Origin of the sequence: Williamsia phyllosphaerae (assembly GCF_014635305.1) — a bacterium.
In the GTDB taxonomy this organism is placed as follows: Bacteria; Actinomycetota; Actinomycetes; order Mycobacteriales; family Mycobacteriaceae; genus Williamsia_A; species Williamsia_A phyllosphaerae.
Genome location: NZ_BMCS01000001.1, coordinates 2,333,618 through 2,985,758, shown reverse-complemented (window position 1 = coordinate 2,985,758; position 652,141 = coordinate 2,333,618). Strand labels below are relative to the sequence as shown.

General features: G+C 68.7%; 616 protein-coding genes, 8 tRNA genes, 2 other RNA genes and 1 riboswitch (1 of these 627 only partly in view). Of the genes, 232 read left to right on the top strand and 394 right to left on the bottom strand.

Annotated features, from left to right (window positions below; genetic code table 11):
- Window positions 1-489: 489 nt before the first annotated feature.
- From tyrS to infC, 18 genes are all read right to left on the bottom strand, one after another.
- Window positions 490-1,770 (bottom strand): tyrosine--tRNA ligase, encoded by a 1,281-nt coding sequence (gene tyrS / locus IEV93_RS13920; RefSeq protein ID WP_188490611.1) that lies wholly within the window; start codon window positions 1,768-1,770, stop codon window positions 490-492.
- A complete protein-coding gene (locus IEV93_RS13915; protein ID WP_188490254.1) occupies window positions 1,767-2,468 on the bottom strand; it encodes a DNA-3-methyladenine glycosylase in 702 nt (233 codons plus the stop codon). Before IEV93_RS13915 ends, tyrS begins: the two co-directional genes overlap by 4 nt.
- A 16-nt stretch (window positions 2,469-2,484) precedes the next feature.
- Entirely contained in the window at window positions 2,485-2,715 is a 231-nt protein-coding gene (locus IEV93_RS13910) for a Trm112 family protein (protein ID WP_188490253.1), read from the bottom strand.
- Window positions 2,716-2,781: 66 nt separating this feature from the next.
- Complete coding sequence (locus IEV93_RS13905) at window positions 2,782-5,769, bottom strand: alpha/beta fold hydrolase (protein WP_229705095.1); 2,988 nt, start codon at window positions 5,767-5,769, stop codon at window positions 2,782-2,784.
- A 109-nt stretch (window positions 5,770-5,878) separates the two neighbouring features.
- Window positions 5,879-7,297, bottom strand: coding sequence for an argininosuccinate lyase (gene argH / locus IEV93_RS13900; protein WP_188490252.1), 1,419 nt, complete (start codon window positions 7,295-7,297; stop codon window positions 5,879-5,881).
- The gene (locus IEV93_RS13895; RefSeq protein ID WP_188490251.1) at window positions 7,294-8,493 is read right to left on the bottom strand and encodes an argininosuccinate synthase; all 1,200 of its coding nucleotides are present in this window, start codon (window positions 8,491-8,493) and stop codon (window positions 7,294-7,296) included. The genes argH and IEV93_RS13895 overlap by 4 nt, the downstream gene beginning before the upstream one ends.
- A gap of 81 nt (window positions 8,494-8,574) precedes the next feature.
- A complete protein-coding gene (locus IEV93_RS13890) occupies window positions 8,575-9,048 on the bottom strand; it encodes an arginine repressor (RefSeq protein WP_229705184.1) in 474 nt (157 codons plus the stop codon).
- Window positions 9,049-9,104: 56 nt separating this feature from the next.
- Window positions 9,105-10,031 (bottom strand): ornithine carbamoyltransferase, encoded by a 927-nt coding sequence (gene argF / locus IEV93_RS13885; protein WP_188490249.1) that lies wholly within the window; start codon window positions 10,029-10,031, stop codon window positions 9,105-9,107.
- A complete protein-coding gene (locus IEV93_RS13880; RefSeq protein WP_188490248.1) occupies window positions 10,028-11,218 on the bottom strand; it encodes an acetylornithine transaminase in 1,191 nt (396 codons plus the stop codon). The genes argF and IEV93_RS13880 overlap by 4 nt, the downstream gene beginning before the upstream one ends.
- On the bottom strand, window positions 11,218-12,147 hold the full coding sequence (gene argB, locus IEV93_RS13875; protein ID WP_188490247.1) for an acetylglutamate kinase: 930 nt from the start codon (window positions 12,145-12,147) through the stop codon (window positions 11,218-11,220). Before argB ends, IEV93_RS13880 begins: the two co-directional genes overlap by 1 nt.
- Entirely contained in the window at window positions 12,144-13,373 is a 1,230-nt protein-coding gene (gene argJ, locus IEV93_RS13870) for a bifunctional glutamate N-acetyltransferase/amino-acid acetyltransferase ArgJ (RefSeq protein WP_188490246.1), read from the bottom strand. The genes argB and argJ overlap by 4 nt, the downstream gene beginning before the upstream one ends.
- Entirely contained in the window at window positions 13,370-14,407 is a 1,038-nt protein-coding gene (gene argC, locus IEV93_RS13865) for an N-acetyl-gamma-glutamyl-phosphate reductase (RefSeq protein ID WP_188490245.1), read from the bottom strand. The genes argJ and argC overlap by 4 nt, the downstream gene beginning before the upstream one ends.
- Before the next feature lie 66 nt (window positions 14,408-14,473).
- Window positions 14,474-16,975 carry a phenylalanine--tRNA ligase subunit beta gene (gene pheT, locus IEV93_RS13860; RefSeq protein ID WP_188490244.1) on the bottom strand — a complete coding sequence of 834 codons (2,502 nt, stop codon included), beginning with the start codon at window positions 16,973-16,975 and terminating at the stop codon, window positions 14,474-14,476.
- 49 nt (window positions 16,976-17,024) lie between these two features.
- Window positions 17,025-18,068 carry a phenylalanine--tRNA ligase subunit alpha gene (pheS, locus tag IEV93_RS13855; protein WP_188490243.1) on the bottom strand — a complete coding sequence of 348 codons (1,044 nt, stop codon included), beginning with the start codon at window positions 18,066-18,068 and terminating at the stop codon, window positions 17,025-17,027.
- Window positions 18,069-18,160: 92 nt separating this feature from the next.
- The gene (locus IEV93_RS13850) at window positions 18,161-18,982 is read right to left on the bottom strand and encodes a TrmH family RNA methyltransferase (RefSeq protein ID WP_188490242.1); all 822 of its coding nucleotides are present in this window, start codon (window positions 18,980-18,982) and stop codon (window positions 18,161-18,163) included.
- Between the two features lie 32 nt (window positions 18,983-19,014).
- A complete protein-coding gene (rplT, locus tag IEV93_RS13845; protein WP_188490241.1) occupies window positions 19,015-19,395 on the bottom strand; it encodes a 50S ribosomal protein L20 in 381 nt (126 codons plus the stop codon).
- Between the two features lie 69 nt (window positions 19,396-19,464).
- Window positions 19,465-19,659: a 50S ribosomal protein L35 gene (gene rpmI / locus IEV93_RS13840; protein ID WP_188490240.1), complete on the bottom strand. Its 195-nt coding sequence runs from the start codon at window positions 19,657-19,659 to the stop codon at window positions 19,465-19,467.
- Between the two features lie 105 nt (window positions 19,660-19,764).
- Window positions 19,765-20,355 carry a translation initiation factor IF-3 gene (infC, locus tag IEV93_RS13835; RefSeq protein WP_188490605.1) on the bottom strand — a complete coding sequence of 197 codons (591 nt, stop codon included), beginning with the start codon at window positions 20,353-20,355 and terminating at the stop codon, window positions 19,765-19,767.
- Window positions 20,356-20,724: 369 nt separating this feature from the next.
- Between infC and IEV93_RS13830 the strand changes: the two genes are divergently transcribed.
- On the top strand, window positions 20,725-21,090 hold the full coding sequence (locus IEV93_RS13830; protein ID WP_188490239.1) for a DUF1844 domain-containing protein: 366 nt from the start codon (window positions 20,725-20,727) through the stop codon (window positions 21,088-21,090).
- Window positions 21,091-21,097: 7 nt separating this feature from the next.
- Here the strand turns inward: IEV93_RS13830 and uvrA are convergent, their stop codons facing one another.
- The gene (gene uvrA / locus IEV93_RS13825) at window positions 21,098-24,076 is read right to left on the bottom strand and encodes an excinuclease ABC subunit UvrA (protein WP_188490238.1); all 2,979 of its coding nucleotides are present in this window, start codon (window positions 24,074-24,076) and stop codon (window positions 21,098-21,100) included.
- Between the two features lie 8 nt (window positions 24,077-24,084).
- Window positions 24,085-24,237, bottom strand: coding sequence for a hypothetical protein (locus IEV93_RS13820; protein ID WP_188490237.1), 153 nt, complete (start codon window positions 24,235-24,237; stop codon window positions 24,085-24,087).
- Between the two features lie 72 nt (window positions 24,238-24,309).
- Between IEV93_RS13820 and IEV93_RS13815 the strand changes: the two genes are divergently transcribed.
- From IEV93_RS13815 to IEV93_RS13805, 3 genes are all read left to right on the top strand, one after another.
- Complete coding sequence (locus IEV93_RS13815; protein WP_188490236.1) at window positions 24,310-24,993, top strand: MBL fold metallo-hydrolase; 684 nt, start codon at window positions 24,310-24,312, stop codon at window positions 24,991-24,993.
- A 114-nt stretch (window positions 24,994-25,107) separates the two neighbouring features.
- Window positions 25,108-26,343, top strand: a complete 1,236-nt coding sequence (locus IEV93_RS13810; protein ID WP_188490235.1) for a DoxX family protein — start codon at window positions 25,108-25,110, stop codon at window positions 26,341-26,343.
- A 78-nt stretch (window positions 26,344-26,421) separates the two neighbouring features.
- Window positions 26,422-28,752, top strand: a complete 2,331-nt coding sequence (locus IEV93_RS13805; RefSeq protein WP_188490234.1) for a HelD family protein — start codon at window positions 26,422-26,424, stop codon at window positions 28,750-28,752.
- Between the two features lie 45 nt (window positions 28,753-28,797).
- Here IEV93_RS13805 and IEV93_RS13800 read toward each other — a convergent pair whose 3' ends face one another.
- On the bottom strand, window positions 28,798-29,250 hold the full coding sequence (locus tag IEV93_RS13800) for a universal stress protein (protein WP_188490233.1): 453 nt from the start codon (window positions 29,248-29,250) through the stop codon (window positions 28,798-28,800).
- A gap of 243 nt (window positions 29,251-29,493) precedes the next feature.
- Window positions 29,494-31,647, bottom strand: coding sequence for an excinuclease ABC subunit UvrB (gene uvrB, locus IEV93_RS13795; RefSeq protein ID WP_188490232.1), 2,154 nt, complete (start codon window positions 31,645-31,647; stop codon window positions 29,494-29,496).
- A 66-nt stretch (window positions 31,648-31,713) separates the two neighbouring features.
- Between uvrB and IEV93_RS13790 the strand changes: the two genes are divergently transcribed.
- The gene (locus tag IEV93_RS13790) at window positions 31,714-32,250 is read left to right on the top strand and encodes a ribonuclease FAU-1 family protein (protein WP_188490231.1); all 537 of its coding nucleotides are present in this window, start codon (window positions 31,714-31,716) and stop codon (window positions 32,248-32,250) included.
- A 10-nt stretch (window positions 32,251-32,260) separates the two neighbouring features.
- On the opposite strand, the gene IEV93_RS13785 is transcribed toward IEV93_RS13790, so the two are convergent.
- The 11 genes from IEV93_RS13785 to rpsA all read right to left on the bottom strand — a co-directional run bounded on the left by IEV93_RS13785 (window position 32,261) and on the right by rpsA (window position 44,761).
- Window positions 32,261-33,478: a cytochrome P450 gene (locus tag IEV93_RS13785; protein WP_188490230.1), complete on the bottom strand. Its 1,218-nt coding sequence runs from the start codon at window positions 33,476-33,478 to the stop codon at window positions 32,261-32,263.
- Window positions 33,475-35,175 carry a fatty acyl-AMP ligase gene (locus IEV93_RS13780; protein WP_188490229.1) on the bottom strand — a complete coding sequence of 567 codons (1,701 nt, stop codon included), beginning with the start codon at window positions 35,173-35,175 and terminating at the stop codon, window positions 33,475-33,477. The genes IEV93_RS13785 and IEV93_RS13780 overlap by 4 nt, the downstream gene beginning before the upstream one ends.
- The gene (locus tag IEV93_RS13775) at window positions 35,172-36,431 is read right to left on the bottom strand and encodes a cytochrome P450 (protein WP_188490228.1); all 1,260 of its coding nucleotides are present in this window, start codon (window positions 36,429-36,431) and stop codon (window positions 35,172-35,174) included. Before IEV93_RS13775 ends, IEV93_RS13780 begins: the two co-directional genes overlap by 4 nt.
- On the bottom strand, window positions 36,428-37,330 hold the full coding sequence (locus IEV93_RS13770; RefSeq protein WP_229705094.1) for an SAM-dependent methyltransferase: 903 nt from the start codon (window positions 37,328-37,330) through the stop codon (window positions 36,428-36,430). Before IEV93_RS13770 ends, IEV93_RS13775 begins: the two co-directional genes overlap by 4 nt.
- 11 nt (window positions 37,331-37,341) lie before the next feature.
- Window positions 37,342-37,608, bottom strand: coding sequence for an acyl carrier protein (locus tag IEV93_RS22530; RefSeq protein ID WP_229705093.1), 267 nt, complete (start codon window positions 37,606-37,608; stop codon window positions 37,342-37,344).
- Window positions 37,605-38,576, bottom strand: coding sequence for an acyl-CoA desaturase (locus IEV93_RS13765; RefSeq protein WP_188490226.1), 972 nt, complete (start codon window positions 38,574-38,576; stop codon window positions 37,605-37,607). The genes IEV93_RS22530 and IEV93_RS13765 overlap by 4 nt, the downstream gene beginning before the upstream one ends.
- Window positions 38,577-39,191, bottom strand: a complete 615-nt coding sequence (locus IEV93_RS13760; RefSeq protein ID WP_188490225.1) for a GNAT family N-acetyltransferase — start codon at window positions 39,189-39,191, stop codon at window positions 38,577-38,579.
- The gene (locus tag IEV93_RS13755; protein WP_229705092.1) at window positions 39,188-40,651 is read right to left on the bottom strand and encodes a pyridoxal phosphate-dependent decarboxylase family protein; all 1,464 of its coding nucleotides are present in this window, start codon (window positions 40,649-40,651) and stop codon (window positions 39,188-39,190) included. The genes IEV93_RS13760 and IEV93_RS13755 overlap by 4 nt, the downstream gene beginning before the upstream one ends.
- A gap of 107 nt (window positions 40,652-40,758) precedes the next feature.
- The gene (gene coaE / locus IEV93_RS13750) at window positions 40,759-41,715 is read right to left on the bottom strand and encodes a dephospho-CoA kinase (protein WP_188490224.1); all 957 of its coding nucleotides are present in this window, start codon (window positions 41,713-41,715) and stop codon (window positions 40,759-40,761) included.
- Between the two features lie 30 nt (window positions 41,716-41,745).
- Complete coding sequence (locus tag IEV93_RS13745) at window positions 41,746-42,987, bottom strand: MCE family protein (protein WP_188490603.1); 1,242 nt, start codon at window positions 42,985-42,987, stop codon at window positions 41,746-41,748.
- Between the two features lie 286 nt (window positions 42,988-43,273).
- Window positions 43,274-44,761: a 30S ribosomal protein S1 gene (gene rpsA, locus IEV93_RS13740; protein WP_188490223.1), complete on the bottom strand. Its 1,488-nt coding sequence runs from the start codon at window positions 44,759-44,761 to the stop codon at window positions 43,274-43,276.
- A gap of 203 nt (window positions 44,762-44,964) precedes the next feature.
- Here rpsA and IEV93_RS13735 point away from each other — a divergent pair, with 203 nt between their 5' ends.
- Both IEV93_RS13735 and IEV93_RS13730 read left to right on the top strand, forming a co-directional pair.
- Window positions 44,965-45,759, top strand: a complete 795-nt coding sequence (locus IEV93_RS13735) for a class I SAM-dependent methyltransferase (protein ID WP_229705091.1) — start codon at window positions 44,965-44,967, stop codon at window positions 45,757-45,759.
- A gap of 28 nt (window positions 45,760-45,787) precedes the next feature.
- On the top strand, window positions 45,788-46,330 hold the full coding sequence (locus tag IEV93_RS13730) for a 2'-5' RNA ligase family protein (protein WP_188490221.1): 543 nt from the start codon (window positions 45,788-45,790) through the stop codon (window positions 46,328-46,330).
- Window positions 46,331-46,360: 30 nt separating this feature from the next.
- On the opposite strand, the gene polA is transcribed toward IEV93_RS13730, so the two are convergent.
- Window positions 46,361-49,111, bottom strand: coding sequence for a DNA polymerase I (gene polA / locus IEV93_RS13725; protein ID WP_371873819.1), 2,751 nt, complete (start codon window positions 49,109-49,111; stop codon window positions 46,361-46,363).
- A 175-nt stretch (window positions 49,112-49,286) separates the two neighbouring features.
- On the opposite strand from polA, the gene IEV93_RS13720 reads away from it, so the two are divergent.
- From IEV93_RS13720 to IEV93_RS13705, 4 genes are read left to right on the top strand one after another with little or no spacing between them, the layout of a single operon-like run.
- The gene (locus IEV93_RS13720; RefSeq protein ID WP_188490219.1) at window positions 49,287-50,603 is read left to right on the top strand and encodes a branched-chain amino acid ABC transporter permease; all 1,317 of its coding nucleotides are present in this window, start codon (window positions 49,287-49,289) and stop codon (window positions 50,601-50,603) included.
- Window positions 50,604-50,607: 4 nt separating this feature from the next.
- Window positions 50,608-51,594, top strand: coding sequence for a branched-chain amino acid ABC transporter permease (locus IEV93_RS13715; protein WP_188490218.1), 987 nt, complete (start codon window positions 50,608-50,610; stop codon window positions 51,592-51,594).
- Window positions 51,584-52,660, top strand: a complete 1,077-nt coding sequence (locus IEV93_RS13710; protein ID WP_188490217.1) for an ABC transporter ATP-binding protein — start codon at window positions 51,584-51,586, stop codon at window positions 52,658-52,660. Before IEV93_RS13715 ends, IEV93_RS13710 begins: the two co-directional genes overlap by 11 nt.
- Entirely contained in the window at window positions 52,657-53,484 is an 828-nt protein-coding gene (locus tag IEV93_RS13705) for an ABC transporter ATP-binding protein (RefSeq protein WP_188490216.1), read from the top strand. Before IEV93_RS13710 ends, IEV93_RS13705 begins: the two co-directional genes overlap by 4 nt.
- 85 nt (window positions 53,485-53,569) lie before the next feature.
- On the opposite strand, the gene IEV93_RS13700 is transcribed toward IEV93_RS13705, so the two are convergent.
- Complete coding sequence (locus tag IEV93_RS13700; RefSeq protein WP_188490215.1) at window positions 53,570-54,943, bottom strand: ABC transporter substrate-binding protein; 1,374 nt, start codon at window positions 54,941-54,943, stop codon at window positions 53,570-53,572.
- Window positions 54,944-55,114: 171 nt separating this feature from the next.
- The gene (locus tag IEV93_RS13695) at window positions 55,115-55,732 is read right to left on the bottom strand and encodes an ANTAR domain-containing response regulator (RefSeq protein ID WP_371873818.1); all 618 of its coding nucleotides are present in this window, start codon (window positions 55,730-55,732) and stop codon (window positions 55,115-55,117) included.
- 132 nt (window positions 55,733-55,864) lie between these two features.
- On the opposite strand from IEV93_RS13695, the gene IEV93_RS13690 reads away from it, so the two are divergent.
- Window positions 55,865-55,938: transfer RNA gene (locus IEV93_RS13690), tRNA-Leu, on the top strand.
- Window positions 55,939-56,018: 80 nt separating this feature from the next.
- Here IEV93_RS13690 and zwf read toward each other — a convergent pair.
- Together zwf and IEV93_RS13680 are read right to left on the bottom strand one after the other, a co-directional pair.
- On the bottom strand, window positions 56,019-57,407 hold the full coding sequence (gene zwf / locus IEV93_RS13685) for a glucose-6-phosphate dehydrogenase (RefSeq protein WP_188490601.1): 1,389 nt from the start codon (window positions 57,405-57,407) through the stop codon (window positions 56,019-56,021).
- Between the two features lie 129 nt (window positions 57,408-57,536).
- A complete protein-coding gene (locus IEV93_RS13680; protein WP_188490214.1) occupies window positions 57,537-58,109 on the bottom strand; it encodes a TetR/AcrR family transcriptional regulator in 573 nt (190 codons plus the stop codon).
- 227 nt (window positions 58,110-58,336) lie between these two features.
- Between IEV93_RS13680 and IEV93_RS13675 the strand changes: the two genes are divergently transcribed.
- The 6 genes from IEV93_RS13675 to IEV93_RS13650 all read left to right on the top strand — a co-directional run bounded on the left by IEV93_RS13675 (window position 58,337) and on the right by IEV93_RS13650 (window position 64,296).
- A complete protein-coding gene (locus tag IEV93_RS13675; RefSeq protein WP_188490213.1) occupies window positions 58,337-59,002 on the top strand; it encodes an HAD-IA family hydrolase in 666 nt (221 codons plus the stop codon).
- A 105-nt stretch (window positions 59,003-59,107) separates the two neighbouring features.
- Complete coding sequence (locus IEV93_RS13670) at window positions 59,108-60,334, top strand: sedoheptulose 7-phosphate cyclase (RefSeq protein ID WP_188490212.1); 1,227 nt, start codon at window positions 59,108-59,110, stop codon at window positions 60,332-60,334.
- Window positions 60,327-61,148 (top strand): O-methyltransferase, encoded by an 822-nt coding sequence (locus IEV93_RS13665; protein ID WP_188490211.1) that lies wholly within the window; start codon window positions 60,327-60,329, stop codon window positions 61,146-61,148. Before IEV93_RS13670 ends, IEV93_RS13665 begins: the two co-directional genes overlap by 8 nt.
- Entirely contained in the window at window positions 61,145-62,488 is a 1,344-nt protein-coding gene (locus IEV93_RS13660) for an ATP-grasp domain-containing protein (protein WP_188490210.1), read from the top strand. The genes IEV93_RS13665 and IEV93_RS13660 overlap by 4 nt, the downstream gene beginning before the upstream one ends.
- Window positions 62,489-63,544 (top strand): D-alanine--D-alanine ligase family protein, encoded by a 1,056-nt coding sequence (locus IEV93_RS13655; RefSeq protein WP_188490209.1) that lies wholly within the window; start codon window positions 62,489-62,491, stop codon window positions 63,542-63,544.
- 32 nt (window positions 63,545-63,576) lie between these two features.
- Window positions 63,577-64,296, top strand: a complete 720-nt coding sequence (locus IEV93_RS13650; RefSeq protein WP_229705090.1) for a TauD/TfdA dioxygenase family protein — start codon at window positions 63,577-63,579, stop codon at window positions 64,294-64,296.
- Between the two features lie 10 nt (window positions 64,297-64,306).
- On the opposite strand, the gene IEV93_RS13645 is transcribed toward IEV93_RS13650, so the two are convergent.
- The 23 genes from IEV93_RS13645 to nadA form a co-directional block, all read right to left on the bottom strand.
- Complete coding sequence (locus IEV93_RS13645; RefSeq protein ID WP_188490208.1) at window positions 64,307-65,188, bottom strand: acyl-CoA thioesterase; 882 nt, start codon at window positions 65,186-65,188, stop codon at window positions 64,307-64,309.
- 84 nt (window positions 65,189-65,272) lie between these two features.
- A complete protein-coding gene (pyk, locus tag IEV93_RS13640) occupies window positions 65,273-66,691 on the bottom strand; it encodes a pyruvate kinase (RefSeq protein ID WP_188490207.1) in 1,419 nt (472 codons plus the stop codon).
- 93 nt (window positions 66,692-66,784) lie between these two features.
- Window positions 66,785-68,287, bottom strand: coding sequence for a glutamate synthase subunit beta (locus tag IEV93_RS13635; protein WP_188490206.1), 1,503 nt, complete (start codon window positions 68,285-68,287; stop codon window positions 66,785-66,787).
- Window positions 68,280-72,848, bottom strand: coding sequence for a glutamate synthase large subunit (gene gltB / locus IEV93_RS13630; protein WP_188490205.1), 4,569 nt, complete (start codon window positions 72,846-72,848; stop codon window positions 68,280-68,282). Before gltB ends, IEV93_RS13635 begins: the two co-directional genes overlap by 8 nt.
- 171 nt (window positions 72,849-73,019) lie before the next feature.
- Window positions 73,020-74,249: a prolipoprotein diacylglyceryl transferase gene (gene lgt / locus IEV93_RS13625; RefSeq protein WP_188490204.1), complete on the bottom strand. Its 1,230-nt coding sequence runs from the start codon at window positions 74,247-74,249 to the stop codon at window positions 73,020-73,022.
- On the bottom strand, window positions 74,246-75,058 hold the full coding sequence (trpA, locus tag IEV93_RS13620; RefSeq protein WP_188490203.1) for a tryptophan synthase subunit alpha: 813 nt from the start codon (window positions 75,056-75,058) through the stop codon (window positions 74,246-74,248). Before trpA ends, lgt begins: the two co-directional genes overlap by 4 nt.
- On the bottom strand, window positions 75,058-76,374 hold the full coding sequence (gene trpB, locus IEV93_RS13615) for a tryptophan synthase subunit beta (protein ID WP_188490202.1): 1,317 nt from the start codon (window positions 76,372-76,374) through the stop codon (window positions 75,058-75,060). The genes trpA and trpB overlap by 1 nt, the downstream gene beginning before the upstream one ends.
- A gap of 43 nt (window positions 76,375-76,417) precedes the next feature.
- Complete coding sequence (gene trpC, locus IEV93_RS13610) at window positions 76,418-77,236, bottom strand: indole-3-glycerol phosphate synthase TrpC (RefSeq protein ID WP_188490201.1); 819 nt, start codon at window positions 77,234-77,236, stop codon at window positions 76,418-76,420.
- 153 nt (window positions 77,237-77,389) lie between these two features.
- Window positions 77,390-78,190 carry a TIGR02234 family membrane protein gene (locus tag IEV93_RS13605; RefSeq protein WP_188490200.1) on the bottom strand — a complete coding sequence of 267 codons (801 nt, stop codon included), beginning with the start codon at window positions 78,188-78,190 and terminating at the stop codon, window positions 77,390-77,392.
- On the bottom strand, window positions 78,187-79,767 hold the full coding sequence (locus IEV93_RS13600) for an anthranilate synthase component I (RefSeq protein ID WP_188490199.1): 1,581 nt from the start codon (window positions 79,765-79,767) through the stop codon (window positions 78,187-78,189). Before IEV93_RS13600 ends, IEV93_RS13605 begins: the two co-directional genes overlap by 4 nt.
- Before the next feature lie 4 nt (window positions 79,768-79,771).
- Window positions 79,772-79,954 (bottom strand): tautomerase family protein, encoded by a 183-nt coding sequence (locus tag IEV93_RS13595; RefSeq protein ID WP_188490198.1) that lies wholly within the window; start codon window positions 79,952-79,954, stop codon window positions 79,772-79,774.
- A gap of 10 nt (window positions 79,955-79,964) precedes the next feature.
- On the bottom strand, window positions 79,965-80,324 hold the full coding sequence (hisI, locus tag IEV93_RS13590; protein WP_188490197.1) for a phosphoribosyl-AMP cyclohydrolase: 360 nt from the start codon (window positions 80,322-80,324) through the stop codon (window positions 79,965-79,967).
- The gene (hisF, locus tag IEV93_RS13585) at window positions 80,321-81,094 is read right to left on the bottom strand and encodes an imidazole glycerol phosphate synthase subunit HisF (protein ID WP_188490196.1); all 774 of its coding nucleotides are present in this window, start codon (window positions 81,092-81,094) and stop codon (window positions 80,321-80,323) included. Before hisF ends, hisI begins: the two co-directional genes overlap by 4 nt.
- Window positions 81,091-81,957, bottom strand: a complete 867-nt coding sequence (locus tag IEV93_RS13580; protein WP_188490195.1) for an inositol monophosphatase family protein — start codon at window positions 81,955-81,957, stop codon at window positions 81,091-81,093. Before IEV93_RS13580 ends, hisF begins: the two co-directional genes overlap by 4 nt.
- Window positions 81,954-82,700, bottom strand: coding sequence for a bifunctional 1-(5-phosphoribosyl)-5-((5-phosphoribosylamino)methylideneamino)imidazole-4-carboxamide isomerase/phosphoribosylanthranilate isomerase PriA (priA, locus tag IEV93_RS13575; protein WP_188490194.1), 747 nt, complete (start codon window positions 82,698-82,700; stop codon window positions 81,954-81,956). Before priA ends, IEV93_RS13580 begins: the two co-directional genes overlap by 4 nt.
- A gap of 50 nt (window positions 82,701-82,750) precedes the next feature.
- A complete protein-coding gene (locus tag IEV93_RS13570) occupies window positions 82,751-83,086 on the bottom strand; it encodes a hypothetical protein (RefSeq protein WP_188490193.1) in 336 nt (111 codons plus the stop codon).
- The gene (gene hisH / locus IEV93_RS13565; RefSeq protein ID WP_188490192.1) at window positions 83,083-83,727 is read right to left on the bottom strand and encodes an imidazole glycerol phosphate synthase subunit HisH; all 645 of its coding nucleotides are present in this window, start codon (window positions 83,725-83,727) and stop codon (window positions 83,083-83,085) included. The genes IEV93_RS13570 and hisH overlap by 4 nt, the downstream gene beginning before the upstream one ends.
- Entirely contained in the window at window positions 83,724-84,341 is a 618-nt protein-coding gene (gene hisB / locus IEV93_RS13560) for an imidazoleglycerol-phosphate dehydratase HisB (RefSeq protein WP_188490191.1), read from the bottom strand. Before hisB ends, hisH begins: the two co-directional genes overlap by 4 nt.
- A complete protein-coding gene (locus IEV93_RS13555; RefSeq protein WP_188490190.1) occupies window positions 84,338-85,498 on the bottom strand; it encodes a histidinol-phosphate transaminase in 1,161 nt (386 codons plus the stop codon). The genes hisB and IEV93_RS13555 overlap by 4 nt, the downstream gene beginning before the upstream one ends.
- Complete coding sequence (gene hisD, locus IEV93_RS13550; RefSeq protein WP_188490189.1) at window positions 85,495-86,835, bottom strand: histidinol dehydrogenase; 1,341 nt, start codon at window positions 86,833-86,835, stop codon at window positions 85,495-85,497. The genes IEV93_RS13555 and hisD overlap by 4 nt, the downstream gene beginning before the upstream one ends.
- Window positions 86,836-87,028: 193 nt before the next feature.
- A complete protein-coding gene (locus IEV93_RS13545; protein WP_188490188.1) occupies window positions 87,029-88,081 on the bottom strand; it encodes an NAD(P)-dependent alcohol dehydrogenase in 1,053 nt (350 codons plus the stop codon).
- Window positions 88,082-88,218: 137 nt separating this feature from the next.
- Complete coding sequence (gene nadC / locus IEV93_RS13540; RefSeq protein WP_188490187.1) at window positions 88,219-89,088, bottom strand: carboxylating nicotinate-nucleotide diphosphorylase; 870 nt, start codon at window positions 89,086-89,088, stop codon at window positions 88,219-88,221.
- A complete protein-coding gene (gene nadA / locus IEV93_RS13535) occupies window positions 89,085-90,095 on the bottom strand; it encodes a quinolinate synthase NadA (protein ID WP_188490186.1) in 1,011 nt (336 codons plus the stop codon). Before nadA ends, nadC begins: the two co-directional genes overlap by 4 nt.
- Window positions 90,096-90,430: 335 nt before the next feature.
- Here nadA and IEV93_RS13530 point away from each other — a divergent pair, with 335 nt between their 5' ends.
- Window positions 90,431-91,126, top strand: coding sequence for an NUDIX hydrolase (locus tag IEV93_RS13530; protein ID WP_188490185.1), 696 nt, complete (start codon window positions 90,431-90,433; stop codon window positions 91,124-91,126).
- Here IEV93_RS13530 and IEV93_RS13525 read toward each other — a convergent pair.
- From IEV93_RS13525 to IEV93_RS13500, 6 genes are all read right to left on the bottom strand, one after another.
- Entirely contained in the window at window positions 91,082-91,750 is a 669-nt protein-coding gene (locus tag IEV93_RS13525) for a DUF2567 domain-containing protein (protein ID WP_188490184.1), read from the bottom strand. The two genes, IEV93_RS13530 and IEV93_RS13525, sit on opposite strands and share 45 nt — an antisense overlap.
- A complete protein-coding gene (gene bsaP, locus IEV93_RS13520; protein ID WP_308691132.1) occupies window positions 91,747-92,040 on the bottom strand; it encodes a biotin synthase auxiliary protein BsaP in 294 nt (97 codons plus the stop codon). The genes IEV93_RS13525 and bsaP overlap by 4 nt, the downstream gene beginning before the upstream one ends.
- Window positions 92,041-92,044: 4 nt before the next feature.
- The gene (bioB, locus tag IEV93_RS13515; RefSeq protein WP_188490183.1) at window positions 92,045-93,088 is read right to left on the bottom strand and encodes a biotin synthase BioB; all 1,044 of its coding nucleotides are present in this window, start codon (window positions 93,086-93,088) and stop codon (window positions 92,045-92,047) included.
- 94 nt (window positions 93,089-93,182) lie between these two features.
- Window positions 93,183-93,869 (bottom strand): dethiobiotin synthase, encoded by a 687-nt coding sequence (bioD, locus tag IEV93_RS13510; protein WP_188490182.1) that lies wholly within the window; start codon window positions 93,867-93,869, stop codon window positions 93,183-93,185.
- A complete protein-coding gene (locus IEV93_RS13505) occupies window positions 93,869-95,041 on the bottom strand; it encodes an 8-amino-7-oxononanoate synthase (RefSeq protein WP_188490181.1) in 1,173 nt (390 codons plus the stop codon). Before IEV93_RS13505 ends, bioD begins: the two co-directional genes overlap by 1 nt.
- Window positions 95,042-95,106: 65 nt before the next feature.
- A complete protein-coding gene (locus IEV93_RS13500; protein ID WP_188490598.1) occupies window positions 95,107-96,381 on the bottom strand; it encodes an adenosylmethionine--8-amino-7-oxononanoate transaminase in 1,275 nt (424 codons plus the stop codon).
- A gap of 247 nt (window positions 96,382-96,628) precedes the next feature.
- Here IEV93_RS13500 and IEV93_RS13495 point away from each other — a divergent pair, with 247 nt between their 5' ends.
- From IEV93_RS13495 to IEV93_RS13480, 4 genes are all read left to right on the top strand, one after another.
- Window positions 96,629-98,863: an acyltransferase family protein gene (locus IEV93_RS13495; protein ID WP_229705088.1), complete on the top strand. Its 2,235-nt coding sequence runs from the start codon at window positions 96,629-96,631 to the stop codon at window positions 98,861-98,863.
- A gap of 83 nt (window positions 98,864-98,946) precedes the next feature.
- Window positions 98,947-101,385, top strand: coding sequence for a glycogen debranching protein GlgX (glgX, locus tag IEV93_RS13490; RefSeq protein ID WP_188490180.1), 2,439 nt, complete (start codon window positions 98,947-98,949; stop codon window positions 101,383-101,385).
- Window positions 101,386-101,388: 3 nt separating this feature from the next.
- The gene (treY, locus tag IEV93_RS13485; protein WP_188490179.1) at window positions 101,389-103,734 is read left to right on the top strand and encodes a malto-oligosyltrehalose synthase; all 2,346 of its coding nucleotides are present in this window, start codon (window positions 101,389-101,391) and stop codon (window positions 103,732-103,734) included.
- A 22-nt stretch (window positions 103,735-103,756) separates the two neighbouring features.
- Complete coding sequence (locus IEV93_RS13480; RefSeq protein WP_188490596.1) at window positions 103,757-105,151, top strand: xylulokinase; 1,395 nt, start codon at window positions 103,757-103,759, stop codon at window positions 105,149-105,151.
- Between the two features lie 36 nt (window positions 105,152-105,187).
- Here IEV93_RS13480 and IEV93_RS13475 read toward each other — a convergent pair whose 3' ends face one another.
- Together IEV93_RS13475 and IEV93_RS13470 are read right to left on the bottom strand one after the other, a co-directional pair.
- On the bottom strand, window positions 105,188-106,726 hold the full coding sequence (locus IEV93_RS13475) for a mannitol dehydrogenase family protein (protein ID WP_371873816.1): 1,539 nt from the start codon (window positions 106,724-106,726) through the stop codon (window positions 105,188-105,190).
- Window positions 106,723-107,763 (bottom strand): NAD(P)-dependent alcohol dehydrogenase, encoded by a 1,041-nt coding sequence (locus tag IEV93_RS13470; protein ID WP_188490593.1) that lies wholly within the window; start codon window positions 107,761-107,763, stop codon window positions 106,723-106,725. Before IEV93_RS13470 ends, IEV93_RS13475 begins: the two co-directional genes overlap by 4 nt.
- Before the next feature lie 124 nt (window positions 107,764-107,887).
- Here IEV93_RS13470 and IEV93_RS13465 point away from each other — a divergent pair, with 124 nt between their 5' ends.
- The 7 genes from IEV93_RS13465 to IEV93_RS13435 all read left to right on the top strand — a co-directional run bounded on the left by IEV93_RS13465 (window position 107,888) and on the right by IEV93_RS13435 (window position 116,181).
- Entirely contained in the window at window positions 107,888-108,895 is a 1,008-nt protein-coding gene (locus IEV93_RS13465) for a sugar-binding transcriptional regulator (protein ID WP_188490594.1), read from the top strand.
- Window positions 108,896-108,978: 83 nt separating this feature from the next.
- Window positions 108,979-110,292: an ABC transporter substrate-binding protein gene (locus IEV93_RS13460; RefSeq protein WP_229705180.1), complete on the top strand. Its 1,314-nt coding sequence runs from the start codon at window positions 108,979-108,981 to the stop codon at window positions 110,290-110,292.
- A gap of 3 nt (window positions 110,293-110,295) precedes the next feature.
- A complete protein-coding gene (locus tag IEV93_RS13455; protein ID WP_188490177.1) occupies window positions 110,296-111,252 on the top strand; it encodes a carbohydrate ABC transporter permease in 957 nt (318 codons plus the stop codon).
- Window positions 111,252-112,130, top strand: a complete 879-nt coding sequence (locus IEV93_RS13450; protein WP_188490176.1) for a carbohydrate ABC transporter permease — start codon at window positions 111,252-111,254, stop codon at window positions 112,128-112,130. Before IEV93_RS13455 ends, IEV93_RS13450 begins: the two co-directional genes overlap by 1 nt.
- 58 nt (window positions 112,131-112,188) lie before the next feature.
- Window positions 112,189-113,298: an ABC transporter ATP-binding protein gene (locus tag IEV93_RS13445; RefSeq protein WP_188490175.1), complete on the top strand. Its 1,110-nt coding sequence runs from the start codon at window positions 112,189-112,191 to the stop codon at window positions 113,296-113,298.
- Window positions 113,299-113,373: 75 nt separating this feature from the next.
- Entirely contained in the window at window positions 113,374-115,128 is a 1,755-nt protein-coding gene (treZ, locus tag IEV93_RS13440; RefSeq protein WP_229705087.1) for a malto-oligosyltrehalose trehalohydrolase, read from the top strand.
- 33 nt (window positions 115,129-115,161) lie between these two features.
- Window positions 115,162-116,181, top strand: a complete 1,020-nt coding sequence (locus tag IEV93_RS13435; RefSeq protein ID WP_188490174.1) for an LLM class flavin-dependent oxidoreductase — start codon at window positions 115,162-115,164, stop codon at window positions 116,179-116,181.
- Between the two features lie 58 nt (window positions 116,182-116,239).
- On the opposite strand, the gene ilvA is transcribed toward IEV93_RS13435, so the two are convergent.
- Together ilvA and IEV93_RS13425 are read right to left on the bottom strand one after the other, a co-directional pair.
- Window positions 116,240-117,628, bottom strand: a complete 1,389-nt coding sequence (gene ilvA, locus IEV93_RS13430) for a threonine ammonia-lyase IlvA (RefSeq protein WP_188490173.1) — start codon at window positions 117,626-117,628, stop codon at window positions 116,240-116,242.
- 54 nt (window positions 117,629-117,682) lie between these two features.
- Window positions 117,683-118,126: a nitroreductase family deazaflavin-dependent oxidoreductase gene (locus IEV93_RS13425; protein WP_188490172.1), complete on the bottom strand. Its 444-nt coding sequence runs from the start codon at window positions 118,124-118,126 to the stop codon at window positions 117,683-117,685.
- Window positions 118,127-118,254: 128 nt separating this feature from the next.
- Here IEV93_RS13425 and IEV93_RS13420 point away from each other — a divergent pair, with 128 nt between their 5' ends.
- On the top strand, window positions 118,255-118,500 hold the full coding sequence (locus IEV93_RS13420; protein ID WP_188490171.1) for a hypothetical protein: 246 nt from the start codon (window positions 118,255-118,257) through the stop codon (window positions 118,498-118,500).
- Window positions 118,501-118,513: 13 nt separating this feature from the next.
- Window positions 118,514-118,801, top strand: a complete 288-nt coding sequence (locus tag IEV93_RS13415) for a YciI family protein (protein ID WP_229705086.1) — start codon at window positions 118,514-118,516, stop codon at window positions 118,799-118,801.
- Here IEV93_RS13415 and IEV93_RS13410 read toward each other — a convergent pair.
- The 6 genes from IEV93_RS13410 to IEV93_RS13385 are packed head-to-tail and all read right to left on the bottom strand — an operon-like array spanning window position 118,781 to window position 125,749.
- The gene (locus IEV93_RS13410) at window positions 118,781-119,608 is read right to left on the bottom strand and encodes a GAF domain-containing protein (protein ID WP_188490169.1); all 828 of its coding nucleotides are present in this window, start codon (window positions 119,606-119,608) and stop codon (window positions 118,781-118,783) included. The genes IEV93_RS13415 and IEV93_RS13410 overlap by 21 nt on opposite strands.
- Window positions 119,609-119,668: 60 nt before the next feature.
- Window positions 119,669-121,156, bottom strand: a complete 1,488-nt coding sequence (locus IEV93_RS13405; RefSeq protein ID WP_188490168.1) for an FAD-dependent monooxygenase — start codon at window positions 121,154-121,156, stop codon at window positions 119,669-119,671.
- Window positions 121,157-122,395 carry a cytochrome P450 gene (locus IEV93_RS13400; RefSeq protein ID WP_188490167.1) on the bottom strand — a complete coding sequence of 413 codons (1,239 nt, stop codon included), beginning with the start codon at window positions 122,393-122,395 and terminating at the stop codon, window positions 121,157-121,159.
- Complete coding sequence (locus IEV93_RS13395) at window positions 122,392-123,981, bottom strand: MFS transporter (RefSeq protein WP_188490166.1); 1,590 nt, start codon at window positions 123,979-123,981, stop codon at window positions 122,392-122,394. Before IEV93_RS13395 ends, IEV93_RS13400 begins: the two co-directional genes overlap by 4 nt.
- Window positions 123,978-124,727, bottom strand: coding sequence for an HAD-IA family hydrolase (locus IEV93_RS13390; RefSeq protein ID WP_188490165.1), 750 nt, complete (start codon window positions 124,725-124,727; stop codon window positions 123,978-123,980). Before IEV93_RS13390 ends, IEV93_RS13395 begins: the two co-directional genes overlap by 4 nt.
- The gene (locus IEV93_RS13385) at window positions 124,724-125,749 is read right to left on the bottom strand and encodes an AfsA-related hotdog domain-containing protein (RefSeq protein WP_188490164.1); all 1,026 of its coding nucleotides are present in this window, start codon (window positions 125,747-125,749) and stop codon (window positions 124,724-124,726) included. Before IEV93_RS13385 ends, IEV93_RS13390 begins: the two co-directional genes overlap by 4 nt.
- Window positions 125,750-126,119: 370 nt before the next feature.
- Here IEV93_RS13385 and IEV93_RS13380 point away from each other — a divergent pair, with 370 nt between their 5' ends.
- Window positions 126,120-127,382: an MFS transporter gene (locus IEV93_RS13380; protein ID WP_188490163.1), complete on the top strand. Its 1,263-nt coding sequence runs from the start codon at window positions 126,120-126,122 to the stop codon at window positions 127,380-127,382.
- On the opposite strand, the gene dnaE is transcribed toward IEV93_RS13380, so the two are convergent.
- The 4 genes from dnaE to lspA form a co-directional block, all read right to left on the bottom strand.
- Window positions 127,372-130,914 (bottom strand): DNA polymerase III subunit alpha, encoded by a 3,543-nt coding sequence (gene dnaE / locus IEV93_RS13375; RefSeq protein WP_188490162.1) that lies wholly within the window; start codon window positions 130,912-130,914, stop codon window positions 127,372-127,374. The two genes, IEV93_RS13380 and dnaE, sit on opposite strands and share 11 nt — an antisense overlap.
- 202 nt (window positions 130,915-131,116) lie before the next feature.
- Window positions 131,117-131,839, bottom strand: coding sequence for a hypothetical protein (locus IEV93_RS13370; RefSeq protein ID WP_188490161.1), 723 nt, complete (start codon window positions 131,837-131,839; stop codon window positions 131,117-131,119).
- Window positions 131,829-132,755, bottom strand: a complete 927-nt coding sequence (locus IEV93_RS13365) for an RluA family pseudouridine synthase (RefSeq protein ID WP_188490160.1) — start codon at window positions 132,753-132,755, stop codon at window positions 131,829-131,831. The genes IEV93_RS13370 and IEV93_RS13365 overlap by 11 nt, the downstream gene beginning before the upstream one ends.
- Entirely contained in the window at window positions 132,748-133,272 is a 525-nt protein-coding gene (gene lspA, locus IEV93_RS13360; protein WP_229705178.1) for a signal peptidase II, read from the bottom strand. The genes IEV93_RS13365 and lspA overlap by 8 nt, the downstream gene beginning before the upstream one ends.
- A 106-nt stretch (window positions 133,273-133,378) precedes the next feature.
- Here lspA and IEV93_RS13355 point away from each other — a divergent pair, with 106 nt between their 5' ends.
- A complete protein-coding gene (locus IEV93_RS13355; RefSeq protein ID WP_229705085.1) occupies window positions 133,379-134,389 on the top strand; it encodes a hypothetical protein in 1,011 nt (336 codons plus the stop codon).
- 115 nt (window positions 134,390-134,504) lie between these two features.
- On the opposite strand, the gene IEV93_RS13350 is transcribed toward IEV93_RS13355, so the two are convergent.
- The gene (locus IEV93_RS13350) at window positions 134,505-135,023 is read right to left on the bottom strand and encodes a WKL family lipoprotein (protein ID WP_188490158.1); all 519 of its coding nucleotides are present in this window, start codon (window positions 135,021-135,023) and stop codon (window positions 134,505-134,507) included.
- A gap of 236 nt (window positions 135,024-135,259) precedes the next feature.
- Between IEV93_RS13350 and IEV93_RS13345 the strand changes: the two genes are divergently transcribed.
- Window positions 135,260-136,219, top strand: a complete 960-nt coding sequence (locus IEV93_RS13345; protein WP_188490157.1) for an asparaginase — start codon at window positions 135,260-135,262, stop codon at window positions 136,217-136,219.
- Here the strand turns inward: IEV93_RS13345 and IEV93_RS13340 are convergent.
- Together IEV93_RS13340 and IEV93_RS13335 are read right to left on the bottom strand one after the other, a co-directional pair.
- Window positions 136,212-137,594: a DNA polymerase IV gene (locus tag IEV93_RS13340; protein ID WP_229705177.1), complete on the bottom strand. Its 1,383-nt coding sequence runs from the start codon at window positions 137,592-137,594 to the stop codon at window positions 136,212-136,214. The two genes, IEV93_RS13345 and IEV93_RS13340, sit on opposite strands and share 8 nt — an antisense overlap.
- A 967-nt stretch (window positions 137,595-138,561) precedes the next feature.
- A complete protein-coding gene (locus tag IEV93_RS13335; RefSeq protein WP_188490155.1) occupies window positions 138,562-139,014 on the bottom strand; it encodes a nitroreductase family deazaflavin-dependent oxidoreductase in 453 nt (150 codons plus the stop codon).
- A gap of 109 nt (window positions 139,015-139,123) precedes the next feature.
- Between IEV93_RS13335 and IEV93_RS13330 the strand changes: the two genes are divergently transcribed.
- Window positions 139,124-139,813 carry a TetR/AcrR family transcriptional regulator gene (locus IEV93_RS13330; RefSeq protein WP_188490154.1) on the top strand — a complete coding sequence of 230 codons (690 nt, stop codon included), beginning with the start codon at window positions 139,124-139,126 and terminating at the stop codon, window positions 139,811-139,813.
- Here IEV93_RS13330 and ileS read toward each other — a convergent pair.
- The 22 genes from ileS to IEV93_RS13220 form a co-directional block, all read right to left on the bottom strand.
- A complete protein-coding gene (gene ileS / locus IEV93_RS13325; protein ID WP_188490153.1) occupies window positions 139,802-143,029 on the bottom strand; it encodes an isoleucine--tRNA ligase in 3,228 nt (1,075 codons plus the stop codon). The two genes, IEV93_RS13330 and ileS, sit on opposite strands and share 12 nt — an antisense overlap.
- 276 nt (window positions 143,030-143,305) lie before the next feature.
- Complete coding sequence (locus IEV93_RS13320; RefSeq protein WP_188490152.1) at window positions 143,306-143,845, bottom strand: phage holin family protein; 540 nt, start codon at window positions 143,843-143,845, stop codon at window positions 143,306-143,308.
- A gap of 48 nt (window positions 143,846-143,893) precedes the next feature.
- Window positions 143,894-144,742, bottom strand: a complete 849-nt coding sequence (gene wag31 / locus IEV93_RS13315) for a DivIVA-like cell division protein Wag31 (protein ID WP_188490151.1) — start codon at window positions 144,740-144,742, stop codon at window positions 143,894-143,896.
- Window positions 144,743-145,019: 277 nt separating this feature from the next.
- Complete coding sequence (locus IEV93_RS13310; protein WP_188490150.1) at window positions 145,020-145,301, bottom strand: YggT family protein; 282 nt, start codon at window positions 145,299-145,301, stop codon at window positions 145,020-145,022.
- Between the two features lie 68 nt (window positions 145,302-145,369).
- Window positions 145,370-146,092, bottom strand: coding sequence for a cell division protein SepF (locus IEV93_RS13305; protein ID WP_188490149.1), 723 nt, complete (start codon window positions 146,090-146,092; stop codon window positions 145,370-145,372).
- A 97-nt stretch (window positions 146,093-146,189) separates the two neighbouring features.
- Window positions 146,190-146,927, bottom strand: a complete 738-nt coding sequence (locus tag IEV93_RS13300) for a YggS family pyridoxal phosphate-dependent enzyme (protein ID WP_188490148.1) — start codon at window positions 146,925-146,927, stop codon at window positions 146,190-146,192.
- A complete protein-coding gene (gene pgeF / locus IEV93_RS13295) occupies window positions 146,924-147,640 on the bottom strand; it encodes a peptidoglycan editing factor PgeF (protein WP_188490590.1) in 717 nt (238 codons plus the stop codon). Before pgeF ends, IEV93_RS13300 begins: the two co-directional genes overlap by 4 nt.
- A gap of 37 nt (window positions 147,641-147,677) precedes the next feature.
- A complete protein-coding gene (ftsZ, locus tag IEV93_RS13290) occupies window positions 147,678-148,826 on the bottom strand; it encodes a cell division protein FtsZ (protein ID WP_188490147.1) in 1,149 nt (382 codons plus the stop codon).
- Window positions 148,827-149,049: 223 nt separating this feature from the next.
- A complete protein-coding gene (locus IEV93_RS13285) occupies window positions 149,050-149,904 on the bottom strand; it encodes a cell division protein FtsQ/DivIB (RefSeq protein WP_188490146.1) in 855 nt (284 codons plus the stop codon).
- Between the two features lies 1 nt (window position 149,905).
- Window positions 149,906-151,348, bottom strand: coding sequence for a UDP-N-acetylmuramate--L-alanine ligase (gene murC, locus IEV93_RS13280; RefSeq protein WP_188490589.1), 1,443 nt, complete (start codon window positions 151,346-151,348; stop codon window positions 149,906-149,908).
- Window positions 151,349-151,425: 77 nt separating this feature from the next.
- The gene (gene murG / locus IEV93_RS13275) at window positions 151,426-152,562 is read right to left on the bottom strand and encodes an undecaprenyldiphospho-muramoylpentapeptide beta-N-acetylglucosaminyltransferase (protein ID WP_188490145.1); all 1,137 of its coding nucleotides are present in this window, start codon (window positions 152,560-152,562) and stop codon (window positions 151,426-151,428) included.
- Complete coding sequence (gene ftsW / locus IEV93_RS13270; protein ID WP_188490144.1) at window positions 152,559-154,181, bottom strand: putative lipid II flippase FtsW; 1,623 nt, start codon at window positions 154,179-154,181, stop codon at window positions 152,559-152,561. Before ftsW ends, murG begins: the two co-directional genes overlap by 4 nt.
- A complete protein-coding gene (gene murD / locus IEV93_RS13265) occupies window positions 154,178-155,770 on the bottom strand; it encodes a UDP-N-acetylmuramoyl-L-alanine--D-glutamate ligase (protein WP_188490588.1) in 1,593 nt (530 codons plus the stop codon). The genes ftsW and murD overlap by 4 nt, the downstream gene beginning before the upstream one ends.
- Window position 155,771: 1 nt before the next feature.
- Window positions 155,772-156,869 (bottom strand): phospho-N-acetylmuramoyl-pentapeptide-transferase, encoded by a 1,098-nt coding sequence (mraY, locus tag IEV93_RS13260; protein ID WP_188490143.1) that lies wholly within the window; start codon window positions 156,867-156,869, stop codon window positions 155,772-155,774.
- A 59-nt stretch (window positions 156,870-156,928) separates the two neighbouring features.
- Entirely contained in the window at window positions 156,929-157,417 is a 489-nt protein-coding gene (locus tag IEV93_RS13255) for a UDP-N-acetylmuramoyl-tripeptide--D-alanyl-D-alanine ligase (protein ID WP_188490142.1), read from the bottom strand.
- Complete coding sequence (locus IEV93_RS13250; protein WP_188490141.1) at window positions 157,414-159,009, bottom strand: UDP-N-acetylmuramoyl-L-alanyl-D-glutamate--2,6-diaminopimelate ligase; 1,596 nt, start codon at window positions 159,007-159,009, stop codon at window positions 157,414-157,416. The genes IEV93_RS13255 and IEV93_RS13250 overlap by 4 nt, the downstream gene beginning before the upstream one ends.
- 139 nt (window positions 159,010-159,148) lie before the next feature.
- Window positions 159,149-161,089 (bottom strand): peptidoglycan D,D-transpeptidase FtsI family protein, encoded by a 1,941-nt coding sequence (locus IEV93_RS13245; protein WP_371873814.1) that lies wholly within the window; start codon window positions 161,087-161,089, stop codon window positions 159,149-159,151.
- Window positions 161,090-161,214: 125 nt separating this feature from the next.
- Window positions 161,215-162,051, bottom strand: a complete 837-nt coding sequence (ftsL, locus tag IEV93_RS13240; protein WP_188490140.1) for a cell division protein FtsL — start codon at window positions 162,049-162,051, stop codon at window positions 161,215-161,217.
- The gene (rsmH, locus tag IEV93_RS13235; protein WP_229705173.1) at window positions 162,048-162,998 is read right to left on the bottom strand and encodes a 16S rRNA (cytosine(1402)-N(4))-methyltransferase RsmH; all 951 of its coding nucleotides are present in this window, start codon (window positions 162,996-162,998) and stop codon (window positions 162,048-162,050) included. Before rsmH ends, ftsL begins: the two co-directional genes overlap by 4 nt.
- A gap of 321 nt (window positions 162,999-163,319) precedes the next feature.
- Entirely contained in the window at window positions 163,320-163,751 is a 432-nt protein-coding gene (mraZ, locus tag IEV93_RS13230) for a division/cell wall cluster transcriptional repressor MraZ (RefSeq protein WP_188490138.1), read from the bottom strand.
- A 349-nt stretch (window positions 163,752-164,100) separates the two neighbouring features.
- Complete coding sequence (locus IEV93_RS13225; RefSeq protein ID WP_188490137.1) at window positions 164,101-164,508, bottom strand: SCO2097 family morphological protein; 408 nt, start codon at window positions 164,506-164,508, stop codon at window positions 164,101-164,103.
- A 204-nt stretch (window positions 164,509-164,712) separates the two neighbouring features.
- Window positions 164,713-165,171 (bottom strand): SAV_6107 family HEPN domain-containing protein, encoded by a 459-nt coding sequence (locus tag IEV93_RS13220; protein ID WP_188490136.1) that lies wholly within the window; start codon window positions 165,169-165,171, stop codon window positions 164,713-164,715.
- A 320-nt stretch (window positions 165,172-165,491) separates the two neighbouring features.
- Here IEV93_RS13220 and IEV93_RS13215 point away from each other — a divergent pair, with 320 nt between their 5' ends.
- From IEV93_RS13215 to IEV93_RS13195, 5 genes are all read left to right on the top strand, one after another.
- Window positions 165,492-166,121: a GNAT family N-acetyltransferase gene (locus IEV93_RS13215; protein ID WP_188490135.1), complete on the top strand. Its 630-nt coding sequence runs from the start codon at window positions 165,492-165,494 to the stop codon at window positions 166,119-166,121.
- Between the two features lie 70 nt (window positions 166,122-166,191).
- A complete protein-coding gene (locus tag IEV93_RS13210; RefSeq protein ID WP_188490134.1) occupies window positions 166,192-167,835 on the top strand; it encodes a phytoene desaturase family protein in 1,644 nt (547 codons plus the stop codon).
- Complete coding sequence (locus IEV93_RS13205; RefSeq protein WP_229705083.1) at window positions 167,832-168,671, top strand: carotenoid biosynthesis protein; 840 nt, start codon at window positions 167,832-167,834, stop codon at window positions 168,669-168,671. Before IEV93_RS13210 ends, IEV93_RS13205 begins: the two co-directional genes overlap by 4 nt.
- A gap of 35 nt (window positions 168,672-168,706) precedes the next feature.
- Complete coding sequence (locus IEV93_RS13200; protein ID WP_371873841.1) at window positions 168,707-169,423, top strand: LppM family (lipo)protein; 717 nt, start codon at window positions 168,707-168,709, stop codon at window positions 169,421-169,423.
- Window positions 169,424-169,428: 5 nt separating this feature from the next.
- Entirely contained in the window at window positions 169,429-170,616 is a 1,188-nt protein-coding gene (locus IEV93_RS13195) for a glycosyltransferase family 2 protein (protein ID WP_188490132.1), read from the top strand.
- Here IEV93_RS13195 and metF read toward each other — a convergent pair.
- Entirely contained in the window at window positions 170,581-171,513 is a 933-nt protein-coding gene (gene metF, locus IEV93_RS13190; protein ID WP_188490585.1) for a methylenetetrahydrofolate reductase [NAD(P)H], read from the bottom strand. The two genes, IEV93_RS13195 and metF, sit on opposite strands and share 36 nt — an antisense overlap.
- 156 nt (window positions 171,514-171,669) lie before the next feature.
- Between metF and IEV93_RS13185 the strand changes: the two genes are divergently transcribed.
- The 4 genes from IEV93_RS13185 to IEV93_RS13170 are packed head-to-tail and all read left to right on the top strand — an operon-like array spanning window position 171,670 to window position 176,865.
- Window positions 171,670-172,791 carry a polyprenyl synthetase family protein gene (locus IEV93_RS13185; protein WP_229705082.1) on the top strand — a complete coding sequence of 374 codons (1,122 nt, stop codon included), beginning with the start codon at window positions 171,670-171,672 and terminating at the stop codon, window positions 172,789-172,791.
- Window positions 172,788-174,347 carry a phytoene desaturase family protein gene (gene crtI / locus IEV93_RS13180; RefSeq protein WP_188490130.1) on the top strand — a complete coding sequence of 520 codons (1,560 nt, stop codon included), beginning with the start codon at window positions 172,788-172,790 and terminating at the stop codon, window positions 174,345-174,347. Before IEV93_RS13185 ends, crtI begins: the two co-directional genes overlap by 4 nt.
- A 47-nt stretch (window positions 174,348-174,394) precedes the next feature.
- Entirely contained in the window at window positions 174,395-175,939 is a 1,545-nt protein-coding gene (locus tag IEV93_RS13175; protein ID WP_188490129.1) for an alpha-(1->6)-mannopyranosyltransferase A, read from the top strand.
- Entirely contained in the window at window positions 175,936-176,865 is a 930-nt protein-coding gene (locus IEV93_RS13170) for a phytoene/squalene synthase family protein (protein ID WP_188490128.1), read from the top strand. Before IEV93_RS13175 ends, IEV93_RS13170 begins: the two co-directional genes overlap by 4 nt.
- Window positions 176,866-176,877: 12 nt before the next feature.
- Here the strand turns inward: IEV93_RS13170 and IEV93_RS13165 are convergent, their stop codons facing one another.
- Window positions 176,878-177,243 (bottom strand): Rv2175c family DNA-binding protein, encoded by a 366-nt coding sequence (locus IEV93_RS13165; RefSeq protein WP_188490127.1) that lies wholly within the window; start codon window positions 177,241-177,243, stop codon window positions 176,878-176,880.
- An 89-nt stretch (window positions 177,244-177,332) separates the two neighbouring features.
- Here IEV93_RS13165 and IEV93_RS13160 point away from each other — a divergent pair, with 89 nt between their 5' ends.
- Window positions 177,333-178,592, top strand: coding sequence for a protein kinase domain-containing protein (locus tag IEV93_RS13160; RefSeq protein WP_188490126.1), 1,260 nt, complete (start codon window positions 177,333-177,335; stop codon window positions 178,590-178,592).
- A gap of 127 nt (window positions 178,593-178,719) precedes the next feature.
- Window positions 178,720-179,304 carry a GNAT family N-acetyltransferase gene (locus tag IEV93_RS13155; protein ID WP_229705081.1) on the top strand — a complete coding sequence of 195 codons (585 nt, stop codon included), beginning with the start codon at window positions 178,720-178,722 and terminating at the stop codon, window positions 179,302-179,304.
- Between the two features lie 69 nt (window positions 179,305-179,373).
- On the opposite strand, the gene IEV93_RS13150 is transcribed toward IEV93_RS13155, so the two are convergent.
- Together IEV93_RS13150 and IEV93_RS13145 are read right to left on the bottom strand one after the other, a co-directional pair.
- A complete protein-coding gene (locus IEV93_RS13150) occupies window positions 179,374-180,774 on the bottom strand; it encodes a class II 3-deoxy-7-phosphoheptulonate synthase (RefSeq protein ID WP_188490124.1) in 1,401 nt (466 codons plus the stop codon).
- A gap of 9 nt (window positions 180,775-180,783) precedes the next feature.
- Complete coding sequence (locus IEV93_RS13145; RefSeq protein WP_188490123.1) at window positions 180,784-181,308, bottom strand: polyadenylate-specific 3'-exoribonuclease AS; 525 nt, start codon at window positions 181,306-181,308, stop codon at window positions 180,784-180,786.
- Between the two features lie 29 nt (window positions 181,309-181,337).
- Here IEV93_RS13145 and IEV93_RS13140 point away from each other — a divergent pair, with 29 nt between their 5' ends.
- Window positions 181,338-182,654: a glycosyltransferase 87 family protein gene (locus IEV93_RS13140; RefSeq protein WP_188490122.1), complete on the top strand. Its 1,317-nt coding sequence runs from the start codon at window positions 181,338-181,340 to the stop codon at window positions 182,652-182,654.
- Here IEV93_RS13140 and IEV93_RS13135 read toward each other — a convergent pair.
- The 6 genes from IEV93_RS13135 to IEV93_RS13110 form a co-directional block, all read right to left on the bottom strand.
- Entirely contained in the window at window positions 182,581-183,312 is a 732-nt protein-coding gene (locus tag IEV93_RS13135; protein ID WP_188490121.1) for a lysophospholipid acyltransferase family protein, read from the bottom strand. The genes IEV93_RS13140 and IEV93_RS13135 overlap by 74 nt on opposite strands.
- 51 nt (window positions 183,313-183,363) lie before the next feature.
- Window positions 183,364-184,341, bottom strand: a complete 978-nt coding sequence (locus IEV93_RS13130; RefSeq protein WP_188490120.1) for an ROK family protein — start codon at window positions 184,339-184,341, stop codon at window positions 183,364-183,366.
- On the bottom strand, window positions 184,338-184,700 hold the full coding sequence (locus IEV93_RS13125) for a hypothetical protein (RefSeq protein WP_188490119.1): 363 nt from the start codon (window positions 184,698-184,700) through the stop codon (window positions 184,338-184,340). The genes IEV93_RS13130 and IEV93_RS13125 overlap by 4 nt, the downstream gene beginning before the upstream one ends.
- 78 nt (window positions 184,701-184,778) lie before the next feature.
- Complete coding sequence (locus IEV93_RS13120) at window positions 184,779-185,945, bottom strand: ArsA family ATPase (RefSeq protein WP_188490118.1); 1,167 nt, start codon at window positions 185,943-185,945, stop codon at window positions 184,779-184,781.
- Between the two features lie 23 nt (window positions 185,946-185,968).
- Window positions 185,969-186,406: an SRPBCC family protein gene (locus IEV93_RS13115; RefSeq protein ID WP_188490117.1), complete on the bottom strand. Its 438-nt coding sequence runs from the start codon at window positions 186,404-186,406 to the stop codon at window positions 185,969-185,971.
- A 6-nt stretch (window positions 186,407-186,412) separates the two neighbouring features.
- Window positions 186,413-186,814, bottom strand: coding sequence for a hypothetical protein (locus tag IEV93_RS13110; RefSeq protein WP_188490116.1), 402 nt, complete (start codon window positions 186,812-186,814; stop codon window positions 186,413-186,415).
- Between the two features lie 151 nt (window positions 186,815-186,965).
- Between IEV93_RS13110 and IEV93_RS13105 the strand changes: the two genes are divergently transcribed.
- The gene (locus tag IEV93_RS13105) at window positions 186,966-188,774 is read left to right on the top strand and encodes an AMP-dependent synthetase/ligase (RefSeq protein ID WP_188490115.1); all 1,809 of its coding nucleotides are present in this window, start codon (window positions 186,966-186,968) and stop codon (window positions 188,772-188,774) included.
- A 12-nt stretch (window positions 188,775-188,786) separates the two neighbouring features.
- On the opposite strand, the gene IEV93_RS13100 is transcribed toward IEV93_RS13105, so the two are convergent.
- The 5 genes from IEV93_RS13100 to IEV93_RS13080 form a co-directional block, all read right to left on the bottom strand.
- Complete coding sequence (locus tag IEV93_RS13100; protein WP_188490584.1) at window positions 188,787-189,905, bottom strand: glycosyltransferase family 4 protein; 1,119 nt, start codon at window positions 189,903-189,905, stop codon at window positions 188,787-188,789.
- 8 nt (window positions 189,906-189,913) lie between these two features.
- The gene (locus IEV93_RS13095; RefSeq protein WP_188490114.1) at window positions 189,914-191,233 is read right to left on the bottom strand and encodes a hypothetical protein; all 1,320 of its coding nucleotides are present in this window, start codon (window positions 191,231-191,233) and stop codon (window positions 189,914-189,916) included.
- 50 nt (window positions 191,234-191,283) lie between these two features.
- Window positions 191,284-192,300, bottom strand: a complete 1,017-nt coding sequence (locus IEV93_RS13090) for a C40 family peptidase (protein WP_188490583.1) — start codon at window positions 192,298-192,300, stop codon at window positions 191,284-191,286.
- A gap of 234 nt (window positions 192,301-192,534) precedes the next feature.
- Entirely contained in the window at window positions 192,535-193,122 is a 588-nt protein-coding gene (locus tag IEV93_RS13085) for a C40 family peptidase (protein WP_188490113.1), read from the bottom strand.
- Window positions 193,123-193,138: 16 nt separating this feature from the next.
- Window positions 193,139-193,339, bottom strand: a riboswitch (cyclic di-AMP (ydaO/yuaA leader).
- Between the two features lie 110 nt (window positions 193,340-193,449).
- Complete coding sequence (locus IEV93_RS13080; protein WP_188490112.1) at window positions 193,450-193,674, bottom strand: hypothetical protein; 225 nt, start codon at window positions 193,672-193,674, stop codon at window positions 193,450-193,452.
- A 243-nt stretch (window positions 193,675-193,917) separates the two neighbouring features.
- Between IEV93_RS13080 and IEV93_RS13075 the strand changes: the two genes are divergently transcribed.
- Window positions 193,918-195,756 carry a DEDD exonuclease domain-containing protein gene (locus tag IEV93_RS13075; protein WP_188490111.1) on the top strand — a complete coding sequence of 613 codons (1,839 nt, stop codon included), beginning with the start codon at window positions 193,918-193,920 and terminating at the stop codon, window positions 195,754-195,756.
- Window positions 195,757-195,815: 59 nt separating this feature from the next.
- Window positions 195,816-196,091, top strand: a complete 276-nt coding sequence (locus IEV93_RS13070; RefSeq protein WP_188490110.1) for an Lrp/AsnC family transcriptional regulator — start codon at window positions 195,816-195,818, stop codon at window positions 196,089-196,091.
- Window positions 196,092-196,132: 41 nt separating this feature from the next.
- On the opposite strand, the gene trpD is transcribed toward IEV93_RS13070, so the two are convergent.
- Window positions 196,133-197,194 (bottom strand): anthranilate phosphoribosyltransferase, encoded by a 1,062-nt coding sequence (gene trpD, locus IEV93_RS13065; protein WP_188490109.1) that lies wholly within the window; start codon window positions 197,192-197,194, stop codon window positions 196,133-196,135.
- A 74-nt stretch (window positions 197,195-197,268) separates the two neighbouring features.
- Window positions 197,269-197,766: a hypothetical protein gene (locus IEV93_RS13060; protein WP_229705080.1), complete on the bottom strand. Its 498-nt coding sequence runs from the start codon at window positions 197,764-197,766 to the stop codon at window positions 197,269-197,271.
- Between the two features lie 80 nt (window positions 197,767-197,846).
- Here IEV93_RS13060 and ctaE point away from each other — a divergent pair, with 80 nt between their 5' ends.
- The 4 genes from ctaE to qcrB all read left to right on the top strand — a co-directional run bounded on the left by ctaE (window position 197,847) and on the right by qcrB (window position 202,300).
- Window positions 197,847-198,458 carry an aa3-type cytochrome oxidase subunit III gene (ctaE, locus tag IEV93_RS13055; RefSeq protein WP_188490107.1) on the top strand — a complete coding sequence of 204 codons (612 nt, stop codon included), beginning with the start codon at window positions 197,847-197,849 and terminating at the stop codon, window positions 198,456-198,458.
- Between the two features lie 67 nt (window positions 198,459-198,525).
- Window positions 198,526-199,446, top strand: coding sequence for a cytochrome bc1 complex diheme cytochrome c subunit (gene qcrC, locus IEV93_RS13050; RefSeq protein ID WP_188490106.1), 921 nt, complete (start codon window positions 198,526-198,528; stop codon window positions 199,444-199,446).
- Window positions 199,447-199,487: 41 nt separating this feature from the next.
- Window positions 199,488-200,678, top strand: coding sequence for a cytochrome bc1 complex Rieske iron-sulfur subunit (gene qcrA / locus IEV93_RS13045; RefSeq protein WP_229705172.1), 1,191 nt, complete (start codon window positions 199,488-199,490; stop codon window positions 200,676-200,678).
- Window positions 200,675-202,300, top strand: a complete 1,626-nt coding sequence (qcrB, locus tag IEV93_RS13040) for a cytochrome bc1 complex cytochrome b subunit (RefSeq protein WP_188490104.1) — start codon at window positions 200,675-200,677, stop codon at window positions 202,298-202,300. Before qcrA ends, qcrB begins: the two co-directional genes overlap by 4 nt.
- Before the next feature lie 240 nt (window positions 202,301-202,540).
- On the opposite strand, the gene IEV93_RS13035 is transcribed toward qcrB, so the two are convergent.
- From IEV93_RS13035 to ctaC, 3 genes are read right to left on the bottom strand one after another with little or no spacing between them, the layout of a single operon-like run.
- Entirely contained in the window at window positions 202,541-203,104 is a 564-nt protein-coding gene (locus IEV93_RS13035; RefSeq protein ID WP_188490103.1) for a GNAT family N-acetyltransferase, read from the bottom strand.
- Between the two features lie 25 nt (window positions 203,105-203,129).
- Entirely contained in the window at window positions 203,130-203,546 is a 417-nt protein-coding gene (locus IEV93_RS13030; protein ID WP_188490102.1) for a cytochrome c oxidase subunit 4, read from the bottom strand.
- The gene (ctaC, locus tag IEV93_RS13025; RefSeq protein WP_371873840.1) at window positions 203,543-204,625 is read right to left on the bottom strand and encodes an aa3-type cytochrome oxidase subunit II; all 1,083 of its coding nucleotides are present in this window, start codon (window positions 204,623-204,625) and stop codon (window positions 203,543-203,545) included. The genes IEV93_RS13030 and ctaC overlap by 4 nt, the downstream gene beginning before the upstream one ends.
- A gap of 328 nt (window positions 204,626-204,953) precedes the next feature.
- Here ctaC and asnB point away from each other — a divergent pair, with 328 nt between their 5' ends.
- A complete protein-coding gene (gene asnB / locus IEV93_RS13020) occupies window positions 204,954-206,882 on the top strand; it encodes an asparagine synthase (glutamine-hydrolyzing) (protein WP_188490582.1) in 1,929 nt (642 codons plus the stop codon).
- A 66-nt stretch (window positions 206,883-206,948) separates the two neighbouring features.
- Here asnB and IEV93_RS13015 read toward each other — a convergent pair whose 3' ends face one another.
- The 3 genes from IEV93_RS13015 to IEV93_RS13005 form a co-directional block, all read right to left on the bottom strand.
- On the bottom strand, window positions 206,949-207,923 hold the full coding sequence (locus tag IEV93_RS13015) for a carbohydrate kinase family protein (RefSeq protein ID WP_188490100.1): 975 nt from the start codon (window positions 207,921-207,923) through the stop codon (window positions 206,949-206,951).
- A gap of 172 nt (window positions 207,924-208,095) precedes the next feature.
- Entirely contained in the window at window positions 208,096-208,473 is a 378-nt protein-coding gene (locus tag IEV93_RS13010) for a HesB/IscA family protein (RefSeq protein WP_188490099.1), read from the bottom strand.
- Window positions 208,474-208,569: 96 nt separating this feature from the next.
- Window positions 208,570-209,643: a glycerate kinase family protein gene (locus IEV93_RS13005; protein WP_188490098.1), complete on the bottom strand. Its 1,074-nt coding sequence runs from the start codon at window positions 209,641-209,643 to the stop codon at window positions 208,570-208,572.
- Window positions 209,644-209,747: 104 nt separating this feature from the next.
- On the opposite strand from IEV93_RS13005, the gene IEV93_RS13000 reads away from it, so the two are divergent.
- From IEV93_RS13000 to cobS, 3 genes are read left to right on the top strand one after another with little or no spacing between them, the layout of a single operon-like run.
- Complete coding sequence (locus tag IEV93_RS13000) at window positions 209,748-210,428, top strand: DUF3043 domain-containing protein (protein WP_188490097.1); 681 nt, start codon at window positions 209,748-209,750, stop codon at window positions 210,426-210,428.
- A gap of 5 nt (window positions 210,429-210,433) precedes the next feature.
- Window positions 210,434-212,227 (top strand): nicotinate-nucleotide--dimethylbenzimidazole phosphoribosyltransferase, encoded by a 1,794-nt coding sequence (gene cobT, locus IEV93_RS12995; RefSeq protein ID WP_188490096.1) that lies wholly within the window; start codon window positions 210,434-210,436, stop codon window positions 212,225-212,227.
- A 7-nt stretch (window positions 212,228-212,234) separates the two neighbouring features.
- Window positions 212,235-212,993, top strand: coding sequence for an adenosylcobinamide-GDP ribazoletransferase (gene cobS / locus IEV93_RS12990; protein ID WP_308691115.1), 759 nt, complete (start codon window positions 212,235-212,237; stop codon window positions 212,991-212,993).
- Between the two features lie 6 nt (window positions 212,994-212,999).
- Here the strand turns inward: cobS and IEV93_RS12985 are convergent, their stop codons facing one another.
- Together IEV93_RS12985 and gcvT are read right to left on the bottom strand one after the other, a co-directional pair.
- Window positions 213,000-214,103, bottom strand: coding sequence for a branched-chain amino acid aminotransferase (locus IEV93_RS12985; protein WP_188490094.1), 1,104 nt, complete (start codon window positions 214,101-214,103; stop codon window positions 213,000-213,002).
- Window positions 214,104-214,170: 67 nt separating this feature from the next.
- Window positions 214,171-215,283 carry a glycine cleavage system aminomethyltransferase GcvT gene (gcvT, locus tag IEV93_RS12980; protein ID WP_188490093.1) on the bottom strand — a complete coding sequence of 371 codons (1,113 nt, stop codon included), beginning with the start codon at window positions 215,281-215,283 and terminating at the stop codon, window positions 214,171-214,173.
- A gap of 104 nt (window positions 215,284-215,387) precedes the next feature.
- On the opposite strand from gcvT, the gene IEV93_RS12975 reads away from it, so the two are divergent.
- The 6 genes from IEV93_RS12975 to IEV93_RS12950 all read left to right on the top strand — a co-directional run bounded on the left by IEV93_RS12975 (window position 215,388) and on the right by IEV93_RS12950 (window position 222,476).
- Window positions 215,388-216,920: a leucyl aminopeptidase gene (locus IEV93_RS12975; RefSeq protein WP_188490092.1), complete on the top strand. Its 1,533-nt coding sequence runs from the start codon at window positions 215,388-215,390 to the stop codon at window positions 216,918-216,920.
- A 189-nt stretch (window positions 216,921-217,109) separates the two neighbouring features.
- Window positions 217,110-219,008 (top strand): 2-oxoglutarate dehydrogenase, E2 component, dihydrolipoamide succinyltransferase, encoded by a 1,899-nt coding sequence (gene sucB, locus IEV93_RS12970; RefSeq protein ID WP_188490091.1) that lies wholly within the window; start codon window positions 217,110-217,112, stop codon window positions 219,006-219,008.
- Entirely contained in the window at window positions 219,008-219,886 is an 879-nt protein-coding gene (locus tag IEV93_RS12965; protein ID WP_188490090.1) for a TIGR01777 family oxidoreductase, read from the top strand. Before sucB ends, IEV93_RS12965 begins: the two co-directional genes overlap by 1 nt.
- The gene (gene lipB / locus IEV93_RS12960; RefSeq protein WP_188490089.1) at window positions 219,879-220,613 is read left to right on the top strand and encodes a lipoyl(octanoyl) transferase LipB; all 735 of its coding nucleotides are present in this window, start codon (window positions 219,879-219,881) and stop codon (window positions 220,611-220,613) included. Before IEV93_RS12965 ends, lipB begins: the two co-directional genes overlap by 8 nt.
- Window positions 220,610-221,671: a lipoyl synthase gene (gene lipA / locus IEV93_RS12955; protein WP_371873813.1), complete on the top strand. Its 1,062-nt coding sequence runs from the start codon at window positions 220,610-220,612 to the stop codon at window positions 221,669-221,671. The genes lipB and lipA overlap by 4 nt, the downstream gene beginning before the upstream one ends.
- 70 nt (window positions 221,672-221,741) lie before the next feature.
- Complete coding sequence (locus tag IEV93_RS12950; protein ID WP_188490088.1) at window positions 221,742-222,476, top strand: DUF4191 domain-containing protein; 735 nt, start codon at window positions 221,742-221,744, stop codon at window positions 222,474-222,476.
- A gap of 15 nt (window positions 222,477-222,491) precedes the next feature.
- On the opposite strand, the gene IEV93_RS12945 is transcribed toward IEV93_RS12950, so the two are convergent.
- A complete protein-coding gene (locus IEV93_RS12945; RefSeq protein ID WP_188490087.1) occupies window positions 222,492-222,953 on the bottom strand; it encodes an RDD family protein in 462 nt (153 codons plus the stop codon).
- A gap of 123 nt (window positions 222,954-223,076) precedes the next feature.
- Between IEV93_RS12945 and glnA (IEV93_RS12940) the strand changes: the two genes are divergently transcribed.
- Window positions 223,077-224,510, top strand: a complete 1,434-nt coding sequence (gene glnA / locus IEV93_RS12940; RefSeq protein ID WP_188490086.1) for a type I glutamate--ammonia ligase — start codon at window positions 223,077-223,079, stop codon at window positions 224,508-224,510.
- Window positions 224,511-224,677: 167 nt separating this feature from the next.
- Window positions 224,678-224,845: a hypothetical protein gene (locus tag IEV93_RS12935; protein ID WP_188490085.1), complete on the top strand. Its 168-nt coding sequence runs from the start codon at window positions 224,678-224,680 to the stop codon at window positions 224,843-224,845.
- Between the two features lies 1 nt (window position 224,846).
- On the opposite strand, the gene IEV93_RS12930 is transcribed toward IEV93_RS12935, so the two are convergent.
- The 4 genes from IEV93_RS12930 to IEV93_RS12915 all read right to left on the bottom strand — a co-directional run bounded on the left by IEV93_RS12930 (window position 224,847) and on the right by IEV93_RS12915 (window position 231,964).
- On the bottom strand, window positions 224,847-225,857 hold the full coding sequence (locus IEV93_RS12930) for an endonuclease/exonuclease/phosphatase family protein (protein WP_229705079.1): 1,011 nt from the start codon (window positions 225,855-225,857) through the stop codon (window positions 224,847-224,849).
- On the bottom strand, window positions 225,854-228,859 hold the full coding sequence (locus IEV93_RS12925) for a bifunctional [glutamine synthetase] adenylyltransferase/[glutamine synthetase]-adenylyl-L-tyrosine phosphorylase (RefSeq protein WP_188490083.1): 3,006 nt from the start codon (window positions 228,857-228,859) through the stop codon (window positions 225,854-225,856). Before IEV93_RS12925 ends, IEV93_RS12930 begins: the two co-directional genes overlap by 4 nt.
- Window positions 228,860-228,938: 79 nt before the next feature.
- Window positions 228,939-230,279, bottom strand: coding sequence for a type I glutamate--ammonia ligase (gene glnA, locus IEV93_RS12920; RefSeq protein ID WP_188490082.1), 1,341 nt, complete (start codon window positions 230,277-230,279; stop codon window positions 228,939-228,941).
- 83 nt (window positions 230,280-230,362) lie between these two features.
- Window positions 230,363-231,964: an alpha/beta hydrolase gene (locus IEV93_RS12915; protein WP_188490081.1), complete on the bottom strand. Its 1,602-nt coding sequence runs from the start codon at window positions 231,962-231,964 to the stop codon at window positions 230,363-230,365.
- 170 nt (window positions 231,965-232,134) lie between these two features.
- On the opposite strand from IEV93_RS12915, the gene panB reads away from it, so the two are divergent.
- From panB to IEV93_RS12900, 3 genes are all read left to right on the top strand, one after another.
- Complete coding sequence (panB, locus tag IEV93_RS12910) at window positions 232,135-233,004, top strand: 3-methyl-2-oxobutanoate hydroxymethyltransferase (protein WP_188490080.1); 870 nt, start codon at window positions 232,135-232,137, stop codon at window positions 233,002-233,004.
- A 77-nt stretch (window positions 233,005-233,081) separates the two neighbouring features.
- Window positions 233,082-234,071 carry a prolyl aminopeptidase gene (pip, locus tag IEV93_RS12905; RefSeq protein WP_188490079.1) on the top strand — a complete coding sequence of 330 codons (990 nt, stop codon included), beginning with the start codon at window positions 233,082-233,084 and terminating at the stop codon, window positions 234,069-234,071.
- On the top strand, window positions 234,068-235,576 hold the full coding sequence (locus IEV93_RS12900; RefSeq protein WP_188490078.1) for a CYTH and CHAD domain-containing protein: 1,509 nt from the start codon (window positions 234,068-234,070) through the stop codon (window positions 235,574-235,576). The genes pip and IEV93_RS12900 overlap by 4 nt, the downstream gene beginning before the upstream one ends.
- A gap of 25 nt (window positions 235,577-235,601) precedes the next feature.
- Here IEV93_RS12900 and rnpB read toward each other — a convergent pair.
- An RNA gene (gene rnpB, locus IEV93_RS12895) (RNase P RNA component class A) lies at window positions 235,602-236,021 on the bottom strand.
- 121 nt (window positions 236,022-236,142) lie between these two features.
- On the opposite strand from rnpB, the gene IEV93_RS12890 reads away from it, so the two are divergent.
- The 3 genes from IEV93_RS12890 to IEV93_RS12880 are packed head-to-tail and all read left to right on the top strand — an operon-like array spanning window position 236,143 to window position 238,941.
- Window positions 236,143-237,156 (top strand): alpha/beta hydrolase, encoded by a 1,014-nt coding sequence (locus tag IEV93_RS12890; RefSeq protein ID WP_188490077.1) that lies wholly within the window; start codon window positions 236,143-236,145, stop codon window positions 237,154-237,156.
- Window positions 237,157-237,187: 31 nt separating this feature from the next.
- Complete coding sequence (locus IEV93_RS12885; RefSeq protein WP_188490076.1) at window positions 237,188-237,715, top strand: DUF1697 domain-containing protein; 528 nt, start codon at window positions 237,188-237,190, stop codon at window positions 237,713-237,715.
- 14 nt (window positions 237,716-237,729) lie between these two features.
- Window positions 237,730-238,941 (top strand): SLC13 family permease, encoded by a 1,212-nt coding sequence (locus tag IEV93_RS12880; RefSeq protein WP_188490580.1) that lies wholly within the window; start codon window positions 237,730-237,732, stop codon window positions 238,939-238,941.
- A gap of 5 nt (window positions 238,942-238,946) precedes the next feature.
- On the opposite strand, the gene IEV93_RS12875 is transcribed toward IEV93_RS12880, so the two are convergent.
- The 4 genes from IEV93_RS12875 to cobC form a co-directional block, all read right to left on the bottom strand.
- Entirely contained in the window at window positions 238,947-240,050 is a 1,104-nt protein-coding gene (locus tag IEV93_RS12875) for a bifunctional RNase H/acid phosphatase (protein WP_188490579.1), read from the bottom strand.
- 19 nt (window positions 240,051-240,069) lie between these two features.
- Entirely contained in the window at window positions 240,070-240,807 is a 738-nt protein-coding gene (locus tag IEV93_RS12870; RefSeq protein WP_188490075.1) for a zinc ribbon domain-containing protein, read from the bottom strand.
- A gap of 101 nt (window positions 240,808-240,908) precedes the next feature.
- On the bottom strand, window positions 240,909-242,036 hold the full coding sequence (locus IEV93_RS12865) for a Nif3-like dinuclear metal center hexameric protein (RefSeq protein ID WP_188490074.1): 1,128 nt from the start codon (window positions 242,034-242,036) through the stop codon (window positions 240,909-240,911).
- Between the two features lies 1 nt (window position 242,037).
- Complete coding sequence (gene cobC, locus IEV93_RS12860; RefSeq protein ID WP_229705078.1) at window positions 242,038-243,054, bottom strand: Rv2231c family histidinol phosphate aminotransferase CobC; 1,017 nt, start codon at window positions 243,052-243,054, stop codon at window positions 242,038-242,040.
- 66 nt (window positions 243,055-243,120) lie between these two features.
- Here cobC and IEV93_RS12855 point away from each other — a divergent pair, with 66 nt between their 5' ends.
- From IEV93_RS12855 to IEV93_RS12845, 3 genes are read left to right on the top strand one after another with little or no spacing between them, the layout of a single operon-like run.
- Complete coding sequence (locus tag IEV93_RS12855) at window positions 243,121-243,798, top strand: HAD-IA family hydrolase (protein ID WP_188490072.1); 678 nt, start codon at window positions 243,121-243,123, stop codon at window positions 243,796-243,798.
- The gene (locus tag IEV93_RS12850) at window positions 243,791-244,267 is read left to right on the top strand and encodes a low molecular weight protein-tyrosine-phosphatase (RefSeq protein WP_188490071.1); all 477 of its coding nucleotides are present in this window, start codon (window positions 243,791-243,793) and stop codon (window positions 244,265-244,267) included. The genes IEV93_RS12855 and IEV93_RS12850 overlap by 8 nt, the downstream gene beginning before the upstream one ends.
- 28 nt (window positions 244,268-244,295) lie before the next feature.
- Entirely contained in the window at window positions 244,296-245,267 is a 972-nt protein-coding gene (locus tag IEV93_RS12845; protein ID WP_188490070.1) for an SURF1 family cytochrome oxidase biogenesis protein, read from the top strand.
- Here IEV93_RS12845 and IEV93_RS12840 read toward each other — a convergent pair.
- Complete coding sequence (locus IEV93_RS12840) at window positions 245,255-246,208, bottom strand: cobalamin biosynthesis protein (protein WP_188490069.1); 954 nt, start codon at window positions 246,206-246,208, stop codon at window positions 245,255-245,257. The two genes, IEV93_RS12845 and IEV93_RS12840, sit on opposite strands and share 13 nt — an antisense overlap.
- A gap of 71 nt (window positions 246,209-246,279) precedes the next feature.
- Between IEV93_RS12840 and IEV93_RS12835 the strand changes: the two genes are divergently transcribed.
- Both IEV93_RS12835 and IEV93_RS12830 read left to right on the top strand, forming a co-directional pair.
- Complete coding sequence (locus tag IEV93_RS12835; RefSeq protein ID WP_188490068.1) at window positions 246,280-247,113, top strand: spermidine synthase; 834 nt, start codon at window positions 246,280-246,282, stop codon at window positions 247,111-247,113.
- Complete coding sequence (locus tag IEV93_RS12830; protein ID WP_188490067.1) at window positions 247,110-247,853, top strand: 2-phosphosulfolactate phosphatase; 744 nt, start codon at window positions 247,110-247,112, stop codon at window positions 247,851-247,853. Before IEV93_RS12835 ends, IEV93_RS12830 begins: the two co-directional genes overlap by 4 nt.
- A 12-nt stretch (window positions 247,854-247,865) precedes the next feature.
- On the opposite strand, the gene IEV93_RS12825 is transcribed toward IEV93_RS12830, so the two are convergent.
- The gene (locus IEV93_RS12825; RefSeq protein WP_229705077.1) at window positions 247,866-249,296 is read right to left on the bottom strand and encodes an acyl-CoA synthetase; all 1,431 of its coding nucleotides are present in this window, start codon (window positions 249,294-249,296) and stop codon (window positions 247,866-247,868) included.
- Between the two features lie 134 nt (window positions 249,297-249,430).
- On the opposite strand from IEV93_RS12825, the gene IEV93_RS12820 reads away from it, so the two are divergent.
- Window positions 249,431-250,540 carry a TY-Chap domain-containing protein gene (locus tag IEV93_RS12820; RefSeq protein ID WP_188490065.1) on the top strand — a complete coding sequence of 370 codons (1,110 nt, stop codon included), beginning with the start codon at window positions 249,431-249,433 and terminating at the stop codon, window positions 250,538-250,540.
- 25 nt (window positions 250,541-250,565) lie between these two features.
- Here IEV93_RS12820 and IEV93_RS12815 read toward each other — a convergent pair whose 3' ends face one another.
- Together IEV93_RS12815 and IEV93_RS12810 are read right to left on the bottom strand one after the other, a co-directional pair.
- Window positions 250,566-251,264, bottom strand: coding sequence for a cation efflux transmembrane domain-containing protein (locus tag IEV93_RS12815; RefSeq protein WP_188490064.1), 699 nt, complete (start codon window positions 251,262-251,264; stop codon window positions 250,566-250,568).
- Window positions 251,264-251,590: an ArsR/SmtB family transcription factor gene (locus tag IEV93_RS12810; protein ID WP_188490063.1), complete on the bottom strand. Its 327-nt coding sequence runs from the start codon at window positions 251,588-251,590 to the stop codon at window positions 251,264-251,266. Before IEV93_RS12810 ends, IEV93_RS12815 begins: the two co-directional genes overlap by 1 nt.
- A gap of 68 nt (window positions 251,591-251,658) precedes the next feature.
- On the opposite strand from IEV93_RS12810, the gene IEV93_RS12805 reads away from it, so the two are divergent.
- Window positions 251,659-252,393 (top strand): DUF429 domain-containing protein, encoded by a 735-nt coding sequence (locus IEV93_RS12805; protein WP_188490062.1) that lies wholly within the window; start codon window positions 251,659-251,661, stop codon window positions 252,391-252,393.
- Window positions 252,394-252,412: 19 nt separating this feature from the next.
- Here IEV93_RS12805 and IEV93_RS12800 read toward each other — a convergent pair whose 3' ends face one another.
- Complete coding sequence (locus tag IEV93_RS12800; protein ID WP_188490061.1) at window positions 252,413-253,312, bottom strand: YdcF family protein; 900 nt, start codon at window positions 253,310-253,312, stop codon at window positions 252,413-252,415.
- Between the two features lie 210 nt (window positions 253,313-253,522).
- Between IEV93_RS12800 and IEV93_RS12795 the strand changes: the two genes are divergently transcribed.
- The gene (locus tag IEV93_RS12795; RefSeq protein ID WP_188490578.1) at window positions 253,523-254,497 is read left to right on the top strand and encodes a helix-turn-helix transcriptional regulator; all 975 of its coding nucleotides are present in this window, start codon (window positions 253,523-253,525) and stop codon (window positions 254,495-254,497) included.
- A 21-nt stretch (window positions 254,498-254,518) separates the two neighbouring features.
- Here the strand turns inward: IEV93_RS12795 and IEV93_RS12790 are convergent, their stop codons facing one another.
- Both IEV93_RS12790 and IEV93_RS12785 read right to left on the bottom strand, forming a co-directional pair.
- The gene (locus IEV93_RS12790) at window positions 254,519-254,989 is read right to left on the bottom strand and encodes a DUF5994 family protein (RefSeq protein WP_188490060.1); all 471 of its coding nucleotides are present in this window, start codon (window positions 254,987-254,989) and stop codon (window positions 254,519-254,521) included.
- A 5-nt stretch (window positions 254,990-254,994) separates the two neighbouring features.
- On the bottom strand, window positions 254,995-255,132 hold the full coding sequence (locus tag IEV93_RS12785) for a hypothetical protein (protein WP_188490059.1): 138 nt from the start codon (window positions 255,130-255,132) through the stop codon (window positions 254,995-254,997).
- Between the two features lie 273 nt (window positions 255,133-255,405).
- Between IEV93_RS12785 and IEV93_RS12780 the strand changes: the two genes are divergently transcribed.
- A complete protein-coding gene (locus IEV93_RS12780) occupies window positions 255,406-256,170 on the top strand; it encodes a potassium channel family protein (protein WP_229705168.1) in 765 nt (254 codons plus the stop codon).
- Here the strand turns inward: IEV93_RS12780 and IEV93_RS12775 are convergent.
- The 4 genes from IEV93_RS12775 to IEV93_RS12760 all read right to left on the bottom strand — a co-directional run bounded on the left by IEV93_RS12775 (window position 256,127) and on the right by IEV93_RS12760 (window position 258,039).
- Window positions 256,127-256,202 (bottom strand) — tRNA-Val (locus IEV93_RS12775). The two genes, IEV93_RS12780 and IEV93_RS12775, sit on opposite strands and share 44 nt — an antisense overlap.
- A 79-nt stretch (window positions 256,203-256,281) precedes the next feature.
- A complete protein-coding gene (locus tag IEV93_RS12770) occupies window positions 256,282-256,773 on the bottom strand; it encodes a peroxiredoxin (protein ID WP_188490058.1) in 492 nt (163 codons plus the stop codon).
- A gap of 53 nt (window positions 256,774-256,826) precedes the next feature.
- Entirely contained in the window at window positions 256,827-257,249 is a 423-nt protein-coding gene (locus IEV93_RS12765) for a DUF3052 domain-containing protein (protein ID WP_188490576.1), read from the bottom strand.
- 184 nt (window positions 257,250-257,433) lie between these two features.
- A complete protein-coding gene (locus IEV93_RS12760; RefSeq protein WP_188490057.1) occupies window positions 257,434-258,039 on the bottom strand; it encodes an Rv2240c family protein in 606 nt (201 codons plus the stop codon).
- A 350-nt stretch (window positions 258,040-258,389) separates the two neighbouring features.
- Between IEV93_RS12760 and aceE the strand changes: the two genes are divergently transcribed.
- From aceE to IEV93_RS12730, 6 genes are all read left to right on the top strand, one after another.
- Entirely contained in the window at window positions 258,390-261,110 is a 2,721-nt protein-coding gene (gene aceE / locus IEV93_RS12755) for a pyruvate dehydrogenase (acetyl-transferring), homodimeric type (RefSeq protein WP_371873839.1), read from the top strand.
- A gap of 181 nt (window positions 261,111-261,291) precedes the next feature.
- Window positions 261,292-262,470, top strand: a complete 1,179-nt coding sequence (locus IEV93_RS12750; protein WP_188490574.1) for a PucR family transcriptional regulator — start codon at window positions 261,292-261,294, stop codon at window positions 262,468-262,470.
- Between the two features lie 203 nt (window positions 262,471-262,673).
- The gene (locus IEV93_RS12745) at window positions 262,674-263,582 is read left to right on the top strand and encodes an ACP S-malonyltransferase (RefSeq protein ID WP_188490573.1); all 909 of its coding nucleotides are present in this window, start codon (window positions 262,674-262,676) and stop codon (window positions 263,580-263,582) included.
- Window positions 263,583-263,710: 128 nt separating this feature from the next.
- Window positions 263,711-264,016, top strand: a complete 306-nt coding sequence (acpM, locus tag IEV93_RS12740; protein ID WP_188490056.1) for a meromycolate extension acyl carrier protein AcpM — start codon at window positions 263,711-263,713, stop codon at window positions 264,014-264,016.
- A gap of 5 nt (window positions 264,017-264,021) precedes the next feature.
- Window positions 264,022-265,287, top strand: coding sequence for a KasA/KasB family beta-ketoacyl-ACP synthase (locus IEV93_RS12735; protein WP_188490055.1), 1,266 nt, complete (start codon window positions 264,022-264,024; stop codon window positions 265,285-265,287).
- Window positions 265,288-265,342: 55 nt separating this feature from the next.
- Window positions 265,343-266,794, top strand: coding sequence for an acyl-CoA carboxylase subunit beta (locus tag IEV93_RS12730; RefSeq protein WP_188490054.1), 1,452 nt, complete (start codon window positions 265,343-265,345; stop codon window positions 266,792-266,794).
- Window positions 266,795-266,869: 75 nt separating this feature from the next.
- Here the strand turns inward: IEV93_RS12730 and IEV93_RS12725 are convergent, their stop codons facing one another.
- The 3 genes from IEV93_RS12725 to IEV93_RS12715 all read right to left on the bottom strand — a co-directional run bounded on the left by IEV93_RS12725 (window position 266,870) and on the right by IEV93_RS12715 (window position 269,535).
- Window positions 266,870-267,388 carry a DUF3145 domain-containing protein gene (locus IEV93_RS12725; protein ID WP_188490053.1) on the bottom strand — a complete coding sequence of 173 codons (519 nt, stop codon included), beginning with the start codon at window positions 267,386-267,388 and terminating at the stop codon, window positions 266,870-266,872.
- A gap of 131 nt (window positions 267,389-267,519) precedes the next feature.
- On the bottom strand, window positions 267,520-268,344 hold the full coding sequence (locus IEV93_RS12720) for a serine hydrolase domain-containing protein (RefSeq protein WP_188490052.1): 825 nt from the start codon (window positions 268,342-268,344) through the stop codon (window positions 267,520-267,522).
- A gap of 60 nt (window positions 268,345-268,404) precedes the next feature.
- Window positions 268,405-269,535: an NDMA-dependent alcohol dehydrogenase gene (locus IEV93_RS12715; protein ID WP_188490051.1), complete on the bottom strand. Its 1,131-nt coding sequence runs from the start codon at window positions 269,533-269,535 to the stop codon at window positions 268,405-268,407.
- 536 nt (window positions 269,536-270,071) lie between these two features.
- Between IEV93_RS12715 and IEV93_RS12710 the strand changes: the two genes are divergently transcribed.
- A complete protein-coding gene (locus IEV93_RS12710; RefSeq protein WP_188490050.1) occupies window positions 270,072-271,337 on the top strand; it encodes a GGDEF domain-containing protein in 1,266 nt (421 codons plus the stop codon).
- An 11-nt stretch (window positions 271,338-271,348) separates the two neighbouring features.
- Here IEV93_RS12710 and IEV93_RS12705 read toward each other — a convergent pair whose 3' ends face one another.
- Window positions 271,349-272,038, bottom strand: coding sequence for a hypothetical protein (locus IEV93_RS12705; protein WP_229705076.1), 690 nt, complete (start codon window positions 272,036-272,038; stop codon window positions 271,349-271,351).
- Between the two features lie 293 nt (window positions 272,039-272,331).
- On the opposite strand from IEV93_RS12705, the gene IEV93_RS12700 reads away from it, so the two are divergent.
- The gene (locus tag IEV93_RS12700; RefSeq protein ID WP_229705075.1) at window positions 272,332-274,443 is read left to right on the top strand and encodes an Rv1355c family protein; all 2,112 of its coding nucleotides are present in this window, start codon (window positions 272,332-272,334) and stop codon (window positions 274,441-274,443) included.
- Window positions 274,444-274,450: 7 nt separating this feature from the next.
- On the opposite strand, the gene IEV93_RS12695 is transcribed toward IEV93_RS12700, so the two are convergent.
- The 5 genes from IEV93_RS12695 to IEV93_RS12675 all read right to left on the bottom strand — a co-directional run bounded on the left by IEV93_RS12695 (window position 274,451) and on the right by IEV93_RS12675 (window position 280,956).
- Complete coding sequence (locus tag IEV93_RS12695) at window positions 274,451-275,956, bottom strand: sugar transferase (RefSeq protein WP_229705074.1); 1,506 nt, start codon at window positions 275,954-275,956, stop codon at window positions 274,451-274,453.
- 319 nt (window positions 275,957-276,275) lie between these two features.
- Entirely contained in the window at window positions 276,276-276,887 is a 612-nt protein-coding gene (locus IEV93_RS12690) for a TetR/AcrR family transcriptional regulator (RefSeq protein ID WP_188490048.1), read from the bottom strand.
- A gap of 11 nt (window positions 276,888-276,898) precedes the next feature.
- Window positions 276,899-278,086: a lipase family protein gene (locus tag IEV93_RS12685; RefSeq protein ID WP_188490047.1), complete on the bottom strand. Its 1,188-nt coding sequence runs from the start codon at window positions 278,084-278,086 to the stop codon at window positions 276,899-276,901.
- Entirely contained in the window at window positions 278,083-279,576 is a 1,494-nt protein-coding gene (locus tag IEV93_RS12680) for a cellulase family glycosylhydrolase (protein ID WP_229705166.1), read from the bottom strand. The genes IEV93_RS12685 and IEV93_RS12680 overlap by 4 nt, the downstream gene beginning before the upstream one ends.
- A 120-nt stretch (window positions 279,577-279,696) precedes the next feature.
- Window positions 279,697-280,956: an acyltransferase family protein gene (locus IEV93_RS12675; protein ID WP_188490045.1), complete on the bottom strand. Its 1,260-nt coding sequence runs from the start codon at window positions 280,954-280,956 to the stop codon at window positions 279,697-279,699.
- A 400-nt stretch (window positions 280,957-281,356) separates the two neighbouring features.
- Here IEV93_RS12675 and IEV93_RS12670 point away from each other — a divergent pair, with 400 nt between their 5' ends.
- Window positions 281,357-282,907: a cellulase family glycosylhydrolase gene (locus IEV93_RS12670; RefSeq protein ID WP_188490044.1), complete on the top strand. Its 1,551-nt coding sequence runs from the start codon at window positions 281,357-281,359 to the stop codon at window positions 282,905-282,907.
- A gap of 12 nt (window positions 282,908-282,919) precedes the next feature.
- Here IEV93_RS12670 and IEV93_RS12665 read toward each other — a convergent pair whose 3' ends face one another.
- From IEV93_RS12665 to IEV93_RS12640, 6 genes are all read right to left on the bottom strand, one after another.
- The gene (locus tag IEV93_RS12665; RefSeq protein WP_188490043.1) at window positions 282,920-283,711 is read right to left on the bottom strand and encodes a class I SAM-dependent methyltransferase; all 792 of its coding nucleotides are present in this window, start codon (window positions 283,709-283,711) and stop codon (window positions 282,920-282,922) included.
- An 84-nt stretch (window positions 283,712-283,795) separates the two neighbouring features.
- The gene (locus tag IEV93_RS12660; RefSeq protein ID WP_188490042.1) at window positions 283,796-285,007 is read right to left on the bottom strand and encodes a lipase family protein; all 1,212 of its coding nucleotides are present in this window, start codon (window positions 285,005-285,007) and stop codon (window positions 283,796-283,798) included.
- A gap of 13 nt (window positions 285,008-285,020) precedes the next feature.
- Window positions 285,021-286,292, bottom strand: a complete 1,272-nt coding sequence (locus IEV93_RS12655; RefSeq protein WP_188490041.1) for a lipase family protein — start codon at window positions 286,290-286,292, stop codon at window positions 285,021-285,023.
- Window positions 286,289-286,954: a YveK family protein gene (locus IEV93_RS12650; RefSeq protein WP_188490040.1), complete on the bottom strand. Its 666-nt coding sequence runs from the start codon at window positions 286,952-286,954 to the stop codon at window positions 286,289-286,291. The genes IEV93_RS12655 and IEV93_RS12650 overlap by 4 nt, the downstream gene beginning before the upstream one ends.
- 23 nt (window positions 286,955-286,977) lie before the next feature.
- Complete coding sequence (locus IEV93_RS12645) at window positions 286,978-288,219, bottom strand: alpha/beta fold hydrolase (RefSeq protein ID WP_188490039.1); 1,242 nt, start codon at window positions 288,217-288,219, stop codon at window positions 286,978-286,980.
- Between the two features lie 4 nt (window positions 288,220-288,223).
- Window positions 288,224-289,756 (bottom strand): tyrosine-protein kinase domain-containing protein, encoded by a 1,533-nt coding sequence (locus tag IEV93_RS12640; protein ID WP_188490038.1) that lies wholly within the window; start codon window positions 289,754-289,756, stop codon window positions 288,224-288,226.
- Window positions 289,757-289,880: 124 nt separating this feature from the next.
- Between IEV93_RS12640 and IEV93_RS12635 the strand changes: the two genes are divergently transcribed.
- Window positions 289,881-291,329 carry an O-antigen ligase family protein gene (locus tag IEV93_RS12635; RefSeq protein ID WP_188490037.1) on the top strand — a complete coding sequence of 483 codons (1,449 nt, stop codon included), beginning with the start codon at window positions 289,881-289,883 and terminating at the stop codon, window positions 291,327-291,329.
- 24 nt (window positions 291,330-291,353) lie between these two features.
- Here the strand turns inward: IEV93_RS12635 and IEV93_RS12630 are convergent, their stop codons facing one another.
- The 6 genes from IEV93_RS12630 to IEV93_RS12605 all read right to left on the bottom strand — a co-directional run bounded on the left by IEV93_RS12630 (window position 291,354) and on the right by IEV93_RS12605 (window position 297,736).
- Window positions 291,354-292,496 carry a glycosyltransferase gene (locus tag IEV93_RS12630; protein WP_188490036.1) on the bottom strand — a complete coding sequence of 381 codons (1,143 nt, stop codon included), beginning with the start codon at window positions 292,494-292,496 and terminating at the stop codon, window positions 291,354-291,356.
- Window positions 292,497-292,503: 7 nt separating this feature from the next.
- On the bottom strand, window positions 292,504-293,685 hold the full coding sequence (locus IEV93_RS12625) for a lipopolysaccharide biosynthesis protein (protein WP_188490035.1): 1,182 nt from the start codon (window positions 293,683-293,685) through the stop codon (window positions 292,504-292,506).
- Window positions 293,682-294,809: a glycosyltransferase gene (locus IEV93_RS12620; RefSeq protein ID WP_188490034.1), complete on the bottom strand. Its 1,128-nt coding sequence runs from the start codon at window positions 294,807-294,809 to the stop codon at window positions 293,682-293,684. Before IEV93_RS12620 ends, IEV93_RS12625 begins: the two co-directional genes overlap by 4 nt.
- The gene (locus IEV93_RS12615; RefSeq protein ID WP_229705072.1) at window positions 294,809-295,459 is read right to left on the bottom strand and encodes an acyltransferase; all 651 of its coding nucleotides are present in this window, start codon (window positions 295,457-295,459) and stop codon (window positions 294,809-294,811) included. Before IEV93_RS12615 ends, IEV93_RS12620 begins: the two co-directional genes overlap by 1 nt.
- Complete coding sequence (locus IEV93_RS12610; RefSeq protein WP_188490033.1) at window positions 295,456-296,442, bottom strand: GDP-mannose 4,6-dehydratase; 987 nt, start codon at window positions 296,440-296,442, stop codon at window positions 295,456-295,458. The genes IEV93_RS12615 and IEV93_RS12610 overlap by 4 nt, the downstream gene beginning before the upstream one ends.
- A 79-nt stretch (window positions 296,443-296,521) precedes the next feature.
- Window positions 296,522-297,736, bottom strand: coding sequence for a glycosyltransferase (locus tag IEV93_RS12605; protein WP_308691105.1), 1,215 nt, complete (start codon window positions 297,734-297,736; stop codon window positions 296,522-296,524).
- Window positions 297,737-298,247: 511 nt separating this feature from the next.
- Between IEV93_RS12605 and IEV93_RS12600 the strand changes: the two genes are divergently transcribed.
- On the top strand, window positions 298,248-298,955 hold the full coding sequence (locus tag IEV93_RS12600; protein ID WP_188490032.1) for a GAF and ANTAR domain-containing protein: 708 nt from the start codon (window positions 298,248-298,250) through the stop codon (window positions 298,953-298,955).
- A gap of 35 nt (window positions 298,956-298,990) precedes the next feature.
- Here IEV93_RS12600 and IEV93_RS12595 read toward each other — a convergent pair.
- Window positions 298,991-299,064: transfer RNA gene (locus tag IEV93_RS12595), tRNA-Ile, on the bottom strand.
- Window positions 299,065-299,080: 16 nt separating this feature from the next.
- Window positions 299,081-299,156, bottom strand: a tRNA-Asn gene (locus IEV93_RS12590).
- A 212-nt stretch (window positions 299,157-299,368) separates the two neighbouring features.
- Between IEV93_RS12590 and IEV93_RS12585 the strand changes: the two genes are divergently transcribed.
- A complete protein-coding gene (locus IEV93_RS12585; RefSeq protein ID WP_188490031.1) occupies window positions 299,369-299,611 on the top strand; it encodes a hypothetical protein in 243 nt (80 codons plus the stop codon).
- 16 nt (window positions 299,612-299,627) lie between these two features.
- Here IEV93_RS12585 and dnaG read toward each other — a convergent pair whose 3' ends face one another.
- Window positions 299,628-301,550 carry a DNA primase gene (dnaG, locus tag IEV93_RS12580; RefSeq protein WP_188490030.1) on the bottom strand — a complete coding sequence of 641 codons (1,923 nt, stop codon included), beginning with the start codon at window positions 301,548-301,550 and terminating at the stop codon, window positions 299,628-299,630.
- 2 nt (window positions 301,551-301,552) lie between these two features.
- On the bottom strand, window positions 301,553-302,863 hold the full coding sequence (locus IEV93_RS12575; RefSeq protein ID WP_188490029.1) for an MFS transporter: 1,311 nt from the start codon (window positions 302,861-302,863) through the stop codon (window positions 301,553-301,555).
- Between the two features lie 147 nt (window positions 302,864-303,010).
- On the opposite strand from IEV93_RS12575, the gene IEV93_RS12570 reads away from it, so the two are divergent.
- Window positions 303,011-303,616, top strand: a complete 606-nt coding sequence (locus tag IEV93_RS12570) for a helix-turn-helix domain-containing protein (protein WP_188490028.1) — start codon at window positions 303,011-303,013, stop codon at window positions 303,614-303,616.
- Here the strand turns inward: IEV93_RS12570 and IEV93_RS12565 are convergent.
- From IEV93_RS12565 to IEV93_RS12550, 4 genes are all read right to left on the bottom strand, one after another.
- Window positions 303,590-304,855, bottom strand: coding sequence for a deoxyguanosinetriphosphate triphosphohydrolase (locus IEV93_RS12565; RefSeq protein WP_371873838.1), 1,266 nt, complete (start codon window positions 304,853-304,855; stop codon window positions 303,590-303,592). The two genes, IEV93_RS12570 and IEV93_RS12565, sit on opposite strands and share 27 nt — an antisense overlap.
- A 49-nt stretch (window positions 304,856-304,904) precedes the next feature.
- The gene (locus IEV93_RS12560) at window positions 304,905-305,408 is read right to left on the bottom strand and encodes a cold-shock protein (protein ID WP_188490026.1); all 504 of its coding nucleotides are present in this window, start codon (window positions 305,406-305,408) and stop codon (window positions 304,905-304,907) included.
- 117 nt (window positions 305,409-305,525) lie between these two features.
- Window positions 305,526-306,920, bottom strand: coding sequence for a glycine--tRNA ligase (locus IEV93_RS12555; protein ID WP_188490025.1), 1,395 nt, complete (start codon window positions 306,918-306,920; stop codon window positions 305,526-305,528).
- A gap of 106 nt (window positions 306,921-307,026) precedes the next feature.
- Entirely contained in the window at window positions 307,027-307,323 is a 297-nt protein-coding gene (locus tag IEV93_RS12550; RefSeq protein WP_188490024.1) for a hypothetical protein, read from the bottom strand.
- Between the two features lie 57 nt (window positions 307,324-307,380).
- On the opposite strand from IEV93_RS12550, the gene IEV93_RS12545 reads away from it, so the two are divergent.
- From IEV93_RS12545 to IEV93_RS12535, 3 genes are all read left to right on the top strand, one after another.
- Window positions 307,381-307,818, top strand: a complete 438-nt coding sequence (locus tag IEV93_RS12545) for a MarR family winged helix-turn-helix transcriptional regulator (protein WP_188490023.1) — start codon at window positions 307,381-307,383, stop codon at window positions 307,816-307,818.
- Between the two features lie 115 nt (window positions 307,819-307,933).
- The gene (locus IEV93_RS12540) at window positions 307,934-308,278 is read left to right on the top strand and encodes an ArsR/SmtB family transcription factor (protein WP_188490022.1); all 345 of its coding nucleotides are present in this window, start codon (window positions 307,934-307,936) and stop codon (window positions 308,276-308,278) included.
- Window positions 308,275-308,697 (top strand): Fur family transcriptional regulator, encoded by a 423-nt coding sequence (locus IEV93_RS12535; RefSeq protein ID WP_308691101.1) that lies wholly within the window; start codon window positions 308,275-308,277, stop codon window positions 308,695-308,697. Before IEV93_RS12540 ends, IEV93_RS12535 begins: the two co-directional genes overlap by 4 nt.
- A 10-nt stretch (window positions 308,698-308,707) precedes the next feature.
- Here IEV93_RS12535 and IEV93_RS12530 read toward each other — a convergent pair whose 3' ends face one another.
- On the bottom strand, window positions 308,708-309,193 hold the full coding sequence (locus IEV93_RS12530; RefSeq protein WP_188490021.1) for an SRPBCC domain-containing protein: 486 nt from the start codon (window positions 309,191-309,193) through the stop codon (window positions 308,708-308,710).
- Window positions 309,190-309,945 (bottom strand): DUF899 domain-containing protein, encoded by a 756-nt coding sequence (locus tag IEV93_RS12525; RefSeq protein ID WP_188490020.1) that lies wholly within the window; start codon window positions 309,943-309,945, stop codon window positions 309,190-309,192. The genes IEV93_RS12530 and IEV93_RS12525 overlap by 4 nt, the downstream gene beginning before the upstream one ends.
- Window positions 309,946-310,050: 105 nt before the next feature.
- Here IEV93_RS12525 and IEV93_RS12520 point away from each other — a divergent pair, with 105 nt between their 5' ends.
- Together IEV93_RS12520 and IEV93_RS12515 are read left to right on the top strand one after the other, a co-directional pair.
- A complete protein-coding gene (locus IEV93_RS12520; RefSeq protein WP_188490019.1) occupies window positions 310,051-310,689 on the top strand; it encodes a TetR/AcrR family transcriptional regulator in 639 nt (212 codons plus the stop codon).
- Complete coding sequence (locus tag IEV93_RS12515) at window positions 310,682-311,227, top strand: dihydrofolate reductase family protein (RefSeq protein WP_188490018.1); 546 nt, start codon at window positions 310,682-310,684, stop codon at window positions 311,225-311,227. The genes IEV93_RS12520 and IEV93_RS12515 overlap by 8 nt, the downstream gene beginning before the upstream one ends.
- A 6-nt stretch (window positions 311,228-311,233) precedes the next feature.
- Here IEV93_RS12515 and IEV93_RS12510 read toward each other — a convergent pair whose 3' ends face one another.
- From IEV93_RS12510 to hrcA, 12 genes are all read right to left on the bottom strand, one after another.
- A complete protein-coding gene (locus IEV93_RS12510) occupies window positions 311,234-311,638 on the bottom strand; it encodes a hypothetical protein (RefSeq protein ID WP_188490017.1) in 405 nt (134 codons plus the stop codon).
- Window positions 311,635-312,462 carry an isoprenyl transferase gene (locus IEV93_RS12505; protein WP_188490016.1) on the bottom strand — a complete coding sequence of 276 codons (828 nt, stop codon included), beginning with the start codon at window positions 312,460-312,462 and terminating at the stop codon, window positions 311,635-311,637. Before IEV93_RS12505 ends, IEV93_RS12510 begins: the two co-directional genes overlap by 4 nt.
- The gene (recO, locus tag IEV93_RS12500; protein WP_188490015.1) at window positions 312,428-313,222 is read right to left on the bottom strand and encodes a DNA repair protein RecO; all 795 of its coding nucleotides are present in this window, start codon (window positions 313,220-313,222) and stop codon (window positions 312,428-312,430) included. The genes IEV93_RS12505 and recO overlap by 35 nt, the downstream gene beginning before the upstream one ends.
- A gap of 59 nt (window positions 313,223-313,281) precedes the next feature.
- A complete protein-coding gene (locus IEV93_RS12495; protein WP_188490014.1) occupies window positions 313,282-314,601 on the bottom strand; it encodes a YhgE/Pip domain-containing protein in 1,320 nt (439 codons plus the stop codon).
- A gap of 76 nt (window positions 314,602-314,677) precedes the next feature.
- A complete protein-coding gene (era, locus tag IEV93_RS12490; protein WP_188490013.1) occupies window positions 314,678-315,625 on the bottom strand; it encodes a GTPase Era in 948 nt (315 codons plus the stop codon).
- Complete coding sequence (locus IEV93_RS12485; protein ID WP_188490012.1) at window positions 315,622-317,010, bottom strand: hemolysin family protein; 1,389 nt, start codon at window positions 317,008-317,010, stop codon at window positions 315,622-315,624. The genes era and IEV93_RS12485 overlap by 4 nt, the downstream gene beginning before the upstream one ends.
- Window positions 317,011-317,016: 6 nt before the next feature.
- Window positions 317,017-317,562: an rRNA maturation RNase YbeY gene (gene ybeY / locus IEV93_RS12480; protein ID WP_188490011.1), complete on the bottom strand. Its 546-nt coding sequence runs from the start codon at window positions 317,560-317,562 to the stop codon at window positions 317,017-317,019.
- Window positions 317,559-318,551, bottom strand: coding sequence for a PhoH family protein (locus IEV93_RS12475; RefSeq protein WP_229705071.1), 993 nt, complete (start codon window positions 318,549-318,551; stop codon window positions 317,559-317,561). Before IEV93_RS12475 ends, ybeY begins: the two co-directional genes overlap by 4 nt.
- Window positions 318,552-318,740: 189 nt before the next feature.
- Entirely contained in the window at window positions 318,741-319,523 is a 783-nt protein-coding gene (locus IEV93_RS12470) for an alpha/beta hydrolase family protein (protein WP_188490009.1), read from the bottom strand.
- Between the two features lie 29 nt (window positions 319,524-319,552).
- Window positions 319,553-320,308 (bottom strand): 16S rRNA (uracil(1498)-N(3))-methyltransferase, encoded by a 756-nt coding sequence (locus tag IEV93_RS12465; RefSeq protein ID WP_188490008.1) that lies wholly within the window; start codon window positions 320,306-320,308, stop codon window positions 319,553-319,555.
- 28 nt (window positions 320,309-320,336) lie between these two features.
- Complete coding sequence (gene dnaJ, locus IEV93_RS12460; protein WP_188490007.1) at window positions 320,337-321,488, bottom strand: molecular chaperone DnaJ; 1,152 nt, start codon at window positions 321,486-321,488, stop codon at window positions 320,337-320,339.
- 100 nt (window positions 321,489-321,588) lie between these two features.
- Window positions 321,589-322,623: a heat-inducible transcriptional repressor HrcA gene (hrcA, locus tag IEV93_RS12455; RefSeq protein WP_188490006.1), complete on the bottom strand. Its 1,035-nt coding sequence runs from the start codon at window positions 322,621-322,623 to the stop codon at window positions 321,589-321,591.
- A 218-nt stretch (window positions 322,624-322,841) separates the two neighbouring features.
- Between hrcA and IEV93_RS12450 the strand changes: the two genes are divergently transcribed.
- Window positions 322,842-323,285: a type II toxin-antitoxin system VapB family antitoxin gene (locus IEV93_RS12450; protein ID WP_188490005.1), complete on the top strand. Its 444-nt coding sequence runs from the start codon at window positions 322,842-322,844 to the stop codon at window positions 323,283-323,285.
- Here the strand turns inward: IEV93_RS12450 and hemW are convergent.
- Entirely contained in the window at window positions 323,197-324,384 is a 1,188-nt protein-coding gene (gene hemW / locus IEV93_RS12445; protein WP_229705070.1) for a radical SAM family heme chaperone HemW, read from the bottom strand. The two genes, IEV93_RS12450 and hemW, sit on opposite strands and share 89 nt — an antisense overlap.
- Window positions 324,385-324,806: 422 nt before the next feature.
- Between hemW and IEV93_RS12440 the strand changes: the two genes are divergently transcribed.
- Genes IEV93_RS12440 through IEV93_RS12420 form a run of 5 tightly spaced genes read left to right on the top strand, consistent with a single transcriptional unit; the run spans window position 324,807 to window position 330,312 of the window.
- Complete coding sequence (locus IEV93_RS12440; RefSeq protein WP_188490003.1) at window positions 324,807-326,543, top strand: nitrite/sulfite reductase; 1,737 nt, start codon at window positions 324,807-324,809, stop codon at window positions 326,541-326,543.
- On the top strand, window positions 326,540-327,271 hold the full coding sequence (locus tag IEV93_RS12435) for a phosphoadenylyl-sulfate reductase (RefSeq protein ID WP_188490002.1): 732 nt from the start codon (window positions 326,540-326,542) through the stop codon (window positions 327,269-327,271). Before IEV93_RS12440 ends, IEV93_RS12435 begins: the two co-directional genes overlap by 4 nt.
- On the top strand, window positions 327,268-328,221 hold the full coding sequence (gene cysD / locus IEV93_RS12430) for a sulfate adenylyltransferase subunit CysD (RefSeq protein ID WP_188490001.1): 954 nt from the start codon (window positions 327,268-327,270) through the stop codon (window positions 328,219-328,221). The genes IEV93_RS12435 and cysD overlap by 4 nt, the downstream gene beginning before the upstream one ends.
- A gap of 52 nt (window positions 328,222-328,273) precedes the next feature.
- Window positions 328,274-329,569, top strand: a complete 1,296-nt coding sequence (locus tag IEV93_RS12425; protein WP_188490000.1) for a sulfate adenylyltransferase subunit 1 — start codon at window positions 328,274-328,276, stop codon at window positions 329,567-329,569.
- Window positions 329,566-330,312, top strand: coding sequence for a sirohydrochlorin chelatase (locus IEV93_RS12420; RefSeq protein ID WP_188489999.1), 747 nt, complete (start codon window positions 329,566-329,568; stop codon window positions 330,310-330,312). The genes IEV93_RS12425 and IEV93_RS12420 overlap by 4 nt, the downstream gene beginning before the upstream one ends.
- On the opposite strand, the gene IEV93_RS12415 is transcribed toward IEV93_RS12420, so the two are convergent.
- From IEV93_RS12415 to IEV93_RS12395, 5 genes are all read right to left on the bottom strand, one after another.
- The gene (locus tag IEV93_RS12415; RefSeq protein ID WP_188489998.1) at window positions 330,264-331,268 is read right to left on the bottom strand and encodes a sulfate/molybdate ABC transporter ATP-binding protein; all 1,005 of its coding nucleotides are present in this window, start codon (window positions 331,266-331,268) and stop codon (window positions 330,264-330,266) included. The two genes, IEV93_RS12420 and IEV93_RS12415, sit on opposite strands and share 49 nt — an antisense overlap.
- Window positions 331,265-332,173 carry a sulfate ABC transporter permease subunit CysW gene (gene cysW, locus IEV93_RS12410; protein ID WP_188489997.1) on the bottom strand — a complete coding sequence of 303 codons (909 nt, stop codon included), beginning with the start codon at window positions 332,171-332,173 and terminating at the stop codon, window positions 331,265-331,267. Before cysW ends, IEV93_RS12415 begins: the two co-directional genes overlap by 4 nt.
- Entirely contained in the window at window positions 332,170-333,045 is an 876-nt protein-coding gene (gene cysT / locus IEV93_RS12405; protein WP_188489996.1) for a sulfate ABC transporter permease subunit CysT, read from the bottom strand. Before cysT ends, cysW begins: the two co-directional genes overlap by 4 nt.
- Window positions 333,042-334,109, bottom strand: a complete 1,068-nt coding sequence (locus IEV93_RS12400; protein ID WP_188490567.1) for a sulfate ABC transporter substrate-binding protein — start codon at window positions 334,107-334,109, stop codon at window positions 333,042-333,044. The genes cysT and IEV93_RS12400 overlap by 4 nt, the downstream gene beginning before the upstream one ends.
- Before the next feature lie 417 nt (window positions 334,110-334,526).
- On the bottom strand, window positions 334,527-334,727 hold the full coding sequence (locus IEV93_RS12395; protein ID WP_188489995.1) for a hypothetical protein: 201 nt from the start codon (window positions 334,725-334,727) through the stop codon (window positions 334,527-334,529).
- A 150-nt stretch (window positions 334,728-334,877) separates the two neighbouring features.
- Between IEV93_RS12395 and IEV93_RS12390 the strand changes: the two genes are divergently transcribed.
- Window positions 334,878-336,878, top strand: coding sequence for a glycoside hydrolase family 15 protein (locus IEV93_RS12390; protein WP_188489994.1), 2,001 nt, complete (start codon window positions 334,878-334,880; stop codon window positions 336,876-336,878).
- A gap of 33 nt (window positions 336,879-336,911) precedes the next feature.
- Here IEV93_RS12390 and IEV93_RS12385 read toward each other — a convergent pair whose 3' ends face one another.
- Genes IEV93_RS12385 through lepA form a run of 3 tightly spaced genes read right to left on the bottom strand, consistent with a single transcriptional unit; the run spans window position 336,912 to window position 341,801 of the window.
- Entirely contained in the window at window positions 336,912-337,826 is a 915-nt protein-coding gene (locus IEV93_RS12385) for a cation diffusion facilitator family transporter (RefSeq protein WP_188490566.1), read from the bottom strand.
- Window positions 337,827-337,874: 48 nt separating this feature from the next.
- A complete protein-coding gene (locus tag IEV93_RS12380) occupies window positions 337,875-339,911 on the bottom strand; it encodes a M3 family metallopeptidase (protein ID WP_188489993.1) in 2,037 nt (678 codons plus the stop codon).
- Window positions 339,912-339,935: 24 nt separating this feature from the next.
- Entirely contained in the window at window positions 339,936-341,801 is a 1,866-nt protein-coding gene (gene lepA / locus IEV93_RS12375; protein WP_188489992.1) for a translation elongation factor 4, read from the bottom strand.
- A gap of 79 nt (window positions 341,802-341,880) precedes the next feature.
- Between lepA and IEV93_RS12370 the strand changes: the two genes are divergently transcribed.
- The 4 genes from IEV93_RS12370 (at window position 341,881) to IEV93_RS12355 (ending at window position 344,667) form a co-directional block, all read left to right on the top strand.
- On the top strand, window positions 341,881-342,561 hold the full coding sequence (locus tag IEV93_RS12370) for an alpha/beta hydrolase family protein (protein ID WP_188489991.1): 681 nt from the start codon (window positions 341,881-341,883) through the stop codon (window positions 342,559-342,561).
- A 10-nt stretch (window positions 342,562-342,571) separates the two neighbouring features.
- Window positions 342,572-343,156: a type II toxin-antitoxin system PemK/MazF family toxin gene (locus tag IEV93_RS12365; RefSeq protein WP_188489990.1), complete on the top strand. Its 585-nt coding sequence runs from the start codon at window positions 342,572-342,574 to the stop codon at window positions 343,154-343,156.
- A gap of 61 nt (window positions 343,157-343,217) precedes the next feature.
- Complete coding sequence (locus tag IEV93_RS12360) at window positions 343,218-343,673, top strand: MerR family transcriptional regulator (RefSeq protein ID WP_229705069.1); 456 nt, start codon at window positions 343,218-343,220, stop codon at window positions 343,671-343,673.
- Window position 343,674: 1 nt separating this feature from the next.
- Window positions 343,675-344,667, top strand: coding sequence for an aldo/keto reductase (locus IEV93_RS12355; protein WP_188489989.1), 993 nt, complete (start codon window positions 343,675-343,677; stop codon window positions 344,665-344,667).
- Between the two features lie 25 nt (window positions 344,668-344,692).
- On the opposite strand, the gene IEV93_RS12350 is transcribed toward IEV93_RS12355, so the two are convergent.
- The 4 genes from IEV93_RS12350 to IEV93_RS12335 all read right to left on the bottom strand — a co-directional run bounded on the left by IEV93_RS12350 (window position 344,693) and on the right by IEV93_RS12335 (window position 349,633).
- A complete protein-coding gene (locus tag IEV93_RS12350) occupies window positions 344,693-345,541 on the bottom strand; it encodes a transglutaminase family protein (protein WP_188489988.1) in 849 nt (282 codons plus the stop codon).
- A complete protein-coding gene (locus IEV93_RS12345) occupies window positions 345,538-346,524 on the bottom strand; it encodes an alpha-E domain-containing protein (protein ID WP_188489987.1) in 987 nt (328 codons plus the stop codon). Before IEV93_RS12345 ends, IEV93_RS12350 begins: the two co-directional genes overlap by 4 nt.
- Entirely contained in the window at window positions 346,521-348,410 is a 1,890-nt protein-coding gene (locus tag IEV93_RS12340; RefSeq protein WP_229705068.1) for a circularly permuted type 2 ATP-grasp protein, read from the bottom strand. Before IEV93_RS12340 ends, IEV93_RS12345 begins: the two co-directional genes overlap by 4 nt.
- 86 nt (window positions 348,411-348,496) lie before the next feature.
- Entirely contained in the window at window positions 348,497-349,633 is a 1,137-nt protein-coding gene (locus IEV93_RS12335; protein WP_188489986.1) for a sulfotransferase family protein, read from the bottom strand.
- Window positions 349,634-349,960: 327 nt separating this feature from the next.
- Between IEV93_RS12335 and rpsT the strand changes: the two genes are divergently transcribed.
- Window positions 349,961-350,221: a 30S ribosomal protein S20 gene (gene rpsT, locus IEV93_RS12330; RefSeq protein ID WP_188489985.1), complete on the top strand. Its 261-nt coding sequence runs from the start codon at window positions 349,961-349,963 to the stop codon at window positions 350,219-350,221.
- Between the two features lie 94 nt (window positions 350,222-350,315).
- Here rpsT and holA read toward each other — a convergent pair whose 3' ends face one another.
- The 14 genes from holA to IEV93_RS12265 all read right to left on the bottom strand — a co-directional run bounded on the left by holA (window position 350,316) and on the right by IEV93_RS12265 (window position 365,999).
- A complete protein-coding gene (holA, locus tag IEV93_RS12325) occupies window positions 350,316-351,236 on the bottom strand; it encodes a DNA polymerase III subunit delta (protein ID WP_229705163.1) in 921 nt (306 codons plus the stop codon).
- Window positions 351,148-352,818: a ComEC/Rec2 family competence protein gene (locus IEV93_RS22525; protein ID WP_229705067.1), complete on the bottom strand. Its 1,671-nt coding sequence runs from the start codon at window positions 352,816-352,818 to the stop codon at window positions 351,148-351,150. Before IEV93_RS22525 ends, holA begins: the two co-directional genes overlap by 89 nt.
- Window positions 352,799-353,839 carry a ComEA family DNA-binding protein gene (locus IEV93_RS12320; RefSeq protein WP_188489983.1) on the bottom strand — a complete coding sequence of 347 codons (1,041 nt, stop codon included), beginning with the start codon at window positions 353,837-353,839 and terminating at the stop codon, window positions 352,799-352,801. Before IEV93_RS12320 ends, IEV93_RS22525 begins: the two co-directional genes overlap by 20 nt.
- Window positions 353,840-353,942: 103 nt before the next feature.
- Window positions 353,943-354,809, bottom strand: coding sequence for a DegV family protein (locus IEV93_RS12315; RefSeq protein WP_188489982.1), 867 nt, complete (start codon window positions 354,807-354,809; stop codon window positions 353,943-353,945).
- Window positions 354,810-354,814: 5 nt separating this feature from the next.
- Window positions 354,815-355,624, bottom strand: a complete 810-nt coding sequence (gene octT, locus IEV93_RS12310; RefSeq protein WP_188489981.1) for a diglucosylglycerate octanoyltransferase — start codon at window positions 355,622-355,624, stop codon at window positions 354,815-354,817.
- Entirely contained in the window at window positions 355,621-356,325 is a 705-nt protein-coding gene (locus IEV93_RS12305) for a histidine phosphatase family protein (RefSeq protein ID WP_308691176.1), read from the bottom strand. The genes octT and IEV93_RS12305 overlap by 4 nt, the downstream gene beginning before the upstream one ends.
- A complete protein-coding gene (gene rsfS / locus IEV93_RS12300; protein WP_188489979.1) occupies window positions 356,322-356,681 on the bottom strand; it encodes a ribosome silencing factor in 360 nt (119 codons plus the stop codon). The genes IEV93_RS12305 and rsfS overlap by 4 nt, the downstream gene beginning before the upstream one ends.
- The gene (gene nadD / locus IEV93_RS12295; RefSeq protein ID WP_188489978.1) at window positions 356,678-357,436 is read right to left on the bottom strand and encodes a nicotinate-nucleotide adenylyltransferase; all 759 of its coding nucleotides are present in this window, start codon (window positions 357,434-357,436) and stop codon (window positions 356,678-356,680) included. The genes rsfS and nadD overlap by 4 nt, the downstream gene beginning before the upstream one ends.
- Before the next feature lie 56 nt (window positions 357,437-357,492).
- A complete protein-coding gene (locus tag IEV93_RS12290; RefSeq protein ID WP_188489977.1) occupies window positions 357,493-358,917 on the bottom strand; it encodes a vWA domain-containing protein in 1,425 nt (474 codons plus the stop codon).
- Entirely contained in the window at window positions 358,914-359,843 is a 930-nt protein-coding gene (locus IEV93_RS12285) for an AAA family ATPase (protein ID WP_188489976.1), read from the bottom strand. The genes IEV93_RS12290 and IEV93_RS12285 overlap by 4 nt, the downstream gene beginning before the upstream one ends.
- Window positions 359,840-361,144, bottom strand: coding sequence for a glutamate-5-semialdehyde dehydrogenase (locus IEV93_RS12280; protein WP_188489975.1), 1,305 nt, complete (start codon window positions 361,142-361,144; stop codon window positions 359,840-359,842). Before IEV93_RS12280 ends, IEV93_RS12285 begins: the two co-directional genes overlap by 4 nt.
- A 73-nt stretch (window positions 361,145-361,217) precedes the next feature.
- Window positions 361,218-361,913: an HNH endonuclease family protein gene (locus IEV93_RS12275; protein ID WP_188489974.1), complete on the bottom strand. Its 696-nt coding sequence runs from the start codon at window positions 361,911-361,913 to the stop codon at window positions 361,218-361,220.
- Window positions 361,914-362,017: 104 nt separating this feature from the next.
- Entirely contained in the window at window positions 362,018-364,291 is a 2,274-nt protein-coding gene (gene recG, locus IEV93_RS12270) for an ATP-dependent DNA helicase RecG (RefSeq protein WP_188489973.1), read from the bottom strand.
- A gap of 13 nt (window positions 364,292-364,304) precedes the next feature.
- Window positions 364,305-365,999, bottom strand: a complete 1,695-nt coding sequence (locus tag IEV93_RS12265; protein WP_229705065.1) for a DAK2 domain-containing protein — start codon at window positions 365,997-365,999, stop codon at window positions 364,305-364,307.
- A 99-nt stretch (window positions 366,000-366,098) separates the two neighbouring features.
- On the opposite strand from IEV93_RS12265, the gene rpmB reads away from it, so the two are divergent.
- Both rpmB and IEV93_RS12255 read left to right on the top strand, forming a co-directional pair.
- Window positions 366,099-366,290 (top strand): 50S ribosomal protein L28, encoded by a 192-nt coding sequence (gene rpmB / locus IEV93_RS12260; RefSeq protein ID WP_188489972.1) that lies wholly within the window; start codon window positions 366,099-366,101, stop codon window positions 366,288-366,290.
- A gap of 27 nt (window positions 366,291-366,317) precedes the next feature.
- Window positions 366,318-367,124 (top strand): enoyl-CoA hydratase/isomerase family protein, encoded by an 807-nt coding sequence (locus IEV93_RS12255; protein WP_188489971.1) that lies wholly within the window; start codon window positions 366,318-366,320, stop codon window positions 367,122-367,124.
- 16 nt (window positions 367,125-367,140) lie between these two features.
- Here IEV93_RS12255 and IEV93_RS12250 read toward each other — a convergent pair whose 3' ends face one another.
- Genes IEV93_RS12250 through IEV93_RS12240 form a run of 3 tightly spaced genes read right to left on the bottom strand, consistent with a single transcriptional unit; the run spans window position 367,141 to window position 369,391 of the window.
- Window positions 367,141-367,827: a uracil-DNA glycosylase gene (locus IEV93_RS12250; protein WP_188489970.1), complete on the bottom strand. Its 687-nt coding sequence runs from the start codon at window positions 367,825-367,827 to the stop codon at window positions 367,141-367,143.
- Window positions 367,827-368,348, bottom strand: coding sequence for a gamma carbonic anhydrase family protein (locus tag IEV93_RS12245; protein ID WP_188489969.1), 522 nt, complete (start codon window positions 368,346-368,348; stop codon window positions 367,827-367,829). Before IEV93_RS12245 ends, IEV93_RS12250 begins: the two co-directional genes overlap by 1 nt.
- 23 nt (window positions 368,349-368,371) lie before the next feature.
- On the bottom strand, window positions 368,372-369,391 hold the full coding sequence (locus tag IEV93_RS12240; RefSeq protein ID WP_229705064.1) for a thiamine-phosphate kinase: 1,020 nt from the start codon (window positions 369,389-369,391) through the stop codon (window positions 368,372-368,374).
- A 113-nt stretch (window positions 369,392-369,504) separates the two neighbouring features.
- Between IEV93_RS12240 and IEV93_RS12235 the strand changes: the two genes are divergently transcribed.
- Window positions 369,505-369,750, top strand: coding sequence for an Lrp/AsnC ligand binding domain-containing protein (locus tag IEV93_RS12235; protein ID WP_188489968.1), 246 nt, complete (start codon window positions 369,505-369,507; stop codon window positions 369,748-369,750).
- A gap of 3 nt (window positions 369,751-369,753) precedes the next feature.
- Window positions 369,754-370,404: a DUF3515 domain-containing protein gene (locus tag IEV93_RS12230; RefSeq protein WP_229705063.1), complete on the top strand. Its 651-nt coding sequence runs from the start codon at window positions 369,754-369,756 to the stop codon at window positions 370,402-370,404.
- Between the two features lie 18 nt (window positions 370,405-370,422).
- Here the strand turns inward: IEV93_RS12230 and IEV93_RS12225 are convergent, their stop codons facing one another.
- Window positions 370,423-371,412: an NAD(P)H-dependent glycerol-3-phosphate dehydrogenase gene (locus IEV93_RS12225; protein WP_188489967.1), complete on the bottom strand. Its 990-nt coding sequence runs from the start codon at window positions 371,410-371,412 to the stop codon at window positions 370,423-370,425.
- A gap of 141 nt (window positions 371,413-371,553) precedes the next feature.
- Between IEV93_RS12225 and cofC the strand changes: the two genes are divergently transcribed.
- Genes cofC through IEV93_RS12210 form a run of 3 tightly spaced genes read left to right on the top strand, consistent with a single transcriptional unit; the run spans window position 371,554 to window position 375,460 of the window.
- On the top strand, window positions 371,554-372,288 hold the full coding sequence (cofC, locus tag IEV93_RS12220) for a 2-phospho-L-lactate guanylyltransferase (protein ID WP_188489966.1): 735 nt from the start codon (window positions 371,554-371,556) through the stop codon (window positions 372,286-372,288).
- Window positions 372,278-374,527 (top strand): RNA degradosome polyphosphate kinase, encoded by a 2,250-nt coding sequence (locus IEV93_RS12215; protein WP_188489965.1) that lies wholly within the window; start codon window positions 372,278-372,280, stop codon window positions 374,525-374,527. Before cofC ends, IEV93_RS12215 begins: the two co-directional genes overlap by 11 nt.
- Before the next feature lie 15 nt (window positions 374,528-374,542).
- Window positions 374,543-375,460, top strand: coding sequence for an NUDIX hydrolase (locus IEV93_RS12210; protein WP_188489964.1), 918 nt, complete (start codon window positions 374,543-374,545; stop codon window positions 375,458-375,460).
- A 98-nt stretch (window positions 375,461-375,558) separates the two neighbouring features.
- On the opposite strand, the gene IEV93_RS12205 is transcribed toward IEV93_RS12210, so the two are convergent.
- The 3 genes from IEV93_RS12205 to leuC all read right to left on the bottom strand — a co-directional run bounded on the left by IEV93_RS12205 (window position 375,559) and on the right by leuC (window position 378,431).
- The gene (locus IEV93_RS12205; protein ID WP_188489963.1) at window positions 375,559-376,218 is read right to left on the bottom strand and encodes an HU family DNA-binding protein; all 660 of its coding nucleotides are present in this window, start codon (window positions 376,216-376,218) and stop codon (window positions 375,559-375,561) included.
- A 168-nt stretch (window positions 376,219-376,386) separates the two neighbouring features.
- The gene (gene leuD / locus IEV93_RS12200; protein ID WP_188489962.1) at window positions 376,387-376,974 is read right to left on the bottom strand and encodes a 3-isopropylmalate dehydratase small subunit; all 588 of its coding nucleotides are present in this window, start codon (window positions 376,972-376,974) and stop codon (window positions 376,387-376,389) included.
- A gap of 29 nt (window positions 376,975-377,003) precedes the next feature.
- Window positions 377,004-378,431 carry a 3-isopropylmalate dehydratase large subunit gene (leuC, locus tag IEV93_RS12195; protein ID WP_188489961.1) on the bottom strand — a complete coding sequence of 476 codons (1,428 nt, stop codon included), beginning with the start codon at window positions 378,429-378,431 and terminating at the stop codon, window positions 377,004-377,006.
- Window positions 378,432-378,534: 103 nt separating this feature from the next.
- Between leuC and IEV93_RS12190 the strand changes: the two genes are divergently transcribed.
- From IEV93_RS12190 to IEV93_RS12180, 3 genes are all read left to right on the top strand, one after another.
- A complete protein-coding gene (locus tag IEV93_RS12190; RefSeq protein ID WP_188490560.1) occupies window positions 378,535-379,242 on the top strand; it encodes an IclR family transcriptional regulator in 708 nt (235 codons plus the stop codon).
- 65 nt (window positions 379,243-379,307) lie between these two features.
- The gene (locus IEV93_RS12185; protein ID WP_188489960.1) at window positions 379,308-379,805 is read left to right on the top strand and encodes a pyridoxamine 5'-phosphate oxidase family protein; all 498 of its coding nucleotides are present in this window, start codon (window positions 379,308-379,310) and stop codon (window positions 379,803-379,805) included.
- Window positions 379,806-380,130: 325 nt separating this feature from the next.
- Window positions 380,131-380,628, top strand: a complete 498-nt coding sequence (locus tag IEV93_RS12180) for an NADAR family protein (RefSeq protein WP_188489959.1) — start codon at window positions 380,131-380,133, stop codon at window positions 380,626-380,628.
- Between the two features lie 43 nt (window positions 380,629-380,671).
- Here IEV93_RS12180 and IEV93_RS12175 read toward each other — a convergent pair.
- The 5 genes from IEV93_RS12175 to IEV93_RS12155 form a co-directional block, all read right to left on the bottom strand.
- Window positions 380,672-380,747, bottom strand: a tRNA-Glu gene (locus IEV93_RS12175).
- 115 nt (window positions 380,748-380,862) lie between these two features.
- Window positions 380,863-380,934: transfer RNA gene (locus tag IEV93_RS12170), tRNA-Gln, on the bottom strand.
- A gap of 89 nt (window positions 380,935-381,023) precedes the next feature.
- Window positions 381,024-382,511: a glutamate--tRNA ligase gene (gene gltX, locus IEV93_RS12165; RefSeq protein WP_188489958.1), complete on the bottom strand. Its 1,488-nt coding sequence runs from the start codon at window positions 382,509-382,511 to the stop codon at window positions 381,024-381,026.
- A gap of 5 nt (window positions 382,512-382,516) precedes the next feature.
- On the bottom strand, window positions 382,517-383,344 hold the full coding sequence (locus IEV93_RS12160; RefSeq protein WP_188489957.1) for an alpha/beta fold hydrolase: 828 nt from the start codon (window positions 383,342-383,344) through the stop codon (window positions 382,517-382,519).
- A 4-nt stretch (window positions 383,345-383,348) separates the two neighbouring features.
- Window positions 383,349-384,122: a fumarylacetoacetate hydrolase family protein gene (locus tag IEV93_RS12155; RefSeq protein ID WP_188489956.1), complete on the bottom strand. Its 774-nt coding sequence runs from the start codon at window positions 384,120-384,122 to the stop codon at window positions 383,349-383,351.
- 132 nt (window positions 384,123-384,254) lie between these two features.
- Here IEV93_RS12155 and IEV93_RS12150 point away from each other — a divergent pair, with 132 nt between their 5' ends.
- On the top strand, window positions 384,255-385,541 hold the full coding sequence (locus tag IEV93_RS12150; protein ID WP_188489955.1) for an MFS transporter: 1,287 nt from the start codon (window positions 384,255-384,257) through the stop codon (window positions 385,539-385,541).
- On the opposite strand, the gene IEV93_RS12145 is transcribed toward IEV93_RS12150, so the two are convergent.
- Window positions 385,512-386,675, bottom strand: a complete 1,164-nt coding sequence (locus tag IEV93_RS12145) for a beta-ketoacyl synthase N-terminal-like domain-containing protein (RefSeq protein WP_188489954.1) — start codon at window positions 386,673-386,675, stop codon at window positions 385,512-385,514. The genes IEV93_RS12150 and IEV93_RS12145 overlap by 30 nt on opposite strands.
- 210 nt (window positions 386,676-386,885) lie before the next feature.
- On the opposite strand from IEV93_RS12145, the gene IEV93_RS12140 reads away from it, so the two are divergent.
- Window positions 386,886-388,283, top strand: coding sequence for a diguanylate cyclase domain-containing protein (locus IEV93_RS12140; protein ID WP_188489953.1), 1,398 nt, complete (start codon window positions 386,886-386,888; stop codon window positions 388,281-388,283).
- Here IEV93_RS12140 and IEV93_RS12135 read toward each other — a convergent pair.
- On the bottom strand, window positions 388,248-389,258 hold the full coding sequence (locus IEV93_RS12135; protein ID WP_188489952.1) for a 3-isopropylmalate dehydrogenase: 1,011 nt from the start codon (window positions 389,256-389,258) through the stop codon (window positions 388,248-388,250). The two genes, IEV93_RS12140 and IEV93_RS12135, sit on opposite strands and share 36 nt — an antisense overlap.
- Window positions 389,255-390,850: a phosphoglycerate dehydrogenase gene (gene serA / locus IEV93_RS12130; protein ID WP_188489951.1), complete on the bottom strand. Its 1,596-nt coding sequence runs from the start codon at window positions 390,848-390,850 to the stop codon at window positions 389,255-389,257. The genes IEV93_RS12135 and serA overlap by 4 nt, the downstream gene beginning before the upstream one ends.
- A gap of 201 nt (window positions 390,851-391,051) precedes the next feature.
- On the opposite strand from serA, the gene IEV93_RS12125 reads away from it, so the two are divergent.
- Entirely contained in the window at window positions 391,052-391,711 is a 660-nt protein-coding gene (locus tag IEV93_RS12125) for a chymotrypsin family serine protease (protein WP_188489950.1), read from the top strand.
- 70 nt (window positions 391,712-391,781) lie between these two features.
- Here the strand turns inward: IEV93_RS12125 and ilvC are convergent, their stop codons facing one another.
- From ilvC to IEV93_RS12110, 3 genes are all read right to left on the bottom strand, one after another.
- Window positions 391,782-392,783, bottom strand: coding sequence for a ketol-acid reductoisomerase (ilvC, locus tag IEV93_RS12120; RefSeq protein ID WP_188490559.1), 1,002 nt, complete (start codon window positions 392,781-392,783; stop codon window positions 391,782-391,784).
- A gap of 71 nt (window positions 392,784-392,854) precedes the next feature.
- A complete protein-coding gene (gene ilvN / locus IEV93_RS12115) occupies window positions 392,855-393,358 on the bottom strand; it encodes an acetolactate synthase small subunit (RefSeq protein ID WP_188489949.1) in 504 nt (167 codons plus the stop codon).
- Window positions 393,355-395,232, bottom strand: coding sequence for an acetolactate synthase large subunit (locus tag IEV93_RS12110; RefSeq protein WP_229705161.1), 1,878 nt, complete (start codon window positions 395,230-395,232; stop codon window positions 393,355-393,357). The genes ilvN and IEV93_RS12110 overlap by 4 nt, the downstream gene beginning before the upstream one ends.
- 313 nt (window positions 395,233-395,545) lie before the next feature.
- On the opposite strand from IEV93_RS12110, the gene IEV93_RS12105 reads away from it, so the two are divergent.
- Both IEV93_RS12105 and ilvD read left to right on the top strand, forming a co-directional pair.
- Window positions 395,546-395,968 (top strand): PH domain-containing protein, encoded by a 423-nt coding sequence (locus IEV93_RS12105; RefSeq protein WP_188489947.1) that lies wholly within the window; start codon window positions 395,546-395,548, stop codon window positions 395,966-395,968.
- Window positions 395,969-396,064: 96 nt separating this feature from the next.
- The gene (ilvD, locus tag IEV93_RS12100; protein ID WP_188489946.1) at window positions 396,065-397,912 is read left to right on the top strand and encodes a dihydroxy-acid dehydratase; all 1,848 of its coding nucleotides are present in this window, start codon (window positions 396,065-396,067) and stop codon (window positions 397,910-397,912) included.
- An 88-nt stretch (window positions 397,913-398,000) separates the two neighbouring features.
- Here ilvD and IEV93_RS12095 read toward each other — a convergent pair whose 3' ends face one another.
- Both IEV93_RS12095 and IEV93_RS12090 read right to left on the bottom strand, forming a co-directional pair.
- A complete protein-coding gene (locus tag IEV93_RS12095; RefSeq protein ID WP_188489945.1) occupies window positions 398,001-399,362 on the bottom strand; it encodes an LLM class flavin-dependent oxidoreductase in 1,362 nt (453 codons plus the stop codon).
- A gap of 77 nt (window positions 399,363-399,439) precedes the next feature.
- Window positions 399,440-399,808 carry a winged helix-turn-helix transcriptional regulator gene (locus IEV93_RS12090; RefSeq protein ID WP_229705062.1) on the bottom strand — a complete coding sequence of 123 codons (369 nt, stop codon included), beginning with the start codon at window positions 399,806-399,808 and terminating at the stop codon, window positions 399,440-399,442.
- Window positions 399,809-399,910: 102 nt separating this feature from the next.
- Between IEV93_RS12090 and IEV93_RS12085 the strand changes: the two genes are divergently transcribed.
- Together IEV93_RS12085 and IEV93_RS12080 are read left to right on the top strand one after the other, a co-directional pair.
- A complete protein-coding gene (locus tag IEV93_RS12085; protein ID WP_188489944.1) occupies window positions 399,911-400,921 on the top strand; it encodes a zinc-binding alcohol dehydrogenase family protein in 1,011 nt (336 codons plus the stop codon).
- 38 nt (window positions 400,922-400,959) lie between these two features.
- Window positions 400,960-401,781 (top strand): crotonase/enoyl-CoA hydratase family protein, encoded by an 822-nt coding sequence (locus IEV93_RS12080; RefSeq protein WP_188489943.1) that lies wholly within the window; start codon window positions 400,960-400,962, stop codon window positions 401,779-401,781.
- Between the two features lie 13 nt (window positions 401,782-401,794).
- Here IEV93_RS12080 and IEV93_RS12075 read toward each other — a convergent pair whose 3' ends face one another.
- The gene (locus IEV93_RS12075; RefSeq protein ID WP_188489942.1) at window positions 401,795-402,487 is read right to left on the bottom strand and encodes a hypothetical protein; all 693 of its coding nucleotides are present in this window, start codon (window positions 402,485-402,487) and stop codon (window positions 401,795-401,797) included.
- 20 nt (window positions 402,488-402,507) lie between these two features.
- On the bottom strand, window positions 402,508-403,734 hold the full coding sequence (locus IEV93_RS12070; protein WP_229705061.1) for a DoxX family protein: 1,227 nt from the start codon (window positions 403,732-403,734) through the stop codon (window positions 402,508-402,510).
- 91 nt (window positions 403,735-403,825) lie between these two features.
- Between IEV93_RS12070 and IEV93_RS12065 the strand changes: the two genes are divergently transcribed.
- On the top strand, window positions 403,826-404,968 hold the full coding sequence (locus IEV93_RS12065) for a PQQ-dependent sugar dehydrogenase (RefSeq protein ID WP_188489940.1): 1,143 nt from the start codon (window positions 403,826-403,828) through the stop codon (window positions 404,966-404,968).
- Window positions 404,969-404,989: 21 nt separating this feature from the next.
- On the opposite strand, the gene gatB is transcribed toward IEV93_RS12065, so the two are convergent.
- Window positions 404,990-406,492: an Asp-tRNA(Asn)/Glu-tRNA(Gln) amidotransferase subunit GatB gene (gene gatB / locus IEV93_RS12060; RefSeq protein WP_188489939.1), complete on the bottom strand. Its 1,503-nt coding sequence runs from the start codon at window positions 406,490-406,492 to the stop codon at window positions 404,990-404,992.
- Between the two features lie 147 nt (window positions 406,493-406,639).
- On the opposite strand from gatB, the gene IEV93_RS12055 reads away from it, so the two are divergent.
- On the top strand, window positions 406,640-406,852 hold the full coding sequence (locus tag IEV93_RS12055; RefSeq protein ID WP_188489938.1) for a PspC domain-containing protein: 213 nt from the start codon (window positions 406,640-406,642) through the stop codon (window positions 406,850-406,852).
- 12 nt (window positions 406,853-406,864) lie between these two features.
- Here IEV93_RS12055 and IEV93_RS12050 read toward each other — a convergent pair whose 3' ends face one another.
- The gene (locus IEV93_RS12050) at window positions 406,865-407,896 is read right to left on the bottom strand and encodes a 6-phosphofructokinase (RefSeq protein ID WP_188489937.1); all 1,032 of its coding nucleotides are present in this window, start codon (window positions 407,894-407,896) and stop codon (window positions 406,865-406,867) included.
- Window positions 407,897-408,045: 149 nt separating this feature from the next.
- Here IEV93_RS12050 and IEV93_RS12045 point away from each other — a divergent pair, with 149 nt between their 5' ends.
- The 3 genes from IEV93_RS12045 (at window position 408,046) to IEV93_RS12035 (ending at window position 410,875) form a co-directional block, all read left to right on the top strand.
- Window positions 408,046-408,891, top strand: coding sequence for a hypothetical protein (locus IEV93_RS12045; protein WP_188489936.1), 846 nt, complete (start codon window positions 408,046-408,048; stop codon window positions 408,889-408,891).
- A gap of 140 nt (window positions 408,892-409,031) precedes the next feature.
- Complete coding sequence (locus IEV93_RS12040) at window positions 409,032-410,123, top strand: NAD(P)H-dependent amine dehydrogenase family protein (RefSeq protein WP_188489935.1); 1,092 nt, start codon at window positions 409,032-409,034, stop codon at window positions 410,121-410,123.
- A 14-nt stretch (window positions 410,124-410,137) separates the two neighbouring features.
- Window positions 410,138-410,875, top strand: a complete 738-nt coding sequence (locus tag IEV93_RS12035; protein WP_188489934.1) for an SDR family oxidoreductase — start codon at window positions 410,138-410,140, stop codon at window positions 410,873-410,875.
- A 28-nt stretch (window positions 410,876-410,903) separates the two neighbouring features.
- Here the strand turns inward: IEV93_RS12035 and IEV93_RS12030 are convergent, their stop codons facing one another.
- Complete coding sequence (locus tag IEV93_RS12030; protein WP_188489932.1) at window positions 410,904-411,554, bottom strand: response regulator; 651 nt, start codon at window positions 411,552-411,554, stop codon at window positions 410,904-410,906.
- A gap of 5 nt (window positions 411,555-411,559) precedes the next feature.
- Window positions 411,560-412,789 (bottom strand): sensor histidine kinase, encoded by a 1,230-nt coding sequence (locus tag IEV93_RS12025; protein ID WP_188489930.1) that lies wholly within the window; start codon window positions 412,787-412,789, stop codon window positions 411,560-411,562.
- Window positions 412,790-412,955: 166 nt separating this feature from the next.
- On the opposite strand from IEV93_RS12025, the gene IEV93_RS12020 reads away from it, so the two are divergent.
- A complete protein-coding gene (locus IEV93_RS12020; RefSeq protein WP_188489928.1) occupies window positions 412,956-413,549 on the top strand; it encodes a hypothetical protein in 594 nt (197 codons plus the stop codon).
- Window positions 413,546-414,844, top strand: coding sequence for an alpha/beta-hydrolase family protein (locus IEV93_RS12015; RefSeq protein ID WP_188489926.1), 1,299 nt, complete (start codon window positions 413,546-413,548; stop codon window positions 414,842-414,844). The genes IEV93_RS12020 and IEV93_RS12015 overlap by 4 nt, the downstream gene beginning before the upstream one ends.
- Here the strand turns inward: IEV93_RS12015 and gatA are convergent.
- The 3 genes from gatA to IEV93_RS12000 all read right to left on the bottom strand — a co-directional run bounded on the left by gatA (window position 414,796) and on the right by IEV93_RS12000 (window position 417,267).
- On the bottom strand, window positions 414,796-416,286 hold the full coding sequence (gatA, locus tag IEV93_RS12010) for an Asp-tRNA(Asn)/Glu-tRNA(Gln) amidotransferase subunit GatA (protein ID WP_188489924.1): 1,491 nt from the start codon (window positions 416,284-416,286) through the stop codon (window positions 414,796-414,798). The two genes, IEV93_RS12015 and gatA, sit on opposite strands and share 49 nt — an antisense overlap.
- Complete coding sequence (gene gatC, locus IEV93_RS12005; protein ID WP_188489922.1) at window positions 416,283-416,582, bottom strand: Asp-tRNA(Asn)/Glu-tRNA(Gln) amidotransferase subunit GatC; 300 nt, start codon at window positions 416,580-416,582, stop codon at window positions 416,283-416,285. Before gatC ends, gatA begins: the two co-directional genes overlap by 4 nt.
- Before the next feature lie 97 nt (window positions 416,583-416,679).
- Window positions 416,680-417,267, bottom strand: a complete 588-nt coding sequence (locus tag IEV93_RS12000; protein ID WP_188489920.1) for an antibiotic biosynthesis monooxygenase — start codon at window positions 417,265-417,267, stop codon at window positions 416,680-416,682.
- Between the two features lie 85 nt (window positions 417,268-417,352).
- On the opposite strand from IEV93_RS12000, the gene IEV93_RS11995 reads away from it, so the two are divergent.
- The gene (locus tag IEV93_RS11995; RefSeq protein WP_188489918.1) at window positions 417,353-417,706 is read left to right on the top strand and encodes a YbjQ family protein; all 354 of its coding nucleotides are present in this window, start codon (window positions 417,353-417,355) and stop codon (window positions 417,704-417,706) included.
- A 49-nt stretch (window positions 417,707-417,755) separates the two neighbouring features.
- Window positions 417,756-418,433: an ACT domain-containing protein gene (locus IEV93_RS11990; RefSeq protein ID WP_188489916.1), complete on the top strand. Its 678-nt coding sequence runs from the start codon at window positions 417,756-417,758 to the stop codon at window positions 418,431-418,433.
- Here IEV93_RS11990 and ligA read toward each other — a convergent pair.
- The gene (gene ligA / locus IEV93_RS11985; RefSeq protein ID WP_188489914.1) at window positions 418,414-420,489 is read right to left on the bottom strand and encodes an NAD-dependent DNA ligase LigA; all 2,076 of its coding nucleotides are present in this window, start codon (window positions 420,487-420,489) and stop codon (window positions 418,414-418,416) included. The two genes, IEV93_RS11990 and ligA, sit on opposite strands and share 20 nt — an antisense overlap.
- A 48-nt stretch (window positions 420,490-420,537) precedes the next feature.
- On the opposite strand from ligA, the gene IEV93_RS11980 reads away from it, so the two are divergent.
- Window positions 420,538-420,921 (top strand): MmcQ/YjbR family DNA-binding protein, encoded by a 384-nt coding sequence (locus tag IEV93_RS11980; RefSeq protein ID WP_188489912.1) that lies wholly within the window; start codon window positions 420,538-420,540, stop codon window positions 420,919-420,921.
- Window positions 420,922-420,983: 62 nt separating this feature from the next.
- Window positions 420,984-421,589: a L,D-transpeptidase gene (locus IEV93_RS22520; protein ID WP_229705060.1), complete on the top strand. Its 606-nt coding sequence runs from the start codon at window positions 420,984-420,986 to the stop codon at window positions 421,587-421,589.
- Window positions 421,590-421,641: 52 nt separating this feature from the next.
- Here IEV93_RS22520 and IEV93_RS11970 read toward each other — a convergent pair whose 3' ends face one another.
- From IEV93_RS11970 to IEV93_RS11940, 7 genes are all read right to left on the bottom strand, one after another.
- Window positions 421,642-422,655, bottom strand: a complete 1,014-nt coding sequence (locus IEV93_RS11970; RefSeq protein ID WP_229705059.1) for a uroporphyrinogen decarboxylase/cobalamine-independent methonine synthase family protein — start codon at window positions 422,653-422,655, stop codon at window positions 421,642-421,644.
- Window positions 422,652-423,734 (bottom strand): tRNA 2-thiouridine(34) synthase MnmA, encoded by a 1,083-nt coding sequence (mnmA, locus tag IEV93_RS11965; RefSeq protein WP_188489910.1) that lies wholly within the window; start codon window positions 423,732-423,734, stop codon window positions 422,652-422,654. Before mnmA ends, IEV93_RS11970 begins: the two co-directional genes overlap by 4 nt.
- The gene (locus tag IEV93_RS11960; RefSeq protein ID WP_188489908.1) at window positions 423,734-424,939 is read right to left on the bottom strand and encodes a cysteine desulfurase family protein; all 1,206 of its coding nucleotides are present in this window, start codon (window positions 424,937-424,939) and stop codon (window positions 423,734-423,736) included. Before IEV93_RS11960 ends, mnmA begins: the two co-directional genes overlap by 1 nt.
- 50 nt (window positions 424,940-424,989) lie before the next feature.
- Window positions 424,990-425,868, bottom strand: coding sequence for a lysophospholipid acyltransferase family protein (locus tag IEV93_RS11955; RefSeq protein ID WP_188489906.1), 879 nt, complete (start codon window positions 425,866-425,868; stop codon window positions 424,990-424,992).
- The gene (locus IEV93_RS11950; RefSeq protein WP_188489904.1) at window positions 425,869-426,702 is read right to left on the bottom strand and encodes a GNAT family N-acetyltransferase; all 834 of its coding nucleotides are present in this window, start codon (window positions 426,700-426,702) and stop codon (window positions 425,869-425,871) included.
- Window positions 426,703-426,863: 161 nt separating this feature from the next.
- The gene (locus IEV93_RS11945; protein WP_188489902.1) at window positions 426,864-427,820 is read right to left on the bottom strand and encodes an electron transfer flavoprotein subunit alpha/FixB family protein; all 957 of its coding nucleotides are present in this window, start codon (window positions 427,818-427,820) and stop codon (window positions 426,864-426,866) included.
- A 14-nt stretch (window positions 427,821-427,834) separates the two neighbouring features.
- Complete coding sequence (locus IEV93_RS11940) at window positions 427,835-428,620, bottom strand: electron transfer flavoprotein subunit beta/FixA family protein (RefSeq protein ID WP_188489900.1); 786 nt, start codon at window positions 428,618-428,620, stop codon at window positions 427,835-427,837.
- Between the two features lie 166 nt (window positions 428,621-428,786).
- On the opposite strand from IEV93_RS11940, the gene IEV93_RS11935 reads away from it, so the two are divergent.
- The 4 genes from IEV93_RS11935 to IEV93_RS11920 are packed head-to-tail and all read left to right on the top strand — an operon-like array spanning window position 428,787 to window position 433,451.
- Window positions 428,787-429,575 (top strand): class I SAM-dependent methyltransferase, encoded by a 789-nt coding sequence (locus IEV93_RS11935; protein ID WP_188489898.1) that lies wholly within the window; start codon window positions 428,787-428,789, stop codon window positions 429,573-429,575.
- On the top strand, window positions 429,572-431,104 hold the full coding sequence (locus tag IEV93_RS11930; protein ID WP_188489896.1) for a 1,4-alpha-glucan branching protein domain-containing protein: 1,533 nt from the start codon (window positions 429,572-429,574) through the stop codon (window positions 431,102-431,104). Before IEV93_RS11935 ends, IEV93_RS11930 begins: the two co-directional genes overlap by 4 nt.
- Window positions 431,101-432,363, top strand: a complete 1,263-nt coding sequence (locus IEV93_RS11925) for a glycosyltransferase family 4 protein (RefSeq protein WP_188489894.1) — start codon at window positions 431,101-431,103, stop codon at window positions 432,361-432,363. Before IEV93_RS11930 ends, IEV93_RS11925 begins: the two co-directional genes overlap by 4 nt.
- 26 nt (window positions 432,364-432,389) lie before the next feature.
- On the top strand, window positions 432,390-433,451 hold the full coding sequence (locus tag IEV93_RS11920; RefSeq protein WP_188489892.1) for an NAD-dependent epimerase/dehydratase family protein: 1,062 nt from the start codon (window positions 432,390-432,392) through the stop codon (window positions 433,449-433,451).
- A 35-nt stretch (window positions 433,452-433,486) separates the two neighbouring features.
- Here IEV93_RS11920 and IEV93_RS11915 read toward each other — a convergent pair whose 3' ends face one another.
- Window positions 433,487-434,245, bottom strand: a complete 759-nt coding sequence (locus IEV93_RS11915; protein ID WP_188489890.1) for an acyltransferase — start codon at window positions 434,243-434,245, stop codon at window positions 433,487-433,489.
- 92 nt (window positions 434,246-434,337) lie between these two features.
- Here IEV93_RS11915 and IEV93_RS11910 point away from each other — a divergent pair, with 92 nt between their 5' ends.
- Window positions 434,338-435,663, top strand: a complete 1,326-nt coding sequence (locus tag IEV93_RS11910) for an outer membrane protein assembly factor BamB family protein (RefSeq protein ID WP_188489888.1) — start codon at window positions 434,338-434,340, stop codon at window positions 435,661-435,663.
- Window positions 435,664-435,682: 19 nt separating this feature from the next.
- A complete protein-coding gene (locus IEV93_RS11905; protein WP_188489886.1) occupies window positions 435,683-436,201 on the top strand; it encodes a putative immunity protein in 519 nt (172 codons plus the stop codon).
- Between the two features lie 7 nt (window positions 436,202-436,208).
- Here the strand turns inward: IEV93_RS11905 and IEV93_RS11900 are convergent, their stop codons facing one another.
- The 5 genes from IEV93_RS11900 to IEV93_RS11880 form a co-directional block, all read right to left on the bottom strand.
- The gene (locus tag IEV93_RS11900) at window positions 436,209-437,867 is read right to left on the bottom strand and encodes an HNH endonuclease signature motif containing protein (RefSeq protein ID WP_229705058.1); all 1,659 of its coding nucleotides are present in this window, start codon (window positions 437,865-437,867) and stop codon (window positions 436,209-436,211) included.
- Window positions 437,868-438,232: 365 nt separating this feature from the next.
- Window positions 438,233-439,102, bottom strand: coding sequence for a class I SAM-dependent methyltransferase (locus tag IEV93_RS11895; protein WP_188489884.1), 870 nt, complete (start codon window positions 439,100-439,102; stop codon window positions 438,233-438,235).
- A gap of 11 nt (window positions 439,103-439,113) precedes the next feature.
- On the bottom strand, window positions 439,114-440,325 hold the full coding sequence (locus tag IEV93_RS11890) for a THUMP-like domain-containing protein (RefSeq protein ID WP_188489882.1): 1,212 nt from the start codon (window positions 440,323-440,325) through the stop codon (window positions 439,114-439,116).
- A 33-nt stretch (window positions 440,326-440,358) separates the two neighbouring features.
- Window positions 440,359-441,321 carry a class I SAM-dependent methyltransferase gene (locus IEV93_RS11885; RefSeq protein ID WP_188489880.1) on the bottom strand — a complete coding sequence of 321 codons (963 nt, stop codon included), beginning with the start codon at window positions 441,319-441,321 and terminating at the stop codon, window positions 440,359-440,361.
- 8 nt (window positions 441,322-441,329) lie between these two features.
- A complete protein-coding gene (locus tag IEV93_RS11880; protein WP_188489878.1) occupies window positions 441,330-442,118 on the bottom strand; it encodes an enoyl-CoA hydratase/isomerase family protein in 789 nt (262 codons plus the stop codon).
- 120 nt (window positions 442,119-442,238) lie between these two features.
- Between IEV93_RS11880 and IEV93_RS11875 the strand changes: the two genes are divergently transcribed.
- The 3 genes from IEV93_RS11875 to IEV93_RS11865 are packed head-to-tail and all read left to right on the top strand — an operon-like array spanning window position 442,239 to window position 446,200.
- Window positions 442,239-443,144 (top strand): alpha/beta hydrolase, encoded by a 906-nt coding sequence (locus IEV93_RS11875; RefSeq protein WP_229705057.1) that lies wholly within the window; start codon window positions 442,239-442,241, stop codon window positions 443,142-443,144.
- Between the two features lie 9 nt (window positions 443,145-443,153).
- Entirely contained in the window at window positions 443,154-444,134 is a 981-nt protein-coding gene (ligD, locus tag IEV93_RS11870) for a non-homologous end-joining DNA ligase (protein ID WP_188489874.1), read from the top strand.
- Window positions 444,131-446,200, top strand: a complete 2,070-nt coding sequence (locus IEV93_RS11865; protein ID WP_229705056.1) for a M13 family metallopeptidase — start codon at window positions 444,131-444,133, stop codon at window positions 446,198-446,200. Before ligD ends, IEV93_RS11865 begins: the two co-directional genes overlap by 4 nt.
- A gap of 16 nt (window positions 446,201-446,216) precedes the next feature.
- On the opposite strand, the gene IEV93_RS11860 is transcribed toward IEV93_RS11865, so the two are convergent.
- The 6 genes from IEV93_RS11860 to ctaD all read right to left on the bottom strand — a co-directional run bounded on the left by IEV93_RS11860 (window position 446,217) and on the right by ctaD (window position 452,240).
- On the bottom strand, window positions 446,217-447,041 hold the full coding sequence (locus tag IEV93_RS11860) for an NUDIX hydrolase (RefSeq protein ID WP_188489872.1): 825 nt from the start codon (window positions 447,039-447,041) through the stop codon (window positions 446,217-446,219).
- A complete protein-coding gene (locus tag IEV93_RS11855) occupies window positions 447,038-447,901 on the bottom strand; it encodes an ABC transporter ATP-binding protein (RefSeq protein WP_188489870.1) in 864 nt (287 codons plus the stop codon). The genes IEV93_RS11860 and IEV93_RS11855 overlap by 4 nt, the downstream gene beginning before the upstream one ends.
- Before the next feature lie 65 nt (window positions 447,902-447,966).
- Window positions 447,967-448,410 (bottom strand): cupin domain-containing protein, encoded by a 444-nt coding sequence (locus tag IEV93_RS11850; RefSeq protein WP_188489868.1) that lies wholly within the window; start codon window positions 448,408-448,410, stop codon window positions 447,967-447,969.
- On the bottom strand, window positions 448,407-449,213 hold the full coding sequence (locus IEV93_RS11845; protein ID WP_229705055.1) for an aminoacyl-tRNA hydrolase: 807 nt from the start codon (window positions 449,211-449,213) through the stop codon (window positions 448,407-448,409). The genes IEV93_RS11850 and IEV93_RS11845 overlap by 4 nt, the downstream gene beginning before the upstream one ends.
- A gap of 2 nt (window positions 449,214-449,215) precedes the next feature.
- On the bottom strand, window positions 449,216-450,472 hold the full coding sequence (gene serB / locus IEV93_RS11840) for a phosphoserine phosphatase SerB (RefSeq protein WP_229705054.1): 1,257 nt from the start codon (window positions 450,470-450,472) through the stop codon (window positions 449,216-449,218).
- Window position 450,473: 1 nt separating this feature from the next.
- On the bottom strand, window positions 450,474-452,240 hold the full coding sequence (ctaD, locus tag IEV93_RS11835) for an aa3-type cytochrome oxidase subunit I (protein ID WP_188489866.1): 1,767 nt from the start codon (window positions 452,238-452,240) through the stop codon (window positions 450,474-450,476).
- A gap of 244 nt (window positions 452,241-452,484) precedes the next feature.
- On the opposite strand from ctaD, the gene IEV93_RS11830 reads away from it, so the two are divergent.
- Both IEV93_RS11830 and IEV93_RS11825 read left to right on the top strand, forming a co-directional pair.
- On the top strand, window positions 452,485-453,477 hold the full coding sequence (locus tag IEV93_RS11830; protein WP_188489864.1) for an ABC transporter substrate-binding protein: 993 nt from the start codon (window positions 452,485-452,487) through the stop codon (window positions 453,475-453,477).
- A gap of 89 nt (window positions 453,478-453,566) precedes the next feature.
- Complete coding sequence (locus tag IEV93_RS11825) at window positions 453,567-454,058, top strand: beta-class carbonic anhydrase (RefSeq protein WP_188489862.1); 492 nt, start codon at window positions 453,567-453,569, stop codon at window positions 454,056-454,058.
- Window positions 454,059-454,152: 94 nt separating this feature from the next.
- Here IEV93_RS11825 and IEV93_RS11820 read toward each other — a convergent pair whose 3' ends face one another.
- Together IEV93_RS11820 and IEV93_RS11815 are read right to left on the bottom strand one after the other, a co-directional pair.
- The gene (locus IEV93_RS11820; protein WP_229705052.1) at window positions 454,153-454,452 is read right to left on the bottom strand and encodes a cytoplasmic protein; all 300 of its coding nucleotides are present in this window, start codon (window positions 454,450-454,452) and stop codon (window positions 454,153-454,155) included.
- Between the two features lie 211 nt (window positions 454,453-454,663).
- Window positions 454,664-455,104 carry a MarR family winged helix-turn-helix transcriptional regulator gene (locus IEV93_RS11815; protein ID WP_188489858.1) on the bottom strand — a complete coding sequence of 147 codons (441 nt, stop codon included), beginning with the start codon at window positions 455,102-455,104 and terminating at the stop codon, window positions 454,664-454,666.
- A gap of 60 nt (window positions 455,105-455,164) precedes the next feature.
- On the opposite strand from IEV93_RS11815, the gene IEV93_RS11810 reads away from it, so the two are divergent.
- Window positions 455,165-455,905 carry an SDR family oxidoreductase gene (locus tag IEV93_RS11810; protein WP_188489856.1) on the top strand — a complete coding sequence of 247 codons (741 nt, stop codon included), beginning with the start codon at window positions 455,165-455,167 and terminating at the stop codon, window positions 455,903-455,905.
- Window positions 455,906-455,991: 86 nt separating this feature from the next.
- Here IEV93_RS11810 and nrdF read toward each other — a convergent pair whose 3' ends face one another.
- From nrdF to IEV93_RS11785, 5 genes are all read right to left on the bottom strand, one after another.
- Entirely contained in the window at window positions 455,992-456,996 is a 1,005-nt protein-coding gene (gene nrdF / locus IEV93_RS11805) for a class 1b ribonucleoside-diphosphate reductase subunit beta (RefSeq protein WP_188489853.1), read from the bottom strand.
- Window positions 456,997-457,048: 52 nt separating this feature from the next.
- Complete coding sequence (nrdE, locus tag IEV93_RS11800; protein WP_188489851.1) at window positions 457,049-459,250, bottom strand: class 1b ribonucleoside-diphosphate reductase subunit alpha; 2,202 nt, start codon at window positions 459,248-459,250, stop codon at window positions 457,049-457,051.
- A gap of 115 nt (window positions 459,251-459,365) precedes the next feature.
- The gene (nrdI, locus tag IEV93_RS11795) at window positions 459,366-459,887 is read right to left on the bottom strand and encodes a class Ib ribonucleoside-diphosphate reductase assembly flavoprotein NrdI (protein WP_188489850.1); all 522 of its coding nucleotides are present in this window, start codon (window positions 459,885-459,887) and stop codon (window positions 459,366-459,368) included.
- Window positions 459,888-459,921: 34 nt separating this feature from the next.
- A complete protein-coding gene (nrdH, locus tag IEV93_RS11790) occupies window positions 459,922-460,155 on the bottom strand; it encodes a glutaredoxin-like protein NrdH (protein ID WP_188489847.1) in 234 nt (77 codons plus the stop codon).
- A gap of 265 nt (window positions 460,156-460,420) precedes the next feature.
- Window positions 460,421-460,975 (bottom strand): NAD(P)H-dependent oxidoreductase, encoded by a 555-nt coding sequence (locus IEV93_RS11785; RefSeq protein WP_188489845.1) that lies wholly within the window; start codon window positions 460,973-460,975, stop codon window positions 460,421-460,423.
- Between the two features lie 186 nt (window positions 460,976-461,161).
- On the opposite strand from IEV93_RS11785, the gene IEV93_RS11780 reads away from it, so the two are divergent.
- A complete protein-coding gene (locus IEV93_RS11780; RefSeq protein ID WP_188490551.1) occupies window positions 461,162-461,743 on the top strand; it encodes a TetR/AcrR family transcriptional regulator in 582 nt (193 codons plus the stop codon).
- On the opposite strand, the gene manA is transcribed toward IEV93_RS11780, so the two are convergent.
- From manA to IEV93_RS11765, 3 genes are read right to left on the bottom strand one after another with little or no spacing between them, the layout of a single operon-like run.
- Window positions 461,704-463,008, bottom strand: a complete 1,305-nt coding sequence (gene manA, locus IEV93_RS11775; RefSeq protein ID WP_188489843.1) for a mannose-6-phosphate isomerase, class I — start codon at window positions 463,006-463,008, stop codon at window positions 461,704-461,706. The genes IEV93_RS11780 and manA overlap by 40 nt on opposite strands.
- Entirely contained in the window at window positions 463,008-464,105 is a 1,098-nt protein-coding gene (locus tag IEV93_RS11770; protein ID WP_188489841.1) for a hypothetical protein, read from the bottom strand. The genes manA and IEV93_RS11770 overlap by 1 nt, the downstream gene beginning before the upstream one ends.
- 19 nt (window positions 464,106-464,124) lie before the next feature.
- Window positions 464,125-465,528, bottom strand: coding sequence for a phosphomannomutase/phosphoglucomutase (locus IEV93_RS11765; RefSeq protein ID WP_229705051.1), 1,404 nt, complete (start codon window positions 465,526-465,528; stop codon window positions 464,125-464,127).
- Window positions 465,529-465,599: 71 nt separating this feature from the next.
- On the opposite strand from IEV93_RS11765, the gene IEV93_RS11760 reads away from it, so the two are divergent.
- Window positions 465,600-466,685 (top strand): phosphatase PAP2 family protein, encoded by a 1,086-nt coding sequence (locus tag IEV93_RS11760; protein WP_188489839.1) that lies wholly within the window; start codon window positions 465,600-465,602, stop codon window positions 466,683-466,685.
- On the opposite strand, the gene IEV93_RS11755 is transcribed toward IEV93_RS11760, so the two are convergent.
- On the bottom strand, window positions 466,656-467,072 hold the full coding sequence (locus IEV93_RS11755; RefSeq protein WP_188489837.1) for a DUF3499 domain-containing protein: 417 nt from the start codon (window positions 467,070-467,072) through the stop codon (window positions 466,656-466,658). The two genes, IEV93_RS11760 and IEV93_RS11755, sit on opposite strands and share 30 nt — an antisense overlap.
- Before the next feature lie 117 nt (window positions 467,073-467,189).
- Between IEV93_RS11755 and IEV93_RS11750 the strand changes: the two genes are divergently transcribed.
- Complete coding sequence (locus tag IEV93_RS11750; RefSeq protein ID WP_188489835.1) at window positions 467,190-467,699, top strand: metallopeptidase family protein; 510 nt, start codon at window positions 467,190-467,192, stop codon at window positions 467,697-467,699.
- 35 nt (window positions 467,700-467,734) lie between these two features.
- Here the strand turns inward: IEV93_RS11750 and IEV93_RS11745 are convergent, their stop codons facing one another.
- The gene (locus tag IEV93_RS11745) at window positions 467,735-468,064 is read right to left on the bottom strand and encodes a WhiB family transcriptional regulator (protein WP_229705050.1); all 330 of its coding nucleotides are present in this window, start codon (window positions 468,062-468,064) and stop codon (window positions 467,735-467,737) included.
- A 318-nt stretch (window positions 468,065-468,382) separates the two neighbouring features.
- Here IEV93_RS11745 and cofD point away from each other — a divergent pair, with 318 nt between their 5' ends.
- Genes cofD through IEV93_RS11730 form a run of 3 tightly spaced genes read left to right on the top strand, consistent with a single transcriptional unit; the run spans window position 468,383 to window position 471,383 of the window.
- Window positions 468,383-469,420 (top strand): 2-phospho-L-lactate transferase, encoded by a 1,038-nt coding sequence (cofD, locus tag IEV93_RS11740; protein ID WP_188489833.1) that lies wholly within the window; start codon window positions 468,383-468,385, stop codon window positions 469,418-469,420.
- Window positions 469,417-470,802, top strand: coding sequence for a coenzyme F420-0:L-glutamate ligase (locus IEV93_RS11735; RefSeq protein ID WP_188489831.1), 1,386 nt, complete (start codon window positions 469,417-469,419; stop codon window positions 470,800-470,802). The genes cofD and IEV93_RS11735 overlap by 4 nt, the downstream gene beginning before the upstream one ends.
- Window positions 470,799-471,383, top strand: coding sequence for an NUDIX hydrolase (locus tag IEV93_RS11730; RefSeq protein ID WP_188489829.1), 585 nt, complete (start codon window positions 470,799-470,801; stop codon window positions 471,381-471,383). Before IEV93_RS11735 ends, IEV93_RS11730 begins: the two co-directional genes overlap by 4 nt.
- On the opposite strand, the gene glgC is transcribed toward IEV93_RS11730, so the two are convergent.
- Complete coding sequence (gene glgC, locus IEV93_RS11725) at window positions 471,370-472,587, bottom strand: glucose-1-phosphate adenylyltransferase (protein ID WP_188489827.1); 1,218 nt, start codon at window positions 472,585-472,587, stop codon at window positions 471,370-471,372. The two genes, IEV93_RS11730 and glgC, sit on opposite strands and share 14 nt — an antisense overlap.
- Window positions 472,588-472,710: 123 nt before the next feature.
- Between glgC and glgA the strand changes: the two genes are divergently transcribed.
- Window positions 472,711-473,883, top strand: a complete 1,173-nt coding sequence (gene glgA, locus IEV93_RS11720) for a glycogen synthase (RefSeq protein WP_194446394.1) — start codon at window positions 472,711-472,713, stop codon at window positions 473,881-473,883.
- Here the strand turns inward: glgA and IEV93_RS11715 are convergent.
- The 11 genes from IEV93_RS11715 to dapE form a co-directional block, all read right to left on the bottom strand.
- Entirely contained in the window at window positions 473,880-474,719 is an 840-nt protein-coding gene (locus IEV93_RS11715; protein WP_188489825.1) for a putative RNA methyltransferase, read from the bottom strand. The two genes, glgA and IEV93_RS11715, sit on opposite strands and share 4 nt — an antisense overlap.
- A gap of 34 nt (window positions 474,720-474,753) precedes the next feature.
- Window positions 474,754-474,924, bottom strand: coding sequence for a DUF3117 domain-containing protein (locus IEV93_RS11710; protein WP_188489822.1), 171 nt, complete (start codon window positions 474,922-474,924; stop codon window positions 474,754-474,756).
- Window positions 474,925-475,047: 123 nt separating this feature from the next.
- Window positions 475,048-475,389, bottom strand: a complete 342-nt coding sequence (locus IEV93_RS11705) for a DivIVA domain-containing protein (protein WP_188489820.1) — start codon at window positions 475,387-475,389, stop codon at window positions 475,048-475,050.
- A gap of 37 nt (window positions 475,390-475,426) precedes the next feature.
- Complete coding sequence (locus IEV93_RS11700) at window positions 475,427-476,152, bottom strand: acetoacetate decarboxylase family protein (protein WP_188490547.1); 726 nt, start codon at window positions 476,150-476,152, stop codon at window positions 475,427-475,429.
- 38 nt (window positions 476,153-476,190) lie between these two features.
- Complete coding sequence (locus IEV93_RS11695; protein WP_229705049.1) at window positions 476,191-477,018, bottom strand: SDR family oxidoreductase; 828 nt, start codon at window positions 477,016-477,018, stop codon at window positions 476,191-476,193.
- Between the two features lie 88 nt (window positions 477,019-477,106).
- Window positions 477,107-478,123: a glucosyl-3-phosphoglycerate synthase gene (locus IEV93_RS11690; protein WP_188489816.1), complete on the bottom strand. Its 1,017-nt coding sequence runs from the start codon at window positions 478,121-478,123 to the stop codon at window positions 477,107-477,109.
- On the bottom strand, window positions 478,120-478,932 hold the full coding sequence (gene folP, locus IEV93_RS11685) for a dihydropteroate synthase (protein WP_188490546.1): 813 nt from the start codon (window positions 478,930-478,932) through the stop codon (window positions 478,120-478,122). Before folP ends, IEV93_RS11690 begins: the two co-directional genes overlap by 4 nt.
- Before the next feature lie 97 nt (window positions 478,933-479,029).
- Window positions 479,030-480,808: a long-chain-acyl-CoA synthetase gene (locus IEV93_RS11680; protein ID WP_188489814.1), complete on the bottom strand. Its 1,779-nt coding sequence runs from the start codon at window positions 480,806-480,808 to the stop codon at window positions 479,030-479,032.
- 41 nt (window positions 480,809-480,849) lie between these two features.
- Window positions 480,850-481,386 carry an LOG family protein gene (locus tag IEV93_RS11675; RefSeq protein WP_188489812.1) on the bottom strand — a complete coding sequence of 179 codons (537 nt, stop codon included), beginning with the start codon at window positions 481,384-481,386 and terminating at the stop codon, window positions 480,850-480,852.
- Complete coding sequence (locus IEV93_RS11670) at window positions 481,383-482,186, bottom strand: LOG family protein (protein ID WP_188489810.1); 804 nt, start codon at window positions 482,184-482,186, stop codon at window positions 481,383-481,385. The genes IEV93_RS11675 and IEV93_RS11670 overlap by 4 nt, the downstream gene beginning before the upstream one ends.
- Window positions 482,187-482,202: 16 nt before the next feature.
- Window positions 482,203-483,315: a succinyl-diaminopimelate desuccinylase gene (dapE, locus tag IEV93_RS11665; protein ID WP_188489808.1), complete on the bottom strand. Its 1,113-nt coding sequence runs from the start codon at window positions 483,313-483,315 to the stop codon at window positions 482,203-482,205.
- Between the two features lie 90 nt (window positions 483,316-483,405).
- Here dapE and IEV93_RS11660 point away from each other — a divergent pair, with 90 nt between their 5' ends.
- The gene (locus IEV93_RS11660; protein ID WP_188489806.1) at window positions 483,406-484,071 is read left to right on the top strand and encodes an SDR family NAD(P)-dependent oxidoreductase; all 666 of its coding nucleotides are present in this window, start codon (window positions 483,406-483,408) and stop codon (window positions 484,069-484,071) included.
- Window positions 484,072-484,094: 23 nt separating this feature from the next.
- Window positions 484,095-485,054 (top strand): 2,3,4,5-tetrahydropyridine-2,6-dicarboxylate N-succinyltransferase, encoded by a 960-nt coding sequence (gene dapD / locus IEV93_RS11655; RefSeq protein ID WP_188489804.1) that lies wholly within the window; start codon window positions 484,095-484,097, stop codon window positions 485,052-485,054.
- Window positions 485,055-485,237: 183 nt separating this feature from the next.
- Here the strand turns inward: dapD and dapC are convergent, their stop codons facing one another.
- Window positions 485,238-486,368, bottom strand: coding sequence for a succinyldiaminopimelate transaminase (gene dapC / locus IEV93_RS11650; RefSeq protein WP_188489802.1), 1,131 nt, complete (start codon window positions 486,366-486,368; stop codon window positions 485,238-485,240).
- Window positions 486,369-486,384: 16 nt separating this feature from the next.
- Entirely contained in the window at window positions 486,385-486,714 is a 330-nt protein-coding gene (fdxA, locus tag IEV93_RS11645; protein WP_188489800.1) for a ferredoxin, read from the bottom strand.
- Window positions 486,715-487,059: 345 nt separating this feature from the next.
- Here fdxA and IEV93_RS11640 point away from each other — a divergent pair, with 345 nt between their 5' ends.
- From IEV93_RS11640 to IEV93_RS11620, 5 genes are all read left to right on the top strand, one after another.
- Window positions 487,060-487,605 (top strand): cysteine dioxygenase, encoded by a 546-nt coding sequence (locus IEV93_RS11640; protein WP_188489798.1) that lies wholly within the window; start codon window positions 487,060-487,062, stop codon window positions 487,603-487,605.
- Window positions 487,606-487,612: 7 nt separating this feature from the next.
- Entirely contained in the window at window positions 487,613-487,981 is a 369-nt protein-coding gene (locus IEV93_RS11635; RefSeq protein ID WP_188489796.1) for a rhodanese-like domain-containing protein, read from the top strand.
- Window positions 487,982-488,321: 340 nt separating this feature from the next.
- Window positions 488,322-489,308: a DUF6745 domain-containing protein gene (locus tag IEV93_RS11630; RefSeq protein WP_229705047.1), complete on the top strand. Its 987-nt coding sequence runs from the start codon at window positions 488,322-488,324 to the stop codon at window positions 489,306-489,308.
- Between the two features lie 62 nt (window positions 489,309-489,370).
- Window positions 489,371-489,826, top strand: a complete 456-nt coding sequence (locus IEV93_RS11625) for a DUF8820 family protein (protein WP_188489792.1) — start codon at window positions 489,371-489,373, stop codon at window positions 489,824-489,826.
- Between the two features lie 136 nt (window positions 489,827-489,962).
- Window positions 489,963-491,510: a WD40 repeat domain-containing protein gene (locus IEV93_RS11620; protein WP_188489790.1), complete on the top strand. Its 1,548-nt coding sequence runs from the start codon at window positions 489,963-489,965 to the stop codon at window positions 491,508-491,510.
- Between the two features lie 11 nt (window positions 491,511-491,521).
- Here IEV93_RS11620 and IEV93_RS11615 read toward each other — a convergent pair whose 3' ends face one another.
- Genes IEV93_RS11615 through typA form a run of 6 tightly spaced genes read right to left on the bottom strand, consistent with a single transcriptional unit; the run spans window position 491,522 to window position 500,095 of the window.
- Window positions 491,522-492,304, bottom strand: a complete 783-nt coding sequence (locus tag IEV93_RS11615; RefSeq protein ID WP_188489788.1) for a hypothetical protein — start codon at window positions 492,302-492,304, stop codon at window positions 491,522-491,524.
- Window positions 492,304-494,934 carry a bifunctional FO biosynthesis protein CofGH gene (locus tag IEV93_RS11610; RefSeq protein ID WP_188489786.1) on the bottom strand — a complete coding sequence of 877 codons (2,631 nt, stop codon included), beginning with the start codon at window positions 494,932-494,934 and terminating at the stop codon, window positions 492,304-492,306. The genes IEV93_RS11615 and IEV93_RS11610 overlap by 1 nt, the downstream gene beginning before the upstream one ends.
- Window positions 494,935-494,972: 38 nt before the next feature.
- Complete coding sequence (locus tag IEV93_RS11605; RefSeq protein WP_188490545.1) at window positions 494,973-495,338, bottom strand: facilitated glucose transporter; 366 nt, start codon at window positions 495,336-495,338, stop codon at window positions 494,973-494,975.
- Between the two features lie 2 nt (window positions 495,339-495,340).
- Window positions 495,341-496,243 carry an N-acetyl-1-D-myo-inositol-2-amino-2-deoxy-alpha-D-glucopyranoside deacetylase gene (mshB, locus tag IEV93_RS11600; protein WP_229705046.1) on the bottom strand — a complete coding sequence of 301 codons (903 nt, stop codon included), beginning with the start codon at window positions 496,241-496,243 and terminating at the stop codon, window positions 495,341-495,343.
- The gene (locus tag IEV93_RS11595) at window positions 496,240-498,150 is read right to left on the bottom strand and encodes an ABC transporter family substrate-binding protein (RefSeq protein WP_229705045.1); all 1,911 of its coding nucleotides are present in this window, start codon (window positions 498,148-498,150) and stop codon (window positions 496,240-496,242) included. The genes mshB and IEV93_RS11595 overlap by 4 nt, the downstream gene beginning before the upstream one ends.
- Window positions 498,151-498,187: 37 nt before the next feature.
- Window positions 498,188-500,095: a translational GTPase TypA gene (typA, locus tag IEV93_RS11590; RefSeq protein ID WP_188489784.1), complete on the bottom strand. Its 1,908-nt coding sequence runs from the start codon at window positions 500,093-500,095 to the stop codon at window positions 498,188-498,190.
- 209 nt (window positions 500,096-500,304) lie between these two features.
- Here typA and IEV93_RS11585 point away from each other — a divergent pair, with 209 nt between their 5' ends.
- The 3 genes from IEV93_RS11585 (at window position 500,305) to IEV93_RS11575 (ending at window position 503,284) form a co-directional block, all read left to right on the top strand.
- Complete coding sequence (locus tag IEV93_RS11585) at window positions 500,305-500,481, top strand: hypothetical protein (RefSeq protein ID WP_188489782.1); 177 nt, start codon at window positions 500,305-500,307, stop codon at window positions 500,479-500,481.
- Window positions 500,482-500,559: 78 nt separating this feature from the next.
- Complete coding sequence (locus IEV93_RS11580; RefSeq protein ID WP_188489780.1) at window positions 500,560-501,816, top strand: glycoside hydrolase family 183 protein; 1,257 nt, start codon at window positions 500,560-500,562, stop codon at window positions 501,814-501,816.
- A gap of 178 nt (window positions 501,817-501,994) precedes the next feature.
- Window positions 501,995-503,284: a glycoside hydrolase family 183 protein gene (locus tag IEV93_RS11575; protein ID WP_188489778.1), complete on the top strand. Its 1,290-nt coding sequence runs from the start codon at window positions 501,995-501,997 to the stop codon at window positions 503,282-503,284.
- 8 nt (window positions 503,285-503,292) lie between these two features.
- On the opposite strand, the gene IEV93_RS11570 is transcribed toward IEV93_RS11575, so the two are convergent.
- From IEV93_RS11570 to IEV93_RS11550, 5 genes are read right to left on the bottom strand one after another with little or no spacing between them, the layout of a single operon-like run.
- Window positions 503,293-503,817, bottom strand: a complete 525-nt coding sequence (locus IEV93_RS11570; RefSeq protein ID WP_229705044.1) for a PASTA domain-containing protein — start codon at window positions 503,815-503,817, stop codon at window positions 503,293-503,295.
- 5 nt (window positions 503,818-503,822) lie between these two features.
- Entirely contained in the window at window positions 503,823-504,224 is a 402-nt protein-coding gene (locus tag IEV93_RS11565) for a (deoxy)nucleoside triphosphate pyrophosphohydrolase (protein ID WP_188489776.1), read from the bottom strand.
- Window positions 504,221-505,243: an ABC transporter ATP-binding protein gene (locus IEV93_RS11560; RefSeq protein ID WP_188489774.1), complete on the bottom strand. Its 1,023-nt coding sequence runs from the start codon at window positions 505,241-505,243 to the stop codon at window positions 504,221-504,223. Before IEV93_RS11560 ends, IEV93_RS11565 begins: the two co-directional genes overlap by 4 nt.
- Window positions 505,244-506,848 (bottom strand): ABC transporter permease, encoded by a 1,605-nt coding sequence (locus IEV93_RS11555; protein ID WP_188489772.1) that lies wholly within the window; start codon window positions 506,846-506,848, stop codon window positions 505,244-505,246.
- Between the two features lie 55 nt (window positions 506,849-506,903).
- Complete coding sequence (locus IEV93_RS11550) at window positions 506,904-507,959, bottom strand: thiamine ABC transporter substrate-binding protein (protein ID WP_188489770.1); 1,056 nt, start codon at window positions 507,957-507,959, stop codon at window positions 506,904-506,906.
- 98 nt (window positions 507,960-508,057) lie between these two features.
- Here IEV93_RS11550 and IEV93_RS11545 point away from each other — a divergent pair, with 98 nt between their 5' ends.
- The 3 genes from IEV93_RS11545 to IEV93_RS11535 all read left to right on the top strand — a co-directional run bounded on the left by IEV93_RS11545 (window position 508,058) and on the right by IEV93_RS11535 (window position 510,417).
- On the top strand, window positions 508,058-508,390 hold the full coding sequence (locus IEV93_RS11545; RefSeq protein ID WP_188489768.1) for a 4a-hydroxytetrahydrobiopterin dehydratase: 333 nt from the start codon (window positions 508,058-508,060) through the stop codon (window positions 508,388-508,390).
- Window positions 508,391-508,618: 228 nt separating this feature from the next.
- Entirely contained in the window at window positions 508,619-509,422 is an 804-nt protein-coding gene (locus tag IEV93_RS11540) for an Rv1157c family protein (protein ID WP_229705043.1), read from the top strand.
- Window positions 509,423-509,658: 236 nt separating this feature from the next.
- Window positions 509,659-510,417 (top strand): hypothetical protein, encoded by a 759-nt coding sequence (locus tag IEV93_RS11535; RefSeq protein WP_188489766.1) that lies wholly within the window; start codon window positions 509,659-509,661, stop codon window positions 510,415-510,417.
- A gap of 32 nt (window positions 510,418-510,449) precedes the next feature.
- On the opposite strand, the gene IEV93_RS11530 is transcribed toward IEV93_RS11535, so the two are convergent.
- Window positions 510,450-511,898, bottom strand: a complete 1,449-nt coding sequence (locus IEV93_RS11530) for a sugar porter family MFS transporter (protein WP_188489764.1) — start codon at window positions 511,896-511,898, stop codon at window positions 510,450-510,452.
- A 169-nt stretch (window positions 511,899-512,067) separates the two neighbouring features.
- On the opposite strand from IEV93_RS11530, the gene IEV93_RS11525 reads away from it, so the two are divergent.
- From IEV93_RS11525 to IEV93_RS11505, 5 genes are all read left to right on the top strand, one after another.
- Complete coding sequence (locus IEV93_RS11525) at window positions 512,068-512,637, top strand: HhH-GPD-type base excision DNA repair protein (RefSeq protein WP_188489762.1); 570 nt, start codon at window positions 512,068-512,070, stop codon at window positions 512,635-512,637.
- 45 nt (window positions 512,638-512,682) lie between these two features.
- Window positions 512,683-513,165 carry a copper chaperone PCu(A)C domain-containing protein gene (locus tag IEV93_RS11520; RefSeq protein ID WP_503827354.1) on the top strand — a complete coding sequence of 161 codons (483 nt, stop codon included), beginning with the start codon at window positions 512,683-512,685 and terminating at the stop codon, window positions 513,163-513,165.
- Window positions 513,166-513,230: 65 nt separating this feature from the next.
- The gene (locus IEV93_RS11515; RefSeq protein ID WP_229705042.1) at window positions 513,231-514,094 is read left to right on the top strand and encodes a hypothetical protein; all 864 of its coding nucleotides are present in this window, start codon (window positions 513,231-513,233) and stop codon (window positions 514,092-514,094) included.
- A gap of 52 nt (window positions 514,095-514,146) precedes the next feature.
- Window positions 514,147-514,842: a thiamine pyrophosphate-binding protein gene (locus IEV93_RS11510; protein ID WP_188489758.1), complete on the top strand. Its 696-nt coding sequence runs from the start codon at window positions 514,147-514,149 to the stop codon at window positions 514,840-514,842.
- Window positions 514,839-515,747 carry a transketolase family protein gene (locus IEV93_RS11505; RefSeq protein ID WP_188489756.1) on the top strand — a complete coding sequence of 303 codons (909 nt, stop codon included), beginning with the start codon at window positions 514,839-514,841 and terminating at the stop codon, window positions 515,745-515,747. The genes IEV93_RS11510 and IEV93_RS11505 overlap by 4 nt, the downstream gene beginning before the upstream one ends.
- Window positions 515,748-515,977: 230 nt before the next feature.
- Here IEV93_RS11505 and IEV93_RS11500 read toward each other — a convergent pair whose 3' ends face one another.
- Window positions 515,978-517,285: a WS/DGAT domain-containing protein gene (locus tag IEV93_RS11500; protein WP_229705158.1), complete on the bottom strand. Its 1,308-nt coding sequence runs from the start codon at window positions 517,283-517,285 to the stop codon at window positions 515,978-515,980.
- Window positions 517,286-517,324: 39 nt separating this feature from the next.
- A complete protein-coding gene (locus IEV93_RS11495; RefSeq protein WP_188489751.1) occupies window positions 517,325-518,584 on the bottom strand; it encodes an acyl-CoA dehydrogenase family protein in 1,260 nt (419 codons plus the stop codon).
- Window positions 518,585-518,646: 62 nt separating this feature from the next.
- On the opposite strand from IEV93_RS11495, the gene IEV93_RS11490 reads away from it, so the two are divergent.
- The gene (locus IEV93_RS11490) at window positions 518,647-519,534 is read left to right on the top strand and encodes an LLM class flavin-dependent oxidoreductase (protein ID WP_188489749.1); all 888 of its coding nucleotides are present in this window, start codon (window positions 518,647-518,649) and stop codon (window positions 519,532-519,534) included.
- Window positions 519,535-519,734: 200 nt separating this feature from the next.
- Entirely contained in the window at window positions 519,735-519,938 is a 204-nt protein-coding gene (locus tag IEV93_RS11485) for a cold-shock protein (protein WP_188489746.1), read from the top strand.
- Between the two features lie 92 nt (window positions 519,939-520,030).
- On the opposite strand, the gene IEV93_RS11480 is transcribed toward IEV93_RS11485, so the two are convergent.
- On the bottom strand, window positions 520,031-520,969 hold the full coding sequence (locus IEV93_RS11480; RefSeq protein WP_188489744.1) for an ROK family protein: 939 nt from the start codon (window positions 520,967-520,969) through the stop codon (window positions 520,031-520,033).
- Between the two features lie 77 nt (window positions 520,970-521,046).
- Here IEV93_RS11480 and IEV93_RS11475 point away from each other — a divergent pair, with 77 nt between their 5' ends.
- Window positions 521,047-523,152: a RecQ family ATP-dependent DNA helicase gene (locus IEV93_RS11475; protein WP_188489742.1), complete on the top strand. Its 2,106-nt coding sequence runs from the start codon at window positions 521,047-521,049 to the stop codon at window positions 523,150-523,152.
- A gap of 43 nt (window positions 523,153-523,195) precedes the next feature.
- Window positions 523,196-523,996 (top strand): crotonase/enoyl-CoA hydratase family protein, encoded by an 801-nt coding sequence (locus IEV93_RS11470; RefSeq protein WP_188489740.1) that lies wholly within the window; start codon window positions 523,196-523,198, stop codon window positions 523,994-523,996.
- 15 nt (window positions 523,997-524,011) lie between these two features.
- On the opposite strand, the gene IEV93_RS11465 is transcribed toward IEV93_RS11470, so the two are convergent.
- The 3 genes from IEV93_RS11465 to IEV93_RS11455 all read right to left on the bottom strand — a co-directional run bounded on the left by IEV93_RS11465 (window position 524,012) and on the right by IEV93_RS11455 (window position 526,702).
- Window positions 524,012-525,094 (bottom strand): NADH:flavin oxidoreductase/NADH oxidase, encoded by a 1,083-nt coding sequence (locus IEV93_RS11465; protein ID WP_188489738.1) that lies wholly within the window; start codon window positions 525,092-525,094, stop codon window positions 524,012-524,014.
- Between the two features lie 68 nt (window positions 525,095-525,162).
- Window positions 525,163-525,543 carry an AraC family ligand binding domain-containing protein gene (locus IEV93_RS11460; protein WP_188489736.1) on the bottom strand — a complete coding sequence of 127 codons (381 nt, stop codon included), beginning with the start codon at window positions 525,541-525,543 and terminating at the stop codon, window positions 525,163-525,165.
- A gap of 34 nt (window positions 525,544-525,577) precedes the next feature.
- A complete protein-coding gene (locus tag IEV93_RS11455; protein ID WP_188489734.1) occupies window positions 525,578-526,702 on the bottom strand; it encodes an FAD-dependent oxidoreductase in 1,125 nt (374 codons plus the stop codon).
- 60 nt (window positions 526,703-526,762) lie between these two features.
- Between IEV93_RS11455 and IEV93_RS11450 the strand changes: the two genes are divergently transcribed.
- Window positions 526,763-527,335, top strand: coding sequence for a TetR/AcrR family transcriptional regulator (locus IEV93_RS11450; protein ID WP_188489732.1), 573 nt, complete (start codon window positions 526,763-526,765; stop codon window positions 527,333-527,335).
- Here the strand turns inward: IEV93_RS11450 and abmR are convergent, their stop codons facing one another.
- On the bottom strand, window positions 527,336-527,887 hold the full coding sequence (abmR, locus tag IEV93_RS11445; RefSeq protein ID WP_229705041.1) for an ATP-binding transcription factor AbmR: 552 nt from the start codon (window positions 527,885-527,887) through the stop codon (window positions 527,336-527,338).
- 150 nt (window positions 527,888-528,037) lie between these two features.
- Between abmR and IEV93_RS11440 the strand changes: the two genes are divergently transcribed.
- Window positions 528,038-528,505, top strand: coding sequence for an NUDIX hydrolase (locus IEV93_RS11440; RefSeq protein WP_188489730.1), 468 nt, complete (start codon window positions 528,038-528,040; stop codon window positions 528,503-528,505).
- Window positions 528,506-528,509: 4 nt separating this feature from the next.
- On the opposite strand, the gene IEV93_RS11435 is transcribed toward IEV93_RS11440, so the two are convergent.
- From IEV93_RS11435 to IEV93_RS11410, 6 genes are all read right to left on the bottom strand, one after another.
- Complete coding sequence (locus IEV93_RS11435) at window positions 528,510-529,967, bottom strand: alpha/beta hydrolase (RefSeq protein WP_188489728.1); 1,458 nt, start codon at window positions 529,965-529,967, stop codon at window positions 528,510-528,512.
- 63 nt (window positions 529,968-530,030) lie between these two features.
- A complete protein-coding gene (locus tag IEV93_RS11430; protein WP_188489726.1) occupies window positions 530,031-530,699 on the bottom strand; it encodes an isochorismatase family protein in 669 nt (222 codons plus the stop codon).
- Complete coding sequence (locus tag IEV93_RS11425; RefSeq protein WP_188489724.1) at window positions 530,696-532,585, bottom strand: hydantoinase B/oxoprolinase family protein; 1,890 nt, start codon at window positions 532,583-532,585, stop codon at window positions 530,696-530,698. Before IEV93_RS11425 ends, IEV93_RS11430 begins: the two co-directional genes overlap by 4 nt.
- 44 nt (window positions 532,586-532,629) lie before the next feature.
- Complete coding sequence (locus IEV93_RS11420) at window positions 532,630-534,687, bottom strand: hydantoinase/oxoprolinase family protein (RefSeq protein WP_188489722.1); 2,058 nt, start codon at window positions 534,685-534,687, stop codon at window positions 532,630-532,632.
- Between the two features lie 42 nt (window positions 534,688-534,729).
- Window positions 534,730-535,956: a CaiB/BaiF CoA transferase family protein gene (locus IEV93_RS11415; RefSeq protein WP_188489720.1), complete on the bottom strand. Its 1,227-nt coding sequence runs from the start codon at window positions 535,954-535,956 to the stop codon at window positions 534,730-534,732.
- Window positions 535,957-535,958: 2 nt separating this feature from the next.
- Window positions 535,959-536,699 (bottom strand): GntR family transcriptional regulator, encoded by a 741-nt coding sequence (locus IEV93_RS11410; protein WP_229705039.1) that lies wholly within the window; start codon window positions 536,697-536,699, stop codon window positions 535,959-535,961.
- A 150-nt stretch (window positions 536,700-536,849) separates the two neighbouring features.
- Here IEV93_RS11410 and IEV93_RS11405 point away from each other — a divergent pair, with 150 nt between their 5' ends.
- Complete coding sequence (locus IEV93_RS11405) at window positions 536,850-537,758, top strand: hydroxymethylglutaryl-CoA lyase (protein ID WP_188489715.1); 909 nt, start codon at window positions 536,850-536,852, stop codon at window positions 537,756-537,758.
- 249 nt (window positions 537,759-538,007) lie between these two features.
- On the opposite strand, the gene IEV93_RS11400 is transcribed toward IEV93_RS11405, so the two are convergent.
- On the bottom strand, window positions 538,008-538,730 hold the full coding sequence (locus tag IEV93_RS11400) for a hypothetical protein (protein ID WP_188489713.1): 723 nt from the start codon (window positions 538,728-538,730) through the stop codon (window positions 538,008-538,010).
- 304 nt (window positions 538,731-539,034) lie between these two features.
- Here IEV93_RS11400 and IEV93_RS11395 point away from each other — a divergent pair, with 304 nt between their 5' ends.
- The 3 genes from IEV93_RS11395 to IEV93_RS11385 are packed head-to-tail and all read left to right on the top strand — an operon-like array spanning window position 539,035 to window position 540,909.
- Window positions 539,035-539,544 (top strand): metallophosphoesterase family protein, encoded by a 510-nt coding sequence (locus IEV93_RS11395; protein WP_371873811.1) that lies wholly within the window; start codon window positions 539,035-539,037, stop codon window positions 539,542-539,544.
- Between the two features lie 46 nt (window positions 539,545-539,590).
- Window positions 539,591-540,544, top strand: coding sequence for an SDR family NAD(P)-dependent oxidoreductase (locus IEV93_RS11390; protein WP_188489711.1), 954 nt, complete (start codon window positions 539,591-539,593; stop codon window positions 540,542-540,544).
- Window positions 540,545-540,546: 2 nt separating this feature from the next.
- Window positions 540,547-540,909, top strand: a complete 363-nt coding sequence (locus IEV93_RS11385) for a hypothetical protein (protein ID WP_188489709.1) — start codon at window positions 540,547-540,549, stop codon at window positions 540,907-540,909.
- Between the two features lie 49 nt (window positions 540,910-540,958).
- Here the strand turns inward: IEV93_RS11385 and IEV93_RS11380 are convergent, their stop codons facing one another.
- The 11 genes from IEV93_RS11380 to IEV93_RS11330 form a co-directional block, all read right to left on the bottom strand.
- Window positions 540,959-541,372 (bottom strand): DUF6992 family protein, encoded by a 414-nt coding sequence (locus IEV93_RS11380; RefSeq protein WP_188489707.1) that lies wholly within the window; start codon window positions 541,370-541,372, stop codon window positions 540,959-540,961.
- On the bottom strand, window positions 541,369-542,646 hold the full coding sequence (locus IEV93_RS11375; RefSeq protein WP_188489705.1) for an MFS transporter: 1,278 nt from the start codon (window positions 542,644-542,646) through the stop codon (window positions 541,369-541,371). The genes IEV93_RS11380 and IEV93_RS11375 overlap by 4 nt, the downstream gene beginning before the upstream one ends.
- Window positions 542,643-542,963: an MGMT family protein gene (locus IEV93_RS11370; protein WP_188489703.1), complete on the bottom strand. Its 321-nt coding sequence runs from the start codon at window positions 542,961-542,963 to the stop codon at window positions 542,643-542,645. Before IEV93_RS11370 ends, IEV93_RS11375 begins: the two co-directional genes overlap by 4 nt.
- A 57-nt stretch (window positions 542,964-543,020) precedes the next feature.
- The gene (locus tag IEV93_RS11365; RefSeq protein ID WP_188489701.1) at window positions 543,021-543,494 is read right to left on the bottom strand and encodes a P-loop nucleotide/nucleoside kinase family protein; all 474 of its coding nucleotides are present in this window, start codon (window positions 543,492-543,494) and stop codon (window positions 543,021-543,023) included.
- Entirely contained in the window at window positions 543,491-543,934 is a 444-nt protein-coding gene (locus IEV93_RS11360; RefSeq protein ID WP_188489699.1) for a VOC family protein, read from the bottom strand. Before IEV93_RS11360 ends, IEV93_RS11365 begins: the two co-directional genes overlap by 4 nt.
- 76 nt (window positions 543,935-544,010) lie before the next feature.
- The gene (locus tag IEV93_RS11355) at window positions 544,011-544,181 is read right to left on the bottom strand and encodes a KOW domain-containing RNA-binding protein (RefSeq protein ID WP_188489697.1); all 171 of its coding nucleotides are present in this window, start codon (window positions 544,179-544,181) and stop codon (window positions 544,011-544,013) included.
- Window positions 544,182-544,195: 14 nt separating this feature from the next.
- Window positions 544,196-545,275 (bottom strand): redox-regulated ATPase YchF, encoded by a 1,080-nt coding sequence (gene ychF / locus IEV93_RS11350; protein WP_188489694.1) that lies wholly within the window; start codon window positions 545,273-545,275, stop codon window positions 544,196-544,198.
- Window positions 545,276-545,323: 48 nt separating this feature from the next.
- The gene (locus IEV93_RS11345; RefSeq protein WP_188489692.1) at window positions 545,324-546,523 is read right to left on the bottom strand and encodes an AI-2E family transporter; all 1,200 of its coding nucleotides are present in this window, start codon (window positions 546,521-546,523) and stop codon (window positions 545,324-545,326) included.
- Window positions 546,524-546,544: 21 nt separating this feature from the next.
- Complete coding sequence (locus IEV93_RS11340) at window positions 546,545-547,507, bottom strand: TIGR03557 family F420-dependent LLM class oxidoreductase (protein ID WP_188490537.1); 963 nt, start codon at window positions 547,505-547,507, stop codon at window positions 546,545-546,547.
- A 9-nt stretch (window positions 547,508-547,516) separates the two neighbouring features.
- Window positions 547,517-548,074 carry a type 1 glutamine amidotransferase domain-containing protein gene (locus IEV93_RS11335; RefSeq protein ID WP_188489690.1) on the bottom strand — a complete coding sequence of 186 codons (558 nt, stop codon included), beginning with the start codon at window positions 548,072-548,074 and terminating at the stop codon, window positions 547,517-547,519.
- Between the two features lie 41 nt (window positions 548,075-548,115).
- Window positions 548,116-548,394: a DUF7218 family protein gene (locus tag IEV93_RS11330; protein WP_188489688.1), complete on the bottom strand. Its 279-nt coding sequence runs from the start codon at window positions 548,392-548,394 to the stop codon at window positions 548,116-548,118.
- Between the two features lie 219 nt (window positions 548,395-548,613).
- Here IEV93_RS11330 and IEV93_RS11325 point away from each other — a divergent pair, with 219 nt between their 5' ends.
- On the top strand, window positions 548,614-549,804 hold the full coding sequence (locus IEV93_RS11325; RefSeq protein WP_188489686.1) for a PQQ-dependent sugar dehydrogenase: 1,191 nt from the start codon (window positions 548,614-548,616) through the stop codon (window positions 549,802-549,804).
- Window positions 549,805-549,813: 9 nt separating this feature from the next.
- On the opposite strand, the gene IEV93_RS11320 is transcribed toward IEV93_RS11325, so the two are convergent.
- Window positions 549,814-550,071, bottom strand: coding sequence for a hypothetical protein (locus IEV93_RS11320; protein WP_188489684.1), 258 nt, complete (start codon window positions 550,069-550,071; stop codon window positions 549,814-549,816).
- Window positions 550,072-550,214: 143 nt separating this feature from the next.
- Here IEV93_RS11320 and IEV93_RS11315 point away from each other — a divergent pair, with 143 nt between their 5' ends.
- The 4 genes from IEV93_RS11315 (at window position 550,215) to IEV93_RS11300 (ending at window position 554,862) form a co-directional block, all read left to right on the top strand.
- Complete coding sequence (locus tag IEV93_RS11315) at window positions 550,215-552,497, top strand: carbon starvation CstA family protein (RefSeq protein WP_188489682.1); 2,283 nt, start codon at window positions 550,215-550,217, stop codon at window positions 552,495-552,497.
- Between the two features lie 13 nt (window positions 552,498-552,510).
- Window positions 552,511-552,726 (top strand): YbdD/YjiX family protein, encoded by a 216-nt coding sequence (locus tag IEV93_RS11310; protein ID WP_188489680.1) that lies wholly within the window; start codon window positions 552,511-552,513, stop codon window positions 552,724-552,726.
- Between the two features lie 67 nt (window positions 552,727-552,793).
- Window positions 552,794-554,347 (top strand): AlkA N-terminal domain-containing protein, encoded by a 1,554-nt coding sequence (locus IEV93_RS11305; RefSeq protein WP_188489678.1) that lies wholly within the window; start codon window positions 552,794-552,796, stop codon window positions 554,345-554,347.
- Window positions 554,344-554,862, top strand: coding sequence for a methylated-DNA--[protein]-cysteine S-methyltransferase (locus IEV93_RS11300; RefSeq protein ID WP_188489676.1), 519 nt, complete (start codon window positions 554,344-554,346; stop codon window positions 554,860-554,862). The genes IEV93_RS11305 and IEV93_RS11300 overlap by 4 nt, the downstream gene beginning before the upstream one ends.
- Window positions 554,863-554,883: 21 nt before the next feature.
- Here the strand turns inward: IEV93_RS11300 and IEV93_RS11295 are convergent, their stop codons facing one another.
- Window positions 554,884-555,894: a glycoside hydrolase family protein gene (locus IEV93_RS11295; protein WP_371873809.1), complete on the bottom strand. Its 1,011-nt coding sequence runs from the start codon at window positions 555,892-555,894 to the stop codon at window positions 554,884-554,886.
- A gap of 74 nt (window positions 555,895-555,968) precedes the next feature.
- Here IEV93_RS11295 and IEV93_RS11290 point away from each other — a divergent pair, with 74 nt between their 5' ends.
- Window positions 555,969-557,084, top strand: coding sequence for a DNA recombination protein RmuC (locus tag IEV93_RS11290; RefSeq protein WP_188489673.1), 1,116 nt, complete (start codon window positions 555,969-555,971; stop codon window positions 557,082-557,084).
- A 59-nt stretch (window positions 557,085-557,143) separates the two neighbouring features.
- Window positions 557,144-558,100 (top strand): Yip1 family protein, encoded by a 957-nt coding sequence (locus IEV93_RS11285; protein WP_188489672.1) that lies wholly within the window; start codon window positions 557,144-557,146, stop codon window positions 558,098-558,100.
- 33 nt (window positions 558,101-558,133) lie between these two features.
- Here the strand turns inward: IEV93_RS11285 and IEV93_RS11280 are convergent, their stop codons facing one another.
- Complete coding sequence (locus IEV93_RS11280) at window positions 558,134-558,910, bottom strand: fructosamine kinase family protein (protein WP_188489671.1); 777 nt, start codon at window positions 558,908-558,910, stop codon at window positions 558,134-558,136.
- Window positions 558,911-558,952: 42 nt separating this feature from the next.
- On the opposite strand from IEV93_RS11280, the gene nadE reads away from it, so the two are divergent.
- Complete coding sequence (gene nadE / locus IEV93_RS11275) at window positions 558,953-559,786, top strand: NAD(+) synthase (protein WP_188489669.1); 834 nt, start codon at window positions 558,953-558,955, stop codon at window positions 559,784-559,786.
- On the opposite strand, the gene IEV93_RS11270 is transcribed toward nadE, so the two are convergent.
- From IEV93_RS11270 to IEV93_RS11255, 4 genes are all read right to left on the bottom strand, one after another.
- Complete coding sequence (locus IEV93_RS11270; RefSeq protein WP_188489667.1) at window positions 559,746-560,657, bottom strand: SDR family oxidoreductase; 912 nt, start codon at window positions 560,655-560,657, stop codon at window positions 559,746-559,748. The genes nadE and IEV93_RS11270 overlap by 41 nt on opposite strands.
- A 67-nt stretch (window positions 560,658-560,724) precedes the next feature.
- A complete protein-coding gene (locus IEV93_RS11265) occupies window positions 560,725-561,867 on the bottom strand; it encodes an N-acetylmuramoyl-L-alanine amidase (protein ID WP_229705038.1) in 1,143 nt (380 codons plus the stop codon).
- Window positions 561,868-562,138: 271 nt separating this feature from the next.
- On the bottom strand, window positions 562,139-562,420 hold the full coding sequence (locus tag IEV93_RS11260; protein WP_188489665.1) for a DUF3253 domain-containing protein: 282 nt from the start codon (window positions 562,418-562,420) through the stop codon (window positions 562,139-562,141).
- On the bottom strand, window positions 562,417-563,478 hold the full coding sequence (locus IEV93_RS11255; RefSeq protein WP_188489662.1) for a CobW family GTP-binding protein: 1,062 nt from the start codon (window positions 563,476-563,478) through the stop codon (window positions 562,417-562,419). Before IEV93_RS11255 ends, IEV93_RS11260 begins: the two co-directional genes overlap by 4 nt.
- A 163-nt stretch (window positions 563,479-563,641) precedes the next feature.
- On the opposite strand from IEV93_RS11255, the gene IEV93_RS11250 reads away from it, so the two are divergent.
- On the top strand, window positions 563,642-564,187 hold the full coding sequence (locus IEV93_RS11250; protein WP_188489661.1) for a DUF4190 domain-containing protein: 546 nt from the start codon (window positions 563,642-563,644) through the stop codon (window positions 564,185-564,187).
- Between the two features lie 72 nt (window positions 564,188-564,259).
- Here IEV93_RS11250 and IEV93_RS11245 read toward each other — a convergent pair whose 3' ends face one another.
- Entirely contained in the window at window positions 564,260-565,786 is a 1,527-nt protein-coding gene (locus tag IEV93_RS11245; RefSeq protein ID WP_188489659.1) for a DEAD/DEAH box helicase, read from the bottom strand.
- 424 nt (window positions 565,787-566,210) lie between these two features.
- Here IEV93_RS11245 and IEV93_RS11240 point away from each other — a divergent pair, with 424 nt between their 5' ends.
- On the top strand, window positions 566,211-566,549 hold the full coding sequence (locus IEV93_RS11240) for a histone-like nucleoid-structuring protein Lsr2 (RefSeq protein ID WP_188489657.1): 339 nt from the start codon (window positions 566,211-566,213) through the stop codon (window positions 566,547-566,549).
- Between the two features lie 319 nt (window positions 566,550-566,868).
- On the opposite strand, the gene IEV93_RS11235 is transcribed toward IEV93_RS11240, so the two are convergent.
- The 3 genes from IEV93_RS11235 to pgm form a co-directional block, all read right to left on the bottom strand.
- Window positions 566,869-566,941, bottom strand: a tRNA-Ala gene (locus IEV93_RS11235).
- Window positions 566,942-567,037: 96 nt separating this feature from the next.
- The gene (locus tag IEV93_RS11230) at window positions 567,038-567,784 is read right to left on the bottom strand and encodes a DsbA family protein (protein WP_188489655.1); all 747 of its coding nucleotides are present in this window, start codon (window positions 567,782-567,784) and stop codon (window positions 567,038-567,040) included.
- A gap of 102 nt (window positions 567,785-567,886) precedes the next feature.
- Window positions 567,887-569,524, bottom strand: a complete 1,638-nt coding sequence (gene pgm / locus IEV93_RS11225) for a phosphoglucomutase (alpha-D-glucose-1,6-bisphosphate-dependent) (RefSeq protein WP_188489653.1) — start codon at window positions 569,522-569,524, stop codon at window positions 567,887-567,889.
- A gap of 129 nt (window positions 569,525-569,653) precedes the next feature.
- Here pgm and IEV93_RS11220 point away from each other — a divergent pair, with 129 nt between their 5' ends.
- A complete protein-coding gene (locus IEV93_RS11220) occupies window positions 569,654-570,247 on the top strand; it encodes an alpha/beta fold hydrolase (protein ID WP_188489651.1) in 594 nt (197 codons plus the stop codon).
- An 85-nt stretch (window positions 570,248-570,332) separates the two neighbouring features.
- Window positions 570,333-571,682 carry an alpha/beta hydrolase gene (locus IEV93_RS11215; RefSeq protein WP_229705037.1) on the top strand — a complete coding sequence of 450 codons (1,350 nt, stop codon included), beginning with the start codon at window positions 570,333-570,335 and terminating at the stop codon, window positions 571,680-571,682.
- 86 nt (window positions 571,683-571,768) lie between these two features.
- On the opposite strand, the gene IEV93_RS11210 is transcribed toward IEV93_RS11215, so the two are convergent.
- From IEV93_RS11210 to smpB, 6 genes are all read right to left on the bottom strand, one after another.
- Window positions 571,769-572,617 (bottom strand): aldo/keto reductase, encoded by an 849-nt coding sequence (locus tag IEV93_RS11210; RefSeq protein ID WP_188489649.1) that lies wholly within the window; start codon window positions 572,615-572,617, stop codon window positions 571,769-571,771.
- Between the two features lie 89 nt (window positions 572,618-572,706).
- On the bottom strand, window positions 572,707-573,264 hold the full coding sequence (locus tag IEV93_RS11205; protein WP_188489647.1) for a hypothetical protein: 558 nt from the start codon (window positions 573,262-573,264) through the stop codon (window positions 572,707-572,709).
- 142 nt (window positions 573,265-573,406) lie between these two features.
- Window positions 573,407-573,862 carry a putative endonuclease domain-containing protein gene (locus IEV93_RS22680; RefSeq protein WP_308691062.1) on the bottom strand — a complete coding sequence of 152 codons (456 nt, stop codon included), beginning with the start codon at window positions 573,860-573,862 and terminating at the stop codon, window positions 573,407-573,409.
- A complete protein-coding gene (locus IEV93_RS22675) occupies window positions 573,859-574,173 on the bottom strand; it encodes a hypothetical protein (protein WP_308691061.1) in 315 nt (104 codons plus the stop codon). The genes IEV93_RS22680 and IEV93_RS22675 overlap by 4 nt, the downstream gene beginning before the upstream one ends.
- 209 nt (window positions 574,174-574,382) lie before the next feature.
- Window positions 574,383-574,750: a transfer-messenger RNA gene (gene ssrA / locus IEV93_RS11195) on the bottom strand.
- A gap of 84 nt (window positions 574,751-574,834) precedes the next feature.
- Window positions 574,835-575,314 (bottom strand): SsrA-binding protein SmpB, encoded by a 480-nt coding sequence (gene smpB / locus IEV93_RS11190; protein WP_188489645.1) that lies wholly within the window; start codon window positions 575,312-575,314, stop codon window positions 574,835-574,837.
- Window positions 575,315-575,454: 140 nt separating this feature from the next.
- On the opposite strand from smpB, the gene IEV93_RS11185 reads away from it, so the two are divergent.
- Complete coding sequence (locus tag IEV93_RS11185) at window positions 575,455-575,994, top strand: GNAT family N-acetyltransferase (protein ID WP_229705036.1); 540 nt, start codon at window positions 575,455-575,457, stop codon at window positions 575,992-575,994.
- Here IEV93_RS11185 and ftsX read toward each other — a convergent pair.
- Both ftsX and ftsE read right to left on the bottom strand, forming a co-directional pair.
- On the bottom strand, window positions 575,979-576,884 hold the full coding sequence (gene ftsX, locus IEV93_RS11180; RefSeq protein WP_188489643.1) for a permease-like cell division protein FtsX: 906 nt from the start codon (window positions 576,882-576,884) through the stop codon (window positions 575,979-575,981). The genes IEV93_RS11185 and ftsX overlap by 16 nt on opposite strands.
- Window positions 576,884-577,570: a cell division ATP-binding protein FtsE gene (gene ftsE, locus IEV93_RS11175; RefSeq protein ID WP_188489641.1), complete on the bottom strand. Its 687-nt coding sequence runs from the start codon at window positions 577,568-577,570 to the stop codon at window positions 576,884-576,886. The genes ftsX and ftsE overlap by 1 nt, the downstream gene beginning before the upstream one ends.
- A gap of 256 nt (window positions 577,571-577,826) precedes the next feature.
- Between ftsE and IEV93_RS11170 the strand changes: the two genes are divergently transcribed.
- Entirely contained in the window at window positions 577,827-579,506 is a 1,680-nt protein-coding gene (locus IEV93_RS11170; protein ID WP_371873808.1) for a MinD/ParA family ATP-binding protein, read from the top strand.
- A gap of 5 nt (window positions 579,507-579,511) precedes the next feature.
- Here the strand turns inward: IEV93_RS11170 and IEV93_RS11165 are convergent, their stop codons facing one another.
- From IEV93_RS11165 to IEV93_RS11150, 4 genes are read right to left on the bottom strand one after another with little or no spacing between them, the layout of a single operon-like run.
- On the bottom strand, window positions 579,512-579,970 hold the full coding sequence (locus IEV93_RS11165; RefSeq protein WP_188489637.1) for an Rv3103c transmembrane domain-containing protein: 459 nt from the start codon (window positions 579,968-579,970) through the stop codon (window positions 579,512-579,514).
- The gene (locus tag IEV93_RS11160; protein ID WP_188489635.1) at window positions 579,967-580,896 is read right to left on the bottom strand and encodes a mechanosensitive ion channel family protein; all 930 of its coding nucleotides are present in this window, start codon (window positions 580,894-580,896) and stop codon (window positions 579,967-579,969) included. The genes IEV93_RS11165 and IEV93_RS11160 overlap by 4 nt, the downstream gene beginning before the upstream one ends.
- Window positions 580,897-580,903: 7 nt before the next feature.
- Window positions 580,904-582,019, bottom strand: a complete 1,116-nt coding sequence (prfB, locus tag IEV93_RS11155; RefSeq protein ID WP_188489633.1) for a peptide chain release factor 2 — start codon at window positions 582,017-582,019, stop codon at window positions 580,904-580,906.
- Window positions 582,020-582,059: 40 nt separating this feature from the next.
- Complete coding sequence (locus IEV93_RS11150) at window positions 582,060-582,434, bottom strand: hypothetical protein (RefSeq protein ID WP_188489631.1); 375 nt, start codon at window positions 582,432-582,434, stop codon at window positions 582,060-582,062.
- 59 nt (window positions 582,435-582,493) lie between these two features.
- On the opposite strand from IEV93_RS11150, the gene hisN reads away from it, so the two are divergent.
- Complete coding sequence (gene hisN / locus IEV93_RS11145; RefSeq protein WP_188490533.1) at window positions 582,494-583,276, top strand: histidinol-phosphatase; 783 nt, start codon at window positions 582,494-582,496, stop codon at window positions 583,274-583,276.
- Window positions 583,277-583,325: 49 nt separating this feature from the next.
- The gene (locus IEV93_RS11140) at window positions 583,326-583,988 is read left to right on the top strand and encodes an MBL fold metallo-hydrolase (RefSeq protein ID WP_188489628.1); all 663 of its coding nucleotides are present in this window, start codon (window positions 583,326-583,328) and stop codon (window positions 583,986-583,988) included.
- Here the strand turns inward: IEV93_RS11140 and IEV93_RS11135 are convergent.
- Both IEV93_RS11135 and IEV93_RS11130 read right to left on the bottom strand, forming a co-directional pair.
- Window positions 583,981-584,418 carry a DUF2752 domain-containing protein gene (locus IEV93_RS11135; RefSeq protein ID WP_229705035.1) on the bottom strand — a complete coding sequence of 146 codons (438 nt, stop codon included), beginning with the start codon at window positions 584,416-584,418 and terminating at the stop codon, window positions 583,981-583,983. The two genes, IEV93_RS11140 and IEV93_RS11135, sit on opposite strands and share 8 nt — an antisense overlap.
- Window positions 584,415-584,828 (bottom strand): NINE protein, encoded by a 414-nt coding sequence (locus tag IEV93_RS11130; RefSeq protein ID WP_229705034.1) that lies wholly within the window; start codon window positions 584,826-584,828, stop codon window positions 584,415-584,417. Before IEV93_RS11130 ends, IEV93_RS11135 begins: the two co-directional genes overlap by 4 nt.
- A 194-nt stretch (window positions 584,829-585,022) precedes the next feature.
- Here IEV93_RS11130 and IEV93_RS11125 point away from each other — a divergent pair, with 194 nt between their 5' ends.
- The gene (locus IEV93_RS11125) at window positions 585,023-586,390 is read left to right on the top strand and encodes an acyl-CoA dehydrogenase family protein (protein ID WP_188489626.1); all 1,368 of its coding nucleotides are present in this window, start codon (window positions 585,023-585,025) and stop codon (window positions 586,388-586,390) included.
- 45 nt (window positions 586,391-586,435) lie between these two features.
- The gene (locus IEV93_RS11120) at window positions 586,436-587,653 is read left to right on the top strand and encodes an acyl-CoA dehydrogenase family protein (RefSeq protein ID WP_188489624.1); all 1,218 of its coding nucleotides are present in this window, start codon (window positions 586,436-586,438) and stop codon (window positions 587,651-587,653) included.
- Window positions 587,654-587,765: 112 nt separating this feature from the next.
- Here IEV93_RS11120 and IEV93_RS11115 read toward each other — a convergent pair whose 3' ends face one another.
- Window positions 587,766-589,262 (bottom strand): MFS transporter, encoded by a 1,497-nt coding sequence (locus IEV93_RS11115; protein WP_188489622.1) that lies wholly within the window; start codon window positions 589,260-589,262, stop codon window positions 587,766-587,768.
- Between the two features lie 127 nt (window positions 589,263-589,389).
- On the opposite strand from IEV93_RS11115, the gene IEV93_RS11110 reads away from it, so the two are divergent.
- From IEV93_RS11110 to IEV93_RS11090, 6 genes are all read left to right on the top strand, one after another.
- Window positions 589,390-589,962, top strand: coding sequence for a TetR/AcrR family transcriptional regulator (locus IEV93_RS11110; protein ID WP_188489620.1), 573 nt, complete (start codon window positions 589,390-589,392; stop codon window positions 589,960-589,962).
- A 324-nt stretch (window positions 589,963-590,286) separates the two neighbouring features.
- A complete protein-coding gene (locus tag IEV93_RS11105; protein WP_188489618.1) occupies window positions 590,287-590,616 on the top strand; it encodes a transglycosylase family protein in 330 nt (109 codons plus the stop codon).
- 221 nt (window positions 590,617-590,837) lie between these two features.
- Window positions 590,838-591,434, top strand: coding sequence for a TetR/AcrR family transcriptional regulator (locus IEV93_RS11100; protein WP_188489616.1), 597 nt, complete (start codon window positions 590,838-590,840; stop codon window positions 591,432-591,434).
- A 118-nt stretch (window positions 591,435-591,552) separates the two neighbouring features.
- Entirely contained in the window at window positions 591,553-593,115 is a 1,563-nt protein-coding gene (locus IEV93_RS22670) for an ATP-binding protein (protein ID WP_308691058.1), read from the top strand.
- A 21-nt stretch (window positions 593,116-593,136) separates the two neighbouring features.
- Window positions 593,137-595,005 (top strand): ATP-binding protein, encoded by a 1,869-nt coding sequence (locus IEV93_RS22665; protein WP_308691057.1) that lies wholly within the window; start codon window positions 593,137-593,139, stop codon window positions 595,003-595,005.
- 128 nt (window positions 595,006-595,133) lie between these two features.
- Complete coding sequence (locus IEV93_RS11090) at window positions 595,134-596,525, top strand: FAD-binding oxidoreductase (protein ID WP_188489614.1); 1,392 nt, start codon at window positions 595,134-595,136, stop codon at window positions 596,523-596,525.
- Here IEV93_RS11090 and IEV93_RS11085 read toward each other — a convergent pair.
- The 3 genes from IEV93_RS11085 to IEV93_RS11075 all read right to left on the bottom strand — a co-directional run bounded on the left by IEV93_RS11085 (window position 596,506) and on the right by IEV93_RS11075 (window position 598,660).
- Window positions 596,506-596,964 carry a MaoC family dehydratase gene (locus tag IEV93_RS11085; protein WP_188489612.1) on the bottom strand — a complete coding sequence of 153 codons (459 nt, stop codon included), beginning with the start codon at window positions 596,962-596,964 and terminating at the stop codon, window positions 596,506-596,508. The two genes, IEV93_RS11090 and IEV93_RS11085, sit on opposite strands and share 20 nt — an antisense overlap.
- Before the next feature lie 18 nt (window positions 596,965-596,982).
- Window positions 596,983-597,705, bottom strand: coding sequence for a glycoside hydrolase family 25 protein (locus tag IEV93_RS11080; RefSeq protein ID WP_188489610.1), 723 nt, complete (start codon window positions 597,703-597,705; stop codon window positions 596,983-596,985).
- Between the two features lie 91 nt (window positions 597,706-597,796).
- On the bottom strand, window positions 597,797-598,660 hold the full coding sequence (locus IEV93_RS11075; RefSeq protein WP_188489608.1) for an SDR family NAD(P)-dependent oxidoreductase: 864 nt from the start codon (window positions 598,658-598,660) through the stop codon (window positions 597,797-597,799).
- A gap of 99 nt (window positions 598,661-598,759) precedes the next feature.
- Here IEV93_RS11075 and IEV93_RS11070 point away from each other — a divergent pair, with 99 nt between their 5' ends.
- From IEV93_RS11070 to IEV93_RS11060, 3 genes are all read left to right on the top strand, one after another.
- Window positions 598,760-599,386: a Type 1 glutamine amidotransferase-like domain-containing protein gene (locus IEV93_RS11070; RefSeq protein WP_188489606.1), complete on the top strand. Its 627-nt coding sequence runs from the start codon at window positions 598,760-598,762 to the stop codon at window positions 599,384-599,386.
- 166 nt (window positions 599,387-599,552) lie between these two features.
- Window positions 599,553-600,470 carry an AurF N-oxygenase family protein gene (locus tag IEV93_RS11065; RefSeq protein WP_188489604.1) on the top strand — a complete coding sequence of 306 codons (918 nt, stop codon included), beginning with the start codon at window positions 599,553-599,555 and terminating at the stop codon, window positions 600,468-600,470.
- 66 nt (window positions 600,471-600,536) lie between these two features.
- Window positions 600,537-602,126, top strand: a complete 1,590-nt coding sequence (locus tag IEV93_RS11060) for a 4Fe-4S binding protein (RefSeq protein WP_188489602.1) — start codon at window positions 600,537-600,539, stop codon at window positions 602,124-602,126.
- Between the two features lie 7 nt (window positions 602,127-602,133).
- On the opposite strand, the gene IEV93_RS11055 is transcribed toward IEV93_RS11060, so the two are convergent.
- Together IEV93_RS11055 and IEV93_RS11050 are read right to left on the bottom strand one after the other, a co-directional pair.
- Window positions 602,134-602,841: a GntR family transcriptional regulator gene (locus IEV93_RS11055; RefSeq protein WP_188489600.1), complete on the bottom strand. Its 708-nt coding sequence runs from the start codon at window positions 602,839-602,841 to the stop codon at window positions 602,134-602,136.
- Window positions 602,838-603,353 carry an HD family phosphohydrolase gene (locus IEV93_RS11050; RefSeq protein WP_188489598.1) on the bottom strand — a complete coding sequence of 172 codons (516 nt, stop codon included), beginning with the start codon at window positions 603,351-603,353 and terminating at the stop codon, window positions 602,838-602,840. Before IEV93_RS11050 ends, IEV93_RS11055 begins: the two co-directional genes overlap by 4 nt.
- A gap of 95 nt (window positions 603,354-603,448) precedes the next feature.
- Here IEV93_RS11050 and IEV93_RS11045 point away from each other — a divergent pair, with 95 nt between their 5' ends.
- The 6 genes from IEV93_RS11045 (at window position 603,449) to IEV93_RS11020 (ending at window position 609,291) form a co-directional block, all read left to right on the top strand.
- Window positions 603,449-604,576 carry a TIGR03364 family FAD-dependent oxidoreductase gene (locus IEV93_RS11045; RefSeq protein ID WP_188489597.1) on the top strand — a complete coding sequence of 376 codons (1,128 nt, stop codon included), beginning with the start codon at window positions 603,449-603,451 and terminating at the stop codon, window positions 604,574-604,576.
- A gap of 86 nt (window positions 604,577-604,662) precedes the next feature.
- Window positions 604,663-605,310: a phosphonatase-like hydrolase gene (locus tag IEV93_RS11040; protein ID WP_229705155.1), complete on the top strand. Its 648-nt coding sequence runs from the start codon at window positions 604,663-604,665 to the stop codon at window positions 605,308-605,310.
- A gap of 43 nt (window positions 605,311-605,353) precedes the next feature.
- Complete coding sequence (locus IEV93_RS11035; RefSeq protein WP_188489593.1) at window positions 605,354-606,409, top strand: 2-aminoethylphosphonate ABC transporter substrate-binding protein; 1,056 nt, start codon at window positions 605,354-605,356, stop codon at window positions 606,407-606,409.
- 2 nt (window positions 606,410-606,411) lie between these two features.
- A complete protein-coding gene (locus IEV93_RS11030; RefSeq protein WP_188489591.1) occupies window positions 606,412-607,599 on the top strand; it encodes an ABC transporter ATP-binding protein in 1,188 nt (395 codons plus the stop codon).
- Window positions 607,596-608,516: a 2-aminoethylphosphonate ABC transporter permease subunit gene (locus IEV93_RS11025; RefSeq protein WP_188489589.1), complete on the top strand. Its 921-nt coding sequence runs from the start codon at window positions 607,596-607,598 to the stop codon at window positions 608,514-608,516. The genes IEV93_RS11030 and IEV93_RS11025 overlap by 4 nt, the downstream gene beginning before the upstream one ends.
- On the top strand, window positions 608,494-609,291 hold the full coding sequence (locus tag IEV93_RS11020; RefSeq protein WP_188489587.1) for an ABC transporter permease: 798 nt from the start codon (window positions 608,494-608,496) through the stop codon (window positions 609,289-609,291). The genes IEV93_RS11025 and IEV93_RS11020 overlap by 23 nt, the downstream gene beginning before the upstream one ends.
- 12 nt (window positions 609,292-609,303) lie before the next feature.
- On the opposite strand, the gene IEV93_RS11015 is transcribed toward IEV93_RS11020, so the two are convergent.
- The 5 genes from IEV93_RS11015 to IEV93_RS10995 all read right to left on the bottom strand — a co-directional run bounded on the left by IEV93_RS11015 (window position 609,304) and on the right by IEV93_RS10995 (window position 613,375).
- A complete protein-coding gene (locus tag IEV93_RS11015; RefSeq protein WP_188489585.1) occupies window positions 609,304-610,605 on the bottom strand; it encodes a carboxylesterase family protein in 1,302 nt (433 codons plus the stop codon).
- Entirely contained in the window at window positions 610,602-611,399 is a 798-nt protein-coding gene (locus IEV93_RS11010; RefSeq protein ID WP_188489584.1) for an alpha/beta fold hydrolase, read from the bottom strand. The genes IEV93_RS11015 and IEV93_RS11010 overlap by 4 nt, the downstream gene beginning before the upstream one ends.
- A 48-nt stretch (window positions 611,400-611,447) precedes the next feature.
- On the bottom strand, window positions 611,448-612,155 hold the full coding sequence (locus tag IEV93_RS11005) for a YoaK family protein (RefSeq protein ID WP_188489582.1): 708 nt from the start codon (window positions 612,153-612,155) through the stop codon (window positions 611,448-611,450).
- Between the two features lie 62 nt (window positions 612,156-612,217).
- A complete protein-coding gene (locus IEV93_RS11000) occupies window positions 612,218-612,643 on the bottom strand; it encodes a tautomerase family protein (protein WP_188489580.1) in 426 nt (141 codons plus the stop codon).
- A 30-nt stretch (window positions 612,644-612,673) separates the two neighbouring features.
- Window positions 612,674-613,375 carry an SDR family oxidoreductase gene (locus IEV93_RS10995; RefSeq protein WP_188489578.1) on the bottom strand — a complete coding sequence of 234 codons (702 nt, stop codon included), beginning with the start codon at window positions 613,373-613,375 and terminating at the stop codon, window positions 612,674-612,676.
- A gap of 93 nt (window positions 613,376-613,468) precedes the next feature.
- Here IEV93_RS10995 and IEV93_RS10990 point away from each other — a divergent pair, with 93 nt between their 5' ends.
- Window positions 613,469-613,963: a winged helix-turn-helix transcriptional regulator gene (locus IEV93_RS10990; protein WP_188490530.1), complete on the top strand. Its 495-nt coding sequence runs from the start codon at window positions 613,469-613,471 to the stop codon at window positions 613,961-613,963.
- Between the two features lie 48 nt (window positions 613,964-614,011).
- Here IEV93_RS10990 and IEV93_RS10985 read toward each other — a convergent pair whose 3' ends face one another.
- The 3 genes from IEV93_RS10985 to IEV93_RS10975 form a co-directional block, all read right to left on the bottom strand.
- The gene (locus tag IEV93_RS10985) at window positions 614,012-615,070 is read right to left on the bottom strand and encodes a 2,3-butanediol dehydrogenase (protein WP_188489576.1); all 1,059 of its coding nucleotides are present in this window, start codon (window positions 615,068-615,070) and stop codon (window positions 614,012-614,014) included.
- A 116-nt stretch (window positions 615,071-615,186) separates the two neighbouring features.
- Window positions 615,187-615,897 carry an ANTAR domain-containing protein gene (locus IEV93_RS10980; protein ID WP_188489574.1) on the bottom strand — a complete coding sequence of 237 codons (711 nt, stop codon included), beginning with the start codon at window positions 615,895-615,897 and terminating at the stop codon, window positions 615,187-615,189.
- A gap of 37 nt (window positions 615,898-615,934) precedes the next feature.
- Entirely contained in the window at window positions 615,935-616,948 is a 1,014-nt protein-coding gene (locus IEV93_RS10975) for a zinc-binding metallopeptidase family protein (RefSeq protein ID WP_188490529.1), read from the bottom strand.
- Between the two features lie 226 nt (window positions 616,949-617,174).
- On the opposite strand from IEV93_RS10975, the gene IEV93_RS10970 reads away from it, so the two are divergent.
- Complete coding sequence (locus IEV93_RS10970; protein WP_188490528.1) at window positions 617,175-617,477, top strand: GlsB/YeaQ/YmgE family stress response membrane protein; 303 nt, start codon at window positions 617,175-617,177, stop codon at window positions 617,475-617,477.
- Window positions 617,478-617,529: 52 nt separating this feature from the next.
- On the top strand, window positions 617,530-617,820 hold the full coding sequence (locus tag IEV93_RS10965; protein WP_188489572.1) for a hypothetical protein: 291 nt from the start codon (window positions 617,530-617,532) through the stop codon (window positions 617,818-617,820).
- On the opposite strand, the gene IEV93_RS10960 is transcribed toward IEV93_RS10965, so the two are convergent.
- The 7 genes from IEV93_RS10960 to IEV93_RS10930 all read right to left on the bottom strand — a co-directional run bounded on the left by IEV93_RS10960 (window position 617,811) and on the right by IEV93_RS10930 (window position 622,090).
- Complete coding sequence (locus IEV93_RS10960) at window positions 617,811-618,605, bottom strand: hypothetical protein (RefSeq protein ID WP_188489570.1); 795 nt, start codon at window positions 618,603-618,605, stop codon at window positions 617,811-617,813. The two genes, IEV93_RS10965 and IEV93_RS10960, sit on opposite strands and share 10 nt — an antisense overlap.
- 44 nt (window positions 618,606-618,649) lie before the next feature.
- Window positions 618,650-618,898 (bottom strand): LapA family protein, encoded by a 249-nt coding sequence (locus IEV93_RS10955; protein ID WP_188489568.1) that lies wholly within the window; start codon window positions 618,896-618,898, stop codon window positions 618,650-618,652.
- A 31-nt stretch (window positions 618,899-618,929) separates the two neighbouring features.
- On the bottom strand, window positions 618,930-619,631 hold the full coding sequence (locus IEV93_RS10950; RefSeq protein ID WP_188489565.1) for an aquaporin: 702 nt from the start codon (window positions 619,629-619,631) through the stop codon (window positions 618,930-618,932).
- A gap of 291 nt (window positions 619,632-619,922) precedes the next feature.
- Window positions 619,923-620,093 carry a CsbD family protein gene (locus tag IEV93_RS10945; RefSeq protein WP_188489563.1) on the bottom strand — a complete coding sequence of 57 codons (171 nt, stop codon included), beginning with the start codon at window positions 620,091-620,093 and terminating at the stop codon, window positions 619,923-619,925.
- A 107-nt stretch (window positions 620,094-620,200) separates the two neighbouring features.
- Complete coding sequence (locus tag IEV93_RS10940; RefSeq protein ID WP_188489561.1) at window positions 620,201-621,037, bottom strand: GAF and ANTAR domain-containing protein; 837 nt, start codon at window positions 621,035-621,037, stop codon at window positions 620,201-620,203.
- Window positions 621,034-621,507, bottom strand: a complete 474-nt coding sequence (locus IEV93_RS10935; protein WP_188489559.1) for a hypothetical protein — start codon at window positions 621,505-621,507, stop codon at window positions 621,034-621,036. The genes IEV93_RS10940 and IEV93_RS10935 overlap by 4 nt, the downstream gene beginning before the upstream one ends.
- Before the next feature lie 16 nt (window positions 621,508-621,523).
- Window positions 621,524-622,090 (bottom strand): RNA polymerase sigma factor, encoded by a 567-nt coding sequence (locus IEV93_RS10930; RefSeq protein WP_188489557.1) that lies wholly within the window; start codon window positions 622,088-622,090, stop codon window positions 621,524-621,526.
- A gap of 229 nt (window positions 622,091-622,319) precedes the next feature.
- On the opposite strand from IEV93_RS10930, the gene IEV93_RS10925 reads away from it, so the two are divergent.
- On the top strand, window positions 622,320-622,577 hold the full coding sequence (locus tag IEV93_RS10925) for a hypothetical protein (protein WP_188489555.1): 258 nt from the start codon (window positions 622,320-622,322) through the stop codon (window positions 622,575-622,577).
- Between the two features lie 57 nt (window positions 622,578-622,634).
- Here the strand turns inward: IEV93_RS10925 and IEV93_RS10920 are convergent.
- Together IEV93_RS10920 and IEV93_RS10915 are read right to left on the bottom strand one after the other, a co-directional pair.
- A tRNA-Met gene (locus IEV93_RS10920) sits at window positions 622,635-622,708 on the bottom strand.
- 125 nt (window positions 622,709-622,833) lie between these two features.
- Entirely contained in the window at window positions 622,834-625,881 is a 3,048-nt protein-coding gene (locus IEV93_RS10915) for a UPF0182 family protein (RefSeq protein WP_188489553.1), read from the bottom strand.
- Window positions 625,882-625,984: 103 nt separating this feature from the next.
- Between IEV93_RS10915 and IEV93_RS10910 the strand changes: the two genes are divergently transcribed.
- The gene (locus tag IEV93_RS10910; protein ID WP_188489551.1) at window positions 625,985-626,599 is read left to right on the top strand and encodes a PPA1309 family protein; all 615 of its coding nucleotides are present in this window, start codon (window positions 625,985-625,987) and stop codon (window positions 626,597-626,599) included.
- Between the two features lie 23 nt (window positions 626,600-626,622).
- Here the strand turns inward: IEV93_RS10910 and IEV93_RS10905 are convergent, their stop codons facing one another.
- Complete coding sequence (locus tag IEV93_RS10905) at window positions 626,623-627,633, bottom strand: YlbL family protein (RefSeq protein WP_188490527.1); 1,011 nt, start codon at window positions 627,631-627,633, stop codon at window positions 626,623-626,625.
- Between the two features lie 141 nt (window positions 627,634-627,774).
- Between IEV93_RS10905 and IEV93_RS10900 the strand changes: the two genes are divergently transcribed.
- The 3 genes from IEV93_RS10900 to IEV93_RS10890 all read left to right on the top strand — a co-directional run bounded on the left by IEV93_RS10900 (window position 627,775) and on the right by IEV93_RS10890 (window position 631,601).
- On the top strand, window positions 627,775-629,256 hold the full coding sequence (locus tag IEV93_RS10900) for a zinc-dependent metalloprotease (protein WP_188489549.1): 1,482 nt from the start codon (window positions 627,775-627,777) through the stop codon (window positions 629,254-629,256).
- Window positions 629,257-629,369: 113 nt separating this feature from the next.
- Entirely contained in the window at window positions 629,370-630,251 is an 882-nt protein-coding gene (locus IEV93_RS10895) for a hypothetical protein (protein WP_188489546.1), read from the top strand.
- A gap of 33 nt (window positions 630,252-630,284) precedes the next feature.
- On the top strand, window positions 630,285-631,601 hold the full coding sequence (locus IEV93_RS10890) for an ABC1 kinase family protein (protein WP_188489545.1): 1,317 nt from the start codon (window positions 630,285-630,287) through the stop codon (window positions 631,599-631,601).
- A gap of 104 nt (window positions 631,602-631,705) precedes the next feature.
- On the opposite strand, the gene IEV93_RS10885 is transcribed toward IEV93_RS10890, so the two are convergent.
- A complete protein-coding gene (locus IEV93_RS10885) occupies window positions 631,706-632,038 on the bottom strand; it encodes a WhiB family transcriptional regulator (RefSeq protein ID WP_188489543.1) in 333 nt (110 codons plus the stop codon).
- 506 nt (window positions 632,039-632,544) lie between these two features.
- Entirely contained in the window at window positions 632,545-634,623 is a 2,079-nt protein-coding gene (locus IEV93_RS10880; RefSeq protein ID WP_188489541.1) for an ATP-dependent DNA helicase UvrD2, read from the bottom strand.
- A gap of 76 nt (window positions 634,624-634,699) precedes the next feature.
- Here IEV93_RS10880 and IEV93_RS10875 point away from each other — a divergent pair, with 76 nt between their 5' ends.
- Complete coding sequence (locus tag IEV93_RS10875) at window positions 634,700-634,948, top strand: mycoredoxin (RefSeq protein WP_188489539.1); 249 nt, start codon at window positions 634,700-634,702, stop codon at window positions 634,946-634,948.
- Between the two features lie 162 nt (window positions 634,949-635,110).
- Here IEV93_RS10875 and nudC read toward each other — a convergent pair whose 3' ends face one another.
- Together nudC and IEV93_RS10865 are read right to left on the bottom strand one after the other, a co-directional pair.
- On the bottom strand, window positions 635,111-636,049 hold the full coding sequence (gene nudC, locus IEV93_RS10870; protein WP_188489537.1) for an NAD(+) diphosphatase: 939 nt from the start codon (window positions 636,047-636,049) through the stop codon (window positions 635,111-635,113).
- A 127-nt stretch (window positions 636,050-636,176) separates the two neighbouring features.
- Entirely contained in the window at window positions 636,177-637,241 is a 1,065-nt protein-coding gene (locus IEV93_RS10865; protein ID WP_188489535.1) for a potassium channel family protein, read from the bottom strand.
- 186 nt (window positions 637,242-637,427) lie between these two features.
- Between IEV93_RS10865 and IEV93_RS10860 the strand changes: the two genes are divergently transcribed.
- On the top strand, window positions 637,428-637,766 hold the full coding sequence (locus IEV93_RS10860) for a DoxX family protein (protein WP_188490526.1): 339 nt from the start codon (window positions 637,428-637,430) through the stop codon (window positions 637,764-637,766).
- 10 nt (window positions 637,767-637,776) lie between these two features.
- Here IEV93_RS10860 and IEV93_RS10855 read toward each other — a convergent pair whose 3' ends face one another.
- Entirely contained in the window at window positions 637,777-641,184 is a 3,408-nt protein-coding gene (locus IEV93_RS10855) for an ATP-dependent helicase (RefSeq protein ID WP_188489533.1), read from the bottom strand.
- The gene (locus tag IEV93_RS10850; RefSeq protein ID WP_188489531.1) at window positions 641,177-644,551 is read right to left on the bottom strand and encodes an ATP-dependent helicase; all 3,375 of its coding nucleotides are present in this window, start codon (window positions 644,549-644,551) and stop codon (window positions 641,177-641,179) included. Before IEV93_RS10850 ends, IEV93_RS10855 begins: the two co-directional genes overlap by 8 nt.
- 121 nt (window positions 644,552-644,672) lie before the next feature.
- Here IEV93_RS10850 and IEV93_RS10845 point away from each other — a divergent pair, with 121 nt between their 5' ends.
- On the top strand, window positions 644,673-645,467 hold the full coding sequence (locus IEV93_RS10845; RefSeq protein WP_188489529.1) for an alpha/beta fold hydrolase: 795 nt from the start codon (window positions 644,673-644,675) through the stop codon (window positions 645,465-645,467).
- A gap of 3 nt (window positions 645,468-645,470) precedes the next feature.
- The gene (locus IEV93_RS10840; protein WP_188489527.1) at window positions 645,471-645,779 is read left to right on the top strand and encodes an MGMT family protein; all 309 of its coding nucleotides are present in this window, start codon (window positions 645,471-645,473) and stop codon (window positions 645,777-645,779) included.
- 165 nt (window positions 645,780-645,944) lie between these two features.
- Here the strand turns inward: IEV93_RS10840 and IEV93_RS10835 are convergent, their stop codons facing one another.
- The 5 genes from IEV93_RS10835 to IEV93_RS10815 form a co-directional block, all read right to left on the bottom strand.
- On the bottom strand, window positions 645,945-646,658 hold the full coding sequence (locus tag IEV93_RS10835; RefSeq protein ID WP_188489525.1) for a sirohydrochlorin chelatase: 714 nt from the start codon (window positions 646,656-646,658) through the stop codon (window positions 645,945-645,947).
- The gene (locus IEV93_RS10830; protein ID WP_229705032.1) at window positions 646,651-647,820 is read right to left on the bottom strand and encodes a uroporphyrinogen-III synthase; all 1,170 of its coding nucleotides are present in this window, start codon (window positions 647,818-647,820) and stop codon (window positions 646,651-646,653) included. Before IEV93_RS10830 ends, IEV93_RS10835 begins: the two co-directional genes overlap by 8 nt.
- Complete coding sequence (gene nirD, locus IEV93_RS10825) at window positions 647,817-648,182, bottom strand: nitrite reductase small subunit NirD (RefSeq protein ID WP_188489523.1); 366 nt, start codon at window positions 648,180-648,182, stop codon at window positions 647,817-647,819. The genes IEV93_RS10830 and nirD overlap by 4 nt, the downstream gene beginning before the upstream one ends.
- Window positions 648,183-648,303: 121 nt before the next feature.
- Window positions 648,304-650,817 carry a nitrite reductase large subunit NirB gene (gene nirB / locus IEV93_RS10820; protein WP_188489521.1) on the bottom strand — a complete coding sequence of 838 codons (2,514 nt, stop codon included), beginning with the start codon at window positions 650,815-650,817 and terminating at the stop codon, window positions 648,304-648,306.
- A 24-nt stretch (window positions 650,818-650,841) separates the two neighbouring features.
- Window positions 650,842-652,141, bottom strand: partial view of a nitrate/nitrite transporter gene (locus IEV93_RS10815; protein WP_188489519.1) — the 3' portion only. It continues 128 nt past the right edge of the window; the window shows 1,300 of its 1,428 coding nt (coding positions 129-1,428); the start codon falls outside the window, past its right edge; its stop codon occupies window positions 650,842-650,844.

Below are 652,141 nucleotides of genomic sequence, written 5' to 3'. Positions count from 1 at the left end.
CGCCAGCGTTCGTCCTGAGCCAGGATCAAACTCTCCATGAAAAACCATAGAAAAACAGCCACCAAACCCGAAGGCCGGCAACCAGAATTTCGAAACAATCTTCCCAGCAGAGACAAAATCCCAACCAAAAAAACAAACAACCGACAACCACCCAGGAGCTTAACCCCAGACGGCATCAATCATCACAAAAACCACACCCCCACAAACCACTGTCCGCGAGGATGCAGCACCAAAAAAATTGGCATTAACAATCCATCAACACACTATCGAGTTCTCAAAGAACACACACCCGCAGACTGATCTTGTTCGGATCAGGACCCGCAAGCCCCAGCGGAGCGCAGTGTAACCACTACGATCCTTGAGCCAGGATTTGCACCTCAAGCGCACGCTCTGTCACCGGAAACTCTCTCCGGCGCCTCGCTCCGCGCTGCGGTGCAAGACATAAGTTACATAGGTGGAAACAGCGCGTCAAATCGCCTGGTCAGCGGCCTACGCCGAATGGACGAAGTGCGCGCCGGCGACACTCTTCTTGCCTCTACGCAGCACCAACCAGCCGCCGGCCAGCTGTGCGGACGCCGAAGCGGTCCAGTCGGGGTCGGTCACCTTCTCGTTGTTCACGTACGCGCCACCTTCACCGATCGCACGGCGAGCAGCTTTGTTGCTCTCGCTGAGGCCGGCAGCGACCAGCAGTTCGACGATGGTCGGAGTTGCGTCGGGCGCGTACTCGACCACCTCGGTCTCCGACAACGCCCCGGTGAGGGTCTGTTCGTCCAGCTCCGTCAGCTCCGCGCGCCCGAACAGCGCCTGACTCGCGGTCTGGACCGAGGCGGTGTTGGCCTCCCCGTGCACGAGCGTCGTCATCTCCGCGGCCAGCCGTTTCTGTGCCGCGCGCTGATGCGGGGCCTCGACGGTCTTCTTCTCGAGCTCGTCGATCTCGTCACGGTCGAGGAAGGTGAACCACCGCAGATAGCGCACGACATCGGCGTCGGCGGTGTTCACGAAGTACTGGTACCAGGCGTACGGGCTGGTCATCTCCGGGTCGAGCCACAGGCTCCCTCCCCCGGTGGACTTACCGAACTTCGTCCCGTCGGCCGCGGTCACCAGTGGAACCGTGATCGCGTGCAGGGAAGCGCTCTCGACACGTCGGCCCAGGTCGACGCCGGCGATGATGTTTCCCCACTGGTCGGACCCGCCGATCTGGAGCGTGCACCCGAACCGTCGGAACAACTCGACGAAGTCGTTGGCCTGCAGCAGCAGGTAGCTGAACTCGGTGTAGCTGATGCCGTCGCCGTCGAGACGCCGCTTGATGGTGTCGCGGGCCAGCATCACGTTCACCGGGAAGTGTTTGCCGATGTCCCGCAGGAAGTCGACCACCGACAACTCCCCGGTCCAGTCGAGGTTGTTGGCCACGACCGCTCCGGTCTCACCGTCGTCGATCGAGACAAAACGCTGCAGTTGGGCGTCGATCCGGCTCGCCCAGTCACGAACGGTGTCCGCGGTCTGCATGGTCCGCTCCCCCACGTCACGAGGGTCACCGATCATCCCCGTCGCCCCGCCGGCGAGCACGATCGGTCGATGACCGGCGGCCTGGAACCGCTTGAGCGTCAGCAGTGGGACGAGATGTCCCGCGTGCAGGCTCGGGCCGGTGGGGTCGAAACCCGCATAGAGCGTGAGCACCCCGACCGCCGCCGCGGCGCGCACCTCGTCGAGGTCGGTGGACTGCGCGATCAATCCGCGCCACTGCAGTTCGTCGATGATGTCGGTGCTCACCAGTCCGATCCTTGCGCATCGGCGTCCGAGACGGCCAATCGATCCGCGGCCGCGGCGGCACGTCGGCGCCGGACCGCGGCCGACCCGGGACGGAACGACGACACCGCAGGTGAGTCGGGGATCCACAACCGCCATGGGCGGCCGGTGGCGACGGTCAACCCGACTCGCGGGCCGACGCTGATCGGCGCAGGACGCCGGTGGGTGGCGCGTTCGAGCCGGATCGGTGAATCAGCGGTCAGCACGTCGACCCCGTTGTCGTCGAGCGCTATCCCCACGGCGGAGCCGAGGTTGCCCGGCCCCATCGCCCATCGGCGCTGGTCGGCGACCGGTTGGCGTCGGCGTCGGACCACCTCGGCGCCGGTGAGCACCTCCCCCGCGCGCAGCAGGACCGCGGATGCGGTCCCGGCCGCGCCACAGGAGATGTTCACGCAGAGATGGATCCCGTAGGACCGATACACGTACAACCGGCCGGGCGGTCCGAACATGACCGTGTTCCGCGGCGTGACGCCCGGCCAGCTGTGTGCGGCCGGGTCCGGGTGCGGTCCGTCGGGTGGTCCCCCGTAGGCCTCCACCTCGACGATGCGCAGTCGGACCTCGCCGTCGTCGCCGGTCACGACCATCTCCGATCCGAGGATCCGCGTCGCGGCACCGACCGGATCGGTGCGGAGTTCACGCGCCGACAACAGGGGCGAAGGCATCGGTGGCGGGTGCGCGCTATCGGTCGGCGGTACCCGCGCGGGCCAGCAGAGCCGCGTGTTCGGCGTCGTCCACCGACCGCGCCTCGCTGATGAGCAGCACCGGGATGCCGTCCTCGACGCGGTACACCGTGCGCAGCCGCTCGTTGTAGAGCAGTTCGTCGGCACCCGAGTCCGAGCCGAGGTAGATCAGGGCGCCGTGGTCCTGCGGGCAGACGAGTCTCTCGCGGAGGAAGGCGTCGAGCGGCATGGGAGGTCCTTCGGGTCGGTCACGGGTTCGGGTGGGTGCTGATCCCACTCTACGAACCCGTGGGCATCAGAACGATCGCACCTGTTGCGGTGACTCGGCCGAGGACACGATCCATTCCTTCTCCGCCAGAACCGTCCTGGTCAGGCGGCGATAGCGTCCGTTGTCGTCGCGGTACCAGACGCGGGCACTGGGTTTGGGCAGTCCCTGCACCCGGAAGCTGTCGGCCAGCGGTCGGTAGGAGTGACTGAGCGGGATCTCGTCGACGGCCCAGATGATGTGGGGGCGTTCTGCGGCCGAGAGGCCGGCCAACGCCACCCGCAGCGACGACACGGTCAGCGCGTTCGTGCGGACCCGCGGCGACACCACCGCGGCCGCGAGCTGCGAGCCGGCCGTGCCCACCGGGTAGACGACGACCTGGTCGACGTCGGGGTGCAGGCTCAGTGCTGCGTTGATCGGTGCCGGGAAGATCGGCCCGTCGGCGGACTTGATGACGCCGTGCACGCTGCCCATCAGCCAGTGGTCGCCGTCGACATCACGGCGCACCAACTGTCCGGAGGTCTCCCATCGGTCGTGCTGGCCGAAGACGTCGCGCAACACCGTCGCCCCGGACTCGTAGCGCTGGCGGGTCTGCGCCAGCAGCAGGCCGACCTCGTCGGACCCCGCCTCGCGGACGAACCCCCGTGCGTCGAGCCGGAACCGCTCCTCGATGACGTCCCAGGCCGCGACCCGGACCCGATTGGTCTCCGGCAGCGCGCGTCCGACCGATCCGATCTTGGTGCCGGCGATGTTGGCCAGGATCGCCGCGCCGTCCGGGGTGGCGAAGAACTCGATGACACCGGCGTTGGGGAACCGTGCATTGACGTCAGCCCACAGACCGGCCGGCATGCCCGATCCGATGAACTGCCGGATCGGGTTGTGCTCGGTGATCGCCAGGTCGGGGTCACGGACGATGTCGCCCATCATCGTCCAGGTGTACGAGACGACGGTGATGCCGTAGCGGTAGACCTCGCGGGCGAAGCTCTCCGGCCCGATTCCCGACGACAGCGCGATCCGGGATCCGCCGACGACGGTCGCGCCGAGTGTGGTCAGCAGGCCGGACGCGTGGTGTAGCGGGGTGAGGCAGTAGACAGTGTCGTTGTCGGTCATCGCCGTGGCCGAGGCGGCACCGAAGGCCGACATCGCCCACCGGTGGTTGGTGATGGGCCACTGCTGGACGGAGCCACCCGCGCTGGTGAACAGGATGGCGGCGAGGTCACCGCCGAGTCCGGGATCGCGCCGGTACCAGGACGGGACCTTCACCTGATCGGGGTCGATCTGCTCCATGTCGATGATGCGGTCACCGTCGGCCCCGGGGATCGACCGGACGTCACCGCCACCGAGTACCAGCACCCGCTCGGCGTGCTCGACGCACTGTTCGAGGCTCACCGGATCGGCGATCACCACGGCCACGTCGGCGAGACGCAGCATCCGGGCGAGGTCGGCATCCGGCGGCAACGGCACGACGACCGCACCCAGACGGGACAGGGCCGCGATGGCCACGAGCGCGCTGGGACGCGTCTCCATCATCACGCCGACGTGCTCACCGGGGCGGACCCCACACTGGATGAGACCGCGCACGACGTTGTCGATGCGGCGGTTGACCTCGAAGTGGCTCAACACGCGATCCTCGAAGAGGAACAGCTCGCGGTGACCGGCACGTTCGGCGTTCTCCGACATCAACTTGCCGATGGAGATACGGGTCCCGGCCTGGATCTGTCCGAGGCGCATCAGACGCGGCAGAGTTCGCACCGACTCACGCACCACCGCGGTGGACGTCCGCCGGAAGGACCCGGCGGCATGGACCATCTCGCGGCCGACCCCGGCACCCGCGTCGGCCACCGCTCCGAGTCCGTGCGTCACCCGCGAAGAGAAGCTCACGCCGGAACCGGCCGACTTCTCGGGGTTGTCGGGCATCGGGGCGATCTCGTCCGGGATCGGACCCGTGCCCTCCTGCCACAGGATCCACTGCGACGTGGTCGGCCAGCTGTGCGCGCCCGAGGTGGACCCGACGACGAGTCCGAAATGTCCGACCGGCAGCACACTCTCGTAGGCCTGCGCCCTGGGCGCCGCCCTCTTGATCCCGCGGACGGCCACGGGCTGGCCGATATCGTCGGCGTCACCGACGAACGCGAGTACCGGACAGGTGATCTCGGCCAGCGTCACCAGCGAGTCGCGGATGACGAACCCGCCCGACACCATCCGGTTGTGCACGACGAACTGGCGCAGCAACTCCGCGATAGCGGGTCCCGACCACGCGACCCACCCGTCCGCCTCGAGGAACCGTCGCTGGTCCTCACGCGGGAGCAGGGCATCACGGTCGTGCAGCTGCAGCAGGAAGTCGATACGGCTGCGCGCGGCCTTGACCGGGTCGAGGAGTTGGAATCCGGTGCGCGCCAACCACCCCGGGATCGCGATGCGGTTGAAGACGTTGTCGGCGAAGAGCTCGGCCAGGGGTGCCATGACGTTGGCGGGCAACCCGAGCGGCAGCGCGGCGAGCACGTCGACGGGGCTGCCGAAGGTGGTGAGGCTCGCGATCTGCTGCGAGCGCCGGAAGGCGGCCGCCTGGTAGGCGAACATTCCGCCCTGGGAGTAACCGATGAGGTGGACCGGACGTCCGGTCTCCTCGTGCATCAAATCGATGATCTCGCTGATGGCGACGATGTGGTCGGCGAGCGTGCGCTCCATGCCGCCGGCCTCCTGGTCCGGGGACCCGAAGTCGACCACCCAGGGGTCGATGCCGTTGGCGTGCAGGATCGACACCGCACCGTTGTGCGGGGTGACGTCATAGACGTTGGCCGACACCATCATCGGCGGGATCAGGAGTGCGGGTGGGCCGCCGTTGGGGTCGTCGGGGAAGTACCGGCGCAGCCGATACATCGGCGACGTCTCCTCGACGCGGAACGGGGTCGGCTGGGTCCCGGTGTCGAGACCGCCCATCCGGATGACCTCGAGCCCGTTCTGGGCCGTCGCGACGACCCGATCCAACGCCCGCCCGATGTTCGGAATGCCGACCACCTGAGTTACCTCCTCGCCGCACAGTCCGTGATCGCTGTCACTCTACTCATGGTCGTGGCAGGGCCGGATTCGACCGGCCTCGCCACATCGGCCGACCGATCGGCGCCGGTCAACGCCAGTCGCGTAGCACCGCCGCGCGGGCGACGACGCGTTCGCGCTGCTCTGCGACCTGGTCACCCGACGTCCCACCACGCGCCGAGCGGGACGCGATCGACCCCTCGACGGTGAGCACGTCTCGGACGTCAGGGGTCAATGCGGGGTCGATCGCCGTCAGTTCGTCGTCGGTCAGCTCGGCGAGGCCGACGCCCCGCGCCTCGGCCACCCGTACGCACGCCCCGGCGGCCTCGTGTGCGACCCGGAACGGGATCCCCTGCCGGACGAGCCACTCGGCGATGTCGGTCGCCAGCGTGTAGCCGGCGGGCGCGAGTTCCGCCATGCGGTCGGTGTGGAACTCGAGTGTGGCGACGAGCCCGGTGATCGCGGGCAGGAGGAGTTCGAGCTGGGCCACCGAGTCGAAGACCGGTTCCTTGTCCTCCTGCAGGTCGCGGTTGTACGCCAGGGGTTGGGCCTTGAGCGTCGCCAACAGACCGGTCAGGTTGCCGATGAGTCGCCCGGTCTTGCCCCGGGTGAGTTCGGCCACGTCCGGGTTCTTCTTCTGCGGCATGATCGAACTACCGGTCGACCATGCGTCCGCCAGCGTCACGTAGCCGTATTCCGGTGTGCTCCAGGAGATGATCTCCTCGGCGAGCCGCGAGAGATCGACCGCGGTCATGGCGAGGACGAAGGACGCCTCGGCCGCGAAGTCGCGGGACGACGTCGCGTCGATCGAGTTCTCCGCCGACGAGTCGAAGCCGAGTTCGGCGGCGATCTTCTCCGGGCTCAGTCCCAGCGACGACCCGGCGAGCGCACCCGACCCGTATGGCGACACCGCGGCGCGGACGTCGAAGTCGTGGAATCTCTCGACGTCGCGGAGCAGCGGATGGGTGTGCGCGAGAAGGTGATGCGCGAGCAGTACCGGCTGGGCGGCCTGGGAATGGGTCTTGCCGGGCATCGGCGCGGCCGGGTGCGCGGCGGCCTGCGCCGTCAGGGCATCGACGACGTCGAGCACCCCTGACGAGACGCGACGCACCGCGTCGCGCAACCACATCCGGAACAGCGTGGCCACCTGATCGTTGCGCGAGCGACCCGCACGGAGTCGGCCACCGACCTCCGGCCCCACGCGGTCGATCAGACCGCGCTCGAGGGCGCCGTGGACGTCCTCGTCGGTCTCGGCGGCGACGAACACGCCCGATTCGACATCGGAGGCGAGACGAGTGAGTCCGTCGAGCATCGTCTCCAGATCGGTCGCCGACAGCAGTCCCGCGCCGTTGAGGACGCGTGCATGGGCCATCGAGGCCCGGATGTCGTACGGCGCCAACACCCAGTCGAAGTGGGTGGACTTACTCAGCGCAGCCATGGCCGCCGCGGGGCCGTCGGCGAACCGACCGCCCCACAGCGACCCGGCGTTGGTGGTGCCGGACGAACTCACAGGCCCAGGTCGCGCTTCGCCGCGATCTTCGACGACAGGCCGTGCAGCTGCACGAAGCCCTTGGCCGACGACTGGTCGAACGTGTCGCCCGCGTCGTAGGTCGCGAGGTTGAAGTCGTAGAGCGACTCACCACTGCGGCGGCCGTTGATGACGATCGTGCCCGCGTGCAGGACCAACCGGATCTCGCCGGAGACGTGCTCCTGGGTGTGCGCGACGAAGGTGTCCAGCGCGGACTTGAGCGGCGAGTACCAGAGACCGTCGTAGACCAGCTCGGCCCACTTCTGGTCGGTGTGGCGCTTGTACCGACCGAGCTCGCGTTCGAGGGTCACGTGCTCGAGTTCCTCGTGGGCCCGGATGAGCACCATCGCGCCCGGCGCCTCGTAGACCTCGCGGCTCTTGATGCCCACCAGTCGGTCCTCGACGACGTCGAGCCGACCCACACCCTGCTTGCCCGCGCGGGTGTTCAGTTCCTGGATGGCCTCGAGCACCGACACCGGGCGTCCGTCGATGGCGATCGGGCGGCCCTTGTCGAACGTGATGATCAGTTCGTCGGGGGCGTTGAAGTTGACCGTCGGATCCTCGGTGTAGTCGTAGACGTCCTTGGTCGGGGCGTTCCACAGGTCCTCGAGGAAACCGGTCTCCACCGCGCGGCCCCAGACGTTCTGGTCGATCGAGAACGGCGACTTCTTCGAGACGTTGATCGGGATGTCGTTCTGCTCGGCGAACGCGATGGCCTTCTCGCGGGTCCACGCGTAGTCGCGAACCGGGGCGAGGACGTCGAGTTCGGGGGCCAGCGTGTTGAACCCGACCTCGAACCGGACCTGGTCGTTGCCCTTGCCGGTGCAGCCGTGCGCCACGACGGTGCCGCCGTGCGACCGCGCGTTCTCGACGAGGTGCTTGACGATGAGCGGCCGACTGATCGCCGACACCAGCGGGTAGCGATCCATGTACAGGGCGTTGGCCTGCACGGTCGGGAGGCAGTACTCGTCGGCGAACTCGTCGCGGGCATCGACGACCACGGCCTCCACTGCGCCGCAGTCCAGCGCGCGCTGTCGGATGACCTCCATGTCCTCGCCGCCCTGGCCGAGGTCGATCGCGACGGCGACGACCTCCTTGCCGGTCTCGGCACCGATCCAGCTGATGGCCACCGAGGTGTCCAGTCCGCCGGAGTACGCGAGTATCACGCGTTCAGCCATGAGTTACGAGCTCCCTGCTTGTCGTTGACAGTGAAATTTCTCGGCCGGTCGTGTGTCGACCGGGTGTATCTGTTCCGTCGGTCACGCGAGGTCCTCGATCATCCGGGCCAGATCGGCCCCGGACATCGTCTCCCGCGCGATCACGAAGATCGTGTCGTCGCCCGCGATCGTGCCGACCACCTGAGGCAGGCTCGCACGATCGAGTGCGCTGGCCAAATAGTGCGCCGCACCCGGCGGGGTGCGCAGCACGGCCATGTTCCCGCTGTGGTCGGTCGAGACCAACAGTTCGGTCAGCATCCGGGACAGCCGGTCGGTGCCCCCGGACACCCCGCGCACCGGCGAGCCGTCCTCGGGGACCATGTAGACCCCGGCACCACCATCGGCCGCCCGGAGCTTGACCGCACCGAGTTCGTCGAGGTCGCGCGACAGCGTCGCCTGGGTGGCGTCGATGCCCACCTGCGCGAGCAGTGACTGCAACTCCCCCTGGCTGCGCACCTGGTGTTCGGCGAGCAGGTGGACGATCTGCGCGTGTCGCCCCGCGCGGGTCGGCGACAGTCGACTGACCGTTGCGTGGGCGTCGGGTTCGGAGCCCCGATCCGGTCGCGGGACGTTCACGCCCGCTCCAGAAGCCAGATGAGCAACGCCTTCTGGGCGTGCAGTCGGTTCTCCGCCTCGTCGAACACCACACTGCGCGGGCCGTCGATGACCGCATCGGTGATCTCCTCCCCGCGGTGGGCGGGCAGACAGTGCAGCACGATCGCCTCAGGGTCGGCGACGGCGAGCAATTCGTCGTTGACCTGATAGGGGCGGAACGGTGCCACCCGGTCACGACCGTCGTTCTCGTCGCCCATCGACGTCCACGAGTCGGTGACGACGACGTCGGCACCGGTGACCGCGGCGATGGGGTCGGACTCGACCGTCACGCGGGCCCCGGTCTGCGCGGCGCGGGCCCGTGCCGCGTCGAGGGCCCAGTCGGCGGGGGTGAAGCCCTCCGGCGCGCTGACGGTGACGTTCATCCCGGCCGTGACGCCGCCGATCATCAGCGAGTGGGCCATGTTGTTGGCCCCGTCACCGAGGTAGGTCATCGACAGCCCCTGGGTGCGCCCCTTGTGTTCGACGATGGTCTGCAGGTCGGCGAGCACCTGGCACGGGTGGAACTCGGTGGACAGGGCGTTGACCACCGGCACGGTGGCGGTCGAGGCGATGGCCTCGAGCCGGTCCTGTCCATAGGTGCGCCACACGATCGCCTTGACGAACCGTGACAGCACCCGTCCGGTGTCCTCGAGGGTCTCGTCGCGACCCATCTGGGTGTTCTGGCCGTCGACGATGACCGCGTGCCCGCCGAGTTGGGCGATGCCCACCTCGAAGGAGAACCGTGTGCGCGTGGAGTTCTTGTCGAAGATGACCCCGACCCCGTGCGGTCCCTCGAGCGGACGGTGCGAGAACGGCGAGCGCTTGACCTCCGCGGCCAGCGCGAGAACCTGCGCCTGCTCCTCGGGGGTCAGATCGTCGTCGCGCAGGAAGTGACGAAGGGTCATGACGCCTCCTTCGTCGCGTCGCGGGCGGTGTCGAGGATCGACGGGAGGTCGGCGACGAATGCGTTCGCCTGGTCCTCGGTGAGGACCAGCGGCGGCGCCAGCCGGAGCACGTCGGCGGCCGGGGCGTTGATCAGGTAGCCGGCCGAACGTGCAGCGGTCTCGACCGCTGCCGAGATCGGTGCGCTCAGAACGACTCCCAGCAGCAGCCCCGATCCCCGGACGTGCGACACCAGCGGGTGTCCGAGTGCCTCGACGCCGGTGGCGATCGACTTGCCCACCGAGGCGACGTGGTCGAGGAGGCCCGCGGAGTCGATCTCGGCCAGCACGGCGAGCGCGGCGGCAGCGCAGATGGGGTTGCCGCCGAACGTGGTCCCGTGCTGTCCCGGGGAGAGCAGGTCCGCGGCGGGTCCGGTGGCGACGCAGGCGCCGATCGGCAGCCCGCCACCGAGCCCCTTGGCCAGGGTCATCACGTCCGGCACGATGCCGACGGCCTGGTGGGCGTAGAACGTCCCGGTGCGGCCGATACCCGTCTGCACCTCGTCCAGGATCAGCAGAGCGCCCCGTTCGCTGGTGAGTCGCCGTGCGGCGGCCAGATAACCGGCAGGCGGCACGATCACGCCGCCCTCGCCCTGGATGGGTTCGAGGATGACCGCAGCCGTCTGATCGGTGATGGCGGCGTCGAGGGCGTCGATGTCGCCGTAGGGCACGAACGACACCCCGGCGGGCATCGGCTCGAACGGGGCTCGCTTGCCGGGCTGCCCGGTCATGGCCAACGCGCCCATGGTGCGACCGTGGAAACCGTTCTCGGCGGCCACGATCTGCGGCCGACCGGTCCGCCGCGCGATCTTGAACGCGGCCTCGTTGGCCTCGGCGCCGGAGTTGCAGAAGAACGCCCGACCCGGTGTGCCGAGCCGTTGGAGCAGTCCCTCGGCCAGCGCCACGGCGGGCTCGTTGATGTAGAGGTTCGACGTGTGACCCAACGTCTGCATCTGACGGGTGACCGCCTCGATGACCGCGGGATGGGCGTGGCCGAGCGAGTTGACGGCGATCCCGCCGAGGAGATCGAGGTAGTCGACGCCGTTCTCGTCGGTCACCACCGCGCCGCGCCCGCTGCGCAGCGCGATCTTCGGGGTGCCGTAGTTGTCCATCAGCGCCGAGGACCACCGGTCCTGCATCGGTGCGGTCATCAGATCGCCTTCGTCTCGGGGGCGGGGTCGGGGGCGGCGGTCGGGACGACCATGGTTCCGACACCGTCCTCGGTGAACAGTTCCAGGAGCATCGAGTGCGGGACGCGGCCGTCGATCACGTGCGCGCGGGGGACGCCGCCGCGCACCGCCCGCAGGCATGCCTCCATCTTCGGCACCATGCCCGAGTCCAGCTGCGGCAGCAGGGTGTCGAGGGTGTCGGTGTCGATGCGGGAGGTGAGCGAGCCGCGGTCGGGCCAATCGGTGTAGAGGCCCTCGACGTCGGTGAGCATCACCAGCTTCTCGGCGCCGAGCGACTCCGCGAGAGCCGCGGCCGCGGTGTCGGCGTTGATGTTGTGCACCACGCCGTCGGCGTCGGGGGCGATCGAGGACACCACCGGGATGCGACCGGCGGCGATGAGGTCGGTGACCGCGCCGGGGTTGACGGTGGTGACGTCGCCGACGAGACCGATGTCGGTCTGGACACCGTCGACGGCCACGGTGCGCCGCGTCGCGGTGAACAGGTGGGCGTCCTCGCCGGAGATCCCGACCGCGTGCGGGCCGTGGGCGTTGATCAGCCCGACGAGCTCACGGCCGACCTGGCCGAACAGGACCATGCGGACGATGTCCATGACCTCCGGTGTCGTGACCCGGTAGCCGCCGCGGAACTCGCCGACGAGACCCAGGCGCGTGAGCATGGCCGAGATCTGTGGGCCGCCACCGTGGACGACCACGGGATGGATACCGCAGGTGCGGAGGAAGACCATGTCGGTGGCGAAGGCCGCCTTGAGTTCGTCGTCGATCATGGCGTTGCCGCCGTACTTGACGACGATCACCTTGCCCGCGAACCGCTGCAGCCAGGGCAAGGCCTCGGTGAGCACGTGCGCCTTGTCCAGCGCGGTGAGATCAGAGGTGATGGTGCCGGGCGTCATGAGGAGTACGCCGAGTTCTCTTCGACGTAGGCGTGCGACAGGTCGGTGGTGCGGATGCCGGCCTGCGCGTCACCCACGCCCAGATCGATCGTCACCTCGATGTCGGTGCCGGCCAGGTCGACCTCGCGGGCCCCCTCGACGCCACACCCGTTGCGGCACACGGCACTACCGTTGAACTCCACGGAGATGGCGTCCGGGTCGAGCTCGACCGGGGCCATGCCGACCGCGGCGAGCACACGTCCCCAGTTGGGATCGGAACCGAACAGCGCGGTCTTGACGAGGCTGTCGCGGGCGACCACCCGTGCGGCGACGACCGCATCGTCCTCGGTTCGTGCGCCGGTGACCGTCACCAGGATGCGCTTGGTGACACCCTCGGCGTCGGCCTGCAGCTGTGCCGAGAGGTCGTCGCACGCGGCGAGCACCGCGGCGGCGAACTCGTCGGGATCGGGTGTGACGTCGCTGGCTCCGGAGCTCAGCAGCAGGACGGTGTCGTTGGTGGAGCACGACCCGTCGACGTCGAGCCGGTCGAAGGTGCGCGCGGTGGCCGCCCGTAGGGCCGAGTCCAGTTCCGGCGCTTCGACCTTCGCGTCGGTGGTGATCACCACGAGCATCGTCGCCAGCGACGGGGCGAGCATGCCCGCCCCCTTGGCCATCCCGCCGACGTTCCATCCGCCCCGGTGGTGCACGGCCACCTGCTTGGGGACGGTGTCGGTGGTCATGATCGCGTGGGCGGCGTCGGTGCCGCCGGACAGACCGCCTGCCATGTCCTGCACGATCGCGGTGACGCCGGCCAGCACGCGGTCCATGGGCAACCGGTCGCCGATCAGCCCGGTGGAGCACACGGCGACCTCGACGGCGCCGGTGGAGGTGCCCCAGTTGCTCAGGGCGGCGGCGACGGCCTCCGCGGTCGCATGGGTGTCCTGAAAGCCGGCCGGTCCCGTGCAGGCGTTGGCGCCGCCGGAGTTGAGGATGACCGCGCGCAGGCTGCCGGTGGTCAGTACCTGTTGAGACCAGAGGACCGGGGCGGCCTTGACCTTGTTCCGGGTGAAGACGCCCGCGGCTGCATATTCCGGTCCCTCGTTGAACACCAGCGCGAGGTCGGGCCGACCGGAGACCTTGATCCCGGCGGCCATCCCGGCCGCGCGGAAGCCGAGCGGCGCCGTCACCCCCTGCCCGCGGGTGACCACCGACGACTCGGTCTGGGTCTCGTCCTGTTCGGTGCTCATGGTGCGACTCCCACCGTCGTGAGGCCCTCGGACTCGCCGAATCCCATGGCCAGGTTCATCGATTGCACGGCGCCGCCGCCGGTTCCCTTGGTGAGGTTGTCGATGGCGCCGATGGCGACGAGCGTGCTCGACCGCTCGTCGACCGTCACCGACAACGCCATCGAGTTCGACCCGATCACGGATCCGGTGGTCGGTAGTTGGCCCTCGGGCAGCAGGTGGACGAACGGCTCGTCGCCGTAGGCCTTCTCGTAGACCGCCCGCATCTCCGCCTGGCTCAGCGACGTGCGCGCGGTGCAGGTGGCCAGGATCCCCCGGGCCATGGGCGCGAGGACGGGCGTGAACGACACGCTCACCGGCTGGTCGGCCGCCGCGGACAGGGCCTGGACGATCTCGGGGTTGTGGCGGTGGGCCCCGCCGACGCCGTAGGCCCGGGCGGAGCCGATGACCTCGGAGGCGAGCAGATCCACTCGTGTCGACCGGCCTGCGCCCGAGGTGCCGCTCACGGCCACGACGGTGATCGCCGACTCGACCGCCTGCGCCGCGACCGCGGGGAGCAGCGACAGGATCGACACCGTCGGGTAGCACCCGGGCACGGCGATCCGGCTCGCCCCGGACAAGACCTCACGGTTGCCCGGGATCTCCGGCAGGCCGTAGGGCCAGTGACCGGCATGCGGGGTGCCGTAGAACCGGGTCCACTCCTGCGCGTCGGAGAGTCGGAAGTCCGCGCCGCAGTCGATGACGAGGGTGGCAGGCGGCAGGGCGTCGGCGATCGGTCCCGACGTCCCGTGCGGCAGCGCCAGGAACACCACGTCGTGCCCTGCGAGCACGTCGGCGGAGGTCTCCTCGAGCACCCGGTCGGCCAGCGGGAACAGATGCGGCTGGTGCTCGCCCAGCGCCGTGCCGGCATTGCCGCCTGCGGTCAACGACCCGATGCGCACCTCACCGGAGACCACCCGAGGGTGGCCCAGGAGCAGACGCAGGATCTCGCCACCCGCGTACCCGCTCGCCCCGGCCACCGCAATCGACATACTCATGTGATTCATTATGCAGACCACCGCAAAACAATTCACAACCGGGTGGTGACCCCGGTCGGCCGACGGTCAGCGCAGGCGTGCGCCGAGCTCGGAGGCGGCGCGGTCGACCGCCGCGAGCCGGGCCTGCGACGCGTCGTCCTCGGTGAGCGTGCGATCGGTGGCCCGGAACCGCAGCGCGAACGTCAGGGACTTCACCTCGTCACCGAGTTGGGGGCCGGTGAACACGTCGTAGAGCCGGATGTCCTCTAGCAACGCACCCGCACCGTCGGTCAGCGCCCGCTGCACGTCCGCGGCGGGCACCGCCCGGTCGACGACGACAGCGACGTCCTGCAGCACCGCCGGGAACAGCGACAGCTGGGGCGCGGGCAGCGCCGACGAGATCGGCAGCAGGTCGAGGTCGAGTTCCACCGCGCAGGTGCGCGGCGGCAGTCCGGCCTTGTCGATGAGCGCGGGGTGCAGTTCGCCCGCCCACCCGACGTCGATCGTCCCACCCGCACCGTCGTCGGCGACGACCCGCGCACAACGACCGGGATGCCACGGAACCTGTTCGGCGGCAACCATGCTCAGCTCGACCCCCGAGGCACGGCCGATCACGCGGGCGGCGTCGAATGCGTCCGACGCGTCGACCGGACGGCCCGGTCCCCAGGGACCGGCGGGCTCACGGGCACCGGCGAGCACGACCGCGGCCCGCAACGGCTGGCGCGGCAGTGACCCCATGAGATCGGCGATCTCGTCCGGGGACGGCCGGCGGGTGACGTCGACGGTGGCGACCGGGTGCACGGTGTCGTCGGCGATCACGACCTGCCCGATCGTGTAGAGCGCCACGTCGCGCTGTCCGCGCGTGATGTTGCGGACCGTCATCTCGACGAGTCCGGGGAGCAACGTCGTGTTGAGCTCACCACGCGTGGACTCCAGCGGGTTGAGCACCCGCACCGTCGCGCGACGCGGGTCGTCGGCCGGGATGTCCCACAGGTCGAGCACGTCGGCGGGCATGAACGGGAACGGCAACACCTCGACGAACCCCGACATCGCCAGGGCGCGCCCGACACTGCGACGGCGGATCTGCTCTCGCGTGAGCCCGGTGCCCGCGGGGGCGTTCGGCGGGATCGCGGGGATGTTCTCCAGGCCCTCGAGTCGCAACACCTCCTCGACCAGGTCGGCCGACTGCCGCAGATCCGACCGCCACGACGGCGGGACGACCGACAGGACACCGTCGGCGCCCTCGCTCACCGTGGCGCCGACCTGCTCGAGACGGCGCACGGTGGTCCCGGGCGCATAGGTGACGCCCGCGACTCGATCCGGGAGGTCGGGAGCAATCGTCACCGTCACCGGCGCAACCGGCAGCGCGGTGTCGGTGAAGCCGGGATCGGCCGCTCCCCCGGCGATCTCGGTGATCAGGTCGGCGGCCCGCGCCAGCGCGAGCGCGGTGATCTCCGGGTCGACCGTCCGCTCGAAGCGTTTGCCCGCCTCGCTCGACAACCGGTGGCGTCGACCGGTCCGGAACGCCGACACAGGGTCGAAGTTCGCCGCCTCCAGGATGATGTCGACCGTCGCCGAGGAGATCTCGCTCTCCGCACCGCCCATCACACCGGCCAAGGCGATCGGACCGCCGTCGTCGGCGACGACGACGTCGTCCGGGTCGAGGGCACGCTCCACCCCGTCGAGGGTCGTCAACTTCTCCCCCGCGTTCGCGCGGCGGACCACGATCGTGCCGGTCACCCGGGCGCGATCGAACGCATGCAACGGCTGCCCGAGTTCGAGCATCACGTAGTTGGTCACGTCGACGGCCGCGGAGATCGGCCGTACGCCTGCGACCAGCAGACGCTTCTGGATCCACCACGGCGACACCGCCGTCGGGTCCACCCCGCGGACGACCTGCGCGCAGTACCGCGTGGCGCCGGACGCGGGATCGACACGTACCGGCCACGCGTCGTCCGACGCCGCGCGGGTGGTGGCCGCCCGGGCCTCCGGTCCCGCGGGATCGACGTAGGGCAGTTCGAAGCTTGCCGCGAGCTCACGGGCCAGTCCGCGCACGGAGAAGGCGTACCCGCGGTCGGGTGTCACGTTCACGTCGATGGCGCTGTCAGACAGTCCGAGGGCGTCGAGTGCGTCGGTACCGGGCGCCGCGGTGCCCGGAGCCAACACCAGGATCCCGGAGTGGTCGGTGCCGATGCCCAGTTCGGAGACCGAGCAGATCATCCCGTCGGAGGTGTGTCCGTAGGTCTTCCGGGACGCGATCGCGAAGTCGCCCGGCAGGACGCTGCCGGGAAGAGCAGCGACGATCAGATCGCCCTCTGCGAAGTTGCGTGCGCCGCAGACGATCCCGCGCGGTGCATCCTCACCGACATCGACCTGACAGAACCGGATGGGCTTCTTGAACTCGGTGAGCTCGGTGATCTCGGCGACCCGACCGACGACCAGCGGACCGGTGATGGTCGGGAAATCCTCGACGTCCTCGATCTCGAACCCGACCCGCACGAAGCCGGCATCGATCTCGGCGGTCGTGGCGGCGAAGTCCGCCGCCCCGCGCTTCAGGGATTCGGTCAACCAGGACTGGGGAACGCGCACTGTGGCTCAACTACTTTCGAGATCGAAGGACCGGAGACGGGGAACGACGTCAGATCGCCGGGCCGAACGGCAGGGTGAACCGGACATCACCCTCGACCATGTCGCGCATGTCGGGCAGGTCGTTGCGGAACTGCAGGGTCCGTTCGAGACCCATCCCGAACGCGTACCCCGAGTACACCTCAGGGTCGATCCCGGCTGCCCGCAACACATTCGGGTTGACCATGCCGCAGCCGCCCCATTCCACCCATCCGGCGCCGCCCTTCTTGGCCGGGAACCACACGTCCACCTCGGCGGACGGCTCGGTGAACGGGAAGAAGTTCGGGCGCATGCGAGTGGTGGTGTCGGGCCCGAAGATCGCCTTGGCGAGGATCTCCAGGGTGCCGCGCAGGTTCGCCATCGTCAGACCCTTGTCCACCGCGAGCCCCTCCACCTGGTGGAACACCGGGGTGTGGGTGGAGTCCAGCTCATCGGTGCGGAACGTCCGACCCGGGCAGGCGACGTAGATCGGCAGATCGCGCGTCAACATCGACCGGACCTGCACGGGCGAGGTGTGCGTGCGCAGCACCTGGCGGGAACCCTCGGGGGCGATGTAGAACGTGTCCTGCATCGACCGCGCGGGGTGGTCGGGCAGGAAGTTGAGCGCATCGAAGTTGAACTGTTCGGTCTCGACCTCGGGCCCCTCGGCGATCTCCCACCCCATGGCGATGAACACGTCGGCGACCTGCTCGCCGATGACCGTGATCGGGTGGCGCGCACCCACCGGACGGCGGGCGCTCGGCAACGTCACGTCGATCGCCTCCTCGGCGAGGACGGCGGCGTCGCGTTCGGCGGTGAGCACGACGACGCGGTCGTCGTAGGCCTGCTGGGCGCGGGTGCGCACCACGTTGACCCGCTTACCCGCCTCGGCGCGTTCGTTCTTCGGCAGTTCGCCGAGCGCGCGGCGCGCGAGGGCGATCGCGGATCGGTCGCCGAGATGGTCGGTCTTCGCCTGGGCGAGCTGCGCCAGATCACCCGCGGCGGCGAACGCAGCGACGGCCGCATCGGCCGCGGTGTCCAGTGCGTGCTCGGTGGCCTCTGACGTATCGCTGCTCACGACGAACCCAGCTCCTCTTCTCTCGGACGGTGATCGGTTCTGACCTCGTGATGAGGGTACGTGGTCACGCGAACCCTTTATTGTCCGCTCGACTATCGAGCGCGTGGGCCCGAGTGCTGGGCACGGGCGCTCGAGTACAGACACATCGCGGCCGCGGCCGCGATGTTCAGGCTCTCGGCTCGTCCGCGGATCGGAATCGACACCCGGTGATCGGCGGTGGCCAGTACCTCGTCGGACAACCCGTGCGCCTCGTTGCCGAAGAGCCACGTCGCCCGCCCCGACAGAACGGTGTCGGCGTCGTCGAGCGACAGCTCACCGTCGGCTGCGGTCGCGAGCACGGCGAAACCGGCCGACCGGAGCACGCCGATGACCTCGACCGCGTCGGCTCGGCGGGCGACGGGGATGTGGAAGACGCTGCCCGCGCTGGCGCGCACGGCTTTCCCGTTGTGCGGATCGACTGCGGCCGCACCCACGAGGACCACACCGGCGCATCCCATGGCGTCCGCCGTACGGATGAGTGTGCCCGCGTTGCCGGGGTCGGCGATGTCGACGCCGACCGCGATGGTCGCCCTGGCGTCGGCGGCATCGATGATCTGCTCGAGCGATGCGTCGAGCAGATCGCAGACGGCGAAGATGCCGGGGCTGGTGGACGTGTCGGCCATCTTGTCCGCCGCGCGCGCCGTCACGGTCAGGATCTCGACCCCCGATGCCCGTGCGTCGTCCAGGATCATGGTGTGTCTGCTTTGTTCGTCCTCGCGGACCAGCAGGGTGCGGGCGACGTTCGAGTCGAGGGCCGCTCGCACCGAGTTGGCCCCCTCGACGAGGAACTCGCGCCGGTCCCGACGTTCACCGGCGCGGTGCAGTTTGGCAAACGAAACGACCCGCGTGGATCGCTCGGTGAGAGCGGCGTCCACAGCGGGTCGTCTGTGTGCAGATCGAGCGTCGATCAGGCTGCGGGCGCGTTGACGTCGTCGGGCAACGACTTCTTCGCGATCGCGACCAGGCCGGCGAAGGCCTCGGGATCGCTGACGGCGATCTCGGCGAGGATCTTGCGATCGACCTCGAGCTCGGCGATCTTCAGACCCTGGATGAAGCGGTTGTATGTGATGTCGTTCGCCCGGGCCGCGGCGTTGATACGCGAGATCCAGAGCTTGCGGAACTCACCCTTGCGGGCGCGGCGATCGCGGTACGCGTAGTTCAGCGAGTGGAGCTGCTGCTCCTTGGCCTTGCGGTAGAGCCGCGAGCGCTGCCCGCGGTAGCCCTTGGATGCCTCCAGGACCGAACGACGCTTCTTTTGGGCGTTCACTGCCCGTTTCACGCGTGCCACGTGGATTACCTCTAACTATGTCGAGACCGCGCTCAGGCGATCAGGTGGAACGATTGGGTGAGCGCTGGCTCAGATGTTCAGGAGCCGCTTGATGCGCGGGGCATCGACGTCGGCGACCACGGCGGTTCCGTCGAGACGACGGGTGCGCTTGGTGGGCTTGTGCTCCATCAGGTGGCGACGGTTCGCCTTCTGACGGACGATCTTGCCGCTGCCGGTCACCTTGAATCGCTTCGCGGTTCCCTTGTGCGTCTTTGCCTTCGGCATGTCTGTACTTCCTCTGTGCTCGATGCTGCCGCGCGCATGCCCTTCGACGTGCGCACGCATGTGCTGGTGGCGACCGGGAATCCCCGGGTCACCGACGAGCGATGACTACTCGGCCGGTGCGGAGTCCGCGGCGGGTGCCGACGTCCCCGGCTGCCGTGCCTCGGCCACCTTCGCCCGGGTCTTGGCGCCCTTGTGCGGGGCCAGGACCATCGTCATGTTGCGGCCGTCCTGCTTGGCCGATGTCTCGACGAAACCGAATTCACCCACGTCTGCGCCGAGGCGCTGCAGCAGGCGGTAACCGAGTTCGGGTCGCGACTGCTCGCGTCCGCGGAACATGATGGTCACCTTGACCTTGGATCCGGCTTCCAGGAAGCGGATCACATGGCCCTTCTTGGTCTCGTAGTCGTGGTCGTCGATCTTCGGCCGGAGCTTCTGCTCCTTGATGACCGTCATCTGCTGGTTACGACGAGACTCACGCAGCTTCTGGGCCGCCTCGTACTTGAACTTGCCGTAATCCATGATCTTGCACACCGGCGGACGGGCGTTGGGCGCCACTTCCACCAGGTCAAGATCGGCCTCGATGGCCAATCGCAAAGCGTCTTCAACACGCACGATGCCCACCTGCTCCGAATTCGGACCGACGAGTCGGACCTCGGGGACGCGGATGCGCTCGTTGATGCGGGTCTCTGTGCTGATGGGGCCTCCTCGTTAATGCCAATGGGTGCCGCGGCTCGCGCCACGGGTTCGCGCCTCGCACGGTCCCGTGAGGAACCGACGATGACCGATGCACGCGGAGGAAACACCCTGGTCAGCAGAAAGGGCCCTCGCGATGAGAACATCGACGGGGCCCGCTACTGACCGGTCGACACGCGACAGGCGCAACGCCTGCGTGCATGCCACCTCCAACGGGAGGCACCCGACCGGTATTCCTCGGCAGAGGGATCTCGATCGAGCGACCGGACCACACAACTTCCCGGCGAGGCCGGGTGTCGAGCGGTGGGAGCGGAACTCCACTTGCAAACCCCAGCTCTCACCGGGGCGGTCTGACATGGAAGTCTAACAGTCATGACGGAAAATCCACATTCCGCAGATCCGGACGTCGACGCGGAAAACGCCGACCTGCCGATTCGCGATCTCGCCGATGTCCCCGCCGTCGAGGTCATCACCAAGTCCATCGTGATGCTCATGAGCTCGGCCGCCGAGAAGTTGGGCCTGGCCGAGGACGGCGCCGACGTCGACCTCGACGAGGCGCGCAGTCTGATCACCGCGCTCGCCGGGTTGGTGACGGCGGCACTGCCCGATCTGGGCCTGCACGCCGCGCCGATACGCGACGGCCTCAAGAGCCTGCAACTCGCGTTCCGCGAGGCCAGCAGCATCCCGGACGCACCCGGCGCCGGTCCGGGCGAGAAACTCACCGGGCCGGTGCACTGACCCGGGTCTAGCCGACCGAGGCCTTCGACTTCGCGGCGCCGTTGCGCGATGACGCCGTCACCTTCTTGGGGGCGGCCTTCTTCGCCGGCGTCTTCTTGGCCGCGGTCTTCTTCGCCGCGCGTGCCGTCGTCGGGCTGACGATCTCCTTCAGGAAGCCACCGGTGTGGCTCTCCGGCACCGCCGCGATGTCCTCGGGTGTCCCCTCGGCCACGACCCGGCCACCACCGGAGCCGCCCTCGGGGCCCATGTCGATGACCCAGTCGGCGGTCTTGATGACGTCGAGGTTGTGCTCGATCACGATGACCGAGTTGCCTTTGTCGACCAGGCCGTTGATGACGAGCAGCAGCTTGCGGATGTCCTCGAAGTGCAGACCCGTGGTCGGCTCGTCGAGAACGTAGACGGTGCGTCCGGTCGACCGCTTCTGCAGCTCGGCGGACAGCTTCACGCGCTGCGCCTCACCACCGGAGAGTGTCGGCGCCGGCTGACCGAGACGCACGTAGCCGAGTCCGACCTCCACCAGTGTCTTGAGGTAGCGGTGGATCGAGGTGACCGGCTCGAAGAAGTCGGCCGCCTCGTCGATCGGCATGTCGAGCACCTCGGAGATGGTCTTGCCCTTGTAGTGCACCTCGAGGGTCTCGCGGTTGTACCGGGCGCCGTGGCAGACCTCGCACGGGACGTAGACGTCGGGCAGGAAGTTCATCTCGATCTTGATCGTGCCCTCACCGGTGCACGCCTCGCACCGACCGCCCTTGACGTTGAAGCTGAACCGGCCGGGCTGGTAACCGCGGACCTTGGCCTCGGTGGTGGCCGCGAACAGCGTGCGGATCTTGTCGAAGACGCCGGTGTAGGTGGCCGGGTTCGACCGCGGGGTGCGACCGATCGGCGACTGGTCGACCTGGACGAGCTTGTCGAGGTGGTCGAGGCCGGTGATGCGGGTGTGTCGCCCGGGCACCTGCCGGGCACCGTTGAGCTTGTTGGCCATCGTGGTCGCGAGGATGTCGTTGACCAGGGTCGACTTCCCCGATCCGGACACCCCGGTGACCGCAGTGAGCACTCCGAGCGGGAACGACACGTCGATTCCCTGCAGGTTGTGCTCCCGGGCCCCGACGACGGTGAGCTGGCGTTTGCGGTCGATCGGCCGCCGGATCTCCGGGATCGGCAGGCTCTCCCGACCGGACAGGTACGCCCCGGTCAGCGACTCCTCGTTGGCCAGCAGACCCTCGTAGCTGCCGCTGTGGACGACCCGGCCGCCGTGCTCGCCCGCGCGTGGTCCGATGTCGACGATCCAGTCGGCGGAGCGGATGGTGTCCTCGTCGTGCTCGACGACGATCAGGGTGTTGCCCAGGTTCCGTAGCCGGGTCAGTGTGTCGATCAGACGGCGGTTGTCGCGCTGGTGCAGGCCGATGGACGGCTCGTCGAGGACGTAGAGGACCCCCGCGAGTCCCGACCCGATCTGGGTGGCCAGGCGGATGCGTTGCGCCTCGCCACCGGACAGCGAACCGGCCGCGCGGGACAACGACAGGTACTCCAGACCGACGTCGAGCAGGAAGGTGATCCGCGCCTGGACCTCCTTGAGCACGCGGCCGGCGATCGCCGCCTCCCGGGCGCCCAGGGTCAGGTCGGAGAGGTAGTCGGCGCATTCGGCCACCGACAGCGCGCAGACCTCGGCGATCGACTTCTCGCCGAACCGCGGGTGGTCCAGGGTGACCGCGAGGATCTCCGGACGCAGCCGGGCACCCGAGCAGACCGGGCACGGGATGTCGCGCATGTAGCCCTCGTAGCGGTCCTTCATCTGCTCGGAGTCGGTCTGCTCCATCCGCCGGTGCAGGAACGACATCACGCCCTCGAACTCGGTGTAGTACGAGCGGGTGCGGCCGTAGCGGTTGCGGAACTTCACGTGGACCTGGTGGTCGCTGCCGTTGAGGATGGCGCGACGGATCTTGACCGGCAGACGGTTCCACGGGGTGTCGACGGAGAACCCCATCTGGTCGGCCAGACCGGACAGCAGGCGCAGGAAGTAGTCGGCGTTGTGCCCGGTCGACCACGGGGCGATCGCGCCGTCGGCCAACGACAGCTCGGGGTCGGGCACCACGAGGTCCTCGTCGACCTCCTTGCGGATGCCGAGTCCGTCGCAGTCGGGGCAGGCGCCGTACGGCGAGTTGAACGAGAACGAGCGCGGCTCGAGGTCGTCGATGGCGATGGGGTGCCCGTTCGGGCAGGCCATCCGCTCGGAGAAGCGGCGCTCCCGCTCGGGGTCGTTCTCCTCGAGGTCGACGAAGTCGAGGACGATCACGCCGTCGGCCAGGCGCAGTGCGGTCTCGACCGAGTCGGTGAGGCGTTGCTTGGCCGTGTGCTTGACCGCGAGACGGTCGACGACGACCTCGATGTCGTGCTTCTCCTGCTTCTTCAGGGTGGGCGGCGTGGCCAACGAGTGGACCACCCCGTCGACCCGCGCACGCGAGAAGCCCTGCGTCTGCAGGGACGCGAAGAGGTCGACGAACTCACCCTTGCGCGTGCGGACGACCGGCGCGAGGACCTGGAACCGGATGCCCTCCTCCATCGTCAACACCTGGTCGACGATCTGCTGCGGGGTCTGCTTGGCGATGGCCGATCCACACTCGGGGCAGTGCGCCTTGCCCGCGCGGGCGTAGAGCAGACGGAGGTAGTCGTAGACCTCGGTGATCGTCCCCACGGTCGAGCGCGGATTGCGGTTGGTCGACTTCTGGTCGATCGACACCGCCGGCGAGAGGCCCTCGATGAAGTCGACGTCGGGCTTGTCCATCTGACCGAGGAACTGGCGCGCGTAGGCCGACAGCGACTCGACATAGCGACGCTGCCCCTCGGCGAAGATCGTGTCGAACGCGAGGCTCGACTTGCCAGAGCCGGACAGGCCGGTGAAGACGATCAGGCTCTCCCGTGGCAGGTCGACGTCGATTCCACGCAGGTTGTGTTCCCGAGCTCCACGCACGATCAGGCGGTCTGCCACAGTTGTCCTCACTCCGCGTCGGCGACGACGCGATGGTTGACGGTTGGTGTCGGTGTACTCGCCGGCGACGGCGCTCGCGACGGGTGGGTGGTGTCGGGCCCGGTCACTGCGACGGACTCGGCAGCGGACGGACTCGACAGCGCACCGCGGGCTGCCTCCATCGTAAGTCCGCCCACCGACACTCTGATTCCGAGCCGGTCGACGGGCACCGGCCGGCCGGTAGCGTTGGCCCCATGAGCGCACCCGAGATCACCGTGACCGACACCTACACCGGCGACCTGTCCGAAACCGACGGTGCGCAGCGCCGATCGGTGTCGGGAGCGACGATCACCAAGATGTCGGTGGGGCCGATGGACAACAACGTCTACGTGGTGACCTGCACCGAGACGGGTGACCAACTCCTCATCGACGCCGCCAACGACGCCGACGACATCCTGGGTCTCGTCGAGGCCCTCCCCGGGACGCCGAGACTGATCTTCACGACCCATCAGCACTTCGACCACTGGCAGGCCCTGGCCGCGGTGCGCGAGGCGACGGGCGTGCCGACCGCCGCGGGCCGGATCGACGCACCGGAGATCCCGGTGGGCACCGACCGCCTGATCGACGACGGCGACACCATCGAGATCGGTGCGTTGCGGTTCTCCGCGATCCATCTCGTCGGCCACACCCCCGGGTCGATCGCGCTGGCGATGTCCGACGGCGAGCGGACCCACCTGTTCACCGGCGACAGCCTCTTCCCCGGCGGCGTCGGCAAGACCTGGCAGCCGGGTGACTTCGAGATCCTGCTCGACGACGTCAGCACCAAGCTGTTCGACCGCTTCGACGACGACACGATCGTCTATCCCGGTCACGGTCTGGACACGACCATCGGTACCGAACGTCCCCAGCTGGGGCAATGGCGCGAACGCGGTTGGTGAACGCCGCCGCGCCGTCCACACCCGCCGGGGTCAGCCGGTAACCTCGGAGCGGCCCTGTGACACACCGTCGTCGTCCCCGACGACGGCAGGGTCAATGACCCGAGGAGGCCATCAGTGTTGATCCGCCGAATTGCCCGCCCGATGCTCGCGAGCGTGTTCGTCGCATCGGGCATCAATGCTTTGCGAAACCCCGAGCAGCTTGCCGAAACCGCGCAGCCGTTCGTCAAGAAGGCACAAGAGGTCCTTCCCGACGAGGTGGTCGAACCCATCCCGTCCGACACCGTCACATTGGTCCGTATCAACGGGGCGATCCAGCTCGGTGGCGGCGTCCTGCTCGCCACCGGGAAGTTCCCGCGCTTCGCCGCTCTGGGTCTCGCCGGCTCGATTGTCCCGACAACGCTTGCCGGGCATGACTTCTGGACCAAGACCGATCCGCAGGAGCGGCAGTACCACCAGACCCAGTTCCTCAAGAACCTGAGCCTGCTCGGCGGCCTGCTCATCACCGCGGTCGACACCGAGGGCAAGCCCTCGGTGGCGTGGCGGTCGCGCAAGGCGGTCGAGCACGCCTCGGACGCCGTCAGCGCGGCACTGCCGTTCGGCGGCGACAGCAGCAGCGACACCTTCGAGCACCTGCGTTCGGCCGCGGCCGACCGTGCGAGCCAGGTCGCCGAGATCGCCAAGGACCGCGGACCGGTCGTCCTCGAGGCAGCCAAGGAACGGGCCACCCCGCTGGCCGAGGCCGCCGTCGAGCGCGGTTCGAAGCTGGCCGAGGTCGCCAAGGACAAGGCGACCCCGTACGCCGAGGCCGCCGCCGAACGCGGGTCCGAGCTGGGCGAGAAGGCCGCCAAGGTCGCTCGCAAGCGCGCCGAGAAGGCACGCAAGGTCGCCCGCAAGGAAGGCAACAAGGCAGCCAAGAAGGCCCGCAAGCGTGGGTCGGAGATCGCCGACCTCGCAGCCAAGCGGGGCTCGGAGCTCGCCGACACCGCACGCGAGCGTGGCCTCGAGCTCGCCGAGACGGCCCGCGACCGCGGCGCCGACTACGCCGACACCGCGGCCGATCGCGGATCCAAGCTGGCCGGCAAGGCCTCCAAGCGCGGGTCCGTCTTCGCCGACGAGGCGCAGAAGCGTGGTGCGGAGTTCCTCGAGCAAGCCCGTGAGCGGAGCCTCGAGTTCGCCGACACCGCCAAGGACCGCGCGCCCGAGCTCGCCGACACCGCCCGCAGCCGTGCAGCGGACTGGGCGTCGACTGCCGAGGCCCGGGGCCAGAAGCTCTCCAAGCGTGCGCAGAAGCGCGCCCAGAAGGCTGCGGTCAAGCAGGCCGTGCAGGCTGCGATCAGCAACGTCAAGTAGTCCCACGAGGTCCGTGGCGGGCGTCGAGCACGCCCGCCACGGACGTCGTATCCCCCATGGAAGGCTCCTGATCCACCCATGACCCGGACGCGGGAGACCGCCCCCCTGCCCGACCGGGACGACACCGGTCGCAACGATGAGTCCGATTCCCCCATCTCGGCCGAGCAATCCCATCTCGACGTCATCTACGCACGTCTCGATCGCATGCGGCGATCGACCGGAAACCGCCTGCAGACCGCGCTCCGCGAGTCCGGCGGAACCCCCCAGGCCCGCTCCGAACGTGAGTCGTACGAGCGCATGTACCACGACGATCTCACCAAATACGATGCGGCCGAACACAACCTCTACTTCGGGCGACTCGATCTCGACGACGGTGAGACGCGCACCATCGGTCGCATCGGCATCCTCGACGACGACAAGAACGACTCGACGCTGCTGCTCGACTGGCGTGCACCGCTGTCGCGGCCGTTCTACCTCGCCACCCCCGCCGCTCCGGACTCCGTCGCGGTGCGTCGTCACATCCGGACGCGCAACCGTCGGGTGACGGCGGTCAACGACGAGCGCCTCGACGCCGGTGACATCGACGCCGCCTCGCGCGGCGACGTCGTCAACGAGGCCGCGCTGATCGGTGCGCTCAACGCCGCACGCACCGGCGAGATGGTCGACATCGTCGAGACCATCCAGCGCGAGCAGGACCTGATCATCCGGTCCACCCACCGTGGCGTGACCGTCGTGCAGGGCGGCCCGGGGACCGGCAAGACCGCCGTGGCCCTGCACCGCGCCGCCTATCTGCTCTACACACACCGCGACACCCTCTCTCGCAGCGGCGTCCTGATCATCGGACCCAATGACGACTTCCTGCGCTACATCGGGCAGGTGCTCCCCTCGCTCGGTGAGACCGGTGTCCTGTTGTCGACGGTCGGGGCGCTCTATCCCGGCGTCGTGGCCACGCGGGTCGACGATCGAACCGGTGCCGCGGTCAAGGGCGATCTGCGGATGATCGAGGTCCTCAAGAACGCTGTCCGCGAGACGCAGTCGCTCCCCTCGGAGACGGTGACCGTCCGATTCGACGGCTATCCCCTCGAGATCGACCGGGACCTGGTCCGGCGGGCCCGGGGCCGCGCGCGGTCCAGTCGTCGCGCACACAACCAGGCCCGTCCGCTGTTCCTGCGCGCCGCGCTCGACGAACTGGCACAGCAGCACGCGCGGCGGATCGGGTCGAGCACGATCGACGGTTCGCAGCTGCTCAGCGCGGGCGACGTCGCCGACATCCGTGACGAGATGGAGTCCGACACCGACATCCTCACGGCGCTGGCCCGTTTCTGGCCGCACCTCACCCCTGACCGGTTGCTGCACGACTTCCTCTCCGACACCGCCCGCATCCGGACGGTGACACGCGGCTGGAGCGCCACCGATCGCGACGCGCTGCACCGCAGCACCGGCGCCCGGGGCGGCTTCACCGAGAGTGACGTCCCGCTGCTCGACGAGCTGGCCGAGATCATCGGCTACGACACCGCCGACGACGAACGCTCCGAACAGGCGCGGTGGCGTAAGCAGTTGGCCGACGCCCAGGACGCACTCGACATCCTGACCGGTTCGGCCCCGCAGGATCTCGAGGACGAGCTCGACCCCGAGATCCTGATGGCCTACGACCTCATCGACGCCGAACAGCTGGCCGCGCGACAGACCCAACGACACAGCCAGACCACCGCCGAGCGTGCGCACGGTGACCGCACCTGGGCGTTCGGGCACGTGATCGTCGACGAGGCGCAGGAGATCTCGGCGATGGGATGGCGGATGATCATGCGCCGCATCCCCAATCGGTGGATGACGATCATCGGCGACACCGCCCAGACCGGGGACCCCGCGGGCACGACATCGTGGGGATCGGTCCTCGAGCCCTACGTCGCCCGACGCTGGCAACAGCACGACCTGACGGTCAACTACCGGACGCCGGCCGAGATCATGTCGGTCGCCGCGGATGTCCTGGCCCAGATCGATCCCGGCCGATCCGCGCCCACCTCGATCCGGCATTCCGAGGTGCCCCCTCGCGCGGTGCGGGTGACCCCGAACCGGTTGGCCGACGCGGCGGTCTCCGCGGCGACCGGGGACGGACAGGGGGCGGTCGACGACGGTGTCACCGCCATCATCGCCCCGGATGCCGAGGTCGCCGCGGTGACCGCCCGCGCGGAGGAGATCGGTGGAGCCGCCGGCGGCGTGCGGGTGCTCACCGTGACGCAGTGCAAGGGGCTCGAGTTCGACCGGACCGTGGTGGTCGAGCCGGCGTCGATCGTCGACCAGTCACCGCGGGGGCTCAACGACCTCTACGTGGCCCTGACGCGGGCGACACAGCGGCTCACCGTGGTTCATTCGGCGGACCTGCCGAACGCACTCGCCGCGCTCGGCTGAGAGCCGAACGCGGCGAGGGTGTCGTGCGGGGGTGCCCGCGAGGGTCTAGACCGTGTGGACGATCAGGACGTCGCAGGCAGACTTGCGGGCGACATCGGCGGGGACGGATCCCAGCAGACGTCCGGCGATCGAGTTGAGTCCCTTGTTGCCGACGACCAGCAGGTCGGCCTTCATGTCGCCGACGAGCTGCAGCAGCGCGTCGACGGGGGCACCCTTGATGGGACGGGTGTTCACGTTGGCGGTGTTGGCGCCGGCGCGAGTGGCGCGCTCGCGCGCGGTGCGCAGGATCTCGTCGGTGGGCGCCGTCCCGTGCACCTGGTAGGCCTCGTCCTTGAGGACGTCGGACACCGAGTTCACGTCGCGACCCTCATGCGGGAAGAACGCGCAGGCGATGACCAGTTTGGCGGTGTCCCCAGCGATGGCGCCGGCACGTTCGACCGCCTTGAGTGACGACTCCGAACCGTCCGTTCCGACGACAACTGTCTGGTACGCGCTCATCCATTCCTCCGTTTGTGTCGACGACTTCGTCGTCATGTTTAGGTGACCTCGTGCCACCGTGGGATCCCACGACGGCGTCGTCACCCGAGTTTCTCAGACAACGCTGTGGCGACGATCAACTGCGATGGAGGACACCGTGTGTCAAGGGGTCACACCGCAGCTTCGATTGCCGCCACTGAACTGGGACAATAGTTGCACAAATGCGTTCTTGTCCGTCGATCGTGGGTATCGCCACACCGGGTGTCACCGGATGCCTGCGGCGTCCATTCCGCGCAGTTCCTTCTTCAGGTCCGAGATCTCGTCGCGCAGACGCCCCGCCAGCTCGAACTGGAGGTCGCGCGCCGCGTTCATCATCTGCGCACTCAGCGCGGCGATGAGATCGGCCAGTTCGGCCCGCGGCATCGCCGACACGTCGCGCTTCTCGATGACACCGGCGCTGAACGACTTGCCACCCTCGCCGGGCGCCCGGCGACCACGGCTCGCGTTGCGACCGGACCCACCGATCTCCACCTGCTCCTCGGCCTCCTTGTAGACCTGGTCGAGGATGTCGGCGATCTTCTTGCGTAGCGGCTTCGGGTCGACACCGGCGGCCTTGTTGTAGGCGACCTGCTTCTCCCGTCGACGGTCGGTCTCGTCGATCGCGTTGCGCATCGAGTCGGTGATCTTGTCGGCGTACATGTGCACCTCGCCGGAGACGTTGCGGGCCGCGCGCCCGATCGTCTGGATGAGGCTGGTGGTGCTCCGCAGGAACCCCTCCTTGTCCGCGTCGAGGATCGCGACGAGCGACACCTCCGGCAGGTCGAGACCCTCACGGAGGAGGTTGATGCCGACCAGGACGTCGTAGTCACCGGTGCGCAACTGCCGCAGCAGTTCGACGCGACGCAGGGTGTCGACCTCGGAGTGCAGGTAGCGGACGCGGATGCCGAGTTCGAGCAGGTAATCGGTGAGGTCCTCGGACATCTTCTTCGTCAGCGTGGTGACCAGGACACGTTCGTCCCGCTCGCTGCGCAGCTTGATCTCGTGGACGAGGTCGTCGATCTGTCCCTTGGTGGGCTTGACGACCACCTGCGGGTCGACCAGGCCGGTCGGACGGATGACCTGCTCCACGAACTCGCCGTTGGACTGGCCGAGTTCGTAGGGGCCCGGTGTCGCCGACAGGTAGACGGTCTGACCGACGCGGTCGACGAACTCGTCCCACGTCAGCGGTCGGTTGTCGACCGCGGACGGCAGCCGGAAACCGAAATCGACCAGGTTGCGCTTACGCGACATGTCGCCCTCGTACATGCCGCCGATCTGCGGCACGGTCACGTGGGACTCGTCGATGACCATCAGGAAGTCGTCCGGGAAGTAGTCGATGAGAGTCGCCGGGGCGGTCCCCGGTCCGCGACCGTCGATGTGGCGGGAGTAGTTCTCGATGCCCGAGCAGAACCCGACCTGTCGCATCATCTCCAGGTCGTAGGAGGTCCGCATCCGCAGGCGCTGGGCCTCGAGGAGCTTGCCCTTGCCCTCGAGTTCGGCCAGACGGGCCTCGAGTTCCTCCTCGATGCTGGTCATGGCGCGTTCCATGCGCTCGGGCCCGGCGACGTAGTGCGTGGCCGGGAAGATCCGCAGCGTGTCGACCTGACGGATGATGTCGCCGGTGAGCGGGTGCAGGTAGTACAGCGCCTCGACCTCGTCGCCGAAGAACTCGATACGGACCGCCAGCTCCTCGTAGGACGGGATGATCTCGACCGTGTCGCCCCGGACGCGGAAACTGCCGCGGACGAAGCTCATGTCGTTGCGGGTGTACTGCACGTCGACCAGCAACCGCAGCAGCGCATCGCGATCGACCTCCTGGCCGACGTCGAGGTGCACCGAGCGGTCGAGGTAGGACTGCGGGGTGCCGAGACCGTAGATGCACGACACCGACGCCACCACCACCACGTCGCGACGTGACAGCAGGCTCGACGTCGCCGAGTGCCGGAGCCGCTCCACGTCGTCGTTGATCGAGGAGTCCTTCTCGATGTAGGTGTCGGTCTGCGCGATGTACGCCTCGGGCTGGTAGTAGTCGTAGTAGGAGACGAAGTACTCGACCGCGTTGTTGGGCAACATGTCCCGCAGCTCGTTGGCGAGCTGGGCGGCCAGCGTCTTGTTCGGCGCCATGACCAGGGTGGGCCGCTGGACCTTCTCGATCAGCCACGCGGTGGTCGCCGATTTACCCGTACCGGTGGCGCCGAGCAGGACGATGTCACGCTCGCCCGCCTGCAGCCGACGTTCGAGGTCGGCGATCGCCGTCGGCTGGTCGCCCGCCGGGGTGTGTTCGCTGACCACCTCGAACTTCGACTCCGAGCGTTCGATCTCGCCCACGGGCCGGTGTTCGGAGTGGGCGACGATGGGGTGTTCTGCCGCAAAAGCCATGTACCCAGAGTAGGCGCGGGGTACGACAGGGGCCGGGCGACGCCCGACCGCACTAGTGTCCTCGCCATGGCGGCGTCGGAACCACCCCCACCCCACCCGCCCAAACGTGAGGTCTTCGACGTGCGGGCGATGACCAACACCGACAACAAGGGGTTCGTCCGACCGGTCGAGACCTACACCGAGACCGACTTCGGCCTGTACATGTCGCGGACAGCCGATCATCCCCGGTTCCATCACCTCGAGTCGTGGTTGTTGCCCGGGCACGGGCTGCGGGTCAGCATCTTCCACTTCGTGGCGGGCCACGACACCGGGCAGCGGCTCTACCTCGATGTGGGCCGGTTCTCCGGTCCCGACGAACGCGGGCGCTGGCACGCCGAGGACTGGTACCTGGACCTGATCGACGTCCCCGGACGACCCCTCGAGCTCGTCGACGTCGACGAACTCCTCGAGGCGCACCACGCCGGGCTCCTCACCGGCGACGCGTCGGTGCGGGCGGTGGCGATCGCCACCCGCACCCTGGTGGGTGCGGCCGAGCACGGCCATGACGTGACCGCCTGGCTCGAGTCCACGGGGGCGCCGCTGTCCTGGGAGTCCGGCCGCTGATCGGGGCCGGTCAGCGCACGGTGACCAGCAGCGACGCCGGCCCCCGGACGTTGATGCGACCGTTCCACCGCGTCTCGTCGACGACCGCATCGGGAAACCGGGCCGCGAACCGGGTGAAGACCACCCGCGCCTCGAGACGCGCGAGGGCAGCGCCTATGCAGTGGTGGATCCCGGCTCCGAACGACAGGTGTCGTCGCGCGTCGGCCCGATCGATCCGGGGGACGTCGGCATCGGGCCCGAACACCCGCGGGTCCCGGTTGGCCGCGGCGATGGCTGCGGTCACGAACACCCCGGCCGGGATCACGCCGTCGGGGAACATCATCGGGGTCGTGGTGATGCGCCGCATGAGGTGCACCGGGCTGTCGTACCGCAGCATCTCGTCGACCGCGTTGTCGGCGAGCCCGGGCGTCGTCCGCAGCAGGGCGAGCTGGGCGGGATGGCGGATCAGCGTGGACAACCCGCCGGCGATCAGGTTGACCGTGGTCTCGTGTCCGGCGATGTAGAGCAGCATCACCTGAGCGACGAGCTCGTCCGGGGTCAGGACGTCGCCGTGATCGTCGCCGCGCAGGAGCGCGGTGATCAGATCGTCGGCCGGTCGGGTCCGCCGGTGGGCGATCATGTCGCTCACCATCGAGGTCAGTTCGGCGTTCGCCGTGCGGATCTCGGCCGCGAGCGACGGATCCGGCAACGGTTCCAGACCGCGGACGAGCGTACCGGTGAGCTCCCGCAGCCGTGCGCCGTCGATCATCGGCAATCCGAGCAACTCCGAGATGACGATGAACGGCAGCGGGAACGCGAGGTCGGCAACCACATCGACCCGACCGGCGTCGGCGAGGCGGTCGCAGGCCTCGTCGACCAGGTCGACGATCCGCGGTTCGAGGGCGTGTACCGATCGTCGGATGAACGCGGCCGCGACCAGACGCCGTAGGCGGGTGTGGTCCGGTGGATCACGATCGATCATCGACAACCCGGCCATCATCCGGTTCGCCTTGCCCATCTCGGCCGAGTCGCGTTTGTACTCCGGCACATCGGCGAGCGACTGTTCGTCGACCGACTGCGCCGAACGCTGCAGGTGCGCGACATCGGCGTGCCGGGACACGATCCAGAAGCCCAGCGGATGTCGGCAGACCGGCGCCCGATCGCGCAGCCGGGCGTAGTGCGGGTGGGGGTCGTCGGTGAAGCCGTCCGCGAACGGATCGAAGACGAACCCGACCGGCTCGGCGGTCACCGCGTCACCGCCGGGAACCCGTGGCCGAGGTACCGCGCCCGCGCGGCCGATCGTCGGATCTTGCCGCTGGTCGTCTTCTCCAGGGTCCCCGCGATCGTGATGACGACGTGTCGTGCGGACACCTGATGTCGGGTGGTGACCGCGCCTCGGATCGCCTCGGCCACCGCGTCGGGGTCGGGCTCCGGGATCTCCGCGGCGATCTCGGCCACCACGACCAACGTCTCCCCCGTGGCACCGGCGACGGAGAACGCGGCGCATCCGCCCGGTCTGATCGAGCGATGCGCACGCTGCGCGGTGTCCTCGATGTCGTGCGGGTGGTGGTTCTTGCCGCGGATGATCACCATGTCCGTGACCCGTCCGACGACGTACAGTTCGTCACCCACCAGGGCACCGAGGTCACCGGTGCGCAGGTACCGCACGTCCGAACCGTCGTCGAGTGTGTTCCCGAAATCGTGTGCGGTGGCCGCCTGGTTGCGCCAATAGCCTTGGGCCACCTGCGGTCCCGACACCCAGATCTCGCCCACGTCGCCGTCGCGACAGCGCCGTCCGCTGTCCGGGTCGACGATCACCACCCCGGTCCCGTCGGTGAGCGTGCCCGACCCGACGAGTCCGACCGCATCGGAGGCCGTGGACCCGACCACGTTGCGGTCGCGTAGTCGGTCGGGGTCGACAGTGATCGCTTTCGGTCCTCGACCCGCGCGACTCGCGCTCACCAACAGCGTCGCCTCGGCCAACCCGTAGCACGGGAAATGCGCGGTCCCGCGGAACCCGTACGGAGCGAACGTCTCCGCGAACCGATCGAGGGTGTCGGGGCGGATCGGTTCGGCACCGTTGAACGCGACGGTCCACGAGCTGAGGTCCAGCCCGGTGAGGTCGGCCGTCGCGGCGCGCGCGACGCAGGCGTCGTAGGCGAAGTTGGGGCCGCCGCTGGTGTGCGCCCGGTATCGGTCGATCGTCCTGAGCCACAGCAGCGGTCGCCGGATGAACGCGCCCGGTGACATCATCACCGCGGTGGCGCCGACGTAGAGCGGCTGCATGAGGTTGCCGATCAGACCCTGGTCGTGGAAGAACGGCGCCCACCCGACCACGGTCGAGTGCTGATCGTGGCCGAAGGCGTGGCGGATCATCTCCTGGTTGGCCATGAGGTTGCCGTGGGTGACCATGACGCCCTTCGGATCCGACGTCGAACCCGATGTGTACTGCAGGAAGGCGACGTCGTTCGAGACGACGTCCAGGGGTGCACCCGGATCGGGAACGGCTGCGGGCGTGAGCTCGTCCACCACGATCCGGGGTAGCGACCCCGTCGTGCGCTCGACCGAGCCGGCGATGCCGCCGATACCGGATTCGGTGAGGACGACCGTCGGTGCGCAGTCGGTCACGATGGCGTCGAGTACGTCCGACGGCCCGCCGCGTCGCGCAGGTGCGACCGGGACGGCCAGTACCCCGCTGTACAGGCAGGCGAGGTAGCCGGACACGAAGTGCGGACTCTGGCCGAACACCAAGAGTGCCCGGTCGCCGGGGCGGCAGTGGCGCCGCAGCTCGGCGGCGACCCGTACCGAACGCTGCTGCAGCGCGGCGTAGGTCACGGTCGCCGATTCCTCGCCGTGGTCGTCGAGGAAGACATAGGCCCGACCGTCGGGGTCGGTACGCGCTCGGTGTTCGACGATCCCGGGGATCGTCGACACGGATGTGCTCACGACGCGGCGCCCAGCTCGATCGGCAGTTGCTTCAGCGCGCGGAGGATGAGACTCGATTCCTGCCACTCGAGATCGGCCGGGTCGCAGGTCATGCGCGGTTGGCCATCGCGGCCCACGAGCTCCGCGACCACCACCTCGGCCTGTAGTCGTGCGAGTGCGCCGCCCAGGCAGCCGTGCATGCCGTGGCCCAAGGCGAGATGGTCCTCCGCACGGGAAGCCGTCCGGCGCGACGGATCGAAGTCGTCCGGTCGCGAGAAGACAGCGGGATCGCGATTGGCGGATCCGAGGCACAGCAGTACCTGCTCGCCGGCGGCGATGGCGTGATCGGCGACGAGCGAATCGCGGCCGGCCACGCGTGTGGTCATCTGCAGCGGACTGTCGTACCGGAGCGTCTCGCGGATCGTACCGGGCACGAGATCGGCACGGCAGGAAAGGCTGTCGGCGAGATCGGGACGGGTCAGGATGGCCAGCAGGGCGTTGCCGATCAGCGACGTCGTCGTCTCGACGCCGGCCACGAAACACATGATCAGAAGGTGGGCCGTCTCCTCGTCGGTGAGGGTGTCGCCCCCTCCCGTGCGCGAGGCGAGCAGGTGCGAGACCAGGTCGTCACCCGGGCGTCGTCGGCGATCGGCGATCATCTCCGCCAGCGCGGCGGTGAAGGTGTCGATCACGTCACCGATCCGTTCGTGTTCCCCTCGGCGCAGCAGGCCGGGTTCGAGCAGCAGCCGGATGTCCCTGGTCCATGCCGTGACATGGTCGGCGACCGCCGACGGCAGGGCCATCCAGGCGCACAGGACGCGGACCGGCAGGGGCGCGGCGACACGGCTGATGATGTCGGTGACGCCGGCCCTGGCGACACGGTCGACGAGCTCGACGGCGATGTGGGAGACCACCGGGCGCAGTGCCTCCACGGTGGTTCGGGTGAAGACCGTGTTCACCAGACCGCGCAGTCGCGCGTGGGCGGGGTCGTCGGTGAAGACCAGGGAGGTGGCGCCCAGTCTCTCGATACCGGTCGTCAGGTGGTCCGCTTCGGCGGCGGCCCTGGTCACCATCTGCGGTATCACGTCCGAGCTGAACGAGCGGTCGCCCAGAACAGCGCGGACGTCAGCGTGCCGCGTGAGGACCCACATCCCCATTGTGCGTGCGATGGGGCGGTGCTCACGCAGCCGGGCGTACGCCGGGTACGGGTTCCTGCGGAACTCGGCCGTGAAGGGGTTGAACCGGACCGATTCGTCCGGCGTGGCCGTCGTGGTCACGGTCGGCTGGTCCGACGGGATCCGAAGTGGGTGTCGGGGTAGGGCCTCAGCGCGATGCGGTAGAGCCCGATCTTGCCCATCCGGAACCCGAGTGCGGACTGGGTGAGGTAGCGCTGGTAGCGGGCCACGGTGTCCGCACCCACCAGTTCGGTTGCCCTGGTTCGGTTCTCGCGGAGTCGTGCCGCCCACGTCCCGCAGGTCCAGGCATAGTCCTCGCGGCCGTTGTCGACCGCGGTGATCTCGAACAGTCCCTCGGCAGCGGCGGCGATCTCGGCGAAGGTGGGGAGTTCGGCGTTCGGGAAGATCTCCTGCTGCATGAACGTGCTCGCGGCGTCCGGGGACATCGTGGCGTAGACGATGGTCTGCAGCGAGAGCGTCCCGCCCGGGTTCAGCCACCGACGACAATGATCGAAGAAGTCGCGGTAGACCGCGATCTTCGCCTCGGGCGGGTCGGTCGGGTCGGCAAAATGCTCGAACGCGCCGATGGAGATGATCGCGTCGTACGGTTCCGTGGGGGCGTGCTGGGTCCAGCTCTCGGTGCGCACCTCGATGGCCGGGTCGCCCCGATCGGTGATGTGAGCGGCCTGCTCGGCACTCAGGGTGAGACCGACCGCACGGCCGACGCCATGGCCCTCCACCGCGCGCCGCAGCACCGCTCCCCACCCGCACCCGATGTCGAGCAGGCGGTGGGCACGATCGGCGTCGACCGCGTGGAGATGGTGGTCGAGCTTGCGGATCTGTGCGTCGGCCAACGTGTCCGAGCCGCCCGCGCGCAGCGCACAGGAGTACGAGAGCGTCTCGTCCAACCACAGACCGAAGAACTCGTTGCCGACGTCGTAGTGGTGCCGGACCGCGTCGGTGGCGACCCGGGCCCGGTCGCTCCCCGTCTGGGTCTGCACCGTCTGGGTCGTCACCGCGCGGCGAGGTGATCGAGCACGAACGCTGTGACCGCGTCGAGGGTGGGGTCGTCGAAGAGGGCCTCCGGCGGGATGTCGACCCCGTAGCGTTCCTCGATCTCGATCAGCAACGCGACGGCGTGCGCCGAGTCGACGCCGAGACGGTCGAAACTCGTCGACGGGTCGATCGACTCGACCGGTACGTCGAGCAGGTCCGCGATGCACTCCCGGCTCCACCGGGTGACCGATTCGGCGGTCGGGACGGTGTTCTCGATGGTCATGCGCTCTCTCCCTGTCGATTCGACATGCGTTTGGCGGACATTCGTTCGGGCGTCGGGCGTCGGACATCGGTCACCAGGCCACACGCGGCGAGCGCTGCGATCACCCAGTACCCGGGATCGAGGCGATACCAGTCCAGTCCGAACGACGCAGATTCCGGGAACGCGTGGTGGTTGTTGTGCCACGACTCCCCCAGCGTCAGGACCGCGAAGATTCCGCCGTTGCGGCTGTTCTCGCGCGACCGATAGGGCTTGGTGCCGAACATGTGCAGGAAGGAGTTGATCGCCCACACGACGTGTTCGAGCACGAACATGCGGACCAGCCCGCCCCACAGCAGTCCGGCGATCGCTCCAGTCCAGCTCTGGTACATCAGACCGGCGACGACGGCCGGGCCGAGGAGACCGAGGGCAACCCACCAGTAGTAGAGGCGGGCCACGCGGGTGAGGCGACGGTTCTTCAGCAGGTCGGGTGCGTAGTGGACGATGTTGGGGTAGTCGTGCCGCCGCATCCACAGGAAGTGCGAGTGCGCCAACCCGGTCAGTGCGCCGCGGATCCCGTCCCCGGACAGGTTGGGCGAGTGCGGGTCACCGTCGGAGTCGCTGCACTCGTGGTGGCGCCGGTGCAGTGCCACCCAGGAGATGACCGGTCCCTGCCCGGCCATCGATCCGAGCACGGCCAGGACCGTGGTCACCGACGGGTGGGCGGTGAAGGTGCGGTGGGTGAACAACCGGTGATAGCCGACGGTGATGCCCAGGCCGGTGAGCAGGTACATCGTGACGAACAGGACGACATCGACGATCCCGATCGGCTGCACGAACAGGAACCCCACGGCGGCAACCGTTCCGATGATCGGGGCGATGTCGAAGAGCAGGAAGTGTCTGCGCTGCAATCGATGGAGGTATGGGTTGCTGATGGTCGTGCGCCGGGGGGCGCGGGGCGCCGGGGCGTCGGGGACTCCGGTGGCCGACATCTACGCCGACCGGAAGATGGGGTACAGCGACGGTCCGGCGGGCAGCACGATGGGCTCGCCGAGTTGTTCGGATCCGAGCCGCTTCCACAGCTTGAGGCTCCGCTCCGACGAGGCCTCGGCGTACACACCGAGTCCGCGGGCGATCCGTAGTTCTCGGAACGCGCCGATCACCATCTCCCTCGCGCCACTCCCCCGCGCCTCGGCGCGCACGGCGGCGTAGAGGCAATGCACGTGAGGGGGCAGATCGGTCGGGTGGTGTGCGTCCAGGATCTCCATGAGGAGTCGCACCTGCGGGCCGCAGGGACCGCACCGGTCCTCGAGGTCGGCGAGCATCCGGGAGTTCTCGGCGTCGGTGGCCGGCTCGGTTCCCGACCACACGACGACCCCGTCGTAGGTCGGTGTGGCCGCGACGTGGCCACCGCCGTCGAGGAGCGCCCGGGTGGTGATCTCGAAGAACGCGTCGAGGTACCGACGTCGATCAGGTGTCGACGACGGGATGGCCCATTCGATGATGGGATCGGCGGCGAACGACGACGTCAACGTGTCGACGACGGCGGCGAGATCCGGTGTGGCGGTGACCACCGGGGTGACGGATGGGGTCGATGTGGTGCTCATGACTGTTCTCCTCGGTGGATGGGGTGGTCGGTGGTCGCGCGGTGGGCGGCGATGATCGCGGACGCGCAGGCGTCGATGTCGCCGGCCGTGGTCTGCCAGTTGCACACCGACAGCCGCAACGTCGGCAGGCCGCGCCAGGTCGTGGGACTCGCCCACCCCGTGCCCCCGTGCTGCAGTCGGGCGACGATCGCGTCCAGATGCGCTCGCGTGGGGCCGGTTCCGGGTGCGTCGAACGTGACGAGCACCTGGTTGAGGACGACGTCGTTCACGATCCGCACGCCGGGAACCGTCGACAACCGCGACGCCAACGTGGCGGCGTGTGCGCACGACCGGTCGATCAGATCGGCCACGCCGTCGGTTCCGAGGTGGCGCAGGGTCGCCCAGAGCACAAGTGCCCGTGCGCGTCGCGACAGATCCGGGGTGTAGTCGGCGGGATCGCGTGCGCCGTCGGCCGCCGCGGTCAGGTAGTCGGCGGTGGTCCGCAGCGCCGCACGGTGCGCCTCGGGGTGGGCACAGAACACCAGACCGCAGTCGTAGGGGACATTGAGCCACTTGTGGGCGTCGGTGGCCCACGAGTCGGCGAACTCGAGGCCGGTCACCTGGTGGCGCACGGTGTGTCCGGCAGCGGCCCACATGCCGAACGCCGCGTCGACGTGCACCCACCCGCCCGCGTCGTGCGCGGCGGCGCAGATCTCCGGCATCGGGTCGACCGATCCGGTGTCGACGTTGCCGACCTGCCCGCACACGATCAGCGGACCGTCGGTCGTGCGCAGCGACTCCTGCAGCGCGGGCAGCGACATCCGGCCCTGGTCGTCGGTGTCGACGAGATGGATCTGCCCGGCCATGCCGAGCAGTCGCAGCGCCCGGAAGACGGTGGTGTGGCAGCCTCTGCTCACCAGCACCCGCGGGACAGGCGCACCGAACAAACCGTCGCGTTCGACGTCCCAGCCGGCCGCGTCGAGAACCGCGTGGCGGGCGGCGGCGAGTCCACTCAGGTTCGACATCGCGCAGCCCGAGGTGATCCCCACCGAGGTCTGTTGCGGCAACCCGAACATGCTCACGAGCCACCGGGCGACGGTGTCCTCCACGACCGACGCGGTGGGGCTGGTCGCGTACAGCGCTCCGCACTGATCCCAGATCGACGTGAGCCATTCGGTGGCGACGGAGATCGGGTGCGCACCGCCCATGACGAAGCCGAGGAAGGTCGGCGCACCCGAATGCAGCAGGCCCGGTTCGCCGTTGACGATCAGCTCGTCGAGAACCGCGACCGCGTCGATCGACCCACCCTGCAAGGGGCCCGCGAAAGCGGCTGCCAGTGCGGATCGTTCGGCGGTCGGTCCCGGGTGGTCGGTGGCCAGATAGTTCGTGCTGTACCGGCTCACAGCGCGTAGCAGTTCGTCGAGCGCGTGCCCGTCGTCACCGACGGATGGTGACAGTCGTGCGAGTTCGGTGATGCTCACGGGATCGAGTGTTGCGGCTCAACCCAACTCGCGGGTCACTCGCGCAGCGGTCCGCATGGTCCGATCGGTCGACCCTATCGCCGCCGATCGGTACGACTGTACGACTCCTACGCCGGGTCGCGGACTGTCGAGCTCTCGACCTCGACCCGGACGATCGCTGGGCGCCCCGGGTCGGCCGACGCGTAGGCCGCCTCCTCGTCGGCGAGGCGGGGGAACCCGCCTGCGGCCACGGCGGCGGCGAGCGCATCCGCGGCGGCGAGGTCCCGTGCGGTGATCTGTAGGTCGATGACATCCGGCGCGTCACGATCGGGGACCGCGGTGGGGCCGACGTGCTCGACCGCGACCGCGTGCTCTGCGCCCAGCACCCGGAGTCGATCGGCCAGCCGCCGACCCTGACGGGCCCAGGCGGGGTCGGCGGGCACGACGTTCCGGTCGTCGCGCGTGGCGGGGGTGCCTGCTCGTACGTTGGCCTCGTAGGGAACCAGCCGTTCGTCCCACACGTGTGCGGCGAGGGCTGCGAGATCGTCGGCGGTGCCGCTGTTGTCGAGCCAGACGTCGGCGACCTCGCGACGCTGCTCCACGGTGGCCTGCGACCGGATGCGGGCGCGCGCGTCGTCGGCGTCCATGCCCCGCTGCCCGGTGAGGCGCTCGATACGCAGGTCCTCGTCGGCGTGCACGATGATCACGAGGTTGAAGAACGGCGCCATCCCGCCTTCGACGAGCAGGGGCACATCCTGGACGACGATCGCGTCGTCGGGTGCGGCGCCGAGCAGTTCCCAGGTGCGGGCGCCCACGCGCGGGTGGGTGATGGCGTTGAGCCGCTGACGCTGTTCCTCGTCGACGAACGCCTTGGCGGCCAGTGCTGCGCGGTCGAGGCTGCCGTCGGCGGCGAGGATGTCGTCGCCGAACGCCTCGACCAACTCCGCGAGTCCGTCGCTGCCGGGCGCAACGACCTCACGCGCGATCTTGTCCGCGTCGATGAGGTAGGCGCCACGCTCGGTGAACGTCCGCGCGACGGTCGATTTACCGGCGCCGATTCCGCCGGACAGGCCAACTCTGATCACGCCGACCAGTGTGGCAGACGCCCGGGCGACCTACTTCGGGAAGACACCCAGCAGATAGGACAGCTGCGTCACCAACGGGTTGAGGTCGAGCTTGTCGGGGTCCTTCTTGGGCTTGGTGTCCCACGGCTGGGTGGTCGTGGGGTCGGCGTACTTCGCGTTCTGCGCGCCGCGGACCACCGTCGGGTTGCCCTGCGCCACGGCACACTTGGCCTTCGTGTTGAACGGGAAGTCGTCGTAGTTGAGGTCGAAGTCGGGGTTCTTCTTCTTGATCGCAGCGATCTCGGCCCGGGTGCTCTCGTACCCGACGGTGCACGAGGGCGAGTTGTTCGTCTCCAGCACCACCCCGAAGTGGATCGTGCCGTCACCGGGCGCGGTGGAGTAGCTACCCGCCGACAGCACCGACAGGTTGGCCAGCGACGGCGAGATCAGCGGGAAGGTGCCCTTGATGTTGCGTACGTCGGTGGCGAGGTTGCGCACCACGGTCGTCGCGTCACCACCGCTGCGCGTGAGCAGTGCCGAGATCTGCGTCGCCGACGCGGTGCCGGTGGTCAGCAACCGGCGGATCGACGGGTCGCTGCTCGCGAGCTGGGTGGTGATCAGACCGAGGTTCTTCGACCAGTCGAGGATGGCGTCGGATTGATCGGCCTGGGTGCCCAGGACGGTGTCGGAGTTGCGGATCAACGAGATCGTCGCCGGCAGGTTGTCGTTGCCCGTCTTGGCCAGGTTCGACAGCGAATCGACGAGCCCCTCGAGGTTCTCGCCGTTGCCGTTGAACGCCTTACCCAGTTCGGTGACCACGGTGTTCAGATCGTCGATCGGCACCGAGTCCGACAACCCGATCGCACTCGACAACACATCCTCGACCGGGGTCGGGATCGAGGTGTCGGAGATGACGGAGTCGTTGCGCAGGTACGGACCGCCGACACTGGATGGGCGTAGGTCGACGAACTGCTCGCCGATCGCCGATCGGTTGGCCACGACCGCCTGCGCGGTCGCCGGCACCTTCGGACCGCCGGAGTCCAGGTCCAGATCCACACGGACACCGTCGGGGCGGAGCGACAACGCCGCCACCCGACCCACCGCGACACCCTGGTACGTCACCTCGGCGTTGGTGAAGATGCCACCCGAGTCCGCGAAATCGGCGTGCACGGTGTACGAACCGACACCGATCAGCGTATCGAGACGGGCGTACCGGACGCCGACCACCGACAGCGCGACCAGCGCCACCACGACCAACGCCACGAGCTGCCAGATCTGCAGCCGACTCACCATGTTCACCGCGAACGCTCCCTCTCGGGTGGCCGACGTCCCGAGCGCCACCCGCGGACGCGAACGCGCCGCTCAGAACATTGCCACACGCCCGAAAACACTTGCAATGCAAAATGGTTCATTCCGTGGCGTCATGTCAGTCGCCTTCGCCACGACGCCGGCCGACTATGACGTGGGTCACGACAGCTGGTTCGGTTCGATCAACCACAGCAAAAAACCGCGGGCCCCTCCCGAGTGGGAGGGGCCCGCGGCCTGTGCTGCGTTCTTCGCGGAACTCAGCGATCAGCGATCAGGCGTTGCCGGACAGCTTCTCGCGCAGTGCAGCGAGCTGCTCGTCGCTGGCCAGCGATCCACCGCGCGGTGCGGAGGCCGCACCGTCAGCGGCAGGCGCCGAACCGGACTCGCTCGACGCCGACGACGACTCCGAGGAGTAGTCGGTCGGTGCGTTGGCGGCCTCGACCGCGGCAGCAGCGAACTTCTCGATCTGAGCGGTGTGCATCTTGTGGCGACGCTCGGCCTCGGCGTACCGCGACTCCCACGCCTCCCGCTGCTTCTCGAAACCTTCGAGCCATTCGTTGGTCTCGGAGTCGAAGCCCTCGGGGAAGATGTAGTTGCCCGCCTCGTCGTAGCTGTCGGCCATGCCGTACTTCGACGGATCGAACTCCTCGGTGTAGTCCTCGTTGGCCTGCTTGAGGCTCAGCGAGATACGACGACGCTCGAGGTCGATGTCGATGACCTTGACCATCGCGTCGTCGTTGACCGCGACGACCTGATCCGGCACCTCGACGTGGCGCTCGGCCAGCTCCGAGATGTGCACGAGGCCCTCGATCCCCTCTTCGACGCGAACGAACGCACCGAAGGGGACCAGCTTGGTGACCTTGCCCGGGACGATCTGGCCGATCGCGTGGGTACGGGCGAACTGACGCCACGGATCTTCCTGGGTCGCCTTGAGCGACAGCGAGACCCGCTCGCGATCGAGATCGACGTCGAGAACCTCGACGGTGACCTCGTCACCGACGGCGACGACCTCGGACGGATGGTCGATGTGCTTCCAGGACAGCTCGGAGACGTGCACCAGACCGTCGACGCCGCCGAGATCGACGAACGCACCGAAGTTGACGATCGAGGACACGACGCCCTTGCGGACCTGGCCCTTCTGCAGCTGGTGCAGGAACTCGCTGCGGACCTCGGACTGGGTCTGCTCGAGCCACGCACGGCGCGACAGGACCACGTTGTTGCGGTTCTTGTCGAGCTCGATGATCTTGGCCTCGATCTCCTTGCCGATGTACGGCTGCAGATCGCGGACGCGACGCATCTCCACCAGCGATGCCGGGAGGAAGCCACGCAGGCCGATGTCGAGGATGAGGCCGCCCTTGACGACCTCGATGACGGTGCCCTTGACGGCCTCGTCTTTCTCCTTGAGCTCCTCGATCGTTCCCCAGGCACGCTCGTACTGCGCGCGCTTCTTGGAGAGGATCAGCCGACCTTCTTTGTCCTCCTTGGTGAGGACCAGTGCTTCCACCACGTCTCCGACGTTGACGACCTCGTTGGGGTCGACGTCGTGCTTGATGGACAGCTCACGCGAGGGGATGACACCCTCGGTCTTGTAACCGATATCGAGCAGGACCTCGTCGCGGTCGACCTTGACGATGGTGCCTTCGACGATGTCGCCATCGTTGAAGTACTTGATCGTTGCGTCGATTGCGGCGAGGAAGTCCTCGGCAGTGCCGATGTCGTTGACGGCGACTTGCGGCGAGGTGATGGTCGTGGACGGCATATGTTGGGTTGCTCCGGACAGTGTTCTAGTAGGTTCGATTCGAGCGGGTTGGTGTCCTATGCGGACATGACTTCCCTACGCGAGCATGGGCACGCGCGTGTGTCAGGTTACGCCAGCCCCGGTGTCCTGGGCAAATGTGTCGAGGTCGGCTCGCGCACACCGCCCGTTCGACCCTCCAGGAGACCCCGTTGCAGCGTCCGACCATGCGGTTACGCCCGGATTCGGCGGTCAGTGAGGCCGCCAACCGCAGCTGGTGGGATTTCGACGCCGGCGATTATCACGACGAGCACGCCGCGTTCCTCGGAGTCGACACGGCCTCCGGCGAGTTCGTCTGGTGTCCGGAGGGCCTGCACGAGGGCGACGTCGGCCTGCTGGGCGACATCGCCGACCGCGACATCCTCGAGATCGGCTGCGGGTCGGCGCCGTGCGCGCGCTGGTTGCGCAGCCAGGGCGCGCGGTCGGTGGGACTCGACGTCTCGGCCGGGATGCTCGCCCGCGGTCGCATCGCCGGCCGGGACGACACCTCCCCCGTCCCACTGGTCCAGGCGGGCGCCGAACACCTGCCCTTCGCCGACGCCTCGTTCGACATCGCGTGTTCGGCGTTCGGCGCGGTCCCGTTCGTCGCCGATTCGGCGAGGGTGATGGCCGAGGTGGCGCGGGTGTTGCGTCCGGGCGGTCGCTGGGTGTTCGCCGTGAACCACCCGATGCGGTGGATCTTCCCCGACGATCCCGGTCCGGCGGGCCTGACCGTCGCGATCCCCTACTTCGACCGCTCCCCCTACGTGGAGGTCGACGACGACGGCACGGTCACCTACGTCGAGCACCACCGGACCATCGGCGACCGGGTGCGCGAGATCCGCGCCGCCGGCCTGGTTCTCGACGATGTCATCGAACCCGAGTGGCCCGAGCACCTCGACCGGGAGTGGGGACAGTGGAGCCCGCTACGCGGTCAGTACTTCCCCGGTACCGCGATCTTCTGCTGCCGCACACCCGACTGAGGCGTCGGCCCACGGGGACAATGGGCGCATGGCGCATTCGATCGAACTGCTGATGGACCCCGACACCGACGCCGCGGTGCGCCGGATGTGGACGGCACTGATGGACAACGGGCTGCCCAGCCAGGGCAACCACCGATCGAGTTCCAACCGCCCCCACATCACCCTCGCCGCCGCCGAGGGGATCGACGCGGCGGTCGACGACGTCGCCCGGACCCTCGGGCCCCGTCTGCCCCTGCGCGTCGACATCGGCGCGACCGTGGTGTTCCGGGGCGGGCGGTCGACGGTGGCCCGGCTCGTGGTCGCGAGTCGGGACCTGCTCGCGCTACACCGCGAGGTGTACGAGATCGCCGGCCCGTTCGTCCGTGGCGAGGTGTTTCCGCACTGCGAGCCGGACCGGTGGACACCGCATTTGACGGTGGCCCGACGGGTGACCGACGACCAGCTCGGGCGCGCCGTCGCGGTCGCCGACGACTCGGCGCACGGGGTGTCGTTGACCGCCACCATCATCGGGATGCGCCGGTGGGACAGCGACGCACGTGCCGAGGTGGATCTCATCTCCGTGTCGGAGTGACCGATGCGCCCGCGGGTGGCGCGCACACGATCAGTGCGCGGCCTCGTCCCAGGACAACCCGAAGCCGACCGAGACGTCCAGCGGCACCGACAGCTCGATGGCCCCGCCCATCTCGGCGCGCACCAGCGCGTCGAGCTGTTCGCGCTCACCGTCGGCGACCTCGAACACCAGCTCGTCGTGCACCTGCAGCAGCATCCGCGACCGCAACCCCGCCGCGGTCAACGCCCGCTGCACGTTGATCATCGCGACCTTGATGATGTCTGCCGCGGTGCCCTGGATCGGCGCGTTGAGCGCGGCCCGCTCGGCGACCTCGCGTCGCTGCCGGTTGTCGCTGTTCAGATCGGGCAGGTAGCGACGACGCCCGAACAGTGTCGAGGTGTACTCGTTACGGCGGGCCTCCTCGACCGTCTCCTGGAGATAGTCGCGGACACCACCGAAGCGCGAGAAGTACGCCTCCATCTGTTCCTTGGCCTCGCCGGTGCTGATCTTGAGCTGCGCCGAGAGCCCGAAAGCGCTGAGCCCGTAGGCGAGTCCGTACGACATCGCCTTGACACGCCGGCGCATGTCGGCGGTGACCTCGTCGATCGGCACGCCGAACGCACGCGAGCCGACGAAGCTGTGCAGGTCCTCACCGGTGTTGAACGCCTCGATAAGCCCGGCGTCCTCCGACAGGTGCGCCATGATCCGCATCTCGATCTGGCTGTAATCGGCGGTCATGAGCGACTCGTACCGGGTCGCGTCCGGACCCTGCCCGACGACGAACCCCTTGCGGATGTCGCGGCCGGCGTCGGTGCGCACCGGGATGTTCTGCAGGTTCGGCTCGGTCGAGGACAGCCGACCGGTCGCCGCGATGGTCTGCGTGAAGGTGGTGTGGATGCGTCCGTCGTCGGCAACCGATTTGAGCAGTCCGTCCACGGTGACCTTGAGGCGCGTGGCGTCGCGGTGGTCGAGGAGGTGGGCCAGGAACGGGTGCTCGGTCTTGTCGAACAGGCTCTGCAGCGCATCGGCGTCGGTGGTGTAGCCGGTCTTGGTGCGCTTGGTCTTCGGCATCTCCAGCTTGTCGAAGAGCACCGTCTGCAATTGCTTCGGCGATCCGAGGTTGATCTGCTCGCCGATGGCCTCGAAGGCGAGGTCGGCGGCGTTGCGTATACGCGCGGCGAACTGCGACTCCAGCTCACCGAAATGCTCGGTGTCGACACCGATCCCGGACGCCTCGATGTCGGCGAGGACGATCTGCAGGGGCAGTTCCATCTCGGTGAGCAGGCCCAGTGAGTCGATGGTGGTCAGCTCGGTGTCGAGCGTCGCCGCCAACTCGTGGACTGCCTGCGCGTTGATCATCTGCGCCTCGGCGACCCGCTCACCGTCACCGCCCTCGTCGAGCAATGACATCTGTCCGTCGTCCGGGGTGTCGTCGGCGACGAGCTCGCGACGCAGGTACCGCAGGGCGAGGTCGTCGAGGTTGAACGACCGCTGTCCCGGACGCACGAGATAGGCGGCGAGCGCGGTGTCGCTGGTGATCCCGGCGATCGGCCACCCCCGACCCCGCAGGGCGTGGATGGCCCACTTCGCCTCGTGCACCGCCTTGGGGAACTGCGCATCGGCGAGCCATTCCGACAGCGCCGTCTCGTCGGCGGCGTCCATGATCGCGGTGTCGAGATAGGCGGCCTCACCGTCCTCGGCGGCGAAGGCGATGCCCTCGGTGTCGGAACCGAAGACGAGACGCGGCCCGACCACCGACACCGCGCACCGACCGGTGCGGGCGTGAGCGTCGAGCCAGTCGCCGACCGCGCCGGCGGCCAGGACCTGTCCGCGCACGTCGAACCCGGACTCGGCCTCCGGCTCGACCGAGCTCAGCGTGGTGAACAGGCGGTCGCGCAGCACACGGAACTCGAGGTCGTCGAACAGCTGGTGGATGCGGTCGCGATCCCACGGCGCGAGCTTGAGGTCGTCCGGGCCGAACGGGAGCTCCATGTCGCGCACCAGCTCGGTGAGCTGGCGGTTCAGCTGAACCGACGCGAGGTGAGCTCGCAGACCGTCACCGACCTTGCCCGTCACCTTGTCGGCGTTGTGCACCAGATCGGCCAGGGTGCCGTACTCGCGGATCCACTTGGCCGCGGTCTTCTCCCCCACACCCGGGATGCCCGGCAGGTTGTCGCTCGGATCTCCGCGCAGCGCAGCGTAATCCGGGTACTGCGACGGGGTCAGACCGTACTTCTTGTCGACCTCCTCGGGGGTGAAGCGGGTCAGCTCCGACACCCCTTTCTTCGGGTACAGCACCGTGGTGCCGTCGTCGACGAGTTGCAGCGAGTCCCGGTCGCCGGTCACCACGAGCACGCGGTATCCCTGCTCACGGGCCTGGGTGGTCAGCGTGGCGATGATGTCGTCGGCCTCGTAGCCCTCGATGGCCATCACGGGGATCCCCATCGCACCCAGGACGTCCTTCGTGAGGTCGACCTGACCGTTGAACTCGTCCGGGGACTTGCTCCGCTGCGCCTTGTACTCCGGGTACATCTCGGCACGGAACGTCTGACGGGAGACGTCGAACGCCGCGGCGATGTGGGAGGGCTGCTCGTCGCGCAACAGGTTGATGAGCATCGACGTGAAGCCGTAGACGGCGTTGGTGGTCTGCCCCGACGCGGTCTTGAAGTTCTCCGCGGGCAACGCGAAGAACGCCCGATAGGCCAGGGAGTGGCCGTCGAGCAGCATCAACGTGCCGCTGCCCTTCCCGCCTTTCTTCTCGGAGGAGGCGGGGGCGGTGGTCGACGTTCCGGCAGGGCTCACCGGACCGAGTCTAGAGAGCCGTCCCGACAGCCGACACAGCCCTCGGAACATTGAACTGCGGGTAAACGGTTTCGCCCGGCCAAGTGGCCGATCGGGCACTAGAGTCCCAAAACAGGGTCACGGCAGTCGCTGATCGGCCACATCCCGCGATCGATCTCCTGGAGGTACCTCGCCGATGTCACGGCTTGTCCCGCGTTCGCCGACATCGCCCGTCCGATGGTTGGCCGCGGCGCTCCTGGGGGTGATTGGGGCTCTTCTCCTCGGCGCCTCCCTGGGGCCCGCCACCGCCTCGGCCGCCCCCGGCGACGAGGTTCGCATCTTCGGCAATCTGCGCAACGGGACCGAGCGCGTCGCCGACGTGAAGGTCGTCGCCACCGACAACGCCGGCGCCGAGGTCGGCACGTCCACCTCGAGCTCCACCGGCGCTTGGTCGATCACCCTCGCCCCCGGCAACTACACCGTGGCGATCGACGAGTCGACCCTGCCCAAGGGCATCGAGGTGCAGGAGAAGACGCGTTCGATCCCGGTCGTGTTGACCGCGGGCACCGACCGCCCGGTCATCTTCTCCTTCGGGGCGCAGCGGACGTCGACAGAGGTCTCGGCGGTGTCGAAACTGACACGTCTGGCCATCGACGGACTCCGGTTCGGCCTGATCATCGCCATCACCGGTGTGGGACTGAGTCTGATCTTCGGCACGACCGGGCTGACGAACTTCGCCCACGGCGAGCTGGTCACCCTCGGCGCGGTGATCGCCTGGGCCATCAACGTCAAACTCGGCCTCAACCTCGTCCTCGCGACCGTGATCGCCGTGGTCGTCGGCGCGGGCATCGGTGTCGCGAACGAGCTCGGGATCTGGAGAGTGCTCAGACGGAGGAGATCCGGGCTGGTGGCGCAGCTGGTGGTGTCCATCGGGTTGTCGCTCGTCGCGCGCTACCTGATCCTGATCTTCTTCTCCGACCGGTCCGAGCCGTTCAAGGACTATCAGGTGCAGACGCAGATCGGATCGGGTCCGTTCGCCATCACCCCGGTCAATCTCTTCTGCATCATCATCAGCCTCGTGGTCCTGATCGCCGTGGCGACGATGTTGCAGCGCACGCGGATCGGCAAGGCGATGCGAGCGGTCGCCGACAACCGCGACCTCGCCGCCTCGTCCGGCATCGACGTCGACCGGGTGATCCTCTTCGTCTGGGCCCTGGCCGGCGCGTTGGCCGCTCTCGGCGGTGTCTTGTTCGCCCTCTCCGAACTGTCGGGGCGGGTCCAGTGGGAGATGGGATTCAAGCTGTTGCTGTTGATGTTCGCGGGCATCACCCTCGGCGGCCTGGGAACCGCGTACGGAGCGCTCCTGGGCTGTGTGATCGTCGGATTGCTCGTCCAGCTCTCCACCTACTGGGTCAACCCGGACCTCAAATACGTCGGCGGGCTCGTGGTGCTGATCGTCATCCTGGCGATCCGCCCCCAGGGCATTCTCGGATCACGCGCAAGGATCGGGTGAGAACGTGGATCTCATTTCTGCACTGCAGACCTCGCTCGCCCAACTGGTGGGCCCATCGGCGATCTTCTACGCGCTGCTCGCCATCGGCCTCAACCTGCACTTCGGGTACACCGGCCTGCTGAACTTCGGGCAGATCGGTTTCGCACTGCTCGGCGGCTACGGCGTCGGCATCATGACAGTCAAGTACGACCTGCCGCTGTGGGCGGGCGCCATCATCGGCATCCTCGCCGCGGGATTGCTGGCGGTGGTACTCGGTCTGCCCACCCTGAGGCTGCGCGCGGACTACCTCGCCATCGTGACGATCGCGGCCTCGGAGATACTGCGGTTGATCTTTCGATCCACCTCGACCGACAGCGTGACCGGATCCACCAACGGTCTGTTCGGTTACGCGGACGGGTTCTTCTCGCTCAGTCCCTTCGACAACAGGAAGCAGTACTCCTTTCTCGGCGTGAAGTTCCAAGGAACGGACCTGTGGTCGATGGTGATCGGGTGGAGCCTGGTCGCCCTGCTGTGCCTCATGGTGTTCCTCCTCGTGCGCAGCCCGTGGGGCCGTGTTCTCAAGGCCGTTCGTGAGGACGAGGACGCCGCCCGCTCCGTCGGCAAGAACGCCTACTTCTACAAGATGCAGGCGCTCGTCATCGGCGGCTGTATCGGTGGCCTCGCGGGCGTGTTCAACGCAGTGCAGACCCAGTCGATCAACCCGGACTTCTTCTCCACGGCGCAGACGTTCTTCGCCTATGGCGCGCTGATCCTCGGTGGCGCCGCCACCGTCTTCGGACCGGTGTTGGGCGCCATGCTGTTCTGGTTCCTGTTGTCCATCCCCGACGTCCTGCTCCGACAGGCGAGTGAAGCCGGGTACATCGACCTCACCCAGCAGCAGATCGGCGCGGTCCGCTATGTGCTCCTCGGGCTGGCCATCGCCCTGATGATGGTGTTCCGACCCCAGGGAATCCTCGGAAACAAGCGGGAGGTCCAACTCGATGCCAAGTGACTCCGACACCGCCCAGCACATCCCGTCGGCCGCGAAGCTCAAGACGTTCAGCGCGGACGAACGCGCCCGCATCTTCGCGGGCATCGACGCCACACCCGGATCGGCGAAACCCGATCCGATCATCACCGTCGACGGCATCACCCGCAGCTTCGGCGGCCTGACCGCCGTCGACGTCGCGCACCTCGAGATCCAGCGGGGCGCCATCACCGGTCTGATCGGACCCAACGGTGCGGGCAAGACCACGTTCTTCAACCTCATCACCGGTTTCGACAAGCCGAACTCCGGCACCTGGTCGCTCAACGGTGACGCACTGGGAAAGCTCGTCCCCCACCAGGTCTCGCGGCGCGGCATGGTGCGCACCTTCCAGCTCACCCGCGCGCTGGCGAAGCTGTCGGTGCTCGACAACGTCCGCCTAGGCGGCCGGCATCAACGCGGCGAACACTTCCTGGCCGCGCTGGCTCCCTGGACGTGGCGCAAGCAGGAGGAGGAGATCACCGAGCAGGCCCACGCGCTGCTCCGCCGGTTCCGGTTGGAGGAGAAGGCGAACGACTACGCGGGGTCGCTGTCCGGTGGACAGCGCAAGCTGCTGGAGATGGCCCGTGCGCTGATGTGCGAGCCCGAGGTCGTCATGCTCGACGAGCCGATGGCCGGGGTGAACCCCGCTCTGACGCAGAGCCTGCTCGAACACATCAAGTCGTTGCGCGAGGACGGGATGACCGTCGTGTTCGTCGAACACGACATGGACGTGATCCGCGACATCAGCGACTGGGTCGTGGTGATGGCGCAGGGGTCGGTGATCGCCGAGTCGCTCCCCGATCGCCTCGGCGAGAACGAGGCCGTCGTCGACGCGTATCTCGGCGGACACCACGACCAGGCCCTGGAATTCGATTCCGACGGCAACCCGGTGGGCGAGACCGCCGTTCTGGCCCACGAGGTCGACGAGGCCATCGAGGAGACGCTGCACGCCGGCGGCGACCTGTCCGACCCACCACCCACCGGAGCCGCGCCCGGCGCGGTCCCCGGGCGCCACGCAGCCGACACCGCTGCCGGAGAGGACCCCCGGTGACCGAATCACCCGAGAACTCACCCACCACGCCGTCCGACGAGCTCACACCTGCACAGCTGGCCGCCACCCCGGCCGAGCACCAGAAGCGCGCGGGTGACGCACTGATCCGCGCCGACGACATCACCGCCGGCTATCTCCCGGGCATCAACATCCTCGAGGACTGCAACTTCTACCTGAACGACGGCGAGATCGTCGGGATCATCGGACCCAACGGCGCCGGTAAGTCGACGCTGCTCAAGGCACTCTTCGGCCTGATCCCGATCCGCAAGGGATCGGTCACCCTGCGCGACGAGGCGATCACCTCGGCCAAGGCGCACCGACTGGTCCAACTCGGTGTCGGCTACGTCCCGCAGACCCAGAACGTCTTCCCGTCGCTGACCATCGAGGAGAACCTCGAGATGGGGATGTACCTGCGGCCCAAGAAGTTCAACGAACGGTTCGCCGTCGTCGCCGATCTGTTCCCACTGCTCGCCGAGCGTCGGAAGATGAAGGCGGGGTCGCTCTCGGGCGGCGAGCGCCAGATGGTCGCGATGGGCCGGGCGCTGATGATGGAGCCGTCGGTCCTCCTGCTCGACGAGCCGTCGGCCGGGTTGTCGCCGATGTTCCAGGACCAGGTGTTCATCCGCTGCAAGGCGATCAACGCCACCGGGGTCTCGATCGTCCTCGTGGAGCAGAACGCGCGCCGCTGTCTGCAGATCTGCGACCGCGGTTATGTGCTCGACCAGGGCCGCAACGCCTACACCGACACCGGCGAGACGCTGCGCAACGACCCGAAGATCATCGAGCTCTATCTCGGAACCCTGGCGGGCAGCTCCGAGAAGTAGGCGACGGCAGCCCGTTCGGGCCGCAGACGACGAAACCCCTCACCTCCCATGGGAAGTGCGGGGTTTCGTTCGTTGCAGCTGGTGCTTACTTACCGGCCACCGAGACGTACTTGCGGGTCGGCTCGAGCAGCTTGTTGGATCCGTCGAACTCCAGGATCCCGTACGAACCGATGGACGGCTCGCCGGCCTCGTTGAAGTCGAGGGTTCCGGTCACACCGTCGTAGTCGATGTCCTTGCCCTGGTTGACCAGGTCGAGGCACTGCTTGTACGCGGTGCACTTCTCGCCACCGGAGGTGACCGAGTTGATCTGCGATGCGATCGAGCGCCCGTTGGTCGACTTCGCCTGCGCCGCGGCCAGAGCGGTGATCACCGTGGCGTCGTAGCTCTCACCGGCGTAGTTGTAGTCGATCAACTTGGGGTCGGCTTCCTTCAGTCGGCCCTGGAACTCCGCACCGGTGTTGGTCAACGGCGTGGTGCCCTTCATGCCCTTGAGCAGTCCGCCACCGACGGCCTCACCGAGGGCGTTGCCCATGTTGCCGTCGACACCGTAGACCGACTTGCCGTCCGTCGGCCCGATGCCCACCTCGTGCATGCGGGTGATGATCTTCGCGCTCTCGTCGAAGCCGATGACCGCGACGCCGTCCGGGTTGAAGTTCTTCACCTGGTCGACCTCGGCGTTGAACGACTGGGCGTTGGGGTCGTAGATGATCTTCTGGATCTGGTCGGCCGGGACACCGGCGGCCTCGAGGTTCTTCTGTGCCTGCTCGGCCAGGCCGGTGCCGTACGGATCGTTGAGCGCCAGCAGCGAGACTCGCTGGACGCCGTCCTCGGCCATCGTCTGGGCGAGGGCCTGACCCTGCAGGATGTCCGCGGGCGCGGTGCGGAAGTACTGGCCCTTGTCCTTGTAGCAGGTGAACTCGTCGGAGGTGTTCGCAGGCGAGAACATCACGGCGCCGGCCGTGGCGATCTTGTCGAGCACCTTCAGCGACACCGACGACGACGCCGCACCGACGATGACCTGCGCACCCGCACCGAGCTCGCGGTCGACCGTGGCGCTCGCGGTGTCGGTGGTGGTGTCGCCAGAGTCTCCGGTGATCTCCTGGACCGGCTGGCCGAGCACACCGCCGTTGGCGTTGATGTCGGTCACCGCCAGCTTGACGCCTGCGAATTCCGGCGGCCCGAGGTAGGCGAGGCTGCCGGTGGCGGGCAACAGCGTGCCGACCTTCAACGGCGCGGTGCTGACCGCGCCCGGGGTGGCCTTCTCGACCCCTCCGGGGCAGTTGAGCTTCTGGGAGAGCCCGAGACCCGAGGGGGCCGGGGTGGACTCGACGCTGACGCTCTCCGACGGCGATCCGGAACTGCCCCCGGAATCCCCACTGTCGCTGCTACTACACCCGGCCAGTGCCACCACGGACACCGCCACGACTACTGCACCACTCATGAGATGGCGACTCGACATCAATGTTCTCCTCGCAGATGACATTCGAGGGCGGCGCGAACGGAAGACGCGAATTGGGAGACCGCACCTCGACCCGGTAAAGCTAGCGTGGTTGTGTTGCCCGCGAGTTACGTTCACGAAACCCGGCGGCCACCCGTCGGAAAGATCGACGGTCGGGTCGTTTGCGGGGACTCACTTCTCGTCGAGGGTCTCGATCACGACGTTGGCGACGGTCTTCATCGTGGTCCGACGATCCATCGCCGCCCGCTGGATCCACTTGAAAGCCTCTGGCTCGCTCAATGATTGACTCGTCATTAGCAATCCTTTGGCGCGCTCCACGAGCTTGCGCGTCTCCAGACGTTCGGTCAGGTCGACGACCTCGCCCTCGAGCGTGGTCAGTTCGGTGTACCGACTGACGGCGACCTCGATGGCGGGCACCAGGTCGGCCTTGCTGAACGGCTTCACGAGGTAGGCCAACGCTCCCGCGTCACGTGCCTTCTCGACGAACTCGCGCTGCGAGAACGCGGTGAGCATGACGACCGGCGCCAACCGCTTCTCGGCGATCTCCGCGGCTGCGTCGATCCCGTCGCGGACCGGCATCTTGATGTCCATGATCACCAGATCGGGCTTCAGCGACTCGGTGAGATCAACCGCCACCTGCCCGTTCGCGGCCTCACCGACGACGTCATAACCCTCTTCGCGGAGCATCTCGATGAGGTCCATGCGGATGAGGGAGTCGTCCTCGGCGACCAGCACACGGTGGGTTGTGCGGGCATCGCCCACGGGCTCTGTCGACGACACTGATGTCACAGGGTGAACCTCCACGGTGAGTAGTCCGGTGCACCCGTCGCGACGACGCTGTTCACGGTGGGCAACCGATGGAGAGCACAGTACCGGTTACCGAACGGGCGGGCCGATCATCTAATGTTGTGCTTCGCGCACGCCCCCGTAGCCCAATTGGCAGAGGCAACGGATTCAAAACCCGTCCAGTGTCAGTTCGAGTCTGACCGGGGGCACCCACTTCCCGCATCGCACCCGCCCACTCGGCGTCCGCACCCGCCCACTCGGCGTCCGCACCCGCCCAGTCGACGTCTCGTCACTTCTTGTTGCGCCAGCTCCGTTCGAACGGTAGCCGCCAGGCGTGCGGCGCGATGAGCTGGTGGATCGCGTTCGGTCCCCACGACCACGGGCTGTAACTGCGCACCGGCGGCGGATCCGCCAGCAGCGGCGCGGACACCTCCCACAGTCGCTCGATGCCCTCGGCGGTCGTGTACAACGTCCGGTCACCCTTCATGGCGTCGAGGATCAGCCGCTCGTAGGCCTCCAGGACCAGGCCGGCGTGTTCGTGCTCCCCCATCCCGAACTGCAGGCTGAGCTTGTCGAGCTTCATGCCCGGCCCGGGCCGTTTGCCGTAGAACGACAGCGACACCTTGAAGACGTCGGCGAGGTCGAACGTCAGGTGGTCCGGACCGTGTTGTCCCACACCGGATCCCTGCGGGAACATGCTCTTGGGGGGTTCGCGGAACCCGATCGAGATGATGCGCTGGCCCTCGGCCAGACATTTCCCGGTGCGCAGGTAGAACGGGACACCGGCCCAGCGCCAGTTGTCGATGCCGCATTCGAGCGCGATGAACGTCTCGGTCTCCGACTCGGGCGCGACGCCCGGTTCCTCGCGGTAGCCGATGTACTGCCCGCGCACCACGTCGTGCGGGTCCAACGGTTTCATCGACCGGAAGACCTTGTTCTTCTCCTCGCTGATCGGGCCGGGGGCCAAGGCGGTCGGCGGCTCCATCGCCACGAACGCGAGGATCTGGAACAGATGGGTGACGACCATGTCGCGGAAGGCGCCGGTCGACTCGTAGAACCCCGCGCGACCCTCGAGTGACAACTTCTCCGGGACGTCGATCTGGATGTAGTTGATGAAGTTCCGGTTCCAGATCGGCTCGAACAAACCGTTCGCGAACCGGAACGCCAGGATGTTCTGGGCCGACTCCTTGCCCAGGAAATGATCGATACGGAAGATCTGCTCCTCGTCGAACCAGCGGTGGATCGAGGCGTTGAGCTTCTTCGCGCTGGCCAGATCGGTCCCGAACGGCTTCTCCATGATGACGCGCGAGCGCTCGACGAGACCGGCCTCGCTGAGCATCTCGAGCACGGCCATCGCCGCCTTCGGCGGGACGCTGAGGTAGTGCAGCACCCGCGCCGAGCCGCCGATGGTGTCCGACGCGGCCGTCACCGCATCCGCGAGCGCGCCGGGTCCGTCACCCTGCGACACATAGGTCAACGAATCGAGGAACTCGTCGACCGCCTCCGACGTGAGACTGCGGCTGGAGAACTCCAGGCAGGCCTTCTTGGCCGCGGCCCGGAAGTCGTCGGTGCTGATCTCGTCCAACGAGGTGCCGACCACACGGATGGCCGGCGTCAGCTTCGACATAGACAGGTGGAACAGACCGGGCAGCAGCTTGCGTTTGGCGAGGTCGCCCATCGCCCCGAACAACACGACGACATGCGGGTCGACGTCGTCGGCGTCGCGGTCGGTACGGAGATCCTGGGTGTCGGTCACGCGATGATCGTCCCACCCGGACGAGAAGGCGGCACGGCGAACGCGAACCGTCTACGACGCGCGCAGACCCGCGAGCAGGATGTCGATCGCGTGCTCGACGGTGGCGTCGTCGGGTGGTGAGCCGTACATCAGGGTCGGACAGACCACGACGCCCGACAGCATCGACACCGCCGCCTCGAGGCGGATGCCCTCGGCCAGCTGTGACAGCAGACGTCTCGCGATGTGTTCGCCGTCGGTGACGAGATCCGTTCGGATCCGGCCGATCTCGTCGACGGTCGCACCCCACTGGGCCAACACCATCAGCACACGGTCGAGACCGAGGTCGTTGATCGCAACCCGGAAGGCGTGCAGCTCGGCGATGAGATCGGCCCGCAGGTCACCGGTCGGGCTGTGATGGGGCAACTCGCCCAGCGCGCTCAGGGCCATGGTCAGCAGATCCACGCGCGACGGCCAATGTGTGTAGAGCGTCGTCTTCGAGTAACCCGCGATGCGGGCCACCCTGGCGTGGGTCAGTTCGTCGAATCCGTCGTTGGTCAGCACGTCGAGCGAAGCACGGGCGACATCGGTACGGGTTCGGGCAACGCGGGCGTCTTCCGCCGTTGCGCCGGCTCGTCCGGAGCTCATCGGGGCGAGTCCTCCTCGGGGTCGGTGGCCGCCCTCACGGGTGATCGGAGGACGGAAAAATTACCTCTTGAACTGTTCGACCAGTACTGTACTGTCAAAACAGCACGAAGGTGATGGCGTTGGAGACCAGCGGCGTCAACGCCCGGACGAATTCTTGTGGGGCCGGTCTACTGCGACCCGGAGGTCGAGGTGTGGACCCGCCGATTCCACGTCACGAAGGGATCTTCATGTCTGCCATTCTTTTCGGATCCATCAGCACCATCGCCGACACCTCCGAGCTGCAGCGACGCGCTTTCAACGAGGCCTTCGCCGCACACGACCTCGACTGGGACTGGACGCGCGCCGACTACATCTCGATGCTGACCTCGAACGGCGGCGCCAACCGGGTCGCCGACTACGCGAAGTCCAAGGGCGTCGACGTCGACGCGGCCGCCATCCACGCCACGAAGTCCGAGATCTTCCAGAAGCTGGTGGGCGAGGCCGGTCTGACCCCCCGCCCCGGTGTCGTCGAGACCCTGGCCGCGGCCAAGAAGAGTGATGTCAAGGTCGGGTTCGTGACCACCACCTCGGCCGACAACATCACTGCGCTCCTCGACTCGCTGGGACCGGACGTCACCAGGGAGAGCTTCGACATCATCGTCGACTCGTCCAGCGTGTCCGAACCCAAGCCGGACGCCGCGTCCTACACGTTCGCCCTCGACGAGTTGAGCGAGAACGCCGCCGACTGCGTCGCGATCGAGGACAACGAGGGAGGCGTCGCCGCGGCATCCGCGGCCGGCGTCACATGCATCGCCTTCCCGAACGAGAACACCGCCGAGGGCGACTTCAGCGCCGCCGTCGAGTCGGTCGGCGCACTCGACTCCGGTCGCGTCACCGCCCTCGCCGGCGTCTGACCCGACCGTCGACGTCGACCGTCCCCGGTCATCGCTGATCCACACCGAACCCCTGTCATCACATTCGCGCTGCCGCATCGACGCGGCGGTCAGAGGAGTATCACGTTGAGCAACCTTCAAGCACAGGTAACCGCCACCGACAAGGCATTTCACGTCGAGGGCTACGAGAAGATCGAGTACGACCTGATCTATGTCGACGGCGTGTTCGACATCGCCAACACCGAACTCGCCGACAGCTACCGTCCCTACGGTCGGGCGTTGATGGTCGTCGACGAGTCGGTCCACGAGATCTACGGGGAGAAGATCCGCGCGTACTTCGCCCATCACGACCTCACCCTGCACGTCGTGCCGGTCCAGATCCGCGAGACCGCCAAGTCACTGGAGACGTTCGAGCGGATCGTCGGTGAGTTCGACTCCTTCGGACTCGTCCGTACCGAGCCCGTGCTCGTCGTCGGCGGCGGCCTCACCACCGACGTCGCGGGATACGCGTGCGCGAGCTACCGCCGCAACACCCCCTACATCCGCATCCCGACCACGCTCATCGGTCTGATCGACGCCAGCGTCTCGATCAAGGTCGCGGTCAACTACGGCAAGCACAAGAACCGCCTCGGCGCCTACCACGCATCACAGAAGGTGCTGCTCGACTTCTCCTTCCTCGCAACACTTCCCGAGGATCAGGTGCGCAACGGCATGGCCGAGCTCATCAAGATCTCGGTGGTCGGCAACTCCGAGATCTTCGACATGCTCGACGAGCACGGCCCCGATCTGCTGCGCACCCGCTTCGGACATCTCGACGGGACCCCGGAGCTGCGTGAGATCGGCGACCGCCTCACCTACCAGGCGATCGCCACCATGCTCGAACTCGAGGCACCCAACCTGCACGAGATCGACCTCGACCGCGTCATCGCGTTCGGCCACACCTGGAGTCCGACACTGGAACTCACTCCCCCGGCCCCGTTCTTCCACGGTCATGCGATCAACATCGACATGGCGCTGTCGACGACCCTGGCCGCGCAGCGCGGCCACCTGTCGGCGAGCGACCGCGACCGCGTGCTCGGTGTGATGAGCGACCTGGGACTGTCCCTCGACAGTGAGTACCTGACCGCCGAACTGCTCACCGAGGCGACCAATTCGATCCTCAAGACCCGCGACGGCATGTTGCGCGCCGCGATCCCCGATCCGATCGGTTCGTGCCGCTTCCTCAACGACGTCACCACCGACGAACTGGCTGACGCCCTGGAGATCCACAAGAAGATCTGCATCGCCTACGACCGCGAGGGCGCCGGGATCGACATGTTCACCGCCCCCGTGTCGGCGGGCGCGCATGCCTGATGGGGTCGTGGCGCCGCCCCGCCCGGTGACGCCGTCCACCATCCTCGCCGACGAGCTCACGGAGATCTGTCGGCAACTCGAGCTCGCGCCCGGTGCCGATCCGGCCCTGGTGGACCGCGTCCGGCGATCCCGCGACCTCGCGGCGGGGATGGACCCCTACCTCGACGCGTGCACGACCCGGGAATCCCCGGCGCTGGCCGAGCTGGCCCGGCGCACACGCTCGGCCGACTGGTCGACGTCCACCGCCGGTACGGGTCTGGAGCAGGAGATGCTGTCGGGACATGTCGAGGGACAGGTCCTGAAGTTCCTCGTCCACCTCTCCCGGGCCGAGCGGATTCTCGAGATCGGCATGTTCACCGGGTACTCGGCTCTGGCCATGGCCGAGGCGATGGGAGACAACGGCGAGGTGTTGGCCTGCGAGATGGATCCCGAGGTCGCGCGGTTCGCCCAGGAGTGCTTCGAGCAGTCCGATGTGGGGCAGCGGATCGCGGTGGCGGTCGGACCCGCGTCGGAGACGCTCGAGCGCCTGGCCGCTGCAGACCGGCAGTTCGACCTCGTGTTCATCGACGCGGACAAGCCGGGGTACACCGGGTACCTGCAGCAACTGCTCGACGGTGAGCTGCTGGCGCCGGGCGCGGTGATCGCGGTCGACAACACCCTCATGCAGGGGCAGCCGTGGCTCGACGACGCGAACACGGCCAACGGCGCGGCGATCGCCGCGTTCAACGCGGCACTGACCTACGACGACCGCATCGAACAGGTGCTGATCCCGCTCCGAGACGGTCTGACCCTGATCCGTCGAGTGGATCGATGACCACGACCGCAGACCCCACCACCACGACCGTCGCGCGCGGTCCGCGGACCGCCGGAGTCGGTCGGACCGTGGCCGCGCTCGCGGGCCTGACGGCCACCCTGCCTCTCGACCTCGCACTGGTCTCGCTCGCGCTGCTCCGCCCGCGGTCGAGGTCGGCCGCCGCTCCGGATCGTCGGACCGTTCTCATCACCGGCGGCAAGATGACCAAGTCGCTGTCGCTCGCCCGGGCGTTCCACGACGCAGGTCACCGGGTCGTGTTGGTCGAGGCACCGAAGTACCGGTTCACCGGACACCGGTTCTCGCGTGCGGTCGACGTGTTCCACACCGTCCCCGAACCGACAGCCCCCGGCTTCGCCGAGGCGCTGCGCGACGTCGTGGTCGCCGAGGGGGTCGACGTCGTGATCCCGGTGTCCTCACCTGCGTCGAGCATCCACGAGGCGCGGGCGCGGGCGCTGCTCGACGAGCACTGCGAGGTCATCCACGCCGACCTCGAGACCGTCACCATGCTCGACGACAAGGACGCGTTCTCCACGACCGCCGAGTCGTTCGGACTCCGGGTGCCCGACCACGCCCGGATCACCGACCCGCAACAGATCGAGGACTTCGACTTCCCCGCAGGACGTGAGTACATCCTCAAGCGGATCGCCTACAACCCGGTCGGTCGGATGGATCTCACCCGTCTGACCCGCGAGACCCCGGCGCGCAACGCCGAGTTCGCACGCAGCCTGTCCATCTCGGAGTCGGATCCGTGGATCCTGCAGGAGTTCATCGCCGGACGCGAGTACTGCACCCACGGCACGGTGCGCAACGGTGCGCTCACGGTCTACGGCTGCTGCGAGTCGTCGGCCTTCCAGGTGAACTACGCCATGGTGGACAAGCCCGAGATCCGCTCCTGGGTGGAGCATTTCGTCACCTCGCTCGGCGCGACCGGCCAGATGTCGTTCGACTTCATCGAGGCACCCGACGGTCACGCCTACGCCATCGAGTGCAATCCGCGGACCCATTCGGCGATCACGATGTACTACGACCACCCCGATGTCGCGGCGGCGTACCTCGAGGACGACCACCCGGTCATCACCCCGAGATCGACTGCGCGCCCGACGTACTGGATCTACCACGAGCTCTGGCGACTGATCACCGAGTCCGGGCGCCGTCGGCACCGGCTGCGGACCATCGCCGATGGGACCGACGCCATCTTCTCGTGGACCGATCCCCTGCCCTACCTGCTGGTGCACCACCTGCAGATCCCGTCGTTGCTGTGGAACAACATGCGGCGTGGGAGTGGTTGGACGCGCATCGATTTCAACATCGGCAAGCTCGTCGAGACGGGCGGCGACTAGATGAGCGGGCAACGCACCGTGCTGCAGCTCGTCGGCTCCGCCGTCGACGAGTTCCATGCCGATCTGTCACGTCTGTACGCAGGCGGTTGCGTCGAGGCCGTCGACGATCCGGCGCGCTACGACACCCATCTCGCCTACGTCGGCCCCGACGGCTCGTGGCGCTTCCCGACCGACCTCTCCGAGGCGGCTCTGGACCGGGCGCCGACGATGGGGCTGCCCGCGGCGCTCGCCCACATCGAGTCGTTGCGGGTCGACGTGATGGTGCCGCAGATGTTCTGCCTGCCCGGCATGACCGCCTACCGCGCACTGTTCGACGCCCTGCGGATCCCGTATGTCGGCAACACCCCCGACCTGATGGCGATCGCGGCGGACAAGGCGAAGACCCGGGCGATCGTCGCGGCCGCCGGTGTCGCCGTTCCCGCCGGGGTCGTGGTGCGTGCCGGCGAGCACCCCGACGTCACCCTGCCCGTCGTGGTCAAGCCGGTCGACGCCGACAACTCGGCCGGGGTCACCCTGGTACGCGACCCGGCCGATCTCGGTCCCGCGATCACCGACGCGCTCGAGCACTCCGAGTCCGCCCTGGTCGAGTCCTACATCGAGCTGGGCCGAGAGGTGCGGTGCGGCATCCTCGTTCGCGATGGCGAGTTGGTCTGCCTGCCGCTCGAGGAATACGCCGTCGACGCGCGGTCCAAGCCGATCCGCCGGGCCGACGACAAGCTCGCCCGTTCCGACAGCGGCGAGCTGTACCTCGTGGCCAAGGACGACGCCCACGCCTGGATCGTCGACGTCGACGACCCGATCACCGAGCGGGTGTGGGAGGCGGCGCGCCGATGCCACGTCGCCCTCGGCGCACGTCACTACAGTCTCTTCGATTTCCGCATCGACCCGGACGGCGATCCCTGGTTCCTCGAGGCCGGGCTGTACTGCTCGTTCTCCCGGGGCAGCGTGGTCGCGGTCATGGCGGCCGCCGCCGGGATCGACGTCACCGAACTGTTCGCGACCGCGTTGCGCGAACTCACCTCCGAGAGGACATCGTCATCGACCACACAGCACTGAACCCGGTCGGCGCCCGCGTCACCGGCATCCGGGTGGACGCGCTCACCGCCGCCCAGACCGACCTGCTGCGCAACCTGTTGGCGCACCACGGCGTGGTCATCCTGCCCGACCAGCACATCGACGACGATCAGTTCCGGCTGTTCCTGCGGAGCTTCGGCAAGACCGTGTTCACCGAGGGCGAGACCCCGGTGCCGGGGCATCCCGATCTCAACGTGATCAGCAATGTCGGTCGGACGACACCGCCGCGGTCGCAGTTCCACGTCGACACGAGCTACGTGCGTCACCCACCCGCCTACACCGCCCTGCGTGCGGTGGACGTCCCGGAGCAGGGTGGACAGACGTTGTTCAGCAACCAGTTCCGCGCGTTCGAGACCCTACCCGCCGACGTCCGGGAGAACCTCCTGGACCGCACCGTCACACACGTGATGACCGGGTTGGAACTCGACGACGACGCCGAGACCTCCGCCGAACACCCGCTGTGTCGGGTACACCCGGTGTCCAAGCGCACCGCGCTGTACCTGTCGACGCCACAGCGTTGCGCCGCGGTGAGTGGTCTCAGCCCGGAGGAGGCCGAGTACACCGTCGCGTCGCTGCTCGAGCACAGCACCCGCGAGGACAACGTCCTGCGACACAACTGGTCCCCGGGCGACGTGGTCATGTGGGACAACCGCGCCGTGATGCACCGCGCGGACCACTCCGGTGTGGTCGGCGACCGGGTCATGCACCGCGGCATGGTCGCAGAGGCCGTCTGAGGGTCGGGACTCAGTCCTTCGGCGGGAAGTACTTGATCAACGCCTCCTGGGCGACCGTGGTCGCGAGGACGCCCTCGCGCGTGAAGAACCGGCCCGAGGCCAGCCCGCGTGACCCGGCGGCGACCGGCGACTCCGTCGCGTAGAGCATCCACTCGTCGAAGCGGAAGTCGCGGTGGAACCACATCGAGTGGTTCACCGTGGCGGCGAACAACCGGTCGATTCCCCACGAGAGTCCGTGGGTGGTGATGATCGAGTCCAGCACGGTGGTGTCGGAGGCGTAACACATCGCCGCCACGTGCAACAGAGGATTGTCCGGCAGCCGACCGTCTGCCTTCATCCACACCCGGTTGTCGCGCAGGCGTTCACCGGACTCCCGCGCCTTCCAGGTGGGGTCGTTGGCGAATCGGATGTCGATCGGGTGGATGGCGTCGACGAACGCCGCGATCCGGTCCTCGTACCCCTTGAAGTGCTCACCCAGTGGGGGCAGATCCTCCGGGTACGGGACCTCGGGCGTGGAGACGGTGTGCTCGAGACCGGCGGTGCTGTCCTGGAACGCGACGAGCATCGTGAAGATCTCGGCGTCACCCTGCATGGCGGTCACCTGGCGGTTGGCGAAGCTGCGCGCGTCACGCGAGCGGTGCACGTGATACTCCAACGGCTGGGACACGTCGCCACCGCGGATGAAGTGGGCGTGCAGCGCATGCACCGGCGGATCGCCCTTGACGATGGTCCGGCCGGCCGCGATCACGCCCTGCGCGAGCAGTTGTCCACCGAAGGTCCGTGCGGTCACCTGCTCGGGATGGCGGCCGATGAAGACGTCGTCGCCCGCATCGGTCAGCTCGAACAGGTCGAGGAGTTTGTCGAGATCACTCTGCACAATCAGGTCCGTCATCGTCTGCCCCCTGCGTCGATTCACCCAGATCGCAGCCGACTCGACGTCGGTCGCGACTCCCCCCGGGTGGAGTCCGAGATGAACTCAGTGGTCCTCTTCGCCGATCCGGTGCACGTGGATCAGGTTGGTCGACCCCACCGTGCCGGGAGGGGCACCCGCGACGATGACGACCTGGTCGCCCACGTTGAGCCGACCGATCTTGAGCAGCGAGTTGTCCACCTGACGGATCATGGCGTCGGTGCTGTCGACGTTGTCGACCAGGAACGTCTCGGTCCCCCAGCTCATCGCCAGCTGACTGCGCACCTCGGGCAACGGCGTGAACGCCAGCAGCGGCAGTCGCGTGTGCAGTCGGGCGAGTCGGCGGACCGTGTCGCCGGACTGGGTGAAGGCCACCAGGGCCTTGGCGTCGAGCCGCTCACCGATGTCGCGGGCGGCGTAGGAGATGATCCCGCGCTTGGTGCGGGGGACGTGGCTCAGCGGCGGCACGTCGCGTGTGCCGTTCTCCACGGCGTTGACGATCCGCGCCATGGTGCGCACGGTCTCCATCACGTACTTGCCCACCGAGGTCTCGCCGGACAGCATGACCGCGTCGGCACCGTCGAGCACGGCGTTGGCGACGTCGGAGGCCTCGGCCCGGGTGGGTCGCGAGTTCTCGATCATCGACTCGAGCATCTGCGTGGCCACGATGACCGGCTTGGCGTTCTCGCGGGCGATCTGGATGGCCCGCTTCTGCACGAGCGGTACCTCTTCGAGCGGGAGCTCCACGCCCAGGTCACCGCGGGCGACCATGACGGCGTCGAAGGCGAGGACCACGGCCTCGAGGTTGTCGATGGCCTCCGGCTTCTCCAGCTTCGCGATCACCGGCACGCGGCGACCGACGCGATCCATCACCTCGTGGACGAGTTCGATGTCGGCGGGTGACCGGACGAACGACAGTGCGATCAGGTCGACACCCAGCGACAACGCGAACTCGAGGTCGGCGGTGTCCTTGTCGGACATCGCGGGCACCGAGACGTTCATCCCGGGCAGCGAGACGCCCTTGTTGTTGCTGACCGGACCACCCTCGGTGACGCGGCAGACCACGTCGTTGCCGTCGACGTCGATGACGGTCAGACCGACCTTGCCGTCGTCGACGAGCAGGCGGTCGCCCGGCTGTGCGTCGAGAGCGAGTTCCTTGTAGGTGGTCGAGACGCGATCGTGGGTGCCCTCGATGTCGTCGACGGTGATGCGGACCTGCTCACCGGTGGCCCACTCGGTACGCCCCTGGGCGAAACGTCCCAGCCGGATCTTGGGACCCTGCAGGTCGGCGAGGATGCCGACCGCACGGCCGGTGACGTCGGAGGCCGCGCGCACGCGCTCGTACATCGCCTGATGATCGGCGTGGGTGCCGTGGCTGAAGTTGAGCCGCGCGACGTCCATCCCGCTCTCGACGAGTTCGCGGACTCCTTCGGCCGAATCGGTCGCAGGGCCGAGGGTGCAGACAATCTTTGTACGGCGATTCACCGTTGCGAGCCTAGTCGTCCGTCGCGGGCTTCTCCATCACTCCACCGAGTTGTCACCGCGTGTGCACGTCCGCGAACCCCCGGATGCCCGATGTCATCGCGCCGACAGCGGCACCGCGTCGGGGTGCACCGGCGCGGGCAGATCGGACGCGCCCATGAGGAAGAGGTCGACACCCCGCGCGGCGGCCCGCCCCTCGGCGATGGCCCACACCACCAGGGATGCACCGCGATGGGCGTCGCCGCAGACGAACACGCCGTCGGCCGCGGTCCCCCAGTCATCGCCACACGGCACGGTCTTCCTGCGATCGAGTTCGACACCGAGGTCGGTGAGCAGCGCCGAGTGCTCGACGCCGGAGAAGCCGATCGCGAACAGCGCCATGTCGCAGGGGATCTCGAACTCCTCGCCCACCGGGACGATCGAGCGTGCGCCGGTGTCGTCGCGACGCACCTCGACCTCGGCCAGCACCAGGTGGGTGACGTGACCGGAGTCATCACCCCGGAACCGTTGCACGGCAACCTGATAGCGACGCTCGCCCCCTTCCACGTGCGACGACGAGGTCCGCATCACCAGTGGCCACGTCGGCCACGGGGACATCCCCTCGTCACGGTCGGCGGGAAGCTCGGGGTTGTAGTCGAGCTGCGTGACCGACCGTGCGCCCTGACGGTGCGCGGTGCCCAGGCAGTCGGCACCGGTGTCGCCGCCGCCGATGATGACGACGTCCCTGTCGCGCGCCGAGATGCCCGAGGGGCCGTCACCCTCGCACTCCCGGTTGGCGGAGACGAGATGTTCCATCGCGAGGTGCACCCCGGCCAGCTCCCGGCCGGGCACAGGGTTGTCGCGGGCGTCGAGCGCCCCCACCGCGAGCACGACGGCGTCGTGGCGATCCCGTAGCTCGGCGACACCCAGATCGACACCCACCTCGCACCCGGTCTGGAATTCCGTTCCCTCGGCCCGCATCTGTGCCAACCGGCGGTCGATGTCGGACTTCTGGAGCTTGTACTCGGGGATGCCGTACCGCAGCAGTCCGCCCAGCCGGTCGTCGCGTTCGTAGACGGTGACGTCGTGGCCGGCACGGGTCAGCTGTTGCGCGGCGGCGAGGCCGGCGGGTCCCGATCCGACGACGCCGACCGAACGACCCGATCGGATCGCGGGGATCTTGGGTTCGACTCCGCCGTCGCGCCAGGCGGTCTCGGCGATCGTCTTCTCGATCCGCTTGATCGTGACGCTGCCGCCGGTGGTCTTCTCGGCGATCGACAGGACGCACGCCGATTCGCAGGGCGCCGGACAGATCTTGCCGGTGAACTCCGGGAAGTTGTTCGTCGCGTGCAGCCGCTCGCTCGCGGCGTCCCACCGACCGCGACGCACGAGATCGTTCCATTCCGGGATGAGGTTGCCCAGCGGACAGCCGGCGCTCCCCGAGTGGCAGAACGGGATCCCGCAGTCCATGCACCGGCGCGCCTGCCCGGCGACCTCGATCCGCAGTTGCAGCGGATCGTGATCGATGTAGACGTCATCCCAGTCCCGGACACGGTCGGCCGCCGGGCGCGCCCGGTCCTCGACCTTGTCGACGTTCAAGAATCCGCGTGGGTCAGCCACGAGCCGCCTCCATGATCGCCGAATCGACGTCGCGCCCCTCGGCCCGGGCCATCCGGGCGGCGTCGAGAACTCGTCGGTAGTCGGTCGGCATCACCTTGGTGAAGGCCAGGCACCGGCGCGGCCAGTCGGCCAGTACCGATGCCCCGACCGCCGAACCGGTCAGTTCGGTGTGTTCGGTGATGCGCTCGCGCAACCACGTCAGGTCGTCGGGGTCGGGTCGTTGCAGGTCGACCATCGCATGGTTGACCTTCGACGGATCGAGGTCGTGGACGTAGGCGACACCCCCCGACATGCCCGCGGCGAGGTTGCGGCCGGTGGGCCCGAGGATCACCACCCGTCCCCCGGTCATGTACTCGCAGGCATGGTCGCCGACACCCTCGACCACCGCCACCGCCCCGGAGTTCCGGACCGAGAACCGCTCCCCGACGCGCCCCCGCAGGAACAGCTCCCCGGAGGTGGCGCCGTAGAGCAGGGTGTTGCCCGCGATCACCTGGTCCTCGGCGACGTAGGTCGCGCCCGGACCGGGTCGGACGATCACCCGCCCGCCGCAGATGCCCTTGCCGACGTAGTCGTTGGCGTCGCCCTGCAGATCGATGGTGACACCGGGCGGCAGGAACGCGCCGAGGGACTGTCCGGCCGACCCGGTCAGCCGGACCGTGATCGTGTCCGGGGCGAGCCCGGCCGCGCCGTAGCGGCGGGTGACCTCGGCGCCGAGCAAGGTGCCCACGGTGCGGTTGACGTTGCGCACGGGCAGCTCGAGGGTGACCGGGTGCGCATCTTCGAGGGCCCCCTCGGCGAGCTGCATCAGCGTCTGGTCGAGGGCCTTGTCCAGGCCGTGCTCCTGCCCGGTGATCCGACGTCGCGAACCGGGCACCTCGGGCATCGCGAAGATCGGGGTGAGATCGATACCCCTGCTCTTCCAGTGCGCCACCCCGTCGGCGGTGTGCAGCGCGTCGGCGCGACCGATCGCCTCGTCGAGGGTGCGGAACCCCAGCATCGCCAGATGCTCCCGCACGTCCTGGGCGATGAAGCGGAAGAAGTTGACGATGTGTTCGGCCTGGCCGGTGAACCGTGCCCGCAGCATCGGGTTCTGGGTCGCGACGCCGACCGGGCAGGTGTCGAGGTGGCAGACCCGCATCATGATGCATCCCGCCACGATCAGTGGCGCGGTGGAGAAGCCGTACTCCTCGGCCCCGAGCAGCGCGGCGATCATCACGTCGCGACCGGTGCGTAGCGCGCCGTCGCACTGCACGGTGATCCGATCGCGTAACCCGTTGAGCATCAACGTCTGCTGCGCGTCGGCCAGGCCGATCTCCCACGGTGTGCCCGCGTGTTTGAGCGACGTCAACGGTGATGCGCCGGTGCCGCCGTCGTGCCCGGAGATGAGCACCACATCGGCGTGCGCCTTGGAGACCCCCGCGGCGACGGTGCCCACACCCACGGCACTGACCAGCTTGACGTGGATGCGCGCGTCGGAGTTGGCGTTCTTGAGGTCGTGGATGAGCTGGGCGAGGTCCTCGATCGAGTAGATGTCGTGGTGCGGCGGCGGCGAGATGAGCGCGACGCCGGGCGTCGAGTGCCGGGTCTTGGCGATCCACGGGTACACCTTGTACGCCGGGAGCTGGCCACCCTCACCGGGTTTCGCGCCCTGCGCCATCTTGATCTGGATGTCGGTGGCGTTGGTGAGGTAGTCGCTGGTGACGCCGAACCGGCCCGACGCGACCTGCTTGACCGCGCTGCGCCGTCGTGGGTCGTAGAGGCGATCGGTGTCCTCGCCACCCTCACCGGAGTTCGAGCGGCCACCGATGCTGTTCATCGCGATCGCGATCGTCTCGTGCGCCTCGGCGGAGATCGAGCCGTAGCTCATCGCCCCGGTGTTGAATCGGGTCATGATCGACTCGACCGACTCGACCTCGTGCAGTGGCACCGGCTCCCGCTCCCCGGTCGTGAAGCCGAAGAGTCCGCGCAGTGTCCCGCCCTCGGCGGAGAGCCGATTGACCTCGTCGCTGTAGCGGCGGTAGACCTCCTCCTTGCCGCTGATGGTGGCGTGCTGCAGCAGGAAGACCGTCTCGGGGGTGAACAGGTGCAGCTCACCCTCGCGTCGGTACTGGTATTCGCCGCCGACCTCGAGCCGTCGGTGGACCTGCTCGGTGGGGTTGTCCGGGAACGCGCGGCGGTGCCGGATCGCGACCTCCTCGGCGAGTTCGTCGAGTCCGACGCCCTCGATCCGCGACACGGTCCGGGTGAAGTACTCGTCGACCAGGGACCGCGACAGGCCCACCGCCTCGAAACACTGTGCGCCGGTGTAGGAGCTGACCGTCGAGATCCCCATCTTGCTCATCACCTTGAGCACGCCCTTGCCGAGCGCCTGGAGATAGTTGCGCACGGCCGCGGTGGCGGGCACGCCGGTGAGCTCGCCCTCCCGGATGAGGTCCTCGATGGACTCGAACGCCAGATAGGGGTTGACCGCGGCCGCCCCGAAACCGATGAGCAGCGCGAGGTGGTGGACCTCCCTGGCGTCGCCGGTCTCGACCACCAGCGCCACCTGAGTGCGCTGCCTGGTGCGCACCAGGTGGTGGTGGACGGCCGACACCGCCAGCAGCGACGGTATCGGGGCGTGGTCGGGATCGGACTCGCGGTCGCTGATCACCAGGGTGGCGTGGCCGTCGGCGATCGCCGCGCTCGCACGGACACGCAGGTCCTCGAGGGCGTGCGCCAGCGCCTCCCCGCCGCCGGTGACGTCGAAGTGCGCGCGCAGGACCTTGGCCGCCAACCCGCGGTGGTTGCCGTCGTCGTTGATGTGGACGATCTTGGCGAGTTCGTCGTTGTCGAGCACGGGCCACGGCAGCACGATCTGGCGACACGACGCCGCGCCGGGCTCGAGAAGGTTGTGCTCGGGACCCATGACGCGGGCCATCGACGTCACGATCTCCTCACGGATCGCGTCCAGCGGCGGGTTCGTGACCTGCGCGAACAGTTCGACGAAGTAGTCGTAGAGCAGCCGCGAGCGTCGGGACAGCACCGCGACCGGGGTGTCGGTGCCCATCGACCCGAGCGGCTCGGTCCCGCCCGCGGCCATCGGCGTCAGCAGGATCCGGAGATCTTCCTCGGTGTACCCGAACGACACCTGCCTGCGCACCACCGACTCGTGGGTCGGGACGAACCGTGGGCGGTCGGGCAGCGTAGCGATCTCGAGCAGCCCGGCGTGCAACCACTCGGCGTACGGCTGCGCGCCGATGAGGTCGGCCTTGACCTCATCGTCGCCCACGATGCGTCCGGCCGCGGTGTCGACGAGGAACATCTTCCCCGGCTCCAGGCGTCCCTTGGACACCACCTGTTCGGTGGGGATCTCCAACACACCGGCCTCCGACGCGAGGATCACCCGGCCACCGGTGGTGCGCCACCAGCGGCCCGGACGCAGACCGTTGCGGTCGAGCACCGCCCCGACCACGGTGCCGTCGGTGAAGGTGACGCAGGCGGGGCCGTCCCAGGCCTCCATCAGCGAGCCGTGGAACTGACAGAACGCACGACGGTCCGGGTCCATGTCCGCGACGTTCTCCCACGCCTCGGGGACCATCATCATCACGCTGTGCGGGACGCTGCGGCCCCCGAGGTGCAGCAACTCGAGGACCTCGTCGAGCGACGCCGAGTCCGACGCCTCCGGGGTGCAGATCGGGAACAGCCTGCGCAGATCACCCGGGATGAGGTCACTGGCGAGCATTGCCTCGCGGGCCCGCATGCGGTTGCGGTTGCCGCGCACGGTGTTGATCTCGCCGTTGTGGGCGATGAACCGGAACGGATGCGCGAGCGGCCACGAGGGGAAGGTGTTGGTGGAGAAGCGGGAGTGCACGATGGCGATCGCGCTCTGGCACCGTCCGTCGCGCAGGTCGGGGTAGAACGCGGGCAGCTGCGAGGTGGTCAGCATGCCCTTGTAGGTGATGGTGCGTGCGGACAGCGAAGCGATGTAGATGCCGCTGCCGTCCCCGGCGATCTCCTCGGTCAGCTGCTCGGCCCGTTTGCGCAGCGGGTAGACCGCGCGGTCGAGACCGATGCCGGACACCGGCCGGCCGTCGGTGTCGGTGGCCGTCACGAAGAGCTGCCAAATGACCGGCATGCATCCGCGGGCGGTGGCCCCCACGTCGGCGAGGTCGGGATCGACCGGCAGTACCCGCCACCCGAGGACGGTGACCCCCTCCTCGTCGGCGATGGCGGCGATCCGGGCGCAGGCCGCCTTGCGGGCGGTCTCGTCGACCGGGAGGAAGCAGATGCCAGCGGCGTAGGTGTGGGCGCCGTCGTCGGCCGGTTCCGGCAGGTCGAAGTCGGTGACCGCGCGCAGCAACTCGTCCGGGAGTTGGATCAGGATGCCCGCACCGTCACCACTGGTGACCTCGGCGCCCGCCGCACCACGATGATCGAGGTTCTCCAGGGCGAGCAGTCCGTCGGCGACCACGCCGTGGGATCGCCGACCGTGGATGTCGCAGACCATGGCGACGCCACACGAATCGGATTCGGCGTCGGGGTCGTACAACCCCTGGGCGTCGGGCAGCGCTGAGAACAACACGGGAAACCTCCACGATCTCCGGCCCGCGACGGGGCCGAACCAGGCAGGGTCCTCAGGACAGCACTGGCCCGTGGGGTAAGACGTGGCAACGCCGACTCACGCTGCGCGAAGCCCGATGTTAACACCGCCCATACGGGGTGGGCGGGGTGTGCGAACCGTCGCCTACGGGCGCTACGGCGTGGGGCGCGGTTCCTCGTCGGTGCTCGCCGCGGTCGGCTCTTTGGGCGCGGTCGGCGCGTCGGTGCTCGTCGTCGTCTGCACGTCGGGGCTCGCGGTGTCGGTCGGGGTGTCCTTCGTGATGGACACCGCGGTGTCGGTGGGCGCCGCGTCCTCGTCGGCCGACGATGCGTCTTCGGGGTCGTCGTCGGTGCCGGTGTCGGGCTCGCTCACGACCGCCGGCGGATCGCCCTCTGCGACGGTGTCGTCGTCGTCTGCGTTGTCGGCCGTGTCGGCGGGACCGGCCTGGGCGACGGTGTCGTCGTTGTCGTCCCTGTCGATGAGATCGGCCTCGTCGGCCACCGGGGCCCGGCCGTCACGGTAGATCTCGGTCTCCGACTCGCGCCCCTTGCGCGCCAGCACGATGTAGGCGACGGCGCACAGGAACACGATGGCCGCGGTGAAGACGTTGATGCGGACCCCGAAGATGTGGGTGGCCGCATCCTCGCGCAGCAACTCGATCCAGAACCGGCCGAGGCAGTAGCCCGCGACGTATCCGGCGAACAGCCGTCCGTGGCCGATCCGGAAGCGACGGTCGATGACCACGAGCACGATGACGACGAGGACGTTCCAGAGCAGTTCGTACAGGAACGTCGGCTGCACGACGTCGACGACGGTGCCGGTGGACTTGCCGTCGATCAGGCCCGGCCCGACGTTGCCGTTGTCGTCCACTCGCTCGAAGATCTGCAGACCCCAGGGCAGGTCGGTGTGCGCTCCGTAGAGCTCCTGGTTGAAGTAGTTGCCGAGCCGACCGATGGCCTGCGCCAACAGGATCGGCGGTCCGATGGCGTCGCCCCACGCCGGGAGTCTGATCCCCGCGCGGCGGGCGCCGATCCAGGCTCCGACCGCGCCGAACGCGACGGCACCCCAGATCCCGAGGCCACCGTCCCAGATCTTGAGCGCGTCGATCGGCGCCTTGGGACCGTCGCCGAAGTAGGTTCGCCAGTCGGTGGCGAGGTGATAGAGCCGGCCGCCGACCAGGCCGAACGGGACCGCCCAGATCGCGATGTCGAGGACCTCGCCGTCGCGACCGCCACGGGCCTGCCAGCGGCGATTGCCCCACACGACCGCGACGATGATGCCCGCGATGATGCACAGCGCGTAGGCGCGGAGCGGGAAGGAACCGAGGTACCAGACGCCTTGTGAGGGACTCGGGATGTAGGCCAGGACGGTCGGGTCGGTCACCGTGCCACAGTAGCCGAACGGACACCCTCGGCCAGCTCGGCCACCAGCGTCGTCAGGGCGTTGCCGCCCTCGTTGACCGCGGTGACCAGAGCCGATCCGACGATGACACCGTCGGCGTACGCAGCGATCTCCGCGGCCTGTTCCCGGCTGCGTACACCCAGGCCGACGCCGATGGGGATGTCGGAGTGCGTGCGCACACGGGAGCACAGTTCGGGCGCGGCATTCGAGACGGCGTCACGGGCACCGGTGACGCCCATCGTCGATGCGGCGTAGACGAACCCGCGGCTCGCCTGCGCGGTCATCGCCAGACGCTCCTCGGACGAGGACGGGGCGACGAGGAAGATCCGGTCGAGGTCGTGTGATTCGGCGGCGCCGATCCACTCGTCGGCCTCCTCCGGGATCAGGTTCGGGGTGATCAGACCGAGGCCACCCGAGGCGGCGAGGTCCCGGGAGAACGCGTCGACGCCGTAGCGCAGCACCGGGTTCCAGTAGGTCATCACCACCGGTGCGGCACCGGCGTCGGCAACGGTCTGGCACGCGGTGAACACGTCGGAGACGCGGACGCCGGAACGCAGCGCCACGTCGGCGGCGTTCTGGATCGTCGGGCCGTCCATGACCGGATCGGAGTAGGCGATACCGAGTTCGACGATGTCGCAGCCTGCGCTGACCAGGTCACGCAGCAGCGAGAGCGAGGTGTCCAGGTCGGGGAAGCCGACCGGCAGGTAACCGATGAGCGTGCTGCGGTTCTCCGCACGGGCGTCGGCGAAGACCGGGGCCAGACGCGAGGCGGAGGTGGGTGCGGGGTTCATCAGCGCAGCTCTCCCGTGTCGGCGGAATCGGAGACCTCGGCACCGGCGTCGTCGAGCAGACCGAACCAGCGTGCGGCCGTGTCGACGTCCTTGTCCCCGCGGCCGGACAGGTTCACCAGGATGATGGCGCCGTCACCGAGTTCGGCGCCCAGCGTCAGCGCACCGGCGATCGCGTGTGCGGATTCGATGGCGGGGATGATCCCCTCGGTCTTCGACAGCAGCGACAGGGCGTCCATGGCCTGCGAGTCGGTGACGGGCCGGTACTCGGCGCGCCCGGTCTCGAGCAGGTGTGCGTGCTCGGGTCCGACGCCGGGATAGTCCAGACCCGCCGAGATCGAGTGGGACTCAGTGGTCTGTCCGTCCTCGTCCTGCAGCAGGTAGGAGTAGGCCCCCTGGAACGCACCGGGGGTGCCACCGCTGAATGTCGCCGCGTGCCTACCGGTCTCGACGCCGTCACCGGCGGCCTCGTATCCGACGAGGCGGACGTCGGCGTCACCGATGAACGGGTGGAAGATGCCGATGGCGTTGGAGCCACCGCCGACGCAGGCGACGACGGCGTCCGGGAGGCGCCCGGTCTGGTCCTGGATCTGCGCGCGTGCCTCCATGCCCACGATCCGCTGCAGGTCGCGGACCATCAGCGGGAACGGATGCGGCCCGGCAGCGGTCCCGAAGCAGTAATAGGTGTTGTGCGCGTTCGTCACCCAGTCGCGCATGGCCTCGTTGATCGCGTCCTTGAGGGTGGCCGAGCCGTTGTCGACGGCGACGACCGACGCACCGAGCAGCCGCATCCGCGCGACGTTGAGCGCCTGCCGTTCGGTGTCGACGCGGCCCATGTAGACGATGCACTCGAGACCGAGCAGCGCGCACGCGGTCGCGGTGGCCACACCGTGCTGGCCGGCGCCGGTCTCGGCGATGACGCGGGTCTTGCCCATGCGCTGTGCGAGCAGGGCCTGACCCAGCACGTTGTTGATCTTGTGGGAACCGGTGTGGTTGAGATCCTCCCGCTTGAGGAAGATGCGGGCACCACCTGCGTGTGCGCGCAGACGCGTGGCCTCGAACAACGGCGACGGACGGCCGCTGTAGTCCTTCTGCAGACGGTCCAGCTCGGCGAGGAAGTCGTCGTCGGTACGGATCTTCTCGAAGGTCGTGGTGACCTCGTCGATGACGCCCATCAGTGCCTCGGGGACGTGCCTGCCGCCGAACGAGCCGAAGTACCCCCGGGCGTCGGGGTCGGAGTCGGTCCGGGTGGACAGTCCTGCGCTCGCCGTGGGCAGCTCGGGGACGTCGATGCCGGGATGGGCGTGATCGGTCGTCATGCTCCCATGGTGCCCTGCTCGGGCCCCGATATCGAAACCGCCGTCAGCGAACCGGCTTGGGGCACGACGGGTGCGTACCCGCGGTGACCAGTTCACGCACCGCGGCGCGCGGGTCACCGCTGGTGACCAAGCCCTCACCGACGAGCACCGCATCCGCCCCGGCACCCGCGTACGCGAGCAGGTCGGCGGTGCCGCGGACACCGGATTCGGCGATCCGGATGGTCTCGGTCGGCAGTCCCGGGGCGATCCGGGCGAACGTGTCGGTGTCGACCTCGAGGGTCTTGAGGTTGCGCGCGTTGACGCCGACGACACGGGCGCCCGCCTGCAGCGCGCGGTCCGCCTCCTCCTCGGTGTGGACCTCGACGAGCGCGGTCATGCCGAGTGACTCCGTGCGGTCGAGCAGGGACGCCAGCACGTTCTGTTCCAGGGCCGCGACGATCAGCAGGATCACGTCGGCGCCGTGCGCACGGGCCTCGTGGATCTGGTACGGACCGACGATGAAATCCTTACGGAGAACAGGGATGTCGACAGCCGCGCGTACCGCGTCCAGGTCGTCGAGCGAACCTCCGAAGCGGCGCTGCTCGGTCAGCACGCTGATCATGCGCGCACCGCCGCTCTCGTAGGCCTTGGCCAGCGCGGCGGGGTCGGCGATGCTGGCCAGGGCTCCACGGGACGGGCTCGCGCGCTTGACCTCCGCGATGACGCCGATACCGGTCTCGCGCAGGGCGGCGTTGGCGTCGATGGGCGCGGCGGCGGCGGCGGCGGCGGCCTTGACGGCGGCGAAGTCGAGAACCGCCTCACGGGCGGCCACATCGGCTTTCACACCATCGATGATCGAGTCGAGGACTGTCGGGGTGTTCATGTCTGCGCGGTCCCCTTCCGGCGGTGTCCGGGTCGAACCGCCGTCGTCGCATCGACCCGATTCGATCGCCGGCATGCCGACTGATTTGGTATGCGACGAAGAGTAGCCCGCTCAGGCGTACGAGCCTCGATCGGGGTCGGTGCCACCGCGCACTCAGCGAGGGCCGTCATCGGCTCCGCCCGCCGCATCGGGACGGTGCCGCGGATCCGTCTCGTCCGACGTCGACGCGGTCGGATCGGCGCCGTTGTCGAGCGCATCCCACAGCATCCGTTCGTTCAGTCCCCCACCGTCGCCCTCGGTCGACTCCGGCGCGTCGGCGCCGCGTTCCGGTCCGGGATCCGACTTGGTGTCGGTGGAGCCGGTGGTCGAGCACCGGTCGGCGAAGATCTGTTCCTCGAGGTCGGCGCGACGTGCCGCGGGCGACTTGTACTTCGACGACAGGCCGACCGCGCCGCGGGCGGCGCGCATGATGACCACCGCCGCCGCGACCGCGAACAGTCCGGAGACGAAGACGAGGACAGCGGCCAGGGGGTGGGTCTCGATCGAGGTCACCTGATAGCGACCGGGCAGGTCGATGGACTTCGCGGCGTAGGTGCCGCCGCTGTCGCCGGTGAGCAGCGAGATGGCCGGAGCGACGCTCGCGACCCCGATCAGCGCGACGATCACCGCCAGGATGCGCAGGCCCCATCCCCGCAACGACACCGCCGCGGCGATGGCCGCGAGGAGGACGATGGCCAGCGGGGTCAGGTAACTGCTCCAGTCGGAACCGCGGACGGTGAAGTCCCGGGGGACGCCGATCCCGTCGGCGGCGACCAGGCTCGCCCAGGACAGTCGCGAGCTCCCCCACAGCGCCGCGGCGGCCACCGCCAGCAGTACCGACGCGATGGTGAGCGATCGGCGGCGGTGGGCGACGTCGGCGGCGGTGGGCGCGGGGGCGCCGGCGGGTGTGCTCATGGGGTGCGGTCGTGGTCCTTCGGATCGGGTGCCGGCGCACCGGCGGGGGTCACACGGGTCATGGTCTCCGCGGCGGCCACCGCGGCGAGCACGGTGCCCGCCTTGTTGCGGGCCTCGTTGTACTCGTAGTCGGGAACGCTGTCGGCGACGACTCCGCCGCCGGCCTGCACGTAGGCGCGTCCGCCGGCCATCACCGCGGTGCGGATGGCGATCGCGGTGTCGGCGTCGCCCGCGAAGTCGAGGTATCCGACGATGCCGCCGTACAGACCGCGGCGGGTCAGTTCGTGTTCGTCGATGAGCTCCATCGCCCGGACCTTTGGGGCCCCGGTCAGCGTCCCGGCGGGAAAGCAGGCGGAGACGGCGTCGAGCGCGGTCGCGTCGTCGCGAAGGTGTCCGGTCACCGTGGACACCAGGTGCATCACGTGGCTGTAGCGCTCGATGTGGCGGTAGTCGTGCACCGACACGGTGCCCGGCTCGCACACCCGACCGAGGTCGTTGCGCCCGAGATCGACGAGCATCAGGTGCTCGGCGTTCTCCTTCTCGTCGGCGAGCAGGTCCTTGGCGAGGAGTTGGTCCTCCTCGTCGGTGGCGCCGCGCCACCGCGTTCCCGCGATGGGGTGGGTGGTGGCCACGCCGTCGGCGACGGTCACAAGCGCCTCGGGGCTGGAACCGACGATGGTGAACGGGTCGCGGCCCCCGTTCTCGTCGCCGAGACCGGGAACGCGCAGGAGGTACATGTACGGGCTGGGGTTCGACGCCCGCAGCACCCGGTAGACGTCGATGGGGTCGGCGTCGGTGGCCATCTCGAACCGCATCGAGGGCACCACCTGGAACGCCTCGCCGGCCTCGATCTCGCCGACCAGGGAGGTGACGATGGTCCCGTACTCCTCGCGGGTCCGCTGCGCGGTGTACTGCGCCTCGGGGCGGGTGTACATCGACACCGTCGAGGGTGTGGGTGCGGCCAGGGCCTGGGTCATCCGGTCGAGTCGGGCGACCGCGTCGTCGTATGCCTCGTCGGCGCGGTCGTCGGTGCCGTCCCAGTTGATGGCGTTGGCGATGAGGGTTATCGACCCCTCGTGATGGTCGACCGCGGCGAGGTCGGCCGCGAGCAGCATCATCATCTCGGGCAACGCCAGGTCGTCGACGGTGGTGTCGGGCAGGCGTTCGAGTCGGCGGACCGCGTCGTAGGCGAGATAGCCGACGAAGCCGCCGGTCAGTGGCGGCATGTCGGGCAGTCGGTCGGTGGCCAGCAACGTCAGCGACTCGGCCAGCGCGGCGAGCGGATCTCCGTCACGGGGTGCCCCGTCGGGAACGGTGCCCCACCAGTGCGCCTCGCCGTCGACGACGGTCAGCGCGGCGGGTGAGCCGGCGCCGATGAAGGACCACCGGGACCACGAGCGACCGTTCTCGGCGGACTCCAGCAGGAAGGTGCCGTCCCGGTCGCCGGCCAACTTGCGATACGCCGACAGCGGTGTCTCGGAGTCCGCCAACACCTTCCGGGTCACCGGTACCACCCGGTGGTCTCTCGCCAACTCGAGGAAGACCTCGCGCGACGTGGTCGCGGGATGTGTACTCACATCGTCATTGTCCCAGCGGCTCCCCGCCGACGCCCCAGTGGGACCGGGGGACCTCGGTGATGGTCACCCACACCGAGTCGGGATTCTTGCCGGTGGCCTTGGCGTAGGCCTCGGTCACCGCGGCGATTGTCTCGCGTTTGGCCCGGTCGGAGAGGCCCGGTGTCTGCGAGATCTGGATCAGTGGCATGGCCCCGACCCTACGACGACGGCGCCGACGTCACCGGTAGCGCGCGCGAGGAGTCGAAGCAGCTGTGCGTGCCGGTGTGGCAGGCGGGACCGGTCTGGTCGACGATCAGCAGCAGCGCGTCGCCGTCGCAGTCCAGACGTACGTCGTGCACGACCTGGATGTGGCCGCTGGTCTCCCCCTTGACCCAGTACTCCTGGCGCGATCGCGACCAGTAGGTGGCGCGTCCGGTCGTGAGGGTGCGGTGCAGGGCCTCGTCGTCCATCCACGCCAGCATGAGCACCTCGGAAGTCTCGCGTTCCTGCACCACGACCGCGACCAGACCGTTCTCGGTGCGGGTGAGCTTGTCGGCGATGCTCGGGTCGAGGGTCATCGGACGATCAACCCGTCGGCCCGCATCGCGGTCTTGACCTGCTCGATCCGCAGCTCGCCGAAGTGGAAGACCGACGCGGCGAGCACCGCGTCGGCGCCGGCGCGCACCGCGGGGGTGAAGTGCTCGACGCGACCGGCGCCACCGCTGGCGATGACCGGTACCGACACCGCGGCACGCACCGCGGTGATCATGGCCAGGTCGAAACCGTTCTTCGTGCCGTCGGCGTCCATCGAGTTCAGGAGGATCTCTCCGACGCCGAGATCCTGTCCGCGGCGCGCCCACTCGACGGCGTCGATGCCGGTGCCACGGCGACCGCCGTGGGTGGTGACCTCCCACCCGGACGGCGTCGGGGGCTCGCCGGCGGGCACGGTTCGGGCGTCGACCGAGAGCACGATGCACTGCGATCCGTAGTGCCTGCTCATCTCGCCGAGGACCTCGGGGCGGGCGATGGCCGCGGTGTTGACCCCGACCTTGTCGGCTCCCGCACGCAGCAGGATGTCGACGTCGGCGACCGTGCGGACCCCGCCGCCGACCGTGAGCGGGATGAAGACCTGCTCGGCGGTGCGTCGGACGACGTCGAGCATCGTGGAACGACCTGTGCTCGACGCGGTCACGTCGAGGAAGGTCAACTCGTCGGCGCCGGCGGCGTCGTAGGCCGCGGCCAGCTCGACCGGGTCGCCCGCGTCGCGCAGGTCGACGAAGTTGACGCCCTTGACCACGCGGCCGGCGTCGACGTCCAGACACGGGATGACCCGCACCGCGACGGTCACGACGCACCTCCGCGGGTTCGGGGCGTGCGGTCGGGCAGGTAGTCGGCGGGGTCACCCACCCGTTCGATGATGGTGACCAGCTCGTCGTGCACCCCGGGGCTGCCGGCGAGCATCGACGACGAGGTGACGTGCCACGGGTCGCCTGCCAGGTCGGTGACGACTCCCCCGCCCGCGAGGACGAGGGCGGCGCCGGCCGCGTTGTCCCAGGCGTGGTGTCCGAAACAGATGGCGCCGCCGAGCTTTCCGGCCGCGGTCAGCGCCATGTCCAGGCCGGTGCTGCCGAGCAGTCGCAGTCGCGACACCTCCCGCGAGACCTCACCGAGGATCTCCACGCGGTAGTTGCCGGGGAACCGGCCGCCGCTGTTGAGGTTGAACGCGCCGAACGCGATCACCGAGTCCTGCAGGCGGGTGGGGCGCAGCGCCGGGACGGCTTCGCCGTTGCAGATGACCGGTCCGTCGACGAACGCCTGGTAGCGCAGATCGAACAGCGGCAACCACGTGAGCCCGAGGACGGGGTGGCCGTCGTGCAGCAGGGCGAGCAGGATGCCGGCCAGCGGCAGGCCCGCGGAGTAGTTGAACGTCCCGTCGATGGGATCGACCACCCACACCGTGCCGCTCGTGACGTCCGGGCCGCCGAACTCCTCTCCGTGGACGCCGATCCCGGTGGCCTCGGTCAGCCGGGCGGACAGCGTCCGCTCGAGCTCGAGGTCGAGTTCGGTGGCGAAGTCGTTGCCGCCTTTGTCGACCGCGCTCGGGGCCCCGAGCCCCTCGATGAACCGCGGGGTGATGTCGTCGAGCAGTCCCGCGGCGATCGAGAGGAGTCGTGGCGGGTCGATGTCCGACGGGATCACGGTGCCCGTCATGCGCGACCGGCCACCGCGGACAGCGCCTCGGGCAGGGTGAATCGACCGGCGTAGAGAGCCTTTCCGACGATAGACCCCTCGACCCCCCGATCGACGAGGGTGGCGATCGCCAACAGGTCGTCGACCGACGACACGCCACCGGAGGCCACGACCGGCGCGGACGCGGCGTCGGCGACCTCGCCGAGGAGTTCGAGGTTGGGGCCGGTGAGGGTGCCGTCCTTGCTGACGTCGGTGACGACGTAGCGGCTGCAGCCGTCGCGCTCGAGGCGTTCGAGAACCTCCCACAGGTCGCCGCCGTCGGACACCCATCCGCGGCCACGCAGGCGGTACTGCCCGTCGATCCGGACAGCGTCGAGACCGACCGCGATGCGGTCGCCGTACTCACCGATCACCTTGGCGCACCACTGCGGGTCCTCCAGAGCGGCGGTGCCCAGGTTGACCCGTGTGCAGCCGGTGGCCAGCGCCGCCCGCAGCGAGTCGTCGTCCCGGATGCCGCCGGAGAGTTCGACCTTGACGTCGAGTTCGCCGACGACCGAGGCCAACAGTTCCCGGTTGTCGCCACGGCCGAACGCCGCGTCGAGGTCCACCAGGTGGATCCACTCCGCCCCGTCGCGCTGCCAGGCGAGGGCCGCCTCGCGCGGCGAGCCGTAGGAGGTCTCCGACCCGGCGGCGCCCTGTACCAATCGCACGGCCTGACCGTCCGCGACATCGACTGCGGGCAGTAGTTCCAGCGTGGTCCCCATCGAGTGCACCCTCTCTGCTGTGCTCGTGTCCGCGGATGCGGATCGAGAAGTCATCGTTCGTCTCCCGTGGCCGGCTTCGGTCGGGAGGTGTCGTCGCCTCCGGCGGTCGTCTCGGTGTCGGCACCCCGGGCCTCGGCGCTCTCCGCGTCGACGGCCCGGTCGACCACCCGGTTGGCCACGATCCCCATCACCGCGATCGCGAGTGCGACCGCGAGCAGGGCCACCACCAGCGCCGCGGGTGCCGAGACACGCGAGACGCCGTAGATCACCGGCACCGACACCCCCAGCACGAGGGCACCCGCGCCCATCGCGAGGATCGCCAGCCGAGCGATGGAGAACTTCGGCGACCCCGTCACCCCGTCCCCCTCGCCGTGTCCGACGGTCACAGGGCGTGCACCCAGTTGCGCAGCAGGTGCGCGCCGGCGTCGCCGGATTTCTCCGGGTGGAACTGGGTGGCCGACAACGGTCCGTTCTCGACCGCGGCAAGGAACTCCCCGCCGTGCTCGGCCCACGTGGTGACGGCGGGCGGGAGCGCCGAATCGGAGCCCGACCACTCCCACGTCTGCGCGGCGTAAGAGTGCACGAAGTAGAAGCGGGTGTCGGCGTCGAGGCCGTCGAACAGCACCGAGCCCTCCCCTGCGGTCACGGTGTTCCACCCCATGTGCGGCAGCACCGGCGCCGGGAGTTGGCTGACCGTTCCCGGCCACTCGCCGCATCCGGTGGTCTGCACACCGAACTCGACGCCCTCCTCGAAGAGGATCTGCATGCCGACGCAGATCCCCAGGACGGGCCGCCCGCCGGCGAGTCGTTGACCGATGATCCGTTCACCGACAACCGATCTCAGTCCGGCCATGCACGCGGCGAACGCGCCGACCCCGGGTACCACGAGACCGTCGCACTCCATCGCCGCGTCGCGGTCGGAGGTGACGGTGACCTGCGCGCCGGTGCGCTCCAGGGCGCGTTGCGCCGAGCGGAGATTGCCCGATCCGTAGTCGAGGATCGTGACCGACTTCGACGCCGCGCTCACAGCGCCCCCTTGGTCGAGGGCACACCGGTGGCCCGGGGATCGGACTCGGTGGCCGCGCGCAGGGCGCGTGCGACCGCCTTGTACTGGGCCTCGGTGATGTGGTGCTGGTCGCGGCCGTACAGCACCCGGACGTGCAGGGCGATCCGCGCGTTGATGGCCAACGTCTCGAAGACGTGCTTGTTGATGACGGTGTTGTAGGCGACGCCCGGGTTGCCGCCGATGACTGCGGTCAGCAGGTGCTCGGGCTCACCGGTGTGCACGAAGTACGGGCGTCCGGAGACGTCGACGGCGGCGTGGGCCAGTGTCTCGTCCATCGGGATCCACGCGTCGCCGAACCGGCGGATGCCGCGCTTGTCGCCCAGGGCCTGATCGATCGCCTGACCGAGCACGATGGCGGTGTCCTCGACGGTGTGGTGCGACTCGATCTCGACGTCACCGGTCGCGCGGACGGTGAGGTCGAAGCTGCCGTGCGCGCCGAACGCGGTCAGCATGTGGTCGAAGAACGGCACACCGGTGGAGATCTCGGTGGTCCCGGTCCCGTCGAGGTCGATCTCGACGACGACCGACGACTCCCGGGTGGTCCGCTCGACGCGGGCGGTTCTGTTCTCGGTCATCGGAGTGCTCCAGTGGTGTCGGCCCCGGTGCCCTCGGCTGGGGTGATGCGGTCGGTCGTGGCGAGCTGCGCCGCCACACGCAGGAAAGCGTCGTTCTCTTCGGCGGTCCCGATCGTGACACGCAGGAACCCCTCGATCCCGACATCGCGGATCAACACGCCGCCGTCGAGGAAGCGCTGCCAGCTCGCCGGGGCGTCGGCGAACCGGCCGAACAGGACGAAGTTGGCGTCGGAGTCGACCACGTCATATCCGAGGCCGGCGAGTGCGTCGACCACCCGGATGCGCTCGGTCACGATCGCCGCCACACCGGCGAGGGTGTCGTCGGCGTGGCGCAGCGCGGCCCGTGCGGCCGCCTGCGTCACCACCGACAGGTGATAGGGCAGGCGGACCAGCAGCAACGACGCGACGAGTGCGGGCGCGGCGACCAGATAGCCGAGTCGTCCGCCGGCGAAGGCGAACGCCTTGCTCATCGTGCGTGATACCACGAGCCGGTCGCCGAACTCGTCGATCAGGGCGATGGCGCTGGGTCGGTCGGAGAACTCCGCGTACGCCTCGTCGACGATCACGATCCCCGGCGCGGCGGAGACGATCGCGCGGACGTCGTCCGACGAGACCGACTGTCCGGTCGGGTTGTTCGGCGATGTGAGGAACACGACATCGGGTCGGCGGGCGGTGATCTCGGCGACCGCGGCGTCGACGTCGAGGGAGAAGTCGGGGGCGCGCATCACGTTCACCCAGGCGGTGTCGGTGCCGCCGGAGATGATCGGGTGCATCGAATACGACGGCACGAAACCGATCGCGGTGCGCCCGGGACCGCCGTAGGCCTGCAGGAGTTGCTGCAGGATCTCGTTGGACCCGTTGGCCGCCCACAGGTTGTCGACCGTCAGCGCGACGCCGACACGCTCGCTGAGGTAGCGGGCGAGGTCGGTGCGCAGGGCGACCGCGTCGCGATCGGGGTACCGGTGCAGGACCGCGGCGGCCTCGCGCACCGACTCGGCGACGTCGGCGATGAGCGCAGCCGACGGCGGGTGCGGGTTCTCGTTGGTGTTCAACGCGACCGGGACGTCGAGTTGCGGTGCACCGTAGGCGGTCTGACCACGCAGCGCTTCCCGTAGCGGGAGATCGGCGACGGTGAACCGCGCGCCGGGCGCGGTCACACCACACTCCCCGACGCCGCGGCGTCGGCGAAACGCACCTTCACCGCGTCACCGTGCGCAGGCAGGTCCTCGGCGTCGGCGAGCGCGACGACGTGACCCGACACCGTCTCGAGGGCGGCGCGGTTGTAATCGACGATGTGGATGCCCTTGAGGAACGTCTGTACCGAGAGACCGGAGCTGTGACGTGCCGAACCCGAGGTGGGCAGAACGTGATTGGAGCCTGCGCAGTAGTCGCCGAGGCTGACCGGTGAGTACCGACCGACGAAGATCGCGCCCGCGTTGCTGATCCGCGCGGCGACCCCGGCCGCGTCGCGGGTCTGGATCTCGAGGTGCTCGGCCGCGTAGGCGTCGACCACGGCGACACCATGGTCGATGTCGTCGACGAGCACGATTCCCGACTGCGGTCCGCCCAGCGCCGCGATGACCCGGTCACGGTGCTTGGTCGTCTCGACCTGGCGGGTGACCTCGGTGTCCACGCGCTCGGCGAGGTCGGCGCTGTCGGTGACCAGGACCGAGGCGGCGAGGACGTCGTGTTCGGCCTGACTGATCAGGTCGGCGGCGACCGCGACGGCGTCGGCCTCGTCGTCGGCGAGGATCGCGATCTCGGTGGGTCCCGCCTCGGAGTCGATCCCGACGATGCTGCGGCACAAGCGCTTCGCAGCTGTCACGTAGATGTTGCCCGGCCCGGTGATGAGGTCGACGGGTGCCAGTTCGGCGTCGTCGGTGTCGGTGCCGCCGTAGGTGAGCAGCGCGACCGCCTGCGCGCCGCCGACGGCCCAGACCTCGGTCACGCCGAGCAGGGCGCACGCCGCGAGGATCGTCGGGTGCGGCCAGCCGCCGTGGTCGGCCTGGGGCGGGGACGCGACGACGAGCGATCCGACGCCTGCCTCCTGGGCCGGGACGACGTTCATCACGACGCTGGACGGGTAGACGGCGTTGCCGCCGGGGACATAGAGGCCCACGCGGGCGATCGGGATCCACTTCTCGGTGACCGATCCGCCGGGGACGACATCGGTGCGGACCGTGCCCCGCCGCTGATCGGAGTGCACGATCCGGGCCCGGCGAATCGACTCCTCGAGTGCCGACCGCACCGTCGGGTCCACGGCGTCCAGGGCGGCAACGAGCCGCTCGGCGGGGACGCGCACGGTGTCCGGGGTGACCCGGTCGAACCGCTGCCCGTACTCGAGGGCGGCGGCCGCTCCGCGCTCACGGATCGCCGCGACCACCGGCGACACCGTCGCGAGCACCGAGTCCACGTCGGTCCCGCCGCGCGGGAGCGCGCGACGCAGGTCGGCGGCAGAGAGTGCGCCGCCACGTAGATCGGTACGGGAAAGCATGGTGGGCTGATCTCCTCCGGGGAACGGATCGGCGGGCGTGAACATCCAGGATATGCGGTCCGGCCAGCCGTTTTCGACGGTGGGTACGTCGCCGAGGACAAAACCATCGGCCGCCGACCGCCCCGGAAGTGGGACGGGCGACGGCCGATGGTGGTCGTGCTCAGGTCAACGTGTGACCCGGTTCACGCAGCGATCAGGCGTTCGCCAGCGTCGCGGTGTCGATCACGAAGCGGTAGCGCACGTCCGACGAGACCGCGCGGTCGTAGGCCTCGTTGACCTGGTCGGCGGAGATCGTCTCGATCTCGGCCGCGATCTCGTGCTCGGCGCAGAAGTCGAGCATCTCCTGGGTCAGGGCGATGCCACCGACCATGGAGCCCGACAGCGAGCGACGGTTGGTCAGCAGCGCGAACGCTGCGACCTGCAACGGGTTCTCCGGCACACCGAGCTCGACGAGGGCTCCGTCGATGGCGAGCAGACCGATGTAGTCGTCGAGCGGCAGGTTCACCGACACGGTGTTCAGGATCAGGTCGAACTGGCCGGCCAGGTCCGTGAAGAGCTGCTTGTTGTCCTTGGTCGCGTAGTAGTGGTCGGCACCGAAGCGCTTGCCGTCCTCTTCCTTGCTCGTGGTCTGGCTGAGCACGGTGACCTCGGCTCCGAGCGCGTGGGCGATCTTGACGCCCACGTGTCCGAGACCGCCCATGCCGATGATGGCGACCTTGCGACCCGGGCCCGCGCCCCACTTCTTCAGCGGTGCGTACAGGGTGATGCCCGCGCAGAGCAGCGGCGCGGCGACGTCGAGCTCGATGCCCTCGGGGATCTTCAGGACGAACTTCTCGGTGACGACGACCTGCTGCGAGTAACCGCCGTGGGTGAACTCACCCTCGTAGGTCTTCGAGTTGTAGGTCTGGACGACACCCTTCTCGCAGTACTGCTCGTCGCCGTTCTTGCACGGGGCACACTCACCGCAGGAGTCGACGAAGCAGCCGACACCGACGCGGTCGCCCACGTTGTGCAGGGTGACCTCGGAGCCGACCTCGGCAACGACGCCCGCGATCTCGTGACCCGGGACGACCGGGTACTTGGTGCCCTTCCACTCGTTGCGCGCGGTGTGGATGTCGGAGTGGCAGATGCCTGCGAACTTGATGTCGATACGGACATCCTTGGGTCCCAGTTCACGGCGTTCGATGGTCGAGATGGTGAGCGGGTCTGTCGCACTCGTGGCGATAACGGCGTTCACAGTTGGCACAGAAATCGTGTCCTTTCGGGCCTTGCGGAGCGCGCGGTTCAGCGCGCCGGGACACAGGTGCAAACGAGGACTTCCACGGTTTTATGCCCAGATGCGCATAAAAGCACTCGCGCATGGCCGCTATGCCGGGTTCGGCCTCAGAGGTCCAGGCCCAGGTCCAGCACGGTCACCGAATGAGTGAGACCGCCCACAGCGAGGAAGTCGACACCCGTGCGTGCGTAGTCGTGTGCGACGTCGAGGGACAGTCCGCCGGAGCTCTCGAGTCGGGTTCTCGGCGCCCGCTGGTTACGCCGCTGCACCGCCATCTGCGTCTCCCAGAGGGCGAAGTTGTCCAGCAGCACCAGTTCGGCGTCGAGCGCGAGAGCCTCGTCGAGTTGGGTCAGCGAGTCCACCTCGACCTCGATGGCGAGGTCGGGAGCCGCCGCGCGGACGGCCTTCAGCGCCGCCGTGAGCGATCCCGCCGCCGCGATGTGGTTGTCCTTGATCAGCGCGGCGTCGCCGAGGCCCATGCGGTGGTTCTGCCCTCCGCCCGCCCGGACCGCGTACTTCTGCAGCGCGCGCAGACCCGGCAGCGTCTTGCGGCTGTCGCGCACGACCGTGTCGGTGTCGGCGATCTCGTCGACCCACCGCGCGGTGGCCGTGGCGATCCCGGACAGGTGACACAGCAGGTTCAGCGCGGTCCGCTCCGCGGTCAGCAGGCCGGCCGTCGGGGCGTCGAGGCGCAGCACGACGTCACCGGCCTGCACCCGGGTCCCGTCCTCCGAGCGATCCACGACGTCGTAGTCGTCGCCGATCACCTCGTCGAACACCGCCAGAGCCGCGTCGAGCCCCGCGATGACACCGGGCTGCCGACTCGCGATGACCGCGACGGTGCGGGCACCCTCGGGAACCGTCGCGGCGGTGGTGACATCCGGTCCGTATCGCAGGTCCTCGTCGAGGGCGGTTCGGATCAGCGCCCGGATCTCGTCCGATGACACTCCGTCGATCGCCTGGGCACGAGGGGTCATTCGCCACCGCCCCCGGGGCTGCCGATGGCGATCATCCGCTCGACGCTCGCGCGAGCGGCGTCGGCCACGGAGCGTTCCAGGTGCACCTCGTCGGTGCCGTCGCGCAGGCACCGAAGCAACGCCTCGGGAGTGATCATCTTCATGTACTTGCAGGACGCCTTGGGGTTGACGGCCTGGAAGTCGATCTGCGGCGCCGCCTTGCGCAGTTGGTGCAGCATGCCGATCTCGGTGGCGACGAGGACCTCGCGGGCGCCGGAGGCGCGTGCGGTGTCGAGCATCCCGCCGGTGGACAGGATGTGCACCCGATCGGCGGGCACCGCACCCTCACCTGCGAGGTACAGGGCCGAGGTGGCGCAACCACATTCGGGGTGCACGTACAGGTCGGCGTCGGGGTGCGCGTTCGCCTGATCGGTCAGTTCGTCACCGTTGATGCCGGCGTGGACGTGGCATTCACCGGCCCAGATGTGCATGTTCGTCCGACCGGTCTCGCGCTTGACGTGCGCACCGAGGAACTGGTCGGGAAGGAACAGCACGGTGCGGTCGGGGTCGATGGACTCGACGACCTCGACGGCGTTCGACGACGTGCAGCAGATGTCGGTGAGCGCCTTCACCTCGGCGGTGGTGTTCACGTACGAGACCACCACGGCGTCGGGGTGGTCGGCCTTCCACTCGCGCAGTTCGTCGGCGGTGATCGAGTCGGCCAGCGAGCACCCGGCGCGTGCATCGGGGATCAGGACGGTCTTGTCCGGCGCGAGGATCTTCGCGGTCTCGGCCATGAAGTGCACACCGCAGAACACGATGGTGTCCTCCGGGGCCGACGCGGCGATGCGCGAGAGCGCCAGGGAGTCACCGACATGATCGGCCACGTCCTGGATGGCGGGGAGCTGGTAGTTGTGCGCCAGGAGGGTCGCTCCGCGCAATGTCGCGAGGCGACGAACCTCGGCGGCCCATTCGGGTCCGGGGTCGTTCGCGTCGGGCACCTGGTCAATGACGGCCGCTGTGGTCATGGCCGCTCTCCTTCGAAAGGCGGGTCGATGTGGCTGACACCGACGGTTTTCGACTGACGGTCGAAAACGTGTCCCCAATGTAGCACCGGCCACACTTCGCCCCCGAAACCCACCGCCTCACCCTCCGCGTGTGCACAAAAAGTCAGCCCCGTCAGTTGGGCACGTACACCCGTCAGTTGGGCACTTACACGCGTCAGCTGGGCACGTAATGCCCAACTGGTTGAGTTACGTGCCCAACTGGCGGAGTTACGTGCCCGACGCCGGGGACCGCGGTGCTCCCTGGGGTGCGGCGTGACGGTCGGTGAGCACCTGCTCATCGACATAGACTGGGCGACATGGGCGCGGACGGCATCATCCACGAGGTGCTCGACGCCGTGTTCCAGGTTCGCTCCCCCACGTCCGACGCCCCTCCGGAGTTGTCGGTCCTGTTGTGGCAGCGGGCTCTCGACCCCCAGCGCGGCACCTGGTCGCTGCCCGGCGGCATCCTGCGCGCCGATGAGGACCTCACGACCTCGGCGCGTCGCCTGTTGGCCGACAAGGTCGACGTCCGCGAGGTGGCGCACCTCGAGCAACTGTCGGTGTTCTCCGCACCGCACCGCCTGCCCGGCCCGCGCGTGATCGCCTCGACCTACCTCGGTCTGGTGCGCTCGGACTCGACCGCGAACCTTCCCCCCGACACCCGCTGGCACCCCGTCGGCACGCTGCCGGAGATGAGCTTCGACCACCGCGAGGTCGTCACGTTGGCCCGCACGCGCCTCGCGGCGAAGTTGTCGTACACGAACATCGCGTTCGCATTGGCGCCACCGGAGTTCGCGATGTCGACCCTCAGCGACATCTACTGCGCCGCACTCGGATATCCGGTCGACTCGACCAACCTGCTCCGCATCCTGTCCCGACGCGGCGTGGTCAGCGCAACCGGGACGGTCGGACGCACCGGCCGCTCGGGTGGTCGCCCGCCCGCGCTGTATCGATTCGCCGAGAACGGCTTACGCGTCACCGACGAGTTCGCCACCCTGCGTCCCCCGGCCTGACGGCGCGACGCCGAGGTCGGCGCGGCGCACCACGAGCAGCAACACCAGATAGGCCAGCAGAGCACCGATCGGTGCGATGACCACGATGGCCCAGGAGAAGTCGAACCCGCCCACGGAATCGACTGTGGAGCCGTCCAACCGAAGGCTCGGCGCGCTCGAGAAGAACTGGCCGACCGCGGTGTCGCCGACACCGGGGTGTCGGGCGCCGGCGATGAGACCGCCGATCCAGGCGGCCAACGCGGCACCGACTACGGCGCCGATCGCCACAGACACCGCGCCGACCGAACCGCGCAGCGACCGTATCCACCACACACCGACACCGCCGAGTGCGCCGGCCACGAAACTGATGCACGCGAAGATCGCGACCGCATCGAACCGGTGGCCGGTGTCGGCGCCGAGCGCTCCCGCACGCCCCGGTGCGACCACGACACCGGTCACCCCGGGAACCACCAGGCCCCACAGGATCCCACCGATCAGGCCGACGACGGCGACACCGAGGACGGCGAGCACGGCCGACCGCAGGAGCGATCGGATGTCGATCCGGTCGACGATCGGTGCGACGTCGGCGGGTGTGCCTTCGGGCCCCGGTCCGGGCGCGAGGAAGTCGGGGCCGCCTGCGGTCATCGTCGGCCGAGGAACGTCGAGTCGACGCGGCCGTGTCGGGAGCACCGCGCGGTCCAGCCGTCGGGGACGACCTGGACGATCATGCGTCGACCGCACTGTCCACAGAACCGCGGCGGCTCGAGGCCCAACTTCGCGGCGGCCGGGATCTCCTGCTGGGCAGGGGAATCGACCTGCACGCCGGTGTAGACACCGAACCGGAGCGGCTCGGTCAACGGCGTGATCGCATCGGGCGCGTCGAGACCGCCCTCGCGATCCGCGGCGGATTCTGCGATCACGACGTCACCGGCCATCGACTCAGATGCTGTCGTTGAGAGCCTTGATCGGCATCTGCAGGTCGACGAGCAGATCGAGATCGGCTTCGGCGGGACGGCCCAGGGTGGTGAGGTAGTTGCCCACGATCACCGCGTTGATGCCGCCGAGGATGCCCTGCTTGGCGCCGAGGTCACCGAGGGTGATCTCGCGTCCGCCCGCGAAGCGCAGGATGGTGCGCGGCAACGCCAGTCGGAACGCCGCGACCGCGCGCAGCGCGTCGGCGGCGGGCAGCACGTCGAGGTCACCGAAGGGGGTGCCCGGACGCGGGTTGAGGAAGTTGAGCGGGACCTCGTCGGGGTTCAGCGCCGCGAGATCGGCCGCGAACTCGGCGCGCTGCTCCAACGACTCACCCATGCCGAGGATGCCGCCGCAGCAGACCTCCATGCCGGCCTCGCGCACCATGCGCAGGGTGCCCTCGCGCTCCTCCCACGTGTGCGTGGTGACCACGTTCGGGAAGTGCGACCGGGCGGTCTCGAGGTTGTGGTTGTAGCGGTGTACGCCCATGGCCGCGAGCTCGTCGACCTGCTCCTGGGTCAACATGCCCAGGCTGCAGGCGATCTGGATGTCGACCTCGTTGCGGATGGCCTCGATGCCGGCGGCGACCTGACTCATCAGACGCTTGTCGGGTCCGCGGACGGCGGCGACGATGCAGAACTCCGTCGCGCCGGTCTTCGCGGTCTGCTTGGCCGCCTCGACGAGCGACGGGATGTCGATCCACGCGCTGCGCACGGGCGAGGTGAACAGCCCCGACTGCGAGCAGAAGTGGCAGTCCTCGGGGCAGCCGCCGGTCTTGAGCGAGATGATGCCCTCGACCTCGACCTCCGGGCCGCACCACTTCATGCGTACGTCGTGGGCGAGCTGCAGCAGATCGGTCAGGCGGTCGTCGCCGAGCTGCAGCACCGACAGGGTCTCGGCCTGGGTCAGCGGTTCACCGCGCTCGAGCACCTTCTCGCGGGCCAGGTCGAGGATGTCGGCCTCGTCTGCATGGGTTCCCGGCTGATCCGGGCGGACAGGAGCCTGGGTCACGGGCCCTCCTCGATGACGTCGTGCGATCACTGCGGGGCCGTCGGAAACATGCGCCCGGTGGGGCGTGGGAGTGACGGCCGCGACCCAGTGTGCCCTATCCCGCCTTCAGGCCCCGCACCCAGTGTGGGTCGAACCACCCGGGCGCTCGCTCGGTGAAGTCTGCGCGTGTCAGACGCCCCGCGCCGGCGGGAACGACGCCAATGATCGGCGTGTCGGTCAGTCGCGGCAGGTCCACGCGATTACAGCGGGTGGCCAGATCGGGTTCGTCGGGCCAGGAACCGATGATGATGCCGCTGACCTCGATGCCGCGCGCACGGATGGCGTCGACGGTGAGTTCGGTGTGGTTCAGGGTGCCCAGTCCGGCCGCGGCCACCACGACCACCGGCGCCGACAGCGCGGTCGCCACGTCGAGCACGGTCAGGTCGACACCCAGTCGGACGAGCACTCCCCCGGCCCCCTCGACGAGGACGACGTCACAGTCCCCGACCCGGGCCACGGCGTCGGTGATCGACGTCAGGGTCAGCGGAGGCATCCCGGCGCGAGCGGCCGCGGTCTCGGGTGCCAGCGGCTCGGGGTATCGGGCCCCCTCGACGGTCGAGGTCACCCCGGTCAGCCGCACGACCTCGTCGATGTCGCCGGGCTCGCCCGGCGCGACGCCGGTCTGCCCGGGTTTGCAGACCCCGACCGAGGCGCCGGCCTCTGCCACCGCGGCAGCGATGGCGGCGGTCGCGATGGTCTTGCCGACATCGGTGGACGTCCCGGTGACGATCAGGACCGACATCAGCGGATGACCGCGTCCGCCGCGACGACGGCCGCGCGCGCACGGTTGACGACCTGGGCGACCCGATCGAGCTGGTCGGCGTCCAGATCGGCGCGGACGGTGAGTCGGATGCGCGACGTGCCCGGCGGGACCGACGGCGGCCGGAAGCACCCGACGACGACGCCGTCGGCCCGGCAGCGACGGGCCACCTCGAGCGCGTCGGCGGGCTCACCGATGATCAACGACACCACGGCGGCGGACGGGGCCTCGGCGTCGCAGGCGGCCGCCAGTCGTCGGGCGTTGTCACGGACGCGGTCGCACAGGTCGGGTTCGGCGCGCAGGACACCGAGTGCGGCTCGCGCGGCACCGACGGCCGACGGCGCCAAGCCGGTGTCGAAGATGAACGACCGTGCGCGGTCGACGAGATGGTCCCGCAGGGTCGCCGGCCCGGCGACCAGGCCGCCCTGCGATCCGAACGACTTCGACAGCACCGCGGTGACCACGAGGTCGACAGCGCCGGTCAGTCCGAGTTCGTCGACGACCCCGCGACCGCCGCGACCACGCACACCGAGCGCATGCGCCTCGTCGACCACGAGCAGCGCGCCGTGCTCGCGGGCCGCGGCGTAGAGCTCGGCGACCGGGGCGACGGCACCGTCGATGCTGTACACGGAGTCCGTCACCACCATCGCGCGGTCCTCGGTGCGCTCGCGCAGCGCGGTCCGGACGGCCTCGTGGTCGCCGCGGTCGACGACCACGACCCGCGCCCGGGAGAGGCGGCATCCGTCGATCAAGGACGCGTGCGCACCACCGTCGCTGACGATGAGGTCCCCGCGCCCCATGAGCGCGGTGATCACCCCGACGTTCGCCAGGTAACCGGAGGAGAAGACGAGCGCGCTCGCGGTCCCGAGGAATTCGGCGAGTTCGTGTTCGAGATCGTCGTGCAGGGCGGTGGTCCCGGTGACGAGTCGCGACGCGGTCGCACCCGCACCCCAGGTTTGAACGGCCTCGGTCGCGCCGGTGATCACCCGCGGATCGGTGGACAGACCCAGGTAGTCGTTGGACGCGAGGTTGAGGACATCGTCGCCGGCGTGGCGCGGGATCAGGGTGCGGTGCAGCCCTTCGGCGTCGCGCACGCGCGCCGCCTCGACCAGCCAGTCGAGTGCCGAGGGACGGGGGGAATCAGGCGCATTCATCGTCGCTCAGCGTCTCACACGGCCGTTACCGCCCACTCGACGTCCGCAGCCGCCCACTCGACGTCTCAGCGGGTGTGCGCGTGCACCACGGCGGTGATGGCCGCGACGACGGTGTCGATGTCGTCGACCGAGGAGATGAACGGCGGCATGGCGTAGACCAGCGCACCGAACGGCCGCAGCCACGCACCCGCGTCGACCGCCGCGCCGGTCGCGACGGCCATGTCGACGGCCGAGTCGAGCTGGACCACCCCGATCGCACCCAGCACGCGCACGTCGACGACCGAGTCGTGCTGGCGTAGCGGTTCGAGGCCCTCGCGCAGCCGGGTCCCGATCGCGGCCACCCGGCCTCTCCAGTCACCGTCGAGCAGCAGTTCGATCGACGCGACCGAGACCGCGCACGCCAGGGGGTTGGCCATGAAGGTGGGGCCGTGGGCGAGCACACCCATCTCGCCCTCACTGATCGTGGTGGCGATCCGCTCGGTGCACAGGGTCGCTGCCATCGTCAGGTAGCCGCCGGTCAGCGCTTTGCCGACGCACATGATGTCCGGGGCGACCCCCGCGTGCTCGGCGGCGAACAGGGCGCCGGTGCGACCGAAGCCGGTGGCGATCTCGTCGAAGATCAGCAGGACGTCGTTGTCGTCGCAGATACGCCGCAGATCAGCGAGGTAGCGCGGGTCGTGGAACCGCATCCCGCCGGCTCCCTGGACCACGGGTTCGACGATCACCGCGGCCAGCTCGGATCGGTGTGCGGCGACCGCATCGGCGAGCTCGGCGACGTATTCGGGGCGGTACTCCGACGGGGGCGGTCCGACGAACACCTGGTCGCGCAGGACGCCCGTCCACTGCGAGTGCATGCCTCCGTCGGGGTCGCAGACGCTCATGGGCGTGAAGGTGTCACCGTGATATCCGCCGCGCCAGGTCAGCAGGCGCGGGCGGTCGATGCCCTGTCCGCGCCAGTACTGCAACGCCATCTTGACCGCGACCTCCACCGACACCGACCCCGAGTCGCAGAAGAACACCCGCTGCAGCGGTTCGGGCGTGATGTCGACGAGCAGCCGCGCGAGCCGGGCGGCCGGCTCGTGGGTGAGGCCGCCGAACATCACGTGGGCCATCGAGTCGAGTTGGGACCGGGCGGCTGCGTCGAGAACCGGGTGGGCGTATCCGTGGATCGCCGCCCACCACGAGCTCATGCCGTCGACGACCTCACGTCCGTCGGCCAGCCGGATCCTGGTGCCCGCGGCGGATTCGACCACCAGCGGTGCGGGTCCGCCGGCCGTCATGGAGCCGTACGGATGCCAGATCAACTCGTCGTCGATCGCCGTGATCTCGGCGCTGGTCAGCGGTTTCCGTGCCATCCCGCGAGCGTATCCACCCTGCGGTGCGGCCCCGCAGGGCCGGTGACGCTACCGCGCGAGCGGCGGTCCGCGCATCCGTTTCGCCAGGTCGACCGGCGCGGCAAGGCGTCGCGGAAGTGGAATTCACGGTAACGACGGGTACATTACGTACCGACGACCGCGACTCCTCGCCGACGCTCACACCGCCGAGTGTCGGACGTTTCCCCCGACAGCTAGCGAGACCAACCACGTGGTGACCGCCCCCAGCCGCTCCTCGGAGCGGCAGCGCACGGTGCCTGCCGACCCCGCCTCGGCGTATCGGACCGACCTCGACGGACTCCGCGGCATCGCCATCACCCTGGTCGCCTGTTTCCACATCTGGTTCGGCCGCGTGTCCGGTGGCGTCGACGTCTTCCTGACGCTGTCGGGCTACTTCTTCGTCGGGTCGCTCCTCAAACACGTCATCGTCACGCAGAGTCCGTCGGTCACGCTGCGCGACGCCATCAACCCGGTCACCCGACTGACCCGCCTGGCCCGCCGGCTGTTGCCGGCGCTGATCACGGTGCTGCTCGTCGTCACGGTCCTGACCATCGTCGTCTTCCCGCAGACACGCTGGGTGGCGACCGGACGCGAGGTCGTCGCCAGCGCGCTGTACTACCAGAACTGGTTCCTGGCGTTCAATTCCCAGGACTACGCCGCCGCGAGCTCGGCCAACAGTCCTCTGCAGCATCTGTGGTCGATGTCGGTGCAGGGACAGTTCTTCGTCATCACGATCCTCACCGCCCTGGCTTTCGGCGGCGTGCTCAAGCTGGCGGCCCGCGTCGTGCCGCAGCTACGGCGTCCGGCCGTCATCCGCGCGATCGTCGCGACAGCGATCATCGGCGTGGCCGCCGTGTCGTTCTACTGGGCACACATGCGGATGCCGATCAACCAGCAGTTCAACTACTACGACACGATCGCGCGCACCTGGGAACCGCTGGCCGGCGGACTGCTCGCGGTGTGGATGCCGCGGTGGCGTGTCCCGACGATCCTGCGCAACCTGGTGGCCGTCGCCGCACTCGCGCTCATCGTCACCTGCGGCTGGTGGATCGTCGGCGTCGAGTCCTACCCCGGCCCGCTCGCCCTGGTTCCCGTGCTCGCGACCCTGGCCATCATCTGGTCGGGCGCGACGGCGAACCAGCGCGGCGCACGCGTCGATATGCCGGTGATCAACCGCGGTCTGGCGAGTCGGTTCCCGGTCTGGCTGGGATCGATCTCCTACGCGCTGTACCTCTGGCACTGGCCGCTGCTGATCTTCTACCTGGCGTGGCGGGACAAAAACGACGCGAACTTCGCCGAGGGTGTCGTCCTGATCGCGCTGTCGATCGCACTGGCGTGGCTGACCAAGCGCTACGTCGAGGATCCTCTGCGCGCGAAGCGCTCGACGACGAAGGTCGGTCACCACCGCGCCGACGGAGCGGCGACCTCTGATTCGCTGCGGGATCCGGTACTGCCCACCACATCGTCTCGTGGCCGACGAGCACGTACTGCGGTGCTGAGCTACACCGGAGCCCTGACGACGCTGCTCGTGGTCGGTGTGCTGGTCACCGGCGTCGGCATCAAGGCATGGGAACGTCACGTCGACAACATCGTCGTCGACACGACCAACCTCGACCCGCGCATCTATCCGGGTGCCCGCGCGCTCATCGATGATGTCCCGGTCCCCAAGGTCGACCCGGTGCCCAAGGCGCTCGAGGTCCTCAAGGACCTGCCCGAGACGTCGTATCAGGGCAACATCAGCGACTTCAAGGACCCCGACATCCACGTCGCGGTCTACGGCGATCCGACGGCCACGAAGACCATCGCCCTCGCCGGCGGCTCGCACGCCGAGTACTGGATATCGGCGCTCGACATGCTGGGCAAGCAGAACCACTTCCGCGTGACGACCTACCTCAAGTTCGGGTGTCCGCTGTCGGTCGACCCCAACGTCTCGGTGGACGGCGTGCCGTACCCGGCCTGCTACACCTGGGTCGGGAAGGTGATGGACCGTCTCATCGCCGACAAGCCGGACGCGGTGTTCACCAACTCCACGCGTCCTCGCAAGGGTGTGCTCGGCGAATGGGTGCCGCCGGACTACCTGCCGATCTTCGACCGTTTCAAGCAGGCGGGCATCCCGGTTCTCGGTGTGCGGGACAGCGTCTGGCCGCACAACGGCAAGGGAGCCATCGACAGTCCGACGTGTCTGGCCGACGGCGGCGACGCGAAGTCGTGCGGCACCCCTCGGGACCCCGAGTACTCGACCACGAACCCGACCGACGCGATCGTCGCGGACTACCCGAACGTGCACCCGATCGACCTCAGCAAGGGCTGGTGCACCGACACCCTGTGCCCCGCGATCATCGGCAACATCTCCGTCTATCACGACTGGCACCACCTCAGCGCGACCTTCGTGCGGAGCCTCGCTCCCGAGCTCGATCGGCAGTTGAAGCTCGTCTTCCCCTGGGCCTGAGCACCCGGCGTGATCTGCACCGCCCGAGATGAGCGGACCGGCCCGGCCGGATAAGCTCCCAGGATGACGTCGCAAGGGTGGGAATGACAGAAACGCCGGACACCACGATCGGCGATCCGACCGAGAGTCTGGTGGACGCGACGCTCGCCACCACTCCGAGCCAGCTCATGGTGTGGCCGGGAACCGCGTATCCACTGGGCGCCACCTACGACGGCGCGGGCACCAACTTCTCGTTGTTCTCCGAGGTCGCCGACGTGGTCGAGTTGTGCCTGATCGGCAAGGACGGCACCGAGACCCGCGTCCGGCTCGACGAGGTCGACGGCTACGTCTGGCACTGCTATCTCCCGTCGGTGGCCCCCGGCCAGCGGTACGGCTACCGGGTTCACGGCCCCTACGATCCGGCGCGGGGGCTGCGCTGCGATTCGTCGAAACTGCTTGTCGACCCGTACGGCAAGTCGTTCTTCGGCGAGTTCGACGGGGACCGTTCGCTGTACTCCTACCCGATCGAACTGCCCGGCGACGAGGACATCGACACCGAGGATCCCGTCGCACCGGTTGCCGGCACCGGTGACGCCGACGAGTCGGGGACATCCGGACTCCTCGAACAGCCCGAGCAGCAGCAGAAACAGGCCGCGACCGACGCCGAGGTGCCGCCCGCGTCGCCGCCACCGTCGACCGCCGCGTCCTCCGAACCGGTGTCCGACGAGTCCGACACGGTCCACGACGGCTCGCCCATCGACGCCGACATCACCGATCCCGACGTCCCCGGGATGCCCGGCCTCGACTCTCTGGGTCACACGATGACCTCGGTGGTCATCAACCCGTTCTTCGACTGGCAGCACGACCGCGCACCGAACCGTCCGTACCACGAGACGGTGATCTACGAGGCGCACGTCAAGGGGATGACCGCCACCCACCCCGAGGTGCCCGAGCAGCTGCGCGGCACCTACGCCGGACTGGCGCACCCGGCGATCATCGACCACCTCACCGACCTCGGCGTGACCGCGATCGAGCTGATGCCGGTCCATCAGTTCCTGCAGGACCAGACTCTGCTCGACCAGGGGTTGCGGAACTACTGGGGCTACAACAGCTTCGGCTTCCTCGCGCCGCACGGTGGGTACGCGGCCAACAAGCGTGCCGGTGGCGAGGTGACCGAGTTCAAGGCCATGGTCCGCTCCTTCCACGAGGCGGGTATCGAGGTCATCCTCGACGTGGTCTACAACCACACCGCCGAGGGCAACCACATGGGCCCGACGATCTGTATGCGTGGCATCGACAACGCCGCCTACTACCGTCTGGTCGACGGGCAGCCCGAGATGTACATGGACTACACCGGTACCGGCAACAGCCTCAACGTGCGGCACCCGCACACGTTGCAGCTGATCATGGACTCGCTGCGCTACTGGGTGCTCGAGATGCACGTCGACGGGTTCCGCTTCGACCTCGCCTCGACCCTGGCACGCGAACTCCACGACGTCGACAAGCTGTCGGCCTTCTTCGATCTGGTGCAACAGGATCCGGTGGTCAGTCAGGTCAAGCTCATCGCCGAACCGTGGGACGTCGGCGAGGGCGGCTACCAGGTGGGCAACTTCCCCGGCCTGTGGACGGAGTGGAACGGCAAGTACCGCGACACCGTCCGCGACTACTGGCGCGGTGAGCCGTCGACGTTGGGCGAGTTCGCCTCTCGTCTGACCGGCTCGTCGGATCTGTACGAGGACACCGGACGACGTCCGGGTGCCAGCATCAACTTCGTCATCGCCCACGACGGCTTCACGTTGCGAGATCTCGTGTCCTACAACGAGAAGCACAACGAGGCCAACGGCGAGGACAACCGCGACGGCGAGAGCCACAACCGGTCGTGGAACTGCGGCGTCGAGGGTCCGACCGACGATCCTGCCATCGAGGGACTACGCGCTCGCCAGCAGCGCAACATCCTCGCGACGCTGGCGCTGAGCCAGGGCACGCCGATGATCGCCCACGGCGACGAGATGGGTCGTACCCAGCAGGGCAACAACAACGTCTACTGCCAGGATTCCCCGCTCGCGTGGATGGACTGGTCGTTGGCGGAGTCCAACGCCGACCTGGTCACCTTCACCAGCCGGGCCATCGCGCTGCGCACCGAGCACCCGGTGTTCCGCCGTCGGCGGTTCTTCGCCGGTCGGCCCATCCGCTCGGGTGACCAGTCGCGGGACATCGCGTGGCTCACACCGGCCGGCCAGGAGATGAACGAGGCCGACTGGGACAGCGGGTTCGGCAAGAGCCTCGCGGTGTACCTCAACGGGGAGGGTATCGGCGAGAAGGACGTCCGCGGACGGCTCGTGGTCGACGACACCTTCATCCTGTGCTTCAACGCCCACCACGAACCGCTCGATTTCCAGTTGCCGTCGGACTACTACGGGTCGGAGTGGGAGGGCGTGCTCGACACCGCCGACGCGACCGGTTCGAGCACGGTGCGGGCCTCGACCGGGTCGTCGGTGATGGTGCGCGACCGTTCGCTGCTCGTCCTGCGCAAGGTGCGCTGAGCCATGAGCACGACCGACACCGCAGGCGTACGACCGGCGTTCGTCGCCACCTACCGCCTGCAGTTGACCGCCGAGTTCACCTTCGCCGATGCGGCCCGGCAGATCCCGCACATCAGCGCGTTGGGCGTCAGCCATCTGTACCTGTCACCGATCGGGACGGCGATGGCCGGATCGACCCATGGTTACGACTGGGTGCCACCACCGGAGGTCGCCGAAATCCTCGGCGGCATGGACGGTCTGCGGACTCTGCGTCGGGCGGCGTCGGACGCCGGGCTCGGGATCATCGTCGACATCGTGCCCAATCACACCGGCGTCGAGGGCCCCCGCCAGAACCCGTGGTGGTGGGACGTCCTCACCCACGGCAGCGCCTCGGAATTCGCGCACCATTTCGACATCGACTGGGCCCCGGACAACGGCGCGGACGGCCGCATCGCGCTGCCGGTCCTCGGGCAGCCCGACGACGTCGAGGCCCTGACCCTGGAGACGAACGACTCCGGCGCAACGGAACTGGGCTTCTACGAACACCGCTTCCCGCTCGCACCCCACACCGACACCACCTCACCGCAGACGGCGCACGACGGCCAGGCGTACCGGCTGGTGGCCTGGGACTCCGGGCTCATCGGCTACCGGCGGTTCTTCGCGGTCAACGGACTGGCCGGGATGCGCCAGGAGGACCCGGCGGTGTACGCCGCGACCCACACGCTGGTGCACCGTCTCGTCGCCGAGGATCTCGTCGACGGATTGCGCGTCGATCATCCCGACGGCCTCACCGACCCGATGGGTTACCTCGAGCAGTTGCGCGCCGACATCGGCGACGATCGGCTGCTGCTCATCGAGAAGGTGCTGTCGGTGGACGAGGATCTCGACCCGGCGCTCCCGGTCGACGGCACCACCGGGTACGAGGCACTGCGGGTGCTCGACGGCGTCTTCGTCGACGCGACCACGGTCGAGACGTTCACCGAACTGCACCGCAGCGTCACCGGCAACCCGGGCGACCGCGACTGGATCGACACCGCCGAGCACGCGATCAAACTCGGCACCCTGGACGAGATGTTCCCCGCCGAACGGGCGCGCCTCGCCCGTGCGATCCGGATGGCCGCGCGCGACGCCGGCGACACCGATGCCACCGCGGTGCCCGCCGCCGAGCTCGACGCGGCCATCGGTGAGGTCGTCGCGTCCCTGGGCGTGTACCGCGCCGACTACCCCACCCTGCGGTCGCGTCTGGACGCCACGTTCGACGAGGTGCGCGACCGCCTCCCCGAACTGGGCTCCGCGATCAGGATGATCGCCGACGCGGTCGCCTCGGACGGGGAACCGTCCGCACGCCTGGCCCAGGTCTGCGGAGCGACCACCGCGAAGAGCGTCGAGGACTGTCTGTTCTATCGCACGGCCCGACTCGTCGGCCTGCAGGAGGTCGGCGGCGACCCCGGTCGGTTCGGTACGACCGTCGACGAGTTCCATGCGTTCAACGTCGCCAGGGCACGGGACTGGCCGTCGGCGATGACGACGTTGTCGACCCACGACACCAAGCGTGGTGAGGACGTCCGTGCCCGCATCGGGTTGCTGACCCGGTACCCCGATCAGTTCTCCGAGCTCGTCGCGTCGATGGTGTCGGCGACACCCCCGCCAGACGCGGTGACCGGACTGTTCCTGGTGCAGAACATCATCGGGGTGTGGCCGCTGGACGGTGTCCCCGACGCGAGTGTCCGGGAACGACTCCACGACTTCACCACCAAGGCGATCCGCGAGGCCGCGCTCGTCACGTCGTGGACCGACTCCGATGACGAGATGGAATCGGCGATCCACTCCTGGGTCGACGACGTCCTCGACGGACCGGTGGGCGTGGGGATCTCGGGACTGATCGAGACCATGCGCGCCGACATCGTCGACGTCTGCGTGGCCCACAAGGCCCTCGGTCTGCTGGTTCCCGGATTCGGTGACATCTATCAGGGCACGGAATGGTTCGAGGACACCCTCGTCGATCCGGACAACCGTCGCCCGGTCGATTTCGGTCAGTCGCTCAACCATCCGAAGACCGCGGTCGTGACGGCCGCGCTCGCACTTCGTCGCGACCACCCTGCGTCGTTCGGCGCCGACGGCGCATATGCCCCGGTGTACGCCACCGGGCCGGCCGCCGACGAGGTCGTCGCGTTCGCTCGCGGCACCGATGTGCTGGTGCTCGCCGCGCGTGTGCGGATCACCGATCCCGACGCGGCCGCCGCGACGGTCGTCGAGCTGCCGGCGGGCCGCTGGCGATCGCGCACCACCACCGACGAGTTCTCCGGGACCGTGTCGGTCGCCGATGCGTTCGCGCAGGGTCCCGTGGCGCTTCTTGAGTTGCTCGACTGACGGTCCGGGTAGCGTGACCACGGTGACTCTCGTGGCCGGAATCGACTCGTCGACACAGTCCTGCAAGGTCGTCGTCCGCGACGCCGACGACGGGGCCCTCGTCCGATCCGGGCGGGCCGCGCACCCACCGGGTACCGAGGTGGACCCTCGTGAGTGGTTGCGTGCCATGCACTCCGCGATCGCCGACGCCGGTGGCCTCGATGATGTCGCCGCGGTGTCGGTCGGCGCACAGCAACACGGGATGATCTGCCTCGACGCCGACGGGAACCCGGTACGGGATGCGTTGCTGTGGAACGACACCCGCTCGGCGGACGCAGCGCAGGATCTGATCGACGAACTCGGCGGGCCTGCCGAGTGGGCGGCACGCATCGGGGTGGTGCCGGTGGCATCGATCACCGCGACCAAGCTGCGCTGGCTCGCCGACCACGAACCGTCGCACGCCGACGCGACCGCCGCGGTCTGTCTGCCGCACGACTGGCTGACCTGGCAGCTGCGGGGCGGTGGAGACCTCGCCGACCTGGCCACCGACCGCAGCGACGCCAGCGGCACCGGTTACTTCTCCGCCGAGACCGGCGCCTACGACCACGACCTGCTGACGATGGCGATGCGCGGCCGAACCCCTTCTGTGCCTCGGGTTCTCGGGCCGCACGATTCTGCGGGCGAGAGCACCTGGGGTGCCCGCCTCGGCGCCGGGGCAGGCGACAACGCCTCGGCCGCACTGGCGCTCGACGCGCGACCCGGAGACGTCATCGTCTCGCTCGGCACGTCCGGGGTGGTCTCGGCGGTGACCGACGTCGGCTCGCACGACGCCGCCGGATACGTGGCCGGATTCGCCGACGCCACCGGACGCCAACTGCCCCTGGTGTGCACGCTCAACGGCGCACCGGTCCTGGCCTCGATCGCCCGCATGCTCGGGGTCGACCTCGACGTCCTGTCCGACCTCGCGCTGTCGTCGGCTCCCGGCTCGGGCGGGGTGTCGCTGATCCCGTACTTTGAGGGCGAACGCTCCCCCAATCTCCCCGACGCCCGCGCCACCCTGGCCGGGTTGTCGGTCGCGAACACCACCCCGGCGACGATCGCACGCGCCGCGGTCGAAGGCCTGCTCTGCTCCCTCGCCGACGGTCTCGGGTTCATCGCCGACCAGGGCGTCGACACGCAGCGGATCATCCTCGTCGGCGGCGGGGTGCGGTCGCGCGCGATCCGTGAGTTGGCACCCGCGATCTTCGGACTGCCGGTGTCGGTGCCCGAGCCAGGCGAATACGTCGCCGACGGCGCCGCGCGTCAGGCGGCGTGGGCGCTGACCGAGGCCGCCACGCCGCCGCGCTGGTCGCAGTCGGGAACCGAACGGTTCGAGGCCGACCCCGACCCGTCGATCCTCGAGCAGTACCGCGCCGCGCAGGCCCGGACCTACCGCTGAGGCCCGACGCCGGGAACGACCGCCTGCGCGCGTCGATCAGGAGGCGTCGCCCACCAACTCAACGAGCGTCTCCCGGGCTCCACGCTCGCGCAGCGACGTCAGCGCCCATGTGTAGGACTCCATGAACGTCGCGTCGTCGGCAAGGTCGCCGAACAGGTCGGTGACCCCGACGAAGGCCCGCGGGTCCTGCTGACTGTCACGCGCCAACGGCGACAACATCTCAGCGCGCTGATCGACCACCTCGATGGGCTCCCCCTGCTCGTCGAGCCCCTCGGCGTATCGCGTCCAGGACGCCACCACCGCCGCCGCGACGGTGACCGATCCGCCGTCGCGTAGGCGCTCGACGATGACCGGTACCAGCCACTGCGGGATGCGATCGGACGACTCTGCGCACAACCGGGCGATGGTGTCGCCGATCGCCGGGTTGGAGAACCGCTCGAGCAGGGTGTCGATGTACTCGTCGACGTCGACCCCGGGGACGGCGGGCAGGGTCAGACGACCCTCCTTCTGCATGTATGCGCGCAACAGGCTCTCCAGCAACGGATCCCGTGCAGCCTCGTCGACCAGCCGGTATCCCATCAGGTAACCGAAGTAGCACAACGTCTGGTGGCCGGCGTTGAGGAGTCGCAGCTTCATCAGCTCATACGGGGCGACGTCGGCGACCATCTGCACCCCGACGTCCTCGAACGGCGGTCGTCCGTCGGCGAAGTCGTCCTCGAGCACCCATTGGGTGAAGGGTTCGGCGACGACCGGCCATCGGTCGATGAGTCCGGTCCGCGCCGCCACCTCGTGTGCGAGCTCGGCCGGTGTGGCCGGCGTGATGCGGTCGACCATCGAGTTCGGGAAGCTGGTGTGCAGCTCCATCCACTCCGCGAGGTCGCGATCCTTGGCGTGCGCGAACGCGGTGAACACACGCCGCGCCATGTGGCCGTTGCCCGGGATGTTGTCGCAGCTCATCACGGTGAACGATGCGATCCCACGCTCGCGGCGGCGATGCAGCGCCTCGGTGATCAGTCCGAACGTGGTGCGCGGGATCGCGTTCGGCGCGAGATCGGCCTCGACGTCGGGCGCACGCAGATCGAACTCCCCGGTCGAACTGGAGATGTTGTAGCCACCCTCGGTGACGGTCAGCGACACGATGCGGGTGGTCGGAGCGGCAAGGGTCTCGATGACCTTCTCCGGGTCGTCGGGCGCGAAGAGGTAGTCGACGATCGACCCGATGACCGTGGTCTCGACCTGACCGTCGGGGTGTTTGAGGGTCAGGGTGTACAGACCGTCCTGGGGTGCGAGCGCGTCGCGCATGCGCTTGTCACCCGGCAGCACGCCGACGCCGCAGATGGTCCACGGCATGTCCGAACCCCGTCCGTGGTCGCCGACACCGCCGAGCAACCGGTCGACGTACATGGCCTGATGCGCGCGATGGAACCCGCCGACGCCGAAATGCACGATTCCGCAGGGCTGCTCGTGACGGGCGTACCGCGGGACCTCGGTCGATTCGATCTCGGCGACATGCTCGTCGTCGAGTGGGGTGACGGGGCCGATCCCCGCCGTGGCGCCGTGGACTGTCTGCGTCACGATGACCGCCTTTCTGCTGCCGGGTGTCCGTCGGACACCAGTTGGGGGAGGACGACTGCCTTGATACTGCCCTCGACGCGATCCGCGTCGAGGGCGTCGGCCACCTCGTCGAGGGCGTAACGACCGGTGACCAGTGCATCGAGGTCGACGAGACCCGCGGTGACCAACGCCGTCGCCGTGGGCCAGGTGTTCGCGTAGCGGAACACCCCGGTCAGGATCAGCTCGCGGTTCTGCACGATCGAGACGGGGATCGTCAGTTCCGCCGCACCCATGCCGACCAGGACCACCCGGCCCGCCGGACGGACCGCGCCGATCCCCGCGGCGATCGCCGACGGCGCCCCGGACGCGTCGACGAAGGCGTCGAACGGCTCGAGGCCCGCGACATCGTCGGGCCCCACGGTGGCCGTCGCACCGAACCGCAGGGCGGTCTCCAGACGGGCGGAGTTGATGTCCGACAGCACGATCCGCGTCGCACCGTGGGCCCGTGCGACCTGCGCGCACACCAGACCGATCGGACCCGCACCGGCGATGAGCACCGACCCACCCGCCACGACGCCGGCCTTGCGGATCGACGCTATGCCCACCGACAGCGGCTCGAACAGCGCGGCGGCGATGTCGCTGACCTCGTCGGGCACCGGGTGGGCAAAGGCGGAACCGATGGTCGCGTACTGCGCGAGCGCACCGTCGATCGGCGGCGTCGCATAGAACTCCATGTGCGGACACAGGTTGTAATCCCCGCGACGCGATTCGACCGAATCCGGATCGGGACGCTGGGGTTCGATCGACACCCGCTCGCCGATCCGCGACCCCGACACCCCCGCCCCCACCGCGACGATGCGCCCGGACGCCTCGTGGCCCAGGACGATCGGCGCGGTCACGACGTACTCGCCGATCCGTCCGTGCCGGTAGTAGTGCGCGTCCGATCCGCAGACGCCGACAGCCGCGATCTCGACGAGTACATCCCCCGGGCCCGGGGTGGGAACCAGTCGCTCCTGTACCTCGACACGTCCGGTCTCGATGAGGACCGACGCCCGCATGGTGTCGGTGATGACCGGTATTCCGGCCGAAAGTGTTGTGTGCGTCACATTCAGGATGCTAGCGTATTGAACATATGAACCGCTAGTGAGCATCTGCTCACGCCTCGACGACGAGGAGATGACGATGACCGCGCCGCAGTCACCCCGTCAGTCCGGTGTCACGGCCGACTCCGGCCAGGACATCCGACTGCTGCTGCGTGCCGCGACCATGTACCACCTCGAAGGGGCCACGCAGGCCGAGATCGCCGCCCGCCTCGGGGTGTCGAGGCCGACCGCGGGACGTCTCGTGCAGCGGGCACGCGCCCAGGGCCTGGTCACCGTCAGCGTCGCCGCCCCCGATCACCTCGGCAGCTCGATCCACCCGGACGCCGAGCGGGAGATGGAGCAGGCCTTCGGTCTCGACGAGGTCCTGATCATGGACTCCCCCGCCGATGGCACCCCGTCGGGCGACGCCGCCCTCGGACGGGCCGGCGCGTCGGTCCTGGCCCGTCGGATCCAACCCACCGACACCTTCGGGTTCACCTGGGGTCCCGAGCAGGTCGCCGTCGCCGATGCGCTGACCGCACGCAACGCCTCGTGCCGTCGCGTGGTGCAGATGGACGGGTCGATGTCGTCGATCGACTACCACACCGGCGTCGATCACGCGCTGTCCCGGTTCTCCGAACAGCTTCGCGCACAACCGATGCGCCTGATCGCACCGCTGTACGCAGACGCCGACACCGTCACCGCGATGCGCCGCGACTCGATCCTCTCGCAACCGTTGCTCGCCGCCGAGAACGCCGAGGTGATGCTCTTCGGCGTCGGCTCGGTCTCGACGTCGACCACCCTGTTCGAGGGCTCGTTCATCGACAGCGCCGTGCTCGTCGAGCTCGAGCACCTCGGCGCGGTCGGCGAGATCGGCGGGCGTTTCTACGACATCGACGGGGTCCCGGTCGACTCATCCCTCGTCGGCCGCACCGTCTCGGTGCCGCTGTCGCACGTGCACGAGTGCACGACCACCATCCTCGTCTCCGGCGGAGCTCATCGCCAGGAGTCGATTCTCGGGGCACTGCGCGGGGGGTTCGCGACCATCCTGGTCACCGACCTCGCGACCACGCAGTGGCTGCTGTCAGAACAGAAAGGTCAACGGTGACTGTACAACTCACGACTGCGGGGGCAGGCCTCCGCCGAATGATAGGGCGGTCCTGGCGCCGCAGAACGGCAGGTGTCGCCGTGATGGCGACCGTCGGGCTGGCCGCGTCCGCCTGCGCGGGGGCGGGTTCGTTCACCGACGGCGGCGGCGAGTCGGTCACCATCGCGCTGGTGTCCAACTCGCAGATGACCGACGCGATCTCGCTGTCCGGACAGTTCGAGAAGGACAACCCGGGCGTCAAGCTCAAGTTCGTCACCCTCTCGGAGAACCAGGCACGCGCGAAGATCACCGCATCGGTGGCCACCGGCGGTGGCGAGTTCGACGTGGTGATGATCAGCAATTACGAGACCCAGCAGTGGGCGGAGAACGGGTGGTTGGTGAACCTGACCCCGTACATGAACTCGGTGCCCGACTACGACGCGAACGACTTCATCCCGACCCTGAAGGACGCCCTGTCCTACCAGGGCGGGATGTACTCCGCACCGTTCTACGGGGAGTCGTCATTCCTGATGTACAACAAGAAGATGTTCGCCCAGGCCGGCGTGAGCCTGCCCGCGAAACCCACCTGGCCGGAGGTGGCCGAGGTCGCCGCGAAGCTCAACCGCGGCAACGTCTCCGGGATCTGCCTGCGCGGCAAGCCCGGCTGGGGTGAGGTGCTCGCCCCGCTCGACACCGTGATCAACGCCTTCGGCGGCCGGTGGTACGACGAGAACTGGAACGCTCAGCTGACCAGTCCACAGGTGACCGCGGCGGTGAAGTTCTACGTCGACACCGTCCGCAAGTACGGCGAGCCCGGCGCGGCGTCGTCCGGCTTCCAGGAATGCGGAAACCTGTTGTCGCAGGGGCAGACCGCCATGTGGTACGACGCGACGTCGGCGGTGTCGGTGCTGGAGAGCCCGGACACCTCGACCATCGCCGGTGACGTCGGCTACGCGCAGGCGCCGAGCATGGCCAAGGGCGACAACGGGTGGCTCTACACCTGGTCGCTGGGCATCCCGTCGTCGAGCAAGAAGAAGGACGACGCCTGGAAGTTCATCAACTGGATGACCAACAAGAAGTACATCGCCTACGTCGCCGAGAAGCTCGGGGCCAGCCACGTCCCGCCGGGCAGCCGACTCTCCACCTACGAGCTGCCCGCCTACAAGGAGGTCTCACAGGCCTTCGCCGAGCCCACACTGTCGGCGATGAAGGCGGCCGACCAGCTCAAGCCGTCGCTCGAGCCCGTGCCCTACACCGGCGTCCAGTTCCTCGCCATCCCGGAGTTCCAGGACCTCGGAACCCGCGTCAGCCAACAGATCTCCGCCGCGATCGCGGGGCAGATCAGCGTGGAGGACGCGCTCAAGCAGTCGCAGACCTACGCCGAGACCGTCGGCAACACCTACAAGAACGAGAGGTGACCCGTGGCCACCGCACTTGCCGAACCGGACGCTGACGCGTCCCGCGAACGGACGCCCATCACCTCCGGGCGTGACCACATCACCCGTGCCGAGGGCTGGCGACGACGTGGGCCACTGCTCCCGGCGCTGATCTTCATGGTCATCGTCACGCAGATCCCGTTCATCGTGACGCTGTACTACTCGACGCAGTCGTGGAACCTGGTCCGCCCGGGTTCACGGGAGTTCAACTGGCTCAACAACTACGTCCAGGTCTTCAAGGACACCCAGTTCTGGACCGTCACCCTGAACACGGTGCTCCTCATCGTCGGGACGGTGATCATCTCGGTCGTGTTCGGCCTGATCTTCGCCCTGCTGCTGGATCGCAAGTTCGTCGGCCGCAGCATCGTCCGCACCCTGCTGATCACCCCGTTCCTGGTGACCCCGGTCGCGTCGGCGCTGCTGTTCAAGACCAGCCTGCTCTCCCCCACCAGTGGACTGCTGAACTACGCGCTGAGTCCGTTCGGCGTCGAGACCGACTGGCTCAGCGAGTATCCGCTCGCCAGCGTCATGGGTGAACTCGTCTGGCAGTGGACGCCGTTCATGATGCTGCTCATCCTCGCCGGCCTGCAGTCGATGCCCAAGGACATCTCCGAGGCCGCGAAGGTCGACGGCGCCACCAGCTTCCGGCTCTTCCGGGAGCTGACGCTGCCCCACCTGCGGCGGTTCATCGAACTCGGCACCGTCCTCGGCGCGATCTACCTGGTGAACACGTTCGACGCGGTCTACATGATGACCTCCGGCGGACCCGGTGTGGCCAGCTCGAACCTACCGTTCTACATCTACCAGCGGGCCTTCCTCGGCTTCGACATCGGCCAGGCCGCGGCCATGGGCGTGGTCACCGTCATCGGCACCATGGTGGTGGCGACGCTGGCCCTCCGACTCATCTTCAAGTCCTTCAGCGGAACCCAGGAGGCGGTCTGATGGCCACCACAACCCCCACCCGTCCCGTCACGACCGACACGACACCCACCCCGGTGATCCGTCGCAAGCGGCGGCCGCAGGCCGGTCTGCTGACCGCCTTCACCTGGATCCTGTCCATCGGGTTCTTCTTCCCGGTGCTCTGGATGGTGCTCACCGCGTTCAAGAAGGAGAGCGACGCCAACACCAATCCGCCGACCTTCTTCTTCACCCCGACGCTCGACCAGTTCCGCAACGTCTTCGACGCGGGAATCGGTACACCGCTGCTCAACTCGGTGTTCGCGACCGTCGCGTCGACGATCCTCGTGCTGCTGCTCGGCGTGCCCGCCGCGTTCGCGTTGTCGCTGCGGCCGGTCCGCAAGACCTCCGACGCCCTGTTCTTCTTCCTGAGCACGAAGATGCTGCCGATCGTCGCGGCGATCATCCCGCTGTACGTGATCGTCGGCAAGATCGGGATGCTCGACAACATCTGGACGCTGGTCGTCCTCTACACGGCGATGAACCTGCCCATCGCGGTCTGGATGATGCGGTCGTTCTTCATGGAGGTCCCCAAGGAACTCCTGGAGGCCGCGAGCATCGACGGCGCGAGCCTGTGGACCTCGGTCCGCGAGGTCATCCTGCCGCTGATCTCCCCCGGCATCGCCGCCACCGCCCTGATCTGCGTCATCTTCTCGTGGAACGAGTTCTTCTTCGCGGTCAACATGACCGCGGTGAACGCGCAGACCATGCCGGTCTTCCTGACCGGCTTCATGTCCGGACAGGGACTGTTCTGGGCGCAGCTCTCCGCGGCGTCGGTCCTGGCCGCGCTCCCGGTCGTCATCTGCGGCTGGATCGCCCAGAACAAGCTGGTCCGCGGCCTGTCCTTCGGCGCCATCAAGTGACCGCGCCCACCACCTGATCCGTCCCCGTCACACCTCCCTCCCAACCCAGGAGATCACCATGGCTTCCATCACCTACGACAACGCCTGCTGCGTCTACCCCGGCGCCGACAAACTGGCCGTCGACTCACTCAACCTCGACATCGCCGACGGCGAGTTCGTCGTCCTCGTCGGACCGTCCGGTTCCGGCAAGTCCACCGCGCTGCGGATGCTCGCCGGCCTCGAGGAGATCGACAGCGGCGCGATCAACATCGGCGGCACCAACATGGTCGGCGTAGCCCCCAAGGACCGCGACATCGCGATGGTGTTCCAGAACTACGCGCTCTACCCCAACAAGACCGTCGGCGAGAACATGGGCTTCGCGCTGAAGATGCGCGGCATCGGCGTCGAGGAGCGCAAGCAGAAGGTGGCCGACGCCGCCAAGCTGCTCGACCTCACCGACTTCCTCGATCGCAAGCCGGGCAAGCTCTCCGGTGGCCAGCGTCAGCGGGTCGCCATGGGCCGCGCCATCGTCCGCGACCCGCAGGTGTTCTGCATGGACGAGCCGCTGTCGAACCTCGACGCCAAACTGCGTGTGCAGACCCGCACCCAGATCGCCGCCCTACAGCGACGCCTCGGCACCACCACCGTGTACGTCACCCACGACCAGGTGGAGGCCATGACGATGGGCGACCGCGTCGCGGTGCTGCGCGACGGCAAGCTGCAGCAGTTCAGCACCCCGACCGAGCTGTACGACCGGCCGGTCAACGCCTTCGTGGCCGGGTTCATCGGCTCCCCCGCGATGAATCTGTTCACCGCGCCGCTCACCGACGACGGGGTCACCATCGGCGGATCCACCGTGGCGGTCCCGCGCACCGCGCTCGCCGGCATCGGCAAGCTCGGACTGGACTCCGCCATCGTCGGCGTCCGCCCGGAGGCGTTCTCGCTCAGCGACACCGGCGACGGCGTACCGGCCACGGTGAGCCTGCTCGAGGAGCTCGGCAGCGAGACCTACGTCTACGCGACGGTCGACGACCCGGCCGTGCGCACCATCGACGGCGGCGAGGTCACCCTGGTCTCGCGGACCTCGGTGCGTGGCCCGGCGAAGATCGGTGAGCAGATCCGTCTGCAGCAGTCCGATCCCACCGTGCACCTGTTCCACCCGACCACCGGGGAGCGTCTGGGCGACTGACGTCCCTGCCACACCACGCGAGAGCCGACCCACCGTCCACTGCGGACGGTGGGTCGGTGCCGCTACGGTCATCAGGTGGCGGATCAGCAGGAGTACGCAGTGTGGGCACCGGACGCGACGACGGTGTCGGTGGTGGTCGACGGGTCGTCGTCACCGATGACCCGGGACGGACAGTGGTGGCGGTATCCCTCCGCCGCAACCGATCCCGGACGGTATGGCTTCACCATCGACGCCGACTCCGGCGACGGCGCCCCCGCCGTCCTGCCCGATCCGCGGTCACCCCGTCAGCCCGACGGCGTGCACTCGACCTCGGCACCCTTCGTGGTCGACGAGACGCTGTGGACCGATCGGGGCTGGGCCGGTCGGCCGATCGCCGGCGCGGTCGTCTACGAGCTGCACATCGGTACGTTCACCCCCGACGGCACCTTCGACTCGGCGATCGAGCGCCTCGATCATCTCGTCGACCTCGGGGTGGGGTTCGTCGAGGTCATGCCGATCAACGGGTTCAACGGCACCCACAACTGGGGCTACGACGGTGTCGCCTGGTACGCGGTGCACGAGATCTACGGCGGCCCCGCAGGGTTCGCACGATTCGTCGACGCCTGCCACGGCCGCGGACTCGGGGTCGTCCTCGACGTCGTCTACAACCATCTCGGCCCGTCGGGCAACTACCTGCCGCAGTTCGGCCCCTACCTCACCTCCGGGGCGAACACGTGGGGTCAGTCGCTCAACCTCGACCAGGCCGACTCCGACCCCGTGCGTGCCCACATCCTGGACAACGCGTTGCGCTGGTTGCGCGAGTTCCACGTCGACGCACTGCGATTGGACGCCGTGCACGCGCTGGTCGATCACACCGCCATCCACCTGCTCGAGGAGCTCGCGGTGCGCACCGACGCGTTGTCGGCCGAGCTCGGCCGCCCACTGTCGCTGATCGCGGAGAGCGATCTCAACGATCCGCGCCTGATCACCGACCGCGGGCTCGGCGGATACGGTCTCGCCGCCCAGTGGGACGACGACGTCCACCACGCCATCCACACCGCGGTGTCGGGCGAGCGGCAGGGGTACTACGGCGATTTCGGCAGCTACGACTGCCTGGCGACCGTACTGACCAAGGGGTTCTTCCACGCGGCGACGTACTCGTCGTTCCGCAGGCGACGCCACGGGCGCCCGATCGACCCGGCCGTCGTGCCGTCGACCTCTCTGGTCGTCTACACCTGCAACCACGACCAGATCGGCAACCGGGCCACCGGTGACCGCCCCAGCGCCTACCTCACGCCGGGACAGCTCGCGATCAAGGCCGCGCTGGTGCTCACGTCGGCGTTCACGCCGATGCTGTTCATGGGCGAGGAGTGGGCGGCGTCGACCCCGTTCCAGTTCTTCACCTCCCACCCCGAGCCCGAACTCGGCGAGGCCACCGCGACAGGGCGCATCAGTGAGTTCGCCGACCACGGGTGGGACGCCGCCGAGATCCCCGATCCGCAGGATCCGGAGACCTTCGCCCGATCGAAGCTCGACTGGTCCGAACTCGAGCAGCCCGACCACCTACGGATCCTCGAGTTCTACCGGTCACTCATCGAGCTCCGCGCATCGACACCGGAGATCACCGATCGACATCTCGACAGGGTCGAGGTCGACTTCGACGAGCAGGCGGGGTGGTTCGCGATCCATCGCGGCGCGGTGACCGCGGTGTGCGTGCTCACCGACCAGGCCATCACCGTGCCGATCACCCTCACCCCGCTGCTCACCTTCGACCCGGTCACCGTCGACCACGGCGCGATCGAGTCGTCCGGTCACAACGTCATCATCGGCCGCCGACCGGGCGGCGCCTGAAATACCCGGGTCGGCGTCGGTGTTGGCACTGAGGTGACTGTTCCGTACTCGCTCCTGGACCTCGCCCCTGTCGTCGACGGCACGTCGATCGGTCAGGCGCTCAACCAATCGGTGGCACTCGGTGTCGCAGCCGAGCAGTGGGGATACCGCCGCTTCTGGCTGGCCGAACACCACAACATGCCCGGGATCGCGAGCTCCAGCCCGGCGATCGTCATCGGCCAGGTCGCCCGCGCCACGTCGACCATCCGCGTCGGATCGGGCGGCATCATGCTCCCCAACCACGCCCCGCTGGTCGTCGCCGAGCAGTTCGGGACGCTCGACGCGATGTTCCCGGACCGCATCGACCTGGGCATCGGGCGTGCACCCGGCACCGACCAGGTGACCGCGCACGCGCTGCGCCGCAACCCCGGGGCACTCTCGGCCGAGGACTTCCCCCAGGAACTCGCCCAGCTGCGCGCGTTCCTCGCGGGCGCTTTCCCGGCCGACCATCCGTACTCGGCCATCACCGCCGTCCCCGGCGAGGGATCGAACCTGCAGATGTGGCTGCTCGGGTCATCCACCTTCAGCGCCCAGCTCGCCGGCATGCTCGGCCTGCCGTTCGCCTTCGCCCGGCACTTCGCTCCGCGGGAGACCTTTGCCGCGCTCGCCGCGTATCGCGAGCGGTTCCGACCCAGTGGCGTGCTCGACGAGCCGTACGCGATGGTCACCGCCACGGTGGTCGCCGCCGAGGACGACGAGACCGCCCGCTACCACTCCGGCCCCCAGCGGTTGGCGATGGCGCGACTTCGCAGCGGCACCCCGGGCCGCTACCCCACCGCGGAGGACGCCGCCGCCAACCCCTTGTCCCCCATGCAGGAATCAGCCGTCGCGGAGACGAGTTCGGCCTGGATCGTCGGCGGACGCGACCACGTGGCGTCCGAGTTGCGCAGCCTGGTCGAGTCGACCGGGGCGAACGAGATCATGATCAGCTCGACGCTGGCCGACTTCGACGCCCGCCTCGAGTCGCATCGCATCACCGCCGAGGTCCTCGACGCGTTGGTGCCGGCAGCCTGATCGGCGACCTTCGGTGGCCGGAGTCCCCGCTCGGCGGGACCTCCGGCTGCTTTTGTGTCTAGGTGAGGTAGCGGTATGCGGGCGAACCCGGTTCGAGACGTTCGCTTCTCAGGCGTGACGCGCTCATGCGCTCGAGCAGCGGACCGAGGTCGTTCGACGACCCGAGTTCGACGCCCACCAGAGCCGCGCCGGTCTCCCGGTTGTTGCGCTTGACGTACTCGAACAACGTGACGTCGTCGTCGGGGCCGAGCACCTCGTCGAGGAACCCGCGCAGCGCGCCCGGCTCCTGCGGGAAGTCCACCAGGAAGTAGTGCTTCAAACCTCGATGCACCAGGGACCGTTCGATGATCTCGCCGTAGCGGGAGACGTCGTTGTTGCCCCCGGAGAGCAGACAGACGACGGTCGATCCGGGTTCGAACCGCAGGTCGCTCAGCGCCGCGACCGCGAGTGCCCCGGCGGGTTCGGCGATGATCCCGTCGTCCTGGTAGAGCTCGAGCATCGACGAGCACAGCGCGCCCTCGTCGATGTGCATGACGTGCGCCGACCCTGCCTCGAGCGGAGATGTCCGGGGTCCGACGGTGGCACCCGACGGCAGGTCGGGATGCGCGGCGACGTCGGGTCGCAGATGCGACACGACGTCGTAGCCCAGGCCACCGATCCGACGTACTGCCGCGCCGTCGACGAAGGGGTCGAGTTCGTCGAGAGTGACCGGGCCGCCGGCGACGAGGGCCGCGGAGAGCGACGCCGCCCCCGTCGGCTCGACACCGACGATCGCGACGTCGGGGCTCTGCGCCCGCAGATAGGTGGCCATCCCGGCGAGACATCCGCCGCCACCGACCGGTGCGATGACGACGTCGGGCACCCGTCCGAGCTGGTCGACGATCTCGAGCGCGATGGTGCCCTGGCCCGCCGCGGTGCGGGGATCGTCGAAGGCGTGGATCCAGGTCGCCCCGGTCCGCAGCACATCGGCCTGCGCAGCCGCGGCGGCCGCGTCGTAGGTGTCGCCGACCGCGATCAGTTCGATGGCCTCGCCGCCGTGCCAACGGATCCGGTCGCATTTCTGCTTCGGAGTGGTGGTGGGGACATAGATCCGGCCCTGCACACCCATCGCGGCGCAGGCGTACGCCACGCCCTGCGCGTGGTTGCCTGCACTCGCCGCGACCACGCCCGCGGCGCGTTCGTCGGCGCTGAGCATGGCCATGACGTTGTAGGCGCCGCGGATCTTGTAGGACCGGACCGACTGCAGGTCCTCCCGTTTGACGTAAACCCGGGCGCCGGTACGCGCGGACAACCGCGCGTTGTGCTGCAGCGGCGTGATCTGGACCGCCTCGCGGATCCGCGCCGCCGCGGCACGAATCGCCGTCGCGTCCAGAACGGGGCGCGACGTGGCGTCGTGCGAGGACAGCGGCGGATCTGCGACGGGCTGCGGGCTACTCACGTCCACCATCGTCTCACCACGTGAGCGACGGTGCGGGCAGTGCCCGCAGCCCCGCGCACGGTGTCAGCTCGTGGGAGCCGGTTCGAGCACGAAGACCGGGATCTCCCGGTCGGTCTTCTCCTGGTAATCGGCGTACGGCGGGTAGGCCTCGACCGCCCGATCCCACCACGTCTGCTTCTCCCCGCCGAAGACCTCACGGGCTACGTAGTCGTTCACGTCGGTGCCGTCGCGCAGCTCCACCCGCGGATTCGCGGCGATGTTGAAGTACCAGACCGGGTGCTTCGGAGCGCCGCCCAGGGAGGCGACGACCGCGTAGTGGCCATCGTGCTCGACCCGCATCAGCGGGGTCTTGCGCAGCTTGCCGGACTTGTTGCCGATGGTCGTCAGCACCACGACGGGCATCCCCTGCATGTCGGTGCCCTCCGTGCCGCCCGACTGTTCGATCTTCTCCGCCTGTTCCCGGGCCCAGTCGCTGGTGCTCGGTGCGTATTCGCCCTCGAGTGGCATGGTGTGGATCCTTTCCGATCGTGAGTTCGGGTCTCCGAACTTATGGCTGCGGAGTGCCCTATACTGGAGTTCACCGACCAGGATCTCATCCGATCCCACCCGACGTAGAAGTACGAATCGAGTCTGACATGACGACGCTCACCGCGACCACGGTCTCGCCACGCGAGGCCCGGACGCCCGCCCCGACCGTCGAGATCGCCGGCGTCGACTGGCCGCTGTACAAGGTGCAGGCCATCGTCATCGGCATCCTCGTCGCCACACTCGTCGGAGCCGTGACGCAGTCGGGCGAGCTCACCGCATGGACGCTCACCATCGTCACCGCGGTCGCCTGGTGTGTCCGCCGCGCCGCCTGCGCCCGACCCACACGGGCCTGACGACGTGCACATCGTGACGCTGACCTACACGGCGCCGCTCACCGATATCGACGCCGCGCTCGACGATCACGTCGCGTGGCTGGATGCGAATTATGCCGACGGGACATTTCTCGCCTCCGGACGTCGCGAACCCCGCATCGGCGGGGTGATCCTGGTGGCCGACATCAACCGCGACGAACTCGATCACAGGCTGTCCGAAGACCCCTTCGGACGGCGCGGCCTGGCCGACTACGCGGTGATGACGTTCCATCCGTCGCGTACGGCCGACGGCCTCCACGAGCTACTCGGTGCGCAGCGCTGACCGCTCGAACACCCCGACCACCAGTACCCCGGCCTCGTCGAGGGCAGTCACAGCTGCCGGCTCCGGTGCAGCGATGCGCCCGGACATGACCGCATCCACGACGTCCGGCCTCGTGTCTGTCAACCATGCGAGGACCCGCCCACTCAGCGCGTGCAGCACCGCAGAGGATGTCCCCGTGTGTGCAGCCACCGCCCGCAATGCGACGCGCGGAAGCAACTCGTCGTCCGCCTCGGGCAGTGTCTCGGGTAGTCGAACCGAGACGCCGAGGACACACGGCCCGTCGAAGGTGGCGACGACCCGCATCGCGTAGCGCTCGACCGTGCCGTCCGTACGGATCCAGTCGCCGCCGAACCGATCGCCGATCGCGGCGCCGTGAACGTCGGTCACGGTGCGGCGGATGTCGGACAGGCGAGCGCATCCCGAGAGCCAGTCGGTCATGGTGCGATCCTGCGGGTCGTCGACGAACTCCGGAGAGATCGGGTCGGCGAGTTCCCATGCGAACGCCCACACGGGCGGTTCGGGCGGCGGCGTCTCAGTGGCATCGCCGATCCACATGAGGATGGCGTGGACCTGACGCGACGGCCCCAGGACCGGATGTGCCAGGGCCAACCGCGGTCCCCCGACGTCGAGGAGTACCTGCGACTGCTTCAGGTTGTTGAGGACGGTGTCGAGCAACTGCAGGACGGTCGTGTACACCGAACCGCGGAACATGTTGGAAACCGGACGCCACTGCTTCGAGCGGGGTCCGACCATCACCACCGAGGGCGTCGACCCCGAGGTCTCGACCAGGAACCAGCCTTCGCCCACGCCGCCCACGTCGCCTCCGTCATCCCCGTCACGGACACTGCCGTCGGGCGCCACACGTTATCAGCGACTCAACAGGCAGCGCAGTCCCCAATGTCCGTCGAGGACCTTCACCATCTGAGCCACATCGGATCCCGCACCCGACCACGCGACGTAGCCATCCGGCCGCAGGACGACGATCTCCGGGTACGACTCCGGCAGCCCCTCGGCGACGACCACGTCGGCGAACGGAACCTCTGTCGTCGCCGCGATGCGATCACGCCCCGGCGCGTCGGCCAGCACCACGATGCGCCCACGGGCCAGCAACGCCGACACCGTCGTGCGGGTGCCGTCGGCGACGAACTCGTGGTCCGGGAGGAACTCGCCGTCGAGTTCGCCGACCGACGAACCGGCCGACTCGTACCGCAACGAGTGTCCGTTGATCTTGTCACCGAGCCAGTCGTGAGTGTCTCTGTTGCACAGCATCTGCGAGACCATCCGGCGCATCGGGTCCTGCGAGGCATCGGGATTCATGATCGACGACTGGAGGCGGGTGTTGTCGATGACCCACTGCCCTACGGGTTGACGTTCCGCGGAATACGTGTCGAGTAGTGAGTCGTCGGCGGCACCGGTCACCACCGCAGCCAACTTCCATCCCAGGTTCACCGCGTCGGAGATGCCGGTGTTGAGTCCCTGTCCGCCGAGTGGGTAGTGGATGTGCGCGGCGTCGCCGGCCAGGAACAGTCGCCTGTCGCGATAGTCGTGCACGATCCGGCTGAAGTCGCTGAACCTGTTGAGGTAGTGCGGCGACTCGAGTTCGACGTGCGACCCGACCACGCGGTCGATCGCGGAGCCGAACTCCTCCGGCGTGACCGGCGCATGTCGGTCGGCGACGGGACCGTCGAACTCGAACACGATGATCCGGCTGTCGCCGTACCGGTTCAGGTTGAGCAACGTCCATCCCGCGTCGGTGTGGTTCCAGCCGACACGCAGATGTTCGGGGTGCGGCAACTGCGCGAGGCCGAGGATCGCGCGCATCGTCGGGGCGTACTCGGTCGTGGCGAACCGCCCCGACCGCAGCACCGCGCTGCGGCCGCCGTCGGCACCGACGACGTAGCGCGCAGAGTACCGTTGCTCAGTACCGGCGGCGTCATGGCCGATCACCGTGGCGTGGTCGGCTGACTGCTCCACCGAGGCGACCGTGATCCCCCAGATCACCCGTGCCCCATGCGATGTGGCCTTGACTGCGATCGCGCGCTCGAGGTCGGCCTGGGCGATGCCCATCATGACCGGCCCGTCGATGGTGCGCGATCGCAGGGTGAGCCACGGATAGCCCGCGAACTGGAACAGTTCCGAGGAGATCGCCGTGTGATCGTTCGTGCGGCGGGGTACGGCGACGACCTGTCGGCGGGCCAGCGTCGCGATGGCCCGCGCGTGATAGGTACCCGCCTTCGGGTACTCGCTCACAGCGTCCCGGCTCTCCAACACCACCGCCGAGATGTCTTGCAAGGCCAGCTCGTTGGCAATCAACATCCCCACCGGTCCACCGCCGACCACGATCACGTCGTACATCTACACGATCCTCCTCGCACCGAGATCCACCGGCAGTGCGGCCGGTCGCCGCAATCCCGTCCCCAGATCCCATTCGACATCCGACGGAGCCACACGCAGCGCGAGATCGGGATAGCGCGTCACGACCCGGGTCAGGATCGCGATCAGCTCGGTCTGCGCGAGCGCCGACCCCATGCAGCGGTGCATTCCGTAGCCGTACTGCAGGTGCCGCCCGCGCGGGCGATCCAGCCGGATCTCCAGCGGTGAATCGAACACGGCCGGATCGCGGTTGGCTGCGTTGATGTGGGGGTAGACGATCGCGCCCGCGGGCAGCGTCCCCGCCGACGTGTCGAGGGGACGGGTCAGTTCCCGGGGGAATGACCCCGGCGTGCCGAGCGGCATCAGCCGCATGATCTCCTCCACCAGGTCCGGCACGAGTGCCGGATCGTCGACCACCTGTGCATAGAGATCACGATGTGCCAGTGCGGCATACAGCGTCTTGACCAACATCGTCGCGACGTTGTTGTCGCCTCCCAGGACGATACCCATCACGGTCCCGCTGATCAGGGTGTCGTCGACGGCGGCGAACTCCGGCTGCCGCGCCCGGCGCTTGTAGGTCGCGAGCAGCCCGGTGTCGTCGTGGTCGGATTCGTCGGCGACGAGGTGCTGCACCCAGCCGTAGAGCTCGATCCACGAGTCGACGATGAGCGGGATCTCGTCGCGACGGGCGAGCTGGATCCGCCGACCGAGCTCGTTCATCCATGGCGCGTGATCGCGTGAGATACCGAGCAGCGTGCACACGACCTGCGCCGGCACCAGCCGGAAGACCTCGGTCATGATGTCGGGTTCGGCGGCGGCGTCGAGTGCGTCGAACGCGGCGTCGGCCAGCGTGCGGATGGTCGGTTCGAGTCCGGCCATCGCCCGCGCGGAGAACTCGTGCGACACGAATTCCCGCACCACGCCGTGCACCGGCGCATCGAGGTTGATGAGCACCTCCGGCGCCCAGTTCGTGGGCATGAACGACGGCCCCCCGTCGACATTGCACAGGGCTCGACTGGCCGTGCGGTCGAGCATCAGCGTCTTGACGTCGACATGAGAGGTCAGGCAGATCGCCGTGTGCCCACTGGGCAGTTCGATGTGCTGGTGTCCGTCGTCGCTCGGCAGCTCGCGAACGTAGGGATGCGGGGTGTCGAGTCTCGGGATGTCGACGACCAGCGGGGGCGAGGAAACCGCGTCGGGGCGGTGGATGGTCTGGGTCATTGCCGGATCTCCTCGTGATCGAAGGCGAGAGCAGCGTCGACGCCGGGGGCGTCGTCGGGAAGGGCTGCGGGAGCGGCGACGGGCCGACGCAGCAGGAGCGAGACCACCACGGCCAGGACCACTCCGAGGGCTGCGAGCACCCACAGCAACGGCGTGAACCCGTCGGCGAAGGCGGCACGCAGCAGGCCGGTGTCGACGGTGCGGTCGACACCGCCGATCTCGCCGGTGACCACCTTGTCGACGATGCCCTCGCGGGCACCGGCCCCCAGGGAGTCGGGCAGTCGGTCCCGGACCTCGCCACCGACGCCTGCGGTCAGCGCGCTGGCGAACACCGCGACCACGAGTGCCTCGCTGCCGAGGCGAACCGTCGACACCAGTCCGGACACCATGCCCGAGCGCTCCGGGGCGACCGAGCCGATCGCCTGGCCGTCGACCAACCCGACACCGAGCCCGAAGCCCAGCCCGAGCAGCAGGAACGGCGCCACGATGATGCCGATGTTGTCCTCGGTCCCGACCAGGGTGAGGCCGGCCGCTCCGGCCACGAAGAGCAGGACGCTGCCGCCGAGGATCACCCACACCGGCACGCCCCGGGTGTGCAACGCTCCGGCGATCAGCGGGCCGACGATGACCGGGACGGTCATCATGAGCATCAGCAGACCGACGACACCGGTCCCCAACTCCCACACCGTCGACAGGAACGTCGGATAGTAGGTGAGCAGGGTGACGAAACCGACCGCGCCGGCGACAGGAACGGCGAGCAGACCGACCAGTCGCGCGGAGCGCAGCAGGCTCAGGTCGAGCAGCGGGTGATCGGTGGTCAGTTCGATGCGGATGAACACGCCGAACACCGCCACGCCCGCGACGAGCATCCCGAGCGTGGCCGGTGAATCCCACCCCCACGAATCCGATTGCACGACAGCGGCTATGACCAGCGTCAGGGATGCGGCAAAGGCCACTGCGCCGGGGCAATCCAGACGCCCGCCGGTCTGTGCGGGGGTGTCGTGCACGTTGGAGGCGATGACCAGTGCCGCCGACACCGCGATGACGACTGCGTTGAACCAGAAGATGCCCGACCACCCGACGAGGGCGATGGCCGTCGACGAGATGGTGGGGCCGAGGCCGAGTCCCACCCCGGCCGCGGTACCGAACAACGCGAAGGCCCGCGCCGCGGCGGCACCGGAGAAGGTGATGGCCAACAAGGCGCCCGAGCACGCGAATATGATCGCGGCGCCGACTCCGGCGAGCGCACGACCGATGTCGAGCAGGATCAGCGAGGGTGCGAGCGCGCTGAGAACCGCCGCCCCGGCGAACAGCGCGCCGCCGAGGACGAGACCGCGACGCCGACCGAGATGATCGGCAATCGATCCGGCCACCAGGCTGAACACCGCGAAGGTGAGGTTGAACCCGTTGACCACCCACTGCAGCAACGACGGTGTCGATCCGAGATCGGCGGCGATGTGTGGCAGTGCCACACCGGTTCCCGACACACCGGTCGGCACTACGACCACACCGAGGAGTATCGCAGCCAGCAGGAGGTTTGGTTTGGCGGGCGATGTGGCCCGTACGGATGGTGCGGGTGCGGTCATGCGATGGTCTCCCTGTCTGTGGTGATCGCTTCTGCGATGGCGACTTCCGCGGCGGCCCCGTCCTGAGCACGCAGGAGCGCGGCCAGATCGGCGAGGGTCTGGTCGTTGTCGACGAAACGCACCGCTCCCCAGCCGGCTCTGCGTGCGGCGACACAGTTGGATTCGAGATCGTCGATGAGGATCGCGGTACCCGGTGCGGCACCGATCCGGTTCTCGGAGATCGCGAAGATCTCCGGTTCGGGTTTGCGGCAACCGACGTCGTAGGAGTCGACGATCGCGTCGACGTCCTCGTCGAGGCCCACCATCGGGCGCCAGTGGGCTTCCCACTCACGCACGTTGTTGGTGAGGATGCCCACCCGGTAGCCCTGTGCCTTCAGCTCGAAGACCAGTCGGCGCATGGTCGCGTTGACCTGATGGCCCGCGAACCACTGACGGCCGAAATCGAGGGCCGATCGCGACACGTCGACACCTCGGCAGATGAGCCACCGGTGCATGCGACGGACCCACTCGACCTCGGTCAGGAGGCCGAGCTCGACGGGGGCGAGCACATCGACGCCCAGACCATCTGCGACGCCGGCCATCGCGGCTTTGAGATCGGCCGGGGCGATGCCGGTCACGCGCTCGTACTCGAGGAACAGGTCCTCGATCGGTGGTGACAACACGCCGCCGAAGTCGAGGAACACCGTCGTGTACCGCGTCGCCTCGGTCACCGGAGGGACGGAGTCGATGCGCACCGAGGCCGTCATCGCTGGACCGTCGCGAGTGCTCGGGCGTGCGATCGGGTGAAGACCACTCCGGACGACGCGATGGTCACGCCCTCCTGCGTGATGTCGACGTCGAAGCCGACCACCTGATCGCAGGTGTCGGTCTGCGGCCGGACCAGCGCGCTGGTCGGCAGATCGAGTTCACCGAAACGCGTGAATGTCGCCGACAGCGAACGGATCCGGAGACGCCGTGCGCTGAGACCGAAATACTCGTCGGCACCGACGATCCCGGCCTGACGAACCGCCTCGAAGATCACCGCGCCCGGGATGTGGTCGAGCGGGTGATCGAAGAGACTCGGGTGATGCTGGTCGACGAGGACGTCGATGTCGAACCCGGCGGGGACGTGCCGTGCCGCGCCGACCACCACGTTGCGGCTCAGACCACGGCCCAGAGCCTCGGGCTGGTGAGCACCGACACTGCGGTGCGGATGCCTGCCGGGCAACGGTTCGATGCCCGGCCGATATTCCGCCAGTCCGAGTTTCGCGCGCCCGGACGCCCGGACGCGCGCCCAGACCGGCTTCGGCATCCACTGGATCGACATGGTCATGGTCACCGCCGCCACACCGGCGAGTGTCACCGTCATGTCGAGCGTGATCCCGATGATCGTCTCGTCGCGCACCTTCTCACCGACGATCATCGCACTGAGCTCACCGGTACCCGGTGCCGAGGTCACCGTCATCGCATCGTCCGAGACCACGCTGATCGCACCGGCGTTGAAGATGAAGGACTGATCGAACTCGACCCCGACGTGCCGGTGCGCGATGAGAATCGACGCCTGCCGGAAGCACTCGAGGACGAGCAGCGGGTCGTACCGCCCCGCGGCCGGCCCCACATGATCGCTGTAGTAGCTGTGCGACTTCGGGAAGTGGACGCCCACACGGAAGTTGGGGTAGCGATCGCAGATGATGTCGGTGAGGTAGACCTCCGACAGCGCGTCGCGGTGGACGTGCTCACGCGGCACGAGGGTCGAATGGGAGAGACGAGGTTGCAGAGTGGATGTCACCGGTTGGCCCCTTGCTGAGAATTCGGACGGCAGCACGGTCATGTGATGTCGCTGCGCGACTCCGGGCAGCGTTCACGTGTGCAGGTCGTGTCGAGCGGTCCGCCGGGTCTCGGGCTTGTCAGCAAGGGGCTCTCAAGCGACTCTGAGCGGATTGTGGACAGGTTAGCGCGTGCAAGGAGTTTTGTCGCGCCCAAGAATCACCCGTGCACGAAAGTCGCCGCAAGCGAGCCGGTGGGCGATTGCGCTGTGTGCCAGCGTGTTCAGAATCGACCGAAGACACACCGCGATGACCGGGGTCACGTTCGGTACGCCAGGTGATCTGCCTTTCATCACGTCAGCGGTCCGCGGGCCTGCCCCTCATAGTGATCCGATGAAACAGGACCGGCGACGGATCGCCGTCATCGCGGCGGGGATGGCGGTGGAGGGATACGACTGGGTCACCTTTCTCGCTCTGCTCCCCTACATGACCCGAGCGCTGGTGAACGACGACGAATCCGGACTCACCGTGGGCTTCGCGATCTTCGCGGCCGGGTTCGTGTCCCGGCCGTTCGGGGCCCTCGCGCTCGGACGACTGGCCGATCGACGGGGCCGCACTCCGGCGTTCGTCACCTCGTTGTGGATCGGGGCCGGTGCGACGACCGGCATGGCCATCACCCCCGACATCGACGGGGCCGCGTGGGCAGCGCCGTCGCTACTCTTGATCTTCCGGGTGGTCCTGGGCGCGGCACACGGTGGCCAGGCGGCCGTGGTCAATGCGCAGATGTACGAGATGCACACGCCTGGTTCACGACTCGACCCGTCAGCGCTGATCTACGCGATGGCCGCCTGCGGGAAGGTGGCGTCGCTGACGGTCACACTGGCATTGATCGCCGGCCTCGGTCGCGCGGAGATGACCGGGTGGGGATGGCGGATCCCCTACGTCGTCGGGGCGGTGGCGGGTGTGGCGCTTGCGCTCGCCGCGGCGCGCGGTGTCGACCGCGATCGATCGTCCCGTGTCGATGCCGCCCCGCCCCTGCGACGATCGGCGGTGCTGACGCGGATGGCGGCGGTCGTCGCGCTCACCCTCGGCACCACCCTGACCTACAACATCTGGATTGCGGGCACCGTGCCGTACGCGGTCGCTCACCTCGGGGTCAGCGAATCGACCATGGTCTCGACATCTCTCGTGCAGACGCTCTGCTTTGCGGCACTGGTGGTCTGCGTCGGGCGGTCGATGCGGCACCGATCCCGCACCCGCCTCCACATCGTCTTCGCTCTCGCCAACGTCGCCGTCTGCCCGGCAGTGCTGTTCCTGACGCGACCGACGACCACCCTGGTGAGCTACCTGGTGGGGACGACACTCGCGACGGTTGTGCTGGCCGGCCTCTGCGCGACGTTGCCCGCGGTGATCAGCGCCCTGTTCCCCCGCGCGATCCGCGGTGCGGGCAACGGTCTGCCCTACGCGGTGGCCGTCGCCCTCGTCGGAGGGACGGCGCCGGGACTCCGCGAGGCGCTGTCGGCCGATTACGCGGTGTTCGCGCTCTACGCCGCGACGGCGTGTCTGATCACCGCAGCGACCGCAATCATGATCGGCCGTCGGTCGGCCCGGGCCCACGACCCGGCGACCCACCCCGTCGTGGCGTCTACCCGCTGAGACAGGTGGGTCCGAGCAACGCCTTCAGATCACCCATCAGCGCGGAACTCGGTGTGACCCTGAGGTTGTCGTCGAGACGCATCACCGTCGACGACTCACCGCTGATGAGCCGCACGTGCACGTCCGAGGTCCCTGGGTGCCGGATGAGGACCTGCTTGAGCGCGGAGACCCGGTCCTGGGTGCACAGGCGCGTCGACAGCGTCAGCGCTATCGGCTTGGCCTCCCCCACGTGTGAGAGGTCCGGGACGGCGAGGTCGTTGGCGCTGATCATCATCGAGTCGTCGCGCAGGTTCACGCGCGCCTTGATGAGCACCACCGCGTCGGCGACGATGTCCATCCCGTAGGTCTGGAACGCGCGCGGGAAGAAGTAGACCTCGACGCCACCGACCATGTCCTCGAGGGTGACCACCGCGTACGGCTCGCCCTTCTTGTTCACGCGTCGGGTCACCGCGGAGATGATGCCGCCGATGATGATCTGCGCGCCGTCGCTGACGTTGCCCTCGAGCAGGGTGGTGATCGAGGTGTCGGTCTGCGCCGAGATGACGTGCTCGATACCGCCGAGCGGATGCCCGGACACATAGAGGCCCAACATCTCCCGCTCGAGCGCGAGCTTGTGCTTGGAGTCCCACTCCTCGTCGGGGACCCGCACGGCGAACACGTCTTCGACCGGTCCGTCGCCACCGCCGGTGTCGCCGAACAGGTCGAACTGCCCGACCGCCTCGGCCTTCTTCGTCCCGAGCACGGCGTCGACCGCGTCGACATGGACGAGGAACAGACCCTTGCGCGGGTGGTTCAACGAGTCGAAGGCTCCGGCCTTGATCAGGGACTCGGTGACCTTCTTGCTGCACGCGGTCACATCGATCTTGCCGAGGTAGTCGGAGAAACTCCCGAAGTTCCCCTTCGCCTCGCGGGCGGCGAGGATCGCGCTCACCACGTTGCTGCCGACGTTGCGGACCGCGACCAGACCGAAGCGGATGTCCTCACCGACGGCGGCGAAGTTTCGCTGCGATTCGTTGACGTCGGGCGGGAGCACTGTGATGCCCAGCTTGCGACAGTCCGCGAGATAGATTGCGGCCTTGTCCTTGTCGTCACCGACCGACGTCAACAGACCGGCCATGTACTCGGCCGGGTAGTTGGCCTTGAGGTAGGCGGTCCAGTACGAGATGAGTCCGTACGCCGCGGCGTGCGACTTGTTGAACGCGTAGCCGGCGAACGGGAGGATCGTCTCCCACAGCGCCTTGATGGCCGCCTTGGAGAACCCGTTGGCGACCATGCCCGCCTCGAAACCCTCGAACTCCTCGGCGAGGACCGACGCCTTCTTCTTGCCCATCGCGCGGCGCAGGATGTCGGCTCGTCCCAGCGAGTAACCGGCCACCTTCTGCGCGATCTGCATGATCTGCTCTTGGTAGACGATCAGGCCGTACGTGTCACCGAGGATCTCCTTGAGCGGGACCTCGAGCTCCGGATGGATCGGCGTCACGATCTGGCGATCGTTCTTGCGGTCGGCGTAGTCGTTGTGGGCGTTCATGCCCATCGGGCCGGGCCGGTACAGCGCGCCGACGGCGACGATGTCCTCGAATGCGGTGGGCTGCATGCGCTTGAGGAGTTCACGCATCGGGCCACCGTCGAGCTGGAACACACCGAGGGTCTGTCCCCGTGCCATCAGGTCGTAGGTCGCGCTGTCGTCGAGCGGCAGGGCGTCCATGTCGATCTCGATGCCGCGGTTGTTCTTGATGTTCTCCAGCGCGTCGTTGATGACCGTGAGGTTGCGCAACCCCAGGAAGTCCATCTTGAGCAGACCGATGTCCTCACACGACGGGTAGTCCCAGCCGGTGATGATGGCGCCGTCCTGCGCGCGCTTCCACACCGGGATCGCGTCGGTCAACGGCTCCGAGGACATGATCACCGCGCAGGCATGCACGCCCGCGTTGCGGATCAGACCCTCCAGACCGCGTGCGGTCTCGTAGATCTTCTTCACGTCGGGATCGGTCTCGATGAGCGCGCGGACCTCCGACGCCTCGCCGTACCGCTCATGGTCGGGGTCGGTGATGCCGGCGACCGAGATGTCCTTGGCCATGATGGGCGGCGGCAGGGCCTTGGTGATGCGGTCGGCGATCGAGTACCCCGGCTGCCCGAACTGGACGCGGGCGGAGTCCTTGATGGCCGCCTTGGTCTTGATGGTGCCGAAGGTGATGACCTGGGCGACCTTGTCGACGCCCCACCGTTCGGTCGCGTAGCGGATCATGTCGCCGCGGCGGCGATCATCGAAGTCGATGTCGATGTCGGGCATCGACACACGCTCGGGGTTGAGGAACCGCTCGAAGAGCAGACCGTGCGGGATGGGGTCGATGTTGGTGATACCCAGCGCCCACGCGACGAGCGATCCCGCGGCGCTACCGCGACCCGGGCCCACCCGGATGCCGACCTCATGGGCGTGCCGGATCAGGTCGCCGACGACGAGGAAGTAGGCGGGGAACCCCATCTGGATGATGACGTCGAGCTCGTAGTGCGCCCGATCGGTGTAGTCCTGCGGGACCGGGTTGTCGGCGAAACGCTTGACGAGGCCGGCGGCGACCTCCTTGCGCAGGAACGTCTCCTGGGTGTCGCCCTCGGGCACCGGGAACACCGGCATCCGGTCGCGCGGGGCGAAGACCTCGGCGTAGCTCTGGACCCGCTCGCCGATCTCGACGGTGTTGTCGCAGGCGCCGGGGATGATCGAATCCCACTGCTCGCGCATCTCCGCTGCCGACTTCAGGTAGTAGCCGTCGCCGTCGAACTTGAAGCGGGTGGGATCGGACAGCGTCTTGCCGGTCTGGATGCACAGCAGCGCTTCGTGGGTGACCGCGTGCTCTTTGGTGACGTAGTGGCAGTCGTTGGTCACGATGGGCTTGATGCCGAGCGCCTTGCCGATCTCGAGCAGGCCGTCACGGACCCGACGCTCGATCTCGAGGCCGTGCTCCATCAGCTCGAGGTAGAAGTTCTCCCTACCGAAGATGTCCTGCCACTTGGCTGCGGCCTCGAGCGCCTCGCGCTGGTGGCCGAGGCGCAGGCGGGTCTGCACCTCACCCGACGGGCAGCCGGTGGTGGCGATGATGCCCTCGGAGTACTGCGCGATGATCTCGGCGTCCATCCGGGCCCACTTGCCGAGCTGGCCCTCGATCGACGCCAGCGACGACAGCTTGAACAGGTTGTGCAGGCCCGTGGCGTTCTCGGCCACCATCGTCATGTGCGTGTAGGCGCCACTACCGGAGACGTCGTCGCTCTTCTGGTCGCGATCGCCCCAGAGGACGCGCTTGGTGTCGAACCGGGAGGCCGGGGCGATGTAGGCCTCGATACCGATGATCGGCTTGATGTCGTGTTTCTTCGCGACGTTGTAGAACTCGCTGGCGCCGTACATGTTCCCGTGGTCGGTCATGCCGATCGCGGTCATCCCGAGGCGCTTGGCCTCGGCGAACATGGGCGCGACCTTGGCCGCACCGTCGAGCATCGAGTACTCGGTGTGATTGTGCAGATGGACGAACGAATCCGACACTCGTGGACCTCTTCCGAGACAGTTGCGGGACCGCCCGCCGAACCCGCCGCCGAGAGGATGCCCCCGGCGACGACGTAGGGACCAGTTTAGGGGTGGGCACCCACAGACGGTCGGCGCCACACTCCAGCGAACGCCGGGCAATGCCGACACACCGCCGACACGCCGGTCCCGGCGCGATGACGTGGCCGTCCGGGGAGGGTGCTCAGCGTGTGGGGACGGGCGCGGTGTCGGCGACGGGCAGGAACCGGTCAGTCTGTTCGGGCAGCAGCGCGACCACCGCGAACCGCCCGCCCGCGGCGTCGGCGGGCAGCACCTGCACGCCGCGGACCAGCGGCGATGTCGCGACCTCGCGTAATCGTGGGCCGGTGCCGCGCACGACCATCGCGACGATGCACGCACACCCGGATCGCAGACGGTCGACGGTGACCGAACTCACCTGCTGGTCTCGGGTCTCGACGGCGCCGTCGGCCCCGAGGGCGGCGTCTCCGGCGACCTCGGCGATCGCGTTGACCCGGGCGGTCGACAACGATCCGCGATCGCCGGTGACCGCGGCGAAGGTCGACGGGGTGGCGACCCCGGTGATCGGTACGTGGAACGCGACCTGTGACGCCGCGGTGCCGTCCATCAGCGACCACGCCCGGTCGTCGTTCACCGGCGTCCGCAACGAGATCAGCGCCCAGCGCGGTCCGGCGCCGACTCGATCGAGACCGGCGGCGGCGGCGTCGAGATAGGCGGGCACACTCGCACCGTTCTCCGGCCCCAGACGGTCGGAGGTGATCGCCGAGCGTTTCGGCGGGTGGGTCGCGCCGAGCGCGTAGAGCCCGGCCGTCACCGCGACGACGAGCACCAACGCGACCACGATCGACCGGGTCAGCCCGGCGTGACCGGTCTCGGGGTCCGACGGCGGCGGCGGTTCACCCGGCACGCAGGATGTCCAGGGCGCCGCGGAGATCGTCCGGGTAGGGACTGGTGAACTCGACCCGCCGTCCGTCGGCGGGATGGGCGAACGACAGCGCCCGTGCGTGCAACCACTGGCGTTCGAGGCCGAGTCGGGCGGCCAACACCGGGTCGGCGCCGTAGGTGATGTCACCGCAGCAGGGATGGTTCAGGGCGGACAGGTGCACCCGGATCTGGTGCGTCCGACCGGTTTCGAGGTGCACGTCGAGCAGGCTCGCCGCCGCGAACATCTCGAGGGTGTCGTAATGGGTGACGCTGGCCTTGCCCGCCGAGGTGACGGCGAACTTCCACTCGCTGCCGGGGTGGCGGCCGATCGCCGCGTCGACGGTGCCGCTCGAGGGGTCGAGATGGCCCTGCGCCAGCGCGTGGTATCGCTTGTCCACCGTGCGTTCCTTGAAGGCCCGCTTGAGCAGGGTGTATGCGCGCTCGGAGGTCGCGACCACCATCACCCCGGAGGTGCCGACGTCGAGGCGGTGCACGATGCCCTGGCGCTCGTGGGAACCGGAGGTGGAGATCCGGAAACCGGCCGCGGCCAGACCACCGATGACGGTCGGTCCGGTCCAGCCGACCGACGCATGTGCCGCGACGCCGACCGGCTTGTCGACCACGACGATGTCGTCGTCGGCGTAGATGACGTCCATGTTCTCGATCGGCTGGGCGGGGTTCTCCAGCGGTCGGGCGGGTTCGGGCAGCGTGACCTCGAGCCAGGCGCCGCCGACGAGGCGATGCGACTTCCCCACCGCCGCACCGTCGATGCTGACGTCGCCGCCGTCGGCCAGTGCGGCGACCGCGGTGCGGGACAGACCCAGGATGCGCGACACCCCGGCGTCCAGACGCATGCCGTCCAGACCGTCGGGTACGGGCATGGACCGGCTCTCACGCATTCGGCGACTCTCGGGTGGGTGTGGTGGACGGGGCGGGTTTCTTGCCGGAGATCCGGGTGCCGTCGAGTTCGACCCCGAACAGCGTCAGAGCGACGAGCAGGACCGCACCGCAGACGACGGCCGAGTCGGCCACGTTGAACACCGGCCACCAGCCCACCGAGACGAAGTCGACGACGTGGCCGCGCAGAGGCCCCGGCGCCCGGAAGAGCCGGTCGACGAGGTTGCCGAGCGCACCGCCGAGGATCAGGCCGATGCCCAACGCCCACAGTGGGGACCGCAGGCGGCTGCTGTAGCGGATGATCCCGATCACCACGGCCAACGCGACCACGGTCAGGACCCAGGTGTAGCCGGTCGCCATCGAGAACGCGGCACCGCTGTTGCGCACGAGTCGCAGCGTGACGGTGTCGCCGATGATCGAGATCGGACGCAGCGGGTCGATGACCGCCACGACGACGATCTTGGTGATCAGATCGAGCAGAAGGATCACCGCGGCCACCGCGGGCAGCAGCGCGATCATCCTCGCCGAACGTGCGGGGGCCTGCGGATCGGGGCCCGCGCCCACTCCGTCCTGGTCATTGCTCACGCCACCATCATCCACGACGGCCGCCGCTAGCCTGATCGGTGTGTCCCCCGCCGCCACCCTCCGTGTCCGTGTCCGTCGTGTCCGTGTCCGTGCCGTCCGTCGCCACCCGGCCCGTCTCGTCGCCCTGTGCACAGCACTCACCGTGGTGGCCGGCTGCGGTTCCGGCGCCGCCGGCGACGACGCCGGGACGTCCTCGTCGGCCGCGCCGCTCGCCGGCTGCAGCACCGAGTCCACGGTCAACGCGATGGGGGCGTCCCTGCTCCCGATCCCGCCCGCCGCGGTCACGCTGATCGACGCCGGCGCCCAGCCGACCGCGGTGGCGACCGGGTCACCGGACCTGGCGCGCGCGCAGAACGTCCGCCTGGTGACGACGTCGGCGTCGAGCAGCACGAGTCAGGGGCAGCCCCGCAGCGACACCGCCCAGACGGTGGATCTCCCGCTGACCGCGCGGACCCTGTGCACCGACCCCACCGACGTCGAACTCGAACTCGGCGCGGCGTCCTCGCCGGATCCGGACCTGTCCAGATCGCTCGCGGCCGTGCGCGACTCCAAGGCCGGTCTCGCGGTCGCCGGCGGTTCGGTACCGATCTCCCTGCGCATCGTGCCCGCGCAGGCCGCCGACGACGCGGCCCGATCGGCGGTCGAGCAGTCGCTGGTCCAGGCGTTGCAGCGCAGCGTCACCCTGCCCCGCGAACCGATCGGCGTCGGGGCGCGTTGGCGTGCGGTGCGGACCATCGTCGGCGCCGCCACCGTCACCCAGACGATCACCGCGACGCTGCGCGAGCGAGTCGGCGACACACTCACCGTCGACGTGCAGGTCGAGGAGGAGCCGGTGGACTCGGTGTTCCGCATCCCCGGCTCGACCCAGACGCTGACGATCGCGTCGTTCTCGATGAGCGGAACCGGATCGATGACGATCGACCTGTCCCGCGGCCTGCCGAGCGCGGGCGAGTTGACCGTGCGCGGGGGTCGTTCGCTGGTCGGCGCCGACCCCGCCCGCCCGCTGGTGCAGCAGACCAGCACCGCCATCCGCTGGGAGACCATCCGGTAGGGACGAGGGTGGGCACGCGCCCGATGCCCGATGACGGACGACCCCGACACGACTCTGCCCCCGACACCATGGGCGTCGGGGGCAGAGCGTTGTCCGGTGGAGCGGTGCGTCTAGATCACGCGGCGCACATGGCGCTCTGGACGTTGTTCGCCGTCAGCAGCGGGCAGACGGTGGTCTTGGCCAGCTTCCACTTGCCCTGGTCGTAGACGATCGCGGCGTCGACGGTCTGCTCGGGGACGTTGGGCAGCTTGACCTTCACCTTGACCGTGGCCTGGCCGCTACCGGTCGCGACGACCGGCGGCACGAGCTGGTAGGTGATGTCGGGGTTGTCGGCCTTCGCCTTGACCAGCTTGTCGAACAGCTGCGGGTCGGCCGACGAGCCCTGCACGAGCTCGGTCTTCTCGGTGTTGGGCACGTTCGGGTCGAGTGCCGTCTCGAGCAGTCCGTTGAGGGTGGAGGCCGTCGGCGGCTTCGAGGGGTCACTGACCCCGCCGCCGGAGCTGGTGGCCGAGGAGCTGGCGACCGCGGACGTGCTGGGGGTCGGGGTGTCGCTCCCACTGTCGTCACCGCAGGCGGCGATGGACAGGAATGCGGCGACCGCTAGTCCGGCGGTGGCGATCTTCTGCAGCTTCAAGGATTGTCCTCTTCTCGTGTTCTCCCAGGTGACTGGGCCCGACGTCGGTGTCGGGGGTGGTTCGACAAACGGTGGTCACACCGCAGAGGGAACGCGTCGTCAACGCGCCTCACCCCCGTGGTTCGCAGCCCACTATGCCAAACCGACCTGGCCGATTGCGACCGAGCGCTCTGCGAAGACCGTGAGGAAATCATGAGGATTTGACCCCCACGCGACCGGACAGCAGTCTTCCTCCCATGCCCGGACCACCGCGGATCGTCGTGTTGAGCACCGGCGGGACCATCGCCGCGCAGCGCAGGCCGGGCGGGGCGGTACCCGTCCTGCACGCCGCGGATCTGCTCACCCCCGACCTCGTCCCGCCGCACCTCACCGACGTCACGATCTCGACCCGCACGGTCTGCGCGGTCGACAGTGCGGCGATGACCGACGCCGAGCACCGTCTGCTGCTGCGCGCGATCGACGAGGAACTCACCGATCCGAACGTCGTCGGTGTCGTGGTCACGCACGGCACCGACACCCTCGAGGAGACGGCACTCGTCGTCGATCTGGTGCACGCCGATCCACGCCCCGTGGTCTTCGCGGGAGCTCAGTATTCGGCGGACTCGCCGCGTGCAGACGGACCGACGAACCTCGCCGCGGCCCTGGCGTGCGCGGCCGACGGGTCGAACCGGGATCGCGGGGTCCTCATCGCGTTCGGCGGCCGGGTGCTCCCGGCCCGCGGAGTCGCCAAGACGAGCACCACCGCGACCGACGCCTTCGACTCCGTCGTCGACACTCCCGAACGACCCGTGCTCGCACGCGTCGACGCAGCGCGGCCGACCGCACGGGTCGACATCGTGACGCTGCACCCGGACTTCGACGCCACCGTCGTCGGTGCCCTCCTCGACGCCGGTGCACGCGGGGTGGTGCTCGCCGCCCTGGGTTCGGGCAACGCCCATCCGACGCTCACCGATGCGGTCGAGGCCGCGACCGCGCGCGGGGCGGTGGTCGTCCTGAGCACCCGCGTGCCGTTCGGCGTGGTGGTCCCGACCTACGGCGGCGGGGGTGGCGCGGTCGACCTCATCGCCGCGGGCGCGATCCTCTCGCCGTGGCTTCGTGCCCCGCAGGCCCGGATCGTGCTCTGCGCGTTGCTGACCCGAGACTTCGACCGTGCCCGCATCGCCGACTTCCTGGCCGGAGGCAGTTCGGTCAGCTGACCGGCGACTCCGTCGACCAGTCCAGGCTGTCGAGGGGGTCCGCGGGTTCGAGGTCGGGGGTGTCGGAGCGGAAGGTCCGCGCCGGACCCGGCCCGGTGGCGCGGGTCTCGAACCGCACACTGACCACGCCGTGCCCGCTCCCCTGCACCCACCCGTGACCGAACTCGGGGTGCCGGACGTCGGTGCCGGTGGCCCAGGTGATCTGACCGTTTTCGTCCCGGGTCCGACCCGACGCGGTCTGCACACCCTGGGCCGACGAGGTCTCGGCGTCGGGCTCCGGCGCGGCCTCGTCCGCCGGACCGGACTCCGAGGTGTCGGTGGTCGCGACCTCGGTGGAGTCCTCGCCGGGGGTGAAGAGCAGGAACTGCTCGTCGCTGGTGAGTCCCGAGTAGCCCACCCCGACAAGGCGGATCGCGCCGACGTCGACCGGGTCCAGCGCGAGTCGGCGTGCCGCCGCGGTCAGCGCGGCGACGTCGGTGGTCGCCGTCGTCGTCGTGGTGGATCGGGTGAGTATCGACATGTCGGACCGCTTGAGTTTGAGCACGACGGTACGGGCGCCACGTCCGTCGTCGAGCAGTCGGCGGTGTGCCGACGCCGCGGCCCGGTCGATCGCGAGCAGCAACTGGTCCATCGAGGTCACGTCGTCGGCGAAGGTCGACTCGGCACTGATCTGTTTGGCCGACGAGCGCTCGGCCACCAGTCGGTCGTCGATGCCGTTGGCGAGCCGGTGCAGAGCGGGCCCGATGGTCGACCCCAGCACCGACGACACCTCCATCGTCGACAGGTCCGCCAGTTCGCCGATGGTCTCGATCCCGAGGCGGTGCAGCCGATCTCCGGCCACCGGCCCGATCCCCCACAGCTTGCGCACCGACAGCGGTCGCAGGAAGTCGCGTTCGCCGCCCGGCGCGATCGCGGTGACACCGTCGGGTTTCGCCATGCCCGACGCGATCTTGGCGATCTGCTTGCCGCTGCCCGCCCCGATCGACGCCGAGAGACCCAGGGTCGCGATGCGGGCGCGGATCTCCTCGGCGAACTCGACCACCTCGGTGCGGGTCGCGCCGGCGAGGTGGACCGGTTCGCCGAACGCCTCGTCGAACGACAACATCTCGATCACGGGGATCGCCTCCCGGATCATGGAGAAGACGCGGACGCTGACCACGCGGTAGATCGATCCGCGCGGCGGGACCACCACCGCTCCCGATCCGACCATCCGACGGGCCTGGTGCATCGGCATCGCCGAGTGGGCCCCGAACTCACGTGCCTCGTAGCTGGCCCCGGCCACGACGCCTCGGCCGCCGACGCCGCCGACCAGGACCGGCCGGCCCCGCAAGGTGGGTCGCGTGAGCTGTTCAACCGACGCGAAGAAGGCGTCCATGTCGACGTGCAGGACCCACCGGGTGCCCCGTTCGTCATCGGTACCGCTCACAGGCTCGAGCCTATCGACCACGCAGACTTGTCCCACTTCGGCCGACTGTATGGAAACGGCCATCGGCTTCCACACAGTCAGCACGATGGGCGCATTTGGAGAGAGTCAGCACCACGGGGCCGACTGTGTGGAAACGGCCATCGAGTGTGCTCACCACCTCACGTGACAGACCCCGACAACGACGCACACTCGATGGACCGGCTTCCGCACCGTCGGCGGCTCTGGACGTTCGCGGCGCGGCCCTCAAGCCGCTGACGGTGCGGAAGCCACGCGTCGAGTGTGCGTCGTTCGCAACCCATCTCACAAACCGCTGCAAGCACACTCGAGCGCGCGTTTCCACACAGTCAGCACGATGGGCGCATTTGGAGAGAGTCAGCACCACGGGCCGACTGTGTGGAAACGGCCATCGAGTGTGCTCACCACCTCACGTGACAGACCCCGACAACGACGCACACTCGATGGACCGGCTTCCGCACCGTCGGCGGCTCTGGACGTTCGCGGCGCGGCCCTCAAGCCGCTGAAGGTGCGGAAGCCACGCGTCGAGTGTGCGTCGTTCGCAACCCATCTCACGGACCGCTGCAAGCACACTCGAGCGCGCGTTTCCACACAGTCAGCACGATGGGCTCATTTCGAGAGAGTCAGCACCACGGGCCGACTGTGCGGAAACGGCCATCGAGTGTGCTCACCACCTCACGTGACAGACCCCGACAACGACGCACACTCGATGGACCGGCTTCCGCACCGTCGGCGGCTCTGGACGTTCGCGGCGCGGCCCTCAAGCCGCTGACGGTGCGGAAGCCACGCGTCGAGTGTGCGTCGTTCGCAACCCATCTCACCAACCGCTGCAAGCACACTCGAGCGCGCGTTTCCACACAGTCAGCACCGTGGCTCTGGACGTGAACGCGATTCGAGACAATCAGTTGCGGTGCAGTTCGAACACAGGCACCGCGGGCGCCACGGCGGCCAACTCGGCATCGGACGACGTGTGGGTGACCTTGGCCGGGAGGTAGCTCGCGACCTCCCAGCCCCAACGCTTCAGATACGGGCGCAGCAGCGCGATCTTCGCCTCGTCGGCGACCTCGACGGCGCTGTAGGAGTCGACGCGGCGACCCCGACCGATGTCGCAGACACCCGCCGCGCGCAGGTTCCGCGACCACTGCGTGTTGCCACGCGGCGAGATCAGATAGGTCCGGCCCTCGATGACGAGCGGATTGACCGGCGTGGTCTTGGGCTCACCGGACTTCCGCCCGACGACGGTCAGCGTCCGCGCGCCGGCGAGGCCGATGCCGTGGTCGGACAGCCAACTGACCATGTCGTTGAAGGCGAACTGGATGCGCCCGGTCGGCTCGGCGTAATGGGTGGTGGTCATGGCGGACTCCTCTGGTCGGATAAACGAGAGCACTGCTCTCGCAAACGAGCATGGCACGCCGCCGGCCGAAAAACAAGAGCAGTGCTCTCATTTCTGTCATGATGGGCACATGAGGGCCGAAACAGCGTCGACACCGCGTGCTCGCGCACGCGCCCAACTCGAACTCGACATCATCCGGGTGGGTCGTGAGCATCTCGCCGCGCACGGCGCCGCGGCACTGTCGCTCCGCGCGATCGCCCGCGACCTCGGGATGGTGTCCTCGGCGGTCTACCGCTACGTGCGTAGCCGCGACGAGTTGCTGACGCTGTTGGTCGTCGACGCCTACGACGAATCGGCCGACCGTGTCGACGCCGCCCTCGCCGCGACACCCGCCGACGCCGGCGTGCATGCGCGCATCCGGGCCGCGGCACATGCGCTGCGGGCGTGGGCGGTCTCCGAGCCATCGCGATATGCGCTCATCTACGGCAGCCCGGTCCCCGGCTACACGGCCCCGGGCGAACAGACGACCGGCCCGGGTACACGTTTCGTGGCGTCGCTGCTGAGGGAGCTACGCGACGTCGTCGTCGACGAATTGCCACCGACACCCGGTGGACTCGCCACCGAATTCGACGCCGTCAACGGCGAATTCGGCCTCGAGCTCGATCACGCCACGCTGACGATCGGCACCTGCCTGTGGTCGGTGATCCTGGGATCGATCAGCCTGGAGGTGTTCGGTCAGTACGGTGCGGACACGTTCGCGCAGCCGGAGGTCCTCTTCGACCTCCAGCTCACGACCGTGCTGTCGCGGCTACTGCCCTGACCGCGTGATCGACGCGACAACGCCGTCGCCGAGTTCGGTCACTAGCGAATCGACGGCGTCGGGGCCGACGACCTCGAGCGTCGTCGCCAGCACCTCCCCTGCGATGAGATCGCGATGACGCTGCGCCCATTCCGCTCGTTGCGCGGGCACACCGAGCCGCACGACGATCCGGTCGGAGACGTCGAGTCCCAGAGCACGCCGGGCCTCCTGGATCTCGCGCACCCGGTCCTTGGCCCATCCCTCGGCCTCGAGGTCTTCGGTGACGGCGGTGTCGAGCACCACCAGTCCTCCACCCGAGGGCAGCTCGGCGGTCGAACTCGGTTCGACGGCGACCAGTTTGCGGGTGAACTCACCGTCGGTGAGTTCGATCCCGTCGGCCACGACCTTCTCCGAGACAATGCCGTCGGCGTCGCTGACCGTGGCCAGCGACCAGTTCCCCGACTTGATCGCCTTGATCACCCGCTGCACGTCCTTGCCCAGTCGCGGACCCGCCACGCGGGCGTTGACCACGACCTCGACACGACCGAACGCGTCGGCGTCGTCGGCCAGATGGACCGTCTTGACGTTCATCTCGTCGGCGATCAGCGCGGTGTAGTCGGCCAGGCGCGCGGCCGACGGCCCGGCGACGGTCAACGCGGGCAACGGGAGTCGCACCCGCAGGTTGTTGGCCTTGCGCAGGCTCGAGGCCGTCGAGCAGACACCCTGCACCTCGTCCATCGCGGCGACGAGCTCGGTGTCGGCGGGCAGTTCGTCGGGCGTGGGCCAGTCGGCCAGATGCACCGACCGACCACCCGTGAGGCCACGCCACATCGCCTCGGTCATCAGCGGCAGCAGCGGCGCCGCCAGGCGGCACGCCACCTCCAACACCGTGTACAGCGTGTCGAAGGCCTCGCTGTCGGAGTCCTGTCCGGCCCAGAACCGCTGACGCGAGCGTCGGACGTACCAGTTCGTCAACGCCTCGCAGAACTCCCGGAAGTCGTCGCACGCGCCGGCGACGTCGTAGGTCTCCAACGCAGTGGTCATCGAGTCACGCGTTGCGGCGAGCTTGGCGAGGATGTACCGGTCGAGCACGTTCTCCGAGTCGGTCCGCCATTCCGCGGGGCGATCGGCGTACAGCGCCAGGAAGCTGTAGGCGTTCCACAGCGGCAGCATCGCCTGGCGGACACCCTCGCGGATGCCACGCTCGGTGACGATGAGGTTGCCGCCCCGCAGGATCGGTGACGCCATGAGGAACCAGCGCATCGCGTCCGAGCCGTCGCGGTCGAAGACCTCGTTCACGTCGGGGTAGTTGCGCTTGGACTTCGACATCTTCTGGCCGTCGTCGCCGAGCACGATGCCGTGTGCGGCCACCGTGCGGAACGCGGGCCGGTCGAACAGCGCGGTCGCGAGAACGTGCAGGTTGTAGAACCAGCCCTTGGTCTGACCGTTGTACTCGACGATGAAGTCGCCGGGATTGTGCGGCTCGAGGCCCTTGTCCGCGTTGCCGTCGAACCAGTCGCGGTTCTCGAACGGGTAGTGCACCTGGGCGTACGGCATCGACCCCGACTCGAACCAGCAGTCGAGCACCTCGGGTACCCGACGCATGGTGGAGCGGCCCGTCGGGTCGTCGGGGTTCGGACGGGTGAGTTCGTCGATGTAGGGCCGATGCAGGTTCGTCGGCCGCACGCCGAAGTCGCGCTCGAGGTCGTCGAGCGAGCCGTACACGTCCATACGGGGGTGGGCCTCGTCGTCGGACACCCACACCGGGATCGGCGCGCCCCAGTAGCGGTTACGGCTGATGTTCCAGTCCTTGGCGCCCTCGAGCCACTTGCCGAACTGTCCGTCGCGCAGGTGTGCGGGCGACCAGGTGATCTCCTGGTTCAACTCCAGCATCCGCGGCTTGAAATCGTTGACCGCGACGAACCACGACGGAACCGCCATGTAGATCAATGGTTTTCCCGACCGCCACGAGTGCGGGTAGGAGTGTTCGATGGTCTCGTGGCGCAGGATCAGTCCGGTCGCCTTGAGGTCCTTGATGATCACGGGGTTGGCGTCGAAGACCATCAGGCCCTCGTACGGCGGCACCAGCGAGGTGAAGCGGCCACCCGGATCGAGGGGTTGCACCACCTCGATCCCGTTGGCGGTGGCGAGCTCCATGTCCTCCTCACCGAAAGCCGGTGCGAGATGGACGATCCCGGTGCCGCTGTCGGTGGTGACGTAATCACCGAGCAACGTCCGGTGCGCGTTCGGGTGACCGGCGAAGAAGTCGAACGGCGGCGTGTAGGCGGCGTCGGCGAGGTCACGGCCGGTGTAGGTGCCGAGCACCTCCGGGTTCTCGCCGAGCTCGCGGGCATAGACGCCCACCCGCGCGGCGGCCAGCAGGTACTGCTCCCCGTCGGAACCACGGACGTGGGAGTACTCGACGTCGGGATTGACCGCGATCGCCAGGTTCGACGGCAGGCTCCACGGCGTCGTCGTCCAGATCAGCGCGTTGACGCCGACGAGGTCGTCGGGGACGCCGCCGGTCAGCGGCATCGACACCGTCACCGCCGGGTCCTGACGCATCTTGTAGGCGTCGTCGAGCTTGCTCTCCTGGTTGCTCAGCGGCGTCTGCTCGTACCAGCTGTACGGCAGCACGCGGTAGCCCTGGTAGACCAGCCCCTTCTCGTGCAGCGTCTTGAACGCCCACATCACCGACTCCATGAAGTCGATGTCGAGGGTCTTGTAGTCGTTGTCGAAATCGACCCAGCGCGCCTGCCGCGTCACGTAGTCGCGCCATTCACCGGTGTAGCGCAGCACCGACTCGCGGCAGTAGTCGTTGAACTTCTCGACACCCATGGTCTCGATCTCGGACTTGTCGGTGATGCCCAGCTGACGCTCGGCCTCGAGTTCGGCGGGCAGCCCGTGGGTGTCCCACCCGAAGCGGCGGTCGACCTTCTTGCCGCGCATGGTCTGGAACCGCGGGACGAGGTCCTTGACGTAGCCGGTGAGCAGGTGTCCGTAGTGCGGGAGACCGTTGGCGAAGGGCGGGCCGTCGTAGAAGACAAACTCCTCGGCGTCCGACCGGGCCTGCACCGAGGCGACGAACGTGTCGTCGGCGGCCCAGTAGTCCAGGACGCGGGTCTCGAGATCGGGGAACGACGGGACACTCGCGCCGGTGCCGGTGACGTCCACGATCGGGTAGACGCGCTCACGCGCCGTGCTCGGATTCGTATCGGGTTCGTTCGTCACTGCCATCTCCTCGTGCCGGTTCGGTCGCGGCTGCGACCCGTGGGCACGGGGACGACGATCGGATCGCCGCGGTACCACCCCGCTTGCGCCGGTCACGCGACCGACGCCTCTCGATGTGCGGCTGTGTCGGGCCGCGACCGTCCGGGTCTAGTACGGCCCGACCGCGAGATGCGGTAGGCGCCGGTTCTTCCGGATGCTCCCCGGTGATGGCCGGATCGTCGCAGATATCAGTGTAGGGCAGGCACGCAACGGACTTTCACCACGGACTGTGCCGGGCTGACCTCAGCTGCCGCCGTGCCTCGGTGTCCGGGGCCGCGCGTCGTCGTCATCGGGCGACTCGTGCCGACCGTGCCGTAGCGACGGGCTCGGAGTCCGGGCGGAGGCCGGGTCGTCGCCGGCATTTTCGGGCGCGGAGTGACGGTGCCCGGTCGAGGCCTCGTATGCGGGCGAGTCGGCGATGTCGGCATGCCACGCCGAGCCCGGGTCGTCGAGGGTCACCGTCGGCTCCGCGGGGAGGGTGCGCGGGAACTCGGTGGTGATCTCGTTGTCCGAGGGATCGTCGGGGCGGGTCGACTCGCCTGCCTCCGACCGGTCGGCGTCTCCGACTGCGGGGTCCACAACCGACGAATCCGTCGCCCCCGCGTGGCGGGAGCGACGGATGGTCAGAACGTGTCCGACACCCAGCAGGTCGGCCAGCAGGAAGACGCCGCCGACGATGCAGACCGCGATGCAGGCCACCGCGAGCCACAGGGTGCCGGTGATGAGGGCAACCACGAGCAGACCGAACCCGACGAGGGTGGCCGCGAGGGCCATCACGAGCACGACATGGACCCCTGGACGTCTACGAGGCGGCGACCGGCCGGAGCCGAGTCAGTTCGAGGGCTTGGCGAATCCACCCGAGTTGGTGAAGCCACCGTTGCCGGGATCGGACGAGAACGCGTCCCCACCGGAGCGGGCGTTGTCGACCGGTGCCGCGCTACCCCGCTGCTGCAACTCCTCGAGCTGCGACTCCAGGTAGGTCTTGAGACGGGTCCGGTATTCGCGCTCGAACGTCTTGAGCTGCTCGATACGGCCCTCGAGGACCGACCGCTGCTGGTTGATCGTCCCCATGATCTCGGTGTGCTTGCGCTCGGCGTCGGCCTGGAGGGCGTCGGCCTTCTCCTGGGCGCCACGCGTGGTGGCCTCGGCGCGAGTCTGTGAATCGGCGAGGATCGCCTCGGAACGCTGCCGGGCGTCGGCCAGCATGGCCTCGGACTTGCCGCGGGCGTCGCCGATCATGGCGTCGGCACGGCTCCGGGCGTCGGCGAGCACACCCTCGGACTCAGTGCGCGCATTGCCGGTGAGGCGGTCGGCGGTGTCCTGGGCCAGGCTCAACACCTTGGCGGCCCGGACGTGGTGATCGTCGTTCGTCGACGCAGCCGGGGCGGCGGCGGGCGGGGCCTCCGAGTAGGCCGGCGCCGGGGTGCTGAAAGCCTGTGTGGCCGAAGCGTTGTCCTCAGACCGCGCGGGCGATGCGGGAGCACTGGACTTGGCCGTGGCCAGGTCACCTTCGAGCTCCTCGACACGCTGCTTCAGGTCGGTGTTCTCTTCGAGAAGACGTGCGAGTTCGGCCTCGACGAAGTCGAGGAACTGATCGACCTCGTCCTCGTTGTAGCCGCGCTTACCGATCGGCGGTTTGCTGAACGCGACGTTGTGCACATCAGCTGGTGTGAGCCGCATTGTCGGTCCCCTTAAAGATAGTCAAACTTGTTGTATGTCTACGTCACGGTGCGAGTCGCCCGGAATCACCTGGAACGACACGATCCGAGTCGCCCACGGGATTCACAGTGTAACTGGCGTCCCATCCTGTCACATTAGAACCGTTCGTTGCACTTCGTCGAGGCATTGAGCGAAATCCGCCCGGGTCTTCACGTCGACGAGTGGCGTCACGCACGAGAGCCATCGTCACAATATCCGGACGGCCCCGCTGTGGCGTCATCACGGGTGGTCTGCGGGCTCAGGGTGCGACGAGCGACATCGCGATCAGGACCACGACCATCGTGATCATCAGCGACAAGTCCAGCCGTACCGGGCCGAGCGGGATCGGCGGCAACAGTCGCCGCAGCGCCTTGATCGGTGGATCAGTGGTGGTGAACACCGCTTCGATGACCACCACCGAGAAGCCGGTGGGGCGCCATTCCCTCGCAAATGTCCGCACCAGTTCGATCACCAGGCGACCCAACAGCAGCAGCCAGTAGATGAACAGGAGGTAGTAGATGACCTCTCGCGCTATCGTCACGCGTCAACTCTGCCTGATTCGGTCACGGTATGAGAAAACTGCTGGTCCAGACGTTGCGACCGGCGAGTTCAGTTGTGATTGTAGAAGCCGGTCTCGGCGATCTTGCGACGATCCTCGGCGGAGACGTCGATGTCCGCGGGCGAGAGCAGGAACACCTTGGTGGCCACCTTGTCGAATGCACCACGTAGCGCGAACGCGAGACCGGCGGCGAAGTCGACGAGACGCTTGGCGTCCTCGTTGCTCATCTCGACCAGGTCCATGATGACCGGGCTGCCGTCGCGGAAGCGCTCGCCGATGGTGCGCGCCTCGCTGTAGTCGCGCGGTCGCAGCGTGGTGATCTTGGCCAACGGGTTGCCCTCTTCGAACACACGATCCAGCGACTCGTGGCTGTCCATGGCGAGCGCTCCGCGGGTGGTGGGCCGACCGGCGCCACGCGGGACACCGCCGGCGCGAGCCGACATGCCGCCGCCGCCGAGGGGCTCGAGCCGGCTGGGGCGGCCCAGACGCTCCATGGGGGCCGAGCGCTCGGCCATCACACGGTCGGCGACCGACGTACGGGTCGGACCGGCGTAGGCGTACTCGGGGACACGATCGAACTCGACCTCGTCGTCGTAGCCGTCGGCCTCGAATCCGCGGTCGGTCCGGTAGGAGGACCGGCCGTAGTACTCGTCGCGGTAGTCGCGCTCGTAGCTGTCGCGGCGGGGGTGACCCGGCTCGTCGAGGTAGTCGTCTTCATAGTCACCGGGCGGGACCATGCCGAAATATGCCTTGAACTTCTGCATAGAGCTCATCGTTGGAGTTCCTCACCCTCGGCGCGCCCTGGGGACGGGTTGTGACTGGTGTTCTTGGGAGTGCTGGTGTTGCTGGTTCGTATGTGACTCATGTGATCTAGGGCGACACTATCGGCCGAGAACCCATGATCGCGGTACCGACACGCACGCATGTCGATCCGTGTGTCACGGCTTCTTCGAGGTCACCCGACATGCCCGCGGAGAAGTCGACGGCGTCGGGATGACCGACGAGAAACGACGCCCGGATCTCCGCCGCCCTAGCCATCCACTGCTCGGCCGTGCCCTCCTGCGGCGCGATCACCATCAGACCGCGCAGGCGCAGTGCCGACAGGTCGTCCACGTGCGCCGCCATCGCCTCGAGGTCGTCGACGCCGACGCCACCGCGGTCGGGCGCACCGTCGAGATTGATCTGCACCAGCACATCCAAGGGTGTCGATCGCTCTCCGGAGTCGAGAGCCTTCGTCGCGGCGTCGTCGAGTGCGTCGGCGAGGCGGACGGTGTCCATCGAGTGCACGCGATCCGCCCACCGGCCGACGGTCTTGGCCTTCTTGGTCTGGATCTGACCGATCATGTGGAAGGCCAGGGGGTCGGTCACCTCGGAGCGGACCTCGCTGGCCTTCCGACCGGCCTCGGGTTCGCGCGATTCACCGAACGAGCGGCACCCGAGATCGACCAGCGCCAGCACATCCGAGGCCGGGAAGAACTTGGTGACCACGAGCAGATCGACGTCGTCGGCCGGTCGGTCGGCCGCGACGCACGCGGCCCGCAGCCGCTCCTGGGCGGACCGCAGTCCGGACGCGAGCTCCTCGACGCGTGTGGGCTCCGGGCGTGTCATGCGCGACCGCTGGTGTCCATCCAGATCACCGACGCGAGACGACCGGTGGGGGCGCCGCGGCGATGACTGAACAGGGTGGGGTCGGTGATGGTGCACCGTGGGTCCTGGGCGACCGCGGGGACCCCTGCGGCCAGCAGTTGACGCCGGATTCCCGCGCGCAGGTCGAGACCGGGCGTTCCGCGATCGGTGCGACTGGCGCTTCCCGGCAGGTGTGCCTCGACGTCTGCCTGCATGTCGGCGGGCACCTCGTACTTCTCCCCGCTCGCGGCCGGTCCGAGGAACCCGCCGATGCGTTCGGGGCGGGCGCCGCAGGAGATCATGGCCTCGAGCAGCCGCGGGATGATCCCGATCCGGGCCCCGATGCGGCCGGCGTGGGCCGCACCGATGACGCCGGCGGTGTCGTCGCTGAGCAGTACCGGGACGCAGTCGGCGGTCACGACCACGAGCGCGAGATCCCCGACCGTGGTGACCAACGCGTCGGTGGCGGGCACGGGTTCGTCCCGGGGACCGTCGACGATGACGACGTTGCGGCTGTGGATCTGTTCCATCCACACCATGCGGTCCGGACCGACACCGATCTTCTCGGCGAGGCGGGTCCGGTTCGCGCGGACCGCATCCGGGTCGTCACCGACGTGATCGCCGAGGTTGAACTCGTCGTACGGGGACTGCGAGGCACCACCCTTGCGGGTGGTGGTGACGCGGCGGACCCGCATCGCGGGACCGTCACCGTCACCGGGTCGAACCGACACCTCAGCGCTTCATGAACGGCGGGACGTCGACATCGTCGTCGTCCAGCGTGACCGCGTTGCGACGCGGCGCGGGTGCATCGGCGAAGGGGTCGCCGGGCGCGGTACCGCGCTCGCCGAACACCGAGGAGCCCGAGTTGACGGTGCCGGCCGAGGCCGACTCGACCGCACTGTTGCCGGTGGCGACGGTGGGCCGTGGCTTCTGCGATCCGGCGTCGAATCCGGCCGCGATGACCGTGACCCGCACCTCGTCGCCGAGGTTGTCGTCGATGACGGTGCCGAAGATGATGTTGGCGTCCTCGTGCGCGGCCTCCTGGACCAGCGTCGCGGCGTTGTGGATCTCGAACAGACCGAGATCGCTACCACCGGCGATCGACATCAGCACGCCCCGCGCGCCGTCCATCGACGCCTCGAGCAGCGGAGAGTTGATGGCCGCCTCGGCGGCCTTCTTCGCGCGGTCGTCGCCGCGTGCGGAACCGATACCCATCAGGGCGCTGCCCGCGTCCTTCATGACGCCCTTGACGTCGGCGAAGTCGACGTTGATCAGACCGGGCGTGGTGATGAGGTCGGTGATGCCCTGCACGCCGTTGAGGAGCACCTCGTCGGCACTGCGGAACGCGTCCATGAGCGACACCGCGGCATCACCGAGCTGCAACAGACGGTCGTTGGGGATGACGATGAGGGTGTCGCAGGACTCACGCAGCGATGCGATGCCCGCGTCGGCCTGCCCGCCGCGACGCTTGCCCTCGAAGGAGAAGGGACGGGTGACGACACCGACGGTGAGCGCACCCATCTTGCGGGCGATGCTGGCCACGACCGGAGCGCCGCCGGTACCCGTACCGCCACCCTCCCCCGCGGTCACGAACACCATGTCGGCGCCCTTGAGGAGTTCTTCGATCTCGTCCTTGGCGTCATCGGCGGCACGTCGGCCCACCTCGGGGTCGGCGCCGGCGCCCAGTCCGCGCGTCGAGTCGCGACCGACGTCGAGCTTGACGTCGGCGTCGCTCATCAACAGCGCCTGAGCGTCGGTGTTGATGGCGATGAACTCGACGCCCTTGAGTCCTTGCTCGATCATGCGGTTGACGGCGTTCACGCCACCGCCGCCGATTCCGACGACCTTGATGACGGCCAGGTAGTTGTGCGGTGGCGTCATGTGAGACTCGCCTTCTTGTCGATCGGATGCCTCGGGGCTCGGATGGGAGTGCACAGCCGCCGGACAAAACCCTCAACCTAAACCATAGGCTTAGAGTTATGTCAAGTAGATGACTGTTGGGGGAAACGCTAGGCAGGAAACCCGTCGACATCGCGCAGGCTGACGGCGTGTCGCGCAGATCGACCCCGTCGAGCCGGTCGCGGCGCGGTTCTCGCCCGCGAGATCAGCGGAAGGTCGGGTACTCCGGCGCGCTGACGTTGACCTCGCTGTCGGCGCGCGGCAGCACGAAGCGCAGGGTGCGCGCCTTGTCCGCTCCCCTGTCGGCGTCTCCCCACACGACGGTCTTGCGGTCGCGCAGCGTGAGTCGGACGTCGGAGGGCGAAGATGCGGCGACCGAGACGACCTGCCGGGACAGGAAGTCCGGGAGGCCGGCGACGACCTCGAGGGCCGAGCGTCGGGCGGCGTCGGACGACCCGGCGCCCGAGGTGAGACGCGGCAGCGCGGGGGCCTTGGCCTGCTGGGCGAAATCGACCCCGTCGACGTCGTAGAGGTGCGCGGTCCCCGACCGGTCCTCGAACGCCACGGCGGTGCGTTCGACGACGGTGATCTCGATGGTCGAGGGATAACCGCGGGCCACGCGCACGGTCTTGATCCGCGGGATGGCGGCGATGCGCTGGGCGGCGGGGCGGGTGTCGACCTGCAACAGGGGTGTCCCCGTCGCGATCCGAGCGGCCGCGACGATGTCGTCACGGCTGACCACCGACGTCCCCGACACCTCGACCGAACGCACCGACATCAGCGGGGTGAAGTAGGCGATGAGTCCGGCCGCGATCAGCAGGATCACCGCCAGGACGGTGCCGATGAGCATCCGGGTGCCGCGTACGGGACGTCGTCCGGCGCGACGCGATCGACCGGCCGGGTCCGGACCGTCGTGATGCTGGTCGAGATCACGGTCGTCCTGGTCGTCGTCGGGGTACCGGTCGTCGAACTCGGCGTCGTGGTCGCGCCGGAGGTCACGGTCGTCGCGATCGCGATCGGATCGTCCGCGCATTCGGGGCATCGTCTGATTGTCGGGCATGTCAGTCTCCTCGGCGGGCCAGCGCGTCGACGATCTCCGGTCCCTGCATCGTGATGTCGCCGGCGCCGAGCGTGAGGACGACGTCGCCGGGTCGGGCCAGTCCGGCCACCGTCTCGGCCACCTGCGACAGATCGGGTGTGAAGACGACCGGGACGCTCACCTGCTCGGCGATGGTCCGTCCGCTGACGCCGTCCAACGGCTCCTCACGCGCCCCGTAGACGTCGAGGACGACCACCTCGTCGGCGAGGTCGAGGGCGTGCGCGAACTCGGTCGCGAAGGCGGCCGTACGTGAGTAGAGGTGGGGCTGGAACACCGCGATGACCCGTCCCCCGGTCGTGTTCGCCACCAGTTCGCGGGCCGCGGTCAGCACGACGGTCACCTCGGTCGGGTGATGCGCGTAATCGTCGTAGACGGCGATGTCGTCGACACGGCCGCGCAGCTCGAACCGACGATGTACCCCGGTGAACGACTCGACGCCGTGGACCACGTCGTCGACCGGACCACCCGCGGCCACCCCGGCCGCGATCGCACCGAGCGCGTTGAGAGCCATGTGCACTCCCGGGACGGCCAGTGCGACATCGCGTTCGACTACGGGCGAATCGGCGGCCGGTGGCCCGAGCGGGGCCCGCAGGGCGATCCGGGCGCGGCCGCCGACACCGTGGACCTGCCAGTCGAGCAACACCGCGCAGTGCTCGACCATCGGGACGCGGTCGGCGAGGCGACCGAACCCGTAGCCGAGCACCGCGACCCCGCGCTCGATCAGCCGCGGCGCCGATCGCTGCGCCAGCGCCACCGCACCCTCGTCGTCGAGGCAGATGACCAGCGTGCCGCCGGCGTCGAGGCGGTCGAGGAACTCGTCGAACACCGCGACGTAGGCCTCCACCGTGCCGAAGTGGTCGAGGTGGTCGGACTCGACGTTGGTCACGACCACGACGTCGGGACGGTATTGCAACAGGGAGCCGTCGCTCTCGTCGGCCTCGGCGACGAAGATCCCGCCGCTGCCGTGATGGGCGTTGGTCCCGGACTCGTTGAGTTCGCCGCCGACGGCGAAGGACGGGTCGAGCCCGCAGTGCTGCAGGGCCACCACGACCATCGACGTCGTCGAGGTCTTGCCGTGGGTGCCCGCGATCAGGACCGTGCGGTAGTCATCCATCAGGGTGGCGAGAACAGCGGGCCGCAGGATCACCGGGATCCCGCGTCGGTTCGCCTCCACCAGTTCGGGATTGGTCTTCGGGATCGCGGCGTGGGTGGTGACGACGACGGTCGGCCCCCCGGGCAGCAGGTCCAACGCGGCCGGCGAGTGCCCGATCTGGACCTGGGCACCGCGAGTCCGCAGCGCGAGCACGCCGCGACTCTCCTTGGCGTCCGACCCGGAGACCTGGGCGCCCCGGCTGAGCAGGATGCGGGCCAGCCCCGACATGCCGGCCCCGCCGATTCCCACCATGTGCACCCGCGTGAGTTCCTCGGGCAGTGGTGGGGTCGCGGATGCGGTCGGGTCGTCGTGCGGCTGGGACACCGGCGTCACCGTTCGTCTCGGAACGCGCGCGCGAGCTCGAGGCCCGCGGACGCGACCGCTGCGGCGGCGTCCGCGTGTCCGACCTGCCGTGCCCCGCGCGACATCTCGGCCAGGCGGGCGGTGTCGGCGAGCAGGTCGGGCACCGTTGCGGCGACCCAGTCCGAGGTGAGGTCGGCGTCGTCGAGAAGGATCCCGCCGCCCGCGGTGACCACCGGGAGGGCGTTGAGGCGCTGTTCGCCGTTGCCGTGCGGCAGCGGGACGTACACCGCGGGCAGACCGGTCGCGGAGATCTCCGCGACTGTCATCGCCCCGGACCGGCAGACCACGAGATCGGCTGCGGCGTAGGCGAGGTCCATGCGTTTGAGATACCCGACCGAGACGTACGGGGGTGCTCCCGGCGGCGACACCGGGGCGATCGCGTTCTTGGGTCCGTGGGCGTGGAGCACACCGACCCCGGCCGCCCCGAGCGCACCCGCCGCGTTCGCGACGGCCTCGTTGATCGTCCGCGCACCCTGGGACCCACCGAACACCAGGAGCGTCGGGGCATCGGGGTCGAGTCCGAAGTAGTGCCGCGCCTGCGCGCGGGTGGCGGCGCGATCGAGTCCGGTCAGCGACCCGCGGACCGGGATCCCGACCACCTCCGCATCGAGACCGGAGCCGTCGACCGCGGCCAGTATCCGCTGGGCGAACCGTGCACCGACCTTGTTGGCGATGCCTGCGCTGGCGTTGGCCTCGTGGATGACGACCGGCACCCGCGACCCGCCCTTCATCCGTCCGCGTGCGGCGAGGTAGGCGGGCAACGCCACGTACCCACCGAAACCGATGACCACGTCGGCCCGGACGGCGGCGAGGATCCCCCGCGTCGCACGCACCGACCGGCGCAACCGCAGGGGTACCGAGAAGAGATCCCGGTTGACCTTGCGCGGCAACGGGACCGGCGGGATGAGTTCGAGGGTGTAGCCGCGCTCGGGCACCAGGGTGCGCTCGAGACCGCGTTCGGTGCCCAGCGCCGTGATGCGCGCGGTCGGGTCGAGGATGCGCACGGCGTCGGCGACCGCGAGCGCCGGCTCGATGTGCCCCGCGGTGCCCCCACCGGCGACGACCACCGACACCGGGTCGTCAGCGCTGCGTCGGCGGGTCATCGGCGCGACCTCGACGGCGCACCGCGACGCGGCTCGGCACGGTGCGTCTCGCGACGGGCGTCGCTACGCCAGTCATGTCGAGGGTCGTATTCGCCGGTGGCGAAATCCGGTGGTGTGGTGCGGTACCGGGCCCGCGGATGCGGTGGGCCCGTGCGCTCGCGGACCCGCCCCGATCGCTGCTGCGGTTGCCGTACCGGCTCGGGGTGACCGCCGAAGCCGAAGTACGAGGCCGGGTTGCCCCGCGGTGCCCGCGACGAGTCGGCGACCGGCCGCTTGCGCGGTGCGGACCGTCCGTCCCCGACGTCGCGGCGAGCACGCCAGGCCTGAACCCGGGTGGGCGCGTAGGTCTCCGGCTGCGGCAGGCGCAGGAAGCGGCCGAGCCGTCCGTCGTCGCCGGCGGCCAACGCGGCGACCGCCTCGGGTTCGTGTCGGGCCGCGTTCGCCAGCAGTCCCAACATCACCAGGACGGTGAACGTCGACGTACCGCCGGCCGAGAGCAGCGGCAGCTGGATACCGGTGACCGGCAGGAGCCCGATCACGTATCCGATGTTGATCAGGGCCTGGGCGCTGATGAGGATCGTGATGGTCGCGGTCATGAGGCGCAGGAACGGGTCGACGGCGCGCAGCGCGATGCGCAGGCCGACGAAGGCCAACAGGACGAACAGTGCGACGACCAACAGTCCGCCGATGAGTCCGAGTTCCTCGCCGATGATCGCGAAGATGAAGTCGTTGTGCGCGTTGGGGAGGTAGTTCCATTTGGCCCGGCTCTGGCCGAGGCCGACGCCCCACGTGCCGCCGTTGGCGAGTGCGAACTGTGCCTGTCGCGCCTGGTATCCCGCGCCCTGGGGGTCGTTGATGTTGCCCAGGAAGCTCTGCACCCGCTCGGAGCGGTATCCCTCGACCATCGCGAGCAGTACGGCCAGGCTGATACCGGAGATCACGAAGACCCCGAACACCTTGAGGCTCAGGCCTGCGAACCAGAGCAGGGTGCCGACGATGATGGCGATGGTGATCGTCGTGCTCAGGTTGGGTTCGAGCATGATCAACGCGCACACCAGGATCGCGACCGGGATGAGCGGGACCAACAGCTCGCGCAGCGAGGCCCGGTCACGGATGCGTGAGGACAACAGGTGCGCCCCCCACACGCACAGCGCGAGCTTCACGAGCTCGGACGGCTGCACCGACAACCCGGCGACGACGAACCAGCGGCGCGCGCCGCCGCTGAGCGTGCCGACGCCGGGGATGAGGACCGCGACCAGCATCAGGGTGGTGATGATGATCGCCGGTGCGGCCAGTTTGCGCATGTAGCGCACCGGCATCCGCAGTGCGACGTAGAACAGGATCGTGCCCAGCACGGCGAAGACCACCTGGGTGGTGAACAGCCCGTAGGCCGACCCGTTCTTGGAGTAGCCCTCCACCGACGAGGCGGAGAGCACCATGATCAGCCCGAAGACCGTCAGCAACACCGTGAGCGTGATGATCAGGTGGAACGACGCGAGGGGTCGGCGCAGCACGGCGTCGATGATCCCGCGTGGTCCGTCCCACCAGGATCCGGCGCGACGGGGGGTGGGCTTCGTGGTCCCGGCGGTGGCCTCGGGAGCGTCCGCGGTCAGGCTCACGGCGCCGTCGTCGGGTCGTCGAGGGTCGCGATCGCACCGAGGGCCAGCGCGCCGTGGGCGAACGCGTCACCGCGCACGCCGTACCCGCTGAACATGTCGAGCGATGCGGCGGCGGGGGCGAGCAGGATCGCGTCGGGCCGGTCGGAGTCGGCGGTGGCCAGATGCCACGCGATCGCCACGGCCGCGTTCATCACGCCGTCCGCGGTCCCCAGCGCGGGATCGGCCGCGGACGCGGTGATCGCACGCAGCGTATCGGTGCTGGTGGACGGGCTGTGCGCACTGTCGGCGACGGCTTCGGGCAGAACCGGCGTGGCTATCACCCGGTCATCGTCTCCTGTTAACAGTGTGACTGTTGGGATTGAAGGGGCGTGTCGCGCAATCGCGGCGGCGAGCAGGTCCCGGTCGGTTCCGAGCAACACGACCGCGGCCAGCCGGTCAGCACTCTCGACGACGAGATCGTCGACCGCCGCCCCCTTGAGCAGTCCACCCGCGATGAGCACCACCCGGCGGTGCGCCCGGATCGATGCGGCGGCGGCGTGCGGGTTGGTCGCCTTGGAGTCGTCGACGAACTCGATGCCCTCGAGCGCGGCCACCACCTCACCGCGATGGCGTCCGGGCCGGAATCCGGCGAGCCCGCGGTCGACGTCGGCGGCCGCGATGCCCACCGCGCGGCACAGCGCCGCCGCGGCGAGGGCGTCGGTCAGCCCCGACGGTCCCGCGGGTCGGATCGACCCGGTCGTGCCCACCGGGATCCCTGCGCCCTCCGGGTCGGGACCGAAGGCTCGGTCGACCAAGTCGCCGGAGACCACACCCACCTCGCCGACGGCCGGTGCACCGAGTCGCACGCCGACCGTCCGCGCACCGGGGGTGGTCGCCGACAACACACCGGCCACCGGGTCGTCGGCCCCGATGATCGCGATCGGTCCACGCAACGCCCCGGACTTCGCCGTGACGTAGGCGGCCATCGAGCCATGCCAGTCGAGATGGTCCTCGGCGATGTTGAGGACGACGCCCGCGTCGGGGATCACCGACGGCGCCCAGTGCAGTTGGAACGAGGACAGTTCGACGGCGAGCACCTCGACACGCGGATCGAGGGTGAGCGCGTCGAGCACCGGCAGGCCGATGTTGCCGCACGCGGCGACCGATCGCGGCGACGCGGAGACGATGGCCTCGACCATCGACGTCGTCGTGGTCTTCCCGTTGGTCCCGGTGATCACCAACCAGGTTCGCGGCGCACCGAGCAGGCCGCTGTGGTCGACGCGCCACGCGAGTTCGACCTCACCCCACACCGGCAACCCGGCCGCGCGGGCCGCGGTGACGACGGCGGAGTCGGGTCGGAAGCCGGGCGAGACGACGACGAGGTCGAAGGCCGCGACCGAATCCCGGGTCACGGAATCGGTTGAGACGACGTCGACGCCCGCGTCGGTGAGGACCGGACGGTGGTGGGTGCGCCCGTCGCAGACGGTGACGTGCGCCCCGTGGGCGGCGAGGAACAGTGCCGCAGATACCCCCGCGGTGCCCGCCCCGGCGACGAGGACGCGCAGGCCGGGCAGGGATGGGAGCTGGTCGGACGCCGGGTCGGCGGCCACGTCAGCCACCGTTGGAGGCCAGGAACTCGCTGTAGAACAGGGACAGACCCAGCGCACACGCGATGGCGGTCAGCAACCAGAACCTGATGATGACCGTGGTCTCGGCCCAGCCCCCGAGTTCGAAGTGGTGATGGAACGGCGCCATCCGGAACACGCGACGGCCGGTGGTCCGGAAGAACGCGATCTGCAGCACGACCGAGACGATCTCGGCGACGAACAGGGCGCCGACGACCACCATGAGCAGTTCGGTGCGGGTGGTGATGGACAGGCCGGCCAGCATGCCGCCGAGCGCGAGCGATCCGGTGTCGCCCATGAAGATCTTCGCGGGCGCGGCGTTCCACCACAGGAAACCCAGGCAGGCGCCACCCCCGGCGACGGCGATGAGCGCGAGGTCGAGCGGGTCACGGACGTGATAGCAGCCGGGGCTCACGTCGCCGCCGACCTTGGGGCCGCCCGCGCACGCGTTGCGGTACTGCCAGAACGTCACCAGCACGTACGACCCGAGCACCATGGCCATCGACCCGGCCGCCAGCCCGTCGAGTCCGTCGGTGAAGTTGACCGCGTTGGACCATGCCGCGACGACCAGCCAGCAGAAGATGACGAACGCCACCGACCCGAGCGTCACCGCGGGGATGTCGCGGACGTAGGACAGGTTGGGGCTCGCCGGGGCGTCACCGTTGCCGTTGCGGAAGTTGAGGGCGAGGACGCCGAAGAGCAGCGCCGCGATGAGCTGGCCGACGGACTTGGCGGTCTTGTTGAGCCCGAGGTTGCGGCCCTTGCGGATCTTGATGAAGTCGTCGAGGAAGCCGACGCCACCGAGGACGGTGGCCAGCGACAGGACCAGCACGCCCGAGGCGCTGGGCCCCTGGCCGCCGTTGAAGGCACCGACGATGTGCGAGGCCCAGTAGCCGGCCCAGAGCGCGACGATGATCGCCACGCCGCCCATCGACGGGGTCCCGCGCTTGGTCTGGTGGCTCTGCGGCCCCTCGACCCGGATCTCCTGACCGAAGCCCTGCCGGGAGAAGAACTTGATCAGAACCGGTGTGAGGAGGATCGACACCGCCAACGCGACGGCGCCCGCTATCAAGATCTGCGTCACCTGCTCAGTCCCATCCGTCGCCTCGCCTCATGCGTGTCCCCCGCCGCCGATCGGTGATCTCACCGCTCCGGCGCCGCCGTCAGGGTCGCGGTCCATCGGTCGTTATCCAACAGTGCATTCGTCACTGCCGACAAATCGCCGGCCCGACCGCCCGCGATCAGCACCACGTCACCGTCTCCGATCTGGGCGTCGAGGATCTCGAGGGCCTCGGCGGCGTCGGCGACCAGCAGTGCCTCCTCGCCCCACGAACCCTCCATCACCGCCCCCTGGTGCAGGGCGCGGACCGATCGCGACTCCCCCACGCTGATGACGGTGTCGACCGCGAGGCGCACGGCGAGGCGACCGACGCGATCGTGGGCGAGTGCCCGGTCGTTCTCGTCGGTCAGCTCGGGTGCATCGAGTTCGGCGAGCACCGCCCAGCTGCGTCCGACACCCCGGTCACGGGTCATCCCGACGAGGTCGCGGATCAGACCGCGGACGGTGTCGTGATCGATGTCGCTCCCGGCGCGACCGCCGGTGTCGAGAACCCAGATCCCGGTGTCACTCATCGTGCCTCGTTCCCGTGCGTCGCCAGTGCCTCGGCGAGTACCGCACGATCGTCGAACGGCGTCTTGACCCCGTGGATCTCCTGCCCGGTCTCGTGTCCCTTGCCCGCCACCAGCACCACGTCCCCGGTACGCGCCCAGGCGACGGCGTGGGCGATGGCCTCGGCGCGGTCGCCGATCTCGACGATCGGTTCCGATCCGGCGGGCCGATCGGCCTCGGCGACGTCGGTCGCGCCCGCGACCACCGCGGCCCGGATCGCCGCCGGGTCCTCGTCTCGGGGGTTGTCGTCGGTGATGACGACCAACTCGGCGCCTCGCGCGGCCGCCGCGCCCATGACCGGCCGCTTACCGGTGTCGCGATTACCGCCTGCGCCGACGACCACCGCGACACGGCCGGAGGTCTGGGCTCGCAGCGTGGCGATGACGGCGTCGAGAGCGGCCGGCTTGTGGGCGTAGTCGACGACCGCGAGGAAATCCTGTCCGGCGTCGACGAGTTCGACTCGGCCGGGGACGCGGACGTCGCCGATACCGGCGACCGCATCGGGGATCGACACACCCGCGGTGTGGGCGACCGCGACCGCGATCAGGGCGTTGGCGACGTTGTACCGACCGGGCAGTGGGACGACCATGGTGTGGGTCTCACCGACCGGGTCACGGACGGACACGACCTGCGATCCGTCGTCACGGGACTCCGACGGTCCGGCGAACCACTGGGCCGCACTCGTGCGGGTCGAGACGGTGACGACCCCGGAACCCACGATCTCGGCCATCCGCACTCCCCACTCGTCGTCGACGCAGACGACCGACCGGTTCGCGTGTTCGGACGAGGTCGACCGGAACAGCAGCGACTTGGCGTCGAAGTAGTCGGCCATCGTCGGGTGGAAATCGAGGTGGTCCTGCGAGAGGTTGGTGAACGCGCCGATGGCGAAGTGACTCCCCCGCACCCGACCCAGCGCCAGGGCGTGGCTCGACACCTCCATCACCACGGTGTCGACACCCTTCTCGAGCATCGCCGCGAACAGGCCCTGCAGCGCGGGCGCCTCGGGCGTGGTGAGTGAACTCTTCTGTCGCACACCGGCGATCCGGGTCTCGACGGTGCCGATCAACCCGACCGTGTGGCCCGCGGCCATCAGCGCCGCCTCCGTGAGATACGCCGAGGTCGTCTTGCCGGAGGTGCCGGTGATACCGATCAGGCGCAGTCGCAGAGACGGGTTGGCGTAGACCCGGGCGCTGACCGCCCCCAGGACACTGCGGGGATCGGGGTGCACCAGCAACGCCAGGTCCGCCCCGGCGGGGACGGCGGACTCGATGATCGTGGCGCCGGCCGGATCGGTGAGGACCGCGACCGCGCCTGCACCGATCGCGTCCACCGCGAAGTGTGCGCCGTGCACGCGTGCGCCGGGCAGGGCCGCGAACAGATCGCCGGCGATGACGTCCTGGGCGCGCAGGGTGACGCCGGTGACCGCGAGGTCCCCGGTGGCGGCACCGACGAGGTCGAGTCGGGCGTGACAGGAGGTCGCGAGAACCTGCACAGGGTGCGGCTCGACCGTCACGGGGCGGGTCGGGTCGGGGCTGTGTCGTCTGGCGGTGGCCATGGTCGGTGCACACCTCCTGATCAACTGTGAATCATCCGTCTCGACGACCCGGCGGACGCCGCCGAGCCCAACGGTCAACATACTGCGCGTGCCGACACCGTCGCCCACCGCCGCGGGCCGTGACCACCGGGCAGGGCGCTCAGGTGCCCTGCAGGACCAGCTTGGGGGTCGGGGCCGACGAGAGCGGGATGCGCTCGCGCTGCAACATCCAGGACGCGATCGTCTCGAAGAGCGGTGCCGCCGACTGCCCGCCGGTGCCGTCGCTGCTGCGCGACGGGTTGTCGAGCATGATCCCGACGACGAACTTCGGGTGATCGGCAGGGGTGATACCGGCGAAGGTGATGTTGTAGCTGGAGTTCGAGTAGCAGCCGCAGTTCGGGTTGACCTGCTGCGCGGTGCCGGTCTTCGCACTCACCTGGTATCCGGGGATCGCGCCCTTCGAGCCGGTGCCCTGCTGCTCGCCGGTGGGATCGGACTGCACGATGGCGCGGAACATGTCGCGCACCGTCGTCGCGGTCTGTGGGCTCACGACCCGCACGCCTGCGGGCGAGTCGGGCGCGTCACTCCCGGAAACCGACTTCAGGATCCGGGGCGGCACGCGGAGACCGTCGTTGGCGATCGCCTGGTACATGCTCGTCATCTGCAGCAGCGTCATCGAGAGGCCCTGTCCGATGGGCAGGTTGGCGAAGGTGCCGCCGGACCACTGGCTGCGGGCCGGTACATCGCCCGCACTCTCGGCGGGCAGGCCCACGCCGGTGCGTTGACCGAGTCCGAATCGCTGCAGCATGTTCGCGTACCGGTCCTCCCCGATCTGCTTGGCCAGCATCAGGGTTCCGACGTTCGACGACTTGCCGAAGATGCCGGTGGTGGTGAACGGCGCCACCCCGTGCGCCCAGGCGTCGTTGACCGTGACCCCGGCCAGCGAGATGTTGCCGGGGACCTGGTGGACCTGGTTCGGGGTGGTGATCCCGTACTCGATGGCCGCGGACGCGGCGACCAGCTTGTTGACCGACCCCGGCTCGAACGGAGAGGTGACCGGCAGATCGCCCAGCTGCGCATCGGTCTGTTCGGCAATGGGTTTGGCGGGGTTGAAGGTGTTGTCGTTGGCCAGGGCCAGGACCTCACCGGTCTTCGCGTCCAGCACCACCGCGGAGGCGTTCTTCGCCCCGGACCGGTCCTTGGCCATCTGGACCTGCTGCTGCACGAACCACTGGATGTCGGAGTCGATGGTCAGCGCGACGGTCTTGCCGTTCTGCGCGGGGTGCACGTTGCGAGTGCTGCCCGGGATGACCGCGCCGTCCGAACCCCGGTCGTAGGTCTGCGAACCGTCCGCGCCCGCCAGGCTCGAGTCCATCGACGACTCGAGGCCGATGAGTCCGTTGCCGTCGAAGTCGACATCGCCGACGATGTTCGCCGCCAGCGGGCCACCCGGGTAGAGCCGGATGTCCTGACGTTCCGCGCCGACCTCGGGGAACTCGTCGGTGATCTTGCCCGCGGCCTCGGGGCTGACCGACCGCGCGAGATAGACGAAAGTCTCGTTGCTGGTGAGCTGTTGGAGCACCGAGTCCGCCGAGACGGCTCCTCCGAGGGCATCCTGCACGCCCTGGGCGATCTGCTTGAGTCGGGTCGAGGCATCGGGCGACGACGCGTTCTTCGCGTGCGCCTCGTCCATCGCCTTGCGTTCCTTGATCGGCTGGAACGTCAGCGCCTTGGCCTCGTCGGTGTAGGCGATGGGATTGCCGTTGCGGTCCTCGATCGCGCCGCGCTTGGCGGGCAGCACCTCGGTGACGGTCCGCTGATCGGCCGCCTCGGCCGACAGTCCGGAGGACTCGACCGTCTGCACCATGAGCAGCTTGCCCGCGACCAACGCGACCGCGACGCCGAGGACCACGACTCCGAGTCGCGTACGTGTGATGAACTGCGCCGCACCGTCGCCGCGGGCGGTGACGGTCGCGTCCGACCGGATCGGTCCGGAATGGGCGCGGCGCGGATGTCCCGTCGAGTCGGAGCGGTTACGGGCACCGGATCGCGTCGAGTTGCGCGCGCTCGACGGCGGGCGGCGACGGTTCCCCGCGCTCACCGCGCGCGTCCCGAGGACAGTCCGGCGGTCGGCCGGTTGGTGTCGGTGCTCGTCGTCATGATCTCAATTGTCCACTCTGTAAACGGTTTCGACGCACACCCGACTCGGCGTGGCGCCGCGGCAGATCATCGCGCCTGCTGTGACGGCGCGGTTTGGGTACCGCCCTGTTGCGGTGCGACAGCGGTGGATCCGGGCGTCACGGCCGGAGCCGATGCCTGCGGCAACACATTCGCCGCGATCGGTCCGGACGGCTGGGTGCCGTCACCGCTGAGGTCGGCGCCGGGTGCGGTCTGCGTCGAGGCGTCCGACCTCGGGCCGTCACCGGTTGTCGAACCCGGTTGCGGGACGATGGTGTTGCCGGTCGAACCCCCGCTCAGCGGCGGCGCCGGCGAACCGGTCGCCGCGGTGATCTCCCCGACCACGCGGCTCCGGCCGTTCGGTGCGACGACCAGGCGGGCGACGTCCTTGGCCGGGATCATCCCCTGTTTCGTTGCCTTCTCGGCGATCTCGGGTGCGGAGTTCCCTGCCTCGAACTCTTTCTTGAGCGCGTCTCGACGGTCGGAGAGGTCCTGGTTGTTCTGCTTGGCGACGGACAGCTCGTAGGAGTCCTGGGCCGCGGTCGTCGACAACCACAGGGTCAACCCCAGTCCGACCGAGAGGATCCCGAGCACCAGCACGACGAACGGCACCCGCCGCACCAGGTCTCCTGGTGAACGGGTGACGCGACTGAGGAAGTTCTCGTCCTGTCGACGGCGTCCCGCGATGGTCGCGGTCGACCGCTGCGTCGCGCGCTTGCGCCTGCGATCGATGGCACGCTGCGCGGCCGGCGAACGATTCTCCCGCGGCCGGTCGGCGACACCGGTTCGGTCGGCGCGTCGACGTCGGTTCGTCGCCGCGGCCTCGTCGAGGTCGTCCACCGGTCCCTCGTCACCGATCGTGACACTCCCGTCGGTGACGGTCATCGCTTCTCCCTGCTGATCTCGATACGTTCAACGGCGCGCAGACGGACCGGCGCCGACCGCGGATTGGACTCGATCTCCTCGGCGTCGGCCTGCTCGGCACCCCGCGTGAGTGCTGCGAACTCCGGCGCGGTCCCCGGCAGGTCGAACGGGAGTCCGGGGGGCGAACTCGACGAGATACGTTCGGTGAACTCACGTTTGACGATGCGGTCCTCGAGCGACTGATAGCTCATCACCACGAGTCGTCCGCCGAGCGCGAGTGCGTCGAGCGCCGCGGGCACCGCGCGCCGCAACGACTCCATCTCGCCGTTGACCTCGATGCGCAGCGCCTGGAAGGTGCGCTTGGCGGGGTGTCCCCCGGTCCTTCGGGTCGCCGCGGGGATGGCGCGGTACAGCAGTTCGACCAGGCGCGCACTCGTGTCGAACGGCCGGTCCTCGCGTTCCCGCAACACCGCCGACGCGATCTTGCCCGCGAATCGTTCCTCGCCGTACTCCGAGAGCACCCTGGCCAGTTCGCCGTGTCCGTAGGTGTTGAGTACGTCGGCGGCGGTGAGTGGGTCATCGGCGTTCATGCGCATGTCGAGCGGTGCGTCGACCGAGTAGGCGAACCCACGCTCGGCCTGGTCGAGCTGCATCGACGACACCCCCAGGTCGAGGAGCCCGGCCTGATATGTGTCGTGGCCGGTCTGCGCCAACACCTCCCCGATCTCGTCGTAGCGGTTACGCGCGAACGTGATCCGGTCGGAGAACGTCGACAGCCGCTGCGTGGCAGAGGCGATGGCGTTGTGATCGCGGTCGATGGCGACGACGTGGACACCGGGGAACGTGGAGAGAACCAGTTCACTGTGTCCACCCGCTCCGAGGGTGCCGTCGACGAACACCGCTCCCGCGCCGTCGGGGGATTCCGCGGTGAGCGCCGGGGTGATCAGGTCGAGCATGCGTGCGGCCATCACGGGCACGTGACCGTGCTCGCCCGATCGTCTGACCACGGAACGCCTCTCCGCCTGCGACGGGATGTCCCGTCGATGGTGCTGTGGTGCCGCGCCCGGTCGCCGGCAGCACGGGGCAGACCCGTGCTGTCGGCGGGGCCGGTGGGTTCGTGCGGTGAGTCCGGGTCCCTGCCCGGCGACGCACCTGGCGCGGGGGAAGTGCGCCAGGGTCGTCATGATGCACCTGGCACTGGGGAAGTGCGCCAGGGTCATCTCGGGCAGAGGCCTCGACTCGCCGTTCGACATCGTGCTAACCAGCGACGGTTCGGGGTACTGCGTCCGTCACAGGATTGCTCCCAGTGCGGGGTTGTCGGCACGAGAGAAGCTCTCCTCGTGCTGGTTGTCGTACTGCTCCCAGGCGTCGGCGTCCCAGATCTCCACGTGATCGATGTTGCCGATCACGACACAGTTCTTGGTGAGGCCGGCGTACTCCCGGTGCTTGCCCGACAGCGTGATCCGACCCTGTCCGTCCGGGGTCATCTCCTCGGTGCTCGACGCGAGACCGCGCTGGAACATGCGGGCCTTCTCGTCGACCTTGGACGCAGCGGCGGCCCGTTGCGCGAGCCCCGTGAAGTCGACGGGGAGGTAGATCGCGAGGCAGCGGTCCTGACCACGAGTCACCATCATCCCTTCCGCCAACTGATCTCGGATCTTCGCGGGAAGCGTGAGCCGTCCCTTGTCATCCAACTTGTGCGTGTAGGTGCCGAGAAACATGTCGACACCTCCTGCCGGGCGGAGGAGTGAGTCCGGCACTCCCTTCCTCCGGGCACCACAGTACCCCACTTCCCCCCACTTTCCACCCCTATATCCGCCCAGCCCAACTTGGTTCCTGTATCAGCGCAGCTCAGAGGCAATAAAAGGCGTGGGGGGATTTCGTCCGCAACACGCTCAGGCGTTCGTCGTCACCTGGGGTTTTCCAGCACGAAGCGACCCTGGACGGCACGGAAGGGCGCGGCGGGGCGCGTGGTGGTGAGAAGTGGGGAATCAGGGCATGTGCACACACGACAACAGCCGCACATCGGTGTCGATGCGCGGCTGTTGCGGTTGCGTGTGCGGAGTGGTGCTACTCCTGCTCGAAGCGGCGGTTGAAGCGTTCTTCCATCCGCTCGCTGAACTTGCGTGAGGGACCCCCGCGAGCGCGGCGACCACCCGAGGGCTGCGATGTCGGCCCTGCAGACTCCGGCGTTGACGACGATCCGACACCCCAGAGGGCGAACAGACCGGCCGCGAACATCACCAGGAAGCCCACGAGGCTGAGGATCGGGAACCCGCCGACGGTGAAGTCGACGACGAGACCTCCGATGAGGAGGACCAGACCGACGACGAAGACGACTGCAGCCTGCAGACGGCGACGAGCCGTCGATCCACCCATGCGACGACGTCGTACGTTCGACGCGAACTTGGGATCTTCGGCGTACAGCGCGTTCTCGATCTGTTCGAGCATTCGCTGCTCGTGCTCCGAGAGTGGCACCGCCCCTCCTTCAGCACTAGGTCCGTGGCCGGACGACTCAAATGGTTGCCCGGAACCGTGTGTCCGGGCAGCCCTGGCCCGCGTTACGGGCCGTTGACTCGATGATACGAGGTGATCGACAAACCGACCACTATTACCCGCCCCGAGTTCCGATCGACCTCGATGACGACACCGGTCGAGACCCCTCCACGGGCTTCTCGACACTCATGCCGACCGTGCCGGGTTGTGCGCGGGCGGGGTCGGACCGGGACGGCCCTGCTCGTACGCGAGCACCTCCGCCTCGACGTCGTCGAGGAAGTCCTGCAGGCGCGACCGGGTCTCACGAACCCGCAGCGCATCGACGTCGCGGACGATGCCGACCTCGATGTCGGCGCGTAGCCGCGACAGGCCGGCGAAGTAGGTGGCCCACGTGGTCATGGACGGGATCGCGCGTGGCAACCGCGCCCAGGCGTTCGACGTCCCGCGACGGGGACCGAGCGAGGACTCACCGATGGCGAGCGCGGCACCGGCCGCCCGAAGCGCTGAGACATACAACTCACGGAGCTGGTCGGCATGGCCCGGCGCATCGGCGGCCAGGGCTGCGAGGGAGTCGGCCTTCTCGAGGAGGTCACGTGCGCGGGTCACCACACGTGGGTCCGGTGTCGTCCGCTGCGGTGCGGCCATGTCGATCACCCCTTCGATGTGCATTCACTCTGTTCCAACACGTGCCGGTCCGGTGCGCATCCGATCCGCGGCGTCAGATCGGTCACGTCCGTGTCGGACCGATGTCTGCAGGTCTACCCGGCACCACCGACACAACCGGCGTACGACGGTGTGGACGTCGGACCGACCCGGCGGCAAACGCTTCCCTCGTTCACCGCCGAGCCGACCGTCGGTCGTCGGGTAACGATTGACTCGTCGCGGAGGTTGAGTATTCGAACACCCGTTCGACATATTCAATATAGCCATCCCCCGCACAGGTCTCAAGAGGAGGCGATGAACTCGTGTCCGTCCGCTTGGTGGACCTCACGGCCGACGATGTCCACCGTTGGCTGGGGCCGGCCCTCGACGTGTACGTCGCGGCGATGAACTACCCCCGCGGCACCCAGACGCACCGCACCCCGCTGTGGCGCGACCACATGAACCGTCCGGGGTGGCAGGCCGTGGGCGCCGTGCAGTCCACGGTGTCCACGCCGGTGAGCCCACCGGCCACCGGCGGCGGCGATCCCCCGACGCTCGCGGGGTCCACCACCGAGACCCTGATCGGCATCGCCTACGGCTACCGCGGCGCCGAGGACCAGTGGTGGAACCAACAGCTGCGTGCGGGACTCCGTCTGGGCGGGTACACACGAACACAGATCGACGACATCACGCGCAACTATTTCGAGCTCACGGAATTGCACGTGCATCCGTCGATGCAGGGCACCGGGACCGGCCAGAGGATGCTGACCCGACTACTGGCCGACCGCCCGGAGGACAGCGTGTTGCTGTCCACCCCGGAGGTGCCCGGCGACGACAACCGCGCCTGGCGTCTGTACCGACGACTCGGCTTCGGGGACATGCTGCGCCATTTCGGTTTCACCGGCGACCCGCGCCCGTTCGCGGTGCTCGGCCGTCGCCTGCCCATGAACTGACGGCCCCACACCTCGAGGGCCACCGACGTCGCCGCCGTCCACGACGGCCGCGGACAGGAGCAATGGACCGATGCGCGACACCATCGTCATCGGCGCGGGACACAACGGTCTCGTAGCCGCCGGGTACCTCGTCCGGGCCGGACGCGACGTCCTGGTGCTGGAGCGGGACTCGATACCGGGTGGGGCGGTGTCGACCGTCGAGCGTTTTCCCGGCTACCGCGTCGACCGGGGGTCCTCGGCCCACATCATGATCCGGCACACGCCGATCATCGAGGATCTCGAACTGCATGCCCACGGACTGCGTTACATCGACTGCGATCCGTGGGCGTTCGCGCCCGCGGCCGACGGCCGTGAGGCGATCGTCTTCCACAGCAGCCTCGACGCCACCTGCGCGTCGATCGAGGCGTCCTGCGGCGCCGCGGACGCCGACGCCTACCGCCGGTTCGTCGGCGTGTGGGGCCCGCGCTCGGCGTCGGTGATGAAGATGTTCGGTTCGCACCCGACGGCCGGTTCGTTCGCCCGCGCCTTCTGGGGCATGCCGACGCGCGACGGGGTGTCGGGACGGCAGGCCGGGATGAGCCTGTCCCAGGAGTTCCTCCGGTCCGGGGACGCGTTGCTCGACAGCTGGTTCGACTCCGAGCGACTCAAGGCGGCGCTCGCCTGGTTCGGCGCCCAGTCCGGACCGCCGATGAGCGAGCCGGGCACGGCACCGATGGTGGGCATCGCCGCGCTCATGCACACCCTGGGTCCGGGCCGCGCGATCGGCGGGAGCGGCGCGCTCACCGACGCCCTGGTCCGCCGACTACACAGCGGTGGTGGCGAACTCGCCCTCGAGCAGCCGGTCACGGCGATGACGTGGTCGGGCGACCACTGGCAGGTCACCACCGGCGACGGCACCGTGCACCGTGCTCGTTCGGTCGTCGCCGCGTGCCACATCGTCACCACGCTGGACGCGCTCGCCGCGGGCGGTTACGACGCCGACACCGTCGGGCGCTGGCGATCCCGCATCGAGATCGGCCCGGGGATCGGCAGCGCGATCCGGGTGGCGACGACGGCGCTGCCCGCCTACACCGGCCTGCCGCAGGGGCTGCCCGCACACGGCGTGCACTCCGGCCTCGGACTGCTGGTGTCCGATCGCGCCCATCTCGCGGCCGCCTACGGCGACGCGCGGGCCGGCGAGGCACCGCGGCGGCCGGCACTGGTCGCGATGAGCTATTCCGCGATCGACCCCACCCTGGCCCCGGCCGATCGTCATCTCGTCACGCTGTGGGCCCAGTGGTACCCACGACATCTCGCCGGCGGCCGCAACTGGGCGGAGATCGCCGATCGGGCCACCGACGACATCGTCGCCGAGATGGATCGCCACGCACCGGGTTTCGCGCAGCAGATCGAGCACGTCCACACCCAGACCCCTGATCGCATCGAGGACGAGCTGGGGCTCATCGGCGGCAACGTGATGCACGTCGAGATGTCGTTGGACCAGATGTTCATGTTCCGACCGCACCCGGATCTGGGCGGTCATCGCGTCCCCGGTGTCCCCCACCTGTTCCTCGCGGGGGCGTCGACTCACCCCGGCGGTGGGGTGAGCGGCATCAGCGGGGCGCTGGCGGCCGACCTGGCGATCCGCGACGCCGACGGTGTCGGCGGCGGGGTACGTCGGACCGTGGCGGCGGTGACCGCACCCCTTCGTCGCCGGATTCCGGGTCCGCGGTGACGCGAGGCACCGCCACCGCCCCGGACCGGACCACGCGGTCCGCGTCGACACACACCGTCGCCGTCGCCGGACTCGCGGTGACGATCGGCGCGCAGATCGTCTACCCCCTGGTGCACGGTTCGAACCGCGACATCACGACGATGGTCGTGCTGTGCGCCGGCGTCGTCGCCATGGCCGCCGATGCGATCGGCCGACGGGGTGCTCTGCGCGGGGCCGTGGTCATCGTCGCGATCGCCGTGCTCGCATTCGCCTTCGAGGTGGTCGGGACCCGGACCGGCATCCCGTTCGGTGACTACACCTATGCGCAGGACCGGATCGGCCCGTCCATCGCGACGGTGCCGATCCTGATCTCGGCCGCCTGGTTCGTCGGCGCGTACAGCGTGTGGCGGGTGGCGGTGTTCGTCCTGCCGCGGCGGCCCGTGCTGCGGGTGCTCGCCGCGATCGTCGCGCTCGTGGGGTGGGATCTGTACCTCGACCCGCAGATGGTCGCCGCGGGCCTGTGGCGGTGGGGCGTCGACGACGCCGGCTTGCCGGGCATCGAGCAGATCCCGCTCACGAACTACGCCGGATGGGCGTTGCTGGGGCTCGTGGTGTTCGCCGTGTTGACGGCGCTCGATGCCCCCGCCCGCACCGGTGTCCCCCACGCGGATGACACGACGGCACGTGTGCCCGTGATCCCGCTGACGTGGTTCGTCTGGACGTGGCTGGGGTCCGCGGTCGCCCAGGTCTTCTTCCTCGAGGACGGCGCCCTGCGGTCCGGGATCGCCTACGGCCTCGTCGCGATGGCCGTGCTCGGCGTGCCCGCACTCGCCGCGGCCACCGGATGTCGGCGTTGATGCCACCGGCCTGGCACGATGTGCCTGTGCTGGGAATGAGATCGGCGTCGCAGAAGCGCTCACCATCGACGAACCGTGGACTGCGGGTCGTGCTCGCGACGCTGATCGCGGCCCTGTGCACGCTGGCGCTGAGCTCCTGCATGGACCGCTCCCCCTACGTCGGTGACCGTCTCTGGGGCGACCTCGTCGTCGCCGAGAAGTCGACCGGACAGGGACAGTCGGGCAAGGGACCCCAGATCGAGGTCCCGCAGTCGATGGCCGGGAGCGTCGTCGCCGAGGAGTACGACGAGAACGGCATGGTCGGCACCCGCGTCACCTACACCGCCCTGCCGGTCGGTCAGTTCAACCAGCTCGGCGACCTGCTCCTCGAGGCCTATCCGAACTCTGCGGTGAGCCTGCAGCTGACGACCAAGCGCAGCGGCGACGTGGTCCGGTTCCGTGGCAACGCCGACCTCGCGAGCCTCACCCCGGGACAGGATCTGCTGGAGCTCACGGTGCAGTTCGCCGGCGGCATCAGCGCGACCAACGGAACCCAGTCCGCTGACGACACCGTGACCTGGAAGCCGGAGGCGGGCAAGGTCAGCGACCTGACCGCCGAGGCGACCTACGCCGATCCGGGGACCGCCGCGTTCGGTGACTGGACCTGGGTGCTGGCCGGGTTGACGCTCGCGGTCGTCCTGATCGTCGGCGGCATCGCCTATCTCGCCCGGGACACCTCACCCCGCCCCGGGGCACCGGCCGAGCGACGCTGACGCCGATGTCGGTGGGGACCGTCCTCACCCGGTTCTCGCTCGGGCTGAGCGCACTGAACGCGGCCATGGCCCTGCTCAACACCCGTCGTTTCCGAGGGCTACCCATCGCGCCCGCTCCGACTCCCGGGCCGATCCTGGTGTGCGTCCCCGCGCGTGACGAGGGACCCCGGATCGGGAATCTCATCGCCGATCTGCGCGCCCAGCGCGACGTGCCCGATCTCCGGGTGGTCGTCTACGACGACTGTTCGGGCGACGACACCGCCGAACGTGCACGCGCGGCCATCGCCGACGACGACCGGATCACGCTGGTGTCCGGCACGACGACACCGCCGCCGGGCTGGACGGGCAAGGCGTGGGCGCTGCACCGGCTCACCGAGGCGCTCCCGCCCACCGAGACCCATCTGTGCTTCGTCGACGCCGACGTCCGACTCGGCCCCGATGCCCTCGCCCGGGCCGTGCACGAGTTCGCCGCGCTGGACGACGCCGGTGGCCGACGGTCACCGGGCCTGCTGTCGGTGTGGCCGCAACAGCTCTCCGGATCGACGGCGGAGACCCTCGTCCAACCGCTCCTGTCGTGGTCGTGGTTCGCGCTGCTGCCGTTGGCGATCACCGAGCGGCACCTGCGTCCGTCGACCGCGATCGCGAACGGACAGTTCCTGCTGACGACACGCTCTCGGCACGCCCGGATCGGCGGCCACCGCGCCGTGGCGGGCAGTCTCACCGACGACCTCGATCTCGCGCGCGCGTACCGGCAGGCCGGGTTCACCACGCACGTCCGCGGCGGCCATGAGGACGTCCGGTGTCGGATGTACGGCGGCGCAGACGAATTGCGATCCGGGTACCGACGATGGCTGGCCACCGAGGTCGGCGGGACCGGCGGCGCACTCGTGGTCGCCACACTCGCGCTGGTGGGGTACGTGTGGCCGGTCGCGGCGCTGGCCACCGCGTCGCGGCGGTCGGGCGCAGCGGCACTGGTGCTGGCCGCGGGATCGCGTATGGCCGCGCGAGGCCACGAGGCCGGGCGGATCACCCCGACCGATGTGGCGTCCGCGGTGGGGCACCCGGCGGCCATGACCATCACCGCCGCACTGCTCATCGACTCCGCCCGGCTGACGCGCTCGGGTGCCCTGCGGTGGAAGGGACGCCCGGTGGGTCGATCAGGGGACGAGGACGTCCATCCCGAGGCGCTGTAGCACCTCGGTGGTCGCCTTGGCGAAGTTCAGGCTGCAGAAGTGCAGTGCCGGAACGCCCTCGGCGATGAGGCGTTCGGACATCTCGGTGGCCAGATCGATGCCCACCGAACGGACGGCCTCGCGATTGCGGTCCTCGTCGTCACCCGCGGCCCGCGACAGCCGCTCGTCGACGTCGGCGGGCAGGGTCGAGTTGGACAGTTCGAGCATCCGTCGCACCGACGCGAGCGAGGTGATCGGCATGATGCCCGGGATGATCGGCTTGGCGCCCTGCTCGGGGTCGGCGGCGACCACCCGGTCGCGCAGACGCAGGTAGTCGTCGACATCGAAGAACATCTGGGTGATCGAGTACTCGGCCCCCGCACGCAGCTTCGCGACGAGGTACTTGGTGTCGTCCTCGAGCGTGGGCGCACGATGGTGGCCTTCGGGGAAGGAGGCGACACCGACCTGGAAGTCACCGAGTTCGTCGACGAAACGCACGAGGTCCTCGGCGTAGGCCACGCCGTCGGGGTGCTTGACCCACTCTCCCAGTGGGTTTCCCGGTGGATCACCACGCAGGGCCAGGATGTTGGTGATGCCCTGGTCGGCGTAGGCACCGATCAGGGCACGCAATTCGGTGAGACTGTGGTTGACCGCGGTGAGATGGGCCACGGTCAGCAGTGTGGTGTCGCGGGCCAACTGCCCGGCGATCCGGACCGTGCGGTCCCGCGTGCCACCGCCGGCGCCGTAGGTCATCGACACGAACGCCGGACGCAACTGTTCGAAGATGCGCACCGCACGCCACAGTCGCTCCTCACCGGCCTCGTCCTTGGGCGGGAAGAACTCCACCGAGAACGGAACGGGACCGCTGTGCGGTTGCGACAACTGCGAGACGACAGAGGGTGGTCCAGACGGTGTGATCACCGCTCCAGCATACGGACACACCCCGACGGGATGCGCGGCGTCTCACGCGTCGCCGCCCGACCCCCGCGGCCGCCCCTGCCGACGCCGGACCAGCGCCGACGATCGGTAGGGTTGGAGAATGCTCCCCTCCCATCCGCAGCATGTGGAGATCGTGTGACCCCGACCTCGGAGATCACCTCGTCGACAGCGGTTCCCGTGCCCGACAGCGTGCAGGCGGTGCCCGCCGCCGCCGAGACCGTCCTGCGCGAGATGTTCGACGTGCACCGGGCCACGACCGCGCAGATCTCGCCGGTTGTCGCGACGCTGGTAGACCAGCTCGCCGCGTTCACGCTCAACGGCGGCAAACGCGTCCGACCGACCTTCGCGTGGTCGGGATACCGCTGCGCGGGCGGCCGCACCGACGAGGCGATCGCACGCCAGGCACTGACCGTGTGCACCGCACTCGAGCTGATCCAGGCCTGCGCACTGATCCACGACGACATCATCGATCGTTCCGACACGCGCCGCGGCCGACCCACGGTGCATCGTGCGCTGGAGGCCCAACACGTCGACCGGACCTGGTCCGGCGACGCCGGCCACTACGGCGTCTCGACCGCCATCCTGCTCGGCGATCTGGCCCTGAGCTGGGCCGACGACGTGGTCGCGAGCCGGGACCTGCCCGCCGAGATCCGGGACCGGGTGCAGCCGATCTGGGCCGCGATGCGTACCGAGGTCCTCGCCGGGCAGTTGCTCGACGTGATCGGTGAGGCATCCGGCGACGAGTCGGTCGACGCCGCGTTCCGGGTCATGCGCTATAAGACCGCCGGGTACACCGTCGCCCGTCCGCTGCAGTTGGGGTCGGCGCTGGCCGGCGCCGACGAGACGCTGTCGGAGGCGCTCGGCGCGGTCGGCGACGGTCTGGGCATCGCCTTCCAGTTGCGTGACGACCTCCTCGGCGTCTTCGGGGATCCGGCCCAGACCGGCAAACCGTCCGGCGACGACCTCGTCGCGGGGAAGCGAACCGCCCTCCTCGCGCTCGGACTGCAGGCCGCCGACGCCGACGATCCCGCCGCCGCCGCTGAGCTCCGCTCGATGATCGGACGACCCTTGACCGACGACGAACTCGACCGCGCGCGAGCAATCCTGCGCGACGCCGGAGCCGAGCGTGCCGTGGAAGATCACATCGACCGTCTCGTCGCCGAGTCGTTCGAGGCCCTCGACGCGGCCGCCGTCGATCCGTCCGCGCGCACCGAGCTCGTCACGGTCGCCACCGCCATCGCCGGGCGTCAGCGATGAGCCGCCGCGACGCGACCCGTTCCGGCGTTCGACAGGTCACCGGGCCCACCGACCACGTCGTGGTCATCGGGGCGGGGTTGTCGGGACTCGCCGCCGCGTTGTACCTGCGGGGCGAGGGCCACCAGGTCACCGTCATCGAGGCCCAGCGGACACCGGGCGGTCGGGTACGCACCGAGTCGATGCGCGGCCATCTGTTCGACACCGGCGCATCGGTGCTGACCATGCCGGGGCTGATCGAGGCGCCGATGGCCGCGGTCGGTATCTCCGCCGCCAGCACCCGCGCGATGCTCGATCTGACCCCGTTGGACCCGACTTATCACCTGCGCTACGCCGACGGCACCGACTTCGCCGTCGACCGGGACACCGATGCGCTCGCGTCGTCCATCGGATCGGTGTTCGGCTCGGCCCAGGAGCAGGGCTACCGCCGCCTGCGGACCTGGCTCGAGCACCTCTACGACGTGGAGTTCGACGACTTCATCGACCGGAACTTCGACCGCCTCACCGACTTCGTCGACAACTCCGAGATGCGCACCCGCGTCGGTCAACTCGTCCGGATGGGCGCCGTCCGCCACCTCACGCCGGCGATCGGTCGCTTCATCAGCGACACCCGACTGCAGCGCGCGTTCACCTTCCAGGCGCTCTACGCGGGCGTGCCCCCGAGTCGCGCGTTGGCGATCTACGCCGTCATCTCGCAGATGGACATCGGTATGGGCGTCTGGTACCCGCGGGGCGGCATGGGTCGCATCGGTGCCGTCATGGCCCAGGCCTTCACCGCCGCCGGGGGCACCATCCTCTACGGCCACCCCGCGCGGAGGATCGAGTTCGATCGGTCGTCGCACGGCCTGCCGCGTGCCGTGGCCGTCCAGACCGACGGCTGCGAGATCAACTGCGACGCAGTCATCGTCACCACCGACACCCCGGTGACCACCGAACTCCTCAGGGACATGCCCGCCACCCGGTCGCGTCGGAGGACCCGTCACTCACCCAGCGCCGTGGTGACCCACCTGACCGTGCCCGCCGAGATCGGTGCCGCCTGGCCGGGTGGACACCACACCATCGACTTCGGCGAGGCATGGGAGGAGACGTTCCGGGAACTGACCGCTCGATCGGGACGGTTGATGAGCGATCCGTCGTTGCTGCTGAACCGGCCCGGTCTGACCGACCCTGATCACTTCATCGTCGACGGCCGCGAATCGGTGACCGTCCTCGCGCCGTGCCCCAACCTCGACAGCGCCGATCTGCCCTGGGATGCACTCGCCCGGCCCTACGTCGCCGAGGTCCTGTCCGTGCTCGAGAGCCGCGGCTACCGCGGCATCGCCGAGACCGCCAGGATCGAGCGGATCGACCATCCCGGGGTGTGGGCGGCGGCGGGCATGTCGGCCGGTACGCCGTTCGCGGCAGCGCACACCCTGGCGCAGACCGGCCCGCTGCGAGCCACGAACCTGTGGCCCGGCGCGGCCAACGTGGTGTTCGCGGGCAGTTCGACCGTTCCCGGGGTCGGCATACCGCCGGTGTTGGTCTCCGGCCGCCTGGCCGCCGAACGCATCACCGGGTGAGTGCCGCATGAGGTGTCCGGGTGACGTCGGGCACTAGGATCGCCCCTATGGAGGTCGGTGTCGAGCGCGAGGTCCCGCGCACCCGTGGCGCGACCGTCGCGGCGTTCCTCGCGACCCCCGTCGGACGGGCGGCGCGCCTGGGCTTCATCGGGTCGCTTCTCGTCACCCTCGGCAGCTTCGGCGTCGGCGACATCCCCCGCGCGAATACCTGGCTGCAGGACACATCGATGGCCTGGGTCACCTACGGCCACGGTAAGTCGTTGTCGGCGTTGCTGTTCTGGGCCGGTGTCGCACTGATGGTCGTCGCGTGGGTCCGTCTCGGTCGCGTCGTGCTGGCCGAACGCCTCGCCACCACCGACGCCGGTGACGCGTCGATGTCGGGCGTCGGCGAACTGCGCTGGGCCGCAGCGGCGTGGGCGGCTCCCCTGATGCTCGCGGTCCCCGTGTACAGCCGCGACGTCTACGCCTATCTGGCGCAGGGCGCACTGCTGCGCGACGGCCTCAACCCCTACGTCGACGGGCCCGCGTCACAACCCGGCCCGTTGCTCGACAGCATGGCCCAGGTGTGGGCGACCACCACCGCGCCGTACGGACCGTTCTTCGTCGCCATCACCCGCGGCGTCACCGAGATCACCGGTGACCACACGATTCCCGGCGTCCTGCTCATGCGTCTGGTGATGCTGCCCGGATGGGCACTGGCGATCTGGGCGGTCCCCCGACTCGCGGCACACGTCGGTCGGGACCCGCGCGTGGCGGCGTGGCTGGTCGTGTTCAACCCGATGCTCGTCATCCATCTCGTCGCCGGTCCGCACGTCGAGATGCTGATGGCGGGTGTGTTGGTCGCCGGAGTGGTGTTGGCATTGCGGGGACACCACGTGAGCGGTTTGCTGGTGCTGGGCGTCGCCGTGTCGATCAAGGTCACCGCGGGCATCGCGATCCCGTTCGTGCTCTGGATCTGGTTGTCACACATCCGTTCTCGTCGCGAGGTCCGTGCCGTCGACGTCGCGCGCGCCTTCGCGGTGATCGTGGCGACGACCGTCGCGGTGTTCGGTGTGTTCACCCTGCTCATCGGCCACGGGTTCGGATGGCTCAACGGTCTCGGGTACGCCGACCGAATCATCAACTGGTTGACCCTGCCCACCGCGATCGCGCACATCATCACCTACCTCGTGGCACCCTTCACCGCCATCCCGCTGGGACCGGTGTTGTCGGTGAGCCGGACTGTCGGCTCGGTGGTGTTGGCCGTGGCGTTGGTGTGCATCTGGTGGCGTTTCCGACGCGACGAGCGCAGCGCGGTGGTCGGCATGGCCGTCGCCATGTTCGCGGTGTTGCTCCTCGAACCGTCCACGCTGCCCTGGTATTACAGCTGGGCACTGGTGTTCACCGGGGCGGCGGCGATCACCCGCAGGTGGCTCGCGGTCATCGTCGGCGCCTGCGTGTTCATGTTGATCGTCTTCCAGCCCGACGACTCGATCCTGCTCTACGAGCCCACCGATCTCGTGTTCGCCGCGCTCCTCGCCGGGCTGGCCGGCTGGTCGTTGTGCCGCGTGGACCCGCTGCGGCTGCGTCGGGCGATGGAGCGCGTCCGATGACGCCCGAGGTGGGCTCCGCCCTCGAGCGCGGGTACCGGGCGGCGCGTGAATCCACCGCCCTACACGGCCGCACCTACTACCTCGGGACGCGGCTGTTGCCACCGGAGCGTCGTCGCGCGGTGCACGCGCTCTACGGTTTCGCGCGCATGGTCGACGACGTGGTCGACATCCCGGGAGATCCCGATCCGGTCGGCACCGTCGACGACATGGACCGGCAGTTGCTCGACGCTCTCGAGGTGGCAGGCGGACCGCGCGGGTCGATCCCGTTCGAGGGGATCGCGGGCATCGACGACCAGATCCTCGCGGTCGCGGACACCATCGTCGGATTCGACATCCCACGCGACTACTTCACCGCGTTCATGGCGTCGATGCGGATGGACCTGCCCGGGAGTCCGTTGTTCCGCAGCCGGTATCGCACCTTTGACGAACTCGACGAGTACATGTACGGTTCGGCCGCGGTCATCGGTCTGCAGATGCTGCCCATCCTGGGGACCACCGATCCGGACGAGGCCATCGCACCGGCGCGCGCGCTCGGTGAAGCGTTCCAGCTGACCAACTTCATCCGCGATGTCGGCGAGGACCTCGACCGCGACCGCATCTATCTGCCCACCGAGGAACTCGCGTCGTTCGGGGTCGGCGAGGACATGCTTCGCGAGGCCCGTCGCACCGGGGTCAGCCCACCGGAACTCGTTCGCGCGCTGGCGCATTGCATCGCCGTCACCCGGTCCCGCTATCGCGATGCCGAGCCCGGTGTCGCACTGATAGCGCCGCGCAGCCGGCCCGCCATCCGCGCCGCGTTCGACCTCTACCGCGACATCCTCGACGAGGTCGAGGCCGCCGACCACCAGATCATGGGTCGTCGCGTGTCGGTCGGTGGCCGCCGCCGCGCGCGCCGTGCGATCTCCGCGGTCATCAGAAGGCGCTGACGCCGGGTCGACTCAGAAGGCCAGTGCCTGCGCGCGACGGATCATCTCGCGCGCGGAGTGGCCGTGCAGTGCGTGCGCCGGGCACTCGCCGATGTCGTCCTGTTCGGTGAAGAGCCACCGCATGGCGGCGTTGCGGCTGAAGCCACCGTCGATCAAGACCGCGATGAGCCCGACGAGGTGCTTGGTGACCTCGGAACCGTCGAGGAAGGTCGCAGGCACCATCGGCACTCCCGACCGGTTGACCGCGAGGAGTTGGTGCTCGGCGATCATCGTGCGGATCCGCCCGGCGGACAGGTGGAGACGCTTGGACACCTCCGACACATCGAGAACGGGTTCGTCGGCGGGCAGGAAGTCATCGGACATCGGCAGGGAAACCACAGCGATGACACTACCGAGCACCGTGGGCGACGCAACGGGTCGGATCCGGTTGTCGGAGGTGGCAGGCCCCACTCGCTACCCTGACAACCATGAATGCCGTCCGCGATGTGTTGCTCGGTGCGCGCCTGGAGCGGCGCTACCGCATCGACGCGCTCATCGCCCGGGGCGGCATGTCGAGTGTGTACCTCGGGATGGACCTCCGGCTCGACCGTCCCGTCGCGGTCAAGGTGATGGATCCGCGCTACAGCGCCGATCAGGAATTCCTGTCCCGCTTCGAGTTCGAGGCGAGGTCGGTGGCGCGCCTGAAGGATCCCGGTCTCGTCCCCGTCTACGACCAGGGCGTCGACGGCGATTACGCCTTCCTCGTGATGGAGCTCGTCGAGGGTGGGACGCTGCGCGAGCTGCTGCGTGAGCGCGGCCCCATGCCGCCGCATGCGGCCGCCGCCGTGGCCATCCCGGTTCTCGGTGGGCTCGGTGCCGCCCACGCCCATGGGCTCGTCCACCGGGACGTGAAGCCGGAGAACGTGTTGATCTCGGAGAACGGTGAGGTCAAGGTCGTCGACTTCGGTCTGGTCCGCGCGATCGCGGCCGCGGGGATCACCTCCAACAGCGTCATCCTGGGGACGGCCGCGTACCTGTCGCCCGAGCAGGTCGAATCCGCCGACGCCGACGCCCGCAGCGACATCTACTCCATGGGCATCCTGATCTTCGAGATGCTGACCGGGACAACCCCATTCACCGGTGACACGGCCCTCGGCCTGGCCTACGCCCGACTCCAGCGCGACGTGCCACCGCCGAGCCGTCTCATCCCGGGTGTCCCCCGCGAGTTCGACGAGTTGGTCCTCACCGCGACCGCCCGACGTCCCGAGGCGCGCTACGCCGACGGTGACGACATGCTCGACGCACTCGTCGACATCGTCGCCGACCTCGGCCTGCCCCCGTTCACCGTTCCAGCGCCGACGCGATCAGCCGAACGCGAGACGGTCATCGCCTACCGCAACGGTCGCGCGCCGGTCGCACCTCCACCCGCTCCCCTGCCCCCGACCCCGCGCAACGCCACCCGCATGATGGACGCCGATCCCGACCCGGTGGCCCCACCCCGCGCCGCGACGCGTTTCGAACCCCGCGGCCACGATTTCCGTGAGGACGATCTCGCGGATGTCGAATTCCCGGATGACGACTTCTCGGACGACGCGCGGCCGCGTCCGGCGCTGCTGGCGATGTCGCGCGACTACGACGAGATCCGCAGCCGCTCCCGACGTCGAGCCCAGGTGTTCACCCTGCTCGTGTTCATCCTCGGGATCGCGCTGGCCGCCGGCGGCTGGTGGCTGGGCTCCTCCATCGCCTGATCCGGTTGTGCCCGGCGGCACGTCCACAAGGAACACCGCTCGGCCCTCATCCGGGCAATGCGCCCGGATGGATCGCCAGGGGTGACGGTTGTGGACGCCGTTGCCTCCGATGGACGACGATGGCCCGGTGCCGAAACTCGTTCAGCAGGTCGTGGCGTCCGACTTCTTCCCGACGACAGCGCAACCCGTCATCGACGGGCCCGGCGGCTCGATTCTGCGACCGTGGGAGTCCGACGACGCCGCCGCGGTCGCGGCAGCCTATGACGACCCGGCGATCCAGCAGTGGCACAGTCGCCGGATCGACACCCTCGAGGAATCCCGCGCGGTGATCGAACGCTGGCGATCGGAGTGGCCAAACGGATCCGGCGCGCAATGGGCCCTCGCGGATGGAGACGCCGGGACGCTTCTCGGGCGCGTGGCCCTGCGGCGGATCGACCTCCAGGACGGAAACGCCGAGGTGGCCTACTGGATGGTGCCCGCCGCCCGCGGTCGCGGACTGTGTGCGTCCGCGGTCGACGCCATGTCGCGCTGGGCATTCGACCACGCCGGACTACACCGGCTCCATCTCGAGCACTCTGTCGCCAACCACGCGTCCTGCCGAACCGCCGAGAAGGCCGGATTCGTGGCCGAGGGAACCCATCGATTGTCGGTCCCACACGCCGACGGGTGGCATGACATGCATTTCCACGGCCGCGTGAGCACTGATCGGTAGCGCAGAACCGACCTCAGACCGCGCACGGGGGGACGATGCCCCCGCACGTTCCCGAGACTTGAACGGGGCTCAGCCCCGGAGCATCTCCGCGACCAGGAACGCCAGTTCCAGCGACTGCTGGGTGTTCAGACGGGGGTCGCATGCCGTCTCGTACCGACCCGGGAGGTCGAGGTCCGAGATGTCCTGCGCGCCACCGAGACATTCGGTGACGTCCTCGCCGGTGAGCTCGATGTGCACGCCACCGGGATGTGAACCGAGTGCGCGGTGGACCTCGAAGAAGCCCTGGACCTCGTCGACGATGCGGTCGAAGTGCCGGGTCTTGAAGCCGGTGGACGCCTCGTGGGTGTTGCCGTGCATCGGGTCGCACTGCCAGATCACCTTGTGCCCGGTCGCCTCGACCGCGGACACGATGGGCGGCAGGACGTCACGAACCTTGCCGTTACCCATCCGGGCGACGAGCGTGAGACGACCGTCGACCTTGTGCGGGTCCAGCTTGTGCACGTACTCCACGGCCTGTTCGGGCGTGGTCGTCGGCCCGATCTTGACCCCGATCGGGTTGTTGATCAGCTCCGCGAGGGCGATGTGCGCGCCGTCGAGCTGGCGGGTCCGCTCACCGATCCACAGGAAGTGGGCCGAGAGGTCGTAGAGCACCTTCTCGCCGTCGGGATCGGTCGGGTTGTCGGCGAGTCGCAGCAGGCCGCGTTCGTAGTCCAGCACCAGCGCCTCGTGTGAGGCGTAGATGGTGGCCGACGACAGGTTCGAGTCGTTGACACCGCATGCGTCCATGAAGCGCAGCGCGCGGTCGATCTCACCGGCGAGCGCCTCGTAGCGTGCTCCTGCCGGTGAGGTGCGCACGAACTCACGGTTCCAATCGTGCACCTTGTGCAGGTCGGCCAGCCCGGCGCCGGTCAGCGCGCGCACCAGGTTCATCGCCGCGCTCGCGTTGGCGTAGGCACGGACCAGTCGCGACGGGTCGTGTGCGCGGACGGCCTCGTCCGGCGGGAAGCCGTTGACCATGTCGCCGCGGTAGGACTGCAGACCGAGGGCGTCGGTGTTCGACGACCGCGGCTTGGCGTACTGCCCCGCGATACGCGCGACCTTGACGACGGGCATGCTCGCGCCGTAGGTCAGCACCACCGCCATCTGCAGCAGCGTGCGGATGTTGCCCTTGATGTGCGGTTCGGTGTTCGCGACGAACGTCTCGGCGCAATCACCGCCCTGGAGCAGGAACGCCTCACCCCGGGCCACCTGCGCGAGCTGCTCGGAGAGGTGTTCGACCTCGGCGGGCATGCAGATCGGCGGGACACTCTCGAGCACGGTCCGCATCGCCCGCGCCTTGTCCTCGGGCCACGACGGCTGCTGCAGCGCGGGCCGCGACAGGGCGTCGGAGAAGCGTTCGGCCAGGTCGCCGGGCAACGGCGGCAACTCGGGGAGTTCGTCAATCGGTACGTCTACGGTCCAGTTCACCACCGCAACAGCCTAGTGCCTGCGGTGATCCGGGTCCGATTCGCGTACAGCACCTGCGTCCGCCGCGGCCGTCATCGACTGCCAGCGGACCAGATTGTGTCGGGCGTCGACCAGCGCGTCATGGGCGTCGGCGGGCGGGGCGGGCAGCTCGGGACGACCGAGCGCCTCCCAGTGCTGCTTGAGTTCGCGGGTGAACCGCGGGATGGGGCGCGGCAGCGCCGTCATCGATCCCCACAGCTGACACAGCACCACGTGGTCGTACGCGCCGATCCACGCCCACAACTCGATCTCGCCATCGCCGGCGGTGAGAAAGTTCAGCAGATCGTCACGTATCTGTCGCCTGGACCGCCAGGCTTTCGACGACGGCGACGGCAATTGTGGCAGGACATGAGATCTCACCCAGCCCCCAGCACGTGCGGGGTCGAACTCCGACGACACCGCGTAGAACTCCCGACCGTCCTCGGCGACCACACCGATCGACACCAGTTCGATGGTCTGACCGTCCTCGATGAACTCGGAATCGTAGAAGTAGCGCACACTCAGACCCTATGCGCTCAGGTGTATCGATGACCGCCCTCACCGACCGCGTCGAGAGGGCCGACGCGGGGTTGGCCGCGTGGCGTCCCTCGCGACGGCTGATCGGCCTCATTCTCGTCGCGTTCACGCTGACGGCGATCGGTCACACGATCGGTCTCCCGTTCACCCGGACGTTCCCGGCGTTCGACCGGATCGACATCGACGTCTACCGCATGGGCGCGCAGGTGTGGCGCAACGGCGGTTCGCTCTACGCGTCGGGATCGATGCCGTTCACCACCGACGGCATCTGGCTGCCGTTCACCTATCCGCCGTTTGCGGCGCTGATGTTCCTCCCGTTCAGCACGGTCCCCCTCGCCGTCGCCGGCGTGGCCATCACGTTGTCGACGGTGGTGCTGACCGTCGTCATCGCGCGGATCGTCCTGTTCCGCCTGTCCATCGGCACCCCCGAGAACCGCCTCTGGATCGCGCTCGTCGTCGCCACCGGCGCGCTGTGGCTCAACCCGTTCTGGATGACCCTCGGGTACGGACAGGTCAACGTGGTCTTGATGGCGCTGGTCGCCGTCGACCTGCTGCTCGTGCCCCGCGACTCCCCGTGGCGCGGCGTGCTCATCGGTGTCGCCGCGGCGATCAAGCTGACCCCGATGGCGTTCGTCCTGATCCTGCTGGTCCGCGCGGAGTGGCGTGCGGCCCTGCGAGCGGTCGGCGCGTTCGTCGGATTGGCCGCGGTCGCAGCGGTGTGGGCCCCGGCCGATTCGGTCCGGTACTGGACGCACACCGTCTTCCACACCGACCGGATCGGCGACCTGTCCGGCGGTAACAACCAGAGCGTCAACGGCTTCCTGGTTCGGTTGTTCGGCGGCTCGGGACACACCGAGCACGTGCTGTGGGCCATGGCCGTCGTCGCGCTCACAGCGCTGGCGGTCGTCGCGATCCGACGCTGCGCACCGCTGGGCGGCGATGTGCTCCCGGTGGCCGTGACCGCCGTGTGGGCGCTGCTGGTCTCGCCCACCTCGTGGGCGCACCACTGGGTGTGGTCGCTCCCCGCCGTATTGGCGCTCGCGGTGGTGGCCGTGCGCTCACCGGACCGGACGATCCGCCGGTGCTACGGAACCCTCGCGGTGACCGGGGTGCTCGCGTTCGCGGCCGGGCCGTTCCAGTTCCTGCCCCGACGTCCCGCGGTCTGGGATGCGCTCGATGCGGTCGCGGGCAACGCCTACTGCCTCTGGGGTCTTGCGGTCCTCGTCACCATCACGGTGGTGGGCCGCGACACCGTCAGGCGGCGGGCTCGGCCCGGGTCGAACCGGGTTCGACGACCGGCTCCGCGGTCCCCTCTGCAGCCTTCTTGAGGCTGGCCGCGTAGAGGTCGACGTACTTCTGCCCGCTCAGTCGCATCAGCTCGTACATGATCTCGTCGGTCACCGCGCGCTCGATGAAACGGTTGCCGTTCATGCCCTCGTAGCGCGAGAAGTCCAGCGGCTTGCCGATCCGGACGGTGATCCGGGTGGGTCGCGGGAACGTGGTCCCCGGCGGGTTGAGCTTGTCGGTGTTGATCATCGCCACCGGGATGACCGGTACCCCGGTCTCCATCGCGATCCGGGCCAGGCCGGTCTTGCCCTTGAACAACCGACCGTCGGGCGAACGTGTGCCCTCCGGGTACATCCCCATCAACTGGCCGTCCTCGAGCTTGCGACGAGCCGAGATCAGTGCGTTCTCGGCCGCATCCGCGCCGGACCGGTCGATCGGGATCTGTCCCACGGCGGTGAAGAACCACCTCTGGAACCGTCCCTTGAGACCGGTTCCGGTGAAGTACTCGCTCTTGGCGAGGAAGTAGATACGACGCGGACTCGCCATCGGCAGGTAGAAGCTGTCGACGACGGCGAGGTGGTTGCTGGCCAGGATGGCCGGACCGTTCTCGGGGAGGTTCTCCACGCCCTCGACGCGGGGCCGGCCGGCCAGGTTCAGGATCGGGCCCAACAGAACATACTTGAACAGCCAGTACCACATAGCCCAGCAACTCCGATCGACCCGATGTGCCAACGCATTTCTCGTGTGACTCTACCCACCGGCGGTCGGCGCGGGCACCCTGCGCAGATCACTGCGGGCGATGTCGGCCGCACCGATCATCCCGGCCGCCTCGCCCAGCTGCGTTCCGCGGATCCGCGCCAGCCGTCGGTGCCCGGATCCGGTGAGCATCGCGCCGTAGTGTTCGCGTGCCTCGTCGAGGAACAGACCACTCGACGCGCCGACGCCGCCGGCCAGCACGATGAGGTCGGGATCGAAGATGTCGCCGATCATGGCCAGCCCCTGACCGAGCCACCGTGCGAACTCGGCGACCGCGGCCACGCCGACCGGGTCTCCGTCGGCCGCCGCCGCGGACACGCGCCGCCCGGTCAACGAACCGGGGTCCTCTGCGGTCTCCCGTGCCAACAGGCTGGACCGATAGGCGCCGTCGGCGACCAGTTCCACCACGCTGTCCACGAGTGCGGTGCCGCTGCAATACCGTTCCCAGCAGCCGAACTTGCCGCACGAGCACACCCGACCGCCAGGCACGACGCACAGGTGCCCGAGCTCGGGCGCGACGCCGTGGCTGCCGCGGTAGAGGCGCCCCTCGAGCAGCAGTCCGGCACCGATGCCGGTTCCGATGGCCAGCACCAGGGTGTTGTGGCCGCCGCCGGCGGCGCCGAAGCGGCGTTCGGCGACCGCGGCCGCGTTCGCGTCGTGCTCGAGGGAGACCGGCAGCCCGATCCGTGCACTCATCTCCGCGCCAACTGCGACCTCACGCCACGGCAGGTGTGGGGAGAACCGGATCATCGACCGGTCCGGGGTCAGGAAACCCGCCACCGCCAGGCCGACCGCCTCGACCGGCCACCGAGAGCGGAGTTCTGCGACGAGGCGGTCGAGACACTTCTCCAGGGCCGGTGCGGTGGGCGGTGTCTGCGCCCGCACCTTGTCGAGGATCTCGCCGCGTGCGTCGACCACGGCGGCGCGGATACTCGTGCCACCGATGTCTATGCCGATCGTGTGCGTGGTCACCACTGCGGTTCGCCCATCTCCACCTCGACCGCGATGGGTTGGAATCCGGTGGCCGGCCGGGTCGGATGTCCCGGAGCGCTGCGACCGCGGGCACCCATCGCCTCGTCGAGGGCGGCCGAGATGGCCTCGAGCACCGCGATGATCGCCGCGATGATGTTGGTGGCGAACTCCCCGATCTCGGTGATCACCGTGTCGACGGTCGCGCGGATCGCCGGTCCGAGATCGGCGGAACCGCCCTCGCGGGGGTCACGGTCGCTGATCACGGTGGCGGCGAACTGCTCCACCCGCTCGAGGAGTCCGAGGACGAGAGTGCGCACCGGATCCGCGTCGGGGGTGTCGCCCCCGGCACTGTCGGACATCATCACTCCCCTCCGATCGCTGTCGTCATCATGTCGTGCCTACTCGCAGGCACCTCGACTCCGGCGCTAGCGGGCGCCCTACTCCCCGTCGACCTCGGGGTCGTGGCGAGGCCAGACCCGCGGATCGGGCTGGAATCGGATGTTCAGCATCCCATCCTCCCATCGTGCGTCGCGCACCGAACACCGGCGCAGCACCGAGGGCAGCGGGACACGGTGCCGGAAGCCGCTGACCGTCACCAGCAGGTCGTCCCCGGAGCGCCCCAGCGCGAGGGTGCGCGGATCCGGGAGCGGCTGGCGCCACCGGAGACGGTAGACCGCGGACAGTCCAGAACCCGAGAGCCGGTCGACCTCAGCGGCACGCGACCCGGCCTGCGGTCCGGGCGCGTCGGAGAAGTCGACCCCGATCTTGCGCAGTGCGGCAACCGTGCGCGGCGGCGACGAGAGCAGCTGCGCGACAACCGTTGTCAGGTCGGGATGGTCGCGTGCGAGTTCGGCGTCGAGCGCATCGTCGTCCCCGGGGCGTCCGGCGCCGGGGTTACCGATCAGCGACGACGTGGAGATCCCCATGAGCGCGAGCACCGCGAGGTGTCGCTGCGCCATCTCACGCCCGTGGACGCCCGGGGGCACCACCAGGTGCGCGTGGACACATGTCGGGTCGACGAGCAGACCGATGATGTCCTCGCAGTCGGCGACGAGGGCGTCGACCACGGCCGCGGCCCCGGTCAACTTCGGGTTCTCCGATGCGCCCGCCAGTCGACGGTGTCGGGGCCAGATCTTCTCCAGGTACCCGGCGACGAGCTCGGCGACCCCGAGGAACGCCACCGCGTCCACACTGCCCGAGCAGTCCACGACGACCCGTTCCCAGGCACCGGAGACGGCCTCGTCGCGGATACGGCGCCAGGCCAGCAGTTGTTCGATCCCAGGTAGACCGGTCAGCTCGTCGGGGTCGATCTCGCTGACCCCCGCCGCCGCGCCGCCGCCGGCCAGCGCCATCGGTCCGCGCAGGAGGGCCCACACGTCACCGAGCAGGGCCAGGGTGTCGATCTCGAGCAGACTCGCGCGCTGCGACACCGGGATCGGCTGTCCCGGCGTCGAATACACACCGAACACGCGGGACGCCTGACGGAACCGGTCCAGGGTGACGAGCAGTGTGCGACCGTCGGACCCGCCGTCACCCGAGCGCGGCGGGGCGACGGCCGCCGCGGCGGCGACCGTCGAGACGCCGGCCCCCCCTGGGCCGATCACGAGGTGGATGGGCGCGAGATCGATCAGCCTTCGACCCTCTTCTTGAGTTCTTTGAGCGCGGCGTCGGTGATGGCCTTCTCGGCCCGGCGCTTCAGGGCACCGATGATCGGGATCGCGAGGTCCACCATCAGTTCGTAGGTGACCTTGGTGGATCCGGACGCCTGCTGCACCAGCGAGTACCGGCCGTGCTGGGCGGTCTGCAGGTCACTGCTGACGAGATCCCATTCGACGGCGTTGCCGTCCGGGGTCCAGGTGTAGGACAGCTCGTAGGTGTCGCGCAGCACGCCGGCGTCGAGGGTGAACCGCACCTGCCTCGCCCGCCTGCCGTCGCCGGGATCGATGATCTCCACCTTGTTCGCCGCCGACACCCACTCCGGGTAGCGGTCGAAGTCGGCGATAACCGACATGATCGCGTCCGCGTCGGCGTTGATGACGATGGACTGCTCGGTTCTGTCTGCCATCGGACCTCAGTTCCTCCCCGCAGCCGGGTCGCCGATCGAACGGCCGGCCTCGAGACGATTCTTGACCTCGGTCGACATGACCCGCCCGGCCACCCTGCGATCGTGATTCAGGTGTGCCAACCGGTCGCCGAGTGCGCGACCGCCGCTGGGCAGTATCTCATCGGGTTCGGCGTGCAGGAAGTAGTGCAGGACGAACCCGTCGAGAACGGCCTGGCACCACACCTCCATCGTGCCGACCACACCCCCGGCGACCGTCCACCGGAAGCCCTGCTCGGCGCGGTCCTCGACCACCGACAGCGTCAGATCGGGCCACCAGCGCCGCCAGTGCGCCCGATCGCCGAGGACCTCACGCACCGCGTGGGGTGACGCGGCGACGAAGGTCTCGTCCGCGACCTGGATGCTGCTCACCGCACTAGCTTCACACACCGACCGTCCGCGTCGTACACGCTCCCGCGGCGACCGGCGTCGTCCACCTCGCCCCGGTGGCACCCCGGCGAGGCTTAGGCTTGCGGTCAGGGCCGATCGCGGCCTGTCTGCCATCGCAACCATGGAGGTCGGCATGCGCGAACACAGCGTGCCCGCGACATTCGAGATCAGCCCGGATGACCACTGCGGAAACATCATCGTCGACATCGCCGGGAAAGATCCCGACCAGGTGGTGTTTCGGGTCGCCGACGGGTCCGACTGGAAGCCGCTGACGGCGAAGGATCTGACCGCGCAGATCGATGCCGTGGCCAAAGGCCTTGTCGCACAGGGCGTGGCAGCCGGCGATCGGGTCGCGCTGCTGTCGTCGACGCGGCCGGAGTGGTCCATCATCGACTTCGCCATCTGGTCGGCGGGCGCGGTGACGGTGCCCATCTACGACTCGTCCTCGGGCGGACAGATCGACTGGATCCTGCAGGACTCCGAGGCGACCGCCCTGATCATCGAGAACGACGAGCACCGTTCCATCGTGGAGGATCTCGAGCACGGCCTGTCCTCGGTGCGTCGGATCTATCAGATCGACGGGCCCGCCGGTTCCGACGGTGCGGTCGCCGAGCTCACCGAGCAGGGCGCCGATGTCGACGCCGACGAGATCACCGCGCGCCGATCCGGTGTCACCTCGTCGGATCCGGCCACCCTGATCTACACCTCGGGGACGACCGGTCGACCCAAGGGCTGCATGCTGACCCACTCGAACCTGCTCAGCGAGACCGCGGCGGTCCTGCAGTCCGATCTGCGCGAACTGCTCCAACCCGGCTCGCGGACCCTGATGTTCCTGCCGATGGCCCATGTGTTGGCGCGCGCCATCACGATCGTCGCGATCCAGAGCGGCACCGAAGTGGGCTTCACCAGCGACATCCCGAAGTTGGTGGCGCACTTCGGCGAATTCCGTCCCGACTTCATCCTGTCGGTGCCCCGCGTGTTCGAGAAGGTCTACAACACCGCGCGCCAGAACTCCGGGGGCGGGCCACGCGAGAAGCTCTTCGACGCCGCGGCCGACACCGCCGTCGAGTACAGCCGCGCCCTCGACAACGGGGGCCCGGGACTCCTCCTGCGGGGCCGGCACGCCGCGTTCGACCGGCTCGTCTACTCCAAGCTCCGCGACGCCCTCGGCGGACGGTGTCGCCTGGCCATCTCCGGCGGTGCGCCGCTCGGGGAACGTCTGGGGCACTTCTACCGCGGTATGGGTGTGCCGATCTGCGAAGGCTACGGACTGACCGAGACGACCGCGGCGTTCTCGGTCAACACACCCGACGCGCAGCGCATCGGTACCGTTGGGAAGCCGTTGGGCGGCAACACCGTACGCATCGCCGAGGATGGCGAGGTCATGCTGTCCGGCGGCGTCGTCTTCGACGGCTACTGGCGAAACCAGGAGGCCACCGACGAGGCGCTGACCGACGGATGGTTCCACACCGGCGACCTCGGCAGCGTCGACGACGACGGCTACATCACCATCAGCGGCCGCAAGAAGGAACTCATCGTCACCGCGGGCGGCAAGAACGTCTCCCCCGCCGGCATCGAGGACGCGATGCGCTCGGAACCACTGGTGTCACAGGCGATGCTGGTGGGCGACGGTCGCCCGTTCATCGGAGCGCTCGTCACGATCGACCCGGACGAGTTCTCGAAGTGGAAGTCCGGTGCGGGCAAGTCGGACTCGGCGCAGGTCGCCGACCTCGTCGACGATCCCGATCTGCGCGAGGTCATCTCGGCGGCGGTCGAGAAGGCCAACCGCACCGTGTCCCACGCCGAGGGTGTCAAGAAGTTCCGGATCCTGCCCGAGGACTTCACCGAGTCCTCCGGCGAGATGACCCCCACGATGAAGATGAAGCGATCGGTCATCACCGACAAGTTCTCCGACGAGATAGAGGCGCTGTACGGCCGCTGAGTCTCCCCTGCGCTACAGCAGGGTCGCGAGCCGTCGGGCCATCGACCGCCACTGCCAGTTCTCGACGACCCACTCGCGCCCGGCCGCACCCATGGCTGCGGCGCGAGCGGGGTCGGCGAGGATGTCGGCGACGGTGCCTGCGACCGCGGCGACGTCGCGTCCGTCGACGACCTCACCGGTCACCCCGCGGCGCACGGTCTCCGGCGCACCGCCGGATGTTCCGGCGACCACCGGTATCCCACTGGCCGAGGCCTCGAGGTAGACGATGCCGAACCCCTCGACGTCGAGCCCGCGTCCGCGGGTGCGCGCGGGCATGGCGAAGACGTCGGCGGCCGCGTGGTACGCCGGTACGTCGTCCGAGTCGACCGAGCCGGTCAGGATGACGTGATCGGCGACGCCTGCGTGCAGCGCGCGTCGTTGCAACTCCTCGCGATACGGCCCACCTCCGACGATGAGCAACCGGGCGCCCGGGACCCGCTCCCGAATCGCGGGAAGGGCGTCGATCAACACGTCCTGCCCCTTGCGGGGCACCAGTCGCGACAGACACAGGATCACCGGGGCGTCGCCGAGATCATGCCGCTCCCGGATCCGGTTGCGTGAGTCCGGGTTCGGGGCGAAGCGCACGGTGTCCACACCCGGTGGCACATGCTCGAGTGCGGCATCGGCCCCGAAGGCGGCGGCGAACCGTCCACGGGTGTAGGTGCTGACGAACGTGACCACGTCGGCATGGGTGCCGATGTGTCGCAGGGTCTGGCGGGCCGCGGGCAGCATGGACCATCCCACCTCGTGACCGTGGGTACTGGCCACCACGCGACGCGCCCCCGCCGCCCGCACCGCGGGGGCGAGCACCGCGAGCGGTGCGGCCGCGCCGAACCAGACGGTGTCGATGGCGTGGGAACGCACGAGCGCAGCGGCACGGCGTGCGACGAACGGGGTGGGGAGCATCAGTCCCGTGCGGTGGCGGACGACCTCATAGGGTTGCGCGCTGTCGAAGGCGGCGTCCCCACGCCAACGGGGTGCATAGACGGTGATCTGCCCGGCGGGGAGTCGGTCGACCAGATTCTGCAGATACGACTGGATTCCGCCGGGGCGCGGCGGAAAATCGTTGGTGATCAACAACGTCCGGTGCATCACCGGAGTCACGATAGGCGAACCTGCTCGGTCAACCACGTCCGCCATCCCGCCAGCACCGTGGAACCGGGCGCACCGAGTTGAGACTGCATCGCGGCGGCCTGCGCGGCCGCGGTGCTGGGGCCGGTGGCGAGGGCCAGGTAGAGCGAACGGAGCTTCGCGTCGCCGTATTCACCCGCGACGTAGGCGGCGAACGACCAGGCGCTCTGATACGCGATCGGCGCCTGTGGACCGGAGACCGTGAAGGCCGCGTCGGTCGGCAGCGCGGCAGGGGCGCCCCCGGCGGCGACCTGTGCCGCGAAGTCGGGAGCGGCGTCGGACAGACGCCGGTAGGTGCCCTTGCGCCCCACGTATTCCGCCACCCCTTCGGTGACCCATTTGGCCGAGGTGGGCGCGGTCTTGGTGCGGGCCGCGACGTGGGTCATCTCATGGCGCAGCACCACGTCGAGAGCGGGACCGGCCAGTCCGGTCACCGATCCCGGGGTGAACACGATCCGCTGCCCCTCGGTGAACCCGTCGACCGCATCGGCGGACGCGGAGACCGTCGCGGCGGCGGCCGCGCTCGAGTCGGCTCCCACACTGCCCGACAGGGCCGCGAACGCAGAGTTCGAGTCGGTCGCGATCAGCACCGCGCGCTGGGGCCACTGCGTGCCCCAGAAAGCGCTCACCGCCGCCACGGCACCGGGCAACGACGCCGTCAGTCGGGTGGCCAACGCAGCGCTGTCCGGGTATCCGAGGACGACCGACTCGCCGCCCGCGGTGGCCGCGCGCGTCGCCCGGACACCCGGGAAGTCCCAGAACTGGGGGGTGGGCGCCGGTTCACCCTGGATGGGCCCGGCGTCGCCGACGACCTTCCAGCTGTCGTCGTAGCGGGCCAGGACCAGAGGTCGGACGACATCGACGGGTGGTTCGTCGACACCGGCGAGCGCGTACTGCAACCCGACCGGTGCGATCCATGAATCGGAGCTGCCCTCGTCATCCAGACGCGTCTGGAGGTCGGTGGGCACGAGGACCTCGCCGAGGGCCGTCGTCCGATCGATCCGGTACCGGAACGTCGCCATGCCGGCGGCCTGGACGTTGATGGTCTGCTGCTCGAGCGACGCCCGGAACTCCGGTGTGGCCGCGGGATCGACGAGTGCGTCGACCGCGGCGGTGTCACCCGCGCGCTGAGCGGTGGTGAGCTTGTCGAGGGTGGCGAGGACCGAGGACTCGCGCTGGTCCTCGTAGACGTTGGCCTGCGAGGTGGGCCCCGCGTCCGGTTCCGCCGACGACCCGCAGCCCGCGAGGGTCACCGTGGCGGCGACCATGCCGACGGCGACGAGACGCATGCGCAACCGCCGGGCCGATCGCGTCGACCGAGGGAACCCGGACCGCACGGTCAGTATCGCCGGGCGGACTTGTAGGGCCCCGCCTCGTCGAGCGGGGCGACCTTGACCGGGACACCGAACGTGGATGCGTGCACCACGTAACCGTCGCCGATGTACATCCCGACGTGACTGGCGTCCGCGTAGTAGATCACCAGGTCACCTGGCTTCAGGTCGTCACGCGCCACGGGTGTTCCGCCGGCGAGCTGCGCCTCACTGGATCGGGGGAGGACCTTGCCCGCCTGCTTGTACGCCCACACCATCAGGCCGGAGCAGTCGAACTGTCCCGGCCCGGTGGCACCCCAGACGTACGGATCGCCGATGCGGGTGAGCGCCGCCGAGACGGCCACTGCCTCGGCCGCGGTTCCCTTGGCCACCAACGACGCATCGAAATCGATCACAGGGCCCCGCAGAGCGGCGAGCTGCTTCCCGGTGAGGGACTCGTACACCGCCTTGACCTGGACTATCTGCAGCTGCAGATCACTCTGCTTGGACTGGAGGTCCGCGCGGCGCTTGTCGACGGCGGCGACGGCGTCAGCTGCTCTGCGACCCGCGGCCGTGGCCGCGTCACGCGCCTTCGTCGCGGCCGAGCTGGCCGTCCGATAGGCCTTGAGGTCCCGCACGGTCTGACGGGACACCATCTCGAGTCCGGACATCTGATCGAGCAACGACTGCGGGGAGTCGGAGACGAGAACGGCGTAGAGCCGGTTGACCCGGGCGCCGCGGTAGCTGGCGCGGACGAGGCCGTCGACACGCCCCTGCAGTTCGTCGAGCCGGGTCGAGAGACCGTCGAGAGTCTTGGTCGCGGCTGCCACCCCGGCCTTGGACTCCGACACCGCGCGCCGCCCGGCGGCGAGCTGGATCTCCGCGTTGTGCATGGCCTCGGCGGATTTCTCGGCTTCGCGGCCGAGCGAGTTGTAGCGGGTCAGCAGCTGGTCGGGGCTGCGGGGCGAGGGGTCGGCGCCTGCGGACGATCCGAACCCCAGCGCGATGACGAGCGTGGTCAGCACCACCGACGTGAGCAGTCGCATGACCACTGCCGCTCGATTCACACGCACTTGGTCGATCCCCACTTCCACTGCACCCGATCCCACATCATCGACAAACCATCACTGCCGGGAACCGCCGACATCTCCAGCCATCCGACCATCGACGATCGTGGCGCGTGAACTCCCCCTCCGCCCACGGAAGGATATGCCGGGACGGGGAGCGATCTCGGCGTTTCCGACGATCTCGGATCGGACGTCGCGCATCGACGCCGACGGTCAGTAGCGACGTGCGCCGTAGAAGGACATGGAATCCAGGCTGGCCTTCTGGACCGGGACACCCTCGGTGGAGGAATGCACGATCTTGTTGTTGCCGATGTAGATACCGGCGTGCGATCCGCCGAGGAAGATGACCACGTCGCCGGGGCGCAGGTCCTTCTTGGCGACCGGCGTGCCGCCACCGAGCTGGCCGTAGCTGTCACGCGGGATGGTCTTGCCGGCCTGCTTGTAGGCCCAGTAGACGAGTCCGGAGCAGTCGAAGGCGGTCGGGCCCGCGGCGCCGTAGACATACGGCGAGCCGATACGGGTCAGCGCAGCCGATGCGGCGCGCTTGCCGGTCGCGCCCACGTTGCCGAACAGGTTCGGTGACGTCTGCGGTCCCTTCGGCTTGGACTTGAACTGCGGCGGCACCTGCTTCTCGGTGATGCCGGGGACCTCGAAGGTGCCGATGCCGGGGATGTTGACCGGTGCCGCGAGTGCCGGGCCGGCTCCCATGGCCACGGTGCCCAGGGCGATCGAGCCGGTGACCACGGCGTTGCGTGCTGTCTTCAGACCGGAGTTCGGCTGTTCCAAACGGTGTTTCGCCACGAAGCGAGTTCTCCTCTAGTTCTTCCTCAGCCGCCTACCGAGTTAGCTGTCGGATTCGGGCCGGAAGAGTGGCCCTACCCGCTTGCGCCTGCTGCCTCGCCCCGGATGACCGGGTCTTCGGCGGTGCGTGGCACAAGGGGGATTCACCCCGATCGGACGTGGTCCGAAGTGATGGTTCCCCGGTTCGTCCCGCAGGACGATTGAGCGGCGACCAGACGATCCGCTCCGTTGTGAAGCGGGTTACTCCGTAAGGTCTCGGAAAGGTTACGAAACGTCGCCCGCATCTGTCCACCGGGACACATCTTCGGTGCGTCGTGGTTCGAATCCTCAACTCGCGCGGAGTCTGCGCACGTTCTCGTGACCGTCGACTCCCTGACCACCGTGTTCCCGGACGATGGGCAGGTCGTGCGCGGACGCACCCACCATCCCGGCCGCGACGAAGGCGTCGATGGCGAGATGGAGACGATCGGCCTCTCGGGCTGCGGATGCGTCGGCGCCGATCGGGCCATCGGCACCGTTTATGGTGGTGGGGGCCGCGAAGAACACCGTCATCATGCATCCGTCGCAGGCACGGGGACGGCCTGGGCAGGTCCCGCAGTCGAGCTGCATTGTGATCTCCATCTCATTTACGAAGTTGCTGGAATCAACCGGCCCGAGGACCCGGTGCGAGCCCTCGAGGCTCTCGTCGGCGACGTTAACGACACCCTCCGACAACGCCCACCGGCGTCGAACCGCACGTCCCGACGCAGGTCTCGGGAATCAGGCGTGTCAGTCGGTCGAACTAGTGTTCGCCTCATGGGTCTCCCTGATCACCTTGACCTCGATGTTCACACCAGCACCACTGGCCTCGTGGGCACCACCGAGCCGAGCGTCGACGACGCCAGCGATCCGGCCGTACTCGGCACCCAGCTGTCGTTCGACACGATCGGCGACGCCGGCTTCGATCCCCCACTGTTCGAGACGACGTTCGTGATCGTCGACCTCGAGACCACGGGCGGCAGCGCCGCGACGGACCGCATCACCGAGATCGGGGCGGTCAAGGTGCGCGGCGGGGAGATCCTGGGCGAACTGGCGACGCTGGTCGACCCGGGACGGGCCATCCCCCAACACATCGTTGCGCTCACCGGTATCACCGAGGCGATGGTGTACCGGGCGCCCCGGATCGACGAGGTGCTGCCCGCCTTCCTCGAGTTCGCGCAGGGCTGCGTGCTCGTCGCGCACAACGCCGGCTTCGACATGTCCTTCCTGAGGGCGGCGGCGGCGGAGCTCGGGCACCCCTGGACGTTCCGGCGGGTGCTGTGCACGGTGAAGCTCGCCCGCAGGGTGCTCCCCCGCGACGAGGCACCGACGGTGAAGCTCTCCGCGCTGGCCCGACACTTCGCCGTCGCCACCACTCCCACGCACCGCGCCCTCGACGACGCACGGGCCACCGTGGAGGTCATGCACGCACTGTTCGAGCGGGTGGGCAACCTCGGAGTGCACAGCTACCGGGAGCTGATCGACTTCCTGCCGGGGCTGAGCACCGCGCAGCGCGCCAAACGGCAGATGACCGACCATCTGCCCGCCCGTCCGGGCGTCTACCTGTTCCGCGGCCCGTCCGGCGAGGTCCTCTACGTCGGGACCGCCGTCGACCTGCGACGCCGCACCCGGCAGTACTTCACCGGATCGGAGACCCGCGCCCGGATGCGCGAGATGGTGACGCTGGCGGTCTCGATCGATCACGTCGAGTGTGCTCATCGCCTCGAGGCGGGTGTCCGGGAGCTACGACTGCTGGCCGCGCACGCCCCGGCCTACAACCGTCGGTCGAAATCCCCGCACCGGGGGTGGTGGGTCTGCCTCACCGAGGAGCCGTTCCCCCGCCTCAAGGTCAGCCAGAACCCGACGACGGTCGCCGTCGGGCCGATCCGTGTCCGCGGAGACGCCGCCGCGGTGGCCGACCTCATCGCCACCGTCACCCGCCTGCGGTCGTGCACCCGTCGACTCTCCTCGAGCGCGGCCCACACCTGCACGGTCACCGCCGACGGTCGCCGCCCGGTCGGTGGCTGTCACGCGGCGTCGGACACCCCGGTCGACGCCGGCGGCTACACCCCGGCCGTCGAGCGGGCCACAGCCCTGATGACCGGAGACGACGACGCGCCGCTGCGGACCGTGCTCGACCGGCTGCACACGCTGGCGTCGGCGGAGATGTTCGAGACCGCTGCGCGGCTGCGTGATCGCCTCGCGGTCACCCTCGCCGGGTTGGAGCGGTGCCAACGCCTCACCGCCCTGTGTCGGATAGCGGAGCTCGTCGCCGCGAGACCGGACGGCAGCGGCGGATGGGAACTCGCGGTGATCCGCCACGGCCGACTCGCCAGCGCGGGTGTGGCCACGCGCGGGGTCGCACCGATGCAGGTGGCGCAGTCGTTGGCGCTCGCCGCGGAGACCGTGGTCCCCGGGCCGGGACCGTTGCGGGGCGCCGCCGCCGAGGAGGCCGCCCTCGTCTACGCCTGGCTGGTCACACCGGGATCCCGGATCGTCTGCAGCACAGCGCCGTTCATGCTGCCGGTGGCCGCCGCGGCGCGGTGGGGCGACTGGCGCCGGACCGTGGCGACCGCGCACGCCCGCTCGCGCGAGCTGGTGGCTCTCGCCGGCTGACGGACCGGTGCATCGCGGTTGGGACATCGCCCCGGGACGTCGGTGCATACAGTGGCCCGATGATCACGGCCATCGTCCTCATCACCGCCGACGTGCACACCATCCCCGAGACGGCCCAGGCGATCGCCGACGTCGACGGGGTCCGCGAGGTCTACTCCTGCGCCGGGGACGTCGATCTGATCGCGACGATCGCCGTCCGCGACCACGAACAGATCGCCGACGTGGTCACCGGCACCATCAACCGGATCGACGGCGTGCGTCACACGGCCACGCACATCGCGTTCAAGACCTACTCGAGCTCCGACATCGAGGACGGCTTCTCCATCGGCGAGTGATCTGCCTTTGACCACCCGCCGTCGACCATCCGACGTGGTGCTCAGCCCGTGATGCGCACCCAGCGGTCCAGGACCTCGGTCGCGGCACCGGAGTCGATCGCCTCGGACACGCGGGCGATCGCCGCGGTGAACCGCGCGTAGAGGTCGTCGTCGAACGCACCCGGGTCGAGTTCGACGGGCGTATCGCCGGCGAGGTCGTAGGCGACGATCGCGCCGGCCGCGTTGAGCAGCACCGCGTCTCGCACCGGACCGGTGGCGCCCGCGAAGGTCTCCCGGGCCACGCGTGCGTTGAAGACCGCGTCACCGCCGGTCAGAGCGCCCGGCGCGCACAGCGACAACCCGACGCGGGTGGGGTCGAACGACATCGCTCGCACGGTGCCCCCGTGGGCGAGCCAGATCGACGACGTCGTGGTCATGGTCAGCTCGTCGAGACCGTCGTCACCGCGGACGACGAGAACCGAGTTGCCTCGCTCGGCGAACGCATCGGCGATCACCGGCGCGAGGTCGGCGAACGCACAGCCGACGAGCCCACTGCGCGGCTGCGCCGGGTTCGTCAGCGGACCGAGGACGTTGAACACCGTCGGGATACCGATCTCCTTGCGCGGCGCACCGGCGAAGCGCAGTGCCGGGTGATAGACCGGCGCGAAGCAGAAACCGATGCCCGCCTGCGCCACCGACCGCGCCACGTCCTGCGCGCCCAGCCCGATGGCGACGCCCAGTTCTTCGAGCACGTCGGCGCCACCGCTGCGTGACGACGCGGACCGGTTGCCGTGTTTGATGACCGGCACGCCGGTCGCGGCGACGACGACCGAACTCATCGTGGAGATGTTGACGGTGTTGGACCGGTCCCCGCCGGTACCGACGATGTCCACGGCGTGTTGATCGAGGTGCACGCGCACCGCGTGCCCCAACATCGACGCGGCGAGACCGTTGAGTTCAGCGGCGACCGGGCCCTTCATCTTCATCGCGACCCCGAAGGCGGCGATCTGCGCGGCGGTCGCGTTGTCGGACATGATCTCGTTCATCACCCACCGGGCGTCGTCGGCCGAGAGATCCCGCCCGTCGACGAGGGTGCCCAGGATGTTCGGCCAGGTCGCGTCCATGGGAGTGCAGCGTATTCGTAGGCCGACGGGATCGGACATCCGAGTGCGGCGAGCCGACCCGGTCTGCGGCGAGCTCAGTGCGGCGGTCGCTGCAACACCTGCCAGCCGAGCACCGTCCCGTCGTGGCGCGCGCCGAGTCCGGCCATCCGAGAGCGTTCCTGCGAGCAGTGCAGAGCGTCGACGAGCTGTGGTCTGGCCAACCCCAACAGTGTGTGTTCGGCCACCCCGGTGGCCCCCGTTCCCGACACGCCCGCCCCCTGGGCGACCCCGCTGAGCCCGGAGACGTCGACCCGTTCGTAGCCGTCCTGGGCCGCGGTGGCGACGGCCTCGTCGACACGGCCCTCGGGAACGGTGAGGATGTGGCGCACCACGGCCTGCTCGGCGCTGCGCCATTGCGAGTCCTCCAGTACCGCTGAGCTGGCCGCGGAGTCGTCGAAGCTCTCCGCGACGACGATCAGATCGGGGTCGGCGGCGGTCAGTTCTGCGTCCGCCGAGCCCCCGCCGCCGAGACGTCCGAGCAGGCGCCGCACACGGCTGGTGGGAACCTCGTGTCCGTTGAGGTCTCGCGTCATGACCGTGCCTCTCATTTCCGTCGGAACTTTTTCCCGACCCGAGTAGTCATCAGATACTACGAACCGTCATACTTGATTTCGTGACTAGCGCTGCAGGTACCTCGGGCACAGCCATCACCTCGAGGGTGCACTCTCTGAACCGTCCCAACATGGTCAGTGTCGGCACCATCGTCTGGCTGTCCAGTGAGCTCATGTTCTTTGCGGGATTGTTCGCGATGTACTTCGTGGCACGAGCGAACTCCGGGGGTAACTGGCCCCCGGAGCCGACGGAGTTGAATCTCTTCCTCGCCATCCCGGTGACGGCGGTCCTGATCCTCTCGTCGGTGACCTGCCAGCTCGGCGTCTTCGCCGCCGAGCGCGGCGACGTCTTCGGCCTGCGCCGCTGGTACATCCTCACCTTCGTCATGGGGGCGTTCTTCGTCGCCGGACAGGGCTACGAGTACTACCACCTGGTGCACGAGGGCACGACGCTCTCCTCGAGCGCGTACGGCTCGGTGTTCTACATGGCGACCGGCTTCCACGGCCTGCACGTCATCGGCGGTCTCGTCGCGTTCATCTTCCTGCTGGTGCGAACCAAGCTCAGCAAGTTCACCCCCGCCCAGGCCACCGCGGCGATCGTGGTGTCGTACTACTGGCACTTCGTCGACATCGTGTGGGTCGGCCTGTTCGCCACCATCTACTTCATCCGGTGACCCACTCCGCCGCAGCCCGGTGGATCACGTCACCCGCTCCAATCAGCAACCATCAGAGAGAGCAGAGATGAGTTCTTCTCCCCCGCCCGTGCAGGCGGACGACTCGGCCGACCGGCCCGCTGTCGACACCGCGCGGACCGATCCCAAGCGGGCGAAATCCCGTCGCAAGCTCCGCAGGCGCGCCACCGGTGCCCTGCTCCTGCTCGCGGGCCTGCTCGTCGCGGGAGGACTCGCGACCGTCATCACGCCGTCGCCGCAGGTGGCCACGGCCGATGCGCAGACCAACGCCGCCCTGATCCAGGACGGCAAGAAGCTCTACGAGACGTCCTGCATCACCTGCCACGGTCGCAACCTCGACGGTGTCCAGGACCGCGGTCCCTCGCTGGTCGGTGTCGGTGACGCGTCGGTGTACTTCCAGGTCTCATCGGGCCGCATGCCCGCCGTCCGCGGCGAGGCCCAGGCCGCCCGCAAGCCACCGAAGTTCACCGAGGCACAGACCGATCAGCTCGGCGCCTACGTGCAGTCCGTCGGTGGCGGCCCCTCGGTGGTCTACGAACACAACACCGACGGCACCGTGAAGATGGAGGACGGCTACCCCGTCAAGGCACAGGGTGAGCTGCGCGGATCCGACATCGGACGCGGCAGCGAACTGTTCCGTCTGAACTGCGCCTCCTGCCACAACTTCACCGGTCGCGGCGGAGCGCTGTCCTCGGGCAAGTACGCGCCCACCCTGGACCCGGCCAACGAGCAGCAGATCTACACGGCCATGCTCACCGGCCCGCAGAACATGCCCAAGTTCTCCGATCGGCAGCTGACCGAGAACGAGAAGAAGGACATCATCGGCTACGTCAAGTACGCCAGTGAGACCAAGCCGCAGGGCGGCTACGCACTCGGCGGCTTCGGACCGGTGTCCGAGGGCATGGCCATGTGGGTTGTCGGAGTCATCGCGGTTGTCGCCGCAGCGATGTGGATTGGATCGCGATCATGAGTGACGCGCAGAAGCCGTCGGGTTCCGACGACGACGAGAAGATGACCCCCGACAAGGCCGAGGGCACGAAGAACCCGCCGTCGTTCACCCGTGACGAGCTCGACAAGATGTCCAACGACGACCTGGTCAAGCTCGGTACGAACCTCGACGGTGTCGAGATCATCTACCGCCGCGACCGGTTCGCCGAGCCCGGCACCAAGGCCGAGAAGCGCGCCGAGCGTTCGGTCGCCTTCTGGTTCGCCCTCGCCGGCATCCTGGCCGTCGCGTGCTTCGTGATCTTCCTGTTCAACCACTGGGAGTTCGTCCTGCCGGACGGCAAGAACTACTTCCTCTACACGCTGAACACACCGCTGTTGGGCATCACCTTCGGTGGATCGATCCTCGCCGTCGGCATCGGCCTGGTGCAGTTCACGAAGAAGTTCATCCCCGAGGAGATCTCGGTCCAGGACCGCCACGACGGCGGCTCCAACGACCTCGACAAGGCCACCACCGTGGCCCTGCTGAACAACGCCGGCGCCACCTCGACCATCGCGCGTCGCAAGCTGATCATCGGTTCGGCCGCCTTCGGTGTCGGGGCGTTTGCCCTCACCGGTGTGGTCGCTCTGCTCGGCGGCATCATCAAGAACCCGTGGGCCCAGGGCAAGGACTCCGTCCTGTGGCACACCGGCTGGTCGCCGATCTACAACGACCCGAAGTCGCCCAACGAGACGGTCTTCATCCGTCGCGACACCGGCGACCCGAGCCAGGTCGTCCTGGTCCGGCCCGAGGATCTCGACGCCGGCGCGATGGAGACGGTGTTCCCGTGGCGCGTGTCCGACGGCTTCGGCGAGACCGAGGAGTCGCGCGAGAAGCTCCACGCCGGTCTGCGGCTGGTCCGTAACCCGGTCATGTTGATCCGTCTGCGTCCGACCGACACCGCCAAGGTGATCAAGCGCAAGGGCCAGGAGAGTTTCAACTACGGCGACTACTTCGCCTACACGAAGGTCTGCTCGCACCTCGGGTGCCCGACCTCGCTCTACGAGCAGCAGACGAACCGCATTCTCTGCCCGTGCCACCAGAGTCAGTTCAACGCTCTGGAGTACGGCAAGCCGATCTTCGGACCGGCGGCACGCGCACTGGCGCAGTTGCCGATTACGGTGAACAATCAGGGATACATGGTTGCAGCAGGTGACTACATCGAGCCCGTCGGCCCCGCCTTCTGGGAGCGCGGCCAAGGTAAGGACAAGCCATGAGTGCTATCGCGGATCGCGCAGCGGTCCAAGCAGAGGGAGTCGACTCCCGCTACCACCTGGCCGCAGGCATGCGACGCCAGATCAACAAGGTCTTCCCGACGCACTGGTCGTTCCTGCTCGGTGAGATCGCTCTCTACAGCTTCGTGATCCTGCTCATCTCGGGTGTGTATCTGACGCTGTTCTTCGATCCGTCGATGGCAGAGGTCACCTACCACGGCTCGTACCAGCCGCTCAACGGCGTGGAGATGAGCAAGGCCTACGCAACGGCGCTCGACATCTCGTTCGACGTCCGCGGCGGTCTGTTCGTCCGTCAGATCCACCACTGGGCCGCGCTGCTGTTCGCCGCGTCGATCATCGTGCACATGGCGCGCATCTTCTTCACCGGTGCGTTCCGTCGTCCGCGTGAGGCCAACTGGGTCATCGGCTGCCTGCTCCTGCTGCTGGCGATGTTCGAGGGCTTCTTCGGATACTCGCTCCCCGACGACCTGCTCTCCGGTACCGGCGTCCGCGCCGCGATGTCGGGCATCGTCATGGGCATCCCGGTCGTCGGCACCTGGGTCCACTGGGCCCTGTTCGGTGGCGACTTCCCCGGCGAGATCATCATCCCGCGGCTCTACATCCTGCACGTGCTGCTGTTCCCCGGGATCATCCTCGCGCTGATCGGCGCCCACCTGGCGCTGGTCTGGTACCAGAAGCACACGCAGTTCCCCGGCCCCGGCCGCACCGAGAAGAACGTCGTGGGTGTCCGCATCCTCCCGGTCTTCGCCGTGAAGTCCGGCGCGTTCTTCGCCGTGACCTTCGGCATCCTCGCGATCATGTCCGGCGTGTTCCAGATCAACCCGATCTGGGTGCTCGGTCCGTACAACCCCGCGCACGTCTCGGCCGGATCCCAGCCCGACATCTACATGATGTGGACCGACGGCCTGGCCCGACTGATGCCGGCGTGGGAGATCTACTTCGGCAACTCGTACACGATCCCCGCGATCTTCTGGGTCGTCGCCATCATCGGTGTGATCATCACCGCGATGATCGCCTACCCGTGGATCGAGAAGCGGCTCACCGGTGACGACGCGCATCACAACCTGCTGCAGCGTCCGCGCGACGTCCCGGTCCGTACGGCGATCGGCTCGATGGCCCTGGCCTTCTACGCGGTCCTGACGCTGTCGTGCATGAACGACATCATCGCGCTGAAGTTCCACATCTCGCTCAACGCGACGACGTGGATGGGACGCATCGGACTGATCATCCTGCCGCCGCTGGCGTACTACATCGCCTACCGCTGGGCACTCGCACTGCAGCGCAGTGACCGTGCGGTCCTCGAGCACGGCATCGAGACCGGCATCATGAAGCGTCTCCCGCAGGGCGAGTACGTCGAGGTCCACCAGCCGCTCGGCCCGGTGGACGATCACGGACACCCGATCCCGCTCCCGTACCAGGGTGCGGCGCTCCCCAAGCGCATGAACAAGCTGGGGTCGGCCGGTTCGCCCGGCACCGGGTCGCTCATGGTCGCCGATTCACCCGAAGAGCAGAAGCGCAACGTGGAGCTCGAACGCGAAGCCCACGCCCAGGAGCACGAGGCCATCTCGAACCTCCAGGCAAAGGGCGGCAAGATGCTCGAGTAGCACTCGCCACTCGGCTCGAACCACAAACGGCCGGCGAACCCACACGGGTTCGCCGGCCGTTTCGTGTCGACCACTCCCCTCCCCCACCGTCACTTCGACCAGACGCCTGCGGACGTCGAGTGGGCGCCTACGGACAGCGACTGGGCGGCTGCGGACGTCGAGTGGGCGCCTACGGACAGCGACTGGGCGGCTGCGGACGTCGAGTGGGCGCCTACGGACAGCGACTGGGCGCCTACGGACTCACCAGGGATCCCCGCGGCGCGTATCAGCCGTCAGAGACGCCCTGAGATCGACGCTGCCGGACTCGATGGCCTCACCGAAGACCATCACCGCCCCGGCGTCGTCGGGTGTCATGGCGGACCCGTCCGGTCCTGCCACCAGCAGCGACCCGGCCCATGTCTGCCAGCCACGTCCGCGGTAGAGCGCCAGTCCCGCCGAGCTGGCCGCCAGGGCGCCGAAATCGTAGGCCGCGACGACGATCTCCTCGACGGAGGCCATCAGCAGACCGCCGATCCCCTGGCGCTGTGCGTCCGCGGACACCGCGACGGCCTCGACGTACCCGATGCGGTGTACGCGAGCGCCCACATGGACCTGTCGCTGCACAACGGCCGCGTGACCGACGACGGTGTCACCGATGCGGCAGATGACGTGCAGGCCGCCGAGGGCGTGATCCCAGTCGTCGTCGGAGAAGTCCTGTTCGAACGCGGCCACGAGCATGGCCCGGATCTCGTTGCGCTGCGCGGACGAGAGGTCCGCGGTGTGGACACGAGAAAGGGCAGGTGCTCGCGCACCTGCCCTTGTCATCGTGTCTGTGGAGAGAGGAGCTGTGTCAGTGCTTCTCGGCGCCGACGTGGTACTCGAACACGAGGCCGGCCACGGCGGAGACGATCGCCACCGCGCCCACGGCCACCAGCCAGAACTGGCTCATCGCCATGGCGACGGCGAGCAGTGCCGCGCCACCGGCGATCAGGATGGGCCACCAGCTACCCGGGCTGAAGAAGCCCAGTTCGCCTGCGCCGTCCTCGATCTCCGCCTCTTCGTAGTCCTCGGGGCGGATGTCGACGCGACGTGCGACGAAGCGGAAGTACGTACCGATGATCAGCGTCAGTCCGCCGGTCATCACGATGCCGGTCAGACCGACCCACTCCACGTTCTTGCTCGACAGTCCGGTGCAGACCCCGTACAGGATCGCGGCACCGAAGAAGAAGATCGTCAGGATCTCGAAGAGCCGGGCTTCGATCTTCACTGGAGGGCTCCTACCGTGCAGCCGGGCAACGAGGTGTTGCTGGTGTCGCCGTTGGTCTTCGGGGCTGAACTGGCGTCGTTGTCGCGACGCGTGTCGAACGGATGCGTCGTGACCGAGACCGGGGTCTCACAGATGCTCTGCAGCGCCTGAGCGTTCGTCGCGTTGGGGTTCGACGCGCGGTAGGTGATGTAGGAGTCGAACTTCTCCTTGGTCACCGCGCGCACCTCGAAGTTCATCATCGAGTGGTACGTGCCACACATCTCCGCACACCGTCCGACGAAGGCGCCGGTCTTGTCGATCGAGCTGACCTGCCACCGGTTGTCGGTGTGGTTCTGCTTCGGGAACGGCATCACGTCGCGCTTGAACAGGAACTCCGGCACCCAGAACGAGTGGATGACGTCGGCGGAGGCCTGTTCGAACTCGATGCGCTCTCCCACCGGCAGGACCAGGACCGGGATCTCGTCGGACGTGCCGACGGTCTCGATGCGGTCGAACTTCAGGTAGTTGCGGATGTCGTCGTCGCGACCGTTCGCCGGCAAGGGCTTCTCTTCGCCCTCTTCGTTGAGCTCCGCACGCTGGATCTCATACGGGCTGCCGTTGCGCTCGAAACCGTTGTACTTCGACCCGTCGCCCATGTCGACGGTGCGGTAACCGAACTTCCAGTTCCACTGGAAAGCGGTGACATCCACCACGACGGCCGGATCGGCTTTCTTCGTCTCGACGCTGTTCTGCACGATGATCGTGAAGTAGAACAGCACCGCGATGATCACGAACGGGATCGCCGTGTAGGTCAGTTCCAGCGGCACGTTGTAGGCCGTCTGCCGGGGGAACTCGTCCTCCTGGCTGAGCTTGCCGGTGCCCTTGCGGCGGTGGAACGAGATGGTCCAGAACGTCAGGGCCCAGACGATCACGCCCATCAGGAGCGCCGCGATCACCGACCACGTCCACAGATGCCGCATCTCCTCGGCCTCGGGCGTGACGCCCTCGGGCCAGCCGAAACGCATTGCCTCCGAGGCGCTACACCCCGACATCAGGAGCGCACCGAGCCCGAGACCGAGCAGTGCCGAGGCCCGTGTCAGTCGTCTCCGGCTGCTGCCGGACGTCGCTGCTCGGGGCCGTCCACCGTGTGTCACTGTCACGCCTTCCCGCCTGTCCATTCACGCAGTTCCCAGTGCTGCCGCCGAGTCGGGAAAAGCCCCGACTCCAAGCGCACAGCCCAGTACTACGCAGCGTAGACCAAGTCGGTCGGAGTTTCGTGATCGGGGTTTGCCCACGCGCGAGGTCACCCGCGCCGACACCGGGGCGGGCCTGTGGTGCGGCATACTCGACGACGTCCGAGCCGTCCGACGGCCACGTCCGGTGCCGTCGGATCACCCCTGGCTCGGTGGTCGAATCGAGGCAAAACGCGTGTGTGGTCTGCTGGGCCTGCTGACAAGTGATTCATCGGCTGCGTCGGCCCGTGATCTGGTCGCCGCCGCGTCGCATTGCATGCGTCACCGGGGTCCGGACGAGCCGGGCGGCACCTGGAGCGACGCCGATGTCGCGTTCGGGTTCAACCGGTTGGCGTTCATCGACATCGAGCACTCGCACCAGCCGTTGCGCTGGGGGCCGCCGGAGTCGCCCGACCGCTACGCCATGGTCTTCAACGGCGAGATCTACAACTACCTCGAGCTGCGAGCCCAGCTCAGCGCCGACGAGGGCGCGGTCTTCCGCACCGAGGGTGACGGCGAGGCCATCGTGGCGGCGTTCCACCACTGGGGCGCCGACTCGGTCTCACGTCTTCGCGGCATGTTCGCCTTCGCCATCTGGGACACCGAGAAGCGCAGCCTGTTCCTCGCCCGCGACCCCTTCGGCATCAAGCCGATGTTCATCGCGACCGGTCCGGGCGGCACCGTGTTCGGCAGCGAGAAGAAGAGCCTGCTGGAGCTGCTCGGCCGCGTCGGACTCGGCGAGCGTCTCGACGACCGCGCCATCGAGCACTACACGGTCCTGCAGTACGTCCCCGAGCCCGAGACGCTGCACACCGACATCACGCGTCTAGAGTCCGGCACGCACGCGACCCTGACGCCCGGGTCACCCCCGCGGACCCACCGCTACTTCACCCCGCAGTTCGAGAGCAGGCCCTTCCGGGTCGGTGGCGAGCAGGCCCGCTACGACGAGATCGCCGAGGCACTCTCGGATTCGGTCGCCAAGCACATGCGCGCCGACGTCACCGTCGGATCGTTCCTGTCCGGCGGCATCGACTCGACGGCCATCGCGGCCCTGGCCATCCGCCACAACCCCGACCTGATCACCTTCACCACCGGGTTCGAGCGAGAGGGTTACTCCGAGGTCGACGTCGCGGCCGAGTCGGCCGCGGCCATCGGCGCGCGCCACGTCGTGAAGGTCGTCGGGCCGGCCGAGTTCGCCGCGTCCATCCCCGAGATCGTCTGGTACCTCGACGATCCGGTCGCCGATCCGGCCCTGGTGCCGCTGTACTTCGTGGCCAAGGAGGCCCGCAAGCACGTCAAGGTGGTGCTGTCCGGCGAGGGCGCCGACGAGTTGTTCGGCGGTTACACGATCTACAAGGAACCGTTGTCGCTCAAGCCCTTCGATCGGCTGCCCGCCGGTCTGCGGTCCGCCGCGGGCAGGCTGTCCGACCGGATCCCGGAGGGCACCCGCGGCAAGAGCCTCCTGCATCGCGGGTCCATGCCGCTCGAGGAGCGGTACTACGGCAACGCACGCAGCTTCGACGACGCGCGGCTGCGGTCGGTACTGCGCAGCTATCGGCCGGAATGGACGCACACCGACGTCACCGCCGACATCTACGCGACCACCCGCGGCTGGGATCCCGTCGCGCGGATGCAGCACATCGATCTGTTCACCTGGCTGCGTGGCGACATCCTCGTGAAGGCCGACAAGATCACGATGGCCAACTCACTGGAACTGCGTGTGCCGTTCCTCGACCCCGAGGTGTTCGAGGTCGCACGCCTCCTGCCGACCGATCAGAAGATCTCGCACGGAACCACCAAGTACGCGCTGCGCAGGGCGCTCGAACAGATCGTCCCCGCGCACGTGCTGCACCGCAAGAAGCTCGGTTTCCCGGTGCCACTGCGACATTGGCTCGCCGGCACCGAGTTGTACGACTGGGCACGCGAGACCGTGACGGCCTCGCAGACCGATCACATCTTCAACCGCGCGGCGGTCTTCGGCATGCTCGACGAACACCGTGCGGGCACCGTCGACAACAGTCGGCGGCTCTGGACGATCCTGGTGTTCATGGTGTGGCACGCGATCTTCGTCGAGAAGACCCTCACGCCCGACATCTCCGATCACACCTACCCGGTCAAGCTCTAGGCACCGAGACGACTCAGCCGGCCGATGTGGGACATCGGCCGGCTGCGTCGTGGTCTGGCGACGAGGTCAGGCGACGACGGCACCGATCTCGGCTGCGGCGTCGGCACCGTAGGCGTCGGAGATGCGCGCGAGCGCGGACTCACGGTCCCAGGTCCAGTCCTGCGGGGCGACGGTCTCGAGGACGAGGACGGCGACCAGCGAGCCGAGCTGTGCGCTGCGCTCGTGGCTCAGTCCGGCGGCGTTGCCGACCAGGAACCCGGCCCGGAAGCCGTCACCGACACCGGTCGGGTCGACCTTCTTGGTCTCCGGCACCACCGGGACGTGCACGCGGTTGCCGTCTCGGTCGATGATCTCGGCACCGTTGGCGCCCAGGGTGGTCACCCGCAGTTCGACCTTCGAGGCGACCTCTTCGGCGCTCAGTCCGGTCTTCTGCTGCAGCAGGCCCCACTCGTACTCGTTGGTGAACAGGTACTTCGCGCCCTCGATGAGGGTGCGGATCTGCTCACCGTCGAGCAGTGCGAGCTGCTGAGACGGGTCGGCGGCGAAGGGGATGCCGAGATTGCGGCACGCCTGGCTGTGGCGGACCATCGCCTCGGGGTCGTCCGCGCCGATCAGCACGAGCTCGGGCTGGCCCACCTCGTCGGACAGGTCCGAGAGGGAGATCTGCCGGGCCTCGGCCATCGCGCCGACGTAGAAGCTGGCGAGCTGCGCCATGTCGTCGTCGGTGGTGCACATGAAGCGGGCCGAGTGCGCGGTCCGCGACACGCGGACACCGCTGCAGTCGACACCGTTGCTCTCGAGCCACGTGCGGTACTCGTCGAAGTCGGTGCCCACGGCGCCGACGAGCAGCGGCGATGCGCCCAGGACGCCCATCCCGTAGGAGATGTTCGCCGCGACGCCGCCGCGCCGGATGACGAGCTCCTCCACGAGGAAGCTCAAGGAGATGTGATTGAGGTGTTCGGCGAGCAACTGCTCGGAGAACTTGCCCTTGAACCGCATCAGGTGGTCGGTCGCGATCGATCCGCAAATGGCGATTGCCACGGCAGTCAAACCCTTTCGTCTGGGTACATTCCTCGCGCGGCCACGGGCGTCGAGCCCCCTGGTCACGCCAATCCGCGCACAACGCTACTTCACGACTGTGGCCCACCTCGCTGTCGAGGTGGGCCACAGTCGGTGGTGCAGGGTCGGCCGCGGTCGGCCGACTACCGGTATGTCAGTTGAACGAGTCGCCGCAGGCGCAGCTGCCGGTCGCGTTCGGGTTGTCGATGGTGAAGCCCTGCTTCTCGATCGTGTCGACGAAGTCGATCTGCGCGCCCTGGACGTACGGGGAGCTCATGCGGTCGACGGCGAGCTTGACGCCACCGAAGTCGGACACGACGTCGCCGTCGAGGCTGCGGTCGTCGAAGAAGAGCTGGTAGCGCAGACCGGCACAGCCACCGGGCTGCACGGCGATGCGCAGGGACAGGTCGTCGCGACCCTCCTGGTCGAGCAGGGCCTTGGCCTTCGATGCGGCAGCGTCGGTCAGAACGATGCCGCCGGTCGCGGGCTCGGTGGCGGTGTGAGCGTGCTCAACCTGGTTCTCAACGGTCATTGCGGGATCTCCTCGGTCTGCAGACAGTGGATGACGGAGTGTCTCGACATCCGTACGTCGTCGTGCTTCTCATCGACAACGGTACCCCCACGAGTCCTATTCCCGCTTCCAGGCGAGTCCGACCTGCTCGGCGAGCCGGGCCAGCAGCGGCCCCGCATCGTCCATCGCGTGCGCCACCGAGTCGGCGATGTCGACGATCGCGTGGGCCTGCGCGATCCCCGCCCCGACCAGCTCGGCCTCGGTCAGGATCACCTGCCCCGCGAACACCACGGTCGGCAGGTCGCCGCGGGCGGCGGTCGCCACCGCGGAGACGACCTTGCCCTGCAACGTCTGGTGGTCGAACTTGCCCTCACCGGTGATCAGCAGGTCGGCGTGGACGACGAGATCACCGAGGCCGATCGCGGTGGCGATCACCGCGGCCCCCGACACCCGCCGCGCACCGAGCGCGATGAGGGCCGCACCCAGACCGCCGGCCGCGCCCGCCCCGGCCTCGCCGGCGATGTCGCCACCGGCCAGCGCGGTCAAGGTGTCGTTCCACACCGTCATGCGGTCCTCGAGCACGGCGACCATGTCCGGGTCGGCCCCCTTCTGTGGCCCGAACACCGCGGCCGCACCGGCCGGACCCAGCAGCGGGTTGTCGACGTCGGAGGCGGCCACGAGCTCGACCCCGGCGAGCCGGTCGACCGCGGTCCGCGGATCGGACACCCCGGGCCCGGCGAGTGCGTCGACGAGTCCGGCACCGCCGTCGGTGCTCGCCGACCCACCGAGACCGACGATGATCCTCGACGCGCCTGCGGCGACGGCCGCGCAGATCAGATCGCCGACCCCCCGGGTCGAGGCGGCGAACGCGGTACGGGGTGAGCGCGGGCCGACGAGATGGAGTCCACAGGCCTGGGCGCACTCGATGTAGGCGGTGACGGCGTCGCCGGTGTCGTCGATCAGCCACCGTGCGTCCACCGGGTCACCGAGCGGGCCGGGGACGGTCGTGGTGATCAGTCGGCCGAGACGGGTCGCCAACACGTCGACGAACCCGGGGCCGCCGTCGGAGAGCGGCGCGCACACCAGTTCGTCGTCGGGTCGGGCACGTGCCCACCCCGTCGCGATGGCCTCGGCGGCCTGCACCGCGGTGAGGGTGTCACCGAAGGAATCCGGAGCGATCAGAGCCCGCATGGCGTGAGCATAGGACGCCCGCGGCCGCTCGGCGCGGTCACGCGATGCGGCCCCGATCTGCCGCCGATGCCGACGCCCGTGGCGCGATCAAATATCCTGGTCTGGTGAAGCTGCCCTGGAAGAAGGACGAGACGTCGGCGAGCGCTGCCGGCGACACCGCGAGCGCGGACGACGGGGCAGGTCAGAGCGCGGCCGCCACCGTCACCACGCGTAAGCAGACCGAGGGCAAGGGGCGACCGACCCCCCGACGGCGTGATGCCGAGGGCCGGCGTCGCGGACCTGTCGCACCCGCTCCGCAGACCCGTGCCGAGGCACGTGCCCGCAAGAAGGAACTCGGCGGAGCCAAGCTGAGCAAGGGCGAACGCAAGCAGCAGTCCGACAGTCGCCGGACCGCGCGCGCCGAGCAGCGCCAGAAGATGATGGACGGCGACGAGAAGTACCTGATGCCCCGCGACAAGGGCCCGGTGCGCAAGTTCGCCCGCGAGATCGTCGACTCCCGCCGCAACTTCGCAGGCCTGTTCATGCCGTTCGCCGTGCTGCTGATCGTGATCATGTTCCTGCCCGCCATCGCCGTCTACGCGACGCTGTTGATGCTGATCTTCGCGCTGTTCCTGATCATCGACGGCGTGATCCTCGGCCGGATCGTCAACAACCGTGTCCGCGAACGCTTCCCGGACACCCCGGACGGCGGGTTCAAGCTGGGGTGGTACTCCTTCAGCCGCTCGATGCAGATGCGCTTCATGCGTGCCCCCCGTCCCCAGGTCAAACCCGGCGACGCGGTCTGAGCAACATGCGGACGTTGATACTGGGTGGGGTCCACTCAGGGAAGTCGGCGTATGCGGAGGAGTTGATCGCGGCCGCCACGGGCGCCGGGTCGGCCCGCTATCTCGCGACCGCCGTCACCCCCGCGACCGGCGATCCCGAGTGGACTGCTCGGATCGACGGGCATCGCCGCCGCCGACCCGACAACTGGACCACCGTGGAGACCGGGGACCTCGCCGAAGCCCTGCGCACCGACTCCACCACGCCGTCGCTGATCGACGACCTGGGCAACTGGGTGTCGTCCCACCTCGACAGCGTCGGCGGCTGGGATGACCCGACCGTCGACCTGAGTGACCGGACCACCGATTTCTGCGCCGCGATCTCCGCGTTCGAGGGTGATCTGGTGCTGGTGAGCCCCGAGGTGGGGTTGTCGTTGGTGGCCCCGACACCGTCGGGTCGCCGGTTCCAGCAGGAACTCGGCAGCGTCAACGCCGCGGTCGCCGCGGTCTGCGACCGCGTGGTGCTCGTGGTCGCGGGACGCCCCATCGACCTCGCCGACAGCGACACCGTCGTCACGGTCACGGCGACACCGTCGGCCGCGACGGCGACATCTCCTGCCGCACCCGTCGCAGCCGCGTCGGTCGCAGCCGCGTCCGTCGCCGCGGCGTCCGTTGTCGCCGCACCCGGGGCGCCGACCGAGCCCGACACCGCCGAACCCGTCCCGTCCTCGCCGGCCACCATCGGCGACCACCACAGTGCCGCCGACGAATTCGACGTGATCGAGTCGCCGTCGCGACGCGTCGAAGCCCAGGCGCGGGCCCGTCAGCTGCAGCTGACCAAACCGGCCGGATCGCTCGGTCGTCTCGAGGAGATCGCGAACTGGGTCGCGTCCTGTCAGGGTGCGTGTCCGCCGGCCCCGTTCCGGGCGCCGACCGTCGTCGTCTTCGCCGGCGATCACGGCGTCGCCCACGCAGGGGTCTCGGCCTACCCACCCGAGGTCACCGCGCAGATGGTGGCCAACATCAGCGCGGGCGGCGCGGCCATCAACGTGCTGGCCGAGCGCGCGGGCGCCACGGTGCGGGTCGAGGACATCTCCGTCGACGCCGACCTCGACCCGTCGCTGAGCCGGTTCAAGGTCCGCCGCGGATCACAGGACATGCGCACCACCGACGCACTCACCGCAGCCGAGGCCAACGCCGCGGTCGCCAACGGACGCGCCATCGCCGACGAACTCGTCGACTCGGGCGTCGACCTGCTGATCGCCGGTGACCTCGGGATCGGCAACACCACCCCGGCGGCGGCGCTGATCGGGGTGCTCACCGACACCGAGCCGGTCGTCGTCGTCGGACGCGGTACCGGCATCGACGACGACGGGTGGATCCGCAAGACGGCCGCGATCCGCGACGGGATGCGTCGCGGTCGCGCCGTGTCGCGCTCCCCCATCGCCCTGCTCGCGGCGGTGGCCGGGGCCGACATCGCCGCGATGGCGGGCTTCCTCGCCCAGGCGGCGCTGCGTCGCACCCCGGTGATCCTCGACGGGGTCGTGGTGACCGCCGCCGCGCTGGTCGCCGAGGATCTCGCGCCCGGAGCCTCGCAGTGGTGGCTGGCCGGACACCGTTCCGACGAACCCGCGCACTCGATCGCGTTGCGGCAGTTGGCACTCGAGCCGGTTCTGGAGTTCTCGATGCGACTCGGCGAGGGCAGCGGCGCAGTGACGGCCCTGCCGATCGTGCAGGCGGCGGTCGCGACCCTCGCCTCGATGGCGACGTTCGCCGACGCCGGCGTCTCCGATGCCGACGCCACCGCGCCCGCACCCGTCTGACGCGCCCGTGCCGCTGACGCGATCGGTCCAGGGCACCCATCTGGCCGTGTCGTGGCTGACCGTCCTACCGGTGCCGCAACCACGCGGGGAGATCGACCGGCCCGCCGCCGCGCGGGCGATCGCCGCCACCCCGGTGGTCGGCGTCCTTCTCGGCGCGGTCGCGGCCGGACTCGCCGCGGCCCTGTCCCTGTCGCAGCTGCCGTCGATCGTCGTCGGCGCACTGGTGGTTGCGACGCTGGGTCTGTTGACGCGCGGGATGCACGTCGACGGTCTGGCCGACACCGTCGACGGGTTGGGCTGCTACGGCCCACCCGAACGGGCTCGGGAGGTCATGCACAGCGGCGGGGTCGGACCGTTCGGGGCGGCCGCACTGGTGGTCGTGCTGCTGGTGCAGGCCGCCGGGCTCGGCGCGTTGGCCGGGTCACACGAGTGGTCGGCGCTCGTGGGCGCGGTGGCCCTGGGCCGTCTCGCCGTACTGGTCGCGTGCCGACGCGGACTCGTCGCGGCGACAGGCGGTTTCGGCGCGCTCGTGGCCGACAGTCAGCGTGTGTCGATCGTTGTCTGGACGGTCCTCGCGCTCGTCGGCGCGGCGTTCGTCGACATCGACGTGTGGTGGCGCGGGGTGACCACGGTCGGTGTGGTCCTGGCGGTCGCATGGGTGGTGTCCGCGCACTGCGCCCGCAGGTTCGGCGGCGTCAACGGAGATGTTCTCGGTGCGGTGCTCGAACTCGGGACGACCGTCGCCGTCGTCGGTTTCCTGATCTAGTCGAGATCAGGGGCGGTGCAGCTCGGTCATCCAGCCGTGGGTGTCGGCGAAGGTGCCGCGCTGGATGCCGGTGAGGGTGTCGCGCAGCGCGGTGGTCACCTCGCCGGGCTTGCCGTCGCCGATCTGATAGTCGTCGGAGTCACCCTTCACGCGCCCGACCGGCGTGATCACCGCGGCGGTGCCGCAGGCGAAGACCTCGGTGATGTCGCCGGAGGCCACGCCCTTGCGCAGCTCCTCGCTGCTCACCTTGCGCTCCTCCACGGCGATCCCGGCGTCGACCGACAGCGCCAACAGCGAGTCGCGGGTGACGCCGGGCAGCAATGACCCGGACAACTCCGGGGTCACCAGCCGTGCGTCGGCCCCGGAACCGAGGACGAAGAACAGGTTCATCCCGCCCATCTCCTCGATGAAGCGGCGCTCGACGGCGTCGAGCCAGACCACCTGTTCGCAACCGTGCTCGGCGGCCTGCGCCTGGGCGAGCAGCGACGCGGCGTAGTTTCCACCGGTCTTCGCGTCTCCGATCCCGCCGGGGGCGGCGCGGACGTACTCCGAGGACAACCAGACGCTGACCGGCTTGACCCCGCCCGGGAAATAGGCGCCGGCCGGCGAGGCGATGACGAGGTAGCGGTAGCTGTTGGACGGGCGCACGCCGAGCGCGGCCTCGGTGGCGAACATGAACGGCCGGACGTAGAGCGAGTCCTCGCCGCCCGCGGCCGGAACCCAGTCGTGGTCTGCGGCGAGCAGCGCGCGCAACGAACCGAGGAAGACGTCCTCGGGCAGTTCGGGCATCGCTAGTCGGCGCGCGGAGTTGTTCAGCCGACGGGCGTTGGCGTCGGGACGGAACGACGCGATGGTGCCGTCGGACTGCCGGTACGCCTTGAGTCCTTCGAAGATCTCCTGCGCGTAGTGCAGGACCATCGCCGACGGATCCAGCGAGATCGGGCCATAGGGCACGACCGCGGCGTCATGCCAGCCACGGTCGGTATCCCAGTCGATGCTCACCATGTGGTCGGTGAAGTAGTTGCCGAAACCCGGTGCGGACAGGATCTCGGAACGTCGCGATCCCGACGCCGGGTTCGGGTGCTCGGTCCGGGTGAACTCCACGGTCATCTGGCAATCGTAGCCGGTGGGCACCGTTCCGCGATCGCCTCGGTGGCGGTGGTCGGGCCGCCGTCGCTCAGCTGGTGGACGTCTGCACGAACGGCGGTGCCACCAGCTCACATTCGAGACCGCGGCCCCGCACGTCGACGATCACGTGATCACCGTCGGCGAGCCCCGGGGCGATGTCGACGAGCGCCAACGCGATGCCCTCCTTGAGGGTCGGCGAGAACGTCCCCGAGGTGCACAGGCCCACCACCGTGCCGTCCGCGGTACGGACCTCGCAGTCCGCACGGGGGACGCCGCGTCCGATCGCACGGAGGCCACGCAGGCGGCGCGTCGGACCGGCCTCCTTCTCGGCCACGAGGGCCGAGCGACCGAAGAACTCGGGCTTCTTCCACCCGACGGCCCAGCCGCACCGCGCCTGCAGCGGGCTGATCTCGGTGGACAACTCGTGTCCGTGCAGCGGGTAACCCATCTCGGTGCGCAGGGTGTCGCGGGCGCCCAGGCCGGCGGGCAGCCCCCCGGCCTCGGTCACCGCGGCCAACACGACCTCGAACACGTCGGCGGTGTCGTCCCAGAGCGGCAGCAGTTCGAATCCACGTTCGCCGGTGTATCCGGTGCGGCACACCCGGATCGGCCGGGCACGCCCGCCGATGGTCAAGTCCGCGTCGACGAAGGACATGTACCCCATCTCGGTCGGCAGACCCACCGCGGTCAGCACGTCCGACGCCTGCGGCCCCTGCACGGCGAGCACTCCGTAGTCGCGGTGCCGGTCGACGACGCTGATCTCCGGCGGGGCCGCCTCGGCGAGTGCGGCCACGACCGCGGCGGTGTTGGCCGCGTTGGGCACCAGGAACACCTCGTCGTCGGACACCCAGTAGGCGATGAGGTCGTCCACGACACCGCCGGTCTCGGTGGCGCACAGCGTGTACTGCGCGCGGCCCGGCTCGATCTTCGCGAGATCGTTGGTGAGGCAGCGGTTCACGAAATCCGCGGCACCCGGACCGGTCACCGACGCCTTCCCCAGGTGACTGACGTCGAAGATGCCGACGCGCTCACGGACGGCGGTGTGTTCTGCGACGGTTCCCGAATACGACACCGGCATCGACCATCCGCCGAAATCGGCGAAGCTCGCACCGATCCGCTCGTGGGTGTCGTTGATCGGTCCCAGCAGGGTTTCGGCGCTCATGGCAGACAACCTATCTGCCGACCGGTCGCGGCGTCGCACGCAGATCTCCCCCGGTGCGGGCCACTAGGCTCGTGTCGTTCCCGACGATCGGAGAGATCACACCCATGAGCACCGCCCCGGATCGACAGCTCGGCCCCGACCTGACCATCGCGACCTCGATCTCCGAGGCCGCCGCCGACGTCCTCGTGATCGGCCTCGTCGCCGGCTCCGACGATGCCGCGACCGACGCGTCGCCGGTACCCGTCGTCGGCGACGGGCTGATCGACGATGCGGTCGTCGCCGAGATCTCCGCGTCGTTGGCGGCGGTCGGGGCGTCCTCCGGTGCGGGCGACGTCGCGCGGGTGGTCGCACCGGCCGGGCTCGGCGTGGCCAGCGTCCTGGCGGTCGGTCTGGGAAGCGCATCCGCCCTGCAGACGCCGGACTCCGTACGACGTGCCGCGGGTGTGGCCGCTCGGGCACTGACCGGCGTGGGCACCGTCGTGACGACACTGTCGACGGTCGATCTGGGTGCCGCCGCGGAGGGCTTCTACCTCGGCGCCTACCGGTTCGAGGAGTTCCGCTCGGACAAGACCCGGTCGATCACGGCCCCGCTGGGCGCGGTTGCCCTGCTGACCGGGCCCTCGGTGCGCGAGGGTGAGGCCGAGCTGGACCGCTCGCGCGCGATCGCCTCCGCGGTCGCCGTCGCCCGCGACTTCGTCAACACCCCGCCGAGCCACCTCTACCCCGAGGAGTTCGCCGCCCGCGCCGAGGCGCTCGGCAAGACGAACGGACTGAAGGTCGAGATCCTCGACGACAAGGCCCTGATCAAGCAGGGCTACGGCGGCATCGTCGGGGTCGGCAAGGGCAGCTCCCGGCTGCCGCGCCTCGTCCGGCTGAGCTACTCGAGCGGGACGAAGGGCGCGAAGAAGGTCGCCCTCGTCGGCAAGGGCGTCACCTTCGACACCGGCGGCATCTCGATCAAGCCCGCCGCGGGCATGGAGAACATGACCTCCGACATGGGCGGCGCGGCCGCCGTCATCGCCACCGTCGTGCTCGCCGCCCAGCTCGGGGTCGGGGTGGACGTCACCGCGACCGTCCCGATGGCGGAGAACATGCCGTCCTCGACCGCACAGCGGCCCGGCGACGTGCTCACCCAGTACGGCGGCATCACCGTCGAGGTGATCAACACCGACGCCGAGGGACGGTTGATCCTGGCCGACGCCATCGTCCGCGCGTGCGCCGATTCACCGGACTACCTCATCGACACCGCGACGCTGACCGGCGCGCAGATGGTGGCCCTGGGTACCCGCACCCCCGGCGTCATGGGTACCGACGACTTCCGCGATCGCGTGGCCGCCGTCTCGCGTCGCATCGGCGAGAACGGCTGGGCGATGCCCTTCCCCGAGGAACTCGGAGCCGACCTCAAGTCCCGGGTCGCCGACCTCGCCAACGTCACCAACCATCGATGGGGCGGCATGCTCTCGGCCGGGATCTTCCTGCGCGAGTTCGTCACCGACGGGGTCCAGTGGGCGCACATCGACGTCGCCGGGCCGGCCTTCAACACCGGTGGCCCCTGGGGGTACACGCCCAAGGGCGGTACGGGGGTGCCGGTTCGCACGATGATCGGTGTCATCGAGGACATCGCCGCTCTCGGCTGAGCGGTACCCGCCACCGGAACAGATACGGCGAAACTCCCCTGCGACACCGCCGACGCGCACGGGGTCGCTACGGGTAGGGTTTCTCATCGGTGGCCGTACCTCGTCACCACAGCTGCCCGGTCGCCCCTACCCGCGGCGACCAGACACGCGACCGCATCAATCGGATCTCGAGTCGAGGAGTCGACGAACATGGCGTTCTCCGTCCAAATGCCCGCTCTGGGTGAAAGTGTCACCGAGGGAACCGTTACCCGGTGGCTCAAGCAGGAGGGAGACACGGTCGAGGAGGACGAGCCCTTGCTCGAAGTGTCGACCGACAAGGTCGACACCGAGATCCCCGCACCGAAGTCGGGTGTCCTCACCAAGATCATCGCCCAGGAAGACGATGTCGTGGAGGTCGGAGGCGACCTCGGCGAGATCGGCGACGAGGGCGAATCCCCCGACTCCTCGGACTCCGAGTCCTCCGACGACGACTCGTCGGACTCCGACGACAGCGGGTCCGATGACGACGAGGCCGGCGGCACCGAGCCGAGCGATCTCGATGACGCCGACGACTCCGACGACGACGGCCCCGAGCCGTCCGCGGATGCCGACGAGCCCGCGAAGAAGCCCACCGCAGGAGCCGACGACAGCGGTTCCGCCGAGGGCACCGACGTGACGATGCCCGAGCTGGGCGAGTCCGTCACCGAGGGCACCGTGACCAACTGGCTCAAGGCCGTCGGCGACGAGGTCGCCGAGGACGAGCCGCTGCTCGAGGTCTCCACCGACAAGGTCGACACCGAGATCCCGTCCCCCGTCGCGGGCACGTTGCTCGAGATCGTGGCCGAGGAGGACGACGTCGTCGAGGTCGGTGGCCGCCTCGCGGTCATCGGATCCGCCGACGCGAAGCCGAAGGCCGAGAAGAAGCCCGAGCCCGAGCCGGAACCCGAATCGGAGCCCGAGCCGCAGGCCGAGGCCGAGAAGGTCGCCGAGCCGGAGCCCGAGCCCGAGCCGGAACCCGAGAAGCGCGAGCGCATCTCCGAGCCCGAGGAGCAGGAGAAGTCCGAGCCCGCACCGGAGCCCAAGGAGCAGGAGACCCGTAAGCCTGCCGCCGAGAAGTCGTCGGACTCCGATTCGGATTCCTCGACCTCCTCCACGCCTTACGTGACCCCGCTGGTGCGCAAGCTCGCCGGCGAGAACGACGTCGATCTCGACTCGGTCAAGGGCACCGGTGTCGGTGGACGCATCCGCAAGCAGGACGTGTTGGCCGCAGCGGAGGCCGCCAAGGCCCCGGCGCAGGAGAAGAGCGAGCCCGCCCAGGCACCCGCGGCGTCGGCCCCGGCCGAGACCAAGTCGGCCCCCAAGGGCGTCCGGCCGGAGCTCGCCGAGCTGCGCGGTACGACCCAGAAGGTCAACCGCATCCGCCTGATCACGGCCAAGAAGACCCGCGAGTCCCTGCAGACCAGCGCCCAGCTGACGCAGGTGTTCGAGGTCGACCTCACCCGTGTGGTCGCGCTCCGCGCATCGGCCAAGGCGTCGTTCAAGTCGTCGGAGGGTGTCAACCTCACCTACCTGCCGATCATCGCCAAGGCGACCGTCGAGGCGCTCAAGGCGCACCCGAACGTCAACGCCAGCATCGACGAGGACGCCAAGGAGATCACGTACCACGGGTCGGTGAACCTCGGGATCGCCGTCGACACCGAGCAGGGTCTGCTCTCGCCGGTGATCCACAACGCCGACGACCTGTCGATCGCCGGGCTGGCACGCGCCATCGCCGACATCGCCAAGCGGGCGCGGGAGAACAAGCTCAAGCCCGACGAGCTCGCGGGCGGCACGTTCACGATCACCAACATCGGGAGCCAGGGTGCGCTGTTCGACACCCCGATCCTCGTCCCGCCGCAGGCGGCGATGTTGGGTACCGGCGCCATCGTCAAGCGCCCGACCGTGATCACCGCCGAGGACGGTTCGGAGTCGATCGCCGTACGATCGATGTCGTTCCTGCCGCTGACCTACGATCACCGTCTCATCGACGGCGCGGACGCCGGACGGTTCCTGACGACGGTCAAGCATCGTCTCGAGGAAGCGGCCTTCGCGGCAGATCTGGGCCTCTAGTGCGCGTCGCCGTCGCCGGATCGTCGGGGCTGATCGGGTCCGCCCTGGTCGAGTCCCTTCGATCCGACGGCCACCAGGTGCTGCGACTGGTCCGACGGGAGCCGCGATCGGCGGACGAGATCGGTTGGTCACCGGAGACGTTCGGGGTCACCCCCGATGCGCTCGACGGAGTCGACGCCGTGGTGAACCTCTGCGGGGTGGGTATCGGCAACCGCCCGTGGTCGGGCGAGTTCAAGCAGAAATTGCGCGACAGCCGCATGGTTCCCACACAGGTGCTGGCCGAGGCCATCACCGCGGCCGGTGTACCGGTGTTCGTCAGCTCCAGCGCGACGGGGATCTACGGTTTCACCTCTCATCAGGTGATGACCGAGAAGAGCCCCGAGGGCAGCGGGTTCCTCGCCGAACTGGCGCGGGACTGGGAACGGACCGCGGCACTGGCCACCACGGCACGTGTGGCACTCATCCGCACCGCGCCGGTGCTGTCGCCGTCAGGCGGGCTGCTCGGCAAACTCCGCCCGCTGTTCAAGCTGGGTTTGGGCGCCAAGCTCGGCGACGGCGAGCAGTACATGTCGTGGATCACTCTGGTCGATCACGTCCGCGCGGTGCGCTTCGTGCTCGACAACGAGATCAGCGGTCCGGTCAACCTGACCGCGCCCCAACCGGTGACCAACACCGAGTTCACCGCGGCGTTCGGGCGGGCGGTGCACCGCCCGGCCAAGCTCTTCGTTCCCCGCGCGCTGCTGCGGGTGGCGGCCGGCGAGCTGGCACTCGAGATGCTGCTGGGCGGTCAGCGAGCGGTCCCGGATGTACTGACCGACAACGGTTTCCAGTTCGAACACCCCACCATCGACGCCGGGCTGGGCTACGCCAATGCCTGACCGGTCGTCGAGCGCTCGGCGCTCGGGGGCCGAGGTCGAGATCCGCGATCTGGGTCTGGTCGACTATGCGACAGCGTTCGACGAACAGCACCGCCTGGCCGCCGATCGTGCGTCCGGCGTGCTCGACCACGACGTCATGCTGCTGCTCGAACACCCGGCGGTCTACACCGCGGGCAAACGCACCGCGCCCGAGGACCGGCCGTCCGATGGCACCCCGGTCGTCGACGTCGACCGCGGGGGCAAGATCACCTGGCACGGCCCCGGCCAACTCGTCGGATACCCGATCATCGCACTCGCCGAACCGCTCGACGTGGTCGATTACGTGCGTCGCATCGAGGAGGCCATGATCGGCGTCTGCGCCGACCTCGGTGTCCACACCGCGCGCATCGACGGCCGTTCCGGCGCATGGGTTCCCGAGGACCCCACGACACGCCAACCGGCCCGCAAGGTGGGCGCGATAGGTATCCGCGTCGCCAGAGGTGTTGCGCTGCACGGGTTCGCGCTCAACTGCAACCCGGACCTGTCCGCCTTCGGCACGATCATCCCGTGCGGCATCCCCGATGCGGGGGTGACGTCGCTCACCGAGCAGCTCGGCCGCGTCGTCGACGTGGACTCGGTGCGGGCCGATGTGGCCCGCACGGTGGTCGACGCACTCGACGGGCGTCTGCAGGTGGGCTCCACCGAGCCCCGCCCGCCGGCACCACGCGGCGTAGCATCGACACAGTGACTGTGCATCAGGAGAGCCCCGCATCCGTCGGCATCGAGTCGGCGTCCGCGCCCACCGCGCCGAGTGGCCGCAAGCTGCTCCGGCTCGAGGTCCGCAACGCCGAGACCCCGATCGAACGCAAACCCGAGTGGATCCGCACCCGCGCGAAGATGGGACCGGAGTTCACCGAACTCAAGGCCCTGGTCAAGCGCGAGGGATTGCACACGGTGTGCGAGGAAGCCGGCTGCCCCAACATCTACGAGTGCTGGGAAGACCGCGAGGCGACGTTCCTGATCGGCGGCGAACAGTGCACCCGTCGCTGCGACTTCTGCCAGATCGACACGGGCAAGCCCGACGATCTCGACCGCGACGAGCCCCGTCGTGTCGCCGAGAGCGTGCAGGCCATGGGTCTGCGGTACTCGACCATCACCGGCGTCGCCCGCGACGACCTGCCCGACGGCGGCGCGTGGCTCTACGCCGAGACCGTCCGTGAGATCAAGCGGCTCAACCCGACCACCGGTGTCGAGCTGCTGATCCCCGACTTCAACAACGACCCCGACCAGCTCGCCGAGGTCTTCTCCTCGCGGCCGGAGGTGTTGGCGCACAACGTCGAGACGGTCCCGCGCATCTTCAAGCGCATCCGGCCCGCGTTCCGATACCAGCGCAGCCTCGACGTGATCACCGCCGCACGGGACGCGGGGCTGGTCACCAAGTCCAACCTGATCCTCGGCATGGGCGAGACCCCGGAGGAGATCAGCGAGGCCTTGGCCGATCTGCACAACGCGGGCTGCGACATCATCACGATCACCCAGTACCTGCGGCCCTCGCCGCGGCACCACCCCGTCGACCGCTGGGTCAAGCCGGAGGAGTTCGTCGAGCACTCGCGCTACGCCGAGGAACTCGGGTTCGCCGGCGTGATGGCTGGTCCGCTGGTGCGGTCGTCGTACCGCGCAGGCCGCCTCTACGCCCAGGCACTGCGCGTCCACGGACGCGAGCTCCCCGAGTCGATGGCGCACCTGGCGAACGAGTCCGGGGCCAGCCAGGAGGCGACCTCGGTTCTCGCGCGTCTCGCGCGCTGACCCCTCGCCGCACCCACCACGAGTGGACGGCACGTGATCATCGAGTTCGTCGGTCAGTATCCTGAACCGTATGGCGAAGGCACAGGCGACGAAAGAGGCGAAGGCGGCTGCGAAGGCCGCCCGGAAGAAGGCGTCGCGCGAACGCCGGACGCAGCTGTGGCAGGCGTTCAAGATGCAGCGCAAGGACGACAAGCTGCTGCTGCCGCTGATGATCGGTTCGCTCGTCGGCATCATCGCTGTCGCGGTGATCGTCGGTCTCCTCACCGGCGCGCTGGTCTTCCTGCTCCCCCTGGGCATCCTGCTCGGCCTGCTGGTCGCGTTCGTGATCTTCGGTCGCCGCGTGCAGAAGAGCGTGTTCGCGAAGGCGGAAGGTCAGGCCGGTGCCGCGGGATGGGCGCTGGACAATCTGCGCGGTTCGTGGCGCGTGAAGCAGGCCGTGACCGGTAACGCCCACCTCGACGCCGTGCACCGCGTGATCGGCAAGCCGGGCGTGATCCTCGTCGGCGAGGGTTCCGCGTCGCGTCTGCGCACCCTGCTCGCGCAGGAGAAGAAGAAGATCGCCCGCGTCGTCGGCGACACCCCGATCTACGACGTCATCGTCGGCAACGACGAGGGCCAGGTGCCGCTGAAGAAGCTCGAGCGCCACCTCAACAAGCTGCCGAAGAACATCAACGGCAAGCGGATGGATGCGCTCGAGTCACGGCTCGCCGCGCTGGGCGGCCGTTCCGGACCGGGGATGCCGAAGGGCCCGATGCCCGCGGGAGCGAAGATGAAGAACGTCCAGCGGAGCATGCGCCGACGCTGACGCGCCCGATCCGGGTCAGCGCGTGCGGACGAGTGCCGTCCCGGTCGCGCGGTCGTGCATGCCGCGCCCCTCGGCGTCGTTGAGCAGCGGCGGGACGATGAAGACGATCAGCACCGCGCGCGCCAGCGCACGGATGATGCCGACCGATCCGCCGCCGTCGATGCGGGCGACCCGCATACCGACGATGAACTGCCCGGGCGTGAACGAGAACAGCGTCACCGTCACCACGCCGACCACGAACCACACGGCGAGCACGGTGGTGGACAGCGTCGGCGACAGGAAGTCGACGAACAGCAGCGACACGCCGTAGCAGAGCACCCAGTCGACGAACAGACCCAGGACGCGCTGCCAGGACGACGCCAACGAGTTGGGGCCGGACTCGGCCAGGCCCAGGCGCTCACCGCGATAGGCGCCGATGTCGACCGGATCGAGACCGGCCTGCGGACCTGACAACCACGAACCAGTAGTACGACCCATGAATCCACTATAGGTGCGTATCCGGCCAGACCGCGGCGGCTAGTGTATTGGGTGCGCAACACCACCGTTCACGATCGTGTCTCGCTGCGCAGCGATCTCTCATCACAAAGGAGTCACCGACAGGTGTACAGCACACAAGAAGAACTTCTCGAAGGCATCAAGAACGAGGGAGTCGAATACGTCGACATCCGCTTCTGCGACCTGCCCGGGGTGATGCAGCACTTCTCCATCCCGGCGTCTGCCTTCGACGAGAGCGTGTTCGAGGACGGCCTGGCGTTCGACGGTTCGTCGGTGCGCGGCTTCCAGTCGATCGACGAGTCCGACATGATGCTCCTGCCGGACCCGGCGACCGCGCGGATCGACCCGTTCCGCAAGGCCAAGACCATGAACGTCAGCTTCTTCGTGCACGACCCGTTCACCCGTGAGGCCTACAGCCGCGACCCCCGCAACGTCGCACGCAAGGCGCAGGACTACCTCGCGAGCACCGGTGTGGCCGACACGTGCTTCTTCGGCGCCGAGGCCGAGTTCTACATCTTCGACTCCGTGTCGTTCAGTTCCGAGATCAACTCGACCCACTACGAGGTCGAGTCGTCGTCGGGCTGGTGGAACTCCGGATCGCCCGTCGACCCCGACGGCACCCCGAACCTCGGCTACAAGGTCCGCCCCAAGGGTGGGTACTTCCCCGTCGCCCCGTACGACCACTACGTGGACCTGCGCGACGAGATCTCGACGAACCTGACCAACTCGGGCTTCGAGCTCGAGCGCGGCCACCACGAGGTCGGCACCGGCGGTCAGACCGAGATCAACTACAAGTTCAACACGCTGTTGCACGCTGCCGATGACGTGATGCTCTTCAAGTACATCTGCAAGAACACCGCGTGGCAGAACGGCAAGTCGGTCACCTTCATGCCCAAGCCGCTCTTCGGCGACAACGGGTCGGGCATGCACGCCCACCAGTCGCTGTGGAAGGACGGCAAGCCGCTGTTCCACGACGAGGCCGGTTACGCGGGCCTGTCGGACCTGGCGCGCCACTACATCGGCGGCATCCTGCACCACGCACCGTCGCTGCTGGCGTTCACCAACCCCACGGTGAACTCCTACAAGCGGCTCGTGCCGGGCTACGAGGCCCCGATCAACCTGGTCTACAGCCAGCGCAACCGCAGCGCCTGCGTGCGTATCCCGATCACCGGCAACAACCCCAAGGCCAAGCGCCTGGAGTTCCGTTGCCCGGACAGCTCGGGCAACCCGTACCTGGCGTTCGCCGCGATGATGATGGCCGGACTCGACGGCATCAAGAACAAGATCGAGCCGCACGAGCCCGTCGACAAGGACCTCTACGAACTCCCGCCGGAGGAGGCCAAGGGCATCCCGCAGGCCCCCACCTCACTGTCGGCGGTCATCGACCGGCTCGAGGAGGACCACGACTACCTCACCGCAGGTGGTGTCTTCACCGAGGACCTGATCGAGACCTGGATCTCGCTCAAGCGTGAGAACGAGATCATGCCGGTGCAGATCCGTCCGCACCCGTACGAGTTCTCCCTGTACTACGACTGCTGAGCGACACCGCAGTCCGATCCACGACACCCGTCCGGCCATCGCGGCCGGGCGGGTGTTCTCGGTTGATCGCCCCCTCGGCGGGCGGGGCGGATACAGTCCGAAGTGACCACGGGGACAACGACCACACGGTCGGCCCGCACTCCACGACGAAGGCAAGGTGGCAGACGATGAGCTTTGAGCAGGCAGCCGAGCGAGCAGACGAAGCAGCCGGTATCGCGGCGATCGCCAAGGCCCACCTCGACGAGGATCGCGGGCACAAACTGCTCGCCGAGTGGGTGGAGATCCTCGCGCACGCCGTCGCCGCCCTGGCCCGCGCGCAGGCCCCGACGACCTGACTCACCTCGCGGTGAGGGACACCTCCAGTGCCCGGTGATCGGATGCGGGCACGTCGAAGGTGTTCAGCGACACCGCCGTCAGCCCGCGGGCGAGCACGTGGTCGATCCCGATCAGCGGGCCGTACCAGTCATCGCTGGGGTAGGTGAACTGCCACCGGCCACCGACCTGCTCGGTGGCGTCGCGAAATCCGTTGCGCAGCAGGGCGCGGAACTGGGCGTGATCCCAGGTGGCGTTGAAGTCGCCGCTGACGATCACGTTCTCTGCTGTCGTCTCGTGCAGGGTGTCGCGCAGGAGCTTCATCTCGCGCACCCACCGCGCTGGGTCGTAGGGGTACGGCGGGATCGGGTGCACCGCGAACACCGTCGTGCCCGGCGCCCCGGGCAGGTCGACGTCGGCCCGCAGGTTGTTCAACCCGAAGTCGGTGAGCTGTGCGGTGTCGCGTAGCGGGTACCGGCTGAAGATGCCCGTCCCCACGCCACCGGTCCCGGGGACCGCGAACTCGTGCGGGAGCAACGACCGCAGGTCGGTCTGACGCAGCCGGTCGAGCGCAGCCGGCGTCATCTCCTCGATGGTCAACAGGTCCGCCCGACTCGCGCGCACCCGCGCGACGACCGTCTCGACATCGCCGGCGCCGAGTTTGATGTTGGCCTGCACCACCGTGATCCGGTCCCCACCGGGGTCGGCGACCCCGCGCAGCAGCGGCGCCTGCGTCCAGATGCCCACGCCGAGAGCGATGACCGTGACGACGACGGTGATCCATCGCCGGGTCAGCGCCAGGATCAGCAGGGCGGGCACCCCGGCGAGGATCAGCAACGGTACGGCGCTCGCGGCGGCGGTCGAGACCCGGCCCCTCCCGGGGAACCAGTGCAGCCAGATCGCCCCGATGGCCGCGGCGAGCAGGGCCCATCCGAGCACGACCGCGAGGAAATAGACGATCTTGAACAGCGCCGAACGATGCGCCAGGCGCTCCCCGGTCCGCATGCTCCCCCGGCCCGATCGTCGCGGTCTCACCCGCCGAAGACCTTCAGCACGACCGACTTCGCCCGACGGGTCACGCGCAGGTAGTTCTCCAGGAACTCGTTGGCCTGGTCCTCGGGCCATCCGGCGGCGAACGCCACGGCACGCAACTGCTGACCGGGCCCGGGGAGTTGATCGATGGCCTTGCCGCGCACCAGGACCAGCGCGTTGCGGGCCTTCGTCGCGGTCAGCCACGCCTCCTTGAGCAGGGACACGTCGGTCTCGCTGAGCAGTTCGGCCGAACCGATCGCGTCCAGCGTCTGCAGCGTGGAGGTGTTGTGGAACGTCTGCAGCCGGTGCGCGTACCGCAGTTGCATCAGCTGCACCGTCCACTCGATGTCGGCGAGCCCGCCGCGCCCGAGCTTGGTGTGCATCGCCGGATCGGCACCGCGGGGCAGCCGCTCGGCGTCGACACGGGCCTTGATGCGACGGATCTCGCGCACCGCATCCGGCGACACTCCCCCGGCGGGATAACGGATCTCGTCGGCCATGTGCAGGAACGCGATCCCCAACTGGTCGTCACCCGCACACTCACGCGCCCGCAACAACGCCTGGATCTCCCACGCCTGCGCCCACTGGCGGTAGTACGCCGCGTAGGCGGCCAACGTGCGCACGACCGGACCGTTGCGCCCCTCGGGCCGCAACCCCGTGTCCACCTCGAGCGGCGGATCGGCGCTCGGGGTCCCCAGCAGTTTGCGCACGCGGTCGGCGATGGTGTTGGCCCAGCGCACCGCGACCGCCTCGTCGGCATCGGGCAACGGATCGCAGACGAACAGGACGTCGGCGTCGGAACCGTATCCGAGCTCACCGCCACCGAGGCGCCCCATCCCGATGACCGCGATCCGCGCGGGAGCGGGCTCGCCGCGTTCGGCGACCGAGGCGTCGATCACCACCCGCAGAGCGGCATTGAGCACCGAGGCCCAGACACTCGACAGAGCGCGACACACCTGTGCGACGTCGAGCATGCCGAGGACGTCGGCGGATGCGATTCGCGCCAGCTCGGCTCGGCGGTGCGACCGGGCGACGGCGATGGCGCGCTTGGGGTCCTGGGCGCGGATCGCCGACGCCACGAGGCCGCGGGCCACGTCGTCGGGATCGACCTCGATGAGCCGTGGCCCGTTGGCCGAGTCGGCGTAGAGGCGGATGACGTCGGGCGAGCGCATCAACAGGTCGGCGATGTACGCCGATGCGCCGAGCACCTTCATCAGCCGCTCGGCGACGACACCCTCGTCGCGCAACAACCGCAGGAACCAGTCGTGTTCGCTCACCTCGTCGCACAGCCGCCGGTAGTTCAGCAGACCGGCATCGGGATCGGGTGTGCGACTGATCCATTCGAGCAACGTCGGCAGCAGCAGCTCCTGGATCTGCCCGCGACGTCCCTTGGAGGTCAGCAGCGCCCGGAGATGACTGAGCGCGTGTTCGGGTTTGGCGTACCCGAGCGCCGAGAGCCGTCGGACCGCGGCGTCGTCGGAGAGACGCAGCTCGTCCTTGTCGAATCGGGCCACCGCCTCGAGCAGCGGTCGGTAGAACAACTTCTCGTGCAGCCGGCGGACGCGGTGGGCCTGCCGGCGGATCTCCTCGCGCAGGGTCGCGGCGGCGTCGAGATCCCCGTCGGGTCGAATGTGTGCGGCGCGGGCCAGCCACCGCATCGACTCGAGGTCGTCGAACTCGGGCAGCAGGTGGGTGCGTTTGAGCTTCTGCAGCTGCAGGCGGTGTTCGAGCAGGCGCAGGAACTCGTACGACGCGGTGAGGTTGGCGCCGTCGTCGCGACCGACGTAGCCGCCCGCGGTGAGCGCGGTCAGTGCCTCGACGGTGGACAGGACCCGCAGCGACTCGTCGACGCGGCCGTGGACGAGCTGCAGCAGCTGCACCGCGAACTCCACATCGCGCAGACTGCCGCTGCCGAGTTTGAGTTCGCGTTCCCGCAGACCCGCCGGGACGGTGCTCTCGACCCGTCGTCGCATGGCCTGCACCTCGTGCACGAAGTCCTCGCGCTCGCTGGCCTCCCACACCATCGGCGAGACGGCGGCGAGGTAGTCGCGGCCGAGCGCCATGTCCCCGGTCATCGGCCGGGCCTTGAGCAGCGCCTGGAACTCCCAGGTCTTGGCCCACCGCTGGTAGTACGCCACGTGCGACGCCAGGGTGCGGGTGAGCGCCCCGGCCTTGCCCTCGGGACGCAGGGCCGCGTCCACCTCGAAGAAGGCCAGCGAACCGATCCGCATCATCTCCCCGGCGATGCGCGCCGAGGTGGCGTCGGCGGGTTCGGCGACGAAGATGACGTCGACGTCGCTGACGTAGTTGAGTTCTCGGGCTCCGCCCTTGCCCATCGCGATGACCGCCAGGCGGCCCTCGAACGGCTTGTCGCCGAGGACCTCGGTCACCGCGACCGACAGCGCCGCGGTGAGGGCGCAATCGGCGAGGTCGGCGAGGAACTGACCCACCTGCGGGAACCACAGCACCGGCTCGTCCTCGACCGCGGGCGCGAGATCCCGGGCCGCGAGCTGCAGCAGGATGTTGCGGTAGGCCAACCGCAGCGCGACGACCGCGGGCGGCCCGGTCCTCGACGCCCGGTGGACGGGGTCCCCGTGCGCTCCGGGTTCGGCCACCGCGCCGACGGCGTCGAGGAGCTCACGGGACATCTCGTCGGTGGCGGGCAGGTCGTCGCAGTCGAGCAGGCGCCAGGTCACCGGTTCGGCCACGAGGTGGTCGCCGAGGGCCTCGGAGGAGCCGAGCACGGCGAACAGGCGGCCGCGGAAACACGGACGGGTACGGATGAGGACGTCGATCTCGGCCCAGTCCTCGCCCACCGAGGCGCGCAGTCGCATCAGCGTCCGCAGCGCGAGGTCCGGATCGGGCGCACGCGACAGCGACCACAGCAGCGGAATCGATTCCGGCGTGTTCCAACCGAGGGTGGCGAGATCGGAGCCGGCCGTGTCGTCGATCAGCCCGAGACGCCCCGGCGCGGGCACCGTGGTGCGCGTGGCAAGAGGTCTCACGCCCACGACGGTAGCCGTCGCGGTCCGGCGTCGGTGCGCAGACTCCTCGAACACGCCGGGTCTGCGCGGCGGGGGTGTCCTAGAGCGCCAGGTACCGGTTGAGCTCGAACGGCGTCACCAGAGAGCGGTAGTCGTTCCACTCGGACCACTTGTTGCGCAGGAAGTAGTCGAAGACGTGCTCGCCCAGCGTCTCGGCGAGCAGCTCGGAGGACTCCATGGCCTTGAGCGCGTCGGCGAGGCTGCCCGGCAGTTCCTTGTAGCCCATGGTCCGACGCTCGGCCGACGTCAGCGACCAGACGTCGTCCTCGGCCTCGTCGGGCAGTTCGTAGCCCTCGGCGACACCCTTGAGTCCGGCGGCCAACAGCACCGCGAACGTCAGGTACGGGTTGCAGGCCGAGTCCGGGCTGCGGACCTCGATGCGTCGCGAGGACGCCTTGTTCGGGGTGTAGAGCGGCAGGCGGATCAACGCCGACCGGTTCGCACCGCCCCAGCTGGCGGCCGTCGGCGCCTCGCCGCCGTGGATCAGCCGCTTGTAGCTGTTGACCCACTGGTTGGTGACGGCGCTGATCTCGGATGCGTGGTGCAGGATGCCGGCGATGAACTTCTTGCCGGTCTCGGAGAGCTGCATCGGGTCGTCGGGGTTGTGGAACGCGTTGGTGTCGCCCTCGAACAGGCTCATGTGGGTGTGCATGGCCGAACCGGGGTGCTCGCTGAACGGCTTGGGCATGAACGTCGCCCACACACCCTCGGCCATGGCCACCTCTTTGACGAGGTAGCGGAAGGTCATGACGTTGTCGGCCATGGACAGGGCGTCGGCGTAGCGCAGATCGATCTCCTGCTGCCCGGGCGCTCCCTCGTGGTGGGAGAACTCGACCGAGATGCCCATGGACTCGAGTGCGTCGATGGCGTGGCGACGGAAGTTCGGCGCGCTGCCGTGGACCACCTGGTCGAAGTACCCACCGGTGTCCGACGGGGTCGGCGGGGTGCCGTCGGTGGGCGCGTCCTTGAGTAGGAAGAACTCGATCTCGGGGTGGACGTAGCAGGTGAACCCCTGGTCGGCGGCCTTGTTCAGCTGCCTGCGGAGCACATGCCGCGAGTCCGCCCACGAGGGTGTCCCGTCGGGCATGGCGATGTCGCAGAACATGCGGGCCGAATGGTGCTTGCCGTTGCTCGTCGTCCACGGCAGCACCTGGAAGGTCGACGGATCGGGCTTGGCGATGGTGTCGGCCTCCGACACCCGCGAGAACCCCTCGATCGACGAACCGTCGAAGCCGATCCCCTCGACGAAGGCGCCCTCGAGTTCGGCGGGCGCGATCGCCACCGACTTGAGGTAACCCAGCACGTCGGTGAACCAGAGTCGCACGAATCGAATGTCTCGTTCTTCGAGCGTCCGAAGCACGAATTCCTTTTGACGATCCATGCTCGAAGGCTAGAAGTGCGCTGTTAAATCCGTGTTACGGACGCACTTCGGGTGAAATTTCCAGCGGGTTTGCCGGGCCTGTCTCAACATGTGGTACCCACCGCGGGCAGGGTGAGATCGACGAGGTAGCGGGTCAGCGGGGCGTCGAGGCACTCGACGCCCTCGAACGACGCGGTGTGCTGGGTGCCGCGGAAGGTCACCAGTCGCGCCCGTAACTGATCGGCCAGCGACACCCCCGCCTCGTACGGGGTGGCGGGGTCGTCGGTCGTCGACACCACCACCGTCGTCGGCAGTCCCTCGGCGTCGACGCGATGCGGGGTGGAGGTCGGCGGGACCGGCCAGTAGGCGCACTCGTCCGCCGCGCCCCGGCCCGATCCCCGACCGTCGTCGCGGAACGGGGCCGACGCACGCAACGTCCCGTCGAGCTTGTCCAGGGCGGCGCGGTCGGTGATGGCAGGCCCGTCGACACAGCGGATGGCGGTGAACGCGTCGGCGCTGTTGTCGTATCGACCGGACCGGTCGCGGCCCTCGTAGAGATCGGCCAGGCGCAACAGGGTGTCACCGCGTCCGGCCGACAGCTGGGCGAGACCGTCGCGCAGATACCGCCACAGCGTCCGGGTGTAGAGGGCCTGCCCGGTGCCGGTGATGGCGTCGGCATAGGTGAGACCGCGGGGGTCGGTCGTCGTCGCCGGTCTGCCGATGAGCGACCGCGTCAGCTCTTGGTAGCGCGCGGTGACCTTTCTGGGATCGGTACCGAGAGCGCACTGCGGCATCGAGGCACAGTCGACGGCGAACCGTTCGAAGGCCCGCTGGAACCCGGCGTTCTGTGCCACGACGTCGGCCACCGGATCGGCGGCCGGGTCGACGGCGCCGTCGTTGATCATCGAACGGACCCGCGTGGGGAACTGCTCGGCGTACGCGGCACCGATCCGCGTGCCGTAGGAGTACCCGAGGTAGTTGAGCTGCTCGACGCGCAGCGCACCGCGCATCACGTCCATGTCCCGGATGACATCGGCGGTGCCCACGTGCGCGAGGAAGTCCCGGCCCAGCTTCTGCGCGCACTCCGCGCCCACCGAGGCGTTGCGCTTCTGGACCGCGTCGATCCCTGCCGGTGAGGTGTCGACCCAGTCCGTCGCACGCACCCGGTCCCGCTCGGCGTCCGAGCGACACCGGATCGCCGGCGTCGATCGCCCGACCCCGCGGGGGTCGAAGCCGATGATGTCGAAACGCTTGCCGATCTCGAGGTCCGCGAATTGCCCTGCGGCACCGCCCATGAAGTCGACGCCGGACCCGCCCGGCCCGCCCGGGTCGGTGAGCAGGACGCCCGTGCGGTCACCACTCGCGCTCAGTCGGAACATCGCGATCGACGCGGTGGCGCCGTCGGGTTTCGCGTAGTCGACGGGGACGGTCAGCCGACCGCACTGGCTGCGCTGCTGCGGGTACTGCCCGTCGGGCAGGAACTCACCGCACGAGCCCCAGGCGATCTGCTGTCCGTAGAAACGGCCCAGGGTCCCGTCCGCGGGGTCGATCGACGATCCCGGGGTCACCGACGAGCCGGACGCCGACGGCGACCGATCGCCGACCGACCCCAGACCCGAGGTCCCGCTGGTGCAGGCGGAGGCTCCCAGCACGAGGACCAGGGCGGCTACCACCAGCCGGAGAAGCCGCGGCGTCGGTCGGATCATCGGCGCGTCAGGCGGCAGCGGAGCATCGGCCCATGGTGCCACGAGTCGCAGATGTGACCCATTGCACAGCGGGTCGCAGGTGGGTGAGCGCGTCGACGGGTGCAGACTGGTCGGGTCACCATCCACCCGGGTACTCGCCGAGCGAGACTCGAGGCACGAAAGAGACAATGATGTCCGAGAATTCTGTGTACGGCGCCGTGTCCACACCGGCCGACCCTTCGAGCACCGACTCCCCCGCGAAACCCCGTCGCATCACCCGCGTGCATCACCTGGCGCAGATGAAGGCCGAGGGCGAGAAGTGGTCGATGCTCACCGCGTACGACTACTCCAGCGCCCGCATCTTCGACGCCGCCGAGATCCCCGTCCTGCTGGTCGGCGACTCCGCGGCCAACGTCGTCTACGGCTACGACACCACCATCCCGGTCAGCGTCGACGAACTCATCCCGCTGGTCCGCGGCGTCGTCCGCGGCGCACCGCACGCGCTCGTCGTCGCCGACCTTCCCTTCGGCAGCTACGAGGCCGGAGCCCAGCAGGCCCTCGAGTCGTCCATCCGGTTCTTCAAGGAGGGCGGTGCGCACGCGGTGAAGCTCGAGGGCGGTGAGCGGGTCGCCGACCAGATCGCCGCGCTGACCGCGGCGGGCATCCCCGTCATGGCCCACATCGGCTTCACCCCGCAGAGCGTCAACGGGCTCGGCGGGTTCCGCATCCAGGGCCGCGGCGACGCGGGCGACCAGCTGATCGCCGACGCGATCGCGGTCGCCGAGGCCGGTGCCTTCGCCGTGGTGATGGAGATGGTGCCCGCCGATCTGGCCGGCCAGATCAGCCGCAAGCTGACCATCCCCACCGTCGGTATCGGCGCGGGCAACGAGACCGACGCCCAGGTCCTCGTGTGGCAGGACATGGCCGGGTTCACCCACGGCAAGACGGCGAAGTTCGTGAAGCGATACGCCGATGTCGGTGGCGATCTCCGTCGCGCAGCCGAGCAGTACGCCGACGAGGTCCGCCGCGGGGTCTTCCCCGGCCCCGAGCACAGCTACTGACTCACCGCGAGACGGACACGCGTCCGCCCGACGCGATGTGACGGCGGCGGCCGGGTGCGATTGGGCATAGTGGACCCATGCGCGATTTGTACCCGGAGATAGAGCCGTTCTCCCACGGCATGCTCGACGTCGGTGACGGACAACGGATCTACCACGAGTCCAGTGGTCGACCCGACGGCAAACCCGTGGTGTTCGTCCACGGTGGTCCCGGTGGCGGCACGTCACCCGAGCAGCGACGGTTCTTCGATCCGTCGGTCTATCGCATCGTCCTGTTCGATCAGCGCGGGTGCGGGAAGTCGACACCGCACATCGCCGACGGTGCCGTGCTGGCCACCAACACCACCGACCACCTCATCGCCGACATGGAGTTGCTGCGAACGACTCTGGGCATCGAGCGGTGGCAGGTCTTCGGCGGGTCGTGGGGTTCGACGCTGGGCCTGGCCTACGCGCAGACCCACCCCGACCGCGTCACCGAACTGGTGCTCCGCGGCATCTTCCTGCTCCGGCGCAGCGAGATCGACTGGTACTACAACGGCGGTGCCGCGCACATCTTCCCCGACAAGTGGGAGAACTACCTGGCACCGATCCCCGCCGACGAACGCTCCGGTGATCTGGTGGCGGCCTATCGGCGGTTGCTGACCTCGTCGGACCGTTCTGTCGCACAGGCCGCGGCGACGGCGTGGACGGACTGGGAGCAGTCGACGAGCTACCTCCTGCCGCGCCCCGAGTCCGACAGCGACGTCGAGGTCGACGCCCGCTTCGACCTCGCGTTCGCCTCGATCGAGAACCATTACTTCACCCATCACGGTTTCCTGGACGACGGCCAGTTGCTCCGCGACGCCGAGCGCATCGCCGACATCCCCGGCGTGATCGTCCAGGGCCGCTACGACGTGGTGTGCCCGATGCGCAGCGCGTGGGATCTGCATCGAGCCTGGCCCGCAGCCGATCTGCACATCGTCGACGACGCCGGGCACGCGTCGTTCGAGAGCGGGATCAAGCACCATCTCATCGAGGCGACCGACCGCTTCGGTGCAGCAGACCCGGAAGGAGCGAGCGCACAGCGATGACCGTCCACGAACAGGTCGAGATCGAGCTCAAGTTCGACGTCGATGCGGGACAACCGATCCCGGATCTCACGACACTCCCCGGGGTCGCCACGACCACCGGGCCGATCGTGGAGCAGCTCGACGCGACCTACTTCGACACCGAGAACCTCGACCTCGCCGACCACGCGGTGACGCTGCGACGGCGCACCGGCGGCCACGACGAGGGGTGGCACCTCAAGCGCCCGGGCACCGAACGGGGACGCACCGAGCGGCAGGTCCCGCTCGACGCCGCCGGCGACGACGCACACGCGGTCCCCGCCGAGCTCATCGAACCCGTCCGTGTCCACCTGCGCAGTCGCTCCGTCTCGCCGGTCGCCGCGATCGGCACCCGACGCCAGATCACCGAGGCCCGCGACTCCGAGGGCACGCTGCTCGCGGTCCTGTGCGCCGATCTGGTCACCGCGCGTTCGCTGCTGCCCGGCGGCACCGGACAGGTGTGGTCGGAATGGGAGTTCGAGCTCGTGGCCGACTTCGACGACGACGCCGCCGTCGAACTGCTGGAGAGCGCCGAGGCCCTGCTCCGCGCAGCAGGGGCCAGGACCGCCTCGAGTGGGTCGAAGCTGGCGCGGGCCATCGGGTCCACGCCCGGCCACCGGGAAAACCGTCGGCTCCCGGCGAAGCCGACCGCGCTGGAACTCGTGGTCACCGAACTGGCACGTCATCGCGATCAGCTCGTCGCCTGGGATCCGGCGGTCCGCGCCGACGCCGACGACGCCGTCCACCAGATGCGGGTGGCGACCCGACGGCTGCGCAGCGTGCTCAAGGCGTTCCCCGGCGTGCTCGACGGGCCCGAGCCGGAACGACTCGGCGAGGAGTTCAAGGAACTCGCCGCGATCCTCGGCGTCGCGCGTGACGCCGAGGTCCAGGCGGAGCGGTATCGCGACCTGTTGGAGGACGAGAACCCCTCGGCTGCACTGGAGTCCGCGCTCGTCGAGGCGCAGAACCAGCGTTACCACCGGGGACGGAAGGCGGCGGTGGCGGCGATGACCTCAGACCGCTACTTCAGGTTGCTCGACGCGATCGACGCCCTCCTGGTCGATCCGACGCCGGGCGAGAACGCGCAGGTGCCCGCGCGGGCGGCCCTGCGCGACGCGGTGCGGTCCTCCCGGAAGTCGGTGCTCAAGGCGCAGAAGAAGCTCAGCCGGTACGACGAGGGGACCCCGGAGTGGACCGAGCAGCTGCATGTGGTCCGCAAGAAGGCCAAGCGTCTGCGCTACGTCGCCGAGGCCGGCGCGACCCTGCGTGGGTCCCTGCACTCCGACGAGGCGCGCACGGCCAAGCGCATCCAGGCGGCACTCGGGGACGCCAACGACGCGTCGATCAGTCGTGAGGTGCTCGCCGTGGCGGCGGGATCGATCGGCGTCGATCCGACGGACGCGTTCGTGCTGGGTCGGCTCGACGCGCGCGAGCAGGCCGAACACGACCGCGCTCTGAAGCGGTACTCGGACGTGGCCGGCGACCTCTGACCCGGGCGTCGGCGGAGGACGGGTGCGAACGAGTCGACCTGTAAGCCGGATCCTGTCCCGATCACGGGGATCGGGGGCGATCATCCATCTGGGCACACCGTCGCCGGGTGCCTCGAGCGGTCCACCCGCAGGCTCGGGCGAGCAGCCCTCGACCACCTGCGCAGTCGCACCGTGAGGTGCGACCTTCGACCTTGCTCCGGGTGGGGTTTACCGAGCCGCCGCGGTCACCCGCGGCGCTGGTGCGCTCTTACCGCACCGTTTCACCCTCACCGACCGCGCCCGAGGGCGCGTGTCGGCGGTCTGTTCTCTGTGGCACTGTCCCGCGGGTCACCCCGGGTTGTCGTTAGCAACCACCCTGCTCTGTGGAGTCCGGACTTTCCTCGATCCTCAGCGTGTCGCCGCGCGCGGCAACCGTTCTGATGACCGCGATCGCCCGGTCGGCTCGTTCGCAGGCTTATGATAACTGCCGGGGGTCACCGTGACGTACGCGAGTACAGCGGTGCAAAGCTGCGCAGGAGATCTTTGGCCTTGTGCCATGGAGGGGGAAGTCTGTCATGCGACGAAAGATGATCGCCGCTGCAATCACGTCATTGGTACTGGTAGGCGGGGCGGTGGGGGTCACCGCGACGTCGTCGGCCGCACCGGAGAAGCCATCGGTCGCCGCGCCGTCGGCCCCGGCGAAGATCATCCGGACGGCCATGGTGTCCGCACAGCACGCGCGCCTGACGGTCTACTCGCCGGCGATGCGCAAGAACGTGGTCGTCGACGTGCTCGTCCCCCGTGACCGCACGACGCCGCGGCCGAGCCTCTACATGCTCGACGGCATCGACGCGGGCTTCCAGTCCGGCTATCGCGACAGCGCCTGGACCACCCAGACCGACATCGTCGATTTCATGGCCGACAAGAACGTCAACGTCGTCCTCCCCATCGGTGGCACCGCGAGTTATTACACCGACTGGCAGCGCACCGATCCCGTTCTGGGCGTCAACAAGTGGGACACCTTCCTCGCCCGCGAGCTGCCCCCGCTGATCGACAAGACCTTCGAGGGCAACGGCGTCAACGCCGTCGAGGGCGTGTCGATGGGCGCGAGCGGCGCGATGTCGCTGGCCGTGCGGCACCCGGGCCTGTACCGCGGGGTCGTGGCCCTGAGCGGATGCCTCGACCAGCTCGATCCGGCGGCCGCCCAGGCGACGCAGGCCAGCATCCTCACCCGCTTCGGCAACCCCGACAACATGTGGGGCCCGGCCGGGAGTGCGGCGTGGCGTCGACACGATCCCGCCTCCAACATCAGTGCGCTCAAGGACACCGAGATCTACGTCGCGGTCGGAAACGGCAAGGCCGATCCCCGTCTGGGTCGGGTCGGGCAGGCCTCGGCGATCGGTGGGGTGCTCGAGACCGGAGCCCTGATGTGCACCAAGGGTTTCGCGGCCGCGGCCCGCAAGGCCGGCGTCGACGTCACCTACGACTACCGCAGCGGTCTGCACGCCTGGGGGTACTGGGCGCAGGATCTGCACCGCTCCTGGCCCACCGTGGTCACGGCCCTGGGGCTGCCCCCGGTCGATCCCGCCGACTACCGCTGACCCGACCGGCGGTCACCGCTACTCTGTGCCGGTGACCGAGTACGTCGCGTTGCTGCGCGGCATCAACGTGGGCGCGATACGTATCGCGATGGCCGACCTGCGCACGGAGTTCGAGGCGCTCGGTCTGGGTGAGGTGTCGACGGTGCTCGCGACCGGCAACGTCCGGTTCAGCTCCGATCGCACCGATGTCACCGCCCTGCGCGGTGAGATCGAAGCGGCCCTGAGTGCCCGATTCGACTATCGGGCATACGTGTTCCTACATTCACGGGATGCGATCCGGTCCGCCCTCGACGGGTATCCGTTCCCGACCGACCAGGCCGACCGACACTCCTACATCCTGTTCGTCGCCGACGACGACGTTCGCGCGGAGTTGCTCGGCGCGGCCGCCGACCTCGATCCCGCAGTCGAGCGGGTCGCCGACGGCGACGGCGTCCTCTACTGGGACGTGGTCAAGAAGATGACGTTGACCAGCCCCTTCGGCAAGGCGCTCGGCCGAGCGCGATACAAGGCGACGACCACGAATCGCAACCTCCGCACGGTACGCAGCATCATCGCGTGAGCGCCGTCCTCCTGATGGCGGCCGCACTGGCTTTCGCGGTGTGGCGTCCTCGCGGCCTTCCCGAGGCCACCGTCGCGGTCCCGGCCGCGGTCCTCGCCGTCGTCATCGGGGCGGTCACCCTCGACCGCGCGTTCGCCGAGATGCGGGCACTCGCGTCGACGGTGATCATCCTCGCCGCGTTGCTCGTGCTCTCGCACGCATGCGGTGTCCTGGGCGTCTTCCGCTGGCTGTCGCAGGTGATCGGTGCGGCGGGTAGCGCGAACGGTGGCGGACCCACCCGACTGTTCGCCCTCGCCTTCGGTGGGGCCGCGCTCACCACGGCCCTGCTCAACCTCGACGCCACGGTCGTGCTGCTCACGCCCGTCCTGATCACGATGGCGCGCAGTCTGCAGGTGTCACCACGACCGATGGGGTACGCCACCATCGGCCTGGCGAACTCGGCGTCGACGCTGATGCCGGTCTCCAACCTGACCAATCTGCTCGCGTTCGCGGCCACCGGACTCGGTTTCATCCAGTTCACCGCGATGATGGCGCTGCCGTGGGTGGTGACCGTCCTCATCGAGTTCCTGATCTACCGCGTGTTCTTCCGCGCCGATCTCCGCGTCGCGCCGCAGCGCAGCGCCGCCGAGCCGGTGCACGCGCCGATCCCGGCCCTGGTCGTCCTGGGGGCGACCCTGGTCGGGTTCGCTCTGTCGTCGACGGTCGGTGTCGAACCGGTCTGGTTCGCCGTCGCCGGAGCCATCGTGTTGTCCGCTACCGCCCTACGCGCGCACCGTACGTCGCTGCGGGCGGTGGCCTCGGCGACCACCCCGCTGTTCCTGCTGTTCGTGCTCGCGCTCGGGGTTTTGGTGGCGGCCATCGCCGACGGTGGCATCGGTCGGTGGGTCGGCGAGATCGTGCCGACGGGTTCCGGACTCCTGTCCCTGCTCACCATCGCAGCCATCGGCGCGGTCGCGGCGAACCTGATCAACAACATCCCCGCCACGCTGTTGTTGCTCGCGGCGCTGGGCACACAGGCCGATCCCCCGCTGATCCTGGCGATGCTGCTGGGCGTCAACATCGGGTCCAACCTCACCTATGTGGGGTCTCTGGCGAACCTGCTCTGGCGCAACGTGAGTCGTTCCCATGACGCGGAGGCCTCGGTGGCGCGGTTCTCGGCGTTGGGCCTGCTGTCGGTCCCGCCCGCGATCCTCGCCTCGGTCACCGCGCTGTGGCTGGTGACCTGAACGCCTCAGGCGAGGTGGTTGGTGTCGTTGACCAGCTTCACCGACGCGCCACCGTCGGGATAGATCTCGGCGATCGACAGCGACGCGAGATCGAGATGGAGACGGAACAGCAGCGACGGTCCGGCGTCGAGCGCGAGCCGCAGGATGGTCTTGATCGGGGTCACGTGCGTGACCACGAGAACGGTGCCGGGGCCGTACTGCGACACCACGTCCTCGGTCGCCGCCCGCACCCGGGTGGTCACGTCGGCGAAGCTCTCCCCGCCCGGTGGAGCGACGCCGATGTCGCCCATCCAACGCCTGTGGAGGTCCGCGTCGCGCTCGATGGCCTCGCGGAACGTGAGCCCCTCCCACTCGCCGAAATCGGTCTCGGTCAGTCCCTCGTGAGTGTGCACCGGTAGGCCGAGCCGATCGGCCACCGCGTTTGCCGTCTCCTGCGCCCGCCCGAGCGGGGAGGCGACGATCGTGTCGATCCCGCCCTGCGCGGCGAGCCGATCCGCGGCGCGACTCGCCTGCTCGCGACCGAGTTCGGTCAGTTCGGGGTTACCGCGACCGCTGTAGCGACGGTCGACCGACAACGCGGTCTGCCCGTGCCGCAACAGGATCAGCTTCGTCGGGGCTCCGGCGGTCGCGGTCCATCCGGGACCGGCGGTCACCGCGGCCGCGGGGGCCGACGACGGCTCGGCGGCCGGGGTCGGCGTGTCGGTCTCGCCGAGGGCGTCCATGGCCTCGTTCGCGAGTCGGTCGGCATGAGAGTTCTGCGCCCGCGGAATCCAGATGAACTCGACGTCGGAGAACCGGCCCACGAGTTCGCGCGCCTGGCGGGCCAACGGGATCATGTCGGGGTGTTTGACCTTCCACCGGCCCGACATCTGTTCGACGACGAGCTTCGAGTCCATCCGCACCGTCACCTGCGTGGCACCGAGTTCGGCGGCCGCACCGAGTCCGGCGATCAGACCGCGGTACTCGGCCACGTTGTTGGTGGCGGTACCGATGTACTCCTTGCGTTCGGCGAGAACGAGATCTCCGGTGTGGTCGTAGACCACCGCGCCGTATCCGGCGACACCCGGGTTGCCCCGGGAACCGCCGTCGGCCTCGACGATCACCGCCATCGTGTCGACGGGCACCGGGCTACAGGCCGGACTCGTGGGTGCGGATGAGCACCGCACCGCATTCGTCGCACCGCACGACCTCGTCGGGCGCCTCTTTGCCGATCTTGCTGAGGGTGCCCCGGTCGATCTCCATCCGGCACGCACCGCAACGGGCCTGGCGCAGCAACCCGGCCCCGGTCTTTCCCAGCGCGACCTGCTTGTCGTAGACGGCGAGCAGCGCGGGATCGACCTCGGCGCGGATCTTGTCGCGCGCGGCCTCGGCGACCCGGGCCGAGGAGTCGACCTCGGCGCGCACCGCATCGACCTTCGTGGTGGCCTCGGCGATCTGGGTCTCGGTGTGCGACACCAAGGCCTGCGAACGCAGCTCCTGCGACGCGGTGGCCTCCTGGCGTTCCATCACCTCGAGCAGCTCGTCCTCGAGCACTCCACGTCGCCGACCGATGCCGGCGATCTCGTGTTCGAGTTCGACGAGCGCCTTGCCCGCCATCGTGCCGCCGTTGAGCAGCTGGGAGTCCTTGGTCTCGCGTGTGTTGAGGACCGAGATCTCGTTCTCGAGCCGCCGCACCTCGCGGTCGAGGTCCTCGGCGGCGATCTGGGCACTGACCGTCTCGTCGCGATACCCACGCATCGCCTCCTCGAGATCGGCCAGGGTGGCCACCTCGGGGGCATGGCCGCGGCGATGGGTCAGCCGCAACACCTCACCGTCGCGCTCCGCCAGCTCCAGCAGCAACCTCTGATCGGCCGGATCTGCCTTCATAACGCAGCGGTGTCCCTTCGTCGTCCGTGATGTTCGGTCTGGGGTGTTCGGTGTGGGGTGTTCAGTCTCGCGAGCCTACCGCTGTACAACCGATCCCCAGCTCACGCCTGGGGGCCTGCGTGCATCGTGAAGCGATCGGTGGTGTCACCGAACTCGTGCACGACCAACGACGGGTCGTGTGCGACGAGCACCGATGACACCTGCGCGCACCAGGGGAACTCCGTCGCCCAGTGCCCGGCGTCGATCACCGCGAGATCGTGGCCGCGAAGGTGCTCGTCGACAGGGTGGTGGCGCAGGTCGGCGGTGACGAAGACGTCGGCCCCGGATCCGGCGGCGGTGTCGATGAGCGAGTCGCCGGCCCCACCGCAGACCGCGACGGTGGTGACGACGGCGTCGGGGTCACCGGCGGCGCGCACCCCCCACGGCGCGACGGTCAGCGACCGCGCCACGTGATCGGTGAAGTCGCGCAGCGACATCGGCTCGGACAACCGTCCGATCCGGCCGAGACCGGTGTCGGCGGCGACCGGGACCGTCTCGAGCAGGTCGAAGGCGGGTTCCTCGTAGGGATGGGCGTCGCGTAACGCGGCCAGGACCGCCTCCCGGCTCCCGCGGGCCGCGACCATCTCGACCCGGTCCTCCACGACGGACTCGACGCGCCCGACCGTGCCGATGACCGGATGTGCCCCGTCGCCGGGACGGAAACGCCCGGTCCCGGTGACCGACCACCGGCACTCGCTGTAGTCGCCGATCGCACCGGCACCGGCGGCGAACATCGCCTCGGCGACGCGATCGGTGTCGGACTGCGGCACGAACACCGCCCACTTGTCCATCGGTGGCGTCGTGGTCGGTTGCAGCGGACGCATGTCGACGAGCCCGAGCGCGTCGCCGAGGGCGTCGGAGACCCCGGGCAGGGCGACGTCGGCGTTGGTGTGCGCGGTGTAGAGCGCGCAACCGGACCGGATGAGTCGGTGCACCAGGCGGCCCTTGGGGGTGTGCGTACCGACCGTGTCCACCCCACGCAACAGCAGGGGGTGGTGTGCGACGACGAGTTCGAATCCGCCCCCGACCGCGGCGTCGACGACGGCGTCGGTCACGTCGACACAGGTGAGCACCGCGGTCACCGCGTCGGCGGGGTCACCGCACACCAGCCCCACGCTGTCCCACGACTCGGCCAGATGCTGTGGGTAACGCGTCTCCAACAGTTCGATCAGGTCGGCCAACACGGCCATGTCAGATCACGTCCTTCCAGGCGTCGAGCAGGCGGGCCACCGTGGCGGGGTCGCGCACGGCCAGACGCAGATGATCGGGCGTCATGCCGACGAAGTTGGCACAGGAACGGACCGCGAAACCACCCTGCGCCAAATGGTTCTTGACCGACGTGCCGTCGGCGACCCGGACGACGACGAACGATGCCGCCGGGGTCCCGCACACCTCGACGCCCGCCTCGGTCAGCGCGGCGACCATCGCCTCGCGGTCGGTGGTGACCGTCTGGGCCTCGTGCCGGGCATGCGCGTGGCCGCGCTCGCCGAGGCACATCTCGATGGCCGCCAGCTGCAGCGTTCCCATCGGCCAGTGCGGCCGGGTCGAGGCGAGGCGCGCGACGACCGGCGCGGCGGCGAGGAGGTAGCCCGCCCGCAATCCGGCGAGTGCGAAGGTCTTGGTGACGCTGCGGATCACGATGACGTCGTCGAACCCCGACGACGCCAGGCTCTCCGGCTCCCCCACCGTCACGTCCGCGAACGCCTCGTCGACCACGATGGTCCGGCCGGGCCGGCGCAGTGCCTCGACGGCCGAACGCGGATGCAGTACCGAGGTCGGGTTGGTGGGGTTGCCCAGCACGATCATGTCGACGTCATCGTCGATGTCGGCGGTGTCGAGGTGCCACGGCTCGGGCAGAACCACCTGATCGACGGCGATGCCCGCCGCCCGCAGAACACGTTCGGGCTCGGTGAACGACGGTTGGACGAGGGCCACGCGGCGGGGGCGCAGGTTCGGCAGGAGCGCGAACCCCTCGGCCGCGCCCGCGAGCAGCAGGATCTCCGACGGCGGTCGGCCGTGGGTGTCGCCGACCGCTCGCACCGCCGCGAGTTCGTCGGCCCGGGAGGGATAGCGGGCCACATCGTCGATTCGGTGGCGTAGCTCGTCACGCAACCAGACGGGGGTCGCGCCCCGGACGTTGACCGCGAAGTCGACCATGCCCGCGGTCGCGTCGATGTCGCCGTGCCGGTCGAGCGCGGTCAGATCCATGTCCGCCTCGCTCCGACGCACCACACCGAATGTCACAGCGGTCCAGCCTACGGGGAGAATGAGGCGGTGCCGCTCACCATCGATCCCGCCCATCCGTCGACACTCCTGCTGTTCGACCTCGACGGGACCATCACCGATTCGTTCGACGGCATCGCCAACAGCTTCCGCCATGCCCTGACCGTGGTCGGGCACCCCGAACCGGATCCGGCCCTCATCGCGGGCATCGCCGGTCCGCCCATGATGGACACACTGAACTCCCTCGGCCTCGACGGCGCGACGGCCGACGCCGCGATGTCGGCGTACCGCACCCGCTACAACGACATCGGCTGGCTGGAGAACTCGGTCTTCCCGGAGATGGCCGCGGTGCTGGCCGATCTGCAGGCCGCGGGACGACGGATGGCGATCACCACGTCGAAGAACCAGAGCACCGCACGCCGGATACTCACCCACTTCGGACTGGCCGACCACTTCGAGTACATCGCCGGTGCCAGCGACGACGGGTCGCGCCGGACGAAGAGCGACGTCGTCGCCCACGCCCTGAACGAACTGGGGGTGGCGACCTCGGACGACCGTACGACGGCCGTGGTGATCATCGGCGATCGCGAGCACGACATCCATGGTGCGGGCCAATTCGGTATCCCTGCAGTGCTTGTCGGGTGGGGTTACGCTCTCGAAGGCGAATCCGACGACGCCCGGTGGGTGGTCGAATCGGTCGAGGGACTACGAGAGGTGCTGGGTGTCTGAGCGTTGTCACGTCACATTCGTGTGCTCGGGGAACATCTGCAGGTCACCCATGGCACAGAACATCTTTCGTGACGCGGTCCGCGACGCCGGTCTCGCCGACCTGGTGTCGGTAGACAGCTGCGGCACCGGTGCCTGGCATGTCGGCGAACCCGCCGACGACCGGGCCCGTACCGAACTGCGTCGCAGTGGTCACGACGACGAGCACGTCGCGGCGGTGATCGGACCCGAACACACCTCCGCCGACCTGCTGGTGGCGATGGATTCTGGACATCTGCGGGCGCTGACGAAGAAGAAGCTCGCCGACCGCAGTCGCCTGCTGCGCAGTTTCGACCCCGACGCCGGCGACGACCTCGACGTCGCCGACCCCTACTACGGCGGCCCCGAGGATTTCGCGACCGTCCGAGCCCAGGTGGAGGCGGCCACACCGGGCCTGCTCGCGTGGGTGCGGGAGCAGCTCACGCAGCGGTGACACGCCAGGGGTGACGTACCGTTGGAGCATGCGAATCCTGCGTGCGTTCGTCCGCCCCGGATGGGTGGCGCTCGCGATCGTGGTGGTCGGGTTCGCCCTCGCGTGCTTCTGGGTCCTCGCGCCCTGGCAGCTGGGCAAGAACACCCGCACCGAGCACCAGAACGACCTGATCAAGAGCGCGGTGACGAAAAGCGCCGTCGACATCGGGACCGTCTACCCGGGGACCGGACAGATCCCGACCGACACCGAGTGGCGTGAGGTCACGGTGTCCGGGCAGTACCTGCCCGACAAGCAGGCCGTCGTGCGTCTGCGCTCGGTCGACGACAGCCCCGCGTTCGAGGTCCTCACCCCGTTCCGGGCCGACGACGGCCGGGTCTTCGTCGTCAACCGCGGATACGTCCGACCACAGCAGGGCACCGCACTGCCGCCGGTGAGTGCGGCCCCGTCCACCCCGACCTCGATCGAGGCCCGGATCCGGGCCCCCGAGGGCACCAGTCCGGGGCGCGGTCCGCGCATCGAGGCGGGCGTGTTGCAGGTGTACACGATCGATCCGGCCGTGTTGGGGAGACAGGTTGGTCTGCCCACCATGCCCGCCTACCTGCAGCTGTCCTCCGGTCAACCGGGGTCGCTCGCCGAGATCCCCATCCCCCAGCTCGACGCCGGGCCGTACCTGTCCTACGGACTGCAGTGGCTCGCGTTCGGCGTCATGGCGCCCCTGGGACTGTTCTACTTCGTGTGGTCGGAGATCAAACACCGTCGCACCGCCGCCGCTCAGCGCGCCGAGGTCGAGGCCCGACTCGGCGCCGATGCCGCCGACGCGATGCCCGAGGCGTCCGATGCACCGGTCAAGCGTTCGCGGGAGCGCCGACAGACCCTGACGAAGGCCTCGTCGGTCGGCATGGGCCAGACCCGGGTCAAGGGCACGATCGGCGCCGGACCGGACCAGCAGGAGGCCCCGGACCGGATCCGGGAGAAGTTGGCCAGCCGCTACGGCGACTGACGCCGGCGCACCACCAGAGTGCTGACCGCCGCGAGCACCGCGGACGCCACCTGCACCCGCCGCGACAACGCGACCGCCCGGTGCAGATCGGTCAGTGTCGGTGCCGGCCCGTCACCCAGACGGGGACGTTCCTCGGTGCGGTGTCGATACACGGTGGTGCCTCCCAGACCGACTCCCAGCGCACCCGCGAACGTCGACTCGACCACTCCGGCATTGGGGCTCGGGTGGCGGTGCGCGTCGCGGCGCCACGCTCGCAGTGCGTCACCGCGGCGGGGGCCGATGCCGACGATCACCGCCCCGGTGAGGCGGGCGGGCAGGTGATTGGCGACATCGTCGAGGCGTGCCGACGCCCACCCGAACCGCAGGTACCGCGGTGACCGGTATCCGACCATCGCGTCGAGGGTGTTGATCATCCGGTATCCGAGCAAACCCGGCGCCCCGGCGATCGCACCCCAGACCAGCGGCGCGACGGTGGCGTCGGAGGTGTTCTCGGCCACCGACTCCAGGGCGGCACGGACCATGCCTGGCCCGTCGAGGCTCATCGGGTCGCGGCCGCACAGACTCGGGATCAGCGCCCGCGCGGCGTCGATGTCGTCGCGCTCGAGTGCGTCGGCGACCTCGCCGCCCACCCGGGCCAGGCTCGTGCCCCCGAGCACCGCCCATGTCGACGCCGCGGTCGTCACACACCGCACGATGCCCCCTCGACGATCGCCGGGTACCCCCAGCGCGACGGCGGATCCGACGCAGATCGCGGTGAACACCACGCCGGCGGAACGGGTGTCGGCGTAGAGGGCGCGTTCTGCCCGACCGGCGACGGTGCCCATGCCCGCGACCGGGTGAAAACGGGCCGGGTCACCGAGAACGCGGTCGGCCACGACTCCGATCACCAGTCCGAGGGCACGCGCGGTCGCCGGTGTGAGGGTGGTGGGGTCGGTACGCATCGTCAACAACCTTCCCACCCCGGCTCGCCGCGCCCACGCCGTACCCGTGGTGCACCGATAGGGTCGGTCGGATGGCGAGCCGTCGGAGCACCGAGACGAGTGCAGGCGTCTACCCCATCGACACCGGGACATGCGCCATCACCCGCGACGACTACGGCGCCGGGTGGCTCGTGGAGATCAACGGTGTGCAGAGTTCGCACATCGATCCCGACGATCCGAGTCGTCTCGACTTCGAGTACATGCGATGGATGGTGGCGGTCATCGAGGCGCGACACCATCGCGACGAGGCGCTGCGCGTATTGCATCTCGGCGCGGGCGCGTGCTCGCTCCCCCGCTACCTCATCGACCGCTACCCGCGTTCGCGTCACGTCGCGGTGGACGTCGACGCCGCACTGGCGGATCTGATCCGTGAACAGTTCGACCTCCCGCGTGCACCCGTCCTGCGCGTGCGGGTGGGAGACGCACGGACGGTGACGGCGTCGCTGACCGACGACAGTCGCGACGTGGTGATCCGGGACGTCTTCGCCGGGGCCGTGACGCCACCGCGTCTGACCACCGTGGAGTTCACCGCCGAGGTCCACCGGGTGCTGCGACCCAACGGCCTCTACCTCGTCAACTGCGCCGACACCCGCGATCTCGCGCACGCCCGCGCCGAGACCGCCACCGTCGCCGACCGTTTCGCCAACGTCGCGATCATCGCCGACCCCGCGATGCTCAAGGGGCGGCGCTACGGAAACGTCATCATCGCGGGCAGCGACGGTCCGATCGACCGGACACCCGCACTGGTCAAGCAACTGCTCGCCGGTGCGGTGCCGGCCGGGATCCGAGCCGCCGGACAGGCGGCCGGGTTCGCCCGGGCCGCAACACCACTGACCGACGAGATGGTCGGGGTCGGCGAACGATGAGCGGCCGCACGCTGCTCGACTGGGGTGCCGCCGGTGCCCGTCACCTCCCACGCGAGGTCGGTGTCGCGGTGGTGGTGGACGTCCTGTCGTTCACGACCACGGTCGGCGTCGCGTGCGAACGGGGCATGACGGTGCTGCCGTACCAGTACGCCTACGATTCCGCGCAGGACTTCGCCGACGACCACGACGCGGTGCTCGCCACGCGGCGCGACCGGCGCGACCGGCACGATCGCACGTCGATCTCGTTGTCGCCGGAGAGTATTCGACGATGCGTCGACCCGCCGAGGCGACTCGTACTGCCCTCGCCCAACGGCTCGACGATCTCCCGTCTGCTCCGCGCCGACGGCCACGCGGTGATCGCGGCATCCCTGCGCAACGCCGACGCCGTGGCGGCGCACGTGCAGCGGGATCACCCCGACACCGTCGTGGCGGTCATCGCCGCCGGCGAGCAGTGGGAGGACGGCTCGCTGCGTCCCGCGGTGGAGGACCTGTGGGGCGCGGGGGCGGTTCTCGACGCCCTTGCGCAGCGCGGTCGAACAGATCTGTCGCCGGAGGCGTGGGCGACCGTGCACGCGTGGCGAGGGGTCGCCGTCGGCGCGTCGGAAGCGCTGCACGACACGGTCAGTGGCCGCGAGCTCGAGGCGCTCGGCTTCGTCGACGACGTCCGGGTCGCCGGCGAGATCGGGGCATCCGAGGTGGTGCCGGTGATGGATGGCGAGAACTACCTCGCCGCGCGGTGAGCGACCCCCTCGTCAGCCGTCGGTCAGCAACTTCTTCTTGACCACCTTGCCCATGGCATTGCGGGGCAGGTCGTCGACGAACCGGATCTCCCGGGGACGTTTGTGTGCCGAGAGGGACCGGGCCACATGGTCGATGAGCGTGCGGGCCAACGTGTCGGGATCGGTCGGATCGTCGGCCGCGCGGACGACGAACGCCACGATCCGCTGACCGAGGTCGTCGTCGGCGACACCGACCACGGCGACCTCGGCGACAGATCCGTGACCGAGCAACGACCCCTCGATCTCACCTGCACCGATGCGGTTGCCGCCGGACTTGATGAGGTCGGTCGACATCCGACCCACGATCCGGTGCATCCCGTCGGCGTCGATGAGGGCGGCGTCACCGGTGGCGAACCACCCGTCGGGCAGCCATGACTCGGCCGTCGCCTCGGGGCGGTCGAGATAACCCGACGCCACCATCGGTCCGCGGACGAGCAGCTCGCCGACGGCCTCCCCGTCGTGCGGCAGATCCTCCCCTGCGTCGTCGCGCAGACGCGTCTGCACACCCTCGACGGGCAGGCCCACCCAGCCGGGCCGACGCTCACCGTCGGCGCGTGTGCTGATCGTGATGAGGGTCTCGGTCATCCCGTACCGCTCCACCGGCTCGTGGCCGGTCAGTTCGCGCAGGGCCTCGAACACGGTGGGCGGCAACGGCGCACTCCCCGAGACGAGGAGGCGGGCCGATCGCAACGCACGCGCGTGCTCGGGCGCGGCGGCCATGCGCGACCACACCGTCGGCACCCCGAAGTAGATGCTGCCGGGATGGGCCGCGTAGTTCTCCGGGGTCGGTTTCACGGTGTGCACCAGACGTCCACCGATCCGCAGGGGTCCGAGAAGTCCGAGGATCAGCCCGTGCACGTGGAACAGCGGCAGCCCGTGCACGAGGGTGTCCTGCGGCGTCCACTGCCACGCCTGCGCCAGCGCGTCGATCCCCGCGGCGATGGCCCCGTGCGTCATCACCACGCCCTTGGGCGGTCCTGTGGTCCCCGAGGTGTACATCACCATCGCCGGGGCGCCCGCCCGCGGCTGCGGATGCCGGTGCCAGGACCGGGCGTAGAGGCGGACCGGGATGTGCGGCCGACCGCATGCGTCGGTCGGTGTCGCGCCGAGCCATGCCTGCGCGCCGGAGTCGTCGAGGATGTGGCGGAGTTCGGCCGTGCCGCTGTCGGGCGCCACCGGCACCACCACCACACCGGCCATGAGTGCGCCGACGACCGCGATGACCGTCTGCATGGACGGGACCGCCTCGATCGCGACGCGGCTCACCGCCCCCAACCGTTCGGCGGTCGATGTCGCGGCGCCGACGAGGTCACTGCGGGAGAACACCTCGTCGCCGACGGTGACCGCATCGGACACTTCGGAACGGCCTGCGACGACGTCGGGGGTCAGGAGTGGGAGGAGCACCGGATCACTGTGGCACACGGGCCCCACGGACTCCGCGGCGATGGTGGACCGACCTCCTCGGGGCAACTCGAGCGCCTCTGTCGGTGGCCGATCGTAGGGTCGCGACATCGTTCCACCGCCACCTGGGAGTCGCCATGTCATTGCCCCTCACCGACCTCGAGTTCGACGACGAGATCGATCGCGCGTGGTCGCGCTTTCACGGGTCGCTGGTGGCGCGCCTGTCCGGGATCGCCGACGACGAGGTGGTGTCGTTCCGGCGGGAGCGCGCCGACGCGGACTCCGCTCCCGATCTGACCGTGCGGCGCCTGCACGCCGGGGTCCTCTGTGCGGTGCTCGCGGTGGACGCAGACGCCGACCAGACCGCTGTCGCGGGATGGTCGCGAACCGGGGAGCACCACCTGACCGGTCTCGCGTCCTCGACGACTCCCGGCGACCTCGTCGACGACGTGATCGTGGTGGCCCGGACCGTCTGGGGCATCACACACCCGAGCTTCCTGCGTGCGGTCCGGTCGGTGCCGCCGATCGCCCCGGGCTCACGGGCCGCGGCCATGGCCGATCACCCCGCAGGCGGGATCGGTCGGACCGTGCGTCGGGTCGTGCACGAGCGCCTCGCCGGGTCGGTCGAGGTGGACCACTACCAGGCCCTGGAACTGCGCTACCCGAAAGCGCTGGTGCAGCTGCAACTGTGGGAGGTCGAGCGCAGTGCCCTGCTCTGGACCACCATCCGCGGTGTGGTCGATCCGATCCGCCTGGAGGCGGCGCAGGCCGTCGTCGAGCGGTGGCCGGGTCTCGAGTTGGTCTCCGAGGGCACGATCGTGGACGTGGAACTCGCCGTCGACCTCGGCGACCGTCCGACCCGGTCGATGATCACGGCACTCGACCGCTGGCACGACTTCATGCGCGACGGGTACCGGATGGTGGTCGAGGCACTCGTACGCCCCGGTGACGACACGCCCACCGACGTCCGACCCGCACTGTGCGCGGTGATCCGACGCCACCGCGACGACCGTCGCGTCGGCTCCGACGAGTTGGACGGCCTCGTCGGACTCGGGCGGGCGGAACTCCTGGACTCTCTCGACCTGTGCCGACGTCAGTCGATCTCCTGGATGAGCTGGGCCGACCGACGGCGGGCCGCCGACGACGCCGACGGCAGTGCCACCGCGTGCCGGGAGGCGCAGGTGTGGGACGCGACCTACGCGACGGTCGCGGCCGCGTTGCGGATGTCGGTGTCGCCGAACGACTGAGGTGACAACCGGTCTCGCGGCGGGGTCAGTCGCAGCAGGCGCAACTCGCGTCCGCAGGCGCACGGGCCGATCGCGGCGCCGGCAGCGCACAGCAGGCGTCGCCCCGCCAGGCGGCCCGACCCTCACGCATGGCGACCGCAGCGATGACCACAGCGGCGATCGGGTCGGCCCAGAACCACCCGAGCGCACTGTTGAGCACCAGACCCACCAGCAGGACCGCGGACAGACAGGTGCACAGCATGGTCTGCTTGGAGTCGGCCACCGCCGAGCGTGATCCGATCTCCCGGCCCGCCCTGCGCTGCAGCCAGGACAGGCCCGGCATGACGGCCAGGCTGACCGCGGCGAGCCCGATCCCGATCGACGAGTGCTCGGCAACCGAGCCACGGAGGAGGGAACCCACCGAGTCCACCGAGACGTAGGCGGCCAGTGCGAAGAAGGAGATCGCGATGATCCTCAGCGCGGTGCGCTCACGGCGCCCAGGGTCCGACGCGGAGAACTGCCAGGCGACCGCCGCGGCCGAGGACACCTCGATCACCGAGTCGAGCCCGAAGCCGACGAGCGCCGTCGACGACACCCGCGCGCCCTCGGTCAGGGCCACGGCCGCCTCGATCACGTTGTAGGTGATGGTCACCGCGACCAGGATCCGGATCCGCCGGGACAGCAGGCGCCGTCGCGTGTCCGTCGGCGCCGCGGGCACAGACGACGTCGCGGCGTCCGAGGGCATCAGCAGCACCCGCTCGCGGAATCGGCACAGCACGCCGGATCCACGGCGAGCACGACGGTCAACAGATCGGCGATGGCCCGTCCGATGGTCGGGTCTGCGAGTTCGTAGCGGGTGCGTCGGCCCTCGGGGACAGCGACGACGAGGCCGCACCCGCGTAGGCACGCCAGATGATTCGACAACTTCTGCCGACTGACCTCCAGGTCGTCGGCGAGATCGGCGGGGTATCGCGAGCCGTCGGCGAGGCCGAGCAGGATCCGGGTTCGGGTCTCGTCGGACAGTGCGTGCCCGAATCTCGCCAGCACGGACACGTTCGTCGCAACATCCATGGATCGCGACGGTACAGGTAAGTCTGTATTCAGAGAACCCTGTACCGAGCTCCCACTAGCGTGAGGCCATGCGAACAGTGGGCGTCGATCTCGCCGCGGAGCCGGCGAAGACCGCCGTGGCGACCATCGATTGGCACGACGGTCGCGCCACGCTCGTCGATGTGCGGCTCGGCGCCACCGACGCCGACCTGGTTGCCGCGTCGCGAGGCGCGGTACGGGTGGGCATCGATTCGCCCTTCGGATGGCCGGACGAGTTCGTGACCTTCATCTCCGCCCACCACCGGCACGCCGCCCCCACACATGGGCCGCTGAACACTCGCGCGGCGCGCGGACCACTGGTGCGTCGCACGACCGACGACGTGGTCCGCGAGCGGACCGGCCTCATCCCCCTGAGTGTCTCCGCCGACCTGATCGCCCACGTCGCGTTGCGATGCGTGGGCGTGTTGGCCGCGCTGGACGTCACCGACCGGGTCGACGGACGCGCGGTGGAGGCCTATCCGGCGGCGGCCCTGTCCACGTGGGGTTTCACCTCGCGGGGATACAAGGGCCGCGCGAACGACGCCGTTCGACGCACGCTCGTCGGCCAGTTCGTCGACGCCACTCCGTGGTTCAACCTCGGCACGCACCACGACCTGTGCATGCGTAGCGACGATGCGTTCGACGCGGTGTTGGCCGCGTTCCTGGCCCGTGCTGCGGCGATCGGGCGAACTCACCTCCCGACCGCCCCCCAACGAACGGTGGCGAGGCGCGAGGGCTGGATTCATCTGCCCGACATCGCGCTGTCCGACCTGGCGTCGGCCTGAAGTCGACGGCAGATCTGGTTCAGCGACCCGCGGGCAGCCCGAAGGTTCGCGTCACGTCGAGGTAGATCCCGCGTTGCGCGTCACGCGTGGGCGGCAGGATCTGCGAGGGCCACCCGTTGAACTGGGTGGTGGTGCCCACCACCGGTACGCCGGCCACGATGAAGTCGGCGACCGCTCGCCGCAGGTGGTTGGGACTGCTCACGATGATCGCGTTGCCCCAGCCGCGTGACCTCATGATCGCAGCGCTGTTCAGCGCGTTCGCGACGGTGGAACCGGCGCGGGTCTCGGCGACGATCCGGGAGGCGGGGATGCCGCGTCCGACCAGCCAGCCCTTCATGGCGGCGGCCTCGGTGACCCCGTTCTGCGGTGCGCCACCGGTGACGATGATCGGGGAGGCCGGGGCGATCAGGGCCTGCACCCACGTCTTGGTCAGCCGCTCGACGAGCTCCGGTCGCATCGTGCCGTTGGGCAGCAACCCGTACCCGAGCGCCACGATGGCCGTACGCGGGCCGATGATCCCCGGCAAGGGGTTGGGAATCGTCGCGATGCCGGCACCGATCGCACCGAACACCCCGCCGATCCCGCGGGCCGTTGCGGGCGAGACCGCGTTCAATCGCGCCAGCGCGCTCGCCTTGGTCGGGAAGTCGTAGGCGTAGTCGGCCCAGATGGCCTGCAGCGCCAGCGCCTGGCGGTCGTTGGGGGCGACACGCACCAGTGCGGCCAGATCAGCGAGTCCGCCGGCGACGTTCCCGTTGGAGAACTTGCCCTGAGCCGAGTTGTAGAGCGTCACCGACGGGGCCGGCTTCGCCGACGCGGCCGCGGGTGCCACGAGAACCTGGGTCGCGCCGACGCCGGTGGTGATCACCGCCAGGGCACCGATCATCACGCCGAACCTGCGGACACGAGACCACGATTGCATGGCGATGAGAGTAGTGGGGCTCCTGGGACCAAAGAGCTCAAAGTGGTTTCATATGCGTAACAAATCGATCCTCGCGTCCGCCACCGGAGCCCTCAGGCCGGCGTCGGCCTGCTGAGATGGAGGATTGAATTGATCGAGGACATCGATTGTCCTCAATAGGACGAACACTGGGGTCGAACGCACCCACCGCTACGAACGGGGCACGACATGGTGATGGAGACGTCCGCGCGGCTGCTGCGGCTGTTGTCACTTCTCCAGATGCGGCGCGACTGGTCCGGCGGCGATCTCGCCGCGCGGCTCAACGTGACGACGCGGACAGTGCGACGGGATATCGACCGGTTACGCGAACTCGGCTACCCCGTCGACGCGACTGTAGGCGTCGGCGGCGGATATCAACTCGGTGCGGGTGCGGAGATGCCACCGCTTCTCCTCGACGACCAGGAGGTGTTGGCGGTCGCTCTCGGATTGCAATCGGCGGCAACGGGTTCGGTGACCGGCCTCGACGACGCGGCCATCCGCGCACTGCAGAAACTACGGCAGGTGATGCCGTCGCGGCTGCGGCATCGACTCGACTCCCTGCAGGTGGACACCGTCACGTCGCCGACGTCGAAGTCGTCGGTCGACGCGGGCACTCTCTCCGACATCGCGGCGTGCTGCCATCGGACCGAGCGTCTGCGCTTCGACTACCTCGACCGTTCCGAGCAGGCCAGCCGACGTGAGGTCGAGCCGTATCGACTGGTGCGCAGCGGATCTCGGTGGTACTTGGTGGCATGGGACATCAGCCGATCCGACTGGCGATCATTCCGGGTCGATCGGATGACGCCCAAGATCCCCACCGGTCCCCGCTTCACGCCACGACCGCTCCCCGAGGGCGGAGCCGCGGCCCACGTGGCGGCCAGCATCGGCGCGCTGTGGCGGACGTCGAGCGCCCGCGTCCGGATCCACGCACCGATCGAGGACGTCGCACCGATGGTCGACGGCGATTGGGGCGTCGTCGAGACCGGCGACGAGACGAGTTGTGAAATAACGCTTTTCGGCACGTCGATGACCTCGATCGCCCGATGGCTACACGCGTTCGGTACGGACTTCACCGTGGTGGATCCGCCGGAACTCGCCGACGAATGCGTCGAGGTGGCGCGCTATCACGAGCGGATGAGCCTTCGGTACCGGTCCGCGGTGTCGTGATGCGAACCGGTCCGGCGTATTTCAGCTGGTCTTCGCGCGTCCGTCTGCCGCCTGGGTCTGGGCACTCTGGACGATCCGACGCGCGGCCAGATGCGCCCGGGTGTCGAGGAGATCCATCGGTATCGGTAACGCCACCGCTTCACGGAGCACCAGGGTCGCCAGGCGCACTGAGGTCCGAAAAGGTATGAGCAGCAACGTGATCGTTCGAATACTCCCGGTGATGACCATCAGATGGAGATCAATCGATGCCGGGGTGCCGGGATGTGCGGGGAACTCGGCAGCATTGAAGTTCGGGAAAGCGGACGTGTTCGTCCAGTTGACGCCGATCCCCTCCACGGCGCCCACCCGCGAGGCGAGCGCGAGCATGAGGTGGGGCAGTTCGCCGGCGACCCGATTGGTCTGCGGCCACCACGCTCCGTCGACGTCGCGTCCCGCGACCTCCGACAGGGCAAGTCGAACCGGCTGTGCGCTGCGCCGATCGACCTCACCCACGGTGATCAGTGGTCAGAGGCGGAATGCGGATGCTTGTCCGCATTCTCGGCGTCGGAGAAGGTGGGGTTGCGTACCGACGCGTCGCTCGACTCGGCGGGCGCCTCGGCCACTGCCGTGTGCGAGAAGAGTTGCGTGTAATCCATGGTCATCCTCACAGGGCGCGAAGAGATGCGCCGCTTGTTCTGAAGAGGCGACGATCGAAGGATGCCGACCGTCGCGGGGTTGAGACGTCTGCCGGAGAGCGACAGATGGTTGAACCTGTGTCTCACGCTACACCGGTGACCGCGCGTGCGGACGATGTGCGACACACCCGGGTGTCACGCCGGGTCACGCGACGGCGATCGGGTAGCAATGCAACAACCCCCGTGACGAGCAGGCCACCGTCTCGATTGGGCGGCGATCAGGATTGGGGACCCGTGCTCGACAGAACAGACTTTCTCGCGAAGTGGGACAAGCGGCTGGAATGGCCGCTGGCCTGCGTGGCCGGCATTTTTCTGGCCGCATACTCAGTCCAGGTCCTGGCCCAGCCCTCCGGGATCGCGAGAGCCGTCCTATCCGCGGTGGTGGCGGCTGCGTGGCTGGTGTTTGCCGTCGACTACATCGTCCGCCTCGCCGTTGCACCGGAGAAGGGAAGATGGTTCGTCCGGCACCTCCTTGATCTCGCCGTGGTCGCGTTGCCGCTGCTCCGGCCGCTGCGACTGCTGCGGCTCGTCATCTTGTTCGGCGCGTTACAGAAGGCAGTAGGCGGCGCGATCCGAGGAAGGGTGGTCATTTACACGGCCGCAAGCGCGGTCCTGTTGATCTATGTTGCGTCGTTGGCGATCTTGGAGGCCGAGCGCTCACGAGGCGACGCCGTCATCACGACGTTCGGTGACGCCGTGTGGTGGTCGATCACGACGGTCACCACCGTCGGGTACGGCGATTACGCACCCGTGACCACCACCGGTCGGATCATCGCGGCACTCCTGATGATCGGCGGCATCAGCCTGATCGGAATTGTGACCGCGACCCTGGCATCCTGGATCGTCCAACGTGTGGCACAGGAGGATGCGGCGAATCAGGTAGCGACAGGGCAGCAGATCCAGCAACTACACGATGAACTCGTCGAGTTGCGTATTGCGATCAACCGTTCACAGATGGTGCGCGCAGAGGGATTTGAACCCCCGACCGCTGGTGTGTAAGACCAGAGCTCTAACCACTGAGCTATACGCGCCGACGGCGCGCCACAGCGCCGATGCAGACACGAATCTATCGCGCCGCGGAGGCTTCGGAAAATCGTGTGAGTCGGCCCGCTAGGACTGCAGAGCAGCGAGTGCACGCTCCCAGAGCGTGTCGTCGCGCGCCTCGCCCGGCCCGACGACGTCGGAGAAGGTGATGATGCCGTCCTGACCGACGACGAACGTCCCACGGTTGGCGTAGCCGGCGCGGGCGTTGAAGACCCCGTAGTTCATCGCGGTGACCCCGTGCGGCCAGAAGTCCGAGAGGATCGGGAACAGGAATCCCTGTGCCGACGACCAGATCTTGTGCGTGGGGGGCGGACCGACCGAGATGGCCAGAAGGGTGGTCCGGTCGGTCTCGAAGTCGGGGAGCCGGTCCCGCAGGATGGCGAGTTCGCCCTCGCAGGTGCCGGTGAAGGCGAGGGGGAAGAAGACCACGAGGACCTTCTTGGTGGCACGCGACGCCTGCAGGCTCACGCGCTGGTTGTTCTGGTCGCGGAGTTCGAAATCCGGGGCGATCGAGCCGGGCGGCAGCGGCCGCGAGGGCGTGGCGGACGGGGAGTCCATCGCTATCCGTGCCATCTGGTCGAGCGGTCCTGCACCGGTGGGCGAAGAGTCGATCACGCGCGCTTGGCCGAGCGCGACTTGGGTTGCACCAAGCGCGATCCGGACCAATCCCCCAGGCTGATGACCGAGGTCTGGGTGAGTCCCGCTGTGGGCGCCGACTCGGCGATCTCGGCGGGGTCGACGTAGCCGGAGGTGCCTGTCTTGGGCGAGAAGACCCAGACGTATCCGTCGTCGGCGAGCGGTCCGATGGCGTCCATCAGGGCGTCCACGAGATCGCCGTCGTCATCGCGCCACCAGAGAACGACGACGTCGATGACCTCGTCGGAGTCCTCGTCGAGCATCTCGGCACCGACGCGGTCCTCGATGTCGACGCGGAGGTCGTCATCGGCGTCCTCGTCCCACCCGAGCTCCTGCACCACCATGCCCGGAGTGAACCCGAGCTTCTCGGCGCGATTACCATCCGCAGCGGCAACCAACGCGTGCGACCTCCTCATCAGGTTTCCCGACCGAACATGTGTGCGCCGAGATCCCGATGGGAAATCAGCCGATTGGTACTAGAGAACAGCGTGTGCGGCGAAGTTGCAAGCCGAGTATGCGATCCGGCGCGGGTGTCGGACGACGTCGTGGCCGGTGAGCCCGATATCGGACCCACCGAAGGCGTCATCCGCCCGGCGAGCCGGATGGTGATGCCGGAACCGCGGGCGCGGTCGAGGAACTCGAGGCCGCATAGGGACCGCAGGAATCGAGTACGGCGTCGCGGGCGCGGATCCACGCCGTCGACGCGACGTTGAGCGGTACCCGCTGTCGTGTGCCGACAGCCCGCGACAACGCGCCCGTCCGGTCGATCAGCGCCTGGGCCTGCGACCGGACCCCGTCGGACACCTCATCGGTCAACGCATCCGAGATCGCCCCGGATCCGCGGGTGAACTCGTCGACGGCCCGACGGTCGGCGCCGCCGAGGTCGGCGTACACCTGCTTCGAGTTGAGTGCGTCGACGAACGCGTTGTAGGTCCGCAGCATCGACACCGCCGAGGTGGTGACCGCCGCGCAGAGGCTGTACTCGGCGTTCGCCGCCGCCGCCTGCCGACTGCTGGCCGCACTCGAGGACTGATCGGCGCGGTACTGGCCGGCCGCGATGGCGTCCACCTGTCCGGAGCCGTCGACACCGGAGGTGCACCCCGCCGCCAGCACCAGCAGCGCGCACGCCGACGCAGCGACGATCGCCTGGAGCGGACGCGCCGCTGCGCCCGCGCTCTGAGCCTTCACAGGTGCGATAGTGCCTCAGCCGACACACCCGGACCAACACATCGGCCGAGTCCGACACGCCGTCCGAGCACCAGCGCACCGAGCCCGTACGGCCCGAGTTGGCCGCTGCGGTGCCATCCGGAGATCACATACGGCACGATTGGTGACGTACCTCGCTCCGGCGCCACCATGCCGGGTCCGGGGTCGCACCGCTGCGGACGCACATTCCGCTCTCGGTGAGCCGATCAGGTTCCGGCCACAACAAGCCGGTCGACACGAGGAGTTATGCACCAGTGACAGAGCAGAGCACGCAGGACGCACGCGGCGCGAGCGGCAAGGACCGCTCGTCGGGCACCGACCGGGTCCGCGTCATCCGTGAGGGCGTGGCGTCCTACCTACCCGACATCGATCCGCAGGAGACCGACGAGTGGTTGGAGTCCTTCGACGGCCTGTTGGAGAACGCCGGTCCGGGACGTGCGCGCTACCTGATGCTGCGACTGCTCGAACGCGCCAGCGAGAAGCGCGTGTCTATCCCGTCGCTGACCTCGACCGACTACGTGAACACGATCCCGACCGAGAGCGAGCCGTGGTTCCCCGGCGACGAGGACGTCGAGCGCCGGTTCCGCGCGTTCATCCGCTGGAACGCGGCGATCATGGTGCACCGCGCGCAGCGACCGGGCGTCGGTGTGGGCGGCCACATCTCCACCTACGCCTCCTCGGCCGCGCTCTACGAGGTCGGCTTCAACCACTTCTTCCGCGGCCAGGACCACTCCGGCGGTGGCGACCAGATCTTCATCCAGGGCCACGCCTCCCCCGGCATCTACGCGCGCGCCTACCTCGAGGGCCGCATCGACGAACACCGGATGGACGGGTTCCGTCAGGAGCACAGCCACGCCGGTGAGGGCGGCGGCCTGCCGTCGTACCCGCACCCGCGGCTCATGCCCGAGTTCTGGCAGTTCCCCACCGTGTCGATGGGACTCGGACCGATGAACGCCATCTACCAGGCGCGGTTCAACCACTACCTCGACGACCGCGGCATCAAGGACACCTCCGAGCAGCACGTGTGGGCGTTCCTCGGCGACGGTGAGATGGACGAACCCGAATCGCGCGGCCTCGCCCACGTGGCGGCGACCGAGGGTCTCGACAACCTGACCTTCGTCATCAACTGCAACCTGCAGCGTCTCGACGGCCCTGTCCGCGGAAACGGCAAGATCATCCAGGAGCTGGAGTCGTTCTTCCGCGGCGCGGGCTGGAACGTCATCAAGGTCGTGTGGGGCCGCGAGTGGGATGCGCTGCTGCACGCCGACCGTGACGGCGCCCTGGTGAACCTGATGAACACCACGCCCGACGGCGACTTCCAGGGATACAAGGCCAACGACGGCGCGTTCGTCCGCGAGCACTTCTTCGGACGCGACCCGCGCACCAAGGAGCTCGTCAAGAACATCAGCGACGACGACATCTGGAAGCTCAAGCGTGGTGGCCACGACTACCGCAAGGTGCACGCCGCGTACGCCTCGGCCATGGCCCACAAGGGTCAGCCGACGGTGATCCTGGCGCACACGATCAAGGGCTACACCCTCGGTAAGCACTTCGAGGGCCGCAACGCGACGCACCAGATGAAGAAGCTGACACTCGACGACCTCAAGGACTTCCGGGACAGCTGCCGCATCCCGATCACCGACGAGCAGCTCGAGAAGGACCCGTACCTTCCGCCGTACTACCACCCCGGGGCGGATGCACCGGAGATCCAGTACATGCTCGACCGGCGCAAGACCCTCGGCGGTTTCCTGCCCACCCGTCGCACCAAGAGCAAGACGCTCAAGCCGGCGACCGACGGTGTCATCAAGGCCATGGCCAAGGGCTCGGGCAAGCAGCAGGTCGCCTCGACGATGGCGCTGGTGCGCATCTTCAAGGAACTGATGCGCGACAAGGAGGTCGGCAAGCGCGTCGTGCCGATCATCCCGGACGAGGCCCGCACGTTCGGTATGGACTCGTGGTTCCCGTCGCTGAAGATCTACAACCGCAACGGTCAGCTCTACACCTCGGTCGACGCCGAGCTGATGCTCGCCTACAAGGAGAGCGAGATCGGTCAGATCCTGCACGAGGGCATCAACGAGGCCGGCTCGACCGCGTCGTTCACCGCGGTCGGCACCTCGTACGCGACCCACGACGAGCCGATGATCCCGCTGTACATCTTCTACTCGATGTTCGGCTTCCAGCGGACCGGCGACGGCCTGTGGGCCGCCGCTGATCAGATGGCACGCGGTTTCGTGATCGGTGCGACGGCGGGACGGACGACCCTGACCGGAGAGGGCCTGCAGCACGCCGACGGGCACTCGTTGGTGCTGGCGTCGACGAACCCCGCGGTGGTGGCCTACGACCCGGCCTACGCCTACGAGATGGCCCACATCATCGTCGACGGCCTGGGCCGGATGTTCGGCGACGACCCGGAGAACATCTACTACTACATCACCGTCTACAACGAGCCGATCTCGCAGCCGGCGCAGCCCGAGGACCTCGACGTCACCGGCGTCCTCCGGGGCATCTACAAATGCCACACCGCACCCGAGAAGAAGCAGTACCCGGCGAACATCCTGGTCTCGGGGGTCACGATGACCGACGCGGTCCGGGCGCAGGAGCTGCTCGCGCAGGACTGGGACGTGGCGGCCGACATCTGGTCGGTGACCTCGTGGGGTGAGCTCACCCGCGACGGCGTTGCCTACGAGAAGGCGTCGCTCCGCGATCCGGACGGCGAGCACGAGCAGCCGTTCGTCACCTCCGCGCTGTCCTCGGCGCAGGGGCCGTTCGTCGCGGTCAGCGATTTCATGCGCGGGCTGCCCGAACTGATCCGCGCGTGGGTGCCCGGTACTTACATGACGCTGGGCACCGACGGGTTCGGCTTCTCCGACACCCGCCCTGCCGCACGCCGGTTCTTCAACGTCGACGCCGAGTCGATCGTCGTCGGCGTGCTGGCCGCCCTCGCGCGGGAAGGACACATCGAGTTCTCCGTCGCCGCGAAGGCCGCCGACCGATACGACATCACCGATGTCCTCGCGGCGCCGGAGCAGACGTCGGATCCGGGCGTGTCCTGATCGATCACCGTGCCCCCGCACCGTGCCGCGCCTCGTGCGGTGGCGCGGTGCGGGGCGAACGGCGGATCCCCCCACGTCGAGCACCTACAGTGGTCAGGTGACCGACTCTCCCCACGTGCCCGAACAGACTCCCGGTGACCTGTTCAGCGCGCGGGGCGCCCGTGTTCCCGCGCCGGCCAACATGCACGACGCCCTTCCCGACACACTTCTGCGGCGGGTGAAGCAGTACAGCGGTCGGCTCGCCACCGAGGCCGTGCACTCGATGCAGGACCAACTGCCCTACTTCGCCGATCTCGAGGCCGGGCAGCGCGCCAGTGTCCAGTTGGTCGTGCAGACCGCGGTGGTCAACTTCGTCGAGTGGTTGCAGGATCCCGAGGGCAACGTGAAGTTCACCGTCACCGCGTTCCAGGTCGTGCCGCAGGATCTGGCCCGCCGGATCAGCCTGCTGCAGTCGGTCGAGATGGTCCGCGTGGCCATGGAGTTCTTCGAGAAGTGGCTCCCGCTGCTCGCACGCAACGACGCACAACTGCGGGCCCTGACCGAGTCGGTGTTGCGCTACGGCCGCGAGATCGGGTTCGCCGCCGCGGCCATCTACGCCTCGGCGGCCGAGTCCCGTGGCGCGTGGGACTCGCGGCTCGAGGCCCTCGTCGTCGACGCGGTCGTCCGCGGCGACAGCGGCCCGACCCTGCTCTCGCGCGCCGCCGCGTTGAACTGGGACGCCGACGCATCCGCGACGGTCGTGGTCGGGTACCCGCCACCCGAGCTCAACGTGTCGGTACCCCTGGCCATCCACACCACGGCCCGCCAACACGAACGATCGGCGTTGTCGGTGGTGCAGGGAACCCACCTCGTGGCGATCGTCAGCGGACAGATGGACGCGAGCGATCCCTTCGTGGCGAAACTGCTGACTCACTTCGCGGACGCGCCGGTCGTCATCGGACACACCACCGCCAATCTCGGAGCGGCCCACTCGAGCGCGGTGGAGGCGTTGGCGGGGATGGACGCGGTGGCCGGCTGGCCGGGTGCCCCGCGTCCGGTGCACAGCTGGGAGCTGCTCCCCGAGCGCGCGCTGCTCGGCGATTCCGCTGCCGTCACGACGCTGAACGACTTCCTCGTGATCCCGTTGGCCAAGGGCGGGGCCACCCTGACGAACACGCTCGACGCCTACCTCGATTCCGGCGGATCGGTCGAATCGTGCGCGCGAGAACTGTTCGTTCACCCAAATACTGTGAGATATCGACTAAAGCGGATAGCCGAAGTGACCGGCCGTGACCCCATGAATCCGCGCGACGCCTACGTCCTGCGGGTGGCCTCGACGGTCGGGCGACTGGCACAGGTTCGACACGAAACGCGCACATGAGTCCCATGCGTCACAGTGGTTTCGGTATTTCTGGGTAACCTCCTATCGAACCTGCGTTCGCGCTGTTCTCTATCACGAGTCTCGATCTGGTGACAAACGGGATACGTGCAGACAGCCGTTTGTAGGAACCAAACAAAACCTCGGCACAAGGTTCGGCCCCACCAACACCCACACGACGAGCCCTCAGGGTGTTCTCTGATCAAGTGCTCTCGTTGCTAGCGCCCGGACAGGGCTCACAGACCCCCGGGATGCTCGAGCCGTGGCTCGAGCTACCCGGCGTACAAGACCAGATCGCGACGTGGTCCAAGCTCACCGGCCTCCAGCTGGAACGGCTCGGCACGACCGCGACCGCGGAGGAGATCACCGACACCGCGGTGACGCAGCCGCTCGTCGTCGTGTCCGCCCTGATCGCGTACGACGAGATCGTCAAGCGTGGATCGCTGCCGTCGGAGCTCGTCGTGGCCGGCCACTCGATTGGCGAACTCGCCGCCGCCGCGATCACCGGGGTGATCAGTCGCGACGAGGCCGTCTCCCTGGCCGCCGTCCGCGGCGCCGAGATGGCCAAGGCCTGTGCGCTCGAGCCCACCACGATGGCCGCCGTCCTCGGCGGTGACGAGCAGCAGGTCCTCGACCGCCTCGCCGAGCTCGACCTCATCCCGGCCAACCGCAACGCCGTCGGTCAGATCGTGGCCGCCGGCCGCGTCGAGGCCATCGACGAACTCATCGCCAACCCGCCGGAGAAGGCGCGAACCCGTAAGCTCTCCGTCGCAGGCGCCTTCCACACCCGGTACATGGCGCCCGCCCAGGACGCGGTGGCCGCCGCCGCCGCGTCGATCACGCCGCAGGACCCCACCTGCGTGCTGCTGTCGAACTTCGACGGCAAGCCGGTCACGACGGGCACCGACGCCCTCGCGAAACTGGTCGCCCAGGTGACCAACCCGGTTCGATGGGACCTCTGCTCGGCAACGATGCGCGAGCTCGGGGTCAGCGGACTGGTCGAGCTGCCCCCCGCCGGGGCGCTCACCGGTATCGCCAAGCGCGAGCTGAAGGGCACACCGACCCGTGCCCTGAAGACCCCCTCCGACCTCGAGGCGATCACAGAACTTGGATAGCGGCGCCGCACACCGCAGGCGCCCCCGGAGGACGAACACTCTCGTGATCGTCGGTCCAAACGGTGGCCAGACCACCGCTTCCGGAACCATGTGAAGTAGCAGAACGAACAACAGAAGGGAGTCACCCAGTGGCGACTCAGGACGAACTCATTGCCGGCATCGCGGAGATCATCGAAGAGGTCACCGGTATTGAGCCCTCCGAGGTCACCGTCGACAAGTCCTTCGTCGACGACCTGGACATCGACTCGCTGTCGATGGTCGAGATCGCGGTCCAGACCGAGGACAAGTACGGAGTGAAGATCCCCGACGAGGATCTGGCCGGCCTGCGCACCGTTGGTGACGCCGTGAACTACATCCAGAAGCTCGAGGCCGAGAACCCGGAAGCCGCCGCAGCCATCAAGGCGCAGGTGGACTCCAACAAGAAGGCTGAGTGAACTAATTGACATCATCTCTTCGCGAATTCTCAACAGCGGCGGGGAACTTTCCCAGCGTCGTGGTGACCTCCATGGTCGCCACGACGTCCGTGGGTGAGGATCTCGACTCCACCTGGAAGGGTCTGCTGGCCGGCGAGTCCGGTATCCGGACGCTGACGGACGACTTCGTCACCGAGTACAACCTGCCGGTGACCTTCGGCGGCAAGCTGGTGAAGGACCCGACCGAGGAGGTGTCGCGCGTCGAGGCACGACGCATGAGCTATGTCGAGCGCATGGCCCATGTGATGAGCAAGCGGTTGTGGGAGCAGGCGGGCGAGCCCGAGGTCGACCACGATCGTCTCGCGGTCGTCCTCGGCACCGGCCTCGGTGGCGGCGACGCACTCATCGCGGCCCACGACGCCATGACCCTCACCGGCAACTACCGCAAGGTGTCGCCGCTCGCGGTGCCGATGACCATGCCGAACGGACCCGCAGCGGTCATCGGTCTGAACATCGGCGCCCGGGCCGGGGTCATCACCCCGGTGTCGGCCTGCTCGTCGGGCTCCGAGGCCATCGCCCACGCGTGGCGACACATCGTGCTCGGCGACGCCGACATGGTCGTCACCGGTGGTGTCGAGGGCTTCATCGACGCGGTCCCGATCGCCAGTTTCGCCATGATGCGTGCGATGAGCACGCGGAACGACGATCCGGCGGCGGCGTCGCGCCCGTTCGACAAGGACCGCGACGGCTTCGTGTTCGGCGAGGCCGCGGCGCTGATGGTGATCGAACGTGAGGACCACGCCCGGGCTCGTGGCGCGCACATCCATGCGCGTCTGCTCGGCACCGGCATCACGTCCGACGGCTACCACCTGGTGGCACCGCATCCCGAGGGAACCGGTGCCGCTCGTGCGATGCGTCGCGCGCTGGAGACCGCCGGACTGCAGAGCAGCGACATCACCCATGTCAACGCACACGCGACATCGACATCGATCGGCGACACCGCCGAGGCGCTGGCGATCAACTCGGCAATCGGCGAGCACGCTGCGGTGTACGCACCGAAGTCTGCGCTCGGGCACTCCATCGGGGCTGTGGGTGCATTGGAATCGGTACTGACCATCAAGGCGATCGAAGACGGGGTCATCCCGCCGACGCTCAACTTGGAGAACCAGGACACCGAGTGCAATCTCGACGTCGTCGCCGGTGAGCCGCGGTACGGGCAAATCGACTACGCCATCAACAACTCGTTCGGATTCGGTGGGCACAATGTGGCGCTCGCCTTTGGGCGCTACTGACACACGTGATGCGTTCGCGCACACAGTGACTCTGTCGAAATCGTTAGGAGAATCGATGACCACCATGGCTCCGATCACTTCCCAGGAGGAATCCGTCGATCCACGCGACCCCTTGCTGCGATTGACCAATTTCTTCGATGAGGGCTCGATGTCGCTGCTGCACACCCGCGACAAGTCGGGCGTGCAGGCCGCAGTCGGCCGGGTGAAGGGCGTACGCACCATCTCCTACTGCACCGATGGGACCGTCATGGGCGGTGCCATGGGCGTGGTGGGGTGTGCGCACATCGTCAACGCCATCGACACCGCCATCGCCGAGCAGGCACCGATCGTGGGCATCTGGCACTCCGGTGGGGCTCGCCTCGCCGAGGGTGTCGAGGCGCTGCACGCGGTCGGCAAGGTGTTCGAGGCCATGGTGCGTGCCTCCGGGTACGTGCCGCAGATCTCGGTGGTCGTCGGCTTCGCCGCCGGCGGGGCGGCCTACGGGCCCGCCCTGACCGACATCGTCATCATGGCGCCGGCCGGTCGGGTGTTCGTCACCGGACCGGACGTCGTCCGCAGCGTCACCGGCGAGCAGGTCGACATGGAGTCGCTCGGCGGACCGTTGACGCACGGCAAGAAGTCGGGCGTCTCGCACATCACCGCCGATTCGGAGCCGGACGCGCTGTGGCGTGCCCGTCGCCTGATCGGGATGTTCAGCCAGCAGGGACACTTCAGCCGTCAGCGCGCCGAGGCCGGGGACACCGACCTGCGGGCACTGCTGCCCGAGTCGAACCGTCGGGCCTACGACGTGCACCCGGTGGTGCACGGCCTGCTCGACACCGACCTCGCCGCCGACGGTGAGACCGAGATCTCCAGCTTCGAGGAGATCCAGCCGAAGTACGCGCCCAACATCGTCGTCGGTTTCGGGCGGTTGTCCGGCCGGAGTGTCGGTGTGGTCGCCAACAACCCGCTGCGCATGGGTGGTTGCCTCAACTCGCTCAGCGCGGAGAAGGCGGCGCGGTTCGTCCGCCTGTGCGACGCGTTCGGCATCCCGCTGATCGTGCTGACCGACGTCCCGGGCTACCTGCCCGGTGTCGGCCAGGAGTGGGACGGCGTCGTCCGTCGTGGCGCCAAGTTGCTCCACGCATTCGCCGAGTGCTCGGTCCCCCGCGTCACGCTGGTGACCCGCAAGATCTACGGCGGCGCCTACATCGCGATGAACTCGCGGGCGCTGGGTGCCACGGCCGTGTTCGCATGGCCCGGTTCCGAGGTCGCCGTCATGGGGGCCAAGGCCGCCGTGGGCATCCTGCACAAGAAGGCGCTGGCCGCAGCAGCCGACGACGAGCGTGAGGCTCTGCACGAACGTCTCGCCGTCGAGCACGAGGCCATCGCCGGCGGTGTCGGACGTGCGCAGTCCATCGGTGTCGTCGACGAGATCATCGATCCGGCGAAGACCCGCAGCATCGTCGCCGAGGCGTTGGCCTCGGCGCCGGCACGACGCGGACGGCACAAGAACATCCCCTTGTGACCGTCAGCTGATCCCCGAACGAGAAAGGCCCTGGACTCCGCGGAGTCCAGGGCCTTTCTCGTGGTTCCGGTCGGGTCAGCCGACGCGCTGGTGCAGCCAGGTGACCTCGGCGCCCGCGCCGCCCATGCGGAACGCCTCGAGGGCCTCGTCCCAGGCGGTTCCCAGGGCGGCGTCGAGTCGTCCGGCCAGTCCGGCGCTGTCGGGCTGTGAGTCCATCAGGGCGCGCAACTGCAGCTCCCCGATCATGACGTCGCCGTTCGCGCTCATCGAGCCGCGCCACAGTCCGAGACCGGGCACATGGCAGAACCGCTCGCCGTCGACGCCGTCACTGGCGTTCTCGGTGATCTCGAACCGCAACGCCGACCACTCGCGCAGCGCATTGGCCAGGCGGGATCCGGTTCCGACCGGACCGGTCCAGTCGACGGTGGCACGCTGCAGACCGGGCGCGGCGTCCTGCGCCGACCACTTCAGGTTCGCGCGGGCATCCAGGGTCGACGACAACGCCCACTCGACATGCGGGCACAACGCTGTCGGCGACGAGTGGATGTACACCACGCCCGTCGTCAGGTCAGCGAACTGCGAAAGAGTGCGCATTGTTCTACCTCCGGGTCTCGACGAGGAACGTCTTCCCCAACGACCTTGCGACACCGCGGATAGCACAACTTCGATCACAAGTGTGCCTCATGTGACCCGTGTTGCGCCAGTGTCAGTTGAGAACTGTGCGATCAGGCCCGGTGTTCGGCACGGATCGCGGCGACGACCGCGTCGTTGAAGTCCGACCACAAGGGCTTCGCCCAGGCGCCGAAGGGGCGGTCGGTCAGCACGACGCAGGCCGCACGCAGGTCCGGATCGACCCACAGGAAGGTCCCCGACTGCCCGAAGTGACCGACGGTCGCGGACGAGTTCGTCGACCCGGTCCAGTGCGGCGACTTCTCCGCCCGGATCTCGAACCCGAGACCCCAGTCGTTCGGACGGTGCCTGCCGTACCCGGGAACGAAACCGTCGAGACCGGCGAAGTGGACCGACGTGGCGTCGGCCAGCGTCTCGGCGGCCAGCACCCGCGGGTCCAGCAGCTCGGCGGCGAAACGCGCGAGGTCGGTGACCGTCGAACGCACGCCGTGGCCGGCGGGCCCGTCGAGATCGGTGTCGGACAGACCCAGCGGCTCGCACACGGCCTGCGCGAAGTAGTCGGCGAAGGCGATGTCGGTCGCCGCCGCGACGGTGTCGGCGAGGACCGCGAATCCGGCGTTGGAGTAGATGCGTTGCTCCCCCACGCCCGCCTGGGTCTCGCCGGAGTCGAACGCCAGACCCGAGGCGTGCGCGAGGAGGTGCTCGACGGTCGCGCCGGGAGGTCCAGCCTCCGTGGTCAGCTCGACGGCCTCCTCCTCGACGGCGACGAGCACGGCGTAGGCGGTGAGCAGCTTGCTCACCGAGGCGAGGGAGAACCGTCGACTCAGGTCCCCGTGGCGTGCGACGGTCGAGCCGTCGAGCACGATCGCCGCGGCGACGTTGTCCACCGGCCAGTCGTCGAGTCGATCGAGTACGGACATGCCGTCCATCTGATCACGACCGGCCGGCGGACGAGACGTCGCACGCCGGACGACGAGGGCTCAGCGATCCTCGTCGGTGAAACGGATGACGCCGCGGATGTTCTTGCCGTCGAGCATGTCCTGGTAGCCCTCGTTGATCTGCTCCAGCTTGTACTGACGGGTCACCATGTCGTCGAGGTTCAGCTTCCCGGACTTGTACAGCGACAGCAGGAGCGGGATGTCGAGCTTGGGGCTCGAACCGCCGAAGATGGTGCCCTGCAGGTTCTTCTGCAGCAGGGTCAGCATGGCGAGGTTAAGCGTCACATCGGTCTCCATCATGGAGCCCATGCCGGTCAGCACGCAGGTACCGGCCTTGGAGGTGATGCCCATCCACAGGTCGACATCCTTGCCGTGCACCTCGCCGACGGTGACGATGACCTTCTTGGCCATCGCGCCCTCGGTGACCTCGGCGATCGACATCGCGGCCTCCTCCACGCTGGAGAAGGCGTGCGTGGCCCCGAACTTCATGGCCTGCTCACGCTTCCACTCCACCGGGTCGATGGCGAAGACGTAGCGGGCACCGGAGATGACCGCACCCTGCAGCGCCGAGATGCCCACGCCGCCACAACCGACGATTGCGACGTCCTCGCCGACCTGCACGTTGGCGCTGTGGGTGGCCGAGCCGAAACCGGTGGGCACGCCACAGCCGACGAGGCACGCGACCTCGAACGGGATGGACGGATCGATCTTCACCACCGAGGTCTCGTGGACGACCATGTACGGCGAGAAGGTGCCGAGCAGCGTCATCGGGTAGACGTCCTCGCCGCTCGCGGTGTGCACCCGGAAGGTGTGGTCGGAGACGGCCTCACCCTGCAGCAGCATGGCGCCGAAATCGCACAGGTTGCTCAGGCCGGACCGACACGACGGACACTTGCCGCACGACGGGATGAACGAGAGGACGACGTGGTCGCCGACGGCGAAGTCGGTGACACCCTCGCCGACCGCCTCGACGACGCCCGCACCCTCGTGACCGCCGAGCACCGGGAACCCGGCCATCGGGATGCCGCCGGTGACCAGGTGGTGATCGGAGTGGCACATCCCGGCCGCTTCCATCCGGATCTTGACCTCGCTGGCACGCGGGTCCCCGATCTCGATCTCCTCGATCGCCCACGGCTCGTTGAAGTTCCTGAGCAATGCACCTTTGGTCTTCATCTGACTCCTACTCCTCGCCTGCGACGGCCCGCGGCCGAACAACACCTTGTCCGTGACACTAGTCACTGCCGACCGAAAATGAAACGTGTTCTAGTGGCGTCCCGGCGTGTCTGGCCTCTCTGCCACTGCGGGTCCACCGCTCGTCGTCGCGGCCGACTCGTCGACTACCGTTGTGGTACTCGTCGCGGGCCGAGTTCGAGGTGGATCCATGGCCCCGTTGGTCGAGCGTTTCCCGTACCGATGTCCGCGTGGGCACCGACTCGGCATCCGTCGGATGTTGGTCGGTTGGGACAATCAGTGCGACCCTCCGCAGCGCATCTGGGTCTGTCTTTCGTGCAATACGGTCATGCACCGCCACGACTATTCATGGCCGGAATGAGTGCGTGGACACACGTCGCGGAGCATTCGTCGACAACCGGCAATCGGATGCTGATCGACAATAGCCGACATCGACATCTCGAATTCACGATTCATCAGGCACTGTAGGGGTTCCACTCGACTGCCGAACAAGCATCGGACAGGGCATAGTTGAACGCGTGTACACCGACCCCGACGCACCGCGAGGCGACATCGATGCGCCCGGTGCCGTCCCCTCGGTGTCCGCAGAGGTCCCCTCGGTGTCCGCAGAGGTCCCCCGGACCAGATGGACCGACACGGCGCAGAGTGGCGACGCGGTGATGCCCGAAGGACCGGTCACCGAGAACATCCGTCTCGGCCGCCGGACGCGCACACTCGTCGGGCACTTCGACGCCCGGTCCGCCGCGGTCCTCCTCAGCACGAGTGGCGCGCTCCCGTTGCCACTGCTCGCCTTCGTCTCGCCGGACATCATCCGCGAGGGCTGCTGGCCGTACCTGGGCGCGATCTGGGTGTTCACGCTGATCGTCTTCTCGACGACGGCGATCGTGGGCAGGCTCAGCGACCGACTGTTCGCGGTGTTCGGGATGATCGGGATGTTCGGCATCGCGGGGTCGGCATACATCGTCACCGAACCCGCCGCCGCGGGCGTGATCATCACCCTGCTCGCGGCCATCCCGGCAATATCCGCCATGTCGTCCACCCGGCGGGTGGTCCTGACCTTCTCTGTCGTGGCGATCGTGCTCGCGCTCGGACTCGCCTTCGTCGACCCGTCATCGGTCGCCGGGGTGCTGGTCAAATGTGGTGCCGGGGTGGCGAACGTGATGGTCCCGGTGTTCATCGTGGCGGCCCTGCGCAGCTCACTGGAGATCACCATGGCGCGCTACGCCGTCCTCGGCGACACCGACCCGCTGACCGGCCTGCTCAATCGCCGGGGTTTCCTCACCCGCAGCAGCGAACTGCTCGCCGAGGTGGCGGCATCCGGCGATCAGATCGGGTTCCTGCTGATCGACGTCGACCACTTCAAGGCGGTCAACGATCGTCTCGGTCACGCGGTCGGCGACTCCGTGCTCGTCGACACCGTCGTCGCGATCAACCGGGCGGCCCCGACGCGTTCGCTGATCGGACGGTTCGGCGGGGAGGAGTTCGTCCTCCTGTGCCCCACGACGGGGCAGTCCGCACTGGCCGCGACCGCCGAACGGATCCGGCTGGCCGTGTCGTCGATGTCCACGGTCACGGTCAGCGTCGGCGCGGTGACGGCGCCGCTGTCCAGCCGAGGTACGGGGGCGCCCAACATCTCCCAGGTGATCGACCATCTGACCCACCTCGCCGACCGGTGGGTCTACGTCGCCAAGAGCGCCGGGCGCGACCGTGTCGTGTGCCTGTCGTCGTCACCGATCCACTTCGTCGCCGGCGACCAGTCGTCACCGGGCCCCACCGGACGGTGAGCGACGCGGAATCAGGCGACCGACCGCCCCATCTCACCGCCGAACCCCTCCCAGACGCAGGCCTCCTCGCGGATCTGTCGCCAGACGGCCGGCTCGGCAAGTCGTCCCATCGTCTCGCGGTCCCACCACATCAGGCTCGTGCGGTACCGCTCGTCGGGGTAGGAGGCGGCCGGAACCCGCTTGTCGACCCGCCCACCCGAACTCGACCAGCGCCGCAGGACGTGTTCGGCGGCGGTGGCCATGATGAACCGCGCGCCGGTCGTCCGCATCGTGGGCACCGCGACCCGGGCGAGCAGCGCCGAGACCGCGGAGGGGTCGTCGGCCGTCGGATCGACCCACGCCGTCTTCATCTCGACCACCCCATGGGCCAGCCGCGATCTCACCGCGGCGATGAGCTCGTCGCGACCGTCGTTGCCGCTCCACTCGACGAGCGCGTGGCTGTCCCGCACGTCGAGGTACGGCCCCTGTGCGCGATGGCCACCGCGGACCACCCCCGCCCGGTCCACCGCCGCGTAGAACAGCGTCGTGCTGTCCCCGTCGACGACCGCGTCGTGGTCCAGCGCGGCGCTCACGCCGTGCGCCGCGTACAGATCCCGCGCACCGTCGAGGTACCGCGTCCACAGTTCGGGGACACTGCGCGGCGTACCGAGAACGAGGTGGCATCCGCTTGCGGCGTCGAATACCGACATCGGCTCGGACATGGGCGGAAGGGACGATCCCAATTGATTGATCGCGAATTCCACATTTGTTATAGACATTGTTCAATTCCTCTATGTGTGCGGGTCGATTGATGGCCGATCAGAACAATGGGCCCACCCGAGAAGCCGGCCGAGTCAATTGTGCCGGTTCTGACCAGGAATGAAAGAAAGGTGCGCATGTCAGCCGACGGACAACGACGTATCGCACCATGAATGAGATCACGCGCATTGTTGATGATCATCGACCACAAAGGGGCAGAATGATGGCGGATGCAGGGATTGCGACGACCGACCACGTGGGAACCGGTGACGCCGCCGTCGAGATCCTGGACGAGAACGACCCCGCCGATCGCGCCCGACTCGAGGCGATCGGCGCCGATCGGTCCGTCCGCCGCCTCGACACCCTCGCCGAACAGCAGACCTCACTGGCCGAGGTGATCCCGCCGCCCGACGAGGCGCTGCTGACGGAGTCGCCACGCTGGGTGCACTACCCGTGGCGCTCGAGCCTGGTCCGCGTGCTCGGCCCGAACGGGTTCCGACGACTGCGTCTGGACCGGAACCGGAACAAGATCACCGCGGCCGAACAGGATCGTCTGACCGGCGTCACCGTCGGTGTGCTGGGGCTCAGCGTCGGACACGCCGTTGCCCACACCCTTGCCGTCGAGGGACTCGCGGGCGCGATCCGACTGATGGACTTCGACACCATCGACCTGTCCAACCTGAACCGGGTGCCGGGGTCGGTGTTCGATCTCGGGGTCAACAAAGCGGTGGTGGCCGCTCGCAGGATCGCCGAACTCGACCCCTATCTCCGTGTCGAGATCGCACCCGGCGGACTCGACGAGGACACGGTGGCCGATTTCCTCGACGGCCTCGACATCGTGCTCGAGGAATGCGACTCCTTCGACGCGAAGGTCATCGTGCGCGATCACGCACGCGCGCGCGGGATCCCGGTGATCATGGAGACGAGCGACGGCGGCGTACTCGATGTCGAACGTTTCGACCTCGACCGCGAACGCCCGCTGTTCCACGGCCTGCTCGGCGAGATCGACGCCGCCGCCCTGTCCGGATTGACCACGGCACAGAAGGTCCCGTTGGGGATCACCCTGCTCGACGCCGCACGCGTGACCGCACGCATGGCCGCATCGGCGGTCGAACTGGGACGGACCATCTCTACCTGGCCACAACTCGGTGGCGACGTCGCGCTCGGCGGCGCGACGTGCGCGGCGGCGGTCCGACGCCTGGGGTTGGGCCATCCGTTGCCCTCGGGGCGCATACGCATCGACCTCGACGCCGAGCTCGAAGCTCTCGCCGACCCGCTGACGGCCACGGCCGTGCCACCCCGGTCGGCACCGGCGCCCGACGATGTGGCGGCCACCTTCGGATCGCTCCCCGACCGCGAGGCGGTCGTCTACGCGGGGAAGCGGGCTCCCTCGGCGGGCAACTCCCAGCCGTGGACGGTCTCACCCGACGACACCGGCGTGACGGTGACACTGCGGGAACGCGGCCGGCTCGGCGACATCGACCGTCGTGCGAGTGCGGTCGCGCTGGGCGCCATGGCGTTCAACATCGACGTCGCGGCCACCGCCCGGTCGGTCGCCGGGGAACTCGCGACGACCGGATCGGGTGACGACCTCGCCCTGCGCTACGCGTTCGGAGACGGCGCCGACCCCGAGCGCGCGGGTCTCCTCGACGCGATGCTGCGACGGGCCACCGACCGACGCCCCGGTGACGGGACCCCACTGTCCGACGACGAGATCCACGCACTGCGCGCGGCGGCGGATTCGTCGGGCGGGATCGCGCGGATCGTCACCGACCGGTCCGAGATCGTCCGGTGCGGCGGGATCCTCGCCGCCCATGACCGGATCCGCCACCTGACACCCGATCTGCACGCCGAGATGGTGGCCGAGATCCGGTGGCCCGACTCCGATGCCGACCCGTCGACCGGGCTGGGTCCGGACACCCTGGGCGTCGGGCGGAGCGGTCTCGGCATGCTCGAGGTCACCCGGCGAACCGACGTGATGGCGTTGCTCGCGGAGTGGGATGCCGGCTCCGCGCTGGGCGCGCCGACGCAGGGTCTCGTGGGCTCGTCCTCGGCGGTCGTGGCGATCTGCCAGGACGGCGCCGGCTCGGCCGATCACGTTCGTGGCGGTACCGCCGCGCAGGCCCTCTGGGTTCGCGCCACCGGACTCGGACTGTCGATCTGCCCGGTCACACCGATCTCGCTCCACGCACGCGACGACGGCGACCGAGAAGGCCTGGCCCCGGGGCGAGTTGACGAGCTCGCCCGTCTCGACGGCGACCTGCGCGCGCTGTTCGGGGTGGACGACGGCGAGTCCGTCGCCATGGTGCTGCGCGTCTTCCGGGCCGGCGGTACCCCGCCGGTCAGCCTGCGGCGAGCGCAGGGCTGAGCAGGGGTCAGTACGCGCCGTCGCTCTTGCGCACCGCACGCGCGGTGCGCCACAGGATGAGCACGTCCTGCATGATCGACCAGTTCTCGACGTAGGACAGGTCGAGACGGACCGATTCCTCCCAGGACAGATCCGAGCGGCCCGAGACCTGCCACAGTCCGGTGATGCCGGGACGCACCAACATCCGGCGGGTGACGACATGGTCGTAGGTCTCGACCTCTTCGCGCAGCGGTGGGCGAGGGCCCACCAGGCTCATCGATCCACCCATCACGTTGAACAGCTGCGGCAGCTCGTCGAGGCTGTAGCGACGCAGGAACTTGCCGACGCGGGTCACGCGCGGGTCGTCCTGGATCTTGAACAGGACGCCGTTGCCCTGATTCTGCGCGGCCAGCAACTCGCGCTGCTGGTCTGCGTCGACGACCATCGATCGGAACTTCCACATCGGGAACGCCTCGTTGCCGACGCCGATGCGCTCGCCCTTGTAGAAGACCGGCCCGGGCGAGGTCACCTTCACCGCGATCGCGCACGCCAGCAGCACCGGCGAGAGCATCAGCAGCAGCAGTGAGGTGGCGATGCGGTCGAACGCGGACTTGAGGAACTGGTTGGCACCCTGGTAGCTGGGCTTGTCGATGTGCAGCAGCGGCAGGCCCGCGACGGGTCGGACCATCATGCGGGGTCCCGCGACGTCGGTGACGCCGGGCGAGACGAGCATCTCCACGTCCATGTCGTCGAGGTCCCAGGACAGCTCGCGCATCGCCGAGTGCCCGAGGACCTCGGCGGAGGTGACGGCGACGGTCGTGGCGCCGGACAGTGCCACCGCGCTGCGCGCGTCGGAGAAGTCACCGAAGACGGGGATCTCGTACCCGAACGACTCGATGATCTCGGGGTCGGACGGCTTGCCGATCGGCACGCAGAGACCCACGACCTCGTAGCCGAGCTCGGGGTTCTGCTGCAGACGGTCGATCATCGGCTTGGCCGATCGGACGCCGCCCATGATCAGCACCCGTTCGAGATACTTGCGCGACTTGCGCATCCCCACCAGGTGGCGGCGCATCCCCCATCGGGCGAGCAGCAGCATGACGGTGCCGAGCGGGAAGGCCACGGCGAGGAACCCGCGGGCGATGCTCAGGTTGAGGAGTTGGCAGACGATCGCGAACACGCCGAACGTCATCACCGACGAGGTGACCACGCGGCTGTACTCGGTGGGTCCACCTCCGAGCACACGGCGGTCGGAGCTCTGGGTGACACGCAGCATGGCGAACCAGGACACGGCGATCAACAGTGCGGCGACGATGGCCGGCCAGCTGAAAGAGCCGAAAGTATGGGTCAGGTCGTATCCGAACCGGACGATCAGCGCGACGAGCACCGCGGTGAGGACGACGACCAGATCGACGAAGCGGGCCCGGGCGGCGTATCGGTACAGCCAGCTCTGTGAACGTGGCTGCACGAATCGCGCGTCGGTGGTCGATGCGGCGGAGCGACGCGTCGTGGAGACGCGGAACGGTATGGACACTGCGACTTCCTCACGGTGACGAACTGGCCAGACGAACCCGCGCACCACTCTGTGCGATCTCCGACAAACGATGCGACGTGGACCACGGGGTCGTGTGTGCCACCGCCCTGCTCGCGCTATCTTTCGATAGCCTAAGGGAATCAGGCGGTGCCCGCAGGCCACTTTTCGCGTTCTTGACGGCTAATTCGTTCATCAGCACACATTCGTTACCGAAAATCCTCGTTTGAGGTCACCACAGTTTCAACGAACTCCGGTTGTCACATCGCCGTCACGAGATGTTCTCCGACAGACCGCGCCACGAGACGCCCCGACCAGCGGGTCAATCCGATCGGGGGTCCACGGTCACCGCACCGAGGGCCATGGCGGCCAGGAGTTCCCGCGCCCGTTCGGTCGGCAGGCCCGGCAGACGCGGTGCGGAGTTGATGAGACCGAACATCGCCTGGGCGCGTGTGGACGCGTCCGCACGTGGCACGCCCATGAGTGCCTCCAACACGTCGACCCACAGGTCGACGTACTGGCGCTGCAGGCGGCGCACGTCGTGGCGTGCGCCGGTGTCGAGTGACGACAGATCCCGGTACTGCACCTCGATCAGATCCGGCTCGGTCAGCGCGAAATCGACGTGGAACGCGATCAGCCTCCGGATCGCGGTCGCGGGTGCATCGCGACGCTCGATGACGGCGGCGCCACCTGTGAGCAGGCGGCGGGACACGTCGACGAGCATCTGGGCCAGCAGGTCGTGCTTGTTGGAGAAGTGTCGGTACATCGCCGGACCGCTGATGCCGACCGCCGCGCCGATGTCCTCCAGACGCACGCTGGCGTACCCCCGCTCGGCCATCAGTCGGGCCGCCGCGGCCAACAGTTCGTCTCGACGCGCCGCCTTGGCCGCGCTGCGCCGCGTCGGCGCGTGTTCGGGGTGCTCGGTGTCCGGCATGTCCTGACCCATCAGCAGTTCGAGGGAGCGGGCTTGCCGTCGAACCGGTCCTTCAACCATCCGAGGGCACTGGAGATGTCGACGTCGCCATGGCCCTTCCCGGGCTGATCACTCGATTCGACGACGCTGCCGAGGGCGCACGATCGTCGGACCGCGTCCCGGGTCCATTCGGGGTCGATGAAGGTGTCCGCGTCGCCGTAGAGGACGAGCATCGGTGCACTCGCCTTCATCCGGGGCAGGGCGTAGGACCGGAGCAGTTCGGTCAATCGTGCCGCAGCGGCATCACTGCGCGGTCCGACGTCGCCGGGCCCCAGTGCCGCGATCGCTGCGTCTCTGCGGGACACCAGCGGGCCCGAACAGGCGGAGAGCACGTCCCATTCGGCCGCGGCCGTGGCCGTCCGATAGTCGTCGCGCACGAACGCGGGGTCGATCCGGGCAGCCGCTTCGATGATCAACTGCATTGCGGCGCGCTGATCGGAGGTGAGGGTGCCCGCCCGCGCCTTTGCCACCAGACCCACGACGTCGGCGGCCGGGGCGGCATCGACGGTCCCCACCGGTGACAGTTCGGGGGCGTAGCGCGCACTCTCCTCGTTGGCGGCCCAGATGGCGCCGCCCCCCTGCGAACCCCCATAGCCGGCCCACCGGTTCGACACGTTGCCGAACACCGTTCGCACCGCCCGGATGGAGTCGATGACGTTGCGGCCTGCGGTCGGTGAGTCGAGATAGGGGTGCTCCCCCGGCGAACCCAGTCCCTGATAGTCGGGCACCGCGACCGCATACCCGGCGCCGACCAACGCCTGCGCGATGCCGATCAGTCCGCCGAGTTCGGCCGAACGCGATGGGGCACAGGCGTCGTCGATACCCACCGTGCCGTGGGCGAGCGCGACCACCGGCCAGCCACCCTCGGGCGCATCCCCGCCGGGCTCGAATCCGACGCCGGACACCTGCACCGGCCGACCGGTCGGGTCGGTCGACATGTACTCGACGACGGTGCCCTTGGCGCGGGAGATCTGCATCAGGATGGGCAGGTCGGTCTTCGCGGTCGCCTCGACGACCGCGCCGGGCGCCGACCCGCCGGGTACCGCGAGATCGGGGGTACTCGGCGAGATCACCGGCCAGAGCACGAACGAACCGATCGCGAGGATCGCGACGATCAGCACCGCGATCACCGCGAGGGCCGCCTTGAGCCGCCCGGTCATGACCGTTCGATCACGACCGGCTCGCCGAACGCCTTACGCATGGTCACGTGCTCGCAACGGACGACACGGCTGTTGCCGTCGATGTACTCATCGGTCATCGGGAATCCGTACTCGGGGCGCCATCGGTCCAGCATCTCACCGCTGAGCGAATGGGCGCCCGACCGCGGGGAGTAGAACACGGTGATCAGCCGCACACCGCGCGCGATCTGCCGTCCGTCGACGAACGGCCCGACCGGGGTGGCGCCGGCTCGATCGAGATACCTGCCCACCGGTGTCGGCGACGCGAAGCAGTCGTCACGAGTGCAGATCACCAGACCGTTGGCGAACTCCTGACGCAACTGCGCTATCCCCCGTCGCGATGCAGATCGGTACCAGGGGGTCACCGGGCCGCCGAGATCCAGGCCGCTGGCCTCGGCGGACCCGAGCAGTCGACGATAGGTCGGGTCGTCGACGACATGCATTCTGACCAGAGTTCGCAGACTCTTGTACAGCGGTTTCGGTGAGAAGTCGGTGGCGAGTACGCCGAACGAGTCCTCGCGGTCACCGGTGCCGGCGGCGCGGTCGCGGAGCTCGTGGATGATCGCCGGACCGGCATAGGACAGCTGGGACCACTCCTGCACCGACCGCGTCACCACATCGGATTGGATCTTGGTGTCCGACGGCAGGTCTCCCCTTGTCGGATAACCCATCTCGGTCGCCCACATCTTCTTGCCGCCGTCGCCGTGCGCTCGCATCTGCGCGTACATGTCGGAGACCATCCGCATCGCCGAGACGGGATCGAGAGGGTCGGCCGAGAACGACTCCGGATAGGAGTAGGGGTGCACGGCCAGCGCATCGAAATATCCTGCTGCCCCCGCGGCGTACATGCGCTTGAGGAAACGCAGCCCGTTCATCGTGAGACTCGAATCCACCGCGGTGGCAAGCGATCCGCCGATCACCAGGTTGTCCCGATCGACCGCTTTGATGGCGCGGTAGGCGGATCGCAGCATGGCCGTGTAGTACTCGGGATCGGGCCCCGGACGAAAGAAGTAACCCCCGTTCGGCTCGTTCCAGATCTCGTATCCCGCCAGTCGACCGTCGAAGTGATCGGCGACATCGCCTGCGAAGCGTCCGAACTCCGACACCGAACTCGGACGCTGCGCGATCGGGTTGCCGATGCCCGACTCCCACTGCGGCGTGTAGTCCACGATGCCGATCACGCGGATCCCCCGCTTGCGTGCGGCGTCGACGACCCGGTCGACCGGCGCCCAGTTCAACGTTCCCTGCACGGGTTCGACGACGGGCCAGGCGATGTCGAGTCGCAGCATGGTGGCGCCGAGGTCGACCATGGCGTTCAGCGACTTCGCGAGGACCTCGTCGTCGGAGACGATCATCAGGCTGCCGCCGTTGACCCCGAGCTCGACCAACGGGGTGGGCGACGCCAACGACGACGGCTGGGTACTGCTCCTCGGTACGCCCGTCGGGCTCGCACCGGTGCACCCGGCGACCATCAGCGCCACCATCGTCACGATCAGCGCGACACAGGCGACGCCGGGACGAGGGCGGTGACGCCCGGAGGGGGCCGTTGCAGTTGCTTGATCCTCAATAAACTGCAGTATAGCGATGTACAGCTATCGAGATTTGAACTTTCGGGCGTAATTGACGGCAGGTCTTTCCACATATTGATAGGTGACGGCGCCGCACAGAATCGATGCCGCCGAGAGCAGCAGAAAATTGCGGAACAGTCCGCCCCAATTGTCGCCGGCCATCAGTCCCCACCGCCCGAGCACCATCAACAGCGGGAAATGCCACAGATAAATGCTCAGCGAGATCCGACCCAGGTATTCGAACGGCTTCCAGTCGAGCCAGTCCGCCAACTTCGAGTCCTTGCCCTCGGCGAGCGGCAACACGATGATCAGGATGATCAGGCCCGAGGCGAGGGACGTGGCGGTGACCTGGAAATTGGACTGCACGATCAGCAGTACCAACATCACCAGCAGCGAGGGGAACAGCGCGATGATCGACCACAGCCGGATCCGTCGCGCGGCGGCCGGACCGATGTTGCCGGTGCCGACCGCGACGAACAGCACGACCGCGATCATGCCGAACGCGAAGGCGTCGCTGCCACCGAGGAAGCTGCGCAGCACGACCGCGGCCCAGTTCGGCCCGAAGTTCTGTTCGATCACATCGGTGATGCCGTCCCGGTTGCTCAACCAGGACGCGAACACCTTGCCCACACTGCCGAGCACGATCAGCGCGACCGGGGCGACCATCGCACTCGCGAACGGACTCCAGCCGCGACGGCGGTGCAGGGCGAACATCAGCGCGCCGAAGAACGGCAGCGACACGTAGAACGCGATCTCCAACGACAACGACCACGCCGGGTTGATGCCGGTCTGGATCAGCGACGGGAAATAGGTCTGGACCAGCGTGAGGTTCGCGAGCAGCGACCAGACGTCGGTGATCATGCCGGTGCCGGAGTCCGATCCCACGGTCAGGGTCTTCTGTGCGTTGTCCACGAACGACGCCTGCAGGACGTAGTTGGTGATCAGGAAGATCAGCAGATACGCGGGGAAGATGCGCAGGGCGCGATGGATGGCGTAGGCGCGGATGTCGGGTTGCGAGGTCTTGGCCAGGAACAGGTCGCGCACGATCGGCAGGAACAGCAGGAACCCCGACAGGGCGAAGAAGAAGATCAGCGCCTGACCGAGCAGCTGCAGTTTCCCGGATGCTGCGGTGTCCGGGGAGTAATGGCCCACGACGTGCACGGCGAGAATCGCCATGCAGGCGATGCCACGCGGCCCGTCGAGTCCCCGGATGCGTCCGCGGAACTTCCGTTCCGGAGGCTGCGGGACGACGCTCTCGCGGATCTCCGGTGGATGTTCGCTCATCGGTGTCTGTCCCCTCGGGTCGCCGCGTGCGGGCGGATGTACAGGCAGTGCCCACCGGAGCGTCGTCGAGCCGGTGTGTCACGGACGCGACGCCGCCGAGGCGTCGAACACCGTCGGCGTCACATGAAGAAACTATAGGTTGTCCGCCCCCGAGAGGGCGGGTGCCGACCCAGTCATTTTGCGTGGCGAAGCAGTTTTTTACCCGCCCGTATTCCGACCCGATACCGCGCCCCCATTCGGTGGGCGACTTTCTATCGGTTTCGGCCCGGATTTCGTTTCGTCGACCACCGGATCGGGCACCGGCAACGCAAATGGAGGCAGTCCGTCGCCCGAGCCGAGGTGTGTGTGGTTCACTCAGCCTCATCGTCTCCTCCCGCGGGGGTATCGCGAAAGGCTGTGCATGCGACGTTCGCACCTCCCGGTCGGCGGCGTCGGCCGCGGCCTGCTGGGTGTGGCGGTCGTGTGCATCGTGGCGGCAATCGTCGCCGTGACCCTGACCCACTCGTCGGAGCGCCCACGGGCCGCGCCGGTCGGACCGGCCGCCGGATCCCCCACGTCGTCGACGAGCCTCGGTGTGGCGTTCCCCGCCGACCTCTATTGGAACAGCCCCGCCGATACGATCGCCGACTTCGACCTGGCCGCGGGCACCTCGTTGCGCTCGGTGCGGTTGCCGGTGTTCTGGGGGCTGGTGCAGCCGACCGACTCGCGCACCTACGACTGGCGGGTCGTGGATCGTCTGATCGCCGACGCCTCGCGTCGGAACCTGTCCATCCTGGTCAGCATCGGCAGCACCCCGGCGTGGGCCGCGGCACCGGGATCGACCGGCCCGTACGCCGAGCCGGCCGACCCGGCGGCCTACGGCAGGTTCGTGTCGGCGGTCGCCACCCGGTACCGGGGGACGATCGCGGCGTACGAGATGTGGAACGAGCCGAACGGCACCATCTTCTTCGACCCCCGACCGGATCCGGTCGCCTACACCGCCTTGTTGAAGGCCGGCTACCGCGCGGTCAAGGCGGCCGACCCGAACGCAACGGTGGTCGGCGGCGCCCTCGGCGCGGTCATCGACTCCGCGGTCACCGCGAATCCGGTCGACTTCCTGCAGCAGATGTACGACGCGGGGGCGGGCGGCAGCTTCGACGCCCTCTCCTTCCACCCCTACAAATACGACCTCAGCCTCGGATCCGCGTGGACGATGCCCAACTCGCCCGGACAACAACTCAGCGCGATGCGAGAACTGATGCTCGCGCGCGGGGACGGCGCGAAGAAGATCTGGGCCACCGAGTTCGGAGCGCCCACCACCACGCTCGACGAGGGGCAACAGTCCGCGGTGATCGCCGACTTCCTGGACAAGTGGGCCGAACTCCCCTACGCCGGACCGGTGTTCCTGTTCACGACGCGGGACCGGGCGACCGGGAACGGGATGACGGAGGACAACTTCGGCCTGCTGCGCACCGACCGGTCGACCAAGGACGCGATGTGGAAGGTCGCCGAGTTGGCGCACTTCGGGGTCCCGACCACCCCCGAGTACCGGGAGTTCCAGGACTCCGCCGAGCCCGATCCGGCCTGGGGCGAGGCCCTGAGTCCTGTTGTCCCCGTGACTCGTTCGGGGATCCTCGGCCGCTACTACCAGCGGACGGCGGTGTACCGGACCCCGAAGGGTTTCCTCACCTCACCCGCACCCGTGGCCGCACTGATCGCGAGGGCGGACACCTACCCGACCACCGAGTTCGACGACGGCCATCAGGACGTCGCATCGGGCGGGCGGGTCTACTGGTCCGACGCCACCGGCACCCACCTCGTCGGCGGTGGCGTCGTCGAGGCGTGGACACGCGCCTTCGGTCTCGCGATCACCGACGAGGTACCGCAACCCAACGGCGGGGTGAAGGTGACCTTCGAGCGTGGCGTGATCACCTGGAGCCCGTCCGCCGGGGCGATCGGCATGCGTTCCTGAGCGGAACGGCGCCTACGATCCGGTCAGGCGACCGTGGATCGAACGGGCAACACTGCTGCGGGCCAGCAGTTCACGAGGCGTCTTAGCGACATCGGCGATCAGCACGACCGGGTGACCGGCGAACGACGAAGCGCGGCAGTGGAACAGCGCACGATCCTGATACTGCGCGGTGATCGCGGCGCGGTAGTCGTCACTGTGGTCGGCGTCGGCGAAGAAGACCTTGTTGTACCCGATCGCGAACGGCGCCAGTGCCGTCGGGCGTTCGAGGTACCGGAGGGTGCCCACGACCACTTCGGGCCACGCGGCGTTGAACACGTCGTCGGCCACGACGACACCACCGGCGGACAGGGTTTCCTCGGCCAGCGTCATGTCCGAGAGCACGACCTCCTCGGTGTGGCCGCCGTCGACGCTGAACAGTCGGATCCGGTCGCCGGCGAGCGCGGTCAACTCCTCGGGGGTCACGACGGTCGAGTCACCCTGATGGATCTCGACCCCGTCGGCGCCTGCGAACCTCTCGACGTTGCGCACGAACCGTGCGCGGTCGCCCTTGCCGGATGCGTCGATGTTCAGGTCCTGGTCGCCGAAGATGTCGATGGCCACCGACTTCTCACCGTCGCGCAGCAGCAGATCCATCCCGATGAACAACTGCCCGTGGTGCACACCGATCTCGGCGACCCCGCCGGTGATCCCGCGGTCGCGCTGCTGCGTATCGATCAGCCGCAGGAGCGCGAAGACCTCCCGCTGGGCCCAACCCTGAACAAGTCGATGCCCTACGCGGGCGTATCCGTCGAACGTGCGCTGCATGGTGAGAGGGTAACAGTCACACCGCAGTTGAGCCGTTCAACGAAACAGCGGTCCGGCCTCCCCGGCGCGTGTACGCCGAGGAGATCATGCGCGAGCGCAGTCGTCGACAGGCGCGGCACCGTCGAACCGCTGGTCGAGCCAGGTCAGCGAGTCCGTCACGTCGATGTCGCCGTGCCCTTTGCCCGGATCCGCCCGGAACGTGATCGATCCTCCCAGGGCGCACGACCGTCGGATCGCGGCGGCGGTCCACGACGGGTCGATGTAGGTGTCCTCGGTGCCGTACTCGACGTAGAGCGGGGCCGACAGAGCGCGCTGCGGCAGTGCCCACGCCGTGAGATAGGCCTTGAGCTTCGCAGCCGCCGCCGGGGTCGCCGGGGCGAAATCCATCCGTCCCAGGGATGCGACCGCCGCACCGCGGTCGTGTACGTCGTTGCCTGCGCAGGCCGACAGCACGTCCCATGACCGTGCCGCGGCGCCCCGGCGGTAGTCGTCGAGCCGGAGGTCGGGATGCAACCGCCCCAGGGACTCGATCACGGCCTGGAGGACCGGCCCCTGATCGGTGGTCAAGGTTCCGGCCGCCGCCTTGTCGACGAGTCCGGCGACGTCGGCCGCCGGCGCGATCCCCACGGCTCCGACCAACGTCAGATCGGGGGCCCGCGTGGCGGCCTGCTCGTCGGCCGCCCAGGCCGCTCCCCCGCCCTGGGATCCCCCGTACGCGGCCCATCGGTTCGACACGTCGTCGAACGTGTTCCGCAGTGCGCGTACGACATCGATCATGTTCAGCCCGGCGGTGCGGGCGTCGCTGTACGGGTGCACCCCCGGGGCGCCGAGCCCCTGGTAGTCGGCCATGGCCACCGCGTACCCGCGCTTGACGAAGCTCGCGACCACCGGCGTCTGGCCGAGCAGGGTCGGTGAGGTCGACGGCCCGCACTCAGTGTTGATGCCCAGGGTGCCGTGTCCGAACGACACGACCGGCCACCCGCCCTGCGGCGCCGCACCGAGCGGGGTGAACACCGCCCCGGACACGACCGTCGCGGCGCCGGTGTCCCCGGACGTGGAGCGGTAGAGAACCCGCGCCGACTTCATCTGCGCGCCTTCGAGTCTGCGCGAGAACGCCGTCATGGGTTCCGCCTCGACGAGCGATCCGGGCGCGTCACCGCCGATACGGGCACCCGGCACCGCGGCACGGTCGTCGGACGCCTGATCCCCGCCGGTGGCCACCACGATCGTGGCGATCACGGCGGCGATCACGATCACGATGACGACCCCGACGACGGTCCACCGCCTGCGGGTCATCGCCACAGGTGCCTCACCCCTGGTCGCCGAATGCGGTGCCCGGCGCAGACGTCTCGAGGGTGGCGGGCGGACGGTTGCACCCGTTCACCACCGGGGCATCGGCCAGCCGGTTCTTGATCCAGGTCACGGCGTAGGTCGCGTCGATGTCGTCGTGTCCACGGTCGGCGAGAAGATAGGACTCGACACGGGCGCCCAGTCGGCACACACCGGTCACCGCGCCGCGGGTCCACGCCGGGTTCACCAACTGGTCCTTACCTCCGTAGATCACCAGCATCGGCGCTCCGGCAGCGGTTTTCGGCAGGCTCATCTCGCGGAGATAACCGCGCAGGGTGTCGGTGGCGGCGCGCGACGACGGGCGTACGTCGTCGGCGGTGATCAGTTTCGTGACGTCGGCGCGCTGGCCCGCGGCGGGGCCCTGGCACGCGGTGAGCACGTCCCACCGCTCCTCGACCACGCCACGTCGGTAGTCGTCGAGGTTCATCTCGGGGTGTTCGTTCTTCAGCGCGTAGAGGATCCACGGGTAGAGGGCCATCTGATCGGTCGTCAGCGTCCCTGCCTGCGCCGCGTCGGCGAAGCCGATGATGTCCGCCGCGGGGGCGAGGCTCACCGACCCGGCGAGGTCGAGCCCGGAGCCGTAGGCCTCGGAGCGTTCGTTGGCCGCCCAGGACGCCTGGCCGCCCTGCGAAGACCCCAGGGCCACCCACCGGTTCGAGGTGTCGGGCACCAGCTTCCGGGCGGCCCGCACCCCGTCGATCATGTTGTTGCCCTCGGTCGTCGAGTCGAGGTAGGGGTGATAGGTGTCGTCGAGACCGAGTCCCTGGTAGTCCGGCATGACGACTACGTACCCGGTGTTGACCAGGACACCGATCGCGTCGACCGACCCGAGCAGCGACGGCGACAGCGACGGCGCGCACTCGTGCTGCACCCCGGTGGAGGTGTGGCCGAAGGCGACGATGGGCCATCCGCCGGCGGGCGCGGGTCCGACCGGGGAGAACACGGTGCCCGACACCAGCTTCTCGCTGCCGTCGGTCCCTGAGGTCGACGTGTAGGTGATCCGGGCGGCGATGGTGGTGAGACGCGTGACGCGTCGGTCCACGGTGGGCAGCGTCGTCGCGGACCTCAGGGTGCCGGGGCCGGCACCGGAGAAATCGCCGGGGATCGTCACTCCGGTCGCGCCGGGCGTCTGTGCGGTGTCGGAACCGTCGTCGGAGCACCCGGCGAGAACCGCCGCCGCGACGACGAGGGCGCACAGCGCGGCGAGCAGCCGACGGGAACGCACGATCATGTGACGGTCTTCCTCACCACGGACGTGGAGATCGACTGCTCCACGAAGTTGTTCAACTGTGAGCGGTGCACGGCACGGTCCCGGATCAACGCGCGCGCGAGCACCAGCACCGCACTGAGCGCGAACCCGATACCGCCACCGAGCGTCAGGGCATCGACGATCGAGGACTCGACGCGCTGGGCACCGGTCGCACCGCCCACCGGTACCAGTTCGGCGACGGGCCCGTCGTCGGTCGACTCGACCTCCTGCGAGAGTCGCGCGAGGTTGCCGCCGAGGGCGTTGACGGTGTCGATCGCACGGGAGGCCTCCGACGCGGAGACCGTGAGGTCGAGGACCACCGACTTGGGCGCGATGACCGCGAGGACTTCGGTGGCCAGCTCCCCGGTGGTGGTGTCGAGCTTCAGCTGATCGATGGTGCGCTGCAGCACGATCGACGACGTCGCCATCTGCTGATAGGTCGTCATACGGGCGGTCGCACCCAGGTCCCCCTGCTGCGCCGCTCGCACACCCGAGTCACCGGCCACGGTCGCGAACAGCTTCACCGACGCCGTGTACTGCGGCTGCTCGATCAAGGTGGAGACGTACCCGGCCCCGGCCGAGAGCACGGTGGCGATCGCGATGACCATCCAGTTCGCGGCCAGGATCCGCAGGTAGTCCCGCACACGCGGGACGGGGCGCGGAGGCCTCACGTTCTGCCGGGGCAGGTGTTGTCAGCGGTGTGGCCGTCGATCCGATCCTTGATCCACGGCAGACCGCGGGCACTCTCCAAATCGCTGTGGCCCTGTCCCATGCGCTTGTCGATGTCGATGACGTCACCCTGTGCACAAGCGCGCTTCACGGCCGCGTCGGTCCACCGGTAGTCGACCAGGGTGTCCTTCGTCCCGTACATCAGCAGCATGGGGCCGGTGATCTTGTTCTTCGGCACCGCCAGCGCCTCGAGGAGGTCACGCAGACGCGTGGTGTCGGCGGGGGTGTCCGGCTTCAGGTCGGCGTTGGTGACCGCCTCGCGCGCCTTGAGCACCTCGTTGAGGTTGGCGGTGCAGTCGAGCAGCAGATCCCACTTCTGGGCCAGGGACGGGGTGCGGTACCGGTCGAGGTCGAAACCGGGATTGCTCCAGCTCAGCGTCTGCAACGCGAAGATCAGGGCGACGCGCTGGTCGGCGGTCAGTGTTCCGTTCTGCGCGGCGTCGGCGAGACCGGACATGTCTGCGGGCGGGGCCATGGCCAACGTGCCCGTCAGATCAAGACCCTGCCCGTAGGCGCCCGCCCGGTCAGCGGCACCCCAGGCCGCGAGTCCGCCCAGCGAGTGCCCGAAGGCGGCCCACCTGGTGCCGATCGCCGGATCGAGGTTGTGCGCCGCGCGCACCGCGTCGATCATGTTGTTGCCGAAGGTCGCACCGTCGAGGAACGGGTGGCGGTAGCCCGGCACGCCGAGCCCCTGGTAGTCCGGCATCGCCACCGCGAATCCGGACTGGATCATGCTCGCGATCATCGAACCGTTCCCGACGAGGGTGTCGAACTGGCTCGGTGCGCACTTGTCGAGAACCCCGGTGGTGCCGTGTCCGAACGCGATGACGGGCCATCCCCCCTCGGGTGCGACACCTGGCGGTATCGCGACCAGTCCGGACACCTCGGTGGGCTTTCCGCCGGTGCCCTCGGTGGAACGGAACACCATCCGGATCGCCTTGGCGTCGACGTCCTGGAGCTCGGTGTTGTCCTCGAGGATGCTGGTGCTCACCACGGCACCCGGGCCGGTCCCGCCGGTCGAGGCCGACGTCGTCGGGATCTGGGCCGAACCGTCGAACGGTGGCGCGATCGACCGCACCACCGGCGAGTCGCCGGCCGGTCTCGGGGGCTCGGACGTCGAGCAACCCGCGACCAGCGCGAGAGACATCACGATCAGGGGCACGGCCCGCCGCAGCTTCATCGGTTCACCTGTTCTCGTCGTCGTTTTCCCTGGCGACGCGATGGACACCGTGCGCCGACCGATCCGGCGCCGACGGCGGCTTCGAGTCGGGATCGGAGGTCTGCCACGGGTCGCGCTGTGTCGACGCCGGCGGAGCCGCAGGTGCCGCTGAGGGTGGCGACGCCGGTGCGGGTGGCGACGCCGGCGTATCCGATTTGGACGACGCCGCGGTCGCGTCCCGGCGACCGACCTGCTCGCCGGTGACCACGGTCCCGATGAGCGGGGCGTGGGCGAGGCTGAGGGACTCCAGCGAACGCCGCAGGTCGGCCATCTTCGTGTGCCCGAGTCGGGCGATGACGAGGGCACCGTCGCCGAGCGCGGCGATCAGCGCACCGTCGGCGCAGTCCGACAGGGGCGGGGTGTCGATGATCACGTAGTCGAACCGGCTGCGGAGCGCGTCGATGGTCTCGGCGGCGCGGTCGTCGGACCACAGCCGACCGCGAACCGACGGGACGGGTCCGGCCGGCAACAACGCCCACCGGCGTCCTCCGACGTCGGTGATGACCGCGGAACTCACCGGGTGCTGTCCGTCGAGGACGGTGGCCAGTCCGCTGCTGGTGCTCCCGACACCCAGCCGTTCGGCGAGGCTCGGCGAGACCAGGTCGCCGTCGACCAGGACCACCGAACGGCCTACCTCGGCCAGTACCGACGCCAGATCCACCGCGGTGCTCGACCGACCATCGGCGTGCCCTGGACTCGTGACCGAGATGACCTTCGGGCGGTCGCCGTTCGTGCGAGCGAACTGCAGGTTCGTGCGCAGCTCGCGCAGACGCTCGACCGCGAGTCCGCCGGCGGAGAGGTCGAGGGCTTTCTCGAAGTCCCGGTCCTTGTCGTCGACCAGCACGCCCAGCGTGAGCGAACCCGCCACCTCCTCGACGCGTTCACGTCGACGGAAGCGTGTGTCCAGCAGGGCGGCGAGGATCGCGACGATGACGCCGAGGACCAGTCCTCCGACGAGGCCGAGGCCGATCCGGGTGACCAGGCCGAGGCCGCTCGCGCCCGACGGGTAGTCGGCGTCGTCGACGAGAACGGCGCCGGCGGCCGGCGTGCCGCCGCGTCGCGAGGTCTCCAGCTCACTGACGAGCTGGACCAGCTGATCGGAGACCGCGTTCGCGTACGTCTGCGCGGCCACGGGGTCGGAGTCGGTCGCGGTGATGTTCAACAGCACCGTGCTCGTGACCGGGGTGGCGGTGATCTTCGACCGGAGATCGTCCGGGGAGATCGTCGACTTGAGCTGGTCGATGGCGCGTGCCGCGACCTGCTGGCTGGTCGCGAGTGCCGCGTAGGAGACGACACGTTCCTGGGAGAACAGGTTGTTCTGATAGGCGTCGCCCACCGACGTCCCACTCTGGGTGGTGACGAACAGTTGGGCGGTCGAAGCGTATTTCGGCGTCGCGATCAACGAACTCAAATATCCCGCGCCTGCTCCTACAATTGCGACCACGACCACGATCCACCAGAATCGTCGCAGAGCACGCAGGTAATCCCCGATTTCCAAGGGGAACTCCGATCGCTTGTTGTTTGCCGATACTTCGAGAGCGTAGACGCGTTCACGTGCACGAGCATCTTGGCTCGCGCAACCTCGAGTTGCAGCGAGTGAACCGAATGTAAGGATATATGGCGTGACAACGGGAACACGATCGCGCGGGGAGATACTTTTCATACTCGCGACGGTCATCGTCTGTCCCGTCGTCGCGCTCGCCGCGGTGACGGGCGGAACGCTGCCGACCATCGGTGTCATCGGACTGATCGGACTGGCCGTCGCCGCCTATGTCGGCCTGCGACATCCGCTGTGGCTGTACTGGTCATTGGCGGTGGCCATCGGCCTGCTGCCCTTCGGCACGCTGCCGGGCGTCCCCGTGCCGCTGTACCTCCTCTTCTCCGCCGCCGTGGTCCTCGCCGCGGTGCTGCATCCCAGTCACCGCCGGCGGCTGCACCTGCTCGAGTCCCTGATCCTGTTGCTGGTACTCGTGTCCGGGTTGTCGATGGTGTTCACCGCACTGTCGCTCGGTGACTACATCGAATACATCAAGTGGTCGATCGTCACCCTGCTCGTCATCGCCCTGCTGCGGTTGTCGACGGCGAACCTGCGACGGTTCGGACAGGTCTTCGTGTGCGCGACGGCCTTCAACGGCGCGTTCGGTCTGGCCATCCTCGCCGCCGGCGGCACACCGATCATCAAGGTCTTCAGCCTGTTCGGCTACGGCGCGGTCGCGACCACGACGAGCTACGTCTACAACGCCGAGGGCCAGACCCAGTCGGTCCGCTTCGGCGGCATGTGGGTCGAGCCCAACGCGGCGGGCATCGGCCTCCTGGTCGCCATGTTCGTCGGGATCGTGGTGTTCGACGGCTGGCGGCGTCTCGCGCTGAGCGCCCTGTTCATGGGATGCATCGTGCTCACCCTGAGCCGCTCGGCGCTCTTCAGCGTCGTGGTCGGCCTGTTGCTCGCGATGCTCTTCCACAGGATGAGCTCGCGCACCCGCCCCATCTTCATCGGCGGTTTTCTACTCGCGATCGTCGGCGCGGCCGCGGTCCCCCAGGTGCGCAACCGGATCCTGCAGGCGTTCGTGAGCGACGACGTCAGCTCGTCGTCGCGGACCGACGCGCTCAAGGAGTTCCCCCACCAGTTGTCGGGTCACTGGCTCTTCGGACTGGGCTGGGACCGCCCCGAGTTCAAGACCGGGTCGACGGCGTTCACGTTGAACCACGTCGCCAACGCACCGCTGCTCACGGTGTATCGCGGCGGACTGTTCACAGGAGCGGTGTTCCTCGCCATCCTGCTGCTCGGCTGCGTCATCGGGTGGCGTGCACTCGGCTCGAAGTCGTTGCCGCGCGCCCTGTTCGGCGGTACGTTCATCGGTTTCTTCCTGATCGCGCTGCAGCTCGATCACCCCGTCGTCGCGGTGTTGCCCGTCACCACGGCCTTCTCGATCTTCCTGACGTTCGTCGTCTACATCGACCGCGAACGGATGGCGACGGACCGACCCGAACCACCACTGGGTCCTCCGACGGGCGCTGTCGGCAAGGTCGCACGCGTCGGCCCGGACCCGGCGCCGGCCGCGGCCGACTGACCCGTCGCCGGTAACCGCCGGGGTTCAGCGGGTCGGGGCCTGCGTGCCGTCCAGCAGTGCGGCGACGGCTGCGTGCGGCGCCCGCCGGACCCAGCGATCCCGGTTGATCTCGTAGAGGTCCGCCCCGGCCCTCGCCGCGGACGAGGCGTCGGTGAGGAATCCGCGACACGCCGCGACGAAGGCCTCGTCGGAGTCGTGGGTCGACAGCCCGAAGGTCTCCCCCAACGACCCGACCGCCGCTGAGGTGCCCACCACGGGCAGGCCGATACGCGCGGCGTCGAGGATCTTGACGCGGACCCCACCGCCGGTGACGATCGGCGCCACCATCGCCCGACAGGTGCCGAGGAACCCGTGCAGATCGTCGACGAAACCGAGATCCCGGACACCCGCGGGGTACACCGGGTCGCGCACGCCCGTCTTCTTCGCGCCGATCACACACAGTTCGGCATCCTCGATCCCCGCGCTGATCGCGGGCCACAGCGCGAGGGCATACTCGAACGCCTCCTGATTCGGGGGCCAGTCGCGGGTACCCATGAAGACCAGCCGGGGCGGCGTGTCCGCGACCGCGACCTGCTCCGCGGGCGGCAGCGTCAGATCGAGCCAGCGGGCGCCGTGGACGCCGCGCGCGCGGTAGAACTCGGCCTCGTCGGCGTCGAAAGTCCCGACCGCGTCGGCGGCTCGCGCCACGCGCAGCTCGTCACGCAACAACCGGGGCTCCTCGATGCGCCCGAGGATCCCGCGGGTGGCGCGCCACACCAGCGATTCCGACACGTGGGTGTTGACCACCAGGCGCGCGGATCCGCGGCGCGCACTGTTCAGGAAGGACTCGGCCATGTAACTGTGCTCGGCGACCACCACGTCCGAGCGGGTCGAGTCGATCGCCGCCCGCAGGTCCGGGGTGTCGAAACGCGCGTGTACGAGGCTGCGTCGGGAACGAAGGACCTGCACCGCGAGTCGGTGCGGTGCGACGGCCGGTTTACGGACCCGGGTGAGTTCGAGGCCCGTGGACGCCAGATCCATTGTTACGACGCCACTCTCGGGTGAGAGGCAGATGGCCGACACGTCGAAGTCGTCGGCGGCGAGGGTGATGAGCAACCGACTCAGCTCGACGTCACCGCCACGTTCGGCCACGGGGTCCTTCGACATCACGAGGGTCACCGACGTCATGCGTACCTCATCTCAGGGGGCGTCGATAGATCGCCACCACGTAGATCACCAACAGGATCGCGTCGGCCCCGACCGACGACAGGGCCGCACCGACCGCGCCCAACGGACCCGCGAGCAGGACGACGGCACCGAGTTTGACCGGGACGAGGCCGAGGTTGGCCGCCAGTCGGGTGAGGTCGCGACGCTGTGCGTACAGGACGACCTGGAACACCGAGATCATGGTTCGCATCCCCGTGAACAGGGACATGATCAGCATCGCGAGAGCCAATTCGGTCGGCGCCGGGGACAGCAGCAACACCACGCCGAGCAGGGCGACGAGAGCGCACGACACGAACCCGACGGTCAGCGTCAGGCGCAGCGGTGGCCCCGACGAGATGCGTCCGCCGCTGAGTCGCAGCGGCTCGTGGTAGGTCATTCCGAACGACTGACCCACCGCGGCCAACGCCGCGGCCACGGTCCAGCACAGGGTGTAGTAGCCCGCCGTCGTGCTGTCGGTGAGGAACCCCAAGAGCAGGACGTCGCCCTGCAGATAGAGTGCCGTGCCGCCCATCTCGCCGATGAGTGCGAGGGTCAGTCGCGGTGGTCCGGGTAGGGCCGGACGGTGACCTCGCGCCGCGATCGCCGCCAGCACGAGGATCACGAAGTAGGGCGCGACGTAGAACATGCTGGCCACGAGCAGGGACGGGTCCTTGACGGCGAACAGGTACACGACCGCCATCGCGACACTGGCGATCTGCCTGATGCTGTCCAGGCGCCACACCCGGTCGGCGTGCCCGTCTCGGGCGAAACGGCTCGAGTAGGACTTGAACGCGATCTCGCCCCCGGCCACGGTCAGGCCGAACCACGCGATGTAGTTCACCGGGAACAGCACGGTGCCGAGCGCGACGAGGCTGAGACCCACCAGGAAACGGCTGGCCCGCTCGGTGACGAACTTCTCCTCGGACTCCCGCATCGACCGGACGACGTAGGGGTTGTCCAGGGGTGGCCCGATGACGGCGGCGAGCGCGAACGCGATCCCGTACATGCCGTAGTCGCCCACGCCGAGCCGCGAGATGAGCGCCAGTGTCCACAGCATCCCGACGCCGCGGCCACCGTAGATCCACAAGACCGCGATGAGGGTCTTCGTGATGTTGCGGCGTTCCTGCCCCGTGTCGGCGGGTCCGGTCGGCGTCTTCGGGGCCTCGGTCATCCAGGATGTCCGAGCATGTCCGTCCATGCGGCGGCGAACGCCTTCGCCACCTCGGCACCCGAACTCGCGGCACGCTCTGTTCGTACGTTCTCGCCGGCCGTCGCAATCGCCCCGGTGTCGGGCAACAGGTTTCGTATCGCGCCCGCGAAAGCGTCGGCGACGGCGTCGGCATCGTCCTCCGGCAAGCCCCGGAGCACGGTGATCCCCTGCGCACCGGTCATGTCGCCGAGGGCCCCGTGGTCGCTGCAGATCACGGGGGTGCCATAGGCGATGGCCCGTGACATCACACCGGACGCGGGGTACCCCATGCCGTACGGGGACCGCTTGCCGTACGGCATCGCGATGGCACGTACCGAGTCGAAGAACGCGTCCTCGGCCTCGTCCTCCACTCCCCCGACGATCTCGATGCCGTCGGTCTGCGGCAGGGTCTCGGTGCCGCGCCCGGCGACACGGATGCCGATCTCGGCGGGGAGCCGCTCCCTGAGCAAGCTGACCTGGTCGAATCCCTTGCCGCGGTACACGAGACCGAAGAACCCGACATTGAGTGGACGCTCCTCGGGGGGTTTCCCGAGACGACGCTCGCTCACCAGGTGTGGGATCTGAACCACCCGCGCGTCGGGATAGTCGGGCGGGACCGATCGGGCACCGCTCTCGGTCAGGACGAACAACGTTGTGGCACGCAGCCACTTCCGCTGCACGCGATGCGAGACCCCGCGGAACGGGAAATGGACGGCGTGGTTGATCAACCAGTGGTCCGCCATGAACCGGGTACGAGCGGGCCACCAGATCGGATGCGGCGGATCGTGGACGGTCGCGCTCACCGGCACGTCATCGGGCAGGCCCGCGATGCCCCAGAACGGGACCAGAGCGCCACCGCTGAGTTCGGCGTGCACGATTGTCGGCCCCTGAGACCGCGCCCGTGCCACCAACTCTCGAATCTCTCGTCGATGAGCGCGTAGATCGGCGACGCTGCTGCGACCCGGACCCTCGTGCCGGTACTCGAGGACATCTGCGAAGTAGGGGCGGACGGCGTCGACCACGTCGTCGGCGTAGTCACCGACCCCACCGACCCCGAGCCGAGGCGCGATGTAGACGAGCCGCGTCTCGGACAGTTGCGCACCCATCAGTAGAAGAGCGGCCGATAGTGCCCGGTGTACTTCAGCGCGTCGGGGTTCCGCTTCGTGAACGGCTTGGCGGGGTTGCCTCCGACGACCTCGAGCTCGCCGACGTCCTTGTTCACCATCGCCTGCGCGGCGACGACGCCGCCTCGATGGATGGTGCACGGCAGGATCAGCGCCCGGGTGCCGATCCAGGCGTAGTCCTCGATGATCATCGGCTTGGGGATCGGCAGGAAGTTCGGGTCGTTCATGTCATGGCCACCGCCGAGCAGGTGGGTGTCGCTGGCGATCACGACGTTGTCACCGATCAGGATGCCTGCGCGCGCGTCGAGGACACACCGGAAGCTGACGTTGCAGTTCTCGCCGATGGTGAGATAGGCGATGTCGAAGACGGTGGTGCCACGCAGGATCGCCGACCCCTTGCCGATCTTGGCGCCGAAGAGTCGGAGCCATCCCAACCGGATGGTGTGCGACGGGATGAACGTGACGAGCATGTTGTAGCCCAGCAGTCCGACGCGGTTGTAGATCTTCTGCGCGAGGCTGATGTTCTGCATCTTGTACTTCTTCGTCTTGCCGTCCACCGTCGTCTCCTCCATCCGCGGTGGCGGCGGGGTCCGAAGTGCCCGTAGGTATTTGCTGTCGCTGTCCGTGGTCACGAGTTCTGCTCCTGTCGTCGATCTGCGTTGACCATGCTGGTCACGATCTGCTCGAAGGTCTTGGTGGGTTGCCATCCGAGCACGTCCCGAGCACGTGTCGCGTCGCCCACCATGTCGGCACTGTCGGCCGGACGATTGAGTTCGTCGTCGATCTCGACGTGCGCACGCCAGTCGGTGATGCCGACCGCCGCGAACGCGGTCTCCACGAACTCCGCGACCGAATGCGATTCCCCGGTGGCCACGACGAAGTCGTCCCCCTTGCCGTGCAGAGCCATCCGGTACATCGCGTCGACATAGTCCGGTGCCCATCCCCAGTCACGACGCAGGCTCAGATTGCCCAGTGTCAGACGGTCCTGTTCGCCGGCCGCGATGGCCGCGGCGGCGGCGGTGATCTTCCTGGTGACGAACGTCGCGGGCCGACGCGGGGATTCGTGGTTGTAGAGGATGGCGTTGGTCGCCTGCAGGCCACGGCGTCGGTACACCTGGCACATCATGTGGCCCAGGGCTTTCGAGACGCCGTACGGCGAGGTCGGCGCGATGGCGGTCGATTCGTCCTGCGGCGACTCCGACGACCCGGCGAACACCTCGGCGCTGGAGGCGTTGACCACGGAGATCGGGTCGCCGGTCTCGTCCTGGAACTGCAGACACGCGTCGAGGACGGCGGTGACGGACACCGCGTTGACGTCGACGGTCGCGACGGGGTCGGTCCAGGATCGGCCCACCGAGGACAACCCGGCGAGATGGAAGACGTGCTGCGGCGCGACGTCGGCCACGAGAGCACGCACCTGCGCGGCGTCGGTCAGGTCGAGCTCGTGACCGACGAATCCCGGCGCGGAGACCGACTCGACCGACCGAGATGGTCCGACGACCCCGTGCACGGTAATACCGGCCTCGATCAACCGGGCGGCGAGATAGTGGCCGTCCTGTCCGGTGACACCGCTGATGAGGGCACGCGGCGACGCCAGGGCCCGACTGTCTGTCATCGGCGAGATCAAGCCTCTACCACGGGGGTCTGCTCACCGGGCGCGACCCGCGTCCCGGCCGGGGACGCCCGCCGAGCCGTCACGCGGCACCCTCCTCGGTGTCGGTGGATGCGAGGGAGTCGACGATGTCGTAGAGCTGCGCGGCGAACTGTTCGTCACTGAACCGGGTCGCGTGCTCGACGATCTTCTCGGTGTCCCACGCCGATTGCTCGAACCGGTCGATCGCCGCACGGATCAACGACGGTTCGGGTTCGTCGAAGTACACGGCGGTGAGTCCCTCGACCGCGGTGTCGAGGAAACCTCCCCAGCGCAACAGAACCGACGGTTTCCCGTGGGCCGCACCCTCGATGGGGGTCAGGCCGTAGTCCTCGTGACTGGCCGCGACGACCGCCGAACTGTGGGCGTAGAGCCACGCGATCTGGCTGTCGGTCAGATCCGACACCATGATCACGTTGTCGGGTTTGGTCGCTCGCAGTCGCTCCGCCTCCGGTCCGCGACCGCAGACCACGAGCCGACGGCCGGTGCCGCGGAACGAGTCGATGACCGCGTCGACGTTCTTGTAGGCCAGCAACCGGGAGATGCAGAGATAGAAGCCCTGCTCGGCCCAGTGCGCAACCTCCGGCACGACCTCGGGGTCGGAATCGATCTCGATCGTCGCCGGGGCGGGGAGCACGCGCGCGGGTCGGCCGTAGGCGGTCTTGATGCGGTCGCGGACCACGCGGGAGTTGGCGAAATAGATGTCGCACGACCGCGCCGCACGCCGGTCCCAGATCTTCAGGAGCGGGGCGAGGAAGGCGAGTGCGGCCCGCTTCTTCCATCCGGCGGACTCGCCGAGGTAGTCCTGCTCCTGATAAAGCCATCGCGCGGGTGAATGGCAGTAGACGGCTTTGCGACCCGTTGTCCGGAATGCGTGCGCCCATCCGCTCGAACTCACCAGGACCACGTCGGCATCGATTGACATCGACGACGAGGCGAAAGGGAGGAGCGGAAGTGCCGCGCGGTGATTTCGTCGGAGGAATCCGATTCTGTTCATCGCGGAAACACGGACATCCATGTCCTCGAACTGCGGATACGTGTTCTGCGGGTCGTACAGCGTCGTGTGGATGACGGCCTCGGGGAACGCCTTCGCCATCGACAGGACGACCTTCTCGGCGCCTCCCCGCTGGGTGAGGTAGTCGTGGGCGATGGCCACGCGCAGACGACCCGGCTGCGCGGGCACGTCGCCGCGAGATTTACTGCCCCGCTTCTGATCAGCGGTCGCACGGACACCGTGCGGGCCGAAGCTGACACTCACCTGGGATCTCCCTGTTCGACTGTGGACCACTCCGAGCACCGCAGGGGGATCCACGACCACAGCGCTCTGTCGTTGAGGTGTCGTCAATTCAGTTCAGGTCACAACAGCCGCCCGCACGTTTTCCGAAACCGGTGCGATGTGCACATCTGTACGCGGGTTCTCGACAGTTGGACAGATCTGACCCTACCTTGATCACCCCCGGCGGGCCTGTTTGATTGCACAGATATTTTGCATCACTCAATTCATTGCGCGCGGCCGGACCCCTCAGGCCTGCGCGAATCCAAAGATTCGTACATTCTTACGTCGGACATGACCTGCGTCACGACCCGGATTCCGACCTTCAATGGTGGTTCGGCAGGACATCGGAACGAATGCCCGACTTTGATCACGAAACGGTAACGCCCGAAAGGGAAGATATCAATTGCCTGGTCAAAGGCTTGTCGACCGTCGATTCGAGCGTTGTCGCGTGAGACGCTGGCGAAGTTCAACAGGCATGGATGGAGGAACGGACATGGCCAACCAGAACAGAGCGGTGTACCGGGCATTCGCATCGCAGGTGCGGCAACTACAGGGCGTCGACGTATCGGACGCCGCGATCGACAGCTTCCTCACGGCGCTGACCGTCGGGGCGACTGCGGCGGTGCCGAAGGCCACGTACGCAAGCATCACCATCGTCGAGCGCGGAGTGCTGTCATCGCTCGCCCCGACCGACGAGATCGCCGGCCGTCTCGACGAGCTGCAGGCCAAGCACGACACGGGCCCGTGCCTCGAGTCGGCGTGGCGGCAGCGGGTTGTCCGCGTGGACGACTACGACACCGACGACCGGTGGCCCGACTACATCAGCGATGCACGTATGCAGACCCCGGTTCGGGCGAGCGTCTCGTTTCCGCTGTTCCGTGAGTCCGAGGTGATGGGTGCGTTGACCCTGCACTCGGTCGAGGCGGACGCGTTCGACCCCGATGCAGTGGAGATCGGCCGGACGTTCGCGGCACAGGCGGCGCTGGCGATGCAGAGCGACACGCGTCAGCACCAGTTCAGCGAGGCGCTGGCGTCCCGCGACACGATCGGCCAGGCGAAGGGCATCCTCATGGAGCGCTATGACCTCGACGCCGATCAGGCGTTCGCGATGTTGCGTCAGGTCTCGCAGGACACCAACGACAAGATCGTCGATCTCGCGGGTCGACTGGTGGCGCTCGATCATCCGCCCCGCATCAGCTGAACAGGCAGAAGGTCCGCAATCGCGGTTGGGGGCAGTGGGGCGGGCGGGGCTCGAACCCGCGACCAAGGGATTATGAGTCCCCGGCTCTGACCAACTGAGCTACCGCCCCGGGTCGAAAGGTGTTCTGGCTCCCCCAACTGGACTCGAACCAGTAACCGTCCGATTAACAGTCGGAAGCTCTGCCAATTGAGCTATGGGGGAATGCTGACGACCGGTGCACGAGGGTCTTCACCCTCCGTGCGTCGGACCGCGTGATGACTTTATCCCATGGGGTCCCGGACACGCCAAATCGGTGTGCACATCGCACTCGGGGCCCTGCCCGATGCGATCCCACCGAGCGCGATCGGGCAGGATGTCAGACGATGATCATGACCCTGTGAAATCCGGAGTCACAGGCGGGAGGGTGCACAGCGATGGTTCGACTTCTCGCGTTTCTCGGCGTCGGGTACGTGCTCGGCGCCAAGGCCGGCCGCCGCCGGTACGACCAGATCAGCGGCGCCTACCACGCCGTGACCGAATCCCCGGCGACCAAGAAGGCCGTCGACCTCGGTCGGCAGAAGTTGTCGGAGAAGCTCTCCCCGCAGGCGCCGCTGACGCGTGTCCACCAGGTCGACGACACGACATCGGTCTACGCACCCCGCGATCCGCGGGACTGAACTCCCGCAGACGGCATCAGCCGGCGAGCCCGTTCGGGTCGACCGCCTGCTCGAGCAGGCTGCGCCGGTAGGCCTCCAGTGCGACCAGGTCGCCGAACACCGCGTTGTAGGCCTCCGGGTCGTCGCCCGGGGACATGCGCCGCAGTCGGGACTTGATGTCGGCGATCTGTTCGCCGACCCACCCCTCCTGCAGGCGCGCGAGAACACTGCCGATGTAGCGCGGGATGGCCTGCTCGGAAACGGGCATCGGCTCGACGGCCAGCTCGGTGAGCATCGAGGTGAGCACGGGGTTGTCCAACTCGCGTCCGATCACGTCGAGCCACTGCGCGCCCCCGAGTCCGGCGCTCGTACCACCGGCGGTCTGCATGGCCGTGCGGATCAGCGCGTACGCCGGCTCCGGGAAACACTCGACCGGCAACGAGTCGAACACCGTGCCCGCGATGGCGGGGTATTGCAGGGCCGCCTTGAGCGCCTCGCGTTGCGGCCACAGTCGCGGATCGGTCGGTGACGGACGTGCGGCGCCGGCCACACCCGCGGTGGGACTGCTCGCGGCGGCGTTCTTGCGCGTCCGCGCCTGCGCGCGTGCACCCGCACCGGTGGTCGCCGTCCCCGACGCCGACTGCTCCCGGACGCGGGAGAGGACCTGGCGTTCGTCCTCCCAACCGACCCACCCGGCCAGCTGCCGTGCGTACTCGTCGCGCAAGGCGAAGTCCTTGATGCGCGCAACGACCGGGACGGTGTCGCGGAGCGCGTGCACCCGCCCCTCGGCCGTCTCCAGATCGTGTCCGGCCAGCACCGCGCGAATGGCGAACTGGAACATCGGGATCCGCCGGGCGATGAGGTCACGGACTGCGGTGTCTCCCCCGGACTGACGCAGCTCACACGGGTCCATGCCCTCCGGGGCGATCGCGACGAACGTCTGTCCGGCGATGCTCTGCTCACCCTCGAACGCCTTGAGCGCCGCCGCCTTGCCCGCGTCGTCTCCGTCGAAGGTGTAGATCACCTCTCCCCGGAAGTAGGAGTCGTCCATCAACAACCGGCGCAGCAGGGCCAGGTGGTCCTCGCCGAACGCGGTGCCGCACGAGGCGACGGCGGTGGTCACGCCGGCGAGGTGCATGGCCATCACGTCGGTGTAGCCCTCGACGATGACCACCTGGTGCCCCTTCGCGATGTTCTTCTTCGCGTGGTCGAGACCGAACAGCACCTGGGACTTCTTGTAGAGCATCGTGTCCGGGGTGTTCATGTACTTGCCCATGGTGTCGTCGTCGAAGATCTTGCGCGCGCCGAAACCGATGATGTCGTTGGCGAGATTGCGGATGGGCCAGAGCAATCGACGACGGAAGCGATCGCGCGGTCCGCGCTGCCCCTGTTGGGAGAGACCGGCCGCCTCGAGCTCGGCGAACTCGAAACCCTGCGCCAGCAATGTCTTCGTCATCGCGTCCCACGCCATCGGCGCGAACCCGCAGCCGAACTGCGTCGCGGCGGCCTGGTCGAAATCGCGTTCCTTGAGGTAGTCGCGCGCTTTCTGGGCGTCCGGGGTCAGGAGTTGCTCGGCGTAGAACTTCTGCGCGGCGGCGTTGGCCGCGACCAGACGCGCTCGCGTCCCGCGGTCCCTCGCGACACTGGCCCCGCCGCCCTCGTAGTTGATCTGGTAGCCGATGCGGTCGGCGAGCTGCTCCACGGCCTCGACGAACGGGATGTGCTCCAGCTTCTGCAGGAAGGTGTAGACGTCTCCGCCCTCACCGCACCCGAAGCAGTGGAAGTGTCCGTGGTTGGGACGGACGTGGAACGACGGTGACTTCTCGTCGTGGAACGGACACAGGCCCTTGAGGCTGTCCGCACCGGCGCGACGCAGCGCCACGTAGTCGCCGACGATCTCCTCGATGTGTGTGCGCTCGCGGATGGCCGTGATGTCGCGATCAGGGATTCGGCCGGGCACGGCTATGAGTGTATCGGTGGGTGCGACCGCGGGGAGCCGCCGTGGCGGTCGGCGGCCGGGATGTCGATCGTCCCGGGGTGACCGGCGACGACACCGCAGATCGCCAGGGGCACCATCGTCGCCGTGAGAGCGATCAGCGGGACCGACCACCCGTCGGTCGCGGAGTGCAGTACACCCATCGCCAGCGGTCCGGTGGCCGCGAGCAGGTAGCCCACCGTCTGCGCCGCCGCCGAGAGGGCGGTCGCCTCGGCCGCGGTCGCCGACCTCAGGTTCATCAGGACCAGGGCCAGGGACAGCGCACCACCCTGGCCGAACCCGATGATGATCGCCGACGGCCATGCGCCCCACGTCCCGGTGCACAGGACCCCGAGCAGACCCACCGTCGCCGTCGCCACGACCGCGATGGCCAGCAGGCGCTGCGACCGCATCCGGGTCGCGAGCACCGGAACGCCGAGGGCGGTGACGATGCTCGCCACACTCAGCGCGGCGAAGATCAGTCCGGCCTCGTCCGCCGAGAGGCCGCGGTCGCGATAGATGGTCGGCAGCCAGGCCACGGTGGCGTAGGCCAGCAGCGACTGGATCCCCATGAAACCCGTGATCGCCCAGCGCATCCGCGCCGCACCCGGTCGGATCTGCGCCGGTGCCACCGGCACCGGTACGGCCGGCGCGATCTCCCGGGCACGACGCAGGCCCCGTCCGTGCGAGCCGGCGAGCAGGGCCACCGCGACGAAGGCGATGGCCGCGGGGATCGCCCAGAGACCGAGTGCGATCCGCCAGCTGTCACCGACCGCCCGGGTGACCGGCGGGGTGATCCCGGACGCGATGCCGGCACTCACGCAGATGAGCGCGGTCAGCAGACCGGTCATCGCGCCGATGCGGTGCGGGAAGAGCAGACGGATCAGGACCGGACCCAGTACGTTGGCCACCGCGATGCCGAGACCACCGATGACGGTGCCCACCAGCAGGATCGGCCAACCGGGTATGGCGCGCAGCGCCGAGCCCAGCGCCAGCACCGCCATACAGCCGGCCGCCACCGGCAGCGCCGAGAATCGTCGGGCCAGCCGCGGGGCGACACTCGCCCCGAGGCCCAGACACACCACCGGTCCGGTCGTGAGCAGCGCGACCTCGACCGACCCGAGCCTGTAGCTGTCCCGGATCTCGGAGATCACCGACGACGCGCTGCCGAACAACAGGCGCAGGCTGACGCCGAGTGCGATCACGGCCGCGACGGCGAGAACGCCCGCACGCCACGGCGACACGACCGGGTCGGTCGACGTGGTGTCGCCCGTCGCGGCCGGGGTCGATCGGGACATACGCGGCCTCCTGCCCTGGTGTGCCTTCTGCGATGGTTCGCCTCGTCGCGCAGTGTGCGCCGGATGACGAACCAACGTCAAACCCAGGAGGCAACACATCGACCCATGTGGTCACATCCGGTCCACGGAAGCGTTAACCTCGCGGGCATGACCGAACGGATCGACGAGCGGTGGATCGGACGTCGGGTCCGCACCCTTCGCCAGGCGCGGGGCGCGACCCTGCGCGCGCTGGCCGACGAGTCCGGGCTGTCGGCCACCCAGTTGTCGCGAATCGAGTCCGGTAGCCGCCAGGCGTCGGTCGGGACACTCATCGAACTGTCCCGGATCTTCGGGATCACGTTGAGCGAGTTGGTCGCCGACACCACACCGGCCGCGGTACACGTCGTCTCCCGCGACCGACGCACCGTGCATCACACGGCCAGCGGCGACGTGGCGGTGCTCAGTGGCGACCTCCCGGACCTGCACTCGATGCATCTCACGATCAGCCCGCACTGCTCGTCTCCCACCGCACATCACGACGGCGAGGAGTGGATGTACGTGCTGTCGGGCACCGTCGAGTTGATCATCGGCACCGGCGGCGCGGAGGAGTCGGAGACGCTCGAGCCGGGGGACGCCGCGCACTTCCAGGCCCGCACCACGCACCGGGTGCGCAACGACGGCGAGGTGAGCACCGAGATCCTGCTGGTCGGCACCCGCGATCGCGCGAGCGAGGTCGCACGGCCCGATTCAGCCGAGGTGGGCCTGCGCCCCTGAGTTCTGTCGGTCGGTGCGTTCGAGCCTGCCCTCGGTCATCGAGGCGATCTGGTCGACGACCACACGCATGCGCGCCGCATCGTCGGCCGCGTTCTCCCACGCCGGGACGAACAACGGGTCCAGTCCACCCGGGGCCGCGCGGAGCAGCCAGCCGGCGACGCGGTGGATGCGATCACGCTGGCGCTCCTGATGGGACTTGTGGCGGGCGTCGGAGAAGATGAACCGCAACGCGACCGTCTTGAGGACCGCCACCTCCGCGGCGACCAGTGCAGGCACCGACAGATTCGCGCCGTAGCGGCACAGCGGTCCCGGTCCCGCCGAATCCCGGGTGCCCGCGATGGCCGCGGACGCAAACCGTCCGACGAGCTCACTGGTGAGCGCCTTGAGCGCGACCGACTGCGCGAGGGTCCCGTCGTAACCGTCGGCGGCACGGACGATCTCGAGTCCGGCCAGTCGCTGCGCGGCCTCGATGAGCTCGTCGGAGTCGAGCCCGACGAACTCGCGCACACCGATCTCGGCGAGCGCCCGCTGATCGTCGGGATCACCCAGACTGCGCAGATCGATGCGTCCACCCATGATGCCGTCCTCGACGTCGTGCACGGAGTACGCGACGTCGTCCGACCAGTCCATGACCTGGGCCTCCAGGCACTGCCGCTGGCCGGTCACCCCGTCTCGGATCCACTCCAGTGCCGGCAGATCGTCGACGTAGGCGCCGAACTTGCTCCCCGGCTCGTCCCGCACCCACGGATACTTCAGGGTCGCGTCGAGCGAGGCGCGGGTGAGGTTGAGGCCCACGCTGGCACCGTCGGCGTCGAGGAGCTTGGGTTCGAGACGCGTGAGGATGCGCAGGTTCTGGGCATTGCCCTCGAACCCGCCGAACCCCTCGGCGACCTCGTCGAGGGCCCGTTCGCCGTTGTGGCCGTACGGCGGATGGCCGATGTCGTGCGCCAGACCGGCCAGTTCGACCAGGTCGGGATCGCACCCCAGCCCGATGGCGATGCCCCGACCGATCTGGCCGACCTCCAGCGAATGGGTCAGACGGGTGCGCGGGGTGTCGCCCTCACGGGGGCCCACGACCTGCGTCTTGTCGGCGAGTCGTCGCAGCGCCGCCGAGTGCAGCACGCGCGCGCGATCGCGCGCGAACTCACTGCGCTGTTCGCTGTGGGTTCCCGGCAGGATCGACGACTTGGGTCGCTCGCTGACCGACCTCTGCGTCGAGTGCTCGTCGTAGAGGGCGATCGGCGTCTGCGGGGACGTCACCGGTACTCGGACGTGGCCGCCGACGCGGTCAGTCAACCACCCAGCCCCGCGCGATGGCGAAATCGGTGATGCGGCTGCGGATCGCGATGATCTGCTCCGCGGTCAGCGACCCCGACGAGTCGAGCAGCAACTCGGTGAGCTCCTCGGTGAAGACCGCGGAGTCGAGCACCGCGGAGTCCGATCCGCGCGATGTGCGACGCGGCGCGGCAGCACGGTCACGACCCTGGTCACGCGAACCGTGATCACGCGAGCCGTGGTCGGAGCGCGCACCGTGGTCGGAGTCGTCGCGGCGACCTCCACGAGGCGGTGCGGCCGGAGCCGAACCGATGACCGAGACGTTGGTCGCCTTCGAGCCGCGTTCGGTCTCCTCGACCTCGAACTCGACCTGGGCGCCCGGCTTGAGTTCCGACTCGTCGATGTCGATGTCGTTGATGTGCAGGAAGACGTCAGCGCCCCCCGACTCCGGCGCGAGGAAGCCGAACCCGCGATTCGCGTCGTAATGAACGACCTTGCCTGTCACTGCTTGCGCCACGACAACTCACTCTCCTCGTGCCGCCATCCACTCCGGACCCCTTGCCCGGCACGACGGCACCTGCGGTCGACTATGGCAGAGATCGACCCGAAGATCGATCCCGGCGACCGATCCGGTTCAGCAGCCGAGCAGTTCGCCGGCGAGATAACCGGCCACCTTGTCGATGGCCACCCGCTGCTGGCTCATGGTGTCGCGCTCGCGGATGGTCACCGCGTCGTCGTCGAGGGAGTCGAAATCGACGGTCACGCAGAACGGTGTGCCGATCTCGTCCTGACGGCGGTAGCGCTTGCCGATGCCCTGGGCGTCGTCGAACTCGACGTTCCAGTGTTGACGCAGCTCGGCGGCGAGCGCCTTGGCCTTGGGTGAGAGTTGCTCGTTGCGTGAGAGCGGCAGCACCGCGACCTTCACCGGCGCGAGACGGCGATCGAGCTTGAGCACCGTGCGGGTGTCGGTGCCGCCCTTGGCGTTCGGCACCTCCTCGTCGACGAGCGCGTCGCAGAGGAAAGCCATGAACGAGCGGGTCAGACCGGCTGCGGGCTCGATGACGTACGGCGTGAACCGCTCACCGCTCGTCTGGTCAAAGAACGACAGGTCCTCCCCCGAGTGCTTCGAATGCGTGCTCAGGTCGAAGTCGGTCCGGTTGGCGACACCCTCGAGCTCACCCCACGGGCTGCCCGAGAAGCCGAACTTGTACTCGACGTCGACCGTCCTCTTGGCGTAGTGCGACAGCTTTTCCGCAGGGTGCTCGAACAGGCGCAGGTTCTCCGGGTCGATCCCGAGGTCCACGTACCACTGGCGGCGGGTGTCGATCCAGTACTGGTGCCACTGCTCGTCCTCGCCGGGCTTGACGAAGAACTCCATCTCCATCTGCTCGAACTCACGGGTGCGGAAGATGAAGTTGCCGGGCGTGATCTCGTTGCGGAAGCTCTTGCCGATCTGGCCGATACCGAACGGCGGCTTCTTGCGCGCGGTGGTCATCACGTTCTTGAAGTTGACGAAGATGCCCTGCGCGGTCTCCGGGCGGAGATAGTGCAGACCCTCCTCCGACTCCACCGGTCCGAGGTAGGTCTTGAGCATCATGTTGAAGTCACGGGGTTCGGTCCACCGACCGCGGGTGCCGCAGTCGGGACACACGACATCAGTCATCACGACCGCGTCGGGATCGTCCAGCCCCTTCTTCTCCGCGTACGCCTCCTGCAGGTGGTCCTGCCGGTGGCGCTTGTGGCAGTTCAGGCACTCGACCAGCGGATCGTTGAACACGCTGACGTGGCCGGAGGCCTCCCACACCTGGCGCGGGAGGATCACCGACGAGTCGAGTCCGACGGTGTCCTCGCGTGAGGTGACCATCGACCGCCACCACTGCTTCTTGATGTTGTCCTTGAGCTCGACACCGAGCGGGCCGTAGTCCCAGGCGGACCTGGTGCCGCCGTAGATCTCACCGCACTGGTACACCAACCCCCGCCGCTTGCACAGGTTGACGACGGCGTCGACTCGACTCGATGGTCCGGCCACGATGAACGCACACTCCACAGGGATCTCGGGATAAGGGCTGTGAACTCGGCGGCCGTGCGCGAGCGCATCGGTCGTGGAGTTCCGATACAGCCTAGCCGCCGCGAGGTCACCGATCGCGCGCCCGCTCTGCGCCCCCCATCACCGCGGCGAGCCGCGGCGTCCGAGGCGTGAACACATCGAGCACGCCGATCGACCGCAGGTCGGGCACCGCCCGGAGCAGTTCCTCCTCCAGTCGACGACTCTCCTGCGTACCCGCGACCGACCGCTCCAGGGCGCGAGCGTTGGCGACGAAGGCTGCGACGGTCCCCTTGCGCACCTCGCGTCCGTCGAACACGGCGGTCTCCACGCCGTCGGCGAGGACGTCCTGGGCGCCGATGGGGCGCTCCTGTCGTTCATCACGCATGATCACTCCTAGAATCGATGTAAATTGTACGTTCAAATTACACGTAGATTGGCGATCATGGAACCCTCGCTCGGCGATCGCGCGGCCGACGCCCTCGGCACGCTCCTCAACCGACAGACCCGGATCGGGTTGTACCGCAGCATCACCGATGGTTTGTCGGACCTGGGCGTGACCCCGGCGACCTACACCGTGATCAGCGGTGTGGCGCGATACGGGCCGATCAGCGCGGCCGGGCTGGCACCGCTCGCCGGGGTCGAGCGCAGCGTGGCCAGTCGATACGCCGCGCGACTCGTCGAGGGCGGACTGGTGGCGCGCGCATCAGATCCCGCCGACGGCCGCTCGACCCTGTTGTCGCTGACCGACGACGGCGCTCGGGTCACCGCCCTCATGCGACACCGACTCGGCGAGGAGTTGACCCGGCGGATGGCGGACTGGCCCGACGGACTCGCGGACGCCTTCGTCGCGGGATTCGAACGCTTCGTCGGCGACTGCTGATCCGCCTGCGGGACGACCCGGCCGCCTTGACATGGCCCACCATGCATATGAAAATGATTGCAATTAACGAGGTGGGTTCTCCCCCGCCCGATGTTCGTCGACGACGGGACCACCGATGACCGACATCTCCGACGAGCCGATCGGCGATCAGCTCGAACCGACCGTCGCGGTCGACCGCGCCGCGCTCGACGGCGCTAGCGAGTTGCTGCGTGCCCTGTCTGCGCCGGTCCGTATCGCCATCGTGCTGCAGCTCCTCGAGCAGGAACGCTGCGTGCACGAGTTGGTCGGCGCTCTCGGCGTCACCCAACCGCTGATCAGCCAGCATCTGCGGGTGCTCAAGGCGGCGGGCGTCGTCTCCGGACAGCGCAACGGCCGCGAGATCCTTTATCACCTCGTCGACGACCACCTCGCCCACATCGTCACCGATGCGGTCGCCCACGCCACCGAGCGGACCGAATGAGCGGGCGCGCCACCGCGACCGACACGATCCCGGCGACCGGGGTCCGCGCCACCCGGCAACGGCACGCCATCGCGTCGTTGCTGAACACGGTCGACGAGTTCCGGTCGGCGCAGGAACTGCACGACACCCTCAAGTCCGAGGGCGAGTCGATCGGCCTCACCACCGTCTACCGCAACCTGCAGGCGCTGGCCGACGCCGGCGAGATCGATGTCCTGCGTACCGATTCGGGCGAGTCCCGATACCGGCGCTGCTCCGCCGGACACCACCACCATCTGGTCTGCCGCGACTGCGGGACCACCGTCGAGGTGCAGGCCGATCCGGTCGAGGACTGGGCCGCCACGGTTGCCTCGGAACACGGTTACACCGACGTCGGCCACACGGTCGAGATCTTCGGGCGCTGCCCCGACTGCCACGTCTGATCGAACGACCTCAGGGATCGGTGGTCACGGCGCGCTCCAGCGCCGCCAGCGATTCGTCGAGGAACTCCGCCGGGAACGGTGGGAGACCGCCGATCTCGTCGCGGATCGCCCGCGGTGTGCCCGACCAGTCATAGGTCAACGTCACCTCGGTTCCCGAGTCCTGCGGGGCCAGCTCGTACCGCCAGACCCATCCGCCCGGGTCGTGCTTGCCGTCATCGGTGAGCTGCCCCGGCATCCACGCGATCTTGCGTCCGGGGTCGAACTCGGTGACGAGATTGTGCATGACGTAGGACCCACCGACGGCCTCGAGATACATGTTGACCGCGAACACGTGCCCGGTCCCGCTGATCGGGCTCGGGTCCACCGCGTCGCGTACCCAGTCCCGCGGCTCGGTGTCCTGATGCCGATCGGGGTCGGCGAGCGCGGCGAAGATGTGGTCCGCGGTCGCCGGGAGGGTGCGGCGCGCCACGAAACGCTCGTCGGTCGGCGTCGTCATCGCCGCACCGCCTCCGAGCCGGCGGCGTCGGTCCCGTAACGCTCGGCGACGTCGGGTGAGTCGAGCCAGCCGGCGTACGCCGGTCCCTGCGGCCAGCCGTCGGGTGAGTCCTGCCACTGCTCCTGCCGACCGAACGGCAGCAGGTCGACGAGCGGGAAGGTGTGCGCGGCCTGCTCGACTCCGCGCGATGTCGTCGAGTAGGTGCGGAACACGCGATCCCCGTCGCGCAGGAAGACGTTGAGCGCGAACCCGCCGCCCTCGGGGGCGTCGACCTCGGCGCCGAACGTGGTGCCCGCCGCCGAGAACCACGGCATGCGGTTGCCGACCCGGTCGCGGTAGGCCGACGCCTCCCCGATCTCGGCGTTGGTCACCACGACGAACCTGGCGTCATAGTTGGCGAGAAAGTCCAGCCGGGTGAACTGCGCGGTGAACGACGTGCAGCCGCCGCACTGCCACTGTTCCCCGGGCGACCACATGTGGTGATAGACGATCAGTTGCGCGGCGCCGTCGAAGATGTCGGCGAGGCGGACCGGTCCGTCCGCACCGACGAGGGTGTGGTCGCCGACCTCGACCATGGGCAGGCGGCGGCGTTGGGCGGCGATGGCGTCGAGTTCGCGGGTGGCGGCCTTCTCGCGTCTGCGCAACTCGTCGAGTTCGGTGCGCCAGGCCGCCGGCTCGACGACCGGCGGTAGAGCCGTCTCGGACTGCGCCGACGGGGCGATCGACGACGGCGGGTGGACCAACCGGGGCATGTCGGCCTCCAATGTGTACGTTGTCTACATCTCGGTGTGGACACCGTATACATTGAGCTCGGTATCCGTCACCGATTCGGGCGAATCCGGCGAGAGGAGCAGGTGATGACCGTCGCGCACTCACCCGATCGACCGCGCTACCACCACGGCAACCTGCGCGAGGAGCTGATCGCGGGCGCGCTGACGGCAACGCGTTCCGGTGGACCGGACGCGCTGTCGATCCGGGACTCAACCCGTCGAGCCGGGGTGACCCCGAACGCTGCGTACCGGCATTTTCGTGGCCGTGACGATCTTTTGGTCGCAACCATCGACCGCATTCAGGCGTCGATGGCGGCCGAGATGGACACCGAGCCCGCCGACGCCGACCCGGTCGAGGTGTTGCGTGCGGTGGGTCTCGGCTACATCCGCTTCGCTCTCGCCGAGCCGGGCTGGTTCGGGGTCGCGTTCACCTCGGTCGGGTCGGGAGACGCCACCCCTCTGCCGGCCCCCCTCGCCCGCCTGGTGGCAGCGCTCGACGGGCTCGTGACCGCCGGCGTGCTCCCGGAAGATCACCGCGCCGGTGCCGAGTGGCCGTGCTGGTCCGCGGTGCACGGCTTCACCTTCCTCGCGCTGCACGGACCACTCCGACACCGCACCACCGAGGAGGTGCTCGCCGCGGCTCGACGCACGGTCGACACCGCCATCGACGGACTGCTCGTCGCCCATCGCACCACCGACACGACAGGAGATCCACCGCATGCGTGATCTCGTCATCACCCAGAACATCACCGTCGACGGAGTCGTCGAGGCGACCGACGACTGGTTCGGCCGGGCAGGCGGCGATCCGGAGGTCGACGCGGCCCTGGCCGCGCAACGCGATGCCTCCGACGGCTTCCTCGTCGGGCGCGAGACCTTCGTCGGCATGCGCGACTACTGGGGACCCAGGACCGACGACACGACCGGGGTGACCGCGCACCTGAACAGCGTGGCCAAATACGTTGTCTCGCAGACATTGGACGATCCGCGATGGCACAACTCCGAGGTGCTCTCCGGCCCACTGGCCGACGACGTCACCCGGATCAAGAGCTTGCCCGGCGGCGACATCGTCTGCACCGGCAGCATCGGGCTGTGCCACGCGCTGATCACCGCGGGACTCGTCGACGAGTTCCGGTTGTTCGTCCACCCGTTCGCACGCGGATCCGGGCGCCGGCTCTTCGACGACACCGCACCGGTACGTCTGACGCTCGTCGAGTCGACGCGGTTCCCGTCCGGCGTGACGCTCGCGCGCTATCGCACGGCCTGACGCGGGTCAGTCGGTGAGTTGTCGGGACAACTCGACACCCGACGACAGCACCAGGTGCACCATCGTCAGCAGAGCCGCGTCGCCGAGCGTCCCCGCCGGGAAGGTGTAGTGCTGCAGGACATCTGTGGTCACCTCGGCCGACGCGCGTTTGATCGAACCGAAGCTCAGGTTCGTCGACAGCCGCTCGATGTCGGTGCGCAGGGCGTCGGTGTTGGGCAGGTCCCAGGCGAGCACCTGGGTCAGCGACAGCACGTCGAGGCCCTCGCTCAGCGTCATCGCCTGCACCGCGGCCCGGGTGCCCTCGAACGCCAGGGTCAACGAGGTCCCGTCGTCACCGCGGGTGACGTCGGCGACCCCGTCGAGGAGCCGCGCGGCCCGGTCGATGAGGTCGGTCGCGGGTGTGGCGGTCATCGGGTCGTCCCGGGTTCGCCGACGCCACCGAAGCGGCGGTCGCGCGAGGCGTACTCGACACAGGCGGCCCACAGATCGCGTCGGTCGAAATCGGGGAACAGCTTGTCCTGGTAGACCATCTCGGCGTACGCGGACTGCCAGAGCAGGAAGTTCGAGATGCGTCGCTCCCCCGACGGGCGCAGGAACAGGTCGACGTCGGGCATGTCGGGCTCGTCGAGGTAGCGGGCGAAGGACGCCTCGGTGACCCGCTCGGGATCGAGCTGACCGGCGGCGGCGCGGCGTGCGATCTCGCGTGCGGCGTCGGCGATCTCCGCCCGCCCGCCGTAGTTGACGCACATCGTCAGGTTCATCACCGTGTTGTCCCTCGTCAGTTCCTCGGCGATCTCGAGCTCCTTGATCACGCTGCGCCACAGGCGGGGTCGGCGTCCGGCCCACCGCACGCGGACACCCATCTCGTGCATCTCGTCGCGGCGTCGCCGGATCACGTCCCGGTTGAACCCCATCAGGAACTTCACCTCGTCCGGACTGCGCGACCAGTTCTCGGTGGAGAACGCGTACGCCGACAGCCACGTGACGCCGAGCTCGATGCAGCCCTCCACCGAGTCCATCAGCACGGCCTCGCCGCGCTTGTGGCCCTCGGTGCGGGGCAGACCGCGGTCGGTGGCCCATCGGCCGTTGCCGTCCATCACCAGCGCGACGTGGCGCGGGATCAGCTCGGTCTGCAGCAGCGGGGGTCGCGCGCCGGACGGGTGCGGGTCCGGCGGTCGGATCACCCTGTCGGCGGCGGTCTCAGCGAGCCGCTTCGCGGGGCGGCGTAGAGCCATCACGCATGTCCTCTCCGGTGCGGTGCGGCGCCTCGCGTTCGATCAGGGGCAGCGTCCGCAACTGCCGTTCGAGGTGCCATTGCAGGTGCGCGGCGGTGAGCCCACTGCACTGGCGGCGCAGCGAGTCGCTCGCGTCGGCCGTGTGCTCCCACTGGCCCCGGTAGAGGGCGTCCATCAGGTCGAGCACCCCCGGCGACGGTGTCGCCGATCCGGGCGGACGGCAGTGCACGCACACCGACCCGCCCGCCGCGACGTGGAACGCCCGGTGCGGACCGGCCGCCCCGCACCGCGCGCACGAGGTGAGCGCGGGCATCCAGCCGGCGAAGTCCATGGCGCGCAACAGGAACGCGTCGAGCACCAACTCCCGGGGTCGGGCGGCGTCGGCGATGGCGCGCAGTCCCCCGACGGTCAGCTTGTGCAGCCGGTCGGCGGGCGCGCGCTCCTCACCGGCGAGGCGCTCGGCCGTCTCCAGGATCGCGCAGGCGCTGGTGTAGCGGCCGTAGTCGGCGACGATGGGTGAGGCGAACGCGTCGAGGCTCTCGACCTGGGTGACGACGTCGAGGTTGCGTCCGGGATAGAGGAGTACGTCGACATGGGCGAACGGTTCGAGTCGGGCACCGAACTTGGATCGGGTCCGGCGCACCCCCTTGGCGACCGCGCGGACCAGCCCGTGTTGGTAGGTCAGGAGCGTGACGATGCGATCGGCCTCGCCCAGCTTGTGCTGGCGAACCACCACTGCCTGGTCCCGATACAACCTCACCTGGTCATTCTTCCACCCGCGAGGTCATCCGGGCGGCACCGACCCGCGAACGCAGGTGCTCAACCGACCGGCTCGACGGCCGCGGCCGTCGGCGGCTGCGGGGCCCGCTGCCAGCCCTTCGCGTCGTAGAACCGCACCGCGATCGATCCCAGCACCAGGCCCACCAGCAGACCGACCGACGTCATGAGCAGCGAATGACCCAGACCGGCCGAGAAGTCCCCGCCGAAGTACAGGATCGACCGGACGCCCAGATAGATCTGGCGCATCGGTTCCACCTCGGCCAACCACGTGAACACCCGCGGGCTGGCCTCCAGCGGGACCGCCCCGCCCGACGACGGCAGACCGAGGATGACGAAGAAGATCAGGTTCACGATCATGCCGGCGGTGCCGAACAACGCCATGATCGACGACGCCGTCACCCCGACCGCGGTGATCGCCAACGTCGAGTACATCCACAGGGTGAACGGCGCGGGATTGTCCATACCCACCGCCGCGCACACCCCGATGTAGAGGGCGGACTGCACCATCGCGATGACGAACATGATCCACCACTTGGCCACGAGCGTCCCGCGGCGGGAGATGGGCAGCCGTGTGCGCCACCGGTACAGCGGGCCGATCTCGATGGGGATGAACCCGAGCATCCCGTCGACCAGGGAGTGGACGATGAGCGCACCGGTGAACCCGGCGAGGACCAGCAGGATCGTGAAGTAGAACGCCGACAGCCCGTTCGCCGCACCGCCCGGCAGCGGTTCGGCGTCGGACACCGCGAACACGACGGGCGCGGCGAAGGCGTAGGACGCCAGGCCGACGAACGGCACGTTGTTCTGTGCCAACCGGTCTCGGACGGTCTTCGTCAGCTGGGTACCGAACTGTTCGTTGACCGAGGTCTTGATGCGGTCGACGGCGGTGGTCAGCACCGACGACGCGAACGTCCCGGAGCGTCGGTTGGTCAGCACCTCGACCGTCGGCGGCGACGGGGTGGCGTTGCCGACGACGGAACCTGCGAGATCGATGGCCGACTGCGAGAAGTCCGCCGGGATGATGATCACGCCGAATGTCTGCGCCGACGCGAGGCGATCGAGCGCCGTACCGCGGTCGCTGACGCGCATGGTCAGGCCGGTGCCCTTCGTGCCGGCGAGGATCCCCTCGCCGACCTGCTTGCCGAATTCCGCACGTGGCGCGTTCGCACCCTGGGAAGCGCCCGTGTCCTCCACGACGAGGTCGACCGAGAAGTCGTGCAGGTGTTTCTCCGTGTCGACGATCGCGCCCATGTACATCGCGGCGAGCAGACACATGATCCCGACCACGGCCGCGATCGGTGCGACCCAGAAACGTGGGGTCGACAGCAGCGCCCGGACCGCATGGCTCGACGTGCCCATCGGTTCCGGCGCGGGTCCGGTCGCCGGCGTCGCTGTTTCCGGACCTTCGGGCTTCTCGTGCGCGCCCGACACCGCCCTAGAACCCCATCTTCCGGAGCTGTTTGGGGTCGCGTTGCCAGTCCTTGGCCACCTTCACGTGCAGCTCCAGGTAGACCCGCATGCCGAGCAACCGCTCGATCTGCCCGCGGGCGGCGATGCCGACCTCCTTGAGCCGGGCGCCCTTCTTGCCGATGATGATGCCCTTCTGGCTGTCACGCTCGACGTAGAGGATCGCGTGGACGTCGACCATCGGCGCCTGGTTCTCGGGACGTCCCTCGCGCGGGATGACCTCCTCGATGACCACGGCCAACGAGTGCGGGAGTTCGTCGCGGACACCTTCGAGCGCGGCCTCCCGGATGAACTCGGCCATCAGGACCTGCTCGGGTTCGTCGGTCAGCTCACCGTCGGGGTAGAACGCCGGGCCGGTCTCCATCAGCCCGACCAGGACATCGGTCAGGACCTCGAGTTGCTGTCCGGACGTCGCCGACACCGGGACCACCTCACGCTCACCACCGAGCAACGCCGACAACGCCAGTAGCTGCTTGGCCACCCGGTCGGGGGTCACGCGATCGATCTTGGTGACGATGCCGAACAACGTCGTCTTGGGCGCCATCCGGGTCACCTGGTCGACGATCCACCGGTCACCGGGGCCGATCGCCTCGTCGGCGGGGATACAGATGCCGATGGCGTCGACCTCGGAGTAGGTGTCGCGGACCAGGTCGTTGAGCCGCTGTCCCAGCAACGTCCGGGGCCGGTGCAGTCCGGGGGTGTCGACCAGGATGAGCTGCGCGTCGGGACGATTGACGATGCCGCGGATGGTGTGGCGGGTCGTCTGCGGACGGTTCGACGTGATCGCGATCTTCTCGCCGACCAACGCGTTGGTCAGCGTCGACTTGCCGGTGTTGGGACGGCCGACGAAGCACACGAAACCCGAACGGAACGTGTCGGACCCGGTGTTGTTGTAGGTGGTGGCGTCGCCGCTCACGAGATTCCTTCCGTCGCACGCCGCGATGCCGACCGGGTGTCGGTGTCGGTGTCGTCGGGTTCGACGACCTCGGGTGCGGCCTGATCCTCCTCCGGGTCGTCGACGTCCTCGCGCTCGACCACCACCGAGGTGATGCGCAGGCGCCCCTGACGGTTCGGTCCCCCCTCGGCGACGAGTTGCAATCCGTGGGAGACGACGTGCGATCCGGGCAGCGGGACGCGACCGAGTCCGAGCCCGACCAGTCCACCGACGGTGTCGACGTCGTCCTCGTCGATCTCGACGTCGAACAGCTCACCGAGGTCCTCGATCGGCAGCCGGGACGACACCCGGTAGCGGCCGTCACCGAGATCCTCGATCGGTGACCCCTCGTCGGTGTCGTACTCGTCGTTGATCTCGCCGACGATCTCCTCGAGCACGTCCTCGATGGTCACCAGTCCGGCGATGCCGCCGTATTCGTCGACCAGCAACGCCATGTGGTTGCGCATCCGCTGCATGTCGGCCAGCACCCGGTCGAGGGGTTTGGAATCGGGGATGAACTCGGCTGGTCGCATCAACTCGACGACCCCGACGCGACGGGCCGCCGATTCCGAGTCCGGTGCCGAGGTCGGCAGGGTGCGTTGCACCAGGTCCTTCAGATAGACGACGCCGACGATGTCGTCGGGGTTCTCGCCGATCACCGGGATCCGTGAATGCCCGGACCGCACGGCCAGACTCGTCGCCTGGGCGACGGTCTTGTCCGACTCGATCCAGATCATCTCCGGACGCGGCACCATCACCTCGCGGGCCGAGGTGTCGCCGAGGTCGAACACGGACTGGATCATCCGGCGCTCGCCTGCGTCCACCACGCCGCGCGCCTCGGCCATGTCGACGAGCTCGCGCAGCTCCACCTCCGTCGCGAAGGGGCCGTTGCGGTAGCCCTTACCGGGCGTGATCGCGTTGCCGAGCAGGATGAGCAGCCGGGTGATCGGGCGGATCAGGAACCCCAGCGCCTGCAGCAACGCCGCCGAGGTCAGGGCGATCGAGTACGCGTTCTGACGACCCAGCGTCCGGGGACCGACACCGACCATCACGTAGCTGACGAACGCCATCACGACGACCACGAGGACGACCGCCCAGAACGTGCTCAGCACGTCGAGGGTCACCGCGGCGACCAACGCGGTCGCGGTGATCTCGCAGATGATGCGCATCAGGACGGTCAGTCCGACGTAGGTCGCCCGGTCGACGAGGACGGCGCGCAGCCGCACCGCGCCGCCTCGCTCCTCGCGGATCATGTCGTCCACGCGGGCTGCGGACACGGTCAGCAGGGCGGTGTCGATCGCGGCGAACAGTCCTCCGAGCGGGATCAGCGCGATCGCGAGGAGGAGGAGCCACACCTGGTACGGCACCGGTGCTCAGCGCTCCCGGGGTTCGGGGGTGAAACCGATCCGGTCCAGCAGGGTCGCGTCCCGCGCGTCCTGGCGCTGTCGGCGTTCCTGCTCACGGCGCCGGGCGTACCAGGAGTCGATGATCTGGCCCTGCAGCCCGAACATCTCCTTCTCCTCGTCCGGCTCGGCGTGGTCGTACCCGAGCAGATGCAGGACGCCGTGCACGGTGAGCACCGCGAGCTCGTGTTCGACCGAATGACGTGCGGTCGCGGCCTGGGCCGCGGCGAACTCGGGGCACAGCACGATGTCACCGAGCATCGCCGGCCCCGGATCGGGGGTGTCCGGGCGTCCGCCCGGGGTGAGCTCGTCCATCGGGAAGCTCATCACGTCGGTCGGACCGGGCAGATCCATCCAGCGCAGGTGCAACTCGGCCATCGTCTCGTTGTCCACGAGGACCATCGACAGCTCTGCGCCGGGATGGACGTCCATCTCACCGAGGGCGAAGTCGGCCACGTCGACCAACATGTCCTCGGGGACGTCGACACCCGATTCGTTGGAGACCTCGATGCTCACGAGCGCCGTCCACCGCCGGCCGAGCGACGCGTCGATCCGGCGACACGATCGATCGCCTGCGACTCCTCGAACTTGCCGTACGCGTCGACGATGTCGGCGACCAGACGGTGTCGGACGACATCGGCACTGGTCAGGGTCGCGAAGTGGATGTCGTCGATCCCGGTGAGGATACGACTCGCCGCGCGCAGACCGCTCTCCGAACCGCCGGGAAGGTCGACCTGGGTGACGTCGCCGGTGACGACGACCTGCGACCCGAACCCGAGCCGGGTCAGGAACATCTTCATCTGCTCGCCGGTGGTGTTCTGCGCCTCGTCGAGGATGATGAACGCGTCGTTGAGGGTCCGGCCACGCATGTACGCGAGCGGGGCCACCTCGATGACGCCCGCGGCCATCAACTTCGGGATCGAATCGGGATCCATCATGTCGTGCAGCGCGTCGTGCAGCGGCCGCAGATACGGATCGATCTTCTCGTGCAGCGTGCCCGGCAGGAAGCCCAACCGCTCACCCGCCTCGACCGCGGGCCGCGTCAGGATGATCCGACTCACGGCCTTGGCCTGCAACGCCTGGACCGCCTTGGCCATGGCCAGGTAGGTCTTGCCAGTGCCCGCAGGCCCCATGCCGAAGACGATGGTGTTGGCGTCGATCGCGTCGACGTACCGCTTCTGGTTCAGCGTCTTGGGACGGATCGTCTTGCCGCGACGGGAGATGATGTCGAGGCTGAGCACCTCCGCCGGCGACTCCTCCGAGCCGTTGGTCAGCATCGACACGCTCTGCCGGACGAGATCCGGGGTCAGCGGTGTGCCGGCCCGGACGACCGAGACCAGTTCGGCGAGAACACGTTCGGCGGTCGCGACATCGGGCGGGGTGCCGGTGAGCGTGACCATGTTGCCGCGGACGTGGATGTCGGCGGTGAGCAACGACTCCAGGGTGCGCAGGTTCGCGTCCCGGGCGCCGAGCAGACCGAAGATGACGTCCGGGGAGACCTCCATGCCCGATTCCACCCGACCGGGGCCCCTGGCGGTACTGGCACCGGGGTCGCCGGCTCTGCTCGCGTCGGTCACCAAGCGTTTGTCTCCCACATCGTCGATGGCAGCCGCGTCAGCTCCTGAGCACGGCGTAGACCACCAGTCTACGACCATGGGCCATCAGAACTCGATGTGATATCGGCGCCGGCGACCTCAGATGCCCAGGCGACGCAGCGTCTCGCGGTGGCAGCGGCTGGTCGGGTCGACGAACGCCTCGTGCCCCTCGCCCGTCACCGTCACGAGTTCGACGGACTGTCCGTTGGCGCGCACCCGGTCGACGTAGGACCTGCTCATCTCCAACGGGACCGACACATCGAGGTCACCCTGGACCACGACGACGTGGGCGGGGATGACCGGCAGGTACACCGGCGAGGCGTCCCGGTAGCGATGCGGGGTCTCGGCGTAGCTCGCGCCGATGAACGCCGCGAGGGCGACGTGGCCGTTCTGCCCCACCTCGACGAGATCGGTCGCGGGCGCCTGGACCACGATCGTGGTGATGGTCGCCTTCGCCGTGGTCGCACCCAGGCGACCGACCGCCCACAGCGCGAGCTGACCGCCCGCGGAGTGCCCGATCACCGACACGTTCGAGAAGTCCGCACGTCGCGCGATCTCGGGCGGCAGGGCGGCCCGGACGGGGCCGTCGAGAGCGAGGATGCCGTTGGCCACGTCGTAGCCGGTGCGCGGCCATCCGCCGCCCTCCTCGCCGACCCGCCGGTACTCGACGTTCCAGACGATGGCGCCGCGCTCGGCGAGGTTGCGGGCGACGGGTGTCTCGACGATGAGCTCGAAGTCGGTGGACCAGTAGCCGCCGTGGACGATGACGACGACCGGGATGGGATGCAGGTCGTCGTCGGGTCGTGCGGGCGGCAGCACCGGCAGGTAGAGGTGCCCGAACTGCGAGGCGGCCTCGCCGTAGGCGACCTTGAGTCGTTTCATCGCGGCTCTCGTGGAGACACTGTTCGCGGTCACCGCACCGCCCACCGGGAGGTCAGCGCACCGATCGCCCCCAGCGCGACCGCGGCCGCGGTGGAGGTGCGCAACACCTCGGGGCCGAGGACCACCGGACGCGCACCCAGCGCACCGAAGTCGTCGATCTCACCCGGGTCGACGCCGCCCTCGGGGCCGACGACGAGCAGCACCTCCGTCGCGTCGCGCAGGGGCAGGTCAGCGAGTGATTCCCGACCGTCCTCGTGCAACACAGCCACCACACCTCCACGCTCGATCACATCAGTGATCAGCAATCGCACAGACGCTGTGCTCGCCAATCCTTCGACGAGTGGAACATACGCCCGGCGGCTCTGCTTCGCAGCGGTCGCGGCGGCCGAGCGCCATTTGCGCAGGCCCTTCTCCTCGCGGGGACCCACCCACCGGGTCACGCACCGCGCGCTCTGCCAGGCGACGATGCGATCGGCGCCCGCCTCGGTGGCCAGTTCGACGGCGAGTTCGGACCGATCGGACTTCGGGACCGCCTGGACCACCGTCACCGTCGGCCGCGGGCGGTCGTGGGTGCGGCGCTCGACGACGGTGGCGCGGAGTCGGTCCTTGGACAGCGTCGCGGTGACCTCGCAGGTCGCCACGGTGCCCGCACCGTCACCGAGCATGATGCGGTCGCCCGCGGCGATGCGCGTCACGGTCACCGCGTGGTGCCCCTCGGTGCCGGCCAGCTCCGCGAGTCCGCCCACCGGCGGTACCTCGTCGATCCAGAACAGCGGCGGGGTCATCGGCGACGAGGCGACATGGGCGTGGGGCTCAGCGTCCGGCGAAGGCGTTCCGCAGCCGGGAGAACAGTCCCCCGCTGGCCGCGGACGCGGTGTCGACCAACTCGAGATGCTCCGACGTCGCGACCTGTCGGTACTCCTTGAGCTTCTGGGCCTGCTTGCCGTCGAGCTTCGTGGGGACGACGACGTCGAGGTGGACGTGGACGGTCCCGCGGACCCCGGTGTGCAGATGCGGCATGCCCTGACCCCGGATCTTGGTGACCTGACCGGGCTGCGTGCCCGGCTCGACGGTCACCATGGCGTGCCCGCCGAGGACGGTGTCTATCTCCAACGACGCGCCGAGTGCCGCGTCGACCATCGGCACCCGCACGGTGCAGTGCAGATCGTCACCGTCACGCACGAACACGTCGTGCGGCTTCTGGACGACCTCGACGTACAGGTCGCCGGCGGGTCCGCCGCCGGGGCCGACCTCACCCTGACCCTGCAGTCGGACGCGCATGCCCTCGCCGACACCGGCGGGGATCTTCACCGTCATCGTGCGACGCGACCGGACACGTCCGTCGCCCGCGCACTTGCGGCAGGGGTCGGGGATGGTCTGGCCGGTGCCGCCGCAGGTGGGGCACGGGCGCGAGGTCATGACCTGGCCGAGGAACGAACGCTGCACCGACTGGATCTCGCCTGCGCCCTTGCAGGTGTCGCAGTTGACCGGCTTGCTGCCGTCGTGCCCGCCGGAGCCCTTGCACACGTCGCACAGGACCGCGGTGTCGACGGTGACCTCGTTGGAGACCCCCGCCGCGCATTCGTCGAGGTCGAGCTGCATGCGCAGCAGGGCGTCGGATCCGGGCTGGACGCGACCACGCGGGCCACGTCCGCCGCCGGCGCCACCGCCGAAGAAGGCCTCGAACACGTCGCCGAGGCCGCCGCTGCCGCCGAACCCGCCACCGCCGAAGCCGCCGGATCCCGCCGTCGCCAGCGGGTCTCCCCCGGCGTCGACGATGCGTCGCTTCTCCGGATCAGAGAGCACCTCGTACGCCGTCGACACCTCGGAGAACCGCTGTTGGGCGGCCTCGTCGGGGTTGACGTCCGGGTGCAGCTCGCGGGCCAGCTTGCGGTAGGCGCGCTTGATCTCCGAGTCACTGGAACCGGGGGCGACGCCCAGGATTCCGTAATAGTCACGTGCCACTGCGCAGCAATGTCCTTCACTAGATCGAAACTGTGGTGGGTGCACCGGGTCGTCGGCGACCGGCGGTGCCGGATCGGGGCGAGGGCGCCGCGAACGCAGATCAGCGTTCGGCGAGCACCTCGCCGACGTATCTGGCAACGGCTGCGACCGACGCGATGGTTCCCGGATAGTCCATCCGTGTGGGCCCCAACACGCCCAGACCACCGAAAACAGTGCCCGGGGCACCGTACCCCGTGGACACGACGGCCGCGCCACGCAGGTTCTCGGTGCGGGTCTCCTCGCCGATCTGGACCGTCACGGTGCCCGGCAGCTGGGTGGCGGCGAGGAGTTTGAGCACGACCACCTGCTCCTCGAGGGCCTCGAGCACCGAGTCCATCGACCCCGAGATGGGCGCGAAGTCGGCGGCCGCGCGGGCGAGGTTCGACGTGCCGCCGAGGACGAGCCGGTCGTCGGTGCGTTCGACGAGTGTCTCGACGAGCACGGTCGCGATACGGATGACCGCCTGCCGCAGGTCGTCGGGAGCCGCGTTGGCGATCTCGGCGACCGCGTGCGAGGCGATCTCCATGCGTTGTCCGTGCAGCGCCGCGGAGAACATGTCGCGCAACCGCATGATGTCGTTGTCGTCGAGTTCCTGGCTGGCGTCGACCATCCGCTGCTCGACCCGGCCGGTGTCGGTGATCACGACGAGCAGCAATCGTGCCGGGGCCAGTGCGACGATCTCGAGGTGTCGCACGGTGGCCGACGACAGCACCGGGTACTGGATGACGGCGACCTGGCGGGTGAGTTGGGCCAGCAGCCGCACCGACCGTCGCAGCACGTCATCGAGGTCGACACCGGAGTCGAGGAAGCTCAGGATGGCGCGGCGCTCGACCGACGACAGCGGCTTGACCTCGGAGATCCGGTCGACGAACAGTCGATAGCCCTTGTCGGTGGGCACGCGCCCGGAGCTGGTGTGCGGTTGGGCGATGTACCCCTCCGCCTCGAGCACGGCCATGTCGTTGCGGATGGTCGCGCTGGACACGCCGAGATGGTGACGGTCGACGAGTGCCTTCGACCCGATCGGTTCCTGGGTCGCGACGTAATCGGTGACGATCGCCCGCAGGACCTCGAACCGCCTCTCGTCGGTACTCGACACGTAGCGTTCACCTCCTGCTGGGCTGGGCACCGGCGCCGGGACGGACACCGATCCGTGGTCTGTCCATCGAGTTTACGTAGCCGACACCGCGGGCGCCGCCGACGTGGCCGTGCCGCGACCGGCGAGGCCACCGCGCCCGGCACGGCGGGCGCTACGGTGGACCGATCCCGGCCGCGGAGGATGTTCGCCGGCGCCGTCTGCAGAAAACAGGGGGGCAAGTGATCTTCAAAGGTGTGCGCAACGGCAAGCCGTATCCCGACCATGGCCTGTCGATGCGTGACTGGGCGCAGATCCCGCCCCGTCAGTTCAGGCTGGACCAACTCACGACGGTGACCACGGCGCTGGCGCTGGACAAGCTCCTGTCGGAGGACTCGACCTTCTACGGCGACCTGTTCGCGCACGCCGTGCGCTGGCAGGGCGAGATGTACCTCGAGGACGGTCTGCACCGCGCGGTCCGCTCGGCGCTGCGCAACCGGCACGTCATCCACGCGCGTCTGCTCGACCTCGACGCGATGTCGGGGGCGATCACCGAGACCGCTCCGTCGGACTCGGTGACGACCGCCCCGATCCCGACTAGTGCACCAGCAGTTGACGAATCACCCCGTCGGCGAGCAGACGCCCACGGTTGGACAGAACCACCCGATCGTCGCGCAGCACGGTGAGTCCCGCGTCGGTGGTCGCCACCGCCGCGACGCGTTCCTCGGAATCCAGTTCGCTCAGCGGCAGTCCGACACTGCGCCGCAGGGCGAGCATCACGCGTTCGGTGTGCTGATCGACCGGCGTCAGCTCCTCCACCATCGCGACCGGCAACTCGCCGTCGCGGAGGGAGACCGCGTAGCGGCCCGGGTGTTTCGCGTTGGACCAGCGCACACCGGCGACATGGGAGTGGGCACCGGGACCCGCACCCCACCAGTCCGAGCTGTCCCAGTAGGCGAGGTTGTGTCGGCACTGCGCGGTCGGGTCCCCGGCACGCGCCCAGTTCGACACCTCGTACCAGTCGAGTCCTGCGGCGCACAGCCGTTCGTCGATCATCTCGTAGCGGTCGGCGAGGACGTCGTCGTCGGGCGCGGGGAGCTCGCCGCGGCGGACCCGACGCGCCAGCGCGGTGCCGTCCTCGACGATCAGGGCATACGCCGAGACGTGGTCGACGCCGGCGGCGATCACCGCGTCGAGCGTGCCGCGCAGATCGTCGTCGGTCTCCCCCGGTGTGCCGTAGATGAGGTCGAGGTTGACGTGGGCGAACCCCGCGGCGGTCGCCTCCCGCGCGGCGGCCACGGCGCGGCCGGGCGTGTGCGTGCGGTCGAGCGTCGCGAGCACGTGCGGGGCGGCCGACTGCATTCCCAGCGACACCCGGGTGAACCCGGCCGCCAGCAGTCCGTCGAAGAACTCCGGTGACGTGGACTCCGGATTGGACTCGGTGGTGATCTCCGCGTCGGCGGTCAGGTCGAAATGTCTGCGGACGGCATCGAGGAGCGCGGTGAGCCCGTCGGCGCCGAGCAGCGACGGGGTGCCGCCGCCGACGAACACCGTCGAGACCGGCCGGACCGGGCTCAGGCGGTTCGCCGCGATCGCGAGTTCCGCCTCCAGTGCGACGTGCCACTGCTCCGGCGAGGAGTCCGCGCCGAGTTCACCGGCGGTGTAGGTGTTGAAATCGCAGTATCCGCAGCGGGTCGCGCAGAACGGTACGTGGAGGTAGAGCCCCAACGGGGTCATCGGGTCGCAGCTCGGGAGCACGAGTGGCTGCTGCTGCGTGACGGTCATCCCCCGATCATCCATCGTCGGCCGCCGGGAGCCGATGTCGCCGGGGAATGATCGCCGCCGCGACGCGGTTGGTCAGGGGTACGACGCCGGACGCGGGATCGCTCAGGCGTGATTGCGCTCACGATGATCCGAAGTTATCCCAAGTAGACGCAGTGAGGGAGGCCGTGGCACTATGGGCGACGTGATTTTCCCCGGGGTGTGGCTTGCCGAACGGCGCCACATAGACCTCAAGCGCGTCTGCAGCGCTTTCTGTCTCTTCTGACCGCGCTCCGCAGCAGAAGAGTCTCTTTTTCCACCTCCTCCGGCGCTGCCTGCGCGGTCGTCTCGTGCCCGCATATCGATCGCACCGTGAGCCGCCAGCCCCGGCTCGCCCGACCGGAACGCACCAAGCGAACCGGCATCAGTCCGTAGGAGCACCACCCATGACCTCGACGCCCGACACCGAGGCACTCGACACGGGGGCACCCGACGCGGAGGCGACGCCCCGTCCCGCGCGCCGCCCTCGACCCGCCAAGCGCCGTGCGGAGGGTCAGTGGAAGCTCGGGTATCGCGAGCCGCTGAACCCCAACGAGCAGGTGAAGAAGGACGACAACCCGCTCAACGTCCGCGCGCGCATCGAGAACATCTACTCCAAGCGCGGTTTCGACTCGATCGACAAGCAGGATCTGCGTGGCCGGATGCGCTGGTGGGGGCTCTACACCCAGCGCGCACAGGGTTACGACGGCACCTGGACCGGTGACGAGAACCTCGACCTGCTCGAGGACAGCCACTTCATGATGCGGGTCCGCTGCGACAAGGGCGCTCTGACCGCGCAGCAGTTGCGCACCATCGGCGAGATCTCCACCGAATTCGCCCGCGACACCGCCGATCTGTCCGACCGCGAGAACGTCCAATACCACTGGATCCGCATCGAGGACGTCCCCACGATCTGGGAGCGACTCGAAGGCGTCGGACTCAAGACCACCGAGGCGTGCGGCGACTGCCCCCGCGTCGTACTGGGCTCGCCGCTGGCCGGCGAGGCGATCGACGAGGTCCTCGACCCGACACCCGCGATCGACGAGATCGTGCGCCGATACGTCGGCGACCCGTCGCTGTCGAACCTGCCCCGCAAGTTCAAGACGGCGATCTCCGGACTCCAGGATGTCGCGCACGAGGTCAACGACATCGCCTTCATCGGAGTGGAGCACCCCGAACACGGACCGGGTCTCGACCTCTGGGTCGGCGGCGGTCTGTCGACGAACCCGATGCTCGCGCAGCGCGTCGGTGCGTGGATCCCCCTCGACGAGGTCCCCGACGTCTGGGAGGCCGTGTGCACGCTCTTCCGCGACTACGGCTACCGGCGTCTGCGCGCCAAGGCGCGGCTGAAGTTCCTGCTCAAGGACTGGGGCATGGAGAAGTTCCGTCAGGTCCTCGAGGACGAGTACCTCGGCCGCAAGTTCATCGACGGCCCCGCGCCCACCCCGCTCACCGAGCCGCGTGATCACGTCGGCGGGCAGCGGCTGAAGAACGGGCTCAACTCGGTCGGCTTCGCCGCGATCGCCGGCCGCGTGTCCGGCACCGCCCTGACCGCCGTCGCCGCGGCAGCGGAGCGCGCCGGGTCCGACCGCATCCGGTTCACCCCGTACCAGAAGCTCGTCATCCTCGACGTCGCCGATGACAAGATCGACAGCCTGATCGACGAGCTGGCGGCCCACGGTCTCGACGGTCGCCCCTCGCGGTGGCGTCGCAATCTGATCGCCTGCTCGGGCATCGAGTTCTGCAAGCTCTCGTTCACCGAGACCCGCAAGCGCTCGCAGCGACTGGTCCCCGAGCTCGAAGAACGTCTGGCCGACATCAACTCCCAGCTCGACGTGCCGATCACCATCAACATCAACGGGTGCCCGAACTCGTGCGCCCGCGCGCAGATCGCCGACATCGGCTTCAAGGGACAGCTGATCGAGGACGCCGACGGCAATCACGTCGAGGGCTTCCAGGTCCACCTGGGCGGCACGCTGGGCCAGGACGCCGCGTTCGGCCGCAAGCTCCGTCAGCACAAGGTCGGGACCGAGGAACTCGGCGACTACATCGACCGCGTCGTCCGCAACTTCATCAAGCACCGCGACAGTGGTGAACGCTTCGCGCAGTGGACACTTCGCGCGCAGGAGGAGGAACTCCGATGAGTACGGCAGTGCGCATGGAAGCGCATCTACGGGAATTGGTCGACGCGGGCAACCGCGATCTGGGACCGGACGCGACACCGCAGCAGCTGCTCGTGTGGACCGCGGAGAACTTCGGCACCGACTTCGTCGTCGCGTCGAACATGCAGGACGCGGCGCTGGTGGACCTCGCCGTCGACGCGATCGACCCGGCCCTGATCGACGACGAGAAGCTCAAGGTGCTGTTCCTCGACACCGGGTACCACTTCGCCGAGACGCTCGGGACCCGCGACGCCGTCGAGCAGGTCTACGGCGTCGAGATCGTGAACGTGACGCCGGAGCAGACCGTCGCCGAACAGGATCAGCTGTTGGGCCGCAACCTGTTCGCGTCGAACCCCGCCGAGTGCTGCCGTCTGCGCAAGGTGGTCCCGCTGCAGCGTGAACTGAGCCGTTTCTCGGCCTGGGTCACCGGCATCCGTCGGGTCGAGTCGCCCACCCGCGCCGACGCACCGTTGATCTCGTTCGACGAGGGCTTCGGTCTGGTGAAGATCAACCCGATCGCCGCGTGGACCGACGAGCAGATGCAGGACTACATCGACAGTCGTGGCGTCCTCGTCAATCCCCTAGTCGACGAGGGATATCCGTCCATCGGGTGCGAGCCCTGCACCGTCAAGCCGGCACCGGGTGCCGATCCGCGCAGCGGCCGTTGGGCCGGGCGCTCCAAGACAGAATGCGGGTTGCACGCCTCATGACCATCGAACAGTCGAACGCCGTCGGATCCACGCCGCCCGCGGGGGTGACCGACGAGTCGGAGTACAGCACCCTCGACGCCCTGGAGTCCGAGGCCATCCACATCTTCCGTGAGGTGGCAGGCGAATTCGAGCGCCCGGTCATCCTGTTCTCCGGCGGCAAGGACTCCACGGTCCTGCTGCACGTGGCGATCAAGGCGTTCTGGCCCGCACCGATCCCGTTCTCGCTCCTGCACGTCGACACCGGGCACAACCTGCCCGAGGTGTTGGCCTTCCGCGACGAGGTGGTCGCACGGCACAATCTGCGTCTGCACGTCGCGAGCGTCGAGGACTATCTCGCCGACGGTCGTCTGACCGAGCGGCCCGACGGCGTCCGCAACCCGCTGCAGACCGTCCCCCTCCTCGACGCCATCACCGGCAACCGCTTCGACGCGGTCTTCGGCGGCGGACGTCGCGACGAGGAGCGCTCACGCGCCAAGGAGCGGATCTTCTCGCTACGCAACGCGTTCGGCCAGTGGGATCCCAAGCGGCAGCGTCCCGAACTGTGGAATCTCTACAACGGCAAGCATGCCCCCGGCGAGCACGTCCGCGTGTTCCCGCTGTCGAACTGGACCGAACTCGACGTGTGGCGTTACATCGCGCGCGAGCAGGTCCTGCTGCCCGCGATCTACTACGCGCACCAGCGTGACGTCTACGAGCGCGACGGCATGTGGATGACCCCGGGGCCGTGGGGCGGACCCCGCGACGGCGAGGAGGTCCGACGACTCTCGGTGCGGTACCGCACCGTCGGCGACGGCTCCACCACCGGCGCGGTCCTGTCCGACGCCGCCGACAACGACGCGGTCCTCGCCGAGGTCGCCGCATCACGTCTCACCGAGCGCGGTGCCACCCGCGGTGACGACCGGGTGTCGGAGGCGGCGATGGAGGACCGCAAGCGCGAGGGGTACTTCTGATGAGCGCCCGCACCCCGCACCACGCCACCGGCGAGACGAACGGACGCAACCGATGACCGCAGGACCCGACCTTCTCCGCATCGCCACCGCGGGCAGCGTCGACGACGGCAAGTCGACCCTGGTCGGCCGGCTGCTGTTCGACACGAAATCCGTTCTCGCCGATCAGATCGACGCGGTCACCCGCGCCTCGGTGGACAAGGGCCTCGACACCCCCGACCTGTCGCTGCTCGTCGACGGACTGCGCGCCGAGCGCGAGCAGGGCATCACCATCGACGTGGCCTATCGGTACTTCGCGACGCCACGGCGCTCGTTCGTCCTGGCCGACACCCCCGGTCACGTCCAGTACACCCGCAACACGGTCTCCGGTGCCTCCACGGCGTCGCTGGTCATCCTGCTCGTCGACGCCCGTAGCGGGGTGGTCGCCCAGACCCGCAGGCACGCCGCGGTGATGGCCCTGCTCGGTGTCCCGCAGCTGGTGTTGGCGGTCAACAAGATCGACCTGGTCGACGACGCGGAGTCGGTGTTCGCCGACATCAGCGCCACCTTCGCCGATCTGACCCGCACGCTGGGCTGGTCCGACGAGCAGGTGCAGGCGATCCCGGTCTCGGCCCTGCGGGGTGACAATGTCGCCACGCGTTCGGAACTCACCGGCTTCTACGACGGCCCCACCCTCATCGAGCACCTCGAGACGGTGCCCAACGTCGCCGACCGCGCACCCGTCGGGTTCCGCTTCCCGGTGCAGTACGTGATCCGTCCGCGGACCGCCGAGTACCCCGACTACCGCGGCTACGCGGGTCAGGTCGCCGCCGGTCGCGTCGAGGTCGGTGACGACGTCGTCGTGCTCCCGTCCGGGATCCGCACCACGGTCGCCGGCATCGACACCGCCGACGGGTCACTGGAATCAGCACACACCGGTCGCAGCGTCACCGTCCTGCTCGCCGACGACATCGACATCTCCCGTGGCGACGTCATCGCCGCGGCGCACGATGCGCCCGAACCGATCTCGAACTTCACCGCGACCGTGTGCTGGCTGGGCGACAAGCCGCTGCTCCCCGGCGCCCGCCTGCTGCTCAAGCACGGGGCGTTCACCACCCCCGCCATCGTCGGCGGCGTGGACACGCTGTTCGACGAGCAGGAACTGTCGCTGCGCGACGCCCCGGATCGGTTGGAGCTCAACCAGATCGGCCGGATCTCGGTGCAGACCGCGCAGCCGATCAGCGCCGACGACTACCTCGTCAACCGCGAGTCCGGCAGCTTCCTGCTGATCGATCCGCAGGGTGGCAACACCCTGGGCGCCGGCCTCGTCGGTGACGCACTCGCGCCGCTGCACCTGTCCGAACTGGTGTGACCCCGACGCTGGTCCTCGCGGCGCACGGCAGCCGTGATCCCCGCTTCGCGGTCACCGCGGAGCGGGTCCGTCACGCCGTGGACGTCGCGTTGCCCGGCGTCGCGGTCGAGCTGGCCTACCTGGACCTGAACGAGCCCACGGTCGGCGACGCGTTGAGCGCCACGACCGGTTCGCACGTCGTGGTCGTGCCGCTGTTGTTCTCCACCGCGTTCCACGCCACGGTGGACCTCCCGGCGATCATCGACGCCCACCGCGCCGACGACCCCGACACGGTCATCACCCAGACGGCGACGCTCGGCGGCGATGATCGACTGATCGACGCGCTCGCGGATCGTCTCGCCGACATCGGGACCCGCCCCGACGACGGCGTGATCGTCTGCGCGGTCGGCAGTCGCGATCCGGCGTCCGACGGTGAACTGGACGCCGTCGCACGACGACTCTCCGACCGGCTCGGCGGCGCGCACGTGCAGCCGCTGTTCGCGACCCGCCTCGGCGCAGGCGGCGTCAACCTGCGATCGGCGATCGACGGGCTCAGGGCCGCGGGGGCACGGCGCATCGCGCTCAGCCCGTACTTCCTGTCCGCGGGCACCCTCACCGACCGCGTGGAGAACGCGCTGGACGCCATGGCGCCCGACTCCGCGGTGGCCGCGCCGATCGGACCGCACCCCGGGATCGTCGCGATCATCTGCGAGCGCTACAGGTCGGCACTCGCGATGGCGGGTACGCGCGTGGCGCGCACGTAGACCTCGTCCCCTTCGGACAGCGCCAACGCTTCGGCGTCACCCCGGGTGATCTGCGCATGGAACTCGTCGCCGGTCGCCGCGTTCGACAACTCGACCCGGACCTCGAACCCGAGGTGCACCACCCGGTGCACCCTGGCCTTGAGGACACCGGTCTCGGCGCTGGCCTGATCGGCGCTGGACAACGCCAGGTCCGGCGTGCGCCCGACACGGATGTCGTGGGGACGGACCAACGATCCGTTGAGCTTGGCCACCGATCCCAGGAACGACATCACGAACTCGTTCTGCGGGCGGTCGTACAGGTCGTCGGGACTGCCGACCTGCTCGATGCGCCCCTTGTTGAGCACCGCGATCCGGTCGGCGACGTCGAGCGCCTCCTGCTGGTCGTGGGTGACGAGCACCGTGGTCACGTGGACCTCGTCGTGCAGGCGCCGCAGCCACTTGCGCAGATCCTCGCGCACCTTGGCGTCGAGGGCACCGAACGGCTCGTCGAGCAGCAGCACCTTCGGGTCGACGGCGAGCGCGCGGGCCAACGCCATGCGCTGACGCTGTCCGCCCGACAGCTGTGCGGGGTAGCGCGTCTGGAACCCGGCCAGTCCGACGACCTCGAGCAGCTCGTCGACCTTCTTCGCGACCTCGGCCTTGGGGCGCTTGCGGATCTTGAGGCCGAACGCGACGTTCTCGCGCACGGTCATGTGCTTGAACGCGGCGTAGTGCTGGAAGACGAACCCGATGTCGCGGTTCTGCGGCGACACCCGCGTGACGTCGTCCCCGTTGATGTAGACGGTGCCGGAGTCGAGCCGGTCGAGCCCGGCGATCGAACGCAGCAACGTCGACTTGCCCGAACCCGACGGGCCGAGCAGCGCCGTCAGCGACCCGGACGGGATCTCCAGCGACACGTCGTCGAGGGCCGCGAAGTCGCCGTAGCGCTTGTTGGCACCGGAAACAGAAATCGTCATCGTGCGTACTCCTTGTCACCGGCTGTGGTGTCGATCGGAAGGGTCTCGGCGGTCGGGTCGGGGGTGTCGTCGCTCGTGCGACGGACGCTGCGGGTGACCCGACCCACCGCACCGCGTCGTTCGATCAGCGTCATCGCGAGCAGCACGAGCAGGGCGATGAACATCAGCAGGGTCGCCGCCGCGTAGGCGCCGAACTCGTTGTAGTCGTCGGTGTAGCGCGACGACACCAACAGCGTCAGGGTCTGCGAGATGCCGGGGAACCCGGACGAGACGATGATGACCGCGCCGTACTCGCCGAGACTGCGCGCCACCGTGAGCACCACGCCGTAGGTCAGGCCCCAGCGGATCGCCGGCAGGGTGATGCGTCGGAAGGTCTGCCAACCGCCCGCACCCAGGGTGGCCGCGGCCTCTTCCTGCTCGGTCCCGATCTCCCGGAGCACCGGCTCCACCTCGCGGACGACGAACGGCAGGGTGACGAAGATGGTCGCGAGGACCATGCCCGGCAGCCCGAAGATCACCCGGAAACCGAGGCTCTCGATGCCACCGAACCACCCGCCGTAGCCCCACAGCAGGATCAGTGACACACCGACCACGACCGGCGAGACGGCGAACGGCAGGTCGATGATCGCCTGCACGATGCCGCGGCCACGGAACCGGCCGCGCACCAACGCGATCGCCGTCGCGACACCGAAGACGACATTGAGCGGCACCACGATGACGACGATGAGGAGGCTCAGCTGCAGCGCCGAGATCGCCGCCGGCGTCGTGATCCAGTCCCAGAACTGCCCGACACCGTGTTCGAAGGAGCGCCAGAAGATCAGCGCCACCGGGACGACGAGCAGGACGAACAGGTAGAGCAGCGCAACGGTGCGCAGACCGTACTTCGACGCCGGGGACAGCTTCACGAGTCCGCCCCCTCACGCTTGGCCGAGCGGCGTCCGACGACGCGCAGCACCAACAGGACGACGAAAGCGATGAGCAGCAACACGACCGACACCGCGGAGGCGTCGATGGGCTTGTCGACCTCGAGTTGCTGCTGGATGTACTGCGATGCGACCTGGGTGTCGCCGGGGATGTTGCCGCCGATGAGCACGACCGAGCCGAACTCGCCGATGGCGCGGGTGAAGGCCAACCCGGCGCCGGTGAGGATCGCCGGCGCGAGCGACGGCACGATGATCCGCCACCAGATGGTGAGGTTGGACGCGCCGAGCGATGCCGCCGCCTCCTCGACCTCACGGTCGACCTCGATCAGGACCGGCTGCACCTGACGCACCACGAACGGCAGCGTCACGAAGGCCAGTGCGATCACCAGCGCGGGTTTCGTCGCGTTGAGCTCGATGTCGATCGGGCTGTTCGGCCCGTAGAGCGAGAGCAGCACGAGGCTCGCCACGATCGTCGGCAACGCGAACGGCAGGTCGATGAGCGCGTTGACGATCCGCTTGCCCGGGAACTCGTCCCGGACGAGGACCCACGCCACGAGTGTGCCCATGACCACGTTCACCAGCGCCACGACCACCGACACCGACACCGTGGTCCGGATGGCCCCGACCGCGTTGTCGGCGGTGATCGCATCGACAAAACCGCTCCAGCCGCCCTCGAACGACTTCGCCGTGATGGCGGCCAACGGCAGCAGCACGATGACGGTGAGCCAGAGGCCGGCCACCCCGATGCCCAACGGTCCGCCGCCGACGATCCGGCGCCCTCCTGCAAACCGCTTGTGATCGGGCTCGAGCGGTGGTGGTGCGGCGGAGCCCGGTTCGACCTGCACCGACGTCATGACTTGCCTCCTGCGTCGTAGATCTTGCTGATCGCGCCCTTGGTCCCGAAGAGCGCGGAGTCAACGGCCTTCCAGCCGGTGAGGTCCTTACCCTTGTTCTTGGCCGCGGTCCCCTTCCCCAGCACCTCGCCGAGGTCGGAGATCGTCCACAGTTTGTCGATGGTCCCGGGGAACAGGTTCTTCGTCGCCGCGATGACGTCGGGCTTGACCGGCCGGAAGCCCTGCTCGGCCCAGATCCGCTGTCCCTCATCGGTGAAGAGATAGTCGACGAACGCGTTCGCGGCGTCCTTGTTGTCGCTGGTGTTGACCACGGCGACCGGGTTCTCGATCTTGAACGTCGTCGGAGGGATCACGTAGTCGACCCGCTGCGACTGCGGTGCGGTGTTGTTCTTGCGCGACAACATGATCGCCTCGTTCTCATAGCTGATCAGAACGTCACCCTGGCCCTGTTCGAAGGTCGTGGTCGCCTCGCGGCCCGACTTCGGGTTCACCCGGATGTGATCGCGCAGCAGCGTGGTCACGTACGACAGGCCCGCCTTCGGGTTCTCGCCGCCATTGCTCTCGGCGGCGTAGGGGGCGAGCAGGTTCCACTTCGCCGAACCCGAGCTGCCGGGGTTGGGGGTGATGACCTCGACACCGGGCTTGAGCAGGTCATCCCAGTTGCGGATGTTCTTCGGGTTGCCCTGCCGGACCACCAGCGCCACAACCGATCCGAACGGCGTGCTGTTGTAGGGGGCGTGCTGGGTCTTCCAGTCCTTGTCGACGACACCGGCGGTGACGAGCCGGGTGATGTCGGGCTCGACGGAGAAGTTGACCACGTCGGCGGGCACGCGGCGCGCGACCTTGCGGGACTGGTCACCGGAGGCCCCGTAGGACTGGGAGAAGCCGATGTCCTTGCCCGCCTCGGTCTCCCGGAACGCCGGGATGACCTTGTCGAAGCCGGGCTTGGGCGTGGCGTAGGCGATGAGGTTCACGTGGTGCGAACCGCTGGAGATGTTCTCTCCCCCCGGGGTGTCGGTGGACCCGCCCGCGCAGGCGGCGACGGTGGCCGTCACGACGAGCATCGCCACCACCGCTCTCGTCAGTCGGGCGGTCGACGACGGGAGTCGTCGAGCGGCCGGGACCCGGCGTGACGCCGGGACTCGATGGACGAACATGGGGCAACCCCTTGGTCTGATGCGTGCAGGAGGACGTTCGAGAGTTTCGTCAGATCGGGCGAGGGGGCGCGCAGGGATGCGCCCCGGGTACGTCAGCGACAGAAAATGTCTGCGACGCAGCGGTATTCCACCGCGATCAGGGACAACCGGTATCGCACCTGGTAGCCGTTGGATTCGAACACAGGCCGAAGATTATCACCGGGAGCACCCGACCTCCGGTGACCCGATCGGTCTGCTGAGCAGGGCTAACGGGTGGCGAGCCAGGCGACGAGCACGAGGATGAGCAGCGCGATCAGAGCGATGGTGACGCGGGAGCGCGGCATGTCAGAGGTCCTTGCTCGCGGGATCGGTCGGCCGCATCCGGTCGAGAAGGTTCGACACACCGTTGACCAGTGCGTTCAGGACGATTGCGGCCACGATCGCCAGCGGGATGACCACGGCCAGCGACACCAGCAACTGCGGCAGGAACGACAAACCGGTGAGCCACGCCTCCACACCGTCCCACCAGGTCCGCAATCCGTTCACGCGCACAGCCTAGCCTGCGCGATTTTATTCACGGTGAATCTAACGTCGGCCCCCACCGGCGGGCGTCCGGTGCCCCCGGCTGCGGACGGCGACGGCACGCGCGGCTCGTACGTGTGGCGCGTCAGGGCACCGCTCACCCATGATGGACCGATGACAACCCCCTCAGCGGACGGCGTCGCCACGGCGTTCGCCGCCGGCGGAGCCCACGCCGGCTCGTTCGATCCCGACGTCAGCGCGTTCACACCGGCCACGGCCACCCGGAACGCGTTTCCCCCGATCGACGACTACGCCTTCCTCTCCGACTGCGAGACCAACTGTCTGATCGCCCGCAACGGCGCGGTCGAGTGGATGTGTGTCCCGCGTCCGGACTCCCCGAGCATCTTCGGGGCGATCCTCGATCGATCCGCCGGGCATTTCAAGCTCGCGCCCTACGGCGTCAACGTGCCGGTCGACCGCCGCTACCTGCCGGGCAGTCTGATGGTGGAGACCACCTGGCAGACCGACACCGGATGGATCGTCGTCCGCGACGCGCTGGTCATGGGGCCGTGGCACGACATCGAGACCCGCTCGCGCACCCACCGGCGCACCCCGACCGACTGGGACGCCGAGCACATCCTGCTGCGCACCGTGAAGTGCGTCAGCGGCACCGTCGAGGTCGCGATGAGCTGCGAACCGGCTTTCGACTACCACCGCGGTTCCACCACCTGGGAGTACTCCGGCCCCGCGTACTCCGAGGCGATCGCGACCGCGACCGACACGACGCATCCGGTGCCCACGCTCAAGCTGACGACGAACTTCAAGCTGGGGCTCGAGGGACGTGAGGCGCGCGCCCGGTCACGGCTGACCGAGGGCGACGACCGTTTCATCGCGTTGAGCTGGTCATCGCAGCCGGCTCCGCAGAACTGGGAGGAGGCGGCGCAGAAGATGTGGTCGACGTCGGAATCCTGGCGTCAGTGGATCAACGTCGGGTCGTTCCCCGACCACCCGTGGCGCGGGCACCTGCAGCGCAGCGCGCTCACCCTCAAGGGCCTGACCTACTCCCCCACCGGCGCACTGCTGGCCGCGGCGACCACCTCGCTGCCCGAGACGCCGGGCGGAGAACGCAACTGGGACTACCGCTATGCCTGGGTGCGTGACTCGACCTTCGCGCTGTGGGGTCTCTACACCCTCGGCCTCGACCGGGAGGCCGACGATTTCTTCTCGTTCATCGCCGACGTGTCGGGTGTGACCAACGGCGAGCACCATCCGCTGCAGGTCATGTACGGCGTCGGTGGCGAACGCACCCTCGACGAGGAGGAGCTGCACCACCTCTCGGGCTACGACGGCGCGCGCCCGGTCCGCATCGGCAACGGCGCGTACAACCAGGCGCAGCACGACATCTGGGGCACCATGCTCGACTCGGTGTACCTGAACATGAAGTCCAACGACACGATCCCCGAGACCCTCTGGCCGGTGCTCAAGGCTCAGGTCGAGGAGGCGATCAAGCACTGGAAGAAACCCGACCGCGGTATCTGGGAGGTGCGCGGTGAACCGCAGCACTTCACCTCGTCGAAGGTCATGTGCTGGATCGCCCTGGACCGAGGTTCGAAGCTCGCCACCATGCACGGAGAGAAGTCGTACGCCAAGACGTGGGCGGGTATCGCCGACGAGATCAAGGCCGACGTCCTCGAGCACGGTGTGAACGAGAAAGGCGTGTTCACCCAGCGATACGGCAGCGATGCGCTCGACGCGTCACTCCTGCTGGTCCCACTGCTGCGCTTCCTGCCGTCCGACGACGAGCGGGTGCGCAACACGGTCCTCGCGATCGCCGACGACCTGACGGAGAACGGCCTGGTCCTGCGTTACCGGGTCGAGGAGACCGACGACGGCCTGTCCGGCGAGGAGGGCACGTTCACGATCTGCTCGTTCTGGTTGGTGTCCGCGCTCGTCGAGATCGGTGAGCTGGCTCGCGCGAAGCAGCTGTGCGAGCGACTGCTCAACTACTCCAGCCCGCTCAAGCTCTACGCCGAGGAGATCGACGCCAAGACCGGTCGCCACCTCGGAAACTTCCCGCAGGCGTTCACGCACCTTGCGTTGATCAACGCCGTCATGCACGTGATCCGTGCCGAGGAGGCCGGCGCGCACAGCACTTTCGTGCCCGCCAACCACTGATCCCGCGCCGCGGCGGGGGGTGCTGCGGTCGGTTCAGTCCAGGCGCCAGGACTCGTAGGCGGCCGGGTCACCGATGGGTTCGAGGTGGATGGTCACGTGCAGATGGTCCAGCGACCCGACGAGGTCGGTCTCGACCTGCTCGACGAGATCGTGGCCACGTTGGACACTCCACTCGCCGGGTACGAGCATGTGCAGTTGCAGGAACCGCTCGTGACCCGACTCGCGCGTGCGCACGTCGTGGAAGTCGATGTCGGAGCTGCGGTATCGCTCGAGTACCGCGTCGACCCGGCCACGGTCCTCGTCGGGCAGTGCCGTGTCCATCAGGCCCGCGCCGGACTCCCACACCAGCCGTCCGCCGACGACGAGGATGTTGACCGCGACGGCGATCGCGATCAGCGGGTCCAGCAGCAGCCAGCCGGTGAGCGCGACCAGCAGCACACCGACCACGACGCCCGCCGTGGTCCAGACGTCGGTGAGCAGGTGCTTGCCGTCGGCCTCGAGAGACAGTGACCGGTGCCGACGGCCGATCCGCAACAGCAGTACCCCGACGCCGCCGTTGATGGCGGTGGCGACCAGCGAGATCACCAATCCCAGACCGACGGAATCGAGTTCGGACGGATTGAGCAGCCGTTCGGTTGCGGCCACGATGATGATGCCCGCCGCGATCACGATCATCACACCCTCGAACACCGCCGAGAAGTACTCGGCCTTGGTGTGACCGAAGTTGTGGTCGTCGTCGGCCGGGCGTGCGGCGACCCGAAGCGCGATGAAGGCGCCCACGGCCGCGACGACGTTGACCATCGACTCGGCCGCGTCGGAGAGCAGGCCCACCGACCCCGACACCCGCCAGGCGATGATCTTCAGCGTGATGACGACGACGGACGCGACGATGCTGATGAGCGCGTAGCGGGACAGGTCGGCGCGGGCGGGGGTGGTCACCCCGAACATCCTGCCCAACCGCACGCGACCGGCGTACACCGACCGTGTCGGAGCGGCTCAGCCGACCGCGGCGACCAGCCCCTTGCGCGCCAGCAGCGGCTCGATCTCCGCGCTCCGCCCGATGAGTTCGGCGTGCGCGGCAATGGGATCCACGCTGTCGCCGCGGGAGAGGGTGGTGTCGGCGAACCGTTGCCCGTTGGCGCGGGTGAGACCACCGTTGGCGAGGAACCACTGCTCGGTCTCCGCGTCGAGCACCTCCGACCAGATGTAGGAGTAGTAGCCGGCCGAGTACCCGCCGCCGAAGATGTGGTTGAAGTAGGCGCTGCGATAGCGCGGTGGGATGAGGTCGCTGGCGACACCTGCCGACGCGAGCGCCCGCGCCTCGAAGGCCTCCACATCGGTGATCTCGTCGTCGGCGGTGATCCGGTGCCACTCTAGGTCGAGGACCGCCGCGGCCAGGTATTCGATGGTGCTGTGCGCGGATTCGACCGAGGTGGCCTCGCGGGCGGCCTCGGCGAGTTCGGACGGTATGGGCGCACCGGTCTCGTGGTGCCGGGCGTACCCGGACAGAACGGTCGGGTGCAGCGCCCACATCTCGTTGACCTGCGAGGGGAACTCGACGAAGTCACGCGGGACGTTGGTGCCCGACTGCGACGGGTAGCGGACCGCCGAGAGCAGTCCGTGCAGCGCGTGACCGAACTCGTGGAACAGCGTGGTGAGCTGGTCGAACGAGAGCAGGCACGGCGAACCGGGTTGCGGCTTGGTCAGATTGAGCACGTTGACGACGATCGGATGGGCGACCAGGAGCTGCGACTGGTCGACGATGTTGTTCATCCACGCTCCGCCCCGCTTGCTGGGCCGCGCGAAGAAGTCGCCGAGGAACAGGCCCACCGACACCCCGTCGGCGTCGAACACCTCCCACGTACGCACATCAGGGTGGTAGGTCGGCAGCTCCGGACGTTCGACCATCCGCAGCCCGTAGAGTTGCCGCGCCGCGGCGAACACCCCGTCGGTCAGGACGCGGTCGAGTTCGCAGTAGTCACCGAAGTCGTCGAGCGAGACCGCCGAGTTCTCCCGCTGTTCGACCGCGAGCCGGTGGGTGATGTCCGACGGCGCGATCGGGTCGGAGCCCGATCCGTGCAGCCGGGTCAGTTCACGTCCCCCGGCGCGCATCGCGGCGGCGACGAGTTCGGACAGGAACGACTGCACCGCGTCGGCGTCCGGGGCGGTCTGCTCGGCGATGACGAACTCGGCGTGGTTGCGGTATCCGAGCAGACGGGCGCTGCGTGCGCGCAGTGCGGTGATCTCCAGGACCATGGCGCGGGTGTCGAATTCGTTGCCGCGCGAGCACCGGTTCACCGACGCCTCGAACACCCGCCTGCGGGTCTCCGGATCGGTCAACGAGGCCAGGGCCGACTGGCTCGTGGGCAGGTCGAGGGGCAGCAGATACTTCCCGTCGTGGCCCGCCTCGGTCGCCGCGTCGGCCGCCGCCGAGATGGCCGACGCCGACAGTCCGTCGAGGGCGGCCGCGTCGTCGACGAGCACCGCGCTCGCGTTGCTGTCGTCGAGCACGTACTGCGAGAAGGTCGTCGTCAACGTCGACAGCCGCGCGGAGATCTCCCGCATCTGTCGCTGCCCGTCGTCGTCGAGGGCGGCGCCGGCACGTACGGCATCGCGAAAACGCCGCTCCAGCAGGCGCAGTGACGGCTCGTCGAGGCCGAGGGAGTCACGTGTGCGGTACAGCGTGTCGATGCGAGCGAACAGGGCCCCGTGCAACGCGATGGTGTTCCCGTGTTCGGTCAGCCGCGGGGCGAGCTCCTGCGCGATGGCGTTGCGGACCGGATTGGTGTCCGGGCCCACGAGATTGAAGAACACCCCCGCCGCCTGCGCGAGGCCCCGACCGGTCTGCTCCAACGCCTCGATGGTGTTGGCGAACGTCGGCGGCCGGGTGTCGGCCGCGATGGCCTCCACCTCGCGCAGGTGGTCGGCCATCGCGATGTCGAACGCGGGCACGAAGTCGTCGTCGGAGATGGACGGGAAATCGGGCAGTCCGTGGATGTGGGGGCTCGGCGCGAGCACCGGGTTGGTCGGCATGCCCACGATGGTAGTGCCGCGGTGCTATTTGCCCTTGGGCTTGTCGTTGCCCGCATCCGACGACAGCGCCGCGACGAAGGCCTCCTGCGGGACCTCGACCCGTCCGATGGTCTTCATCCGCTTCTTGCCCTCCTTCTGCTTCTCGAGCAGCTTGCGCTTACGGCTGATGTCGCCGCCGTAGCACTTGGCGAGAACGTCCTTGCGGATCGCCCGGATGTTCTCGCGCGCGATGATCTTCGACCCCACGGCGGCCTGGATCGGCACCTCGAACTGCTGGCGCGGGATGAGCTCCTTGAGCTTGAGCGTCATCTTGTTGCCGTAGGCGAACGCGCCGTCCTTGTGCACGATCGCACTGAACGCGTCGACGGCCTCACCCTGCAACAGGATGTCGACCTTCACCAGGGCCGATTCCTGTTCGCCCGCCTCTTCGTAGTCGAGGCTGGCGTACCCGCGGGTGCGGGACTTCAGCGCGTCGAAGAAGTCGAAGATGATCTCGGCCATCGGCATCGTGTAGCGCAACTCGACGCGGGTCTCCGAGAGGTAGTCCATGCCACCGAGTTCGCCGCGGCGGGACTGGCACAGCTCCATGATCGTGCCGACGAACTCGCTCGGCGCGATCACCGTCGTCTTCACGATCGGTTCGAAGATGGCCTGGGCCTTGCCGTCCGGCCAGTCCGACGGGTTGGTCACCGTCATGTCCGCACCGTCCTCCCCGACGAGTCGGTACACGACGTTCGGCGCAGTCGAGATCAGGTCCAGGTCGAACTCCCGCTCGAGCCGCTCACGTGTGATCTCCATGTGCAGCAAACCCAGGAAGCCGCAACGGAATCCGAACCCGAGCGCCACCGAGGTCTCGGGCTCCCAGGTCAGCGCCGCATCGTTGAGCTGCAACTTCTCCAACGCGTCGCGCAGATCGGGGTAGTCCGACCCGTCGACCGGGTACAGCCCGGAGTAGACCATCGGGCGGGGCTCGCGGTATCCGGTCAGCGCGTCGGTCGCGCCGTTGCGTGCAGTCGTGATCGTGTCGCCGACCTTCGACTGCCGGACGTCCTTGACGCCGGTGATGAGGTAGCCGACCTCGCCGACCCCGAGGCCCTTCGACGCCTTCGGCTCGGGCGAGACGATCCCCACCTCGAGGCATTCGTGCGTGCTCCCGGTCGACATCATCTCGACCTTCACCCGCGGCTCGAGACGCCCGTCGACCACGCGGACGTAGGTGACCACGCCGCGGTAGGTGTCGTAGACCGAGTCGAAGATCATCGCCCGTGTCGGACCGTCGGCGTCGCCGACCGGGGCGGGGATCAGCTTCACGATCTCGTCGAGCAGTTCGGTGACGCCCGCGCCGGTCTTGCCCGAGACGCGCAGGATGTCGTCGGGGTCGCAGCCGATGATGTGCGCGATCTCCGCGGCGTACCGGTCGGGATCGGCGGCGGGCAGGTCGATCTTGTTGAGGACCGGGATGATCGTGAGGTCCTTGTCCATGGCCAGGTACAGGTTGGCCAGGGTCTGGGCCTCGATGCCCTGGGCCGCATCGACCAGCAGCACCGCTCCCTCGCAGGCCTCCAGGGCGCGCGAGACCTCGTAGGTGAAGTCGACGTGTCCGGGGGTGTCGATGAGGTGCATGACGTAGTCGGTGCTCACGCCGTCGGTTGTGACCTGCCACGGCAGTCGCACGTTCTGCGCCTTGATGGTGATGCCGCGCTCACGCTCGATGTCCATCCGGTCGAGGTACTGCGCCCGCATCTGCCGCGCCTCGACGACACCGGTGAGCTGCAGCATGCGATCGGCCAGCGTCGACTTGCCGTGGTCGATGTGGGCGATGATGCAGAAGTTCCGGATCCGTTCGGGATCGGTGAAGGTGGTGTCGGCAAAGCTGGGAATCGAACTCACTCCTCTGGAGGTATGACGCGTAACCGCCAGTTTCGCACGTCACGCGCTCCGGGCGGTTGTCGCAGCTACCGTGGGCGCTGTGGCCACGCAGGACAGTCCGACGAATCCCGGGGCGACCGAACCGCTCGCCGGCGACGGAATCGTCGGTGTGCTGCATCGTCCCGCCCGCACACCGATCGCGACCGCGGTGCTCACCCACGGTGCGGGTGGCAACCACGACGGGCTGCTGCTCCGCCAACTCGGGGACACGCTGAGCGCCCGCGGGGTCCTGGTCGCGCGGATCGATCTCCCGTACCGACAGAAACGCCCCAAGGGGCCGCCCAGCCCGTCCGGATCGGCGCGTGACCGGGACGGCATCGCGCGGGCCTGCGTCCTGCTGCGGGCGATGGGAACCGGTCCGCTGATCGTCGGGGGCCACTCCTACGGCGGCAGACAGGCGTCGATGGTCGTCGCCGACGACGCCTCGGTGGCCGACGGGTTGCTGCTGACGTCGTATCCGCTGCACCCGCCGGGCAAGCCCGACCGTCTGCGCGTCGAGCACCTCCCCCGCATCACCCGGCCGGTCGTGGTCGTGCACGGTCCGTCGGATCCGTTCGCGACCACGGACGAACTCGCCGCCGCCGTCGCCCTGATCCCGGCACCGACGACTGTGGTGGAGATCACCGGGACCGGGCATGATCTGCGTCCCGATCGCAAGCCCACCGCCGAACTGACCGCCGAGGCCGTGCTGTCGCATCTCGTGGGTCGTCGGACCGATTAGATTCGTCTCCATGGCGAACTGGACCTCCGTGGCACTCCGACTGGCACGTCAGCACGGGCCGCGCATCTACCGCGAACTACAGCGCTCGGGCGCTCTCGACAAGGGCAAGGCCGCGATCACCGCCCGGATGAACGGCGGGGCCGCGACACCCACCGCCGCCCCGGGGCCGCAGGGACGCCCGGTCGCCGACACCGATCGTCCGACGGCCGACCGCGCGCGCCGCATCGAGTACAGCCCCGCACTCGACGGGGCCGCCGACCCCGGCGAGATCGTCTGGACGTGGGTGGCCTTCGAGGAGGACGCCTCGCAGGGCAAGGACCGTCCGGTGCTGGTCGTCGGGCGCGACGGGTCCACGCTGCTCGGCCTGATGCTGTCGAGCCAGGGGCATCGCGCCGACGACCCGAACTGGCTCGAGATCGGCACCGGCAACTGGGACGGCGGCGGCTCCGGATCGGCCCACAAGGTCAGCTACATCCGACTCGACCGTGTCCTCGACGTCCCCGAACAGGGCATCCGACGCGAGGGCGCGATCCTCGACCGTTCCCGCTTCGACGCGGTCGCGGACCGTCTGCGCCGCGAGTACGGCTGGAGCTGACAACACTCGCTGTCTCGGCGACCCTTGCGTTGGAGTGCACTCCAGCTCCTACGCTGGGTCGGTGACCACAACCACCGATCCGCTGCTCGTCGGCGGCTCCGACGACGAGCGCACCTACGGCATCGCCGAGGTCTCGACCATCACCGGTCTGACGCCCGACACGTTGCGCTGGTACGAGCGCGAGGGCATGGTGCCGCCGATCCCTCGCGGCGGCGATCGGCGTCGGCGCTACACCGACCGCTACATCGGTGCGATAACCCTGCTCGTGCGGCTGCGCGAGACCGGGCTGCCCGTGGCCGACATGCGCCGATTCGCCCAGCTGATCGAGGGCGGGCCCGACACCCACCCGGAACGTCTGGCGATCCTGCTCGCGCACCGGGCGCGAATCGCCGAGCGGCGCAGACTGATCGACGAGACCAGCGACGCACTCGAGAACAAGATCAGGCATTACACCGGCCTGATCGAATCCGGCGGCGAATGCACCGCCGCCGACCGTTCCGCACAGAGAGGCTCATGAGATGACGCGACAGACACCCCTGGGTGACGGACTCACCGTCAGCCCACTGGGATTCGGCGCCATGGCGGTCGCACAGGTCTACGGATCGGTGTCGCACGACCAGGGTCTCGCGGCCCTGCACAGCGCCATCGATCAGGGCATGACGTTCATCGACACCGCCAACGTCTACGCCGACGGCGAGAACGAGCGACTTGTCGGCGAGGTCCTCCGTGATCGACGCGACGAGGTCACGCTCGCAACCAAATTCGGCATCGTCGGGCTCTCGATCTCGGGAGAATCGCGTCCGACCGCCCGTGGCGGGCACGACTACGTGCTCGCGTGCTGCGACGAGAGCCTGGCGCGACTCGGTGTCGACACGATCGATCTGTACTACATGCACCGTCGCGATGTGTCGGTGCCGATCGAGGAGACCGTCGGCGCGATGGCCGAACTCGTCGCCGCGGGCAAGGTTCGCCATCTGGGCCTGTCCGAGGTGACCGCGGACGAGATCGCCGCCGCGAGTGCCGTGCACCCGATCGCCGCGGTGCAGAGCGAGTGGTCCCTGTGGTCGCGCGACGTGGAGAGCAGCGTGGTCCCCGCGGCCGTCGCACACGGCGTCGGCTTCGTGCCCTACTCCCCGCTGGGTCGCGGCTTCCTCACCGGGACGGTGGCAACCCTGTCCGACAACGACTTCCGCAACAAGATCCCGCGCTTCGCGGGCGCGAACCTCGACGCCAACGCCGCCGTGGTCGATGTGGTGCGTGGCGTGGCCGCCGAGCTCGACGCCACCCCGGCGCAGGTCAGCCTGGCCTGGTTGCTGGCCAGGGCGACCACCATGGGTATCCCTTCCGTCCCGATCCCGGGCACGCGCAACCCCGCCCGCATCACCGAGAACCTCGGCGCGCTGTCGTTGTCGTTGACCGACGCACAGATCACGCGACTCGACGCTGCCGCCGACCTCGTGTCCGGTGCGCGGTCGGGTGACCCGAACTGGGTATCGCAGGGCCGGGAGTGATCCCGACCCTGCGCGAGACGGACGCCTAGGCCAGGCGGGTGATCTCCACGACCACGTCGAGATCGGTTGCCCCGCCGCCGGTGTAGATGCCCTTCAGCGGAGGGACGTCGGAATAGTCGCGACCGATGCCGACCGACACGTGCTGCTCGTTGATCGGCACGTCGTTGGTGGGGTCGTATCCCCACCACGTGCCGGTCCAGGCCTCGATCCAGGCATGGCTCTGACCCTCGACGACCTGGTCGATGGCGGCGTCGCGGCTCGGGTGCAGATACCCCGAGACGTACCGGGCCGGGATCCCGAGGCTGCGCAGCATCAGCAACGTGAGATGCGCGTAGTCCTGGCACACGCCCTTGCGTTCGCTCCACGCGTCGACGGCACTGGTGTGCACGCCGGTGGTGCCGGGCACGTACTGCATCTCCGAGTGCACCCAGCTGCAGATCGCCACGACCGCGGCGCTCGGGTCCAGGCCCTTGGACAGCTTGCGGGCCGTCGCCGCGAGTTGCCGGTTACGGGGCACGTAGTCGGTCTTGCCGAGGACCTCGTCGAACCGGTCGATCACGTACTCGGTCTTGAGGTCGTCCCAGTCGGTCTGCTCGGACTCGGTCGGCCGATTACCCGCCTCGGTCTCGACCACCGACGAACCCGACACCTCCAGCTCCTCATGGGGCGCATGGAGATCGAAGGCGGTGACCGCGGTGCCCCAGTAGTCGGTGTAGCGGTACGAACGCGTCGCGGGCACCGTCTCGACGCGGTTGACGATCACGTTCTGCCGGTTGTCGCTGCGCGGCGTCAGACGCGCCTCGTTGTACGACGAGGTGACCGGTGCGTTGTAGGCGAATCCGGTGGAATGCACGACCCGCAGGCGCCAGCTCACAGTTCACTCTCCTCGATGAAGTGGTCCTCGGCGGAGCTCGCCCGGACGTCCGCCCATGCCACATACGGAGTGACGTGGAAATACTGCAGTGTCACAGCCTCGTTCAGATCCCGGCAGGTCTCCTGCAGGGCCAACAACCGGTCCTGCAGATCGTCGAGCAGCAGACCGGGCTGCATGAACTCCAGCGAGCTGCGCGCGCGACCCAGGAGGCGCTGCGCCTCGGCGCGTGCGCCGACGCGGCTGTTGGGGCGGTTGTCGAGCTCCATCAGCGATTCCTCGGCGAGGGTGATCGCGTGAAACACCGACCGCGGGAACAGCCGGTCGAGCAGCATGAACTCGACCACGCGGCTGGCGTCCAGCGCGCCGCGGTAGGTGCGTAGATAGGTGTCGTGCGCTCCGGCCGATCGCAGGACGGTGACCCAGGCGGGTGATCCCGACCGGTCCCCGGCACGCGACAACAGCATCCGGATGGTCATGTCCACGCGCTCGATGGATCGGCCGAGCAGCAGGAACCGGTAACCGTCGTCGCGACTGAGGGTGGCGTCGGCGAGTCCGGCGAACATCGCCGCCCGGTTCTTCACGTAGGAGAGGAACTCGTAGGGACCCAGTTTGCGAGCGGCCCGCTCGGCCTCGGTGAGTCCGTTGTAGGTGGTGTTGAGGCATTCCCACATCTCGCTGGACGTGACCTCCCGTGCGCCACGGGCGTTCTCACGGCCGGCGCCGATGCAGTCGACGATCGATCCGTGGCCCTTCTTGTCGTAGGCCACGCGTTCGGTCAGCGACCAGACGTCGAGCTTGTCGACGTCGGCGGGCGGCTCCATGCCCAACACCTGCAGGACCAGCCGACAGGTGCGGTCGGGGTCGACGGTGGCGTCCTCGAGCAGCTGGTGCACCGCGACGTCGAGGATCCGGGCGGTGTCGTCGGCCCGCTCGACGTACCTGCCGATCCAGTACAGCGACTCGGCGTTACGCGCCAACATCATTCGGTGCCCTCCTGAGACTGGAACTGCATGTCGGATCGAGCCTGCTGCTGCTGTTGCTGCTGCTCTTTCTGCTGGTGGGCGGTGGCCTCGGGCCCCTGCTCGGTCTGCTGGGACGGCGGCAGGTCCTTGCCGCTCACCAACTCCTCACCGCCGAGCTCGCGTTCGGACTCCGACGAGCGCGACGCCAGCACCCAGGTGTCCTTGGAACCGCCACCCTGGCTGGAGTTGACCACCAGCGACCCCTCCGGCAGCGCGACCCGGGTGAGACCACCGGGCAGCACCCACACCGACTCGCCGTCGTTGACGGCGAACGGCCGTAGGTCGACGTGGCGCGGCTGGAGCTTGTCGCCGATCTTGGTCGGCACCGTGGACAGCTGGACCACCGGCTGCGCGATCCATCCGCGGGGGTCGTTGCGCACCTTGCGGGCGAGGGTGTCGAGCTCCTCGGAGGTGGCGTCGGGTCCGAACACGATGCCGTAACCACCGGATCCCTCAACGGGTTTGACGACCAGCTCGTCGATGCGGTCGAGGACCTCCTCGCGCTCGTCGTCGAGCCAGCACCGCAGGGTGTCGACGTTGCCCAGGCTCGGCTTCTCGCCGAGGTAGTACTGGATGATCTCCGGCACGTAGGTGTAGACGAGCTTGTCGTCGCCGACGCCGTTGCCCACGGCGCTGGAGATGACGACGTTGCCCGCACGTGCGGCGTTGAGCAGGCCGGCCACCCCCAGCATCGAGTCGGGACGGAACTGCATCGGGTCGAGGAAGTCGTCATCGATGCGTCGGTAGATCACGTCGACGCGCTGCTCACCCTCGGTGGTGCGCATGTAGACGACGTTGTCGCGGCAGAACAGGTCGCGGCCCTCGACGAGCTCGACACCCATCTGCCGCGCGAGCAGCGAGTGCTCGAAGTATGCGGAGTTGGCGACACCTGGTGTCAGCACAACGACATTCGGGTCGGCCTCGTTGAACGCGGCGGAGGCACGGAGCGCCTTGAGCAACTGACTGGAGTAGTCGGCGACCGCACGGACCCGGTGGCTGGAGAACAGGTCGGGGAACACACGCGCCATCGTGCGACGGTTCTCCATCACGTACGAGACACCCGACGGCGACCGCAGGTTGTCCTCGAGGACGCGGAAATCGCCGTGCTCGTCGCGGATCAGGTCGATGCCCGCGACGTGGATACGAACCCCGTTGGGCGGCTTGATCCCGATCGCCTGCCGGTGGAAGTGCTCGCACGAGGTGATCAATCGTTTGGGGACGACCCCGTCGCGAAGGATCTCCTGCTCGCCGTAGATGTCGTCGAGGAACATCTCCAGCGCCTTCACGCGTTGGGTGATACCTCGCTCGAGTTTGGCCCACTCACTCGCCGAGATGACCCGGGGCACAACGTCCAACGGGAAGGGACGCTCCTGCCCGGAGTGCGAGAAGGTGATGCCCTGGTCGATGAACGCGCGGCCCAGCGCATCCACGCGGGTGTTCAGATCAGCCCGGTCCGACGGCGCCAACGCCTTGTGGATCCCGCGGTACGGCGCGCGCACCTCGCTGTTGCCGTCGAACATCTCGTCGAAGGCCTCGGCGTAGGGGCCCTTGGCGTAGCCCGAGAAGATCCCGGTGGCGCCGTTCGTCCCCTTGGTCGAGGCCGCCTTTTTCGCCGGGGCGGCTTTCGTGGGGGCGTCGGAGGATCTGGCCGTCGACCGTGCGCTCTTGGCCCCCACGGTCCGGCGGGCGGCGGGTGCGGCACTCGGCTTGCGATCGGGGGCCGCGACCTTCCCGGCCTTCGCGGCCGGGGTGGCCTTCTTGGCGCCGCCAGACGACGACTTGGCAGGACGCGTTCGATTGTCCGAGGACCGGGTGTCGGTGTTCTCGGAGGAGGTTCCGGGGCTCATAACCAACCATGTTGCCCCACATGGGCCGACTCGGCATGTGGTTGTCGACGATCGCGTCGGTCAGACGCAGGTGAGCGCGGTGATCGTCAGGGCCGACGGCGGGCGCGGCGAGCGGCCCGAACGCCGAGGAGCGGGCGGGCGGCACCGCGCAGCACCGCTTTGGCGCGGGTGGTGACGCGTGGACGGTCGGTGGGCAGCGGCATCGTCGCGAGCACCTCGGCGAGCGCGGACACCGCGACGTCGAGGGTCTCGTCGGTGCTCGGTTCGCCGGTTCCGGCGGCCGCCACCCGCGCCACCCGCAGGTCCTCGATGTCGCCGACGACGTCCCATCCGGACGCCTCGATGTCGGCGATCATCGAATCCGACTGCGCCGCGGCCCACTCCGACTGCTCCGGTGACAACGACCGTCCCGCCCGAACCGGCGCGCCGAACAACACCGAGCCGATGAGGATCCTCTTGACCGCCGTCTCGTAGCGGGCCCATTCGATGCGATCGGGCTGCAGGTGCTCGTTGAGCCGTCGCAGCAACTCGACCTGGGCCGGCGACAGCGCGGCGTTGCTCGGCGGCACCGGGCGGTCGAGCGCGTCGCCGTCCGCGTCGAGGAGACCGACGAAGCGGTCCCACAGCGACGTCGGGTCCGATCCCCCACCGGCCCGCGGCACGGTCACGAGATGGACGTTTCCCGGGGGTAGATGGGCGCCCCACGTCCGCAGGATCCGACCGTGATCCTGGAACTCCCAGAACGGTTCCTGCTCGGCGGGCGGACGGGTGCGCAGCGAGTCGACGAACCCGTCGAGGGTGGAGCGGTGCTGGTTCTTGATGTTCTCCTGCCACACCGACGGGATCTGGCGGGCCAGGTCGCGCACCGTCACCACGACGTGCACGTCGGCGAACTCGAGGTCGGCCATCACCGACGCGGCCTGCTCGTCGGTCGCGGTGGAGAACAGCTCGTGCGAGACGACCGAGGTGCCCGGCCAGGAGCGCATCTGCTCCACGAGAGCGGGCCACACGCCGCTGTGCGCGGGATCGACCCAGTCGAGGTAGCGGTCGGGCTGCAGATGCACCGCGGCGTGGAAGTGGTCCTGCATGGTCGTGCCCGGATAGAGCAGACCGCTGGTCCGCATCGCGATGTCGCGGTTACGCCACAGGCGGTCCTGCAGATAGGTGGTCCCCGTCTTCGGCAACCCGACGTGGACGAAGATCCGGGGCCTGGCTGTCGCCATCAGCGGCGATCGAGCGCTGGGGCGCTCGCGCAGTGGGCGGTCGAGGTGACGACGTTCATATGCGACAGACTGTATCGGAGCATGTCCGCATCCGCGTCCGCGCTGATCGCAACCCGGGACCACCTGGACGGGACCGCGACGATTTGGGCCGGTTCACGCCGTGGGGTAATATCCATCGCTGGTGCTCGTGACGGTTTTTCGGTGATAGTCGATCAACTCGCGAGCAGGTGCGAACTCGACCATCGAGCGAGCGCCGGCAACACTTTTCCCACAGATCAATGCGGGGCCCTCGGGGTCGTGCACAACCGAGCAAAGAGGTACCCAGGCGTGGCAAACATCAAGTCGCAGATGAAGCGGAACAAGACCAACGAGATCGCGCGTCAGCGCAACCAGTCGGTCAAGTCCTCGCTCCGCACGGCCATCCGCAACTTCCGCGAGGCCGTCGCCGCAGGCGAGAAGGACAAGGCGTCGGAACTGCTCGTCACGACCGGGCGCAAGCTCGACAAGGCCGCCAGCAAGGGTGTCATCCACTCGAACCAGGCCGCCAACAAGAAGTCCGCGATGGCGATCGCGGTCAACAAGCTCTGAGCTGATCGCTCGGCCCACGGGCCGCGTGCAGATCTCACCCCGGTGACGTACCTCGTCACCGGGGTGATCTGTCTGTGCGCCCGGGGCGTCCGGGTCAGCGATGGCGGGTGGGTTTGAGGTCCGCGACCAGGCCCACCGCGCGCTGCAGGCTGTAGTCGGCGTCGGCCGCCTGGCCCTTGACGTCGCCGTTGAGCGTCGAGACCACCATCAGTGCGCTCGCGATCGACTCCGCGTTCCACGCGCGCGCCTGCGATTGCACCCGCTTGAGACGCCCCGGGGACATCCCCACCTCCGACGCCGCCGAGTACTGGTCCATCGTTCCCAGTCCCTTGACGCGGGCGATGGCGTGGACGGCCTCGCCCAGGGCGTCGGCGATGACCACGTGTGGGACGCCGTGGTGTTCAGCCCACGACAGGGTCTCCAGCGCTCCCGCCTTGTCACCGGTGATCGCACGGTCGGCGACGTCGAATCCCTTGGTCTCCGGCCGACCGGAGTAATAGGTCGCGATCGCGGCGGCGTCGACCTTGCCGCCGGTGTCGGAGACCAGCTGACTGCAGGCGGCCGCGAGCTCCCGTAGATCGGCGCCCACCGATTCGACGACCTGCGCGACGACCTCGGCCGACACGCGCACCTTGAGTCGGGCGAACTCGGCCTTGACGAAGCGGACCCGCTCCTCCGGCCATTTCAACGCGGCACACTCGTGGACCTGTGCGCCCGCACTCTTCAACGCCCCGACCATCGACTTGGTCCGTCCGCCACCCGTGTGCGCCACCAGCAGTGTGATGCCCTCGGGCAGCGACCCGGCGGCGGAGGTGATCAACGCGGCCGGCTCCTTGCCCGCGTCGGCCGCGGACTCCACGATCACCATCCGTTCGTCGGCGAACAGTGACGGACTCAGCATCTCGGCCAGCTCGTATTCGCTGACGTCACCGGCCCGGACCCGGGTGATCGGCACGTCGGTGCCGGTCTCGGAGTTCACCTCGGCGCGGATCGACGAGGTGGCGCGCTCGACCAGGAACTCGTCGTCGCCGAGCAGGAGGTGGAGTCGGTCGGTCACGTCGGCCATCGTGCCAGACCCCGCCGACTGGGCCGGTCCGGCCGTGACCCGTCCTGCGCCACAGCCACACCCCTGCGGCCGGCGCGGCCAGGCCCAGCGCGACCCAGCACGCCCCGCCGAGGCCGTCGGGTACCGACATCGACGCGCCCGGGACACCGGCGAGCACGTCGGCGGTGCGCACCATCCACCACAGTTCGGGCTCGCAGAACCGGATCAGCAGCTCACCCATTCGCGGTGACGGACCCGCGATCGCGGCCGCGAACGTGCCGAGGACGGTGATCGGCGCGACCGCGAGGGCGACGGCGATGTTGGCCACCACCCCCACCGGGTTGACCGTGCCCGCGATCATGGCGACCAGGGGTGCGGTGACGATCTGCGCGGCGAGGGCGATCGCCAGCAGGTCGGCCACGCCGCGCGGGACACCGACCGCCGACAGTCGATCCCGCAGGCCGGGCGCCAGCAGGATCAGGGCCGCGGTGGCGCAGACCGACAGGGCGAACCCCGGATCGACGGCGAGTGCGGGCCAGACCCCGAGCGCCACGATCACCGCGGCACACAGTGCCGGGATCGCCGCGGATCGCCGGCCGGCGACCAGGGCGAGCAGCCCGACCGCCCCCATCACCGCCGCCCGCACCACACTCGGTGACGGACGCACGAGCACCACGAAGCAGGCCAGCACGATCGCCGCGAGAACGGCCGAGGTCCGGCGTCCGACACCGGCCGCCTGCAGGACGAGAAGTACGGCACCACAGACGATCGCGAAGTTCGCACCGGACACCGCGGTGAGGTGCGTCAACCCACAGCGACGGAAGTCGTCGACGACGTCGTCACCGAGACCGGACACGTCGCCGAGCACCAACCCCGGTAGCAGTCCGGACTCGGCGGCGGGCAGCGCGCGCCGGGACAGCTCGGCGAACCGGAGCCGCACCGCCGACGCCCATCGCTGATACCCCGGTGGCCGCGAGACCGCGCGCGGCGGTCCCGTTGCCCGCAGTGACGCGACGGTCAGATCGGCGCGGTACGGCCGGTCGACGGTCACCACGGCGGTGACGCGTTGTCCCGGGACCAGATCCGACCATCCGTCGGCCGGCGCGGTCAGTGAGGCCGACGCACGGTCCGACGGTCTCGACGCGACGGCCGCGGTGACGGGTACCCGGATGCGGGGCGGTCCCGGTCCGCGCAGCACGCGCGGGTCGTCACCGATGATCAGTTCCGCCGTCGTCTTGTGTCCGAGGAGACCGGCTGCGGCCATGGGGTGGTGCTGCAGGTCGACGACGCGGGCGGTGACGGCGGCCCCGAAGCCCGCGGACACGCCCGCCGTGGCGATGATCAGTAGCATCGCCGGCCGCAGGGCACGTGCGTGGACGCTGTGACGCAGGGCGAGCAGCGCCGCGGTGAGGACCACCGCGCACAGGAGGGTCGCGAGACCGCCCGCCCACACCCCTCCGACCGCACCGGCGATCGTGACCGCCCAGCAGCCGGCGGCGGGTGCGAGCAGACGTAGATCGGCTCCGACGGCGTCAGACGGTGACGCGATCACGCAGCTTCGCCAGTCGTCCCGGGCCGATCCCGTCGACCTCGGCGAGCTGGTCGACCGACGTGAAACCGCCGTTGCGCGAACGCCAGTCGATGATCGACTTGGCGGTCACCGGCCCGACCCCGGGCAGGGTGTCCAGCGCCGCCTCGTCGGCGGTGTTGAGGTTGACGGGTGCGCCGTCCGCGGCGGACGCCGAGCCGGGGGCACCGGTGGTCGCGGAGGTCCCAGACCCGGGCGCCGCGGGCCCGGACGCCCCAGTCCCGGATGACGACGCGGAGACGATCGCGCTGCGCATCCCCGCTCCCCCGGCCGGGTCGGCGAAACCGACCAGGATCTGGTCGCCGTCGCGAACCGGTTGCGCCATGTTGAGGCTCAGCAGGTCGGCGCCCGGCCGACCGCCACCCGCGCGGGCGATCGCGTCGGCGACCCGGGCGGCGCCGGTCAGCCGCACCAGCCCCGGCGTCCGGACCAACCCGACGACGCTGACGACCAGCTCGTCGACCGATGGGGGTCGGGCGCCTGAGGACGACGACTCCGGGGACCGGCCGCCGGCCGCCGGGCGACCGGACTCCGCGGGTCGCGCAGACGAGGGTGCCGCCGCTCCTGCCGAGGCCGGGAACGCCACCCGTGCTGCCGCCGGGGAATCGTCGGACGGTCCGCGCAGCACGCTGTAGGCGGTGACGACGCAGGCGAGCACACCGACCGCGATCAGCGCGATCGCGGCGGGCGGGGCGACGAACGGCATCCGGCGGGGCGATGTTCGGCGGAGCGGGGTCGACCGGTCCGACTGTGCGGCAACGGCATCGCCGTCTCCGTCGTCGAGCCATCGCGGTGGGGGCGTCGCACCCCACGATGGCTCGACGTCCCGGGGTGCGGTCTCGACCATGCGCTCGGGTGGCGGGGTGCGGTCGTCGTCGGCCTGGACACCGACACCGACACCGACCTCCGGCTCCCAGGGCGCGGGCTGCGATCGCAGGCGCGACAGGGCGTCGGGTCGGCGGTCACGCCCTGAGCTGCTTGCCATGTCGTCACGGTAGGCAGCACCCCGGACGCGACCACACGATCGGCGGGAGGTTCACCCCCGAACTGTGCAGAGCCGCGCACCTGTGGAGAAGGTGCGCTGGTGATCAGGCGGCGTCGGGTTCGAACCCCTCGATCGGCCCGACCTCCGAGCACACCGCGATGCCGACCGCCCCCGAGCCGACGTGGCAACTCAGGACCGGCCCCATGTCGGAGGTGATCAACGAGGTGATCGACCGCAACCGTCCGCGTAGGCGGCTGGTGATGTCGGCGGCCGCCTCGGGTGCCTCGCAGTGCAGGACACCGACGGTCACCGGACGACCCTCGGTGGCCTCGACCGCGGCGTCGACCATCTTGCCGACGGCCTTGGAGAAGGTCCGCTGTTTCTCGGTCAGGACCAACATGCCGTCGACCATCCGCAGGACCGGCTTGATCGACAACGCCGACCCGAACAGGCGGGTCGCCGCCCCGATGCGTCCGCTGTTGCGCAGGTTGTCGAGCTGGGCGACACACAGCAACGACTCGGTGGTCGACCCGGCGCGGATGGCGGCCTCGTACACCCGGTCACGGTCGGCGCCGGTCTGCGCGGCCTGCGCGGCGGCGATCGCGCCGAACCCGACGGCGATTCCCACCGACCGGGAGTCGACCACCCGGATCCGACCGGGGTGACGATCGGCGGCGAGTCGGGCCGAACTCCAGGTGCTGCTCAGTCGCCGACTCATGAGCACGGCGACCACGCCGTCGCCGTCGCTGTCCTCCACGGCGCGACCGAACGCCTCCTCGAGGTCGGCGGGGACAGCTCCCGAGGTGGTGGTGCCGGGATCGTTGAACAGTTCGGGACCGATCTCGTCGACGTCCTCGGCCAGGTCCTGATCGCCGTTGAGGACGTGCAGCGGGACCTGCCGGATGTCGTACATGTCTCTGATCGACGCGGGCAACCGCGCCGACGAATCGGTCACTACGACGACGGCCACGCCGATCAGCGTAGGGGGTCCGCGCCGCGAACGGCACCGATGGTCGGGACGTCGGCGCCGATCCCGAGGACCGAACGCAGACCGGCGATCGTCACCTCGGCGACGTCGCGGTGGCATCCGAAGCCCCAGTGGATGCCGTCGGGGTTGTGATCAGCGGCGATGGAACTCAGTGCGGGGGCACTGCTGTCGAAATCGGCGAAGTGGGCCGCGGTCGGGGGATAGAAGTCCACGGTCGGGACGTCGTGCTCGTCGGCCCAGCGGCGAGCGGCCGCGGTCGCGGGCGCACGGCCGGTGTGCACGTGTCCGTAGTACGGGCTGCGGTGCGTCGGCGACAGACACAGGATCACCGGCAGGTCGGGCCGCACCATGGCCAGCGCGCCGCGGATCTTCTCCAGGTAGTCGACCGTCACCGCGGGCGGCAACGCGACCGGCCACCCGAGTGGCGACAGCCGTGGCTGCAGCCACTGGTAGGCGGTGCGCACGCCCTGGCGCAGCGGGGCAGGCCGCAGGTAGCGGATCTGCTCTCGCAGCGCCGTGGGCAACGGGGACGGCAGGGTGTCCATCCCGCCGATGGCCAACACGACCACCCGCGCGTGCGGGACCGCCGCCCAGATCCGCGGATCCTGGGTCAACGCCCACCAGACGTCGCGCGTCGTCCACCCGATGCGCCCGAACAGTTCGGCCCGCTCGCCCACCGCCGACGCGGCGAGGTTGGGCCAGATGCGGTCGTCGTCGGCGGGCAGTCCGCCCTCGGGCCCGTAGTAGGCGAGCGAGTCCGACAGCACCAGGATCGAACCGGGCCCCGAGTCGGTCACTGCACCCCCGCGTCGGCGACCTCGGCCGAGGCGTTCCACACGTCGAGGCGCCACACCGGGGTGTCGCCGTGGCCGCTCAGCTGGACCCAGCTGGTGTTGGCCAGGCCCCCGAAGACGGGCCAGTTGCGGACCGGCAGATCCAACAGTCCCGCGGTGAGCGCGGCGATCGCGCCGCCGTGGGCGACGAGGACGACCGGGGTGTCGGCGTCGGGTCCCCGGCCCCAGTCCGGCAACTGCTCGACGAGTTCGGCGACCAGCGGCACACTGCGGGCGGCGACGTCGACGCGACTCTCGCCGTTGGGCGGTCGCCAGTGGGCGTCGTCGCGCCACTGTCCCCGCGCGCCCGGCATCGCCTCGTCGACCTCGAGGTGGGTCATGCCCTGCCAGTCGCCGAGGTGGGTTTCCCGCAGGCGAATGTCGGTCGTGACCGTCAGCCCGCACCGGTCGGCCAGCGCGACGGCGGTGTCGCGGGCACGGGTCAGGTCCGAGGAGATGATCAGCCGCGGCGCACGCCGGGCGAGAACCGCGCCGGCCGTGGCGGCCTGAGCGACCCCGAGCTCGGACAACTCGGTGTCGAGTTGCCCCTGCATCCGACTCGCCGCGTTGTACTCGGTCTGTCCGTGGCGCAGGAGGATCAGACGCCGGACGACCGGGGTCATCCGCTCGACACTGCTGTCATGGGTGTCGGGACCACCCATCAGGTCAGCTCGACATCGACGACCGGGCAGTCCTTCCAGAGTCGTTCCAGGGCATAGAAGTCCCGCTCGTCGCTGTGCTGGATGTGCACGACGATGTCGGAGTAGTCCAGCAGCGTCCACCGGCCCTCACGAGTTCCCTCGCGGCGCAACGGCTTGCGTCCCACCTCGCGGAGCTTCTCCTCGACGGCGTCGACGATGGCGCCGACCTGACGTTCGTTGCCCGCGGAGGCGATGACGAACAGATCGGTGATGACCAGTTGTTCGGAGACGTCGATGACGACGACATCGTCGGCCAGCTTGTCGGAGGCCGCCTGCGCGGCCACCTTGGCCATGGCGAGTGCCTCGGATGTGGCTGTCACTGTGGTCCTTTCGATGAGAGATGGTCCTGCGCCCCGGAGAGGGGCTCGGGACGGGCGGACGGCCCCGAGACCCCGGGTGATTCCGGTTGGGGTGTCCGATAGAGCCTGCGCTTGTTGATGTACTGCACCACGCCGTCGGGGACGAGGTACCAGACCGGCCGCCCCTCTCCCGCGCGCGTGCGGCAGTCGGTCGACGAGATCGCCAGTGCGGGAACCTCGATGAGGTGTAGGGCGTCGGACGGCAGGGTCGCCAGGTGTGCGCCCAGATGTCCGGCGTCGAGGTCGTACCCGGGACGGCTCACGCCCACGAAGCGGGCGAGGCCGAACAGCTCCTCCCAGTTCTGCCAGGTCAGTATCGAACTCAATGCGTCGGCGCCGGTGATGAAGTACTGATCTGCGTCGGGGTGCAGGCGATGCAGGTCGCGCAGGGTGTCGACGGTGTAGGTGTCACCCTGGCGTTCGATGTCGACACGGCTCACCGAGAACCGGGGGTTGGCCGCGGTCGCGATGACCGTCATCAGGTAGCGGTCCTCGGCCGGGCTCACCACGGGGGTGCGGGCGCCGTCGTCGACGAGTTTCTGCCAGGGACGCCCCGTGGGCACGAACACGACCTCGTCGAGGTCGAACCGGTCGGCGACCTCGTTGGCCGCCACGAGGTGGCCATTGTGGATGGGGTCGAAGGTGCCGCCCATCACGCCTATCCGCCTGCGCCGGGCGGGACGGCCGCTCACGTCGGGCGATCCGGTGTCGGGCATGTCTGAGGAGTCTACGGGGCCACCTGCGCGTTTCGACATCTGCTGCGGACCGGCCACTAGACCGGCAGCAGATCGGCGACGACCCGCGCCAACTGCGCCGCGCTGCGGCACTCGTGCATCTCGATGATCGTCGCGTAGTCCGACGCCACGGAATCCCCCGAGTTCCAGATGCTCTGCCTCTCCGGGTTGAGCCAGTAGGCGTGACGGGCGCGGGCCACCAGTTCGCGCAGCGCACCGAAGCTGGGGTCGTGATAGTTGTTGCGGCCGTCGCCGAGGACCAGCAGCGCTCCGCGGTGGGTCAGTGAGTCGATGTACTCCTCGACGAACCCCGTCAGGGCGTTGCCGTAGTCGGAGTGGCCGTCGCGGGTGATCAGACGCGCCGAGCTCAGGATCTGCGCCACCGACGACCCGATGTCGATGTCGTCGGGACGTCGACTGAAGTATTCGGTGACCTCGTCGACGGTGTCGACGAAGGCGAACACCCGCACCGCCGAGAAGTGTTGTCGCAGTGCGTAGACCAGTTGCAACGTGAACTGCGAGAACCCGGACACCGACCCGGAGACGTCACACAGGATCACCAGTTCGGGCCGGCCGGGGCGAGGCCGGGCGTAGGTCAGCTCGATGGGCACGCCGCCGGTCGACATCGACGCCCGCAGGGTCTTGCGGATGTCGACGACGCCGCGGCGGGCCCGTCGGCGCCGGACTTCGAGCTTGGCCGCGAGCAGTCGCGCCAACGGGTCGATGGTGCGGCGCATCTCGATCATCTCGGCGCGTCCGGCGGAGAGGAAGTTGATGTTCTCCGGAAGGGTCGGGACCGCGTACTCCCCCACGCGGTCGCGTCCGGCGCGGTCGACCATGCGCCTGCGGGTCTCCTCGGAGATCATCGACCCGAACCTCGTGACGCGATCGGCGGCCGAGCGGCGATAGCGCGGCTCGGCGCCGTCCTGGTCGGTCGAACCCGCCGCCGCCATGGCCGCGGCGATCCTCGCGATCAGGGTCTGCGGACGGATGGTGGACATCGCCTGGTAGGTCGAGAACGCGTCGCCGCGGGTGGACCGGTACCCACCGATCTGGTCCACGATCAGCGAGATCAGCTCGGCGAGCCGTCCGTCGTTCTCCGCGTCCGGGTCGGCCAGCATCTCGGCGACCATCTCACGGACGGCGTCGATGTCGACGGCGCCGTCGGCGTCGGTGGGCAACTCCTGGGTGGTGGTGCGCATGCCGGAACCGACCGGGAACCACAGATCGAACACGGCGTCGAACACCGCCCGGTGGCCGTGGTCGGTGACCAGCGTGCAGGCCAGACCCTCGCGAAAGCTGTTGCGGTCGAGCAGGTTCAGCACCTCGGTGGCCGATGCGGCGTCGATCAGAGACGCCGGGCCGACGACGATGCCCCGATCCCGCAGGTCGTCGACGAAACCCGTGAGGTGGTCCACGAGGTGGTCGGGCGCGACCGTTGACGAGCGCAGCGGGGAGGTCATCGGTCCAGCTTCAGCTCCGCGGCCGCCGTCGCCAGATCGGGTCGGTGTTTGAGGACGACGCCGAGGGTTCGCTTGATCAGTGCGTCGTCGAGGCCGCGTCCGGGCTTGTCGCCGATTCCCAACGCCAGCAGGGTGTTGCCCCAGTCGATGGTCTCGGCGACCGACGGCTTCTTGCGCAGGTCCAGGCTCCGCAACACACCGATGATGCGCACCATCTCGCGGGCGAGTGAATCGGAGAGCCCGGGCACCCGCGACGAGAGGATGTCGTGTTCGCGGGCCGCGTCGGGGAAGTCGATGTAGAGGTACAGGCAGCGACGTTTGAGCGCCTCGGAGAGCTCGCGGGTCGCGTTCGACGTCAGGAGCACGATCGGCCGGCGCACCGCGGTGACGGTGCCCATCTCGGGGATGGTGACGGCGAAGTCGCTGAGCACCTCGAGCAGCAGCCCCTCGACGTCGACGTCGGCCTTGTCGACCTCGTCGATGAGCAGCACGGTGGGCTCGGTGCGCGAGATGGCCCGCAGCAGCGGACGTGGCAGCAGGAACTCCTCGGAGAAGATGTCGGCCTTGGTCTCGTCCCAGCCGCGCTGACCGGTCGACTGGATGTGCAGGATCTGTTTGGCGTGGTTCCACTCGTAGAGCGCCCGCGCCTCGTCGATGCCCTCGTAGCACTGCAGCCGCACGAGTTCGGCGCCCGCGGTCTGCGAGATCGCCCGCGCCAGTTCGGTCTTGCCGACGCCCGCGGGCCCCTCGACGAGGAGGGGTTTGCCGAGTCGGTCGGCGAGGAACACCGCGGTGGCGGTGGCCACGTCGGCGAGGTATCCGGTCTCGGCCAGTCGGTCCACCACGTTCGTGGTGTCGGTGAACACCGGTTCCACGCTCGGGCCGCCGAGGGTGATCCCGGTGTTGTCGGTGGGTGTCGTGGTCATGGGCGCGTCTGCCCCCGGCCCCACACGATCCACTTCGTGGAGGTGAGCTCGGGTAGACCCATCGGGCCCCGGGCGTGCAGTTTCTGGGTGGAGATGCCGATCTCGGCACCGAAACCGAACTGCTCGCCGTCGGTGAACGCGGTGGAGGCGTTGACCATCACCGCGGCGGCGTCGACCCGGTCGGTGAACTCCGTCGCGAGCGCGAGGTCGTCGGTGATCACGGCCTCGGTGTGCCCGGTACCCCAGGTGTCGATGTGGTCGATGGCGGCGTCCACCCCGTCGACGATCTTGATCGCGATGTCGAGGCTGAGATACTCATCAGCCCAGTCGGATTCGGTCGCCGGCTCCATCCCCGGCTCGTCGCCGTGGATGACCACGCCGTGCGCCTGCAGCGCCGAGACGAGACGCGGCAGGGCGACGTCGGCGACGGCGGCGTCGATCAGGACGGTCTCGACGGTGTTGCAGACGCTCGGTCGGCGGGTCTTGGAGTTGACGACGACATCGGTGGCGATGTCCAGATCAGCCGAGGCGGAGACGTAGATGTGGCAGTTGCCGGTCCCGGTCTCGATCGTCGGCACGGTCGCGTCGCGGACCACCGACGCGATGAGTCCAGCGCCGCCACGGGGGATCACGACGTCGACGAGGCCGCGCGCGCGGATCAGTGCGGTGACGCTCGATCGGTCGGCGCTGGGCAGCAGCGTGACGATGTCGGCGGGAAGGCCGTGGTCGGTGAGGACGTCGCGGAGCACCGCGACGAGCGCGGCGTTGGACTCCGCAGCCGAGGAGGACCCGCGCAGCAGTACCGCGTTCCCGGACTTGCACGCGATGCCGAACGCGTCGACGGTCACGTTGGGTCGGGCCTCGTAGACCATGCCGACGACGCCGAGCGGGACGCGGACCTGGCGCAGGTGCAGCCCGTTGGGCAGGGTCTTGCCGGACACGATGTCGCCGATGGGGTCGGGCAGGGTGGCGACCTGTCGTAGTCCGTCGGCGATCTGTCCGACGCGGTCGGCCGTCAGACGCAGGCGGTCGAGCAGGCTCTCACCGGTGCCCGCGGCCCGGGCGCGGTCGATGTCGCGGTCGTTGGCCGCGAGGATCGGCGCGGTCTGGGCGACCAGTGCGTCGGCGGCCGCGAGCAGGACTGCGTTCTTGGTCGCCGTGGTCTGCCGGGCCAGGGTTCGCGATGCGCGGCGCGCGGCGTGCGCGGCGTCGGTGACCTGCACCTCGATCGACGTGCCGGGATCCGACGCGTCGGCGTCCACCCGATCCGCGACCGCTGTGTCTGCGGTGGTTGCGCTCATCGGACCAGACTAACGCCGCACCCGTCCGGGCCCGCATCGCGCCGCGGCCGGGGCGCCCACGCGGACCGGCGGTTCAACACCGCCGCAGCGACCGTCGCAGAACCGGCACCGACGGTGCGTCGACCGCGAGGCGGTAGGTCGACACGACGCGGATGAACTGCACCGCGTACTGACAGGCGAACGCGGTCCGACGCGGCATCCAGACCGATGGCGGTGAATCGCTCTTGTCCTGGTTCGACGGACCGTCCACGGCGACGAGGTTTCCGGGGTCGTTCGCGAACCGCAGCCGCAGGGCCGGGTCCCACCGCGACGCACCCATGTCCCAGGCGTAGGCCAGCGGCACGATGTGGTCGATCTGGATGGCGGCTCCGCCGGTGCGGCCGCGACGGAAGTCGATCCATTCGCCGCTGTAGGGGCTGCGCAGTTCCCCGGTCTGCACCGCGCGGGGACATGATGCGACGGCCACGTAGGTCTTGTCGTGCAGGTCGCGGTCGAGGACGTCGTTGCGGGTGTCGCACCCGTTGCCGGCGTCCTGCGCGTCGGACGAGTCGGCCCACGCGGAGCCGAACGCGGCGCGGTCGTAGCCGCCGGGACGCGCGCGCTCCGGCAGGACCGGCACCTGCGTCAGCGCCGCCACCGCGCCGGCCACGTCCACGTCGATCGGTGCGCGCGTGGTCGGTCTCGTCGCGATGACCGCGACCAGAACGCAGACGACGGTGAACGCGACGAGGATCGCCCACGTGCGAACATCGAGTCGCCGACCGCCCATCAGCCACCTCCCCCGACCATCCCCGGTCAGACGGCGGGAGCGACCGATTCGTTCCACCCCGTACCGACCCCGACCAGATCAGGGGCAGCACCGGGGGCGTGGACCTAGGACTTCTCCAGGTACTGGATCCGGCCCGGTCCGAGGACGGCGTCGACCAGGTCGGCCATCGGCCGGTGGTCGAGCAGGGTGAGATCGCCGGACACGACCTCGGCGGCCAGCTCCCGGGCGTCGGCGATGACGTCGGCGTCGTCGAGCAGGGACAGGAACCGCAACGAGGAGTTGACGCCGGACTGCACCGCACCGAGGACGTCTCCCTCCCGTCGTTGGATCAGGTCGATCCGTGCGAGTTCGAATCCGTCGTTGGACGCCTCGACCGCCCGCAACCGTTCCATCGCCGACGAGGTCGGTGACACCGCGGTGCGCAGGAAGCAGCGCCCCGGCAAGCCACCACGACCGACACGACCGCGCAACTGGTGCAGTTGGCTCACGCCGAAGCGTTCGGCGTCGACGATGACCATCGCGTTCGCGTTCGCGACGTCGACGCCCACCTCGATGACCGTGGTGGAGACCAGGATGTCGATCTCGCCGCGGGTGAAGGCGTCCATGGTGGCGGTCTTGTCGTCACCGGACATACGGCCGTGCAACAGCTCCACCCGGTGTCGGCCGAGGGGACCGCTGACGATCTGGTCGAACATCTCGACCACCGAGGTGGTCTGCGGGCCCTGCTGCTCTGCGGCACGCTCCTCGGACTTCGCGCCGGCCGCGGTGCCGTCGTCACCGATACGGGAGCACACGACGTAGACCTGCCGCCCGAGCCCGACCTCCTCGTCGACGACCTGCCACAGCCGGTTCTCCCATTTCTCGAGCTGGGTGGGCACGACGTTGGTGGTGATCGGTTGCCTACCGGCGGGCAGCTCGCGCAGCGTGGAGGTCTCCAGGTCGCCGTAGACCGTCATCGCGATGGTCCGCGGGATGGGCGTGGCGGTCATCACCAACATGTGCGGGATGAGGTCATCGCGGCCGCGGGAGCGCAGGGTGTCGCGTTGCTCGACACCGAATCGGTGTTGCTCGTCGACGACGATCAGCCCCAGGTTGAAGAAGTCGACGTGGTCCTCGAGCAGCGCGTGCGTGCCGATCACGATGCCTGCGGTGCCGGTGACCGCCTCGAGCAGCGCGGCGCGTTTGCCCGCCGTCTTCATCGATCCGGTGAGCAGGGCGATGCGCGTCGCGGACTCCTCGGCACCGAGTTCGCCCGCCTGGGCCAGGCCGCCCAACATTTTCGTGAGGCTGCGATGGTGCTGGGCCGCGAGCACCTCGGTGGGCGCCAGCAGGACGCACTGGAAGTCGTTGTCGATCATCCGCAGCATGGCGATGAGCGCCACCAGCGTCTTGCCCGAGCCGACCTCACCCTGCAGCAACCGGCTCATCGGCTCGCCCGACCCGAGCTGGGTGCAGATCTCGTCGATGACGGTGTCCTGGCCACCGGTCAGCTCGAACGGCAGACGCCCGAGCAGCGCGTCCTCGAGTCCCCCGTCCACGTGGACCGCGGCCGGACCGCGGTGTCCCAGGTCGGCGAACCGGCGCTGGGCCAGACTGAGCTGCAGCGCCAGTGCCTCGTCGAACTTCAGACGGGCACCCGCCGCCTCGATGTCCTCGGCCGTCTCGGGCAGGTGGATGGCCCGGAGCGACTCGTCGGATCCGATCAGTCCGCGTGCGTCCCGATCGGCGTCGGTCAGGGGGTCCTCGATGGGATCGACGACGTCGAGGGCCTTGCGGACCGCGCGCCAGATGTCCCACGTCTGCAGGGCTTTCGTGGCCGGATAGACCGGCAGGAACGGTCGGTGGAAGTCGGCGAGGTCAGCCGAGCTCGCACCGCCGGCGTCCCCGTCCGGACCGTCCCCGGCCGCGGTGTCCCCACCAGCGATCGACAGCATCATCGACGAGCCGACGGTCTCGATGTCGGCGCCCTCGTCGGGCAGCACCATCCAGTTCGGGTGGGTCAGCTGCATCTGCTCCCGGTAGTACGACACCGTCCCGGCGACCATGAACCGCACCCCGGGTCGGAGGGCGCGTTGGATCGCGTACGGGTTGAAGAACGTGACACCGAACGAGATGGTGCCGTCGGTTGCCTTGATGGACAACAACTTCCCGCGCTTGTTCCGCATCGGCCGGAGGTCGGCCTTCTCCACCCGCGCGACCAGCGTGACCCACTCACCGTTCTCCGGGCGCCGGGTCGACGACAGCTGTCCCTGCCGCACGTAGCGCATCGGGAAATAGCGGAGCAGCTCACCGATCGTGTGCACCCCGATCTCCTCGCCCAGGATCGCCGCGGTCTTCTCCCCGACCACCCCGGCGAGCGAATCCGCCTGTGCTGCCATCAGTCGACCACCGTCACTCGACACCCACCTGCAACACCTCGTCGGCCTGTCCCGACTGATAGGCGACGAACTCCACACCCGGATGGGCCGCCGAGACGTGCCGTTCGAGTCGTTCGAGGACCCCGTCGGCGATATCCGCGCCTGCCAGCACGGTGACGAGTTCGCCACCGGTGCTGAGCATCAGGTCCACCAGCGCGGTCGCCGCCTCCGACTGCCCGGGACCGATGACCAACACGTCCACGCCGATCAATCCCAACAGGTCGCCGGTGTCGCACGCGCCGGCCAGGGTCAGCGCGGGCTCGGTCGCCGTCATGACCGATCCGCGACGGGTGGACGCGGCCGCCTCGGCCATCGCGTAGGCGTCGGCGTCGGGGGCGGCGGCGATGTCGTGCACCGCCAGCGCCGAGAGACACTGCACCATCGACAGAGTCGGCAGGAAGACCACCGTCCGATGCCTCGACCGGGCATCGGCTGCGACGGTGACCAGGTCCTGGGCGGGCAACGCGCCGTTGGCCATCACCACCACGTGCGCGGCGTCCACCGCCAGGATCGCCTGGGCGAGAGCGGTCGCGTCCAGGCCATCGTCGGAGCGGACGACGCTCGCGCCCTCCTGTTCGAACAACTCCGCCGCGCCGTCCCCGTCGACCACGGCGACGACGCCGCGGGCCCGGGCGGCGGGCCGGTCGTCGGGGTCGTGCGACGCGCGGTGGGCGTCGAGGACGAAGCAGGTGATCCGGATAGCGCTGACGCGACCGACCTCGATCCCCGCCTCGACGGCGTCGCCGGGTTCGCAGGTGTGTACGTGGACCGAGAAGCGCTCGCCGGCGGTGTTCGAGCTGTCCCCGACGATGACCACGGCGTCACCGAGACCGTCGAGACGGGCCCGGAGCACCGGGATCTGTTCGGCGACAGCACCTTCGATGGTGTACATGACCTCGAAGTCCATCTCCGAGGAGTTCGCGTCGCAGGCCTCGCCCGCCGAGGGGTGTCCGATCGGGTCGCCGCCGCCTGCCAACGCACCCTGGTACCGACGTCGACGCGCCGACACACCGGTGAGCACCTTGACCATCGAGTCGACGAGCACGAGGAGCCCGCGCCCACCCGCGTCGACGACACCCGCTCGGGCGAGTTCGGGGAGCTGCTCGGTGGTCCGTTCCAGGTCGTCGGCGCATCCGTCGGCGACCGCTCGGGCCAGATCCCCGGGCGACGCGTCGATCAGCTCGGTCGCGGTGGCCGCCGCCTGCCTCAGCAGGGTCAGCACCGTGCCGTCGCGGGGCTCGCTGACCGCACGGGTCGCGGCCAGGGCGGCGAGTCCGAGCCCCGAGGCCCACAGCCGGTTGAACGGCACGGCGCCGTCGACGGCGTTGATGTCGGCCGCGTCGGCCAGACCGACGAGGACCTGCGAGAGGATGATCCCCGAATTGCCGCGGGCCTGCCCGGTCGCGCCGTCGGCCGCCGCGCGGATGACCTGGGTGAGGGTGGCGTCCGGGGCGGTGTCGGCGCAGGCGGTCGCCGCCGCGGTCATCGTGTGCAGCATGTTGCTGCCGGTGTCGGAGTCCGGGATCGGGAAGACGTTCAGATCGTTGATCTCGCCGCGTACCGCGGTCAGACCCCGCACACATTCCTGGCTCCAGTCGCGCAGCAGCCCGGGATCCATCGGCGCCTGCCGGGTGGCGGGTCCGGGCGTATTTGGCCCGTCAGCGTTCATGCCGCTATCCTTGCAGGGTTGTCGTGAGCGGTGTCCGAGAGTGTCGGCGGCCGCAGCAGAGACAACCACCAAACTGTTTCCAACATGAGGAGTTCGACGATGGCTGCCGTCTGTGACGTTTGCGCCAAGGGACCCGGCTTCGGTAAGTCGGTCTCGCACTCGCACCGACGCACCAACCGCCGGTGGAATCCCAACATCCAGACCGTTCGCGCCCAGGTTGCCCCCGGCAACCGCAAGCGCATCAACGTCTGCACGTCCTGCCTGAAGGCGGGCAAGGTCGTCCGCGGCTGAGTGGTTCGCGTCACATAGTCTGCAGTGATGACCTCACTGGCAGACCTGAACACCGTCGACATCGTCGGCGGTGTTCTTTCTATCCGCATCTCCACCGAACGTGGTGGCAACTCGCTCGCTCCCGACGCGCTGGTCGAGGGCACCGAGGTGCTGCGTGCGGTGGCGGCGGGTGAGCTCTCGGTGGGCGCGGTCCTGCTGCTCGGACCGGGCGCGAACTTCTGCGCCGGTGGCGATGTCCGTGCGTTCGCCTCCGCACCCGATCGGCCTGCGTTCGTCGCGGACCTCGCCGCCCGGTTCCACGCCTTCATCGGTGCTCTCGCCGACGCCGATGTACCCGTCGTCGCGGCGGTACGCGGGTGGGCCGCGGGAGCGGGGATGAGCATCGTCTGCCACGCCGACGTCGCCATCGGCGGTCCGGGCACGTCGCTGCGGGCCGCGTACTCGGCCATCGGGTTCTCCCCCGACGGCGGGATGACGTGGGCACTACCCCGACTCGTCGGCGCGGCCAGGGCCCGCCACATCATCCTCACCAACAAGGTCGTCACGGCAGCCGAGGCGCTCGAGATCGGACTGCTGGCGCAGCTCGTCGAGTCCGACGACGACGTCGTCGGAGCGGCCACCGCCGCGGCCACGGCGATCGCGGCCGGTCCACGACAGTCACTGCGTGCCACCCGACGACTGCTGATGGCGAGCGACGGGGCGACGCTGACCGACCAGATGGCGGCCGAGGCGGCGTCGATCTCACGACTGGCCGGACTTCCCGTCGGCATCGAGGGTGTCGACGCGTTCGTCGCCAAACGGCCTGCCGATTTCACCGCGAGCAACGAGACCTGATCTGCCGCGGGACCGCTCAGGGCAGGGTCCAGTCGATCGGGTCGGCCCCGAGTTCCCCCAGCGCGGCGTTCGCGCGGCTGAACGGCTTCGACCCGAAGAAGCCCCGGCTCGCCGACATCGGCGACGGGTGGGCCGATGTGATGGTCGGCACCCCGGGCATCCACTGCTGCAGCGACCCGGCGTCCTTGCCCCACAGGATCGCGACCAATGGGGCGTCCCGGGCCACCAGCGCCTTGATCGCGCACTCGGTGACCTGCTCCCAACCCTTCCCGCGATGCGACGCGGGCGCGCCCGGCGCCACGGTGAGGACGCGATTGAGCAGCAACACACCGCCCTCGCTCCACGGGGACAGGTCACCGCTGGTCGGGCGGGGCAGCCCGAGGTCCTCGACGTACTCGGTGAAGATGTTGCCCAGCGAACGCGGGACCGGCCGCACGTCGGGCGCGACGGAGAAGCTCAACCCGACGGCGTGACCCGGCGTCGGGTAGGGGTCCTGTCCGACGATGAGGACCCGCACCCGATCCATCGGGGTGGTGAAGGCGCGCAGCACGTTCTCCCCGGCGGGGAGGTAACGCCGACCGGCGGCGATCTCCTCCCGGAGGAAAGCGCCCATGGAGGCGATCGTGTCGGCCACCGGCTCGAGCGCCTGCGCCCAGCCGGGGTCGATGAGGTCGGTCAGGGGACGTGGTCCGTCGGCGGCCATCAGTCGATCCGCCTCAGGTGGTCGCGGTAGTACTGGGCGTTCTGGAAGTACATCTCGACGTTGAGGTCGACGTGGCCCTCGGCCACCTCGTGGCCGGGACGGATCTTGGCGGGCACGCCCAGAGCCATCGCGCGGGCGGGAACGGCGAAATCGAACGGCACCACCGCACCCGCGCCGACGACCGCGCCGTCGCCGATCGTGGACCCGTTGAGCACCACAGACCCCGACGCGATCAGGCAGTTGTCGCCGATCGTCGACCCCTCGACGTGCGCGTTGTGGCCGACCACGCAGTTCGCGCCGATCGTCGTGGGGTGGATCGGGGTGCAGTGGATGACGGTGCCGTCCTGGATGTTCGTCATCGCACCGATGGTGATGGTCCCGTAGTCGCCGCGGAGCACCGCGCCCGGCCACACCGAGACGCCCGCGGCGAGGGTCACCGCCCCGATCACCGTGGCGTCGGGGTGCACGTAGGCCCCCTCACCGAGTTCGGGAACGCGATCGTCCAACGCATACACAGCCATCCCGACAATCTAGTGGGGCGTTCTCAGAAGCTCCGCCACCCGGGGACGGCCGGCGCGGAACCGTCGATGCGTACGGGACGCCGCTCGTCGCGGGCACCCACCGAGCCGATCACCGTCCACCCGGCGGGCGGGGCACCGTCGAAAGCGGCGAGCAACTGGTGATCTTCGCCTCCCCCGATCGCCCACCCGGACGGGTCGACGCCCAGGTCCGCACCGGCCTCGACCAGGCCGTGAGCCATCGGGATCGACGCCGCGACCACGTCCATCGACACCCCCGACGCGCGGGCCATCGTCTCCAGTTCGGCGCCGAGCCCGTCGGACACATCGGTCATCGCATGCGCGCCGTGTTCGGCGGCGACCACCCCGGCGGCGAGATCGACGATCGGGACCCGATGCGCAGCAACGAGATCCGGATAGGACTGCGCTCGACCGGCCATCAACAGGGCGAGCCCGGCGGCCGACGAACCCAGCGGACCGCTCACGGCGAGGCGATCACCGACCCGCGCCCCGGAGACCGGTACCGCCGCGCGACCGTCCGTCGAACCGAACACCGTGACGGTCAACACGATCTGATCCGCCGACACCACGTCGCCGCCCACCACGCGGGCACCGACCGCGACGGCCGCCTCGTTGAGGCCGCGGTTGACGGCGAGAACCCAGTCGACGGCCGTGGTCGGCGGGCAGGCGATCGAGACGACCAACGCCGACACCCGCCCGCCCATCGCGGCGATGTCGGCCGCGCTCTGGATCGCCGCACGGCGACCGATCGCCTCCGGCGTCGACCACTGCAGCCGAAAGTGTCTGTCCTGCACCAGACTGTCGGTGCTGACGATCAGGTCCGACGCCATCGCGATGACGGCCGCATCGTCGCCGGGACCGATCAGCAGGCGATCGGAATCCGCGGGCAGATCGGCCGCGGCGCGTGTCGACATGGCGGTGAGCCGATTGATGAGCGCCTGCTCACCGACGTCGGCGACGGTGGGCCCGGAGGCCGACACAACGGGTGGTCGCGACGTGTCACCGCCGGAATCGTTGGCGCCCACCACCGCGTTCCTCCGGTCTCGTTGATTCGCGCACCGGACGTGGTGTCGGTGACAATGTGTGCCAGTCTATTCACCGGCGTGTCGGGTGGGACCTACTGAGGAAGGGGAAGACCGTGGTTCAGGCATACATTCTGATCCAGACCGAGGTGGGTCGTGCAGCCCAGGCCGCCGCCGCCATCGCGGAGATCCCCGGTGTCGCATCGTCGGAGGAGGTCTCCGGCCCCTACGACGTCATCGTGCGCGTCAGTGTGGACGACGCCCATCACCTGACGGCGACCGTGGTCCCCCGTATCCAGGAGGTCGTCGGCATCACCCGTACGCTCACGTGTCCCGTGGTCACCGACGTCCGCGCCGTCTGAGCAGTGGGTACCGACGAGCCCGTCTCGGGCGACGACACCACCCCCGAGGCCGACGTTCCCGAGGCCGACGTTCCCGACACCGACCAACCGGAGTCCGACACCCACGACACCCCGGAGTCCACCGACTCCCCTGTCGCGGCGTCACGCCGCAGTCCGGCCCTGATCGCGACCATCGTCGCGATCCCGGTGATGGTCGTCGTGTTGTTCATCGTCTTCGCCGCGGCCAAGAACACCAGCTCACCCGGACCGCTGCCGCTGCAGTCGGCGGCCGCGCCGCAGTCGGGCGAGCAGGGCTGCGCGCGTCTGATCGCCGCCCTGCCCCAGACGTTCGAGAACTTCGGTGAGCGCACCGAGTCCGACGGACTCGTCTCGTGGGCCAAGGGCGGCGATTCGCCCGGCCCGATCCAACTGCGCTGCGGGGTGCCCCGGCCCGACGACCTCGCGCCGACCTCGGCCCTGCAGACCGTCGATCCGGTGCAGTGGTTCCAGCGTGCGCCGAAGAAGGGCGAGAAGGGTGCGCTCTGGTTCGCCGTCGATCACCGCCCGTACGTGGCCCTGTGGCTGCCGAACAACTCCGGCAACGGCGCCATCTCCGACGTCTCGAAGATCATCGAGCAGATCCTGCCGCTCGCACCGATCGACCTCGGTTCCTGAGGCGACGGCCCCACCGCCTCACTCCGGCTTGGTGCTGCGGCTCAGCAACGCGATGATCGCGTCGCGGACCCCGAGTCCCTCGTGGCAGACGCGGTGCACGGCATCGGTCAACGGCATCTCCACACCGTGACCCGCCGCCAACGCACGCACAGACGAGCACGACTTCACGCCCTCGGCCACCTGACCGTTCGTCGCCTCCTGGGCCTCGACGAGGCTGCGCCCCTCACCCAGGCGTGACCCGAACGACCGGTTGCGCGAGAGCGGTGAGGAACACGTGGCGACCAGGTCGCCGACACCGGCGAGACCCGCGAACGTCTCCGGTTTGGCACCGAGCGCCTCGCCGAGGCGGATGGTCTCGGCCAGCCCGCGGGTGATGATCGAGGCCAGCGTGTTCTCGCCGAGTCCGGCGCCCGAGGCCATCCCGCAGGCCAGTGCGATCACGTTCTTGACCGCCCCGCCGATCTCGCACCCCACCACGTCGGTGTTGGTGTACGGGCGGAAATAGGATGTGCTGCAGGCATTCTGGATGTCAGTCGCACGGGCCTCGTCGGGACACGCCACCACGGTGGCCGCGGGTTGACGCTGCGCGATCTCCCGCGCGAGATTGGGTCCGGACAGCACCGCGATGCGGTCGGGGTCGGCGCCGGTCACCTGCGCGATCACCTCGCTCATCCGCATCAGCGAGTCGCTCTCCACACCCTTGGCCAGCGACATCAGCGTCGCGTCCGGCGAGATGAACCACCCGGCGAGGTTGGCGCGCAACGACTGCGACGGGACGGCGCACACGACCAGGTCGGCACCGTCGAGCGCCTCGTCGACCGAACTCACCGCGTGCAGGGAATCGGGGAGCGTGATGCCCGGCAGATAGTCGGGGTTGACGTGGTCCTCGGCGATGGAGCGCGCCAGCTCCGGGCGACGTGCCCACAGGACGGTGTCGGTGCCCGCGTCCACCAGCACCGCGGCCATCGCCGTTCCCCACGATCCCGAACCCATCACGGCAGCACGCACGACGACCTCCTCGACCAGGGCCGTGGACTCCGGCCCGCCACCACCCTAATGCCCCGCCCGGGCTGCGCGGCCGTCTCGAGATCGGGCGTCAGAACACACCTCGGATGACCCTCCGGCCCCGGGCTGTCGCATAGTGGGGTGATGGAGCACGGGACACGCGAGGAGACCTCGGCCGCGCCGGGTGCTCGGCCGATCGCGGCGGTCCTGGCGGTCAAGGGGCTCGCCGACGCCAAGACCCGCCTGTCCCCGGTGGTCCCGGCCGACGCCCGTCGCGCGCTGGTGCTGGCGATGATGAGCGACACGATCACCGCCGCCCGGGCCGCCGGCGTCGGTGACATCGTCGTGGTCACCCCGGATCCCGAGGTCTCGGCGACCGCGCGCCGACTCGGCGCCCGGGTCGTCGCCGACACACCCGCCGACGCCGCCGACCCGGTGACGAGTTCCCTGAACCGTGCCCTCGCCCGGGGCATCGATGCCGCGATCGGCACCGACGGCGCACGGGTCGTCGTGCTGCAGGCCGATCTACCGGCACTGCGGGCACCGCACCTGGGCGCCGCGCTCGTGCGGGCCGACGGTCATCGCCAGGCCATCGTCCCCGACCGATCCGGTTCGGGCACCGCGATGCTCATCGTCGGTGACACCTCCGACATCACGCCCCGTTTCGGCGTCGGGTCCGCGCGGGCGCACCGGGATGCGGGTGCGGTCGACCTCGTCGCCGACTCCGGCGACCTGTGGCCGGATCTGCGCACCGACGTCGACACCGTGGACGATCTCGCCGCGGCCATGACCCTGGGCGTCGGCCGGGCCACAGCACAGGTGCTCGCCGACGTCGGACTCGGCTCCCTTGCCTCCACACCGACGCCGCATGCGTCATGATGGTGGCGTGGCTTCCCAGGACAGTTCACCCGTAGATCCATCCGCCGACGGCGACGTCGCGACGCGACCGCCGGAGGTCGTGACCCCGGCCCTGCCGGTGGCGCCGCCGGCCGCGACTCTCGTTCCCGATGCGGGCGCCGATCTCCCCGAGGACCGCTACCTCAACCGCGAACTGAGTTGGCTCGACTTCAACTCCCGCGTCCTGGCCCTCGCCGAGGACACCTCGCTCCCGCTGCTCGACCGGGCCAAGTTCCTCGCCATCTTCTCGTCGAACCTCGACGAGTTCTTCATGGTGCGGGTGGCCGGGCTCAAGCGGCGCGACGAGACCGGGTTGTCGGTGCGATCGGCCGACGGGCTCTCGCCCCGCGAACAGCTGTCGATGATCGCCAAGCGCACACAGCAGATCGCCGAGCGACACGCCCGCGTGTTCATGGATTCCGTCCGGCCCGCGCTGGCGGACAACGACATCCACGTCGTGTCGTGGGATCAGCTCGCCGACGACGAGCAGGCCCGGATGTCGGAGTACTTCCACGAGGAGGTGTTCCCGGTCCTGACCCCGCTCGCGGTCGACCCGGCGCACCCCTTCCCCTACATCAGCGGTCTGAGCATCAACCTCGCCGTCACCGTGTCCGACGTCGCCGAGGGCGGCGAGCACTTCGCCCGGGTGAAGGTGCCCGACAACGTGAGTCGCTTCGTCGAGGTCGACAAGTTGATGTCGCGGTCGGGTCGCTCGCAGAGCGACGACGGCCCGGCACCGACGATCCTGTTGCCGATGGAGACCCTCATCGCGGCCAACCTCGGCCACCTCTTCCCGGGGATGGAGATCGTCGAACACCACGTCTTCCGGATCACCCGCAACGCCGACTTCGAGGTCGAGGAGGACCGCGACGAGGACCTGCTGCAGGCCCTCGAGCGCGAACTCGCCCGGCGCCGCTTCGGATCCCCGGTGCGACTCGAGGTCGCCGACGACATGAGCGAGCACATGCTCGAACTGTTGCTGCGCGAACTCGACGTCAACCCCGCCGACGTCATCGAGGTCCCCGGGATCCTCGACCTGTCGTGTTTGTTCCAGGTGTTCGCGCTCGATCGCCCGTCGCTCAAGGACCGGCCGTTCGTCCCCGCGACGCACCCGGCCTTCGGCGAGCGCGAGACCCCCAAGAGCGTCTTCGCGACGCTGCGCGAGGGCGACGTGCTGGTGCACCACCCCTACGACTCGTTCTCCACGAGCGTGCAACGGTTCATCGAGCAGGCCGCGTCGGACCCGCAGGTCCTCGCCATCAAGCAGACGCTCTACCGCACCTCCGGTGACTCGCCGATCGTCAACGCGCTCATCGACGCCGCCGAGGCGGGCAAGCAGGTGGTCGCCCTGGTCGAGATCAAGGCCCGCTTCGACGAGCAGGCCAACATCAAGTGGGCGCGTCAGCTCGAGCAGGCCGGTGTGCACGTGGTCTACGGACTCGTCGGGCTCAAGACCCACTGCAAGACATGCCTCGTCGTGCGCCGTGAGGGGTCGACCATCCGCCGCTACTGCCACATCGGTACCGGTAACTACAATCCCAAGACCGCGCGGCTCTACGAAGACGTGGGCCTGCTGACCGCGGCTCCCGACATCGGCGCCGACCTGACCGACCTGTTCAACACGTTGACCGGTTACTCGCGCAAACACGAGTACCGCAACCTGCTGGTGGCACCGCACGGTGTCCGGGCGGGCATCATCGCGCGCATCAACGCCGAGATCGAGCACCACCGGGCCGGCGACGAACGCGCGCGAATCCAGTTGAAGGCCAACGCACTCGTCGACGAGCAGGTGATCGACGCCCTCTACCGCGCGTCACAGGCGGGCGTCCCGGTCGAGATCGTGGTGCGCGGCATCTGCGCGCTGCGGCCGAACGTCCCCGGGATCAGTGACAACATCACCGTCCGTTCGATCCTGGGTCAGTTCCTCGAACACTCTCGGATCCTGCACTTCGGGGCTCTCGACGAGTACTGGATCGGCAGCGCCGACATGATGCACCGCAACCTGGATCGACGTATCGAGGTGATGGCGCAGGTCCGCGATCAACGTCTGACCCGTGAGATGGGCGAGATCTTCGCCTCGGCACTCGATCCCACGACGCGCTGCTGGATCCTCGAGGCCGACGGCGGGTGGACGGCGTCCCCCGCGGCCGGCGAGAAGGTCCGCGATCATCAACGGGAGATGATGCGCCGACACCGCAGCAGGGCCGACAACTCCGCGTAGCGACGGCCGAACGTGATGACATCACAGAGGAAATCGGTGTACGCGGCCGGCGGCGTGGTCTGGCGACCGATCGAGGGCGACGAACCCGCGGTCGAGGTCGCGGTGATCCACCGACCCCGCTACGACGACTGGACCCTGCCCAAGGGCAAATGCGAGAACGACGAGACCTTCGTCGCGACGGCCGTCCGTGAGATCGCCGAGGAGACCGGCTATTCGGTCCGCCTCGGTCGCCATCTCCGCCGGGTCGACTACGACCTCGGTTCATCGAGCCGCAAATACGTGCACTACTGGTCGGCGCAGGTCACCGGCGGCGAGTTCGCGGTGAACGAGGAGGTCGACGAGATCGAGTGGTGCACGGTCTCGGATGCACGTGACCGGTTGAGTCACCGAGCCGACCGCAAGGTGCTGGCCGAGTTCGCCCGTCTGCCCGCCGATCTGCACACCGTGCTCGTGGTCCGCCACGCCAAGGCCGGTCGGTCGGCACGATATCGGGGCGACGACCGCCTCCGGCCGCTCGAGCCCTTCGGGTGGACGCAGGCCGAGCGGCTCGTCGAACAGTTCGTCGCCTTCGGCGGAGAACATCTGCACGCCGCCGATCGCACCCGATGCCTGCAGACCCTCGAACCGCTGGCCGTGACACTGACGGCGCCGATCGAGGTGGAGCCGGCACTCTCGGAAGAGAGCTACAAGGAGGACCCGGATTCCGCGCTGAGGCGCGTCCGGGAGATCGCCCGCGCTGACGGGACACACGTGATCTGTAGCCAGGGCAAGGTGATTCCCGGCCTGTTGTCGTCATGGGTCGGGTCCGGACCGGCGTCGATACCCCGAACCCGCAATCGCAAGGCGAGCATGTGGGTACTCACCCTCGACGGTGACCAGGTCGTGGCCGTCGACCACATCGACAGCCCGCTGCGTCGCGCAGACTCGGACTGAGTCGAGCCCGAAGACCCCCGGACAGCAGGCAACCCCCGACGGCGGGAAGTCCGTCGGGGGTTGTCAGCTGGTCGATACTGCCGATCGTCTGACGACGATCAGCGAGCGCGTGCCTTGCGAGCCGGAGCCTTCTTGGCCGCGGTCTTCTTGGCGGGAGCCGCCTTCTTCGCTGCGGCCGTTGCCTTCTTGGCCGGAGCGGCCTTCTTCACCGCGGTGGTCGCCTTCTTGGCGGCGGTGGTGGCCTTCTTGGCCGGAGCCGCCTTCTTCACCGCGGTGGTCGCCTTCTTGGCGGCGGTGGTGGCCTTCTTGGCCGGAGCCGCCTTCTTCACCGCGGTGGTCGCCTTCTTCGCTGGAGCCGCCTTCTTGGCCGGGGCCGCCTTCTTGGCTGCGGTCTTCGCCGGGGCCTTCTTGGCCGCGGTCTTGGTCGGCGCGGCAGTTCCACTGCCACGCTTGACCGCCGGTCCGGACGCGCTCAGCTTCTGCTTGCCCGCGACCACGGCCTTGAACTGCGCGCCGGGACGGAAGGCGGGAACCGACGTCGGGCGGACCTTCACGGTCTCGCCGGTGCGCGGGTTGCGCGCGACCCGGGCGGCGCGCTTGCGCTTCTCGAATACGCCGAAGCCGGTGATGGTGACGCTCTCACCTTTGTTCACCGCGCGAACGATCGTGTCGACGACGTGCTCGACAGCGTCTGTCGCCGTGCGACGGTCGGTGTCCAACTTCTTCGTAAGCTCTTCGATGAGCTCTGCTTTATTCATGGGTTCAACCTCCGCAAGCTGGTGGCCCACGTTGAGCCAGCTACAGCACACGGTAAACGTGATAAACGAAAAGTTCCACGTCCTGCGCGGATGAAGTTTCGGTGTCGCGATGTACGTAGTCCTCCAAGGACATACGACATCGGCCCTCAGGAGATCCTCAGGCGGGCTTCACAGGGTCGCCGGTTTCCATACGGGCCTTGCCTTTTCGAACTCAGAAATGGCCTCTACCTGGCGTAATGTCAATCCGATGTCGTCGAGACCCTCGATGAGACGCCACCTCGTGTAGTCGTCAATCCCAAAGCGCACCACCAGGTCATCGACCGCGACGGTTCGATCCTCAAGGCTGACGGTGATTTCCGTCCCGGGCGTTTCTTCGAGCCTTTTCCAGATCAGATCGACGTCGGACTGCTCCACCTGGGCCGCCACGAGACCCGCTTTTCCGGCGTTCCCGCGGAAGATGTCGGCGAAACGAGACGAGATGACCACCCGGAAACCGAAGTCCGAGAGGGCCCAGACGGCGTGCTCGCGCGACGATCCGGTGCCGAAATCCGGCCCGGCCACGAGCACCGAACCCCGCGACCACGGCTCGTTGTTGAGGATGAAGTCCGGGTCGTTGCGCCAGGCGGCGAACAGCCCGTCCTCAAATCCGGTGCGGGTGACCCGCTTCAGGTACACCGCCGGGATGATCTGGTCGGTGTCGACGTTGCTGCGGCGCAGGGGTACGCCGATTCCGGTGTGGGTGGTGAACGGTTTCATGATTCCTCGCGGGTCGTGTCGTGAACTGGTCAGGCGTTCAGATCGGCGGGGGCCGAGAGCCGCCCGCGAATGGCGGTGGCGGCAGCCACCTCCGGCGAGACCAGATGGGTCCGGCCGCCCTTGCCCTGACGGCCCTCGAAATTGCGGTTGGAGGTCGACGCGCAGCGCTCCCCCGGGGCCAGCTGATCGGGGTTCATGCCCAGGCACATCGAGCAGCCCGCCTGTCGCCACTCCGCACCTGCGGCGGTGAAGATCTCGCCCAACCCCTCGGTCTCGGCCTGCGCACGGACCCGCATCGATCCCGGCACGATGAGCATCCGCATGCCCTCGGCGACGGTCCGACCGCGCAGGATGTCGGCCACCGAGCGCAGGTCCTCGATCCGCCCGTTGGTGCACGATCCGACGAAGACGGTGTCGATGGAGATGTCACGCAGCGGGGTACCGGGGGTCAGATCCATGTACGCGAGGGCCTTTTCGGCCGACGTGGCCGCCGAGGCGTCGCCGAACTCGGCGGGATCGGGAACGGTCGCGCTCAGCGGGGCGCCCTGCCCGGGGTTGGTCCCCCAGGTCACGAAGGGGGACAACGTGGTGGCGTCGATGCGCACCTCCTCGTCGTAGACCGCCCCGGGATCGGTGCGCAGGCTCTCCCAGTGCTCGACGGCGCGATCCCAGTCGTCACCGGTCGGCGCGTTGGGGCGGCCCTGCAGGTAGTCGTAGGTCGTCTGGTCCGGCGCGATCATGCCCGCGCGGGCACCCGCCTCGATCGACATGTTGCAGATGGTCATTCGTGCCTCCATCGACAACTTCTCGATGGCCGAGCCGCGGTACTCCAGGACGTATCCCTGACCGCCGCCGGTGCCGATCTCGGCGATGATCGCCAGGATGAGATCCTTGCTCGTGACGCCCGCGGGCAGTTCGCCGTCGACCGTGATGGCCATGGTCTTGAACGGGCGCAACGACAACGTCTGCGTCGCGAGGACGTGCTCGACCTCCGAGGTACCGATTCCCATTGCCAGCGCACCGAATGCGCCGTGCGTCGAGGTGTGGCTGTCACCGCAGACGATCGTCATACCCGGCTGGGTGAGTCCGAGCTGGGGGCCGATGATGTGGACGATGCCCTGCTCGGCGTCTCCCATGGGGTGCAGGCGGATCCCGAACTCGGCGCAGTTGCTGCGCAACGTGTCCACCTGGGTCCGCGAGACGACGTCGGCGATGGGCTTGTCGATGTCGATGGTGGGGACGTTGTGGTCCTCGGTGGCGATGGTGAGATCGGGCCGACGGACCGGCCGGCCGGCGAGCCGCAGCCCCTCGAAGGCCTGCGGCGACGTCACCTCGTGGACGAGGTGGAGGTCGATGTAGATGAGGTCCGGGTTGTGCTGCCCACTGGCATCGGCCTCGCCGTACTGGACGACATGTTCGGCCCAGACCTTCTCGGCCAGAGTCTTCGCTGTACTCATTGCGTCATCACCACATTCGCGTGCATATCAATATTCGGGAGTCTAGTATCGACCTGTGAGACATATTAGCGCACCGTCGGCGTCCGGTGGGACGGGTTCGCCCATGGTCGTGAGCGGGGTCGGTGTCCTGGACAAGTCGGTCGCGGTGCTGCGGTCGATCGCCGAGAGCCCCTGCAACCTCAACGAACTGTGCGTCAAGACCGGCCTCCCCCGCGCGACGGCCCACCGGCTCGCGATGGGCCTCGAGACCCACCGGCTCCTGGTCCGCAACACCGCCGGGCAGTGGTGTCCGGGACCCGCCCTGGCCGAGCTCGCCGCCGAGGCGACCGACACGGTGCGCGAGGCCGCGATGATGGTGCTGCCACGTCTGCGCGAGATCACCGGGGAATCGGTGCAGCTGTACCGCCGTGAGGGCACCCAGCGCATCTGCGTCGCGGCGATGGAACCACCCACCGGTCTGCGGGACACCGTGCCCGTGGGTGCCTACCTGCCGATGACCGCGGGGTCCGGGGCGAAGGTCCTGTTGGCCTGGGCCGATCCGGCCACGCAACGGACACTGCTGACCGACAGCGCCTTCGGTGAGCGGACCCTGTTGGAGATCCGCAGGCGCGGCTGGGCGCAGAGCGCCGGCGAGCGCGAGGCCGGCGTCGCCAGTGTCTCCGCTCCCGTCCGCGACGCCGCCGGCGACGTCGTCGCCGCGATCTCGGTGTCCGGCCCCATCGACCGGATGGGCCGCCGACCCGGATCCCGGTGGGCCGCCGACCTGCTCGCCGCGGCCGATGCGATCCACAAGCGTCTGCTGCACGCCTGAACTTCCCCGCATCACACCCCCCGCACCAGCACCCCTCATCATCACCACTGACAGGAGTCCCACGGATGGGAAACAACCAACGGTCGCAGATCGTGATGACCGACGAGGAGATCGAGTCGTTCCTCGCCCGCAGCCGCACAGCGACATTGGCGACGCGCTCAGCGACGGGCTCGGTGCACCTCGTGGCCATGTGGTACGCCCTGCTCGACGGCGAGATCTGGTTCGAGACCAAGGCGAAGTCCCAGAAGGCGGTCAACATCCGTCGCGACCCGACGGTGTCGGTGATGGTCGAGGCAGGCGACACCTACGACACCCTGCGCGGTGTCGCGATCGAGGGACGGGCCGAGATCGTCGACGACCCGGACACCCTCCTGCGCGTGGGGATCAGTGTGTGGGAGCGCTACAACGGCGAGTACTCCGAAGAGGTCAAGCCGTTCGTCGACCAGATGATGAACAAGCGGGTCGCGGTGCGGGTGGTCGGGGAACGCACCCGCAGCTGGGATCATCGCAAGCTCGGTCTCCCCGAGATCCCGTTGGCCGGCAACACCGCGCAGTACCTCTGACTCTCCTGTCCGCCGGGCGACCTGATCAGTCGGCCGAGCCTGGGGCCGACGGGCGACGCTCGGTCGAACGCTGAGCGACGGCCTCGCCCACCCCGTCGATCGCAGCGCGTATGAACCGTCCGTAGTCGTCATCGGGTAATGCCGACACCCGTTCGCGTGCGGCGGTGAGATGCCGCGGTGATCCTGGTCATGATCGGGTCGGCGGTGTTCGTTTCGGGACTGCTCATGCGCGGATCGTAAAGAGTTGCACCGACATCGTCGATCGGTGCGACGATGGAACCGCACGCACTCGCGTCGCCCGGCCTGTGAGGACCCATCCCCTGTCATGACCGATCCCCGGCCGCACATCATCGGCTCCTTCGACGGCGAGTACTCCTACCTCGCCAGTTCTGCACCGGTGCCGACCCCGTTCCGGGGCAACGTCTTCTCGTCGGCTGAGCACGCGTTCGCGGCCGCGGGGGCGGCGGAACCCGACGACGTGGTGCACGTGCTGTCCATCGCGACCGCCGAGGACGCCACCGCGTTCGGCGAGACCATCGAGGCCGTCGAGGACTGGGACGTCGACCGCTATCAGGCGATGGAGGTCATCGTCGCCGCCAAGTTCGCCCACAACGCCGACCTGGGCGTGCAGTTGGCCGCCACCATGGGCAGCATCCTGGTCAACGGGAACACCGTCCACGATCAGGTCTGGGGAACGTGCGAGTGCCCGGAGCACATCGATGTCGACGGAGACAACGCCCTGGGCGTGATCCTGATGTCGGTGCGGATGCGCCTGGCCGCCGAACTCGCCGCCCCCGACCCCCTGGAAACAGAAAATCCGTAGCACTTCGGCTCGCTGAGCGAGACGAACTGCTACGGATTCCTTCTGGTAGCCCCGACGGGATTCGAACCCGCGCTACCGCCTTGAGAGGGCGGCGTCCTAGGCCGCTAGACGACGGGGCCAGGAACTTCATCTGTGTCGAACTCAGTTGCTCGTTCTCGGGAGAATTTGCAACCTCGCCAGATTACTCGGCAGACGATCGGAACCAAAATCGACTCCATTGATGTCCGCTCGACGCTGGGGTACCAGGACTCGAACCTAGAACGACGGTACCAGAAACCGCTGTGTTGCCAATTACACCATACCCCAAGGTAGGGCTCCCGCTGCCGATCTACGCCAGCGAAAAGCGCCGAGAAGTAGACTAGCAAAAAGCGCGTCGGGAACCGCAAACCAGCAGCTCAGGCGTCAGTTTTGCAGTACTTCTCCCGTGCCGCGCGCAAGCGGGCGACGGTGCTGTCGCGGCCGAGCAGCTCGATGGACTCGAACAGCGGCGGGCTGATGTGCGATCCGGTGACGGCCACCCGGACCGGACCGAACGCCTTGCGCGGCTTGAGTTCGAGGCCGTCGACGAGCGCCTCTTTCAACGCCGTCTCGATCGCCTGGGTGCTCCACTCCCCCACGCCGGAGATCGCGGTGATGGCGGCGTCGACGACCGGGCCCGCGTCGGCACCGAGGTTCTTGGCCGCGGCACCGGCGTCGATCGTGAGGTCGGCGTCGGATGTATAGAGGAACGACATGAGGCCCCAGGCGTCTCCGAGCACCTGGATGCGTGTCTGCACCAGATCGGCGATCACCGGGAACGACGACGTGTCGGCGGTGGCCGCCAGCAGACCCCGATCGACGAGATAGGCGCTCAGGCGGGCCGCGAAGTCCTCCGGGGCCAGCCGGCGGATGTGCTCGGCGTTGATGGCCTCGGCCTTCTTCAGATCGAACCGCGCCGGGTTCGAATTGACCGCTCCCACATCGAAGGCCGCGATCATCTCGTCGAGCGAGAACAGGTCGTGGTCGTCGGCGATACCCCATCCGAGCAGCGCCAGGTAGTTGAGCAGACCCTCGGGGATGAACCCGCGGTCGCGGTGGTGGAACAGACTCGACTGCGGGTCGCGCTTGGACAGCTTCTTGTTGCCCTCCCCCATCACGAACGGGAGATGACCGAACTGCGGCACGAACTCGGCGATCCCGATCCGGATCATGGCTTCGTACAACGCGATCTGGCGTGGTGTGGACGAGAGAAGATCCTCGCCACGCAGCACATGGGTGATCTTCATCGTCGCGTCGTCGACCGGGTTGACCAGGGTGTAGAGCGGGTCGCCGTTGCCGCGGGTCAACGCGAAGTCGGGCACGGTGCCGGCCTTGCTGGTGGTGGGTCCGCGGACGAGGTCGTCGAAGGTGATGTCGTGATCGGGCATCCGCAGGCGGATCACCGCCGGACGACCCTGCGCGCGGTACTCGGCGCGCTGCTCATCGGTCAGGTCCCGATCGAAGTTGTCGTAGCCGCGCTTGGGGTCGCGGCCCGCGGCCCGATGCCGCGCCTCGACCTCCTCAGCGGTGGAGAACGCCTCGTAGGCCTCGCCCGCGGTGAGCAGTTGGGTGACGACACCGCGGTGGAGCTCCGAACGCTGCGACTGACGGTAGGGCGCATACGGACCGCCCACCTCCGGCCCCTCGTCCCAGTTCAACCCGAGCCAGCGCAACGCGTCGAGCAGCGCCGCGTAGGACTCCTCGGAGTCCCGGGCGGCGTCGGTGTCCTCGATGCGGAAGACGAAGTCACCGCCGTTGTGCTTGGCGTAGGCGTAGTTGAAGAGCGCGGTGCGGACCAGTCCGACGTGCGGGGTCCCCGTCGGCGACGGACAGAAACGGACACGGACGGCACCAGGTTGGGTCATGGTGGTCAGGTTATCGTCCGCTTTAGGAACTCGATGACGAGCCGGTTCACCTCGTCGGGCTGCTCGAGGTAGCCGTAGTGGCCCGCCTTGGCCACCTCGCCGTACTGCGCACCGGGGATGGCGTCGGCCACCTCCTTGGCCAGGTGCGGCGGCAGAGTGCGGTCGTCGGCGAAACCGACGACCAACGACGGCCGCGTGATGGCGCGATAGGCCGACAGGCGGTCGGCCTCACCTGCGTGCAACTGCAACTGTGCCCGCACGCCGGGCGAACGGTCCTGACCGGAGAACTCGATGATGTCGAGCCAGTCGCGGGCGTTGGTGTCGTCGGCCAGCGTGTGCGGCGACAGGTTGAGGTGCGCAGTGATGGCCGCGTGGTAGCTGTCGGGGAGCGTGATCCCCTGATCGATCAGGGCCCGCTCACCCGTCGAGATCGCCTCCTGCATCGGTCCGTTGCGACCGTAGGTGGCCAACAACACGGCACACCGGACGAGGTCCGGTCGCGTCAGCGTCAACTCCTGGGTGATGCGGGCACCGAGCGAGGTGCCGACGACGGCGGCCGGTCCGGCGCCGAGGTACTCGATCAGGGCAGCGGTGTCGGCGACCATGTCGGCGAGCGAGAAGCCCTCCGCGCACTCACTCGACGGAGCGATGCCACGGTTGTCGAAGGTGACGACCCGGTACCCGGCTTTCACCAGCGCCGGCTGCTGATGCGCCTTCCACACCCGGCCGGGACTCCCGGTCCCCATCACCATCACGACGAGCGGACCCGACCCGGCGTCCTCGTAGGACAGCCCTATCCCGTTGACACGCGCGGTCTTCGGCGCGACGACCATTGCCTCAGCTCCTGTCCACGACGGGGTTGAGCAGGGTTCCGATCCCCTCGACGGTGACCGAGACCTCCTGGCCCGCGGTCATGGGGCCGATGCCCTCCGGTGTGCCGGTCAGGATGACGTCGCCCGGCAGCAGCGTCATGATCGCCGAGATCCACTCGACGATCGCACCCACGTCGTGGAGCATCAGCGACGTGCGACTGCGCTGCTGTACGACGCCGTCGAGCTCGGTGCGGATCTCGAGGTCCGACGGATCGATCTCGGTCTCGATCCACGGCCCGAGCGGGCAGAAGGTGTCGTAACCCTTGCCACGTGTCCACTGCCCGTCCGCCTTCTGCTGATCACGGGCGGTGACGTCGTTCGCGACGGTGTAGCCCAGGATCACGCTCGCGGCCGCCGACGCGGCGACGTCCTTGCAGGGGCGCCCGATGACGATGGCCAGCTCACCCTCGAAGTCGACACGGTCGGAGCTCGGGGGCCGGACGATCGGGACGCGGGGTCCGATGATCGAGGTGTTCGGCTTGATGAAGATCACCGGGTCCTCGGGGGCGACGCCACCCATCTCGGCCGCGTGCGCGGCGTAGTTCTTGCCGATGCAGACGACCTTGCTGGCCAGGATCGGCGCCAACAGACGGACGTCGGACACCGGCCAGGATCGGCCGGTGAATGTCGGGGTGCCGAACGGGTGCTCGGCGATCTCTCGGGCCTGTGCGGAGTCCCCGTCGCCGTCGATGGCGACGAAGGCCACTCCGTCGGGGCTGGCAATTCGTCCTAGACGCATGGTTGGAGACTATCTCACCAGCCGAGACGGACAGTTTCCCGGGACCGGCCGCCGGTACTACCATCTGGACGAAGCGTCCCACGATGTGAACAGACAGACCGGAACGCGCACGCGCGCAACGAGAGGTACGACATGGACGAGGACACGACGGCGCCGTCGGTGACCCGCCGATGGGCCATGTTGGTCGCGTCGATCCTCGGTGCGATGTCGACGACCTGCGCGGTCAGCGGGGCCGGGTTCCTGATCCCCGTGTTGCACACCGACGGCGGCCTCTCACTGGCCGCGGCATCCACGCTGGCGACCTTCCCGACCATCGGGCTGATGCTCACCATCATTCCCTGGGGTGCCGCCCTCGACCGGTTCGGCGAACGCTCGATCCTGCTGATCTCACTGTCGGCGACGGTCGTCGCCACCGCGGGCGCCGCGGCGGCATCGGCCGCCGGACTCGGATACGGCGTCATCGCCGCCACCCTGCTGCTCGGCGGCATGGTCTCTGCGGCGACGAACGGGGCCAGCGGTCGGATCGTGGTGGGGTGGTTCCCCCCGCGCGGACGGGGCACCGCCATGGGGGTCCGCCAGACCGCCCAGCCCCTCGGGATCGGACTGTGCGCGTTGACCATTCCCGTACTCAGCGCCGATCACGGTGTGACGGTCGGCCTGTACGTCCCGGTGGTGATGTCGGTCGTGGGCCTGATCGCGGTCGCGGTCACCGTCATCGACCCGCCACGCTCGGCCGCGGCCGAGCACGGTGTCGAGCCGGGCGTGAACCCCTACCGCGCATCGTCGTTCCTGCCCCGCGTGCACGCCGTCAGTGTGCTGCTGGTGATCCCGCAGTCGATGCTGTGGACATTCGTACCGGCATGGCTGATCGTGGCGCACCACTGGTCGCCCGGACCTGCCGGTGTACTGGTCACCGTCAGTCAGATCCTCGGTGCGGCAGGACGGATCGCGGCGGGCCGGTGGTCGGACGTGTGGGGCAGCAGGATGAAACCGATCCGGGTCATCGCCCTCGGTGCGGGGATCGCGTCGGCGGCACTGGCCGTGACCGACTGGCTCTCCAGCCCGGCCGCCGCGGTGATCATGGTGTTCGCGACCGTGATCACCGTCGCCGACAACGGACTCGCCTTCACCGGCATCGCCGAATACGCCGGTCCGCGGTGGAGCGGACGCGCACTGGCCATCCAGAACACCGGGCAGTACCTCGCCACCTCGGCCGCGACACCGACGTTCGGCGCCCTCATCGGGGCCACCGGGTTCCCGGCGGCCTTCCTGGTCATGGCCCTCGCGCCGCTGGTCGCGCTGCCGCTGGTGCCGTCGGATCCGCAGCCGGGCGAGAAGGTGCTCGACCCCGTCGTCGGGCACCCCACCACCTCGTCACCCGCCACCTCGTCACCCGGCCGGGGCGAAGACCACCACTGAGTTGTGCCCGCCCATGCCCAGCGACGGCTTCACCGTGATGCCGTCGACCATCGGGGTGGCGCCGTCGAGCAGCAGTTCATGACCCGGCGCGACCCGAGGAGCGGCCGGAACCACCCCCGCCTCGGTGCCCAGGGCCGCCGCGGCGATCTCCACCGCCGCCGCCGCCCCCTGGCAGTGCCCGGTCAACGGTTTGACCGAGTACACACCCGGGCGTGCAACCCCGAAGATCTCCGACAGGATCGCGGTCTCGGCGACGTCGCACTGCTTCGTCCCGGGCCCGTGCGCGTTGAGATACGCGACGTCGTCGGCGCGTACACCGGCGTCGGCGAGCGCATCGCTGACACACCGCATGATCTGCCCGTGATCGGGATCCACCGAGACCACATGGAACGCGTCGTGACTCATCGCGCCGCCGAGTATGTCGATGTATCCCGTCGCTGGCGAGGTGGTGACGACGAACCCCACCGAGGCCTCCCCCATCGCGAACCCGCGGCTGCCCTCCTGGAACGGACGGCAGGCATCGAGCGGCTCGGTGTCGACGACCCCGGCGCCGAGACGTACGAAGTGTCGGACGTTCTCCGGCGTCAACGAGAGGTCGGTCGCAACGCAGACCACGTCGTCGACGATCCCCGCGTCGAGCCACATCTTGGCGGTGATCAGCCCGACGTTCCCCGAACTACATGTTGCCGAGACGTTCATCGCCGGACCGTGGAAGCCGAATTCCTGCATGAGGGTCGAGATCGGTGTCGACGGGAGCAGCCGGAGGTAGTCGCGGACCCGACGCTCACCGTTGTCGACGTGGTAGAAATCGCGCCAGTCCTCGACGTCACCGAGGACCACCGCGTGCACCAACCCCACGCGCCGTCCCGGTTTCCAACCGCGTGCGTACGCGTCGGAGATCGCCTCGCGCACGGCGCCCTTCATCGCGCGGGCGAACCGGCTCGGGCTGTCGCCGGCCTCGCCGCCGGCGGGAACCCTTGCCAACCAGACGTCTTCAACGACGTCCTCGCCGTAACCGCTGTGCAACACCGCCGCGGGTTTCCCACTCGCGACGCCGTCCCAGAGTGCGCCGGCACCCCATCCGTAACCGGTGTTCGCACCGATTCCCACGATGCTCGGAATGATTTTCGACATGATTCATCGCCTTTCCCATTGTGAGACGTCCCATGATGGAAATCCCCTCAGGTCGATTAACCGCCATCATCACCGGGAGCACAAAATGAATTCGCTATCTGGATTTCGGATTAACCAGACAACATAAAAAATGCGTTGGCCTGCACTGTTACTGGTGCACAACAAAGGTGATTCAATGGTGTCTTCCGGTGCGACGTGCGAGGAGGTCCGGTGTCACCGACGAACGAACGACAGGTCTGCGCCGACCACGTCCACCTCGACGCCGACATGGCCGCGGTGGGCCGTGAGTACCGCATCCTGATCGAGCACAGCCCCGACACGATCGTCGTACACGAGGGCCGCGAGATCGTCTTCGTCAACCCGGCCGGCCTCCGCCTGATCGGCGCGAGCGACGTGGCTCAGGTGGTCGGTCACTCCCTGGCCGAGTTCGTCGGTCAGCAGTCGATCCCGCCGATGGTGGCGCGCATTCGCGATCTCGACCACATCGGCGCGGTGTCCGAGCCGACCGAGATGGTCCTGCGCCGGATCGGCGGGCGTCATGTCGAGGTCGAGGCGGTTTCGGTGTTGACCCGCTGGGAGGGGCGGCCCGCCTACCAGGTGGTCCTGCGAGACCTCTCGGCCCAGCGGGCGGCGGAGGCAGCGGCCGCGCGCGCGGAACTGCTCTACACCAACGTCGTCTCGAGTCTCGTCGAAGGCGTGATCGTCATGGATGCGACCGGCGTGATCGAGTCGATCAACCCGGCCGCCGCCGAGATCTTCGGGGTGGACCCGGCACTCGCGGTGGGCCAGAGGATGTCGACCCTGTGGACGGGCGCGGAGGTCATCGACTGCGACGGCGCCATCCTCCCGCCGGATCAGCACCCCCACGTACGAACACAGTCGACCGGGGCGCCGGTGAGTTTCGTCGTGGGCCTCCGGTGGCCGGACCGGCCGGTCCTCTGGAACTCCGGCACCTGCTCGTTGCTCGACTCCGGCGCCGGCTCGCCGATGGTGGTGTCGTTCAACGACATCAGCGACGCCCGCAACGCGACCGCGCGACTCGAGTACCAGGCCACGCACGATTCGTTGACCGGCCTGCCGAACCGTCTGCACGTGGTCACCGACGTGCGCTCCAGACTGGAGGATCCGCACCGGCGTACCGAGATGGCCGTGCTGTTCCTCGATCTCGACAACCTGAAGTCGGTCAACGACTCGCTCGGTCACAGCGTCGGTGACGAGGTGCTGCGTGAGGTCGCCGAACGCCTGCGGCGCACCGTCGATGCCGACAGCCTCGTCGGCCGTGTGGGCGGCGACGAGTTCGTCGTGGTCCTCGCGGGCGACTCGGTGCGCGTCGATGAGGCGACCGACCGCATCCATCGGGTTCTGACCATGCCGATAGCCCGACCGGGATGGACCGTCACCGTGAGCGCGAGCATCGGCGCGGTCGCCGTCGCAGTCGGTGACACACGGACGATCAACGACCTGCTGCGCGACTCCGACGTCGCCATGTACGCGGCAAAGGCCGCGGGCGGCAACAGGACTCAGCGGTTCACCGAGGTGGTCGGTGAACCGCGGCCCATCGGGACGGACGGACTACAGACGCCCGCGGATACGAGCGGCCGTCTCTGAGGTGGTCGACGCCGAGTCGCCGCGGTCGGCGAGATCGGCTGCGACGGCCTGCTCGACCCGAACGGCCGAGGCCTCCTCGCCGAGGTGACGCAGCAGCAGTGCCACCGACAGGATCGCGGCGGTCGGATCGGCCTTGCCCTGCCCGGCGATGTCGGGCGCGCTGCCGTGGACCGGCTCGAACATCGACGGGTTGGTCCCGGTCGCGTCGATGTTGCCCGACGCGGCGAGCCCGATACCACCACTGATGGCGGCGGCGATGTCGGTGATGATGTCTCCGAAGAGATTGTCGGTGACGATGACGTCGAAGCGTCCCGGATCGGTGACCATGTAGATGGTGGCCGCGTCCACGTGGCAGTAATCGGTTGCGACATCGGGGTATTCGGCACCGACCTCATCGACGGTGCGCTGCCACATCGACCCGGCGAACGACAGGACGTTGGTCTTGTGCACGAGGGTCAGCTTGTTGCCGCGGGTGCGCGCCAGGTCGAAGGCGTAGCGGACCACGCGCTCGACACCGAAGCGGGTGTTGACGCTGACCTCGGTGGCCACTTCGTGCGGTGTGCCGACCCGGATGGAACCGCCGTTGCCCGTGTAGGGGCCCTCGGTTCCCTCGCGCACGACGACGAAGTCGATGTCGGGGTTGCCGGCCAGCGGCGAGGTGACACCGTCGAAACGGTGGCTGGGCCGCAGGTTGACGTGGTGGTCGAGGGCGAAACGCATGGTCAGCAGGAGGCCGCGCTCGAGGATTCCCGGCGGGACCGAGGGATCGCCGATGGCGCCCAACAGGATCGCGTCGTGCGCACGGATCGAGTCGAGGTCGGCGTCGGTCAGCAGTTCACCGGTGCGGTGGTACCGACGCGCGCCGAGGTCGTAGTCGGTGCGCGTGACGCCCGGGTGCACCGCGTCGAGGATGTCGAGCGCCTCGGAGACGACCTCCGGTCCGATCCCGTCGCCCGCGATGACGGCGAGCTTCACGACAGATCCACCTGCTGGATCAGCGTCGCCGAGACCGATTCCCCGATGGCGGTGACCACGTCGGCCGGGATCTCCCCGTCGACGCGGAGCATCACCGTCGCGCCCTTGCCGTCGGCGTCCTGGGACAGGCCCGCCGCCGCGATGTCGATGCCCGCGTTGCCCAGCAGCGTGCCGATCTTGCCCAGCGAGCCGGGCTGGTCGCCGTAGCTGACGACCAGGTTGCGCCCCTCGGCGCGCAGGTCGAAGTTGCGGCCGTTGATGTTCACGATCTTCTCGACCTCGCTGGGTCCGCTGAGCGTTCCCGCGACGTTGACCGTGGATCCGTCACCGAACACGGCCTTGAGGTCGACCAGGCTGCGGTGGTTGGGGCTCTCGGTGGCGGTGGTGACCTCACTGGTCACACCGCGATCGGCGGCGACGCCGGGCGCGTTGACGAAGGTGATCGGGTCCTCGAGCACCGCGGAGAACAATCCGCGCAGCGCGGACAGGCCGAGGACGTCGACCGAGCTGGCGGCGAGTTCGCCGCGCACGTCGACGGTGATGGCGGTGGGCACCTGGCCGGAGATCGCGCCCACGAGCACACCGAGCTTGCGGGACAGCTCGAGCCACGGCGCGACGACCTCGTCGACGGCTCCGCCGGTGATGTTGACCGCATCCGGGACGAAGTGGCCGGCCAGCGCCAGACGGACGCTCTTGGCGACGTCGGTGCCCGCGCGGTCCTGCGCCTCGGAGGTGGAGGCACCCAGGTGCGGGGTGACGACGACCTCGGGGAGTTCGAACAGCGGGCTGTCGGTGCACGGCTCGGTCGCGAAGACGTCGAGTCCGGCGCCGCGCACGTGGCCCGACTTGATCGCCTCGGCCAGTGCGGCCTCGTCGATCAGGCCGCCGCGGGCGGCGTTGACGACGATGACGCCGGGCTTGGTGCGGGCCAGTTCGGCGGTGCCGATCATGCCCAGGGTCTCCGGCGTCTTCGGCAGGTGGACGGTGAACAGGTCCGCTCGGGACAGCAGTTCGTCCAGCGATACCAATTCGATACCCAACTGTGCCGCGCGTGCGGGCGAGACGTAGGGGTCGTAGGCGATTATCTCGGTCTCGAAAGCCGCCAGACGGGCCGCGACGAGCTGCCCGATCCGGCCCAGACCCACAACACCGATCGTCTTGCCGAAGATCTCCACACCGTTGAACTTGGAGCGCTTCCAGGTGTGCTCGCGCAGCGTCGCGTCGGCGGCGGGTATCTGTCGGGCGACGGCGAACATCAGCGAGATCGCGTGCTCGGCGGCGGTGTGGATGTTCGACGTCGGCGCGTTGACGACCATGACGCCGCGGGCCGTTGCCGCAGGTACATCCACGTTGTCGAGGCCGACACCGGCTCGCGCGATGATCTTCACCCCGGGGGCCGCGGCGAGGACCTCGGCGTCGATGGTGGTGGCCGAACGGACGAGGATCGCATCCGCGTCCACGACCGCCTCGAGGAGCTTCGGGCGGTCGGGACCGTCGACCCAACGCACCTCGACGTCGTCGCCGAGTGCCTCGACGGTCGACGGTGCCAGTTTGTCGGCGATCACGACGATCGGTCGGCCAGCTGTGCTCACGCGGATATCTCCTGTTGCTTGTCGGGAACGACTCAGCGCTCAGCTTAGAGGGCACCGGGAATCACAATTCGCCCGACCACGGGCGGTGCACGGTGGCTCGGAGTGGCGGTGTGACGCCGGTTACGGATACATTGCGTCTGGCTCGAGATCTCGGCCGGTTTTTTCGTGGGGTCATGTGAAGTGAGAAGAAGTGGAGCACCGATGGTGAAGAAGCTGGTGGCCCTGTTCGCCGCGTGCGCGGCGATGGCGATGTTGGTCTGGGGTGCGGGCACTGCATCGGCCAAGCCCGACATCTTCCTCGGCGGTGGTTCGGGGATCGTCGTCCTGAAGGGCGGTAACTCCGCCTCGGCGTGCACGCTGACCACGATCGGTCGCGATTCCGCGGGACGCCTCGTCGGCCTCACCGCCGGTCACTGCGGTTCGGTCGGTCAGACCGTTCTGTCCGAGACGTTCAGCAACAAGGGCGCCGCCGGGCGGATCATCGTCTCCAACGATGCCCTCGACTTCGACGTGATCCAGTTCGACCCCAACCGTGTCGTCCCGCTGCGCACGGTGCGTGGTGTCACCATCCGGTCCATCCAGACCGCTGCCCCGCAGTTCCCGTCGGTGCTGTGCAAGACCGGTCGCACGACCGGCCAGACCTGCGGCATCACGTTCTTCTCCGACAACCAGTCGCACTTCTCGGCCGTCTGTGTCGCCGAGGGCGACTCGGGCAGCCCCGTCGTCATCGGGGACCGCCTCATCGGCATGGTCAACGCGTACTACTTCACCGCGTGCATCGGGCCGGAGACCGGCTCGAACATCGCACCGATCCTGCGCGCGATGTCGAACGCGGGCGTGAAGGGTTTCCGCGTCATCTGACGTCAGACCACAGGCAAAGCGAAGGCCCCCACCGGATGCCGGTGGGGGCCTTCGTATGTCGTGCGGTGGATCAGGCGGTCTCGGTGATCGGCCGATCGACCCAGCTCATCAGATCACGCAGCTTCTTGCCGGTGACCTCGATGGGGTGCTCGGCGTTGCGCTTGCGCAGGTTCTCCAGCTCGGTGTTGCCGCCCTCGACGTTGGCGACGAGACGCTTGACGAAGGTGCCGTCCTGGATGTCCTTGAGGATGCCGCGCATCCGATCCTTGGTGCCGTCGTCGATGACGCGCGGCCCCGACAGGTAGCCACCGAACTCCGCGGTGTCCGACACCGAGTAGTTCATGCGGGCGATACCGCCCTCGTACATGAGGTCGACGATGAGCTTCAACTCGTGGAGCACCTCGAAGTAGGCCATCTCGGGGGCGTAGCCGGCCTCGACCATGACCTCGAAGCCGATCTTCACGAGCTCCTCGGTGCCGCCGCAGAGCACGGCCTGCTCACCGAAGAGGTCGGTCTCGGTCTCCTCCTTGAAGGTGGTCTTGATGACGCCCGCGCGCGCGCCACCGATGGCCTTGGCGTAGCTCAGCGCCAGCGCCTCGCCCTCACCCTTGGGGTCCTGGTCGACGGCGATGAGACAGGGCACGCCCTTGCCGTCGACGAACTGACGGCGCACGAGGTGACCGGGGCCCTTGGGTGCGACCATCGCCACGGTGATCGACGCGTCCGGCTGGATCAGGTCGAAGTGGATGTTGAGTCCGTGGCCGAAGAACAGCGCGTCGCCGTCCTTGAGGTGCGGCGCGATGTCCTCGGTGAAGATCTGGGCCTGCGAGGTGTCCGGCGCCAGCAGCATGATGACGTCGGCCCACTCGGCGGCCTCGGCCGCACTGAGGACCTTGAGCCCCTGCTCGGCGGCCTTGTCACGCGACTTGCTGCCCTCGCGGAGACCGATCGCGACCTCGACTCCCGAGTCACGCAGGCTCAGCGAATGCGCATGCCCCTGGCTGCCGTATCCGATGACCGCTACCTTGCGGCCCTGGATGATCGACAGATCGGCATCGTCGTCGTAGAACATCTCGACTGCCACTTATGACTCTCCTTCGGTTTCGATCTTCATTGATCTCACTTGTACTGGGTTTCGTTGTCTCAGCGGGTCGCCGAGATGGATTTCGGTCCGCGTCCGAGCGCCACCGCGCCGGACTGCGCGATCTCGCGGATGCCGTAGGGATCGAGCATCCGCAGGAGCGCCTCGAGCTTGTCCGACGTACCGGTCGCCTCGATGGTGACCGATTCGGTGGACACGTCGATCACCTTGGCACGGAACAGATCGACGACGCCGATGACGTCGGCGCGTGTCGAGGCATCGGCGCGCACCTTGATCATCATCAGCTCGCGCGACACCGAGGCGTCGGGATCCTGCTCGACGATCTTGATGACGTTGATCAGTTTGTTGAGCTGCTTGGTGACCTGCTCGAGGGGGAAGTCCTGCACCGAGACCAGGATGGTCATGCGCGAGACGCCCTTGAGTTCGGTGGGGCCGACCGCGAGCGACTCGATGTTGAACCCGCGACGCGAGAACAACGACGAGACGCGCGCGAGGACGCCGGGGCGGTCCTCGACGAGGACCGACAGGGTGTGCGTGGTCCTCATTCCGCTGTACCTCCGGTGGTCGGCGTGGCCGGGTCCATGACGGCGTGGATGTCGATCGGCTCGGCGGCCGACTCGTCGTCGTCGAACAGCGGACGAATCCCCTTGGCCGCCATGATCTCGTCGTTGCCGGTACCCGCGGCGACCATCGGCCACACCTGCGCGTCGGCACCGACGATGAAGTCGACCACGACCGGACGATCGTTGATCGCACGGGCCTGCGCGATGATGTCGTCGACGTCCTCCTCACGCTCACAACGGAACGCGGCACAGCCGAGGGCCTCGGCGAGCTTGACGAAGTCCGGGATGCGGTGCGAGTGGGTCGCGAGATCGGTACTGGAGTAACGCTTGTCGTAGAAGAGCGTCTGCCACTGACGGACCATGCCCAGGTTGCCGTTGTTGATCAGGGCGACCTTGATCGGGATGCCCTCGATCGCACAGGTGGCCAACTCCTGGTTGGTCATCTGGAAGCAACCGTCGCCGTCGATGGCCCACACCTCGGTGTCCGGGGCGGCGATCTTGGCGCCCATCGCCGCGGGAACCGCGTACCCCATCGTGCCGAGCCCACCGGAGTTCAACCACGTACGCGGCTTCTCGTAGGAGATGAACTGCGCGGCCCACATCTGGTGCTGGCCGACGCCTGCGCAGTAGACCGCGTCGGGTCCGGCGGCCTTGCCGACCGAGGAGATGACGAACTCCGGCGACATCGCGCCGTCGGAGGGACGGTCATAGCTGAGCGGGTACGTACGACGGATGCCGTCGAGGTAGGTCCACCACTGCGAGATGTCGACCGAGCCGTCGCTGGTCGCACGCTCGTCGCGCAGGGCCTCGATCAGCTCGACGATGACCGCGCGGCAGTCACCGACGATCGGCACGTCGGCGAACCGGTTCTTGCCGATCTCGGCCGGATCGATGTCGGCGTGGATGACCTTGGCGTCCGGGGCGAACGAGTCGAGCTGACCGGTCACCCGGTCGTCGAAACGCGCGCCGAGGGTGATGAGCAGATCGCTGCGCTGCAACGCCGCGACCGCCGCGACCGTGCCGTGCATACCCGGCATGCCGAGGTGCAGGTTGTGGCTGTCGGGGAACGCGCCGCGAGCCATCAGGGTCGTGACGACCGGGATCCCGGTCAGCTCGGCCAGCTCCAGCAGCTCCGCCGAGGCCTCGGCCTTGATGACGCCGCCACCGACGTAGAGCACCGGATTGTGCGCGGCGTTGATCAGGCGGGCGGCCTCGCGGACCTGCTTGCCGTGCGGCTTGGTGACCGGGCGGTATCCGGGCAGGTCGATCTGCGGCGGCCACGAGAAGGTGGTCTGCGCCTGCAGGACGTCCTTGGGGATGTCGACCAGGACCGCTCCGGGACGACCGCTCTCGGCGAGGTAGAACGCCTCGGCCATCGTCTGCGCGATGTCGGCACCGTTGGTGACCAGGAAGTTGTGCTTGGTCACCGGCATGGTGATGCCGGTGATGTCGGCCTCCTGGAAGGCGTCGGTACCGATGAGCGCGCGACCGACCTGACCGGTGATCGCGACGACCGGGACCGAGTCCATCTGCGCGTCGGCGAGCGGGGTGATGAGGTTGGTCGCACCCGGACCGGACGTCGCCATGCAGACGCCGGCACGGCCGGTGATCTGGGCGTATCCGGTGGCGGCGTGACCGGCACCCTGCTCGTGACGGACGAGGATGTGTCGGACCTTCTTGGAGTCGAGCAGCGGGTCGTACACGGGCAGGATGCACCCGCCCGGGAGACCGAAGACGACCTCCACACCGAGTTCCTCGAGCGATCGGACGACGGCCTGGGCGCCACTCACGCGCTCAGGGGCCACCGTTGCCGCACCGACGGTGCGGGGGCGGGCCGATAAAGGTGTCGGAGCCACGCGACCCGACGGCGTGGAGCCGTCCTGGGAGCGTGCTGCTGGTGCGCTCACTGCAGTTTCCTCTGCTGGTCATTGGTTAGAAGGACAACAAAAAACCCCCGTCAGCTTCTCAGCTGTACGAGGGTGGCGCGTCGATGCTTGGTGAGGTTCTCGTGGCAAAAACCCGGTCAGGCGTTGACGCGCCGGCCGAGTACGAGAATTTCACTGTGCTTCACATCTGCAAAGGTAGGTCTGAGCAGCATGTCCAGTCAACTCACCTCCGAAGAGCATCCCACGATGTGGGACTTCGCTGTCCGGATGCCACAATGACGAGATGCCCGAGAGCGACCAGCCGACGCCCGCCCCCGTCGAGTTGCCCATCCAGTTCCGCATCCAGCCGATGGCGTACTTTGGCGTCTTCATGATGATGGTGACCGCGGTGATCCTCGCCGGTGCCTCACTGACCTACCTCGGCTGGACGCTGGTGTTGCCCGTGCTCGGCGGTTACTGGATGTACCGCATCCGCACCGTGGTCACCGTCAACGGCCTGCGTGCGGTGGGCACCGTGCGCACCAGGGAGATCCCCTGGGATCAGCTCAGCGGTCTGTCCTTCCCCCGCTGGGGCGCGGTCCGCGCGGTCACCACCGACTCGTCGCGGGTACGCCTGCCGGCAATCGCGTTTCGCGACCTACCCCTGCTCTCCGCCGCGAGCGCGGGACGGATCCCCGACCCGTACGCCGCGCGCAGCACCGACTGATCGGCCTCGTCGAGCGGGAGTACGCTGGCCGGCGCAGATGCGTAGTCGGGACGCTGCCCGCCCGCTGCGCGACCCACCAGTCGATCGAGGTACACCATGCCGCCGTTGAGGTCTCGGACCACCACTCACGGACGCAACGCATCCGGAGCACGATCCCTGTGGCGCGCCACCGGGATGACCGACGAGGACTTCGGCAAACCCATTGTGGCCATTGCCAACTCGTACACTCAGTTCGTGCCGGGTCACGTGCACCTCAAGAACGTCGGCGAGATCGTGGCCGAGGCGGTCCGCGCCGCGGGCGGCGTCCCGCGTGAGTTCCACACCATCGCCGTCGACGACGGCATCGCGATGGGACACGACGGGATGCTGTACTCACTGCCCAGCCGCGAGATCATCTCGGACTCGGTGGAGTACATGGTCAACGCCCACACCGCCGACGCGCTGGTGTGTATCTCCAACTGCGACAAGATCACTCCCGGGATGCTCAACGCCGCGATGCGCCTGAACGTCCCCACGGTCTTCGTCTCGGGCGGACCGATGGAGGCGGGCAAGTCCGTCGTCGTCGGCGACGTGGTGCACCCGTCGTCCGATCTCATCACCACGATCTCGGCGTCGGCCAACGACGCGGTCGACGACGAGGCCCTCAAGGCCGTCGAGGAAGCCGCCTGCCCGACCTGCGGTTCGTGCTCGGGCATGTTCACCGCCAACTCGATGAACTGCCTCACCGAGGCACTCGGACTCGCCCTGCCCGGCAACGGCTCCACCCTCGCCACCCACGAGGCCCGTCGCGCGCTGTTCAGTCGGGCCGGCACGGTCATCGTCGACGCCGCCACCCGGTTCTACCGTGACGACGACGAGTCGGTCCTGCCGCGCAGCATCGCCACCTCGGCGGCGTTCCGCAACGCGATGGCGCTCGACGTCGCCATGGGCGGCTCGACCAACACGGTCCTGCACGTCCTCGCCGCGGCGCAGGAAGGTGAGGTCGCCGACTTCGACCTCGACGTCATCGACGAGATCAGCCGATCGGTCGCGTGCCTGTCGAAGGTCGCCCCGAACTCGGATTACCACATGGAGGACGTGCACCGGGCAGGCGGAATCCCGGCCATCCTCGGTGAACTGCGTCGCGCGAACCTGCTCGACGACACCACCAGCACGGTGCACTCACCGACCATGGCCCAGTTCCTCGACGACTGGGACATCCGAAGTGGCCGCGCCCTCGACGAGGCGTTCGAGCTGTTCCACGCCGCCCCCGGCGGGGTCCGCACCACCACCCCGTTCTCCACCGCGAACCGCTGGAAATCGCTCGACACCGATGCCGCCGAGGGCTGCATCCGGGATCTCGCGCACGCCTACACGGCCGAGGGCGGGCTCTGCGTGCTCCGCGGCAACATCGCCGAAGACGGCGCGGTCCTCAAGACGGCGGGTATCGACGAGGAACTGTGGCATTTCGAGGGTCCCGCGCGCGTCGTCGAGAGCCAGGACGAGGCCGTGCAGGTGATCCTCAGCAAGACCATCCAGGCCGGTGAGGTCCTGGTGGTCCGCTACGAGGGACCCGCAGGCGGGCCGGGGATGCAGGAGATGCTGCACCCGACCGCGTTCATGAAGGGCACCGGCATGGGCAAGAAATGCGCGCTGGTGACCGACGGGCGCTTCTCCGGCGGCTCGTCGGGGCTGTCGGTCGGGCACGTCTCCCCGGAGGCCGCCGCGGGCGGGGTCATCGGTCTCGTCGAGGACGGCGACCCCATCCTCATCGACGTGAAGACACGGCAGCTGAAGGTCCTCGTCGACGACGAGGTGCTGCTCGAACGTCGCGCCAAGATGGAGGCCTCCGAGCGGCCGTGGCAGCCGCGGGCCGAGCGCGAGCGCAAGGTCACCACCGCGCTGCGCGCCTACGCCAAGCTCGCCACCTCCGCCGACAAGGGCGCCGTCCGCCGGGTCGACTGAGATCTCATCAGGTCCTACCGACTGAGATCGTCCGTCTGTGGGGTCGCCGTGGACGTATAGCCCACGGCGGTCCTGTATTCGGACGATCTCAGCGTCCGACGGCGACCAACCGGGCACCCGGGTCGTCAAAGGTCACCGGCGACAGGTCGAGGTGCTCGCGCAGGGTGTCGGTGGTGTACTCGGTGCGGAACAGGCCGCGCCGCTGCAGTTCCGGCACCACGTAGTCGACGAAGTCGTCGAACGTACCCGGCGACTGCGCGGCCGAGAGGATGTACCCGTCGGCCTCTCCCCCGGTGAACCCCGCCTCGATCTCGTCGGCCACATCGCTTGCCGTGCCGACGAACTGAGGTAGCAGGACACCCTGCGCGTACAGCTTGCCGATGTCGCGCAGCGTGAGACTGTCCCGCTCACTCAACCGGCGGGCCACGTCGAACAGACCCTGCGTGCCACTGACCTCGATGTCCTCGACCGGCGCGTCGAGATCGTAGGTCGAGAAGTCGTGGTTGGTGTGCACCGAGAGCGTGATGAGTCCCGAGATGGGGTCGGCCAGTTCGTTGTGGAACGCCTGCTTCTCGCGGGCGATCGACTCGGTCTCACCGATGAACGGGATGAAGGACGGCAGGATCTTGACGTCCTCGGGTCGGCGACCGTAGTTCACCGCACGCGACTTCACGTCGTCGTAGTAGGCGCGGCGACCCTCCGGGGTGGGGTCGATCTCGAAGATCGCCTCGGCCCATTGGGCGGCGAAATCCTTGCCCCTGTCCGACGATCCGGCCTGGATCAGGACCGGTCGGCCCTGCGGCGAGCGGGGCACGTTCAGCGGCCCCTGCACCCGGAAGTACTCACCGTCGTGGTCGATGGCGTGAACCTTGTCGGGATCGGCGAACACGCCGCCCACCTTGTCCTGGACCAGGGCGTCGGAATCCCAGCTGGACCACAGTGCCAGCGCCGTCTCCACGAACTCCTGGGCGCGTACGTACCGCTCGTCGTGCGCGAGGTGCTCGGCGGCTCCGAAGTTGACGGCCTCGGCCGACGACAGCGAGGTGACGATGTTCCAGGCGACCCGACCGCGCGAGAGGTGATCGAGGCTCGCGAAGATGCGGGCGACCTCGTAGGGGTGGAAGTACGTGGTCGACTTGGTTATCGCGACACCGAGCTTGGTGGTCACGGCGGCGATGCTCGCGGCGACCAGGGACGGATCCAGCGTCGCGCTCGCCTGCGTACCCCGACTCAGCGACACGTCGATGCCGGTGCCGTAGTTCGTGGGGGTGGCCAGCAGGTCGGCGAAGAAGATGAAGTCGAACTTCCCGCGCTCGAGCGTGCGGGCGACGCGGTGGTAGTACTCCGCGGACAAGAAGTTCGGGTCCGAGGCGGGGTGGCGCCAGGCGGCGTGTGAATGCGTTACGTGCGAGGCGATCTGGAAGCCGCCCAGGTGGAGTTGACGAGGCATGACAGCAGTTCTACGGATCCGCACCCGGCTCGACAACGCTTGCGATCACCGCGGTCGCAACGGTGGGCGAAGCGACATCAGGCCCCCAGCGGTGCGGGCGCGACGAACCGCGGGAGATTCGTCTCCACCCAGGTCCGCAATGCCGCCAACGGAACACAGGCATCCTGGCCGAGCTCGGTGAGCTCGTACTCGACGTGTAACGGGACGGCCGGGATCACGGTCCGCGTCAGCAACTCGTGCCGTTCCAGGCGGCGCAACGCCGCGGTGAGCACCTTGGGACTGATCCCGTCCAGCCGAGTCCGGATCTCACCGAACCGCATCGGACCGTCCTCGAGCGCGCCGAGTATCAACGCGCTCCACTTGTCGGCCAGCAGGTCGAGCATCGGACGACATGGGCAACTCGCCGAGTAGGCGTCGCCGAAGTGTGGTTCCACGGTCGTGGGCATCAGGTCCTCTGTTCTCGTCGAAAGGCCTCTGAACTGTATCGGTTCCCCTCGGATACCAATAACCCTTGCGGGTAACCACGGCCGTAGATTTACCGTGGGGGCATGAACGCACCCACGACCACCCACGCCATCGCCTCCCTGCGCCCGGGACCTGCCGACGCCGCCGATTCCTTCGTCGAGGTCGAGGTCCCGATCGGTGATATCCGGCCGCACGACCTGCTCGTCGAGGTTCGCGCGGTGTCGGTGAACCCGGTCGACCACAAGGTCCGCTCGTCGTTCGACGCCGACGACTCTCCCAAGATCCTCGGGTTCGACGCGGCGGGAACGGTTGTCGCCGTCGGCGATTCGGTGAGCCGGTTCGCCGTCGGCGACGAGGTCTTCTACGCCGGGGTTATCAACCGGTCCGGGAGCAACGCCGCGTATCAGCTCGTCGACGAGCACATCGTGGCCGCCAAGCCCACCTCGCTGTCGTTCGGTGACGCCGCCGCCCTGCCACTCACCGGCATCACCGCGTGGGAGACCCTCTTCGATCGACTGCGTCTGACGTCGGCGAGCGACGGCGTACTGCTCGTCGTCGGCGGCGCGGGCGGGGTCGGCTCGATGATCATCCAGTTGGCCCGTGCACTCACATCGGTCACCGTGATCGCGACCGCGAGCCGACCCGAATCATCGCAGTGGGCAACCGATCTCGGTGCCCACCACATCGTCGACCCGAAGGAGTTGGGGACCGCGGTACCGGCCATCGCCCCCGACGGTGTCGACCACATCTTCTCGCCCTACTCGGCAGGCAACGTCGAGACCTACGCCGCGATCATGGGCGTGGGCGGTGCGGTCGTGGCCATCGACGAGCCCGAGGGGCTCGACCTGCTTCCGCTGAAGTCCAAGAGCCAGACCTGGCACTGGGAGTTGATGTTCAGCCGCCCGCTGTACACACCGACCGACGACAGCCAGCACCGTCTGCTGACCGAGATCGCCCGACTCGTCGACGCGGGCACCATCCGGTCCACCGCGACGACCACCCTGTCCCCCATCGGTGTCGACACGCTGCGCGAGGCCCACACGCGGTCGGAGTCCGGGACGGTCGTGGGCAAGATCGTGATCGTCGCGGAGTAGGGCGCCGGACCCACCGAGGGGATCGATAGGCTGCCGGGATGACCGAGTGGAACGCATTCACCATCGACATCACCGACCACGTCGCCCAGGTGACGTTGATCGGGCCCGGCAAGGGCAACGCCATGGGTCGCGACTTCTGGCGTGAGCTGCCGTTGATCTTCGCCGAGCTCGACGGCGATCCGCAGGTGCGCGCGGTCGTGCTCGCCGCGGCGGGCAAGCACTTCTCGTTCGGTCTGGACCTCGCCGAGATGGGTGGAGACTTCCTGCCGTTGATGGCTGACCGCGCCCTGGCCGGCCCGCGCTCCCGGTTCCACACCACGGTGAAATCAATGCAGGCTGCGGTCACCGCCGTCGCCGACAGTCGCGTCCCGGTCGTGGCGGCCGTGCAGGGCTGGTGCATCGGCGGTGGCGTCGACCTCATCGCCGCCGCCGACATCCGCTACGCCGCCGCAGACGCCAAGTTCAGCGTCCGCGAGGCGAAGATCGGGATCGTGGCCGACATCGGTTCGCTGCAACGACTCCCGACCATCATCGGCGACGGTCACCTCCGCGAGCTGGCCTACACCGGCAAGGACATCGACGCCGCACGCGCCGCGAAGATCAATCTGGTCAACGAGGTGTTCGACGACGCCGAGGCCGCGGTGGCCGCGGCACATCGCACCGCGCGGGAGATCGCCGCGAATCCCCCGCTGGTGGTGCAGGGCGTCAAGGACGTGCTCGACCGTGAGCGCGTGGGCATCGTCGCCGACGGTCTGCGTTATGTCGCCGCGTGGAACGCGGCGTTCCTGCCGTCCGAGGATCTCACCGAGGGCATCAGCGCGGTCTTCGAGAAGCGGCCGCCGAACTTCACCGGGGAGTGACCCCGGCCGTCGCTCAGGCCTCGAGTTCGCCGGCCACGCCGCGCTCGATCTGCGCGTAGGCCACCACCGGGAGCGACACCAGCCCGTCGAGCTCTTCGCGGGCCCTGCGGTAGGCGCTCTGCCGTTCCTGCGGCGTCGACGCGGAGTCCATCGCCATCCGCAGCAGGCTCTGCGCCCGGGTCAGCCGATGCTGTTCGGCGTCGCTGAAATCACCCTGACGACGACGTTTCGCCTCGGACTCGGCGACATCGAACGCGACGCCGTAGTCGTGCACGGCGCCGCGGTAGGTGTTTTGGGCGATGCGATTGCCGACGAGATCGCTTGCGGTGTCGGGCCGCAGCGAGTCCGCGCCGCGCTTGGCCCGGTGGAACGCGGTCGTCAGCGGATCGCGCATGTCGGTCATCATCGGGAACTCGAGCAGGTTGAGCACGTCGGTCTCGTAGGCGAACCACCGCCGATCGACCTCGTCGTGCTCGGCGAGCACCTTCGACATCGCCCGCGTCTCGGCCTCACGATCCACACGTTGCTCGCCCCGCGCCTCGGCCGCGGCGATCTTCGCCTGCTGCTTGAGGCGAAAGCGCTCCTGGCGACGGTCGACACGCCGCGCGTTGGCTGCGCCGACCGCACGGAACCCACCGAATATCGCTCCGCTGAACGGGAACACCAACCACCAGTAGTTCCCGATGACGTCCCCGATGGCGTTCATGACCGCACCATCACCTCACGCTACTGAACGGGAGGGTTACCGGGTGACTGGAAGGGGTTGGTCCCGTTGAACACGATCCAGATGGCCACGGGTGCCGCGATACCCACCACCAGCCACGCCACCGACCCGATGTAGGGCCGCGTCGACCAACCGCGTCCGAAGTCGAGGGCGATCCGGCCCGGTCCGACCAGGATGATGACCGCTGCGGCGATACCGAGGAAGACCTCGTACTCGATACCCGGACCGTTCTGGCCTGCGGCGAAGAACCACACGCCGCCCGCCAGGGTCGCCTTGTAGGTCGCCGCGATGATCATCACGCCCAGGACCGCCGACCCGGCGATCGGCGTCAGCAGACCCAGCACGAGCATCAGACCGCCCAGCGACTCCGACAGCGCACCGACGATGGCCAGCGGTTTGGCGGCGTCGCCACCGAACCCGATGTCGGGGTTGGGCGAGTTGAGCAGGAAGTCCTCGAATCCGCTGAGTCGCGGTCCGTTCCACCATCCGAAGAGCTTCTGCGCACCGTGGGCCATCGCGATCAGACCGACCGCCACACGCAGCACGAGCAGGCCGAGGTCGGTGGTGCCGCGACGCCCCGCCTTGGTCGCCTCGGCGAGTTCGTCGGCGACGAGGGTCGGATCGGCTCGCTTGCGTCGACGGGAGAACCGCCCACCCGACTCTGACTCGAGTCCACGTGTCTCGTCGTCGAAGTCGTCGTCACGGAAGTCGTCGCGCGTCTGGCCGGCCCGCGGGGCGAACACCTGGGTGTCGGTGTCGTCGTCGTAGGTGTCGGTGTCCATGTAGGCGCGCCGGTTGTGCTCGCGGTGGAAGTCGTCGCGGTCGACCGCCGGGATGGCCGCCGTCTTCGGGGCGGGATCGGACTTCCCGGTGTCGGACTTCGCGGTGTCGGACGTCGCCCTGTCGGACTTGGCGGTGTCGGAGCCGCCCTGCGCAGGCAGCGCGGTGGTCTCCGCCGGTGCGTCGTCGTCTCCCCAGTAGGGACGCTCGCCCGAGGCCCGTTCACCGGCCGACGCCGTGAGGTGACCGGGCTCGCCGTCGGCGATCGACCCGCGGACCGTCTCCGCCGACGAGTCGTCGCGATCGCCGCGGCGGTACGGCTGATAGCCGTAGACACCGGTGTCGGCGTCGGCCGGACCCGGCGGATCCTGCGGGACGCGGAACGTCTCGGTCGGCTCGTCGTAGGGACTCGACCCCTGGGGCCGCTGGTCACGATCTCGTTCACTCACGCGCATCACCCTATGCGGAGAATCCCGCCTCGTAGCGCTGCGCGAGGCCAGCGCGCCGGGTGTGTTCGGGAGTCATCAGTAGGCTGGGCGCATGTTCGACGCCGCGCGCCGTTTCCGCGTCACCGCCGTGGCGCTGGCCGCGACCTCCCTCATGCTCGTCGGGGCAGGGTGCGCCGACTTCGGCGACGAGGATCGAGCGCGGTCAGCGGGTGATTTCTCCCCGAACAGCCTGACACCGGTCATCCCCACCCCCGCCCCGCCGTCGAGCCCGTCGAACAACCCCGACCAGCCGCCACCGACCGGTCCCTGCGTCGATCCCGACCCCGCCGTCATCGCGACCTGCCTCGGCGCGACCAGCGCGGTCACCGCCGGCGACGCCCAGGGCGAGTCGACGGTCGTCGCCGAACGCACCACCGGCCAGATCATCTCCACCCGACGCAACGGCCCCCGACGCATCGTCGGCACCGTCCCTGTCGACGCCGACTCCGACGGCGGCCTGATGGACTTCGCCCCCTCGCCGACCTTCGAGCAGGACCAGCTGATCTACGCCTACATCTCCACCGCGTCGGACAACCGCGTCGTGCGCATCGCCCCCGGCGACACCCCGAAGCCGATCCTCACCGGGATACCGAAGGGTGCGACCGGCAACGTCGGGTCCATCCATTTCAAGTCACCGACCGAACTCATCGTCGCCACCGGCGACGCCGGCGATCCGGCCGCGGCGGCGAATCCGTCGTCACTCGCGGGCAAGCTGCTCTCGGTGACCGCGTTGAACAGCGGCAGCACCGCCCCGCCACGAGTGTTGGCCTCCGGGCTGGGTGCCAACGCGGTCATCTGTTCCGACGCGGCCGACGGCAGCCTCTACCTCACCGACCGTGCGCCCACCGAGGACCGCCTGCAGATCATCGACACCACCGGCACCCTGCGGCCGCTGTGGACGTGGCCCGACCGCCCCGGCATCTCGGGGTGTGCCGCGGCGAACGGCAGTGTCGTGATCTCGACCGCCCGCACGCAGCGCGTCGAGATGTTGAGCGCGCCGACCCGCGAGCGACCGACCGTCGAGCCGCCGGTCGTCGTCCTGGAGAAGCGCTACGGAGCCTTCGGCCGGATGGCCGCCTCGGCGTCGGGTGTCTTCCAGGTCGGCACGATCAACAAGCAGGTGGGCCGGCCGGGACCGACCGATGACCGCGTCGTGCGGTTCATGCCACCCAACGCCTCACAGAGTCGGCTCTAGGGTGGTCGGGCTCTAGGGTCCTCAGCTGCAGGACGCGAGGACCAGTTCCTTCACCCGCGCCGGATCGGCCTGCCCGCGAGTCGCCTTCATGACGTCGCCGACGATCTTGCCGGCCGCGGCGACCTTGCCCGAACGGATCTTCTCGGCGATGTCGGGGTTCGCGGCCAGGGCCTCGTCGACCGCCTTCTGCAGTGCCGAGTCGTCACGGACGACCTCGAGCCCACGGTCGGCGACGATCGCCTCCGGCTCACCCTCGCCGTCGAGCACGGCGACGATGACCTGCTGGGCCAGTTTGTTGGTGAGCTTGCCCGCCTCGACCAGGGCGATGACCGACGCCACCTGAGCAGGCGTGATCGGCAGGTCGGCCAACTCCACCTCCCGCGTGTTGGCCTGCTGCGCAAGGAAACTGACCCACCAGCTGCGCGACGCCTCGGCCGGGGCGCCGGCGTCGACGGTCGCGATGATCAGGTCGACGGCACCGACGTTCATCAGGTCACGCATCACCTCGTCGGAGACGCCCCACTCCTGTTGGATCCGCGCGCGACGCAGCCACGGCATCTCCGGCATCGTGGTCGCCAACTGCTCGATCCACGCCGGATCCGGTTGCACCGGGGCCAGATCGGGCTCGGGGAAGTAGCGGTAGTCCTCGGCGGTCTCCTTGCGACGACCCGCCAGCGTCGTGCCGTCGGACTCCTGGAAGTGCCGGGTCTCCTGGATGATCTCGCCGCCGGCCCGCAGGATGGCGGCCTGCCTGCGCATCTCGTGGCGGACCGCGACCTCCACACTGCGCAGCGAGTTCACGTTCTTCGTCTCGGTGCGCGTTCCGAACTCGGTCGCGTCCTTGGCCATCAGCGACACGTTGGCGTCACAGCGCAGCGAACCCTGGTCCATGCGCACGTCGGACACGTCGAGCGCCTTGAGCAGGTCGCGGAGCGCGGTGACGTAGGCCCGGGCGACCTCGGGGGCACGTGCCCCGGTCCCCTCGATCGGCCGGGTCACGATCTCGACGAGGGGGACGCCCGCGCGGTTGTAGTCGAGCAGCGAATGGCTCGCGCCGTGGATACGGCCGGCACCGCCGATGTGCAGCGACTTGCCGGTGTCCTCCTCCATGTGGGCACGCTCGATCTCGATCCGCCACGGCGTGCCGTCGGCGAGGACGACGTCGAGGTGACCGTCGTAGACGATCGGTTCGTCGTACTGGGAGATCTGGTAGTTCTTCGGCTGATCGGGATAGAAGTAGTTCTTGCGCGCGAACTGGCTGGACGGACGGACCGTGCAGTTCAACGCGAGCCCGATGCGGATGGCCGACTCGACGGCGGCGGCGTTGACGACCGGCAGCGACCCGGGTAGTCCGATGCACACCGGGCAGACCTGGGTGTTGGGCTCGGCCCCGAACTCGGTCGGGCAGCCGCAGAACATCTTGGTCGCGGTACCCAACTCGACGTGCACCTCGAGGCCCAGGACCGGGTTGAACTCGGCGATGACGTCGTCGTAGTCGATCAGGTCGGCGGTCGGAGCAGTCATGCACACCAGTTTATGCCGGGGGTGATCGTGGAGCGGCCCGGCACTCCCCGGCCCGATTCCAGGGTCGAGATCAGGGCGATCACCGATGCCGCCCGACGGGCGGATCTCTACCGTCGGTGGTCCACCCCCCCGACCCCAGGAGCCCTCATGTCCTACAACTCACCCGTCCCGTCCGGCCGATCTCCCCGACTGCGCCGGTCGCGCACCCAATCGTGGTTCGGTGGCGTGTGCGGCGGTATCGCCGAGCGCTTCGGCCTGAGCGCCGGACTGGTCCGGTTGCTGTTCGTCCTGTCGATCGTGCTGCCGGGACCGCAGTTCCTCGTCTACCTCGCGTTGTGGATCGTCATCCCGCGCGACTGATCACGCCGACGCTCATCCGAAGATGACGCGGATCTCCTGATACTGGTCCTGCGGGACGGTCTTGTGGTTCGCCAGGGCCTCGCCGAAGTCGACCCGGACGATGGCCGTCCCACGCAGCGCCACCATGTGGCCCCAGTGCTTGTCGGCGACGAGGTCCGTCACCGCCATCCCGAGTCGGGTCGCGAGGACGCGGTCGAAACCGGTCGGGGATCCACCCCGCTGAATGTGCCCGAGCACCGTCGACCGGGTCTCGATGCCCGTGCGTTCCTCGATCAACGGGGCCAGCACCTCCGCGATCCCGCCCAGGCGCGGCCGGTTGAACCCGTCGACGCCCTTGGTGGAATGCGCCTGGTCCATCTCCGGGAGGGTGAAGCCCTCGGCGACGACCACCATGGGCGAACGTCCGCGGTTCTTGACGCTGGTGACCCACGCGCAGATCTGGTTGAGGCTCTCGGGTTGTTCGGGGATGAGGATCGCGTGGGCACCGCCGGCGATGCCCGAGTACAGCGCGATCCACCCCGCGTGGCGACCCATCACCTCCAGCACCATGCAGCGCTTGTGCGAGTTGCCGGTGGTGCGGAGACGGTCGATGGCCTCGGTGGCGATCTCGACGGCGGTGTCGAATCCGAACGTGTAGTCGGTGGCGTCGAGGTCGTTGTCGATGGTCTTCGGAACACCCACGATGTTGATGCCGTCCTCGAACAACCGCTTGGACGCCGACGCCGTGCCCTCACCACCGATCGCGATCACGCCGTCGATGCCCAGCTCGTCGAGGACCTTCTTGATGTTCTCGGCGCCGCCACGGGGCTCGCTGTACGGTCCGATCCGGCTGGTGCCGAGGATGGTTCCGCCCTCACGGGCGAGGCCGCGCACCGAACTGCGGTCGAGCGGCATCACGTCACCCTCGATGAGGCCACGCCACCCGTCGAGGAACCCGACGAACTCCTGTCCGTACACCGTCTCGCCCTTGAGGACGGCACCGCGGATGACGGCGTTCAGGCCGGGGCAGTCGCCGCCGGAGGTGAGAATGCCGAACTTGCCCACGTGATCGGGTCCCTTCGCAACGTCTGATCTCTGCTGTGCTCGCGGTCCGTGCGCCTATCAATGTAGGTAAAGCGACGCCCACCCGCCCGCCGACCTCACACAGATGCCACGGCGAGACGGGTATCGATACCACCGGTAACGTTGTTGGGATGGGGATGAAGAGATCGGACGCGGCACGAGCGGCGATCGGTCGACTCCTGGTCACGGTCATCATCGTGGCCGCCGGGCTCATCGTCACCTCCGTGCTGACCACCTCCTCGGCGGCGACGATGTCGGTCCGCTCGGCGTCGGGAGCGTCCGGGAGCAGCACCCCCACCCAGATCGACGCGGCCGTCCGACTCGGTGACGACACACCGGCCGGCGCGGCCATCGCCGCACTCACCGGGCCCGACCCGGAGCGCGCCCTGGCCCTGATCCCGTCCGGCTTCGCCACGACGATGGGATACCGACCCGTCGTCGACCTGGGTGTGCCCGCGAACCCCGGCGGCGGATGCTCGTCCCCGATCGCACTGCCCGCGGCCTTCGACGGGCCCTGCAAGACCCACGACCTCGGTTACGACCTGCTGCGCTACAGCGCGGACACCGATCAACCGCTGGGGCAGTGGGCACGGCGGGCGCTCGACTCGCAGCTGGTGCGCCGCATGCACGGGAGCTGCCCCGCCGACAGCTGTTGGGCCGCAGCCGACATCGCCGCCGCCGGCGTCAAGGCCAACTCGGAGCGACAGGCCGACGGTGTGCCGCGCAGCGAGACACGCACGCAGGTGTTCACCTCGGTGATCCGGTGGCTCTGGCAGCCGGTGGTGCACGCCGCGGAGTTCCTGGGCTCGGCGTCGGGTCGTGCGGGCGTGGCCACCCTGATCGCGGTGATCGCGGTGCACCTGCGCCGTCGGTCCCGACCGGTGTTCACCGACGGCTGGCCCACCGTCTGGGCCGTGCTGCGCCGGACCTCGATACGTTTCCCCACGCCGTGGGCGCGTCCCGAACCCGGGCGCTGACCGCTACGCCGCGCGGTCACTCCCCCTCTCTCCCACCACGTTCTCCCACGCCCTCTTCTGCCGTTCCCTCTTGACCGATCAGCTGTCTGGACTAGTGTCTGGTCCAGAGTACAGCCGTCCGGTCGTCGCGAGGAGAAGCCATGCCCATCCGGGTCGCCCACGTCGGTACCGGCAATGTCGGCCGGTTGGCCCTGCGGCAACTCATCGACGACCCGCGTTTCGAGGTCGTCGCCGTCGGCGTGCACACCCCGGAGAAGGTCGGTCGGGACGCCGGTGAACTCGCCGGACTCGAGGTGACCACCGGGATCCGCGCGGTCAGCGGGATCGATGCGGTGCTGGCGAGTGAACCCGAGTGCGTCGTCTACTGCGCCATGGGTGACACCCGCATGGGCGAGGCCACGAAGGACTGTCTCGCCGTTCTCGAGGCCGGCGTCGACCTGGTCGGGTCGGCCCCGGTCACCATGCAGTATCCGTGGGAGATCATGCCCGACAAGCTGATCGAGCGCATCGAGAACGCCGGGCGGGCAGGCGGCGCCAGCATGTACATCACCGGTGTCGATCCGGGCTTCGCCACCGACCTCATCCCCCTCGCCCTGGCGAGCACCTGCCAGAACGTCACCCAGATCACGTGCATGGAGATCGCCGACTACGCCACCTACGACGGCGCCGAGGTCATCTTCGACGTGATGGGCTTCGGCAGTCCGGTCGACGATCCCCCGCTGTTCCTGCAACCGGGTGTGCTCAGCCTGGCGTGGGGATCGGCGATCCGGATGCTCGCCGACGGACTCGGCATCACCGTCGACGACATCGTCGACGAGAACGAGAGGGAGCCCGCGCCCGAGGATTTCGACGTCTCGGCCGGACACATCGCCGCGGGCACCACCGCCGCGGTGCGTTTCCGCATCAGCGGGATGGTCGGAGGCCACGCCGCGATCGTGGTCGAGCACGTGACCCGACTCCGTGACGATCTGCGGCCGGACTGGGCACAGTCGGCACAGCCGGGCGGTTCCTATCGGGTGGAGATCACCGGCGAACCGTCCTACGTCGTCGACATATGCCCCACGAGCGTGCACGGCGACCACAACCACGCGGCGATCGTCGCGGCCGCCGGCCGCATCGTCAACGCGATACCCGCGGTGATCGCGGCCGCACCCGGTCTACGGACCACACTCGACCTGCCCCTGGTCACCAGCCGCGGTGTCTACCGCGCGCCGGCCGACGTGAACAAGTGAGGAACGAAGAAGTCATGGGACGTGTAGACGGCAAAGTGATCCTGATCAGCGGAGGTGCCCGCGGCATGGGCGCTGCGCACGCCCGCGCGCTGGTCGCCGAGGGCGCCTCGGTGGTGCTCGGCGACATCCTCGACGACGAGGGGGCCGCCCTGGCGTCCGACATCGGCGACGCCGCCCGCTACGTCCATCTCGACGTGACGCAGCCCGAGCAGTGGAGCGCGGCGGTGTCGGCGGCGACGGAGACCTTCGGGTCGCTGACCGGATTGATCAACAACGCCGGGATCGTCAACGGCTCGACGCTGCAGAAGTTCCGGCTCGACAAGTGGCAGCAGATCCTCGACGTCAACCTCACCGGGACCTTCCTCGGGATGCAGGCGGCCGCCGACCCGATCATCGCCGCGGGCGGTGGATCGATCATCAACGTGTCGTCGGTGGAAGGACTCCAGGGCAGCCCGTGGGCCCATGGCTACGTCGCCTCGAAATGGGCGGTACGCGGCATCACCAAGTCCGCGGCACTGGAACTCGCGCCGCACAAGGTGCGGGTCAACTCGGTGCACCCCGGCCTCATCCGCACGCCGATGACCGAGACCATCCCCGACGGGATGGTGAAGATCCCGCTGCGGCGATCGGCGGAGGCGGCGGAGGTCGCCGCCATGATCGTGTTCCTGATCAGCGACGAGTCGTCCTACTCCACGGGGTCGGAGTTCATCGTCGACGGCGGCATGACGGCCGGGGTCGACCCCACCATCTGAGGCAGGCCGGCCGGTCGCCGGATCGGCGTCAGCGCACACCGTTCTCGTAGGCGAAGACGACCGCCTGCGCACGGTCGCGCAGGCCCAGCTTGGCGAGCACATTGCTGACGTGTGTCTTGACCGTCTGCTCGGTGACGAACAGCGCCGTGGCGATCTCGGCGTTCGACTTGGCCTCGGCGACCTGTTCGAGGACCTCACGCTCCCGGGCGGTCAACTGCGCGAGTACGGCCGAGCCTCCGGCCCGCGGCCGACGGCGACCGGTCACCTCCGCGATCAGCCGACGCGTCACCGACGGCGCCAGCAGAGCATCCCCGGCCGCGACGACCCGGACCGCACGGACCAGTTCATCGGCGGGGGCGTCCTTGAGCATGAATCCCGACGCCCCGATGCGCAGGGCCTCGTAGACGTAGTCGTCGATGTCGAAGGTGGTGAGCATCAACACCTTCGGGGCGGTGGTGGTGTCGGCGAGAACCGCCCGGGCGGCGGTGAGGCCGTCCATGTGCGGCATGCGGACGTCCATGAGCACCACGTCGGGACGCAGCCGGCGGATGCCCGCGACGGCAGCCTCGCCGTCGGCCGCGTCGCCGATGACCGAGATGTCGGACTGCGCGGCCAGCAACGCCCCGAAACCCTGACGGACCATCGCCTGGTCGTCGGCGATGAACACCGTGGTCGACATCCGGCTCAGCCCATCGCCGCGTCGGCGACCGGCAACCGCATGGGCAGCATCGCCGACACCCGGAACGCCCCCACACCGTCCGGACCGGCGACCAGGACCCCGCCGACGGCCTCGGCACGTTCGCTCATGCCGGGGATACCGTGCCCGCCCGACGACTCCTTCTCATCGACGTCGGCCAGGAGGTTCACCACCGTCACCCGGACCGACGACTCGTCGATCGCGATCTCGACGTCGATCCGCGCGCCGGGGGCGTGCCGCGTCGCGTTCGCCAGGCACTCCTGCGCGATGCGATACGCGGTGAGGCCGACGACCTCGTTCACCGTCTCCGGCGCGGCCCCGATCCATCGGAGGTCGACGGTTATGCCCGCGCCGCGCGTCGCGGCGACGATGTCGGCGATCTCGGCCACCCCGGGGTTGGGTGCCTGGGTGCTCACCTCCCCGTCCACGCGGAGGACACCGAGCATCTGCCGTACCTCGTCGAGCGCCTCGCGCGCCATCACCGCGATCGACTGGAACTCGGCGTCGGCGGCCGGGGTGACGCCGTCGACGCGGAATCTCGCGGTCTGCGCGGCCACGACGACCACCGACATCCGATGCGCGACAACGTCGTGCAGGTCTCGGGCGATTCGGGCGCGTTCAGCCAGCACGGCGGTCCGCGACGCCGCGACGTCCTTGAGTTCGGTCTCGTGTGCGAGCTCGCGCCGCGAACGCAGCAGCACCCGCAGCAGCCAGCAGGTCACGAAGAGCATCGTGAGACCGACCACCCAGCCGAGCGCCGTGTCCGACGGCGCGGCCACCACGAACACCGCGCAGGTGCACAACCAGTACAGCGGGATCCAGCGGATCGGCCCCCGCAGCGTCACCATCGCCGCCAGGACCAGCATCTCGATGATGTGAACGACCTGAACCGTCCACATCCACTCGTGGACCCGATCGAACAGCGCCCCGATGAGCAGTGCCGAGATGAGTGAGATCCCCCATCCCAGCATGGGATTGGCCCACGCCAGCATGACCGGGAACGCTGCGAGGGCGGCGACGACCGGCAGCAGGATCCCGATGACCGAGTGCGTCAGCGGCAGGGTCGGCCAGGCGATGGAGAACATGATGAGCGCGACCACGGTGAACGCGATGTTCACGCGGCGCCCGATGAACGCGAGCACGGTCGGGTCGGCCGCCAGTGGCAGCGCCCGCACCTGCGTACCGATCGTGTCCCGTGTCCTGCGCCAGATCCTCACACCGACAAACGTAGAGCCACGCACCCACCGTTGTCCTCATACCTGAGAGGGAGACCCGGTAGCCCTCCGGTGGCGGTGCCAGGCATGCGACGTGCCTCTTCGGAACCGGCGCGGACACCACTTCTCGCCGATGCGGGCGGGTACCGCGCGTTCCTAGCGTCATCGCATGATCACCCTGTCTCGACGAATCGCTTTGACCCTGTTCACCTTCGGCCTTCTTCTCGCGCTGGGACTGGTGGCCGTACAGGCCCGGGGTCTGCCCGGTACGGGTGCGCAACCCCTCCCGGCCGACCTCGCCACCCCGGCCGGTGCCGCGGTCATGGCGTTGACCGGCCCCGAGCCGATACACGCCCTCGCCGAACTGGGGGCGCCGCCGCGCATCGTCCTGGGCTACGACCCGGTGATCATCGACGGGGCGCCGGCGAACCCGCGGGGCGGGTGCTCGACACCGGTCCCGCTCCCCGACCGATTCGAGCCGCTCTGCAAGATCCACGACCTGGGATACGACCTGTTGCGCATGGCCGCACGATCGGGTCGGCCACTCGGCCCGTGGGCGCGACAGCGTCTGGATCACGCTCTCGTCGAGGCCATGCACGGCAGTTGCACCGATCCCGTCTGCGAGATCGGTGCCGACCTGGCCGACGTCGGATTGTGGGTCAACACGTGGCGTCAGCGCGCGTCGGTGCCCGTCACGCACGAGGACATGGGTTCCATCGCACTGTCGGTTGTCGTCCGCGCCGCGGAATCAACGGCACGATGACCGGCACGGAGTCGTCTCGACTTCCCCACCCCGCCGGGGTGATCGGCGCACTCACCGGCTCCGCGATCGCGCTGGCGCCGGGGTCGCTGCCCCGGGAGACGTGGGTGCACGCCGTCCTGCTGAGCGGATGCCTGCTGCTGGGTGCGGCGATCGGGGGCGGAGTCGGATGGTTGATGCCCGACCGTGCGGGCGATCTCGGCGTCGACCGCCGCCGTGCCCGGGTCCTCGGCCCGGCCGTCGTGGTGTTCACCGGACTGGTCCTCGCCGCCGTGTGGTGGCAGAACACGCTGCGCGCCGCGCTGGACGAACCAGGGGTCGGACCCGGTTGGGTCGCGATCTCGTTCGCGCCGGTCGCGCTGTATGCCGCGGTGGTCCGAGCACCGAGGCTCACGGCCATCGCGCTGGTCACGGGGGCTGCGACGGTCGCGAGTCTGGCTCCCGCGATGGCCGGGCCACCGGGTGCGGCCGTCACCGGGACGGGCATGAGCAGGGCCACCGCGTTCACGACGACCGATGCCACCGCGACGTCGCTTCGTCTGTACTCGCCCCTCGACGGGCGGACCGTCGACCGCCGCGCGGCCGAGCTGGTCGATCGCTGGTCGGCGGTCGGCGGTGCCCGGCGCGCGGCGGTGGTGGTCGCCGTCCCCACCGGATCGGGGTGGGTCGACCCCGACGCGGTGCGCGGATTCGAGGATCGACTCCGCGGCGACGTGTCGGTGATCGCGTTGCAGTACAGCGACATCCCGAGCTGGCGCGCGTTCGTGTCCGGCACCGCCACCGCCCGTGGGGGCGCGGTCGCCGTGACCTCGGCATTGACCCGCGCCGTCGGGCGACTACCCGCGGGTGCGCGTCCGCAGATCTATCTGTACGGACAGAGCCTCGGTGCGATCGGCGCCGACGCGGCCCGTGAGTGGGCGCTCACCGAGGTCACCGACGTGTCCGTCTGCGCCACCGTCCTGGCCGGACCGCCCGCGGGAACGGTTGCCGAACATGCGTCGCGGCGCGTGGTGCTCGCCAACGGCAGCGACCCGGTCGTCCGATGGTCACCGCGGTTGCTCTGGCGACCACCCGCTCGATCGGCCGAACCGGTCGACCTGCCGCGCCCTGTGTGGTTTCCGGTCGCCGGCTTCGTACAGGCCAGTGCAGATCTTGTGGGCGCTCTGTCGTTCCCGGCCGGGCACGGCCATCAGTACGGCTCCGAGCAGGGCACGTCGGCCCCGCTGTGTCCGAACCGGACCGGCGTCGCTCAGGCCAGCGGTCCGCGGGCCGCCTCGTACGCCGCGCCGACGCGGTAGAGACGGTCGTCGGCCTGGGCGGGCGCCATGATCTGCAGTCCGACCGGCAGGCCGTCGTCGACCGAGAGTCCCGACGGCACCGACATCGCGCAGTTGCCCGCGAGGTTCACCGGGAGCGTGCACAGGTCGAACAGGTACATCGCCAGCGGGTCGTCGGCCTTCTCGCCGATCTCGAAGGCGGTGGTCGGGGTGGTCGGCGACACCAGCACGTCCACCGACTCGAAGGCGGTGGTGAAGTCCTGCGCGATCAGCGTCCGGACCTTCAGGGCCTGGCCGTAGTACTTCTCGTAGTAGCCCGACGAGAGCGCGTAGGTGCCGATCATGATGCGGCGCTTGACCTCCGGACCGAAGCCCTGTGCACGCGTCATGGCCATGACCTCGTCGGCCGAATGACTGCCGTCGTCGCCGACCCGCAGCCCGTAGCGCATGGCGTCGAATCGCGCGAGGTTCGACGACACCTCCGACGGCAGGATGAGGTAGTAGGCACCGAGTGCGTACTCGAAGTGCGGGCACGAGACCTCGACGATCTCGGCGCCACGCTCGCGCAGCACCTCGACGGCGGCGGTGAACGACGCGAGCACGCCGGGCTGGTAGCCGTCGCCCTGCAGTTCGGTGACGATGCCGACGCGTACGCCGGCCAGGTCCTGATCGACCCCGCGGCGGGCGGCCGCGACGACGTCGGGCACCGGGGCGTTCAAGGAGGTGGAGTCACGCGGGTCGTGGCCGGCGATGACCTCGTGCAGCAGGGCCGCGTCGAGCACGGTGCGGGCACACGGGCCGCCCTGGTCCAGCGACGAGGCGCAGGCGACCAGTCCGTACCGCGACACCGCACCGTAGGTGGGCTTCACGCCGACGGTCGCGGTGACCGCAGCCGGCTGCCGGACCGAGCCACCGGTGTCGGTACCGATGGCCAGCGGGGCCTGGAACGACGCGAGCGCCGCGGCGCTGCCGCCGCCGGATCCGCCGGGGATCCGGTCGGTGTCCCACGGGTTGCGGGTGAGCTGGTAGGCGGAGTTCTCGGTGGAGCTGCCCATCGCGAACTCGTCCATGTTGGTCTTGCCGAGGATGGGGATGCCGGCCTCGCGGAGTCGGCGCGTGACGGTCGCGTCGTACGGCGGCACCCAGCCCTCGAGCATCTTCGACCCGCAGGTGGTCGGCGCGTCGGTGGTGGTGAAGACGTCCTTGAGGGCCAGCGGGACGCCGGCGAGCGAGGACGCGGGCTTCTCCCCCGCGGCGATGGCGGCGTCGACGGCCTGCGCCGCCGCGATCGCCTGGGTGGACGTGACGTGCAGGAAGGCGCCGAGATCGCCGTCGGTGCGCTCGATCTGATCGAGATGGGCGCGGGTCACCTCGACCGACGACAGGTCACCGGAGTGGATCTTGGCGGCGAGATCGGACGCCGACAGGCCCGTGATGGGCCCGGCGTCGCGGATCGCGGTCACTGCTCCTCACCCAGGATCTGCGGGACGGCGAAGCGGGACTGCTCCACCGACGGTGCGCCGGAGAGCGCCTCGGTCGGGGTCAGCCCGGGGACGATGACGTCGGGGCGCAGGACATTGGCGAGACCAGCCGGATGGGCGGTGGCGTCGACGCTGTCGGTCGACACCTCCGAGATCTGCGCGACGTGGGTCAGGATCGAATCGAGTTGGCTCGCATACTGATCGAGTTCGTCATCGGAGAGCGCCAGGCGCGACAGACGCGCCAGGTGGGCTACTTCATCCCGGGAGATGGCAGACAACGATGCGTCCCTTCTGCAGAGCAATCGAGTGGAGACCGGGCACGGCGACCACGCAACGAGCCTAGTGGTCGCGCCCTCGGCGGCGATTACGGCCCGTTCAGCGCAGCCAACGACTCAGTCGCGCGGTGATCCACGGCAGCACGAGGTAGACCATCAGCGGTGTGTTGATCAGGGTCGCGATGAGCGTCTTGAGCACCAGTGGGACGCCGTCGAGGTGGGCCACCACCGCGAAGTTGATCAGCAGGCTCAGGGGGAAGAACCCGAGCCAGATCGTGATGGCCTGCTTCCAGCGCGCCGGGGGCGCCCCGACCACCCGGACGGCGTTGGTGAGCGTCGACTGCGGCTCGAACCAGCCCTCGATGCCGGACAACCGGTGCACCGCGGACTCGACGGCCACCCCTTCGCCACGCGAGAGCCACGCGCGGCGGACCGGTGAGCGCACCCAGTCGTCCATCTGCGCCTCGTTGTCGAACCGGTAGACCACGTAGTAGTCCGACGAGTCCTGCGCGGAGCGCAACCAGCCGCCGCCGAGAAACCCGGGAAAGGTCCGGGCCAGGGCCATGCCGGCATCGGTCCAGGCGAGGAAGTCGTGTTCGCGACCGGCCTCGATCCGCCGGGCGACCGACGTCGTGACGTGTTCGGCGGTGTGCTCGGGGTCGGCGGACTGCTCGATGTGCTCGGCCATGGGTCCATGGTGGCACCGTGCGCCGCATCTGCCCGACCGAGCGAACGAGCACGGACGCACGATCGGCTCACTACGATGCGAGACCATGATCATCGTCACATCCAACGACGTCCCGGGGTACCGCATCGGCTACACCTTCGGCGAGGTGTTCGGCCTGACCGTCCGTTCGCGCAACATCGGTTCCAACATCGGTGCCGGTTTCAAGGCGATGGCGGGTGGGGAGCTCAAGGGTGTCACCCAGCTCCTGCACGACTGCCGGCAGGAAGCGTTGCACCGCTTGGCCACCGAGGCACAGCAGAAGGGCGCGAACGCCGTGGTCGCGTTCCGGTTCGAGACCACGGAGTTCGGTGGGACGGGGATCGAGGTGTGCGCGTACGGCACCGCCGTCGGCGTCGAACCCCTCGATCCGGCCAACCCCGGCGCCGTGCCGACGACCTGACGGCGTCGCGACGCCGTCGGCGCGGCGGCGGAGCACACCCGGTGGGACAATGACCAGCGTGTCGTACCTGCTGCGGGTCTACCTGCAAGATCGTCCGGGAAGCCTCGGCCTGCTCGCGGTGTCACTGGGATCGGTGGGTGCGGACATCCTCTCCCTCGACGTCGTCGAACGCGGCGACTCCTACGCGGTCGACGACATCGTCGTCGAGGTGCCGCGCGGGTCGTTGCCGGACACCCTGATCACCGCCGCGGAGAACGTCGACGGCGTCCGGGTGGACTCGATCCGGCCGTACACCGGCGTCCTCGAGACCCACCGCGAGCTCGAACTCGTCGACCAGATCGCATCCGCTCCGGCGGCCGCGCGACTGCAGGTCCTGGTCGACACCGCTCCGCGCGTCATGCGGGTGTCGTGGAGCACGGTGGTCACCCTCGGCGGTGGTGGGGTGCTGCAGTTGTTCGGCAGTTCCAGTGCCCCCGAGACCCGCCTCACCGAGGTGGACTGGCTCCCGATCTCCGAGGCGGGACAACTCGATCCCGACGCGACGTGGGTGCCGCAGTCCTGGAAGGACTCCGACACCCGTCTGGCGGCAGCCCCGGTCGGCTCGTCGTCGAAGGCGTTGCTGCTGGGCCGATCCGGCGGCCCGGACTTCCGCCCCTCCGAGATCGCCCGGCTGGGCTACCTGTCCCGGATCGTGACCACGATCCTCGCTATTCCGAAGGCTCGCTGACACTCTCCGGCGGTCCGTCGGCGAGCAGCGCCTTGAAACCGTCCTCGTCGAGGATGGGGACGCCGAGTTGCTCGGCCTTCTCCGCCTTCGTCCCCGGGGAGTCGCCGACCACGACGAAGGCCGTCTTCTTCGACACCGACCCCGACGCCTTTCCACCGCGCACCAGGATGGCCTCCTTGGCGCCGTCGCGGGAGAAGTCCTGCAGCGACCCGGTCACGACGATGCTCAGACCCACCAGCGTGCGCGGGATCGACTCATCGCGTTCGTCGGCCATCCGGACGCCGGCGTCGCGCCACTTGTGCACGATCTCGCGATGCCAGTCGACGGCGAACCAGTCGACCACGCTCTGCGCGAGGGTGTTCGCGAGCCCGCCGGTCTGCGAGAGCTGCTCGACGTCGGCTGCTTCAATCGCGTCGAGGCTCCCGAACTCGGTCGCGAGCGCCCGCGCCGCAGACGGTCCGATGTGGCGGATGGACAGCGCGACGAGGACCCGCCACAGCGGTGTCTGCTTGGCCTTCGCGATGTTGGCGAGCAGAGCGTTCCCGTTGGCCGAGAGGGTGCCGTCCTGGGTGACGAACAGGTCGGCCTTCGCGATGTCATCCACGGTGAGCGAGAAGAGATCCCCCTCGTTCTCCATGATCTGCGAGGCGTACAAGGCCGTGGCCGCCTTGTAGCCCAGCGCCTCGATGTCGAACGCGCCACGGCCGGCCAGATGGAACAGACGCTCACGCAGCTGGGCCGGGCACGAGAGGCTGTTGGGACACCGGATGTCGGCATCGCCCTCCTTCTCGTGACGCAGCTCGGTGCCGCATTCGGGGCAGAGCGTCGGCATCTCGAACTCGGTCTCGCTGCCGTCGCGGAGGTCGACCACCGGCCCGAGCACCTCGGGGATGACGTCGCCGGCCTTGCGGATCGTGACGGTGTCGCCGATGAGCACGCCCTTGCGCTTGACCTCGGAGGCGTTGTGCAACGTGGCCATCCCGACGGTGGAACCGGCGACGAGCACCGGCTTCATGTACGCGAACGGCGTCACGCGCCCCGTCCGTCCGACGTTGACGCGGATGTCGAGCAGCGTCGTCGTCGCCTCCTGGGGCGGGTACTTGTAGGCGATCGCCCACCGGGGAGCGCGCGAGGTCGAACCGAGTCGTCGCTGCAGCGCGGTGGTGTCGACCTTGACGACGATGCCGTCGATCTCGTGCTCGACGTCGTGCCGGTGCTCGCCCCAGTAGGCGATCGTCGAGAGGATCTCGTCGGCGCCGGACAGCTTCCGGGTGTGTGTCGACACCGGCAGTCCCCAGGCACCGAGGGCCAGGTAGGCGTCGTGCAGCGATTCCGGCGACCACCCGTCCAGCTTGCCGATGCCGTGGCAGATCATCCCGAGCCGACGGCGCGCGGTCACCTGCGGGTTCTTCTGCCGTAGCGACCCGGCCGCGGAGTTGCGCGGGTTGGCGAACGGCGCCTTGCCCGCCTCGACCAGCGACGCGTTGAGCGCCTCGAAGTCCTCGATCCGGAAGAACACCTCGCCGCGGACCTCGAGCAGCGCCGGGATCGGGTAGTCGTCGGACGGGGTCAGCCGGTGCGGGATGTCGTCGATGGTCTTCGCGTTGAGCGTCACGTCCTCACCGGTGCGACCGTCCCCCCGCGTGGTGCCGCGGACCAGCGTGCCGTTCTCGTAGACCAGTGCGAGTGCGACGCCGTCGATCTTGAGCTCGCAGAGGTAGTCGAGACCGGTGCCCGCGTCGGCCTGGACCCGATCGACCCAGGTGCGCATCTCGTCGGCGTCGAACACATTGTCCAGCGACAACATCCGTTCGAGGTGGTCGACAGCGGCGAACTCGGTCGCGAATCCGCCACCGACCATGACCGTCGGCGAGTCCGGCGCGGCCAGTTCGGGGTGATCGGCCTCGAGTTGCTGGAGGCGCTTGAGAAGTGTGTCGAACTCGCCGTCGGTGATGACCGGCGAATCCTTCACGTAGTAGCGGAACTGGTGCTCACGCACCTCCTCGGCCAGGGCGGACCACTGCTCACGCAACTCGGCGTCGGGGCTCTCATCCACGGAACCAGGCTAGTCCAGGCCTCCGACATCGTTAGGCTCTCTCCCACCATGCCGCACCCGATCATGTTCTCCGACGACGACCCGACGCTGGCCCGCGTGCGGGAGACCGCACTCGCGTTGCCGGAGGCGACCGAGGTCGTCGCACACGGACGGCCGACGTTCCGGTGCGGCAAGATCTTCGCCTACTACGGCGGGTCGGTGAAGGGCGGCGAGATGATGAACACCTCGGTGCTGTTCAGACCGGATCCCGCCGAGGCGCAGGCCTTGTCCGGTGATGCGCGTTTCTTCGTACCCGCCTACGTGGGCGCCCACGGATGGCTCGGGGTGGACCTGTCACGGGCGCCCGACTGGGACGAGGTCGCCGAGCTGCTCGACGCGAGTTTCCGGCTCGTCGCCCCGGCGAAGCTCATACATCGACTCGACGGACTGTGAGCTGACCCGACGCCCCGCATGGCGACAACGGCCCCGGTCGGGGTTGTGCCATCCTGGAGGACGTGCCCACATCCCTTCGCGACTACTGGTGGGCGATCGTCATCGTCCCGGTCGCCGTGGTCGTCACCGCGATCCTGGTGGCGGGGCTGTTCACCGGCGCAGACCCGTCCTCGGGTCCCGCCGTGGCCGCGGCGGTAACCTCCGATGCCCCCGCGCCCGCCCCCACGACCGAGGCCCCGAGCAGCAGCGCCGTGACCGCGGCGGCCGATGCGAGGGCGTGTGCGGGCAACGGCGGCGCCCGACTGGTCACGGTCAGCATCTCCGAACAGCGCATGTGGATGTGTCAGGGCACCAGGACGATCAGCGCATCGCCGATCACCACCGGCATCGACAATCCCACCGACCGCACCCCCACAGGCACCTGGAACGTCGTCGCGCGGGAGACCGACCGGTTCCTGGTCGGTCCCGGCTACCGGGTCCACGTCAACTACTTCCTCCCGTTCTTCGACGACTACGGGTTCCACGACTCGCCGTGGCAGACGTTCCCCTACGGCTCGCAGGGCTACCGGACGGGTGGATCCCGCGGCTGTGTACACGTGCCCGGCCCCGAGATGGCGGCTCTGTATCGGTGGGCGGCGGTCGGGACGACCGTGACCGTCCGGGCCTGACCCCACTGCTGAGCCCGACCTACTGCTGAGCCGACCTACTGCTGGGCCCGACCTACTGCTGCGGCAGGGCCGTCGCCACGGCGGTGGCGAGCGCAAGTGCCTGCTTCGCCCAGGCGGCATCCGCACCGGCCAGCCCGCACGCCGGGGTGATGATCATCTGATCGGCGAACACGTCGTGGGACAGACCGATGGTGTCGACGATCTCGGTGACGGAGGCGACGACGTGCTCGGCGGGGAGTTCACGGCCCGGATCGGTGGACGGGACCGCACCGAGAGCAACCACCGATCCGCCGTCGAGGAACTCTCCCAGACCGTCCAGGTTCGCCGAGCGCACATGGGCCATGTCCAACGACACGCCCCACAGCTTCGTCTGCGCGACGGTGTGCCAGGGGAACCGCTCGCCGCAGTGGTGCAGCAGCACCGGACCGCCCACGATGTCGATGAGTGCATCGATGTGCTCGGCGACGACCTGCGAGGGCACCGGGTTGATCACGTCGAGCCGACTCAGCGGTCGGATACTCCCCTCGATCACGCGGTCGAGCAGCGGCTCGTCGAACTGGACGAGCACCTGCGCGCCGAGCCGCCGACGGATCTCGGCGGCGTGCGTCGCGGCCCCCTCGGCGATCGAGTCGACCAGATCAGACCACGCCCCGCGGTCGTGCAGCGCCTTGTGCCCGCCGCCGACCTCGACCGACGCGGCGAGGGTGAAGGGTCCACACAGCTGCACCTTCACCCAGCGATCCGGACCACCGAGTCCGCGGGTCTCCCAGATCTCCTCGAGGGCGTCGATGTCGACGCGCAGCATGTCCCGGGCCTGACGGCCCATGGTCGACCCGCCCGTACGCAGGCGGTAGCCCGACGGTGTGACGTCCATCGGCATGTCGACGAGCAGGGCGGCGCTGCGACCGATCATGTCGGCCCCGAGACCGCGTGCGGGCAGTTCGGGCAGGTGGACGAGGCCCACCTCGCCGGCGATGATCTCGACCGCGGTCCGCGGGTCGGTCCCGGGCATCGAGCCGACGCCGGTGGCCACCCCGGTGGGCGGCCGATCGGGGGGATTCGTCACGCGGCGGCGATTCGGCCGCAGCCGAGAACGACGTCGCCGTCGGAGGGGTCGAGCCGGTAGAGCACCGCGGCCTGTCCGCGGGCCACGCCGGTCAGAGGCTCGGAGAGATCGATCTGGATCCGTGCGCCGTCGTCGATCGGCCGGGCGCGCGCGGGGGCCAGTCCGCCGTGTGCCCGCACCTGCACGGTGCAGTCGAAGTCGGTCGGCGGGACCGAACCCGACGTCCAGACCGCGCGGTCGGCGGTGATCGACCACACGTCGAGGTCGGCGGCGGTCCCGACCGTGACGGTCGAGGTCGCGGGGTCGATGCCGGTGACGTATCGCGGTCGGCCGTCGGCCGCGGGGGCTTCGATGCCGAGGCCCTTGCGCTGGCCGATCGTGAAGCCGTGCACGCCGTCGTGTTCGGCGAGCGCGACGCCGCTGGAGGCGTCGACGACCATGCCGGGTCGGACGCCGATGCGGGCGCCGAGGAACGCGCGGGTGTCGCCGGTGGGGATGAAGCAGATGTCGTGCGAGTCGGGCTTCTCGGCGACCGACAGGCCACGACGTGCCGCCTCGGCCCGGATCTCGGACTTGGGCGTGTCGCCGATGGGGAACATCGCGCGCGAGAGCTGCTGTGCGGTCAACACCGCGAGGACATAGGACTGGTCCTTGTCCTGGTCCACCGCGCGCCGCAGCTCACCGTCGACGAGCCGCGCGTAGTGGCCAGTGGCCACCGCGTCGAACCCGAGGGCGATGGCCCGCTCGGCGAGAGCGGAGAACTTGATCTTCTCGTTGCACGACAGGCACGGGTTGGGTGTCTCGCCCGCGGCGTACGCGCTGACGAACTCGTCGATGACGTCTTCTTTGAACCGGTCGGCGAAATCCCAGACGTAGAACGGGATCCCGAGGATGTCGGCGACACGACGGGCGTCGCCTGCGTCCTCCTTGGAGCAGCAGCCGCGGCTGCCGGTGCGCAGCGCGCCCGGGGCGGTCGACAGGGCCAGGTGCACGCCGACGACGTCGTGTCCCGCGTCGACGGCACGTGCTGCGGCCACCGCGGAGTCGACGCCACCGCTCATCGCGGCCAGGATGCGCATCAGCGGTCCCCCGCCGAGACGCTGGCCATGCCCGCGGTGCGAGCGCGATCGACCACCTCGCCGATGACCGCGGCGACGCGGTCCACGTCGGCCTCGGTGGTCGACGGCGCGAGGCTGAACCGCAGGCTGCTGCGGGCGTCCGGGGTGGACATGCCCATCGCGATGAGGACGTGGCTCGCCTGCGCGACACCCGCGGTGCAGGCCGAGCCGGTGGAGCACTCGATCCCGTTGGCGTCGAGCAACATCAGCAGCGAGTCCCCCTCGCACCCGATGAACGACACATGCGCGTTGCCGGGCAGCCGACGAGAACCCAACGGACCGTTGACGATGCAGCCCTCGGTGTCCATCAGGGCGCCGAGCAGACGATCGCGCAGTGCAGCGACATCGCGCATCGAGTCGGCCAGCTCGTCCACCGACTGCGTCAGGGCCGCGGCCATGCCGACTGCCGCGGCGGCATCCGGTGTGCCGGAGCGGACATCGCGTTCGTGGCCGCCGCCGTGCAGCAGCGGTGCGCAGTCGACGTCGCGGCGCAGCAGCAACGCACCCGCACCGTGGGGGCCGCCGAACTTGTGCCCGGCCAGGCTCAGCGCGGACAGCCCACTGGAGGCGAAGTCGACCGGGATGTGTCCGACGGCCTGGATGGCGTCGGTGTGCATCGGTACCGCGAACTCGGCGGCGATCGCGGCCAGTTCGGTGATCGGCTGGATCGACCCGACCTCGTTGTTGGCCCACATCACCGACACCAGGGCGGTCTCGGACGCGTGGGCGGAGAGCTCGGCCCGCAGGTCGGCGGGGTCGACGAACCCTTCGGAGTCGACCGGCAGCAGCACGAGGTCGGCCTCACCGCGATCGGCCAGCCACTGCGCGGGATCGATGACCGCGTGGTGCTCGACCGACGAGATGACGATCCGCCTCCGACGGGGATCGCCCGCGCGCCGCGCCCAGAAGATGCCCTTGACGGCCAGGTTGTCGCTCTCGGTGCCGCCGGCGGTGAAGATGACCTCGGACGGACGCGCGCCCACCGCGGCGGCGATCGACTCGCGCGCCTCCTCGAGGTGCCGGCGGGCCCGGCGGCCGGAACCGTGCAGGGATGCGGCGTTGCCCGGATCGCCCAGGATGCGCGTCATCGCCTCGACGGCGCGCGGCAGCATGGCTGTCGACGCGGCGTGATCGAGGTAAACAGACGTTCGACCGGAGGTGGGCATGGTGTAGCAAGGATAACGTCCGAGACACCATCGACAATTCCGCGGCGGGCTCAGCCCGCCAGAGACAGCCCGTGCACGCCCTCGGCCGTGGTGGGCAGCGGCGGGAGCACCATCGGCCCGAAGACCAGGCGTTCGCACCGCCGGGCGAGTTCCCGACGATCCGAACCCGGCAGCTGCAGCTCGTGTACCCGGACCCGGACGCTCAGACCGGTGGCCGAGATCACCCGCCGCATCGTGTCGAGGAGGTCGTCGTCGCCGATGAAGCTCGCGACCGTGGACACCCCGCCGGGACCCCGGAATCCGACGTGCATGGGGATCACCGGGACCGATGCGTCGACGGCCGCCTGGAACATGGCCGGCCGGAACGTCCCGCCGGTGCGTCCGCACCACGTGGTGCCCTCGGGGAACACCCCGACGGCGTCGTCGGCGTGCAGCCCGGCGACCGCGGCGTCCACGGTGCCCGGCAGCGACCGCAACGACCCACGGTCGAGGCCGATGACACCGAGACGCCGTGCCAGCGTCCCGACGACCGGCCAGGCCAGGAGCTCGGACTTGGCGACGAAGCGGGCGGGCACCACCGCCGCGATGGCCAGGATGTCGAGGAACGAGGTGTGATTGGCCACGATCAGGCCGGCCCCCTTCCCGACGAACGGACGGCGGTCGTCGACCTCGACCGCGATGCCTGACGCCGCGAGCAGTGCACGCGCCGCAGTGCGGACGAACCGCCGTCGCACGGGGCGCGGCAGGGCCGTCACGATCGTCCCGGCGGGGACGAGCCAGCAGATGGTCGTCGCGAGCCGGAGTAGCCGCATGACGGCCCGTACGCGGCCATGTGTGCGCGCGTCGGCGGGAACACAGCTCGCGTCGCAGGGGCTGACGGGGAACCAGGCGTGAACGCGTCGGGTGGGCACGGTGTCGGCGAGGGTCATCTAGGCCTCCGCGGCGTCGGCGGCCGCCCGCAGCCGGTCGAGGTAGCGGATGTTGGCGTTCTGTTTGTCGATGATCGTGACGAAGTCCGCGACACCGAAGACGACGTCGTGTGCGGGCTCGCCGCAGATCTGCGCCCCGATCCGTACGTAACCGCGCAGCAGCGGCGGCAGCGTCAACCGGGAGGGCGGCGCGATGTCGTCGAGTCCACGGCCGTCGATCTCGACGGGGGTGCGCGGGTGGACCTCCCAGGGCGCGCGGTGGCGGTCCCGGACGAGGTCGCGGACGCCCCGGATGTGCGCGCCGGGCGCGGTGCCGTCACCGTTGTCGATCGGCACCGAGGTGCACCCGACGGCGTAGCGGTGGCCGGTGTCGTCGAGGTAGCGCAGGATCCCCGACCACATGAGGGCCATCACCGAACCCGAGCGGTGCTCGACCGCGACACAGGCCCGGCCCATCTCGACGGTCTGCGGCGCGATCGGGTCGAGTTCGGCGAGATCGAACTCGGTGGCGGTGTAGAGACCGCCTGCGGCGATCGCGCCCGTCGGCGGGAGCATCCGGTAGCAGCCGACCACCTCGTCGGTGTCGTTGTGGCGGACGATGAGGTGGTCGCAGAAGTCGTCGAAACGGTCTGCGTCCCGACCGTCGGTGACGTCGGCCATCGCCGACGCGAAGCCCGGCTCCCGGGAGAACACCGCGAACCGCAGTCGCTGCGCGGCGGAGATGTCGCGCGGGTCAGCGGTGAGATGGAGGCTGTAGGTCGGTCCGGTGATGAGTGGACGCGCTGCCCCCGATGGGGTCCGGAGAGGTCGATCGGCCAGCAGTGAGTTGGTCATGGCCACAGGTGTAGTGACCGATTCGGACAGCACTGCAGCGGCGCGGTGTCGTGTCGATGGAGGCGTGATGAACTCCCCCGGCCAGGGTGAACCCGGCCCGACATGCACATGACCCCCGGGAGATCCCGGGGGTCATGTGGTCGTTCAGGTCGTACTTCGGCTCACTTGCGCTTGTTGACGGCCTCGGTGAGCTGGGGTGCGACGTCGAAGAGGTCGCCGACGATGCCGTAGTCGGCGATCTCGAAGATGGGTGCCTCTTCGTCCTTGTTCACCGCGACGATGGTCTTCGAGGTCTGCATGCCCGCACGGTGCTGGATGGCGCCGGAGATGCCCAGGGCCACGTACAGCTGAGGCGACACGGTCTTGCCGGTCTGACCCACCTGGAACTGGCCGGGGTAGTAACCGGAGTCGACCGCGGCGCGCGAGGCGCCCACGGCTGCACCGAGCGAGTCGGCGAGATCCTCGACGACGGAGAACTTGTCGGCACTGCCCACACCGCGTCCACCGGAGACGACGATCGACGCCTCGGTGAGCTCGGGGCGGTCGCCACCGACGATCGGCTCGATCTTGGTGATCTTGACGGCGTTCTCGGCCGCGGCCGGGACCTCGACGTCGACACGCTCTCCCGCGCCGGCCTTCGGCTCGGCCTCGACTGCGCCCGGACGGACGGAGTAGATGGGCACGTCACCCTTGGCGGTGGCCTGCACGGTGAACGCCCCACCGAAGATGGAGTGCACCGCACTGGCGTCCTCGTTGATCCCGACGATGTCGTAGAGGATCCCGGAACCGAGACGTACGGCCAGGCGACCGGCGATCTCGTTGCCGTCGGCGTTGGCCGCGACGACGATGCCGGCAGGCGACGCCTGCTCGGCGACCGCCGCGAGGACGTCCACCTTCGGGCTGATCAGGAAGTTCTCGACATCACCGGACTCGGCGACGTAGATCTTCTCGGCACCGGCCTCGGTGAGGCCCTCGATCAGACCGTCTGCGTTGCCGGACTTGCCGACGACGACGACGGACGGGGTGCCGATCGCACGTGCTGCCGTGATCAGTTCGCCGGTGACCCGCTTGAGTCCACCCTCTGCGTCCTGCTCGGCAAGAATCAAAACTTCAGCCATGATTTCTACGCTCCTCAGATGATCTTCTGGCCGACAAGGTACTCAGCGACCTTCGTGCCGCCGTCGCCTTCGTCGGTCACGCGCTCGCCGGCGGTCTTGGGCGGCTTCGGGGTGGACGACGTCACCGTCGAACCGGCGTTCTCGAGGCCGACATCCGACGGCTCGACGCCGATCTCGGCGAGGGAGAGGACCTGTACTTCCTTCTTCTTTGCCGCCATGATCCCCTTGAACGAGGGGAATCGGGGCTCGTTGATCTTCTCGGTCACGCTGACGATGGCCGGCAGCGAGGCCTCGACGTGGGTGATGCCCTCGTCGGTCTCGCGCTCGCCGGTGAGGGTCTCGCCCTCGACGGTGAGCTTGCGCAGGTGCGTCAGGTGCGGCAGCTCGAGGTACTCGGCGATCATGGCCGGCACCGCGCCGCCACGTCCGTCGGTGGCCTCGTTGCCCGCGATCACGAGTTCCACGCCCTCGACGGTGCCCAGTGCGCGTGCGAGCACGTACGCGGTCTGGACGGAGTCGGAGCCGTGCATCAGGTCGTCCTTGATGTGGATGGCCTTGTCGGCACCCATGGACAGAGCCTTGCGGATCGCGTCGGCGGCGCGCTCGGGTCCTGCGGACAGGATCGTCACCTCGCCACCGCTCGACTCCTTGATCAGGAGCGCCTCTTCGACAGCGCGCTCGTTGATCTCGTCGAGCACCGCGTCGGCTGCTTCACGGTCCAGCGTGTAGTCACCATCGGAGAGCTTGCGCTCGGACCAGGTGTCTGGAACCTGCTTGATCAATACGACAGTGTTCGTCATGGTCCTCATCGACCTCCTGCTTGGGGTTCGTCAACTTACCGCCCGGTAAGGATAAGCGTTCCATTCCACTTTAACCCCAACCAGGGGCGCAATTGACACCCGTTCCATCCCAGGTCCGGAGGTGGCCATGACGCTGATCACAACGTCGGCCACTAGGCTCCCGGGGATGATCAACCCAACCGAGCGCCCGGAGTCGGCACAGGGGCCCACCCTCGTGCTCACCGGCGAACGCACCGCGCCGGGGATCGCCGAGGAGAACTACTGGTTCCGGCGACATGAAGTGGCCTACGAACACATTCTCGCGATCTGCACCGACCGTGACGTGCTCGAAGCCGGATCCGGCGAGGGGTACGGGGCGGACATGCTCGCCGACGTCGCGCGCAGCGTCGTGTGCGTCGACTACGACGCGACCGCCGTCGCCCACACCCGGGCCCGGTACCCGCGTCTGAGCATCGAACAGGGCAACCTGATCGACCTCCCGTTGGCCGACGCGAGCGTCGACGTGGTCGTCAATTTCCAGGTGATCGAGCACCTGTGGGATCAGCCACAATTCGTCCGGGAATGCGCGCGGGTGCTGCGCCCGGGTGGCCTGTTGCTGATGAGCACACCGAACCGGATCACCTTCTCCCCCGGCCGTGACACCCCTCTCAACCCGTTCCACACCCGGGAGCTGTCGGCCGGCGAGCTCACGGAGCTGCTCACCGACAACGGGTTCGCGGTGTCGGAGTTGGCCGGCGTACACCACGGCCCCGCGCTGCGGGCACTCGACAAGCGCTGGGGCGGGTCGTTCATCGACGCCCAGATCCAGCGCGCGCTCGACGGCGAGGCCTGGCCCACGGCGCTGACGGCCGACGTCGCGAGCATCCGGTCGACCGATTTCGAGATCCACCCCGACGACATCGAGGCGAGCCTCGACCTGCTGGCCGTCGCACTGAAGCCCTCCGAGCAGACATGACCACCGACCGGGAGGTCCCCGGACAGTTCTCGATCGTCCTGCACTCCCATCTACCGTGGCTCGCGAACCACGGACGGTGGCCGGTCGGCGAGGAATGGCTCTATCAGTCCTGGGCCGGCTCGTATCAACCTCTGTTCGCCGCGTTCCGACGGCTCGCCGCCGACGGTCTGACCGGTCAGGTGAGTCTCGGGGTGACCCCGGTGCTCGCCGCGCAGCTCGACGATCCGCACTGCCTGGTGTCGATGTACGAGTGGCTCGCCTCGTGGCAGCTACGCGCACAGGAGGCCGCACTCGCACCCGGCGGGGGCTCCTCCGCACTGGGTCACCGTGAGTACCGCGCCGCCGACGCCGCGCTCGACGACTTCGAGATGCACTGGCGCCACGGCGGTTCCGGCGGGCTGCGGACGCTCGTCGACGCCGGGACGGTGGAACTGCTCGGCGGTCCGCTCGCGCACTCGTTCGGCCCGCTGCTCGATCCGCGGCTCCGACGCTTCGCCCTCGACGAGGGGCTGCACGACGCAGGCGTCCGCGTCGGCTCACGACCGCAGGGCATCTGGGCGCCGGAATGCGCCTTCGTCCCCGGGATGGAGACGGAGTACCGCGACGCCGGGGTCAGGCATTTCATGGTCGACGGGCCCGCGTTGCGCGGCGACACCGCGCTGGGTCGACCGGTCGGCGACAGCGGTGTCGTCGCCTTCGGTCGTGACCTCGACATCAGTTACCGCGTGTGGTCCCCGCGATCGGGGTATCCCGGTCACGGCGCGTACCGAGATTTCCACACCTACGACCATCATTCGGGTCTCAAGCCCGCCCGGGTCACCGGTCGGTCGGTGCCCGGCGAACAGAAGGCACCCTACGAACCGGAGCGGGCGCACCGGGCGCTGGCGGTCCACGTCGAGGACTTCGTCACGCGGGTGCGCGAGCGACTGATCGGTGAGTCCGATCGGATCGGCCGACCGGCACTGGTGGTCGCGGCCTTCGACACCGAGTTGTTCGGACACTGGTGGTTCGAGGGCCCGCAGTGGCTCGAGGCCGTGCTGCGACGCCTGCCCGAGGTGGGCGTCTCCGTCGGCACCCTGGCCGACGCCCACGACGCCGGATACGTCGGCACCCCTGTCGATCTCGAGCGTTCGTCATGGGGGTCGGGCAAGGACTGGCGGGTGTGGGACGGGCCCGCGGTGTCGGATCTGGTGTCCCTGAACTCCGACGTGGTCCGTTCCGCGCTGGACACCGTGGCCAAGCGCCTCGACACCCGCGGCGTCGGCCGCGACCGGGTGTCCGACCAGATACTGCGTGAGGCACTGCTGACCGTGTCGTCGGACTGGGCGTTCATGGTGTCGAAGGACTCCGCGGCCGGCTACGCACGCGAGCGGGCGTTCAAGCATGCGCACGCCACACGCGAGATCTGTTGGGCCGCAGACGCCGGTCGGGACGCATCGGCCACCCGCCTCGCCGACGGATGGCATCGCGCCGACTCCCTCTTCCCCGGGCTCGACGCCCGCCGCATCCGACGGCACGACATCTCATGAAGGTCCTGGTCGTGTCCTGGGAGTACCCGCCGGTCGTCGTCGGTGGTCTCGGTCGGCACGTGCACCATCTCGCCGTCGAGCTCGCCGCCCTGGGCCACGAGGTCGTCGTGCTCACCCGAACTCCGACCGGATCGGACGCCGCGACGCACCCGTCGTCCGACGATGTCGTGGAGGGCGTGCGGGTGATCGCCGCGGCGGAGGATCCGCCGGCGTTCGACTTCGCGCAGGACATGATGGCGTGGGTCCTGGCCATGGGGCACAGCATGATCCGGTCGGGCCTACGTATCCGGTCCGCCACCGGCGAGCCGTGGGTGCCCGACGTCGTCCACGCCCACGACTGGTTGGTGGCCCACCCCGCCGTCGCGCTGGCCGAGTTCCACGATGTGCCCCTGGTGGCGACGATCCACGCCACCGAGGCGGGCCGACACAGCGGTTGGGTCAGCGGTCGCGTGAACCGGCAGGTGCACTCGGTGGAGTGGTGGCTCGCCGCCGAGGCCGACGCGCTCATCACCTGCTCGGCGTCGATGCACGATGAGGTGACCCGTCTGTTCGGGCCAGACCTGGCCGAGATCCACACCATCCACAACGGGATCGACATCACCACCTGGCCCTTCCGACCGCGCCGGGTCAACACCGGCCCGGCCACGCTGCTCTACGCCGGGCGCCTGGAGTACGAGAAGGGCATCCAGGACGCGATCGCGGCGCTGCCCCGCATCCGACGGACCCATCCGGGGACGACGTTGGTCATCGCCGGCGACGGGACCCAGGAGACCTGGCTGCGCGAACTCGTCCGCACGCACCGTGTGACCAGGGCGGTCACCTTTGCCGGTCCCGTCGGACACGACGGACTGGTGACGCTCATGCAGGCGTGTGACGCCATCGTGCTGCCCAGCCGCTACGAGCCGTTCGGCATCGTGGCGTTGGAGGCCGCGGCCACCGGCGCCCCACTGGTGACCTCGACCGCGGGCGGGCTCGGCGAGGCGGTCACCGACGGGGTGACCGGGTTGTCGTTCGCCGCGGGCGACGTGGCCGGACTGGCCGCTGCGGTCCGCGGTGTCCTCGCCGATCCCGTTGCGGCACAACGAAGGGCGGTCAACGCACGAGACCGTCTCACCGCCGAGTTCTCCTGGGGGCTCGTGGCCGAACGCACCGCGGGCGTCTACCTCTCCGCCAAGCGGCGGGTTCGCCGGCCGTTGGGCCGACCCGTCATCGTCGAGCGCCCCCTCCCCGATCGCGACCTCTCCGGCGGACCGGGCTGACGACACGGGGCACTAGATTGGCTCCCATGAGCCCCGACATCGACACCTCCACGCCCGTACTGGTCACCGGCGCCACCGGCTACGTCGCCGGATGGCTGATCAAGGATCTGCTCGAAGCCGGGGTGACCGTCCACGGCACCGTCCGCGATCCCGACAACACCGCGAAGGTCGCACACCTGACCGCGCTGGCCGACTCCTCGCCGGGCACGCTGCGGCTGTTCCGTGCGCAGCTGCTCGAGGACGGCTCGTTCGATGAGGCGATGGCGGGCTGCGGCATCGTGTTCCACACCGCGTCGCCGTTCACGTCGGACTTCGACGACGCCCAGCGCGACCTGGTCGATCCGGCCGTCGAGGGCACCCGCACCGTGCTCGAGTCGGCCGACCGCACCGAGTCGGTCACCCGGGTGGTGCTGACCAGCTCGGTCGCCGCCGTCTACACCGACACCGTGGACTGCGCCGACGCCGGCGGCACGCTGACCGAGCAGAACTGGAACACCTCGGCGTCGCTCGACTACGAGCCCTACAACCTGTCGAAGACGTTGGCCGAGAAAAAGGCCTGGGAGATCGCCGACGCACAGTCGCGCTGGCGGCTCGTGGTCATCAACCCGTCGCTGGTCATCGGGCCGGCCCTGGGGCCGGCCCCCACCTCGGAGAGCTTCGCGATCGTCAGCCAGTTGGGCAACGGGATGATGGCGCTCGGCGCCCCGCGCATCAAGATCGGCGTGGTCGATGTGCGGGAGGTCGCTGCGGCACACGTCAACGCCGCCTACCTGCCCGACGCCGAGGGACGGCACATCCTGTCCGCCGCGAACACCGATCTGCTCGAGATGGGGCGCGCGCTGCTCCCCCGGTTCAAGTGGCGCCGTCCGCTGCCGCGATTCCCCCTGCCCATCCCGCTCCTGGTCGCCGTCGCACCTCTCGTGGGCCGCGACCGGCGATTCGTGAAGCGGTGTTCGGGACAACCGTTGCGCCTGGACAACTCCAAGAGCCGCAGTGCCCTCGGGATCTCGTACCGACCGATGCAGGAGTCACTGGAGCAGATGTTCGCGACGATGCTGGACGGCGGTCAGGTGAAGCTGCTGCGCTAGGTGTCCGACAGCCGGGCGCGCTCAGGTGGGGGCGATCAGGCGGGGGCGTCGCGACCGGGCAGCGCGGCCTTCTTGCGTTCGATGTCGGCGAGCGCGCGCTCGAGTTCGGCGCGTTCGGCGGCGTTCGACGCCCAGGCGTCCATCCGGTTCTTGACCACGCGCGCCGGTGCCCCGACGGCGATCGAGTAGTCACCGATCTCGCCCTTGACCACCGCGTGCGAGCCGAGGACGCATCCGCGGCCGACGATCGTGTTGCGCAGGACCGACACCTTGGTCGCGACCCAGGTGTCGGCGCCGATCCGGACCGGCCCCTTCACGATGCCCTGGTCCTTGATGGGCAGGGTGATGTCGTCCATCTTGTGGTCGAAATCGCAGACGTAGCACCAGTCGGCCATGAGCGTCGAGGCGCCGATCTCGATGTCGAGATAGGCGTTGATGACGTTGTTCTCGCCGAGGACCACCTTGTCGCCGATGCGCAGCGACCCCTCGTGGCAGCGGATCGAGTTCCCGTCGCCGATGTGCACCCACCGGCCGATCTCGAGCCGCGACAGTTCCGGCGTGGCGTGGATCTCGACGTTCTTGCCGAGGAAGACCATGCCGCGCAGGACGACGTGCGGGTTCGCGGTGCGGAATCGCCAGAGACGCACGTACCGGACCAGGTACCAGGGGGAATAGGCGCGGTGGCTGATCACCCAGCGGATCGAGTCACGGGTGAGGAAACGCGCCTGAGCAGGATCGCGGCGTCGGCCGGCGCGAAGGCGCGAACGCAGTGATGCGTTCCACATGCTCGTCATGGGCTCACACGATAACCGACCCACCTCCGGTGCCGGATTCACCAGTGCGCTCGCGATAGGCTCACCGGTGTTCATCGACGTTCAGGAGCACCATGCGGCGCACGATTACGCGACGACCCGGCCGGGTCGGAGTGGTGGCACGCGCAGCTCTGCTCGCCGTCGTCGCGGCGGTCGCGGTCAGTTCGTGCTCGGACGGCACCGATGACGTGCGGTCGGTGGCCAGTGCCGGGTGGTCGAGTTACGGGGGTAACGCCGCCAACTCGAACTTCGCCTACCCGACGTCGCCCGACGAGCTGGCGTTGTCATGGACCCGCCCCACCGGGGGCCCGATCTCCGCACCGATCACGATCTCCAGTCGCTACAACGTCGGCGTCACCTCGCGCACCGCTGCCGGGTGCAACACCTTCGTGCTCGATTCCCGCGCCGGACGGAAGAACTTCTGTCGCCGGCTCGGTGTCGGGGCCGAACTCAACTCGATGCTCGTCGACCAGTTCGAGAACATCTACATCGGCGAGGCCGGACAGTTCTACGCGCTCAACGGTGGCGGCGCGGTCCGCTGGAAGTTCGCGACCGTCGGCGTGCCCGTCTCGGCGAAGTTCGCGGCCAAGGGGGTGGTCCTCATGGTCACCAACCAGGGACAGATCCTGCTGCTCAACGCGCAGACCGGTGAGCCCGTCGCGCCGGGGATCGCGTTGCGGCCGAACGCCGATCCGGCCCAGCCTGCCTTCGGTCTCGGGGACTGCGTCACCGCCGGTCCGAACTGCCCCGTTCCGGCGAGCCCCGCGGTGGACGACGAACGAGAGCAGTTCTACCTGAACTACTTCCCGGAAAACGCCATCGCCTCCGAGGTCCGGGCCATGCGGTACGACGAGGTCAAGGGCGCCCGCTCGATCCGCCAGAGCTGGGCCACCCAGATCCCGAGCGGAGTCATCGGTACGCCCACGCTGTCCGCAGACCGCAAGACCCTCTACGTGTTCGACCGCCTCGGCAGCATCTACGCGCTCGACGCCGAGACCGGGAAGCGCAAGTGGGACTACTTCATCGGCGGGTACGGGTTCGGGACGATGTCGGTGTCGCCGGACGGCACGATCATCCCGACCGGAGTCATCGGCTCACCGTTGATCACCATCAGGGACCGCGGCGATCGCGCCGAGGCCGGCTGGCGTCGCAACGATCTGCAGACGGTCAGCCTGGCCACCAGCACGGAGGCAAAGACCGCCTGGGTGGTGGTCCGCGACCCGAACACCAAGGCGCTCAAGCTGCTCGAGGTGTCGGCAACCGACGGTTCCACCAAGCGCTCCCTGGATCTGCCGCAGGCCGTCGGGTTCACGACCGGTGTCGCGGTGTCTCCCGGTGGCGACGTGGCCACCGCCACCAACCTCGGCGAGGTCTATTACTTCGCCCCGCCCAAGACGTAGACGTCCTGCGGACTCAGCGGTGATCCTGCCCTCGGTCCGAGACCCTCGCCTGGTGACGATCCGCCGCGGCGGCTTGCTGACCGACGACGATCACCGCGCTCTCGCGCTGTGGTCGGCCGACTGTGCCGAGCACGTGCTGTCCCTGTTCGAACGCGAGCGGGCGGCCGACACGCGGCCCCGTGTCGCCATCGCCGCGGTGCGCTCGTGGGCAACGGGGTCGATGTCGATGATGGATTCCCGAGCGTGCGGCGGACACGCCATGGGCGCGGCGCGAGACCTCATGGGTGCCGCGCGTTTCGCCGCGTACTCAGCCGGTCAGGCCGCCTGCGTTGCTCACGTTCCCGAACACGACCTCGGTGCGGCGGCGTACGCCATCAAGGCAGTGATGTCGGCGGCAGGTCCGACCGTCGACCCGGCCGAGGTGCGGTTGGCCGAGCGGGATCGGCAGCTCGCGCAGCTACCGACCCACCTGCGCGAGCTGGTGACCGAGGACCAGGCCCGGCGGAACAGCATCTGCTGGAACGTGTTCGATTCATGACTCCGAATCATTCACGCCGACCCAGGGGCGCATAGACCGCCGGACGTCGTGGCCAGTTGATGTCGGGGGTGCCGGCGGGTCGCGGTATTCGTTTCACGAGCTGATACGCAATGTGATGTTCGATGCCCGCCGGCGGTGGTCGTTGCGGCGCGACCGGTTTCGACCAGGGGTCCTGGCCAGGTGTCGTGACGGGCGGGGTGTCAGGTTCACCCCAGGGGGCGTCGGGTGCGATGTCGGCCGTGGCCGGTTCCGTGTTCAAAGTGGCCTCACCGGTGTCGGCCCATGGGTCATCGTCACCGTGTCGGTCGAGGAGTTCGCGGATGTGGTGTCGGTGGTTGGCGTGGATTTCCTCGGGTGGGTCGGTGTTGCGGCGCCAGCCGTAGCGTCCGCGGTCGGGGCCGGTGGTGATTTTATCGGTGGTCCATTGGTCGGGGTTGGGTCCGACGGCCCGGTTGTGCGGTCCGCATGCGGGGGCGAGGTGGTTGACGTCGGTGGTGCCGCCGTCGGCCCAGTCCTTGTCTGCGTGGTGGATTTCGCAGTGCGCGAACGGGGTGGGGCAGTCCGCTGCCCCACAGCCGCCGTACTTCGCGAACAGGACGAATCGTTGGGCTTGGGAGGCGAGGCGGTGGGCGCGGCCGAGGAACAGTGGTTCGGCGGTGTGGTCGTCGAACACCGCCAAATGCATCTGCGCGCGGGCCGCCAGCGTCAGCACGTCGGTGATGGGGAGGTCGGTGCCGGTCGCAGTGTTCGCGACCCCGGCGCGGTCGCGGAGCTCACTCTCGGTAATCGAGATGATGATGTGCGGGGGTAGTCCGCGATGCGACGCACCGAGCAGGCCGCCGTCGGCTGCGCACTGCAGCAACGCCTTCAGCGCGTCATGGTTACGTTGCGCCACCGACCGCGAATCGCGGCCGGCAGCCTCGCGTAGCAGGTCGGGGTCGATGTCGGCGGTATCGCCGCGCGGAGACTGATCGTCGTCGGGGTTGTTCATCCCGGGCGCGGCCCACGCCGCGAGCACCACCTCGAACAGCGCCCGCGTCGTCGGATCCAACGTCCCGGAGAGCTTCGACATCAGCTGCGCGTCCTGGGCGCTGAGGGACAGTCTCCGGTTGCGGGCGCGGTCACGGTCGTCGGTCAGGGTGCCATCGGGGTCGAGGTAGGCCAGGATCCGGACCCCGAGCTGGGTGATCTCCCGCGGCGTCAACCGGCGGCCTTCGGTGGCCAACGCGGATTCGGCTTTCGCTGTCTCGTCGGGGTCGACCGCGGCCGGGACTTTCGCCAATACGTCGAGGATGGCATCGACATGCTCGGCACCCAGGTGCCCGTCGGCGAGGCCGGCTGCGGTGTTCGGGGCCCGGGGTGGGAGCAGTTCCCCGGTCATCGCATGCATGGCTTCGAGGTGTTGCACGGCACGTAACCGTCTGCGGGGGCGGGTGATCCGTAACCGGGTCGAGCAGAAATCGATCAGGCTCTTCGACCCCGACACCCGGAAAGCCTCCCGATCAGACACGTCGAGGATCCGTCGGTTGCCGATCGATTCCATCCGCCGCACCACCCGCTCATGACGCTCGGCCAACTCCGCGACCACCGCATCGCTACATGCATCCGACGAGCCGGCCGCGATTTCGTCCAGGAGCTGTTCGAGCGCAGCGTAATTCGCCTCCAACACAGACACGGTATCGGTGTCAGACGTCTCGGCGATGGTCACGAAGCACTCCTCCCCAGGCGCGGCTACACCTCGAGACTACCACAACTACTCGAACACGTGTTCGAAGAATCGAAGTCTTCCCGCGTTCTGGGGATGGTGAAAAGCCGCTGACGGTGCGGAAAGCACTCATCGAGTGTGCGTCGTATTGCAGCATGTCTCGCCTATCGCTGCCAGCACACTCGATGGTGCTTTCCACACAGTCAGCACGTGCAGCGCGCTTTCCACACAGTCAGCACGTGGGGCGCTTTCCACACAGTCAGCACGTGGGCGCTTTCCACACAGTCAGCACTGGGGCGCTTTCCACACAGTCAGCGCGTGGGCGCTCAGCGCGTCCGGACTGCACTGACGATTCGGCTCGCGCGCAGTGCTTGCGGGTCGTCGATCCGCATATCCGTTGTGCCATCGGTGTATTCGTCGACCACCTCGGCGGCCGACCGGTCGTCGATCTCCCCGAAGCCGAGGCCGGCCAGCTTCACCCTGAGATCGGTCGGTGTGAAATAGCTGAGCCAGGGCTCCCCGGCCGCGGCGAGACGATCCGCGCGCTCTCGAAGCCGCGACACGTCCTCGTCACCGGTCGGCGGTTGGAGATAGTCGAACACGACCTCGGCCGGCCGGGCCTGACCGGCGATGTAGTCGAGCGTCGCATCGACTGCGTCCGAGGTCAGGTAGTACACCACGCCGAGCCACACGAAGACCGTCGGATCGGACCTGCTCATCCCCGCCGACTCCAATTCGTCTGCCAGGAGGTCTGTCTCGAAGTCGACCGGCACGAAGGTCACCGGCTCGGGGACGTCGACGCCGGCCTCGGTGAGACGGCGACGCTTCCACGCCTGGGTCGCGGGATGATCCACTTCGAACACCCGCAGGCCCGCGCGCGGATTCCGGAGCGAGAACGTGTCCATACCCGCACCGAGCACGACGACCTGGCGCACACCCCGCTCCCAGGCCGCCGCGACGCGGTCCTCGGCGAAACGCGCGCGGGCGGCGAAGAACAGTCGCCGTGGCCACTGCATGGCCCCGACCACAGACTTCTCGACGGCTGACTCGCTCATCGTGGACAGTTCCTCGGGACCGACTCCGAGGATGCGCGCCGCGTACGGGTCGGTCAGTATTCGCGGGCGATCGACCATCTGGTGGTACGCACGGGCGTACGCGGTAGCGAGCGCCGTCCGACTGGGTCCCGAGTCGTCCATGCCTCGCGAATCTACGCCCTGATGCCGGCGGACCCGGCGCGAACCCCTGCCTCACAGATGAACGCGACACCGCGTCTGCCGATGCGGGTGATGACGACCGCCAACGACTGCGAGCCACGCAATTTCAGACGGCTGCGCAGCTTGTCGGGATCCACCTCGACACCGCGGACCATGATCTCGAGGACGCCACAGTCCAGTTCGGTCAGACGACGTCTGAGATGTTTCTCGGCGAAGCCGGACCATTCGAGAACCCGCCACCCCCGGTCCCCCGCGGGCACGTGATGACCGGTCAGGTAGGCGATCTGGCCGTCGAGTTGCCACAGATCGTGACGCTTCGCGTAGTGCCGGACGAGCCCGGCGCGCACCACCGCGCCGTCCGGATCGACGATCCAGGTCCCGGGATCCCCGGGCGCAATGTCGTCACCGTCGGCATCGGTGATCTCGAATCCGGTTCCGTCGGTGCGTATCACCGTCGCCCGCCGCCGCTCCTCGAACTCCCGGCCGGTCCACAGGCACGCCTCTCGGACACCGCCGTCGAACGAGGTGATCTGGACCTCGCCGTTGTAACCGTACCGATCACGCAGCAGCTGATAGTCCAGTCCCGGAGCACTCTTCACCAGCAGCGGCCGTCCGGCGTAGGTGGTCAACAGGTCGAACAGTGACGGCTGCAACTGGTCGAGCCGGAAGGTCCGCGACCCGCCGGCGGTACGACGCGCCGGATCGGCGATCACGACATCGGCGGTGCTGGTGGGCGTCAACGCATCCGCGGCGAGCAGGGTCGCGGAGGGGACGTTGTGCGCAGCCATGGCCAGTCGCACCCGATCGATGTCGCTGCCCAGGATCGGGCCGATCCCCGGTTGGGCGGCGAGCTCGGCGAGTTCGGCACCGACAGAACACGTCACGTCATGGACCACCGCACCGGGGAACCTCGCTGCGAGGTCGGCGGCGCGGTGAGCGGCGACCGTCCGGGTGGTCGCCTGTTGGACGGCGGTGTCGGTGAGCAGGAGCCGATCGGCGTCGCGCAGTTTGCCCGCCGCCTTGCGGCGCGAGCGCACCGTGTCCACCAGCGCGGCCTCGTGCCCCGGATACCGGGACCGCAGCACGGCGAGGTCGGAGATCAACGTATCCGGACGCAGCTCCAGCGATTCCGCCGTCAGCAGCGCCTCCTGGCCGAATCGGGTCCGGAGATGGGCGACGTCGTCGAGGGTGAATTCGTAGCCCATCTCAATCGGCCCGAATCACGGAGTGGATCCGCGTCAGGGCTTGAGCCCGGTGATGACCACGTTGTAGAAGAACTTCGGCGGGACGATCTTGCGGAGCACGTTCTCGTCGAGCCAGGTGAGTCGCTTCCATCCGCCGAACGCGAAACGCGCCCAGCCCCATCCGAGCTTCTCCGGCGGGACCGCGGCCTCGAAGGTGCGGACCGGCCAGCCGAGCATCGCCGCCGCGAATTCCTCGGTGGTCGTGGAGACCCCGACACTGCCGGCGCGGGTCGCGATCGCCTCGAGTTCTGCGGGATCGAAGGTGTGGATGTCGACGACGGCCTCGAGTGCCGCGGCGCGTGAGGACTCGTCGAGTTCGGCCTGCGGACGCCGCCACGACGACAGGGCGCCGAGCTTGGTCACATTGGTGGTCAGCGCCCAGGTGGCCCGGCTCAGCCAGCGCGCGTAGAAGTCACCGATGGTCGACGGTTCGCCGGCGAAGATGAAGCGTCCGCCGGGCTTGAGCACGCGGAGAACCTCCGACAACGCCTGCTCGACGTCGGGGATGTGGTGCAGGACCGCGTGTCCGACCACCAGATCGAAGGTGTCGTCCTCGTACGGGATGGTCTCCGCGTCGGCGACGCGGCCGTCGACGTCGAGCCCGAGGTTCTTGCCGTTGCGCAATGCGACCTTGACCATGCCCGGCGACAAATCGGTCACCGAGCCACGCTCGGCGACCCCCGACTGCATCAGGTTCAGCAGGAAGAAGCCGGTGCCACAACCGAGTTCGAGTGCGCGCCCGTAGGGCAGCGACTCCGTCGCACCCGCGGCGTCGAATCGCCCGCGGGCATAGTCGATGCACCGCTCGTCGTACGAGATCGACCATTTGTCGTCGTAGGTCTCGGCTTCCCAGTCGTGGTAGAGCACCTGGGCGAGTTTGGTGTCCTGCAGCGCGGCCTGGACCTCGGCCTCGGTGGCGTGCGGGTTGGGAGCGGGATCGATCGGAGATGCGGTCATGGGTCAGCTCACTTCCCGGTGAATTCGGCCTTGCCGGGCCCGTTTTCGACGAACGAGCGCATGCCGATCGCGCGGTCGTCGGTGGCGAACAGCGATGCGAACACGTGCGCCTCGATCTTCAGTCCGGTGTCGAGATCGGTGTCGAGACCCTCGTCGATGGCGGCCTTCGCCGCGGCCAGGGCGACACTCGCGCCCTTCGCGAACTGCGACGCCCACGTCATCGCCGCGTTGTAGACCTCGTCGGGCGCGACGACCTCGTCGACCAACCCGATCTGCAGCGCCTCGGCGGCGCCGACGAACCGTCCGGTGAACACCATGTCCTTGGCCCGCGACGGACCGATCAGGCGCGCGAGCCGCTGCGTGCCGCCGCCACCGGGGATCACACCGAGCAGGATCTCCGGCACACCGAGCTTGGCGTTGTCACCGGCGATACGACGATCGGCGCCGAGCGCGACCTCGAGGCCACCACCGAGCGCGTACCCGGTGATCGCCGCGACGGTCGGCTTGGGGATGGCCGCGATAGCGCCGAGCCCGGACTGCAGCCGCCCGGCGACCTTGCTCATCTCGGCGAACGTCATGTCGTTCATCTCTTTGATGTCGGCACCCGCGGCCAACACCTTGGGTCCGCCGTAGACGACGACGGCCTTGATGGAGTCGTCCTCGGTGGCCGCGAGAGCAGCTTCGGCCAGCTCGGTCTGCACCTGGCGGTTCAGCGCGTTCATCGGCGGCCGGTTCAGCAGGATGGTCCCCACCCCGGGGAACTCGTCGCTGGTCTCCAAGGTCACGAATTCAGGCATGTGGGCAGGCTACCGGGTGTGCGAGCCATCCCACACCGTCGGGGCGCACCGCTGGTGGGAGCCCCGGACGATGCCACGAACCGTCCTCGGACCCGACTGCCGTCGGAATAGTCTCTGATGGTGCCGACCACCGACGTTCACCCGGACCTGCGTCGTATCCACCGCGTGCTGCCCACCAACCCGATCAGTGCGCGGACGGTGCCGCTCTTCCGTGCGGCGACGACGCTGCTCGCCCTGCGCGCGGCCAAGGGCGTCGAGACCGTCGCGGTGTCGGCGGACGCCTCGGTCCGCGTCCACCGCCCGCCGACAGCGGGGGCACCGGCGCGCAACTCCCCCGGCGCCGCGCTGCTGTGGATCCACGGGGGCGGGTACGTCCTCGGCCGCGCCGTGCAGGACGACCTCATCTGCGCACGGTTCGCCCGGGAGCTCGGCATCACCGTCGCCGCGGTCGACTACCGCCTCGCCCCGGAGCACCCCTTCCCCGCGCCCCTCGACGACTGCCTGGCCGCCCTGTCCTGGTTGGCCGCGCAACCGTCGGTCGACGCGAGCGCCATCGCCGTCGGCGGGGCCAGCGCCGGGGGCGGTCTCGCCGCCGCGCTGGTCCAGCGGGTTCACGACCTCGGCCAGATCCGGCCGGCGTTCCAGCTGCTCGTCTACCCGATGCTCGACGACCGGACGACCTCGCCCGACGAGTCGGCCGTCCGCAACCACCGGGTGTGGAGCGGTCGAAGCAACGTCTACGGCTGGTCGTCCTACCTCGCCGACGCCGACCGGGCCGCCGCCGTGCCCGCCCGCCGGACCGATCTCACCGGTCTGCCCCCGGCGTGGATCGGCGTCGGCGGCAACGACCTCTTCCACGACGAGGACCTCGCCTACGCTCAGCGACTCCGTGACGCCGGCGTCGACTGCGAGACGACCGTCATCCCGGGTGCCTTCCACGGGTTCGACGCGCTCGTCCCCCGGGCCGCGGTGTCCCGGGAGTTCTTCGCCGCCCAGTGCGCCGCGCTCCGGGCCGCATTCCCTTAGGGTCGATAAATGGCATCGGAATCCGCCGGCTCACCGGTCGAGCTGTCGGTCGGCGATCGCACGGTCCGGGTGTCCAGTCCAGACCGCGTGTACTTCCCGACCCGCGGCGAGACCAAGCTCGACCTCGTCAACTACTACCTCTCCGTGGGTGACGGCATCGTCCGAGCCCTCCGCGACCGCCCCTGCATGCTGCACCGATACCCCAAGGGCATGGCAGGTCCGAAGGTCCATCAGAAACGCATCCCCAGCGGCGCACCGGACTGGCTGGAGACCGTCGAGATCTACTTCCCGCGCTACGGCCGGACCGCCGACGAGGTCTGCGTGACCGAGCTGGGCAGCGTCATCTGGGCGGTGCAGATGTCGACCGTGGAGTTCCATCCGTGGAACTCCCGGCGGTTCGACACCGAGAAGCCCGACGAGTGGCGCATCGACCTCGATCCGATGCCGGACTGTCCGTTCGACAAGGTCCGGCGCACCGCGCACATCGCGCACGAGGTGCTCGACGAACTCGGCATCCGCGGCTACCCGAAGACCTCCGGCGGGTCGGGTCTGCACATCTACGTCCGCATCGAACCGGAGTGGTCGTTCACCGATGTCCGACGGGCCGCGCTGGCGTTCGCACGCGAGGTCGAACGCCGCAACCCCGACGAGATCACGACCACCTGGTGGCGCAAGGACCGCGACCCCACGGCCGTGTTCGTCGACTACAACCAGAACACCCGCGACCACACGATCGCGAGCGCGTACTCGGTCCGTGGCAACGCCGACGCCACCGTCTCGACCCCGATCGAGTGGTCCGAGATCGACGACGTGGACCCGCGGGAGTTCACCATCGCGACCGTCCCGGATCGCTTCGCTCGCCTCGGCGATCTGCACGCCGACATCGACGACACGGCTTTCCGTCTCGACACCCTCCTCGAGTGGGCCGATCGCGACGGGCTCGACACCGACACATCCACCGACGACACGACCGGAGACGACACCCAGTGACCCCTCAGCGCAGCGCCCGACCCGACGAACAGACCGGTCTGATCGGTCGCCGTACGTTCCTCGCCTCCCTCGGGGCGCTGGCCACCATCGGTGTCGCGGCCGCGTGCGGCGACAGTTCGACCCCTGCGAAGAAGGTGACGCCGGACCTGTCCGGGCTCGACGCGGCCGTCACGCCGCAGAACGATCTGTTCCGCCACGTCAACGGGAGTTGGCTGCGCAGCTATCAGATCCCCGCCGACAAGGCGAGCTTCTCGACGTTCGACGAACTCAACGACGAGGCCCAGAAACACCTCAAGGCCATCATCGAGGGCATCGATTCCTCCGAGACGGGCGAGGACGCCAAGATCCGCGATCTCTACGCGAGCTACCTCGACGCCGCCACGATCGAGAAGGCCGGACTGGCGCCGGTGACGCCGATCCTCACCGCGATCACCCAGGCTCCCACCAAGGACGAGCTGACCCGCGGACTGGCCGAGTTGTCGACTGCGGGCAGCACCGGCATCGTCGACTTCTACGTCGCGCCGGACCAGCAGAACGCCACCCGCTACGTGGCCAACGTCGTTCAATCCGGGATCGGCCTGCCCGACGAGTCGTACTACCGCGAGGACAGCTACGCCGAGATCCGCACCAAGTACGTCGCGTTCCTCGCCACCCTCGCCCGCCTCGGTGGTCTCGCCGACCCCGAGGGTGTCGCGAACCGGGTGATGGCCATCGAGACCGCCGTCGCGAAGGGGCACCTCACCACCGTCGAGAGCCGCGACGCGAAGGCCACCTACAACCCGCGCTCCTGGGCCCAGTTCGCCGCCGAGTCCCCGGGGATGAACTGGGAGGCATGGCGATCGGGTATCGGGGCCTCGACCGAGCAGCTCGCCCGGGTGGTGGTGACCGGGCCGAAGGCCAACGCCGCCGCGGCGAAGGTCTGGGCCGACACCCCCATCGACGATCTCCGCGATTACATGCGCATCTCGGTGCTGCGCTCCTATTCGCAGTACCTACCGAAGGCGTTCGCCGACGCACGCTTCGACTTCTTCTCCAAGACCCTCAACGGTGTCGAGGCGCAACCCGAGCGCTGGAAGCGCGGCGTCGCGCTCGTCGACACCCTGCTCGGTGAGGCCCTGGGCAAGAAGTATGTCGCCGAACACTTCTCGGGTGAGGCGAAGACCCAGGCGCGGACGCTGGTCGGCAACCTGCTCGAGGCCTACCGCCGTAGCTTCACCACCATCGACTTCTTCAGCGACGCCACCCGCAAGGAGGCGTTCGACAAACTCGGCAAGATCAACGTCAAGATCGGCTACCCCGACAAGTGGCGGGACTACTCGGGCGTCGACATCGTGCGCGACGACGTGATCGCGAACTACCGCTCGGGATACCAATTCGAGTCCAAGCGCCAGGTCGCGAAGCTCGGGACGGCGGTGAACAAGGACGACTGGCAGATGACGCCTCAGACCGTCAACGCCTACTACGACCCGACGTTCAACGAGATCGTCTTCCCGGCAGCGATCCTGCAGTCACCGTTCTTCGATCCGAACGCCGAGATCCAGGTGAACTACGGCGGGATCGGCGCGGTCATCGGACACGAGATCGGCCACGGTTTCGACGACCAGGGCTCGCAGTACGACGGCAACGGCAACCTCCGCGACTGGTGGACCCCGGCCGACCGGGCCGCGTTCACCAAGAAGTCCGATGCGCTCATCGCCCAGTACAACTCGCTGGTACCCGAGGGGCTCAAGCCTGATCAGCACGTCGACGGGGCGCTCACGGTCGGCGAGAACCTCGCCGACCTCGGTGGGTTGTCGATCGCGTTGTCGGCGGCGAAGATCGCGGCCGAGAAGGACGGCACCGAGAACCTCGACCTGACCGACCTGTTCCTGTCGTGGGCCCGGATCTGGCGGAGCAAGGACCGACCGGCGGCCCTGGCCGAGCAGTTGGCCACCGACCCCCACTCGCCCGGCGAGTTCCGCTGCAATCAGGTGGTGCGCAACCTGCCCGACTTCTACTCGACCTTCCGGGTGGCCACCACCGACAAGTTGTATCTGCCGGAGTCGCAACGGGTTCGGATCTGGTAGCCGACACCCGCGAGCATCACTCGCGGTTGTAGCGGTCCACCCCGTCGAACTCGATGCGCACGCTCGTGCCGTCGGAGACGATGGTGGGGCAGATCATCGTGATCTCGCGGGGTGCGGCCAATGCCTCGGCGACGGTGTCGAACCGCCGGAGTTCCTGCAGCTGCGCCCATGTCGGCGGCAGCAGGAACACCCGTCCCGCCTCCCACTCGGCAAGGATGTCGTCCACCCGGTGCCAGGTCGCCGACGCGGCCTCGGTGGTGCGATCGTCGGCCTCCTGCCCGCCCGGTAGCGCGGCGAGGAAGAAACGTGTGTCGTACCGGCGGCGCTCGCCCAGCGGCGTGATCCAGTGCGCCAGAGGCACGATGAGGTCGGAGCGCAGCACCAGGTCGTTCTCGCGCAGGAAGCCGGCCAACGAGATCGTCTTGTCCACGAGCTGCGCACGCGCCGGGTGATACGGCGTCGCGTCGTCCAGCACGGTGTCGGGCGTCCGGCCCGCGAGCAGAACCCCGCATTCCTCGAACGTCTCCCGGACCGCAGCGCACACCAGCGCCTGGGCGGTGGCCTCGTCGGCGCCGAAGCGGTCGGCCCACCAGTCGGGGTGCGGACCGGTCCACGCGACGTCGGCCTCGGCGTCGCGTGCGTCGACCCCGCCGCCGGGGAACACCGTCATGCCGCCGGCGAAGGCCATCTCCTGCACCCGCTGGATGAGGAACACCTCGATCCCGCCCGCCGCCGAGTCGGTGTCGGCGACATCGCGGATCACCACGACCGTCGCGGCGTCACGCACCGGCACGGACTCGGGATCATCGACCGGGACGAAGCCGGGTTTCGGGCCGGTCATGCCCGTGCTCGTCGGTGGCCGCCCGCGCGACGGGCCCGGCGGGCGAAATACCGGCCGTCGAGGCGGTCCAGCGAGATGTTCTGGCTGAACGCGGCGGTCAGGTTCTCCGCGGTCAACACGTCCTCGAGCAGACCCTGCGCGACCACGCCACCCTCCTTGAGCAGCAACGCGTGGGTGAATCCCTCGGGGATCTCCTCGACGTGATGGGTGATCAGCACCGTCGCCGGCGCATCGGGGTCGGCGGCGAGCACTCCGAGTCGGGCCACGAGTTCCTCGCGTCCGCCGAGGTCGAGTCCGGCGGCCGGTTCGTCGAGCAGCAGCAGTTCGGGATCGGTCATGAGGGCCCGGGAGATCAGCACGCGTTTGCGCTCGCCCTCCGACAGCGTGCCGAACCGACGATCGGCGAGGTGCTCGGCGCCCATGGACTCGAGGGTCTCCACCGCCTGCGCGCGGTCGACCTCCTCGTAGTCCTCACGCCAGCGACCCAGCACCGAGTAGCTCGCGGAGATCACGAGATCGGTGACGAGCTCGTGGTCGGGGATCCGCTCGGCCAACATCGACGACGTCACGCCGATCCGGGTGGACAGGTCCCGGATGTCGGTGTGGCCGAGGCGCTCACCGAGCAGGACCGCGGTGCCCGAACTCGGGTGGGTCTCGGCGGCCGCCATCCGCATCAGCGAGGTCTTGCCCGCACCGTTGGGGCCGATGACGACCCAGCGCTCGTCGAGCTCCACCTGCCACGTGATCGGTCCGACGAGGGTCGAACCGTCACGGACCAGGGTCACGTCGGCGAAGTCGATCAGCAGATCGGGGTCCGGGGTGGGTACGTCCGTCGTTGAGTTGCTGTCACTGTCGGGCACTCCCCCATCGTGCCGCACGACGGGGTCGCGGCGGTGGTCCGACTCTCCCCGCGCGCCCGGGCGTCTCAGACGAGGCGGAAGTCGGCGAAGTCGAAGCCGGGTACGACGATGCAGCTGACCAACGACGGCGCGTTGTCGAGTGAACGCGCCCGCTGCCACTCGTGGCCGGGTACGACGTGCTGCGGCCGTTGCGCGCCGGTGATGTCGGGGCCGAGTACGACGGCCGTCTCCGCACCGGGCGCATCGTCGGTGCCGCCGAGGATCAGCTCGACCGGCGCGCCCCGGTGGTGCAACCAGATCTCCGCACCGCGCACGGTGTGCCACGCCGATTCCGCCCCCGCGGGCAGCAGGAACAGGATCGCGGTCCCGGCCGCGCGTTCGCCCGGGTAGTCCTCGGGGAGCGCGCTCGTCGGGAGGGTGATGTCGCTGCGCCAGGTCTCGGTGAACCATCCGCCCTCGGGATGCGGTTGCAGATTCAGGCCCTGCGCCCAGTCGGGCAGTTCACTCATGCGTCCGAGCCTAGGGTGCGCTCGGCGATCACCGTGACCGAGCCCGGCGCCACCTCGGTGAAGCCGGCGTCGCGCACCGCTGCCACGGAATCGGGTTCGCGGCGCAGCAGATCCGACCATCGCGCCACGGTCGCCACGGCGACTCGCAGTGGGCACCCGTCGCGCCACCACCGCTGCGCGTCGGCGGTGTCGAACAGTCCGGCCGCGAGCATCGACGCGTGACCGACCTGCGCGGCCAGCTTGCCGACGGTCATGTCCAGGGTCGGGTTGATCCACAGGATCAGCTCGTCGGTCGACATCGGAACGGCTCCGAGATCACCGTCGACGTCGGTACCGCCGATCTGCAGCCGTGCGATGCGCTTGTCGAGGTCGCCGACCGGTCCGGGCACGATCGCCCGCGCCTGGGCATCCCCGGTGTCGACGGTGAGTCCCGGGACCTCCTGGGCAGCGGACCAGTGTGCACCGCGGGCGCGGCGGCTGATCTTGCGGATCCGGGCGTCGCACCAGGTCGCGACACCGTCGTGCCAGGGGCCGGGGGTGGATTGGTCCGCGTCGGGGCCCGCGATGTCGCGGTCTGCGGTGCCGGGGTCGGTCTCGTCAGGGACGGCGGCGTCGGCGCGCTCGTCGAGGCAGAGCAGCACGGCGGCGCGGGCGGCGGCCTCGAGCAGGGCCCGGCGCGGCGGTGGATCGTTCTTCTCGATGTGCAGGACCACGGGCATCGCCAACACCTGTGAGGGATCGGCGGGGTCCGCACCGCCGCCGACGTAGTCGGTCAGCAGCCGGTGGCGGTCGGCGAAGGTCACCGTTACGGCAGCGGGACGCGACGCGAGGTGCCGTCGACCGCGTCGGCCGCCTCGATCTCGTCTCGGGTGACACCGAGGATGAACAGCACGGCGTCGAGGAACGGGTGCGACAGTGCTGCGTCGGCGACCTCCTGCAGCGCGGGCTTGGCGTTGAACGCGATGCCCAGTCCGGCCGCGGTGAGCATGTCGATGTCGTTCGCTCCGTCACCGACTGCGACGGTCTGCTCCATCGGCACCCCGACCTGGTCGGCGAAGGCGCGCAGGGCGACCGCCTTGCCCGGCCGGTCGATGATCTCGCCGATCACGCGACCGGTGAGCTTGTTGTCGTCGTCGATCTCGAGGGTGTTGGCCCGCACGAAGTCGAGTTCGAGTTCGTGAGCGAGACCGTCGATGACCTGCCGGAAGCCACCGGAGACCAGGCCGCAGTGGTAGCCGAGACGATGCAGCGTGCGGATCGTGGTGCGTGCCCCGGGCGTCAGTTCCAGGGAACCGGCCACCTCGTCGAGGATGGAGGCGTCGAGTCCGGCGAGCGCCTTCACGCGCTCGTGCAGGGACTCCGCGAAGTCCAACTCTCCGCGCATCGCCGCCTCGGTCACCGCGGCGACCTCGGCTTCCTTGCCCGCCCTGGCCGCGAGCATCTCGATGACCTCGCCCTGGATCAGGGTCGAGTCGACATCGAACACGACCAGTCGTTTGGCCCGGCGCGCCAGACCTCCGCGTTCGACGGCGACGTCGATGCCGTGGCGCTTGGCGACCTTGGCCAGACCCTTGCGGAGCGCGACATCGGCGCGGAGGTTGTCCTTGTCGACGCTGACCATCAACTCGAGCCCGGTCACCGGGTAGTCGGCGATCCCGCGGATCGAGTTGATGTTGCCGCGCTGGCCGGCGAGCTCGGTGGCCAGCGCGCTGAACGCCCTGGCGGTCACCGGGTTGCCGAGGATGACCACGACGTGGGTCGAGACCGTCCGCACGCCGGGGTCGGCACCGACCTCGACGCTGACGACCATGTCGATCGAGCTCATCGCCTGCTCGACCGTCTCCTGCAACGACTCCGGGTCGGATGCGCAGTTGACCAGGACGCCGAGCGTCAGACGGCCGCGGATGACCACCTGTTCGACGTCGAGCAGGATGACGCCGTGACGGGAGAGGGCACCGAGCAGTACCGACGTCACGCCCGGGCGGTCGGGCCCCGTGACGGTGATCAGCACCGCGATCGATGACCCTGCGTCGGCGGCTCCCGGCGCGGGCTCAGGGCTCACGTCAGTTGGGATCGGCTTCTGTCGACGACTCGTGCGTGCCGACGGTCACCGGATCTCGCTTGGCCTCTTCCATGTGCTTGCTCGCCTGGCCGACGTGCGCCTCGGCGTGCATCCGCTCGATCATGTGCGGATAGTGCAGCTCGAACGCGGGCCGCTCGGAACGGATCCGGGGCAGCTCGGTGAAGTTGTGGCGCGGCGGCGGGCAGCTGGTGGCCCACTCGAGCGAGTTGCCGAAGCCCCACGGGTCGTCCACGGTCACGACCTCGCCGTAGCGGTAGCTACGGAAGACGTTCCACAGGAACGGCAGCGTCGACAGACCCAGGATGAACGCACCGACCGTCGAGAAGATGTTCAACGTGGTGAACCCGTCCGACGGCAGGTAGTCGGCGTAGCGGCGCGGCATGCCCTCGTTGCCCAGCCAGTGCTGGACGAGGAAGGTCGCGTGGAAACCGATGAAGGTCAGCCAGAAGTGGATCTTGCCCAGCTTCTCGTCCATCATGCGGCCGGTCATCTTCGGGAACCAGAAGTAGATGCCCGCGTAGGTGGCGAACACGATGGTGCCGAAGAGGACGTAGTGGAAGTGCGCCACGACGAAGTAGCTGTCGGACAGGTGGAAGTCCAGGGGCGGGCTGGCGAGCAGCACACCGGTCAGACCACCGAAGAGGAAGGTCACGAGGAAGCCGACCGAGAAGAGCATCGGTGTCTCGAAGGTCAGATGCCCCTTCCACATCGTGCCTATCCAGTTGAAGAATTTCACTCCGGTGGGCACCGCGATGATGAACGTCATGAAGGCGAAGAACGGTAGGAGCACCGCGCCGGTGGCGTACATGTGGTGCGCCCAGACGGCCACCGACAGCGCCGCGATGGCCAGCGTCGCGTAGATCAGCGTCGAGTAACCGAAGATCGGCTTGCGGGAGAACACCGGGAAGATCTCCGAGACGATGCCGAAGAACGGCAGCGCGATGATGTAGACCTCCGGGTGACCGAAGAACCAGAACAGATGCTGCCAGAGGATCACACCACCGTTGGCCGGGTCGTAGAGATGGGCGCCGAATTGTCGGTCGACCTCGAGACCCATCAGCGCGGCGGTCAGCAGCGGGAACGCGAGCAGGATCAGAACGCTGGTCACCAGGATGTTCCAGGTGAAGATCGGCATGCGGAACATCGTCATACCGGGCGCACGGAGGCAGACCACGGTGGTGACCATGTTGACCGCACCGAGGATGGTGCCGAGACCACCCACGGCCAGGCCCATGATCCACAGGTCGGCGCCGGCGCCGGGCGAATGGATCGCGTCGGTCAGCGGGGTGTACGCGGTCCAACCGAAGTCGGCGGCACCACCGGGGGTGACGAAGCCGCTGATGACGATCAGTCCGCCGAAGAGGAACAGCCAGTAGCTGAAGGCGTTGAGACGCGGGAACGCGACGTCGGGTGCGCCGATCTGCAGCGGGAGCACCACGTTCGCGAAGCCGATGACGATCGGGGTCGCGTACAGCAGCAGCATCACGGTGCCGTGCATCGTGAACAGCTGGTTGTACTGCTCCGTCGACAGGAACTGCATGCCCGGAACGGCCAACTCACCACGCATCAGCAGCGCCATGAGGCCACCGATCAGGAAGAAGCCGAAACACGTGACCAAGTACATGATGCCGAGCACCTTGTGGTCGGTCGTCGTGATCATCTTGTAGATGAACGAGCCCTTTGGCCCGGTACGGGCCGGGTAGGCCCGAGCCGGAACCACCTGGGTGGGCTGGTCGAGGGCGGTCACAGATCCTCCTGCCTGCGTGGCCATACGGCCACCACAACGAACATCGCTACTGCTGATCGTAAACCCTTGCACCCCTGTGAGCCGAGTGGGTCCTACGTTCTGTCGTACTCGCCGCTCGACCGGCGGCACGACGGCTCGTCGATCGCCACTCACGCCACGACACGCGTCGCAGATCAGCGGTGTCGTCGGTGCTAGCGTGATCCACGATATCCGCGTGCACAGCGCCCTGATCACGATCGGAAGAATGCAGGTGAACGGTATTTTCCAGCGTCGACGAACCGTCGTGTCCGTTGTCGCGGTGATCACGGCGACCGCCCTGGCCGTGGCGGGATGCGGCGGGTCGTCGATCCCCGGTGGCGAGGGCACGATAGTGACCACCACGACACGGATCGCGGGCGCCGATCTGGTGACACCGGAACGTGCCTTCGACGCCTCGTGTGGGACCGAGTCCACAGTGGATCCGGGCAAGCCGGACATCGCCCGGATCGCCGTGACCGACCCCGCCCTTCTCGACGCCGTCTGCGCACTCGGACTGCAGGCCCGGGTCGTCGCGATCGCCACGGAGAAGTCCGCGATCCCCCGCTACCTGGGACCTGCCGTCACCTCGCGTCCCACCATCGGGTCCAGCCCCTCGGCCGACGCCGCCCGGGCCGCACGGGCGGACGTCGTGATCGGTTACGACGCGTCGTCGGCCGCACCGTTCGGCGGACGCGCGCTGACCATCGACCGCACCGAGTCGTGGCAGGACCAGTTCGCGGCCGTCGCCGACGGACTCGGACGCAGCGAGGAGGGCAAGACGCGGCTCGACGCCTTCGCTGCACAGGCCAAACGCGCGGGTGCCCGTCTCGACGCCTCCCACACACAGGTCGGGCTGGTCCGCTTCGGCGCCGACAGCGAGACCATCGAGGGCACGAACTCGTACGCGGGCACCATCCTCTCGGCGATGGGCGCGCAGCGGCCGGCCAGTCAGCGGCAGGCCGGTGCGGTCGCGGTGACCGACGACAACTTCACCGACGCCGACGCCGACCTCATCTACGTCAGCTTCACCGACACCGCCGCCGCGGAGAAGCACGGCACGTCGGTGATGAAGAGCGATCAGTGGCTCGACATGGGTGCCCCGGGGTGGGGTCGCGTGCTCGTCGTCACCGACGACATCTGGTACGGCGGCAAGGGCCTGGCCGCCGCGCCCATCGTGATGGATGACGTGATCCGGTCGTTGAACCGCAGCTCGCAGTAGACACTGCACTTCATCGCCGATTGCGGAAGGTAAAACCCGTGGTGAACCGAACGGTTCCCAGGTAGACATGCGCAGATCAGCATGTACGCATGACTGTGACCGACGACCTGTTGACCAACAATGCCGAGTACGCCGCCTCGTTCTCCGGCCCGCTCCCCCTGCCCCCGAGCAAGCACGTCGCCGTCGTCGCATGCATGGACGCCCGCCTCAACGTGTACGGAATCCTCGGCCTGAACGACGGTGAGGCGCACGTCATCCGCAACGCGGGCGGCGTCATCACCGACGACGAGATCCGTTCGCTCGCGATCAGCCAACGCCTGCTCGGCACCACCGAGATCATCCTGATCCATCACACCGACTGCGGGATGCTCACCTTCACCGACGACGACTTCAAGCGCGGCATCCAGGACGAGATCGGCCAGAAGCCGAACTGGTCGGCCGAGTCCTTCCCCGACCTCGACGAGGACGTCAAGCAGTCCCTCGCCCGCATCGAGAACAGCCCGTTCGTCACCAAGACCACGTCGCTGCGCGGCTTCGTCTTCGACGTCGCCACCGGCAAGCTCAACGAGGTCACCGCGTAGTTCGAGGTCATTCGCGGCAGCTGTTCCCAGACGCGGCAGCTACACGTGCCGCGTCTGCGAGCAACTGCCGCGCGTGCGCGGGTACAGACTGCGTCTATGTGACGCTCGGTCCGAGGCGGGTCTCCTGAGCCGCCTGCGGCGCAGCTTCTTTGAGCTCGACGAAGATCGTGTGCGTGTCGGTGTCCCCGGTGTTCTCGCCCCAGTGGCGCTGTTCGTCGAGCCATCGAACCTCGCCCGCTCCCAGCGTGACGTCGACACTGCGGTCGACGACCGAGATCCGCCGGTCGAAGCTGCTGAGCGTGATCATCACACTGTCCGGGTGATGGTGCTCGACCGATATGTCGCCCGGGCCGTCCCGGTACTCGAGCACCCTGACGCGGTCGTTCTCGAACACGGTTCGATAGTGCGTCGGATTACACACCACCGGGTCATCGGAATCCATGTCGGCCCCGCCGTCTGGGATCATCGCAGGCCGGTTGCCTCGATCGGACAACCGTACGCCCAGCGACCTGCACAATCGTCGGCCTGCGCGACATACGCGGCAGCTGTTTACAGACGCGGCAGCTACAGGTGCCGCATCTGCGGACAGCTGCCGCGGATCTGCCTCAGTCCTCCAGCAATACTGCGAACGCTGACGCCAGGGCCGATCGCTGACCTTCCGTCAGCTTTTCGGTGAGATTGGCTCGGATCGACTCGGCGTGCGCGGGCCGGGCCGGCCGCAGCGCACGCTCGCCGGCGTCGGTGATCCGCACCGTGACCACGGACGAGTCCTCGGCGGCGCGGGTCACGAGGCCCCGCTTCTCCATCCGGGTGATCTGGTGCGACAACCGACTCTTGTTCCATCGCATCGACGTGGCCAGCTCCCCCTGGCGTAGGGCGCCGTCGCCGAGATCGACAAGACGCGTGAGCACACCGAACTCCGCTCCGGTCAGCTCCGACGCCGCGAGGATGTCGCGCTCGACCGCCGCGTTCACCTTCTCCCCGACGAGCTTGAACTGATGCCACAGTGCGAGTTCCGTCGGCGTGAGGCGAGCGCTGGATGTCATGGGACAACCGTATCGACCTCAGTGTTGTCATGACAACCAATCGGGCCTAAGGTGGTTGTCATGACAACCCACACACCTGCCGCAGCCATTGTCACCGGAGGATCACGCTCGATCGGCCGCGCCATCGCGCAACGACTCGCCCGCGCCGGGCACCCCGTCCTGGTGAACTACGCCCACGGGGCATCCGACGCCGAGGAGACGGTGCGATCGATCGTCGACGCAGGTGGTAGGGCGATCGCCGTACAGGGCGACGTCGCGTCAGCGACCGACGTCGAGGGGCTGTTCGCAACCGCGCGTGCGGAATTCGGCGAGGTCGGGATCCTGGTCAACAACGCCGGCGTCAGCGTCCTGGGCGAGCTGTCCGAACTCGACGATGACGCCTATGACCGCGTCTTCGACGTGAGCGCGCGCGGAACCTACAACGGGTTGCGGGCGGCAGCCCGGCATCTCGCCGACGGCGGGCGGATCGTCAACCTCTCGAGCACCGCGATCGCGGTCACCACACCGCGGATGGGCGTCTACCTGGCGGCGAAGGCGGCGGTCGAGACGTTCACGCGGGTGGCGGCGAAGGAGCTGGCACCGCGCGGGATCACCGTCAACGCGGTCGCACCAGGCCTGATCCGGTCGGAGATGTTCGCCGACGGCAAGACCCCCGAGCAGCTCGCCGCGATCGAGAAGGCCTCCCCCGTAGGCCGACTCGGCGAGATGAGCGAGATCGCCGACGCCGTCGCCCTGCTCACGTCATCGGGCGCGAGTTGGATCAGCGGGCAGATCGTCCGCGTCAACGGCGGCGTGGCCTGATCGAGCCGCATCCGCTCCGGTTACGACGAAACGCTCCGGTTGCAACCGGAGCGTTTCGTCGAAAGTGGAGCGTTTGTCGCTGAGACCTAGAAATCCCAGTCGTCGTCTTCGGTGTTGACGGCCTTGCCGATGACGTACGAGCTGCCCGACCCGGAGAAGAAGTCGTGGTTCTCGTCGGCGTTCGGCGACAGCGCCGAGAGGATCGCCGGGTTCACGTCGGTCTCGTCGCGCGGGAACATCGCCTCGTAGCCCAGATTCATCAGGGCCTTGTTCGCGTTGTAGCGCAGGAACTTCTTGACGTCCTCGGTGAGACCGACCTCGTCGTAGAGGGTCTCGGTGTAGTCGGTCTCGTTGTCGTACAGCTCGAAGAGCAGCTCGAAGGTGTAGTCCTTGAGCTCCTGGCGGCGCTCGGGGGTGCACACCTCCAGCGCGCGCTGGTACTTGTATCCGATGTAGTACCCGTGCACGGCCTCGTCACGGATGATCAGACGGATGAGATCGGCTGTGTTGGTGAGCTTTGCGCGGCTCGACCAGTACATCGGCAGGTAGAAGCCCGAGTAGAACAGGAACGACTCCAGCAGCGTCGAGGCGACCTTGCGCTTGAGCGGGTCGTCGCCACGGTAGTAGTCCATCACGATGTTGGCCTTGCGCTGGACGTTGACGTTCTCCTCCGACCAGCGGAACGCCTCGTCGATGTCCTTGGTGGAGCACAGCGTCGAGAAGATCGAGCTGTAGGACTTGGCGTGCACCGACTCCATGAACGCGATGTTGGTGAGCACCGCCTCCTCGTGCGGGGTCGCCGCGTCCGGGATCAGCGAGACCGCGCCGACCGTGCCCTGGATGGTGTCGAGCAGCGTCAGGCCGGTGAAGACCCGCATGGTGAGCTGCTTCTCGAGATCGGTGAGCGTGCCCCACGACGGGATGTCGTTGGACACCGGCACCTTCTCGGGCAGCCAGAAGTTACCGGTCAGGCGATCCCAGACCTCGGCGTCCTTCTCGTCGGGAACACGGTTCCAGTTGATGGCCGAGACCCGGCTGACCAACTTGATCGGTGCGCCATCGGCAGGCGAATGGCTCTGGGTGGACGTCATCGTGCGCTCCTGCAGGTCGATTCGAAGATGGAAGTGCTGGCGGGGCAAGCGGTCACAACATGCACGAGACGCAACCCTCGACCTCGGTGCCTTCCAGCGCGAGCTGGCGCAGGCGGATGTAGTACAGCGTCTTGATTCCCTTGCGCCATGCGTAGATCTGCGCCTTGTTGACGTCGCGCGTGCTGGCGGTGTCCTTGAAGAACAGGGTCAGGCTCAGACCCTGGTCGACGTGCTGCGTCGCCGCGGCGTAGGTGTCGATGATCTTCTCGTAGCCGATCTCGTACGCGTCCTGGTAGTAGTCCAGGTTGTCGTTGGTCATGTACGGCGCCGGGTAGTACACGCGGCCGATCTTGCCTTCCTTGCGGATCTCGACCTTCGCGGCCACCGGATGGATCGAGCTGGTGGAGTGGTTGATGTAGCTGATCGATCCGGTCGGCGGCACCGCCTGCAGGTTCTGGTTGTAGATGCCGTGCTCGCGCACCGATGCGCGGAGCTGACGCCAGTCGTCCTGGGTCGGGATGTGCACACCGGCCTCGGAGAACAGTTCGGCGACACGCGCGGTGGCCGGCTCCCAGGCGTGGTCGGTGTACTTGTCGAAGAACTCACCGCTGGCGTACTTCGACTTCTCGAACCCACCGAACGACTGACCGCGCTCCTTGGCGATGAGGTTCGACGCACGCAGAGCGTGGAACAGCACGGTGTAGAAGTAGATGTTCGTGAAGTCGATCCCCTCCTCGCTGCCGTAGTAGACGCGCTCACGGGCGAGGTAGCCGTGCAGGTTCATCTGGCCGAGGCCGATCGCGTGAGAGCTGTTGTTGCCCTCCTGGATCGACGGCACCGAGGTGATCGCGGTCTGATCGCTCACGGCGGTGAGGCCACGGATCGAGGTCTCGATGGTCTGCCCGAAGTCCGGTGAGTCCATCGTCTTGGCGATGTTCAGCGACCCCAGGTTGCACGAGATGTCCTTGCCCACGGTGGAGTAGGACAGGTCGTCGTTGAACGTCGACGCGGTCGACACCTGCAGGATCTCCGAGCACAGGTTCGAGTGGGTGATCTTGCCGTCGATCGGGTTGGCGCGGTTCACCGTGTCCTCGAACATGATGTACGGGTAGCCCGACTCGAACTGCAGCTCGGCGAGGGTCTGGAAGAACTCGCGCGCCTTGATCTTGGTCTTGCGGATCCGACGGTCCTCGACCATCTCGTGGTACTTGTCGCTGACGTTGATGTCGGCGAACGGCACCCCGTAGACGCGCTCGACGTCGTACGGGCTGAACAGGTACATGTCGTCGTTGCGCTTGGCCAGCTCGAAGGTGATGTCCGGGATCACGACGCCCAGCGACAGGGTCTTGATGCGGATCTTCTCGTCGGCGTTCTCGCGCTTGGTGTCGAGGAAGCGGTAGATGTCGGGGTGATGCGCGTGCAGGTACACCGCGCCGGCCCCCTGGCGGGCACCGAGCTGATTGGCGTAGCTGAACGAGTCCTCGAGCAGCTTCATGATCGGGATGACACCCGAGGACTGGTTCTCGATCTTCTTGATCGGCGCGCCGTGCTCACGGATGTTGCTGAGCAACAACGCGACTCCACCACCGCGCTTGGACAGCTGCAGTGCCGAGTTGATCGAGCGACCGATGGACTCCATGTTGTCCTCGATGCGCAGCAGGAAGCACGAGACCGGCTCGCCTCGCTGCTTCTTGCCCGAGTTGAGGAACGTGGGGGTGGCCGGCTGGAACCGACCGGAGATGATCTCGTCGACGAGGTTGCGCGCGAGTTCGGGGTCGCCGTCGGCGAGCGTCATCGCGACCATGCAGACACGGTCCTCGAAGCGCTCGAGGTAGCGCTTCCCGTCGAACGTCTTGAGCGTGTAGGAGGTGTAGTACTTGAACGCCCCAAGGAAGGTGGGGAACCGGAACTTCTTCTTGTACGCGTAGCCGAACAGGTCCTTGACGAACTCACGGTCGTAACGCTCGAGGACCTCGGGCTCGTAGTAGTTCTCCTCCACGAGGTAGTCGAGCTTCTCGTCGAGATCGTGGAAGAAGACGGTGTTCTGGTTGACGTGCTGCAGGAAGTACTGGTTCGCCGCCTCCCGATCCTTCTCGAACTGGATCTTCCCGTCGGCGTCGTACAGGTTCAGCATCGCGTTGAGCGAGTGGTAGTCCATCTCCGCGGGCTCGTGCCCGGCCGGACCGGCGTGCACCCCCGACGTGCTCGCCGAGGCGTCGGTCGCGTCTTTGACGGGGGTAACGGTTGGCGACACTGGAGCTCCTGTGGGTGGTGGGTCGGATACGGGGATGACTGGGACAACTGCGTTGACCATGAGGCTGGGTGGCGGGACGGACTCACCGACCACGCCGAGGTGGGGAGACCGCGGTTCAGGCGGGGACGGTCCGGGCGATCGCGGTGTCGGTGTCGAACTCGCGGAGACCGTCGCGGACGCGGTCCACGTCCTCTGCGGTGCCCATCAGTTCGAATCGGTAGAGGTACGGGACCCGGCACTTGGCCGAGATGATGTCTCCGACGTGGCAGAACTCCTCGCCGAAGTTCGTGTTCCCCGCTGCGATGACTGCGCGGATCCGCGAACGGTTGTGCTCGTTGTTCAAGAACTTGACCACCTGCTTGGGGACGAATCCCCCGGTGGCCCGTACCGGTCCGTCACCGGCCTCCGACGGCTTGCCGCCGCCGTAGGTCGGACAGATCAGGACGTAGGGCTCGTCGACGGTGAACGAGCTGACCCGCTCCGCCCGGTCGAGGACCGGGATCCGGACGGACCGGAGGCCGAGCTTCTCGACGAAGCGGTGGGTGTTCTCCGAGACGCTGGAGAAGTAGACGATCAGCGGCGCGTCGGCGGAACCGGCGGCCGGGTGATCGGGGATGGAGCGATCCGGGGTCGACATGGTGGACCTCCAGACGGGAAAACGGACGAGCGGGTCAGGCAGCTGCGACGGCGAGCGCCTTGATGCGGTCCGGACGGAAACCGGACCAGTGGTCCTCACCGACGACCACGACGGGCGCCTGCAGGTAACCGAGCGCCATCACGTAGTCGCGCGCCTCGTCGTCCTGGCTGATGTCGACGATGTCGTAGTCGAGACCCTGCTTGTCGAGGGCCTTGTAGGTGGCGTTGCACTGCACGCAGGCCGGCTTGGTGTAGACGGTGATGCTCATGGGAACTCCTCGATACTCACGATGTGCGGGGTGCTGACGGACTCGCACATCGCGCGGCCTGTCGGTCTGCCAAACACTACACCTAGTGTCTGACATCCGTAAGCAACACAAGGGGTTGCGAATAACATTCATGGAAGTCGCAGGTCGCAGGGGTGCGCCCGGGCGTGGCGGATTTCCCTTGGCGTGTCGCACGTCACACGGACGCCGATGGCGGCACCACATGTCGTGATGCCGCCATCGGGTCGTTCCATGAGTACACCCGGGGTCAGACAGTGACCCCCACGGCGCCGACCAGATCAGCCACCGCGGACCGGACCTGCTCGACCAGTTCGGGTACCTCCGAGACCGCGCGGCCGTCGAGTTCCGACGTGGCGATGCCGAGCTCCACGCTGTCCACCACCTTGCCGCCGGCGATGCCGACCGACTTGCGCGCGTCCTCCTGCGACCACTTGCCGGCGTACCGGCCCAGCGACGCTCCGATGACGGCGACCGGCTTGTCCTTCAGAGCACCGTTGCCGTACGGACGCGAACCCCAGTCGATCGCGTTCTTCACGACGGCCGGGATGGTGCCGTTGTATTCCGGCGTCACGATCAACACGGCGTCGGCGTCGGCCAGCGCGGTGCGCAGGGCGTCGACGGCCGGATCGAGCGGCTCGACATCGAGGTCCTCGTCGTAGAACGGGACGGTCGCGAGACCCTCGTAGATCTCGATCGACACCGACTCCGGCGCGCCGGCCGCGGCCAGCTCGGCCACCTTGCGGTTGATCGACTCGGCACGCAGGCTGCCCACCAGGGCCACGATCTTCACGGACTCGGACATTCCACCTCACTCCTCTGATCGCCGCGGCCGCGCTCGGCGGTCACGACTGAAACGGTTCGCACCCGATCAACCGGACCAGGGTCCGTATCTATTCCACGCCCGTCAACGATTACGCTCACCGGTGTGGCAACCAGTGGCGGGTCGAGATCCTCGGGTACCCCGACGCCGTCCGCACTGACGCTGACCATGGCGGGCCCGGGCGAATCCGAGCGCTCCGACGCGATCCGCAACCGCGCCCTGCTGCTGTCGGCCGCCAAACGACTCATCGACGATCACGGCGCCGCCGCGGTGACCATGGATGCGGTCGCGCGCGAGGCCGGCGTCGGCAAGGGCACCGTGTTCCGACGGTTCGGCGGGCGGGCAGGGCTGATGATGTCGCTCCTCGACCACTCCGAGACCGAGATGCAGCGCTCGTTCCTGTCCGGGCCACCGCCGCTGGGCCCGGGAGCCCCGGCCGTCGAACGCCTCGTGGCCTACGGGCGCGCCCGCCTGACGATGGTCTGCGCACACCTCGACATCCTCATCGAGGCCGACGACGCCTCCGGCCCGGGACGCCTGGCGCATCCGGCTCACCGCGTCGCGGTCATCCACGTGCAGACGTTGTTGGCCGACATGGGTTTCGGCGACGCGGTGCCCACCGTCTCACTCGCACTGCTGGCCCCGCTCGAGGCCGCCTCGGTGCATCACCTGATGGTGCACGAGGGCCTGACCGTCGAGGTCATCGGCGATCAGTGGGAGCGGCTCGTCGATTCGCTCGCGCCCGCCTGACCCGACTCCTCGGTCCGCGGACCGACGCCCGGCACCAGTGCGCGGAAGAACACCGACCGGCTCGACGCGGCGCGGACCACCACGTCGGGGTCGGAGTCGCCGAGCCACGCCGACGACCCCGCGGGTACCGACAGCACCCGGCCGTCGGGGGTCCGGATCTCGATCGTGCCGGCGATCACCGTCAGGATCTGCGGTCCGGCGACGTCGAACGAGATCGACGACGTCCGCTGCAGCCCGGTGCCGTCGAGCTCGACCCGGGAGAGCCGGAACTCCGACGCGGGCGTGGAGTAGATCCGTTCGGCCCCGAGCGTGTGGATCCCGGGCAACAGCTCCGACGGCGCGGTCGGCGTGAAATCGAGTACCGCGAGCAGTTCGGGGACGTCCATGTGTTTCGGCGTCAGTCCGCCGCGGAGCACGTTGTCGGAGTTGGCCATCACCTCGACGGCGGTTCCCCGCAGATAGGCGTGCAGGTTGCCCGCCCCGAGGTACAGGCCCTCCCCCGGCATCAGCCGGATCCGGTTGAGCAGCAACACGGTCAGCACACCCGGGTCCATGGGGTAGGCCTCGCCGAGTTCGAGCACCGTCTGCAGCTCGCGGGTGAAACGGCGATCGCTCCGGCCGAGGTAGGCGATCGCCCCCTCGAGAACGGGCGGGATGAGGGCCTGCATGATCACGTCGGGCAGCGTGAGCCACGTGGTGAACAGCGCGCGCAGTCCGTCCGAGTCCGGCTGTCCGGCAAGCAGACCCAGGTAGGGATCGAGCTCGGCGACCTGCAGGTCCCGGAGCAGCTCGATGGTCGTGGCCGGATCGCGGAACCCGGCGAGGGCGTCGAACTCGGTGAGGGCCACCACGAGTTCGGGCTTGTGGTTGTCGTCGCGGTAGTTGCGATTCGTCGCACCGACGGGGATCCCGGCCGCGTTCTCGCGGGCGAAACCGGCCCGCGCCTGCGCGAGCGTCGGGTGGGCCTGCAGCGACAGCGGCTCGTCGGCCGCGAGGATCTTGACCAGGAACGGCAGGCGGTCGGCGAAGGTCTGCGCGCACTCGCCACCGAGCTCGCCGCGCGGATCGGTGTCGATCACCGACAGCAGATCGGCCGGCGCGTCGGTCGCCTCGTCGTCGACCACGACCGACGGCGCCCCGGGGTGCGCACCGAACCAGAGTTCGGCCTCCGGGTGCGGCGACGGCGTCGGGCGACCCCGCATCGCGGCCAACGCCGTTCGTGACCCCCACGCGTACGGCCGGACGATGCCCTCGAGCAGCCGCATCAGTGCGCCCCCGTCAACCGGAGATAGATCGCCGCCATCTCGATGCGCAGCGACAGCACCAGGAGATGGATCAGATCGTCCGGGGTGTCGCCTACCTCGTCGGGGCGTCCGGGTTCGGGCAGTCGCGGGTCCAGTCCGGACACGGCCACCACGTCGGCATCCGGGAGGATCGACATCCGTTGGTGCACCGACCATTCCGACGACGGCGTGGTGATCACCTGAACCCGGACGGGTCGCTCGACGGGTCCGTCGAACTCCGGATCGTGGAAGATCGAGTCGACCGGCGCCGATTGGTCCACCGGCCGGCCCGCGGCTCCGGCCACCGCCTGCGCCAGGTCACAGCCCACGCTGCTCACCCCGGCGATCGAGTACATCGTGCGGGCGGCGTGCTCGGCGACGACGGTCGCCGCGGAGGTGTCACCGGCCCAGGCGATCGACCGGTCGGCGACGCGCGCGGCCAGGCCCTTGGCCGCGTTGTGGAACACCTCGTTGCCGGGGTGTGCCGCGGCGGCCTCGTCGTCGAGTGCCTCTGCCAGCGCCCCCAGGTCCACCCGGGGACCGGTCGAGCGCACGGAGGTCAGCGCCCCCAGCACCGCGAGCAGCGCCACCACGTGCCCGACGAACCGGAACTCCGGCGGTGCGGGGATGCGCGGCGAGAGGTTCAGGGCCGATCCGCCCGCGGCCTCGGCCAGGGGCCCCTCCAGGGGGACGTCGACGACGAGCTCGGCGCGGCGCCGGGTGGCCCGGGCGGCGGCATCTGCGAAGGTCAGGTCGCCGGCGTCGTCGCCCACCAGCACCACCAGGTCGAGCGGACCGATCCAGCCGGGCAGCCGACCCGCCACGACGATCGGGACGTCGATGCGTGCGGCCGTCGTGGTGACGACGAGGTCGGCGGCGGCCGACGCGGTCCCGCCGCCCACCACCAGGACGACGGCACGGGGCCGGATGTCGGCGAGCGGCGCGAGCACCCCTTCGCGGACCGCCTCGTCGACTGCTCTGACCTGTGCGCCGGCCATGGCGGCCAGCCGCAGGCGGCCGTCGACGTCGGCCGCCTGGAGGCGGTCCACGTCGTCGAGGTCGGGGGCACCGGTGAGCATGGGTTCTACGGTATCGGCGTCAGGCCCGGACGATGGCCAGGATGCGCTCGACCAGGGCGTCGATCCGTGCCGGGTCCGGCGCCTCGGCATTGAGACGCAACAGTGGTTCGGTGTTCGACGCCCGCAGGTTGAACCACGAGCCGTCGCTGAGACTGACCGTGACCCCGTCGAGTTCGTCGATGTCGGTGGCGTCGTCGGCGAACGCCGCGACCACCTCGGCCGTCCGCGCGGGGGCGTCGGCCACCGTCGAGTTGATCTCGCCCGACGCGCTGTAGCGCTCGTAGTCGGCGAACAGTTCCGACGCGGGCTTGTCTGTCCCACCCAGCGCCGCCAGGACGTGCATGGCCGCCAACATCCCGGAGTCGGCGTTGAAGAAGTCGCGGAAGTAGTAGTGCGCCGAGTGCTCGCCGCCGAAGACGGCCCCGGTCTGCGCCATCTGCGCCTTGATGAACGAGTGTCCGACGCGCGTGCGGACCGGCGTCCCACCCAGTTCGGTGACCAACTCCGGCACGGCACGCGAGGTGATCAGGTTGTGGATGATCGTCGCGCCGGGGTTCTTGGCCAGCTCGCGGTCGGCGACGAGACCGGTGACCGCGGACGGCGACACCGGCTCGCCGCGCTCGTCGACGACGAAGCAGCGGTCGGCGTCCCCGTCGAACGCCAGTCCGATGTCGGCGCCCGTCTCGCGCACGAACGCCTGCAGATCGACCAGGTTCTTCGGGTCGAGCGGGTTGGCCTCATGGTTGGGGAAGGATCCGTCGAGCTCGAAGTAGAGTGAACGCACAGTGAACACCGGGGAATCCCCCAGCACCGCCGGAACAGTGTGACCACCCATGCCGTTCCCGGCGTCCACGGCGACCGTCAGCGGTCTGACACCAGAGAGATCGACGAGTTCGTGCAGATACGCCGCGTAGTCAGCCAGCACGTCGCGCTCGGTGATCGTCCCCGACGGTCCGTCGTACCCGGGCACCCCGTCGACCAGTTGTCCGGCGATCGTCGCGAGCCCAGAGTCCTGTCCGACCGGCCGGGCACCGGAGCGGCACAGCTTGATCCCGTTGTAGGCGGCCGGATTGTGGCTCGCGGTGAACATGGCGCCGGGTCGGTCGAGCACGCCCGAGGCGAAGTAGAGCTGGTCGGTCGAGGCGAGTCCGATCAGGACGACGTCGAGGCCCTGGGCGCACACGCCGTCGGCGAAGGCCCGGGCCAGCGTCGGGGACGACTCACGCATGTCGTATCCCACGACCACGGAGGTCGAGCCCTCCGAGCGCATCAGTCCACCGAAGGAGCGTCCGACGTCGCCGACGAACTCCTCGTCGATCTGCTCTCCGACCAATCCGCGCACGTCGTAGGCCTTCACCACCGCGGCGACGGACTCGGTGGTCCGGCTCGTCCTGGCGTCGGACACCCTGGTCGGGTCTGGCACGTCGGTGCTCCTCGGTTCGATTCGATCTCGTCTTGTCGATGTGCGCACAGCTTAGTGGTTGGACGACGTCGATGACCGATGTGCAATCACCTCCGACGCAGCCGAAGTCGTCCGCGACGACCACGGCGTCGTCGGCCGGCATGGTCCGTCTGCGTTATGCCGCGATCACAGTGTGGGCCGTGACCCTGGCCGTGCTGACGGTGACCCGGGTGATGTCGTTCGATTTCCTGTGGATCCTGATCGCGATCGGCGCCGGCCTGGTGGCCACGAGCATCGGCCGACGCAACCCGCTGCTGGTGGTCCGGGACTGGCTCCCGTTCGGGCTGGTGCTGTTCGCCTACGACTCCACCCGCGGCGTCGCGGCGTTCCTCGGCATGCCCACCCGCTGGAATCTGGCCGTCGACGCCGACCGGTGGATGTTCGGCGTCGTCCCGACGGTGTGGTTGCAGGAGCACCTCAAGCACGCTGACCCGCAGTGGTGGGAGGTCATCACCAGCGTGGTCTACATGTCCTACTTCATCGTCCCGTACGCGTTGGCCGCCTGGCTGTGGCTGCGCGATCGCACGTCGTGGCGTCGTTTCGTCACCCGGTTCGTCGTGCTGTTCCTACTCGGACTGGTCGGCTACATCCTCGTGCCCGCCGCTCCCCCGTGGGCCGCCGCGCAGTGCACCCAGTCGCAGATCGCCGACGGCCCCGCGTTCCCCGCGTGTCTCAAGACGAGTCCCGACGGCGTCCCCGACGGTGGACTGCTGGGAACCGTGGCACCGCGCGAGGACGGCGCCCCGTTCGTCGAACGCATCTCGAGCCGGGGCTGGGACGTCCTGCACATCGGACCGGTGCGCGACGTCGTCGAGGTGGGCCAGGAGCGGTCCAATCAGGTGGCGGCGATCCCGTCGCTGCACGCCGGACTCACCGGACTGTTGGCGATGTTCATGTGGCGACGCACCCGGAAACTGGGCCGGACGCTGTGGGTCGGCTACGCCGCGGCGATGGCCTTCACGTTGGTCTACTCCGCCGAGCACTACGTGTTCGACCTCGTCCTCGGTTGGGGACTCGCGGCGCTGGTCATGCTGGGTTGCGGTGCGGCCGAACGGTGGTGGAGCGCCCGCTCCGCCGAGAAACCGGTGTCAGTCGACCGGGTCGGGCAACACGCGTAGGTGACCGCGACGGCCCGGCCGGGGCCGGTTGGCCGCCGACACGGGTGCGGGCGGGGTGTGCCACGCGGAGTGCTGGGCCGACCGGGCGGCCACGTCGGTTCCCGAGGCACTGCGCAGTCCGCCGGCCTCGCGGACGGCCTCGGCGAGCGCGGTCAGGTCGTCCTCGTCGCCGAACGGGGCGGCGAACCCACCCTCGCTGCGCATCATCTCCCAGCCGCGCGGAACGGTGATCCGGCTGGCGTGCAGGTCGCACAGATCCCACGAGTGCGGCTCGTCGGAGGTGGCGAGCGGTCCCACCACCGCGGTCGACTCGGCGTAGACGAACGTCAACGTGGCGACCGCCGGTTGGGCACAACCGGGCCTGCAGCACTGACGGGGGAGCCTCACCATGCGAGATTAGCCCGACGGGCCGCACGGACACCGCAGACACACCCGGCGTGGCGCCACCGACACGCCATCGTGACACTCGCGTGGCCGGGGAGTGGTCGTGTCTACACTCTCGCCATGGCCAGGACTCTGCACCCACTCGACGCGCGCGACGGAGGATCGCTGCGCCGCGATCGCCGTGGTCATCGTCGCGACCGTCGTGGTCGGGGTCTGCGGTCCACGTTGTTGCCGCCGGGCGTGCCCGCGGCGAACACCCGCTCGGAGTCGTTCGACCTGGTGGTGCTGGAGGCGTTCGCCGAGATCGACGCGCAATGGCACGACCAGCTGGGCGATCTCGATCTCGCGGTGGACGAGATCCCGCGCATGCTCCCCCGCGATCCGGAGACGGTGCAGTGGCCCGACGAGGTCACCGCGGACGGTCCGATCCCCCTGGCCCGACTGCTGCCCGCCGGCATCGACACGGCCGGGCGGCCGTCCAAGGCCCGCATCGTGCTGTTCCGTCGCCCGCTCGAGTCGCGGGCCGACAAGGGTGCCGATCTGCTCGACCTGGTGCACGAGGTGCTGGTGCAGCAGGTGGCGACGCACCTCGGTGTCGACGAGGACACCATCGACCCGAACCCGCAGTAGCGCGCTCGAGCCGAGAAGCGTTGCCGCTCAGTCGGTCAGATGATGCCGCGCTTGAGGCGGCGACGTTCGCGCTCGGAGAGACCGCCCCAGATCCCGAAGCGCTCGTCCTTGTGCAGGGCGTACTCCAGGCATTCGGGCTTGACCTCGCATCCCTGGCAGATGCGCTTGGCCTCGCGGGTCGATCCGCCCTTCTCGGGGAAGAACGCCTCGGGGTCGGTCTGGGCGCACAGGGCGCGGTCCTGCCACTGGTCCTCGATGTTGTCGAACAGCGCATCGAAGTCGTCGGGGACAATGCTCAGGTGGGGCGCCTGTGGTGCGGGCGCGTGCGAATGAAGGCCGTTGCTCATCAGGTTCTCAGAAGTCATCGCCGGGCCTCCTCATCTCGGATAGAAAGTGGTGTGGGTGTTCGCCTGTGCCGTAATCTGCCCGGATTCGAACATGTGATCGAATTCGAAGCGGCTCAACGATTCTCGATCACGAAACGATAATGACACTGATGTGATTAGACACGGCGGGCACTGGTGCGGTCAAGCGGAACAGCCAAATTCCCAATACCACCCGGCGCCGACGATTCGGTGTCTCGACACGACAGGTGTGTCGCGGAGCACACCGGCCGGCCCCTCCGGCCCGCTCGCCGCCCGCGTGCGGTCACCCCCGCCGGCTCCGCACTAGAGTAGGTCGTCGTGAAGACAACGGTTCTCGTCGGCGGCGTCGGGGGCGCGCGATTCCTCGACGGCGTGCGCCACCTCCTCGGACCGACCCCGTTCCCGGCCGGTGCGGGCGACGGCGATTCGGCGAACTCGGTGACCGCGGTGGTCAACATCGGTGACGACGCCTGGATGCACGGCGTCCGGATCTGCCCCGACCTCGACACCTGCATGTACACCCTCGGCGGCGGCATCGACACCGAGCGCGGGTGGGGCCGCGAGGACGAGACGTGGAACGCCAAGGAAGAACTCGCGGCCTACGGTGCCGACCCGGACTGGTTCGGACTCGGTGATCGGGACCTCGCAACGCATCTCATCCGCACGCAGATGCTCGACGCGGGATACCGTCTCTCCGACATCACCGAGGCGCTGTGCAAGCGGTGGCAGCCCGGTGTGCGCCTCATCCCGGCCACCGACGATCGCCACGAGACCCACGTCGTGGTCAACCGCAGCGGCGATGTGCTCGGCGCGGGCGCCGGCTCCCCGTCACCGGACGACAAGGTCGCGATCCACTTCCAGGAGTGGTGGGTGCGCTACCGCGCCAAGATCCCCACGCACGGGTTCGCGCAGGTGGGCTCGGACGACGCGAAGCCGGCACCCGGCGTGCTCGACGCCATCGCCGACGCCGACATCGTCCTGCTCGCCCCGAGCAACCCGGTCGTCAGCATCGGCGCGATCATCAGCGTCCCCGGCGTGCGTGCTGCGTTGCGGACGACGTCGGCGCCCGTCGTCGGCATCTCCCCCGTGATCGGCGGCGCCCCCCTGCGCGGCATGGCCGACGAGTGTCTGTCGGTGATCGGGGTCGAGACCACCGCCGAGGCCATCGGGGCCCACTACGGCGCCCGTTCGGGCACCGGCATCCTCGACGGTTGGCTCGTCGCCCCCGGCGACACCGCCGACATCCCCGGGGTCGCCACCCGCGCGGTGCCGCTGCTGATGACCGAGCCGAGTGCGACGGCCCAGATGGTCCGCGACGCCTGTGATCTCGTGGGCGTCCCCGTGACCCCGGCATGAGCGACACAGGCACAAGCGACCTCGGCCCGGTCGCGCACGTCCCCGCCGATCACGCGGCCACCGGCGAGATCACGCTGATCGCGGTACCGGGGCTCCCCCGCTTCACCGTCGGTGACGACATCGCCGGCGAGATCGCCCGGGCGGCCCCCGATCTGCGGGACGACGACATCCTCGTGGTCACCAGCAAGATCTTCTCCAAGGTCGAGGGACGCATGGTCACCGCGCCGAGCGACCCCCACGAGCGGGACGTGTTGCGCCGCACTCTCGTCGAGAACGAGTCCGTTCGTGTCCTGGCCCGCAAGAACCGCACACTGATCACCGAGAACGCGCTCGGGATCGTGCAGGCTGCCGCCGGGGTCGACGGCTCGAACGTCGACACCGATCAACTCGCGCTGCTGCCGGTCGATCCCGACGCCAGCGCGCGGGGTCTGCGCGCGGCGCTCGCGGAGCGGCTCGGCGTTCAGGTCGCGGTGGTCGTCACCGACACCATGGGTCGCGCCTGGCGCAACGGGCAGATCGACGCGGCCATCGGCGCCGCGGGCATCGCCGTCACCCACCCCTACGACGGGACCGTCGACCGGCACGGCAACGAGCTGATCGTCACCGACATCGCCGTCGTCGACGAGATCGCGGCCGCCGCTGACCTGGTCAAGGGGAAGCTCGGCGAGACCCCCGTCGCCATCGTGCGGGGACTACACCCCCGCGACAACGGTTCGAGTGCGCGCGATCTCGTCCGCCCCGGGGAGGACGACCTGTTCTGGCTGGGGACGAACGAAGCCATCGAACTCGGCCGCGGACAGGCCCTGCTCACGCGCCGGTCGGTGCGCGCCTTCGCGGACACCCCGGTCGCCGAGGACGACATGCACGCCGCCTTCGCCGAGGCGCTCACCGCCCCGGCGCCACACCACACCCACCCGGTGCGGTTCGTGTGGGTCCGTGACCCCGACCGCCGCCGACGTCTGCTCGACGCCATGGCCGACCGCTGGCGGACCGATCTCGAAGCCGACGGCAAGACAACGGAATCGGTCGAGCGTCGGATCGCCCGCGGTCAGTTGCTCTACGACGCCCCCGAACTCGTCGTCCCGATGCTGACGATGGACGGCGCACACGACTATCCCGACTCCGCACGGGCGACGGCCGAGCACACCATGTTCACCGTCGCCGTCGGCGCCGCCGTCCAGGGATTGCTGGTCGCGCTGTCGGTACGCGGTGTCGGGAGTTGCTGGGTGGGCTCGACGATCTTCGCGCGCGATGTGGTCACGACCGAGCTCGAGGTCCCGGCCGAATGGGAACCGTTGGGCGCCATCGCCATCGGCCATTCGCTGGACGCGCCCACGCTGCGCACGCCGGCCACGACCGACGGTCTGGTGGAGATCCGATGAGTACCGCGAGTCTGCACACGTCGGCGACGGAGATGCTCACCGGCTGGGAGATCACCGACCGTTCGCAGGATTCGATGCGACACACCGTGCTCGCGTTCCTCGCCGCGCGAGACGACGCGTGTCTGCGCAGCTGCGCGCCGGGCCACCTGACGGCGTCGACGTTGATCCTGGACCACACCGGCACACACACGCTGCTGACGCTCCACCCACGGGTCGGCGCGTGGATCCAGGTGGGCGGGCACTGCGAGGAGTCCGACGACACCCTGCGCGACGCCGCGGCCCGCGAGGCGCGCGAGGAATCGGGTATACCGGATCTGTCGCTGTCGGTGAACCCGATTGCGCTGCACACACATCCGATCACCTGCTCGCTGGGAGTCCCGACCCGTCACCTCGACGTCCGGTTCCTCGGGATCGCACCCGAGGTCGACGGCGGCGGACTACCCGACATCGTGCGCAGCGACGAATCGGTCGATCTGCGATGGTGGCCGGTCGACGACCTGCCCGACGACACCCATCGACCCGAGATGGGCGACCTGGTGGCCGCGGCACTCGCCGCGGCCAGGGGCGTCAGCCCAGCCTGACGCCCTTGCCGACGGCGACCACACCGCCCGCACTGACCGCGTACTTCTCGCGGTCGCGTTCGAGTTCGACACCGAGGATCTCGCCGGGTCCGACGACCACGTTCTTGTCCAGGATCGCCTTGCGCACCACCGCGCCCCGACCGATGCGGACACCGGGCATGAGCACACTGCCCTCCACCGTGGCGCCGTCCTCGATGATCACGTTGGAGCTGAGCACCGAGTTGCGCACCGTGGCCGCGGAGATGATCGATCCCGCGCCGACCACCGATTCCTGCGCCAACCCACCGTGGACGAACTTTGCGGGCGCCAGGTTCTCGGCGGCACCGCGGATCGGCCACCGACGGTTGTAGAGGTTGAACACCGGGTGCACCGACACGAGATCCATGTGCGCGTCGTAGAACGCGTCGAGCGTCCCCACGTCGCGCCAGTAACCCTTGTCGCGCTCGGTGGCCCCGGGGACCTCGTTGTCCTTGAAGTCGTAGACGTGGGCCTCGCCCCGGTTCACGAAACCCGGGATGATGTCGCCGCCCATGTCGTGGTCGGAGTCGCTGTCCTCGGCGTCGGCGCGGATCGCCTCCACCAGCGCGGAGGTGGTGAACACGTAGTTGCCCATCGAGGCGAACGTCGCCTCGGGATCGTCCGGTGTGCCGGGCGGGTCCGTCGGCTTCTCGAGGAACTGCGTGATCCGACCGGACTCGTCGGCGTCGATGCATCCGAACGCGAACGCCTCACTGCGCGGGACGCGGATGCCCGCGACGGTCGCCGCCGCCCCGGACTCGATGTGCGCCTGCACCATCTGCTCGGGATCCATCCGGTACACGTGGTCGGCACCGAAGACCACGATGTAGTCCGGCTCCTCGTCGTAGACCAGGTTGAGTGACTGGAAGATCGCGTCGGCGCTGCCGGTGTACCACCGGGGCCCGAGGCGCTGCTGCGCCGGGACGGGCGTGATGTATTCGCCGTTGAACCCCGACAACCGCCACGTCTGGGAGATGTGCCGGTCGAGCGAGTGCGATTTGTACTGCGTCAGCACGCACAGACGTTGATACCCGGCGTTGACCAGGTTGCTGAGGACGAAGTCGATGAGGCGATACGCGCCACCGAACGGGACGGCGGGTTTCGCGCGGTCCATGGTCAAGGGATACAAACGCTTTCCCTCGCCGCCGGCGAGCACGATCCCGAGCACGTGCGGCTGTGATCTCACACTGTCCAACTTATCCGCCATTGGGGTTCCCGGCTACGTTCTGCGACGATCCGCCCGTCTTCGCCGGCGCCACCCCGGGTCGGTGTGATGGCGAGATCCGGCGCACCGGGATAGCGTTCGGGTATGCGAGTGGCGATGATGACGCGCGAGTATCCGCCCGAGGTCTATGGAGGCGCGGGTGTCCACGTCACCGAGCTCGTCCGCCACCTGCGGTCGTTGGCCGAGGTGGATGTGCACGCCATGGGCGCCCCTCGGGACACCGCGCAGGTCTACACCGCGGACCCCGGACTGACCGGCGCCAACGCCGCTCTGACGACACTGTCGGCCGATCTGCGCATGGTCGCGGGCGCGGCCGACGCCGAGGTGGTGCACTCGCACACCTGGTACACCGGCCTCGCCGGCCATCTGGCCGCACAGCTCTACGACGTGCCTCACATCCTCACCGCGCACTCGCTCGAACCACGGCGACCGTGGAAGGCCGAGCAGCTCGGCGGCGGCTACCGGGTGTCGAGTTGGGCCGAGCGCAACGCCATCGAGTACGCCGACGCGGTGATCGCCGTCAGCGCCGGGATGCGGGTGGACGTCTGCGACGCCTACCCCCGACTCGACCCGGAGCGGGTCCATGTGGTGCGCAACGGCATCGACACCGACATCTGGTTCCCCGAACCCGACCCGTTCGCGGGCGAGTCGACATTGGCGTCACTCGGGGTCGACCCGGACCGACCCATCGCGGTGTTCGTCGGTCGGATCACCCGGCAGAAGGGGGTCCGACACCTCGTCGCGGCCGCCCACTCCTTCGACCCCGATCTGCAGCTCGTGCTGTGCGCGGGCGCCCCGGACACCCCCGAGATCGGGGCGGAGATCGCCGCCGCGGTCGACGAGCTGTCGGCCACCCGCGACGGCGTGTACTGGGTCCAGGAGATGCTGCCCACCGACCGGATCCGCGAGATCCTCTCGGCTGCGGTTGTTTTCGTCTGCCCCTCGATCTACGAGCCGTTGGGGATCGTGAACCTCGAGGCCATGGCCTGCGGCACCGCGGTGGTCGCCTCCGACGTCGGCGGGATCCCGGAGGTCGTGCGCGATCAGGTCACCGGGCTACTCGTGCACTACGACGTGGCCGACGAGTCCGCGTTCGAGGGCGCACTCGCCTCGGCGGTGAACTCCCTCGTCGCCGACCCCGCGCGCGCATCGGAGATGGGCGTGGCGGGCCGGGAACGGGCGATCGCCGAGTTCTCCTGGGGCTCGATCGCCGAGCAGACCATGACCGTCTACAACACGGCGCTCTCGGCGCGCTAGCGCGTCCGGTCGGTCTGCGCCTCGTAGCGCGACACCGTCACCGAGCACACGACGTCGACGCGCTCGGCGAGTGCGGCGGCGCGATCGGTGATCTCGTCGGCGGACAGGTGATACGCCGACGGGCCCATCGTGACGATGTCGGCAACCAGGCCACGGTCAAGAGTCATCGTGTGTTCCACCGAGATCCGCTCGGTGCGGGTGAACGCGGCGCCGAGGGTGTTGCCGATCCGTTCGGGCTTGGCCGGGTCGACGCCGATCATGCCCATGGACTCGACGATCTCGGCGAGATGTCGGGGGGTCGGGGTCACCACCACCAGCGCACCGCCCGGGGACAGAACACGGGCGAACTCCGCGACATTGCGCGGCGCGAACACCGACAGCACCGTGTCGACGCTGTCGTCACGTACCGGAAGTCGTTGCCACGCATCGGCGATGACCGACCCGATCCGCGGGTGGGCACGGGCGATGGCCCGCGCGCCCGCCTTGGACAGGTCCAGTCCGACCCCACGCGCATCGGGGCCCTGCCCATCGAGGCACCTGCTGAGGTATTGGCCGGTCCCCGCACCCACATCGAGGGTCACCGCACCCTCGGTGAGCTCAACGACGGCATCGCCGATGGGTTCGTAGAGACCGGAGCCGAGCACACGCTCACGCGCCGAGACCATCGCGACGGAATCGGAGTGCAGCTTCCCGGCGGAACCGGACAGCAAGGACACGTACCCCTGGCGCGCGATGTCGAAGGTGTGCCCGCGGTCGCAGATGACCGAGGACTCATCGATGTCCAGGTCACCCTGGCACACCGGACAATCGAGAAGATCGATGATCGCCGACAACATGTCGGCGGCTCAGCGACGAGCCGAGACGGGCCGGTCAGCCCGCGACGACGCCACGCAGTTCTTCGCCGAGCGCAGCGGCCTCGTCCGGAGTGAGTTCGACAACGAGCCTGCCACCACCCTCGATGGGTATCCGTACGACGATTCCTCGCCCTTCCTTGGCTGCTTCAAGGGGACCGTCGCCGGTCCGTGGCTTCATCGCCGCCATGTCACATGCTCCCTTGTCGATCCTCGCCGATCACGGCACGGAATCTGATTCTATGCGGTTGAACTGGTCTGTCAGACCCGACGAATCGCACTCACCGCGGGTCAACCCTGTCAATGATACGGCTCACGTCTCGTCGACCTGCGCCGCATCCGGTTCGCGCCGCGAGAAGTCGTTGGCGTCGCGGCCCTGGAGGTCGACGATGACGGTGCGCAGCTCATCGACCTCCCTGGCCAATTTCTCGAGGGCCCAGTCGACTTCGGACTGTTTGTAACCCCGCAGAACCAGCGCGAAACGCAGCCTGCGGACGTCGTCGCCCGAGATGCCCGCTCGCGGCAGGCGTGTCAGCGTCGCGTCACGCTCGATCGGCGGGAGATCCTCACCGCGACCGAAGGCGAACCAGACGACGGCGAAGACCACGGCGACCACCACCGCCATGACGAGGAGATAGAGCAACAGGGTCTGCACGCCCCTGATCATCCCAGATCGGGGTGTCCCGGCGTTCTCAGACGGTCTCGGCGTCGCCGAACGTCATGGTGAATGCACCCACCGAGGAGCTCATCAGCGTGCGCCCGATGTCGAGTGTGCGCAGTTCGTCGGCGAAGGGGTGCGTTCCCAGGGTGAGTGATGCCCCGCCCGGGCGGGTCCGGGTCTGCGCGGCGCGCATCGACCAGGGCGTAACACGGGTGACCCCGTCGAGATGGGAGTAGGCGGTCAGCGTCGTCGCCGACGGTGAATCGGGCACCGACACCCCTTTCGACACCTCCAGCGACGCGATCAACGCGTCGTCGGCCCGCAACGAACCGCGCTTGACCGGCGACTCGTGGTCGACGTCGAACTCCGCCAGCGTCTTCGGGAACCCCCAGATGCCCCGGCCGGCGGCGAGGGTGAAGTCACCGTCGACGGGCAGACGATGAATGTAGGCGCACCCCTGTCCGCGGACCAGCGACCTGAGATCGGAGAGGACACCGCCGCCGCGGCGCCCGTGCTCGCGCACCAGGAAGCACACGCCGAACTCGTTGTACGGCCCCAGATCGCCGTCGATGTAGTCGACGAACACGAGTACGCAGACCGCGCGGCCGGGTCGCCAGCGAAGCACCTGCAGCCCGGTGTGGTCGATGAGTCGTTGGGCGGCGCCCGCCGACACCGACACCATCGACGTGAAGGCGGTCGCGGCCCGGATCTGCACCGGCATCGCGACCTCGCGGCCGAGGACCTCGTGCGTGCTCACGGTCATGCCCGCCCGTCCCCGCTCATTCGACGCTCCGCTCACTCGACAACGCCCCGCAGGCCGTCGGCACCGAACACGCCCTCGAGCATCGAGCTGTAATCGGGTCCGCGGCGCAGCATCTGCCCACCGTCGACGTTGATGATCTGTCCGGTGATCCAGCTCGAGGAGTCCCCGAGCAGGAACACGGCCAGCGCGGCGATGTCGGCGACCTCGCCGACCCGCGGCAGCGGTGTGGCCTCGCGGTAGTCCCCGCTCAGCTCCGGTGAGTCCAGCACGATCTGCACCAGCTCGGTCCGGGTCAGGCCGGGACGGATCCCGTTGACGCGCACGTTGCTGGCACCGAGTTCGTCCGCGCCGAGCCGGACCAGATGGTCCACGCCGGACTTGGTCACGCCGTAGGCGCCGAACCATCGGTGGGTGTTGGACGCGGCGATCGACGAGATGGCGACGAACGATCCCCCGCCACCGCGGACGAGTTCGCGCGCAGCGTGTTTGAGGGTGTACATCGTCCCGTTGATGTTCAGGTCGACGGTGTTGCGCCATGCGGCGCTGTCGATCTGGGTCACCGGACCGATGGTCTCGCTACCGCCCGCGCACGCCACGACGCCGTCGAGGCGGCCGGTGTGTGCGGTGGCGACCGCGACCGCGGCGGCCACCTGGTCCTCGTCGGTGATGTCGGTGGACACCGTGTGCACCGTCCCGGCGCCGGACAGACCGGCGGCCGCGGTGTCGAGACGTTCCTGGTTGCGGCCGGCGATCGTCACCGTCGCCCCCTCTGCGACGAGGGCGGCGGCGATGCCGAGGCCTATACCGCTGCCACCGCCGGTGACGAGGATCGATTTCCCGGACACGGACTCACTCGCCACGAGGGCTCCCATCATCAGAATCTAGAACACGTTCTAGTGATGAGACCACGTCCGGGACGTGATGACCAGCCTTGCGGCCGGGTCGGACCTAGGAGGCGCGGACCCCTAGGGGTACGCGCGGGCGGAGGGTGTCCATGGCCGGACGGTCGGCCAGGTAGACGTCGGTGGTGTGCGGCGTGAAGGTCCCGTCGGCCTCGGCGGTGAACTGGGTCAGACCGACCCCGGAGTCGGCGATGCCGCAGCGGCCCATCAGGGTGCCCACGATCTGCCTGCTCATCACGCCGAGCTCGATGAGCGGACGGTTGCGGTGCGTGCGGACGCCGAGGTTGACCTGCCCGATACCCGCCATGCCGTAGCGGTCGTAGGTGTCGACGAGGAGGCCGATCTCCACGCCGTAGCCGGGCGCGAACGGAACCGCCGACAGCAGCTCACGGGTGCCCGCGTACTCGCCGCCGAGCGGCTGCAGGACCGAGGTGAGGTCGGGCTTGAGGGATGCCAGCAGGGGTCGGGCTACGAGTTCGGTGACCCGGCCGCCACCGTTGGGGTCCTGCGCCCCACCGGTGCGCAGCGGGCGACGGTAATACCCCTTGACCAGTTGGATGTCGGAGTCGAGCAGGAGCGGACCCAGCAGCTTGGGTACGAACATCGGGTCGGGATCGATGAGATCGGAGTCGACGAAGGCGATGATGTCGCCGGTGGAGGCCGCGATGGACCGCCACAGCACCTCACCCTTGCCCTTGACCGGGGCGAGTTCGGGGACGGCCTGTTCACGGCTGATGACCTGTGCGCCGGCCGCCCTCGCACGCTCGGCGGTGGCGTCGGTCGATCCGGAGTCGAGGACGATGAGCTCGTCGACCAGGGTGCCGAGCAGCGGGCGGATGGAGGCGATGACCGTGGCGACGGTCTCCTCCTCGTTGAGCGCGGGCAGGACCACCGAGACGGTCCGGCCGGCCTTCGCCGCGACCAGCTCGTCGATCGACCAGTCGGGCTGTTCGAAGGTGTGGCTGTCGGACCAGGCCATCGTGTCCGCATCGGTGTCTGCGGGCGCGGGCCAGATCTGGGTGGCGCGTCGGACGGTGCCCGAAGGCTTGTTCATTGCGGTCATGCCAGTCCCCTGACTGTTCGTTCGGGTGGACGGGTACCCGCTATCGCGGCCACCATGTCGACCACTCGGCGGGTGGCGGCAACCTCGTGGACCCGAAAGACCCGCGCTCCCTGTGAAGCAGCGAGTGCAGTCGCGGCCAAGGTTCCCTCCAACCGTTCTTCCAGGCGTACACCCAGAGTCTCCCCTATGAAGTCCTTGTTGCTGAGGGCCATCAGCACTGGCCAACCGCTATTAACGAGATTGTTCACGTGACGTAACAAGGCGAGCCCGTGGTGGGTGTTCTTGCCGAAATCATGCGTCGGATCGATGAGAATCGAGTCCGGTGCGACCCCCGCGGTGGCCGCGCGCGACGCCGCGGCGGTCAGATCCCGTGCCACCTCGCCGACCACGTCGACGTAACGCACCCGGTGCGGACGCGTCCGCGGGACAGCTCCCCCGGTGTGCGAGCAGACGATGCCCGCGCGGGACTCGGCGGCGGCGTGCACCAGTTCCGGATCCGTGCCCGCCCACGTGTCGTTGACCAGATCGGCCCCGGCCGCGCACGCGACGCGAGCCACCTCGGCACGCCAGGTGTCGACGCTGATGATCAGATCCGGGTACTCCCCGCGCACCCATTCGATGAACGGGACGACCCGGGCGATCTCCGCGGTGGCGTCGACATGCTCACCCGGCCCGGCCTTGACCCCGCCGACGTCGACGAGGTCGGCCCCTTCGGCGACCACCTGGTGGACCCGCGACATCGCCGCGGCGTCGGTGAAGCTGGACCCACGGTCGTAGAACGAGTCCGGCGTCCGGTTCACGATCGCCATCACCAGTGCGCGACCGGTGTCCACCGGCCGACCGCACAGCGTCGGTGACCATGACTCCCACGCCCCCACCGACGCGTCTCCCCCGAGCGCGTTCACATCAGTTGCGCGGTGCCTTGGCGCCCGCCACGTCGTCGACGTATCCGTCGTAGTACTCGACGTATCCGTCGGACTTGCCCGCCAGCACGTACAGCGGATCGTCACCGACGTCGGAGTAGCCCTGCTTGCGCAGTTCGACCTTCATCGTCTTGAACGTGGAGGTCTGCTCGAGCGAGTCGACGACCCGGACGAACAGGGGCAGCGCGTAACCGGGCAGCGAGCCGTAGAGGTGTTCGGCGAGCTTGCCGGGCTCGAGTTTGTCGCCGGACTTCAGCGTCACCGCGGCCATGCCGGCCTTGCCGTCGGTCTCGGGGATCTCGACCCCGAACACCACCGACTGGCCGATCTGCGAGTCGGCGTCGAGCGCCCCCTCGACCTCGGTCGTCGCGACGTTCTCACCCTTCCAGCGGAAGGTGTCGCCGAGGCGGTCGACGAAAGCGACGTGCGAGAACCCCTGGTCACGGACGAGGTCGCCGGTGTTGAACCACTTGTCGCCGTCGGCGAACGCGTCGGCCACGATCTTCTTTTCGGTGGCCTTGGGATCGGTGTACCCGTCGAACGGGATGCGGTCCGTGATCTCCGAGATCAGCAGACCCGGCTCCCCCTTCTTCGCCTCCATCACGCGGCCCTCGTCGTTGCGCAGCGGGTCACCGTTCTCGCCGTCGTACTGCACGATCTTGTACGGCAGCGGGCAGAAGCCCACGGTGCGCTTGACGTTGAAGATGTTGATGAACGCCAGGTTCGACTCGCTGGCGGCGTAGAACTCGACGATGCGGTCGATACCGAACCGCTCGGAGAAGGTGTCCCAGATCTCCGCGCGCATTCCGTTGCCGACCGCGACCCGCACCGAGTGCTTGCGGTCGGTGTCCTTCTCCGGCTGCGCCAGCAGGTAGCGGCACAGTTCACCGATGTAGCAGAAGGCGGTCGCCCGGTTGAGGATGATGTCGTCCCAGAACTTCGACGCCGAGAACGAGCGGCCGATCGCCAGGCAGGCTCCCGAACCGAGCACCGACGAGAGCGAGACCGTCAACGCGTTGTTGTGGTAGAGCGGCAGGCATGCGTACAGGGTGTCGTTGTGCCGCAGGCGAACTCCCATGCCGCCGATGCCCGACAGGCCGGTCAGCCATCGGAAGTGCGACATGACGCTGGCCTTGGGCATCCCGGTGGTGCCGGAGGTGAAGATGTAGAACGCCTTGGTCGACGCGGGCAGGGTGTCGGTCACGTCGGGGTTGCGCTCCGACAGCGATGCGGACTGCTCGTCGACGTCGCCGAACAGCAGCACCGACTCGGGCACGGCCGAGGCGGGCACCGAGTCCAGCGCCTCGGCGGCGTCGGGGTCGACGATGATCACGCGGGCGTCGAGCACGCCGAGGCTGTGCTCGAGGACGTTGCCGCGCTGGTTGTAGTTCAGCATCCCGGCGATGGCGCCGAGCTTGACGATGGCCAGCATCGACAGCAGCGTCTGCGGGTCGTTCTTCGCCAGCACGCCGACGACGTCGCCGGTCTGCACACCCTTCTCGGTGAGCAGCGCGGCGTAGCGGTTCACGCGTCGGTTGCACTCGCCGTAGGTGAGCGACTTGCCCTCGAACCGCAGGAACGGCCGATCCGGGTGGGCGCCGGCACGCTTCTGGAACATGCTGCCGATGGTCGCGGTGCTCGTCGGCTTGCGGAGGGCGAGGCCGGGCGCATTGCGCAACATGATCGTCGCGTCGGAGGCCAACCCCACAACCCCCTTGGCCATGTCGGTCAATCCAACGCGGGAACGAGTCTCAGTCGTCACTCACAGCTCCTGGTGCCTGGCGGTCGGTATCGGAGACGAGGTTACCGGCTGGTAGCCAGCTCTATGGCGCGGGTCACTGAATCGGTGACCCGGAGTGCCTCCATCGACCTCTCCGAGACGAATCCGGTGGCCGTCAGATCGCGTAACCACGTCAACAACGGTGCGTAGAAACCGAACGGGTCGAGCAGGACCACCGGCTTGTCGTGCATGCCCAGATAACCGCCGGTCCAGGTCTCGAACAGCTCCTCAAGGGTGCCGATGCCGCCGGGCAGGGTGATGAAGCCGTCAGCGCGGTCGTCCATCAGCTGCTTGCGCTGGCGCATCGTGTCGGTGACCACCAGCTCGTCGGCGTCGACGTCGGCGACCTCGCGATCGACCAACGCGCGCGGGATGACGCCGACGGTCGAACCGCCGTGCTCACGCGTCGCGCGCGCCACGGCGCCCATCATCGACACGTTCCCCCCGCCGGAGACGAGGGTGTGCCCACCCCGTCCCAGGGCCTCGCCCACGTCGGCGGCGAGCTGCAGGTAGCGGTCCTCGACCGGCCCCGAGGCGCAGTACACGCACACGGCACTCATCGCGCCGACTCCTCACGCCGGGCGCGCTCGGCGGCCGCAGACGCGATGAGATCGACGGTCTCGGCGACGCTGTCGGTGACGTGCAGCAGCGACACGTCGGCCTCGGAGACCTTGCCGTCGGCCACCAGGGTCGTGGTGATCCAGTCGACGAGGCCGCCCCAGAACGCCGTGCCCAGGAGCACGATCGGGAAGCGTGTGACCTTTTTGGTCTGCACCAGGGTGAGCGCCTCGAACAGTTCGTCCATGGTCCCGAATCCGCCGGGCAGGCAGACGAACGCCTGGGCGTACTTCACGAACATGGTCTTGCGCGCGAAGAAGTAGCGGAAGTTCACGCCGAGGTCGACCCAGTCGTTGAGGCTCTGCTCGAACGGCAGCTCGATGCCCAGCCCGATCGACTGACCACCCGCCTCGCACGCACCCTTGTTGGCGGCCTCCATCGCGCCGGGGCCGCCCCCGGTGATCACCGCGAAACCGGCCTCGGCCAAGGCGGCCCCGAGCTCGACGCCCAGGGCGTACTCGGGCGACTCCCGCGGGGTCCGTGCCGATCCGAAGACCGTGACCGCGCCGCCGACCCGGGACAGGGCGTCGAAGCCGGCGACGAACTCCGACTGGATGCGCAGCACGCGCCAGGGGTCCTTCTCGGTGCGGTCGCGGTGCCACGAGGTGGTGTCGGGCTCCTCGTCGAGCAGCCGACGGTCGGTGGTGGTCTCGATCGTCGCGGCGTCGACCCGGAAACGTGTTGCGCCGGAATAGGAGACCTGGGTGTCGCGATCACCCGGGACTCGATCACTCTGTGCCATCAGCAGACGCTAGCAATCAGGCCGGGGTGGACAGGTATCGGCGCAGCGTGTCGGTCACCGCGGTGATCTGCGCGGTCGGTACCCGCTCGTCACGACGGTGCGCGAGGTTGGGGTCGCCGGGACCCAGGTTCACCGCAGGGATGCCCATCGCGGCGAAGCGGGAGACGTCGGTCCAGCCGTACTTCGCCCGGACCTGACCGTGCGCCGCGGCGACCAACGCCTGCGCCGCCGGGTGCGACAGACCGGGCAGCGCACCGGGGGCCGAATCGGTGAGCTCGATCTCGACTGTCCCGGAATCGATCTGACGGGCGAAGACCTCTCGCACGTGCGCGTACGCGGCGTCGGCGGAGCGGTCGGGGGCGAAGCGGAAGTTGACGTCCACCGCGGCGGCGTCGGGGATGACGTTGCCCGCGACGCCACCGGTGATCGCGACGGCGGACAGCCCCTCGCGGTACTCACACCCGTCGATGTCGACTCGACGGGGTCGGTAGTCGGCCAACACCTGCAACACCTGACCCAGTTTGTGGATCGCGTTGTCGCCCATCCACGATCGGGCCGAGTGCGACCGGGTGCCGCGCGCGGTCAGACGCACCCGCAGCGTCCCCTGACACCCCGCCTCGATCAGCCCGGCCGTGGGCTCGCCCAGGATGGCGACGTCGCCGACGAGCCAGTCCGGCAGTTCGCGCTCGATGAACCCGAGGCCGTTGTGGACCGCCGCGATCTCCTCGCAGTCGTAGAAGATCAGCGTCAGGTCGTGCGCGCAGTCGGCCATGGTCGCGGCCAGGTGCAGGAACGCCGCGTCACCGGACTTCATGTCGACCGTGCCGCACCCGTGCAGGACGTCACCCTCCGGGCCGTCGGACTCGCGTCGGCTGGGCACGTTGTCGGCGATGGGCACGGTGTCGAGATGACCGGCGAGGATCACGCGCGACGCCAGGCCACGATTCGTGCGGGCCAGCACCCGGTTGCCGTGCCGCAGCACCTCGAACCCCGACGTCTGTTCCCGGATCGCGTGCTCGACGGCGTCGGCGATGGCCGCCTCGTGGTGGGACTCGCTGGCGATGTCGACCAACGCGGCGGTCAGGTCGATGGGATCGGCGGACAGATCCAGCGGGATGGCGGCGGTCATGGTCTCCGAGGCTAATCGACCGCCGCGGCGGCACCACCCATGCACAGACGCCCGGGAATAGTCGTCGGCGACCAGCGGGTTGCACCGGTCATGACATCACTGGCGATCATCGGAGCAGGAGCAGGACTCGGAGCGGCTGTGGCACGGAAGTTCGGTGCCGAGGGCTTTTCGGTCGGTCTGATCTCGAGGAACCAGGGCCGCGTGGACGCGCTCGCCGACAGCCTCGCGAAAGACGGTGTGTCGGCTCGGGGTTTCGCGGCCGACGTCCGCGATCCGGTGTCCATCGCGACGGCCCTGGAGCAGGTCACCGAGACCCTCGGACCGATCGAGGTGCTGCAGTACAGCCCGCTGCCGCAGAAGGACTTCATGCGACCGGTGCTCGAGACGACTCCTGCCGACATGGTCGGGCCGGTCGAGTTCTCGATCTACGGCCCGATCGCGGCCGTGCACCAGGTGTTGCCCGGTATGCGCTTCCTCGGCGAGAACAAGGGCACCATCCTGTTCGTGAACGGCGGTTCGGCGGTCAAGCCCGGGCGCGCGGTCACCGGTACGTCGATCGCTTTCGCCGGACAGGCCGCCTACGCGCAGCTGCTCAACGAGGAGCTCGCCGAGGAGGGCATCCAGGTCTCGCAGCTGATCATCGGTGGCGCCATCAGCGCCGACGACCCGGACAAGAGCCCCGAGGCGCTCGCCGGGCACCTCTGGGACCTGCACACCAAGCGCGATCGTTTCCGGCTGCAGGTCAGCGAGGACTGAGCTCACCGGTAAGGTTGCGACCCGTGAGTGAAGCATCGTCTGCGACCGGGCACGGAATTGCCACCATCACCGACAACGGTCAGGTGCTCGACACCTGGTTTCCCGCGCCCCAACTGGGCGCGGTGACGGGCGCGGCCGGGACCACAGCCCTCACGGGCGACGACGTTCCCCCGGAACTGCAGGCCCTCGTCGGCACCGATCAGGCACGTGGCGTGCGCACCGTGGCGGTCCGCACCACCATCACCGACCTGTCGGCGGCGCCCGTCGACGCCCATGACGTCTACCTCCGCCTGCACCTGCTGTCGCACCGGCTGGTCACTCCGCACGGGTTGAATCTCGATGGCACGTTCGGCTTGCTGAGCAACGTGGTGTGGACCAACCACGGCCCCTGCGCCGTCGAGGGTTTCGAGCTCACCCGGGCCCGGCTGCGCGCACGTGGCCCCGTCGCGGTCAACAGCATCGACAAGTTCCCGCGGATGGTCGACTACGTGGTGCCCAGCGGCGTCCGCATCGGTGACGCCGACCGCGTCCGCCTGGGAGCACACCTCGCGAGCGGCACCACGGTGATGCACGAGGGTTTCGTGAACTTCAACGCGGGCACGCTCGGCAACTCGATGGTCGAGGGGCGCATCTCGGCCGGTGTCGTCGTCGGCGACGGCTCCGACGTGGGCGGCGGCGCATCGATCATGGGCACGCTGTCCGGCGGTGGCACGCAGGTCATATCGCTCGGTGAGCGCTGCCTACTCGGCGCGAACTCCGGCTGCGGGATCTCGCTCGGCGACGACTGCGTGATCGAGGCGGGCCTCTACGTCACCGCGGGGACGAAGGTCACCGGACCGGACGGCACCGCGGTCAAGGCGCGCGATCTGTCCGGGACCAACAACCTGCTGTTCCGTCGCAACAGCGTCAGCGGCGCTGTCGAGGTCGTGCCCTGGAAGGGCGACGGCATCGCCCTCAACGCGGCTCTGCACGCCAACGACTGACCCCGTCGAACGTGCCGTAATAACCCGCCCACCGTGCCGTAATAACCCGCCCACCGTGCCGTAACTTCGTGCCGACCGTGCCGTGGTTTCGCGCCGTCGGCACGCTCGACAGGTCGTTTCGGCACGCTCGACGGGTCGCTTCGGCCCGCTCGACGGGTGGTTTGGGCCCCGGTCGGCGGCGGGTCAGGCGGGGGCGAGACGCGCGGCTGCAGCGGCTATGCGCTCGTCGGTCGCGGTGAGCGCGAGTCGCACGTGCTTCGTGCCGGCCGGACCGTAGAACTCCCCCGGCGCGGCCAGGATCCCCTTGTGCGCCAACCAGTCGACGGTGTCGCGGCACGGCTCGTCGCGCGTCGCCCACAGGTACAGACCGGCCTCGGAATGGTCGATCCGGAACCCGGCGTGGCGCACCGCGGTGGACAGGACCACCCGCCGGTTGAGGTAGCGCTCGCGCTGCGCATCGACGTGGTCGTCGTCGGTCAGCGCCGCGACCATCGCGGTCTGGACCGGGTAGGGCACGATCATGCCCGCGTGTTTGCGGACCGCGAGCAACTCGCGGACCAGGTCGGGATCGCCGGCGAAGAAACCGGCCCGATACCCGGCCAGATTCGAGATCTTCGACAGCGAGTGCACCGCGAGCAGCCCCGTGACGTCGCCGTCGCACACCCGGGGATCCAGGATCGAGATGGCCTTGGCGTCCCAGGCCAGGCCCAGGTAACACTCGTCGGAGATGACGACGGTCCCGCGCTCGCGCGCCCAGGTGACCACCTTGCGCAGATGCTCGACCCCGAGCACCTTGCCGGTCGGGTTCGACGGCGAGTTGATGAAGATCGCACCCGGCCGCGTCGGGCCGAGGGCGAGCAGGGAGTCGGCGCGGACCGGACGCGCACCGGCCAGCAGCACTCCCACCTCATAGGTGGGGTAGGCGATCTCGGGGATGACGATGTCGTCGCCGGGACCGAAACCCAGCATCGAGATGACCGAGGCGATGGCCTCCTTGGTCCCGATGACCGGCAGCACCGCGGACTCCTCGACCGACCCGATGCCGTACCGCCGCTTCAGGGCCGCGACCGCCGCCACCCGCAGATCGGCGGTCCCGGCGGTCGTCGGATACCCGGGGAACGACGCACCGGCGTCGAGTCCGCGTCGGATGACCTGGGCGATGGCGTCGACCGGGGTGCCGACCGACAGGTCGACGATGCCCTCCGGATGCGAGGCCGCGAGCGCCTTCGCGTCGGTCAGCGAATCCCAGGGGAAATCGGGAAGACCCGCACTGACCGCCCGCCGACCGGTCCGGGGCGTCTGCTGCTCGGTCACTCGCCGGGCGTTTCCGTCAGTCTTCTTCGGTGTTCATCGGGGGCAGGCCCTTGATGAACGCGGGGTCGTGCGACGTCTTGCCGACCTTGCTCGCACCACCGGGCGAACCCAGGTCGTCGAAGAAGTCGACGTTGGCGTTGACGTAGGGCTCCCACTCATCGGGGACGTCGTCCTCGTAGAAGATGGCCTCGACCGGGCAGACCGGTTCGCAAGCGCCACAGTCGACGCATTCGTCGGGCTGGATGTACAGCATCCGGTCGCCCTCGTAGATGCAATCCACCGGGCACTCCTCGACGCAGGCCCTGTCCAGCAGGTCCACACACGGCTCGGCGATGATGTACGTCAACTCGGTTCTCTCCTCACGTATCGCGCGTAGGGCAGTACGCGCCCGCAACGGAACCCTGGTGTAGGGCCACGTGTCCACCCACCAGTATCCGTCCGCCCCGGTCGTGGTCACAAACCGGGGGCACCCGCGCAGCCGTCCCCGCGCACGTCAGCCACGCGCGATGAGACGAACAGCACCCGCCGAGCGCACCCCCTGGCGGTCACCTTCGAATCAGGGTGGACCTAACCCTCGTCCCGCGCGGTGTTCACAGGCACTCTGACCTGGTGATCCACCACCCGACGTCGCGACGCTGTCGCAGCTGAGCAACCCCGACCTGTCCACCTGCGACTCACGGAGTTCTCGACGATGACCACGACCCTCGGACCGACCCCCACGCACGACCGCCGCACCTCCACCCTGCCGACGCGACTGCGTCCCGCCGATCTGCTGCGCCTGACCGACCAGACGGCCGCCGACGTGCTCGACGGACACTACGACCACGTGCTGCCGGCCCGCTGGGACGAGGTGTCGCGGTGGTCGACCCGCCTGCACGCCGACGACGACCTCGACCTGTGGCTGATCAGCTGGACTCCCAACGTCTCCACCGAGCTCCACGATCACGCCGGCTCGTTCGGGGCGCTGACCGTGCTGTCGGGCTCGCTCACCGAGTACCGATGGACGGGGCGCGATCTGCGGGCACGCACGCTCGATGCCGGGGATCAGGCATCGTTCCCGCTCGGATGGGTGCACGATGTGATGCGTAATCCGGCCACGCCGAGCAGTGCTGAGCCGACGTTGAGTGTGCACGCGTACTCACCGCCGCTCACCGCGATGTCCTACTACGAGGTCACCGAGGCGCAGTCGATCCGGCGTGTGCGCACCGAGTTGACCGACGTGCCCGAAAAAGACTGAAGGACTGATGACCACGATCGACGACCTGCTCCTGACCGCACGCGAGTCCCTCGTCCGGTTGCCCGCCGAGAACGTCCGCGACGAACTCGCCGCCGGCGGCATCCTCGTCGACATCCGCCCGGCCGCGCAGCGCGCCGCCGAGGGCGAGGCGCCCGCCGCCCTGGTCATCGAACGCAACGTCCTGGAGTGGCGGTGCGACCCCGCCAGCGACGCCAAGATTCCCGAGGCCGTCGATCACGATGTCCGTTGGATCGTGCTGTGTCAGCAGGGCTATACCTCCAGCCTGGCCGCGGCGGCGTTGCAGCAGTTGGGATTACATCGCGCAACCGACGTCATCGGTGGCTATGAGGCACTGGTCGAGGCGGGCGCGGTCTGAGACATCGGTGCACGCGGGTCTTGCGTTCGGCGACCGTACGTGTCACCTTTGATGGCATGACCACCGGAAAGGCGGATTCCGCCACCATCGCGTGAGCGCCGCACCGATTCGCACAGTCACTCGACCACCGCGAATCCCGTTCCCCACCCGCACCGATCCCGAATCCGGGCCGATACCTGATCTGTCCACGTATCGTGATGCGTGGCTCTCCTGTGGGACCCTCGCTCATCCCTCCGACCGCGCCGCGGCGGAATCTGCTGTCGCAGAACTGTATCGGCGGGCAGGATGTCGCGAGCCCGAGTTCGTCTGGACGACCTCACCACCGGCCGCCCAGGAGCTGATGTCCACGATGGGCCGGGCCGACGTGGTGTCCATCAGCATCGACAGCCTCGACGGCGCTCCGACCCGCATCGCCCACATGCTCTCCGCGTCCCGTACCCGCATGAACGCGCGGATAGCGGGGGCCCATCGCACCCCCTGGGGTGAGCGCCAGATGACGGCGATCCCGGGAGTGCCCTCGTGGCGGGTCTCGGAGGACACCGCGATGAGCGCCTACCAGTTCCTCCGTGCGTCGATCTGGGATTCGTTGCACACCAGCCTGTTCGATGGCGTGGCCGCCGCGATACGCACCCTCATGCCGCCGTTCGTCGGCGCGGTGACCTGGTACGGGCAGCAGGAAGCCCACCGCGTCGCGTACTACGACTACTACCGACGCTCGCGGCTCGCGATGTTCCGACCCGAGGACCTCGACCTTCTCGCGGTGCTCGCCACTCTCACCCGTGCGACCGGATGGTGGTGGGCCTTCGACGACGTGTGCGTGATGGCGGAGCGACCGACTGCCCTGCACACCGAGACCGCGCCGAACGGGCAGTTCAACCAGCAGCGTCTACATCGCGACGACGAGCCGGCGATCGAATTCACGGACGGTCAACAGGTTTTCGCCCATCACGGGACGATCATCCCGGCATGGGTCGTGCGCGAACCGACCGTCGAGCGGATCGCCCGCGAACGCAATGTCGAGGTCCGCCGGTGCGCCATCGAACGCATCGGATGGGACACCTACGTCGACACCGCCGGGCTGGACGAGATCGATCAGGCCGATGATCCCGGTAACACCGGGAACCGGCTGCGGCTCTACACGACGCCGGACGGCTGGGGGCGTCGCGAACGAATTCTGCTCGTGGTCAACGGTTCCACCGAACGGGACGGGCAGCGCAGGCGTTACGGACTGCGCGTGCCCCCGTGGATCGGCTCGGCGCTCGACGCCGCGGGCTGGACCTACGGCATCCGCGGTTCTGACTACGCCCGGCTCGCCCGCAGAACATGACCACATCTCGAGCCCCGTTCCACCCATCGACACAAGCCCATTCATCGACCCAAGGTGCCCCCATGAACGTGATGACCCTGTCCACTCTCACCGACCTCACCGGACTCGACGTCCTCGACCATCTCGACCGCTCGGTGTCCATCCCCGTGATCGACGGGCTGCAGGCCCAGGGCGATCTCATCGTGGTCCCCCATCGACTCCTGGCGGACGCGGTCACCACCGTCGCCTGGTCGCGGTCGGCCGACGTGCCACTGTCGGGGATCGAATTGCTGCGCAGTGCGGCCGGAGGCAACCCGCACAGCCTCGTCGCCGACACGGGGATCTGCACGTGGTCGACCCCCGTGCACGACACCCGCGGCCTCGCCCTGGGAATCCTCGACACCGAGGTCGTCGCGTACCTGATCCACCCCGAGCACGGGGCTACCGGTATCGCGCCGGGCCGGTACGTCATCGGCCGTCAACGCGAGGGTGGCACCGAGGCCCACTTCGGGTCGCGAGTGCAGCTGGTCGCCGACTGACCGACGCCGGGTGAGCCGTTCGCGCGTTGGGCCTTCGTTCCCGCGCGTTGGGCCCACGTTCTGCTGCGTGCTGCGACAACAGCCCAAAAGCGGCGAACGAGAGCCCAACAGCGGGAATCGCGGGAAGATCACTCGCATGGCCGGACAGACGGACACCGTCGCACGGTTGGCCGGCGCCGCGGTAACCGTCGCGGCGTGCCTCGTCGGGTGCACGACGTCGGACACCGCCGGCCCGTCGGACCTCTCGATGTCGACGGGCCCGCTCGAGTCACCGGCGTTCACCGACGACGCGTCGGCGTCGACCACCGGAGCGACGCGTCTTCTCGGCAGTCTCGCCGGCCGTGAGGTGTACCCGGTCGCCCTCTCTCCCGACGGCACCCGTGTCGCCGCCGTCGTGGAGTCACTCGCCGGACGGGAAGTCACCCCCGGGGTCGGGTACGGCGCCGGTTCGGCCGTGTCGCGCCACGGCCCCACCGAGCTGTGGGTCTGGGACGCACGGTCCGGCGCCCGGGTGCTGACGGCCCCGATCCCGCGGCCCACGGCCATGGCGTTCACCCCCGACGGATCCAGGGTCGTCACCGATGATCCGCATCACCGTGGCGCGCTCCTGCGCGCCTGGGACATCACGACGGGCCGCCTCATCGCGACCTACGCCCGACCAGGGGAGGGCAATCCTGACGGCACCGACGGCGGCGGTCCTCTGGGCAACACCCCGGCCACCCGATCGATGTTCGCGGTCGGTCCTGACGGCACGCAGATCACCACCTACGCGGGCAACGACTTCGCCGGGCCGCCGGGCGAGCCGTACGACGGCGTCCGACGGATCGTCCGCCTGTGGAACGCGGGCACAGCCACCATCGACCACACCCTCGAATCCATCACCGCGGCCCGCATGGCTTTCCCACCGGCGCTGGCCTACACACCCGACGGCGACACGATCGTCGCAGGGTTCACATCCCCTCGATCCGGCGCGCAGACGACCTCGACGACCTTTGCCGGTGTCGCGACGTGGTCGGCGTCGACCGGCGAGCTCCTCGCGCGTACCGACATCGACAAGGGCAGCGGCACCGGGCAATCCACGATCCGGAACGTGGCGGTGCGAGAGGGGAGCCCGGTGGCGGTCGGGCAGACGATCTCGCCACCGGCGGGGCCAGGCCAACCGGCGGCCGGCACCACCGTGTGGATGTACGACACCTCACGCGGCCGGATGACGACCCTGGCCCGTTCCGACGGCGCGGGCGAGGACCGTTTCGACACCGCCCTGGGTTCAGACGGCACGTCGATTGCGGTGCTCACCACCCGAACCGTCTCCACCACAGGGGATCAGGCCCCCTACCAACGCCAGACGCTGACCACCTTCGATGCCACGGCACCTCGCCGATCCCACGACATCGCGTTACCCGACCCGCGACAATGCACCACCGAGTTCTCGACGCCGGGAACCACCGTCGAGTACAGCCCGGACGGGACGACGTTCATGATCGCGGGGTGCGGGCTCGCGCTGTACGACAGCGCAGATCCGACCACCGGGAGAACGCTGCAGGCGGCCACCGATGCGCAGCGGTGCAACCTCGGGACCACGGCGCAGTTCTCCGGCGACGGGACCCGCATCGTCGGATCGGGGCCGTGCGGAATCCGGCTGTACGACACCGCGACCGGGCGGGTCATCGCCGCCACCGGTTGATCGGCGCGCGGTCAGACGCGGACCGGGGCCCGCAGACTGGCCACGGCGGCCTCGGATGCGCGTCGCAGGGCCGAGCGCTCCCCCACGTAGTCGGCCACCGCACCGACCACCGGAAGCGCACTGAGCAACCGCCACGGCTGCTTCGGTGACGGGCGGTGCGAGAGCACGTCGGAGATCGACCGCAGGAGGGCGACCGTCGCCCACACCGCCTTCACGATGCCGGCCGGGCTCAGCGACCGTGTGCGATCCTGCGCGGCGTCCACCGCCTTCTCGATGTCGGCGGAGGGTGACGACGAGTCCTGCGCCGGCTGCGACAGCAGCGTTCGGGAGTCGACGATCCGATCACACAGGACGGCGACGAGCTGATCCGTCTGTTCATACCGGTCGCGCACCCCGTGCACCCGCTGGACCGCGCAGATGACGAACGCCTGCTGTGCGAACCCGAGCAGATCCTGCAGCGGCAGACGGTTCGAGATCGCCCCGAACACACCGGGATAGGCCACCAGGACCGTGCTGAGCCGACCGACGCGGCCGACCCACCACTCGGTGCGCTGCTCGACGTTCCACTTCGCCCACGTCGCGGTGCCGGGTAGACCGGTGTGGTCGGTGACCCAGCGCAGCGAGTCGGTGGCCTTGGCCAGCAGCGAGTCGTCGTCGGCCGAGTCGGTGAACGTCAGGTGTTTCACACCCAGGACATCGCAGCCCTCCACGATGTCGAGAACCGGGTTGATCACCCCGGTCGCGGTGTGGAGCACCCGTGCGACGTCGCGGTCGCTGATCGTGCGCTGCGCCATCAGGCGGCCGTCTCGCGTCGGGCGTGGACGGTCGTCCGCTCCCGCGCGGGGCGGCCGATCTGTTCGGCGATCGACCGCAACTCGGCGACGGTCTTCTCCGAGCCGTGCTGCGACCCGGCCATGCGGGAGATGGTCTCCTCCATCAACGTGCCGCCGAGGTCGTTGGCGCCGCCCTGCAGCATCACCTGGGTGCCGGCCGTGCCGAGCTTGACCCAGCTGGTCTGGATGTTGTCGATGCGCCCGTGCAGCATGACGCGCGCGAGGGCGTGCACCGCGCGGTTGTCGCGGTGGGTCGGACCCGGTCGCGATGCTCCCGCCAGGTAGAGCGGCGAGCTCTGGTGCACGAACGGCAGCGGCACGAACTCGGTGAAACCGCCGGTGCGGTCCTGGATGCCGCGCAGGATGTTGAGGTGGCCGACCCAGTGCTTCGGCGCGTCGACGTGGCCGTACATCATCGTCGAGCTCGACCGCAGGCCCACCTCGTGGGCCGTGGTGACCACATCGATCCAGGACGCGGTGGGCAGCTTGCCCTTGGTGAGCACCCAGCGGACCTCGTCGTCGAGGATCTCCGCCGCGGTGCCGGGGATCGTGTCGAGTCCGGCCTCGCGCAGCTGAGTGAGCCATTCCCGCACGCTCTGTCCACCCCGTGACGCCCCGTTCACGATCTCCATCGGTGAGAACGCGTGCACGTGCATCGAGGGCACCTTCGCCTTCACCGCCCGCACCAGATCGGCGTAGCCGGTGACGGGCAACTCCGGATCGATGCCGCCCTGCATGCAGACCTCGGTGGCGCCGGCGACGTGTGCCTCCCACGCCCGGTCGGCGACCTCGTCGGCCGAGAGCGTGTAGGCGTCGGCATCGCCCTTTCGCTGCGCGAACGCGCAGAACCGGCATCCGGTGTAGCAGATGTTGGTGAAGTTGATGTTGCGGTTCACCACGTAGGTCACGTCGTCGCCGTTGACCTCCTTGCGAAGCGAGTCGGCCAGCGCGACAAGCGCTTCGAGTCCGTCGCCGTCGGCGGTGGCGAGCGCGAGGTAGTCGGCGTCGCTGCACGCGGCCGGATCCCTCTCCGCGTTGCGCAGCGCGGTGAGCACGTCGGCGTCGAGGCGGGCGGGTGCCGCCGCGGCGTCGGCCGACAGGGCCAGCACCTGCTCGCGCACGGTGTCCCAGTCGCCGAACGCACTGCCGAGGTCGCTGCGGGTCTCGGTGTTGCGGCCCTCGGAGTCGATGGCGGTGTGCAGGTCGACGCGCCCGGTGGACTGCCAGTCCTCGTCGGGTTCCTGCCAGGGCAGGCCGACGGGGATGACGTCGGCGGCCAGACCGGTCACGGGATCGGACAGGGCGCGCACGTGTCCGGTGATCCGCGGATCGATCCACGGTTGTCCGGCCAAGACATACTGTGGTTGCGCCGCAACACGTTCGGTCAGCGTGTAGCCACTGTCGGCGGTGATCTGGGCGAGCGCGTCGAGGTTGGGCCACGGCCGCTCGGGGTTCACGTGATCTGGGGTCAACGGCGAGACGCCGCCCCAGTCGTCGACGCCGGCCGCGATCAGCGCGGCGCACTCCTGCGCGGACACCAGGTTCGGCGGCGCCTGGATCCGCATCGACGGTCCGAGCAGAACCCGCGCGACGGCGACCGCGGCGATGAACTCGTCGATGTCGGCGTCGGGCACCGAGCGCATCGCCGTGTCCGACTTGGCCCGGAAGTTCTGGATGATCACCTCTTGGATGTGACCGAAAGCCTTGTGCGTCGACCGGATCTCGAGGAGGGACTCCGCGCGCTCGTACCGCGTCTCACCGATTCCCACGAGGATCCCGGTGGTGAACGGCACCGACAACCGGCCCGCGTCGACCAGGACGCGCTTGCGCACCTCGGGGTCCTTGTCGGGACTGCCGTAGTGGCACTCCCCCTTGTCGGTGAACAGCCTGCGCGCGGTGGTCTCGAGCATCATGCCCATCGACGGGGCGACCGGCTTGAGACGGGAGATCTCCTCCCACGTCATCACCCCGGGGTTGAGGTGCGGCAGCAGACCGGTCTCCTCGAGGACCCGGATCGACGCCGCACGCACGTAGTCCAGGGTCGAGTCGTAGCCACGCTCGTCGAGCCACTGGGCGGCCTCGGGCCACCGGTCCTCGGGGCGGTCGCCGAGGGTGAACAGCGCCTCCTTGCACCCCAGCTCGGCGCCGCGGCGGGCGATGTCGAGGACCTCGTCCATCTCCAGGAAGGCGCCGTGTCCCTCGCGGGCGAGCTTGCCCGGGACGGTGACGAACGTGCAGTAGTGACACTTGTCGCGACACAGACGGGTCAGCGGGATGAACACCTTGCGGGAGTAGGTGACCTGGTGATCGCGTCCCTGCGCGGTCAGGCCCGCGTCGCGGACCCGTCCCGCCGACGCCGACAGATCGGCGAGGTCGGCACCGCGGGCGGCGAGCAGGACGCTCGCCTCGTCGACGTTGATCGTCGCGCCGTCGCGAACGCGGCGCAACGCGCGCCGCATCGCCGACGGTGTGGGCGCGACTTCGGCGGACGCGGTGTCTTCGCGCTGCGATGTCGGACCGCCCACGAAGGTGGGGGTCGGTAGATCAGCTGACTCACGGGGTTCGGATGTCACCCATCGATCATGCGCCATCGCAGCCCCGGGTGGTCATCTGCGCCCCCTGATCCGCCCTAGGAGGTGCCGCGCGGCTCCGGCAGACGCCCCGACCAGGACACCACCACCGGGATCCCGGCACCGAACACGACCAGCAGCAACGTGCGCCAGTCGGTGAACAGCAACGCATCCCCGCCCGGGCCTGCGAAGAGCCCGAAACCCATGGCGATCACCCATCCCCCCAACGGCAGCATGCGCGCCGGGGTGTCGGTGTGTCCGGCCGCCAACCACAGCAGCACACCGTTGGCGAGGCCACCGATCAGGGCGGTCGCCGGCACCGGGACCGAACCGACGTAGACGTTGAGGAACGCCACGCTGAGCAGGCCCACGATGAAACCGTCGAGCGTGAGGACCGCGAGCAGCACGCGATCGACCGGGCGCATCGTCACGAGTCCACGGTGGACGGCCCGAACAGATCGGTCTCACGCTCGCCGGGAGCGGGCGGCTCGAGCGCGCCCTCGACGAGGATGAAGTGCTCCTCGGGGTGGATGGGCTGCACGATGTTGTTCGACAGCGCGTACTCGGTGCGACTCGGCGCCACCGTCACCTGGGTTGCGTGTGCGGCGAGGGCATCGACCTTGCGCTCGAAGACGTCGCGGACGTCGACACCGGTGGTGATGTCGGCGTCGGGGTAGCGCGGCAGTTCGTCGGCCAGCGGCATCCGCCAGCCCTCGGGCACCCGCGTGTCGACGCCGTCGAGGCCTCGCTCGAGCGCGGTCGCCTCGGTGACCGACCAGTAGTGCTTGGCCACCGACCATCCGCGGGTGCGGGCCTCGTCGATCGCCGCACCGCAGATGCGGTGGACCTCGACGTGATCGGGATGACCGTAGGTACCCGCGGGGTCGTAGCCGACGAGCACCTGCGGGCGCAGCGCGAGGATCAGGTCGGCCAGGGCGGTGACGGGCTCGTCCGGTGCGGCGTTGGTGAACGCGCGCGGATGCTCAGCGGCGGGCGACCCGGCCATCCCGGAGTCCCGCCAGCGACCGGCGCCACCGAGGAACGTCGGGACGAGAGACGTGCCCGGGGCCGCGAGGGCGTCGAGTGCGCGCGTCAGTTCCAGTACGCGGTATCCGCCGAGTTGGTCGGCACCACCGTCGGCGGCCAGTCCGGCCCACCGGTCACCGATGACCTCACCCTCCTCGCCCAGGGTGCAGGTCACGACGGTGACCTCGGCGCCCTCGGCGAGATATCGGGCGATGATGCCCCCGGTCATGATCGACTCGTCGTCGGGATGGGCGTGCACGACCATCAGGCGGCGCGACCGCGAGCCGTGTGTCACAGACGTCATCCCCGGTCGATCCCCCACGTGCCGCTGTTGCCGAAGATGCCGGTGGCCACGGGACCGTCGAGGCGGACGTTCGTCGTGCCCGGCCCGACCGCGGTCAGCACCGAGTCCTGGAAGACCGGTAGGTAGACGTGTTGTGCGGCGACGGCGGTCTCTGCCTCACGCAGCGTCGTCGTCGGGTCGGCGGCGCTCAGCGCCCGGTTCGCCAGATCGGCCAGGGTCCGGTCGCAGAGTCCGGAGACATTGCTCGCGTAGCGCTCGTCGCCCGTCGCCGACGAGCGGTCCGGGGTGGTCGTCGGCGATGCGCTGGGCGCGACGGTGGTGGGTACGACGCCGCTCGGCGTCGGGGTGGCCGAGGTGCCGGGGGCACCGGATCGCGGTGTGTCGCACTCGGTGCTCGACGCGAGTCGGGTGGCCGGCGAGACCCCCGCCGACTGCCATCCCACGACGATGTCGACGGACGGATCGGTGAGGGCGGTGCCGTAGAGCTCGGGCGCGGACAGCGCCCGTACCTCGGCGAGGACGCCCGCTCCGCGCAGCTGGTCGCTCAGACTGTCGGCGGCGGCGCGGGTGCGGGTGTCGCCGGCGACGACGCCGATGCGTACCTCGAGCGTCTTGCCGCCGCGCTGCAGCGGCACGACGCCCTGCGGCAGGGTCGTGGCCGTCGACGATCCACCGTCGGTGGCGGACTGGGTGGTGGTCGGGGTCGCCGACGCGTCGGTCGCCGGCGAACTCGCGCCGCTCGACGACGGCGGGCTCGTCGACGCCGCCGCCGGCACCGGGAAGTACCCGCCCGTCGCGAAGTATTCGGCGACCGCGGCCGCGTCGGGCACCGAGCGGTCGGCGAGGAAGTACCCCGGGTCCGACGGTTGGTAGACGGTGTTGGCGAACGGGGTGACCGTGGCCGCGCCCGCACCGGCGTCGATGAGCACCTGCGTGTCGACCAGGCCGAGGATCCCCTGCCGCACGGCGACGTCGGACATGATCGGACTCCGGGTGTTCAGCGTGATGCCGAGCGATCGACCGACCGCGGTTCGTCCGGTGACGACACCGGGGATGGCCCCGAGGCTCCCGGCGAGGGCGGGTCCGCCGGCCACGGCGACGACCCGGGTGTCGCTCGACCGCACCGATTCGGCGAGTTGGGTGGACGTACCCACCCGGTGCAGCACGATCTGGTCGACGACCGCGGGGGTGCGCCAGTACCGGTCGTTGCGCTGCAGGCGGATCTCGTCGCGGCTGGGGTCGATGCCGCTGATCGCGAACCGGCCCGCCGAGACGGGCAGACCGGAGTCCATGCCCGTCTGGAAACCGTCGGGGACCCCGCGCAGGGCATGCGAGGGCAGTAGCGAGGTGAACAGCTCACGCCAGGCCGGGTAGGGGGCCTTGAAGCGGACCACCGCCTCCTTGCCGCCCGCGCGGGACGCGACGTCGTCGATGAGGCGGTAACCGGCGGGGGCCACGGTGCCGGGCTGGCGCGACATCTGCTCCCACAGGTACGAGAAGTCCTCGCCGGTGACCGGCAACCCGTCGGACCACTGGGCGTCCTGGGCTATCCGATAGGTCACCGTGAACGGCGACTGCGAGGTCACCTCGGCGCCGATCAGGACCGCCGGGTCGAGGAACCACGCCACCCCCGTCGGCGTGGCGACGGGAGTGAACGCGCTCGGCAGGGTCATCGCGGCGACCGCTGCGGTGACCGGACTCTGATCTGCCGACAGATGCGGGTTGAACCCCACCCCGATCGTGTCGGTGGCCACCGAGATCGTCTGCCCCTGCGGGACGTCGGTCGGCGGCGGCGGGGCCTCCGACTGCTGCACCGGGGGCGGTGGGTCGGCGGTACACGCCGCGGTCGCGACCGCGACGACGCACCAGAGCGCGAACATCACCCGTGCGGCGCCCCGGCACCTCATCGTCGCGAACACCTCAGCATCATCGCCGACGCGTCGATCAGACGTTCGCGTTGCGGGCCTTGGCACGCGACCGCTCGCGGCCACGGGTGGTGGCGTCGAGGTCGACCTTGCGCACGCGGACGACCTCGGGGGTCACCTCGACGCATTCGTCATCGGTACAGAACTCCATCGCGGCCTCGAGCTCGAGCTTGATCGGCTTGGCGAGGGTCTCCATCACGTCGGCGGAGGACTGACGCATGTTGGTCAGCTTCTTCTCCTTGGTGACGTTGATGTCGAGGTCCTCCATGCGCGGGTTGATACCCACGACCATGCCCTCGTAGGTGTCGGCACCCGGCTCGACGAAGAACGTTCCGCGATCGGCGAGCTGGATCATCGCGAACGGGGTGACCGAACCCGCGCGGTCGGAGACCAGCGAACCGGTGTGGCGGGCGCGGATCTCGCCGGCCCACGGCGCGTAACCGTCGAACACGGCGTTGGCGATGCCGGTACCGCGGGTCTCGGTGAGGAAGTCGGTGCGGAAACCGATGAGTCCACGCGACGGGACGATGAACTCCATGCGGACCCAGCCACTGCCGTGGTTGGTCATGTCGCCCATGCGGCCCTTGCGTGCGGCCAGCAGCTGCGTGACGGCGCCCAGGTACTCCTCGGGGACGTCGATGGTCAGGTGCTCGAAGGGCTCGTGCAGCTTGCCGTCGACCTGCTTGGTGACCACCTGGGGCTTGCCCACGGTGAGCTCGAAGCCCTCGCGACGCATCTGCTCGACGAGGATCGCGAGCGCGAGTTCGCCACGGCCCTGGACCTCCCAGGCGTCCGGGCGCCCGATGTCGAGGACGCGCAGCGAGACGTTGCCGACCAGTTCGCTGTCGAGACGGTCCTTGACCATGCGCGAGGTGAGCTTGTGGCCCTTGACCCGGCCGACCAGCGGCGAGGTGTTGGTGCCGATGGTCACCGAGATCGCGGGCTCGTCGACGGTGATGCGCGGCAGGGCGATCGGGTTGTCCACGTCGGCGAGGGTGTCGCCGATCATGATCTCCGGCATACCGGCGACGGCGACGATGTCGCCGGCCACGGCGGTCTCACCCGGGGTGCGGGCGACGCCGACGGTGACGAGGAGTTCGGTGATCTTCGCGCGCTCGGTGACGGGCTCGCCGTCGACCTCACGCATCCAGGCCACGGTCTGCCCCTTCTTCAGGGTGCCCGCGTACAGACGGACCAGAGCGAGGCGGCCGAGGAACGGCGACGCGTCGAGGTTGGTCACGTGGGCCTGCAGCGGCGCGTCGAGATCACCCTTGGGCGCGGGCACGTAGGACAGCAGCATGTCGAAGAGCGGATCGAGGTTCTCGCCCTCGGGTACGTTGCCGTTCTCCGGCGCGACGGTGCTGGCGATGCCTGCGCGGCCCGAGGCGTAGAGGACGGGCAGGTCGAGGGCCAGTTCGGCGGCCTCGGCGGCCTCCTCGTCGACGTCGGAGGCCAGATCGAGGATGAGGTCGTGGCTCTCGGAGACGACCTCGGCGATACGGGCGTCGGGGCGGTCGGTCTTGTTCACCAGCAGGATCACCGGCAGCGAGGCGGCGAGGGCCTTGCGCAGCACGAAGCGGGTCTGCGGCAGCGGGCCCTCGGAGGCGTCGACGAGGAGCACGACACCGTCGACCATGGAGAGTCCGCGCTCGACCTCGCCACCGAAATCGGCGTGGCCGGGGGTGTCGATGACGTTGATGACGACCTCGGTTCCGTCGGGCTGACGACGGTGCACGGCGGTGTTCTTCGCGAGAATGGTGATGCCCTTCTCGCGCTCGAGGTCACCGGAGTCCATCACCCGGTCGACGACCTCTTCCCGCTCGGTGAAGACACCGGACTGTCGAAGCATCGCGTCGACCAGAGTGGTCTTGCCGTGGTCGACGTGCGCCACGATTGCGACGTTACGGAAGTTCGGAGCAGCATTCACTGGGCGTGTCTTTCGGGTATTGGACATACGAAAACGACCGGGCACGGCGCCTGACCGCCCACCAGGGTATCGGTAGGGCCGTTGAGATGACCGTCACAGAGGCTCAGAACGTCGATGAACGCTCTGCTAATGTCTGCCGACATAGGGTGTGCTTACCTAAGTTCGTCCCCGGCAGTGCAGCGATACGACAGTGAGGTCTTCTCCGTTCCATGGCAAAGGTGACCGCCGCGACCTTCACGAAGGTGAAGCCGAAGAAGAAGTGCTGCCGCAAGTCGACCCGGTGTGCCGCATGCCCCGTCGTGCTGCACCGCCTCGGCAAGATGGACGCCCACGAGTTCTCGAACAAGCAGTTCACCAAGGCCCTGAAGAAGGCCCGCGCCGCCTGAACCGGACGTACCTGGCGAAAAGGGTCGACACCGCCCCGCTCATCAGTACGCTTCCCCGAGAACGGGGAGGGGTCCTTGATGAGATTTCGTTCGATTCTGGCTGTCGTCACCACCGCGAGCGTGGCGTTGTCGGTCGCCGCGACCATCGGCGTCACCGCGCCGGCCTCGGCCGCGCCGTGTGGCAATCGGGGGATCTTCGGGTCCAGCCTGGCGTTCGGCAGCAGCCTCGGCGGCCTGCTCGGCCGACGCAGCGACCAGAAGCCGCTGCCGCGGGTGCTGACCGGCAACACGCGGACCGTCGGATGGGTCACCGGTGCACTGTCGCCGAACCGCACCGACACCCGGTTCGGTATCTCCGGCACCGATCTCGGCATCTCCTGGGACAACGGGTCGGGGCAGACCCTGATGGCGTTCGGCGACACCTACGGCGACTGCAATGCGCCGGGGCAGCAGTGGCGGCACAACACGATCCTGCGAACCTCTGACACCACCCCGGGCGACGGCGTGACCATCCCGTCCGGCATCCCCGGCAACGTCCGTTCGGGTGCCTCGGTCTCCGCGGGCGCCCCACGCAGGGCGTCGGAAAGCGTTCCGTCGCCGGGCATCCCGGGGGTCGCGATCACGACGATCCCGACCGCAGGGATCGCGATCAACGGCATCCAGTTCATGAACTACATGTCGGTCCGCTCCTGGGGTGACGCCGGACGATGGGTGACCAACTACTCGGCCGTGGCGGTTTCCCGCGACAACGGTCAGACCTGGACGACCGCGCAGTCGACCGTGCGGCCCAACCTGATCTCCGCGTCGGCGGGGGCCAAGGCCGTCGACGACAGCAACGGCAAGTTCCAACAGGGCGCGTACGTCCGGGGCCGCGACGGCTTCATCTACCAGTACGGCACCCCGAACGGCCGCTTCGGCGCCGCGTTCGTCGCCCGGTTCCGCCCCGCCGACATCCTCGATCTGAGGAAGTACGAGTACTTCACCGGCGACAAGGCCAGGCCGTGGTCGCCCGATCAGACGAAGTCGAAGGCCGTCGTGCGTGAGCCGGTGGGCGAGATGTCGGTCGCATGGAACTCCTACCTGGGGCGCTACATCATGCTGGCGGGCAACAACGGGAACGGTTCGCTGGCGCTGCGCACCGCGACCGATCCACAGGGACCGTGGAGCGCACCGACATCCCTGCTGAACTCGGGTCAGCTCAGCGGCGTCTACGCGCCGTACATCTACGCCGGGTCCCCCGCGGGCGGGCAGTACCTGTACTTCACCGCGTCGCGCTGGCAGGACTACAACGTGATGATGCTGCGCACCGATCTCACGCGGATCCCCGTCCGCTGACCTGCGGTACGCCGTAACGATCCGGTATCTGTTCGGCCGCAATCGATCTCTCGATGCGAGCGCGGGCCAGGACGACGGGGATCATCATCGGGTAAATCCCACTAGCCCCATCCGTCACACGAGTCACAGAGATGTGACGGGGAGTCGACGATCGCGGGCTCAGTACGTCAGGAGTGTCATGTCCGCCCTACGTCGCAGCGTCGTCCTGATGACCACCGTCTGCACCGCCGCGGCCACCCTCGCCGGCGTCGGTCTGGCCGGCCCGGCGTCGGCCGCGCCCTGCGGCAACGAGGGGTTGCTCGGATCATCGCCGCTGGGCCAGGCGATCGGCAACGCGTTCGGCAGCAGCGGCGCCGGCCCCCTGCTGGGGAAGAGCAGTGCCCAGGGGCCGCTCCCGGTGGTGAACTCCGGCAACACCCGTCCGGTCGCATGGGTGACCGGCGGCAAGTCGCCGAACCGCACCGACACCCGCTTCGGCATCTCCGGTACCGACCTCGGTATCTCCTGGGACAACGGCTCCGGACAGACCCTCATGGCGTTCGGCGACACCTTCGGCGACTGCAACGCACCGCGGCAGCAGTGGCGACACAACCTCATCCTGCGCACCACCGACATCGATCCCGCCGACGGTGTCACGATCGGCGACGGGGTGCCCGGTGACGTCCGGTCCGGCGCCGTCGTCGCCTCGGCCACACCGCGTTACGCGAGCGAGTCCATCCCGGCACTGGAGGTCTCGGGCGTCGAGGTGACCACCATCCCGACCGCGGCGATCGCCATCGACGGCGTGCAGTACATGAACTTCATGTCGGTCCGTCAGTGGGGCGGACCGGGCCGGTGGGTGACCAACAGCTCGGCCATCGCGGTCTCACGGGACAACGGTCAGACGTGGGCCACCGACCCGAAGACGGTGCGGCTCAACCTGCCCGTGTCGATCCCCGGTGTCGAGCAGGTCGACGACAGCAACGGCAAATACCAGCAGAACGCCTACCTGCGCGGCCGTGGCGAGGACCAGTACATCTACCAGTACGGCACCCCCAACGGACGCTACGGCGCCGCCTTCCTCTGCCGCTTCCTGCCCGGCAACATCCTCGACCTGAGCAAGTATGAGTACTACACCGGCGACGCGGGCGATCCCTGGTCATCGGAGACCACGAAGTCGAAAGCGGTTGTCACCGAACCGGTCAGCGAGATGTCGGTGTCCTGGAACAACCGGCTGCAGAAGTACCTGATGCTCTACGGCAACGAGGCGAACGGCACCATAGCAATGCGCACCGCGACCAAGCCCGAGGGACCGTTCGGCGCACCCATCACGCTGCTCACCCGCCAGCAGCTCGGCGGCGTCTACGCGCCGTACGTGTACCCGGCCACCGGCGGCGACGACCGCTACCTGTACTTCACCGCGTCACGCTGGTCGGACTACAACGTGATGATGCTGCGCACCGACCTGACACAGATCACCGCCGGCTGAGCTCGCCCTCAGCAGTCGTTGGGCTCGTCGGTCTTGACCACCGACAGCACTGCGTCGCCCTCACCGATGCGCGAACCGGGCGCGGGTGACTGCGAGACCACGATCCAATTGCGATCGAACAACTGGGCTCGCCCCTTGCCGGTGGCGTCCTCGCTGCGGGAGTAGAACACGCCGGTCTTCTGGATGCGGTCCTGCGCCGCCTGCAGATTCATGCACACGACGTCGGGCATGACGCCGGCACCGTCGGCCGCCGACGCGGTGGGTCGGGGTGCGACCGAACTGCTCGACGGGGTGGTCGTGGTCGGGGCCACCGTCCGTTCGACGGTGACGGTGCTCGCGGCCGCGGGGGCAGCCGGGGTGTCGTCACCTCCCCCGCTCGCGATGACCACGCCGATCACGACGACGAGGAGCACCACGGCGGATCCGAGGATGATCCAGGCCGGAGCGTTGCGACGCGGCGCGGGTTGGTCCTGCTTGTCGAACGGGTCGGTCTCGTCCCCGTGATCGAAGCGGCTGGTCGGCGGCAATGACATGAGTCCTACTCTCCTCGTAGCAACGCGTCGAGATCGGGCAACCAGGCCGTGTCGGCGGGAACCACGGCTCCCTGGGCGCAGAGCGCGGCGAGTTCGTCGGCGTCGACCCACCGGATCGCGAGATGCTCTCGCGGCTGCGGTGTCCCGGCGACCAGTTCGGCACGCAGCGCGACGAGGGCGACCCCGTCGGCGACGTCGACCGGCGCCCCGACGGATTCGCCCACCGTCACCTCGATGTCCAGTTCCTCGTCCAGTTCCCGGCGTAGCGCGTCCGCGGTGGTCTCCCCCACCTCGACCTTGCCGCCGGGCAGTTCCCACAGGCCGGCCAGATGTTCCGGGCGTGCGCGTTGCGCCATCAGCAGCCGACCGGAATCGACGATCGCACCCGCGACGACGAGCCGACTCATCCGATCACCGCGATGCGATCCGGGTCGAGGGCCACCGCGACCTCGTCGCCCACCGACACCGCCCGGTCGGACACCGCCGCGTACTGCGCACCGGACGGCAGCCGGATCTGCAGCAGGTACTCCTCGGGCAGGGCCGCAACCGATTCCACCCGCGCGAGCACGGCGGACGTCGACGTCACCACCAGCGATCGCGGTCGTAGCCCCAACTGCCGCTGCGTCGCGGTCTCGGCGGCATCGCGGTCCGGCAGCGTGACACGCCCGACCGCGGTGACCGCGACGTCGCCGTCCATCCGCGCGGTGACGATGCTGGTGCAGCCGACGAATCGCGCGACCCACTCATCGGTCGGGGTGCGCCAGAGCGCGTCCGGGGTTCCCGACTGCACGATGGACCCCTGCGACATGATCGCGATCCGATCGGCCAGGACCGCCGCCTCCTGATGGTCGTGCGTCACCAGGATCGTGGGGGTACCTGCTGCTCGGAGGATCTCGGCGATGTCGACGGCCAGACGTTCACGCAGGCGACGGTCCAGCGAGGACAGCGGTTCGTCGAGCAGGAGGAGTCGGGGATTGGGCGCGAGTGCGCGGGCGAGGGCGACCCGCTGCGCCTGACCGCCGGAGAGCTCGGACACCGGCCGGTCCTCGAGACCGGGCAGGCCGACCAGGTCGAGCAGCTCGTCGACGCGCTGGGCGGTCGCCGACCGGGACCATCGGCGCGCACGCAGGCCGTAGCCGATGTTCGCCGACACCGTTCTCCCCGGCAGGAGTTGGCCGTCCTGGAACACCACACCGAAGTCACGGCGATGGGTGGGCACGTCGGCGAGATCGACCCCGTCGAAACTGATCACGCCGGCACTCGGGCGTTCGATGCCGGTGATGGCCCGGATCAGGGTCGACTTGCCGCACCCGGACGGACCGAGCAGTGCGGTGACCACCGACCCGTCGGTCCCGATGCTGAGGTCGAGGTCGTCGAGGACGATCTGGTCGCGGTAGGCGACCCGTAGTGATCGGATGTCGAGCATCTAGAACTCACTGCCTTCCACGCCGCGCAGGGACTCCATGATGACCACGACCACCGCCGTCGCCGCGATCAACAGCATCGAACACGCCATGGCGGTCGCGAGGCTGTCGGCACCGGGCCGGTTCAACGCGGACCCGATCAGCACCGGCAGCGTGGTGGTGCCCGGCCGGGCCACGAAGCCGGTCGCCCCGAACTCGCCGAGCGCGATGATGAACGCGAACGCCGTGGCCACGCCCAGAGATCGCCAGATCAGTGGCAGGTCGACCGTGCGCCAGACACGCCAGGGTGAGGCGCCGAGACTCGCCGCGGCGTGTCGCAGCGACGTCGGCACGGCCGCTAGGGCGGGGGCGATGATGCGGATGACGATCGGCGCGGCGATGAGCGCCTGTACCGCGGGGACCACCCCGGGCCACGCGGCGACCTCGGCGGGCAGTGACGCGAGCACGACGAGATAGCCGAACCCGACGGTCACCGCGCTCACCCCGAGCGGCAGCAGCGCCAGCCCGGCTCCGACGGTCGCGACCGCGCCTCGCGACCTCGCCAGCGCGAGGGCTCCGAGCAGTCCGACGGTCATCGCCAGCACGGTCGCCCACAGTGCGCTGATCGCGCTGTACTGCAGGGTCTGCAGGGGCGTCTCGCCGTTGACCGATTCGGTGAGCGATCGGTACCCGGACAACGTCCACGAGTCGAGATCGGTCACCGAGCCCCCGGAGGTGGGGCGGACCGAGCGCAGCGCGACCACCGCGAGGGGGCCGACGAGCAGGACGACCGCCCACACCGTCGCCCCCGCGGCACCCACCGCACGCAGACCGGCCAACGGCGTCGGGACCGCGGACCTGGCCGCGACCGCCTCGGTGCGGGGGGTGAGCACGCGGGCGGCACCGACGACGATGACGACCAGGACGATCTGCACCATCGAGAGCGCCACCGCCGCGGGTATGTCGAAGTAGCCGATGGCCTGGGTGTAGATCGCCGTCTCCAGCGTCTGCCACCGGCCGTTGCCCAGGATGAGGACCACGCCGAAGCTGCTGGCGCAGAACAGGAACACCAGCGCGGACGAGGCGAGGACCGGGGCGGCGAGGCGCGGGAGCACGACGGTGCGAAAGGCCCGCCACGGCGTGGCGCCGAGGGTGCGTGCGGCCTGTTCGGCCCGCGGGTCCATCGTGCGCCACACCGACCCCACGACCCGGACGATCACCGCGACGTTGAGGAAGGCGTGCGCGGCGAGGATCGACCACACCGAGCCATCCCACCCCAGCCCGGCCAGCGGCCCGCCACGGCCCAGCAGCGCGCGAAAGGCCATCCCGACCACCACGGTCGGCAGCACGAACGGCACCGTCACGAGGACCATCAGCGCCGTCGACCACCGAGGCGCCGCGACCGCGACCAACCAGACGATCGGGGCCGCGACGAGGAGGGCGACCACGGTCGAACCGGCGGCCTGCGCGAGGGTGAAGCCGAGCAGTCCCCACGCATCGGTTCGCGCGAGCAGTGCCCCGAGACCGGCACCGTCGGAGACGTCGAACGCGCGCCGGATCAGCGCACCGACCGGCCAGACGAAGAACACACCGAGGAACAGCAGGGGGACGACGACGATCGCGCCCACCCCGACCGAACGGAGCCGTCCGGATGCGCCCGACGTCAGTTGGCCAGCGAGAATGTCAGCGCCCCATGATGGTTCGCCACTGCTGCTGCCAGCTCTCGCGGTTCTTGGCGATCGACGCCGCCGACAACTCGACCGTCGATTCCGGTAGCGGCGCGTTCTTGGCCCACGACTCGGGCAGCGGGGTGTTGTCCCGCACCGGGTAGACGTACATGGAGTCGGGCAGGGCTTGCTGCACCTGTTCGCCGAGCATGAAGTCGACGAGCTTCTTCGCCCCCTCGGTGTTGGCCGCGCCGCGCAGCACGCCGACGTACTCGACCTGTCGGAAGCAGCTGTCGAGCAGAGCCTTCGTCGCCGGGTTCGCGGCCGGCGACGACGCGTAGGAGACGACGATGGGCTTGGGGCCCTTGCCCTCCCCGCCGGAGAACTGCTGGTTGTACCCGGTGTCCCAGCCCGCCTCGACCGAGACGTCGTTGGTGCGCATCGCGCGCCAGTAGTTCTGCCAGTCCGCGGGGAACTGCGCGATGGTCGCGAGCAGGAATCCCATGCCCGGCGACGAGGTCGCCGGGTCCATCACGACGGTCTCGCCCTTGTACCGCGGGTCGGTCAGATCGTTCACCGACGTCGGCGCGGGGATGTTGCGCTGCGCGAACCACGCCGTGTCGACGTTGATGCACACGTCGCCGCGGTCGACCGGGGTGAGCTGGTCCTTCGCGGCTCCGGTCAGCGAGTACTCCTGGGCCCCGCCGGTCAACGCGGGCGATCGGTACGCCTCGAGCGCGTTCGCCGACACCGGGCGCGAGGCGAAGGTGTTGTCGATCCCGTAGACCGCGTCGGCCTTGGGCCGGCCGGGGGTGAGGGAGATCGTCGAGGCGAGTTGCCCGGCGTCACCGGACTTGGCGATCTTGAGGGTGAGCCCGGACTGCTTCTCGAAGTCGGCGATGACGCTGTCGGGCAGCGCGAACGAGTCGTGGGTCAGCAGCGTGACCTCGCCGGAGGTGTCCGAACTGCCGCAGGCCGACGCCAGCGACGCCACCAGTACCGCCCCGAGGGCGATCGTGACCGCATCCCGACCCCACCGCTGTCCCCGCTGTTGTCGACCCCACCGCTGCACCCGATTGACCTCCTGCTCGACCCTGCGCTACTCGTCGATCTAACCAGCCGGATGCGAACGCGGCGTGTCGGCGGTGTCGCGGTGCCACCATGGGTTTCATGACTGCCTCACAGGACCAGACCGGCGATGAACTCCTGGGCGCCGACCGCATCGCAGAGGTGGCGTCCGCGCTGCCGGAGTGGGATTTCGGCGACTCCGTCATCCGACGGGATTTCTCGGCTCCCACCTTCCTCGACGGCATCGCCTTCGTCGGTCGGATCGCCACCGAAGCCGAGAACCGCGACCACCACCCCGACATCGACATCCGCTGGCGAACCGTGACGATCGCGCTGAGCACGCACTCCGCAGGGGGCCTGACCGAGCTCGACATCGCACTGGCCGGCGCGATCGATGATCTGTTCCACGAGATGTTCGACAGCCGGAACGGCTGATCGACGCGGGTGTCGATCGGGTGTGGACCCCGTAACGATCGGATCACCAGCCCCATCTGTCACTCCAGTACCAGGCTAGGGTCCCTGGACGGCCGCGGACACGCGGTCACCACCTACACTGACGCCCGACGCGATGCGTCGGGGGAAGTGACAACGACAAACGGTCTGCGCCCGCGGTGCGACCACGATTCGCCGTCAGCGCGGATCGACACACGATGGGATGTAATTGTGCGTTTTGGTGACGTGCGTCCGGGGTCCTGGACCCGCCGGGCCGTCTGCGTAACCGCCCTGGCCGCCGCGACCGCATTGTCGGCACCCGCAGTGGCCTCGGGCGCTCCGGCACCCGCCGTGCCCAAGGTGGACCAGCAGACGCTGAGCTCGCTCGGCGCCTTCGTTCCCGCGATCGTCGGCTCGGTCGCCACCGCAGGACCCGACGGCAAGGTCAACGCCGACATCGCCTCGCAGGCGAAGGCACTCGCCTCGGTCCCGGGCATGCCACCGGCCGTCGGCGAGATCTGGAACACCGTGGTCGGGTTCCTCGACAACACGGCGAAGCCGTCCCAGGTCGCGAAGGTCGCCGCCAAGAACGACCCGATCATCCCGACCGGTCCGAACGCCCCGCGCATCCAGCAGTTCCTGTACCCGACCATCGGTATCGGCTGCCTCCCCGACGGCAACTCCGTCGGCACCGCACTGGTGACCGCGGGCCCACAGAAGGCCCCGGCCCCCGGCCCCGGCCGCGGCCAGGCCGGCCTGGTCTACACGAGCCTCGGGACCGGTCCCGCGGTCGACAACAACCGCGCCCCGCTGATCGCGATCTGGATCAACATCGACACCGGTCGGACCGGCCAGATCAACCTCAAGCGCAACGAGAAGATCAACGCCGTCAACGGTCCCGGTACGTTCACCGCGATCGCGAACACCGGCAAAGGCCGCGTGCTGTCGGCGATCTACGGCAACGTCACCACCAAGATCAAGGGCAAGAACGTCGGCTGCACGATCGTGCCGACGGTGGGTCTCGCCTACATCTGATCTCGCAGAACCGATCTCCACGACGCCGGGCGTCTCCGCAACCGCGGGGGCGCCCGGTTCTCGTCGGTGTCCCCGGTGACGCTGCTCCCGGTTCGATCGCGGTTGCGTCTCATAACGGAAACGTGCCTTGTCCCCGGTCGGACGCCGTGCGACGGTGCTCTCAAACACCATCCGTCACATCAGTAACAGGGCTGTGTCGCCATGTGCGCGCGACGGGCAGCCCGAAGAGGAGCACCATGTCCGCATCCCGTTCGTCGTCCGTCCGCCGCGCGCTCGCGGCCGCCGCCATCTGCGCCGCGGGCCTGTCGGTGACCACCGGTGTCGGCCCCGCCTCGGCCGAGCCCGCGGTGAGCACCACCGACGCGGCCACCATCGCACAGGCCCTGTCGGGGGCGACGCCGTCGGCGGCGTCGGGTGCCGACGTCCTCACCCTGCTCTCGGAGGCCAACGCCGCCCTGCGCAAGCTCGGGATCCAGCCGTTCCTCAACCCGTCGGTGGCGTTCAACTGTGTCGCCCCCACCGCGTCCAACCCGCTCGGGCTCGCACCGGCCGCCGGCGGGGCCATCGCCGGCCCCTGGGCGGCACCGGGGATCGCACTGCCGAAGATCCCGTTCGTGAACATCGACCCCAACGTGGTCAAGGACGGGCAGACGCTCTACGGCTTCGTCCCCGCCGGAGTCACCAGCGACCCGACCGCGACCGGCATGCAGGTCGCCTGGTTCAACGCCAACACGGGCAAGTACGGCATCGCCGGTATGGGCAAGGCCGGTCAGACCCTGACCGATCAGTGGCTCGCGAACATCCCCGCCGGCCCGGTGAAGACCGGTGCCGCCATGGTCCTGGGCAACCTCGTCAACGCGCTGGCCCCCGCGGGCAGCCGCCTCGCCCCGGTCGACACCGGCAAGGGCACGGTCCTCTCGGCGGTCTTCGGCACCGTGAACAACGGTGGCCGCAGCTGCTTCTTCCTCCCGATGGTGGGAATCACCAACGCCTGAACGCGGCCCCGCCGAGTTCTCCGGGAACCTACTCAGGAGACCTCGGTGGGGACCGTCTTGCCGCTGCGCAGGTCGCCCATGTCCTCGAGTTCCATACCGTTGGTCTCGGGCACCTTGAACTGCACGTAGAAATACGAGATCAGGGCACACAGGGCGAAGAACCCGTACACGTAGGCGAGACCGAGTGACTCGCTCAGCTGCGGGAACAGCAGCGAGATCGCGAAGTTGGCGATCCAGTTCATCGCCGTACAGACGCCGAGCGCTACGCCACGGATGCGGTTGGGGAACATCTCCCCGAGCATCACCCACATGACCGGTCCCCAGGTGGCGGCGAACGCCACCACGAACAGGTTGGCGCCGATGAGGGCGAGGGTGCCGTAGGTGTCCGGGAGCGTGACGCTGTCGCCGGAACCCTGCTGCTGGGTGAACGCGATCGCCGCGAGCACCAGGCCGATGAACATGCCGACCGAACCGATCTTCAGCAACCGGCGGCGCCCGATGCGGTCGACGAACAGGATGGCGCCGAAGGTCATGACCACGTTGATGATCGCGGTGATGACCGAGGTCTTGAACGACTCGCTCTCGGAGAAACCGACGGACTGCCACAGGGTGGTCGAGTAGTAGAAGATCGCGTTGATGCCGACGAACTGCTGCAGCACGGCGATCCAGATGCCGACCCAGACCAGCGGGTGCAGTCCGAAGGACGGACCGCGGATGTCCTTGAGCGAGACGTTGGACTCGCGCTTGAGCGTCAGCCGGATCTCCTTGACGCGGTTGAGCGGGTCCTTCTCGCCGGTCACCTCACGCAGGATGCGCGCGGCCTCCTCGTCGAGGTTGTTGCCGACGAGGTAGCGGGGCGACTCCGGGATCATCAGCGCGAGCACGCCGTAGACCACCGCGGGGATGACGCCGACGAAGAACATCCAGCGCCAGGCCTCGATACCGAACCAGAGGTCGTTGGCCGCGCCGCCCGCACTGTCCTGGAGCAGCGAGTCCGACAGCAGCGCGATGAAGATGCCGATGGTGATGGCCAACTGCTGCATCGAGCCGAGTGCGCCACGGAACTTCGCGGGCGCGATCTCGGCGATGTAGGCGGGGGCGATGACCGACGCGATGCCGATGCCGAGACCGCCCAGGATGCGCCACACGATGAGATCGGGGACGCTCCAGGCGAAGCCGGTACCGATCGAGGAGATGACGAACAGGAACGACCCCACCAGCATGACCGGTTTGCGGCCCCACTTGTCGGCGAGGCGGCCGGCGAACCAGGCGCCGAGCGCACAGCCCAACAGCGCGACGGCCACGGCGAAGCCCTTGAAGAACTCGCTCAGCTCGAAGTGCGAACCGATCGAGTCGACGGCGCCGTTGACGACGGAGCTGTCGAAGCCGAACAGGAAGCCGCCCACGGCGGCGGCGACCGTGACGCCGATGACCTTCGCGACGTGTTGGTCCTTGGTGGTGGCCGGGCTCGTGGTGCTCATCTGGCTGCCCCGATCTGCGCAGTAGGTATGTGTCGGGCACTGACGACCGCGATCTGCGGGGGTCGGCATACGTGCCGCGCAAAACGCTACTCCGCACGCAAACTCGATGGGCCCGCAATCGCCCCACGACTCGCGGTCGGGTTCGAATCGGCGGTTTAGGATCTCCTGCATGGTCACGCTGCAGATCGCCCAGGACCCCGCCGCCGACGAACTCCTGTCGAACGATCCGTTCGCCCTGCTGGCGGGCATGTTGCTCGATCAGCAGTTCCCGATGGAACGCGCCTTCGCCGGGCCCGCCAAGGTTCTCGACCGTTTCGGCACGCTGGACCCCGAGAAGATCGCGATGGCCGACCCCGAGGAGTTCGCCGACCTCTGCGCCACTCCCCCGGCGATCCACCGCTACGGGCGGTCGATGGCGAAGCGTCTGCAGGATCTGGCGAACGTGATCGTCGCGGAGTACGACGGCGACACCACACGCATCTGGACCGAGGCCACCAGCGGGGCCGACCTGGTCGAGCGCATCAACGCACTACCGGGCTTCGGCGAGCAGAAGGCCAAGATCTTCACCGCGTTGTTGGCCAAACAACTCGACGTCAAGCCCCGGGGGTGGACGACCGCGGTCGGCGACTACGGCAAGAAGGGCTTCCGATCGGTGGCCGACGTGGTCGACGAGGAGTCGTTGAACAAGGTGCGGGCGTTCAAGAAGGCGGCCAAGGCGAAGGCCAAAGCCGGCGCCTGACCGACCTCCGACCGGTCCGATTCGCTACCATCACACCTCGTGAGGATGCGAACACTCAGTGTGGCAACGACGCTCGCCGCGCTCGCGGCCCTGTCCGCCTGCGGTGGCGACGACGACGGTGGTTCGAGCAACCGCGGGTCGGGAACCGAGACCGACCCCATCTCGGTGGAGAACGTGTTCGTCGTCCCGGCGGCCGTTCCCGGGAACTGCACCGTCCAGGTCGGCGGGACAGCCGCCCTGAGGTACGTCGTGTCGAACTCCTCGTCGACGACGCCCGACCGCCTGGTCTCGATCTCGAGCGCGCAGGCCGAGCGCGTCGAGACCGCGCCCGCACTACCGGTCGAGATCCCGGTGAACACCACGACCGGCTCCGGGCAGCCCGCGCAGGGGGCCGACGCGTTGACCACCCGGCTGGTCGGGTTACGCGACGCGGCCGCACCCGGCGTGTCCTTCGACGTCAGGTTCATGTTCGCCGCCGCGGGCGAGATCACGGTCCGTGTGCCGGTCGAGGCATGCCCCGTCCGGTGACGATGCGGGCGGTCGAACCCGAGGATGTTGGCTGGGTCACACCGCTATGGCATAACCTGTCATCCATGGATGTGAGAGTCGGTTACGCCCTGCCGTTCAAGGTCGGCTTCGCCGTCACCGGCGTGGCACTCGCAGCTGTCGAGTCGAGCGTGACCATCGCCCGCCTGACCTTCGAGAACGTCGCCCACGAGGTCAACAACGTCTTCGGCGTCGAGGACACCGGGAACTTCTCGGCGCGCACGCCGCTCGCCCTCATCGGGCAGATCGCCGAGATGCTCGGGCCGGACCGGCCCATCGGCAAGATGCTCGCCCAGGACGGCGCGCTCGACCGCCTGCTGTCGCCCGGCGGGGTCGTCGATCGGCTCACCGAGGCCGACGGTTCGCTCGAACGCCTCACCGCCCGCGACGGTCTGCTCGACCAGATGGCCGAGGAGAACGGGATCCTCATCCGCCTGGCCTCCAAGGGCGGCCCGCTCGATCGCCTGTCGCGCAAGGGCGGCGTCATCGACCAGTTCACCGAGAACGAGGGGATCCTCGAACGCCTCACCGGTGAGGGCGGGGTGATCGACAAGTTGACCGCCGAGAACGGTCTGCTCAACAAGATGACCGAGACCGGCGGGATCATCGACCGTCTCGTCGACGACGGCGGACTCCTCGACCAGCTCGTCGGCGAGGGCGGCGCCGTCGAGCGCGCGATCGCCCCGGGCGGCACCATCGACCGCATCACCGAGCTCACCGAGGTGATCAGTCAACTCGCCCCCAGCATCGTCGCGATCCAGGAGACGGTGCACGAGCTGCGCGACGCGGTCGACGTGCTCAACAACGCGGTCACCCCGTTGTCCGATCTCGCCGGCCGCCTGCCCAAACGCCTGGTCCGTGGCGGCAACAAGCAGCACGAACTCAACGGACACGACCACCACCACAACTGATCGCCGCAATCAGGGTTGACCTCAACCCCACTTGAAGTCGGATCGTGGTCGCATGACGACGACCACGAATCGCCCGACCTACGGTTACCGGGACCTGCCCCATCTTCTCTCGCGTATGACCGGCGACGAGAAGCACGATCCCGCATCGCAATCCACGCTCGACGTCGTGTGGGTGCTCTACCACGACGTGCTCGCGCTGACGCCTGATCGAGTCGACGATCCCGACCGCGACCGGTTCTACCTGTCCAAGGGTCACGGCCCGATGGCGTACTACGCGACGCTGGCGGCGCACGGGTTCTTCCCTGCGGAGTGGCTCGACGACGCGATGGCCTTCGACTCCCCGCTCGGCGCCCACCCGGACCGGACGCTGATCCCGGGGTGCGAGATCTCAGCCGGGTCGCTGGGACACGGTCTGCCCCTGGCGGTCGGGACGGCACTCGGTCTGCGGGCCCGCGGCAGCGACGCGCACGTCTACGTCCTGGTCGGCGACGCCGAGCTCGACGAGGGTTCGAACGACGAGGCGATCGCGTTCGCCGGCGCCGTCGGACTCGACAACCTCACGGTCGTCGCCGTCGACAACTCGTCGTCGACCCACAACCGACCGCATCGCCTCGCGCGGCGTTTCGACGTCGAGGACTTCTCGACCATCGAGATCGACGGGCACGACCACGACGCCATCCGATCCGCACTGACACACCGAGACCACCGTCCCGCATTCATCGCCGCACTGGTCGAGAGGAAGCCGTGAACGACCCCCGCGAACAATTCGCCGCCACCGCAGTCGATCTCGTCGACACGCACGCCGACACCGCCATCGTCTACGCCGAGATCGCCGGCCAGTACCTCGGCGCCGCGCAGCAGCGTCATCCCGACCGCGTCATCAACGTCGGTATCCGTGAGCAGCTCATGGTCAACGTGGGTGCGGGGCTGTCGCTGGCCGGCGTCTTCCCGATCGTCCACACGTTCGCGCCCTTCCTCGTCGAGCGCGCCTACGAACAGATCAAGCTGGGCTTCGCCCATCAGGACACCGACGGGATGCTGGTGTCCACCGGCGGTTCGGTGGACATGGCGGCCGTCGGGCGCACGCATCAGACCAGCGCCGACGTCGCACTGATGGGCGCGGTGCCGGGTTTCACCGTCCGGGTTCCCGGCACCGCCGCGGAGGTGGACCAGATCATCCGCAGCGGCCATGCCGCGCGCGGACGGAGCTACGTGCGCGTGACCGCACAACAGAACTCGACCTCGTTCGATGTCGCCGACGGCCGGCTACACCGGGTGCGTGACGGATCGAGCGCCCTCGTGGTGATCGCGGTGGGCCCGACACTCGATGCGGTCCTCGCCGCGACCGAGGGACTCGACGCCACCGTCTGCTACACGGCGACGGTGCGTCCGTTCGACGGCGACGGCGTACGCGCCGCACTCGGCGACGCGGTGCCCGATGTGGTGCTCGTCGAGCCCTACCTGGCCGGGACCTCGGCACATCAGGTGAGTTCCGCACTCGCCCATCGTCCGCATCGCCTGCTGTCGCTGGGCTTCGATGTCCCCGAGCTCCGCCATTACGGGACTGCCGCACAACACCTTTCCGCCGCCGGCCTGGATGCGGCCGGGCTGGCCTCGTCGATCCGCTCGTGGCGGATGCCGGTTGCCGTGTGATCGGGGCGGGCCTACGGTTGGGCAACACCGGAATGAATGGGAGAAGCGTCATGGGACAACCGATACCCGCGCCACCGCCACCCGAGCCGGAACCGGCACCCGAGCCGTTCTCACCCCCGGTACCCGAACCGTCCCCGGTGCCCGCCCCGGCACCGGAACCGACCGTTCCCTCGCCGGAACCGGGACCCGGACCCACGCCACCCGACCCGCAACGGCCCGTGACGATCTGATCAGCCCAGCGCCTCGACCACCCGGTCGCGATATCCGTCGAGGTCGGTGACGACGTCGGGGGAAGCGGTGATCGAGATGGCCACGGTGTCCCCGATCCCGTGAACACCGTGGGTGAGGGACTGCACCGGTGACAGCGCAGGGAAACCTGCGGTCAGGCAGACCTGCCCGCCGCCGAGGGTCAGATCGGCCGCGCCACGATGGACGCTGGAGACCACGGTGTGCCCGGTGACCAGTTCGGGTACGACGGCGGTGTCGAAGGACCGCACGCCCCATGCCAGCAGCGCCGCCGGGACCGAACGCATCGCCGCGGACTCCGCCTCGGTGAGGTGGTGATCCGTGCGGCGGCGAGCGGCGTCGAGGTCGTCGCGGATCGCGGTGGCCCGACGGGTCGGATCGGTCTCGTCGACGTGCAGGTCGACCCCGGCGTTGCGAAAGTGGTTGCGCGCACGAGCCGGTCCGGGCTTGGCGATGGTCACCTCCGCCCGCAGGTCGGTGTCGGGCCGGGGCGACAGGTGAGAAGCCAGCGCCTGACCGATGACCACGAGTGCGCCGACGGTCACGCTCCCACCGAGATCATGGAGACGCCGGGCCGAGGTGAGAACCACCCGCAGCTCGCGTCGTTCCCCCGGGGCGGCATTGATCGGCGCCCGCGGACCGCCGGGCCGCGGCTCGGCGAGCTCGCCCGTGGCGATGTCGCGTTCGAGGTCGCGATGGGCGAGATGAGCGCGTCGGCCGCGACGCACCAGCGAGACGAGCTGTAGTGGTAGCCGCGCGAGCCCGAGGCCGGCCATGGCCGTCGACCCGATGTCGAACGACCGGACCGGCGAGGCGTTCTCGGGCGTGGTGATCGGGCGGGAGTCGAACAACTCCCTGGCGATCCGGGTGGCCCGGGAACCGTCGCCCAGCGCGTGCGCGATCTGCAGCACGGCCACGGTCGTTGCCCCGTCCGCACCGGGCACCGCCTGTACGGCGTCGTACAGATGGACCCGCCAGGCCCGGGACGTGGTGTCGAGTTGATCGGCCATCCGTCCGGCGAGGTCGGCCAGGCAGCCATCCCAGTCCGACACCCCGCGGTGGATCCGGACCTGATCCGCACCGACCGGCGCCGACACCCAGTACGGATGGTCGAGCGCGACAGGCACCTCGCGAACACGGAGTCGGAGATCGGCGATGGCCGACGCCCGCCGCTCGAGATCGGCGGCGACCCGTTCGAGGGGCGCGCGTACGCCGACGAAGCCGAACAGCAGGAACTGGTCGTTGGGGATCTTCGCCGACATCCAGTGGGTCTGGGCGTCGGTGGCCGTCATTCGCTCCACCGACGCACGCTAACACCCTGATCAGGGCGGTTACGAGGAGCGGCTACCCGCACTCCACGCGTACGGCAGCTCGGCGTCGTTGAGCACGTGCGCGCCGATCGACTGGAGCTTGTAGATGAGCGGGTTGTGCACCGAGATGGTGCGGGCGTTGCGCCAGTGCCGATCGAGGCGGAGCCGCTCGGAGACGATCGATGCGCCTCCCACCTCGAAGAGCTGGCTGGTCGCCGCGAGAACCTGTTCGATGACCGTGGCCTGGGCCCGCGCCGACGCCAGTTCGGCTGCGTCGAGGTGTGCGTCGTCGAACGCTCCGGTCTGCGCCGCGTGGTCGAGGGCCACGTCGAGGGTGTCGGCGACGGCGAGAACCGTGACCCGCGCCGAGTAGGCGGCAGCCGACAGCCGACCGATGACCTGCTGGACGAGCGGATCGTGGCGGGGCAGGTCCGCGGTCGCGTGGGTGTAGCTGCGGGTGCGGTCGCGTACCCACGCCGCAGCGTCGTCGGTGGCGCGCTGCGCGATGCCGGCGAGCACGGCGAGCTGGACCAGCTGCAGATACGAGGTGCCGTAGGTGCGGCCCGCGGCCCCGTAGCCGGCGCCGAGCAGTCGATCCTCGGGCACGCGGACGCCGACGAACTCGGTTGTGCCGCTGGCGGTGAGGCGCTGACCGAACCCGTCCCAGTCGTCGTGCAGGGTGACACCGTCGGCGTCACCGTCGACCAGCACCGAGACCCGCTCGCCGTCGAGATCGGCGGCCACGAGGATGTGGTCGGCGTAGAGGCTGCCCGTGCTGTAGTACTTGGTGCCGTTGAGCACCAGTCCGTCGGCGTCGCGCGTCACCGCGGTCCGGTAGCGGTCGACCGCCCCGACCCCGGGCTCGGTGATCGCGTTGCCCACCAACCGGCCGTCGGCGACGGCACGCAGCCAGCGCTCACGGGCCTCGGCGTCGGTCGACAGTCGCTGGTCCTCGACGAAGCTCCAGTGCACCCGAAGCGCCTGCGGCAGGTTGGATTCCGCCGACGCTAGGTCGATGAGCAGGTCGAACACCTGACGCACGGTGGCGCCGAATCCCCCGAACTCGACGGGTACGCGCAGAGCGCCGAAACCGGCCTCGCGCAGCCATCCGGCCTCGTCGAAGGCGAGCCGGCGATCGATCTCGCGATCGACCGCCCCCTCGGCGATGCGGGCGAAGATCGGGTCGAACCTGGCGTGCAGGTCGGCGTCGGACGTGGTGGCGGCGATGGAGATGGTCACGATCGCAAAGTATCGCCGTCGGCGGCGGGACGGGACAGCCATGCGATCACGGTGAGCGAAACACCGCACCGTCCGTCTTCGGACGGCGCCGTACTCTCGGCGACATGCGCCACGGAATCGCGATCCTCCCCGAGTACCGCTGGAACGACGCCCGCCCCCTGTGGGAGCGGGCCGAGGAACTCGGCTTCGACCACGCGTGGACCTACGACCACGTGGTGTGGGGCGGGCTGCCGGAGTCGGAGTGGTTCGGCGCGATCCCGACGCTGACCGCGGCCGCCACGGTCACCTCACGGATCGCGCTCGGGATCTTCGTCGCCTCACCGAATTTCCGCCATCCCGCCCCCTTCGCGCGTGAACTTCAGACCGTGGCCGACGTGTCCGGCGACCGCCTGCTGGTCGGCCTCGGAGCGGGCGGGGATCCCGACTCCACCATCCAGGGCGGAGAGGCGCTGTCGGCGAGACACCGCGTCGACCGCCTCCAGGAGTTCACCGAACTGCTCGACCGGGTGCTGAGCACCGACCACGTGACGTCGGAGGGTCGGTGGTTCTCCACCACCGACATGCGCCTGCGGGGCACACCCATCCGGCCGCGGAATCCGTTGCTGCTGGCGGGCAACGGCCCCCGATCGGTCGGCTACGCGGCGCGTACCGGGGACGGGTGGATCACCACCGGTCCCCGCGCCGACGACCTCGACACGTGGTTCGAGGCGGTCGCGGTCAGCTCTGCGAAAATCGACGAGTCGTTGGACCAGGCAGGCCGCGCCCGAGCCGACTTCCCGACCTACCTCAGCCTCGACTCCTCACCGGTGGCGTCACTGTCGAGTGTCTCGCTCTACGACGACATGACCGGGCGGGCTGCCGAACTCGGGTTCAGCGACGTCATCTGCCACTGGCCACGAGAGACCGAGCCCTACCGCGCGACGATCGAGGTGCTCGAGGACGTCGCCGATCGGTTCCTGCTCCCACGGGCCGTCGATTCGTCCGACACGTAGCGGCCGGTGGGTTGACAGTTCTCACCCGGCCCTGTTGACTGTTCCTCGGTTCAAGTTTTTGTGTTCGATTGTCGCTCGCAAGAATTTACACAAGAGCGCGTCGGGACATTCTAAAAAATTCCTTTCGCACCCGTTGTGGTAGTACCCGATGATTCACACGAGGTGGATCGTCGATCTTACGGAAACAAAGGAAACATCCCATGACTCAGGGAACTGTCAAGTGGTTCAACGCCGACAAGGGCTTCGGCTTCATCACCCCGGATGACGGCGGCAAGGACGTCTTCGTCCATTACTCCGAGATCCAGGGTGGCGGATTCCGCAGCCTGAACGAGAACGATCGCGTGAGCTTCGAGACCGAGCAGGGCAACAAGGGCCCGCAGGCCGTCGGCGTCACCGCCGTCTGACCCTCGCTTTCTCCGATCAGCCCCGTTCGCAGCCGATTACGGCAGCGGACGGGGCTGATTGCTGTTCGGAGGTCGGTTGCCGCGCTCTGCGGCTACCGCGCCGGCGGCATCAGATCCGCACGGTGGATGAACGCCGCCGCACCGACCAGCGGCGCGGTGTCGCCGAGGCCGGCCGCCACGACCCGGACCCGCGCCACGTAGTCGAGCGGGTGCTGCGCGACCCGCGCACCGATGAGGTCGACGAGGTCCGGTGCAACGCGCGCGAAACCACCACCGACCACCACCAGGTCGATGTCGAGGAGTGCCGCGGCACTCGAGATGCCCTGCCCCACAGCGTCCGCCAGCCGCACGACCGCTCGGTCCGCCAGCTCGTCGCCTGCGGCCCGGTCGCGGGCCAGATCTTCACCCGTCGACCCGGTCCACCCCTGCGTGCGGGCCCACTCGACGAGGTGCGGCCCCGAGGCCACCGACTCCAGCGTCGTGCGGCGTCCGAGGCTGAGCTCGCCGGTGAACTCCGACACCTCGATCTGGCCGATGTGTCCGGCGTTGCCGCCGATGACCCGGCCACCGAGGATCATGCCCCCGCCGATACCGGTGGAGATCACCATGCCCAGCATGTTCGCCACCCCACGGCCCGCGCCCACCCAGTGCTCGGCGAGTGCGATCGCCACGCCGTCCCGGGCGAACGCGACCGGAACATCCGGTGAACGACGAGCAACGCAGTCCGACACCACATCTCGCAGAGGGTGGCGGCGCCAGGCCGTGAGGTTGATCGGACTGACCGTGCCTGCGCGTTCGTCGACCGGTCCGGCGCAGGAGACCCCGACGCCGACGAGCCGTTGCCCACCCCGGTGATCGAGAACTCGTTCGATCACCCCGGTCACCGCGGCGTCGAGCTCGTCGGCGCTGCGTGTCGGACCGGTCGGAGCACGGAAGCGGGACCCGTCGTGCACAGATCCGGTCGAGTCCACAAGCGCAGCCTCGACTTTGGTTCCGCCGACATCGACGGCGAGGACAACGGGGCCGGTCACAGGGGCAGTCTAGGCGAGCGGCCCGCGTGGGCCGATGGCGATCTCGGGTGTCGGCGAAGAGCGGTAACGTGCGAACGATGACATCGGCAACGCACGACCCCGCACTGTGGACGCAGAAGCGGGCAGAGACCGCGGCCACCGTCATCGCCGCGCTCGCCGGTCCCGACGCCGCACTGCGCGAGGACCAGCTCACAGCGGTCGCCGCGCTCACCGAACCCGGCGCCCGCGTACTGGTCGTGCAGGCCACCGGCTGGGGCAAGTCCGCCGTCTACTGGGCGGCGACGGCGATCCTGCGGTCCGAGGGTGCGGGTCCGACGCTGATCGTGTCGCCGTTGCTGTCGCTGATGCGTGATCAGGTCGCCGCCGCACAACGCGCCGGACTCACGGCCGCGACGGTCAACTCCTCGAACGTCGGGGACTGGAACGCCATCGAGGAGGACCTGCGTGCGGGCAGCCTCGACGTGCTGCTCGTCTCGCCCGAACGTCTGGCCAACCCGGGCTTCGGCCGACGCGTGCTCGACGCGGTGTCGGACACCCTGGGCCTGTTGGTGATCGACGAGGCGCACGCCATCTCTGACTGGGGGCACGACTTCCGGCCCGACTACCGCCGCGTCGCCGACGTGCTGGCGAGCGTCAACACGACGATGCCGGTCCTGGCCACCACCGCGACCGCCAACGAGCGCGTCACCGCCGACGTCGCACGACAGCTCGGCCCCGCGACGCTCGTGCTGCGCGGACCTCTGGCCCGGACGTCGCTGCAGCTCAACGTCATCGATTCGATGAGCCCGATCGAGCGGTACGGCTGGGTGGTCGACCACATCGCCCGCCTGCCGGGTTCGGGGATCGTCTACGTCCTCACCGTCGCCGACGCCCAGCGGTTGGTCGACGCGGTGCACGCGGTGCACGGCGACGAGATCCCCATCGCCGCCTACACCGGCCAGCTCGACGCCGAGACCCGCCACCGACTCGAGGACGGTCTGCGCGCCAACGAACTGAAGGCGCTGGTCGCGACCTCCGCCCTCGGGATGGGCTACGACAAACCCGATCTCGGGTTCGTGGTGCACGTCGGCTCGCCGCCGTCGCCGGTGTCGTACTACCAGCAGGTCGGCCGTGCCGGGCGCGCCATCGACCACGCGGTGGTCGCGTTGCTGCCGTCACCGTCGGACACCGGCATCTGGGACCACTTCGCCACCGCGACCATCCCCGACCCCGAACAGATGACGAAGGTGCTCGCGGAACTCGACGGCTCCGACGAGCCGCCGTCGGCGATAGCCATCGAGGCGTCCACCGGTATCCGGCGCACCAAGGTCGAGTTGATGCTCAAGCAGCTCGCGGTCGACGGCGCGGTCGACCGCGTCGAGGGAGGGTGGCGATCGACCGGCACGTCCTGGACGTACGACGCCGAACACTACAACGGCATCATCGCCACCCGCCGCCGCGAGGCCGACATCATGCGGGCCTACACCCGTGGCGAGCGGTGTCTGATGGCGCTGCTCGTGGAGTCACTCGACGATCCCGAGGTGCAGGCCTGCGGACGGTGCTCGGTCTGCCGGGGTGCACTGTCGGAGGGCCTGCAGGGCAGGCCCGCGGACGAGACCGTCCGCGCCGTGTCGTCGACCCTGCGGACCGGTGCGCACGAGATGGAGCCCCGCAAGATGTGGCCCGGCGGCGCGTTCGGCGCCAAGGGGCGCATCCCGGCGCACCTGGGCGCGGAGACGGGACGAGTGCTCGTCCACGCCGACGCCCCGGAATGGACCGACACCCTCGACGGTGCGCGTCGCGGGGACGCCGATGCCGTCGCCGACGTGGCCGCCGCCGCGGTCTCGGCCCTGTCGGCATGGCGATCGAGTTGGGTGTCACGGCCGGACACGGCGATCTCGCTGACCCTGACCTCGTCGTCGCTCTGTGCCACGATCGCCGATCATCTGGCGCAGGTGGGAAAGCTCGACCGCGATGTGCTCCCGATCGAGTCGTCCGACACCCCCGGCCGGGATTCCTCGGGAGCCGACGAGGCCGCGTTCTGGCGCACCGCACTCGGGGCGCCGCCCGATGTCGTCGGCAAATCGGTTCTGCTGGTGGTGGATTCGACTCGGACCGGATGGCCGGTCACCGTCGCCGCCGCGAAGCTCCGTGAGGCAGGCGCCACCGCGGTCCTGCCGCTCGTCATCCACCGACCGGCGTGAACACCGGCCCGCACCGACCGACCCGGAGGAAAGGACCCCCACGATGACCGACGCACTGCTGACCGAACGCACCGATCAGGTGGTCACCTGGACGCTGAACCTGCCCGAGAGTCGTAACCCCATCTCCGACAACGAGATCATCGATGCGCTGGTCGACGCCGTCGAGACCGCCAACGCCGACGACGAGATCCGCGTCGCCATCCTCACCGGCGCCGGCAGCGCGTTCTCGTCCGGCGGCAACGTCAAGCACATGCGCGACGGTGTCGGGATGTTCGGCGGCACCCCCGCCGACCTCCGCCAGGGGTACCGGCGGGGGATCCAGCGGATCCCGAAGGCGCTGTATCACTGCGAGATCCCGACGATCGCCGCGGTGAACGGCCCCGCCATCGGCGCCGGCTGCGACCTGGCGCTGATGTGCGACATGCGACTCGCGTCGACGACGGCGGTGTTCGCGGAGAGTTTCGCCAAGGTCGGCATCATCCCCGGGGACGGCGGCGCGTGGCTGCTTCCGCGCGCGATCGGACTCGCCCGCGCCAGCGAGATGGCGTTCACCGGGGACTCCATCGACGCGACGACCGCGCTCGACTGGGGACTGGTGTCGAGGGTGTGCGAGCCCGACGAGCTCCTCGACCACGCCCACGCCCTCGCGGCCCGGGTGGCGTCGAATCCACCGCATGTCCTGCGAATGACGAAGCGCCTGCTGCGGGAGGGACAGCAGCAGAGCCTGGAGAGCCTGCTGGAACTGTCGGCCGCCATGCAGGCGATCGCCCATCACACCGACGACCACCACGAGGCGGTCGACGCCATGCTCGAACGTCGTCCGCCCCGCTTCACCGGCCGCTGAGCTCCGGCGGGGAGATCAGTCGCGCCACGCACCCCGGGCGTACTGCGGACGGTACGGCGCCTCGTGGTGCGTGAGCCCCAGGTCGTGGGCTGCTCGTAGCGGCCACGCGGGGTCGCGCAGAGCCGCGCGGGCGAGAAAGACCGCGTCCGCCTGCCCGGTGGCGACGATGGTCTCGGCCTGCTCCGGATCGGTGATCATGCCGACCGCCGCGGTGGCGATGTCGGCCTTGTCGCGGACCTGCGCGGCGAAGGACACCTGGTAGCCCGGACCCACGGGGATGTCGGCGAGCACGTTGCCGCCGGTGGATGCGTCGACGAGATCGACGCCACGGTCACGCAGGATCTGCGCGAGCGCGACGGAGTCGTCGCCGGACCATCCGCCCTCGGTCCAGTCGGTGGCCGAGATCCGCACGAAGAGCGGCTTGCTCCAGACCGCACGGACCGCGTCCACGACCTCGAGCAGCGCCTTGCTGCGCCCCTCGAAGTCGCCACCGTAGGCATCGTCGCGCGTGTTCGACAGCGGCGAGAGGAACTCGTGCAGCAGGTATCCGTGGGCGGCGTGGATCTCGACGACGTCGAATCCGGCGTTGTCGGCACGGCGTGCGGCGTCGACGAACGCAGTTGTGATGTCGCCGATCTCGTCGATGCTCAGGGCGCGCGGCACGTCGTATCCCTCGAAGGCGATCGCCGACGGCGCCACCGCCTGCCATCCGCCGTCGGAGACCGGGACCGATCCCTCGGTGTCGGCGAACGGGGAGTAGGTCGACGCCTTGCGGCCCGCGTGGGCGAGCTGCGTGCCGATCAACGAGCCCTGCTCGTGGACGAAGTCGACGACGCGCTTCCACGCGGCACCCTGCTCGTCGTTCCAGATGCCCGCGTCCTCCGGGCTGATCCGGCCGTCCGCGGTCACGGCGGCCGCCTCGGTCACGATCAGACCGAATCCACCGATGGCGTGCGAGCCGAGATGGACGAGATGCCAGTCGGTGGGCACGCCGTCGCGGTCGAAGCAGCTGTACTGGCACATCGGTGAGAGCCAGACACGGTTGGAGATCGTGAGGTCGCGGAGGGTGATCGGGGTGAACAAAGTAGGTGTGGTCACGCACGAGTCCAACGGGATCGACCCACCGTGTCATTCCCGGCTGTTGCGTCGCTCACCCGCCGACGGCGTCAGTCGCGGCGGAACGGCACGTCGACGCCGTCGGCCAGGACGACATACACCCGTCGCCACGGCGCCGAGTCGTCCAACGTCCAGGTGTGTCCCGAGCCGGTGGTGTCCTCGGCGAGCAACACGTCGCCGGGCTGCAGAGTGAAGTTCTCGCCGTCGCGGGTCGCGAAATGCAGGACGCCGCTCAGCGTGATGACGAACTGCCGTGTCGGTGCGGGATGCCAACTGAACTCATGACCGGCGGGGGTCTCCTGGAACTTGACCGATGTCGCCGGGATCGCCCCGGTCATCAGCGCGTCGACGTCGTCCCCGAGGTCGACGACACCGTGCTCGACGTGCGAGTCGCCGTCGTCTCCGGTCCACAGTCTCCAGCACTCGATCACGTGTCGTCCTCTCGCGTAGGTCGTCGGGGCGAGGTCAACGGTAGGCGAGTTCGGAGATCTCCATCGAGATGCGGTGTCGGACCGGCGGCAGGGCGAGCCCGGCGCGGATGAGCGTGTTACGGACGAATCGCGCTCCCCCGAGATCGACGGTGGCCGCACGTGTCATCCGGTCGGTGAGCCGCAGGACGCGCCGGGCAACCGGGCGACGCAGTCGCTCGTACGAGTCGGGGTCGCCACCGTCGGCGAGGATTCCCGCGAGCGCGAGCGCGTCCTGGATTCCGGTGTTCATACCCTGACCTCCGGCCGGGGAGTGCACGTGCGCGGCGTCGCCGACCAGGAACACCGCACCGCGCCGGTAGGTCTCGGCGAGTCGGTGGTGGATCCGGAAGCGCCCGCTCCAGGCGACGTCGCTGACGTGTGCGCTGCCCGCACGGCGCCTCAGCAGCGACCCGATGTAGTCGGAGTCGGGCTCGGTGGGTGGGTCGTCGGCGGTGGCGACCACCCGGAACCGGTCGTCGGGCAACGGGGCGACCACCGCAAGTCCCTCGGGTGCGAACGTCAGCGAGACGGTGTCACGGGGCACCGGCCACTCCATCGCGACGTCGGCGAGTACGAACGACTGCTCGTATCCGGTCCCGGGAAAAGCGATGCCGACCGCGTCGCGCACCGCGCTGTGCATGCCGTCGGCACCGACGACCACATCGGATCGGACCGAGCTGCTCCGGCCGGTGGCGGTCACCACCTGCGCGCGGCCGTCGGCGTCGAGGCCCTCGAGTCGGGTGTTCCACTCCACCTCGACGCCCAGCTCGGCGAGACGGTCGCGCAGGATCGTCTCGGTGTCGGCCTGCGAGATCATGGCCGTGAACGGGTAGTCGGTCTTCAACGACGAGAAGTCTAGTCGGGCAATCGATCTCGAACCGTCCCGGATGTCGAACCTGGGAACACGCACGGCGCGATCCAGTATCCGACGCGTCACGTCGATGTCCTCGAGCACCTCGAGGGTCCGCGGGTGCACCACCGCCGCACGCGACGTGTTGGCGCCCTGCGCGGCGGCGTCGATCACACGGACACCGATGCCACGCCCGGCGAGGGCCACCGCGGCACTCAGACCCGTCGGTCCCCCACCGACCACCAGAACCGAACTCGCCGAAGTCAACATGCGTTGACTTTAACTCCGACCCGACGTGAGGTCAACGCTTGTTGACATATGCTGACCGTCATGACCGATCGGCCACCCGTCCCCGACACCGCGCGCAACGCGGTACGAACGCGCGCGGCCCTGGTGTCCGCTGCGCGGCAACGCTTCGCCGACGACGGTTTCGCGGCGACGACGGTCCGGGCTGTCGCCGCCGATGCAGGCGTGGACGCCGCCCTGGTGATGCGTTACTTCGGCAGCAAACGCGGACTGTACGAGGCGGCGACCGCGGTCGACCTCCACCTCCCCGACTTCACCTCGGTCCCGCGACGTCGACTGGGCGCGATGATCGTCGAGACGTTCCTGAGCCGATGGGACGGACCCGAGGGGGAACCACTGCGCATCCTGCTCGCCTCTGCGGCCACCGAACCCACTGCCGCAGAACAGATGCGGACCATCTTCGCCGGTCAGGTCCGGCCCGCGGTGACCGCCGCGGGCGCCGATCCGGACGTCCACGTCGAGGTGATCGCGTCCACCCTCATCGGGATGGCGATGATGCGGTACGTCCTGCGTGTCCCCGACGTCGTCGCACTGTCCCCGGCCGACATCGTCGAGCGGTTCGGACCGGCCCTGCAGCGACAGCTCGTCCGGCGCTGACTACAGCTCGGGCCCCTCGGCACGCAACGAGTCGACCTCGTTCATGGCCTCGCGCAGTTTGCCCAGCCACTCGTCGGTATGGGTCCCCACCAACTTCACCGACCACACCAGCGCATCGGCACGCGACCGCGCGACCCCGGCGTCGACGAGGGTGTCGAGGACCTGCCGCTCGGGCTGACGTAGACGCGTCATCACCGGTACGGCAATGTGCGTGAACAGGATTCGCTCGTCACCCACCTGCACACCCCACGACACCTTGCGGGCGTACCGGGCCTGCGCCTCGTCGGCGATGGTCATGCGCTGATCGCGGGTGTCCTCGCGGAACCGCGACGCGCGACCCTGCGCAGCCGCGCTGCCGCCGTCTCCACCCGGCGCGGTCAGCGTCCCGACGACGGTGATCTCGTCACGGTCGACGATCACCTCGGGGTCGCCGTCGAACCATTCGTCGGGCAGCCGACCGACGAACCACGCCGGGGCGTCGCTCGCGTCGGGCAGTTCGGCCTGTTGCCAGCCGCCGCGGCGACCTCCACCGCGATTGTGTTCCTTCATCATGTTCACTCCTCTGTCAGTGATTACATGATTACACGCTTACAAGAAGCGAACGTTGGACTTCGCTGACAGCAGACGTCGAGTGGGCGGATGCGGACAACGACTGGGCGGATGCGGACGGCGAGTGGGCAGCAGCCGAATACAGTCGGCGCCATGCCCACACCTGACTTCATCCTGGAACTGCGCGAGCACATCGGACACGCCCCGCTGTGGTTGTCCGGGGTCACCGCGGTGGTCGTCCGGGACGACGAGGTCCTGCTCGTGCGGCGTTCCGACAACGGCGCGTGGACGCCGGTGACCGGCATCATCGATCCCGGCGAGGAGCCCGCCGTGGCGGCGACCCGGGAGGTCGCCGAGGAGGCCGGATGCGTGGTGACGCCGCAGCGTCTGGTGTCGGTGCACGTCACACCGCCGGTCACCTACCCCAACGGCGACGTGTCGCAGTACCTCGACCTGACCTTCCGGATGACCTGGGTGTCAGGCGAACCGACGATAGGCGACGACGAGAACAGCGAGTGCGGATGGTTCCCACTCGACGACCTACCTGCGATGTCCGACGAGATGAACTATCGGATCGGCACGGCCGTCGAGAACGCGCCGGAGGCCCGTTTCCGGACCTGACCGATCAGGGAACCGGGACGCAGGTCGCGACGGCGGTCGATCCCTGCGCAGGGGCGGTCGTGGTCGCGCACGGCACCGCCGAGCTGCCGGCGGCGGTGTCGGGCACCGCAGCCGCACTCGGGGCGACCGACGACGACGGCGCCGACGGCGCAGTGGTCGAGGCGGACACATCGGTGCTCGCGCCCGGCGTCGACGACGCCGATGTCGACGAACTCGGGGCCGACGAACTCGAGCTCGACGGGGTCGAACTCGGCGCTGCTGAACTCGATGCAGCCGAGCTCGAGGGTGCACCGGACTCGGTCGACGAGGCGGGCGTCGGCGATGCGCTCGACGACGACTCGGTCGTGCCGATCCTGTTCGCCGCGAGAACCACGGTCTTCTGCGTGACGGGCGGGGTCGCCTTCAACCCGTCGAGCAGGTTCTGCTTGCCTGCGGCGAGTCCACGTCCCCAGTTCTCCCAGGTGTGGCCGCCGTAGTTCGGGATGGTGACGACCGAGACGCCGGCCTGCGCCGCCTGCAGCTGCAGCAGCACGGTGGACACCGCGGACAGGGCCTCGAGGAGGATCGCGCTGACCTGGTCGGCCGGCTTGAGCTTGGCCATCTCCTGCGGGGAGAGGAACGCATTACCCGAGGAGATGATCAGGACCTGACCGTTCTCCTTGAGCTTCGCGAGGTTCTGCGACGAGTCGTTCTGCTGCCACTGCGCGCTGCCGGGAGGACCCCACATGTTGACGATGCCGTTGGTGTAGTTCGACACCAGCGACTGCGTCGCGAAGACGCCGAGCGCGCCGAGCGGGTTGTTGGTCTGGTAGTAGCCCGACATGGCCTGCACGACCTTGAACTGCTCAGGGTGCTTCTCGGCCAGGGTCACCGCGGGGCCCGCGGACATCGACAGTCCCACGATGGCGTTGTTCGACTTCGAGACGCCGAAGTTCTGCGCAAGGTAGTCAGGGAGCTCCGAGGTGAGGAACGTTTCCTGCTTGAAGTTGGTGTTCGTACCGGCCGGGCCGTTCCAGTCGGTGTAGAACGACGATGCGCCGCCGACCGGCATCACCAGAGTGGTGTCGGACTTGCCGTCGTAGACCCTGGCGGCCTGCACATCGGTGGTCCACGCCGAGCGGTCCTCGCGTGCACGCATGCCGTCGAGCAGGTAGACGCCCTGGTCGCTGCCACTGGAGGCGCGGATCTGGACGATGATCGTCTTGCCCGACGCTTTCGAGTAGACCTTGCAGTTCTGCACGAAGTTCTTCGACGAGTCCCAGCTGCAGCCCGGACGAAGGACCTCGGGATGTCCGGTCAGCGCCTGCGCCTTGTTGTCGTTCGACAACAGCGCGGTCAGCGCGAAGATGACGACACTCACCGCGATGATGATCGCCGCGGGTCGCACCACCGCGGGACGGAGCACCGCAGCGCTCCATCCGGTCGCCGGTGATCGGTTCTCGTCAACAACGGTCCAGCCCATACAACATGCCCCTCGTGATCCCGACGTGCCTACACACCGGAGTCGTCACGAGGTGGCAAAACGTTACCGACCCGGTTCCGCGGCCGATCCCGTCATCAGGCGGATGGCCTCGTCGGTGTCGACGACGTCGGCGTACTTGGCCGCGAGGTCGGTCAGATTCGCCGCCTGGATCGCCGACGTCCGGTCACCGCAGGCGTCGGCGACGACGATCGGGCGGAACCCGAGCTGCAGCGCGTCGGTGGCGGTGGCCCGGACGCAGCCGCTGGTCGACAGTCCGCAGACGACCACGGTGTCGATGCCCCAGGAGGTCAGCGTCGCCGCGAGCGACGTTCCGCTGAACGCACTCGCGTACTGCTTGATGACGACCACCTCGCCATCGCGGGGCCGTGGGTCGTCAACGAACTCGGCCAGCGGCGATCCTTCGGCAAACACCCGCAGCGACGGGATCTTCGCGACGAACAACCCGCCGTCGACGATCGCGCCGGTCTCCGGATTCACCCGATAGACCACCCGCGTGAACACCACCGGCACCGACAACCCGCGCGCCGCGGAGACCAGCCGGGCCGATGACGCGACGGCCGACTCCACCGGTGCCCGCAACGGCGAGGAGTCGTCGACGTACGCGCGGGCGAGGTCGATGGCCAGCACGGCCGGCCGCTGCCCGAAGCCGACCGATCCCGCGAACCCGGACCGGCGGTAGTCGTCGAGGGGATCGGGCACCTCGTCGCTCATCGAGCCGCGGACCGGGCCACGCTCACCGGCGGCTTCGGGGCCGGCAACCCGGTCTCGGCCTCACAGCGTTCCAGGATCTCCGGGATCGACGGACCCATGTCGAAGGTCTGCAGTTCACCGCGTCCGGAGCGGATCTCGTCGCGACGGGACCCGGTGGCCGCGGTGTCGACGACACCGTTCTCATCGCACACCACCCCGTACCCGCCGGCCGCACCGTCGACGGTGACCAGTCCCCGCCGCACCTCCAGCGCGACGAGTTCGGGGTCGCGGGTCAGGGGGTCACCCCATCCCCCGCCGCCCCACGTGACGAAGTGTAGGACGTCGCCCGGGTACACCGGGGCGTCGTGGATCTTGCTGGGCAGGATGTCGATCTCGCCGTTCTCGCGCACGATCCACTTGCGGCCGCGGGCGCCGGGCTTGCCACCGTTGACACCCCAGGGGTAGGTCAACCAGCGGTCGTCGTGGATCGCGATCGTGCCCGGCTGCTCGAAGTAGTACGCGACATCGACACCGTTGCCGCCACGGTGCACACCGGCACCGCCGGTGTCGGGCAACGTCTCCCATCGTTCGACCCGCAACGGGTAGTACGACTCCAGGTACTCGCACGGGATGTTGACGAACGACGGCCACAACGAGTGACCGTCCGGGCCGTCGCCGATCGGACGCCCGGGGATGCCGCCGAATCCGATCGAGTACAGCTGGAACCACTCGCCGTCGCGCGGGCCGCCGTCGTAGTGCCCGGAGTACATGAAGTGCGGCGACGACGAGAACCCGGCGGCGTTGAGGATCTCCGGGTTGTTCTGTCCCAGAAGCCCACCGAACAGGTCGAACACGCGGCCGATGCCGTGGTTGCGACCGTTGAGCGCAGCCGGATAGGCCGGTTTCCAGAACGAGTTGTCCGGGATGGTGACGTCGATGAGCGGGTAGAAGCCGTCGTTCCAGAGGATCTGCGGGTCGGCGATGGTGATCACGTAGATGCCGAAGAACATCCGGACGAGGTTCTCGTTGATGAAGTAGTTGATGGGCCCCACGGCCTGCGGTGCGTGCTCGGAGAAGTCGAGGTGGATCTTCTCGCCGTGCCGGGTCAGCTTGATGGTGAGTTCATACGGCCCGTAACCACATCCGTCGTCGCAGATGTAGTCACTGAACTCGATGGTCTCGCCGTCGACGAACAGCGTGGCCAGCAGCACCTTCATGGCCTGATAGTTGCGGTCGAGCAGCGCGTCGAGCGCCGACAGGTACACCTCGACGCCGAAGCGGTCACACAGTTCGACGATGCGCCGCGATGCGGTGGTGCACGCCGCGACCAGACCGTTGAGGTCGGCGCGGTTCCAGTCGGGCATGCGCACCTGGTTGAGGATGATGTCGAGCGCGGTCTCGTTGAGAGTGCCCTGCTCGTAGAGCTTGAACGGCGGGATCACCACACCCTCTTCGAAGATGGTGCGCGCGTCGGCGGGCATCGAGGACGGCGTCTTGCCGCCGACGTCGGACATGTGGCCGAACATCGACGACCACCCGACGACCCGCCCGCTGTGGAAGATCGGCAACACGATGAGCCAATCGTTGGCGTGGCTGATCGCGGCGCCGCAGGCGTAGGGGTCGGAGGTGAGCAGGATGTCGCCGTCACCGACGGTGCCGTCGAAGTTGTCGAGGAAGTCGGGGACGGACAATCCGAACTGACCGACGACCATCTTGCCGCTCGGGTCGGCGATCAGCGGGAACTCGTCGTGCTGTTCACGGATGCCGGGTGACAGCGCGGTGCGGAACAGCACCTCGTCCATCTCGTAGCGGGCGTTGCGCAGAGCGTTCTCGATGATGTCGAGGGTGACCGGGTCGACGGAGGTCTTCGCGACCGGGTCGGTGGCGGTTTCGATGATGGTGGCCATCGTGGTTCTCCTGTGCTGGGAGGGAAGGTGTCGGGGCGGTCGGGTCAGACCGGTCGGATGATCAGGCTGCCGCTGGGGTCGACGGTGGCGGCGTGCCCGGAGAGCACGAGGGTCGTGGAGTCCATCTCGGTGACGATGGCCGGGCCGCTGACGACGTTGCCCGCCAACAGCTTCTCCCGGTCGTAGATCCCGGCGGTCGTGTACGCGCCGTCCATCCACACCTGCGACTCCTTCATCAACGCCGGCGACGGATCCTCCGAGCCCTGCGCCAGTTCGGTCCAGGCGACCTCGGGACGGGGCCCGCTCACGGTGACACGCAGGTTGATGACCTCACGCTCGTTCTTGAGCAGGAACGAGAACAGACGCTTGTGCTCGGTGTCGAAGGCGTTGCCCAACTCGGCCAACAGGTCTCCGGTGCCGGTGAGCACGTCGGGGTCGAGATCGACGGGGATCTCGAAGCCCTGGCCGTGATAGCGCAGGTCCACCTGATAGGTCGCGGTCTGCTCCGCCCGCGGCACCCCCTCGGTCTCCAGGCGCTCGGTGGCCACCTCGGCGAGATCGGCGATGACCGAACGCAACTCGTCACTGGTGAGGTCGACGAACGCGCGGATCAGGGTACGTGCGCTCTCGGCACGCAGACAGGTCGTGGCGTCGCCGTACGCGCAGAGCACCCCGGGCGACGGCGGGATGATCACCGGCCAGGCGCCGGTGAGTCGACCGAGTGCGTTCGCGTGCAGTGGACCGGCACCGCCGAAGGACACCAGCGCGAAATCACGTGGGTCGTAACCCTGCTGAACACTCACGAGCCGCAGCGCACCGAACATGTTCTCGTTGACGATGTCGACCACCCCGGACGCCGCGGCCTCGGGGGAATCGAGGCCCATGGCGTCGGAGATCGTGGCGACAGCCGTGCGGGCCGCGTCGACATCGAGTTTCACCTCACCGCCGGCGAGGTCGCTGGGCAGGTAACCCAGGACGACGTTGGCGTCGGTGACCGTGGGTTCGGTGCCACCGTTCCCGTACGCGGCCGGGCCGGGATCGGCACCGGCCGACTGCGGTCCGACGCGCAGTGCCCTGGTCAGTTCGGGGACGTGGGCGATGGAACCACCACCCGCACCGACGGTTCGGACGTCGACACTGGTCGCGCGGACCGCGAGGTCGCCGACCTTGGTCTCACGGCCGATGCGGGGTTGACCGTCGAGGACGAGCGCGACGTCGGTGGAGGTGCCGCCCATGTCGAAGGTGAGGAAGTCGGAGTACCCGGCCTGCTGGGCGAACCACACCGCGCCGGTGACGCCGCCCGCCGGCCCCGACAACAGCAGCGACACCGGGTCCTCGGCGGCCTTGCTCGCCTGAACCAGGCCGCCGTCGCTGCGCAGGATCGACAGCGGCGCGGTGATCCCCTTCTCCTTCAGCGACGAGTCGAGGTTCTTGACGTAGCGCGAGACCTCGGGCTGCACATAGCTGTTGGCCACCGTGGTCAGGGTGCGCTCGTACTCGCGCATCTCCGGCAGGACGTGCGACGACAGCGAGATCGGGATGTCGGGCAGCTCCTCGGCAACCCATCGTCCGACCTGCTCCTCGTGCACGCTGTTCGCGTAGGAGTTGATGAGCGACACCGTGATCGCCTCGACGTCCGCGCCGGCGAGCTTGCGCAGTTCGCCGCGCGTCTGTTCCTCGTCGAGCGGGGTGATCTCACCCCCGTCGGCCCCGATCCGACCGACCACCTGCACGGTGTGTTCGAGCTTGGCCAGTGGTTCGGGCTTCGGCCAGATGATCCAGCCGGCGAGACCGCCCGGGACGAACGATCGCGCGATCTGCAGGACCTGACGGAATCCGTCGGTGGTCACCAGACCCACACGCGCGCCACGTCCCTGCAGGATCGCGTTGGTCGCCACGGTGGTCCCGTGCAGCACCTGCTCGATCTGTCCGGGGTCGATGCCGGCGTCGTTGCACACCTTGGTGACGCCGTTGAGCACACCGATGGACTGATCCGAGGGCGTCGACGGGGTCTTGGCGCGGTAGGTGCTGCCCGAGGTCTCCTCGAGGAGCAGCACGTCGGTGAACGTCCCGCCGACGTCCACTCCGAGTCGATATCGCATTGCAGATCTCCTAGTTGTTTCGACGCCGGTGGGCGATGGGGGTCAGATGATGCTGCGGCGCGCGAGGTCGGCGCGACGGTCGTCGGACAGGTCGAGCAGATGTCGGTAGATCTCGTCGTTGTGCTCGCCGAGTTCGGGTCCGAGGTGCCGCACCGCACCCGGGGTGTCGGAGAGCTTGGGGAAGACGTTGTGCGTGGGGAACTCGCCGAAGTCACGGTGGGCCAACCGGACGATGGCGTCGCGGGCGGCGAAGTGCGGGTCGTCGAACATGTCGCGCGCGGTGAAGATCCGACCGGCGGGGACTCCCCCGGCGTGCAGGGTCTCCAGCAGCTCGTCGGTGTCGAGGTCGGCTGTCCAGGCGGCGATGATGCCGTCGAGTTCGTCCATGTTCTCCCCGCGTGCGGCGTGGCCGGCGAACCGCGGTGCGGTGATGAGGTCCTCACGACCCATGACCGTCGCGAGCCGCCCGAACACCGTGTCCTGGTTGGCGGCGATGAGGATCATCTCCCCACCCCGGGTCGGGTAGACGTTGCTCGGTGAGACGTTCGGCAGCACCGAGCCCGTGCGCTCGCGCTGGTATCCGGCCACCGCCCATTCCGGCAGCATCGACTCCATCATCGCCAGGACCGATTCGTAGATCGCCGCGTCGACGAGCTGTCCGCGGCCGGTGACCGACCGACTGTGCAGGGCGGTGAGAACGCCGATGGTGGCGAACACCGCGGCCAGCGAGTCGCCGAGCGAGATGCCCGCGCGCGACGGGGCGTTGTCGGGATCGCCTGTGACGTAACGGATCCCGCCCATCGCCTCACCGATCGACCCGTAGCCCGCGCGCGTGGAGTACGGACCGGTCTGTCCGTAGCCGCTGACGCGCGCCATGATGAGCCCGGGATTGTCGGCCCGTAGTTCGTCGAAACCGAGGTTCCATCGCTCGAGGGTGCCGGGGCGGAAGTTCTCGACGACGATGTCGGAACGGCCGATGATGTCGCGGGCGAGTTCCTGCCCCTCGGGGGTGCGCATGTCGCAGGTGACCGACTTCTTGTTGCGGGCCACCACCGGCCACCACAGCGACTTGCCGTAGGGCTTCTCACGTCCCCACTGCCGCATGGGATCTCCGACGCCCGGCGCCTCGAGTTTGATGACCTCGGCACCGAAGTCGGCCAGGAGTTGACCACAGAACGGGCCAGCCAGCAATTGGCCCATCTCGACCACCCGGAGGTCGGCCAGCGGGCCGGTCGCGGTGGGAGGTGTCGTGTCGTGTGCCGTGGTCATGATCAGACTCCGCTCTGAGCCGGTTGGGCCGTCGTGTGCGCGTGGTGGGCCGTCGTACGCCCGGGTTGGGCCGTTGTTTCTGCCGGTTGGGCCGTTGTTTCTGCCGGTTGGGCCATGGTCAGCTCTTCGTCGGCTCGAACCGACGCGAGCAGCACCGCTTTGGCCGCGCGGACGTGCGATCGCATCACCGCATCCGCCCACACCTCGTCCCGGGCGCGCAGCGCGGCGATGAGTTCGCGATGGTGTCCGGCACTGCGGTGCAGGTCCTCGGGCGCATACCGGTGGAAGGTGCGCATCATCAGCGGAAGCTGGATGACCGCGCTGAGCATCGAGGTGAGACGGGTACTCGCCGACGCGGTCCGGACGATGGCGTGGAACTCCATGTTGGCGGTGGCCACGAGCTCGAGGTCGTCGTCGAGCGCAGCGGCCTCCATTCGGTCGCACAGGCCGGCCATCTGATCGAGCTGCGCGCCGGTGATCCGCGACGCCGCGCGACCCGCGGCCAGCGCCTCCAGCGTCATGCGGAGGTCGTAGATCTCCTCGAGGTCGTCGGAGGTGAACTGGTAGACGCGGGCGCCGCGATGCGGCAACACCTCGACGAGGCCCTCGACCTCCAATTGGCGCAACGCTTCTCGAACCGGGGTGCGGGAGGCCTGCGTGACCTCGGCCAGCTCAGCCTCACCCAACCTCGACCCCGGCGCGAACCGGCCGTCGAGAATGGCGGCCCGGATGTGTGAGTACACCCGGTCGACTGCACGTTCCACTACGGCCCCGTTTCGCTTGTTTGTATGCAAGGTAGGCGTGGAGGGCGCGATCTGTCTCGATAAACAGAAGATTTAACCGCGAATCAACACAACCTTGTATGCAATAGCGGGTGGGGTGATGATGGGTGGATGACGAACACGACTCACGCCGGGACCCACGTGGTGGAAGTCGGCCCGCGCGACGGCCTGCAGAACGAACGAACCGCCCTGTCGGTGGACACCAAGGTCGACTTCATCACCCGCGCCGTCGACGCGGGCATGCGACGGATCGAGGCCGTCAGCTTCGTCAATCCCAAGCGCGTGCCCCAGATGGCCGGCGCCGAAGAGGTGATGGCTGCGCTCCCGCGGCGGGACGACGTCGACTACATCGGATTGGTGCTCAACGAGCGGGGTCTGGAACGCGCCCTGGCCGCAGGCGTCGACGAGGTGAACGTGGTCGTCGTCTGTTCCGACGAATTCAGTCAGCGCAATCAGGGCTGCGACGTCGAGGAGGGACTGGCGCGGTGGAAGCGCATCGCCGCCGAGTCCCGTGCGGCGGGCATGTTCACCACGGTCACCTTCGCGGTCTCGTTCGGATGCCCGTTCAGCGGGGAGATGCCTGCCGACCGCGTGATCGATCTGATGGCCCGCGTGGCGGAGTCGGGACCCGACGAGATCGCCATCGCCGACACGATCGGGGTCGGCGTACCCGCACAGGTCCGTGCCCTGCACGCCGGTGCGCGGCGGGTCGCACCCGACGTCGCACTGCGGTGGCATTTCCACAACACCCGCAACACCGGATACGCCAACGCGCTGACCGCATTCGACCTCGGCGACTGCGCCCTGGACGCCAGCATCGGCGGGTTCGGAGGATGCCCGTTCGCACCCAACGCGACCGGCAACATCGCCACCGAGGATCTGAACTACGCGTTGCAGCGATCCGGCGTCGACACCGGTATCGACGGTGGCGCCATCGCCGACGCGGCGTCGTGGATCGGTGCGCAATTGGACTCGCCGGTTCCCGCCCTGTTCGGACGAGCAGGTCCGTTCCCGGGCTGAGCACCCGCCCACCGTGCCGTAACCGCCCGCCCACCGTGCCTCAGTCCGTCGTGCGCCCCTTCTCCGCCCGCCCACACGGTCGGTTCGGCACGTTCGACGGGTTGTTTCGGCACGTTCGACGGGTTGTTTCGGCACGTTCGACGGGTTGTTTCGGTACTACACAAACGTCAACGGCGGGCGGGTCCATGGGACCCACCCGCCGCCGAGGTGTTTCAGACGCTGAGGTGTTTCAGACGCTGAGGTCAGCGATCAGCGGACGAACTTCGCGCGCGCCGCCGCCTGGTCACCGACGATGAACTCCGGGTTCGTCACATGGACGTCCAGCGAGTTGTTCGGGCCCGCGATGATGGCGTTAAGCACGCCGGCGAACGGTCCGCAGTTCTGGAACGGCGGGATCGTGTAGGTGCCCTTGATGTGGGCGTCCGCCTCGGGCACGTCCTGGCCCAGCAGCTTGAAGGCGTCGAGCGAGCCCTTGAGCCGTGCGGTGGTGGGCGCGGTGATGCAGCTTCCGTTGTTCGGCACCAGGTTCAGGCTCGCCGATCCGGTGCTGATGTTGAAGGGCTGCACCGAGTCCAGTCGGATCTGGAACGTCTGCGAGACGTCCAGGTCGATTGTCGTGGCGTCTGCGGTGCCACCCTGCGTGAGCGTTCCGGTCACCTGCGACGCGTTGATGATCGAGATCTTGAAGTTGGCCAGCGTGGCCGGGCCGAGCTTCAGCTTGGCCGCCGCCTGGGGAAGGTTCAGGGTCCCCTCGAGGGTGCTCAGGTCCGTGCGAGTCACCAACCTGGTCTGCGGGAACACCACCGGCTGGCCGGTCTTGGCGATCACGGTGGTCGTGTCCGCGTCGAAGTTGATGCCGAGGCTGTTGGACGGGTCCAACGCGGCCTGTGCCTGGGTGGCCGACACCGTTCCCAGCGCCGCGGCGGCCATCACGGCCACGGACAGGGCAACCAGCCGATTACGAATCTTCATTCACTTGCTCCCGCTATTCCTGGGGCACCTCGTTGGTGCCGACGAAACGGACACTAGTGATCACAGTCAAGTCTCAGTTCACTATCAGGGAAGGTTGGTTTAACTCACTACTGAGCGGTCTCGCGGTCGTATGAATGTCCAGTCGGTGCGAACGCACACATCTCGCCGGCGCGCGCACGAAGTCAGACCCGTTCCTGCGTAGAGAGATTGACGAACAAGCCGTCGCTCGGACCGAGCGATCGATCGCTTCCGCTGCAGGGCGTCGGCTGCCATCCGCCCCTTCCCCGCGGCTAGCGTGGAGGACATGACCTCATCCACGGCCCTGCGCGTGGTGCTCACCTCCGACACCCACCTCCCGAAGCGCGCAAAGGTGCTTCCCGATGAGTTGTTGGCCGCGGTCGACGACGCGGACGTCGTCATCCACGCCGGAGACTGGGTGGACCTCGCGACGTTCGAGCTGCTCGACGCACGGGCGGCACGACTGATCGCCTGTTGGGGTAACAACGACGGGCCGGAACTACGGGCGCGGATGCCCGAGCGCGCCGACGTGACCATCGACGGTCTGCGCGTCACGGTCGTTCACGAGACCGGAGCGTCGACGGGTCGCGACAAGCGGATGTCGGCGACCTACCCCGACACCGACGTCCTCGTGTTCGGCCACAGCCACATCCCGTGGGACACCACCACCGACACCGGTCTACGTCTGTTGAACCCGGGCTCCCCCACCGACCGTCGCCGTCAACCGCACTGCACCTACATGACCACCACCATCGTCGACGGTGTGCTCGGCGACGTGCGCCTGCACGAGCTCTGACCCGACACGACGCGGTCGATACGCTGGGCTGCGGAGGCCCACACACATGAACCCACTCACCACCGCCGTCGATGTCCTGCTCGATCGGACCGTCATCCCCGGTTACTCGCGCATCGGATCGTCCGTGCGCAGTCGTTTCTGGTCGCCCGACCCGGAACCGTTCGACACCGGCGTCGACATCGTCGTCACGGGCGGCAGCTCCGGTCTGGGTGCCGCGGCGGCCACCGAACTGGCCCGACTCGGCGCGCGCGTGCATCTCGTCGGTCGCACCGCCGAGCGGCTGGAGTCGTCGGCGCAGAAGGTCCGGGGTCAGGTTCCCGACGCCGACGTGACGATCCACGAGTACGACATCAGCGACCTCGACGCGGTGTCGCGGTTGGTCACCGCGCTGACCACAGACCTGACCCGTGTGCACGCCGTGATCCACAGCGCCGGGGTGATGCCGCCCGAGCGGACGCTCTCGGCCCAGGGACACGAGTCTGCGTTCGCGACCCACGTGCTCGGCCCGGTCGCGTTGACCGTGGGGCTGCGTCCGTTGTTCGACGCGCAGTCGCGGGTCGTGTTCGTCTCCAGCGGTGGGATGTACCCCGTTCCGTTGCAGACGACGGACGTCGAGTTCACCGAGGGCACCTACTCCGGACTCACCGCCTACGCACGGACCAAACGCATGCAGGTGGTGGTCACCGAACAACTGGCGCAGCGGTTCTCGGAACCGGACGACGCCGTCGTGCACAGCATGCACCCGGGTTGGGCGGCGACTCCCGGTGTCACCGACTCGATCCCGGCGTTCGGCACCGTTATGAAGCCGATACTGCGCACCGCGAAAGCGGGTGCCGACACCATCGTGTGGCTGGCGGCCTCGCCGGAGGCGGTGCGGAGCACCGGCAAGTTCTGGCACGACCGCGCCGTCCGCCCGACCCACTACCCGTCCTGGCGTAAGGACTCGCCCAGCGCCCGAGAGGCGTTGTGGCAGTCGGTTGTCGACGCGACCGAGATCTGAGCATGGATCGTGTTCTCGCCGCGCGGGACGTGGTTGACGGTTTGCGTGCGGCATTGGTCGGGCGGGAACACGACGGAATCCGTGTCGACTCGCTTTTCCACTACGGCGCGGTGGACATCTCACCGTCGAATCTCGTCGTGTGGATTCTGCTGGCAGGTCGGCCGGACGATCAACTCCCGGAATGGGCGGTGGTCTCCGACACGATGCCACCGGAAACACCTGCGCGCGGCTGGTTGTCGAGCCTGCACAGGGAGATCGTGGCGAGTTTCACCGGCGCGCGGTGGCCTGACGCCGAGCAGGTACTCGTTCTCGCCGACAGCGCGCATCGCGTCGAAAAGCAGGGCGGCTGGAGCTACTTCAAGTAGTCACCGAGCGCAGCCGTAGCCCTTGCCTCCCGCTGAGCGGGAAGTTCGGCTACCGATGCAGTCGGCGCGCGTGGGTGAGGTCGAGGACGAACAGCGCAGCCCCCTGCACGACAACCGCCGCGCCGTGCCCGCGGGCCTGTTCGGCGGTGATGCGGCCACCGAAGCTGGGGGTGTGTGCGATCAGATGGGCTCCGCCCGCGACGTACCCGACGTCGAGGCCGGTGTTGATCAGCAGCAGTCGGCGCAGCTTCGGTGTGGTGGGCGGGGTCGACTGGAGGGTGGACACGGCCGCGATCGCGACGTCGATGGCACCCCACATCGCGTTCTGGAGACCGAACGCGCGGCTGCGCTCCGAGCCGCCCAGCAAGGCCAACGCCCCGCCACCGAGGACGGATGCACCGCCCCACAGCGTGAGACGACGAGTCAGGCGGTGTGAGACATCGGGCGCGGCATCGGCGGTCATGACCTCATGATGCCCGGCGGCGATACGACTGCGCGCAATCCCTTCGGCCCCACACCTCGTGACAGTGCGGTCAGCATCACCGCGCACCCGACGCCGGAGAGCACCAGACCGCTGCCGAACATCGCCGTGTACCCGAACAGGTCACCGACCACGCCCGCCGCAAAGCCCGCGATCCCCTGCGAGAACACGACCGCGCACGCGATCAGCGTGTAGTCGGTTCCCGCGTACTCGCGATCCGACGCATCCATCATCAAGGCGAACACCACGACGGTGGCCGCGCCACCGAAGACGTGCTCGGCGATGCTCGCGGTGACGATGAGACCCAACCCGCCGACGTCGAGAGAGGCCGCGACGTACAACGCCAGCGCAGCGGTCTGCGTAATGCCCGCGACGAGCAGTGCGTGTCGGCGACCGAACCGGTAGGCGTACCAACCGCCGAGCCCTGCGCCGACCAACGCAGACACCGAGGACAACCCGCCTTCGATCAGCGCGATCTGGGACAGACTGAGCCCGACGTCGGACAGGAACGGCCCCACCAACGCCGACCCCATCGAGTTGCCGAACTTGTAGCCGGCGACCAAAAGGATGAACGCGATCATCCCCGGTCGGCGCAGCCGCGCGAACCAGCCGGTGGCCAGCCGCGCCGCCGACGGCCGGTCGGTCGTGGACGCGACCTGATCGGCGGCATCGGTCTGCGCCCGCAGGAACCACACCGGGATGGTCGACGCGATCAGCAGAACCGCCATCGCGACGAACAGCAGACGCCACCCGGCGAGCGAGAACAGCCACAGCAGCAGTCCCCCACCGACGATCATCCCGACGCGATAGGCACCCACCTGGATCGCGTTGCCGACCCCGCGTTCTCGCGGTCCCAGCAGACGGACGGCGAGCCCGTCGGTGACGACATCCTGGGTCGCGGAGATGAGGTTGACCACCGCTATCCCGACGAACAGCCAGGTCAGCGTCATCGACAGGTCCAGGCAGGCGAGAATCAAAGCGACTGCCGCAGAGGCGCTCTGGAGCGTCAACAACCACCGGCGACGCGATCCGTAACGGTCGACGTACGGCGCCCAGAGGAACTTCAATGCCCAGGGCGCGAACAGGATCCCGGTGGCGCTGATCGTCACCAGCGAGTACCCGGAGCGGCGCAGCACCACCGGCAGCGCCTGTGTGAAGAACCCGAACGGCAGGCCCTGCGCGAAGTACAGCGTCGTGAGGAGGACGAACGCCCCGGCGGTCAGCGACGAGGACCGACTCATCGACGGCGCTGTCATGCGTCTTTCCCGTCGGACTCCTCGGGCCACCAGCGCGCGCGTTCGACGTCGACGATCCCGCGACGCAGGGGCGTGCCCTCGCTGTGCCACTGCGTCTGCGCCTCGATCATCAGATGTGCGGGCAGGGTGCCGGTGGCGCGTACGACCCGCCACCATGTGACCGCCTCACCATCGCGAGCCATCACACCACCGACACCCCGCGGTCCGCCACGCTGCAGGTACTCGGCGATGTCGCCGTAGGTCATCACCCGTCCGCTCGGGATGCGGTCGACGACGTCGAGCACCGCGATGCCGAAGTCGTCCCGGGCATCGCTCATCGGACTCGTCCTCCTCGCTCGGACGTACGTGCGCCAGCGGTGTCGAACGCCCTGCCATCACCAGCGAGATCGGATCGCGGTCACGTCGGCCTCGTCGGGAGTGGGGGCCTCGAAGGCCGAGCGATATGCCTCCAACGTGCCCTCGTCGACGACAACATCATCTGGGTGCGATCCCCGACGCCGGGTCAGCCGGTCGCGAACCAGTGCCTCATCGGTGTCGAAAAAGACGACCTCGACCTGCGCCCGATGCGTCCGCCCCAGATCTCGATACTCGTCGCGCATCGCACGTGACGGAAACGCGTAGTCGACGACGACATCAACACCTGCATCGAGGGCGTTCGAGATCGCCTCGCGCTGACTCGCTCGAATATCGGCGGCGACCTCAGGCGGCACTGTCGACGACCCCGTGAAACCCATGGCCCACGCCTCGGCATCGATCGAGAACCGAACCCAACCACGATCCTGCAGTGTTCGCGCATAGGTGGATTTACCAGCGCCCGCCAGGCCGCACATCAGTGTCAGACGACTCATCCTCGGCTCTTCCTCAACTCCTCGGCGAGCATGACGATGATGCCGCTCGGCCCGCGTACATAGGTGAGCTTGTAGATGTCCTCGTAGGTGGCGACACCACGCAGCGGATGGCATCCGTGTCGTGCGGCAATGGCAAGGGCCTCGTCGATGTCGTCGACGGAGAAGGCGACGCGGTGCATCCCGACCTCGTTGGGCAGGGTCGGGGTGGTCGGGATCGCGTCTGGGTGGATGTACTCGAACAGCTCGAGACGACCGTTGCCGTCCGGCGTCTGCAGCATCGCGATCCTCGCGTGGTTGCCGTCGAGGCCTACGGCGGTATCGGTCCATTCCCCGCTGACGGTGTCGCGGCCCAGGACATCGAGACCGAGGTCGGTGAAGAACGCGATGGTCGCTTCCAGGTCGTCCACGGCAATACCGACGTTCTCGAGTTTTATGGGCATGGACCATCCGTAGCAGTTCGTGTCGCCTGGCGATACCAATTGCTACGGATGGAGAACTCAGGCCGGCCGATACCGCTCACGACGAGAACAACTCGAGGTCGTCCTCGGAGAAGTAGTTCTGCGTGACAGCACCGACGCGGACCAGGTAGCGGCCCCGCCCCTCGTCGAAGTGGACAACGGTACCGACGTTGCCGGTCATCACGCTGCCCGTGATCTGTACCGTGTCGCCGATCGCGAATGCTGCCACGTGGGGCTCCTTTGTCAGACGTTGAAGCGGAACTCGACCACGTCGCCGTCGGACATGACGTAGTCCTTGCCCTCCATGCGTACCTTGCCTGCCGCCTTGGCCGCGGCCATCGAGCCGTTGGCGTCGAGGTCGTCGAACGACACGATCTCGGCCTTGATGAAGCCCTTCTCGAAGTCGGTGTGGATGACGCCGGCCGCCTTGGGGGCGGTGTCGCCCTTGTGGATCGTCCACGCACGCGACTCCTTCGGCCCCGCGGTGAGGTACGTCTGCAGGCCGAGGGTGTGGAAACCGGCGCGGGCCAGCGAGTGCAGGCCGGGTTCGGTCTGACCGATCGAGTCGAGCAGTTCCTGGGCGTCGTCGGCGTCGAGTTCGAGCAGTTCGCTCTCCACCTTGGCGTCGAGGAACACCGCGTCGGCGGGGGCGACGGCTGCGCGCAACTCGTCCTTGCGGGCGTCGTCGGTGAGCACCGACTCGTCGGCGTTGAACACGTAGAGGAACGGCTTGGTCGTCATCAGGTGCAGATCACGCAACGACGCGAGATCGATCGAATCCTGCTGCGAGAACAGCGTCTTGCCGCTGTTGAGCAGCTCCTGCGCCTTCTGCGCGGCGGCCAGCGAATCGGCCAGGCTCTTGTCCTTGCGGGCATCCTTCTCCAGACGCGGGATCGCCTTGTCCAGCGTCTGCATGTCGGCGAGGATCAGCTCGGTCTCGATCACCTCGATGTCGGCGAGCGGATCGACCCGGCCGTCGACGTGCACCACGTCGTCGTCGGCGAAGACCCGGACGACCTGACAGATGGCCTCGGCCTCGCGGATGTTGGCCAGGAACTGGTTGCCCATCCCCTCGCCCTCCGACGCGCCCTTCACGATCCCGGCGATGTCGACGAAGGACACCGTCGCGGGGAGGATCTTCTCGCTCGAGTGGATCTCCGCGAGACGCCCCAGGCGGGAATCGGGCAGTTCGACCATTCCCACGTTCGGCTCGATGGTGGCGAACGGGTAGTTCGCGGCCAGCACATCGTTGCGGGTCAGGGCATTGAACAGGGTTGACTTGCCGACGTTGGGCAGTCCGACGATTCCAAGGGTGAGGCTCACGAGGAACCAGTCTAGTTTTCGCGACCGGCCCGGCTCGCACCCGTGGTCTCAGGTGGCCGGCGCGGGGTCTCCGTCGGAAGTGTCGGTGGTCGTTTCGGCACGCTCGACGGGTTCTTTCGGCACGCTCGGCGGATTGGCGTCGTCGGCCTCATCGGTCTCGTTCTCGACCGCGACGTCCTCACCCGTTCGCTTCGACACCTGCTCGCCGTAGTAGCGCAGGACGACGGCCAGCGACGCCGCGACCGGCACGGCCAGGAACGCACCGATCACGCCGAACACGGTGGCACCCAACGTGACCGCCAACAGGACGATGACCGCATGTAGGTTCATCGACTTCGACTGCAACCACGGCTGCAGGATGTTCCCCTCGAGTTGCTGCACCGCCAGGATGATCGCCAACACGATGAGCGCGGTGACCACACCGTTGGACACCAGCGCGATCAGCACCGCCAGACCGCCGGCGACGAAGGCACCGACGATCGGCACGAACCCACCGATGAAGGTGATGATGGCCAGCGCATACGCCAGCGGCACACCCAGGATGACCAGCCCGATGCCGATCAGCACCGCGTCGACGAGGCTGACCAGGGCCTGGGTCCGGATGAAACCGCCCAGCGTCGTCCACACCCGGGTGAGCACCTCAGCGAGGTGCGGGGCGGCGGGCTTGCCTGCGGTGCGGCGCAGCCACGGGACGAACCGCGGGCCGTCCTTGAGGAAGAAGAAGGTTGCGACAACCACGGTGAACAGCGTGACGAGCGCCGACGTGGCGGCACTGACCCCGGTGAACAGGCCGGACGCGATCTGCGCGCTGCTCGACTGCAGGCGGTCGGTGATCGCGGCGACCGCCGAGTCGAGTTGATCATCGCTGACGTTGAGGGGCGGTCCGTGCAGCCAGTCCTGCACCTGGATCACACCCTGCGACGCACGGTCGGCCAGTTCGGTGGACTGGTCGACGATCCCCGGCGCCACCGCCGCGATCACCCCGGCAACCACACCCACCGCGATGAGCAGGACGATCAGCACCGCGAGGGCCGGCGGCAGTCCCTTGCGACGCAACCACTTCACCGGCGGCCACAGCACTGTGCAGACGATGATCGACAGCACGACGGGCAGGATGATCACCCATCCCTGGCCGATGAGCCATCCGACGATCCACAGGGCCGCGGCCACGGCGACGAATTGCACGGCGATCAGCGAACTCGATCGGAGATGCGTCGCGAAGATCGATCCCCGAGTCGGAGGTGTCATGGGTCAATCGTCACACATCGGTCAGTTCGCGAGCGACCGTACTTTCTCGATCAGGTCGGACTCGCAGACCGCGAGGAACCCGTCGACGTCGGGACCGGCGTTCAGCAGGCTGAGATGATCGAAACCCGCGTCGACGAAGCCGCGCGCTCCCTCGACGTGCGCGTCGAGGTCCGGGCCACACGACATCGCGTCGGCGACGTCGGAGTGCCGGATTGACGCTGTCGCGGCCTCGAAGTTGATCGGGTTCGGCAGCTCGGCCTGGACCTTCCACCCGGTGAGTCCGAAACGGAATTTCTCGTGTGCTGACGCCACGGCCGAATCGACGTCTGTGGCCCAGGCCATCGGCACCTCGGTGTAGCGCGGACCGGAACCGCCGGCCTTGCCGTAGGCGGCGACGAGGTCGGACTTCGGCTCGGTGGTGAACAGGCCGTCGGCGATCTCGCCCGCCAGCGCCGCGGACTCCTTGCCGCCTGCTGCCACCACGATCGGCGGCAGCGTGTCCGGGATGTCGAAGACCCGCGCGTCGTCGAGGGTGATGTGCTGCCCGCGATAAGAGTGGTAGCCGTCGGTCCACAGCATCCGCATGACCTCGATCGACTCGCGCAGCATCTCCTGCCGGATCTGCGCGTTCGGCCACGGCGCGCCGGTCACGTGTTCGTTCAGACGCTCGCCGGTCCCGAGGCCCAACGTGAAGCGGCCCTCCGCGAGGATCTGCGTCGTGGCGGCGGCCTGCGCGATGATCGCCGGGTGGTACCGGATGAACGGGCAGGTGACACCCGTGGCCAGTTCGAGCCGCTCGGTCTGCACCGCGATCGCCGAGAGCATCGACCAGGCGAACCCGGAGTGCCGGTGGCTGTAGAGCCACGGGTGGAAGTGGTCACTGATCTCGACGAAGTCGAAACCCGCGCGCTCGGCCGCGACCGCCTGACGGACGATCTCCTTCGGATCGAAGGTCTCGGCCATCAGCTTGAACCCGATCTTCAACGGCATGGGTCAGCTCGCCGCGAAAACCGAGGTCAGCTTCGCGCAGAACGCGGGCAGGTCGTCCGGGTTCCGGCTGGTGATCAACGAGTTCGGCCCTGCTGTGCACTCGACGACCTCCTCGTCGACCCACGTGCCGCCCGCGTTGCGGATGTCGGTCTGCAGGCTCGGCCACGAGGTGATCGTGCGTCCGGCGAGAACGCCGCCCTCGATCAACGTCCAGGGGGCGTGACAGATCGCCGCGACGGGCTTGCCCTCGTCGAAGAAGCTGCGGGCGAACGCGACCGCGCCTTCATGGGTGCGCAGGTAGTCCGGGTTCGCGACGCCGCCGGGCAGCACGAGTCCGTCGAAATCGCCGACCGAGACCGAGTCGACGGTGTCGTCGACTCCGAAGGTGTCGGCCGCGTCGAGGTGGTTGAAGGCCTGCACGGTGCCCGACACGGTGGATACCAACCGGGGGGTGCCACCGGCCTGCTTCACGGCCTCCCAGGGCTCGGTGAGTTCCACCTGCTCGATGCCCTCGGGGGCAACGAGGAATGCGATGGTCTTGCCGTTCAGATCGTCGGTCATGGACTTCCTTACTTCTCGACCGCACCACGGTGCGGTGGGTGTCAGTGGTCGCGGAGCAGATCCACGAGGTCGGACTTGTTCAGGTCCGAGTACCCATGTAGGTCAAGCTCTTTGGCGCGGGATTTGAGTTCGTCGACGGTCCACTCCTCGTACGACGGTGACTTCCCGCCGGAGTGGCCGACATCGGACCGTCCGCGATTCGCCGCGGCGTTGGAGATGCGGGCCGACTTCTCTTTCGAGTTGCCCTCATCGCGCAGCTTCTCGTACAGGTCCGGGTCCTTGAGCTGAGGTTGTGACTCAGCCGATTCCTTCTCGGGCATCTGCCGTCCTCCTACGAGTCCGAACACCGACCCAGAGGCCAACAGGGCGTCGGGTCGTGTGTGATCGGGAGTGAGTTCGCGTGCAGCGGCGACGGTCATGGGCGACAGCAGCTTCCGCGAATCAGGTGTGCAGCGACGTTCTCGGCTGACCTGTCGACGCTACACGACCCGGCGAGAACAGTCAGTCGTCCCGCGCGCGCGTGTACTTTCGATGAGGTGATGCGATTCCCGACAATCCCGGCAGGCGGCGGCCGAGTGGCCGTCGCGGCGGCCACCACCGCGGTATTCCTGTTCGTCGCGGGCTGCGGTGAGGATCTGACCGACACCTCCCTGCCCGCGCCCTCCACCGGGTCGACGGGCTCCGCGAACAGCGCGCAACCCGCATCCGGTGAGGCCCGCGTCACCGACGTGATGACCGGTCTGGATCACCCGTGGGACGTCGCGGTCGACGGCGACGGGAACATCGTGACCGGTGAACGATCCGGGCGGATCGTGATGCGGCACAGCGACGGACGTGTCGCCGAGGTCCGGGCCGACACCTCCACGGTCGACGCGAAGGGCGAAGCCGGGTTCATGGGGTTGGCCCTCGCCTCCGACTTCGCGCAGAGCCGGTCGGTCTACACGTGTTTCGCGAGCACCGCCGGCGACGTCCGCGTGGTCCGGTGGACGGCGGCGCCGGACTGGTCGTCGATGCGACAGGTCTCCGACGTCGTCACCGGGATCCCGCTCGGGTCGTCCGGACGGCACAGCGGGTGTCGGATCCTGCCTGCCCCCGACGGCACCCTGTTCGTGGCAACCGGCGACACCGCGAACCCCACCGCGCCCCAGGATCTGAAGAACCTGGGAGGCAAGGTCCTTCACGTCAACACCGACGGCACACCGGCCGCGGGCACGTTCGCGGGCAGCGCCGTCTACGACTACGGCCACCGCAACCCGCAGGGCCTCGCCTTCGTCCCCGGAACCGACCGCCTCTACGTGAGCGAGCACGGTCCCGACATCGACGACGAGCTCAACCAGGTTCTACCGCAGGCGAACTACGGATGGGATCCGAACACCGGGTCCGGTTCCTACGACGAGTCGGTGCCGATGACCGACACCGACCGTCACCCCGGTTCGATACCGGCCGTCTGGTCCTCGGGCGATCCGACCCTGGCGATCTCCGACGTCGACTTCCTCGGACCCGCGTGGGGTCGCTACAACGGGATGGTCGTCATGGGCGCACTGAAGGCGAAGAAACTCGTGCTGCTCCGGCTGAGTGCCGACGGCAAGTCGACCACCGAGCAGGTCGATCTCCTCGACGACGCCGAGGGCCGTCTGCGGTCCATCACGCCGATGCCCGACGGTTCGCTGCTGGTCACCACCGACAACGGCGGTGGGCAGGACAAGGTCCTGCGGGTCAGCCCCGCCTGATCGGGCGGGTCAACGGCGCCGGCGCATCCGGCGCACTCGGGCGAACACCGACGACACGGCGTCGAACTCCGCCGCCTCCGAACTCGCCGGATCGACATCGACATGCGGCGCCTGCGTCGGCGGGCGGTGGCGTTCCGGCGTCGCCGATTCCGACGACAACGCGGTCTTGACCTGCTCCTCGCCGTAGAGGCCCATCATGATCTCGAGCCCCCATCCGGGGAACTCGGCGAGCGGGCGATCCTGCTCCTTTTTCCGTGTTACGCGCATGTTACGAGAATGGCACGTCCACCCAGATCTGTCGCGTATTTCGCTGGTGACGATCAAAATCGACGGCCCTCGAAGCGTCTCGACGCGCACCGGTATAGTGACGCGCGCCACACAATGGCAGCCCACACCGCCGAGGGGATCCCGTGACACTCGCTCCAGAACGTCCGCACAACCCGGACATCGACCTCATCAAGACCGACCCCGATCGCCCACCCGTGGCGATCGTCGACCGGTCCCCGATGACCGTCCGCAAACGCCTCCTCTTCGCCGTCATCGGCCTCGTCGGTGCGGTCTCGTGGGCCGTCATCGCGATCGTGCGGGGCGAGAACGTCAACGCCGTGTGGTTCGTCCTCGCCGCACTGTGCACGTACATCGTCGCCTACCGGTTCTACGCACGTCTGATCGAGACGAAGGTCATCAAGCCGCGTGACGATCACGCGACACCGGCGGAGATCCTCGACAACGCCAAGGACTACATGCCGACCGATCGGCGGGTGTTGTTCGGTCACCACTTCGCCGCGATCGCCGGCGCCGGCCCGCTCGTCGGACCCGTGCTCGCCGCACAGATGGGCTATCTGCCCGGGACCATCTGGATCATCGTGGGTGTCGTGTTCGCCGGCGCGGTCCAGGACTACCTGGTGTTGTCGATCTCCACCCGCCGTCGCGGACGCAGCCTGGGCCAGATGGCCCGCGACGAACTGGGCAACGTCGGCGGGTTCGCCGCCATCATCGCCGTCTTCGTCATCATGATCATCCTGATCGCCGTCCTCGGACTCGTCGTGGTCAACGCGCTCGCCGAGAGCCCCTGGGGCGTCTTCTCCCTCGCGATGACGCTGCCGATCGCCGTGTTCATGGGCGTCTATCTGCGCTACCTGCGTCCCGGCAAGATCTCCGAGGTCTCCCTCATCGGCTTCGTCCTGCTGATGCTGGCCATCGTCTCCGGTGGTTGGGTCGCCGAGACCAGTTGGGGCGAGGACTGGTTCACGCTCTCACCGGTGTTCCTGAGCTGGGCGATCATCATCTACGGCTTCGCCGCCGCCGTCCTGCCGGTGTGGCTCGTGTTGGCGCCGCGCGACTACCTGTCGACGTTCATGAAGGTCGGCACCATCGCACTGCTCGCGGTGGGCATCGTCATCGCGCAGCCGGTGATGAACGCGCCCGCGGTCAGCGAATTCGCCTCCAACGGCAAGGGACCCGCGTTCGCCGGGTCGCTGTTCCCGTTCCTGTTCATCACCATCGCGTGTGGTGCGCTCTCCGGCTTCCACGCCCTGATCGCCTCCGGCACCACCCCGAAGCTGATGGAGAAGGAGAGTCAGGCCCGCATCATCGGCTACGGCGGCATGCTCGTCGAGTCGTTCGTGGCCATCATGGCGCTGATCACCGCCTGCATCCTCGACCAGCACCTGTACTTCGCGATGAACGCACCCAAGGGCGTCACCGGCGGAACCGCCGAGAGTGCCGCCGAATACACCAACAACACGCTCAACCTGTCCGGCCCGCAGACGTCGGGGGCGGAGCTACAGGCCTTCGCCGACGGCGTGGACGAACCGTCACTGATCTCCCGCACCGGCGGCGCACCCACTCTGGCCATGGGCATGTCGGAGACGCTGCAGAGCGCGTTCGGCGGAGCGTCGTTGAAGGCCTTCTGGTACCACTTCGCGATCATGTTCGAGGCGCTGTTCATCCTCACCACGGTCGACGCCGGTACCCGCGTCGCGCGGTTCATGCTCTCCGACGGCCTGTCGAACGTCAAGGGCGGCAAGCGATTCGCTGATCCCTCGTGGCGCGTGGGCGCGTGGGTCTGCACCTTCATCGTCGTCGCAGGGTGGGGCGCGATCCTGCTGATGGGCGTCACCGATCCCCTCGGCGGCATCAACACCCTGTTCCCGCTCTTCGGCATCGCCAACCAGCTGCTGGCCGCGGTCGCACTGACGGTCGTCCTGGTCGTCGTGGTGAAGAAGGGCCTGTTCAAGTGGGCCTGGATCCCGGGACTGCCTCTGGTCTGGGACCTCGCGGTCACCATGACCGCGTCGTACCAGAAGATCTTCTCGTCCAACGAGGCGATCGGGTACTGGGCCAACCACAGCGCCTTCCAGAACGCCAAGGACGCCGGCGAGACGATGTTCAAGACGGCGAAGACGCCGGCGGAGATCGATGCCGTCATCCGCAACACCTTCATCCAGGGAACGCTGTCGATCGTGTTCGCGGTGCTGGTCATCATCGTCGCCCTCGCCGGTGCGTGGGTGTGCGTCAAGGCGGTCCGCGCGGGCAGCCTGCCGACCACCGAGGACGAGCCGGTGGCGTCGAAGCTGTTCGCGCCCAGCGGCATGATCGCCACGCGCACCGAGAAGGCCGTCGAGAAGGAGTGGGTCGAGTACCGGGCGTCGTCCACCGACGGCGACCATCCCACGGAGTCACTGAGATGACGGTGTCGGCGACATGACCACACAGGGCGGGAACGGGCAGGAGACCCTGATCCGGTGGTTGACCCGAGCCTGGTCGTACGTGGGCGCGGTGATGGGCGATCACGACTACCAGCGGTACGTCGCCCATCAGACCGCGCGGCATCCCGGCGGGCCGGTGCTCTCCGAGCGCGACTACTGGCGGCTGCGGCACGACGAGCAGGAGGCGAATCCGCAGGGTCGGTGCTGCTAGCGGGCACGCGCATCGTCGCGTCTGATTCCCGCTAGTACATCGGCGGTGTCGCTGACACAGTGGAGACATGCCACCGTCAGTGACCACGTCGGCCGACCTCGACTTCGAGCGCTGCTACCGCGCGTTGTCGTCGCGGGACACCCGTTTCGACGGTCAGTTCTTCGTCGCCGTCCGCACCACCGGGATCTACTGCCGCCCATCGTGTCCTGCGGTCACACCGCATCCGGAGAACGTCGACTTCGTGATCACCGCGGCCGCCGCCCAGCAGGGCGGCTTCCGTGCGTGCCGTCGCTGCCTGCCCGACGCGGTCCCCGGCTCACCCCGGTGGAACCTGAACTCCGACCTGGCGTCCCGTGCGATGCGGTTGATCGGCGACGGTCTGGTGGATCGATCCGGGGTGGACGGTCTGGCCACCGCGCTGGGCTACTCGTCGCGTCAGCTCAACCGTGTGCTGACCGAGGAACTCGGTGCCGGCCCGCTCGCGCTGGCGCGGGCGAACCGCGCGACGAACGCCCGCATCCTCATCGAGTGCACCCCGATGACGATGGCCGACATCGCCTTCGCCGCCGGCTTCGCCAGCGTGCGGCAGTTCAACGACACCATCCGTGAGGTGTTCGCGTCGAGTCCCACCGAACTGCGGCGACGACGGGGGCGGCACCCCGTCCGCCAGGCGTCCGAGGACCACACCCCGGTCCGGGTGAGCCTCAAACTGAGCGTGCGACAACCGTTCTCGTCGGCCTGGCTCAGCTGGTTCCTGGCCGGCCACGTCATCGAAGGACTCGAGGACTTCCGGGACGGGACCTATCACCGGGCCATCGCGCTACCGCACGGACCGGCCGCGGTCTCGGTCACGCTGCACGACGACCACGTCGTCGCCGACATCGCCCAGGTCGACATGCACGATCTCGGTACCGCGGTGCACCGTCTGCGCCGGATGCTCGACCTCGACGCCGACATCGCGGCGGTCGACGACGCGCTCGACGCCGATCCGCAGTTGGCACCGCTGGTCGCGAACTGTCCGGGGATCCGTGTGCCGGGTGCCGTCGATCCGGTGGAGATGCTGATCCGCACGATGCTGGGCCAGCAGATAAGTCTGGCCGCGGCTCGCACCCACGGACGACGCCTGGTCGCGGCCCTCGGCGAGCCCCTGTCGACCCCGCACGGACAGGTGACGCACCTGTTCCCCACCGCCGCGGCGATCGCCGAGCGCGGTGCGGAGGTGCTGACCGGCCCCCGCCGCCGGGTCGCAGCGATCATCGACGTGGCACGCGCCGTCGCCGACGGCGAGGTCGTCCTGCACGCGGCGATGCCCGCCGACGAGCTGAAGGCCTCGCTGATGGCCCTGCCGGGTATCGGTCGGTGGACGGCCGACTACGTCGTCATGCGGGTGCTCGGCGACCCCGACGTCCTGCTCGACACCGACCTCATCCTCAAACGCCGGGCCGAGGCGATCGGCCTCGACCTGAGCGATTCACACCGGTGGTCGCCGTGGCGGTCGTACGTGTCGATGCATCTCTGGCACGACGCCCTGCGCGAAACGGAACCACTTCTGCGTTCCGCGCGTCCATTCAGCACGACACCGTCGCCCTCAGAACCATCCCCCACCGAGGAGAACCCATGAGCACCGCACACTGGACGACCATCTCGCTGTCGACCGGACCGTTCACCGTCGTCGCGGCCGAGGGCATCGTCCTGGCCTCGGGGTGGACGGAGGACCCGCAGTATCTGACCGCGCTGATCCATCCGACGCTGCGTCCCGAGACGCTCACCCACATCGACGATCTCGGCTCCATCAGCACCGCGGCGGTCCGGTACGACGAGGGCGACGTCACCGCCATCGACGACGTCCCGGTCCGGCAACTGTCCGGCGTCTTCGTCACCCACGCCTGGGACGTGCTCCGCCGGGTCACCCCCGGCAATCAGGTCACCTACAGCGAACTGGCCGAACGCGCGGGCAACCCTGCGGCACACCGCGCCGCGGCGACCACCTGCGCCCGCAACGCCGCCGCCCTGTTCGTGCCGTGTCACCGCGTCCAGCGCCGGGACGGCACGCTCGGCGGATTCCGCTACGGGCTCGACGTCAAACGCGCACTGATCGCCCACGAGGCCGAACACGCCGCGAAGTCGGCCGCCTGACCGGTTCGCGGGCCGGAACGCTCAGCCCACTTGCTCGGAGAGCACGCCGATGTGATGGACCCGGCCGGAGATCCCGGGGACCTCTTTCGGGGGCGAGAAGGTCCGCAGACCGTCGCTACTGTCGGAGTAGAAGTACTTGTTCTCGCGGTAGGCGTCGTAGTAGATCCGGTAGTTCCCGTTCGGGAGCTGGGTCACTGCGGGACCTTCGCGCAGCGTTCCCCAGTTCCCGGCGGGCACATAGCGATACGGCCCGTTGAGGGTGGGTGCGACCGCGTGGTCGATGATCTTCTTGGTCTCGTTCTTGGTGAACGCGTGGTAGGTCGCCCCGACCTTGACCACGGTGGTGTCGATGTGGTCGGCGTTGATGCCGAACATCAACGCAGGCGCGCTGAAGCGCGTCAACGAGGAGTTCAGCGCCGTCATCACGTACGGCACGAACCCGCCGCCGGTCGACAGCGACAGGATCACGCTCACCCGATCGCCCTCGACGAACCAGTCCGGAGCCCACGCCTTGGTCACGAACGGCGACAGTGACGGACCGCCCTTGGCTCCGGCGGAACCGGTGAAGGGGAACGGCAGACTCGGACCCTTCCCGTCGCCGGTGCCCGGGAGGAACGCGCAGCACAGCGGGACCGGGTAGTCCCCTGTCGAGGTCCAGTTGATCCGGTCGGTGCTGGTCGCGAAACCGATCTTGGCGCCACCCGTGGTGTAGGTGAGGTGGTACACACCGTCCCGGCTGCGGAAGATGCTCGGGTCCCGCACGACGCCGGTGGCCGGTTGATACGCGCCGTTGCGGGCGAGCGTGAACGTCGTGGCGTCGGACGACTCGTAGACATCCATCGAGCGGGGGTTGCCGGTCTCGAAGCCCACCACCGTGTACCGCAGGCCCGACGGCGCCGCACCACTGATGGCCGGGGGCGCGATCACCAGACCGGCGACGACGAGCACCACCGTCGACACGGCGGTGACACAGGCAGCTCTTAGTCGAATCACGGATGAAGTATCACGCACGACACGCCACTCGCGCCACATTCGTACGAAATTGCAACATCCGTCATCGGCGGTGCACCCGAGGACTGTCACACCTCACGTGCACCCTGTGCACCATGGATGTCTCCACGGTCGTCGCCCTGGCCATCGGACTGGCCGTCGGATTCGGCGCCGGCTGGTGGGTCTACGCGATGCGCACCACCGCGATCCGAGAGAGTCACACGTTGCTGTCCCAGGCGTTGGCCTCGGCGAGTGAGGACGCGGCCCGGCGCCAGTCCGGCGCCATCGGGTCGCAGGTCGCACACATCGTCGGTCCCCTGCACGAGACGCTCGACCGACTCTCCGACGAACTCCGGCGGGTCGAACGCGGACGCATCAGCTCGTTCGCCGGCTTGAGTGAGCAGGTCACCGGGATGCGCGCCGCCTCGGCCCAACTCGGGGCGCACACGCAGCGGTTGGCCAACGCCCTGCACACCCCGCAGCTGCGGGGCCGGTGGGGCGAGATGCACCTGCAGAAGGTGGTCGAGGCGGCCGGGCTCAGCAAGTACTGCGACTTCACCGAGCAACAGACCACCGCATCGGGAGCCCGACCCGATCTGGTGGTGCACCTGCCTGCCGAACGGGACATCGTCATCGACGCGAAGGTGCCGCTACAGGCCTACCTCGAGGCGGTTGCCACCGACGACACCGTCGCCGAGCGGCGGTTCCTGGCCGATCATGCGCGGGCGGTGCGCGCCCACGTCACCGCGCTCTCGGGCAAGGAGTACTGGCGGGAGATGGCACGGTCACCGGAGCTGGTGGTGCTGTTCATCCCCAGCGACCAGATGCTCGAGGCCGCCTGTCGTGTCGACCTCGACCTGGTCGAGTACGCCTTCGGGCGCAATGTCGTACTGGCCACCCCGAGCAGTCTCGTGGCCCTGCTGCGCACCGTGGCCCTGTCGTGGCGGCAGGACGCCATGGCCCGCGACGCCGAGCAGATCCACGCCCTGGGCCGTGAGCTGTACCACCGACTCGCCACGATGACATCGCATCTCGATCGTCTGGGCGGTTCGATCGGCCGTGCGGTCGAGTCGTTCAACGCGACCGTGGGCGCCATGGAGTCCCGGGTGATGGTCACCGCCCGCAAGCTCGGTGACCTCGACGCGTTCTACGGATCCGGCGACGACGCACCGTCCACCGTCGCCCCGATCGATTCCGACGTGCGCGCCGTCCGTGGGGCCGACATGCACTGACCCCGCCGATCGAGCGTGGTCATACGGGGATTCTCAGCGTGTACCGGTACCGTCTAGACGTGCTCTCTGCCCAGAAGACGCGTTCCGGGATCCCCACGGAACAGCAATCGGTGCTCCCGACGGTGCGCGGTGTGCCCTGGTGGGGCGCCGTTCTCGTCGCGCTGGTGCCCACCGTGATCGGTGCCGTCATCGACGGGTCCGGACAGAGCGAACTGGCGACCACGTTCCGTGTCCTCTACTTCATCGGCTGTGTGGCCGCGGTGTTGCTGGTCCGCCGTCGGTCGTTGTTCACCGCCGTGACCCAACCGCCGCTGGTGGCGTTCGGTGTCGCCGTGATCACGTTCTATCTGGTCAAGCCCGGAGGCGAAGGCGGGCTCAAAGACCTCATCATCAACGTCCTGCTGCCGATCGCGAAGCTGTTCCCGCTGATGGCGTGGACCTTCGCCGCGGTGCTGCTGCTGGGTCTGGGTCGCTGGTTCCTCACCCGATCGCTCGCCGAGAAGGCACCGAAGCGGTCGGCGAGTCGTCGGGCGGATCGGCCCACCGCGACCAGGGCTCGCACCTCCCGCCCCGAGACAGCAGGAGCGGGTGCCCGGTCAGGCTCTCGCGCCGCCGGCGCACGACGCGACGACGACGCCGAACCCCCGCGGTCCCGACGCCGCGAGGCCCCCGCCACCCGCGCGCCGGAGGGCGCCGGTCGTACGTCCCGTCGGTCGGCCGACGAAGCCACGCGTGTCCAGCCGCCGGCCCGACGTCGGGTCGACAGCCCGGCCGGTTCCCGCGAGCCACTGCGATCGGCGATGCCGCGGGACCGCGATCGCGATCGCGACGACGTGCCGCGCGAGCCGCGTCCCCGTCCGAGCGGGCACCGACGCTCCGCCGACGGTCCGGCTGCCGAGCCGCTGCGTGATCAGCCCGGTGGACGGTTGCCGCCACGTCGCCCGCGTCCCGACCCTTTCGACGATCTGCGGCCGCCGTCGGCACCGCGTGCGCGCTACCGCGGCGTCAACCCCTGACGCAGTCAGCTCACAACACCTGACTCTCCCCAGTCAGAGCGCGAGCGTGGCCCGCGCCGCCGACCCCAATCGACTCCCGTACCCGGGTCCGTGTCCGGCGGCGTGCACGGCGAGCGGATGGAGTTGGTGCAGCCCGATCCGGTTCTCCCACCCCGGGGCCAGCGGTCTCCTGCTCTGATATCCGTCGATGATCTGATCGAGCAGCGGGCATCCGAACAGCGCCAGCATGGCCAGATCGGTCTCCCGGTGTCCGCCGTGCGCGGCCGGGTCGATCATGACCACCCCGTCGGGCGTCCACAGGACGTTGCCCGTCCACAGGTCACCGTGGAGGCGGGCGGGACGTTCATCGGGTCCGCCGGGCGCGGGGTCGAGATCGCCGGAGGCGATGCGTTCGCAGGCCTCACGTACCGCGGCCTCGTCCGAGGCGGTCAGATTGCCCGCCGCCACGGCCGGGTCCACGAAGGCCAGCACCCGTGTCCGGGCGTAGAACTCACCCCACGAATCGGTGGGGATCGAGTCCTGCTCCCGGCTGCCGACGAAGGTCCGGCCGTGGAATCCATCGGGTGGGCTGCCGAAGTGGTCGGCGCCGGCGTCGTGCATGGCGGACAGGGCCGCACCGAACCGCATCGCCGCCGCCCGCGTCGGCGAGGTCTCGCGGAGGCGGCGCAGGTCGATCCGGTCGGCGGCCACACTCACCACCTCCACCACGGGCGCACCCGCGGCGGCCAGCCACCGCAGACCGGCGGCCTCGGCGGCGAAGAAGTCGGGGTGGACGTCGGATCGGCGTTTGGTGTGGACATCGCTGCTCATCGACTCCAGCGTGCCACGCACACCTTGATTACCATGGGGAAGATGAGGCGTCTGCAGAAGTCCATCATCACCGAGCTCGAGGTCTCGGCCGAGATCGATCCGGCCGGCGAGATCCGACGCCGGGTCGATTTCCTCAAGGCCTACCTCGCGGCCAGCGGCGCCAAGGGTTACGTCCTGGGCATCAGTGGCGGGCAGGACAGCACCTTGGCCGGAGCTCTGTGCCAGACCGCAGCCGCGGAATTGCGTTCGGAGGGAACCGAGGCCACGTTCGTCGCGGTGCGCCTGCCCTACGGCACGCAGGCCGACGAGGACGACGCCCAGATCGCGCTGAGCTTCATCGCACCGGACCGCTCGGTCGTGGCGAACGTCAAGCCCGGGGCCGACGCGACCGCCACCGTCGCCGGTGACGCGGTGGGTGCGCCCCTGCGTGACTTCGTGCGCGGCAACATCAAGGCGCGGCAGCGGATGATCCTGCAATACGCGATCGCCGGCCAGGAGTCGCTGTTGGTGGTCGGCACCGACCACGCCGCCGAGGCGGTCAGCGGCTTCTTCACCAAATTCGGCGACGGTGGCGTCGACCTCACCCCACTCACCGGCCTGAGCAAACGGCAGGGCGCACAGATCCTGCGACACCTCGGCGCCCCGGACTCGGTCACCTCGAAGGTGCCCACGGCCGATCTCGAGGACGACCGGCCCGCGCTACCGGACGAAGAAGCACTCGGCGTGACCTATGCGCAGATCGACGACTACCTCGAGGGCCACGACGTGGACGACCACGTCGCCGAGCGGATCGAGACGCTGTTCACCAACACCCGGCACAAGCGCACCGTCCCGGTCACCCCGTTCGACGACTGGTGGACGACTCCACCGCGCTGAGCCGCGCCAGTCGGTCGAACCGATCGTTGGCCACGCGCATCGCGATCTCGTACGGCAGGGCGAATTTGCGCGACATCCAGTAGCCGAAACGGATGTCGGCGGAGGTGTACACGAGGAACCGGTTCTTCGCGACGCCGTCGAGCAGTGCCTGCGCCGCCTTCTCCGGACTCACCGCGCGCTTCTCGAAGTGGCGGATGGCCGCCTTGATGCGCGGGTTCTCCTTGTCGACGCCGGCGATGTCGACGGTGCCGACCAACGGCGTGGCGACCGCTCCGGGACAGACCAGCGACACCCCGATGCGGTGTCGGCGCAGATCGAAGCGCAGCACCTCCGAGACGCCGCGGATCCCGAACTTGCTCGCGCTGTAGGCGGAATGCCACGGCAACGCCAGCAGGCCGGCGGCGGATGAGACGTTGACCAGGTGTCCGCCGCGGCCGCGTCGGACCATCCCCGGGACGAAGCACTCGATGAAGTGGATCGGTCCCATCAGGTTGATGTCGACCATCTTCTTCCACGTCTCGTGCGCGAGGTTCTCCACGGTGCCCCAGGCCGAGACACCGGCGACGTTGCACAGCACGTCGACGACCCCGTGCGCGGACTCGACGCGTTCGGCGAAGGCGCGGACCCAGTCGATGTCGGTGACGTCGCCGGCCTCGGAGTGGGCGACGGTGCCACCGGCGGAACGGATCTCGTCGGCCGTGGACGCGAGCAGCTCGGCGTTGATGTCGGTGATGATCACCCGTGCACCACGCCGCGCCGCCTCGACGGCGGTCGCTCGGCCGATCCCACCTGCAGCTCCGGTCACCACGACGAACTTGTCGTTCAGCGACGGCACCGGTGTGGTCATGACGAGGAGATCACGCAGGCTCATGCCTGCAGCGTAGATGCTCGTGGGGGTCGAGCACGTGACCCTGATCAGCCGACGGCGTCAGGCGGGCTCAGATCGGGAGCTTGCCCCCGAAGGCCGAGTAGACCACCGACAGCAGCGACTTGAGCACCTGCGAGGACGCGTCCTGGCCCTGGGTCTGCAACAGGCTCAGGATGGCCGACGGATCCTTCGTCGAGACCAGTTGACCGATCAGCGGGATGAGCGCCTGCAGTCCGCTCAGGTCGAGACCGTTCGACGGTGACGTCGTCGTCGGCGGCGTCTCACCGGTGGGTGCGGTGTTCTCACTGCCCTGCGGAAGGCTCGGGCTCAGCAGCGAGCTCTTCGGCGCGGCCAGCAGGGTCTTGGCGATGCCGTCGATGATCGCCACCGCGTACTTCACCTGTCCGGTCTTGCCTGCGAGCGCATCGGCCTCGGCGGGGTTGGCCAGGTTGCCCATCTCGATGAAGACGTCGGGGACCTTGGTGAGGTTCACCGCGGCGATGTCCGAGCGGGCCTGCAGACCGTCGTTCACACCCGCATAGTTGGCGGGCGGGAAGCCGGCCGCCTTGAACGAGTCGCGCATGGTCTCGGCGGCCTTGCGGCCGGTGGTCGACTGCACCAGGCTCACCGTCGGGTCCGGAACCGGCAGCTTCGGCACGATGATGTGGAAGCCCTTCTTGGCGGGATCGGCTCCGGTCGAGGTCGAGTCCGCGTGGACGTTCACGGCGAGGTCGGCCTTGGACGCGTTCGCGGCGTTGGCACGCTCGTCGACGCAGCCGCCCCAGCCCTTGTCGTCGGCGCGCGAGAGGACGACCTTGGCGCCCTGGCTCTCGAGGCCTGCCTTGACCAGCTGCACCACGTCCCAGTTGACGGTGTGCTCGGCGGCCTTGTTGACGCCGACCGCGCCTGTGGTCTGGCAGTCCTTCTTGCCGCCACGACCGTCGGGGACCTGCTTGCGCAGATCGTTGCCCGCGGCCGACCCCTGATGTCCGGGGTCGAGGAAGACGGTCTTGCCCGCCAGGGCGTTCTTCTGTTCGGGTGCCGGCGCGGCCGGCGCCGGGGCAGTGGTGGACGGCGCGGTGGTGGACGGCGCTGCCGGGGCCGACGACGACGGAGCACCGGGGGCGGGCGCGGGAGCAGGGGCTGCGGAGGCGATCGACGGCATCGACACCACACCGGCGGCGAGTACGACCGCGGCGGTACCGGCGATCATCGCCGTTCCAGCGGCACGGACTCGATGGGAACCAAACGGTGTACGGGTCATGGCAGATGCGCGCCGACCACGGGCCGACGCGACGCTCCTCTCGTTGTCGATCACACGAACTCCAAACATCAGGAGTCACATAGGTCACTGGTGTAACAGTGAACCAGTACTTGAGAGTCGGGGGCCAACACGATCTGCGAGATCGGCCATTCGTTGTCTCGCCGTGACCGAGCCGATGCGCAATCGTTGGCTCGGCCGTCGGAATCCCTGCGTAGGACCGTCAGGTCTGACCGTCCGGGCGAGGCCGGCGGATCCGGATGGGCCCCTTCACCGTCGCCGGGTCGACCACCGTTCCCCTCTGGGTGATCTCGACCTCGCCGGCCGCCATCAGCCGTTTCGCCGCCTGACGGACCGGCTCCATGAGCGGCCGCCAGTTCGTCGGCGCGACCGCCCGGGCGGCGTCCGACGGGCAGATCGACGAGGTCGGCGCGCGGGCGTCGAGCAACTTTGAGATGGCCCGTTCGAGATCGGCCTCGGTGACCGAAGTCGGATCGTCGGTCACGATGCCCGCCTCCCCTGATGTTCGTATCGGGTGATGGCGAGCATCGACTGCCGGTCGGTCGTTCGGTCGCCGGCGACGGTGGCCTCGAGGACCGTCCGTACCTCGTCGACGTCGACACCCGCCCCGATCACCACGAGCCGCGTCGTCGGCGTCTCGTCGGCGGCCCACCGTGTCGCGGTGACACTGATGTGGCCACCGACCCCGTGGACGACGTATCGACCGCGGTGCCCGGGTGCGTCGAAGAAGACGACTCCCTTGATCCGGTACACCCCGACCGGGGGGCGCTCGAGCACCGCGGCGAGGGCACGCGGGTGCAGCGGGGTGGCGGTGGAGAAGTCGACGGACTGATATCCGTCGTGCAGGTGCGCGTGGTCGTGATCGTGCGCGTCGTGGTCGTCGGCGAGAAGATCGGCCAGCTCGAGTTGGCGGGGGCCGTCGTCGGCGACGGTGTCGGGGAGGTCGATGAGCATCGCCGGGTCCAGCACGCCGTGCGTGGTCGACAGCACCGCGGCCGACGCGTTGGCGCCCCGGATGGCCTCGTGCACTGCCGCGGCCCCGTCGGTCGACACCCGATCGGTCTTGTTGAGCACCACCAGATCGGCCAGCGCGACGTGGTCGTCGATCTGGGGATGACGCGTGCGGGTCTCGGTGAACTGCTCGGCGTCGACCAGGTAGATCAGCCCGCCGTAGAGGATCCGATCGCTGCGGGCGGCGGTGACCATCCGGACCAGAGCCGTCGGCTCGGCGAGTCCGCTGGCCTCGATGACGACGACGTCGAGACCGGCCGAGGGCTTCGCCAACTCACCCATCACCGACTCCAACGAGTCCGCGTCGGTGGTGCAGCAGATGCATCCGTTGCCGAGGGTGACGGCGCCGTCGACGGCCCCCGACACCAGGAGCGCATCGATGGACACGGCGCCGAAGTCGTTGACCACGACGCCGATCCGCAAGCCCGACCCGCTGCGCAACAGGTGGTTCAACACAGTGGTCTTCCCGGCCCCGAGGAAGCCGGCGAGCAGCACCACCGGAACGGGTCCGCGCGACCGGACGGTGCTCATCGGACCGACACCGGCGCGACGCATGACGCGCAGACCACGGCGAGGAGAACGATCTTCGAGAGCGACACCCGGCAAGAATACGGAGCGGGGCGAACGGATACGTGACAGCTAGACTCTGCGGACGCAGACGACCCCTCGACGCCCCCGCACGAAGGACGACGACATGACCTATCCGCCTCCCCCGGGCGCCCCCGACGACGACTCCCGACCGTCACTGCGCAAGGACGATCAACCGGAACCGGCGCCGGGTGGCGACCAGTACCCGCCGCCCTACCCGGGCGGCGCGTATCCCGGCGAGCAGAACCCCTATCCGGGGCCGCAGTACGGCGACCAGCAGTACGGGTCGCTGCCGCCGGGGCAGCCGCAGTACGGGAATCAGCCCTACGGCCAGGGCCAGTACGGCACCCCGTCCTACGGCGCGTACGGCCAGCAGCCGTACGGGATGCCGGTCGTGGCACAGACCAACGGCAAGGCGATCGGTGCACTGGTCTGCGGCATCGCGGGTCTGATCCTGTGCGTGATCGCCGGGATCCCGGCGATCATCCTCGGCAACATGGCGGTCGCCGAGATCGACGCGTCCGGCGGACACCAGGACGGCCGCGGCATGGCCGTGGCCGGTCGGGTGCTCGGCTGGGTGGGCGTCGGCCTGATGATCATCGCGCTGGTGGTCATCCTCATCGTGGTCATCGCCGGGGCCGCCAGCACCTGAGGACTCTGACCCACAGACGCCGATCGGCGGCCCGCAGTGCGGGCCGCCGATCGGTGTCTGTGGGGCTGTTGTCTAGCGGGTCGCCCGACTGCGGCCTGCGCCGGCGCCGGTGCCGCGACGCCCACTGGCGCCGTGGCTCGAATCGGGACGTGCACCACCGCCACCGCCGCCGGAGCGACGGGCCGGCGACGACGAATCACCGGAGCTGGTGCTGTACGAGCGACCGGCCGAACCGGCACTCGACGAACCGGAACGCTCGCCGCGACCCGAGGCCCCACCGCGACCGGAACCGGTGCGCGGTGCGCGGGCGCGACCGTTCTGCGCTCCCCCGCCCTGGCCGCCGCGACGACGTCCGCCGCCGGGCTGCTGCTGGGTGGCCGGCGGAGCCGCGCTCGGAGTCACGTGCGGTGCGATCTCGCCGACCAGGTCGGTGACATCGGGCGACTGCGCGGTGACCCGGCTCGGGGCGACGTCGATGGCCGCCCTCTTGAGCAGACGACGCAGGTCGGCCCGCTGTTCGGGGAGAGCGATGGTGACGACGTCACCGGCGTTGCCCGCGCGGGCGGTACGGCCCGAACGGTGCAGGTAGGCCTTGTGCTCGGCCGGCGGGTCGACGTGGATGACGAGTTCGACGTCGTCGACGTGCACGCCACGGGCGGCGACGTCGGTGGCGACGAGCACGCGGACCGACCCCTCACCGAACGCGGCCAGGTTGCGGTCACGCTGCGGCTGCGAGAGGTTGCCGTGCAGATCGACCGCGGGGATACCCGACGCGGTCAGCTTCTTCGCGAGCTTCTTGGCCTGGTGCTTGGTCCGCATGAACAGGATGCGACGACCGGTGCCCGAGGCGAGGACGTCGATGAGGTCGTTCTTCGACGAGGTGTCGGACACCTCGAACACGTGATGGGTCATCGCGGCGACGGGCGAGTTGGCCTCGTCGACCGAATGCATGACCGGGTTGTGCATGAAGCGGCGGACGAGCTTGTCCACCCCGTTGTCCAGGGTCGCCGAGAACAGCAGACGCTGTCCGTTCTCGGGCGTCTTGGTGAGGATGCGGGTCACCGCGGGCAGGAATCCGAGGTCGGCCATGTGGTCGGCCTCGTCGATGACGGTCACCTCGATCTCGTCGAGGGTCAGGTGGCGCTGGTCGAGGAGGTCCTCGAGACGGCCCGGGCAGGCGACGACGATGTCGACGCCACCCTGCAACGCGTCGACCTGACGACGTTGGTTGATGCCGCCGAAGATCGTCGTGGTGCGCATGCCGTAGACCGCGGCGAGCGGCGCGAGGACGGCGTCGATCTGGGTGGCCAACTCACGGGTGGGTGCGAGGACCAGCGCGCGGGGCTTACCGCGCCTGCGGGTCCCGCCGGCGCCGTCGGCGGCAATGCGCGCGACGAGTGGGATGGAGAAGGCGAGGGTCTTGCCGGATCCGGTCTTCCCGCGTCCCAGGACGTCACGACCCGCGAGGGTGTCGGGGAGGGTGTCGATCTGGATGGGGAAGGCCTCGGTCTTTCCCTCGGCGGCGAGAGAGGTGACGAGGGGTGCGGGCACGCCGAGCGCGCCGAATTCAGTGTGGGTCACAAAATGCCTTTCGGGCATCGGACTCCGCGGAACATCCCGGGATCACCGGGTGACGAGAAGTCATGGCGAACACGCAGGCGTGCGCATTCGTTCGCCGTTCGAAGGAATCGACTCGCCGAGACATCGGCGAGGAAGAAGCGTTCTACGACGCGAGCGGCCCACGGACAACCCAGTGGGCCTTTCGTTGACCAGACTAGCCGACGAATCCGACCGGCGACCGCACGAGCGGAGTCGCGTACGACACATTCACCCCCACCCGGAGTCCACGGATGTAAATCCGGGCATTAGTCCGGTTCTTTTATTGGTCTCACTCCAGAACACGATTAAAGGGTCATTCCGAGAAGTCGCCGCGACGTCGGAATAGGAGTTGTTTGCCCAATTAGTACATGTCGCCTAATGTTTCCATCGACAGACGGCAGTGATTGGAAGGACCCCGGAGAATATGGCCAAGAAGCAGATAGTTCAGTTCATCGACGACATCGACGGCAAGGTGCTGGAGGAATTCGAAACTGTCCGCTGGTCGCTCGATGGGCGTCAGTACGAATTCGACACCTCGCCCAAGCACGCACAGCAGTTCCGCGATTCTCTCGTCAAGTACATCGAGGCGTCCCGGTCCGTCGCCGGCCGCCGCGGCAAGCGTGCGCTCGTGCCCGCCGGTGCCACGCGCTCCAAGGAGCAGACGCAGGCGATTCGGGACTGGGCCAACAGCAACGGTTACGAGGTCAGCAACCGCGGCCGGATCCCCATCGAGGTCGTCGACGCCTTCGAGGCCGCCCACTGATCGTTCGGTCCGCAGCCACACCGGACCCCACCGTCACAACGGTCATCCACTCTCGCGAGTGGATGGCCGTTTTTCGTTTGTCGTCACGCCACAGAAACGACATTTCCATACCAATTGGTATTGAAAGTCTCCGGCATTGTCTTCTCGACGACTCGGCCACAGCCGATCTGCGATGCATTGCCGATCCGGTCGGCGAATTCCGATGCGTCTGCGATGCGCCGACCTCGATGAGTCGGAACGCGACCAGCCCGAAACGCAAAAACGTCTCGCCGCGATGCGGCGAGACGTCAGCGATCAGATCCGAACTGCGATCTCACGGTGGAGCTAAGGGGACTCGAACCCCTGACCCCCACACTGCCAGTGTGGTGCGCTACCAGCTGCGCCATAGCCCCGTGTTCAGTTGTCCGCACCCCGGTGTTCACCGGCACACGGTCCGAGGCGAAATTACCCCATCGGCGGGGTCGGGTCCAAATCCCCTGTCCGTACGATCAGTTCTCGTCCGCGCTGCCCGACAGCAGCGTCTGCAGCCACTGCGGACCGCTCAGCAGGTCTGCGACCGGCTGACCACCGCTAAGGACGCTGGGGGTCCCGACCTGTCCGTTGAGTGACTTCGACAGCTGTGTAGTGGACTGGTCGGCGGCTTCGTTGGCCGCCTGGATCTTCGTACCTGCGGTGATGCACTGCTGGGCGGCCGGTGTCGCACCCACCGCGGCGGCCTTCTGGGCGAGCGCCGCGTTGTCCGGGTCGTCCCCGCCCTCGGGCGGTTGCTCGACGTAGAGCTTGCTGTGGAACTTCAGGAACGTGTCCTGGTTGCCGCCCTCGGCGACACACAGCGCTGCACCGGCCGCGCGCGACGAGTAGTCACCCGAGCCCGAGTTGCGGTTGAGGAACGTCAGGAAGTGGTAGCGGACGCGCAACGTGCCCGCGGCGGCGGCGTCGATCATGGCCTGACCCGACTGCGCCTCGAACTCCTTGCACACCGGGCACTGGAAGTCCTCGAACACGTCGATCGTGTGGGGCGCATCGGCGCGACCGATGATCAGGCTGGCGTTCTGCGCCAACACGTTCGGGTCGGCCTCACCCTTGTTGCGTTGGTTGTTCCAGATCACCCCACCCACCACGACGGCAGCGATCACCACGACAGCGACCGCGGCGAGCAGATAGGTGGTGGTGCTCGACGTCTTCTGCGGCTGATATTTCGCCCGCTGTCGAGTCGAGGACTTCTTCTCCGCCATCACCGCTGTCCTTCGCCGTCATCTGATGAGCACACGCACGTCACGCCGTCACATTAGCCAACCGCGACTGAGAGAAATCTGAGCGTCTCCGCTCGATCTCCCTCAGCTCAGGACGCCGTCGACGAGCGCCTGAGCCTCTTCCTGGACCTGCGTGAGATGGTCTGGGCCGTTGAAGGATTCGGCGTAGATCTTGTACAGGTCCTCGGTTCCCGACGGGCGGGCGGCGAACCAGGCGTTCTCGGTGACGACCTTGAGTCCACCGATCGCGGCACCGTTGCCCGGCGCCTCGGTCAGGATCGCCGTGATCGGCTCCCCCGCCAGCGACGTCGCCGACACCTGCGACGCAGACAGCCTGCCGAGCAGCGCCTTCTGCGCCCGACTCGCCGGGGCGTCGATCCGCGCATAGGCGGGGTCACCGAACTGCTCGGTGAGTTCGGCGTAGCGCTGCGACGGGGACTTGCCCGTCACGGCCAGGATCTCCGACGCCAGCAGTGCCATGATGATCCCGTCCTTGTCGGTGGACCAGACGCCTCCGTCGGTCTGCAGGAACGACGCGCCGGCACTCTCCTCGCCACCGAAGGCGATGTCGCCGCTGAGCAGACCGGGGACAAACCACTTGAAGCCGACCGGCACCTCGACCATCCGACGGCCGATGTTCGCCACCACGCGGTCGATCATCGACGAGCTCACCAGGGTCTTGCCGACCGCGGCGGAGGCGTTCCAGCCGGGCCGGTGGGTGAACAGGTAGTCGATCGCGACGGCCAGGAAGTGGTTCGGGTTCATCAGCCCGCCGTCGGGGGTGACGATCCCGTGCCGGTCGGCGTCGGCGTCGTTGCCGGTGGCGATGTCGTAACTGTCGCGGACGGCGATCAGCGACGCCATCGCGTTGGGCGACGAGCAGTCCATCCGGATCTTGCCGTCGGTGTCGAGGGTCATGAACCCGAACTGCGGGTCGACGGTCGGGTTCACGACCGTCAGGTTCGCGAGGTTGTACATGAAGCCGATCTCGGCCCAGTACCCCACCGAGGCCCCGCCGAGCGGGTCGGCGCCGATGCGGATGCCCGCCTCGCGGATGGCGGTCATGTCGACGACGGTGGAGAGACTGTCGACATAGGTTGTGCTGAAAGGATATTTGACGACGAGATCGGAATGGATCGCGCGTTCGAACGGTACCCGCGGGATCGAGGTCAGCCCCCCGCGCAGCAGTTCGTTTGCGCGATCGGCGATTCCGGTGGTGATCGACGAGTCGGCGGGCCCACCGTTGGGCGGGTTGTACTTGAAGCCACCGTCGCGGGGTGGGTTGTGTGAGGGTGTGACGACGATGCCGTCGGCCTCCGGTCCCCCCGCACGGTTGTGCACCAGGATCGCGTGACTGACCGCGGGAGTCGGTGTGTGCCTGCTCAACTCGTCGATGCAGACCTCGATGCCCGCACCGACGAGCACCTCGATCGCGGTCCGCCACGCCGGTCGCGACAATGCGTGGGTGTCGAAGCCGATGAACAGCGGGCCGCCGATGCCTGCGCCCCGTCGGTACTCGATGATCGCGGCGGTCGTCGCCACGATGTGCGATTCGGTGAACGCGGCGTCGAGGCTCGAACCACGATGACCCGAGGTGCCGAACACGACCTGCTGCAACGGATCTTCCGGGTCCGGGACCGTCGTGTAGTAGGCGTCTTCGAGCGCCCCGATGTCGACGAGGTCCTCTGGAAGTGCCGGAGTGCCGGCCCGCTCGTGCGCCATGTCTGGATATCGCCCTTCGCCGTGCCCGCGTCAGAATTGTCCTGCTCCGCAGGATTCTGCCAAACATTGCGCCCGGGTATGGTCTGCACGCGGATAGTCACCGCCGAGACGTCGAGGAGTGTGTCTGTGATGGTTGCCCGCCGCACGGTGTCCGCCGTGGTGTTGGTGCTCCCCGGCGGTACCGATTCGAGTTACGAGAAGAGTTCGTGGCGCTCGCCGTCGGCGCTGCGGATGTACCCGTTCACGTGGTCGATCGCCGCCGCGTTCGGTGGTCGCGTCGCCGTCCGCCAGGTGCGCTACCGCGTCTACGGATGGAACGGGGGCCAGGCCAGTCCGATGCCGTACGCGTGGGCCGCACTCGAGGAATCCGCGGCTCGGCATCCGGGTGTGCCGATCCATGTGATCGGTCATTCCATGGGTGGTCGGGTCGCGGCGCATCTCGCGGCCGATCCCCGTGTGCACGGGGTGTTGGCGCTGGCGCCGTGGTGGCAGTACGCCGACTGGCGACGCATCCATCCCGGTGTGCGGGTCGTGGCGATGCACGGCACCGCCGACACCCGCACGTACCCGCATCGCACCGCGAAGGGGATCGATGAGCTCGCGGCCGCGGGCTTCGACGCGACGTTCGTACCCGTCCCGGACGGCGGGCACGCGATGCTCGACCACATCGGTTGGTGGCAGCGCGCGGCCATCGACTTCGTGCGTACCGCGATCGCCCAGTGAGTCCCGTGAGCGCGATCACACCGCGCTCAGACGAATTCGCGCGGATTCACAGCAATCCAACAGGTGACGGTTGCATCATCATCAGGTGCGTGGTGTCGACGTCGTGGTGAGCGCGGAGCAGTGGCAGTACAGCCCTGCCCGCCACACGGCGATGGCGCTGGACGTCCACCTGCTGACCGGTTGGTTCCCGACCGTCGTCGAGGTGATCGCGGCAGCGCTGGTCATCACGGCCGTCGGTTGGCGCACCCGCCGGTGGCGAACGGTGTGGGTACCCGTCGCCATCGGCGTCGGTGCGGTGACCGCGGTCGGCCTATACCTCTATCTCGACCACCGCGGACTGGCCCCGGACTCGGCGCCGGTGCTGTTCTGGATCTTCGCGGCGATCGCCGCGGCGATGGTCGTCGTCATCGCCGCGGGGGCGCGGCACGCCCGGTGGTGGCAGCACGCGGCAGCCGCGGTCGCGCTCCCTCTGACGCTGGTGAGCGTGGCCCTGATCGCGAACCAGTGGTCGGGCTACTACCCCACACTGACCCGCGCGTGGGACGGCATCACCGCAGGACCCCTGCCCAACCAGACGACCGTCGCGAAGCTGGCCTCCTACCGCGACAAGCCCACCGAGACCGGCCGGATCGTCCCCTTCGACGCCCCGAATTCGCTCAGCCACTTCCGTCACCGCACCGAGTACGTCTACCTGCCACCGGCGTGGTTCGCGGGGCCGACGCCACCGCGTCTGCCCGCCGTGGTGATGATCGGTGGGGTCATCAACACCCCCGAGGACTGGGTGCGCAGCGGCAACGCCCTCGAGGTCGTCGACGCCTACGCCCGCGACCACGGCGGTCGGGCCCCGATCCTCGTGCTCGTCGACCCCTCCGGCGGATTCAGCAACGACACCGAGTGCGTCGACGGCCCGCGCGGCAACGTCGACACCCACATCGTCGACGAGGTCCGTCCATACGTCATCTCGCACTTCGCGGCGGCGTCCGCGGCCCGCAACTGGGCCGTGGTCGGCTGGTCGATGGGCGGCACCTGCGCCATCGACCTCGCCGTGCGGCACCCCGACGACTTCGCCACCTTCGTCGACATCTCCGGCGACATCGGCCCCAACGTGGGCGACAAACAGAACACGATCAAGACGCTCTACGGCGGCGACAGCGACGCGTGGGACCGTTTCGACCCGGCCACGGTGATGCGCGCGCACGGTCGGTACACCGACCTCGCGGGCTGGTTCCAGTCCGAGGGCAAGCGGTCCGGCGGTCAGCTGGGGTCGAGTCAGATCACCGCGGCGAAACAGCTGTCGTCGCTGGCCGATTCGCTCGGCGTGACGACCACCGAGGTCTATCGCGCCGGACCGCACACCTGGTCGTTCGGTGCGATCGCACTTGCCGATGCCCTGCCGTGGCTGCACGAGCGGATCGACACCGGAGCCGGCACCTGAGAGGTCCCGACATGAAAAGACCCGGCAGAAGGATCACCCCTGCCGGGTCTTCTCGTTCTCCCGGTTCACGTGGTCCGGGAAGTCATTCAGTCGGGGATGTAGTCGAACGTGTCCGGGTTGGGGCCGGTGCGTCCGTCTTCGCCCTTGTCGAGGCCGTCGAGTGCGGCGACGTCGTCTGCGGAGAGCTCGAAGTCGAAGATGTCGAAGTTGTCCTTGACGCGCTGCTCGGTCACCGACTTCGGGAAGATGATGTTCCCGTGCTGGATGTGCCACCGCAGCGTCACCTGGGCGGTCGACTTGCCGACCCGCTCGGCGATCTTCCCGATGACGTCGTCGTCGAGCACCTTGCCCTGCGCGATCGGCGACCATGCCTCGGTCGCGATGCCGTGCTCGGTGCCGTAGGCGATCGCCTCGGTGTTGGTGAAGTACGGGTGGACCTCGATCTGGTTGACCGACGGCACGACCGAGGTCTCCGCGGCCAGCTTGTCGAGGTGCGTCGGCTGGAAGTTCGAGACGCCGATGGACTTGGCGCGACCCTCCTCCTGGAACTCGATGAGCGTGTTCCAGGTGGTCACGAAGTCGCCGTCGTACCGGGTGGGCAACGGCCAGTGGATGAGGAACAGGTCGACATGGTCGAGTCCGAGCTTCTCGAGGCTCTCGTCGAACGAGCGCTTCGCGTCGTCGGGACGGTGGAAACCGTTGTTGAGCTTGGTGGTCACCCAGATGTCGTCACGGGCGATTCCCGAGTCGCGGATGCCCTCGCCGACCTGCTTCTCGTTGCCGTACATCTGCGCGGTGTCGATGTGCCGGTAGCCGGTCTCGAGCGCGAGGCGGGTGGCCTTGGCGGTCTCGTCGGCGTCGATCTGGAACACACCGAACCCGAGTTGCGGGATGCTGCGTCCGTCGTTGAGTGCAATGGTCGGAACCGAGGTCATCGGGCGTCCTCCAGGAGTTGATGGCAGGCCCGAATCTCAGGCCCACGATCGTTTCCAACGCTCATCGTCGGGGAGGCATTCCTTCCTGATCAGACGACGCATCCCTCGAGTGCCGGGGCCTGCGCCGCGGTCACGCCGTACTGCGCGCACTGGATCGCCGACCCGACATCCAGGACGGTCCAGCTCTGTCCGGTGCGCTGGAACAGCACTCCCGACGATTGCGGGGTCCCGGAGGTCGAGGCGAGGGCGAAGGGCGTCGAACACTGGATCCGGCGGAAGCCCGTCGGGCTTGCCGTCCGGTTGAAGGCCGGGCTCGACCGCAGCGCTGCCATCAGCGAATCCTCGGTTGCGAAAGTGCATGCGTCACTGCCCAACGGCGACTTCGGCGCCTGGGTCTGCGTTGCCGCGGGCGGCGGTCCGTCCACGATCTCGTCGCTCACCGTGGGCGCGGGTGCTGCCTCGTCGGCCTCAGCCTCCGGCGCCGACGACGAGGTTGACGCCGCGGTGGTGGACGGCGCTGCCGCGGACACCGAGGCAGAGGCGGGCGTCGACGAGACAGTGGCCGACGAATCGGTGTCGGAGCCGCAGGCGGTGAGCAAAACCGCTGCAGCAGCAAGGGCGACGGGAAGGACGAGGAGTCGGCGCACGAGGGGTCCTTTGTTCGGGTACGAATCAGTCACACAGGACATCGCCGGGGTGGTACGCCGCGTTACCAGCAGCCGTTCTCCCGGGAGCAGCGGACTTCGTCCGACAGGGGTGGCATGAAGGGCAATATGCCCTTGATGAGGTCTATGCCGGACGATTTCTGCCACGGATTCGGTGACGGTCGGCACGGGTGATGGTCTGGACATCGTCGAGCACGCCATCCCAGCCGTACAGGACGTCGTCATAGGTCACCCGCATCGTCATCCATCCCGTGACGAGCGCAGACCGGTAGCGGCGCCGATCATTCTGGTAGTTCTCCAGACTCGTGTGATGGGTCTTGCTGTCGCACTCGATGAGCAACTTGCCCACCCGCAGGTCCACCTTTCCGACGCCGGCGATCTTCGGCTGGACGACCACACCGAATCGCAGCGCACGCAGGCGAACTCGACAGATGGACTCCATACCCGATTGAGAGTGCTCGTCGCATTTCGACAACAGAGATCTGCCTCGGGCGTTGAGGACGGCGTCCAGGTCGGCGCGGTCGACGAGTCCGGACTCCAGTGCCGAATCGCAGGCAGCGATCCAGTGCTCGTCGCTCATGCACAGCACCGCGCATCGGAGCGCGACATCGACAGGGTCGACAGCAGCCGACGTCGGAAGTGGCGGTCCCGGTGCGCGGCAACGCCTCGGCACCGATCCGCGAAGACTCTTGCTCGCCCTGGTGTGCACCGTGTCGTACCCCGGTGCGATCCACACGCCGTGCCGCCGCGGAGCCGAGACACAGCCGAGAACTCCGCCTGCGCGCACCCCGGCCACCACTGTCGGGTCCGCGTCGGGACGGACGTATCAGCCGACCTCAGCCGGATCAGGTCACCGGACCGGACGGCTCGACGTACCTGCGGCTCCGTCATCCCGAGGCGAGCGAGCTCGGCTCGACTGAAGACTCCGTGTTCCACCAATGTTGGACGGTGGCCGCGCCCGCCGGGATCCGTCGAGATCGTCCGACATAGAGCTGATCAAGGGCAATATGCCCTCGAACCGCCGTATATCGGACGAACTCAGTCGGGCACATCGCGAAACGCAGAACGGACCAGGACTGATGTCCTGGTCCGTTCTGTGACGGTGGAGCTGCCGGGAATCGAACCCGGGTCCTTCGTCATGTCAGTAGGGCTTCTCCGTGTGCAGTTCGCTACGCCTCTACTCGGATCTCTCGGTCACGCGAACAAGCCGAGATGACGATCCCAGTCGCTGTTGGATGTCCCGTCCCCCTCCGCGACCGAGGAGGACGGTGAGCTCCCTGAATGATGCCGGTACCCGGGGCGGGAGCACACCCGGGCCGACAGACTAGCGCTCGCTCAGGCGGCGAGGGCGTAGTCGCGCTGATTCTTATCGGCGCTTAATTGGTTGCGATGACGCTCACGGTGGTCTCTCGCCTGCACCGACACGCTTCCCCTACATCGATGCACGCAGTCGAAACCGTTCAGCCCCGTGTAGGTGTCCGCCGCTGACACAGCGAACGATTGATACTAACAAGCCGTACCGACGAATTCATTCCGATTTCGCCTCGGCGACTCAGCCGGGCATGCCCTTGACGCGGCGTCCGAGCTCGCGGGTGACCTCGCGGACCGCGGTCCGCTCGGCGAGCGCGCGGCGCTTGTCGTGGGCCTGCTTGCCCTGGGCCAGGGCCAACTCGACCTTGACCTTGCCCTCGTTGAAGTACATCGACAGCGGGACCAGCGTCAGGTTGCCCGTCTGGATCTTGCCCGTCAGACCGTCGATCTCGCGACGATGCAGCAGCAGCTTGCGGTTGCGACGAGGCGCGTGGTTCGTCCACGACCCGTTGCCGTACTCCGCGATGTGCAGCCCGCGCAGCCAGACCTCGCCGTTGTCGATGGTCGCGAACGCGTCGACGAGCGATGCCTTCCCGTCGCGCAGGCTCTTGACCTCGGTCCCGAGCAACGCGACGCCCGCCTCGTAGGTGTCGAGGATGAGGTAGTTGTGCCGCGCCTTGCGGTTCGTCGCGATGGCCTTGCGGCCCTTTTCCTTCACCATCTCTTCACCTGCTCTCGTCGTCTCGATGGTCGTCCACGCGCGCCCGAGCGGCGCGCAGAAGCGAAATGCCAGCCTACTGACCCCGACGGGGACGCGGAAATCGTTTTCACTTCGCGGCGGACGGCAGGGACACTAACCACATGGCTTCGCGTTCCATTCCGTCCGACCCCGCTCCCCTGCCCCCGATGCAGCCCGCCGTGCCCGCCGATGCGCCGGTGATCGCCGCGCTGCGTGACGAGCTCGCCCGCTGGATCACCTCGAACGGCATCCGACAGTGGGACGAGGGCGATCTACCCGCCGACGAGGTCGCCGCCGGCATCGAACTGGGCGAGTGGCACGTCGCGCGACTCGACGGTCGCATCGTTGCGTGTGTTCGCCTGGCGTGGTCGGACCCGCTGTTCTGGGGCGACGACGACGCGCCGGCCGGTTACGTCCACGGATTGATGGTCGACCGCGCGCACGCGGGATCGGGGTGGGGACGCCAGATGATCGACTGGTGCGTCGAGCGGACCCGAGCCGCCGGCCACGACGTCCTCCGACTCGACACCGCGGCCCACAACGACACCCTGGTCGCCTACTACGGATCGCTCGGCTTCACGCAGGTCCGCGAGACCGCCCTGCCCGCACGCTACGGACGCGACATGAGCGTGGTGTTGTTCGAGCGTCAGATCCGGACGTAGAACCGCAGCGTCGCGTATCCGGTGACCGTCGCCAGCCCCACACCGGCGATCAGCAACCACGGCGAGACGAACACGACGTCGGAGATGGTGATCCGCGCCAGGATGTTGACGCCGTAGAGGTCAGACAACGCCCTGTCGAAGAACAACACCTTCGCCCCGAAGAGGCCCGCGATGGCCAGGACGGACCCGACCAGCGCCGAGACCACCGCTTCGAGGAGGAACGGCAGCTGGGTGTACCAGCGGGTGGCACCCACCAGTCGCATGATCCCGACCTCGGTTCGCCGCGTGTAGGCCGCGACCTGAACGGTGTTGGCTATCAGCAGGATCGCGGCGAGGGCGAGCACCAGAGCGACCGTGAACGCGGCGTTGCGGGTGCCGTCGAGCACGCTGAAGATGCGTTTGACCAGCTCCCGCTGGTCGAGGACCCCGTCCACACCGTCGGCGTCGCGGTATTTGTCGAGCACGGCGCCGAATCGGTTCGCGTCCGACATCCGCACCTTGAACGACGCCGGCAGGGTGTCCTCCCGGATCATCGACGCGATGTCGGGCTGGTTGGCGAACGTCTTCGTCTTGGCGTCGGAGAACGCGGCCGCCCGGTCGATGTACTGCACGGAGTCGACGCCGGGCTCGTTCTCGATCTGCGTGCGCAGCGTCGAACACGGCGCCGCGCGGCACTCCGGGTCGGCGTCGGCGACGGGATCGGAGATGAAGATCTGCATCTCGACGCGGTCGAGGAAGATCTGTTGGGACTTGTCTGCCATCTGCACCACCAACAGCCCGCCGCCGAACATGGCGAGGGTGATGGCCGTCGTGAGCACCATGGCCAACGTCATGGTGATGTTGCGCCGGAGGCCGTTGAGAACCTCGCTGACGATGAAACTCGCGCGCATCAGCCGACCCCGTAGACGCCGCGCTCGTCATCGCGGACCAGGCGTCCGAGATTGAACTCGAGCACCCGTCTGCGCATGGCGTCGACGATGTGTTGGTCGTGCGTGGCCATCACCACCGTGGTCCCCCGTCGGTTGACACGGTCGAGGACATCGACGATCTCCTCGCTGGTCTCCGGGTCGAGGTTGCCGGTGGGCTCGTCTGCGAGCAGCAACAACGGCCGGTTGGCGATGGCGCGAGCGATGGCCACACGCTGCATCTCACCGCCGGACAACTCGTAGGGCATGCGGTCGGACTTGCCGCCGAGGCCGACGTACTCGAGTACCTCGGGCACGACCCGGGCGATGGTCGACTTGGGCTTGCCGATCACCTCGAGGGCGAACGCCACATTGTCGGCGACCGACTTCTGCTGCAGCAGCCGGAAATCCTGGAACACGCACCCGATCGACTGTCGCAGCAGCGGCACGCGTCGGCTGGGCAGTTTGTTGACGTCGAACTGACCGACGCGGATCTGCCCGCTCGTCGGCTTGTCCTCCTTGAGCAGCAGCCGGAAGAACGTCGACTTCCCCGAACCCGAGGGCCCGATGAGGAAGGCGAATTCTCCTTTGTCGACGCCGAGGCTCAACCCCTGCAGAGCGGGTCGGCCGGAGGCCTTGTATTTCATCGTGACGTTGTCCAGCGTGATCACGGCGGCCAGTGTAGCCACACCTGTAACAGGTCCCGGTCAGGCTGACGCGGCAGTTCTCGCCGCGTCTGGACGCCCCGGTGACGTCCCACGCGCCCCAGGATGGGTGCCGCCCTCGCGCGGCGGGTGCGCGCGGCTGCATCATGGAGCCGTACAACCGGGGGGATCCGGGCTCTGCCGCGGCGCCAAGCGCGGCCGGACACGACATCGTCACGTCGTTCGCAGGCCGTAGAGTTCGTACATCCGCCCGACGAGACCCATGGCCGATCAGGCCACACGAGAAGAGTCGAGGACGCACGTGAGTTTCGACAGGAACCAGGCCCCGGCGCCGCCCCCGTGGTTGACCGGCGCGGCCGCACCCACCACCCCGGACGCCGATCACGAGGCCCCGCCACAGTCGGATCCGGCTCCGGACGATCGCGACACCGAGACCGGTCCCCTCGATGCACCCGCATCCCGACACCAGCAGACCGACGACAATGTCGACGAGGACCGATCGGCGCAGGGCGCGCCCCAGCAGTGGTCCGAGGGGCCGCCCCAGCAGTGGGACGCACCGCCACCCCAGTGGGATGCACCACCCCCGCCCCACCAGGACGCACCGCCACCCCAGTGGGACGCACCCCAGCCCCAGTGGGATGCCCCGCCACCCCAGTGGCGCGGCGATGCCCCGCCCAACGCGTGGCCGAACGACGCCCCGCCGCCGCAGCGGCCGTACGACGGCCCCCCGCCCGCGTGGCAGAACGAAGGCCCCCCGCCCTGGCAACAGCACGACGGTCCGCCACCGTGGCAGGGTCCGCCTCCCGGCGGACCGCCGCCCGGCTGGCAGGGTCCGCCCCCGAACACCTACCCCGGTCCCCCGCCGCCGCAACGCGAGCAGTTCGGTCAGGGACGGCCGCAGCAGGGGTATCCGTCCGGCCCACCTCCGGGTCAGCAGACGCCCTACCCGGGTCAGGGTGGCGGATTCCCGCCGCCGGGGTTCGCGCCGCAGCAGGGATTCGGGGGACCGCAGACCCAGGCCCAGCTCGACGCGGAGGCGTTACTCCGCAAGGCACGTCGCGCCCCGCAGGCCGGGTGGCGACGCACGGTCCATCGGATCTCCGGCGGGCATCTCAACCCCGGCGACTCCCGCGACACCGTCTACTACGACCAACTGGTGCACCGACTGAACGCGCCGGTGCGCGGCGACTTCCGTGTCGCGGTGCTGTCGTTGAAGGGTGGCGTGGGCAAGACCACCACCACCGTCGGGCTCGGGTCGACGTTCGCCCACCTGCGTGGTGATCGGGTCATCGCGGTCGACGCCAACCCCGACCTCGGCACGCTGGCGCAGCGCGTCCCGCAGCAGACACGGTCCACCGTGCGTGACGTGTTGATGGACGACTCGATCTTCCGCTACTCCGACATCCGCGCGCACACGTCGCAGGCTCCCAGCAGACTCGAGGTGCTCGCCTCCGAGCGGGATCCGGCCGTCGCCGAGACGTTCGGTGAACAGGACTACCGCAGCGTCATGCGGGTACTGCAGCGCTTCTACAACATCATCCTCACCGACTGCGGGACCGGTCTGAGTCACTCGGCGATGAACGGTGTCCTCGACATGGCGCAGGCCCTGATCCTCGTCTCGACCCCGGCCATGGACGGCGCCCGCAGCGCGAGCGCGACCCTGGACTGGCTACAGGCGCACGGGTACGGCCATCTGGTGTCGCGCGCGATCGTCGTGCTCAGCGGGCCGCGCCGGGGAACCACCACCATCGACATCGGCCAACTCGCCCAGCACTTCCTGGCCCGCACCCGTGCGGTCCAGATCGTCCCCTACGACGAGCACCTGGCCGAGGGGGCCGAGATCGATCTCGAGCTGCTCAACCGCGACACCCGACGGGCGTTCGTGGAGCTCGCCGCCACCGTGGCCGAGGACTTCGCGGCCACGATGCACGACGGGATGTGAGCCGACTACCGCGCCGGGGTGGTGGTCGGCGTCTGACCGGGTAGGACGATGCCGGGGATCGTCGGGAGCTGTATCCCCGGCGGTGTCGTGGTCGTCGGCGTCTGAGCGCCCTCGGGGTCGTTCGTCCCGTCGGAGGTGGACGTGGTCGATGTCGATGGAACGGACGTCGACGACGAGGTCGGTGTCGAGGTCCGGGTCGGCTCGGTGTAGTCCGGCGTCTCCTCGGTGGTGCGCGGCGCCGCGGTCCGGGTCGCCGACGCGGCGGCGTTTTGCTCGTCGACGGTCTTGTAGTGATCCGCCCGCTGACCGTAGAGCATCAGCAGGCCGACGAAGAGGATCACCAACGCAGCCGTGGTGGTCCGTACACGGCCGCCGAAGAGCCTGCGGGGAATCCGATCGGAGAACTTCTTCGGTGGTGTCTCGTCGGAGTGGGACCCGGCGGCCGGCTGATCAGGGGTGCTCATCGGTTCGACTCCGCTTGTGCCGGGGCACCCATGGCCCCGGTCTGGATGGTTTCTCCGGGGGCCAGCGAGATGCCCGCACGCCCGAACGCCCGCACGATCCGCGAGCGCAGGTCACGGCTCACCTCGAACTGTTTGCCTGGCAGGGTGCGCGCAACGATGCGGACGGTGACCTCGTCGATCTCCATGTCGGTGACCCCCATCGGGGTGGGTGCGTCGAGAAGCAGCGGACGCATCCGGGGATCGGCGAAGGTCTGTTCACCGATCCTGCTCAGGATCTCGTTGACCCGGCTGATGTCGGCTCCCGCCGGCAGCGGGATGTCCACCACCGATCGGGCCCAGTCCTTGGACAGATTGATCGCCTTCACGATCTGCCCGTTGGGCACCGTGATCACCTCGCCGTCGGAGGAACGGATCTTGGTGACCCGCAACGTGACATCCTCGACGGTGCCCTCGGCGGGCGGGATCCCGCCCGCGACCGCCAGTTCGACCACGTCACCGAAGCCGTACTGCTTCTCGGTGATGATGAAGAACCCGGACAGCAGATCCTGCACGATGCGTTGTGCACCGAAACCCAGGGCGGCACCGAGAACCGTGGCCGGCGCCACGAAGCCGGTGATCGGGACGTTGAGCAATCGGATGATGTTGAAGGCCACGACGAGGTAGACGATGACGATGGCCACCCAGGAGATCACCTGCGCGACCGAGTGGCGATGCTTCTCCGACTCCGACCGGACGAGTTCGTCGCTGTTCTTGAAGCCCTGATCGATACGGCCGGTGATGCGTGCGGTGGCCCACTGGATCACCCGTGTCGCGATCAGCGCAGCGAGGACCAACAGGATGATCGGCAGGCCGCGCAACGACAGCGTCCGGATGAGATCGCCGGTGCCCGCCGGTGTCCAGGCCGTGTAGTAGACGGTGTGGTGCACAGGGCTCCTAGGTGTTCTGGGCGGCCATCCGCCAGCGGATCCCGGACTCGATGAAACCGTCGAGATCGCCGTCGAGGACAGCGGTCGGGTTGTTGACCTCGTACTCGGTCCGCAGATCCTTCACCATCTGGTAGGGGTGCAGGACGTAGGAGCGCATCTGGTTGCCCCAACTCGAGCCGCCGTCGCCCTTGAGGGCGTCCATCTCGGCCCGCTCCTCCTTGCGCTTGACCTCGAGCAGCTTGGCCTGGAGCACCTTCATCGCGGCGACCTTGTTCTGCAGCTGGCTCTTCTCGTTCTGGCAGGTGACCACGATGCCCGTGGGCACATGGGTCAACCGAACCGCGGAGTCGGTGGTGTTGACCGACTGTCCACCGGGCCCCGACGACCGGTAGACGTCGACGCGCAGGTCGTTCTCGTCGATGTCGATGTGGTCGGTGGTCTCGACCACCGGCAGCACCTCCACCTCGGCGAATGAGGTCTGGCGACGGCCCTGGTTGTCGAACGGGCTGATCCGGACCAGGCGGTGGGTGCCCATCTCGATCGACAGGGTGCCGTACATGTAGGGCGCCTTGACCGCGAACGTCGCGCTCTTGAGGCCGGCCTCCTCGGCGTAGGACGTGTCGTAGACCTCGACGCCGTAGCCGTGCTTCTCGGCCCACCGGATGTACATGCGCATCAGCATCTCGGCCCAGTCGGCGGCGTCGATACCACCCGCGCCCGAGCGGATGTTGACCAGCGCGTCGCGGGCGTCGTACTCGCCGCCCAGCATCGTCTTGACCTCCATCGCCTCGATGTCGGTGCGTAACGACGCGCGCTCGGCGTCGGCGTCGGCCAGAGCGGAGACCTGGTCGTCTCCCTCCTCGGCGTCGGCGAGCTCGTAGTGGACCGGCAGGTCGTCGAGACGCTGACGCAGTTCGCTGACCCGCCGGAACTCGGTCTGCGTGTGGGAGAGCTCGCTGGTGACCTGCTGGGCGTGCTCCTGGTCGTTCCAGAGCTCGGGGTCGGCGGCCTGGTGCTCGAGCTCGCTGATCCGCCGGGACAGCTCCTCGAGGTCGAGCACCTTCTCCACGGTCGTGAGAGTGGTGTCGAGCGATTCGAGGTCTGCGGCTATGTCGGGATGCACGGTGTATCAGGCTACCGGGCACAGCCCGGTCGATCTCCCGCTACTGCGCGGGCGGCACCTGGAGGTCGCCGAAGCGCCAGCTCGTCTCGGCCTTGCCCGGCTTGTAGACCACCGGCATGTCCGAACCGATCTGCGGCCAGGGCGTTTTGCCGGTCAGCACCAGGTCGCCGTAGACGTCGGTCGGTGCGGTGTCGGGACCGACGATGGTTCCCGAGACGGTGCAGAACATCTGGTCGTTCTTGTCGCCGGCGTCGGGGCGGTCGCTGACACCGGTCACCGTGAACGTGCCCTGCACGAACGATCCGGCACCCGCGCCGCCGAACAGACCACCGCCACCGGGTCCTCGGCCGCGCTGCTTCACGAAGACCGCGAGCAGGACGACCAACATCAGCGCGAACGCGATGGTTATCAGCATGGGAAGCGCCGACCACCTCTCAACTCCGGGAATGGGTGCCACGTAGCCTACCGGGCATGATGTCCGCCTCGGTTTCCGATCTGCAGCTCGCATTGACGATGGCTGATCGCGCCGACGCGATCACCCGCGCCCGGTTCGGCGCGATCGATCTCGAGGTGTCGTCGAAACCCGATCTCACCCCGGTTTCCGACGCCGACCTCGCCACCGAGACCGAGCTGCGCGCGGTCCTGTCGGAGCACCGACCCGACGACGCCGTGCTCGGCGAGGAGTTCGGCGGGTCGCCTCTGCTGACGGGCCGGCAGTGGGTCATCGATCCGATCGACGGGACCAAGAACTTCGTACGCGGCGTCCCCGTGTGGGCGACGCTCATCAGCCTGCTCGTCGACGGCACCCCGGTTCTCGGCGTGGTGTCGGCGCCGGCGCTGTCCCGTCGGTGGTGGGCCGAGTCGGGCTCCGGCGCCTGGGCGCAGGTGAACGGGGCGAACGCGCGCCGAGTGCGTGTCTCGGGGGTCGACTCCATCGACGCTGCGAGCCTGGCGTTCTCGAGCCTGAGCGGCTGGGGGGATCTCGGTGTCCGCGGTCAGTTCATCGCGCTCACCGACGAGGTGTGGCGGGTGCGCGGATACGGCGACTTCTACAACTACTGCCTCGTCGCCGAGGGGGCGGTGGACATCGCCGCCGAACCCGAGGTGTCGCTGTGGGATCTGGCCGCTGTCGACATCCTCGTGCGCGAGGCCGGCGGGGTGTTCACCGACCTCGGCGGAACGGGCGGCCCGCACGGCGGCAGTGCCATCGCCAGCAACGGTCTGTTGCACGACGCGGTGGTCGCCGCCCTGGCCTGAGTCGGCCGTCTCCGACCCACACATGCGGATCGACGCATAGTGTGGGGGCATGCGCATCACCCACTTCGGACATTCCTGTCTTCTGGTCGAAATCGACGGCACGACAATCCTGTTCGACCCCGGGACGCTGTCCCACGGGCTCGCCGGGATCACCGGACTCGACGCGATCCTGGTGACCCACCAGCACGCCGACCACATGGACGTCGACGCACTCCCCGACCTGGTGGCCGCCAACCCGAATGCCGCCCTCTACGCCGACCCGCAGACCACGCAGCAACTCAACGACGACGACGTGGCCGGGAGATGGACCGCGGCCAACGCCGGGGACGAGTTCACCGTGGGTTCGGTGACCGCTCGGGTGACCGGTGGCGAGCACGCGATCATCCACCCCGACATCCCCGGCATCGACAACGTCGCCTACCTGCTCGGCGACGCCGGCCAGTCGGCGAAGTTCATGCACCCCGGCGACTCACTGTTTGTGCCGCAGGAGAAGGTCGACGTCCTCGCGACCCCCGCGGCCGCTCCCTGGATGAAGGCCGGCGAGGGTGTGGACTACCTGCGTGCCGTGGCCCCGCGTGTCGCCTTCCCGATCCACGAGGCGATCCTGTCCGACGCCGGGGTGGGCTTCTTCAACGGCCTGCTCGAGAACATGAAGTCCGACGGGACCGACTTCCTCGTGCTGCCGCGCGAGGACGCCCTCGACATCAGCTGACCGGCGGGAACCACCCGGTGTTCGCGACGGCGTCGATCCCCCGGGCGATGCCGTAGGCCACCCAGAGCCCGGCGACCGTCCACACCACCGGATGTCGCAGGATCGATTCGATGTGGGACAACCGGCGCGGCGCGGTGATCGCGACCACGGCGACGAGCACCACCATCGACGCGACGAAAGCCATGCTGAGCGGCCCGAACGCGTTGTAGGTGAACGCGTTCGACAGATCCCCGTGACCGATCGCGACCCAACTGCGGGTCAGACCGCAGCCCGGGCACGGCAGTCCGGTCACCAGCCGGAACGGACACAGGATGGGGCCGTTCGTGCTCATCGACTCCGGGACGACGACGGCGGCGGTCAGTGCCGTGGCACCGACCACCGCCGCCGCGATCACCGTTCCGCCCGCGTACGTCGGGCGGGTCGAACTCACTTGAGGGGCAGACCCTTCGAGTCGGGCACCTTGCGCAGGATGATCAGGATGAAATCGATCAACGACCAGATCCCGAGTCCGCCACATGTCACCAGCTTAAGGACACCCAGGCCGGTGTAGCCCAGCCAGAACCGGTCGACGCCGAGACTGCCGACGAAGAACGAGATCAGGACCGTCGTCAGCCAGTCCTTGTCGGAGAACAGTCCCGGCACCTGGGCGACCGGGAACCAGCTGCTCGTCGCGGTCCGGACCTGGGTCTCGGGTTTGACCTGACCCGAGCGGGTCAGGTTCTGCAGATCGCCGTAGGACAGGGGGCCCTGTTCCTGGCCGAGAAACGATGCGTAGAACGTGTCGGTGTAGGGACCCTGCGGAGGTTGCACAGGCTTTCCCATGTTGGATGGTTGCGTCATGCGCAACAGAATAAGCGACATACCGCCCGGCGATCCGCTAAGTCGGCAACTTTCGCCGTAAGGCGTCACAGCGGTGAGGTGTATCACGTTCGTGACTTCCACCTGACCGTTCGGTAAGGTCTATCTTACTGCTGAGTAAGTTCAGTATTGTCCGTGGTAATCAGAGAAATCGACTACGAAACTGCAGGTGCGAAATGTCCACACACACCGAGCCTCGCGACACCTCCGCGGTCGGCAAGAACCCCCAGAAGACGAACGCGATCGGCGCCGCGATGCGGGTCCTCTCGGTTCTGGCCGGGTCTGACATCGCCGAACGCTTCGGTCTCCGCGAGCCGATCAACCGTGTCGCCTTCCAGGGCACCAAGAGTGGATTCCAGACCCTCGGCGCCGCAACCCGCGCGTTCAAGGCGGTCCAGGGTGGCGGTTCACCCAAGCGACTGAGCACGCCGGGCAAGGACTACTTCAACATCGCGCCCGACGATGAGCAGAAGATGATCGCCGACACCGCGCGCGAGTTCTCCGAGGAGATCCTCCGCCCGGCCGCGCACGACGCCGATGAGGCCGCGGTGGCTCCCGTGGAGCTGCTGACCCGCTTCGCCGAGCTCGGCATCACCACCATCAACGTCCCCGAGGAGTTCGACGGCGCGGCCACCGAGCGCGGCGTGGTCACCAACGGTCTCGTGGCCGAGGCCATGGCCTTCGGCGACATGGGGTTGGCCCTCCCGCTGCTCGCACCCAGCGGTGTCGCGACCACGCTCACCCAGTACGGCAGCGACGCACAGCAGAAGACCTACCTCCCGGATTACGCCGGCGAGCAGGTCCCGCAGTCGGCTGTCGTCATCGCCGAGCCGCGCGCGCTGTTCGACGCTTTCGACATCAAGACCCGAGCGACCCGTTCCCCGAGCGGCTACAAGCTCGACGGCGTGAAGTCGTTCGTCCCGGCCGCCGGGTCGTCGGAACTGTTCATCGTCGGCGCGCAGCTCGACGGACGTCCCGCACTGTTCATCGTGGAGTCCGACTCCGACGGACTGGTCGTCGAGGCCGACCCCGGCATGGGCGTCCGCGCCGCCGGTATGGGTCGTCTGCTCCTCAACGGGGTGTCGGTTCCCAAGTCGGCGTTGCTCGGCGAGGAGGAGGGCGAAGCCGCCTTCGCCGCCTACCGCGACGTCGTCCGACTGTCCCGACTCGGCTGGTCTTCGCTGGCCGTGGGTACCTCACAGGCCGTGCTCGACTACGTCGTCCCCTACGTCAACGACCGCGTCGCCTTCGGTGAGCCGGTCTCCAACCGTCAGGGCGTGGCGTTCCCGGTCGCCGTGATGGCCACCGAGCTCGACGCCCTGCGCCTGGTCACCCAGCGCGGTACGTCGCGCGCCGAGCAGGGTCTCTCCTTCGCCCGCGAGGCCGCACTGGCCCGGAAACTGGTCTCCGACAAGGGCATGCAGATCGGTTCCGACGGAGTGCAGCTCCTCGGCGGACACGGCTTCACCAAGGAGCACCCCGTCGAGCGGTGGTACCGCGACCTGCGCGCGGCCTCCATCGGCGAGGGCATCGTCGTCCTGTAAGACACCTGATCCACCTCCCAGCTCTCACCTCGAAAAGAGAAGACAATGGCAATCAATCTGGAACTGCCCAAGAAGCTCCTGGTGACCGTCGATCAGGCGCACCAGGCGGCGGCGAACATCTTCCGGCCCGTCTCACGCAAGTACGACCAGCGTGAGCACGACTACCCCATCGAACTCGACACCCTCGCCAGCCTCTACGACGGTCTGACCGAGACCGGTCAGGCGGGCGCCGGCGCCGACGGCGGTCGCGCACAGCCCGAAAAGACACTTCCCAAGGGCGCTGTCGCCAACGGCGGCAACATGCAGGCCTGCCTCAACGTCCTCGAGACGTCTTGGGGCGACGTGGGTCTCGTGCTCAGCATGCCGTTCCAGGGACTGGGCAACGCGGCGATCTCCGCGGTCGCGACCGATGAGCAGCTCAAGAGCTTCGGCAAGGTGTGGGCCGCGATGGCCATCACCGAGCCCGGCTTCGGTTCCGACTCGGCGGCGGTCTCGACCACCGCTGTGCTCGACGGCGACGACTACATCATCAACGGCGAGAAGATCTACGTGACGGCCGGTTCGCGAGCCACCCACATCGTGGTGTGGGCGACCGTGGACAAGAGCGCGGGCCGCGCCGCGATCAAGAGCTTCGTGGTCCCCCGTGAGCACCCCGGCGTGACCATCGAGCGTCTCGAGCACAAGCTGGGCATCAAGGTCTCCGACACCGCGCAGATCCGCTTCGAGAACTGCCGCATCCCGAAGGAGAATCTCCTCGGTTCGCCCGAGGTGGACACCAAGAAGGGGTTCGGCGGCGTCATGCAGACGTTCGACAACACCCGCCCGATGGTGGCCGCCATGGCCGTGGGTGTCACCCGTGCGGCACTCGAGGAGATCCGTCGTCTGCTCGAGGAGGCCGGGGTCGAGATCGACTACGACAAGCCTGCGCACACGCAGCACGCCGCGGCCGCGGAGTTCATCCGCCTGGAGTCCGACTACGAGGGCGCGTACCTGCTGATGCTGCGTGCCGCCTGGATGGCCGACAACAAGCAGCCGAACTCCAAGGAGGCGTCGATGTCGAAGGCCAAGGCCGGACGCACCGTCGTCGACGTCTCCACCCGCGCGGTGGAGCTCGCAGGCACGTTGGGCTACTCCGAGCACCTGCTCCTCGAGAAGTGGGCGCGTGACTCGAAGATCCTCGACATCTTCGAGGGCACCCAGCAGATCCAGAACCTGGTGATCGCCCGTCGCGTTCTGAACAAGAGCAGCGCCGAGCTGAAGTAGGCTGCGGACACGAGTTGCCGAGAGGCCCGGGTACACCGAGGGGTGTGCCCGGGCCTCTTTTGGTTCTCGACCCCGCAGTGAGCCGCAGTGAGCCGCGGGGAACCGTCGATCCTCAGACCACCTCGGAGCCCACCGCGGCCATCTCCGGGTCATCCACGGGCGCGGCCTGCGGTTGCCTGCGCTCGCCCTGGGTGATCGCCATCAGCACCATCCCCACCGCCAGCAGGATCGTCGAGGCCCAGAAGGTCTCCTGCACGCCGACGGTGAACGCATGCAGCTCGGTGCCCCCGGCCGCCCTGCTGGCCGATCCGAAGATCGTCACCAGGATCGCCAGCCCCAGCGTCCCACCGAGCTGCTGCATCGTGTTGACCATCCCCGACGCCGCACCGGCGTCCTCGGGTGCGACACCCCGCAGCGCGGCGGTGGTCAACGACAGGAAGGACATCCCGCCGCCGAGTCCGATCAGCACCATCGGTCCCACGAGCTCGGCATAGCTCGACCCCTGGTGGATCTGGGTCAGCCACGCCATCCCCGCCATCGCGGCGCCGAACCCGACGAGCAGCAGCGTCCGCGCGGTGAAGTGGACCGAGGCGTAGCGCGCGGAGAACTGCGTCGCGAGGAACGTCGACGCGGTCATCGGCAGGTAGGCCAGACCGGTCTGCAACGGTCCGTACCCGAGGACGTCCTGCAGGAACTGCGTCAGGAAGAACATCATGCCCATGAACCCGGCCACCATCACCAGACGCCCGGCGTAGGCCGACGCACGGGGAACGCTGGCGAACAACCGCAACGGCGTGATCGGTTGTGCCGCACGACTCTCGGCGAGCACGAAGGCCACGAGCAGCACCACCCCGACACCCAGCGACGCCAACGTCGTCGGCGAGGACCAGCCGCGCTCGGCCGCACTGACCAGTCCGTAGACGAGCGCACCGATCCCGACCGTCGAGTACAGCGCACCCTGGAGGTCGAACTGTTTGCGGCTGCGGGCGGTCGTCGGCAGCGACACCGCGCCGGCGATCAGGACCAGGATGCCGATGGGGACGTTGACGAACAGGACCCAGCGCCAGTCCAGCCACTGGGTGAGCGCCCCGCCGAGCACCAGGCCGATCGAGAAGCCGCCGATGGACACCGCCGTGAACAGACCCAGGGCTCGATTGCGCTCGCGCCCTTCGGGAAAGCGGGTCATGAGCAACGCCAGTGCCGCCGGTGCGGCGACCGCGGCGCCCACGCCCTGCAGGGCTCGTGCGGCCAGGAGTTCGACGCCACTGGTGGCGAACCCGCCCGCCGCGGATGCCACCACGAACAGCGCCAGCCCGGCCAGGAACGTCCGACGACGTCCGAGGATGTCGCCCATGCGGGCACCCAGCAGCAGCAAACCGCCGAATGTGAGGGTGTAGGCGTTGAGCACCCACGACAGCGATGTCGACGAGAAGCCAAGCGCCCGTTGAATGTCCGGCAGGGCAACGTTGACGATGGTGGCGTCGACGACCACCATCAGCTGGCAACCGAGCACGCTGATGAGCACCAGGGTGCCGAGATGGTCTCGAAGTCGGTTCGACCAACGGCGTGGTGACGCCGCCGTCTCGCGGACGGAATGGATGAAAGACATGTGTGGTCTCCCTCAGGGGTTGGAGTACACTCGAGCGCGAAACGGAAGCTTCCTCCGGTTACGATACGGAGGAACCCTCCGCTTTGCAACCGTCTGACGATTCTGCCGTTCTCACCGAGGAGGACTGGTGACCAAGGCCACCGAGCGAGCACCGCGCGCCGATGCCCTCCGCAACCGCGACAAGCTGGTCACAGCCGCGCGGGCGGTTTTCGCCGAGTCGGGCGTCGATGCTCCGCTCGATCGGATCGCCGCAGACGCCGGCGTCGGAATCGGCACGCTCTATCGCAACTTCCCCAGCCGCGAGGCACTCATCGAGGCCGTCTACCGCAGCCAGTCCGAGGAGATCGTGGCCAACGGACGACGGTTCGGTGAGACCCTGCCGCCCGATGACGCGCTGGTCGCGGTGTTCGGCGAGTACCTGCGGACCGCCGCGTCCAAGCGGGGCATGAAAGAGGTCATCCTGGCCGAACTCGGCGCCGAGGCGCCGGTGTTCGTCGACTCACGCGCGGCGTCGCAGGAGATGATCGGCACGATCCTCACCGCCGGCCAGGAGCAGGGGACGTTCCGGTCGGACGTCACCGCGGCCGACGTCTTCCGTCTCATCGGCGGACTGTCGATGACGTGCCACCCGAACATGGCCCCGGCCGACAGCGCGCCGATCGTCCGCGTCGTCATCGACGGGCTACGCCGCGTCGGCTGAGTTCTCCGACCCCGGCCGGGTGTCCCGGACCACAAAAACCTGGTGTTCCGCGTCACCCCGACACCGTGCTGAGCACCTGTCCATCCCGACCGCGACACGCCGAGATGCGCTGCACTTCTGCTGAATTCGGGTGCCGTTATCGAAGCGTTATCACCCCGGGGACTTCACGATCGTGAATGTGACCTACCGGCAGCTCACCTCGTAGCGTCGCCGACGGTCCGAGAGCGGGTGCGTCCCGATCTCGGCGACCGTGCGCGTTCTCTGCGTGCGGGACAGCTAGGAAACCGTCGGACGATCCAGGTCGCCGGCGGGATTGGAGACACCATGAACACGAAGTTTCGGACCCTTGCCGCCCGGACCGCCATCACCGGCGTCCTCGCCGCCGCCCCGCTGACGCTCCTCGCCGGAACCGCGTCCGCCGAGGGTGGACACAACTGGGACGCCGTCGCTGCGTGCGAGAGCGGTGGCAACTGGGCCATCGACACCGGCAACGGCTTCTCCGGCGGCCTGCAGTTCACCCCGAGCACCTGGGCCGCCAACGGCGGATCGGGCAGCCCGGCGAACGCGAGCCGCGAAGAGCAGATCCGCGTCGCGGAGAACGTCCTCGCCTCGCAGGGACCCGGCGCATGGCCCGTCTGCGGCGCCAACCTCTGATCATCTAGATCAGGTCGCGTAGCCCTCGCGACCCACAGGTTCACGTGGAACCCGCAGCCGTCGGCTGCGGGTTTCGCGCTGTGTGGCGGATGCCAGATTGGACAGATTGCGTGCGTTTGAACACTATTAGAGAAGATTCGCTGGATCGCTTGATGTCATTCGCTATTGTCAACGTGGACTGCAGTCCATCTCGGGCCGCGTGAGGGTGAGGAACGTTTCAGATGAACACACGTCGCGCGACAGTCACGCGCGGAACCGGGCGCGACGTATTGCTCGACGCAACCCTGCAGCTGATCGGTGAGCGGGGGCTGCACGCGATCACCTTGCGCGAGGTCGCCGATGCGGCCGGGCTGTCGTTGGGATCGACCACGTACCACTTCGCCGACCGCGAGGCGCTGATGCTCGCCGCGCTGGGGCGCTATGCGGACTCGGTGGTCACCCGCTGCGAGGCGGCCCTGGTCAAGGCCGAGCTCGAGACCGCTTCGCCGCGCGCCCTGATGCGATCGGTCTTCGAGGACTTCAGCGCCTCGTACTGCGAGCCGAACCGCATGCTGGCCCAGCTGGAGATGTACACCGAGGCAGCCCGCAACCCGGCCGTCGCGGAGATCAGCGCCCGCTGCCTCGCCGCTTACCGCGGCTTGCTGCTGGGCGCGTTCGGGATCGCCGGTCTCGACGAGGACGAAGCACGCGCACGGGTCAACCGCGTGCTCGTCTACGCCGACGGACTCGCTCTGCAGAGTGCCGCCGACGGCACACCATGCGAACTGCAGCCGGACGCCTCGACCGTCCTGTGGGCCCTGGCCACCACGCCGCTGTAGTCCGTACGTAGTACTCCTGACGAGGTCGCGCACGCGTCTGCGCGACTGGGCTGCGCCACCCGCCGTCGTCCGCTAGAACTGTCCTGACAGGTTCTGCCGACGTCGCGACGGGGTGTCGATGCGATTCTCGCTTCTCGGTCCGCTGGGGGTCACGCGCGAGGGAGCGGCGGTCGATCTCGGATCCCCCAAACAACGCGCGGTGCTCGCACTGATGCTGCTGGACCGTGGGCACGTGGTGTCCACGGAGCGCATCTGCGCGGCGGTCTGGGGCGAGCGGCTGCCCGCCAACACGACCGCCAGCCTGCACGCCTACATCTCCAACCTGCGTCGGCTGCTGCGTGACGACGTCACCGGGACCTCGCCGATCGTCCGACAGCCGCCCGGCTACCTCCTCGACATCCCCGCCAAGCAGACCGACCTGGGTGAGTTCCGCGCGCTCGCCACCGCCGCCCGGACCGCCGCCGACGCCGAGGACTGGCCGGTCGTGCTGAGCACCTCGGAACGCGCGTTGGCGCTGTGGCGCGGGCCCCTCCTGGCGGACCTCGCCGACCGCGACTGGGTGTCGGTGGCCGCGACCGGACTCGACGAGATTGTGGTGGAGTGCCGGGAACACCACCTCTCGGCCCTGCTGGCGTCCGCGCAGATCGCCCCGGCCCTGGTCGAGGTGGCCGCCCTACGTCGGGCCCATCCGCTCCGTGATCGCTCCTGTTGGCTGCACATGCTGACGCTCTACCGCGCCGGTCGATCCCCGGAAGCACTCGAGGTGTACCGCCGACACGCGGCCCACCTCGACGAGGAGCTGGGTCTCGAGCCGGGCCCCGAGCTGCGCGACCTGCAGGGGTCGATCCTGCGCCACGATCCGGAACTGACCGCCTGGCCGCGGCGACCCGGATGGACCGGCGCCCGGCCGACCGAGGCGCCGGCCCCGGCGACCCCGCCGACGCCCCGTCCGACCGCTGATCCCCCACCCACGTCGACGCTGGTCGGTCGTCGTCGCGAGATCGAGGCAGTCGAGCACCTCGCCGCCGACGTGGTCGCCGGCGCCACCCGCTGGCTCACGCTCGTCGGGCCCGCCGGGATCGGCAAGACACGACTGGCCCAGTTCGCGAGCAACCGTGTGATCGAGCTGGGCGGGTCGGCCGTGTGGGCACGCAACCCGGAGGAGACGACGCCGATCTGGTGGTCGATGCGTCAGCTCGTCCGTGGTCTCGGCGACGACGCCGACACCGTGCTCGCGGTCCCCGCGGGCGTCGACCCCGACACCGCGCGCTTCGCGATCTATGAGCGGGTGCAGGAACTGATCGAGAACCACGCCCGGTCGGGGCCGCTGGCCCTGGTCGTCGACGACGTCCAGTGGACCGATCCCGCGTCGCTGGGCTGCCTCGCTTATCTGTCGACCGCCCTGACCGACCGGTCGGTGGCGGTGGTGCTGACCCTTCGCGACCAGGCCACCGACCCCGCCCTCACCCGATTGCTCGCCGGCGCCGCGCGCGGACAGGCCAACCGCCAGATGGCCATCCCGGCGATGACGCCCACCGAGGTCGCCATCCTGGCCGACCAGATCGCCGAGGAGTCGCTGACCGACGCCGAACGAGCCACGCTGGCCGAGCGGACCGGCGGCAACCCGCTGTTCGTGTCGGAGTACGCGCGGTTGTCGAGGGCCGAACGTGCCGAGGGCTAGATCCCGGTCGCGGTCCGTTCCGTGCTCGATCGACGTCTGGCCGCCCTCGACCCCGCGGTCCACGACGTGTTGCGTGCCGCCGCCGTCGTCGACGACGTCCTCGACATCCGACTCCTCTCGCGCGCGTGCGGACTCGACCTCGACACCGTCGCCGACCTCCTCGACATCGCCGCCGATCGCCGCATCATCACCACCGGGTCGGACTCCGGCGGTTACGTGTTCGCCCACGGACTGCTGCGCGAGGAGGTCGTGGCGACGATGCCCGCGTTCGCGCGTCGACGCCTGCACGCGACCGTCGCGGAGAACCTGGGGGCGATCAGCGGTGGCGGGGACACGCTGAGCCGCCGCGCGCACCACCTCATGGCCGCCGGTCCGCTCGTCGACCCGATCGAGGTCGTCGAGGCCTGCGCGGCCGCGGCCGACGATGCCGCCGCGCGGTGGAGTTCGGAGACGGCGGCCGTGTGGTGGCGGCACGCGCTGGACAGCTACGACCGGCTCCCGGTCGACGAGCAGGATCCGTCGACCCGCGATCGTCTGACCATGGCATTGCTGCAGGCCGAGGGGCGGGCGGGCCGGGGGCAGACCGTGCTCGACACGGTGCGTGTTCAGCTGCTCGGGGCCATCGACGCGGGGCGGGTGGTCACCACCGGGCGGTTGGCGGGTGCACTGCTCCGATCGAGCGGCTGCTGGCCGTGGCAGGCGCCGTCCACCGATCCGGGACCGCTGATCGAGGTGTTGGAGCGCGCCGAGCGGTTCACCACGGGCGACCCGGAGGCGCACATCACGGTCCTGGCCGCCCTCGCGGTGGGCCACTGCTACAACCCCGACGCCGCCGTACCAGCCGGATATCTGCGGCGGGCCGCCGATCTCGCCGCCCGCACCGACGACCCCGACCTGACCGCCGACGCCCTGCTCGCGTGGCTGATCACCTATTCCGGGGTGGCCACCCACAGCCACGAGACCCTCGTCGCGGTGGACCGGCTGCTCGCACTCGACCATGCGCAGTCGCGTGTGGACACCGTGATCGGCCACTCGGTGGCCACCATGGCGACGATGAGCCTCGGCGACGTCGCCGCGACCGAGAACCACCTGCGGCGCGGTATCGAGGGCAGCGAGGAACTGCGATTGCCGGTGTTGCGAGCGCAGTTGCGGTGGATGGAATCGACGCTCGCCCTGTGGCACGGCGACCTCCCCGAGGCGCATCGACAGCACGCCATCGCCCGTGACGTGCACGAGCAGACCGAGCTGTACGTCGCGGGCAGCGGGATGATCGCGGTCATGGGCCTGGGCTGGGAGCAGGGGACGCTCTCGGACCTCGCCCTCACCGACGACCCGATGCGGTGGATGCAGACGGTGATCGAGGAGCGCGGCGACAACGGGATGGTCGGTGTGGTGGTGGCGGGCACCGCGGCGATCGCCGGCGCCCGGGGCGATCGGTCGCTGGCCGAGACCATGATCGACCGGTGGTGGGAACAGCGTGGTGTCCATGTGTGGACCACCCTCGGCAATGCCGTGCTGCTGGCCCATCTCGTCGCCGATCTGGGGCTGGTCGACCATGTCGAGAGGTTCGTCGCCGACCTCGCACCGTTCGCCGACCGGATCGCCGTCATCGGTCAGGTCGGGTCGGCGGGCCCGGTGTCGTTGGCCCTGGCCCGACTGCACCGATGTGTCGGACGCGTCGACGTCGCGTGCGCATACGCGTCGGGAGCGCTGGCGCTCGGCGAGCGCACCGGCGGCATCCCGACGGTGCTGCGCGCCCGGTTGCTGCTGGCCGATGTCGCCGATGCGTCGCCCGCCCGCACCGCCGAGATCTCCGACATCGCCGAGCGGGCGCAGCGGATGGGGATGCGCGGTGTCGCCGACGCGGCTGCGGCCGTCCTCGCCGACTGATCCACCCGAGCTCCTCGTCCGTGAGCGGTCGACAGACTCGAAAGAGCGCACGCCGACTTCTCCAAGCGGATTGCAAGGCCGGTTCTGCACAGTGTTGCCACACCGGACACACGACGTGAAGGAACACCATGACGACCCTGCCCTCACTGCAGACGACCGACCCGATCTCCGCACTGCGCGCCATCGTGACCGGCGTCGTCGCCGCCCCTGGCGAACCCGGCTACGAGCGGGCCGTCCCGTGGAACGTGTCGGTGCCGGTCACCCCGTGCGCGGTGGTGCTCGCCGCCGATGCCGACGACATCAGCGCCACCGTGCGTGTGGCGGCCGCTCACGGGCTGACCGTCGCGGTCGCCGCCACCGGCCACGGCGCCCTGCCGGTCGACGAGTCGTCGATACTGGTGCACACCTCGGCGTTGTCGGAGTGCACCGTCGACGCCGCGACGGCCACAGCGCGGGTCGGAGCCGGGGTCCGCTGGCAGCAGGTGATCGACGAGGCCACACCGCACGGACTGGCACCGCTGGTGGGTTCGGCGCCCGGCATCGGGGTCGTCGGCTTTCTCACCGGGTGCGGTATCGGACCGCTGGTCCGGTCGGTGGGACTGTCCTCCGACCACGTGCGTTCCTTCGACGTCGTGACCGGCACCGGCGCGCAGCTGCACGTCACCCCCGATCAGCACGCCGAACTCTTCTGGGGGCTACGCGGCGGCAAGGCCACCCTCGGCATCGTCACCGCCGCGGGGATCGACCTGCTACCGATCGCCGAATTCTACGGCGGAGCACTGTATTTCGACGGCGCCGACGCGGGTGCGGTGCTGCGTGCCTGGCGCGAGTGGACCGTCGATCTCCCCGCCGACGCCAACACCTCCATCGCATTCCTGCAACTGCCGCCGCTGCCCGACGTGCCGCCGCCGCTGGCCGGGAAGTTCACCGTCGCCGTCCGGTACGCCTCGCTCGCCGACCCGCAGACCGCGGCCGCGACGCTCGCACCGATGCGCGCGGTCGCCACACCGATCATCGACATGGTCGCGATGATGCCGTACGCCGCGATCGGTGCGGTGCACGCTGATCCGGTCGACCCGATGCCCACCCACGAGCAGCACACCCTGCTCGCGGAACTCACGCCCGAGGGCGTCGAGGCGCTGCTGTCGGCGGCCGGCCCCGACGCCGGCTCGCCGCAGGTGATCGTCGAACTACGCCTGTTGGGCGGGGCGATGTCGCAGCCCGCGCCGGTGCACAGCGCGTTCTGTCATCGGGATGCGGCGTTCTCGCTCATGGTGATCGGCGTGCTCGCCCCACCGATCGCCGACGTGGTGCCCGCGCACGCCGCCGGTGTGGTGGGGGCGATGACGCCGTGGTCGACCGGCGGCGAACTGCCCAACTTCTCCCCCGCCTCGGATCCGGCGCGGATCGCGCGCTGCTACGACGAGGACACGACGGCGTGGCTGGCCGCGTTGGCCGACGACCACGATCCCGACGGGGTGCTGCGGGTCGGCCAGGTGGTCAGAACGCCACGCGCGTGATGGTCTCCGCGACCAGCGAGGGCTTGGCGGCGTCGCGGACGGTCAGCGACTGGGTCACGATCATCTCGACGGAGCCGTCGGGCTTGGTCGTCGCCTCCGACAACGTCGCGGTCAGCTGCACGTCGGACCCGACCGGGACCGGCGACGGGAAGCGAACCTTGTTCGACCCGTAGTTGATCCCCAGTTTCGCGTTCTCGATGGAGTAGATCTGCCATGCGAGCATCGGCACGAGGGACAGCGTCAGGTAGCCGTGGGCGATGGGACCGCCGAACGGGCTCTCCGCGTTCGCCCGCTCCACGTCGACGTGGATCCACTGGTGATCGCCGGTCGCCTCGGCGAACTGGTTCACCCGCTCCTGGGTGACGGTGAGCCACTCGCTCGTGCCGAGGGTCTCGCCCACGGCGGCCAGGATGTCGTCTGCAGATGTGAACGTTCGCATGACGTCGAAGCTACCGGCCTAGCTACGCGAGTAGGCGCGAAGTGGTCCCTGCGCGCCGCTGTAGCTGTTCTTGTCGACGGGTCCGGAGATCCCCGGGATGCGCGCTTTGTCGGTGTACTGCCAGAAGGTCCACCGACTCCATCCGCCCGGGAGCGGTCCGGGCTGCGCCCTGCCGTTGTAGTCGGCGATCCACAGCGGGTAGCCCCTGAACTGGGTGGTGTCGGCCATCCTGGTCCGCCAGAAGTTCGGATAGGTGTAGATGATCGGCGTACGCCCGGTCAGGGCGCGGACGGTGTCGAGGTACTGATGGGTCCACCCGATCAACGCCGCGGGCGACAGGCCGCCCGACTGCTCGAGGTCGAGCACGGGCGGCATGTCGCCATAGCCGTTGATCCCGAGGGTGATCGTCGCGAACAACGCCGCCTGCGGTGCGGCGGGCAGGCTGGGGTCGGCGTAGTGGTACGAGCCGCGGGCCACCCCCGCCAGGCGCATCCCGATCGAGTCGGGGACGAAGTACGGGTTCACGTACGACAACCCCTCGGTGGCCTTCACCATCGCGAAGTTCTGACCGGACGCCTTGACGGCGAACCAGTTGATCAGCTGACCTCCGTCGTGTTGATGCGACGACACGTCCGGACCGGATTCCGCGTTTGCGACGGCTCCTGAGCCCATCACCAGCGCCGATGCCGCCATGACGGCGGCCGTGACGCGCCGCCATCGTTGACAAGAAGTCGAAGTCATGGTGTGACGGTAGGTGCTCGAGTGGGTCCAGGTACAGCTGTGGCGCGATATTCGCAGGAGGTTGGTGTGAATGTCACCCGCGGGAAGGGCGTCAGCCCAGCGGGTTACCGCCCGGCGCCGAGTCGCCCATGTCGGTGATGCGGTCCCACTGCGCCCGCAGTTCGTCGACCGACGGGGGCGCGTCGAACTTCGCACCCGTGCTGCGGAACAGCTGCGCTCGCTGCACCTGGCCACCCCCGACCTCGAAGATCGAGCCGGTGTCGGTGCACTCCTCGCTCATCAGCGCGACGATGACCGGGGCGACGAACGCGGGCGAGATCTTCTCGAGCATCTCCGCGGGCGCGATGTCCTCGGTCATGCGGGTCGCCGCCAGCGGCGCGACGGCGTTGGCCGTGATCGAGTACTTCGCGCCCTCGACGGCGAGGGTGTTGATCAGACCGACCAGTCCCATCTTCGCGGCGCCGTAGTTGGCCTGCCCGAAGTTGCCGTAGAGACCGCTGGTCGATGTCGCCACCACGACGCGGCCGAAGTGCTGCTCGCGGAAGTGCGGCCACGCCGCACGGGTCACGTTGTAGCCGCCGTACAGATGCACCTTGAGCACGGCGTCGAACGCCTCGGCGGTCATCTTGTGGAACGAGCTGTCCCGCAGGATGCCGGCGTTGTTGACCACGCCGTGGATCGCGCCGTAGGTGTCGAGCGCGGTGCGGATGAGCGATTCCGCCCCCTCGGCGGTGGCGACGGAGTCGTAGTTGGGCACGGCCCGACCGCCGGCGGCGATGATCTCCTCGACCACCGCGTCGGCCATGGTCGACCCCGACCCGGAACCGTCCCGCGCGCCACCGAGATCGTTGACGACCACCAGCGCGCCCTCCGCGGCGAGCAGCTTCGCGTACTCCCGACCCAGCCCGCCGCCGGCACCGGTCACCACGACCACCCGATCCTCGACACCGCTCATCTGCACTCTCCCCGTCGTCGGTCGCGAGATCCGCCACTCGCGGCACTGCACTGTGTTCTACCCCACGGCATCGACCCGGCCCGGCCTAGGCTCGCGTGCATGCGGCTCTACCTCTCCTCCATGGGCGTGGGCGATCACCCCGACCGACTCGTCGAGGTGCTCGGCTCCGGCGCGTCGGTGGGCGTCGTGCTCAACGCGGTCGACGACCGGCCCGACGACGAGACGCAGATGGCCTGGGAGGTCGAACGCGACGAACTCGAGCACCTGGGCCTGCTCCCGGAGCGACTCGACCTGCGTTCCGACACCGACGTCGAGCGACTGCGCACGGTCGACGCCCTGTGGGTGCGGGGCGGCAACACCTTCGTCCTGCGCGCGGCGATGGCCAGGTCAGGGGCCGATGACGTCATCATCCGTCGCATCCTCGACTCGTCGCTCGCCTACGCCGGATACAGCGCGGGGGCCGCGATCCTGTGCGCGGATCTGACCCTGATCTCCGAGATCGACGACCCCCGGGCGGCCGGAACGGATCCGCTGATGACCGGGCTGGGGATCCTGGATCGGCCGCTGATCCCGCACGTGGGGACGACCGCGTTCGAGGAGGGCAGGCTGTGCACCGCGCTGCACGAGCGGCTCACCGCCGCCGGCATCGCCCATCACGCTCTGCGCGACGGCGACGCGCTCGCGACCGTGGCGGGTCGACTGCTTCCCACTCCGCGACGCCACTGAGGACGCCCCACGGCCGGTCTCGGGCGATACACGCGTGTACCGCAGGTCAGAGCGTCCACGGACGGCGACCCGGAACCCGATTGACGGTTTACAACCGTGCACCCGACCCGTACCGTGACAATGAACGTTGACTACAACGAGTGTTGTCAGATTACGGAGGTGTGCGATGACGGTGACCGCAGACAGTGTGCAGGCGACCCGACTCGATCAGGGGCCCGGCGAGGTGTCGGATCGACTGATCGCATCGGCAGCGCGGCTCTCGCGCAACGCGATGACCGAGATCGACTGGTCCGAACCGATGGACCCCTCCAAGTACGGCTGTAGCCCCGAGTGGTGCTCGCTGTACGGCACCGAGATGTGGGACGAACTGACCGAGGAACAGCAGATCGCGCTCACCCGGTACGAGTTCGCGTCGGTCATGACCAACGGGATCTGGTTCGAGATGATCCTGCAGGAGATGGTCATCCGTGACCAGTACCTCGGCGAGTACCACTCGCCCGAGTTCCAGTGGTCACTGATCGAGATCGCCGACGAGTGCCGTCACTCGCTGATGTTCGCCAAGGCGTCGGAGAAGATGGTCGGCGCGTCCTACCGCCCGTCGCGTTTCGTCGGCTGGTTGGGCAAGGCGTTCATGGCGCTGGCCCGCAACGAGGTCGCCTACGCCGCGATCCTCGTCGCCGAGGAGGTCCTCGACGTCTTCCAGCGTGGCTGCATGAACGACGACCGCGTGTTGCCGTTCGTGCGGACCGTCAACGAGATCCACGTGCTCGAGGAATCGCGCCACATGAAGTTCGCGCGCGAAGAGGTCCGCGAGTCGATGGTCGGCGTCGGCTGGTTCCGTCGCCAGTTCAGCGCACTGATCATCGCGATCGCCTCGTTCGCCATCGTGACCAGCCTGCACGACCCGAAGGCGTACTCCGACGCCGGACTCGACCGGGACCGCGCCGTCGCGACGCGGAAGCGCAACAGCCACTTCCACTCGATGATGCGCACCAGCTGCGTGCACCTGATGGAGTTCCTCGACAGTGTCGGCCTGCTGACCCGGCCCGCATCGTTCTGGTACCGCAGGGCACGCATCCTGTAGACGTCGAACGCCCCTCCGCGGGCGTCCGAGATCGAATCGTCCCGACAAAGAAGTGGGGTAACCGCAATGGCGTTCGCCATCACACAATCGTGTTGCAGCGACGCGGGGTGCGTCTCGGTCTGCCCGGTCAACTGCATCCACCCCGCACCCGGCGAACCCGGGTTCGGTTCAGCGGACATCCTGCACATCGATCCCGACACCTGCATCGACTGCGGCGCCTGTTCGGACGCCTGCCCGGTCGACGCGATCTTCCCCGTCGACCGGCTCGGACCGCGTGACGCGCACTTCGCGGAGGTCAACGCCGCCTACTACCGCGACCGCGAGACCTCGCAGGCGTTCTCCCCGACCGAGTACATCGCCCTGCAGCGCCTCCCCGACGACCTGCAGGTCGCGGTCATCGGCACCGGCCCGTCGGCCGGCTACGCGATCCGCACCCTGCTGATGCGCACCGACGCCCAGATCACCGTCATCGACAAGCTCCCCACGCCCGGCGGGCTCGTGCGGTCCGGTGTGGCCCCGGACCACCCGGCGACCAAGAACATCACCCACGGTTTCGACCTGCACCTGCGCGATCCACGGGTCACGCTGCTGGGGAATCTCGAAGTGGGCAAGGACTTCTCGCCCACCGAGCTCGCGCAGCACTTCCACGGCGTCATCTACGCCATCGGCGCGTCGGAGCCCAAGCGTCTGGGCATCCCCGGCGAGGATCTCCCGGGCAGCACCTCCGCCACCGAGGTCGTCGCCTGGTACAACGGCCTGCCCGACGTCTCGAACCCGTTGCAGTCCGCCCGTGTCGGGCGCACGGTGTTGGTGGGCACCGGCAACGTGGCCCTCGACATCGTCCGACTGCTGCACACCGACGTCGACGATCTCGGCCGCACCGACATCGCCGACCGGTCGCTGCCGTTCCTGCGCGACAACCGCGTCGGCGAGGTCGTCCTTCTGGGGCGGCGCGGGCCTGATTCGGCCGCGTACACGCCGGCGGAGTACGCCGCGCTCGCCAACACCCCGGGTATCGAGATCGTAGCCCTCGACGGTTCCGATCCGGCGTCGATCGACTTCTCCACCCCGGTGGACCCGAGTCGTAAGCGGATCGTGTTCCTGTACAACACCTCTCCGCTCGAGGTCGTCGGCAACGGCCAGGTCGCCGGGGTCCGGGTGCGCACGGGTGAGACCGAGCACCTCATCCCGGCCGACAACGTCGTCTCCTCCATCGGCTACCGGACCCGACCCGTCGCCGGGCTGCCGTTCGACGCCGACGCGGGTCGGATCCCCAACGCCGACGGACGGATCGTCGACGGGACCGCACCGGTCCCCGGCGCCTACGTCGTCGGATGGGCTCGACGGGGTCCCTCGGGTGGTATCGGCGCCAACCGCGCCTGCGCCGAGGAGACCGTCCAGGCGTTCATCGACGACGCCGCGTCCGGCGCGCTCGACGTCAGCACGCGTCCGGAAGGCGGGTTCGCCAAGCTCCTCCGGCGCAAGAACCTGAAGCCGGTGCGCCACCGCGGGATCCGCGCCATCGACCGGATCGAGCGTGAGCGTGGCGAGAGCTCGGGTCGACCGCGGGTGAAGCTCACCGAGCGCGCGGAGATGTTGGCCGGCGCCAAGGCGCGCCGATCGTTGCCGATCTTCCCCCGCAAGCGCGACCGCTGACGCAGGGCTAGTCCCGCAGGACGGCCTCGAAGGCCACCCGGTCGCCGCGGTAGAGCGACCTGACCTTCTCGATCGGACGTCCGTCGACGTCGAGGCTGCGTCGGTGCATCAGCAGCATCGGCATCGCGGTGGTGGTCTCGAGCAACGTCGCCTCGCGGGGTGACGCCAGAACGGTCTCGATGCGCTCGTTCGCGCTGCCGAAGTGCACACCGACCTCGCGGATGGCTGCGTACAGCGAGGTGGTGGGATCGAAGGTGTCGGTGAAAGAACCGAAGCGATTCCAGGGCAGGTAGGTGCTCTCCAACCCCAGGCGTGCGCCGTCGGCCAGCAGGACCCGCTCGAGATGCATCACGGTCGACCCGGACTCGATGTGCAGCTCCTCGCACAGCTCGTCGTCACCGGTGATGTCCTCCCACGTCACCAGCAGACGCCCTGGCACCCGACCGTGGCTGATGGCGCCCTCGGTGTACGACAGCAGCGACAGCGGTTGGACGAGCTTGGGCGCCGAGACCACGGTGCCGCGTCCCCGTCGCTCGATACGACCCTCGACCAGCAACTCGTGAAACGCCTGACGGACCGTCTCGCGCGACACCCCGAAGCGCTCCGCCAGGTCGCGCTCGGCGGGTACCGAGTCCCCCACGTGCAGCGTCTCGACGATCCGTTCCAGTTCGGTGCGCACGGCGTAGTACTTGGGGACCCTGGGTGCCGCGGTCACCGAGACGCCACCCGCCGCGCGAACTCCAGCACCTGGTCGATCGACAGCGCCTGCGCCCCGGGCACTTTGGCGGCGTCGTCGTAGCGGCGCAGCCGCAGTGCATCCGGCCACCAGGCGTGATCGACGCGGGATGACCCGGCGATCGCGCCGCCCTGATACGCCAACGACCGGATCGAGGTCGGCGACAACGTCGCGGCATAGTCGGGGTCGGTGGCGGCGAGGTACTGCTTGGCCTCGACGTGCGATCCGGCCAGCCACCCGACGCGGGCACCGAAGTGCGTGGTGAGCCACTGCTGCGCCGCCGCCTCGTGACCCACCGACGCATCGACGGCCACCAGCGGGCTGTGCCCGACGTCGTGCAGCACACTCGCGAGCACGAGTTCGTCGTCGGCGCCGTCGGCGACCGCCCGGGCACCCGCCTGCAGCGCGTGGTCGAGTTCGTCCACCTCGACCTCGTCCCACACCCCACGCAGCGAGGCCAGCACCTCCGCCGTCTCGTCGATGACGTCCATTCCCTGAGCCTAGCGTATTGGTCTATACCAATTGTTAACCCAGCGTTGTCCCGCTCGTCATTGATTGGTCTAGACCAATCGTGCACGCTGGCCTCATGAGAATCATCGTCATCGGCGGAGGCATCCTCGGCACCTCCCACGCACGCTCGGCCGTCCTCCGCGGCCACCACGTCGTCCACCTGGAGCGTGAGGCGGAAGCGCGCGGCGCCACCGTGCGCAACTTCGGCCTCGTCTGGGTGTCCGGCCGCAGCGCGGGGGAACTGGCGACCGCCAACCGATCCCGCGATCTGTGGGAAGAGATCGGCCGTTCGGTTCCCGGCGTGGGCTTCCGCCCCGCGGGCTCGATCACGTTGCTGCGCAGCGCAGAAGAGGTGGCCGTGGCCGAGGACGTGGCCGCGCGCACCGACGCAGCCGACCGCGGTTTCCGTCTCCTCGATCCGGACGAGGTGCTCGCCGTCAACCCCGCGTTGCGCGGTAAGTACCTCGCCGGCCTGCACTGCACCCGCGACGGCGCCGTCGAGTCACGGGTGGCGCTACCCGCCATCCGGCAGGCGCTCGGCAACACCGGTCGCTACGAGTTCCGTTCGGGATGCGAGGCGCGCGAGGTGACCTCGTCGTCGGCCGGGGTCACCGTGCGCGACGACTCGGGTCGAATCCACCACGGCGACAACGTCGTCCTGTGCGCCGGAGCTGCCCACGGCGGTCTCGTGCGCGAACTCGCCGGTGAGCTACCCGTGCGTCGGGTGCGCCTGCAGATGATGCAGACCGCGCCGCTCGACGAGCCAATGACCACCGCGATCGCCGACGGCGACAGCTTCCGCTACTACCCGGCGTTCGCCGGCGAGACCCTCGACGACCTCGCCACACGGCAGCCACAGGCCGAGGTCGCCGCCGAGCACAGGATGCAGCTGCTGTGCGTCCAGCGCAGCCACGGCGGCCTCACCATCGGCGACACCCACCACTACGACGAACCGTTCGACTTCGACGTGGCCGAGGCCCCGTACGACCACCTCCGCGGCGTCGTCGAGGAGCTGCTCGGCCGGGATCTGCCCCCGATCGTCCGACGCTGGGCCGGCGTGTACTCGCAGTGCACCGATCCGGACGAGATCGTCTGCCGCCGTGAGGTGTCACCCGGCGTCTGGGTCGTCACCGGCCCCGGCGGACGCGGCATGACGCTCGGTCCGGCCATCGGCGAGGACACCGCCGACGCGATGCACCTCTGACACCTCCGACCCCCGCACACCACCTCGCGAAAGGGACACACTTGTCCACCACCACGCCCGCTCCCATCGCGCTCGCAGTCCTCGACATGGCCGGTACCACCGTCTCCGACGGTGGGCTCGTCCTGCAGGCCTTCGACGTCGCCGCCACCGCCGCCGGGATCCCCGACGACGGACCCGAACGAGAGCACGCCCGGCAGTACGTGATCGACACCATGGGCCAGTCCAAGATCACCGTCTTCCGCGCGCTGACCGGCGACGACGAGGACCGTGCACAGGCCGGCAACCGGGCCTTCGAGGCCGCTTACGACGACCTGATCGGCACCGGTGACATCCGTCCCATCGCCGGCGCAGCGGAGACCATCGCACAGTTGCGCGGCTCCGGGATCAAGGTCGCCCTCACAACGGGTTTCAGCCGCGCCACCCAGCACCGACTCCTCGACGTCCTCGGATGGTCCGACGTCGCCGACCTCACGCTGTCACCCGAGGAGGCAGGCCGCGGACGCCCGTACCCCGACCTCGTCCTGCGCGCGGTCCTCGACCTCGGGATCGACGACGTCCGCACCGTCGCCGTGCTCGGTGACACCTCCAGCGACGTCCTCAGCGGCCTGCGCGCCGGGGCGCGCATCGTCGCGGGCACCCTCACCGGCGCCCACGACAGAACACAGCTCGAGGGTGCCGGCGCGACGCACGTCGTCGACTCCATCTCCGATTTCGGCCAGCTCGTCCTCTCCTGACACCACCCGCCACTCCACTCCACTCCACTCCCAAAGGATCCCCATGTCTGTCCGATCTCGTCGAAACCGACTTCGCCACATCGCCATCGCACTGACCTCGACCGCCGCCGTGCTGGTCACCGCCACCGCCTGCGGTGGAACCGGCACCTCCACGTCGGGCTCCGACACCGTCACGGTCTACAGCGCCGACGGCCTCGGTGACTGGTACAAGGCCGAATTCGCGAAATTCACCGAGCAGACCAAGATCTCGGTGAACTATGTGGAGGCCGGCTCCGGCGAGGTCGTATCCCGTGTCCAGAAGGAGCAGTCCAACCCGCAGGCCGACCTCATGGTGACGCTGCCGCCGTTCATCCAGAAGGCCGACGACGCCGGGCTGCTCGCGGAATCGGGGGTGGACACCTCGGCCGTCGCCGCCGACAACAAGGACTCCGCGGGCAAGTACGTCTCCATCGTCGACAACTACCTGTCGTTCATCCGCAGCCCCCGGGCGACACCGGCGCCCACCACCTTCGACGATCTACTCGACCCCCGCTTCGCCGACAAGATCCAGTACTCGACCCCCGGACAGGCCGGTGACGGGACCGCGGTTCTGCTCCTGCTGCAGCATCTGCGCGGCGAACAGGGTGGCCTGGACTACCTCAAGCGCCTGCAGGCCAACAACGTCGGCCCGTCGAGCTCCACGGGCAAGCTGCAGCCGAAGGTGAGCAACGGCGAGATCATGGTGGCCAACGGCGACGTGCAGATGAACCTCACGTCCATCCGCGACGACAAGTCCGCATTCGAACTGTTCTTCCCGGCCGAGTCGAACGGCACCAGAACCACGGTGTCATTGCCGTACGTCGCCGGTGTCACCTCGGGTGCGCCGCACTCGGAGAACGCGAAGAAGCTGCTCGAGTTCCTGCTGTCCTCCGACGTGCAGAAGACCGTCGGGCCCGACGCCCTCGGGGTGTCGGTGCGCACCGACATCCCCGCCGACACCGCGGCGAACTCACCGGCCCAGGCCATCTCCGGCGTCACGGTGTGGCGGCCGGACTGGAACTCGGTGCTCTCCGGCCTCGACGGAGGCGTCGCCGCGTACCAGAAGGCCACGGGGAGTTGATCATGTCGGACCTCAACACTTCGTCCACGCGGCGCCGTCTGCGTGGCGGGACACGGTCGACACCGACGCCGACGGCTCCGGCCGGCCCGGCCATCACCTTCGACCGGGTCACCGTCACCTACGGCCGTGGCCGCGGCGCGCAGGACGCGCTGTCGGACTTCAGCCTTCGGGTGGCGCCCGGTGAGACCGTGGCCCTGCTCGGACCGAGCGGCTCGGGCAAGTCGACCGCCCTGAAGGCACTCGCCGGCTTCGTCCGCCCGTCGTCGGGACGCGTGCGTCTCGGCGACCGGGACGTCACCGACCTCCCGCCCGCCAAGCGCGGGATCGGCGTGGTCGTCCAGTCCTACGCCCTGTTCCCGCATCTGCGCGTCCGGGACAACGTGGCGTTCGGCCTGCGGGCGAATCGGGTTGCCCGCAGCGAGATCTCCGACCGTGTGCGTGAAGCACTCGAGATGGTCAGCATGTCGGGGTTCGCCGACCGGCTGCCGCGGGAGCTCTCCGGCGGACAGCAGCAGCGCGTCGCCATCGCCCGCGCGCTCGCCATCCGACCCGGCGTGCTGCTGCTCGACGAGCCCCTGGCCGCACTCGACGCCGCCCTGCGACAGTCGATGCTGACCGAACTGCAGGAGCTGCGGGCCGCCCTCCCCGACACCGCGATGCTCTACGTCACCCACGATCAGACCGAGGCGCTCGCCCTGGCCGACCGGGTCGCGGTGATGCGCGATGCGCGCCTGGTCGACGTCGACACCGCCGACACGCTCTGGACCCGACCGCCGTCGGCGTTCACCGCCGCCTTCCTCGGCGGTGCGAATCTCCTCCCGTGCACGGTCGGGCGGGTGTCGGGGACGACCGCGCTGGTCGCGGTCGGTGATCGGATGCTCGATGTCACCGCGCCGGCCACGCGTGTCGGGGCGCCGGGCTGGTCCCCGGGCACTCCTGCGATGGTCTGCATCCGACCCCACGAGATATCCGTCGCCACGACCTCGGGTCGCGGCGCGATCTGCGCGCGGGTCACGGCGACGGTGTGGCAGGGATCGACGACGCGGGTCACCCTGGCCGTCGACGGTCTCCCGGACGTGTTGCTCGACGCCGATCTTCCGGGCCGGACCGACCACGGGGTCGACTCGATCGTCTGGGTGACGTTCCCGCCCGGCGCCGGAGTGCTCGTGTCGACGAACGACGTGTCATGACCGCCGGTCTCGTCGAACGCCTATCCGAGGCGCCGACCCCGGAGCCCAACCCACCCGTTCGGCGTACTGCGGCCGTGTGGTGGACGATCGGACCGCTGGTGATCGTGGCCGTGGTCGCGGTGTATCCACTGGTGCGGGTACTGCTGAACTCCACCTCGGGCCGTGGGACGAGTTCGTGGTCGGGGGTCTTGTCGTCCGAGCTGTTCCGGACGTCGCTGGTCACCACCGCGCGGATCGCGGCGTGTGCGACCCTCGGATGCCTGGTGCTCGGCACGTTCATCGCGGTGGTCCTGGCCTTCGTCCCGTTCCCGGGATCGACCGTCGTGGGGCGACTGATCGACACCGTCCTCGCCCTCCCGTCGTTCCTCATCACGCTGGCCTTCACGTTCATCTACGGCAGCGCAGGCATCGTCAACGCTGCGCTGTTCGAGATCATCGGTTCCCGTCCGGTGAACTTCCTGACCACCGAGCTCGGTGTCATCGTCGCCGAGATCACCTTCTTCACCCCGTTCGTCGTACGCCCCCTGCTCGCAGCGTTCGCGATGGTCCCGCGTGAACAGCTCGACGTCGCAGCGAGTCTCGGTGCCTCACCGTGGCGGGTGTTGCGCACGGTCGTGATGCCCGAGGCGTGGCCGGCACTGATCGCCGGCGGCGGACTCGTGTTGCTGCTGACGCTCAACGAGTTCGGGATCGTGCTGTTCACCGGCGCCAAGGACGTCACCACGCTCCCGGTCCTGATCTACACCCGCGGGATCGTCACCTTCGACCTCCCGGGGGCCGCGGTGATCGCGACCGTTCAGGTCGGACTGTCGATCGGCCTGTATCTGCTCTATCGAAAGGCGTTCGCGCAAATGACCTCCGGCCGCGGGGCGTCGACACGGAAGGACAACGGCAATGCTGTTCTGGACCAGGCGTAGTCGCGCCGCGGTATGGGCGCTGTTCGGGGTCGTGGTGACGGTCGTCTTCGTCGCGCCCATCGCCACCGTCGTCCTCGCGGCCTTCGCCGGGTCGTGGAACGGTCCGCTGCCGACCGATCTCGGGGTGGCCCGCTTCGGTGACGCGTTGTCCGGCGACGACCTCGCCAGCCTGTCGGTGAGTCTGCAGACCGCGGTCATCGCCGGCGCGCTGGCACTGGTCGTCGGGACCTGGGCTGCGCTGGCCGCCCGATCGGCGCCGCCGTGGCTGCGGCGCGTGACCGACGCCGCGTTTCACATCCCGATCGCCGTCCCGTCGGTGGCGATCGGCCTGGGACTGCTGATCTCGTTCAACTCGCGTCCGCTGCTGCTGGGTGGGACCAAGTGGATCGTCATCGTCGCGCACATGGTCCTGGTGCTGGCGTTCGCCTTCAGCTCGGTCTCGGCGGCGGCCGAGCGTCTCGATCCCGCGCTACGACAGGCGGCCCAATCCCTGGGCGCGAGCCCGGCCCGGGTCCTGTTCCGCGTCGAACTCCCGCTGTTGCTGCCCGCTCTCGGCGCCGCCGCCGGGCTCGCGATCGCACTCTCGATGGGCGAGCTGGGGGCCACCATCATGGTGTACCCGCCGACGTGGAAGACGCTGCCGGTCAGCATCTTCGGATTGTCCGATCGTGGTCAGGCGTTGTCCGCGGCCGCTCTGACGACAATCCTGCTGGCGGTGACCCTGCTGGTTCTCGCGGCCGTGAGCAGATTGCGAACCCGCGCGGCCATCCGCTGACCCCAGCGGCGGTCAGAAGGTCAGCGACCGAGTTCCCAGCCCGGCGACACCGTCGCGGACGAACGTCGCCCAGGTGCGACGCATACGCGCCGCGAGCCGGGGATCGGGGTCCTGCCCGCCGAGCATCAACGCGTCCGACCAGGAACCGCTGAACAGGAACGGCAGCTCGATGGAATGGCACGCGCCGAGCAGTCCGGTTCGCGGCGCCCAACCGAAGACGTACTGCGCCGCGGCACCGCCCGCGTCGGTCCACCGGGCGGCGAGACCGTGCGCCGACCGGCCGAACACCGCGTGGGTGACCCGTCGGACGACGAGGCGGTACACCGCCCGCCCGGGGAAGCCGGCCCGCGTCAGACGCATCGCGCGCGGGTCACCCAGGACGTAGGGCGACGCGTCTGAGGCGGTGTGGCCGACGAGCAACTCGCATCGCCGCGCGACCTCCGCGAGGCGGGCATCGGCCGATTCCTCCGACGGCAGCGGCGCGATCCCCATCCGCGTCCCGAACGGCAGCGCACCGACGGACTTGTACGACGTCGCGAGGACGGCGAGTTCGCGCTGCGCGGCGAGGATCTCGTCGGTGGACGCGGTCATCGGGTCATCGAGCAACTGGCCCAGGCGGGCGCGCAACGCCTCGACCATCTCGCTCCGACCGATCCGCATCCCCAGCGGCGCACTCTGCACGATGGCGCGCTGGTACAGACCGTCCGCGTCGGCCGACAACATCATCGACACGACGGCGTCGCCGCCCGCGGAGTGGCCGGCGATCGTGACCCGGTCGGGATCGCCGCCGAACGCCGCGACGGACACCCGCACCCACCGCAACGCGGCGATCTGGTCGTGCAACCCGAGGTTGTCGTGGTCGGTGCCGGGCGGCGTGAGGTACCCGAGGACCCCCAACCGGTAGGTGACGCTGACGACGACGATCCCCTCACGCGCCAGATCGTCGGCGTCGTACTGCGGCGCCTCACCGGCACCGGAGACGTACGCGCCGCCGTGAAACCACACCAGGACCGGTAGATCGCGCGCGTCGGCCGGGGCGGTCACCGACACCACCTGACAGTCCTCCGACGTGCTGAGGTCCGCCCCGACGGCCCCGGCCACGGTGTCCAGGCGCGACGGGTCCTGCGGCGCGGCCGGGCCACGGTCCACCGCGGGACGCGGCCCGGTCCACGGCGACACCGGTTGCGGGAGGCCGAAACGATCGGCGGAGGCGTACGGGATCCCCCGCGCACGGACGAGGTCGTCGGCGACCGCCACGGTGATCGGCCCGGCCGCGGTGAGTACGGTCCTCCGCCCGCTCGTCCCGTCGCTCATTTGGCTGCGGGAAGCTCGCTGCCGGACAACAGGATCGACGCGATCAACTCCGGGTTGTCCCCCATCGGGACGTGACCGACGCCGGGCACCGAGATCAGCCGCGCGTGGGGGAAGTGCTCGAGCACGTTGTGGCGGTTGCGGTACGGGAGGATGAGGTCGCGGGTACCCCAGGCCACGGTCACCGGCACCACCGGCGACGTCAGTGCCGGCAGCGGGAACGGTTCGTCGACACCACCGGCCAGAGTGGTGTTGGTCAGCAGCGAGTTCAGGTCGACGACCGCGGACTCGTACGACACCCGACTGGGGTGGGCGAAGAACGGCGCCAGCGACGGATAGCGGATGAACCGGCTCCGGAACGCGGCCGGCGCCCGCTTCCCGAGTCCGGAGGCGGCGGTCCGCAGGATGGCGAACTTGGTCAGGCTGCGCGCCTGCGCGGCGGGGCCGTTCCAGAACCCCGCCGGCGACAGTGCCGTCGCCGACGCCACCTCGCCCCGCGCGGCCAGACACATCGAGAGGTAGCCGCCGAGCGAGTTCCCCGCGACGTGCACCGGTCCGTCGGATGCCTCGAGTCCTCCGATGAACTCGGCGAGCCGGTCGGTGAACTGCAGCAGGCGCTGCGCACCGAAGACGTCGAGGTCGTCGGACTCACCATGACCGGGAAGGTCGACGGTGACCACCCGGCGGTACGGGGTGAGCAGGTCGAGAACCGGATCCCAGGCCTGGCGTCGATGCACGACCCCGTGGACCAACACCAGCGTCGGACCCGCACCCGCCACGTCGTATCGCAATCCCATGATCGGAACTGTAGCGACGGCCCGACGAGCTCCCGCGTCGGGCGATGGTCAGCCGAGAATCGTCTTGCGGTCGGTGTGGAAGAAGGTGATCGCGGTGGCCGCGGCGCACAGTGCGCCGGCGCCGAACAGGACGTAACCGTCGTCGATGATGGTGCCGACGATGCCGCCGAACGCGGCGCCGGCGATGAAACCCGCGTAGAGCAACGTGTAACCGAGCCAGTCGTACATCGTGCCGCCACCGCGCGCGTGACGTTCGATGCCCTGCCCCAGTTTGACGAGAGTGCCGGTGACGTAGCTCAACGGGATGGACACCTCGCCGTTCTTCACGAAGGCGGCGTTGAGTGCCCCGACCGAGAACGCGACGATCACGATGGGGACGTAGGTGACGTCGTTGCCGTCGAACCCGTTGAGGATGAAGTCGACCAGGCCCGCGGTGAACAAGCCGATGGTGGTGAGCACCGTCGCCCCGTGGGGATGGTTCTTCCAGAACCGACGTCGCATGTACATCGCGATGGCCACCCCCGAGATGAACGCCACGATCAGGATGGCGGCGTTGAGCGCGGACGGGCCGATCACGCCCCGGGATCGGGTTGTGTCGAATCCCTGCAACACCGCACGTTCGGTGTTACCGGTCATGAAGGTGACGAAGTAACCCTCCGAATCGAGGAACGCTGCAGCGCCGATCATTCCGGCAACGGCGGCGAGAATCCAGGACAGTCGGGCTTCAGCGCCGATCGCATCTTCTTTTGTGATCATTATTGTCGGATTTTATGCGACCAGACGCCGGTCGGCTCGGCAGAGACGAGTTGATCTGCGTCTCACCAGGGCGCGGGCGTGTTGGTGCGCGCCCAGTTCTTCTCCGCGTCCGAGCGGGCCGGTGGCGGGACAATCCCGTTGATCATCCAGAGCTCCTCGCTGGTCTCGTCGATGTGGAACTCCCAATGCAGGCCGTCATGACGTTCGAGGTAGGGGGCCAGGACGTCCCCGACCCAGCGGGCCGTCCGACGCCGACTCGCCGCGTCGGGCAGATGGCGCGCGATGTGGGCGATCTCGACACGTGCGCTCAGCGGCGCCGAGACGCCACCGACGTAGAAGTTGTCGGCGGTCACCTCGCGGAAGATCACGACCACGTAGAACCTCGGCAGACCGACCTTCTCGTACCGGTCGGTGATCTCCTCGGCGAGCGAGGCCTTGTCGTCGTCGGAGAAGACGCCCGGGGAGTGATGGATCGTCCAGAGTGGCATCGAGCGTCCTTACGGTGGTCGGATCGGCGATCAGTGTGACGAGGCGAAGGTGAGGTTCTCGACGGGCCCGGCGAGCATGGCCTTGACCGCCACCGTGGTGTCGTCGGCCAACACCTCGAGTGCGCCCGCCTCGAGCCCGTCGAGGATCCGAGCCGCGATGACGGCGGGTGACGTCTTGGGCATCCCGATGTCGGAGACCATCTCGGTGTCGATGAAGCCGGCGTGCACGCCGAGGACGTGGGTGTTCTGCCCGGCGAGTTCGGTCCGCAGGGAATTGGTGATCGACCACATAGCCGCCTTCGACGCGCCGTAGGCGCCGCTGCCGCCGAGCCACGAGAGCACCGAGTGCACGTTCACGACGGCCCCGCCTCCGTTGGCCGCCAGGATCGGGGCGAACGATCGGACGACCCGCAACGGCCCGAAGGCGTTGACGTCGAACGTGTTCACGACATCGGCCATCTCGCCGGTCAGCAGGGGCGCGGGAAGCAACACGCCCGCGTTGTTGATGACGATGTCCACGTCACCGGCGATCCCGGCCAGGGCATCGATCGAGTCCTGCGAACCCACCTCGACCACCGCGGTCGTGACGGCCGGCCGCGGGTCGTCGAACGCCGAGCGCGCGGTGGAGTAGACCGCGCGCGCACCGCGTGCGAGAACCTCGTCGACCAGCGCCGCACCCAGACCGCGCCGACCCCCGGTCACCAGAACCACTGCGCCCTCGATCGATGTCATGACCAGCTCCCTCTGACTAATGTTGTCGTTAGTCAGGAGTGTAGGCATCGCCACCTGACTAACGCAAGCGTTAGTTATAGTGGGGCCATGCCCATGGAGTTCGAGACGCGTCTGGCCGACCGCGATCGGTGGCGTGCCGATGCATGTTCGGCCGCCAAGGCGCTCGATCTGCTCAGCACCAAGACCGTGTTCCTCGTCGTACGGGAATGCTTTTACGGCACCTCGCGTTTCGAGGACTTCGTCGACCGCATCGGCGTCTCGGCGCCCGCGGTCTCCCGCGCCCTGCGACAGCTGGAGTCGGCGAATGTGGTCGCCCGCACGCCCTACCGGGAAGTGGGTGCGCGCACACGCGACGAGTACCGCCTCACCGCGGCCGGCGAGGACCTCCTGCCGGTGGTGCTCTCCCTCGTGCAGTGGGGAGACGCACATCTGCAGGACGACGGACCGCCGTTGCGGTTCGTCCATCGCACTAGCGGCGACGAGATCCGCGTGTGCGTGACAGCCGATCCTACGCGCGACCTCGACTCCGACGAGATCTCTGTCCGGGCCACACGCCGACCTGGCGAGACACCGGACCGCCGTCCATGAGCACCGCCCGCCCGGTCACGGGGACCATCGCGACTCATCCGTGGATGCTCATCGCGTCGCAGCCAGAGCCGGATCGATGAGGACCTTCATCTTCGTGCCCGCGTGCAGCGCCTCGAACCCCTCGTCGAGGACGTCGTCGAGAGCAATCGTGCTGACCCACCCGGTGGTGTCGTAACGCCCCTGTGCCATCAGATCGATGACCGCCTCGTAATCGGCGGAGGTGTAGCAGAGCGACCCCTGGATCCGGGACTCGTTCATCACCAGGTTCAGAAGCGGTGTGGTCAGCGGCTTCTCGTAGATCGCGACACTGACGAGGGGCTTACGCGCACCCACACACCCCAGTGCGGTCTGCACCGATGCCTCCACACCCGCGGCGTCGTACGCCGCGTCGGCACCCCGGCCCGCGGTCGCCTCGGCCACGAACCCGGGCACGTCGATCGCGGTCGGATCCAGGGTCTTCGCGCCCAACGCCTCGACGGCCGCGCGACGGGTCGCCGACGGCTCGACGACGTGGACGTCGTCGAGGCCCATGCCCGTGAGCGCGAACCACAACCCGATGCCGATGGGCCCGGCTCCGAAGACCAGAGCGGTGTCACCGGGGTGGACGTCCCCGAGGGCCGCGGCGTGATACGCCACCGACATCGGCTCCACCAGAGCCCCGAGTTCGAGTGAGACGTTGTCCGGGAGTCGGTGCAGCATGCGTTGCGGCACAACGGTGTACTTGGCCATGGCGCCGTCGGACATCAGGCCGTGGAAACCGATGTCGGCGCAGATGTTGTAGTTGCCCGCGCGACACGAAGGACACTTGTCGCAGCGGTAGAGCGGTTCGACGGCCACCCGGTCGCCGGGCGCCCAGCCACTCACGCCGGAACCCACCTCGGTGATGGTGCCCGAGAATTCGTGACCCATGACCAACGGGAGTTGCTGACCGGTCAGCGCGTGCGGTTCGGTGGGGATGAAGATCGGGCCCGCGTAGTACTCGTGGAGGTCGGTGCCGCAGATGCCGTTGAACCCGACCTCGATCTTCACCTCCCCGGGGCCGACCTGCGGCTCGTCGACATCGGTGATCTCGAGTTCGTTCGGACCGTAGTAGACGGCAGCACGCATCGTTCGCTCCTTGTCGTCGTGGGCGTCGTCGCCACGATGAACGGAACGTATGCGAGGGCGGACATCCGCCGACAGAGTTGCAGAGCGTTGCACCGGGCGTCAGCGCCCGGTCGGGGTCACTCCGACGCGGACGGGTGGTCGGTCTCGACGAGCTGGGTGGCCAACTCGACCAGCTTGACGTTGCTGTCCTGCGACAACCGGCGCAGCAGCTCGAAGGCCTGCACGGCGTCGATGCTGAAGCGCTCCATGATCATGCCCTTGGCCTGTCCGATGATGTCGCGGCTGGCCAACGCGCTGTTGAACTGGATGTTGCGCTCGCTGGCAATCCACGCGTTCGCGGCGTGGGCGGCGAAGATCGCGCCGATCTCCTCGATGTCCTCGGTGAAGTTGTCAGGACTTCGCGAGTACAGCGTCAACGATCCCAGCGTCTCGGCCGCGGTGTAGAGCCGGAAGGACAGGATCGACCGGAACGGGATCGACGCAAGCGCATCGGGGGTGTACGCGGGCCACCGGGTCTCGGCGCCGAGGTCGTCGACACGCACGATCGGCTCATCCCATGCGGCGGCAAGACACGGGCCCTCGCCGTGGGTGACCTGGATCTGGTTGTGACGAACCGCCATGTCGTCGGTGGCGACCTCGGTCTTCAACTCGGCGCGACCGGTGGTGACCGAGATGCTCGCCGACTCGGCACCGGGGACGTTGGCCACCGCACCGTCGACCACGTCTCGTAGGACGTCGTCGAGCGTACGGTCCTTCGCCGAGTGCAGACGCCGGGCGAGCTCGGCTATCCCGCGATGAATGTTCCTGTCCAGAGACCCGTCGCTCATCGGAGCACCTTCCGTCGACACCTCTACACCTCCACGATCACACAGTCGTCGGTTCCACCAACGAGTGGACAAACGCCATCTTCTCCAACACCCGGGCGGGCAGCACAAACGGGTACAGATCCTGGTGGCCCATCGACCGGTTGATCTGGTTGAGCGACCACGACAGCGGCAACCACAGTTCGATGATGCGCTCGAATCCCACCTCACCGGGCAGCGCGCTGTCCAGCGTCGCGCCGGCCGGGGCCATCGCGAACGCGGCCGCGGTGTCGAGGGTGTCGCGGATGTGGAGGTAGTGGGCGAACGTCTCGGCCCAGTCCTCCGCGGGGTGCATCGTCGCGTACGACGACACGTAGTCCGATCGCCAGTTGTCGGGCGGCCCGTCGTTGTAGTGGCGGTCCAGCGCGGCCTGGTAGTCGTCGTCCGGGTTGCCGAACAGCTCCTCGAACCGGGGGCGACGATCGCCCGACCCGACCAGCGCCATCTGGAAGTAGTGGCCGATCTCGTGACGGAAGTGCCCGATCAGGGTGCGGTACGGCTCGTCCATCGACACCCGCAGCTGCTCGCGGTGCACGTCGTCGCCCTCGGCGAGGTCGAGCGTGATCAACCCGTTCGCGTGCCCGGTGATGACCTTGCGGTTCTCCGACGAGAGCAGGTCGAAACCCAGACCGTTCTGTTCGTCGTCGCCGCGTCCCACGATCGGGAGCTCGAGCTCGGTCAGCTCGAGGATCACCCGTCGTTTGGCCAGTTCCGCCTCGGCGAACTTCTCCAACGCATCGGTGTCACCGTCGGAGGGCCGCGTGCGGGTGAGTCGGCACGATTCGCACAGGGCCTCCTTGCCGACGCCCTTCTCGACCATCCAGTTACAGGAGGCCACCGTGCTGTTCGCGCACCGCGTCAGCGTGGTGCCCTCGATATCGGGCTCCTCGGACGCATCGAAGGAGTAGATCGTGCGCGTCGGCAGGTGGAAACCGAGATGGCTCGAACACTTCAGACACAGGGTGTTCTCGAAGGAAAGCTGTTGGCCGCAGGTGCGACAGACGAAATCACGCATGGTGAGGAACTCCTTGACGGTGACGGTGGTGCACCGCCGGTCGATCCGAGCTGCGCCGACCCCGTGTGAACGCGGGTCTGGCACAGAGGCAACCCGGCACCTACTCGACCCGACTCCCGACACGATCCTTGCCGGGTCGGGTCCGGAGAGCAAATCCCCGGTCACCAGCGGTGTCAGCGCGTAGGTTTGACCTTGTCTTTACTGAACCGAACCCGAGGAGATCATCATCAATACCGCTACCGCAGTGGAGATCCTGGCCGCGCGTTCCACCACGACAACGTCGGTGGGAATCATCGGCTACATCATCATCGGCGGCATCGCCGGCTGGTTGGCCAGCAAGTTCATGGGCACCGACAAGCAGATGGGAATCGTGCTCAACGTCGTCGTCGGCGTGATCGGCGCGTTCCTGGGCGGTTTCCTGCTCAGCTTCGCGTTCGACACGGCCAGCGGCGGATGGTTCTTCACCTTCCTCACCGCCCTCCTGGGATCGGTGATCCTGCTGTTCATCGTCAAGAAGGTCCGGAGCTGACGCTCGACGAACACGTGACGATGCGGGTCCCGCGACGCCGCATCCACTGCCCGTGACGGGGTCACCCGAGCGCACCGACGACGGCCGCCACATCATCGTGGGCGGCCGTCGTTGGCGTGCGACCGACCCGCTCATCCCCGACGACCGCGACGCCGAACTCCGGTCGATCCTGATGGCCTGGCGACGCGAGGTGAAGCGCACCTCGGGCGCACCCGAGTCTCGCGCCGGGGTGCAGGCCGCGAAGGTCGCGCTCGGTGAGCGCGGGACGCCGTGGTGGGAGCAGTCCGACGACGAGCGTCGAGCACGCTGGGAGACCGAGGTCCCCCGCCCGCCTCAGACCTGAACGGGTCCCTTCGCGAGCCAGGCCGTGGCCGCCTTGGCGGCACGCTTGAGCGCCGAACGCTCACCCACGTAATCGGCGGCGGCCCCCACGACCGGAACCGCACTGAGCAACTTCGACAGCCGTCCCGGCGCCGGGCGCCGTTTCGCCTCACCGACCACGGCACGCAGCAGTTTCGCGGTGGTCCACACCCGCGCCACCACATCCCGCGCCGACCACGAGCGTGCTGACGGGGCCGGCGGGTCCGCCGACTCCGAGACTGCCTTCTCCGAAGCCTTCGTGCGAATCGCGGCGGCGTCCACGGTTCGCCCACACAGGACCGACGCGAGCAGGTCGGTCTGCCGCGCGCGGTCCGTCACTCCGTGCACCCGCGCGATCGCGCACAGCACGAACGCCTGTTGCGTGAAGCCCAGGACGTCCTGGATCGGCAGACGATCCGACGCGGCACCGAACACTCCCGGGTAGGCGACGAGCACCGACGTCAGGGCGCCGACACGCGAGACCCACCAGTCCGACCGTTCGTCGACCGAGAGTCCCTGCCACTTTGCCGATCCGGGCGCCGACGCCTTGTTGGTCACCCACGACAACGAGTCGGCGGCCGCCGAGATCGCTTTGTCGGAGAACGAGGGATCGGCATCGGTCCCGACGGAGTCATCACCGTCCGAATGCAGACGCTCGTTGCCGGTGAACGGATCGTCGTGTTCCAGGGCGTCCAGCACCGGTCCGATGAGACCTGTTGCCCGGTAGAGGATGTCGACGAGCTCCGCGTCACCGAGTGGCTTCGCCATGAGTCAGCTCTCCGAGGTGGGAGCGGTCGGCGAGGTCGGGGTGATCATTTCACGGCTCGTCGGACGCGGATGGCTGCGCTGACGATCAGGGCGATGACGGCGCCGACCACAGCGGCCCCGAGCAGGGCGACGCCGACGCCGAGGTCGAAGTTGAAGCTGATGAACTCGATCCGGGTGTGGTCGGTGTTCTGCAGGACGAAGACGACCAGCGCGACGATGAGCAGCAGGCCGATCACCAGGGTGATCTTCGAGAGGACGGAGCCGGAACGGCGGGTGGGGGTGGAGGAGTTCATGATTGTTCCTGTCGGTGATAGGTGATGTCGCTCAACGTGATTCGTTGAACACAACTCGATGGAGACCCGCCGCGATGACCGCGCCGAGGAGTGGGAAGACGATGAAGACCCAGAGTTGGGACAGTGCGAGATTGCCGGCGAACAGGGCCGGGCCGATCGACCGCGCCGGGTTGACCGACGTGGAGTCGATGCCGATGGCGATCAGGTGGAGCACGGTCAGGGTGAGGCCGATGGGCACCCCGACCGCGGTGGACTGGGGCGCCGAACGTGCGGTCACCGAGAGGACGACGAAGACCAGGATGGCGGTCGCCACGATCTCGACGATGGCAACCGGCACGAGTCCGTAGCCGCCCTTCGACGCCGACCCGAACCCGTTGGTGCCCAACCCGTCGGTGTCGATGGCGTAGCCCGGTCGGCCCGAGGCGATGACCAGGACCAGCGCGGCACCGACGATCGCGCCGAGGATCTGCGCGACCACGTAGGTCGCGGCTCTGCGCGCGTCGATCCGGCGCGACACCAGCACACCGAGCGTGACCGCCGGGTTGACGTGGCAGCCCGAGATCGGCCCGATGGTGAAGACGAGAGCGAGAAGCGTGAGTCCGAAGGCCAGTGCGATTCCGACGGTGCCGACGGTGTCACCGGCGAGCACAGCGGTGCCCACGCCACCGATGACGAGGACAGCTGTGCCGACGCCCTCGGCGATGCCGGCCCGGGCCAGTGAGGTCTCGGTCATCGGGACCGCTCCTTACCGTGCCGGCGCTCGTCGAGCTTGCGCTTGAGGACGCCCCAGGTGACGCGACCCAGACCTGCGTAGAGCCTGCTGGCGAGACTGCGCTGTCCACTCATGTTGTTCACTCCATGTTCGGGGCACGACTGATCCGCCGGGCGCGAATGCGTCGGCTGTGGTCGTGCGATGTGACGGTGTCGCGAACGAACGGCGACTGTGAATGCGAACGGGACGACTCACCGTCGCGGGAAACGGAGCGGTTGGGCGCGATGTGCGCCCAACCGGCTCACGCAGGTCTTACTTGAAGGTGTCCTTGATGTTCTCGCCGACCTTCTTGACGCCGGCCTTGCCCTGGTCGCCCTTGCCCTCGGCCTCGAGGTCCTTGTTGTCGGTCACGTCACCGACGACCTCTTTGGCCTTGCCGATGGCGTCTTCTGCAGCGTTCTTGGCCTTGTCGACGAAGCTCATGTGTATCTCCTTGTGTGCGGTGGTGTGTTCGTAGGGGTAGTCGGGCGGACCGCCCGGATGTGCACGCCGGGACATACGTGAGCTGTGTCACATGCGTAGATCGCCGTTCAGTTCGTCGGCGCGCCGGTCTCGACGATCAGATCGGCAGCGATGTCGCGCACCCGCCGGTTGGTGTTCTGCGACTGCGCGCGCAGGATCTTGAACGCCTGCTCGGCGTCGACCCCGTGGCGGCCCATGATGATCCCCTTGGCCTGCTCGATCGGCGCGCGGTTGTTCAGAGCAGCCCGCAGGGCGTCGGCTACCTCGAGAGCGGATTTGAACCGGGCGAAGTCACTGATGGCCCGCGACACCGTCGTCGTCAGGAGCTCCATGATGTCGGCGTCGAGGGAGTCGAACGCGGCCGGCTCCCGGCCGTACAGGTTGAGCGCGCCCAGCCGCTGATCCGGGGCCGCCAGAGCGGCGGCGAGGAACGAGTGGATGTTCTCCTCGGCGGCGGCACGCGCGAAATCGGGCCACAGCTGTTCACCGGCGTCGACGTCGACCAGCACGGTCTCGCCCGTCCGCGCCGCGTGCAGGCACGGACCGTCGTCGGCGTCGTACTGCCCCTGGTCGACGCGCAGGGTCCGGGTGTCGGTGTGTACGGCGGTGTAGGTGCGACCACCGAGGGCGATCGTGATGCTCGCGCACTCGGCTCCGTCGATCGCCTCGTGCGCGACGTCGACCACCCGTTGGAGCAGTACGACGAGATCGTCCTCGTCGGTGATGCTCCCCCCGAGGGCGATCAGCATGGACGCCAGCGCAGCCGGGCTGGCGTCGGACTCGGCGACCGCTCCGGCCACCTCGACCGCACGATCGGTGGCCCCGTCCGGGGTTGCGGCGAGCAACGACTCGCTCGTCCGCGGATCAGACGCGGGATCGTTCTCGTGCACCGGAGTACTGGTCATCTCGCTCCTCGCTGGGGTTGCGTCGTCACGATACGGCTCAGGTCGACGTCGACTGTGTGGGTCAGCAGGTCCACCTGCGCCTCCCCCAGCACGTCCCGGACGACTCCGAGGACCACATGGCGGACACGGTGAGCGACCACGCGCAGTTCGGCGTCGATGGTCCCGCGCAGGTCGATCTGGACGCCGGTCAGCTCGCGGCGGTCGATGTCGAGACCGACCCGGGACGTCTCGTACTCGGCGTCAGCGCGCAGAGCACGCGTCAGCAGCGCCCGCATCGCCTGTTCGCGAACGGTGAGATCGCCCGGCACGTGCGACGACGACCCGGTGATGCGCAGCAACCGGCCCGGCCGGGATGCGGCGCGCACCTGCTCGCGGACGGTCTCACTCACCGCGTCCCAGCTCGATTCCGACCGCGACTGCAGCGCGGCGATGATCTCGCTCTTCGGGGGCACCGCGGGCCGTTCGGTCACAGCCAACTCCTCTCGATCACAGCCAACTCCTCATGGATTCGCGTAGCGCTCCACGAGCGCGCGTGTAGTGACCGCGGGCCGCGCCGGGGCCGAGCGTGAGCACGTCACCGATCTCCTGATAGGCCATACCCTCCACCTCTCGCAGCAGCCACGCCGCCCGCTGCCGCGGCGGCAGTGTGGCCAGGCTGGCCTCGAGGGCGTCGACGAAGGCCTCGCCGGCAGCCGACGGATACGGCAGGCCCAGGGTCGACACCGCCGTGTGGTCGTCGATGTCGTCGCCTATCGGCACCGGCGAGCGTTTCCGATAGGCGTCGGTGATCTTGCGGGAACAGATCGCGAACAACCACGTCTGCACCGAGCTGTCCCGACGGAAGGTGCGCAGGCCGCGCCACGCCGCGACGAACGAATCCTGGACCACTTCCTGCACCGCGCACTCGTCGGACAACATCCGGCGCGCGTAGCCGTGCAGGCGCGGACCGAACCGGGCGACGAGAACATCGAACGCCTCGAGGTCGCCCTCCGACGCGAGATCTATCAGGTGCAGGTCGTCGAGATCGACGAGAGCCTGACTCTCTGTACGCATCTGTTGACCTCACCCATTCGACGGCTCCGCTGAAGAAGCCATCATGTGGAAGAGGCACTCTCACAATAAGACCTTCGCAACGTCCGTTGTCACGGATGGGGTGGGGGCCTCTGTGGTTTTCATCACAAGGTGTTGACGTGCGTTGCGCAGGTCTCGCACCGACAACAGACATGTCGGGCGATGCGGACGCATCCGCGAGAACCCTCCCGACGCGAGCGAAGGACTCACGATGACCGACCCCATCGACCGGATCGCGGACGCGGTGCTCGCCGTGCCCGGTGTGACCGCGCTGGGCGATGACCCGGAGTCCCCGTCGGATCCCATCGATCCGCGTGTCTCGGGCGTGGCCACGGACGGGATCACCACCTCGGTGCACGTTCGCGTCGCCGCGACTGCCTCGACGCGTGAGGTCGCCGAACAGGTGCAGCAGGTCGCTCACGACATCGCCGGTGGCCGCGTCGATGTCACCGTCGAAGAGGTGCGATAGCTTCGCGCACAAAAAATCCCGATCCGCACCGGAGTGCGAATCGGGATCTTTTACTTGTAGCGGGGACAGGATTTGAACCTGCGACCTCTGGGTTATGAGCCCAGCGAGCTACCGAGCTGCTCCACCCCGCGTCGGGTGAACACAACGTTACACAGAGGGCCTCGATGTAGGCAAATCGATCCCTGACCAGCACCGGAGACGAGAACGCCCGGCCGGGATGTGTTCCCGGCCGGGCGATCTCGCGTTCACTGTGGTCCTACTTCGGCAACGCCTCGTACTTGTCAGTCGCCGCCTTCAGTCGGTCCAGAGCCTGTCCGTAGGCACTGAAGTTGCCCGAACTCTGCGCCTGCTGCAGCGCGTCGATCGCCGAGTTCAGTTCCGTGACAGCGGCATCTCGATCGGCACTGCTCGCCGGGCTACCCGGGGCCGGGGTCGTCGACGGGGTGCTCGGTGCCGTGGTCGTGGGCACCTGTCCCGTCTGCGTCTGACCGTCCGTCGGCTGCTGCTCCTGGCCACCGTTGCCCGTCGTGGGCGCCTGGCCACTCGGAACACTGTCGGGTTCCGCCGCGGCAGCCGGGCTGATGCCCGCCTGCTGCAGGGCCTCGGCGATGGTCGGCGCGTATCCGATGCTCGGCGGGTCCGCGTCCGAACTGCGGTACCGCACCACGACTCGGAACAGACGCGGGAAAGTCGCGTCGGAGTTCTTCGCCTGGGCGTAGAGCGGGACCACGTTCAGCAGACCGTTCTGCCCCACCGGGAGGGTGAGCAGGTTGCCGAACCGGGTGGACGCCGTGTTCTCGAGGTTCTTCAGGTCCGCGTTGACCTGACCGAAGGTCGACATCGCCGAGAACGCCAGTCGCGGGCCCTCACGTGTCGGGTTGCTCGGGACCTCGCGAATCGTCATCTGTCCGTACGTGGACGGATCCGACGACACCGTGAGGTACGACGCCAGGAAGTCCCGGTTCAGGGTGTTCATGACGCTGGTGAGCTGGAAGCTCGCCTGGTTCTGCCGGCGCGGGTCGGACGCGACGAAGTAGTACGGGGGCTGATCGAGACCCCGGTCCAATGCGTTCGAGTCCGTCGGGTCGGCCGGGATCGACCAGAACGAGTTGCCCTGGAAGAACGTGCTCGGGTTCTCGACGTGGTACTTCGCCAGCAGCGAGCGCTGGATCTTGAACAGGTCCTCGGGGTAGCGGACGTGCTCCTTGAGGCTCTGGTTGCGGTCGAACTCCGCCCGCGACTTCACCGTTCCGGGGAACACCTTCATCCAGGTCTTGAGGACCGGGTCCTTGTCGTCGAACTGGTAGAGGGTGACCTTGCCGGTGTACGCGTCGACGGTCGCCTTGACCGAGTTGCGCACGTACGCGATCTGCTTGTTGATCTGCGTCCGGCCCGTCTGACCCTGGTTGAGCTCCTGCGCGTCGGTGGTCGCGTCCTGCAGCGACGTCTTCTGCGCGTATGGGTAGTCGTCGAGCGTGGTGTAGCCGTCGACGATCCACTGAATCGACCCGTCGGCCATGACGGCCGGGTAGGTCTTGGAGTCGACGGTCAGCCACGGCGCGGCCTTCTTCACACGATCTCGGGGATCACGGTTGTAGATGATCTTCGAGTTCTTGTTGATCGCACCCGAGAGCAGGATGTTGCGCTCGGTGTACTTGATCGAATAGGCGAGCCGGTTGAACACGTTGCCCAGCGAGACGCCGGCACCACCGGTGTAGGTGTACTGACTGGTGGCCGTGTCGTACTCGTTGCGCTGGCCGTTGTCCGAGCCGACGATCGCGTAGTCGGGGTTGACCTTCGAGATCAGCTCACCGAAGTAGATCCGCGGCTGCTTGACCTTGATCGGCGCGTTCGCCTGGTAGTTCGGGTCGGCGATGCTGTTGATGTCGCTGACGTCGAAGTCGGGCTGTCCGCCGCTGTTCACATCGGTGCCCGACGAGGCCGGCTCGTTGACACGGTTGGCGGGCGCGGCGACGAATCCGTTGCCGTGCGTGTAGACCGTGTGCTTGTTGATCCAGTTCTGCTGGTTGGCCGCGAATCGGCTCGGGTCGAGCTCACGGACCGAGACGATGTAGTCGCGCAGCTGGTTGTCCACGCGGTACCGGTCGATCGCCAGCTGCGTCGGGAACCCGTAGAAGTTCTGCTGCTGCTGCAGCTGGGTGAACGCGGGCGAGACGATGTTGGGGTCGAGCAGACGGATGTTGGAGATGGTCGCCGAGTCGTTGTCGACGTTCTGCTGGTTGACCTGGCCGCCGGTCCAGTTGTCCTGGTAGGTGACCTTGTCGTCGCCGATCTGATAGGCCGCCCGCGTCGCATCGATGTTCCGCTGGATGAACGGGGCCTCCTTGCTCGCCGCGTTCGGCTTGACCGAGAACTGCTCCATGACCAGCGGCCAACCGACGCCGATGACCAACGCCGACAGCAACATCAGCGCGGTGGCCAGGGCCGGGACGCGCAGGTCGCGCAGCACGATGCCCGCGAAGAACGCCGCGGCACAGATCACCGCGATGGCCAGCAGGATCAGCTTGGACGGCAACACCGCGTTGATGTCGGTGTAGCCGGCACCGGTGAAGATCTCCTGCTTGCGGGTGCTCGAGAGAAGCGTGTACCGGTCGAACCAGTAGGCGACGCCCTTGAGCAACAGGAACAGTCCGGCGATGACGGCCAGCTGGATCCGCGCGGCCTTGGTCAGCGTGCCGTTGCGACCGGCCAGCTGGATCCCGCCGAAGATGTAGTGCGTCAACAGGCTGACGATGAACGTGATCACCAGCAGGACGAACAGGAAATTCAGGACGAAGCGGAAGAACGGCAGATCGAATGCGAAGAAGCTGATGTCGTATCCGAACTGCGGGTCACGCTGGCCGAAGCTCTCGCTGTGCAGGAAGGTCTGGACGGTGGCCCACGACCCCTGTGCGACGAGGCCCGAGAGCAGACCGATGATCAGCGCAGGCACGATGGCGAACCAGCGGATCCGGCTCATCACGACGGTCCGGTAGCGCGCGATGGGGTCGCCCGGCCCGGTCGTCGGGACGAACACCGGCCGCGAGCGGTACGCCAGGGCCAGCCCTGCGAAGACGATGCCTGCCGCGATCAGCCCCACGACGAAGAACAGGATCACCCGCGTCCAGATGATCGTCGAGAACACCGTGCTGTAGTCGATGTCGTCGAAGAAGAGCAGGTCGGTGTAGAGCCCCACGAATCGGGGACCCACCAACAGGATGATCAGGACCGCGACCGCGACACCGATCAGGACCTTGCTTCGTCGCGACAGTGTCGGCATTCCTGCCGGACCCCGTACTCCCACTTCTCACGCTCCCATTAGTCGACCGACGCGAGACCACGCGGTCTTTTAACAACACTTTACTGACGAGAATCCCGGCGGCGTCCGCCCGCACCCGAATGCAAGGATGGAGGCCGTGACCGACCCGGACTTCCCACCCCTGTCATCCGATGCCCTCGGCATCGCCGTCCGCGAGGTCGTCGAGTTCGTCGACGCGAACGGTTGGGGTCAGCCTGCCACCCTTTTCGCGCTCGTACCGACCGCCGTGGTGGCCCAGACCCAACCCGATCTCGCCGACGCCCTCGAGGGCACCGAGCTGACCCTGATCGAACAGGATCCGCTCCCGGTGTCCGTCGACAGCGGGCTCACCGAGCTCGAGTACGTCCTGGGCACCACCAGCTGGCCGTCCTCGGTGGCCGGGTGCGCCCTGGTGCAGGAGATCATCGTGCTGCCGCCCGAGGCCGAGACCGACCTCGACGAGGCGCTCGTCCCGCTGCTGGCCGATCCCGATGCCGCCGACTCCGCCGCCCGGCAGGCCGCCGAGGAGCATCCCGAGTCGACCACCGGCCGACTGGTGGCCGCGGTGCTGCGCGACGGTCAGTCGCTGAGCCTCCTGCAGTTGCAGCCGCCGGCCGGATCCGACGACGACGGACCGATCGAACTGCTCGCCCATCCCGAACTGGCACCCAACCTGCTGGCCGCGCTGGCCACGACCCTGGTCAACGACCCCGACGACTTCTGAGCCGTCGAACGGCGCGGTAGGGCTCAGCATCTCGGTGCGTCCCGGCCGGATCGGACCGCCGACAACGCCGACACGGCGTCGTTCAGGGTGCCGACCTTGAGCAGCGTCAGGCCGTCGGGGACATCCGAACGCGCCTCGGCGCAGTTGCCCTCGGGGACCAGGAACTCGGTGGCGCCGGCCTCGCGGGCCGCACGCGTCTTGTGGGTGATCCCGCCGATCTCGCCGACCTCGCCGTCGTCGGTGATGGTGCCGGTGCCCGCGATGAACCGACCGCCGGTCAGGTTCTGATCGCCGAGCTTGTCGATGATCCCGAGCGTCAGCATCAGACCGGCCGACGGTCCGCCGATGTCGCCGACGTTGAAGCCGATCTTCAGCGACGGGTCGGCGTTGACCTCGGCGGGCGTGACACCCAGATAGCCCTTGTCCTTCGCGTCGGGCCGGGCCCCGAGGGTGACCGTGCGTGTCGCGACCGCCGCGCCCTGCGGAACGCCGAGGACGACCCGGGTCCCCGGGCGTAGGCCGGAGACCGCGGAACGCAGCTGATCGGCCGTGGACACCGCGGCGCCGTTGACGGTGACGACGCGGTCGCCGTCGCGCAGCACGCCCGCGGCCGGGCCCTTCGGGTCCACCGTGACCTCGAGGGCGACCGGGCGTTTGAGATACTTCAACGCCGCGACGGTGGCGGAGTCCTCGGAGCCGGAGAACTGCGCGACGTCGTCCTTGCGGACCTCGTCGGTGCTCTTGTCCGGCGGGTAGACCTGTTCACGCGGCTGCAGGGCATCGCGACCCGACAGCCACATCCCCATCGCCTGGAACAGGGTCAGTCCGTCCGTCACCGACACCGTCGTCAGGTTCAGGTGGCCGTCGGTCGGGCGCACCGGCGCACCGCTGATCATGACGACCTGTTTGTCCTCGATCGTCCCGAGGGTGTTCACCGTCGGCCCCGGCCCGAGGCTCACGTACGGCACACGCACGAAGGCGCCGACCATCACCAACACGATGAGCAACGCCAGGGTGACCCCCAGGGTCACCATCCGCCGATTCGCGGGAACAACTCTCACGCGCACCACAGTAGAGGTCCGCGTCGCCCCGGTTCCCTCCGCTGACAGCGAAACCTCCTTCCCGCTCGCGTCGCAGGCCGCACCGGACGCATCCGCGCCGGTACCGTGGACGCCATGAATGACCTGCCCTTCGGTTTCAGTTCGGCCAGCGGTGACGACGACTCCTCACGGAAGCCCGATCGCGGTTCCGGCGACGGCTCCTCGGGCTCCGGTGCCGGCGGGTCCGACCCGTTCGGTCTGGGTGGTCAGAACCCGTTCGGCGGTGGCGGTGGGTTCGACCCCAACGCCCTCGGTCAGATGCTGTCGCAGCTGGGCTCGATGATCAGCGGGATGGGATCCGGCGCCGGCTCGGGTGGCGGTGGCGGTCCGGTCAACTACGACGTGGCCACCAACCTCGCCCGGCAGCAGATCGGCAACTTCGCGGTCCTCGACCCCAAGCAGATCGCGGCGGTCACCGACGCGGTGCATCTCGCCGAGCTGTGGCTCGACGGTGTGACGACGCTGCCCGCCGGGGTGTCGCGCTCGACCGCGTGGACTCCGGTGCAGTGGCTCGAGGAGACGCTGCCAACGTGGAAGCGGCTGTGCGACCCGGTCGCGGCGCAGATCGCGGGAACCTGGGCGACAGGGCTACCCGAGGAGGCGCAACAGTTCGCCGGTCCGATGATGGGCATGCTCTCGCAGATGGGCGGGATGGCGTTCGGCACGCAGCTCGGTCAGGGTCTCGGCCAGCTCGGCAAGGAGGTCCTCAGCTCGACCGACATCGGGCTGCCGTTGGCACCCGAGGGCACCGCGGTCCTGCTGCCCGAGGCGATCGCGGCGTTCGCCGACGGTCTGGAGCAGCCGGCCCAGGAGATCATCGTCTTCCTCGCCGCGCGCGAGGCGGCCCACGTCCGCCTCTTCACCCACGTGCCGTGGCTGCGTCAGCGGCTGCTCGCGACGGTCGAGGAGTACGCGCGCGGCATCACCATGGACTTCTCCGGGATCCAGGAGGCGGCCGCCAACCTCGACCCCACCGAGCTGCTGTCGAACCCGTCGAAGATCGAGGAGCTCATGGCCTCGGGCACGTCGTTCGAGCCGACCACCACCCCCGAGCAGAAGGCCGCCCTCGCGCGTCTGGAGACGATGCTCGCCCTCATCGAGGGGTGGGTCGAACACGTTGTCGCCAAGGCACTCTCGGACCGGATCCCCAGTGCGGGTGCGTTGGCCGAGACAATGCGGCGCAGGCGCGCCACCGGCGGCCCGGCCGAGCAGACCTTCGCGACCCTGGTGGGGCTCGAACTGCGGCCGCGCAAGCTCCGGGAGGCCGCGGACCTGTGGGAGAAGCTCCTCGCGAGCAGCGACGTCAGCACCCGCGACGGCGTCTGGGCCCACCCGGACCTGATGCCCGATTCCGACGACGTCGACAACCCGTCCGCCTTCATCGACCGGGTGATCGGCGGCGACGTCAGCTCGTTCGACGACCCCATCGCGGAGCTGGAGAAGACGATGGCCGCCGAGGCCGCCGAGAAGAAGGCGTCGCTGGAGAAGGACCCGCCCGCCGACGACACCGACGGCGACGGTCCGGCCGATCCCGACGAGGACGCCGACAAGGCCTGAGTCGGACTTTCTTCCTTGCGTCGGCAACGGCGCAGGTCAGGACGGTCCCCAGGCTGTGCACAACGGCCTCCGCGTCCCCTGACGCCGGGCGCCGTGGTGCGATCGTGTCCGGCATGGCCAGAACCGATCTCGCACCCATGCTCCGATCCGGGCTCGCGATCGCCCACCGCGGCAACGGCCGCATCCAGATCGGGTGCGACCCCGACCGCGGCATGGTCGTCGATCTACCGCCGACGATCCGATCCGAGGATTTCGTCGCCTTCCTGCGCTTTCTCGCCTCGCCCCGTCGCGACTCCGAGATCGCCGCCGAGGCCGCGCGGATCGGGTTGTCCGACAACGACGTGTCGGTGCTGGTGCACCGACTCCGGCAGGCCGACGCCCTGTGTCTCCGGGAACCCGATCGCGGCCTGCGGGTCCGTGTACACGGCCGTGGCCCCCTCGCGGCCCGGATGACGACGCTGCTGCGCGACGCCGGGATGGCCGTGGCCGAGTCCACCCAGCGCCCCCGTGTCGCGCAGGTCGAGGGCGGCGCTCCGCTGCCCGGGTGGACGTCGGATCTGGTGGTGCTCACCGACTTCCTCGCCCACGATCCGGCGATCCTGGCCGGGCTGATGATGCGCCGGATCCCGCACCTGCCGGTGCGCCTGCGGGACGGGACCGGACTGGTCGGGCCGCTGGTCCTACCGGGTCTGAGCAGTTGTCTGCGCTGCGTCGACCACCACCGCGCCGACCGCGATCCGGGGTGGCCGCTGGTGGCCGGACAGATCATCGGGCAGACCGGGCACGCGAGCACCGCGACCATGACCGCCACGTCGGCACTGGCGATGGAACAGGTCGAGCAGATCGCGTCGGGTCTACGCGCGCTCACCGACGGCACCGCCCGCACGTCTCCCCAGACCGTCGATCACACGCTCGAATACCTCCCCCAGCCTGCCCGGCTGCGAGTTCGGCGGTGGACGCCACACCCGCTCTGCAGTTGTCTCTTTCGTCGGTGAACTATCGTGGAGTCGACCGGAAGGGATTGGCCTATGGCGGATATCACGGAGGGACGCGGGCGACGCAACGCGAAGCTCGCGGCGCTCCCCTTGGGCATGGCGGGTCGGGCGGCAGCCGGGTTCGGAAAGCGTCTCGCGGGTGGGGACAAGGACGAGATCAACCAGGAATTCATGGAGAAGGCCGCCGAACAGTTGTTCGCGGTTCTCGGTGAGCTCAAGGGCGGCGCCATGAAGGTGGGCCAGGCCCTGTCGGTGATGGAGGCCGCGGTCCCCGACGAGTTCGGCGAGCCGTTCCGCGAGGCCCTGACCAAGTTGCAGGCCGAGGCGCCACCGATGCCCGCCAAACGGGTCCACCAGGTCCTCGACTCCCAGCTCGGCACCAAGTGGCGCGAACGGTTCCGGGAGTTCTCCGAGACCCCCGCCGCGTCGGCGAGCATCGGGCAGGTGCACCGCGGAGTCTGGTCGGACGGCCGCGAGGTCGCCATCAAGGTCCAGTATCCGGGCGCCGACCACGCATTGCGCGCCGACCTGAAGACGCTCTCGCGCATGTCGAGTCTGATGCAGCGCATGTCGCCGGGTACCGACGTCCGTGCCCTGATGGACGAGCTCATCGCCCGTACCGAGGACGAGCTGAACTACCTCGGCGAGGCCGACAACCAGCGCGCCTTCGCCGCCGAGTTCGACGGCGACCCCGAGTTCCTGGTCCCGAAGATCGTGGCGAGCGCACCCAAGGTGGTCGTCAGCGAGTGGATCACCGGGACGCCGCTGTCGCAGATCATCGCCTCGGGGACCCAGGCCCAGCGCAACGACGCCGCCACCAAGCTGGCGACGTTCGAGGTGTCCTCGCCGTCGCGCGTGGGTCTCCTGCACGGCGATCCCCACCCCGGCAACTTCCAGATACTCGACGACGGCCGGCTCGCGATCTTCGACTTCGGCGCGGTCGGGCACTATCCGGACGGGCTCCCGCCCGCCACCGGCCCGATCCTGCGCCTGGCGCGCAACCACGACTACCCCGCGCTGATCGAGAAGATGATCGAGGCCAAGTTCATCCTGGAGCGCAATCGCGAACGGGTCAGCGCCGAAGACATCGAGTCGTACCTGCGCACCTACGTCGATCCGCTGACCGCGGACTCGTTCCACTTCACCCGCAAATGGCTTCAGCGCGCGGTCGGCAAGGCGACCGACCTCAAGGGCGACGTCTACCGGACCTCACGCCACCTCAACGTCCCGCCGGAGTACGTCATGGTGTTCCGGGTGCTCGGCGGATGCGTCGGCATCGCCGCGCAGCTCGACGCCGAGGCCCCGTACAGCAAGATCATGGAGCGCTGGGTTCCCGGCCTGGCCGACTGACCGCACAGACAGCCCGAAACGACGAAACCGCCGCCTGAGCGACTGGCTCAGACGGCGGTTTCTCGCCTGTCGGGCACTCCGGTCGGAGTGCCGTCTCATCGGGTTCATGCTGCGACCGGGTGCTTACGCGGCCGCCCCCTCGGGCGCTTGCGGGCGATGACGGTCCCCTGATCGAGGATCTCGCCACCCCACACGCCCCATGGCTCGGCGCGCTCGAGCGCGGCGGCCAGGCACTCGCGCCGCAGCGGGCACTGTGTGCACAACGCCTTGGCCTGCTCGAGTTCGGTCGGGTTCTCGGCGAACCAGAGGTCGGGGTCGGCCACCCGGCAGGGCAGCGTGCTCACCTGGTCCGCCGAGGTACAGGAGTCCTCGGCGGAGAGGGCGGACAGGTCGTCGGTGGTGATCGATACGGTCAACGGTGTGGCCGGCGCGGTCATGTCGGTTCCTCCACATTGGGTGCGAAATGGTCGGGTGGTCTGTACAAACCCGGACATCGCTTGTGTGGATCGCATGAATACACAAGAGAGGCCACGGGTTTCGCGTGTGCGATTCACCGTGGCCTCGAAAGCTCGTGCGCTGGAACTCAGCTCAGCTGTCGATGTCGTACGGGAACCGCATTGCGGTTGGCTCGTGCCGGGGCGGACGCGGGAGTGGCGGCTGCGAAGTACAGCTGGGCTGTCGCTTCGAACGTGGGTGCCACGGGCTCAGCAAAGCCGAATCCCCAGGAATGGACCCCGCGTGTACGCGCAGCAGCTGCCGAGGGCATGCCTGCCGAGATGACGATTGCGTTGTTCACTGGTCCACTCCTCTCTGTTCCGATATGACACGAGTCGTCCTCGCGCAAGCGAGGTGTTCCCGTACTGACATCAAGGAGCTTACGAGATCGTTCGCAGATCGCACAACCTATTTATGACCTGCGGTTTCGATCTTTCCCCGACAACTCTCAACCCCCGGTGGAGGCGACCAACCCGAGCAACATCTCGCCGTACTGGTCGAGCTTCTTCGCGCCGATGCCCGGGATCGCCACGAGTGCGGCGACGTCGTCGGGCCGCTGTTCGGCGATCGCGATGAGGGTGTTGTCGGAGAACACCACGAACGCAGGCACTTTCTGCTCCTTGGCCTGCTCGCTGCGCCACTCCTTGAGGGCGACGAAAAGATCCTCGTCGAGGTTGCTGGGGCAGCTCTCACACCGTCCGAGCAGCGACGCCGTCTTTCCCAGCAACTGCTTTCCGCACACGCGGCACTGTGGTCGCTTGCGGATCTTCTTCGGCTCGGCGATCCGGGATGCCGGCGAGTCGTCGGGTACCAGATCGATCAGGAACCGGGACCGGCGCCGACCGCGTCGGCCACCCTCGGCCCGCGCCAACGCCCAGGACAGGTGCAGGTGTTCGCGCGCGCGGGTGATGCCGACGTAGAAGAGCCGTCGCTCTTCCTCGACGTCCTCGTCGGACCCGTTGATGGCCTGGTTGATCGGCAGCGATCCGTCGACGACACCGACGAGGAACACCGCATCCCACTCGAGGCCCTTGGCCGCGTGCAGCGAGGAGAGCGTCACGCCCTGCACCGTGGGTGGGTGTCGGGCCTGCGAGCGGGCCGCGAGCTCAGCCGACAGCTCCCCCAGGCCGATATCCGGGCTGTCGAGAAGCAGGTCCTCCGAGAGCGCGACCAGCGCACGCAGCGACTCCCAGCGTTGGCGGGCCTGCGTACCGGCCGGCTCCTCGTCGGTCAGACCGATCGGTCCCAGGATCGCCGTGAGCAGCGTCGGCAGGTCGGCATCCTCCGGGAGGTCGGTGCGGGCTGCGGCCTGCGCGATCGAGCGCATGGCCTGTCGGATCTCGGCGCGCTGGAAGAACGCCTCACCGCCACGCACCTGATACGGGATGCCCGCCGCGGTCAGGGCGTCCTCGTGGGCCTGGGCCTGCGCGTTCACCCGGTAGAGGATCGCGATCTCCGCCGGCGGGACGCCCTGTGCGATCAGCCGTTTGATGCGAGCGGTGACCGCGGTGGCCTCGGCGGGCTCGTCGTCGTACTCGGCGAAGACCGGTTCGGGACCGGGTGGCCGCTGGCCGATGAGCTTGAGCCGGGTACCGGCCACCCGACCGCGGGCGGCGCCGATCGCACGGTTTGCGAGGCCGACGACCTCCGGGGTGGAGCGGTAATCGCGCTCGAGGCGCACCATCGCCGCATCGGGGAAGCGCCGGGAGAAATCGAGCAGGTAGCGCGGGCTCGCGCCGGTGAAGGTGTAGATCGTCTGGTTCGCGTCGCCGACCACGGTCAGGTCGTCGCGGTTGCCCAGCCAGGCGTCGAGCAGGCTCTGCTGAGCCGGTGTGACGTCCTGGTACTCGTCGACGACGAAGCAGCGATAGCGGTCGCGGAACTCCTCGGCGAGCTGCGGGTGACCGGCGAGGATCCCGGTCGTCATCAACAGGAGGTCGTCGAAGTCGAGGAGCTGGTCGCCGTCGGCGGAGATCTTGGCCGCCTCGTAGGCGCCGTAGACCGCCGCGACCTTCTCGGCCGGGAACGGGGTCTCGCGGCGCCGTCTGGTGACCTCCTCGACGTAGTCGTCGACGCCGATCAGCGAGGCCTTGGCCCACTCGATCTCCGACGACAGGTCGCGAAGGGTCTCGGTGGAGGTGTCGAGGCCGGAACGACGCGCCGCGCGGGAGACCACCGGGAACTTGTTGTCGAGCAGTTCCCACCGACTGGAGCCGATCGCCTGCGGCCAGAAGTAGCGGAGTTGGCGCATGGCCGAGGCGTGGAAGGTCATCGCCTGCACGGTGTTGCCCGACCCGGCCAGCCCCAGCGACCGGAGGCGGCCACGCATCTCACCTGCGGCGCGTGCGGTGAACGTGACCGCGAGGACCTGGCTGCCGCGGACGTGTTCCTCGTTGACCAGGTGCGCGATGCGGCGCGTGATGGTGCGGGTCTTGCCGGTACCCGCCCCCGCCAGGACACAGACCGGTCCGCGGGGTGCGAGGACCGCGGCCTGTTGATCGGGGTCCAGGCCCTCCAGGAGGTGCATCCCTCCAGTATCCCGAAGAGGTGCGACAGTCATGGTTCGGGGAACAATTCGGGATCGCGGGGACGTTGGCCCCACCATGAGCACCGACACCGCCCTCACCATGTACACCACCTCCTGGTGCGGCTTCTGCGCACGTCTGAAGACCGGCCTGCGCAGCGAGGGGATCGAATGGACCGAGATCGACATCGAGCGTGAGCCGTCGGCGGCCGAGTTCGTCGGCAGCGTCAACAACGGCAACCATGTGGTCCCCACCGTCGTCTACGCCGACGGCAGCACCGCCACCAACCCGTCGGTGCGCGACGTCAAGGCCAAGCTCGGCGTCTGACCCGCCAGTTGGGCAGATAAGCCCGTCAGTTGGGCACGTGAGTACGCCAGTTGGGCACGTAAGCCCGTTAGTTGGGCACGTACACCCGCCAGTTGGGCAGATGGTGCCCAATGAACGATCGTAGGTGCCCAACTGGCGTAGTTGCGTGCCCAACTGACGGAGCTAGTCCTTGTCGTGCGCCCAGGCCGTGACGAGCTGTCGTGCGATCGAGATCGAGCCCGGCAGGCGTAGGCGCGGGGCATCGGGACCGTCGTCGGTCTGCGGCGACCCGTCGCCCCGCAACCATTCGTCGCCGCTGCTCAGTGCGGCCAGCACCTCGTCGCGCGGGAACCAGATCGCCTCGGTGATCTCACCGTCGATGAAGTCCAGCGGCTGGTCACGGTCGGCGCGGGCCTCGAAGCCCAACATCAGCGAACGCGGGAACGGCCACGGCTGGCTGCCGAGGTAGCGGGGTTCGAACACGTCGAGCCCGGTCTCCTCGTGCAGTTCGCGGATCACGCACTGCTCCAACGACTCCCCCGGCTCCACGAATCCGGCGAAGGTGGAGAACCAGCGGTCCGGCCATCCGGACTGCCGGCCGAGCAGGACGTGGTCCGCCCCGTCGTGCACCACGGTGATGATGGCCGCGTCCGTGCGCGGGAACTCCTCGACGCCGGTCTGGGTGTTGCGACGAACCCAGCCCGCTCGGGCCGGCTCGGTCGGATGTCCGTCGACCGGTGAGTAGCCCGCCGCCGCATGCCAGTTGAGGACGCCGAGCGCCGTGCTCACCAATCCCGCCTCGTCGCCGGTGAGCCGGCCCGCGCTGCTCCGGGCATCCGCACTGCGCCCGGCGATCGCTCCCACGCGGACCGCCCACAGGTGGACGCCGTCGGAGATCCCCAGGAACACCGCGTGCGACGGGATCGTCTCGGCGACATCGGTTGCCGCGATCCAGTTGAGGCCGTTCTCGCCGATGCCGTAACGGCCCCCGCCGTCGATCTCGAGCACACGCGCCTGCGGCCAGTGGGACGCGAGCAGGGCGCCGTCGTGGCGGATCTCGTCGGCCCGATCGATGGTCGACCGGGACAGCAGAGGAGGTTCGATGAACTCAAAAGTGGCCACCTGGCGAGCTTAGTGATCGTTGGCGGGTGCTCGGGCGGCGGACCAACTGGGATCGTCCGCTGACGGCGTCTGTGTGGTCATATCGCCCACGGAGAGGCTCTACTCGGACGATCTCAGTGCCCTCGGCTCAGGCCAGGCCCTTGCGCACGTAGAGCAGGCGGTCGCCGTCCTCGATCGCGTCGACCGCGCTGGCGTCCACACGGTGCAGCGTGCCCCCGCGGACCACGCCCAACACGATGTCGGTGAGGTGCTGTGGCGACGCACCGAGCTCGTCGCGTTCGACATCGCGCTCGGCGATGGCAAATCCCTCGTCCGGTGTGAGCAGGTCCTCGATGATCTCGACGACCGCCGGGGTGGAGGTGGCCAGACCCAGGAGGCGTCCGGCGGTCTCCGACGACACGATGACGGAGTCCGCGCCGGACTGCCGGATGAGGTGGGTGTTCTCCGCCTCGCGGATGGACGCGACGATCTTCGCGTTCGGCGCGAGTTCGCGTGCGGTCAGCGTCGCGAGGACCGCGGTGTCGTCGCGGTTGGTCGCGACGACGATCGCCGACGCGTGCTGAGTCCCCGCGAGCCGGAGGACGTCGGAGCGGGTGGCGTCGCCGCGCACCGTCACCAAGCCCTTGGCGGCGGCGTTCTCCAGGACGGTCGGATTCGAGTCGACCACCACGATCTCCGACGGCTTGGTCCCGTCCTCGACCATCGCAGCCACCGCGGTCTTGCCCTTGGTGCCGTATCCGACGACGACGGTGTGGTTGCGCACCTTGCTCCTCCAACGCTGGATCTTGAGTGCCTGCCGGGACCGTTCGGTGAGCACCTCGAGGGTGGTACCGACCAACACGATCAGGAACATGACGCGCAGCGGCGTGATGACCAGGACGTTGATCAGCCTCGCCTCCGGCGCAAACGGGGTGATGTCGCCGTAGCCGGTCGTCGACAGCGACACCGTCGCGTAGTACAGACAGTCCAGGAACGACAGCTCGTTGTCCTGGACATCGCGGTAACCGTCACGATCGAGATAGACGATGAACACCGCGGCGAACAGCGCACCGAGTGCGATGAGCACCCGCTTGCTGATCGCACGCCCCGGGCTCGACTGCATCTCGGGGATGCGGACGACACCGACCAGCGCGTGGTCGGGCATGGAGGTGAGTTCGTCAGGACGGAGTCGTCGACGCAATGGTCCGGGCATCGAGGGGACTGTATCCCGCTGCGAGCGTGGGCGACGAACATCGGCCAGGAGACGAGTTCACCCGCACGCCGGTACAGCCGCGCTCGGTGGTTCATAGTGATCACCATGGCGACAATCCTGGAGAAGAATCCCCTCACCCGGCGGGTGCGGGCCGCCCGTGACGACGCGTCCCGCGAGGCGACCGTGATGGGCGCCGGCCTGATCACCATGGGCGTGCTGCACTTCGTGGTCCCCGGTCCGTTCGACGCGCAGATCCCCCGCGAGATCCCGGGCGAGCCCCGCACCCTCACCTACGCCTCCGGCGTCGCCGAGGCGGCCATCGGCGCCGGCCTGCTGATCCCACGCACACGCAAGCCCGCCGCGGCCGCGGCCATCGCGCTGTTCGTCGCGGTGTACCCCGCCAACCTCAACATGGTCCGGATCTACTGGGACAAGCCGTTGATCCGCGCCGGGGCGATCGCACGTCTGCCCTTTCAGGTCCCGATGATCACCACCGCGGTGAAGATCTGGCGCGCAACCCCCTGAGAGGCCCACCTCACTCCTGGGCCGACGCCGCGGCGCCGAGCAGTCGGGCGAGTTCGTCGCGGCTGGGCAGGTCGTCGGGTTCGACGGTGACGCCGGATCGGACGTAGTGGAACGCCGCCCGCACCGACTCCACCGGCACACCGCTCAGCTCGGCCCAGGCGATGCGGTAGGCGGCCAACTGGATCTGCACCGAATGACGTTGCGCCGCATCGGGCTGCGCACCGGTCTTCCAGTCCACGACCACCGCGCCGCCGCCCGGCTCGGCGAACACCGCATCGATGCGACCCCGGACGACGGTGTCGCCGATGACGGTCTCGAACGGCACCTCGACCTCGACCGGGCTCCGCGCCGCCCAGGACGACCGCAGGAATGCGTCGCGGAGTTCGGCGAGGTCGGTGTCGGAGCCGGCGGTCGCGTCGGCGGCGCCGGGCAACTCGTCCATGTCGAGCAGGCGGGTCGCGCCGTACCGACGCTCCACCCAGGCGTGGAACGCGGTCCCACGACGGGCGAGACGGTTGGGTTTGAAGGGCATCGGTCGCCGCAGCCGACGGGCGAACGCCGCCTCGTCACGGTCCAGCTCGACGAGGTCTGAGACCGAGAGATGCTGCGGCAGCGCGACCTCGAGATCGATCGAGTTCATACCCGCCCGCTCGCTCAGCAACGCGTCGACCTCGCGGCGCCACTCGTCGACCTCCGGATCCATCGGCTCGGTCGCGACCTCGGCGCCGGTTCCCAGGACGTCGGTGTCGAACAGGGCCGGTTGGCCACGACGTCGCAGCGCCGCGAGCACCCGGTCGGCACCGGCACGGACCTGTGATCGACGCTCGCCCAGTGGATCACGCGGCCAGGATGCGGCCACCGCGTGCGCGGCCAACGGGTTCTCCGCCGACTCCTCCGGCGTCGGGTCCCACCGGTCGATCCGCAGACCGGCCATGGGTTCGCCCGCGTCGAGGAGGTCGGCGACGATGTCGTGGATCTCCTGCAGGAAGATCGACGGCCCCTTGGGGTTGGGGCTGCTCGGCGTCCAGTGATGACCCGAGATCAGAAGTCGTCGTTTCGTTCTGGTGAGTGCGACGTAGAGCAGTCGGCGGTCCTCTTCGAGTCGCCGGTCGCGCAGCGCCTGCTTGTGCTCGTCGATGACGGTCTCGAGTTCCTTGCGGTCGGTCACGCCCTCGGTGTCGAACCGGGGGAAACCCACGCCGGTGGCGTCGGCGAGGTCGCCGCGCAGATGCGCGGGCAACTCGCGCGCGCTGCCCAGCCAGGTGCCGTCCGAGCGGCCACCCGGGAAGATGTTGGTGCACAGGTGCGGCAGCACGATGACGTCCCACTCGAGTCCCTTCGCGGCGTGCACGGTGAGGATCTGCACGCGCTCCTCGGCGATCTCGACCGCACCGGGCGCGAGGCCCTTCTCGATCAGCGTCGCCGACTCCAGGAACGCCAGCAGACCGGGCAGCGTCGCCGCCGACCGCTCGGCGTAACCGGACACGTGCTCGGCGAACGCGTCGAGATGCTCACGGCCGGTGATGTTCCCGCGCATCCGTCGAGCACGGATCTGGGTCTCGATGCCGACCCCGAGGGTGGCCTCGACATCGGCGACGAGCTCCGGCAACGGCTGCCCCATCCGACGGCGCAGGCCGTCGAGCATCGCGCCGAACGCGCTCACCCTTCGGAAGCCCTCCGGGCTGTAGTGGGACTTGTCGCCGGGGTCGGCGATGGCGTCGCCCAGACCGGCCTGGTCCACGGCGTCGGTGGGCAGCGCCGCGTCGAGAGCGTCGTCGAGGGCCTGCGCCGAGGTCACCGAGCCGGTCACCGCGGCGAACTCGACGGCCGCGAGTTCACGCGCACGGCGCCACAGTGCCGCGAGGTCGGCGGCGCCGAGCCGCCATCGGGCCCCGGTGAGCAGTCGCATGGCCGCACTACCCGCCATCGGGTCGGCCATCAGTCGCAGCATCGCCACGACGTCCTGGATCTCCGGGACGTGCAGCAGGCCACCGATGCCGACCACCTCGACCGGGATGCCGCGGCTCTCGAGCTCGGCGGCCAGCGGCGCCGAGTCCTCGTTGCGGCGGACGAGGACCGCGGTCGTCGGGGCCGGTTCCCCGGCGCGCTCGGCGGCGGCGTACTCGGCCGACACCCGGTCGGCCACCCAGCTGCGTTCGTCGAGGACGGTGTCGAACAGCGCGACCTCCACGTCGCCGTCCGGAGCGCCGTCGCGGGCTCGCAGGATGGACACCGGGATGCCCGACGCGCGCAGCTGTTCGGAGATCTGGTTGGCCAACACCAGTGCCGTGCCGGGGTTGCGCCAACTCGTCAGCAGCTCCATCCGCCGCGCGGGGGTGCCGTCGGTGGACGGGAAGTCGTGGGCGAAGCGGGGCAGGTTGGCCGCCGAGGCGCCACGCCACCCGTAGATCGACTGGATGGGGTCACCGACCGCGGTCACCGCGATCGAGGTGTTCTTCGCGGTCGGGTCGAGACCGGCACCGAACAGCGTCGACAGCAGGATGCGTTGGGAGAACCCGGTGTCCTGGTACTCGTCGAGCAGCACCGCCCGGATGCTCTGCCGTTCGGCGGCGGCCACCTCGGGGTGATCGCGCACCAGCCTCGCGGCCAACGACATCTGGCTGCCGAAGTCGAGGACGTTCTGCTCACGCATGATCTGCGCGAGCCGAGCGACCAACGGCACCAACCGGTGTCGTTCGGTGATCACGTCCTGCACCGACCGCATCGTCTGCGACGGCTCGGCGCGCTGACGCTTGCCCGGCGGCAGGGTGTCGACGAGCCGGTGCAGGTCGAGTCCGGCCTCGGCGATGTCGGTGAGGTCGACGAGGTGCTCGGCCGCGTCGGAGTAGAGCGTGAGGACCGCCTCGGTCACGCCCGCAGGGGTCTTGGTGGTCTGCAGGTCGTCGGTCCACCCGGTGACGACACCGAAGGCCAACTGCCACAGCTCTGTCTCCGACAGCAGCGTCGACGCGGGTTCGACCGGCAGCAGCAGGCCGTAGTCGGCTATGAGACGTCCGGCGTAGGCGTGATAGGTGCTCACCTCGGGGTCGGCGCTGCGTAGCAGGGTCCGCATCGAGCCGTCCGGATCCCACAGCATCATCGCCGCCGACCCGGCCAGCATCGCCAGTCGGCGTCGGATGCGCGCGGCCAGCTCGGAGGCGGCCTTGCGCGTGAACGTGAGTCCGATGATCTCGTCCGGCGACACCATCCCGTTGGCCACCAGCCAGACGACGCGCGCAGCCATCGTCTCGGTCTTGCCCGCGCCCGCCCCGGCGACGACCAGCACCGGCTCCATCGGGGCCTCGATCACCGCGACCTGTTCGTCGGTGGGTGGTGGCAGCCCGAGCGCGGCCGACAGCGACCGCGCCGAGATGGACCGGGCACCCGCCGGGCGATCGGTCGTGACCTGGTCAGTCATCGGTCACCGCCTTGCCGCGCAGGGTCGCCGGGCACGACGCCGCGAGTCCGCAGTGTCCGCAGCCGGGGTTGATGGTGGCCACGAACCGCGGTCCGATGCTCGCCCGCGCGGCCGAACGAACCACCTCGATCCACTCCTGCACCTGATCGGGCGTCAGCGGCGACTGCGTACGCACGGCGGCCCCGGTCTTCTTCGACGCGGTGTTGACGTAGACCAGTTGCCCACCACCGGGTTCGGCCGACCCGACCTCCGGCACTCCACCGAGGTGCAGTGCGAGCTGGTAGGTGGCCAGCTGCGGGTGCACCTCGGCGTCGGCCGCGGTGGCCGCGGTCTTGGTGGTCTTGACGTCGACGACGACCGGCCGACCGGCGTGGTCGCGTTCGAGCCGGTCGATGCGTCCGCGCAGCCGGATCGGTACACCGGCGACGGGGTCGTCGGCCGGATCGGTGTCGGGGTCCACCGCCGCAGGTGGGAGCACCGCGTCGACGTCGACCTCGACCCCGATCTCGTCGAGATCGGCACGCGAGTGGGTCAGCCAGTCCGCGAAGTGGGTGAGCATGGCCTCGGTGCGGTCGAGTTCGTGCGCGGAGAACCAGTCGGCACCGACATCGACCTGGTCCCACACGCGACGCAGGGCGCCGGTCACGTCGGCCGGGTCGATCTCGCCGGCCACGGCCTGCACGAGGGTGTGCACCAGCGTCCCGGCGACCGCAGGCACCTTGTCACCGTCGCGGCCGCCGTTGCGTTCTAGCATCCATCGCAGCGAACACCGCTGCAGCGCCTCGATGTTCGACGGCGACAACGTCACCGGCCCGCGCTCCGGGGTCCACAGGGACACCTCGCTGCTGGTCTCGGGCAGCCCGTACCAGTCGTGCGGGTGCGCACCCGGGACACCCGCGTCGGCGAGACGGGCCAGCAGTTCGGCGGCGGCGGGATGCGGGTCGGGACCACACACCTGCGCGCGCAGGGTCGCCACCAGCGACGGCAGCGACAGGATCCGTTGCACCGCAGGGGCCACCGGCAACAACTCGTCGGCCGACACCGGCGGCGCATCGGTGGCGTCGGGATCGGCGCCGAGGGCCGCGGCCAGTTCGACGACGAACCGCGACGGCGCGGAATCCCCGCTGCCGTCGTCGACCGCGGACACCAGGAGTTGTCGGCGCGCGCGGGAGCAGGCGACCAGGAACAGCCGTCGTTCCTCGGCGAGGGCGACCGCCGAGCGGGAGACTGTGTCGATGCCCTCGGCGGCCACCCCGTCGAGCAGGTCGACCAGTTGTTGTGTGGCGAGGATGCTCCCGCGGCTGCGCAGGCTCGGCCACAGCCCGTCGAGCACACCGGCGACGGCCACGACCTCCCATTCACGTCCGGCCGAGGCGTGCGCCGAGACAATGGTGACCGCGTCGGAGATCGCGCTGCGCCGCGGCGCCTCCCCCGGGATCTGCAGTTTGCCGACGTGCTCGACGAACGCGCCGAGGGTCGCGGCGGGCAGGTTGTCGGTGAAGCTGGCCGCGACGTCGAACAGCGCGACCACCGCGTCGAGGTCGCGGTCGGACTGATCGGCTCCGGGGCCACCCCGCAACGCAGTCGCCGACCACCGACGCGACAGCCCTGTGGCCTGCCACGCCGACCACAACACGTCCTCCACCCCGCCACCCCGCAGGGCGGCGGTGCGCGCGGCGTCGAGCACGTCGAGCACGCGCTCCAGCGATCCGCGTTCGGTCGCGGTCAGTGCATCCAGATGCGGCTGCGCCGATGCGCGGTCGGACGCCGCCAGGTCGACGACGATGTCGAGCGAATCCCGCTGTGGGGCATCGGCGTCACGCATCTCGGTGTCGACACGACGGACACCGCGGCGCAGCCGGCGCAGCGCGGTGGGATCGGCGCCGCCCACCGGGCCGGTGAGCAGTTCGACGATCTCCTCGGCGTCGAGTGGGTGGTCGACGGCACGCAGGACGGTCATCAGGGCGGCGACGGCGCGTTGTCGGTGCAGCGGCATCTCGGTCGCCGGGGTGACCACCGGGACACCGGCCGAGCGCAGGGCACGTCGTAGCGGTGCGATGGCTCGCGGGACCGACCGCACGACGACGGCCATGTCCGACCACGCGACACCGTCGAACAGGTGCGCGCGCCGCAACGCGTCGGCGACCGCTGTCGCCTCCTTGGCCGCCGACGAATACGACGTGACGGTCACCGCGGACCGACCGCCGGTCTCGGTGTCGGAACGCACGCCCCGTGTCGGCGGGTGGACGCGTGCGCCGGGAAGTCGCGCGGCGATACCGGCACCCACCGCGGCCACCCCATGAGCGCTGCGGTGGTTGAGTTCGAGGACGACGTCATGGTCGCCGCCCGCCGGCACGAGGGTGTCGAGGAAACGTGAACTCGCGCCTCGGAATCCGTAGATCGACTGATCCCCGTCGCCGGCGATCACGGTGACTTCCGTGCCGGTACCGACGAGGCGGACCAGTGCCGCGGCGTGCGGGTCGAGGTGGTGGGCGTCGTCGACGAGGAGGTGCCGGATCCGGGCGCGCTCCCGGTCGAGCAGCACCGCGTCGCCGGAGAGTGCCGTGAGTGCGGAGCCGATGAGTTCGGCGGCGTCGACGGCAGGCGCCGACGCCTGCGGCGCCTCGACCCCGACGGCACCGCGCAGCAGCATGCTCTGTTCGTACTGGCGGTAGGCGATCCCCGCGGCCACCCATTCCTCGCGGCGGTGTTCGCGCCCGAGGGCGATGAGCCCTTCAGGCCCGATGCCGCGCTCGGCGGCGCGCATCATCAGATCGCGCAGCGCCTGGGCGAAGCCGTCGGTGCTCAGCGCCGGTCGCAGCCGCTCGGGCCAGTGCCGTGCCCCGTCGTCGATGTCGCCGGCGAGCAGCTCGCGCAGCACGGCGTCCTGCTCGGACCCGGTGATCAGGCGGGGCGGCGGGTTCCCGTGCGCGGCCGCCTGGAGTCGGAGCACCGCGAACGCATAGGAGTGAACGGTGCGGACCAACGGCTCCCGCGTCGACCGCCTCAGGTCACTGCGATCCGAGGAGGCGTCGAGGACGCGGGCGCTGATCTGCTCCCGTAGCCGGGACGCGGCGCGACGGTTCGCGGCCAGCACGAGCACCGACTCCGGGTCGGTGTCGGGATCGGTGAGGCGCGCGACTGCGATGTCGGTGAGCAGGGCGGTCTTGCCTGTCCCGGGACCGCCGGTGACCCGGAACGGGTGCCAGCCCGACCGTTCGTCTGCCTCGATCGGTGCGGTCCCCGCGATCAGCGCGGCCGCGTCCGGGTTCCACTCGTGGGCGGTCGAGGTGGGTCGTGGGGGTGCCACCAGAGTGGCCCGGACCTCGACACGCCGCGGCGACGATCCCCGTGACGGCTGCGTCATGTGGTCCCTCCCGCGTGCTCGATGTGTGCCTCCCCGGTCGATCCTGCTCGCCCGTGCACACCGATCAGATCACGACGGTGCGACAGCCCCGGGGCGTCGTGGATCCGGCATGATCTCCACCATGACAGCTCTGACGGTGCCGGTGTTCGGACCGGCCGACGGGACCACGGTACTGGCCCTGCACGGCATCACCGGGCACGGCAGGCGGTGGACGACCCTGGCGAACGATCACCTGCCGGAACTGCGGATCGTCGCCCCCGATCTGCTCGGCCACGGCCATTCGTCGTGGGATGCGCCGTGGACGATCGAGGCGCAGGTGGCGGCGATCATCGAGGTCCTCGACACCCACGTCGACGGCCCCGTGGTGGTCGTCGGCCATTCCTTCGGCGGCGCGCTGGCGATCCATCTGTCCCGCGTCGAGCCGTCCCGGGTGGCCGGCCTGGTCCTGCTGGATCCGGCCATCGGACTCGACGGCGCGGTCATGTCGGAGGTGGCCGCGGCCACCCTCGACAGCTGGTATCTGCGCGACGAGCAGGACGCGCGGGAACGCAAACGTGCCGAGGCGTGGTGGGAGGTGCCCGAGGAGCTCCTCGACGCCGAGGTCGCCGAGCATCTGCTCGTGGCCGCCGACGGTCGGATGTCGTGGCGGGTGCATCTCGCCGCGGTCACGACGACCTGGAGTGAACTCGCGCGTCCGTACGTGTTGCCGGCGCCCGACATCGACGTCCGCCTGGTGGTGGCCGACAAGGTCCAACCGCCCTATGCGCCAGCGTCGTTCATCGCCGATCTGACCGCGCAGCAGGGCGAGCGGTTCATCCTGCACCACGAGGACTGCGACCACATGGTGCCGTTGTCGCGGCCCGAACTGACCGCACGGTTCATCCGGGACGCCGTCGCGTCGGTCGCCGCGGGGTGATCGGTGGCGCCGATCACCGATGAACAGGTCGAACGGGTGCGCGCCCTCGTGGCACAGATCCCGTACGGACGGGTGTCGACCTACGGCGACCTCGCCGAGGCCGCGGACCTGTCCAGTCCGCGCATCGTCGGCTGGATCATGCGCACCGATTCGATCGACCTGCCATGGCACCGGGTGATCGGCGTATCGGGCCGTCCTGCACCGCATCTGCGCGCCACCCAGCTGGAGGCCCTGCGCGCCGAAGGGGTCGTCATCACCGATGGACGGGTACAGATGTCGACGGCGCGTCATCGCCCGCCGAGCCCGCCCTGACGCGGTCGGGCCATCGTTCCCGCGGGTTGGGCCGTCGTTCCCGCGGGTTGGGCCGTCGTTGCCAGGTGGCGGCCGACAGTGGCCCAACAGCGAACAACGAGGGCCCAACAGCGAACAACGAGGGCCCAACAGCGAACAACGAGGGCCCAACAGCGGGGCGCGGGGTCAGCGCGAATTCGACACCGACGCCGCGGCGGCGACGAAGCGGCTCACCAGCAGATCGGCGATGGCCGGGTCGGCGCCGAGCGGATCGGTGACCCCGTCCGCGCCGCAGTCGGACAACCGCGTGTGGAACAGACCGGGCGCCAACAGGTATGCGGCGATGACCACCCGCCCGCTGCCGTGGGCACGGGCGGTGGCGACCGCCTCGGGCACCGTCGGCGACGCGGTGGTGACGAACCCGACCTCGACCGGAACCCCGACGAGATCGGCGAGCTGTCCCGCGGCGCGGCCGACGTCGGCACACGCGGAGGCGTCCGACGACCCTGCCGCGGCGAGGACGACCGCGTCACCGGGTTGCCACCCGGCCTGGATCAGACGCCGGTGCAACACATGCGCGAGCGCCGGATCCGGACCGAGGCTCGGGGTGACGGTGACGTCGGGATGTCCACTGCGAGCGACGTGTTCGGGTAGGTCTTTGCGGACGTGGTACCCGGCGGCGAGGAAGGCGGGGACCACCACCGCCGGTCCGTCGAGTTCGGCCAGGACGTCGGACGGATTGGGGCCCAGTACGTCGACGAACGCGACCCGCGTACGGCCGATGCGCTCGGAGACCAGGTCGGCGATCGCCGCGACCACCGACACCCCAGCGGCCGAACGTGTTCCGTGCGCGACCAGCACGGGCGTCATGTGCGGTGGGAAAGCGGCCGGATCAGTCATCGTCACCCTCGTCGTCGTACTCGAGATCGACCGACAGTCGATATCCCCGTTTCACGACGGTCTGCACCATCTTCGGATCACCGAGCGCCGTGCGCAGCCGTGCCATCGCCGTCTCCACGGCGTGGGTGTCGTCACCGCCACCGGGCAGCTCGGCGAGGAGCGCCTGACGCGACACGACACGACCCGGGATCCGCGAGAGCCCTTTGAGCAGCGCGAGTCCGGCGCTGGTCAGCGATCGCACCTCGCCGTCGACGACGACGTTGCGCGACAGGATCGAGACGTCGTGTCCGGCCACCCGCAGCACCTGTGCGCGGCGCGGGAGTTCGTCGGCGATCAGCCGGGCCAATGCCCCGAGACGAAAGCGTGTGGGCTGCAGTGTGGGGACCTCGAGTTCGTGCAGCGGTCCCGCGGTGACCGCGCCCACGCACATGGCGTGCACCGATGTCCGCAGGGCGTGTAGCAGCGAGTCGAGGACACCGGTGTCGCGTGCTCGTCCCAGCATCGACGCCACTGCGGGCGCGCTGGTGAAGGTGATCGCGTCGATGTCGGAATCGATGGCCGCGGTGATCATCTGGTCCATCGGACCGTGATCGTCGGGCGGTGTCCACCGATAGACCGGGATCGGCACGACGATCGCGCCTGCCTCGCGGAGGACCTGACACAGATCCGGCAGCGGTTCCCACTCGGTGGTCGCACCGTGCAGCTGCACGCCGATGCGGACGCCGTCGACACCCTGATCGAGTAGATGGTCGAGCACCTCGCTGGACGACTCGTTCGGCGGCGACCACTCCTCGCGCAGCCCGGCGGCGCGGATGGACCCCTTCGCCTTCGGACCCCGCGCGAGCACGGTCGACTTCCCGAGCGCGTCGACGAGCTTCTCGGCCATGCCCCACCCGTCGGCGGCCTCCATCCAGCCGCGGAAGCCGATACCGGTCGTCGCGACGACCACGTCGGGTGGCGAGGCGATGATGTCGGCGGTCACGCGCTCGAGTTCGGCGTCGTCGGCCAGCGGGATGATCCGGATCGCCGGAGCGTGCATCACCTCGGCGCCGCGGCGGCACAGCAGTGCCTCGAACTCGTCGGCTCGTCGAGCGGCGGTGATCCCGATGGTGAACCCGGCCAGCGGCCGGTCGGTCGGGCAGGGGACGGGCGTGGGGGTCACCGGGGACAGACTTCGACGGTTCCGTCGACGACACGGGTCTCGTAGATGCCCAGCTCGACCGTGTCGTCGTCGAGACACCGACCCGTACGCAACGAGAACACCTGCTTGAGCAGTGGTGACGCCACGGTCGGCTCGCCGGCGCGGTCTCCGACGAGACCCCTGGACATCACGGCGGCCCGCCCGAACGGATCGACGTTCCCGACCGCGTACAGCCGGTCGTCGGACATCCGGAACAACGCCACCTGGATGGCGTCGGGCAGCAGTACCGCGACACCGCGGCCGGGGACGAGATCGTCGAACGCACATGCTGACGTCCACACCCGCGTCGCGGTGTCGGTGTCGTGCTGGTCGATGACGGTCATGGTGAGAACTCCTCCGGCGGTGGTGTGATCGCCGCCCTCCAGTGTGGTCAGCAGATGTGAATGGGGTGTTTCGCCCGTGTCGGTCGGCGGTAAACCGCCAGGTGGGATCACCCCGGCAGGCTCAGGACCTCGCCGGGACGGTCGGCGAACCGAGCAGCACCGGCACCTTGCGCCCCGACGAGTCGTCGAAGCCGATGGTCGGATCGGACTCGTCGGGCGCGTTGACGAACGAGACGAACCGCTTGAGTTTCTCGTCGTCGGCGAGCACCGCCGACCACTCGTCGCGGTAGCCCGCCACGTGCGCGTCCATCGCCTCCTCGAGCTGTGCACAGATACCCAGGCTGTCGTCGCAGACGACGTCGCGGAGGTGCTCGAGCCCGCCGTCGAGGGAGTCCAACCATGGCGCGGTGCGCTGCAGTCGGTCCGCGGTGCGGATGTAGAACATCAGGTAGCGGTCGATGTAGGCGATGAGGGTCTCGTCGTCGAGTCCGGAGGCCAGCTGCTGGGCGTGCACCGGACTCTGACCGCCGTTGCCGGCCACGTAGAGGTTCCAGCCGGACTCGGTCGCGATCACGCCGACGTCCTTGCCCCGGGCCTCGGCGCACTCGCGGGCGCAGCCCGACACCCCGAACTTGATCTTGTGCGGCGACCGCAGTCCCCGGTAGCGCTGCTCGAGTCGCACGGCCATCGCCACCGAATCCTGCACGCCGTAGCGGCACCAACTCGTGCCGACGCAGCTCTTCACCGTCCGCAGGCTCTTGCCGTAGGCCTGTCCGGACTCCATCCCGGCGTCGACGAGACGGCGCCAGATCTGGGGCAGCTGCTCGACGCGGGCACCGAACATGTCGATGCGCTGTCCACCGGTGATCTTGGTGTAGAGCCCGAAGTCCTTGGCCACCTGCCCGATCACGATCAGTTGGTCGGCGGTGACCTCGCCACCGGGCATCCGCGGCACCACCGAGTAGGAGCCGTTCTTCTGCAGGTTCGCCAGAAAATGGTCGTTGGTGTCCTGCAGCGCGGCCTGCTCGCCGTCGAGGATGTGATCGCTGGAGGTCGACGCGAGGATGGACGCGACGGTGGGTTTGCAGATGTCGCAACCGGTCCCGGTGCCGTACCGCTCGATGAGTCCGGAGAACGTGCGGACACCGGTGGCGGAGACGATCTCGAAGAGCTCCGAGCGGGACTGCGTGAAGTGCTCGCACAGCGATTTGCTCAGCGCCACACCCGATTCGGCGAGCAGCTTCTTGATGCTGGGGAGGCAGCCACCGCAGGTGGTGCCTGCGCAGGTCGCCGACTTGACCGCTCCGACGTCGCACGCGCCGTCGGCGATGGACGAGCAGATCGCGCCCTTCGACACCGCGTTGCACGAACAGATCTCGGCCGCGTCGGGCAGTGCGGACAGACCCGACGCCGTTCCCGAGGACGACGGTGCGATCAGATCGCCGGGGTCGCCGGGGATCTCGCTGCCGACCATGGGCTTGAGCAGTGCGTACGCGTCCGCGTCGCCGACCAGGATGCCGCCGAGGAGGGTCCGCGCATCGTCGGAGACGACGACCTTGGCGTAGGTGCCCGCGACCGGGTCGCTGTAGACGATCTCGAGTGCGCCCTCGGTGACGCCCATCGCGTCGCCGAAGCTCGCCACGTCGACCCCGAGGAGCTTGAGTTTGGTCGACATGTCCGCGCCGGCGAACGTGGTCGATCCCCCGAGCAACTGATCGACGACGACATCGGCGGTGCTGTACCCGGGCGCGACCAGGCCGTAGCACCGACCCTCGACCGCGGCGACCTCACCGATCGCGAAGATGTCGGGATCGTCGGTGCGACAAACACTGTCGGTGAGCACGCCGCCACGCTCCCCCACGCCGACACCAGCGGCCCTGGCCAGTTCGTCACGCGGTCGCACGCCCGCGGAGAACACGAGCAGTCCGGCGTCGATGGTCGAGTCGTCGCTCAGGGTGACTGTCAGCCCGCCCGACGGTGACGCCTGCACCGAGGTCGTGGACACACCCGTGTGCACCGTCAGCCCCAGCTCGGTGACGAGGTTCTCGAGCAGCGCGCCGCCACCCGCGTCGACCTGCAGCGGCATCAGTCGCGGCGCGAACTCGACCACGTGCGGCGAGAGGCCCATCAGCTTCAGGGCGTTGGCCGCCTCGAGCCCGAGCAGACCACCACCGACGACCACGCCGGTCGCACCGGGTCCCGCCGCGTCGGCTGCCGCGCGGATGGCGTCGAGGTCGTCGAGGGTGCGGTAGACGAAACACCCGTCGAGGTCCTTGCCGGGGATGGGTGGCACGAACGGGTACGACCCGGTGGCCAACACCAGAGCGTCGTAACGGATCTCGACACCGGCCGAGGTCGTCACCGACTTGCTCGCCCGATCGACCGCGGTCACCGACTCCCCGAGTCGGACTTCCACGAGATCATCGCCGGGGTAGTCGTTGCCCACCAACGCCAGCGCCGTGCGATCCCACGCACTGACGTATGAGGACAGTCCCACGCGGTCGTACGCCGCGTCGGGTTCCTCGCAGACCACGACCACCCGCCACTGGTCGGTCGCATCCCGCTCACGCAGGTTCTGCACGAATCGGTGTCCGACCATCCCGTGACCGACGACCACGACGGTGTTGTTGCTCATCTGTCCCTTTGGTTGACGGGTCGCTCAGGCCAGCGCGGAGTCAGTCGACCCGACCGGGTCGGTTTCCCTCTGTGCTGCGACCGCGTTGTCCGTCTTCTCGCCGCGGGCGTAGAACCACCAGGTGACAACACCGGCGACAACGTAGAAGAGCAGGAACACCCAGAACGCGGCCGTCGCGGACTTGTTCGACAGGTAGCTCTGTCGCAACACCAGGTTGATGCCGACGCCGCCGAGTCCACCGAAGGCACCCGCGATACCGATCAACGCACCCGACATCGACCGCGACCAGATGGCCTTGCCCTTGGCGTTGAGTCCGGCGTTTGCCTTCGCCTTGGCCTCGAACACAGCGGGGATGATCTTGTACACCGAGCCGTTGGCGACGCCGGAGATGAGGAACAGCAGGATGAAGCCGGCGATGAACGCGACCAGTTCGCCGGTGCCGATCTTCTTGCCGTTGGCGTCGGACATCGTGCCGGCGACGACGAGGATCGCCGAGGACGCCACCATCGCGGCGAAGCAGTACATGGTGACTCGGCCGCCGCCGATCTTGTCGGCGAGCTTGCCGCCGTAGGGACGACTGACCGAACCGAGCAGCGGACCGAGCCAGGCGATCTGGGCCGCGGCGAGGGCAGGCTTCGAGGCGCCCGACGCGGTGAAGCTGATGTTGAGCACCTGGGCGAATGCGAAACCGAAACCGATGAACGACCCGAATGTGCCGATGTAGAGCAGCGAGATCAGCCAGGTGTCGCGATGCTTGAGGCAATCGACCATCGCCTTGGCGCTGGACGTCTGGTGGTCGAGGTTGTCCATGTAGAACGCGGCGCCCACTCCGGCCAGCGCCAGCGCGACCAGATAGATGGCGCAGACGATCTCGGGGCGCCCGGTCGACACCGAGATCACCGCGAGACCCACCAGCTGCACCACCGGCACGCCGATGTTGCCGCCACCCGCATTGAGGCCCAGGGCCCAGCCCTTGAGGCGTTGAGGATAGAAGGCATTGATGTTGGTCATCGACGACGCGAAATTGCCGCCACCGAAGCCGGTCAGAGCTGCGACGAACAGGAACCACCCGAACCCGAAGTCACCCGGGTTGAGCATCAGCATCATCGTCAGGCCGGTGGGGATCAACAACACGATGGCGCTGAAGATCGCCCAGTTACGACCACCGAACTTCGCCGTCGCCTGCGTGTACGGAATACGCAGGAGGGCACCGACGAAGGTCGCGGTGGCCGCGATGGTGAACTTCTGCGCGGGCGTGATGCCATATTCGGGGCCCATGAACAGCGCCAGGACGGAGAACAGCGACCACACCGAGAACCCGACG

What these genes read in the sequence shown, in the direction of transcription:
- IEV93_RS13915 (WP_188490254.1), bottom strand. Translation starts at nt 2,468, where the DNA reads ATGCCTTCGCCCCTGTTGTCGGCGCGTGAACTCCGCACCGATCCGGTC.
- IEV93_RS13910 (WP_188490253.1), bottom strand. Translation starts at nt 2,715, where the DNA reads ATGCCGCTCGACGCCTTCCTCCGCGAGAGACTCGTCTGCCCGCAGGAC.
- IEV93_RS13895 (WP_188490251.1), bottom strand. Translation starts at nt 8,493, where the DNA reads ATGGCTGAACGCGTGATACTCGCGTACTCCGGCGGACTGGACACCTCG.
- argF (WP_188490249.1), bottom strand. Translation starts at nt 10,031, where the DNA reads ATGACCCTTCGTCACTTCCTGCGCGACGACGATCTGACCCCCGAGGAG.
- IEV93_RS13880 (WP_188490248.1), bottom strand. Translation starts at nt 11,218, where the DNA reads ATGACCGCACCGATGCAGGACCGGTGGTCCTCGGCGCTGATGGACAAC.
- argB (WP_188490247.1), bottom strand. Translation starts at nt 12,147, where the DNA reads ATGACGCCCGGCACCATCACCTCTGATCTCACCGCGCTGGACAAGGCG.
- argJ (WP_188490246.1), bottom strand. Translation starts at nt 13,373, where the DNA reads ATGAGCACCGAACAGGACGAGACCCAGACCGAGTCGTCGGTGGTCACC.
- argC (WP_188490245.1), bottom strand. Translation starts at nt 14,407, where the DNA reads ATGAGTATGTCGATTGCGGTGGCCGGGGCGAGCGGGTACGCGGGTGGC.
- rpmI (WP_188490240.1), bottom strand. Translation starts at nt 19,659, where the DNA reads ATGCCGAAGGCAAAGACGCACAAGGGAACCGCGAAGCGATTCAAGGTG.
- IEV93_RS13830 (WP_188490239.1), top strand. Translation starts at nt 20,725, where the DNA reads ATGACGGAAAATCCACATTCCGCAGATCCGGACGTCGACGCGGAAAAC.
- IEV93_RS13820 (WP_188490237.1), bottom strand. Translation starts at nt 24,237, where the DNA reads ATGGAGGCAGCCCGCGGTGCGCTGTCGAGTCCGTCCGCTGCCGAGTCC.
- IEV93_RS13815 (WP_188490236.1), top strand. Translation starts at nt 24,310, where the DNA reads ATGAGCGCACCCGAGATCACCGTGACCGACACCTACACCGGCGACCTG.
- IEV93_RS13805 (WP_188490234.1), top strand. Translation starts at nt 26,422, where the DNA reads ATGACCCGGACGCGGGAGACCGCCCCCCTGCCCGACCGGGACGACACC.
- IEV93_RS13800 (WP_188490233.1), bottom strand. Translation starts at nt 29,250, where the DNA reads ATGAGCGCGTACCAGACAGTTGTCGTCGGAACGGACGGTTCGGAGTCG.
- uvrB (WP_188490232.1), bottom strand. Translation starts at nt 31,647, where the DNA reads ATGGCTTTTGCGGCAGAACACCCCATCGTCGCCCACTCCGAACACCGG.
- IEV93_RS13790 (WP_188490231.1), top strand. Translation starts at nt 31,714, where the DNA reads ATGGCGGCGTCGGAACCACCCCCACCCCACCCGCCCAAACGTGAGGTC.
- IEV93_RS22530 (WP_229705093.1), bottom strand. Translation starts at nt 37,608, where the DNA reads ATGACCATCGAGAACACCGTCCCGACCGCCGAATCGGTCACCCGGTGG.
- IEV93_RS13765 (WP_188490226.1), bottom strand. Translation starts at nt 38,576, where the DNA reads ATGTCGGCCACCGGAGTCCCCGACGCCCCGGCGCCCCGCGCCCCCCGG.
- IEV93_RS13760 (WP_188490225.1), bottom strand. Translation starts at nt 39,191, where the DNA reads ATGAGCACCACATCGACCCCATCCGTCACCCCGGTGGTCACCGCCACA.
- IEV93_RS13745 (WP_188490603.1), bottom strand. Translation starts at nt 42,987, where the DNA reads ATGGTGAGTCGGCTGCAGATCTGGCAGCTCGTGGCGTTGGTCGTGGTG.
- rpsA (WP_188490223.1), bottom strand. Translation starts at nt 44,761, where the DNA reads ATGCCGTCCACGACCATCACCTCGCCGCAAGTCGCCGTCAACGACATC.
- IEV93_RS13735 (WP_229705091.1), top strand. Translation starts at nt 44,965, where the DNA reads ATGCGGTTACGCCCGGATTCGGCGGTCAGTGAGGCCGCCAACCGCAGC.
- IEV93_RS13730 (WP_188490221.1), top strand. Translation starts at nt 45,788, where the DNA reads ATGGCGCATTCGATCGAACTGCTGATGGACCCCGACACCGACGCCGCG.
- IEV93_RS13720 (WP_188490219.1), top strand. Translation starts at nt 49,287, where the DNA reads ATGTCACGGCTTGTCCCGCGTTCGCCGACATCGCCCGTCCGATGGTTG.
- IEV93_RS13710 (WP_188490217.1), top strand. Translation starts at nt 51,584, where the DNA reads ATGCCAAGTGACTCCGACACCGCCCAGCACATCCCGTCGGCCGCGAAG.
- IEV93_RS13700 (WP_188490215.1), bottom strand. Translation starts at nt 54,943, where the DNA reads ATGTCGAGTCGCCATCTCATGAGTGGTGCAGTAGTCGTGGCGGTGTCC.
- zwf (WP_188490601.1), bottom strand. Translation starts at nt 57,407, where the DNA reads ATGGGCGACCTCGCCAAACGCAAGCTGCTGCCCGGTCTGTTCCACCTG.
- IEV93_RS13680 (WP_188490214.1), bottom strand. Translation starts at nt 58,109, where the DNA reads ATGAGCTCCGGACGAGCCGGCGCAACGGCGGAAGACGCCCGCGTTGCC.
- IEV93_RS13675 (WP_188490213.1), top strand. Translation starts at nt 58,337, where the DNA reads ATGTCTGCCATTCTTTTCGGATCCATCAGCACCATCGCCGACACCTCC.
- IEV93_RS13665 (WP_188490211.1), top strand. Translation starts at nt 60,327, where the DNA reads ATGCCTGATGGGGTCGTGGCGCCGCCCCGCCCGGTGACGCCGTCCACC.
- IEV93_RS13660 (WP_188490210.1), top strand. Translation starts at nt 61,145, where the DNA reads ATGACCACGACCGCAGACCCCACCACCACGACCGTCGCGCGCGGTCCG.
- IEV93_RS13655 (WP_188490209.1), top strand. Translation starts at nt 62,489, where the DNA reads ATGAGCGGGCAACGCACCGTGCTGCAGCTCGTCGGCTCCGCCGTCGAC.
- IEV93_RS13645 (WP_188490208.1), bottom strand. Translation starts at nt 65,188, where the DNA reads ATGACGGACCTGATTGTGCAGAGTGATCTCGACAAACTCCTCGACCTG.
- trpA (WP_188490203.1), bottom strand. Translation starts at nt 75,058, where the DNA reads ATGAACCCCGCACCCACCTCCGCCTCGCGTCTGGCCCCGGTCTTCGCC.
- trpB (WP_188490202.1), bottom strand. Translation starts at nt 76,374, where the DNA reads ATGACGACCGATCACGCCCATCCCGGCATCGACGTCCCCGAGCTGCCC.
- trpC (WP_188490201.1), bottom strand. Translation starts at nt 77,236, where the DNA reads ATGAACACCCCGACAGTCCTCGACTCGATCATCGATGGTGTGAAAGCC.
- IEV93_RS13605 (WP_188490200.1), bottom strand. Translation starts at nt 78,190, where the DNA reads ATGAGCACACCCGCCGGCGCCCCCGCGCCCACCGCCGCCGACGTCGCC.
- IEV93_RS13595 (WP_188490198.1), bottom strand. Translation starts at nt 79,954, where the DNA reads ATGCCACTGATCCAGATCTCGCAGACACCGGGCCTCTCCGACCGGGCC.
- hisI (WP_188490197.1), bottom strand. Translation starts at nt 80,324, where the DNA reads ATGACCCTCGACCCGAGCATCGCCGACAAGCTCACCCGCACCGAGAAC.
- IEV93_RS13580 (WP_188490195.1), bottom strand. Translation starts at nt 81,957, where the DNA reads ATGACGGGCACCGTGATCCCGTCGGACATCGACCCGCCACGACTCCTC.
- priA (WP_188490194.1), bottom strand. Translation starts at nt 82,700, where the DNA reads ATGGGGACCACGCTGGAACTACTGCCCGCAGTCGATGTCGCGGACGGT.
- hisB (WP_188490191.1), bottom strand. Translation starts at nt 84,341, where the DNA reads ATGACCGAGAACAGAACCGCCCGCGTCGAGCGGACCACCCGGGAGTCG.
- hisD (WP_188490189.1), bottom strand. Translation starts at nt 86,835, where the DNA reads ATGCTTTCCCGTACCGATCTACGTGGCGGCGCACTCTCTGCCGCCGAC.
- nadC (WP_188490187.1), bottom strand. Translation starts at nt 89,088, where the DNA reads ATGACCCCTCGTGCCCAGGCGATCGACGGAGTGTCATCGGACGAGATC.
- nadA (WP_188490186.1), bottom strand. Translation starts at nt 90,095, where the DNA reads ATGACCACAGCGGCCGTCATTGACCAGGTGCCCGACGCGAACGACCCC.
- IEV93_RS13530 (WP_188490185.1), top strand. Translation starts at nt 90,431, where the DNA reads ATGGGCGCGGACGGCATCATCCACGAGGTGCTCGACGCCGTGTTCCAG.
- IEV93_RS13525 (WP_188490184.1), bottom strand. Translation starts at nt 91,750, where the DNA reads ATGACCGCAGGCGGCCCCGACTTCCTCGCGCCCGGACCGGGGCCCGAA.
- bsaP (WP_308691132.1), bottom strand. Translation starts at nt 92,040, where the DNA reads ATGGCCGGTGACGTCGTGATCGCAGAATCCGCCGCGGATCGCGAGGGC.
- bioD (WP_188490182.1), bottom strand. Translation starts at nt 93,869, where the DNA reads ATGTCGGTCCTGATCGTCACCGGGACGTCCACCGATGTCGGCAAGACC.
- IEV93_RS13505 (WP_188490181.1), bottom strand. Translation starts at nt 95,041, where the DNA reads ATGAATGCGCCTGATTCCCCCCGTCCCTCGGCACTCGACTGGCTGGTC.
- glgX (WP_188490180.1), top strand. Translation starts at nt 98,947, where the DNA reads ATGACAGAAACGCCGGACACCACGATCGGCGATCCGACCGAGAGTCTG.
- treY (WP_188490179.1), top strand. Translation starts at nt 101,389, where the DNA reads ATGAGCACGACCGACACCGCAGGCGTACGACCGGCGTTCGTCGCCACC.
- IEV93_RS13470 (WP_188490593.1), bottom strand. Translation starts at nt 107,763, where the DNA reads ATGCGGGCGTCGGTCCTCATCGAGACCGGACGTGTCGAGGTACAGGAG.
- IEV93_RS13465 (WP_188490594.1), top strand. Translation starts at nt 107,888, where the DNA reads ATGACCGCGCCGCAGTCACCCCGTCAGTCCGGTGTCACGGCCGACTCC.
- IEV93_RS13460 (WP_229705180.1), top strand. Translation starts at nt 108,979, where the DNA reads ATGGCGACCGTCGGGCTGGCCGCGTCCGCCTGCGCGGGGGCGGGTTCG.
- IEV93_RS13450 (WP_188490176.1), top strand. Translation starts at nt 111,252, where the DNA reads ATGGCCACCACAACCCCCACCCGTCCCGTCACGACCGACACGACACCC.
- IEV93_RS13445 (WP_188490175.1), top strand. Translation starts at nt 112,189, where the DNA reads ATGGCTTCCATCACCTACGACAACGCCTGCTGCGTCTACCCCGGCGCC.
- ilvA (WP_188490173.1), bottom strand. Translation starts at nt 117,628, where the DNA reads ATGGTGGACGTGAGTAGCCCGCAGCCCGTCGCAGATCCGCCGCTGTCC.
- IEV93_RS13425 (WP_188490172.1), bottom strand. Translation starts at nt 118,126, where the DNA reads ATGCCACTCGAGGGCGAATACGCACCGAGCACCAGCGACTGGGCCCGG.
- IEV93_RS13420 (WP_188490171.1), top strand. Translation starts at nt 118,255, where the DNA reads ATGACGACGCTCACCGCGACCACGGTCTCGCCACGCGAGGCCCGGACG.
- IEV93_RS13405 (WP_188490168.1), bottom strand. Translation starts at nt 121,156, where the DNA reads ATGTACGACGTGATCGTGGTCGGCGGTGGACCGGTGGGGATGTTGATT.
- IEV93_RS13400 (WP_188490167.1), bottom strand. Translation starts at nt 122,395, where the DNA reads ATGACCCAGACCATCCACCGCCCCGACGCGGTTTCCTCGCCCCCGCTG.
- IEV93_RS13395 (WP_188490166.1), bottom strand. Translation starts at nt 123,981, where the DNA reads ATGACCGCACCCGCACCATCCGTACGGGCCACATCGCCCGCCAAACCA.
- IEV93_RS13390 (WP_188490165.1), bottom strand. Translation starts at nt 124,727, where the DNA reads ATGACGGCCTCGGTGCGCATCGACTCCGTCCCTCCGGTGACCGAGGCG.
- IEV93_RS13380 (WP_188490163.1), top strand. Translation starts at nt 126,120, where the DNA reads ATGAAACAGGACCGGCGACGGATCGCCGTCATCGCGGCGGGGATGGCG.
- IEV93_RS13365 (WP_188490160.1), bottom strand. Translation starts at nt 132,755, where the DNA reads ATGCGTGAGAGCCGGTCCATGCCCGTACCCGACGGTCTGGACGGCATG.
- lspA (WP_229705178.1), bottom strand. Translation starts at nt 133,272, where the DNA reads ATGATCGCGCTGCTGCCCGCGGTGGCCGCGGTGATCCTTCTGCTCGAT.
- IEV93_RS13345 (WP_188490157.1), top strand. Translation starts at nt 135,260, where the DNA reads ATGCCCGGACCACCGCGGATCGTCGTGTTGAGCACCGGCGGGACCATC.
- IEV93_RS13340 (WP_229705177.1), bottom strand. Translation starts at nt 137,594, where the DNA reads ATGGACGCCTTCTTCGCGTCGGTTGAACAGCTCACGCGACCCACCTTG.
- IEV93_RS13335 (WP_188490155.1), bottom strand. Translation starts at nt 139,014, where the DNA reads ATGACCACCACCCATTACGCCGAGCCGACCGGGCGCATCCAGTTCGCC.
- IEV93_RS13330 (WP_188490154.1), top strand. Translation starts at nt 139,124, where the DNA reads ATGAGGGCCGAAACAGCGTCGACACCGCGTGCTCGCGCACGCGCCCAA.
- ileS (WP_188490153.1), bottom strand. Translation starts at nt 143,029, where the DNA reads ATGGCAGTGACGAACGAACCCGATACGAATCCGAGCACGGCGCGTGAG.
- wag31 (WP_188490151.1), bottom strand. Translation starts at nt 144,742, where the DNA reads ATGCGGCTCACACCAGCTGATGTGCACAACGTCGCGTTCAGCAAACCG.
- IEV93_RS13305 (WP_188490149.1), bottom strand. Translation starts at nt 146,092, where the DNA reads ATGAGCTCTATGCAGAAGTTCAAGGCATATTTCGGCATGGTCCCGCCC.
- IEV93_RS13300 (WP_188490148.1), bottom strand. Translation starts at nt 146,927, where the DNA reads ATGACACGCCCGGAGCCCACACGCGTCGAGGAGCTCGCGTCCGGACTG.
- pgeF (WP_188490590.1), bottom strand. Translation starts at nt 147,640, where the DNA reads ATGCGGGTCCGCCGCGTCACCACCACCCGCAAGGGTGGTGCCTCGCAG.
- ftsZ (WP_188490147.1), bottom strand. Translation starts at nt 148,826, where the DNA reads ATGACGCCACCGCACAACTACCTGGCCGTCATCAAGGTCGTCGGAATC.
- IEV93_RS13285 (WP_188490146.1), bottom strand. Translation starts at nt 149,904, where the DNA reads ATGCCCGACAATCAGACGATGCCCCGAATGCGCGGACGATCCGATCGC.
- murC (WP_188490589.1), bottom strand. Translation starts at nt 151,348, where the DNA reads ATGGTGGGAATCGGCGGGGCCGGCATGTCGGGGCTGGCCCGCATCCTG.
- murG (WP_188490145.1), bottom strand. Translation starts at nt 152,562, where the DNA reads ATGACCCGCCGACGCAGCGCTGACGACCCGGTGTCGGTGGTCGTCGCC.
- IEV93_RS13255 (WP_188490142.1), bottom strand. Translation starts at nt 157,417, where the DNA reads ATGAGTGACACCGGGATCTGGGTTCTCGACACCGGCGGTCGCGCCGGG.
- IEV93_RS13250 (WP_188490141.1), bottom strand. Translation starts at nt 159,009, where the DNA reads ATGGCCACCGCCAGACGACACAGCCCCGACCCGACCCGCCCCGTGACG.
- ftsL (WP_188490140.1), bottom strand. Translation starts at nt 162,051, where the DNA reads ATGACCGTCACCGACGGGAGTGTCACGATCGGTGACGAGGGACCGGTG.
- rsmH (WP_229705173.1), bottom strand. Translation starts at nt 162,998, where the DNA reads ATGGCCGCACGCATGCTCGACCTGATCACCCCGGCGCTCACCGCGGAA.
- mraZ (WP_188490138.1), bottom strand. Translation starts at nt 163,751, where the DNA reads ATGTTTCTCGGCACCTACACGCACAAGTTGGATGACAAGGGACGGCTC.
- IEV93_RS13220 (WP_188490136.1), bottom strand. Translation starts at nt 165,171, where the DNA reads ATGGCCGCACCGCAGCGGACGACACCGGACCCACGTGTGGTGACCCGC.
- IEV93_RS13210 (WP_188490134.1), top strand. Translation starts at nt 166,192, where the DNA reads ATGCGCGACACCATCGTCATCGGCGCGGGACACAACGGTCTCGTAGCC.
- IEV93_RS13200 (WP_371873841.1), top strand. Translation starts at nt 168,707, where the DNA reads ATGAGATCGGCGTCGCAGAAGCGCTCACCATCGACGAACCGTGGACTG.
- IEV93_RS13195 (WP_188490132.1), top strand. Translation starts at nt 169,429, where the DNA reads ATGTCGGTGGGGACCGTCCTCACCCGGTTCTCGCTCGGGCTGAGCGCA.
- crtI (WP_188490130.1), top strand. Translation starts at nt 172,788, where the DNA reads ATGAGCCGCCGCGACGCGACCCGTTCCGGCGTTCGACAGGTCACCGGG.
- IEV93_RS13175 (WP_188490129.1), top strand. Translation starts at nt 174,395, where the DNA reads ATGGAGGTCGGTGTCGAGCGCGAGGTCCCGCGCACCCGTGGCGCGACC.
- IEV93_RS13170 (WP_188490128.1), top strand. Translation starts at nt 175,936, where the DNA reads ATGACGCCCGAGGTGGGCTCCGCCCTCGAGCGCGGGTACCGGGCGGCG.
- IEV93_RS13160 (WP_188490126.1), top strand. Translation starts at nt 177,333, where the DNA reads ATGAATGCCGTCCGCGATGTGTTGCTCGGTGCGCGCCTGGAGCGGCGC.
- IEV93_RS13140 (WP_188490122.1), top strand. Translation starts at nt 181,338, where the DNA reads ATGACCGCCCTCACCGACCGCGTCGAGAGGGCCGACGCGGGGTTGGCC.
- IEV93_RS13135 (WP_188490121.1), bottom strand. Translation starts at nt 183,312, where the DNA reads ATGTGGTACTGGCTGTTCAAGTATGTTCTGTTGGGCCCGATCCTGAAC.
- IEV93_RS13125 (WP_188490119.1), bottom strand. Translation starts at nt 184,700, where the DNA reads ATGTCCGACAGTGCCGGGGGCGACACCCCCGACGCGGATCCGGTGCGC.
- IEV93_RS13115 (WP_188490117.1), bottom strand. Translation starts at nt 186,406, where the DNA reads ATGGCAGACAGAACCGAGCAGTCCATCGTCATCAACGCCGACGCGGAC.
- IEV93_RS13105 (WP_188490115.1), top strand. Translation starts at nt 186,966, where the DNA reads ATGCGCGAACACAGCGTGCCCGCGACATTCGAGATCAGCCCGGATGAC.
- IEV93_RS13100 (WP_188490584.1), bottom strand. Translation starts at nt 189,905, where the DNA reads ATGCACCGGACGTTGTTGATCACCAACGATTTTCCGCCGCGCCCCGGC.
- IEV93_RS13095 (WP_188490114.1), bottom strand. Translation starts at nt 191,233, where the DNA reads ATGCGTCTCGTCGCCGTCGGCATGGTCGCCGCCACGGTGACCCTCGCG.
- IEV93_RS13090 (WP_188490583.1), bottom strand. Translation starts at nt 192,300, where the DNA reads ATGCGACTGCTCACGTCGGTGGTGCTGACCACGCTCGTCATCGCGCTG.
- IEV93_RS13080 (WP_188490112.1), bottom strand. Translation starts at nt 193,674, where the DNA reads ATGACGGTGTTCTTCGCGGCCCCCACCACCATAAACGGTGCCGATGGC.
- IEV93_RS13075 (WP_188490111.1), top strand. Translation starts at nt 193,918, where the DNA reads ATGGGTCTCCCTGATCACCTTGACCTCGATGTTCACACCAGCACCACT.
- IEV93_RS13070 (WP_188490110.1), top strand. Translation starts at nt 195,816, where the DNA reads ATGATCACGGCCATCGTCCTCATCACCGCCGACGTGCACACCATCCCC.
- trpD (WP_188490109.1), bottom strand. Translation starts at nt 197,194, where the DNA reads ATGGACGCGACCTGGCCGAACATCCTGGGCACCCTCGTCGACGGGCGG.
- IEV93_RS13060 (WP_229705080.1), bottom strand. Translation starts at nt 197,766, where the DNA reads ATGACGCGAGACCTCAACGGACACGAGGTTCCCACCAGCCGTGTGCGG.
- qcrC (WP_188490106.1), top strand. Translation starts at nt 198,526, where the DNA reads ATGAGTTCTTCTCCCCCGCCCGTGCAGGCGGACGACTCGGCCGACCGG.
- qcrA (WP_229705172.1), top strand. Translation starts at nt 199,488, where the DNA reads ATGACCCCCGACAAGGCCGAGGGCACGAAGAACCCGCCGTCGTTCACC.
- qcrB (WP_188490104.1), top strand. Translation starts at nt 200,675, where the DNA reads ATGAGTGCTATCGCGGATCGCGCAGCGGTCCAAGCAGAGGGAGTCGAC.
- IEV93_RS13035 (WP_188490103.1), bottom strand. Translation starts at nt 203,104, where the DNA reads ATGACAAGGGCAGGTGCGCGAGCACCTGCCCTTTCTCGTGTCCACACC.
- IEV93_RS13010 (WP_188490099.1), bottom strand. Translation starts at nt 208,473, where the DNA reads ATGACCGTTGAGAACCAGGTTGAGCACGCTCACACCGCCACCGAGCCC.
- IEV93_RS13005 (WP_188490098.1), bottom strand. Translation starts at nt 209,643, where the DNA reads ATGCGGGCTCTGATCGCTCCGGATTCCTTCGGTGACACCCTCACCGCG.
- cobT (WP_188490096.1), top strand. Translation starts at nt 210,434, where the DNA reads ATGCGGACGTTGATACTGGGTGGGGTCCACTCAGGGAAGTCGGCGTAT.
- IEV93_RS12985 (WP_188490094.1), bottom strand. Translation starts at nt 214,103, where the DNA reads ATGACCGTGGAGTTCACCCGGACCGAGCACCCGAACCCGGCGTCGGGA.
- gcvT (WP_188490093.1), bottom strand. Translation starts at nt 215,283, where the DNA reads ATGAGCGCCGAAACCCTGCTGGGACCGATCAACGACACCCACGAGCGG.
- IEV93_RS12975 (WP_188490092.1), top strand. Translation starts at nt 215,388, where the DNA reads ATGAGCACCGCCCCGGATCGACAGCTCGGCCCCGACCTGACCATCGCG.
- sucB (WP_188490091.1), top strand. Translation starts at nt 217,110, where the DNA reads ATGGCGTTCTCCGTCCAAATGCCCGCTCTGGGTGAAAGTGTCACCGAG.
- lipB (WP_188490089.1), top strand. Translation starts at nt 219,879, where the DNA reads ATGCCTGACCGGTCGTCGAGCGCTCGGCGCTCGGGGGCCGAGGTCGAG.
- IEV93_RS12950 (WP_188490088.1), top strand. Translation starts at nt 221,742, where the DNA reads ATGGCGAAGGCACAGGCGACGAAAGAGGCGAAGGCGGCTGCGAAGGCC.
- IEV93_RS12945 (WP_188490087.1), bottom strand. Translation starts at nt 222,953, where the DNA reads ATGGGTCGTACTACTGGTTCGTGGTTGTCAGGTCCGCAGGCCGGTCTC.
- IEV93_RS12935 (WP_188490085.1), top strand. Translation starts at nt 224,678, where the DNA reads ATGAGCTTTGAGCAGGCAGCCGAGCGAGCAGACGAAGCAGCCGGTATC.
- glnA (WP_188490082.1), bottom strand. Translation starts at nt 230,279, where the DNA reads ATGGATCGTCAAAAGGAATTCGTGCTTCGGACGCTCGAAGAACGAGAC.
- IEV93_RS12915 (WP_188490081.1), bottom strand. Translation starts at nt 231,964, where the DNA reads ATGATCCGACCGACGCCGCGGCTTCTCCGGCTGGTGGTAGCCGCCCTG.
- panB (WP_188490080.1), top strand. Translation starts at nt 232,135, where the DNA reads ATGTCCGAGAATTCTGTGTACGGCGCCGTGTCCACACCGGCCGACCCT.
- pip (WP_188490079.1), top strand. Translation starts at nt 233,082, where the DNA reads ATGCGCGATTTGTACCCGGAGATAGAGCCGTTCTCCCACGGCATGCTC.
- IEV93_RS12900 (WP_188490078.1), top strand. Translation starts at nt 234,068, where the DNA reads ATGACCGTCCACGAACAGGTCGAGATCGAGCTCAAGTTCGACGTCGAT.
- IEV93_RS12890 (WP_188490077.1), top strand. Translation starts at nt 236,143, where the DNA reads ATGATCGCCGCTGCAATCACGTCATTGGTACTGGTAGGCGGGGCGGTG.
- IEV93_RS12880 (WP_188490580.1), top strand. Translation starts at nt 237,730, where the DNA reads ATGGCGGCCGCACTGGCTTTCGCGGTGTGGCGTCCTCGCGGCCTTCCC.
- IEV93_RS12875 (WP_188490579.1), bottom strand. Translation starts at nt 240,050, where the DNA reads ATGGCGGTGATCGTCGAGGCCGACGGCGGTTCCCGGGGCAACCCGGGT.
- IEV93_RS12870 (WP_188490075.1), bottom strand. Translation starts at nt 240,807, where the DNA reads ATGAAGGCAGATCCGGCCGATCAGAGGTTGCTGCTGGAGCTGGCGGAG.
- IEV93_RS12865 (WP_188490074.1), bottom strand. Translation starts at nt 242,036, where the DNA reads ATGGCCGTGTTGGCCGACCTGATCGAACTGTTGGAGACGCGTTACCCA.
- cobC (WP_229705078.1), bottom strand. Translation starts at nt 243,054, where the DNA reads ATGGATCTGACCGCGCTCGACCGGCACGGCGACATCGACGCGACCGCG.
- IEV93_RS12845 (WP_188490070.1), top strand. Translation starts at nt 244,296, where the DNA reads ATGCGAATCCTGCGTGCGTTCGTCCGCCCCGGATGGGTGGCGCTCGCG.
- IEV93_RS12840 (WP_188490069.1), bottom strand. Translation starts at nt 246,208, where the DNA reads ATGCGTACCGACCCCACCACCCTCACACCGGCGACCGCGCGTGCCCTC.
- IEV93_RS12835 (WP_188490068.1), top strand. Translation starts at nt 246,280, where the DNA reads ATGGCGAGCCGTCGGAGCACCGAGACGAGTGCAGGCGTCTACCCCATC.
- IEV93_RS12830 (WP_188490067.1), top strand. Translation starts at nt 247,110, where the DNA reads ATGAGCGGCCGCACGCTGCTCGACTGGGGTGCCGCCGGTGCCCGTCAC.
- IEV93_RS12820 (WP_188490065.1), top strand. Translation starts at nt 249,431, where the DNA reads ATGTCATTGCCCCTCACCGACCTCGAGTTCGACGACGAGATCGATCGC.
- IEV93_RS12815 (WP_188490064.1), bottom strand. Translation starts at nt 251,264, where the DNA reads ATGCCCTCGGACGCCGCGACGTCGTCTGTGCCCGCGGCGCCGACGGAC.
- IEV93_RS12810 (WP_188490063.1), bottom strand. Translation starts at nt 251,590, where the DNA reads ATGGATGTTGCGACGAACGTGTCCGTGCTGGCGAGATTCGGGCACGCA.
- IEV93_RS12805 (WP_188490062.1), top strand. Translation starts at nt 251,659, where the DNA reads ATGCGAACAGTGGGCGTCGATCTCGCCGCGGAGCCGGCGAAGACCGCC.
- IEV93_RS12800 (WP_188490061.1), bottom strand. Translation starts at nt 253,312, where the DNA reads ATGCAATCGTGGTCTCGTGTCCGCAGGTTCGGCGTGATGATCGGTGCC.
- IEV93_RS12785 (WP_188490059.1), bottom strand. Translation starts at nt 255,132, where the DNA reads ATGGATTACACGCAACTCTTCTCGCACACGGCAGTGGCCGAGGCGCCC.
- IEV93_RS12770 (WP_188490058.1), bottom strand. Translation starts at nt 256,773, where the DNA reads ATGGACTCCCCGTCCGCCACGCCCTCGCGGCCGCTGCCGCCCGGCTCG.
- IEV93_RS12750 (WP_188490574.1), top strand. Translation starts at nt 261,292, where the DNA reads ATGCACGACGCCCTTCCCGACACACTTCTGCGGCGGGTGAAGCAGTAC.
- IEV93_RS12730 (WP_188490054.1), top strand. Translation starts at nt 265,343, where the DNA reads ATGACCACCATGGCTCCGATCACTTCCCAGGAGGAATCCGTCGATCCA.
- IEV93_RS12725 (WP_188490053.1), bottom strand. Translation starts at nt 267,388, where the DNA reads ATGCGCACTCTTTCGCAGTTCGCTGACCTGACGACGGGCGTGGTGTAC.
- IEV93_RS12720 (WP_188490052.1), bottom strand. Translation starts at nt 268,344, where the DNA reads ATGTCCGTACTCGATCGACTCGACGACTGGCCGGTGGACAACGTCGCC.
- IEV93_RS12715 (WP_188490051.1), bottom strand. Translation starts at nt 269,535, where the DNA reads ATGAAGACCAAAGGTGCATTGCTCAGGAACTTCAACGAGCCGTGGGCG.
- IEV93_RS12705 (WP_229705076.1), bottom strand. Translation starts at nt 272,038, where the DNA reads ATGTCCGAGCCGATGTCGGTATTCGACGCCGCAAGCGGATGCCACCTC.
- IEV93_RS12690 (WP_188490048.1), bottom strand. Translation starts at nt 276,887, where the DNA reads ATGCCGGACACCGAGCACCCCGAACACGCGCCGACGCGGCGCAGCGCG.
- IEV93_RS12685 (WP_188490047.1), bottom strand. Translation starts at nt 278,086, where the DNA reads ATGACCGGGCGGCTCAAGGCGGCCCTCGCGGTGATCGCGGTGCTGATC.
- IEV93_RS12680 (WP_229705166.1), bottom strand. Translation starts at nt 279,576, where the DNA reads ATGGTCGCCGGGTGCACCGGTGCGAGCCCGACGGGCGTACCGAGGAGC.
- IEV93_RS12675 (WP_188490045.1), bottom strand. Translation starts at nt 280,956, where the DNA reads ATGAGCGAACATCCACCGGAGATCCGCGAGAGCGTCGTCCCGCAGCCT.
- IEV93_RS12670 (WP_188490044.1), top strand. Translation starts at nt 281,357, where the DNA reads ATGCGACGTTCGCACCTCCCGGTCGGCGGCGTCGGCCGCGGCCTGCTG.
- IEV93_RS12665 (WP_188490043.1), bottom strand. Translation starts at nt 283,711, where the DNA reads ATGCAGCGCACGTTCGACGGATACGCCCGCGTAGGGCATCGACTTGTT.
- IEV93_RS12660 (WP_188490042.1), bottom strand. Translation starts at nt 285,007, where the DNA reads ATGACCCGCAGGCGGTGGACCGTCGTCGGGGTCGTCATCGTGATCGTG.
- IEV93_RS12655 (WP_188490041.1), bottom strand. Translation starts at nt 286,292, where the DNA reads ATGATCGTGCGTTCCCGTCGGCTGCTCGCCGCGCTGTGCGCCCTCGTC.
- IEV93_RS12645 (WP_188490039.1), bottom strand. Translation starts at nt 288,219, where the DNA reads ATGAAGCTGCGGCGGGCCGTGCCCCTGATCGTGATGTCTCTCGCGCTG.
- IEV93_RS12630 (WP_188490036.1), bottom strand. Translation starts at nt 292,496, where the DNA reads ATGACGTCGGTGACCCTCGTGATGTCGAAGGACCCCGTGGCCGAACGT.
- IEV93_RS12625 (WP_188490035.1), bottom strand. Translation starts at nt 293,685, where the DNA reads ATGACCGAGGCCCCGAAGACGCCGACCGGACCCGCCGACACGGGGCAG.
- IEV93_RS12620 (WP_188490034.1), bottom strand. Translation starts at nt 294,809, where the DNA reads ATGGGTGCGCAACTGTCCGAGACGCGGCTCGTCTACATCGCGCCTCGG.
- IEV93_RS12610 (WP_188490033.1), bottom strand. Translation starts at nt 296,442, where the DNA reads ATGACAGACAGTCGGGCCCTGGCGTCGCCGCGTGCCCTCATCAGCGGT.
- IEV93_RS12600 (WP_188490032.1), top strand. Translation starts at nt 298,248, where the DNA reads ATGGCCAACCAGAACAGAGCGGTGTACCGGGCATTCGCATCGCAGGTG.
- IEV93_RS12585 (WP_188490031.1), top strand. Translation starts at nt 299,369, where the DNA reads ATGGTTCGACTTCTCGCGTTTCTCGGCGTCGGGTACGTGCTCGGCGCC.
- IEV93_RS12575 (WP_188490029.1), bottom strand. Translation starts at nt 302,863, where the DNA reads ATGTCCCGATCGACCCCGGCCGCGACGGGCGACACCACGTCGACCGAC.
- IEV93_RS12570 (WP_188490028.1), top strand. Translation starts at nt 303,011, where the DNA reads ATGACCGAACGGATCGACGAGCGGTGGATCGGACGTCGGGTCCGCACC.
- IEV93_RS12550 (WP_188490024.1), bottom strand. Translation starts at nt 307,323, where the DNA reads ATGCGTGATGAACGACAGGAGCGCCCCATCGGCGCCCAGGACGTCCTC.
- IEV93_RS12545 (WP_188490023.1), top strand. Translation starts at nt 307,381, where the DNA reads ATGGAACCCTCGCTCGGCGATCGCGCGGCCGACGCCCTCGGCACGCTC.
- IEV93_RS12540 (WP_188490022.1), top strand. Translation starts at nt 307,934, where the DNA reads ATGACCGACATCTCCGACGAGCCGATCGGCGATCAGCTCGAACCGACC.
- IEV93_RS12535 (WP_308691101.1), top strand. Translation starts at nt 308,275, where the DNA reads ATGAGCGGGCGCGCCACCGCGACCGACACGATCCCGGCGACCGGGGTC.
- IEV93_RS12530 (WP_188490021.1), bottom strand. Translation starts at nt 309,193, where the DNA reads ATGACGACGCCGACCGACGAGCGTTTCGTGGCGCGCCGCACCCTCCCG.
- IEV93_RS12525 (WP_188490020.1), bottom strand. Translation starts at nt 309,945, where the DNA reads ATGCCCCGGTTGGTCCACCCGCCGTCGTCGATCGCCCCGTCGGCGCAG.
- IEV93_RS12520 (WP_188490019.1), top strand. Translation starts at nt 310,051, where the DNA reads ATGACCGTCGCGCACTCACCCGATCGACCGCGCTACCACCACGGCAAC.
- IEV93_RS12515 (WP_188490018.1), top strand. Translation starts at nt 310,682, where the DNA reads ATGCGTGATCTCGTCATCACCCAGAACATCACCGTCGACGGAGTCGTC.
- IEV93_RS12510 (WP_188490017.1), bottom strand. Translation starts at nt 311,638, where the DNA reads ATGACCGCCACACCCGCGACCGACCTCATCGACCGGGCCGCGCGGCTC.
- IEV93_RS12505 (WP_188490016.1), bottom strand. Translation starts at nt 312,462, where the DNA reads ATGGCTCTACGCCGCCCCGCGAAGCGGCTCGCTGAGACCGCCGCCGAC.
- IEV93_RS12495 (WP_188490014.1), bottom strand. Translation starts at nt 314,601, where the DNA reads ATGGGCACGTCGAGCCATGCGGTCCGGGCGCTGCTGTCGACCCCACGT.
- IEV93_RS12475 (WP_229705071.1), bottom strand. Translation starts at nt 318,551, where the DNA reads ATGGAGGTCTCCCCGGACGTCATCTTCGGTCTGCTCGGCGCCCGGGAC.
- IEV93_RS12470 (WP_188490009.1), bottom strand. Translation starts at nt 319,523, where the DNA reads ATGAAACGACTCAAGGTCGCCTACGGCGAGGCCGCCTCGCAGTTCGGG.
- IEV93_RS12465 (WP_188490008.1), bottom strand. Translation starts at nt 320,308, where the DNA reads ATGACCCCGCCGCTGTTCTGGATCGACGAGGTACCGCCGGTGGGCGGA.
- hemW (WP_229705070.1), bottom strand. Translation starts at nt 324,384, where the DNA reads ATGACCGTCACGCAGCAGCAGCCACTCGTGCTCCCGAGCTGCGACCCG.
- IEV93_RS12440 (WP_188490003.1), top strand. Translation starts at nt 324,807, where the DNA reads ATGACCTCGACGCCCGACACCGAGGCACTCGACACGGGGGCACCCGAC.
- IEV93_RS12435 (WP_188490002.1), top strand. Translation starts at nt 326,540, where the DNA reads ATGAGTACGGCAGTGCGCATGGAAGCGCATCTACGGGAATTGGTCGAC.
- cysD (WP_188490001.1), top strand. Translation starts at nt 327,268, where the DNA reads ATGACCATCGAACAGTCGAACGCCGTCGGATCCACGCCGCCCGCGGGG.
- IEV93_RS12425 (WP_188490000.1), top strand. Translation starts at nt 328,274, where the DNA reads ATGACCGCAGGACCCGACCTTCTCCGCATCGCCACCGCGGGCAGCGTC.
- IEV93_RS12415 (WP_188489998.1), bottom strand. Translation starts at nt 331,268, where the DNA reads ATGACGATTTCTGTTTCCGGTGCCAACAAGCGCTACGGCGACTTCGCG.
- cysT (WP_188489996.1), bottom strand. Translation starts at nt 333,045, where the DNA reads ATGACGTCGGTGCAGGTCGAACCGGGCTCCGCCGCACCACCACCGCTC.
- IEV93_RS12400 (WP_188490567.1), bottom strand. Translation starts at nt 334,109, where the DNA reads ATGCTCGTCGTGACGGCCACCGTCGCCGCCTGCGCGGGCGGGTCCACC.
- IEV93_RS12390 (WP_188489994.1), top strand. Translation starts at nt 334,878, where the DNA reads ATGACAACCCCCTCAGCGGACGGCGTCGCCACGGCGTTCGCCGCCGGC.
- IEV93_RS12385 (WP_188490566.1), bottom strand. Translation starts at nt 337,826, where the DNA reads ATGTTCGGGGTGACCACCCCCGCCCGCGCCGACCTGTCCCGCTACGCG.
- IEV93_RS12380 (WP_188489993.1), bottom strand. Translation starts at nt 339,911, where the DNA reads ATGCCGACCAACCCGGTGCTCGCGCCGAGCCCCCACATCCACGGACTG.
- IEV93_RS12365 (WP_188489990.1), top strand. Translation starts at nt 342,572, where the DNA reads ATGGCGAACTGGACCTCCGTGGCACTCCGACTGGCACGTCAGCACGGG.
- IEV93_RS12355 (WP_188489989.1), top strand. Translation starts at nt 343,675, where the DNA reads ATGACGCGACAGACACCCCTGGGTGACGGACTCACCGTCAGCCCACTG.
- IEV93_RS12345 (WP_188489987.1), bottom strand. Translation starts at nt 346,524, where the DNA reads ATGATGTTGGCGCGTAACGCCGAGTCGCTGTACTGGATCGGCAGGTAC.
- IEV93_RS12340 (WP_229705068.1), bottom strand. Translation starts at nt 348,410, where the DNA reads ATGAGCCCCGGAACCTCCTCCGAGAACACCGACACCCGGTCCTCGGAC.
- IEV93_RS12335 (WP_188489986.1), bottom strand. Translation starts at nt 349,633, where the DNA reads ATGGCGACAGCCAGGCCCCGGATCTTCGTCCACGTCGGGTTGCCGAAG.
- IEV93_RS12320 (WP_188489983.1), bottom strand. Translation starts at nt 353,839, where the DNA reads ATGGCAAGCAGCTCAGGGCGTGACCGCCGACCCGACGCCCTGTCGCGC.
- nadD (WP_188489978.1), bottom strand. Translation starts at nt 357,436, where the DNA reads ATGCCCGACACCGGATCGCCCGACGTGAGCGGCCGTCCCGCCCGGCGC.
- IEV93_RS12290 (WP_188489977.1), bottom strand. Translation starts at nt 358,917, where the DNA reads ATGACCTCCCCGCTGCGCTCGTCAACGGTCGCGCCCGACCACCTCGTG.
- IEV93_RS12285 (WP_188489976.1), bottom strand. Translation starts at nt 359,843, where the DNA reads ATGACCACGACACCCACCGACAACACCGGGATCACCCTCGGCGGCCCG.
- IEV93_RS12280 (WP_188489975.1), bottom strand. Translation starts at nt 361,144, where the DNA reads ATGAGCGCAACCACCGCAGACACAGCGGTCGCGGATCGGGTGGACGCC.
- IEV93_RS12275 (WP_188489974.1), bottom strand. Translation starts at nt 361,913, where the DNA reads ATGGGCGGTCGGCGACTCGATGTTCGCACGTGGGCGATCCTCGTCGCG.
- recG (WP_188489973.1), bottom strand. Translation starts at nt 364,291, where the DNA reads ATGGCAGCACAGGCGGATTCGCTCGCCGGGGTGGTCGGGGAGAAGACC.
- IEV93_RS12265 (WP_229705065.1), bottom strand. Translation starts at nt 365,999, where the DNA reads ATGAACGCTGACGGGCCAAATACGCCCGGACCCGCCACCCGGCAGGCG.
- rpmB (WP_188489972.1), top strand. Translation starts at nt 366,099, where the DNA reads ATGGCTGCCGTCTGTGACGTTTGCGCCAAGGGACCCGGCTTCGGTAAG.
- IEV93_RS12255 (WP_188489971.1), top strand. Translation starts at nt 366,318, where the DNA reads ATGACCTCACTGGCAGACCTGAACACCGTCGACATCGTCGGCGGTGTT.
- IEV93_RS12250 (WP_188489970.1), bottom strand. Translation starts at nt 367,827, where the DNA reads ATGGCCGCCGACGGACCACGTCCCCTGACCGACCTCATCGACCCCGGC.
- IEV93_RS12245 (WP_188489969.1), bottom strand. Translation starts at nt 368,348, where the DNA reads ATGGCTGTGTATGCGTTGGACGATCGCGTTCCCGAACTCGGTGAGGGG.
- cofC (WP_188489966.1), top strand. Translation starts at nt 371,554, where the DNA reads ATGGAGCACGGGACACGCGAGGAGACCTCGGCCGCGCCGGGTGCTCGG.
- IEV93_RS12215 (WP_188489965.1), top strand. Translation starts at nt 372,278, where the DNA reads ATGCGTCATGATGGTGGCGTGGCTTCCCAGGACAGTTCACCCGTAGAT.
- IEV93_RS12210 (WP_188489964.1), top strand. Translation starts at nt 374,543, where the DNA reads ATGACATCACAGAGGAAATCGGTGTACGCGGCCGGCGGCGTGGTCTGG.
- IEV93_RS12205 (WP_188489963.1), bottom strand. Translation starts at nt 376,218, where the DNA reads ATGAATAAAGCAGAGCTCATCGAAGAGCTTACGAAGAAGTTGGACACC.
- leuD (WP_188489962.1), bottom strand. Translation starts at nt 376,974, where the DNA reads ATGAAACCGTTCACCACCCACACCGGAATCGGCGTACCCCTGCGCCGC.
- leuC (WP_188489961.1), bottom strand. Translation starts at nt 378,431, where the DNA reads ATGAGTACAGCGAAGACTCTGGCCGAGAAGGTCTGGGCCGAACATGTC.
- IEV93_RS12190 (WP_188490560.1), top strand. Translation starts at nt 378,535, where the DNA reads ATGGTCGTGAGCGGGGTCGGTGTCCTGGACAAGTCGGTCGCGGTGCTG.
- IEV93_RS12185 (WP_188489960.1), top strand. Translation starts at nt 379,308, where the DNA reads ATGGGAAACAACCAACGGTCGCAGATCGTGATGACCGACGAGGAGATC.
- IEV93_RS12180 (WP_188489959.1), top strand. Translation starts at nt 380,131, where the DNA reads ATGACCGATCCCCGGCCGCACATCATCGGCTCCTTCGACGGCGAGTAC.
- gltX (WP_188489958.1), bottom strand. Translation starts at nt 382,511, where the DNA reads ATGACCCAACCTGGTGCCGTCCGTGTCCGTTTCTGTCCGTCGCCGACG.
- IEV93_RS12160 (WP_188489957.1), bottom strand. Translation starts at nt 383,344, where the DNA reads ATGGTCGTCGCGCCGAAGACCGCGCGTGTCAACGGGATAGGGCTGTCC.
- IEV93_RS12155 (WP_188489956.1), bottom strand. Translation starts at nt 384,122, where the DNA reads ATGCGTCTAGGACGAATTGCCAGCCCCGACGGAGTGGCCTTCGTCGCC.
- IEV93_RS12150 (WP_188489955.1), top strand. Translation starts at nt 384,255, where the DNA reads ATGGACGAGGACACGACGGCGCCGTCGGTGACCCGCCGATGGGCCATG.
- IEV93_RS12145 (WP_188489954.1), bottom strand. Translation starts at nt 386,675, where the DNA reads ATGTCGAAAATCATTCCGAGCATCGTGGGAATCGGTGCGAACACCGGT.
- IEV93_RS12125 (WP_188489950.1), top strand. Translation starts at nt 391,052, where the DNA reads ATGGTGAAGAAGCTGGTGGCCCTGTTCGCCGCGTGCGCGGCGATGGCG.
- ilvC (WP_188490559.1), bottom strand. Translation starts at nt 392,783, where the DNA reads ATGTTCTACGACGACGATGCCGATCTGTCGATCATCCAGGGCCGCAAG.
- ilvN (WP_188489949.1), bottom strand. Translation starts at nt 393,358, where the DNA reads ATGAGGACCACGCACACCCTGTCGGTCCTCGTCGAGGACCGCCCCGGC.
- IEV93_RS12105 (WP_188489947.1), top strand. Translation starts at nt 395,546, where the DNA reads ATGCCCGAGAGCGACCAGCCGACGCCCGCCCCCGTCGAGTTGCCCATC.
- ilvD (WP_188489946.1), top strand. Translation starts at nt 396,065, where the DNA reads ATGCCGCCGTTGAGGTCTCGGACCACCACTCACGGACGCAACGCATCC.
- IEV93_RS12095 (WP_188489945.1), bottom strand. Translation starts at nt 399,362, where the DNA reads ATGCCTCGTCAACTCCACCTGGGCGGCTTCCAGATCGCCTCGCACGTA.
- IEV93_RS12090 (WP_229705062.1), bottom strand. Translation starts at nt 399,808, where the DNA reads ATGCCCACGACCGTGGAACCACACTTCGGCGACGCCTACTCGGCGAGT.
- IEV93_RS12085 (WP_188489944.1), top strand. Translation starts at nt 399,911, where the DNA reads ATGAACGCACCCACGACCACCCACGCCATCGCCTCCCTGCGCCCGGGA.
- IEV93_RS12080 (WP_188489943.1), top strand. Translation starts at nt 400,960, where the DNA reads ATGACCGAGTGGAACGCATTCACCATCGACATCACCGACCACGTCGCC.
- IEV93_RS12075 (WP_188489942.1), bottom strand. Translation starts at nt 402,487, where the DNA reads ATGAACGCCATCGGGGACGTCATCGGGAACTACTGGTGGTTGGTGTTC.
- IEV93_RS12065 (WP_188489940.1), top strand. Translation starts at nt 403,826, where the DNA reads ATGTTCGACGCCGCGCGCCGTTTCCGCGTCACCGCCGTGGCGCTGGCC.
- gatB (WP_188489939.1), bottom strand. Translation starts at nt 406,492, where the DNA reads ATGACTGCTCCGACCGCCGACCTGATCGACTACGACGACGTCATCGCC.
- IEV93_RS12055 (WP_188489938.1), top strand. Translation starts at nt 406,640, where the DNA reads ATGTCCTACAACTCACCCGTCCCGTCCGGCCGATCTCCCCGACTGCGC.
- IEV93_RS12045 (WP_188489936.1), top strand. Translation starts at nt 408,046, where the DNA reads ATGGGGATGAAGAGATCGGACGCGGCACGAGCGGCGATCGGTCGACTC.
- IEV93_RS12040 (WP_188489935.1), top strand. Translation starts at nt 409,032, where the DNA reads ATGCCCATCCGGGTCGCCCACGTCGGTACCGGCAATGTCGGCCGGTTG.
- IEV93_RS12035 (WP_188489934.1), top strand. Translation starts at nt 410,138, where the DNA reads ATGGGACGTGTAGACGGCAAAGTGATCCTGATCAGCGGAGGTGCCCGC.
- IEV93_RS12030 (WP_188489932.1), bottom strand. Translation starts at nt 411,554, where the DNA reads ATGTCGACCACGGTGTTCATCGCCGACGACCAGGCGATGGTCCGTCAG.
- IEV93_RS12020 (WP_188489928.1), top strand. Translation starts at nt 412,956, where the DNA reads ATGATCACCCTGTCTCGACGAATCGCTTTGACCCTGTTCACCTTCGGC.
- IEV93_RS12015 (WP_188489926.1), top strand. Translation starts at nt 413,546, where the DNA reads ATGACCGGCACGGAGTCGTCTCGACTTCCCCACCCCGCCGGGGTGATC.
- IEV93_RS12000 (WP_188489920.1), bottom strand. Translation starts at nt 417,267, where the DNA reads ATGGCCGAGCACATCGAGCAGTCCGCCGACCCCGAGCACACCGCCGAA.
- IEV93_RS11995 (WP_188489918.1), top strand. Translation starts at nt 417,353, where the DNA reads ATGATCATCGTCACATCCAACGACGTCCCGGGGTACCGCATCGGCTAC.
- IEV93_RS11990 (WP_188489916.1), top strand. Translation starts at nt 417,756, where the DNA reads ATGACCAGCGTGTCGTACCTGCTGCGGGTCTACCTGCAAGATCGTCCG.
- IEV93_RS11980 (WP_188489912.1), top strand. Translation starts at nt 420,538, where the DNA reads ATGCCGCACCCGATCATGTTCTCCGACGACGACCCGACGCTGGCCCGC.
- mnmA (WP_188489910.1), bottom strand. Translation starts at nt 423,734, where the DNA reads ATGCGCATCCTGGCCGCGATGAGCGGTGGCGTCGACTCCGCGGTGGCC.
- IEV93_RS11960 (WP_188489908.1), bottom strand. Translation starts at nt 424,939, where the DNA reads ATGCCCACCTCCGGTCGAACGTCTGTTTACCTCGATCACGCCGCGTCG.
- IEV93_RS11955 (WP_188489906.1), bottom strand. Translation starts at nt 425,868, where the DNA reads ATGACCCTCGCCGACACCGTGCCCACCCGACGCGTTCACGCCTGGTTC.
- IEV93_RS11950 (WP_188489904.1), bottom strand. Translation starts at nt 426,702, where the DNA reads ATGACCAACTCACTGCTGGCCGATCGACCTCTCCGGACCCCATCGGGG.
- IEV93_RS11945 (WP_188489902.1), bottom strand. Translation starts at nt 427,820, where the DNA reads ATGGCTGAAGTTTTGATTCTTGCCGAGCAGGACGCAGAGGGTGGACTC.
- IEV93_RS11940 (WP_188489900.1), bottom strand. Translation starts at nt 428,620, where the DNA reads ATGACGAACACTGTCGTATTGATCAAGCAGGTTCCAGACACCTGGTCC.
- IEV93_RS11935 (WP_188489898.1), top strand. Translation starts at nt 428,787, where the DNA reads ATGATCAACCCAACCGAGCGCCCGGAGTCGGCACAGGGGCCCACCCTC.
- IEV93_RS11930 (WP_188489896.1), top strand. Translation starts at nt 429,572, where the DNA reads ATGACCACCGACCGGGAGGTCCCCGGACAGTTCTCGATCGTCCTGCAC.
- IEV93_RS11925 (WP_188489894.1), top strand. Translation starts at nt 431,101, where the DNA reads ATGAAGGTCCTGGTCGTGTCCTGGGAGTACCCGCCGGTCGTCGTCGGT.
- IEV93_RS11920 (WP_188489892.1), top strand. Translation starts at nt 432,390, where the DNA reads ATGAGCCCCGACATCGACACCTCCACGCCCGTACTGGTCACCGGCGCC.
- IEV93_RS11915 (WP_188489890.1), bottom strand. Translation starts at nt 434,245, where the DNA reads ATGACGAGCATGTGGAACGCATCACTGCGTTCGCGCCTTCGCGCCGGC.
- IEV93_RS11910 (WP_188489888.1), top strand. Translation starts at nt 434,338, where the DNA reads ATGCGGCGCACGATTACGCGACGACCCGGCCGGGTCGGAGTGGTGGCA.
- IEV93_RS11895 (WP_188489884.1), bottom strand. Translation starts at nt 439,102, where the DNA reads ATGGACGACTCGGGACCCAGTCGGACGGCGCTCGCTACCGCGTACGCC.
- IEV93_RS11890 (WP_188489882.1), bottom strand. Translation starts at nt 440,325, where the DNA reads ATGGGCTACGAATTCACCCTCGACGACGTCGCCCATCTCCGGACCCGA.
- IEV93_RS11885 (WP_188489880.1), bottom strand. Translation starts at nt 441,321, where the DNA reads ATGACCGCATCTCCGATCGATCCCGCTCCCAACCCGCACGCCACCGAG.
- IEV93_RS11880 (WP_188489878.1), bottom strand. Translation starts at nt 442,118, where the DNA reads ATGCCTGAATTCGTGACCTTGGAGACCAGCGACGAGTTCCCCGGGGTG.
- ligD (WP_188489874.1), top strand. Translation starts at nt 443,154, where the DNA reads ATGGCATCGGAATCCGCCGGCTCACCGGTCGAGCTGTCGGTCGGCGAT.
- IEV93_RS11860 (WP_188489872.1), bottom strand. Translation starts at nt 447,041, where the DNA reads ATGACCGGCCCGAAACCCGGCTTCGTCCCGGTCGATGATCCCGAGTCC.
- IEV93_RS11850 (WP_188489868.1), bottom strand. Translation starts at nt 448,410, where the DNA reads ATGAGTGAACTGCCCGACTGGGCGCAGGGCCTGAATCTGCAACCGCAT.
- IEV93_RS11830 (WP_188489864.1), top strand. Translation starts at nt 452,485, where the DNA reads ATGCAGGTGAACGGTATTTTCCAGCGTCGACGAACCGTCGTGTCCGTT.
- IEV93_RS11825 (WP_188489862.1), top strand. Translation starts at nt 453,567, where the DNA reads ATGACTGTGACCGACGACCTGTTGACCAACAATGCCGAGTACGCCGCC.
- IEV93_RS11815 (WP_188489858.1), bottom strand. Translation starts at nt 455,104, where the DNA reads ATGACATCCAGCGCTCGCCTCACGCCGACGGAACTCGCACTGTGGCAT.
- IEV93_RS11810 (WP_188489856.1), top strand. Translation starts at nt 455,165, where the DNA reads ATGACAACCCACACACCTGCCGCAGCCATTGTCACCGGAGGATCACGC.
- nrdF (WP_188489853.1), bottom strand. Translation starts at nt 456,996, where the DNA reads ATGACGTCCACCCAGAGCCATTCGCCTGCCGATGGCGCACCGATCAAG.
- nrdI (WP_188489850.1), bottom strand. Translation starts at nt 459,887, where the DNA reads ATGTCGACCCCGGATCGCTCCATCCCCGATCACCCGGCCGCCGGTTCC.
- nrdH (WP_188489847.1), bottom strand. Translation starts at nt 460,155, where the DNA reads ATGAGCATCACCGTCTACACCAAGCCGGCCTGCGTGCAGTGCAACGCC.
- IEV93_RS11785 (WP_188489845.1), bottom strand. Translation starts at nt 460,975, where the DNA reads ATGTCCGAGTCCGTGAAGATCGTGGCCCTGGTGGGCAGCCTGCGTGCC.
- IEV93_RS11780 (WP_188490551.1), top strand. Translation starts at nt 461,162, where the DNA reads ATGGCGGGCCCGGGCGAATCCGAGCGCTCCGACGCGATCCGCAACCGC.
- manA (WP_188489843.1), bottom strand. Translation starts at nt 463,008, where the DNA reads ATGCGGCTGCTCGAGGGCATCGTCCGGCCGTACGCGTGGGGGTCACGA.
- IEV93_RS11770 (WP_188489841.1), bottom strand. Translation starts at nt 464,105, where the DNA reads ATGCTCACCGGTGCCCCCGACCTCGACGACGTGGACCGCCTCCAGGCG.
- IEV93_RS11760 (WP_188489839.1), top strand. Translation starts at nt 465,600, where the DNA reads ATGACCGATGTGCAATCACCTCCGACGCAGCCGAAGTCGTCCGCGACG.
- IEV93_RS11750 (WP_188489835.1), top strand. Translation starts at nt 467,190, where the DNA reads ATGGCCAGGACTCTGCACCCACTCGACGCGCGCGACGGAGGATCGCTG.
- IEV93_RS11745 (WP_229705050.1), bottom strand. Translation starts at nt 468,064, where the DNA reads ATGACTTCTGAGAACCTGATGAGCAACGGCCTTCATTCGCACGCGCCC.
- IEV93_RS11735 (WP_188489831.1), top strand. Translation starts at nt 469,417, where the DNA reads ATGAGCGACACAGGCACAAGCGACCTCGGCCCGGTCGCGCACGTCCCC.
- IEV93_RS11730 (WP_188489829.1), top strand. Translation starts at nt 470,799, where the DNA reads ATGAGTACCGCGAGTCTGCACACGTCGGCGACGGAGATGCTCACCGGC.
- glgA (WP_194446394.1), top strand. Translation starts at nt 472,711, where the DNA reads ATGCGAGTGGCGATGATGACGCGCGAGTATCCGCCCGAGGTCTATGGA.
- IEV93_RS11715 (WP_188489825.1), bottom strand. Translation starts at nt 474,719, where the DNA reads ATGTTGTCGGCGATCATCGATCTTCTCGATTGTCCGGTGTGCCAGGGT.
- IEV93_RS11710 (WP_188489822.1), bottom strand. Translation starts at nt 474,924, where the DNA reads ATGGCGGCGATGAAGCCACGGACCGGCGACGGTCCCCTTGAAGCAGCC.
- IEV93_RS11690 (WP_188489816.1), bottom strand. Translation starts at nt 478,123, where the DNA reads ATGACCGCAATGAACAAGCCTTCGGGCACCGTCCGACGCGCCACCCAG.
- folP (WP_188490546.1), bottom strand. Translation starts at nt 478,932, where the DNA reads ATGGCGATCGTGAACCGGACGCCGGACTCGTTCTACGACCGTGGGTCC.
- IEV93_RS11675 (WP_188489812.1), bottom strand. Translation starts at nt 481,386, where the DNA reads ATGAGTGCCGTGTGCGTGTACTGCGCCTCGGGGCCGGTCGAGGACCGC.
- IEV93_RS11670 (WP_188489810.1), bottom strand. Translation starts at nt 482,186, where the DNA reads ATGGCACAGAGTGATCGAGTCCCGGGTGATCGCGACACCCAGGTCTCC.
- dapE (WP_188489808.1), bottom strand. Translation starts at nt 483,315, where the DNA reads ATGACCGCCGCCATCCCGCTGGATCTGTCCGCCGATCCCATCGACCTG.
- IEV93_RS11660 (WP_188489806.1), top strand. Translation starts at nt 483,406, where the DNA reads ATGACATCACTGGCGATCATCGGAGCAGGAGCAGGACTCGGAGCGGCT.
- IEV93_RS11640 (WP_188489798.1), top strand. Translation starts at nt 487,060, where the DNA reads ATGACCACGACCCTCGGACCGACCCCCACGCACGACCGCCGCACCTCC.
- IEV93_RS11635 (WP_188489796.1), top strand. Translation starts at nt 487,613, where the DNA reads ATGACCACGATCGACGACCTGCTCCTGACCGCACGCGAGTCCCTCGTC.
- IEV93_RS11630 (WP_229705047.1), top strand. Translation starts at nt 488,322, where the DNA reads ATGTCCACGATGGGCCGGGCCGACGTGGTGTCCATCAGCATCGACAGC.
- IEV93_RS11625 (WP_188489792.1), top strand. Translation starts at nt 489,371, where the DNA reads ATGAACGTGATGACCCTGTCCACTCTCACCGACCTCACCGGACTCGAC.
- IEV93_RS11620 (WP_188489790.1), top strand. Translation starts at nt 489,963, where the DNA reads ATGGCCGGACAGACGGACACCGTCGCACGGTTGGCCGGCGCCGCGGTA.
- IEV93_RS11615 (WP_188489788.1), bottom strand. Translation starts at nt 492,304, where the DNA reads ATGGCGCAGCGCACGATCAGCGACCGCGACGTCGCACGGGTGCTCCAC.
- IEV93_RS11610 (WP_188489786.1), bottom strand. Translation starts at nt 494,934, where the DNA reads ATGGCGCATGATCGATGGGTGACATCCGAACCCCGTGAGTCAGCTGAT.
- IEV93_RS11605 (WP_188490545.1), bottom strand. Translation starts at nt 495,338, where the DNA reads ATGCGCCCGGTCGATCGCGTGCTGCTCGCGGTCCTCACGCTCGACGGT.
- mshB (WP_229705046.1), bottom strand. Translation starts at nt 496,243, where the DNA reads ATGACGTCTGTGACACACGGCTCGCGGTCGCGCCGCCTGATGGTCGTG.
- IEV93_RS11595 (WP_229705045.1), bottom strand. Translation starts at nt 498,150, where the DNA reads ATGAGGTGCCGGGGCGCCGCACGGGTGATGTTCGCGCTCTGGTGCGTC.
- IEV93_RS11585 (WP_188489782.1), top strand. Translation starts at nt 500,305, where the DNA reads ATGGCAAAGGTGACCGCCGCGACCTTCACGAAGGTGAAGCCGAAGAAG.
- IEV93_RS11580 (WP_188489780.1), top strand. Translation starts at nt 500,560, where the DNA reads ATGAGATTTCGTTCGATTCTGGCTGTCGTCACCACCGCGAGCGTGGCG.
- IEV93_RS11575 (WP_188489778.1), top strand. Translation starts at nt 501,995, where the DNA reads ATGTCCGCCCTACGTCGCAGCGTCGTCCTGATGACCACCGTCTGCACC.
- IEV93_RS11570 (WP_229705044.1), bottom strand. Translation starts at nt 503,817, where the DNA reads ATGTCATTGCCGCCGACCAGCCGCTTCGATCACGGGGACGAGACCGAC.
- IEV93_RS11565 (WP_188489776.1), bottom strand. Translation starts at nt 504,224, where the DNA reads ATGAGTCGGCTCGTCGTCGCGGGTGCGATCGTCGATTCCGGTCGGCTG.
- IEV93_RS11560 (WP_188489774.1), bottom strand. Translation starts at nt 505,243, where the DNA reads ATGCTCGACATCCGATCACTACGGGTCGCCTACCGCGACCAGATCGTC.
- IEV93_RS11545 (WP_188489768.1), top strand. Translation starts at nt 508,058, where the DNA reads ATGACTGCCTCACAGGACCAGACCGGCGATGAACTCCTGGGCGCCGAC.
- IEV93_RS11535 (WP_188489766.1), top strand. Translation starts at nt 509,659, where the DNA reads ATGTCCGCATCCCGTTCGTCGTCCGTCCGCCGCGCGCTCGCGGCCGCC.
- IEV93_RS11530 (WP_188489764.1), bottom strand. Translation starts at nt 511,898, where the DNA reads ATGAGCACCACGAGCCCGGCCACCACCAAGGACCAACACGTCGCGAAG.
- IEV93_RS11525 (WP_188489762.1), top strand. Translation starts at nt 512,068, where the DNA reads ATGGTCACGCTGCAGATCGCCCAGGACCCCGCCGCCGACGAACTCCTG.
- IEV93_RS11520 (WP_503827354.1), top strand. Translation starts at nt 512,683, where the DNA reads ATGCGAACACTCAGTGTGGCAACGACGCTCGCCGCGCTCGCGGCCCTG.
- IEV93_RS11515 (WP_229705042.1), top strand. Translation starts at nt 513,231, where the DNA reads ATGGATGTGAGAGTCGGTTACGCCCTGCCGTTCAAGGTCGGCTTCGCC.
- IEV93_RS11510 (WP_188489758.1), top strand. Translation starts at nt 514,147, where the DNA reads ATGACGACGACCACGAATCGCCCGACCTACGGTTACCGGGACCTGCCC.
- IEV93_RS11500 (WP_229705158.1), bottom strand. Translation starts at nt 517,285, where the DNA reads ATGACGGCCACCGACGCCCAGACCCACTGGATGTCGGCGAAGATCCCC.
- IEV93_RS11495 (WP_188489751.1), bottom strand. Translation starts at nt 518,584, where the DNA reads ATGGCTGTCCCGTCCCGCCGCCGACGGCGATACTTTGCGATCGTGACC.
- IEV93_RS11490 (WP_188489749.1), top strand. Translation starts at nt 518,647, where the DNA reads ATGCGCCACGGAATCGCGATCCTCCCCGAGTACCGCTGGAACGACGCC.
- IEV93_RS11485 (WP_188489746.1), top strand. Translation starts at nt 519,735, where the DNA reads ATGACTCAGGGAACTGTCAAGTGGTTCAACGCCGACAAGGGCTTCGGC.
- IEV93_RS11475 (WP_188489742.1), top strand. Translation starts at nt 521,047, where the DNA reads ATGACATCGGCAACGCACGACCCCGCACTGTGGACGCAGAAGCGGGCA.
- IEV93_RS11470 (WP_188489740.1), top strand. Translation starts at nt 523,196, where the DNA reads ATGACCGACGCACTGCTGACCGAACGCACCGATCAGGTGGTCACCTGG.
- IEV93_RS11455 (WP_188489734.1), bottom strand. Translation starts at nt 526,702, where the DNA reads ATGTTGACTTCGGCGAGTTCGGTTCTGGTGGTCGGTGGGGGACCGACG.
- IEV93_RS11450 (WP_188489732.1), top strand. Translation starts at nt 526,763, where the DNA reads ATGACCGATCGGCCACCCGTCCCCGACACCGCGCGCAACGCGGTACGA.
- abmR (WP_229705041.1), bottom strand. Translation starts at nt 527,887, where the DNA reads ATGATGAAGGAACACAATCGCGGTGGAGGTCGCCGCGGCGGCTGGCAA.
- IEV93_RS11440 (WP_188489730.1), top strand. Translation starts at nt 528,038, where the DNA reads ATGCCCACACCTGACTTCATCCTGGAACTGCGCGAGCACATCGGACAC.
- IEV93_RS11435 (WP_188489728.1), bottom strand. Translation starts at nt 529,967, where the DNA reads ATGGGCTGGACCGTTGTTGACGAGAACCGATCACCGGCGACCGGATGG.
- IEV93_RS11430 (WP_188489726.1), bottom strand. Translation starts at nt 530,699, where the DNA reads ATGAGCGACGAGGTGCCCGATCCCCTCGACGACTACCGCCGGTCCGGG.
- IEV93_RS11425 (WP_188489724.1), bottom strand. Translation starts at nt 532,585, where the DNA reads ATGGCCACCATCATCGAAACCGCCACCGACCCGGTCGCGAAGACCTCC.
- IEV93_RS11420 (WP_188489722.1), bottom strand. Translation starts at nt 534,687, where the DNA reads ATGCGATATCGACTCGGAGTGGACGTCGGCGGGACGTTCACCGACGTG.
- IEV93_RS11415 (WP_188489720.1), bottom strand. Translation starts at nt 535,956, where the DNA reads ATGACCACGGCACACGACACGACACCTCCCACCGCGACCGGCCCGCTG.
- IEV93_RS11405 (WP_188489715.1), top strand. Translation starts at nt 536,850, where the DNA reads ATGACGAACACGACTCACGCCGGGACCCACGTGGTGGAAGTCGGCCCG.
- IEV93_RS11400 (WP_188489713.1), bottom strand. Translation starts at nt 538,730, where the DNA reads ATGAAGATTCGTAATCGGCTGGTTGCCCTGTCCGTGGCCGTGATGGCC.
- IEV93_RS11395 (WP_371873811.1), top strand. Translation starts at nt 539,035, where the DNA reads ATGACCTCATCCACGGCCCTGCGCGTGGTGCTCACCTCCGACACCCAC.
- IEV93_RS11390 (WP_188489711.1), top strand. Translation starts at nt 539,591, where the DNA reads ATGAACCCACTCACCACCGCCGTCGATGTCCTGCTCGATCGGACCGTC.
- IEV93_RS11385 (WP_188489709.1), top strand. Translation starts at nt 540,547, where the DNA reads ATGGATCGTGTTCTCGCCGCGCGGGACGTGGTTGACGGTTTGCGTGCG.
- IEV93_RS11380 (WP_188489707.1), bottom strand. Translation starts at nt 541,372, where the DNA reads ATGACCGCCGATGCCGCGCCCGATGTCTCACACCGCCTGACTCGTCGT.
- IEV93_RS11375 (WP_188489705.1), bottom strand. Translation starts at nt 542,646, where the DNA reads ATGACAGCGCCGTCGATGAGTCGGTCCTCGTCGCTGACCGCCGGGGCG.
- IEV93_RS11370 (WP_188489703.1), bottom strand. Translation starts at nt 542,963, where the DNA reads ATGAGCGATGCCCGGGACGACTTCGGCATCGCGGTGCTCGACGTCGTC.
- IEV93_RS11365 (WP_188489701.1), bottom strand. Translation starts at nt 543,494, where the DNA reads ATGAGTCGTCTGACACTGATGTGCGGCCTGGCGGGCGCTGGTAAATCC.
- IEV93_RS11360 (WP_188489699.1), bottom strand. Translation starts at nt 543,934, where the DNA reads ATGCCCATAAAACTCGAGAACGTCGGTATTGCCGTGGACGACCTGGAA.
- IEV93_RS11345 (WP_188489692.1), bottom strand. Translation starts at nt 546,523, where the DNA reads ATGACACCTCCGACTCGGGGATCGATCTTCGCGACGCATCTCCGATCG.
- IEV93_RS11335 (WP_188489690.1), bottom strand. Translation starts at nt 548,074, where the DNA reads ATGACCGACGATCTGAACGGCAAGACCATCGCATTCCTCGTTGCCCCC.
- IEV93_RS11330 (WP_188489688.1), bottom strand. Translation starts at nt 548,394, where the DNA reads ATGCCCGAGAAGGAATCGGCTGAGTCACAACCTCAGCTCAAGGACCCG.
- IEV93_RS11325 (WP_188489686.1), top strand. Translation starts at nt 548,614, where the DNA reads ATGCGATTCCCGACAATCCCGGCAGGCGGCGGCCGAGTGGCCGTCGCG.
- IEV93_RS11320 (WP_188489684.1), bottom strand. Translation starts at nt 550,071, where the DNA reads ATGCGCGTAACACGGAAAAAGGAGCAGGATCGCCCGCTCGCCGAGTTC.
- IEV93_RS11310 (WP_188489680.1), top strand. Translation starts at nt 552,511, where the DNA reads ATGACCACACAGGGCGGGAACGGGCAGGAGACCCTGATCCGGTGGTTG.
- IEV93_RS11305 (WP_188489678.1), top strand. Translation starts at nt 552,794, where the DNA reads ATGCCACCGTCAGTGACCACGTCGGCCGACCTCGACTTCGAGCGCTGC.
- IEV93_RS11300 (WP_188489676.1), top strand. Translation starts at nt 554,344, where the DNA reads ATGAGCACCGCACACTGGACGACCATCTCGCTGTCGACCGGACCGTTC.
- IEV93_RS11295 (WP_371873809.1), bottom strand. Translation starts at nt 555,894, where the DNA reads ATGTGGCGCGAGTGGCGTGTCGTGCGTGATACTTCATCCGTGATTCGA.
- IEV93_RS11290 (WP_188489673.1), top strand. Translation starts at nt 555,969, where the DNA reads ATGGATGTCTCCACGGTCGTCGCCCTGGCCATCGGACTGGCCGTCGGA.
- IEV93_RS11280 (WP_188489671.1), bottom strand. Translation starts at nt 558,910, where the DNA reads ATGAGCAGCGATGTCCACACCAAACGCCGATCCGACGTCCACCCCGAC.
- nadE (WP_188489669.1), top strand. Translation starts at nt 558,953, where the DNA reads ATGAGGCGTCTGCAGAAGTCCATCATCACCGAGCTCGAGGTCTCGGCC.
- IEV93_RS11270 (WP_188489667.1), bottom strand. Translation starts at nt 560,657, where the DNA reads ATGAGCCTGCGTGATCTCCTCGTCATGACCACACCGGTGCCGTCGCTG.
- IEV93_RS11265 (WP_229705038.1), bottom strand. Translation starts at nt 561,867, where the DNA reads ATGATCGCCGGTACCGCCGCGGTCGTACTCGCCGCCGGTGTGGTGTCG.
- IEV93_RS11255 (WP_188489662.1), bottom strand. Translation starts at nt 563,478, where the DNA reads ATGAGCACCGTCCGGTCGCGCGGACCCGTTCCGGTGGTGCTGCTCGCC.
- IEV93_RS11250 (WP_188489661.1), top strand. Translation starts at nt 563,642, where the DNA reads ATGACCTATCCGCCTCCCCCGGGCGCCCCCGACGACGACTCCCGACCG.
- IEV93_RS11245 (WP_188489659.1), bottom strand. Translation starts at nt 565,786, where the DNA reads ATGCCCGAAAGGCATTTTGTGACCCACACTGAATTCGGCGCGCTCGGC.
- IEV93_RS11240 (WP_188489657.1), top strand. Translation starts at nt 566,211, where the DNA reads ATGGCCAAGAAGCAGATAGTTCAGTTCATCGACGACATCGACGGCAAG.
- IEV93_RS11230 (WP_188489655.1), bottom strand. Translation starts at nt 567,784, where the DNA reads ATGGCGGAGAAGAAGTCCTCGACTCGACAGCGGGCGAAATATCAGCCG.
- pgm (WP_188489653.1), bottom strand. Translation starts at nt 569,524, where the DNA reads ATGGCGCACGAGCGGGCCGGCACTCCGGCACTTCCAGAGGACCTCGTC.
- IEV93_RS11220 (WP_188489651.1), top strand. Translation starts at nt 569,654, where the DNA reads ATGGTTGCCCGCCGCACGGTGTCCGCCGTGGTGTTGGTGCTCCCCGGC.
- IEV93_RS11210 (WP_188489649.1), bottom strand. Translation starts at nt 572,617, where the DNA reads ATGACCTCGGTTCCGACCATTGCACTCAACGACGGACGCAGCATCCCG.
- IEV93_RS22680 (WP_308691062.1), bottom strand. Translation starts at nt 573,862, where the DNA reads ATGAGCGACGAGCACTGGATCGCTGCCTGCGATTCGGCACTGGAGTCC.
- IEV93_RS22675 (WP_308691061.1), bottom strand. Translation starts at nt 574,173, where the DNA reads ATGACGGAGCCGCAGGTACGTCGAGCCGTCCGGTCCGGTGACCTGATC.
- smpB (WP_188489645.1), bottom strand. Translation starts at nt 575,314, where the DNA reads ATGGTGAAGGAAAAGGGCCGCAAGGCCATCGCGACGAACCGCAAGGCG.
- IEV93_RS11185 (WP_229705036.1), top strand. Translation starts at nt 575,455, where the DNA reads ATGGCTTCGCGTTCCATTCCGTCCGACCCCGCTCCCCTGCCCCCGATG.
- ftsX (WP_188489643.1), bottom strand. Translation starts at nt 576,884, where the DNA reads ATGCGCGCGAGTTTCATCGTCAGCGAGGTTCTCAACGGCCTCCGGCGC.
- IEV93_RS11170 (WP_371873808.1), top strand. Translation starts at nt 577,827, where the DNA reads ATGGCCGATCAGGCCACACGAGAAGAGTCGAGGACGCACGTGAGTTTC.
- IEV93_RS11165 (WP_188489637.1), bottom strand. Translation starts at nt 579,970, where the DNA reads ATGAGCACCCCTGATCAGCCGGCCGCCGGGTCCCACTCCGACGAGACA.
- IEV93_RS11150 (WP_188489631.1), bottom strand. Translation starts at nt 582,434, where the DNA reads ATGCTGATAACCATCGCGTTCGCGCTGATGTTGGTCGTCCTGCTCGCG.
- hisN (WP_188490533.1), top strand. Translation starts at nt 582,494, where the DNA reads ATGTCCGCCTCGGTTTCCGATCTGCAGCTCGCATTGACGATGGCTGAT.
- IEV93_RS11140 (WP_188489628.1), top strand. Translation starts at nt 583,326, where the DNA reads ATGCGCATCACCCACTTCGGACATTCCTGTCTTCTGGTCGAAATCGAC.
- IEV93_RS11130 (WP_229705034.1), bottom strand. Translation starts at nt 584,828, where the DNA reads ATGACGCAACCATCCAACATGGGAAAGCCTGTGCAACCTCCGCAGGGT.
- IEV93_RS11125 (WP_188489626.1), top strand. Translation starts at nt 585,023, where the DNA reads ATGTCCACACACACCGAGCCTCGCGACACCTCCGCGGTCGGCAAGAAC.
- IEV93_RS11120 (WP_188489624.1), top strand. Translation starts at nt 586,436, where the DNA reads ATGGCAATCAATCTGGAACTGCCCAAGAAGCTCCTGGTGACCGTCGAT.
- IEV93_RS11115 (WP_188489622.1), bottom strand. Translation starts at nt 589,262, where the DNA reads ATGTCTTTCATCCATTCCGTCCGCGAGACGGCGGCGTCACCACGCCGT.
- IEV93_RS11105 (WP_188489618.1), top strand. Translation starts at nt 590,287, where the DNA reads ATGAACACGAAGTTTCGGACCCTTGCCGCCCGGACCGCCATCACCGGC.
- IEV93_RS11100 (WP_188489616.1), top strand. Translation starts at nt 590,838, where the DNA reads ATGAACACACGTCGCGCGACAGTCACGCGCGGAACCGGGCGCGACGTA.
- IEV93_RS22670 (WP_308691058.1), top strand. Translation starts at nt 591,553, where the DNA reads ATGCGATTCTCGCTTCTCGGTCCGCTGGGGGTCACGCGCGAGGGAGCG.
- IEV93_RS11090 (WP_188489614.1), top strand. Translation starts at nt 595,134, where the DNA reads ATGACGACCCTGCCCTCACTGCAGACGACCGACCCGATCTCCGCACTG.
- IEV93_RS11085 (WP_188489612.1), bottom strand. Translation starts at nt 596,964, where the DNA reads ATGCGAACGTTCACATCTGCAGACGACATCCTGGCCGCCGTGGGCGAG.
- IEV93_RS11080 (WP_188489610.1), bottom strand. Translation starts at nt 597,705, where the DNA reads ATGACTTCGACTTCTTGTCAACGATGGCGGCGCGTCACGGCCGCCGTC.
- IEV93_RS11075 (WP_188489608.1), bottom strand. Translation starts at nt 598,660, where the DNA reads ATGAGCGGTGTCGAGGATCGGGTGGTCGTGGTGACCGGTGCCGGCGGC.
- IEV93_RS11070 (WP_188489606.1), top strand. Translation starts at nt 598,760, where the DNA reads ATGCGGCTCTACCTCTCCTCCATGGGCGTGGGCGATCACCCCGACCGA.
- IEV93_RS11065 (WP_188489604.1), top strand. Translation starts at nt 599,553, where the DNA reads ATGACGGTGACCGCAGACAGTGTGCAGGCGACCCGACTCGATCAGGGG.
- IEV93_RS11060 (WP_188489602.1), top strand. Translation starts at nt 600,537, where the DNA reads ATGGCGTTCGCCATCACACAATCGTGTTGCAGCGACGCGGGGTGCGTC.
- IEV93_RS11050 (WP_188489598.1), bottom strand. Translation starts at nt 603,353, where the DNA reads ATGGACGTCATCGACGAGACGGCGGAGGTGCTGGCCTCGCTGCGTGGG.
- IEV93_RS11045 (WP_188489597.1), top strand. Translation starts at nt 603,449, where the DNA reads ATGAGAATCATCGTCATCGGCGGAGGCATCCTCGGCACCTCCCACGCA.
- IEV93_RS11040 (WP_229705155.1), top strand. Translation starts at nt 604,663, where the DNA reads ATGGCCGGTACCACCGTCTCCGACGGTGGGCTCGTCCTGCAGGCCTTC.
- IEV93_RS11035 (WP_188489593.1), top strand. Translation starts at nt 605,354, where the DNA reads ATGTCTGTCCGATCTCGTCGAAACCGACTTCGCCACATCGCCATCGCA.
- IEV93_RS11030 (WP_188489591.1), top strand. Translation starts at nt 606,412, where the DNA reads ATGTCGGACCTCAACACTTCGTCCACGCGGCGCCGTCTGCGTGGCGGG.
- IEV93_RS11025 (WP_188489589.1), top strand. Translation starts at nt 607,596, where the DNA reads ATGACCGCCGGTCTCGTCGAACGCCTATCCGAGGCGCCGACCCCGGAG.
- IEV93_RS11020 (WP_188489587.1), top strand. Translation starts at nt 608,494, where the DNA reads ATGCTGTTCTGGACCAGGCGTAGTCGCGCCGCGGTATGGGCGCTGTTC.
- IEV93_RS11015 (WP_188489585.1), bottom strand. Translation starts at nt 610,605, where the DNA reads ATGAGCGACGGGACGAGCGGGCGGAGGACCGTACTCACCGCGGCCGGG.
- IEV93_RS11010 (WP_188489584.1), bottom strand. Translation starts at nt 611,399, where the DNA reads ATGGGATTGCGATACGACGTGGCGGGTGCGGGTCCGACGCTGGTGTTG.
- IEV93_RS11005 (WP_188489582.1), bottom strand. Translation starts at nt 612,155, where the DNA reads ATGATCACAAAAGAAGATGCGATCGGCGCTGAAGCCCGACTGTCCTGG.
- IEV93_RS11000 (WP_188489580.1), bottom strand. Translation starts at nt 612,643, where the DNA reads ATGCCACTCTGGACGATCCATCACTCCCCGGGCGTCTTCTCCGACGAC.
- IEV93_RS10995 (WP_188489578.1), bottom strand. Translation starts at nt 613,375, where the DNA reads ATGACATCGATCGAGGGCGCAGTGGTTCTGGTGACCGGGGGTCGGCGC.
- IEV93_RS10990 (WP_188490530.1), top strand. Translation starts at nt 613,469, where the DNA reads ATGGAGTTCGAGACGCGTCTGGCCGACCGCGATCGGTGGCGTGCCGAT.
- IEV93_RS10985 (WP_188489576.1), bottom strand. Translation starts at nt 615,070, where the DNA reads ATGCGTGCTGCCGTCTACTACGGTCCGAACGAACTCGAGATCACCGAT.
- IEV93_RS10980 (WP_188489574.1), bottom strand. Translation starts at nt 615,897, where the DNA reads ATGAGCGACGGGTCTCTGGACAGGAACATTCATCGCGGGATAGCCGAG.
- IEV93_RS10975 (WP_188490529.1), bottom strand. Translation starts at nt 616,948, where the DNA reads ATGCGTGATTTCGTCTGTCGCACCTGCGGCCAACAGCTTTCCTTCGAG.
- IEV93_RS10960 (WP_188489570.1), bottom strand. Translation starts at nt 618,605, where the DNA reads ATGGCGAAGCCACTCGGTGACGCGGAGCTCGTCGACATCCTCTACCGG.
- IEV93_RS10955 (WP_188489568.1), bottom strand. Translation starts at nt 618,898, where the DNA reads ATGAACTCCTCCACCCCCACCCGCCGTTCCGGCTCCGTCCTCTCGAAG.
- IEV93_RS10950 (WP_188489565.1), bottom strand. Translation starts at nt 619,631, where the DNA reads ATGACCGAGACCTCACTGGCCCGGGCCGGCATCGCCGAGGGCGTCGGC.
- IEV93_RS10945 (WP_188489563.1), bottom strand. Translation starts at nt 620,093, where the DNA reads ATGAGCTTCGTCGACAAGGCCAAGAACGCTGCAGAAGACGCCATCGGC.
- IEV93_RS10940 (WP_188489561.1), bottom strand. Translation starts at nt 621,037, where the DNA reads ATGACCAGTACTCCGGTGCACGAGAACGATCCCGCGTCTGATCCGCGG.
- IEV93_RS10930 (WP_188489557.1), bottom strand. Translation starts at nt 622,090, where the DNA reads ATGCGTACAGAGAGTCAGGCTCTCGTCGATCTCGACGACCTGCACCTG.
- IEV93_RS10925 (WP_188489555.1), top strand. Translation starts at nt 622,320, where the DNA reads ATGACCGACCCCATCGACCGGATCGCGGACGCGGTGCTCGCCGTGCCC.
- IEV93_RS10910 (WP_188489551.1), top strand. Translation starts at nt 625,985, where the DNA reads ATGGAGGCCGTGACCGACCCGGACTTCCCACCCCTGTCATCCGATGCC.
- IEV93_RS10905 (WP_188490527.1), bottom strand. Translation starts at nt 627,633, where the DNA reads ATGGTGACCCTGGGGGTCACCCTGGCGTTGCTCATCGTGTTGGTGATG.
- IEV93_RS10900 (WP_188489549.1), top strand. Translation starts at nt 627,775, where the DNA reads ATGAATGACCTGCCCTTCGGTTTCAGTTCGGCCAGCGGTGACGACGAC.
- IEV93_RS10895 (WP_188489546.1), top strand. Translation starts at nt 629,370, where the DNA reads ATGGCCAGAACCGATCTCGCACCCATGCTCCGATCCGGGCTCGCGATC.
- IEV93_RS10890 (WP_188489545.1), top strand. Translation starts at nt 630,285, where the DNA reads ATGGCGGATATCACGGAGGGACGCGGGCGACGCAACGCGAAGCTCGCG.
- IEV93_RS10885 (WP_188489543.1), bottom strand. Translation starts at nt 632,038, where the DNA reads ATGACCGCGCCGGCCACACCGTTGACCGTATCGATCACCACCGACGAC.
- IEV93_RS10880 (WP_188489541.1), bottom strand. Translation starts at nt 634,623, where the DNA reads ATGCACCTCCTGGAGGGCCTGGACCCCGATCAACAGGCCGCGGTCCTC.
- IEV93_RS10875 (WP_188489539.1), top strand. Translation starts at nt 634,700, where the DNA reads ATGAGCACCGACACCGCCCTCACCATGTACACCACCTCCTGGTGCGGC.
- IEV93_RS10865 (WP_188489535.1), bottom strand. Translation starts at nt 637,241, where the DNA reads ATGCCCGGACCATTGCGTCGACGACTCCGTCCTGACGAACTCACCTCC.
- IEV93_RS10860 (WP_188490526.1), top strand. Translation starts at nt 637,428, where the DNA reads ATGGGCGCCGGCCTGATCACCATGGGCGTGCTGCACTTCGTGGTCCCC.
- IEV93_RS10855 (WP_188489533.1), bottom strand. Translation starts at nt 641,184, where the DNA reads ATGACTGACCAGGTCACGACCGATCGCCCGGCGGGTGCCCGGTCCATC.
- IEV93_RS10850 (WP_188489531.1), bottom strand. Translation starts at nt 644,551, where the DNA reads ATGACGCAGCCGTCACGGGGATCGTCGCCGCGGCGTGTCGAGGTCCGG.
- IEV93_RS10845 (WP_188489529.1), top strand. Translation starts at nt 644,673, where the DNA reads ATGACAGCTCTGACGGTGCCGGTGTTCGGACCGGCCGACGGGACCACG.
- IEV93_RS10835 (WP_188489525.1), bottom strand. Translation starts at nt 646,658, where the DNA reads ATGACTGATCCGGCCGCTTTCCCACCGCACATGACGCCCGTGCTGGTC.
- nirD (WP_188489523.1), bottom strand. Translation starts at nt 648,182, where the DNA reads ATGACCGTCATCGACCAGCACGACACCGACACCGCGACGCGGGTGTGG.
- nirB (WP_188489521.1), bottom strand. Translation starts at nt 650,817, where the DNA reads ATGAGCAACAACACCGTCGTGGTCGTCGGTCACGGGATGGTCGGACAC.